The sequence below is a fragment of the Actinomadura sp. J1-007 genome, assembly GCF_009793335.1.
Classification (GTDB): Bacteria; Actinomycetota; Actinomycetes; order Streptosporangiales; family Streptosporangiaceae; genus Spirillospora; species Spirillospora yumaensis.
This window is the reverse complement of record NZ_WING01000001.1, coordinates 5683037-6605782: the sequence shown is the minus strand read 5'-3', so window position 1 is coordinate 6605782 and position 922746 is coordinate 5683037. Positions and strand designations below refer to the sequence as shown.

Sequence of the window (922746 nt, the reverse complement as noted above, 5' to 3'; positions counted from 1 at the left end):
TCCCAGCGGATCACCGGCGGCGGGCACGTTCCGGCCCGCCGGGAGCGCCCCCTCCCTGCTCCGTGGGGCCAGGTCGCCGGCTGTGCCGTCGGCGGACCAGTGCACCTGGCGGCCGTCCTCGCTCCAGGAGATCGCGTCGAGGCCGGAGCGGCTGCTCCAGGCGCGCTCCTTGCCGGTGCGCAGGTCGCGCACCACCAGGACGTCGCCGTCGTGGCCGCTGAGCGCCAGCGCGAGGCGGGTGGCGTCCGGCGACGGTGCTAGCGCGGTGACGCTGGGCCAGGCTGAGGGCGCCTGCGTCGTCTCCGGCGCGGGCGAGGCCGCGGGCAGGTCCCGGGACCGGGGGCGCGGGCGACGAGCAGCGCCTTGCCGGGATGTCCCTTCTCGTCGACGCGGGTCCGCGCGACGAACTGCGGCGACGAGGCGCCCCCGCCCTTGGCCTTCACGGTGAAGAACAGCGTGCGGTTGTCGGTGGCGGTGGTCAGGCCCGCCCAGTCCTGGACGTAGCCGGGCGGTGGTTCGACCGTGCCCAGCGTGCGGCCCGTAGCGGCCTGCACGACCCGGGTCGCGGACTCGCCGTCGCTGCGGAACAGCAGCGTCGGGGACGCGGCCGGCCGGATCGGGGTCACCGCGCCGATCGTGAGGACCGGTTTGTCCGCCTGCCCGCCGCCGTCGCCCCGCCCCGTGAGGATGACGGCGAGCAGCACGGCCATCCCGGCGGCCGCCAGCGCCGGGAGCAGCATCAGACGGGGGCGGCGAACGCGGAGGCGCCAGGTGCGGGGGGCGGGCGCGGCTTCCCAGTCGGGTTCGGGCGGCGCCGGTACGGCGGCGGTCCTGGCCTCGAACGCGGCGCGCAGCCGGTGCTCCATGTCGGTCGTCATCGCTGTCCTCCCAGCAGGTCTTCCATGCCGCGCAGCGCGCGAGAAATCGTGGACGAGACGGTGCCGCGGCTCACGCCGAGCGCGGCGCCGATCTCGGCGTCGTCCAGCCCGAGGTAGAAGCGCAGCACGAGCACCTCGCGCTGCCGCCGGCTGAGCCGGTCCAGCGCGGCCAGCACCGCGGCCTGCTCCTCGCGGCGCAGCGTCTCGGCGTCCGCCGCGCTCTCGGGCACCAGGTGCAGCACCCGGGCCCGCGCGGCGGTCTGGCGGCGGCGCAGCGCCGACCGGCAGCCGTTCACCACCGAGGTACGCAGATACGCCTCGGGGCTCTCGGGCGGGCCCTCGCGCTTCCAGCGGCGATGCAAACCGAGGTAGGCCTCCTGCACCACCTCCTCGGCGAGCCCTTCGTCACCGATGAGCAGCACGGCGATGTGCACGAACTTGCGGGCGTGGCTCTGGAACAGCGCGGACAGCGCGTCCGCCGGCCGATCCTCCATGTGCGGATCGGACAAGGGCACTGTTGTCGGCACGTGAGGGGCCGCCTTCCCTAGGGGCTTTACCAACAAAGACGTCCGACCGGCCCGCTTGCTGAATCCAGAGCCTCTCGGCGCCGCCCTCGCAACGGCCGCGGGGCGTGCCATGCGCACCCGGCGGCGTGCAGCCGCGGTCGTGGCCGTGAATCCGGCGTCAAGCGCCGCGACTGTTCACCATGGTCGCGTCGCTGAATCTCATCCACATCACCACCTCGACCGCGCGTCCGCCGTCGTTGAGACCAGCGAACAAACGTTGCCGATTCTCACGGTCACACTCAACCGGGGGCCGACCGATCGCGTCCAACTGTGATCGTGTCGGCCCTCATCTGGGGAGCGCGCCATCGACGTTGCGGACGGTCTGACGACCGCAGTGCTGAGCATCCTGAGCGGCCTGCTGCTCATGGCCGGCGGCGCCATGTGGCTGCTGTTCGTTGCGGCGCTGCTGCGCTGGTTGATCCGGAGCCCCATGCACCGATGGCTCCAGGAGGTTGATCGCAACCCGGCCGAGCTGACGGTACCGCTGGTGTACGCGCCACTGCTCTCGGGCGCGGCGGCGGTGGGAGCCGGGGCCGGGGTGAACCTGTACACCTCCTCTCCCGAGATCACCAAGCAAACCGGGTACGGCGCAGCATTGGTACTGGCCGCGCTCGGGCTGTTCTGGTGGTACAGCCTGGCCCTGCTGCGCTACAGCCGCGACGGGGGCCGCTGGCTGGCCCGGGCCCGGTACCGGCTGCACCGCTACGGCGATCCGCGCTACCGATCCGCCGATCCGGCCGAGCACGCCCGAGAGACTGCGCAGGTACGCCGACTCGTACGAGTCGGACACCGGCTCACCGCACAAGCCGACCGCCTGACACTGTGGAAGGCAGAACAGCACCCACGCCGACTGCTGACGGTATGGCTGATCTCGCTGACTGGGGCGATACTGCTGAGCGCCGCCGTTATACCGAACCTGATCACCCATTTCACATGGCTCAACCTGGGCATGCTGACGTGCTTCTGCCTGGCGCCGTTGGTCGGTCCGCTCGGCCTACTCCTGCGCCGCAACGACCGACGATGGGCACTGCGACAGATCGGCACCGAACTGATCAGCGAAGGCAATCGCGCCGCAGCGGCGCTGGCCCGACACGCACCGCCGTCCCCGCCCAACGATCCGCCGCTGGCCCGACTGCTGCGCTGGGGAGCCGCGCGGCTGACCGGCGTGGCTGACCGGCGGGCCCGCCGGTGAGCTGACCGCAGTCTCTGGACCATGGATCGCCTACGGTTCGTCCCGAGAACTGCCTAAAGTGGCGCCGGAGCGCCGGGGCACTGCCCTGTACAGAACCAATCATCTCTGTGGGGTCTCCGAGAAACGATCTCCGAACGCTGGCAGGACCTGGTTCGCTGGGGGGCCCGCGCCGGCCTGCCGTTCGGTGGCCTGACGATGGAGCCGGACGCTGACCGCCCCGGACCGCGCCCGCCCGTCGCCCGCGGCGGCGGCCCGGTGAACCTGGTTGAGCAGGGCTTGGTCGGATCGTGGTGAGGCCCCGCGGTCCAGAAGCAACCGTGGGGCCTCACCCCATCCCGCCTCTAGCTAGCGGCAGGACAGATGATCACGGACAACCTCGTAGGCGAGTTTCGCGGCCGTGACTACTACCTGCAAAGTTGCGGGCAGCCACCACCAGCGGAGGCTTCCCTTCCCCTTGGGGGGATCCGTTGTCGGGGACATGAGCTCACTCCTCACAGCGTCCCCTGAGCAGAGCGAGGCTTCCCTCCTTCCCTTACCCAGGTGACTGATGGCGCCCGTGATCAGGGAGCGTCCAACAGGTCCGGAGCACGCACAGTGCCGCGAGGTACTCCGTGGGCATTAAATGGGAGCTTGGTCCGGGCCGCTCGGCCCGAGGCGACCAAGCGTAAAGCAGTGCCAAGCCACGAGCGGTGTTGTCCCGCAAATCACAAACGGACCGCACCACGTCTCAGTCGCCGAAGACATGCTGTTCTTCCTGCGCTACCGGCCCGAGACCACATCACCACCAGGGCGGCGCGTGCAGCTCGGCATCGCTGTTGGGCGCAGAGAAGGCCGCCGGCAAGGTCCTCGTACTTAGACCTTGTTTTGTTTGGTGTGGTCGATGGTGTTTCGCCGTGACGATGGTGCAGCGCCTGGTTCCAGATGAGTTGTGGGAGTTGTTCCAGCGGGTTGTGCCACCTGCGCCAACACGGCCGCAGGGTGGTGGACGGCGGCGCGCTGGCGATCGCGAGGTGCTGGCGGCGATCGTGTTCGTGGCCACCAGCGGTTGCACCTGGCGGCAGGTCCCGCCGGTGTTCGGTGCCTCCTGGCAGACGATCTACCGCCGCTTCGCCGAGTGGAGCGATGCGCGGGTGTGGGCCAAGCCGCACCGGGTCGTGCTGGACGAGCTCGGCGCGGCCGGGGAGCTGGACTGGTCGCGGTGTGCGATCGACTCGGTCAGCGCCGGCGCCGCCCCGCCAAGCTGCACGGCGACAAGGGCTACGACTACCCGCACCTGCGACGCTGGTCGCGCTCGCGCGGCATCGTGGTGCGCATCGCGCGCCGCGGGATCGAGCCCTCCGAGCGGCTGGGCCGTCACCGCCGGGTGGTCGAGCGGACGGTGTCGTGGCTGGCAGGGTGCCGCCGTCTGCACCGCCGCTACGAACGCAAAGCCGAGCACTTCCTGCCTTCGTAGGCATCGCCGCAGCCCTGATCTGCCACCGCCGACTCACCAAATGAAACGACCTCTTAGCGCGGACGGGAACGAGTGGGGGCCGGTGTTCACGGCCCTGTCGGTACGGCAAGCCTCCGAACGCGCCGGTCGACGGTGCCCCCAGATCGCCCCGACTCCAAGCCGATACGCCCGGCCATGGCGTAATGATCCACATCTGCCGGGTGCGGACGCGTGCGCGTGCGGCACCGTGTCCCAGAACAGGGCTGGAAGTTCATCCCCCCAGTGCTCGTCCAAAGGAAGTTGTGCGAATACCTCTTCGCGCCTCAGGTCGCGGTAGCAAGCGGCGCTCCCCCGCCGCATCCAGCCCAATCATGCAGCACCGAGTGGAGCCGACGACGGGGCCATTAGAGTTCCGGCGCACGTCAAGCTCGTCAAAGCAAAATCTCGACGCATGGGGAGTGCAACCGCAGGGCCCTCGTCAGTGAGTCCGAAGAAGTTGTCACAGGCGTTCGGCGCAATAAAGCTTCAGGCCGAGCCTGTCGGGCGACAACTGTACGCGGCCGTTGCCCTTCGGGCAGGATCCTTTCCCCGCCTCGGTGATGTCGACGACCTTGTACTTAGGACGCTTTCCGTTACCGCGGCAGGGGACTTCCACATAGCCGGCCGAGCTTTTTGTCAGGCAGTCCCCGACAACGACGATTCCTCCTCCCGATCCTGGCCGGGCGTGGTGCGGTGGGCGCAGATTCCGCAGGCAGAAGTAGCCGCTGCCCCCGTCCGGCCGGTTGAGGACTTGGTCGGTGTCGGCGGGGCAGTCGGCGAAAGCCGACCCCACGCCCGTCGGATTGCTCACCAGTCCGAGTCCGACGACCTTGGCGGCCGCCCGATCATCGTCGCACCGGACCGGAATCCATGTCGGCCGGTCGGCCAGGCAGTCGTTCTTGACGACGAGGCCGAGGCTGCCCCGTGCCGGAGACGCCGAGGACGAAGGACTCTGCGAGGGGGACGCCGGTGTGGTCGCGCTCGGGGACGCGGACCGTACCTCGTCTTGTCCGCCGCCGCACCCGACGGCAGCGCACGCGATCAGCGCCAGGCACGGGCCCACGGCCATGGCACGGGCAAGGGCGGGACGTTTGGCGCGGGCATGGGCGCCCTCGATGCGGTGTAGAAACGCGAAGCGCATACGGGGGGTCAGCGGCACTGCTCCTCCTACGGTCAACGAATGGACGGCCCATGGCCCGTGAAATGGCGGCACGGCGGAGACAGCGTGCAGGCCGTTGCGCCACGCTCGCTGACAAGCGCAAACCATCCGGCAGCGGCCGTTTCCAGGGTTTGGCCAGCGCTTGCGCGTTCGGTTCCGACGGCACCGGACGATGGATCGGAGTAGATGCGGCTCATGCTGTCAGCATGCCGTACGCCCCAAGCCGAAATCCGCTCGATGGCTTCAACAGCAAGCTCGAAAGGACGGTCCTTAGGCACCGGCATTGCATAAGGCGGTGAACGTCCGGCGCGACGCGGACCGGCCCTACGCCGGCCAGGACCTCGTCCCGCACCGATGGCCGCGTCCAGGCCGTCACCCTCGGCTCCAGTACCTGGATGCTTGCGCCACCATGACGTTATAGAGCAGCTTGAGTTCGGCCGCCTGGATGGCCCCGCTACCCGCCGTGGTGCGCAGTATGTTGCCGGTCGGGGTGGGTGTGGGAATCTGGCCGTGGGGTGGCCGTGTTGCTCGGTCGTAGGCGTCGGTGGCGCGGTGCAGGTGACGGTTGTTGGTCGCTTCTCCTGCGGCGCGGAGTGTGTCTGCGGCGGCCCAGCAGGCGTCGCGTGCCTGGTAGGGGTTTGTGACGGTGCAGCGTCGGATCTCGGCGGTGGCATGTGCGGCAGCGTGCGCGGCGTGCGCGGCGGCGTCGTAGAACGCTTGCCGCTCTTCTGAAGTCAAGGATGAATGCGGGTTCGGGTTGGGCGCGCCGGTATGCCAGTGCTCGCAAAGGCGCGTCCAGGCGAGGTCTGGCGCCAGGCGGCCACCGGCGTACCAGATGGTCTGGCGGTCGGGGCCGAGGTGGTCGGGCAGGGTGACGGCGTAGCCGGTGATCTGTCCGGGGAGCTTGATACTGAATCGTTGCCGGACGAGGAGGCCGGTCTTCTCCAGTTCGTTGAAGAACTCCGCAGCGGTCCGTGTCCGGTCTGCGGTCTGGCGGACGGTGGTCCGCAGGAAGGCGCGGATGGTCTGTGTGCTCAGGTGCCGTCCGCTGATCGTCTGCTGGCGGACCGAGTGCGGACCGGCTCCCCTCGGCATGGGAATCCGCGGCGCTTGGCAGGTCGTAGGCGTACGTCCGGGACAGCCCCCGGCGCACGGGCCGCCCGTCCCTGACGTGTCCGTCCGTGTTGCCTCACTGGGAGCGTACGGTCCTGATCCGGAAGTGCTGGCGCTCGTGAAGCGGCTTCCTGCGACAGGCGGGACCATGACCGGGAGATGTCGCCGAGTGGGTTGGAGGCCCTGGAGCCGGTGCTGAGGCGCGCGTGCGTCGACCAGGCGCAACCGTCCGCCGGCTGAACGGTCGAGGACGCCGCGGCGAGTCACCGCCGCAACGTTCGCAGAACTGGCCCCACGCGCCTGGCCAGGACGCTCCCACGCGTGCGCGCGCGTAGGGGCTCGCGAAACTCTCGATTCGAGCCGTTTTCGAAGCTTCAGTCCAGGTGAGCGGGAGTTTATCGACGCCCGAACGTCTAGCTCAGAGTGATCACATGAATGCTCAGGGGTATGGGTGGGGTGTATCGGAACGACGACGTCCAGAGGGAAATCATGAGGACGAAGCGCCTGGCGCGCGTGGTCGGGCTGACCGTGGTCACCGCCACCGCCACCGCCGCTGTCGGCCTCGCCCTGCCCGCAAACGCCGCATCAGCGGTGCCCGCCCCGCAGAAGGTGGGCTCATGCCCGCAAGGGTGGGTGAAGACACCGTTCGGGTGCATCCCCACCTGACCCATCCGGCGTGGCCGGCCGCCGGGACGGGGTCGGCCACGCTGACGTGAACGAGGCGAGCGGTCGGTGGATGCTCCGCCGTCATCCCGTAGAACTCGTCAAGCAAAGGCGCGGGCGTACGGGGAAGGGCTGGGACGAACGCCGCCCACCCCATGCCGGCCCGGCACCCCAAGCCTGCCTTTCGGGGCGCGCCTACGCGCGCCCGCGCGCGAGGCAGGCTCGGGTATCGCGACGACGCCACCGCCCTCGTCCTGTCCCGCAGCCTGACCCGCCCCGCGCCCCCGGGAGGACGAGTCGCTCGTCCACCGGGGACGCGGTCGTGTACGGGGCGGGCGCGGTCGGCCCGCCCGGTGCAGGGTCGTCAGCTCCCAGGCGACCTCGACGGCCTCGGCGCCGCCCGCGACAACGGGGACCAGCCGCTCGTCCAGCCAGGCCCTAGCCAGACGGACGGGGACGAGGCGGGCCGGGGTCTCCCGCGCCTGCTCCTCCCCCAGCGTCAGGGCGTGCGCGGCACCGCGCCAGGCTTCCACCGTGACCGGTGTCCAGGGCATCGACCGCATTGTCCTGGTCGGAGTCTGTATGGTCGATGGATCTTGCTGGTTCGGCGGAGGCGGTGGTCGTGATGTTGGGCTTTGGACGCAAGCGAGGGCTGGAATGGGCCGCCGGCGAGTTGGGCGCTCAGGTGGGTGAGGCCGGTACCCGGCCGCCGTTCGGAACGCTCACCGGGCCCTACACCGGGGCGATCGAGACGCCCGCCGAGTGGTTCGCGGTGACCCACCGGGGCTGCCAGGTCGTCGCCTTCAGTTGCGAGCAGAAGCCGGGCCCGTTCTCGTCCAAGGGCTGGACCTGCCTGGTGCAGGTGCGCACGCCGTGGGTGCCCGAGACCCGAGTACTGCCCTACACCCAGCAGATCCAGCAGGTCTACGAGCAGTTCGTCCGGCCGGACATGCCGATGTTCGTCCCCGACCGCGCGCCGAACATCATGGTCTACTCGGCGGACGCCCAGCAGGCCAAGGCCGTCCTCACCGCGGAGTTCCTCAAGGCGATCGACCACGACCGCCGGCCGCGACCGAAGATCACCCCACCGGTCTCGTTCAACGAGGGCGTCCTCAACCGCCAGTCGCGCGGACGCCTCGACCCACAGAAGGCGCTCGACATCGCCGACGGGCTCATCGACCTCCTCCTGCTCATCCCGGCCACGGCCTGGCCGGGCGCCCCGCAGACCTGGCCCCCGGCCCCTGGCTGTCCCGCTGACACCCGTTGTCCGGGGAAACTTGAGCCGATGCCTCCAGGCGTTCAGCCTGGACGGCTGACGGGCCCCGGCCGAGGCCGACGATCGAGGCGCCGTGATGGAAGACTTGCGGTGCCCTTTCCCGTATGTCGTGAGGGCCGCTGCGGGTGGCGAGGGGCCTCCTCGCCGCCCGGGTGGGGCGGGATCAGGCGGGGGGCTCGGCGGTCGTGGTCAGGACGGCCCAGCCGAGGCTGTGGCCGGACATCGTGAAGCCGAGGAACGCCGGGGTGGCGTCGGCCGGGACGCCGATCGTCTCCACGTCCAGAGCTTGCACCACGGTGAATTAGCGGTGCGGTTCGTCCGGCGGGCGGCGCGGCGCCAATGCAGCGGGGCATCCGCGCGTCGTTGGGAGCCGGAACGCTCCCCCAGGCAGGGCCGCGCCGGTGCCGTCGCCCGCCCGTGCGCTCGGGCAGCTCGGTGACGGTGGCCAGGATGTCGGCCACGGCCCAATGCCAGAACCCGGAGCCGGTCGGGGCCTCGGGGTCGTAGACGGTGACGGCGTAGCTCTTGGTGCCCTCGGGCGCGCCGCTCCAGGACAGTTGCGAACGAGAGATTCCTGCCGCCCGGGACGCCTGACAAGAGCCGCCCGGGCGGCTTGGCGGCACCGTAATCGGCGTCGGCTGCGGGAGCGCGGCGTCGCTGGGGGCTTCGGGTGCGCCTAGGCTTGTGCGGGTGGTGGCAAGGACCGGTGATATCGAGAAGGCGGCCGATGTGCTGCGTGCCGGAGGGCTGGTGGCCTTCCCGACCGAGACCGTCTACGGTCTGGGAGCCAACGCCGAGGATCCCGCCGCAGTCACGCGCATCTTCCAGGTCAAGGGGCGCCCGCCCTCACACCCGCTAATCGTCCACCTCAGCGGCGCGGAACCGCTGGACGACTGGGTCGCCGACGTGCCGGCGACCGCCCGCGTGCTGGCCGAACGGTTCTGGCCGGGGCCTCTCACGCTGGTCCTGCGGCGCGGCGGCCGGGTACCCCTCGAAGCCACGGGCGGACTGGAGACGGTGGCCGTGCGCGTGCCCGACCACCCGGTCGCGCTCGCACTACTGGCGGCCTTCGGGGGCGGCGTCACAGCCCCGTCCGCCAACCGCTTCGGGCAGGTCAGCCCCACGGCGGCGGACCACGTCCGTTCCGAGCTCGGCGGGGCCGTCGACTTCGTGCTGGACGGCGGGCCCTGCCAGGTCGGCGTCGAGTCGACCATCCTCGACGCCACCGGCGAGACCCCGAGCATCCTGCGGCCCGGCGCGGTGACGCGCGAGGACCTCCAAGCGGCGCTGGGGCGTCCGCTGGAGGTGGCGACGACGACCCGGATCCGGGTACCGGGCCAGCATCCGTCGCACTACGCGCCGCGGGCACGGGTCGTCCTGGTCGACCCCGAGCAGGTCGTCCGCCGAGCCGAACTCGCGCAGGAGGAGGGACACCAGGTGGGCGTCCTCGTTCCCCCGTCGGTGGCCGGCGCCGCGGTGAAGGCGCACGCCGTGGTGAAGGTCCCCGGTTCGATGGCCGCCTACGCGCGAGGACTGTACGGGTTCCTGCGCGAACTCGACCGGCAGGGATGCGACCTCATCGTCGCCTCCTTGCCGGTGGAGAAGGGGCTGGGACTGGCGATCGCCAACCGGCTCCTCCGCGCCGCAGGCCCCCGGCACATCACCTGACCGGCCCCACGTGCCCCGCTCCGGACGTGAGCGCTCCCCGATCCCGCACATCACAGCTGAGAAGTATCGGTGAAAGTCGCCGACGAGCAGGAGACGCCTCGCGCCGCAATCGGCGTGATCTCGCCGTGACCGGGACCGGCGACGTGACGCGAACCTTCGTCTCTCCGCTCGTCGAGGCGGGGGCTGCTCCTCGCCCAGTCCGAGCGCGGTCCGGGCCTCCAAGCGCGCGGAGTGCCCGTCGGCGGTGCCGGTCTTCGGCGTCCTGGTCGTTGCGGACGTGCCGGCTGCGGTACGTCGCGGCGGCCGCCGCGCTCTCCAGCTCCGGAAGGAGGAGTTGGATGTGTATGGCGGCGCGCTGGCGGCGGCGCGGGTCGGGGGTACGGCCGCGTCCGCCCTCGCACCTGGTCGGGATCGCCGGTGGCGGCAGCGGGCCTCCGTTGTCGGGCTGCGAAGAGCCGTCCACCGGAGACCCGTGCGCCTGTTCACGCGGCGCGGACGCCGGGCACGGTCAGCAGGCGACCTGGTAGTTCACGGAGTTCTTCCGCAGGCTCTTCATCTCTTTGTTCTTGCTGTCGTAGGCCAGGATCTTGGCGTAGAGGGGGTGGACGGTGCACTTGAACCGGGAGGTGCTGACGGTCGCGTTCTCGTACGGGTAGACCTTGAAGCAGGCCGTCGTGACGGGGAAGTCCGAATGGACCGCCGCAGCCCAGACCTGAAGGCAGACCTTCTTCATGGCCGGGCTCTTGAGCGTCTTGTACTTGGCGTAGGCGCGAGCGCCCCACTTGCCGCTCACCTTCGTGGCCTTCATGTAAGGCTTGTAGGTGTAGCTCTGCGCCGCCGCCACGGTGACCGGAGCGGTGCCCGCGGCCGCCGGAGCGGCTTCGGCCGGGGCCGCCATGGCGATCGCCAGGGACGAGCCGACGAACACACCGATGGTTCCCATGCGGGTTACGTGCATGGACTCTCCTGTCCCTCGATACCGTTGCCGGGTTTCGGCAAACGATCATGCCGAGGGTAGCCCGCGACCCGAAAGAGCGGAGCCGATATCAACAACCCACCGGCCAACGGCGACAGCGAGCCGGATTGAGCGGGGTCACCGCTGTCTGCCGTTCGGATGCGGGGGTCGTGGACCGTCAGGGCGCAGGTGAGCGAGCGCACCGAGCCCCGGCTGGACGACGGTCGCGTCCTGCCGGTGCGCGTCGATCGGGAGATCGGCGACGGCGGCGCCTCACCGTTCTGATCACCGGCAGCGACACCCCGACAGCCCGGCGCCCCACCGCCTGCCGGGCACCGCCTGGTCACGGCGGCCACCAGCGGCCGACACCAGGCCCGCTCCCGCCCCCCGCCGGCACGAGGCCACACCATGAAGATCCACAATCGCGGGGTATTGACCGACCGACCGAAGTCAGTGCGGCCCGAGGGGCTCTCAGGTGGCCGTCAGTGCCGCCATGGCGCGGTCCATCTCGGTGTTGAACTCTTCGGGTGTCAAGGGCAGGCGGGACTTGACGTCCCGGCTCCACTGGTCGGCGAGGACCTCGGCGGAGCCCGCCTCGACCCCGTCGAGCGCCGCGTCGGCCAGGTCCGACGGCGTGATCTTGTCCACGGGCCAGCCCGCGGCCATGTCGGTGTCGGCCAGACCGAGGTGCACCGCCGTCACGAGCGTGCCCTGCTCGGCGAGCTCCAGGCGGACGCCGTTGGTCATGGCCCAGGCGGCGGCCTTGGTCAGGTGGTAGGCGTTGGCACCCTTGACCCGAACCACGACATGGCGGAGAGGACGTTGACGATCGCGCCCCCGCCGTTCCTGGCGAGCACCGGCGCGAACTCCCGGATCATGCCCAGGTGGCCGAACACGTTGGTCTCCAGCTCGTGCCGCACCCCGTCCAGCGAACCGGTCACCAGGTCGGCCCCCGTCTGGATCCCCGCGTTGTTGACGAGCAGCGTGACGTCCGGGGCGGCCTTGGCGGCGGCCCTCACGGATGCGGGATCGGCGATGTCGAGGGGCAGCACCTCGACCCCGGGCAGGTCCACGGTCTCCGGTCGGCGGGCCGTCGCGTGCACCTTGCGGGCGCCCCGTTCGAGCAGGCGCTGGGCGAAGGCGCGGCCGAGGCCGCGGTTGGCTCCGGTGACGAGGACGACCGAGTCGTTGATATCCATGCCGGGTACGCTAAGACCTGACGTTGACGTCAGAGGCAAGTGCCGGCCGTCAGGACCGGGGTGGGAGGAATCACCATGACCGTCACGGAGGCCGCGGGCGAGCGGCTCGTCCGCATCGGCGAGGTGGCGCGGGGTGCCGGCGTCTCGGTACGCGCCGTCCGCTACTACGAGCAGCAGGGGCTGCTCGTCGCGGAGCGCAGCCCGTCCGGCCAGCGCCTCTACCGGCAGGACGCCGTCCCCTTGGTGCGCTTCTTCCAGCAGATGTTCGCCGCCGGCCTGACCAGCCGAAGGATCGCGGAACTCCTCCCGTGCTGGGACTCGGGGCACACCGACGCCGAGCAACGAGCCATGCTGCGCGCCGAACGCGACCGCATCCAGGCCAAGGTCGACGATCTGCAAGCCGCCCTGGACCGCCTCGACGAGGTCATCGCGATCACGGACACGCACCCGGAGCCCTGATGAGGTTCGGCCGCGGCCGGGGGCAGCTCTCGTCGTCATCGTCGCGTGCGTCGGGGGCGGGGATGGCCGCCGGGGGCCAGATCCGGCAGAAGGAAGGTTTCGCCGCACCTCATCATGACCAAGACCCGCCACCGCAATCCGCGCACCACCACGCGCTACCCCCGCCCCGCCAACGAAGCCGTCGCCGAGACCACCGGCCAAGAACTGCGAGCAGGTATAGAGAACCTGCTGGTCCGCGGTGGCGTTGAGGGAATGGAAGCCACCGTCGTTCGCCGCACGACACAGAACCGGACCTCATCAAGTGCTCCTTCTACGGACGCGGGAGGCGACTTCCGCACTTGCCTTGTGAGTGATCTTGCGCTCTACAGACCCGCTCTGCGAGCCGCGTACGGTCGTGGCCATGTCTGAACGCGGATTTCGCAGATGTGAGGCTGACCAGCAGGTGGATATTGAAGAGGTCGTACTGCTCATCCTGGAGTGGCTGGCCGAGCAGGGCATCAACGCGTTCATCAGGGTGGATCCGGAGCGGTTGGCCGAGAACAGGCCCGCCTGGACATTCGCCGCCAGCGGCGGCCCGTTGAGCTGCGGTCTCCGAGCCGACGGCCGCACTGCGGGCGAATGCCTCTCCCGAGCGCTGCTGAGCCTTCGCGCGCGCGGCATCGTCGTGCCGTACTGATCCAGAGATCCGCCGCACTCGCAGGGTGTCCGAACGGTCCGAGCGTTGCCGCTCGCGGCCAGACGTTCTACGCAGGTCACCGACACGGCAAGGATGGAGATCGCCAAACGGCACCCTGCGAGGAGCGCTCATGGTCGATACCTCAGCGATCGACACGTCCGTGCCGCACTCCGCACGGATCTAGAACCACTGGCTCAGCGGGAACGACAATTATCCTGTGGACCGGCGGGTCGGCGCCCAGATCGCCGCGGTGTTCCCGGGGTTCGTGCTGGCGGCGCGTACGTCCCGGATGTTCCTCGGGCGCGCCGTCCGTTACCTCGCCGCCGACTCCGGCGCCCGCCAGTTCCTCGACATCGGCACCGGCCTGCTCACCGCCGACAACACGCACGAGGTCGCGCAGCGCGCCGCACCCGACGCGAAGATCGTGTTCGTCGACAACGACCCGCTCGTCCTCGCGCACGCGGCCGCCCTGCTCACGTCCGGTCGGCGGGGGCGGCGTTGATTTCAGCGGTCGGAAATTTGTGTGCTTCCCTGCGGGCCGTCGTCTCTGGTAGCTGGTACTGCAAGGTTGCGCCTTCGACAGGGGCCTGGAGCCGCGGGGGTGCTGGCTCACGGTCGGGGCGCCATCGAGAATTGGCAGCCCCGCCCCACCCATCGGCATCACCGCCCCTGCTGGTTCACACATGCTCCCAGCCTCCCGTCTTATCTACGCCTCAATGTCCCCGCCCATCAGCGGCACCACCCGCCACTTCGCGTTCAATTCCCCGATTAGCAGATGGACAGCAAGCAGCTTGAGACGTTGCAGACCTGGATACGGAACGCATTCGTCAACGCCTAATGCAAGGCCGCAAGGTTCTTGTAGCGCGCCGGCCTCTGCCGTGCCCTACTCCGCAACGACCGTCCTTCGCCCAGCCGCGCGACAAAACCGATCACACTCCAGAAAGGAACCCTCATGACCTCGCCCCGTTCCAACGGCTTCCGCTCGATCACCGCAGCCTTCGTGCTGGGGGTCGCGGCGCTCCTTCCACTGACCGCCGCCGCCCCAGCCGCGCATGCCGACGAGATTCTGGAGGGATACACCTACCACGGTGCCTACCCCTACTCCCGATACGATCAAGCCCAATGCCTGATGGCGGGGATGCACGGCGTGCAGGAGAAGCAGTGGAGCGATTTTCGGTGCGTCTTCTACCAGCCGACGTCCACCGAATACCTCTACGTCAAACTGATCCCCAGCGCGCGAACCGCCGCAATGTGACGTAGCAGCACCTCGCGGGGAGCGGGAGAGGGCTACACGTCCCTCCCGTTCCCCGCAGACGTGTGCGGGGAATGGGAGCCGCGCCTCCTGAGTGCGCCACCGGGTGGCGGAAACTAGGCGCGGAGCGCCGTCTCGACACCGACGGTCGCGAGATCGAGGACTCCCTCACCGGGCTGGCCACCGTCGGGGCTCGAAGCCCGTCGTTATGGGACGTCTGGCCCTTGCCTTTCCGGCGTCCCTCTTCGGCGAGGCACGGCCACCCGGCGGTCGCCGACGCCTTCTGGGCCTGTCTGTTTAGGCGGCGACCGAGGTCGCGCCTACAGGCTCCCCGCCAGCCTTGGTCTCTACCCCATCGTTGAACGCGCCGTTCCGGGAACCGCCTGGCTCCGTCTCGTTCTTAGGGGCATCGGGCGGGTGTGTCACGGGTTGGTGGAGTGGCGGGCGCGGTGGGTGCGGAGTTTGTGGCGGTTGCCGCAGCGTTCCATCGCGCACCAGCGGCGGGCGCCGGGGCGGGACGAGTCGACGAACACCAGCGGGCAGTTGTCGCTCGCGCATTCGCGGATGCGTTCGGAGAGCGGTCCGGTCAGCAGCTCGATCATCTCCCGCGCCAGGGTCGACAGCGCCTGCGTCGCCCGTACGGGCGTGGCCCATGCGGCGGTCGTTCCGGCATCGGCGAGTTCGAGGACCAGGGGTGGCGCGGCGGCGGCCCGGTTGATGGTCGCCACCGCCTCGGCGCGGACGGGACGGCGCGCCGCGCGGTCGTGCGCCGCGTCCCAGATCGCCTGGCGGAGCGTCTTGGCGGCGGCCAGCTCGCGGGGCGTCACGGGGTCGGTCAGGACGGCGGCCAGCGGCGGCTCGGCCAGCCATTCGCCCAGGTCGGCGGGCTCGCGGAGGGTCTCGAACACCGCGTACCGGCCCTCGCCGCCCGTATGGGCGAAGTCCAGGCAGACCGCCCCGGCGTCGAACCGAAATGACCCGCCCTTGGGGTCGTGCAGAACCCGGCCGGTTGTCCTCGCTCGCATGAAACCAGTATAACTGGTTTCGCCAAGAAACCACTTATACCGGTTTCATCGCCGGAGAGGACGGCATCATGAGCACGCGGCACGTCAACCCCGAAGGACTCCACCGCAGCCCGGCGTTCAGCCAGGCCGTCGTGGTCGAGCAGCCGGCGAAGACGATCTACATCAGCGGGCAGAACGGCGTGGACGCCGAGGGCAAGGTCGTCGGCCCGACGGTCGCGGAGCAGGCGGCCCAGGCGTTCCGCAACCTCCGGACCATCCTGGAGAGCGAGGGCGCGAGCCTGGCGAACATCGTGCACTGGAACATCGCCGTGGTGGACGGCCACGTGCTGAACGAGGGTTTCGCCGCGTTCCAGCAGGTCTGGGACCCGGCCGACGCGCCGCCGGCCATCACGGTCCACGTCGTGGCCGGCCTGGGTCCGGAGTGCCTCGTCGAGATCGACGCCGTCGCCGCCGTGTGACGTCCCACCCGGGGCGCGGCGCCGGGATCGGGCACAAGGCCGGAGGTGCCCTTGGTCAGGGTCGAGGGGCGCCGTGCCCGGCGATGCGGTCGAGCCAGCGCAGAAGCAGGGCGGTCTCGGCCTGTTCGAGGGCGCCGGTGCCGTGGAGTTCGAGCTGGGCGCGCAGGCGCAGGGCGGCGGTCCGCAACGGGTCGCCCTCCGCCTGCTCGGTCGCCTCGGTGAGCACGTTCGAGAAGACGGCCTCGCGCATGCGGTGCGACAGCGCGGGGTCGTCGAACAGGGTCGGTCTCGCGATGTGGTCAAGGGCGATCCCGACGTTGGCGGACAGGATCAGCCGCGCGGCCGTCCGCGGCTCGACCTTCAGCGCGCCCGCCGCCGCGCACCGTACGAGCGCCGCCACGAGCAGGTCGAACACGCGCGCCCGCGCGGTCGAATGCGACCACGGCCGGGGCGTGAACATCAGCTGGTAAAGGGCCGGGTGCTCCTTCGCGAACGCCAGGTGGCCGTCCCACCCGGCGCGCAGGTCGGACACCGGGTCGTCCGTCCGCTCCTGCGCGGCCTTGAGGGCGGCGTAGCGCTCGTACCCGTGGTCGGCGACGGCGTCGAGGAGCCCCCGCTTGTCGCCGAACAGGCGGTAGAGGACGGGCTGGGTCACGCCGGCCGCCTCGCACACCGCGCGCGTGGCGATGTCGTTGTCCGAGGACGCCGCGAGCTGCCGCTCCGCCGCCTTGATCATCACCGCGCGGAGCGCGTCCGTGTCCGCCATGAGATCAATGATACGGCACGATGTTAGCGGTGATATGGGATGCGTGCTACTCTCTTTTCGTAACATCGATACGCCAATCCTGTATCGGCGGTAAGGGAGGGGGGATCTCCATGAGTGACCAGCGTGTGGCCGTCGTCAGCGGCGGCTCCCGTGGGATCGGACGGGCGATCGCGATGACGCTGGCGGCACGGGGCGCCGCGGTCGTCGTGGGCTACCAGGGGTCGGCCGACGCCGCGGCCGAGGTGGTCGACACGATCACCTCGGCCGGCGGGCGGGCCGTCCGGGCGCGGGCCGACGTGGCGGACGAGACCGCGGTCGCGGCGATGTTCGACGAGGCGGAGAAGACGTACGGCGGCGTCGACGTCGTGGTCAACTCGGCGGGGCGGATGAGCCTGTCCCCCATCGCCGACCTCGACCTCGACGAACTCGACGCCGTCCACCGCACCAACATCCGCGGCACCTTCGTCATGGCACGCGAGGGGGCGCGCCGCGCGCGTCCGGGCGGCGCGATCGTCACCCTGTCCACGTCCGTGGTGGGCCTCCAGTTCCCCGGCTACGGGGCGTACGCCGCCAGCAAGGGCGCCGTCGAGGCGATGACGCTCGTCCTGGCGCGCGAACTGCGGGGCCGCGACGTGACGGTCAACGCGGTCGCGCCCGGCCCGACCGCCACCGACCTGTTCCTCGAAGGCAAGGACGAGGCCGCGATCGAACGGCTCGCCAAGCAGCCCCCGCTCGAACGGCTCGGCACCCCCGCCGACATCGCCGAGGTCGTCGCCTTCCTGGCGAGCCCCGAGGGGCACTGGGTCAACGGCCAGGTCGTCCGAGCCAACGGCGGAATCATCTAGGCCCCCGCCTCGGCCGCAGGCCGTTGGCCGTGGCCGCCTTGTTGTCTACGCCCTCCGCATCGAACCGAAGGAGAATCATCATGCCGTTCGCCAACCTCAAGGTGCCCGCCGAGACCTTGACCCCCGAGTCCAAGAAGAAGCTCATCGACGCCGTCACCGACGCCTACGCCGACGTGTACGGCGAGAGGGCCCGCGCGACCACGCTGGTGCTGCTGGAGGAGGTCCCCGACGGCGGCTGGGGCCTCGGCGGCAACATCCTCACCGCAGAAATGCTCGGCCGAAGCTGACCCCCGCCGGTCCGCTCCTGACCGCCGCAAACGGCGCACGCAGAACGGCCGCGCGGCCGTCCTGAGCGGGGTCACGCACGGCTGCTCAGGACGACCGCGCCCGGCTGACGACATCTCCCGGGCGGCCCGGACGGATCACGTACGCCTCCCGGGACGACCCCGCGGCTGGTCCGAACGGGTCGCGTACGGCTCACGATGGCCACCGGCCGTTCCGGGCGGGTGGAGTACGGTCATGACGGTCGGGGAGTCGTTGCGAGCAGGTCGCGTACCGTGGCGGCGGCTTTGAGGCCCGAGCCGCTGAGCACGACCGCTGTCGTCTGGTCCGGCGAGATGCGGCCCTCGCCGACCAGGCGGGTGAACGCGGCGGCGGCGGTCGCGCTTGTGGGTTCCACGAACAGCCCTTGCGCGCACAGTTCGGCCAAGGCCGCGACGATGTCCTCCTCGGGGATCGCCACGGTCGAGCCGCCGCTGTCGCGCAGGGCGGTGAGCATCTGCGGCAGCCGCAGGGGGCTGCGGATCGCGGTGCCCTCGGCGATGGTCGGGCGCACCGCGCGGTCGGTGGAACGCTCCTCCGCCGAACGGCCCCGCCCGGCGACGAACGCGGCGTCCACCGGGGAGCAGTTGAGCGGCTGCGCCGCGAACAGGCGCGGCAGGTGCGGGATCTGGCCTGAGGCGACCAGTTCCCTGAAACCGAGGTGGCAGCCCAGCAGACCGCTGCCCGCGCCGACCGGTACGACGACGTTGTCCGGCGCCTGGAAGCCCAGGTCCTCCCACAGCTCGTAGGCCAGCGTCTTGGCGCCCTCCAGGAACAGCGCCTGCCAGTTGTGGCTCGCGTAGAACAACCGGTCGGACTGGCGGATCGCCTCGGCCTGCGTCTCCTCCCGCGGTCCCTCCACGAGCTGGACCTCCGCGCCGTACGCGGCCACCTGCGCGATCTTCGCCGGGGACGTGTGCGCCGGGGCGAGGACCTTCACCGCCATCCCGCCGGCCGCGCCGTACCCGGCGACCGAGGAGCCGCCGTTGCCCGAACTGTCCTCCAGCACCTCGGTGATGCCGTGCCCGCGCAGGTACGACAGCATCACGCTCGTCCCGCGGTCCTTGAAGCTGCCCGTCGGGCTGAACCACTCCAGCTTGAACAACGGCCGCGCGCCATCCCACTCCCTCTCCACCAGCGGAGTGCAGCCCTCCCCCAGCGAGATCGGCCGCGCGATGTCCTCGGGCAGGCAGGCTCGGTAACGCCACAGCGAACGCTCGCCTCGTTCGACGTCCTCGCGAGAGATCCCCGCCTGCGGCGTCAGCATCAACGGCCGTCCCGCATCGGACCGCCACCGGGGGACCTCAAGCGGGTACTCGCTGCCGCCAACAGGATCGACGTACCGTGCACGAGCCATCCGAGCCTCCAACATGACCGAGCGCCGAACGTACGAGTCTCCCAGAGCCTTCGATACGGGCGACGTGGGCGAGGAGAGCGACGCGCGGGGGGTGCGCGGTCCGCGCGGGGCCGCTGGGTGCGGGGTGGAGGTGGGCCGTGAGCCGGTGGTCGGGGCTTGGGGGCGTTGACCAGCGGCTCACGGCGGTTCGTCAGTATGGCGGACGGTTCGTGGGGCTTAAGCCGGGTGGCTGGGGATGTCGGCGGCTGCGGCCTCGCGGACGATGTCCCTTCCGTCGGCCGCGGTGATGATGTGCCGGGCGACGAGGTCACGGGTGTCGGCGGCGACGGCTTGGACGTAGCGTCCGTGCGTCGGGTAGAGGCGGCGGAGCTTGGCCGCGTCGAACGGGACCTCGTGTCCGGCGATGCGGCAGAACGACGCGCCGGTGGACGTGCCGTACCAGGTGCTGGTGGGCACGTTCAGGTACGGCGAGCGAAGGCCGCCGCGGACGTTGCCGTGCTCGTCGAGGACGGGCGCGCCGTTCTGGACCTGGATCGGTTCGGCGTGCGGCGGGCGGGTGCCGTACCGCACCCAGCGGTCCAGGTTGCGGATCGCGGCGTCGAAGAAGACGTGGCTGGGGAAGCGGCTGCGCGGTCCTTGGTCGCAGTTCATCGGCGGTACGGGCTGCCCGGCCTTGGTGATGTCGGCGGGCGCGGCGGCGAAGTACAGCTCGTCGGGGGTGGCGTGCCCTGCCCCGGCCATCTCGTAGTGGCGGTAGCGGTCGGCGGGCGTGTCGCTGTCGGGCGGCGGGCCGCGATCCCGGTCAGGTAGTCCGACTGGGACATGATGTGGATGATCGGGACGCCGACGTTCCGGAACTGCTTGCGCGGGTCGCCGGTCGGCGGGGCGGCCTCGCACTGGTTCATCGGGACGGCTCCGACGAAGTCTCCCCCGGCGACGGCGACGATGTAGCCGTCGTAGACGGGACGGCCTCCGTTGCGGCGCACGTCCAGCGGGTGGATGCCGTTGATGTAGTTGTAGAGGTAGCCGCCGGTCTGGGAGTAGCCGAAACCGTAGACGTGCCGAACGCGTTCGCCGTAGCCGAGCGGGTTGCCGCGACCCCTGACGCGCAGCAGGCTGCCGAGCTGGCTGTAGATGTCCCAGGCCAGGCCGTTCTCGGTGGCGCGGGAGGAGTCCGACGGCACGGACGCGCAGTTGCGCGGATCGTCCGGCGGCAGCGGATTGGCGAAGCTCAACGACGCGTACCGCTGGGCGTCGAACTTCTTCAGCGCCGCCACCGAGACCGGCTTGGCGGTGACGCCCACCCACACGTCGCCGTTCGCGACGAGCTGCCGGTGCGCCATCGCCCAGCCGATGTTCAGATCGAACAGGTTGGAGGGGTTGAGCATCTCGGTCACCACGTTGCCGCTGAACCGCGAGGCGCGCGCGGGACGGCGCACGAGGATCCTGGTGGTGTACGGGGCGTCCGGGGTACGGACCCGCGCGGGCCCGGCCTCGGGCCAGGTGTAGACGTTGGCCTTGCCGCTGACCAGGTACTCCTCCTCGACGTACCCGACCTTCTTCAGGTTCTCCGGACGGCGCTCGTAGGCGGCCCCGCCGAACGGATGCGAGGCGGCGTTCGCCGGCAACGGGCCCCGCACCCGCGGCAGCCCACTTCGCGCCGGATCGTTCGACGCGCCTTCGAACGAACGCCCCTGTGCCACGCCGGACGTGCCGCCGGACGTGATGGCGGCCGTGCCGCCGGACGTGCTTGCGAGTGTGCTGGCGGCTGCGGACGGCGCGGTCGCCACGGTGCTCAGAACGAGCGCACCGACGGCCACCGGCAATGCGGCCTTCGTCCAGTTGAACGGTCGGGAAAACCTGGTTGATCGCACGCGTGCTCCCGCTGTGCTCGTGGTGGAAGACAGAGGTGAAAGGGGGTCTGGCGGATCCGAGGAGCGCGCTTGGCAGCCTGCCGGGCCTTGTGGGGGTCCAGGTGTCGGCGCTGCCGGTGAGCGGTGCTGTTTCGCGGGGGTGTGGTCCACGTCACCGGTGCGAGGAAGCTAAATCCGGCCTTCCCGGAAGGCAACGGGAGACCGCCGACAATGTCGGCAGCATGTCGCCATTACTCGCGAGCCAACGGCACTACCGGCTCGGGCGCCCGCACCGATACCCCCTGCGTGACCGCCGCTTTCCCGCCCGCGGCACCACCGCCGACAATGCCGTCCCGCCTTCTCCCGATCAGCACCGCCTACGGCGGCCGTTCCGAACGGCAACCGGGGCTCTGGGAACGGGGCACCACGGACTGGGAGCACTGACCGAGGGCCGGGACCGGGGCCGGGGCCGGGGGCCGTACCGCAGACTGCGAGCCCGGACTGAGAACCGCGGACCGCGGTTCGGGGTCGGGGACTGCGGACCGGGAACGGGAACTGCGCGGACCGGGGTCGGGGACTGCGGGCCGGGATCCGGGAACGGTCCCGCGCGGACACCGGACACCGGACGCCGCGCCGCGCGGATGCCGCGTGGAGACCGGACACCGCGTGGACGCCGGACACCATCCAGGGGCGGGCGCGTCACCGCACGCCGCGGGCGGGCGCGGCACAGCACGCCGCGGGCGGGCGCGGCACAGCACGCCGCGCGGCCCCCGACTCCCCCGGCGCGCCGCGCCGGACACTGCTCGTGTCCGGCGCGGCCACCGGGCGCGGCGCGGGGGCGGGGGCGGTCAGTGGGGGCGGTTGGTTTCGGGGATTTCGATGCTGATCGGGAGCTTGCCTTCGGACAGGTAAAGCAGGGCGCCTTGGCGCAGGATCTCGTCGAACGCCCAGTACGCCTTCTGGAGTTCCTTCGGGGCGTCGGGGAGGGCGAGGAGGCCCTCGCGGACGGCGACGAACGGGCCCCAGGCGTTCTGGATGAGCGGGTCCCACAGCGGGTCCCTGGGGATCCTGAGCCAGCCGGCGATGGTGTCGCCGAGCAGGAAGCGCGTGAGCGAGCCGAGGATGGGCTTGGTGAGGAGGCCGCCGTCGATCAGCGAGCCGAGGTTGAGGAGGATGTCGGCCAGCTTGACGCCCTCGGGGGTGGGCGCCAGCACGGGGGTGAGGACCTGCTCGGCCTGGGCGTTCGCCTCGTTCCACGACTTCGGGATGTACTCGTCCCTGATGCCGAGCATGTGCCCGGCGACCTGCCAGGAGTGCAGGAACGCCTCGGACTCGGAGGCGGGGATCGGCACCTTCCACTTCACCAGGTTCTGCATGACGGTCGTGGGCAGGCTGTGCCAGGTGACCATCATGTCCCGCTGGCTGATCGGGATCTCCTCGTCGGCGACCTTCGACCAGTACGGCGACTTCGGCAGCAGGTGGCGCACCGCGGCGTGCACGATCCGGGTCTTGACGCAGGTCACGATCATCTCGCCGCCGGGCTGGAACGCGTCGCGGGACCCGATGTCGTAGCCGAGCTTGGCGGTCTTGGTGATGCGGTCCTTCATGTCCGCGCCGCCCTTGGAGTAGTAGACCGCGCGCGCCTCCTTGGGGATGGCCGTGCTCATCATCCCGCTGGCGAAGCCGTAGGTCACTCCGAGGTAGAGCCCGCGCTTCTCGTTGAACTCGACCGCGGTGGCGAGCTTGCCCTGGTCGGCCCAGGACGGCAGCCGGCGGGCGCGTTCCATGAAGTCGCGCAGGTCCGCGGGGAGCCCGTCCGGCAGCGGCTGGCCGTTCTTCTTCCAGGTGCGCAGCAGCTTGTTGACCTTGGGGACGTCGCCGCGGTCGAGCAGCGAGGCGATCAGCGGATCGGCCTCCTCGTCCCACACCCACCGCGGGTCGGCGCCCTCCCCGCGCCCGCCACCGAGCCCTTGGGCGACCAGGTCCAGGCCTGCGCGGGCGACGCGACGCCGAGCGCGCCGAGCGCGCCGAGCGTCCCACCCGCCATCAACACGTTGCGTCTGCTGGGTTTCTCCATGCCTTCGCTCCTCCTCGGCCCGAGAGCACCTTGTTGAAACGATGAAACGCGCGCTGCATCGGTGTATCATCAATAAAGCACAGTGTGTCGGCCATCACAAGGCCCGTCGCAACGGCGACCATTGGCGACCGAGGCGGAATCAGCCGTCCAAGGAGGAGATCGTGGAGCCTGCGCTGTCCTTCCTCATGACGTCCACGGGCCCGGAGTCACTGCTCGAACGCGCGTACACCGACGCCGTCGAACGGGTCGACGACCTGGACGAGACCCGCGCGCGCGTCCTCGACGCGGCGTACGAGCAGTTCTGCCGGATGGGCGTCCAGCGGTCCACCATGGAGGACGTGGCCAGGCGGGCGGGGGTCTCGCGCATCACGGTCTACCGCCGGTTCGCCACGAAGAACGCGCTGGTCGAACAGGTGGTGCGCCGGGAGTTCCGCCGCTATTTCGACCAGTTCCTCATCGACATCCAGCGGGCCGAGACCGCCGCCGACCGGGTGGTGCTGGGCTTTGTGAGCGCCTTGCGCGCCATTCGCCGCAACCCGCTGATCGGCGGCCTGATCGCCACGGAACCGGATCTGCTCGTCCCCTCCATGATCAGTGACGGCGGGCGGACCCTCGCCACCGTGCGCGCGTTCGTCGCGGGTCAGCTACGCCGCGAGCAGCGCGCGGGCAACGTGTCGAACGACCTGGACACCGACCTCGTCGCCGAGATGATGGTCCGGGTCTCGGGCTCCTTCCTGGCGATCCCCAGCCACCTCATCGACCTCGATGACGACGACCAGGTGGCGGCGGTGGCCCGCCGATTCCTCGTCCCCATGCTCCACCCCCCGGCCAACCCCCAATAACCCTTCCGCGCCGGTAACGCTATTGGCGTTGCACGAATGGGAACTTCGCCCGCACTCAAGGGCCGGAAGGCGCGGCACAGTCGTCGCGTTTCGCCGGGGCTCGGCCTTGTCGGCCGGGATTCAGCGGGGGCGGAGGCCGTCCACGATGATCGTCACGATGGTGGGGGCCCGCGCGTCCCATTCCGATTCGGGGAGGCGCGTCAGCGCACCCAGGAGCAGAACGACGTCGGTGGCGTCGACCTCTTGGCGCACTTGACCGGCGGCCTTTCCCTGGTCGAGCAACGTCCCGAGTGCCTCATCGAGTCGATGGTGCTGCTCCGAGTGGACGTCGCGCCACGCCGACGCCTCGATCGCCGCCATGACGCCGCGTTTGACGCGCGCGTACTCGACCAGGCGTCGCATCCAGCAGGACAGCGCCCGCAGCGGGGGATGCTCCGCCAGCAGCGGCGCCACGGCGTCGACGAGCTGGGCCAGCTCGTGCCGGTACACCTCCGCCAGCAGGTGCTCGCGGGTCGGGAAGTGCCGGTAGAGGGTGCCCTGCCCCACTCCCGCCGCCTTGGCGACCTTGTGGAGCTTCAGGTCGTCGACGGCGCCGTTGGACTCGCTCAGCTCGGCCCGCGCGGCCTCGACGATCCGGTCGCGGTTGGCGACCGCGTCCGACCGGCGTTCACGACCCGCCATGCCCCGCCGCCCCCTCCCTCGCCACTAGACGGACAACTGTCCGGTACGGTGGAGCCGTAACCGGACAATTGTCAGTTTAGGGCAGGAGAGGTCTCGATGAGCACGCTGGACAGCAAGGTCGTCGCCGTCACGGGAGCGAGCAGCGGTATCGGAGCGGCGACCGCACTGGAGTTGGCGGCCCGTGGCGCCGCCGTCGTGCTCGGCGCCCGGCGCACCGACCGGTTGGGCTCGCTCGTGGCACGCATCCGGGCCGAGGGAGGACGCGCGGAGATGGTGGAGGTGGACGTCACCGAGCGCGCCGATCTCGAACGGCTGGTGGCCCTGGCCGTGGAGCACTTCGGACGCCTGGACGTCCTGGTGAGCAACGCCGGAGTCGCCCGTACCGCCCCCATGGCCGATCTCGACGTGGACGGCTGGGACGCGATGATCGACGTCAACCTGCGCGGCGTCCTGCACGGCATCGCCGCGGCGCTGCCGGTTTTCCGCGGCCAGGGGCGGGGGCACTTCGTCACCACCGTGTCGACGTCCGGCCTCAAGATCGTTCCGACTCAGGCCGTGTACGCGGGCACCAAGAACGCCGTGCGCACGCTGCTGGAGGCCCTGCGCCAGGAGTCCACCGACGGCGTTCTGCGCACGACCTCCATCTCGCCGGGGTACGTGCGCACCGAACTCCTCGACCACATCGACGATCCCGGGCAGCGGGAGCAGGCCCGGCAGTCCATGGCGTCGCTCGGCATCAGCCCCGACGCCGTGGCGCGCGCCGTCGCGTTCGCCATCGAGCAGCCGGACGACGTCGAGATCGGCGACATGACCATCCGGCCCACCCGGCAGGGCTGAGAGGGCCCGAGGGCGCGTGGCGGGGATCGCGGGCTCTCGGATGAGCGGTGCGCCCGGGCGTACGCGACAGGGCGGCCGTCGGACGGTGGTGGGCGGGCTGGCAGGGGCGGCACATCTTCGTGGCGGTCCGGCGAGCGGCTTCCCGACCTGGGGGTTTCCCCGCGGCCGGGCGGTCATTGTTGTCCGGACGGACTCCCGGCCTCCAGCGAGGCCGGGGCGGCGGGTCGTCCGGATGTTCTTCGGTCACCGGGGTTTGAGGGGCTTTGGATCTCGTTCGTGAGCGGCTCTTGATGCGGCTGGCCAGGCTGCTGGCCGCGGACTGGGTCGCCTCGCGCGACGAGACCGGTCCGCGGGGGCGGGAGCAGCGGGGGCATGCGAGGGCGGTGGAGGCGCGCCGGACCATGGAACGGCTGGGGCCGTTCTACATCAAGGTCGGCCAGGTCCTGGCGACGCGCCCCGACTTCGTCTCGCGGACGATGATGCGGGAGCTGGCGCTGTTGCAGGACACCGTGCGGGCCGCGCCGTTCCCGATGTTCGAGCAGGTCCTCGACCAGGAGCTGGACGGCGGGTGGCGGCGGCACTTCCGCCGGATCGACTCGGCGGCGCCGCTCGGGTCGGCGTCGCTGGCGCAGGTCTACCGGGTCGTACTGCGCGATGGCCGTCCGGCGGTGGTGAAGGTCCAGCGGCCGGGGGCCCGCGCGGCGGTGCTGCGGGAGATGGCGGCGTTCCGGCGAGTGGTGGCGGTGGCCACCCGGCTCGCCTCGCCCAGGGTCAACGCGATCGTCGACGCCAGGGCGACGCTGGCGGTGATCTTCGACGCGATGGGGCCGGAGCTGGACTTCACGGCCGAGGCCGCGGCGATGGAGCAGGCGGGGCGCGCGGCGTCCGGGTTCGAGCTGGTCGCCGTCCCGCGGGTCATCACGGCCACGCCCCGGATGCTGGTGCAGAGCGAGGCGCCCGGCCGGTCCATCCGCCACGTCCGCCGCGAGGACTTCACCGACGCCCAGCGCGGGCGCATCGGGCGGCAGCTCCTGGAGTTCAGCTACCACAGCGTGTTCGTCGAACGCGTCTTCCACGCCGACCCGCATCCCGGCAACGTCTTCGTCCACCCCGAGCTGGGCGCGACGGTCATCGACTGGGGCATGGTGGGACGGATCGACCGGGGGCTGAGCGTCCAGGGGCTGCTCACGCTGGTCAACGTCGCGCAGAACGACGCGCGGGCGGCGGCGCGGGGCTGGGTGCAGATGGGGCACGCGACGCGGTGGGCCGACCTCAGCGGCTTCACCGAGGACATGCGCCGGATCGTCCCGCAGGTCGTGGGCAGGTCGCTCGCCGACCTGAACTTCGGCGTGGTGCTGATGGACGTGCTGCGCAGCGCCGCCCGGCACGGCATCCGGTCCAGCTCGATGGTGGGCATCGTGGGCAAGGCGTTCGCGAACGTCGAGGGCTCGGTGCGGTGCCTGGCGCCGGAGCTGTCGGCGATCGAGGCGTTCGAGGACGCGCTGCCCGGCATCGCGCGGGCGCTCGCCGACGAGGCGCTGTCCAAGCGCTACCTCGCCCGGCAGGTCCTGGACCTGGCGCTGCTGGGCGACTCGGCCCTGGACCAGACGCGCGCCGTGCTGGCCGAGGCCGCCGGCCGGGACCTGACGATCAACATCGGCACGGGGGTCTCCGGTTCCGGCCGCGACCCGCGTCCCGCGGTGCGGGCGACCGCGGCGGGGCTGGCGGCGGCCGCGATCTGGCGGCTCTGCCGCGACCGGGGCGAGGAGGCGTAGGACGGTTCCGGGCCCGGGCGGCTAGATCGCGGTGAGGCCGCCGTCCGCGGCGACCACGGCCCCGGTGACGAAGCCGGAGCGCGGCGAGGCGAGGAAGCACAGGACCTCCGCGATCTCCTCGGGCCGCGCCACCCGTCCCAGCGGCTGCGCGTCCGCGAACGAGGCCAGGTACGCGCGGCTGTCGGAGCGGAACGAGTCGAGGAAGTCGGTCTCGACGACGCCCGCGGCGACGATGTTGGCGCGGATGCCGAGCGGCCCGCCCTCGATCGCGAGGACCTTGGTGAGCTGGGCCAGCGCGCCCTTCGACGCGCTGTAGGCGGAGCCTTCGGGCAGGCCGACGGTGCAGGTGTACGAGCCGGTGCTGACGATGGCCCCGCCGCCGCGCGCCTCCATGGCGCGGAACGCCTCGCGGGCGAAGAGGAAGGAGCCGCGCGCGTTGACCGCCATCACCGCGTCCCAGTCGGCGGCGGTGGTCTCGGTGACGGGCTTGTTGAGGGCGCGGCCGGCGTTGTTGACGAGGATGTCCAGCCCGCCGAACGCGTCCACGGCCGCCCGAACCGCTCGGACGGCGGTCTCCTCCCGCGTGACGTCGCCGGTCAGCGCCAGGACGCCCGGGATCTCGTCCGGGAGGTCCGTAACGGCCGGGCGCACGTCGACGGCGACGACGCGGGCGCCGCGGGCGCCGAGCAGCGCCGCGGTCTCCTTGCCCACGCCGCGCGCGGCGCCCGTGACCAGGGCCACCTTCCCGGCGAACTCGTCGGTTTCCTTGGACGCAGTCGTGATGGTCATGTGTGTTCCTTGTGCTGTCGGCTGAGGCGGCTCAGTACGCGGTGAGGCCGCCGTCGACCACGAGTTCCGAGCCGGTGACGAACGAGGACTCGGCGCAGGCGAGGAAGAGGTAGGCGGGCGCGATCTCGTCGGCGCGCCCGGCCCTGCGCATCGGGGTGCGCCGGACGTCCGGCTGCCGGTCGCCCTCCTCGTCCAGGATGTCCTGGATCATCGGCGTGGCGACCACGCCGGGGTGCACCGAGTTGACCCGTACGCCGTGCCGCGCGTACTCGACCGCGGCGGTCTTGCTCAGCAGGCGCACCGCGCCCTTGGACGCCTGGTAGGCCGCGGCGGCGCCGCTGCCGACGAGCCCGAGCACGGACGAGGTGTTGACCACCGACGCGTCGCCGCTCGCGCGCAGCAGCGGCATCGCCGCCCTCATGCCGAGCCAGGTGCCCTTCTGGTTGACGTCGATGACGCGGTCCCAGGCGTCCTCCCGCGTGTCCTCGACGCCCGGCCAGTCCACGATGCCGGCGAGGTTCACCAGCACGTCCAGCGTCCCGAACCGGTCGCGCACGAGGGCGATCACCTCGTCCCACTGCCGCGCGGACGAGACGTCGAGGCGGGCGTGGACGGCCTCCGCGCCGCCCGCCTCGATCCGGCGGGCGAGGTCCGCCAGCGGTCCCTCGGCGACGTCGGTGAGCACCAGCCGGGCGCCCTCGCGGGCGAAGAGCTCGGCGGTCGCTGTGCCGATGCCGCCGGTCGCGCCGGTGATCAGCGCGACCTTCCCGGCGAGCCGCCGTCCCGTCATCAGGACCGCCCCCCGCCCGTCGTCTCCCGGTACAGGACGAGATGCTCGTGGTAGAGCACCCCGTCCCGGACGTCGCCCGTCGCGGTGAACCCGGTGTCGTCGACGTACTCCAGGTGGGCGCCGGTCACCGTGTACCGGCCGGTGTACGCGCTGCGCCGCTCGCCGCGGGCCTCGTCGTAGCGCCCGTCCGGCAGCAGCTCCTGGCGGATGTGACCGTCCGCGGTCACCCACGTCCCGACCACGTCGGCGTCGACGCCTTCAGCCGTCCCGGCCATGGCTCACCCCTCTCCCCGTTGGTGCGGTTCTTCCCCGCTCCAACGAGTCTGACCAGGTCAGAGGCCATCAACCAGGGCGCGTTTACCCTAGGAACGCCACACCCAGGCAACCCCGCGGCCCCGGAGCCGCCGGGACGGCGGTCACCCGGGCAGCAGGTGCTCTCGGCCGAACAGGGCGGCGGCGGCGCGGGCGGTGGGCGTGCCCGCGTCCAGGTCGGCGCCCGCCTCGCGGAGTACGGTCACGACCTCGTCCGCGCCTTTGAACAGCGCGCCGGCGATGGGGGCCTGGTCGCGCGCGTTGCGCAGGTCGGGGTCAGCGCCGCGGGCGAGCAGGGCGCGGACCGTGCCGGCGTGCCCGTGGTAGGCGGCGAGCATGAGCAGGGTGTTGCCGGCGGGGTCGGCCGCGTCGGCCGGCAGCCCGTGGTCGAGGAACTCCACGAGCCGTTCGGTCTCGCCGTCCCGCGCGAGGTCCAGGGCCATCGCCACGACGCGCTCGGTCTGCTCCGCGGTCAGTGCGGCGTCGCTCATGGGCGGTCTCTCCGATCCTTTCCGGTACGTGCCCGGCGCGGTGCGCGGGTCCGCGCACCGCGCCGGGGTGTTCGCCTTGCTGGAAGCCCGCGCGTGTCAGGGCTTCTGGGCCGCCAGGGCCTCGATCGCCTTGCGGACGCCCTCGCCGTAGGCGGGGTCGGCCCGGGTGCAGTTGGCGATGTGCCGTTCGATGGTCGCCCGCGAGGCGCCGTCGATCGCCCGCGCGGTGTTCTCGAACAGCAGGCGCTGCTGCTCGGCCGACATGTTGCGGAACAGGATGCCGGGCTGCTCGAAGTAGTTGTCGTCGTCCTCCCGGAAGTCGAACCGGTCGGCGAACGCCCCGATGGCCTGCCCCGGCTCGCGGTACGACGGCTGCTCGCGCCAGCGGCCGTAGGAGTTCGGCTCGATCCCGGGGACGCCGCCCTGGTTGCCGTCCACGCGCATGGCGCCGTCGCGGTGGTAGGAGTTCACCGGGGCCTTCGGCGCGTTGACCGGGATCTGGTGGTGGTTCACGCCGAGGCGGTACCGCTGCGCGTCCCCGTAGGAGAACAGGCGGCCCTGGAGCATCTTGTCGGGCGAGAACCCGATGCCCGGCACCACGTTGGCGGGGGTGAACGCGGCCTGCTCCACCTCGGCGAAGTAGTTGTCGGGGTTGCGGTTCAGCTCCCACTCGCCGACCTCGATCAGCGGGTAGTCCTTCTTCGACCACACCTTGGTCAGGTCGAACGGGTGGTACCGGTAGTCCGCGGCCTCGGCCTCCGGCATGACCTGGACGTACAGCTTCCACTTCGGGAAGTCGCCGTTCTCGATCGCTTCGAACAGGTCCCGCTGGTGCGACTCGCGGTCCCGGCCGACCAGCGCCTCGGCCTCGGCGTCGGTGAGGTTCTTGACGCCCTGCTGGGTGCGGTGGTGGAACTTCACCCAGAACCGCTCGCCCTCGGCGTTGACCAGGCTGTAGGTGTGCGAGCCGAAGCCGTGCATGTGGCGGTACGACGCGGGGATGCCGCGGTCCGACATCACGATCGTGACCTGGTGCAGCGCCTCCGGCAGGTTCGTCCAGAAGTCCCAGTTGTTCTCGGGGTCGCGCAGGTTGGTGCGCGGGTCCCGCTTCACCGCCCGGTTGAGGTCGGGGAACTTCAGCGGGTCGCGGAAGAAGAACACCGGGGTGTTGTTGCCGACGAGGTCCCAGTTGCCCTCCTCGGTGTAGAACTTCAGCGCGAAGCCGCGGATGTCCCGCTCGGCGTCGGCCGCGCCGCGCTCCCCCGCGACGGTCGAGAACCGGGCGAACAGCTCGGTCCTCTTGCCGACCTCGGAGAAGATCTTGGCGCGGGTGTAGCGGGTGATGTCGCCCGTCACCGTGAAGGCGCCGAACGCGCCCGACCCCTTCGCGTGCATCCGGCGCTCGGGGATGACCTCGCGGTCGAAGTGGGCCAGCTTCTCCAGGAACCACACGTCCTGGAGGAGCATCGGGCCGCGGGCGCCGGCGGTCATGGAGTTCTGGTTGTCGGCCACCGGCGCGCCGGCGACGGTGGTCAACGGCTTCTGGTCGTTCTCAGGCAAGGCTCGCTCCGATGCGGCTCGTTCGTCGGACGCTCGTATGCCCGTGAGCCAACCAGCTTTTCTTGAATGAGTCAAGAAAACGATCCGTTCGCCTGAACGGTCCGGCTCCCCCGGCCGGCGCGTCCCGGGTTCGGCAACGGAAGTTGGCCCGCCGGCCCCGGGGCCGCACCATCGGCCGCGGAGGTGATCGCCGTGACGGAGGCGACGAACGAGGTGGACGTCCGGACCGCGCGGCGGGCGCGGGGCACGGGCGGGAGGCTGCCGCTCGGCGTCTACCTGCTCGCGTTCAGCCTGTTCGCGATGGGCAGCGCGGAGTTCCTGCTGGCCGGGGTCCTCCCGGCGGTCGCGGACGATCTCCGGGTCGGACTGTCGTCGGCCGGGGCGCTGATCTCGGCGTTCGCCATCGGCGTCGTCATCGGCGGGCCCCCGTTCGCCATCATGACGCTGCGCTGGCCGCGGCGGACCACGCTGGTGGCCACCCAGGGCGTGTTCGCGGTCTCGCTGGCGATCGGGCTGCTGACCGACGGCTACGGGGTGCTGCTGGCCACCCGGTTCGTCTGCGGCCTGGCGTACGCGGGGTTCTGGGCGGTCGCGGCCGTCACCGCGATCGGCCTGGTCACGCCGGACCGCACCGCGCGCGCCTCCGGGGTCGTCGTCAGCGGGCTCAGCCTGGCGATGGTCGCCGGCGGGCCGGCGGGCGCGTCGCTCAGCTACTTCACCGGATGGCGGGGCGGGTTCTGGGGCGTGGTCGCCCTGACCGCGGCGGGCGCGGTCCTGACCCTGCTGGCGGTGCCCGCGACGAGCACGGACGCCGAGCCGAGCGTACGGCGCGAGCTGCGCACCATGGGGCGGCCGCAGCTGTGGGTCGTCTACGCCGCCACGATCCTGAGCACCGCCGCCTACATGATCTCGTTCAACTACCTGGCGCCGCTGCTGACCGACATCACCGGCATGCCGGGCGCATGGGTCCCCGCGGTCCTCGCGCTGTTCGGCGTGGGCGCCTTCGTCGGGCTGTCCATCGGGGGCCGGATCGCCGACAGGCGGCCCGCGCACGCGCTCCTGACCGGAGCGTTCGGGATCATGGCCGTCTCCGTCCTGCTGGCGCTGCTCGCGGGACACGCGTGGGCCGTCGTCCCCCTCGTCCTGCTCCTCGGGATCGCCGGCTTCGTCCTGAACCCGGCCGTCTACGGGCGGGTGTTCACCATCGCGGCCGAGGCGCCGACGCTCGCCGGGGCCACCACCGTCTCGGCGTTCCAGCTCGGGATCAGCCTCGTGCCGGCGCTCGCCGGGCTCGCCCTCAACGCCGGGGCGGACGTCACTTCGGTCGCCTGGATCGGCGCCGCTCTGGCGGCGGCCATCGTGCCGACCGTCCTCCTCGACCGGGCCCTCACGCGCCGCCACTCGCGGACGGCGGCGAGCCCGGCGAGCTGACTCCGCCGCCCCGCCCGCGCACGTCCGAACCGTACGCGGACGGATGCCCCCAAGGCACGGAGGTCACGGCCGCCAGGGCACCACCTTGCCGTGGCGGACGAGCTGCCCGTAGTGGTCGGGGTCGACCGGGCCGAGCGCGAGGTCCAGAAGGGGGACGGCGCCCTGCGCGGGCGTGGCCGCGTCGCCGACGTCCCACCACAGCGCCGAGGTCGGGGTGTTCAGCATCCCCGGGCAGACGGCGGCGAGCAGGACGCCGCGCGCCGCGTCCCGCTCGCGCCGCCGTTCGGCGAGGGCCCGCACGGCGGCGACCTGGGCGATCTTGGACGGGATGTTGACGAAGCCGGGCCAGGCCCCGCTGCGAGCGGTGCCGTCCTTGACGGCGTCCCGCCAGGCCGCCGTCTGCTCGTCCACCTCGTCCAGGGACGCCAGGCCGTCGAAGCGGTCGTGCAGCACGGGCGCGAGGTGGTGCAGGGTGCCGAGCGAGCTGGCCACGACGATGAGCCGCCCGCCGTCGCGCAGCAACGGGCCGAACGCCCTCAGCACCCGGGTGGTGCCGAAGTTGTTGACCTCGGCGTACCCGTCGATGATCTCCCGCGGGTCGTCGTCGGGGCCCACCCGCATGACGGCGTTGTTGAACACGATGTCGACGCCCCCGTGCCGTTCCTCCAGCCGTCCGGCGAGCAGGGCGGCGGCCTCGGGATCGGCGACGTCGAGGAGCTCGCCGCGGACCCGGGCCCCGCCGCCGGGCACGGCGCGGACGGCCTCGGCGACGCGGCCGGCGTCGCGGCCGGTGAGGTAGACGGTGTCGTCGGGGGCCAGCCGGCGGGCGAGCCCTTCGACCAGGGCCAGGCCGAGGCCCTGGGTGGCCCCGGTGACCAGGGCGACTTTCGGTGCGGTCGTCATGGGATTCCTCACGGTCCGAGCAAACGGTCTGAACGGCGGGCGCCGCCGCGCGACGGCCCGGCGGCGCCCCCATGACGATCACGGTAGGCATCCGCCGACCATGCCACCAGCGAAAGTTCGTCACCCCGCCTATGCTTGAACGTCATGGCCTTCAGCGACGCCTCACTCACCGCGCTGCGCGTCTTCCGCGAGGTGGCCGAGCGCGGCACGCTCACCGCAGCGGCCACCGCGCTCGGCTACACCCAGTCCGCGGTCTCCCGGCAGATCGCCTCGCTGGAACGGGCGGCCGGCGCGCCGCTGCTGGAGCGCCGCCACGACGGGGTGCGGCTGACGCCGGCCGGGCGCATCGTGGTGCGCCGGGCCGCCACGGTGATCGACCAGATCGACTCCACCGCGCGGGAACTCGCGGGCCTGCCCGACGAGCACGGCACGGTCCGCCTCGGCTGGTTCGCCAGCGCCGGGGCCGTGCTGGTGCCCCGGGCGCTCGCCGCGCTGCGCCGGACGCACCCGTCCATCACCGTGATCACCCGCGAGGGCAGCACCCCGGCGCAGGTGCGCGCGCTGCGCGCCGGGACCATCGACCTCGCCGTCCTGGCCTCGGCTCCGCCGTTCCGCCCGCCCGACACCGAGACGCCGGCCCTCGAACTGCGCACGCTCGCCGAACGCGGCCTCCAGGTCGCCGTGCCCGCCGGGCATCCGCTCGCCCGCGGCGAGTACGTCGACGTCGCCGACCTGAACGGGCGGAGCTGGATCGCCGGCGCGGGCGAGGACCAGGTCATGGGGGTGTGGCCCGGCCTGGACGAACGCCCCGAGATCGCCCACACCGCGCGCGACTGGCTGGCCAAGCTCCACCTCGTCGCCGCCGGCTGCGGGATCACCACCGTGCCCGTCTCGCTGGCCCCTGCGCTACCGCCCGGCGTGCGCGCCCTCCCTGTGCGGGGCGGACCCCAGGAGCAGCGGCGCCTCCTGCTCGCCCGCCTCCCCGGGCCGCTCCCCGAACCGGCCGCCCGCCTCGCCGCCGCGCTCCGTGCCGCCGCGATCGAGACCGACACGCCACAGTGAGCCCGTACGTCCCCCGTTTCCCTCCGGCCCCGACGATTCCCGGCGCCGACGGTCGTCTGTATCTCCGAGGTCGCGCCGCGACCCGAAGGAAACGCCGCCGAAGAGGAGCAACGATGATCGACCTGAGGCCCGCGTGCCGTTCCATGATCGACGTCCTGGCGGGGGTCGCCGGCGACCAGCTCGCCGCCGCCACCCCGTGCGCCGAGTACAGCGTCGGCGACCTCGTCGGCCACGTCGACCAGGTGGCCGTGGGGTTCGCCGCGCTGGCCCGCAAGGAGTCGGCCCGCGAGGAAGCGGACGAGCCCGCCGCCGCGGACCCCGGCGACGGCGGCCGGGACGGCGTTCCCGAGCACCTGCGGGCGGTTCCCGAGCACCTGCGGGCGCTCGGCGAAGCCTGGACCGACCCCGCGGCCTGGCAGGGCGCCACCACGACGGGCGGCCTCGAACTGCCCAACGAGGTCTGGGGCAGGATCGCGCTGACCGAGCTGGTGGTGCACGGCTGGGACATCGCGAAGGCCACCGGCCAGCGCATCGCCCTCCCGGACGGGACGCTGCGCGCCTGCTACGACCACGTCGTCTCGTTCGTCCCGAACGCCCCCGTCCCCGCGCTCTGGGGCCCCGCCGTCGAGGTCCCCGCGGACGCCCCACTGCTCGACCGGATAGTCGCCGTCACCGGCCGCAACCCCTGACCACTCCCCACCGGCAGCCAGGCGAACGGTGGGCAACGGGGGCGTTCACTGCTCACGGTGTGGGCGGCGAACAGCGGGGACGTCCATCGGTCAGGCAGAGAGGCGGCGAACGATGGGGCGCGGGGTCGTTCGCCTCCGTACGGGGTTCAGGGGCCTGTCTCGTAGCGGTATCCCTGGCCGCGCAAGGTGCTGATGCGGCCCGGATCGTGCCCGTACACCGACAGCTTGCGGCGCAGGGCGCAGACGTGCACGTCCAGCGTCTTGGTCGCGCCGAACCAGTCGGTCCCCCACACCCGGCGCATCAGCTCCTCCCGGGACACCACGCGGCCCGCGCGCGACAGCAGCAGCGCCAGCAGGTCGAACTCGCGGGGCCGCAGATCCACCTCCACCCCGCCCAGGAGCACGCGCCGGGCCGCCAGGTCCAGCCGCAGCTCGCCCACGCCGACCGACCCGGGCCCGAACCGCGCCACCCTGCGCCGGTCGAGGGCGCGCAGCCGCGCCAGCAGCTCGGCCACCCTGAACGGCTTGACCACGTAGTCGTCGGCTCCCGCGTCCAGCGCCATGACGACCTCGAACTCCCTGCTGCGCGCCGTCACGACCACGAGCGCCACCTCGGGGAGGGCGTCGCGCAGCCAACGGCACAGCGCCACGCCGTCCATGTCCGGCAGTCCGAGATCGACGAGGGCGAACTGCGGCGGCCGGCCGAGCGCCGACTCCGTCGCCCGCGAGCCGTCCGCCGCCAGCACCGCCGCATATCCGTGCGCGCTCAGAACCGTGACCAGATCCGAACCAATTTCACGATCGTCTTCCACGATCAGCACATCGCCACAGGCCACGGACCCAGGGTAAATCGCCCCCGAACGGTCCCCGTCCCGACCCCTCGCCCATGCGCCAGGCGGCTTTCCCGGAGCGCCCAAGGGCGGCCGCCCTGCGTAGGCATATCCCCAGAAAGCACCAACGAATTGTGCATTCACTGTCCGATTCCGCCGCGACCGGCCGGGCACGCCCCATCGGGACCGGAGGGACCCGTCAGGCCGGATGTGGCCCCCGGTAGGGGCGATGCCGTACGCGTCCGGCGAGCGGTCTCGGAGCCGCGGAGTCCGGTCACCGATGGGGTGGTCGTCGCCCGCGGGGCCGCCGCCGCATCCCGCCCGTCCCGCCTCCCGAACGAATTGCCTGGAGAATTCAATTCCCCTCCCATAGGCCCCGATGAACGCGTCGCGCGCCACTCGCCATCGGCGACGGACTTCGCCTCCCCGGCATGATCGATGTGCGCACGGGTATGCGGTAGTTCTCACGGGGAACGGGAGCCTCGGGGAAGGAGACACGCGTGAGCACCGTCGCTGACCAGCAGCAGGAGCCCACCGGATCATCGCGTTCGAGTGCCCGGTCCACGGCCGCCGCCGCCGACCGGCTGCGCTTTCACACCGAGCGGCGGCCCGGATGCGTCATCGTCCATCTGGGCGGGGAAATCGACTTCACCACCGCGGAGATAATGCGGGAGCACGTCACCGCCGAAGCGATGGCCCATACGGCTCCGTGCGTCGTCCTGGACATGGCCGGAGTGGAATTCTGCGATTCCTCCGGGCTCGGCGCACTGATCGCGATCGACAAGGCGGTCCGCGCCCGCCAGGGCCGCTTCGTCCTCGCGCAACTGCCGGAGATGCTGCGGCGGATCCTCAACCGCACCGGCCTGGACGGCCACATCGAGAGCAGCATCAGCGTCCAGGGCGCGGTGGCCCGCCACGCCGACCGCCCGGCGCCCCGGCAAGGGCCGCGCCGCAAGCAGCACTCCTGACGGCGCCGCGGCGCCGGCCCGCGCGACCGGGACGGGTTCCGGCGGGGCGGTTGCATGGAAATACATTGGGGTGCATACTTCTGCTCATGTCCAAGGTGCTTACCTCCCTGCCTGTCGGCGAACGCGTCGGGATCGCCTTCTCCGGCGGCCTCGACACCTCGGTTGCTGTCGCGTGGATGCGCGACAAGGGTGCGGTGCCGTGCACCTACACCGCCGACATCGGCCAGTACGACGAGCCCGACATCGCCTCGGTGCCCGGGCGCGCGACGGCGTACGGCGCGGAGGTCGCCCGGCTGGTCGACTGCCGGGCGGCCCTCGTCGAGGAGGGGCTCGCGGCCCTGACCTGCGGGGCGTTCCACATCCGGACCGGCGGCCGCAGCTACTTCAACACCACCCCGCTCGGCCGCGCCGTCACCGGCACCCTGCTCGTGCGCGCGATGCTCGAGGACGACGTGCAGATCTGGGGCGACGGCTCGACGTTCAAGGGCAACGACATCGAGCGCTTCTACCGCTACGGCCTGCTCGCCAACCCGTCGCTGCGGATCTACAAGCCGTGGCTGGACGCCGGGTTCGTCAGCGAGCTCGGCGGACGCCGGGAGATGTCGGAGTGGCTGCTCGCCCACGGCCTGCCCTACCGGGACAGCACCGAGAAGGCGTACTCCACCGACGCCAACATCTGGGGCGCGACGCACGAGGCCAAGGCGCTGGAGCACCTGGACGCGGGCATCGAGACCGTCGAGCCGATCATGGGCGTGCGGTTCTGGGACCCGACCGTCGAGATCCCCGCCGAGGACGTCACGATCGGCTTCGAGCAGGGCCGGCCGGTGACGGTCAACGGCAAGGAGTTCGGCTCCGCGGTCGACCTGGTGCTGGAGGCCAACGCCATCGGCGGCCGGCACGGCCTCGGCATGTCCGACCAGATCGAGAACCGCGTGATCGAGGCCAAGAGCCGCGGCATCTACGAGGCGCCGGGCATGGCGCTGCTGCACGCGGCGTACGAGCGGCTGGTCAACGCGATCCACAACGAGGACACGGTCGCCGCGTACCACAACGAGGGGCGGCGGCTCGGCCGGCTGATGTACGAGGGCCGCTGGCTCGACCCGCAGGCGCTGATGCTGCGCGAGTCGCTCCAGCGGTGGGTCGGCACGGCCGTCACGGGCGAGGTGACCCTGCGCCTGCGGCGCGGCGAGGACTACTCGATCCTCGACACCTCCGGGCCGGCGTTCAGCTACCACCCCGACAAGCTGTCCATGGAGCGCACTCAGGACTCGGCGTTCGGCCCGGTCGACCGGATCGGCCAGCTCACCATGCGCAACCTCGACATCGCCGACTCCCGCGCCAAGCTGGAGCAGTACGCGGTGCTCGGCATGGTCGGCAGCGCGTCGCACTCGACGCTGATCGGCGCCGCGCAGGCGGCCTCGACCGGGCTGATCGGCGCGATGCCCGAGGGCGCCGCCGGGGCCATCGCCTCGCGGGGCGAGGCCGCCGACGACGAGCTGCTCGACCGCGCCGCCATGGAACTCGGCACCGACTGAGCCCGGAGGAACGGCTCCGGCGGCCCGAACGGCGCGGCGTCCCGAGTGCGGCTGCCTGGGTGCGGCGGCTGTCAAGGGGGCCGGCCCTAGTCGTCGGATCACGGGCTGGCCCGATGTCGGATCGCCGTCCACGTTCCTAGTGTCGTGCTCCTCGATTCCAGTCGAATGGAGCACGATGCGCACCACTCCCCTGGCCGCCGTCCTCGCGGCTGCGGCCGCCGTCCCGGCGCTGGCCGTTCCGGCGTCCGCCGCGTCCCGGCCGTCGCCGACGGCCCGTTTCCAGCACCAGCGGCTCGTCTGGGGGCCGTGCTCGCCGGGCCAGCAGGAGCTGAACGAAGCGGGCGCGCAATGCGCGAGAGTGACCGTTCCGCTCGATTACGCGGCGCCCGGCGGGCGAACGATCCAGATCGCGGTCTCCCGCGTCCCGGCCAGGGACAAGGCGCACCGGCGCGGCGTCCTGCTGTCCAATCCCGGCGGGCCCGGTGGGACGGGCCTGGACTACACGCTTTCGCTGCGTCCGGCGCTGAAGGGCGCGGCCGACCGGTACGACCTCATCGGGTTCGATCCGCGGTTCCTGGGCGAGAGCACGCCGATCACGTGCGATCCCGCGCCGCCGCCGAGTCCGCCCGGCGCGACGTCCCCGCGCGCGGACTTCGAGGCGTCCGTACGGGACGCGCGCGCCACGGCCGAACGCTGCGGGGCGCACGGCGGCAACACCGCCCTGCTGCCCCACGCGTCCTCCCGCAACGTGGCCCGCGACATGGACGTCATCCGCGCCGCGCTGGGCGAGCGCAGGCTGTCGTACTACGGCACCTCCTACGGAGCCGACCTCGGCGCGGTCTACGCGCAGATGTTCCCCCGCCACACCGACCGCATCGTCATCGACTCCTCCACCGACGGGCATTCCACGCAGTACGAACTGTTCCGCCAGGCGGGCGGGCCCCTGGAGTCGGGCTTGGACGAGTGGGCGGCATGGACCGCGCGGCATTCGAGGGAGTACCGCCTCGGCACGACCCCCGCGCGCGTGCGCGCCGGGGTGCAGCGGCTGCTGGCGCGGGCCGAGACCCGTCCGATCACGGTCGCCGGGCAGCCGCTCAACGCCCCGCTGCTGCGCCTGTACTTCCGGCAGCTCGTCCAGCACACCGAGAACGATCCTGCGCTGGCCCGTTCCGTCCGTACGCTGACCGACGCCGCGGCGGGCAGGCCCGTCACGCCCGACGCCGACCTGGCCGGGTTCCTGCGCCTGGCCGGTTCGTCCGGGCTGGCCGACCTCATGGTGGGCGGCGCGCTGTTCATGTGCGGGGACGGCGGCTGGCCCGCCGGGGGTTGGCCGCGGGACCCAGAGCGGTACTGGGCGAACATGCAGCGCGGCCGCGCGGACCAGCCCGTGTTCGGGCCGCTGGTCAACGGGATGATCGCCCCGTGCGCGTTCTGGCCCGTCGCGCCCCGCGAACCCGCCGTGCGGATCGGCAACGCGGTGCCCGTGCTCATGCTCCAGGCCCGCCGCGACAACAACGTCCCCTATCCCGGCGCGGTCGCCCTGCACCGCAAGCTGGCCGGATCGCGCCTGGTGACGGTCGACATCCGCTCGCACGGCGTCTTCGGGCGCGGGCTGGAGGGCAAGCGCCCCGTCCCCTGCGCGGACCGCGCGGTCGCCGCCTACCTGAGCGGCGGCCCGCTCCCCCACCGCGACTCCACCTGCCCGGCCCCCCGCGACTCACGCTGAACGGCCCGGCCGTCCCGTCCCGTCCGTGCGGGGGTCCTGTTCTGTCCGACCCGGTTGGCAGGATCCCGCCCATGGGACTGAACGTGATCGTCGGCCTCCTCGCGGACATCGGGGACGACGAGGAAGCCGAGACGTTCCGGGCGCACTTCGCGATCGCCCGGGAGCTGCTCGCCGGGGCCGGAGCCGAGCGGTGGGACGAACCCGACCTGGACGAAGAGGACGTCGCCGATTACGAGATGTCGGGCTACGGGGGCCTGCACGCCCTGCGTCGCCTCGCCGTCCATCTCGAACGGAACGCGAGCCTGCCGGAGCCCCTCGACGCCGTCGGGGACGCGACGGACGATCCGCTGCTCGCCGAGTCGTACGACGCCTGTCCGCGGACCCCGGCCGGTCCGTTCGACCATCTCGTCCATCACTCCGACTGCGAGGGCTACTACGTTCCGGTGGATTTCGCGCCGGTCCTGTTCGACGAACGGCTTCCCGGGGCGCTCCTGGGTTCGTCGGTGCGCCTGCTGGCGGAGGCCCGCGGCGTCGCCGCCGCGCTCGGCCTGCCCGAAGACCTCGATCCCGATTCCGAGGAGGTGACCGGTGCGTGCGACGCCGAGGCTTCGGAGGGCGAGGTCTGGCGGCGCTACGGCGTCGAGTCGCGCGAATGCCTGCAACTCATCCGCGCGGCGAAGCACTCGATGGCGACCGGAGCGGCGATCGCGTTCTGCTGAGAGCTCCGGGGCGTACGGAAGGGGGTCCCCCAGCTCACGCGGCGGGTGCCGTCCAGCGGACGAGGGGCGGGCGGACCGTCGCGCACAGCGGCTCGCCGCGGGCGTCGGTCAGGCCGAGCCGCGCGAGGAGCAGGCCGTTCCGCGCTGCGGCCTCCATGACGTCCGGCGCGACGCCGTCGAACCACAGCTTCGCCCGGCGGAACATCGCGAACGCCCCGTCCCCGTCCACCGTCCCCCACGACAGGTAGACGAACCGGCCGCCGGGACGGCCCTGCACGTACGGGCCGCGGAGATCCCACCCGGTCTCCTTCCGGGCGGCGTCGACCTCCAGGTCCCACGCCGCCGAGGCGGCGTCGCCGGGGTGGAGGCCGAGGATCTCGTCGGGGCGGTCCTTCCGCTGGACGCCCACGTGAACGTTGCGGTAGCCGGGGTCTCCCGGCCCCTGACCGCACTCGCGGCCAGGCAGCTCCGACGCTTCGATGCGAACCAGCACCCCACCATCCTGCCTCGCCCCGAACGCCCCCGAAAGCCCGGTCCGTCCACGACACCGCCGACCGCCCGCCGTCCACCCGCCGTCCACCGCCTCGGCGCCCTACGGGACCCCGGTCCAAGGGCCGGACGGGCGGATCTCCCAGCTCGTACCGGTGACGGTGACGGCCTGGTCGTCGTTGATCGAGACCATGGGGCACGGCCGCGCGGGGTCGGCGGCCAGCCGGTCGTGCCGCGCGGCGCGTCCCCGGTCGCGATGGGGCAGCACCGCGAACGGCACGAGCCCGAGCCCGGCGGTCGACGTGACGGCCCCCGGGTCGTCCGCCGCACGCAGGGGCCGGAGGTCCGGCCCGGCGAGCGTCGCTCCGGCCGAGATCCCGGCGTAGGCCAGTCCCCCGCCGGAGACCGCGGCCGTCGCGAGCCGGTCGAACCCGCTGCGCCGCACGTGCTGCAACAGGAACATGGCGTGCCCGCCGGTGACCACGACGACCTGGACCCGGCCCAGCACGCGCTCGACGTCGTACGGCGCGGCGGGTTCGAGATCCAAGCGTTCAACGACCATGCCCGCGGCAACGAGCAGGTCAGCGGCCCCGCGAACGAAGGGCGCGGACCGAAGCCGGTTGGCGGCCGTGGGCACCAGCGCGGCCCGGCGCGGCGCGACGGGCAGCGAGGCCAGCCAGGCGGGCAGCGCCCCCAACCCCGCAGAACCCAGGAACAGCCGTTGAGGACTTCCCATCACGGATATCGACTCTGCCAGGGGTCAGGGCAGGGCGCGGTAGTGGGTCACGAGGCGCTGGTCGTCGTGGAGGACGTGGAAGGCGACCGCCGGGGGCGCCTCGTAGTCGACGGGCTCGCCCTCGCCTTCGCGCCACGGGAAGACGAGGCGGGAGACGACGCCGGGCGCCACCAGCAGCGGGCGTCCGGCGAAGGAGGTGGCCGCCGCCGTGTGCGCGTGCCCGCACAGCAAGGCCGCCACCTGCGGGTGCCGCGCGATGACGGCGGCCAGGCGTTCCTCGCCGAACTGGCGGATCGGGTCGACGTACGGGGCGTGCAGCGGGACGGGCGGGTGGTGGAAGCACACGAACGCCGGGGCCGCGGGCTCGGCGGCGAGCACGGCGTCCAGCCAGGCGAGCGTCTCGTCGGCCAGGAACCCGCGGTCCTCGCCCGGGACCGTGGAGTCGCAGAGCGCGAAGACGGCGCCCCCGATCCGGTGCGCGGTGTTGACGGGGGCCGCGTCGCCGCCGCTCTCGCGTCCCAGCAGGACCCGGCCGTACGGTCCGCGCGCGTCGTGGTTGCCGGGGCAGGTGAGCACCGGGTACGGCGAGGACAGCACCTTCAGGGCCTGCTCGTACTCCTCGGGCGCGCCGTGGTCCGCGATGTCCCCGGTGACGAGGACCGCGTCGAGGGGGCGGCGAGGCCGTTCAGATGGTCCATGATCCGTTCGGCGCGGGCGGCGCGCCGTTCTCCGCCGTCGAGGTGGAGGTCGCTGAGCTGGGTGAGAACGAGCAAGGTGACTCCCTGTCAGGAAGGGCGCGGAGGCCCGGCGGAGTGGCGGGCCGACGTCCGGTCCCGCCCTCCCGAACGCTAGGAGGCGACCGGTCCGAAATTAAGATCCAGTCTCATGCCGAAAGATCGAACAGGTTCGGGCATCGACCTCCATCTGGACCTCGACCCGTCGCTGGGCCGCCGGGCGGGTCTGGAGCGCGCGCTGCGCTCGGCCGTCCAGGCGGGCCGCCTGGCGCCGGGCACCGCGCTGCCGTCGTCCCGGGCGCTGGCGCTGCACCTGGGTGTGGGCCGCGGAACGGTCAGCGCCGCGTACGACCAGCTCGCCGCCGAGGGCTACCTGGCGAGCCGTCCCGGCGCGCGGCCGAGGGTCGCGCGGGTCCGGCGCCCCGGCGACGGGCGGACCGGCCCGGCCGCCGCGTCCCCCGAGGCGGACGAGGCGCCCCGGTACGACCTGCGGCCGGGACGCCCCGATCTGACCGCCTTCCCGGCCGCGGACTGGCTGCGTTCCACCCGGCGCGTCCTCGCCACCGCGCCGCCCGACGTCCACGCGCTGAGCGACCCGCGGGGCCGCCCCGAGCTGCGCGCGGCCCTGGCCGGCTACCTCGGACGCGCCCGCGGCGTGGCCGCCGATCCCGAACGGATCGTGGTCACCTCCGGCTACACGCAGGCGCTCGGCCTGCTCGCGCGCGTGCTCGCGGACGCCGGGACGGCCGCGTTCGCGATGGAGGACCCCGGCCATCCGTACCACCGGGCGCTGGTACGGCGCGCCGGGCCGGACGTCGTGCCGCTGCCGGCCGACGGCCTGGGCGCCCGTACGGGGCTCCTCGCGGGCGCCGGTTTCGAGCGCGCCGGGGCGGTCGTGCTCACCCCCGCCCACCAGTACCCGACCGGCGCCACCCTGCGTCCGGACCGCCGCCACGCCGCGACCGCCTGGGCACGGGCCACCGGCGGGACGGTCGTCGAGGACGACTACGACGGCGAGTTCCGCTACGACCGGCGGCCGGTCGGCGCGGTGCAGGGCACGGCCCCCGAGCACGTCGTCTACGTCGGCACCGCGTCCAAGACGCTGGGCCCGGGGCTGCGCCTCGGCTGGATGGTGCTGCCCGCCCGCCTGGTCGGGCCGGTCGCCGAGGCCAAGTACCTGGCGGACGCCCACACCCAGTCGCTCGGGCAGCTCGTCCTCGCCGACATGATCGAGAGCCACGCGTACGACCGGCACGTGCGCGCGGCGCGGCTGCGCTACCGGCGCCGCCGCGACCTGCTGGTCCGGCGGTTGCGCGAACGGGCCCCGCGGGTCCGCGCGCAGGGCGTCGCGGCCGGGCTGCACGCCCTGCTGCCCCTCCCGCAGCCGGGTCCGGACGAGGCCGAGGCGCTGCGCCGCGCTCGCTCGCGCGGCCTGGCCGTTCAGCCCCTGGAGGAGTTCTGGCAGCGTCCCGGCCCGAACCCGCAGGGCCTCATCGTCGGCTACAGCACCCCGCCGGAGTCCGCGTACCCGCACGCCCTCGACGCCCTGTGCGAGATCCTGCGCTGACCACCGCACGGCCGCGACCGATGAGTTCCCACCGGCCGAGGGGTCTTCTCACAAGAATCCACATCGTGCGCGCCAGGAGGTTCGTGATGACCGACGCAGAGCCGACCGCCCGACTCGACCGCCGCTTCGGCGACCCGGCGGCGGAGCCGACGCCGTGGCCGGACGTGGTGCGCGTCCTGGAGGAGGCGGAGCTGTACTGGCTCACCACCGTCCGGGCGGACGGCCGACCGCACGTGACCCCGCTGATCGCGATCTTCCACGACGGCGCCATGCACTTCTGCACCGGTCTCGGGGAGCAGAAGGCGCACAACCTCGAACACCACCGGCAGGTCGCGCTGACCACGGGGAACAACACGTGGGCCAAGGGCCTCGACGTCGTCGTGGAGGGCACGGCGGCCCGGGTCGCCGACAACGCCGCCCTGCGACGGCTCGCCGACGCGTACGAGGCCAAGTACGGCAGCGCGTGGCACTTCGAGGTCGGCGACGGCGTCTTCGGCGGCAAGAACGATCCCGCGGCGGTCTTCCGGATCGTCCCGGGCAAGGTGCTCGCGTTCGCCAAGCAGCCGCACGCCCAGACCAGCTACCGCTTCCCCGAAGGCGACTGACACCGACCGGCCAGGACGCCCCGCCGCGACGTCCGCCGACGCCGACCGCCCCGTTCGCGCGGAGGGTTGGAGCGCCAGTGCGACCGGCCGGCGCGGCAGGCCGCCGGGCAGCGCGCGGAGGCCGGGCCGCAGGGCAGGGCGGAGGGCCGCGCAAGCGGATCGCGGTGCGGCGGTCCGCCGGCCGACAGGCGATCACGGTCTGACCGCCCGCCGGGCCGCCGGGCCGTCGCGTGGCGGACGCCGAGCCGGAGGACAGGCCGCCGGACGGGACCACCCCGCGACCGCGGACGGGACCACCGCGCGACCGCGGACGGGACCACCGCGCGACCGCGGACGGGACCACCGCGCGATCGCGGGCGGGGTCAGTGCCCGGGGGCGGGCGGGTCGCCCGTGCCGTTGCGGTGGCCGCGCCGGAGCTGGGCGTTGATGCGCTGGGCCTCGGCGAGCTGGTCTTCCAGGATGATGATCCGGCAGGCCGCCTCCAGGGCGGTGCCCTGGTCGATCAGTTCGCGGGCGCGCTGCGCGAGCCGGAGCTGGTAGCGCGAGTAGCGGCGGTGCCCGCCGCCCGAGCGCTGCGGGACGATCAGCTTGGCGGAGTCGAGGCTGCGCAGGAACGCCGGGGTGACGTCCAGGATCTCCGCCGCGCGGCCCATGCTGTAGGCCGGGTAGTCGTCGTCGTCGAGCTTGCCGTCGAGCGTGTCCGGCGCCTCGCCGGCGTCGTGCGCGTCGTCGTACCGGTCGCCGGCCGGAGCCGTCTGGGGTGCTTCCACAAAACCTTCCGTACTGCCGTCTGCGATGCCGTTCCGGGGAACGACAACGGGGGCCCCAGCGCCAGACCGCGGCGCCGGGGCCCCTGATGTACAACACCGTCTCTCCGACCCGTACGGCCGGACTTCCTTCACGTCGGCGGCCTCTCGGCCGCCCGGACGCGGTCCGTCTGCCAGAGCCCCTTGCACTGCGTCGGCCCCGGCACGTCCGGCTCGCGCCGCCCATCTGCTCGGGCAGTTCGTCCTCTGCCGCGACTCATGGACTTGTCTCTCTTCGATGGCAGGAACGATACCCCATGCCTTCCGGAATATCTACTTTGGCCGCTGCAAGATTTCTGGATCGGCGGTGCGCGAGCCCTCCGGACGGCGGCCGTGGACGGACAACGCGCGGTGCTTGCCCGCGCCGAGCGGTCCTGCTGGGGTGGAGCGTATGAGCCACGCGCCCGCTGATCTGCTGTTCACCGGCGGTCCCGTCATGACGATGGACCCCGCCCGTTCGCGGGCCGGGTCTCTGGCCGTGCGGGACGGGCGCATCGTCGCGGTGGGCCACGGCGACCCGAGGGAGCTGGTCGGGCCGCGTACGGAGGTGGTCGATCTGCGGGGGCGGCCGCTGCTTCCGGGGTTCCAGGACGCGCACGTCCACGCCGTCATGGGCGGGATGGAGCTGGAGACGTGCGACCTGACCGGGACGACCGACGCGCGCGAGTACTCCCGCCTGATCCGCGCGTACGCCGGCGCGCACCCCGGGAAGGAGTGGATCACCGGGGCGGGCTGGTCGCGGGAGAGCTTCGAGCGCGGCGTGCCGACGCGGGCCGCCCTGGACGCGGTGGTGCCCGACCGGCCGGTCTTCCTGATGGACCGCGACCACCACGCGGCATGGGTGAACGGCCGGGCGCTGGAGCTGGCCGGGATCACCGCCGCCACCCCCGACCCGTCCGGCGGGCGCATCGAGCGCGACCCGTCCGGAGCGCCCGCCGGGCTGCTCCAGGAGGGCGCGATGGCGCTCGTCGGCGACCTCGTCCCGCCCGCGACCGAGGAGGAGCGGCTCGCCGGGCTGCTGCGCGCCCAGGCCCTGCTGCACGGGCTCGGGATCACGGCGTGGCAGGACGCGCTGGTCGCGGGAAGCGACGGCTACCCGGACATCTCCGGCGCGTACCTGGCCGCCGCCCGCGACGGGTCGCTCACCGCGACGGTCGTCGGCGCGCTGTGGTGGTCCCGGGGCCGGGGCGCCGAGCAGCTCCCCGACCTGGTGGAACGGCGCGAGCGCCTGACCGTCGGGCGGCTCCGCTGCGGCACCGTCAAGATCATGCAGGACGGCATCGCGGAGAACTTCACCGCCGCGATGACGGCCCCGTACCTCGACGCCCGCGGCCGCGCCACCGCCAACGCCGGGATCAGCCACGTCGACCCGGCGGCGCTGAGAGAGCACGTCACGGCGCTGGACGCGCTGGGCTTCCAGGTCCACTTCCACGCGCTCGGCGACCGCGCGGTGCGCGAGGCGCTGGACGCGGTCCAGGCCGCGCGGGCCGCCAACGGGTGGCGGGACACCCGCCCCCACCTGGCGCATCTCCAGGTCGTCCACCCCGACGACGTCCCGCGCTTCCGGATGCTCGGCGCTACAGCCAACATCCAGCCGCTGTGGGCCGTCCACGAACCGCAGATGGACGAGCTGACGATCCCGTTCCTCGGTCCCGAACGGTCGGCGTGGCAGTACCCGTTCGGCGACCTGCTGCGCGCCGGGGCGACGCTGGCGGCCGGAAGCGACTGGCCGGTCAGCAGCCCCGACCCGCTCGCGGGCGCCCATGTCGCCGTCAACCGCGTCGCTCCCGGCGCGTCCGCCGAGCCGTTCCTGCCCGCCCAGGCCCTAGACCTGACCGCGGCCCTCGCCGCCTACACGGCCGGGGCCGCGTACGTGAACCACCTCGACGACACCGGCAGCCTGCGCCCCGGCAACCGCGCCGACCTCGTCGTCCTGGACCGCGACCCGTTCGCCGGGCCGCCCGAGGCCGTCGGCGACACCCGCGTCGCCCTGACCTACGTGGACGGGGTCAGGGTCCACACGGCGCCCGACGCCTGAACGGTCCGCCGGGCGCCGCGCGCCGCGCGCCGCGCTAGGAGGTGCTCCAGGGTGCGGCGGCGCCGGGCCCCGCCCCGTTGCCGAGCGTGAGGTCGAGGTCCTCGCGGCCGGGGCCGGAGACCATGACGGTCGCGCTCACGGGCGCGTACCCGCTGGCCAGCACCGTGTAGTCGCCGCCCTCCAGGCCCGTGAACGAGTACGCGCCGTCGGAGCCGGTGACGTTCTGGGCGAGCAGCTCGCCCGCGGAGTCCAGGAGCGTGACCCGGGCGTGCTTGAGCGGCTCGCCGGAGGGGCCCCGCACCGTTCCGGAGACCGCCGCGACGGGCTGGAGGTCGGCGTCGCGCATGGTCTCGGCGCCGCCCTCCACGGCGACGGGTTCGGCCAGCGGCCGGTGCCCCGCGGCGCTGACGGCCAGCGTGTACGGGCCCGGCGCGAGACCGCGCAGCCGGTACACGCCGTCCGGGCCGGTGGTGGCGGAGCCGACGACCTCGCCCTGCTGGTCGGTCGCCACCACCACCGCGCCGGGCAGCGGCGCGCCCGCCGCGCGCACCGTCCCGGTCAGCTCGCCCGTCCCGCCGAGGGTCAGGTCGAAGCCGAGCGGGGCGGCGCCGAGGTCGAGCGTCGCGACCTGCGGCTGGTGGCCGGCCGCCGAGCCGACGAGCACGTACGGCCCGCCGCTCCCGGCCGTCCCGGCGCTCGGAGCGCGCAGGACGTACGCGCCGTCCCCGCCCGTGACGGTGCGGCCGAGCTGGCGTCCGGTCGAGTCGATCAGGGTGACGGCGGCGCCGGGCACCGGGACGTCTCCGCCGGTCAGGACCCGGCCGTACAGCGCGGGACCGGCCGTCCGCGCCTCGTCCGCCGCGCCCTGGGCCTGCGGAGCCGCCGGCGCGTTCGCCATGGCGGGGGCCGCCGGGCGGGTGTCCTGCACGGCGGGCGTCTGGTAGGCCGTCACACCGTCCGGCGCCGACGCGTCCTGCGGCACGGGGACACCGTCCGGCTGCGTCGGGGCGGGCTCGTCCGGCTTCGCGGCGGGCGCGTCCTGCTTCGCGGTGGCGGCGTGCTGCGGGGTGTGGGCGTGGGCGAACGGCCGTCCCCGCCGGTACAGCAGGACCGCGACGACGAGTCCCGCGGCGAAGAACCCGGCCGCCCACCAGAACGCCGTCTGGTAGCTGTGGACGGTGGCGTGCTCGGCCAGCCGCTCCATCCCGGCGTGGTCCTTGGCGTAGCCGGTGGCGGCGGTCGCGGCCAGCGTGTTGAACAGCGCCGTGCCGATCGAGCCGCCGATCTGCTGCATGGTGTTGACCATGGCCGAGGCCACGCCCTGGTCGTGGCCCGCGACGCCGAGCGTCGCCAGGCTCATCGCGGTCGGCATCATCGTGCCGATGCCGACGCCGAGCGCCAGCAGCGCGGGCAGGACCTGCGCGTTGTAGCCGCTGTCCAGGCCGAGCCTGGTCAGCCAGACCAGGCCGCCCCCGGCGATCACCATCCCGGCGGGGACGAGCAGCTTCGGGCCGAGCCGCGGGAGCAGCACGTTGGTCGTCACCTGCGCGGTGACCATCAGCGCGCCGATCATCGGCAGGAACGCCAGGCCCGTCCTGACCGGCGAGTAGCCCATCGTCTGCTGGAGGTAGTACGTCAGGAACAGGAAGATCGCGAACATGCCCGTGCCCGTGATGAACACGCTCAGGTACGAGGCGGCGCGGTTGCGGTCGGCGAGCACGCGCAGCGGCAGCAGCGGGTGGCTCGCCTTGAGCTGCCACAGCGCGAACAGCACCAGCAGCACGCCGCCCGCGGCGAGGAACGCCCAGCACCGCCAGTCGTCCCACGCGTGGGTCTCGGCGTTGGCGAACCCGAAGACGACGCCGAACAGGCCGGTCGCGACGAGCACGGTGCCGAGGACGTCGAGCTTCGGCCGCTGCGTCGGAGGCTGCCTGCTGAGGAACGCGACGGCTCCGATCACCGCGGCGACGGCGATGATGTCGTTGACGTACAGCGTCCAGCGCCAGTCGAGGTGCTCGGTGAGCAGCCCGCCGAGCAGCAGGCCGATGGCGCCGCCGGTGCCGGCGATCGCGCCGAAGATGCCGAACGCCTTCGACCGCTCCCTCGGGTCGGTGAAGGTCGTGGTCAGCAGCGACAGCGCGGACGGCGCGAGGAGCGCCCCGAACACGCCCTGCAACGCGCGCGCCGCGACGAGCATCGTGAACCCGCTCGCCGCCCCGCCGAGCGCGGACGCCGCCGCGAACCCGACCAGCCCGATCAGGAACGTCGTCCTGCGGCCGAACAGGTCGGCGAGGCGCCCGCCGAGCAGCAGCAGGCTGCCGAACGCGAGCGAGTAGGCGGTCACGATCCACTGCCGGCCGTCGTTGTCGAAGCCGAGCTCGTGCTGGGCCGACGGCAGGGCGATGTTCACGATGGTGGCGTCCAGCACCACCATGAGCTGGGCGAGCCCGATGGCGGCCAGCGCCCACCAGCGGCGGGCGGACGGCCGGGGCGCCTCCCCGCCGGTCCGCGTGCCGGCCGGCGAGGCCGTGTCGACGCGATCGCCGACGGCACTTGTTGACATGAGGGTCCCTCCAGGGAACGGCAGATGGTGGCCGGCGTCCGGGTCGGCGGGACGGCCGGCGGCTTATTCGCGTGTCAGCGCGGGCAGGACGACGGCGTCCAGGTAGCGCCGGAGGTACTCGGTGTCGGGCTCCCGCTGCTCGACGAGCGGGCGGGCGAACATCGCCCCGGCCCACATGTGCGGCAGGAACTCGCGGGCCGGGGAGTCCGCGGGGATCTCACCCCGCGCGGCCGCGCGCCCGAGGATCGCGCGCATCACTTCCAGTTCGGGCTCGACCAGGGCCTTGCGCATGGCGTCGGCCAGGTCGGGGTCGTGCCGTACGGCCGGGGCCACGGCGCGGACGAGGGCCAGGTCCTTCTTGCCCTCACCGGCCCGGCGGGCCATCTCGTACAGGTCGCCGGCCAGCGTCCCGGTGTCCAGGTCGTCCAGGGTGAACGGCTTGGCGTGGCGCAGGGCCGCCGCGACGAGCTGCGGCTTGGTCCTCCACTGGCGGTAGAGGGTCGCCTTGCTCGACCGCGACCGGGCCGCCACGGCCTCCATGGTCAGCGAGTCGTACCCGGCCTCCCGCAGCAGGTCGAGAACGGCCTCGTAGAGCTCGCCCTCGCGCTCCGGCGTCAGCCGCGTGCGGCGCACCGCCCCGGGGTCCCCGGTCTCCCCGCCCTCATCGGGCGGACGTCACCACGTCGTTCTCCATGACCCCCCGCACTCAGCGCATCCGGACGATTACCCGCCCGAAGCTATGGCACGCTCCAGCGAAACGCAAGCGTTTCGCAGAGGACGGGACGGTGCGGTCACAGTCAGCGCCACCTGTCCCCGGGCTCGTCGCGCAGCTCCTCCTCGATGGGCGGAGGCTCGGTCTCGCGCATGTGCTCGGCGAGGCCCGGCTTGCGGTGGTGGAGCCTCTGGCGGTCGCGTTCCGAGGCGCTGCGGTCGGGCGCCGGGTCCAGCGGAACGGATCTCAGCACCTCGTCGAGATTGCCGTACTCCCCGAGCGGGAGCGCGGCGAGGGCCTTCTCGCCTCTCGTGCCGGACCCCCGCCGGCCCGCGTGGTCGACGATCTCCTGCTTGCTCGCCGGGAAGTCGAGGTCGTCCAGCAGGTCCTCGACCTGGCGAGTGCTCGCGATCTTCATGGATCATCCTCTTCCTCAGTCGCCGGGACGCCGCCGCCCGGCCGCCGGCGTTGGGCCGGGCCGGGGCGGCGTCCGCGGAGGGACCGGGTCCGCCCGCCGTCGGGCGTGGCGGCGCCGGTCTCCTGCGTACGGCACGAGTGTGGGGCGGATCAGCTTTCGCGGCGCCTCTTGGAGGCGGGCTCGCCGTAGCCCGGCTTCGGGCTCGGCGACTCGTCCTGCTGCTTGCCCCTGTGGATGCTGTCGAGCCGTTGCACGTGGTGGTGCGGGTCGTGCTTCGGCAGCGTGTGAGGCTGCTTGGACGCGCCGGTCGTGGCGTTGCGGGCGCTCGGCGTCGTTCCCGCCGCTCTGGCCTCGCGGGCCGCCTTCCGGCGCTGCTCCTCGTTCCCTTCCATCTTCTTGCGGACCATGACTCCCCCTGCCTCTGATCCACGTTCCACCCCGTCATACCCACCCAAACCCCCACCATTCGACCGCCCTGGTTCCCCTGGAGGCGGGGTCAGGCGGCGGGCGCGGGGTGGGCGGGCAGGTCCACGGGGAGCTGGTCGCGGCTGCGGATGCCCAGCTTGCGGTAGATCCGCGTCAGGTGCTGCTCGACCGTGCTCATGGTGACGAACAGCCTGCCCGCGATCTCCCGGTTGGTGAGCCCCTGGGCGGCGAGGACCGCGACGGGGCGTTCCGAACGGCTGAGCTTGGCGAGGGCGTCCTGGCCGCGTTCGGCGCGGCGCGGCCTCGCGTCCCGCGTCCAGGGCGCGAGGTCCGTGCGCGGCGCGGGGAACGGCGCGTCCCGGCGGCGGTGGTCCGCGATCTGCCGCGCGCGGCGTCCGGCGACGCGGGCCTTGGTGCCGTCGCCGAGCGCGCGGTAGGCGTCGGCCAGCTCCCCGAACGCCCCCGCCATCTCGTACCGGTCCCCGCCCGCCTGGAGGGAGCGCAGCGAGCGTTCGAGGAGCACCGGCCGCTCGCGCGGGTCGTGGACGGCGGCGAGCCGGCGCAGCGCGATGCCGTGCGCGCGCGGAGACAGGCCCTCGGCGAGGGACAGCTCGTCCTTCAGCAGGCCGCGGGCGCGGTCGGCGTCCCCGAGCAGCAGCCAGGCTTCGGCCGCGCCCGTCCGCCAGGGAACGAGCGCGGGCGTGTCCATGTCCCACCGTTCCATCAGCTCGCCGCAGGTCGTGAAGTCCGCCAGCGCGGCGTGCGGGCGGCCCGCCGCGAGCAGGTGCCTGCCGCGCGCGAACAGGTAGTGCAGCCCGGCGCGGGTCTGGAACAGGGCGGACGGCGCGGGCCCGGCGAAGCACTCGGCGGCCTTCGCGGTCTCGCCGAGCGCGGTGTACGCCTCGGCGAGGGTGGCCAGCGTGAGGCCCGCGCAGGGCCCCAGCTCCCGTTCGGGAAGGAGGGCGAGGGTGGCGCGCGCCTCCTCGGCCGCGCGGAGCGGCATCCCCCGGCGCAGGGAGGCGAGCGCCGCCGGCCCGCCGAGCACCGCGCGCCACGCCGTCAGCCCGAGGCGTTCCGCGTCGGCGAGGAAGCGCTCGCACCACCCGGAGGCGGACGCCGACTCGTCGGAGTAGACGAGGCCGAGGATCGCGGGCTCGACGACGCAGAACGAGGACCGGGGCAGGCTCTCGTTCTGGAGGATCTGCTCCATCCGCGCGACGGTGTGCTCGTCCCCGGCGCGGGCCAGGACGGCGCGCAGGCCGCGCGCGGCGCGGAGCTCCGGCGGAAGGTCGGCGGCGTCGGGGAGGCGCGGGTCGTCCGGGTCCGGGACGTCCGGCGGGACGGCGGCGCCGAGGCGGGCGAGCAGGTCGGGGAAGCTGACCGCCGCGGTCAGGCGGACGCCCCGCAGGCCGGGTTCCGCGGCGGCTCCGGCCGCGGCGGCGTGCCCGACGACCTCGGCCGCCTCGTCGAACCGGAGGTTCCACAGCAGGGCCCGCGCGATCGGCGGGACGTGCCGCGGGCCCAGCGCGCCCGCGAGCACCTCCTCCTTGAGCGCGAGGAACCGGGACGCGGAATGGGCCGGGTCCAGCATCGAGTTGAGGCCGGCCAGCCTCGCCCGGAGGGCCCCGGCCTCCGCGGCGTCCGTGCAGCACTCGCGGGCGAGCTCCAGGCACTCGATCGCGAACGGCACGTCGCCGTCCAGCGCGTGCGCGGCGGCCTCGGTGAGGAGCCGTACCGCCCACCCCTGCCGCTGCGGTCCCACCTTGAGGAGCTGCCGCGCGGTGGCCACGGCCGGCGTCCCCGCCTCGTACAGCAGGCGGGCGGCCCGGTAGCGCAGCTCGGTCTCCTCGTCCGCCGTGACGCTCTCGGCCACGGCGTCGCGTACGGCGCGATGCCGGAACCGGGCGCCGTCCAGCAGCCCGAGCGACGTCAGCTTCGCGATGACCTCGCCCACCGCCTTCTCGCTCACGTCGAAGAGCCGCGCGAGCATCGTGGGATCACCGGCCTCCGGCGGCGTACCGGGGCCGGACGCGACGTCCAGCAGCGCGAGGCTCCGGCAGACGTCCACCTCCAGCGGTTCCAGACGGTGCAGGCACACCAGGACGGCGTGGCGGAACCCGTTCCCCGCGACGGGCCCGTCCTCGCCCGGCGGCTCCCCCGGGGTGCCGTCGCGCGGCGCGGAGGCGCGGAGGTCGGCGTGGTCGCGCTGGAGGGCGCGGACCAGGAACGGGTTGCCGCCGGTGATCGCGTGCCAGGCCGCCGCGTGGCGGCGGGACGGCGCGGGCTCGGGACCGGCGGCCAGCATCCGGGCGACGCCCTCGCGGGTGAGGCCCTCCAGGTGGATCCGCCGCGTGTTCGGCTGGTAGACGATCTCGCGGAGGGCGGACGGCATCCTGCGGTCGAGCCGGGGCTCCCAGGTGAACGCCACGGCGACCGGGCTCGCGGCGAGCCGGTCACCGAGCCGCCGCAGCCAGCGCAGCGACTCGGCGTCACCGAGATGGGCGTCGTCCAGGCTGATCAGTACGGGCCCCCGCTCGGCCAGTCGGTCGAGGGAACGGTGCCGTTCGCGGGCCGCCGCGAAGTCGGGCCCCGCGCCCCCGCCGGGCGGGAGCAGGGCGCTCTCCGGGCCGAGCAGGTCGTCCACGATCCCGTACGGCACCGGTTCCTTGCCGGACGGCCGCGCGCGCAGCACGGTGACGCCGGACTCGGCGGCGAACTCCTCCAAGTGCCGCAGCAGCTCGCTCTTCCCGATCGTGGCGGCCCCGCTGATCGCCGCGAAGACGCACCTGCCCTGCGCCGCCTCGCGCAGGAGCCGTTCGAGCTGCTCGACGGCCTGCTCTCGTCCGCTGAGGGGTTTCACGACCACTCCTTCACATCCGTGTGCCGCACAGCCCAACCGGCCCCCGGCCGGCACAGAGTCAGTCAAGGTTCCGCGGGCCGACGCGCGGCGCGCGTCGCGCGCCCCGCCGCACTCCCCGTTCCCCGCGCCCGATCCCCATCGGACGGGCCGTCCGTACGGCCCCGCCTGCTCGGCCCGGTCCAGGCGGTCACCAACACCCTCTCCCCGGCCGGTCACCTCTCGGTATCGCACCGGTCACGCCGCGTCGTGGAACGATGGGGCGGTGGCGTTCGAGTTCAAGGTGCTGGGCCCCCTGGAGGTGCTCTCCGACGGCGTGCCCATGACCGTCAGCGCCCCGAAGCACCGCGCCCTGATCGCCGCGCTGCTGTTCGACGCCAACCGCGTCGTCCCGGTGGAGACCCTGGTGGCGAGGCTGTGGGGCGACGACCCTCCGGGCGGCGCGCGCAACGCCGTGAAGAACTACGTGCTGCGCGTACGGCGGCGGCTCGGCGAGCCGTGCCCGCTGCTGTCGCACCCGCGCGGCTACCTGATGACGGTCGAAGAGGGCGCGCTCGACCTGCACCGCTTCGACGCGCTGGTGGAGCGCGCCAGGGCCGCCGCGGAGCCGCGCGAGACCGCGGCGCTGCTGCGCGAGGCGCTGGAGCTGTGGCGCGGGCAGCCGCTCTCCGACCTCGGCTCCGAGTCGCTGCGGCGGGAGATGGACCCGGTCCTGACCGAGCGCCGCCTGCGCGCGGTGGAGCTGCGGATCGACGCCGACCTCGCGCTCGGCCTGCACGCGGACGTCCTCCCGGAGCTGCGCAGGCTCACCGGCTCGCACCCGCTGCGGGAACGGTTCTGGGGCCGCCTCATGGTGGCGCTGTACCGTTCGGGCCGCCAGGGCGAGGCGCTGCGGTGCTACGCCGAGGTCGGCGCCCTGCTCGCCGACGAGCTCGGCGTCGACCCCGGGCCGGAGCTGCGGGAGCTGCACCGGCGGCTGCTGGTCGCCGACCCCGCCCTCGACCGTCCGGACGGGCCCGGCCCCGCGGCCGGCGGGCACGGCGCCCCCGGCCCGCCCGGCGACGCCTGGGGACCCGGCAACCTGCCAGCTGAGATGACCACGTTCGTCGGCCGCGAACCGCAGCTCGCGCGCACGGCCCGCCTGCTGGAGACCGCCCGGCTGGTCACGCTGACGGGGGTCGGCGGGGTCGGCAAGACCCGCCTGGCGCTGCGGTCGGCCGCGCGCGAGGCCGGGGCGTTCCCCGACGGCGTGTGGCTGGCCGACCTGTCCTCGCTCACCGAGCCGGGCCTGCTGGAGCTGGCGGTCGCGGAGGCGCTGGAGATCCGCGACCGTTCCGCCCGTTCCGGCCTGGAGGTCCTGGTCGACCGGCTGCGCGGCAGGCGGCTGCTGCTCGTGCTCGACAACTGCGAGCACATGGTCGAGGCGGTCACGGCGCTGGCCGGGGCGCTGCTGCGGGCGGTCGCCGGGCTGAAGGTGCTGACCACGAGCCGGCAGCGGCTCGGCCTGCCCGGCGAGCACGTCCTGCCCGTTCCGCCGCTGGACGGCGCGGAGGCGGTGCGGCTGTTCGCCGAACGGGGCGCCGCGTCCGCCCCCGACTTCCAGATCACCGGCGGCAACCGCGACACCGTCGAGCAGCTCTGCCGCCGGCTCGACGGCGTCCCCCTCGCGATCGAGCTGGCCGCGGTGCGGCTCGACACGCTCTCCCCCGCCCAGATCCTCGAACGGGTCGACGACCGGTTCCACCTGCTGAGCGGCCACGGGGACGCGCAGCGCACGTTACGGGGCGTGGTCGAGTGGAGCCACGACCTGTGCACCGAGCGGGAACGCGCGCTGTGGGCCCGGCTGTCGGTGTTCTCCGGCGGGTTCGACCTGGCCGCGGCGGAGACCGTCTGCCGCGACGGCGCCGAGCCCGGGAACGGGCACGCGAGCGGGGACGGGGCCGCACGGCACGCGGTGCTCGACGACCTGAGCGGGCTCGTCCGCAAGTCCATCCTGTCGGCCGACACGGGCGGGAGCAGCACCCGCTACCGGGTCCTGGAGACCATCCGCCAGTACGGCCGCGAGCGCCTGCGCGACCTCGGCCGGGAGGCGGAGCTGAGGGCGCGGCACCGCGACCACTACCTCGCCCTCGCCTCGCGCGCCGCGATGGAGTGGTGCGGGCCGGACGACCACGAGTGGCTCGCGCGGATCCGCGGCGAGCTGCCCAACCTGCGCGCCGCGCTGGAGTTCTGCGTCACCGAGCCGGGCGAGGCGGCGGACGGGCTGCGCCTCGCCGTCGAGCTCGGCCGCGCGCACACCTGGCTGTTCAACGCCACGCCGGGCGAGGGGCGGCACTGGCTGGAGACCATGCTGGCGCTCCAGCCGGGCGCGCCGCCGGAGCTGCGGGCCGCCGCCGCGGGCATCCTCAACTGGCTGGCGCTCTGCCAGGGCGACGGGCCGTCCGCCGGACGGTGGGCGGAGGCGTGCCGCACCACCGCCCACGACGGCTCCACCGCGACGGCGATCGCCGCACTGGCCGAAGGCGCGCACGCGCTCCTCGCGCTGGGCGACCCCTCCTCCATCCCGCTGCTGGCCCGCGCCCGCGACGCGTTCCGCGGCGCGGGCCTGACCGGCGAGGCCCACCAGGCGACGATGGTGTGGAGCATGGCCGCCGCGTTCCTCGGCGACCGCGCCACCTGCATGCGCGTCGGCGATGTCTACATGGCCGAGGCGACGGAGCACGGAGGGCGCTGGATCCACTCGTGGGCGCTGTGGGGCCTCGGCCTCGCGGAGCTTCGCCACGGCGACCCGCACCGGGCCACCGAGCTGCTGCGCGACGCGATCGCCCGCCAGCGCGCCCTGGACGACACCTGGCTGCCCACTTGGGGCGTCGAGCTGCTCGCCTGGAACTTCTCGGCGATCGGCGAGCCCCGCCGCGCCGCGCGCCTCTTCGGCGCCGCCGCGCGGCTCAGGCACTCCTTCGGCGTCGCGCTGTACGGCCCGTTCGAGCAGGCGCACCGCGAGACCGACCGCCCGGTGCGCCGCGCCCTCGGCGAGGACGCCTACGCCACCGCCTTCGGGCAGGGCTTCACCAGTCGCGACCCCATCGCGCTCGCCCTGGACGACTGACCGCCCCGCGCCGAGCGAACGCCACGCCACGCGCACGGCCGCTCGGGCCGGGCCTCCTGCACGAGCCGTTGAAGGTCGCCGAGCCGCTGTGGCGCCGGCACCGCGACCGCGGCGACTTCCAGGCCGTCGTGCGCTGACCGAATCCGGACGGCTCGTTCCGCCGTCCGCCCGTGGGGCCGCGGAACGGGGCCGCGGCTTTCGCCGGGCGGGCTATTGCAACCGGCGAGTAACAAATAGGGACCGAAACCTGCCCGACACGCGGCCGCGTTCCCTCGAAGGGATGCGCGGAATTCGCGCAATATCCCACCGCACCTAAACCCGGTAAGGACTTCTCCGTTCCACACCTGGATGGCCGATATCGGCCCGGCGATTCTCACGCGCATTGACTGGCAGGGGCGCACGCCTGCCGCTCTTTCTTTGGACCGCTCTAGAGTCGCGTGGGACGGGCGTAAACCTTTCCACCGGAACGCGGCGAGCCGTCCCATTTGACTCCCTGGCGAAATTCATTCACCCTGAGTGGCAGCACCCGGACTCAGCCCAGTTAAGGTGTAATTATGGTCATCCCTAATCACAGCATGCGCTTCCTGTGAGCGAACACGCCCGGAGAACGACCCGCGGTATTGGCGTCTGTTGCCCTACCGTTCCCAGTGATCACAGGAAGGCGAATGTGATTCACGTTCTGATCGCGGAGGACGCTCAGCTCTTCCGCAGCGGCCTGGCCGCCCTCTTGGAGGACGAACCCGACATCGTCGTCGCCGAAACGGTCGACTGCGGAAGCAAGCTGGTGGCCGCCGGAGGGCGCGTCCACCCCGAGGTCGCGCTGATCGACATCGACCTCGCCGACATGGACGGGATCGCCGCGACGCGCGCCCTGCGGGGCGTCGCCCCCGAGTGCGCGGTCATCGTCATGGCCGACCGGCGGCGCACCGGCGACCTGCGGCGGGCGGTCGGCGCCGACGCGGCGGGCTACGTCCTGACCGACACCTCCCCGAGCGAGCTGACCGACGCGATCCGCCGCGTGGCGAGGGGCGAGCGGGTCATCGACGCCGAGCTCGCCTTCGCCGAGATCGGCGCGGCGCGCAGCCCCCTCACCCCGCGCGAGCTGGACGTCCTGGAGGCGGTGGCGGACGGCGCGACGGTGCCCGAGATCGCCGAGCAGCTCGTGCTGTCGACCGGCACCGTGCGCAACTACGTGGCCCGCGTCCTCACCAAGCTCCACGCGCGCACCCGCGTGGAGGCGGTCACCATCGCCACCGAGCACGGCTGGCTGCGCCACTCCGTCGACGCCGTCCGCCGGAGCCGGCCGCTGCGCCGCTGATCAGCGGCCCACCGCCCCGCCGCCGCGGCCCTGGTCCCCGGTCACGGCGCGGGCTGGCGTTCGGGGGCCCGGTCCGGCGGGTTCCAGTGCCCCACCAGGTCGGCGTACAGCGGCGCGGTGCGCAGCAGGTCGCCGTGCGTGCCGAGGTGCGTGCGCGCGCCGTCCATGAGCAGGACGCGGCGCGCGCGCAGGGCCGAGCTGACCCGGTGCGCGACGACGATCAGCGTGCCGGGGCGGCGGGCGAACGCCTCCTCGGCCCGCGCCTCCGCCGCCGGGTCGAGATGGCAGGTCGCCTCGTCCAGGATGACCAGGGCGGACGGCGCCAGGTAGGCGCGGGTGAGGGCGATGAGCTGGCGCTCCCCGGCGGACAGGGTCCGCGGGTCGAGGTCGGCGTCCGGGCCCCCGAGTCGGCGCGCGAGACCGGCCCCGCCGACGGCGTCCATCGCCTCCTCCACCGCAGGGACGGGCACGTCCGCGAGATAAGTCAGGTTCTCCAGCAGGCTCCCTCGGAACACGTACGCCTCCTGCGGGATCAGGACGCGTGCCGACGGGGCGAGCCGACCGGCCGGCACGCCGCCGACCAGGACCTCCCCGCCCGTGGGCGCGAGCGTGCCGGCGATCAGGGCCGCCAGGGTGGACTTGCCGATCCCGCTCGGCCCGACGACGGCGAGGTGGTCACCCGGCGGAACGGTCAAGCTCAGCTCGTCCACGACAGGCGCGGCGTACGGCCCGTACGCAAAGCTCACCCGATCAAGCCGCACCATCGGCCCACCGTCCGTCTCAACAACGCCCGTCCCGCCAGCGCGCCCGAAGGCAGCCGCGGCATCCCGCCCGCTGGCGAGCGCGGCGGCGGGCACGGCACCTGGCGCGGCATCTCGCCCGGAGGCGGGCGCAGGGGCGGGCGCGGCGCCCGGCCCGGCGGTGGACGCGGCGGCAGGCGCGGCGTCTCGCCCGGAGGCGGACGCGGACGCGGTGGCGGGCGCGGCGTCCGTCCCGGCATCTCGCCTGGCGGCGGGCGCGGCGTCTCGCTCGGGGGCGGGGGCTGGCTCTGGCCCGGGGGCCGGGGTTTCGTCCCAGCCTGCGGTCTCGGTGATGCGGGCGAGCGCTGCCCCGAGGCGGACGGCGCTCACGCCCACCCCTTCCACCAGGCCGTTGAACGCCGGGACGAGCGACTGGGTCAGGTAGGCGAGCGCGCCGACCACGACGGCGGGGCCGACGCCGTGGCGCGCCAGCCACGGCGTCCCGGCGAGGACGAGGACGACCGGCAGCCATCCGCCCACCGCGAGCGCGATGGTGCGGACGGCGGTCAGCCGGGCGAGGGCGCCGCCCGCGGCGGCCTGCTCCTCGACGCGTTCGAGCGTGGCCGCGCCCGCGCGGGACTCGGCGCCGCAGGAGACGATGTCGCGCAGCCCGCCGACCAGCTCCCCGGCGGCGGTGGCGGTCCGTTCGTCGGCCTCCAGGAACGCCCGCTGGGCGCGGGCGAGCGCCGGCAGCGACGCCGCGAACAGCGCCAGCCCGATCAGGAACGGCGGCAGGACGAGCGGCAGCAGCCGCGGCGCCAGCGTCAGCAGGCCGAGCGTGACGCTGAGCGCCGTGAACGCGAACGACCGCACCACCGTGACGACCGCGGCGAGGGCGTCCCTGGCCACCTCCACCTGGAGGTTGACGCGGGCGACCGCGGCGGCCCCCGGCGGGCGGCCCGTGGCCGCGGCGCGCCGCAGCGTGCCGGTGACCAGGCCGTTCAGCAGGCGGTCGCGGAACGGCTCGACCACCGCGGCGACGGCCAGCACGACCTGCCGGGCGCCGAGCGCCGCGAGCAGCCAGACCGCGCCGAGCGCGGCGAGCCAGGCGAGGCCCGTCCCGGGGCGGTCCGCGCCGAATCCCTCGATCGCCCGCGCGATGGCGAGGCCGATGACGAACGCGGGCGCGGCCTCCAGCACCGACCACGCGCCGATGCGCAGCAGCGCCTTCGGCCGCCCCAGCAGCGAGCCGAGCACGAGCGAGACGATCGGATGCCTCATCCGGTGCCTCCCCGGGAGCCCCGCGGCCCCGCGGCGGCCGGTGCGGGCTCGGCGGCGGGCGGCTGGAACAGGGCCCGGTACCCGGGGTCGCGCCAGAGGGTCTCGTGGGGTCCGTGCGCGCGGACCCGGCCGTCCTCCAGCCAGATCACCCGGTCGGCGCGCAGGGCGGTGTTGATCCGGTGCGCGACGATGAGGCGGGTCCGTCCGCCCAGCTCGCCGGTGAGGGCGGCGCCGACCTGGCGTTCGGTGACGGTGTCCAGGCTGGACGTGGCGTCGTCCAGCACCAGCAGGCGCTCGCCGTGCGCGATGGCGCGGGCGAGGCCGAGCCGCTGCCGCTCCCCGCCCGACATCGGGGCGTCGGCCAGGGCGGTGCCGTAGCCGCCGGGCAGCCGCCGGACGAACTCGTCGGCGCAGGCGAGCCGCGCCGCCGTGCGCACCGTCCCGTCGTCCATGGGGCGGCCGAGCGCGATCGCGTCGGCGACGGTGCCGCCGACCAGTTCCGGCCGCTCGAAGGCGTACCCGACGGCGCGCCGGAGTTCGGCGCGCGGCAGTTCGGGCAGCGGCACGCCGTCCAGGAGGACCTCGCCCCGGTCGGGGTCCGCGAGCCGTCCCGCGAGCGCCGCGAGGAGCGACTTGCCGCTGCCCGAGAGCCCGACGAGCGCGGCCGACGTGCCGCCCGGGACGGTGAACGCGATGCCGTCCAGCCCCTCGTGGCCGGGCACCGTCAGGCCCACACCGCGGAACTCCAGGGTGCCCCGGCCGGACGGCAGAGGGCGGGAGCCGTGGGCGACCGCGGGCTCGTCCAGCAGCGCGGCGACGCGGTCCGCCGCCGCGCGCGCCCGCGCGAGCTGCCCGACCCGGCCGAACGCGGCGGACATCCCGGCGCCCAGCACCGCGTAGCGGGCCGCCGCGTACAGCTCCCCACGGTGAGGTCGCCCGAGCCGAGCCGCCACCCGCCGACGGCGAGCACCACGACCTCCAGCAGCGGGATGACCAGCCCGGCCTGGACCCCGGCGCGGGCGTTCGCCCGCCAGAGCCGCAGCCCGTGGGCGCGCAGCCGGGGCAGCGGGGCGAGCACCCGGCGGGCCTCCAGGTCCGCCGTGCCCGCCGCCGCGATCGTGCGGACGCCGGCGAGCGACTCGGTGAAGCGGGCCGCGATGTCGCCCTGCGCCGCCTGGTAGTCGCCGGCGATCGCGGTCGTGTCGCGCAGGAACGCCCGCAGCACCAGAGTGATCAGCACGAGCCCCGCGACCAGGGCCAGCGCCAGCCACGGGTCGATCAGCACGAGCGCGACCAGGCCGCCCACCGTGGGGATCAGCAGCGCGGCGGTGCTCGCGAGCGCGTCGGGCGCGTGGCCGACCTCCTCGGCGTTCATCCCGATCCGGGTGACGAGGTCGCCCTCGCCGAAGCGGCGCGTCATCGCCGGGCCCGCGCCGAGCACGCGCCCGACCAGCGTCCGGCGCAGGCGCCCGGCCGACCGCGCGCCCGTGACGCCTCCGGCCCAGACGCCGAGCACCTCGGCGGCCACCACCCCCGCCACGACGAGCGCGCAGGCGGCGAACCAGCCGTTCCCGACGGACGCGCCGTCCGCCAGGGCGTCGATCGCGCGGCCGAGCACGTACGGGAACAGCAGTTGCAGCACCGCGCCGCCGACCACGCTCAGCATCAGCGCGACCGACCAGGTCCCCCCTGCCGGACGGCGCGCGCGACGACGCGATCGGCAGCGCGCACGTCCGTCCTCCTCAGTCGCGGCGTTCTCAAGGTTCAAGGGGTCCGGAACCCGGTTCCGGGCCCCGGACGACCAAGGTCCTGGGCGGCCCTCAGGGGCGGCCGCCCAGGACTTGGTCAGGTCGCCGCTCAGTGGCAGAGCGCGACGCTCAGGTTGCTCGGCTTGTGCGAGCCGCACGTGAGAACGGTCAGGCCGCTGCCACCACTCGCCGCACCGCTCGCCTCGGGAGCCTGAAGGCCCTGCAGGTCAAGAAGCACCATGATGTCGTTACACCTCCTTCCGGGGCTCGGAACGGACCGGCCGACCGGCGCGGTCGCGGCCGGCAGGGGTTCCCGCGAGGGCCCCTCCCGCCGCAGCGCCGGACGGTCCGAAAAAGGGGAGGGAAGGGCTTCCCTCGTCGAACGCGGCCCCGAGGGCGAGCAGGACGCCCGCGGTGCCGGTGGCGAAGTCCATGGACAGGCGCAGGAGCTGGTCGCCGGTGAACGCGAGCCCGCCCTCGTACGGCATCGCGTGCCAGCGCAGGCCGCGCGCCTGCTCGCCGGTCAGTGGGTCGCCGGGCTCGCGCAGGCCCGTGGCGAGCGCGGCGACGATCCCGGCGCGGCCCGTGAACAGGCCCGACTGGACGAAGAAGCGGGAGGCCGCCACCCGGCGAAGCTCGTCCCGCGCCCGTGCGAACGCCTCGTCCGGACGGTGCGCCAGGTAGCGCGCGATGACGAGCCCGATGCCCACCGAGCCCTCGTCGAGGTACGGCAGCAGCCGCCATCCCTGGTTGACCTGGAGCGAGCCGTCCTCGGCGTGCTTGCAGCGGCGCAGGTCCTGGCGGATCGCGTCGGCGGCCAGGTCCAGCAGGGCCGCGTCGCCGGAGCGCTCGTAGGCGTGCAGGAACAGCAGCGCCGGGCCGGACGAGCCGTACATCAGGCCCGCCCTGGGGTTGTCGCCGCCGCTCAGCTCGGGGACGTCGTCGGGCCCGCCGAGCCGTTCGGCGCACAGCTCGACCGTGCGCGCGGCGGCGTCGGTGAGGGCGCTCTCGCCGGTCGCCTCCCCGAGGTGCAGCAGATTCAGCCCGATGCCGGACAGGCCGGAGAACAGGTTCGTGCCGAGCCGCTCCCAGTCCTCGCGCAGGCAGATGCCGACGAGGTCGAGGGCCTCGGCGCGGCGGTCCATGCGGTCCAGCACGTACGCCACGCCGTGCAGGCCCTCGTAGAAGCCGAGCGGCGTGCCGGCGGCGGGACGCAGGGCGCGTTCGGCCAGCCAGCCGGCGTGCTCGGGGGCGGTCTCCGCGCCGGTCTCCGCGAGCGCGTACAGCACGCCCGCGGCGCCGTAGGCGATGTTGAGGCCGCCGCCGGTCGCGAACTGCGCGACGTCCCCGGGGAACAGCCGGTCGTCCCGTCCGGGCGTCGCGGCGGCCAGGACCGCGCGGTGCATCGCGTCGCGGACGTCCGGCCAGGGCGCGGCGCCCGGCAGCGGCAGCGCCGTGACCGGGGACGGGTCGGGGCCGGGCTCCGGGCCGAGGATCGTCGCGACCGCCTCGTCCAGGGACGCCCGCGGCACCGGGAAGGTCTCGGCGATCAGCGCGGCGAGGTGGGTGACCTTCGGCCGGTGCATCAGCAGCGGGATCGTGGTCTGCGGCGCGAACAGGCACAGCTTCAGGCAGGCGAGCGCGTACCGGTCGACGTCCACGCCGCCCCGGTCGCGCGGCGCGGAGTACGCCGGGTTGGCGAGGGTGGTGCGGGCGTTGTCGGCGGCCCGCATCGCGACCTCGAAGTCGATGAGGCAGACGCGGCCCTCGTCGGTGATGAGGATGTTGTCCGGATGCAGGTCGCCGAACACGACGTCGCGCTCGTGCAGGAGGCGGACGGCGTCCTCGACCTTGCGGTGCGTGTCCAGCGCCCAGCGGGTGTAGTCGGCGAGCTCCTCCTCGCCGCAGTCGGCCCGGGTGAGCGGGAAGCGCTGCACGAGCCGCCGCTGGAGCGGGTTGCCGTCGACGAACTCCTCGACCAGGAAGTGGTGCTCCCCGAGGGTGAAGTAGTCGAGCAGGGCCGGCACCACGTCGAGGCCGGCGAGCCGTTCCAGGATGTCGCGCTCGTGGGTCAGGCGCGTCACCGCGTCGCGGCCGACCGCGTCCAGCCCGGCGTGCGGGCGGGCCTCCTTGAGCACGACCCGCTCGCCGCCGCGCTCGTCCCTGCCGAGGTAGACGCCGCCGCCGTTGGAGAAGTGCAGGACGCTCTCGATCCGGTACGGCAGGCCGGTGGTGGTGACGGCGTTGCGGGCGGCGAGGTGGGGCCCGAGGAACTCCGGCAGGGAGATCCACTCGGGGACGGCGAACGTGGAGCCCCGCACGTCCGGGACCAGCTCGCCGTGCTCGTTCTCGATGGCGAGGACGAGTTCGCCGTCCTTGCCGACGCAGCGCCGTTCCGCGAAACCGCCGTAGCGGACGAAAAGCGGTCCATCGAAATAGCGCAGATCGCTGAGAATGTACGGGCCCTGGACGCCGGCCAGCAGTTCGTTCAGATCTTTGAGGACGAGTTCGAGCTCGTTCTCGTCGCGCGGGTAAATGGTGATGAGCTTGCCGCTCGCGCCGCGCGAGGCGGTCTTGGCGTTGTACATGAGCAGGGTGGCCTGGCCGCGCAGGTACTTGAACGAGATGCCGCGCGGCACGCAGTACTCCCAGGTCGCCCGGAGGGCGCGCTCCGCGTCGTCCAGCCGGGCCGAGACGTGGATCTTCCAGCCCTGGCCGGGCAGCGGCTCGCCCTCGGCCGGCCCGTAGTACATCCACGTGTCGCTCTCGTGCCGCTCCCATCCGGTCGGCACGGGGCGGGCCACGAGGGAGAAATCCGAGAGGTCGGTCTGCTGCTGGTCGAGCTTGTCGTAAAAGAACAAGTCGGCGAGGCAGTACGGCTCGTACTCGTCCACTCGATTTTCCTCTCGTCCGCCACTGGAAAAGAGGATTGTGGATGATCACGAAAAAGCCAAGTCGAAAACTCAGTTCTCTGGTGTGCACATTCCACCGGTGGTCTGGTGGATTTCACACCGCCGGGCCGGGCGGCGGGCGGCCCGGCGGCGGCGACGCGCTCGCCGGTTTCCGCAGGGTTTCCCGGGGTCAACGGGGGTTCGCGGGGGTTCACGGGGGTTCCGGGGGGCGACGGGCCGCGCGCCGTCGTCGCCGCGCTCTCGGAACCGCGCCCGCGGCCGGGGCGCTCCGTTAGGCTGCGTGTGCGTCCGGTCACGGACCGGGTGGTGTCCGGTCCGTGACCGGCGTCCTGCGGCCTCGCTAGACGGCCGGTGGGACGTTCGTCAGCCTGCCGGTCAGCAGGTGACGCCCACGCAGATCGTGTTCAGCAGTGTCAGGATCCCTGTGCACTGACACGTACCGCCGAGCTGGATTCCGTCGAGCTCGACGGGGTCGGTCTCCGGGAGCTCCTGCAGCGCGGCCACGAGGTCGCCTTCGAAAGCGTCCATGGTTCACCTCCTCTCGTGCTGTGGTCGGGGTTCGGGGACCCGCTCCGTGCCGAGGCAGAAGCGGGCCACCGTCTCGCGGAGGACGTCCGGCCACGCCTGGACCACGTTCTGGTGGTCCTCGTCGACTTCGAGGTAGTCGAAGCCGGGGCCTCCCGTCCTGCCGAGTTCGAGGAGCCGGCGCCGCAGCGCGCGGGACTGCTCCACCGGGACGACCTCGTCCCGCGTCCCGTGCACGACCAGCACCGGCGCGTCCCAGTTGCCGCACACGCCGAGGACGTCGCGTTCCGCGCGGTGCGCGCCGCCGCGCCCGTCGCCCGCGCGCCCGTCGCCCGCGCGCCCGTCGCCGCCCCGGCCTTCGCCGTTGCGCCCGTTGCCGGCGGCCCCGCCGCCGGCGCGGTCGAGGCCGGTCAGGCGGCCCACCCGGTCGCGGACGACCGGCCCGGCCTCCCGGTACAGGCTCGACGGCGACGTGAACGGCGCGAGCGCCGCGCACCGCGACCACAGCGCGGGCGCGAAACCCGCCGCGAGCAGCGCCAGGTACGCGCCGTAGCTGGCGCCGAGCAGCACGGGGCGCTCCAGCCCGTCGCCCCTGAGCACGTTGATCTCCCGCGCCAGGTGCATGACGTCGTCGAGGTCGGGCCCGCCCCAGTCGCCGATGACCGGCCGCAGGTGCGCCATGCCGTAGCCGGTGCTGCCGCGGTAGTTCGGCGCGACCACGGCGGCGCCGGCCGCCGCGAGCCGTTGCAGGAGCGGATCGAACTCGAACCGCCACGCCGACAGCGGCCCGCCGTGCAGCGCCACGACGAGGCGGCGCGCCCGCCGCCAGCCGTCGCCGCCGTACACGACCGCCTCGATCAGCCCGGCGGGACCCGCCAGCTCGACCAGTTCGGCGGGCCTCCAGCCCGCGTCGCGGTCGCCCGCGTGCGCCTTCACCAGCCACCGCTTCCGCCCCTCGCCCGGGCGCGCGCCCGGACGGGCGGGGCCGGGCGCCGCGGCGGGCTCGGGCTGGATGGTGGCGAGCGTCGGCGGCTGGTGCGGGGCGGAGAAGCGGATGTGGATGCGCTCCCGCGTCCAGGACGCCGGCGGCCAGAGCGTGCCGGGCGGTCCGGGGACCGGTTCGAGGACGTCGTCGGCGGGCGTGTAGACCAGCAGCCGGGACGCGGCGCCGCGCACCTCGTGGATCAGCAGGCGGCTCCCGCTGTCGTCGAAGGTCAGCGGCGTGCGCGGATGCGCCGAGGCGTTCAGGGTCTCGGGGAACCGGACCGGGCCGGTGCCCGCGAGCCGCAGCCCGATCCGGTCGGCGCCGGTCGCGGTGGTGGTGACCGCGAGGTGCCGCGAGCACGGGCTGTAGGCGGCGATCCGGTCGTCGCTCGTCTCGGCCACCGACCAGGCGCGCCGCCAGGACCGCGCGTCGAGGTCGACGATGATCCCGTCGGTGCGGCGCCCGGCGGCGGCGTGGTCGAAGGCGAGCAGCCGCCCGCCGTCCAGCCAGACGCCTCCGGACAGCGAGCCGGGCACGAGCAGGACGGGTTCCAGGTGCGTCCGCGACTCGGCGAGGCGCCAGATGCGCGAGCGCTCCGGGTCCTCCATGGCGACCAGGAGCACCTTCTGCTCCGGGCCCGGCCCCGCGAGCGGGTACCCGGCGAGCACGGGCGACGCCTCCCACGACCGGACGTCCTGGGGGTCCTCGTACGGCGACGGCGCGAGGACGAGCTCCCCCTTGCCGTCCGCCGGCCGTACGATCGCGACGCCGCCGTCGTCCAGCGGCACCGCGCTGCACCGGCGGTCGACGGGCCCCGCGTCGATCGTCTCGACGGACGGCTCCGGGCGGCGGGCCAGGTCCCAGCGCTCCAGCGCGACGTCGTCGCGCACGGCGCGCAGGCAGGTCGCCCAGCGGCCGTCGTACGAGAAGCCGAACCCGAAGCGGCTGGGGATGGGCGGGAGGCCGGACGCGCGCGCCGTCATCGTCTACGCGCCCCCGATGCCGGACCGGGCCCGGCCGCCGCGTCCCGCGCCGGGGCGGGGACGGGGCCGGCCGCCGGACCGTGCGCCGCGGCCGGGCCCCGCGCGGGCGCGGGGTCGTGGGCGGGCGCCGGTCCGTTCGCCGGTACGGGATCGGGTCCGTTCGGAGGGTGGGGGGCGGTCGCCGGACCGGGGACGGCGGCGGCCAGGTCGGCGGGCGGCGCGCCGTCGCCGTCGCCTCCGGCCTCGCTCTGGGCCTGGCCGGACGCGCCGGTGCGGACGAGGGGGATGTCGTCGGCCATCCAGAGCCGGGGCGAGCCGTGCAGCAGCCGCAGCAGGAACGCGAGGACGCCGCTCATGCCGTCGCCCCAGGACGCCGACGGGACGCCGGGCTCGTTGGGGAACACCAGGTGCCCGTCGCGCTCCGCGCGGTTGGCGACGATGACGCGGGCCAGCCGCCACGCCGCCGCCTCGTGCCGTTCGTCGCCGGTCGCCTCGACCAGGTCGAGGAGGAGGTCGCCGTTGCCCGCGAGGCCGTGGCACTGGCCGAGGGACGGGCGCCACGCCGCGCCGGCGACGGCCCGCGCGGACCGGTCGGCGAGCTCGGCGAAGCGCTCGTCGCCGGTCGTCTCGTGCAGCCGGACGAGGAAGGCCGCGATGCCCGACGCGCCGTGGCACCAGTAGGGCGCGGTGAGCGGATCGCCCGTTCCGGCGCCCCACCGCGCGATGTCGCCGTCGGTGACGGCGCGGCTGAGCAGCGTCTCGCCCACGCGGCCGGCGAGCGCGAGGAAGTCGGCCCGGCCGGTCGCCCGCGCGCACGCGAGGAGGAAGTAGCCGACGCCCGCGATGCCGTGCGCGAACCCGTAGTAGCGCTTGCCGGCGAGCTTGGACTCGTACTCGGCGGGCGTCGCCCAGCCGATGTCGCCCGCCCGCTCGTCGGCGGACGCGACGAGCGCCTCGGCGGACGCCACGGCCCGTTCGGCGAACGCGGGGTCGCCGGTGCGCGCCCACAGGTGCAGGGCGGTGATGCCGAGGCCCGAGGTGCCGTGCGTGACGTCCGGGTTGGGGACGGACGCCGGAAGCGCGCGCGCCACCGCGAGGGCCTTCTCCACCAGGGCGTCGTCGGTGATCGCGCGTCCCGCCTCCAGCAGGGACCACGCGGTGCCCGCCGTGCCGAAGTACAGGCCGGCGGGACGGGACACGCCCGCGTCGAGCCGTCGCGCGATCCACCGGCCGGCGGTGGCGACGGCGTCCGGGACGCGCGGGTCGCCGGTGAGCTCGTAGCAGCGGGCGAGGACGGCGAGCGGGCCGGCGGCGCCGTGCTGGACGCAGCACGGGTCGGGCGCCCCGTGCGCGCACGACAGGGGCCAGAGGCGTTCGGGGGAGCCGGGCTCCATCGAGGCGACGAGGTAGCCGGTGATCCCTTCGACGGCCGCCTCGCACCGCTCGCGGACCCGGTCCGGCCCGTCGGGGCGCTTCCGGACGGCCCTGCCGAGCCGCGGCGCCGGCAGTTCGGCCAGGGCGTCGCGGGCCCGCGACGCGGACCAGCGGTCGCCGGGCTCCTCGGCCATCAGCCCGAGGAGCAGCTCGGTGAGGCCGGGCGGGATGTCGAGTCCGTCCGTGCGGGCCGCCAGCCACTCGGCGAGCCGGTCGGACGCCGGGCGCGCCGCGGGCTCTTCCTCAAGCAGGAAGGGCGGGCCGCCGGTGAACAGGTAGCACAGGGACGCGCCGAGGCCGTAGTGGTCGGCCGCCGCGGACGGCACGCAGCCCGCGAACTGCTCGGGCGCGGCGTAGCCGGGCGTGCCGACGCGCGCGGGCGGGTCCTCCGCGGGGTCGCCGGCGCGCACCGCGAACTCCAGGTCGATCAGGACGGGGCGGCCGTCCGGGCGCACCATGACGTTGTGGGGGTTGAAGTCGCGCAGGAGGAGCCCGGCGTCGTGGGCGCGGACCACCAGGGACGCGAGGCGGTGGGCCATCTCGTACGCCCGGGGCAGGTGGCCGCCCCAGCCGTCCGTCACGATCAGGTCGTCCACCCACGCGTGCAGGGTCGTGCCGGGGATGCTCTCCTCGGCGAGGAACAGGTGGCCGCCCTGCTCGAACAGCCTGATCGGGCGCGGCGCCACCCCGAGGTGCGCGAGCGCCTCCAGGGCGCGCGCCTCGGCGCGGAGCCGGTCGCGGGCGTCGCGGCCGGCGAGGTCGGCGGCCACGTGGGGCCGCGCCTCCTTGACGACGGCCACATCGCCGGTCTCCAGGTCGACGGCCCGGTAAACGCTGCCCTTGTTCAAATGGCGGATCGCCTCGGCGACCTGGAACCGGCCGCCGATCACCACGGCGCCACCCTCGGTCCGGCCGGGGCGTTCCGGCGTGTATTCGGGAAATGGGCAGACCGCCCAGGGCGGCGCGGAATAGGCGCCGCTCCGCCGGTCCTCCACGAGGTTGCCGTCCGGATCGACGATCACCCATACGTAGAAGCCGTCATTGGTGAGCCTGCGCTCCTCGACGAACGCGCCGTACCGATAGTGCACGAGGCTCCGGGGCAGGTAAGGGCGGTCGGAGAGAATGCGGGGCCGGGCAGCCCGGCGGTCGCGTCGTGCAGTTCCCGCGCGAGCCGGACGGCCTCCTCGTCGCTGTCGGGGTAGACGGTGATGAACTTGCCCGAGTGGCCGCGCGAGGTGTTGCGGGCGTTCAGCAGCTCGACGTGGGCGAGCGAGGCGGCGAACTTGAACGCCGAACGGCCGCTGAGCAGGACCGGGAGCGAGCGGGCCAGCACCTCCGCCGCCGAGCCCGGCGTCGCCGACACGTGCAGCTTCCACCCCTGGGCCCGGCGGGACGAGCCGACCGGGGCGACCGAGCACCACATCCCGCCGCCGCTCCAGCGCCACGCCTCGGAGTCGCCGAGCGCGCCGCGGAGGACGTCGGCCAATCTCCCGTCATCGGCGTCGCGTTCCGTCGGCGTCGCGAAGACACTGAAATTGAAATCAGCCATTAAGCTTTCCGCCTCACGGGTACCACGGCCCTGCCATCGCTGAAAAAGATCTACCAACGGCGCTTTCCGGCCGTTCCGGCCTGCCGTTCTCAACCCAGGACACGATAACCACAGAGTCACTTTGGGCACCAGTCCCCAATTACCTGTCCTTCGCGACAAGGCGCGCCAAAGATATCCGCGCTCAAGGCAATTGCCAGAGAAACCCTTTGTGTCCTTTTTAGGGCGTAAGGTACGCATGGGTTCCGGCCCTGGAGATCCGCCGCCACCGGGCCCCGCCGTCGATCGAGGCCGCGGATACCCCGTCGCGCCGGACGGGGACGGCGGCCTAGCCTCGTGCGGATGACGAGCTTCGAACCGGGACTCGCGCTGGCGCGGTCGTTCTACGCGGAGGCGGTGGCGCCCCTGGTGAGGGCGCCGCACGCGGCCTGCCTGCTCGGCGAGGGATCCGAGGTCCTCGGGTACGACGACGAGCGCTCGACGGACCACGAGTGGGGTCCGCGCGTCCAGCTCCTCGTGCCGCCGGAACGGACCGGCGAGGTGCGGAGGGCGGTCGAGGCGGGCCTGCCGCGCGAGTACGGCGGCCGTCCGACGGCCTGGTACTCGCTGGCGACCGGCACCGTCAGCCACCACGTCGAGATCACGACGTTCGACGCGTGGATCGCAGAGCAGCTCGGGTTCGACCCGCGCGCGGGGCTGGACCACGCCGACTGGCTCGCGCTGCCCCAGCAGAGGCTGCTGCACGTGACGCGGGGCGAGGTGTTCCGGGACGACCCGGGCGACCTCACGCGCGTGCGCGCGATGCTGGAGTGGTATCCGGACGACGTGTGGCGCTGGCTGCTGGCGGCGCAGTGGCATCTGATCGGCAACACCGAGCCGCTGCTCGGCCGCACGCTGGAGACGGGCGACCGGAGGGGCGCGCGGCTCCTAGCGGCGAAGCTGTGCCGGCTGGCGATGGAGACGGCGTTCCTCCAGGAACGCCGGTACCGGCCGTACGACAAGTGGTTCGGGACGGCGTTCGCCGAGCTCGAGGCGGCGGCGACGCTCGGCCCGCTCCTCGACGCCGAGGACTTCACGTCCGCGCTGCTCGAACTCGCCCACCGGCAGAACGCGCTGGGCTTGGCCGCGCCGGTCGTCCCGGCGGCCGGCGACTTCCGCGTCGGGATCAACGACGCGGTCCGCCCGTACCGGGTGGTCAACGCGGGAGAGATCGCCGCGTCGGCCGTCGCGGCGATCTCCGACCCCGCGCTGCGGAGCCTGGTCGCGGTCGGCGGCATCGACCAGCTCACGCACGCCGACGACGCGATGGTCACGTTCACGCCGTGGCCGCGGGAGCTGGCGGCGGTCTACCGGTCCCTGCTCGCCTCGGCGTGAGCGCGCCGCGGCCGCGAGCCGTACGGCACGGGCCGGGGCGCGCCGGCACGGGCCGGGCGCAGGGCGGCGGCCTCGGGCGGGGCGGCTCGTCGGCCGTGGCGGGGGCGCGGGGGCCGCAAGATCGTAGGCTTGGGCTCATGTCAGACGGCCGCCCCCGTGCCAGTGCGTGATCTGTCACGACTACGGCGACCGCGACCGCCTCGACAACTTCCAGCTCCGCACGATCGTGCACATCACCCAGTACGGGTGGAGCGTCGTGCTCGTCCAGCCGGACGGCGAGCGGCCCGGCCACGCCTACACGATCGGGCTGTGGCACAGCCACCGCGCGCCCGAGCTCGCGATGTTCGGCGGCGACGTGTACGAGATGGAGGAGACTTTGAACGCCCTCGGCCGCCGTACCGCCGAGGGCGGCTCCCCCGCCGACGGCGAGCGGCTGCCCGACGGGGCGCGGGGGCTGCCCGTCGCGTTCCGCACGGTCGACACCCGCTGGTACGAGTCGTTCCTCGGCGGGGCCGTCGCGTTCTACCGCCGCCCGCCGCTGCCGTTCCTCCAGGTCGTGTGGCCCGACGCGAACGGCCTGTTCCCGTGGCAGCCGGGCACCGACCTGCCGTTCCGCCGCACCCAGCCGTGGCTGTGGCTGGACCCGCGGCAGCACCCGCGCGGCGCGTGGACGTGAGCGGCCGAAGCCGCCGGGCGCGAAGGGCGCGGACGCCGGGAAGGGACGCGTAAGGTCGTGCGGGTGTTCGGACCGATCGCGGAGACCCTGGAGACACGGCGGCTTCTGCTGGAGCCGCTCGCCGTCCACCACGCCGACGAGATGGCGGACGTCCTCGGCGACGCCCGGCTGCACGCCTACATCGGCGGCGAGCCGCTCTCGCGGGACGATCTGCGCGCCCGGTACGAGCATCTGGTGGCGGGGCCGGCGCCGTTCCACCAGGAGTCCTGGCTCAACTGGATCGTGCGGCGCAGGCGGGACGGGCAGGCGGTCGGGACGGTCCAGGCGACCGTCACCCCGGCGGCGGCGGACGGGCCCGCGGCGGGCGGGCCGGCCGCGTCCGTGGCCTGGGTGATCGGGATGCCGTACCAGGGCTTCGGCTTCGCCACCGAGGCCGCCCGCGCGCTCGTCGGCTGGCTCGCGGGCAAGGGCGTCGGCGAGATCGTCGCGTGCGTCCACCCCGACAACGCCGCGTCGGCCGCCGTGGCCCGGCGCGCCGGGCTGCGTCCCACCGGCGAGTGGCGCAGCGGCGAGCTGGTCTGGCGCTCGGTCCACCGTCCGTGATTCCAGCGGGTCGGCCCTGACCTGCGGCGTGTCACCGTACGTAGCGCGACCGGCGTGCTGACCCCAAGGTTCGCGCGGGGTCACTGCGCCCTCCTACCACTGTCACCAGAGGTCATCGGTCAGTGACGGAGGGTGATGCTAGCTTGACGATGCGCATCGTTCCCGGGCGCGGTCGAACGCCCGGACGCGTGCCGACCCCGGTCCCGTCTCCCGCTCCCGCCACCCGTCCCGAGTCGCCTGCTTTCCAGAGTCGCCGCCTGCCACCGTCGCCCCGCGCGCGAAACCCCGTTCGAGGACGCCATGAAGCTCTCCCCCGACGTCTCCGCCACCGACGCCGACACCGGCATGGTGCTGCTCGACGAGCGCACCGGCCGCTACTGGACGCTCAACCAGACCGGAAGCGACGTCGTGCGGCTGCTGCTCGCCGGCTGCACCGCCGAGGAGGCCGCCGACGAGCTCGCGGCCCGCCACCCGTCGTTCGCCGACCGGATCGCCGACGACGTCGAGGCGCTCATCGCCTCGCTGGTCGAGGCGCGGGTGATCCTGCCATGACCGCGCGAGCGGCGGCCCGCCCCGCGCCCCGCCGGACGGGCGGCTGAGCCGTGGACCTGCTGCTCCCCGCCGCGCAGGCCGCGCTCGTGGTCGTCTTCGGGTTCGCGTTCCTCACCAAGATGCGCGACTCCGGCGCGTTCCGGATGTTCCGCGCGACCGTGGGCCGGCTGCTGATGAGGTCCGGGACGGTCAGCACCGTCGCCGCCGCGGCGTTCACCGGGCTGGAGGCGATGACGGCGGTGTTCATCGTGTTCCCGTGGACGACCCGGTTCGGGTTCGCGTGCGCGGCGCTGCTGCTGGTGTCGTTCATGGCCGTCGTCGTGCGCGCGGTGCGGGGCGGCGTCTTCGGCGAGTGCCGCTGCTTCGGCGGCCGGGGCGCGGTCCTCGGCTACCCGCTCCTCGTCCGCAACGGGTTCCTCCTCGCCATCGCGCTGTGCGGCGTCGTCCTCGCGCACGTGCGCGTGAGCCCCCTGCCGTTCGTCCTCGCGGCCCTCACCGGCGCGGCCGCGGCCGTCGCCCTCATCCGCTACTGGGACGGCGCGGTCGAGGCCGTCCTCGACCGCCTGCGCCGGGCGCGGGCGCGCGGCTGAGACCGCCGGGCCCGCCCCCGGCGCTGGCGGTGTGTAACGGGGTGATCTCGGTTGGGGGAAGGGCGGGGAGCGCGCGGATAAGCCAGAATCGACGGGGCATGACCTCAGACCGCCGAGGGGTGGGAGCAGCGATGCGCGACGTCTGGCCGGGCGAGCCGTACCCGCTGGGCGCCACGTGGGACGGGACGGGGACCAACTTCGCGGTCTTCTCCGAGGTGGCGCGGCGGGTGGAGCTCTGCCTGTTCGGAGAGGACGGCGAGACGCACGTCGACCTTCCGGAGGTCGACGGCTTCGTGTGGCACGGCTACCTGCCGGGCGTCGGGCCCGGCCAGGCGTACGGCTACCGCGTGCACGGGCCGTACGAGCCGGAGAACGGCCACCGCTGCAACCCGGCCAAGCTGCTCCTGGACCCGTACGGCAAGGCGTTCGAGGGCGGGGTGCGGTGGCACGAGTCGCTGTTCTCGTACCGGTTCGCCGACCCCGACGCGCTCAACGAGGACGACAGCGCGCCGTACATGCCGAAGAACGTGGTGATCAACCCGTTCTTCGACTGGGGCGACGACCGGCCGCCGCGCGTCCCCTACCACCAGAGCGTGATCTACGAGGCGCACGTGAAGGGGCTGACCCGGCTGCATCCGGGCGTGCCCGAGGAGCAGCGGGGGACGTACGCGGCGCTGTCGCACCCGGTGATGATCGACCACCTGCTCGACCTCGGGGTGACGGCGCTGGAGTTGATGCCGGTGCACCAGTTCGTGCCCGAGCACGCGCTGGTCGCGCGGGGGCTGACGAACTACTGGGGCTACAACACCATCGGCTTCCTCGCCCCGCACAACGCCTACTCGTCGGCCGGGCAGCACGGCGAGCAGGTGCTGGAGTTCAAGGCGATGGTGAAGGCCCTGCACGAGGCGGGCATCGAGGTCATCCTCGACGTCGTCTACAACCACACGGCGGAGGGCGACCACCTCGGCCCGACCCTGTCGTTCCGGGGCATCGACAACGCCTCGTACTACCGGCTCAGGGACGACGACAAGCGCTACCACCTCGACTACACCGGATGCGGCAACTCGCTCAACGTCCGGAGCCCGCACGCGCTGCAGCTCATCATGGACTCGCTGCGCTACTGGGTGCTGGAGATGCACGTCGACGGATTCCGTTTCGACCTGGCGTCGGCGCTGGCGCGGGAACTGCACGACGTCGACCGGCTCGCGGCGTTCTTCGACCTGGTCCAGCAGGATCCCGTGGTGTCGCAGGTGAAGCTGATCGCCGAGCCGTGGGACGTGGGCGAGGGCGGCTACCAGGTCGGCAACTTCCCGCCGCTGTGGTCGGAGTGGAACGGCAAGTACCGCGACACCGTCCGCGACTTCTGGCGCGGGTCGTACGCGACGCTGCCGGAGTTCGCGTCGAGGCTGACGGGGTCGTCCGACCTGTACGAGCACAGCGCGCGCCGGCCGTTCGCGTCCGTCAACTTCGTGACGTGCCACGACGGTTTCACGCTGCACGACCTGGTCGCCTACAACACCAAGCACAACGACGCCAACGGCGAGGCCAACCGGGACGGCACCGACGACAACCGCTCCTGGAACTGCGGTTACGAGGGGCACACCGACGAGCCCGCCGTCCTGGACCTGCGGGCCCGGCAGCGGCGCAACTTCCTCGCGACGCTCTTCCTCTCCCAGGGCGTGCCGATGATCTCGCACGGCGACGAGATGAGGCGCACGCAGCGCGGCAACAACAACGCCTACTGCCAGGACAACGAGCTGGCCTGGGTGCACTGGGAGGACGACGACGAGTCGGCGTTCGTGCGGTCGCTGTCGCGGCTCAGGCACGACCATCCGGTGTTCCGGCGGCGGCGCTTCTTCGAGGGCGTCTCGCTCAACGGCGAGAACATCGCCGACATCGTGTGGCTCACCCCGGCGGGCGAGGCGATGACCGACGACGACTGGACGGTCGGATTCGCCAAGTCCCTCAACGTCTTCGTCAACGGCGACGCCATCACCGAACCCGACCCGCGCGGCCAGCGCATCACCGACGACTCGTTCCTGCTGCTCATCAACGCGCATTCGGAAACGGTCGAGTTCACGCTGCCGGGCCCCGAGTACGGCGAGCGGTGGGAGTACGCCCTCGACACCATGCAGCCGGGCACCGTCGGCGAACGGCCCCGCGTCAAGGCCCGCGACCAGCTCGCCATCGCCGACCGTTCGCTGACCGTCCTGCGCCGCCTCCCCTGACCGGCCGGGCTCAGGTCCCGCGCACTCGCAGCGCCGCCAGCAGGACGAGCACGACCGTCGCCGCCGCGACCAGGCCGTGCGCGGCGACGGCGGCGGCCGGGAACGCCTGCTCCGCCCCGCGCGCGTGCCGCCCGCCGCGGCCGACCAGCCAGCGCGTGAACAGCAGGAACCCCTGGAACACCACGACCATCAGCGCGGCGAACGCGGCCCAGGCGTACGGGGCGCTTCCGGTGGCGAGGTGGGCGATCCAGAGCGCGAGGCCGGCGGCGGCCGCGAGCGGGTGCCCGACCACCAGCGCCGCCGGGAAGCGCGTGACCTTGGTGGCCTGGCTCGTCAGGCCGCCGCTCGCCCGCCATCTCGCCAGCAGGTACAGCCCGACCAGCGCGGCGAGAACCCAAGCCGCGAGTGCGACGAACCCCACCCCCCGCTCCCTTCGGTGCGTTCCTCCCGGGCACTCAGTGTCCTAGAGGAACGGCCCCGCCGTGACTGATTCGTACAGATTGCGACACAGACCGTTACCGGACAGGTCATGACCGGGCGGGACGCGGCGCGGGGGCCTCCCCGCGGCCCGCCGCGCGGTGCGCTAGCTTCGGGTCCCATGCAGCGACCCGATCCCGTCCGGCCCTGGTCCCCGGCGGACGGCCCGGTGCGCCTCGCGGAGGCGTACGCCTACCCGGACAGCGGTCCGTGGCTCCGCGCCAACATGATCTCCAGCCTGGACGGGGCGGCGACGCGGGACGACCGCAGCGGCGGCCTCGGCGGCGACGCCGACCGGCGGCTGTTCCGGCTCCTGCGCGGGCTCGCCGACGCGGTCGTGGTCGGCGCCGGAACGGTCCGCGCCGAGGGCTACGGGCCCGTCCGTCCCGGCGGGGACGGCTGGGACGGGCTCCGCGCCGGACGCCCGCCCGCCCCGCCGCTCGCGATCGTGTCGCACGCGCTCGACCTCGACTTCGACGCGCCCGTCTTCACCGAGGCCGAGCCGGACGCGCGCACGATCGTGCTGACCACCGAGGCCGCCGATCCCGGACGTGTCCGCGCCGCCCGCGAGCGCGCCGACGTCATCGTCGCAGGGCGCGACCTGCTCGACTTCCGGTCCGCGTTCGAGGCGCTCAACGAGCGCGGCCTGCGCCGGCTGCTCTGCGAGGGCGGGCCCGGCGTCCTCGCGCAGATCACGGCGGCCGGGCTGCTGGACGAGCTGTGCCTGACGCTCAGCCCGATGCTGGTCGGCGGCGCCTCCCCGCGCATCCTGCAAGGCCCGCCGGTCGCGGTCACCGCCGACCTGCGCCCCGTCCAGATCCTGGAGAGCGAGGGCTTCCTGCTCCTGCGCTACGTCCGCCGACCGGACGGCGCCTCGCCCCGCGCCTGAGCCCGCACCGCGAGGAACGCGACGACCCCAGGGTCAGGCGGTCACCAGAAGCCTCCGCTCCTGCTCCGGCCGAAGAGGGTCACCTCCGCGCCGGACGGTACGCGCCAGGGCGTCCTCCGCGATCGCCCGGCCCACGAACGACGTTCCGCCCGGTACGGGAATGCGCGTCGACCCGACGTCAGCGAGCCGCGGGCCCGGTGCGGGAGCGGTCCGTCCGGGTGTGGTCAACGCGGCGCGGCGGGCGGCCGGCGGAACCGGTAGCGGGTGAACAGGACGCCCTCGTCCTCGTACAGGGCCGCGAGGTCGAGCGGGGCCTCCGCCGCGAGCGGGCCGAGCAGGCGGGTGTGGGCGGGGCCGCCGCCGAGGAGCGCGGGCGCGACGTTGAGACACAGCTCGTCCGCCAGGCCCTCGCGGACGAGCGCGGTGACGAGGGTGGGCCCGCCCTCGCAGAGCAGGCGTTCGTGGCCGTGCTCCTCACGCAGGAGCCGTACGGCGGTGTGGAGATCGACGTCGTCCTCGCCCGCGGCGACCACCGGGACGCCGCCCGGCACGGTCCCGGCCGCGAGGGCGGACGACGAGGTCACCACGAGCGTCGGCGTCTCGGCGGCGGTGAACAGCGGCAGCGTCCAGTCCAGGTCGAGGGTCCGGCTGACGATCGCGAGGGGCGCGGGCGGGGCGCCGCGCCGTTCGCGCAGGTCGGGCCGGAGCCGGGCGGGCCCGAGCCGCCCGGTGCGGGCGGTGGAGGCGCCCACCAGGATCGCGTCGGCGAGCGCGCGCAGCGTGCGGAACACCCGGAAGTCGGCGTCGCCGCCGAGGCCGTCGGTCCAGCCGTCGGCGTCGGTGACCGACCCGTCCGCGCTCATCACCATGCCGACGCGCAGGCCGGGCGCGTCGGCGTAGGCGTCCCACGGATCGACCCGCCGGCGGGGTCCGGGAGCAAACGGCGCATGACCTGCACATTAACCGACGGTCATATCCACTCCCCCGGCACGTCCGGATGTCGGAGGCAGGGCGCAAGATGGGGGCATGGAGCTGCCGATCAGTCCGCCGCTGTCGCCCATGCTGGCCAAGGCGGTCAAGACCATGCCCAAGGGCGACCTGCTGTACGAGCCCAAGTGGGACGGCTTCCGCTGCGTCGTCTTCCGCGACGGCGACGAGGTGGAGCTGTCCAGCCGCGGCGAGAAGCCGCTGACCCGCTACTTCCCCGAGCTCGTCGAGGCGGTGAAGCGGGAGCTGCCCGAACGGTGCGTCGTGGACGGCGAGATCGTGCTGCGCAAGGGCGCCCAGCTCGACTTCGACGCCCTCCAACAGCGCATCCACCCGGCGGCGTCGCGCGTCGAGCTGCTCGCCGCGGAGACGCCCGCCTCGTTCGTGGCGTTCGACCTGCTCGCGGTCGGCGACGAGTCGCTGATGGAGGTGCCGCTCGGCGAGCGCCGCCGCCGCCTGGCCGAGACGCTGGCGGGCGCGCGGGCGCCGGTGCACGTGACCCCGGTGTCCGACTCCTACGACCTGGCGCTGCGCTGGTTCGACGAGTTCGAGGGCGCCGGGCTGGACGGGGTGATCGCCAAGCCGCGCGACATCCCCTACCTGCCCGACAAGCGCGCCCTGTTCAAGGTCAAGCACGAGCGCACGGCCGACTGCGTGGTGGCGGGGTTCCGCTGGCACAAGTCCGGGCCGATCGTCGGGTCGCTGCTGCTCGGCCTCTACAACGCCGAGGGCCACCTCCAGCACGTCGGCGTCGCCGGGTCGTTCACCATGCGGCGGCGCGCCGAGCTGGTCGACGAGCTCCAGCCGTACCGGATGGACGACCTGGAGGGCCACCCCTGGGAGGGCTGGGCCCGCCAGACCGAGGCGACCGCCGACCGGATGCCGGGCGCGATCTCCCGCTGGACAGGCAAGAAGGACCTGTCGTGGGTCGCGATCCGCCCCGAGCTGGTCGTCGAGGTGGCGTACGAGGCGATGCAGGGCGACCGGTTCCGCCACATGGCCCGGTTCCGCCGCTGGCGCACCGACCGCACGCCCGGTTCCTGCACCTACGAGCAGCTGGAGGTGCCGGTCGCCTACGACCTCGACGACATCTTCGAAGGCGATGCCCAGAGCCCTCGTGCCGACCGGGGCGCTTGAAGGGTCCCGTCAGGTCGCGAGAGCGGAAGTCCGGATACGGCCCCACCGCCGCAGGGAACGGGGCGGCGGGGCGTTCCGCGGGGCGCGCGTTCGCCGGGGAGTCGCGGAGGCGCGTGCCCCGGCCGGCCCGCGTGCGCGGGAGGCCGGCCGGGGCGGCGCGGGTCGGGTCAGGGGCGGCGGGTCTCGTTGTCGATGGTCTCCTGGAGGAGGTCGCGGTCCGGCCTCATCGCGCTCCTCGGGGTGTTGTACGGGCGCAGGTAGGTCTGCTCCAGGCCGGGGACGCGGTCCTCGATGACGAACGTCGCCTTGGTGGACGCCGTGGCGCCGGGCGAGCGGACGGTCGACAGCGTCTTGAAGTCGGCCTTCATCTCGTGCCTGTCGATGCGGGTCAGCACGTAGCCGCGCTGGTTGTTGTAGAAGCGCAGGTGCGGGTTGATCTTCAGGTACGGCTGGGTCGCCGGGTCGGAGTCGGCGCCGTCGCCGCCGCTGGTGACCGAGCTGCACACCAGTTCCGCCCGACCGTCTTCGACGTCGGGTCGTCGTAGTCCGCCTTGAGGTCGCTCGCCCAGTGGGCGTGGACGTCGCCGGTGAGGACGACGGGGTTGCGGACGCCGGCGTCCATCCAGCCCTTGGTGATGCGGCCGCGGGACGCGACGTAGCCGTCCCAGGCGTCCTGGCTGGTCTTCTTCAGCGGCCCGGCGTCGCTGTCGCGCTGGGCGAAGAAGACCTGCTGCCCGATGACGTCCCAGCGGGCCTCCGAGCGGCGGAACCCGTCGATCAGCCACTTCTCCTGCTCGGCGCCGGTGATGGTGCGCTTCGGGTCGTTCGCCTCGGGGCAGACCTTGTTGCCGTCGCCGCACGCCTGGTCGTCGCGGAACTGGCGCGTGTCGAGCATGTGGAAGTTGGCGAGCTTGCCCCAGCGCAGCCGCCGGTAGACCTGGATGTCGGGGCCGTTCGGGATGGAGCGGCGGCGCAGCGGCATGTTCTCGTAGTACGCCTGGAACGCGGCGGCGCGGCGGGCGCGGAAGGCCGCCGGGTCGGGGGTGTCGGAGCCGGCCTCGGGCACCCAGCCGGCCCAGTTGTTCTCCACCTCGTGGTCGTCGAAGACGACGGCCCACGGCGCGGCGAGGTGCGCGGCCTGGAGGTCGGGGTCGGTCTTGTACTGGGCGTGCCGCAGCCGGTAGCCGCCGAGGGTGACCGTCTCGGGCCCCTCGTGGTCGCGGACGTTGCCGCCCGGGATCGTGTAGGCGCCCTTCTTGTACTCGTACTGGTAGTCGCCGAGGTGCAGGATCAGGTCCGGGTTCTCCTCCGCGAGCCGCCGGTAGGCGGTGAAGTGGCCGTGCTCGAACTGCGAGCACGACACGAAGCCCATCGCGAGGGCCGGGCCGAACGAGTCGGGGCGCGGGGCGGTGCGGGCGCGCCCGACCGGGGAGAGGTGGTCGCCCGCGCGGAAGCGGTACCAGTAGTCGCGGCCGGGGCGCAGGCCGTCCAGCTCGACGTGCACGGAGTGCCCGGACTCGGGCCGGGCGGTCGCGGTGCCGCGCCGTTCGACGCGCTTGAACCGCTCGTCGGACGAGACCTCCCACCGCACCGGGACGGCGGCGGCGGGCATCCCGCCGAGGCCGTCCTCGGCGAGCGGGCGGGGGGCGAGCCGCGTCCAGAGCACGAAGCCGGCGTGGTCGGGGTCGCCGGAGGCGACGCCGAGGGTGAACGGGTCGGAGGGCAGCGGCCCGGAGCGGCGGCCGGGCGGGCGCGGGGCGGCCTGGGCGGACCCGGCGAGGCCCGGCGCGGCGCCGGCGGCGGCGACCGTGCCGACGGCGAGTCCGCTGGTGACGAGGAAGGATCTCCGGTTGAGCAGGCGCGGCGAGTCGGCCATGAGGTTGGGACCTTTCGGAGCTGTCCGGCATCGATCGCCGGACAGCCTCACGAAGGCCGGTGGCCGCCGCGTTCCCCCCGGGTGACGGCCGCTCCAACAGGAACGATCTTTTGCCCGTCACGTACGTACCCCGTCACACCGCGTGTTTCACCCGTCACATGCGAGCGCGGGCGGAAGACCCGGAAGCGGGCGGACCGGGAGATGGGCGTGCACGGGGCGGTATCCGGATGGTAGGCTAGCGACTTACGAATTGCGCAGACAACGGCCATCCTCTTAACAGGAGAGTACCTGAGGCATGCGAGCCCGTCAAGTCAAGTCCCTTCCGGAAGTGGCCGGCAGCGGCGACGAATCGCCCGGTCAGAGCGGTGCGGCGCGGGACGGCGGAGAGGCCGCCGACGCGCTCGACGCGGCTCTGCGCGCGGAGCAGAAGTACGTGACCAGGGTGTACGCGCGGCTCGACACCGAGCGGGAGGCCGCCGAGGCAACGCTGCGGTCGGGGCCGGGCCGCGGGGGCGGCGGCGGCTTCCAGGCGGCGGTCGAGCGCGAGGTCGCCGCCGAGGAGGCCGCCCGCGCGCTCGCGCGGCTGTCGGGGTCGAGCGGGCCCTGGTGTTCGGCCGGATCGACCACCGGGCCGACGGGGACGCGGCGGGCGACACGTTCTACGTCGGCCGGATCGGGCTGCGCGACGAGCACCGCGAGCCGCTGCTGATCGACTGGCGCGCGGCGGCGGCGCGGCCGTTCTACACCGCGACGGCCGGCTCGCCGGGCACGCTCGTCCGCCGGCGCCACCTGCACCTGCGCGACCGCGAGGTGGCCCGGCTGGACGACGAGGTGTTCGACCTGGAGGGCATGTCGGAGGACGACCGGAGCACGATCGTCGGCGAGGCGGCGCTGCTCGCGACGCTCCGCCGGGGCCGTACGGGCCGGATGGGCGACGTGGTCGCGACGATCCAGGAGGAGCAGGACCAGGTGATCCGGGACGGGCTCCAGGGCGTGCTCGTCGTCCAGGGCGGGCCGGGCACCGGCAAGACCGTCGCGGCCCTGCACCGCGCCGCGTACCTGCTCTACACGCACCGCGACGTGCTGGAACGGCGCGGCGTGCTGATCGTCGGGCCCAACGCGACGTTCCTGCGCTACATCGAGCAGGTGCTCCCCGGGCTCGGCGAGACCGACGTGGCGCTCGCGACGGTCGGCGAGCTGTACCCGGGCGTCCGCGCGACCGAGACCGAGTCCCCGAGGTCGCGGTGGTGAAGGGCGGCCTGCGGATGGCGGACGTGGTGGAGGCGGCCGTGCGCGACCGCCAGCGCGTTCCCGACGGGGACCTCGAGATCGAGGTCGAGGACATGACGCTCCGGGTCGGGCACGACGAGTGCGTCCGGGCCCGCGACCGGGCGCGCGCCCTGCGCGCGCCGCACAACGTGCAGCGCCGCGCCTACGCGCACGCGCTGCTCGACGCGCTCGCGCTCGACCGGGCCGAGCAGTACGACCGGATCACCGACGAGCCGCTGGAGGACATCGCGGCGTCGGGCGGCGTCCCCGCCTGGCTCCAGGAGCTGATGGACGAGGCGGAGGAGTCCCCGCTGCTCGACGAGGAGAACCTGCGCCTCGCCAAGGCGGAGCTCTGGCAGACCCCGGCCGTCCGCGGCGCGATCGACGCGCTGTGGCCCGAGCTCACCCCCGAGGCGTTCCTCGATGAGCTGTTCGCCGACCCCGAGCGCCTCCGGAGCGCCGGGGAGGCCCTCACCGAGGCCGAGCGCGAGGCGCTGCGCCGTCCGGCGGGCTCCCCGTGGACGGTGTCGGACGTCCCCCTGCTGGACGAGGCCGCCGAGTGGCTGGGCGAGGACGACCCGGCCGAGCGGGCGCGGCTGCGCAAGGCCCGCCGGGAGCGCGAGGCCGAGGAGCTGTACGCCCGCGAGGTGATCGAGTCGACCGGCGTGGCCGACCTGGAGATCGTGGACGCCGCCGCGCTCGCCGAGCGGCACCACGACGACGGCCCGGCGCTCACCACCGCGCAGCGCGCCGCCGCCGACCGCGAGTGGGCGTACGGGCACGTGATCGTGGACGAGGCGCAGGAGCTGTCGGAGATGGCCTGGCGGGCGGTGATGCGCCGCGTCCCGACCCGTTCGCTCACGGTCGTCGGCGACATCGCGCAGACCGGCAGCCCGGCGGGGGCGCGGTCGTGGGGCGAGATGCTCGACCGGTACGTGCCGGGGCGCCGGCGCGAGCAGCGGCTGATGGTCAACTACCGCACCCCGGCGGCGATCATGCGGGTGGCCGCGGACGTCCTCGCCGCGGTCGCGCCGGGCGAGGTGCCGCCCGAGCCCGTCCGCGACGACGGCCCGCCGCCGGCGGCCGTCCGGATCGGGCCGGCCGAGCTGCCGGCCCGCCTCCCGGAGCTGGTCCGCGCCGAGCTGGCGCCGATCGGCGACGAGACCGGCGCCGGGAAGCTCGCCGTGATCACGTCCGGGGCGGCGCGCGAGGGCGTCCGCGCGGCCCTTCCGGACGTCGCGGCGGGCACGGCTCCCGAGGCGCTGGACGCTCCGGCGGTCGTCCTGACCACGACCGAGTCGAAGGGCCTGGAGTTCGACTCGGTGATCGTCGTCGATCCGTCCGGCATCGTGGCGGGGGCGCCGCGCGGCGGGCAGGACCTGTACGTGGCCATCACCCGGGCCACCCGGCGCCTCACGGTCGTCCACGACGGCGACCTCCCCGAGATGCTCTCCGCCCTCGGCTAGCCCGTTCCGGCGGAGGCCGGGTAGGGCAGGAGGTCCTGGGCGATCCGCTCCCAGCGGGCGGTCAGGCGACGCAGGACGTCGGGGTGGGCGCGGGCGAGGTCGGCCTGCTCGCGCGGGTCGGCGTCGAGGTCGTAGAGGCGGTCGGCGGGCCCGGCGGCGGGGCCCGGGGCGCGCAGGTACTTCCAGCGGCCGTCGCGCAGGGCGCGGGAGGTGCGGGTGCGCCAGAACAGCTCGTGCCGCGGCGGGTCCGCGCCGTCCAGGAGGTACGGGGCGAGGCTGCGGCCGTCCAGCGGGTGGGACGCGGCCGGCCGCGCGCCGGCGACCTCCAGGACGGTCGCGGTCCAGTCCTGGGTGATCACCGGGACGCGGCTGACCTGGCGCGGGCCGATGCGGGCGGGCCAGCGCAGGATGTTGGGGACGCGGATGCCGCCCTCGTTCAGGCTCGCCTTGGAACCGGTGAGGGGCCACTGGTACGACCAGCGCTCGCCGCCGTTGTCGCTGGAGAACAGCACGAGCGTGTCGCGCTCCTGGCCGGTGTCGCGCAGGGCGCGCAGGACGCGGCCGATCCCGGCGTCCATGGCCTCGACCATGCGCCGGTACGTGGCGAGGGACCCGCCGTCCTCGTGCCACAGGGCGTTCGCGTCGCCGGCCTCGACCCGCGCGGTGATCGCGTCGCTGGTCGGGCGGTCGCCGGGGCCCTCCCACGGCCAGTGCGGGGCGGTGAAGTTGAGGTTGAGCAGCCAGGGCCGGTCGTGCCGGGCGCGGACGAACTCGGCGGCGCGGTCGGCGAGCGTGTCGGTGTAGTAGCCGAGCGACTCGGCCGGGACCTCCCCCTCGTACAGGTCGCGGCCCTGGGCGGTGATCTTGGAGTAGTAGTCGACGGCGCCGGACAGGTTGCCGAAGAAGGTGTCCCAGCCCGACTTCAGCGGGCTGTACCAGGGCAGGAAGCCGCAGTGCCACTTGCCGAACATCGCGGTGGCGTACCCGGCGCCCTTGAGCAGGGACGCGAGGGTGGGGTGGCCGGGCGGGATGCCGTGCAGCTCGTGCGGGCGGGCGATGGGCTCCTCCAGCCCGCCGCGCAGCCGTCCGGGGTAGCGGCCGGTGTAGAGGCCGAAGCGGGTGGGCGAGCAGACGGCGGCGGCGGAGTACGCGTCGGTGAAGCGCACCCCCTGCCGGGCGAGCCGGTCGAGGTGGGGCGTGCGGATCTCCGGTGCGCCGTAGCAGCCGAGGTCGGCCCAGCCGAGGTCGTCGCCGAGGATGATCAAAACGTTCGGACGCCGCGCGCCGCGTCCGGCGGCGCCCGTTCCGGCGCGGAACGGGCGCTCGGCGGGTGCCGCCCCGGCGGTGCCCGTCCCGGCGGCGAGGACCGTTCCAGCGGCGGCGGCCGCGCCGAGGGCGCCGACCGCGCCCCGCCTGGTCAGTCCCGGCTCGCGCACGGGCTCGTCCGGCCGGGCGGGCTCGTCCGGCCGTGCGGGCTCGGCGGGCCGTGCGGTGTTGGGGGGTCGTGCGGTGTTGGGGGGTTCGGCCACGGTACGACCCACTTTCCCTACTAATTTGGTTAAGTAGGTCGAGATAGTAGGGAATAGCGGGGCGCGCCGCAATGCCGGGGCCCGGCCTTCCGCCCGGGGGTTGACCAAGCGTACGCTTGGTCACCGTACGAGGGGCACCGGGAAGGGATGGCGATGACAGGTCCGCACGAGTACTCCAACCTGATCGGCGGCGAGGCGCGGCCGGCCGCGGACGGCGGCACGCTCGACTCGGTCGATCCGGCCACCGGGGAGGTGTGGGCGAGGATCCCGCGCGGCACGGCCGAGGACGCGGAGGCGGCCGTCGCGGCGGCCCGCGCCGCGTTCCCGAAGTGGTCGGGCCTGCCCGCCGCGGGCCGGGCGCACTACCTGCGGAAGGTCGCGGGGGTGTTCGCGAAGCACGCCCAGGAGCTGGCCGAGTTGGAGACCCGCGACAACGGCCGGATCATCAGCGAGACCGCCAAGCGCGACCTGCCCGGCATGACGTACCTGTGGAACAACGCCGCCGCCGACTGCGCCTCGGCGGTCGAGGGCCGCAGCGTCGACTTCGGGCCCGGCTCGCTCGGCGTGACCCGGCGCGAGCCGTACGGGGTGACGCTCGGGATCATCCCGTGGAACTCCCCCGTCTCCACGCTGTCGGCCAAGGCCGCCTTCGCCCTCGCGGCGGGTAACACCGTGATCATCAAGCCCGCCGAGCAGGCGGCCGTGTCGTCGCTGCGGGTCGGCGAGCTGCTGCGCGACGTGCTGCCGCCCGGGGTGCTGAACATCGTGTCCGGGCTCGGCGAGGAGGTCGGCGACCCGCTCGTCCGGCACCGCGGCGTCGACAAGATCAGCCTGACCGGCTCGGTGGACACCGCGCGGATCATCACCCGCGCCTCGGCCGACTCGCTCAAGCCGCTGGCGCTGGAGCTCGGCGGCAAGTCGCCCAACATCGTCTTCGCGGACGCCGACCTGGACAAGGCCGCGCCGGGCGTCACCACCCAGGCGATCTTCACGGCGAACGCGGGCCAGATCTGCTACGGCGGCTCGCGCATCCTCGTCCAGCGCCCCGTGTACGACGAGATGATCTTCCGGATGAGGGAGATCGCGGCGGGCGTGCGGCTCGGCGACCCGCTGTCGCTGGAGACCACGATGGGCCCGATCGTCTCGCGCGACCAGTACGAGCGCGTCACCTCGTACCTGGAGATCGGTGCGAAGGAGGGCGCCGAGCTGGTCTTCGGCGGCCGGCACGGCGCCGAGGTCGTGTCCGACGAGCGGTTCGCGAACGGCTACTGGGTCGAGCCCACCCTCTTCGCGACCACCGACAACTCGCTGCGCGTCTGCCAGGAGGAGATCTTCGGCCCGGTCGCGGTGGTGATCCCGTTCGACACCGAGGAGGAGGCGCTCGCGATCGCGAACGACTCGGTGTACGGCCTGGCCGCGGGCGTCTGGACCCGCGACCTCGGCACCGCCCAGCGCATGTTCCGCAACCTGGAGACCGGCACCGTCTGGGTCAACACGTTCCGCAAGGTCATGTTCCCGCTGGAGGGCGTCAAGGACAGCGGCTACGGCCACGACTCCACGCTCGCCTACACGCGCGAGAAGGCCGGCCTGTTCGAGATCTGATCCCCGTGACCGCCCCCGTCGCGCCCTCGGCCCCGCGGCGGGGGTTCTCCACGCCCGGCACCGCACAGCGGTCTCAGCCGTCCGGGGTCGGGGGGCCGCCGATCGAGGGGCTGCGGCGTTCGTAGAGGGCGACGTCGCGCCAGACCGAACGGCCTCCGAAGTCGTGGCGGCCCAGCCGCTCGCGGACGCCGACGAACCGGAACCCGGCGCTCTCGTGCAGCCGCACGCTCGCCGCGTTCTCGGGGAAGATGCCCGCCGTGAGGGTCCACAGGCCGCCGCGCTCGCTGGAGTCGATCAGCGCTCCGAGCAGCGCGCGGCCCGCCCCGCGACCTTGCGCGGCCGGGTCGATGTAGATCGAGACCTCGGCGACCCCGGCGTACACCGGGCGTTCGGACGTCGGCGACAGCGCGGCCCAGCCGAGCACCCGCTCGGCGTCGCGCGCCACGAACCGGTGCTCGGGCAGCTTGCCCGCGGAGAACCTCTCCCACGCGGGCACGGCCGTCTCGAACGTCGCGTTCCCCCCGTCGACTCCGGCCTGGTAGATGGCGAGCACCTCGGGGGCGTGCTCGGGCAGCATGGGGACGATCTCCACGGCACCAGGGTACGGATGCCCTGAAACGGTACGAAACGGGCCCCTCGGGAAGCGGGCCGCTCGGGAAGCGGGCCGCTCAGGAGCGCCGGACGTACCGCATCGTCCGCGCCATCTCCTCGTGCATCACCCGCTCGGCCTCCTCCGGGTCCCGTTCCCGGATCGCCTCGACCAGGCGGGCGTGGGCCTCCCGCCCGTGCTCGGCGTCCTCCTCGTGCACGTCCACCAGGCGGGTCAGGTCGAGCAGGCCCTCCCGCAGCACCGGCGCGAACTCCGCGTACAGGTCGGCCAGCACCGGGTTGCCCGCCGCGTTCACCACGGCCGTGTGCAGCGCGATGTCGGCGTCGATGAACGCCTCGGCGGCTCCGCTCCCCGCGGCGGCGGCTCCGGCGGCCTCGTCGCGGGCGCGGAGGGCCCGGTCGAGCGCGGTGACGTCCTCGGCCGTACGGCGCTCGGCGGCGAGCCGGGCGGCGCGCAGTTCGATCATCATGCGGATCTCGTAGACGTCGGCGACCGAGGCGCGGCGGAGCCTGGCCGCCCAGTCCTCGGCGGGGGCGGCGGGCACGGTGGCGATCACGAACACGCCCGCGCCCTGGCGGGCCCGGAGCAGCCCCGCCCCGGCGAGCGCGCGCAGCGCCTCGCGGACCGTCGAACGGCCCACCCCGAGCTGTCCGGCGAGCGTCGTCTCCCCCGGCAGCCTCGTGCCGACGGGCCACGAGCCGTCCGCGATCTGGGCGCGCAGGCGGTCGGCCGCCTGCTCGACGAGGGGGGTGGGGCGGAGCGGGCCGAGCGGCATCCGGGTCTCCCAGGTTGTCTGAGGAGCTGAGTTGTGGTTAGGGTACCCGGCATGTCGCAGCGGGCGCTTCTCCTCGGCCGCCGCGGCGGGGCCTGATCCGACCGGCACCCCGCCGCGGGGTCCGGTGACGCCGGTCGTCAGACCGGCGACCACGAGGAGAACGACCCGCCGTGAGCAGCACCCCGACCCCCGTCCGTACGGCCTTCCCGACGCTGCGCACGCCGTCCGGGCCCGTACCGCCCGGCGCGCCCGCCTGGAACCCGCAGCGCGCCAGCTCCATGCCCTCGCACCGCTACCGGTCCGTGTTCGAACGGGTGCCGGTGCCGGAGATCGACCGCTCCTGGCCGTCCGCCCGGATCGAGCGCGCCCCGCTGTGGGTGCCCGTCGACCTGCGCGACGGCAACCAGGCCCTCGCCGAGCCCATGGACCCGGCCCGCAAGCACCGGATGTTCGACCTGCTCGTCGCGATGGGCTTCAAGGAGATCGAGGTCGGCTACCCGTCGGCCAGCCGGGCCGACTACGAGTTCGTCCGGCACCTCGCCGAGCCCGGCGCCGTCCCGCGGACGTGACGGTCGTGGTGTTCACGCCCGCCCGCCGGGACCTCATCGAACGGACCTTCGCGTCCATCGACGGGATGCCGGGCGCCGTCGTCCACCTCTACACCCCGACCGCGCCGACGTGGCGCGAGGTGGTGCTCGGCCACGACCGGCCCGAGCTGCACAAGCTGATCCTCGACGCGGCCGGGCACCTGGCGCGGCTCGCGGACGGGCGGCCCGAGGTGCGGTTCGAGTTCTCGCCCGAGACGTTCATGCTGACCGAGCCCGACTACGCGCTGGAGGTGTGCGACAGCCTGACCGCGCTGTGGGACGCCTCCCCCGACCGGCCGGTGGTCCACAACCTGCCGGTGACGGTCGAGGTCGCGACGCCGAACGTGTACGCCGACCAGATCGAGTACATGCACCGCAACCTGGCCCGGCGCGACTCGGTGATCCTGTCGGTGCACCCGCACAACGACCGGGGCACCGGCGTCGCCTGCGCGGAGCTGGCCGTCCTCGCGGGGGCGCAGCGCGTGGAGGGCTGCCTGTTCGGCAACGGCGAGCGCACCGGCAACGTGGACCTGGTCACGCTCGCCCTCAACCTGCACGCGCAGGGCGTCGACCCGATGATCGACTTCTCCGACATCGACGAGATCCGCCGCACGGTCGAGCACTGCAACCGGCTCCCCGTGCACGAGCGCCACCCCTACGGCGGCGACCTCGTCCACACCGCGTTCTCCGGCACGCACCAGGACGCGATCGGCAAGGGCATGGCGCACCACGCCGAGGCCGCCGCCGGGCTCGGCCTCGACCCCGGGCAGGCCCCGTGGGACGTGCCGTACCTGCCGATCGACCCGAAGGACGTGGGCCGCGACTACGAGGCGGTCATCCGCGTCAACAGCCAGTCGGGCAAGGGCGGGATCGCGTACCTGCTGCGGACCGGGTACGGCCTGGAGCTGCCGCGCCGCCTCCAGATCGAGTTCTCGCAGGTCGTGCAGCGCGCCACCGACGACAGCGGGGAGGAGGTGACGGCCGCGCAGCTCTGGGGGCTGTTCCGGGCGACGTACCTGGACCGCGCCGACGGCGGCCCGGTCTCCCTGCCCGAGTGGCGGACCGGGCACACCGGCCCCGGCCGCCACGACTTCACCGGCGTCGTCCGCGTGGACGGAGCCGGCGCGGCGACCGACGCGTCCGGCGGGGCCGGGCGGGAGTACGCGGGCACCGGGAACGGGCCGCTCGCCGCGCTCGCCGACGCGCTGGCCAAGGCGGGCGTCGGCGTGGAGGTCCTCCAGTACGTCGAGCACGCGACCGCGCCGGGGCAGGACTCCCCCGCCGTCGCGTACGCCGAGTGCCGCGTCGACGGCGTGACCGCCTGGGGCGCCGGCCAGGACACCTCGCTGCTGACGGCGTCGGTCCGGGCCGTGCTGTCGGCGGTCAACCGCGCCCGCCGTCCCGCGGCGCTCTGACCGGGACGTTCCCGCCCCCCGGCGCGTGCGCGGGCCGGGGGGCGGGGACGCAACGGCGGGTTCTGACCAAAAACGGTCTTTGTTACTGCGGGGGTGCTCTTTACCGCGCGGGTTCCGGCGAGGAGTCTGTGGGCCGGTAGAGATCATTTCCTCACCCCCCGGAGGTGCGGGTTGCCCAGGCGATCCCTGAGACGGACCCGGCGGAGCGCGGCGGTCGCCGTGCTCACCGGAGCGGCCCTCGTAGGCGCGGGCGGGGTCACGGCCGCCGCCGCGCAGGCCGCCCCGAAGATCGTGGTGAAGGACGGGCTGACCCAGCCGGTCTTCTCCTACAAGGACGCGATCCGCGAGCACGTCTACGTCGAGTCCTCCGTGGACAGCGACCACGACGGCAAGCGGGACCGGGTCAACGTGGACATCATCCGGCCGCGGGAGTCCGACCGCGGCCTCAAGGTCCCGGTGATCATGGACGAGAGCCCGTACTACGACAACCTCGGGCGCGGCAACGAGAGCGAGCGCAAGACCTACGACGCCGACGGGAACCCGGTGAGGTTCCCGCTGTTCTACGACAACTACTTCGTGCCGCGCGGGTACGCGTTCCTCGCCGTGGACATGGTCGGCACGACCCGTTCGGACGGCTGCCCGGTCAGCGGCGGCCCGTCCGACGTGCTCGGCGGCAAGGCGGTCGTGGACTGGCTGAACGGCCGCGCGAAGGCGTACCGGGCGGACGGCTCGCCCGCGGAGGCGACCTGGACGACCGGCCGCACCGGCATGATCGGCAAGTCGTACGACGGGACGCTCGCCAACGGCGTCGCCGCGACGGGCGTCCGGGGGCTGGAGACGATCGTCCCGATCTCCGCGATCAGCAGCTGGTACGACTACAGCCGGATGAACGGCGTGAAGTACTGGACCGACGAGCAGCCGGGCCTGGCGAACACCGTCGACACCGACCCTCCCGCCAAGTGCGCCGCCGTGAACGCCGAGCTGGACGAGGGCGAGGACGACGCGACGGGCAACTACAACGCGTACTGGCGGACGGCCGACTACCGGCACGGCGCGATCGCCGACGTCCGCAACGTCCGGGCCAGCGTGTTCGCCTACCACGGCGTCAACGACCTGAACGTGAAGACCGACCACTTCTCCGAGTGGTGGGACGCCCTCGGCAAGCGGGGCGTGACGCGGAAGGTGTGGCTGTCGCAGCGCGGGCACGTCGACCCGTTCGACATCCGCCGTGAGGACTGGGTCGCGACGCTGCACCAGTGGTTCGACCACGAGTTGCAGAAGGTCCGCAACGACGCGCTGCGCGAGCCGCGCGCCGACGTCGAGGTCGGCCCCGACCAGTGGGTCAGGCAGCGGTCCTGGCCCGCGCCCGGCGCCCGCGCCCTCAAGCTCAGGCCGAACGCGGACGGCTCGCTCGGGACGCGGCGCGCCGCGAAGGGCGCGACGGCCTCGTACACCGACGCGCCCGGCCCCCGCGGCTCCGGCTACCGCGAGGCGGAGCTGGTCACGGACCCGACGACCGGCAAGCCGTTCCGCCTGGCGTACGCGACCGGGCCGCTGCCCCGCTCCGCGCGCCTGTCGGGCACGCCCGGCGCGGACCTGCGCCTCAAGCTCGACCGGCCGACGTCCGACCTGACCGCACTGCTCGTCGACTACGGCGAGGACACCCGCGTGGACTACCTGGGCGCGGGCTCCGGCATCCAGACGCTCGCCACCGAGAGCTGCCACGGTGAGAGCACCCCGACCGACGACGCCTGCTACAAGCAGACCCGCGTGAAGACGGTCACCTCGAACGTGAACGTCGTCGCGCGCGGCTGGCTGGACGCCCAGAACCGCACGTCCCTCAGCCGCCCGACCCCGCTGAAGGCCGGAAGGTACTACGGCGTCCGCTGGGACACCCTGGCCCAGGACTACGTCCTGAAGAAGGGCCACCGCCTCGCGCTCGTCCTCGCCGGGACGGACGCCGACTACACCACCGAGACGCCCACCGGCGCCCAGGTGACGGTCGACCTGCACCGCAGCTCGATCACCCTCCCCCTCGCCGACGCGGGCGACGCCGCGACCCTAGCCCCGCAGGCCAGAACCCCGTGGCGAGGCCCGTCCGAGGCCAACCTGCCCCGCCAGGAACGCAAGCTGTACTGACCCCGAACGCACCAGGAGCGGCCCCGGACGCCCCGGGGCCGCTCCCCCGTCCGGCACCTACGGCCGAGAGCAGCCGATCACAGGCCCGCCCCATCGCCCCGTACAGGGTCCGCGAGCGCCTGACATGCGCAAGACCCCGCCCGTACGGTGGGAGGTGCGACGCTTCCACGCGACGAGGGCGGGGCCTCATGAGCGAACGCAACACCGATCCCGACGCGATCGGGCGCCGTATCGCCAGGGCACGCAAGCTCCGCGGACTCACCCAGCAGCAACTCGCCGACAGAGCGCACTGCTCCAAAAGCCTCATCGCACAGGTGGAACGCGGCCACAAGCCGGCCTCGCAAGCCCTCATCGCCGCCGCCGGCCGTGCTCTACGCGTCGAGACAGCCGAACTGACCGGACAGCCCTACCGAACCGAGAAGCCACGCGAAGACCTCATGCGCTCCGCGGTTCCCGAACTGCGCCGCACGCTGCTGGCGTGGGACCTGCCCGACGAGGACGTGGAGCCTCGGCCGTTCGACGCCTTGCAACGTGAGGTGAAGCGGGCATCCAAGCTCGGCAGGGACGCCCACTACGGGCGCCTCGGCGAGATGCTCCCAGCCCTCCTGGAGGAACTGAACGTCGCCGCGCACACCGCACCCGCCGCCGACGCCGCGCCGCTGTACGGGCTCCTGTCGGAGGCGTACACAGGCGTGACCGCGATCGCGTACGCGCTCGGCTACTTCGACCTGCGCAGCCTGGCCATGGAACGGGTCGAACGGGCCGCGCGCGAGTCGGGGGATCCCCTGCGCGTGGCACGGACGCGGTGGCAGCGCTCAACGCTCTTCCTCGCCAGTGCCTCCTACGACAAGGGAGCCACGCTCCTGGACCGCGTTCGGCAAGACATCGGCGAGGACGTCAGCCGCATGGACGGCCCGACCCTCAGCGTCTACGGCGCCGCGCACCTGCGCTCGGCGATCTTCTCGGCGCGGATGCCGAACGCCGGTGCGGCGTGGGCGCACATCGACGAGGCCAGGGAGGCGGCTCGGCTGCTCGGCGAGGACGCCAACCACTACGGCCTTGAGTTCGGCCCCTCGAACGTCGCGATCCACGAGGTGGCGGTCGCGGTCGAGATGTACGAGGGCACCGAAGCCGTGCGCAGGGCGAGCCGCATCAACCTGCCGGCGACCGTCGCGCCGGTCCGGCTCGGTCACTACTACATCGACCTCGCCCGCGGCTGGCTCTACCACGGTGACCGCGCCAGGGCGCTGAAGACCCTGTACATGGCACGGCAGGCCGCCCCCAGCAGACGCGCAACCACCCGCAGGTCCGGGAGACGGTCCGGATGCTGGTCGAGCTGGAACGGCGCCGCCCGAAGTCCCTCAGCGGATTCGCGTCCTGGCTCGGTCTCCCCTGAACGTGTGGAACGATTCCCGCCACGGTGCGTGATGACAGGGAAAGGACAAAGGTGTGCATCGAGCCCCGGATCACCGGTTTCAGGCTGACTGTGCGCTCCGCCCGTTCTTCCGTCCGTGGGTGCTAGTCGACGTGGGGCGTGTCCGAGTTGAGTCCGTGGTTGATGCGGCGGCGCAGCGCGGGATGGATGTCGTACCCGCCAAGGTCGGGTGGATCGACCCATCGGACCGCGGACGCCTCCTCCGTCGTCGTCAGCTCGCCACCGACCGGGCGCGCGTGCAGGCACACGTTCACCGGCTGACGGACCTCGTCGACCTTCCCGCCCTTGATGTACTCCACAACGTGATCGGGAGTGGTGAACACACCGACCAGGCCCGTGATCTCGATGACGACGCCGGTCTCTTCGCGGCACTCGCGGATGCCGCACTCTGTGATCGTCTCGTTCTTCTTCAGTCCGCCCGTGGGGATCGTCCACAGACCGTTGTCGGGGCGGCGCAGCAGCAGCACACGGCCGGCGTCGTCGCGGACGAGCACCGACGCGGACGGCTTGCGGCTGGTCGGCGCCGGGGCGGCCGGGTCCTGCCAGTGATCCACGCGGCGCGCGTGCTTCGGGCTCACGGCTCGCCTCTCTCCAGCGGCCGGGCCGACGCCCACACCTTCTCGTAGGACTCCAGGAACGTGTTGAAGTACGCGCCGTCCACGCGGCGGATGTGCATGGTCGGGGTGTGCGCGGCGAGGATGCCGTACACGTGGATGTTGGCGAGCAGGTCGTCATCGAACCGGTAGATCGACGCGTACAGCGGTGTGTCGTGCAGCCGGATATCGACCAGGTCGGCGAGCGGCCGGTAGTACGAGAGCACTGCGGACACCCGTCCGGCGACACCCCCGCCGATCTGCTTCTCCTCGTCACGCGCGGCGAGCTGGCGGCCGTTCGGATCGCCGAACAGCATCCGCACCCGGGCGCCCGCACGGGCCCGCGCCCGCAAGGTCGGGATCCAGTCTGGGACCTCCTCGGCGAGGAACAACCCCGCATAGGCGATGTAGTCGATGTTGCGTTGGGCGCCGCGTAGCAGCTCCGTCCACAGGTTCCGGGGCACGTCGGTGCGGCGCGGCCACGTCGAGACGAGCTCCGCACCGGTCAGTGACGCCTTGTCCACGGCGCTCGGCCACAGGTACGACTCGTCCTCGTGCAGGATCGCGGCGACCCGGTACCGGGTCCGCGGGTAGGGGACGCCCTTCTCCGACAGCCACCGCTCGACGCTCTTGGTGCTGACCTCGGCCTGAACGGCGAGCGCGGCGATGTCCAACCCCCGGCGCAGCATGGCGCGGCGAAGTCGCTCGTTCATCTGCCGATCGTGTCATCTACCGTCACCTATCGACAGGCATGTGTCCGCTAGCTGTCCGTAGATGTCTCGCCGTGTCGTCGCCCTGGCTAATCATCTGCTCACATGCTGTGACTCATGACATACCTGGAGTCGTGGGCCGGGCCCGGCGTGCAAGCGCGATGGGCGGCCCTGTTCACCCGCCGAGCGACCGCCACGCCGAGCCTGTACGCGTGGGACCTCGCGTCCGGCGTGGGCGGCGTCACCGACGACCGGCGCCGCGCGTTCGGGCACGTGAACGACGAGCTCGCGAACGCGCCGCGCGGGACGGTCGCGACCGTCCGGCGGGTCGAGCCGCCGATCGGCGACGGCCGCTACCTCGACCGCGGAACGGTCGCGACCGCGCGGCGGGACGAGGCCACGGGCTCGGTGGTGTGGCAATGAGACGTCCCCCGGGAGGGCCGGACGTCGCCGTCAGGGCTGGAGGTCGGTGTCCTTGCTGGGCTGGACGCGTTTGGGCTCGCCGGGCATCTTCGGGTAGTTGGGTGGGTACGGGGCGTCGCCGAGGCCGTGGTCGCGCTCGTCGCGGTCGGCCATCTCCAGCAGCGGCTCCAGCGAGAACGCGGCGTCGTCGATCGCGGCGTGCAGGTCGCCGACCTTGGCGAACCGGTCGGGCATGGTGGCGATCGTGAAGTCCTCCGGAGCCGCGTCGGGCAGCTCGTCCCAGGTCAGCGGGGCCGAAACGGGCGCGTGCGGGGCCGGGCGGACGCTGTAGGCCGAGGCGATCGTGCGGTCGCGGGCGTTCTGGTTGAAGTCGACGAAGACCTGCTCGCCGCGCTCCTCCTTCCACCACCGGGTGGTGACCTCGGCGGGGGCGCGCCGTTCGATCTCGCGGCCGAACGCGAGCGCGGCCCGGCGGACCTCGGTGAACGTCCAGCGGCGCTCGATGCGGACGTAGATGTGCACGCCGCCCTTGCCGGAGGTCTTCACGAACGGCGTGCAGCCGAGCTCGTCCAGCAGGTCGCGGGCCGGGCCGAGGGCGACGCGGACGGCGTCGCGGAAGCCGGTGCCGGGCTGCGGGTCGAGGTCGATGCGCAGCTCGTCGGGGTGGTCGACGTCGTCGCCGCGGACCGGCCACGGATGGAACGTCAGCGTACCGAGGTTGGCGGCCCAGGCGATCGTCGCGACCTCGGTCGGCTTGACCTCGTCGGCGGACCGGCCGCTCGGGAACTCGATGCGGGCGGTCTCCACCCACGCGGGCGCGCCCTTCGGGATGCGCTTCTGGTAGAACGCGTCGGACTTGCCCGCGCCCATGCCCGCCTGGCCGCGGGCGTAGTCCATCCGGGTGGCGAGCTTGGCGCCCTCGAACACCCCGCCCGGCCAGCGTTCGAGGGTGGTGGGGCGGTCGCGGGTCGCGCGCAGGATGCCCTCCCCCACGGCGAGGTAGTACTCCACGAGCTGCCGCTTGGTGTAGCCGTGCTCCGGAAAGAGGATCTTGTCGGGATTGGTCACCTTGACGAGCCGATCCCCTACCGGGATCTCGATGAACGGCGAGGCCATACCGGCACGGTAGCCCACGGGTCCGACAGGGCGATCACCCGGTCACCCGCCGTGACCTCCCCGTTCGCGAGGTAACGTCGGGGACATGGAGAAGATCCGCAAGAGCGAGGACGAGTGGCGGGCGCGGCTCAGCCCGAGGAGTTCCACGTGCTCCGCGAGGCGGGCACCGAGCGCCCGTTCACCGGCGAGTACACCGACACCAAGACCGTCGGCGTCTACCGCTGCCGCGCCTGCGGGGCCGAGCTGTTCCGCTCAGAGACCAAGTTCGACAGCCACTGCGGCTGGCCGTCGTTCTACCAGCCGTCCGAGAGCGACGCGGTGACGCTGCTGGAGGACACCTCCCTCGGCATGACCCGGATCGAGGTGCGGTGCGCGACCTGCGACTCGCACCTCGGGCACGTGTTCGAGGGCGAGGGCTACGGCACCCCGACCGACCAGCGCTACTGCATCAACAGCGTGAGCCTCACGCTGGAGCCGGCTGAATGACGCCGTCCCGCACGACCTGACGCGGGCGCCGCTCGTCCCACAGGACGGCGAGGTCGGTGAACGGGTCGCCGTCCAGGACGAGCAGGTCGGCGCGGGCCCCGGCTCGATCCGGCCGAGGTCCGGGCGGCCGATCAGGTCGGCGTTCACCGACGTCGCCGAGCGCAGGCACGCGAGCGTGCCGGACGCCTCGGCCTGGAGGCGCAGCCCGAGGAGCTGGTCGTCCTCCAGGTCGCCCATGAGGTCGGTGCCGAACCCGACCCGGACGCCCGCGGCGTGGGCGCGCTCGACGGCCGTCCGGCCCGCGTCCAGCACCTCCCGGTTCTTGGCGCGGCCCGTCCCGGGTATGCCGACCTCGTCGCCGCGGCGGTCCATCGCGTCGTAGGTGGCGAGGGTCGGCACGAGGTACGCGCCGTGCTCGGCCATCAGCGCGGCGGTCGGCCCGTCGATCAGGTTGCCGTGCTCGACCGAGCGGACGCCGTTGCCGACCGCGTGCCGGACGGCCTCGGACGCGTAGGCGTGCGCGGCGACGTAGCTGCCGCGCCGGGCCGCCTCGTCGGTGACCGCCCTGATCTCCTCGGCCGAGTACTGCGCCGGGCGCAGCGGGTCGGTCGGCGACAGCACCCCGCCGGACGCCATGATCTTGATCGCGTGCGCGCCGGTGCGGAACCGCTCGCGGACGGCGACGCGCAGGTTCTCCACCCCGTCCACGACCTCGTTCATGCGGGCGGTGTGCACGCAGAGGTCGAGGTCGCCGGGGCGGGCGTCGCCGTGCCCGCCGGTCTGGCTGAGCGCCGGGCCGGTGTAGAGGTAGCGGGGCGCGGGGATCAGGCCGGTCTCGACGGCGCGGGCCAGGCCGATGTCGCCGCCCGCGACGTCCCGTACGGTCGTGAAGCCGCGGCGCAGGGCGCGGCGCAGGCGGCGGGCGCCCGCGAGCGCGATGTAGCTGAGCGGCCCGGCGTCGAACTCCAGGTTGTGCAGCGACACCGCGTACGCGTGGAAGTGCGCGTCGATGAGGCCGGGCATCACGACCCGGCCGCGGGCGTCGATCGTCCGGTCGGCGCGGGTGACGCGGTCGCCGATCTCGGCGATCGCGCCGTCGCGGACGTACAGCGACGCCTCCCGCAGGTCCTGCGACCACCCGTCGAACACCAGGGCGTGCTCGATGGTCAGGTCGTCGTTCGCCGGTCCTGGCATGGCTCTCCTGACTCGTGCTCGGGACGTCGCGCGCGCCGGTCGTGGCACGCTCCAAGCCGTTCCGCTCGCGGAACGGGTCAGCGGGTCTCGCCGACCTCGCAGTCGTCCTTGTCGCTCTGCTTGTTGGCGAGGACGACGCTGCCGTTGTCGCTGCTCTTGCCGTGCACGAACACGCGCGGCTCCTCGTCGCCGCCGTCCTTCAGGAACTGCGTCGTCCACTCGCACAGCGACACGGCGGGCGGGGAGTTCTCGTCGCCCTCGCCGAGGTCGGTGTAGACCCGGATGAACGCCCCGCTGCGGCGGACGTCCTTGACGTGCTTGGCGACCTTGCCGCCGGTGTCCTTGCTCTGGAAGAACGGCACGGCCTCCGGCACCTCGTCCGGGTCGGTCGTACGGGTCGTCTCCACGGCGCCCTTGACCGACGGACGGCTCGTCTGCGCGGCGACGGCGGCGCGCGGCGAGCGCCGGGAGTCGTCGGCCGACAGCCCCGCGAACGCCGTCCCGGCGAGCAGCGCCACCGCGGCCGTGCCCGTCCCGGCGGCGACCAGCCGCCGCCTTCGCGAATCCCCCACCGACGCCCGGACCAGTCGCTTCCAGCGGATCGTGAACTCCGACGGCGGCTTCGCGTGCCTGCCTCGCGAGTGCTTTGGGGGAGCAGTAGTCACGGCCAGCACTTTACTGCCCCTTTGCCGCGCGTTCGGTCCAGGGGAGACAACTCGCGCCGTACGGACCAGTCGCCAGGTCACGGGGCGTACCGCCCATCGCGCGGGCCGGTCCGGCGCGGCGCCCGCGTCCGAGGGGCGGGCGCCGCGGCGGCGGGCGGTCAGGGCAGGTCCGCGACCAGCTCGGCGACCTCCTTGCGGCGGCCGGTGTAGAACGGGACCTCCTCGCGGACGTGCCGCCGCGTCTCCGAGCCGCGCAGGTGCCGCATCAGGTCGACGATGCGGTGCAGCTCGTCGGCCTCGAACGCCAGCATCCACTCGTAGTCGCCGAGCGCGAACGACGACACCGTGTTGGCCCGCACGTCCGGGTAGTCGCGCGCCATCCGGCCGTGCTCGGCGAGCATCGCGCGGCGCTCCTCGTCGGGCAGCAGGTACCACTCGTACGACCGGACGAACGGGTAGACGCACACGTACGCCCGCGCCTGCTCCTCGGCGAGGAACGCCGGGATGTGGCTCTTGTTGAACTCGGCCGGACGGTGCAGCGCCACCTGCGACCACACCGGCTCCGACGCCCGCCCGACGGCCGTGCGGCGGAACCGCGTGTAGACCTCCTGGAGGTCCTCGACGGTCGGCGCGTGCCACCAGAACATGTAGTCGGCGTCGGCCCGCAGCCCCGCCACGTCGTACGCGCCGCGCGTCGTCACGTCCTTCTCGGCGGCCTGGTCCAGGACGGCCTGGACCTCCGCGGCGTCGCGCTCGCCGAAGTCACCGGGGCTCTTCACGCGGAAGACCGACCACATCGTGTACCGGATCACCCGGTTCAGGTCGCGGGCCTTCGGCTTGTCCGTCTTCTCCGTCGCTGCCATGTGCGGTTCCTCCTCGGCTCTTCACACGTTCGAGATGTTCCAGGACGCGCCCCGCCGCCGCGCGCGCCGTCGCGATGCACGCGGGCACGCCCAGCCCCTCGTAGGCGGCGCCCGCGACGGCGAGGCCCGGCTGCGCCGCGACCGCCGCGCGGATCCGCGCGACCCGGTCGGCGTGGCCCACGTTGTACTGCGGCAGCCCGCCGCCCCACCGCGACACCCGCGTCTCGGCGGGCAGCTCGTCCACGCCGCACGTCAGCGCCAGCTCGTGCATCGCCGCGGCGACCAGCTCGTCGTCGGAGCGCTGGAGGGCCTGCTCGTCGCCGAACCGGCCGATCGAGCACCGCACCGCGACGAGCCCCGGATCGCGGTCGCGCAGGTGCGGCCACTTCACCGAGCTGAACGTCACGGCCTTGACCCCGCGCCCCTCGACGGCGGGCACGAGGTAGCCGCTGCCGCGCGGGAGCCTGCGGAACGCGGTGGCGGGGTAGGCGAGCGTGACGATGGCCATGCTCGCGTACTCGATCCGGGCCAGCTCGCGGGCCGCGGCGGGCGCCTCGGCGTCCAGCAGGCGGGCGGCGGGCGCGGCCGGGACGGCGACCACCACGGCGTCGGCGTCCACGGCCTCCGGGTCGCGGGCCGAGCCGACGGTGAGCCGCCAGCCGTCCGGGGTGCGGCGCAGCTCGCGGACCATCGCGCCGGTGCGGACCGTTCCGCCCGCGGCCTCCACGTCTCCGGCGACCAGGCCGGGCAGGACGCCGAGCCCGCCGCGGAAGCTGGCGAAGACCGGGCCCGGGTCCTGCGGGGCCGCCGCCCTGATGCCCTGGACGGCGCTGATCAGCGAACGGTGCGTGCGAGCCGCCGCCGCCACGGCGGGCAGGGTCGACTCGAACGACAGCAGCTCGGCGCGCCCGGCGTACACCCCGCCGAGCAGCGGCTCGACGAGCCGGTCCACGACCTCGCGGCCGAGCCGGGCGCCGACGAAGTCGGCCACCGACACGTCGGCGCCGTGCGGCGTCTCGGGCAGCACCAGGTCGAGCGGCACGCGGGCGAGGCCGGCCGGGGACAGCACCTGGGACGACGCGAGCGCGCGCAGGTCGGACGGCACGCCCATCACCTGCCCGGACGGGATCCTGCGCAGCGCCCCGTGGCTGAGGATCGCCGAGGACGTGGTGCCCGGGTTGACGAGGTCGCCCGCCCGGCCGAGGTCGCGGACCAGGTCCAGCCCCTCGGGCCGGCGGGCCAGCATCGACTCCGCGCCCTCGTCCACCGGCAGCCCGGCGACCTCGCTGACGTGCAGCTTGCCGCCGATCCTGGCGGAGCCCTCCAGCACCGTGACCCGCGCCCCGCCGCGGGCGATCAGCCGCGCGGCGGCCAGGCCCGCGATGCCGCCTCCGATGACAACGACATGCGAGGTGGTCATGCCTCCAGCCTTCCAGACGCCTCCGCCGCCCCCGCACCGGGTCACGCCCTCGCGCCCCGTTCCCCGGCCGTGCGCCCGGCCGCGCGGGGGTCCGCGACGCGCGGGGGTCCGCGACGCGCGGGGTCAGCCGCGGGCGCTCGCCTCGTGGACGAGGTCGGTCAGGCGGGCGAGCACGTCGGGGTCGGTGGACGGCAGGACGCCGTGGCCGAGGTTGAACACGTGGCCCTCGGCCGTACGGCCCCGGTCCAGCACGTCGCGGGCGCGGCGCTCCACGACCTCCCACGGCGCGAACAGGACGGCCGGGTCGAGGTTGCCCTGGAGGGCCTTGCCGGGCTCGACCCGGCGGACGGCCTCGTCCAGCGGCACCCGCCAGTCGACGCCGACGACGTCGGCCCCGGCCTCGCCCATCAGGCCGAGCAGCTCGCCCGTCCCGACGCCGAAGTGGATGCGCGGCACGCCGAGCGGCGCGATCGCCTCGAAGATCCGCCGGGTGTGCGGGAGCACCGACGCACGGTAGTCCTGCGGGGCGACCGCGCCGACCCACGAGTCGAAGAGCTGGACGGCGCTCGCCCCGGCCGCGATCTGCACCTCCAGGTACGCGATCGTGATGTCGGTGAGCCGTTCCATCAGCGCGTCCCACAGCTCGGGATCGCCGTACATCATGGCCTTGGTGCGGTCCTGGTTCTTGGACGGCCCGCCCTCGATGAGGTAGGAGGCCAGCGTGAACGGCGCGCCCGCGAACCCGATGAGCGGCGTCGCGCCGAGCTCCCCCGTCAGCGCGCGGGCCGCCTCGGTGACGTACGGCACGTCGTCCGGGGTGAGCGGGCGCAGCACGCCGAGCCCGGCCCGGTCGCGGACCGGGTCGGCGATCACCGGGCCGACGCCGGGCTTGATGTCGAGGTCCACGCCGATCGCCTTCAGCGGCACCACGATGTCGCTGAAGAAGATCGCGGCGTCCACCCCGTAGCGGCGCACCGGCTGCATCGTGATCTCGACGATCATGTCCGGGCGGGCGCACGCCTCCATCATCGGCACGCCCTCGCGCAGCTTCAGGTACTCCGGCAGCGAGCGCCCCGCCTGCCGCATGTACCAGACGGGCGTGTGCGGCACCGGCTTGCGGCGGCACGCCAGCAGGAACGGGCTCGCCTCCAGCCCGGGACCCCCCGTGCGGGCCTCGCCCGGCCCGCCATCCTCTGAACCAACAGCGTCTACAGCCACGTGGTGATGGTCCCACGAACGGCCCGGCGGGACGCACCGGGTCGCGAGACCCGCCGGCGATCCGTACCCTGCGGGCGCGGCGGCGGCGCGGCGGCGGGGCGCGAGGGACGGGTGGGCAGGGCGTGGCGGCGGGAGGACCGGCGTACGAAGTTCCGGACACGCCGAGCGAAGTCCCGCATTCTGTCACCCGCGCATGCGAACGTGATGCGTGTCATAGCCGAGGGAGGTTCCCCCTTGTACTGCTCCACCTGCGGTGATGAACGACTCTTCGAGCAGCCGCCCTGCCCCGACGGGCACGGCGCGGAGTGCCCCGAACGGGCCTGCGTCGAGTGCGGCACCGCCGTTCTGGTCGGCCTCCCGCCGGCGGCCCTCGGATCCGGATCCGAGGACGCCGAGGAGGCCGCGAGCACCGCGGAGCACCCGTCCGGTCCCGACACCTCCCCCGAGAACCCGGCCCGCCCGCCACCGGCCGGACCTCATCCGAGCGGGCCGTGGCCTGACCGGCCCCGCCCCCGAGACGAAACCTGTGCCGTGCCTGTTTCACCGCCCTTGCCCCCCGTCGCCGCGCCCGGCTCCGTACCCGGCGCCGCACCGGTGGTCCCGCCCGTCCCTCCGAGCCCGCAGGTCCCTTCGAGCCCATCGGTCCCGGCCGCCACGTCGACCCCGTCCCCATCCGCCAGCCGACCGGCCGGGAAGCCCATGAACCCACCCGCGTTCCAACGGGCCCTCGACACGCTCCGCGCGATCCTCGACGGGCCGGGCCTGCGGCCCGAGCTCGACCTGGAGGACATGCCGGCCCCGCAGCGCCTCGCGCCGTACGCGGCGGCCATGTCGGGCAGCGTCTACCGCGACGGCGACGGCGACGAGGCCGAGATCGCGATGGGCCGCCTCATCGTGCTGTACGACCCCGAGGGCCGCAGCGGCTGGACCAACGGGTTCCGCGTCGTCGCCTACATCCGCGCCGACCTGGAGCCCGAGATCGCGGCCGACGAGCTGATCGGCTCGGTCGCGTGGGACTGGCTGCTGGAGGCGCTCGAGCCCGCCGGATACGCGGGCGTCTCGGGCACCGTCACCCGCGCGGTGTCCGAGAGCTTCGGCGACAAGAGCGACGAGCCGTCCACCACCGAGCTGGAGCTGCGCGCGTCGTGGTCGCCGACCGGGGAGGACCTCGCCGGTCACGTGGCCGCGTGGTGCGAGGTGATGTGCACCACCGCGGGCCTGCCCCCCACCGGCGTCGCCACCCTGCCTGACCGCCCCGGCGGCGCAGGCGCCTGAGCGACGTACGGTAGGGGACGTGGGTAGCAGAACGTCCGAAACCGAGGCGGCCGGGGAGAACACGGTAACCGTGGGAGTGTCCGATACGCGTGCCACCGGCCCCGGCAAGGGGGCGCGGGCGGAGCAGACGCCAGCGAACGACCAGCCCGGCACGGCCGCACCACCCGGCCCCGCCGAAGCGACGGGCCCCGCCAAATCCGCGCGCCCCGCCGAGCCAGCACAGGCCGACGAGCCGCCCGGCCCCGCCGAATCAGCGGGAACCGCCGACGCCGCGCGGCCCGCCGGAGCGGCGCGGGCCGACGAGGCGTCCGGGGCCGCCGAAACAGCGGGGACCGCCGACGCCTCGGGACCCCCCGAAGGAGCCGAGCCCGCCGAGACAGCGCGGACCGGGCGAACGGCGCGGGTCGCTGAAGCCGCGCGGGCCGCCGGAGCCTCGGAGGCCGGCGGAACCGCCGAAGCCGCCGAAGCCGCTGCGGTCGTTGAGGCGGCTGAGGCGGTGGGGGCCGTTGAGGCGGTGCGGCCTGTCGCGGTGCCGTTGCTGGAGCCGCGCGAGGGCGTTCCCGCGGTCGTCGCCGATCAGGACGGGCTGGAACGTGTCATCGCCGCGTTCGCGGCGGGCAGCGGGCCGGTCGCGGTCGACGCCGAGCGGGCGTCGGGCTACCGCTACGGCCAGCGCGCCTACCTGATCCAGCTCCGCCGCGAGGGGGCGGGCACCGCGCTGATCGACCCGGTCGGCTGCCCCGACCTGTCCGGGCTCGACGCGGCGCTCGCCGACGCCGAGATGGTGCTGCACGCCGCCAACCAGGACCTGCCCTGCCTGGCGGAGGTGGGGCTCGTCCCGCGGCGGCTGTTCGACACCGAGCTGGCCGGGCGGCTGCTCGGCTACCCGCGGGTGGGCCTCGGCTCGATGGTCGAGAACGTGCTCGGATTCGTCCTGGAGAAGGGCCACTCGGCCGCCGACTGGTCCACGCGCCCGCTGCCCGAGGACTGGCTGCGCTACGCCGCGCTCGACGTCGAGCTGCTGGTCGAGCTGCGCGACGCCCTCCACGAGGAGCTGGAGACGGCGGGCAAGCTCGGCTGGGCGCTGGAGGAGTTCGCGGCGATCCTGTCCACGCCGCCGAAGCCGCCGCGCGCCGACCCCTGGCGCCGCACGTCCGGCATCCACCGCGTCCGCAACCGGCGCGCGCTCGCGATCGTCCGCGAGGTCTGGGAGGCCCGCGACAAGATCGCCCGCGAACGGGACCTGTCGCCGGGCCGGGTGCTCCAGGACGCGGCGATCGTCGAGCTGGCCCTCAGCCCGCCGAAGACCCCCGCCGACCTCCAGGCGCTGCCGACCATGCGGGGCCGCGGCGCCCGGCGGCACCAGTCCGCGTGGCTGCGCGCCGTCTCCCGCGCCCGCGCCCTGCCCGAGCGCGGCCTGCCCGAGGCCAACCTGCCGGGCGACGGTCCGCCGCCCGCGCACCGCTGGGCCGAACGCGACCCGGAGGCGGCCAAGCGCCTCACCGCCGCCCGCGCGGTCGTCGCCGCGCTCGCCGACGAGCACACGATGCCGTCGGAGAACCTCGTCCAGCCCGACTCCGTACGCCGCCTCGCCTGGACGCCGCCCGAGGAGCCGTCCGCCGCCACGATCGGCGCCGCCCTGCGGGCCCTCGGCGCCCGCGGCTGGCAGGTCGAGCTGGTGGCCCTGCCGCTGGCCAAGGCGTTCCTCCGGCTCGAATGCAAGGACGACGACTGACGGGTCGCCGGGGCCGCGAGTGGCGTTTGCCACCCCGGCCCGCTGAGGGCTTGCCGGGGCCGCGCGACGAGCACAAACTGGTTTAGGTTAGCTTTACCTAAACCATGGGTGCCAGCGGCCCGCGCACCGGCGCGGTCCGGACCGAGGAGCGTGGCGATGCTACTGGGCAACTTCCTCATCGGCCTGCGCGAGGGGCTGGAGGCGGCGCTGGTCGTCAGCATCCTCATCGCCTACCTGGTGAAGTCCGGCCACCGCCGGGCGCTCACCCCGGTGTGGGCGGGCATCGGCCTCGCCGTCGTCCTCGCCGTCGGGTTCGGGATCGCGCTCAGCGCCGCGTCGTCGGAGATGCAGTTCAAGACGCAGGAGCTGTTCGGCGGCGTCCTGTCGATCATCGCGGTCGGCCTGGTCACCTGGATGGTCTTCTGGATGCGCAGGACCGCCCGGTTCATGAAGGCCGAGCTGGAGGGCAAGCTGGAGGGCGCGGTCGGCGTCGGGCCGGTCGCCCTCGCCACCGTCGCGTTCCTCGCGGTCGGGCGGGAGGGCCTGGAGACCGCGCTGTTCCTGTGGACGAACATCAGCAACTCGTCGGGGGGCTCCACCCAGCCGATCGTTGGAGCGTTCCTCGGCCTGGCCGTCGCCGTCGTGCTCGGCTACCTGCTGTACCGGGGCGGGCTGAAGCTCAACCTCAAGCGCTTCTTCACCTGGACGGGCGCGGCGCTCATCGTGGTCGCCGCCGGGGTGTTCGGCTACGGCTTCCACGACCTCCAGGAGGCCGAGGTCTTCCCCGGCCTGAACGCGATCGCGCTGGAGCCGCACGAGTTCTTCGCCCGGTTCGGCAGGACGGGCGACTGGCTCCAGACCCTGTTCCAGGGCGTGCTGAACGTGACGCCGCAGATCACCTGGCTCCAGCTCGTCATGTGGGCCGCGTACCTGGTCCCGGTGATGGCGCTGTTCCTGCGCCCCGCCACGCCGTCCCGCCCGAAGCCGATCAAGACCCCCGAGACGGCCCCGTCCTCCTGACCCGTCCCGCCGCCCGCTCCGAAGGCGTACGGGTCAGAGGTCGGGGAGGGGGTCGCGGGGGAGGCTGTCGCGGTCGAAGATCTCCGCGTCGGCGGCGTTGACGACGGCGGCGTACTCGTCGTCCACCTCGAACGCCGCCCCGGCGAACTCGAACGACGCCCCCGAGCCCGTCTCGACCGGGCCGATCCGCGTCCCGCGCGGGTAGCTGCCCCAGATGCTCTTGGGCGTGGCGCGGCCGATCGCCCCGGTCGAGATGACGGCGATCTGCTCATCGGTGACGACGAACACGAATCCGGCGCCGCCCCCGTACGTCATCGCCGGAAAGATGTAGCGGATCTCCCCGTCGATTCCGAGGAACTCGCGGCAGCGGTCGCGGAGCGGGCGTGGCACCGGCATGACGGTGGGGCACCTCCACCAGGTCGGGACGTCGTCGGCCGCCCCAATCATGCACCGATCCGTCAGACGGTGGCCAGAGCCGCGGTCGGCGCCAGCCGGGCCGCCCGCATCGCCGGGTACAGGCCCGCGGCGGCGCCGATCGCGAGCGTCGCGGCGACCGCCCCGGCCAGCGCCCACGGCGGGACGACCGGCGGCCAGCCCCTGGCGAGCGCGAACACGACCGTGACCGCCGAGCCGAGCAGCGCCCCGGCCCCGCCGCCGAACGCCGACAGCAGCAGCGACTCGGCGAGGAACTGCACGCGGACCTGGCCCCGCGTCGCGCCGAGCGACCGCCGCAGCCCGATCTCGCGGCGCCGCTCCAGCACCGAGATCACCATCGTGTTGGCCACACCGACGCCGCCGACCAGCAGCGCGACCGCGCCGAGCCCGAGCAGCAGCCCCGTGAACGCGCCCGCCGCCGCGGCCTTGGCCTCCAGCGCGTCCGAGGGGCGGCCGACCTCGACCTCCTCGGGGTTCTCCGGGTTGACCGTACGGGCGAGGACGGCCCGCACGTCCTCCACGGCCGCGTCCTCGGACCGTTCGTACACGGTGGTCGGATGCCCGTCGAACCCGAGGTGGCGGCGCGCCGCGTCCCAGCCGACCAGGGCCGAACGGTCGACCTCGGGCGCCAGTTCGGCCCGTTCGAGCACGCCGACGACCGTGAACCACCGGCCGCCGATCCACACCCGCCCGCCGGACCGGTCGAACCCGAGCCGCCGCGCCGCCTCCGCCCCGAGCACCACCCCGGGATAACGGCCCGTCGCCGCGTTCAGCCAGGCGCCCGACCGCACGCGCACGCCGAGCGTCCGGAGCAGCGGTTCGGAGGCGGCCTGCACGGCGATGCCGCCGGTGACCTCCTCCGCGATCCGGTCGGTGCGCCGCACCGTCGCGTCCGTCGCCCCGGTCGCGCCGACGCCGGTCACCGGGCCGATCCGCGCGACCATGTCCGGCGCCGACTCGGGCAGCTCCGCCTTCTCCCCGAACAGCGTGTCGCCCGGCGACACGGTCAGCAGGTTGGTGCCGAGCCGGTCGATCCGGCGCAGCAGCTCCTCCTTGCTTGACGAGGAGATCCCGATGACCGCGACCATCGTCGCGATGCCGATCGCGATCCCGAGCGCGGACAGCACCACGCGCGCCGGCCGCGCCCGCAGCCCCCCGAACCCGACCCGCGCCACGTCCCGTCCGCCCAGCCGGGCGGGCGCGAGCCCCGCCGCGCTCACCGCGCACCCGCCAGGTCGTCGGCGACGATCAGCCCGTCCCGGACCCGTACCCGCCTCGGCGCCCATGCCGCGACCTCCTGGTCATGGGTGATGACCGCGACCGTCGTCCCCGTTCCCCGCAGGCCGCCGAGCAGTTCCATCACCCCGGCGCCGGCCGCGCTGTCGAGGTTGCCGGTCGGCTCGTCGGCGAGCACCAGATCGGGCTCCCCCACCACGGCCCGCGCGACCGCGACCCGCTGCCGCTCGCCGCCCGACAGCTCGTTCGGCCGGTGCCCGGCCCGTCCGCCGAGGCCGACGCGTTCCAGCGCCTCCCGCGCCCGCGCCCGCCGCTCCCCCAGCGGAACGCCCGCGTAGAGCAGCCCGTCGGCCACGTTGTCGAGCGCCGTCACACCGTCGGCCAAATGGAACTGCTGGAAAACGAACCCGATGTGCTGGGCCCGCAACGCCGACAGCTCCCGGTCGCTCAGCGCGGCGACCTCGTGCCCCGCGATCCACACGCCGCCCTCGGTGGGCCGGTCGAGCGTCCCGACCATGTGCAGCAGCGTGGACTTCCCCGACCCGGACGGCCCGACGATCGCGACGAGCTCGCCCCGTTCGACGACGAGATCGACGCCCCGCAGCGCGACGACCCCGCCTGGATACTCCTTGGTCACGCCCTTCAGCTCGATGATGTTCACGTCGCGGGCACCCCGACCTTCATGCCCTCCCGGACGTTCCCCGCGATCTCGACGCGTCCCCCGCCGAACGCCCCGGTGGTGACGGGCACGATCTTCCGCACGTCCCCCTCCACGACCTCGACGCCGAACCCGCCCTCCTTGAGCGCCAGCAGCGCCTCGACGGGCACCGACAGGACGCCCACGCGGCGTTCGCTCTCCAGTTCCACCGTCACGGGCGCCTGGTCCAGCGTGGTCCGCACGCCCTTTCCGAGCGTGACCTCGACGTCCACGGTGGTCTTCGCGTCCTGCCCGGTCCCGGACTTCTCAGCGACCGTTCCGACATCCGACACGTGCCCCGGAACGACCTTTCCTCCGGGCAGTTCCACCTTGGTTTTCCCGCCCTTCCTGGCGAGCTCCTGCTTCTCGGCCTCCAGATCCACATGCACGACACGCCTCGTACCGGAAACGGTCATCACGATCTGCCCGCTCCCAGTCCTCGCCCCTTCCGGCGCCTTAACGTCCTTCACCCTCACAGCACCAGGCAGGAACACAACGGCTTCGACCCCGACTTCCCCCGTCTCGTCCAGGCCCCGATCGTCCTGCCATTCCTTCACGGCCTCGCTCGTCCCGGACGTGAACTCCCCATCGACCGTCATTCCGCCGTAACCGAGCGCGGCCAGATTCCGTTCAAGCTGCTCGACATCGGCCCCCTCCACCCCCTCGGAAAGCCGCCGGTACATGGGCACGTCCCCGTACATCAACGTCACCGGCTCCCCGTTGACACGCAGCAGCGTCCTCCCCCGCCGAAGAACAGCACCCCCTTTCGGCGCCGCCGTGACCGTCCCGGACGCGCCCGTCCGCACCTGCCGTTCATCCTCGTACGTCAGAGTCCCGTCGACCTTCTCGCTGTCAACGAGATCTCCCCGCACAATGGGCACGGCCTTGACGGCCTCCACCCGAGCCGCCGCGTTCTTCCCTTTCCCGCCGAAGAGAACAGCGGTCCCACCCCCGGTCGCGATGACCAGCACCACCCCGGCCGCCATCGCCCGCTTCACCGCCCCTCCCCCGGCACGAACCGCTTGCACTTCTCCCGCGCCTTCATCGCCTTGTCCCGTCCACCCGCCTCGACCTCGGGAAGGCGAAGCCGCCCGTCAGGCCCGGGATCGGGCATGTTCACCCCGTTCTCCCGCATGCACTGGGCGAGCTTGGTGTACTGGTCGCGCATCTTGGGATCCTTCAGATCCGGCATCTTCCCGCCGGCCTGCAAATACCCCTGGCACTTCTCCATGGCGGCCTCAAGCTTCTTCCGATCCGTCCCCTCCTTCCCGAGCCGCATCGTCTTGGGATCGGCCCCACTCCCCGGATCGGGCACGTTGATCCCGTTCTCCCGCATGCACTGCGCGAACTTCAACTGCGCATCCTCAGCACTAAGCGAAGCCGAAGGCGAACCCTGAGCGGTCTTAGCGGCGCCACCCCCCGCACTAGCGACCCCACTCCCTCCCCCGCCGCCGCACCCACCGAGCCCCACCACCGCGACCCCCAAGGCCACCCAACCCCGAACCCCCATGACACCCCTCCTCTCCGCCAGGACCCACGCCCCAGCGCAGAGCCATAACACCCACCCCCGGTTAAACCCGCATTAGCCGCGCTCACTCTGACTGGTTCTGACCAAGCCGCGGGACGTCGCCGGAAGATCCTCTCACCAGCAGAAACGCCCAGAGGGATCGCGGTGAGTCAGAGCGGATCGAGCCCCGTTGGCTCCCCACTCTGGCTCCCGTGGCTCCCGGACAGAGAGGAGGCGCTCATGTCCCTACAGATCAACGACGACACGATCACCGCTATCGCGAACGGCAAAAGTGATCGCCACCGGCACCCGCACCGACTGCGGATGGCACATCACCACATGGCCGCGCCCACTCGACCGCAACGCGGCAATCACGGCCCTGATGCTCGCCGAACGCGCCCATCACCAATGGCAAGGAGGACCCGTGCGTAATCGTGTGGCCGCACGCCTCGCCCCCTTCACGTTGAACGGTCTCGTTTGGTCCCGCGTCCATGGTGACCCTGGACGCGAGCCGCCGAAAGCAACCCGCACCACCGTTGGCGAAGTGGAGCCCCGCCGTGGGCATTGTGGCGACGGTAGGCGCCAACGTGGCGCACGGCACGTGCCACGGTGCCATAGGCGCGGTAGTCAGCGCATGGCCGGCGCTCGCTCTCGTGAAGAGCTTCGAACTCCTGATGACCCTCACTCGCCGTGCCGCACGGGGTGACCTCGTCCGGGACGAGGAACGCGCCGCGCCGGAACGTGCTCGCACCGAAGTAGAGCAGACGCCGGAGCAGGCAGTGTTGGACGAGTACAAGGCGAGCTTGCGGGACCCTGGCCGTCCGGCCTCCCAGCACTACCTCGCCGAGAAGCACGGCATCGACCGCCGCAAGGTGAAGCGGCTCATTGCCAACGTGGAGCAACCCGCCTCAGGGTGAATCATGGGAGCCCCGGTCACACCCCAACTCGCGGGCTGTGACCGGGACTCCTACGTGCCGCCAGCGCCCCCTTGCCCCCGGACGGCTGGGCAGAGGTTGTGAAGCTCAGAGGCATATTCGAATGTGCGTTCTTAGCGTGCACCTCGGAGGCTTGTGCAGTGCCATGCATGGCGCGGCCCTCCATCTGCCCCCTAGGCGTGAGGCTGAGTTGCACTTAAGTGGGAACGATGACTACCCCAGCATCTTCAGGCGAGAACCCTATGGGCCATCTAGTAAATTCACTGGCCTTCGCTCCTTGAAGATCGGCTCCTTGAAGTATCGCGTCCGACAGATTGGCACCTTGGAGATTAGCTCCCCCAAATAGCATCCCGTGAAGTTTGCCGATTTCATGCGCGCGTTCGCAAAGTCGGCATCTTGCAGGATCGCATCCATAAAATTGGCATTGTAGAAATTTCCACTCTTGCAGTTTGCGCTATGGAACCAAGCTCCAGAGAAGTCTGTGTTATTGGCAATGATCCGTCCCATATTGGCCGAACCGAAGTCGGTATAAGAAAAGTTGGCCCCAGCAATAAAGGCCCCTTCGAGGTTGGCCGAATTTAGATTAACGGCCGATAGCGTCAAGTCGTAGATGTCCACTTTTCGCAAGTCGGCACCGGACAGGTCGATCACACGAATGTCTCGCTCCCGATAGAGGTTAAGATCGCTAGACTCTCCGCGGGCAAGAACGGTAATTGCCGCCTGTCGCTCGGGGAAGTACTCTCTCAAACTGTGAGCATCTGCCAAGTCCTTAGCGCTGTCCATAGATGAATAACATATGAATGCGGCCAATATTTCGGCGATGCTTCTACGGTCGACGGCCGACTCTCTTGCAACGCGCTCGAGGCCATAAATCCCTCCGAGGGTTGTTTCGGTGGTGCGGTCGGGTCGCCCCATTTGCTCGACAGCTCGAATGAATTGATCTGTAGTGTGAGTAGCCCGAGATGCCTGAACTTGCCTGGCGGTAAAGTAGGCGCCCAGTATTACCGCGGCCCCCGCCACTCCTTGCAGAAGCGTGCTTCGTGTTTCGTTTTGCAGCTTGATTCTGTCGTTTTCGATCTGAATCCTTTCCTCGCCAATCACCTTTTCTCTCTTGAATTCCACATCTGAGATAGAAGGATATAGGATCATAGGTGCGTAAAGAATGAATAGCACAAGAAATGCGAGCAGAGATCCGACAAATATCAGAGTCCTCCAAGAAATGCCGAGCCAACTTCCCGGAATCGACCGTTTAGTCGCTGCACGATAAGCGCTAATTCGTTGCATCAGTCGCTGGTTGGGCATCCAAGTAGGATAGCTGCATTCGGGAACAAGCATGGCTGATCGTCGTCATCAGCAGCACGAGCCGGACGTTTCCGGACTTGGTGGGGGATGGGGGGCCTCGGAGGGCTGGTGCAGCGGACGGGCGGCAGCTACCTGCCCGCAATGGCCCGTCGCGAGGCCCTGATGCTTTCGCAGCTGCCGACCGGCGTCGGCCTGATCCTGTCACCGGCGCCCAAGCAGAGGCGTCAGAGTCTGACGCGCCGGGCGCGTGCGGCCCGGTTCTCGAGGCGCCTTGATGATGCACGGAAACTCTGCACAGACTGCCGAGCGCTAGAACACGGGACGCTGCCCTATGTCATCGGGGAGGCTCCAGACCAGACCCGCTCGAAGCTCTCCAGATACGTAATCGCCATGGTGGGGTGGGGTGGGGTCGGTGGGGGTGGGGTGTTCGTAATTGAGGATCAGGTCGTCGTCTGGGGCTTGGAGGGCGATCATCAGGTCGGCGTTGGTTCGGCGTTCTTCCTCGGTGTCGTTCGGCATGGGGGGCGCAGGCGCGAGTAAAGGGGGAAGCGGTTCATGTCGATGATGGTCGCAACGGCCTTGCCGAACTCCTGGGCCGTTGTGATCGCGCCGCGGTAGGAGAGGTAGGCCAGGCCGTACGGGATCATGGCGTTGAGGAGCCAGAGGCCGTCGCGCCACAGGCAGAGGACCGAGGCCGCGCACGCGATCAGGGACGTGGCGCTTCTTTTCGCAAATACGGCAGTAGCCGCGGCCGTTGGCTTTCAGTTCGACCTTGGCTTCCTTGCATTCCGGGCACCAGACGATCCTCTTGTTGTGACCGAAGCCCGGCGAGCTCCGCGGGCCGATGGACGTCGAGAGGCGCGTCGTCCACATCAGCACGGCGAGCGTCCTGGTCGCCCGGCCCCGCGGCGGCCGGAACGGATTGGCCATGGCGGACCTCCGGTGGAGTGATGGTATGGCTCGCCTGGCTCCGAAGTCGACAGTTGTGCCGCATGGGCCCGGCGGCGCCCTGGGATGATCTGAGCCATGTCGACGCCGGAGCAGACCAGTCGCGCGCGTTGGCCGTTGTGGATGTGGCCGCCGGTCGTCATCGGGCTGGTGGCCGCGGCCGGTCAGTTCTTCGGCCCCCTCGCGGCGCTCGTCGTGGCGACGCAGACTCTGGGCACGCTAGGAATCGCGGCGGGTTACAACCTGCTGGAGCGTCCGAAGTGGCCGCTGGTGGCGCTGGTGGTGTTCGCGCTGGCGACGGTGACCATCACCGTCGGGCTGCTGCGCGTGGAACGGCGCGGTCTTCCGCCGATCTTCATGTCCAAGGCGCAAGCGGGAAAGCCTGCCGATCTGCGAGGTCGCCGGGTCACGCAGAAGGACGTGCGTGCACTGGAGTTTCGCGGCGCGCGCCTGAGCGGTGCCGATCTCAACGGCCTTGACCTGCGCGGTAAGAGTTTCAACGGTGCGGAAGCGGTCGGTGTGAACTTCAGCCGTACGAGGTTGGACGGGGTGGAACTGCGGGAGCCGATGTGCGGGGAGCGGACTTCAGCCGCGCGTGCCTGGCGGCGGCCGATCTGGAGGGCGCCGATCTGCATGGGGCCAGGCTGGACGACGCCGTGCTCGCTCAGGCCCATCTGCCCGAGGACGCGAAGAAGTACACCGTCGGCTGGCCGCGGAAGAAGGTCGGGTCGGCCTGTACCTGAGCGGGCGGCGGTACGGAACGGGCCGGAGGACGCCCCTATGCGTTCCATGCTGCCGGGACACGATTGCGTGATTCCCCGGACGGATGGAAGTGCGTGGCCGCATCGTCCGACCGGAGGCCGCTGGCGTGACTCTTAAAGTGCGAAGCCTGTTTTAGCTGCGCAAAGGAGGCGGAGGGTTAGGGTGGGGGGATGGCGGTGCTTAGTTTGGGGTTTGAGCGGTTGTGGCGGGAGAACTCTGTTGCCGCGGCTCGGCAGCAGGGGGCGTTGCGGGGGGTGCTGCCGAATAGCGATTGGGCCGTGGATTTCAGTCGGCGGACGTATAAGACCGGCGGGGTCGTTCTACAGATCTCGTTGCTGGGGAGTTATGCGCTCAAGGAGCGGACCTGGTTGTGGGGGTGGGGGAATCCCAGTTTCGGGCTCGACCATGTGGCCGTGATCCCGACGCTGCGGCTGCGGCGGATCGGGGAGGCCATGGGGGTGCCGGAGCTGGAGGCCATGGAGGAGTTCGCCCTGTACGAGGAGGGTGAGGATGCCGGTGAGCAGGGGCGGCGGGTGGCGCTGGTGGCTAGTGCGCTGCTGCGGCAGGGCGGTGTTATCGAGGCCGCGTACGATCGGGGCGTCGCCTATCTGAGTGTCGATGATCTTATGGTGCCGCGGACGTGGCCGGAGGAGGCCGGGCCGCGGGAGGGGATGCCGCGGGCCGAGACCGCGGTGGCGGAACTGCCGGAATGGAGTCCGCATTCCGCGATTCCCGTCACCAACGTCGAGATTCCCGGGTACGAGATCGCCGCGCTTCTGGGGAGCGGCGGGCATGCGATGGTCTTTCACGGTACGGATGTGCGGCTCGGGCGCGAGGTCGCGATAAAGATCATCAATCGGAAGGTGGAGGGGGAACGGGATCGGCGGCGGTTCGACCGGGAGGTGAACGCGACCGTCCGGCTGTCGGAGCATCCCAACGTGGTGACGCTGTACGGGGCGGGGACGTTGGATGATGGGCGGCCTTTCCTGGTGACGGAGTTCTGCCCCGGCGGGTCGCTGGACGACCGGCTGCGGCGGGCGGGACGCTTCCGCCGGCGGAGGTCCGCAACATCGGAATGCAGGTCGCCGACGCGGTGGCGGACGCGCACCGGCTGGGGGTCATCCACCGCGACATCAAGCCGGCCAATCTGCTGTTCACGCGGTTCCGGCGGGTGGCGCTGGCCGATTTCGGGATCGCGGTGCTGCCGGGCGTGGACCTGTCGGTGACTCATTCGATGACGTTGCTGTACGCCGCGCCCGAGGTCTTGCGGGGCGGTGTGGGCGAGCAGGTCTGCGATGTTTACTCGCTGGGCGTCACGCTGTACGAGCTGCTCGCCGGGCGGACGCCCCACGATCCGGGCCACAACCTGCCGATCAGGGCGCTGATCGACGAGTTGCTCCGGCTCCAGGAAGGGCCCGTTCCGGATATCCCGGGGGTCCATCCTTCGTTCATGGCGGTCATCCGGACGGCTCTGCACACCGATCCGGGACGGCGTTACCAGCATGCCGGGCAGATGCAGGACGCCCTCGCGCGTGTGATCGTCTGACGGCGGAACCCGGGTGGGCGGCGGTGCGTCGGAGAAACGGGTTGGGAGGCGCGATGAGCCTTTCCGTGGGCATCTTCGATATCTTCACGTACGCGATTCCCGGGTCGCTCTATCTGATGCTGGGCGGCTATGTCGCGGAACGGCTCGGCTGGTTTCACGTGGCCGCGCTGGGCGACGTGCCGGTCGTTCTGCTGATCGGCGGGATCGTCGTGGCCAGTTACGTGCTGGGGCAGCTCACCTATGTCGTGGGGACGGGCGTCGACCGGTTCGTTCCCTTCTGGCATCGGCGGTGGTCGGACGCGCGCAAGGAGTTCCTGGCGCGCACGCCGTCGGCGCGGGGGCGCCGTTACGTCGGCGCGTCCGGTTCGGTGCTGACGACGGCGGTCGAGGCGTACGACCGGGAGGCGGCGCAGGAGATTCACCGGCTCCGCGCGGTGGGGCTGATGGTGCGCAACTGCTGCTTCCCGCTGGCGGCGGGGCGGTGACGGCGGCCGTCGAGGCGTTCGCGGGGCATCGCGTGGGCGCGGCAGTGGTGTGCGCGGCCCTGCTGGCCGGTGCGGCGGTGTCGACGCTCCAGCAGAACGGCAGGCTCCGCCATTGGGCCGCGTTGAAGACGCTGGAGTTCTGCTACTGGATTCCCGGGATCGACGAGGCGCTGGGGGCACGGCGGGACGGCATGTTGACGTCGTTGATAAACCGGGACCGTCGAATACGTAGATGAGTCGCATTACATAGCGGACGGTCAGCGCCATAATCCGTTCGGTGCGCAACCGAGACGACGACCTGCGGCTCACCGAGGCGCTGCGCGAGCAGCGGCCCGGCGCGGTCGGGCACGTCTACAACGTGTACGGGCCCGAGCTGTTCGAGTACGCCCGCGGGATGCTCGGGGAGCGGGAGCCCGCGGTCGAGGCCGTACGGGCGGCGCTGCTGAAGACGCGGGTCGATCCGGACGCGGTGCCCGGGGCGGACGGGCTGGAGGAGTGGCTGCGCGGGCTCGTCCGGGACGAGTGCGGGGGCGCGGCGCGAAGGCGTCCCGGCGGTGGCCTCGGCTGGTGGTGGCGGGGGTCGCGGCCACGGCGCTGACGTTGACGGCGGGGCTGCTGCTGATGCCGGACGATCCGCGCGGGCCCAAGCGGAACGCTCCCGTGGACGCCGCGATGGCGCCGCCCGTGCCGTCCAGCCCCTCGCCGTCCCGAGCAGGACGAAGAAGGCGGAGAAGAAGAAGCCGGAGAAGACCCGGAAGGCGAAGCCGAAGAAGAAGGAGAGGGCGCGGCCGAAGCCGCCGTCCAAGCCCAGCGGCCGGGGGCGGCTCGCGATCGGGACGGCGGCTGCCGGGGCATCGGCGTCGCGGGGCTCCCCCGCACCTGCCGGGTGATCCTGACCGCGCGGGGCGGGCCGGTGCGCTGGTCGGTGGCGTCGGTGTCGTCGCGGGCCGGGTGGGTCAGCGCCGGGGGCGGCGGGACGCTGGCGAGCGGGAGGTCGGCCGCGGTGACCGTGACCGTGCGGCCGACGATCGGGTGCTACATCCGGGGCGGCGGTGGCGGCTCGATCTCGTTCGCCCCGGGCGGCACGGCCCGCGTGTCCTACACCTGCTGGCGCCGCTGACGTCGGTTTATCCGGGTTTAACGCCCCTTCGGCGATGCTCGGTCCGAGCGGGAGGGGGCGCGCGTGCGCGTACTGATCGTCGAGGACGAGCGGGTGCTCGCCGACACCATCGCGGAGGGGCTGCGGGAGGAGGCGATGGCCGTCGACGTGGCGTACGACGGCGACGCCGCCCTGGAGCTGACCTCCTACAACGAGTACGACGTGGTCGTGCTGGACCGGGACCTGCCCACCGTGCACGGGGACGAGGTGTGCCGCGTCCTCGTCGCGCGGCGGCACCGGGGCCGGATCCTGATGCTGACCGCGTCCGGGGAGGTGGAGGAGCGGGTGGACGGGCTCGCGCTCGGGGCCGACGACTACCTGCCGAAGCCGTTCGTGTTCGGCGAGCTGGTCGCGCGGGTGCGGGCGCTGTCGCGCCGGTCGGGCGCGCCGGTGCCGCCGGTCCTGGAGTGCGCGGGGATCCGGCTCGACCCGTACCGGCGGCGGGTGGAACGGGACGGCCGGGAGGTGCGGCTGACGAACAAGGAGTTCACCGTGCTGGAGGAGCTGCTGCGCGCCGAGGGCGGGGTGGTGAGCGCCGAGCGGCTGCTCGAACGGGCCTGGGACGAGAACATCGACCCGTTCAGCAACATCGTGCGGGTCACGATGGCGACGCTGCGCCGCAAGCTGGGCGGGCCGCCGGTGATCGAGACCGTCACCGGCTCGGGATACCGGCTGTGACGGGCGGGTGGCGCGGCGCCCTGCGGGGGCGTCTGCGGCTGAGCGTGCGGGCCCGGCTGACGCTGGTGTACGGGTCGCTCTCGCTGGTGATCGCCGCCGCGCTCGTGGCGTTCACCTACGTGGTGACGGCGCGGGCGATGGAGCAGCGGTTCACCGGCCGCGCCCCCGCCACGGCGGTGGACCTCGCCAAGCTGAAGAGCGGGGACGGCGTCCAGCGGCTCCAGGGCATGGCGGACCTGCGGTCGGCCGTGCAGCGCGAGCTGGACCGGCAGAAGCAGGACGTCCTCCAGCAGCTCCTCCAGAGCTCCCTGCTGATCTTCCTGGTCCTCGGCCTGGTGGCGGTGGGCATCGGGTACGTGGCGGCGGGACGGCTCCTGCGGCCCCTGCACACCGTCACCGAGACCGCGCGCCGCCTGTCGGAGAGCACGCTGCACGAGCGGATCGCGCTCGCCGGGCCGCAGGACGAGATCAAGGACCTGGCCGACACGTTCGACCGGATGCTGGACCGGCTGCACCGGGCGTTCGACGCGCAGCGCCGGTTCGTGGCGAACGCCTCGCACGAGCTGCGCACGCCGCTGACGATCAACCGGACGGTGCTGGAGGTGGCGATCGCGAGCGCCAGGAACCCGCCGGAGACCAAGGCGCTCGCGGACGTGCTGCTCGGCAACACCGCCCGGCACGAGCGGCTGATCGAGGGGCTGCTGACGCTGGCCCGTTCGGAGCGGGAGCTGCGGACGCGCACCGGGGCGGCGCTCCAGGACGTGGTGGCGAGCGCCCTCGACCAGGTGGACGGCCCAGGCGATGTGGAGGTGGAGGCGCGGCTGGCTCCGGCGGCCGTGGAGGGCGATCCGGTGCTGCTGGAGCGCTGCGCGGTGAACCTGCTGGAGAACGCGCTGAAGTACAACGTTCCGGGCGGCCGGGTGTGGGTGCGGACGGCGGCGCGGGACGGCGCGGCGGTGCTGCTGGTCGCCAACACCGGGCGGCCGGTCCCGCCGTACGAGGTGGGCGCGATCTACGAGCCGTTCCGGCGGCTGCGGCCCGACCGGGTCGGGTCGGCGGACGGCGCGGGCCTCGGCCTGTCGATCGTCCAGGCGGTGGTGGGCGCGCACAACGGGACGATCGAGACGGTGCCGAGGGCGGACGGCGGGCTGGCGATCACGGTACGGCTGCCGCTGCGCCCCTGACCCGCGTCAGCCCGCCCGCGGGGTCGCCTCCCTCGGCGGCCAGGGCCGGGCGTCGGGCGCCGGGTGCGGCCAGGGGACGCGGCCCTCGGGCTGCGGGCGCTGGGGGCGGGCGGCGTCGGCCAGCCAGCGGTGGACGACCTTGCCGGTCGCGTTGCGGGGCAGTTCGGCGAGGAAGTGCACGTCGCGGGGGACGGCGTAGCGGGCGACCTGGGCGTGCACGTACGCGCGGACCTCGTCGGGGCGGAGCCGCGCGCCGGGCCGCAGCACCAGGTACGCGGCGAGGCGCTGGCCCCACGCGTCGTCCGGTACGCCGACGACGGCGGCCTCGGCGACCTGCGGGAGCCGCAGCAGCGCGTCCTCGACGTCGCGCGGGACGACGTTCTCGCCGCCCGACACCACCATGCCGTCGCGGCGGCCGTCCACGAACAGCAGGCCGCGGTGGTCGATGTGGCCGAGGTCGCCGGTCGCGAGCAGGCCGTCGCGGACCTCCACCGGCTCGCCGCCGGTGTAGCCCTCGAACAGCAGCTCGTTCGCCGCGTGGATCTCGCCGATGGTGGACCGGCCGAGCGGGCGGCCCCGGGCGTCGAGGATGGCGAGGGCGGTGTTGCGGGGCGGGCGTCCGGCGGTGCGCGGATCGGTGCGCAGGTCGCGGGGCGTGGCGATCGACACCCAGGACGCCTCGGTGGTGCCGTACACGTTGTAGAGCCGGTCGCCGAACGCGTCCATGAAGCGGGTCGCGAGGTCGCCGGGCAGGGCGGTGCCGCTGAGCGCGACGAAGCGCAGCGAGGACGCGTCGTGCCGGCGCCGGACCCGTTCGGGCAGGTCGAGGATCCGCTGGACCATGACGGGGACGGCGAACACGACGGCGTCGCGGTGCCCGGCGACGGTGGCGAGCGCGCGCTCGGGGTCGAAGCGGCGGTGCAGCACGACGGGCGCGCGCAGGGCCCAGGCCATCTGGAGCGCCGCGTACCCCAGGTGTGGAACAGCGGAGCCTCGATGATCATCGTCTGCCGGGCGCGCAGCGGGATCCGGGAGGTCATCGACGCGAGCGGCCACAGGCCGGGGCGCGGCGGGCGGCGGGCGCCCTTCGGCCGTCCCGTGGTGCCGGAGCTGAGCATGATCGTACGGCTCTGGACCTGCGGCGGGCCGATCTCGTCCGCCGGAGCCGCCGCCGCGATCGCGTCCAGGGTGGGGCCGCCGCCGGGGGGCGCGCGGTCGGCCCACACGACCACGCGGCGCAGCGCGATCGGGGCCGCCGCGAGGACGGGCGCGAACTCGGCGTCGGCGACCAGCAGGTCGGTGCGCATCTCGCCGAGGACGGCGCGGAGCTGCCCGGCGCCGAGCCCGGTGTTGAGCAGGACGACCTCGGCGCCGCGCTTGCTGCACGCGAGGAGCGTCTCGACCATGCCGCGGTGGTTGCGGCAGAGCACGCCGACGCGGGGGCGCGGGCCGGGCAGGGGCAGGCCGCGCGCGAGGCGGGTGCCGCGCTCGTCTAGCTCGGCGAACGTGAGCGGGCCGAGCTCGTCGACCAGCGCGACGCGGCCGGGGCCGCGCGCGGCGGCGGCGACGACCAGCCCGGCGAGCGTGGTGCCCCAGTGCCGCAGCAGGGCGATCTGGCGGGGCGCGCGGTGCGGGGAGCCGGAGAACAGCAGGCCGGTGCGCAGCAGCAGGCCGGCGAGATCGCGGACGTGCCCGGCCCGCCTGCGCAGCCCGGGGCGGTAGGCGGGTCTCGCGTGCACCACCGCGCCTCCTCCGGTGATTTCCGGACACGTTACCCACGGGTCACCTAGCGGACAAGGGCACCGGGGCCCTGACCCGCCGTCAGCGGCGCGTCAGTGGTTACTGACGAGTAGCATTGTTGGTTACCAACCAGTAGCATCCGATCCGTCCAGAGCACCGCCCCGTTCAGAGCACCGCTCCGTCAGACCACCGCTCCGTTCATCCACCCCTCAAGGAGGGACGACCCGTGCCTCGCACCGCACGCGACGTCGTGTTCGTCGACGGCGTCCGCACGCCGTTCGGCAAGGCGGGCCCGAAGGGCCTGTACGCGGAGACCCGCGCGGACGACCTGGTCGTCCGCGCGATCCGCGAGCTGATGCGCCGCAACCCGTCCCTGCCGCCCGAGCGGGTGGACGAGGTCGCGATCGCCGCCACCACCCAGACCGGCGACCAGGGCCTGACCATCGGCCGGTCCGCCGCCGTGCTCGCCGGGCTGCCGAAGAGCGTCCCCGGGTACGCGATCGACCGCATGTGCGCGGGCGCGATGACCGCCGTGACCACGTCCGGCGCGGGCATCTCGTTCGGCTCGTACGACGTGGTGATCGCCGGCGGCGTCGAGCACATGGGCCGCCACCCGATGGGCGAGGGCGTCGACCCGAACCCGCGGTTCCTGGCCGACCGGCTGGTCGATCCGTCCGCGCTGGTCATGGGCTCGACCGCGGAGAACCTGCACGACCGGTTCCCGCAGATCACCAAGGAGCGCGCCGACGCCTACGCGGTGCGCAGCCAGCAGCGGACCGCCGCCGCGTACGCCGCCGGGAAGGTCCAGCCCGACCTGGTGCCGACCGCGATCCGCTCCGCCGAGAAGGGCTGGGGCCTCGCGACGGCGGACGAGCCGCCGCGCCCCGGCACCACGGTGGACGACCTGGCCAAGCTGAAGACGCCGTTCCGCGTGCACGGCAACGTGACGGCGGGCAACGCCGCCGGGCTGAACGACGGCGCGACCGCCTGCCTGCTCGCCGCCGAGGACGTGGCGCGCGACCTCGGCCTCGCGCCGAGGATGCGGCTGGTGGACTTCTCGTTCGCGGGCGTCGAGCCCGAGGTGATGGGCGTCGGCCCGGTCCCGGCGACCGAGCGGCTGCTCGCCCGCAACGGGCTGACCATGGACGACATCGGCCTGATCGAGATCAACGAGGCGTTCGCCGTGCAGGTGCTCGCCTTCCTGGAGCACTTCAAGATCGCCGACGACGACGCGCGGGTGAACCCGTGGGGCGGCGCGATCGCGGTCGGCCACCCGCTCGCCTCGTCCGGCGTGCGGCTGATGAACCAGCTCTCCCGCCTGTTCGAGGAGCGCCCGGACGTCCGCTACGGACTCACCACGATGTGCGTCGGCATGGGCATGGGCGGCACCGTCCTCTGGGAGAACGTGAACTGGGAGGGCACCAAGTGAGCATCAACGACGTCTTCGCCGACGAGGTCGTGACCCACGCGCGGGTGCGCGACGTCGAGCTGCCGTACGGGGCGGGCACGCTCGCCCTGATCACGCTCGACAACGGCTTCGACCACACCAGGCCCAACACGTTCGGCCCGAACGGGCTGACCGAGCTGAACGCCGCGATCGACACCGTGGCGCACCGCGACGACATCGCGGCCGTCGGCGTCACCGGCAAGCCGTTCATCTTCGCGGTCGGCGCCGACCTCAAGGGCGTGCCGCTGATCCGGAGCCGCGAGGACGCGGCGGCGATCGGCCGGCTCGGGCACGAGGTGTTCCGGCGGCTCGGCGAGCTCGGCGTCCCCTCGTTCGCCTACTACAACGGCGCGGCGATGGGCGGCGGCGTCGAGATCGGGCTGCACTGCACGTACCGGACGATCTCGTCGGGCGTCCCGGCGGTCGCGCTGCCCGAGGCGTTCCTCGGCCTCGTGCCCGGCTGGGGCGGCACGTACCTGCTGCCGAACCTCGTCGGCGCCGAGAAGGCCCTCAAGGTCGTCATCGACAACCCGCTCGCCCAGAACCGGATGCTGAAGGGCCGGCAGGCGTACGACCTCGGCATCGCCGACGCGGTCTTCGACCCGGCCGACTTCCTTGAGGAGTCGCTCGCCTGGACCGCCCGCGTCCTGAACGGCGAGATCGCCGTCCGCCGGCCCGAGGTCGACAAGGGCAAGGCGTGGGACGACGCGGTCGCGCTCGCCCGCTGGAACCTGGACGGCAAGCTGCACGGCGCCGCCCCCTCCTACGTCCGCGCGCTCGACCTCGTCGCCGCCGCGAAGGACCGCACCCGCGACGAGGGCTTCGCCGCGGAGGACGAGGCGCTGGCCGACCTCATCATGAGCGACGAGCTGCGGGCCGGGCTGTACGCGTTCGACCTCACGCAGAAGCGCGCGAAGAAGCCCGCCGGGGCGCCGGACAAGGCGCTCGCCCGCCCGGTCACCAAGGTCGGCGTCGTCGGCGCGGGCCTGATGGCCTCGCAGCTCGCGCTGCTGTTCGCGCGCCGCCTGGAGGTCCCGGTCGTCCTCACCGACCTGGACCGCGAGCGCCTGGACAAGGGCGTCGGGTACGCGCACGGCGAGATCGACAAGCTGCTCGGCAAGGGCCGGGTCTCGGCCGACAAGGCGAACCGGCTCAAGTCGCTGATCACCGGGTCGCTGACCAAGGACGCGTTCGCCGACGCGGACTTCGTGATCGAGGCCGTGTTCGAGGAGATGTCGGTCAAGCGGACGGTGTTCGCGGAGGTCGAGGAGTACGTCTCCGCCGACTGCGTGCTCGCGACCAACACCTCGTCCCTGTCGGTCACCGAGATGGCCGCGGAGCTGAGGCACCCCGAACGGGTCGTCGGCTTCCACTTCTTCAACCCGGTCGCCGTGCTGCCGCTGCTGGAGATCGTCCGGGGCGAGCGCACCGGCGACGCGGCGCTCGCGACGGCGTTCGCGACGGGCCGGCAGCTCAAGAAGTCGTGCGTGCTGGTGAAGGACGCCCCGGCGTTCGTGGTGAACCGCGTCCTGCTGCGGCTGCTCGCCGAGATCGTCCAGGCGGTGGACGAGGGCACCCCGATCGAGACGGCCGAGCGCGCCGCCGCGCCGCTCGGGCTGCCGATGCCGCCGTTCGTGCTGATGGGGCTGGTCGGCCCCGCGATCGCGCTGCACGTGAACCAGACGCTGCACGCCGCGTTCCCCGACCGCTTCCCGCTCTCGGACAACCTGGCCAAGCTGGTCGCGGCGGGCAAGCCCGGCGTCTACCTGCCCGACTTCACCCTCGACCCGGAGGTCGTGGAGATCTTCTCCGGCGGGACGAGCCCGTCCACCGAGGAGCAGGTCCTGGAGCGCGCCCTGGCGGCCCTCGCGGACGAGATCCGCGTGATGCTGGACGAGGGCGTCGTGGCCGCCGCGCAGGACATCGACCTGTGCATGATCCTCGGCGCGGGCTGGCCGTTCCACCTGGGCGGCATCACCCCGTACCTGGACCGCGCGGGCGTGAGCGAGAAGGCGGCCGGCGGCCGGTTCCTCGCCCCGGGCGTCGCCTCCCTCGGCTGACGCCCCGGGCCGGCGTGCCGGGCCGGCGCCGGCGATTCGGGACTCAAGGGCTATTTCAGCAGCTTGGAGGGGGTACAGGTTTTCGTGCGGCGTGTTCCGGCGACGTAGAGACGCAGGGACGTACCGCACCGTGAGGAGCCCTTGGTGAACCTGTTGCGCACGAAGACGATCGAGCAGTCGATCAGCGACACCGAGGAGCCGGGGCACCGGCTCAAGCGCGAGCTGTCGGCGTTCGACCTGGTCGTGTTCGGCATCGGGGTCGTCATCGGCACCGGGATCTTCGTGCTGACCGGGCAGGTCGCCAAGGACCGGGCCGGGCCGGCGGTCGCGCTGTCGTTCGTCCTCGCGGCCGTCGTGTGCGGGCTCGCCGCGCTCTGCTACGCCGAGTTCGCGTCCACGGTCCCGGTCGCGGGGTCGGCCTACACCTTCTCGTACGCGACGCTGGGCGAGTTCCCGGCGTGGATCATCGGCTGGGACCTCATCCTGGAGTTCGCGCTCGCCGCGGCGGTGGTGTCGGTCGGCTGGTCCGGGTACGCGGTCTCGCTGCTCGGCGACGCCGGGATCACCGTGCCGGACGCGATCGCCGGGCCGCCGGGCGAGGCCGGCGGCGTGGTGAACGTCCCCGCGATGGTGCTCGTCGCCGCCGTCAGCGCGCTGCTCGTGCTCGGCGTCAAGATCTCCTCGCGGTTCAACGCCGTGATCGTGACGGTCAAGGTGTTCGTGGTGCTGCTGGTGATCGTCGCCGGGCTGTTCTTCGTCAAGGGCTCCAACTACTCGCCGTTCATCCCGCCGTCGGAGTCCACCCCGGCGGTGGAGGGCGGCGCGGCGCCGCTCATCCAGGTGCTGTTCGGCATCACGCCGGTCAGCTTCGGCTGGCTCGGCGTCTTCGCCGCGATCGCCATCGTCTTCTTCGCCTACATCGGGTTCGACATCGTCGCCACCGCGGCGGAGGAGGCGCGGCGCCCGCAGCGGGACCTGCCGATCGGGCTGATCGGGTCGCTGGTCGTCACGGCCCTGCTGTACGCGGCGGTGTCCCTCGTCGTGGTCGGCATGAGCAACTACAAGGACCTCAGCGACGCCGCGCCGCTCGCCGACGCGTTCAAGGCCGTCGGGCACCCCGGGTTCGCGACCGTGATCAGCGTCGGCGCGGTCGCCGGGCTGACCAGCGTGGTGATGATCCTGCTGCTCGGGCAGAGCCGGGTGTTCTTCGCGATGAGCCGCGACGGGCTCCTGCCGCCGTGGATGGCCGCCGTCCACCCGCGCTTCGGCACGCCGTACCGCACGACGATCCTGATGGGCCTCATCGTGGCGGTGCTCGCCGGGTTCATCCCGCTCGCCAAGCTCGCCGAGCTGGTCAACATCGGCACGCTGTTCGCGTTCCTGGTCGTGTCGGCGGGCGTGGCGATCCTGCGCCGCACGCGGCCCGAGCTGCCGCGCGCGTTCCGCACCCCGCTGGTGCCGCTGGTCCCGGTGCTGTCGGTGCTGGCGTGCCTGTTCGTGATGCTCAACCTGCCGGTCGAGACGTGGCTGCGGTTCCTGGTGTGGATGGCGCTCGGCGCGGTGCTGTACTTCGCGTACGGCCACCGCAACAGCCGCCTGCGGCGCGAGGTCCCCGCCGTCACCCGCTGACCCGTCCGCCCCGCGAACCCCCTGGGCGCAGGGGTTCCACGCCGCACCGTGATCCGGCTCACTGTGTCCTTTTGCCCTCCGCGTAGGCACAATGGCCGGATGGCAGATCCTGTGCGCGTCGCGGTCGTCGGCTCCGGCCCCGCCGGGCTGTACGCCGCCGAGGCCCTCGTGAAGCAGACCGGCGACACCGTCCGGGTGGACGTGTTCGACCGGCTGCCGACCCCGTACGGCCTCGTCCGGTACGGGGTCGCGCCCGACCACAAGTCGATCAAGTCGATCGCCCGCTACCTCCAGCGCGTGCTGGAGAACCCGGCGGTCCGGTTCCTCGGCTGCGTGGAGCTCGGCCGCGACGTCTCCCGCGCCGACCTGCTGGACTGCTACGACGCGGTGATCTACTCGACCGGCGCGATGGTCGACCGGCAGCTCGGCATCCCCGGCGAGGACCTGCCCGGCAGCGTCGCCGCCACCGACTTCGTCAACTGGTACTGCGGGCACCCCGACGCCGCCGACCACGACTTCGACCTGTCGGTCGAGGAGGTCGCCGTGATCGGCGTCGGCAACGTGGCCGTGGACGTGGTGCGGATCCTCGCCAAGACCGTCGAGGAACTGCGTGAGACCGACATCCCCGAGCACGTGCTGGACGCGCTGTCGCGCAGCCGCGTCCGCCGCGTCCACATGGTCGGGCGGCGCGGGCCCGCGCAGGCGAAGTTCACCACCAAGGAGGCGCGCGAGCTCGGCGAGCTGCCGAACGCCGGGATCCACGTCCGCCCCGAGGACATGGAGCTCGACCCCGCGAGCGCCGAGGCCGCCGAGAACGACCGGCACGTCCGCGGCAACCTCAAGGTGCTGAGCGGCTGGACCGCCGAGCCGCCCGCCGGCCGCGCCCGCCGCGTGGACGTGCGGTTCTGGCGCGCGCCCGTCGAGATCGTCGGGACCGGCGCGGTCGAGGGCCTCCGGCTGGAGCGCACGGCGCTGGACGAGAACGGCCGCGTCACCGGCACCGGGGAGTACGAGACGCTGCCCGTCGGCATGGTGCTGCGCTCGGTCGGCTACCAGAGCGTCCCGCTCGACGGCGTCCCGTTCGACGAGCGCTCCTACGTCGTGCCGAACGACGGCGGGCGCGTCCTCGGCAAGGACGGCGCGCCGGTCCCCGCGAGTACGTCGCCGGATGGATCAAGCGCGGCCCGACCGGCGTCGTCGGCACCAACAAGTCCGACGCCGCCGAGACCGTCCGCAACCTGCTGGAGGACCTCGACCCCGCCGGCGAGCGGCCGACCCGTTCCATCGAGGACCTGCTCGAATCGCGCGGCCTGCCCGTGGTCACCTACACCGACTGGCTGAACCTCGACGCCGCCGAGATCGCCCTCGCCCGCAGCCTCGACCGCGGCGAGCGCGTCAAGCTCGCGCGGTGGGAGGCGATGCGCTCGGCCTGCCGCCCCGTCCAGACCGACTGACCGGCCGCCCGGGAACGGCGCCCCGGCCGAGCGCGTCCGGCGGCCGTTCGCGGTCGCGCGAGGGGCGCGGGCCGTCGAACGGTCGGCGCTCCCGCCCGCGCGCCGCCGAATCGCGTTACCTTCCGGGCCAATCGCGGCAAAGGACCGAACGGCCGGAAGACGCCGCCGCGAAATAGTGACGGCGGCGTGATCAGAGCGCTACCGTGCGCGTGTGACCGGCGGTCCAGAGCTGTACGGCTTTCCCCCTCCCGGCGCGCTGCCCGATCTGAGGTGGCTCGGCCCGGACTACGTGTCCGTCCTGGTGTACGACCTGACGCGGGGGCTCCTGCGCCAGGATCCGGGGACGGCGGTGATGGGCGTCCGCTGCGAAGGCGAGCCCGACATGAACGCCTCGGTCGACCCGGCCGGCGTCATCCGCGCGCACGACGCGTGCTTCCCGCTCCAGGTGTTCCTCCAGGACGGCGCCGGGCGCCCGTGGCGGCTGCGGGGCCGGTGGACCTACTCCGGCCGCGACCTCGGCACGTCGTCCGCCTCGATCACGCACTTCTGGCAGCTCCTGTCCGCCGAAGGCGTCTGACGGGGCGGAGCGCCGCGCCGCTCGCGCGTCCCCGCTACCTGCGGAGCACGCAGCAGGCGGTGTGCTTCGCGCCCGCGGCCGTCGCCACGTTGGTCACGGCGCTGGTCTTGCAGGGACGGCCCGCGGCGGGCCTGCCGCGCAGACCGGGCGCGAGGCCCGGCGCGGGCGCGAGCCCCGGCGCAGTTGCGAGGCCCGGCGCGGGCGCGAGGCCCGGCGCGATCGCGCCGCCCGGCGTCGAGGCCGGCGACCTCGGGCGGCTCTTCGCGCCGCCGCACGCGCCGACGGCCGAGCCGCTCCCCCGGCCCTCGCCCCGGCTTCCCGCACCGGGGAGGCTCACGCCGGATCCCGCCTCGGCGGCGGGCGACTGACCGGCGATCGCGCCGGGCGTCACGCCGGAGAAGGCGTCCGCGGTGCCGTGCACCCCGCTCGCGGCGGGGTCGCCGCCCTCGGCGAGGCCGGTGACGGGCCGCGGCTCGGGCCCGGCGCCCAGCAGGCCGTCCAGGCCCTCGCTCAGGCCGGTGCCCTGGCTCGCCTTGCCGACCACCATGCTGTTGTGGACGGTGACCGAGCGCGCGTCGCGGGACCGCACCAGCGACGGCAGGGGCAGGCGGCTGCTCGTGACGACCAGGCTCCGCAGCGAGAACCGGACGGGCCCCTCGACGTCGAACGCGCTGACCACGTCCTCCGCGCCCTCCCAGGCGATGGTGGCGCCGCGGCCGTTGAGCGCGGTGTCGGTGGTGATCGTCGGCAGGACGGAGGTCGCGCCGTACTTCCTGGTCACCCGGTACGTGCAGCCGGGGGCGAGCACCACCGCTCCCCCGGCGCGCACGGCGGCGACGAGGGCCGGCACGTCGCCGACGCCGCCGGTGCACCTGACGGGCGATGCCGGGGCCGCGGCCGCCGCGGCCGTGCCCGGGACGGCCAGGCCGGCCGCCAGCAGCGCCAGCCCCGGCGCCAGCGGCGCCGCCGTCCGCGCGGCGCGCCGCGCCGCGCCCCGTCGTCGCATGATCATGTTCGTGCCCTCCCCCGTCGGCGGGGCGTGCCGTCCACGCCCGGCCCGATACCTGACCCGGAAGGGCGCGCGGAAAACGGCCGTCTGATCCAATCCCTCGCTATGACTACCCAAAGTGACCATTGCTCACGGTCCGTGTTTGCCGGGGCGTGGACGGGTAGTGACCGTCGTGACAGTTCGCGATCAGCCGGAATCCGGCCATGCGGGGACGGCTGCCGCGAATCACGACCCGGGCCGTGACAACGGGCGCGACCCGGCAAGAGGGGGAAACAAATCATATGAACAGGATCCAGCGGATCACCATCGTCGGCTTCGCGGTGGCGGGCACCGCGCTGCTCGCGCCGGCCGCGATGGCCGACACCTTCCACGGCCAGAGCGGCAAGGCGGCCGGCCCCGGCGGCGCCGTCTCCAGCGGACTGGTCTCCGGGGCGGTCGGCGGCCACCACGGCAAGGGCAAGCACAAGGGCCACGGGGGCGTCTTCTACGGGAAGTTCACCCAGACCGCCGGACCGCTCGGCGCCACGTCCTTCGGCACCGTGAGCGCCGCCGACTGACCCAGCCGGCATCGCCGGGAGCGACACCCGGCAGGTCCCGCCCGTGCAACGGGCGGGACCGCCCCTGTTTGGACCGGAAGCCTTCGGGACCGGACTCCTGGAAGAAGAATGCGATGACCTTCAGCTTCTCGCGCGCCGCCGTCACCGCGGCCGCCTCGCTCGGCGTCCTGCTGGCGGCCCCGGCCGCGGCGCAGGCCGACGCGCGGTACCTGCACAGCGACGCGAGCTCGGGCGCCCACGGCGCCAGCCTGCACATCCGCGTCGCCCACGCCGACCGGCACGGCCGCGTCTACTTCGTCGACACCTACTACCGGGCGGGCCCGGACGGCGCGACCGTCCACCGCACCTACAGCCGCGCCCGCTGACCCGGGGACCGGGTCCTCCGCCGCCCGAGCGCGGCGCTCCCAGGGCGGCCCCGCCGTACGCGGCGGGGCCGTCCGGCCGTCCGGCCCCGGGCGTCAGTCGGAGGTCGCGGGCTCGCGCGTCTCGACGGAGGTGAGCTTGGCGACGGCCTCGGTGACGTCGCGGGCGAGCGCCTGCGGGGTGAGGCCGACCTCGGCGAGGATCTCCGCGCGGGCGGCGTGCTCCAGGAACTCCTGCGGGATGCCGAACGTGCGGACCGGCACGTCCACCCCGGCGTCGCGCAGCTCCCGCGCCACCGCGTCGCCGACGGCGCCGGTGCGGCCGTTGTCCTCGGCGACGGCGACGAGCGCGTGCTCGGCGGCGAGGCCGGGCAGGGCGGCGTCGAGCGGCTTGACCCAGCGCGGGTCGAGGACGGTGACGCCGATGCCCTGGGCCGCGATCAGCTCGGCGGCCTCGATCGCGGTCGCGGCCATCGCGCCGACCGCGACGAGCAGCACGCGGGTGCCGTTGGAGCCGTCCTGGCGGGCGAGGACGTCCATCCCGCCGGCCCGGTCGACCGCCTCGACGTCGTCGGGGGTCGGGCCCTTCGGGTAGCGCAGCGCGGTCGGGCCGTCCGAGACCGCCACGCACTCGCGCAGCAGCTCGCGCAGGCGCGCGCCGTCGCGCGGCACCGCGACCCGCAGGCCCGGGACGATCTGGAGGATCGACAGGTCCCACATGCCGTTGTGGCTGGCGCCGTCGTCGCCGGTGACCCCGGCGCGGTCGAGCGCGAACGTCACCGGCTGCCGGTGCAGCGCGACGTCCATCAGGACCTGGTCGAACGCCCGGTTGAGGAACGTGGCGTAGACCGCGACGACCGGGTGCATGCCGCCGAGCGCGAGCCCGGTCGCGGAGGTCACCGCGTGCTGCTCGGCGATGCCGACGTCGTAGGTGCGGCGCGGGAACGCCTCGGCGAACGGCGCGAGGCCGACCGGGTGGAGCATCGCGGCGGTGATCGCCACCAGGTCGTCGCGCTCGTGCCCGAGCGCGACCATCTCCTCGCCGAAGACCTTCGTCCAGCCCGGGTTGCCGGGCTTCTTGGCGGACTTGCCGGTGGCGGGGTCGAACGCGCCCGCGCCGTGCATGCAGTCCTCGGTGTCGTTCTCGGCGGGCGCGTAGCCCTGGCCCTTGCGGGTGATGGCGTGCACGATCACCGGGCGGCCGAAGCCGCGGGCGCGGCGCAGCGCGTGCTCGACGGCCTCCTCGTCGTGGCCGTCGATCGGCCCGACGTACTTCATGCCGAGGTCCTCGAACATCGCCTGCGGCTGGAGGACGTCCTTGAGGCCCTTCTTGATGCCGTGCAGCGCCTCGTAGGCGACGTTGCCGACGACCGGCGCGCGCGGGACGGTGCGCTTGATGAGGTCGAGCGCGTGCTCGTAGCCCTGCGTGACGCGCAGGTCGGCGAGGTGGCTCGCGAGGCCGCCGATCGTCGGGGAGTACGAGCGGCCGTTGTCGTTGACCACGATGATGACGGGGCGGTCGGTGCCCGCCGCGATGTTGTTGAGCGCCTCCCAGCACATCCCGCCGGTGAGGGCGCCGTCGCCGACGACCGCGACGACCGCGCGGTCGTCCTCGCCGCGGAGCTGGAACGCCTTGGCGAGGCCGTCGGCGTAGGACAGCACGGTCGAGGCGTGCGAGTTCTCGATGACGTCGTGCTCGGACTCGGCCCGGCTCGGGTAGCCCGACACGCCGCCGCGGCGGCGCAGCAGGCCGAAGTCCTGGCGGCCGGTGAGCATCTTGTGGACGTACGCCTGGTGCCCCGTGTCGAAGAGGATCCTGTCCTTGGGCGACTCGAACACCCGGTGCAGCGCCATGGTCAGCTCCACCACGCCGAGGTTCGGACCCAGGTGCCCCCCGGTCTTGGAGACGGCGTCCACGAGGAACGCGCGGATCTCCTCGGCGAGGCGCGGCAACTGCGTGGCGTCCAGTCGCCTGAGGTCACGCGGACCTGTGATCGACTCCAGCAAGCTCACGCTCAACTCCTCTATCGAAGGCTCCCCCGCCCCCGTCGTCGGACCTGCCCGAGTTTAGTCCTGCTTTTCCCGCGACATGCCGTGGGGCGCGTGTCTGTCACCACCCGAACCTACGGACCGCACGTGCGCGAATACGGTAGGAAGTGTGCATGGGCGTTGAAGAGATCGTGCTGCTCAACGAGGACGACGAGGCGATCGGAACGGCCCCCAAGGCGCCGAGCCACCATGCGGACACCCCGTACCACCTCGCGTTCTCCTGCTATGCCGTGGACGGCGCGGGCCGGGTCCTGATCACCCAGCGGGCCCTCGGCAAGCGGACGTTCCCGGGCGTGTGGACGGGGAGCTGCTGCGGCCACCCGGCCCCGGGCGAGGGGCTGCGGGACGCGGTGCTGCGGCGGCTGCGCGACGAGCTCGGCCTGCCGGGCGCCGCGCTCACCTCGGTGCTGCCGTCGTTCCGCTACCGGGCGACCGCCGAGGACGGCACGCTGGAGCACGAGCGCTGCCCGGTGGTGCGGGCCCTCGTGGACGACGGCGCGGCGGCCCGGCTCAGCCTCAACGCCGAGGAGGTCGAACGGGCCGAGTGGTGGCCGTGGGAGCGCTGCCTGGAGCTGGCCGGACGGCCCGAGTCCTCGCCGTGGTACCGGCTCCAGCTCGCCGAGCTGGCCCCGCTCGGGCCGCCGCTCGACTGGCCCGACGCGGGGCCGGGCGCGCTGCCGCCCGCGCTCGCCTGGTGACCGTCCGCGGTCCCGCGCGCGCCGCCGCTCGAACGTTCCAGGCGCCGCCACCTGCCGGGCGGCGCGGTTGATCACTCTTCGGGGTGCCGCACGATAACCGCGCGATCACTTTTCGGCGGCCGGTGTTGACCCTCGGTTGTTCCGAAGCGGACGCTTGTTCCTCGGGGTAACGGAAGGGACTGGCGATGCTGGTACGTGCGGGCAATCGGATGACCGTCCTCGCCGCCGTGGCCCTCGGCGCCGTGCTGGCGGCGTCCGGCTGCGGCGGCGGCGACAGCAAGGGCGGCAACGACAAGTCCGAGGTCGAGGTCTTCTCGTGGTGGACCGGGCCGGGCGAGGCCGACGGGCTCGCGGCGATGAAGGCCGACTTCGAGAAGAAGAATCCAGGGACGAAGTTCACCAACGCGGCCATCGCGGGCGGTTCTGGGACACAGGCCCAGGCGGTGCTGGCGAGCCGGCTCCAGAACCGCAAGCCGCCGGACTCGTTCCAGGGCCACGCGGGCGCGGAGCTGCTCGACTACATCAAGGCCGGGCAGATCGAGCCGCTCGACTCGTTCTACGACGAGAACAGCCTGAAGGCCGCCTACCCGCAGCAGCTCCTCCAGCAGATCACCTACCAGGGCAAGATCTACTCGGTGCCGGTGAACATCCACCGCTCCAACATGCTCTGGTACAACCCGGGCATCCTGAAGGACGCGGGGATCTCCGGGCCGCCGAAGACGATCGCCGAGTTCAAGACCGCGCTGAAGGCGGTCAAGGACAAGACGGGCAAGGTGCCGCTGTCGCTCGGCGCGCAGTGGACCGCCGACCACCTGCTGGAGAACGTCCTGCTCGGCGACCTCGGCGCCGACGCCTACAACGCGCTGTGGAAGCCGGGCGCCGACTGGGGCAGCACCGCCGTCACGACCGCGCTGAACGACTACGCCGAGATCGTCAAGTACACCACCGCCGAGGCCGCGTCCACCGACTGGCAGGGCGCCGCCAAGGCCGTCGTGGACGGCAAGGCCGCGTTCAACATCATGGGCGACTGGGCGTACGGCTACTTCACCGGCACCGCCCCGAACGGGCTCGGCAAGAAGCTCGACACCGACTTCAAGTACGCGCCGTCCCCCGGCACCGACGGCACCTACATGTGGCTGTCGGACAGCTTCACCCTCCCGAAGGGCGCGCCGCACCGCGGCGGGGCGCTCGCCTGGCTGAAGGAGGTCGGGAGCAAGGAGGGCCAGGACCTGTTCAACCCGAAGAAGGGCTCGATCCCCGCGCGCAAGGACGCCGACAAGAGCCTCTACAAGGGCTACCTGGAGTACGCGTTCAACGAGTGGAACAAGCCCGGCGTCAAGCTCGCGGGCTCGTTCTGGCACGGCGTGAACGCGTCGAAGAAGTGGCACACCGACATCGACACCGCCGTCGGCCTCTTCCTCCAGAACAAGGACGCCGCCAAGCTCCAGGCATCGCTCGTCAGCGCGGCCAAGAGCAACGCGCAGTGAGGTCCGCTCCGGGGAGCGGCGAGGACCCCGGGGAGCGCCCGCCGGCCCGCGAGGGCCGGCGGGGCGGCCTCGGGGACCGCGCCGCCCGCCTTCTCCCTGGCCGGACGCGGCGGTGGCTGCCGGGCCTGCTCCTGCTCGCGCCGTCGATCGTGGCGATCGGCCTGTTCGTGTACGGGCTGATCTTCTGGAACACGCGGGTCGCGGTCAGCGGCAAGCACGACGAGGTGTCGCCCTACAAGTTCGACAAGGGCAGGAACTTCGTCGACCTGTGGGACCAGCCGAGCTGGCCGGGCGCGGTGAAGCACGCGCTGCTGTTCACGGCCGTGTTCGTCATCGGCGCGCTGGTGCTCGGCGCGTTCCTGGCGTTCCTGATGGACAAGGGGATCAAGGGCGAGGCCGGGTTCCGCGCGATCTACCTGTTCCCGATGGCCATCTCGTTCATCGCGAGCGGGGTCGTGTGGCGCTGGCTGATGAACCCGGCCCCGCCCGAGCGCGCCGTCGGCCTCAACCAGCTCTTCGACAAGACGGGCCTCGGCGCGCTCGCCAACGACTGGTGGCAGAACCAGGACTGGGGCATGGCGGCGATGGCGCTGCCCGCGATCTGGCAGATGTCCGGTTACGTGATGGCGCTGTACCTGGCCGGATTCCGCGCCGTCCCCGAGGACCTGCGCGAGGCGGCCCGGGTGGACGGCGCGTCGGAGTGGAAGGTGTACCGCTACGTGGTGTTCCCCCAGCTGCGCCCGGTGACGCTGTCCGCGCTGATCATCCTCGGGCACATCTCGCTGAAGGTCTTCGACCTCATCATGGCGATCGCGGGCAAGCAGATCATCACCTACGTCCCGGCGATCGCGACGTACGTCGAGGTGTTCGACCGGCACGACCCGGCCAACGGCGCGACCATCGCCACCTACCTGCTGATCGCGGTGGGGCTGCTCGTGATCCCGTACCTGGTGTGGTCGGTGCGCGCGGACCGGAGGGCGGGCCGGTGAGGGGCACGGTGCGGATCGCGCGCCCGGTGCTGCTGCTCGCGTTCGTGGTCCTGTTCCTGATGCCGGTGTACGTGCTGGTCGTCACGAGCTTCAAGTCGTTGCAAGAGGCCGACCCCAGCACGGCCTGGAACCTCCCCCAGCACTGGAGCTGGTCCGGCTGGAGCACCGCGTGGGACACGCTGCGGCCCGGCCTGGAGAACAGCGTCAAGATCGCGGTGTCGGGCTCGCTGATCTCGGCGGTGCTCGGCTCGCTGAACGGGTTCGTGCTGAGCAAGTGGCGCTTCCCCGGAGCGGACGCGGTGTTCGCGCTGTTCCTGTTCGGGATGTTCATCCCGTACCAGGCGGTCATGATCCCGCTGGCCGGGCTGCTGACCGACATGGAGCTGGTCGGCACCATCCGCGGCCTGGTCCTCGCGCACGTCGTCTACGGCATCCCGATCTGCACGCTGATCTTCCGGAACTACTACGTCACGATCCCGGACGAGCTGCTGGAGGCGGCCCGGGTGGACGGCGCCGGGATGTTCCGTACGTACTGGTCGATCGTGCTGCCGGTGTCGGGCCCCGCGTTCGCCGTGACGCTGATCTGGCAGTTCACCTCGATGTGGAACGACTTCCTGTTCGCGGTGTTCCTCGGCGCGCCCGACAGCTGGCCGGTGACCGTGCTGCTCAACAACACCGCCGGGTCGGGAGCGGCCGCCGTGTCGTACAACGTGCAGATGGCGTCCGCGCTGCTCGCCTCGCTGCCGACGCTCCTGGTCTACCTGCTGCTCGGACGGTTCTTCATGCGCGGCCTCATGGCGGGCGCGCTGAAGGGCTGACGCGCGGCACGCCGGACGCGGCGGGTCGGCGGGCGCGGCGGGGATGCGCGGGGCGCGGGGTGCGTCCGGCGGGCCGTTCCCCGGATGTTCACGAAAGAAACGGCTTCGCCGGTCAACCTCGAAGGGGTGTCGCGCGTCACAGGAGTGATCAATGGGATCCGCGCGCCCAATCACGAGGCAAGGAGCCATATGGGCATCAAACGACTCGCCGCGGCGAGCGCCGTATCCGGTGCCGTCCTGCTCAGCCTGGCCGTTCCCGCGTCCGCCGACGGCCCGCTCCAGCCCAAGGGCCCGAGCGACGAGCCGCGCACCGACGCCCGGCCCGCCCCGAAGCTGCGCGTGGCCGACGCCCCGACGATCAACGCCACCCCCAATCCGTTCACGCCGGGTCAGGAGCTGACCGTCACGGCCAAGGGCTGCGACACCGAGCCCGTGCTCGGCAAGACGAACGACATCTTCGGCGACAACGCGCCGGGCACGTTCGAGAAGGGCGCGAAGCCCGGCGAGTGGACGGCCAAGGCCCTCTCGCGCAAGAACCTCGAACTCGGGAAGCCCTACACGACCCAGTTCACGTGCGAGGTGGACAAGGTCGCGCAGCAGCTCACCCTCACGGCGAAGGTGAAGGACGGGACGGAGCCGCCGGACGAGCCGGAGAAGTTCCGGTTCGGGTTCGACAAGATCGAGCTGTCGACGCGGACCGTCCTGCCCGGCGGGAAGTTCGGCATGAAGGTGACGTGCCCGACCGAGGTGACGGCCACGTCGGCGTCGTTCGTGAAGGAGCCGGAGTTCAAGGAGCTCGGCGACGAGGGCACCGAGTCCGACGCGCCGAAGTGGGGCGCGACGGCGACGTTCAAGAAGACGCTCCCCTCGGTCGTCAACGTCCGGATCACGTGCGCGCAGTACGGGTCGAAGGTCTACAGCACCAAGCCCGGCAAGAAGCAGGTCGGCAACGGGTCGCCGACCGTTCCGAAGGGCGCGCCCGACACCGGTGACGGCACCATGTCCGGCACGGGCGGGAACGGCGGCGGCGCGCTGTACGCGGGCGGCTCGGCCGCGCTGGTCGCGGCGGCCGGCCTCGGCGGGCTGGCGCTGCGCCGGCGCGCCGCGCGTTCCGCCGCGAAGGAGAACGCCTGACCGTGCGTCCCCAAGGCACCGCCGCGGGCCGCCGTGCTCTCGGCACGGCGGCCTGCGGCCTCGCGCTGGCCGCGGCCCTCGCGGGATGCGGTGGCGGCGGGGCCGAGCGCGACGACGCCCCGGTCGCGCCGGGCGGCGTCGCGGCGGGCACGCCGGCCGTCCCGGCGTCGTACGCCGCGCCGCTGGCGCGCTCGCTCCCCAAGACCATCGCGATCCCCAGGCTCGGCGTCTCGGCGCCCGTCTCGCAACTCGGCCTCAAGCCGGACGGGCGCATCCAGGAGCCGCCGCTCAGCCGTCCCAACCTCGCCGGCTGGTGGAAGGAGGGCCCGACCCCGGGCGAGGGCGGCCCGTCGGTGATCCTCGGCCACGTGGACGCCAACAAGCGGGCCGCCGTGTTCTACCGCCTGAAGGACCTGAAGCCCGGCGACCGGGTGCGGGTGGGCCGCGAGGACGGCGGCACGGCGACGTTCGCGGTGCAACGGGTCGAACGGGTCGCCAAGGCGTCGTTCCCCGGCGAGAAGGTGTACGCCGAGGACCTCGACTACCCGGCGCTGCGGCTGGTGACCTGCGGCGGGACGTTCAACCCGAGGACCGGGCACTACGTGGACAACGTGATCGTGTACACGCGGCTGGTGCGGTCCTGAGCCGGTTCGAACCATGCGGCCGCTCGCGCCGTTGTTCTTTTGTCGGGTATCCGCCTACCCTCTCCGGACACGGTCCGTGAGGCGGGGCGGGCGCGACGCCCCGGCGGGCACCGGTCCCGCCGGGAACGGCGACCGGGACCACGGCACGACGGCACGACGGCACGACCAGAAGCACGGCAGACGACGGCAGACGACGGCAACGGCTCGGAAGGTGACGGCGTGCAGGCGATCAGCGTTCAGCAGCCCTGGGCTTTCACGATCGCGCGGGGCGCCAAGCCCGTCTCGAACCAGGGGCTGCCGACCGCCTACCGCGGCCCGCTGCTCATCCACGCCTCGATGCGCGTGGACCTGACGGCCTGCGACTCGCCGCTCGTCCAGGCGGCGGGCTGGGACCCGTCCGACCCGCTGGCCGCGATCGGCGCGGTCATCGCGGTCGCCGACCTGGAGGGCGTCTGCTCGGCCGCCGCGTCCGGCGGCGCGTGCGACTGCGGCCCGTGGGCGGCGCCCGGCCTGCACCACTGGCGGCTCGCGAACGTGCGGGCGCTCCCCCGCCCGATCGTCGCGCTCGGCCGTACCGACATGTGGGAGCCCAAGCCGGCTCTCGTCGCCGAGATCAAGGCGATGTTCTCCACCGCCGCGGCGGCGACCGCGGCGAGCGTCGCGGGCGCCGTCTCCGACCCGCACGGCTGACCCGCCCTCAGGTCGCGAACGTCTCCTCGGCCGCCACGCGCAGACGGGCGAACCCCTCGGCCACGCGGAGCGGGGGCCAGCTCGCGTTGAGGCCGTCCTCGAACGCGATGGAGCACCCAACCACCTCAGCCTCCGCTCTCGGCCGCCACGCGCAGGCGGGCGAACTCCTCGGCCATCCGGGGCAGGGGCCAGCTCGCGTTGAGGCCGCTGGGGTTGGGGAGGACCCAGACGCGGGAGGGGCCGATCGTGTCGTCCTGCGGGCCGATCTGCGTGCGGGGGCGTCCGAAGGCCGTGCGGTACGCGGTGACGCCCGCGACGGCGAGGTAGGCGGGACGGTGCCGTTCGACGAGGGCGACGAGCCGTTCGCCGCCCTCCCTCAGCTCGGCGGCCGTGAGCTCGTCGGCGCGGGCGGTGGTGCGGTGCGCGAGGTTGGTGATGCCGAGCCCGTACGAGGGCAGCAGATCCTGCTCGTCCGGGGAGAGCCGCCGTTCGGTGAAGCCGGAGGCGTGCAGGGCGGGCCAGAAGCGGTTGCCGGGGCGCGCGAAGTGCCGTCCGGTGGCCCCGGAGTACAGGCCGGGGTTGATCCCGCAGAACAGCACCGCCAGGGGCGCGCCCTCCTCCGGCAGGACGTCGGGGACGAACCGGTCGCGGGCGGCCTCCAGGTCGGCTTTGGTGGGTCGCATCAGACCAGGCTACGGACGACCAGCACCACGGCGGACAGGCCGACGACGACCAGCAGGGCGGTCCGCATCCGCCCGGCGTCCAGGTAGCGGCGCAGCGGCCCGGCCGCGGCGAACCCGGCGAGCACGAACGGGGTCAGCGCGAGGCCCGCGGTGACCTGCCGGAACGGGAGCCGTCCGACCGCCGCCAGCGTCACGAGCGAGATCAGCGCGCCGACGGTGAAGAACACGGCGAGCGTCGCGCGCACCGTCGGCCCGCTCTCCCGCTGGTACAGCAGCGCGATCGGCGGGCCGCCGATCGCGGAGGCCGTGCCCGTCGCCCCGGCGACCAGCCCGGCCGTGACCAGCGTCGCGGGATTCCGGGGCACGCGCGCCGACCACGCGGTGGTGGCGAGCGCGGCGAGCACCACGCCGCCGATCGCCGCGCCGAGCGCCCGCGCCGGTACGGCGGCGACGACCCACACGCCGAGCGGCGTCCCGGCGAGCCGTCCGCCGAACGCCCATCCGAGTCCTTTCAGGTCGGCGTGCGCGACCTCCTTCGCCAGCGTCGCGAGGGGCAGCACGCACGCCGCGACGAGGATCGAGCCCGGCATGAGCGCCGGGAACAGCATCGTGACGATCGGGGTGGCGACCAGGCCGACGCCGAGGCCGACGCTGCTCTGCACGACGGCGCCGAGCAGCGCGGCCAGCCCGCCGACGAGGAGGAAGTCGAGATGGGGCACGCCGCGGAACGCTACATCTCGACTTTTCCGATGGGCGACTCGATAAAACCCGAGAGCGGATCAGGCGGACGCTTCGGTCAGGCGGGCCACGTCCTCGGACGACAGGTCCAGCCGGACGGCGTCCAGGAGCGGCTGGAGCTGCTCGACGGTGCGGGCGCTCGCGAGCGGCGCGACGACGGTCGGCTGGGCGGCGAGCCACGCCACGGCCACGGACGCGACGGAGGCGCCCCGTTCACCGGCGACGGCGTCGAGCGCGGCCAGCACCCTCTGCCCGCGCTCGCTCTTCAGGTACTCCCCGGCCTTGCCCGCGCGCTGGCTGTCGACGTCCGCGCCGGGCCGGTACTTGCCGGTCAGGAACCCGGACGCGAGCGCGTAGTACGGGACGGCGGCGAGCCCGTACCGCCGTGCCAGGTCCATCCGCGGCCCTCGTACGTGTCGCGGGACACGAGGTTGTAGTGCGGCTGGATCGCGGCGTACCGGGCCAGCCCCTCCCGCTCGGAGAACTCCAGGGACGCCTGGAGCCGTTCGGGCTCGATGTTGGACACCGCGATCTCCCGGACCTTGCCGTCCCGGACGAGGCCGTCCAGGGACGTCATGATGTCCTCGACCGGCACCGAGGGGTCGTCGCGGTGCGTGTAGTACAGGTCGATGTAGTCGGTGCGCAGGCGGCGCAGCGAGTCCTCGACGGCGCCCTTGATGTTGGCGGGCGACAGGCCCCTGCGGTCGGGGGACGCGCCCACCTTCGTCCCGATGACCACGTCGCCGCGGTTGCGCCGCGCCTCCATCCACGCCCCGATGATCTCTTCCGACTCGCCGCCCCGGTTGCCCTCGACCCACGCCGAGTACGCGTCCGCGGTGTCGATGAAGTCGCCCCCGGCCGCCGTGTAGGCGTCCAGCACCCGGTACGAGGTGTCGCGGTCGGCCGTCCAGCCGAACACGTTGCCGCCGAGGGACAGCGGGAAGACGTCGAGGTCGCCGATCTTCTTTGTGATGCCAGCCATATCCTCTTCCAATCATGGTCCTAGGACCGGTATTCCAGTTACGGCCCGGAAGAACCCTGGTTCAGAACCTCGTGAGACGATGCCCCATGCTCGCCGCCTGCCTCGCGTTCACCGCCGTCGCCGCCCTGATGACCGTCACGCCCGGCCTGGACACGATGCTCGTCCTGCGCACCACCGTCTCCGGCGGCCGCCGCGCGGGCGCCCTGGCCGGCCTCGGCATCGCGTCCGGCTGCCTGGCCTGGGCCGTCGCGAGCGCCGCCGGGCTGACCGCGCTGCTCGCCGCGTCCCGCCTGGCGTTCGACGCGCTGCGCGCCGCGGGCGCCTGCTACCTGCTCTGCCTGGGCGCACGGGCGCTCTGGCAGGCCCGCCGCGCCCCCGCCGCCGAGGACCCCGGCGCGCCGCCCTCCGGCCTCGCCGCGCTCCGCACGGGCCTGGTCACCAACCTGCTCAACCCCAAGATCGGCGTGTTCTACATGAGCCTGCTGCCGCAGTTCGTGCCGCACGGTGCACCGGTCTTCGGGACGAGCATGCTGTTCGCCGGGATCCACGCCGCCCTCGGCCTGCTGTGGTCGGGCGCCCTGGTCGGCGTCGCCGGCGCCGCCCGCCGCGCCCTGTCCCGCCCCGCCGTCCGCCGCCGCGTCCAGCAGTTCATGGGCCTGGCCTTCATCGCCTTCGGCCTCCGCCTGGCCACCGAACTCTGACCTGTTCCCAGTGGGCGCCGCACTCCGGGCGGTGGTCAGGAAAGCGGATCGTTCGGCCGTTGACTCGCGTGCGTTGAACGGGTGCGTTGAACGCGTGCGGGGCGACTTTGCCGGGGCGGGACGTGCGGGCTGGGTGGGGGTTCGACGTGGACGCGGGTCGGGCCGCCTCCCGGGGGGGAGGCGGCCCGGTCGCGTGTTCGGTTACTTGCGGAGGAGGCTGCGGAGGACGTACTGCATGATGCCTCCGTTGCGGTAGTAGTCGGCCTCTCCGGGGGTGTCGATGCGGACGACGGCCTTGAACTCCTTGCCGTCGGCCTTGACCGTCACCTCGGACGGGACGCCGCCCTCGTTGAGGGCCTCGACGCCCGTGATGTCGAACGTCTCGGTGCCGTCCAGGCCCAGGGTCGCGGCGGACTCGCCGTCCTTGAACTGGAGCGGCAGGACGCCCATGCCGATGAGGTTCGAGCGGTGGATGCGCTCGTACGACTCGGCGATGACGGCGCGGACGCCGAGCAGCGCGGTGCCCTTGGCGGCCCAGTCGCGGGACGAGCCGGAGCCGTACTCCTTGCCCGCGATGACGACCAGCGGCGTGCCCTGCGCGGCGTAGTTCTGCGCGGCGTCGTAGATGAACGACTGGGGCGCGCCCTCCTGGGTGAAGTCGCGGGTGTAGCCGCCCTCGACGTTGTCCAGGAGCTGGTTGCGCAGCCGGATGTTGGCGAACGTGCCGCGGATCATGACCTCGTGGTTGCCGCGGCGCGAGCCGTAGGAGTTGAAGTCCTTGACCGCGACGCCGTTGTCCTGGAGGTACTGCGCGGCGGGCGTGCCGACCTTGATGGACCCGGCGGGCGAGATGTGGTCGGTGGTGACCGAGTCGGCGAGCTTGGCGAGCACGCGGGCGCCGTGGATGTCGGTGACCGGCGCCGGCTCGGTCTGCATGCCCTCGAAGTAGGGGGCCTTGCGGACGTAGGTCGAGGACGGGTCCCACTCGAAGGTGTTGCCGGTGGGGATGTCCAGGCCGGTCCAGCGCTCGTCGCCCTTGAAGACGTCGGCGTAGTTGCGGGTGTACATCTCCTGGCCGATGGACGACTGGACGATCTCGGCGACCTGCGCCGGGGCGGGCCAGAGGTCCTTGAGGTAGACCGGGCCGTCGGTGCCCTCGGCGATCGGGTCGTTCAGGATGTCGATGTCCATCGTGCCCGCGAGCGCGTAGGCGATGACCAGCGGCGGCGAGGCCAGGTAGTTCATCTTCACGTCGGGGCTGATGCGGCCCTCGAAGTTGCGGTTGCCGGACAGCACCGCGGTGACCGCGAGGTCGTTGTCGTTGACCGCCTTGGAGATCTCCGGCTGGAGCGGCCCGGTGTTGCCGATGCAGGTCGTGCAGCCGTACCCGACGAGGTTGAAGCCGATCTTGTCGAGGTAGGGGGTGAGGCCCGCGCGCTCGTAGTAGTCGGTGACGGCCTGCGAGCCGGGGGCGAGGGACGTCTTGACCCACGGCTTGCGGGTCAGGCCCTTCTCCACGGCGTTCTTGGCGAGCAGGCCCGCGGCGATCATCACGTACGGGTTGGAGGTGTTGGTGCAGGAGGTGATCGCGGCGACGGCGACGTGCCCGTGGTCGAGCTCGAAGGTGCTGCCGTCCTCCATGTTCACGGTGACGCGGCGGTGCGGGCGGTCGCCGTTGGCGGGCTCGGCCGGGGCGTCGGACGCGGGGAAGCTCTCCATGCCCGCCTCGTCGCCGTCGCGGACGTAGTTCTGCACGTCGCGGCGCCAGGTCTCCTTGGCGGAGGAGAGGGAGATGCGGTCCTGCGGGCGCTTCGGCCCGGCGAGGGACGGCACGACGGTCGCGAGGTCGAGTTCGAGGTACTCGGAGAACTCCGGCTCGACGGCCGGGTCGAGCCACATGCCCTGCTCCTTGGCGTACGCCTCGACCAGCGCGATCTGCTCGTCGCTGCGGCCGGTCAGGCGCAGGTACGACAGGGTCTCGTCGTCGATCGGGAAGATCGCGCAGGTGGAGCCGAACTCGGGGCTCATGTTGCCGATCGTGGCGCGGTTGGCGAGCGGCAGCGCGTGCACGCCCTCGCCGTAGAACTCGACGAACTTGCCGACCACGCCGTGCTTGCGCAGCATCTCGGTGATGGTGAGCACGAGGTCGGTGGCGGTGGTGCCGGCGTTCAGCTCGCCGGTCAGCTTGAACCCGACCACGCGCGGGATGAGCATCGAGATCGGCTGGCCGAGCATCGCGGCCTCGGCCTCGATGCCGCCGACGCCCCAGCCGAGGACGCCGATCCCGTTCTCCATGGTGGTGTGCGAGTCGGTGCCGACGCAGGTGTCGGGGTAGGCGACGCCGTCCCGGTCGAACACCACGCGGGCCAGGTGCTCGATGTTGACCTGGTGCACGATGCCGGTGCCGGGCGGCACGACCTTGAACTCGTCGAACGCGGTCTGCCCCCAGCGCAGGAACTGGTAGCGCTCCTTGTTGCGCTCGTACTCCACCCGCACGTTGCGCTCGAACGCGTCGGGCGAGCCGAAGTAGTCGACGATGACCGAGTGGTCGATGACCATCTCGGCCGGGGCGAGCGGGTTGATCCTCGCCGGGTCACCGCCGAGGTCGCGCACCGCCTCGCGCATCGTCGCCAGGTCCACCACGCACGGCACGCCCGTGAAGTCCTGCATGATCACGCGCGCGGGCGTGAACTGGATCTCCTTGCTCGGCTGCGCGCTCGCGTCCCAGCCGGCGAGGGCGCGGATGTGGTCGGCGGTGACGTTGGCGCCGTCCTCGGTGCGCAGCAGGTTCTCCAGGAGGACCTTGAGGCTGTACGGGAGTCGGGCCGAGCCCTCGACGGCGTCCAGCCGGTAGATCTCGTACGACTTCTCGCCCACCCGCAGCGTGTTGCGGCTGCCGAAGCTGTTCGCTGACACGGACTCCTCCTCCGTCGGCACCGCGCGTCCGGTCCGGATCGTGAGCGCGCGGCGTGGTCTTCTCGATCTTCAGTCTGGTCGTCTTCGTTCCCGGTCGCCCTCGCGGGCGCGCGCGGCGCGACGTGTCGGCCGCGTCGGCGCCCGGCGGAACGGGTGCTCGTCCCCCATTGATCCTGCCGTAGTCAAGACCCTGCTCACGACTCGGGTCCGCCTAACTTCGACAGCTTTTCTCTTGACGTCAAGGTAACTCCGATTTATCTCGATATCAAGTTACTTGCAGGTAGCGAAAGAGCCGGGAACCGGGTGGCCGTTCCGAACGTTCTCGATATATCGTTGGCGTATCGCGAGAGGTCTTAGAGAGATCTCAGAAGGTGGTGCAGAACATGGGACACGGACATGGGCACGCGCACGGAACCGGCCCCGACCTGCGCTGGGCACTGGCCGCAGCCGCACTCGGAGCGAAACTCGCCCACGCCGCGGCGGGGCACGGGCATGGGCACGGGCGGGGGTACGGGCCCGGTCATGGGCGCGGACCGGGGCACGGGCCCGGCTTCGGAGACGGGCCCGGCTTCGGGCAGGGGCCCGGCTTCGGGCAGGGGCCTGGTGGCTTCGGGGACGGGCCGGAGCGCGGGCCGGGACACGGGCCGGGGCACGGCCACGGGCGGGGGCCTCGTTCGCGTGGGGACGGGCCGGGCTTCGGCTGGATGTTCGGCGGCGGTCCGGGGCCGTGGGGCCCGCCCGGCGGCTGGGGCCCCGGCCGTCCCCCGTGGGCGCGCGGAGGACGCGGCGGCCCCTGGGGCCGGGGGCCGAAAGCGCCCAAGGGCAACGTCCGCGCGGCGATCCTCGCGCTGCTGGCCGAGGAACCCCGCAACGGCTACCAGATCATCCAGGAGATCAACGAGCGCAGCGACGGCGCCTGGAAGCCGAGCCCCGGCGCGGTCTACCCGGCGCTCCAGCAGCTCGCCGACGAGGGCCTGATCAGCGGCGAGGAGGGCGGCGGACGCCGCACGTTCCGCCTCACCGACGAGGGCCGCGCGTACGTGGAGGAGCACGCCGACGAGCTGTCCGAGCCCTGGGCCGGGATGGCGCCCGAGTACGGCGAGGGCGTGCCCGACCTGTTCAAGCAGGCGGCGCAGACCGGCGCGGCGGTGATGCAGATCGTCCACTCCGGAACCCCCGAGCAGGTCACCGCGGCCAGGGACGTCCTGTCCGCGGCGCGCCGAAGCCTCTACCGAATCCTCGCCGACGACGCCACCCCGTCCTCCGCGAACGACTCGTCCGCAGAAGGCACCTCCGCGGAAGACGGCCCGCGAGGCGGCGGAAGCTCAGGCGGCAGCGGCCCAGCAGGCAGCGGAGGCCCGGCAGAGGACGGTCCGGACGACGGCGGCGTGACGGCCGCACCGTAAGCGACGCGTATCCGACACCGACCGACACCATCCAGGGAGTAGACGGTGACTCGCACCGATGACATCCGCGTCGGCGACGCCGAGCGGGACGCGGTGACCGCCGCGCTGCACGAGCATTTCGCGGCGGGCAGGCTCGACCGCGAGGAGCTCGACGAGCGGTTGGACGCCGCGCTGGCGGCGAAGACGTTCGGCGCGCTGCGCGCGATCGTCGACGACCTGCCGGGGCCGAACGGGCTGCCGGACCGTTCGGAGGCCGCCCGAGCCGCGCTCGGCCCGCAGTACGGCCCCGCGTTCGGGCCCGGCTCCGGCGTGCCGTTCAGACCGTTCGAGGGGCCGTTCGGACACCCCGTCCGGGGGCGGCACGGCCACGCGCGGCTCGCGGCGTACCACGGTGGCCGTCCGGCGCGGGGACACGGCCACCGGCACCCGCCGTTCGCGGCGTTCCCGGTGCTGATGGCGGTGTTCCTGATCGTCACGTTCACCGCGGGAGCGGGCGTGGCGATCCTCACGGTCCTGCACATCGCGATGATCGTCTGGATCGTCCGCGCCCTGGCCCTCGCCATCTCCACACGCCGCGCCCGCCGCCTCCCCTGAACCGCACGGACACCCACGGGGGCGGCTCGGCTCGGCCGGGTTCGGGTCCGGGGCGCGGCTCGCGCGGGAGGCGGTGTGGAGCGGCCAGGACGGGACGTACGGGCGTGGGGCGGCCCGGCGCAGCCCAGGCGAGCGCGGGGGCTGGCGCGGACGCGGGCGGGGGCGGAGTGGCTCACGCGAGGAGAGGATGGCTCGCGAGGGCGGGGGCGGCTAGCCGTGGGCGGGGGTGGCTCGCGCGAGGACGGGCGTGGGAACGGGGTGCGGCTCGCGCCAGGACGGGCGCGGCTCACGCGTGGAAGGGCGCGGCTCTCGCCAGGGCGGGCGCGGCTAGCCGTGGGCGGGGGCGGCTCACGCGTGGACGGGTGCGGGTCGTGCCAGGAAGGGCGCGGATCAGCGTGGACGGGCGCGTCTCTCGTAAGGGTGCGGGCGGTTAGCCGTGGGCGGGGGTGGCTCATGCGAGGACTGGCGCGGCTCCGCCAGGACAAGTGCGGGTCATGCGAGGGCGCACGCGGCCAGCGTGGCTCGCACGTGGGCGGGGGCGGCTAGGCGCGGGCGGGGGCGGCTCCCACGAGGTGGGTGCGGCTCACCCGAGGGCGGGCACGGCTAGACGTGGACGGGCGCGGCTCGAGTGCGGGCGGGGGCTGCTCGGCGAGGGCGGGCGCGGCTAGACGTGGACGGGCGCGGCTCGAGTGCGGGCGGGGGCTGCTCGGCGAGGGCGGGCGCGGCTAGACGTGGACGGGCGCGGCTCGAGTGCGGGCGGGGGCTGCTCGGCGAGGGCGGGGGCGGGTAGGCGTGGGTGGGGTGGAGGGGTGCCGGTGCCGGCCATGGACCGTCCTGGGGAATCGTGACACCGTCTCGGCATGACCTCCGAGAGGTTCCTGCATCCGGTGTCGCCGGCGGGCAGGCCGGACGAGGCGGCCCTGCGCGCCACCGTCGAACGGCTCGCGGTGATCGACCGGCCGCCCTGCTCCCCGGGGGAGCGGGAGGCGGCACACCTGATCGCGGACCGGCTGCGGGCGGTCGGTGCGAGGGCGCGCGTGGAGGAGGTCCCGGCGTACCCGTCGTACGCGCTCCCGCTCTGGGCGCTGGCCGCGTTGGCGACGGCGGCGGGCCTGCTCGGCGCGCGGTCACGCCTGCTCGGCGCCCTCGCGGGCGCGGTCGCCACGGTGGGTCTCGTGGACGAACTCGCGCACGGCCGCCGCCTCGCCCGCGCCGCGCTGGCCAGGCGGCGCACGGCGTGCAACGTGGTCGCCGGGCTCGGCGACCCGAACGCCCGCCGGACCCTCGTGGTCACCGCCCACCACACCTCGTCGGGACGGCCAAGCCGGTTCGGGCGGCGGTGGCTCTTCGGGCGCGACGTCCGTACGCTGCCGGTCTGGTGGCCGCTGCCGTTGGGCGCACTGCTCGTCGCGGCGGGCGCGGCCACAGGCCACTCCGGGGCGCGTCGTTCGGGGACCGTGGTCAGCGCCCTGGCCTCGACGTTCATCGCGTACCTCGACGCGGACGCCCGCCCCTCCCGTCCCACCGGCCGCGATGTTCCGCCGGGCGTCGGCGGGCTCGGGGGCGTGGCCGTTCTGGTCGCGTTCGCCGAGTCGGTGCGCAGGCGCCCGCTGCACGGGTTGCGGGTTGTGCTGCTGTCCGCGGGTGCTGCTCACGGCGGGCAGGAGGGAGCGCGGGCGTTCGCGCGCGACCGCTCCCCTGGGCTGGCGCGCGGTACGACGTGGTTCCTCGATCTGGACGAGCCGGGCGCAGGCGAACTCGTCCTGCTCGGCGCGGAAGGGGCACTGTGGCCTGTCCGGCATGACGGGACGTTCGGCGAACTGGTGGCCCGCTGCGCCGTGGAGCAGGGCGTGGCCCTCTACACTCCGGGGCGCGGACCCGTCCTGCGTGCCACGGCGACCGTCGCGTCCGTCGCGCGCGGCCATGGATATCCGACGGCCTGCCTGGTCTCCACGCCTCCTCTCGTCCCGTACGGGCAAGTGGCCTACGGGCAGATGGCGGACGCGGCGCAGGTTGCGGAGGCCGTGGCACGAGCGCTGACCCCGCACTGAGCCACGCGCCCGGAACTTTCACAGGGCGGACGGTTCTTTCATGGGGAGACCAAGCTGTTCCCTGGGCTCTCGGGCCGTTCACAGGCGGATGAACCGTTCCCGCCATGGATGAACCGTTCACGGCCAGACGTTCACACGGCGAACGGGCCGTCCGCGAGGCGGAGCGACCGGTCGCAGACGGGCTGGCCGGTTCACTGGCAGACGAATTCACTGGCGGACGAACCCATCACGCGGGTGCGGCGGACTGCTCACGCAGGGCGGCCGTTCGCGAAGTCGTTTGGGCCGTTCACAAGGAGGAGCCGACCCCGTTTGCAGGCGCGACGGGGCATTCGCGGGCGGGCAGGGCGTTCGCGGACGGCGGGGCGTTCGTGGGCGGCGGAGCATTCGCGGACGGGCAGGGCGTTCGCGGACGGGCGCGGCCTTCGCGGGCGGCGGAGCATTCGCGGACGGGCAGGGCGTTCGCGGACGGGCGCGGCCTTCGCGGACGGACAGGGCGTTCGCGAGCGGACAAGGCGTGCGCGGGCGGACAGGACGTTCGAGGGGAAGTCGAAGCGGTCATCGGACCGGCGGGGCGTTCGCGGCTGTTCATGAGGGCTTCGGGGCGTTCAGGGGGTTGTGAGGCCGGATTCGTGGGCGATGAGGCCGGCTTGGGTGCGGTTGGTGCAGCCGAGTTTGTCCAGGACTCGGGAGACGTAGCCTTTGACGGTGGCCTCGCTGAGGTGGAGGTGGTCTGCGATCTGGGCGTTCGAGAGGCCCTCGCCTAGGCAGCCGAGCACCTCGCTCTCGCGTTCGGTGAGGTCGCGGAGCAGGGCGCGGCCGCGGTCGCGGGCGGACTGCCGGTCGCCCGCGGCGGCGACGAGGCGGCGGGTCGCGGCGGCGGACAGGACGGTGTGGCCGTCGGCGGCGACGCGCACCAGCTCGACCAGGTCCTCGGGCGGCGTGGACTTCAGCAGGAAGCCCGCGGCCCCGGCGCGCATCGCCCCCAGCACGTAGTGGTCGGCGTCGAACGTGGTGAGCGCGACCACGGCCGGGGGCGAACGGAGCGCCGCGATGCGTTCGATGGCGGTCAGGCCGTCCACGCCGGGCATCCGCAGGTCCATCAGCACGACGGCGGGGCGGTGCCGGATCGCGGCCTCGACCCCGGCGGCCCCGTCGTGCGCCTCGCCGACCACGTCGAGGTCGGGCGCGGCGCCGAGGATCGTGCGCAGGTGGGCGCAGACCATCGGCTCGTCGTCCACCACGAGCACACTGATCATGGCATCGGCCCCCGTTCCGCGCCCGTCCGCTGAGCCGCCTCCCGGCCGGCGGCGGACGCCGTCCCGGGCATCATGCCGGACGGCTCGGACAGTCCGGCGGACGCGGCGCGGGGAGCCGGTACGGCGGCGGTCGGGACGAAGGCGGGGAGGGACGCCTCGACGGTGAATCCGCCGTCCGGGTCGCGTTCCGCGCGGAACGTCCCGCCGATCACTTCGACGCGTTCGCGCAGGCCGGCGAGGCCCGCGCCGGATCCGCTGCCCGCGAGGTCGGCATCGGCGGTACCGGTCGGCGCGGTGTTGCGGACGGTGAGCCGCACGCCGTCGACCCGGTAGTGGGCCTCGACACGTACGCGGGCGCCCGGGGCGTGCTTGCGCACGTTGGTCAGCGCCTCCTGGACGACCCGGTAGGCGGTGCGGCCGGCGACGGGCGAGGCGAGCGGCGGGTCTCCCTCCTCGGCCAGTTCGACCGGGACGCCCACCGACGCCGACTCCTCGATCAGCGTGGACAGGTCGGGCAGCGGGCCCGGCGCGGACGCGTCGCCGGACGGCGCGTCACCGCCCTCGGCGGTGCGGCGCAGCAGCCCGATGACGTCGCGGAGCTCGTCCAGGGCCTGGCAGCCGGTGCCGCGCAGTTCCTCGGCCGCGGCGCGGGTCGGCTCGTCGGGCGCGCGCACGCGGAGCGCGCCCGCCTGGAGGACCATCAGCGTGACCCGGTGCGCGACGACGTCGTGCATCTCGGCGGCGAGGCGGGCGCGCTCGTCGGCGCGGGCCTGCTCGGCGAGCAGGTGCCGTTCGCGCTCGGCGCGCTCGGTGCGTTCGGTGAGTCCCTGGACGACGCGGCGGCGCGCGGCGACGTAGAGGCCGAGCAGGGCGCCGCCGGCGAGCAGGACGACGCTGCGGAAGACCATCCCTTCGAGCGTGTCGGTGTCACGGCCGGCGACGGACCGCGCGACCGTGTCGGGGAGGATCTCCGTCACCAGCAGGATGAGGACGGCCATCAGGACGAGCGGCGCCGCGCGCGTGCGGGGGAATCGGCTGTTTCCGCCGTACGCCATCGCGGCGTACGCGGCGAACGGCACGGCCGGGGTCCAGCACGGCACCGGACCCACGTCCACGCCGGGTCCGAGGCGCAGCAGCGTGCCGGGGGCGACCGTCTCCACCACATGAAGCGCGGCCATCGGGGCGACGGTGACCCACGCGACCGCCAGCGGCGCCCGCCGCCGGAACGCCAGCGCGCACGCCGTCAGCACGAGGACGCCCGCGGTCGCGCCGCCGTACGGCCGCAGCATCGACCCGCGTTCGGCGACGACGCCCATGCTCGCCGCGGCGGCGAGCAGCACCACCACGACATCGGAGAACACGTCGATCCCCCGGATTCTGTGCCGCCAGACCGACGGCGCGAAAGGCTGGAGGCGCTGGAGGAGTCGCACAAGGACACCGTACGCAGCCAGCCCCCTCGCACCCATCCCGCGAACGGAGCACGCGGACCCTCGCCCATGCGACGAAAGTCGCATCGGACCGTCCGTCCGGAGGGCGGGGTCACACCGGACGGATGACCAGGACCCGACGTTCACCGCTGCCGCCGCCCCGGCCCGTTCGGCTGAGATCGAGGCATGAAGGTGAAGCTGCGACGTGACCGGCCGGAAGGGTCGGCCCGGACCGGCCGGTCGGAAGGGTCGAGCCGAGCCGGGCCGTTCAGGATGCCGCGCGTGCGGCGGCCGCGGGGCGGGGCGCGGTGCTGTTCCGGCTGGTGCTGCGGGGGCTCGCGGCGCACCGGGCGCGGCTCGCGCTGTCGGCGGGCGCGGTCGTGGTCGGGGTGGCGTTCGTCGCGGGGACGCTGATCTTCACCGCGACGCTCGACCGGTCGTTCGACCACGCGTTCGCCGATCTCGGCCACGGCACCGACACCGTCGTGCGGGCGACGAAGGCGTTCGACGACGAGTTCGGCGGGCGGGAGGCGGAGCGTCCCGTACCGGCGTCCGCGCTCAAGGCGGTCCAGGGCGCGGAGGGCGTGGCGAAGGCGCACGGGGTGGTCAGCGGGTTCGCCGCCGTGGTCGACCGGCGCGGCAGGATCGTCGGGCCGGAGCCGCAGACGGGCGTCGACTGGTACGAGGACCGCGACCTGTCGCGGACGCGCCTGGTGTCCGGGACGGCCCCGACCGCAGCCGACGAGATAGCGATCGACGACGGGTCGGCGAAGGAGTCGGGCTACCGGATCGGTGACCGCGTCACGGTGGTGACACGGGCCGGGACGCGGACGTTCAGGCTCGCCGGGGTCTTCCGGTTCGGGGTGTCGGGCGTGGGGAGCTCGGTCGCGATGACGGCGTTCACCCCGGCGACGGCGCACCGGCTGCTGATGGAACGCCCCGACGGCTACGCGCGCATCGACGTGCACGCCGCCCGGGCGTCTCCCAGGAACGGCTCCGGGCCGCCGTCGCGTCCGTGCTGCCGCCGGGCGCGGAGGCCGTCACGGGGCAGCGGGCGACCGCCGAGCAGGCCGAACCGCTCAAGGACCTCATCTCGGCGATGCGGAAGATGCTGCTGGCGTTCGCGCTGATCTCGGTGTTCGTGGGCTCGTTCATCATCTTCAACACGTTCGCGATGCTGGTCGCGCAGCGGACCCGCGAGCTGGCGCTGCTGCGCGCGGTCGGGGCCTCGCGCGCGCAGGTCACGCGGTCGGTGCTGGGCGAGGCGGCGGGGGTCGCGGTCGCGGGCTCGACCCTCGGGATCGCGGCCGGACTCGGACTCGCGCTGGGTCTGGCGCGGCTGATGTCGCTGGTCGCGGGCGAGGCGCTTCCGTTCGGGACGCCGGTGGTGCCCGGCGCGGCGCTGCTCGCCTCGTACGGCGTGGGGATCCCGGTCACGCTCGCCGCCGCGTACGTCCCGGCCCGGCGCGCGGCGCGGATCCCGCCGGTCGCCGCCCTCCGCGACGCCGCCGCGACGGGCCGTCCACTGCGCGCCCGTGCGGTCGCGGGAGCGGTCCTCGCGGTGGCCGGGCTCATGGCGATGGGTGCGGGGATGCTGAACGACGGCAAGACCGCGCTGGTGCTGTCCGGTGGCGGCGCGGCGGCGTTCTTCGTCGGCGTCACGGTCGCGAGCCCCGTCATCAGCCGTCCCGCCGCCGGGCTGCTCGGCTGGCCGTTCGCGCGGTTCGGGGGCGCGGCGGGACGGATGGGCCGCCGCAACGCGCAGCGCGACCCGCGCCAGACGGCCGCGACCGCCTCAGCGCTGACGATCGGCCTCGCGCTCATCGCGACCGTCTCGGTGCTCACGCAGTCGATGTCGGTGTCGGTGGACCGGCAGCTCGAAAAGGGCCTCACGGCCGACTACCGGATCACCGGCCGCAGCCGCATCGTGCCGGTCAGCCCGGAGGCACTGGCTGCGGTGGCGCGCGTCCCAGGCGTCCGCACAGCCGTCCCCATCCGCGACGCGCGCCTCCGCCTGAACGGCGAGGTCCGCCCCGCGATGACCGGCACTCCGAACCAGCTCGCAGCCCACTTCCACCTGTCATTCCCCCAGGCAACGGCGGCCCCGGCCAGAGACCTGGCGAGAGCGGGCGCGGGCAGGGGCCGGGGACGTGTTGCTTGTGGGGCGGAGTGTGGCGTCGGCGCACGGGTGGACGGTCGGCAGCCGCGTGCCGGGCGAGTACCAGGACGGTGCGAAGGCTACGTTCCGCGTGGTCGGCGTGTACGACGACGGGAAGGCGACCGCGCCGACCGCACCGCCGATGATCGTGGATGACGTCGCCTACCGCCGCCACGTTCCCGACTCGCAGCTCGACCGCATCGAGCTGACCGTCGCGCCCGGGACGGACGCCGGCGCGGCGCGGCGTTCGCTGGAGGCGGCGCTCGCGCCCTGGCCCAACCTCCGGCTCGAAGACCGCGCCGAGATCAAGGCGGGGGCCGCGAAGGACATCGACCTGTTCCTCCAGCTCGTGCTGGCGCTGCTGGTGCTGTCGGTCCTGATCGCGGCGCTCGGCATCGTCAACACCCTCGCGCTCGCCGTCGTGCAGCGCACCCGCGAGATCGGCCTGCTGCGCGCCGTCGGCATGCAGCGCTCGCAGCTCCGCCGCATGATCCGCTACGAGGCGGTGGTGATCTCGGTGTACGGGGCGGTCCTCGGCATCGGCACCGGCCTGGTCTTCGGCGTCGTCCTCCAGCGCGCCATGGCCGGGGAGGCGGGCATGGACGCGCTGGCCGTCCCGTACGGGCGGCTTCTGCTGTACGTCGCGTTCGCCGCCCTCATCGGCGTCCTGGCCGCGGTGTGGCCCGCCCGCCGCGCGGCCCGTATGGAGGTGCTGCATGCGATCACCACCGAATGACCGGCCCGTGCCGTCAGGCCGCCGTGCGGGGGCCGGGGGCGGACGGCGCGCAGCGTTCGGGGACGGCCTCGCGCAGCGCCTGGAGTCCGCGCGCGACGAGCGGATGCCCGCGGGCTCCGCGCCGAACGCAGGTCAGGACGCGCCGGGCCGGGACGCTCGCGCCGGTGAGCGGCACGCGGACGACCGCCGCGTCGCCCGGCCCGTCCGCCAGCCGCGGCACGAGCGAGACCCCGAGGCCGCTGCCGACCAGCGCCCAGATCGCCGACCAGCTCGTCGCGTCGTGCTCGATCCTCGGGGCGAAGCCGGCGGCGGCGCAGTACGCCGTGACCTGCTGGCAGTGGTCGCAGCCGTCGGGCGTGACGACGATCCACGGTTCGGCCGCGGCGTCCTCCAGCCGTACGGCACCGCCCCGGGCGAGGGGATGCCCGGCCGGGACCATCAGGTCGAGCACCTCGGCGAGCAGTTCCTCGCGGTCGAAGCGGGGGTCGCCGGGCGGCGGCGCGTCCGCGGTCGGCTCGATGACGGCGATGTCGGTCTCGCCCGCGAGCAGCAGCCCGACGGCCACGTCGGTGTCGCACTCGCGCACCTTGACCTCCAGGCCGGGGTCGGCGCGGCGCAGCCGCCCCGCGGCGGGCGCGACGAGCCCGCTGATCGCGGTCGTGAACCCGCACATCCGCAGCGGCCCGGCCTCCCCCGCCCGGTACGACTCCAGGTCGGCGAGCGCCTCCTCCCAGCGGGCGAGCAGCGCGTCGGCGTGCCCGACCAGAACGAGCGCGGCGGGCGTCAGCCGTACGTTGCGGCCCTGCGGTTCGAGCAGCGGGACCTTCACCTCGCGGGCCAGCTCGCGCAGATGGTGCGACACGGCCGAGGGCGTCAGGTGCAGCGCCTCGGCCGCCGCGGTGACCGTTCCGTACTGGTGGACGGCGCGCAGCGCGTGCAGCCGCCGAAGGTCGATCATGCAACCATTTTGCACGATCGGATTCGAAAACGTGAAATGGACTTCAAGGGTCCGGGACGCACAGACTGCTGCCATGACTCACGCGAACGTTGCGCCCCAGGCGGGCACGCTGCTCTCCCGCCACACGACCAGCGAAGGCGTCGTCGTCTGGTCCCGCTGCGCCTGCGGCCGTCTGCGGATGGACCTCGTCCCGTACACCCCCGGCACCGAACGCCTCTCCGCCTCGTCCTGCCCGCGCTGCGCCACACCCCTCACCGCCGCCCCGGAGAGTTCCAGCAGGGGCCTGCGGGGCGCGCCCGCGCGAAGTCCCGACATTCCACGCGGACCTGGCGGTGAATGACGGGCGGCGGCTGGCGGGCGGCGAGTGGCGGCTGGCGGCTGGCGGCTGGCACGATCCTCGTCCCCCGTCGAGTCATAAAGAAGCCGCTCAGCATGCAAGGCGACGGGGCCGACTCGCTGGGATCAACGGGTCGGTGACGTCCGCCCAGCCGAAACGACAGCGAGGAAACCACACCAGCGAAACCACGCCAGAGGAATCACATCCGCGAAATCACACCAGCGAAAATCACATGGGCGAAATCACGTCGGCGATGTACCTTCTGCGGGGCCGGGAAACCGTCAACCCGTCGACCGCGGAAGGAGGGCGCCGTATGGACGTACGGAAAGACCGTCCTTACACGATCAGGCTCACGGAGGATGAAGCTCTCGTACTGTCCGACTGGCTCGACCGCGTCATGCACCGAAAGGACTTTTCCCAGCTCGTCGACGACCGAGCGGTCTGGGCTCCCCTATACGCGATCAGCGGAGCGCTGGAGACCACCCTCCCCCACATCTTCGCCAGCAACTACGGCGAACTCCTGGACGCGTCCCGCGGACGACTCCTAGAGAAGCTCGGAGAGAGCGGCCAAGAGGACGGCTGAGCACCGCCCCTCCACCCATCCACCCATCCATCCGTTCGGCCCCATCCTGAGATCCTCCACACCCGAACGCAAAGGCACCCGGCACACCCCAGCCCGTGACGCGTAGCGCGCAAATGACCGCCGCACACTGGGACACCCCCACCGGCACACCCGATCCCCGCAGCGCGCACGGCGCCTCCCCCGCACACGTTGCGGAACAGCCGGGGCCGGACGCGCACGTTGCGGAACGGCCGGGATGGGATGCGACGCGGGAACGCTGCGTTGGGGGCGTTAATGGGTCCGCCGGGCGTTAGCGGAGGACGAAGCCAACGGAGGACGAAGCCAACGGAGGACGGAGGTCAGCGGAAGGCGAGGTCAATGGAAGGCGGGGCCAGCGAAAGGGTCAGCGGAGGGTGGCGGCTTTGGTGGCCAGGGTTTTCACTCGGTCCCAGTCGCCGGTGCGGATGGCGTCGGGTGGGGTGAGCCAGGAGCCGCCTACGCAGCCGACGTTCGGCAGGGCCAGGTAGTTGGGGGCGGATTCCAGGGTGATTCCGCCCGTCGGGCAGAACCGGATCTGCGGCAGGGGGCCGCCGAGCGACTTCAGGTAGGGGATGCCGCCCGCCGCCTCGGCCGGGAAGAACTTCATCGCCGTGATCCCGTGCTCCAGCAGCGCCATCGCCTCCGACGCGCTGGACACGCCGGGCAGGAACGGCAGCCCCGTCGCGGTCATCGCCTCCCGCAGGACGGGCGTGCAGCCGGGGCTGACGAGGAACCGGGCCCCGGCCGCAGCAGAGCGTTCGGCGTCCTCGGGGCGGACGACCGTTCCGGCGCCGACGACCGCGTCCGGCACCTCGGCGGCGATCCGTTCGACGGACTCCAGGGCGGCGGGCGTGCGGAGCGTCACCTCGATGACGGGCAGGCCGCCGGCGACGAGCGCGCGCGCCAGCGGCACCGCCGCGTCCGCGTCGTCCAGGACGACCACGGGGACGACGGGGGCGAGATCGAGCAGGTCGGCGGCGTTCATGCGTGCTCCATAGCGGGGGCTCGACGGTATCGGCTCCCCCAACGGTATTGGCTGAGAGGTTCTGGGCGAGGTGGGCCGCGGCCCCGGTCAGCGCCGGGCTGGGGTGGACGATCAGCGCGGTCGGGATCGCCCGCAGGTACTCCTCGACGGGCGGCTTGGCCTCGAAGCGGTCGCGGAACGCGCTGGCGCGCAGGACGTCGGCGATGCGCGGGAGGATCCCGCCGCCGAGGAAGACGCCGCCGCGCGCGCCGAGCGTGAGCGCGACGTTCCCGGCGAGCGAGCCGAGCAGCGCGCAGAACATCTCCACGGCCTCCGCGCACACGGGGTCGTCGCGGCGCGCGCACACCTCGGCGGCCGTCCGCGGCTCCGGCGCGATCCCGTGGATCATGGACAGGTAGCGGTGCAGGCGGACGAGTCCGTCGCCCGACAGCAGGTACTCGGCGGTCGCCGCGCCCCGTTCGGCGCGCAGCAGCCGCATCACGTCGATCTCGCGCTCGGTCGCGGCCGGGACGTCCACCTGGCCGCCCTCGCTCGCGATCGGCATCCACCGGACGCCGCCGCCCGGCCCCGCGCCCGGCACGGGAAGCAGGCCCCGACGCCGAGACCGGTCCCCGGCCCCAGCACGGCCAGCGTGCCGAAGCCCCGCCCTCCGAACCCTGATGCGTCGCGGGTGGATGTGCCGGCGCCGGAGACCGATGCGTCGGAGGCGGACGAGCCGGGAGCCGGTGCGTGCAAGCCCCGCGTGTCAGAGGTCCACGTGCCGGTTCCGGTGCCGGCCGGGGTGGCGGCCGATGTGCCTGGGTTCCGCTGGCCGGAGGCCGATGTGTCGGGGGTTTCCGAGCCGGTGGCGAGCGGAGCGGTGGCCACCGGGGTGGTAGCGAGTGGGCCGGAGGCCGACGTGGCCTGGGGGGTGGAGGAGGGAGGGGGGCCGATGCGGACGACGTCGTCTTCGGTCAGGTGGGGGAGGGCCAGGGCCAGGCCCTCGAAGTCGTTGAGGATCTCGACGTACGGCAGGCCGAGGTGGGCGCGGACCTGGTCGGCCGTGCCGGGGGGCCAGTCGGCGTTGGTCAGGCGGAAGCGGCCGTTCGCGACGGGGCCGGCCACGGCCAGGCACGCGGCGTCCAGGCGGACGTCGGGTGCGTGCCGTTCGAGGTAGGCGGCGGCGGCCTCGGCCAGGCCGGGGTAGTCGCGGGTGCGGAGGGTGCCGATGCGTTCGGGGGCGGCGCCGGGGCCGGCGATCAGGGCGAAGCGGGCGTTGGTGCCGCCGACGTCGGCGACGAGCCAGGTCACGAGAACACCCCCGCGCCCCGTTCGGCCGGGGCCACGGCCTGGCGGAACGCGCCGAACAGTTCCCGGCCCGTGCCCGCGGTGGGGCCGGACGGGCCCTCGGCGGGCGGGCGGGCGGCGAACTCCTCGTCGGGGAGCAGCACTTCGAGCAGGCCCTTGTCGGCGTCCAGCCGGATCACGTCGCCGTCGCGGACGCGCGCCAGCGGGCCTCCCGCCGCGGCCTCCGGGGAGACGTGGATGGCGGCGGGGACGGCCCCGGACGCGCCGGACATGCGGCCGTCGGTGACGAGCGCGACCCGGTGGCCGCGGTCCTGGAGGACGGAGAGCGGCGGGGTCAGGCGGTGCAGCTCGGGCATCCCGTTGGCGCGCGGGCCCTGGTGGCGGACGACCGCGACCACGTCCCGGTCGAGTTCCCCGGCGGAGAACGCCTCCTGGAGCGCCTCCTGCGACTCGAACACGCGGGCGGGCGCCTCGATCGTCCGGTGCTCGGGGCGGACGGCCGACACCTTCACGACCGCGCGCCCGAGGTTGCCGCGGACGGTGTGCAGGCCGCCGTGGGTGTCGAACGGGTCGGCCACCGGCCGCAGCACCGCGGCGTCGCCGGTCTCGGGCTCGGCCGGGCGCCACTCGACGCCGCCGTCCGCGAGGGCCGGGCTCGTCCGGTAGTCGGCGAGGGACGCGCCGCCGACGGTGCGGGCGTCCTCGTGCAGCAGGCCCGCGTCGATCAGCTCGCCGATGAGGAACGCGGTGCCGCCGGCGGCGTGGAAGTGGTTCACGTCGGCGGTGCCGTTCGGGTACAGGCGGGTCAGCAGCGGCGTGACCTTCGACAGCTCGTCGAAGTCGTCCCAGGTCAGCTCCAGCCCGGCCGCCGCCGCCATCGCGACCAGGTGCAGGGTGTGGTTGGTGGACCCGCCGGTGGCGAGCAGCGCGACGACGCCGTTGACGAACGCCCGCTCGTCCAGCACCTCCCCGATCGGGGTATAGGCGTCGCCGAGGCCGGTCAGGCGCAGGACGCGGCGTCCGGCCTCGTCGGTGAGGGCGTCGCGCAGCGCGGTGCCGGGCGGGACGAAGCTGGCGCCCGGCAGGTGCAGGCCCATGACCTCCATGAGGAGCTGGTTGGAGTTGGCCGTGCCGTAGAAGGTGCAGGTGCCGGGCGAGTGGTACGAGGCGGACTCGGCGGCCAGCAGCTCGTCGCGGCCGATCTCGCCCGTCGCGTACCGCTTGCGGACCTTGGCCTTCTCGGCGTTCGGCAGGCCGGAGGCCATCGGCCCGGCCGGGACCAGGATCGCGGGCAGGTGCCCGAACGACAGCGCGCCGATCACCAGCCCCGGAACGATCTTGTCGCAGACGCCCAGCAGCAGCGCCCCGTCGAACATGTCGTGCGACAGCGCGACCGCGGTCGCCATCGCCACCACGTCCCGGCTGAACAGCGACAGCTCCATCCCGGCGCGGCCCTGCGTGATGCCGTCGCACATGGCGGGCACGCCGCCGGCGAACTGCGCGGTGCCGCCCGCCGCCGCGATCGCGGCCTTCAGCCGGTCGGGGTAGTCCTTGAGCGGCTGGTGGGCGGAGAGCATGTCGTTGTACGCCGAGACGATCGCGATGTTCGGCGTGGCGGTGCCGGTGAGCTGGAGCTTGTCGGCGGGGCCGCAGGCCGCGAAGCCGTGCGCGAGGTTGGCGCAGCCGAGCCCGCCGCGCGCCGGGCCCACCGTGCGGGCGTCGGCGGTCCGGCGCAGGTACGCGGCGCGCCGCTCCCCGCTCCGTTCGGCGACGCGCTCGGTCACCTGGGCAACGACAGGATGCACAGCCATCGGCACACTCCGGGGACGCTCGGACGGACACGGGGACGCGATCGCAAACTATCGGGACATATGCAACTCAAGCAACCTCACTTATGAACTCCGGATGACAAAAGTCAGTGGTTTACACCAACTCGACGTACCGAACGGCCCGTGCTTCACTGGCCGGATGCCGACCCGCAGACCGCCCAGCACCCGCCCCTCCACCAGCGGCGACGTGCTCCGGCTCATCCGCGAGGACGGCATCGCCACGCGCACCGACCTCGGCCGCGTCACGGGCCTGTCGCGCCCCGCCGTCGCGTCCCGCGTCGCCGACCTGATCGCGCGCGGCCTCGTGGTGGAACGCGCCGACGGGCCGTCCACCGGCGGCCGCCCCCCGGCCCGGCTCGCGTTCAACGCGGCGGGCGGCGCGGTCCTGGTCGCCAACCTCGGCCAGTCCCGCGGGCAGATCGCCGTCTGCGACCTCGCCGGCGCGATCGTCGCGCGGACCGACGTGACCCCCGCGCCGCCCCTGCCCGCCCTGCTCGACGCGTGGTCGGCGCTGCTGGCGACGACGCCCCTGGCCCCGTCCGCCGTCCGCGGGGTCGGGCTCGGCGTCCCGGACGCGATCGAGCACGAGCCGCCCGTCTGGGACGGCGTCGCGATCCGTCCGCCGATCATGGACCGCTTCGGCGTCCCGGCGTTCCTCGACAACGAGGTGAACGCGGCGGCGATCGGCGAGCACCGCGCCCACCCCGGCGTCGACGACCTGCTGTTCGTGAAGCTGTCCACGGGCATCGGCGCGGGACTCATCGCGGGCGGCCGGATCCAGCGCGGCGCGCTCGGCGCGGCGGGCGAGATCGGGCACGTGCCCGTCCAGGCGGGGAACGGCACGCTGTGCCGCTGCGGCAACATCGGCTGCGTCGAGGCCATCGCCGGGGGCGCCGCCCTGCTGGCCCGCTCCCCCGCCGCCGACCTGCCCGGCCTCGCCGCCCTCGCCGAGGCGGGCGACCCGGACGCGGTCGCCCTCGTCCGTGACGCCGGCCGGCACATCGGCGAGGTGATCGCCACGGCCGTCAACATCCTCAACCCCGCGACGGTCGTCCTCGGCGGCGACCTCACCGCCGCCTACGACCCGCTCATCGCCGGCGTCCGCGAGATCGTCTACCGCCGCGCGACGGCCCTCGCCACCCGCCGCCTGCGCATCGAGCCGAGCCGCCTCGGCGAGACCGCCGGCCTCCTCGGCTGCGCCGCAATGGTCCTCGACCACATCCTGACCCCAGAAGCCGTCGACGCCCCCTGACCGGACCCGGGCCCCCAGCGCGCGACCGGCGAGGCGATACGCGGCGCGCGGTCAGGGGCGCGCAGGCCGAGCCAAGCGGCCAACGCGGGCGAGCGGCGGCGTGCGGTCAGCGCGGCGCGGCCGGCGGCACCCGGCCAACCCGGCACGAGCGGCGGCACCTGGCCAACGCGGCGCGGGGAGGGGCGGCCGGGCCTCGGGCCCGGGGTTAGGGAGGGTCGAGGTGTCTCGGACGCGGCCGTCGGTGACCTGGAGGCGGCGGGTGGTGTGGACGGCCTGGAGCATCCGCCGGTCGTGCGTCACCAGGAGGAGGGTGCCGGCGTACGCGTCGAGCGCCGCTTCGAGCTGCTCGATCGCCGGAAGGTCGAGGTGGTTGGTCGGCTCGTCCAGGACGAGCAGGTTGACGCCCTCGGCCTGGAGCAGCGCGAGGGCCGCGCGGGTCCGCTCGCCCGGCGACAGCGTCGCGGCGGGGCGCAGCACGTGGTCGGCGCGCAGGCCGAACTTGGCGAGCAGGGTGCGCGCGTCGGCGGGCAGGAGGCCGGTGGCCGCCGCGCCGAACGCGTCCAGGAGGGGTTCGCCGCCGAGGAACAGGCCCCGCGCCTGGTCGACCTCGCCGACCACCACGCCGGGCCCGAGCGCCGCGTGCCCCTCGTCCGGCTCGATCCGGCCGAGCAGCGCGCCGAGCAGGGTGGTCTTGCCCGCGCCGTTCGCCCCGGTGATCGCGACCCGTTCGGCCCAGCCGATCTCCAGGTCCACCGGCCCGAGGGTGAACGCGCCGCGCCGCACGACCGCGCCGCGCAGGGTCGCCACGACCGCGCCCGAACGCGGCGCGGCGGCGATCTCCATCCGCAGCTCCCACTCCTTGCGCGGCTCCTCCACCACCTCCAGCCGCTCGATCGCGCGCTCGGTCTGCCGCGCCTTGGCCGCCTGCTTCTCGCTGGCCTCCGAGCGGAACTTGCGGCCGATCTTGTCGTTGTCGGTCGCCTTGCGGCGGGCGTTCCGGACGCCCTTGTCCATCCAGGCGCGCTGCGTGCGGCCCCGCTCCTGGAGGGCCGAGAGCTTCCCGGCGTACTCCTCGTACTCGGCCCGCGCGTGCCGCTTCGCGACCTCCCGTTCGGCCAGGTACGCGTCGTACCCGCCGCCGTACTCGTTGACCTGCCGCTGCGCGAGGTCGAGTTCGAGGACCCGGGTGACCGTGCCGCTGAGGAACTCGCGGTCGTGGCTCACCACCACCGTCCCGGCGCGCAGCCCGGTCACGAACCGCTCCAGCCGGTCCAGCCCGTCGAGGTCCAGGTCGTTGGTGGGCTCGTCCAGCAGGAACACGTCGTAGCGGCTCAGCAGCAGCGACGCCAGCCCGGCCCGCGCCGCCTGCCCGCCCGACAGCGCCGTCATCGGCTGCCCGAGGTCGACATCGAGGCCGAGCTCGGCCGCGACCTCGCCGGCCCGGTCGTCCAGGTCCGCGCCGCCGAGGGCGAGCCAGCGCTCCAGCGCCGCCGCGTACGCGTCGTCGGCGCCCTCGCGCCCCTCGACCAGCCCCTCCGTCGCCGCGTCCAGGTCCCTCTGCGCCTGCGCGACGCCCGTACGGCGCGCCAGGAAGCCCGCGACCGTCTCCCCCGGCCGCCGTTCCGGCTCCTGCGGGAGGTGCCCCACCGACGCCGACGGCGGGCTGAGCCGGACCGAGCCCTCCTCCGGCGCGACGTGCCCGGCGAGCATCCTGAGCAGGGTGGACTTCCCCGCCCCGTTCGGCCCGACCAGGCCGATGACGTCACCGGGCGCGACGACGAGGTCGAGCCCGGAGAACAGCGCGCGGTCCCCGTGTCCCGCGGCGAGATCCTTGGCGACGAGAGTGGCAGTCATAGAGACCAAACGGTAGCGCCGCCGCGCCGAGGGCAAGACTCGGGCAAAAGCGCTTCACATTACAGATTCGGGCGGATGAACCCTCCCCGGGGCGTCAAAGACTCCCAGCGGAGGTGAACGGGCGCGGCGCGTCCCGGAGACCATGGACCTGAACTTTCTGCGGCCCCTCTACGAGGCCCCCGGCCCCATCGCCTCGGTGCACCTGGACACCACCCGCGACACCGAGGACGCCGAGAAGAAGATCGAGCTGCGCTGGCGGGCCCTGCGCGAACGGCTCGCCGGGGACGGCGCCGACGAGGCCACCCTGGACGCCCTCGAAGAGCGCGCGGGCGGCGTCCGCGGCGTCCCGGGCCCGCAGGGGGAGGCGCTGTTCGCCGCGCGCGGCCGGGTCCTCGCCGTCCACACCATGGCCCGCCCTCCGGCGCGGGACCATGCGACCTGGCTGCCCGTCCCCGACCCCTTGGACCTGGTGGTCGACCGGGACCACCAGCTCCCCTGCGTCGTCGTCGCGATCGACCGCGAGGGCGCCGACGTGGACGCCTACGAGGCCGCCGGGCACGATCCCGTCTCCGAACGGTCGTTCAACGGCACGACCCTGCACATCCAGAAGGTCAACGCGGGCGGGTTCGCCGAGAGCCGCTACCACCGCCACGCGGAGAACGTGTGGGACGACAACGCCGAGCACGCCGCCCGGGAGGTCGAGAACGCCGTCGCCGACGTCGGCGCCGCGGTGGTCTTCGTCGGGGGCGACGAGCGCGCCATCGGCCTGCTCCGCTCCCATCTCGACAAGCTGGACCCGCCCGTGGTGGTGATCCCCGGCGGGCGGGCCGACGCGTCCGACCGGCTCCGCGAGGCCCTGGACCGGGCGCTCGACGATGCCATGGTCGCCGCCCACGACGCCGTCCTCGCCGACCTGCGCGCCCGCGTCCCTCAGGGCACCGCCGTGGAGGGCGCCGACGCCACGCTGCGCGCCCTCTCGGAGGGCCGCGTCGAGACCCTCCTGCTCGGCGCCGACCGGGAGACCGACGGGTGGCTGTGGGCCTCCCCGGACGTCCCGCTCCTCCTCGGCGCCGGCCCCGCGGTCTTCGACCGCCCCGACATCGCGTTCACCGCGCCGGGCAGCGCCCTCATGCTCCGCTCGGCCGTCCTGGGCGACGCGGCGTTCACCGAACTCCTCGACCACGGCGCCGCCACCACCGGTACCGCCGCCACCCTCCGCTTCACCCTCTGACCCGCGCGCCGCAGGCTCCGCGCCCCGTCCACGGGCGCATTTCGTCGCGCTTCCCGGCCGTTTACCGGCTCACGGCCGTCGGCGATTCCATTCGCCGTGCATTTTCCCTCGATCAGCGGCGGGCGGATGGGCATACTCATAGGCTGATCGACAAAATGTCAGGGCGTAGTCAGGAGGCCCGGTTCGTGAACGCGTCCTACCCGATCGTCCCCTCGGGGTCCGGCACACCGCAGACCAGGCGCGACGCCGGATTGGCCAGATCACAGCCCGCGTCCCCTCCCGTCCATGCGGCGGGCGAGATGGGGCTGGGCGGCGCCCGGCTGCGGCAGGAGTGCTGGAACTCCCTCGGTGAACGCACGCGGGCGCGGCTCCACGAGCACGCGGGCGACGTCATCGAGTGGTACGCCAGAGAGGACGAGTCCAGCGGCGACGGCCGCTGCTACGCCGTGCTGTTCGGCGACCGGGGCCTGAGCATCGCCGAACCCCGCGTCAGCACCGACCACCGCCCCGTGTACGCGGTCTCCGCGTTCCTGTTCGACCCCTCGTCCCTGCGGCACGTCCAGATCGACCATCGGCCGCCGCCTCGCGCGCCTCGCGCGCCACGTTCCTCCGCTCCTTCGAACGGCCCCGCGGAGCCGGTGAAGGACATCGGCCTCACCGCCGCCGCGCGCGGCGTTGTCGGCAACCTGCCCCCGCGTGCCCAGGAACTGCTTCAGACACCATTCCTCACAGGCCAGCAGTTGCTGCGGTGCAGCTGGGCCTATGAGGGTTTCGAGCACCGTCTGGACATGTTCATGTTCTATCTGGCGGGGCCGCGCGACGTCACGGTGGCCGCCGGGACCAAGGTCGTCCCCGCAGGCCACACGGACGCGACCGCGCACTGGGCGCTGACGTGCTACCGAGCCTCTGTGGTGAAGCGGATCGGCAAGTAGCGTGCCCAGAGAGTTCGCCGAACTCGCTGGCAACGACGCCTACGAACTGCTCGGCGTTCCGCCCGACGCGACGCAGGCCGAGATCAAACGGGCCCATCGCGAACTCATCCGAAAGCACCATCCGGACAAGCACCAGGACCCGGCGGGAAAGGCGGCGGCCGAGGAGTCAACGCGGCTGCTCAATTCCGCGAGAGACATCCTGGTCAGGCGGCGGGCCTCGTACGACGCGTTCAGAACGGGCCCCGCCGAGGACCCGGACGTCGCGGACGGCGAGGCGCTGATCGACGACCCGTGGGAGACCGCCGCCCACGGCCGCGCGCCCCGCCCACCGCCGCCTCCACCTCCCCCGCCTCCTCCCAGACGGCCGCCGTACGTGCCCCATCCGCGGCCGACGCCACCGCCGCCCCGCTACGTTTGGCCCCCGCCTCCGCCTCCCAGGCGGCGCCCGCGCCGCGTGCGGAAGAACCGTGGCTGGGTCGCCTGGCTGGCGTTCTGGGCGCTGGTGGCGCTATTGGGCGTCCCGGCGGCCCGCCTCCTCAGCGAGCCCGTAGTCAAGGTCGCCGTGCCCGCGAAATTCGCGGGCTCCTGGTCGGGCACGGTCAAGAAGGCCGGCACGAAGGGCGAGAAGGGAGAGGAGTCCGCGGACCTGACCCTGTACGGAGGGAAGGAGGTCGGCGAGGTCAGTTATCGGAACGGCCGGTGCAACGGAAAGGCGATTCCGCTGACCCTGGAGGCCGACACCTTGACCGTACGCACCGACTTTCCGAATCACGGGCCGGAATGCGCCGTCGCCACCATGCACATCTCAGTACGCAAGCGCGACGAGGCCAAGGTCGTGTGCTACACCAGCGGCCAAGGAACGAGATGGGGCGCGGGCGTCCTCCGCCGCTCCTGAGGCCGCCCCCTGCTGGAAAGTGCTCCGGCGTTTGAATGCCGGGATCCGTCGCCCGTGCTTCTCGTCGCCCGTGCTTCCCGTCCCCGCGACGCGCCGCTCGACGCCTTGGACGGGCGCGCGGGGAGGACCGCGTGGGCGATCATGGGCGTCTGACGTCCGGAGGTGGGGGTAGCTCCACCTCCGGGATGGGCCCAGCCTTCCCGGGGAGGCGGGCTGGTCCCACTGACCTGGGCGGCTCTGGCGACCAGGGTTGTGTTCGTCGGCGGAACGGCGAACACGGAGGACGGTCATGGCGAACGAGGTGATCCGCGGACGGGCGGTGCGGCTGCCCGGCGCGGGGCGGTGCGGCGGCTCGGGATCGAGGCGGGCCTGCTGCTGGTCCTGTTCGCCGCGTACAAGTGGGGGCGGACGCTCGTCCAGGGCGGCGTGGGCGAGTCGATGGCGAACGCCTCGTGGCTCTGGCACCTCGAACGCGTGCTGCACCTCCCCGGCGAGGGAACGGTGCAGGGCTGGGTCACCGCCTCGCACGACGTGACGTTCCTCGCGAACGTCTACTACGTGAGCGTGCACTTCCCCGGGACGGCGGCGCTGCTGATCTGGCTGTACGCCCGGCACCGTTCCGCCTACTTCCGCGTGCGGACGGAACTGGTGCTGCTCACCGCCGCCGGGCTCGTCGTGCAGACGCTGTTCCCGCTCGCGCCGCCCCGGCTCGCGGGCGTCGGGCTGATGGACACGATGACGGCCGTCGGCCCGTCCGCCTACCCGCAGGCCGCCGACGGGATCGCCAACCAGTACGCCGCGATGCCCTCCCTGCACGTCGGCTGGGCCCTGCTCGTCGCCGTCGCGGTCCTGCGCGTGTCGCGGAGCCCGTGGCGCTGGGTCATCGCGGCGCACGCGCCGGTCACCGTGCTCGTCGTGGTCTCCACCGCCAACCACTACTGGCTGGACGGCATCGTCGCCGCGGCACTGCTGGCCGCCGCGATCGCACTCACCGCGGCGTTCTCCCGGCGGCACGCCCGAAGCAACACCCCAGCGAAGCCGGCCGTTGCGGCGGTCCGCTGGGACGCGCCGAAGGCCGCCGCCGCCCCGCAGGCGGACGGTGTTCGGCCGGAGGGCGGCGTCGCGTGGGAGGACGAGGGTCGGCGGGAGCGGGAGCTGGTTCCGGTCCCTTGAGTTCCGCCGGACATGCTCCGGCGGGTCAGTGGATGAACGTGCGGTCTTCTCGGGGGTGATGGTGACGATGTGGCAGATCCTTGTGCTTGGGGACAACCGGCGACCGGCGGCCGTGTTCGGGCCGCTACGTCGCGAACGCCAGGACCGCCGCCCCGGCGAGCGTCCCGGGCCGGCGCGTCGTCAGGGGCGGCGGGGAGGGCGAGAAGGTCCACGTGGTGGACGGTGACGGACAGCTCGCCCGCGGCGCAGGCGTCGAGGCGGCGGCGCAGGTACGCGTCCGCCGGGCCGGCGAGGTCGGGGCGCTGCTCGCGGGCGGCGGCGGTCCAGCCGCGCAGCCACTCGCGGGTCAGCGCGGCGCGGCCGGGGCCGAGCCGCCAGGGGCTGGGGCCGGTCCGCACGTCCGCGCCGTGGCGCCGGAACGCGTCGGCGGCGGCGTCGGCGGCGTCCGGACCGAGCAGGCGGCGGCCTCCGGCGACGCGCCTCTGGTGCGCGTTGAACGCCTCGGCGAGTTCGCCGTCGAACGGGTCGTGCGGACGGAGTTCGACGCGGCCGGCGACGGAGAGCGTCAGCAACGCCGGGCACCCGGCTCCGGTGATCGCGGCGGCGAGGCCGTCCATCTCGGCGGCGGTCAGCAGGTCGAGCAATGCGGAGGCGGTGACCAGGGAGGTTCCCGCGAGGTCCGCCGCGCGGAGCCCGGCGAGGTCTCCCGTGACGGTCTCCGCCGTGACGGGTCCGCCGTCGGACGAGGTGGCGGGCATGTCCGCGCTCGCCCGCGCGAGCAGGTCGGGGTCGCGGTCGTGCAGCACCCAGTGCTGCGGGCCGGGCAGCCGTCCGGCGAGCCACCGGCCCATCGAACCCGTTCCGCAGCCGAGGTCGCGGACGACCAGCGGGCGTGCGGTCAGGTGCGCACGCAGCGGTTCGAGCAGTTCGGCGGCGCGCGCCTCCGCGTCGGCCTCCTCGCGCAGCGCCAGCCAGCCGGGCTCGAAGCGGGCGCTTCCGGGCTCGTTCACCTGGGCCCTCCGTTCTCCTGGACGCCGTGCAGTACGGCGGCCAGGCGTTGTGACGTCTCGTCCCAGCCGGTCAGTGTGGTGCGGCGGGCTCGCGCGGAGGCCCGCAGGGAGATGCGCAGGCGTTCGTCTGTGAGCCAGCGGCGGAGCGCGTCGGCGAGTGCGTCGGCGTCGTCCGGCGGGACGAGCACACCCGGGACCGTTCCGTCCGGGGCCGACCCGAGAGCGCCCGGCACGCCGCCCACCTCAGTGGCGACGACGGGGATCCCGCGCGCCAGCGCCTCGGTCACCACCATCCCGTACGTCTCGGCTCGGGACGGCAGGACCAGGAGCCCGGCCGTGGCGTACGCGGCGGCGAGCGGCTCGCCCGTCAGCGGCCCGGCGACGCCGATCCGGCCGCGGAGGCCGCGCGCCGCGATCAGGTCCCGCACGCGCTCGGCGTACGCCGGGTCGCGTCCGGCGGGCCCGACGAGGCGGCACGTCCAGTCCAGGTCCGCGACGCGGTACAGGGCCTCGACCAGCAGGTCCTGGCCTTTGCGCGGCGTCAGCGACGCCACGCAGAGCAGGGACGGCGCGCGTCCCGAGCCTTCTGGGGCCGCGTCCACACCGGGCTCGACCACGTGGACGTCGCGTACCGCGGGTCCGTGCAGCTCGCGCAGGCGTTCGGCGGCCCACGCGCTGGTGGCCACGACGGCGTGCGCGGCGCGCAGCGTCTCCCCTTCCAGGGCGTTCAGCTCGGCGGCCACGCGCGGATCCAGGCCCGTCTCGTCGGACAGCGGCAGGTGCACCAGGACGACCTGCCGCAGCCGCCGGGCCCGTTCCGCGACGACGCCGGGGACGCCGCACGCGACGAGCCCGTCCAGGAGAACGGCGGTGCCTGCGGGCAGCGCGTCGAGCGCCGCGCCAAGCCCGGAACGGGCGGACGCGTCCGGACGCGGCCAGGTCCCGGCGACGGCGACGCGCCGCACCGTACGGCCCGCCGCCTCCAGGCCCTCGCAGACCCGGCGGCCGTAGACGTTGCCGCCGCTCGGCGCGGTCGGGTCGTCCGCGTCGCCGGGCAGGACGACCGCGACGTCACAGCGTGAGCTCATAGCTCGCCCACGCGACGTGCGACTCGTGCAGGGTCACCGTGATGCCGTGCAGGCCGCGCGCGCCCTCGCCGAGCGCTCCCGCGCGGACGCGTTCGGCGAGCCGGTCGGCGATGACCTTGGCCAGGTACTCGGTCGAGGTGTTGGTCCCGGCGAACGCGGGCTCGTCGTCGAGGTTGCGGTAGTTGAGCGCGCCGAGGACCTCCCCCAGCTCGCGCGCGGCCAGCCCGATGTCGACCACGAGGTTGTCGGCGTCGAGCCCGGCGCGCCGGAACGCGGCGTCCACGACGAACGTCGCGCCGTGCAGCCGCTGGGCCGGGCCGAACACCTCGCCGCGGAAGCTGTGCGCGACCATCACGTGGTCGCGGACGGTGACGCTGAACATCTGCACTACCTCCTGGAACGTACGGCTGAACGGAACGCCTGGGCGGAACGGCCGCGCGGGCGGCTAGGGGGACGGCTCGTAGACGACGCGGTGGCACAGCGCGGGGAGCCGCCCGTCCGCGAGGCGGGGCATCACCCGCGGCAGGTCGTCGAACGCGCTCTCGCCGCTGACCAGCGCGTCGAACGCGGGGTCGGCGAGCAGCCGCAGCGCGAGCGCCATCCGGTCGGCGAACGAGCGCCGCCCGCGCCGCGCCGGGGCGACCATGCCGACCTGGCTGGCGCGGACGGCGAGCCGTCCCGAGTGGAACGCCTCGCCGAGCGGCAGGCCCACCCTGCGGTCGCCGTACCAGCTCATCTCCAGGACCTCCCCCTCGGGCGCGAGCAGCTCCAGCGAACGGGCGAGCCCGGCCTCGGTCGCGCTGGTGTGCACCACCAGGTCGCGGCCCCCGGCGGCGCGTTCGGGCGGCGCGAACGCGACGCCGAGCGCCGCCGCCACCGCCGCGCGGCCGGGATCGACGTCCACGAGCTGCACGTCCACGCCGGGGACGCCCGCGAGCAGCCGGGCGACGGCGCACCCGACCATGCCCGCGCCGACCACGGCGACCCGGTCGCCGACGAGCGGCGCGGCGTCCCACAGCGCGTTCACCGCGGTCTCCACGGTCCCCGCCAGGATGGCGCGCGCCGCCGGGACCGCGTCCGGGACGACCGTCACCGCGCCCGCCGGGACCACGTACCGCGTCTGGTGCGGGAACAGGCAGAACACGGTCCTGCCGGCCAGCTCCGGCGGGCCCTCCTCCACCACCCCGACGTTGAGGTAGCCGTACTTCACCGGCCCCGGGAACGAGCCCTCCTGGAACGGCGCCCGCATCGCCCCGTACTGGCTCTCCGGGACGCCGCCGCGGAACACGAGCGCCTCCGTCCCGCGGCTCACGCCCGTGCTGAGCGTCCGCACGACGACGTCGCCCTCGCCGGGCTCGGGCAGCGTCACGCTCCGGATCTCCCCCGCGCCGGGTGAACGGACCCAGAAGGCCCGAGCAGATCGTCGCATCGTCATCCCCCTAGAAAAGCGACCCGGGCCCCACGCGAGGCGCGACGCGCCGACGCCCCGCGAACTCCCACGCGCCATGGCCGCACACCACCCAACCGCACGCCGCCGCCGAACCGTCCGGCACCCCCGCCTCGCAACGCCCACCCCGCGCGATCCGGGCGATGGCGATGGCGGTGCAGCCAAGCGATATCGCGGCCGAACGACCACGCGAGCAGCGCCAGCGCCGCAGCCGTGAGCGCGGCCCCTGCCGTCCGCCCCGGAACCCCGGACGCGACGGCGACCAGCACGACGCCCTGGACCACGGCGACGGCCTTGCGCGCCCGGCTGTACGGCAGCCCCGCGCGCAGCCAGGGCGCCGTCCGGGCCGCCGCCGCGAACGCGTACCGCATCGCTCCGATCGCCAGCACCCACGCGCCCGCGAACGTGGCGACGCGGACGCTCAGCACCAGGATCAGCAGCGCGTCGGCCTCCATGTCGAACCGCGCGCCGAACGCCGAAGCCGTGCGGGTGCGGCGCGCGACCCAGCCGTCCGCCCCGTCCAGGACCAGCGCGACCGCCGCGAGGGCGACCAGCCAGGCCACCGCCGCCGAACGGTCCGCGACGAGCGCGGCGACGCCTCCGATGAGCGCCGTGCGGGCCAGCGTGACACGGTCGGCGGGCCCGAGGCCGGGCACCCCGGACCGCCGCATCCCGTACGCGAGCGCGCCCGCCGCGCCCGCGGCGAAGACCGCGCCCGCCAGCGCTCCGGCCGTCCCGAGTCCCGCGCCCGCGTGCAGCGCGAGCAGCAGGACGCCTCCGCCGGCGACCGCGGCCGCGCCGTCCGGCACGGCTGTTCCGGCGCGGTGCCCTCCCTCGCCCATCGTCCCCCCTCGTCGGTTCCGTTCCTCGCCGGTACTACGTGCCGGCGCGCCCCGGCGGCCGGGTCCCGGATGGGCCTCCCGCGCCGGGGGCTCGCCCCACAGGCCGCCCTCCGGCCGGACCGGGCCGAACGGGTCGGCTTCGAGCTGCCTCCGCACGTCCGCGATCCGCTCGGCGTCCCACACGACGTCCGGATCGGGTTCGAGGAACGAGGAGACCGCGGCGGCGATGCCGAGCGCGGGCAGCGACCATTCGCCCGCGCCGTCCCCGAACGGCGCGGCCCGCACCCGCCGCGTCCCGATCTCGGGCCTGGACTGCGCCATCACGACCAGGCCGCGCATCGTCCCCTGCGCGAGGGTCGCGAGCACCTCGAACGTGACGTCCGATCCGGGACGGAGCCGGTAGCCGAGCAGCCCGGCCAGGTGCTCGTACGCCGCCGCCAGGTGGACGACGAAGCGGCGCTCCGACGCGGCCAGCGCCTCCTGCACCTGGTCGCGCAGCCCGCCCGCCGGGAGCCCGGCGAACGCGGCGTTCAAAGCCAGGTACGTGCTCCACTCCGGCGACCCGCCGATGATCTCGAAGTCGCCGAGGGCGGCCTTGCGGATCAGTTCGGCGAGCAGCCCGGCGCGGCCCTCGGCCGTCCCGAGCCCGTCGAGGCGCTCCAGGACGGTCCGGGCGGTCACGCGCCGGGACGCCTCGTCCGCGACGGCCGCCGGGACCGCGGCGCTGGCCAGCTCCTTCAGCAGGTCGCTGAAGAACAGGTCCTTGTACGGCCAGCGCCGGTAGACCGCGCTGCGCGCCACGCCCGCCTCGCGGATGACGTCCTCGAAGCCGATGTGGTCGAGGCTCACGGTGAGGCCGGTGGCGTTGACCATGTCCATGGCCGCGTCCAGCATCCGCCGGGCCGTCTCCTCGTCCGACAGCCGCCTGCGCCGCCGCGTGACGCCCGTCTCGCTCGTGCGCGGGGGCGTGAAGCGGCGTCCGGGCGGGGACGCACACGGGAGGCCCCGAGCACGCCCCGCATCGCACGCACGCCCCCTAGCGAAGGACAGCGATGACGCAGGACATCCTCAACCCCTCCGCCGGCGACGAGAGCCGGAACGGGGACCAGAGCGCCGGACGCCCCTCCGCGTGGTGGCGCGACGCGGTCATCTACCAGGTGTACGTCCGCAGCTTCGCCGACGGGAACGGCGACGGGATCGGCGATCTGGCGGGCGTCCGCTCGCGGCTGCCGTACCTGGCGGGGCTCGGCGTGGACGCCCTGTGGATCACCCCCTTCTACGTCTCGCCGATGGCCGACTTCGGGTACGACGTGGCCGACCACCGCGACGTCGACCCGCTGTTCGGGACGCTCGACGACGCCCGCGCCCTGATCCGGGACGCGCACGCGCACGGCCTGCGGATCATCCTGGACGTCGTCCCCAACCACACCTCCGACCGGCACCCCTGGTTCCGCGCCGCGCTCGCCGCGCGGCCCGGCTCCCCCGAGCGCGGCCGCTACGTGTTCCGCGACGGACGGGGCCCGGACGGCGCCGAGCCGCCGAACGACTGGGAGTCGGTGTTCGGCGGCTCCGCCTGGACCCGCGTCCCCGACGGCCAGTGGTACCTGCACCTGTTCGCGACCGAGCAGCCCGACCTCGACTGGGAGAACGAGGAGGTCCGGGCGGAGTTCGCCGACGTCCTGCGGTTCTGGCTCGACCTCGGCGCCGACGGCTTCCGGGTGGACGTCGCGCACGGCATGGTCAAGGCGGCCGGCCTGCCCGACGTCGGCCACGCCGACCAGCTCGGGCCGCTCGGGACGGCCGTCGTCCCCTACTTCGACCAGGACGGCGTGCACGAGATCCACCGCTCGTGGCGGGCGCTGCTCGACTCGTACGGCGGGGAGCGGATCGGGGTGGCCGAGGCGTGGGCGCCGACCCCCGAACGGCTCGCGGCCTACACCCGCCCGGACGAGCTGCACCAGGCGTTCAACTTCCACTACCTCCTCGCGCCGTGGGACGCGTCCGCGATGCGCGAGGTCGTCGACGCGTCCCTGCGCGCGGCCGAGGCCGTCGGCGCGCCCGCCACCTGGGTGCTGTCGAACCACGATGTCAAGCGGCACCTCACGCGGTACGGGGGCGGCGACGAAGGGCTGCGCAGGGCGCGCGCCGCCGCGCTGCTGACGCTCGCCCTGCCCGGCTCGGCGTACGTCTACCAGGGCGAGGAGCTGGGGCTGCCCGAGGTGGCCGACCTGCCCGAGGAGTTCCTGCTCGACCCGCAGAACGCGCGCGCGGCGGGCGCGGGGCGGGACGGCTGCCGCGTACCGATCCCCTGGTCGGGCGACGTGCCGCCGTTCGGCTTCGGCGACGGCGGCACGTCCTGGCTGCCGATCCCGCCCGCCTGGCGCGCGCTGACGGTCGCCGCGCAGGACGGCGACCCGGACTCGACGCTGGCGCTCTACCGCGAGGCGCTGCGCATCCGCCGCGCGCACCCCGCGCTCGGCGACGGACCGCTCCGCTGGCTCACCGGCCCGCCCGGCACGCTCGTCTTCGCCCGCGAGGCCCCCGGCGAACGGCCCGATGGCGCGAGCGGGGACGCGGGCGGGGCGTCCGGGCGCGCCGTCGCGTGCGCGGTCAACATGGGCGGGCGGACGGCGCGCATGGCCGCGTACGGGAAGGTCCTGCTGGCCAGCGGCCCCGTCCGCGTGGACGGCGACCGGATCGAGCTGCCTCCCGGCACGGCCGTCTGGTGGGAGGCGCGCTGACGCCCGCCCGCCGGCCCCGGCGGGCCCGTCGATAACGGTTGGGTCTCGGTGGATTGACAGTGCGCCAGGTCACGGTCTTTTCTTCGTGGGAGCGCTCCCACACCTGACCGACACGACCTGAGAGGGGTCCGCTCATGAGGGCCACCATGCGGCGCGGGCTGGGCACGGCGATGGCGGCGGTGCTCGCCGGGTGCCTCGCCGCCGCCTGCGGAGGCGACGGCGGGGACGGCGGCGGCTCCGGGCCGGTGACGCTGACCGTCGACGTCTTCGGCGAGTTCGGCTACGACCGGCTCTACCGGCAGTACGAGGCGTCGCACCCCGACGTCAGGATCAAGCAGCGGAAGGTGTCCACGCTGGACGACTACAAGCCCCGGCTCCAGCAGTGGATCGCCACCGGCAGCGGCGCGGGCGACGTGGTCGCGCTGGAGGAGGGCATCCTCCCGGCGTACATGCAGCAGCGCGCGAAGTTCCTCGACCTGTTCGACTACGGCGGACGGGAGCTGGAGAAGAACTTCCTGCCCTGGAAGTGGCAGATGGGCGTCACGCCCGACGGCGGGCAGCTCGTCGGGCTCGGCACCGACATCGGCCCGCTCGGCCTGTGCTACCGCAAGGACCTGTTCGAGAAGGCCGGGCTGCCCACCGAACGCGGCGAGGTGGGACGGCTGTGGCCGACCTGGGACGCGTTCCTCGCGACGGGCCAGAGGTTCCAGGCCAAGGTCCCGAAGACCAAGTGGCTGGACGGCCCGACGGCCGTCCTGCGCACGACCGTCCTCCAGAACGCCGGGGCGGGACCCGGCTACAGCTTCTTCGACAAGAGCGACAAGCTCGTCTTCGACAGCAACCCCGCCGTGCGCTCGGCGTTCGACACGACGCTGAAGTTCGAGCGGGCGGGCCTGACGGCGGACGCGTCGGTGTTCACGCCGCCGTGGCAGACGGCGCTGAAGCGCGACACGTTCGCGACCGTGCCGTGCCCGTCGTGGATGCTCGGCGGCATCGAGGAGTTCTCCGGCGGCTTCGGCAAGGGCAAGTGGGACGTGGCGTCCGTGCCCGGCGGCAGCGGCTACTGGGGCGGCTCGTGGCTGGCGGTGCCGAAGCAGACCGACCACCCGGGGCAGGCGGCCGAGCTGGCGAAGTTCCTGTCCGGGCCGCAGGGGCAGGTCGGCGCGTTCAAGGACAAGAACACGTTCCCGTCCTCCCCGCAGGCCGCCGCCGATCCCGCCGTCGCGGGCCATCGGAACGCCTACTTCGGCGGCGCGCCCACCGGCCGCATCTACGGCGCGACGGCCGCGCAGGTGAAGCCCGTCCACCTCGGGCCGAAGAACGAGGACGTCCGGCAGGCCGTCGAGAACGTCCTGATCGCCGTCGGCCAGGGCGAGGTCCGGCCGGACGACGCGTGGTCGAAGGCGACCGAGGCCGCCGCGAAGGCCGCCCGCTGAAGCCGTCCGCAGGCAACGTCCGCATCCCGGTCCGCACCGCGCCGCCGCCCGTTCGCGCGGGCGTCGGCGCCCCGCGGGCCGGACGACCGAAAGGAGGCGCGCGATGCGCATGAACGGCACGAGCCGCATGAGCACCGCCCCGCGCCCCGCCGGACACGCGCCCGCACCGGCGCCCGGCTCCGGCCGCCGCCGCCCGGCGTGGCGCGCCCGGCTCGCGCGGCTGGACCTGAAGACCGCGCCGTACGCGTTCATCTCGCCGTTCTACGTCGTGTTCCTGCTGTTCGGCGGCTTCCCGCTCGTCTACACGGTGTGGGTCTCGTTGCACGAGTGGGGCCTCGCGTCGGGGACGCGCCGGTGGACCGGCCTGGAGAACTACCGCTACCTGCTGTCGGACGCCGACTTCTGGCACGCCGCCGTCAACACCCTCGGAATCTTCGCGGTCTCGACCGTCCCGCAACTGCTGGTCGCGCTGCTCGTCGCGAACGCGCTGAACCGGCGGATGCGGGCGGCGACGTTCTTCCGGATCGGGATGGTCGCGCCGCTGGTCACCTCGACCGCGGCCGTCGCGATCGTGTTCACCCAGCTCTTCGACCACGACTACGGCATGGCCAACTGGCTGCTCGGCCGGATCGGGATGGACGGCGTCGACTGGCAGGCGTCACGCGGCTGGTCGTGGGTCGCGGTGTCGGCCATGGTCGACTGGCGCTGGACGGGCTACAACGCGCTGATCTACCTGGCCGCCATGCAGGCGGTCCCCCGGGACCTGTACGAGGCGGCGGCGATCGACGGCGCGTCCCGGCTGCGGCAGTTCTGGGGGATCACGGTGCCGCTGCTGCGGCCGACGATCCTGTTCACGGTGGTCGTCTCGACCATCGGCGGCCTCCAGCTCTTCACCGAGCCGGTGCTGTTCGGCGCCGGGGCGGGCGCCCCCGACCGGATGGACGGCGGCTCGACGCACCAGTTCCAGACGATCACGATGTACATGTTCGGCAACGCGTTCGGGCACGACCGGTACGGCTACGGGGCGGCGGTGGCCTGCGCGCTGTTCGTGCTGATCATCGTGTTCTCGCTGGCCAACTTCCTGTTCGTGCGCCGTGCGGGAGGCACGCGATGACCGCGCTCTTCTCCGCCGCCCGCGGCGCGCGGCGGCCGGGCGACGGCCCGCGCCCGCCGCGCGGGTCCCGGCCCGGCAGGTTCCGGGGGCTCTGGAACGCGAGCCCGTTGACGTACGTGACGCTGGTCGCGGCGCTCGCGCTGTCGGTCTTCCCGATCTACTGGATGGTCGTCGTGGCGACGCGCGGCAACGACGTCGTCTCCGCGGTGCCGCCGCCGATGCTGCCGGGCGGGCGGTTCGGCGACAACGCCCGCCGGCTGTTCGACAACCCCGACGCCCACTTCGCCAAGGGCCTGGCCAACTCGGCGATCGTGGCGTCCGCCGTGACGGTCTCGACGGTGTTCTTCGCCTCGCTGGCCGGGTTCGCGTTCGCCAAGCTGCGGTTCCGGGGCCGGGGCGCGCTGCTGCTCACGGTCATCGCCACGATGATGGTCCCGGTGCAGATGGGCGTCGTCCCGCTCTACATGATCATGGTGGAGCTGGGCTGGCAGAACCGCCTCCAGGCGGTGGTCGTCCCGTTCCTGGTGACCGGCTTCGGCGTGTTCATGATGCGGCAGTACGCCGACCAGGCCGTCCCGGACGAGCTGGTCGAGGCCGCCCGGGTGGACGGCTGCTCGACCTTCGGCGTGTTCTGGCGCGTGGTGCTGCCCGCGCTGCGCCCGGCGGCCGGGGTGCTCGGACTGTTCACGTTCATGCAGACCTGGAACGAGTTCATGTGGCCGCTCGCGGTGCTGAGCCCCGACAACCCGACCGTGCAGCTCTCGATCAACAACCTCTCGGCGGCCTACTTCAAGGACTACACGCTCATGTTCGCCGGGACGACGGTCGCCGTCCTGCCCCTGCTCGTGGTGTTCATCGTGTTCGGCCGCCAGATCATCGGCGGAATCATGGAAGGCGCGGTCAAGGTATGACCTCCTCTCTTCAGAACGGCTCCACGCACGAGGACTCCGGGCGGGACGGCCCTGCCGCGCCGTTCCCGGCGGGGTTCCGGTGGGGGGCCGCGACCGCCGCGTACCAGATCGAGGGCGCGGCGGCCGAGGACGGGCGCGGCCCGTCGGTGTGGGACACGTTCTGCCGCACGCCCGGACGGGTCCTCGGCGGCGACACCGGCGACGTGGCCGTGGACCACTACCACCGGTTCCGCGAGGACGTCGCGCTGATGGCGGAGCTCGGCCTCACCGCGTACCGGTTCTCGGTCTCGTGGCCGCGCGTCCACCCGGACGGGCGCGGCGGGCGCGGCGCGGGCGTCAACGAGGCCGGGCTCGACTTCTACCGCCGGCTGGTGGACGAGCTGCTGGCCGCGGGCGTCGAACCGTGGCCGACGCTCTACCACTGGGACCTGCCGCAGCCGCTGGAGGACGCGGGCGGCTGGCCCGAACGCGACACCGCGCACCGGTTCGCCGACTACGCCGCCGACGTGCACGCCGCCCTCGGCGACCGCGTCCGGCACTGGACGACGGTGAACGAGCCGTGGTGCGCGGCGTTCCTCGGCTACGCCTCCGGGGAGCACGCGCCGGGGCGCGTCGATCCCGAGGGCGCGCTGCGGGCCGCGCACCACCTCCTGCTCGGCCACGGCCTCGCGGTCGAGGCGATGCGCGCCCGCCGCCCGGCGAACCGGTTCGGCGCCGCCGTCAACCTCTACGCGGTGTCGCCGCAGACGGGCGCGGACGCCGACCTGGACGCGGCGCGCCGCGTGGACGGCCTCCAGAACCGCTTCTTCCTCGGCCCGCTGCTGGAGGGCCGCTACCCCGCCGACGTCCTCGCCGACCTGGAGCCGTACGGCTTCGCGCCGCCGGACGCCGACCTCGCGGCCATCCGGAGGCCGCTGGACCACCTCGGCGTCAACTACTACTCGCGGCACACCGTCGCGGGCACGCCCGGCGAGGCCGCGCAGGCGGCGTCGTCGCCGTTCAACACCCGGTCGCCGTGGGTCGGCAGCGAGAACGTGCGGTTCGTTCCGGCGGGGCTGCCGGTGACGGGGATGGGGTGGGAGATCGACGAGCGCGGCCTGTACGAGGTGCTGACCCGGCTGCACCGCGAGTACCCGGCCGTCCCGCTCTACATCACCGAGAACGGGGCGGGCTACGACGAGGCGCCCGGCGACGGCGCCGTCCACGACGCCGGGCGGATCGCGTACCTCGACGCGCACCTGCGGGCCTGCCGCGACGCGATCTCCGAGGGCGTTCCGCTCCGGGGCTACTTCACGTGGTCGCTGCTGGATAATTTCGAGTGGGCGTGGGGGTACTCCAAGCGCTTCGGGCTCGTCCACGTGGACTACGCCACGCAGCGCCGCACCCTCAAGGACAGCGCCCGCTGGTACGCGCGCGTGATCCGGCGCGGCGGTCCCGGCTGACCGCGGCAACGCGGGGCGGGCGCCCGCGCCGGACGGGCGACGCATCGACGGCGAGGAGGCCGATGGCGGTGAGGGGCACGCGACCCACCCTGGAGCAGGTGGCGGCCCGCGCCGGTGTCGGCCGCGGCACCGTCTCGCGGGTCGTCAACGGCTCGCCGCGGGTGAGCCCGCAGGCGCGCGAGGCGGTGCGGCGCGCGATCGACGAGCTCGGGTACGTCCCGAACCGGGCGGCCCGCGCGCTGGTCACCCGGCGCACCGACACGGTCGCGCTCGTCGTGGCGGAGTCCGACCAGCGGCTGTTCGGCGAGCCGTACTTCGCGGGGATCATCCGCGGGACCAGCGCGGCGCTCGGCGACACCGGGCTCCAGCTCCTGCTGGCCCTCGCCCGCTCGCCGGACGAGTACGCGCGGCTGGAGGAGTACCTGACCCCCCAGCACGTGGACGGCGTGCTGCTGACCTCGCTGCACGCCGAGGACCCGCTGCCGGGCAAGCTGGAGGCGCAGGGCGTGCCGACCGTGCTCGGCGGCCGTCCGCCCGGGGTGTCGGCGGTCAGCTACGTGGACGTGGACAACCGCAGCGGCGCCCGGCAGGCCGTCGACCACCTGGTGGCGGCGGGCCGCCGCCGCATCGCGACGATCGCGGGCCCGCAGGACATGGGCGTCGGCATCGACCGGCTGGCCGGGTACCGCGACGCGCTCGCCGCGGCGGGCCTGCCCGAGCTGGTCTCCTACGGCGACTTCGGCGAGGCGAGCGCGGTCGCCGCGACCGAGGAGCTGCTCGCGCGCGAGCCGCGGCTGGACGCGGTGTTCGCGGCGGACGACCCGATGGCGCTCGGCGCGCTGCGCGTGCTGCGCCGCCGCGGGCGCGGCGTGCCCGGGGACGTCGCGGTCGTCGGGTTCGACGACTCGGCGGCGGCGTCGCTCGCCGACCCGCCGCTGACGACCGTGCACCAGTCGCCGGAGGAGATGGGCCGCGAGATGGCCCGGCTGCTGGTCTCCCGGATCCGCGGCGAGGCCGTCGCCGACCCGGTGGTCATCCTCCGGCCGCACCTGGTCCTGCGCGACTCGGCCTGACCCGCGCCCGCCCCGCCGGGCCCCGCCGGGGCCCGCCGGGTCAGGGCGCGCGGCAGGCGCCGCCGTTGAGCGTGAACCGGCGGGGGCGCGGGCCGGCGCTGTCGCCGTCCTGCGCGCCGACGAAGCCGAACTCGACCGTGCCGTCCGGCGGGACGACCCGGTTCCATCCGGCGTCGGTGACGGTGACGTTCCGGCCGTCCTGCTCACGGCCGCCGTTCCACAGGTCGGTGACGCGCCGCCCGTCCGGGAACGTCCAGCCGAGCCGCCAGCCCTCGATCGGCCGGTCGCCGAGGTTGGTGATCCGCACGGTCGCCTGGAACCCCTGCGGCCACGAGCCGTCCACCCGGTACGACACCGCGCACTCGACGCCCGACGCCGCGGGACGGGACCGGGACGGCGCGTCCGCCGGAGCGGCGCGGCCGGGGCGTTCGCGCCGTTCGCCGTCCGGCGAGAACGCCGCCGCGAGCACGGCGACCGCGGCGAGGCCGGCCAGCACCACGCCCGCGATAGCCCACGGCCGCCGCGACACCGGGGCCCTGCGCCGCGGCGGTGGGGGCGGCGGCAACGGCTCGTCCAGGACGCGGGTCGGCGTGCGCACCTCCGCGACCGGCGGCGGCGCGACCGGCGGCCCGACCGGCGGCGGCGCGACCGGCGGCCCGTACGGCGCGGGCCGCGCGTCCGCCGACGCGGTCACCGGTACCTCGCCGATCCGCCCCAGCTCGACCGCGGCCTCCGCCGCCGACGGGCGGGCGCCGGGCCGCTCGTCCAGGCACCGGCAGACGATGTCGCGCAGCACGCCGGGCCCCTCCGTCCCGGCCCGCCCGCCGGACGCCTCGCCGAGCAGGACACCGAGGGAGTACAGGTCGGCGGCGGGGGTGGGGGCGGCGCCCGCGAGGAGCTCGGGGCGACGTAGGCGGGGGTGCCGAGGAGCGGGCCGCGCTCGGACGGGCCGGTGAACGCGATGCCGAAGTCGAGGACCTTCACGCCGGTGGGGGTGAGGAAGACGTTCGCGGGCTTGACGTCGCGGTGCACGACCCCGGCCGCGTGCGCGGCGGCGAGGGCGTCGGCGACCCGGGCGCAGACGGCGGCGGTCTCGCGCCACGGCAGCGGCCCGCGGGCGAGGCGGGCCGCGAGGCTCTCGCCGGCGAGCAGCTCCATCACGACGTACGGGAGCCGCCCGCCGCCGGGCAGCTCCTGCTCGCCGTAGTCGTACACGCCCGTGATGCCCGGATGGGTGAGGCCCGCGGCGGCCTTGGCCTCGCGGCGCAGGCGCGGCGCGGGCTCCCCGGCCCCGCCGCCGCGCGGGACCTTCACCGCGACGGGCCGGTCCAGCACGAGGTCGTCGGCGCGCCAGACGGCGGCCATGCCGCCGTCGCCGAGGAGCGCGACCAGCCGGTAGCGCTCCCCCAGGCTGTCCCCCGGCGCGATCGCGGCCATGGCCGAAGCCTATGCCGCGTTCACGGCACGATGTAGCGGGTGTCGCGGGCGTCGGTGATCGCCATGTGGCCCGGCGCGTGGCCGATCGCGAGCTTCGGCCGGGACGCCATCACGGCGGCCTGCGGGGTGACGCCGCACGCCCAGAACACCGGGATCTCGTCCACCCGCACCTCGACCGGGTCGCCGAAGTCGGGGGCGTCCAGGTCGGCGATGCCGAGTTCGAGCGGGTCGCCGATGTGGACGGGCGCGCCGTGCACCGACGGGTAGCGGGACGTCACCCGGACGGCGTCGGCGACCTGCGCGGCCGGAACGGGGCGCATCGACACCACGAGCGGCCCGCCGAACGCCCCGGCGCGGCGGCACACGCGGTTCGTCCGGTACATCGGGACGTTGCGGCGCTGCTCGATGTGCCGCACGGGCACCCCGGCGTCCAGGAGCGCGTCCTCGAAGGTGAAGCTGCACCCGATGAGGAACGCCACCAGGTCGTCGCGCCAGTACTCGGTGGCGTCGGCGACCTCCGCGACGGGCTCGCCGTCCTCGTACACGACGTAGCCGGGCAGGTCGGTGCGCAGGTCGCCGCCGAACAGCCCGGACGACACCTCGCCGGGCTCGGTCACGTCGAGCACCGGGCACGGCTTCGGGTTGCGCTGCGCGAACAGCAGCAGGTCGTACGCCTGCTCGCGCGGCACGGCGATGAGGTTGGCCTGCGTCCAGCCCGCGCACCAGCCGGCGGTCGGCACCCGCAGCCCGGTGCGGAACAGGGCCCTCGCCTGCTCCGGCGACAGCGCGCCCGGCTCGATGGGTGCGGTCGAGGTCGTCATGCTCTCTCCTCTGCGTCGTCGGGTCCCGCCCCGAGGAACGGCGCGGGTCGCGGCCGGAAGCGCAGCCGCTGCCCCGGGCGGGCCTGCGCGGCGCGCCCGAGGTCGGCGGACGCCACCACCCCGATCACCGGGTAGCCCCCGGTCAGCGGGTGGTCGGCCAGGAACAGCACGGGAAGCCCGGACGGCGGGACCTGGAGCGCCCCGGCGACCGTCCCCTCGCTGGGCAGCTCGCCCTTCTCCGCGCGGGCGAGCCGCGGCCCCGAAAGCCGCATGCCCACGCGGTCGATCTCGCTCGTCACCTCGTACTCCCCGGTGAACAGGCCGTGCAGCGCGTCGCGGGTGAACCAGTCGGCCCGGGGCCCGGGGACCACGCCCAGCTCGACGTCCCCGGCGGGCGGCGGCGCGACCGGCAGGACGCCGAGCAGCGGGACGCCGTCCGGCGGCGGCCCGACCGGCAGGACGGTCCCGGGCCCGAGCGGGTCCGGCCCGAGCGCGGCCAGCGTGTCGGCCGAACGCGAGCCGAGGACGGGCGGGACGTCCACTCCCCCGCGCACGGCGAGGTAGCTGCGCAGCCCCGACGGCGGCGCGCCCATCCGCAGCTCCGCGCCGTCCGGGACGTGGAGGACCGAGTAGGGGGCCTCCGCGCGGCCGTCCACGGTCAGCGGCGCGGGCGCGCCGGTCACGGCGGCGAACAGCCCGCCGGGGGCCCGGACCCGTACGCGCAGCCCGCCGAACTCGGCCTCGATCGCCGCCGCGCCCTCGGGGTTGCCGACCGCGCGGTTGGCGAGGCGCAGCGACCCGGCGTCGGCCGCCCCCGCGACGCCGACGCCGAGTGCCGCGTGCCCCGGGCGGCCGAGGTCCTGGACGGTCGCCCGCGGCCCGGTCGCGATCACCTCAAGGCGCCTCACGCCGGACCCCCGGCGCGGACGAACCGGACCTCGGCGCCCGGCCGCAGCAGGGCGGGCGGGTCGCGGCGCAGGTCCCACAGCGGCGCGTCGGTGCGCCCGATGAGCCGCCAGCCGCCCGGCGACTCCACCGGGTACGCGCCGCTGAACCGCCCGGCGAGCCCGACGGACCCGGCGGGCACGCGGACCCGGGGCGTCTCGCGGCGCGGCACGTTCAGCCGGGGGTCGCCGCCGGTCAGGTAGCCGAAGCCGGGCGCGAACCCGGTGAACGCGACGCGCCACGGCGTGCCGGTGTGCGCGGCGACGACCTCGGCGGGGCTGAGGCCGGTGAGCTCGGCGACCTCGCCGAGGTCCGCGCCGTCGTAGACGACCGGGACGGTGACCGCGCCGCCGACCGGCGCGGCGGCGCCCGGCCGCGCGTCCCGTACGGCCCGCGCGACGTCGGCGGGGCGCGCCCCCGGGCCGAGCAGCAGGGTCAGGGTGCGGGCGGCGGGGACGAGGTCGGCCACGCCCGGCGGCGGGTCGGCCGCGAGCGCCGCGTACAGGCCGAGCATCGCGTCCAGGTCGGGCAGCTCGACCAGGATCGCCGCGTCGCCGTTCGGAAGGATCCGCATCCCCACCCCGCTCCCCCGCTCAGCCCGCGACCGGACCGGACGCGCCGGACGCGCCGTTCCCGGGGGCGGCGCCGCCCGGTTCGGCGAAGGGCGCCACGGTGACGCCCGCCTCGTCGAGCGCGGCCCGCACGGCGACCGCCATCCGGACCGCGCCGGGGCTGTCGCCGTGCACGCAGATCGACTCGGCGCGGACGGGCACGACCGTGCCGTCCAGCGCGACGATCTCCCCCTCGGCCGCCATCCGCACGCACCGTTCGGCGACCTCGGCGGGGTCGTGCAGGACCGCGCCGGGCGAACGCCGCGACACGAGCGTCCCCTCCGGCGTGTAGGCGCGGTCGGCGAACACCTCGTGCACCACCGGGAGCCCGGCCTCGTCCGCGAGGCGCAACCACGCCGAGCCCGGCAGGCCGAGGACGGGCAGCTCCGGGTCGAAGTCCAGCACCGCGCGGACGACGGCCCGCGCCTGGTCCTCGTGGTGGACGATCGCGTTGTAAAGCGCGCCGTGCGGCTTGATGTAGCCGACCCGCGTCCCCGCCGTCTCGGCGAACTGCCGGAGCGCGCCGAGCTGGTAGAGCACGTCGTCGGTCAGCTCGCCCGGCGGGACGTCCACGAACCGGCGCCCGAACCCCGCCAGGTCGCGGTAGCCGGTGTGCGCGCCGACCGACACGCCCCGCGCGGCGGCGGCCTCGCACGTGCGCCGCATCACGCCGGGGTCGCCCGCGTGGAACCCGCACGCGACGTTCGCGCTGGTCACCACGTCGAGCAGGGCCTCGTCGTCGCCGAGCTCCCAGCGGCCGAAGCCCTCGCCGAGGTCGGAGTTCAGGTCGATGCGCATGGCGTTGCCTCCTTGGGTCAGGGTCTTCCCCCGGGTCACTTCCAGAGGTCGGGCAGGTCGCTGAGGGCGTTCCAGCCGAGGTAGAGCGAGAGCAGCCACGCCCCGACGCCGAGGGCGAGCAGCCAGGCGGGGTAGCGGTAGCCGTGCAGCAGGTCGCGGCGGCGCGCCGCCACCCACAGCAGGACGGCGAGGCCGAACGGCAGGATCAGCCCGTTCAGGGCCCCGGCGAGGACGAGCAGCTTCGCCGGGGTCGTCCCGATGGACAGGTAGATCACCGTCGAGACGAGGATGAACGCGACCACGACCTGGTTGCGGTACCGGGCGATCCAGGACGAGAAGTCGATCAGGAACGACACCGAGGTGTAGGACGCGCCGATCACCGAGGTGATCGCGGCCGACCACATGATCAGGCCGAACAGCCGGAGCCCGCCCTCCCCGGCGGCGTGCTCGAACGCCGACGCGGCCGGGTTGCCCGCGGCGAGCTTCGCGCCCCCGGCGACCACGCCGAGGACGGCGAGGAACAGCAGCGCCCGCATCACGGCGGTGACGATGATCCCGGTGATGGAGCTGCGGGTGATCCCGGCGATGTTCTCGGGCCCGGTCAGCCCCGAGTCGACCATGCGGTGCGCGCCCGCGTAGGTGATGTAGCCGCCGACGGTGCCGCCGACCAGCGTGGTGATCACCAGGAAGTCCACGGTGCCCGGCGCGACGGTCTCCCGCAGCGCGTCCCCGAACGGCGGGTGCGAGACCACCGTGACGTACAGCGTCATGGCGATCATCAGGACGCCGAGCACGACCACGATCCGGTCCATCGCCGCGCCCGCCCGCCGGACCAGGAAGATCGCGATGGCGACCAGCGCGGACACGGCCCCGCCGACCTTGACCTCCAGGCCGAACAGCGCGTTCAGCCCGAGGGCGCAGCCCGCGACGTTGCCGATGTTGAACACCAGGCCGCCGAAGACGTCGAGCGCGGCCAGGGCGTAGCCGCCGCCGGGCACCACCCGGTTGCCGAGGTCCTGCGCGCGCCGGCCCGAGACGCCGACCACGCGCCACACGTTGAGCTGGATCGCGATGTCGATCAGCACCGAGACCAGGATGGCGAACGCGAACGCCGCGCCGAGCTTGGCGGTGAACACGGTCGTCTGGGTGATGAACCCGGGCCCGATGGCGCTGGTGGCCATCAGGAACATGGCGCCCAGCAGCGCTCCGCGCCGCGATGCGGCGGGCGGCGGCGGAGGCTTGTCCAGCGTCGTCTGGTCGGTCATGGCTGCCCCTTCGGGGAGTCGGCTTTCCAGTAGGGTAAGGATTGTTCAACAATCCTTCAATCCCCGTTTTGATGAATCTTCCGTTCCGGCGGACTACGCTTGGCCTCGCACATGTTCCGGGCGCGCGACCGCCGCGTGACGGCGACGTCCCCACGGCGTCCCGCGCCCCTGGGGGGAGGCGGGCTGATGACGGTGCCGGCGCAGCAACGGTGGCTCGACGGGATCGCGGCGGCCCGGCACGAACTGGATCGGTCCAGCACCGCCGCGCGCGTCGCCGACCTGCTGCGCGACGAGATCACCACCGGCCGGCTCTGCCCCGGCGACCGGCTCCCCGAAGAGGACCTGTGCCGCGCGATCAAGGTCTCGCGCAACACCATGCGGGAGGCGTTCCGCCTGCTGGTGCAGGAGCGACTCCTCGTACACGAGTTTAACCGGGGCGTGTTCGTGCGCCGCCTGACCGGCGACGACCTCGCCGACCTCTACCGCGTGCGGCGCATCCTGGAGTGCGAGGGCGTGCGCGGCGCCCGCGAGGCGACCCCCGAGGCCCTCGCGCGCGTCGAGGCCGCCGTCGCCGACGGCGAGCGCGCGGCCGAACGGGAGAGCTGGCCGGACGTGGGCACCGCCGACATCCGGTTCCACCAGGCGCTGTCGGCGCTGTGCGGGAGCCCGCGGATCGACGAGATGACCCGGCACATCCTCGCCGAGCTGCGCCTGGTCTTCCACGAGATGGGCTCGCCGCGCGAGTTCCACGAGCCGTACCTGGCCCGCAACCGCCGCATGGCCGACCTGCTGCGGGCGGGCGAGACCGAGGCCGCCGAGCGGGAGCTGCGCTCCTACCTCGACGACGCCGAGGCCCAGCTCACCCGGGCGTACCGGGACGCGGAGTAGCGCCCTCCCGGGGCACGGGCGGTTCCGGGCGGGTCAGGGGGCGTAGTTCATGACGTGGTCGTGGAGCATCTTCGGGGCGTCCGGGTCCTGGCGGCGGAACGCCTCGATCAGGGCGGCGTGCTCGGCCGACTTGGAGTAGATCTCGGTGTGGTGGAGCCTGAGGGACAGCGTCGTCCACAGCTCGATCCCGAGGCCCTCCCACACCGCCATCAGCAGCCGGTTGCCCGCGGTCTCGACGATCTCCCGGTGGAACGCGATGCTGAGGCGCATCTGGGCGACCAGGTCGTCGCCCGCCGCGGCCTCCGCCAGCAGGCGGTTGTGCTCCTCCAGGGCGCCCATGCGCCCGGCCAGGCGGGGCAGGGCCAGCTCGGCGGCCGTGCGCTCCAGGCCCGCCCGGACCGGGAAGATCTCCCCGAGGTCCTGCTCGGTGAAGGCCCGCACCCGCGCGCCCCGGTTGGGCAGCGTCTCGATCAGCCGCTGCGCTTCGAGCTGGCGCAGCGCCTCGCGGACGGGCCCCTGGCTGACGCCCAGCTCGGTCGCGATGCGCCGCTCCACGATGCGCTCGCCCGGCTCCCAGCGGCCCGCGCTGATGCCCTCGACGATGAACTCGCGGATCTGGTCGGCGAGTCCGGTGCGGAGGAGCTGGGCGGTGGGCGGCGCGTTCACGGAGCACATGGTAGACGCAACCCCGGTAAGCGCCTCTTGACGGCTGGCATATGATCGATCATTGATCAATGATGATCGGTGAGCGTCGTGGCGATCCTACGGCGTTCTCCCCGGACAGAGGAAGGTCGCCGATGGCTGAGACCACCAAGGCCGCACCGATCCGCACGCGCCGCCCCCGCGGCGCGGCCAGGGACCGGGACGACTCGGCGGCGAACGAGAAGACCGGCGCCCGGACCGCGGCGAAGACCGCCGCCAAGGGCGGCAAGGCCCCGAGGCCGACGCCGGGACCCTCGTCGCGTACTACCGGCAGATGCTCCAGATCCGCCGCTTCGAGGAGCGCGCCGCGCGCGCCTACACCGAGGCGAAGATCGGCGGCTACTGCCACCTCAACCTGGGCGAGGAGGCCACCGTCGTCGGGCTGATGGCCGCGCTGCGCCCCACCGACTACCTGTTCACGAACTACCGCGAGCACGGGTACGCGCTCGCGAAGGGCATCGAGCCCGGCCGGGTCATGGCCGAGCTGTACGGCCGCTCCACCGGGGTCTCCAAGGGGTGGGGCGGGTCCATGCACCTGTTCGACGCCGAGGCCCGGCTGCTCGGCGGGTACGGCATCGTCGGCGGCCAGGTCCCCCTCGCCACCGGCGCCGCGCTCGCCGTCTCCTACAAGGGCGGCGACGAGGTCGTGATGTGCCACATGGGCGACGGGACGACCGCCATCGGCGCGTTCCACGAGTCGCTCAACATCGCGGGCCTGTGGGACCTGCCGGTCGTCTTCGTGGTGATCAACAACGGGCTGGGCATGGGCACGACGGTCGAGCACTCCGCGGCCGAGCCCGAGCTGTACCGGCGCGGCGCCTCGTACCGGATGGAGAGCCTGCGGGTGGACGGCAGCGACGTGCTCGCCGTCCGCGACGCCGCCCGCGCCGCCGTGGAGAAGGCGCGCGCCGAGAGCCGCCCGTACCTGCTGGAGACCATGAGCCCCCGGCTGAAGGGCCACTCGGTCGTCGACCCGGCACGGTACCGCTCCAAGGAGGAGAAGGAGGCCCTGAAGGCCGCCGACCCCCTCGCCCGGTTCGCGCTGGAGCTGGAGGAGGGCGGGATCCTCAGCCACGACGCGCGCGACGCGCTGGACGCCGAGGTCACCGCCGAGATCGACGCCGCCGCCGCGTTCGCCGACGACAGCCCGTCGCCCGACGTCTCCACCCTGTTCGACTACACCTATGCCACCCCGGTCCCGGGCGAGCTGCGCCGGCTGCCGGCCGAGCCCGTCTTCGCCGAGCCGGCGTCCCGGGACTGAAGGAGAGCGCCGCGATGGCACCCGCCACCCTGACCAGTACCTACCGCCACGCCCTGCGCGACACGCTGCGCGCCGAGATGCTGCGCGACGAGAACGTCTTCCTCATGGGCGAGGAGATCGGACTCTTCGAGGGCTCCTACAAGATCACCGAGGGGCTGCTGAAGGAGTTCGGGCCGAAACGGGTCCGCGACACCCCGATCGCCGAGGAGGGCTTCGTCGGCGCCGCGATCGGCGCCGCCATGCTCGGGCTGCGCCCGGTCGTGGAGATCATGACGATCAACTTCTCGCTGCTGGCGCTGGACCAGATCGTCAACCACGCCGCGAAGATCTACGGGATGTTCGGCGGCCAGTCCAGCGTCCCGATGGTGATCCGCACGCCGGGCGGCGGCGGGCAGCAGCTCGGCGCGACGCACTCGCAGAACGTCGAGCTGTTCTACTCGTTCATCCCCGGCCTGAAGGTCGTCGCGCCGAGCACGCCCGCCGAGGCGTCCGCGATGCTGAAGGCCGCGATCCGCGACGACGACCCCGTGCTGTTCCTGGAGAACCTCGCCCTCTACAACACCAAGGGCGAGCTCCCGGCGGAGGTCGCCGACATCGAGCCCGCCGAGATCGGGCGGGCCGCCGTGACCCGTCCCGGGACCGACATCACGATCATCGGCTACTCGCGGATGGCGCGGGTCGCCGCCGAGGTCGCCGAGACCCTCGCCGCCGAGGGGGTCTCCGCCGAGGTCGTCGACCTGCGGAGCCTGCGGCCGCTGGACCGCGCCACCGTGGTCGAGTCGGTCCGCAAGACCGGCTGCGCCGTGGTGGCCGAGGACGACTGGCTGACGTACGGCATCGGCGCCGAGATCGCCGCGACCATCCAGGAGGGCGCGTTCGACTGGCTCGACGCGCCCGTCCGCCGGGTCGCGATGGCCGAGGTGCCGCTCCCGTACGCCAAGCCGCTGGAGACCGCCGCGCTGCCGTCCGCGGAGTCGCTGCTCACCGCCGCCCGCGAAACGCTCCGCGCGCGCGGCCGCCGCACCCTGGAGACCTCCTCATGACCGAGATCCTCATGCCCCGGCTCTCCGACACCATGGAGGAGGGCGTCATCAGCTCCTGGCAGAAGAAGCCGGGGGACGCGGTCGAGGTCGGCGACGTCATCGTCGACATCGAGACCGACAAGGCCGTCATGGAGTACGAGGCGTACGAGGCGGGCGTCCTCGAAAAGATCCTCGTCGAGGAGGGACAGTCCGCGGCGATCGGCGCGCCCATCGCCGTGGTCGTCCCGGCGGGCGGCGCCGCGTCGGGCGCGGAAGAGGCGGCGGCCGAGCCGGAGCCCGCGCCGTCCACGCCCGCGCCGGAGCCGAAGCCGGAGCCGGTCGCCGCCGAGGCCCCGGCACCGGCTCCCGCCCCGGCCGCTCCGGCAGCGGCTCCCGCGTCGTCGCCGAGCACGCCGCGTACGCGGCCGCCGTCGTCCCCGCTGGCGCGGCGGCTCGCCCGCGACCACGGCATCGACCTGGCGACGCTGACGGGCTCGGGCCCGGGCGGGCGGATCGTCCGCGCCGACATCGAGGACGCGATCCGGAACGGCGCGGCCCCGGCACCGGCGTCCGCACCGGCCGCAGCCGCCCCGGCCCCGGCCGCCGCACCGGCCGCGGCGGCGCCCGCCGCGCCCGCGAAGGCCGCCGCGCAGGCGGACGACCCGGACGTGGAGGCCGTCCCGCTGAACCGGTTCCGCAAGGTGGCCGCGCGCCGCCTGACCGAGAGCAAGCGGAACGCGCCGCACTTCTACCTGACCCGCGACGTGGACGCCGAGCCGCTGCTCGCGTTCCGGGCCACGGTGAACGAGGCGCTCGCCCCCGCCAAGGTCAGCGTGAACGACCTGATCGTCAAGGCGTGCGCGACCGCGCTGCGCGAGCACCCCGAGGTGAACGTGTCGTTCACCGAGGACAGCCTGCTCTGGCACAAGCGGGTCAACGTCGGCGTGGCGGTCGCGGTGGACGACGGCCTGCTCGTCCCGGTGATCCACGACGCCGACCGCAAGAGCGTGTCGCGGATCGGCGCGGAGACCCGTGAGCTGGCCGCCAAGGCGCGCGAGGGCAGGCTCGGCGTCGGGGAGATGAGCGGCGGGACGTTCAGCGTCAGCAACCTCGGGATGTACGGGGTCGACTCGTTCTCCGCGGTGATCAACCCGCCGGAGGCGGCCATCCTCGCGGTCGGGGCCGTACGGGACGAGCCGGTCGTCAAGGACGGGCAGGTCGTGCCGGGCAAGCGGCTGTCGGTGACGCTGTCGGTGGACCACCGGGCGTGCGACGGCGCGACGGGCGCGCGGTTCCTCGCCCGGCTGGCCGAGCTGCTCGCGAACCCGATGCTGATCGTCGCCTGACGGCGTCCGCGCGGGCCCGGAATGGCGGCCGGGCCCGCGCGCGGTTACCGTCGGCCCGACGTCGGATGATCTCTGGAGCCGCCATGACGCCGCCCCCCGTGCCGGGCCCCGCCCCCGAGCCCGCGCTCCGCTCCGCCGCCGCCCCCGCGAGGCGGGGGCCGCGCTACGAGCACGGCCTGGTCATCGGCGCGTTCCACCCGCCGCGCGCCGGGCACCACCTCCTGATCGACACCGCCGCCGCGGCGTGCGCCCGCGTCACCGTGACGGTCACCGCGTCCGCCGGAGAGGCCGCGCCGCTCGCCCTGCGCGTCGCCCGGCTGCGCGAGGCCCATCCGCAGCCGCACATCGCGATCGTGCCGGTGGCGGACGACGCGGAGGCCGACCGCCTCCCGGACGGCGCGGAGGCCGCAGGCGCCGCGGACGGCGCGGCGGACGGAGGCGGGGCGGACGGGGCGTGGCGCGCGGACGTGGCGGCGTTCCGCGCCGGGCTGGCGCTGCGCTCGGTGCTCGGGGTCCGGGTGCCGCACGTCGACGCGGTGTTCACCTTCGAGCCGTACGGCGCGGAGCTGGCCCGCCGCTTCTCCGCCGCGCACGTGCCGGTGCCGCCGCCCGGCTGAGCCCGGCGGCTAGCATCGCGGCATGGACGACAACGATCTTCGCCATCTGCGCCGCTGCGTCGAGCTGGCCGAGGCGGCGCTGGAGGCGGGCGAGGAGCCGTTCGGGTCGGTGCTGGTGGGCGCGGACGGGGCGGTCCTCGCCGAGGACCACAACCGGATCACCTCGACGGGCGACCCCACGGCGCACCCCGAGCTGGCGCTCGCCCAGTGGGCCGCGCTCAACCTGAGCCCCGGCGACCGGGCCGGGGCGACCGTCTACACGTCCGGCGAGCACTGCCCGATGTGCAGCGCGGCGCACGGCTGGGCCGGGGTCGGGCGCGTGGTGTACGCGGTGTCGGCCGCGCGGCTCGCGGAGTTCTCGGCGGAGATCGGCCTGCCCGAGTCGCCCGTCCGCCCCATTCCCGTGCAGGACGTCGCGCCCGGCGTGACCGTGGAGGGGCCGGAGCCGTCGCTGGAGGCGGAGATGCTCGCCCTGCACCGCCGCCGCCTCTGACGCGGGCCGTCACGGCCGCCGTGTCTCCGGCAGGATTCGAACCTGCGGCCCCCAGGTCCGCAACCTGGTGCGCTTTCCACTGCGCCACGGAGACGTGCTGCGCATCGCGTATCGCGCATTGCGCATTGCGCATTGCGTAGCGGGTGCGGGAATCGAACCCGCCTCAAGTGGTTTATGAGGCCACCGAACGCGCCAGCGTTCCTACCCGCCCGGAGCGGAGGGTGCGAGATTCGAACTCGCGCAGGGAGACCCCTGACCACGGCTTAGCAACCCGCTGCCTTCCCACTCGGCCAACCCTCCGGGAAAACAAAAGAACCGCCCGTCCGGACTCCGTGTCCGGGGGCGGTTCGCGTAAGGCGTGCAGATCACGCCCTCATACGGCACCCAGGACAGGAAAGGCTACGGCTACTGCGCATTCGACGACGTCGCATTTCACCGCTCCCCTCTCGCTGCCCGTTCATCATGTCGTCCACTGTGCCGGAACGCCTCAATGCCCGCAACACCTTTTTCGGATATCGACTTCAGCGAGAACGTCCGCCCGGCGTGCCCAGCGCATTTCTCAGGGCGTGCAGCGCCTCGTACACCCGGAGTTTGACCACGTCCACCGGGACGTCCAGCGCCGCGGCGGCCTCGTTGACCGAACGCTTCCCGAACACCGTCTCCGCCAGGATCTCGCGATGCTCCGCCGGCAGCCCCCGGTACGCCCGCGCGACGGCCGCCGGTCGCATCCGCGCGTCCGCGTGCTTGCCCATTCGCAGTGCCACGCCCCGAACCTCGCACCCCGCCGAGCCCCCGCGAACGTCCTTAGGCCGCCCTTAAGCCGGCGTTGAGCCGCCGCGTCCCAGGTCGGCGGGCGGCGATGTCCGAGGGGTGAGGCAGGATGGAGAGGTGGAGCTGGACGATCTGGTGCGGTTGCGGCGGGCCAGGGACATGATGGACCGCGAGTACGCGCGGCCTCTGGACGTGGCGCAGCTGGCGCGGGTGGCGCTGATGTCGCCGGGGCACTTCTCCCGGAGCTTCCGGCAGGCGTTCGGGGAGACGCCCTACGGCTACCTGATGACGCGGCGGATCGAGAGGGCCAAGACGCTGCTGCGGCGCGGCGACCTGTCGGTGACCGAGGTGTGCTTCGAGGTCGGCTGCTCCTCCCTCGGGTCGTTCAGCTCGCGGTTCACCGAGCTGGTCGGGGAGAGCCCGAGCGCCTACCGGGCCAGGGAGCACGAGTGGGCCGAGGGGCTGCCGGCGTGCTACGTGAAGATCTTTACACGACCCGTACGCGAGCGGAGGGCGCGGCCGGAGGACGGTAAGTAGCGTTCCGTCCATGGATCTCATGCTTTCGCACTGCTTCCTGGCCGTCCACGACCACGAGGAGGCGCTGGCCTTCTACCGCGACGTGCTCGGGATGGTGGTGCGCAACGACGTGAAGGCGGAGGGGCTGCGCTGGCTGTCGGTCGGGCCGCGGGCCCAGCCGGACGTCGACATCGTCCTCGAACCGCCCGTCGTCGACCCCGACACCTCGCCCGAGGACAAGCGGGCCATCGCCGAGCTGATGGCGAAGGGGATGTACGGGCGGCTCAACTTCTCCACCGACGACGTCGACGCCGACTTCGAGCGCATCCGCCGGTCGGGCGCCGACGTGCTCCAGGAGCCGATGGACCAGCCGTACGGGGTGCGCGACTGCGCGTTCCGCGACCCGTCCGGCAACATGCTCCGCCTCAGCCAGCGCAAGCGGTGACGAACCGCCCTTCCTGAGAGGGCCGCGCCCCTAGCATGGGGCGCCAGAGGAGGTCCCGCATGGGTAAGCACAACAAGCCCGCCACGCGCGCATGTCCTGGCTGCAACGGCACCGGGACGAGCACCGCGACCGGAGAGAAGTGCAACGTGTGCCGTGGAACGGGAAGGATATGAGGTTCCCTCCAGAGGGATGCGCCTACGAGGTCCGCTACACGCTGGGCCGCAGGGGGACGGGCCGGGAGATCTTCCCGGACGAGTACGAGCTCGGACGCTGGTTCGCCGAGATGACCGCGGAGGGCGTGTTCACCCCGGAGGAGTTCTCCGTTCCGGACGAGGACGGCCGCAACGGCTACCAGATCTTCTGCGTCGCGGAGAGCGGCCGCGTCGGCATCAGCTACTTCCACCCGCGGCTCGTGCGGGGCCGCATCGAGGGCGCACCGGCGCCTGCGGCCTGACCGGCCCGCGCGGCCGCAACAGCGTGATCCGCACGGGCCGGCGGTGAGGACGCGGCGGCGCGCCGTTCAGCGCGACTCCTCGTACAGGGTGAGGAGCGTGTACGCGGCGACGGTGGAGTCGTCGGTGATCGAGCCCTCGCGGACGAGGCGCTTGAACTCGGCCCGCGTCACGAAGCCCTGCCGCATGTCCTGCTCCTCCGGCTCGCGCGCGTGCTCGCCGGGGACGAGGCCGGTCGCGAGGAAGACGTGGCAGCCCTGCCCGCTCATGCCGTGGGAGCTGTGCAGGAACCCGATCGGCGTCAGCGTCGCGGCGCGGAACCCGGTCTCCTCGGCCAGCTCGTGCCGGGCGACCTCCTCGGGCGTGCCGCGCCGGCGGCCGGGCAGCGAGCCCTGCGGGAAGTTCCACGTGCGGCGCCCGATCGGGTAGCGGTACTCCTCCACCATGTGGAAGCCGTCGCCCTCCGCCGGGACCACCACCGCGAAATCGGTCTTCTCGACCAGGCCGTAGATGCCGCGCGAGCCGTCGAGGCGCTCGACCTCGTCCTCGCGGATCGTCATCCAGGCGTTCTCGTACACCACCCGCGACGCCAGCCTCCGCACCGCCGGTCCGTCGCTCACGGGTCCCCCATCGCGCATGGTCCCATTGTGGAGGACGGGGCGGGGGGCGCGGCGGAACGCCCCGGGAACGCGGAGGGAACGCCCGCGGAGCCCGGTGTCGGGACGTTCTACTCTTGTCGGAACCTCCCGGGCTCGACGGCCGACGAAGGGGCACGATGGCCACGCGCGTCTCCGACGTTCTCGTCCAGAGCGGCGCCCGCAGGCCGGGCTGCCGCGACCTCGCCGTCACGGCCGGGCTCGCCGCGGTGCTCGGCGGGCTGTTCCTGCTGTACGGCCCGCTCAACCAGGGGCCCGCCGCCTGGAACGTGCGCACGCCGCTGGACGAGCACGTCCCGCTCGTCACGCCGATGGTGGTGCCGTACGTGTCGGCGCTCGCGCTCGGGCCGCTCACTCTGCTGTACTTCGCGGCGACCCGGGTACGGCTCGCGCAGTCGGCGCTGCTCGCCGGGATCGCGCTGCTCGCCGTGGCGTACCTGTTCTACTTCTTCGCGCAGACGCGGATGGACCGGCCGGAGGTGACGGGCGGCGACCCGTTCTCGGCGCTGCTGCGCACGGTCTACGGCAGCGACGACGCCTACAACTGCTTCCCGAGCCTGCACACCGGCTTCTCCGTCGTGATCGGCGTGCACTGGCTGTGGTCGGGGCACCGCGCGGGGCCGTACGTGGCGGGCTGGTGCTGCCTGATCATCGCGTCCACGCTGCTCGTCCACCAGCACTACCTGGCCGACATGCTGGCGGGCCTCGCCGTCGCGGGCGCCGCGTGCCTGCTCGCGCGCCGTACGGTCGCCGCCCGGCACACGGGAGAGCCGCCGGAGGCGGGCGACGGGACGTGAGCGGGCCCGCTACGGCCGGTCGGGGGCGGGCGGCGGCTCGGCGAGGACGTCCCGCAGCCACACGTGCCGGAACTGGTAGGTCGGCCCGACCCTGCGCAGCACGTTCTTGCGGTGCGCCTCGTCCAGGAACGCCAGCAGCCGCAGCGGCAGGTCGCCCCGGCTGAGCGCCTGCGCGAGCGTCAGGTGGACGAGCGCGACGACGCCCGCGTTCCGCGTCCGGAGCGTGAGCATCCACGGCAGGCCGTAGGTGAGGCCGCCCGCGAGCGCCGACCACACCCCGAGCAGGGCGCCCATCGCGGCGGACGTCGCGAGGCCCGCGAGCAGCCCGATCGACACGCCGTACGCCAGCCCGAACACGAGCGCGACCTCGCACTCGTTGCGCATCAGCCGCCCGGGGCTGGAGACGCGCGCGTCGGCGTTCGGGAACGCGCCGACGAACGCGGCCGGGATCGGGGTCGCGATCAGCAGGCCCCACAGCGCGCCGAGCGGGTCGCCGAACAGCGCCCAGCCGCCCGGCACGCCGACCGCCGCGACCAGCGCGCCGGAGACCAGCACACGCCCGAGCCGCCCCCGCTCGCCGAAGTAGAACTGCGACGGCGGCGGCAGCGACAGCGTCGACAGCACCGCGAGTCCCGCCCCCGCGCCGAGGCCCGCCGCCAGCCCGACCGGCACGGCGACGGACGCCCCCCAGTAGGCGTACGTCAGCAGGCCGAAGCCGAGGCCGGTCGCCGGGGACGCCAGCAGCAGCGCGCAGACCGCGGCGAGGACGCGCTCGCGGCGGCCGACGAGCCGCGCGAGCTCCCACCACCGGATGTCGTGCAGGTCGCCGTTGTCGCGCATCCCCTGCGCGAGGAAGCGCAGCCAGCGGTGCTCGGGGACGGCGTCCGTCCCGCCGGTCCGCCCGTCCGGCGGGAACGCGTGCGGAACGAGCCCGCGCAGCAGATGCCGCTCGATCGCCGGGACGCCCCCGGCGTCGCCCAGCCCCCGCAGCTCGGCCGGGTCGCCGCCGGGGGCGTAGATCTCGCAGGCGAGCGTCAGCATCAGCGGCGTGGACAGGGCGCGCAGCAGGGGCGCGCCGTCGTCCAGGCCAGCAAGGGCGGCGTGCCACGCGCGCCGCTGCGGCGCGTCGTTGACGGCGTCGACGAACCGCAGGATCTCCGCCTTCCGGACGGGCCTCAGCTCGTACTCGCGGGCCCCGCCGAGCCGCTCGTCCCGCCGGAGCAGCGCGTCCGCCTCGCGGAGCTCCTCGGTCCGGCAGGTCAGCACGAGCACCGGCCGCCCGTACCCGACGCGGCGGCTCAGGCCCCGCGCGAGCCCGGCGATCTCCCGTACGGCGGCGGCCCGCAGCCCGCCCGCAGCGCCCGCCGCGCCGGTCCCGCCGGGCTCGCCGATCTCGTCCAGGCCGTCCAGGACGGGCAGGATCCGGCCGCGCGCGAGCAGCAGGCACGCGGTGCGGTCCTCGGGCGCCTCGGCGTCCTTGAGGAACGGGTGGGCCTGCTCCAGCCGCTCCTGGATCCACGCGCCGAGGTCCCCGGCGGGCCGCCAGCCAGCGAGCGAGACGTACACCGGGACGGGCGCGGCCGGGGCGCGCCGCTCCCGCGCGGCCTCCGCCAGCCACCGCCGGACGAGCCCGAGCGTGAGCAGGACGGCCATCGAGGTCTTGCCGCTGCCCGCCGCGCCGCTGAGCACGAGCGCGCCCGACGGGCACCGGTCGAACGCCGCGAGCAGGTCGTCGCCGGACCCGACGTACTCGGTGCGCGCCTCCCCGCCCGCGCCGCCCGCGCCGCCCGCGCCGCCCGATCGCCCGCCGTCGCCGTACGGGACGAGGGTGGTGGTCAGGAGCCGGTCCTCCTCGGCGAGGCCCCGCGCGCCGGCCTCCCTCGCCCAGTCGTCGGCGACCGCGTCGGCGAGGTCCCAGGCGGCCCGGTCGAGCCGGTCGCGGCGCTGCGCCCCGTCCCGCCGGCCGCGCCCCCGGGACAGGCGGCCGAGCAGGAGCGCGGCGAGGCCGGTGACGAGCACGGTGAGGACGGCGAGCGCGGCGAACGACGCGACCGGGTGCCGCTTCATCTCGTCCTCGGGGACGTAGAGCCCCGACGCCTCCGACAGGAGGTTCTGGAGGGTGAAGGCCAAGGCCAGCGCGGTGACGACGCCCACGGCCGCGATCCAACGCCTCATCCGCACTCCCATCCGGGCCGTTCGCCCGCGCCGAATGGTTCGCCGGTTAACGACTCCGCCGGGACGCGCCGGGTTCCGGGCGTGGCCGCATCCGGCCGCACGCGCGTCCGGGAAGCGGCAGAATGCCGGGATGCACCGTCCCCCCGACATCGACGCGGTCATCGGCTCGGCCTGCGGGGACGACCCCGTCGCGGCGGGAACGGCGCGACGCCTCCTCGCCCGCCTCGCCGCGGCCTCGCGGCCCGGCCCTCTCCCCGACCGCGCCGCGCGGGCGCTGGTCGCCGCGGGCCTGCTGCGCCGGGCGGGCGACGGGGCGTACTCGTTCACCGACGAACGGGCGCGCGCGTGCCTGGCCGAGATGTGGCGGACGCGGGGCCCTGCGGCGCTCACGGCGTTCCCGCTCGCGACCGACCTCGCCTCGGGCTGGGCGGTCGCGCAGGGGCCCGCGCCGACGACCGGCAACGCGGTCGAGTTCCTCATCGACAACGAGGCGGCCTGGGGACGGCTCGCCGAGGACGTGCGCGCGGCCCGCTCGTCGGTGCGCGCGATGCTGTTCATGCTCGACGTCCCGCACGTGCGCGTCGCGTTCGGCCGCGACCCCATGGGCAACCCCGGGCCCGCCGAGGCCGTGCGCCTGGAGGACGAGCTGCTCGGCGCGGCACGACGCGGTGCCGACGTGCGGCTCGTCCTCAACCACGTCACCCCGCCGGTCTCCCCCGCCAACACCTCCTGGCCGCTCGAACGGTACTTCCGCGAGAACGACCCGGACGGGCTGGTCGGGCTGCGCCGCCTCGCGACCCCGCAGACGCTCCCGATCCACGGCAAGGTCGTCGTCGTGGACGGCCGCGTCGCGTACCTGGTCGGCTCGGTGTTCGCGCAGGAGTACTTCGACGGCCGCCGCCACGCGGTGGACGAGCCCCGGCGCGGGCACCTGCGCTGGCGCAGCTCGGTGCGGGCCCCGGTGCACGACGTGAGCCTGCGGGTCGAGGGCCCGGCCGTCGCCGACCTCGACGCGACGGTGCGGCTGCACTGGGACGCCGCGCGCCCGTCCCGGGCGACGCCGTCGGCCGCCTCGTACGCCCCGCCGCGCCCGGCGGTCCCGCCTCCGCCGTCACCTCCGCCCGGCCGGACGGAACTCCAGGTCACGCGCACGCTGCACGGCGCGCGCCGCTACCCGGGCCTGCCCGCCGGGGAGACCGGGATCTACGAGTCGTACCTGAGGGCGCTGGAGTCGGCCGAGGACTTCGTCTACCTGGAGAACCAGTACCTGACCTGCCCCGAGCTGGTGGACGCGCTCGTCCGCGCGATGCGCCGCGCCCCGGCGCTCCAGCTCGTCCTGCTGACCAACCTGCGGCCGGACGTCCCGTACTACACAGGCTGGCAGCGGCGCGCGCTGGAACGGCTCCTCGCCGGGCTCGGCGAGCACCGCACGCGCGCGGGCGTCTACACGCTCTGGAGCCACGAGCGGGCGCCGGGCGTCGAGCGCACCCGGCTGATCCGCACGCACGTCCACTCGAAGGTCGCGATCGTCGACGACGCCTGGTTCACGGTCGGCTCGGCCAACCTGGACTCGCTGTCCCTCAGCCACGGCCAGCACGAACTGCACCGCCCGATGCCGGTCAGGCTCGCGCGGCTGCTGCGCGGCGCGTCCGGCGGCGACCCCTGGCAGGCGCGCGCGACCGAGGTGAACGTCTCGTGCCGCGACGGGGAGGCCGCCGCGCGCCTCCGCCGCGACCTGTGGGCCGAGCACCTCGGCCTGCCGTCCCCGGACGACCCGCGCCTCACCGCGCCCCGGGCGTCCGCCGGGAACGGCGCCGGGGACGGCGAGGGTGCCGGGAACGGCGGGGGCGGCGGGTGGCTGGCGCTGTGGCGCGAACGGGCCGCCCTGAAGCTCGCCGGCCTGCGCGCGCCCGATCCCGAGGTCACCGAACCGCGCGTGCTGCCCTACCCGCACCGCGACGGCCGCCTGCCGGACGGCTCGCACAGGGAGCACGCCCATCTGCGGGCGCTCGGCATCGACCCGGAGCCGATCGACGTGCTGACCCGGTTCAGGTCGTTCTCGTTCCGCCAGGGCGCCTGGAAGCCCTGACCCGCACGGCGCGCACGGCGAACACGGCACGCGTCGCGAGCGCGACACGCGCGGACACGGAACGGCGTCGTTCCAGCGCGCCGTCCGGTTGTCGCGCTGGCCGCAAGCGGATGCGCCGCTGACCACGATCGGCCCGATTCGCCCGGATGGCCCGGAAATGGTCCATCGTTCCGTTCACACCCCCCGGATCAACGGATCGATCGCACGGCTCCCATCAGCGCTCGGAAGGGACTCGTCCGTGGTCGTACGCCTCCTCTCCCCCGCGTCCCCGCGCCGGCGGCCGCTGCTCGCCGCCCTGCTCGCCGTCGCCCTCGCCGCGTCGCTGCTGTCCGCCGGCTGGCCGTCGCCCGTGCGCGCCGCGCCCGCCGCGCCCGCCGCGAGCGCCCGGCTGCCCGCCAACTTCCAGCAGAAGACCGTGCTGTCCGGGCTGACCATGCCGACGAACGTGGAGTTCTCGCCGGACGGCCGCGTGTTCGTCGCGGAGAAGAGCGGGATCGTCAAGGTCTTCGACTCCCTCACCGACACCGCCCCGGAGGTCTACGCCGACCTGCGGCGGCAGGTGTTCAACGGCTGGGACCGCGGCCTGCTCGGCATGGCGCTGCACCCGAACTTCCCCACCGACCCGCGGGTGTACGTGATGTACACCTACAACGGCACGCTGGGCGGCGCGTACCCGAAGTGGCCCTCGGCCGACGGGACGAACGACCAGTGCCCCGACCCGCCGGGCGCCAACAACGAGGGCTGCGTCGTCGCGGGCCGGATCTCCGTGCTGACCCCCGCCGTGCAGGCGCGCGCCGCGTCGCGGGCGGCCGGGCCCGTCGGCGAGCGGGTGCTGGTCGAGGACTGGTGCCAGCAGTTCTCCAGCCACTCGGTCGGGACGCTGGCGTTCGGCGAGGACGGCCAGCTCTACGCGGGCGGCGGCGACGGCGCGAGCTTCCAGTACGCCGACTACGGCCAGAAGAACAACGCGTGCGGCGACCCGCCGAAGCCCGCCGGGACGCCGCTCACCGCGCCGACCGGCGAGGGCGGCGCGCTGCGCGCCCAGGACCTGCGCACGGCCGGCGACCCCGCCACGCTCGACGGGACGATCATCCGGATCGACCCCGACACCGGCGACGGCTCGGCGGGCAACCCGCTGCCGAACGGCGGGCCGAACGTCAAGCGCATCGTCGCGTACGGCCTGCGCAACCCCTACCGGTTCACGGTCCGGCCCGGCACCGACGAGATCTGGAACGGCGACGTCGGCTACACCACCTGGGAGGAGATCAACCGCCTCCCCGAGCCGCGGTCCACGATGCGCAACTTCGGCTGGCCCTGCTACGAGGGCGCGGGCCGCACGCCCGGCTACGACGCCGCCGACCTCAACCTCTGCGAGAAGCTGTACGGCGAGGGCGCCGGGGCCGTGACCGCGCCGTGGTACGCCTACAAGCACAGCGACAAGATCGTGCCAGGCGAGACCTGTGGCGTCGGGAGCTCGTCCACCAGCGGCATGGCGTTCTACGCGGGGACGACCTACCCGGCGCAGTACCGGGGCGCGCTGTTCTTCAGCGACTACGCCCGCAAGTGCGTGTGGGCGATGAGGCCGGGCGCGGACGGGCTGCCCGACAAGACGAAGATCGAGACGTTCTCCACCGACGCGGGCGGCGTGGTCGAGCTCCAGGCGGGCCCGAACGGCGACCTGTTCGGCGTGGACATCATCGGCAACCGGATCGTCCGGTTCGTCTACAACGGCGTCAACAACCCGCCCGTCGCGGCGATCAAGTCGGACGTCACGAGCGGCCCGGCGCCGCTGGCGGTCGCGTTCGACGGCGGCACCTCCAGCGACGCCGACGGCGACCTGCCGCTCACCTACGCCTGGGACCTGGACGGCGACGGCGCCTACGACGACTCGTCCGCCGTGAACCCGTCGTTCACCTACCAGGCGAAGGGCCGCTACACGGTCGGGCTGAAGGTCACCGACACCAGGGGCGCGTCCGACACCGCGGCGCTCACCGTCACGGCCGGGTCCACCCCGCCCGTCGCGGCGATCACGGCGCCGGGCGCGGACCTGACCTGGCGGGTCGGCGACCGGATCCCGTTCGCGGGGACGGGCGCGGACGGCGAGGACGGCCCGCTCACCGGCTCGTCGCTGAAATGGCAGATCATCATGCACCACTGCCCGAGCGACTGCCACACCCACATGATCACCGGGCAGGACGGGACGGACGGCGAGTTCGTCGCGCCCGACCACGAGTACCCGTCGTGGATCGAGCTGCGGCTGACCGCGACCGACTCCGACGGGCTCAGCGACACCAAGAGCGTGGAACTGCATCCGAAGACCGCCCGGCTGACGCTCGCGAGCGACCCGCCGGGCGTCCCGCTGACGCTGCTGGAGACGACGCGGGCCGCGCCGTTCACCGGGACCGTCATCCAAGGGTCGAACGTGTCGGTGTCCGCGCCGGCCCAGACGCAGGTCGTCGGCGACCGGGCGTACGAGTTCGCGGGCTGGTCGGACGGCGGCGCGTCCGCGCACAACGTCGTCGCGAACGCCGACGCGACCCTGACCGCCACGTACCGGCCGAAGACGAACCTGGCGCTCGGGCGCCCGGTGAAGGTCTCCAGCGTGGAGAAGGCCGGGCTGGAGGGCCCGAAGGCCGTGGACGGCGATCCCGCCACCCGCTGGTCGAGCGCCCGCAGCGACCCGCAGTGGATCGAGGTCGATCTCGGGTCCGCCCGCCAGGTCGGCTACGTGCTGCTGCGGTGGGAGGCGGCGTACGGCAAGGACTACAAGGTGCAGACCTCCACGGGCGGCGGCGTCTGGACGACCGTGCAGACCCGCGCGAACGGGGACGGCGCCGTGGACGTCCTGCCGTTCACGCCGGTCAGCGCCCGCTGGGTGCGGATCTACGGGACCAAGCGCGCGACGGCCTACGGCTACTCGCTGTGGGAGATGGAGGTCTTCGACAGGTGATTGACTTGGCGGGTGCAGCACGACCTGTATGCCCGCCTCGTCTCCATCGGCCTCCGGGCGTCCGGCTCCGCTGACGGGCGCCCGGAGACGCTGTACGACCGGCACGGCGTCCTGGTCGTGCGCGTCGGCGGCGTGGCGGTGAAGGCCCACCAGCCCGACCGCGACCACGGCGCGCCGTTCCGCGAGCGGGTCGCCCTGGCCGCGACGCTCCGGGACGTCCTGGTCGCCCCCGAAGGGCCACCGCTGGAGGTGGACGGACGCGTCGTCACCGTCTCCCCCTACGGCGCGCCCGTCGATCCGGCGGGCGAGCTTCCGTGGGAGGACGGGGCGAGGCTGCTGGCCGTCCTGCACAGCAAACCGGTCCCCGAGGGCGCACCCGCGTGGGGACGCCCGGCGCGCGTGGCCCGCGTGGTGGGCCGCCTCGGTGACGGGCCCGCCGACAGCGAGGTGCGCCGGGCGTTCGCGACCCTGCCCGCCTGGGTACGGGGCGAAGCGCCCGTCCCAACGCCGGCCGCGGAGTGCCTGATCCACGGCGACTGGCACCTGGGGCAGATGGTCCGCTCCCCCGCCCACGACGAGACGGCGACGGGAGCAACGCCCGGCTCGGCGTCCAGGACGGGAGCGGCGTCCGGGACGGGAGCGGCGTCCGGGACGGCGTCGGGGGCAGCGTCCGGCGCGGCGTCCGGGACGGGCGCGGCGTCCGGCTCGGGGGCGGGGTCCGGCTCGGGGGCGGGGGCGGGGTGGCGGCTCATTGACATCGAGGACGTCGGGCGCGGCGACCCGGCGTGGGATCTGGCCCGTCCCGCGGCGCTGTTCTCCGCCGGGGTGCTCCCGCCCGGCGACTGGGAACGGTTCCTCGGCGCGTACCGGGAGGCGGGCGGTCCCGCCGTTCCCCCCGGCGGCGACCCGTGGGAGGCGCTGGACCTGCCCGCCCGGACCCTCGTGATCCAGATCGCCGCCACGTGCGTCGTATCCGCACGGGAGGAGGGACGGCCGCTCGACGGGCCCGAGACCGCGCTCGTCGACACCTGCGCGAGAATCTCCGAGGCGGGGGTCCCGGCATGACGTGGCGCCGGGCCTGCCCTACATTTACCCTCTACCTGGGGATCAGACCGGAAGGACGACAAGGCTATGCACTGCCCTAAGTGTCGTGGCGTGATGCGGACCTACACCCGCAACGGCGTCCACATCGAGCAATGTGACAACTGCCGGGGCATCTTCCTCGACTACGGCGAGCTGGAAGCCCTGAGCCAGATGGAGGCCGCCTACCGGGCCGCCCCGCCGCCCGCCGCGCCCGCGGCCCCCGCGTGGGGCGCGCCCGCCGCGGTGCACCATCACCACCACGGCGGGCACCACCACCGCCCCCACCACGGCAGCGTCTTCCACATGCTCTTCTCGACCTGAGGCACCGCAGTGATCAAGGGACCCCCGCTCCCTTGATCACTGCCCGCGCCCCCGGCCCGCCGCCCCCGCCGAGGCGCGACGCGCGACGCGCCGGTCAGAGCCGGGGGTCGACCGGCTCGGACTCCAGGGCCAGCACCGCGAACACCGCCTGGTGGATCCGCCACAGCGGCTCGCCGCCCGCCAGCCGGTCCAGCGCCTCCAGCCCGAGCGCGTGCTCGCGCATCGCGAGCGAGCGCTTGCGGCCGAGCGAACGGCCGCGCAGCCGCTCCAGGTCGACGGGCTCGGTGTAGTCCGGGCCGTAGATGATCCGCAGGTACTCGCGCCCCCGGCACTTGATCCCGGGCTGCGTCTTCACGCCCTCGGGGAACGGCCCGAGCGGCTTGACGACCATCCCCTCGCCGCCCGCCGCGGTGAGCTTCTCCCACCACGCGACCGCCTCGGCCTCGGGCCCGTCCGCGCCGAGGAGGTCCACGGCCAGCGACGCGGTCCCCATGAGCATTCCGGTCGGGTCGGCGGCGGCGAGCCGTTCCGCCGCCGCGAGGTGCCAGTCGTGGTCGCGCAGCGACGCCCACGCCGACCCCTCCCCCGCCAGGATCTGGAACGGGGCGAGGCGCACCCCGTCCAGCCCGTCGACCGTCCAGCAGTAGCGGGCGTAGGCGTCGCGGAACAGCGCCGCGTTGGCCGTCCGCGCCTCGACGCGCTCGCGCAGGCCGCCGACGTCCAGGCCGCGCTCCGCCGCCCGCGCCAGCGCCCGGAACGCCACCGGCAGCGCCGCCCGCGCCGCCGCGCCGGTCGCCGCGTACTGGGTGCGGATCAGGTCCATCGCCTTCGCCGACCAGGGCAGCAGCTCGCAGTCGAGAACGAGCCAGCCGGTGTCCAACTCGTCCCACAGCCCGGCCGCGTCCGCTGCGGCGCGGACCCGGTCCAGGACCGCGGCCGTGCGGGCGGGGTCGCGGAAGAACGCGCGGCCCGTACGGGTGTAGACGGCGCCGGTCGTGCCGTCGTCCACGCCGAACCGGGCGCGCGCCGCGTCCGCGTCGCGGCAGACGACCACGACGGCGCGCGACCCCATGTGCTTCTCCTCGCAGACCACCCGCACGACGCCCTTGTCGCGGTACGCGGCGAGCGCCTCGGCGGGGTGCTCCAGGTACCCGGGCAGCGCGGACGTCTCGGCGGGCGCCATCGTCGGCGGCAGGTACACCAGCCAGCGCGGGTCGATCGCGAACCGGCTCATCACCTCCAGCGCCGCCAGCGCGTTCTCCTCCCGTACGGTCACGCGGCCCATCAGCCGCGTCTCGACGCCGCCGTTGCCGAGCACGTCCTCGATCTTCAGGACGTCGCTCTCGCGGTGGCCGCCGCCGACCGGCGCGGCCCCGCCCCCGGCCCCGGCCTCCGCGGACAGCGGGCGGACCGGCTCGTACCAGACGCGCCGCGCCGGGCGCGCGACGAGCTCGCGCTCCGGGTAGCGCAGCGCGGTCAGCCGCCCGCCGAACACCGCGCCGGTGTCGAGGCAGATCGTGTTGTTGATCCACTCGGCCTCCGGGGTGGGCGTGTGGCCGTACACGACCGTCGCCCGGCCCCGGTAGTCGCGCGCCCACGGGTAGCGGACGGGCAGCCCGTACTCGTCGGTCTCGCCGGTGGTGTCGCCGTACAGCGCGAACGAGCGGACCCGGCCGGACGCGCGCCCGTGGTAGTCCTCCTTCAGCCCGGCGTGCGCGACGACGAGGCGGCCGCCGTCCAGCACGTAGTGCGAGATGAGCCCGTCCATGAACGCCAGCGCGGCGGCCCGGAACTCCTCGGTCTCCGCGCCGAGCTGCTCCAGCGACTCGGCGAGCCCGTGCGCGACCCGCACCTTCCGGCCGCGCAGCGCGCGCACGAGCTTCGCCTCGTGGTTGCCGGAGACGCACAGCGCGTCGCCCGCCCCGACCATGCCCATGACCAGGCGCAGCACGCCGGGGGTGTCCGGGCCGCGGTCGACGAGGTCGCCGACGAACACGGCGGTCCGGCCGCCCGGGTGGCTCGCGCCGACGGCGCGGCCCTGCCCGTCGCGCTCGACCTCGTAGCCGAGGTCGCCGAGCAGGTCCTCCAGCTCGGCGCGGCAGCCGTGCACGTCGCCGACGACGTCGAACGGCCCGGTCAGCTCCCGCCGGTCGTTCCACGCCTTCTCGTACGCGATCGTCGCCGCGTCGATCTCGTCCACGCCCGTCAGGACGTAGGACCGCTTGAACTCGCGGCCGAGCGCGCGCAGGCTCCGGCGCAGCTCGCGGCGCTGCCTCGGGATCACGTGCGCGGGCAGGTCGCGGCGGTCGGGGCGGGCCGCGTTCCGTTCGGCGGCGACCCGCTCGGGGACGTCCAGGACGATCGCGACGGACAGCACGTCGTGCTCCTTGGCGATCTGGAGCAGCGCCTGCCGCGCGTTCGGCCGCACGTTGGTGGCGTCCACGACCGTCAGCAGGCCGCGCCGCAGCCGCGTGCGGACGATGTGGTGCAGCAGGTCGAACGCGTCGGCGCTCGCGGACTGGTCGTTCTCGTCGTCGGACACCACGCCGCGGCAGAAGTCGGACGACACCACCTGCGTCGGCGCGAAGTGCCTGCGCGCGAAGTACGACTTGCCCGAGCCGGACACGCCGACCAGCACGACCAGCCCCATCTCGGGCACCCTGATCTCGGTCATCGGCTGAACACCCCCAGCTGGGTCGGCGCGCCCACCTCGGGGTCCTCGCCGCCGACCGGCACGTGCCGGACCCGGTAGCCGTACGCGCCCGCGACGCGCCCGGCCCAGGCCCGGAACTCCTCCCTGGTCCACTCGAAGCGGTGGTCGGGGTGGCGCACGGCCCCCGGCTCCATCCCCTCGTAGCGGACGTTGTACTCGGCGTTCGGCGTGGTGACGACCACCACGCGCGGCGCCGCGCGCCCGAACACGACCCGCTCGACCGCGGCGAGGCGCGGTGGGTCGACGTGCTCGACCACCTCCATCAGCACGGCCGCGTCGTACCCCTGGAAGCGCTCGTCGGCGTACGTCAGCGCGCCCTGGAACACGTCGCGCAGCCGGTCCCCGTCGCGGCGCGGCCGGGTGTCCAGGCGCAGGCGCCGCCGGGCCATCGCGAGCGCGCGGTACGACACGTCCGCGCCCGCGACCTCGCTGAAGAACGCGTCCTGGAGGAGGCGGGCCAGCAGCCTCCCCGAACCGCAGCCGAGGTCGATGACGCGGCGGGCGTCCTCGCCGCGCAGCGCCTCCACGACCGCCTGGGCGCGCCGTTCGGCGAGCGGCACGGCGACGGGCTCGGCAGCCTCGCCTTCGGCGGACGGCGCGCCCTCGGACGGCGCGCCCTCGGCGGTCTCGGACTCGGCGGTCTCGGACTCAGCGGGGGTCGGCTCCTCGTCGATCTCGACGCGGTCGAGGGCGTCCTCGGGCGCGCCCTCGGAGTCGGCGAGGCGGCCGAGGGCCGCGCGGACGAGCGCGCGCCGGTTCGCGAGGTAGCGGCGGGTGATGGCGTTCCGCTCCGGGTGGGCGGCGAGCCAGCCCTCGCCCGCGCGGACGAGCTTGTCGACCTCGTCGGGCGCGATCCAGTAGTGCTTGGCCTCGTCCAGGACGGGCAGCAGCACGTAGAGCTGGTTCAGCGCGTCCGCGAGCCGCAGCGTGCCGCTGAGCGTCAGCGTCACGTAGCGGGAGTCGCCCCACTCGGGGAACTCCGGGTCCAGCGGCACGGGGACGGCCGACACGTCCCAGCCGAGCGGCGCGAAGAACCGTTCGGCCTGGCGCGCCCCTCCCCGGCACGGCAGCGCGGGCAGCGTGATCTCCAGCGGCATCGGCGCGGCGGCCAGCTCGGGCCGCGCGTCGCACCGGCCGCGCATCGCCGTGCGGAACACGCCCGCCATCGCGGACGCCAGCAGCGACGACGCGGCGTACGGCCGGTCGTTCACGTACTGCCCGAGCGAGAAGTCGGGCGTGCCCTTGCCGCGCGTGCGGACGAGCCGCACCGGGTCCACGTCGAGCAGCAGCGCCGCCGTGCAGCGCGCGCCGTCCGCGTCGGGGTAGAAGACGTGCGCGGTGCCGTACGACTGGTCGAACCGCTGCACGCGTTCAGGATGCTTGTGCAGCAGGTACCCCAGGTCGGACGCGCCGGGCATGGTGGTGGAGATCGTCAGAAGCACGGCACAAGTGTGCTGGACGCCCTCGCCCCGCCCCCAGTGGTTTTCCGGGCGCCGCCCTCGCGGGGAGCCGCTCAGGGGACGGACGGGCCGCCGAGGAAGCGCCCCCTGCGGTCGTACGGCCAGCCGTTGATCCGGCAGCCCTTCAGCCCGAAGATCTGCTGCTGCATGACCGGCGCGGCGCGCCCGTGCCCGGGGCACGTCATGTGGCCGAAGCCGAGGCGGTGGCCGACCTCGTGGTTGATGACCAGCGCGCGGTAGTGCTCGGGCTGCCCCCGGTAGTACGTGGTGAGCAGCAGCCAGCGGCGCAGGTTGACGACGACCTGCTTGCCCGCGCTGCAATTGACCTTGCCCTCGGTGGTCATGCCGTACGCGCCGCAGATCTTGTCGACCGTCCCCGGGGAGGCGAGGCGGACGACGAAGTCGTACGGGCCGGAGTCGACCCGCCGGAACGCCCACTTGCCGCCGGCCGTCCAGCCGCGCGGGTCGCCGAGGATGCGGTCCACGCCGGCCGCGAACACGCGCGGGTTCTGCCGGAGGCCGCCCTCGACCTCGACCATGTAGCGCAGCAGCCTGCCCTGGCCGTAGATCCGGGACGCGCCGGCAGGGCGGTAGAACTTCCCGGTCCCGCGCCGGGGGATGTACGGCGCGCGCTTCGGGCGGACGACCGCCGGCTCGGACGGCGGGGCCTTGTCGACGCTGCCGCCGCCCTGGGAACGGTCCGGCTCCGCGGCGGTGCGGGGGCTCTTGCCGGGCAGGACGAGCCAGGCGACGACGCCGCCCGCGCCGAGCCCGACCACCAGCACGAGCGCGAGCACGAGGGTGATGACGCCGCGCCGCCGGGCGCGCATCGCGCCCGCGAACTCCCGGTCGAGGTCGTCGCCCAGCATGCCGAGCGGCTCGGACTCGTACACCGAGGCGTAGCCGGCGGGGGGCGGGGGCTGCGGCGGGGCTCCACGGCGATGGGACGACCCCCGCCGCCGGCCCGGGCGTGATCGTGGCGGCTGCATGGCGCAGGACAGCATGCCAGATACACCCACGAATATGATCATTTCGCGGAAAGGCGCAGGTCAGCGCGGTCCGTGCCGGGAGCGTCAGGGACGGGCGTGCGAGGCGATGCCGCGGACCAGGATGTCGAGGCCGAACTCGAACCGCTCGTCGCCGCCGCCCGCGGTCAGCTCGTCCACCATGGCGACGATGTGCGGGAAGCGGTCCTGGGGCAGGGCCTTGTAGTAGTCGCGGATCCCGCTGATGAACGTGTGCAACTGCTCCTCCGGCGACGCGCCCTCCCCCAGCTTGGTGCCGTACATGGCGCGCTCGACGCTCTCGGCGTCGACGTACATGCCGAGGGAGTCGACGGCGAGCGCGGCGGCGGCGGGCGGCACGCCCCCGGCGCTCATCACGGCGAGCTGGAACTCGGCGATCCGCAGCAGGTTGGCCCCGGTCGGGACCATCGCGAGGGAGACCCTGGCGATGTCGGCGTGCGCCTGCCACACGCGGCGGACCTCGCGCGCCACCTCCTTGACCTGCTCCTGCCACCGCTCCGGGTCGGGCTCGGGCAGGCGCACCTCCGCCGCGACCCGGTCGAGCATCAGCTCGTTCAGCTCGTCCTTGCCGGAGACGTGCGCGTACAGCGAGGCGGGGCCGGTGTCCAGCTCCTGCGCCACCCGGCGCATGGTCACCCCGTCCAGCCCCTCGGCGTCGAGGACGCGGACGGCGGCGGCGACGATGCCGTCCTGCGTGAGGGGCCTGCGGGACGGCGCGGCCTTGCGGGGCTTGCGCCCGGGAGGGGTAGGCATGGCCGGCACGGATCCTCCCGAATCTCGCGATACATCTTGACTATCCGGAAACGCGATATATCTTCTCTACCTGAGAGGGAATGTCGGAGCACTCCCTCGAACCGTCACGAACATCGTACTTGACACGAATGTTGTTCCTAGCTTAGAACAACGTTCGTTATCACGAACTTTGTTCCACGACCGCCGGAGCTGATCGACATGACCCACGCACCCGACCTCGCGAGTCCCGAGCCGCCCGCCTACCGCTGGCGCTGGGCGGCGCTCCTGGTGATCCTCGCCGCCGAGGTGATGGACATGCTGGACGCGCTGATCACCAACATCGCCTCCCCCACCATCCGCGCCGAGCTCGGGGGCTCGGCCAGCGTCATGCAGTGGCTCGCCGCCGGCTACACCCTGGCCATGGCGGTCGGCCTCATCACCGGCGGACGGCTCGGCGACCTGTACGGGCGCAGGCGGATGTTCCTCATCGGCGCCGCCGGGTTCACGCTCGGCTCGCTGCTGTGCGGGGTCGCCACCTCGCCCGGGATGCTGGTCGGCGCCCGCGTGACGCAGGGCCTGTTCGGCGCGCTGATGCTGCCGCAGGGCATCGGGATGATCAAGCAGATGTTCCCGCCGAAGCAGATGGCCGCCGCGTTCGGCCTGTTCGGCCCGATCATGGGCCTGTCCTCGGTCGGCGGCCCGGTGCTCGCCGGCTGGCTGGTGGACGCCGACCTGTTCGGCACCGGCTGGCGGATGATCTTCCTGATCAACCTGCCGCTCGGCCTCGCCGCCGTGCTCGCCGGGCTGCGCTACCTGCCGTCCGGGCGCGGCGAGCACGCCTCGCGCCTCGACCTCACCGGCGCGGCGCTCGCCTCACTCGGCGCCGGGCTGCTCGTCTTCCCGCTCGTCCAGGGCCGCGAGTACGACTGGCCCGCGTGGACGTTCCTGATGATGGCCGCGTCCGCCGCCGTCTTCGCGGTCTTCGCCTGGTACGAGGTGCGCAAGCAGCGCGCCGGCGGCGACCCGCTGATCGTGCCGTCCCTGTTCCGCAAGCGCGGCTTCACCGGCGGCCTGGTCGTCGGGATCGTCTTCTTCACCGGCATGGCGGGCTTCGGCCTGGTGTTCTCCCTGTACGTCCAGATGGGACTCGGCTACTCGCCGCTCAAGGCCGGGCTGTCGCAGATCCCCATGTCGGCGGGGATCGTCGTCGGGTTCGGGCTCGCGCAGGCCGTGCAGCGCCTCGGCCGCACGGTGATCCACGCCGGCATCGTGATCATGGCCGGCGGCGTCGCCGGGATCGTCACCACCCTCCAGTTCGCCGGGATCGGCGTGACGCCCTGGCAGTTCACCCCCGCCCTGCTCGTCACCGGGCTCGGGATGGGGCTGCTGATGGCGCCGTTCTTCGACACCGTCCTCGCCGGGGTCGAGCCGGAGGAGACCGGCTCGGCGGGCGGCACCCTCACCGCCGTCCAGCAGCTCGGCAGCGCCCTCGGCGCCGCCGTCATCGGCACGGTGTTCTTCGGACTGCTCGGCGGGCACGTGACGAGCGCCGCCGACGGCGACGCCTCCGGGCTGCGCGCCGGACTCGCCGCCGCGTCCGTCCCCGCCGCCCAGCAGGACCGGGTCGTACGGAGCGTGCGCGCCTGCGGCCACGACCGCTCCACCGCGAAGGACCCGGTGGCCGTGCCCGCGTCGTGCAAGGCGCTCGAACGGGACGTCAGGGCCGCGATCGCCGCCGCCCCGTCCCCCGCCTCCGCGCCCGCCGTCCAGCGGGCCGTCGGGGACGCCGCGCAGCACTCCGCCAAGCGGGGGTTCAGCGACGCCATGAAGATCACGCTGTGGATCGAGGTGGCGCTGCTCGGCCTCACCTTCGTGTCGGCCTTCCTGCTCCCCCGGCACGCCCGCCCGCAGGAGCCCGTCGAGAACGGCGCCGTCCCCGCGACCGTGTGACGCCCTCCCCCTCCGCACGCCGCCGGCCCGCGTCGTCCGCCCCGTTCACCGAACGGACCGGACGCCGCGGGCCGGTCGCCAGCCGGGCGCGCTCGGCTCAGAGCTTGCCGAGCACCTCGGAGGCCAGCAGTTCCAGGTGGTCCAGATCGTGCAGGTCCAGCACCTGGAGGTACAGGCACTCGGCGCCCTGCTCGCCGAACTTGCCGATCTTGTCGAGCAGTTCGGCCGGGGTGCCCGCCAGGCCGTTGCCGCGCAGCTCGGTGACGTCCCGGCCGATCGCCTCGGCCCGGCGCGCGATCTCGGCCTCGTCGCGCCCGCAGCACACCACCTGCGCCGCCGAGTAGACCATCGGCCGCGTCCGCCCGGCCTCCCGGCACGCGGCCCGGACCCGCTCGAACGCCGCGCCCGTGTCGTCCACCCCGTTGAACGGCACGTTGTACTCGTCGGCGTACCGGGCCGCGAGCCGCGGCGTCCGCTTGGCGCCCGTCCCGCCGATCAGCACCGGCGGGCCCTCCGGCCGCTCGGGCTTCGGCAGCGCGGGCGAGTCGGCGAGCGTGTAGTACGAGCCGTCGTAGGAGAACGTCTTGCCCTCCGGCGTCCGCCACAGCCCGGTGATGACGTCGAGCTGCTCCTCCAGCCGCTCGAACCGCTCGTTCAGGCTCGGGAACGGGATGCCGTACGCGGTGTGCTCCTGCTCGAACCACCCGGTGCCGACGCCGAAGTCGACGCGCCCGCCGCTCATCCGGTCGACCTGCGCGACCGCGATCGCGAGCGGGCCGGGCAGCCGGAACGTCGCGGCGGTCATCAGCGTGCCGAGCCTGATCCGGCTCGTCTCGCGGGCGAGCGCGGCCAGGGTGATCCAGGCGTCGGACGGCCCCGGGTCGCCCGGCACGTCGCCCATCTTCAGGAAGTGGTCGGAGCGGAAGAACGCGTCGAAGCCGAGGTCCTCCGTGGCCTTGGCGACCGCGAGCAATGTCTCGTGACTGGCCCCCTGCTGGGGCTCGGTGAAGATCCGAAGACGCATGACCCCATCCTCGTACGGCCGGGACACCGCTCGGACCGCCGGGGTCGCCCCTGCCGCTTGTGCCGGAAACCTTGCGATTCGCCTGCGACGGGGAGGAGATCCCGGTTGAATCGTCCGGACCCCGCTTCCGACCCATGGAGCTCACATGGCAGTCTTCGGCGTCGACTACGCGTGGGGGCGTCCGGGCGCGGCGGCCCTGAAACGCGCCGGCGCGAAGTTCGCGTGCCGCTACCTCTCGCACGACACCACCGGCAAGAACCTCACCAAGGCCGAGGCGGACGAGCTGTCGGCCGCCGGGATCTGGCTGGTGGTGGTCTGGGAGAGCGCCGCCAACCGGGCGCTCGCCGGGCGCGGCGCGGGCGAGGACGACGCGAGGGACGCCGCGCGGCAGGCCGCGGCGCTCGGGATGCCGTCCGACCGGCCGGTCTACTTCGCGGTCGACTTCGACGCCTCGTCCGCCCAGCAGTCCGCGATCAACGCCTACCTCGACGGCGCCGCCGCCGTGCTCGGCCGCGACCGGGTCGGGCTGTACGCGGGCTTCGGCCCGGTCAAGCGCGCCCTGGACGCGGGCAAGGCGGCGTACGCCTGGCAGACCTACGCCTGGTCCGGCGGCAAGTGGGACCTGCGCGCCCAGCTCCAGCAGTACTCCAACGACCACACGATCAACGGCGTGGGCGTCGACTACGACCGCGCGATCAAGAGCGACTACGGGCAGTGGCGCGTCGGCGTCTCGCCCGGAGGGGACGACGACATGCCCGACTACGTGTCCGTCGGCGCCAAGGCCGAGCAGCAGCTCAAGCCGGGCGAGTGGACCACCGTGACGTGGGACACCGAGTACGCCGACTCCAACCACCAGCACAATGACGAGGGCGGGCCGAGCGTCCTCACCGGCCCGGCGCGCTACGCGCTCACCGCGTCCGTACGGGTGGAGGGCGTGCCCGCGGGCACCCGCATCCAGGCCCGCGCGATCGAGGTCGACGTCAACGACACCGGCAAGTTCGAGGAGGGCGCCGTGCAGGACTTCGCGTCCGTCGGCGACGAGACGAACCTGCTGTACGGGGTGTCGGCCGACACCGTCGGCGAGGACCACCGCGTCCGCTTCCAGGTCGTCCAGCACGGCCCGAGCGCCGCCAAGCTCTCCGCAGGCACCGCCAAGGTCCTCTACTGGAGGTAGCCCGGGCCCACCGGGGGGTGGGCCCGGAACTACCGGAGGCGGCCGACCGGCACCCACCCCATCCGCCGGTCAGTGCTTCTCGTCGATGTGGTCGGCGGCGAGGCGGGCGGCGTGGTGCAGGGCGCGGGTCTGGGCCTCGATGTGCCGGGACAGGTGGCGGCGCTGCTCGCGCAGGTCGCGGGAGAGCCGGACGACGGCCGCCCCGAGGCCCGCGACCGTGACCGACAGGCCGGCGACGCCGACCGCCAGACCGGTGTTGACGACCGCCATCGTCCCCGCGCCGTCGCCGAGCGCGATCGCGGCGGCGCCCGCCGCCGCCCCGGCCGCGGCCCCCGCGCAGGCGGCCGTGGCACCGCGGGTCCACTGGGCACGGACGCCGCGTGCGCGCATCGGTGACACTCCTCCGCCCGCGCGAGGCGGGCTCCTGACCTGGATCGGCAACCCCAGTCTGCACGCTTGTCAGTGACCGCAACAACCGGTCATAACAGGAAATCTTTTCAGACTCCGGAAAAGGTCACCGTCCGTCCGGCTCCCCGTACAGGGCGCGCAGGAACGCGAGCGCCATCCGCCGCTTGTCGCCGGGATCGGCGCGCAGGTCGGCGAAGTAGGCGTTCAGCTCGCCGAGCTCCCGCAGCGCCCGGTCGGCGTCCACGGGCGGCTGCGCCCCCGCCGGCTCGTTCCCCTCGCCGATCCTGATCAGGTCGCCGGGCCGCCATTGCAGGGCGTCCTCGATCGCGCTGCGCGTGCGCGCCTGGGGCCAGCGGTCGCCCGCCTCCAGGTTGTAGATCGTCTTGACCGTGACCCCGGCCCGCTCGGCGAGCTGCTCCTGGGTCAGGCCGAGCGATCCGCGCCGGGCCACGACGTACTTGGCGATCCTCCCCCGGTCCAGCTCTCCAGCCATCCTCCCAGCATGGCGGAAACATTAAGGAACATCCAGTAACCACCAGAAGAATATTTCTTACACCGGACTTTCCGTTATTTACCGGTTGATCCTTGTAATATTACTGATAGGTACCTAAGGTGGTCCCCGGGTCCGCCCGACACGGACCTCCTCCCAGGTCCCCCGCGCGGCCCCGACACCAACGAAGGGGCGGGTAACCCGTGACAGAGGAAGGACCGATCACCATGGAACTGGCCCTGTCGGAGCTGCGGCGCGGCTTCGACGTGCGCCTGGCCAACCTGGAGGGCCAGCTCGCGCTGCTGTTCCAGCGCAACGAGCTGAGCGAGCGGCAACTGGACGCGCAGACCCGCCAGATCGGCGAGCTGGAGGACCGCGTCGGCGCGATCCAGCGCGAGCAGGTCACCCGCGGCCACCTGGACAGCCGCTTCCGGCACACGGTCGCGCTGCTGTCCCTGATCGCCGCGAGCGCCTCGGTGGCCGTGGCGCTCCTGGCCGCGGTGCTCAGCCGCTAGACGGCCCCGGGCCACGAACCCGCGGCGGGCCGCTGCCCGACCCTCCACCGGCCACGGCCCGCCGCGCTCCCGCCCCCACGTCCCCGAAAGGAAGCCATGCTGCGCAACCGCGTCTTCGCCTGGCACATGGAGTTGCAGAACGTCCACCACCGCCTGGAGAAGGCACTGGAGGACGCGCGAAAGGCGATCCGCTCCGGCGTACGGGCCCAGGCTCTCGAACCCGAACTCCGCGACTTCTGCTTCACCTTCTGCACCGCCCTTGGAAGCCATCACCGCAGCGAGGACGCCGACCTCTTCCCGGCCCTGCTGGACCGGATGCCCGAACTGGAGCCCGCGATAACGCGTTTGAAGCGCGAGCACCAAGTCCTCTCACAGCTCCTCGCGGACTTCCAGCAGAGCCTGGACTCCCCGGAGACCTCGCCCCAGCGGCTCTTCCAGCAGATCAACGACATCAAGGCCGTCATGAAGGCCCATTTCGCCTACGAAGAGGGCTATCTGAGCCATGCGCTCCGTTCCCTCGATGCCCCGGAAAGCGAAAAGCACCGAATGCTCGGCAACGCCTGACCGCCCCGCCCCGTCCGGTGCCTCACGGGCCGACGCCTCCCTTCCCTTTGAAGGTTGCCGACTGATCATCGCTGGTGGCCCGCATCGCGGGAGACGGAAAGTCTCCGGGACCGATTCAACGTGACACTGGAAGTCATGGCATACAGGAGGCACTCCATGAATCCAGAATCGGTCACCATGGTCGACGGGTACGTACCGGTCATCGACATCTCCACCAGGGACGGCGCGTTCGGACGCGCCGCGCTGGCCGAGGCGATCGGCAGGGCATGCCGGACCTCGGGCTTCTTCGTCATCGTCGGCCACGGGGTCCCGCCCGAGCTCATCGACCGGATGCGAACGGCGACCACCGCGTTCTTCACGCTCCCCGACGCCGAGAAGGACCGTGCGGCGAGCCGCCCCGGCTACTCCGGGTTCCGCCCGTCCGGAGGCACCACCGCCCAGAGCCTCGACCGCAGGACACCGCCCGATCTGTGCGAATCCTTCGGCGTACACGTCACGGGAGAACTGAGCGACGCCGAACGCGAGGCGCTCGGCGATTATCCGGCGACCTGGAAGCTGGCCAATCTGTGGCCGGAGGAGCCGGCCGATTTCAAGGACACCTGGATAGAGTACATGAACGCGCTCCACGCGCTGTCGACCGACCTGCTCCGCCTGTGCGCCCGCGCCCTCGGATTGGACGAGGACCATTTCGACGGCAAGTTCGACCGGCACGTCTCCTCACTCGTCGCCAATTACTACTACCCCCAGGTGGACGAACCGCTGCCCGGACAACTCCGCAGGGGCGCCCACACCGACTTCGGCGGACTGACCGTCCTGTACCAGCAGGACGACACCGGAGGGCTCCAGGTACTGCAAGGCGAGAACACCTGGCGCGACGTCCGCGCCATCCCCGGCAGCTTCGTCATCAACATCGGCGACCTGATGGCCCTGTGGACCGGCGGACGGTGGGTCTCGACCATGCACCGGGTGGTCAACCCCGATAGGGCGGACACGTCCTCACGCCTGTCCGTCCCGTTCTTCTTCCAGCCCAACCACGACGCCGTCATCGAGCCGCTCCCGTCCCTCGACTCCGTCCCCGGCCAACAGCCACCCGAATCCGTCATCGCCGGAGAATGGATGGCCATGAAAATGCAGAAACTGTTCGCCCCAGCCCAGTAACTGGACTGAACGGCGCGGCCGGTGCCCGACGAGGGGCGGGCGCAGGCACCGGCCGCGCGTCCCCCCGTCCCTCGGGGTCGCTGTGTCCCGTACGGCCCGCTACGCGCGTGCGGTCATGGCCCGACGTCGCGCAGCACGTACACGACGCGGTCCGCGACACCCGTCACCGCCGTCACGGGCTCGATGACCGGCCCCAGGACCAGCGGAAGACGTCGTCCTCGCAAGCGATCTCGCCATCCATCCGAGCGAACGCCGGATTCTGCACATGCAGAACCTCACCGTTCGGCCGGGACCGAATCTCCGCCCTCCACTTCCGCGCGATCAGCTCGGAACGGAGGTACCCCAGGTGTCGTATCGCGTCCATGGACACAGAACGTATGCGCGCCGTGACAGTAGGAGTTGCCATGCGGCAACGGTCTTACTCCCAGCGGGAACGCGTCAGTGCGGCACGCCCATCCGGGCTGCCATCCCTCGCAGCTCACGTCCCTGCGAGGCGACCCGGGCCTGTTCGAGCATCACCGCGATCGATTCGCGGACGGCGACCGAGTTGCGGATGCGCTGCGGCGCGACGCGCTCCGCGCGCTGGAGCCACCGCACCGCATCGCCCCTCGTCCGGGGGTCGCGCGCCAGGCCGCGTCCGACATCCGCGAGGTAGGCGGCACGCCGCGACGAGCGGCCGAGCTTCTCCTCGCGCACCGCCCCGGTGAGTTCGAGGACGCCCGCCCCAGCCACGCCCCGTTCGACGCCGACCGTCACGTCCCAGACGCCGACGTTCGTCGCCGAGAACGACTGCCAGTTCGCCAGCGGCTCGTCCGGCACGCGCGCGGCGATCCGCCTCGCCTCGTCCAGCCAGTGCTCGGCACGCTCGCCGTCGCGGACGGAGGCAGCGGCCAGCGACGCGGACAGCGTCAGCATCCCCAGCACCTCGTGGCCGGACGCGCCGTTCACGTGCGGCTCCAAGGCGTCGGCGGCGCGCTCCGTGGAGAGCAGCACGCGGTCCCATGCGGTCTTCGGCATGGTCTGCGCGCGCAGGAACTCCGCCTTCCCGATCTGGACCGGATCGTTGAGGAACCTCGCCGCCTCCATCGCGCGGTTCGCGGCGACGTACGCGAGGTCGACGTAGCCGAGGTTCTTGGCCGTGAACGCGGCGCACACGCACGCCTCGACCAGGAGTTCCAGCGCCTGCCGCTGTACGGCCTCGTCGGCCGGAGCCGCCACGTGCACGTGAAGTTCGTCCAGGATGTCGGGAAGGAGGGCGCCGATGGCGGTGTAGTCGCACGCGCGGCGGAGCGGCTCGATCTGGGACCGCAGGGCGGCGGCCAGGTCCGGCAGGGGCCGGGCGCGGTCCGTCGCGGGCGACAGCAGAGAGTTCGACTGAAGCGCGACCCGGAGCGCGGGAACGTGCGTGTGCGGGGCGGACTGCACGGGGTCGGCGGACAGGTGCGGTCCGCCGACGAGGTCCGACTCGCTGATCCGCAGCGCGGACGCCAGCGCGGCGAGGTGGGAACGGCGGTCCAGGGTCCGCTGCCCGCGCTCGGCGCGGGACAGGAACGACTTGCTGAGGCCGGTGAGGCCCGCGAGTTCGTCCAGGCTCATTCCGCGCCAGCGGCGCAGGGCCCGCAGCCGGGTTCCGATGGTGATCCCGTCAGGCATCGGCCTCGCACCTTCCCGTGCGTCTCGACGACGTCAGGCTACGGCGCGCGCCCCGATCCCGTCACGGACGCTCGGTCCGGGTCAGCCCTTGACGAGGGTGGCGAGGCATTCGACGTGCTGGGTCATGGGGAAGGCGTCGAAGGCGCGGAGGGTGTCCAGGACCCAGCCTCGTTCGCTGAAGTAGGCCAGGTCGCGGGCCAGGGTGGCGGGGTCGCAGGAGACGTAGGCGATCTTGCGGCCGGCGAGGCGGGTGATCTGGTCGACGACCTGCCTGCCCGCGCCGGTGCGGGGCGGGTCGAGGACGACGAGGTCGGCGCGGCGGACGCGGGCGCCGCCCTGGTGGCCCCGGCCGCCGCGCTTGTTCTGCGAACGGTCCGAGCCGTCGGCGCGGCCGAACTCCAGGTCGGCGACGACCTCCTCGACCGGGCCGCGCTCGATCGCGACGTTCGGCAGGTCGCGCAGGTTGAACTTGGCGTCGCGGACGGCCTGGCCGTCGGACTCGACGCCGACGACGAGGCCGTCGCGGCCGATCCGGTCGGCGAGGACGCCGGTGAACAGGCCGACGCCGCAGTAGAGGTCGAGGGCGATGTCGCCGGGCTTCGGTTCGAGGGCGGCGACGACGGCGTCGGCGAGGAGCTGCGCGGCGCCCGGGTGGACCTGCCAGAAGCCGCTGCCGCTGACCTGGAACATCCGCCCGGACACCTCCTCGCGGACGTACGGGAGGTTGGCGCCCGGCTCGGGCTTGCCGCGGACGAGGCGCACGGGCACGTCCAGGCGCGGGACGCGGATCTTGCGGCGGTCGCGGCCCCGCAGCACCACGAGGCGGTCGCCGGTGGTGGACGACACGATGCCCTCGACGCCGCTCGCGCCGGGCCAGCGCTTGCGCTCGATGCCCATCAGCTCGACGCCCGGGTGCGCGATCAGGCACTCGTCGATCGGCTCGATGTCGTGGGAGCGGTGGCGGCGCAGGCCGACGTCGCCGTTCACGACGGCGAACTGGACGCGGGTGCGCCAGCCGAGCCCCGGCGCCGGGGTGAACTCGTCGGAGACCGGGTAGGGCACCTCCTCGACCAGGACGGTGCGGGTGATCCCGGCGAGGCGCTGGAGCTGCTCCTCGACGACCGCCGCCTTCAGCCGGCGCTGGGCGGGCAGGGACGCGTGCTGCCAGTCGCAGCCGCCGCAGCGGCCGGGGCCGGCGAACGGGCACGGCGCCTCGACGCGGTCGGGCGAGGCGGTCAGGACCTCCTCGGCGTCGGCGCGCAGGAAGTTCTTGGTGACGTCGGTGACGCGGGCCCGGACCCGTTCGCCGGGCAGGGCGTGCCGGACGAAGACGACGCGGCCCTCGTGCCGGGCCACGCAGAACCCGCCGTTGGCGACGTTGCCGACCTCCAGGTCGAGGAGGTCGCCCAGCGCGGGGCCGTCGCCGGCGGGGGCGGGGTCGTCGGGACCGAGATCAGCTGTCACGTTCCGAAACGATACCGCCACCGGCGCGCGCTCCGTCCTGCTCGGGCGGGGTGCGGGGCGGGCGGCGGGACGAGCCGGGGCCGGGCGGCTCGATCCGGCCCTTCAGCCGGTCGGAGGAGTGGAGCTGCCAGGCGACGCTGGTCACCATGACGCCGGGCTGGAAGAGCAGGCGGCCCTTGAGCCGCAGGGCGCTCTGGTTGTGCAGGAGCTGCTCCCACCAGTGCCCGACGACGTACTCGGGGATGAACACGGTGACGACGTCGCGGGGGCTGCGGCGGCGGACGCTCTTGACGTAGTCCAGGACGGGCCGGGTGATCTCCCGGTACGGCGAGTCGAGGATCTTGAGGGGGACGGGCACGTCCAGCGCGTCCCACTCCTCCTGGAGCCGCTGCGACTCCTCGGCGTCCACGGCGACGGTGACGGCCTCCAGGCTGGACGGCCGGGTCGCGCGGGCGTACGCCAGGGCCCGCAGGGTCGGCTTGTGGATCTTGGAGACGAGCACGATGGCGTGGTTGCGGGCGGGCAGCGCGACGTCCTCGCCGGACGGGACGAGCTCCTCGGCGACCCGGTCGTAGTGCCGCCGGATCGCGCGCATCAGCAGGAACAGCACCGGCATCGCGATGCACACGATGTAGGCGCCGAGGGCGAACTTGGTGATCAGCACGACGACCAGCACGACGCCGGTGAGCATCGCGCCGAACGCGTTGATCGCCCGGGAGGTCCTCATCCGGCGGCGCTGCGCCGGGTCCTGCTCGCCCGCCAGCAGCCGGTTCCAGTGCCGGACCATCCCGACCTGGCTGACGGTGAACGACACGAACACGCCGACGGTGTAGAGCGGGATCAGCTTGCTCACCGACGCGTCGTAGGCGTAGATCAGCAGGCCCGCCATGGTGGCGAGGATGATGATCCCGTTGCTGAACGCGAGCCGGTCGCCGCGGGTGTGGAGCTGGCGCGGCAGGTAGCGGTTCTGGGCGAGGACGGACCCGAGCACCGGGAACCCGTTGAACGCGGTGTTGGCGGCCAGGAACAGGATCAGCGCGGTCATGCACGCGACCAGCGCGAAGCCGGGCGTGAAGTTGCTGAACACGGTGTGCGCGACCTGCGCGATCACCGGGTCGGAGTCGGAGACCCGCTCGCCGGTGCCGGGCTTGACCAGGAACAGGTCCTGGTCGGCGAACTTGGCGTCGGTGATGAACGCGAACGCGGTGACGCCGCCGAACATGGTCATCGCGACGACGCCGAGCATCAGCAGGGTCCGGGCCGCGTTCTCGCCCTTCGGCTTCTTGAACGCCGGGACGCCGTTGGAGATCGCCTCGACGCCGGTCAGCGCCGCGCAGCCGGACGAGAACGCCCGCAGCAGCAGGAAGACCAGCGCGAAGCCCGCGACGTCCTCGCCGCCGTGCAGCTCGTACCCGGCGGTCTCGGCCTTCAGCTCCGTCCCGAACGCCAGGCGCGTGACGCCCCACAGCAGCATGCTGCCGATGGCGAACATGAACAGGTACGTCGGGACGGCGAAGGCGACGCCGGCCTCCTTCAGGCCCCGCAGGTTGCCGATCGTCAGCAGGACCACGATGCCGATCGCCACCGCCACCTCGTGCGGCTGCATGAACTTCAGCAGGGCCCGAGGTTCTCCACCCCGGACGACACCGAGACCGCGACGGTCAGCACGTAGTCGACGAGCAGGGCGCTCGCGACGAGCACACCCCAGTTGGAGCCGAGGTTCTCGGTGGCGACCTCGAAGTCGCCGCCGCCGCTCTGGTAGGCCCGGACGTTCTGCCGGTACGAGGCGACCACGGTGAGCAGGATCACCACCACGGCCGCGGCCACCCAGGGGGTGTAGTGGTACATCACGAGACCGCCCGCCCCGAGGGCGAGCAGGATCTCCTGCGGCGCGTACGCGACCGACGACAGGGCGTCGCTCGCGAAGACCGGCAGCGCGATGCGCTTGGGTAGAAGCTGCTCGTGCTGCTGGGCGCTGCTCAGCGCGCGGCCCAGAAGCACCCGCTTCACAAGGTCCGGAACCTTCGACACGGGACGAGACTCTAGCCGTTGGCGTTGACGCCCCTTTTATGTCCCCGCCCGGGGCGTGGTGAACACTTTCGGAAGAACGGTTTCACGGGTCGCGCCGGAAGCTGGTTGGGTAGTACTCGCCTGGGCGGATGTGTAGTTTTGCAGCCCGGCAGGATCTTTCCGGAGTGGAGACGATGAGGCGGCCGTGCATATCGTGATCATGGGGTGCGGGCGGGTCGGCTCGACGCTCGCCCACATCCTTGAGGACAAGGGTCATTCGGTGGCCATCATCGACCAGAGCCCCGAGGCGTTCCGGCGGCTGCGCAGCGGTTTCCGGGGGCGCCGGATCACCGGGTTCGGGTTCGACCGGGACGTGATCGCCGAGGCGGGCATCGAGCAGGCGTCGGCGTTCGTCGCGGTCAGCTCCGGCGACAACTCCAACATCATCTCCGCCCGGGTGGCCCGCGAGACGTTCGGCGTCGACAACGTGGTGGCGCGGATCTACGACCCCCGGCGCGCCGAGGTCTACCAGCGGCTCGGCATCCCGACCGTCGCGACGGTCCGCTGGACCGCCGACCAGATCCTGCGGCGGCTGCTGCCCGAGGGCGCCGAGCCGCTCTGGCGCGACCCGACCGGCGCGGTCGTGCTCGCCGAGCTGGAGACCGGGCCGTCCTGGGTGGGGCAGAAGGTCGCCGGGCTGGAGGAGGCCGCGGGCACCCGCGTCGCGTTCCTGTCCCGGATGGGCGAGGCGCTCGTCCCGCAGTCCGACACCGTGATCCAGGACGGCGACATCGTGCACATCATGGCCCGCGCCGACGATCTCGAGCGCGTCAACGCGGCCGTCGCCGCGGGGAACGGGGAGGACTCCTGATGCGCGTCGCGATCGCGGGCGCCGGCGCCGTCGGCCGGTCCATCGCCCAGGAGCTGCTGGAGAACGGCCACGAGGTGCTCCTGATCGACAAGAGCCCCAAGGCGATCAAGGTCGAGATGGTGCCGCGCGCCGAGTGGCTGCTGGCCGACGCCTGCGAGATCTCCGCGCTGGACGACGCGGCCCTCGAACGCTGCCAGGTCGTGGTGGCGTCGTCCGGGGACGACAAGGTCAACCTCGTCGTCTCGCTGCTGGCCAAGACCGAGTACGGCGTGCCGAGGGTCGTCGCCCGGATCAACCACCCCAAGAACGAGTGGCTGTTCAACGAGTCGTGGGGCGTGGACGTCGCCGTGTCCACGCCGCGCCTGCTGTCGGCCCTGGTCGAGGAGGCCGTCAGCGTCGGCGACCTCGTCCGCCTGATGACGTTCCGCCAGGGCGAGGCCAACCTGGTCGAGCTGACCCTCCCCGACGACGCGCCGCTCGGCGGCGAGCGGGTCGGCTCGGTGAGCTGGCCGCGCGACACCGCGCTCGTCGCGATCCTGCGCGAGGGCCGGGTCCTCGTCCCGACCTCCGACGACACGCTGGAGCCGGGCGACGAGCTGATGTTCGTCGCCACCCAGGACGTCGAGGACGAGCTGGCCGAACTCCTCGGCGCCCGCTGACCGCACCGCCCCGCACGACGGCGCCCGCTCGAACGAGAGCGGGCGCCGGTGTTTTGGGCGAACGGGCCGGGGCGCTTCTAGGTCTGGCGCGTGAGCGGGGTACGGCCGCGGGCGAGGAGCCAGACCATCGCGGCGAGGGCGGCGACCTGGAGGGGCCAGCCCATCGCGATCTTGGCGGCGCCGAGCAGGCCGCTCTGGTCGCCGCTGGCGAGGTAGATCGGGTACTGGACGGCCACCCGCAGCGCGCACGGGACCAGCAGCAGCCAGGTGAGCCGCGAGCAGAGCCGGACGATGCCGGGGTCGGAGCGCCAGGCGGTCGGGTCGCCGGTGACCGAGCCGATGATGAACCCGACGACCGGCCAGCGGACCACGATCGACAGCAGCATCCCGGCGCCGTAGGCGGCGTTCAGCAGGATGCCGGGGACGAACGCGTCCTCGGCCTTGCCGGACCGCAGCGCGAAGAACGCCGCGATGGCGATGCCGATGAGGCTGTTGAGGACGAACTGCGGGCTGGAGCGCTGCGCGACGCGGACGATCAGCAGGAGCACCGCCGCGCCGACCCCGACGCCGACGGCGAGCTTGAGCTCGTCGGCCGCCACGTAGGTGGCGGTGAAGCCGATCGTGGGGACGGCGGCCTCGACCATGCCCCGCACCCCGCCGAGGGCCTTGGTGAGCTGGGCCCGTACCGCGGCCTCCACGGTGTCGTGCGCGCGCTCCTCGTCGGACTCGGCGGCCCCGGGGCCCTCCGCGCCCTCCGCCGCGCCGTTCGCCGCCTCAGGGCCCTGCGCGCCCTCCGCCGCCTCGGGCGTCCCCGCCACGCCGGACACCCCGGTCTGGGGCGCTTCCGCCACGCCGCCGGCGCGAGGCGCCGCCTCAGGGGCCCGCGCCGCGCCGCCCGCGCGGGGCGCGGCCTCGGGGGCCTGCGCCGCGCCCTCCTCGGACTCGGCCGCGCCGGGGCGCGCCGGCCCGGCCTTCGCCGGTGACACGTCTGAGCCCACGCCGTCTCTCCCGTTCGCTTCCGGTCCGTTCACGCCGCCTCCCCGGTCCGGCGGCCGCTCACGACGTTCCGCGGAGCTCGTACCGGGGGTTGAACATGACCTTGCGCCCGTCCTGCACGCTGACCAGCCCTTCGGCGCGGAGCCGCCGGCCGGGGTCGATCCCGGCGATGCGGCGGCGGCCGAGCCAGACCAGGTTGATCACGTCGGTGCCGTCGTACAGCTCGGCCTCCAGGGCCGGGGCACCGCCGCGCGGGCGCAGCGTCACCGTACGTAGCGTACCCGCAACGCAGTGGCGCTTGCGGGTGCCGCACGCGGTGATGGGCGTCGCGCCCTCGTCGCCGCCGGCCTTCTGAAGCTCCTCGGCCTCCAGCTCCTCCTTGCTCGAAGCCATCCGCCGCAGGAAGCGGCGCAGGCCGCCGCGACCGCGGTCGGCCTCCGGAGTGTCGCCGCCCGGCGATGTGCGGGCCGGAACCTCGTCCATGATGGGAAGCGTATGGCATCACGGGGTGAATCGGACCATCCCCACCGGATGAATCACCCCAGGTCCGGCTATCCGGATGCGGCGCTCCGGACCGCCGCCGCTCAGCCCTCGAACCGGTAGCCCATCCCGGGCTCGGTGATCAGGTGCCGGGGGTGCGCGGGGTCGGCCTCCAGCTTGCGGCGGAGCTGGGCCAGGTAGACGCGCAGGTAGTTGGTCTCGGTCTCGTACGTGGGGCCCCACACCTCGCGCAGGAGCTGCCGCTGGCCGACGAGCCGCCCGGCGTTGCGGACCAGCACCTCCAGGATGTGCCACTCGGTGGGGGTGAGCCGCACGTCCGCGCCGTCCCGCACGACCTTCTTGGCCGCCAGGTCCACGGTGAACGTGCCGGTGGACACCACCGCGGCCTCCTCGGCGGGCGCGGACCGGCGGACGGCGGCGCGCAGCCGGGCGAGCAGCTCGTCCATGCCGAACGGCTTGGTGACGTAGTCGTCGGCTCCGGCGTCGAGGGCCTCGACCTTCTCCGCGGACGCGTGCCGGGCCGACAGCACGATGATCGGGACGCTCAGCCAGCCGCGCAGCCCCTTGATCACGTCGGTGCCGTCCATGTCGGGCAGGCCGAGGTCGAGCAGCACCACGTCCGGGTGGCGGCGCGCGGCGAGGTCGAGCGCGGCCCTGCCGTCCGCCGCCGCGTCCACCTCGTAGCCCCTGGCGCGCAGGTTGATCCGCAGCGCGCGGACGATCTGCGGCTCGTCGTCGACGACCAGAACGCGGGTCACGCCCCCTCCTCCTCGTGCCGTTCCCCCCGATCATGCTCCTCCGGCCCGGGGGCCGGCGGGGCGGGGGGCAGGGTGAAGACCATGGTCAGGCCGCCGCCGGGCGTGTCCTCCGGCTGGAGCCCGCCGCCCATCGCGGCGACGAAGCCGCGGGCGACGGCGAGGCCGAGCCCGACCCCGGTCCCCCGGGGCGCGTCGCCGAGCCGCTGGAACGGGGCGAACATCCGCTCCTTCGCGTCGTCGGGCACTCCGGGCCCGCGGTCGACCACGCGGATCTCCACCCGGGCGTCCCCGGCTCCCGCTGCTCCCCCGGCCCCGCCCAGGCCCCCGGGCCCGGTGGCGCGCAGCTCGCTCGCGGTGACGAGGACGCGGTCGCGGCCGTGCCGGGCGGCGTTCTCGACCACGTTGGCGAGGGCGCGTTCGAGGAGCCCGGCGTCGGCGAGGACCGGGGCGAGGTCCTCCGGGACGTCCACCGTGACGCGGTCCTGCGGGACGTTGACCAGCGCGGCGGGCAGCACCTCCTCCACCGCGACGGGACGGATCAGCGGGGTCACGACGCCGGTCTGGAGGCGGCTCATGTCGAGCAGGTTGCCGATCAGGCCGTCCAGCCGGTCGGCGGACTCCTCGACCGAGGCCAGCAGCTCGGCCTCGTCCTCGGGGTCCCAGACGACGTCGGTGGCGCGCAGGCTGCTCACCCCGGCCTTGATCGAGGCGAGCGGGGTGCGCAGGTCGTGCGAGACGGCGGCGAGCAGCGCGGTGCGGATCCGGTCGCCCTCGGCGAGCCGCCGGGCGCGCGCGGCCTCCTCGGCGAGCCGCCGCCACTCCAGGACCTCCTCGGCCTGGGACGCGAACGCCGACAGCACGCGCCGGTCGGCGGCGGGCAGCACCCGTCCGCTCAGCGCCAGCACCGGGCCGTCGCCGACGCGGGCGGTGGCCTCGGCGGACTCGGGGTCGGCGGCCGGGTCCGGTCCGGTCGACCCGACGGCGCGCCAGCCCCCGTCGGCGCGTTCGAGCAGGGCGACGGACCGCACGCCGAACGTCTCGCGCACGCGCTCCAGCAGGGCGGGCAGGGCCTTCTCGCCGCGCAGCACGCTCGCCGCGAGCAGGCTGAGGGTCTCGGCCTCGGCGTTGGCGCGGGCGGCCTGACGGCTGCGCCGCGCCGCGAGGTCCACGACGGACGACACCGCCACGGCGACCGCCACGAAGACGGCGAGGGCCAGGGTGTTGGCGGGCTCGCCGATCGTCAGGGTGTGCAGCGGCGGCGTGAAGAACCAGTTGAGCAGCAGGAACCCGAGGACCGCCGCGGCGACGGCGGGCCACAGCCCGCCGACCAGCGCGACGCAGACGGTCATCGTCAGGAACAGCAGCATGTCGGTGTTCAGGCCCGGGTGGACGCCCCGGACGGTGAGCAGCGGCGCCAGCAGCAGGGGCCCGAGCAGCGCCAGCGCCCACCCGCCCGCGCGGCGCCGCGCGCCGAGCGGGCTCCCGGCGACGCGGACGAGGCCGCGCCCCTTGCCGGCGTGCTCGTGCGTGACCAGGTGGACGTCCACGTCGCCGGACTCGCGGGCCACGGTCGCGCCGACGCCGGGCCCGAACACGAACTGCCAGCCGCGCCGCCGGCTCGTCCGAGCACGATCTGGGTGGCGTTGACGCCGCGGGTGAACTCGACCAGCGCGGTCGGGACGTCGTCGCCGAGGACGCGGTGGTAGCTGCCGCCGACGCTCTCGACCAGGTCGCGCTGCCGGGCCAGCTCCCGCGGCGAGGGCCGTTCGGCGAGCCCGTCGCTGCGGCCGACGTGCACGGCCAGCAGGTCGGCGCGGCCCGCGCGGGCGGCGATCCGCGCGGCCCGGCGGATCAGCGTGCCGCCCTCGGGGCCGCCGGTGAGGCCGACGACGATCCGCTCCCTGGCCTCCCAGGGCTCGGTGATGCCGTGCTGGTCGCGGTAGCGGGCGAGGCCCTCGTCCACGCGGTCGGCGACCCACAGCAGGGCCAGCTCGCGCAGCGCGGCGAGGTTGCCGACGCGGAAGTAGTGGGCGAGCGCGGCGTCCACCTTCTCGGGGCGTACACGTTGCCGTGCGCGAGGCGGCGGCGCAGCGCCTCGGGGACATGTCGACCAGCTCGATCTGGTCGGCGCGGCGCACCACCTCGTCGGGGACGGTCTCGTGCTGCCGGACGCCGGTGATCCGCTCGACGACGTCGTTCAGCGACTCCAGGTGCTGGACGTTCAGCGTCGAGATCACGTCGACGCCCGCGTCGAGGAGCTCCTCGACGTCCTGCCAGCGCTTGGCGTGCCGGGAGCCGGGCACGTTGGTGTGCGCGAGCTCGTCCACCAGCGCGATCTCGGGGCGCCGGGCGAGCACCGCGTCCACGTCCATCTCGGTGAACGCCGCGTCGCGGTAGGCCGCCTCCCGCCGCGGCACGACCTCCAGGCCCGCGAGCAGCTCGGCGGTGCGGCGCCGCCCGTGGGTCTCGACGAGCCCGGCGACCACGTCCGCGCCGCGCGCGAGCCTGCGGTGGCCCTCGCCGAGCATGGCGAACGTCTTGCCGACGCCGGGCGCCGCGCCCAGGTAGATCCGGAGCGTGCCGCGTGCCCCCACAGTGATCGTCCTCCCAGCGGTGACATGCCCTTCGGGGGCCCGGCGGAATCTACCAAAGCGCCACGTCCCGCCACGAGCCGCCTCGTGCGCGGTGACCTGCGTCGAAACGGGGCGAACGGCACGAAGGCGGGCAAGGGGGCGGGCACGGGGCGAGGGGCCGGCGGCCGTTCCCCGATCGGGCATCGCAAGTTCGCGAGGAGCGGGAGGACGATCACGAGGAGCGTCTACCGTGCCAAGGTGCGCGGACTCTGCGTGGAGCACCGGCTACCGAGCGCGCACGCCGTCACGTTCGGGAAGTTACGGGGACCACCATGCGCCACCATGCCAGCCGACTCCAGGTCAGCCGCCCCGGCCGGTCCGCTCCGTCCGGCACGAGGGCCCGCTCCGCGGGACCGGGCGATCCCGGCCGGTCCGCCCCGGCCAGTCGGTCCGGCCCGTCCAGCCGGGCGCGGCGTCCCGGGCGGGCGGCGTCCGGGCTGGTCCTGCTGGTCCTGCCGGCGCTCGTCGCGACCGCGTGCGGCGGGGGCGGCGGTGCGGGCGAGAGCCGGGGCCCGGTGGTCGGCGCGTCGGAGGCCGGGGCGCCGAAGCCGGATCCGGCCATCGCGGTCGTCCCGGCGGACGGCGCGCGCGGCGTCCGGCCCGACCGGCGCGTGGTCGTCACCGCCCTCAAGGGCACGCTGCGGCGCGTCACCGTGCGCGGCGGGCCCGTCCGCGTCGCGGGGAGGATGTCGGCCGACCGCAGGACGTGGCGGGCGCGGTGGACGCTGCACCCCGGCACCGCGTACACCGTGACCTCGGCCGGGGTGGACGACGCGGGCGCGCCCACGCGGGTCACGACACGGTTCACCACGCTGAGGCCGTCGGCGACGTTCGCGGTGGCGGACGTCACGCCGCGGCCGGGCGAGCTCGTCGGCGTCGGGATGCCGCTCATCGTGACGTTCAGCCGGGCCATCGCCGACCGCGAGGCCGTGGAACGGTCGCTGGAGCTGAAGATGAGCAGGCCCGTCACGGGCGCGTGGCGCTGGACGGGCCCGTCGCAGGTGGTGTTCCGGCCGCGGCGCTACTGGCCGGCGGGGCAGCGCGTCAGGCTCCTCGCGCACACGGCGGGCGTGCGGGCGGCGCCGGGCGTGTACGGGGCGTCGGGCGCGACGGCGGGGTTCCGCGTCGGCCCGTCCCGGATCAGCACCGTGGACGTGCGCGCCCACCGCATGACGGTCCGGGTGAACGGCCGCACGGTCCGTACGGCCGGGATCAGCGCGGGCAAGGGCGGGCGCCGGGCCTACACCACGACGAGCGGCGTGCACCTGGCGATGGGCAAGGGCGACCCGGTCGTGATGACCTCGGCGTGGATGGGCGTCACCGACCGCGGGGACCCGCGCTACTACAAGCTGAGGGTGCGGCACGCGGTGCAGATCTCCAGCAGCGGCGAGTACGTGCACTCCGCGCCCTGGTCGGTGGGCTCGCAGGGCCGCGCCAACGTCAGCCACGGCTGCGTCAACGCGTCCCCGCGTTCGCCGAGTGGTTCTACGGGCAGTCGCTGCGCGGCGACGTCATCGCGGTGACCGGCACGGACCGTCCGCTGGAGTGGACGAACGGCTGGGGATACTGGCAGCTTCCGTGGTCCCGCTGGCTGGCGGGCAGCGCGCTCGGGCGCCCGGTCCGCCCCCGCGCGCCGGAGGCCCGGCACCGCCCGCCGGAGACCCGGCACCGCTGACCGCTCCGCGTCAGGTGGTGGCGAAGCGCACGGCCGACCAGGCGATGACCCCCGCCGCTGCGGCGGCGTACAGGGCCGTGGCCGCGGCCACCGCGCGGACGCGGCGCGGTTCGGGGAGCGCGGTGAACGTCAGCAGCCAGGCGAGCGCGGGCAGCACGAGGATCGCGTGCATGGTCACGGCGTGCGCGGGCTTCAGCGCCCCGGCCACGTGGTAGGCGAGCTGCTGGTTCCCGCTCTGCACCTCGACCACGCCGCGCGCGATCATCGCGGCGCCGGACGCGAGCGCGCCGAGCAGCGCCGCGAACCCGGCCCGCACCGCGAGCCGCATGCTGGGCGCGGTCGCCGGGGCGGCGCGGAACGCGGCGATGGTGAGCGCGACGAGCGTGACGATCAGCACCCCGCCGCCGGCGGCGAGCACGCGGGTGATCACCGTGTCGAGCGCGGTCTCCTGGTTGAAGTGGGACGGGACGCGCCGCCAGCCCTGCACGGTGATCAGCGCGACCTCGGCGACGCACGCGGCCGCGAACACGCCGAGGAGCCTGCGCCGGGCCCGTTCCCCCAGCGTCACGAACGAGGCGACCCAGGCGATGGTGACGAGCGTCAGCCCGAACGACAGCCCGAACGTGACGGGCTTGCGCCACGAGACCGGGCCCTCCCACGGCCCGCCGTCCACGAGGAACACGCCGAAGTGGACCGCGCCGGACGCCATGAGGAGCGCCCCGACCGCGTAGCAGGCCCGCTCGACCGGCCGCCCGCGCGTCCAGAACGCCCGCAGTTCCCCGAGCATCCCGGCGACCGGGATACCGGCGCTCCGCTCCCGCACGTCCGCCGAGCCGCTCATGGCCGTCCTCCTTGAGTGAGTGCTCACCCAGTATCGCCCCGGTCCCCGGGAAAGGCAAGCGGCACGGGCGCGGCCCCGGCGGGCGCGGTGGTCGCGCTCGGCCGGGGCCGCGGTCGGGGGGTCTCAGCTCGCCGCGACCGCGTCCACGGCGGCGGGCCGGATCGCCTTGCGGGCCGCTCCGTACGCCGTCGCCCCCGTGAGGACCGCGGCCAGGGCCACGACCGCCAGGTACGTGCCGGGGCCGCCGTCCGGGGCGGCCGAGCCGGTCCGGGCGATGGCGAACGGCAGGATCGTGAACAGCGAGGCGACCGTTCCGCAGGCCACGCCGACGACCGTCAGGACGGCCGACTCCAGCGCCACCGTGCCGAGCACCTGGGCCGGGGTCGCCCCGGCGAGGCGCTGCTGGCCGAACTCGCGGCGCCGGTCGGCAGTGGCCGCGACCAGCGTGTTCACCAGCATGATCGCGGTGAACAGCACGATCATCCCGATGACCACGAAGTTGAGCGTCTCGATGCTCTTCTGCTCGGCGGTCTTGGCCAGCCCGGCGGCGTCCATCGCGGCGTTCTCGGTGTGCTGGAGGTACAGCGTGCCGACGCCGATGCCGGTGAACAGCGTGATCGGGGTGACGATCGAGGCCATCCGCGCCGTCCGCCGCCGCAGGTTGCTGATCGCCAGCTCGCCGGTCACGCCGAGCGCCCGCAGCGGGACGGCCAGCAGCCCGGTCGCCCAGCGGATGATCACCGGGGCGAGCAGGGCCAGGCCGAGCGCCGCGCAGATGTCGGCCTGCCCGGCGGTCGCCATGGCGTCGCTGCCCTTGCCGCGCATCACCGTGGCGGTGACGACGGCGAGGTTCAGGCCGAGCGCGAGCGCGAGGCCCGCGCCGACCATCCGCTTGCGGCTCATCCGCACCGTGTCCGTCTCGGCCGCCGCGAGCGACTCGGTCACCCGGACGCGGGTGGCGCGCCGGGCGGTGATCAGCGCGGCGGCGGTCGCCGAGGCGAACGTGATGCCGAGGCCCATGACCGGCGCGACCGGCCCGAACGCGTAGCCGACCCCGTCCGGCACCTGGCCGGTGCCGTGCAGCAGGCCGAGCAGCCCGCGGCCCACGAGCATCGCGGGCGGGACGGCCAGCAGCGCCGCGACGACGGCCACGCCGGCGGCCTCGCCGACGATCATGCGGCCGAGCTGGCCGGGGGTGGCGCCGACCGACTTCAGCAGCGCCATCTCCGCGCCGCGCTGCCGCACCGACAGCGTGAGCGTCGAGGTGACCGCGAAGACCACCAGCAGCAGCCCCCACCCGCCCACCACGGTCGCCATGGTCACCAGCGTGTTGCGGGCCTCGCCGGTCGCGTCCCCCGCCGACGCGGTGTCGAGCATGGACGCGAACGCCATCAGGATCGTCGCCCCGAGGAACATCGCGAGGAAGCTCGCGACGAACGCCCCGGCGCGCCTGCGCAGCGAGTGCCACGCGATCATGAGCAGGGTCGGCTGGAACGCCCTCGCCGTGGTCGCCATCGTCCTCACACCCCCGCCTGCGCGCGCTGCCGCTCGACCTCGTCGGCCAGGTGCGTCATCCGCTCGGCGACCTGCTCGGCGGTCGGCCGGACCAGGTGCCCGACGATCCGCCCGTCGGCGAGGAACAGCACCGACCCGGCGTGCGCGGCGGCGACCGGGTCGTGGGTGACCATGACCACGGTCCGCCCGTACACCTGCACGGCCTCCTGGAGGAGGACGAGGACGTCGCGGGCGCTGCGGGTGTCGAGCGCGCCGGTCGGCTCGTCCCCGAAGACCACCTTCGGCTCGGTGACCAGGGCGCGGGCGATCGCGACGCGCTGCCGCTGGCCGCCCGACAGCTCCGAGGGCAGGCTGCCGAGCCGGTCGCCGAGGCCGACCCGCTCCAGGACGGCGCGGGCCGCGGCCTTGTCGGCCCTGCGCCCGGCGAGCCTGAGCGGCAGCGTCACGTTCTGCATGACCGTCAGCGTCGGCATCAGGTTGAACTGCTGGAACACGAACCCGATCCGCTGCCGCCGGAACCTCGTCAGCGCGGCCTCGCCGTCCCCGGCGAGCTCGGCGCCGTCCACGAACACCCGTCCCTCGTCGGGACGGTCGAGGCCCGCCGCGCACTGGAGCAGGGTGCTCTTGCCCGAGCCCGACGGGCCCATCACCGCGGTGAACGACCCGGTGGGCAGCGACAGCGACACGCCGTCGAGGGCCGTGACGCGGTTGCCCTCGCCCCCGTACACCTTGCGGACCGCCTCCAGCCTCAGCGCCTCCCCGGGCCGGGCGGGCCCGCCGGGACGACCGGCCCTCGCCCCGCCGGGTCCGCTGCCTTGCGTCCGAACATCGGTGCCTCCCTCAGCGCGCCCCCTGCGGGCGCCTCGGGAACGAAATTACGGACCGCGCGACCGGCCGGGGATGGGTCCAGCACGCCGAACGCGGTAGGCAAAACTCCACCCCCGCGGCACGGACGCGAGGTTTCGGTCCTGGAGTCGCAAATGGCGGAGGCGCTGAAAAGGCGTTAAGGTCGCGGGCGGTGAGCCGGGAAGTCTGGTCGGCGGGACCCCGCCGTACCCAGATCAGGAGCCTCCGTGCCGGCCACCATCGCTGTCGTCGTCTTCGTCGCCGCCTACGTGCTGATCGCGTCGGAGAAGATCCACCGGACGGCGGTCGCGCTGGGCGGGGCCGCGCTGATGCTGCTGCTGCACATCACCGACGCCGAGAAGGCGTTCTTCTCCGAGCGGAGCGGGATCGACTGGAACGTCATCTTCCTGCTGCTGGGCATGATGGTGATCGTCTCGGTGCTGCGCCGCACGGGTGTGTTCGAGTACGTGGCGATCTGGGCGGCCAAACGCGCCCGCGGCCGGCCGTACCGGCTGATGGTGATGCTGGTGGTGCTCACCGCCGCCGCCTCGGCCTTGCTGGACAATGTCACCACCGTGCTGCTGATCGCGCCGGTGACGTTCCTGGTGTGCGAACGGCTCGCGCTGAACGTGGTGCCGTTCCTGATCGCCGAGGTGATGGCCTCCAACATCGGCGGCACCGCCACGCTGGTCGGCGACCCGCCCAACATCATCATCGCCAGCAAGGGCGACCTGTCGTTCAACGACTTCCTGGTCCACCTCGCCCCGCTGGTGGTGCTGCTGCTGGCGGTGTTCTGCGGGCTGTGCCGGGTGCTGTTCCGCTCGGCGTTCGTGTACGACCCGGACCGCGCCGCCGAGGTGATGGCGCTGCGCGAGCGCGAGGCGATCACCGACCGGCGGCTGCTGTGGCAGGGCCTGACGGTGCTCGGCGTGGTGGTCGCGGCGTTCGTGCTGCACCCCGTCCTGCACTACGAGCCCTCCGTGGTCGCCCTGCTCGGGGCGGGTCTGCTGGTCGCGGCGACCAAGGTCACCACCGAGGAGGCGCTCAGCGAGGTCGAGTGGCCCACGCTGGTGTTCTTCGCGGGCCTGTTCGTGATGGTCGGCTCCCTGGTGGAGACCGGGGTGATCGGCAAGGTCTCCGAGGCCGCCGCCGACGTCACCGACGGCCGCCTGGGCTTCGCGACCATGCTGCTGCTGTGGGCGTCGGCCGCGCTGTCGGCGATCGTGGACAACATCCCGTACGTGGCGACGATGAGCCCGATCGTCGCCGACCTCGTCCACCAGCAGCCGCCCGGCCATGGCGACGCCCTGTGGTGGGCGCTCGCGCTCGGCGCCGACCTCGGCGGCAACGCCACCGCCATCGGCGCCAGCGCCAACGTCGTCGTCCTCGGCATCGCCGCCCGCAACGGCCACCCCATCAGCTTCTGGCATTTCACCAAGTACGGCATCGTGGTCACGATCATCACCGTCGCGATCGCCACCCCGTACCTCTGGCTCCGCTACCTCTGACCCCGCGCCGGGTGTTCCTTCCGCGCTCAGCCGTCCCGGTCCCGGTCGTCGTCGCGGAGGGCCGCGTGCCCGACGGCGGACGCGGCGAGGACCAGCACGGCGCAGAGCACGGCACCGCCGAGCGACACCGCCGCCAGCACCCCCTCCGAACGGATCGCCGCGGCGGCGGCCCCCGCGAGTACGAGCGCTACCCCGGCCGCGAGCATCCACGGCTCGGCGGCCTGGTGCACGGCCCGCCAGGACTCGTCGTCGGCCACGCTGCGCTTCGTCCGGATGCCGGCGAGGTGGTTGCGGCCGAGCCGCCCGGTGGCCGCGCGGCGTCCGACCCCGGCTACGAGCAGACCGGACAGGATCAGCACCGCACCGACGATGACGTTCACTGACCTGCTTCCTTCCGGGAGGGGGTTCGGGGGGTGAGGCGTTCAGGAGGCGGAGGGCACGGGGGCGGCGACCTGCGGCGCGATGCGGAACCGGAGGCGGCACACCACGCTGTCGGTGTCGCGGCGCAGCGCGTGGGCGAGGACCGCTCCGCGCTGGTTCTGGAGGACGCGCTGCCAGACGTGCTCGGGCTCGACCTCGGGGATCAGCACGAACACGTGCCGTTCGCGGACGCCGCGCACGTACTCGACGATCGGCCCGGCGAGCCCGCGCCGCCCGCCGCCGACCAGCGCCAGCTCCACGCCGGGCGCCCACCGCTCCCACGCCTCGACGAAGCCGTCCCCTTCCGCCTCGTCCCCTGGGTCGACGACGCGGACGGCGACGACCCGGTCGCCGAGGCTCAGCGCGGCCGACAGCGCCTGCCGGGTCAGGGAGCTGACCTCGCCGACCGGCACGACGACCAGGGACCGGCGCGGGCGCGGCGGGGCGGGGACGCGGCCGAGCCCGAGGCGCTCGCCGATCCGGCCGTACGAGCGGTGCACCCACTCCATGAGCAGCACGGTAGCGGGCAGCGCGACGAGGATCAGCCAGCCGCCCTGGGTGAACTTGGTGGCGGCCACGACGACGGCGGCGGCCCCGGTGAGGACGGCTCCGGCGCCGTTCAGGGCGAGCCGCCAGCGCCACCCGCGCGCCCTGCCGCCGTCCGGTCCGGACCGGGTGGTCAGCCAGTGCCGCACCATGCCGGCCTGCGACAGGGTGAAGCCGACGAACACCCCGATCGCGAACAGCGGGACGAGCGCGTTCATGTCGCCGTGCGCCGCGACCAGCAGCGCGGCGGCGGTGCCCGCGAGGAAGCCGATGCCGTACCGGTGCACCTGCCGCTCGGTGCGCAGCGCGAACAGGTGCGGCAGGTTGTTGTCGCGGGCGAGCAGCCGCGCGAGGACGGGCAGCCCGCCGAACGAGGTGTTGGCGGCGAGCGCCAGCAGCACGACCGTCGCGAACTGCACGACGTAGAACGCGGCGCCGTGCCCGACGGCCGCCTCCGTGACCTGCGACAGCACGGTCGCGCCGGGCACGGGGCGGATCGAGAACCGTTCGATCAGCAGCGCGATCCCGATCAGCATCACGGCGAGCAGCCCGCCGAGCGCGATCTCCGCGCGCTGCGCCCTGCGCACCCGGGGCCGGCGGAACGAGGGGACGGCGTTCGCGATGGCCTCCACGCCGGTCAGCGCGGCGCAGCCGTTCGCGAACGCCTTGAGGAGCAGCAGCACCCCGACCGTCCGCAGGTCCTGCGCCTGCGCGGCGGCCTCGGGCGCGGCGGTGGCGGGGCCGTCACGCAGCAGGCCCACCGCGACGACGGCGAGGATCGCGCCGACGTAGACGGCGGTCGGCGCGACGAAGAGCCTGGCGCTGTGCGCGATGCCCCGGTGGTTGACGGCGGTGATCACGGCGAGCACCGCCAGGCAGATCCACACGGTGTACGGGAGCAGCTCGGGGAACGCCGAGGTCAGTGCCGCCGTCCCGGCCGCGACCGACACCGCGACGTTCAGCACGTAGTCGATGATGAGCGACGCGGCGGCGACGAGGGACGCGCGCCGCCCGAGGTGGCGCCGGGCGACCCCGTACGCGCCGCCGCCCTCGGAGAACGCGGCGATGACCTGCCGGTACGAGAACGTCAGGACGGCGAGCAGCGCCGCGATGGCCAGCGTGACGGGCAGCGTGAACCCCAGGCCCGCTCCCCCGGCCGGCGCCAGCACGAGCACGATCGCCTCGGGCCCGTACGCGACGGACGCCATCGCGTCCAGCGACAGGGCGGCGAGGCCGCCGACCACGCTCAGCCGGTGCCGTTCGGCGGGATCGGGGGGCTCGTCCTTCACCACGCCGTCGGTGTAGGTCACGTCGTTCTCCTCGGGTCCGTGCGGGGCGGGGTCAGGGTTCGAAGCGGTAGCCCATGCCGGGCTCGGTGATCAGGTGGCGGGGGCGGGACGGGTCCGGCTCCAGCTTGCGGCGCAGCGAGGCCAGGTAGACGCGCAGGTAGTGGGTCTCCTTGAGGTGCGCGGGCCCCCACACCTCGGACAGGAGCTGCCGCTGGGAGATCAGCTTGCCCGGGTTGCGGACGAGCCGTTCGAGGACGCCCCACTCGGTCGGCGTGAGATGCGCCCTGCGGGCGGCGGCGCGGTCGGCGGGCGGGCCGTCTCCCGGCGGGGCGGTGGTGACGGTCTTGCGGGACAGGTCGACCAGCCACTCCCCAGCCGGACGGTCGGGGAGCCCTCGTCGGACGGCACGCGCCGGGTGATGGCCCTGATGCGGGCGAGCAGCTCGTCCACGCCGAACGGCTTGGTCACGTAGTCGTCGGCTCCGGCGTCGAGCGCGTCCACCTTGTCCCTGCTGCCCGCGCGGCCCGACAGCACGATGATCGGGACGCGGCTCCAGCCGCGCAGGCCCCGGATCACCTCCACGCCGTCCAGGTCGGGCAGCCCGAGGTCGAGGACGACCAGGTCGGGATGCCAGTCGGCGGCGCGGGTGAGGGCCTGCCCGCCGTCCGGCGCGACCCGCACGTCGTAGTCGCGGGCCCGCAGGTTGAGCCGGAGCGTCGCGAGGATCTGCGGGGAGTCGTCCACCACGAGCACGCGTGTCATCGTTCTCCTCGGTCGCGGGTCCCGGCGGGGGCGGCGGCGCGGTCCGGCGCCGCCGGGAGGGTGAGGACCATGGTCAGGCCGCCGCCCGGCGTCTCCTCGATCTCGATCGACCCGGCCATCGCCTCGGCGAGGCCGCGCGACAGGGCGAGGCCGAGGCCGACGCCGGTGTGGTTGTCGCGGTCGCCGAGCCGCTGGAACGGCTCGAACACGCGGTCGCGGTCGGCGGGCGGGATGCCGGGGCCCCGGTCGATCACGCGCAGTTCGAGCCGGTCCGCGAGGGCGCTGGCGGTGACGAGGACGGGCCGTCCGGGCGGGTTGTGGCGCAGGGCGTTCGCGATGAGGTTGACCAGGACCCGTTCCAGCAGCGCCGGGTCGGCGACGAGTTCGGGCAGGCCGTCCGGGACGCGGATCTCCACGCCGGCGGCGGCCGCGTCGCCGAGGTCGCCGAGCGCGCGCGGGACGGCGTCCTCGACCGCGACGGGCCGCAGGGCCATGCCGAGCGAGCCCGCCTGGAGGCGGCTCATGTCCAGCAGGTTCGCGACGAGCCGGTCCAGCCGGTCGAGGGACTCGGCGGCGGTGGCGGCCAGCTCGTCCTGGTCCTCCAGGCTCCAGACCACGTCCGGGCTGCGCAGGCTCTCCACGGCCGCCTTGGCGGACGCGAGCGGCGTGCGCAGGTCGTGGCTGACCGCGTTCAGCAGCGCGGTGCGCATCCGGTCGGCGGCGGCGAGCGGCGGCACCTGCTCGGCCGCCTCGGCGAGCCGCTGGTGCCGGAGCGCGACGGCGGCCTGCGCGGCGAACGCCTCCAGCAGCCGCCGGTCGGACGCCGGCAGCGTACGGCCGCGCAGGACGAGCGCGAGCGAGTCGTCCACGAGGACGTCGGACTCCCCCGCGTCGGGCGAGGTGCAGGGCTCGCCGCCGACCGACGCGACGATCGTCCAGCGGCCCGGGTCGCGGGTCGCGCCGGGCGTCGCGGGCGCGTCCGGGTCGCGTTCGAGCAGGGTGACCGAGGTCAGCGCGTACGTCTCGCGCAGCCGCTCCATGATCCCGGCGAGGGCGCCGGGGCCGGTCCGGCCGGCCGGGGCGACGCCGCCGTGCTCGCCGCGCAGGATGTCCCCGGCGAGCGTGGACAGCACCTCGGCGTCGGCGCGCGCCTGCCCCGCCTCCCGGCTGCGCCGCGCGGTGACGTCCACGATGGTGCTGACGGTCACGCCGACGACCACGTACACCAGGAGCTGGAGCAGCGCCTCGGGATCGTGCACGGTGAAGGTGTGGAGCGGCGGGGTGAAGAACCAGTTGAGCAGCAGCGACCCCGCGACCGCCGCGAACAGCGCCGGGTACAGGCCGCCGACCAGCGCGACGCCGATCACCGCGGCCTGGAACAGCAGGATGTCGCTGGTCAGCGAGACGGGCCCGCGCACGTGGTCGAGCAGCAGGGTCAGCAGCGGCAGGCCGAGCGCGGCGAGCAGGAACCCGGCGCCGCGCCGCCGCGCCGGAACGCCCCACACCGACCGCAGCGCCTTCCACCGGCGGCCCTGGTTGGTCTCCTCGTGGGTGACGAGGTGCACGTCGATCGCCCCCGAGTGCGCGGTCGTCGTCACGCCCACGCCCCGGGAGAACAGCTGCGCGACCCGTCCGCGCCGGGACGCGCCGAGGACGAGCTGGGTCGCGTTGACGCCGCGCGCGAAGTCCAGCAGCGCGTCCGGCACGTTCGACCCGACGACCTGGTGGTAGCTGCCGCCGAGGCTCTCGGCGAGCGCCCGCTGCCGGGCGAGGTTGGCGGGGCTCGCGTCGGTCAGCCCGTCGCTGCGGGCGACGTGCACGGCGAGCAGGTCGGCGCCCTTGCTGCGGTCGGCGACGCGCGCGGCGCGGCGGATCAGCGTGTCGCCCTCCGGCCCGCCCGTCAGCGCGACGACCACCCGCTCCCGCGCCTCCCACGTGCCGCGGATGTCGTGGTCGGCCCGGTAGCGGCCCAGCTGGTCGTCCACCTTGTCGGCCAGCCACAGCAGCGCCAGCTCGCGCAGCGCGGTGAGGTTGCCGACGCGGAAGTAGTTGCCGAGCGCCGCGTCGATCTTCTCCGGGGCGTACACGTTGCCGTGCGCCATCCGCCGCCGCAGCGCCTCCGGCGCCATGTCGACCAGCTCGACCTGGTCGGCGCGCCGCACCACCTCGTCCGGGACGGTCTCGCGCTGCGGCACGCCGGTGATCCGCTCGACGACGTCGTTGACCGAGTCCAGGTGCTGGACGTTCACGGTGGACACCACGTCGATGCCCGCGTCGAGGAGCTCCTCGACGTCCTGCCAGCGCTTCTCGTTCGCCGACCCGGGCACGTTGGTGTGCGCCAGCTCGTCCACCAGCGCCACGCCGGGCCGCCTGGCGATCACCGCCGGCACGTCCAGCTCGGTGAACTCCGTCCCGCGGTAGGGCCGCACCGCGCGCGGGACGACCTCCAGGCCCTCCAGCAGCGCGGCGGTCTTCGCGCGCCCGTGCGTCTCGACGTACCCGACGACCACGTCGGTGCCGCGCTCCAGCCGCCGCTTGCCCTCGCAGAGCATCGCGTACGTCTTGCCGACCCCGGGGCCGCCCCCAGGTAGATCCGCAACCGTCCCCGGCTCCCCAACGTCCCTCCTCTCTCGCGCGCCGCCCGCGGCGGGCCCGGGCCCGCCGCGGACGTCCGGGGGTCAGCCCCGGGCGGGGTACTGCCGATCGAGGGCCAGGTTCAGCTTCAGGACGTTGACCCTCGGCTCGCCCATGAAGCCGAGGTCGCGGCCCGAGGTGTGGGCGCGGACCAGCTTCTCGACCCGCGCCGGGTCCACGCCCCGCGCCTTGGCGACGCGGGCGACCTGGATCCGGGCGTACGCCGGGGTGATGTGCGGGTCGAGGCCGCTGCCGCTGGCGGTGACCGCGTCCGGGGGGACGGCGGGGCGCGCCGGGGCGTTCCCCTTGACCGGGACGGTGAGGCCCTCGGCGTAGTCCTCGCCGTACTTCGCCAGCTCGACGCGGACGCCCTTGTAGACGGCCACGAACGGCGCCTTCACCACTCCCGCCTCCTCGTTCAGGCTGACGACGCGGGTCGGGTGCGGCACCGAGCCGTCGGCGGCGCGCGTCCCGAACACCGCGAGGACCGCGCCGACGCCGCCCGGCGTGCAGAACGGGCGGGAGCCGTCCACGTGCTCCAGCTCGCCGACCTGCACGCTGCGCTCGCAGACCTGGGTGAGCAGGCTCTGCCGGGCGTTCTCGTCCTCCTTGCCCGCCGCGGCGAGCCTCGGGTCGGGCAGGGTGTCGACGATGTCCTCGGGGCCGAGGTTGCTCGCCGACGAGGCCGTCGGGTCGTAGCCGTCGCCCGCGTTGGACGGACGGCTCTGGAAGTACTCGGCGATCGGCGTTCCGTCCTTGCCGGTGAACGACTGGCCGATGAGGCCGCTGCCGACGGTCCTGCCGTCGTGCTCGACCAGCGAGCCGTTCGCGTGCTGCTTCAGGCCGGGCAGCTGGGCGACGGCGAAGACGGCCAGCGGGTAGGCGACGCCGAGCACGGCGGTGAGGACGAGCAGCGCCCGCACGGCCGCGAGGTGCTGCCGGATCCAGGTGGGCAAACGCATGTCAGGACATCCCCGGGAGGAACTGGACGACGAGGTCGATGAGCTTGATGCCGGCGAACGGGGCGGCGATCCGCCGAGCCCGTACACGTAGAGGTTGCGGCTGAGCAGCTTGGACGCGCTGCTCGGCCGGTACTTCACGCCGCGCAGCGCGAGCGGGATCAGCGCGACGATGACCAGCGCGTTGAAGACCACCGCGGACAGGATCGCGGACGTCGGGCTGTGCAGGCGCATGATGTTGAGCGCGTCCAGCCCGGGGAACAGCGCCACGAACATCGCGGGAATGATCGCGAAGTACTTGGCGATGTCGTTGGCGATCGAGAAGGTGGTCAGCGCGCCGCGGGTGATGAGCAGCTGCTTGCCGATCTCGACGATCTCGATGAGCTTGGTCGGGTCGGAGTCCAGGTCCACCATGTTCCCGGCCTCCTTGGCGGCCGAGGTGCCGGTGTTCATGGCGACGCCGACGTCGGCCTGGGCGAGGGCGGGGGCGTCGTTGGTGCCGTCCCCGGTCATCGCGACGAGCCGGCCGCCGTCCTGCTCCTGCCTGATCAGGGCGAGCTTGTCCTCCGGCCTGGCCTCGGCGAGGAAGTCGTCCACCCCGGCCTCGTCCGCGATCGCCTTGGCGGTCAGCGGGTTGTCGCCGGTGATCATGACGGTGCGGATGCCCATCCGGCGCATCTCGTCGAAGCGCTCCCGCATCCCCTCCTTGACCACGTCCTTGAGGTGGATGACGCCGAGGACGCGGGTCGTGCCGTCCGTCCGCTCGCCCACCACCAGGGGCGTGCCGCCGGACGCGGACACGCCGTCCACGATGCGGCCCAGCTCGGCGGGAACGTTCCCGCCCTCGCCGCGCGCCCAGTCGGCGACCGCGCTCGCGGCGCCCTTGCGCAGCGCCCGGCCGTCCCGGCCGCCGCCGGGGCCGCCGAGGTCCACGCCGCTCATCCGGGTCTGCGCCGTGAACGGCACCCAGGTCGCGTGGTCGAGCTCGCCGGGCGTCCGCTCGCGCAGGCCGTAGCGCTGCTTGGCGAACACCACGACCGAACGGCCCTCGGGCGTCTCGTCGGCGAGGCTGGACAGCTGCGCCGCGTCGGCCAGCTCCTCCTCGCTCACCCCGGCGACGGGCAGGAACTCCGCCGCCTGCCGGTTGCCGAGCGTGATGGTGCCGGTCTTGTCGAGCAGCAGCGTGTTGACGTCGCCCGCCGCCTCGACCGCGCGTCCCGACATCGCCAGCACGTTGCGCTGGACGAGCCGGTCCATGCCCGCGATGCCGATCGCCGACAGCAGGGCCCCGATCGTCGTCGGGATCAGGCAGACCAGCAGGGACACCAGGACGATGCCGGTGACGCCGTGCGCGTCCAGCGACAGCGAGTCGGGCACGCCCGGTTTGTAGCCCTTGGAGTAGATCGCCATCGGCTGGAGCGTCGCGACCGCGAGCAGGAAGATGATCGTCAGCGCGGCGAGCAGGATGTTCAGCGCGATCTCGTTCGGGGTCTTCTGCCGGTTGGCGCCCTCCACCAGGGAGATCATCCGGTCGATGAAGCTCTGCCCCGGCTTCTGCGTGATCTGGACGACGATCCGGTCCGACAGCACCTTGGTGCCGCCGGTCACGGCCGAGCGGTCGCCGCCCGACTCGCGGATCACCGGCGCGGACTCGCCGGTGATCGCCGACTCGTCCACGCTGGCGATGCCCTCGACGACGTCGCCGTCCCCGGGGATGATCTCGCCGGCCTCGACCACGACGTGGTCGCCCTGCCGCAGCTCGGGCGCGCCGACCCGCTCCTCCGGCGCGTCCGCGCGGCCGGGGCCCAGTCGCGCAGCCGCCGCGCGACCGCGTCGGTCTTGGCCTTGCGGAGCGCGTCGGCCTGCGCCTTGCCGCGGCCCTCGGCGACCGCCTCCGCCAGGTTGGCGAAGACGACGGTCAGCCACAGCCACACGACGATCAGCCAGGCGAACGTGCTGGGCTCGGCGATCGCGAGGACGGTGGTCCACACCGCGCCGACCTCGACGATGAGCATGACGGGGTTGCGCCACAGCGTGCGCGGGTCCAGCTTCCGGAACGCGTCCGGCAGCGACCTGACGAGCTGCTTCGGGTCGAGCAGGCCGCCCTGCACCTTCCCGCCGCCCTTGCGGGACGGCGGCTCGGGCGCGGGGCTCGGCGCTTCGGCTACTTGGATCGTCATCAGTGGATTCCTTCGGCCAACGGCCCGAGCGCGAGCGCCGGGAGGAAGGTGAGCGCTACCAGGACGACCGTCACTCCGACGACCATCCCGACGAACTGCGGCCGGTGGGTCGGCAGCGTGCCGTCCGAGGCGGGGGTCCGCCCCTGCCCGGCGAGCGACCCGGCCAGCGCCAGGACGAAGATGATCGGCAGGAACCGGCCGAACGCCATGCATAGGCCGAGCGCGGTGTCGTACCAGACGGTGTTGACGGTGAGGCCCGCGAACGCCGACCCGTTGTTGTTGCTGGCGGAGGTGAACGCGTAGAGCACCTCGCTGAGGCCGTGCGCGCCGCCGTTCAGCATCCCCGCCCTGCCGCTCTGCGTCGCAAGCGCCGCGGCGGTGCCGGTCAGCACCAGGATCGGCGTGATCAGGAAGTAGCCGGCCGCGAACTTGATCTCACGCGAACCGATCTTCTTGCCCAGGTACTCGGGGGTGCGGCCGACCATCAGGCCCGCCACGAACACCGTGATCACCGCGAGCACGAGCATCCCGTACAGCCCGGAGCCGACGCCGCCCGGCGCGACCTCGCCGAGCATCATGTTGAACATCGTGAGCATGCCGCCGAGGCTGGTGTAGGAGTCGTGGAACGAGTCCACCGCGCCGGTCGAGGTCAGCGTCGTCGCCCCGGCGAACGTCGCCGAGTTCGACACCCCGAACCGCGTCTCCACGCCCTCGGTCGCCCCGCCCGCCGCGACGGGAACGGTCCCGTGGTGGACGAGCTGGAACACGTTGATCAGCGTGATGCTCGCGACGGCGATCGTGGCCATCACGCCGACGATCGCGTACCCCTGCCGGTTCTGGCCGACCATCCGGCCGAACGTGCGGCACAGGCTGAACGGGATCACCAGGATCAGGAAGATCTCCAGCCAGTTCGTCCAGGTCGCGGCGTTCTCGAACGGGTGCGAGGAGTTGGCGTTGAAGAACCCGCCGCCGTTGGTGCCGAGCTCCTTGATGACCTCCTGGCTCGCGACCGGCCCGCCGACGATCCTCTGCGCGCCGCCGACCAGCGTGGTGGCGGTGTCGCCGCCGGAGAAGTTCTGCACCAGCCCGCCCGCGACGAGCGCGAGGGCGCCGACGAACGCGATGGGCAGCAGGATCCGGATCGAGCCCCGGACGAGGTCCACCCAGAAGTTGCCGAGCTGGTCGGTCTTCCTGCGCGCGAACCCGCGCACGAGCGCGATCGCCACGGCCATGCCCACCGCGGCGGACACGAAGTTCTGCACCGCGAGCCCGCCCATCTGCACCAGGTGGCCCATCGTCGACTCGCCGGAGTACGACTGCCAGTTGGTGTTGGTGACGAAGCTGACGGCGGTGTTCCACGCCTGGTCCGCCTTCACCGGCGGGAACCCGAGCGAGAGCAGCAGCCTGTCCTGCACCCGTTGCAGCAGGTAGAGGAACAGGATGCCCACCGCCGAGAACGCCAGCACGCTGCGCGCGTACGTGCCCCAGGTCTGCTCGGTGTCGGGCTTCGCGCCGATCAGCCGGTAGATCCCGCGCTCGGCGCGCGAATGCCTCGTACCGCCGTAGACGCGGTACATGTAGTCGCCCAGCGGCCGGTACGCCACGGCCACGGCGAGCACGAGGGAGCCCGCGAACAGGACCCCCGCGACGGTCGTACTCATCTAGAAGCGCTCCGGGTACAAGAGGGCGGCGATCAGGAACACGATCAGAACGGCGGCCAGGGCGAGACCGACGGCGTTCTCGGCGGTCACAGCTTCTCGACCCCTTCACCAGCAGGCCGAACAGGGCGAAGACCGCCACGGTCAGCAGTACGAAGGCCACGTCATGCATGCTCGACTTCCCCTGTCGTCTCCGCGGGGCCGGGTGCGGCCCCGCTGCGCGCCGGCCACCGGTCGCCGCGCTGCGGCGGCGCCGGGGCGGGCCTGGTCCGGGGACGGCGCCCGGAGGCGTCCCCCGGCTCGTGACCGGAGCCCCTGGGAGCGGGCGACGGCTCCGCGGCTCCCGCCGCCTCGCGCGCCCGCCGCGCGGCGGACCGGCGCCCCGCCAGGCCCGCCAGGCCCGCCGCCGCGCCGATCGCGACCAGCGCGCCCGCCCGGCCCGCGTCGGCCGCCCCGGAGAGCGCCAGCTCCCCGGTCTTGGCGACGTCGAAGCCCGTGACGAACGCCCACCCGGCCGTTCCGATCGCGGCGCCGGCCTCGGGGGACGCCGGCAGCGCCCACCCGGCCACCGACACCGCCACCGCGCCGAACGCGACCTGCCAGGCCGCGTCCTTCAGCACGGCCGCGAGGACGAAAGCGCACGCCACACCCCCGGCGAGCGGCCATACGGCCGATTCCAGGCGTTCCACAGCGGCCTCCCCGATCCCGGTCACACCCCGTTCCTTCCGGGGTCCACGAGGAGTAAAGCGCCTGCATATGTGGGGTTTAGCCCGCCTTGACGGGTTCTTAGCGCCCCCCACACCAGGCTTAACACCCCCTAACGCGGACGCCGCCTCGCCCGCGCTCCGGCGGGCCCGGACCCGGCGCGCCCGAAGGGAGGCCATTTCTGGTCCGCGAAAGGCGCGGCCACAGATTACGGAAGCAGAAATTCGTTTCTGAATTGTGTCTTGATGACGCTGGAAGAATTGCTTGAATTGTGCTATGATCGAGAAGTCGGGCGTTATATTCGGCAGAATGATGGAAGTCAGTCAGTCGGCGCTCATGGCGTCCGCCGCGCGTGCCGCGCATCTCATCGTCGACGATCCGCCCGCGGTCTTCTCCGACACGCTCGCGTCCGCCCTTCTGGGCGAACGGGCCAAGGAGCTGATCGGCTACCACCGGGCCCACGGCACGCATCCCGTGCTGGCCCGAGCGCGCGCGGCCGCCACGGCGCGCAGCCGCTACACCGAGGACCTGCTGGCCGAGGAAGCCGCCTCCGGGCGGATCGGCCAGTACGTGGTCCTGGGGGCGGGGCTCGACTCGTTCGCCTACCGCTCGGGGCTCGCCGCCCGCGTGCGCACGTTCGAGGTCGACCGTGCGGCGACGCAGCGGTGGAAGCGGGACGCGCTCGCCCGCGCGGGCGTGGCGGTCCCCGGCTCGGTGGCGTTCGTTGCCGCCGACCTGGAGGCGGAGCCCGCCGCCGGGCTGCTCGGACGCCTGGAGGAGGCGGGGTTCGACGCGTCGCGGCCGGCGCTGGTGAGCTGGCTCGGCGTCACGATGTACCTGTCCCGGGAGGCGATCGGCCGGACCCTCGCGGTCGTCGGCGGCCTCGCGCCCGGCACCGAGCTGGTCGCCGACTACCTGCTGCCGCCGGAGCTGCGCGACGGCGCGGGCCGGGCGTACGCCTCGGCCGTCTCGGCGGTGACGGCCGAGGGGGGCGAGCCGTGGACGACGTTCCTCGACCCCGGCGGGATGTCGGCGCTGCTCGCCGAGCACGGCCTGAAGACCGTCGAGCACGTCCGGGAGAACGACGTCCTCGGGACGCGCGCCGACTCCCTCGCGCCCGCCGAGCTGTCGATGCTCGTCCGCGCGCGGGCCTGAACGGCGGCGGTGACGCGCGTCGGGCCAGAACTGCTCGCCTTTACGCGGTGGGTACGGAATGGCATTACCTCGCGCGTCATCGCCTCGTTCGACCGCCGCTCCCTAGGTTGGGCGCGAGCGAACGACAAAGGGGACGACATGTACTTCACCAGCGCCGACGGCACTCGCATCGCCTACGAGGACTACGGGCAGGGCGAGCCGATCGTGTTCGTGGCGAGCGCGATGCTGAACGCCGACATGTGGGAGCACCAGATCCCGTTCTTCGTCGAGCGCGGCTTCCGCTGCGTCGCGTTCGACCGGCGGGGCCACGGCCGCTCGGACCGCCCGTCCACCGGGTACGAGCCGGACACCTGCGCCGACGACCTCGCCGCGCTGATCGAGCACCTGGACCTGCGCGGGGCCACGCTCGTCGGCCACTCGCTCGGCGGCGCCGAGTCGGCCCGCTACCTGGCCCGCCACGGCGAGGACCGCGTCGCGCGCGTCGCGTTCGTGTCGGCGGTCCTGCCGTTCCTGAAGCGGACCGGCGACAACCCGGAGGGCATCCCCGAGGCCGCGTTCGAGGACGTGATCGCGCAGATCCGCGCCGACCGGGCGAAGTGGCTGGCCCGCCAGGCGCAGGCGTTCTTCGCCACCCACCTCGGCAACCGGGTGTCGCCCGAGCACGTGGACCTCACCTACCGGCAGTGCCTGTCGGCGTCGCCGTGGGCCGTCCTCCAGTGCCAGCAGGCCCTGTTCCACGCCGACCACCGGGCGTCGCTGCGCGAGATCACCGTCCCGGCTCTCGTCGTGCACGGCGCGGCCGACTTCTCCGCGCCGATCGACGTCACCGGCCGGCGCACCGCCGCGCTCGTCCCCGGCGCCGTCTACCGCGAGTACCCGACCGGCGGCCACGGCATCTACGCCAGCCACAAGGACGAGCTGAACGCCGACCTGCTCGACTTCATCACGTCCTGATCCGCCGGGCGCGGCGGGCCCCCTCCCGGAGGGCGTCGCCTACGCTCCGGCCATGAACGGCTCCCGTGTGTGGATCTTGGCCATGTCCGCGGCGCTGCTGGTCGCGGGCTGCTCCGAGGGCGAGAAGCCCCGGGCCGCGGCGTCGCCGTCCGCGTCCCGGCCGTCGCCGTCCGCGGCGCCCTCGTCGGCGTTCTGCCTGGACCTGGAGGCGTTCCAGGTCGGCGCCGTCGTGTTCCGCGCCGACGTGGGCGGCGCGGCGGAGGGCAGGCGGCTGGACTTCAAGGACCTGCGGAAGAGGGCCGCCATCCTCCTCTACATGGGCGAGCGGATGCAGGCGAGCGCACCGCCGGGGATCGCCGAACGGTTCCGCGCCGTCCTCAAGGCGATCCGCACCGCCGCGAGGAAGCTGAAGGCGGGGTCGAAGGTGCGCGACGTCGTCGACCCCCTGTACGGGAAGGCCATCCAGCCCGCCTTCGAGGCCGTCGACCACTACGAATGCCCCGGGGCGGGCGGGTGAGGTGCGCCGGGGCGGCGTTCAGGCGGTGATCCTCTCCAGGACCGCCGTGTAGCGGGGGCGGCGGTCGGGGCGGGCTCGGGCGGCGGCGTGCCTGAGGGCGGGGGACGCCGGGATGCCGATGCGGACGAGGGCTTCGGCGGCGGCGTCGCGGACGGCCGGGCGCGGGTGCGCGAGCAGCGCGACCAGGCCCGGGACCGCGGGTTCCCAGGCGGCGTGGCCCAGCGTCGCGGCGGCCGAGCGGACGATGTCGGGGCGCGGGTCGTCCAGCAGGCGGACGGTCTGGTCCAGGTAGGCGGGACGGTCCAGGACGCGGCGGGAGAGGCGGTGCGCGTGGAGCCGCACGCGGGCCTCGGAGTGGGTGACGGACTCGTTGAGCAGGTCCGCGAGAGCGTCGTCCGGCGGCTGTTCCGCGAGTTCGGTGAGGGCGCGGCGGATCTCCTCCACGGTTCCTTCACGCGCCTGGCGGAACAGCTCGGCGCGGGACGGGGGCCGCGGCGGCGGCGTCCTCGTGCGAAGGGCGGCCAGTGCGGCGGCGGTGTCGGGGGTGTGCAGCGGGCCGTCGACCAGGGTGAACGGTTCGGCGCGGCCCTCGTCCCGCAGGCGCTGGAGCGTCCGGGCCAGCGCGGGCGTACGGGTCAGGCGGGCACCTTTCAGCAGGTCGAGCACGCCCCATGCGCCCGCTTCGAGCCGTCCGGAGAGGGCGGTGGCGAGGACGTCGCGCGGGACGCGGTCGAGGGCGTGGCGCGCAGGGCCGGTGGGGTCGCGTTCCCAGGCGCGGAGGAGGAACGGAACGAGGCGTTCCAGGTCGGACCCCGTGAGGTGGGACGCGAGTCCGGCGAGCCGTGCTAGGGACGCGTCGTCCTCCGGAACGGATTCGGCGGGCGCGAGCGCCAGCGCAGGGGCCAGGTCGTGGGCGGGAACGGTGACGCGGCCCGCGAGGTGGGCGTGGAGGACGGCCAGGCGGGGTTCCGGTTCGGGCCAGGCGAGGAGCGTTCGGGCGGCGGTCTCGCGGCGGGACGGCAGCGGGTCGTCCAGCATGGACAGGAGGCGTTCACGCTGCGCCGAGGAACGCGGCTGGTCGAGGTCGGCGGCGCTCGGGACGCGCGGCGCGGGCGCCGGGCGCGCGGCGTCCTCGGCGATCGTCCACGGCGGCGCGCCGAGCGGCTGGAGCTCGGTCATGCGGGCGAGCGTCTCTTCGCGGTCGGCGGTGCGGTAGGCGTCGATCAGGGCGTTGAGGCGTTCGCGTGAGCCCTCCTCGGGCGCGGGCGAGGAGGGCAGGGCGAACGCCTCGCGGAGGACGGCCTCCTCGGCCAACCACGGGTCCGGGCCGTTCGCCGCGGCGTTGAGGGCGCGATCGAGGTCGGCGCGCGTGAGGACGGCCCCGCACGCGCGGAGCAGCACGATCCCGGGACGGGCCAGCGGCAGCGACCGGAGCCGTCCGATGAGGGCGAGCCGTTCGCCCGTCGTGAGGAACGGGACCGCGCGCAGGAGGACGTCGAGCGTGCGCTGCCGTTCGGGCGCGTCGGGGCCGCCGGGAAGCGCCTCGGCCAGCCGTACGGCGTGGCGGGCGAACGCCGCGGCCTCCTCGTCCTTCCAGGGCGGCGGGCACAGCCGCAGAGCGAAGCGCAACGCGCCGGGCAGGTCGAGGAAGCGCGCGAGCAGGGGCCGCAGGCGGGGATCGGGCGGCGTCGCGGGGTCGTGCGCGCGAACGACACGGCGTGCGGCCTCCTCGTCCCAGCCCCGGGTCGTGAGCGCGTGCAGGTCGGCGTCCGGCGGCGCGGAACGTTCGGGGGCGGCGGCGAGGAGGGCCGCGCCGGACGGCGACCCCTGCGCGGCCAGCGCCGCGATCGAACGGGGCGTGAGGGCGACGGCCCGGAGGAGGAGGTCACGGGCTCGTTCGGTGGCGGCGTGGTCGGCCGCCGCGACGACCGTGGCGGCGTACGCGTCGCCGAGCACGGCCCGCAGCGCCCCGGCCAGGGACTCGCGGAAGCCGGGGTTGTCATGAGCGCCCAGCCAGAACAGGAGCTTCGGCACGGCCGAGGGCGCTCCCGCGCGGGCGAGCGCGTCGGCGGCGGTCTTCTTGACGTTCATGTTGGGGTGGTCGAGGCAGGCGGCGATCACCGGCGCCGCCCACGTCGCGCGGGCTTCTGCCAGCGCGCGCACCGCCTGCCGGACCGTCCGGGCGTCGTCGCCGGACGCCAGCGGGACCAGACTCGCCGACAGGTCCTCGGCGTCGTCCGCGAGGAGCGCGATCACGTGCTTGCGGACGTCCGGGTCGCGGTGCCGCAGCAGCGGGTGGACGCGCGCCTTGGTCCGCCGGTACGGGACGCCGCGGAGCAGCCCGAGCAGGATCGCCAGCTCGGTCGCCGTGAGGCCGGGACGGTCCGCGAGGTCGAGGGCGACGCTCGCGAGCAGGGCGTTCCCGGCGGACTCGGGTCCGTCCGCGTCGAGGAGGCAGCGCGGGCGGACGGCGCCCCTCCGGAAGAGGCGGGCGCCGAGGTCGCGCACGGCGGCGCGCGCCGCGTCCGGGACGGACGGCTCGGGCCCCGACCTCCACGCGGCGGCGAGGTCGGACACGACGCGCAGGAGGAGGTCGGCGACGGCCGGCACGGTGGACGCGTCCCCGTTGCGCGCGATCCGGCACAGGGCCCCGGCCGGAGCGTCCGGGTCGAGGTCCGCGCGCAGGAACGCCAGCTCCGCCGCGTCCGGCCCGCCGAGGTCGTCCGCGATGCGCGGCGGCACGCTGCGAGGGTCCAGGCGCGCGAGCAGCGAACGGCGCTCCCCCGCGTCCTCGGTGAGATGCCACAGCACCTCCAGCGCGCGGGACGCGAACGGCCGCAGATGCTCGACGGCCTCGCCGTCCGCGCCGAGCCCGTCGCGCAGGGCCGCGACGGTGCGGGGGCCGCCGATGGCCTCCAGCGCGTCGAGTGCCTCGCGCGGTGCGCGCGGCAGCAGGTCGATGACCGCCTGCTCCGCCGGTACGTGGCGCAGCGCCCGGAGCGCGCGCAGGAACGGCCTCGGGTCCTCCGCCGAACGAGCCGAGGCGGCCACGGCGTCCCCGATCCCCAGCTCCCCCGCGCCCTGCGCGTCGAGCGCGACGAGCAGCTCAAGGCGGCGGGGCCACGACGCGTCGTCCGCGCCGGCGGCCGCCGTCAGCTCGCGGACGACCGCGCGCCGGGACGAGAAGACGACGGCCGCGAACCCGTCCGCCCCGATCCCGTGGTCGGCGAGCGCCAGGCCGACGATCGCGGGCACGTCGCCGTCCGCCGGGAAGCGCCCGCGCCGGTGCATCCGCCGCAGGCAGCGCAGGGCGGGGCCCGCGAGCAGCAGCGGATCGGCCGCCGCGACGCGCAACAGGCCGGGCACGTCGCCGCGTTCGGCCAGGTCGCCGTACGCCTCCAGCGCCCGCCGCCGTGCGCGCGGCGGGCGGCCGGGGTCGGCGGCGACGTCCCGCAGGAGGTCCGGGTGCCCGTGCCGCGCCGCGACGTCCACCGCCTCTTCGGGGCAGCCGCCGTCCAGCAACGGCAGGACGCGGTGCCGGGGAAGCGGGTCGAGCGCCGCCCACGGCTCCGCCAGCTCCCGCACCGCTCCGCCGACGCCGCCCGCGCCGATGGCGAGGTCGGCGATCAGGGGACGGGCCCGCGCGGGGGCGAGGAGCGCGGCGTGCAGGGCCTCGCGCGCCACACGGAACGCCTCCTCGCGTAGGACGGCGTCGTTCCGCGCGGCCAGTTCGCGTACGAACGCCTCGGGGTCGCGCGCGTCGGCGGCCCCGATCGCGCGAACGGCCTGATACAGCAGCTCCCCCGCAGGCTCCTCGCGTACGGCCTCGGGCCGGGAGGCGAGCTCCGCCGCCAGCCACGCGATCCGTACCGGGGCCTCGCGCGCGGCCCGCCACCCGGGCAGCGCGCCGAGGCGAAAGCGCAGGTGGAGCCGCGCCTGGGCCAGCGCGGCCTCCGGCGACGCGTCCAGCGCCTCCGGCAGGACGCCCGCCCACGCGAACCCGTCTTCCTCCGCGTCCTGCCGTTCGGCCAGGCGGACGAGGCCGACGCGGCGCGCGTCCGGGTCGTCGTGCTCGATCAGGGCCCGCAGCGCGGCGGGCGGAAGATCCTGAACGCTCGGGTCCGCGCCGACGCGCGGCAGGGCGGCCGTGTCCGGAACGCGTGGCATGGCCCGATCCTAGGATCCGGCCATGCCACCGGCGCACCGGCCGCGCGTTCAGCCGACGTCGCGGGCCAGCAGGTCGTGGACCGTCTCCCGGCGCACGAGCAGCCGGGCCCGTCCCCGCCGCACGGCGACGACGGGCGGGCGGCGGACGAGGTTGTAGTTGGACGCCATCGCATGGTGGTACGCGCCCGTGCACGGCACCGCGAGCAGGTCGCCGGGGCGGACGTCGGCGGGCAGCCGGGCGTCCCGGACGAGCACGTCGCCCGCCTCGCAGTGCCGGCCGACCACGGTCGCGGCGCGGTCGCCGCCCGCGCCCCGGCGGCCAACGAGCCGGACGGTGTAGCGCGCGCCGTACAGGCCGGGCCTCGGGTTGTCGCTCATCCCGCCGTCCACCGCGACGAGCAGGCCGCCCGCGACGCCGTGCTTGACGCTGACGACCCGGTACACCGTCGTCCCGGCGCGGGCGACGATCGCGCGGCCCGGCTCGACGGTCAGGCGCGGCACCGGGACGCGGTGCTCCGCGCACGCCGCGCGGACCGCGCGGCGCAGGCGCTCGGCCACGGCGGCGGGGTCCAACTCGGGGTCGCCCGGCCGGTACGCGACGCCGAAGCCACCGCCGAGGTCGAGCTGCGGCGGCGCGGCGCCGTGCTCCGCGCGCACCGCCGCGAGCAGCCCCACCATCCGCCGGGCCGCCTCCTCGTAGGCGGCGGGGTCGGTGATCTGGGAGCCGATGTGGCAGTGCAGGCCCGCCAGCGCCAGCCCGCGCTGGCCGAGGACGCGCCGTACCGCCTCGGTGGCCGCGCCCGACGCCAGCGAGAAGCCGAACTTCTGGCCGTCGGTGCCGGTCGTGACGGCCGCGTGCGTGCGCCCGTCCACGCCAGGGGTGACGCGGACCATGAGCCGCGGCCGGGCGCCCTCCGAGGCCAGCGCCGCGAGCCGGGTGATCTCGTGGAACGAGTCGACCACGATCCGGCCGACGCCGTGGCCGAGCGCGGCGCGCAGGTCCTCGGGCGTCTTCGCGTTGCCGTGCATCAGCGTCCGCTCGCCCGGGAAGCCCGCCGCGCGCGCGACGGCCAGCTCGCCCGCCGAGCACACGTCCAGCGACAGCCCCTCCTCGGCGGCCCAGCGCGCCATGGCCCGGCACAGGAACGCCTTGCCCGCGTACGCCACCTCCCCGTCGTGGAAGGCGCTGCGGAACGCCCGGCAGCGGCGCCGCACGTCGTCCTCGTCCACCACGTGCAGCGGCGTCCCGAACCGTTCGGCGAGCGCGGTCAGCCTGACCCCGCCGACCGAGACGTCCCCGTCCGCGTGGGGGTGCGCGGTCGCGGGCCAGACCCCGCGGCCCGCCCTCGCGCCGTCCAGGACGGGCGCGGGGCCCCGCTCGCGCGTCGCGGCCATCAGCGCCGCCCGGCCAGGGCCGCGCGCCTCGGCGCGCTCACGACGGGCACCTCCGGCCCGACGAACACCGGATCGACCTGGATCCGCGTCACCCCCAGCGGCGCGAGCAGCGCCCGCAGGGCCCGCTCGCCGAGCCGCGTCCACCGCTGCCCGTCCCCGTACGCCGCGCGGAGCCGGTCCTCGCCGCTGAAGGCGATCCCGACCCGCTCGCGGCCGACCCGCCCGGTCCGCAGCGCCAGCGCTCCGCCGCCGCGCTCGCTCACCGGAACGATGAACAACCCGTCCACCAGCCCGTCCCCTCCCTAGGCCGTTCGAGGCAGCCCACGCTAGGCGCGGGACCGGGTCTTGATCCTTTTCGCTACGGGATGCTTACGCGCCGGAGGGGAACCCTCACGCCGCCCTAACAAGATCGGCGAAGATGGGGGCATGGAACCGGTACCTGAGGACTGGCGGCGCGCCCTGGCGATCGTCGCGCACCCCGACGACCTGGAGTACGGCGGCTCGACGGCGGTCGCCAAGTGGACCGCGCAGGGCAAGTCGGTCGTGGAGGTGCTCGCCACGCGCGGGGAGGCCGGGATCGACTCGATGGACCCGAGCGGGCCCGGATGGTCCGCAGCGCCGAGCAGGTCGAGGCGGCGCGGGCGGTCGGCGTCGAGACGATCGAGTTCCTCGACCTGCCGGACGGCACGCTGGAGTACGGCCTGCCGCTGCGCCGCGCCCTCGCCGCCGCCATCCGGAGGCACCGCCCCGAGGTCGTGATCTCGGTGAACTTCCGCGAGCGGTTCCCGGGCGGCGCGTTCAACATGGCCGACCACCGCGCCCTCGGCCTCGCCGCCGTCGACGCCGTCCGCGACGCCGCCAACCGGTGGGTCTTCCGCGACCTGGACCTGGAGCCGTGGCAGGGCGTGCGCTTCGCGCTGCTCGGCGGCTCGCCGGAGGCGGGCCACTACGTGGACGTCACCGGGTACCTCCGGGCGGGCGTCGACTCGCTGCTGGCCCACAAGGTCTACTACGACGAGCTCGGCGCCGGCTTCGACGGCGAGGCGTTCCTGACCGGCATCGTCGAACCGGCCGGCCGCACCGCCGGCGTCACCCACGCCATGCCGTTCGAGCTCATCGAGACCTGAGCGCCGGCGCGGCCGCCGGTTCCGGGGTCCGGAGGAGCCGGGGGGCCGGACGGTCAGTGGCGGGCGTTGGGCCGCTTGCCGCCGTTCGCCCTCTTGCGCTTGCGGGTGCGGCGTTTGCGCGTCTTCTTCGACATGCCTCGATTGACCTCCCGCGGGCCCGTCCTGGCAAGGTCCGGCACCGGCCACGCGGCCGGTGGGCGGCGGTGCGAGCGCGGGCAGGGGACGGCGGGGCGCACGGGAACGGCGAAGCCCGCCGGAGGCGCGCGGAAGGGCGCGCGCCCGCGGCGGGCTTCGCGGTGCTCTCGGCCGGAGCCGGGCAGGCGTACCAGACAGGCGTACCGGGCGGTCCGGCGCGCCAGGCCGGCGCGTCGGGCCGACCGCCGCGCCTGGCCGGACGGTCAGCGGACCTCGGTGATCTCCGGGCCGCGCTCGAACGGGTCGAACGTCTCGACGTTCTCCTCGTCGCCGTCCTCGCCCGCCTCGGAGAACTCCTTGGGGATCTGGAGCTCCAGCAGGTCGCGGGGCGGCATCGGGGCGTCGCCGCGGAACACGACGGTGCCGCGGAAGACGTCCTCCAGGACCTGCCACTGCTCCTCGTCCTCGATCGCGGCGCCCTGCACCACGGCCTGGAGGAACCAGCGGGGGCCGTCCACGCCGATGAAGCGGATGATCTGCGGGGCCCAGCCCTGCTCGACGAACTCCGCGGGGATCTGCTCGCGGACCTCGTCGGGCATCTCCGCGAGGACCTCCTCGGTCAGCGGCGCGGGCACCATGGCGAGCAGCTCGGGCCCGAACGGGCCGTCGCCCTCCTGGGTCTGGCCCTGCGCCTCCTCCTCGATGTCCTTGGCCGTCTCACGCCGCACGTCCTCCCAGATGCCGCTGCGCTTGGGCGCGGCGAACACCTGGAGCTGCATGGCGGACTCCTCGTACTGCACGAGCACGGCGACGGGCCGCCCGTCGAGGGGGTTGCCCTCGTCGTCGACCTGGGTGGCCTCAAAGTTGACCTGGAAGCCCAGCCCCGGCGCCACGGGGACCTGGATCGAGCCGAAATCGAGCCGCTGGAGCTCGGGGTACTCCTCCTCGGAGTCCCACGGTCCACCGTCCTCGGAGCCGGACTGCGCGGGAGCCTCCTCGGCGGCCTCCTCGGCCTCCACCGGCTCCTCGGTCACCTCGGTACCCTTCGCGGGCTCCTCGGCCTGCCGGCGACGTCCAAAAGCCACGACTCACGCTCCTTCTCGACTGTGCTCATTATCCGCGAAACCGCCCGTGGATCCGAATCCGTTCGCCCCTCGGGCCGATCCGGGAAGCTCGGAGACCTCGTGGAACACCGCCTGCTCCACCCGCTGCACGACCATCTGCGCGATGCGGTCGCCGCGCCGCAGCCGGACGGTGGCGCGGGGGTCGGTGTTCAGCAGGGTCACCTGGATCTCACCCCGATAGCCGGCATCGACCGTACCGGGTGCGTTGACGATGGTCACCCCAAACCTAGCGCCCAAACCGGAACGGGGGTGAATGAAAGCGGCGTAGCCGTCCGGCAGCGCGATCCCGACGCCCGTCGGGACCCTGGCCCGCTCGCCGGGGGCAGCTCGACGTCGACGGCGGTGACCAGGTCGGCCCCGGCGTCGCCCGCGTGGGCGTACGCGGGCAGCGGCAGCCCGGGGTCGAACCGCTGGATGAGGACGTCGACCTTGCTCACGGATTCACCTCACGCTCGGAGTCCACGCCGACGGCGCCGGGCGGAGGTCGTGGGTCTCCGGGCGGCGCGCGCCGTACGGCCAGACGACCCTACCGACCGCCCGGTCCGACCCCTCGGCAAGCGCGCCGCCACGGGCGAGTCCCGCGGGCGGGCGGCGGCGGTGCACGCGGTGACGATACCGGGTCCGGAGGGGTGACCACTTCCGGCTGGTTTGCCCCGCTGGGGATATCTCGCGCGTAGCGTCACGTTCGTCACTGACCGTACCTCGCGCACGAAGGGTCGCGGCATGAGGCGTCAGGTCACCCATCGGTCCCTCGACGGCATCCGGGTCCGGATCGCAGGGACCCACGACCTCGGAAAGCCCTGCACATCGGTGGCGCGGATCGCCTCGGGCGGCCTGCTGCACGAGATCTCCAGCGGCACCCGCGAGGGCGCGCTGTCCTGGGCGGACGACATCGGGGTCGAACGGTTCGACCAGGAGTTCCGGGTGCAGGGGGGCGGCTGCGGGTCGGCAGGACCGCGTCCCGCGACGCGGAGACCGGGCTGACGGACCCGGTGCTGGCGGCGGTGTGGGAGGGGCGGCGGCACGCGGTGTTCACGCACCTCTACCACGGCGGGCCCGCCGACGCCGTCGCGTTCTTCGGGTCCCTGCGGCTGAGCGAGCACGAGGACGGCGTCGTCGCCGTCCCGAAGGGGCGGGCCCGGCGGCCCGAGCCCGCCGAGCTGGTCAAGGAGGTCCCGGGCGTCGGGCTCCTGGAGATCACCGCGCTGAACGGGCAGACCCGCAAGCGGCTCCCGTCCTGGCGCGGGGCCCCGGTGGCGGGCGGCGAGCTGTTCCAGGACGCGGTCGAGGGGCAGGGGCCGTACTTCCTGCTGGCCCTGGAGTCGCTGCTGGTGACCGTCCTGCCGGAGGAGCACCGGGTGCGGGAGGTGCCGGGCCGCCTGGCCGGGCTGGCGGTGGAGGCGGTCCGATGACCGCCCCGGCGGCGGGCGGCGGCCGGTGAGCGCGCTGCTCGCGGGCGCCGGCGCGGTAGCCGTGCCCGTGATCCTGCTGGGTTCGCTGTTCGGGCAGCTCAGGCAGCCGGGCCTGCTGGCGGCCGCGCTGCGCGCCCAGGGCGTGCTGCCCCGGTCCCTCGCCGCGCCGACGGCGTGGCTGGCCGTGGCCGCCGAGGCGGTCGCGGGGACGGCCGGGGCGCTCGGCGTGCTCCTCCGCCACGACGGTACGGCCCGCGCCGGGCTGGGCGCCGGGGCCGTCCTGCTGGCCGGGTACGCCGCCTACGCCGCGTACGTGGCCCGGACCCGGCCGCGCGGGGTGCCGTGCGGCTGCGCCGGGGACGCCGCCACGCCGATGACCGGCTGGGTCGCGGCGCGGGCGGCGGCGCTGGCCGCGCTCGCGGCGGCGGGGGTCGGCTGGGGGCCGCCGGACGGCGTCCCGGCGGCGCAGCGGGCCGTGGCGGCCGTGGCGGGGCTCGGCCTCGCGGTGATCCTGTGGACGCTGCCGCAGGCCATGATCGAGGAGGGTGCGCGATGAGCTTCACGACGAGTGCGCTGCTGCTGTCGTGGGTGGCGATCCTGCTGCTCGCGCTGGTCGTGGCCGGGCTCGTACGGCGGGTGCACGCGCTCGGGCCGGGCGGGCCGGCCGGGCGGGCGGAGCTCGGCCCCCGGCCCGGCACGCGGGCGCCGGCGTTCGACCGGCTCGGGCCGGGGCTGCTGCTGTTCCTCGACCGGGACTGCGGCGTGTGCTCCGACGTCCTCGCCGCGGCGGGCGCGCTCGGGCGGCCCACCCACGCGATCTTCTCCGGACCGGCGCCCGGCGGGCTGCCGCCGGAGCTGACCGTGCTCGCCGGGGAGGGCGACGGGCTGTTCGCGGAGTACGGGGTCCCCGCCACCCCGTTCGCCGTGGTCGTCGGGGAGGACGGGCGGGTGCGGGCGGCGGAGCCGGTCGGCTCCCCCGAGGCGCTGGACGGGCTGGAGGCGGCGCGATGATCGAGCTTGAGGACGTTCCCCCGCTGCGCGGGCCCCGGCCGAAGGGCGCCCAGCGCGTCCGGCGGCGGGCGCACTCCGACCCGGGCGCGGTGGCGCGGCCCGTGCGGCGCAGCGTGCTGACCGGGCTCGCGGCGGCGGGCGCGACGGCCGGGCTGAACGCGCTCGGGGTGTTCCCGCCCGCGCGGCAGGCGCTCACGGACGGGTTCAGCCTGCGCGGCTACACCGACATCTACGGGCGCTGCCCGTCGTACGCGCGCAACCACAACTGCTCCCCCGGCTGCGGCCCGAGCGTCGTGTGCTCGTCCTGCTGCCAGACGAGCGGCAAGTGGAAGGGCTGGCACAAGACCGGGGCGACCGACCCCGGGCGGTACAAGCTGCGCCCGAACCAGTGCTACGGCGGCGGCTGGGACGGCTGGCTCTGGGCGTACTCGAAGAAGTGCGGGAGCTGCGCCAAGGGCGTGACGTGGCGGTGCCACGACGGCTGGAAGAAGTCCAAGCAGGGGACCTGGTACAAGACCATCTGCCGCAAGGCCACCTCGTGCCGCAAGTGACCGCGGGCCGCATGCGGCGCGGCCTGACCGAGCCGTTCCTGCCCGTCGCGGCGCTCGCGCTGCTGGCGCTGGCGGCGGCCGCGCTGGACGCGACGGTGCTGTGCTGGGCGTCCGTCGGAGCGATGGCCGGGTACGCCCTCTCGGGCAGTGTTTGAACGCGCAACAGCGAATCGGTGCTGTTCTCGCCAGGTTGGCGGGGTCACGTACGGCAGGGCGAGGTCCTGGCCGTCTTCACCCTCGGGCTCGTCCTCGGGGGCACTCTGAGCGCGACGGTGATCTGGCTGCTGTCCGGCCTCGCCGCGCCGCTCCCCTCGTACGCCCGCACGGCCGCGATCCTCGCCGTGGCCGCGGTCGGCGTCCTGCGCGAGTTCGGCGTGATCGCCGTCCCGCTCCCCAGAACGCGCGGCAGATCCCGCAGGACGTCCTCCAGGCGCGCCTTCGCCGGGGCTCGCTCCAGTTCGGCTTCGAGCTGGGCACGGGCGTCCGCACGTACGTCTCGGCGAGCAGCCCGTACGTGCTGGCGGCCGGCCTGTTCCTCAGCGGCGCGGGCGCTCCCGCCGTCGTCGCGGCCGGGACCGCCTTCGGCGCGGGCCGCGCGCTGAGCGCCGCGCTCACCTACCTCTCCCGCGACCTCGGCCGCGCCGCGGCCGTCGCCGTCCGCATGCCCCTGATCAGGAACGCCGCCGCTACGGCGACCCTGGCGGCCCTCACCGTCCTCCTGGTGGTTTGATCAGAGGAGGACGAGGGCGTACGGGAGCCGTTCGCGCGGTCGCTCCCTTGACGGGACGCGAGGGCGTCGGTTCCATGGGAACCGAACGAGGTTCTGGACTCCGGGGACGGTGCGCATGGCGACGACCGAGGTGGACGAGCGGATCGACCTGTCGGACCTGGCGTTCTGGTCCCGGCCGCCCGAGCGGCGGCTGGCGGCGTTCCGGGAGCTGCGGGAACGGGACCGGCCGGCGTTCTTCCCGGAGCTGAAGCTCCCGTTCATCAAGACCGGGCCGGGCTACTACGCCCTGGCCAGGCACGCCGACGTGGTGGAGGCCAGCCGGACGCCCGAGGTGTTCAGCAGCGAGCCGTGCTCCAACAGCGTCGCCGACCTGCCCCGCTACATGGCCCGCTACTTCGGCTCGATGATCAACATGGACGACCCGCGGCACGCCAAGATCCGGCGGATCGTGTCGCGGGCGTTCACCCCGCGGGTGCTGGCCAAGCTGGAGACCGACCTCCAGGCGACCGCGACCCGGATCGTGGACGACCTGGTCGCGCGGCGGGGCGGCGGCGACTTCGTCACCGACGTCGCCGCGCGGCTGCCCGTACAGGTCATCTGCGACATGATGGGCATCCCCGCGCACGAGCGGCCGATGGTGTACGACCGGACCAACATCATCCTCGGCATCGGCGACCCGGAGTACACCGGCGGCAAGCGGTTCGAGGTCGAGGGCATCACCCGCAGCGGCGTGCTGTACGGCCTGTCCAAGGCGATGACCGCCGGGTACGAGCTGAACCACCTGGCGATGAAGCTGGCCCGGCGCCGCCGCCGCGCGCCCGGCGACGACCTGGTGTCCGCGCTCGTCTCGGCCAACGTGGACGGCGAGTCGCTGACCGACCAGGAGATCGGCTCGTTCTTCATCCTGCTCGTCGTCGCCGGGAACGAGACGACGCGCAACGCGATCTCGCACGGGCTGAAGCTGTTCACCGACCACCCGGACCAGCGGGCGCTGCTGCTGGACGACTTCGACGGGCGGATCGCCGGGGCGGTCGAGGAGGTCGTCCGGATGGCCACGCCGGTGATCCAGTTCCGGCGGACGGTCACCAGGGACCACGAGATGAACGGGCAGCTGTACCGGACGGGCCAGAAGGTGCTGCTGTTCTACAACTCGGCCAACCGCGACGAGGCGGTCTTCGACGATCCGGACGCGTTCGACATCACCCGCTCGCCCAACCCGCACGTGGGCTTCGGCGGCCCGGGGCCGCACTTCTGCCTCGGCGCCAACCTGGCCCGGCGGGAGATCACCGTGATGTTCCGGGAGCTGTTCACCCGGGTCCCCGGCATCCGTTCCGCCGGGGAGCCCGACCGCCTCTACTCCAACTTCATCAACGGCATCAAGCACCTGCGCTACACGTACTGACGCGCACCCGGCGGGCCCTGCCGGGCCTCAGATGCCGAGGCGCTCGGCGAGGCGGGCGCGGTGGGCGCGGGGCGGGCCGAGCAGCAGCTCGTCGCCCTTGGCGCGCTTGTAGTACAGGTGCGCGTCGTGCTCCCAGGTGAAGCCGATCCCGCCGTGCAGCAGCAGGCTGTCCTTGGCGACGCCGAACGCGGCGCGGCCGAGGTACGACCCGGCGAGCGCGGCGGCGACGGGCAGCTCGCCGGGGCTCTCGTCGGCCGCCCACGCCGCGTACCGGACGACCGACTCGGCCTGCTCCAGCACGCAGTGCATCTCGGCGAGCCGGTGCTTGACGCCCTGGAACGACCCGACGAACCGGCCGAACTGCACGCGCAGCTTGGCGTACTCGACGATCACGTCCAGGCAGCGGCGCAGCACGCCGAGCTGCCCGGCGGCGAGCGCGACGGCCGACAGGTCGAGCGCGGCGGAGACCGCCTCTGGGGAGTCGGTGATCCGCCGCGCGGGCGTGCCCGCGAACCCGATCCGCGCCTGCGGCCGGGTCAGGTCGAGCGTGGCCAGCGGCGTCCGGGTCACCCCGGCCGCCGAGCCGTCCACCGCGAAGACCGCGCGCGAGCCGTCCGGCAGGTCGGCCGGGACGAGGATCAGGTCGGCCTCCGCGCCGTTCAGCACGCGGGCGGCCGTGCCGCGCAGCTCGTGCCCGCCGCCGGACGCCGCGCCGGCGGCGGGCGAGGCCGCGGGCAGGGCGTCGCCCTGGACGGGCACGGCGAACGTGGCGAGCGTCGCGCCGGACGCGACGCCGGGCAGCAGGTCCTTGGCCGCGCCCTCGTCGCCCGCGCGCAGCAGCACGTTCGCGGCCAGCACGGCGGAGGCGAGGTAGGGCGACGGCGTGAGCGCCGCGCCGAGCTCCTCCATGACGACCGCGACCTCGCCGTGGCCCGCGCCCGCGCCGCCGTACGCCTCGGGGACCGCGAGCCCGGCGAGGCCCAGCTCGCCCGCCATCCGGTCCCAGACCGTCCGGTCGAACGCCTCGTCCGACTCGGCGACCTCCCTGACCCGGGCCATCGGCGCGGTGTCGGCCAGGAACGACCGGACCGAGCCGGCCAGCTCCCGCTGCTCGTCCGTGCGGATCAGCCTCACCTGCCGGCCTCCTTCTCCTGCGTGCCGACCTTGAGGTCGCGGAACGGGACGGTGCGGTCCACCTGCGGCTCGCGGGGCAGGCCGAGCACGCGGTCCCCGATGATGTTGCGCATGATCTCGTTGGTGCCGCCGCCGAGCGCCATGCCGGGCCCCCAGGACAGCGCGCGGGCGATCTTCCCTGAGCCCTCCTCCGCGCCGTGGGCGACCGACTCGGGCCCGAGGATCTCGCTGGCGACGTCGGCGCTGCGCAGCGTGAGGTCGGCGAGCAGCAGCTTGCTGACCGAGCCGCGCGCGCCGGGCTGGATCCCGGCCCTGACCTCCTGCGACAGGCGGGCGTTCAGCAGGTCGAACGCGCGCTCCTGGAGGTAGAGGTCCACGAGCTGCTCGCGGACGGCCGGGTCCTCCAGCAGGCCGCGCTCGCGCGCGGCGTCCGACAGCGCGGCGAACGAGGCGGGCCGCTCGGTGCGCGCGGCGCCCATCCCGATCGAGACGCGCTCGTGCAGGAGCGTGGTGACGGCGGCGGACCAGCCGCCGTTCACCTCCCCGACGACCTGGTCGGGGGCGACCCGCACGCCGTCGAAGAAGATCTCGTTGAAGTGGGCCTCGCCGGTCATGTCGCGCAGCGGCCGGACCGTCACGCCCGGGTCGTGCATGTCGATGACGAACATGGTGATGCCCTGGTGCTTCGGCACGCCGGGGTCGGTGCGGGCGATGAGCAGCCCGAAGTCGGCCTGCCTGGCGACCGAGGTCCACACCTTCTGCCCGTCCACCACCCACGCGTCGCCGTCCAGGACGGCGCGCGTCTGGAGGGACGCCACGTCCGACCCGGCGCCGGGCTCGGAGAACATCTGGCACCAGATCTCCTCGCCGCGCAGCAGCGGCCGGACGTAGCGGCGCTTCTGCTCCTCGGTGCCGATGGACAGCAGCGTCGGCCCGCACATGCCGAGCCCGATGCCGAAGACGCCGAGGGGCAGCGCGAAGTCGCGGGCGGCCTGCTGGAACGCCCGCTCCTCCGGCTGCCCGAGCCCCTGCCCGCCGTACTCGGCCGGCCAGGTGATGCCGGAGTACCCGGCGTCGTACAGCGCGGCCATGAACGCGCGGGCGGCGTCCAGGCCGGGATCGGCGGGCAGGCCGGAGGCGTGCTCCTCCAGCCAGGCGCGGACGCGGCGCCCGTACTCCTCCAGGCTCGCGGCGTGGTCGTCCGGATCCGTCACGGGTGTCCCTCCCGGGGAACGGCGGTCAGCGTCCGCTTACGCTAACCCCTGCGACGCCGGATTGGAACGCCATTCGGTTTCCCTTGCGTCCGTTCGAGGTAGGCGGTCCGGGCGCCGGGGCGCGGTTGACGGCGCCCGGACCGCCGGTCTCGGCGCCCCCCTCAGGCGGCTCCCGGGTCGCGGCCGGGGGGCGGAGCGGCGGCGGCGCGGGCCGCGGGCGAGGTCGCCAGGTAGTCGGTCGCCTTCCGCGTCGAGCACTCCTGGGACGGGTGGTAGTCGCGCCGCAGGTACGAGCGGGCCGCCGCGACCATGAAGCGGTTGCTCGGGAAGACGCCCCGGCGGACGGCGCGGCGGTAGTCGCGGACGCGCGGCCGTACGCCCTTCAGCGTCGGGTCCTTCGCGCACAGGTACGCCGCGCCGAGGTAGACGGCCATCGGCAGCGCCAGCACGCCGAGGAAGAACGCCACGAACCGCAGCCAGTACTTGCCCGACACCTTCTCGTACACGTCGAACGCCACGGAGCGGTGCTCGACCTCCTCCGCGCCGTGCCAGCGCAGCAGGTCCATCATCGTGGGGTCGGCGCCCGCCTCGTCCAGCTCGCGGGCGTCCAGGATCCACTGCCCGAGGACGGCGGTGTAGTGCTCGATCCCGGCGATGATCCCGATCCGCAGGTTCAGCCAGCGGCGGCGCGGCAGCAGCCGGAGCGGCAGCGGCGGCCGGTCGCCGAGCAGCACCTTGAACATCCACTCGACGCGCGCGGTCAGCGGGCGCGGGTCCAGGCCCCGGGCGAGCATCTGCCGGTCCAGGACGCCCTGGTGGGAGTACGCGTGCACCGCCTCCTGGCCCATGAAGCCCTTGACCTCGGCGCGCAGCCGCTCGTCGTCCTCGACGAGCGGGAGCGCCTGCTTGTAGACGTGCACGAACCAGCGCTCCCCGGCGGGCAGGAGCAGGTGCAGCACGTTGATGAAGTGGGTCGCGACCGGCTCGTCCGGGATCCAGTGCAGCGGCGTGCCGTCCCAGTCGAACCGCACCCGGCGCGGCGTGATGACCGGGTGGCGCTCGTCGATCTCGCTCACGCGCCGCTCCCCTCCAGGACCCCGCCCGCGGCGGGCAGCCGGGCCGCGCGGAGCGCCGGCGGCTCCGGCGCGCCCTCGACGTGCTCGACCAGCTCGGCGATCCACCCGGCGACGGCGGCGGGGTCGCGGCGGACGGCGCCCCAGTGCCCGGCCGCGATCTCGCGGCGCCACAGCCGGTCGGTGTAGCGCGCGAGGTCCAGGGACTGGTGCGGCGACACGAACGCGTCCCGCGTCGGCGCGATCACCTGCACCGGGACGTCCGTCCGGCACAGGTAGCCGGGCCGCAGGAACCGTAGCGCGTTCGCCCGGTACAGCTTCACGCCGTGCACCGCGTCCTTGAGGAACGTGGGCGCGGGCGTCCGCTCGAAGCCCTCCGTCCGCTCGACCACGATGGGGAAGAGCCGCGCGCCCCCGAGCCGCCACGCGACGTTCGCGACCCCGGGGATCGCGCCGAACGCCAGGTACCACGACCGCGCGAACTGCCCGCCGAGCCGCGCGAGGTTGCGCGGCGTCGGGCGGCGCAGCCGGTCGCGGACCCACTGCCCGAAGTGCTCGACGCACGGCCCGGAGATCGAGGTGAACGACGCGACGCGGCCGTCCACCCGGTCGCCGGTGACCGCGCCCCAGCCCTGCACCGACCCCCAGTCGTGCCCGACGAGGTGGACGGGCCGGTCCGGGGAGACCGCGTCGATCACCGCGCGCAGGTCGCCGGCCAGGTGCTCCATGCGGTACGCCCAGGTCCTGCGGGGCGGGACGAGCCGCCGGCCCCGCGCACGTCGTAGGTCACCACGCGGAACCGGGCCGCGAGGATCCCGGCGACCGGCTCCCACACCGACTGCTCGTCCGGGTAGCCGTGCACGAGCACGAGGACCGGGCCCCCGGCCGGGCCGTACTCGCGCACGGCCAGCCTGGCTCCGTCGGACCTCACCCTGCGCGTCCTGACGTCCATCGCCCACCACCAAATTAGACTGGAATCTAATATGGGAAGGAGTTGAACGAAAGTCAATACCGCGGCCCGACCGGACGCGGGGCCGGGGGCGGGCATGCACCGGGGCCGGTGACGGAGGGAGTCACCGGCCCCGGGCGTTCACGGGCGGAGGATCACTTCAGGCCGTCGTCCAGGGCCTTGGTGAGGACGCCGGTGTCACCCGACATCTCCCAGATCATCGCGCCGAGCAGCCCCTTGCTCTTGAGCCAGGCCGCCTTCTTGCCGATCGACCAGGTGTCGTCGAACGTCCACCACTGGCCGCCGCTGCCGGTGTAGCAGTACGTCCCGACCGCCTGCTCGTCGTGCGTGACGGTGCAGTTCGGCACCATCGCGATCAGGTTGCTGTACCCGCGCGTGCCGGCCTCCTCCTGGAACTGGCCGGGCGCCGCGCCGTTCGCCGACTGCCACTCGCCGCGCTTGCCGCCCTCGGCGACGCCCTGCCAGCCCCGCCCGTAGTAGGCGAGGCCGATCGTGAGCTTGCGCGGGTTGACGCCCGCGTCGAGGTAGACCTTCACGGCGTTCTCGACGCTGAAGTGGAACGGGTACGGGTCGTCGGTGTCGGTGTAGAGGTTGCCCTGGTGGCCCGTCCGGTTGGGCTCCCAGGAGTTGTCGCTGCCCGCGCCGTGGAAGTCGTAGCCCTGGATGTTGAAGATGTCGAGGGACTTGGCGACCTCGGGCAGGTCCCAGCCGGCCGCGATCTTCGCCGGGTCGGCGGGGGTGAACGCGGTGAGCTGGTAGCGCTTGCCGGTGTCCTTGGACAGCTCGTCGAGCTGGCGGCGGAACTCGGCGATCAGCAGCGTGTTGTTGGCCTTGTCGTTCGCGCCGATGTGGTTGCCCGCGTGGCCCTCGGCCCCGGGCCACTCCCAGTCCAGGTCGATGCCGTCGAAGATCCCGGCGCCGGTGCCGGGGCCGCCCGCGCCGTTGTAGACCGGCAGGTTGCCCTTGATGTAGGTGTCGATGCAGGACGCGACGAACTTCTTGCGGGCCGCGTCGGTCGCGGCGACGTCGGAGAAGTACTTGGAGTACGTCCAGCCGCCGAGCGAGATCAGGACCTTGAGGTTCGGGTGCTTGGCCTTGAGCTTCTTGAGCTGGTTGAAGTTGCCGCGCAGCTTCTCCCAGCCGGTGTCGCCCACGCCGTCCACCGACTGGCCGGCGCTCATCGGCCGCCCGTAGTCGGCCTCGGCGTCGCCCGCGCCGTCGCCCTGGTTCGGGTCCTGCGGGTTCTGCGTCGTGCCCTTGGTGACGCCCTGGAGGCAGGTCAGGTTCTTCGGGTCGATGTTGCCGAACGCGTAGTTGATGTGGGTGAGCTTCGCCGCGTTGCCCGTGGTCTCCAGGTTGCGGACGAAGTACTGGCGGCCGTAGATGCCCCACTGCACGAAGTAGCCGACGCGGGCGTTGCCGCTGACGATGTCGTCGGTCCTCGCCTTCACCGCGGCGGACGCGGCCGAGACGTTGTCGTACAGGTCGCGGGCCTTGACGGTGAACGAGTACTCGGTGGACGGCGTCAGCCCCGACACGGTCGCCTTCGTCTCGGTGACGGTGGTCGCGACCTTCCCGTCCACGAGGACGTCGTAGTTGGCGACGCCCTTGTTGTCGGTCGAGGCGTTCCACGCGAGCGACACGCTGCCCGACGTCTTGCCGGTGCTCCGCACGTCGCCCGGGACGGACGGCGGGATCGTGTCCTCGGCCGGGTCGTTGGTCTTCACCTGCAACGGGGCGCTCGCCGGGGACAGCGCGCCCTTGCGGTCCTTGGCCTTCACCGTGAACGTGTACGGGGTGTTCGGCGTCAGGCCGGACACCGTCGCGGTCGTCCCGGTGACCGACGCGGCGAGCGCCGAGCCGTTGTAGACCTCGTAGCCGACGATCGGCACGCTGCCGGGCGTCGCGGCGTTCCAGGCGAGGGAGACGGTCTTGGTGGTGGTGGCGGTCGAGCGCAGACCGCCCGGCGCGCCCGGCGGCGCGTCCGCCGACCCGTCGCAGTTCGCGTCGGCGATCCGGCAGCCCGTCGGCTCCACCGCCCGGCTGAGCGAGAACGTCGGGCTGTACGGCTCGGTGTTGCGTCCGGGCTGGACGGTGTTGATGTAGTAGGCGGGCGTCAGGGTCACCCGCGTGCCGTTCTGGGCGATCGTGGCGTGTTCGGCGTTGCTCGCGGTGACGCCGGACGGCAGCTCGAATTCGAGCGTCCATCCGGTGACCGCCGCGTCGCCGTCGTTCCGGACGACGTACTTCGCGGTCGTTCCGGACTGGGAGAAGGCCGCCAGGAGCCGTCCCGCGGCGTGCGCGGGAGCTTGCACGGCGCTGAACGCGACGGCGACCAGGAGTGCGGCGAGGAGCGTGCTGACCAATCGGCGCATACCAGGGACCTATTTCTGCGGGGGACGGGTTTTCCGGGATTGAGGAACGCGACCATCTGCTTGATCTGAGCCGTCCGGGACGCGTCGATGCGCCAGGCCAGCTCGCGCGCCCGGGCGTTGCGGCCCGACCGGGTCTCCAGCCGGGCGATCTGGAGCGCGTCGTCCTGATGGCCGATGAGGACGTTGAGGAAGCGGCGTTCGAAGCCCGCGTCGCGGGACGCGGCCAGGGCGGCGATCTCGCGTTCGGGCGTCATGGGCATCCCGCCGTGCGCGGCGTGGTCGTGCGCCGGCGCGGTGGGCGGGCGGCGCCAGCCGCGCAGCCAGCCCGCCATCGCCCTGACCTCGCCGACCTGCGTCGACTCGATCGCGGCGGCGAGCGTCGCGACCTGCGGCCGGACGGGCCGGCCGCGCGCCAGCCGCGCGATCCGCACGCCCTGCCCGTGGTGCGGCACCAGCATCTGGAGGACCATCACGTCGGTGCCGTTGAACGACCGTCCCGGGCCGGCGCCGCCGCTCCCCCGCGCGCCGCACTGGACGGCGAGCAGGAGGGCGCAGGCCGCGGCCAGCCCGAGGACGGCGTACCTCATCGCGGACCTCCCTGGCCTCAGGCCGTCCGCCACAGCGCGGACGTGCTCGGGGGCTCCCAGCCGGGGATCGCGGTGTGCGCCTGAACGCACTCGTACGAGGCGCCCTGGTACGTCACCCGGTCACCGGCCTTGTAGGCGGTGCCCGCCGCCCACGTCCCGGCCGGCTGGGTGGGCGTGGCCGTCGGGGTCGGCGTGAGGGTCGGCGTGGCGGTGCCGGTCGGCGTCGGCGTGGGCGTCGGGGTGGGGCCGCTCCCGCCGAAGTCCACGTCGGAGCAGGTGTAGAACGCCTCCGCGCTGCCGACGACGCGCTGCCAGATCGAGTAGAGGATGTGCCGGCCGGTGCGCTGCGGGAGGTTGAGCGTCCAGTTGGTGAACGTGGTCGGGTACTGGTGCTCGAACGACTGGAGCGGCACGAGGTCGCCCCAGCGCAGCGGCTGCGACGGGCTCCAGCCGTCGCGGGTGATGTAGAACTCGAAGTTGCTGTTGGAGTGCGGCGCGGTCGCGTGGTAGGTGATCGTCAGCGGGCCCGGGGAGACCCGCTTGGCGGGCCAGTCGGTGCGGGCGAGGTCCAGCCCCGGTACTTGGCCCGGCCCGCGCTGCACAGCTGCCCGTCCGGGATGATCTGGCGGTGCCGGCCGCCGGCGTCGAGCAGCGACACCTCGTTCCAGTCGTAGAACGCCTGGGTGCCGGACGCCGCGACGGCCGCCTTGCACGCGTCGGACTTCGGCTTCTCGGGGCCTTCGTTCTTGCAGACGTAGACGCGGCTCGCCGGGTCGGACATGGTGCCGTGCGCCGAGGCGGGCACGGCCTGGCCGACCACGGCGAGCACGGACGTGACCGGGACGGCGGCTGCCGCCAGCGCGACCTTCGATCGGGTACGCATCGCATCGCTCCGTTCGGGGACGGGTTCGGAGACCTGGTGGGGCGGAGGCGGGGGGCGGGTCGGGGGCGGGCGTCAGGGGAGGGCGTTGAGGAACGGCTCGTGGTTGTTCATGAACTCCCAGCCGAAGTAGCGGTCCCAGTTGATCGACCAGGTCATGAGGCCGCGCAGCGAGGGCGACGGGCCGCCGCGCAGCGTGTAGCCGCCGCACTGCTGGCCCTTGGCCAGGCAGGTGAGGGCCTGCTGCACCCCTGCGACCGAGGTGTGGCCGTTGCCGGCGCTCGGCGCGGCCGGGACGCCGAAGCCGATCTGGTCCTCGCGCAGGCCGGGGAACGTGTGGCCGGTCCTGGCGACGGGGAACCCGGCCTTCAGCATGTCGGTCATCGCGATGTGGAAGTCGGCGGAGCCCATCGTGTGGTACTGGCCGTCCAGGCCGGTCACGGGGCCGGAGTTGTAGTCCTGCACGTGCAGCACGGTGAGGATGTCGCGCAGGGCGTGGATGACGGGCAGGTACGCGCCGGTCCTCGGGTCGCCGCCGCCCGTCTGGCCGTAGAACTGGTAGCCGACCTGGACGAAGAACGTCTCGGGCGCCATCGTCAGGACGAACCCGTCGCCGTACCTGGCCTTCAGCGCGCGCACCGCCGCGATCAGGTTGGTGATCACGGGGGTCTTCGGGGCGCGGAAGTCGGAGTCGCCCGCGTCCAGCGACAGCGAGTTGCCCTCGAAGTCGATGTCGACGCCGTCGAGGTGGAAGCGGTCGATGATGGCGCCGACCGAGCGGACGAACGCGTCGCGGGCGGCGGTCGTGGTGAGCCGCACCTGGCCGTTCTGGCCGCCGATCGACAGCAGCACCTTCTTGCCCTGCGCCTGCTTGGCGCGGATCGCGGCGACGAAGTCCGCCTCGCTCTCCACCCCGGGGCACTCGCTCGCCGGGCACAGGTTGAAGCGGACGTCGCCGGAGGTCGGCGAGGTCGGCTCGCCGAACGCGAGGTTGATGATGTCCCACGCCGCCGGGACGTCGGCCATCTTCATGTAGCCGGAGCCGTTGGCGAAGCTGGCGTGCAGGTAGCCGATCAGCGCGTGCTTCGGCAGCCCGGTGTCGGGGCAGCCCGTCGTCGTCCCGCTGACCGGCTCCGACCTCGCCGACTCGCCCGCGTCGTTGTACGCCGCGACGGTGTAGGTGTGGGAGGAGCAGGCCGCGAGACCGCTCACCGTCGCCGACGTCCCCGAGGCGGTGGACGCGACGGCCTTGTCGCCCTCGTAGACGCGGTACCCGCCGACCGTGCCGGACGCGGCCCCCCATGACAGCGCGATCGAGGAGTCGGAGACCGTCCCGAGCCTCGGCGTCCCGGGCGTCCCCGGCGCGCCGGGCTGCTGGGGCCCGCCGGGGCCGTCGAGCTCGACGTCGTCGGCGTTGTAGGTCCCGCTGCCGTACCAGCCGTGCAGGAAGATCTGCGCGGAGGTCTGGCCCGCTCCAGTGGTGAACGCGACGCTGAGCCTGGTGTAGGAGGAGGCGGACGGCGTCCAGGTCTGCGGGCCGCCGTCCACGCCGAGGTAGACGTAGCCGCCGCGCACCCAGGCCGACAGGGTGTACGCGGTGGACGGCTTGACGGCGACCGTCTGCGTGCACCGCGCGTTGTCGGTCGAGGTGGCGGTCGCGGCGAGGGCGTACGCGCCCGTGCGCACCGGGCTGGTGACCGCCGAGCCGGCGCCGCCCGAGCACGACCAGCCGGCCACCGACCCGGCCTCGAACCCCGGATTGCTGAGGATGTTGCCGGCCCGGGCGGACGCGGCGCCGAGGGGGGCGACGGCGGCCGCCGCCGCGACGGCGGCGGACAGCATGACGGACAAGCCTCGTGATCGCAGGGAAGGCGCGTGGGAACGCCGCATTACTCACTCCAAGGATTTCGGTAGGACGGAACCCCCGAACCCCGAGTCAGTACTAATTAGGAAGCTTTCCTATAAATTTGAATGAACACTAACCAGCAGGTCAACGGCCCGCAAGCCCCCACCGCACCGGGCATGGCTCCCTCCGCGGCAACCACCGCAGGTCTGATACCGAACCACCCCGCGACCGTGGAAAGATTGGCATCTACTGCCAGCGCGGAGCCCTGGGGAATGGCAACTCCGCCTTCCCCGCCACCGCCGGGAGGCCCCGCGCGGGCTACCGGGACGGCCCGGCGCCGACTACCCTGGCCGGGCCCTGGACGAAGGCCGGAAGGGAACGCGATGGTCGCCGAGGACGCGCCGGAGGCCGCGACCGCGCCCGGTGCCGCGCGCGGCGCCCCCGCTCCGCGACCCGCGACCCGGCGCGGCAGGGCCCCGGCGCGCGACGGCGGCCGGGGCGAGGCCCGGCGCGGCGCGATCCTGGAGGCGGCCTCGGCGCTGTTCGCCGACCGGCCCTACGACCTGCTGTCCATCGACGAGATCGCGGCCGAGGCCGGGGTCGCCAAGGGCCTGATCTACTACTACTTCGGCAGCAAGCGCGGCCTGTTCCTCGCCGTCATCGAGAACGCCGCCGAGTCGCTCAACGCGCTCGCCGAGGAGTTCGACGGCCTGTCCCCCACCGACCGGCTGATCCGCACGCTCGACGGGTTCCTGGGGTGGGCCGAGTCGCACCGGTCGGCGTTCCAGACCGTGACGAGCGGCGGCGTCGGCGTCGACACCGAGGTCGTCGGCCTCTACCACCGCGCCCGCCGCCGCCTGCTCGCCGCCATGTCGTACGGCCTGATCGGCGACGTCACGCCGCGCCCCGCGCTGCGCGTCGCCCTCGAAGGCTGGCTGTCGTTCGTCGAGGGCGCGGCGGTGTCGTGGCTCGGCGCGCACGACCTCACCCGCGAGGAGGTGCGCGACCTGTCGGTGCGCGTGCTCGGCGGCGTGCTCCAGGCGGTCGGCGCCACCGACCCCGACGCCGACCGCCCCGCCGCGCCCCGAGACCCGCCCGGACCGCCCGCCCCACCCGAACCCGCGGGCGCGGGCTAGGCGGTCGGGGCGGCTCAGGCGGTCGGGCGGCTCAGGCGGTCGGGGCGAGGGTGACGTCCACCGACAGCTCGGCGGGGGCGTCCTCCAGCGCGAGGTCGGCGATGCGGCCCGCCGCCGCGAGGTCGCCGCGCGCGACGTGCGCGACCTGCGACCCGCGGACGACGGCGCGCGAGACGTCCGCGCGCATCGACGCCTTCGCGGCCGACTTCGCCTTGCGGATCTGGCGCAGCGCCTCGCCCGTCGCCGCCAGGACGGCCGGGTCGCCTCCGGCGGGCAGCTCGGACGCCTCCGGCCACGCGGCGCGGTGCACCGAGCCCCGCCGCCACCACGACCAGACCTCCTCGGTCACGAACGGCAGGACGGGCGCGAACAGCCGCAGCATGACCGACAGCGCGGTGCGCAGGGCGGCGCGGGCCGACCGCGCCTCGGCGCCCTCCCCGTACGCGCGGGCCTTGACCAGCTCCAGGTAGTCGTCGCAGAACTCCCAGAAGAACCGCTCGGTCCGTTCGAGCGCGCGCGTGTAGTCGTAGCCCTCGAACGCGGCCGTCGCCTCGTCGACGACCGAGGACAGCGCGGCGAGCATCGCGAGGTCGAGCGGCTCGGTGACGGCCCCGCCCCCGTCCGCGCCGTCCGCGCCGTCCGTGCCGTCCGTGCCTTCCGCGCCGTCCGCGCCGTCGCCGCCGAAGCCGAGCACGAACTTCGACGCGTTCAGGATCTTGATGGCGAGGCGGCGGCCGACCTTGATCTGGCCGGTGTCGAACGCGGTGTCGGTGCCGGGCCGGCCGTTCGCCGACCAGTAGCGGACGGCGTCGGAGCCGTACTCCTCCAGCAGCGCGATCGGCGTGACCACGTTGCCCTTGGACTTGGACATCTTCTTGCGGTCCGGGTCGAGGATCCAGCCGGACAGCGCGGTGTCGGTCCACGGCAGCGAGCCGTTCTCCAGGTGCGCGCGGACGACCGTGGAGAACAGCCAGGTGCGGATGATGTCGTGGGCCTGCGGGCGCAGGTCGAACGGGAAGACGCGGCCGAACAGGTCGGCGTCGCGCTCCCAGCCGCCCGCGATCTGCGGCGTGAGCGACGAGGTCGCCCAGGTGTCCATGACGTCCGGGTCGCCCATGAACCCGTTGGGCTTGCCGCGCTGGTCCTCGGTGAACGCCGGCGGCACGTCGCTGGACGGGTCGACGGGCAGCGCGTCCTCCGGCGGCGTGATCGGCTCGTCGTAGACCGGCTCGCCGGACGCGTCCAGCCGGTACCAGACCGGGATCGGGACGCCGAAGAACCGCTGCCGGGAGATCAGCCAGTCGCCGTTCAGGCCCTCCACCCAGTTCTCGTACCGGGCGCGCATGTAGGGCGGGTGCCACTCCAGCTCGCGGCCGCGCAGGATCAGCTCGGCGCGGATCTCCGGGTCGCGCCCGCCGTTGCGGATGTACCACTGCCGGGTGGTGACGATCTCCAGGGGCTTGGAGCCCTTCTCGTAGAACTTCACCGGCCGGCTGATCTTTCGCGGCTCGCCGTCCAGGTCGCCGGACTCGCGCAGCAGCTCCACCACGCGCTCCTTGGCGGAGAACACCGTCTTGCCCGCCAGCTCGCCGTACGGCGAGGCGGGCACGCCCTGCGGCGGGTCGGCGGCGAGCCGGCCGTCCCAGTCCACGATCGCGCGGGTGGGCAGGTCCAGCTCGCGCCACCACGTCACGTCGGTGACGTCGCCGAACGTGCAGATCATCGCGATGCCGGAGCCCTTGTCGGGCTCGGCGAGGCGGTGCGCGAGCACGGGGACCTCGACGCCGAACAGCGGCGTGCGGACCGTCGTGCCGAACAGCTCGCGGTAGCGCTCGTCGTCCGGGTGCGCGACCAGCGCGACGCACGCGGGCAGCAGCTCGGGACGGGTCGTCTCGATGTAGACGGGCCGGTCGGGGCCGTGGAAGCGCAGGCGGTAGAACGCGCCGGGCTGCTCGCGGTCCTCCAGCTCGGCCTGCGCGACGGCCGTGCGGAACGTGACGTCCCAGAGCGTCGGCGCCTCCGACAGGTACGCCTCGCCGCGCCGCAGGTTGCGCAGGAACGCCCGCTGCGACGCGGCCCGCGAGTCGCGCCCGATCGTGGTGTAGAGGTGCGACCAGTCGACCGACAGGCCGACGCGGCGCCACATCTCCTCGAACGCCTTCTCGTCGACCTCGGTGAGCCGCTCGCACAGCTCGATGAAGTTGCGGCGCGACACCGGGAGCTGGCGCTTCGGGTCGGGCTTCGCGGGCGGCTCGAAGGACGGGTCGTACGGCAGGGACGGGTCGCAGCGCACCCCGAAGTGGTTCTGCACGCGGCGCTCGGTCGGCAGGCCGTTGTCGTCCCAGCCCATCGGGTAGAAGACCTCGCGCCCGCGCATCCGCCGGTAGCGCGCGACCGCGTCGGTGTGGGTGTAGGAGAACACGTGCCCGACGTGCAGGGAGCCGCTGACCGTGGGCGGCGGCGTGTCGATCGAGTAGACGTCGGCGCGCGGCCTCGTACGGTCGAAGCGGTAGGTGCCCTCGTCGTCCCAGCGGCGTACCCACTTCTCCTCCAGGCCGTCCAGGGAGGGCTTGGCAGGGACGTTCGGCGTACGCGGCTGATCTGTCATGGCCCAATGGTATTGACATCGGGACGGCCCGCATGCCGATCGCGGGCGCGCCCGTCCGCGCGCCGCATGTGATCACCTCCGCCGCCCGGGGCATGAGGTTCCGGTAGCGTCGGACCGACAGGACGACTGGAGGACCATGATGGCGGACAAGGGCGACATCGGGTGGCGCGTGGTCTCGGGCGTCGCCGCCTTCGCGGGCGGCTTCGTCGCGAAGAAGGCGATCACGCTCGCCTGGAAGAAGAGCACCGGCAAGGAGCCGCCGACCAACCCCGAGTCGCCCGACGTCGCGCTCGCCGAGGCGATCGGCTGGGCCGTGGTGATGGGCGTCGGCATGGAGGTGGCGCGGCTGATCGCCACCCGGGCGGCGGCGCGGCAGTGGGCCAAGGGCACCGGCGAGCTCCCGTCGCATTTCAAGACGGAGGCGTGACCGGCTGAGGGCGCCCCGCCTCCTATTGGATGGGGGGTCCAGTCCTTGCCCTCGCAAGCACCTGCGTATCGTGGTCGGTCCCGGCGTGACGAAAGGGACCGACCACGATGCGTTTCCCGTACGAGGACGAGCTGCGTGCCGAGCGCTTCCGGCTGATCGAGACCCTCGAAGGGCTGTCGGACGAGGAGTTCGACTCGGGCACGACCCTGTGCGAGGCGTGGTCGCCCCGCGACGTCCTCGGCCACGTGATCGGGCTCGACTACCTCGCCACGTACCTGCCGTACGGCCCCCGGATCAACGACGCCAACCAGGCCCAGGCCGACCGCGCCCGCCGGATGCCGCGCGAGCGCCTCATGGAGTGGGCCCGCGACCGGGCCGCCAACCCGTCGCTCACCACGCGCCTCGCCGCCGGGGTGCTGCTCGGCGACCTCGGCACGCACCACCAGGACATCGTCCGGGGGCTCGGCCGGACCCGCGAGGTGCCCGACGTCGTCGCCACCGCGATCTTCCGCGAGGGGCTCCAGCTCAGCCTGTGGCTGAACCGCCGCGTCCTGCGCCACCGCCTCGTCCCGACCGACGGCGGGCGCCCGGTGGGCCGCGGTCCGGAGGTGCGCGGGCCCCGCGAGGCGCTCGGGCTCTGGCTGTCCGGCCGCGACTCCGCGGCCGAGGACCTCGCGTTCGCCTGACGTACGGCGGAGAGCGGGGATGGACGGCGAACGGCGGCCGAACCGGCGTTCACCCGCGGCGCGCCGCCGGGACGGGGCGTCCCATGGCGGCGGTGCGCGGCGGGCGGACGGACCGGCCGGCGCCTCGCAGGGGGTGGGCGGGCGCCGGCGTGGATCATTCGGGGAGGCGCGGGTTCTCGCCCGGCAGCGGGGGCTGGGGTGCCGCCGGGGAGGTGGAGCGCAGGTCGTTGCGGACCGTCGCGGCGAGCCGCTTGGTGGCGGTCCGGTTGAGCGCCGCTCCGGCCGCCGCCCCGGTGAGGAACGGGCCGAGCGTGGTCATGCTGCGCCCGAGGGTGCGCAGCAGCCGTTTTCGCAGGGCCGACTTCGCGGCCGACCCGAGCGCGCCGGTCAGGGACCCGCCCTCCAGGGGGTTGATCCCGCGCTGTTTGGCCCAGGAGGTGAGGAACGCGGCGCCGCGCGCGGTGCCGGAGCCCTGGACGCTGACGCCGTACACCTCGTGCAGTTCGGCCAGGAGCTTCACCTCGACGGCCGCCACGACCAGGGTCTCGGCGGCCAGCTGGGCGGGGGCGGTCAGCAGCAGGGGCGGGGCCGTGAACTCGACCGCCGCCAGTGCGCCGCCGGCCGCGCCGACGGCGGTGGTGCTGTTGCTGGCCACCTTGACCAGGCTGTCGGCGAGTTCCTCGCCCTCCAGGCCGTGGTGGTGGGCCCGCAACGTCTCCAGGTCGCGGATCGGTATGTGCGGCGCGGCGGCGACGAGCAGGTCGGCCAGCCATCTGCCGCGCGCGACGCCCGCGGCGCCCGCCCGGCGCGCGCTCTGCCCGAGCAGCCGGGCGAGCCGCCCGAGCAGGCGGCCGCGGGTCTCGCGGTCCATCCCGTCGTCGCCGGAGAGCCGTCCGATCAGCTCGCCGATCTCCGTGGAGCCGTCGCCCTGCGCCGGCTCCACCTCGCGGTCGTTCTCGTCTCTCGGTTCGAGGTCTCCCGTCACCGGCAGCTCCCGGTCAGGCGGCGCACTCGCGGCAGATCGGCTGGCCGTTCTTCTCGGTGGCCAGCTGGCTGCGGTGGTGCACCAGGAAGCACCGGGTGCAGGTGAACTCGTCGGCCTGCCGCGGAACCACCCGGAAGGTGAGCTCCTCGTTGGACAGGTCGGCGCCCGGCAGCTCGGCGACCTCGCCGGCGTCCAGGTCCTCGTCGATGATGCTCGCGGCCTTGTCCGCTCGGCGGGCCTGGAGCTCCTGGAGGCTGTCCTCGTTGAGGTCGTCGTCTGTCTTGCGTGGGCTGTCGTAATCGGTCGCCATCTTGTGTCTCCATCCCCCTCAGTGCTTTATGCGCCCCGTCGCGCGGATCTAACGCACGGGGGCCTTTCTTGTGCCCGATCCGGGCGGGAAATTCTGTCACGGGCGGTGACCTGCGACACACGAGGCGCGACCGCCCCCACGAGTGACACCCATCACCTGGAACGAACGCGAGCAAATGTGTCGTACTTCACATACCCGGACGGTCATCACGACCTTGATCGGGGCCGGGACGCCCCGCCCAGGCATCCCACGGCGGCGGGATCATATCGGTCCCCGGACGGTTGTGCGCGCCGCCCCGCCCGCGCCGCGCGCCGCCGGTTCGAACGGGCTGGTGGACCGGCGAACCGGACACGGCAGTGAAACGTCTGAAGTAACGCGATAATGTGCCCGCCTGAGGTCGGGCGCGGGCCCCCGCGGCGGGGCGTCCCGACGATGCTCGGTGGCGGTCCCGCACGGGGGTTCGCGCACACTATCGCGGTACATCACTGCGGGTCACTGGAGGGTCAGATGCCGGATGCCGCTCCGCTGGAGCCAGGCGATCCCCGGGCGCTGGGACAGTACGAGGTCGTCGGGCGGCTGGGGGCGGGCGGCCAGGGCGCGGTCTTCCTCGGCAGGTCGGCGGGCGGCGAGCACGTCGCCATCAAGCTCCTGCACGCCCAGATGGCCAGCGACCCCGCCGCGCGGGCGCGCTTCACGCGCGAGGTCTCGGCGGCGCAGCGGGTCGAGCCGTTCTGCACCGCGCGGGTCCTGGAGGCCGACGTCCAGGGCGACCAGCCGTACGTCGTCAGCGAGTTCATCGACGGCCCGTCCCTGCACGACGTGGTCGCGCACAACGGCCCGCTCGGGGCCGCCGAGCTGGAACGGCTCGCGATCGGCACGGTGACGGCGCTCGCCGCCATCCACGAGGCCGGGATCGTCCACCGCGACTTCAAGCCCAACAACGTCATGCTGGCGTCCGACGGGCCCCGCGTGGTCGACTTCGGCATCGCCCGCACGGTCAACTCGCAGGAGAGCGCGGTCACCGCGACGGGCATGGTCGTCGGGACGCCCGGCTACCTGGCGCCCGAGCAGCTCACCGGCGCGCCGCTCACGCCCGCGGTCGACATCTTCGCCTGGGGCGCGACGATGGTGTTCGCCGCGACCGGCCAGTCGCCGTTCGAGGCCGACACCCTCCCGGTGATCATCAACCGGATCCTGAACGAGGAGCCGGACCTGTCGGCGCTGCCCGCCGGGCCGGTGCGCGACCTGGTCGCCCGCTGCCTGTCCAAGGACGCCGGGCTGCGCCCGCCCGCCGCGCAGCTCCTGCTGAACCTGCTCGGCCACGTCGGCGCCGCCCCGTCCAACCCGGCCGCCGACCAGGAGGAGCTGCTCAACCAGGGCACCCGGATCGCCGCCCAGCTCCCCGCCCCGCCGCCGCCCCGGCACGGGTACGCGCCGCCGCAGCAGTCGATCACGCCGCCCCCGATGCCGATGAACCAGGGCGGGATGCCCCGGGCATGCAGCAGGGCGGCATGCAGCAGGGCGGTATGCCGCAGGGCATGGGCGGCCCGGCCACACCGCCGCCCCAGCCGATCACCCCGCCGCCGATGGCGATGCCGATGTACCAGGGCGGCCCTCCGCAGTCGCCGACGACGCCGCCGCCGATGCACATGCAGCAGGGCCCGATCGGGCCGCGCCCGCCGGGCCCGCCCGGTCCGCCCGGCCCCGTCCCGCCGTACGGGCAGGGCCGCCGGCAGGGCGGCGGCAGCGGCCCGGTCATCGCGATCGGCTGCGGCGTGCTGGCGCTGATCGCGATCATCGTGGTGGTCGTGCTCGTGGTGGTGGCCAACGGCGACGACGACGATCCGGTCATCCCGCGGTACACGCCGTCCTTCACGTACACGCCGCGGACGCCCTACACGCCGCCGACCGGTGGGACGGGGGCGCGGGTCCCGCTGGACTTCGTCGGGGTCTGGAAGGGCACCGGCTACCAGGGCAGCAGCACCTGGCAGGTGCAGTACAACCTGCTGACCACGATCGGGACGGTGCGCTACACCTCGGGCTCCGACTGCATGGGGACGCTGCGTCCCGAGGAGGGCGCGACGTCCACCACCGCGACGTACCGGATCACCATCGTCAGCGGGAGCTGCATGTCGGGGTACGTGACGTTCAGGAAGGTCAGCGACACCTCGCTGCGGTTCGAGGAGAAGCGGACGCCGACCAGCACGCCCGTCGCGACCGGGACGGTGCGCAAGTGACCCTCTAGGGTCCGCCGCCCCCTTTCCCCGTCCCCCGGATCCCGCGCCCCCGGAAGGAATCCGATGCCAGAGGTCGCCCCGCTGCGGGCGGGTGATCCCGACCGCCTCGGCCCGTACCGGCTGACCGGACTGCTCGGGCAGGGCGGCCAGGGCGCGGTCTACCTCGCCGAGGTGGAGCCGGGCGGGCCGCTGGACGCCGGGCCGGAGCAGCGCGTCGCGGTGAAGCTGCTGCACGCGCGGTTCAGCGGCGACCCGAAGGCGCGGTCGCGGTTCGCGGCGGAGCTGGACGTCGCGCGCCGCGTCGCGCCGTTCTGCACGGCGCGGATCCTGGACGCCGACGTCGAGGGCGACCGGCCGTACATCGTCAGCGAGTACATCGACGGGCCGTCGCTGTCGGCGGTGCTGGCGGAGGCGGGCCCGCGGCACGGCGCCGAGCTGGACCGGATCGCGATCGGCACGATGACCGCGCTCGCCGCGATCCACCAGGCGGGGGTCGTGCACCGCGACTTCAAGCCGGCCAACGTGCTGCTCGCGGCCGACGGCCCGCGCGTGATCGACTTCGGCATCGCCCGCGCGCTGGACGCGACCGGCACGCTGTCCAGCACCGCCGTCGGTACGCCCGCCTACATGGCGCCCGAGCAGATCTCCGGCGCGCCGGTCGGCCCGGAGGCCGACGTGTTCGCCTGGGGCGCGACGATGGTCTACGCGGCGGGCACCCGCCCGGCGTTCGGGCAGGACTCGATCCCGGCGGTCATGCACCGCATCCTCAACCTCCCGCCGGACCTCGGCGCCCTCTTCGAGCCGCTGAGGTCGCTCGTGGCGGACTGCCTCAGCAAGGACCCGAACCTGCGGCCGTCCTCCCACCAGGTCCTCGTACGGCTGCTGAGCCTCGCCGGGAGCCTGCCCGGGGCCGCGGGTGGCGGGAACGGCGCCCGCGACGCGGCGGTGCTGAACCAGGGCGCGGAGGCGGCGGCGACGAGCACCCGCCTGCGCCAGGTCATCGCGCCGCCGCAGGGCTTCCCCGGGCAGCCGCCCGCGCCCGGACCTCCGGGCGGCCCGCACCCGTCGCTCCCGGCCCCGGCCCCTCCGCCGACGCCGTGGGCGCGGCCTTCGCCGGACGTGCAAGCGCCTGCGGCGAGCACGTGGCCGCCGCAGGACGCGCCCGCCTCGGCGGGGAGCAACTGGCCGTCGCAGGACACGGCGCCCGGCAGCCCGCAGACGACGCGGCCCCCGACGCCTCGCGGCCGCCGTCCGCGTCGCGGCCCCGGCGCGGGCCCCGCGTCGGGGTGCTCGCGGGGGCGGGCAGCGCGGCGCTGGTGGCGCTGGTCGTCCTGGGCAGCGTGATCGCCGTCCAGCTCCGCGAGTCGGACGGCAAGGACCCCGCCCCGGCGCCCGGCAGGGTCGGCGGGGAGCTGCGCACGGTGTTCCAGACCGTCGGCGAGTCGGGCGAGCTGGACCCGTCCCACTCGCTGCTCGGCACCCGCAAGTTCATCTCCAAGCAGCTTTTCACCGGACTGGTCGAGACGGCGCCGGACGGGTCCGCGCGCTACCGGCTGGCCACGTCGATCACCCCCGACGCGACCTGCACCCGGTGGACGATCGCCCTCAAGACGGGCACCCGGTTCAGCGACGGCGAGCCCGTGGACGCCGAGTCGTTCGCGCGCGGGTGGGCGCGCGCCGCCGCGGTGCCGGGCTCCGCCGCGCCGTACCTGATGAACGACATCAAGGGCTTCCCCGAGGTGTCGGGCGCCAAGAAGGCCGAGTCGCTGTCGGGCGTCCAGGCGTCGGGCGGGACGCTGCGGGTCGAGCTGACCTCGCCCAACTGCGAGTTCGCCGCGCGCCTCGGCGACCCGGTGTTCTCGCCCGTCCCGCGGAAGGCGGGCCGGGCCGACAACGCCGCCTACAATCTGAACCCGGTCGGGAACGGGCCGTTCAAGATCCAGGCGTCGCAGAAGGACCGCGCGCTGACGCTCGTCCGCAACGAGGCGTGGGCGTTCGGCAAAACCAAGCTCGACCGGGTCCTGCTGAAGCTGTCGGACGACACCACGGCGATCGGCCGGGCGGGCGCGGCGGCGGGCGAGGTCGACTGGGCGCCGATCGAGCAGGACGGGCTGGTCTCGGCCCGCTCGCGCAGGGGCCTGATCACGCACTCGACGCCGTTCTCGCGGATGCTGGTGCCGCTGACCGCGCGCGGGCCGATGAAGAGCCGGGAGGCGCGGCAGGCCGTGTCGTACGCGCTGGACCGCACGGCGATCAGCAACGCGCTGTACGGCGGGGTCTACCAGCCCGCGCACGGCATCGTCCCGGCGGGCATCCCCGGGTTCGGCGCGGCGGGGCGGTGCGCGTCCTGCGACGCGTCCGACCAGGTGAAGGCGAGGGACCTCGCCGCGCGGGCCCGGCTCGGGCCCGAGACCAAGCTCAATCTCTACATCCAAAACACCGACGCGCACCGCAGGATGGGCGCGGTCGTGCGGGACCGCGTGCGGCAGGTGCTCGGGTGGACGGTCGAGCTGAAAACCGTCAAGGCGTTCGACTACCGGGCGATCCGCAAGACGGTCACGGCCAAGGACGCGTCGGGGCTGCTGTTCTACCCCTGGGGGCCGGACTACCCGGCTCCGTACACGATGCTGCGCCCGCTGCTCGCGGGCGACCTGGTGGCCACGCCGAGCAACGCCTACACCAACTTCGCCGGCTGGCGGAACGGGCGGTTCGACGAGCTGCTGGCGCGCGGCGTCCGGGAGCCGGACGCGACCAAGCGCACCCGGGTCTTCCAGGAGGCCGAGAAGATCGCGCTCGACGACATGGCGCTGATCCCGGTGGTGAACGACGGCCGCGCGGCGGAGGCGCCGGCGAACCGCTTCGTCGGCCTCGGCATGGACTACGACGGCGACCCGACCGTGGCGTCCGCGGCCCTGAGATGACGCCTGCGCCCCGCCCGCGGCCACGGTGCGGCCGAAGGGCGGCCGAGGAGCGGGCGGCGGTCAGGCGAGGGTGCCGGGGGCGAGCGGGAGCCGGACGGTGACGATCAGCCCGCCGCCCTGCCGCGGCGCCGCGTACACGGTGCCCCGGTGCGCCAGCACGACCGACCGGACGATCGACAGGCCGAGCCCCGCGCCCTTGGCCGACCCGACGCGGTCGGAGTTCAGCCGCCGGAACGGCTCGAACAGCCGGTCGACCTCGTAGGCGGGCACGGCGGGGCCGGTGTTCTCGACCTGGACGGTGGCGTAGCCGTCGAGGAGCCCGGTGCGGACCCAGACCTCGCCGCCGTCCTCGTTGTGCTTGATCGCGTTGTCGACGAGGTTGGACACCAGGTGCTCCAGCAGCACCGGGTCGCCGAGCGCCGTCCCGGACGTCAGCTCGGGGTGGACGGTCACCTCGTTGTCGTGCTCGCGGCGGCCGGACTGCTCCAGCACCTGCGCCGCGACCTCGGCGAGGTCGGCGGGCGCGCGGGCGGTCAGCTCCCGCTCGCTGCGGGCCAGGAGCAGCAGGCCCTCGATGAGCCGCTCGTGCCGGGCGTTGGTGGCCAGCAGCGTCCGGCCGACCGCGCGCAGGTCGTCGGAGACCTCGGGGTCGCCGAGCGCCACCTCCAGCAGCGTCCGGTTGATCGCGAGGGGCGTGCGCAGCTCGTGCGAGGCGTTGGCGACGAACCGGCGCTGGGAGTCGAACGCCTGCGCGAGCCGTTCCAGCATCGCGTCGAACGTGTCGGCCAGCTCCTTGATCTCGTCGTCGGGGCCCTCCAGCGCGACCCGCTCGTGCAGGTCGCTCTCCGACAGCCGGCGCGCGGTCGCGGTGACCCGCTGCAACGGGCTGAGGGCGCGGTCGGCGACGAAGTAGCCGAGCACGAGCGCGATGATGCCCACCCCGGCGAGCGCGACCAGCGACCGGCCGAGGAGCTGCTTCATCGTCAGCTCCTTCAGCACCTCGGTGTTGATCACCCGGCCGCCGGAGTACATCAGCCCGTCCGGCAGCACCGAGTCGAGGATCGACCCGACCAGCAGGTACGTCACGAACAGCAGCAGCGCCCCGGCCATCAGGAACAGCAGCCCGTACAGCACGGTGAGGCGCAGCCGCACGCTCACCCGGCTCGGCAGCGCCCGGACGTCGGCGACGAACGACCCGCCGTGGCGGCGGAACCCCCTGCCGCCGCCCTTGCCCCCGGCCTGCGGGAGCCGCTGCGGCCCGGTGCCGCCGTGCCAGGCCCCCGCCGGGATCGGCCCGGTGGTGGACGAGGACGGCGTCCGCCACTGCCCGGGGGACGTCGCACCGGACGGCCCCGCGCCCGCCCCGGACGGCCCCGCGCCCGCGCCGGACGGGCCCGCGCCCGAGGAGGACGGGCCGGACAGGCCCGCGGAGGTCGCACTGGACGCGGGTCCACCGCCGGAGGCGCCGTCGCGCCCGCCGCCCGCCGGGCCGCCCGGCTTCCGTTCGGAGGTCACAGCCGGTACCCCACCCCGGGCACCGTCTCGATCACCGGCGGGTCGCCCAGCTTCTTGCGCAAGGTCATCATCGTGACGCGGACCACGTTGGTGAACGGGTCGATGTGCTCGTCCCACGCCTTCTCCAGGAGCTGCTCGGAGCTGACGACCGCGCCGTCCGCGCTGAGCAGCACCTCCAGCACCGCGAACTCCTTGCGGGTCAGCTCGACCTCGCGGCCGTCGCGCAGCACCTCGCGGCGGGCCGGGTCGAGCGCGATCCCGGCGCGCTCCAGGACGGGCGGCAGCGGCGCGGCGGCGCGGCGGCCGAGGGCCCGCACCCGCGCGATCAGCTCGGCGAACGCGAACGGCTTCGGCAGGTAGTCGTCGGCGCCGATGGACAGCCCCTCGACCTTGTCGTCCAGCTCGCCCGCGGCGGTCAGCATGATGATCCGCGCGGGGTAGCGCTTGGCGACCAGCTCGGCGCACACGTCGTCGCCGTGCACCTTGGGCAGGTCACGGTCCAGGACGATCACGTCGTACTCGTTGACGCCCGCCCGTTCCAGCGCGCCCGCGCCGTCGTAGGCCACGTCGACCGCGAGGGCCTCGCGGCGCAGGCCGGTGGCGATCGCGTCGGCGAGCACCCGCTCGTCCTCGACGACTAGAACACGCACTGCGTCCCCTTCCAGCTCGGACGTCACCAGGTATGCCACGGGCTCCGTAAGACGCTCGTAAGCACCCGTTCAGGATGCCGTCGCGCGCCCCCCGGGCACGGCCGCGAGATCGGGTTGCGGAACAGGTTTACCTTCAGCCTAGGTGTGGGTAGGAGCGGCCTGATCCGGGAGGAGGCCCATGGGCGAGTTGTCACGCGCGATTCAGCAGCGACTGGACGATGCTTACGCGTCGCTGCGCAGCGCCCACGCAGACGGTGACACCTACCTGGCGGACGTCCGCCAGGAGGAGATCAAAGAACTGCGCCGGATCGCAGCGAACCACGACATCGGCGTCGAACCACCCCGCTGCGACTGAGGACGCCCGACACACCGGGGAGCCCGGGGCCACGGCCCTCGGCTCCCCGTTCGCGTTCCGGGGCCCCGCCCGCCCGCGGTCAGTCGCGGGCCGGGTCGAGCGGGGCGAGCAGGTCGTGCAGGGCCTCGAACGTCCCGGGGCCGCCCGCCACGGCGAACTCGGGGCTCACCGGCGCTCCGCGCAGGCCCTCCACGCGCCCGCCCGCCTCCTGGACGATCAGCGCCCCGGCGGCGACGTCCCACGCCTGGACGCCCCGCTCGTAGTAGGCGTCGACCCGTCCGGCCGCGAGGGAGCACAGGTCCACGCAGCAGGACCCGCCGCGCCTGATGTCGCGGACGGCCGGGAGCACGCGGGTCAGCACCTCGGCCTGCCGGGCGCGCCGCGCCGACCCGTACCCGAACCCCGTGGCGACCAGCGCCCGCTCCAGCGGCACGCCCGCGTTGACGCGCAGCTCGCGGGCCGCCGAGCCGGTGTGCAGCAGCGCGCCGCCGCCGCGCACGGCCGTGTACGTCTCGCCCCGGCGCGGCATGTCCACCGCGCCGGCGACCGCGACGCCGTCCACCTCGGCGGCGATGCTGACGGCCCAGTCGGGCAGGTCGTACAGGTAGTTCACGGTGCCGTCGATGGGGTCGATCACCCAGCGGACGCCGCTGCCGCCCTCGCGGCTCCCGCCCTCCTCGCCGAGGAACGCGTCGCCCGGCCGGGCCGCCAAGATCCGCTCGATGATCAGCTTCTCGGCGGCGCGGTCCATCTGGGTGACGACGTCGGTCGGGCTGGTCTTGGTCTGGACGACGTCCGGGCCGCCGGCCGGGCGCTTGTCGACCAGCATCCGGCCCGCCTCGCGCGCCGTGGCGACGGCCAGGTCCAGCAGTTGTTCGGGCAGGCTCATCCGGTTCCCCCGGGGGTCGTGGCGGTGCGGGCGGCGCGCCGCCCGCCCGGCGGTCAGGCGGACAGCAGCTCGCGCGGCAGCGCGGCGAAGCGCGGGTCGGCGCCGGGCGTCGCCGCGCGGGCGAACGCGAGGCCGAGCTCGGCCGCCCGGTCCGCCGCCTCCACGTCCAGGTCGTACTTGACCTCCATGTGGTCGGAGACGAACCCGATCGGCACGGCCGCGGCGGCGCGGACGCCCTCGCCGTGCAGCTTCTCCAGGTGCTCGACGATGTCGGGCTCCAGCCACGGCTGGCTCGGCGGCCCGCTGCGGCTCTGGTAGACCAGCGCGGACGGGCGGTCCGGCGCGACCCGTTCGCGGACGATGGCCGCGACACGTTCCAGCTCGGCCACGTAGTCGGCGCGGTGCGGCTGCGACAGCGGCACGCTGTGCGCGGTGAAGAGCAGGTGGGCGTCGTCCGGCAGCCGGGCCAGGGCGTCGCGGGCGGCGTCCACGAACGGCTCCACGAACCCGGGCCGCAGGCAGTAGACGGGCAGCTTGTCGATCTCCGGCGCGCCGGGGACCTCCGCGCGGGCGCGCGCGATGTCCTCAAGGTACTGGTCGTTGGTCGAGTAGCCGCTGTAGGCGGACGTCACGAACGCCGCCGCGCGCCGCACGCCGTCGGCCTTCATCCGGCGGACGGTGTCGGCGAGGTACGGCTTCCAGTTGCGGTTGCCCCAGTAGACGGGCAGATCCACGCCGTGGGCCGCGAAGTCGGCCTCGATCGCCGCCTTCAGCTCCCGGCACTGCCCGTTGATCGGGCTCACCCCGCCGAAGAGGTGGTAGTGCCTGGCGACGACCTCCAGCCGCTCGCGCGGGACGTTGCGGCCCCGGGTCACGTTCTCCAGGAACGGGATCACGTCGTCGGGCCCCTCCGGCCCGCCGAAGGACACCAGGATCAGCGCGTCGTACATGCCTCCATCCAACCAGCCGCTCCCCCAAGCCCGTCCCCGCCCCGCCTCCCGCCATGATCTTGTTCGGCGCCGCCCGGGAGGCCGGCCGGGGGCTTCTAGTACGCGGAGGCGTAGGCCCTGGCGAGGTTGAGGACCTTCTGGACGTACCAGTCGGCGTGGTTGTAGTGCCAGATCGCCCGGTAGAGCTGCTGGCCGCCCTGTCCGGCGCCGTTCGCGCACAGGTACTTGGCGGCGCCGGGGATGGCGTCGTACGGGTTCATGATGTCGGCCTTGCCGTCGCCGTCGCCGTCCACCCCGTACGACTTCCAGGTGGCGGGCATGAACTGCATGGGGCCGAGCGCGCCCGCGCTGGAGCGGCCCGCGTTGCGGCCGTGGTCGCTCTCGACCTGCCCGATCGCCGCGAGGACCGTCCAGGACAGGCCGCGGCAGCTCGTGGCGGCGCGCTTGTAGAGGTCGAGGTAGCCGCCGGAGCGGCCGCCGCCGCTCGGCGGCTGGTACTTCCGCTCGTGCAGGTTGACGATCTTGACCCGGCCGCCGAGGGCCTTGCCGACGGCCTTGCCGAGCTTGCCGGGCTCGACGCCCGGGGCGTTCACCAGGACCGCGACGTTCGGGAACAGGCCCATGCCGTCCCCGGCCTTGCGGCTGACGAGCATGTCGATGCCGGGCAGGCCGAGCGCGCCCGAGCCGCCCATCAGCAGGTTCGGGACGGTCTTCCCGACGACCGGGTACTGGGTGCCCTCGGCGAGCTGGAGCTTCTCGGCCGCCTCGGTCGAGACGACGAACCGCTCGGCGGCGAGCGCGGACCACAGCTCGGTCTTGGTCGCGGTGCCGGGCGGGGTCCACGACCGGAACGACGACGGGTCCACGGCGAACGCGTTGACCTGGCGGCCCTGGAGCTGGACGGCGCCGCCCGCGACCGCGATCACGTCCTTGACCTTGCGGAGCCGGGACAGCTTGTCGATCTTCCTCTGGTCGATCGGGCCCGTTCCGACGGCCAGCACGTCGGGCGGGACGACGCGGCGCAGCGGCGCGACCTGCGCGCCGTCGGACACGTTGGTCACCGGGCCGCCGGGGCCGCCGTTCGGCGGGTCGGCCCGCTGCCCGCCCTTGTCTCCCCCCTTGGAGTCACCGGACCGCGACACGGTGTAGACGCCCGCGGACAGGCTCCCGAGCAGCAGCACCACGACGGCCGTGACGAGCACCGCGACGGTGCGGCGCCGCCGCCCCGCCGCCGGGGCCTTGGCGGGCGCGGCGCCGGCGCGGGCCGGCCGCGCCTTGCGCGCCTTCTTCTCGGGCTTCGGCCGTCTGCCGGGCGTCGGAGGTGAAGGAGGAGCCACAACCATTCCCAACGTGTGTCGCTACGGATCGGTTACCCGTCTTTGCACTTGTTTCGCCCAGGTAACGTGATCATGGGGCTGACGTTGCGCGACGAGGCCGGGGGCGCCCCGCCTCCGGAGGGTGGGGGAGGCGAGGGTGGCCAGTCCGTACCGGGACCTGTTCGCGGTGCCCGGGGCCCGGTCGTTCGTCGCCGCGGGCTTCGTCGGTCGCATGTCCATGTCCATGGTGGGGATCGGCATCGTCCTACTCGTGTCCGCGGTCACCGGATCGTACGGTATCGCCGGTGCGGTGGCGGCGACGCTCTCCCTGTCCTATGCGGCGGGTTCGCCACTCAGCGCCCGTTTCGCCGACCGGTACGGCCAGCACCGGGTGCTCGTCCCGGTCGTGCTGGCGAACGCCGTGAGCTTCACCGTGCTGATCTCGTTCGCGCAGGCGGGGCTGCCGGTGTGGACGCTGTTCCCGGTGGCCGCGGCGGCGGGCCTGTCGCAGGTGTCGCTGGGCGCGTGGGTGCGGGCGCGGTGGACGCACGCGCTGCGCGACAACCCGGCGCGGCTCGGCACGGCGTTCTCGTTCGAGTCGGTGGTGGACGAGGCGATCTTCGTGACCGGGCCGCTGGTGGTGACCGCGCTGGCGACGGGCGTGCACCCGGCGGCGGGCCTCGCCGTCCCCGCGGTCTGCACGCTGGTCGGGGGCCTGGCGTTCGCGGCGCAGCGCGGCACCGAGCCGCCGCCGCGCCCGCGCGAGCCGGGGGCGGGCGGCTCGGCCCTGCGCAACCCCGGCGTGCTGGTCATGACGCCGGTGTTCCTGATGATGGGCGTGGTGTTCGGGGCGATCGACGTGAGCGGCATCGCGTTCGCCGAGGACCAGGGGCACAAGGGCCTGGCCGGGGTGCTGCTCGGCTGCTACGCGTTCGGCAGCGGCGCCGCGGCCCTGTGGTACGGGGCGCGCAACTGGCGGGCGCCGCTGTCGCGCCGGTTCCTGGTCGGGCTGTTCCTGCTGATGGCGGGGCTCGTCCCGCCGGTGCTGGTGGACGACCTGTGGCTGATGATGTTCGTGGTGTTCTTCTCGGGGCTGTCGATCGCGCCGACGGGGATCGCGGGCTACGGGCTCATCCAGCGGATCGTCCCGCCGCGGCAGCTCACCGAGGGCCTCGCGATGGTCTCGACGGCGGTCGGGGTCGGGGTCGCGCTCGGATCGTCCCTCGCGGGGCGGCTGGTGGACGCGTTCGGGCCGCGGCCCGCGTTCCTGGTGCCGCTGGGCGCCGCGGCGGCCGCCGCGCTGGTGGGCCTGGCGGGCCACCGGGCGATCAGTAAACGTGAACTTTCCTCATGAACGTCCGCCGAGTAGAGTCCTCGCATGTCCCCCGTGACCACACAGAACTGGCGTAACTGGGCAGGGAACCAGCAGGCCAGCCCGCACCGCGTCACCACCCCCGCACCACCGACGAGGTCGCCGCGGCGGTGCGGACGGCGGCGGCCGACGGCCTCACGGTCCGGATGACCGGCACCGGCCACTCGTTCACCGGCGCGGCCGTCGCCGACGGCGTGCTGCTGCGGCCCGGCGGGCTGACCGCGGTCCGCGCGGTGGACACCGCGACCGGCCTGGTCACCGTCGAGGCGGGCCTGCCGCTGCACGCGCTCAACCGGCTCCTGGACGAGCACGGCCTCGCGCTCGCCAACATGGGCGACATCCAGGAGCAGACCGCGGCGGGCGCGCTCCAGACCGCGACGCACGGCACCGGCCGCGACGCCGCCGGCCTCGCCTCCCAGGTCGCCGCGCTGGAACTGGTGCTCGCGGACGGCACCGCGGTCACCTGCTCGCCGGACGAGCGCCCCGAGCTGTTCGACGCCGCCCGCGCCGGCGTCGGCGCCCTCGGCATCGTGACCGCCGTGACCTGGCGGACCGTCCCGGCGTTCCTGCTGCGCGCGCGGGAGGAGCCGATGGCCTGGGACGAGGTCCTGTCGCGGGTGGACGAGCTCGACGCGGCCAACGAGCACTTCGAGTTCTACTGGTTCCCGCACACCGAGCGGTGCCTGACCAAGCGCAACAACCGCGTCGAGGGCCCCGCCGAGCCGCTGTCGCGGTTCAAGGGCTGGCTGGACGACGAGTTCCTGTCCAACACGGTCTTCGGCGCCATCAACCACGTCACGCACCGGGCGCCCGGCACGGTCCCGTTCGTCAACGGCATCTCCGCCAAGGCCCTCGGGGCGCGCACGTTCACCGACACCTCCTACAAGGTGTTCACCAGCCCGCGCACCGTCCGCTTCAAGGAGCAGGAGTACGCGATCCCGCGCGACCAGCTCGTCCCGGCGCTGCGCGACCTGCGGGCCCTGTACGAGAAGAGGGGCTGGCGGATCAGCTTCCCCATCGAGGTGCGGATGCTGCCCGAGGAGGACGCCTGGCTGTCGATGGCGTACGGGCGGCCCACCGCGTTCATCGCGATCCACGTCTTCCACCGCGACCCGCACGAGGAGTACTTCCAGGGGGTCGAGGAGCTGATGACCGCGGTCGGGGGCCGTCCCCACTGGGGCAAGATGCACACCCGCGACGCGGCGTACCTGGAGACCGTCTACCCGAGGCTGGCGGACTTCCGCGCCCTGCGCGACGAGCTCGACCCGGACCGCCGCTTCGCCAACGCCTACACCCGGCAGGTCTTCGGCGACTGACGCGCCCGACGCGAACGCGCCCCGGGAGCCCTTTCGAGAAGGGCCGTCCGGGGCGCGTTTCGTCGAAGGTCAGGAGCCGTCGCGGGGGCGCCGTTCTGCTGCTGCTCCCCGAGCCCGATCCCGAGCCGTTGCCGCCGTGCTGGCCGCCGTTCTGCCCGGGGCCGCCCCCGGGCTTGCCCGTCGACCCGCCGGACGGCGGGTTGACCGGCGTGGACGAGTTGCTCGGCGGGGTCACCGGCGGCGTCTCCGGCTCGCGGCTCGTTCCGCCCGACGGCTGCCCGCCCGAGGGCTGCCCGGTGGACGGCGTGCCGGTCTCGGGGCCCGACGGAGACCCGCTGCCCGGCGTCTCCGGACCCGTCTCGCTGGTGGTCGGGTGGGGCGTCGGGTCCTGGCGCCGCTCGCCGCCGCCCTCGCCGAAGAACGTGCCGACGCTCGTCCCCTTGCCCTGGTGGTTGCCGATCGGCGTCCCGGTGGACGCCTCGTAGATCGTGATGCCGCCGATCACGATCGCGAACACCGCCGCCGACGACAGCGCGAGCTTCACCCAGTGCTGCTTGGCCCACTCCAGGGTGCTCTGCCACGCGTCCTTCCAGGCCGCGCCGCGCACCGCGCGCTCGTCGGCCAGGGCGCCCGCGACCTTCTCGGCGGGCGGCAGGTCCATCCGGGTGAGGTCGGCGTCCAGGCGGGTGGCGTTGGGGTCGCCGCCCACCGGCAGGTCGAGGCGCGTCGCGTTCGGGTCACCGCCCCCGGCGGCCGCACGGCCCGCGGCCGCTCCGGCGGCGCCCGCCGCCCCGGCGGCTCCCGCGGGCGGCCACACCCGGGTACGGGTCGGGTCGGCGCTCCTCGCCTCCTCCGCCGCGCCCCTGGCCGCCGCCTGCGCGTCCGCCTCGGCCTGGAAGTGCGTCCGCTCCTTGATCTGCTCCTTGCCCTGGTCCAGGTAGTGCTTGCAGATCGCGGCCCCCGCCGTCGAGGCCACGCTCATGAACGCGGCCCCGATGATCGTCCCGTACACCCCCAGATAGGACGCGCCGACGGCCGCCGCCAAGGTGGCGATGCCGCTGGCGATGAGCTGTGTCGTGCTGACGTCGGGCAGCTTGCGCTGCATTACACGATTCCCCCTCATCCCTACCAAGCATGAAAATCCCCGGTAACCGAAACTAACGGCGGATCGCGGGTGTTCCGGTCGCGGACGTGACGCTCGCAACCCCGAAACGCTGGAGCCAGGGGTACCCATCAGGCACAGTGTGGAAAAGGATCCACAAGAATCAGGCGGGGCGACCCCAGCCGGACCCCGGCACGGGCAAGCTTGGTCAGGTGCCCTCTTCGGCCTTGTGAAGAGGGCTTCGAGAGCGGCGATGTTCGGACATGCCGGGTACGGTGCTGGCAGCAGGTGTGTCCGAAAGAGAGACTCGGGAACCCGGGGGAAGGGCACGCATGCGCCCTCGGTGGGAACCGGACGGCCGGCCGGCGCGAGAACGGGTGAGGCGGACTCGCGGCGGGAGGGCGTCCGGCGACCTCCGTGCCGTCAGGAAAGGGCAGGAAGGACACGCATGCAGGAGCTGCGCCTCGTCGCGGTCAGCGAGGACGGTACGTACCTCGTCCTGGCCACCGCGGGCCGAGGCACCCGGTTCACCCTGCCCGTCGACGACCGGCTCCGCGCCGCGGTCCGTGGGCACTTCTCCCGCCTCGGCCAGTTCGAGATCGAAGTGGAGAGTCCCTTGCGTCCCAAGGAGATCCAGGCTCGGATCCGGTCCGGCGAGACCGCTGAGGAGATCGCCGAGTCGGCCGGCATCCCGGTCGAACGCGTCCGCTGGTTCGAGGGACCGGTCCTCCAGGAACGCGAGTACATGGCTCAGCAGGCGCAGCGCGTCGCCGTCCGCCGTCCCGGCGAGAGCACCCCGGGCCCGCCCCTCGGCGAGACCGTCGAGGAGCGCCTCGGCCGCGGCGGCGTCGACCTCGAAGAGGTCGAGTGGGACTCCTGGAAGTGCGAGGACAGCACCTGGCGGGTCCGCCTGTCCTTCTTCGACAACGGGCGCCCGCACGCCGCCGAGTGGGTCTTCGACCCCCGCCGCCGCCACGTGTCCCCCTCGACGAGGTCGCCGCCCGCCTCACGGCCGTCGAGTGGGACGACGAGGCCCTGTCCGACACGGTCACCCCGCTCGTCCCGCGCCGTCCCGCCATGAAGGTCGTCTCGAACGACCCGTCGCGCGGCGTCGCGGGCGAGGCCGAGGACGAGCGCGAGCCGCTCCGCGCCGCCGAGGCGGGCGAGTACATCATCCGCCAGGGCCGCATGGTCGATCCGCACCCGGCGTTCCCGCCGCGCGAGGAGCCCCGCGAGCTCCAGCCTCCCGGGCCGCGCCGCGTCGAGCAGCCCCGCGAGCCCGCCCGTCCCGCCGCCTCCCGCGAGGACGCCGACAGCGCGGGCGAGCAGGCGGGCGAGCGCTACACCTACGAGAGCGCCCCTTCCCACGAGAGCGCGCCGCCACGCCGTCCCGCGCAGCCGAGCGAGACCGCCTCCTACTCGTACGAGCCCGCTTCGTACGACGACGACTCGTACGAGAGCGCGCCGCCACGCCAACGCCCGGAGCCGCCCGCCGCCCCGCACGCGAAGAGAGCCGCGGGGAGCGCCCCGAGGACAGGGACGTGGCCCCGCGCGCGAGCGTGCCGCCGACGCGCCGCGCGAGCAGCGCCCCGTTCCGCGACCGGCCGCGCCGCCGGAACCCGTCGCCGAGACCGTCGCGCACGAGGACGATGAGCCCCGCGCGACCGTCCAGGCAAGCGAACCGGAGCCCGTCTCCGAGGACGTCCCGGCACGCGGCGACGCCGAGCCCCAGGCCGCGGCGCGCCCTGAGGCTCCGGTCGCCGAGGCGCGGGAGACGACGGCGAGCGACGTCGGGTTCGCGGACGACGACGCGGCCGATCCGGTCGCGCGGTCGCGCAGGGAGGACGAGCCCCGCGCCGCGCAGGACGAGCCCCGTCCAGCGCAGGCCGCCTCCGCGCCCGCCGAGGCGCAGGCCGACGAGGACGGCGCGCCGTCCGAGGACACCGCCGGCGTTGACGACGCCGAACGCGAGGACGAGACCGAGGAGGCCGCCAGCGCGGAGGCCGACGTGTCGTCCGCGCAGGAAGAGGCCGAGGAGCCCGTCGCCGTCCGCGACGAGGAGCCGCGCGCCGAGGACACGGCAGGGGAGAACGAGAGCGCCGACGCCGAGCCCGAGGAGGACGCGGAAACGCGGCCCGGCGAGGCCGCCGCCTCGCAGCGGGTCGCGGCGCCGCGCGAGGAGTCCGCGCCCGTTCGCGAGGAGGAGCCCGCGCCGCGGCCCCCCGCCGCGCGCAAGCCCGCGCCGCCCAAGGAGCCGCCGCGTCCCCCGGCCAAGAAGAAGCCCACGGGGCGTCCGGCCATGCCCGCCGCCGCGCAGGCCGACAAGCCGTCGCCCCCGCGGGCGACGCTCCGGCGCCGCAGCGGCCCGCGCGCAACCGCCGCAAGTCGAAGGGCAAGCGCGCGTCCGTCCCGTCGTGGGACGAGATCATGTTCGGGGCGCGCCGGCCCGAGTGACCGCCGTCCGGCCTTGGGGCCCCGCCGTTCTCCGGAGCGGCGGGGCCCTCCCGCGTCCGGAACGGCTCACTCGTCGAGGAACGGGGCCACCCAGGCGGGGGTGATGGCGGCGGCGAACGCCACCGCGTCCTCCTCGGCCAGGTCGATGGCGGGGTAGCCGCCGTCGCCCGCGCCGACGGCGACCACGAGGGTGGCGAGGCCGAGGCGGCGCTGGAACAGCGTGCGGCGCACGCGCCAGCCGACGATCGCGCGGTGCTCGACCACGACCTGGCGGCGGCGCAGCGAACCCGAGCGCACGGTCAGGCGGACGTCGTCGGTGGCGTGGCCGAGCTGCCGGTAGCGGTCCAGTCCCAGCGGAACGGCGCAGGCGGCGGCCACCAGCCCGGCGTACGCCACCCAGGGCTGGCCCGCCAGGAACGCGATCGCGGCGAGGGCGACCGGCGGCGCCACGGCGCGGACGACGCGGCGTCCCCGCGCGGCGCGCGGGTGCGGGACGAGCGGCCCGGGCACCAGCCCGAGGACGCGCCCCGCCAGCGTCTCCGCGACGGGCCTCGGCGCGGCCGGGAACAGGCGGCCCCGGTGCGCCGCGTCGCCGAGGCCCGTGACGAGCGCGCCGAGCCGCAGCACGCCCGCGGCGCGTTCGAACGGGTTGTCGCTCAGCTCGACGCCGCGGATCCGGCGGCGTTCGAGCGACACGCTGCGGCGGGTGAGCAGGCCCCGCTCGGCGACGATCGAGCCGTCCCGCGCGTAGACGCGGAAGTCCCAGTTGAACAGCGTGAACACGATGACCGACATGACCGGCATCGCGAGCAGGAACAGGACGGCCAGCGCGATCACGACCGCGGACGGCAGGCCGACCACGTCGTGGCCGAGGTCCGCCAGCCGCTCCTGGGTGATGAGGCCGAGGTCGTCGCTCAGGTTGTAGAGGGTGCCGAGCAGGCTGCCCGCGAGGGCGAACGGCGTCAGCAGGTACGCGCCGCTGAGCGGGGCGTACACGTACCAGCGCGGCAGCATCCGCGCGAGCACGCGGCGCGGCGGACTCGCGGACGCGGCATGGTCGGCGCGATCGGCGTGCTCGGTGCGGTCGGCGCGGTCGGCCGCGCCGGCGTGGCCGGCGGGGCGGGCGCGGCGGCTGAGCAGGACGCGGCGGAGCCGTTCGGCCTCGTGCCGGGAGACCGCGTTGAGCTCGCCCTCGCCGCCGTCCGCGCCCGCGTCGATGTGCACGACCGCGAGGCCGAGCGCCCGGTGCGGCAGGGACGCGCTGATGTCCACGCCCCGGATCCGGTCGCGGGGGATGCTCTTGACCGAGCGCCCGATCAGCGACCGCCTCAGCTCGATGCGGTCCTCGTGCAGCGCGTAGGTGAACGTCACCCAGGTCGCGACGTGGAACAGCAGGCCGAACCCGAGCCCGACCAGCGTGAAGTAGAACGCGGTGGACAGCCCGCCGACCATCAGGCCCGTCGCCCCGGCGGCGAGCAGCGCGATCAGCTCCCGCGCGGCGCCCACGACGAACGTCAGCGGATGCAGCCGGAGCGCCCGCCCGCCGTTCCCCGCCCGTTCCGGCTCCCCGTTGCCGGACGGCCCGCCGCCGGACGCCGCGTCCGCCGTGCCCTCGCCTCCCGCTCCCCGGCCGCCGCCACGGAACGGTCATGGGGCGCGGCGCCAGAATCATGTGGCGTTCCGGCAGGCCCGGCCTGACCCGCGGCACCGCCCGGTGGTCCGGCGGGCGGGGACGGCCGGTCGGCGGGACGGTCCGGGCGGTCGTTCGAAGGGGCGGACGGCGGAGGATCGTCGCGGCCTTCCTGCACGCTCACGTCGCGTCGTCGCGGAGGTCGTGCGCGCGGTGCGCGAGCTGCTCGGCGAGGGCGGTGGCGACGGCGACGGGAAGGCCGGACACCTCGGACGAGCCGGTGTGCGAGGCGGTGTTGACCTGGATGGTGGCGAGGCCCAGCATCCGTTCGATCCAGCCCTGCTCGGTGTCGACGGTCTGGATGCGGCTCACGGGGACGAGCAGCCATTCGCGGCTGAACCAGCCCGTACGGGTGTAGACGACGTCGGAGCTGACCTCCCAGCGGTGCACGCGGTAGCGCCAGACGGGGGCGGCGGTGACCATGAGCAGGCCCGCCGCGCCGACGGCGATCGGCAGCCACCAGACGTGCCCGGCGAGCCAGCGGGGCAGGCCGTCCCATCCGGAGTCGTCGATCCAGGCCGCGACGCCCCAGGCCAGGCCGAACGCCAGGCCCCACAGCAGGAGGTACTCGATGGCCCAGTGCGCGATCGCGCGGGCCGACACCCGGTTGGCGGGCGGCCGCAAGCGCGGCGGGTGCGGCTGCCCGCCGTCGCGTCGTTGGTGGCGCCGCACCGCCGTCACGGGTACGAGTCTAGATCCCCGCGGGAGTCCCGCAGCGGACCCCGAACGGGGGTCGGTCCCGCCCGGCCACTCCCAGAAGAGGGCAAACAGGACGAATTGCCCGGATTTGACGTGGAGATGTGCCGTGCGTGGGCTCGGCCGCGCATGATGAAGAGATCGCGGCCCGAGCGGGGAGCCGCCCGGTGCGGCGGATCTCAGCGTTCTGTCAGACCCGTGTGCGACCTTACGGATGGGCGTCCTCCCGCCGCCGGTGCGCAGTGATCGGCGGCGGAAAACGGGATGCGCACCCCTCCGGACGGCACGTAGTTTGACTTGCCCTCGCGTCAAGGCAGTGAGATGTCCGGCATACGAGTACCTAGGGAGATCACATGACATACGCCATCCAGGCCGAGGGTCTGGTGAAGCGCTTCGGTGAGACCCGGGCGCTGGCCGGCGTCTCGCTCACCGCCGACGCGGGCACGGTGATGGGCGTCCTCGGCCCCAACGGGGCGGGCAAGACGACCATGACCCGGATCCTCGCCACGCTGATCGAGCCGACCGAGGGCACCGCCCGGGTCGGCGGGTTCGACGTGTGCAAGCAGGCCCACCAGGTGCGGCAGCTCATCGGCCTGACCGGGCAGTACGCCGGGGTCGACGAGATGCTCACCGGCACCGAGAACCTCGTCCTCATCGGGCGGCTGCTCGGCCTGTCGCGCCGTTCGGCCAAGGCCCGCGCCAAGGACCTGCTGGAGCGGTTCCAGCTCACCGAGGCCGCCGAGCGCGCGGCCAAGACCTACTCCGGCGGCATGCGGCGGCGCCTCGACCTCGCCGCGAGCCTCGTCGGCGACCCCAAGATCCTGTTCCTGGACGAGCCGACCACCGGCCTCGACCCCCGCAGCCGCAACGGCCTGTGGGACATCGTCCGCGGCCTGACCAGGGACGGCGTCACCGTGCTGCTCACCACGCAGTACCTGGAGGAGGCCGACCAGCTCGCCGACGACATCATCGTGATCGACCGCGGCCAGGCCATCGCGCACGGCACGTCCGACCAGCTCAAGGCGCAGGTCGGCGGGCAGGTGCTGGAGGTCGCGCCGATCCACGAGGCCGACGCGGACACGATCGCCCGGGTCGTCGGCGACCTCGCCGACGCCGTCCCGGAGGTGCGCGGCGGCCTCGTCTCCACCCCGATCCCCGACCCGGCGATCATGCCCGCCGTGGTGCGCCGCCTCGACGAGGCGGGCGTGGTGGTCGGCGAGCTGTCGCTGCGCAAGTCGAGCCTCGACGAGGTCTTCTTCGCCCTGACCGGGCACCACACCGACGACATCGACGCCGAGGCCGGCGAGCTCGCCCAGGCCGCCGACAAGGAAGGAGCGTCGGCGTGACCACGGCGACCCTCACCCCCCAGCCCCTGACCAAGCGGGTCTCCCCCGCCATCGCCGCGCGCAACACCGCCACCCTGGCGTGGCGCAACCTCGTGCAGATCAAGCACAACCCGATGGAGCTGCTCGACCTGTCGATCCAGCCCATCATGTTCGTGCTGCTGTTCTCCTACGTGTTCGGCCCGGCGATGAAGGGCAGCGTCGAGGCGTACCTGCCCGTCGTGATCCCCGGCATCATCGCGCAGAACGCGCTGTTCGCCGGGATGAGCACCGGGTTCGGGCTCAACACCGACATCACCAAGGGCGTGTTCGACCGGTTCCGCAGCCTGCCGATCGCCCGCAGCGCCCCGCTGATCGGCCGCATCATCGCCGACACCGTCAAGCAGGCGTGGTCGATGATCATCCTGCTGGCGGTCGGCTTCGCGATCGGGTTCCGCATCGAGACCAACGTGCTGGCGCTGCTGGTGGCGTTCGTGCTGCTGCTGGCGTTCGCCGTGCTGTTCTCGTGGACCTCGGTCTACATCGCGATGAAGGTGAACGAGCCGGAGAAGGTGCAGATCTTCGGGTTCGTGGTGATCTTCCCGCTGAGCTTCCTCAGCACCGCGTTCATCCCGACGACCAAGGGCATCCCGGGGTGGCTCGCCTGGCTGATGGACAACAGCCCGGTGACCCAGCTCGTCGAGGCGATGCGCGGCCTGCTGGTCGGCGGGCCCGTCCTCGAGCACGCGCTCATCGCGCTGGCCTGGGGCGTCGGCATCTCGATCGTCTTCGCCCCCCTCTCGCTGCGCGCCTTCAAGGCCCGCGCCTGACCGGAACCGCCGCGAGCGGCCCGAGCGCCCGCCCGCCGCACGACCGACCGACCGCACCGACCGCACCGACCGAACGCACAGGCCGGTGCGGTCCGAGGACCGGGGACGGGGCGAGGCCCGAGGGTCCAGGCCCGTCCCCGAGCGCGCCGGAACGGGGTCGGGGCGGGGCACGAGGGTCCAGGTCCGTCCCCGAGCGCGGCGGGCGGGGGCGGGCTAAGCGGCGGGTGGCGGGGGGCTCGGCTTGATGGACATGGGGGCGGGGCGCTCCAGGCCGAAGCGGTCGACGAGCTGGTCGAACGTGACGGCGGCCCCGCGCTCGTACGCGGCCGTGAACGCGGGCTCCCCCAGCCGGTCCCGGACGTCGTCGTGGATGGCGGCGACGTCCGGGAGGGAGAGGTCGCGGATGCCGCGCAGGGCGTCGGCGGTGCCGAGGAGCCCGGCGGCGCGCTCCGGGTCGTCCTCCCGGCGGGCGAGGTCGGCGAATCCCGCGAGGACGTACGCGACGATCGGGTAGTCGCGCGCGCGGACCGCGCCGCGCATCGCCTCGTCCAGCCGGCCGCGCGCCGCCGCGGTCTCGCCGAGGTCCAGGTCGAGCTGCGCGCGTGACGCCAGCACCATGGAGCGGAACTGCGGCGGTCCCCCGGCGTTCGCCATGAGGTCCTCGGCGCGGCCGAGGCGGCGCGCGGCCGTCGCGCGGTCGCCCGCGCGCCGCGCGAACTCGCCGAGCTGGTAGTGGATCGCGGCGATCTCCTCGGGCTGTCCCCGGCGCTCCGCCTCGCGCAGCGACTCGGCCAGGAACGCCTCGGCCCGTTCGCGGCGGCCCGCCAGGTCCAGCGCGTTGGCGAGCTTCATGTGGACGTGCAGCAGCACGACGCTGCCCCCGCCCAGCTCGGCGTTCAGCCGCAGCGCCTCCTCGTAGAGCGCGACGGACTCCGCGTGCCGCCCGGTCCGCCCGACCACCTCCGCCTGCCCGGCCAGCGTGAACGACAGCCCCCACCGGTCGCCCGCCTCGCGGAACGCCGCGAGCGCCTCGGAGAAGTCGCGCTCCAGCTCCCCGGTCCAGCCGAAGTTGATGCCGAGCTGGCCGCGGACGAAGTGTGCGACGCCGCGCACCCACGGGTCCGGGTCGTCCAGGAGCGCCTCCAGGCTGGGCGGCGTCCCGTCCTCCCAGCCCTCCAGGTACATGATCAGCGTCGCGGAGAGCATCCGCAGGACGGGGTGCAGCGCCTCCGGCCGGAGCATCGCGCAGATGTCCCGGGTGCGGCGCAGCCAAGCGCCGGCCGTCTCCAGGTGGTGCGGGCCGTCGAGGGTCGCCATCGCGCCGATCCCGAGCGCGACCGCGGTCGTCTCGTCCTCGGGCAGGCCAGGCATCGCGGCGATCTCGACCAGGTGCTCGGCGCCCTCGTTGTGCTGCCCGCGCAGGAACCAGTACCAGCCGAGCGCCGCGCAGAACCGCACGGCGAGCGCCGCGTCGCCCGCGGCGACCGCGAAGCGCAGGGCGCTGTGGGTGTTGTCGTGCTCGGCGGTGAGCCGGTCGAGCCAGCGGAGCTGCCCGGCGCGGTACAGGTGCGGCTCGGCGGTCTCGGCCAGCTCCACGAAGTACGCGGCGTGCGCCCGCCGCAGCCTCTCCTCCTCGCCCGCCTCGGCGAGCCGTTCCAGGCCGTACGCGCGGATCGTCTCCAGCATCGCGTAGCGCGGCTCCCCCGCGAGGCCGTCCTCCCCCTCGCGTACGACGACGAGGGACTTGTCGACCAGGGCGGTGAGCACGTCCATCACGTCGGAGCGGTCCAGCTCGGGCCCGGCGCACACCTCCTCGGCGGCCTCCGTCGTCGCGCCGCCCACGAACACCGCGAGCCGCCGCCACAGCGCCCGCTCCGCCCCGTCCAGCAGGTCCCAGCTCCACTCCACGACGGCGCGCAGCGTCTGGTGGCGCGGCAGCGCCGTACGGCTCCCCGCGTTCAGGAGCCGGAAGCGGTCCTCCAGCCGGTCCGCGACCTGCCCCGGCGTCATCGCCCGCAGCCGCGCCGCCGCCAGCTCGATCGCGAGCGGCATCCCGTCCAGGGCCCGGCAGATCTGGACGACCCACGCCACGTTCGCGTCCGTGACCTCGAAGCCCGGCGACACGGCCGCGGCCCGGTCGGCGAACAGCCGCACGGCCGGGTACCGCGCCGCCTCGGCGGCGCTCGCCGCCGGCGGCGGGAGGGCGAGCGGCTCGACCGGCCACAGGCTCTCCCCCGTGATGCCGAGCGGCTCCCGGCTCGTGGCGAGGATCCGCACGCCGGGGCACGCGGCCAGCACGCGGTCGGCGACCCGCGCGGCCGCGTCGAGCAGGTGCTCGCAGTTGTCGAGGACGAGCAGCAGCCGCCGCCCGGCGAGCGCCGACACGAGCCGTTCCAGCGGGTCGGCGGGCTCGGCGGCCGGCAGCCGGCCGAGCGGCGCGGCGACCAGCGCCGTCTCGTTCAGGCCGAGGACGGTGAGCAGGGTGGGCGGCAGCTCCGCGGGGTCGAGGACGGGCGCCAGCTCCACGAACCACGCCCCGTCCGGCGCCGTCTCCCCTCGGCGTCCGGCGGCCTCCTGGGAGAGCCGGGTCTTGCCCGCCCCGCCGGGACCGGTGAGCGTGACCAGCCGGCCGTTGCCGAGCAGCTCGCCCACGGCCCGCAGGTCGTCGTCGCGTCCGATGAAGCTGGTGAGCCGGGCGCGCAGGTTCCCGCGCGGCCCGGCCGCCGACGCGGCCGCTCCCGGCTCCGGCGCACCTGACAGGCCGTCCGCGGCGGACGCGCCACTCCCCGTCGACCGCGCCGCCGCTCCGGAGGGCGCGGGAACCGCGGCGACAGCGGGGGACGGGGCGGGGCGGGGCGGCAGCAGGCACGGGTCCTGGCGGAGGACGGCGAGGCGCAGCTCCTCCAGGTCGCGGGACGGGTCGACGCCCAGGGCCTCGGCGAGCTCGGCCCTGACCGCGTCGTACTCGGCGAGGGCGTCGGCCTGCCGGCCCGCCCCGTACAGGGCGCGGATCAGCCTGCCGCGCACGGGCTCGCGGAGCGGGTCGGCGGCGGCGAGCGCCTGGAGTTCGGGGATCAGCTCGGCGTGGCGGCCGAGGGCGAGGTCGGCGTCGACCCGTTCCTCCACGGCGCCGCGGCGCAGGCCCTCCAGGCGGGCGGCGGGCCCTTCGGCGAAGGGCAGCCCGGCGGCGTCGGCGAGCGCGGGGCCGCGCCAGAGCGCGAGCGCCTCGCGCAGTTCCGCCGAACGGGCGGCGGGGTCGGCCGTACGGCGCGCGCGGACGACGCGGGCCTCGAAGTCGTGGGCGTCGATCGCGGACGCGGGCACGTCCAGCCGGTACGCGCCCGCGCGGGACTCGACGCGTTCGCGGCCGATCGCGGCGCGCAGGCGGGAGACCAGGGACTGGAGGGCGTTCGGCGCGGCGGCGGGGGCCCGGTCCTCCCAGAGGTCGCCGATGATGCGCTCGGCGGAGACCAGCCGGCCGGGTTCGAGCGCGAGCAGGGTCAGCAGCGCCCGCAGCCGGGCGCCGCCGATCTCGACGCGGCCGCCGTCCGCCGCGCCGGACGGCCCGTCCGGCGCGACCTCCAGCGGCCCGAGTATCCCGATCCGCACGTGACGATTGTTCCTCATCTTCCCGGTACGCAACGTCTTCCCGGTACGGAACGCCGGACGCCCCGGCGGTCGCGGGGACCGCCGGGGCGTCCGGGAGAGCCGGCGGGGATCAGGCCGCCGTCTCCTCCTTCGGCTTGGCCGCGGGCTTGGCGTCGGCGAGGGCCGCGAGCTCGAAGTCGGCGCGCGGCTGCTCGACGGTCGCCAGCGAGACGGTCTCGCGCTTGAGGAACAGCGCGAGCGTCCAGTCGGCGAGGACGCGCAGCTTGCGGTTGAAGGTCGGCACCTTCGCGCCGTGGTACGAGCGGTGCATGAACCAGGCGGGCAGGCCCTTGACCTTGAACCCGTAGGTCTGCGCGACGCCCTTGTGCAGGCCGAGGCCGGCGACGGCGCCGACGTTGGAGTGCACGTACGGCTTGAGCGACTTGCCGCGCAGCGACCGCACGATGTTGTCGCCGAGGACCTTGGACTGCCGCACCGCGTGCTGGGCGTTCGGCGGGCAGAACATGCCCTCCTGCGTGAGGTCCGGGATCGCCGCGTTGTCCCCGGCGGTGAACGCCCGGACGAGGCCCTCGATGGTGAGGTACTCGGTGCCCTTGACCCGGCCGCGCTCGTCCACCGGCAGGTCGCCGTTCCGGACGACCGGCGACGGCTTCACGCCGGCGTTCCAGACGAGGGTGCCGGCCTCGAACGCGCTGCCGTCCGACAGCTCGATCCGGCCGTCCACGGCCGACTGGAGGAACGTCTTCATCTTGACGTCGATGCCGCGCCCGCGGAGCTGCTCGGCGGTCCACTTGCCCATGTCGGGGCCGACCTCGGGCAGGATCCGGTCGGCGGCCTCCACCAGCATGAACCGCAGGTCCTGCGGGGTGACCTTGCGCATGTACTTGGTCGCGTCGCGGGTCATGTCCTCCAGCTCGGCGACCGCCTCGACGCCGGCGAACCCGCCGCCGACGAACACGAAGGTCAGCGCCTTGCGGCGCAGCTCCTCGTCGTCGGTCGACTCGGCGATCTCCAGCTGCTCCAGGATGTGGTTGCGCAGGTGGATGGCCTCGCCGACGGTCTTCAGGGAGATGCCGTTCTCGGCCAGGCCGGGGATCGGCAGGATGCGCGGGACCGCGCCCGCCGCCATGACCAGGTAGTCGTAGGAGATCCGCTCGGGCGTCCCGGCCAGCGGCTGGAGGATCGCCCAGCCCTCCTCGTGGTTGAGCTCGGTCACGCGGGCCTTGCGCACGGTGCACTTCGGGAGCACCCGGCGCAGGGGCACGACGACGTGCCGCGGGGAGATGTTCCCGGCGGCGGCCTCGGGGAGGAACGGCTGGTACGTCATGTACGAGTTGGGGTCAACGATGGTGATCTTGACCTCGCCCCGCTTGAGCTCGCGGCGGAGCTTCTTCTGCAGGCGCAGCGCGGTGTACATGCCCACATAGCCGCCACCCACGATCAGGATGTGGGGAGCGCCAGGGGTTCCCTCGGCGGTCCTGGCCATTGCGGCCTCCAATGTCACGGTCGGCTTGTGAAGACATTCACAAACTACCGGATGGAACGTGCCCTACACCAACGATTAACGCCGAAAGAAGGCGAAAACTTTCCATATGGACAACTTGGACCGTTGCTAACCCTGTGAACTTCACCACTCCTTCCCATTTTTTCGGACAGGGAGGGACGAAGGCCACATGATGCATGTCACAGCGGCATTCTCTGGGAGCGCCGTCCCCTCAGGGGACGAAAGGCCCGTTCCACCCCCGCCGAACCCCTAAGGTTGGGGCCGACGAGGAAGGGGGCGCCGCCGGACGGGTGCGCGCATCGCCGAGATGAAGGGAAACCGGTCGAGCGCGGCGTACCATCTCGCCCGGGAGCGTATCGATTCGATGATGAGCAGAGAGCGGCGTCCGGTCGCGGCCGCGGCGGGCGCCTTGGCGCTCGCCGGTGCCCTGAGCGGCTGCGGGCTGATCGGCCAGCCCCAGAACAAGAGCGCCGAGCTGTCGGAGTGGTTCACCGTGACCAGCCCGGTCTTCCGCGATGGTCAGGACTTGCCCACGCGGTACGGCTGCGCGACGTACCCTGGCGGGCAGGGCAGGACTCCGCCGCTGCGGTGGTCGGGGGCGGCGCCCACCGAGACCCGTTCGTTCGCGATCGTCATGGACGACCCGGACGCCTCCAACGGCGCCTACGTCCACTGGGTGATCGCGGGCATCGACGGGACCACGCACGAGCTCGTCGAGGGCGCCAAGCTGCCCAGGACGGCCGAAGGACTCAACACCGGCAAGAAGGTGGGCTACGCGCCGCCCTGCCCGCCCAAGGGGGAGCGGCACCGCTATCGATTCACCATCTACGCACTGGACGACCCGGCGCCGTTCGGGAACGGCGCCAAGCTGAAGGATTCGCTGGCCGCCATCGCCGAGCACACGGTGGGCCGGGGGCGGATCACCGGGAACTTCGGCAGCAAGTAGACGCGTTGACCCTGGGGCCTGTGAGCGCAGAGTCAGGGCGGACCCCTCGTGGGGGCGGAACTGACTGGGGCGCGGCGGTCGGCCGGATTGGCCGATCGGTGCGCGCCGTGTGAGGGTAAATGTGCGCGAAGGGTGTGACAACGGTCATAGCGGTCGGTCAGAATCGGCATAGGTCCGCCGGGCACCGACCGTCGGCGAACATCGGGACGAACCCGCGGTCCGCGCCGGCGACTCTCGCCGGGCCAAGGCATTGGGTGGTGGCATGACAACTTACATCGTGGTCTTCGGCCTCATTGTGGTCGTGGTCCTGGTGGTCGTCCTCGTGGCCTTGGGCATGCGGGCCAGCAGGGCGGGCCAGGACGACGACGACTGGGACGACCAGCCGCAGCCGCAACCACGCGGCCGCCGCGGCGTCCCGGCCGAGGACATGGGCCAGGACGCCATGGGCGGCGGCTACGACAACGGGTACGACGAGGCGGGCTACGACGCGGCCGGCTACGACGGCGCCCAGTACGGCCCCGGCTCGGCGGACCCCGGCTACGACCGCCGCGTCGCCGGCGCACCGGGCGGCGGCCAGGGCGGTCCTGGCGGTCCTCAGGGCGGCGGTCCGCTCGCCGCTCCCGCCGCGGCCCCGGCTCCGCCCCCGCCCGCTCCCGCCGGTCCGGCTTCCGACGAGATGGAAGACGACGACTACTGGGCGACCATCACGTTCGACAAGCCCAAGTTCCCCTGGCAGCACGACGGCCAGCCCGAGCGCTCCGAGGCCGAGATGGCCGCCGACCCGCTCAACAACCCGCAGGCGCCGGCGGCCGAGCAGCACGCCCCGCCCGCCGCCGAGCCTCCCAACCTCACCCAGCCGGTCCCGATGGGCGCCGACCTGCACGCCCTGGGCGGCGTGTCCGGCCCGCCGCCCGCGCCGCAGGGCCCCGGCGGCCCCGGTGGTCCCGGCGGGATGGGCACCGGGCCGCAGCCGAGCGGCACCAACCCGTTCCCCGGCGGCTCCCCGTTCGGCGGCGACCCGAGCGCGACCGCCAACGACGGCATCCCCGCCGACATCGGCGGCCACGGCCAGCAGGGCCCGTACGGCCTCGGCGGCCCGGGCGGCCCCGACCAGCCGGTGTACGGCCACGAGCAGCAGCCCTCGTACGGCGCGCCCGACCCGTCCGGCTACGGCGGCCAAGACCCGTCCGGCTACGGCCAGGAGCAGCCGTCCTACGGCGGCGACCCGTCCTCGCCGTTCGGCGTCCCCGAGCAGCAGCCCGCGTACGGCTCCGCGCAGGACCAGCCGTCCTACGGCGGCGCGCAGGACCAGCCCGCGTACGGCGGCCAGCCCGAGCAGCCCGGCCCGTACGGCGGCGGCCAGGACCAGCCGTCGTACGGCGACTACGGCTCCGACCCGCTCGGCTCCCGTCCCGCCGCGGCGGCCTCGCCTCCGCCGCCCCCGCAGGGCCGCCCCGACGCGTTCGACATGCCGCTGTCGCCGCCCGCCCCGAACGCGCCGGACCCGCGCGCGTCCGACCCGCTCGGCCTGCCCCTCGGCCGCACCGAGGAGCCGGCGCCTCCGCCCGCGCCGCCCGCGCCCCGTCCGGCCGGGTCCGACACCGACAACCACAAGCTCCCGACGGTCGACGAGCTGCTCCAGCGCATCCAGACCGACCGGCAGCGCACCTCGGGCCCGTCCGACCAGGGCGGCTCGTACGGCGGCGGCTCCCTGAACGACCCGCTCGGCGACCCGCTCGGCAGCGGCTCGTTCGGCACCGGCGGCGGCGCGGGGATCGGCGGCTCCAGCACCGGCCCGTGGGCGCCGCCCCCGTCGTCCGGACCGCCGTCCGGGCAGGGCGGTTACGACAGCGACCCGGCGGGCTCGACCATGAGCTACGGCGGCGGCCTGCCCGCCGGAGGCTCCGGCTACGGCCAGGGTTCGCAGAACGACGGCTACCCGGCGTCGCCCGCCTACGGCGACTCGTCCCGCTACGACGACCCGCTCGGCGGGTCCGGGCGCGACTCGTACGGCTCGGGCCAGGGCGGCGGGATGAGCCCCGCGCCGACCGGCGAGCCCGGCCGCTACGGCGACTTCAGCGGCAGCAGCTACAACGGCGCCGACCCGCTGTCCGCGCCGTCCGACCCGGGCGGCTCCGGCGGGAACTATGACCCCAACGCCACACAGGCGTACGGCTCCGGCTACATGAACCAGCAGAGCGGCGGCTACCAGGCCCCCTCCGGCGGCGACACCGGCCCGTACGGCTCGTCGTACCCCGGTTCCGACCAGCGCCAGCCCGACGACTGGGAGAACCACCGCGACTACCGCCGCTGACAGCGTTCCCAACGCCGCGAGGCCGTCCTGAAAGGACGGCCTCGCGGCGTTTTGCCACCCCGTCACCGAACAAGCCCCCGGCCTCCCCCAGCCCGAACGTCCGCGCCCCGTGACGCAGGACCGGTCGCCCCTCGGAGGCATGAGCGGGCGGCTTTGGGAGTGCTGTGCCCGGGTCCGGCGGGACGGGTGGTCGGGATGGTGTTCGTGCTGCGTGCGAGGGCTTGGCGCGTTGTCGGCAGATCGTGGTTCTATACGCTAGGTGACTACAAAGCCACTCAACGTATCGACATTGCGACGAGACGTGCTCGCGTCGTTCGTCGTCTTCCTCGTCGCGATCCCCCTGTCCCTCGGCATCGCGGTGGCGTCCGGCGCGCCCGTCGCGGCGGGGCTGATCGCCGCCATCGTGGGCGGGATCGTGGCGGGGCTGCTCGGCGGGTCGCCGCTCCAGGTGAGCGGGCCCGCGGCGGGCCTCACCGTGATCGTCGCCGAGCTCGTGCAGACCTACGGGTGGCGTGCGACGTGCACGATCACCCTGCTCGGCGGGCTGCTGCAACTCGGGCTCGGCGCGTGCCGGGTCGCCCGTACGGCGCTGGCGGTGTCCCCCGCCGTGGTGCACGGCATGCTCGCCGGGGTCGGCGCGGTCCTCGTGCTCGCGCAGATCCACGTGGTGCTGGGCGGGAGCCCGCAGCACTCGGCGCTCAGCAACCTGCGGGAGCTGCCCGGGCAGATCCTGCACCCCCACTCGCATCCGGCGCTGCTCGGCGCGCTGACGATCGCCGTCCTGGTGGTGTGGGCGCGGCTGCCGAAGCGCGCGAAGGGCCTCGGCGCGGTGCCTCGCTGGATTCCGGGCCCGCTGCCCGCGATCGCGCTCGCCACGCTCGCCGCGTGGGCGCTCGGCTGGGACGCCGAGCGCGTCGACCTGCCCGGCTCGCTGCTGGACGGCTGGCACGCGCCCGTCCTCCCGCACGGGCCGCTGCCCGGGATCGTCGGCGCGGTGGTGTCGGTCGCCGTGGTCGCGGCCGTCGAGTCGCTGCTGTGCAGCGTCGCGATCGACCGGGCGCGGCCGGCGGGCGTGCCGCGCGCCGACCTCGACCGCGAGCTGTTCGGGCAGGGCGCGGCGAACGCGGCGTCCGGGCTGCTCGGCGGCCTGCCGATCGCGGGCGTGATCGTCCGCAGCACGGCGAACGTCGAGGCGGGCGCGCGCAGCCGCCGGTCGACGGTGCTGCACGGCGTCTGGGTGCTGGTGCTCGCGCTGTCGTGCGGCCCGGTCATCGAGCAGGTGCCGCTCGCCGCGCTCGCGGCGCTGCTCGTCGTGCTCGGCGTTCGGATGATCGACACCGCGCGGGTGCGGGCCCTGCGCCACCACCGCGAGGCGCCCGCCTACTTCGCGACGCTGGTCGGGGTCGTGGCGCTCGGGCTCGGCGAGGGCGTGCTGCTCGGCATCGGGATCATGGCGCTGACGGCGCTGCGGCGGCTGACGGCGCTGTCGGTACGGGTCGAGCAGCTCGTCCCGGCGGCGGGGGACGGCCCGGTGCCGCCGCGCTGGCACGTGGTCGTGGAGGGGACGCTCACGTTCCTCGGGGTGCCGAAGGTGACGCGCGTCCTCCAGGGGATCCCGCCCGGCTCCAGCGTCGACCTCGACCTGGACGTCGACTTCATGGACCACGCCGCGTTCGACGCGATCCACGCCTGGCGGCTCGCCCACGAGCGCCAGGACGGGAAGGTGGACATCGACGAGGTCCACGAGACCTGGTACGAGAACGCGGTGACGGGCGACATGACCCCGCAGCGCAAGTCTCCCCCTCCCGCCCGCTGGTGGGCTCCCTGGGCCGACCGCGCCCGGCGCGCCGAGACGGGCCCCGAGCTCGACGCCCCGGACGTCTCGCCGAGCGCCCTGCTCCTCGCCGGCGTCCGGGAGTACCACGGGCGCACCGCGCGCCTCGTCCGGCCGATCATGGCGGAGCTGGCGTTCGCGCAGAAGCCCGAGCACCTGTTCATCACCTGCGTCGACTCGCGCGTGGTGCCCAGCATCATCACCGCGAGCGGGCCCGGCGACCTGTTCATCAACCGCAACGTCGGCAACCTGGTCCCCCGGCACGGCTCGCGGGTCCCGGACGACTCGGTGGCCGCGACCGTCGAGTACGCCACCGAGGTCCTCGGCATCCGCACGATCACGGTGTGCGGGCACTCCAACTGCGGCGCGATGGCCGCGCTGCTCGCGGGCGGCGCCGAGGTCGAGCACCTGCCGGGCCTCGCGCGGTGGCTGAGGCACGGCAACCACAGCCTCGCCCGCTTCCTCGCCGCCGAACCGGCGGACGGCCCGCCGCTCGCCCGCCTCTGCCAGGCCAACGTGGCGCAGCAGCTCGACAACCTGCTCACCTACCCCTGGCTGCGCAACCGGGTGGAGGCGGGCAGGCTCGAACTGGTCGGCCTCTACCTCGATCTGGAGACCGCGAACGTGCGGATCCTGGACCGCCCGGCCGGGACGTTCGTCCCCGTCCCCGGCGAGACGCCCGACGACGACCCGCACGACGCGGGCGCCCTCGCCTGATCCCCCGGCGCCGCCGCCCGTCCCGTACGGCCTGAACGCGCCCGGTCGCCCATTCCCCGGCCCCCGAGGAGTGGTGCGAACACCGCAGCCTTAACGCCGCGCCCTCGACGGCCTGACCACTCAACGGCTTAACGGCGCGGTTCGGGAGGTCGTTCGAACAGAGAGGCGCCCGCGCGTCGAATGCCCGCGCGGGCGCCTTCGTTCGTTCCGTCCCCGTGCCGGGGCGGCGGCCCGACTCATGCGGCCGCCTCCCGTCCCCCGCCCGTTCCGGCGGGGCCCGTGCACGTGGGCCCCGCCGGAAGGGAGGGGCGTGGGCCGTCCCGCCGCGGACGGCCCACGCCGGGTCAGCGGCCTACGAGCTGGTCGTCGCCGCCCCGGAGATAGTCGATTTCGTCGTTTCCGTGGATTTCGCCGTCCTCGCCGCCGTCGAGGAAGTCGCCGCCGCGGATGTACATGCCCGTCACCTTGCGCGCCCGCCGCGCGCGCCGGTTCGAGGCTGGAAGGAACAGCGCGTCGCGCCGGCTGGCCCGGGCGAAGTCCGCCAGGTAGAGCACGGACGCCAGCAGTCCGATGAGCCCGAACATCACGACCAGGATGATGAACATTCGGCGCTCCTCTCTGCGGGACACGTACCGGGTGTCCCGCCGCCGCCACCGCCGATCTCCCCGAGGTGACCGGCTGTACCTGAGACGTTAGGCGCGCTGTTTTGGATCCTTTGTGTCGTGTGACCCGAAGCCGTCGAGATCCGCACCACTCCGGCGCTTTTTTTGCTCAACGCCGGATTATGGGAACGTTTCAGGAATGCAAAGGGGATTCGCCCGATCGGCGGGGCCCCGATCGGCGGGGGCGGGGGTGGACGAGCCGGCCTGTAAGCCGGGTTCTGTGCTCCGCCGCTCGCGCGGCGGGCGACGGCCATCCATCTCGGGACGCCGTTGCCGGCGTCCTCCAGCGGTCTACCCGCAGGCTCGGGCGGGCCGCCCTCGAACGCCTGCGCGGGAAGCGCCGCTTCCCTTCTTGACCTTGCTCCGGGTGGGGTTTACCGAGCCGCCCACGTCACCGTGGGCGCTGGTGAGCTCTTACCTCACCGTTTCACCCTTACCACCGGCGGACCGGTGGCGGTCTGCTTTCTGTGGCACTGTCCCGCGGGTCACCCCGGGTCGGCGTTACCGACCACCCTGCCCTGTGGAGCCCGGACTTTCCTCGGCGGGAGCCCGGAGGCCCCCGACGCGGCCGTCCGGCCGGCTCGTCCACGCCTAGGTTAGCGCCTCCCGCCCCCGCGGATTCCCGCCCCTCGGCGTGGAGGTGGTGGGTGTCGTTGAACGAGCTGAGGGACGCCGGGCCGTCGTCGTACCAGTCGATCGCCGACAGGGACGCCACGTCCAGGCGCATCCGGTAGAGCGCGCCCATCGGCGCGCCGAGGGCCTCCCGCACCAGCAGCTTGATCGGCGTCACGTGCGAGACGAGCAGCACGGTCCGGTGCCGGTAGCGCACCTTGAGCTTGTCGAGGGCCGTGCCGACGCGCCGCGCGACCTCGGCGAAGCTCTCCCCGCCGGGCGGCGCCACGCCGGGGTCGGCGAGCCACGCCTTCAGGGCGGCGGGCGAACGTTCGCCGGCCTCGCGGAACGTCAGGCCCTCCCACTCGCCGAAGTCGGTCTCGCGGAAGCCGTCCTCGACCCGTACGCCGGCTCCGGTGACGGCCGCGACCTCGGCGGCGGTGTCGCGGCACCGGACGAGCGGCGAGGTGACGATCGCGTCGATCCCCCGGTCCTCCAGCGCGAGCGCGGCGGCGCGGGCCTGCGCGCGCCCCGCCTCGGTCAGCGGGAACTCGCCGATCCCCGCGAACCGCTTCTCCGCCGACAGCGGCGTCTCGCCGTGCCGCAGCAGCAGCGTCCGCGTGGGGCGGACGTCGCCGTGGACCAGCCCGGCGCCTCGCTGTCCGCGCCGTCCCGCGCCTGCGCGGCCGCCCGGTCCGAGGTGGCCTCCCGGTCCGGCGCGGGGCCGTCGGCCGGGGGGTCCTCCTCGATCTTGCGGACCCAGTGCTCGCCGCGTGCCGCGGCGTCCATGGCCTCGTTCGCGAGGCGGTCGGCGTGCGCGTTGCGGTCGCGGGGGATCCAGCCGTACGACACGGGGCCCAGTTCGGACGCCAGGTCGCGGGCCTCCAGGGCGAGCGGCACCATGTCCGGGTGCTTGATCTTCCAGCGGCCGGACATTTGCTCCACCACGAGCTTGGAGTCCATCCGCACCTCGACGCGGGCGGACGGGTCGATCTCCGCCACCGCCCGCAGCCCCGCGATGAGCCCCCGGTACTCGGCCACGTTGTTGGTCGCGTGCCCGATCGACTCGGCGACCTCCGCGAGCACCTCGCCGGTCAGCGCGTCGCGCACCAGCGCCCCGTACCCGGCGGGCCCCGGGTTGCCCCGGGAGCCTCCGTCGGCCTCGATGACGAGCCTGCGCGTCACAGGCCCGACTCGGGGGTGCGGACGAGGATGCGGCGGCACTCCTCGCAGCGGATGACCTCGTCGTCGGCCGCGGCCCGGATGCGGTTGACGTCGACGGTGTTGAGCGCGAGGTGGCAGCCCTGGCAGGCGCCGCGGTGCAGCCTGGCCGCGCCGACGCCGCCGAACTGGCCGCGCAGCTTCTCGTAGAGCGCGAGCAGGTCCTCGGGGACGTCCTTGACGACGGCGGTACGGGCCGCGCCGGTCGTCCCCGCCTCCTCGTCGATCTGCTTCTGGGCGGCGTCGCGGCGCTCGGCGAGTCCGGCGAGCTCCTCCTGCGCGGCCGTCTGGTCCGAGCGCAGGGAGGCGACCCTGCTCTCGGCCTCCTCGCGCCGTTCCATGATCTCCAGGACGACCTCCTCCAGGTCGCCCTGGCGGCGGTGCAGCGACTCGATCTCGGCCTGGAGGCCGCTCAGGTCCTTGGCCGAGGTGACCTGCCCGGAGTCCAGCCGCTTCTGGTCGCGGTCGGCGCGGGCGCGGACCTGGTCGACGTCCTGCTCGGCCTTGCGCTGCTCCCGGTCGAGGTCGCCGACCTCCGTCTCGGCCGCCACGATCGCGTCGCGCAGCTCGGTCAGCCGGCCGTCGAGCCGTTCGATCTCCGCCAGCTCGGGCAGGGTCCGGCGGCGGTGCGCCAGCCGGTCGAGCGAGCTGTCGAGCTCCTGGAGGTCGATCAGGCGTAGCTGGGCTTGCGGTGCGGCTTTCACTTCACTCCTTCGTCATGCAGGTTCCACGCGTCGGTGACGAGCGTGGACACCCGGGTCTCCAGGTCGCCTCCGGCGGCCGAGGCCAGCCGCCGCTCCGCGTCGGCGAGCCACGGCCACTCGGTCGCCCAGTGCGCGGCGTCGACCAGGGCGGGCCCGCCGCGCTCGGTGAACTCCGAGGCGGGATGGTGCCGCAGGTCGGCGGTCAGGTATGCGTCGACCCCCGCGGCGCGCGCCGCGTCGAGCAGCGAGTCGCCCGCGCCGCCGCACACCGCGACGGTGCGGACCGTCCGGGCGGGATCGCCGGCGGCGCGGACGCCCTGCGCGGTGGCGGGCAGCCCGGCCGCCGCGCGGGCGGTGAACTCCTTCAGGGTCAGCGGCTCGGCGAGGTCCCCGACGCGGCCGAGGCCGCGGCGCGGGTCGTCCGGGGCGGGCGCCAGCGGGCGCAGGTCCCCGGCGAGGCCGACGGCCCGCGCGAGCGCGTCCGACACGCCGGGGTCGGCCACGTCGGCGTTGGTGTGCGCGGTGAACAGCGCCACGTCGTTCTTGATCATGCGGTGCACCAGCCGGCCCTTGGGCGTGGTCGCCGGGACGCCGTGCACCCCCCGCAGCAGCAGGGGGTGGTGGGTGACGACCAGGTCGGCGCGCAGGTCGAGCGCCTCGTCCACGACGGCGGCCACCGGGTCGACCGCGAACAGCACCCGGCGGACGGGCGCGTCCGGCTCGCCGCAGACCAGGCCGACGGCGTCCCAGGACTCGGCCCACGACGGCGGATAGAGGTCTTCGAGGGCCGCGACGACATGGGATAGGCGCACGTCCCGCAGGCTACCGCCCCGGAGGGCTCCAGCCGAGCCACCGGCGGTCACCGCCCGGCGCCGGGGTCTGGAACGATGGGACAGGGAGAGCCCGACCGATGGGAGATCGTGATGTCGGTTCCCACCGACGCATCCGGCCCGGGGCCCGCCAGGCCCGGCGCGGCACCCGGACCCGTGTCCGGCGTGACCGGCCAGGCACCCGGACCGACGACCGACGTGCCCGGCGCGGCACCCGCACCACCGCCCGCCGCACCAGGCGCGGCACCCGCGCCGCCGCCCCCGCCCCCGACCCCCGCCCACTCCGCACGCCGCACCCGCACCGCCGAACGCTCCGCACGCGGCACCGGTACCGCCGAACGCTCCGTATCCGGCGCCCGCACCGCCGCCCGCTCCGTACGCCGCGCCCGTTCCCCCCGCGTACGGCACGCCGGAAGCTCCTGCCATCTCGTACGGCACGTACGAACCCCGCCGCCCACCGCACAGGCACAACCGCCCACCGCGTCACCGGCGGCCATGCCACCGGAGGCCATGTCGCCCGGTGCCGCGCCGCCAGGACCCGTGCCGCCGGCGACAGCTGTGCCGCCGGCGGGCGCGCCGTCCGCAGCCGCGCCGCCGGGGGCGCTGTCGCCGCCTGATCGGTTCTCGGGGGCCGCGTCCGTCCCGGAGCCTCGGGCGGAGCGGCCGTACATGCCCGGGTACCGGCTGAAGGGGCCCGACGAGGGGAGCGGGCTGCTGCCCTGGTCGTGGGCGCTCGAACGGATCAAGGCCGCGCGCAACTTCTGGCTGTGCACCGTCCGGCCGGACGGGCGCCCGCACGCGATGCCGGTGTGGGGCGCCTGGTCCGGGGACGCGCTCATGTTCAGCAGCAGCGTGCCGTCCCGCAAGATCGTCAACCTGCGGCTCAACCCGCAGGTGGTGGTGACCACGGAGGAGGCGGAGGACCCGGTGGTGATCGAGGGCCGGGCGGAGATCGTCACCGAACCGCGCGCCTTGCAGCGGTTCATCGACCTGGTCAACGCGAAGTACTCCACCGGCTATCGTGTGGATTTCCTGGATCCCGCGGTGAACGCGACGGTAGCGGTGCGGCCACAGTGGGCATTCGGACTCAGACAGGGAGACTTCACCGGCTCTCCCACCCGCTGGTCGTTCGGGCGTTGAATGGGCCGGGCGACCGCGCGGGCGGACGCCCGGGACGTTCGGGGACGAACGGCTCGCGGGATCATTTCGGAGACTCATCGCGTTGGAGAGTGTGTGAAGTCACCCTTTCGCCGCCGCAAGCGCCTGAAGGGCCGTACGCCGGCCAAGCCCAAGCCGTCCGAGCAGGAGGTCGTCGACTGGCCTCAGGAGGGCACGGGCAAGTCGTCCCTGATGGGCGCCATCCGGGGGACGGCGAGACCGGCGCCGGGTTCGGCGGCGGCATGTTCGAGGACCTCGCGTCCGCCTTCGAGGGCTCCAAGAAGGTCAAGCAGGAGGAGCAGCAGCGCGAGCGGCTGCTCCGCCAGGACGACCACCAGGTCGCGGGCTCCGGGCGGGACGACCTCGACTCCGGCAAGATCCGCATCCGCCGCAACGGCGCGTCCGGGCCCGCGGACGCCTCGGAACCGGCGGGACCCGCGGGACCGCCCTTGCCCGAGTAACGAACTTGTGTCCGGTTTGTTTCGAACATAGGTTCGAACGTCGGGTTATCGTGAACGGGTGAGCACCTACGTTCCCCCCGGCTGGCCCGCGCAGGTGCACCCACCGGGCACCGAGCGCTTCGAGGACACCGCGCTGTCGTGGCTCCTCGAACTCGTGCCGCCGGAGTACCGCCGCTACGGGGTCCTGCGGCGCTACCCGATCGCGCTGGCGCGGATGGCGCGGCACCACGTCAACGCCTCGGTGGACGCGGCCCGCGAGGGGTTCCGCACCGCCCGGGTCGACCTCGCCGAGATCGTCCCGCCGCACGGCGTCGAGGCCGTCCTGGAGACCTACCGGCGCGAGGGCGGCCGCCTCGTCTCGCTCCTCCAGGCCATCGAACTCGTCGAGACCGCCCTGCGCGGCGAGGCCGAGCCCGACGACCCCGCCCACCGCCGCCCGTTCCGCCCCAAGTTGTGACCGAGGCCGTTCGCGGCCTGGGCTTGGACGGGATCAGCCTTCGTCCTTCCGGGCGAGGATGCGGTAGGCGTTGCTCGTGCCCGGGACCAGCGGGACGAGCAGCCGGTCGAGGAGCAGCGCGGGCAGGAGCAGCGGGGCGGCGACCGCGAGCCCGGCGGCGCGGCGCGCGCGGTCGGCGGGGCGCGGCGGGCGTACGGACCAAGGGCGTTCGGGCGGCGGCGCGACGGCGTTGAGCGCGACGGCGACGGTGCCCACGAGGTCGCCGCCCTGTCCGGCGCGGCGGCGTTCGCGCGCGACGACGCGGAATCCGCGCGCGGCGAGGGCCTTGTCCACGTTGCCCATCGGCATCAGGTGCAGGTGCTGCGGCTGGAGCCAGTACGGCCAGAAGCGGCCGAGGCGCCGGCCGAGGCGCGACCCGGGGTCGGGCAGCTCGATCAGCAGGTGCCCGCCGGGCCGCAGGACCTTGGCGGCGGCGTCCAGCTCGGCCTGCGGGTCCGGCCGGCGCCCCAGGTAGTGGTGCATGCTGACCACGTCGTACCGTCCGGCGAGGTCGTCCAGCATCTCGGTGAACGGCCGCCGGTGCGCGCGCCGCACCCATCCGCGCCGGGCCGCCTCGCCGATCCCGGCGCCGAGGTCGAGGCCGTCGAACGCGGTGCCGGGCAGGACGGTGCGGGCGGTCCGGCAGAAGTGGCCGTGCCCCGCGCCGACGTCCAGCCAGGTACGGGGCGTCAGGTGTCCGGCGACCAGTTCGGCGCGGGCGCGGTGGACGCGCCCGCCCCGCGCGGCGGCGAGGCGTTCGAACTCCTCGGCGCCGAGCCCGTCGGAGAGGTCGCGGTGGTGGAACGCCAGTCCGGCCTCGGTGAGCCGCGGGTTCTGGAAGACGTGCCCGCAGCCGCCGCACCGTTCGACAGTGAACCGGCCGGGCTTGGCCTGGACGACGTCGCCGCTGGTCAGCAGCTTCCGGAGCGTCCGCGATCCGCACCAGGGGCAGTCGTCGCGGCGCGGCTCCAGGAACCGCAGGACGCCCTGCGCGAGGTCGGGACGGTACGCCCTGCGGGCCCGTTCCACGCGTTCGGCGCGGCGCCGGTCGTACGCGGACGGCGGGCCGGTGAGCGTGCGCCACCACGTCCACGGCGTCCGGACGAGCCGCAGCAGCGCGCCGCTGTGCAGGTCGCGCGGCGAGACCGGAGTGCCCGCGAACACCGCGTACGGCGCGGCGCAGTAGGCGAGCGCGGCGACCGGCCCCCACGCCGGGTCGGAGAGCAGCGCGGCCAGCACGGCGGCGTACCCGAGCATCGACCCGCCGACCGTCCGCGCCACCGACACCCCGAGCCCGCGCAGCCACGCCGCGCGTGCCCGGCAGTGCCCGGCGCGCGGCGTGGTGTGGCACGGCACGACCGCGAGGTCGGCGGCGAACGCCGTTCCATCGGCGTCCGGGACCTGTTCCGCGTACTGCCGCAGCCGGACGGTGAGCGCCGCGTACTCGCCGGCGTCCAGCGCGCCCGCGCGGGCCCCGGCGCGTTCGAGCAGCCCGACGTCGACGATCGTGGCGAACCCGGCGCCGCGCCCGCGCGCGACCGGGTCGGTGCGGTAGGCGGCGGCGTCCACGGTGCGGGCGAGGTCGAACGCCCGGTCGACGGGCAGGTCCGCCGGGACGAGGTCGAGCACCTGGAGGCCGCGCTCGCGGGCGTACGCGGCGGCGGCGCGGCGGGCCGGGCCGGACAGCACCGCGCCGTCCACCGTGATCAGGCCGTACGGCTCGTCGCCGCCGCCCGCCGCGCGCGTCCCGTCCCAGCACAGCGGCTCGCCGCCGCGGCCCGCGACGTCCACGCGGCGCAGCGGGGCGAGGCGGCGGCGGAGCCGGAACGCGTGCAGCGCCACGCCCGCCGTCACGAGAACGGGCAGCGCGGGCAGCGCGGGCAGCCAGGTCACGTCAGCTTCTCCAAGCGGTCGGCGGCCTCCGCCGCGCCGCCGGCCGCGGCGAACGAGTCGCGCACCCGTCCGGCGGCCTCCCGGTAGGCGGCCTCGCTGAGCACGGCGTCCAGCGCCTCCCGCAGCTCGCCGGCGCGGACGCGGCCGAACCGGACCGCGATCCCCGCGCCGGACGCCTCCACCTGCCGCGCCGTGACGGGCTGGTCGCCGCGGACCGGCGCGACGACGAGCGGCAGGCCGTTCGCGAGGGACTCGCACACCGTGCCGTGGTCGCCGTGGGAGACGACCGCCGCCATCCGTTCGAGCAGCTTGAGCCGGGGAACGTGCTCGCGGACGAGGACGTTCGGCGGCGGGTCGGCGAGGACGCCGGACGGCGCGGCGAACACGGCCTGCACGTCCATGCCGCGGACGGCGTCCTCGGCGACCCGGAAGAACCGTTCGCCCGGCGAGCCGTCGAGCGTGACGAGCACGGCGGGCCGCCCGTCCAGCCACTGCCAGGGGAAGTCGCACGTCTGCCGGCGGCCGGACGCGGGCCCGACGAACGCGAAGTGGTCGGGGAAGAACGACACGTCGCCGACCAGCGCGCCGGTGCAGAACGCCAGCACCAGATGGTCGGAGAAGCGCAGGTCGATGAGGTCCTCATCCGCGATGCCGTGGGAGAGCTGGAACCCGGCGATCAGCTCCCGCACCCACTCCTCGACCTTCGGCAGCGCCGCGAGCGGCCGGGCGAACTCCGCGGACGTCGCCGCGGACGTCGCCCACGGCAGCCCCCGCCGCCGCGCCGCGACCGGCGCCGCGAGCACGTGCTGGTCGGCGATCACCACGTTCGGCCGGAACCGGTCGATCGCCGCCTCCACGCCCGGCAGCATCGCCTCCCCGAGCGGAACGACGAAGTCCTCCCACAGGAACCGCAGCGCCGCCGGGCCGCGCAGCCGTTCCCACTCGTTCCGGACCTCTTCGATGCCGTCCGCGAACGGCGCGCCGCAGGCGGGCAGGATGCGCGAGCCGCTCCGCAGCATGCGTTCGAGCGCGGGTTTGTGCCCCGTCCAGGCGACGTTGTGGCCGCGCCGGGCCAGCTCCGCGCCGACGGCCACGGTAGGCGCGACATGCCCGGCGATCGGCGGCACAGCGAACAGAAACCGCCGCTTCGGTCCGTCGCCGCCCCGCACCGACCGACCGCCCCCAGCCCCGACGCCGCTTCCGGCCCCGGCCCCGGCCCCGAACAGCGAGGGAACCTGCACCCGCCGCCCACTCACGCCACACCCCCGATCCCCAAGCCGCCCCGAACAACCGCACCAGGGGCAACGACCCCAGCCGAAGCCACTCCCCCGGACACCGCCCTACCAGCGGATGCACCGGCGGACGCCCCGAGACTGGGCGCAGCGGCGATCGCCCCGGAAGCGGTCGCAGCGGCGGTCGCCCCGGAAGCGGCCGCAGCGGCGGTCGTCGTGGCAGCGGTTGTCGCGGGAACGCTTGCCGCCCTGGCAGGAACGGTCGTCGCGGCAACAGGCGCGGCCGTCGTGGGAGCGGTTTCGGCTGTCGCGGCGGGTACGCGGGTGCCCGCGTGGTGGGCGAGCCAGGGAAGCATGATCTCCAGGAGTGGGGCCGTGCCGTCGCGGAAGGCGGTGCGGACGTGGCCGGGCAGGACGTGCAGCGTGCAGTCCGGGACGGTGCGCAGCAGCAGCCGCCCGGCCCCGGCGATGTCGGAGCGCTCCCCGTACACCGCGAGGAGCGGACACCTGATGCCTGCGAGGTCGTCCGGGCGGACCGGCTCGAACGCGGAGATGTCGGCGGGCCGTTGGCCGTCCATGGCGGGTGCGGGGCGGTTGGGGCGGTTCGGGGTGTCTTCCGGCGGGGCGTCCTCGTGTCCGGTGGGCCCGTACGCCTCGATGAGGACGAGCCCGGCGACGCGTTCGGGACGGGCCAGCGCGGCGTTCAGCGCGGCGGCGCCGCCGAGGCCGGTGGCGACCAGATACACCGGGTCGCGGTGGCCGAGGCCGTCGAGGACCGCGAACAGGTCGGCCACCGCGCCGTCCGTTGCGGGCCCGCGTGCGGTGGGCCCGGCCGGGCCGGACGCGGGCTGCTCGTACAGGACGGCCCGCGCGCCCGCCTCGGCGAGCGGCCCGGCGAGCGCGTGGTGGAAGCCCTCCAGGTCGTCCGGCAGGGGGCCGGGCACGAACGCCACCACCGGCGGATCGGCGCGGGCACCGGCGCGCGGACCGTTCGGCGGGCCGTGGGATGTCCCCCCGCGCGGGTCGACGGTCCGCACGGGGAACCGGGCTCCGCGTTCGGTCACTTCGGACATGTGTCCTCCTCCAGGAACGTGGTCAGCAGTCGCGTCAGGCGCGCCCGCGCCGTGATGTGCAGGTCGTGCCCACCCGCCAGGACGTGGCGGCGGGACCGGGGCAGCGCGCGTTCGACCGGTTCGGCGGCCGGACGGAACGGCGAGTCCGTCCCGACCACGGCGAGTACCGGCAGCGTCCCGAGCGCGGCCAGCTCTTCGGCGGTGACGGGCGGGTCTGCCGCTAGTTCGTCCAGTACGCGTGTCTCGTGCAGCAGTCCGGCCAGCCGCCGCCGTCCGCCGCTGTCGGGCCGCCGCGACGCCTGCCGTACGAGCGCCGCCACGCCGGGACCCGCGCCGTCCCGCGCGGCCTCGGCCAACGGCGCGCCGCCCGCGCAACGCGACTCGCCCGCCGCTCGCGCTCCGGCCGTCGCCACGACTCGCGCGGCCCTTGGCGGCGAAGCCTCTGCGATCAAGGCCGCTCCAGGCACGGCGGTGGCCCACGCGGGCACCTTGGCGGACGCGGGCGGTCGGACGGCCCGCGGGGAGGGGAAGGGCGGGTCGATGAGGGCCAGGCGGGTCACGCGGCCGGGATGGGCGAGGGCAAGGCGGACCGCGACCGAGGCGCCGTGGCCGTGGCCCGCGATCGCGAACGGCGGCAGATCGGCGGTCAGTTCCGCGAGGTCGGCGGCCATCGCGGCGGCGCCGTAGCCGGTCGCGGTGCGTTCGCTCATGCCGTGACCGCGCCAGTCGGGCAAGCGGACACGGCGCGTGCGGGCCACGGCCGGGGCGATGGTGAAGAACCACGACGCCGCGCTACCGGTGAACAGTTCGTGCAGCATCACCACCGGCTCCCGCCGCAAGGCCCGCCGGGGCGCCGCGGGCTTCGCGGGGGTGAGGTCGATGACGTGGAACCGCGCGTCGCGCGTGTGGACGAAGGACATGGCGGGAAGCCTGCGGACGGGTCAGACGCCGGCGGGCCGGACTCGCGGCCCGAGGTGGCGGACGAGGTCGCCGACCGTCAGGTTCGTGAGCCGGTCCAAGTCCAGGTCGGCCACGAACGCGGCGAGGTCGGTCCCGTCGCCGTAGCGGTCCCGTACGCGTTGCGCGAGCGCGACGAACTCGATGCTCTCCAGCGCCAGTTCCTCGTTGAACGCGGTGTCCATGCCGATCTCGACGTCCTGGAGGAAGTCCTCCCCGACGACTTCGACCAGCATCCGCGCGATCTCGCCGAGGATGTCGTCCGCCATGCTCACTTCTCCCCCATGTCGTTCTCTCCTGCCGGACGGTCCGGACGGTCCGGGCGTGCGGCCGAGGTTCTCGGCGGGGTGGAGGGGGTGGGGGTTCGCTGTTGTGTTGCCGCAGTCATTCGCCGCCCCCCGACGTCGCGCGCGGACGGACTTGGCCGCGCGGCTCGAAACCCTGGCTGGCTGCGACACACTACGGTCGGCGACCGGGTTCTCACGGGGGCGACACACCAGGGAGCGTCGTGATTGCCCGGTCTCCAAAGCGTCTTTGGGGCGGCCTTTGGCTCGGGGTTACGCGGGTGGGTCAGACGGTGGCGGGGAGGCGTCGCTGGGGGCGGATGCCGTGGCGGACGGTGCCCTCGTCCAGCCAGCGGTCGAGGTGCTCCCAGGTGGACGTGCGCGCGGAACGGCCCGTCAGGACCCCGAGGTGCCCGCCGGGGCGGTTTCGAAGCGGACCTGCGGGGCGGCGGCGAGGAGATGCGTCAGGGGGTGGACGGACGGGACGGGGGCGAGGGCGTCGCCGCGTCCGGCGATGGCCAGCACCGGCACGCGGATTCGGCCGAGGTCGGCGCGGCGGCCCCCGACGTCGATTCCGTCTTCGGCCAGCGCGTTGTCCCTCAAAAGCGCACGATAAACCTGCCTGGCGGTACGTCCGGGGTAGGCGAGCATCGTGTTCGTGAAATTATCGACCGCCTCGATCTGGGCCAGAAACTCGGTATTGTCAAGGTTGGTCATCACCTTGTAAGGGCGCAGCACGTATTTGTCGAACCCGGCGAGCTGATAGGCGCGCCGTACGACCGGTCGCGGCACGCCGCCCAGCAGGACGCTGAGCAGATCGACCTCGGTGCCGCGGGTCAGGCGGGCGAGCGGCCGGAGCGGTGCGGCGAGCCGGATCTCGCGGACGTCGACCGGGGTGGCGATCGCGGCGATCGAGGCGATCGGCAGGTCCGGGTCGGCGGCGGCGGCGAGCAGCGCGAAGATCCCGCCGAGGCACCAGCCGACGAGCTGCACCGGCTGCCCGCCGGAGTCGCGGCTGACGGCGCGGATCGCGCCCGGCAGCACCTCCCCGACCCACTCCTCGAAGCCCAGGTCGCGGTCCGCGAACCCGATCGGGCCGTAGTCGAGCAGGTAGCCGATCCGGCCCGCGTTCACCACGTGCTCGGCGAGGCTGCACCCCCTGCGCAGGTCGTAGCAGCGCGCCGGCGCCGCGAGCGGCGGGACGAACAGGACCGGCGGCCCGGCCGGCACCACCCCCTCCGGCGGCCGGTAGCGGTAGACCGACCGCTTCGGCCCGTCGTCGACCATCTCCGTCGGCATGGGGCGCAGATCGGCGACGTGGCCGTACAGCAGCTTGTGGGTCAGGTTGGACGCGGCGGTGCGCAGGCTGCGGGGAGAGGGCATCATTTCGCTATTATCCAGCTCCATTCGGGGACGGGACGTCGGCGGCAATGACCAAAGGCGGCCCGGCGGTGTACGGGGCATGGCGACCTGCCCTTACCCGAGACAGTTATCACGGTCACATGAAGGGCGTGTTAAATAGTCTTGACAGCGGGGGGTCCGATCCAAGTAATGGACGCCCGCAAAGCGGCCGGGCGGTCACGCGGCGTGCCCGGGGCCCGTTCCGCCACGCCCGGCCGGCGCGCGCCCGGACGCGGCCGGATCCCGCCACCGCCAGGGGCATCGGCCGCCCCCCGCTTCCGGCCGCGCGGCGCCGTCCCGCATAATGCCAGTTACACCCCGTAGCAGTCGCGCTACAGGGCAGGCAGCCAGATGGGTGCGCCATGACGACCCTCGATCCGGCGAGTTCCGCGGGCCCTGGCCCGGGGGCGTCCGCGGCCCCGGGGCCGCCGCTGCGCCGCCGCAGGTTCCCGGTGCCGCTGCGCCGCCGCGCCGGGGCCGTGCCCGACCCGGCGCGCGCGGCCGTCGCCCCGCTGATCGACGCGCACCGGTCCGCCTGCCCCGGCGGCGACGAGGCCGGGCTGCTGTACGGCTACACGGTCGCCGAACGGCTCCACCGCGGGCAGCTCCGCAAGTCGGGCGCCCCCTACATCACCCATCCGCTCGCCGTCGCGATGATCCTCGCGGGGATGGGCCTGGACACGACCACGCTCGTCGCCGCGCTGCTGCACGACACCGTCGAGGACACCCCGTACACCCTCGGGGAGGTCCGCGCCGACTTCGGCGAGGAGGTCGCGGTGCTGGTGGACGGCGTCACCAAGCTGGACGGCGAGCGGTGGGGCGACCGGGCCGAGGCCGAGACCTTCCGCAAGATCGTGCTCGCCGCCTCCGCCGACCTGCGGGTGCTGGTGATCAAGCTGGCGGACCGGCTGCACAACCTGCGCACGCTGCGGTTCCAGCCCGCGCACAAGCGCGCCCGCTACGCCAAGGCGTCGCACGAGCTGCTCGTGCCGTTCGCCGAACGGCTCGGCATCCACGTCCTCAAGCGCGAGATGGACGACCTGGCGTTCGCGGCCCGCTCCCCCGAGGCGCACCGCGCGACCGCCGCCGCGATGCGCGTCGCGCTGCGCGAGGCCCGCGGCGCGTTCGGCCCGGCGGTGGCGCGGCTGCGGTCCTCGCTCGCCGAGCACGGGCTCCGGGGCAGCATCGAGATCCGCCCCTCGCACCTGTACGCGGTGCACCAGGCCCTCGGCGGCGACCTCGCCGGGCTGCGGCCGAGCGACGCCGCGCGGCTGCTGCTGCTGGTCGACGGCGGCGTCCAGGACTGCTACGTCGCGCTCGGCGCGGTGCACGCGGCGCTGCACCCGATCCCGGGGCAGGTCCGCGACTTCATCGCTCTGCCGAAGGACAACCTGTACCGGTCGCTGCACACCCGGGTGATCGACCCCGGCGGCGACCCCTTCGAGGTGATCGTCCGGAGCCGGGCCATGCACCCGGTCGCCGAGTACGGCATCGTCGCGCACATCCGCGAGGCGGGCGACGACGGCGCGGCCACCGCCGACGCCGTCGCGGGCCGCCGCGACCTGGTGTGGCTGAGCCGGCTGCTCGCCTGGCAGTCGGGCGTCCCGTCCGCCGAGTTCCTCGACCAGCTCCGCGCCGACCTCGCGTCCGGCGGCGAGGCCGTCTTCACCCCGTCGGGCGAGATCGTGCCGCTGCCCCGGGCGCGACCGCGCTGGACTTCGCGTACGCGCTCGGGCCCGGCACCGGCGACCGCTCGATCGGGGCCCTCGTCAACGGACGGCTCGCGCCGCTGTCGGCGGAGGTGCGCAGCGGCAACGTGGTGGAGATCCTCACCGACCCGGGCGGCTCGCCGTCGGAGGACTGGCTCGGCTTCGCGACGACCGCGCAGGCCCGCGTGCACATCGGGCGGCGGCTCGCGCGGCGGCGCGCCGACGAGGCCGCCGAGGCGGGCCGCCGCCGCCTCGTCCGCGCCCTCGCGGGCCGCCGGGTCGACCTGCTGGCCGCCGAGGCGCACGGCGACTCGCTCGCCGTCGCGCGCGACCTCGGCTACGCCGAGATCGACGAGATGTACGCCGCTCTCACCTCGGGCGGCCTCAGGCTGGACGACCTCCTGGCGCGCTTCACCCGCGCCTGACCGCCGCCGCCCCGCGTGATCGTCCACCGGCCGCGGGCCCTACCCTGGTGCCGTGACCGACGAGCCGCTGGAGCGCGAGGAGCACCATTTCGAGCTGGGCACCGACGGCCCGAAGGTGATCGTCGCGGGGGTGGACGGCTCGGACACGTCCCTGCGCGCCGCCGCGTACGCCTGGGGCCTCGCCCGCCGCAACGGCTCGCGGCTGATCATGGTGCACGTGGCGCCGGTCGCCGCGATCTCGACGCTCACGCCGGGCGGCGCGGCGGCGATGCGCGAGGCGGGCGAGCAGATCCTGGCCGAGCTGCGCCGCGAGATCGAGCGCGCCGCCGCCAGCATGCCGGTCCGGTACGAGCTGGTCGCCGAGCAGGGCGACCCGTCCGCGGTGCTCGCCCGGACCGCCGACGAGGCGCGCGCCGACGCGGTCGTGGTGGGCGCGTCCGCGCAGGCCGGGCACCGCCTGATCGGGTCGGTCGCGGTACGGCTCGTCCGCACCGGCCGCTGGCCCGTCACCGTCGTCCCCTGACCGGCCGGTTCCTTGCGCGGCGATCGCGGGAACTGATCTGGTGGGACGACGGACGACGCGGGGGGCGGCGATGGCGGATCCTTACCTGACGGACATCGGCTGGTCGGGAACGCGCCTGCGCCTGCTGGGCGCGTTCACCCCCGGCGACCGGGCCCCGAGATCCTGCTGAGCGAACGCGAGGGCCCGTCCCGCCTGACCGTCCCCGCGACCTCCCTCCCCACCTCCCCTTCGACGGCGGAGGACGCCCCGCCGGACGCCCCGGAGCAGGGCGAGGGGCGGGTGGGGTTCGAGGCGCTGGTGGACGTCGCCGACCTGAACGGCGATGGGCCGTTGCCCGGCGGGGTGTGGGACGTGTCGCTGACGACCGGTTCGGACGCGGCGCCGATCGGGCCGGACCACGAGCCGGGGCTGGACACCTCCCCGCGGCGGCGGTTCCTGGCCGACTCGACGACGGTGATCGCGTACTTCGGCGTGCGCGGGACCCTCGCGATCGACGTCGGAGGCCGTCCGCACACCGCGGGCTCCACGGCCGCCGACAGCCTGGCCTGGAACGACCACGACGACGAGCTGGTGGTGACCGGCCACTTCCCGTTCCACGACGTCACGATGCCGGTCTCGGCGACGCTGACGCTGCGCCGCCGCGACTCGGACCGGGTGTACGAGGTGATCGCGGCGCTGGCCGCGGGCGACGACGGGCTCGCCTACACCGCCGCCGTCCCGCTGACGCGCGCGTTCGTGGACGATCCGCTGCCGCGCGGGACGTGGGAGGTGTTCCTGATGCTGACGTACTCGGGCATCCATCGCGAGCTGCGGGTCCTCGCGCCGGAGCAGCCCATCGAGCTCCAGGTGTGGCGCCGCCTCCGCCACACCCCCGTCACGACGACCCGCGCGCCCGAGCCCCTGGCGATCACCGTCGGCCGGCACTGACGCGCCGCGTTCGCGACGGGACGCGCGCTCAGGGGCGGGCGGGCCTGGGAGGAAGGGACGAGGCGGCCACGGCGGACAGCAGCGTGACCACGCCGGCGCCGAGGACGAGGTCGAACGCCGCGGTGACGAGGGCGGCGCCCAGCGTCCCGGGCACGGCGAACGGGAACAGGGTCAGCAGCGTGACGGCGAACCCGCCGATCCACGCGAACGCGCGGACCGGGCGCGCGGCGACCGCGACGAGCACCTGGAGCAGGGCGGTGGCCTGGAGCGTTCCGGCGAGGACGCAGAGGGCGTAGCCGAACGCGGCGCCCTCCGCCGTCGCGGCGGGCCCCGCGAAGATGGGGACGCGCACGCCGAACGGCCCCCGGAACGCCAGCACCCCGGCGAACGTGACGAGCCCGGCCAGCAGCGCGAGAGCGGAGCCCGCCCACCACAGCCGGCGCGACCGCGGCGGCTCCCCGGCGGAGATCTCCTCGTGCAGCCTGATGAAGTCGGCGTAGCGGGCCATGGGCGCCTCGCGGGGGCGCCGGGCCGTGGCCGGGCAGCGGAACGAGCGCTCCCACGAACGTCCGGCCGCGGTCCTCCGCCCGCCCGCACGGCGTCCGCCGCCGGAGTACGGCCCGTAGGGCGTCTCGGCCATGTCCCCTCCCACGATGCGACGTGGGGAGTGCTACCCGGCGAAGATCGGCGGGACTCTCCGCCGATGTTCATTTTGTCGTCATATCCGGAAACGGCCGAGGGGATCCCGGGAGCGCCCCGCTCCGGAATCCCCTCGGTCGTTCCGGCCGGTACCGCGCGGCACCGGCCGGGAGCCTCAGACCTGCCCGGCCTTCTCCAGCGCCTCGCAGCAGGTGCCGGTGATCAGCCGCGCCACCACGTACGGGTCGATGTTGGCGTTCGGGCGGCGGTCCTCGATGTAGCCCTTCTTGTCGACCTCGACCTGCCACGGGATGCGGACCGAGGCGCCGCGGTCGGAGACGCCGTAGCTGAACTCGCTCCACGGCGCGGTCTCGTGCATGCCGGTGAGGCGGCGCTCGATGTCGGCGCCGTAGCCGGTCACGTGCTCCTGCGCCTTCTCGGCCAGGGCCTCGCAGGCGGTGATGATGGCGTCGTAGCCCTCGCGCATCGCCTTGGTGGAGAAGTTGGTGTGCGCGCCCGCGCCGTTCCAGTCGCCCTCGACGGGCTTCGGGTCCAGGGTCGCGGACACGTCGAACTCCTCGGCGATGCGGTAGAGCAGCCACCGGGCGATCCACATGTGGTCGCCGACCTCCAGCGGGCCCGCCGGGCCGATCTGGAACTCCCACTGCCCCGGCATGACCTCGGCGTTGATGCCGGACAGCTTCAGCCCGGCGTCGAGGCACGCGTCCATGTGCCGTTCGACGATCTCGCGGCCGAAGACCTCGTCGGCGCCGACGCCGCAGTAGTAGAAGCCCTGGGGAGCGGGGAAGCCGCGCTCGGGGAAGCCGAGCGGGCGGCCGTCCTTGAAGAACGTGTACTCCTGCTCCATCCCGTACCACGACTCCTGCGCGGCGTACTTCTCGGCGATCGGCCGCAGCAGCGCGCGCTGGTTGGTGATGTGGGGGGTGCCGTCCACGAGGAACACCTCGCACAGCACGAGCTTGTGGTCGCCGCCGCGGATCGGGTCGGGACACGTGAAGACCGGCTTGAGGACGCAGTCGGACTTGTCGCCGGGGCCTGGTTGGTGCTGGAGCCGTCGAACCCCCAGTCGGGCAGCTCGGCGCCGTCCGCGAGGATCCTGGTCTTGGAGCGGAGCCGCGCGGTGGGCTCGGTGCCGTCGATCCAGATGTACTCGGCCTTGTAGCTCAACGTCGGTCCCTTCGTCATGCCGGCCAGGTGGGGTTTTCGGCCACCACGAGAGTGGCAACAGGGCATTTCGGACCTGTTGCCCGTTTGTGAACGGCATGTAAAACGCGCTCTGACCTGCGGCGACATGGCTGAGAGACAGGTCACACGGCGGCGACGGCGGCGGGAGAAGGGCCGCGAGAACGTCGCGGGAGGGCACGACGGGCCCCGGCGAGGCCGGCCTGAGACCGGCGAGCACCGGAGCCCGACCCGTGGGCGCGGACGGTTTCGAACCGCCGACCGCTCGGTTGTAAGCCGAGTGCTCTACCCCTGAGCTACGCGCCCGCTGCCAGGGAGGTTTGGCGACCGGGCAAGCGTACCCGGTCCAAGGGGACGATCGCGAAACGAATAGGGACGCCGCGGATACCGCCACAACCCCCACCGCACACCGCCCGAGCGGGCCGCTCAGTCGCGTGGCGGGGAGCCCGGTGGGGCGGTGTTTCCGGTGGGGTTCGGGCCGCTGGTCGGGGCGGCGGGGGCGGCGGCGCCTGGGGAGACGAGGCCGGTCTCGTAGGCGAGGACGACGGCCTGGACGCGGTCGCGGAGGGCGAGCTTGGACAGGATGCGGGCGACGTGCGTCTTCACGGTCGCGGCGCTGAGGGTCAGGCGGTCGGCGAGCTCGGCGTTGGACAGGCCGGTGGCGAGCAGGCGCAGCACCTCCAGCTCGCGCGGGGTCAGGCAGGACAGGTCGCGGTGCACGACGGGCCCGGCCTCCTCGCGGGGCGCGAACCGCTCGATCAGCCGGCGGGTGATCGTCGGCGCGAGCAGGGCGTCGCCCGCCTGGACGAGCCGTACGGCCGCGACGAGCTGCTCGGGCGTGACGTCCTTGAGCAGGAAGCCGCTCGCGCCCGCGGTGAGCGCGGCGTAGACGTAGTGGTCGAGGTCGTAGGTGGTCAGAATGAGGACCCGGGTCTCCTCGGCGCCGCCGCCGGTGATCCGCCGGGTGGCCTCGATGCCGTTGGTCCCGGGCATCCGGATGTCCATGAGCACGACGTCGGGGCGGGTGCGGCGCACGGCGGCGACGGCCTCGTCGCCGTCCACCGCCTCGGCGACCACCTCGATGCCGTCGGCCGCGAGGATCATGCGGAAGCCGGTGCGGACGAGCGCCTGGTCGTCCGCGATCACCGCGCGCAGGGTCACGGCGCCCGCCAGGGGACGCGGGCCGTGACGCGGAACCCGCCGCCGCCCGTCCGGCCCGACTCCAGCGTCCCGCCGTACACCGCGAGCCGCTCGCGCAGCCCGATCAGGCCGCGGCCGTTGCCGAGCCGCGCGTCCGCGCCGGGCGCGCCGCCGGTGTCGGCGACCTCGATCGTCAGCCAGTCGCCGTCGTGGCCGATCGCGACCGTCGCCGAGGCCCCCGCCGCGTGCTTGATCGTGTTGGTCAGGGCCTCCTGGACGACCCGGTACGCGGCCAGGTCGACGCCGGGCGGCAGCGGCCCGGGCGGCGGCGACACCGAGACGGCGACGTCCGTGCCCGCGGCGCGGACCCGTTCGACCAAGGCGTCCAGGCGGCCGAGGCCGGGCTGCGGGTCGGGCACGTCCGGCCGCTCCGGCTCGGACGGCGACAGCAGCCCCATGACGTGGCGCAGCTCGGACATCGCGGCCCGGCCGCTCGCCTCGACCGCCAGCATGGCCCGCCGCGCGAGCTCCGGCTCGGCGTCCATCACCTTGCGCGCCGCGCCCGTCTGGATCACCATCACGCTCACATTGTGGGTCACCACGTCGTGCAGTTCCGCCGCGATCCGGGCGCGCTCCACCTCGACGGCCCGGCGGGTGGCCGCCTCCTGGGCGCGTTCCAGCTCGGCGAACCTGCGCTGGCTGTCCCTGAGCCGCCGCTGCCAGGACCGGACGAACGACGCGAGGACGCCGGCGACGAGCAGCACGAAGAACGGCGCCGACCAGTCCGGCAGCGTCGGCCCGGCGTCCCGGAGGGCGAGGCCGGCGAGCACCGCCGCCGCGCCGAGGCTCACGACGGCCTGCTTGCGGTAGCGGCTGTGCGCCATCGCGCTGAAGCCGCCGATGACGCAGGAGGCGATCGTCACCCAGCTCGCGTCCTCGCCCACGGCCCACGCCGCGGCGAGCAGCAGCCAGAACGAGGCGAGCGGGTGGCTGCGGCGGAACGCGAGCGGCATCGCCGTCAGCACGATCAGCGGCCAGGACGCGTGGTCGGCCTCGAAGTGCACCGGCTCGCCGGGCATCGGCGGCTCGGGAGGGAACGGCGCGTCGTGGCCCACCCGCGCGGGCATGTCGCCGCCGTGCTGGACGAGCAGCGCCATGACGGTCAGCGCGAACGCGAGCGCGGCGTCCACGACGACGGCGCGCACCGGCAGCGGGTCGCCCTTGGGCTCCGGGCGGAACGACTCGCGCAGCCGTCCGCGCCAGTCCCTCCGGCGGCGCCGCCCGCCCGTTCCGGCCGTGTCCATCCGCACATTGTCACGCCCGCCCGCCGGGTGCGCATCGGCGCCGGAGACCAGGTCCCCCGCCGCCGGGCGTACATCTCAGGGATGACGCCGCCGCGGGATCGTCCTCGCGGCGTACCGGATGTCGGTGCGGCGGCGGACGCCGGGCGCGCGGGGCCCGGCGTAGCTTCGCGTTCCGCCGGTTCGGCCGGCCGCCGTGCGCGGGCGCGCGCGACGTGGAGGAACGGAGACGCCGTGGGACATGTGATCGAGCTGGAAGGCGCGGCCAAGCGCTACGACGGCGGCGGCGCACCCGCGCTCGGGCCGGTGTCGCTCGCCGTCGGGGACGGCGAGGCCGTCGCGGTGACCGGGCCGTCCGGCAGCGGGAAGTCCACGCTGCTGAACCTGGTCGCCGGGCTGGACCGGCCGTCGTCCGGCGCCGTGACCGTGGCCGGCGACCGGCTCGACCGGCTCGGGGAGGGCGCGCTCGCCCGCTTCCGCCGCCACCGGATCGGGTTCGTGTTCCAGTTCTTCAACCTGCTGGACGACCTCACCGTGGCCGCGAACGTCCGCCTGCCCGCCGAGCTGGCGGGCATGCCGCGCCGGAAGGCGTCCGCCCGCGCCGCCGAGCTGCTGGAGACGCTCGGCGTCGGCGGGCACGCGGACGCCTACCCGGGCGGCTGTCGGGCGGGGAGCGCCAGCGGGTCGCGATCGCCCGTGCGCTGGTCAACCGCCCGGCGCTGCTGCTCGCCGACGAGCCGACCGGCGCGCTGGACACCGCGTCGGGACGCGACGTCCGCGACCTGCTCGCCGGGCTGAACCGCGAGGGGCAGACGATCGTGCTGGTCACCCACGACCTCGCCCTCGCGCGGGCGGTCGCCGGGCGGACGGTCCGGCTGGTGGACGGCCGCGTCGAGTCCGACGAGCGCGCGGAGCCGTCCCGGTGAGCGCCACCGGACGGGTCGTGCGGGCCGGCGCCGGGCGGCGCCGCGTCCAGACCCTCGTGATCGCGCTCGCCGCGCTGATGGCCGTCGCGTCGGCCGTCGTCGCCGGGTCGCTGGTCGTCGCGTCGTCCGCGCCGTTCGACGCCGCGTTCGCCCGGCAGCGCGGCCCGCACCTGACCGCGCAGTTCGACACCGGCAGGGCGGACGCGGCCCGGCTCGCCGCCACCGCGCGCGTGCCCGGCGTCACCGCCGTCGCGGGCCCGTACCCGGTCGCGGTCGTCACCCCGCAGGAGCCCGGCGGGCGGCCGGGCATCGAGCTGACCGTCGCGGGGCGCGCCGGTCCGGGCGGCGCGCTCGACCGCCTGACGATGGTGTCGGGACGGTGGCCGTCCGCGCCCGGCGAGATCGCGGTGTCGGCGGACTTCCCGCCGCTCCGGGAGTCGGCGCTGGTCCTGCCGGGCGGCCGGAAGCTCGCCATCGTCGGCCGGGCGAGGTCGGTCGGCGACACCGCCGACGCGTGGGTCGTGCCCGCGGAGCTGGACGCGCTGCGCGGGCCGGGATCGCGCCCGATGGCGCAGATGCTCTACCGCTTCTCCGGCGACGCCACGAAGGGACGGCTCGCCTCCGGCCGGGCCGGACTCGCCGCCGCGCTGCCCGCCGGGTCGCTCCTCGGCACGCAGACGTACCTGGACGCCAAGTACGCGGCGGACCGCAAGGCGGCCACGTTCGTGCCGTTCCTCCTGGCGTTCGGCGCGCTCGGCCTGGTCATGGCGGTCATCATCGTGGCGGGCGTGGTCGGCGGCGCGGTCGGCGCGGGCGTGCGCAGGATCGGCGTCCTCAAGGCCATCGGGTTCACCCCGGCCGGGATCGTCCGCGCGTACGTGGCGCAGGCGCTCCTGCCGTCCGGCGCGGGCGTCCTGCTCGGGATCGCGCTCGGCAACGCCGTGGCGTACCCGCTGCTCGGCGACGTCCAGGAGGTGTACGGGTCGAGCGGCCTGTCGGTCGCCTGGTGGGTCGATCTCGCGGTGGCCGCCGCCGCGCTCGGCGTCGTCGCGCTCGCCGCGCTCGTGCCCGCGCTGCGGGCGGGCCGCCTGCGCACGGTCGAGGCGATCGCCGTCGGCCGCGCGCCGGGCGCGCGCCGGGGCAGGTGGGCGCACCGGGTCGGCGGGCGGCTGCGGCTGCCGCGGCCCCTGTCGCTCGGGCTCGCCGCCCCGTTCGCCCATCCGGTCCGTTCGGCGTCGATGCTCTTCGCCGTGGCGTTCGGGACGGCGGCGGCGACGTTCGCGATCGGGCTCGCCGCGTCGCTGACCGCCGTCGGCGAGGCGAGCTCCGAGCGGACGGCCGGAGCCGTCACCGTCGTCACCGAGCCGCCGGGGCCGCGGGGCCCGGCGCGGTCCTCCCCCGCGACCGACGCCCGGGTCCGCGCCGCCATCCGGGCGGCGCCGGGCACCGCGTCGTCCTACGGAACGGCGCGCACGCAGGTCACCGTGCCCGGTGTGGTCGGGGCGGTCGACGCGGTGCTCTACCAGGGCGGCCCGCGCGGCGGGGCCGTCGAGATGATCTCCGGGCGGTGGGTCGCGGGGCCCGGCGAGGCGGTCGTGCCGACGCGCTTCCTCGACGTCACCGGCCTGCGGGTCGGCGACGCGCTCACCGTCCAGCGCCAGGGCGCCCCGGTGCGGCTGCGGATCGTCGGCGAGGCGTTCGACCTCGACAACGACGGGATGCGCGTCCACGCGGACCTCGCGTCGTTCGCCTCAATGGGGGTCGCCGTGGACGCGTACTCCGTCACGCTCAAGCCCGGCGTCTCCACCGGGACCTACCTGAACGGATTGAAGGCGGCGCTGCGGCCCCTCGGCGCGGACGCGTTCCCGAACGAGGAGTTGGACGACGCCACGATCGTCGTCCTCGACTCGCTGGCGGCGCTGCTCACGCTGATGCTGGTCGGCGTCGCCGGGCTCGGCGTCCTCAACTCCGTCGTGCTCGACACCCGCGAACGCGTGCGCGACCTCGGCGTCTGCAAGGCGATCGGGATGGCGCCCCGGCAGACGGTGGCCATGGTGCTCGGCTCCGTCGCCGGGATCGGCGCGGTCGGCGGGCTGATCGGGCTGCCCGCCGGAGTCGCGCTCCACCACCGCGTCCTGCCGCTGATGGGACGCGGCGCGGGCACCGGCCTCACCCCGCGCATGATCGGCGTGTACGACGCGCCGGGGCTGGTCCTGCTCGGCCTCGGCGGCGTCGCCATCGCCGTGCTGGGCGCGCTGCTCCCGGCGACCTGGGCCGCCGGGGTCCGCACCGCCACCGCCCTGCGCACCGAATGACCCGTCCACGCGAAGAACCCCCCGGTCAGGAGGGCCGAGGCCCTGCTGACCGGGGGGAGGGGCGATCACTTCGCCCAGGTGGCCCGCCAGGTGTCCGGGCCGACCACGCCGTCCACCTCCAGGCGCTTCCTCTTCTGGAGGTCGCGGCAGGCGCGTTCCGACTCCGGGCCGTACCAGCCGTCGGCGGCGATCGCGGAGCCGCGCGCCCGCATCCGCGCCTGCCACTGCTTGACGTCGGGCCCGTGCATCATGGGCTTCGCGCGCCGCAGGTAGCGTCCGGGCCACGCCGGGACGCCGCCGGAGCCGCCCGAGCCGCTTCCCGCGTACGCCGGGTAGCCGTAGCCGGCGATGCCGGTACGGCGCACCCGCCTGCGGACGGCGTCGCTCGTGTTGCCCTCGATCGTGACGATGCCGCCGTCCGAACGCAGCGCCTCCACGATCCCGACGTGGTCGATCGCCGAGATCCGGCGCGTACCGCCCCAGTCGAAGAACACGATGGCGCCCTTGCGCGGAGCGCTCCCCCACCGGCCCCGGTCGCGGAACCATCCCGCGTGCGAGGGGGTGTAGGCGAAGCGCCCGACGGCCTTGGCCGCGCCGGCCTCGGCGGCGCACCAGGACAGGAACATGTCGCACCAGGCGGCGTTCTCGAATCCCTTGGCGTACCAGTCGCCGTACTTGGTCCAGCCGTTCCCGCGCTCGGCGTAGCCGAGCTGGGAACGCGCGACCCGCAGCACGTCGTCAGCCGTCGCCATCGGGCACCTCCGATTCGACGACGGAGTCCGGGGTCTGCGGGACGTCCTGCGGCCCGTCCTCGGGACGCGGTTCCGCGCCGCCCGCGGGTTCGGGCGGCATGGGTTCGGGCATGGCTCGCTCCTCAACGGTGCTCGGCCCCCGGAAACGGGGGGAAGGTCAGCGGCCGACGTACGTGCCGAGGAACGACAGCGCGGCCGACAGCGTCCCGAGCAGCACCGACACCGGCAGCGCGTAGCGCCACCGCTCGGTGGCGCGCAGCCGCTGCTCGTGGTCGGCCACCTGCGCCCGGACCTGCTCGTGCGCCGCGCCCATCCCGTCGACCTTGCCGCCGAGCTCGACGACCTTGTCGTAGATGTCGCGGGTGGTGATGACGACCCCCGCCAGGTCACCCACGGGCCTGCGGCCCCTCCAGCAGCCGCCTCTTCTCCGCGACCCGTTCCGGATCGACGCCGTGGTGGTCGCGGATCGCCTTGAGGGGGTCGGCGTCCTCGTCCTGGACGACCCGGACCCCCGTCCGCTTGAGGCCCGCGATCCGTTCCAGATGCACGGCCCGCGCCCGCCGCACGGCGGCGAGGTCGCCGGCCGCGGCCTGCACGTTCGGCACGGCGGCGGGCGCCGCGCCCGCGCCCCGGGCGCCCTCCGGGGTCGGGCCCGGGTCCGGCAGGTACGGCTCGTGCAGGACGATGTCGAGGAGGGCCTCGATGTCGTCCGGGTCGATGCCGTACTCCGCCGCCCGCCACTCCAGCGTGGACTTCGGGAAGACGTGCCCGCTCCTCCCGCCGTCCGGCCGGACGAGCGTGACCATCCAGCAGGGGGTCGTCCCGATCGCGGTCTCCTCGACGGCGGTCACGCGGTACTCGTCCGCTGCCATGGCGATCTCCTCTCGCGTCGGGGGTCCCTAGACCCGGAAGCACCAGAAGTTGGCGTAGAAGGCGTGGCTGCCCTCCACCCGCACGGTGAACGCGGCGGTGGACGCGGCTTGCAGCTTCCACGCGAACGGCGCGTCGTTGGCGGTGTTGTAGACGGTGACGACCGGCACGGTCGCGCTCGCGCGCGTGGCGCCGTAGCCGATCGCGAGGTCGGTCCACGCGCCGCCGCTGCCGTCCCCGCTGCGGACCTGCCCGGTGAAGATGCCCTGCTGCGGGCCGCCGTCGGCGTAGTTCCACCACCTGCCGTAATGCAGGGTGAGGCCGTCGTTGAGGAAGCGGAACCGCGACTGGACGTCGGTGTAGACGAAGCCGACGTCCACGGCGTCGCGGCGCACGTCGAGCGTCCCGCCGTCGGCGACGCCCTCGGCGTCGAACGTCATCGCCCGGAACTGGTCCTTGTCGAGGCGCACCTGGGTGTTGGCGGCGGTCTGCGTCGTGGACAGCACCAGGCGGGTGTAGCCGGGCGAGTCCGGGTCGGCGCGGCCCCAGATCTCGGCGTAGTTCTCGGGGATCCCCTCCGGGTAGAAGCGGATGCTCGGCTCGGCGCCGCCCTCGGGGTTGATCACGATGCGGCGGCCGGTCAGCGTCCCGACGATCAGCTCCGCCGCGGCGATCTTGGCGAACTTCACCCGGGCCCGGGCCGCCGTCATGGCGGCCTGGATCCCGGTGCGCATCTGGTTCCACTGGTCGGCCCAGTCGTCGGGGTAGTTAGGCGTTCCCATCGCGCCCCTCCCCCGCGCCGCGCGCGCCGGCGCCCGCCGTCACCAGACCCTCTGCAGGCTGAAGAACGACCCCGCCCGCATGATCGACGCGGTCGCGTGCGCGGTGGTCTGCGCCATGCGCAGCCTGAGGGTGCCGCCGTCGCCGGAGCCGAGCAGGCCGTGCAGCGTGGCGGTGAGCTGCACGGTGTTGTTGGCCGCGGCCCCGCCCATGCCCGGGTTGCTGGTGATGTATTGCCGGTCCACGAACTGGGCGCCGGACGTCGTGGTGGACGAGCCGTGCAGCGCCCGGCAGGTCCAGTCCATCCACGCGTTCGGCGGGCCGTTCCAGCCGATCTTGAGGTCGGCGTCCTGGTGCGCGGAGTAGAACAGCACGCCCGACAGCATGAAGCCGCCGTTGCCCGGCACGCTCAGGACCAGCTCGTTGTCCTCGACGAACACGTTGGAGTTCACGACGCTCTGGTCGGCGTTCTTGCGGATGAGCCACGGCCACGGCCGCACCCACCCCGTGCCGTTCCAGGTCTCCATGGCGCCGAGGTCCCTGCGCCACACGTCCCCGCCGACGAAGATGCCGCCGCCGATGGCGTCGCGCTCGGCGGCGCTGCCGACCGAGATCGGGTCCCGCCACCGCCACATCCCGCCGGCGAAGACCTGCCTGGCCTGGTAGTCCGAGCGCCACACGCTGAGGCCCTCGTACGTCGAGAGGCTGTCGCGCTCGACGGCGTTGCGGACGATCCCGGTCGCGCCGAGCGCCCAGGTCGGCTGCCGCCGGTCGGCGCGCGCGGTGGCCCAGTTGATCCCGCCGCCTCCGGCGGACGCGCCCGCGGGCACCGTCACCTCCCACAGCAGCAGGCAGGTGGGCGGCAGCGGCGACGCCGCGCCGTTCGACTGGCCCTTGAGGATCTCGACGAAGCCGTCCTGCACGCCCGAGGCGTCGTACGGGTCGTCCTTGACCCGCGCGATCACGCGGTCCACGCGCGCGACGGACGGCTCGCCCGCGTCGAAGACCAGCGGCACGTCGCTGTCGCTGACGAACGGGTAGCCGCCCTGGGCCGCCGCCGAGGTGCCGTCGATCCAGGCCGAGAACGGCTTGACGACGGCCTGCATCGTCCCGGCCGTCCCGGCGAGGTCGGCGGCGCCGTCACCGTCGTCGGGCACGATGCCCGACCGCCGGTCGAACCGCGCCCCGGCGGGCGCCATGAACGTGGACAGGCCGAGCCGGTGCGACTCGGCCGAGGTGTAGTCGGACTTGAGTCCGAGCACGCGAATGGTCACGCTGCGCTCCTTAGTGTCGCTGCTGTGAAGGGGGGTCGCCGCTCTGCGGGGGACGCTGTGCGGCGGGGCGGGGGCGTCAGGCTTCCTCTTCGGCCTCTTCCTCGAAGATGAGGGTGGCGCGCTCCTCCGCGCCGCGCGCCGGGGGCGTGACCTCGAAGCCGACGACCCGCCAGGTGTGCGCGAACGTCGGCCGGCCCCGCTCGTCCAGCGGCCACCAGTCGTCCACGAGGGTGACGCGGGCGTGGTCGCCGAGCCGGTTCGGGCTGATCGGGACCTCGTCGCCGATCCGGACCGTGATCTGCGGGATCCGCACGGTCCCGGACTTGCGCCCGGCCTGGTACGCGGCGTACCCGTCGAGCGTCGCGCGGTCCTTGACGCCCTGGTAGTCGACCGTCCGGTCCAGGTACGGCCAGCCCGCCTCCAGGTAGCCGGGGGCCTGCGCGACGCCGCTGACCAGCGGCTCGGAGTCGGCGGTCAGGTCGTCGTTGACCGCGTCGCCGCGCGCCCGCCACCGGGTGGCGCCCGAGCCCGCGTCGCTGCTGTAGGACCAGGTCATGACGTTGCCGGGGCGGGCGAACACCATGTCGGCCGCCGCCGCGCCGTTGCCGAGCCGCGGCCGGCCGGTGACGAACTCGCGCCGCCGCCGCCCCGCGCTCACGTACGTGCGGATGTAGTACTCGAAGCCGTCGGCGAGGTTGGCCAGCTCGGCGAGCCGGTCCCCGTAGGACGCCGCCTCGCTGCCCTTGAAGTACCGGTCGCGCAGGACGCCGGACGGGCCGCCGACCGGCAGGAGGCCGAGGTTGCCGCCCGGCTCGGACTGCATGTCGGCGACGAGGGCGTGCGCGATGTCGATCTGGTCCTCCTGGTCGAACGCCAGGTCCTCCCAGATCTGCCTGCGGTGCAGGTACGACTCCAGGGACGCGCCCTGGAGGTCCAGCAGCACCTTGCCGCGCTCGTCCCCGGCGGGCGTCGCCTGCCAGATGATGTACGAGCCCCACAGCTCCGCGCCGCGGTAGACGTGGCAGACGACCCGTCCGGCCCCGGCGGGCGACACCCCGGCGTCCTCGGGCGGGAACACCTTGCGGACCCGGTCGGCCACCTGCCGGTTGGCGATGGGCAGCTGCGCCTTGAAGCTGCCCGCCTGCACGATCCGCCGCTCGAACGTCACGCCGGTCAGCTCCAGCGCGGTGATCGGCCGGTCGGTCAGCAGGTCACAGAACAGGTACCGGTACGTCGCGGTCATCGTCGTTGCCTCCTCTCACAGCCAGGCGTCCCGCCACCGGACCGCGAGCGTCGCGGCGGGGTCGGGCTGGGCGGCGCGGAACGCGACGGTGTTGGGGCCGGGCACGAGGTCGAAGTCCTCCACGGGCACGGACTCGCCGGTGATGGCGTAGAGGCGGTCGCCGGTGCCGTTCAGCAGGGCGGTGCCGTTGCGGCAGTCGATCTCCAGGCGCTCGCCGGGGCCGAGCACCAGGTCGAAGTCCAGCGTCTTGCCGGTCGTCTGGTTGACGACCTGGGGCCGCACGCAGCTCCCGGTGACGGTGAGCCGCGGCGAGGTCGGGACGTTGCCCGCGTTCTCGGCGGGCACCGCCCCCGACGCGCCCGGCGCGCCGTAGCTGAGCGGGTACGACAGCGGGTAGTCGAGCCCGCCGCCGGACGACGGCAGGCCCGTGGAGACCTCCCGGTCCACGGGCGCGTACAGCCGGGGGTCGGCGCAGTTCCACTGGATCGCGACGCCGGTGATCCGCTGCCGGTACCCGGAGGCGAGCGGGATCGCCCGACGGGTGATCTGCCCCCAGACCGACCGCCGCTCGCCCGGGTAGTCCTCGACGGTCAGCTCGGCCTCGGCGGCGTCCTCGGAGGGGCTGGTCGCGGCCTCCAGCTCGGCGACCACCCGGCCGACCTCGCCGTCCAGCGGGACGATCGTGAGCTCGGCGGTGACGATGCGCTCCTGCGCGAGCACCCGCCCGGCCCAGGCGCCGTGCACCATGGGCCGGTTCTCGGTGCCGACGTCCACGCCGGGCAGCTCGCGCCAGCCGGTCAGCGACTGCACCAGGTACTCGGTGCCGTCGCCGAGCAGCAGCCCGTTCCACTCGATCTGGCCGGGTCCGGTGATGAGGTTCGGCACGGCGTTCACCCCCTGCCCTTCGCGAGCCACATGAGCTCTTCGGCGGTCGTGCGGACGCTGCCGCGCGGCGACTCGTAGTAGTTCTCGACGTGCAGGGAGGACGCGGCGCCGGCGCGGGCGAGCGCGGGCTGCCCCGCCATCGCGGGGCGGAACGCGGCGGTCTTCGGCGGCTGCACCAGGCCGGTCATCGCCTTGGCGACCTTGCCGCCGCCGTGCTCGACGCCGAGGGCCATGCCCTCGCCCACGTTCTTGCCGAGCTCCATCATGACCTTGGACGGCGAGCTGATCCCGAGGGCCTTCTTGACGAAGCCGGGGATCTTGTCGGTGACCGAGTCGCGGATCGCGGAGATCACCGACCCGGCCATGGACTTGATGCCGTTGATGAACCCGCGGATGAGGTCCATGCCCTTGCCGCGCAGCGTGCTCGCGACGTTCCCGATCCCGCGCGCGATCTTGCCCGGCAGGCCCTTGGCGAACGACACGATCTTGTTGAAGTTCTTGCTGATGGCGTACACCGCGAGCCCGAACGGCCCGGTGAGGATCGCCAGCAGCAGCTTCCAGTGCCCCTTGACCCAGTTGAACGCGCCCTTCACCGCGTTCAGGATCTTGTCCTTGTACTTGATGATGAGCCCGACCGCGATGCCGAACGGCCCCGTCAGGATCGCCAGCAGCAGGGGCCAGTTCTTCTTCACCCAGTTGAAGACGGACTTGGCCGCGTTGGTCACCCACTTGATCGCGCCCGACACGACCTTCATCGCCTGCGAGACGATCTTCTGGAACGTCTTGGACTTCACCACCGTCTCGACGAGCTTGGTGATGAACGGCTCCAGCAGCATCATGATCAGCCCGGCCGGCCCGAGCGCCGCCTTGAACCCGGTCCCGACCGCCTTCAGCCCGCCGCCGGCGAGCTTGCCCGCCGGCCCGAGCCCCTTCATCCCCTTGGTCGTCGTCCCGAGCTGCTTCCCGCTCTTGGTCGCCTCCCCCGCCGTCGCGGTCAGCTCCTTCTTGAGCGGCGCCAGCCCGTTCGCCGCGCTCCGCGCCCCGGTGCTCACCGGCTGCGTCGCGCTCCGCATCGCGGAGGAGACCTTCCCCTTGCTCTGCTGGATCCCGGACGCGATCCCGTCCCCGATCTGCCGCCCCTGCCGCGTGGCGGTGGCGCGCAGCCCCGTGACCTTCGTCGCCGACGACGCGAGCTGCTTGGCCGCCGAGGTGACCTTGCCGCGCCCCTCCTTGATCCCCTTCGCCAGCCCGTCCCCGACGTGCTCACCGATCCGAGCCATCACCTTCGACGGCGACTCGACCTTGAGCTTGTCCTTGACGGCCTCCGCGATCACTTCGCCGAGACGCTTCGCCTCGGTCTCGATCACGCTCTTGGAGGCCTGCATCCCCTTGGCCAGCCCGTCGGCGACGGCCTTCCCGATCTTCGGCGTCTCCGCGGTGATGTGCGCCTTCAGCTCCGCGAACGCGGCTTTGAGCTCGTTCTCGAGCTTTCCCAGCCCCCCCTTGACCACGCCGGAACTGGCGCCGATGCTCTTCTTGAGCTCGTCCTCCAGTTTGCCGACGCTTCCCTTGATTCCTTTCGCGCTGTCGTCCACGGCCTGCGTGACACCACGGCGCTTGTTCTTCTTGTCGACGGCGTCCCTGGCGGCATCGGCCTTCTCGATGTGCTCCTTATTGAGATCTTTAACGAAGCTCTCCCGGGAGAGCTTGAGGCTTTGGAACGACTTGACGAGCGACGTGCCGGACACCAGAAGCGACAATGCCGTCGCACTCAGGGCCGTGTAGACGGCGGGGGTGAACGACGACTTACTGGGAGGATTTTTAAGGGCATCCGTCAAAGCCGCAATCTTGTCACCCAGCGGGGCCAGATTGGCACCGTTCTTCAACTGGTTGACCAGATCCGAGACTTTCCTGGTGAGTTCTGTCAGTTCTTTTTCATTGCCCATCGATGCGACCTTTCATCAGCCATCGACATGTCCGGTACCGGCCAATCGGGTGCGGAAGCCCGCCCACTGCCGTACATGTCGCTCATGTCCGAAGCAATCCATGACGACGTGCCCGGCGCCGAACCAGGGCCCGCACCTCGGCCCCCGGGCCCGAAGAAGAAGGTGCGCGCCACCGTCGGCCGCCGGGGCGCGGTGATCGCGGCCGTGGCGTTCGCCGCCGTGGTGATCACCGCGGCCGTCCTCACCGTCCGCTCGTTGACCTCGGACGGAGATTGGGGAGACCCCGCGGACCCGTTCGAACCGGCCCGCTACACGCACCTCAGCGCCCGGGACTTCGCCAAACTCGGCAAGTCCCCGGACGACTTCAAAGGCAGGCGCATCATCATCTACGGGAAGGTCATGAGCTTCGATTCGACGACGGGGTCCGACACCTTCCGGGCCGTAACGGGGCACGCCAGACTTACCCCGAATGAGGGCGGCTACCTTTCGGATTACGAACAGAACACGTTCCTCAAAGGAACCAAGAAGATGCTCGCCGACGTGGTGCAGAAGGACGTGTTCGAGGCGTATGCGACGGTGCGCGGTAAGTACGATTACGAGTCCGCCCTGGGCGCCGGCGTATCGTCCATTAAAATGCGCGTGGACAAGATAACCGTGTACGCCACCGCCAAATGACGGCCCCGGATGGGCGTCACAGCGACGCGAAGAAGGCCGTGATCTGGGCGGGTGACGCGGAGCGGGCGGAGGAGGTGCCGGGGTCGTCCGCGCCGGGGCGGGGGATCGGGTCCGGTTGGTCCGGGGGGTCGCCGTCGGTGTGGGCGGCGGTGAAGAGCCAGTTGCCGACCGCGAGGTGGTCGACGGCGAGGGCCAGCAGGTGCTCCTGGAGGCCCCAGGCGGCGTCGTCTCCGTGTACCGAACGCAGGAACGCGCTGTCGCGCGGCAGGTGCTGGAGCAGCACCCGCACCCGCCGCGCGGACAGCCTTTCCCTGTGGTAATCGAGGAGATCGACCCCGTAGAAACGGAGCAGGTCGGCCTCGATCGCCTCGGCGTGCTCGGTTACGAGCTCGTCGAGGCCGAGCCTTCCCCAGGAGCATCCCCGAGTCTCGGCCGTACGCCTCGATCAGGGCCTGGACGTCCTGGACGCTCACCTCGTGCTTGCGGAACCTGTCGTACTGCTTGGCGCCGAGCAGCAGGCCGAGCATCCCCTCGACGTCGGACGCGTCGAGGTCGGCGAGCTGCTTGACCACCTTGTGCGGGAGCTCGGTCGGCAGCCGGTACGCCGCGCCGTCGATCTCGAACTCCCACTGCTCGCCCAGCGCCTCCAGCCGCTGGGCGCGCGCCGCGTTGACGTTGTAACGGGCCATTACTTGGTCAGCCAGCTCGCCAGCGGCTTGGCCGGGACGGCGTCCGAGGCGAGCGCCGCGATGGTGACGCCGAACTTCACGGCGCCGTTGCGGGCGAGGGCGATCTCGTCGTTCTCGGTCACGACGGCGCGCGGCAGGTGCAGCCGGGTCGTCGTCGCGCCGTCCTTGAACTCGACGGCCAGCGAGAACTCCGGCGGCGTCGAGGTCGGGGGCAGGTCCAGGCGGGTGGACGCGCCGGCGCCGGGGGCGGGCAGCGCGGTCGGGTCGCCGTGGAAGAAGAACGGCAGGGTGTCCAGGTTGACCTGGATGAGCGTGAGCTTCACGGTCAGGTCGCGGTCGCTCTGCATCATGCGGATCGAGGCCGCGTACTGCCACGAGTCCACGGGGTCGAGCTTGTCCTTCTTGGAGACCTTGACGCCCTCGTTGGTGGTGAGGCCGAGGTCCTTCCACGGGGTGGCGAACGCGGTGCCGACGTCGGGGACGTCGGTGTTCTTCGGCGCCACGAGGACGCTGCCGGTACCGGCGACGCGGATGTCGGACGGGGAGATTCCGGGCATGACGACTCCTGTCATCTGGAGGTCCGCAGAACGGGGCGTGCTGCGGCGCGGAACGCCGGGGGCCTGTCCCCCGGCGCCGTTGGTACGGGTGGATCGCGTCCGGGCGCCGCCGGGCCGGAGGGCGGCGGCGCGCGAGCCGCCGCGCGTGGGCGGTTCCGGGGCGGCGCCCGGACGCGATCAGCTCATGTGGACGAGCAGGTGGACGTTCAGGCAGTAGCGCGTGAACTCGGGCCTGGTGCGGTCGGTCAGCCGGCGCAGGCCCCGCAGGTGGCCCTCCTCGGTGACGTCGCCGATGACGAAGCCGGGGAACGCGTGGGACGGCAGGCCCGCGAGCAGCGCCCGCACGCGGCGCATGACCTCGTGTGCGCCGGTCACGCCGGGGCCGTACGTCTCGATGCGGAGCTGCGCGTCGTCCAGCGCCTCGTCCTCGCGGTACGAGCCGCCGTCGCGGATCAGCACCACGGCGGGCGTGGTGCCGTCGTGACCGGACGGCAGCGAGGAGCCGACCGGGATCCCTGCCATCTCGGGCCGCGAGGTGAGGTAGGAGGCGACCGCGGCCTCGACGTCCGGGAAGACGGCGGCGACCGGGATCTCGGGGCGGAGCGCGACCGTCCACGTGATCGCGTCCGCGGTGGCGGCGGTCGAGGTGAACGCCGCGCCGCCGACGGGGCCCGCGGGGTGGGGGCCGTTGCCGTCCGCGACGGCGGCGGTGACCTGGCCGGTGCCGCCCGCGAAGACCTGCTGGCGCAGGACGGTCCCGGACGGCGGCGTCCAGGCCGTCCCGGCGTCCTTGGACACCGCCGCCTGGACGGCCCAGCACTGGCCCGCGGTCGTCGTCACCGCCGGCGTGGCGTGCGCGTTCCCGCTCGCCGTCTCGGTGCGGGCGCCGGAGACGTGCACGGGACCGAGCGGGTCAATCCCGGCGTACGCGACGAGGACCGCCGCGCTCTTGACGCCGGCGGCGCCGTCGTTGGTCACGTTCACCGCGGCGCCGGCGTCCCCGGCCTGCGCCGCGCGGGCGAAGACCCGTCCGGAGACGTTCGTCCCGACGGCGCGGGAGTCGACGAGGGTCCAGCCCGGCGGCGCGGCCAGGGTCGCCGCCCCGTTCACGACGGCGAAGATCAGCATGCCGTCGCCGGGGCGCAGCGCCGGTGGCAGGGTCAGGACGGCCGAGGACGTCCCCGACGCGGACGTGGATGCACGGAACATGATCGACACAGCGGCCTCCTCCGCGTAGCGGACGCGGGGTGCGAGTGGGTGGGGCGGCCCGGGGGCCGAGGGGAAGGGCGGCGCGGCCCCCGGGCCGCTGACATGGGGAAGCCGCCGGTCGCATGTGCGCCCGGCGGCTTCCCCGCGGCGCTCCCGGCGAGAGAGCACCACCATCGAGAACGAGAGTGACAGCCCCTCAGCCACCCCCGCAATTGACTGGCCCTGCTGCCTCCGCGCCGCGGCGGGCGCCGCCGCGGCGGCGGGTGTCGCGTTCGGCGATCAGCAGGTCCAGCTCGCGGACCCACACGCGGCCCGCGAGCCGTACGACCGGCAGGTGGCCGCGCCGGACCCACTGGCGGACGGTGGAGGCGCCGACCCCGGCGCGCTCGGCGGCCTGCGCGACGGTGAGCAGCGTGCGGGAGGGATCGTTCACGACGCCCTCCGCCGCGAGTACGCCTCGTACTCCTCGACGGTCGCCGACCAGCGGCACTGGCGGCAGCGCACGCGTTCGGCCACCACGTCGTGGGCCAGCGTCAGCAGGTCGCAGCGGGGGCACGGCAGCGGCGTGGCGCGCCGCGGGCCGCCGCCCGTCGTGCGGCCCTTCAGGCGCCGGTGCAGGTCCAGGACCTCCGCGCCGAAGTCCTCGGCGCCCGGGAAGCGCAGCAGGCCGTCGAGGTGCGCGCCCAGCCAGGCCAGGCACTTGCTCAGCGTCGGCGCGTACCGCCCGCGCCGCGGCCTCGGGCCGAGCCCGCGGTCCTCGCGGTAGGCGTCCTCCCAGCTCAGCAGCGTGCGGATGAGCTCGTCGAGGTCGTCGGCGACGGGCGAGGGGGACGCGGCGGCGCGGCTGCCCGACACCTTCTCCGGCACGCCGGGCCGCCGGCCGCCCCCGGCCGCGCCGAGCAGCGCGGCGAGGTCGTCCAGCTCCGCGAGCCGCGTGCCGATCAGCGTCCGGCAGCGGCGGCACCACACCGGCTCCCCCTCGACGGGGACCGCGCGGGCCGTCCGGTCGCGGGCGTCGTGGGAGGCGTCGCGGCGGCGCGCCGCGTTGCACGGGCCTGGGCAGTGGGACATGGCAACTCCTAGGGATCGCTGCGCCGTTCAGGCGACGTCGGGGAACGGGCGCGGGCGCGGGGCGGACCCGGCGCGCAGCCGCATGACCTGCCGTTCGCGCTCGTTGGTGCCGCCCCAGATCCCGACGATCGACTCGTCGGCGAGGGCGTACTCCAGGCAGGACCGGACGGCCGGGCAGGACGCGCACAGCTCCCTGGCCGCCGTGGCGGTGCCCCGGGACGGGAAGGCCGGGAAGAACTGCTCGGGGTCGGCGCCGGCGCAGGCCGCGCGCTCGCGCCAGGCCGCGGTCACCGGCCGTCCCTGGTGAACGTCCGGGCCTGGACGCCGAGCGCCTCGGCCAGCCGCGCCGCGACGGCGCGGGAGGGCCGGCGCCGCCGCCCGGTCTCCAGCATGGACAGGTAGGAGGCGTCGATCCCGGCGAGAACCGCCAGGTCCGCCTGCCGCAGGCCGGAGGCGGCGCGCAGCCGGCGCAGCGCCTCCGGGTCGATCGGCACGTGCTCGCTGTCGTTCACTCGCACCTCGCATCGCTTCGGGTGTCGGAGAGGCCGATTGATCAAGGAAGCTAAAGGAAAAGTTAGGAATCATCGGAACGGAGCGGAAAACCACTGCGGGACCCGGCTCCCGGGCCCCGCATCCCGTCCGTCAGGTGCCCGCCGCGCCCGTCGGCTCCGACTGCACGGAGGGGACGAGCTTGAGGCTGACCTCGGTGCCGGCCGAGTCGCGCACGGCCTTCGCCACGTCGAGCAGGGCGTGCCCGAGCACCTGCGCGGCAAGCGAGACGACCGCGCCGTCCCCCGACGCGCCCTCGGACAGGGTCTGAAGCTGCTGGATCAGTTCGAGCGCGGTCGCGCGGTGGCTGACGGGCTCGGTGAACGACGCCTTGGACATGAGATCTCCTGAAAAAATGCGGGGAGGTCGAGACACGGCCGTTCGTGTCGCCTGCCGGTCGCCGCGCGCGAGCGTCGGCCGAACCAGATGGGCAACAGCAGCATTGTCCTGGGTTAGGATTGGAAATCTTAGGCAAAGATACGCAAAGAGGGCAAGCGTTGACGGATCTGAGCGAGAATCGTGATCTCCTTACCCCACCCCGCCCGCCTGGGCTTGCTTGACCGTGCACAACCTTTCCGACACCCTGAAACACGTCCCCCCGCGTCAGAGAGGAGCCGGACCGATGCCCACCTCGGATTCCGACAAGCCCTGGGCAAGTATCGGAAATGCCCTGCGCGGGCGGCGGATCCGAGACCTGGGAGTGGCGCGGCTGACCGACTTCCAGCGCGCGGGCGGCATCGGGTACCGCATCCTCACCGACCTGGAGTCGGGCCGCCGCGCCAACTTCGCCCCGGGCACGAAGGCCGCGATCGAGCGCGCCTACGTGCTGCCGGACGGCACGCTCGACCGCCTCATCGCGGGCGACTGGACCGAGGCGCACCTCCGCGAGCTGGGCGTCCCCGAACGGGACGGCGCGGCCGCGGACACCCAGGCGACCGCCGAGACGCCGTCGGGCGAACCGTCCGGCGGCGAACGTCCGGAACCGGCCGCCGCCGCCCGCCGCGTCTTCACCCTCGGCGAGGACGACGGCCGCTCGCTCGTGATCGCCGCCTACGACCTCGGCGGCACCCGCGAGAAGCAGGCCCTGCTCGAACTGGCCCTGGGCATCGTCCGCTCCCACGGCAGACTCACCGCCCAACGAAGCTGACCCGCCCCCGCGCCGCCCAGGCGCGCCACACCGCACAGAACGAGGCCCAAACAGCACAAAACGCAGAACGCGCCGCGCAAGTCGAGAACACACCACACCACACAAGACCAGCGCCCCACCGCCCAGGCCAACGAGACGCCCCCCCCGAGCCCCCGCCCCACCACACGAACCGAGGACGCACCGCACGAAAAGAGACCCCGCTCCCGAATGCCGGGCCCCCGGGGCCGCAGCGCCGGAGGCCAGGCCCGTGGCTCGGCCCGGGACGCGGCACCGGACCGCACGCCCGGGGCATGGTGCCAAAGCGCACGCCCGTGCCGCGGCGCCGTAGCGCATGCCCGGGCCACGGCACCCGAAGGCACGCCCGGGACTCGGCCCGCGAGGCTCGGCCCGAGGCGCGGCACGTGAGGGCAAGCCCGTGGCTCGGCACCGGAGGACCGACCCGGGGCGCGGCACCGGAAGGCACGCCCGGAGCGCTGCCCGCGAGGGCCAGCCCGGGGCGCGGCACCGGAAGGCAGGCCCGGAGCCCGGCGCGGGGGCTGGGGGCGAGCGCTGGGAGGGGTTACTGCTGGGTGTCGGGGCCGTCCTGTTCGGCCAGGAAGCGCTCGAACTGGGCGGCCAGTTCGTCGGCGGTGGGCATGTCCTGGGACTCGGCGAGGAGGCTCTCGCGCTCGGCGGCCCCGGCGAACGCGTCGTACTGCTGCTCCAGCGCGCGCACGACCTTCTCGACCTCGTCGTTGCCGGCGACCTGCTCGGCGATCTCGGTGTCGGTGCGGGCGGCGGCCTCGCGCAGGCGGTCGGCCGGCAGGACGAGGCCGGTGGCGGCGACGACGGCCTCCAGGGCGGCGACGGCGGCGGCCGGGTAGGCCGACTGGGCCAGGTAGTGGGGGACGTGGACGGCGAAGCCGAGGGCGTCGTGGCCCGACTCGCCGAGCCGCAGCTCCAGCAGCCCGGCGGCGCTGCCCGGGACCTGCACCTTGTCGAACCACGAGTTGCGGGTGACCAGCTCGGGCCGGGTCGCGTGGGACGTCATCCCGACCGGGCGGGTGTGCGGCACGCCCATGGGTATGCCGTGGAAGCCGACGACGAGGGACACCCCGACCCGTTCGACCAGGTCGCGGACCGCGGCGGTGAAGCCCTCCCAGAGCCGGTCGGGCTCGGGCCGGTCAGCATCAGGAACGGGCTGCCGACCTCGTCGCGGACCAGGTGGACGACCAGCTCGGGCGCGTCGTAGGAGGACCAGTGGTCGCGGTCGTAGGTCATCGCCGGCCGCCGGGCGCGGTAGTCGATCAGCGAGTCCACGTCGAACCGGGCGATCACGCGGTGCTCCATCGCGTCGAGGACGTGCTCGCGCACGAGCTGCCCGGTGGACCCCGCGTCCACGAAGCCGTCGAGGCTGTGCAGCAGGACCGGGCCGGTCATCTCCGGCAGGTCGGAGTCCAGCTCGTACAGATCCTCAGGGTTCAGCAACGTCTCCCCCACATCCTCATGTCGATGGTGCCAACACTAAGACATGCGGGGGCGCATCCCCTGATCGGATGTGATCACGGTCGCACCGCGGTGAAGACGCGGCTGGCGAGGAAGTCGTCCGGGAGCAGGGTGGTGAGGTCGTCGCGGTCCACCTCGCCGCCGCGCGCGAGCAGGCGGCTGGCGTGGCGGAGCCGGGCCCGCTCGATGGCGTTGCGGACGGACCGGGCGTTGGCGAACCGGGGCCGCCCGCGGCGCCGCTCCAGGTAGTCGCGGAACACCGGCGCGGTCTCGGGGGCGAGGCGGTACCCCTCGCGCTCCATCATCAGATGGCCGATCGCCTCCAGCTCGCCGGTCTGGTAGTCGGGGAAGTCGATGTGGTGGGCGATCCGCGAGCTCATCCCCGGATTGGACGAGAAGAACGAGTCCATGCGGTCCTTGTAGCCCGCGAGGACGACGACCAGGTCGTCGCGCTGGTTCTCCATGACCTGGAGCAGGATCTCGATGGCCTCCTGCCCGTAGTCGCGCTCGTTCTCGGCCCGGTAGAGGTAGTACGCCTCGTCGATGAACAGCACGCCGCCCATCGCCCGCTTCAGCACCTCCTTGGTCTTCGGCGCGGTGTGCCCGACGTACTGCCCGACCAGGTCGTCGCGGGTCACCGAGACCAGGTGGCCCTTGCGGACGTACCCGAGGCGGTGGAGGAGCTCGGCGAGCCGTACGGCGACGGTGGTCTTCCCCGTGCCGGGGCTGCCGGTGAAGCACATGTGCAGGTTGGGACGGCCCGAGTCGATGCCGTAGCGGGCGCGGACCCGGTCCACGAGCAGGAGCGCGGCGATCTCGCGGATGCGGGTCTTCACCGGGGCGAGCCCGACCAGTTCGGCGTCGAGCGCGTCGAGGACCTCGTCGGCCTGGGATTCGGCACGTTCCTTTTCGAGGTCCACGCGCGCGCCCGCGGGAAGCGGCTCGTCCGGCGGAGGCTCCCCCGGCGCTCCCCCGGCGCGGGAGTCACCGGACGGCTCCGCCTGGGAACCGTTCTCAGCCGAACGCATCCCGAACCCCAGTCTTTCGCTCAACGCTCTCCCTCTTCCCCATGTCCTGTGCCTGTCTCCGTGAACGGCGAGCACCGTCCCGCGAACGGCGAGCACCGCCCGCAGCGCGCACCGTCCCGTGAGGGGCGGGCACCGCCCATAGCGGGCGCCGTCCCGCGAACGGTGGCGGGTCCGTTCGCGGGACGCGGCGCCTCGCGGACCGCGGCCGGGCCGTCCGCCCGGCCGCGGCGCGGGCCGTTCGCGAACGGCCGCGGGGCCGGGCGGGGCCCCGCGGCCGGTCACTCCCCTCGCGCGTACCGCTCGCCCTCAGGACGGTCGAGCGCGTACGGGTGGGTCCTGTAGCGGATGCGCCGGTCGCCCGCCTCCTCGCGGTCAAGGCGGAAGCCGGGCTCCTCGGCCGGGCGCTGGACGATGAACGACAGCGCCGTGGTCTGCCGCCCGTAGCGGGCGTCGTAGGCGTTCAGCCGGACGTAGCGCCCCGGGTACGCCTTGCGGCACTCCTTGATCTCCATCAGCACGCCCGCCGGGTCCGTCAGGTCGAACATCGGCAGCCCCCACATCTCCCAGTACGAGTTGCGCGGGTGCGGGTCGTCGGTGAACTCGATCGAGCAGGGCCAGCCCTGGTCCAGCGCGTACGCGACCTGCTTGGCGATCTCCTCGTCGGAGAGCTCGGGCAGGTAGGAGAAGGTGCCTTGGGTGATCCTCATCAGATGCTCACAGGGGTCTCGACGACGTCGGGGGTGTCGGTGGACTCGTAGGTGAACGTGACGTCGCCCCAGGTGGACAGCGCGACGTCGAGCTCGCGGCTCTGCTTGGCCGCGGCGCGCAGGATGTCGGGGCCCTCGGCCATGAAGTCGCGGCCCTCGTTCCGCGCCTTGATCATCGCCTCCAGCGCGACCCGGTTGGCGGTGGCGCCCGCCGCGATGCCCATCGGGTGCCCGATCGTCCCGCCGCCGAACTGGAGGATCACGTCCTCGTCCAGGTAGTGCAGGAGCTGGTGCATCTGCCCGGCGTGGATGCCGCCGGACGCGACCGGCATGGTGCCCGGCAGCGAGGCCCACTCCTGGTCGAAGTACAGGCCCTTCACGGGGTCGGCGGGCGTGCGGTCCAGCCGCAGCGTGTCGTAGTAGCCGGCGACGCTGTTCGGGTCGCCCTCCAGCTTCCCGACGACCGTCCCGGCGTGGACGTGGTCGACCCCGGCCAGCCGCATCCACTTGGCGATCACGCGGAAGTTGACGCCGTGGTTCTTCTGCCGCGTGTAGGTGGAGTGCCCGGCGCGGTGCAGGTGCAGCAGGACGCCGTTCGCCCGCGCCCAGTGCGCCATCGACTGGATCGCGGTGTACCCGACCGTCAGGTCGATCATGACGATGACGCTGCCGAGTTCCTTGGCGAACTCGGCCCGCTCGTACATCGCCTCCATCGTCCCGGCGGTGACGTTGAGGTAGTGGCCCTTGATCTCGCCGGACGCGGCCTGCGCCCGGTTGACGCCCTCCATGCAGTACAGGAACCGGTCCCGCCAGCGCATGAACGGCTGGGAGTTGATGTTCTCGTCGTCCTTGGTGAAGTCCAGGCCGCCGCGCAGCGCCTCGTACACCACCCGGCCGTAGTTGCGGGCGCTGAGGCCGAGCTTCGGCTTGACGGTCGCGCCGAGCAGCGGGCGGCCGAACTTGCCGAGGTACTCGCGCTCCATCACGATCCCGTGCGCGGGCCCCTGGAACGTCTTGACGTAGTGGGTCGGGATCCGCATGTCCTCCAGGCGCAGCGCCTTCAGCGCCTTGAACCCGAAGACGTTCCCGATGATGGACGACGTCAGGTTCGCGATCGACCCCTCCTCGAACAGGTCGAGGTCGTAGGCGATGTAGGCGATGAACTGGCCCTCCTGCCCCGGGACGGGCTCCACCCGGTAGCACTTGGCCTGGTAGTTCTCGTACGAGGTGAGGCGGTCAGTCCAGACCACCGTCCAGGTCGCGGTGGACGACTCGCCCGCCACGGCCGCGCCCGCCTCCTCGGGCGGCACGCCCGGCTGCGGGGTGATCCGGAAGGCGGCGAGGATGTCGCTGTCCTTCGGCTGGTAGTCCGGACGCCAGTAACCCATCTCCGCGTACGGGATCACGCCCGCCGACCATCTGCCCGCGCTCATCGCCGCTCTCCTAATCCGTTGGCCGCTCCAGGCCGCGGGGCACCGCCCGGAAGGCGGCATGCCCAGGGGAAGGGGGTGCCCCGCGGGCCCGGTCAGGTGGAACCGTGGACGCCCCGACTCTGCCTCCGCGATACTTGCGATGTCCATCAAGTGTTCTACGGCGACCGTCAAGCGTTCCTTTCAACGAGGAGGCCGGGGCATGACCGAGGGACGGCTCCGGACGTTCGTCGCGCTCGCCGACACCGGCTCGGTGCGCGCGGCGGCGGCCCGGCTGTACGTGACCGAGTCGGCGGTGTCGGCGGCCGTGGCCGCCCTGGCCCGCGACCTCGACGTCCCGCTCGTCCAGCGCGTCGGGCGGGGCGTGCGCCTCACCCCGGCCGGGACGGTCTACGCGGCGTACGCCCGCCGGGTCCTCGGCCTGCTCGAACAGGGCCGGGCGGCGGCGCGGGGCGCGGCCGACCCGGCGCGCGGGCCGCTGCGCCTCGCCGCCGTGACCACGGCCGCCGACCAGGTGCTGCCCGCGCTGCTCGCCTCGTTCCGCGCCCGCTGGCCGGAGGTGGACCTCGCGCTGGAGGTCGGCCCGCGCCGGCACGTGTGGCGGAGCCTCGCCGCGCACGAGGCCGACCTCGTCCTCGCGGGCCGGCCGCCGGGCGACCTCGCCGCGACCGTCCTCGCCCTGCGCCCGAACGAGCTGGTCGTGGTCGGCGCCCCGGACCTCGCGGCGGGCTTCGCGCTGCCCTCGACGCCGTGGGTGATGCGCGAGCCGGGCTCGGGCACCCGCGCGACCGCCGAGGCGTACCTCGCCGAGCACGACGTCGCCCCGCCGCGGCTCGTCCTCGGGTCGAACGGCGCGGTCGTCGCGGGCGCGGCGGCCGGCCTCGGCGTCGCGCTGATCTCCCGCGACGCGGTCGGCGGCGAGCTGCGCGCCGGACGGCTCGTCGTGATCGACTCCCCGGGCACGCCCCTGGACCGGCCCTGGCACGCCGTCGCCGGTCCCGCGCCCACCGCGACGACCCGCCTGTTCGTCCAACACCTGCTCCAGGCTCCCCACTGGACGGCTCCCCCGCGCCCGTCCCGGCAGTGACAGAATCGGATTCGAAACCGTGAGAGGGGCATCCATGACCGCGGACCGTCCGTACGACGTCGTGCTGTTCGGCGCGACCGGCTTCACCGGCGGGCTGACCGCCGAGTACCTGGCGAGGAACGCCGGCCCCGGGACCCGGTGGGCGCTCGCCGGGCGCGACCGGGCGAAGCTGGAGGCCGTGCGCGACCGGCTCGCCGGGATCGAGCCCGCGCTGGCCGAGCTCCCGCTGCTGCACGCCGACGTCACCGACACCGCGTCGCTCGACGCCATCGCGGAGGCGGCGCGGGTGGTGGTCACGACGGTCGGGCCGTACGCGCGGTACGGCGAGCCGCTCGTCGCCGCGTGCGCGCGGGCGGGCACCGATTACGCGGACCTGGCCGGAGAGCCGACGTTCGTGGACCGGATGTACGTCAGGTACCACGAGCAGGCCGTACGGACCGGCGCGCGGATCGTGCACGCGTGCGGGTTCGACTCGATGCCGCACGACCTCGGCGCGTACTACACGGTCAAGCGGCTGCCCGAGGGCGTGCCGCTGCACGTGGAGGGCTTCGTGCGGGCGCGCATGACGCCGTCGGGCGGCACGCTGCACTCGGTCATCGGGATCTTCTCCGACGTGGCCGGGATGCTGCGCGCCGAGCGCGAGCGCCGCGAGGCCGAGCCGGCCCCGGCGGGCCGCCGGGCGCGGATGTCGCGGCGCCCCGTCCCGAAGGCGAAGGTCGGGGACGGGTGGACGCTGCCGCTCCCGACGCTGGACCCGCAGGTCGTGGTCCGTTCCGCGGCGGCGCTCGACCGGTACGGCCCCGACTTCACCTACGGGCACTACATCGCGCTCAAGCGGCTGGCGCAGGCGGGGGGCATGGCGGTGGGCGCGGGCGCGGTGCTCGCGCTCGCGCAGCTCCCGCCGACGCGGGCGCTGCTGCGGCGGCTCGGCACGGCGGGCGAGGGGCCGTCGCCCGAGCGGCGGGCCGAGTCCTGGTTCAGCGTGACGTTCGTCGGCGAGGGCGGCGGGCGGCGCGTCGTCACGGAGGTCGCGGGCGGCGACCCCGGCTACGACGAGACGGCCCGGATGCTCGGCGAGGCGGCCCTGTGCCTGGCGCACGACGACCTGCCCGCGACGGCGGGCCAGGTCACCACCGCGCAGGCCATGGGCGACGCGCTGATCGAACGGCTCCGGCGGTCGGGCCTCACCTTCCGGGTCCGGTCCGAACGGGGATGACGGCCTCGACCTTCGTCCCCGCGCCCGGACGGCTCGTGACGGCGACGCGCCCGCCGAGCAGCTCGGCGCGTTCGGCCATGCCGCGCAGGCCGTAGGTGTCGGGGCGGCGGCCGGGGGCGAACACGTCGCGGATCGAGAAGCCGTCGCCGTCGTCGCGGACCGTGAGCCGCACCCGGTCGCGGTCGTGCTCCAGCAGCAGGTCGACGCAGCCGGCGCGCGCGTGGCGCAGGCTGTTGCCGACGGCCTCCTGCGCGATCCGGTACAGCGCGGTCTGCACGTGGTCGGGCAGCGCGCACTCCAGCTCGCCGGTGACGGTCACCGTGACGTCGATCGGCTTGGCGGGGCCGGGCGCGCCCGGCGGGACGGACGCGACGCGCGCGGCGGACGGGGCGCCGGCCTCGCGGGCGAGGGCGGCAAGCGCGGCGGGCAGCCCGAGGTCGTCCAGGACGGGCGGGCGCAGGCCGCCGATCGCGGCGCGCGTCTCCGCCGCGACCAGGTCGCACAGCGTCCGCGACAGCATGATCTGGGCGAGCGCCTCGGGATGGTGCTCCGGCAGGGCGCGTTCCGCGGCGGACAGGTGGAACCCGAGGCTCGCGAGCCGCTGCGCGATGCCGTCGTGGATCTCGCGGCTCAGCCGGGAGCGCTCCGCCTCCTGCGCCTCGACGGCGCGCTCGGCGAACCGTTCGGCGGCCGACTCGCGCTCCTGCGCGGTGCGCAGCCTGCGGCACGACCACAGCACCGGGGCGAACAGGTCGGCGAGCGCGGCGACCAGCGCGACGTCCTCGGGCGGGCACGGCCCCGCGGACCGGACGTCCAGGACGGCGATCGTGGCGTTCCCCGCGTGCACGGGGAGCGCGGCGCCGCGCCCGTCCGCGTGCGAGCGGGCGCGGCCGTGCGCGGCGACCCAGCCCACGTCGCCCTCGCCGAGGGGGACGGGCGGCCCCGACCACTCCATGGCGCGCTCGTCCTCGTCCAGGACGTACACGTCGCAGAACGTCAGGGCGCGGGCGGAGCGGACCACCAGCCCGGCGAGGTCGTCGGCCATCCGGGGCAGCGTCCGGTCCGAGCACGCCGCCGCGACGATCCGCACCAGCAGGTCCCGCCCGCGTCCCGCGAGCAGCTCCAGGGCGTCCGGCGCGCCGTCCATGGCGGCGGTCACCGGAACAGCCCCTCGCGCAGCGCGACGGCCACCGCCGCCGAACGGTCCGCGACCTCCAGCTTGCGGTACAGGGCCCGCAGGTGGCTCTTGACCGTCTCCTCGCTCAGTACGAGCCGCGCCGCGATCGCCTTGTTGGACAGCCCGCCCACCAGCAGCGACAGCACCTCGCTCTCGCGCTGCGTGAGGCCGCGCCCGGCGCCCGCCCAGAACTCGCCGCGCGTCAGCCGCGCCGCCGTGACCGCCATCCGGCCCGCGAGGGTCGGGTCCACGACGGTCTCGCCCTGCGCGACCTCCTCCAGCCGCCGGACGAGCTCCGGCCCGTCCACCCGTTTCAGCAGGTAGCCGCCCGCGCCCGCGCGCAGGGCCTCGAAGACGTACTGCTCGTCGTCGTACACCGACAGGAACACCACCCGCGACTCGGGGACCCGGGCCGTCAGCGAGCGGCACAGGTCCAGCCCGCTCTCCGGCCCGAGCCGCACGTCCAGCAGGACGACGTCGGGCCGGAGCGCGGTGACCAGCCGGGTGGCCTCCGCGCCGCCGCCCGCCTGCCCCACCACGCGCACGCGCCCGGCGAAACCGGCCAGCATCGCCTGGAGGCCGGCGAGGATCATCTCGTGGTCGTCGACCAGGACGACGCGTACGGGGGCACTCATCCCGGCACGATAACAACCGCAAGCTACTCGTCAGTAGCCCCGGCTGGGCAAGGGCTCCGGGCTTTTCACCCCCCTCCTCACCCGGTTGGGGGACGATCCCGGCCCCGGCCGCGCCTACCGTCCGTTGCGACAGCCGGAAGCCGCAGGACGGAGGAGCCAGGTGCCCCATCGGATCGTGCATATGCTCCGGGCGCGCGGAAAGGGCCGCCGCCCCGTCATGCTCGCCATCGCCGGGGACAGCGCGGCGGGCAAGACGACACTGACCAGGGGGCTCGTGCGGTGTCTGGGGGCGGACCGGATGACCGCGGTCTGCGTGGACGACTACCACCGCTACGACCGCGAGGAACGGGCGGGAAAGCCGTTCACGGCGCTGCACCCCGACTGCAACCACATCGACATCATGGAGCAGCACCTCCAGCTGCTGTCCATGGGCGAGCCGATCCTGAAGCCGGTGTACGACCACGCGACCGGGCGCCTCGTCCGGCCGGAACTGGTCCAGCCGAAGGACTTCGTGATCGTGGAGGGCCTGCTGCCGCTGCACACCCGGCTCGCCCGCGCCTGCTTCGACATCACGGTCTACCTCGATCCGCCCGAGCCCCTGCGGCACTCCTGGAAGGTCGGCCGCGACTGCGCCAAGCGCGGCTACACCCCGAGCAGGTCAGGGCCGAGCTGGACCGCAGGGAGCCCGAGAGCGCCGCCTACATCCGGCCCCAGCGCCGCTGGGCCGACATCGTGGTGCGGTTCGCCCCGGTCGCGGGCCGCGGCGACCCGCCCGGCACGCCCCTGTCCGCCGAGCTGCTGCTGCGCCCCACCATCGACCACCCCGAGCTGGGCGAGGTGATCGAGGGCGCCGCGCTCGGCGACGCGACGGCCATGCACCTGCGCCTGCACCGCGACGACGACGGCCGCCCGGTGGACGCCCTGCACGTGCACGGGTACGTCTCGCCGGAGGAGTCGTCGGTGGTCAAGAAGGCGATCTGGGAGCGGCTCGGCCCCCGCGCCGGGGAGGGCGGCCTCACCCCCGAGGCCCTGGGCCGCTACGGCGAGGCCGACACCAGCGACCCCCTGGCGATCACCCAGCTCCTCCTGCTCTACCACCTGCTGGACGCCGACCACCGCCAGGCCGCCTGACCGCGCTCTGGCGGCGCACTCCGCGGGCGCGCGGGGAGGCCCCGGGACCCCTCCTTCCGGTTCCGGGCCGCGTGCGCCGCGGTCGCCAGGAGGGCATCACATGGGCGCGTGGGTGCCCTCCTGGCTCTCCCACCCCGGTACGGCCCGTGCCGGATCCCGTCCGAGCGCGCACGCGGCCCGGACGGGATCAGCCGACGCGTTCGCCCCCGGCGCCGGCTCCGGCGGCCGCGTCCAGCTCGTTCCAGGGGATCTCCGGGCGCTCGGGCGCCACGATCGCCAGGGACTGCCCGCCGCGGACGGTCTCCCCCGGCTCGGCGGCCAGCCGGAACCGGGCGTTCGGCCGGTGCGACTCGCCGACCGCGAGCAGCGTGCCGCCCCGCCGCAGCAGGAAGATCGCCAGGTCGAGGCGCGGCCACTCCCCCGCCCCCTCCGGCACGTCCACGCGGAACAGGGTGGAGTCGGCGTCGAGCGTGCTGGCCAGGTTGTGGTAGATCGCGGCGACGCCCGGGTTGCGGATCGCGACCGCGACCACCGCCGGGTCGTCCACGTCCACCGGCTCGATGTCGGGGCCGACCAGCCCGAGCGCCTCGGTGATCTCGGCGCGCCGGCCCCCGTCGCGCAGCCCGGCCAGCAGGTGGACGGGCGGCGAGCCGTGCCGCCGCAGGTAGGCGACCACGCCGAGCATCACCCGGACGGTCTCGTCGTCGGTGCGGCCGACCACGAGGACGGTCCGCGCGTGCTCCAGGCAGGCCCGCTCGTACGCGGTGCCGTCGAACGCGACCACGTCGTAGAGCCCCGGATCGGGGTTCTCGCCGGGAAGCTGGCCCGGCCAGAACACCGTCACGACGGGCGTCTTCTCGTACGCGGGGTCGGCGCGGAGCTGGCCGATGACGGCGCGCAGCCCCTCGCGCTCGTAGCCGACGGCGACGACGTGGCGCCGGTGGTGCAGAGTGGCCTGGCCGTTGGCCTTCAATGTCCTGCCCTTCGCCATCCAGAGCGTCAGCTCCGCGAACAGCACGAGGCCGGCGGTCAGCCCGGCCATGATCACGATCGCGCCGCCGATCCGGCCGCCCGCGGAGGTCGGGAACAGGTCGCCGTAGCCGGTGGTGGTGCCGCTGACGAAGAAGTACCAGAGGTAGTGGTGCGGCTGCTTGATCTTCGACCCGGACGGCTCGAAGACCGCGATCAGCACCCAGCCCGCGGCGAACGCGGCCGCCAGCACCAGGGCCGGGGCCCGCCAGGAGCGCTCGGCGATCCGGTGGACGAGGCGCAGGAGGACGAACGGCATCGGCTCCCCGTCTCGTGCTCGCGAACGTTCCGGGCAGCGTCCCAGGTCAGAAAACGGACGTCAAGGACGTCTACGGAGGACCCGGGTGAGCGCGGCGGCGACCTCCTCGGACAGCCCGCCGTCGCCGGGCGGCGCGCCGGAGCGGACGAGGCCCGCGGAGTCGGCGGGCCCCGCGGGGACGGCCTCGCGGGTGTGGCCGCAGTCGCGGCACTCGATCTCGCCGAGGCGGCTCACCAGCGCGGTGGAGCCGCAGGCCGCGCAGCCGTCGAGGTCGGCCGCCCAGTCGCGGCCGGACTGGCAGCCGGGGCAGACCAGCACCTGGCGGTCCGCCCGGACCCCGCGCCGCCACGGGCTCGCGCCGCGCGAGGGGTCGGTCTGCCGCGCCCCGCAGCGGAAGCAGGGCATCACACCTCCAGGGGTGCGGGGGCCGGGTCCGGACGGCCGGACCCGGTCCGGTTCGCTCAGAGCGAGGCGAGCGCCTTGCGGTACTCGCCGATGTCGCGCGCGTCCGGGATCGCGTTCACGACCTTCCAGCGGACGACGCCCTCGGTGTCGATGATGAAGGTGCCCCGGCGGGCCAGGCCCTTCTCCTCGTCGAAGACGCCGAACCGGTCGGCCACGCCGCCGTGCGGCCAGAAGTCCGACAGCAGCGGGAACTGGTACTTCTCCTGGTCGGCCCAGGCCCGCAGGGCGAACACCGAGTCGACCGACACGGCGAGCACCTGGACGTCGTCGCCGCCCAGGGTGGGCAGCTCGTCCCGGATGGTGCACAGCTCGCCCGTGCACACGCCGCTGAACGCCAGCGGGTAGAACACGAGGACGACGTTCTTCTTCCCACGGAAGTCCGACAGCTTGACCGGCGTGCCGTGCTGGTCCTTCAGCTCGAAGTCCGGTGCGCTGTCGCCTACCTCAACCGCCAATGCCTCTCCCGGGGATCGTCCCCGCCCGCGGGCGGGGGAACGGTCGCCTCCCACGGCCGTGGAAGGCGTCACCAGTCTGCCACCACCCGCGCGAAGGCCCCCCGGCGGCCGGGCCGCCCGCCGGGGACCTCGAAGCCTACTTGCGCACCTTCGGCGCGACCAGGCGCGTTCCGGACCACTCCTTGGCCGCGCTCACACTGCTCGTCTGCGACAGGCCGGCCGTCTGGGCCGCCTCGCCGATGTCGCTGGGCTCCACGTGCCCGTCCCGGCCCGCCTTGGGCGTCAGCAGCCAGATCTGGCCACCGCCGGTGAGGGGGATCATTGCGTCGGTCAAGCCCTCGAACAGGTCGCCGTCCTCCTCGCGCCACCACAGCAGCACGACGTCGACCACGTCCTCGTAGTCCTCGTCGACCAGCTCGTTCCCCGTGACGGCCTCGACGGAGCCGCGAAGCTCCTCGTCGACGTCGTCGTCGTAGCCGATCTCCTGCACCACCTGGCCCGCCTTCAGGCCGAGCCGTTCGGCCAGGCTGCGCTCAGACTGCGCCTGACCCGCGGTCGCGCTCACGAAAGTCCTCCCATTGTCGGTAGTCCGCACGGTGCCGTTCCCGGCCCCCCGGGACGGGGTGGCCCGCCCGCACCTGTGCGGCGTTTGCGGGACAGTCCACACAAGCGAGGGGCCCTCGCGCAAGTGTCTTCCCCGCTTTTGGTGGGCTCATTGGCCCAAATACGCAGGTGGTCGTCACAGGACACCCACCGAGCGTAACAACCGGCGCTCGTCCCGCAAGGCGGCCGCATCCCGCTCAGCCCGCGAGGAACGACAACCGTACCTGCCTGCGCGGGTTGTCGACGTTGAGGTCGACCAGCGCCACCGACTGCCACGTCCCGAGCGCGAGCCGCCCGTCGAGGACGGGGATCGTCGCGTACGGGGCGATCATCGCGGGCATCACGTGCGTGCGGCCGTGGCCGCGCGAGCCGTGGGCGTGCCGCCAGCGCCCGTCGGCGGGCAGCAGGTCGCCGAGCGCGGCGAGCAGGTCGTCGTCGCTGCCCGCGCCCAGCTCGATCAGCGCGACGCCCGCCGTGGCGTGCGGGACGAACACGTGCAGGAGCCCGTCCCCGCCCTGCTCGGCGGCGAACCTCCCGCACTCGGGCGTGAGGTCGTGCACGGCCTCGGCGGTACCGGTGGTCACCTCGACCACGGTGCTCTTCATGCTCCCCTGTCTACCCGATCGGCACGCGGGCATCCCTCGCCGCCCCCGATCGGCCCGGGGCGCCCGTCGCCGCCCCGCGCTCACCGCCCGGCGGGGGCCTCCGGGGACTCGATCACCGCGTCCGGGCCCGGGTAGACCAGGCGCGTCGCGCCGTCCTCGAAGCGGACCACGTAGGGCGGCGCGCCCTCCGGCCCGCGCACCTCGACGATCTCTCCCGACCTGTCCGGCTGCCCGACGACGTTGCCGTGGACGTGCAGCCGGTCTCCGACCGTTGCGTTCATCTCTTCCCCAGCCTCGTGCGGCCCGCCGGGGCCGGGCGGGCGCGGCCTGTCGTCCGTTCTCCCTCCCCACCTTGGTACGGCTCGCGCTCCCCGTCGAGGGGGGCGGCGGGACGCACCGGATCCATGCCGAAAAAACGGCGCCGGAGGGGTCGGCACCGCCGTTGACCGGGGAGAATGGTTACCGGTTGGTAGAGATGCGTTAGCCGTCATAAACGGCGACGATGGATCAACAACCAGCGGCGACGAACCGCCGTCACCGAGACCGCCGGCCGCCCGCGGGGCGTCCGGGGCCTCACCAGCAAAGTCGGTAAGCACAGAGGGGATCCCGTGGCTTCCGGACGTCAACGCTTTTCGATCATCAGCGACGGCCTGCCGAGCCAGTTGCCTGACATCAACCCGGACGAGACCCGGGAATGGCTGGAATCGCTCGACACGGTCATCAAGACCGAGGGGCGCGGCAGGGCGCGCTACGTGATGCTGCGGCTCCTCGAACGGGCCCGCGAGCAGCAGGTGGGGGTTCCCGCCCTGCGCAGCACGGACTTCATCAACACGATCCCGCCGGAGCACGAGCCCTGGTTCCCCGGCGACGAGCACATCGAGCGGCGCATCCGCGCCTACATCCGCTGGAACGCGGCGATCATGGTGTCGCGGGCCAACCGCCCCCAGCTCGGCGTCGGCGGCCACATCGCCACCTACGCCTCCGCCGCCTCCCTCTACGAGGTCGGCTTCAACCACTTCTTCCGCGGCAAGGACCACGGCGAGTCGGGCGACCAGGTGTTCTTCCAGGGCCACGCGGCCCCGGGCATCTACGCGCGCGCCTATCTCGAGGGCCGGATGCCGGAGGACAAGCTCGACGGGTTCCGGCAGGAGCAGTCGCACCCGGGCGGCGGCCTGTCCTCGTACCCGCACCCGCGGCTGATGCCGGACTTCTGGGAGTTCCCCACGGTCTCGATGGGGCTCACCGCGATCGACTCGGTCTACCAGGCCCGGTTCAACCGCTACCTCTACAACCGCAAGATCAAGGACACCTCCCGCTCGCACGTGTGGGCGTTCCTCGGCGACGGCGAGATGGGCGAGCCCGAGTCGCTCGGCGCGATCGGCCTGGCCGCCCGCGAGGAGCTCGACAACCTGACCTTCGTCGTCAACTGCAACCTCCAGCAGCTCGACGGGCCGGTGCGCGGCAACGGCAAGATCATCCAGGAGCTGGAGTCGTTCTTCCGCGGCGCCGGCTGGAACGTGATCAAGGTCGTCTGGGGCCGCGACTGGGACCCGCTGCTCGCCCAGGACGCCGATGGCGTGCTGGTCAACAAGATGAACACCACGCCGGACGGGCAGTTCCAGACGTTCACCGTGGAGTCCGGCGAGTACATCCGCGACAAGTTCTTCGGCGACGACCCGCGGCTGCGCAAGATGGTGCAGCACCTGTCGGACGACGAGCTGCGCAAGCTGTCGCGCGGCGGCCACGACTACCGCAAGGTGTACGCGGCGTTCAAGAGCGCCCGCGAGCACGTCGGCCAGCCGACGGTGATCCTCGCCCACACCATCAAGGGCTGGACGCTCGGGTCCGACTTCGAGGCCCGCAACGCCACCCACCAGATGAAGAAGCTGACCAAGGCCGAGCTGAAGGAGTTCCGGGACCGGCTCTACCTGGACATCCCCGACTCGGCCCTGGAGGGCGAGCTGCCGCCCTACTACCACCCGGGCGAGGACTCCGACGAGATCCAGTACATGCGCGAGCGCCGCGCGGCCCTCGGCGGGTTCCTGCCGAAGCGGGTCGTGCGGGCCAAGCCGCTCAAGCTGCCCGGCGAGCCGGTGTACGCCGAGCTGCGCAAGGGCTCGGGCAAGCAGAACATCGCCACCACCATGGCGTTCGTCCGGCTGCTCAAGGACCTGATCAAGGACGAGAACATCGGCGCGCGGTTCGTCCCGATCGCGCCGGACGAGTACCGCACCTTCGGGATGGACTCGCTGTTCCCGACGTCCAAGATCTACTCGCCGCACGGGCAGACCTACGACGCGGTGGACCGCAAGCTGCTGCTGTCGTACAAGGAGGCCGAGAGCGGCCAGATGCTGCACGAGGGCATCAGCGAGGCCGGCTCGATGGCCTCGACGATCGCCGCGGGCACCGCGTACGCCACGCACGGCGAGCACATGATCCCGGTCTACATCTTCTACTCGATGTTCGGGTTCCAGCGGACCGGCGACCAGATGTGGGCGCTCGGCGACCAGATGGGCCGCGGGTTCCTGCTCGGCGCGACGGCGGGCCGCACCACGCTGACCGGCGAGGGCCTCCAGCACGCCGACGGGCACTCCCCGCTGATCGCCGCGTCCAACCCGGCGTGCGTGCACTACGACCCGACGTTCGCGTTCGAGCTGGCCCACATCGTCAAGGACGCGCTGCGCCGCATGTACGGCTCGTCCGAGGAGCACCCGGACGGCGAGGAGGTCTTCTACTACCTCACCGTCTACAACGAGCCCTACCAGCAGCCCGCCGAGCCCGACGACCTCGACGTGGACGGCCTGCTCAAGGGCCTGTACCGGCACCGGGCCGCGCCGGAGAACACGGCCGGCAACGGCCAGTCGCCCAAGGCGCAGATCCTCGCCTCCGGCGTCGGCGGCCGGTGGGCCCTGGAGGCCCAGCGGCTCCTCGCCGAGGACTGGGGCGTGTCGGCGGACGTCTGGTCGGCCACGTCGTGGAACGAGCTGGCCCGCGAGGCCGCCGCGTGCGACGAGTGGAACCTGCTCAACCCCGACGCCGAGCAGCGCGTCCCCTACGTGACGCGCACGCTCGACAACGTCGCGGGCCGATCGTCGCCGTGTCCGACTACATGCGCGCCGTACCCGACCAGATCGCGCCCTGGGTGCCCGGCGACTTCACGTCCCTCGGCACCGACGGGTTCGGGTTCTCCGACACCCGCGCCGCGGCCCGCAGGTTCTTCCACGTGGACGCGGCGTCGATCGTGCTGGCCGTCCTCACGCGGCTGGCGCGGCACGGCGAGATCAAGCCCGAGACGCTCCAGCAGGCGATCGACAAGTACCGCCTCGGCGACGGCGTCAGCGACGTGTTCGCGGGCGGCGTCGGCAGCGCCGAGAGCAACACGGGCGGCGACGCCTAAGGCGGACCGCCGATCCCGTCCGTTCCACCGGGGCGGCGGCGAGGAGCGCGGAGGTGTAGGCCGCACTCCCCCGCCGCCCTTCGCCCGCCCCCCACCCGCACGCCGAGACAAGCAGCCCCACCCCGCACCCCCGCAGGGCTGTGCCCGCCAGGAGACCGAGCGCCCGCAGGGCCGAACAGGCGCGCCCGGATGGAGCGCCCATGCCGGAACGGGCGCGTGCCCGGCCGGAGCGCCCCGCAGGAACGGCCCCATCAGGAGACCGGGTGCCCGCAGGCCCGGGCGCCTGCGGGGCCGGGCGTACGTGGAAAACGGACCGGCCACGAGACCGGGCCCGCCGGGAGGCCGGGCGCCCGCGGGGCCGGGGCATCCGGGAAGGGCGGGCCGCCTGCGGGGCCGGGGTCCCTGGAGACCGGAGCGGACGCTCCCGCGGGGCCGGGTCGGTCAGGGGGTCGGGGTGTGAAGACGCCGAAGCGGTTGCCCGACGGGTCCTCCAGGTAGGCGAACGTCAGGCCGTCCTCGGTCGTACGGGCCGGGACGGCGACCTTGCCGCCGTGGCGCTCGGTGTCGGCGCAGGCGGCGCCGACGTCCTCGACGAGCACGACGAACAGCGCGTGGTTGTCAGCGGCGTCGCCGGTGTGCTGGACGCCGCCGCTCGGCCGCTCGGCCCCCGGGTAGGTGATCAGGTCGTAGCCGTCCTCGTCGGGGTCGAGCGTGAACCGCCAGCCGAACATGTCGCCGTAGAAGCGGCGGGCCTCCTTCGGGGCGTCGGTGCCGACCTGGAACCAGGCGACGGTGTTGAACGCGGGCACTGTCATCGGTCTCCTCCATCTGAACGCTCCGTACGGCGCCGCCGCCGCACGGGACCGATGTTCGAACAGATGTGCGACAACCCTGTGTCGGTGTTTCCGAACGGATCCGGTTGTCAGACGAATTCGAGGGGCGGACGACGTAGTCGGGCGGGGCGCCGTCGTCCATGGCGTCGGCGGCGCGTTCGGGGGCGGTCTCGTCGAGCAGGACGGCGCGGCGGACGCGGTCGGTGCGGAAGATGCGGCAGCCGCCCCGCATCCGGCACCAGGCGGTCAGGTACCACCCGTTGGCGGAGGCGGTGAACGCGACGGGCTCGACGTCGCGTTCGGTCTCGGCGCCGTCGCGGTCGACGTAGCCGAGGCGGACGACTCGGCGGGTCGAGACGGCCTCCTCCAGGACGGCGGGGACGGACGCGGGGTCGCCGCGCCCGGCGGGGGTGAGAAAGCGGATGCGGGCCGCGAGCTCGCGGGCCGACGCGCTGTCGGTCGCCGACATCGCCGCCACGATCTTGTGGAGGGCGGTGCGCGCGGACCGGGAGAACGGCGAGCCCTCGGCCCGGCCCAGCGTGATCGCGACGGCGACCGCCTCGGCCGGGGTGAAGTTGAGCGGGGGCAGCGTGCGGCTCTTGTCGAGGGTGTAGCCGCCGCCCCGGCCCACGTCGGCGAAGACCGGCACCCCGGCCTGCTGAAGCGCGCCGATGTCGCGCTCGATCGTGCGGACGCTGACCTCGAAGCGCGCGGCCAGCTCGCGCGCGCTGGCCCGCCGGGGCGCGCGGGCCCGCAGCTCCTCCACCAGGGCGTACAGACGGTCGGTACGGTTCACGCCGCGACCGTACGCGCCGCCTCTGACATTCCCGCGCCGCCGGGGCCGGGCCGCGTCCGCCCGGCGCGCCGCCGGGGCGGGTGACGCGTCGGCCCAGCGAGGCGGCGGGGCGGCGGGGCGGGGAACGCGCCGCCGCAGACGGGGACGCGGCGCCGCCGCGGGCGGGGACGCGCCAGCCCAGCGCACCGCCGGGCGGGGACGCGCCGCCACGAGCGGGGACGCCCGGCCCGGCGCGCCGCCCGGGGCGAAGGTCGCGCCGGCCCAGCGCGGCGACAGCGGCCAGCGGGCGGTGGCGGTCAACGGGACGGCGGCGGTCAGCGAGCGACAGCGGTCCGCGGGACGGCGCCGGCCCAGCCGAGTGCCGCCGCGGGTGGGGATGCGCGCGGGCGGTGGGGCGGTGGAGGTCAGAGGGCGTGCAGGAAGTTGAGGAGGGCCTCGTTGACCTCGGCGGGGCGCTCCTGCTGGGTCCAGTGGCCGCAGCCGGGCAGCCAGACCACCTCGCGCAGGTTGGGCACGAAGTCGCCCATCCGCTCGATGCCCTCGCGCGCGCCCGGCGCGGCGACCACCAGGTCGCGGTCGCCCGCGACGTAGAGCGCGGGCGGGGAGATCGGGGCGCGGTGCCAGGCGGTGGTGAGCTCCCAGTTGCGGTCGAGGTTGCGGTACCAGTTGACGGGCCCGGTGAAGCCGCTGTGCTCGTACTCGGCGACGAGCGTCTCGACGTCGTGCTCGGTGAGCCAGCCGGGGAGCTTGCCCGGCTCGGGGCAGGCGTCCAGGAACCCGCCGCCCTCCGGGACGATCGGCGCGAGCCCGGGGCCGTCGCCGGACGCGGCGTACAGCATCCGGCGGAACGTGGCGGCGCGGTCGCGGTCGAACTCGGCCTCGGGGACGTCCGGCCGCTGGAAGTGGACCATGTAGTAGCCGTCGCCGATGCGCTCGCGCATGACGGCGACGGGGGGCCGCGAGGTGCGCGGGCGGTGCGGGACCGACAGCGCGACGACACCGCGCACCTTGTCGGGCCGGAACTGCGCGACCGCCCAGGCGACCGGCGCTCCCCAGTCGTGGCCGACGACGACGGCGCGGTCGGCCCCGAGCGGCCGGACGAGCCCGGCGGCGTCCCCGGCCAGGTGCAGGATCGAGTACTGCGAGACCTCGCCGGGGCCGCCCGTGCGGGCGTAGCCGCGCTGGTCGGGGGCGACGGCGTGGAAGCCCGCCTCGGCGAGGGCGCTGAGCTGGTGCCGCCACGAGTACCAGCACTCGGGGAACCCGTGCAGCAGCAGCACGAGAGGGCCTTCGCCCGCCTCGGCGACGTGCATCCGCAGGCCGCTCTCGGACTCGACGAAGCGGTGCCTGATCTCGGCCATCGGGACCCCTCGGTGCTCGGCTGCCCCCACGCTAGCCGGTCCGGGCCCCGCGCATGATCGGCATCCCGGATCGTTCACCTGGAACGGTCCCGTCCCGGGCTGGGACACCTGCCAGACTCTCCCTGGCACACCTTCGAGGACGGTCCGCCGCCCCCGGGCCGCGCAGAGTGAGGGGCAGGGATGTACGACGGCGGTCAGGGCGCCGGGCCGCACCCGGGCGGGCCGTCCGCGGAACGGCCGTCGGTCGGGGCGGGCAACACCCTCGCGGTCACCTACCGGGACGCCCGGGGCGAGGAGGCGTACCTGGCGAAGCCGTCGGGCCGGGCCTGCCCGCACCGTTCTGGCAGGTGTGGGAGGAGCTCCAGCGGATCGGGGTGCCGGCGGCGTCGGTGACGGCGGTCCACTCGGAGCTGGAGCCGTGCCGCCTGCCGGGCTGCTACTGCGATCCGCTGCTGCGGCGGTTCGGCTTCCCCGGCGCGGAGATCTCGTTCGGGCAGCCGTACGGCACCACCCCGGGGGAGCGTGCGGCGGCGGTCGCGGCGGTCGCGGACCGGGCGGCGGCGCTGGCGAAGCTGGTGGGGCAGCCCGTCCCGCCGCGGGCGCGGCCCGTCCCGCCGCCCGCCGGGGAGCCCGCCGCGCCTCCGGTGGACGGCGCGCGGCTCGGCCAGGTGCTCGCCGCGACGTTCGGGCACGACCAGGTGCAGCGCTACCACCCGGACGAGCTGGCGCGGGCGGGCGTCCTCCAGGGCCAGGAGCTGACGCTGGTGTCGGCGGGCCTGCCGGCCCGGATCCCGTACCTGTTCCAGGCGTGGTCGGTGGTGCCGGTGCCCGAGCGGCTCCGGGCACGTGGCAGCCCGCTGCCGCCCGAGGCGCTCGGACGGCTCGACTCGCTCGTCACGCTCGGCGGCGACGGGCACTGCGTGATCGGGATGCTGGTCTCCGGCCCGCCGCACCTGCTCGGCGGGCTCTGGGCGGTCGATCCGGACCTCGGGACGACGCGGTTCGTCAGCAGCGGCGCGGCGGTGTTCGCGCGGATGCTGGCGGTGCTGACGCGCGGGCGGCAGCGGATGCGCGGGCTCGACCCGTACGCGGCGGGCGAGGTCGTCGAGCGCCTGCAAGGGCAGCTCGCGAGCATCGACCCGCCCGCGTTCCACGGCGAGGACAACTGGTGGCCGCTGCTCGTCGAGCAGATGTGGAACGGCCTGCTGTGACCCGCGGCCGTCCGACCCGGCGCGTACGGGGCCGGGGCCGGGGCCGGTCAGGAGCGCTTGGCGCGCGTCCAGGCCAGCAGGTCGTCCACCGGGAGGGTGTTGACGACGCGGTCGGCGGGGACGGCGCAGCGCGCGGCCCGGTCGCAGCCGTACGACTGCCAGTCGAGCTGGCCGGGCGCGTGCGCGTCGGAGTCGATCGCGAAGCGGCAGCCCGCCTCGACGGCCGGGCGGAGCAGGCGCTTCGGCGGGTCCTGGCGCTCGGGCCGGGAGTTGATCTCCACGGCGACGTCGTAGGCCGCGCAGGCGTCCAGCACGAGCGCGGCGTCGAACTCCGACTCGGGCCGCAGCCCGCCGCGGCGGCCCCCGGCCTTGACGATGCGGCCGGTCAGGTGGCCGAGGACGTTGACGCGCGGGTCGGCGACGGCGGCGACCATCCGCCGGGTCATCGCCACGCGGTCCATCCGGAGCTTGGAGTGCACGCTCGCCACGACCACGTCGAGCCGTTCGAGCAGGGCCGGGTCCTGGTCCAGGGAGCCGTCGTCGAGGATGTCGACCTCGATGCCGGTCAGGATCCGGAACGGCGCGAGCTCCTCGTTCAGCTCGGCGACGGCGTCGAGCTGGCGGCGCAGCCGGTCGGCCGACAGCCCGTTGGCGACCTTGAGGCGCGGCGAGTGGTCGGTCAGCGCGATGTACTCGTGGCCGAGCGAACGGGCCGTCTCGGCCATCTCCCGGATCGGCGACCCGCCGTCCGACCAGTCGCTGTGCGTGTGCAGGTCGCCCCGCAGGGCGGAACGGAGCGCGGCGGCGGCCCGGTCGGCGGGCTCGCCCCCGGTCGCCTCCAGGCGCCGCAGGTAGACGGGGGTTTCCCCGCGCAGCGCCTCCTCGATCACCAGGGCGGTGACCTTGCCGATCCCGGGCAGGTCGGTGAGCGTTCCGTCGCCGGCGCGGCGTTGCAGCTCGTCCGCGGGCGTCCCGGACGCGACCTCGGCGGCCTTGCGGAACGCGCGCACCCGGTAGGACGGTTCGAGCGCGCGCTCCAGCAGGAACGCGATCCGGCGCAGTGCCTCGACGGGATCCACGGCCTGGACAGTACCCAGGTATGACCCGCCCGTCGCACCCCGGTGTCATTCGGGCGCCTCTCCGCCGTCTCTAGCCTTGGGCGTATGAGCAGCCCAGAACAGGTCCAGCGGCCCGGCACGATGCTCCGGGCGCTGGCGCGCGGCGTCCTCGCCGCGGCCGTCACGGGGCGGGCCGACCCCGTCCCGGCGAACCGGCCCTGGCCGCTGCCGCTGCGCTGGACCCGGTTCGTCGGCGTCGGGCGCCTGCCGTACGGGCTGGTGGTCAACCTGGTCGGCGCCGCGCTGACCGTGGCCCTGGTCGCCGGGTCGTACTCGCTGCTCGTCACCGAGACCACCAAGCGGGGGCTGGACGTCGGCGGCGGGACCCTGATGCTGACGGCGGTCGCGGTCACCCTCCCGCTCGCGCTGCGCGACCTGTACCCGCTCGGGGCGATGCGGCTGAGCTTCGTGGCGATGGCCCTGGTGGACGTCAGCGACTGGCTGACGGTGCCGTACGTCCCGGCGGGGACGTTCACCGCGATGGTGTGCCTCTACACCGTGGCGGTGCGCTGCTCGCGCGACATCACGCTCGGCGTCGGGATCATCTGCTTCGTCGGCATCTGGGTCAAGAGCCCGTCGCAGGCCGCGGGCGGGTCCCTGCTGCTCCTGCTGCCGCTGGTCGTCGGCTACGCCCTGCGGCTGCGGCAGACGTCCAGGCGCGAGCTGGCCGAGCAGGAGAAGCGCCACCAGGACGCCGAGGCGGTGCTGACCGAGCGGCAGCGGATCGCCCGCGAGCTGCACGACGTCGTCGCCCACCACATGTCGATGATCGCGATCCAGGCCGAGGCCGCCCCGTACAAGGTCGCCGACGTCCCGGACGAGACGCGCAGGGACCTGGCCGAGATCCGCTCGACCGCGCTCGACGCGCTGACCGAGATGCGGCGCATCCTCGGCGTGCTGCGGTCGGAGGACGGCGCGCAGACCGCCCCGCAGCCCGACCTGGACCGCCTGGACGACCTGATCGCCGGGGCGCGCGGCACGGGCCTGGACGTGTCCACCCGGCTGGAGGGCGACCTGTCCGGCGTCCCCCAGGGCGTGGGGCTCACCGCGTACCGGATCCTCCAGGAGGCGCTCAGCAACGCCATGCGGCACGCCCCCGGCTCGCGGGTGACGCTCGAAGCGGCCCGCGGGACGGCGTACTCTGGCTGACCGTCGTCAACGGGCCCCCGGGCGCGGGCCACCGCCCGACCCCGTCGCCGCCCGGTGCCGGGCACGGCCTCGTCGGCATGCGCGAGCGGGCGGTGATGCTGGGCGGCGAGCTGAAGGCCGGGCCCACGCCAGAGGGAGGATTCGCCGTGTCCGCCACGCTGCCCGAGAGGAAGACCACGTGACGGTCCGCGTCGTGATCGTCGACGACCAGGGGATGGTGCGCACCGGGTTCGGGGTGCTGCTGAACGCCCAGCCCGACATCGAGGTCGTCGGCGAGGCGGTGAACGGCGAGGAGGGCCTCGCCCGGATCGCCGAGCTGCGCCCCGACGTCGTCCTGATGGACGTGCGGATGCCCGTCCTGGACGGCCTGGAGGCGACCCGCCGCCTGCTCGCGGACACCGGCGAGGGCGCAGGCGCGGGGACGGGCGAGGGCGCGGGCGCCGAGGCGCCGAAGGTGCTGATGCTGACCACGTTCGACCTCGACGACTACGTCTACGAGGCGCTGCGGGCGGGGGCGAGCGGCTTCCTGCTCAAGGACGCCTCGGCGAACGAGCTGGCCGACGCCGTACGGGTCGTGGCGGCGGGCGACGCGCTGCTGTCGCCGTCGATCACCAGGCGGCTGATCGCGGAGTTCTCCCGGCTCGGCGCGCCGCGCGCGCCGTCCCGCAAGCGGCTGGACGAGCTGACCGAGCGCGAGACCGAGGTGCTCGCCCTCGTCGCCCGCGGCCTGTCCAACGGCGAGATCGCGCGGGAGCTGGTCGTCGCCGAGCAGACCGTCAAGACCCACTTCGGCCGCGTGCTGATGAAGCTCGGCCTGCGCGACCGGCCCCAGGCGATCGTCTACGCCTACGAGGTGGGCCTCGTCCGCCCCGGCGACTGAGCCGGCCCCCGCGAGGGCCCCGAGAGAGCCCCGGGAGACCCGGCGGCCCCCGGAGGTACGGCTCCGGGGTGATACCCGCGGCCGTCCGGGCCGCCCCTTGAGGTACCGCCGGTAGTACCGGGGGGTCACGGGCCAGGACCGCACCGGCGGTTGATCCGCGTTACGGCGTCCGATTTCTAGCTTTCTGTTCAGTGCTTCGCCACGCTGACCAGGAAGGACGCCCGATGCCCAGCCTCGCTGACCGCCGCCGCCCGTACCGCCTGCGCCGGGCCGCCGCCGTCGTCGCGGCCCTCGCGGCGATCGGCGCGCTGACCGCGGGGACGAGCCGGGCCGAGGTGTACGCGCCGCCGTCCGTCGCCCCCGCCGCCCCGGACCTCACCGCGCCCGCCCTCACGTCCCGCTACGCCGCCGTCCGGGACGACATCGGCCGGGCGCGCGCCACGGCCGAGCGGGTCCGCGACGGCGGCCGCGCCCGCGCCCTGTCCCGGTTCCTGGCGCCGGGCCGGACGTTCCTGTCGTTCGACGCGCGGGGTGAGGGCCGGGCCGTCGAGGTCGTCGGCGACCTCGCCCGCGCGGACCGGATCGCGGTCGTCGTGCCCGGCGCGGACGGCTCGCTCACCAACTTCGACTCCTGGAAGTGGGCGGGCGGCGGCGCCCGCGCCCTGTCCCGGCAGGCCGCGTCGTCCGCGCCCGGAACCCGCCTCGCGGTCGTCGCCTGGCTCGGCTACGCGTCCCCGTCCACCCGCAGCGCCGCCGTCCTCACCGCGGGCCGCGCAGGTACGGGCGCCCGCGAGCTGCGGCGGTTCGTCACCGGCCTGCACAGGGTGAACGGGCGCGCCGGGATCGGGCTGCTCTGCCACAGCTACGGGACGGTCGTGTGCGCGAAGGCCGGCGCGGGCGCGGGCCGCGACGGCGCCCCGGGCCTCCCCGTGGACGAGATCGCCCTGTACGGCAGCCCCGGGACCACCCTCGACGACGCCGCGGGGCTGCGGACCCGCGCGCGCGTGTGGGCGGGCCGCTCGGGCGGCGACTGGACGCGGTTCGTACCCAAGATCCGCTTCGCGGGCCTCGGCTTCGGCCGCGACCCGGTCTCCCCGGCGTTCGGCGCGGCCCGGTTCGACGCCGGAACGGGCCCGCACAGCGCCTACCTGAAGCCCGGCTCGCCCTCCCTCCGCAACCTCGCGCTCATCGCGCTCGCCCGTGACTCGGAGGTCACGCATGCTTGACACCGGCCCCGCCGCCCCGCCCTCCAGCCCATCCCCAGGCCCGCCCCCAGGCCCGCGCCTCCGCCCCGCCCGTCCGAACGCGAGCGGGACGGGCGCAAGGGGTGGGCCGGGCGGATCGCCGACGCCACGCCCGCCGGACGCGACCGGGCCATCGACGCGCTGCGGGCGTTCGCGATCCTCGGGGTCGTGCTCGGGCACTGGCTCGTCACCGCGTTCGTCGCCACCGGGAACGGCGCGGCCGGGGACGGGGACCTGCGGGTGACGAGCCCGCTCGCCGCGATGCCGGAGTTCACGCCGATCTCGTGGGTCCTCCAGACCCTCGCCGTCTTCTTCCTGGTCGGCGGGTACACGGCCGCGAAGGGCCTGCGCCCCGGCGAGCCGTGGGCGGCGCGCCTGCGGCACCGCCTGGCCCGACTCGGCCGGCCCGTTCCCGTGCTGCTGCTCGCCTGGATCCCGGCGGCGGCCGGGCTGTGGTGGGCGGGCTTCTCCGGCGACGGGCTGTTCACGCTGGTCAAGCTCGTCCTGTCGCCGCTGTGGTTCCTGGGCGTGTACGCCGCGCTGACCGCGCTCACCCCCGTGGTCGCCGCCGTCTGGAACCGGCTCGGCCTCTGGGGCGCCGCGCTGCTCGTCGGCGCCACCGCCGCGATCGACCTCGGCCGCTTCGCGCTGGACGCGCCCGGCTGGATCGGCTGGGCCACCGTCCTGACCGGCTGGCTCGTGCCGTTCTACCTGGGCTTCGCCTGGGCGAACGGGGCGCTGGCCCGCCGCCGTGCCGCCGCGGGCCTGCTCGCGGGCGGCGCCGCCGCCACGGCCGGGCTCGTGCTGTTCGCGGGCTACCCGGCGAGCATGGTCGGGGTGCCGGGCGCGGCGGTGTCCAACCTGAACCCGCCGACCCTCGCGGCCGTGGCGTTCGGCCTCGCCCAGACCGGGCTGGCGCTGCTGCTGTACCGGCCGCTCGGCCGCTGGATGCGGCGGCCCCGGGCGTGGGCGGCGGTCGCCGTCGCCAACCTGTCCGCCATGACCGTCTTCCTCTGGCACCAGACCGCGATGATGGCGATCACGGTCGGGACCTTCCTGGCGGCGGGTAGCCTGCCAGGGCTCCATTCGGCGCCCGACCGGCCGGAATGGCTCCTGGAACGGCTGCCGTGGCTGCCGGTCTTCGCGCTCGCGCTGCTCGCCCTGGCGGGCCTCGTCCGCCGCTTCGAACGGCCCGCCGCGCGCCGGGCGTCCGGAACCCGCGGCGAGAACGGCCGGCCCGTCCCAACCAGGACGCCGTCCCGTACATCTCAACAGGAAGGCTCTCTCCGGAACACGCAGGACGACCACCTGATGCTGGGATCAACCGGGCTCACCAGGTAGAAAGGCGGACCATGCCGCCTCGCACGATGCCCCCGAAGAAGCGCGCCCGACGGCTGCGGCGGGCCCTGGCCTGCGCCGCGACCATCACCGGCGTGCTGCTCACCACCGCCGGCACCGGGCACGCCGACCCGTACGCGCCGCCGTTCCCGGCGCCGTCGATGGCCCGCTCCACGCTGGACGCCCGGTACGCGACCGAGCGGCGGTCGATCGAGCAGGCGCTGAAGACGGCGCACGAGGTGGGGGACGGCGCGCGGGCACGGGCGCTCGGGGCGTTCCTGCGGCCGGACCGCCGGTTCCTGCACTTCGACCCGCGCGGGCGCGGCCGGGCGGTCGAGGTCGTCGGCGACCTCGCCCACGCCGACCGGATCGCGCTGCTCGTCCCGGGCGCCGACACGACCCTCACCGCGTTCGACGACCGGGCGGGCAAGCCGTGGTCGACGCCGGGCGGCGGCGCCAGGGCGGTGTACGCGCAGGCCCAGGCGGTCTCGCCGCGGCCCGGCCTCGCCGTCGTCGCCTGGCTCGGGTACGCGGCGCCGAAGACGTTCAGCAGCGAGGTGCTCACCGACGAGCGCGCCGGGCAGGGCGCGGTCGAGCTGCGCCGGTTCCTCACCGGGCTGCACCGCGTCAACCCCGCCGCCGGGATCGGGCTGCTGTGCCACAGCTACGGCTCGGTCGTGTGCGGGCGCGCCGCGCTGGAGGGCCCCGGGCCGGGCCGCGCGGCGTGGCGGAAGGTCACCGACATCGCGCTGTTCGGCAGCCCCGGGACGACCGCGTGGTCGGCGTCCCGGCTGGGCGGAACGGCACGCGTCTGGGCGGGGCGGGGCGCCACCGACTGGATGGAGGACGTCCCGCACGTGCGGATCTTCGGGCTCGGCCTCGGTCCCGACCCCGTCTCCCGCCGGTTCGGCGCGAGGGTCTTCGACGCGGGCGGTGGCGGCCACAGCGACTACCTCGCCCCCGGCTCGACGAGCCTCAGGAACCTGACGGACATCGCCCTCGGCGTCCCCTCGGACGTCACCGGGGACTGAGCCGCCACCGCCCGTCGGGCCGCTGGTCAGGCCCGCTCCGCGACGTCCGCCTGCCCGGGCGGGTCGGGTCATCCACGCGGGAGTGGCACCCTGGGGTGGTGGACACACCTGACGAGGCCGCCCTCCGCCGCCAGACCACCCGGCGCCTGGAGAAGGCCATGGGCACGTTCGGCACCGCCGCGCTCAGCAGCATGGAGGACCAGCTCCCCTGGTTCCGCCGGATGCCCGCCGACCAGCGGTCCTGGATCGGGCTGGTCGCCCAGGCCGGGATCGCCGCGTTCGTCGAGTGGTTCAAGAGCGCCGAGCGGACCCGGCCCGCGATCGCCGGGGAGGTGTTCGGCACCGCCCCCCGCGAGCTGATGCGCTCGATCAAGCTCAAGCACACCATCGACATGGTCCGGGTGATCATCGACGTGGTGGAGACGCGGCTGGACGACCTCGCCGCGCCCGGCGGCGAGGCGCAGCTCCGCGAGGCGATCCTGCGCTACACCCGCGACGTGGCGTTCGGCGCGGCCCAGGTCTACGCGCAGGCGGCCGAGACCCGCGCCGCGTGGGACGCCCGGCTGGAGGCCCTGGTGGTGAACGCGGTGCTGCGCGGCGAGGTCGACGACGGCATGCACTCCTGGGCCGCCGCGCTCGGCTGGACGTCCAAGCCCGTCACGGTGATCGCCGGGCACACGCCCGAGGACGAGGACCCCGAGGTCACCATCGACCAGATGCAGCTCGCCGCCCGCCGCGCCCGCGCCGACGTGCTGGCCGGGGTGCAGGGCCACCGGGTCATCGTGATCGTCGGCGGCAACTCCGACCCGATGGCCGCCGCCCGCCCGGTCGCCGCCAAGTGCGGCCCCGGCCCGGTCGTGGTCGGGCCGCAGGTCGGCGACCTGTACGACTCGACGCTGTCGGCGCGGGCCGCGCTCGCGGGCCTGCGCGCCGCCGCGGGCTGGCCGGACGCCCCGCGCCCCGTCGAGGCGACCGAGCTGCTCCCCGAGCGGGCCCTGGACGGCGACGAGGAGGCCCGCCGCTACCTGGTGGAGCAGGTCTACAACCCGATGCTCGCCGCCGGGGCCCCGCTGCTGGACACCTTGACCACCTACCTGGAGCAGGGCTCGTCGCTGGAGGCGACGGCGCGGCTGCTGTTCGTCCACCCCAACACGGTCCGGTACCGGCTGCGGCGCGTCGCCGAGCTCACCGGCCTCGCCCCCACCGACGGCCGCAACGCGTTCACGCTGCGGATCGCGCTCGTCCTCGGCCGCTTCGCCGACCGCCCGGCCCGCGCCTGACCCCGCCACCGGCCCGCCACCGGCCCGCCACCGGCCCGGCGCGCGACCCGTACCCGCCCGGGAGCGGTGATCGAAGCCGCCCGCGGATTGTCCCGTTCACCCACGTTGTAGGGGTCGTACAAAGCCCCGTGACGAAAGTTCGTTCTGATCGGCATCGGCAGCGGGGACCGGTTGCGGGCAAGCTGGTCGCTGTGATTCTCCTCGCAGCGCCCGGCCAGGGCGCCCAAACCCCAGGATTCCTGCGGCCATGGCTCGAGGTGCCCGGGGTCGCCGACCGGCTGGCCTGGTGGTCCGCGGTCACCGGGCTCGACCTGGTCCGCTACGGGACGGAGGCCGACGCCGAGGAGATCCGCGACACGGCGGTGGCGCAGCCGCTGCTGGTCGCCGCCGCGCTCGCCGCGCACGGGGCCCTCTACGAGGACGGCGCGACCGCGCCCGACGCGGTCGCGGGGCACAGCGTCGGGGAGCTGGCCGCCGCGGCGATCGCCGGGGTGCTGTCCCCCGAGTCCGCGCTGGTCCTGGTCCGGGAGCGGGGCCGGGCGATGGCCGAGGCCGCCGCCGTCGCCGAGACCGGCATGACGGCCGTGCTCGGCGGCGACGCCGACGAGGTGCTCGCCGCGATCGAACGCCACGGGCTCACCCCCGCCAACGTCAACGGCGCCGGGCAGGTCGTGGCCGCCGGCACGACCGAACGGCTCGCCGCGTTCGCCGACGACCCGCCGCCGAAGGCGCGGCTGCGGCCGCTGTCGGTGGCGGGCGCCTTCCACACCGAGCACATGGCGCCCGCGGTCGACACGCTCGCCCGGCTCACCGCCGGCGCCCCGGTCGCCGACCCGGCGGTCACCCTGCTCCAGAACAGGGACGGCGCCGCCGTCGGCTCCGGCCGCGAGTTCGTCGGACGGCTCGCCGCCCAGGTCAGCGCGCCCGTCCGCTGGGACGCCTGCATGGCCTCGATGAGGGACCTCGGCGTCACCGCGATCATCGAGCTGCCGCCCGCCGGCACCCTCACCGGCCTCGCCCGCCGCGAGCTGCGCGGCGTCGAGCTGCTGGCCCTGAAGACCCCCGACGACCTCGAACGGGCCCGCGAGCTGGTCAAGGCGCACTCCGCATGACGGCCGAACCCCGCCCCGCCGTCCGGCTGCGCATCCCGGAGGCCACGGCCGGCGCCCGCATCCTGGCGTTCGGCGACTACCAGCCCGCCCGGGTCGTCACCAACGACGACCTCGCCCGCAACGTCGACACCAGCGACGCGTGGATCCGCAGCCGCGTCGGCATCGCCGAGCGGCGCATCGCCGGCGACGACGAGGGCATCGTCGAGCTCGCCGTGCACGCGGGCGGCAAGGCGATCGCCGGCAGCGGCCTCGCCCCGTCCGAGATCGACCTGGTGATCCTGGCGACCTGCTCGGCCGAGTCGCCGATGCCGGCCCACGCCGGGATCGTCGCGCACCGGCTCGGCATCGACGCCCCCGGCGCGTTCGACCTCAACGCCGCCTGCGCCGGGTTCTGCTACGCGCTCGCCACCGCGAGCGCCGCGGTGCGCGGCGGCAGCGCCCGCAACGTGCTGGTCATCGGCTCGGAGAAGATGTCGCAGTGGATCGACTGGACCGACCGCTCCACGTCGATCATCTTCGCCGACGGCGCGGGCGCGGCGGTCGTCACCGGCGCCGACGAGCCCGGCATCGGCCCGGTGGTGTGGGGCAGCGCGGGCGACCAGTTCGACAAGATCATCATCCCGGACCGGCACTCGTTCATCCAGCAGGAGGGCCAGGCGGTGTTCCGGTGGGCCACCACCGCCATCGCGCCGGTCGCGCTGGAGGCGTGCGAGCGGGCCGGGATCGCCCCGGCCGACCTCGCGGCCGTCGTCCCGCACCAGGCCAACCTGCGGATCATCGAGGCGATCGCCCGCAGGGTGAAGGCCGTGAACGCCGTGGTGGCCGACGACATCGTCCACTCCGGCAACACCTCGGGGCGTCCATTCCGATGGCGCTCTCCCGCATGATCGAACGCGGCGACGTCCCGTCCGGAGCCCCCGCCCTGCTGATCGGGTTCGGCGCCGGACTGGCCTACGCTGCCCAAGTCATCCAGATCCCGTAGGCCGAACCGCCTGCGCCCGGAGCACTGGACCAACCCGAAGAAGGAGAACGAGCGACATGGCTGACGCTACCGAGCAGGAGATCCTGGACGGCCTCGCGGAGATCATCGACGAGATCGTCGGCATTGACAAGTCCCAGGTCACCCCGGAGAAGAACTTCATCGACGATCTCGACATCGACTCGCTGTCGATGGTAGAGATCGCGGTGGCCGCGCAGGACAAGTTCGGCGTCGAGATCCCCGACGACGAGCTGCGCAACCTGAAGACGGTCAAGGACGTCATCAACTTCGTCCAGAACCTCCAGGCCTGACGTCGCGGGCACGGCGCGCCGCCGCGGCGGCCGGCGCTCCCCCTGCGGGGGCGTGCGCCGGACCTGAGGGCGGCGCGCCACCCAGGGCCCCCCATTTCGCAAGGAGCACTCACTATGGGCAAGAGCCAGACCAAAGTCGTCGTGACCGGTCTCGGTGCCACGACCCCGCTCGGTGGAGACCTGCCGTCGACCTGGTCCGCGTTGCTCGCCGGCAAGTCCGGGGTGCGCAACCTCGAATGGGAGGGCGTTGAGGAGCTGCCCGTCCGGTTCGCCGCGCAGCTCGCGGTCGAGCCGTCCGAGGTGATGACCAAGCAGCAGCTCCGCCGCCTCGACCGCAACCAGGCGATCGCGCTGATCTCCGCGCGGGAGGCGTGGCGGGACGCCGGGCTGGCCACTCCCCGAGCCGCCGGGGCAAGGACGCGCCCGCCGAGCCGGACGGCTTCGTCGTCGACGGCGAGCGGCTCGGCGTCGTGCTGTCCAGCGGCATCGGCGGGCTGCACACCGCGCTCAACAGCTACGACGTGTGGCGTGAGAAGGGCTGGTCGCGGGTCTCGCCGTTCACGGTGCCGATGCTGATGCCGAACGGCGCGGCCGGGCACGTCGGCATCGAGTACGGCGCGATGGCCGGCTCGCACGCCCTGGTGAGCGCGTGCGCGTCCAGCGGCGAGGCGGTCGGCTACGCGATCGACATGATCCGCGCGGGCCGCGCCGACGTGGTGATCTGCGGCGGCACCGAGTCGTGCATCCACCCCTTGCAGATGGCGTCGTTCGGCGCGATGCGGGCGATGTCCACCCGCAACGACGAGCCCGAGCGCGCGTCCCGCCCGTACGACAAGAACCGCGACGGGTTCGTGCTCGGCGAGGGGTCCGCCGTCATGATCCTGGAGTCGGAGGAGCACGCCCGCGCCCGCGGCGCGAAGATCCACGGCATCGCCGCCGGGTGCGGCTACTCGGGCGACGCGCACGACATCGTCCAGCCCGATCCGACGGGCGCCGGCCAGGCCAAGGCGATGCGCCGGGCCCTGGAGGACGCCGGCCTGACGCCCGACGACATCGTGCACATCAACGCGCACGCGACGTCCACGCCGCAGGGCGACGTCGCCGAGCTCGCCTCGATCAAGGCCGCGCTCGGCCCCGAGGCGAGCGCCAAGGTGATGGTCACCGCGACCAAGTCGATGACCGGCCACCTGCTGGGCGGCGCCGGAGCGCTGGAGTCGGTGTTCTGCATCCTCGCGCTGCGCGAGGGCCTGATCCCGCCCACCGCCAACCTGGAGGACCTCGACGACGAGGTCGACCTGGACGTGGTCCACGGCGAGCCGCGCCCGATCCCGGACGGCCCCGCCGCCGCGCTCAACAACTCGTTCGGATTCGGCGGCCACAACGTGTCGGTCGTCTTCCAGCGCGCCCTCTGACCTTCAGGGCCCGGCCCGCCCGCCCGCTCGGGCGAAGGAGCCGACCGAAGCGCCCGTGCTGGGCGTCCGGGACCAGGACCCGGCCGCCGAGCACGGGCGCGGTGCGTTCCACGGCCCGCGCCCGTCTGGCAGGACGCGACCGCGCTGAGGAGAACGCTGGGAACGGGGTGGGCGGCCCCAGGGAGCGGGAGACGTCCGCCGGAGGCCGAACGGCCCGGCCGAGGCCAGGCAGGCCGCCGATCCACGCGCACCGGACCTGAGTGCGATGGACGGCGCGGACGGACGCGGACCGCGCGGACGGATGCGGACCGACGCGGACGGACGCGGACCGGCGCGGACGGACGCGGACCGCGCGGACGGACGCGGACCGGCGCGGGGACCAGTGGCCGGTGGCCGGGGACCGGCGGCCGATGGCCAGGGACCGGTGGCCGGTGGCCGTGGCCGGGTGGCCGGTGGCCGTCCGGAGGATGGCGGGTCAGACGGCGGCGTGGAGCCAGCGCACCGGGGCGCCGTCGCCGGCCCGGCGGAACGGTTCGAGCTCGTTGTCCCAAGGGGTGCCGAGGAGGCGGTCGAGCTCGTGCTCCAGGGTCGTCTTGCCGACGGCCGCGTTGGCCATGACCGAACGGAGCCGGTCCTCGGGGACCATGATGTCGCCGTTGGCGCCGATCACGCCGGTGAAGACGCCGAGGGACGGCGTGAAGCTGTAGCGGACGCCGTCGCACCCGGTGGCGGGATCCTCGGTGGCCTCGAAGCGCAGGAGCTTCCAGTTCCGCAGGGCGGAGGTGATGCCGGCGGCGGTGCCGGACCTGCCCTCCCAATGCAGTTCGGCGCGCAGTGTCCCCGGGGCCGCCGGCTGGTCGGCCCACTCAAGGGAAACGGGCACGCCAAGGACACCTGCCGCCGCCCACTCGATGTGCGGGCTCAGCGCAGGTGGCGCGGAGTGGACGTAGAAAACGCCACGTGCGGTCACCGGACCTCCTGGATCTGTACCGAGGCTCGTCTTCCCCTACGGCCTCGTACGCCCCAAGACGGCGTCCGCGTCCATCATTCTGCATCATCGGCACCGGACGCACCACCGTGAGAGCCCTGTTCGCCGAACGCCCGACCACGCGGCGCGCACCGTTCATCGCTCTCGGACGACCACCGTACGGGCCGCGGGCGCCGCCGTGAAGCGGATATCCGGACGGCGGCCGCGGCGGCGCCGACGGTCGTGAGGACGGCCAGATAGGCGGTGTAGTCGCCGAAACGGTCGTACGGGGTGCGGCTCGCGTCGGCGGGGACCGGCAGGGTGACCAGCGTGGATCCGCGCTGGTCGGTGTCCGTCCAGGCCAGCCTGCGGCCGCGGGCGTCGAACGCGGCGCTCACCCCGGTGAGCGCGGCCTGCACCGCCGGGCGGCCGGTCTCGGCCGCCCTCAGCGCCGCGAGGGAGGCGTGCTGCGGCGGCGCCCAGCTCTTCTGGAACGTGGACGTGGACGACTGGTAGACGAGCACCCGCGCGCCGCGCCGTACGGCCGCGCGCCCGAGGTCGGGGAACGCCGACTCGAAGCAGATCAGCGGCCCGATCGTCACGCCGCCCGCGCGCATCGTCTCGGCGCCGGTGCCCGGCACGCGGTCCTCCCCCGCCGCGCCGCTGATGCGGCTGAGCCATCCGAGCCGCGACCGGAACGGGATGTACTCGCCGAACGGCACCAGCCGCGTCTTGACGTAACGCGCCCCGGGACCGTTCCGCCCGATGAGGACGGTGCTCTTGGAGATGCGCTCGCCGGCGTCGCGCGCGTCCTCGTTCACCAGGACGTCGGAGCGCGCGGCGAGGGCGGTGAGGCGCGCGGCGACGTCGTCCCGGCGGCGCAGGTCGTACCCGACGCTGCTCTCGCCCCACACGACGAGGTCGGCGGGCGGGAGCGCGGCGGTGATCCGCTCACCGGCCGCGAGCCGCGCCTCCGGGCCGTCCACCACGCCGGGCTGGACGAGCGCGACCCTCAGCTCCCGTACGGCGGCGGGGTCGTCGCGCGCCGCGTACGCGAGCGGTCCGGCGGCCGCGCACGCCGCGGCGCAGGCGAGCGCGACGGCGCGCACGCGCCCCGCCCGCGACAGCACCGCGACCGCGATCGCGGTGTTGGCCGCGACGATCGCGAACGACACCAGCCAGACGCCGCCCACCGCCGCGAGGCCGAGCACCGCAGGATGCCGCCACTGGCTCGCCCCGATCAGCGCCCACGGCCCGCCGAGGCGCGGCCACGAACGCACCAGTTCGATCACGAGCCACACGCTCGGCACCACGAGGAGGGCCGCCAAGGGACGCGCCGGGACCAGCCACCGCACCGCCGCGGCCCAGCCCGCCCACATCGCCCCGAAGACGAGCGCGATGAGCGGCAGGCCAGGGCCGATGTTCGGCACCGTCCAGTAGAGCGCGGCGAGCAGGTACCCCGCTCCGAACCACCACCCGCGTATCGCGGCCTCCCGCACGGACGTCGCCGAACGGATCAGCAGCATCCCCGGGACCAGCACCACCCACGCCAGCCATCCGAGATCGGCTCTCGGGAACGTGAGGATCGGCGCCGCCCCGGCCGGCAGGCACGCGAGGCGCCACCGCAGCGTGCTCCAGCGGCTCCCCGCCGCGCGCCGTTCGGCACGGCGCCGGCGGCCTTCGCGCGCGGAATCGAGGACGCGCCGCCCCTCGCGTTCGATCGCCCTCACGGTTCCCAACGGCTCCTCTCGGCGTGCGGTGCGTGCGATGTCCCCTTAGTAACGCATCGGAACGGCAAGATCCTCCATTCGCCCCCGAAGAGCGTCACGCTGCGTCGCCGTTAGGGCACTATGGGGCGCGGGAGCGGTCACCCGCGTGGAAGCGAGGACCGATGTTCGATCAACAGGCACGGCTGGAACGGCTGCTCGCCAGGCACCGCGACGCCGTGGTGGTGGAGCCGGCCGCGGGGCGTCCGGCGCTCGTGCGGCGCGACCAGATCCTCGTCGCCGGGCACGACGCCCCGGCCGCCGAGGACCTGGTGCGACGCTGGTACGACTCGCGGCACGACGAGTGCGGCGTCACCCGGCTGCGGCTGCGCGCCCCGGCCAAGGTGGACGTGTGCGAGCTCGCGGCGCGGCTCGGCGGGGACGGGCGGCACCGCAGGCTCAGCGTGTCGCCCAACCATCTCGTGCACGGCCAGCCGCTGTGGTGGAGCGGCCCCGCCGACCTGCCGCGGCCCGCCCCGCCGGTCCCGCGCCCGCGCACCGCGCCGGACGCGGGGCGGCGGCGGGCGGTGACGGTGGCGGTGCTGGACACGGGCCTGGCGCCGCATCCGTGGTACGAGCACGCGGGCTGGTACGCCGAGCAGGACGACGAGGCCGCCGAGGTCCTCGACGCCGACCTCGACTTCGAGCTGGACGCGCAGGCGGGCCACGGGACGTTCGTCGCGGGCGTGGTGCTGCGGCACGCGCCGGACGCGCGGCTGCTGGCCCGGCGCGTGATCGGCGGCGACGGCGTCGGCGACGAGCTCGACGTCATCCGGGGCCTCGCGTGGCTCGCCGCCCGCGGCGGCGCCGACGTGGTCAACCTCTCGCTCGGCTGCCACACGTTCGACGACCGGCCGTCGCCGGTGCTGGCACGGGCGATCGCCGCGCTCGGCCGCCGCACCGCCGTCGTGGCGTGCGCGGGGAACGCGGGCGGCGACCGCCCGTTCTGGCCGGCGGCGCTGAAGCCGGTGATCGGCGTGGCGGCGCTCGACGCGGCCGGGACCGACCGCGCCTGGTTCTCCAACTACGGCTGGTGGGTGGACGCCTGCGCGCCGGGCGTGGACGTCGCGAGCAGCTACGTCCGGTTCGACGGCCCGAGGCCGAGGATGAACGGCGCCGACCCCGACCGGTTCCAGGGGTACGCGACGTGGAGCGGCACGTCGTTCGCCGCCCCGGCCGTCGCGGGCCGGATCGCGGGCGTCGCCGCCGCGGAGGGCGTGGACGCGGTCACCGCCGCCGACCGCGTCCTCGATCCGGCGGCCCGCCCTACCCTCCCCGACCTCGGCGTAATCATCAGATCTTGAGAACGGCCCGGACGCGAAGCGGTAACCGCGGCCCGGCGCCCGCCCCGCCGCCCTAGGGTCATCGACCAGCGGGGGCCTCGCGAGGAGACTCTGTGGCCCTGGACGATCGGCACGACGAAACGACCGAACCGAACACGGAAGCACAGGAAGGCGCGAACGCGCAGGAAGACGCGTGCGCGCGGAAAGGCGCGGGCGCGCAGGAGGGTGCGGGTGCAGACGCGCGGGATGGCGCGGACGCACAGAAAAATGCGGACGCACAGAAAAATGCGGGTGCCCGGGGAGGTGCTGAGGCGCGGTGGCGTGTCGGCGCGCCCGGAGGCGGCGTGGTGGAGGAAGGTGTCGCGGCGCGCGAGGGCGCGGCCGGGGGACGTGGTGGCGTGCGGGAGGGCGGTGTGGCGCGGGGGCGTGCCGGGGCGCGGGCGGCCGAGCGCGACGAGACCGCCGGGCTGGTCGTCCGGGCCCGGGAAGGCGACGGCGGGGCGTGGGCCCGGCTGGTGGAGCGCTACACGTCGTTCCTCTGGGCGATCGCGCGTTCGTACGAGCTGAACGACGCGGACGCGGCGGACGTCGTGCAGACCACGTGGATGCGGCTGGTCGAGCGGATCGACGCGATCGAGGAGCCCGCGGCGACCGGCCGGTGGCTGGCGGTGACGGCGCGGCGTGAGAGCGCGCGCACGGCGCGCCGCCGCGGACGGGAGGCGGTCGGCGGCGTCCCGCCCGCCGCCGCCGACGCGAGCGCCGCGCCCGAACGGATCGTTCTCGCGCGGGAACGGCTCGACCGGGTCGCGGCGGCCATCGAGGCGCTGCCCCGCCGTTGCCGGGCGCTGCTGCGGCTGTACGCGCTGGCGCCGAGCCACGCCGACCTGGCCGCGGCGATGGAGATGCCCGCGGGCAGCGTCACGTCCGCGCGCAGGCGCTGCATGGGCCGGCTGGAACGGAGGCTCGCCCGGTGACCGAGGACGACCTGCTCGCGCGGATCCGGGCCGCGTTCCACGACGCCGATCCCGTGCCCGACGGCGTGCTGGCGTCGGGGCGTTCGGCGTTCTCCTGGCGGACGCGGGACGCGGGGCTCGCCGAGTTGGCCCGCGACGAGGAACCGCGGGCCGCGCGCTCGGTGCGCGGGACCGCGGCGCGGGCGCTGACGTTCGCGGGCCCCGGCGGCCTCACGGTGGAGATCGAGGTCGCGGGGCGCGGGCGGGAGATCACGGGACGGCTCGTTCCCGCGACGTCCGCGCGCGTCACGGTGCGGCATCTCGGGACCGCGCCGGGCGAGCTGACGGCGTACGCCGACGGCAGCGGGCAGTTCGCGCTGCCGTCCGTTCCGGAGGGGCTGTTCAGCCTGGTGTTCGACCTGCCGGACGCGACGTCGGTCGTGACGAGCTGGGTGCGCCTGTGACCGGCTCCCAGGCCGGGGCGTTGCTGCGCATGGTGGCGGTCGATCCGGAACGCGCGTACACGCGGGCGTTGAAGACGCTGCGCCGTCCGGGCGCGGTGGCCGTCGTCGGCGTGCTGCGCGCGGCGGCGCTGGCGGCCAAGGAGCTGGGCCGCCCCGAGGAGGGGATCGACTTCCTCGGCCAGGCGCTGGCGAGGGCGGACGAGTACGAGGCGGCGCAGGTCAGGATGAACCTCGTCGGGCTGCTGGCCGCGCGCGGCGACGTGCAGGCGGCGCTCGCGGAGGCCGAACGGGCGGCGGGCGTGCTGCGCGGCGCGGACGCCGACCGGCTCGCCGCCAACCGGGCGTGCGCGCTCGCCCGCGCCGGACGGCTCGGCGAGGCGCGGGAGGAGGCGGCGCGGGCGCTCGCCCGGCTGCGGCGCGGCGACGACCCGTTCACGCTGTGCGGGCTGCTGACCAACCTCGGGCTGGCCGCGGCGCTCCGCGGCGATCTTGAGGAGGCGGAGGGCACGGTCGGCGAGGCGGTCGCGGTCGCGCGCGAGGCGGGGATGCGGCACCAGGAGGCGATGGCCACGGCCAACCTCGCGTTCGTGGTGTCGCGGCGCGGCGACCTGCCGCGCGCGCTGCGGCTGTTCGCCGCCGCCGAGCCGGGCCTGGCGGGCGAACGGATCGCGCAGACCCGGTTCGACCAGGCGGAGACGCTGATCCAGGCGGGCCTGCCGGGCGAGGCGCGCCCGACGCTCGCCGCCGCGCTGGCGGACGCGGCCGCGCACGGCCGCCACTGCGACGCCGCCGACGGGATGCTCCTGCTCGCGCACGCCGAGCTGGCCGACGGCGATCCCGAACGCGCCGCGCAGACCGCCGAACGGGCCCGCGCCACGTTCGCCGAGCAGGAGCGCACCGGCTGGATGCTCCTCGCCGAGCATCTCGTCCTGCGCGCCCGCTGGACGTCGGGTGAGCGCTCGACGATCCTGCTCGGCTCGGCGGCGGTGACGGCCGACCGGCTCGCGCGCGGCGGGTGGGCGGAGGCGTCCGCCGAGGCGCGCATCATCGCCGCCCGGGTCGCCCTCGCGCTGAGGCGGCCCGCCGGCCATCTCCTGGCGCCGGTGCTGGACGTGCGCGGGCCGGCCTCGCTGCGCGTCGCGTTCTGGCACGCCACGGCCCTCGAACGGTGGGAACGGCACGATCCGCGCGGCGCGCGGGCCGCGGTCTGGGCGGGGCTGCGCGCGGCGGAGGAGCACGCGGACGTCTTCGGCGCGCTGGACCTGCGGGCCCGCGCGGCGGGGCTGGGCGCGGAGCTCGCCGATCTCGGGCTGCGCCTCGCCCGTTCGGCCCGCGAACTGCTCACCGCCGAGGAGCGGCGGCGGGCGTCCGCGCGGCGGCCCGACGCGAGCCGTCCGCACCCGGACCCGGAGCGTGCCGCGGCGCTGGCCGAGCTGCGGGTGCTCAGCACCGAGCACACGGTCGCGGCGGCGCGCGGCGACGTCCCGCGGGCGCTGGCCGCGCGGCTGGCCGGAGCCGAGGCGCGGCTCCAGGCGGGCGCCCGCCGCCGCCCGGCGTCCCTGCCGGACGGGGCGGACGGCGCGGAGCCCTGCCGGGCGGACCTGCCGGACGTCGCCGCCGCGCTCGGTGACCGCGTGCTCCTCGAACTCGTCCGGATCGGGGACGAGCTCCACGCCGTGACCGTCCGCGACGGCCGCCCGCGCCGCCACCGCCTGTGCGCCTACGAGGAGGCGGGACGAGCGGTGGAGCTGGCCCGTTTCGCCGCGCGCCGCCTGGCCGAACGCGAGGACGACGCGCAGGCCGCTTCGGGCCTCGCCGGCGCTGCCGCGACCCTCGACAACCTTCTTTTCGGTCCGCTCGCGCGTGAACTCCCCGACGGGGCCGATCTCGTCATCGCGCCGACGGGCCGCCTGCACGGCCTGCCCTGGGCGGCCGTTCCGTCGCTGTCGGAGCGGCCGTTCACCGTCGTCCCGTCCGCGCACGCGTGGCTGCACGCGGCCCTCCGCCCGCCCGGCCGGGGCGCGCCGCTGCTGGTCGCGGGTCCGGGGCTCGGCCACGCCGAACGGGAGATCGCGGCGCTCGCCCTGCTCTACCCGTCGGCGCGCGTCCTCGGCGGCCCGGCCGCGCGCGTGGAGACCGTGCGGGACGCGCTGGCCGGGTGCGGGCTGGCCCATGTCGCGGCGCACGGCGAGTTCCGGGAGGGCAACGGGCTGTTCTCGGAGCTGCGGCTCGCGGACGGGCCGCTGCTCGTCCACGACCTGGAGGAGCCCGCGTGCGTCCCCCGGACCGTCGTGCTGTCGGCGTGCGACGCGGGACGCGCGGAGGGCGGCGACGCGGTGATCGGGATGGCGGGCGTCCTGCTGGCCCTCGGCGCGTCCACCGTGATCGCCAGCGTCACGCCCGTGCTGGACGCGGCGACGCCCGCCTTCATGACCGCCTTCCACACCGCCCTGGCCAAGGCCCGGCTCTCCCCCGCCCGCGCCCTGGCGTCGGTCCCGCGCACCCCGGGCGTGCAGGGCTTCCTCTGCTTCGGCGCGGGCTGACCCCGCCCCGGCGGGGCCGGACGGGGCGGCCGGACGGTCAGGAGACGTCGGTGGCCACGGGGTTGGTCGGGTCGGCCACCCACGCCGACCAGGAGCCGACGTAGAGGGCGGCGGGGATGCCGGCGAGGGTCAGGGCGAGGATCTCGTGCGCGGCGGTCACGCCGGAGCCGCAGTACGCGCCGACGTCGACCGCGTCCGTGGCGCCGAGCTGGGCGAAGCGCTCGCGCAGGAGCTCCGGCGGCAGGAACCGGCCGTCCACCCCGACGTTGCCGAGGGTCGGGGCGTTGACGGCCCCGGGGATGTGCCCGGCGACCGGGTCGATCGGCTCGACCTCGCCCCGGTAGCGTTCGGCGGCCCGCGCGTCGAGGAGCACGCCGGCCTTGGCGAGCGCTGCCGCGCCCTCCGCGTCCAGCACGGGCGAACGCCCGGGGCGCGCGACGAAGTCGCCGGGCTCGACCGGCGGGTCGTCCGTCGAGACCGGCCGCCCGGCCTCCGTCCACGCGCGGTAGCCGCCGTCGAGCACCCGCACGTGCTCGTGGCCGAAGTAGCGCAGCGTCCACCACAGCCGCGCCGCCGCCGTCGAGTCGGCGTCGTCGTACACGATGACCAGGCGGTCGCCGGTGACCCCCGCGCGCCGCATCGCCGCCTCGAAGCCGCCCGGCGAGGGCAGCGGATGGCGGCCGTCCGCCCCCGGCGGGCCGGCCACGTCGCGGTCGAGGTCAACGAACGCCGCACCCGGCAGGTGGCCCTTGCGGTACGACTCGATCCCCGGCGGGCCCCCGAGATGCCATCTCACGTCGAGCAGGACCGGCGGCGGCCGCCGCCGGAGCAGCCGGTCCAGCGAGGGCACTGCGATGAGAGGGTGCACATCGCCAGTCTGACCTTCGTCGCCCGAATTAGGGAGGGGCGCGCGCCGCCCGGATCCCGCTCCGCGTTGAGATGGCATAGCTCGGCAGCCTACGTCGTCCGCCCGCCGCCGTGGCGCGGTCCGGTTTGACGGCCCCGAGTGTGAGTGGTTTATTACTCATATGTCGAGGACGAGCACCGGCCGCACCCTGTCCACCGCCGAGGAGCGCCGCGACACCGTGCTGCGCACCGCCGTCCGCGCGTTCGCGGCGCGCGGCTACTACGGGACCACGACGACCGAGGTCGCCAAGGCCGCCGGGATCTCGCAGGCGTACCTCTACCGGCTCTTCCCCGACAAGCAGGCGCTGTTCGTTGCGGTCGTCGACCACTGCTCGGCGCTGATCCGCCAGTGCCACGCCGACGGCGCCGCCTCCGCCGGAAGCGCGGACCCCGAGGCGGTCCTCGCCGCGATGGCCCGCTCGTACGGCGCGCTCATCGACGACCGCGACCTGCTGGTGGTGCTGCTGCACGCCGCCTGCGCGGCGTCGGAGCCGGCGATCGGCGACGCGATCCGCACCTGCTACGCCAAGCAGGTCGAGTACGTGCGGGCCGCCTCCGGCGCGTCCGACGAGCAGATCCGCCGCTTCTTCGGCGACGGCCTGCTGGCCAACATCATGACCAGCGTCGGCGCGCCCGCGATCGACGCGCCGTGGGCCCGCACCCTGGCGCCGCGCCCCGCCTGACCCGCCCGCTCGCCTCCCGCCCCGTCCGCCCCCGTCTTCGGCCCGCTCGCCCGCTTCGGCGCAGCGGGCCCTTCTTCGAATCCAACTGTGAGTGGTCAACCACTCTCTTCACTGAGGAGCACCCCATGTCCGTGATCGATCCCGCGGCCGGACGGCGGCGCGGCGGGCCGCTGCTCGCCCTGCTGGCGTTCGCCCAGTTCATCTCCGCCATCGACTACAACATCGTGTACGTCGCGCTTCCCGGCATCGGCCGCGACCTCGGCTTCTCCGACCAGTCGCTCCAGTGGGTGGTCAGCGCGTACGCGGTCGCGTTCGGCGGGCTCCTGCTGCTCGGCGGGCGCGCCGCCGACCGGCTCGGGCAGCGGCGGATGTTCGCGCTCGCGCTCGGCCTGTACGGCGTGTCGTCGCTGGCCGGAGGGTTCGCGGCCACGCCGGGGACGCTGGTCGCGGCGCGCGCGGTGCAGGGGCTCGGCGGCGCGCTGCTGCTCCCCGCCACCCTCTCGCTGATCAACACCGGGTTCCCGGAGGGCCCGGCCCGGACCCGCGCGCTCGCGGTGTGGGGCGGCGCGGGCGGGGTCGGCCTCGCCCTCGGCTCGCTGCTCGGCGGGGTGCTGACCAGCGCGTTCGGCTGGCCCTCGGTGTTCCTCGCGAACGTCCCGCTGGCGCTCGCCGGGGCCGCCGCCGCGTTCGCGCTGCTGCCCGCCGACGGCCGCCCGGCGGGAGGCCGCGGCTTCGACCTGCCCGGGACGGCGACCGCCACGCTCGGCGCCACCCTGCTGGTGTACGCGCTGGTCCGGGCCCCGGAGTCCGGCTGGACGTCCGCGCCGATCCTCGGCTCGCTCGCCGCCGCGGCGGCCCTGCTCGCGCTGTTCCTCGGGATCGAGAGGCGGGCGGACGACCCGCTCATGCCGCCCGCCCTGTTCGCCAACCGCAGCCTGACGACGGCGATGGCGGTCACGTTCGTCTTCATGGGGACGTTCGGCGCCCAGTACTACACGCTGACCGTCTACCTCCAGGACCTGCGCGGGTACGGGGCGCTCGCGACGGGCCTCGCGTTCCTGCCGGGCAGCCTCATCGGGCTCGTCGGCACCAAGCTGAGCGAGCGGCTGCTCGGCGCGGCCGGTCTGCGCGCGACGCTGCTCACGGGCCTGCTCTCCGGCGCCGCCGGGATGGCGGGCATCGCCCTCGGCATGTCGGGGAACGGCTCGTACGCCGCGCTGCTCCCCGGGATCGCGCTGCTCGCGCTCGGCCAGGGCGTGGCGTGGACGGCGATGTTCGTCGCCGCCTCGTCGGGCGTCGCGCCGGAACGGCAGGGCATCGCGTCGGCCATGGCGTCCACCACCCAGCAGATCGGCGGCGCGGTGGGCCTCGCCGCCCTCGTCGCCGTGATCAACACCGGCCCGCACGGCGCGCCGTCGCTCTCCGGGCTGCGCGCCGCCGGGTGGGTCGCCGCCGCCGCGACCCTCGCGGGCGCCGCGTTCGTCCTCAACCTGCGGCGCGACCGCCCGCGCCCGGCCGCGCCCGGCGGGGACGCGCCCGCGGAGGCGGCGGCCGTCAGGGACGGGTCGCGGTGAGGAGCGGGACGAGCTGCTCCGCCGGCACCATCGAGCCGTGCATCCCGACCATGTCGGCCAGCCACGGCTCGCGGTGCGAGGCGACGATGGCGAGGTCGGCGTGCGGGACGGCGATCACGTCGCCGATCCGTTCGGCCATGCCCGGCGCGAGCGGCCCGAACCAGCCGGCCTCGACGGCCTCGTCGCGCGGGTAGACCCAGGCGCGGTCGCCGAGGGCCTCGGTCCAGGCGGCGAGGACGTCGGCGTGGGCGCCGGGCTCGGAGTAGACGTACCGGGCGCGGGCGTCGCCGCCGAGCAGCGCCACGCCCTCGCGCAGCGCGGGCTCCTCGTCGGCGTCGACCCGTTCGACCGGGTCCACCATCCCGTGGTCGGCCGTCACGTACAGGGCGCCGCCCGGCGGCAGGACCGCGGCGAGGCGTTCGGCGAGCAGGTCGACGAAGCGGAGCTGGTGCCGCCAGTCGGCCGACCCCGCGCCGAACACGTGCCCGGTCGAGTCGAGGTCGGCGTGGTAGACGGTCACGAACGAGCGGTCGCCCTCCCGCAGCGCCCGTTCGGCCCGGCCGACGAGCTGGCCGATGGAGTTGGCGGGCAGGTAGGCGGCGCCCCGCGCGGTGGCGCGGCTCAGCCCGCTCCCCCGGTAGAGGCCGAGCGCGACGTACGAGGCGTGCACGCCGCCCGCCGCGGCCCGCTCGTACACCGTGCGGGCGGGCTGGAACGTCGCCGGATCGACGGTCTCGTCCTGCCAGCGCAGGCAGTTGAGCAGGCGGCCCGTCCCCGGGATCGCGACCTGGACGCCCAGCAGGCCGTGCCCGCCGGGCGGCAGGCCGGTCGCCAGGGACCCGAGGCTCGTCACCGTCGTCGCCGGGAACCCGGCCGTCAGCGGGGTCCCCGCCATCGCGTTCAGGTAGGGCGCCTCGTCCGGGTGGGCGCGGAGCTGCTCCCAGCCGAGCCCGTCGACGATCAGGACGCAGGCGCGGGGCAGGGCGGGCAGGCCGAGGACGTCGCGCTCGCCCGGGACGCCGAGCGCCGCGAGCACCGACCCGGGCAGGTCGGCGAGCGCCCCCGTCCCGTAGCGGGGCACGGGCGGGGCCCCCTCCCCGGAGCCGGGGCGGGGGTCGTCGCGTTCGGCGCTCAACGGGTCCACGCGGCGCTCAGCGGGCCGTGGCGGCGGACAGCTCCTCGGCGAACGCCAGGACCTGGCCGACCGCGTCGGCGCCGTCGGCGGCCTCGCTCACCCGCAGCGAGAGGTCGTCGGCGGTGACGCTGCCCGTGTAGCCGTGGTCGGCCTCGCAGTTCTCGTCGCCGCAGGTGGCGGGCTCCAGGTCGATGTGGGCGATCGCGCCCCAGCCGATGGTCAGCACGACCTCCGTGGGCGGGACGCCCGGCACGTACGACGCGGGATCGGGGACGACCCGGGTGACCGCGACCGACTGGACGCGCTCCAGCTTGACGGCCTCGGTCGTGGTGGACGCGTGCGGCTGCGCCATGCCCTCCCCCGGCGGGTGCTCGTCGGTGTGGCACACCAGCAGGCGCGTCTGCGACAGCACCAGCACCGTGACGTGCCGCCGCACCTCCATCGCGGGGTCGAAGGTCGCCTCGTGGTGGACCACGTAGGCGAGCACGCGCTCGTCACCGATCGCCGACTCGACCGCGTCCGCGACCAGGGCCGGGTAGTAACCGCTGCGCTCGATCGCCGTGCGCAACCCGTGAGGCGTGGCTCGGGTTTCCCTCATGGTCCCCATCCTGCCCTGTCCCGGGAGGACTCCGCACACGACCGCCCCCGAACACGGTCATTCCCCTGCCCTCGGGGTACGCAAGGGGCATGGACGACAGAGAGCCGCTTCCATCGCCTCCGCCGGTCCCGCCTCCCACGCCGGACCCGGCGCCGCCCCCTGGGCCCCTGGTCCCGCCCGAACGTCCCCAGCCGACGCCTCCGGGCCCCGGCCCCGGTCCCGGCCCGGGTCCCGCTCCCCAGCCGCCGAGCCCGCAGCCTCCTGGGCCGGGCCCGCAGCCGCCCGGACCGCCGGGGCCGCCGCCCGGACCGTCCCCGGACCCGATCCCGCCCGGCCCGGGGCCCGACCCCGAGCCTCCGGGCCCGCCGCCGAGCCCCGTTCCGCCCGGTCCGGAACCCGATCCCGTCCCGCCGACGCCTGAGCCGAGCCCCCCGCCACCGCCCGGCTGACCGGTCCGGACCGGCTTGTGGGCGGCGTTTTTCCGGCCCGTCCCCGTCCGCCCCTGAGAAAGGGGCGGGCTCAGGGGAGGCGGCGGGCGGCGCGTTCGGGCCGCGGGCCCACGGGACGCTCCAGGCGCAGGGAGACCCCGTGGACGGCGGCCCCGCCGGGGGTCGCCGCGATCGGGTTCAGCTCCAGCCGCGCCACCTCGGGAAGATCGTCGCCGAGGCGGGCGACGCGCAGGAGCAGGTCCTCAAGGGCCGGGACGTCCACGGGCTCGGCGCCGCGGTGGCCGAGGAGCAGCGGCGCCGTACGGATCGCGCGGACGAGTTCCGCGGCCTCGACGTCGGTCAGCGGCGCGAGGCGGTAGGCGCGGTCGTCCAGCAGCGCGGCGGTCTCGTCCGCCAGGCCGAACGACACGACCGCGCCGAACGACGGGTCCTCCATGGCCACGATCCGGGCCGGGACGCCCGCCGCCTCGCGCTCGCCTGCCACCGCGACGCCGTAGCAGGCCAGCAGCTCCGCCGCCTGGGCGGACGTGGCGCGCACCGACTCGCCGCCGCGCAGCCAGCCCTCGACCAGCGCGCGGGCGCGGCGCCGGTCGGCGGCGGTGATCAGCTCGGGCGTGCGGCCCGGCGGGCGCTGCCGCCACTGGGCGTACCGGGTGACGTACGCCAGGGCGCGGACGGCGTCCTCGGGGGCCGGGTAGGACGGGACGGACCCGGCGGCGGCCGTGCCGTCCGGCCCGTTGACCCGCAGGTCGGCGGGCATGCCCTTGGACCCCAGGTAGGTGGCGACGATCGGCTTGCGGCTCCCGGCGGCCAGCCGGAGGATCCTCTCCGGCACGCGCAGGTCGTAGCCGCCGATCGTGGGCGGGGCGAAGAGCGCGACGACGGCGTCCACGGCGTCGTCGTCCAGGGCCTCGGCGAGCGCCGCCTCGTACTCCTCCGCCCCGGCGCGCGGGCCGAGGTCGACGGGCGCGCGGACGTCCAGGCCGAGCGCGACCCCGGCGTCCTGGGCGAGCAGGCCGAGCGAGTCGGAGTTGTCGATGATCGCGACGCGGTCGCCGTCCGGGAGCGGCTGGTAGGCCAGCAGCTGCGCGACGTCGAACAACTCGGACAGGTCCTCGACCCTGATCACCCCGGCCTGCGCGAACAGCGCGCTGACCGCGTGGTCGGGCAGGCTGAGGGCCTGCGCGGCGTGCCCGAGCGGCACGCCCTGGGTGCTGCGCCCGCTCTTGACCGCGACGATCGGCTTGCGGCGGCTCAGCCGCCGCGCGAGCCGGGCGAACTTGCGGGGGTTGCCGAGCGACTCCAGGTAGAGCAGGACGGCCTTGGTGGCCGGGTCCTCCTCCCAGTACTGCATCAGGTCGTTGCCGGACACGTCGGCGCGGTTGCCCGCCGAGACGAACGTCGAGAGGCCGAGGCCGCGCTCGGCGGTGCGCTCCAGGATCGCGATGCCGAGCGCGCCCGACTGCGAGAAGAAGCCGACGGGCCCGCGCCCCGGCATGGTGGGGGCGAGAGTCGCGTTCAGCCGCACGTCGGGGTCGGTGTTGGCGATGCCGAGGCAGTTGGGCCCGACGACGCGCATCCCGTACGCGCGGGCGAGGCGGACCAGCTCCTCCTGGCGTTCGCGCCCGTCCGGGCCCGTCTCCCCGAACCCGGACGAGACGACGACGAGCCCGCGCACACCCTTGCTCGCACACTGCTCGACGACGTCGTGCACGCTCGGGGCGCGGACCGCGACCACGGCGAGGTCGACGTCGTCGGGGATCTCCAGCACCGACGCGTACGCCCGCACCCCCGCGACCGCGACGGCCGTCGGGTGCACCGGGTAGACGGGGCCGGTGAAGTCGCCGCCGCCCAGCAGGTTGCGCAGCACGGTCTGGCCGACGCTGTGCTCGGCCCGGCTCGCGCCGACCACCGCCACCGAGCGCGGGAACAGCAGCCGCTGGATCGACCGCGACTCCGCCCGGTGCTCGCGCGCCGCCATGACCTCGACGGACGTCTCGGTCGGCTCCAGGTCCAGGACGAGCTCGATCACCCCGTCCTCGAAGCGCTGCTCGGCCCGGTACCCGGCCTCCCGGAACACCCGCGTCATCCGGCGGTTGTCCGGCAGGACGCTCGCCACGAACCGGTGGACGCCCCGTTCGCGCGCCGCCGCGGCGATGTGCTCCAGCAGCACCCCCGCGACGCCCCGCCCCTGGTGGGCGTCCTCCACGAGGAACGCGACCTCGGCGGTGGTGCCCGGCCTCGCCGCCTCGTCGCCTCCGGGGGCCGTGCCCGCCGGGTCGGAGGAGCTCACCCGCTCGGGCAGGCGGTCGTAGCGGACGACCGCGACCATCTCCTCACCGATCGTGGCGATCAGGGCGGTGCGGCGGTCGTAGTCGACGGTGGTCAGGTGCTCGATCTCACGCTCGGTGAGCTGCGGGCGCGGCGAGAAGAACCGGTAGTAGATCGACTCGGGCGACAGGCGCGCGTAGAAGGCGCGCAGCAGCTCGGCGTCCTCGCTCCGGATGGGGCGCAGATGGGCCGTCCCGCCGTCGGTGAGGACGACGTCGGCCTCCCAATGATCCGGATACGCGGTCACGTACCCGAGGGTATGGCACCGCCGGCCGCGGGCCGCCGAAGCCCCGGCCTCGGAAAAAGGCGGCCTTCCCGGGTTTCGCTGCGCGTTCGAGACCTTATCGGGGTCAAGAGCTGTTACGGTCGAGCACACGCCCAGTATGCCGCTCGCGCGGGCCGTGTTGATCGAGGTGATGACTCCATGACGCGCGTGGTCGTGGTCGGCGATCTTATGACAGACACCGTGGCACGTGCCGCGTTCCCCCTGGCCAAGGGCAGTGACACGCCCGCCGCCGTGACGATCCACGGGGGCGGCTCGGGGGCCAACGTGGCCTCCTGGCTCGCCCTGGAAGGGGTCGAGGTCGCGTTCGTGGGCCGCCGCGGATCGGACATCGCGGGCCGCAACCGCGACATGGAACTGATGGGGTACGGCGTCGACGCCCGCCTCGTCATGGACCAGGAGCGGCCCACCGGCACCTGCGTGGTGCTGGTCACCCACAAGGGCGACCGCACGATGCTGTCCGACCCGGGGGCCAACGCCGCGCTGCTGCCCGAGGACATCGAGCGCTGCAAGGACCTGTTCACGCAGGGCACCCACCTGCACCTGTCGGGCTACGCCCTGCTCAACGAGGGCTCCCGCAAGGCCGCGATCCACACCCTCGAACTGGCCCGCAAGGCCCAGATGTCGGTGTCGGTCGACGGCGGCTCCTCCTCGCCGCTGAAGCGCATGGGCGCCGAGCCGTTCCTGGAGTGGACGCAGGGCGCCCGCCTCCTGGTGGTCAACGGCAAGGAGGCCGAGGTCCTCACCGGCCGCGACAACCCCGACCAGGCCGCCAAGGTGCTCACCGCCTGGTACCCGCAGGTCGTGATCAAGGTCGGCGCGGACGGCGCGCTCTGGTACACCAACGGCCGCCCCGAGCCGGTCACGGTCGCCGCCGAGCCGCTGGAGAAGATCGCCGACGGCACCGGCGCGGGCGACGCGTTCGTCGCCGGGTTCCTCCCGGTCTGGCTGGACGGCAAGCCGCCCGCCGAGGCCCTCACCGCGGGCTGCCGCCTCGCCGCCCAGGCCATGCAGCACCTCGGCGCCCGCCCCACCCTCGACGTCGTCGACAACCAGATCAAGAACTGACACCGCCCCGCCCCCGGACCCCCGGGGGCGGAGCCGTTAGGACGAACGCTCCGTCCCACGCTCCCCCGCCCCGTCTTCCCGGCAGCCTCGGCGCCCCGGCCTCGGCGCGTCGGCCTCCCCACCTCCGGCTCCTCGCGGACCAGGCAGGTCGGCGACCAGGCCGAGGGACGACGCAACGAACGGCAGGTCCGCGGACGCGCTGCTCGCGACGGCCCGCCGGGCAGGTCGCCGACCAGGCCGGGGGACGGCGCAACGAACGGCAGATCCGCGGACGCGCCGGTCACGACGGGGCCGCCGGGCAGGTCGGCAACCAGGCCCGGGGGCGGCGCGACCAACAACAGGTCCGCGGACGCGCTGGTCACGACGAGGGCAGCGCGACGAACGGCAGATCCGCGGGCGCGCTGCTCGCGACGGCCCGCTGCGCAGGTCGGCGACCAAGCTGGAGGGCGACGCGACGAACGGCAGGCCCGCGGACGCGCTCGTCGCGACGGGCCGCCGGGCAGGTCGGCGACCAGGCCCGGGGGACGGCGCAACGAACGGCAGGTCCGCGGGCACGCTGGTCACGACGGGGCCGCTGGGCAGGTCGGCCTCGGTGAGATCGGTCAGCAGCGACGCCCGCTCCCGGACGTACTCGACCGTGGCCCGTGCCGGGTCATGGGGTCGTCGCCGGCGGGGGCGGCCGCATGGCCGACACCGCCCTCCTCCGCCAGCCCGCCAGCCCGCCAGCCCGCCAGCCCGCCAGCCCGCCAGCCCAGTCTCTCTCCCACGAGCGTCGAGGCGCAGCGCGGGGGCGCGGAGGGGGCGCGGGGCGGGACTCGGGGGTCGGGGGGTTAGTTGGGGACGGCGAGGGTTAGGGGGAGGACTGCTTTGGCGCCTGCTTCGCGGAGGGTGCGGGCGGCCACGGTCATGGTCCAGCCGGTGTCGACGCGGTCGTCGATGAGGAGGACGGGGCCGGGTGAGTCGCGTACGGCGGCGGCGGTGTCGTCGGGGAGCGTCAGGGCGTGCCAGACGGAGCGGAGCCGCTGGGCGCTGTTGTGGCGTCGCGGGACGGGCTCGCCCAGGGGGACGAACTCGCCGAGGTAGGGCAGGCGGCCGATCTCCGCGAGGCGGTGGGCGAGGCTGCCGACGAGGCGGGGGCGGGTGCGGGAGCCGACGGCGACGACGCCGGTGGGGCGCTCGTCCCAGTCCCAGGAGGACAGGACCTTGACGACGGCGGCGAACATGTCGTCCGGGATCTCGGTGTCGGGGCCCGCGAAGAGCTCGCGGAGGCGGTTGCCCCAGCCGATGTCGGTGAGGCGCCCGAGGGCGCGGCCCGGCTCGGCCTGGGAGGTGATGCGGCCGGAGACGCCGAGGTCGTCCTTGACGCCCGTCGGCCACATGCGGCGGGGCGCGAGGTCCACGCCGGGGCGGCGCAGGCGCTCGCGGGCGGCGGTCGCGCCCTGCTCGCTGACCTCGGCGGACGGGTGGCGACCCGTGCAGTTGTCGCAGCGGCCGCAGGGCGCGGCGGACGGGTCGTCGAGCTGGCGCCGCAGGAACTCCTCGCGGCAGGACGCTGTGGCGATGTAGTCGAGCATCGCCCGCTGCTCGCGGGACCGCTCGGCGGCGACCCGCTCGTAGCGCTCGCGGTCGTACTCCCAGGGGCGGCCGGTGGCGGTCCAGCCGCCCTTGACGCGGCGGACGGCGCCGTCGACGTCGAGGACCTTGAGCATCATCTCCAGGCGGGCGCGGCCGAGGTCGACGCGGGGTTCGAGGGCGCCGGTGGACAGGGGGCGGCCGGCCTCGGCGAGCACGTCGAGGGTGGCGCGGACGGTGTGCTCGGGCGGGAACGCCAGGCCCGCGAAGTAGGCCCAGATGGCGCGGTCCTCGGCGCCGGGCAGCAGGATCACCTCGGCGCGGTCGACGCCGCGGCCCGCGCGGCCGATCTGCTGGTAGTAGGCGACCGGCGACTGCGGCGCGCCGACGTGCACGATGAAGCCGAGGTCGGGCTTGTCGAACCCCATGCCGAGGGCGCTGGTGGCGACGAGCGCCTTGAGCTTGTTGTCGAGCAGGTCCCGCTCGGCCTGGAGGCGTTCGGCGGGGTCGGTCTGGCCGGAGTAGGCGGCGACCGGGTGGCCCCGGTCGGCGAGGTAGCCCGCGATCTCGTGGGCGGCGGCGACGGTGAGGGTGTAGACGATGCCGGAGCCGGGGAGCCGGTCGAGGTGCTCGCCGAGCCAGGCGATGCGCTGCTCGGCGACGGGCAGCTTGACGACCGCGAGGTGCAGCGAGTCGCGTTCGAGGGCGCCGCGCAGGACGAGGGCGTCGGCGAGGTCGCCGGAGAGCTGCTCGGCGACGTCCTGGGTGACGCGGGCGTTGGCGGTGGCGGTGGTCGCGAGGACGGGCACGCCGGGCGGCAGGTCGGCGAGCAGCGTGCGCAGGCGGCGGTAGTCGGGGCGGAAGTCGTGGCCCCAGTCGGAGATGCAGTGGGCCTCGTCGACCACGACCAGGCCCGCCCCGGCGGCGAGCTTGGGCAGCACCAGGTCGCGGAAGTCGGGGTTGTTGAGCCGCTCGGGGCTGACCAGCAGGACGTCGACCTCGCCTGCCTCGACCTCGGCGAACACGCCCTCCCAGTCGTCGGTGTTGGCGGAGTTGACCGTGCGGGCGCGGATGCCGGCGCGCTCGGCGGCGTCGATCTGGTTGCGCATGAGCGCGAGCAGCGGCGAGACGATCACGGTCGGGCCCGCGCCGCGCTCGCGCAGCAGGCGGGTCGCCACGAAGTAGACGGCCGACTTGCCCCAGCCGGTGCGCTGGACGACCAGCGCGCGGCGCCGCTCGACGACGAGGGCGCGGATCGCGGTCCACTGGTCGTCGCGGAGCCGGGCGTGGTCGCCGGCGAGGGCGCGCAGGCAGCGCTCGGCGTCCTCGCGCAGGTCGTCGGGGGTGTCCGGCGGCGGGGCGGCGGTCGGCTCGGGGTCGTGCGGCGGTGTCTCGGCCATGCCCCCTTGCTATCAGCCGCCGGTGACCGTCCGCACCACGAACGCCGGCCTGTGGACAACCGGGGCCGTTCCTTGATCGCCGGCCTGTGGACAACCCGGGCCGTTCCTTGATCGCCGGGCGGGTCGGAAGGGGGTTCCGGGTGTCCGGGTAGCCTGCCCCGGGGAGATCACTAAGGCGAGGGGCGGGAGGTCACGTTCGGGCATGGGGAGTGCGACGGAGCGGCTGAGGCGGACGTGGCAGGTCCTGATGGACGGCTCGCCGCCGGAGGCCGACGAGGACGAGCCCGGCGAGATCGTCGATCCGAAGGCCATCGACCTCGTGCTGCGCGTCGGCGAGCTGCTGCTCGCCAGCGGCGAGTCCACCGAGCGGGTGAACGAGGCGATGCTCAGCCTGGCGCTCGCCTACGAGCTGCCGCGCTGCGAGGTCCAGGTCACCCTCACCAGCCTCCTCGTGTGCGCGCGGCCGGGCAGCGGCGCCCATCCGGTGACCGCGGCGCGCGCGATCCGTCGGCGGACCCCCGCGTACTGGCGGCTGGCCAAGCTGCACGCGCTCGTCCAGACGGCGTCCATCGGGATGCTGGAGCTCGACGAAGCGCACCGGGAGCTCGCGGAGATCAAGCGCGGGCGCGCGCCGTACCCGCCGTGGCTGATGATGGTGGCGTTCGGGCTGATCGCGGCGTCGGCGAGCGTGCTGTCGGGCGGCGGGCCGATCGTCGCCGCCACCGCGTTCTTCGCGACGGTCCTCGGCGACCGCTGCGCCGCGGCGCTGGCGCGCCGGGGGCTGGCGGAGTTCTTCCAGCTCACGGTGGCGTCCGGGATCGGCGCGTCGGCGGCGGCGGTGGTCGTGGCGCTGGGCAATCCCGCGCACGCGGCGACGATCGTGACCGGCGGGATCCTCGCGCTGCTGCCGGGGCGGCCGCTCGTGGCGAGCATCCAGGACGGCATCACCGGCGACCTCGTCAGCGCGGGCGCGCGGGTGCTGGAGGTCTTCTTCATGATCGCGGCCATCGTGGCGGGGCTCGGCGCCGTGGTGTACGTCGCGGTGCAGCTCGGCGTGGGGATCGACGTGAGCCACCTGCCGTCCGGCGGGGCGGAGCTGAGGCCGGTGCCGCTGCTGGCGGCGGCGGCCGTGTCGCTGTCGTTCGCCGTGTCGCTCGCGGTGCCGAGGGACGCGCTGCTCGCCGCGACGTTCGGCGGCGCCCTGATCTGGACGCTGTACGTGGTGCTGCTCGGCTGGAGCGTGACACCGGTGCTGTCGGCGGCGTGCTCCGCCGTGATCGTCGGCATTCTCGGCAACTGGCTGGCGCGCCGCCACCAGGCGCCCGTGATGCCGTTCATCGTGCCCGCGATCGGGCCGCTGCTGCCGGGGACGATGCTGTACCGGGGCATGGTCGAGCTGAACACGGGCGACCCGCAGGCGGGGATGCTGAGCCTCGTCGGGGCGCTGTCGGTCGGGCTGGCCCTCGGCGCGGGCGTCAACCTCGGCGGCGAACTCGTCCGCGCCTTCCAGCGCGTCGGCCTGAGCGCGTCGGGCCGCTGGGCCCGTCCCGCCGCCCGCCGCACCCGCGGCTTCTGACCCGCCGCGCCGCCCCGGACGACCGCCCGTCGCGTGGCCGTTCGGTGGGCGTCGGGGCTGGTCAGGGGTGGGGCGGCGAGGATTGTCGGTGGCGGCCGTTACGTTCGCGGCATGTACCGACAGGGAGACATCCTGATCCTTCCGGTGAGCGAGGAGTCCGTTCCGGAGGCCGTACGGTCCGCGCCGCCGTCGCCGCGCGACGGGCGGGGGCGCATGGTGCTGGCCCTCGGGGAGGTGACGGGCCACGCGCACGCGCTCACGGCGCCGGGGTCGCTGCTGCGGGCGCCCGACCCGTTGACGCCCGACCACCTGCACCTGCCGTCCGGCGGGCGCCTCGTCCACGAGGAGCACGCGGCGATCACCCTGCCGAAGGGCTGGTACCGGGTGATCCGGCAGCGCGAGTACGTTCCGGGCGCCGTGCGCGTGGTCGCGGACTGAGGCGGGGGACATGCAGGTGGAAGCCGTACGGACGACGGAGTACGTGGTCAGCGACTGGCAGGCGGCGGCGTTCGCCACCGGGCCCGCCGACCGCGCGCGTGCGGAGGCGGGCATCGCGGCCGCCTACGCGGCGGCCGGGCTGAGCGCCCCCGAACGGTTCGTCTGGGTGCCGTCCCCCGCGCACGGCGCGGTGATCGCGGCGCACCTCGACGGCGACGGCCCCGTGCTGGACGACGTGGGCCTGACCGTACGCGTCGACCCGGCGAGCGGCACCGCGGCGGAAGCCGCCGAGGGCGCCGGCGAGGTGGGCGGCGGCGTCCGCGAGGCGGGCGCCAGCGTCGGCGAGGCGGGCGGCAGCGTCCGCGATCTGGTGCGGACGCGGCCGTGGGAGGCGGCGAGGGCGGCGGCCAGCGCCGAACTGGGCCCTGAGCGGTGGGCGGTCACCTGGGCCGAGACCGGCGGTCTGCTGTGGGACCAGGTCAACGGCCTGGTCACCCGCGTACGGCAGGCGATCGGGGCGCTCGCCGGGGACGACGCCGAGGCCGGGGCGCTGCTGCGCGCCGCCACCCTCGACGCGGTCCTCGGCCAGCAGGACGCGCCCTGGCTGGCGCTGTTCGAGTCGCTCGGGCGGCTGGACGGGCCGCTGGAGGCGCTGGCGGAGGTTGCGCGTTCGGCCGGATGGTGGTGGCCCTACGAACGGCTCGCGATCGTCTCCGAACGCCCGTCCGAGCTGTACCGCGACGAGCCCGGCCGGCTGCACCGCGGCGACGGGCCCGCACTGGCCTATCCGGGCGGGTTCGCGCTGCACGCGTGGCGCGGGATGCCGGTGCCCGCCGACTTCATCGGCTCGCTGACCGACGTGACCCCGGCGCGCATCAGCGCCGAGCCCAACGCCGAGCTGCGCCGGGTGATGCTGGAGATCTTCGGCTACGACCGGTACCTCGCCGAGACGGGCGCGCGCCCGCAGCACCGCGACGAGACGGGCGTGCTGTGGTCCATCGACCTGCCCGGGGACGAGCCGATCGCGATGGTGGAGGTGGTCAACTCGACGCCCGAGCCGGACGGCACGTACCGCACCTACCACCTCAGGGTGCCGCCGACCGTCCGCACCGCCCGCGAGGGCGTGGCGTGGACGTTCGGCCTCGCCGAGGAGGACTACCACCCCGAGAAGCAGACCTGACCGCACCGCGGGAACGCTTCCGGAGTGGGGGCGGTCCTGGTGGCCGCTTCCCTCGGCCGCCAGGACCGCCCGCCCCCGCCACCGCGCTCGGGAGTTCGGTCAGGGAAGTTGCGCGGGGTTCAGGTGGGGGATGCGTTCCAGGACCCCTCCGGCGAAGACGTCGTAGAGGCCCAGTGGCTCCAGGTGGACGTAGCCGATGTGGCAGTCGCACGTGTGCAGGGGGCACGGGCGGGGGCGCAGGGCTTCGCGGAACGAGCCGTCGTAGAGGTTGCCCAGCACCGTCGGCACGAAATGGCAGCGCCGCACCGTGCCGTCGCCGTCCACCGAGATGACGGACTCGCCCGTACGGCAGGCACGGCCCGCGCTCGCGTGCGGACGCCGGCTGTAGGAGAACAGCGGATCCAGCTCCGTCCAGGCGGCGGCCTCGTCGTCGGTGTAGGTACGGCCTTCCGCGGCGTTCACCCAGAGATAGGTGCCGGCGGGCAGGTCGGCGCGCAGCCGCCGGGCCGCGTCGAGGTGTTCGGGCTGGCCGACCACGCCGACGCTGAAGCGGACGCCGCGCGCGTGCAGGTCGCGGCACTTTCCGAGGAAGCGTTCGTACGGGACCTGGCCCGGATGGTACGTCGTCCAGAGGGCGAGTTTGGCGGGATCGGCGTCGGCGGTCCAGGCGGTGCGGTGGCTGAGGTTGGTCTGGATGGCGACGCGTTCGACGTGCGGGAGGTGGCTGAGGTCGACGAGGGCGCGCCGGTACCAGGAGCGGACGAGTCCTTCGCCCCACGGCGTGAACAGCACGGACACGGGTGGTCCTGGGCCGTGACCCAGGCGGCGAAGCGTTCGAGCGCCGTACGGTCGGAGCGCAGCTGCGCGGGGGTGTCGCGCCGTTTCGCGAACGGGCAGTAGGGGCAGTCGTAGTCGCAGCTCGCGAGCGGGCCCCGGTAGAGGATCGTGAGGTGGCCGTCCATCAGCGGGCCTCGTAGGCGTCCATGAGTTCCCGCACGCGCGGGAGAAGAGCGCGGGGCCGATCGCGTCGGAGTGCGCGAGTCCCTCCGGTGAAAGCGTGATGAGGGACGGGGTCTCGTCCAGCCAGCCGCGCGCGGCGAATGGGGCGAGGTCGAAATCGTCGGCGGGGTCCGTTCCGAAGCGCGCCCGGTAGGCGGAACGGTCGAGCCCGGTGGTTTGCAGCAACGACTGGATGAGGTGCCGTCGGCGCCGTTCGTCGTCGTCCAGGGAGAAGCCGACGCGGGCCGCGGAGAAGTCGGTTTCCCGCACGTAATCGTCGATGATGGCTCGTACGGGCGTCGCGCCCACCGCGTAGTCGAACGAGTAGTGCAGTTCCGAGGTGTACGAGCGGGCGCCGCAGCCGAGGCCGACCATGCCGTCCGTCTGGCAGCAGTACTCCGTGCCGGGCGCGTCCGCGGCGTCCCCGGGCAGGCGGAACATCCGCATGGAGACCTGCTCGTAGCCGTTCGCCAGAAGGTGGTCGCGGCCCAGACGATACAGCTCCAGGCGGTGGTCGTCCCAGTCTGTCGCGCGGCGGCCCAGCCCTGTGAGGGGACGGACGTACAGCGGATACAGATACAGCTCTTCTGGACGCCATTTCAGGGCGGCGTCCAAGGAATGCAGCCAGGACGCGGGGGTCTGGCCGTCGATCCCGTAGATGAGGTCGATGTTGAGCGTGGGAAAGCCCACCGCCCGGATGCGGTCCAGCGCCGCCTCGACCTCCGCGCGCTTCTGCGGGCGTACGGCCGCGCGCGCTTCCTCGTCGATGAAGCTCTGCACGCCGATCGAGATACGGGTCGTGCCGCGTTCGGCGAGGACGGTGAGGCGGTCGGTGGTCGCGGTCGCCGGGGACGTCTCGACCCCCAGCGGGATCGCGCCGAGCGCGGCGCGGCTTCCGGCGATGTCGCAGAGGCGTTCCAGCTCCGGCGCGGTCAGGTAGGTGGGGGTGCCGCCGCCGAACGCCGCCGTCGCGAACGACACCTCGCCGAGGGCGTCCCACGCCGCGGCGGCCTGCCGTTCGAGGGCGTCCAGGTAGGCGCCGGTCAGCTCCTCGGGCGCGCCCGTGCGGGTGAACAGGTTGCAGAACCCGCAGCGCATCTCGCAGAACGGTATGTGCAGGTAGAGGAAGAGGGCGTCTCTCGGCTCGTTCGCCCATACCTCGCGCAGCGTTGGGCGCGGGACGAGCGGCCGGTAGGCGGTCTTGTGCGGGTAGGCGTACACGTACCCCTGGTAGGGGCCGGAAGGCACCGCGGGGTCGATGGGGTCGGTCGGGTCGGTGGTCACTTCAGCACGAACTCCCCGTAGGGCACCGTCCACACGACCTCGTGGCCGATGCGGTGCCCGATGTGGCCGTCCTCGCCGTAGGCGGTCCCGTGGTCGGAGCAGACGATGACGAAGCACGGACGCCGCATCAGGTCGAACAGCCGCCCGAGCTGCCGGTCGACGTAGCGCAGCGCGGCGGCGTGGCTCTCCAGGGAGTCGCCCTCGGACGAGGCGGATTCCGGACCTGCGGTCTCGCGAGGCGCTCCCCGCCGTGCCTGCGCGGCGGGGACGTCGTTCAGGTAGAACCAGTTGGGCTGGTGCAGGGCCGCGACGTTCAGCAGCAGGAAGAGGCGGCGGTCGGGCGGGAGGCGTTCCAGGATCTCGGCCACGCGCGCGATCTGGTTTTCCAGGCTGGAGGGGTCGGTGACGCCGAATTCCGGTTCCCAGTGGCTTTCGGCGAAGAGGCCGGGCAGGACGGACCCGAGCGGCGTGCGCTTGTTGAAGAAGCCGACGCCGCCGACGCAGGCCGTGTGGTACCCGGCCTTGGCGAGGCCGGACGGCAGGTCTGCGGCGTCGTAGGTCCAGGTGCCGTCGGCGGTGGTCTCGCTGCCCGGGAAACGTCCGGCGAACAGGCGCGGATGCGGCCCCGGGGACGCGGGCGTGGGAAGGAACCCCGCCAGCATCGCGGCGTGCGCGGCGTACGTGAAGCTGCCCGGGGTGTGGCGCCGTTCCCACCGCCCGCCCGGGAGGAGCGCGGTGAGGACCGGGGTCTCGCCGGAGGCGGCGAGCCGGGCGGCCACGTCGTAGCGCAGCGTGTCGAGCGTCACGAGCAGGATGTCGTGGCCGCCCACGATGGCGTTCATGTCGGTCATGCGGGGAGCTTCTCGGACAGGGCGGCCCTGACCTGCGCGGTGTAGGTGTCGAGGCCCTCGGCGGCGCCGCCGGGCAGGCCCGTCAGCCCCGGCAGCAGGTCGCCGAACGCGTTGACCTCGCCGACCGCGACCCGCCGCCAGCCGGTCTCGACGAGCAGGTCGACGCCCACCATGAGCGACCCCGGAAAGCACGCCGCCGCCCGCGCGCACGCGTCGAGCGCGCCGCGCCAGCCCCGCTCGCCGAGGGCCGCGCGCACCGCCCCGAGGTCTCCGCGGGCGCCGCCGAGGTGGAGGTTGGTCATGGGGGAACGGCTCGTCCGGACGACGGCGTGCGTCGGCTCCCCGGCGATGACGACCACCCGCAGGTCGAGGGAACGTCCGTTCAGCGCGGCCTTCGGCACCCACCGCTCCACGTGCAGCCCGTCGGGGGCGAGCGCGCCGATGAGCGCCGCGACCTCCGGCTCGCTCTCGTACGCGCGCACGCGCAGCGAGTTGACGTATCCGCCGCCGGGCCCCGGCGCGGCGGACGTGACGGCCTTGATCCGCCCGTTCGGCGCCGTCTGCAACGCGATGACGCCCGACGCGGACGATCCGTGCGCGGGCTTCACGAAGACCCGTCGGAAACCCGTGCACTCCATCCGTTCACGCAGCGCCGCGTAGCCGTCCACGTCGGGCAGTGCGCCGGGGACGGGCACTCCGGCGCTTTGCAGGCGCGCGTGGCACAGACGCTTGTCGAACATCACGGCGATGTCGCCGACGTCGTTCAGCGCCCGTCCTCCTGCCCGCGCGCCCGCGCACGCGATCCGGCCGAGCGCGGCGGTGAACGTGCGGTACCAGCGCGCTCCGCCTCCGACGCGCGACGGATCGCCTTCCCCTCGCAGCAGCGCGTCGGCCTCCGGATCCTCCCCTGGAGAGTCGATGCGCAGCATCGTGCCCGGCTCGACCCGCACGGCGCCGCCGCGCAGGACGTCGCTCCAGGGAACGACGGTCGGGGCGTCCGCGCCGGCGGAGCGGCACGCCGCAGCGAACAGCTCCGTGCGGCGGTCTCCGGGCGTCCCGATGACCGTGAACGTCATTCGCCCCTCACCTTCCGGGAGATCATCGGGTTCTGTCCTACCAGCCGCGGCCGACACTCCGGGCCCGCGCCCGCGAACCCGCAGGCGGCGCACGGGCGATCGGCGGACGGCACGTACGGCACATCGCCCCGGCCCGCGGCCGGCGGGCGCGTCCGTCAAGCCGCCGGAGACGGCTCGCGGGCGCTGTCCGCGGGCTTCTCCTCCTCGGCGGCGCGCTCGTCGCGCGGCAGGAGGCGGGCCGCGCCGAGGGCCAGGACGGCGAACACCGCGGCGCAGGCCACCGCGACCACGGTGAGCCCGCCGGTGAACGCGTCGTGCGCGTTCCTCAGCAGGTCGGCCGCGTCGGCGGACGGCAGGCCGCGCGCGGCGGCGGCCGCCGCGGCGATGGTCTCCTCCGCGTGCTCACCGACGCCGGCGGGCAGGACGGCCCCGTCCATGTGGTGCCGGTAGACGGCCGCGCCGACGGTGCCGAGCAGGGCCATGCCGAGCGTTCCGCCGAGGTAGTTGGCCGTCTCCGAGGTGGAGGCGGCCGATCCGGCGCGTTCGGGCGGAACGGAGCCGACCACCAGGTGCGTGCCGTGCGCGAACAGCGGGCCCGTCCCGAAGGCGAGGACGGCGATCCCCGCGACGGTCGCCCAGGGCCCGCCGGAGGCGGCGCCCGCGCCGGCCCCGGCCACCAGCGCGGCGCCCGCGGCCGAGACCGCCAGCCCGCCCGCGATGGCCGCGCGCGGCGGGATCCTGCGGGTGACGGCCGGGGTCAGCATCGTCCCGGCCGCGACGCCGAGACCCATCGGCGCGAACCACAGCGCCGACTCCATCGGCGAGTAGCCGAGGACGGACTGGAGGTACTGGGTGACCATCAGCCCCGTTCCGGCCATGGCGACCCCGGCGAGCGTGAGCGCGGCCAGCACCATCGCGACCGGGCGGCGGACGAGCAGGCGCAGGTCCAGCAGCGGTTCGTCCAGCCGGAGCTGGCGCCGCGCGAACAGCACGGCGAACACGGCCCCCGCGGCGATCGCGGCGACCGGGACGGCCCGCGGCCCGTCGCCCGCGGCGGCCAGGTCCTTGACGCCGTACACCGCGGGCAGGACGGCCAGCAGCGACAGCGCGACGCTGACCGGATCGATCCGCCCCGCGCCGGGCGTGCGGAACTCGGGCAGCAGCAGGGGCCCGGCGACCAGCAGCACCGCCATGACCGGCACCGCCATCAGGAACACCGAGCCCCACCAGAAGCGCTCCAGCAGCACGCCGCCGACAACCGGCCCGAGCGCCGCGCCCGCGAACTGGCACGTGGCCCAGACCGCGATGGCCGACCCCCGCTGGCGGGCGTCGCGGAACATGTTGGTGATCAGCGCCAGGGTGGACGGCATCAGGGTCGCCCCGGCGACGCCGAGCAGGGTCCGGGCACCGATCAGCATCGCCGGGCTCGTCGCGTACGCGGCGGCCGCCGACGCGGCGGCGAACGCGGCGCCGCCCGCCAGCAGCAGCCTGCGCCGCCCGATCCGGTCGCCCAGCGTCCCCATGGTGATCACCAGCCCGGCCACCATGAACCCGTAGACGTCGGTGATCCAGAGCTGCTGCACGCCGCTCGTCCCGAGATCGGCGCTCAGCTCCGGCAGCGCCAGGAACAGCACGTTGACGTCGAGGGCGACCAGCAGGGTCGGCAGGACCAGCACGGCCAGCCCCAGCCACTCCCGCCGCCCGGCCCGCGCCCCGGCCGCTCCAGCCGCCCCGGTGGCCTCGCCCGGCGCGCCGGACCCGGCGCCCGGACCGCCCGCCCCCGGCGCACCCGGCCCATCTGATTCGTTCGACTTGTCGCGCATCGGCTGTCCTCCTGAACGGCTCCGTACGGTGGGGCCCTCGTGTGGTCCCCTCCGCTGGTCGGAGCCGTCCGCCCGCCTTTGCGCATCGGCCGACGTGACTTAGGTCACAGGCTCATTCGGAGACGGCGATGTAGCGCCAGTCGTCGTCGGGCTCCTCCTGCTCGTTCAGATCGACCTCCACTCCGGGCAGCGCGGCGGAGACCCGTTCGACCATCGGGTCGGTGAGGAAGTGGTGGTGCAGGTCGAGGCGGCGCAGGTGGGTGAGCGGCTGCCCCGTCAGCAGCGCCTCCGCGCCCTCGTCGGTCAGCGCGCCCATCGCGAGGCTGAGCGTTTCGAGGCGCGCGACGACCGGCGCCCCGGCGACGGCGGCGGCGATCTCGTCCTGGATCTCGCTGTTCTCCAGGCCGAGGTGGCGCAGCGCCGGGAAGCGCTCGCCGCTCAGCAGCGGCGCGAGGTCGCGGACGGTGGCGTCGCCCCCGTAGTTCTCGGTGCCGAGCCACAGGTCGAGCCGCTCCAGGGCGGGCAGGTCGGAGGCGGCGACGGCCCGGACGACCCCGGCCGGCAGCCCTCCCGACTCGAACCGCAGCACCTTGAGGTGCTCGCTGCGGATCGGCTTCAGCCGCATCTCCTGCGAGCCGCGCACGTCGAACCGCTCCAGCCGGGGGTACGCCTCGAACACCGGGGTGATGTCGGAGTGCTCGATCCACGAGACCTCCGACTCCTCCATCACGATGTCGCCGATGAAGAGCGCCCGCAGCGCGGGGAACCGGTCGGCGGCGTCCGCGAGGAGGGCCACCGGGTCGGCCGCGCCCTGGTCGTAGGAGGCGCCCCAGTAGCCGATGACGAGCGCGGTCACCTTCTCGGTCTCGACGTTCTCGACGAAGCGGCCGAACACCTCGGGGAACGGGGCCTCGTCGAACCCCGTCCGGACGCCCCAGGCCACCGCCCCCGCCTCCGGCACCCGTTCGCCCGACTCCGGCGGCGGGTCGCCGGCCAGGTCCTGGAAGTCCTCCACCGGCAGCCCGGCGAACTCGGCGACATGCTCGTGAATGGTCATCGGTCCCCTCTCGCTTGATCGTAGGGACCTGTTCCTACCAGCCGTGCCCGACATCCGGACGCGTTCCGCGCGTTCCGCTAAGAACGGGCCGCCCGCGCCCGGCGACGCCCCTGGCGCGGGCATGCGAAGGCCCCCGGAACGGCGTCCCGGGGGCCTTCGCCACTGACTCGCCGCGGATCAGGCGGCGGGCAGGACCGAGCCCTTGAACTTCTCCTCGATGAACTTCTTGACCTCCGGCCCCTGGAGGAGCTGGACCAGCTTCTTCACGCGCGGGTCGTCCTCCTTGCCGGACTTCACCACGATGCCGTTGGCGTACGGGTTGCCCTGGGCCTTCTCCAGCGCGAGGGCGTCCTTGGACGGGGTCAGGCCGCCCTCCAGCGCGAAGTTGCCGTTGATGACGGCGGCGTCCACGTCCTGGAGGGAGCGCGGAAGCTGCGCGGCCTCCAGCGCCTTGAACTTCAGGCCCTTGGCGTTGGTCGCGACGTCCTTCTCGGTCGCCTCCGTCCCCGCGCCCGCCTTCATCGTGATCAGGCCGTTGTCGGCGAGCAGCTTCAGCGCGCGGGCGCCGTTGGTGGCGTCGTTCGGGATGGCGACGGTCGCGCCCTGCGGCAGCGCGTTGAGCTGCTTGGCCTTCTTGGAGTACACGCCAAGCGGCTCGACGTGGATCGGCGCGACCCAGCTCAGCTTGGTGCCCTTGGTCTTGTCGAAGTCGTCCAGGTACGGCTTGTGCTGGAAGTAGTTGGCGCCGATCTGGCCGTCGTTCAGGGCCATGTTGGGCTGGACGTAGTCGGAGAACTCCTTGACCTCCAGCTTCAGCCCGGCCTTGGAGGCCAAATTGTCCTTGACGTAGGCCAGGATCTCGGCGTGCGGCGACGGGCTCGCGCCGACCTTCAGCGGGTCGTTCTCGCCGGAACCGGAGTCGGAGGAGCCGCAGGCGGTGGCGGTCAGGCCGAAGAGCAGGCCGGCCGCGGCGACCGCGACGGAGAACTTGCGAAGCACGGGAGGCGCCTTTCTTCTCAATATCTAGCGGGTCAACGGGTCATTTGTGGGACAGGCGCCGGACGAGCAGGTCGCCGAACGTCTGGACGACCTGCACGGCCGCCACGAGCAGCACGACGGTCACGAGCATCACGCCGCCCTCGAACCGCTGGTAGCCGTACCGGACGGCGAGGTCGCCGAGGCCGCCGCCGCCGATCGCCCCGGCCATCGCCGAGTAGCCGACGATCGCGACGACCGTGATGGTCATCCCGGCGGCGAGGCCGGGCCGCGCCTCGCGCAGCAGCACCTTGCGGACGATCTGCGCCCGGGAGGCGCCCATCGCCCGCGCCGCGTCGATCACGCCGGGTTCCACCTCGTGCAGGGCCGTCTCGACGAGCCGCGCGTAGAACGGGATGGCGGCGACGGTCAGCGGCACGATCGCCGCGGTCGTCCCGATGGTGGTGCCGGTAATCGCGCGGGTGAACGGGATGATCGCGACCATCAGGATGATGAACGGCAGCGCCCGCCCGATGTTGACGACCGCGCCGAGCACCTTGTTGAGCGGGGCGAGCGGGAGCAGGCCGCCGCGTTCGGTGAGGACCAGCAGGACGCCGACCAGCGTCCCGCCGATCGCGGTCAGCACCGCCGACCACGCGGTCATCTGGAGGGTCTCCAGCGTGGCCTGGCCGAGCAGCGGCCGAAGTTCGTCCCAGGTCATCGGAGCGGTGCCTCCTCGGAAGTGCGGGCGTCGGGCCCGAGGTCGTCGTCCTGCGCGGCGCCGCCCGCGCCGCCCGCGCCGTCCGTGCCGTCGGCGTCCGCGCCGCTCGCGCCGCCCGCGCCCTCGGCGTCCGCGCCGCTCGCGCCGTCCGCGCCGGCGGGCTCGCGGACCTCGACGGTGAGCCCGGCGTCGCGCAGATGGGCGAGCTGGGCGGCGTTGACCTCGGGGTCGCCGGGCAGCTCGATGCGCAGCCGCCCGACGCGGCCGTCGCCGATCTGCTCGACGGCGCCGCCGAGGATGTTGACGTCGATGGAGTACGTGCGGGCCAGCGACGACACGAACGGCCGGTCGGCGCTGTCGCCGTCGAACGTCACGTCCACCACGGTCGTCCCGGCGCGCGGCTCCGGCTCGGGCAGCGGGAACAGGCCGCGCGCCAGCTCGGAACCCGGGCGCAGCAGCAGCTCGCGGACCGGTCCGGTCTCCACCACGCGGCCGGCGCGCATGATGGCGGCCGAGTCGCAGATCCGCTTGACCACGTCCATCTCGTGCGTGATCAGCAGCACGGTGAGCCCGAGCCGGCGGCTCAGGCCGCGCAGCAGCTCCAGGATCGAGGCGGTGGTCTCGGGGTCGAGCGCCGAGGTCGCCTCGTCCGACAGCAGCACCTTCGGGCGGCCCGCGAGCGCGCGGGCGATGCCGACGCGCTGCTTCTGCCCGCCGGAGATCTGCGCGGGGTAGGCCCGCGCGTGCTCGGTGAGGCCGACCAGGTCCAGCAGCTCGGCGACGCGCTCGGCGCGCTCGGCCCTCGGCACCCCCATGACCTCCAGGGGGAACGCGACGTTCCCCGCGACGGTGCGGCTGCCGAGCAGCCCGAAGTGCTGGTGGATCATGCCGATGCCCTGGCGGGCGGCGCGCAGCTGCGAGCCCGGCAGCGCCAGCAGGTCGCGCCCGTCGATCAGCACCCGGCCCGAGTCGGGCCGTTCGAGGAGGTTGACGCAGCGCAGCAGCGTGCTCTTGCCCGCGCCGCTGCGGCCCAGCACGCCGAAGATCTCGCCCTCCGCGACGGTGAGGTCGACGCCGTCGACGGCGGTGACCTCGCGTCCGCGGGTGCGGTAGACCTTTCGGAGCTTTTCTATCTGAATCACAGGGAATCATCCGTGCGTGCGAGAGCGCCGTCCGGGCGGACGGCGGTGCGGGCGGGGGAAGGGCGGAACGCGGCGTCCGGCGGGCCCGCCACTCCGTGCGCCCGTGACGACCGTGCTCAGCGAGTGCGGTCGGCGGGCGCCGGCGCGGGCGGACGGCGGTGTTCAGCGGTGGCGGCGTCCGTGCGCGGGGCGGGCGGCTCTAGGAGCGGCCCGGCGGGAACGGCGCGTGGCTGAGCAGATGGCGTTCGAAGGTCATGAGCGCGGCTCTGGGGTCTCGGCGGTGCTCGCTTCGGGGCGCGAGCCTCGGTCAGGGGCCCTCAGCGAGCACACATTCGACGGCCGCGCGCACACACCATGGCGCGCGGCGTCCGCATGGGCTGCGAGCGGCGCGTCGGGCAGGGGCGTACGGCGGTCATGGTCATCAGTAAACCCGCAAGTCACACATGACGCAAATCCACCCGGAGTGACCTGTCCCACCCCGTCCCGGGGCCGGGATCAGTCGGCGTCGGCGTAGTCGACCCAGGTCGAGCCCGAGCCGCTGCGCAGCGAGAGCACCGAGGACGCCCGGTCGTCCACCAGGGCCTTGTTCAAGTGGGACGAGCCCGCGCCCGTCCAGCCGAGCACGCGGTAGGACGAGCCGCGCGGCAGCCCGAGCCGCAGGGACCCCGACCCCGCCTCGACGCCGACGCTGCGCGGCGGCTCGGCGAACGCGAGGTCCAGCTCCCCGGACCGCACCCGCCCCGAGACCTTCGGCGAGGTGATGCCGGTCCCCTTGACCTGCCCCGACCCGACCCGCACGCTGAGGCGCCCGCTCACGTGGGCGAGCCGCACGTCCCCCGACCCCGCCCGCAGGTCGAGCTCCCCGGTCAGGCCGCGCACCTGGACCTCCCCGGACCCGGACGTCGCCCAGATCCGGACGCCGGGCGGCACCCGCAGGTCCAGGTCGGCCCCGCACTCCTCGCTCTCGAACAGCTCGGACCGGCCGTCGCACGAGAACTCGACGACCAGCGACCGGCCCACCACGCCGACGTCCACGGTCGGCTTGCTGAGCGCCCAGCTCAGCTTCTGGTGGACGGTCGCCTCCCCCGCCCGGCCGGGCCCGAGCGCGACCGACGCGTCGCCGACGTCGAGGCGCACCTCGTCGAACGGCTGCCGGAACGTCCGCGAGCTCGACTCCGACCGCTTGACGGCCTGCCCGAAGAGCTGGAGGCACGTCGGCACGACGAGCACGAACGCGGTGAGCGCGGCGAGCACGATCCACACCGCCCTGCGCCGCGGCCGCGCCTTCCCCACACCGTCCGCGCCGTCCGCGCCGTCCGCGCCAGACGAGCCAGACGAGCCAGACGAGCCCGTCACGTCCGTCGCGTCCAGGCCCTCGGGCGCGGGCGGAGCGCCGGGAGCGCCGGGAGCGCCGGGGCGGCGGGTCACGTGTCGCCCTCCAGGAAGCGCAGCACGGCGAGGACGCGGCGGTGGTCGCCCTCCGCGTGCGGGAGGTCGAGCTTGGCGAAGATGCTGTTGATGTGCTTGGCGACGGCGCTCTCGCTCACCACCAGGGCGGCGGCGATGCCCGCGTTGGAACGGCCCTCGGCCATGAGCCCGAGGACGTCCCGCTCGCGGGGCGTGAGCCGGTCCAGCGGGTCGCGGTGGCGGCGCAGCAGGAGCTGCGAGACGACCTCCGGGTCGAGGGCCGCGCCGCCGGCCGCGACGCGGCGCAGGGCGTCGAGGAAGACCGACACGTCGGCGACGCGGTCCTTCAGCAGGTAGCCGATCCCGCTGGTGCTGGTCGACAGCAGGTCCGCCGCGTACCGCTCCTCGACGTACTGCGACAGCAGCAGCACGGCGACCTCGGGCGACTCGCGGCGCATGACCAGCGCCGCGCGGACGCCCTCGTCGGTGAAGCCGGGCGGCATCCGAACGTCCACGATCGCCGCGTCGGGCCGGTGCTCGCGGACGGCGGCGAGCAGGGCGTCCGCGTCGCCGACCGCCGCGGCGACCTCGAACCCCGAGGTCTCCAGCAGCTTGATCAGCCCGGCCCGCAGCAGGACCGAGTCCTCGGCGATCACAATGCGCACGGCAACTCCACGGTGACGGTCGTCGGGCCCCCGGCGGGGCTGGTGATCCGGAACGTACCGTCCACCGACTCGACCCGGCGCGCGAGGCCGTTCAGGCCGGTGCCGCGGGACGGGTCGGCGCCGCCCACGCCGTCGTCGGCGACCAGGACGCGCAGCACGGCCCCCCGGCGCGCGACGGTGACCGTCACGCCGGTCGCGCGCGCGTGCTTGACGACGTTGGTCAGCGCCTCGGAGACGACGAAGTAGGCGACCGCCTCGACGGTGGACGACACGCGCGGCTCGATCTCCACCCGGAGCCGCACGGGCAGGGGGACGCGGGCGGCGACGCCGGACAGCGCGGCGTCCAGTCCGCGGTCCTCCAGCACGGCCGGGTGCAGGCCGCGGATGAGGTTGCGCAGCTCGGTGAGCGCCTCCTTGGCCTCCTCGTGCGCCTCGACGATCACCTGCATGGCGGGGCCGGGGACGCCGGTGAGGGTCTCGCGGGCGAGGCCGAGGTTCATGGCGAGGGAGACCAGCCGCTGCTGCGCGCCGTCGTGCAGGTCGCGCTCGATGCGGCGGCGCTCGATGTCGGCGGCGTCCACCACGCTGGCGCGCTTCTCGGCCAGGTCCTCGACGCGGCGCTCCAGCTCCTTGGCGCGGTCCGGCCCGAGGTACGCGACGGCCGCGCGGACGTCCAGGCCGCGGACGGCCGCCGCGATCCAGGGCGCCGCGGCCAGGAGCGCGACGCCGACGGCGGTCAGCGCGGCGGTCCGGGTCGCGTGGGTCGTCAGGCTGAGCGGGCTGGAGTCGGGCAGCGCCCACGCGTACGCGCCGAGGCCGCCGAGGAGGAACGCGCCCGTCCAGGCGGTGACCGTCGCCAGCCCGCCGAACGCGAGGAGCGGCCCGGCCAGCAGGTGGTAGCGCAGCACCCGCCACAGCTCGGGTGAGCGCAGGTCGCGCAGCACTCCGAGCCTCCCGCCGTCCGCGCCGTCCACCGCGTCCAGGCGCGGGATCTCCAGGCCGAGCATCGCCCAGCACCGTTCCCGCTGCGCCGCCGTCAGCGGCCGGATCACCAGCAGCAGCAGCGCGCACGACACGACGGCCACGAGCGCGACCATGGTCATGTCCTCCGGGGCGAAGAACGCCCACGGCGCCCCGAGGATCGTCCACCCGGCGCACTGCAACGGCACCCCTGAGACGGCGAAGGCCGTGTCCCGCCACGCCCCGCGCGACCACGGGGCGCGCGCGAGGGCGCGCCGCGCCGGGGAGATGGATGCCATGGATCAACCGTATTAGTGCAGTTGGGGTGGGTCCATGAATCACGCTCCAGGCTCTGGGGTGCAACTAGTGCCACCCCGAATCGGATACCGGGGCTACTGAAAGTGACCCCTCCTCGCGGCGAGGCTTGGACGCGTACCCGCACCGCCCCGTTGAGGAGTTCGCCATGGTCGCCGGCTTCGTTCCGTCCTCCCCCATCCGCCGCCGCGGGCTTTCCGCCGTTTCCGCCGCGCCGCTCCGGTCGGCCCCGCGCGGGCGCGCGGAGCGGCGCTTCCAGACGCCCCGGGAGGACGTCCCTTCCACTCGCGGCGCCTCCGCTCCCCGGTCGTTCACGCCCCGCGTCCGCGTGCGGGAGAGATGGATCGGACCGGGCCTGATCGGGGGCGCGATGGCGCTCGTTCCGTGGACGGTGGTGCTCGCGGTCCGGTTGCCGTCCACCGCGCAGGTGTCGCACTGGTCGGCCGCGTGGGTCGGGCTGGACCTGATGCTGGCGGCGGGTCTGCTCGGCACCGGCGTGCTGTTCCGGCGCGGGGACGCCCGGTACGGGCTCACAGCGGCCGCCACGGGAGCGCTGCTGCTGATGGACGCCTGGTTCGACGTGATGACCGCCACGTCCGGCGGCGAGCGCGCCCTCGCCTCGGCGCTCGCGCTCGGCCTGGAACTCCCCTCGCGGCGTTCTGCACGGCTCTCGCCCTGAACGCCCACAGGCCCGCGAGCGCCGCCGGGGACGGCGTTCCCGCGGACGCCGGAAACACCCCCGCGACGCCCGTGTCTCCCACGGTGTCGGCTTCCGATCCGGCGGCGGCGGAGGGGACGTACCGTCGCAGATGACGGCGAGGTGGCAAACCGTTGACGCGAGTACGGCAGACGGGTGAAACCAGACGAGCCGGACCTCTAGAGTGAGTCCGACGTAGGGGCCCTCTTGCGGGAGGGCCCTTTACCCTGTCTGCACGATCACGAGGTCCGCGCGAGATGAACGACCACGAGGTGCACGAGGAGTGCCTGCGGCTCCTGCGGGAGGGCATGCCCGATCCGGCACCGGACGCGTTCGACGCCGACCGGGAGTTCCTCCCGCTCGGCACCGACATGGACGGCGACGTCGCCGTCGTCACGTTCCTCCACCGGCCGGGCGGCGCTCCGCACGCCGCCCCGTTCATCGAGGGCTGGACGTTCCACCGGCGCGACGGCGAGTGGATGAGCCTCGGCGGCGGGGGCGGATCGGCGCCCGCCGAGCCGCTGACCCGGCGCTCGGCGCCCGAACTCGGCGGCCACCTGGAGCGGTACGGGTCGGGCCGCACGGTCCGCAACGCCAACCGGCTGCTGCCCTGGGGCGCCAAGTGGGTCAACCAGGCGCGGCTGCGGGCCTCGTCGGAGGTCGCGCGGGTCCGCGTCGGCAAGCGCACGCTGCTCGTCCCGGCGCACGGCCACGTGGTGGTGGTCTGGGCGGCCCGCCGTGGACCGGTCCTAGAGGCCCTCGCGGGCGACGGCTCGGTGCTCGACGCGCTCGACCTCGACAGCCCGGCGGCGGCGGCAGCCCGCCCCCAGGTCTGACCGCGGCTCCGACCGTCCCGCCGCGGTCCACCCGCCCATATTTGACCGATCGTTCTCAAACGATCTAGCATGCGGGGCGTGGCGAGGACCAAGGAATTCGACCCGGACGCGGCGCTCCAGCGCGCTCTCGAACTGTTCTGGGAGCGCGGGTACGAGGCGACGTCCATGGCCGACCTCGTCGAGCGCCTCGGCGTCGCCCGCGCCAGCCTGTACGCGACGTACGGCGGCAAGCACGACCTCTACCTGAAGGCCCTCGAACGCTACCTGCGCGCGACCGACCCGGCCGTCATCGAGGCGCTGTCCCAGCCGGGCCCGGCGCTGCCCGCCGTACGGGCGCTCGTCGCGACGTACGCCGAGCGGTCCGCGGACGACGCGCGGCGGCGCGGCTGCATGGTCGTCAACGCGGCCGTCGAGCTGGCCGCGCGCGACCCCGAGGCCGCGCGCCTGGTCGAGTCGAGCTGGACGACGCTGGAGGCCGCGCTGACCTCGGCGCTCGTACGGGCGCGCGCGCAAGGGGAGCTGCCGTCGGGCAGGGATCCGCGCACCCTGGCGCGGCTCCTGCTGGTGCTGTTCCAGGGGATGCGCGTGATGAGTCGTACGCCCGGCGGCTCCGAACGGCTGCGGGACGCCGCCGACGAGGCCCTCACCCTGCTCGCCTGACCCCTTCGCCCGCCCCGCCTCCTCGCGGGACGGGGCCCTCTTCGGCCCAAATTCAAGAACGATCGATCTCGAAAAGGATGTGCCCCATGGACGCGCGTTTCGGCGGCAAGGTCGCCCTCATCACCGGCGGCGCCGGGACCATCGCCCGCGCCACCGCCCGGGCGTTCGCGCGGGAGGGCGCCACGGTCGTCCTCGCGGGCCGCGACCCGGTCGCGCTCGCCGAGGCCGGGAAGGAGGCCGCGGCGGACGGCGGGCCGGGCCGCGTCGACCACGTCGTCGCCGACGTGACCGACTCCGCCGCCGTCGCCCGCCTGGTCGCCACCACCGTCGAACGGCACGGCGGCCTGCACGTCGCGTTCAACAACGCCGGGATCCTCGGCGCGCCCGCGCCGCTCGCCGACCTCGACGAGGCGGTCTGGGAGGGCGTCCTCGCCGCCAACCTGACCGGCGTGTTCCTGTCGATGAAGCACGAGATCGCCCACATGCGCGCGCACGGGGGCGGCGCGATCGTCAACATGGCGTCCAACATCGGCGCGCACGGCCGCCGTCCGGGCCTCGCGGCGTACGCGGCGAGCAAGGCGGGCGTCAGCGTCCTCAGCCGGACGGCGGCGCGCGACCACATCGCCGACGGCGTCCGGATCAACGCGATCAGCCCCGGCGCGACCGACACCGCCATGTCGTTCCGGCCCGGCGAGACCCGCGCGGACCGCGACGCCCGGATCGGGGCCGCGACCCCGGCGGCCCGCGTCGGCGGAACCGGCGAGATCGCGGCGGCCGTGCTGTGGCTGGCGTCCGACGACGCGGCCTACGTCGTCGGCCACGACCTGGTCGTGGACGGCGGCGCGACCGCCTGACCCGGGCCGTCAGGGGGCACCGCCGGAGGGCGCGGTCAGAGCCAGCCGAGCTCGCGGGCGGCCTGGACGGCGGCGTGCCGGTTGTCGACGCCGAGCTTGGTGACGGCCGCCGACAGGTAGTTGCGGACGGTGCCCTCCGACAGGCCCAGCCCGCGCGCGATGCGGGAGACGGGGGCGCCGCCAGCGGCGGCGCGCAGGGTGTCGAGCTCGCGCGGCGTGAGCGGGCACTCCTCGGCGGCGAGGGCGTCGGCGGCGAGCTGCGGGTCGATGTAGCGGGCGCCGTCCGCGACCTGCCGGATGACCTGCGCGAGGCGCGCGCCGGGGGCGTCCTTGCCGAGGAACCCGCGCACGCCCGCGCCCATGGCCCGGCGCAGGTTGCCCGGCCGGCCGTGCGCGGTGACGATCACCAGGCGGCAGCCGGGCAGGTCGCGGGCGAGCCGCTCGGCGGCGGCGAGCCCGTCCAGGCCCGGCATGTCGATGTCGAGGACGGCGATGTCGGGTTTTCGGCGCAGCGCCTCGGCCACCGCCTCGTCCCCCCGCCCGACGTCGGCGACGACCTCGATCCCGTCCTCGGTCTCCAGCAGCAGGACCAGCGCCTCCCTGATCAGGAGGTGGTCGTCGGCCAGCAGCACCCGGATCATGTCTTCCTCTCCATCGGGACGGCCGCGGCCACCCGGAACGTCCCGTCCCCGACCGGGCCCGCGGCGAACTCGCCGCCCGCGGCGGCGATCCGTTCGGCGAGGCCCGCGAGCCCGCTGCCCGCGTCCCCGGCGGCACGGCGCGCCGCCCCGTCGTTGGTGATCTCCAGCCGGACGAGCGCGCCGTCCGTCCGGACCTCGATCAGGCACCAGGTGGCGCTGGAGTGCCGCAGCACGTTGGTCGCCGCCTCGCGGGCGACCCAGCCGAGCGGCTCGTGCGCGTGCGCGGGGGGCTCGGGGGCGATCTCCGGCCGCTCGCACCTGATTCCGGCGGCGCGCAGCACCGCCGACATGCCGTCCAGCTCGGTGCGCAGCGACGTCGCCCGGTAGCCGCGGACGATCTCCCGGACGTCGCGGACCGAGTCGCGCGCCATGGTCTGGATCTCGGTCAGCTCCTTGCGGACGCGGCCGGGATCGCGCTCCAGGTAGCGTTCGGCGACCTCGGCGCGCAGCGCGACCGCCTGGAGGCTGTGGCCGAGGACGTCGTGCAGGTCGCGGGCGAAGCGGAGCCGCTCCTCGCCGACCGCCGACCGGGCCAGCTCCGCGCGGGCCTCCCGCAGCTCCTGGACGACGTGGAAGAACCACACCTGCGCGTATCCGGAGAACGAGGCGAGCGGGATGCCCGACACCTCGTACAGCACCGACAGCGCGGGCAGCCCGAGCGCCACGCCGTACACGGGCGTGAGCACGGTCATGGCGGCCGTGACCCCGACCGCCTGCCGCAGCGGCAGCACGACCGCGATCAGCCCCGTCGGGACGACCAGCGCGTTGCCCCAGCCGTGGCCGGCGCCGAGCAGGGCGGGCAGCGCCCAGCAGACGACGGCGATCGCGGCCAGCCCGTACCGGTGCCCGTGGGCGGTGCGGCGCATCAGGTTGAGCCACAGCAGCCGCCCGTACAGGCCGAGCACCGCCGCGACGCACGCCGCGGAGAACGCGGCCCGGACGGGGTCGCGGCGCGTGAGCAGCTCGTAGCCGAGCGCGGGCAGCAGGAACCCGGCCAGGGTCAGCGCCGTCATCGCCACGACGATCGTGGCGATCACGGTGGGGCGGGGGATCCTCGGCTGCAACCTGCTCCGTCCGTCGGGCCTCTGCGGAGGGACGCCCCGGGTCGGCGCGGGTCGGCGCGAGCCCGGTCGGGCCCGCTGGGGTCCGCTCGCGTCCGCTCCGGCCTCGGGGTCCCTCAGGGTATGCGGTCAGGCGGCGCGCGGACGGGCCGCGTCCCGGCCCGTGACCAGGCGCCCGCCGTCCAGGACGCCGACCCGGTCGGCGAGGCACGCCTCCGCGGGGTCGCGGGTGGTGATCACGACGGTGACGCCGTGCGCGGCGAGCGCGCGGACCACGGCGCGGACCTCTCGGGCGTGCGCCCCGTCCAGCCCGGCGGTCGGCTCGTCCAGCAGCAGCACGTCCGAACGGCCGATCAGCGCGAGGGCCAGGTCGAGCCGGCGCCGCTCCCCCGGAGTCAGCCGTTCGAACGGGACGTCCGCCGCCCCGGCGAGGCCCGCCAGGCGCAGCGCCTCGTCCCCGCCGAGCGGGTCGAGGGTCCAGCGCCGCCACGTGCCGACGACCTCCGCCACGGTGAGGCCCGGGAACAGCCCGCCGTCCCGCCAGACCGCGCCCGTCCGCGCGCCGCCGCGTCCGTCGCGCCCGTCGTAGGGGTCGGTCCCGCGCACGCGCACGGTGCCGCCGGACGGCCGCCGCACGCCCGCGAGGGCCTCCAGCAGCGCCGTCTTGCCCGCCCCGTACCGGCCGAGCACGGCGTAGACCTCCCCGCGGGCCACGGTGAACGAGACATCCCCGACGGCGCCGCTCCGCTGAGAGGTCTCCCCGAAGCCGACTCGAAGGTCGCGTACCTCGATCACTGGTGCCTTCATGCCCTCCATGCTGCCGAGCCCCGCGCCGGACGTGCAGTCACGCGCGTCAGGAGCGGGCCGGGAGGTTCTCAGGGGCGACCCATGACATCCGTCATGGGCGGCCCCCGCGCGGGCCCGGCTCAGGCACGTACGAGGGCGTCCAGGTTGAGCTCGTCCGGGCGGGTGAGGCCCGACAGCGCCAGGGTCAGCTCAAGTTCCGCCTGAAGGCACCGCAGGACGTGCCGTACGCCCGCCTCGCCCCCCAGCGCGAGCCCGTACGCGTAGGGACGGGCGACGAGAACGGCCTTCGCCCCTAGGGCGAGCGCCTTGGCGACGTCCGCTCCCGTACGGATCCCGCTGTCGAACAGCACGGAGATCTGGTCGCCCACCGCGTCCACCACGGCCGGCAGGGCGTCCAGGGACGCGACGGCGCCGTCCACCTGCCGGCCGCCGTGGTTGGAGACGATCACGCCGTCCATGCCCGCGTGGACGGCGCGCCGCGCGTCGTCGGGGTGCTGGACGCCCTTGAGGGCGATCGGCCCGTCCCAGTGCTCGCGCAGGAACCTGAGGTCGTCCCAGGTGAGCGAGGGGTTGCCGAACGTCGCGGCCCAGTGCAGGACCGCGGCGTCCCGGTTGGCGTCGGTGACCGGCCCGCCGACGGCCCGCTGGAACACCGGGTCGCTCAGGTAGTTGGCCACCCCGATCCCGCGCAGGAACGGCAGGTACGCCTGGTCGAGGTCGCGGGGCCGCCACGCCAGCGTGAACGTGTCGAGCGTCACGACGAGCGCCGAGTAGCCCGCGGCCTTGGCGCGCCCGAGGAAGCTGACCGCGAGGTCGCGGTCCTTCGGCCAGTAGAGCTGGTACCAGCGGGGCGCGCCGCCGCCCGCCTCCGCGACGTCCTCCATCGTGTACGACGCGGCCGTGCTGAGCACCATCGGCAGCCCGGTCCCCGCCGCCGCGCGGGCGACCGCGAGCTCGCCGTCCGGGTGCAGGATCGACTGGACGCCGATCGGCGCGAGCAGCACGGGGGCGGGCATCGCCGTGCCGAGCACCTCCACCGACAGGTCCCGTACGGACACGTCGCGCAGCATCCGCGGGACGATCCGCCACCGGTCGAACGCCTCCCGGTTGGCGCGGGCCGTCGCCTCGCTGCCCGCCGACCCGGCGACGTACCCGAACGCCTGCGCCGACAGCCTGCGCTCGGCGAGCCCCTCCAGTCGCGTGAGGTCCGTCGGCAGGCCGGGGACGGCGTCGCCGAGCCCGTTCAGGTAGATCTCGTTCTGGAAATCGGCCAGTGAGCTCACGCGTAACCTCCTCGGCGGCCGGGGCCCGGCGGCCCCGGCGGGCGGACCGCGCGGCCCGGCGGAGGGGCCGCGCGGGCCCCGGCGGGCGGGGCGGAAGCGCCGCGACACGGCGCGCCGGAGCCGTAGCGTGCGAATCTGTCCCTGGGACCGGACACAATGTTGCACATGGCACGACGCGGATCCCAAGCCCCTCCCCCGCCGCCGGACTTCGAAGAGAACATCGTCGACGTCGATGTCTCCGACGAGATGCGCGGCAGCTACCTCGAGTACGCCTACTCGGTCATCTACCAGCGGGCGCTCCCCGACGCGCGCGACGGGTTGAAGCCGGTGCAGCGCCGGATCCTCTACTCGATGAACGAGATGGGCCTGCGCCCCGACCGGGGGCACGTCAAGTGCGCCCGGGTCGTCGGCGAGGTGATGGGCAAGCTGCATCCGCACGGCGACAGCGCGATCTACGACGCGATGGTGCGGCTCGCCCAGCCGTGGGCGATGCGGATGCCGCTGGTCGACGGGCACGGCAACTTCGGCTCCCTCGGCGGCGACGACATGCCGGCGGCCATGCGCTACACCGAGGCGCGGCTGTCGCGCGAGGCCATGCCGATGGTCGCCTCCATCGACGAGGACACCGTCGACTTCCGGCCCAACTACGACGGCCAGGAGATGGAGCCCGACGTCCTGCCGGCGGCGTTCCCCAACCTGCTGGTCAACGGCGCGTCCGGCATCGCGGTCGGCATGGCGACCAACATGGCGCCGCACAACCTCGGCGAGGTGATCGCCGCCGCGCGGCACCTGATCGACCACCCCGAGGCGACGCTGGACGAGCTGATGCGCTTCGTCCCGGGCCCCGACCTGCCCACCGGCGGCAAGATCGTCGGCCTGGACGGCATCCGCGACGCCTACCAGACCGGGCGCGGCACGTTCCGCACCCGCGCGAGCGTCCACATCGAGAACGTCACGCCCCGCCGCAAGGGCATCGTGGTCTCCGAGCTGCCCTACGCGGTCGGCCCCGAGCGCGTCAAGGCCAAGATCAAGGAACTGGTCAACAGCAAGCGGCTCAACGGGATCGCCGACCTGAAGGACCTCACCGACCGCAACGTCGGCCTCCGCCTCGTCATCGAGATCAAGAACGGCTTCAACCCCGAGGCCGTCCTCGCCGAGCTCTACCGGCTCACGCCGATGGAGGAGTCCTTCGGCATCAACAACGTCACGCTCGTCGACGGCCAGCCGCGCACGCTCGGCCTGCGCGAGCTGCTCCAGGTCTACGTCGACCACCGCATCGACGTGGTCCGCAGGCGCTCGCTGTTCCGGCGCAAGAAGCGCGAGGACCGCCTGCACCTCGTCGACGGCCTGCTCGTCGCGCTGCTCAACATCGACGAGGTCATCCAGGTCATCCGGCAGAGCGACGACTCCGCGCAGGCCAAGCAGCGCCTGATGGAGATCTTCGAGCTCTCCGAGATCCAGGCGCAGTACATCCTCGACACGCCACTGCGCCGCCTCACCCGCTACGACCGGCTGGAGCTGGAGAAGGAGAAGGAGCAGCTCGGCCGCGAGATCGCCGAGCTCACCGCGATCCTGGAGTCGGAGGCCAAGCTGCGCGGCGTGGTCTCCTCCGAGCTCGCGGGCGTCGCCGCCGAGTTCGCGACGCCCCGGCGCACCGTCCTGCTGGAGTCCTCCGGCCAGGCCGCGACCGCCGCCGTCCCCTTGGAGGTGGCCGACGACCCGTGCCTGGTGCTGCTGTCGTCCACGGGCCTGATGGCGCGCACGCACGACGCGTCGCCGCTGCCGCCCGAGGGCGCCCGCGCGCCGCACGACGTGCTGGTCTCGGCCGTTCCCGCGACGGCGCGGGGCCAGGTCGGCGCGGTCACGTCCCTCGGCCGGATGATCCGCGTGGACGTCCTCGACCTGCCGACCCTGCCGCCGTCCGCGACCCCGCCCTCGCTGGCGGGCGGGGCGCCGGTCACCGAGTACGTCGACCTGGAGCAGGACGAGACGATCGTCGGCATCGCCGCCGTCGACGACGTGGGCGGCGGCCTCGCCCTCGGCACCGAGCAGGGCGTGGTCAAACGGGTCGTCCCCGACTACCCGGCCAACCGCGACGACTTCGAGGTGATCGGCCTCAAGGAGGGCGACCGCGTCGTCGGCGCCGTCCACCTCCCCTCCGAGGACCACGACCTGGTCTTCGTCACCACCGACGCCCAGCTCCTGCACTTCTCCGCGTCGCTCGTCCGGCCCCAGGGCCGCGGGGCGGGCGGCATGGCGGGCGTCAAGCTCGGCGCGGGCGCGCGGGTCCTGTGGTTCGGCGCGATCGACCCGGCTCGGGAGGCCCGCGTCGTGACGGTGTCCGGCTCGTCGTCCGCCCTGCCGGGCACGCAGACCGGCGCGGTCAAGATGGCAGACTTCGCCGACTTCCCGGCCAAGGGCCGCGCCACCGGCGGCGTCCGCTCGCACCGCTTCCTGAAGGGCGAGGACACCCTCATCCAGGCGTGGGTGGCCCCGACGCCGCTCCGCGCGGCGTCCGCCAACGGCAAGGCCGTCCCGTTCAACGTCGAGCTGGGCCGCCGCGACGGCTCCGGCGAGAAGCTGGCCAAGCGCATCGCCGCCATCAGCGGCCCCGTGGGCCCGGTCGATGCCGGCGCCTCCGACGGTTCCGACGCCGGGGGCTCCTCCGACGGGTGAGCGGCGGGGCCGGTCCGCCGGGGACCGGCCCCGTTCCGCCCGCTCAGCCGCTGAGCGCGGCGAGCAGCTCGTCGCGGCCCGCGACGCCGACCTTGCGGTAGACGGCCTTGAAGTGGTCGTTGACCGTGTACGGCGACAGGTCCAGCCGGCGCGCGATCTGCTTGGCGGGCAGGCCCGCCATGGCGTGCTCGACGACGGTGCGCTCCCGCGCGGTCAGATCGTGGAGCGCCGCGACGACCGGGAGCAGCGCGCTCGCCGTGGCGGTCTGGAAGGTGAGCGCGATCTCGTCGTCCAGCGAGGCGTCGAGGCGCTGGACGTGCACGACCGACCAGCCGTGGGCGACCGGCACGCGGCTCAGCACCGGGCCCGGCGCGCGGCGCGCCCGGTGCGTCAGGAGCGCGAACGCCCCGGCGGAACGCGCGGCGGGCCCGAACCCGTCCAGCCAGTCGTGCCCCGCCGGGGTCGTGGCGCTGATCGCGTCGTCGGCTCCGACGATGACCACGCCCGGCGCGACCGGGCGCGGCGCGCACGTCGGCCTGACCGCCAGGAAGCGCTTCAGCGTCGCGCCGAGAGGCCCGGCGAGCCGTTCGGCCCGCGCTGCCTCGACGGCGGAGAACGGCCGGACGTCGCGCCCGCGCAGCAGGACCAGCCCGCCCCACGTCAACTTCCCGCAGGTCAGCGTGATGCGCATCTCGCCGCCGAAGTCGCCGCCCGGGAACCCGCCCGTCCCGGCCCGCCGGCCGAGGCCGGGGCTTCGGTCGTGGAACGACGCGACGCCGGTGACCGGGTCCAGCCCGAAGAACAGGTATCCGTCGTGCGGCACCGTGCGCCCGACGTGCCGGGACATCACCATGCCCAGCTCGCAGACGTTCGCGGCTCCCGCCATGTCGATGGCCGGGGAGGCGGCGAGGGTTCCCATACGGAGAGTATGAGCCAAACCACAAGCAGTGAGAAGGCGGTTTCCGGTCCCGGAACCGCCCGGACCGCCGCCCCGGGCGGGTGCCCGGGACGGCGGTGCCCGTCAGCTCCAGCGGAGTGAGGACGTCCGGTCGTTCATGAGGTCGCCGATGTACTCCGTGGTCGCCTGGTAGCCGGTCTGGACGCCGTTCCAGGCGGGGTTCTCGTAGTGGTTGGCGAGGCAGTTCGCGAACAGCCGGTACGAGGAGATCCGGTCGTTCCACCCGACCCGGTTGAGGTCCTCGTAGCTGAACTCCGGGTTCGCGGTCCCGCTCTGGCACTCGTGGGTGCCGGTGAACGAGATGCTGGAGCCCCCGAACCTGATGTGCTCGAACTCGATCGACAGGACGATCGGCCCGAGCCGCGGGCCGTCCGTCGCGCCGATCCGGTCGAGGACGTTCGGGTCGGCCATGGCCTTCCCGGGGTCGTCGGGAGCGTCGGTGACCCGCCCGCCCGTCGCGTCCTCGACCGCCTCGCGGAACCCCGCGTGGCACGTGCGCTTGCCGTGGTCCTCCAGGTGGACGACGCAGTGCTCCGTCTTGCCCGCCACGGCGCCGCCCGGAGTCGGCCCCGGCCCCGGCGCCGCGGCCGCCGGGCCCGCGAGCGCGGCGCAGAGCCCGAGCGCCGCGGCCGCCCCCGCCGTGGTCCTGTGGATGTTCCCCGATCGCGTCATCGTCGTTCTCCCTCTCGCCCGTTCGGCCTGTCCCCCGACTTTCGCCTGGCCACAGGCGTCCCGGTATCCCGAGAAGTGGGGGTTGACCGGCCCGGTGGGACGGGGGACGAGCCCGCCGGGCCGCTTCCGGGGGTGGACGGAGGCGGCCCGGCGGGGTGCGTCGCGGACGGGGGGCTTACGGACCGAGGTAGAGCTTCTGGTTGTAGGCCGCGTCGCCCGGGTTGACCTTGCCGCGGGCCTTGCCCACGCCGTTGGCCTGGACGCCGGTCGGGCAGAAGAACGGCCCGCCGGTCTTGGTGAGCGAGGCGTTGATCATCTGGCCCTGGAACTCGTCGGCCGGGTTGGGGCGGGCCCCGTTGTCGCGGTTGAACACGCTGAAGGTCAGGCTGTTGATCGAGCCGCCGAACCCGTACGTGCACGAGCCGAGCGAGAACGAGGCGCGGATCGACAGCTTGGGGTCGGTGAAGGTCAGCGTGCCGTCCCGGCCGCCCGCGATCGGGTTGTGCGTCAGGGTGCCCTGCGTGTACGGCAGGTTGAGGAACGTGACGGTGACCGCGCCCATGCTGCTCGTGCAGCCGGTGACCGACGCGCTGTCCAGCGTGCCCGAACCGGTGTGCGTGAGCGTTCCGCGCAGGTCGGCGCCGGTGCAGCTCGCGCTGAACCCGCCGCCGGCGAACGTCATGTTGCCGAGGTTGGTGATCTGGTACGGGCCGTCGTAGTTCGGCCCGGCGAGGGTGTCGCGGTGGACGGTGGTGGCGGCGGCCGCGGCGGCGGTGAGGCCGATGGCCGCGAAGGCCGCGAGGGTGGGTGTGCCGAGACGTCTGACAAGGGCCTTCATCGATCCTCCTAGAGATTCGGCCCAGGTCGGTGCTTCCGGCGTGTGGCGTGACGTGCGGGGTGATCAGTCCCGGCGGATCACAAGGCCGGCCCCCGGGGTGACGCGCGCCGGGATTCCCAATGTGACGCACGTCATAGAAGTACTCGTAGTCGGATCTAAAAACAGGAACGTTTTTCGAGCAACCCACCCGGGACGACCTCATCCGGACGTGGCAAGACCCGGCCACCCTGTCCTCCAAACGCCCACCCCAAACGTCCCCACGCGCCCACCACGCCCCACCTCACAGCACCCACCCGCCCTTGTGCGCCCACCACGCCCCCGGCCTGCACGCCGCACACACGACGACTCACCACCCGCACTCCACACACACCACCGCACACACCACTGCACGCATCTCACGCACCGCCCGCATGCACGCCGCCGCCACCGCACGCATGTCACGACCACCGCGCACTCCGCGCACGTAGCGGTCACCGCACACACGCCGCGCACGCCACCGCACGCATCTCGCACACCGCCGCCCGCGCGCCGCCACGGCACGCGGGCGGCGGGCACCGCATGCGCTCCGCGCACACCCCCACACGCACCTCGCGCACGCCGCCGCCACCGCACGCATGTCGCGGCCACCGCGCACCCCGCGCCCATGGCGGGTCACCGCACGCGCGCCGCGCAGCCTGCCGCACGCGCCTCGCGCACCCCCGTACGCGCGCCGCCACCGCAGGCGGGCGGCGGCCACCGCATGCCCTCCGCGTACATCCCACACGCACCCCGCGCACGTCGCCGCACGCACCTCGCGCACCGCCGCACGCACGGCCGCCACCGCACGCGCGTGGCGACCACCACACGCACTGCGCACACGCCGCGGCCACCTCACGCATGTCACGACCGCCGCGCACTCCGCGCACGTAGCGGGGCACCGCACGCACGCCGCGCACGGCCGCCTCACGCACCGCCGCACGCGCGCCACCGCCACCACACACGGGCGGCGGGCACCGCATGCGCTCCGCGTACACCCCCACGCGCACCTCGCGCACGCCGCCGGTGTCGCGCGCGGGCGGCGGGCGGGGGGTGGTGGGCGTGGCGGCGGGTTACTGCTCGATGTCGTCGGGGCCCCAGTGGGCCTCCATCTTGACGATCTTGCCGTCCGGGCCGAAGGTCATCACGTCGATCGCGCGGATCCGCATCCCCATCGCCGGGACCTCGACGGTGAACGCCATGGCGGCCCGGTCGCCGTGCGAGCCGCGGATCGGGCCGTCCAGCGAGAGCTTGGCCCCGCCCGCGACCGCGTTGGCGTAGAACTCGTCGATCGCCGCGCGGCCGGCGATCCGGGGATGCCCGACCGGGTCCTCCACCACGGCGTCGTCGGCGAACAGCGCCGCCACCGCCGCCGGATCGCCCGCGTTGAACCCGTCGACGTAGCCCTGCAACGCCGCCTTCATCTCCTCCTGCGTCGGCACCCGACCACCTTCTTTCGATTAGGAACACAGCCGCTTCCAGCCTAGCCGTACTCTATCCACCGAGCGCTAGCTTGGTTGAATGGCGGTCCCGCGGCCGCGTTCTCCGGGAGAGAATGGCCCGTATGGCGATCGCATCGTTCATGGTCCCGCTCGGCACGCCGGCCCCCGGATTCGCGCTGCCGTCCATCGACGCACGTACCGTCTCCCTCGAAGACCTCCCGCCTTCTCCGGCATTGCTGGTGGTCTTCCTGTCCAACCACTGCCCCTACGTCCGCCGCATCGAGAAAGGCATCGGCGAGGTGACCGCCGAATACGCGGCAAAGGGATTGTCGACCGTCGCGATCTGTAGCAACGACGTGTCCGACTATCCGGACGACGACGCTTCCCACCTGCGCGAACAGGCGGAACGAGCCGGATTCCGATTCCCGTACCTCGTGGACGAATCCCAGGAGGTGGCGCTCGCCTACAAGGCCGCGTGCACCCCCGACTTCTTCCTGTACGACGCGCAGCGCCGCCTCGCCTACAGGGGCGAGTTCGACGGCGCCCGGCCCAGAAACGACGTACCGGCCGACGGCTCGACTTTGCGGGCCGCACTCGAACTCGTTCTCGCAGGTGAAACCGTTCCAGAACCGCACACGCCCAGCCTCGGCTGCGGCATCAAATGGAAGCCCGGGAACGAACCCGCATAACACCGACCCGCACGACGAACTGCCAGGAATCCGTTCAGTCCGGAGCCGCCTCGCCTCCCTCGGGGGGCGGGGCGGCTCCGTCTCACGCCCGCACCCGGCCCCGGCGGCGCCTCAAGCGCGTTCCGGCGACGCCCGGCCGCACGGTCGCATTTGGCCTGGTTCGGCCCGGTCCGCGCACTCCGACCTGGATTCATGCTCTTCGCGTCCGCCCCATGCGGAACGGTGCTAGATCCACTCGTTCCGATCAGGAACACCGATCCCTAGGGTGCCGATCACATCCTCCTCGCCCTGGGAGCCCCCATGCAGCACCGCGCCCTGCTCGCCTGCGGCCTCACGTTCGCCGCCGTGCTGAGTGCCCCCGCCGCGAACGCCGCCCAAGCCCCCGCCCACTCCCCCTCCGCGCCTGCCGCGCCCGCCGCCGTCCGTCCGCACCCGGTGACGCGCAGCATCCAGATCCCGATGGAGGCGCTGGTCAACTTCCGCGATCAGGGCGGCTTCCGCACCGTGTACGGCACGCGCGTCAGGACGGGACTGCTGTTCCGCTCCGAGTCGCTGCCGAAGGCCACCGCGAACGACCAGGCCGCGATCGCCGCGCTGGGCGTCACGCAGGTGATCGACTTCCGGACGCCCGCCGAGGTGCGGATCGACGGCGCCGACCGGCTGCCGCCCGGCCTCACCGCGACCGCGATGCCGGTGGACGACAACGGCATGTTCGCCACGATGACCGGCGCGATCGCGAGCGGGGACCCCGTCCAGCAGGAGGCCCTGCTCGGCGGCGGCAAGGGCGCGCAGATCATGAAGGACTTCTACCGGACGCTGGTGAGCGACCCCGACTCGCGCGCGCGGTTCGGCGCCGTTCTGAAGAGCGTCGCGTCGGGGCAGCGCGTCCTGTTCCACTGCACCGCCGGGAAGGACCGCACGGGCTGGCTCGGGTACGTGCTGCTCCGCAGCCTCGGCGTCTCCCACTCCGACGCGCTCGCCGACTACCTCGCGTCCAACACATTCCGCGCCGCCGCCGACGCCCGGGTGCGCGAGCAGCTCCGGGCCACCGGGCTGATGCGCGATCCCGACCTGCTCATCCCCCTCCAGCGCGTCGAGCCCGAGTACCTGGCGGTGGCGATCGACGAGGCGCACCGGCGGTACGGCTCGTTCGCCAACTTCCTCAAGCGCGGCCTCGGCATCGACGCCGGAACGCGCGCGGCCCTCCTGACGCGCATGACCACGCACTGACCCGAGACCCGTCCTGGCTCGGCTCCGGCGGCCCCCGCCCTGAGCCAGGACGACCCGTCCCCCGAGCCAGAACGACACATCGCCTGAGAGAGCGGCCCGTCCGCTGTCGGCTCTCGCCCGGCGGCTACCGCGCCGGGCCGGGCGGGGGCTCGGGGCCCGCGCCAGTTCCTCCAGGTCCGCGAGCATCGCGTCGGCGAGGTCGCGTTCGGCGGCGTAGTAGCGGGTCGCCCAGCGGGCGACGAGTTCGGGGTAGCCCCAGCCGGGCTCGGCCGCGGCCGTCTGGCGGGAGTACTCGGCCTCCTCGTGGAGGCGCTGGGCGTTGTCGCGGTGCTGGGAGACGATCTCGCGCAGGCGGTCGGGGGTCGCGAGGTGGCCGAGCCACACGCGTAGGGCGGCGCCGTGCTTGAGGACGGGTGGCTCGACGGGCGCGGTCCGCACCCAGCGGGCGAGGGCGTCGCGGCCGGCGCCGGTGATCGCGTAGACGCGCTTGGTGCGGACGTCCTCGCCGGTGACCGTGCGGGAGGCGGCGTAGCCGACCTGTTCGAGCCGCTTCAGCTCGGAGTAGATCTGGCTCATCGCGGGGCTCCAGTAGAAGAACCGCAGGATGTGGTCGGACCAGCGGCGCACCTCGTAGCCGGTGAGCTCCTCGCCGAACGACAGGATGCCGAGCACCGCCCACGCCGTCGCGGGCAGCCGCACGGCGTCGGCCGCCCCGGCCGCCCCGGCCGCGGCTCCGGCGGGCTCGGGCGCGGGCTCGGGCTCGGCCGCCTCCTCGGCGGTCCCGTCAGCGGTGGATGGCATGCCAGCCAGCGTAGCCAGGCGGGCGCGTCCCCGGTCCCGCGTCCGTGCGAGATCGCCCCTTGCCGGATGTTCCGATTTGGAATACAACGGAACGGACCCCGGAGGTGGACGTGAAGTTCTCGATGATCTTTGAGGCCCAGCTCGCCGACCCGTCCCCCGAGCACGAGCGGCGGGTCCTGCGCGACTGCGTCGACCAGGCCGTCCTCGCCGAGCAGGCCGGATTCGACCGGATCTGGGCCGTCGAGCACCACTCCCTCAAGTGGTACGCCCACATGAGCGCGCCCGAGATCTTCCTGACGTACGTCGCGGCCCGCACCGAGCGCATCAGGCTCGGCCACGGCGTGGTCTGCATGCCGTTCAACTTCAACCACCCCGCCCGCGTCGCCGAGCGCGCCGCCATGCTCGACGTGCTGTCGGGAGGCCGCCTCGACCTCGGGGCCGGACGCGGCGCGACACGCCAGGAGACCTCGCTGTGCGGCGTCGATCCGGCGCGTACCTACGACGAGGTGGATGAGGCGCTGCGCATCATCGGCTCCGCGTGGCGCGACGAGGAGCTGGAGTGGCACGGCCCGCTGCTCGACATCCCGCCGCACCCGATCCTGCCGCGGCCCGTCCAGGACCCGCATCCGCCGCTGTTCCTGGCGTGCTCGAAGCGCGAGACGCTCGCGCTCGCCGCCGACTACGGCGTCGGCGCGCTCGTCCTCGGCTTCGCGGGGCCCGAGCAGGTGGCGGAGATGCGCGAGGCGTACGGCGCCGCGATCGCCGCCCGCACCGGCGAGCGCCTCGTGTCGTCCGTCGTCAACGACCATTTCGCGGCCCTGTGCCCGACGATCGTCCTGGACGACCGCGCGGAGGCCGTCCGGGTCGGGACGCGCGGCCAGCGCTTCTTCGCCCAGTCGATCGCGCACTGGTACGGCGGCGCGCCGCCGCCCGACGAGGCCGTCCGCCCCGGCGGGGACGAGGTCCGGGAGATCAGGGAGGCGGCCGAACGGCAGGTCGCGTACCTGCACGAGGCGAAGATCCCCGTGCGGCCCAACGCGACGGCCACGTTCAACGCCGAGCACGCCTACGGCACCGCCGACGACGCGATCGCCTACGTCGAACGGCTCGCGGACGCGGGGGTCGACGAGGTCATGTGCCTGATCCAGATGGGGACCGTGCCGCAGGAGGCGTGCCTGGAGACGATCAGGCAGTGGGGCGACAAGGTCGTCCCGCGCTTCCGCTGAACCTTTGAACCTTCCGGACGCGGCGCGGGCACCCCGGTGCCGCGCGGTCCGGGCCCGTACGGCAGGAGGAGACGACGATGGCGGGACCCCTGGACAAGGTGGTGATCGTGACGGGCGGCGCCCGCGGCCTCGGCGCCGCGGCGGCCCGCCGGATGGCGCGCGACGGCGCCAAGGTGGTGATCACCGATGTTCTCGGCGAGGAGGGCGAGCGGACCGCCGCCGAGCTCGGCGCGATGTTCCTCCGCCACGATGTCACCAGCCCGGACGGCTGGCGCGCCGTGGTCGAGGCCGCCGTACGGGAGCACGGCCGGGTGGACGGCCTGGTCAACAACGCGGGCGTGGCGTCGAACCGGCTCATCGAGGACGAGAGCCTGGAGCACTTCGAGCGCGTCCTGAAGATCAACCTCACCGGCGTCTTCCTCGGCCTGAAGTCGGTCATCGAGCCGATGCGGGCCGCCGGGGGCGGCTCGGTCGTCAACATCTCGTCCGCGGCCGGGCTCACCGCGCTGCCCCTCACCTCCGGGTACGGGGCGTCGAAGTGGGGCGTCCGCGGCCTCACCAAGATCGCCGCGGTTGAGCTCGGCCGGCACCGGATCCGGGTCAACTCCGTCCATCCCGGCATGACGTACACCCCCATGACGGCCGAGCACGGCGCCGAGGTGGGCGAGGGCCGCTTCCCGCTCGCCGCCCTCGGCCGCGTCGGCGTCCCCGACGAGATCGGCGAGGCCGTCGCGTTCCTGATCTCGGACGCCGCGTCGTACGTGACCGGCGCCGAGGTCGCGGTCGACGGCGGCTGGACCGCCGGCGAGGTCGTGATGATGCAGGAGAGAGGAGCCTCCCATGCCCCTTGACCCACGCGCGGAGAAGATCGCCGCGGCGATGGCGGCGGGCTTCCCGCCGCTCGGGCCGGACACGGACGCCGCCGACGTCCGCCGCGCCCTGGAGTCGAACCCGATCCCCGACATCGAGCCCCTCCCCGTCGGACGAGTAGAGGACCGCACGATCCCCGGCCCCGGCGGCCCCCTCCCCATCCGCCTCTACTGGCCGCAGACACCCCCCACCGACGGAACGACCGCACGCCCGCCTGGCGCAACCTCCGACCAGACGGCGGAACGACTGCAAGGCGCCCCCACCAACGGCATGACCGCACGCTCGCCCGGCGCGGCCTCCGATTCCGGCGAGGCGGCGCAGCGGCTGCCCGTCGTGGTGTTCTTCCACGGCGGCGGCTTCGTGCTCTGCGGCCTGGACAGCCACGACCGGCTCTGCCGCGCGCTCACCGCCGGGTCCGGCGCGATCGTGATGGCGGTGGACTACCGGCTCGCGCCCGAGCACCCGTTCCCCGCCGCGGTCGAGGACGCGCGCGCCGCCGTCGCGTGGGCCTCCCGCAACGCGGCGGCCCTCGGCGGCGACCCGGCGCGCCTCGCGGTGGCCGGGGACAGCGCGGGCGGGGCGCTGGCCGCGTCCGCCTGCCTGCATGCGCGCGACCGGGGCGGCCCGCACGTCGCGTTCCAGCTCCTGATCTACCCGGTGACGGACGCGGCGCAGGACACCGCCTCGTACCGCGACCACGCCGAAGGCGGTTTCCTCACGGCGGCGCACATGAGGTGGTTTTGGGAGCAGTACCTCAGCGACCCGGCGCAGGCGGCGGACCCCGACGCCTCTCCCCTGCGCGCGGACGACCTGTCGGGCCTCCCGCCCGCCTGCGTCCTCACCGCCGAGTGCGATCCGCTGCGCGACGAGGGTGAGGCGTACGCCGCGCGGCTGGCCGAGGCGGGCGTTCCGGTGCAGAGCCGCCGGTTCGAGGGCGCGTTCCACGGTTTCGCGAGCCTCGACCATGTTCTGCCCGTGGCGGGCGAAGCCCAGCGGATCGCCGCCGAAGCTCTGCGGAACGCCCTCCGCTGACCGGATTCCAGGGGACGTTCGCGGAGAACGCCTCTCAGGTCGCCAGTCCGTGGCGGAACGCGTACGTGACCGCCTGCGCGCGGTCGCGCAGATTCGCCTTGGCGAACAGGTTGTTGATGTGCGTCTTGACGGTGGCCTCGCTGATGAACAGGTCACCGGCGATCTCGCTGTTGGAACGGCCCTGCGCGATCAGCGCGAGGACCTCGGCCTCGCGGCGGGTGAGCCCGTCGGGGAGTTCGTTGCCGGACGCCCGCGCGGGCCGGGGCCGGTCGCCGGTCGCGACCGCCTCGACCAGGCGGCGCTGGACGGCGGGGTCGAGCTGGGCCGCGCCGCCCCGTACGGCCCGTACGGCGCGGGCGATCTCGTCGGCGCCCGCGTCCTTGGTGAGGTAGCCGCGCGCGCCCGCGCGGAGCGCCGCGAAGATCGAGTCGTCGTCCGCGTAGGTGGTGAGGACGACGATCTCCACGTCCGGATGCGCCGCCTTGATCCGCCGGGTGGCCTCGACCCCGTCCACGCGGGGCATCCGCAGGTCCATCAGCACCACGTCAGGTCGGAGCTCCCCGACGAGGGCCAGCGCCTGCTCGCCGTCGCCCGCCGCCCCGGCGACCTCCAGGCCGGGCAGCATCTCCAGCAGGAGGACCAGCCCCTCCCGTACCACCGTCTGGTCGTCGACGACCAGGATCCGCGTCTTGTTCTCCGTCACACCGGCACCCGCAACGACACCCGGAAGCCCTTTTCCTCCGGTCCTGTCTCCAGGGTCCCACCGATCAGCTCCGCCCGCTCCCGCATGCCCACCAGCCCGTACCCGCCGCCGGGGCCTCCAGGACGGGCTCGGTGCCGCCGGTGTCGGTCACGTCGAGCTCCACGGCGCCGTCCCCGTAGCGCAGGACGATGCGGGCGCGGGCCCCCGGAGCGTGCCTGCGGACGTTCGTCAGCGCCTCCTGGGCCGTCCGGATCACCGCCAGGCCGGCCTGCGGCGACAGCTCGCGGGGCGTGCCGGCCACCTCGACCTCGCAGGCCCGGCCGGTGCTGGCGTGGAACTCCTCGGCCAGCTCGGCGAGGGCCTGCTCGGGTTCGGGCGCGTCCCCGCGCAGGGTCGCGAGCGCCCGCCGGGTCTCCTCCAGGCCCGAGCGCGCGAGGCGCTGGGCCCGTTCGACGCGGTCGAGGGCCCGTACCCGGTCGCCGTCGCGGGCCAGCAGCATCCGGGCGCCCTCCAGGTGGACGATCTGCGCGGACAGCGAGTGCGCCAGGATGTCGTGAATCTCCCGGGCGATGCGGGACCGTTCGCCCAGCATGGCGTTGGCGGCCTCGGCCCGGCGCGTGGCGTCCAGCGCGGCCTCCCGCTGGACGCTCGCGAGGGAGCCGAGCGTCACCCCGGCGAACGCGGCCAGGAGCCCGAAGTCGATGTGGTGCCGCTCGGACACCGCCCCGAGCGTCCCCACGGCGACGATCGTCACCGCGCCCAGGGCGACGCCCCAGAACGTGCTGGCCACGCCCACCAGCGTCCAGAGCGCGATCATCGAGAAGACGATCCCCCCGCCGCCGTGCGGGGAGAGCGCGTACAGACACAGCGAGGCGGCCATCGAACCCAGCAGCAGCGCCACGGCCGCGGTCCGCCGCCACGGCGCGTCCCCGCAGTTCCTGAGGACGATCGCGCCGACCAGCATCGCGGCCGTCGTCGCGTTCAGCACGACGAGGAGCAGGCCGACCCCTTCCAGGGCCGGCCGGGGCTCGGAGTGGAACAGGCTCCGCACGTACGCGCCGCCGCCCCACAGCAGCGCGATGACCACGACGGTCAGCCGCGCGAGGCGTTGCGACGGCCTCCGGCGGAACCGGTCGGCGAGAGTCACGACACGACGCTAACCGGTGCGGCTCCGTCCACGCGGCGCGCCCTCCAGAGGACGACGAGGTTCTGGACGAGCAGCGACAGCCCGAGGAAGACCAGGATGTCGCCCGTGCCGGGCCTGACGCCCGCCGCGTACCCGAGCGCGATCACGCCCGCGCGCGCCGCGAGCGACAGCAGCCACACCGCGACCGTCCACGCGCCGCCGCGCCGCCAGAGCGAGCCCGTCCCGTCCCGCCAGACCCGCACGGTCGCCGCCCGCAGGCCGCCCCCGGCCAGCGCCAGGACGATCCCGGCGGCGAGCAGCGCGCCGCCGACGGCCGGGTGCGCCCGGTCCACGAGCCCGCCCTGCGCGAGCCCGACGATCAGCAGAACGGCCGGGAGCGTGAGCATCCTGCGCTCGTCGATCCGCTCCGCCTGGACCTGCCTGTAGAGGATCAGGCTCAGGACGGCGATCGCGATGAGGGCGTTGTCGAGCAGGTTCATGCCGACGACGCTACGGAGCGCGCCCCGCCGAACGGATCGGAGCGGGGCTGGACTTCGCGCCCTCCACCGGCGGGTGGAGTCCCCGAGAACGGCCGCGGGCCGCCCTTGTCCACGGCCGGAGGTGGCCGGATCCGGCCATCCGTGCTGCTTGCTTTAAAAACGTGAGCGTTTTTCAATTTGGTGTCCCCTCGCTCACTCCTGCCACAGCAGTCGGGCGAGTCGTTTCTGGAGCGATCCAAGCCTTCGGCCTGGGCGTACTCCATCCTGGAAAGGTCCATCGAATCCCGTGAAGCCCTCCACCCGCGCCGCCCTGGCGGCGGCGCCCGCCGGCCTCGCACTGGCGGGCGCGCTCGCCGTTCCCGCGAACGCCGCCGCGCCGAGGCCGTCCGTCCCGTCCCAGCCGCAGGCCCGGAACCAGGCCGCCGCGCCGCAGGTGCCCGCCTTCGACTTCAAGAAGGAGTGCGCGCCGCTGCCCGCCGGCCAGGACCCGGCGCTCGCCGTGTGCCTCGGCCTCGTCGTCACGGACGGGACGATGAAGCTCGGCGGCCTCAGCCAGCAGATCAGCAAGCCGCTGCGGATCGTCGTCCAGGCGACCCAGGCGTCCCCCTCGGAGAACAGCAAGATCACGAGCGTGCGGATGTCCGGCAGGCCGATGAAGGTGCCGGGCGGGGTGACGGGCCTGCTCGGCCTGCCGATCCCGGGCACCGACGACCTGCCGTTCTTCAAGGTGGAGGTGCAGGCCAAGTACGCGGGCGGGTTCGAGTTCGAGCTGCCCAACGCCAAGATCGGGCTGAAGATCAAGATCAGGAACGACGCGCTGGGCGCCGGCTGCTTCATCGGCTCGAAGAAGGACCCGATGAAGCTGGACCTCGCCGTCGACTTCAGCAAGGTCACGATCGTCGACCCGGGCGACCCCGCCGACCCGTTCGGCCACCCGACCGTGCTGAACGGTCCGGCGGAGGACAGCGCGTTCGCGGTGCCGAAGACCGCGGGCTGCGGCCTGCCCGGCCCGCTCATCGACTGGAAGGTCGGCCTCCCGTCGCCGTCCGGCAAGAACGCGGCGTCGTTCAACACCTACATCGCCCTCGGCCAGTACGCGGCCCCGAGCGCGCGGGCGGCCCGTTCCGGCGCCCGTCAGAACCCGCTCGACCGGCTCCGCGCCCTCAAGATCGGCTGACCGCCCCGGGGCCGTCCACCCCGCCGAACGGCCCCGGCCCCGCTCCCGCCGCCCGCGCACGCCCTCCGGCCGCTACTGGACTGAACGTCAGTACTTGTTCCCCCGGTAAGCGATCCATTACGTTACCGGCGGGAAACTCGTGCCTGGAGGTACGCCGGATGCGTCGCGCCACCCGCTGGACCACACCGCTCGCCGTCACCGCGCTCGCCCTCGGCGGCGCCGTCCCCGCACACGCGAGCCCTACGCACCCCACCGCCGCGCGGAACGCCGCGCCCGCGCAGGGCGGCAGGCCCGCCGCGGCCCCGTCCGGATGGACGGCCCGCCCCGCCACCTACGACGTCGCCATCGAACGCGACGTCGTTCTCCGGATGAGCGACGGAACCGAACTCGTCGCCGACATCAGGCGTCCCGCCCGCAACGGCAAGGCGGCGCCCGGACGGTTCCCGGTCATCGTGACGCTGACGCCGTACAACAAGACCCTGCCCGGCGCGAACATGGCCAGCGAATACCTCGTCAAGCGCGGATACGTCCAGATCGTGGCGGACGTCAGGGGCACGGGCGGCTCGCGCGGGAAATGGGAGGCGTTCAGCGCACGCGAGCAGCGGGACGGCAAGGAAGTCGTGGAATGGGCCGCGTCGAACGCACGGCCCTGGAGCGACGGCCGGGTCGGCATGGTCGGCGCCTCGTACGGCGGCATCAACCAGATTTTCACGGCCGCGCAACGCCCGAAGGGCCTCAAGGCGCTGTTCCCTGTGGTGCCGATGGGCGACGCCTACCGCGACGTCATCGGGACGGGCGGGCAGCTCGGCCTGGGGTTCGTTCCGATGTGGCTGGCCGCCGTGGGCGGAACCGGGCTGCTGCCGCCCACGTACTCCGGCGCGAATCCTCAGAAGGCGCTGAAGGTGCTCCAGGAGCATTTCGGCAACATCGGCGAGTTCCAGATCGCGATGCTCTTCAACGCGCTCACGGGCGGGGACAAGGCGTTCGACGGCCCGTTCTACAGGGAACGCTCGCCGCTTGAGGTCGTGGACAAGGTGAACGTGCCGACCTATCTGGTCGGGGGCGAGTTCGACCTCTTCCAGCGCAGCGAGCCGATGCTCTACCAGCGGCTCGCCAAGCGCGTACCGGCGCGATTCGTGTACGGCCCCTGGTACCACATCGACGGCGCCTCGCCAGCGCTCGGCATCACCATCCCGGGCACGCCCGTCCCTCCCGGACCGCCGATCCAGGAGCAGATGCTGCGCTGGTTCGACCGCTACGTACGGCAGACCCCCGACAAGGCACTCAACAAGGACGTCGCCCCGGTCACCTACTTCGAGAACGGCTCGGGCCGGTGGAGGACGTCCGCCCAGTGGCCTCCCGCCGACGTCCGCTACCGGGCGTTCCACCTCAACGGCTCCGCCAAGCCGGGCCGCCCCGGAACGCTGACGACCGCCAAAGCGAAGGGCAGCGGCCCGGACCCCGTTCCCTGGAACCCGTTCGCGGGACTCTGCTCCCGTTCCACCGTGCAGTGGGCGGGCGCGGGCTTCCTCAAGCTGCTCGGGCTGTCCTGCGAGCACGACAACAGCGGGAACGACAGGCTCGGCGTCGCCTACGACCTCCCCGTCGCCAAGCCGCTGCGCCTCACCGGCCCCGTCAACGCGCACCTCACCGTCTCCAGCGCCGCCAAGGACGGCCAGCTCACCGTGCGCCTGGAGGACGTCGCGCCGGACGGCAAGGCCACCCAGCTCACGTCCGGCTGGCAGGTGCTGTCGCTGCGGGCCCTCGACGCCGGACGGACCGTCCGGCGGGACGGCCTGGTCACGCAGCCGTACCACCCGTTCACCAGGGCCTCGGCGAAGCCCATGCCGAAGGACCGGCCGGTCGCGGTCGACGTGGAGGTCTTCCCCGCGGCCGGAGTGATCAAGGCCGGGCACCGCCTGCGGATCTCGGTCCAGACGGCCGACTTCCCGCACCTGTTCCCGCCGCTCCCCCAGCTCGGCGACTCGATCGGCAACGGCCTCAAGCTCTGGCACGACCCGGAGAACCCGTCCTGGGTCGCCCTCCCCGTCCACCCCTCCTGACCGCGCTCCCCCCTCGACGGCGAGAGCGGCCATGACCGCTCAGGCCCCCACGCCTGCCACGCGCGGGGCCTGAGGACGGGAATCCGCCGGTCCCGGTTCAGAAGGTGCGCTGGGTGAACCAGGTCGCCTGGCTGGACGGGTTGTTCAGGTCGAAGGTGGTTCCGGACAGGCGCCTGTCGGAGCCCAGCGAGCCGACGTAGCGTCCCCGCGCCCCGTAGGACCACTGGACGGTGAAGGAGATGCCGGTGCCCTCCACCTCTCCCTCCTCGACCGTCCCGACTCCTCCGCTGAACGACGCGGACCCGAAGAGCCTGCCGCTGCCGTCCTGGGTCATGTTGACCGTCACGGTGGCCCCGTTGCTCTGGAAGACGGAGTAGCGGCCGCTCGCGTTGAAGGAGGGCGCGGCGAGCGCCCTCTGCGCGGAGACCGGTGCGGCGGGCGCGGCGTCGGCCGCGGGAGCCGCGGCCAGGACGCTCGCGCCCGCGGCGAGGGTCAGGCCGGCCATGGCGAGTCTGCTGAACATGGTGCCTCCTGTTCGATGACGAACCGTGCAGGAGTCAGCCTCGCCGCGGCCGGGCGGGCGCAGTATCCCAAGGTTCGGGGGTTGCGCCCGCCACGGGCCGGGTGCGTTCAGACGTCGATGCGTTCGGCGTCCAGCTCGGAGGCGCCCGCCGTGATGAACTCGCGGCGGGGGGCGACCTCGCTGCCCATCAGCAGGTCGAACACCTTGGCGGCCTCCTCGGCGTCCTCGACGCGGATGCGCCGCAGCATGCGGTGGCGCGGGTCGAGGGTGGTCTCCGCGAGCTGGTCGGCGTCCATCTCACCGAGGCCCTTGTAGCGCTGGATCGGCTCCTTCCAGCGCTGGCCCTTGCGCTCGAGCTCGACCAGCCTGCGGCGGAGCTCGGCGTCGGTGTAGGTGTAGATGTACTTGTCCTGGCCCTTCTTGGGCTTGATCAGCTCGATGCGGTGCAGCGGCGGGACGGCGGAGAAGATGCGGCCCGTCTCCAGCATCGGGCGCATGTAGCGGTAGAAGAGCGTCAGCAGCAGGCACCGGATGTGGCTGCCGTCCACGTCGGCGTCGGCGAGGATCACCACGCGGCCGTAGCGGGACTGGTCGAGGTCGAACGTGCGGCCCGACCCCGCGCCGATCACCTGGATGATCGCGGCGCACTCGGCGTTCTTGAGCATGTCGGCGACGGACGCCTTCTGCACGTTGAGGATCTTGCCGCGGATGGGCAGCAGCGCCTGGAACTCGGAGTTGCGGGCCAGCTTGGCGGTGCCGAGCGCCGAGTCGCCCTCGACGATGAACAGCTCGCTGCGCTCGTCGGCGGTGCGGCAGTCGACCAGCTTGGCCGGGAGCGCCGAGTTCTCCAGGGCGTTCTTGCGGCGCTGGTTGTCACGCTGGGTGCGGGCGGCGATGCGGGTCTTGGCCGCGCCCACCACCTTCTCCAGAACGGCGCGCAGCGGCTGCTTCTGCCCGCGCGGCGGGTTGTCGAAGACGTTCTTGAGCTCCTTGGAGACGACCTGCGTCACGATGCGCGTCGCGGCGGACGTGCCGAGGATCTCCTTGGTCTGCCCCTCGAACTGCGGCTCGGGCAGCCGTACGGTCACGACGGCCGTGAGCCCTTCGAGGATGTCGTCCTTGAGGACGTTCTCGTCGCCGTTCTTCAGCAGCTTGCTGGCGCGCAGCTGCTCGTTGAGGACCTTGACCAGGGCGCGGTCGAAGCCCTGCACGTGCGTGCCGCCCTTGGGCGTGGCGATGACGTTGACGAACGACTTGGTGATGGTGTCGTAGCCCGTGCCCCAGCGCAGCGCGACGTCGACCTCCAGGTCGCGCTCGACGTCGGTGGGGGTGAGGTGGCCGTGCTCGTCGAGCACCGGAACGGTCTCGGTGAAGTGGCCCCGGCCCTGGAGCCGGAGCACGTCGACCAGCGGGGCGTCCTTGGCGAGGTAGGAGCAGAACTCGCTGATGCCGCCGTCGAAGCGGAACGTCTCCTCGACGACCTCCTCGCCGCGCTCGTCGCGCACCTCGATGGTCAGCCCGGGGATGAGGAACGCGGTCTGCCGCATCCGGTCCATGACCAGGGACTGCTCGACCGTGGCGTCCTTGAGGAAGATCTGGAGGTCGGGCCAGAACCGCGTGCGGTTGCCGGTGGTGCGCCGCGCGACCTTGCGGACCTGCCGGACGCCCGACTTCTTCTTGAACTTGGCCTTGGGCCCGTCGTCGGCGAACTCGCCGGGCAGGCCGCGCCGGAAGCTGATCGCGTGGGTGTGGCCGTCCCGGTCGACCTCCACGTCGAGGCGGGCGGACAGGGCGTTGACGACGGACGCGCCGACGCCGTGCAGGCCGCCGGACGCGGTGTAGGACACGCCGCCGAACTTGCCCCCCGCGTGCAGGCGGGTCATGACCAGCTCGACGCCCGACAGCTTGGTCTTCGGCTCGATGTCGACGGGGATGCCGCGCCCGTTGTCACCGACCTCGAACGAGCCGTCGGCGTGCATGATCACGCTGAGGTGGGTGCAGTGGCCTGCCAGGGCCTCGTCGACGGAGTTGTCGACGATCTCCCACAGGCAGTGGGCCAGGCCACGGCTGTCTGTCGACCCGATGTACATGCCGGGTCGCTTGCGCACGGCCTCCAGCCCCTCCAGCACCGAGAGGTGCCGGGCGGAGTAGCCTTGCGTGTCGTCGGTGGGCCCGGTGTTCAGGGGCTCTGTGGCGGTCGCGGCGGTCAACTGCGTGTGCTCCTCGGGGGTCAGGACATTCGGCAGCAGGGTACCCCCGGCCACCGACACTCTCCCCGCAGGCTCGCCAGCGCGGCAAGATCGCGTGCCCGTTTCGCCCGGCCGCCGGCGGCCCGTTCCAACGGCCCGCACGGGCGGTCGCACGGCCGCCGCCCGATCGGACGGCCCGTGCGGAGGCCCCCTCAGAGGCTACGTCGCGCGTCCAGGTGGAGAAGCGGTGTCCACCAGGGGATGGATCCGTTCCGCCCCGGTTCCTCTCTATCGTCCTGAGGCATGGCATACACGATCGGCGTCGATGGCCTGCGCAAACGCTACGGGGACGTGCAGGCCGTCGACGGAGTCTCCTTCGAGGTGGACGAAGGCGAGTTCTTCGGGATCCTCGGGCCCAACGGGGCCGGCAAGACCACCACGCTCGAGATCATCGAGGGCCTCCGCGAGGCCGACGAGGGCGAGGTCTCGGTACTGGGACTGCCGCCCTGGCCGCGCAACGCGAGACTGCTGCCGCGGATAGGCGTGCAGCTCCAGGCGTCCTCGTTCTTCGAGCGGCTCACCGCGCGCGAGCAGCTCCAGACGTTCGGCTCCCTCTACGGGGTGCCGGCGAAGAAGGCCGACGCGATGCTGGAGACGGTCGGGCTCGACGACAAGGCCGATGTGCCGGTGGAGAAGCTGTCCGGCGGGCAGGCCCAGCGGCTGTCCATCGCGTGCGCCCTCGTCCACGACCCCGAGCTGGTCTTCCTGGACGAGCCGACCGCCGCCCTGGACCCGCAGGCGCGCCGCAACCTGTGGGACGTGCTCCGGGAGATCAACACCGAGGGCCGGACGATCGTGCTGACCACGCACTACATGGACGAGGCCGAGATCCTCTGCGACCGTGTCGCGATCATGGACCGGGGCCGGATCCTGCGGCTCGGCCCTCCCGCCACGCTCGTGCGGGGCCTGGATGCCCCCGCGCGGATCAGCGTGGCCACCGGGACGCTGCCCGTCGAGGACGCCCGGGGCCTGCCCGGCGCGGACGAGGTCTCCGACGACGGCGTGTCCCTGATCATCTCCACCCGCGACCCGTCCGCCGTGGTCGCGGCCATGGCCGCCAAGGACGCGCTCACGGGCGTGCAGATCCACGGCGCCACGCTGGAGGACGTCTTCCTGGAGCTGACCGGACGGGAGTACCGCGCGTGACGCCCACCACCCACGCCCCGTCCCCCACCGGCACGGCGTCGCCCACGGAGGCGGCGTCCCCCGCCGGCGCGAAATCCGGTACCGGCACGAGCGGAGCAGGCCGATGAGCACGTTCGACAGCTTCAAAAGCCTCTCGCGGGCGATGTTCCTGGGATTCCGGAGGGACAAGGGGGCGCTGTTCTTCACGGTGCTGTTCCCGCTGATGTTCCTGGTCATCTTCGGCGGGATCTTCGGGAAGCAGACCACCTCCAAGGTGAACGTGATCGCGGTCGGGCCGGTCCCCGTGCTGGAGCAGGCCCTCGCGCACGACTCCGGCGGCGGGCTCGGCAAGACCCTGAAGCTCACCAGGAAGACCGACCGGTCCGCCGCCCTGAAGAAGGTGGAGAAGGGCGACGCCGACGCGGCGGTGGAGCAGCGGGGCAACCAGCTGACCGTCCACTACTCGGCCGCCGACCAGGTGAAGGCCGGGACGGCCCGGGGCCTGCTCGACTCGATCGTGCAGTCCGCCAACCAGGCGGCGTCCGGGAAGGCCCCGACCTACAACATGGCCTCGCAGGCGGTCGAGGACGACTCGCTCAAGGCCATCCAGTTCTTCACGCCGAGCCTCCTCGGATGGGCCCTGGCGTCGGCGGGCGTGTTCGGCGCGTCCCAGACGCTCGTCACGTGGCGCACCAAGGGGATCCTGCGCCGGCTGCGGCTGTCCCCCGCGCCCATCTCGACGGTGTTCGGCGCGCGTGTGGCGGTGAGCATCGGCGTGGCCCTCGTCCAGCTCGCACTGTTCCTGGCCGTGGCCCAGCTCCCGTTCTTCGGCCTGAAGCTCCAGAACGCCTGGTGGATGGCCGTCCCGATGGTGGTGTCCGGCGTCCTGGCGTTCCTGTCGATCGGGATGGTGATCGGGGCGTGGGCCAAGACGCAGGAGACCGCGCAGGCCGTCACCCAGCTCGTCGTGCTGCCGATGGCGTTCCTCGGGGGCTCGTTCTTCCCGCTGGACGCCGCGCCCGGATGGCTCAAGGCCATTTCGTACATCTTCCCCCTCCGGTACCTGAATGAGGGCATGCTGAACGTCATGGGCCGCGGGCTCGGACCGACTTCGGCGCTGCCGCAAATCGGCGTCCTGCTGGGCGTCGCCGTGGTGGGCGCCGTGGTCGCCACGCGGCTGTTCCGATGGGACGACGCATAACACGCGGGGAGGGGCGTGTGACGTCGGTCACTTATGACCCCATTCTGCTGTGGGCGTACGAAGAAGCAGATTGGGAACGTCCACGTCGGGTTAGATGTTCTCCTAAGTACCGACCCCGAGCATGAGGAAGGTGCCGTGACTGGAGCCCTTGCCCCAACCAAGCCGCTGACCGTCGCCGACCGTTGCGACCGCTGCGGTGCCCAGGCCTACATCCGCGCAGTCCTCGTAGGCGGCGGCGACCTTCTGTTCTGCGCCCACCACGGGCGCAAGTACGCAGAGGCCCTCCGCTCCAACGGGGCCGACATTCACGATGAGACCGACAGGCTGAACGAAACCGCAACCGCCACCGCCCCCGACGACGAGCGGTAGGCCTACAAATACACATTCCGTCGCACGGCGGCCGCCCGCTCGGGTGGCCGCCGTCACGTTTTTCAGCGATCCCTCCGTATGGCACGATTCGCGCTGACTTCAAATAGTGACTAATTGGCTACGGTACGCATTCGCCAAACACGCCAGGTCAGCATGAGTCAGCCTTCGGCACGACGTTCGGACGTTTCAGGGGCGCACCGGACGTACCCGGTAGTGATAGCCGCCCGCCGGCTCGAATCCTTCGCTCTCGTACAGGGCGCGCGCCGCCTCGTTCCGTTCGACGACGACCAGGTACGCGCGGGTGCAGCCGCGTTCGCGTCCCCACGCCATGAGCGCGCGCAGGACACGCCGGGCGAGCCCCCTGCGCCGCGCCTCGGGAGCGACCGCCATCGCGTAGATTCCGAGCCACTCCCCTGCGGAACGCCCCGTCCGACCGCGACGTCCTCCAGCGAGGCGTACCCGGCCGACACGCCGGTGAGGATCCTGGCGGCCATCGGAAGCCGGTCGGCGTATCGGCCGTCGACGGCCCACCACCGTTCGAGCCATTCCGGCGTAGGCGCGTCCTCCACCACGACATCGCCGATCCCGGCCGTTGTCGCACTCCCCGAGAGGTCCGCGACCATCGCCAGGGTCGGGTCAACGAGCCCGTAGCCGCGAGCCTCCAGAAGCCCGTCAAGCCCGCTGGGGCGGGCCTGTTCGCTCAGAGAGAACACGGTCGGCAGGCCGCGTTCGGTGTAGAACCCTTCCGCGCGCGCGATGGCGTCGTCCACATCGGCCGGATCGGCCAGGGGCAGCACCGAGTTGGCGCGCTTGGTGACCCCGTCGGCGTGGCGCAGCACCCAGCCCCCAATATCCTGGGCGTACGGTGCGGGCCAGGCCGCCGCTACCAGTTCGTCGAGCTCATCGAGGCGCAGGTCCGTCCGGCAGTCCATGACGCCGCACCCTAGACGGGGCGTCGGCCCATCGCGCTTTCGGGGGGACCGTGCACATCCTGCTGCCGCCATCGGAGAAGAAGGCCGTCGACGGCGACGGCCCTCCGCTCGATCTCGCGTCGCTCAGCTTTCCGGGTCTGAACCCGACGCGCGAGCACGTGCTGGCGGCCCTCGCGGAGGTGAGCGAGCGGGACGACGCGCAGGACATCCTCGCCCTTCCCAAGGGGCAGGCCGACGAGGCGCTGGCCCGGAACCGGGCCCTCTACAAGGCGCCGACCCTGCCCGTCAGCAGGCTCTACACCGGAGTCCTCTACGACCAGCTCGCCCTGGCGGACCTCGGCAAGCGGGCGCGCCGTGCGGCCGACGAGCAGATCATCGTCTTCTCCGGGCTGTGGGGCGCGCTCCGGCTGACCGACCGCATCCCCCCGTACCGCCTGGCCATGGGCGTGACGCTCCCTCCGGGCGGCACCCTCGCCGCGCTGTGGAGGCCCGCCCTGAAGGAGGCCCTGCCCCCGGACGGGGAACTGGTCGTCGACATGCGTTCCGGCCCCTACGCGTCCGCCTGGAAAGCCCCACAGCCGGCCGTGGCCGTACGGGTGTTCCGCGAACGCATCCTCGGCGGCGTACCGAAACGGACCGTGGTCAGCCACATGGCCAAGGCGACCCGCGGAAAGGTCGCGCACGACCTCCTTCAGGCGGGCGCCAAGCCCCGTACACCGGAGGAACTCCAGAAAGCGGTGGCGGGCCAGGGCCACATCGCCGAACTGAACGGCACCAACCTGGACATCATCCTCCCCAACTGACCCGCCCAGCCCGTCCCTGCCGCCCATAGCGCACACCACGTCCCGCCCCTACTCCCCGCCGGCCTCTCCGTCGGCGCGACGGCTAAGCCGTGGTGACATTGAGGTGGCGGAGCGCCTTGACGTACTGCCCGACCTCATCACCGCCCAGGTACGTCCAGGGCAGGCTGCTGGGACGGCCCAGCGTCCGCAGGAGGTGCTGGCGGGCGGGACGGCGCGCGTCCGCCAGATGGAACGCCGCGCCGAAGAGGTTGTGCGCCTCGATCGTCCTGGGATGGGGGCGCGCCCCTCGAACCAGCCGCGCGCGGCCGCCTCCACGTCCCGGCACTCCTCCTGAGAGAACCAGGACGACGATCCGCGGATGAGGCCCGACCGCTCCTGGACGAAGTACTCGAAGTAGGCCAGCGGGATGAGCGCCGCCCTCGGATCCTCGCGCGAGGCCGTGCTCAGGGCCACGCGCGCGAAGTCGAACATCTCCTCCGGCAGCCCGCCCCACTGCGGGGAGAGGCTGACGACGCGCGCCACGTGCGCGCCGTACAGGGTGGGGTAACGGCTGTTGGCCTGCGCCCAGAGGGCGTCCTTCTCCTCCCGGTCGGCGTCCAGCCCGAGGGCCAGCCAGAGCATCGCCTCCCAGGGGACGGGATCCTCCGGCCATAGCGACGCCGCCCGCATGAGCGGATCCCGGGCGGCACGCATGGTGGTCGTGTACGCCTTGTAGCCGGCGGCCTGTACGGCTCGTGCGCGCGCGTCCGGGCGGATCCGCCACGCCTCCTCGACCCGGGTGCGGCCGAGCCACAGCCACAGGTCGGGATTGGACGGATCCTCGGAGACCAGCATCTCGATGCCCCGGCTCAGCCCGCAGGCGGCCTTGGCGAGCGCCTCAACGCGCTGTGAGCGGAGTTCGACGTCGGCTCGGGCCTCGGCCAGGGCGTGCGCGCCGAGCCGCATGAAACGGTCCCTGACGGCGTTGACGGCCTGGTCGAGCACCGGATCGCGCCACGGGCGCCCGACGACCACCTGGACCGCGCGGGCGCGGGACGGCGGGCCCGCGCCGAGGGTGCTCCGCTCCACCGAACCTCCAGGCGCCCGGTCAAGCTCCATCAGTCCCATGGCGCGGAAGCGTAGGAACGGTCAAGGCGGCGAACGCTACCCCGACGTTAAAAGTGTGTTACATGCCCAAAAGCCTGATGACCTGGAATTTTTCCCCGTGTCAACGGAAAACGGATGATCTCCGGGCGGGCGCTCAACACGTGCGTAACGCGGTCCGGACGCACCCATGCTCCAGGGGCCTGCGTCCGTGCGGACGCAGGCCCCTGGAGACGCATCGGGACAGGCGAAAGCCCGGCCCGACCAACGCTCAGCCGAGGTCTCCCCCGGCGGGAACGGTCAGTCGAGGTAGTCGCGCAGGACCTGCGAACGCGACGGGTGGCGCAGCTTCGACATGGTCTTCGACTCGATCTGGCGGATGCGCTCGCGCGTCACCCCGTAGACCTTGCCGATCTCGTCGAGCGTCTTCGGCTGGCCGTCGGTCAGGCCGAACCGCATCGACACCACGCCCGCCTCGCGCTCGCTGAGCGTGTCGAGCACCGAGTGGAGCTGCTCCTGGAGCAGCGTGAAGCTGACCGCGTCGGCGGGGACGATGGCCTCGGAGTCCTCGATGAGGTCTCCGAACTCGCTGTCGCCGTCCTCGCCCAGCGGCGTGTGCAGGGAGATCGGCTCACGGCCGTACTTCTGGACCTCGACGACCTTCTCAGGGGTCATGTCGAGCTCCTTGGCCAGCTCCTCCGGGGTGGGCTCGCGGCCCAGGTCCTGGAGCATCTGCCGCTGCACGCGCGCGAGCTTGTTGATGACCTCGACCATGTGCACCGGGATGCGGATGGTGCGGGCCTGGTCGGCCATCGCGCGCGTGATCGCCTGCCGGATCCACCAGGTGGCGTACGTGGAGAACTTGTAGCCCTTGGTGTAGTCGAACTTCTCGACGGCGCGGATCAGGCCGAGGTTGCCCTCCTGGATGAGGTCCAGGAACAGCATCCCGCGCCCGGTGTAGCGCTTGGCGAGAGAGACGACCAGCCGGAGGTTGGCCTCAAGGAGGTGGTTCTTCGCGCGGCGCCCGTCCTCGGCGATCCACTCGAAGTCCTCCTGGTCCTCCTCCGACATCGCGGGGCCGTCGGCGGCGAGGCGCTCCTCGGCGAAGAGCCCGGCCTCGATGCGCTTGGCGAGCTCCACCTCCTGCTCGGCGTTGAGCAGGGGTACCTTGCCGATCTGCTTGAGGTAGTCCTTGACCGGGTCGGCGGTGGCGCCGGCGGCCGCGATCTGCTGGGCGGGAGCGTCCTCGTCGTCGTCGCCGAGGACGAACGCCTCCTCCTCATTGGCCGGGGCGGCGCCCTCCGCCGGCTTCGCGGCGGCCTTGGCCACGGCCGGAACGGCGGCCGGGACCTCCTCGTCGGGGGTGTCCGCGTCGTCGGCCTCGACGGCCGCAGGCTCCACCAGCTCTTCCTCGAGGTCCTTGAGGTCGTCGTCGAGGTCGGTGACGTCGACGTCGTCCTCCAGCTCCGGGTCGTCGTCCTTCTTGCCCGCGGCCTTCGGGTCGGCGGCCGCGGGGGCCGCGCCCTTCTTGGCCGCGGCCTTCTTCGGCTTGGCCGCGCCCTTGGCGCGCGGCGGGCCGGGCTTCGGGGCCGCCGGCTTCGGCGCGGCGGTCTCCTCGGGCACGTCGTCGTCGCTGACGACGGCGGTCACCGTGTCGGGCTGCTCTTTCGCGGCAGCGGCTGTCTTGGGCCTGCGCGCCGTCTGCGCCGCGCGCTTGCGCGGACGCTTCGGCGCTGCGGAGTCGGCAGCGCTCACCATGACGGTCACACCCTCCTTGCTGAGGCTCCGCAGGATGCTGGAGGCCTTCGACACGGGGATGTCGGCCTCCTCGAACGTACGTCGTACGTCGTCGGCTTCGAGGTAACCCTGGGACCGTCCACGCTCGATCAGTTGCGCGATGACGTGCTCGTGCAGATCTGACGCTTTCGAGGTCGAGCTAGCAGGCGACACAAATACCTCTCGAACGAACGTGTGGCTTGGTTGACCCAAGTGCCCTGACGGGCCCGGCCTCACACTGGGTGGGACCACACACCTGGGCGAGACCACCTTGTGCGGGACCGCAGCGTACCCGCTCTTACTAGGGTCAAGCATTCTGGCACGGCCGCGCATTCCGCTTGGCTGTCCTGCCCGGTAACACACCACCTTAGAGGGCGCGGGACGGTCCTTCGTACGTACTACACCGTCTTCTCGCGGTCTTCGGCGGGCCTCACGCGGGCTTCGGCGGGACGTGCAGGGCAAGTACGGTCACATCGTCTACCTGCTCATACCCGGCAAGCATCCGATCGACCAGGAAGTCGACGAGTCTCTCGGGATCTCCTACCACTTCAGGTGGGGCGTCCGCCGCGACGGCGACCAGTTCCTCCAGCCCCGCGTCCACCCCACGCCTACGGTTCTCCACAAGTCCATCGGAATAGAAGACCACAGTGTTGCCGGTCTCGATGGAAAAACTTGTCTGCTGTCGTTGGCTGGGCCAGCCGAGCGGGGTTCCGGGCTCGCGCGTGCTGACGCGAGCGGGCGTGTCGGGCGAGATCAGCAGCGGTGGCGGATGGCCCGCGTTGCTGAACGCGCCCCGGCCGGTCTCGGGATCGATGACCGCGTACGCGACCGTGGTGAACTGCTCCTCGTCCTCCGTGGCGCTGAAAAGCCGGTCGAGTCCGGCGAGCACCGCGGCGGGACGGGGGTCGTTGAGGGCGAGCGCCCGCAGGGCGTTGCGGACGCGTCCCATTCCGGCCGCCGCGAGAACGCCCTTGCCCGTCACGTCGCCGACGGCGACGGCGAGCCGGTCGTCCGGCAGGCGGAACACGTCGTACCAGTCGCCGCCCACCTGAACGTGCCGGGTGGCGGGGTTGTACCGGGCGGCCAGCACCATGCCGGGCAGTTGCGGGAGGTCGCTGGGCAGCAGGCTGCGCTGGAGTTCCTCGGCGGTCTTGTGCTCGCGCTCGAAAAGCAGCGCGCGTTCCACCGCGAGAGCGCACTGGCCGGCGAGGGCCTCCAGGAAGACCCGCTCCTCCTCGGTGATCTCCCGCGGGCGCGTGAAGGAGAACCGCAGCGCCCCTATCGGAGCGCCCGCCGCGAGCAGGGGCAGGCCCACCCACGCGCGCTCCTCGGTGTGCTGGAGGAACAGGCCCGTCTCGTCCCTGCCGAGCTGGAGGCGGAGGCTGTCGGGGTGCTCGGCCAGGAACGGCCGGCTCTCGCGGACCGCGACCGACAGCACGGTCTGGTCGCTGACCTTGATGTCGTCCAGCGAGCCGCCCCGGCCCTCCGTGCGCCCCTCGTGCTCGGCGCCCGGCTGCGACGGCGTGACGATCGTGAGGCGCAGCTTGTCGTCGTCGAGCAGCGCGACGGCGGAGTAGTCGGCGCCGATCGCCGACCGGCCGACCTCGGTGATCACCTGGACGACCTGGGAGACGGTCAGCGCCTCGGCCAGCATCGAGGTGGCCTGCTGGAGGCGCGCGGTGCGCAGGGCCGCGGCCGAGAGCTGCTCGGTGAGGCGCCCGCGCATCTCCTCGGCCTCGCGCTGGCCGGTGACGTCGGTGTTGGCGCCGACCCACTCGACCACCGCGTCCCCGCGCCAGATCGGCACGGCGCGCACGTCGAAGTGCCGGTAGGTGCCGCTCTTGGTGCGGACGCGGTAGTTGGTCTCGAAGACCCGGTTGTCGATCACGCATTCGCGCCAGATCGCCTCGATGCGCGGCCGGTCCTCGGGGTGGACGACCGACAGCCAGCCGCCGCCGGCGTAGTCGTCGGGCGTCTGGCCGGTGATCGCGCGCCATTCGGGAGCGTCGTCGATCACGCCGCCGTCGGGCGCGGCGACCCACACGACCTGCGCGCTGGCCTCGACCAGGGAGCGGTAGCGCTGCTCCTTGCGCCGGATGACCTCCTCGGCGCGGCGCCGTTCGGTCATGTCGAGAGCGGTGAGCACGACGCCGACCGGCTTGCCGTCGGAACCGCGCGCGGGCAGCCAGGTGCACGTCAGAATCCGTTCGCCCACGCCGGGGACCGGCGGGGGCTCGGCCAGGACCGGCGCGACCGGCGCGACCGGCAGGGCCTCCGCCTCCGCGCGCGAGGCCACGCCGCCCGTGTCCGTGTCGTGGACGTTCTCCGGACCGGAGGGCTGGTCGCCCAGGGACGCGGCGTCGGGCGGGCCTGCTGCCTGGGGCGGAACGGTCGGGCGCGGCTCGCCGGAGCCCGGGATGCCCGGTGCGGAGTTCGGCCCCGCGCCCGCGCGTTCGGCGGGCACGATCAGGTCGAGCTCGTTCTCGGCCAAGGGGCGGTCCTCGGAGAGGGCCCTGCGCAAGGCGTCCTCGAACGCGTTGGCCAGGGCTTCGGGGAGCACCTCCGCGGGGCGCCGCTGTTGCAGCTCCCGTACGGGCACTCCCAGCATGGCCGCCAGCGCGTCGTTCGCCCGCCTGCACCGCAGGTCGGTGTCGAAGAACGCCAGACCGGCCGGCGCCTGCTTGAGCAACGTCGCGTACAGCGCGGCGTCGGACGCATCCATGGGCTGGCCCTCCACCCCGGAGACCCTGGGATGCGGAACGGACGTCTCGGTGCTCATGGACAACACCTCCGCCCCAGAGGGTCCCGTACCGCGCGGCAAGTTTTCATCACTATGAGTGAATGGGAGCAGGCTAGCGCTCCCGCCTCCATCACAACACCGGTCGGAGTCAGGTATTCATCATCCCGATGGTTCGCCGCGGACGGAAGCCCTGATGGCCATCCTTGTCACACGGCTCCCAGCGGCGACCTCGGATTCGGACGCCCTCCGCCGGACCGTCTCCGGGGTCCCGGCGACGACCGTCACGGACGGCAAGTAGGAGATGGTACGACGATCGGGACGCTCCCGAAGGCGAACCGGGCTTGCTCGGCGAGTTCCGGACGCTTGGAATTCTCACGCTCCGCAGCCGCATCTTTGGCAAAAACCCGGCAAAGCCCAGGTCGTCTACGCCTTGGCCTTCGCGGCGGCCTTCATCTCCTGCTTGAACGCGCGGACCTTGGCCAGCGACTCCGGGCCGGTGATGTCGGCGACCGAACGGTGCGAGCCCTCCTCGCCGTACGCCCCGGCCGCCTCGCGCCACCCCTCCGGGCGCACGCCGTACTGCTTGCCGAGCAGCGCCAGGAAGATCTGCGCCTTCTGCTTGCCGAAGCCCGGCAGCGCGTTGAGACGCTTGTAGAGCTCCTTGCCGGACTCGACGTCCCGCCAGACGCCCTCGGCGTCGCCGTCGTAGTTCTCGACCAGGTACTGGCAGAGCTGCTGGACGCGCTTGGCCATCGAACCGGGGTAGCGATGCACGGCGGGCTTCTCGGACAGCACCGCGGCGAATCGTTCGGGGTCGTACGCCGCGATCTCGTGCGCGTCCAGGTCGTCGGCGCCGAGACGCTGCACGATCGTGTACGGCCCCGAGAAGGCCCATTCCATCGGGATCTGCTGGTCGAGCAGCATCCCCACCAACGCGGCTAGGGCGCTTCGCCCGAGCAGTTCGTCGGCCTCGGGGCGCTGTGCGAGGTGAACCTTGGTGGCCATGGCCCCACTTTAGGGCGCGCCCGCCCGCGCGCCCGCGCGAGGCGGAAGGGGGCGAGGCGTCGGGAGTTCTGTCGAAACCCTTACGGCTGGACGCGGGCCATGGCGGGCCAGGGACGTCGGTGCTCGAATGGAAGCGTGAACGAGGAGGAACGGGCGGAAGACCGTCCCACGGAGGCGAGTCCTCCCGTTGAGGACGGCAGTCCCGTAGGGCGGCGCATCGTGCTGGGGATGCTCGGCCTGGGCGTGGTGGGCATCGCCGTGGGCGGGACGCTCCAGCAGAAGGTCAACCGCGCGCTCGCACCCGTGGGCCAGATAGGCAACGTCCTGCCCGCCGCCGGAGGCTTCCGCTATTACTCCGTGGTCGGCAGCGTTCGGAAGCGCAAGGCGGCGGAGCACCGCGTCACCGTCGCCGGTCTCGTCGAACGGCCCAGGGCGTTCAGCATGGCCGACCTGGCGGCGCTGCCGCAGACGCGGATCAATCGGGATTTCCAGTGCGTGACCGGCTGGCGCGTGCCGGACGTGGGGTGGGCGGGGGTCGCCCTGCCCGATCTCCTGAACGCCGTCGGTGTTTCTCCGAGTGCGCAGGCGGTGCGGTTCAGATCGTTCGACGGCGAGTACACCGAGTCCCTGACGCTCGCGCAGGCGCAACGGCGGGACGTGCTCGTCGCCACCGAGATGCAGGGCGGGCCCGTCGCGCACGACCACGGAGGCCCCGTGCGCCTGTATGTGGCACCGATGTACGGCTACAAGTCGCTCAAGTGGCTGGGCGGAATCGAGGTCACCGACAAGGTCGTCTCCGGCTACTGGGAGCGGCGCGGTTACGACGTGGACGCGTGGGTCGGCCGCTCGAACGGACGCGACGATGCGCCGACCTGATCTGCTGGCGCGCTTCACCAGGGCGGAACGCTGGGTGCACCACCTGACCGCGCTGCTGATGCTGGCGTGCCTGGCGACGGCCGCGATGCTGTACCTCCCGGCACTGTCGACGGTGGTCGGCCGCCGCGAACTCGTCAAGACGGTCCACGTGTGGTGCGGGTTCGCGTTGCCCGTGCCCGTTCTCCTTGGGCTCGCGTCGCGTGCGTTCCGTGGCGACGTGCGGCGGCTGAACCGGTTCGCTCCGCTCGACTGGGAGTGGCTCCGCCGCCGCGACAGGAGGTCCGTGCGCAACGGCCGGGGCGTCATCGCGGTGGGGAAGTTCAACGGGGGCCAGAAGTTGAACGCGGCGTTCACCGCGGGCGCGATCCTGGTGATGCTGGGGACGGGAGAGGTCCTCACCTTCCCCGAGCTGTGGCCGGACCGCTGGCGGACGGGCGCGACGTTCGTGCACGACTGGCTGTTCATCGCGATCGTGGTGGTGACGGTCGGACACCTGTGGGAGGCGCTGCGCGATCGCGACGCGCTCAGGGGGATGCTGACGGGGCGCGTGGACCGGACCTGGGCGGCTCGCCACCACGCGGGCTGGGAGGCCCAGCAGACGACGCGCGTCACGCGGGGCGCGGCACCTGAATCGGGCCGTGAGCAGGGCGATGACAGCGCGCCTGACAAGGAGCGGACCGAGCCTGCAAATCGTGGCCCGGGAATGTCTTGACACTCGCCGCAAAACGGCTGGAATGACATCGAGGCGAGAGTGAACGGCACGGCTCCCACCGGGTCGCGCGCGCCGGGCACGCCCGCCTTGCCCCGGCGGCTCGGCCAGGTCCGCCGGACCCCTCGGGCGCGGAGGTGTTCGCTGATGCCTGCACTCGCCGACTACCGGAGCGAGACCCGCGAGCTGCTCGCGCGGCGCCTCGCGTCCGAGTTCGCGGCTTTCACCCACAGCGCCGTCGAACGCTGCGTCGCCGACGTCCAAGCGTGCGCGACCCATCTCGGGCTGGACGCCACCCCGGCGCTCGTCGAGCGGATGGCGCGGGAGCATCTCGTCGGCATGATCAAATCCGAGCCGCCGTCGGGCCGGCTGTCGGCGCGGCTGGACGACATGGCTCCTGGATGCGCCATGGACGGCCCTGGTGACCGCGTAGACGGCTGAGGAGAGGCTTTCTGAGACCCGGGTCGGGTGGCGAGGCCGGCGACGGCTCACGGGCGCGCTGGGGCGTCCGCGGTGGCCCGCCGCGTCCCGCGGGCTTCCGGGCGTCCCGGTTCGGCCTCCGCCGATGTCCTGGACATCGGCGGCCCGGGGATCTGAGAAGCTAGGCGCGTGAGTCCCCGCAGCCGCCGCCAGTCCTCCGGGGATCCGGCGCGGGACCGGCCGCCCTCGGACGAGGTTTCCGCCATCTTCGACGGGATGCTCCGGCACGCGCGTGAGCTGCTGGCCGTTCGCAGCCCCTTGGACGCGGAGCTGATCGTCAGCGAGATCCTGGGTTCCTGGTGGGGCCACCGCGTGCCCGGCGGCGACGTCGAGGAGGTCATCGGCGAGGCGCTGATCGACCACGCCACGCGCGCCTCGACCCCGGCGGGACTCGCGCTGCTCACCGGCATGGCCTACCTGGGCACGCCCCGGCAGGCGGCCAAGGCCGAGCGCGCCGCCCTGGAGCTGATGGACCGCGGCGTCGCGCGCCCGGGATGGGCCGACCGCGTCGGCATGGTCGCCCCCGAGGAGTGCTACGTCTCCCGCGACGTCTACGGCGACCAGGACTCCATCGTCTGCACCTACGCCTACGGCGGGGCCGAACGGCACGCCCTGGTCGTCCTCGTCGACCGCAACAAGGCCGGGACGGTCGAGCCCTCCGCGCGCACGCCCGCCTGCGGCATGGTCCGCGACGCGTGGGTCTCCTCCCAGGTCGACAAGCTCCTCGACCACTGCCGCCGGGAGGGCCGCGACAACCCGCTGATGCGGTTCGAGCAGCTCGACCCCCGCGACACCAAGGCGCTCCTCCAGAGCGCCCTGGAGATGACCGACTCGGCGGACGACCCCCGGTCAACGACAATTTCGGCTCGTATCACGCGTTCGTCCGCGCGCGCGTCGGGATCCTCCCGCCGGGCGGGCGCCTGCCGCAGCCGCCCGTGTACGGGCGGGACCGCCGCGCGACGATCGCCGCACGGTTCCTGGCGTCCGACGAGGCGGAGGACCTGTCTGACCGGTCCGCCGCGACCCGCTGCGTCGACCGCCTCATCGACTACGGCTGCACCCACGATTTCGGCCGTCCGCTGCGGGTCAGCCCGATCAAATGCGAGATGTTCCTGCTCGACTGGCTGCCGCGCAAGGTCCTGCTGTCCCCTACCGAGCAGGAGGCCGTGCCGCACGTGCTCGCCGCGTGGGTGCGGTGGGCGGGCAAGCGCACCGGCCTTCCCGAGGCGGGCGTCCGCGCGACGCTCGACGCCGTCTGGGACGCCACCGCGAAGTTCGCCGAGGCGTATCGCGATCCGTCCGCTTTCGGCCTCGACCGGGAGCTCGTCGACCGGCTCCTGCCGGACGGCGACATGGAGGCGCTGCCCCGCCGCGCGTTCGCGCTGCCGTTCCTGTCGGGAACGCATCGCCTGTCCGGGAGGCACGGCTCCATCGACCTGTCGACCCTCGATCCCGCTGATCCCTCCGACCGGCGGATCATGCTGGAGTTCGAGCATCCCGGCGCGCCCGAGGATCATTTGGACGCGCACGAACGGCTGACCGTACGCCTCTGGGACGGCGACCCACCGCAACTCTGGGAGACCGCGCAGGCACTCTTGGACGTCGGCTACGAACGACACGAGATCCTGCACAAACTCATCGACGTCCTCGACCGCTGCGAGAACGACCCGCAGGAGCTCAGGCGGGCGCTCCGTGTACTGCGTCACGAACCCCCGCCCGAGTGAACTCCCGGTTTGCCAGAGGCGTCCGGGACGACAATCATCGGAAACTCGGGCATCGGTCTCGCGGGGGCCCGGGGGTCGCCCCGGTCGTAGGGAGTGATCTTGTTGGAGTGGTCCGAGTTCGCCCAGCGCCTGGGGCGGGAGCTGGCGGGTCTCGAACGGGACACCATCCTCATCGTGCGCGAGCGCGAGGAGAGCCGCCACTACGTCCAGGCCATGCGCGAGCCGGACCGGCTCTACGCCGAGGCGGTCAGCAACAACTTCCTCGACGGGCCGCTCCTGCTCACCCTCGCGGACGAGGAGGTCATGAGCGAGGCGGGCTGGCGCCCGCCCGCCGAGCCCTCGCCGCGCAACTGGTGGACCGAGCTGCCCTCGTACGCGACGTCCGTCGACTACGCGCGCCTGGCCGACGTGATGGTGACCGCGCTGCGCGACGTCCAGGCCGTGCGGCGCCCGTCCGACCTGGTGTACGAGTCGTTCCACCGGCATGGCACGGGCCTCATCGAACTGCTTGATTTCGGCATCGACACCGCCGACCCCTCGCGCGTCACCAAGCGCCGCGCCTCGTCGGCCGAGGACGCGGGCCGTCCCGGCCCCGTGAACGGCACCGCGCTCGAAGGCATGGCCTCTAGCGGTACGGGACCAGCGGGTACCGCTCCGGCGGCCACCGGATTCGCGAGTACGGCCCCTGAGGGCAGGGTTTCCGCCGGACCGGCCGTCCGCGCGGGCGTACCCGAGGCCACTCCCCCAGAGGTCTCCGCCGCAGGGCCCGACACCCTCGAACCCCGTCTCGCGGACGCCAAGCAGCGCGGCGACCACACCACCTACTTCGAGCTCCTGCTCAGCGCCGATCTCGTTCTGCCGGCCGGCGAGGCCGCGTCGGGCACGCTCCCCACAATCACCATCGGGGGAGCACGTACGCCACCGTGTTCACCTCGCCGGAGGCCCTCGGGCGCAACGGCGGTCGGCAGCCCTACCGCAGGACGACGTTCGCCCAGCTTTCCACCGGCTGGCCCGATCCTTCCTGGCAACTCGCCATCAATCCCGGGCTGCCCAGCGAAATCCATCTCGACGCCGCCGCCATCGCCCGCCTCGACGCCAACCAGCGCGCCGCGACTCCCGGCATCGACCCCAAGGACCCGTTCGGGCCCGGCCCGGCCAGACCCACGCTGGGTCCGGTGCACTCGGAGACTCCCCCCGCGCACGCGCGGGCCGAGCCCTCGACGGGCGACCTCGCGACGCCCGCCGCGCCCGGTGCGGGTTCCGGCGGACACGAGCCGGCGCAGCGTGCGCTCGACCCGAGCGTCCAGCCCTCCTCGGACCCCGCCCACACGGCGATCGACCCGTACACGGTGGCCGACCTGGAAGCGGCGGTCGGATCCGGTACGGTTCCCGCGGAACCCCTGACGGCGCCCACACCCCGGGAGCCCGAACGCGTCCCGATCCGGCCACCGCACGGAACCCGCCTGTGGCAGTGGTCCGGAGAAAGCGAAACGACCACGCCCGTGGCGGTCTACGACGCCATCGGCGGTGTCTGGGCCCCCGTGCGCGCGGACGCGGTCCCCGCTCCCGGCGCCGAGTGACGCAGCGTTCCGCTACCGTCGAGTACGGCAAGCCCGACACGGACCTGAGAGTTGGATCCGATTGGACTGGAACGACTTCGCCAAACGGCTGACCCTTGAGCTCGCGCGGCTTCCGGTCGGGTCGTTCCTCATCGTGCAGGGGGCGGGCGGTCTGCCGTACGCGCAGGCCATGCGCTCGGAGGGCGCGGTCGACGCCGAGGCGGTCGGCAGCGCGTTCCTCCCGCGCCCGCTCGCCGCCCGGCAGGAGCGCCGCCTGGCGGCCCTCGGCTGGGAGCGCCCGGACGAGCGCCAGAACTGGTGGTGCCGGTTCACGATGCGTGACCGGAGCCGGGTCACGGCCGAGGAGATGGAGGAATGCGGGATGCTCGCGGGCCGCATGGTCGGCGCGTTCCGCGACGTGTACGGGATCCGTTCGCCGCTGGAGCTCGTCTACCAGGCGAGCCGTACCGGTGCCGACGGAGGTCCGCTCACGCTTCCCGGTCTGGGCATTCCCCTGGCGCTTCCCGAGGACGATCCCGATTCTCCGTCGTCCGCCGATCTGGAATCCGTGCTCGCGTCGGCGCGCGAGCGCGGGGACCAAGAGACCTATCTCGACCTCGTGTCACGCGCGATGCTCTTCCTGCCCGCGCCGGGCGATCCGTCCGCCGCGGACCACGCGTACGCGACGGCGCAGTTCGGCGACGGCACGTTCGTGCTCGCGTTCACCTCTCTGGACGCGATGAACCGGTCCCTGCGCGGCCAGGCCGTCCACCACCGTTCCGCGTTCGTGTCCGAGCTCGCCGCCCACTGGCCCAATCCCGAATGGCAACTCGCCATCAATCCCGGCCTGGCCAGCGCCGCCTATCTCGACGCGACCGTTCTCCAGGGGTCCGCGAAGCAGGAGCCTGCGAAGAAGGACCCCACGATCCCGCCGACGCCCGACGACGTCCACGTGGCCGGTTCCAGCGTCGCCCGGAACGGCGTGCGCCCGGTGAGTCCCCGGCCGTCCGCTGCGCGCCCTAACGCCGCCGGCGCGGCCCCTGCCGCGCCCGTGACGCCTACCCCTCCTGCGCCAGCGGCGGCCGACCCTGCCGCGAACGCCACGGTCCCGGATATACGCGTCCCCACAGCACAACCCAGCGCCAACGCACCCGTTACGCACACTCGGCCACCGAACGGCACCGGCACTGCTCCGACCGCGCCCTATCCCGCTGCGCGAGTGCCCTCCGCGGAGGGATCCCCCCTCACGCACCCCCAAGGGCCCGGCTCCACGGGCGCGCGCGGGACGGCCACCCAAGGCGGAGCCGCTGGAACGGGCACCGGCGCAGGCGGGCAGGCGGGCCCCTCTGCGCCCGCACCGCCGGGCGCGCAGGGCCCCGTCGCGTACGCGCCGCATGACGGTCGTGAACCCAATGCCGCGACCATGCCCGGAGGAGCCGGTCAGAAGGCCGCCAGGGCGCGGGCCCCACAGAACGGCGATCCGCAGGGCGTTCGCATGGGAGCGGACGTTAGGGCGGGCGTGGTCGTCATGCAGAAGGTTCTGCGGCCCGAACACGTGCCCCACTATCTGGACGGCGGTTACGACCTCGTCGCCGGATACGTGCACCGGTTCCAGGACGTACGGGAGCTCAACACCCCCGCGCGCCTGATCCGCGGGCTCGGCCTCGTCTACGAGGGGTCGCCGTTCTCCACGGAGGCCGAGAGCGTCCACGTGGTGCGGTGGCCCGCGATGAAGCCCGCGCTGTTCCGCAGGCCGCTGGGCGGGATCGACGAGTGGAGCATGGGGATCATCCCCGGCGGCTGGGTGATCGAGAAGGCGCCGTTCCCGGGCTCCGGGTACGCGCCCGGAGACGGCCCGCCGGTCCCCGAGTTCAAGATCGACAGCCAGCGGCTGCCGCACGGCGCGGAGATGTACCGGCTGGACCGGACCGGGACGGCGGCACTGGTCGCCACCTACGACAGCGATCTGCGGCGCTGGGCGGGAGGACGCGGATGACGGTCCGGCACGGTTTCTACGCGGGCTGGCGCGGGCGCGAGTACGAGGCGAGCCCCGACGGCGAGCGGGTGCGGCTGTACCTCGCCGGGCCCGCCGAGGGATTCACGCCCGTCACGGCCGACCGGCACGTACGCGTGGTGCCTGCCAGGGAAGTGGAGCATCTGACCTACGTCAGCACCATGTGCCTGTGGCGCGGCGAGCCGTTCCTGGTGCTCGGGGAGCACGAGGACTGGCTTCGGGTCGAATACAGCGGCGGCAAGGCGCCCGTGGCCGAACGGCTGGGGCTCGAACCGTTCGACAGGGGTGTCTACCAGGCGTGGGCCCCAAGAAACGAGGTCAAGGACGTTCGCGAGGAGAGCCTCTGAGGCCGTTCCGCCTTTTCGAGGTGGTCGGAGAGGATCGGCCCTGAGCCCGGCGTCGTCCGGCCTCCGGCGCGATGGTAGATGTGTGGCATGGCGGTCATCGACATCAACGCGGACCTCGGCGAGGGGTTCGGCGTCTGGCGCCTCGGCGACGACCTCGCGCTGCTCGACGTGGTCACCAGCGCGAACGTGGCCTGCGGGTTCCACGCGGGTGACCCGGTCATCATGCGGCGCGCGTGCGCGGGGGCGGTGGAACGCGGCGTCGTCATCGGCGCGCAGGTCTCCTACCGGGATCTCGCCGGGTTCGGGCGGCGGGAGATGGACGTCGCCGAGGAGGAACTGACCGCCGACGTGCTCTACCAGCTCGCCGCCCTGGACGGCATCGCACGCGCGGAAGGCGGACGAGTCGCCTACGTGAAGCCCCATGGGGCGCTCTACCACCGCGTCGCCCGCGACCCGGTGCAGGCACGCGCCGTCGCGGAGGCGGTGCGGGTGTACGACGCGACGCTGCCGCTCCTCAGCCTCCCGGGCTCGGCCGTCCACACTGAGGCGCAGGGTTTGACGGTCGTAGCCGAGTGCTTCGCCGACCGCGCCTACACGCCGGCCGGATCCCTCGTGTCACGGCGGGAGCCCGACGCGGTGGTGCACGATCCGGCGCTCGTCGCCGAGCGCGCCGTACGGATGGCCGTGGACGGAACCGTCATCGCCATCGACGGGAGCGAAATCTCTCTGGGAGCACGTTCGATCTGCGTGCACGGGGACACGCCCGGCGCTGTAGCGCTCGCCCAGGCGGTACGCACCGCGCTGACCGAGGCGGGGGTCGCCCTGGAGCCGTTCGCATGAGGATCCGCCGGGCCGGGGACACGGCCCTGCTCGTGGAGACCGGGGACCTCGCGACCGCCCACCGGCTGCACACGGCGATCCGTTCGGCCGGGGTCGCGGGCGTCACCGATGTGGTTCCGGGCGAACGCACCGTCCTGGTGGTCACCGATCCCGCACGCTGCGACCTGGACCGCCTGGCGGCCCGCCTGCCGAGCCTGCCGCTTCCTCAGCGGGCGGACGACGAGGCGCCTCCCGTCGAGATCCCCGTGTCGTACGGCGGCGAGGACCTGGACGAGGTCGCCGAACTCACCGGGCTCTCCCGCGCGCACGTGATCGAACGCCACGCCTCCGCCACGTACACCGTGGCGTACCTCGGTTTCTCACCCGGTTTCGCGTATCTGACGGGGTTGGACCCAGCGCTGCACGTTTCCCGCCGTGACTCCCCGCGCACGGCCGTACCGAAGGGCTCCGTCGCCATCGCGGGGCCCTACGCAGCCGTCTACCCGTCGCGGTCGCCCGGTGGCTGGCGTCTCATCGGGCACAGCGACCTCGCCTTGTGGGACGTGCGGCGCGAACCCCCGTCCTTGCTACAGCCCGGTACACGCGTGAAGTTCGTTCCAGAGGAAAGCGGCCGTACTCCCGGCGGAGACCGCTTCGGCCCCGAGGAGAGCCGTTGATCGAGGTCGTCCGGCCCGGACCGCTGGCGACGATCCAGGATCTGGGGAGGCCGGGCCACGCCCACCTGGGGGTGCCCCATTCGGGCGCTGCGGACGCGCGTTCGCTCCGCCTCGCCAACCGCCTCGTGGGCAATCCGGAGAGCGCTGCGGGCATCGAGTTCACCATCGGGGGCGCGGCGCTGCGTTTCCACCGGCACGCCTGGATAACCCTCACCGGCGCGCCGCTCCCCGCCCAGGTCGACGGCCGCGCGTGCGGCATGAACGCGCCGTTCCACGTGCCCGCCCACAGTCTCCTGGAACTGGGCACCCCGGCTCTGGGCCTCCGCAGCTATCTCGCCGTCCGCGGTGGTCTCGCCACGGAAGACGTACTGGGCAGCCGTTCCACGGACCTTTTGTCGGGCCTCGGCCCGGCTCCGCTCTCCGTCGGAGACCGCCTCCCGCTCGGGCCGCCGACCGGCCTGGACGACCTGCGCGTGGATGTCGCGCCCGTTTCCCTGCCGTCGGACGTCCCCGTCCTTCGCATCCTGCCCGGGCCTCGGGACGACTGGTTCACGGCGAAAGCGCTCGCCGCCCTGACGTCCGAGCCGTACACGGTGTCCTCCGAGAGCAACCGCGTGGGCGTACGTCTCGAAGGCACTCCGCTACCCCGCGCGCGCGATGGGGAGCTGAGCAGCGAGGGCATGGTCACAGGAGCCCTACAGGTTCCGCCCAGCGGACTTCCCATCGTCTTCCTGGCAGACCACCCGACCACCGGGGGTTACCCGGTCATCGCGGTCCTCGCGTCCAGGGACGTTCCGACGGCCGCCCAACTGCGTCCGGGCCAGCACATCCGCTTCCGCCTTTGCGGCCGTGGCTCAGGTGAGTGACTCGGAGGACACCCGGTCGAGATGCGCGACGTCGTTGTATCCGCGTAGGGAACGGTGCCCGCCGAGGCTCACGACACGGGAGATCGATCCGTTGTCCGGGGTGAGGAACGCGAACGGCCGCGATCCGGTGGTGAGCGCGAGCGCCTGCCCGATGACCCCGCCGTGGGTGAAGACCGCGATGCGTGCGTCCGGGTGCGCGGCGGCGATCCGTTCCAAGCCGAGACGCACTCGTTCCGCGAACGCCTCGTCGCGTTCCGCGCCGGGAATCACGTCCCACCGCTCCTCGGCCCAGAGGCGCTGCGCTATGGGCCCGTTCTCGGCCACCATCTTCCGGAAGAGCCCGCCCTCCCACTCGCCCAGGTGCACTTCGCGCAGGTCCGCTTCCACCTGAGGGACGATCCCGAGCCGTTCGGCCAAGGGTGCGGCGGTCTGGGCGGTACGGCGCAGGCTGGTCACGTAGATGGCGTCGATCCGCTCCTCCGCGAGGCGCTCGGCGACGCGTGCGGCTTGCTCGTGCCCTTCAGGGGCCAGTTCCGGGTCGCCTTGGCCGTTCACCAAGGGGAACGGCGCGTCCGGGCGGGCGGCCTGGGAAGCGCCATGCCGTATCAGCAGGAGTTCGGTCGCGCCGGGGGGCGGCTGGTAACGCGTCTGCCGGTATTCGACCGGCTCCTCCTGGGAACTCACGGACGCACCCTAGCTCTTGCCCCTTTCCGTCGTGTTGGACAGGGCGCGGTCAGGGGGACCGAGGTCGCGTTCCTCCGCCGCAACGCCGATAGCTGACGCACGCTGGGAAATCACCGGGCGTGCGCGGGGCGCATGAGGAACAGCGCTACGAGAAGAGCGGCGGCGCAGGTGAGGGCGACGTCAACGCCGATCGCGACACGGAGACCGTCCACGATCGCACCGGGGGAACGGGACGCTCCCGTGCGCGCGTTCGCGACTGCGCTGATGAGCGGGATGCCCAGGGTCATGCCGATCTGCATCGTCATCGTGGTCAGCCCGGTCGCCAGCCCTTGCTCGTGATCGGGAAGCCCCGACGTCGCGGTCAGGGTGTAGGCGACGATGCCGTAGATGTTGCCGATGATGCCCGCCGCGCCCGCGATCAGCACCAGGACCACCCACATGCGGTCCGTGCCGAGGAACAGGAGCGTTCCGTTGGCGGCGGCCATGAGCGCCAGGCTGCCGGCCAGTCCGGCATGGGCGCCGACACGGCCGATCCATCGCGGAGCGAAGAATCCGGCCGCCGCGGCGACGGCGCCCGGGACCCCGAACACCAGTCCGGTGGCGAACGGCGAGTAGCCGAGGACGTCTTGCAGGTACAGCGTGAGCAGGAAGATCACGGACGTCTGCATGGCGACGACGAACAGGCCGCCGAAGTTGCCCCAGCCGACGGTGCGCCGCGCGAGCACGCGCGGGGAGGCGAGCGGCTCCCCCACCTTCGCCTCGATGGCTCCGAACGCGCCCAGAAGGACGAGACCGGCCGCCACGAGCCCGAGGGCGGTCGGGTCTTCCCAGCCCGCCTGTCCGGCCTCTGTGACGCCGTACACGAGCGCGAGGAGGCCCGCGGTGACCGTGACCGCTCCCGGGATGTCGAGGCGGACGTCGCGGTCGCGCCGGTCCCCACGCACGAGTGCGGGGGTCGCGGCGAGCAGCACGACCGCGACAGGGGCGTTGACCAGGAACGCCCACCTCCACGACAGCAGTTCCGTGAGGATGCCGCCGAAGAACGCCCCACTGGCGAAACCGGCCGACATCAACGCCCCGTTCAGCCCCAGCGCCCGCTGTCGTAGAGGTCCTTCCGGGAACGATGTCGTCAGCAGTGACAGCGCGGCCGGTGTGGCGACCGCTGTGGCCAGACCTTGCAGTACGCGGCCCGTGAGAAGGACGCCGGGCCCGTTCGCGAGGCCCCCGACGACGGAACCGGCGGCCAGCAGCACCAGTCCGGTCACGAACAGCAGGCGGCGACCGAACAGGTCGGCGATCCTGCCGGCGAGCAGCGTGAAGCCCGCGGCCGGAAGGGCGAACGCGGTCGCCACCCACTGCAATCCTCCGAGGGAGAACCCCAGGCCGTCACCGAGGGCGGGGAGGGCGACGTTCAGGATCGAGAAGTCGACTGCCAGGACGAACTGCGCGCCGAGCAACAGCACCAGCAGCAGTCGGTGGCGCGCGGACAGCCGCGCCTCCTCAGCGCGTGCGCGGGTGGTGAGGGACAAGATGCGCCTTCCGTTTCCGACGGCGGACTGCCCGCCGTCCACGGAAAACCCTCGAAGTCCCTCGGCTCCCTGCCCAGACCCCGCCGATTGGTACCACTCCCAGGGACAGGAACCATGCGGCTCCGCCGGACATACTGGATGTCATGGAACGGCACGCAGATCTCGGGGATTTCCTGAGGTCACGTAGGGCGCGTCTGCAACCGGAGGACGTCGGCCTCGTCGCGTACGGGGCGCGCCGCAGGGTGCCCGGTCTCCGCCGGGAGGAGCTGGCGCAGCTCGCCGGGGTGAGCATCCAGTACTACACGCGCCTGGAACAGGGGCAGAGCAAGAACGCCTCGGACGCCGTCCTCGACGCTCTGGCGGACGCGCTCCGCCTCTCCGACAACGAGCGGGGGCATCTGCGCGAGCTGGCCCGTCCGTCCCGGCCCGCCCCTCGCAGACCTCCGCCCGAACGGCTCGGCCCTGGGCTGCGGCAGCTCCTCGACGCCATGCCCGACGTGCCCGCGATCGTGCTGGGACGCCGGAACGACATCCTCGCCTGGAACCGCCTTGGTCACGCCCTTCTCGCCGGGCATGAGCCGTACAGCGCTCCCGAGAAGGCTTCCGGCCGGCCCAACCTGGCGACGATGGTGTTCCTCGACCCTCACATGCGCGAGCTGTTCGCCGACTGGAGGCACAAGGCGCAGGAGATCGTGTCGCACCTCCGTGTCACCGCCGCACGTCACCCGGACGACGCCCGGCTGACCGCCCTGATCGGCGAACTCATCGTCAAGAGCCCGGATTTCGCGGCTCTCTGGAGCGCCTACCAGGTGAGCGTGTGCGGCCACGCTACCCGCGACTACCGTCATCCCCTCGTCGGGACGCTGACGCTCACGCAGCAGCCCCTGCAACTCCCGGACCATCCGGAACACCGGGTCGTCACCTACACGGCCGAGCACGGCTCGCCGTCCGAAGCGGCCCTGCGCCTCCTCGCGACGGCCACCGCGGGAGGCGTTCCTGCCCCGGAACGCGGTCGGCATCCCTGCGATTCGTGACTCTCAGGGGGCGGTACAGGGCTCGTACGTCATCCGCCGGGCGGAATTGCAGAGGCCCGAGCGGGTCAGGCGAGGAGAGCCCGTAGACGATCCGTCTCCGCGGCCAGAAGTCCGGGCGGGACGTCTTCGAACGTGGTCACGGCGATGTCGTCGCCGACGGGCTCCCAGACGCCCGCGACGCGTCCCTCGTAGAGAACGACCGGGGAGATCCAGCCCGCCTTGCGGCTGACCTCCGCCCGTCGTTCGGCAGGGATCAGATAGGCCGCGCTCGTACCGGCGCCGAGGACGTACTGATCAAACGCCCCCAGCAGCCGTACCGAACGCGTTGGCTCCGTGGAGAGCAACTCGTCGAGATGCTCCGCCAGCACCCACATGGGCACGCCCTCGACGTCGACCAGGGCGAGGTCGTCCTCAACGGCGGCGAACCAGTCCTTCACGTCGCGCTTCCGGCTCAGCTTGCGCATCAGCCAGTTGTCGAACATCTCTGGAGTCGCGGGCCCGTGAGCCCCCAGGAACGCCCGGATCACGATGCGCGCGGCGTCCTCGACCTCAGGTATGCCCTTCCAGCCGCTCAACCAGGTGGACGGTGCGGTGAATGTGACCTTCGTCCCCTGGGACGGTCCGTGGCAGAGCACTCCCCACCAGGCGAGGGGCTTGAGCAGAACGCCCCAGCCGGAGCCGAGCATCCCGGCCAGACGGGTGGACCCGGTCTCGTCCAGGATGGCCGTTGCGAGTTCCTCCCGTGTGAGCGCCGCTCTGTCCGCGAGCGCGCCGGTAGTGGCGGCGGCGATCGCCTCCAGGTCGGCCGGGGTGGCGCCGAAGTTCTTCTGCCAGCTCGGTTTCTCCCAGTTGCGGACCGTCGCGCACAGCGCGAGATAGGCCGCCGCCTCGTCGGCGGGCAGCAGGTGCAGCGTGCCGCGCATCGCCCAGGTCTTGACCAGCGAGCGTTCCTCCCACAGCGCGCGCGGGACCTCCCCGGGGACGGGCCTCTCCTGCCTGACCGCGACCGCCAGCTCGGCGGACGAGGCGACCTGCGCCTGGATCCCGGCCAGCCGCCGGGCGATCCCGGTCGCCGCGGCGTCGCCGGCGGGGTCGATGAACTGCCGCCGCGACCGCCACGCGAGCGCCCTCGCCCAGGAGATCGATTCCATACGCCTGATTACATCGCACGCCACCGACAGGACTCGTCCTCGCAGGTCGGCATTGCGTGCCGATCCGCGCGGCGCCGGTCAGGCGAGGCGGTGCGCCAGGTCCGCGAACGCGTCGCGGACGTCCTCCGCGGTGAGGACGGTGAGGTCTGCGGCGGTCGCGGCGGATCCCAGTTCCGCGGCGCGCAGAGCGCGGTACGCGCACGCCTTCTCGTAGAGGGAACGCGCGAAACGGCCGTTGCCGAGCTCGTCGATCCGGCCTGTTCCGCACGCGCGCTGGAACACGAGGGCCAGATCGTCCAGAGCCCGTTCCTCCCACTGGTCGCCGTCGTGCTCGGCGATGAGCTGCGCGATGCGGAGCAGTTCGTCCGGGCCGTACGACGGGAAATCGACCCGTACGTCGAAGCGGGAGGCCAGACCCGGGTTGGAGGACAGGAAACGGTCCATGTCGGCCTCGTAGCCCGCCAAGACGACAACGAGGCGATCCCGGTCGTCCTCGGCGCGTTTCAGGAGCACCTGCACGGCCTCGGCGCCGAACGCGTCGCCGCCGGAGTAGCCCGGGTTGCTCAACGCGTACGCCTCGTCCACGAACAGCACTCCGCCGAGCGCCGAATCGACCACCTTGTTGGTCTTGAGCGCGGTGGCGCCGAGATGCTCGCCCACCAGGTCCGCGCGCTGGGCCTCCACCACCTCGGGGCGCGCGAGCAGGCCGTACGCGGCGAAGATGCGGCCGAGCACGCGCGCGACCGTGGTCTTCCCGGTGCCGGGCGGTCCGGTGAACACGAAGTGCCGCATGGGCGGGCGTGTGACGAGCCCTTGGTCGTGGCGCATCTTCGCGACCTGGAGCTGCGCGGCGATCTCGCGGACCTGCCGTTTCACCGGCTCCAGCCCGATCATCGCGTCGAGGGAGCCGAGCGCCTCGTCCAGGGTCGGTGTGTCCGCGTACCCGCGGAACCTCTCGGTGACCTCCGCGAACGCGGAGTCGACGTCCTCCGCGCGCAGCGTGACGAGGTCGTCCGCCGTCGGATGGTGACCCTCCCGTACGGGATCGTCCGCGCCGACCACGCGCATGTCCCGCGCGCGTGCGGCGGCTTCGGTCAAGGACCGCACGAAACGGCCGTTGCCGAGCTCGTCCACGATGCCGCGCCGTTCAACCTCCTCGAAGCGGACCGCGAGCGTACGGCGGGCCTCCTCGTCGAGGCGGTCCTCCCGGAGGCCGGTGTGGTAGTCGGCGATCTGGAGCAGTTCCCGCGGACGGTACGACGGGAAGTGCACGCGCGTGCCGAACCGTGAGGCGAGCCCAGGGTTGGAGTCCAGGAACTCCGCCATCTGCGCCTCGTAGCCGGCGAGGATGATGACGAGGTTGTCGCGGTCGTCCTCCGCGCGTTTGAGCAGCGCCTGCACGGCCTCGTTGCCGAACCGGTCGGGCTGGCCCTCCGCCGCGTTGACCAGGCCGTACGCCTCGTCGATGAACAGTATCCCGCCGAGCGCGGAGTCGACGAGCTGGTTGGTCTTGATGGCGGTGGCGCCGAGGAACTCCCCCACCAGGTCGGCGCGGTGCGCCTCGACCACCGTGGGGGCGGGGAGCAGCCCGAACGCGTAGAAGATCTTTGCGAGGACGCGTGCGACGGTGGTCTTGCCGGTGCCGGGCGGGCCGACGAACACGAAGTGCCGCATGGGCTTCTCGGTGGGCACGCCGGCGGCGGCGCGCAGATGCGCGGCCTCGATGGAGGCGGCGATCGAGCGGACCTGGCGTTTCACCGGCTCCAGCCCGATCATGGCCTCCAGTTCGGCGAGGGCGTCGGCGACTGAGATCTCGGGTTCCTCCTCCGGTGACCGGGCGTCCCCGGTCTCGGGGTCTTCGACGACGGTCGCGACATCGGCCGCCTGGGCCGCGGCGAGCTGCTCGTAGGCGGCCTGGGTCGCCACCGGGACTCCCGCCGCGCCCGCGCGGTCGTCACCGGCCGTTCCGCCGCCCGTGTCCCCTGCGGGACCGCCGCCGACGGCAGTCGGCCCGCCACCGCGCGGACCGTCCTTGCGGGGGCCGTCTCCGTTGGGATCGGGGCGCGGCCCCGGCTTGAAGCCGCCTCCGCCTTTTCGGTCTCGGCGTCCACGGTCGGACGGGGGTTTGCGGGGCGGCCCGGTGGTGTCTCCCTTGGGACTGGCCTGCTCCTGCACCCAGCCCGTCTCGTACGCCTCGGCGGGCACGCTGCGCCGGGCCTGGTTCCAGCGGTAGGCGAGCACGACAAGGGCCGCTCCCCATGCGGGGCCGACGTTCAGCTCCGGAAGCGGATGCGCGGCGGCGGCCGTCGCCACGCCCGCGGCTCCCAGAGCGAGTACCGCCGTACGCCACGGCGCGTACCCGCGGAGCCGTAGCGCGACGAACGCCACGGGCAGGGCCAGCAGGGCGAGCAGCAGTGCGGGCGTCAGGTACGGGGGGTGGCGGTGTCCGGGAAACAGGTGGCCCAGGGGGACCGACACCGCCATCCAGCCGACGATGACCGAGACGACCGCCATCCCCGCGGGCGAGCGCAGCGTGAGGTGCACGACGATCAGCAGGATCACCGCGAACGCGGCGGTGCCGAGCACCGGTCCGTTCAGGACCACCATTGCGGACAGCGCCACCGCGACCAGCAGAACGCCGCCCAGGAAGCGCAGGCCGGGCGGAATCTGGAAGTAGCGCGACCGCAGGCGCTCGAAAAGATCCCGCGCCGCGGTGCCCACCGCGGGGCGAGAACGGGACCTCCTGCCGTACGAAGCCATTAAATCGAGTAAAGCGTAGGTCCCGGCCGAAGGGCACTCCCGGCGTCCGGTTCGTTGGCCCCCGGCGTGGCGCGCGCGCAAAGATCGTCAGTGGCCGTTCCCCCGTGGACCGGGACATTTGTACTGCCCAGGAGTGGATGCCTGGCTCTGCCGGGGGAAGCGGCCCGATTCCTAGCGTTGTCGGCATGGCGAACAGGAATCCGGTGCCGCCGAACGACGCGGTGGTCTTCGACGGCGTGACGAAAAGTTATGGGCCGGTGCGTGCTGTGAACGGTTTGGATCTCCGCCTCGCGCGCGGGAGGACGGTCGCCCTGCTCGGCCCGAACGGCGCAGGGAAGTCCACCACCATCGGGATGCTGCTGGGACTGGTCGAGGCGGACTCCGGCAGCGTGACGGTGTTCGGCGGCGCTCCCGAACGCGCCGTCCGGGACGGACGCATCGGCGCGATGCCGCAGAGCGGCCGACTCATCCCGGGGGTGACGGTACGGGAACTGGTCGGGTTCGTACGCCGCTCCTACGCGGCGAAGCGCGGCAACCAGCCGTCGCAGGCCACCGCGGTCCCGTCCCTAGACGATCTGCTGGAAACGGCGCGGATCACCGAGTTGGCGGGACGTCGCGCCAACGGGCTGTCGGGCGGGCAGGCGCAGCGTGTTCGCTTCGCCCTCGCGGTCGCCGGCGCTCCAGAGCTCATCGTGCTGGACGAGCCGACCACCGGCCTGGACATCGAATCCCGGCGTGGCCTGTGGACGAGCATCCGCGCGTACGCGGAAGGCGGCAGCACCGTCCTGTTCTCGACCCACTACCTGGACGAGGCGGACGACTACGCGGACCGGATCGTGGTCGTCGACAGGGGTCGCGTCATCGCCGACGGGACGAGCGAGCAGATCAAGCAGCGGGTGCCCGGCCGGACGGTCAGCTTCGACCTCGACGCTCCGGCGGCGGTGACGTTCGACTCGCTGGGCGGCCTGCCGGGCGTCGCCAGCACGGAGGTCCGGGGTACGCGCGCGCGACTCCACACCACCGATTCCGACGCGACGGTCCTAGCCCTCGCCAAGGCTGGCCACGTCCGCAACCTAGAAGTGACGGGTGCGGGCCTGGAAGAAGCCTTCCTCGCCCTGACGAGCACTCGCGACAACCTGACGAGCGCTGGAGAGAACCGATGACGCTGGCCTACGTACGCCTGGAAATGGTGCGCCTCCTGCGCGACCCCGGCTATCTGGTGATGAGCCTCATCTCTCCCCTGGTGATGTACCTGGTCTTCACCAATCTGGATCTGGGTCGGCAAGGGAGCGATGGGGCCGCGGCCTACTCGATGGTGGGCATGGCCGGGTTCGGCGCCATCGGAGCCGTCATGGGCAACGGCGTGTCCATCGCGGAGGACAAGCCGCTCGGCTGGATCCGGCAACTTCGGCTGCTGCCGCTGCGGCCGGTCAACGTCGTCATCGGACGGACCCTCTGCGCGATGGTGGTCACACTGCCTCCGATCCTCGCGGTCTCTCTGGCCGGGGGCCTGGTGAACGGGGTTTCGCTAGGGGCCGGCCGGTGGGCGGCCGTGGTGGGACTGCTGTGGTTGGGCATCGCCCCCATCGCCGTGCTCGGCATCGGCCTCGGATACCTCCTGACGGCGCAGCAGGCGCAGATGGCCGGTCTGGTCTGCTACATGGGCCTGTCGCTCCTGGGCGGGCTGTGGGTGCCGATCTCCACGTTCCCGGGATGGCTGACGAACGTGGCCAAGGCGACCCCCATCAACCGCTACGGCGAGTTGTCCTGGCGGATCACCGACGGGCACGCCCCGACGCTCCTCGGCGTCGCGGTCCTCGCGGGCTGGGCCGCCCTGTTCGTGGCCTTCGCGGTCTACGGTTACCGGCGCTCGGCTCGTACCGCGTGACGAGCCCAGAACCGGGGCCCTTTCCGCACGCGCCCGCGCGGGCCCGACCCCGCGGGGGCGTGCGGAGAGGGCCCCTGCGCACACGTACGGTGTAGTCCGTGAGTGAGGTGAACCAGCAGGTGAGCGATACCGGGAAAGACCCGGGGCGGCGGCGACCACGCCTTGATCTGGAGACCATCGACCGCAACGGTCCGGGTCCCCAGTCGTTCGCCTTCTGGGCGATCGTGCTGATCTGGCCGCTGATCGACGTGCTCCAGGGGCGCAGCGACCCGACATGGCTGGCCGGCCCCTTGCTCGCCGCCTTGGCGGCGGTCTACATCGCCGCCGTGGTGACGACTTTCAACGCCCGCTACCGGATCGGCGTACCGATCGCGCTGGTCGTGGTGCAGGCCGTGCTCACCACCGTGGGCACCATCGCCTTCGACGGCCGATGGTTCACGGCCTTCCCGCTGCTGGGACTGTCCGCCGGAGTGGTGGTCGGGCACCTGTCCCGGTCCGGGGAAGGGCCGGAGTTCACCATGCTCTTCGGGATCGGCGGCGTTTCGCTGCTGTCGGCCCTGGTCGGCTGGTCCACCGGCAGTGACACCGGGTCCATCCTGGGCATCTGGTACGGAACGGTGACCGCCGGCCTGGTCAGCGCCATCATCATGCGGCTCTTCCTGGTCATCGGCATGCTGCGCCAGGCCCGGGAGGAACTCGCCCACGCGGCCGTCGCCCAGGAACGTCTCCGGTTCTCCCGCGATCTGCACGACCTGCTCGGGCACACACTGTCGCTCATGGTGGTCAAGGCCCAGGCCGTACGGCGCCTAGCGGAACGCGACCCGAAAACCGCCGCCGAGCAAGCCGCCGACATCGAAACCGTAGGGCGTGAGGCGCTGACGGAGGTTCGCCAGGCCGTGAGCGGTTATCGGGGCCGCGGCCTCTCGTCCGAGATCGACGCCGCACGGACCGCGCTCGCGGATTCCGGTATCGACGCCACGGTGCGACGCGCGGGGCCGTCCCTCTCCCCCGAGCCCGACGCCCTGCTCGGATGGGCCGTACGGGAGGGGGTCACCAACGTGATCCGGCACAGCGGCGCCCGGCACTGCGAAATCCTGGTGCGCCACGACGGCGACCGCGCCGTTCTGGAGATCCGCGACGACGGGCCGGGGGAACAACACGCCACGCCGTCGTCCGCTGAACAGAACTCCCACGCCCCTGACGTGGCCGGGCGGGGGCTTTCCCTCGGACCAGGCGGTCACGGTCTGCGGGGCCTCGCCGAACGCATGGAGGCCGCCGACGGCACCGTTGAGGCCGGGCCCGATTCGGGCGGCGGCTTCGTGTTGACGGTCACGGTTCCGCTCGGACCCGCCGCATGATGCGCGAGAACGCCGCAGGCCGGGAGGCCGAGATGTACTGCGGACGGGGAGAATGAGCCAGGGAGGGGGAACGTGATCAGAGTTCTGCTCGCCGAGGACCAGGGCATGATGCGCGGAGCGCTGGCGTTGCTGCTCGGCCTGGAAGAGGACGTCGAAGTGGTCGCGCAGGTCGGTGAGGGCACCGAGGCGCTGGAGACGGCCCTGCGCACGCGCCCCGACGTCGCGGTGCTCGACATCGAGATGCCCGGCCGCAGCGGTTTGGACGTGGCCGCCGATCTCCGCGAGCAACTGCCTTCCTGCAAGGTCCTGATCGTGACGACGTTCGGGCGGCCCGGCTATCTCCGGCGCGCGATGGAGGCCGGCGCCAGCGGCTTCCTGGTCAAGGACGGTCCGATCGAGGATCTGGTCGAAGCGATCCGCCGCGTGCTCGCCGGGGAACAGGTGGTCGACCCCACCCTCGCGACGGCGGCGCTGTCAGTCGGCCCGAATCCCCTGACGGACCGGGAACGCGACGTCCTCTCGGCGGCGGCCGACGGGTCCACGGTCGCCGACATCGCGGCACGCCTTCACCTTTCCGAGAGCACCGTCCGCAACTACCTGTCAGCGGCCATCGGCAAGACCGGCACCCGCAACCGCATCGAGGCCGTCGGCACCGCCCGCCACAACGGCTGGCTCTGACCCGCGGGGCCCCTTCGAGGCTGGGACGCGTCCCCGCGCGCCCGCGCGGCAGCACCCATGGCAGCGCTCTACGATCGGAAGGGTCAGCGCTGTGGACGACCAGCCGAGCCGCCTCGGGCCGCCTCGGGGCGGCGTGAGAGCGGCCTTCGTACAGGAGCCTTCTTGACCGATCCGACCGGCGCCCTCCCTGGACTGGACGCCGAAACCGCCGAATCAGCAGCTTCGGGCCTCCCGCGCATCGCCGGCTACGCGATCGAGGACGAGCTGCGCAGGGGCATGGCTCTCGTGGACGGTGGATCCGGAGAACGCGCGGAAACCCGGGCCGTCCGTATCGCGGGAGTGGATGAGGTCGGCCGTGGAGCCTGGGCAGGGCCGGTCGTCGTCTGCGCGGCCATTACGGACCTCAGTCCTCCTCCCGTGCTCCCCGGTCGGGGGAAGCGGACCATAGCCCTCACCGATTCCAAGCTGCTGACGGAGGCCCACAGGGAGTCGTTCGCGGAGATCCTCCCGGGCTGGCTCGATTCCCACGCGATCGGTGCGGCGTCCCCCGAGGAGATCGACGAACTGGGCATGACGGCCGCACTGCGCCGCGCGGCCGTACGCGCGCTTGAGGCGCTTCCCGAACCGCCGGACGTAGTGATCCTGGACGGCGGCCATGATTTCCTGCGAACCCCGTGGCGCGTCCGCTGCGAGGTCAAGGCCGACCAAAGGTCCGTGACGGTCGCCGCGGCCTCCGTCCTGGCGAAGGTGCACCGAGACCGGTTGATGGCCGACCTGGCTCCGGACTTCCCGGCGTACGGATTCGCCGACAGCGCCGGATATCCCTCTCCCGCGCATCAGAAAGCCCTTGAGGAGCACGGGCCCACTCCGCATCACCGCCTTTCCTGGTCGTACCTGGACGCACTCCCCCGCTGGCGGCACTTGAAGAAGCATCGGGACCCCATGGCGGGAGAAGGCCAGCTCAGCCTCCTCTAGCCTCAGGGCAAGCCCTCCCCGGCGGGGAGTCATCCGGGCCTTCCTGGGTACGCCGCCGGACACAGGAGGTATTTGCCATGGACACCGTCGTCAAGAGGCTCTTGCGCGAGGCCGGCCAGACCTACGCCGAGGAAACGGGGATTCCGCTGAAGGACCAGCCGGCGGCCCTGTTCAAGCTGCTGGTGCTCGCGAACCTGCTCAGCGCCAGGATCTCGTCGGACATCGCGATGGCCGCGGCCAAGGAGCTCTTCGAGGCGGGAGGCGGCACCGCGCGCGGGATGAGCAAGCTCACCTGGCAGGAACGCGTGGACGCCCTCGGGCGCGGCCACTACGTCCGGTACGACGAGAGCACCTCGTCCCGGCTGGGCGACATGGCGGAACAGGTCCAGGACAAGTACGGAGGCGATCTGCGCCGCCTCCCCGTGGAGGCCGAACGGGACGTGAAGCACGCGTCGAAGCTGCTCCAGGAGTTCCCGGGCATCGGCCCTACGGGAGTGGACATCTTCTGCCGGGAGGCACAGGCGATGTGGCCCTGGCTCCGCCCCTACATCGACGGTCAGGCCGTCAAGGGGGCGGAGCGGCTCGGCCTGCCCACCGACACGAAGAAGCTCGCCTCGGAGGTCCCAGACAAGGATCTGGCCCGCTTCGCGGCCGCGCTGGTCCGTGTGGCGCGGGACAAGAAGCTCGCGGACTCCGTCAAGAGCTAGGACCGAAGGGGACCGGTTCTAGAGGCGGGTGATGACTTCGTCAACGGGCTTGCGCGTGATGTCCGGGACCATCGCGTCGTCCGCCGGATACCCGACCGGAATCACCACGTAAGCGCGTTCTTCGTGGGGGCGGTCGCAGACGTCGTTCAGGAAACGCATCGGACTCGGCGTGTGGGTGAGGGTGGCGAGACCGGCCTGATGCAGGGCGGCGAGCAGGAATCCGACGGCGATCCCCACCGACTCCTTCACGTAGTAGGGGCGGGGCGTGGAAGGGCCCTTGTGCACTTCGAAAACAACAATGACAGCGGGCGCTTCCTCTAGGAACGGCTTGTGCCAGTCCGTTCCCAGTGGCGCGAGAGCCTCCAGCCATTCTTCGGAAGCGCGACGTTCGTAGAACTCCTTCTCCTCCGCCTCGGCCGCCTCACGCAGTCGGCGCTTCCGTTCCGGATCCGTGATCACCACGAAGCGCCACGGTTGGAGGTTCGCACCGCTGGGAGCGGTGGCGGCGGCCCTCACCGCGTGCTCGATCGCCTCATGCGGCACAGGCGTGCTCGCGAAGTCGCGCACGGTCCGGCGCAGCGTCATGGTGTCGGCGAACGCGCGGGCGCGCGCGACCGCCTCGTCTCCGGGCACATCGAAATGGGGCGCGGGAACGACCGGGTACGAGTACTGAGTGCTCATGCGACCGTTCCTACCGTGCGCCTCAGCATGGGGACAAGGAGCAGGAACAGCCAACGATCCCGGCCGGATACCGCAGAACTACACCGGAACGCCCCGCGCACGTCCGGTTTCTCGGCACGGGGCGTTCTGGTGAAGGCATGTTCAGTCGGCTTGGCGCGCGTTCAGTCCTTTCCGCGCGAAGCGACCCACTCCAGATTCCAGTTGTACGCCTGGTCGACGGACATCTTGCCCCAGCGCGGGCGTCCGGGGGGCGGCAGGACGAAGCGTCCCTCACGGCGCACGATCAGCTCTCCGCCGACGTTCTCGATGAGTGCGAGGACCGCGTCGCGCGACGCGTCCATGCAGTCGTCCATGCGCATCTCGATCGGCGGCGACCCCACCGGGTACAGCGTCGCGGTGGCGTCCAGGCCGCGGAAGTCGTCGGCGCCCTCGTAGATCTCGGCGAACACGAGGATCCGCTTGAAGTCGGCGGTGTGGTCGAGGTTGATCGTGAGGTTCTCGCCCGCCTCCACCGCGCCCGTGCGGTCGTCCTTGTCGAGCAGGACGTACGGGGGACGGTTCAGGGCCCCGAAGTCGCCGAGAGCGTGAATGATGCCCTTGCGGCCGTCCTGCAACTCCCAGAGGCAGCACAGGTCGAGGTCCAGGTCCACGCCGCGACGCCGCTTGCCGAGCCGTCCCTTGGCGACGCCCTCGCGCGCGGTCCAGTTGAGGTTGACGCGCATGTTGCCCGACGTCGCGCCGTGCTTGGTGAGCGACACCGACGGGGCGCTCTTGGTCAGGGAGACGGTCCCGCCGCCCGGCCGCTGCTGGCCGCCGGGCTGCTGCGCCGCCGGCTGTCCTGGCGCGGGCGGCTGCTGGTAGCCGGGCCCCGGCGGAGGAGGCGGCGGCGCGTACTGGCCCGGCGGCGGAGGAGGCGGGCTGTACTGCCCGGGTCCGGGCGGAGGCGCGTACGGGTCCTGTCCTGGGGGCGGCGGGGGCGGAGCGTACTGTCCCCCGGGCGGTGGCGGCGGCGTGTACTGGCCTCCGGGCGGCGGAGGCGGAGCATACTGGCCCGGCGCTGGAGGAGGCGGCGGCGGAGCGTACTGGCCTCCCGGCTGCGGGGGCGCCGCCTGCTGCTGGGGCGCGGGCGGAGGCGAAGCGGGCTGCTGCGGGGGCGGCGCGCTGTCCTGCCCCGCGTCATCCACGGAGATGCCGAAATCGGTGGCCAGCCCGCGAGTCCGGTGTCGTACCCCTGGCCGACCGCGCGGAACTTCCACGCGCCCTGACGGCGGTAGAGCTCGCCGAGGACGAACGCCGTCTCGGTCGTGGCGCCGGAACTGTCGAAGCGGGCCACCTCGGTTCCCGCCGCCGCGTCCACCACGCGCACGTAGAGCCCCTGGAACTGGCCGAACGTACCGCCGTCCGACGAAGCCGCGATCACGATCCTGTCGATCCCCGGCTCGACGCGGGCCAGGTCTACCGCGAGCACGTCCAGCACGGTCGGTCCCTGCTGCTTGCCCTCGTGGCGGACCGCTCCCGACGAGTGCGCGGGCTGGTTGTAGAAGACGAAGTCGTCGTCCGAGCGAACGCGCCCTGTCTCCGCCAGCAACAGCGCGGACGCGTCGGCGTCCGGCACTCCCGGGCCTCCCTGCCAGCCCAGTTCGACCCGTACCGAGGGGACCGGCACCGGCGTGTTGGCACCCTTCTGCAAAGACATGAACGCTCCTCTTCCGTCATCGGACATCACCAACCTATGGGCAGTCGTCTCGGCCAGCGACCTACCAGGCGACATCCACTGAGGCAGACGGACAGAACCCGGCACGAGTTCCGTCCGGGCGCGTCACGAGCTCCTGTGACGTCCTGGGCGCGACAGCGCCATACGAGCGTCAGGACGTGGAATCGGCCTTCTCCTCTGCGGAGTTCGCCGAACCCTCAGCCAGAACCTCCGTAAGCGTCCGTTCCACGGGGGACGGCCCGGTCTGAGGGTGGACGTGAAGGGGCGGCTCGCCGGGCAGCGGCGCGGGTGTGGACGTTCGCAGGCCGTCCAGCATGATCTGGAGGTTGCGCTCCCACTGCCGCCCGCCCGCGCGCAGGCCGATCGTGTGGTCGCCGGTGGAAACCCCGACCAGCAGGAAGGCGACGTCCTCCCACGCGATGTCGGGACGGATCGCGCCCGCGTCCTGCGCACGCTCGACGAGCAGGCGGATGCGGTCGCGCAGTTCGGAACGCGCGTTCCCCAGTGTGTTGCCAAGCGCCTCGTTGATGTCGCACAGCTCGTTGCGCAGCCGAATGTAGGCGGTCGCGAAGGTTTCGAAGCCGGTCCAGGGGTCGGGGTCGGCCAAACCCTGATCACCCTTTTCGACGATCTCGCCGAGGACCTCTTCGAGCACCGCCTCCAGCAGCATCTCCAGGGAGCTGACCCGCCGGTAGAACGTGCCGACGCCGACTCCGGCGCGGCGCGCGATCTCGTGGGCGGTGATCTCGGCGCCGACCTCGCCCGCCGCCTCCCGTGCGGCGGCGACGAGACGTTCCACGTTGCGCCTGGCGTCGGCGCGCGGCCTGCGCCCGGAACCGTCGTCCAGCAGGCGGTCCACGGCGTTCGTCGGCGTGCTCATGATCCCATCCTAGCCATAAGCGGACGCTTACCCTCCATTTTAAGTGGACAGCTCGCGTCCGTTTGCGTTAGGGTCGCCAAGCGGACGCGAGACGTCCGTTTACCGGTTCGATCATGAAGGGTTCGTCATGGCATCGAGGGAGACCCGTCGAGGCGGCGCCGCCAGGCCCGGAGTACTGATCACCGCACTCGCCGCCGGGTTCGTGATGGCGAGCCTCGACGCCACGGTGATGCAGGTCGCGGGCGCCACGATCCAGCAGCGGCTGCACGCCACGCTGAGCCAGCTCACCTGGGCGGTCGACGGCTACGTGCTGACGTTCGCCGCCTTGCTGATGCTGGCCGGGGGGCTGGCCGGCCGGGTGGGCGCCCGGACCGTCTACCTGTGGGGCATGGCGGTGTTCTTCGTCGCCTCCCTGGCCAGCGCGTTCGCCCCCACCATCGAGATCCTCGTGGCGGCCCGCCTCGTCCAGGGCGCGGGAGCGGCGCTGTTCATGCCGAGCTCCCTCGCCCTCCTGGTCGACGCGTTCCCCGACCGTCGCAGACGCACCCGTGTGCTGGGAATCTGGTCCGCGATCGTCTCCTCGGCCCTCGCGTTCGGCCCGACGATCGGAGGCGTCATGGTCGACGCGTTCGGCTGGCGGAGCATCTTCCTGGTCAACCTTCCCGTCGGCCTCGCCGGAATGGCCCTGACCCGCCGCTTCGTCGCTCCGACCGCCGGCCGCCCCACCACTCTGGCGGTGCCCGGCCACGTCATACTGATCGTCCTGCTCGCCTCGCTGAGCTTCGCCCTGATCGAAGGTCCGCAGCGCGGCTGGACCGCCCCCGTCGTCATCGCCGCGACCATCGTGACCGCGGCGGCCGCGGCGCTGCTCCCCCTGCGCGAACGCCGCGCCGGCACGACCGTCATGCCTTGGCGCATGTTCCGCGAGCCGCACTTCGCGGGCGCCAACGCCGTGGGCTTCCTCTTCAACGGGTCGTTCTACGGCGTTCTGTTCCTGGTGGGTCTCTACTTCCAGCACGCCAGGGGCGCGAGCCCGCTCCAGGCGGGTCTGGAGATCCTGCCGCTGACCGTCTTCATCCCGCTCAGCAACATGGCGTTCTCCCACATCTCGGCACGCCTCTCCAACGGCCCCCTTCTGATCACCTTTCTCCTGATCGCCGCCGCGGCCTCGTTCGCGCTGACGGCGATCAGTCCCACCACCCCGTACTGGCTGATCGCTCTGGCCTTGGCCGTCACGGGCATCGCGGGCGGCGTCGTCTCGCCCGCGATGACGGCCACCCTGGTCGACGCCGCGGGCCCCGACCAGGGCAACGTGGCCGGTTCGGTCCTCAACGCCAACCGCCAGGTCGGCACGCTCGTCGGCATCGCCGGAATCGGCGCCCTCCTGGGCGCCACCCACGACTGGACGACCGGCGCGACCGCCTCGTTCCTCGTGGTGGGCGTCGCCTATCTACTCGCCGCCGCAGCAGCCTGGACCCTCGTCACCCGTCGCCCCCACACCCCAGCACCAGCGCCCAAGTCTCAAGGCACGGCCGAGCTCACCTCTGAAAGCCGAGTCTGACCGCTTCCGCCCTCAAGGCCACTCCCGCCACGCACCCCACGAGGCATCACCAGGAGGGAACATGCCGACCGCGCCCCAGGCTCAACACCCGCCGAGCACCCACAAGCCCCGCGTTCCACGAAGGACCGTGAGCAGCCAGCGGAGAACCGCCCGGCGATCAGGGAACGCGAGCCGTCCACTCCACGGTGTCGAACTTCTCTGCCGCGTACTTCTCGGCCAGGCGCAGTTCCTCATCGGTGATCTCGTCGGCGGCCAGCCCGTACCGGCCCCGGAAATGACCGATCATGCGCTCGATGATCTCCTCCCGGGGCAGCCCCGTCTGGCGCCGCAACGGATCGACTCGCTTCTTTGCGCTGGCGATCCCCTTGTCAGAGAGCTTCTCCCTGCCGATCCGCAGCACCTGGAGCATCTTGTCGGCGTCGATGTCGTACGACATGGTCACGTGGTGCAGGACGGCACCGACGGCGAGCCGCTTCTGCGCCGCACCGCCGATCTTGCCTTGGTCCGAGGTGATGTCGTTCAACGGCTGGTACCACGCCCGCACCCCCAGCTCGCCGAGCGCGCCCAGCACCCAGTCGTCGAGGAAGGCGTAGCTCTCGGCGAACGACATGCCCGCCACCAGCGACTCGGGCGCGTACAGGGAGTAGGTGATGGTGTTGCCCGGCTCGACGAACATCGCGCCGCCACCGCTGATCCGCCGCACCACGTGCACGCCGTACCGCTCGGCCTCCTCGGCGTCGACCTCGTTGCGCAGGGACTGGAAGCTCCCGATGATGATCGAAGGCGAGGCCCACTCCCACACGCGCAACGTGGGCGGGCGCCGCCCGGCCCCCACCTCCTCGGCGAGGACCTGGTCGAGCGCCATGTGAAGCGCGGGCTCCTGCGGCCCCTCATGGATGAGCCGCCAATCATGGTCACGCCAGTCCGAGGCCCGGGCCACCGCGCGCCGCACCGCGATTCCCACGGCCTCCGACGAGATCCCGAGCATCACCGTGCCGGGCGGAAGCCCCGCCTCCACCCGGCGGGCGATCTCCCGTGCCTCCAGACCGGCCGGCAGCCCGTCCAGAGCCGTGTCGATCGCCTCAAGAGCCTCGTCGGGCTCCAGGAAGAAGTCGCCACTGATCCGAGGAGAACGCAGCAGCCCGTCAACGACATCCAGGTCGGCGACCACGAGCTTGCCGCCGGGAACCTTGTACTCACCGTGCATCACATACAGCCCAACGGCTCCGACCCACTCCCGATTCCGCACACCGAGAACCCCCAGGCAAGCCACCCCTCTACAAGGCCTCGTCCCCATCCTCCGACGGCCCGATGCCTCACCCCTCGGACGCGGAGGTGTTCGCTGATGCCTGCACTCACCGATTACTGGAGCGAGACCCGCGAGCTGCTCGCGCGCCTCGCAACCCGTTCCATCTCCTCGCCCCGGCCGGCTCGGGCGGCTCGGCCGGCTCGGGCGGCTCGGCCAGCTCGGCCAGCTCGGGCGGCTCGGGCGGCTCGGGCGGTGGGTGGTCGTGGCGAGGGCCTTAGCGGGTTCGGCCGCGGGGCTTGAGGGGTGTGGCGGGCAGCGGCGGGGCCGGGAGGGGAGCGCCGTCGTAGCCGTGAACGGTGCCGAAGCGGTCGCCCGACGTCCAGGCCCGGCGGGCTTCGGCGATCTCCTCGCCCGTGCGGGCGACGAAGTTCCACCACATGACCAGCTTCTCCTCGAACGGCTCGCCGCCCAGCAGGACCAGCCCGCTGTCGCCGTCCGCGCGCAGGCGCAGGTCGCGGCGTCCGCAGCCGAGGTAGAGCATCGAGCCGGGTTCCAGGCGCACGCCGTCGACCTCCGTGATCCCCGACATGGTCAGCGCCGCGTACTCGAAGTCGGGCTCGACCGGCAGCCTGACGTCGGCGCCGTCCGACAGGGCGAGGTCCGCGCCGACGATCGGGGTGTACGTGGCGCCGGGGGACGCGGCGCCGTCGAACCGTCCCAAGATCACCGTGGCAGCGAGACCGTTCCCGCCGGTCACGACGGGGAGGTCGGCGTGGTGCTCGAAGGCGGGGGCGACGTGCCGGTCACCATCGGGCAGCGCCACCCAGAGCTGGGCTCCGTGCAGCGTCGGCGTGTGCGTTCGCGGCGACTCCTCGGAGTGGGAGATCGCGCGTCCGGCAGTCATCAGCCCGAGTTCCTTGGGACGAACGGTTTGCAGGCTGCCCAGGCTGTCGCGGTGCAGGACCTCCCCGGCGTGCAGCCAGCTCACCGTTTGCAGGCCGATGTGCGGGTGCGGCGGCACCTGCATGCCGGGTTCGTCCGCGATGTGGTCCGGGCCGTAGTTGTCGACGAAACACCAGGCGCCGACCATGCGGCGTCCCAGGGTGGGCAGCAGCCGGCGGACGAACGTGCTCTCCCCCAGCGGAACGCGGCGCGGGGACAGCAGTTCCCTGACCGGCTGCGCCGACACGTCGTCACGGCCGCCGCAGACCACCGGAGTCGGCCGGAGATCGAGATCGCTCACGTTGTCTCGCCTTTCATCAGCTCACTAGCCCATCAGCGCCAGAGGCGGCCCTGCGGCCCAGGCGGACGGGCCCCTGCCGGTAACGATGCCCTATGCCCGGAACTGGATCACCGCTGCGGGTGCCCCGGCATCGGCGGGCCGCCTCGCCGCAGGCGTTCAGGGACGGCGCGCCTCGATGGCCGCCCGGCCAGCGCCCATAGCTGGGCTAGGCTTGCTAGCAGCGCTAGACTCGGACCGTGTCAGTGCAGCAGCGCCGGGAGCGCGAACGAGCGGAACGACATCGCCTGATCGTCCAGACCGCCCGGGAGATGGCCGAGGCCGAGGGCTGGGAATCGGTGACGACGCGGCGGCTCGCCGAACGGGTCGAATACAGCCAGCCGGTTCTCTACAGCCATTTCAAGAGCAAGGGCGCCATCGTCGCGGCCGTCGCCATCGACGGATTCGGCGATATGGCTTACGAACTCTACGACGCCCGGATCTCTCACGAATCCCCGGAGGAGTCGCTCCGTGCGGTCGCCGACGCGTATCTGAGATTCGCGGGAGAACGGCCGGCACTCTACGACGCGATGTTCGTCCAGCGGATCGACGTCTCTTTCGGCAGTGGTGAATCGCCGGCGAATCTCCAGGCCGCGTTCAACGAGTTCGTCACCGTGCTCAGGCCCTTGGCAGGAGAACGGGACCTGGAATCGCTGGCCGAGGTCATCTGGAGTTCGCTGCACGGAATCGCCACGCTGTCCGCCGGGAACCGCCTTCGCCCGGAGCTCCATCAGGTCCGCCTCGACCTTCTCATCGACCAGGTCGTGGCGGGACGCACCTGAACGGACGAGCACCGAGAGGCAAGGCCGAGGGCGCCCGGCGGCGGGTAGACCGCCGGGCACTACTCGCCGGTCGCTCCGTCGATGCGTTCGCGGAGCAGGTCCGCGTGGCCGTTGTGACGTGCGTACTCCTCGATCATGTGGACGAGGACGTAGCGGAGCGAGTACTCCTGATCGCCGTGGCGCTTGACGGTGTCCAGCGATGCGATGCCGTCCACGATGTCACGCGATCGCGCCCACTCGTCGTACCAGAGGTCGTACGCCTCGTCCACGTCAGCGCCGTCAACGTCGAAATCGGCCCACTCGCCCTCGTCGTTCGTCCACCGATTCGCGCTGTCCTCACCGTTCAGCACGTTGCGGAACCACGCCCTTTCGACCTCGGCCATATGGCGGATGAGGCCGAGCAGGGAAAGCCCGGACGGCGGAACGGCGCGTTCCCTCAGTTGTTCCGTGCTGAGGCCCGCGCATTTCATCGCCAGCGTGTCGCGCTGGTATTGGAGGAAAGCGGTCAGGGTCATCCGCTCGTCGCCGGTCTGGGGTGGTCCGTTCCGCACCGGTTGGCTCATCAGCCCATTCTCCCAGACGGCCTGCTCTCCCGAACGGCCGACGTCCGCCTCCGCAGCCGGACGAGCCTTCACGAATTCCGTTACTCGCCGTTCTCGCGGCGTTCGGCCGTGTCCGCCCGCAGGGCCGCGATCAACCATTCGAAGGCGGGGACGGCGGCCGGCTGCGGCGACTGTCCGTTGACGATCGCCAGGAGCTGCCAGTAGCGCTCCACCCGAGCGTCCGTGAACGTCTCCAGTTGTTCGAGGACGAGCGCACGCTGATCCACCGGCGTGTCCGGCGGAACGATGCGGGCCAGGACGGTCCGGCCCTGCGACGAGGACGGCGCGATGCCGTCCGCCACGGCCCGCCCGGCATGTTCGAGGACGGCGTGGTGGTCGGTCTCGTACTCCAGCTCGTCCGCCCCACCTCCCGCGAGCGCCATCGCGCGGACGCGTTGCCGGAAACTCTCGTCCGCGACGAGCTCCGCGAGTTCGATCCAGGCGTCCACCTGCTCAGGCGCCGGGTCGTCGGGGAGCTCGGCGGGCAGCCGCCGCATACTTTCGGCGATGCCCCTCGCGGGCGCGTCCGGGTCGGTGCCCTCGACCATCTCCTGGACGAAATCGTCGATGATCCGCTGCCGCTCCTGGGCGGACAGCCTGGCCAGCTTGTTCATCAGTAGCGTCTCCTCCATCGTGCTGCCGCGGTCGGCGACCGTGCTGAGCACCGCGCGATGCAGCCGCAGGGTCCGGATCTCGGTGTCCAGCGCGGCGACGTGCGCCGCCGCCACCTCCGCGACCGTGGCCGTCCTCGCCAGGACGGCCTCCACGGCGTCCAGGCCGAGCCCGAGCTCCCGCAGGGTACGGACGAGGTCGAGCCGGGCCACCGCCTCCGCGTCGTAGAGGCGGTACCCCCCGGCCGACCTGCGGACGGGCGGGACCAGCCCGGCGTCCGACCAGAACCGGACCGTCCGGGTCGGCAGGCCGCACCGTTCGGCGAGCTGCCCGATCGTGAACAACTCCGCGCTCATGAGAGGAACTGTGCACCTTCCAGCCACTGGAACCTCAACCCCGGAACCGCGACAACCCCGGCCACCGCCCCCGGCCCCGCCCCAAAGCCCCGCGCGCGAGCCCGGCCGCACGGAACGGCACACCGCACGGCGCACGGAACGCGCGCGTGGAACGCGCGCACGGAACGGGCGCACGGAACGAGCATGCGAAACGGGCGCGGGGAAACGACCACACGGCACGGCCACAGAGAACAACCGCAGAGGGCGACCGCAGGCAACGGCCGCACGAACAGCCCCAGGAACGATCCGCACAGAACGGCCCCAGGAAACGCCCCCGCAGAACGGTCGCAGGAAACGATCCGCACAGAACGACCGCAGCAAATGCCCCCACGGAACGGCCGCACACAACAGCCACACGCGACCACCGCACACGACAGCCACAGGCGACCACCACACGCGACCACCACACAGGACGACCGCACAGAACGACCGCCCAGGACGACCGCACAGGACGTCCGCACAGAACGATCGACCAGAACGTCCGCGCAAAACGGTCGCCGCGCCCCCACCCCACTACGGGGCTCCCGGCAAGCCGAAAAGCGGGGAGACCGGCCGTCGCCGGTCTCCCCGCCAGGCGCGTTACGCCTTGGTTGTGTTCGGAATCAGCTGCATCCGCTGGTGGAGCCGCAGCCTTCGCAGACGTAGCAGCTTCCGGCGGGACGCATCTTGGTGCCGCAGGTGAGGCAGAGCGGCGCGTCGGCGGTACGGCCCTGGCGGCTCTCGATGACCTCCATGGACGAGTGGGCCTCCCCGCCGGGACGGCGCCGGGCATCGCGGACGCCGCCGTCGCCGCGGGTGCCGCGACCGCCGGGCGCGGGGCCCCGGCGTGCTGGGTGATCTCGGCCGACTGCGCGAGCGTCTCGTGGTCGACCTCGTCGTCGGCGTGCAGGGTGGCGGGGTCCTCGCCGTTGGCCTGCATGGCGCGCTCGTCGGCGGTGAAGATGCCGAGGCCGGCGCGCTCCTCGTACGGCAGGTGGTCGAGGGCCAGGCGGCGGAAGATGTAGTCCATCACCGAGGTGGCCATGCGGATGTCGGGGTCGTCGGTCATCCCGGCGGGCTCGAACCGCATGTTGGTGAACTTCTCGACCCACGTCTCCAGCGGCACGCCGTACTGGAGGCTGATGGAGATCGCCATCGAGAACGCGTCCATCACGCCGGCGAGGGTGGAGCCCTGCTTGCCGAGCTTGAGGAACACCTCGCCGAGACCGTCGTCGGGGTAGGACGAGGCGGTCATGTAGCCCTCGGCGCCCGCGACGGAGAAGCGGGTGACGGTGGCGGGCCGCTGCTTCGGCAGCCGCTTGCGGATCGGGCGCGGCGCGAGCTCGGCGGGGGCGGCCTCGGTCTTGGCCTCCTCCTTCTTGCCCGCGGCGGACAGCGGCTGGCCGACCTTGCAGTTGTCGCGGTAGATCGCCAGGGCCTTCAGGCCGAGCTTCCAGCCCTCGTAGTAAACCTTCTCGATGTCCTCGATCGTCGCCTGCTCGGGCATGTTGACGGTCTTGGAGATCGCGCCGGACAGGAACGGCTGGACGGCCGCCATCATCCGGACGTGGCCCATCGGGCTGATCGCGCGCTCGCCCATCGCGCAGTCGAACACCTCGTAGTGCTCGGGCCGCAGGCCGGGCGCGTCGACGACGTGGCCGTTCTCGGCGATGTACTCGACGATCGCCTCGATCTGCTCCTGCTGGTAGCCGAGCTGCTCCAGCGCGCGCGGCACCGTGTGGTTGACGATCTGCATGGAGCCGCCGCCGACGAGCTTCTTGAACTTCATCAGCGCGAGGTCGGGCTCGATGCCGGTGGTGTCGCAGTCCATCATCAGGCCGATGGTGCCGGTCGGCGCGAGCAGCGACGCCTGCGCGTTGCGGTAGCCGTGCTTCTCACCGGTCTTGAGGCAGTCGGCCCACTGCTTGGTCGCGGCGGCGAGGATGGACTTGTCCATCTCGCCGAGCGTGCGGATGTCGTCGGACGCGGCGGCGTGCTTGCGCATCACGCGCTTGTGCGCGTCGGCGTTGCGCGCGTAGCCGGCGTACGGGCCGACGACGCCGGCCATCTCGGCGGAGCGCCGGTAGGCGACGCCCGTCATCAGGGACGTGATCGACGCGGCGAGCGTGCGGCCGCCGTCGGAGTCGTAGGCGTGGCCGGTCGCCATCAGCAGCGCGCCGAGGTTGGCGTAGCCGATGCCGAGCTGGCGGTAGTCGCGGGTCGTCTCGGCGATCTTCTCGGTCGGGAAGTCGGCGAACGTGATCGAGATGTCCATCGCCGTGATGATCAGCTCGGTCAGCTTGACGAACCTGGCGACGTCGAACACGCCGTCGGCCGACAGGAACTTCAGCAGGTTGATGCTGGCGAGGTTGCAGGACGAGTTGTCGAGCGACATGTACTCCGAGCACGGGTTGGACGCGGTGATGCGGCCCGACTCGGGGTTGGTGTGCCAGTCGTTGATCGTGTCGTCGTACTGGATGCCGGGGTCGGCGCACTCCCACGCCGCCTTGGCCATCTTCCGGAACAGGTCCTTGGCCTGGACGGTCTCGACGACCTCGCCGGTCATCCGGGCGCGCAGGCCGAAGTCGCCGCCGGTCTCGACGGCGCGCATGAACTCATCGGACACGCGGACGGAGTTGTTGGCGTTCTGGTACTGGACGCTGCCGATGTCCTTGCCGCCGAGGTCCATGTCGAACCCGGCGTCCCGCAGCGCGCGGATCTTGTCCTCCTCGCGCGCCTTGGTCTCGATGAACTCGGCGACGTCGGGGTGGTCGACGTCGAGCACGACCATCTTGGCGGCCCGGCGGGTCGCGCCGCCCGACTTGATCGTCCCGGCGGACGCGTCGGCGCCGCGCATGAACGACACCGGGCCGGACGCCGTGCCGCCGGACGACAGCAGCTCCTTGGACGAGCGGATGCGAGACAGGTTCAGGCCGGCGCCGGAGCCGCCCTTGAAGATGACCCCCTCCTCCTTGTACCAGTCGAGGATCGACTCCATGGTGTCGTCCACCGAGAGGATGAAGCACGCCGACACCTGCTGCGGCGACCTGGTCCCGACGTTGAACCACACCGGCGAGTTGAAGCTGAACATCTGGTGCACCAGCGCGTACTTCAGCTCGTGCTCGAAGATCTCGGCGTCGTCGTCGGACGCGAAGTAGCCGTTGTCCATGCCCGTCTGGACGTACATCCGCACGACGCGGTCGACGAGCTGCTTCAGGCTCCACTCCCGCGCGGGGGTGCCGACGGCGCCCCGGAAGTACTTGGACGTCACGATGTTGGCGGCGTTCAGCGACCAGAAGTCGGGGAACTCGACCCCGCGCTGCTCGAAGTTGACCGAGCCGTCGCGCCAGTTGGTCATGACCACGTCACGACGTTCCCAGCGGATCTCGTCGTACGGATGCACGCCGGGCGTGGTGAAGATCCGCTCGACCTTCAGCCCCTTGCGGCCCCCCTTGCCGCGCCGAGCCGCCGAGCCGCTCACCGTCTCCGTCATGACCTTCCCCCTCTCGGGCCCTCCCGCTGGGCCCTGTCCAGGAACAACTCCGCCGCGCGCCTGAGTCATCCCAGGTCGCGGGCGCTTCACATGTGCTGCTGCGGCCGCCGACCGCCTACTAGTGCGGCGGTCCTGCGTGCTCCCCCGAAGAGCCAGCCTTGCGCAGTGCCTCGATCTCGTTGGCGAAGTCGTCGAGCGACTCGAAGCCCCGGTAGACCGAGGCGAACCGCAGGTAGGCGACCTCGTCGAGCTCGCCGAGCGGGCCCAGGATCGCGAGACCGACCTCGTGCGAGGGGATCTCCGCGGATCCGGTCGCCCTGAGCGCCTCCTCGACCCGCTGCCCGAGCTTGGCCAGCGCATCCTCGTCGACCGGGCGGCCCTGGCAGGCCCTGCGCACCCCGGCGATGATCTTTTCTCTGGAGAACGGCTCGGTGACCCCGCTGCGCTTGGCCACCATCAGGAGCACGTTCTCCTGCGTCGTGAACCGCTTGCCGCACTCCGGGCACGACCGGCGGCGCCTGATGGCGGCCCCGTCGTCGGTGGAGCGGCTGTCGATCACCTTGGTGTCGGGGTTGCGGCAGAACGGGCAGTGCACACGTCCCTCCTCACCCTGACGGCACCGCGCCACGCGGATAGATCATTGCCACAAGAACACAACTTGTGGTTAATGACATCCATGTGACTACTAGATGTTGTGGTCAACCGTAAGGGGCTGGGGAGGCGTTCGCAACCTGGACCGGACGCCTCACGCGTAGACCCTGGTCACATCGGACCTCTCGCGTTCCGCCCGGGCGTGTCGCCCCGCGCCGGTCACTCTGAGCTGCGACGTCGCACCTCACCGCACCCCGCCGCGCCTCGGAACGATCACCGCGCGCACCCGGCCCGCGCACCCCGCCGCGCCCCCGACTACGGCTCCGCCCCCGCCCCGACGGACGCGTCGGCGCGGGGCCTCACCGCGCGGGCAGCCGGAGCCGCTGTCCGGGCTGGACGACCGCTCCCCCGAGCCCGTTGAGGTCGATGATCCGCTGGACCATCACCCGCGGATCCCCCTCCGCGTCCAGACCGGCGGCGATCTCCCACAGTGTCTCACCCGGCCCGACCACCACCGACTCCCCCGCCCCCCGACTCCCCTCCGAACCACCGGCCCCGGCCAGCGCCCCGTTCCCCACTGTCAACCACAACCCCACCAGCAACACACTCGCCACGAACGAGACCACCGCGACCCGTCCCCGCCGAGTCAACCGAACCCCACCCCGCCCCACCGAACGCGCCCCCGGCCGCGCCACCGAAGGCGTGCCCGGACGCACCGCCGCACGCGTGCCCGGACGCGCCGCCTGGCGCGCCGCCGAGCGCCCAGCCGGACGCGCGCCCGCGCGCACAACTGAACGCGCCGCCGGACGCACAGCAGAGCGTTCGGCCGAACGAGCCGCCGCGCTCGCGACCGGCTGCCCGCTCGTACCTACGGCCGGACGCCCCTGCCGCACCGGACGAGCATCCTCCTCCGCCCTCCGCGCCCCACGCCGCGCCGGAACATCGCTCACCACCGATTCCCCAGTACTCACCCGGCGTGTCGCGGCATCAGGCCGGACGGCGAGCGGGCGATCGTCGCGGAACGGCCGGGCGGCTCCCCGGCAGTCGGTCCCGGGCGAGGGGCGGCGGGCCGCGGGATGCCGTGCGCGAGAGGCGTTCTCCTGGGCGCCGCGTCGGGCGGCGGACCGGGAGGACGGGTGTGGGCCGTCGGCCCCATCGCCGGTCGCTCTGCGTGGCGTCGGCGGGTCGGGCTCGGATCGGGCGCCGCCCTCGATCAGGCGCAGCCGCGGCCTCGGCTCCGGTCGCGGTCCGTTCGCCTTCGCATTCCCCCGGTGGGGCGAACCCGACATGCCGGCCCTCCTCGCCATCAGCCGAACGTTCGTTGATCTTCGAACGAGTTTTCGATCGAACGTGTGTACGATGTTCTACCTCAGACCCCCGCCGAAATGCGAGCACCTTCTTCGAACAATTGTTTGATCATCCAGCTCGGACGCGATAACGTTCCATGACAAGGAGTGACGGATCGAAGCGCCCAGGAGGCGACCAGCGATGAGCAAGGTCCGGGAGTTGCCCGACGGGCCGATGGACGAGACCGGCCTGACCCAGCGGCAGCGCATGGTCCTCGAAGTGATCCGCGACTCGGTCCAGCGCCGCGGTTACCCGCCGTCGATGCGGGAGATCGGAGAGGCCGTCGGTCTGACCAGCACTTCCAGCGTGTCCCACCAGCTCCGGGCGTTGCAGCGCAAGGGTTTCCTCCGCCGCGACCCCAACCGCCCGCGCGCGGTGGAGGTTCGGGTCCCGGGGCGACGCCGGTGCGCACCGAGCCGGATTCGTTCGAGGTGGCCAACGGCCAGGAGACCTCGACCCGCCCCGCGCCCGCGTACGTGCCGCTCGTCGGCCGGATCGCCGCCGGCGGGCCGATCCTCGCCGAGGAGGCGGTGGAGGACGTGTTCACCCTGCCGAAGCAGCTCGTCGGCGAGGGCACGCACTTCCTGCTGAAGGTGACCGGTGACTCGATGATCGAGGCCGCCATCGCCGACGGCGACTGGGTGGTCGTCCGGCAGCAGCCGGTCGCCGAGCAGGGCGACATCGTCGCCGCCATGATCGACGGCGAGGCGACGGTGAAGACCTTCAAGCGCCGCGACGGCCACATCTGGCTGATGCCGCAGAACGCGGCGTACGAGCCGATCCCCGGTGACGAGGCGTCGGTGCTGGGCCGCGTCGTGGCGGTCCTCCGCAAGATGTGACCCCCCGTCCGGCGCGGCACCCCGCGCCGGACGGCCCGCCTCCCCGCCTCCGCCCGCCCCGTTCGCGACGGCGAACGTCGGCGCCCCCGTCCGCCGCCCGGCCCACGTCCGGCCGGCCCGCACGCGACGCGCGCGTGGATCCACCCGGACCGACCCGTGCGAACGCTAGCCGCCCCCACGCCGCGGGGCGCAAGCGCGGCTCCATCCCGGCGCGGGTCCGGGGTCGTCCTCGGCGCGGGCGGACATCGGCTCGCCCTCGCGCGGCGCGGCGCGGTCGGCGCGGGTACGGCTCTGGGGTCAGGGGTGGTTGAGGGCTGTGTTCAGGTGGTCGCGGAGAGCGGCGGGTGACTGGACGCCCGGGAACGGGGGGCCGCCCGCGATGAGCAGGGACGGGACGCCCGTGACGCCGTGTTCGGCCGCGCGCCGTTCGTCCGCTCTGACCTCGGCGGCGTAGCGGTCGCCGGAGAGGGTCGCGGCCACATCGGGCTCGTCCAGGCCGGTCGCGACGCCCAGCCGGGTGAGGACGGCGCGGTCGGCGATGTTGAGGCCCTCGGTGTGGTACGCGCGCAGGAGGCGTTCCATCATCGCGTCGCCCACGCCCCGTTCGGTGGCGAGGTGCCGCAGGCGGTGCGCGTCGAACGTGCTGACCGGTCGCGCGACGTCCAGGCGCAGGTCGAGGCCCTCGGCGGCGCCGAGGGCGCGGATGCGCGCGGCGCGTTCGGCGGCGCGGTCGCCGTGCCATTCCCGCATGGCCTCGGCCGCCGTGGGTCCGGGCGCCGTGCCCGCGTCCGGGGCCAGCTCGAACGACCGCCGGACGACCTCCACCCGGTCGCGGTCCGCGAAGCCCGCGAGGGCCGCGGCGAGGCGGCGCTCGCCGATGTAGCACCACGGGCACAGGATGTCCGCGTACACCTCCAGCCGCACGGCGCTCACGGCGCGTCCTTGCGCGGGCCGGGCGTGATCTCGCGCGCGACGCGGTAGCGGGGCGTCTCGGTCATGCGGGCCTCGGCCTCGCCGCGCAGGCCGCCCAGGGCGGCGCCGATGGCCGCCACCCGCCCCTCGGTGTCGGAGACCTCCTCGAAGTGCCGGTAGTCGGCCTCGCTCGCCCAGCGGACGAGGTTGTAGACGCGCGTGCCGTCGACGTTCACCAGGAACGTGGACGAGACGTAGCCGGGATAGAAGCGGACCCACCGCTCCTGGATGTCGGCGAACGCGTCCACGAGCTCGTCCGCCGTCTCCGGGCCGTCCACCGTGTAGTCGATGATCGAGTAGAAGTGCCGCTCACTGCCCATGCCGTGCTCCCCGTTCGACGATGTCGAGCACGATCATGAGACCTCGACCGAACTTGAGGTCAAATCGGCGGCCGGGCGGACGTCGAGCGCCCGCCGCCCGCACCGCGCGATCACGCGCGGGCCTCCCGACCGCGGCGCGGACCGGGGGAACGCGAGGGCCCCGCACGCAGGTCGTTCGCGTGCGGGGCCCTGCGCGGCGCAGGGGCCGGGTCAGCGGGCGGGGACGATGTTGACGATCTTGGGGGCGCGGACGATGACGCGCTGGACCGACGCCCCGGCCAGGGCCTCGGTGATCTTGGCGGAGGCGAGCGCGAGGCGTTCCAGCTCGTCGGCGCCGATGTCCGGCGCGACCTCCAGGCGGTCGCGGACCTTGCCCGCCACCTGGACGACGCACGTCACCGACTCCTGGACGAGCAGGGCCGGGTCGGCGGACGGCCAGCCGGCGCGGGTGACCGGGGCGGTGCGGCCCAGCAGCTCCCACGCCTCGTCCGCGGTGTACGGGGCGAACAGGGACAGGACGACCGCGATGGTCTCGGCGGCCTCGCGGACGGCCGGGTCGGCCGCGCCGGGACCCGAGTCGATCGCCTTGCGGGTGGCCGTGACCAGCTCCATCAGCCGCGCGATCGCGACGTTGAAGCGGTGCGACTCGACGAGCGTGGTGGCCTCGGCGACGGTGCGGTGGGTGACGCGGCGCAGCTCCGGGTCGCCCTTGGACGGGTCGGCTCCCGGCGCGGACGACACCTCCGTCGCGATCCGGTGCACGCGCGACAGGAACTTGGACATGCCGTGCGGCGACACGTCGGCCCAGTCGATGTCGTCCTCGGGCGGGCCGGAGAACAGCATCGCCAGGCGGACGACGTCCACGCCGAACTCGGCGATCTGCTCGCCGAGGTCGACCAGGTTGCCGGTCGACTTGGACATGGCCTTGGCGTTGAGGATCACCTGGCCCTGGTTGAGCAGCCGGGTGAACGGCTCGGTGAAGTCGACCATGCCCATGTCGTGCAGGACCTTGGTGAAGAACCGGCTGTAGAGCAGGTGCAGGATCGCGTGCTCGACGCCGCCGGTGTACTGGTCGACGGGCATCCACTCGCGGACCCGTTCGACGTCGAACGGGCCGCCGGTGTAGCCGGGCGAGCAGTAGCGGAAGTAGTACCAGGACGAGTCGACGAACGTGTCCATCGTGTCGGTGTCGCGCTTGGCGAGGCCGCCGCACTTGGGGCAGTCGACGTTGACCCAGTCGGACGCCGCCGACAGCGGCGACTCGCCCTTCGGCGCGAGGTCGGCGCCTCGCAGGTTGTCGGGCAGCGTCACCGGGAGCTGGTCGTCGGGGACCGGGACCTCGCCGCACGCGTCGCAGTGGACGATCGGGATCGGGCAGCCCCAGAACCGCTGCCGCGAGACCAGCCAGTCGCGCAGGCGGAAGTTGACGGCGGGCTTGCCGAGGCCCTTGCCGGCGAGGATCTCGGTGATCCGGGTGATCGCCTCGGCCTTGGGCAGGCCGTCGATCGGGCCGGAGTTGACGATCCGGCCGTCGCCCGCGGTGGCCGCGCCGGTCTCGGCGGGGTCGGCCTCGCCGGTCTCGACGACGATCCGGACGGGCAGCCCGAACTTCAGCGCGAAGTCCAGGTCGCGCTGGTCGTGCGCCGGGACGGCCATGATCGCGCCGTGCCCGTACTCGGCCAGGACGTAGTCGGACGCCCAGACGGGGATCCGCTCGCCGTTGACCGGGTTGACCGCGTAGCGGCCGAGGAACACGCCGGTCTTCTCGCGCTCGGTGGACAGCCGCTCGATCTCGCTCTCGCGCGACACCTCCTCGCGGTACGCCTCGAACGCGGCGCGCTGCCCGGGGGCGCAGACCTCCTCGGCGAGCGGCGCGTCGGCGGCGACGACCATGAACGTCGCGCCGTACAGCGTGTCGGGGCGGGTGGTGTAGACGGTGACGGGCTCGTCGCGGCCCTCGATCACGAAGTCGACGTCGGCGCCGGTGGAGCGGCCGATCCAGTTGCGCTGCATGAGCAGGACGCGCTCGGGCCACTTGCCCTCCAGCTGCGCCATGTCGTCCAGCAGCCGGTCGGCGTAGTCGGTGATCTTGAAGTACCACTGGGTCAGCACGCGCTTCTCGACCAGGGCGCCGCAGCGCTCGCAGTGGCCGCCGACGACCTGCTCGTTGGCGAGGACGGTCTGGTCGTTCGGGCACCAGTTGACCTGGCCGCCCTTGCGGTACGCCAGGCCGCGCTCGTAGAAGCGCTGGAACAGCCACTGCGTCCAGCGGTAGTACTCCGGGTCGGAGGTGTGCAGCCGCCGCGACCAGTCGAACGAGGGGGCGTAGCGGTGGAACGACGCGGCCTGCGTCTCGATGTTGGCGTAGGTCCACTCGGCGGGGTGCGTGCCGTGCTTGATCGCGGCGTTCTCGGCGGGCAGGCCGAACGAGTCCCAGCCGATCGGGTGCAGGACGTTGAAGCCCTTCTGGAACCAGTAGCGCGCGACGACGTCGCCGATCGCGAACGCCTCGGCGTGGCCCATGTGCAGGTCGCCCGAGGGGTAGGGGAACATGTCGAGCGCGTAGCGCCGCTCCCGGGCGTCGTCCCCCTCGGCGGCCTCGAACGGGCCGAGCTCCGCCCAGCGGGCCTGCCACTTGTCCTGAACCGCCCGCGGGTCGTACTGCTCGTCGCTGCTCACGCTTCCAGACTCCGGTCTTCCATCGCACGATCGTGGGGGCCGCCCCGAACATGAAACGGCCCCTCGCGCAGGAGGGGCCACCACGTCGACGTCTAGCGCGTCAACGCGGCCGTTCGGGAAGCAGCCGGATTGGCATACATCAAGAGTAGCGCAGCCGCAAGCCTCTGCGCGGGCGACTCCGCCCACCCCGAAGGCCCGCCCCGAAGGCCCCGCCCGCGCCGCGATCCGGCCCCTGGGCCGCCCCGCGGACGGGCCCCGGGCCCTCAGTGGCCGGAGGACTGGCGGGCCATGGAGACGACGCCGGTGACCTGGACGCGGGTGAGCTGGAGGTCGGCGCCGACGGCGGAGAGGGTCTCCTCCTCCGAGACGCTGAGCGGGCCGTCGGAGAGGGCGATCTCGGCGGCGGCGCTGAGGATCCGCTCGCGCGCCTCGGGGGCGAGGGCGGACGCGGCGTGGGCCATCTCGGCGCGGACCTGGTCGAACGGGCGGCCCATGTCACCGTCGAGGGCGGCCTGGTCGTACGCGGCGTCGCCGGCCTGCCGGACCACGCCGACGGCCCGTTCCCGCGCGGCCGCGTTGGTGTAGTCGCCCGAGCGCAGCACCTGGGCGATCGCCATCCGCAGCAGCATCGCCGGCATGTGCGCGAGCTGGGCGCTGGTCGGGACCTCCAGGACGCCGACGTTCCACCGGCCCTTGCAGGTCTCGCACTCGACGAACTCGCCGCCCGTCTTGTTGAGCGGGAGGACGGGGATGAAGAAGAGGGTGAAGAAGTTGCGTCCGTAGCGCCGCCGGTACTCCCGGTCCCCGCCGCAGTCGGGGCAGTGGAAGACACCCCTGGTCAGGGTGAAGAACACCACCCGCCAGCCGAAGATGATCAAGATCTCGCGCCTTTCCTAGCCGGAGCCGGTCATCGTAACGGGGACGAACGGGGCGTCCGCGGCGTCCCTGGTCCGGAGCGCGGGTGCGGGCGCGGCCGGATCCGGCCACCGGTCTAGCCGTTCACCCCCTCCGGTCCGGGTGCGCCGTACCGGTACGCACCGGTCCGAACCGGTCGGGGCTTGACGTGCGGCCCCGGATCGCCGACCCTCCGAGTAAATAGGAAAGCTTCCTATAAGTAGTGGAAACGCTCCCCGACCCGCACCGGCTGCCGACTCCCACGGTCTCCCCGCCGGCCCCCCGCCAGGAGGATCGCGTATGCCCAGGACCAGCTTCAAGATCGCGGTAGGCGCCGCCGCCACCGCCGTCACGGCCGCCGGGATCCCGGTGGTGCTCGCGAGCCCCGCCCTGTCCCACGGCTACACCACCTCGCCCGTGAGCCGCAGCTCCAACTGCGCCACCGGCAAGGTCAAGAACTGCGGCGCCATCCAGTGGGAGCCGCAGAGCGTGGAAGGCCCGAAGGGCTTCCCCGCGCGCGGCCCCGCCGACGGCAAGATCTGCGCCGCGGGCGACGGCCGCTGGGCCCCGCTGGACGACCCGCGCGGCGGGCAGTGGCCCGCCACCCGGGTGACCGGCGGCCAGGCGTACACGTTCAGCTGGCGCCTCACCGCCGTCCACTCCACCTCGTCGTTCCGCTACTTCGTGACCAAGGACGGCTGGAACCCGTCGGCGCCCCTGACCAGGGCCCAGCTCGACCTCACGCCGTTCCTCCAGCGGGACTACGGCGGCAAGAGCCCCGGCAGCAACCCGTCCCACCCGGGCACGATGCCGGCCAAGCAGGGCCGCCACCTGATCCTCGCCGTCTGGGACGTCGCGGACACCGGCAACGCGTTCTACTCCTGCGCGGACGTCGACTTCGGCTGACCCCGACGGGGATCCGGGCCGGGCCTCCCCCCGCGGCCCCGGCCCGCCGGGCCCCTCACCGCCCCGAGGGCCCGGCTCATCGGCTTGCGGCGTGCCGCCGTTCTGAGAGGCGTCAGAACGGCGGCGCGCCGCAACCTCATGCCCGGGGGCGGCCGAGGGCCCCCGCGGGCCCCGGTTGCTCACGCGCAGCAGGGTTCCTTTGCCGGTTTCCGTCAAGAACCGCACGTCATCTACCGATCCCGGGATGGCGCGGGCGGTCTCCGATGCACCAGGATGAGCCCAACGATTCATACACTCGTCGGTAACAACCGCCTGGTGACGAACCCCGCGCGAGGAGTGCCATGCTGAACCTTTCCGTCCTGCTGGAGGACGCCGCCCGGGAGACGCCCGACCGCGACGCGCTGGTCTTCGGCGACATGCGGCTCTCGTACTCCTTCGTGAACTCGGTCGCCGACCAGGTCGCCAACCTGCTGCGGGCGCGGGGCGTCGGGCCCGGCGACAAGATCGCGCTGTCGTCGCCCAACCTCCCGTACTTCCCGATGGTCTACTACGGGGCGCTGAAGGCGGGCGCGGTCGTCGTCCCGCTGAACGTCCTGCTCAAGCCGCGCGAGATCGCCTACCACCTCGCCGACTCCGACGCGAAGGCGTTCTTCTGCTTCGAGGGGACGCCCGAGCTGCCGCTCGGCGAGATGGGCCACGCCGGGTTCGAGCAGGCCGCGGCCTGCGAGCACTTCTTCCTGCTGCCCGCCAGCCTGTCCACCACCGAGTCGCCGATCGAGGGCGCCGAGCTGTTCTGGGCCGCGCTCGCCGACCAGCCGGCCGCGTTCGAGCCGGAGCCCACCGAGGCGACCGACACCGCGGTGATCATCTACACCAGCGGCACGACCGGGCAGCCGAAGGGCGCGGAGCTGTCGCACGGCAACCTGCTGATGAACGCGATGGTGGACGACACGCTGTTCGCCAGGACGCTGCACGACACCTCGCTCGTGACGCTGCCGCTGTTCCACATCTTCGGCCAGACCTGCGTGCTGAACGTCGGGTTCTACCGGCGGGCGACGCTGGTGCTCCAGCCCCGGTTCGACGCCGCGCAGGCCATCGAGCTGATGGTCAAGGAGAAGGTGAACATCTTCGCGGGCGTCCCGACCATGTACTGGGGGCTGCTGACCGCCGACGCCTCCCCCGAGGACGTCGAGGCGATCCGCGCCAACCTGCGGGTCGCGGTGTCGGGCGGTTCGGCGCTGCCGATGGAGGTCCTCAAGGGCTTCAAGGAGAAGTTCGGCCTGGACGTCCTGGAGGGGTACGGGCTGTCGGAGACCTCGCCGGTCGCCTCGTTCAACCGGCCCGACCGCCCCACCAAGGCGGGCTCGATCGGCCTGCCGGTGTGGGGCGTGGAGATGAAGCTGATCGACGACGACTGGAAGGACGTCGAGGGCGAGGGGCCGGGCGAGATCGCCGTGCGCGGCCACAACATCATGAAGGGCTACTACAAGCGCCCGGACGCGACCGCCGCCGCCATGCGGGACGGCTGGTTCCGGACCGGCGACGTGGCCCGCCGCGACGACGAGGGCTACTACTTCATCATCGACCGCTCCAAGGACATGATCATCCGGGGCGGCTACAACGTGTACCCGCGGGAGCTGGAGGAGGTCCTGATGACCCACCCGCAGGTCTCGCTGGCCGCCGTCGTCGGCGTCCCGCACGAGAGCCACGGCGAGGAGATCAAGGCGTACGTGATCCGCGTCCCGGACGCCGCGCTCACCGAGGACGAGCTGGTCGCGTGGGGCAAGGAGCAGTTCGCCAACTACAAGTACCCGAGGATCGTGGAGTTCCGCGACGAGCTCCCGATGACGGCCACCGGCAAGATCCTCAAGCGCGAGCTGCGCTGACCCGGCGCCGCGCCCGCGCGGCGGGGGCCGGGGCCGTCCGCCCCGCGCTCAGAACTCGCAGCGCAGGTGCTTGATCCCGTTGATGAAGTTGGAGTGGAGCCGTTCCGGCGGGGCCGCCGAGCGCAGGCCCGGCAGCCGCCGGAACAGCTCCCGGAACACCACGGTGATCTCCATCCGGGCCAGGTGGGCGCCCAGGCAGAAGTGCGGGCCCGCGGCGCCGAACCCGAGGTGCGGGTTCGGGTCGCGGGTGATGTCGAACCGGTCCGGGTCGGCGAACACGCTCTCGTCGCGGTTGGCCGAGCAGTAGAACATCAGCACCTTGTCGCCGTCCCGGAAGCGGTGCCCGTGGAGGTCGTAGTCGCCGGTGACGGTGCGGCGCATGTACGTGACGGGGCTGGCGTAGCGGACGATCTCCTCGACGGCGCTCGGAGCGTACCGGTCGAAGTCGGACATCCAGCGGTCGCGCTGGCCGGGGTTGAGGGTGAGCTGCTTCAGCCCGTGCGCGATGGCGTTGCGCGTGGTCTCGTTGCCCGCGACGAGCAGGAGGATGAAGAACGAGCCGAGCTCCTGGTCGCTGAGCGACTCGCCGTCGACGTTCGCGTGCACCAGCAGGGACGTGAGGTCGTCGGCGGGGCGCTCGGCCCGTTCCGCGGCGAGGTCCTGGACGAGCCCGCGCATCTCCTCGGCGGACGCGAGGACCGTGCCGAGCGCCTCGGTGTAGTCGGGCACGTACTCGGGGTCGAACGAGCCGATCATCGCGTTGGACAGCTCGAAGACCCGCCGGTAGCGCTCCTCGGGCAGCCCCATCAGATCGCAGATGATCTTCAGGGGGAGCGGGGCGGCGACCTCGGTGACGAAGTCGCCGCCGCCCTTGCGCCGCAGGTCCTCGATCAGCCGGACGGCGGCCCGGTCGATGTCCGCGCGGATCTTCTCGACCATCTTCGGGGTGAACGCGCGGGACACGATGCGGCGCAGCCGGGCGTGCCGCGGGTCGTCCATGTTGATCATCGACCCGAAGTACTCCAGGAACTCCTCGGGCGGGTCGAAGGTGTTGGCCACGCTGCCGCGCGAGGAGCAGAAGACCTTGGGGTTGCGGCTGGCCTCGGTCACGTCCGCGTGCGTGACGAGGGCGTAGTAGCCGGGCCCCTGCGGGAAGCCGAGGGCGGACAGGTCGGGCTCGGCGAAGTGCGCGGGCCGCTCCAGCCGCCGGAGCGCCGCGAACGCCGCGTTCCGTTCGGCGGACGGACGGGCCCAGAAGCCCATGTCGGACAGGTCGATGTCCTCGGTTCGCATCCTCCCATTGGCGCCCGCGAGGGCGGCGGCGTCAAGACGCCCGAACGCGATTCAGCACGGGTCGGCGGACGGCGGCCGGGCGTCAGAACATGATGTGCTCCTCGGCCAGGCCGTAGAACGCCAGGCGGCTGTCGGCGAGGAGTTCGAGGTCGCTCGGCCGCCAGGTGTGCCGCGCCGCGTCGGCGTGCCGGACGGTGATGAACGAGAACCTGTCCGCCGCGTACACCCGGACGCCGTCGGCGCGCAGCCGCCGGAACAGGTCGGTGTCCTCGCCGCGCCCGACGTCGGCGAACCGGTAGGCGCGCAGCAGGTCGCCTTCGGCGAGCAGCGCGCCGCCGCGCAGGACGTCCACGTAGCGGTGCTCGTGGTCGGGGTAGCGCAGCAGCGTCGCGCCGATCGACGCCAGGTGCGCGTAGTGGGCGAGCTTCCCGACGACGCCCGCCTCGGTGTAGGAGAACGCCGGCAGCAGGTCCGACAGGTAGTGCGGCCCGTACAGCTCGTCGTCGTCCATCTTGCCGAGGTACGTGCCGGACGCCGCGTCGATCGCGAGGTTGAGGCAGCCGCCGAGGGACACCGAGCGGTCGGCCGCGATCACAACGGCGTCGTCGAGGCCGGCGGCGATCGCCTGCTTCTCGACGAGCGCGGGGTCGAGGTCGAGGCCGTGCAGGACGAGCACGAGCTGCAACGGCCGCCAGAGCTGCCGCGCCGCCTGCTCGATCGCGGGCCCGACCTGCTCGGGCCGGCAGGTCGGCAGCAGCAGCGAGACGGCGGGACGCTCCGCCGGGCGCCCGGCCGCGTCGCCTTCGCGGCCCAGCGTCCGCAGGACGGTGTCGACCCGGTGCCGGTAGGTGTGCGCCCGGTGCACCTCGCGGAGCGCCAGGTGCGCCTGCCGGTCGCGCAGCTCGGGCCCGGCGAGGAGGGCGCGCAGCATCCGCGAGGCGTCCTTGGGGCCGTCCACGACGGGGCCGAACGCGGGCTCCCCGGCGGGCGGCTCGCGGTGGTGCACGACGGGGACGCCGGCCGCCGCCGCCTCGTACGCGCGGCGCCGGTCGGGGGCGAGCAGCACCCGGTAGCGCTTGCGGGCCGCCAGGGCCTCGCCGTACGGGAGCGGCGGGACGACGCGCTGCCGGTACAGGTGCGGGAAGCCGGTGCCGGAGAAGTGGGCGCCGAGGCGGGGCGCGGGCGCGATGAGGAACTCGGCGGACTCGTCGTACTCCCCCTCGTACAGCAGGGGGTAGCGGCCGTGGCCCGCGCCGCGCTCCGGGTGGTGCAGGCGCGGCTGCGCGGCGAACGGCAGGACGTGCACGCGGTCGTGCCCGAGCCGTTCGCGGTACGCCGCGACCGCGCCGGGGTCGACGGTGAAGACGTGGTCGAGCTCGCGCGCGGCGTCCGCGAGGCCGGCGCCGGTGTCCCAGTACGCGGACGGCACGCCGTTCTCGCGGCACCAGGCGGCCAGCTCCGCGATCGGGAGGCCGGTGGCGACCGACTCGACGAGCAGCAGTTCGGGCCGTTCGGCCTCGAACACCTCGCGCCAGTCGGCCGGCCCGAACCCGGCGACCTGCCGCCACTCGTACCGCAGCGCCGCCTCGGCGGCCGGGCCGAGCACGACGGCGGCGGTCAGGCCGGGCCGGACGACCGGGCCCGGCGGCTCCGGGGCGGCCGGGACGTCCAGCGGCTCGGTGTCGGCGACGCGGACCTCGGGGCGGCGCGGAGCGCGCGGATGCTCGGCGGGCTCGGGCGGCAGCGGGCGGGCCCGCAGCGCCTCGCGGACGCGCCGGAACGAGGCGGGCGCGAGCGGGCGCCGCCGGAACGCGCCGAGCGCGCCGCCGAGCCGCGCCGACCGCCGCAGCGCGGCGGCCCGGACCCGCCACTCCGCCCACTCGGCGCGGTGCGCCTGCTCGGCGCGCTCGCGGTCGAGGTCGCCGAGCCGGCGCGCGGTGTCGGACAGCGCCTCGGTGAGCCGCGCGATCTGCCGGTCGCGCTCGTCCCGCTCGTTCTCCAGCTCGGCGAGCCGCAGGCGCACGGCCGCGTTGTCCGCCGCCAGCCGGTCGGCCCGCGCCCGCGCGGCGCCGGGGGCGGGATCGTTCTCCGTCACGACGGCCACGGTAGGGGCGGCGGCCGTCCGGCTCACGCGTCCTCGCCAGGCTGCCATCCACTGTTCACCCGCTCGTCGGGTGCGTGCGGCGTGGACGCGGAACGGCCGCCACGGGCGCGCCGGAGGGGCGCGGACCGGCTAGGACAGGGCGTAGGGGAGGCGCTTGATGCCGTTGATGAAGCTGGCCTCCAGGCGCTCGGGTTCGGCGGTGGCGCGGACGCCGGGGTGGCGGCGCAGCAGCTCGCGGAACATCACCGTGATCTCGCGGCGGGCGAGGTGGGCGCCCAGGCAGAAGTGCGGGCCGGGCCCGCCGAAGCCCACGTGCCCGCCGCTGTCGCGCAGGATGTCGAACCGGTCGGCGTCCTCGAAGACGGTCTCGTCGCGGTTGGCCGACCAGTAGTAGAGGACGAGCTTGTCGCCCTCCTTGACGTCCTGCCCGTTCAGCGTGGTGTCGCGGGTGGCGGTGCGCCGCATCCAGGTCACCGGTGAGACGTACCGGACGATCTCCTCGACGGCGCCCGGGATCCGCGCCTCGAAGTCTCCCGTGAGCAGCGCGCGCTGCCCGGGGTGGCGGGTGAACAGGTCCAGGCCGTGCGCGATGGCGTTGCGGGTGGTCTCGTTCCCGGCGACGACGAGCAGGATGAAGAACGACCCGAGCTCCTGGTCGGTCAGCGACTCGCCGTCGATGTTGGCGTTCACCAGCGCGGACACGAGGTCGTCGGCGGGCTCGACGCGGCGCTTGCGGCCGAGGTCCTCCACGATGTCCTTGAGCGTCTGGCCCGCTTCGAGCAGCGCCAGCGCGACCTGCTCGGGGTCCCCGGCGGGCAGGAACTCGGCGTCGTTGCCGGCCAGGATCACGTTGGTGGCGTCCAGCACGGTGCGGTACCGGTCCTCGGCGATCCCCATCAGATCGCAGATGATCGTGAGGGGGAGCCGGGCGGCGACGTCCGCGACGAAGTCGCCGGTGCCGCCCTCCAGCCCGTCCACGATGCGCCGGGCGACCTCCTCGACGCGGTCCTCGAACCGCTGGATCATGCGCGGCGAGAACGCGCGGGACACGATGCGGCGGATCTTGGCGTGCCGCGGGTCGTCCATGTTGATCATCGAGCCGAAGAACTCGTGCAGCTCGTCGGGCAGGTCGGGGATGCTGATCGCGCTCTTCCCCGAGCAGAAGTCCTGCGGGCGGCGCGACACCTCGACCAGGTCGGCGTGCCGGGTGACCGCGCGGTAGCCGGGCCCGCGCGGGACGACCACGATGTCCGGCTCCTCGAAGCGCGGGAGCCCGGGCTCGTTCCGCAGGGCCCTGAACGCGGCGTGCCGCTCGTCGTGCGGGCGTCGCCAGAAGTCCCAGTCGGTCAGGTTGATGTCCTCGACGTTGAGCGCCATGCGACTCCCCCGGGGGTAGGGCGAACGGGATTCGGTTTACACGCTTCCAGCCAATGTAAAGCGCGCGGCGCGGCCGTTCAATGCCTGAGGCGGACGGGTCGCGGCCCGTCCGCCTCAGGGATGCGGCCCGTCCGCCTCAGGGGAGCCGGGGCGTCAGTCGGCGAGCCAGGCGAGGATGCGGCGGTTCACCTCGGCCGGGCGTTCGAGATGGAGGAAGTGGCCGCCGGGCACCAGATCCGCGCGCGAGCCCTCGGGCAGCAGCGCGAGGACGGCGGACGGGTCGCCGTCCGGCATGACGACGTCGGCCCCGAGGCAGCCGTCGGCGGCGCCGTGCAGGTAGAGGACGGGCCGCTCCCCCGTCGCCCCGGCCGCCGCCTGCTCGGCCGCGTACCGCTCGACGTGCGCGGACGGGTCGAGCATCGCGCGGTAGTAGCCGATCGCCGCGGCGGCGTTGGCGGGCGTGCGCAGGCTGTCCATGACGTGGTCGACGTCCCGCGCCCCGTCGTACCCCGGCGACCAGTCGCGCCACAGCCCCTCGACGAACGCGCGGCCGAACGCCGCCTCCGCCAGCGGCGTCTGGAACACGAAGATGTAGAACGAGCGCTTGAGCTGCTCGTACCGGAAGAACGCCTCGCCCATCGCCGCGAGCGGCGGGACGGCGAGCGTGACCGCCCTGCGCCACCGGTCCGGCGCGAGCGCGGCGGCGCCGTAGGTGGCGAACGCGCCCCAGTCGTGCCCCACGATGACCGCGTCCGAGCCGCCGCCGAACGCCTCGTGCAGCGCGACGGCGTCGGCCGCGAGCGCCCCGCTCTGGTACGCCCCGTCCGCGGGGACGCCGGTCGGCGCGTACCCCCGCATGAACGGCGCGACCGCCCGGTACCCGGCGCCCGCGAGTTCGGGGAGCAGGTGCCGCCAGGTGTGCGCCGAGTCCGGGAAGCCGTGCAGGCACAGGGCCAGCGGCCCGTCCTCCGGCCCGGCCGAAAGGTAGCCGAACTCCAGTCCGTTGGCCTTGATCGTCCCCGTCGCGATTGCGCTCATGTCCGGTCCGTCCTCCGCTTCGCCCGTGCGCCCGGCGGCGACGTTACCCCGGCCCGACCGCGCGCCCCGGCCCGCGGCGGGCGTGACATCACTCTCCTTCTTCGGATACCGCTGCCAAACTACGTATTTACATCGAAATCCGTACGGACTTAGCATCAAGGCAACTGGATCGCTCGCACCACGTGAGAGCGCGCACCCGAGGATGAGTGATGACGGAGCCGGACGTACAGCGGCGGCGGTCCTTGCAGGCCGCGGCCCGCGACCACCTGTGGATGCACTTCGCCCGCCACGCCCCCTACCAGGACGGCGCCGAGGTGCCGATGATCGTCCGCGGCGCGGGCCCGTACGTGTACGACGACCGGGGCCGCCGCTACCTCGACGGGCTCTCCGGGCTGTTCACCGTGCAGGCCGGGCACGGCCGCGAGGAGCTCGCGCAGGCCGCCGCCAAGCAGGCCGCCGAGCTGGCGTTCTTCCCGCTGTGGTCGTACGCGCACCCGAAGGCCGTCGAGCTGGCCGAACGGCTCGCGGGCCTCGCCCCGGACGGCCTGCGGCGCGTGTTCTTCACCAGCGGCGGCGGCGAGGCCGTCGAGAGCGCCTGGAAGCTCGCCAAGCACTACTTCAAGCTGACCGGGCGGCCCGGCAAGCACAAGGTGATCAGCCGCGCCGTCGCGTACCACGGCACCCCGCACGGCGCGCTGACGCTCACCGGACTGCCCGGCCTGAAGGCGCCGTACGAGCCGCTCGTGCCGAGCGGGTTCCGGGTGCCCAACACCAACCTGTACCGCGCCCCCGAGCACCGCGACGACCCCGAGGCGTTCGGCCGCTGGGCCGCCGACCGGATCGAGGAGGCGATCGAGTTCGAGGGCGCCGACACCGTCGCCGCCGTCTTCCTCGAACCGGTGCAGAACGCCGGCGGCTGCTTCCCCCCGCCGCCCGGCTACTTCGAGCGCGTCCGGGAGATCTGCGACCGGCACGACGTGCTGCTGGTGTCGGACGAGGTGATCTGCGCGTTCGGGCGGCTCGGGACGATGTTCGGGGCGCAGCGGTACGGCTACCGGCCCGACATCGTCACGTTCGCCAAGGGGGTCACGTCCGGCTACTCGCCGCTCGGCGGGATGCTCGTCGCCGACCGGCTGTTCGAGCCGTTCCGGCACGGCACGGCGATGTTCGCGCACGGCTACACCTTCGGCGGCCACCCCGTCTCGGCCGCCGTCGCGCTCGCCAACCTCGACCTGCTCGAACGCGAGGACCTGCTCGGGCACGTCCGCCGCAACGAGGCCGCGTTCCGCGCGACCCTGGACCGGCTGCGCGACCTGCCGATCGTCGGCGACGTGCGCGGCGCGGGCTACTTCTACGGGATCGAGCTGGTCAAGGACCGGGCCACCCGCGAGACGTTCGACGAGGAGGAGTGCGAGCGGCTGCTGCGCGGCCACCTCGACAAGGCCCTGTACGAGGCGGGCCTGTACTGCCGCGCCGACGACCGCGGCGACCCGGTCGTCCAGCTCGCCCCGCCGCTCGTCTGCGACCGCTCGCACTTCACCGAGATCGAGCAGATCCTGCGCTCGGTCCTCACCGACGCGTGGAACCGCCTGTGACCCGCGACGGCGCCGCAGGGTGAACGCCTGATCGCGAGACGATGTGACGGGCACGGGACATGCTCTATGGTGCATAACGCACTTTTGCCCTCACCAGGAGCCATGCCCCATGCCCGAAGCCGAGCCGCCGCATCCCGACGACCCCGCCGCGGTGGGGCCCTACCGGTTGAGCGGGCGGCTCGGCATGGGCGGCCAGGGCGTCGTCCACCTCGGGCGCGCCGAGGACGGCACGCCCGTCGCGGCGAAGGTGCTGCGCGAGGAGATCGCCGCCGACCTGCGGGTCCGCGAACGGTTCACCAAGGAGATCGCCGCCGCGCGCCGCGTCGAGATGTGCTGACCCGCGGCGCCCGTGCCCCGTCCCGGGCGTTCGGACGGCGACCTGCGGGGCCGTGTCCCTGTGATGTACGACACAGCGCCCGGTGTGAACCGTGCCATCCTCCCGAACATCCCTTTTCACACATTGTCCGCGAAAGGAACCCATGATGGTCAGCCGGGTCATCGCCGCCACCCTCGCCGGAACGACCGCCGCGTTCTCCCTCACGGCATGCCTGGGCGACAAGAAGGACGAGTCCGCCCCGCCGTCCAGCTCCGCCCCGTCCGCGTCGGACGCCCCGAGCAGCCAGCCGCCCGCCTCCTCCTCCCCGCCGCCGCCGACGCGCCCCCGGATGGCGCACGATCGGCGGCCCGGAGAACGGCGTGCGGATCTCCATCCCGAAGGGCTGGGAGGACATCCAGCTCACCAGCGGCGAAGCCGAGGAGGGCCTGGCCAAGCTCGGCCTCAAGGGCGCCAACCAGGAGCTGCTGCGCCAGAGCATGGAGCAGCTCAAGCAGCGCAAGGCCGTGTACGCGATCGAGGCGGAGTCCGCGGTCCGGGGCTACGCGACCAACGTCAACGCGCTCTGCGTGCCGTCCCCGGTGACCAGCATCGAACAGCTCAAGACGGGCACGCGCGCGGGGATGAGCCAGCTCGGCGCGTCGGACGTCCAGGTCACCGACGCCACCGTCGCGGGCCGTCCCGGCATCCGCACCACCTACGTCCTGAAGTCGGCCGCCGGCGCGCTCACCGGCCACCAGGTCCAGGTCGCCCAGGACGGCCGCGCCTGCTCCCTCACCATCACGTCCAAGCAGGGCGAGATGCCCGCGAACGCCGAGGACATCGCCAACACGATGGAGCTCGTCTGACCCCCGCCCGCCGCCTCAGGACGGGGCGTCGCGGCACAGTTCGGCGACGAGGGCGGTCAGCCGCCGCGCCGACTCCTCCCACGGCGTCCCGGCGGGGCTCAGGCTGAGCACCGCCAAGACCCACCTGTCGCCCTCGCCGTACGTCCCGGAGGTGTGCATGGCGACCCCGCCCGTGTCGAGCCCCTCGGCGCGGGACGGGCGCGCGTCCTCGAAGCCCGACCAACCCTGCTTCACGGCGAACGGCCGGGGCACCGCGGACGGGATGCCGAAGAACTGGTCCCACCCGTCTGCCGCGATCCGCGTCGCCGCGCGCAGATGCCCCATGACGCGGTCGCGGATCGGCGCCTCGGCGCGTTCGAGCAGGTAGCGGTAGATCTGGACGGTGTCCGCCGCACTGGTCGCGGTGTACCCCCACCAGACCGGATCGGCGGGCGGAACGGTGTCGGCGAGACCGATCTCGGCCGCCGTCGCGGCGACGACGGCGTCCATCCCGTTCAACCGCCACAACACCTTGGCCGCCTCATCATCACTCCCCCGCAACATCGCCCCCACCAGCCCACCCACGCCACCCCCACCCAGGCCGGTGCCGCTCGGACCGATGCCGTCCGGGCCGTCCCCGCTCAGGCCGGTGCCGTTCCCGCTCAGGCCGGTGCCGCTCAGGCCGATGCCCTCCGGACCGATGCCGCTCGGATCGATGCCGCTCGGCCCGGTGCCGTTCGGACCCTCCCCGCTCGGACCGGTGCCGCTCAGACCCTCCCCGCTCAGGCCGGTGCCGTTGGGGGCGCTGGCGTTCGGGGCGCTGGCGCGTCGGGGGTTCGTTCTGAGGTGGTGGAGGGCGATGAGGAGTTTGACCAGTGACGCGGAACGGAACCGCAGGTGCTCCCCGCGGGCCGTCGAACGGCCCGTGACGCGGTCGTACAGCATGAATCCGAACGTGGGGCCGTTGGACGCCCGCGCGTACACGCCATCCGCGCGGCCGGGTCCCGGGTTGATCGTCACGTTCACCCCAACGTGGTGCGGCCCGCGCCCGCTTCCCGCGGGAACGTTCCGGCCCGGACCCCGAGGTCGTCGGGTCCGGGCCGGGACGGTGCTCGTACGGCGGGCGCGGGGCGGTGTCAGACGCCCCAGTCCGGCCGCAGCGGCATGTGGGCGTCGCCCTTGTCGTCGAGCTTGACGCCGAGCGTCTGGTGGAGCTGGATCCAGTTCTGGGTGAAGCCCAGGATGCAGCCGGCCATGTAGACGCGCCAGACGCGGGCGGTGCCCTCACCGACCTCCGCGACCGCCTCGTCCCAGTGGGCCTCCAGGTTGTCGCACCAGCCGCGCAGCGTGCGGGCGTAGTGCTCGCGCAGGTTCTCCTGGTGGCGGATCTCGAAGCCCACGTCGTTCATCTGCATCTGGATGAAGCCGGGGCCTTCGAGCTCGCCGTCCGGGAAGACGTAGCGGTTGATGAAACCGCCCTGCTTGATCGCGGGAGCGAGGTTGTCGGGGCGGGTGATCGTGTGGTTGAGCATCCGCCCGCCCTGCCTCAGCTTCCCGTACAGGAACGAGAAGTAGGCGGGCAGGTTGTTCTTGCCGATGTGCTCGGTCAGGCCGATGGAGCTGACGGCGTCGAAGCCGGTCTCGGTCACGTCCCGGTAGTCCATGTGGCGGACCTCGGCCAGGTCGGACAGGCCCCGGTCGGCGATCGCCTTCTGCGCCCACTCGGCCTGCTGCTTGGACAGCGTGACGCCGAGCGCCTTCACCCCGTACTCCTTGGCGGCGTGCATCACCATGCCGCCCCAGCCGCAGCCGACGTCCAGCAGCCGCATGCCGGGCTTCAGGCCGAGCTTCTTGGCCACCAGGTCGTGCTTGTGGAACTGCGCCTCCTCCAGCGTGGAGCCGTCCTCCGGGAAGCACGCGCAGGTGTAGGCCATGGACGGGCCGAGCACCCACTCGTAGAAGGTGTTGGAGACGTCGTAGTGGTGCGAGATCGCCTTCGCGTCGCGCCGCTTGGAGTGCCGCAGCCACGAGGGCACGCGGCTGAAGGGAGCCTCCTGCGGCGGCGGGTCGAGCCGCCTGGTGAGCGCGCCGCGCAGCAGCGGGTCGTTGAAGACCGCCGCGAGGATCCTCGCCTTGTCGCGCGCCGTCACGTCGCCGAGCACCTGCTGCATGGTCGACAGCGCGGTGAACATGTCGCCGCTCACGTCGATCATGCCGGTGACGTACGCGCGGGCCAGTCCGAGCGCCCCCGGCGAGTGCACGAGGTACGACACCGCGTACGGCGAGCGGACGTCGAACCGGATGTCGGCGCCGGGCACCCCCGCCCGCGATCCGTCGTACGCCGCGAACTCCACTGGCGCCTCAGCCCCGGCTAGCTGCTCGAAGACCTTGGCCAGCGTCATCTTTGTTCCTCCTGTCTCTCCGCCCCGGGCAGGGGCGATGGGTTCTCCATCAGCCCCGGACCGGGGCCCTCCCCCCGATATGGCGGACGGCCGTCAGCGTCCGCGCACGCACTTGTCATAGAGGTCCAGCAGCCGCTCGCCGGGGTCGTACGACGACTTGAGCCGCCGGTAGGTTTCCCCGTCGTAGTAGCGCCAGAACTCGTCACGGCTGTAAAAAGCAGTCGAGTAGAGGGACTTGTGCCCGTCAAGTGCCGCGACGCGCCGTTCGATGAGCCGGTTGTGGTACTCGGGGATCTGTCCCGGCGGCAGCCGTACGGTGCCCCAGAAACCGACGTTGACGTACGTCCGGCCCGGTGCCAGCGGATAGAGCGGCCAGCTTTCCTTGGCGCGCAGCGGGCACAGCCAGACGGGCTTCATCCCGACCTTCTCGTGGAAGAACTCCAGGAACTCCGCGAGCCGTTCGACCGGGACCTCGATGTCCTGGATGACGTCCTCGCGGGGCCGCAGCCCACGCCACCGCTCGATGCGCGCGAGAATCTGGTAGCGCCGGTCGTACGCGACGAGCTTCCGGTACACATCCGACCGCTTGGCCTTATCCGGCCACAACCGCCGGACGGTCGGATTCTGCACCCCGAACGCGCCCGAACACCAGAACCAGTCGGTGTCCCACCGCCACAGATAGTCGCGCACGGTCAGGAAATCGACCGACCGCTGCTGAATGGACCGGTAGTAAATGCCCTGCCCGGTGTAGTCGGACGTGTACGGAGCGGTGTCGGAAAAGAATCCGAGCGTGACGTACTGCTCGTCGGGCCCGAACACGGTGCCGTCCAGGAAATCGACGGTCTCGCCCTCGTAGGCGCCGGACTCGGTGATCTCGCCCATCGCCCGCGCGGCCGCCTCAGCGTCGTCGAACCGCACATGCCGCAGCCGCACGTACGGCTTGACGGGCCGCAGCTCGATCTTCAGCCGCAGGCTGTAGCCGAGCGTCCCGTACGAGTTGGGGAACCCGAAGAACAGGTCCGAGTGCTCGTTGTCCCGGCTCGCGGTGACGATCGACCCGTCCCCGGTGAGCACGTCCATCTCCAGGACGCCCTCGTGCGGCAGCCCGTCGCGGAACGACGTCGACTCGATCCCGAGCCCCGTCACCGCCCCGCCGAGCGTGATCGTCTTGAGCTGCGGCACGACCGTCGGCATCAGCCCGTGCGGGAGGGTCGCGTCGACGAGCGCCTCGTACGTCGTCATCCCCTGGACCTCGGCGGTCCGCGCGTCGGCGTCGACGCTCAGGACCTTGTCGAAGCCGGACACGTCGAGCCCCGGCGCGTCCGAGGGGTCGCGCCACCGGAACAGGTTGGAGGTCCGCTTCGCGAGCCGCACCGGCGCCCCCGCCGGAATCGCCGCGTACGACCGCCTGAGCGCCTCCACCGCCCGCTGGTGATCACCCTTGATCGCAAGCTCCGTCATCTACCCCTCCCGGACACAGTAGATCGATCATCCCATGTATCTTCCACATAACTGGACGTTAGGGTCATCACAAGCAAGGCGGGGAATAAACCCCGGCCCACCCCACGTCCGCCCAGGTCAGCCGTGCCGCCGCGCACCGCCGGGCCCGAGACGTTCCCCCGACTCCACCACAGCGAGCGCCCAGCGAAACGCCACCCCCCACCCTCCCACGCGCCCCCACCAAACCCCCCGCCCCGCACCCCACAAAAGCCCCGGCCTCCGCTTTGAAACGTTCCCCGTCCAAACCAAGGCCCTCCGCCGTCGCCCCCACCCACCTCATCCGAGGGAACCACTCTCCGCCCGAGCCTGCCGACTCCGGTAGCCCGGCCGGACGCCCGTACCGCGAGCACAACCGTCCGCCTCGCGACAGCGTCCTCCTGCCCGCGTACTCGCGCCTTCTGCCGTCCGCACCCCCTCACACGCCACGCCGACGACAAGGAACCGCACGCCACCTCGCACCCGACAACCCGCAGGCGAACGCCCGCAGAGAAGAGAGCAAGCTCCCGCCCGAACGAAGCCACCGGGTGGCGCCCGGTTGCCTCCCCTGAGACAAGAGGCAAAAGACGCAGGCGCACTGAAGAGGCAGGGACGCGGTGCGTGTGCGCGCGCGTGCACATCGCGCCGCCGGCAGACACGAGAACACCCGCGCATGATGGCCCAGGGCTCGCCACGGATCGCGACGCCTGGATCGCCCCCGTGGACGACCGAATGCGCAGGCACGACAGAGCAGAAAAGCGGCATGGCCGAGGCGGGACCGAACGCCCTTGGCCTACCAAACCCGGACGCCGGACACGGACGGTAGTCGCATCGATGCCGCACCCGGTCAACCTACAGTCGCCCACCGACAACGACCGGCAGACACCGAGCGGCCCACGCGCGGCAGCGGCGAGTCGCCAACAGCGGACACCGACAACAAGCGACGGCCACCTATCGCAGGTGGCGGTGGCGGTGGCGGGCAGCGGATACGCCACCCAGCGGGCGTGCCGTCCACGGCGGGCGGCGCTAGCCAGCGGCCAGCCGCGGATGGCGGCGGACCGCCGCAGATGGCGGCGGATGGCGGCAGGCGGCGGACGGCGGCGGACGGCCAACAGCGGGCGGCGAAGGCCGATAAAGAACGGGAGGCGGCCTACCGCAGGTGGCAGCGGACCGCCGACAGCAAGCGGCGCAGGCAGCGGACACGCCCACGAGCGGCAGAGGACCTACGACGAGCGGCGGTCGCCTACGGCGAGCAGCGAACGGCCAGCCGGGGGGTGCGGGCGGCGAGTCGCGAGTTGCGGGCGGTGGCGGCGGCGAGTGGACGGTGATCGGCGGACGGCCGACAGCACCGACGGGCGACCGACAGCGAGGCCGGCAGCCGATAATGCGGAAGCGGGCAGCCGACAGCGGGGACAGGCAGCCCAGCGCAGGCGGGTGGCCAACAGCACAGGCGGACGGCCAACAGCGCCGACGGCGGCCACCAGCAGGGACAGGCAGCCCAGCGGGGGCGAGTGGCGGACAGCGCAAGCGGACGACCGACAACGCCGACGAGCGGCCGACAGCGCCAACGGCGGCCACCAGCAGAGACGGACAGCCGACAGCAGAGGGCGGACGGCCGACAGTGCAAGCGGACGGCCGACAGCGGGAACGAGCGGCCGACAGCGCAGGCCGGTGATGGACAGCGCAGGCGGGTGGCCGATAGCGGGGGCGAGTGGCCGACAGCGCGGGGGCCGGGCGGGGTGGGCTACTTGATCAGGCGCAGGATCCATGGGTAGCGGAAGTCGCGGCCGCTGAGGGCGAGGATCGCCGCGATGGCGGCCGCGATCCAGGTGACCGCGTACAGGACGCCGCCCAGCCCGAACGTCACGATCGTGATCAGCAGGACGGTGAGCTGGAAGTTCACCGCCTCGGCCGCGTGCTTCCTGACGTACGCCGAACGCTTTCCGCTGACCAGCATCAGGATCAGCGGCCCGACGAAGAGGGTCGGGTAGCCGATGCCGTGCGCGACGGCGGCCAGCATCCGGTCCTCGGCGGTGGCCTGCGCGGCGTCGGAGCCGGCGCCGTGGCCGGAGTCCAGCGGCACGGGCGTCAGGTCCCGCGTCACCGCAGCCAGGTCGGCGCGCGTCTTGGCCGTCATGGCCAGGTGCATCCGCATGTCGAACTCGTCGTGGTCGAGCCGCCCCTCGGCGTACGCCTCCTGGAGCCGCTGGATCGAGGGTTCGCGCTCGTCGTCCGAGACCCGCAGGTCCCTCACCGCGTAGCTGCTTTCCATACCTCAATGGTGGGCGGCGGACCGCCGCGTCACCATCGGGGAAGACCCTGACCGGTCCCTGAGATGCCCGTCCGCCAGGACGAGGGCGCCCATCACCTCTCGACGTACTTCCTGCCCGGTTTCAACGGCTTGCCGTACAACTCGGGCACGGTGACGAACTCGTACCCCTTGGCCGACAGGCGCTTCAGGATCGCCGGCACAGCCGCGACCGTCGTCGGGTGGATGTCGTGCATGAGGACGATGTGCCCGGGGCGGGTGGCGCGCACGATCCTGCGTTCCACGGCCTTGGCGTCGCGGATCTGCCAGTCGAGCGGGTCGACCGTCCACAGCACCTGCGCGAGTCCCATCCGCTTGGTGACGGACGCGACCTTGGCGCTGGTCGAGCCGTACGGGGGCCGCATCAGCGTGGGGGTGACACCGGTCGCCCGCCGGATCGCGTCCTGGGTCTTCGACAGCTCGGACGCGATCCTCCCCGACGACGAGCGGCCGAGGTCGGCGTGCGTGTAGCTGTGGTTGGCGACCGCGTGCCCCTCGTTCTGTTCGCGGCGGACCAGGTCGGGGCGCGCCGCCGCGTTCCTGCCCACGAGGAAGAACGTCGCCTTCACCTTGCGCGACGCGAGGAGGTCGAGGAGCTTGGCCGTGCTGTCCATCGGCCCGTCGTCGAACGTCAACGCGACGCATTTGCGCGCGCGGCAGTCGACCGGCGGGGGCACGGGCTTCGGAGGCGGCGCCACGGGCTTCGCCGCCACGGGGGTAACGATCTCCGCCGCCGCCGCACCGGCCCGTTCCCTGGAAACCGAGGACCCGAACGCGCTCAACCAGGCGCAGGCCGCCGCAACGAGTATCCCGGCGGCCCATCGCCGGGCCATCACCGCGCCGCCCGCCTCACCCATGAACGCCCCCCGTTGATCGACCGCAAGCGCCAGTTTAGGCCGCAGGCCCTGTGGGAAAGGGCCTGCGGCTCCTGTGTCGGGAACCTGTCCGACACGGATGGACGTTAGGGTCATACACGCACGGCGCCCCCGGAACGGGCCGGGGCGGCTGACGACGGGACAGGGCGATGAAGTTCCGCGACCGATTCGGGATCCGCAAGAACCGTGGTGCGACGGTCACCAAGTTCGACCGCGAGGCCGACGACTCCGACATCGAGGCGCTCATCGCGTTCGCGCGCGCCCGGCAAGGCGTCGAGTTCTTCGTCGAACCCGAGACGTTCGCGACCGACACCACCGCCGTCGCCGTGGCGAACGACGGCGAGTGGACCCGCCGCCGCGTCGGCTCCCCCAAGGTCATCGGCAAGGTCGCCCGCGACCTCGGCCTCCCCGTCTACGACGTCCAGATCGTCGGGTACCCGCCGCGGATGCGCGCCTGGAACGAGCGCAACCGCGGTCGCCGCATCGACCCCGGCACCCCCGGCGAAGCCGTCTCCTCCTCCTGACCCCGCCGCGTCCCCTCACCCTCAGGGTTCGGCGGCGACCACCGTGCCCGCGGACGCCCGCGCCACAATGCGCCCGCGACCAGCGAGAACCGAAGCGCCCCGACCGGCGAGCTCAGACTCATCTCGAACTCGCACCCGCGCTCGCGCTTCCCTTCTGGTCACTCGGCTATGGCTCCGCCTCCGCGCCCGCGGCTTTCCGGCTGCGGCCCCGGCCCTGCCGCTGCGGCTGTGACTGTAGCTGTGCTCCAGCTTGGGCCCGGGCTCGGACTTTGCTTCCGGTCACGCAACTGGTCTTCCGACTTTGCGGCCGTGACTTTGCGGCCACGACTCCGGCCCTGGAGCTGAGACTAAGACTCTGGCTTCAGCTCAGCGGTTGTGGCTCTGGCCTCGGCTCAGCGGTTGTGGCTGGAGCTGGGGCTCAGCGATCGTGGCCCTGCCGCTGCGGCTTGGGGCTAGCGACTTCGGCTCCGCAGCTCCGGCTTGCCGCTGCGGCCCGGCCCGCGGCCCCGGCCCCGCCGCTACGGCTCTAGGGCCCGTGACTTCGGCTCCGTGGCTGCGGCTGGCTGCTGCCGTTCGGCCTGCGGCTCCGGCCCTGCCGCTGCGGCTTTAGGGCTCATGACTTCAGCTCCGCAGCTTCGGCATGCCGCTGCCGCTCAGCCCGCGGCCCCGGCCCTGCCGCTGTGGCTTTGGGGGCTCGTGGCTTGGGGGCTTCGCTGTTTGGCTGTGGGTGTGGGGGTGGGGTGGAGGGGGTGGGGTCGGCCCGGGGCCGGCAAGGGGTGGGTGGGGTGCGGGTGCCGGGGCCGACCCTGGTCAGCTCGCTTTGCGGTCCTCCTCTCCCGGGGTGTGGTCCCCGTGCCGTTGGGGTGGGCGGTCGGCCAGGAAGAGGTGGTCGGTGGGGCGTGGGGGCTCTTCCCGGTCGGTGTAGGCCAGGGCCAGTTGCTCCGGGGTCATGCGGAGCCGGACCTTGGACGGGGGGATTCCGACGGCGATCATCTCCCTGAGCAGGACGCCCATGGAGTAGTCGGGGTCGGCGCGGTCGAGGGCGATGTTGGCCAGGCCGCCGTCGCCGCTCACGTACGCGGCGAACGCCAGGAGGCACGCGGGGGCCTCGGAGTAGCGGTCCTCGACGCGGCGGACGACGTCGCTCCAGAACTCGATGTCGGCGGCGGGGGCGTCCTCGTCGATCCGCACCCACGCCTCGTCGCGGACGCGCGTGCTCGTCAGGAGGACGCCGAGCCAGGCGACCTCGTCGTCGGTCGGACGCCGGCCCGCGCGGAAGTCGGATAACAGGCCGGGCAGGAGGGACAGCCCTTCTCCGGCCAGGCGCGTGTCGATGCGCGCCGGGGCCAGGCCCTCGCGGAACCAGCCGAAGTAGCGGCGTTCGGCCCGGTCGGTGGCCGCGCGCATCGCGGCTCGGGCGTCGCCGCCGACGGGTTCGACGGAACGGGCCAGCTCGGCGCGGTCGGCGAGGACGACGTGCCCCGCGAGGGTCGCCTGCGCCGGTACGACGCTCGTGCCCGCGTCGTAGGCGTGCCCTTCGGGCGGGCAGCGGCCCGGGCTGGTCAGCGACCACCAGCGGCCGTCGGCGACCCGGATCGCGTCGGTGACGTCGAGCCCGGACGCGTCCAGCGCCGCGCACATCGGGGCGACGGCGGGCGCGACCTCGTCGGCGTCCCCGTAGCCGAGCACGAGGGCCTGGCGGAACCGGTTGCCCGCCAGCACCGCCGCGACCCGTTCGGCCGCCGCGCGGGCCTCGTCGGGCGGCGGTAAGTCGAGCCGGACGGCGCAGGTGGTGTGCGGCCCGTCGTAGCCGATCACGACGAGGCTGCGCCCCGGGTGGTAGCCCAGCATGTACGGGACGGCGGCGATGGCGTCCTGGGCGGAGCGGATCACCAGGGGCGTCCGCTCGACTCCTGTGTCAAGGTCCATGCCTCGACCCTGGCAGGACGCCGGGCTCGGCGAAACGCCGGACGCAGCCTGTGGATAACCCGGGGGTCAGGCGTCCAGGACCTGGTGTTCCCTGGTGACGACGGGGGGCAGCGTGGACCACGGGAAGTTGATCCAGCGGTCGGTGTGCTTCCAGACGTACTCGCACTTGACCGTCGAGTGGGGCTTCTCGTAGATCACGGCGCAGCGGACGTCGGCGACGTGGTCGGCGCAGAAGTCGCGGACGAGCTTGAGGGTCGCGCCGGTGTCGGCGACGTCGTCGGCGACCAGGACCTTGGCGCCGGACAGGTCGACGGCGTTCGGGACCGGGGGCAGCATCACGGGCAGGTCGAGGCGCTGGTCGATGCCGGTGTAGAACTCCACGTTCATGACGTGGAGGTTCTTGACGTCCAGCGCGTAGCCCAGCGCGCCCGCGACGAACAGGCCGCCGCGGGCGATGGACAGGATCAGGTCCGGGGCGTAGCCGCTGTCGGCGACCTCCCGCGCCAGCTCACGGCTGGCCGAGCCGAACAACTCCCAGGTCAGAACTTCTCTTTCATCAGACACGCACCTATCTTGGCCGATTCCCGGAACGGACCGCGCGCGAGGGTGGCCCTTCGCGGGCGGCCCGCTCGAAGGCTTCCGCGGACGGGCGGGAGCGCCGGACGGCGCGGTCGTTCAGCGGGTGGAGCAGAGGTCGACGATGGTCTGGCAGATGTCCAGGGGGAGCTGGCCGCGCAGTACGGCGGGGTGGGTGCCCGCGGGGCCGGGGGCGGTCATCACGCCCGAGAGGCCGCCGAAGAAGCCGTTGAGGGCGTCGGCGAGGGTGACCAGGTTGGCGTTCTGCCGGGCGGCGACCCCGGCGGCGCGGCCCCCGTCGTCGACGAGGCGGCCCATGGAGTCGCCGTGGTCGGTGAGGTTGCCGCCGACGGTGCTGGTGAGATGCCCGGCCTCGTCCAGGAGGCGGGAGATCTGGTCGGGGCGTTCGCCGACGGCCGGGGCGATCGCGTTGAGGTCGCGGGTGGCGGAGACGAGCGTGTCGCCGCGGTTCTGGAGCGTTCCGGAGACTCCGGTGATGTCCGTGAGGAGCTGCTGGAGCCGCGCGCGGTCGGCGTGCGTCGCGTCGATGATCTTGGAGCCGTTGCCGACCGTGCGGCGCAGCGCCGGGCCCTGCCCCGACAGGCCGCGCGCGAACGTGTGCATCAGCGTGGTGACGTCCTGGGGGTCGAGCGCCCGCCCCGTCCTGTAGAGCGGCCAGGCCGTGTCGGACGGGTCGGACGGGTCCTTGGTGCGCGTGATCGTTCCGCCGCTCGCGAGGTACGGGCCGGACGCGCCGAGGTCGAGGGAGATCTCCTTCGGCCCGAAGACCGACACCGGGTCGACGCGGGCCTCGGCCGCGGCGGGCACCCGAACGTCGTCCTTGACCCGCATCGTGACGCGCACCCTGCCGTCCGGGGTGAGCGCGACGGACTCGACGTTCCCCACGGTGACGCCGCGCACCTTGACGTCGGAACGGGCGTCGAGGCCCTGCCCCGCGCGCCCGAAGACGGCACTGTAGGTGGACGTTCCGGAGTGGGACGGCATCGACGCCACCGCGGCGGCCGAGGCGGCCCCGATCATCACCGACGCCCCGAGGGCGCAGAACAGCACCCTCGAACGCGTCGACATCGCCGAGTCGGTCATGTCAAACCCCCATACACTGGCCTAAGCCGGTCCGCGCCTGTAAGTGAGCACTTGCATTATGTTGGGTAAGCCGCGCGCCGGTGACCCCTGGGTCACGTGATTCGGCTCACGGGCGGCGGACGCGTTCGTCCCTGGTGACCGGTAGCGTTGGTCGACGTGCCCGCCCCTGATCTGCTGACCGCCAGCGACACCGACGTCCCCGCCATGGCGACCCTGCTCGCCGCCGCCGTCGAGGCCATCGGGGGCGCCGAACGCCCCGGCCAGGTCACGATGGCCGAGGCGGTCGAGCACGCGATCGGCTCCGGCGAGCACGTCGCCGCGCAGGCGGGCACCGGCACCGGCAAGTCGCTCGCCTACCTCGTCCCGGCGATCCGGCACGCGGTCGTGAAGCGGACGACGGTCGTGGTGTCCACGGCGACGATCGCGTTGCAGCGCCAGCTCGTCGACCGCGACCTGCCGCGCCTCGCCGAGGCGCTGCGCCCGCACCTGGGCGTCGACCTGAAGTTCGCGATCCTCAAGGGCCGCCGCAACTACCTGTGCCTGCACCGCGTGCAGACGGGCGTTCCGGAGGACGAGGAGGGCAGCGAGAGCCTGTTCGACCCGCAGCAGCTCTCGTTCCTCGGACGCCAGGTCAAGCGCCTCAACGAGTGGGCCGACGAGACCAAGACCGGCGACCGCGACGAGCTCGTCCCCGGCGTGGGCGAGCAGGCGTGGCGGCAGGTCGCGGTCACCGCCAAGGAGTGCCTGGGCGCGCAGCGCTGCCCGCAGGGCACCGAGTGCTTCGCCGAGCTGGCCCGCGCTGAGGCCGGCGAGGCGCACATCGTGGTCACCAACCACGCGCTGCTCGCGATCGACGCGCTGGAGGAGTTCCAGGTCCTGCCCGAGCACGACGTGGTCATCGTGGACGAGGCGCACGAGCTGGTCGACCGCGTCACCTCGGTCGCGACCGGGGACCTCAGCGGGCCGGGCGTCGACACGGCCGCGCGGCGCTGCGGACGGCTGATCGAGGAGAGCGTCGCCGACCGGCTGAAGGAGGCGTCCGAGGGCCTCGGCATCCTCCTGGACGACATGCCCGCGGGCCGCATGGACGTCCTGTCCCCCGCGCTCGGCAACACCCTCGCCGTCGTACGCGACGCCGCGCACGCCTGCCTCACCGCGATCGGCCCGGAGAAGAAGGATTCCGACCCGGGCGACATGGCCGCGCGCAAGGCCGCCCGTTCCACCTTGGAAGACCTCCACGACACGGCCGTACGGCTGCTCGACGCGTTCCTGCCCGAGATCTCGGCCCGTTTCGACGTCGTGTGGCTGGAAAAGCCGTTCGTCCAGGACGGCCGCCCCAAACGTCCGCCGACACTGCACGTGGCCCCGATCGGCGTAGGCGGCCTGCTCCGTACGACGCTTTTCGAGAAGCGCACCGCGATCCTCACCTCGGCGACGCTCACTCTGGGCGGTTCGTTCGAGCCGCTGGCGCGCCAGTGGGGCCTCCCGCCGCTCCCCGCGCCCGCTCCGGCCGACCAGTCGTCCGCCCCGCCCAAGCCGCGGCAGGGCGAAGACGCCGACGCCCGCGCCGCAGCGGAAGGACTGGCCCGGACGGCGGCTCCGGCTCCCGACGCCCAGTCCCAGAGCGACGCGTCCCACGCCCCCGGCGGCGACGGCAACGGGCAGGAAAACCCCAACGGCGACGGGAAGTCCCGTACGGACGGCAAGGACGGTTCCGACGACGCCGACCAGCTGGTCTGGTCGGGGCTGGACGTCGGATCGCCGTTCGACCACCCGAAGTCCGGGATCCTGTACGTCGCCCGGCACCTGCCCCCGCCCGGACGCGACGGCCTCGCCGACGCCTACCTGACGGAGATCACCGAGCTGATCGAGGCGGCCGGAGGGCGGACGCTCGGCCTGTTCTCCTCCATGCGCGCGGCCCGGCAGGCGGCGGACGAGCTGAAGGACCACCTCACCCATCCGCTGCTCTGCCAGGGCGAGGACTCCACGTCCCAGCTCGTGAGGCAGTTCGCCGAGGACGAGCGGACGTGCCTGTTCGGCACGCTGTCGCTGTGGCAGGGCGTGGACGTCCCCGGCCCGTCCCTCCAGCTCGTGATCATGGACCGGATCCCGTTCCCGCGCCCGGACGACCCGATCTCCTCGGCGCGCCAGCGGGCGGTGGCGGCGCGCGGCGGCAACGGCTTCATGGCGGTCGCCGCGACGCACGCCGCGCTGCTGCTCGCCCAGGGCGCCGGCCGCCTGCTGCGCTCGACCGACGACCGGGGCGTCGTCGCGATCCTCGACCCGCGCCTCGCCACGGCCCGCTACGGCGGCTTCCTCAAGAACTCCCTCCCTCCGTTCTGGGCGACGACCGACCGCGAAACAGTCCGCGGCGCGCTCCGCCGCCTGGACGAAGCCGCCGCCTCCGCCGCCCCCTAGCGCGGAAGGGGGCGTCGGCTAGAGAGTCTGGAGCGGGGCGAGCAGGGCGGCCCGTTCCGACGCGAAGAAGTCCGTGAGCGAGGCGGGACGGTGCTCCGTGAGGCGTTCGGCCGCGTGCGTCAGGACGTCGAACCATCCGGCGTCGACCCGTTCGACCAGATGGCGCAGCGTGCGTCCGCCCAGGTTTCCGGAGGCTCCGCCCTCCCTAGGGGTGAGTATGTACTGATCTTGTCACCCACCGCGCCGTCGCCTCGCCGCGCCCGCCGACCGGCCTCGCCGTCCCTCGATCAGCCTTGCCGAGCCCGCTGCCAGGCCGCCCGCATCCGCCGCCCCGCCGCGCCGCGCCCGCCCCGCATCCGCCGCCCCGGCCACGTCCGTGCCGCGCCCGCCGCGCCGTCGCCTCGCCGCCCCTGCCGCGCCGCGTCGCGCCCGCCGACCCGCCGCGCCGCGTCTGTGTCGCGCCGTCGCCCTGGCGCCCCTGCCGCGCCGCGCCTGTGTCGCGCCGTCGCCTTGTCGCCCTTACCGCGCCCGCGCACCCGCCGCGCCGCGCCTAAGCCGCGCTGTCGCCATGCCGACCCTGTCGCGCCTGGCGCGGCGCGGGTCAGAATTGGTGGAGGCGGCGGCCTGTGACGTCGTGGGTGGCGATCCGGATGCGCGCCTCGCGGTCGCCGCCGGGCCAGGGCTCGACGTTCGCCGAGGGCTCGTCCTCGCCGAGGTTGTGGGCGCCGCCGCGCACCAGGACGCTCCAGCCCTCGTGGCTGGAGGAGTCGATCTCGTCGACCTCGAAGGCGATCCTGATCTCGGCGCCCTCCATGGCCGTGGTCAGGGTCCAGTGCAGCCGCCCGCCGAACGTCGTGCGGATCACCACCGCCTCGCCGTCCATGACGTAGTTGACCGGGATGACCGTCGGCCCCTCCCCGTCGTCGAACGCGACCCTCCCGACACCGCCCGGAGAGATCAGCCGCAGGCACTCCTCGCGGTCGAGTTCCTCCAGCGCCGGACTGGCGTTTCCCTCAGGTGTGCTCATGTTTACCCCCGAGGCAACCCTTCCCACATTCGGACCGTTCCATCGCACCGCCGGCGGTTCTCGCTGGAGCACGCCAAGGCCCCGGGGGAGGTCAGCGGCGGCGGGATTCGAGGAAGTCGCCGATGCGGCTGACGGCCTCCTCCAGGTCGTCGGCGTACTGGAGGGTGACGACGCGGAAGTGGTCGGTGAACGGCCAGTTGAAGCCGCTGCCCTGGACGACGAGGATCTTCTGCTGTTCGAGCAGGTCGAACGCGAACCGCACGTCGTCCTCGATCGGGTACATCTCCGGGTCCAGGCGCGGGAACACGTACAGCGCCCCGCGCGGGCGCGCGCAGCTCACCCCGGGAAGGTCGTTGAGGAGCTTCCACGCGCGGTCGCGCTGCTCGCCGAGGCGGCCGGTCGGCAGGACGAGGTCGTCGATGCTCTGGTAGCCGCCGAGCGCGGCCTGGATCGCGTGCTGGCCGGGCACGTTCGGGCACAGCCGCATGTTGGCGAGGATGTCGAGGCCCTCGATGTACGACTCGGCGTGCTCCTTCGGGCCCGACAGGGCGACCCAGCCCGAGCGGAAGCCCGCGACGCGGTAGTTCTTCGACAGGCCGCCGAACGTCAGGCACAGCAGGTCGGGCGCCAGGGACGCGATCGACACGTGCCGGGCGTCGTCGTAGAGGATCCGGTCGTAGATCTCGTCCGCGAAGATGATCAGGTTGCGGCGGCGGGCGACCTCGGCGATCCGCTCCAGGACGGCGCGCGGGTAGACGGCGCCGGTCGGGTTGTTCGGATTGATGATCACGATCGCCCGGGTGCGGTCGGTGATCTTGGACTCGATGTCGTCCAGGTCGGGGGCCCAGTCGGCGGACTCGTCGCACAGGTAGTGCACCGGCTCGCCGCCGCACAGCGAGACCGACGCCGTCCACAGCGGGTAGTCGGGCGCGGGGATGAGCACCTGGTCGCCGTTGTTCAGCAGGGCCTGGAGGGTCATGACGATCAGCTCGGAGACGCCGTTGCCGAGGTAGACGTCCTCCACGTCCAGGCCGGTGACGCCCTGCGCCTCGTACCGCTGGACGATGGCGCGGCGGGCGGACAGCAGGCCCTTGGAGTCGCTGTACCCGTGCGCGTCCGGCAGGTTGCGGATCATGTCCTGGAGGAGCTCGGGCGGGGCCTCGAAGCCGAACGGGGCGGGGTTGCCGATGTGCAGCTTGAGGATGCGCTGGCCTTCGGCTTCGAGCTGCTTGGCCCGCTTGAGCACCGGCCCGCGAATGTCATAGCAGACGTTGGTGAGCTTGAACGACTGGTTGACCTGCATGGACATACCCTATCCGCGCCCGATCACAAGTTTCCGCCCTATTACGGACTCCCCACCAGCCCCGCACTTACTCCTCACCGCAGGGGCCGCCGCCGTGATGAGGGCCTTCTCCGCGGCGCGGCCCCGCGGACCCGCGCGGAACGCCGGGAACGAACGGATGTTCGGTCGCGCGTGTCGCACCCACCCCGCGCCGCCCGCCTCAAGGCCCGCCTCCTCAAGGCCCGCTTCGCGCTGGCCGGTTTCCGGCCCTGCCCCCCGCACGCCCCCTTCAAGGCCCAACCCCGCACCGCAGGGTCCAGCGCCGCTCGGGGCAAGGCCCCGCCCCGCCTCGCCCCCGTTCGCAGTCGGGGCGGGGCGGGGCCGGTCCGGGTCAGGGGGCGGCTATGGACGCGAGGATGGCCCGCTGGGCGGCCCGCTTGGCCGGCCGTACGGCGGCCAGGGCCCCGGCGACCGCGCCGACCAGGGCGATCACCGCGAGCTGCGCGGCGGGCGGGGCGAACGGGTTGCCGAGGGCGGTGCCGAGCCCCCAGCCGAGGAAGATCCCGAGGCCGAGGCCGCCGGCCGTCCCGAACAGCGCGACGATCACCGACTCCCACCGCACCATCGAACGGATCTGCGGACGGGTCGCGCCGACCGCGCGGAGCAGGCCGAGCTCCCGGGTCCGCTCGTGGACCGACAGCGACAGGGTGTTGGCGATGCCGAGCAGCGCGATGACGATCGCGAGCACGAGCATCCCGTACACGACGGCGATGAACCCGTTCATGTCCTCGGTCCGGCTCGCGACGAACGCGTCGCGGTCCTCGACCGAGGGCGCGCCGTACGGCTTGGCGAGCGCGGTCAGGGCCCGCCGCGCGCCGGCGACGGACGCGCCGGGCTTCAGGTCGACGAACGCCATCGTGTCGAGCGGCTGGCGGGTGTGCCGGTTCCAGGCCGAGCGCGGGACGAGGTAGTCCCCGGCGAGGTCGGCGTTGCCGTAGACGGCGCCGACCGTGAACGCCTGCCGGCCCCCGTCCGCGAACGTGACGGTGACCTTCGATCCCGCCTTCCAGCCCCGGTCGTCCGCCGTCTTCTCCGATACCGCGAACGTGTCGGGACCGGCGATGCCGCCCTGCGTCACGTCCAGGTCGAGCACGCGGCGGAGCGCGGCCGGGTCGGCGACCCGCACGTTGGCGATCTTGCCGTCCACCCGGACGTCGCCGTTGCCGATGCCCGCGGCGGCCCGCACCTGCGGCAGCCGCTCCGCCTCGTCCACCAGGCGCGTGCCGAACCCGCCGGTCTCGTTGCCGCCGCCGTTCACGACGATCGGGCCGGAGAACGAGCCCGCGACGCCGTCCTCCAGCGACGCGCGCAGCGAGCCGATGAAGACGGTCAGCAGCGTGACCACCCCGACGCCGATCATCAGCGCGGTCGCGGCGCCCGCCGTGCGCTGCGGGCTGCGGGTGGCGTTGTCGCGGGCGAGCCGTCCGGGGACGCCGCGCAGCCGGGCCGCGGGGCCGCCGACGATCGCCGCGGCGCGCCGGGCGGCGACCGGGCCGAGCACGACCATCGCGACCAGGCTGAGCACGGCCCCGGCGGACGCCATCGGCATCTGGTCGCTGATCGCGCCGGACACCACGGCGGCGACGGACACCGCGGCCAGCACCGACCCGACGATGATCCGGGTGTCGGTCGGCCGTCCCGCCTCGGCGGCGACCTCGCGCAGCGCCGCGAGCGGCGGCACCCGCGACGCCTTCAGCGCGGGCCCGAGCGCGGCGGCGAGCGTGACGACCAGCCCGACCGGAACGGTGATCAGGAACGTGGTCGCGGAGACCGTCAGGCCCTCCATCGCGATCCCGATCCGGAACTGCGTGAAGAGCTGCCTCAGCAGCGCCGCGAAGCCGAACCCGCCCGCCAGCCCGGCGAGGGTGGCGACGCCGCCGACGGCGAGGGCCTCGAAGCTGACCACCGCGACGACCTGGCGGCGGCCGGCGCCGAGCGCGCGCAGCAGCGCCGACTCGCGGGTCCGCTGCGCCATCGTGATCGCGAACGTGTTGTGGATGCTGAACGCCGCGACCAGCAGCGCCACCCCGCCGAACGCGCCGAGCACGATCCGGAACACGCGCAGGAACCCGCTCTCGACGAGGCTCATCCCCTCCTCGCTCTGCGCCCTGCCGGTGACGGCCTCGGTGCCGGGCGACAGGACGGGGCGGACGCGCGAGGCCAGCTCGTCCTGGCCGACGCCCCCGGCGGCGCGCAGCCAGATCCCGCTGATCCGGTCGGTGCCCTGCGCCACGTACCGCTGCGCGCCTTCGAGGGAGAACGCGGTGAACGACGTCTCGCCGAACGCGTCCTCGTCCCCGAACCTGCTGATCCCGACGACCGTCACCGGGACCCTCGCCGGGGTGAGCACCGCGGTGCGGTCCCCGACGCGCAGGTCGCCCTCGTCCGCGAACATCTTGTTGATCACGACCTCGTCGGGGGCGCGCGGCGCGCGGCCCTGGGCGAGCCGGTACGGGTTGAGCTTCGGGTCGTTCAGCCAGTTGCCCGCCGTCCTCGGCCCGCGCGACTGGATCAGCGTGCCGTCCTTGGCGAGGAGCTGCCCGGACCCCTGGATGACCGGCTCGGCGTTCGCGACCCCGTCCACCGCGCGGACGCGGTCGAGGGCCGAGGCGTCGATCTGGCCGCGCGCGCCCCAGGGCGTGTCGCTGACCTTGGTCGCGTTCCGCACGGACACGTCGGTGTCGCCGTACGCGCGGGAGAAGTAGCCGTCGATGCTCCCGGCGAGCGTGTCGCCGAGCACCAGCGTGCCCATCAGGAACGTCACGCCGAGGAACACCGCGACGAACGAGCCCGCGAGGCGCCGCTTGCGCCCCACAGCTCCTTGAGGACGAGCCCGATCATGACAGGCCGTCCCGTCCGGCGCCGCGCGCCTCGCCCTGCGTCGCCTCGTCTTGGGCGCTGCCGCTCCGGCCGCGGCCGAGGTCGTCGCCGAGGCCGCGCATGCGGTCCAGCACCCGGTCCGGCGTGGGCGCGTCCATGATGTCCACGATCCGGCCGTCCGCCAGGAACACCACCGCGTCCGCGTGCCCGGCCGCGACCGGGTCGTGGGTGACCATCGCGACCGTCTGCCCGAGGCCGTCCACCGCGTCGCGCAGCAGCCCGAGGACCTCCGCGCCGGTACGGGAGTCGAGGTTGCCGGTCGGCTCGTCCGCGAAGATGATCCGCGGCCGGGTGACCAGCGCGCGGGCCAGCGCGACGCGCTGCTGCTGGCCGCCCGACAGCTCGGACGGGCGGTGCCCCAGCCGCTCGCCGAGCCGCAGCACGCGGACGACCGTGTCCAGCCACTCCCGGTCGGGACGGGTGCCCGCGAGCGTCATCGGCAGGACGATGTTGTCCAGCGCCGTGAGCGTCGGGAGCAGGTTGAACGCCTGGAACACGAACCCGATCCGTTCGCGCCGCAGCCGCGTGAGCCGCCGGTCGGTGAGCCCGCCGAGCTCCTGGCCGCCGACGTACACCTTGCCCGACGTCGCGTCCTCCAGCCCCGCGACGCAGTGCATCAGGGTGGACTTGCCCGCGCCGGACGGGCCCATGATCGCGGTGAAGCGCCCGCCCGGGAACTCCACGGTGACCTCGTCGAGCGCGCGCACGGCCATGGCGCCGTCGCCGTACACCTTGGTCAGCCGGACGGTCCGCGCGCCGCCGCCGTCCCCGTCCTCGCCCATGTCCGCTCCCCGCCTCGTCGTTCCGGTCTTCCTCCCTGGCGCCTGGTGCGCTGAACGGGCGGGCCCGCCGCCCGCCTCGTCGGTCATCGATCGCCTTGCCTCTGCCGCGTTTCCCATGTGCCGGATCGTCGCGCCGGGTCGTACGGCGCGTCGTCGTGTGAGGAGAGACACCCCGGCTGCTCCCCCGGCGGCACCGCCCCGCCCCGCCTACGCCCCCCGACGTACGCGACCCGCGCCGCACCCTCGCGCCCGCCCACTGCGACCCGCGCCCACCGCGCCGCACCCGCCGTCCCCGCCGCACCCCGCGCCCGCCCACTCCACCCGCGCCCACCGCGCCGCGCCCGCCGCACCGCGCCCGCCGCACCGCGCCCGCCGCACCGCGCCCGCCGCGCCGCACCCGCCGGACCACCGGACCGGCGGGCGGCCGTATACGGACGATCCGCGCCGTGGTCAACCTGTCCGATGAATCAGACGTGTCGTCCAATTGTGATGCGCGCAACATACAAGCAGGCTTGCTTGCTTGTATGTGCGCTCGTACCGTTTCGGGTGTGTCAGTAAGCACTCGCCGACGCCATCCGCGCCGCCGCGGCAGCGGGAAGAGCGACAGCAGCGGCAGCAGGCGGACCCAGGAGGAACGCCGGGAGCGCACCCAGGCGCGGCTGCTGGAGGCGACGATGGAGTGCCTGGTCGAGCTCGGCTGGTCCGGGACCTCGACCACGGAGGTCGCCCGCCGCGCGGGGGTCTCGCGCGGCGCGCAGCAGCACCACTACCCCACCAAGATGGTCCTGGTCGCCGCGTCGCTGGAGCACCTGCTCGAAGCGCAGCGGCTGGCGTACGAGACGGCGTTCGCGGTGCTGCCGCGCGAGCGCCGCAACGTCGAGGGCGCGCTCGACCTGCTCTGGGAGGTCTTCCGCGGACGTCCCGCCAAGGCGCTGATGGAGCTGGCGGTCGCGGCCCGCACCGACGAGGAGCTGCGCCCCCTCTGCCGCGACCTGAACGAGCGGATCCTCCAGGTCATCCTGGAGACGTTCGAGCGGCTGTTCCCGAAGAACACGCTGCCCGACGACTTCGTCCCGACCCTGCTGCGCGGCGTGTTCGCGATGTTCCTGGGCCTTTCGGTGCAGAACGCGCTGGACGACGACGCCGACGGCCACCAGGCCGCCGTCCTGCGGCAGGTCAAGGACATCGCCCGGCTCATCGTCCCCGAGCCCGGCACGCCCCTGACCGGCTTCGACACCGCCCCCGGCGCCGCGTCCCCAGAAGCCACCCCAGGCGCCGCGGCCCCAGACTCCGCACCCGCAGACACCGCACGCGCACACGACGACGCGACGGCCGACGACACCCGCGGCCCGGCAGGCGGCGACGCCACCGGCTCCGCCGACGGCAACACCGGAAACACCCCGAGGGAGCGCCCGACATGACCAAAGCCCCCACCGAGCTCGCCGAGGAAGTGCGCGAGCAGGTCAAGGACAAGAAGTCCTACCTGGGCGTCATCGACCGCCTCAACAAGGCGTCGGTGGACAAGCACTGGGAGGCGTACGCCGACATCCCCTGGGACGACCCCGAGCTACAGGTCGACAAGAACGACCCGCGCTGGGTGCTCCCCCCGTTCGACCGGCTGGGCGAGACGGCCTGGTACCAGTCGCAGCCGCCGGAGATCCAGGCGCAGATCGGGCTGTGGCGCGTCGCGACCGCGATGAAGATCGGCCTCCAGTTCGAGAACCTGCTGAAGCGCGGCCTGCTCAACTACGCCTACCGGCTGCCGAACGGCCGCCCGGAGTTCCGGTACGTCTACCACGAGACGACCGAGGAATGTCACCACGGGATGATGTTCCAGGAGTTCGTCAACCGCACCAAGATGCCGATCAAGGGCATGCCGCGCGCGCTCAGCGCGGTCGCGCAGGCCGCGCCGTGGATCCCGCTGATCAACACCGAGCTGTTCTTCGTGTTCGTGCTCGGCGGCGAGGACCCGATCGACTACGTGCAGCGCAAGTCCCTCAAGGGCGGGCACATCAAGCACCCCCTGGAGGAGACCATCATGAAGATCCACATCGCGGAGGAGGCCCGGCACATCTCGTTCGCCCGGCACTACCTCAAGCACCGGGTGCCCAACATGAACCCGCTGCGCCGCCGGATCCTCGGCGTCGCGACCCCGGTGGTGCTCGGCGTGATGGCGCGGATCATGCTGTCCCCGCCCGGCCCGATGGTGCGGCACTTCAACATCCCGAAGGACGTCGTCCGCGAGGCGTACAGGAACGAGGCGTCGCAGGCGGAGATCTCCAACTCGGTCGGCAAGATCCGCGACCTGATGGCCGAGCTCGGCGTGATCACCCCCGTGAACAAGCGGGTGTGGAAGGCGTTCGGCATCTGGGACGAGCCGAAGCAGCGCCGCAACGCCCCGGCCGTGAAGGCCGCCTGACCCATGGCGGACGCAGACGCCGCCGCGACCCGTCCCGCCGTGGTGACGCCCGCGGCGGGACGGGGCGAGGCGTACAAGGCCGTGATCGTCGGGACCGGGTTCTCGGGCCTCGGCATGGCGATCGGCCTGAAGAAGGCCGGGATGCACGACTTCGTCGTCCTGGAGAAGGCGGACGAGGTCGGCGGCACGTGGCGGGAGAACACCTACCCCGGCTGCGCGTGCGACATCATGTCGCTGCTGTACTCCTACTCGTTCGAGCCGAAGAACGACTGGTCGCGGATGTTCCCCAAGCAGCGCGAGCTGCTGGAGTACATCAAGCACATCGTCGACAAGTACGACCTCGCGCAGCACATCCGGTTCGGGACCGAGGTGACCGGCGCGGAGTACGACGACGCCACCGACACCTGGCAGGTCACCGTCTCCGGCCCCGGCGCCACCGAGGACGGCGAGGTCGTCCGCGGCCGGGCGCTCGCGGCCGGGATGGGCCCGCTGCACCAGCCGAGCATCCCCGACCTGCCCGGCCTGGCGACGTTCGAGGGCAGGACGTTCCACTCGGCGGAGTGGGACCACTCCTACGACCTGACCGGCAAGCGGGTCGCGGTGATCGGGACGGGCGCGTCGGCGATCCAGTTCGTCCCGCAGATCGCCGAGCGGGTCGGCTCGCTGACGGTCTTCCAGCGGACGCCGCCGTGGATCATGCCGAAGCCCGACCGTCGCGTGACGGGCGTGGAGAAGGCGCTGTTCCGCCGCGTCCCCGGCGTCCAGCGCGGCTACCGCAACGGCATCTACCTGCTCCAGGAGAGCTTCGTGCTGGGGTTCAAGAACCCCCGCCTGCTGAAGGCCGCCAGCGGCATCGCGCAGTGGCACCTGCGCCGGCAGGTCCGCGACCCGGACCTGCGCCGCAAGCTCACGCCCGACTACACGATGGGCTGCAAGCGCACCCTGGTGTCCAGCGACTACTACCCGGCCTTGACCAGGCCGAACGTGGAGCTGACCACCGAGGGCGTCGCCGAGGTCAGGGAGCGCTCGATCGTGGCGCGCGACGGCACCGAGTACGAGGTCGACGCGATCATCTTCGGCACCGGCTTCCACGTGACCGACGCGTTCGAGGACGCCAGGATCGTCGGCCGCGGCGGCCTGAAGATCCAGGACGCGTGGCGGGACGGCATCGAGGCGCACCTCGGCGTCACGGTCAAGGGCTTCCCCAACCTGTTCCTGCTGCTCGGCCCCAACTCCGGCCTCGGCCACAACTCGATGATCTTCATCATCGAGGCGCAGGTCCGCTACGTCCTCCAGTGCCTGGCCATGCTGGACGAGCGCGGCGGCGCCCGCATCTCGGTGCGGCCCACCGCGCAGGACCGGTTCAACGAGTGGGTCCAGCGCAAGTCCGAGGGCGCGGTGTGGGTCGCCGGCGGCTGTACGAGCTGGTACCTGGACCGCAACGGCGTCAACCGCGCCGCCTGGCCCGCCTCGACCGTCAACTACTGGCTGCGCACCCGCCGCCTCGACCCGGCCGACTTCCAGATCGAGCAGCCCGAGCAGCCCGAACGGGTCGCGGGCTGACCGCCCCGGCCCGCCGGGCCCGCCCGGCACGCCCGGTCCATCCGGCGCGCCCGGTCCATCCGGCCCGCCGGGTCCGTCCGGTCCACCCGTCCGGACGGGAACGGCCGGGTCGGGACGGGCGAGGTTCGTTCCCGGGTGAGTATCGGCGGCGGTCCGCGCCTCGTAGACTCCACCCGCAATTGCACAAATCATCCAATTAGCCGCCGCGGGCCGGGCCCTCTCCCCCTGGGGCCCGGCCGCGCGGTCCGGCACCGGGCCCGGGCCGTGCGGGTCCCCCGCGCGGCCAGGCCCCGAACAGCGAGCGGAGCCCGCAATGAGCATTGCGATCGTGACCGGAGGCGCGTCCGGCATCGGCCGCGCGGTCGCCACGTCCCTCGTGGCACGCGGCGACACGGTGGTCGTCGCCGACATCAACGCCGACGGCGCCGGGAAGGTCGCGGACCGGCTCAACACCCTGGGGCGCGGCAAGGCGGCCCCCGCCGGCCTCGACGTGACCGACGCCGAGGCGGTCATCGGCCTCTACAAGAGCGTGGCCGCCGAGCACGGCGCGCTCGACCTGGTCTTCAACAACGCCGGCATCTCGATCGGCGGCGCGGCCGAGGAGCTCACCCTCGACCACTGGAACCGCGCGATCGACATCAACCTCAAGGGCGTGGTGCACGGCGTGCACGCCGCGTACCCGATCATGCTGGAGCAGGGGTCCGGGCACATCGTCAACACCGCCTCGCTCGCCGGGCTCGTCCCGATGCCGCTCGGCATCCCCTACACCGCGACCAAGCACGCCGTCGTCGGCCTGTCGCTCGGCCTGCGCGCCGAGGCCGCCGGGCGCGGTGTGAAGGTCAGCGTCGTGTGCCCGAGCTTCGTCGACACCCCGCTGCTCGCCAACGTCAACCCCGACCTGCCGCAGACCTCGCTCAGCGGCGACGCGAAGGGCGACATCCAGAAGGCGTCGCCGCGCCTCTACACGGCCGAGAAGCTCGCCCGCGACATCGTCCGCGGCGTCGACCGGAACCAGGCCCTCATCGTCGCGCCGGCCCACGGGCGCGCCGCCTGGCGCGGCGTCCGCCTCAACCCGAGCGCGGCCGTGCGCGTCGCGCAGTTCGCCGTCGGCCGCCTCCGCGCCGGCAAGTAGCCGCCCGCCCGCACTGCGCGCCGCGCGCCGCCGCCCGGCCCAGCCGCCCGCCCACACCCCCGGCCCGCCGCCCGGGCACCGGTCAGCCGGACGGGCGGCGGGGGTCCGGCACCGTCGCGGACGCCCGCCCGAACCGCAGGACGAGCAGCGCGGCGTCGTCGTCGAGCCGCCCGCCCGTGTAGGCGCGCACGTCGGCCTCGACGCGGGCCATCAGCTCGTCGGGGTCGTCGCAGCACAGCGCCTCGACCCGTTCGGCGAGGGGGTAGAAGCGCCCGGACGCGTCGCGGGCGTCGCTGACGCCGTCGGTGTAGAGCAGCATCCGGTCGCCCGGCGCCAGCTCGACCGTCGCGGACGCGCAGCAGCCGCCGCCGAGCCCGACCAGCCCGAGCGGCGGTGCCGGCACCAGCTCGGCGTACGACACGCGCCCGCCCGACAGCAGCAGCGGCGGCGGATGCCCGCACGTGACCAGCTCCGCCGAGTCCCCCGACTCGGAGATCTCGGCGAGGAACGCGGTGACGAACTCCTCCTCGCGTCCCCGCGTCGCGAGGAACGCGTCGAGGCGCGCCGCGACGACGGGCAGCGACTTCTCGTGGTGCGCGAGCTCCCGGAACGCGCCGAGCACGTCCGAAGCCTGCTCGACCGCCGCCAGTCCCTTGCCCATCACGTCCCCGACGATGACCCGTACCCCGTACGGCGTGTCGGCGACGTCGTACAGGTCGCCGCCCACCCGGGCCTGCGCCGCCGCGGCCAGGTAGCGGACCCGCCCGCTCACCTGCACGAGCCCCTCCGGTACGGGCCGCAGCAGCGCCCGCTGCATCGCGTCGGCGATCTCCCGCAGGTCGGCCTCGACGGTGTCGCTGCGCCGCTGGCGGCGCGCCGCGATCCACATCATCGCGGTCGTCAGCACCGCCCCGGCGGGCCCGCACACCGCGGCCATCGGCTGGTCGTCGGCGTGCGCGGCGGCGAGCGGCAGCGCCGCGCACAGCGCGAGCCCCCCGACGAGCAGCGCGCACCGCGGGCAGCCCGGGCGCAGCGCCGACAGCGCCGGAACGGACGCCAGCAGGGTCATGGCGGTGTACCGGTCGGGCAGCGCGAGGTCGGCTCCGCCGACGGCCGCCGCCAGCACGCCCGCCAGCACCGCGACGGCCGGCGTCGACCCGCCGCACGCGGGCCAGGCGAGGTCATGCGTTCGCACCATGCAGCATCGCCGCTCTCCATACAGGGGACCGGAAGTTACGGGACATGGCCGAGTGTAGTCACTTGATCACTGTCCGCAGTGCGATACCGGAGAAACGCCTCGTTGGCGGCCATACGCATGCTAGGCGCGGCGGTCGCACGGCGTGTCGAGCCGGTGCGCGCGCGCCGTGCCGCCGGCGAAGAAGTCCGTCAGCACCTTCAGGCCGGAGTACTGCGCGGCGTCCGGCCGTTCGATCACCGACTCGCGGAAGGCCTGCGCGTCGGGCCCGCCGGAGAACCGCCCCGCCCGCACCGGCAGCATCCCCTCGTAGTCGACCATCTCCGTCCGCCGCACCGCGTCGTACAGCCCGGCCCGCGTCAGCCGCCCCTGCGCCGCCGCCCGCTCCAGCACCGCCTTCAGCGGGTACGACAGCGCCCAGCCCGCCGTGTAGCCCTCGTCCGGCTCGACCCGCCCGAGCGCCCGCCGCATCGCCGCGTGCCCCGGCGAGTCCGTCGCGAACCGCTTCAACGGCGCGACCGTCAGGTACCGCCCCTGGATCGCCCGCCGCGCCTTCGACGCGAGCAGCCCCTTGTTCCACGTCGGGCTGTCGCCCATGAACCGCCCCCTGAACCCCCGCGCGACCGCCTTCGCCGCCACCGCGCCCGTCTCCGCCGGCCCGACGCTGAGGAACACCAGGTCGGGCTTGCGCCGGACGATCGCCGCGACGGCCGCGTCGATCGACCTCGCCGCCCGCCCCGTCCGCACCTCCGAGAACGACAGCCCGCGCGCGGCGGCCGCGCGCCGCACGCCGCCCACGGCGTCGTCGCCGTAGTCGCCCGGGAAGTACACGGCCATGACCGTCCTGGCCCGGAACTCCCGCGCCGCGTAGTCGACCGCGTTCATGCCCTCGAAGCAGTACGACGCGCCCGACTCCAGGATCACGTCCTCGAACTCCCACCGCGACGGGAACGACGCCGGGACCGCCACGACCTCGTCCGCCCGCAGCGCGTCGAGGATCGCGTCCGTCGTCGGCGACCCGAGCGTCTGCGCCAGCGCGAGCACACGGCCCTTGATCTCGTCGTACGCCCGCACGTGCCGCCGCGGGTCGTACCGGCTGTCCCGGACGTAGGTCACCACGTCCACGTCGTGCCCGCCGATCCCGCCGCGCCGGTTCACCCGGTCCCAGAACGCCCGCTGCGCCCGCGTCACCGGCACCCCGAGCGCCCTGAACGGCCCCGCGCTCAGGTCCGAGATCGTCCCGAGGTAGATGCAGCCGTTCCCCTCGTTCACCGGATGCGGGCACGGCCGCGAGGTCACCCCCGGAACGGACCGTTCCTCGGCGCGCCCTCCGCGCACCCCGCGCTCCCCGCCACGAGCACCAACGCCGCCAGCGCCCTGCCCCACTCACAGCGCCCGAAGCCCATCGATCACATCCTTGAGAACGTTCCTGCCGACCGGGGGCGCCTCCGGCGCGCGCCGCACCAGGATCAGCCCGCGGTCGAGCAGATCACCGAGCAGCACCCGCACGACGCCGAGCGGCAGCGCCAGGTCCGACGCCAGCTCGGCCACCGACAGCGGCGCCCCGCACAGCTCCAGGATCCGCTCGTCCTCGGGCGTCCGCGCCCCGCCCCGGCCCGCCGACACGACCTCCGCCAGCAGGTCGAAGTCGGCGCTCGCGTGCCGCGTCCGCCCCCGCGCCACCGCGAACGGCCGCACCACGGGCCCCGCGCTCTCGTCGACCCACCACTCCTCCGGCCGCTCCGCCATCACTCACCGCCACCCCCGACCCCGCCCGACCGCCCCTCATCCTCTCCCACCGCACTCCCGCTCTCGCCCGCACCACCGCCACCCCCACCGCGCTCCTCGGACACCGCGTCCTCGGCGCGTTCCCCACTCTCCACGTCCTCGGCGAGCTTCGCGGGTTTCGGCGTTCTCACCAGCCAGGAACCCTCCGCGTCCGGCCGTTCCGCACCGGCGGCCTCCGACGCCCGCCCCTTCTGGAGGCCCTCCTGCATCGTCGTCAGCAGCCGCCGCGCGTCCTCGGGCGAACGCTGCTCGGTCCCCTGCCCGGCGGCCCATTCCGGCGTCCCCCGAAGCTCCGGCGCCATGTGCTCGCCCCGGCGGCGAACGGGCAGAGTGGGCAACGGCCCGTCCTCCGCGTCCGCCCGCGCGGCCTGGGCCCCCCGAACGGCCTCCACCGCCCGAGCGGCCCTGATCACGGGCTCGTCCGGGACGTTCCAGCGGACAGGCGCCCGCCCCTCCTCGTCCTCAGGCACGGGCGCCGCGAGCGGCGTCGGCGGCACGGAACGTTCCGGCGCGGGCACGGACCGGTCCGGAGCCGCGAGCTCCGTCGGCCCCTCACCCAGCCGCAACGCGGGCGGCCGCGGGCCGGGCGGCGCCACCACCAGGTCCAACGGCACGAGCACGATCGCCGTGATCCCGCCGAACGGCGACGGCCGCAGCGTCACGCCGATCGCGTGCCGCGCCGCCAGCCGCGCGACGACGAACAGGCCGAGACGGGCGGTGTCCCCGAGTTCCGGTTCCGGATCGGTCGCGAGCAGCTCGTTGCAGCGGGCCAGCTCCTCGGCGGACAGGCCGAGCCCCCGGTCCTCGATCTCGACGGCGAACCCGCGCCCGACCCGTTCGCCCCGGACCCGCACCATCGTGGGCGGCGGCGAGAACGCGACCCCGTTCTCGATCAGCTCGGCCAGCAGGTGAACGGTGTCGGCGACGACGGGCCCGACGAGCGCGGCGCGCCCCATGGGCTCGACCTCCACCCGCGTGTAGTCCTCGACCTCCGCCGCCGCGGCCCGCGCGACGTCCACCAGGCGGACCGGGTTGCGCCACGTCCGCCCCGCCGGACGGCCCGACAGCACGACCAGCCCCTCCGCGTGGCGGCGCATCCGCGTGGCGAGGTGGTCGAGCTCGAACAGCGTCTCCAGCTCCTCGGGACGGTCGGCGCGCCGCTGCAACGTCTCCAGCCGGGCGAGCAGCCGCTGCAACAGCGACTGGTTGCGCCGCGCCAGCGTGACGATCACGTCGTTCAGCCGCTTGTGCGCGGCGGCCTCGCCCTCGGCCGCCCGCACGACCGCCTGCCGGGCCTCCTCGAACGCCTCCGCGATCCGCGCGATCTCAGCGATCGTGAACGCCCCGGGATCCGCCGCCCCGGGCCCCGCCGCCCCAGCCTCCGACGGCCCGTCCTCATCGCCCTCGCCACGATCGGCGCCGCCGTCCCCCGCCTCCTTGTCCTGGTCCTCGGCATCGCCGGACTCGGCGGAATGGCGCCCGCCGTCAGCACCGCTGCCGCCGTCACCGTCGCGGCCGCTGCGGCCGTTGCGGTGGACGTTCGCCGCGTCGGCGAGCGTCGGGAGCAGGTCGCGGGCGAAGACGGTCACGGTGTCGGACATGCTGCGGCTCTCCCGGATGAGACGGCGCCCGACCCGTACCGCGACGGTGATCGCGGCGAGGACGGCCAGCAGCCCGACGCCCCCCGCGAGGCCGAGACGCAGCAGCCCGGTGAACGCGGCGGCGCGCGCACGGTCGGCCGCGGCGGCGCGGACGGACGACGACAGCCCGTCGAGCTGCCAGTCCACGGCCTCGACGGACGTACGCCACGCGCCGATGTCCACGGGCGGCCGCCCGCCCCGCCCCTGCGGCCGCGGCCACGGCCGCGACAGCCTGTCCTCAAGGCTCTGGAACCGCCCGAACTCCGGACCGCCCACGATCCGCTGGTACCGCGCCACGTGCGGCCCCGTCAGCGCGCGGGACGCGTCGTCGTACAGGAAGCGCCGCGCCCCGCGAGCTGCACGAGCCGCAGGTGCTCGGCGGGCGTCAGACGGTTCGCGGCGAGCGCCCCGGTGACCAGCGCGTCCTCCTGGGCGAGCGTCTCCCGCGCGCGGGACAGCGCGATCAGCAGCCGGGTGTCGCGGACGGCGCGCCGGTCGTCGGACGGCACGTCGTCGTAGATGTCGGCGGCCAGGTCGATGAACGCGGTGTAGCGGTCCATCGCCTGCGCCCGGTCGACGGTCCGCCGGTCGACCGCCTCGCGCAGGGCCCGCAGGCGGTTCAGCGCCTCCGACAGTTCGGCGATGCGCCGCCGCGTCGCGCCGCCGGTGGCGCCCCGCACGGCGCCGGACCCGGTGGCCTTCCGGAACGCCGCGAGCGCCCGGTCGGTCTCCGTCCGCTGCGCGTCGAACCCCGCGCGGCCGATCGTCGCGTCGTCGCCGAGGTTGGACAGCGACATGCGCCGCTCGTTCTGCAAGGCGGCGACGACGTCGTCGGTGGGCCGCGCGACGCGTTCGGTGAACGTCCTGGCGCGGCTCTGCCGGAGGTTGTCCGACAGGGTCGTGGCGGCGGCGAACGCCCACAGCGCGACGAGCGCGACGAGCGGCGGCACCAGCAGAACGAAGATCCTCGACTTGACCGACCGCACCCGCATGACGGCTCAACCTCCCGCGCAAGCGGCGCCGACCGGCCCCATCGCTACCCCCGTACGGTTGTGTGACTCAGCTCACTGCGCTGCACCGGAACGCTACCGGCAGCACCTGCGGCAGCACGCCGGACCTACCCTAAATATTCCGATTGTTATTTTTGCGTTACGACCGTTCTGACTCCAGCGCGGGCCGCTGTTTCGCCATTCCCGCACCTCACCCCTGACACCGCCCCCGAACACCCCTGCCCGCCCACCTTGACGCACACGCAACGGCGCATCCACCGGCCGTCCCACCCTGCAAGAACGGCCGGACGAGCGCTCCCTCGGAACTCGGGCCCATCCGACCGTTCCCCCACCTCACATCCGTACGCGACGACCCGACGAACGAACGCACACGGGGTTCACCCCGGTGCACGCCCCCTCCGGCCGCTCGTACGCCCACCCCGTCCACCGGCCATTCCGTCCCGCCACCGGATGATCAGAAGACGGACCAATCCGGCGGCCCGTTCAGCCGGGCCAGGGGGCGCCCTTCCGGAGGACGTCGTAGCCGACGAACGTGAACAGCCTGACCCCCCGTTCCAGCGGTACGGGCTCCCCCGCGTAGCGGTGCGCGCCGACCCCGTACGCCTTCTCCTCGGGCGGCGACAGCCACAGCTTCCGGAAGCCGTACTTCTCGAACCAGTGGCAGACGGCCGCCGTGATGTCGGGCGGCCGGCGGTTGCGGGTCCACACCACCGTCGCGTTCTCCGCGCACAGCTCCGGCAGCAGGGAGATGGTCCGCTCGATGTCCGCCTCGGTGATGTTGCCGAAGACGCCGCACACCAGAACGAGATCGGCGGGCACGATCCCGGCGTACGCGTCCGTCCGGGAGGCGTCGCCCGCGACCGCCTCGACTCCGGTGAGACCGGCGGCCCGCGCGGCGGAACGTGCCATCCGGACATTCGTCTCGTCCAGCTCGACCAGCCGCGCCTCCACGTCGTCCCGCCGCGGATGGTCCGCGAGGACGCCGATCAGGTCCCGCCCCTGCCCCGCGCATAAACTCACGACCCGGATGGGGCCTCGCGGCGCCGTGTCGAGCGCCTCACGGATCCGCCGCCGCACCGTGGCGAGCCGGCGGGCCAGGGACGAGGTCGGGTCGTCGTACGCGCCCTGCCAAGCGGCCCAATCTCGTTGGGCCCATGACTCCTGTCTCTCCATGTGATCACGCTATGGCTCTTCGTGACCATCCGTGGTCAGAGTCCAGCGCATGACCACACCCGGTCGCGCACCCCCCGTCCCACCGCGACGGTCTCGACCAGCCCCGCACGACCGGCGACGACAGCAAGCCACCGCACCCGCCCCTGGGCGACCGCACGCGAACACCGCCGCCCCACCCGACCGGCCAACCCGCACCACCGCCCCGACCGGCGACCGGCGACCGGCGACCGGCGACCGGGCGAGCGGAGCGGTCGGGGGCGGCGGCCTCCCTCTCACCGAGGCCGGCGCCAGGGCCGTCCCGACCGCTCCTCGCGGGGACGGTCAGGGGAGGGTGGGGATCCTCGGCTCGTCGCCGGTCCAGCCGACCCGCAGGTACAGCACCTTGTCGAGCTTGCCGTGGACGTCGGGGGCGGTGCGCGACGTGCTCAGCACGAACGAGGTGTCCGGGTCGATGACCACGGTCTCGGTGATGCCGCGCTGTACCCGCACGTGCAGCCCGAACCCCTTGCGTCCGCGCTCGTCGGTGACCACGCCCATGGCGGTGACCCCGGGCATGGCCGCGAGCATCCGGTACGCGGCGGCGCGCACCTTCGGCGGTGCGGGAACGAAGCTGAGCAGGTCGGTCGCGCAGTTCTTCACGACCTCGTCCGCGGTCCGGCCCGCGGTGGGGTGGTCGCGCGGGATCGCCCGCCTCAGCGCGCTCCTCAGGCCGCCGGGGTCGGCCGGCAACGCCTGGACCTGCTTGAACGTCATCTCCCTGTCGCAGACCAGGAAGGTCTTCGTCCCGGTCTCCTTGTCGAGCACCGGCGAGATCGGGTCCGGGTCGGGCGAGCCGTCCCGCCGGAACGCGGGCGCGTCCTCGGCGGTCATCGGCACCGCGCCGAGCCCCCGGTAACCCGACCAGGACCGGCCGTCCGGGCGGCTCCACTGCCCGATCAGCTGCCGCCCGAGCATCCAGTAGCCTCCCCGCTCGTTGTGGAAGGCGCGCGACTGCACCGTCAGGACGTGCCAGTACTCGCCGGTCGCCGGTGCGGTCTCGGCGTGCCCGGCGGCGGCGAGCAGCGCGGTCTTCGCCGACATCGGCCGCGCGGCGGGCTCGTGACCGGGATCGGGGGCGCGCGGGGAGGTCCCGGACGACAGGACGACCGCGCCCGTGACGGCGGCGGCGGTGGCGGCCAGGCCGAGGCCGCTCCACAGTGCGGGACGGCGCCGGGCGCGTCGCGCCGGCCGTTCCGGCTCGCGCATCCCGTCGAGGAGGCGGTGGCGGACGGCGGCCTCGGTCTCCGGCGTGGGCGGCTCGTCCAGCATCGTGGCGATCATCTGGAGTTCGTCCATGGTCACGGTCCTTCCGTACGGGCGGGCAGTGCGGCGCGCAGCCTCTTGCGCGCCCGGTTCAGTCGGGAGCCGACGGTGCCGTACGGGATGCCGAGGACGTCCGCGATCTCCTCGTGGGTGAGCTGGGCGAGGGCCTTGAGCAGCACGACGTCGCGGTCCTTGGGGGACAGCGCGGCGAGCGCGCGGGCCAGCGACGGCTGGAGCCGTTCGGCGGACACCGAGGCCGCGACCCGCTCGTCGTGCCCGCCGGGGTCCGGGTCCACGCCGACCTGCGCGAGCGCCCGGTAGCGGCGGGTCTCGGTGCGGCGGTGCTGGGCCATCAGGTTGGTCGCGATGCCGAACAGCCACGGCCGTACGGACCCCCGGCTCGGGTCGAACGCGGCGCGGCGGCGGAACGCGGCGAGGAACGTCTCGGCCACGACGTCCTCGGCCGCCTGCCTGCCGAGGCGTCCGGCGACGTAGCGGTGGACATCGGCGTAATGCCGGTCGTAGACGGCGGTGAACCGGTCGCCGTCGCGCACGGACGCGGCGAGCAGTTCCGCGTCCGTCGGGGCCGTGTCGGGCGGGGCGGTCACGTTGCCGCCCCTTCGGTCGGGTCCGGCATGGGCACCTCCGGGGGGATGGTCGTCACTTCTACTCCGCTCGCCCCCGGATCTCTTTCACGCGGGCTCAGCACCCTTCGCGGCGACCCGCCGCATGGCACGCCGCCGCCCCCTCCCCCATCCCACCCCACCCACAAAATCTACACACCGACGACAAAAGTCAACACCATGTAGAATCCAGAAGCGACGGAGCGGTCCGGCTCCTTCCGAACGCTCCTGGAGGAGTAGTGCAGAAGCAGAAGTGGCTCATCACCGGTGTCAGCACGGGCCTTGGGCGTGCCTTCGCCCACAGCGCCTTGGCGGCCGGCCACACCGTCGCCGGCACCGTCCGCGCCGGAGCGGACCTGGAAGCCTTCGAACGGCTCGCCCCCGGACACGCTCACGGCCGCATCCTGGACGTGACCGACGACGACGCCGTCTCCAGGGTGGTCGCGGAGGTGGAGCAGAACGTCGGCCCTCTGGACGTCGTGATCGCCAATGCCGGCTACGGCCTGGAGGGCACCTTCGAGGAGACCCCGCTGGCCGAGGTGCGGCGGCAGTTCGAGGTCAACGTGTTCGGAGCGATGGCCACCCTGCGAGCGGCGCTGCCCCACATGCGCCGGCGCCGCCGCGGGCACCTGATGGCCGTCACCTCCATGGGCGGGCTGATGGCCGTACCCGGCATGTCCGCCTACTGCGGCAGCAAGTTCGCGCTGGAAGGCGTCCTTGAGGCGCTGGGCAAGGAGGTCGCGCGGTTCGGGATCCACGTGACGGCGGTCGAGCCCGGCTCGTTCCGCACCGACTGGGCCGGACGGTCCATGACACGCGCCGCGCGGACCATCGACGACTACGACGAGCTGTTCACCCCCATCCGCCAAGCGCGGCAGAAGGCCAGCGGCAACCAGCTGGGCGATCCGGCCAAGGCCGGGGACGCCGTCGTGCACATCGCGTCGCTCGACCGTCCCCCGGCCCATCTCCTCCTAGGCTCGGACGCGCTGCGCCTGGTCGCCGCCGCGCGCACCGCCGTGGACGAGGACATCCGCGCGTGGGAGCCCCTCTCCCGTACGACCGACTTCGCCGAAGGCGTTCAGCTCTGATGCCCGGCCACCACCCCGCGCGGAGCCGGCGCGCCGCCGAACGCAAGGGCGACGTCCGGGAACGGGCCATCCTGGACACCTGCGAAGCCCTCCTGGCGGACAAGGGCTACGACGCCATGACCGTCGGCGACATCGCCCAGGGCGCGGGCATCACGCGCGGCGCCCTCTACTTCTACTTCGGCTCCAAGCAAGAGGTGGTCACCGCACTCGTGGCGCGGACCGTCGAGCACCTCTGGGAGCGGTCACGGGCCACCGCGCAGGCCGACGATCCGCGCCAGGCCATCGCGGCGGCCATGCGGCGCACGGTGGAGCTGTGGAACGAGCACGGCCTGGTCATGCGCACGGCCATCGACCTGTCGTTGACCGTGCCGGAGATCGGCGCGCTGTGGAGCCGTACGGCCGACCTGTTCATCGCGGCCATCACCGCCGTCCTGGAACGGGCCGGCGTCCAGCCCGGCACCGAACCGGAGCAGGCGTCGGCGATGGCGCGCGCCCTGTGCTGGATGATCGAGCGGACCTTCTACCACGCCTCGCAGGAGTCCCGCGAGGAGCTGCGAGAGGCGTCCTCGACCTGCGAGCACATCTGGCGGATCACCGCCGGGCTGGCCGCCTGACGCATCCGGGGTGTACGACATGACCATGCACGACGACCAGGTGGACGTGACGGCCGAGACGGTCGCCACCATGATCGAGGAGCAGTTCCCGCAGTGGAGCGGCCTGGACATCCGCCTGGTGCGCTCGACCGGAACGTCCAACACGATCTTCCGGATCGGGGACGACCTCGCGGCGCGCCTCCCCCTGCGCAGGGCCGACGCCGACGCCACCCGTTCGGCTCTGGAACGAGAAGCCCGCGCGAGCGCCGAACTGGCGCGGGTCTCGCCGTTCCCCACCCCCGTGCCCGTGGCCCTGGGAGAGCCCGGCGCGGGCTACCCCATGCCGTGGTCGGTCCAGACCTGGCTGCACGGAACGCCCGCCACGGACACCGATCCGAGCGGATCCGAGGCGTTCGCGGAGGACCTCGCCGCCTTCATCGCCGCCCTGCGAAGGACTGACACCAGAGGCCGACGCTTCAGCGGCTCAGGGCGCGGCGGTGACCTCACACACCATGACCAATGGATGGACACCTGTTTCAGAGAAAGCGAGGGCCTCCTCCAGGTCCCGGAACTCCGCCGCATCTGGAGCCGCCTGCGGCGACTGCCGCGCGAGGGCGACGACGTGATGAGCCACCGCGACCTGATCCCGGGGAACGTGCTGGTCTCGGCCGACCGCCTGGGCGGCGTCCTGGACGGTGGCAGCTTCGGCCCGGCCGATCCCGCGCTGGACCTGGTCGCCGCCTGGCACCTGCTGCGACCGGGCCCGCGGGAGGTGCTCCGCCGAGCGCTGGGCTGCGGCGACCTGGAGTGGGAACGCGGCATGGCCTGGGCCTTCGCCCAAGCCATGGGCCTGGTCTGGTACTACGTCGACAGCAACCCGTCGATGAGCGCGATGGGCCGCCGGACCCTCGACCGCATCCTGACCTCAACCCACTGACCCCGGGAAACCAACCCGAAGCACCACACCCGGAGCAGCCGCCGCAGAAGATCCGAAAGTTCGACTACTGCTCAGGCCCCGAGACGGGCCGTTCCTCCTTGCGCGGAAGATGGGGATAGTGCAGGTCGAACGCCGGCCGTTCCGAACGGATCCTCGGTATCGCGGCGAAGTTGTGCCGCGGCGGCGGGCAGGACGTGGCCCATTCGAGCGAGTTCCCGTACCCCCAGGGATCGTCGGCCTCCACCCGGGTGCCGTGCCGCGCCGTCCGGTAGACGTTGTAGATGAAGAACAGCGTCGAGGCCCGAGGATGAACGCGCCGACGCTGGAAACGCGGTTGAGCGCCGTGAACTCGTCGGCGTAGTCGGCGATCCGGCGCGGCATGCCCTCGGCGCCGAGCCAGTGCTGGACGAGGAACGTGGTGTGAAAACCCACGAACAGGAACCAGAAATGAATCTTGCCCAGGGTGTCGTTCAGCATCTTCCCCGTCATCTTCGGCCACCAGTAGTAGAACCCGGCGAACATCGCGAAGACGACCGTGCCGAACACCACGTAGTGGAAGTGCGCGACGACGAAGTAGGAGTCCTGGAGCTGGAAGTCCAGCGGCGGCGACGCGAGGATGATCCCCGTCAGGCCGCCGAACAGGAACGTGACCAGGAAGCCCACCGAGAACAGCATCGGCGACTCGAACGTCAGTTTCCCCCGCCACATCGTCCCGACCCAGTTGAAGAACTTCACCCCCGTGGGCACCGCGATCAGATACGTCATGAACGCGAAGAACGGCAGCAGCACCTGCCCGGTGGTGAACATATGGTGCGCCCACACCGCCATCGACAACCCGGCGATCATGATGGTGGCGCCGACCATGCCGAAATAGCCGAACAGCGGCTTGCGGCTGAACACCGGAATGATCTCGGTGATGATGCCGAAGAACGGCAGCGCGATGATGTAGACCTCGGGATGCCCGAAGAACCAGAACAGATGCTGCCAGGTGAGCGCGCCGCCCACCGCGGGGTCGAAGACGTGCGACCCGAACCGCCGGTCCGACTCCAGCACCAGCAGCGCCGCCGCGAGGATCGGGAACGCCATCAGCACGAGCAGGCTCGTCAGCAGGATGTTCCAGGTGAAGATCGGCATCCGGAACATCGTCATGCCGGGCGCGCGCATACCGATGATCGTGGTGATGAAGTTGACCCCGCCGAGGATCGTCCCGAAACCGGACAGCGCCAGCCCCATGATCCACATGTCGGACCCGACGCCCGGCGAACGGATCTGGCTGGTCAGCGGCGCGTACCCGGTCCATCCGAAGCTCGCCGCACCACCGGGCGAGATGAACGACGCGAACACGATCAGGCCGCCCAGCAGGAACAGCCAGTAGCTGAACATGTTGAGCCGCGGGAACGCCACGTCCGGCGAACCGATCTGCAACGGCATGATGACGTTCGCGAACCCGACGAACAGCGGCGTCGCGAACAGCAGCAGCATCACCGTGCCGTGGATCGTGAAGAGCTGGTTGTACTGCTCGTTGCTGACGAGCTGGTTCCCGGGTTCGGCGAGCTCGCCCCGCAGCACCATCGCCATCAACCCGGCGAGCAGGAAGAAGACGAACGAGGTGATGAGATACAGGTAGCCGATCATCTTGTGATCGGTCGTCGTGAGCCAGGACACCAGAACCGAACCCCGGGGACGCCGCGGCGCGGGCGCCTCCGGGAGTGGACGTCCGATCAGGACCATGCCGGTCTCCCTTGGACGGGGGTCCCCTCAACTATTGGCCAGCGCCCCATGGGGCGCAAGGAGCGTCCGCGAAGTGGCCCACATAGGCTGAACGCGTGGAACGGATCCTGGTGAGCTCCTGCCTGCTGGGCAGGCCCGTGCGCTACGACGGCCGAGGCAAGCCGCTCCACGGCGGCCTCTTCGAACGCTGGCGCAATGAAGGCCGTCTCGTCCCCTTTTGCCCCGAGGTGTCCGGCGGTCTCCCCGTCCCCCGCCCACCCGCCGAGATCGTCCTCCGCCGCACCTCCGCGCCAGGCGCGCCCTCCCCTCCACCGGAGCCCTCAACGGGCACCGTGAAATCCGCAGGCGCAGCGGTACTGGACGGAGCCGCCCAGGTCCTGACGGACACCGGAGCCGACGTCACCGAACACTTCATACGCGGAGCAAGGCTGGCCCTGGAAGGCGCCGAACGTTCCGGCGCCCGCATCGCCCTGCTGAAAGAGGGCAGCCCCTCATGCGGCAGCGGCCGGATCTACGACGGCACGTTCACCGGCACACCCATCGCGGGCGCCGGCGTGACGACCGTCCTCCTCGAACGCGCCGGCATCCGGGTCTTCAGCGAAGACCGCCTCCCCGAACTCGAAGCACTCCTGAAAGACCTGGAGAAATGAGAAAGGCCCCGCCGTGACGGCGGGGCCTTTCACCATGAAGAGTCCGGCGGTGTCCTACTCTCCCACACAGTCTCCCGTGCAGTACCATCGGCGCTGAAGGGCTTAACTTCCGGGTTCGGGATGGGACCGGGTGTTTCCCCTTCGCCAAAACCACCGAACGACCAACCCCCGAACACCACCCCACGAGGGGTTGTGCGGGAAACTCTTGGCCGCCCAAGCAACAATCCGGCTCAGGCAACAACTATTCACAAATCAAGGACGGGTTCCCGTTTGTTGTTCGGGAACCGCACAGGGACGCGAGCACACCAGGCACCGGCCACCCGAATCGGGTCGCCGCGGTCTGTCGATTGGTTTGAACGTTGTGTGTGTTCAAGCCACTCGGCCTATTAGTACCGGTCAACTCCACACGTTACCGTGCTTCCATGTCCGGCCTATCAACCCAATGGTCTGTTGGGGGCCTTACACCCACTAGGGGTGGGAGAACTCATCTCGAGGAAGGCTTCCCGCTTAGATGCTTTCAGCGGTTATCCCGACCGAACGTAGCCAACCAGCCGTGCCCCTGGCGGGACAACTGGCACACCAGAGGTTCGTCCGTCCCGGTCCTCTCGTACTAGGGACAGACCCTCTCAATTCTCCTACGCGCGCAGCGGATAGGGACCGAACTGTCTCGCGACGTTCTAAACCCAGCTCGCGTGCCGCTTTAATGGGCGAACAGCCCAACCCTTGGGACCTACTCCAGCCCCAGGATGCGACGAGCCGACATCGAGGTGCCAAACCATCCCGTCGATATGGACTCTTGGGGAAGATCAGCCTGTTATCCCCGGGGTACCTTTTAGCCGTTGAGCGACACCACTTCCACACGTAGGTGCCGGATCACTAGGCCCTGCTTTCGCACCTGCTCGACATGTCTGTCTCACAGTCAAGCCCCCTTGTGCCCTTGCACTCACCACCTGATTGCCAACCAGGCTGAGGGAACCTTTGGGCGCCTCCGTTACTCTTTAGGAGGCAACCGCCCCAGTTAAACTACCCACCAGGCACTGTCCCCCACCCGGATCCACGGGTGCGGGTTAGACGCTCAAAACGACCAGAGTGGTATTTCACCAACGACTCCACCCAGACTGGCGTCTGGGCTTCACAGTCTCCCACCTATCCTACACAAGACGCTCCAAGCGCCAATGCCAAGCTGTAGTGAAGGTCCCGGGGTCTTTCCGTCCTGCTGCGCGAAACGAGCATCTTTACTCGTACTGCAATTTCGCCGGGCCTGTGGTTGAGACAGCGGGGAAGTCGTTACGCCATTCGTGCAGGTCGGAACTTACCCGACAAGGAATTTCGCTACCTTAGGATGGTTATAGTTACCACCGCCGTTTACCGGCGCTTAGATTCTCAGCCTCGAAAACTCGCGTCTTCTAACCGGTCCTCTTAACGTTCCGGCACCGGGCAGGCGTCAGTCCGTATACAGCGTCTTACGACTTCGCACGGACCTGTGTTTTTAGTAAACAGTCGCTTCCCCCTGGCCTCTGCGACCACACCCAGCTCCGGAGGCATGCTCCATCACCGGGCCTGGTCCCCCTTCTCCCAAAGTTACGGGGGCAATTTGCCGAGTTCCTTAACCACAGTTCACCCGATCGCCTTGGTATTCTCTACCTGACCACCTGAGTCGGTTTGGGGTACGGGCCGCCGGTACACTCGCTAGAGGCTTTTCTCGGCAGCATGGGATCACTCACTTCACCTAAAACGGCTCGGCATCACATCTCACCCTGTGTGTGCCGCGGATTTACCTACGGCACGGGCTACCTGCTTACCCCAGGACAACCACCGCCTGGGCTGAGCTACCCTCCTGCGTCACCCCATCACTCACCTACTACCCCCTCGGGTCGACCGCTAGGCCCATCCCGGTCCCCGAAGGAACCAGGCGGGATTCAGGGTCTTAGCATCAGAGGGTTCAGCGTTGGCGCATACCAGCGGGTACGGGAATATCAACCCGTTGTCCATCGACTACGCCTGTCGGCCTCGCCTTAGGTCCCGACTTACCCTGGGCGGATTAGCCTGCCCCAGGAACCCTTGGTCATCCGGCGCACACGTTTCTCACGCGTGATTCGCTACTCATGCCTGCATTCTCACTCCCACACCCTCCACCGCACGATCACTCGACGGCTTCACCGGACGCAGGACGCTCCCCTACCCACCCCAGCATCAGCTGGAGTGCCACGGCTTCGGCGGTGTGCTTGAGCCCCGCTACATTGTCGGCGCGGAATCACTTGACCAGTGAGCTATTACGCACTCTTTCAAGGATGGCTGCTTCTAAGCCAACCTCCTGGTTGTCACGGCAACTCCACATCCTTTCCCACTTAGCACACGCTTAGGGGCCTTAGCCGATGATCTGGGCTGTTTCCCTCTCGACTACGAAGCTTATCCCCCGCAGTCTCACTGCCGCGCTCTCACTTACCGGCATTCGGAGTTTGGCTGACGTCAGTAACCTTGTAGGGCCCATCAGCCATCCAGTAGCTCTACCTCCGGCAAGAAACACACGACGCTGCACCTAAATGCATTTCGGGGAGAACCAGCTATCACGGAGTTTGATTGGCCTTTCACCCCTAACCACAGGTCATCCCCCAGGTTTTCAACCCTGGTGGGTTCGGGCCTCCACACCGTCTTACCGGCGCTTCACCCTGCCCATGGCTAGATCACCCCGCTTCGGGTCTACAGCATGCGACTCACAACGCCCTATTCAGACTCGCTTTCGCTACGGCTACCCGCCACCGGTTAACCTCGCCACACACCATAACTCGCAGGCTCATTCTTCAAAAGGCACGCCATCACGAACAACACTCCCCGAAAGGAGTGCTGAGGACGCTCTGACGGCTTGTAGGCACACGGTTTCAGGTACTATTTCACGACCCCTCACCGGGGCACTTTTCACCTTTCCCTCACGGTACTGGTCCGCTATCGGTCATCAGGAAGTATTCAGCCTTACCACGTGGTCGTGGCAGATTCACACGGGATTTCACGGGCCCCGTGCTACTCGGGACAACACCCAGGAGACAACATGATTTCGCTTACCGGACTCTCACCGTCTACGGTCGGCCATCCCAAACCGTTCAACTATCACATTGTTTTATAACTCCCCGCCAGACTGGTAGACCTGACCGGATGCTCCCACAACCCCGCACACGCAACCCCTACCAGGTATCACACGCGCACGGTTTAGGCTCCTCCGCTTTCGCTCACCACTACTCACGGAATCACAATTGTTTTCTCTTCCTGCGGGTACTGAGATGTTTCACTTCCCCGCGTTCCCACCAACCGCCCTATACATTCAGACGGCGGCGACACCCCATGACGGGTGCCAGGTTTCCCCATTCGGAAATCCCCGGATCACAGTCTGGTTGCCGACTCCCCGAGGCATATCGCAGGCTCCCACGTCCTTCATCGGCTCCTGATGCCAAGGCATCCACCGTATGCCCTTAAAAACTTGAACACACAAAACGATCAAACAAATCGCAGACAAGACACAACCCCACCCGCCCCCGCCGACACCCGCCCCCACCACCCCAAGAAGAAAACCCCAGGGAAGGAAAAGGGACGACCACCCGCAAGAAACGATCAGAGCCGAGTCTCGCCAGAGATGCTCGCGTCCACTGTGCAGTTCTCAAACAACAAACGAGTCCACCAAACCCGCACACCTGAAAAGCATGCGGAGTCTGGTCCCGTAGTACCAGAAGAAACACCCCAACCCCCTCCACCCACACGACCGACGAACGACCTGTGTGTTCAAGGGGGCTGAAGGGCCCGTTTCCTCAGGACCCAACAGCGTGCCCACCCCGGCGCCGGCCACACGCGCCCGCGGTCCACACCCGCCGCCCCGGAAGGCGACCGATAGTACTGGCGGGGCCGTGACGGCCACCGGAGGTGAATAGCCAGTGCTCCACATCTATGAGCAGCCGCCTGACAGACACGCGCTGTCAACGGCGGCCACCGACCACATCCCCCGCAGTGAGCGGGATGGTTGTGGCCAGTTGGTGCTCCTTAGAAAGGAGGTGATCCAGCCGCACCTTCCGGTACGGCTACCTTGTTACGACTTCGTCCCAATCGCCGGCCCCACCTTCGACCGCTCCCCCCGCACAAGGCGGTTGGGCCACGGGCTTCGGGTGTTGCCGACTTTCGTGACGTGACGGGCGGTGTGTACAAGGCCCGGGAACGTATTCACCGCAGCGTTGCTGATCTGCGATTACTAGCGACTCCGACTTCACGAAGTCGAGTTGCAGACTTCGATCCGAACTGAGACCGGCTTTAAGGGATTCGCTCCACCTCACGGTATCGCAGCCCTCTGTACCGGCCATTGTAGCATGTTTGCAGCCCAAGACATAAGGGGCATGATGACTTGACGTCATCCCCACCTTCCTCCGAGTTGACCCCGGCGGTCTCCCATGAGTCCCCACCCGAAGTGCTGGCAACATGGAACGAGGGTTGCGCTCGTTGCGGGACTTAACCCAACATCTCACGACACGAGCTGACGACAGCCATGCACCACCTGTCACCGGCCCAAAAGGACCCCGCATCTCTGCGGGTTTTCCGGCGATGTCAAGCCTTGGTAAGGTTCTTCGCGTTGCGTCGAATTAAGCAACATGCTCCGCCGCTTGTGCGGGCCCCCGTCAATTCCTTTGAGTTTTAGCCTTGCGGCCGTACTCCCCAGGCGGGGCGCTTAATGCGTTAGCTACGGCGCGGAATCCGTGGAAGAACCCCACACCTAGCGCCCAACGTTTACGGCGTGGACTACCAGGGTATCTAATCCTGTTCGCTCCCCACGCTTTCGCTCCTCAGCGTCAGTACAGGCCCAGAGAACCGCCTTCGCCACCGGTGTTCCTCCCGATATCTGCGCATTTCACCGCTACACCGGGAATTCCATTCTCCCCTACCTGCCTCTAGTCTGCCCGTATCCACCGCAGACCCACAGTTAAGCTGTGGGCTTTCACGACAGACGCGACAAACCGCCTACGAGCTCTTTACGCCCAATAATTCCGGACAACGCTTGCGCCCTACGTATTACCGCGGCTGCTGGCACGTAGTTAGCCGGCGCTTCTTCTGCACCTACCGTCACTTCCGCTTCGTCGGTGCTGAAAGAGGTTTACAACCCGAAGGCCGTCATCCCCCACGCGGCGTCGCTGCGTCAGGCTTCCGCCCATTGCGCAATATTCCCCACTGCTGCCTCCCGTAGGAGTCTGGGCCGTGTCTCAGTCCCAGTGTGACCGGTCGCCCTCTCAGGCCGGTTACCCGTCGTCGCCTTGGTAGGCCATCACCCCACCAACAAGCTGATAGGCCGCGAGCCCATCCCCAACCGAAAAACTTTCCACCACCCGGCCATGCGACCAATGGTTGTATCCGGTATTAGACCCAGTTTCCCGGGCTTATCCCAGAGTCAGGGGCAGGTTGCTCACGTGTTACTCACCCGTTCGCCGCTCGAGTACCCCCGAAGGGGCCTTTCCGCTCGACTTGCATGTGTTAAGCACGCCGCCAGCGTTCGTCCTGAGCCAGGATCAAACTCTCCATCAAGGCACAACGACAAGCCCAGGGGCGAACCCGGACCCGCCAAACCTCAGGAAACAATCCCAGCAAACAACCCCGAACCAACGTTCAGGGCCGTATTGCCTCAAAGAAATCCCCGACCACCAGCCGACAAACAACCGGCGGCCACGGGGCGACCCGACCCTAAGGTCGAGCCGATAAAGGCACTGGCTTTTAACACGCTGTTGAGTTCTCAAGAAACGGACACCCACCGCGCCAGACCCACTTACGCGAGCCTTGCTCCGGGGCAACCCTTCTAACTTACCAGGATCTTCGCTCCTGTCAACCCACTCGCTAGAGTGGATCTTGAGGTCCGATGCCCAGTCCGCCGTGCGTCACCTCAGGCGGCTGAGACCGCCTGCGATGGTCCGTTCGGTGGAGTCCCTCGGGCCGGCCACCTTGCGGCGTCCTGCATCCCGTCTGGGCTTGCCACTCCAGAGTACATCGGCTCGAAGCGAGCTTCGACCCGTTTTCTTCTCGGTGGCTTCCCCTGGGGCCGTCCGCCTGTCGGCGTCCCGCATCCCCTTGGGGCATGCAGAACATTAGGTACTCCCGGACAGGTCGTCAAATCGGATCGCTCACCTTGTGGACGTCTGCCGTGTACCGCCTGGTCAGGTCCCGTACACCTGGATCGCGGTGAGTGCGCGGGCGGCGGTCCGGAGGTTGGAGGGGCGTGGTCGGGAGGCCGGCGATGGCTTCTCGTTCGCGATCAATTCGTGATCTCGTCGGTCGTCGAACGGGGCGAAGGACGGGCGGGAGGGGTGCGCGGGGACGGCCGTCGCGGGTCAGGCATCGCTCGGTTCCAGTTCGGTCGAGACACGGTCGAGGCGGCCCTCGCGGTCGAATGAGACCTCGATCACCACTCCGTCGGAGGTCGTTCCGACGACGGTCCTGTCGGTCTCCTTGTACGGGATGCGGAAGCGCTCGAAGTATCCCTGGGCGACGCGGCGCGGGTGCGCGGGGAACACCTGGGCGGCGGTCGTCAGGAGGCGCGGCGTGGCGAAACGGTCGAACTCGGCGACGGGGAGCTGCGGGTCGTCCACGTGAACGTAGGCCGATCCCTTGCCCTCGTTGATGCGGCAGGACCAGACGCCGTGGCCGCCGAGAACGGTTCCGGCGGCGATCGCCATGGTGGTGGCGGCCTGCTGGGGGTTGGGGAAGGCCGAGAAGTCGAGGTGGCCGGTGGTCAGCTCGGGGATGCCGCGGCGCTTCCCGAAGTCGTGGACGGCGCGGGTCGGCGCGACGGCCGGGTGGTCCCAGCCGAGGTTGGGGTTGTCCCATGCCCAGAGCCAGGTCTGGCTCAGGTGGGAGAACGATCCGAGGCTCGTGACGCCGCCGAGGGTGATTCCGCCGCCTGCGAGGGTGCGGGCGTTGAGGTCGAAGTGGCGTTCCTCCCGGCCGAGGAAGTCGTTGAACGCGTCCTGCTGGTGGATGGCCGCTGCGGAGCCGAGCCCGGCGAACGCCTCGAACTCCGCGCTGAACGTTCCGGTCTCCAGGGGTGTCGACATGGGGACGGACACTAACGAGCCGTGCTCTCCGGTGTCGTCCGGTTCGGGGGAAGCGGCCCGTGTCAGCGCCGTGTCAGCGCGGCGTTCCGTTCCCCAGCCTGCCGTAAGCGTGCCGTCAGCGCGGTGGCCCAACGTGGTGTCGGCGGCGGGTGTCCCATGCGATCCCTGCCGGTGCGTGAACGAGAAGACCGGAAGAGACGACGGGGAGCGCTGGAAGGCGACCGATGAGCTATGTGATCCAGGCCGAGGGCCTACAGAAGAGGTTCGGGGATACCAAGGCCCTGGACGGTGTGGACATCGCGGCGCGGCGCGGCACGGTCCTCGGGGTGCTCGGGCCGAACGGCGCCGGGAAGACCACCGCGGTGCGGGTGCTGGCCACGCTGCTGAAGCCGGATGCGGGGCGCGCCGAGGTGTGCGGCTACGACGTCCGCAAGGACGCGGTGCGCGTGCGCGCGATGATCGGGCTGACCGGGCAGTACGCCTCGGTGGACGAGGAGCTGACGGGTTCGGAGAACCTGCGGATGATCGCGCGGCTGCTGGACTTCGGCCGGGCCGAGGCGCGGTCGCGCGCGGTGGAGCTGCTGGAGCGGTTCCGGCTGACGGACGCGGGCGGGCGCGCGGTGAAGACGTACTCGGGCGGGATGCGGCGCCGGCTGGACCTGGCGGCGAGCCTGATCAACCGGCCCGAGGTGATCTTCCTGGACGAGCCGACGACGGGGCTCGACCCGCGCGCCCGCAACGAGGTGTGGGAGACGGTGCGCGAGGTGGTCGCGGACGGCGCGACGGTGCTGCTGACCACGCAGTACCTGGAGGAGGCGGACGCGCTCGCGGACCGGATCGCGGTGTTCGACCACGGCCGGGTGATCGCGGAGGGCACGTCCGACGACCTGAAGGCGCAGATCGGGCGGCAGACGCTGGCCGTTCGCGCGGCGGACGCGGCGCGGGCGGGCCAGCTCGCGGCGATCGTCGGCGAGCTGGCCGGCGAGCGGCCGGAGGTGCAGGAGCCGACGGGGCTGGTGACGGTTCCGGTGAGCGACGCGGCGATGCTGTCGGCGCTGGTCCGGCGGCTGGACGACGCGGGCATCGAGGCCGCCGAGCTGGCGCTGCGCATGCCGAGCCTGGACGAGGTGTTCCTGACCCTGACGGGCCATCTCGCCGAAGAGACCCGTTCCGAGAACCTGGTGGCCGAGGGGAGCCTGGCATGACGACCACGATGACGAAGCCGGCCGTCGCCGGCGTCCGGCGCGAGCCGCCGGGGCGGATCAGTCCGCAGCGCACGATGCGGCACGGGCTGACGCTGGCGTGGCGCAACGTCGCGCAGTTGAGGCACTCGCCGGAGAAGCTGCTGGACACGACGCTGATGCCGATCGTATTCCTGCTGCTGTTCCTGTACGTGTTCGGCGGGGCGGTGGCGGGGAGCACGCATTCGTACCTTCAGCAGTTGCTTCCGGGGCTCGTCGCGCAGATGGCGATGTTCGCGACGATGGGCCTTGGCACCGCCTTGAACGAAGACATCCATCGCGGGGTGTTCGACCGGTTCCGCAGCCTTCCGATCGCGCGCTCCGCACCGCTCATCGGGTCGGTGCTGGGCGACACGGTCCGGTTCATCATCGTGATGGTGGTTCTCGTGGGCTTCGGGTCGATCCTCGGGTTCCGGTTTCACACCGACCCGCTGTCGGTGCTGGGCGCGTTCGCGCTGGCGTACGTGTTCTACCTGGCGGTGTGCTGGGTCTCCGTGCTGGTCGGCCTTGTCGCGCCGTCCCCGGAGACGGTGCAGGGGCTGGCGTTCCTGTGGGTGATGCCGCTGACGTTCGGCAGCAGCATCCTCATGCCGAACACGTCGACCATGCCCGGATGGCTGGAGGCGTGGGCGAAGGTGAACCCGGTGAGCCATCTCGCGGAGGCCGTTCGAGCGCTCACCGTGGGCGGGCCGGTCGGAAACCATGTCTGGTACACGCTCGCCTGGGCGGCCGGCATCGTTCTGGTCACGTTCCCTCTGGCGATGCGGATGTACTCCCGCCGCGCATAGCGGCTCGGCACGGCACCTGCGCGGCACGCACCTGTACGGGTGCGTGCCGCGTAGAAGTCGTGTTCATGGGGTGAGGGCGAGGGCTTCCTCGTGCGTGATGGCTTTTCCGCGTTCGTAGGCTGCGGCGAAGCGTTCCTCACCCAGGACCTCGGTCACGGCCCGTGTGACGCGCCGTACGTCGAAGCTGCGGATGTCGCTGTAGCCGTGCAGGTTGTGCGCGGTGCCCAGCAGTTCGGCGGCGCGTTCGTGGTCTCCCCGCGCGCACGCGAGGGCGGCCAGGCCCTCGACGACCGCCGCGAGGTTCTGGTTGCCGACGAGGAGGCTCCCTGCAAGGCCGGACATGGCTTCGCTGTGCATCCGGGCCGCTTCCTCCAGGTCGCCCTCCTGTTCGGCCAGGCAGCCCAGCTTGCTGTAGACGATCGCGGCTGCCCTGCTGAAGTCGGCGCGGTGCCGCCGCGGCTCCACGTACGCGAGCGCCTTCTCCAGGGGCGGGCGGGCCCCCGCGAGGTCGCCCTCGTCGCGGGCGAGCTCGCTCATCAGCATGAGTCCGCCCGCGGCGTCGGCGTACTCCCCGATGCGTTCGGCGTCGGCCGTTCCGTCGGCGACGTCGCGGCGCGCGCCCTCGATGTCGCCGATGGCGGCGCGGGCCTCGGCGAGGTGGATGCGCATCACGGCGCACTGCTCGGGGTTGACGCCTTGGAGCGCGTACTGGAGCGCCTCCTCGCCGAGCCGTACGGCCTCGGATGCCTTGCCTCGCTTCAGGGCGATGTCCATCAGGCCGCTGAGACCGGCCATCATGCCCCAGCGGTCACCGAGTGCCTGGAAGGCTTCGTAGGCGGCGGAGCTTTCGACGGCGGCCAGTTCGATCTGGCCCTCGTTCACCGCCAGGAAGCCGCGGATGAGTCGGACCACGGCCCGCACCCACGGGTCGGGATGCTTCTCCACGGTGGTCAGGGCCTTTTTCATGCCGTCGATGTCGCCGGCGATGAGCCTGCCGGCGATCGGGGCCATCACGAGGATCGGGTGGCGCGGCTCGTCCCGGACCAGCGCCAGGCAGCGGTCGACCGTCTCGCGCATCAGTTCCGGCGTCGGGCCCGGTTCGGACAGCATCTGGCCGACGAACTGGGCGCTGAAGACGCAGACCGCGTACTCCTCCTCCAGACCCGGCGGCGGGGCGTCCGCGGCGATCTCGGCGACGGCCTGCGCCCAGCCGCCCGCCTCGATCTCCTGGTCGCGGATCAGCCAGAACCACGCGAGCGCCGCGATCATGCGCAGGCCGACCTCGACGTCGCCGGTGTCGAGGACGTAGCGGAACGCGGCGTTGCAGTTGTCGCGCTCCGCGGCGAGGCGGTCGGCCCAGACGAGCTGGTCGCCGCGGCGCAGCTCGGGTTCGGCGCGTTCGGCGAGGGCGAGGAAGAACCGGGCGTGCGCGGCGCGGACGCGCTCGGCCTCGCCCGCCTCGGCGAGCCGTTCGGCCGCGTACACCCGGACGGTCTCCAGCAGCCGGTACCGCACCTCGGGGTCGCCGGACGCCTCGACCAGCGACTTGTCGATGAGGACGGCGACGACGTCGAGCACGTCGTGCGGGTCGGGCGCCCCGGGCCCCTCGATCCCGCAGACGGCGGCGGCGCTCTCGGGGGTGGCGCCGCCCGCGAACACCGACAGGCGGCGCAGCACGACGCGTTCGACGTCGTCGAGCAGTTCCCAGCTCCAGTCGACGACGGCGCGGAGCGTGCGGTGGCGCGGCAGCGCAGCGCGGCTTCCCCCGGTCAGCAGCCTGAACCGGTCGCCGAGGCGGTCGGCGACCTGCGCCACCGTCAGGGAGCGCAGCCGGGCCGCTGCGAGCTCGATCGCCAACGGGATCCCGTCGAGGGCGCGGCAGATGGCGATGATGTACGGCGCGGTTTCGCTGTTGACCGTGAATCCGGGACGTACGGCTGCGGCACGATCGGCGAAAAGCCGTACGGAGGCGTACGACAGTGCGTCTTCTCCGTCGCCGTGCCAGACGGGTTCGGTGGAATCCGGCCTTTCGTGCGCCTTCCGGTGGGAAATCGGTTCTCGGCGGAGTCTCGCGGCGGCGTCCGCGTCCTCTGGGGGCAACGGGAGGGACGGGACGGGGCACAGCGACTCGCCGGTGATGCCGAGGGGCTCCCGGCTGGTCGTCAGGATGCGGACGCCCGGCGCGAGGCCGAGGATCTGGTCGGCGATCCCGGCGACCGCGTCGATCAGGTGCTCGCAGTTGTCGAGGACGAGGATCAGCCGTTTGGCCACGAGGAAGTCGGTGAGGCGGTCGAGCGGGGCGACCGCGGGACGGGTGCCGTCCGGACGCAGCGTCGTTTCGGTGACGCCGAGTGCGGCGAGAACGGCCTGGGCGATGTCCCCCGGATCGCTGACGGGCGCCAGCGGAACGAACCAGACGCCGTCGGGCTGCTCGTTCACCAGCCGTGCGGTGATCTCTCCCGCGAGCCGTGTCTTGCCCGCGCCGCCGGGCCCGGTGAGTGTGACGAGCCGTGTTTCCCGGAGAAGCTCGCTGACCCGTTCGGATTCCTCCTCCCGCCCGACGAAGCTGGTGAGCTGTGCGGGCAGGTTGGTTCGCGGTTGCCGTTCGGTCCAGGGCGCGATCGTGGCCGCGGGCGGAGAGAGGGCCGCGCCGTGCGCCGTGGACGGTGCGTTCCTGCTGGAACGATTGTCGGAAAGGCCGTTCGGCCAGGTGGAAGGCGCCGTTCCGGAGGTTGTGCCAGAGGCCCCGTCGGGCGCGGACGGCGAACCCTTGGTTGAGACAGGCGAGCGGGGCGTTGGGGCCGGATGGGTGCGCAACGGCGGAAGCGTTCCGTTGGCGGGTGCTCCCGACGCGTCGTCCGTCCGAGACGCAGCGGGCGAAACGCTGGGCGCGCCGGACGGTTCGCGCGGCGTTCCGGAGGCGATCGCGTCCAGGTCAGGGTCGCGGCGGAGGATGGCGAGGTGAACGGCCGCCAGTTCGGGTGAGGGGTCCACGCCCAAACGGTCGGCGAGGATCCGGCGCGTCTCGTCGTACACCTGGAGGGCCTCCGCCTGGCGTCCGCTCGCGTACAGCGTCCGCATGAGCTGGCCGCGGATCCGTTCGCGCAGCGGATGCGCGGCGGCCAGGGCCTCCAGTTCGGCGGTCTCCGGCAACGGCCCGCCGGCGGCGAGGTCGGCGTCGACCCGGTCCTCCGTCGCGGCGATCCGCAACTCTTCGAGGCGGGCGATGGAAGCCGCCGCGAAATCCGCGTCGGCGACGTCGGCGAGCGCCGGACCGCGCCACAGCGCGAGGGCGTCGCACAGCCCGGCGGCGCGGCGGGCCGGTTCTTCGAGCGCGTGGGCCTCGGCGACGTGCCGTTCGAACGCGACCGCGTCCACATCGCCCGGATCGATCGCGAGCCGGTACCCGCCGGGGCCGAACGTGACCAGATCGCGGCCCGCCACCGCGCGCAGGCGGGAGACGAGGGCCTGGAGCGCGTTGCCTCCCGGCGGAGCGCCGTCCCAGAGGTCGTCGAGGAGCCGTTCGGCGGACACGGAGCGGCCCGCGTCTACCGCGAGCCTGATCAGGAGGGCGCGCAGGCGCCGGCCGCTGACTTCGACGGGCCGCCCCGTCGCGTCCCGCAGGTCGAGCGGGCCCAGGATGCCGATGCGCACGATTCCCCCTTCCGCCAGTCATTGTCCCCGACGCGGCAAGCGCCGGGATCGTACACGGCCCGGTCTGCCGGACGATGTGTCGCGTTCTCCACGTGGGTAGGGGTTCTGGCAACAGCAAAGGGGGATTGAGATGCCCAGAGCTCAGATCAAGAACGAGAAGCAGTACCAGAAGCTCCGCGACAAGGGCCAGAGCAAGGAGAAGGCCGCCAGGATCGCGAACGCCTCAGCGGGTCAGGGCAAGAAGCAGGTCGGCCATAAGGGCGGCAAGAGCCCGTCCTATGACGACTGGAAGAAGGACGACCTGATGAAACGCGCCCGGGAGATCGGTATCGAGGGCCGTTCCAAGATGACGAAGCAGCAGCTCGTCAAGGCCCTGCGCAACCACTGACCGCCCTCGCGCGCCGTTGCGCGAACGCGGGATGCGTTCATCGGGCGTCGCGGGGTAGGGCGCCGCCATGCGACTCGTTTTCGTTCTCGATTGCGCCGATCCCGACAGCCTGGCCGATTTCTGGGCGGAGGCGCTGGGTTACGAGCGCGGACCGTTGGAGGCGCCTTACGTGGCGTTGACCGATCCGCAAGGGGTGAACCCTCAAATCCTGCTCCAGCGCGTACCCGAGCCGAAGTCCGGCAAGAACCGGATGCATCCCGACCTGCGGGTCGCCGACATGGACGCCGAACTGGCGCGGGTCACCGCGCTCGGGGCGTCCGTCGTGCGGGGCCCGTTGGTGGACGGGGGCTGGCCGACCACGGTGCTCGCCGATCCGGAGGGCAACGAGTTCTGCCTGATCGTCGATCCCCGCCACCACGAGAAAGGGAGTTCCACATGACCGCGGTCGTCGACAGCGCGCGGAGGCAGAAGGAGAAGTACACCGGCGGGCAGGACCGGCCGCTCGGCTCGTACCTGGGCACCCTGGCGGTGTACGGCGCGACCACGGCCGCCGTGGCGCTGCTGGCCCGCCGCCGCGCGGGCGCGGGCGGGCCGCTGGCCTCCCGCCGGAAGGGCAGAGCGCCGAGGCCGATCGGCCCCGCGGATCTCGCCCTGATGACGGTCACCACGCACAAGCTGTCACGGCTGATCTCCAAGGACGCCGTGACGAGCCCGCTGCGCGCCCCGTTCACCCGCTACTCGGGCACCGCGGGCCCCGCCGAGCTGTCGGAGGAGGTGCGCGGCCAGGGCCTGCGGCACGCCGTCGGGGAGCTGATCACCTGCCCGTTCTGCACGGCCCAGTGGGTCGCCACGGCGTACGCGGCGGGCCTGGTGTTCGCCCCGGACGCGACGCGGCTGGCGGGGGCCACGATGACCGCGGTGGCGGGGTCGGACTGGCTCCAGCTCGCGTACGCCCGGCTCCAGCAGGCGGCGGAGGGTTAGGCCACATCCGTCACACGCTTGACGTTTGACCCAGACGGAACGGGTAGGGCCGTCACATGGATCTGTCATTCCTCAAGCCGCTGTACCAGCAGCCGGGTCCGTACGCCTCCGTGTACGCCGATCTGACCCGTACGACCGAGGACGCGTCGAAGGCCGCCGTGCTCCGCTGGCGGGCCCTCCGCGCGGACCTGGAGGCGCAGGGCGCCCCGAGCGAGACGCTCCGCGCGATCGAGCGGACCGTGGACGGGGAACTGGCCGACCGCCGCTCCGAGGGCCTGGTCGTGTTCGCGCGGGGCGGCGAGGTCGTGAGCGCCGAACGGCTCCCGGGTCCGCCGCGCGCACCGTTCGCCCGCGTGGGGCCGCTGCCCCACGTCCTGCCGTACCTGGCCGAACGGGGCGACCGGGTCCCGCACCTGGTCGCCGTCGTGGATCGCCGCGGCGGCGAGATCGACTGCGTGAGCGCGACCGGGGCGCACCGCCGGATCCAGGTCGAGGGCGACGAGGACTACCCGGTCCGGAAGGTCAAGGCGGGCGACTGGAACCAGTCGCGCTTCCAGCGTTCGGCGGAGAACGTGTGGAAGGCGAACGCCAAGAAGGTCGGCCGCGAGATCGACAAGGCGGCCCGCCGCTGCGGCGCCGAGGCCGTCGTCATCGCCGGGGACGTCCGCGCCCGCAGCGCCGTTCTCGAGGAGATCTCCGAGGGCGTCCTGGAGCACACCGTCGAGTCCGACCGCAACATCTCCGTGTCCGATCCCGGCCTGGACGAGGAGCTGTCCCGCGTCCTGGACCTGAAGCGGACCGAGCACGTCATGGCCGTCGCCGAGCGCTTCGACCGCGAACTGGCGAACGGCCAGCGCGCGGTGGCGGGCCTTCCCGCCACCGTCGAGGCGGTCCGGCGCGGCCAGGTCGAGAGCCTGCTCCTGGACGAGGACCCCGACTCCCCCGCGCGCCTGTGGATCGGCCCGAATCCGGGCGACGTCGCCGCCACCCCGGAGGAGCTCCGGGACCTCGGCGTCACCGACCCCGTCGAGGAACGCGCCGACGCCGCGCTCGTACGAGCCGTCGCCGCCACCGACGGCGACCTGGTCGTCCTCCCCGCCGACGGCCCGAACGCGTCCCTGGGTGTCGGAGCCGTCCTGCGCTACACGGACTGACCCGCGCGGCGCGCCCGGACGTCCGCGGACGTCCGGGCGCGCCCCCGGGCCATGAAAGATCATCGTTGGGCCTTCACCGGGGCCCCGCCCGTGGTTACGGTTGCGGTCAACGGTTGTCACGGACCCTGGAAGGCCCCCCATGGCGGACGAAGGCGTGCCCGCGGTCGACACGACCCGGCCACATCAGGCGCGGATCTGGAACCACTGGCTGGGCGGCAAGGACAACTATCCGATCGACCGCGAGGTCGGGGACCGGATCATGGAGGTCTTCCCGGAGATCGCCGACATCGCGCGGCACTCCCGTGCGCTGCTGGTGCGGATGGTCCGCTACCTGGCGGAGCAGGAGGGCGTACGGCAGTTCCTCGACATCGGCACGGGGATGCCGGCCGTCGACAACACGCACGAGGTAGCGCAGCGGGTCGATCCCAAGGCCCGCGTCGTCTACGTCGACAACGACGCTCTGGTGGTCGCGCACGCGCGCGCGTTGCTGACCAGCACTCCCGAGGGCACGTGCGACTACATCCAGGCCGACATCCGGGATCCGCTCGACATCATCGAACGCGCCAAGGCGACACTCGACTTCTCCCAGCCGATCGCGCTGATCCTCCTCGGAATCGTCGGGAACGTCGCCGACGACGAAGACCCGCTGGGAATCGTCAGAATCCTTGTGGACGCGCTCCCGCCCGGCAGCTTCGTCGCCGTCAACGACGGGACGAACGTCCTCGGCGTCAACGAGCACACCTCCGCGGACGAGACGGCGCGCGCCGAGGCCCTGAAACTGTGCGCCGACGCCGGTTCGGTCCCGTACCACGCGCGGACGCCCGCGTTCATCGAGGCGTGCCTTAACGGACTGGACATCCTGGAGCCCGGCGTCGTCTCCACACCGCTGTGGCGGCCGGACTTCCCGCAGCTCGACCAGGCGGAGCCGCTCGACTCGTTCGGGGGCCTGGCCCGCAAGAGTCAATAGGACGCCCCGCGCGGGGCGACGATCGCGCATCCGATCCGCGCCTTGCTACCGGCGTCGATCTCGCGCACCGCTTCCCTCAGCATGCGATGGCGATCGCAGCGAGGGTCCGGCGGTCAGAACGTTTGTGGAGCTATGGGGATTCGAACCCCAGACCTCCTCCATGCCATGGAGGCGCGCTACCAACTGCGCCATAGCCCCGGGACGCGCCGCGTTTCCGCGACCGGCCACGAGAAAGCTTAGTGCACGTTCGGAGCGCCTGGGAACGCGTCCCGCACCTAGGACCAGCCGAGCTGCTCGGCGACCTCGTCGGGCGCGTACCCGATGTGCCCCGACTCCCCGATCCAGACCGTTCCATCGACCTCGGCGACCTCGCCGACGGCGTGCTCCTGAGGCAGCCGCGGCTGGATCGCCAGCCGCACCTCCAGCTCGGGGTCGAACCGTTGCAGCGCCTGGATCAGATCCCCGACCGTGATCTCGCGTCTCGCTCCCCTGCGATGTCTTCCCATGAACGGTAAGGAAACCACCGCCGGATCACAGTTCCGAAAACGTTGATCATCCGGAGATTCTCCAGCCCACGGCCCACAAGACAACGCCCGCCCGACCCAAGCGAGGTCGCGAGCGACAGCCCGCAGACCCCAGCCACGAGGGGGCGTGGGCACGGCAGCCCCCACACCCGGGGGTCGAAGCCGCCCCAAGGGGCCGCGAGTACAGCGAGGTCGCGAAGCGACAAGCGAACCAGGCCCACAGACCCCAGCCCCAAGGGGGCGTGGGGGCGGCAGCCCCCACAGCCGGGGGTCTGGGGGTCGCCCCCCAGATAAAGGCAAGGAAAACGCGAAGCCGCCCCAAAGGGCGGCGAGTAGGAGGATGCGAGTGGAGCTATGGGGATTCGAACCCCAGACCTCCTCCATGCCATGGAGGCGCGCTACCAACTGCGCCATAGCCCCGCGCGACTGCGTGGACGTTCATCCCGCAGCGCTCAGCCAGTGTATAGGACCCCGGCCCCGTACTCGAATCGGTTTCGTCAGGCGCCGTTGTCGGTGCGGTCGTCGCCGAGGACGGGTTCGGGGAGGGTTCCGGCGTTGTGCTCGACGAGCCGCCAGCCTCCGTCGCGCATCTCGGCGAGGACGGACCAGCAGCAGTTGGACAGGCCGCCGAGGCGTTCCCAGGTCTCCTCGGGCAGGCCGAGCAGGTGGGACATGCCGAGGCGGAGCGCGGCGCCGTGGGAGGCGACGACGAGCAGGCCGGTGGGCGGCAGGTCGTCGAGGGCGCGTTCGAGGGCGGCGCCGACGCGCTTGGCGACCTGGGCGCTGGTCTCGCCGCCGGGGGGCTGCCAGGCGGCGTGCTCGGCGGGGTAGCGCTCGCGGATCTCGCGGGAGGTGAGGCCCTCCCACTCGCCGCCGTCGCGTTCGATGAGGTCGCGGTCGAAGCCGATGGGCAGGCCGGTGAGCTCGGCGAGCGATCGGGCGGTGTCGGCGGCGCGCTGGAGGGGGAGGCGAGCAGGGCGGTGGGGCGCAGCCCGGTCAGGAGGCGGGCGGCGTCGCGGGCCTGCCGGAGCCCGGTCTCGTCCAGCGGGATGTCGGTCTTGCCCTGGAAGCGGCGTTCGAGGTTCCAGGCGGTCTGGCCGTGCCGCCACAGGACGAGGCGGCGCTTGCCGGGCTCGCGGGTCGTGTCACTCACTCGCGCTCCCGACGGCCGGGGTGCGGCCGGCGTTGTGCGCGTTGACGCCCTCGGGGAGGTCGATCAGCGGGCAGTCCTTCCACAGCCGTTCGAGCGTGTAGAACATGCGGTCCTCCTCGTGCTGGATGTGGACGATCACGTCCACGTAGTCCAGCAGCACCCAGCGGCCGTCCCGTTCGCCCTCGCGGCGGACGGGCTTGGCGCCGGCCTCCTCGCGGAGCCGCTTCTCGATCTCGTCGACGATGGCGCGGACCTGCCGGTCGTTGGGCGCCGAGCAGAGCACGAACGCGTCGGTGATGACGAGCTGCTCGCTCACGTCATAGGCAAGAATGTCGTCGGCCAGCTTGTCGCCCGCCGCCTCCGCGGCGATCCTGACGAGCTGTTCGGCCCTGTCGGATGCGGTCACGATGCGCTCGCGATCCTCCCTGTAGGGGGCTTGTCCCGGTCCCAGCTTCTCACGGGACCTTTTCCCGGGTGTCCGGCCGCCGCGGTCCGATCAGTCCGCGAGCCGGCCCTCACCTACCAGGGTATGGGGCCGGGGCCGGTTCCAGGCACCCGTGACCACGGCAGGACGCCCGCGCAGGGCGCGGCATCGTCGGCGCGGGCGGGCCCGGCCTCGCGGGGGCGCGCGCTTACGCCCGTGGCGTACGCGCGGGGGTCAGACGGGGCGGTAGAGGCCGCGCTTGCCGATGTACTGGACGATCCCGTCCGGGACGAGGTACCAGATGGGCTCTCCGGCCATGACCCGGTCGCGGCACTCGGTGGAGGAGATCGACAGGGCCGGGACCTCCATCAGGCTGACGCGGCCGTTCGGCAGGCCGGGGTCGGCGAGGCGGTGGCCGGGGCGGGTGACGCCGACGAAGTGCGCCAGTTCGAACAGCTCGCCGGTGTCGTGCCAGGTCAGCATTTTCTCCAGCGCGTCGGCGCCGGTGATGAAGAAGTAGTCGCTGTCGGGCCCGTGCAGGTCGCGGACGTCGCGCAGGGTGTCGACGGTGTAGGTGGGCCCCGGGCGGTCGATGTCGATCCGGCTGACCGAGAAGCGCGGGTTGGACGCGGTCGCGATCACGGCCATGAGGTAGCGGTCCTCGGCGGCGGCGACCTTGCGGTCCTCCTTGTGCGCCGACAGGCCGGTCGGGACGAAGATCACCTCGTCGAGCGAGAAGAAGTGGGCGACCTCGCTGGCGGCCACCAGGTGGCCGTGGTGGATCGGGTCGAACGTGCCGCCCATGATCCCCAAACGCCGCTTTTGCGTCATGCCGACGAGAATAGCCAGCGGCGCGGGCGCCCGTTCCGGCCGCCCCTCCCGTACGGGATGTCACCGCAGGTCAGGCGGTCGGTGGAGGCGGTCAGCCGAGGCCGGGCAGCGGGGGTTCGCCCGAGTCCCAGGTGACGACCCGTACGGCCTTGCCGACCTCCACCCTCGGGACCGTGCCTGGCGGCAGGACGCGCACGTCGGCGCCCAGGCCGAGGGTCTCGCGCAGGGCGCGGGCCAGGGGCTCCCCCGGGTCGCCGGCGAGGGCCTCGCAGGCGACGACGAGGCGGGCGTCGGGGCGCCGCCGGTCGACCACGAGCTGGTAGTGGGGGCCACCAGGCCGGAGCCGAGCAGGACGCGTTCGACCTCGCTCGGGTAGACGTTGACGCCGCGGACGATCAGCATGTCGTCGGCGCGGCCGAGGACCTTGCTCATCCGTACGAGCGTGCGCCCGCAGGGGCACTCCCCGGGGTCAGCGCCGCGATGTCGCCCGTCCGGTAGCGCAGCAGCGGCAGCGCCTGCTTGGTGGGCGTGGTGAAGACCAGCTCCCCCGGAACGCCCGGCTCCACGGGCTCGCCGCTCTCCGGATCGACGGTCTCGACGATGAAGTGGTCCTCGTTGACGTGCAGGCCGTCCTGCTCCAGGCACTCGGTGGCGACGCCGGGGCCGATGACCTCCGACAGCCCGTAGACGTCGACGGCCTTGACCGGCAGGACGGACTCGATCGCGGCGCGCAGCTCCGCCGACCAGGGCTCGGCGCCGAGCAGCCCCGCCCTGAGGGCGGGCAGTTCCACCCCGGCCTCCGCCGCGGCCTCGCCCAGCCGCAGCGCGTACGCGGGGGTGCAGGCCAGGATGTCGGGACGGAGGTCGGCGAGCATCCTGATCTGCCGGTCGGTCATCCCGCCCGACATCGGCACCACGGTCGCGCCGAGCGCGACGGCGCCCTGGTGGATGCCGATGCCGCCGGTGAACAGCCCGTACCCGTAGGCGTTGTGGACGACGCTGCCGGGGCCGGCGCCCGCGCACGCCAGCGACCTGGCGCACATCGCCGCCCACAGGTCCAGGTCGGCGCGCGTGTAGGCGACGAGCGTGGGGCGGCCCCTGGTGCCGCTCGACCCGTGCACGGCCGCGACCTGGTCGCGCGGGACGGCCAGCATCCCGAACGGGTACTCGTCCCACAGGTCCCGCTTGGTGGTGAACGGCAGCCGGCGCAGGTCGGCCAGGTGGACGTCGGCGCCGCCGCCGACGCCGGCCTCCTTGAGCCGCGCGCCCTGGGTGCCGCCCGCCGCGATCAGCCGGTCGACCAGGCCCCACAGCCGGTGGCGCTGCAACGCGGCGCGTTCGTCCGGGGACATCGCCTCGGCCTTCGGGTCGAACATGGCGCCTCCCGCGCGGGCGCGGCGCCGCGCCCCTTCGCGCGCCCGCCGCCGCTGCCCCGAAGTACACCCCGCCCGCCGCCCGTGACGCAAGCCACATCCGGCGCAAAAAGGATCACGAAACGGGAGGCCCCGCCCGCGCGCCCGCCCGCGCCCGCCCGGTGCCGGCGGGCGGGCCGGAGCCGGACGCGCGCCCGCGCCGGGAACCCTCCGTCCCATCGGTTCGTCGGAACTACCATGCCAGACATGACGGAGAACACACCGGATCGAGCACGCACGCGGTTCCCCGGGATCAGCTCCCGGGCCTACGAACACCCGGCCGATCGTTCGGCGCTCGTGGCGCTGCGCTCGCTGACCGGATTCGACGTCGTCCTGCGCAAGATGTCGGGGCTGTTCAACGAGCGCGCGCTCAGGCTCACGTTCCTCGCGGGGACGGTGCGGGCGGGCGAGGACCAGTTCCGCAACGTGTACGACATGGTCAGGGACGCCTCGTACATCCTCGACATGCCCGAGGTGCCCGAGGTGTTCGTGCGCCAGGACCCGACGCCGAACGCGATGGCGATCGGGTCCGACCACCCGTTCATCGTGATCAACACCGGGCTGATCGACCTGCTGGACGACGAGGAGCTGCGGTTCGTCGTCGCCCACGAGGTCGGGCACATCCTGTCCGGGCACGCGGTGTACCAGACGATGATGCAGATCCTGATCCAGCTCGGGTCCCGGCTGGCGTGGCTGCCGCTCGGCAACATCGGGATCGCGGCGATCATCATCGGGCTGCGGGAGTGGTTCCGCAAGGCCGAGCTGTCGGCCGACCGGGCCGGGCTGCTGGCGAGCCAGGACATCGACGCGGTCAAGCGGACGATGATGAAGCTGGCGGGCGGGACCCGGCTGACCGAGATGAGCAGCGAGGCGTTCCTCCAGCAGGCCCGCGAGTACGACGCGGCCGGGGACGTGCGCGACGGGCTGCTGAAGTTCCTCAACCTGCTGCCGCAGTCGCACCCGTTCGCGGTGATCCGGTTCGCGGAGATCGACCGGTGGGCGGCGAGCGGCGAGTACGACCGGATCCTCGCGGGCGACTACCCGCGCCGCGACGACGACGGCAGCGCGTCGGTCACCGAGGAGATCCGGAACGCGGCCAACTCCTACCGCGACTCGTGGGAGCGGACGGCCGACCCGTTCATCGGCAAGGTCAAGGACGTCGCGGACGCGGCGGCGTCGGCGGCCGGCGGGCTGTTCGACCGGTTCGGCGGCCGGCGCGACAACGGGCCGACCTCCGGCAGCAGCAACTAGCGGCACCGAAGAGCCAGGGCCGTCGTGACACGGACACGGCGGCCCTTCTTCATGCCCTGCGTCAGAACGGGGCTCGGAACAGGGCTCAGAACGGGGCGGGGACGATGAGCTCCACGTTGCGGTCCTCGGGCTTGCCGCGGCGGCCCTCCTCGCGGTCCTGCCAGTCGTTGCCGGCCAGCTCGCGGGACAGCGACGCCAGGTGGACGGGGTCGCCCAGGCGCCCGCCGAACGACGCGGGCCCGGCCGAGTCGAGGATCGTCGCGAACACCGACAGGGTGCCGTCGCCGTTGTCGGCGATCTCGACGATGCGGCTCTGCTGGGGGAAGTCGATGTGCGCGGCCGTGTTGACCTCCCAGAAGCCGCCTCCGGACTCGCGGGCGTGCGGGATGACCTCGTTGCGGTGCGTGTGGCCGTTCACCCAGAGCACCACGTTGGGGAAGCGCAGCAGCAGCGCCTTCACCTCGTCGCCGAGCACCCGGCCCCCGCCGAGCGGGTTGGTGAGGGACGCGATCGGGTGGTGGCTGAACAGGACGAACACGCGGTCCCGCACGTCGTGGGCGACCCTGGCCCCGCGCGCGTCGCGGTAGCGGCGGCTGCCCGCCTTGAGCTGCCGTTCGAGCCAGGCGAACTGGGCGCGGTCGAGGGAGCCCTCCGAGTAGCCGTTCGGGTTGACGGTGTCGAGCACGAGGCCGCGGACGAGGCCCCGGTCGAACGCGTAGTAGGCCGTCCCGTCGCGCAGGTTGGCGCGGGTGAAGCCGTGGCCGGCGTTCCGCGACGTCGTGAAGTGCTCGCGGACGACCTCGGCGCGGGTCAGCATCCGCCGGTCCGGGTCGGGCGTGACCTGCCGGAACAGGCCGCCGCCCGCCGCGCCCCGCGCGCGGCTCAGCCGGACCAGCTCGCGGGCGTCGCCCTTGCCGAGCATCCGCGCGAGGCGTTCGGCCTGCGCGCCGTCGGCGGGCGCGCCGATCTTGATGCCGCCGGTGGCGAGCGCGGAGACCAGCGGGTTCACCGGCAGGTTTCCCTGGACGAGCCCGTCGTGGTTGCCGAACGCGGCCAGCCACGGCGCGCGGAGCCCGGTCGCCTCGAACGGGCGGCGGGCGGCGTCCAGCAGCCCCTCGACGCGCGGGAACCCGTACTCGGCGAGCGGGACGTCGGCGGACGCGCCGGGCGGCGGGCCCTCGGGGTGCCAGTACCGGCGGTCGTACGCGGCGTGGTCCATGACGCCCTCGTAGCGGCGCGGGTCGCCGGAGTCGGGCCGGATCGTGCCGCCGTCGAGCAGGTCGATGATCCAGCGCAGCTCGTTGTACTGCACGTTGTCGGCCGCGTCGCCGGTGTTGATGGTGAACGCGAGGCCGAGGCCCGTCGCGGGGCCCCGGCCGACGCGGTTGACCGCGCGGACCATCGCCTCGGCGACCTGGGTGGTGAGCAGCTCCTGCGGACGGTACGCGCCCTCCACCGGCAGGATCGACAGGCCGTCCTTGACGCGGTCGACGAACTCCACCCGCGCGGGCGACTGGGCGTCCACGACGTGCACGTCGGTGAGCTGGCCGAAGGCGATCACGGCGCGGCGGCGGGCGGCGCGGCCGGGGGCCGCGGCGCCGCCGAGGTCGGTGCGGACCAGGTGCGGCTCGCCCGGCCCGGCGGCGACCTTCCGGTAGCCGCCGGCGCCGGGCCGGCCGAGCAGCAGGGTCCGTTCGAGCGTCGTCCCGGCGACCGGACCGCGCAGGGCGGGCGGCGCGGACGGCGCGGTGCGCAGGGCCGCCGCGGAGGCGGGGCGGGCGGGGAACGCGGCGAGCCCGGTGGAGGCGAGCCCGGCGCCGAGGACCGCCCCCTTCAGCAGGCGGCGGCGGCTCGGCTCGGTCGTCACAGTCGTGAATCAGACCACAAGCCCGACGTGACATCAATAGACCGAGTGTCACAACCCGGACACCGCGGACGGTGAGCTGCGGGTTCAGCCCCGCAGGTGGCCTTCGCCGGTCACGACGTACTTGGTGCTCGTCAGCTCGGGCAGGGCCATCGGGCCGCGCGCGTGGAGCTTCTGCGTCGAGATGCCGATCTCGGCGCCGAAGCCGAACTCCTCGCCGTCGGTGAAGCGCGTCGAGGCGTTCACCATCACGGCCGCCGAGTCGACCAGCGCGACGAAGCGGCGCGCGGCCGGCTGCGACGTCGTGACGATCGCCTCGGTGTGGTCCGACCCGTACGCGCGGATGTGCGCGACGGCGTCCTCCAGCGAGTCGACGACGCGGGCGGCGATGTCCATCGAGAGGTACTCGGCGCGCCAGTCGTCCTCGGTGGCGGGCACGACGTCCTCGCCGTACGAGCGGACGCGGTCGTCGCCGTGGACGGTCACGCCCTTGGCGCGCAGCGCCTCCAGCGCGCGGGGCAGGAACGCGTCGGCGATCCCGGCGTGCACGAGGAACGTCTCCGCCGCGTTGCACACCGAGGGCCGCTGGGTCTTCGCGTTGACGAGGATGTCGACGGCCATGCCGACGTCGGCCGCGTCGTCCACGTACACCGAGCAGTTGCCGACACCCGTCTCGATCACCGGGACCGTGGAGCCCTCGACCACCGAGTTGATCAGCGAGGCGCCGCCGCGCGGGATCAGCACGTCGACCAGGCCGCGCGCCCGCATCAGGTGCCCGACCGACTCGCGGCTCGTGCCCGGGACGAGCTGCACGGCGTCGCGCGGGACGTCCGTCGCCTCCAGGGCGTTCTGCATGACGCCGACGAGGACGGTGTTGGACTCGTAGGCCGACGACGAGCCGCGCAGCATCGCCGCGTTGCCGCTCTTCAGGCAGAGCGCGGCGGCGTCGACCGTGACGTTGGGGCGGCCCTCGTAGATGATGCCGACGACGCCGAGCGGGACGCGGATCTGCCGCAGGTCCAGGCCGTTCGGCAGGACGCTGCCGCGCACGGTCTCGCCGACCGGGTCGGGCAGCGCGGCGACGTTGCGGACGGCCTCGGCGATCGCGGCGATCCGGTCGGCGCTCAGGCTCAGCCGGTCGATCATGTACTCGGAGGTGCCGGACTCGCGGGCTCGCTCGACGTCGGTCCCGTTCGCCTTGACGATCTCGGGCGCGGCGGCGACGAGCGCGTCGGCGATCGCGTGCAGCGCGGCGTCCTTGGCGGCGCGGGGCAGCGGCGCGAGCTCCGCCCCTGCCGCGCGGGCGCGCCGCGCGACCCTCTGGAACTCCTCGCGCTCCCGGTCCTGTTCACTCATCACGGGTACCTCTCGGGTCGGGCGCCGCCTGCGCGGCAGGCGGCGCGGGCGTGGCGGGGACGGGCGCGTGGGATGCGTGGGACGCGGCGGGCGCGGGGGCGCGTCGGAGGCGGCGAGGACGACCAGGTCGTCCCGGTGGATGATCTCGCGCTCGTACCCCGGGCCGTGCTCGCGGGCGAGCCACCGGGTGGAACGGCCCATCAGGCCGGGGATCTCAGCGGCGTCGTAGGCGACCAGGCCGCGCGCCACGACTTGGCCGTCCTCGCCGCACAGGTCGACCGGGTCGCCCGCGGCGAAGTCGCCCTGCACGCCGGTGACGCCGGCCGGGAGCAGCGACTTGCGGCGCCGGACGACGGCCTCGACCGCGCCCTGGTCGAGGACGATCCGCCCGTGCCCGGTCGTCGCGTGCGCGAGCCACAGGTGCCGGGTGGACAGCCGGCGGCCCTCCGCCGGGTGGAACAGCGTGCCGACCGGCTCGCCGGCGAGCGCGCGGGCGGCGGACGCGGCGTTGGTCAGCAGCACCGGGATCCCGGCGATGCGCGCGGCCTCCACCTTGGTGACCATGCCGCCCGTCCCGACCCGGCCCGACCCGCCGAGCTCGATCCCGTCCAGGTCGGCCGGGCCGTGCACCTCCGCGATGCGGCGGGCGCCGGGCCGGCGCGGGTCGCCGGTGTACAGCGCGTCCACGTCCGACAGCAGGACGAGCGCGTCGGCCCTGGTCAGATGGGCGACGAGCGCGGCGAGCCGGTCGTTGTCGCCGAACCGGATCTCGTCGGTCGCGACCGTGTCGTTCTCGTTGACGATCGGCAGGACGCCGAGGTCGAGGAGCTGCGCGAGCGCGCGGGACGCGTTGCGGTGGTGGGTGCGGCGCATCATGTCGTCGGCGGTCAGCAGCACCTGCCCGACCGTCGTCCCGTACCGGGCGAACGAGGAGGTGTAGCGCGCGAACAGCAGCCCCTGCCCGACGCTCGCCGCCGCCTGCTGCGTCGCGAGGTCGCGCGGGCGGCGGCTCAGCCCGAGCGGCCCGAGCCCGGCCGCGATCGCGCCGGACGAGACGAAGACGACCTCGGCGCCGGCGGCGTGCCGGGCGGCGAGGACGTCCACGAGGGCGTCGATGCGGTCGGCGTCGATCGTGCCGAGCGCGGTGGTCAGCGAGGAGGACCCCGCCTTCACCACGATCCGGCGCGCCTGCGCGAACGCCGCGTGCGTGCTCACTGTGCTCCCTCGGGTCGGGCGTCGAAGGTCGTTCGGCGGGGCGGGTCAGCCGAGGCGGCGGTCGGTGCCGCGCGGGCCCCGGCCGCCGGCGCCCGCGGCGATCTCCGGCTCCCAGTCGAACACGATCGAGTCGTCGGCGGTGCCGATCAGGACCGTGGCGCCGGCCTCCGCGCCCGCCTCGGCGAGCGCGGCCTCCACGCCGAGGCGCGCGAGCCGGTCGGCGAGGTAGCCGACGGCCTCCTCGTTGGCGAAGTCGGTCTGGCGCAGCCACCGCACCGGCTTGGCGCCCGTGATCAGGTAGGTGTTGTCGCCCATCGCCTTGACCTCGAACTCGGCGGCGCCGCCGACCGGCTTCGGCCGGATCACCAGGCGGGTCGGCTCGGCGGGCGGCAGCGACGCCCGGTACGCGCCGACCATCTCGGCCATCGCGAACGACAGCTCCCGCAGCCCCTCGTGCGTCGCCGCCGACACCTCGAAGACCTTCAGCCCGCGCTTCTCGAACTCGGGCCTGACCATCTCGGCCAGCTCGCGCCCGTCGGGACGTCCACCTTGTTGAGCACGACCAGGCGCGGCCGGTCCGACAGCGGCCGGTCGCCGAGGATCCGGTCGTACGCCTGGAGCTCGCGCTCGATGACCTCGAAGTCGCTGAGGGGGTCGCGGCCCGGCTCGGGCGTCGCGCAGTCCAGGACGTGCGCGAGGGTGGAGGACCGCTCGATGTGGCGCAGGAACTCCAGGCCGAGGCCCCGCCCCTCGCTCGCGCCCTCGATCAGGCCCGGCACGTCGGCGACGGTGAACGTCGTGTCGCCCGCCCCGACCACCCCGAGGTTGGGGACCAGCGTGGTGAACGGGTAGTCGGCGATCTTGGGCTTGGCCGCGGAGAGCGCGGCGATCAGCGACGACTTGCCCGCGCTCGGGAACCCGACCAGCGCGACGTCGGCGACGCTCTTCAGCTCCAGCACCACGTCGCCCTCGTCGCCCGGCTCGCCGAGCAGCGCGAACCCGGGCGCCTTGCGCTTGGCGGACGCGAGCGCGGCGTTGCCGAGCCCGCCCCGGCCGCCCTTCGCGACGACGTAGCGGGTGCCCTCCCCGACCAGGTCGGCGAGGACCTCCCCGTCCGCGGACTTCACGACCGTGCCGTCCGGGACGGGCAGGACGACGTCGCCGCCGTCGGCCCCGGTGCGGTGCCCGCCCTGGCCCTGCTTGCCGTTGCGCGCCTTGCGGTGCGGGCGGCGGTGGTACTCCAGCAGGGACGCGGCGTTGGAGTCCACTTCGAGGATCACGTCGCCGCCGCGGCCGCCGTTGGCGCCGTCGGGGCCGCCGAGCGGCTTGAACTTCTCGCGGTGGATCGAGGCGCACCCGTTGCCGCCGGCGCCCGCGACGACGTGCAGCACCACCCGGTCCACGAACTGCGCGCCGGATCCGGCTCCTGCTGCCACGGTGTCTCTCCTCGCTATCGGCGCCCCGAGCCGAACCGATTCGGCCCTGAACAGGGCAAGGGGGCGGACCGCGCACGGTCCGCCCCCTCGTACAACGCTCTGCCCCGGCGGACTACTCCGCCGGAGGGACGATGCTCACGGCGTTGCGGCCGCGGTAGCGGCGGAACTCGACCGCGCCCGCGACCAGCGCGAACAGCGTGTCGTCGCCGCCGCGGCCGACGCCCGGCCCGGGGTGGAAGTGGGTGCCGCGCTGGCGGACGATGATCTCGCCGGCCTTGACGACCTGGCCGCCGAAACGCTTCACGCCGAGGCGCTGGGCGTTGGAGTCACGACCGTTACGGCTGGACGACGCGCCCTTCTTGTGTGCCATCTGACCGCTCTCCCTTACTTCCCGGCCTTGATACCGGTGATCTTGACCTCGGTGTAAGGCTGACGGTGACCCATCCGCCGCTTGTACCCGGTCTTGTTCCGGTAGTGCATGATGTTGATCTTGGGGCCCTTGGCGGCGCCGAGGATCTCGGCGGTCACCTGGTAGCCGGCCAGGGCGGCCGCGGAGCTGACGACGTCGTCGCCGTCCACGACGAGAACGGCCGGGAACGTGACGGTCGAGCCGACCTCGCCCGCCAGCTTGTCGACGGTGAGCACGTCGTCGACGGCCACCTTCTCCTGCCTGCCGCCTGCGCGGACAATCGCGTACACCGCGGAAACCCTTCGTCTGCGCGCGCTTCCGGACTGAACCGGTCCCGCGCGTGGTCGTTACCAGCCCCCGGACGGGGGCCTACCCCCGGCCCGGGGGCCGAAGGCGGCACGCCGGAGGAGGAGTCTCCTCCAGCGCTCTCTGCGTGACCCCACCGGATCGGCGAGGGACGCACCCGTACGCCCTGCGGGCCTCGGATGCGGGTCTGAACGGCGCGCTCAACACACGCCGATGTCCAAGGATACCGGATCCGCGGACCCCAACGCGAACGGCGTCCGGCCCCGCACCGGCGGCCCCGCCGCCCCGGGAGCCCGCCGGAAGGGCGGGCCCCGCCGGGGCGGGCGGGCCCGCGCCGGTCAGTCGCCGGACGCGTCCGGCTGCTGGGTCTGGGCCGCGGCGGCGCGGGGACGGCGGGTGCGGCGGCGCCGGCCGTTGGCGGGCTCCTCCGCGTCGTCGCGCGCCCCGTCCGCGCCCGGCTCCTGGGCGGCGGCCGGCTCGGAGCCGTTCGTCGCGGCGCCGTTGGCATCGGCGGGAACGGGCTCGACCGCGTCGAGCACCCCCGGGCCGCCGGCCTCGGCGGTCTCGGCGGCGGCCTCGACGGCGTCGGCCACGGCCTGCGCCGGGTCCTCGCCGTTCGTCCCGTCCGGGACCGCGACGGGCTCGGCCGCCTCGGACTCCTCGGTGACGGCCGTGGCCTCGGCGGTCTGGGACGCGTCCGCGGGGTCCGGCTCGGGCGGCGGGCCCGCCTGCCGCTTGGCCGCGCCGCGCCGCGCGCGCGTCCTGGCAGGCGCGGGGGCGGGCTCGGGCTCGGCCTCCGCGGCGGGCTCGGGCTCGGTCTCCCGGACCTTCTCCTGCTGGGCGAGCTTGTCCTCGACGGCCTTCTCCACCTCGCCCTTGCGCTTGCGGCGCCGGCCGCCGGCGTCCTTGGCGGACGCCTTGTCCTGCTTGGGCTCGACCGGCGACAGGTGCACGTGGATGCCGCGCCCGTTGCAGGACTCGCAGGTCTCCGAGAACGCCTCCAGCAGGCCCTGCCCGACCCGCTTGCGGGTCATCTGGACGAGGCCGAGCGAGGTCACCTCGGCGACCTGGTGCTTGGTACGGTCCCGCGACAGGCACTCCACCAGGCGGCGCAGCACCAGGTCGCGGTTGTTCTCCAGCACCATGTCGATGAAGTCGATCACGATGATGCCGCCGATGTCGCGGAGCCGGAGCTGGCGGACGATCTCCTCGGCCGCCTCCAGGTTGTTGCGGGTGACGGTCTCTTCCAGGTTGCCGCCCTGCCCGGTGAACTTCCCGGTGTTGACGTCGATGACCGTCATCGCCTCGGTGCGGTCGATGACCAGCGACCCGCCGCTCGGCAGCCACACCTTGCGGTCCAGCGCCTTGGCGATCTGCTCGTCGATCCGGAACGCCGCGAGGGCGTCCTGCCCGCCGTCCCAGCGCTCGACCCGCTCGGCGAGGTGCGGCGCGACGTACTCGACGTACTCCGAGACGGTGTCCCACGCCTCGCGGCCGGAGACGACGAGCTTGGTGAAGTCCTCGTTGAAGATGTCGCGGACGACCCGGATGGTCAGGTCGGGCTCGCCGTACAGCAGCGACGGCGCCGACGCGGTCTTGACCTTCTTCTGGATGCTGTCCCACTGGGCGGCCAGCCGCGACACGTCGCGCGCCAGCTCCTCCTCCGTGGCGCCCTCGGCGGCCGTGCGGACGATGACGCCCGCGTTCTCCGGCATGACCCGCTTGAGGATCTGCTTGAGGCGGGTGCGCTCCTTGTCGGGGAGCTTGCGGCTGATGCCGGTCATCGAGCCGTCCGGCACGTACACCAGGTAGCGGCCCGGCAGGGACACCTGGCTGGTCAGCCGGGCGCCCTTGTGGCCGAGCGGGTCCTTGGTGACCTGCACCAGCACCGACTGGCCCGACTTCAGCGCCGACTCGATGCGGCGCGGCTGGCCTTCGAGGCCCGCGACGTCCCAGTTGACCTCGCCCGCGTACAGCACCGCGTTGCGGCCCTTGCCGATGTCGACGAACGCGGCCTCCATCGAGGGCAGCACGTTCTGGACCTTGCCGAGGTAGACGTTGCCCACGTACGACTGGTGCGTCGCGCGGTTGACGTAGTGCTCGACCAGGACGTCGTCCTCCAGGACGGCGATCTGGGTGCGCTCGCCCTCCTGCCGCACGACCATCTCGCGCTTGACCGCCTCGCGGCGGGCGAGGAACTCGGCCTCGGTGATCACCGGCGGGCGGCGGCGGCCCTGCTCGCGGCCCTCGCGGCGGCGCTGCTTCTTGGCCTCCAGCCGCGTCGAGCCGCGCACGGACTGGACCTCGTCCTCGACCGCGCGGGCGTCGCGGACGTGCACGACGGTGTTGGGCGGGTCGTCGGGGCCGCCGTCGCCGTCGAGGCCGGACCGGCGCCTGCGGCGGCGGCGCCGCCGCGAACCGGCCCCGCCCTCGTCGTCGTCGGCCGCCTCGTCGGGACCGCCCGCGTCCTGCTGCTCAGCCTTGGCCTCCTTGGCCGCGTCCTTGCCGTCCTTGGACGCCTTGCCGCCCTTGGTCTCCTTGGAGTCCTTGGCGCCGTCCTTCGCGTCCTTGGCGCCCTTCGCGGCCCGGCCGCCCTTGGCGGCCTTGGGCTTCTCGGCCTCGGCCTCGCGGGCGGTCTCGGGCTCCTCGTCGTCCTGCGCCTCGTCGTCGCCGGCGTCGCGGCCGCGGCCGCGGCCCCGGCCGCCCCGGCGGCGGCGCCGGCGCGAGGGCCGGTCGCCGGACTCGTCGTCCTCGTCGCCGTGCGCGGCGTCCTCGAGGTCGTCGGCGTCGTCGGCGTCCTCGTCGGCCGCGGCGCTCTCGGGGGCGGGCTCGTCCTTGGGCGCGGTCTTCGACGCGGCCTTGGCGCGCTCGGCCGGGGTCGCCTCCGGCGGCTGGAACACGACCATGGGCGGCTGGAACGTCACGCCGGGCACGCCGGCGACGCCGCTCGCGGGCTCGGTGTCGGACACCTCCTGGTCGATGTGGCCGCTGCGGACGCCGGCGGAACCGGTCTCCGGCTCGTTCCCCGGCACGACCGGCACCTGGGGCACCGCGGGCGCGGCGTGCGCCGTGTCGGCGGCGCCGCTGGTGTCGGCGGCGGTGTCGGCCGCGGCCGCCTTGGTGGCGGCCGCCGTGGTGCGCTTGCGGGTCCGCGTACGGGGCGCGGGCTTCTCCGCCGCGGGCTCCGCGGCCTCGGCCTCGACGGCCGCGACGGCCGCGGCGTCCTTCGCGTCGGCCGCGGCGGGCGTCGCGTCGCCCTCGGCCTGCTCGGGCTTGGCCTTGGCCTTCGCCCTAGTCGTCCGCGTGCGCGTGGCCTTCTTGGGCGGCGCGGCGGCCTCGTCCTTGTCGTCCTTGTCCGGAGCCTGCGCGGTCTCCGGGGCCTGCGCGGACGCGGGCGCCGGAGCCTCCTCGACCTCGGGCGGCGGCCCGCGGGGCGGCTCGCGCGGCGGCGCGGGGTCCGGGTCACTCCGGACGCGTTCTGTTCCTCGGTGCCTTCGGCCGTGGCCGAATCGGCTTCGTTATCCAGCATGCGGGCAATCTCCCGTCAGGTTCCCGGGCGCGTCCGCGGGCTCCGCCAGGGGGCGGAACGGTGCGGTGCGCCGCACGGGAACTCTCCGTCTGTCGTCGGCGTCGTCCCCACCGTCCGGTGGCGACGACGAAGTCGTCGGGGGTGCGCCCGCCGTCCCCTGCGGAACCGGTTCCGTGCCGCGTCGCCGCGGCGCCGGCTTCGGCCCTTACGGACGGGCGCTGACGGCATCCGCGCTCGCGGCTTGCCCGGAAGGGCCCGGGGCCGTCGCGGCGTCGTCGCCGGACGGCTGGTCGGTCTCCCGGTCGGGATCCAATGGATCCGCGAGTCCACCGGTGCCCGCGTCGAGGGGCCCCTGCGCCAGCCTGGTCACCAGAGGCGGTGACGGCGGCGCGAGGTCGGCGACCTGACGCAGTCCGGTGAGGATGTCGTCGGGTCGTACGGCAGGTGTGGTATGCCGAACAACCATTCGAAGTATCGCACAAGGGGCATCCGCCGCCTCCGCGCCGCGCCGGTCCGCCTCGCAGGCGGACACTGCGGCGCGCACGTCGAAACGGCGCCGTCCCTTCTTGGTGAGGCGTTCCACCTCGATCGTCCCGGCGTCCAGGAAGGCGGTCACGGCCGCGGCGGCGTCGTCGTGCGACACCCCGTCCAGCCGGATCCGCCACTCGGACGCGTGGAGCCGATCCGCCAAGGCACTCGGCTTGGCCTGGCCCGTCCGCACCGCCACGACATCGACGATGTCGAGGCCGTCCGGCAGGGCCGCGTCAAGCTCGGCCCGTACCCGCGCAGGGTCGCGGGTCTCCGTGAGCCCGATCTCAAGATACTCGGCCTCACTGGCCACCCCCGTCGCCGCCGCACCCGCGTACGAGATCTTCGGGTGGGGCGTGAACCCGGCGCTGAACGCGACAGGGATCCCGGCGCGCCGCACGGCGCGTTCCACGGCCCGGGAGATGTCGCGGTGGCTCGTGAACCGCAGCCTGCCGCGCTTCGCATAGCGAACGCGCAGGCGCTGGGTCACGGGGGCCGGCGCAGGGCCCTCCGGCATGGGAGCCAGGGCTCTAGTCCTTCCTACTCGCGTCGAGTCGAAAACGTCTACCTACAGAGTACGGCCCTCGCCGCACAGGGTACGGCCCCGGCCGCCCCCCTCGACCGCCGTACCCCGCCGCCCCGCCCCGCTACCCCCGTCCGAAAGCGCTCCAGCGAACGAACCGGCCCCTCCAGGACTCGGCGCGTCGCCCGACCGCGCCCTTCCCGACGAACATCAGGAACGTGGGACGGTCACGGCCATTCCACCCGGCGGTATGAATTTGTCAAAAATGGTCGCGCCGACCACCCGACGACCCTTTCCTGAACGCACCCCACGGCCTATCAGCACCCATTAGTATTCACGTCCACGCCATCGCCGGACGGTGCGAGGAGCGTGCCCAGCCTCGGGCTGGATCGGGGGTCTGAGCCTCTCGCCAGCGCTCTCCACGCCACCCCCGAAGCGTCGGAACTCGGCGACAGAGAGCACTTTGAACGGGCAGGCGCAACGTCATACGGCTCCCCCGCACACCGCCGCGCCCCGCAATGCGCCGACAAATGCTCGGCGTGCGAATCAGAGCGGCGGAGCCGTTCTCCGGAGAACGGCTCCGCCGGGGCGGACGGGTTCAGACGACGTTGAGGGGGAGGAGTTTGCGGCCGGTCGGGCCGATCTGGATCTCGGTGCCCATGGTGGGGCAGACGCCGCAGTCGTAGCAGGGGGTCCAGCGGCAGTCCTCGACCTCGGTCTCGTCGACGGCGTCCTGCCAGTCCTGCCAGAGCCACTCGCGGTCGAGGCCCGCGTCGAGGTGGTCCCAGGGCAGGACCTCGACCTCGTCGCGCTCGCGGAGGGTGTACCAGTCGACGTCGACGCCCTCCCCGGCGAGGGCCTTGTCGGCGCAGGCCGTCCAGCGCTCGTAGGAGAAGTGCTCGGACCAGCCGTCGAAGCGCCCGCCGTCCTCCCAGACGGCGCGGATGACCTTGCCGACGCGGCGGTCGCCGCGCGACAGCAGGCCCTCGATGACCGAGGGCTGGCCGTCGTGGTAGCGCAGGCCGATGGCGCGGCCGTACTCGCGGTCGGAGCGCAGCTCGTCCTTGAGGGCCTTCAGCCGGCGGTCCACGGTCTCGTGGTCGCACTGGGCGGCCCACTGGAACGGGGTGTGCGGCTTCGGCACGAACCCGCCGATGGAGACCGTGCAGCGGATGTCGCGGCGGCCGGTGGCGTCGCGGCCCGCCTGGATCACGCGCCGCGCCATCCCGGCGATCGCGAGGACGTCCTCGTCCTCCTCGGTCGGCAGCCCGCACATGAAGTAGAGCTTGACCTGCCGCCAGCCGTTCTCGTAGGCGGTGGTGACGGTCCGGATCAGGTCGTCCTCGCTGACCATCTTGTTGATCACCTTGCGCATCCGCTCCGAGCCGCCCTCGGGCGCGAACGTCAGGCCGGAGCGCCGGCCGCCGCGCGAGAACTCGTTGGCGAGCGTGATGTTGAAGGCGTCCACGCGGGTGGACGGGAGGGACAGCGAGGTGTTGGTGCCCTCGTAGCGGTCGGCGAGGCCCTTGGCGACGTCGCCGATCTCGCTGTGGTCGGCGCTGGACAGGCTGAGCAGGCCGACCTCCTGGAAGCCCGACTCCTTCAGCCCGGTCTCCACCATGTCGCCGATGGTGGTGATCGACCGCTCCCGGACCGGACGGGTGATCATCCCGGCCTGGCAGAAGCGGCAGCCGCGGGTGCAGCCCCGGAAGATCTCGACGGAGAACCGCTCGTGCACGGTCTCGGCGAGCGGGACGAGCGGCTTCTTCGGGTACGGCCAGCCGTCGAGGTCCATGACCGTGTGCTTGTCGACGCGCCACGGGACGCCGGGACGGTTGGGCGCGACGCGCTGGATCCGGCCGTCGGGCAGGTACGTCACGTCGTAGAACCTCGGGACGTACACCCCGCCCGACATCGCCAGGCGCATCAGCAGCCCGTCGCGGCCGTCGGGGCGCCCCTCGGCCTTCCACTCGCGGATGACCTCGGTGATCGCGAGGGAGATCTCCTCGCCGTCGCCGAGCACGGCCGCGTCGAGGAAGTCGGCGATCGGCTCGGGGTTGAACGCGGCGTGCCCGCCCGCGAGGACGATCGGGTGCTCGTCGGTGCGGTCGGCGGCCTCCAGCGGGATCCCGGCGAGGTCGAGGGCCGTCAGCAGGTTGGTGTAGCCGAGCTCGGTGGAGAACGACACGCCGAGCACGTCGAACGCGGCGACGGGGCGGTGCGCGTCGACGGTGAACTGCGGGATCCCGTGCTCGCGCATGATCGCTTCGAGGTCGGGCCAGACGGAGTAGGTGCGCTCGGCGAGGACGCCGTCGCGCTCGTTGAGGATCTCGTAGAGGATCTGGACGCCCTGGTTGGGCAGCCCGACCTCGTAGGCGTCCGGGTACATCAGCGCCCACCGGACCTCGGCCTCGTCCCAGTCCTTGATCTGGGAGTTCAGCTCGCCGCCGACGTACTGAATCGGCTTCTGCACGCGCGGGAGCAGCGGCTCCAGACGCGGGAAGATCGACTCGATGGGCATGGGCGGTGTCCTCCGATGGTGTGGACGCGAGATCAAACCCTCAGGATACCGCCGGGGCGGCGGCCCTCAGTCGAACGGGCGGCGCCTCAGGTGCACGGCCTGGAGCAGGCCGAAGGCGATCATGTTGGCGAACGTCGCGGACCCGCCGTAGGACACGAACGGCAGCGGCAGCCCGGTGATCGGCATGATCCCGAGCGTCATCCCGATGTTCTCGAACGACTGGAACGCCAGCCAGCACACGACCCCGGTCGCGACGAGCGTCCCGAACAGGTCGGCGGCCTGGGTGGCGATCCGCAGCCCCCGCCACATCGCGACGCCGAGCAGCACGACGATCACGGCGCCGCCGACGAACCCGAGCTCCTCCCCCGCGACGGTGAAGATGAAGTCGGTCTGCTGCTCGGGCACGAAGTGCCCGCCGGTCTGCTCGCCGTGGAACAGCCCCTTGCCGAACACGCCGCCCGACCCGATGGCGATGCGCGCCTGCTGGGCGTTGTAGCCCGCCCCGCGCGGGTCGGCGGACGGGTCCATGAACGCGGTGAACCGGTCGAGCTGGTACGGCTTGAGCAGCCCGAAGAACCACACCGCGAAGCCCAGCAGGACGGCGCCGCCGACGAGCCCGGCGAGCCAGCGCTTCTTCGCGCCCGACACCGCCAGCATCCCGAGCACGACGGCCGCGAACACCAGCGTGGTGCCGAGGTCGGGCTGGAGCATGATCAGCGCGGCGGGCACCCCGGCGAGGGCGAGCGCGAGCAGCACGTCGCGGCGGCCCGGCCCCACCTCGCCGTCGCGCGGCTCCCCGAGGATCATCGCGAGCAGCACGACCAGGCCGACCTTGGCGAACTCCGACGGCTGGAGCTGGAACCCGCCGCCGATCACGATCCACGAGTGCGACCCGTTGATCGTCGAGCCGAGCGGGGTCAGCACGATCAGCAGCCCGACGCACGCCAGCGCGTACAGGATCGGGACGTACGCGCGCAGCAGCCGGTAGTCCAGGACGGTGACCAGCCCGCCGAGCGCGAACCCGATGACCAGGTTGAGGATGTGCCGCTTGAGGAAGCCCTCGGGGTCCTTGCCCTGGTCGAGCAGGACCTGGAACGTCGCGGCGCGCACCAGCAGCGTCCCGACGACCGACAGCGCCACCACCGACAGCACCAGCACCCAGTCCAGGCGCTTCAGCGACGCCAGCCGCCGCTGCCAGACGTTCTCGCCGTACCCGCCGAGGCTCGGGACGCGGGCGGTCACGGCGCGGTCCCGGTGTCGCCGCCGAGCTTCGGCAGGCCCGCCGGCGTCCTGCCGTCCTTGAGGGCGGGCTTCTTGCCGTTCAGGCCGTACATCGCCTCGTAGATCTCGCGGACGGCGGGGGCGGCGGTCGAGGCGCCGGTGCCGCCCTGCGACACCATCGCGATGACCGCGAAGCGCGGCTTGTCGACCGGAGCGAACGACGCGAACCAGGACGAGTCATCCTTGCCGTAGACCTCGGCGGTGCCGGTCTTGCCGGCCACCGGGACCTTCTTGAGGTCGAAGCCGCTGAACGCGCCGGCCGCCGTGCCGGACTTGGTGACGCCCGCGAGCCCGCCCCGGATGTACTTGAGGACCTTGGGGTCGACGGGCAGCTTCGGCCCGGCGGGCGGGTCGATCTCGCGGACCAGCGAGCCGTCCGGCCGGACCACGGCCCTGGCGACGCGCGGCACGACCAGCCGGCCGCCGTTGGCGACGGCCGCGTAGGCGCGGGCGAGCTGGAGCGGCGTGACGAGCACGTCGCCCTGCCCGACCGACAGGTTGGCGGCGTCGCCGGCGCGCCACATGTAGCCCTCGGCGCAGTTCTCGGCCGCGACCGCCTTCAGGTACGCCGCGCGCGACGGGTCGGTCTTCGCGACCTCCGGGTAGCCGTCCTTGGCGCCCTTGCAGTCGGCCTTCTTGGTGGCGTTCCAGTACGAGCGCTTCCAGCCCCGGTCGGGGATGCGCCCGGTGGTCTCGCCGGGCAGGTCGACGCCCGTGCGGGTGCCGAACCCGAACCTGCGCGCCATCTCCACCATCGGGTCGGACGGGTGCTTCTTCGGCTTGGTCGCGCCGTCGCGCAGCCACTCCTCGTAGGCGAACTTGTAGAAGATCGTGTCGCAGGAGACGACGAGCGCCTGGTGCAGGCTCATGTCGCCGTGGGCCTGCCCCTCGAAGTTGCGGAACGCGCGCGAGCCGACGTTGTACGAACCCGGGCACGAGTAGGTGCCGTGCAGGTCGTAGCCGTCCTTCACCGCGGCGGCCACCGAGGACACCTTGAACGTCGAGCCGGGGGCGAACTGGCCCTGGGAGACCCGCGAGATCAGCGGCTCGCCCTTCTTCTTGCCGAGCAGCGCGTCGTACTCGTCCTGCGAGATCCCGCCCGTCCAGATGCTCGGGTCGTACGTCGGGTAGCTGGCCATCGCGACGAGCCGCCCGGTCTGCACGTCCATCACCACGGCCGCCGCCGCGTCGGCCTTGTGGCCCTGCCTGCGGGCGTTCTGGACGGCGTTGTCGAGGGCCTTCTCCGCCGCGCCCTGCACGCCCGCGTCGAGGCTGGTGACCAGGTTGCCGCCGGGGACCGGCGCCTTGTCCTGCGCGGTGCCGGTCACGCGCCCCTGACTGTCGACCAGCACCTTGCGGAACCCGGGCTCGCCGCGCAGGTCGGCGTCGTACACCGCCTCCAGCCCGTCACGGCCGATGAGGTCGACGCCGCTGTAGCCGGTGACCTTGAGGCCCTTGCGCTTGTCGAGCTCCTCCTGCGTGATCGGCTGGAGGTAGCCGAGGGCCTGCGCGGCGCCCGCGCCCTCGGGCCGCGGGTACTCGCGGACGGCCTGCACGGCGGCGGAGACGCCGGGGAACTCCTCCTGCCGTTCCATGATCTGCAAGGCGCGCTTGGGGTCGACGCGGTCGTCCACCGGGATCGGCTGGTACGGGGAGCCCGGCCAGCACGGCCGCTTGATCCCCGGCCCGCACAGCCGCGTCTTCTTCGCCAGGGCGTCGTAGCTGGTGCCGAGCACCTTCGCGAGCCGGTTGAGGACGCCCGCGCCCTCGTCCTTCTGCCGCGACAGGGTCGTGCGGTCGACCGACACGACCAGCGCGGTGCGGTTGCGGACGAGCGGGCGGCCCTGGTCGTCGAGGATGACGCCCCGGACCGCCGGGACGACGATGTCGCGGGTGCGGTTGTCGGCGGCGACCTGCCGGTAGTGCCGCCCGTCGAGGACCTGCATCGTCCACAGCCGGCCCATCAGCACCAGCAGCAGCGCCGCGACGAGCACGTACAGCACCACCAGCCGGAAGTGGGTCCTGGAGTTCACAGGCTCCCGCTCCGCCCCGACATCGCGCGGTACCGGGCCGGGGGAACGGACAGGCCGTCGCGGGAGGGCCGCTCGCCGCCGCGCTCGTACCGACGGGTGACGCGCAGCACCGCCCACACGACGAACGGGCTCGCGATCACGTCGTACAGCACCTGGAGCGGCACCATCCGGATGACCGTGGACCAGGTGGCGCGCGGGTCGCCCAGCATCATCCCGGTCGCCGCGTACAGGACGGTGCCGGCCAGCGCGCCGGCGGCGACGGCGAAGAACGGCACGAGCGACTGCCGGTCCATCTCGGCGGACGCGAGCCCGCACACGTACCCGATCAGGCAGTAGACGAGCGCGTACCGGCCGAGGGTGTGGTCGGCGGGCGGGATGATGTCGGCGGCGAGGCCGGCGGAGAACCCGGCGACCATGCCCGTCATGGACCCGCTGACCAGCGCGAGCGCGACCACGGCCAGCAGCACGAGGTCGGGCTGGACGCCGCCGGGCAGCGGGAGCCGGTTGGCCACCGACACCTGGAGGATCAGCGCGGCGACGATGACGACGGCGCCGAGCACGTTGCGTCCCGTCGTCGACGGCTCGGGTGCACTCAGCACGTCAACCCCCGAGGTCGGTGTCGTGGACGGGCCCGGCTCGGCCTTCTCGCCCTTCTTGTCCTTCTTGCCTTTCTTGCCCTTCTTCCCCGTCGCCTTGGCGTCCGCGGGAGCGCCGGAGGGCGGCGCCGCGCCCGGCGGGGGCGGCGGCTTCGGCGGCAGCACCGCGTCGCGCGGGTCGGTCTTCGGCGGCGCGACGACGACGGCGATGACGTCGAGGCTGGTGAACCGCACGAACGGCTTGACGTAGGCGGTGCGGGTCAGGCCGCCGACCGCGCCGTCGATCCGTTCGACCTGGCCGATCGGAACGCCCGGCACGTACGGGCGCTCGCCCTGGGAGCCGAGCGTGACGAGGCGCTGGCCGACCTTCAGCGGCGCGTTGGCGTTGAGGAGCTGGAACCGCATCGGCGTCTCCCCGCCGTCGCCGAGGCCGCGGCGGCCCCGGCCCTGCACGATGCCGATCTCGCTGGAGTCCTCCAGGCGGCTGCCGACCGAGGACGTCACGTCGGTCGCCAGCAGCACGGTCGAGGTGGCGGGACCGACCCGCGTGACGCGCCCGACGAGGCCGTCCGCGCTCATCACCGTCATGTCGCGGCGCACCCCGCTGCGGCTGCCGACGTCGATCGTCACGGTGTCCTCGAAGCCCTGCCCGGCCGAGATCACCTGCGCCGCGCGGATCTTGTAGCCGCCCATCCCGGCCGAGCCGAGCAGCCGGTCGAGCTGGGCGGCGCGGGCGCGGTCGAGCTGGTTGGAGCGCAGCTGCTCGCGCAGGCGCTGGTTCTCGTGTTCGAGCCTGTCGGCGCGGCGCCGCTCGCCCGGCGCGTCGGTGACGGCGTCGAAGGTGTTGCCGATGGGACGCACCACCGCCGCCGAGGCGCGCTCGACCGGGCCGAAGAGCGCGGCCCCCATCCCGCGCAGGCCCCGCAGCGGGGACCCGTCCCCGCCCCGGTAGTCGATGGTGATCACCGCGAGCGCCACGACGAGCAGCACGCTGAGGACCACGCGGGTGCGCCGGGTGTCCTTCACCCGCTGACCTCCCGATTCGAGAATACGTGTGGCGCGGACCTGGGGGGTCAGTGCCTCCCGAGGCGGGACGACCCCCCGCGCCCCGGGCGGCCTCGCCCGTACTGGTTAGTGGCGCGGCTCGGGCACGAGCACCTGCCGGAGCGACTCGAAGTCCTCCACGCACTTGCCGGTGCCGAGCACCACGGAGTCGAGCGGGTTGTCGACGAGGTGGATCGGCATCCCGGTCTCCTCGCGCAGCCGCTCGTCGAGGTTCTTCAGCAGCGCCCCGCCGCCGGTGAGGGCGATCCCGCGGTCCATGATGTCGCCGGACAGCTCGGGCGGGCACTTGTCGAGCGTGGTCTTGACCGCGTCGACGATGGAGTTGACGGGCTCCTCGATGGCCCGGCGCACCTCCTCGGCGGAGATGACCACGGTCTTCGGCAGTCCGCTGACCAGGTCGCGGCCGCGGATCTCGGCGTGCGGCTCCTCGCCGCCGCCGGGGAACGCCGAACCGATCGCCATCTTGATCTCCTCGGCGGTGCGCTCCCCCAGCATCAGGGAGTACTCCTTCTTGGAGAACGAGATGACGGCCTGGTCGAGCTCGTCGCCGCCGACGCGGACCGACTGGCTGGTGACGATGCCGCCGAGGGAGATGATCGCGACCTCGGTGGTGCCGCCCCCTATGTCGACGACCATGTTGCCGGTGGGCTCGTAGACGGGCAGCCCGGCGCCGATCGCGGCGGCCATGGGCTCCTCGATGATGTAGACGCGGCGGGCCCCGGCCTGGTAGCCGGCCTCCTTGACGGCGCGCTGCTCCACCCCGGTGATGCCGCTCGGCACCGCCACCACGATGCGCGGCTTGGCGAAGTGCCGCCGTTTGTGCACCTTCTGGATGAAGTAGCGCAGCATCCGCTCGGTGACGTCGAAGTCGGCGATGACGCCGTCCTTCAGCGGGCGGACCGCCACGATGTTGCCGGGCGTGCGGCCGATCATCCGCTTGGCCTCGATCCCGACCGCGACGATCTTGCCGGTGTTGGTGTTGATCGCGACGACGGACGGTTCGTTCAGGACGATGCCGCGCCCGCGCACGTACACCAGCGTGTTCGCGGTGCCCAGGTCGACCGCCATGTCACGGCCAAGGAACGACAGCTTGTTACCCATGAAGAAAGGGAGCCCTTCATGTTGACGGGCGTGCAGAGCGGCGCACTCATCCTAACGCGCCCGAACCCGACCGGGCAGACACCCCACCGCCGTGCGACACCTAAAAATCGGGTACTGACCAGGCGAGTCACACCTAAAAGACACGCGGACCGGTATCCCCCGGCCCGCGTGTCCCAAAGTCGTGCCGGCGCCGTCCGCCCGCCCCGCGGGCGCTCCGGCCGCCGGCCGCCGCCTCGCGCGGCGGCTCCCCCGGCGTCAGCCGAGGTCGGGGAAGAACAGCTTGATCTCGCGCTCGGCGGAGTAGGTGGAGTCGGAGCCGTGCACGATGTTCTCGCCGATCTCCAGGGCGTGGTCGCCGCGGATGGTGCCGGGCGTGGCGCTCACCGGGTCGGTGGCGCCGGCCAGGGCGCGGAACGCCTCGATCGCGCGCGGGCCCTCGACCACCATCGCGACCAGCGGGCCGCCGGTGATGAACTCGACGAGCTCGCCGAAGAACGGCTTGCTGGCGTGCTCCTCGTAGTGCGCCTCGGCGGTCTCGCGCGGGAGGGTGCGCAGTTCCAGCGCCACGAGCTTCAGGCCCTTGCGCTCGATCCGGGAGACGACCTCGCCGACGACGCCGCGGCGGACGCCGTCGGGCTTGACCAGGACAAGAGTGCGCTCGGACACGGCTGTTCTCTCCTCTGAAGGTGGAATGGGGTGGGCGTCGCCCCGTCCCGCGGGGTCTGGGCCTCAACGGCCTGCACACCACTGCGGGCCGAATCCTACCGGCCCCCGGGGTCTGCGACCGCCGCCCGCAGGTCGGCGGGGGTCCGCCTGACCTCCGCCGCCTCGCGCGCCGCCCCGGCCGTCCCGCGGGCCGTCCCGGCCGTCTCGCGGGCGTTCCCCGCCCATCGTGCGGCGGCGGCCAGGAGGACGGCGGTGACCCCGGCGGCGACGAGCCAGACGCGGTAGCCGCCGGTCAGCCCGGAGAGCTGCTGCGCCTCGTTCACCGGGGGCGGCAGTTCCAGGCGCGCGGCCTGCAACGACAGGACGAGCATCTGCCCCGTCAGCACGGCGGGGAAGCACAGCGACAGGCCGAACAGGGCCCCGCCCACGTTCGCGTCCCTGAACGAGGCGGCGAGCGCGACGCCGACGCCCGCGCCGAGCGGGACGAGGAGGGCCGTCAACGGCAGCGGCGCGGTCCCCACGCCCACGGCGAGACCGAGCAGGACCGCGACGACGATCAGCCCGTGCCCGGCGAGCACGGCGGCGCGCGCGCCGTCCCGCGAGAGCCGTACGGTCGCGATCGCGCCGAGCAGCGCGGCGGCCCCGGCGGCGGCGAACGGCGCGAACGGCGCGTTCCCTGCCTCCTGCGCCCGCGCGGCGGCGGACACCAGGCCCGCGAGGGGGCTCGCCAGCGGGTACGCCAGCAGGCCCGCCGACACCATCACGACCGCGCACGCGAGCGGGCTGCCCGCCGTCGCGTCCCGCGACCCGACGAGCGCGAGACCGAGCAGCGCGAGCCCGGCGGCCCCGGCGACGACGAGCCTGGCGCCGGGCGACCAGCCGTACGTGGTGGCGACCGCGAGGAACGCGAAGCCCGCCGCGGGCGCGAGCGGCAGCACGAGCTGGCCGCGCTCGTTGTGCCGCAGCGCGGGCAGGCGGCGGCGCCCGCGCGCGACCAGGCAGGCGAGCGCGGCGGCCCCGCGAGGGCCGCGGGCCACACGTACGGGGCGAGCGCTCGGCGCCAGTCGCCCTGCGTCCCGTCCGTCACGGTGACCGGGACGGCGCGCAGCGCGAGCGGCATCGCGGCCATCAGCGCGGCGGCGAGGGAACCGGCCCACAGCGCCGAGAGCCACCGGCCGCCGCGTTCCCACACGACCACCAGCGACGCGGGCAGTGCGATCCCGGCGCCCGCGCCCTGCGCGACGCGAACCGTTCCGGCGAACGCGACGGAGTCCGCGAACCGCGCCGCCGCCAGCCCGGCCAGCAGCAACGCCACGCCCGCCAGCAGGACGAGCCGCGCCGGGAAACGGCGCGCGGTGACCGCCGCGACCGGAACGCACAGCACCAGCGCGGGCAGCGCCAGCCCCGTCGCACGCGCGAGCCCGGGGATCTGGCCCGCATCAAGGCCGAGGGCCTGCGCGGCGGACGCAATGACGTTGAGGCTCGCGTCGGGGATCGCGAGCACGGCCGCGGGCGGAACGAGCAGCGCGACGAGGAGCGCCCCGGCCCACGCCGCCCGTTCCGGCTCCGAACGTCCTCGTTCTGAACGTTCGGTCTCGGGAACGGCGGCGGGCAACGGAGCGGTCACCGCCTCCGCCCCTCCACGCCCTCCACGCCCTCCTCGGCCGGATCGGGCAATCCGGGCGGACCGGGGCCTCGTCGTCGGACGCCTCCGGCCGCTCGAATTCGGGTGGCGGGGAGTCGGGACGGTCGGACGGGGAGGACGGGGTGATTCCGTGGGGGTCGGGGGGCACGGCCTTGACTCCTTCGCGTGGGGCCCGCCGATGGAATTACCCGAATGTCGGAATTGCTCAATGAGAGCAATTCACGAAATGGCGGCGGGAGGCGTGGCGCCGTTCCCCCGCGAACTTAGCCCGCTTCCGCTCGCCCCGCCTTGCGTCCGAGCCAAATGCCCGTGGCCCACAGCGCGCCGAACAGGACGCCGAGGAAGAACATGGTCGGCACCATGAAACCGGTGGCGATGATCAGAAGTTGGAGCGCCGTGCCCGCCGGGACCGCCCACGGGAACCGCAGCAGCCCGGCCATCAGCAGGCACACGACGGCGAGCCCGCCGCACACGCCGCCCGCGACGCCGCCGTCCACCTTCAGCACGGCCACCGCCACCGGGATCGCGAGCGCGATCACGATCGCCTCGCACGCCAGGACGGTGGACAGCAGCCGCCTCGCCGGGTTCATCGCTCCGCTCCGCTCCTCGCTCGCCCGTTCCGCGCCCGCCCGCTCCGCCGCCTGGGTCACCGCGCCACCCTCAGCAGGGTGCGGGCGTCGCCCACGGTGACCACCGAGCCCGCGATCAGGACCCCGGCGCCCTGGTACTCGCCGGTCTCCTCGGCGAGCCCGATCGCCCGGTCGATCGCGTCGTCCAGCCGGGACGAGACGTGCACGCGCTCGGGCCCGAAGACGCCCTCGGCGATCTCGGCCAGCTCCTCCGGCGCCATCGAGCGCGCGGACGAGTTGCGCGTGACGACCAGCTCGGCGAGCACGGGTTCGAGCTGGTCGAGGACCCCGGCCACGTCCTTGTCCGCGGCGATGGCGAGCACGCCGACCAGCCGGGTGAAGCCGAACGACTCGGTGACCGTCGCGACGGTCGCGGCCATGCCCGCCGGGTTGTGGCCCGCGTCCAGCAGGACGGTCGGGCCCGTGCGGACGACCTCCAGCCGCCCCGGCGAGCTGGACTTGGCGAAGCCGCTGCGCACGAGCGCCGGGTCGAGCTGGCCCTCGTCGCCGCCGGTGTAGGTCTCGCCGGGCGCGATCCGGTTGGCGGCCTCCAGGTTGGCCTCCCCCCTGGTGGGGGCGCCGCTGGCGAACGCCTCGACGGCGGCCAGCGCGGTCGCGGCGTTGCTCGCCTGGTGCTCCCCGAACAGCGGAAGGAAGATCTCGTCGTACGTGCCGTGCAGCCCCCGCACGCCGATGAGCTGCCCGCCCACGGCCACGTCGCGGCCCAGCACGCCGAACTCGATGCCCTCGCGGGCCGCGACGGCGCCGACCTCCGCGACGCGGCGCAGCAGCACCTCGGCGGCGCCGACGGGCTGCTGCGACAGGACGGCGATCGCGCCCGGCTTGATGATCCCGGCCTTCTCGCCGGCGATCTCCTCCACCGTGTCGCCGAGGTAGCGGGTGTGGTCGAGCCCGATCGGGGTGATCACCGCGACGGCGCCGTCCGCGACGTTGGTGGCGTCCCAGATCCCGCCCATGCCCGCCTCGACGATCGCCACGTCCACGGGGGCGTCGGCGAACGCGGCGTACGCCATGGCCGTGAGCACCTCGAAGAACGACAGCGCCACGCCGTGCTTGCCGTCGATCAGCTCGGCGTACGGCAGCACCTCCTCGTAGGCCCGGACGAACGCCTCCTCGCCGATCGGCTCGCCGTCGATCGCGATCCGCTCCCGCAGCGTGGTCAGTTCGGGGCTGGTGTAGAGGCCGGTGCGCAGGCCGCGTTCGCGCAGCAGCGCCTCGATCAGCCGGGCGGTGCTGGACTTGCCGTTGGTCCCGGCGATGTGGATCACCGGGTAGGCGCGCTGGGGCTCGCCCATGACGTCGACCAGGTCGCGGATCCGGTCGAGGGTGGGATCGATCTCCCACTCGACTCCGCGCCTCATGATGGCGCTGACCGCGCCCTGGTAGTCGAGCGGCTCGGTTACCTGGCTCACGACACTCCATGCCTGCGGAAACTGACCTTCGCAGCCTACTCGGCGCTCCCGGCCGTCCCCGCCCGGAGCCCTTCCGCGCGGGCTGGGAACATGGGCGGGTGAACGATGAGGCGCCGGACGAGGTGTTCTTCCGCGAATGGGCGAGGCGAGGCCCGGGAGAACGCCGCAGCGTCACGCGCGCGCGTGAGGTGGCCGCCGCGCTCGACGTCCTCGGGCAGGGACCGCCAGTGCTCACGGTCGTCGGTTCCAAGGGGAAGGGCACGGCGGCGACCTACGCGTCCGCGACGCTAGGCGCGGCTGGGCTGCGCGTGTGCACGGTGACGAGCCCAGGGCTGAGGAGCAATCGGGAACGGATCCGGCTCGACGGCGAGGCGGTCAGCGAAGCCGAACTCCGTTCCCTGGCGAAACGCGTCGAACAGGCCGTGGAAGGTCTTCCGGAAGGACGGGACGGCTATCTCTCCCCGGCCGGGCTGTTCCTTCTGGCGGGCGTCCTGCACGCGCGCGACGCGGCGGCGGACGCGCTGGTGCTCGAAGCCGGGATGGGCGGCCGTTCCGACGAGGTGGCGCTGTTCCCGGCGGACGTGGTGGCGATCACGCCCGTCTTCGGCGAGCATCTCGGCGTCCTGGGCGACACGCCCGCCGAGATCGCCGCGGAGAAGGCCGGGGTCGTCGCGCCCGGCACCACCCGCGCCGTCCTGTCGGCGCCGCAGTCCGGGCCGGTCGCCCGCGCCCTGCCCGCCGCGACCGAGTACGCGACCGGCACGGGCCTCCCGCCCCGCCTCCTGCCGGACGGCCTCACCCGTCCGAGCGCCGCGCTGGGGGTGACCGCCGCGTCCCGCCTGCTGGATCTGCGCGGTCTGCCGCGGCCGTCCGCCGAACGGCTCGACGCGGTGCTCTCCACGGTCGCACTTCCTGGACGCCTGTCGTGCCACGCGCTCCCCGGAACGTCCACCGAAGTGCTCGCGGACGCGGCCATCGACCGTACGGGCGTCTCCGCCGCCCTCACCGCCGCGCACGCGCGCTGGGACGGGATCGACCACGTCCTGCTGTGCCTGCCCGACCACAAGGACCTGGAAGGCGCCGTGGCGGCGCTGGCGGGCCTGCCCGTCACCTACGTCCGCCTGCCGTACGACCACCTGGCGTTCACCCGCCCGCTCCCGGCGGCGTGGCGGGTGACCGGCTCCGAGAGCCTCACCCGCGAGAGCGTCGCCGCGCTCGGACGGCGCGTGCTCGCGCTCGGCACCGTCTACTTCGTCGGGCTCGTCCTGGACCTCGCGGACGCGCCCACGGGCGTCACCTGGACTTCTCGACCTGCTTCCGGATCCGGCGCGTGAGGTCGGCGAAGCCGGCGGTCTCCGGCGACGCGGCGGGGACCTCCGAGGCGACGACGCCGTACGAGTCGCGCGTCGCCCACGCGCAGTAGAGGTGCACCTCGGCGAGGACGGCGAACGTCCCGCACAGGCCCTTCCCGCCGCCCGCGCCCGGATCGGCGGGGGCGCTGGTGATGACCGTGGTGGGACGGATCCGCCGGAGGAACGCCGCCGAATCGCCGACGTCGCCCGTCCCACCCGTGAACAGCACGGTCTGGGCGTTCACCTGCTGCCTCTGCGACTGGACGCCGAGGCCGTTCCGCATGCCGCCCGGCTCCGCGCCCTCCCCCGTCGCCTGCTCCCCGCCGGTTCCGTTGAGCCCGCCGGGTCCGCCAGGTCCGCCCGGTCCGCCGGGTCCGCCGGGTCCCTGAACGGGCGCGTCGGTGTAGACGGCGGTGGCGTCCTTGGACGGCGGGACGTCCCCCGCCTGGACCGCCGCCGCGACGTACGGGTACGCGGCGCTCGCCGCCGGGTCGCCCGTCTCCCGGCGCAGCCCCGCCACCTGCGCGACGGCGGCGATGCGCCGCTTGGACGCCCCGGCGGACCGCTTCCCCCGTCCCCGCCGCCGTCCCCGCCGAGCTTGAGGACGACCACGGCGACGACCAGGACGGCCGCGACGACCCCGCCCGCGACGATCCCCACCAGCACCCCCGGCACGGACCTGCGGGCGCTCGGCGGAACGGACGGCAGTTCCTGCGGCCCGCTCGCCTCCCACGAGGGCAGCGCCTGCACGGAGATCGCGGGCTGCGGGCCGGTGCCCGTCACCGCCACCGCGTCCGGCGGGTGTTGCGGCAGCCGGTGCGGCCCGGTACCCGCCGACGCCACCTCGACGTCCCCGGGAACGGCCACCCCGACCGGCGGCGTGCCGTTCCCGTTGGCGTACCACCAGGGCCGGGACGCCCCCACCGGCGCGTCGCCGTCCGGGACGACCGTCACCTGGGGGCCGGTGTCCTCGGCGGCCCGGGTCGTGCCCGGACCGTCGCCGGGCGGCGGACCCGGCGCGTCATGGCGAGGAGGTGAGTCGGCCATTGCACTCCCACAGGTTCAAATCCGCACCAAAGGCCACTGATCAGTCGGATCGTAGCTTCGGCGCGGCGTGCGCGCGGACGGTTCGGCCGGGGAACGTCGCCCGCTCCCCGGCCGCCGCGTGGTCAACGGATCAGGCGGTGGGCAGGGCGGCGAGCTGCGCCTCGATGCGCCGGACGTCGGCCTCCGCCTGCGCGAGCCGGTCGCGGTTCTTGGCGACGACGGCCTCGGGGGCCTTCGCCATGAACGCCTCGTTGCCGAGCTTGCCGCGGGCCTGGCCGATCTCCTTGCGGGCGGCGGCCAGGTCCTTCTCCAGCCGCTTGCGCTCGGCCGCCACGTCGATCGCCCCGGCCGTGTCGAGGTGGACCTTCACGTCCTCGACGGGCAGGGACGCGGTCGCCGAGAAGCCGCCCGCCGGCTCGGTGAGGCGCAGCAGGGAGCGGATGCCGTCCTCGTGCGCGGCCAGCGGCGAGCCGTTCCACTCCAGGTCTGCCGCGACCTTCTGGCCGGGCTTGAGGCCCTGGTCGGCGCGGAACCGGCGCACCTCGGTCACCATCCGCTGGAGCGAGGCGACGAGCTCCTCGGCGGCGGGCGCGGACCGGGCCCGGTCGGGCTCGGGCCAGGGCGCGGTGACGATGGTGTCCGTGCCCTGCCCCGAACCGGTCAGCGACGTCCACAGCTCCTCGGTGACGAACGGGACCACCGGGTGCAGCAGCCGCAGCAGCTTGTCGAGGACCTCGCCGAGCACCCGGCGCGTCGCGCCGGCGCGCCCGTCGGCGAGCTGGACCTTGGCCAGCTCCACGTACCAGTCGCAGACCTCGTCCCACGCGAAGTGGTAGAGCGCCTCGCACGCCTTCGCGAAGTCGAACGACTCCAGGTGGCCGTCGACCTCGGCGATCACGGTCTGGAGGCGCGACAGGATCCACGCGTCCACCGCGGTCACGTCCTCGGGCAGCTCCCCGCGCACGTGCGCGCCGTTGATCAGCGCGAAGCGGGTCGCGTTCCACAGCTTGTTGCAGAAGTTGCGGGACCCCTGCGCCCAGTCCTCCGCCACCGGGACGTCGCCGCCCGGGTTCGCGCCGCGCAGCAGCGTGAAGCGGGTCGCGTCGGCGCCGTACCGGTCGATCCAGTCGAGCGGGTCCACCACGTTGCCGAACGACTTGGACATCTTCTTGCCGTGCTGGTCGCGGACCATCCCGTGCAGGGTGATCGTCTTGAACGGCTCCGCGCCGTCCATCGCGTACAGCCCGAACATCATCATCCGGGCCACCCAGAAGAACAGGATGTCGTAGCCCGTGACCAGCACCGACGTCGGGTAGAAGCGCTCCAGCTCGGGCGTGCGGTCGGGCCAGCCGAGCGTCGAGAACGGCCACAGCGCCGACGAGAACCACGTGTCGAGCACGTCGGTGTCCTGCGTCCACCCGGCGGGCGGCTCCTCGTCCGGGCCGGGGCAGACCGTCTCGCCGTCCGGGCCGTACCAGACCGGGATGCGGTGCCCCCACCAGAGCTGGCGGCTGATGCACCAGTCGTGCATGTCGTCGACCCACTCGAAGTAGCGGGCCGCCATCTCCGGCGGGTGGATCGCGACGCGGCCGTCGCGGACGGCGTCGCCCGCGGCCTTGGCCAGCGGCGCGACGGTCACGAACCACTGGAGCGACACGCGCGGCTCGACGACCGTGGAGCAGCGCTGGCAGTGCCCGACCGAGTGCTCGTACGGGCGGACCTCCTTGACGATCCGGCCCTGCTCGCGCAGCGCGGCGACCACGGCGGGCCGCGCCTCGAACCGGTCGAGCCCCTCGAACGGCCCCGGCGCGGTGATCACGCCCCGCTCGTCCAGGACGGCCAGGGACGGCAGGCCGTGGCGGCGGCCGATCTCGAAGTCGTTGGGGTCGTGCGCCGGGGTCACCTTGACCGCGCCCGTCCCGAACGCGGGGACCACGTGCGCGTCGGCGACGACCGGGATGCGGCGGCCGGTCAGCGGCAGCTCGATCTCGCGCCCGACCAGGTGCCGGTAGCGCTCGTCGTCGGGGTGGACGGCCACGGCGGTGTCGCCCAGCATCGTCTCCGCGCGGGTGGTGGCGACGACCAGCTCGTCCTCGCCGGACCCGTACCGGATGGAGACCAGCTCGCCCTCGCGGTCGGCGTGCTCGACCTCGATGTCGGACAGGGCCGTCAGGCAGCGCGGGCACCAGTTGATGATGCGCTCGGCGCGGTGGATCAGCCCGTCGTCGAACAGCCGCTTGAAGATCGTCCGGACGGCGCGGGCGCGCGCGTCGTCCATCGTGAACGCCTCGCGCGTCCAGTCGACGCTGTCGCCGAGGCGGCGCATCTGGCCGAGGATCCGGCCGCCGGACTCGCCCTTCCACCGCCAGACCCGTTCGACGAACGCCTCGCGCCCGAGGTCGTGCCGGGACTTGCCCTCCTTGGCCAGCTCCCGCTCCACGACGTTCTGCGTGGCGATGCCCGCGTGGTCCATGCCGGGCACCCACAGCGCCTCGTACCCCTGCATCCGGCGCCGCCGGACGAGCGTGTCCTGGATCGAGTGGTCCAGCGCGTGGCCCATGTGCAGCGAGCCGGTCACGTTGGGCGGCGGGATCACGATCGAGTAGGCCGGACGGGACGGGTCGCGGGCGGGGTCGGCGGTGAACAGGCCCCGCGATACCCAGCGCTCGTAGAGCCTGCCCTCGACGTTCGCCGGCTGGTACTGGGTGGGCAGATCGACGTCGGCGGCCTCCTGGCCGCGCTCGCTGCTGGGGTTCGTCACGGCTGACGATTCTACGGCCCCGTAACGGTGGAACCCGCCCGGAGAGCGTTTTCCCGCCCCGGTCGGGACACCGGTCACCTGACACCGGGTCATCCCGCCCGACAGGCTGGTGCCGCGTCACGTCCGCAACGGCCGGAAGCGGGGATGCCGTTGCGGCGTGGCGCGATGACCTGGGACACGGACCGGGGGTGCGGAGGGAAGGGCCGGATGCGATCGGTTGTCGCGCACGCCGCCGGGCTGGCCGGAGCCTTCGCCGCCGGAGCCGTCACCGCCCATCTGGCGAGCCTCCCCCGCCACCTGCGCCTGGCCGCCGATTTGCAACGTTCCCGCGAACGGATCCTCGCCACCCGCGAGGAGGAGCGGCGGCGGCTCCGCCGCGACCTGCACGACGGCCTCGGCCCCACCCTCGCGAGCCTCGCGATGTCGCTGGACGCCGCCCGCATCACCCTCGCCGGGGAGCCCGAGCGGATGGAGCCGCTGCTCGCCGAGCTGCGCGACCGGGTCGCCGAGGCCGTCGGCGAGATCCGCGACCTCGCGCACGGCCTGCGCCCGCCCGCGCTGGACGACCTCGGCCTCGTCGCCGCCATCGAGTCCGTCGCCGAGGGCTGCTGCGAACGGGTCGACGTCCGCTTCGACGGCAGCCCGGCCGAACTGCCCGCCGCCGTCGAGGTCGCCGCGTTCCGGATCGTGGAGGAGGCCCTCGGCAACGTGCGCCGACACGCCCGCGAGAGCACCGCCATGGTGCTGCTCAGCCGCGACACCGAGCTGCACGTCATGGTCGCCGACTCCGGCCCCGGCCTCCCGGACGCCGCCCGCAACGGCGGCCAGGCCCGCCCGTGGGGCGGCCTGGCGACGATGCGGGAGTACGCCGCCGAGGTCGGCGGAAGCTGCGCGATCACCTCCCGCGCCAGCGGCGGGACGCTCGTGACCGCCCGCCTGCCCCTGTCGGTGCCCGGGTACCATCGGGCGACGGCGGGCAGGGCCGGCAAAGGCGGGCGAACATGAGCACGGAGTCCATCCGGGTCCTCATCACCGATGACCACCCGGTCTTCAGGCAGGGCCTGAAGGGGCTGCTGCACGCGCTCGGGGTCGAGGTCGTCGCCGAGGCCGGGTGCGGGCCCGACGCCGTACGGCTGGCCGCCGAGCTCCAGCCCGACGTCGTGGTGATGGACCTGCACATGCCCGGCGGCAACGGCATCGAGGCGACCCGTACGATCACCCGCACCAGCCCCCGCATCGGCGTGCTGGTGCTGACCATGTTCCAGGACGACGACTCGGTGTTCGCCGCGATGCGCGCCGGAGCCCGCGGCTACCTGCTCAAGGAGTCGGGCGCCGAGGAGATCGCGCGGGCCGTGCGCGCCGTCGCGGCGGGCGAGGCCATCTACGGCCCCGAGATCGCGCGCCGCGTCCTCACCTACTTCACCGAGCTGCCCGACCCGCGGCAGGCCGCGTTCCCCCAGCTCACCGAGCGCGAGCGGGAGGTCCTCGAACTGATCGCGCAGGGCCGCAGCAACGCCGACATCGCCGCGACGCTGTTCCTCAGCCAGAAGACGGTCCGCAACCACGTGTCCAACATCTTCATGAAGCTGCACGTGGCCGACCGCGCCCAGGCCATCGTCCTCGCCCGCGAGGCCGGCCTCGGCGACCGGTCCTGACCCCCCGCCCGTTCCCGTCCGCTGAGGCCCCCGCCCGTTCCCGTCCGCTGAGGCCCCCCGCCCGTTCCCGTCCGCCGAGGCCCCGCCCCGGGACAGGTAAACGCCCCTCCCTTGGGGGGAGGGGCGCTGGCTCGGTGCCGGGATCCTAGCGCGGACGACCGCCGATCAGGCCGACTTCTCGCGGGGCTCGCGCTTGGCGCGCTCGCGCGGCACGAGGGTCGGGTTGACGTGCTCCAGGACCGCCTCCCGCGTGATCACGACCCGGGCCACGTCCACGCGGCTCGGGACCTCGTACATCACCGACAGGAGCACCTCTTCCATGATCGCGCGCAGGCCGCGCGCGCCGGTGCCCCGCAGGATCGCCTGGTCGGCGATCGCCTCCAGGGCGTCGCCCGTGAACTCCAGGTCGACCCCGTCGAGCTCGAACAGCCGCTGGTACTGGCGGACCAGCGCGTTCTTGGGCTCGGTGAGGATATTGATCAGCGCCTCCCGGTCCAGGTTGTGCACGCTGGTGATCGCCGGCAGCCGGCCGATGAACTCGGGGATCATCCCGAACTTCAGCAGGTCCTCGGGCATCACGTCGCCGAGCACGCTGGAGGAGTCCTCGTAGTCGCTCTTGGAACGGATCACCGCCCCGAAGCCCATGCCCTGCTTGCCGACCCGGGACTCGACGATCTTCTCCAGGCCGGCGAAGGCGCCGCCGCAGATGAACAGCACGTTGGTGGTGTCGATCTGGATGAACTCCTGGTGGGGGTGCTTGCGGCCGCCCTGCGGCGGCACGCTCGCGGTGGTCCCCTCCAGGATCTTCAGCAGGGCCTGCTGGACGCCCTCGCCGGACACGTCCCGGGTGATCGACGGGTTCTCGCTCTTGCGGGCGACCTTGTCGACCTCGTCGATGTAGATGATCCCGGTCTCGGCCTTCTTGACGTCGTAGTCGGCGGCCTGGATGAGCTTCAGGAGGATGTTCTCGACATCCTCGCCTACGTAACCTGCCTCCGTCAGCGCCGTGGCGTCCGCGATCGCGAACGGGACGTTGAGGAGTTTGGCGAGCGTCTGCGCGAGCAGCGTCTTACCCGATCCGGTGGGCCCCAGCAGCAGGATGTTGGACTTGCCGATCTCCACCGGGTCGTCCCTGCCGGAGTCACCCGACTGGATGCGCTTGTAGTGGTTGTAGACGGCGACCGAAAGGGCCTTCTTGGCCGTCTCCTGCCCGATGACGTAGGAGTCCAGGAACTCGTAGATCTCCCGCGGCTTGGGAAGGCTGTCCCACTTGAGGTCGGAGGTCTCGGAGAGCTCCTCCTCGATGATCTCGTTGCAGAGATCGATGCACTCGTCGCAGATGTACACGCCCGGACCCGCGATGAGCTTCTTGACCTGCTTCTGGCTCTTGCCGCAGAACGAGCACTTGAGCAGGTCACCACCGTCGCCGATGCGTGCCACCCAACTGTCTCCTTTTCGTGGGGCCGCCCGCCTGAGAGGTGCGGCGCAGCTCGGTTGCGTCCCGAAGGCTCTCGACGTTGGACTCGACGTTACAGTCTCCGTCGGACTTGGAAAGCCCCTCGCCCGGAAGTATGACGACCGGGCTGGGGGTCTCCCGCATCCGTGTGCCGTCTCAGGACGACACTACCTCGGCCTTGCGCTTCCTGCTGGCGAAGACATCGTCGACCAAGCCGTACTCCTTGGCCTCGTCCGCAGTCAACATCTTGTCGCGCTCGATGTCGAACCGGACGTCCTCGATGCTCTTGCCGCTGTGCCGGGCGAGGATCAGCTCGAGCTGCTCGCGGATCCGCAGGATCTCGCGGGCCTGGATCTCGATGTCGCTGGCCTGGCCGTAGGTGCCCTCGGTGGCCGGCTGGTGGATCAGGATCCGCGAGTGCGGCAGCGCCGCCCGCTTGCCCGGCGTGCCGGCCGACAGCAGCACCGCCGCCGCCGAGGCCGCCTGCCCGATGCAGACCGTCTGGATGTCCGGCTTGACGAACTGCATCGTGTCGTAGATCGCCGTCATGGCGGTGAACGAGCCGCCGGGCGAGTTGATGTAGATGCTGATGTCGCGGTCGGGGTCGATCGACTCCAGCGTGAGGAGCTGGGCCATCACGTCGTTGGCCGACGCGTCGTCGATCTGGACCCCGAGGAAGATGATGCGCTCCTCGAAGAGCTTGTTGTACGGGTTCATCTCCTTGACCCCGTACGTGGTGCGCTCGACGAAGGACGGGATGATGTAGCGGTTGTCGACCGGCATCGGACCGGCCCCCGGCCGGATGAGATCGGTGACGCCGGGACGGAACAGATCGCTCACTTGAGTGCCTCCGATGGAAGGATCAGGTCGTCAGGAGACGGGGCCCTCAGAGGGCACCTGGGTGGCGCTCAGCACCACGTGGTCCACGAGGCCGTAGTCCTTGGCCTCGTCGGCGGTGAACCACCGGTCGCGGTCGGAGTCGCGCTCGATCTGGTCGAGGGACTGGCCGGTGTGTTCGGCGATCTTCTCGGCGAGCGTCTTCTTCACGTACAGCATCTGCTCGGCCTGGATCTTGATGTCCGAGGCCGTGCCGCCGATGCCGCCGGACGGCTGGTGCATCATGATCCGGGCGTGCGGGAGCGCGTAGCGCTTGCCCGTGGTGCCGGCGCAGAGCAGGAACTGGCCCATCGAGGCGGCCAGGCCCATGCCGACCGTCACGATGTCGTTCGGCACGTACTGCATGATGTCGTAGATCGCCATGCCGGCGGTGACGGAGCCACCGGGCGAGTTGATGTAGAGAGTGATGTCGCGGCGGCCGTCCTCGGCCGACAGCAGCAGCAGCTCCGCGCAGATGCGGTTGGCGATGTCGTCGTCGACCTGCTGGCCGAGGAAGACGATGCGCTCGCGCAGCAGGCGCTGGAAGAGCGCGTCGCCCAGGGCCAGCGGCGCCTCGGCCACCCGCCCGTCGATCCGCGACGGCTCATCGAAAGTCGGAGGCATGCTCACCGGGTGTTCCTCCGGTCCTTTTATCGGTTCGGATGCTTGGACATTAACGCGCCCCAGGACCCGGTTAAGCCGCGAGGGGCGCCTTTTCGCCAGGGGCGTACCGGGGAATGAAGATCGCCCGCAACGGGGAACGCCCCGCTCCCGGGCCTTCCCGGGGGCGGGGCGTCCTCGGCGCGCACGGGCGCCTCACGAGCCTTCAGGCGGCTCAGGCGTCCTTGCTCTGCTCGCCCTTGGCGTCGGCCGCCGGAGCCTGCTCAGCGGCCTTCTCAGCGTCGTCGGAGGCGGCCGCGGCCTTCTCGTCCGCGTCGGCGGCGGCCGTGGCGGACTCGCCGGCCTCCTCGGCACGCTCGGCGTCGGCGCCGGCCTCGGCCGCGTCGGCGGTCTCCGCCTCGGCGCCGGCCTCGGACGGGGCCTCGACGGTCTCGCCCGTGTCGCCGTTCAGCTCGCGCTGGATGGCGTCGACGTCGAGCTCGTTGCCGGACTCGTCCTTGACCTTGACGTGCTCGACGACGAGGTTGAGGGCCTTGCTGCGCAGCACCTCGGACACGATCGCCGGGAGCTGGTTGTTCTCGGTGAGGTACTGGGCGAGCTGCTGCGGGGCCACGCCCATCTGCATGGCCTGCGTGACGACGTACTCGCTGAGCTCCTCGTTCTCGACGCCGAGCTCCTCCTGGACGGCGAGCTGGTCGAGCACGAAGCCGCCCTTGACGGCCAGGCGGGCCGCGTCGGCGACCTCGGTGTCGAACTCCTCCTCGGACTTCTCCTCGTCCTTGAGGTAGTCCTCCTTGCTCATGCCGGCCATCTGGAGCTGCTGCTCGAGCTGCTGGTTGCGCCGGTTGACCTCCTCGTCCACGACCTTGTCGGGGAGCGGGATGTCGATCTTCTCCAGCAGGGCCTCAAGGGCCTTGTCGCGCGCGTCGGAGAGCTGCTGCATCCGGACCTGGCGGCCGAGGCGGGTGCGCACGTCCTCGCGCAGCTCCTCGATCGTGTCGAACTCGCTGGCGAGCTGGGCGAACTCGTCGTCGAGCTCGGGCAGGTTCTTGACCTTGACGTTCTGCACGGTGGCCGTGATCTCGGCCTCCTCGCCCGCGCGCTCGCCGCCGGCCAGCGTCGCGGTGAACGTCCTGCTCTCCTCGGCCGACAGGCCGACCAGGGCCTCGTCAAGCCCCTCGACGGCCGACTTGCTGCCGACCTCGTAGGAGAAGCCGCTGGTGGAGGCGTCCTCGATCCGCTCGCCGTCGATCTCGGCGACCAGGTCGATCGTGGCGAAGTCGCCCTCCTGGACCGCCCGGTCGGCCGCGGTCAGCGACGCGAACCGCTCGCGCAGGTTGCCGATCGTCTCGTCGATCTGCTCGTCGGTGACCTCGGCGTCGTCGACGGTCACCTCGAGGCCGTCGTAGTCGGGCACCTCGAACTTGGGCCGGATGTCGACCTCGGCCGTGAACGCGAACTGGTTGCCGTCGTCCAGCTCGGTCACCTCGACGTCGGGCTGGCCGAGGACGAAGATCTCGGTCTCCTCGACGGCGCGGCCGTACAGCTCGGGAAGCGCGTCGTTGACCGCCTCCTGCAGGACCGCACCCCGTCCGACGTACTTGTCGATCAGCGGGGCGGGGACCTTGCCGGGCCGGAAGCCCTTGATCCGCACCTGCTGCGAGATCTCCTTGTACGCCTTGTCGAGGTTCGGCTTGAGCTCGTCGAACGGAACCTCGACGGTGAGCTTGACCCGCGTGGGGGTCAGCTCCTCGACATCGGTCTTCACTGGGGTAGGTCTCCTTGATCGGGCGCTGTCTCGGCCGCGACGTTCGACGCGTGCTCAGCCAGTCAGTCTCTCAGGTGGCGCGGGCACGCCGAAATACGGCTCCGCGCCCTCGCGCGCCAAGTCTATGGGGTACGGGCGGGGTCCGCGGACATCAGGCGCCCGGATTCCGCCCCGAACTTCCGGATCATGATCGTTCCGGCGGCCCCGGCCACGGCTCGGGCGGATGTGACCCAGGCGACAACCGAATCGATATCACCAATCCGTCGCGAGGGTGTGACATTGAGCACCCGCGCCCCCATAATCGTGCGGGATGAACGGGATAGTTGCGGCCTTTGGGGCAACGGGCCTGTACTACGTCGGCTTCGCCATCTTCAAGCTGGCGGCCGACCGGATGGCCCCCCTGCGCGGAAACCGGATCCCGCACATGGCGTGGGCGATCCTGACCGACTGGGTCTTCCTCGCGGGCCTCGTCCTCGTCCTCGGCGGGCTCGGCCTCCAGATCGTCGCGCTCGGCCACCTCGCGCTCGGCGTCGCGGTGCCGATCTTCATGTCCGGCACGATCCCGCTGCTGCTGATCGCGATGGCGTTCTTCGGCGACCGGCTGACCGCCCGCGAGTGGCTCAGCGTGCTGCTGATCGGCGGCGCGATCCTGCTGCTGACCGCGTCGGTCGGCGACCCGCCGCCGATCAAGTCGGTGGACGTGCCGGTCTGGAAGCTGGCGGTGGTCGTCGCCCCGGCGGTCGTGGTCCCCCTGATGATCATGGCGCTCGGCGACCGCCGCCCCGACGGGCGGCACGCGCGCGCCGTCACCGGCATCGCCTACGGGCTGAGCTCGGGCTTCCCGGTCGGCACCGCCGAGCTGGCGATCAAGGGCTGGAGCGACTCGGGCGGGATGACCTCGGACATCCTGTCCACGCCGTACCCGTACGTGACGGTGCTGACGGCCGGGCTCGGCTTCGGGATCATGGTCGCGGCGTTCCAGCGGTGCCGGGTGTCGATCGTCGCGACCGTGATGACGGTGAGCGCCAAGTCGTACCTGCTGCTCGGCGGGACGTTCCTCTACGGGGAGCCGTGGCCGCAGGAGACCTCGCTCGGCGCGATGCGCGTCGGGGCGCTGCTGCTGGGCGCCGTCGCGGTCCTCCAGTTCCCCCGCCACCGGCCCGTTCTGGACGGCGGCGAGCCGCCGGTCGAAGAGGTGCCGCCCGCGCAGGACCCGTTCGGCGGTCCCGCGCTCGGCGGCGGGCGGCTGGGCGGCGGATCGCTGCTGGGCAGCCAGAGCCTCGGCGGGCAGGGCTTCGGCGGGCAGGGCTTCGGCGGCGCCGGGCTCGGGATGCCGGGGCCCATGCTGGGCGCGCCCGTTCCGGACCCGGACATGCCGCAGGCCCCTCCCCCGGCGCCGCCGCGCAGCCCGTACGCACACGATCCGCAGGGGCAGGGGCCGTACGGTCGAGGGCCGCAGCCAGGCGGGCCGTACGGTCCGGAGCAGGAGCCGCCCGGACGTTCCGAATCGGGGAGTTTCGAGTCCGACGGGCCCGAGTTCGGCTACGGCCGACGCCCTCCGGGCTGAGAAACGCAAACGCACATTGCGAAAGCGCGTGCCCCTCCGGTTTTCATCGGCCGGAGGGGCACGCGCTTTCTCTACCTAGGCTTGGGGGCCGTTTCCGCGTCAGCGGCCCTTGCGTCGCCTGTCGTCCTGCGCGGGCAGGCCCTTGTCGAGACCCGCGCGGCGGAGGGCGTCGGCCATCGCGCCGCCTCCCCCGCCACCGCCGCCACCGCCGCCCTGGCGGTCCGGCCGGTTCTGGCGCTGCTGGCCGCCGCCCTGGCCGCGACCGCCCTGGCCGCCGCCGCCCTTCTCTGGGTTCGGGCCGCGACCGCCCCGGCCACGGCCTGCGCCGCCTTGACCGCCCTGACCCGCCTGGTTGCCCTGGCCGCCGCGCGCCTGGCCGCCGCCGCGGCCCTGGCGTTGCGGGCGTTCGCGGTTGTCGCCGCCGGGCTCGTCGTCGAGGCGCAGCGTCAGCGAGATCCGCTTGCGCTGGAGGTCGACCTCCAGGACCTTCACGCGGACGATGTCGCCGGGCTTGGCGACGTCCCGCGGGTCGGAGACGAACTTGTCGGACATCGCGGAGATGTGGACGAGCCCGTCCTGGTGCACGCCGACGTCCACGAACGCCCCGAACGCGGCGACGTTCGTGACGACGCCCTCCAGGATCATGCCCGGCTGGAGGTCGGACAGCTTGTCCACGCCCTCCTTGAACGTCGCGGTCCTGAACGCGGGGCGCGGGTCGCGGCCGGGCTTCTCCAGCTCGGCGAGGATGTCGGTGACGGTCGGCAGGCCGAACGAGCCGTCCACGAACTCCTGCGGCTTCAGCGACCGGAGCACGGCGGTGTTGCCGATCAGGCCCTTGATGTCGTCGCCAGCCGAGGCGAGGATGCGGTGCACCACCGGGTACGCCTCGGGGTGCACGCTGGAGGCGTCGAGCGGGTCGTCGCCGCCGGGGATGCGCAGGAAGCCCGCGCACTGCTCGAACGCCTTCGGGCCGAGCCGCGGCACCTCCTTGAGCCCGCTCCGGCTGCGGAACGGGCCGTTCGCGTCGCGGTGGGCGACGATGTTCTCCGCGAGGCCCTCGCCGATCCCGGAGACGCGGGTGAGCAGGGGCGCGGACGCGGTGTTGACGTCGACGCCGACGGCGTTCACCGCGTCCTCGACCACGGCGTCCAGGGAGCGCGACAGCTTCAGCTCGGAGATGTCGTGCTGGTACTGGCCGACCCCGATCGACTTCGGGTCGATCTTGACCAGCTCGGCGAGCGGGTCCTGGAGGCGGCGCGCGATGGAGACGGCGCCGCGCAGCGAGACGTCCATGCCGGGCAGCTCGCGGCCGGCGTACTCCGACGCCGAGTACACCGACGCGCCCGCCTCCGACACCATGATCTTGGTGAGGCCGAGGTCGGGGTGGCGGGCGATGAGGTCGGCGGCGAGCTTGTCGGTCTCGCGGGACGCGGTGCCGTTGCCGATCGAGACCAGGTCGACCCCGTGCTCGCGGGCGAGCCGGGCGAGCGTCTCGACCGACTCGTCCCAGCGGCGCCGCGGCTCGTGCGGGTAGATCGTGTCGGTGGCGACGACCTTGCCGGTCGCGTCCACGACGGCGACCTTGACGCCGGTGCGCAGGCCCGGGTCCAGGCCCATCGTCGCGCGGGTCCCGGCGGGCGCGGCGAGCAGCAGGTCGCGGAGGTTGGCGGCGAACACCCGCACCGCCTCGTCCTCGGCCTCCTGCCGCAGCCGGGTGCGCATGTCGATGCCGAGGTGGACGAGGATGCGCGTGCGCCAGGCCCACCGCACCGCGTCGCCGAGCCACTTGTCGGCCGGACGGCCCCGGTCGGCGATCCCGAACCGGCGGGCGATCTCGATCTCGTACGACGTGCGCGCGGCCGGGTCGTCCGCCTGCGCCTCCTCCGGCTCCAGGTCGAGGTCGAGGACCTCCTCCTTCTCGCCGCGGAACAGCGCGAGGACGCGGTGCGAGGGCAGCCGGGTGAACGGCTCGGCGAACTCGAAGTAGTCGGAGAACTTCGCGCCCTGCTCCTGCTTGCCGTCGCGGACCCGCGAGACCACGCGGCCCCGCTCCCACATCCGCTCGCGCAGGGTGCCGATGAGGTCGGCGTCCTCGGCGAAGCGTTCGACCAGGATGGCGCGGGCGCCCTCCAGCGCGGCGGTCGCGTCGGCCACTCCCTTGCCGGCGTCGACGTAGGGCGCGGCGGACGCCTGCGGGTCGTTGGACGGGTCGTTCAGCAGCAGCTCGGCGAGCGGCTCCAGGCCGGCCTCGCGGGCGATCTGCGCCTTGGTGCGCCGCTTCGGCTTGTACGGGAGGTAGATGTCCTCCAGCCGGGCCTTGGAGTCGGCGGCCGTGATCCGGGCGCGCAGCTCGTCGGTCAGCTTGCCCTGGGACTCGATCGACTCCAGGATCGCGGCGCGCCGCTCGTCGAGCTCGCGCAGGTAGCGCAGGCGCTCCTCCAGCGCGCGGAGCTGCGCGTCGTCGAGCGTGCCCGTCGCCTCCTTGCGGTAGCGGGCGATGAACGGGACGGTGGCGCCGCCGTCGAGCAGGTCGACGGCGACCCGCACCTGGCCCTCGCGGACGCCGAGCTCCTCGGCGATGCGCTGGGTGATGGGCGCGGGCGCCCGCGCGGGGCCGCCGTCGGGGCCGGGCGCGGTCTGGCTGGTGGTCGCTGTCACGGTCTGGATTCGCTTTCTCCCCTGGGTATCGCCTGGCATTGTGCAGGCATCCGGGCCTGTTGTCGCGTCACCGCCCCATTGTGCTCGTCGGCGCGACCCGCCGGTCCGGACGGCCGGGCCCCTTCCGGGACGGACGGGACGGCTGCTCCGGCCGGCGAGAGCGCGGGACACTGGCCCCAGGCCCCTGGTGCGGGGTGGGCCTAGCTCCCCTGTCCGCTCCCGCGAAAGAGGGCTTAGCCCCACTGAGTTCCGGCGCGGGAACGTTCGACAATAGGGACCGACCGGCCCGGGACCCACCGCGCCGCAGCAGCAGACCTGGAGGAATGGTGGACGACCGCGAGATCGCCACACGCGACGGCTCCGGCCGCGGGGGCTTCGCCGACCGCCTCGGCGAGATCGGGCGGCGGGGACTCCTGAGCCTCGTGCGGGGGCTCATCCAGGCGGTGCTGGCGCTCGGGGTGACGCTGCCCTTGACGATCGTGACGGCGCTGTCGATCGCGTTCATCCCGCTCGGCGTCGGGATCGTCCTTGCCCCCGTCTTCCTGACCGCGCTGCGCGGGGTGGCCAACCAGCAGCGGATCTGGGCCGAAGAGTGGTTCGGGGTGCGGATCCCGGTCCCCTACCGCGCGCGCCCGGAGAAGATGGGGCCGTTCCGCCGGCTCGGGTGGCTGGTGTCGGACCCGGCGACGTGGCGGGACCTGCTGTGGTGCCTGCTGAACGTCCCGCTCGGGTTCGGGCTCGGGCTGGCCGCCGTCGTCGTCCTCGTGTACGGGCTGGAGGGCGTGTTCGTCGCGCCGTGGCTGGCGGGCGTCACCGACTACGGCTGGGGCCCGTTCTGGATGATCGGCGACTACGGCGTGTTCGGGATCGTCGGGACGGTCGTGCTGGCCGCCGCGCTCACCGTGGTGTCGGTGCCGATCGCGTCGGGCCTGCTGCGCGGGCACGCGCTGTTCAGCCAGTCGCTGCTGGCGCCCACCCGCACGGCCCTCACCGAACGCGTCGAGCACCTCGCCGAGACCCGTTCGGACGCGGTGGACGTGTCGGCCGCCGAGCTGCGCCGCATCGAACGCGACCTGCACGACGGCGCGCAGGCCCGGCTGGTCGCGCTCAGCATGAACATCGGCCTCGCCGAGGAGATGATGAAGCACGACCCGGAGACGGCGCAGAAGCTGCTGGCGGAGGCCCGTTCGGCGAGCGGCGAGGCGCTGACGGAGCTGCGCGGCCTGGTCCGCGGGATCCACCCGCCCGTCCTCGCCGAACGCGGCCTGGACGGCGCGGTGCAGGCCCTCGCCCTGTCCCTGCCGCTCCCGATCGACGTGCGGACCGACATTCCCGGCCGCCTCCAGGCTCCGGTCGAGTCGGCGGCGTACTTCGCCGTGGCGGAGATCCTCGCGAACGTGGTCAAGCACAGCCAGGCGCAGCGGGCCTGGATCCAGGCCGAGCACGCGGGCGGACGGCTCCAGGTCATCGTCGGGGACGACGGGATCGGGGGCGCCGACCCGGCGAACGGCAGCGGGATGCGCGGCATCGAGCGCAGGCTCGCCGCGTTCGATGGGACGATGGCCGTGACGAGTCCACAGGGTGGACCGACCGTCGTGACCATGGAGCTGCCGTGCGCGTTGTCATCGCCGAAGACCTTGCCCTCCTCCGGGACGGCCTGATCCGCCTGTTGCAGGCGTTCGAGTTCGAGGTCGTCGAGGCGGTCGACAACGGCCCGTCCCTGGTACGGGCCCTGGCCTCGCACCGTCCGGACGTGGCGGTGGTCGACGTGCGGCTGCCGCCGACGTTCACCGACGAGGGACTGAAGGCCGCGCTGGAGGCCCGCAAGGAGAACCCGGGCCTGCCCGTCCTCGTGCTGTCCCAGCACGTCGAGCAGCTCTACGCGCGCGAGCTGCTGTCGGACAGCTCGGGCGGGATCGGCTACCTGCTGAAGGACCGCGTGTCGGACGTGGGCCAGTTCGTCGAGGCCGTGCGCCGCGTCGCCGGGGGCGGCACGGCCCTCGACCCCGACGTCGTCGCGCAGCTCCTGACCCGCCACTCCCGCGAGGAGCCGCTCCAGGCGCTCACCGCGCGCGAGCGCGAGGTGCTCGGGCTGATGGCGGAGGGCCGCTCGAACGCCGCGATCGCCGCCGCGCTCTTCGTCACCGAGAAGGCGATCAGCAAGCACACCAACAACATCTTCGGCAAGCTCGGCCTCCCGCCGTCCGAGGACGACAACCGCAGGGTCCTGGCGGTGCTGGCCTACCTGGGCGGCTGACCCACCGCGCCCGCCGCCCACTCGCCGCGCCCGCCGCACCCGCCGCCCGCTCGCCGCGCCCGCCGCACCCGCCGCACCCGCCGCCCGCTCGCCGCGCCCGCCGCCCCGCCCGCCGGGTCGGGGCGAGCGGGGCCTGGGCTTCCCGGGTCAGCGGGCCCAGAGGGGGACGAGGCGTTCGGTCGCTTTCGGGGCCAGCTCGCAGGCGTCCGGGTCGGACACGCCGCCCGGGTTGTACGCCTCGGTGCCCGCCGGGGCCGAGACGACCGCGACGAAGCCCTTCTCCGGGTCGGCGGTGACCTGGCGCGGCGCGTCCGCCGGGAAGACGACGGTGTCGCCGGGCGCGACGGTGAGCGCGGCGCCGTCCAGCTCGACGGTCGCGCCGCCCTCCAGGCAGGTCCACACCTGCTCGGTGTCGAACGCGTGCGGCGGCCCCTGCCGCCCGGCGGCCATGTCGACGCGCCAGAGCGCCGTGCCGGCGCCGCCCTGGGTGGGCGAGGCGAGGGTGGTCATCACGCCGTTCGGGGTCTCGGTGCGGCGGCTGTCGGCGTTCTTGATCAGGGTCATGGTTCCCTCGTTCCGGTTAGGATGGGACGGAGATGGACAACGAGGTTGTCCATCTCCCCATATAGTCAACGAGGTTGTCTTTCATGTCAAACGAACCGCCCGACGGGACGCCGGGCTTCGAGCTGCCGCTGCGCCTGTTCCTGGCGTTCCGCGTGGTCATCGACGAGGTGCACGAGGAGCTGGCCCGGCAGGGCCACCCCGACCTGCGCCCGATGCACGGGTTCGTGTTCCAGGCGATCGGCCCGCACGGGACGACGGCCGTGGACCTCGGGCGGACGCTCGGGATCTCCAAGCAGGCGGCCGGCAAGACGGTCGACTCGCTGGAGCGGCTCGGCTACGTCGAGCGCGGGCGCGACCCGCGCGACGCCCGGCGCAAGATCGTCCGGCTGACCGGGCGCGGCGCCGACTCGCTGCGCCGCTCGGAGCTGATCTTCGAGCGGGTCCGCGCGCGGTGGATGGAGACGCTCGGCGCCGACCGGGTGCGGGCGATGGAGGACGACCTGCGCCGCGTCACCCCGTCCGACCTGTGGCGGCTCGACGCGCCCGGCTGGTTCGGAACCGGCTGACCGTACGTCCCCAGCGAGCCGCCCAGACCAGCCGCGGGCCCCGCAACCGGCCCGTCCGAGCCCCTTGCGGGGCACTGTGGCCCCGGTTACCATCACCCCAATTCTTAGGAAAGTTTCCTAAGAAAAGGCCGAGATTCCTGTTGGTTCGGGGGCGGGCTGAACGGAGAATCCATTGTCCAGACCGGGCGGACGGCGAGCCATCGCGCTCGCCGGCGCCGCGTCCCTCGCGGTGGCCGGTACGCTCCTCAACGCTCCACCGGCGCCCGCGGCGCCGAGCAACGCGCCGAGCGCGGCGAAGGCCGCGGCGGTGACCGCCTCCTGCTCCAAGACCTCCGACTGGGGCAGCGGGTTCGAGGGCAAGTGCACGATCAAGAACGACACGTCGGCCGGGGTCTCGGGATGGAAGGTCGAGTTCGACCTGCCGTCCGGGACGTCCGTCGGGTCGGTGTGGGACGCGACCAAGGGCGGCACCCCGCCCCACTACACCTTCACCAACGTCGGCTGGAACGGCTCGCTCGGCGCGGGCGCCTCGGTCAGCTTCGGGTTCGGCGGCACCGGGCCCGGCTGGATCACCGGCTGCAAGGTGAACGGCGGCGCGTGCGACGGCTCGGGCGGTCCCGGCGACGACGCCGAGGCCCCGACCGCGCCCGGCGGGCTCCGCTCCACCGGCAAGACGTCGAACAGCGTCTCGCTCGCGTGGACCGCCGCGACCGACAACGTCGGCGTCACCGGGTACGACGTGTACCAGGGCGACACCAAGGCCGAGAGCGTCACGGGCACCAGCGCGACCGTCACGGGCCTCACCCCGAAGACGGCCTACAGCTTCACCGTCAAGGCGCGCGACGCGGCGGGGAACACCTCCCCGGCGTCCGGCGCCGTCAGCGTGACCACCGACGAGGGCGGCGACACCGGCCCCGGCGGCGACAAGGTCATCGGCTACTTCGCCGAGTGGGGCGTCTACCAGCGCGGCTACCACGTCAAGAACATCGACACGAGCGGGTCGGCGGCCAAGCTGACCCACATCAACTACGCGTTCGGCAACGTCCAGAACGGCCGCTGCACGATCGGCGACTCCTACGCCGACTACGAGAAGGCGTACGGCGCGGGCGAGAGCGTGGACGGCGTCGCCGACACCTGGGACCAGCCCCTGCGCGGCAGCTTCAACCAGCTCCGCAAGCTGAAGAAGAAGCACCCGAACCTGAAGGTCCTGTGGTCGTTCGGCGGCTGGACCTGGTCGGGCGGCTTCGGCCAGGCCGCGGCCAACCCCGCGGCGTTCGCCGACTCGTGCCTCAAGCTGGTCGAGGACCCGCGCTGGGCGGACGTGTTCGACGGCATCGACATCGACTGGGAGTACCCGAACGCCTGCGGCCTCACCTGCGACACCAGCGGCCCGGCGGCGTTCCGCAACCTGATGTCGGCGCTGCGCTCGAAGTTCGGGTCGGGCAACCTGGTGACGGCGGCGATCTCCGCGGACGGCACCTCCGGCGGCAAGCTCGACGCCGCGGACTACGGGGGCGCGGCCCAGTACGTCGACTGGTACCTGCCGATGACCTACGACTTCTTCGGCGCGTGGGACGCGCAGGGCCCGACCGCCCCGCACTCGCCGCTGACCTCGTACCCGGACATCCCGATCCCGGGCTTCTACTCCGACAACACCATCCAGAAGCTGAAGTCGAAGAACATCCCGGCGAACAAGCTGCTGCTCGGCATCGGGTTCTACGGGCGCGGCTGGACGGGCGTCACGCAGGCCGGGCCCGGCGGCACGGCCACCGGTCCGGCGCCCGGCACGTACGAGCAGGGCATCGAGGACTACAAGGTCCTCAAGGGCCGCTGCCCGCCGACCGGCACCGTCGCCGGCACCTCGTACGCCAAGTGCGGCAGCCAGTGGTGGAGCTACGACACCCCGGCCACCATCGGCGGGAAGATGGGCTACGCGAAGGGCCAGGGCCTCGGCGGCTCGTTCTTCTGGGAGCTCAGCGGCGACACCCCCAACGGCGAGCTGATCACCGCGATGCGGTCCGGCCTCGGATGATCCCGATGCCGACCTAGGACCGGCACGGGCGGGCCGCCGGCCTCCTGCGGTCCCGCCGTGCCTCTCGGGGCCCCTGACCCGACCCCACTCCCATCGGTCAGGGGCCCCCTTCCCTTTCCCGCGACACCCCGCGCCACCCCGCGCCCCGCGCCCCGCGCCGTCCTCAGACCAGGGCGGCGCCTCCGTCGACGGTGAGGATCTGGCCGGTCATGTAGGTGTCGGCCATCAGGAACAGCGCGGCGGACGCGGCCTCCTCGGGCGTTCCGAACCGGCCGAGCGGGAGCCCGGCGCCCGCCGCGGCCATGGCGGCGTCGCCGTCCGGACCCGCCGGGACGCCCATCACGTTCCGCGCCAGGGGCGTGTCGAAGACGCCGAACCGGACCGCGTTCACGCGCAGCCGCCGCGGCGCCAGCTCGACCGCGAGCGCGCGGGCGACGGCCTCGACCGCGCCGATGCCCGCGATGGAGCCGGACAGGCCCGGGACCGGGCGCGTGACGTACGTGCCGGAGGCGAACGTGATCGAGCCGCCGGCGGGCAGCCGCGGGGCGGCGGCCCGCGCCGCCGCGAACGCCCCCCACACCCGCGCGTCGAGCGCGGCGCTCGCGGCGTCCCGCGTGATCTCGCCGAACGGCCCGGCCCCGTTGATCCCGCCCGCCGTGACGAGCACGTGGTCGACGGTCCCGGCCCGGTCGAACGCCTCGTTCAGCGCGTCCTCGTCGGCGCCGTCCGCGACGGCGCCCAGCACCGCGTCCTCGGGTCCGTCCGCGCGGACCCGGGCGACGGCGTCGGCGAGCCGTCCGGGGTCGCGGCCGATCAGGACGGGGCGGGCTCCGAGCGAGCGCAGCAGCCCGCCCGCGGCGAGCCCGATGCCGGAGCTGCCGCCGATCACCGCGACGGTCGTCCCGGCGAGGCCGGACGGCAGCGCGGAGCGGACGGGGGCAGGGGCGGTCTCGGCGGTGGCGGCGGGCCCGGTGGTCATGGCGGTCATCGGTGGCTCCTCGAAATAAACCATCTGTTTGTTTTAGAGATCCTGGCCGGGCCCGGCGAGAAAGTCAAACGGATGGTTTAATTGGCTCCATGAGCTACGACGCGGAGGCGACCCGGCGGCGGATCTTCGACGCCGCCACCGCCGAGTTCGCCGCGCACGGGCTCGCGGGGGCGCGCGTCGAGCGCATCGCGACCGCCGCGCGGGCCAACAAGCAGGCGATCTACCTCTACTTCGGCGGCAAGGACAAGCTGTTCGGCGCGGTCGTGCGCGCCAAGCTGGAGGAGATCTGCCACTCGGTCGAGCTCGGCCCGGCGACGCTCGCCGAGTCGGCCGGGATGATCTTCGACTGGTACCGGGAGCATCCGGAGCTCGTCCGGCTGCTGCTCTGGGAGGCGCTCGAACTCGGCGGCGGCGCGCTGCCCGGCGAGCAGGAGCGGCGCCTCGCCTACGAGCAGAACGTCCGCGACATGCTCGCCTACGGCCACGGCGACGGCCTGCCCGAGGCCGAACGCGCCCGCGACGCCCAGGACTGGCTGTTCACCGTCCTCGGCCTCATCGCGTGGAACTTCGCCGTGCCGCAGATGCGCCGCCTCATCCTGGCGGAGCCCGACGAGGAGGCCGCGCTCGCCCGCCGCCGCGCCATCGTCGTCGACACCGTGCGCGCCCTGGCCGAACGCCGGGCCGGCGCGCGCTGAGGCCCGCCCCCGTGAACGTCGCCGCGGTCCTGTTCGACCTGGACGGGACGCTGCTCGACCACGACGGCGCCGCCGCCACCGCCGTCGTCGCCTCGTTCCCGACGCCGATCCCGCGTTCGTCGCGCGGCGCTGGGCCGAGCTGACCGAGGAGGCCGTCGACCGCTACCTGGCGGGCGAGCTGACCTTCACCGAGCAGCGCCGCGCCAGGATCACCGCCCTGGCCCGCGAGCTCGGCCTCGGCGCCTGGGACGACGCGCGCGCCGACGCGTGGCTGGCCGGGTTCCTCCGCCGGTACGAGGCGGCGTGGCGGGCGTACCCGGACGCCCGTCCCGCCGTCGCCGCGCTCGCCCGGCGCGGCCTGCGCCTCGGCGTGATCACCAACGGGGACGCCGTGCAGCAGCGCGCAAAGCTCAAGGCGATCGGCCTGGACGCCCGCCTGCCCTACGTGCTGACCTCCAGCGAGGCGGGCGTCGCCAAGCCCGCGGCCGAGATCTTCCTCGCGGCCTGCGCCGCGCTGCGCCTCCGCCCCGCCGAGACCGCCTACGTCGGCGACCGCCTCGCCACGGACGCGCGCGCCGCGGTCGACGCGGGCCTGCGCGGCGTCTGGCTCGACCGGGACGCCTCCGGCCCGGACGTACGGGACGAGGCGGGCGTCGTCCGGATCACCGGGCTGGACGCGGTGGTGGGGCTCGTCGGACGGGCGGACGGCTGAGACCGTTCAGGCCACGGGTTCGGAGGCGTGCGCGAGGACGCGGCGGGCGCGGCTCTCCCCGGCCGTGTTGCCGAGGCGGCGGTAGAGCTCCAGGGCCTCGCGGGCGGGTTCGCGCGCCTGCTCGCGGCGTCCGGCGTCCAGGAGCACCTCGGCGAGGGTGCGCCGGGCGCGGGCCTGCCACCAGCGGTCGCCCAGCTCGTCGAACGCCTCGACGGCCTGCCCGAGGGCCTCGGCGGCCTCGGCGTGGCGGCCGAGGCGGCCGAGCGCGCGGCCCTCGGAGATCCGGGTGCGCGCGACGCCCCAGGTGTCGCCGAGCCCTTCGAGCATCCGCTCGGCGTGCCGGACGAACGTCAGCTCCCGCAGCCCGTTGCGCGGATCGCCGACCTCCCCCGCGGCGCGCAGGCAGCGCGCCTCCTCCCACTGCTCGTCGCGCAGCCGGAACGTCTCGGCCGCGCGTTCCAGCACGGGCGCGGCGAGGCTGTACTTGGTCTCGGCCTCCGCGTGCGCGCCGGACGCGCGCAGGCTGCGGGCCTCGGCGGCGAGGACCTCCCCGAGCGCGCGCAGCGTCTGCGCCTCCGAGTAGCGGTTGCCGTTGCGCTGGAAGACCTCCAGGCCCTCTTCGAGCAGCTCGCGCGCCTCGGCGTAGCGGCGCTGGGCGAGGCGCACCTCGGCGAGGTTGCGCTGCGTGCGGGCCCGCCACCAGCCGTCGCCCTCCCGCCCGAACGCCTCGATGGCCTCGATCAGGTAGCGCTGGCCCTCGTCGATGTTGCCCTCGTCCCGCAGGCTCATCCCGACCGCGCGCAGCGCCCGCGCCCGCCACCACGTCTCGCGGAGCCCGGTGAACAGGTCGAGGGCGGCGTACGCGTCGCCGCGCGCCCGCTCGACGTTGCCCTGGCCGCCCTCGACGGAGGCGCGTTCGAGCAGCGCGATGCCGAGCGAGCGGCCGTCGCCCAGCCGCTCGGCGGCGGTGTGGGTGAGGCCCGCGACGGTCCGCCACTCGGGCCAGAAGACGCGCAGCGAGTGGAACAGCGAGCACGCCGCCCGGCCGAGCCGCCACACCAGCCCCCACATCCCGTGCCCGGCCGCCTGGCCGAGGAGCGCGAGGAGGGCGAGCCGCTCGCTGCTGAGCCACTCGGTCGCGGTGTACCCGGGCTCGGGGGCGCCCGCGCGGGCGCCGGTCCGCCGCTGCCAGTCCTGCGGCCAGCGGGCGGCGGCGACCGGCTCCGCGCGCTCGCGGTAGCCGTCCAGGACGCGTTCGATGGCGGCGCGGCGCTCGGCGCCGGTGTCCTCGCGCTCGGACCGCTCGCGGGCGTAGAGGCGGACGAGGTCGTGCAGGCGGTACCGCATCCGGCCGGTCGCGTCGGTACCCGAGCACTCGGCGAGCTGCGCGTCCACGAGGGCTTCGAGCTGGTCGTCGCCCTCCAGGTCCGACACGCCGAGCAGCGCGCCCGCCACCCACGCCTGCGCGTCCGGGACGTCCAGCAGCCCGAACGTGCGCAGCAGCCGCCGCTGCGTCTGGCTGCAGTCGGCGTAGCTGAGGGCGAGGCTCGCCCGGACGCTCTTGTCGATGTCCCGGGCGACCTCCAGCTCGTCCAGCCGCCTGCGGCGCTGGTCCTGGAGGCGTCCGGCCAGCTCCCGCGCCGTCCACGACTCGCGCGCGGCGAGCCGTCCGCCGCAGATGCTGATGGCGAGCGGCAGCCGTCCGCACAGCTCGACGATCCGGGCCGCCGACTCGGGGTCCGAACGGATCCGCTCCTCCCCGGCGAGGCGGGCGAGCAGCTCCACGCCGTGCCGTTCGGTGAACTCGGGCAGCCGCCGGTCGAAGGTGTTGCGCAGGTACAGCGGCCGCCGGGACGTCACGAGCACCGCGCAGCCGCCGACGGGCGGCAGCAGCGCCCGCACCTGGTCGGCGTCGCGCGCGTTGTCGAGCAGGACGAGCAGCCGGCGGCCCCGCGCGTGCGTCCACCACAGCTTCTGGAGCTCGGGCAGCCCGCCGGGGTCGGTGGTGAGCCGGACGCCGAGGACCAGCAGGAACCCGATCAGCACCTCCTCGGGCCGGACCCGGGTCTCGCCCTCGCCGCGCAGGTCGAAGTAGAGCTGGCCGTCCGGGTAGCCCTCGGCGATCTCGTGCGCGAACCGCGCCGCGAGCGCCGACTTGCCGACCCCGGCGGGCCCGTGCACCGACACCACCAGCGGCGAGGCGGGCGAGCCCGCGCCCGCCTCGGACGCGACCGCGCGGCGCAGCTCGGCGAGCGAGGCGTCCCGGCCGGTGAAGTGCGCGATGACGGGCGGGAGCTGCGCGGGGCGGCGGGCGCGGCGGCGGGCTCGGGCTCCGCGTCGTTCCCCTGCTGCGCGCCCCACGCCGCGACGCCCGCGAGCAGCGCCACGACCGCGACGATCCCGAGCTTGGCGGGCGCGGCGACGTCCACCGCGTCCAGCGAGGTCGTCACCGCCGTGATGACGCCGGTGAGCCCTCCGACGATCCACGGCGCGGCGAGCCTCGCCCGGCGCCCGCGCGCGTCCGCCCCCGCGGCGCCGGGCCCCCGGGCGGCGTCCGCCGGACCGCGCCGCGCCACCTGGCCGCCGCCGCCCCGTCCGCCGTCCTCGCCGTCGCCCTGCCCGTCGCGGTCGGCGCCGCGCCTGCGGCGCGCGGCCCTTCTCCGGCCCCTCGAACGGTCGGTCCTCCGGTCGCGACCGGAGCGGGGGGTGCGTTCAACGTTCACGAGCCCAGATCACTGGCACCGGGTGAACGCCGTGCGAACACGGCGTGAACGGCGCACGGCGGAGCACCGAGCGCGGACCGGTCCCCGCGCCGCCTACGGCGCCCGCGCCGCCGGGGGGTCGCCGCCCGTTTAACCGGATGCCGCGGCGGGGCGGCGCCGGGTAGCGTGTCGTGATGGCCTTCTACGAGGTGGGACGGCGAGCTAGCCGCGCCGAGCCGGGGAACGAGCGTTCGTTCTCGGCCCGGTTCGGCGGCGTGCTCCGTCATCCCATCGACCTCGTGAGGCCGTCCCATGCGCTCTGCTGACATCCGTTCGACGTTCTTCGACTTCTTCCGCGAGCGCGGCCACCGCGCCGTGCCGTCCAGCCCGCTCGTCCCGGACGACCCGACGCTGCTGCTGACGAACGCGGGCATGAACCAGTTCAAGCCGTACCTCCTCGGCGAGACCGAGCCGCCGCACCCGCGCGCCGTGACGGTCCAGAAGTGCGCGCGCACCTCCGACATCGAGAACGTGGGCCGTACGACCCGGCACACGACGTTCTTCGAGATGCTCGGCAACTTCTCGTTCGGCGACTACTTCAAGGCGGAGGCGATCGCCTGGTCGTGGGAGCTGTTCACGCGCCACTTCGGCCTGGACCCCGCGCGCCTGTGGGTGACGGTCTACCTCGACGACGACGAGGCCGAGCGCCTGTGGCGGCGCGCGGGCGTCCCGGCGGACCGGATCCAGCGGCTCGGCATGGCCGACAACTACTGGTCGATGGGCGTCCCCGGCCCCTGCGGGCCGTCGTCCGAGCTGCACTACGACCGGGGCCCGGCGTACGGGCGCGAGGGCGGCCCGGCGGTGGACGGCGAGCGCTACCAGGAGCTGTGGAACCTCGTCTTCATGCAGAACGTCCGCGGCGAGGGCGCGGGCAAGGACGATTACCCGATCCTCGGCGAGCTGCCCGCGCGCAACATCGACACCGGCCTCGGCCTGGACCGGCTCGCGGCGATCCTCCAGGACGCCGACAACGTGTGCGAGACCGACCTCGTTCTGCCGACGCTGCTGCGCGTCCAGGAACTCGCGGGCCGCCCGTACCCGGGGCGGGACGGGAGCGAGGAGTCCGTCTCGTTCCGCGTCGTGGCCGAGCACGCGCGGTCGGTCTCGTTCCTCGTCGCCGACGGCGTGCTGCCCGCGCGCGACGGACGGGGGTACGTGCTGCGGCGGCTGATGCGGCGCGCCGTACGCCACGCGCGCCTGCTCGGCGTCGACGGGCCCGTCCTGCCGGAGCTGACCGCGAGCGTCGTCGCCAACCTCGGCGCGGCGTGGCCCGAGCTGAACGAGCGGCGCGACCTGATCCGCCGGGTCGTGTCGGCGGAGGAGGAGGGCTTCGACCGGACGTTGCGGCAGGGCTCGCGCATCCTGGAGTCGGCGATCGGGCGCGCGCGCCGCGAGGGCTCGGGGACCGTGCCGGGCCGGACGGCGTTCGAGCTGCACGACACCTATGGGTTCCCGGTGGACCTGACGCTGGACGCGGCGCGTTCGGCGGGCCTCACGGTGGACGAGGGCGCGTTCGCTGCGCTCCTGGACGAGCAGCGCCGCCAGGCGCGCGACGCGGAACGGGGCAGGAAGGGCTCGGCGGTCGCGCGCCGCGACGTGTACCGGCGGATCGGCGCGGAGCACGGGCTCACCGAGTTCGTCGGCTACGGAACGACCGCCGCGGAGGCGCGGCTCGTGGCGCTGCTGGACGGCGCGGGCCGGACGTCCGCGGCCGTCGAGGGCGACGAGATCGAGGTGTTCCTCGACCGCAGCCCGTTCTACGCGGAGGCGGGCGGCCAGGTCGGCGACACCGGCACGCTGCGCGCCGCGAACGGCGCGACGCTCGACGTCCTCGACACGCGTCCGGGGCTCGACGGCCTGCACGTCCACACGGCGCGCGTCACGTCCGGCGAGGTCCGCGCCGGGGAACGGGTGGAGGCGGTGGTCGACGCCGAACGCCGCGCGGCGACGGCGCGTTCGCACAGCGCGACGCACGTCCTGCACGCGATGCTGCGGCGCGTCCTCGGCGAGCACGCGGGGCAGCGCGGGTCGCGGGTGGAGCCGGGCAGGCTGCGGTTCGACTTCGCGCACTTCTCCCACGTCTCCCCCGCCGAGCTGCGCACCGTCCAGACGCTCGTGAACGACTACCTCCTGGACGATCCGGAGGTGCGCGTGTGGGAGACGAGCCGTTCCGAGGCGGAACGGGCGGGCGCGGTCGCGCTGTTCGGCGAGAGGTACGGCGACAGCGTCAGGATCGTCGACATCGGCGACGCGTCGCGCGAACTCTGCGGAGGCACGCACGTCGGGCACGGCGCGGCGGCGGGCCCCGTCCACATCCTCGGCGAGTCGTCCATCGGGACGGGGCTGCGCCGCGTCGAGGCGCTCACCGGCCCCGACGCGCTGCGCCACCACGACCACGAGCGGACGCTGCTGAACGAGCTGGCCGGCCTCCTCGACGTCCCGCCGGACCAGGCGCCCGAACGGCTCCGGCAGCGGATCGACGCCCTCGCGGAGGCGCAGCGGGCGCTGGCGGAGCTGCGCCGCTCCGAACTCGACGCGCGCGCACGCGAACTGGCTTCGGCGGGCGAACCGCTCGGCGGTGCGTGGCTGGTCGCGGCGGCCGTCCCGGACGTGGGCCCGGACGAGCTCCGTCCCCTCGCGGCGCGCACCCTGGCGTCCCGTCCGGGCCCCGGCGCGGTCGTGCTCGGAACGACCGCGAACGGCAAGGCGATGCTCGTGGCGACGCTCAGCCCCGGGACGCGGGTCGAGGCACGCGACCTGCTGTCCGACGCGGCGAAGGCGGTCGGGGGCGGAGCAGGCGGCAAGGGCACGACCGCGAACGCGGGCGGCCGCCACCCCGAACGCCTGGCCGAAGCGATCGGCCAGGCGGCGAAAGCGGCCCGCGACCTGCTCTGAGCCCGCCGGGGCGGCCCTTCCAGGGCCGCCCCGGCCCGTCGTTCACCGAGCCCCGCGCAGCCTCCGGGGCCGCTCCGACCGCCCGTCGTTCACCCAGGCCCCCTCAGGCGGAGGGGACGATCACGGCCCGGCCGTCGATCTCGCCCGCGTGCAGCCGCTCGTACGCCTTCGGGGCCTCGTCGATCGTGTACGTCTCGACATGGACGTCCACGGCGCCGGTCCGGGCGAGGTCGAGCACCTCCATCAGCTCGGCGCGGCTGCCCCAGTAGGGAGCCCGCACCGCCGCGTCGTAGGCGGTGACGCCGAACTGCACCTGCGCGACGCCGCCGCCGATCCCCACGATCGCGACGTCCGCCTCGACCCCCGCGACCGCCGTCGCCATCGCCACGGTCGGCGGGACGCCCACGAAGTCGAAGACCGCCTGCGCGCCGAGCCCGCCGGTCAGCTCCCGGATCCTCGCCGGGGCGGCGGCGTCCGACAGCACGGTCTCGTGGGCGCCGACCGTCCGGGCCAGTTCGAGCTTCTCCTCCGAGACGTCGACCGCGATCACCCGTACGGCGCTGAGCGCCCGCAGCAGCTGGACGCCCACGTGCCCGAGCCCGCCCGATCCGATCACCACGGCGGCGCCGCCCGGCGTCAGCTTCGGCAGCGCGCCCTTGATCGCGTGGTACGGCGTCAGCCCCGCGTCCGTCAGCGGAACGTTCCGCACGGGGTCCAGGTCGCCCAGCGGCACGAGGTGCCTCGGGTCGTCGACCAGGAGGTACTCGGCGATCGCGCCCGGCGCGCCCAGCCCCGGAGGCCGGATGCCGAGCGCTTCGGCGCGCAGGCAGTAGTTCTCCTTGCCCTGCGCGCACAGGTGGCACGTCCCGCAGCCCCACGGCCCGTACACGGCGACGGACTCGCCGATCTCCAGGCCCTTGACGCCGTCCCCCACGGCCGCGACCGTTCCCGCGCCCTCGTGCCCGAGCGTCAGCGGGAGGGGGAACGGGAGCTGCTCCGCGGGCCAGCTCATCACCGCGATGTCCGAGTGGCACACCCCGGCCGCCGTGACCTTCAGCAGCACCTCTCCGGGGCCGGGCTCCGGCTCGGGCACCGTGACGACCTCCGGCGCCGCCCCGACCCGCCGATACTGAACGGCCTTCATCTCTCCCCCTGGTGCGCCTCGGGCATCACCTCTCGCTCAATACCCCCCTTTACCAGCGCACACTCCCCCAGGTACGGCAGGATCCGCCCAGAGCACGCGCCGTTCCCGGACGCGGGCCGCCTACGCGCCGTCCGCCTGGAGCAGGAGGCTCGCGCGCCGGGCCACCGCCGTCAGGAGCCGCCGGTCGGCGCTCAGCACGCTGTCGGGCGTCCGATAGTGCAGGGAGAAGACCCCCAGGATCTCCCCGCCGGGACCGGTCAGCGGCACGGACTGGACGGCGCGCGCGCCCGCCTGGAGCATCACCTCGCGGCCCTCCGTCCCCGCGAAGACGGCGCTGGACGCGACATCCGAGACCACGACCGCCTTGCCCTTGAGCATGGCCTGCCCGCACGCGCTCGTCGTGTCGTCCACGACCTCGAAGTAGTCCAGGAACGCGTCGGAGAACCCGCGCTGCGCGGCGATCCGGAGCCCCCGCGCCTCGGGGTCGAGGAGCTGGACGTTGCCCATCGCGGCCTTGCTGTAGCGCAGCGCGGTGTCCAGCGCGTCGTTGACCAGCGACACCCGGTCGGCGCGGTGGCCGCTGCCGGCGTTCAGGAACCTGGGGCGCGGCCCCCTGCCGCGCTCGGTGACCGGCTCGTCCATGGCGGGTTCTCCTCGGGGTTCAAACACCATCTCGAACTCCGACGAACGGTACCCGCGGCGCTGACCCTCCGGTCACGGCACCCGCCGCGCCCCCCGTCCGGCGGGCCGGGTCACCCCTCCCGCCAGCGCGCCGAGGTCAGCGACTCGGCGGCCTGCGGCCCCATGATCCCCAGGCCGCCGTCCACGAACAGCGACGCGCCGGTGATGTACGAGGCCGACGGCCCGGCCAGGAACGCGACGGCCGCCGCGACCTCGCGGGCGTCCCCCGGACGCGCCGGCGGGTACCCCGGCCGGCTGTCCGGCTCCGGCGGCTCGTCCTCCTGCCCCGTCATCGGGGTGGCGATCTCGCCGGGGGCGACGGTGTTGACCGTGATGCCGTACCGGGACAGCTCCAGCGCGAGGACGCGCGCGAGCATCCGCAGCCCGCCCTTCGCCGCGCAGTACGGCCCCGCGCCGAGGAGCGGGTACTCCTCGTGCACGCTCGTCACGTTGACGATGCGCCCGCCGGCCCCGCGGCCGATCATCCGCCGGGCGGCGCGCTGGGCGCACAGGAACGCGCCGTCCAGATCGACCGCCAGCACCGTCCGCCACTCGTCGTAGTCCATGTCGACGAGCGGGCGGGAACTACCGGTGCCGGCGTTGTTGACCAGGACGCCGAGGCCGCCGAGCTCGTCGGCCAGCTCGTCCACCACGCCCGCCGCGGCGGGCGGGTCCGCCAGGTCGTGCCGCCGTACCGCCGCGCGGCCCCCGGCCTCCGCCACCTCCTCGGCGGTCCGCTCGGCGCCCCGTTCGTCCCGGTGGTAGGTGATCCCGACGTCGAACCCCTGCGCGGCGAGCGCCGCCGCGGTCGCCCGCCCGATCCCCGAATCCGCGCCCGTGACGACGGCGACGCGGTCGTAGTCGGCCCGTACGGTGGACGGCCGCGGCGCCTCGGCCGCGTCCCCGCTGCGGCTCACTCCGCCGTACGGGGCGTGCGCTCGGCCTCGCCCGGCTCGACCTTGACCCCGGCGATCGGGTCGCCCTCCCGCGTGCCGTCGCCGCCGTCGGGGATGTCGTAGCCCTCCGCGGCGCTCCCGCTGCCGAGCACGGCGCGCTCGTGCGGCAGGTCCTCCATGCCCGAGCTGGCCCCGGCGCCCGTGCCCGGGTCCTGCCCGAACGGCCGCCCTTCCGGTCTGCGGAATCACTCATGATCTCCCTTTCGTCCGGCTGTCGGTCTCGCTCGTTGTTGCCCCACGGACGGCACGTAACCACCGCCGCCCCCGCCTAGACCGGATCTTGACGCCGAACCCACCGCCCCGTACTCCCGAAACCCCAGGTCAGCGCCCCGTTCGCCCCCGACTGAGACCGCAGCCGCCTTGATGTCACGCGCGCCGGTGCCTCCACCCCACGCCCCGTCCCCGCCCTCCCAAGGCCCGGACGCCACCGGACTGGCTCGCATCCCGCGCACGAGGACCGAGACCGCGACCGGCCGGACGACCGCGCTTCCGCAGTCCCCCGCCCGTGGACCGCCGAGCACCGGCGTGCGGCGCGATCCCGACCGTTGTTCAGGCCGGGGGGTCGGCGGGGAAGGCGTGGAGTCCGGCGGGGATGAGGCGGGGGTCCGGCCGGTCGCCGGGCAGGCCGGCGCCGAGCAGGTGCGTGGGGGTGCGGGTGAGGTTGTCGATGCGGAGGTGGGCGGCCAGGGCGGTGTCGTGGTCGGCGGCGATCTGGAACGGCGCGAGGCCGAGGGCGGTGGCGGTCAGGGCGAAGGTCTGGCCGAGGTGTCCGGCGCTCAGGAGCGTGACGCGGTAGGAACGGGGGTCGGGGTTGTGGCGCATGGGTGCGCGCAGGTCGGCGGCGAGCACGACGAGGAAGGCGGCGTCGGCGACCCAGTCCTGCCCGGCGCAGGCGGCGGTGACGGTCTGGCGGGTGCAGCCCTCGGTGCGCAGTTCCAGGCTGTGCTGGATCGGGTTGTAGTGGTACCAGCCCGGTTCGATGTCCTCGACGTTGTAGAGGGCCAGGTAGGCGGAGTGTTCCTGGAGGGCGCCCGGTGACGGGCTGGTGCGCAGGGCCAGAGTGCCGTGCGGGCCAGCGTCGAGGAAGGCGGTGGGGCCGAACACCGTGGCCAGCAGCGTCGCCAGGGTCTCCAGCGGGACGGGGTCGGGGGCGAAGGCGTAGTGGGTGCGGCGCCGGTACAGCACCCGCCCGAACGGCTCGTTCAGATCGGGCAGCGGGCGGGGCAGCAGGACGCGGTCGGCCTCGGGATGGCTGTGGAACAGCGGTGCCGGGACCGCCGCGGCACGCGCGTCCGCATCGGAGCCGTCACCGGTTCGGCCGCCGTTCCCGGTGGCGCGGGCGTCGGCGTCGCGGCCGGGATCGGGCGCGGTGGTGTGCTCGGGGCCCGATGGCGGGGATGGCGGCGGGGGCGGGGTGAAGTCCTGGGTCGTGTAGTGCAGGAACGGGGCCTGGGGCCCCAGGGTGCCCAGCGCGCGGCCAGGTCGGCGTCGCGGGCGGCGCGTTCGGTGTGCTCGGCGAGCAGCAGTCCGCCTTCCCGCAGCCGCCGCACCGTCTCGGTGAACTCGTCACCGGGCCCGCGGGCGGGCTCGTGGCCGGCGCCGTCGAGCATCCGGCGGGCCTGCCCCGGGGTGGTCCAGTCGGTGAAGGCGGCCAGGACCGTGGCGGCCGGGCCGTCCAGCGCCACCGGGTGGCCGTGCGGGTAGGGGTGGGCGGTGAACACTCCGGCCGGCGTCCAGTAGCAGACCACGCACCGGGCCCGCCGCAGTCGCGCCCGCTCGGCTCCTGCCGGCTCCGGCCCCGGCGCCGGATCACCGGCGTCGCGTCCGGCAGGCACGCTGAGGGGTTCGCCGGTGGGTGTGTCGGTGCGGGGAGAGGTCACGCCTGCTCCCCTCGGTACGCCGACCTGGTCGGGACGGCACCGGACGCGGAGGCGAGGGTTTTGGCGCGGGGGCCTGGGATGACGAGCATGCCGTCGGTGACCAGCCAGAAGCGTTCCAAGCCGGGGACGAAGGCGTGGACGACGGTGATCCCGCCCGGCAGGATCGCGGAGACCCGGTGGTAGGGGCGGTGTCCGGCCGCGGTGAGCAGCCCGGTCAGCTCGCGCAGTTGCTCGGGCAGCGTGCGGGACGGCCGGTCCCCCGGATCCTCGTCGCGGAACGGGACGCGGGGGGCGCGGGTGAGATGGTCGCGCAGGTCCAGGCGGGCGGCGGCGCGCAACGCCGGATAACGCTCCAGCCCCTGCATCGACGGGGTGACGCGTGGGCCCGGGAAGGCGCGTTCACCTAGCTGGCGCTGGGCGAGTTCGGCCAGGGCGCGCCAGGCGGCGTAGGCCGGTGACAGGGACGCCCCGGCACCGATGCGTCCCTCGGTGCAGGCCGCGTTGTGGGTGTAGGCGATGAAGGCGGGCACGCCGATGTCGGTGGTCACCTCGACCAGGTGGACCGGGCTGCCCGACAGGGCGCGCAGGGCGTGGTGGGCGGCGGCGAGCTGGGCGGGCAGCGTCTCGGGGTCGATCACCCGCAGCCACCGGGTGTCGCGGTGGACGAACAGGCGGGCCAGCAGCAGCGACACCGCGTCCCGTTCGATGGTCTCGTTCAGCGCGTGCACCAGCGCCTCGGCCCGGTTCACGCCGATCGCCGAGCCGCTGTTCCAGCTGTAGCGGGCCAGCGCCCGGTAGTCGGTGCCGTCCCCGGCCATCTGGCGCAGCTCGGGCCGGTCGAAATACCAGGTGCCCGCCAGTACCAGCGGCACCGCCAACGACCCGGCCGTCTCCTGCGCACCGTCCTCGGAAGGCGACCCGTTCGGCCCGTGAACGGGCGCGCCGCTGCCCGGCCCGGAACCGGGCGGGAGTACGGCGTGGATCGGGGTGTAGTCGTGGCACGCCACCGTCCCGGCGGCGGCCAGCGCCGGGGCACACGCTTCGGCGGCCAAGGGCCCGGCCGCCAGGTCCTCCCCCGAGCGCATCGTCACCCGCGCCGGGTCGAAGCACGCCGGACCGGAGAAATGGTGCTCCAGCGCCTCGAACAACGCTCCCACCCGCGCCTCGTCCGCAGCGCCCTTCCCCGCCCCTGGGCCCAGTCGGAGACCTGCGCTCCGTCCGCGTCCAGCAGCCGACATGACCACAGCTCCAAACCACCGTGGTCACCCAGCCGACGCAGCTCCGGCCGCCATCCCAGCGTCTCCAGCGCGGCACGCGCACTGCGCTCCGCGCCTTCCAACGACATCGCCCGCTCCACCCACGCCCCCGTCACCGCCCGCACGGCCGGCGAGGGGCCCGGAGCCGTACCCGGCCGCACGGCCGCGCCGACCGGCCCGGCGTTCACCTGTTCCACCCGACACTCCCTTTGAACACGGCCGCAGTCCCGACCCGGCGGACGCGAGCGGCGCTCACGCCCGCCAGGAACACCGGCCTCACGAGTCAGTGCTCATCGCTGTCACGCGTCTGCTCGTCCAGCTCGCGCCGCTCGGATTCGCTCAGCTCCTGCCGCGCGGCATCCAACGTCTTCGCGTGGTCGTAGGGCAACGCGCTGTATCCCATGTCGTTCACCTCCCTCCCGCATCGCTCGACGGCGACCGGAGCGACTCAGCGCTCCTGAACCGTCGGGGTCTGCTCGTCCAGCTCGCGCTGCTCGGCCTCGCTCAGCTCCTGCCCTGCGGCCTCCAACGACTCGGCGTGATCCCAGGTGGACGGGTACTCGCCTCCCATGACGTTCACCTCCCTCCTCGATCGCTCAGGCGGCGCGCGGCTCAGCGCTCCTCAGCGGCCTGCGTCTGCTCGTCCAGCTCGCGCCGCTCGGACTCGCTCAGCTCCTGCTGCGCGGCCTCCAACGACTCGGCGTGGTCGTACAGGGTGCTCCATAGCGCTCCCAGGACGTTCACCTCCCTCCTCGATCGCTCAGGCGCCGCTCCGCTCAGCGCTCCTCAGCGGCCTGCGTCTGCTCGTCCAGCTCGCGCTGCTCGGATTCGCTCAGCTCCTGCTGTGCGGCCTCCAGCGTCTTCGCGTGGTCGAAATAGTCCGCGACGACTTCGCTGCCCATGGCCTGACCTCCCTCCCGCATCTCGTGGCGGGGCGCCGCTCCGCTCAGCGCTCCTCAGCGGCCTGCGTCTGCTCGTCCAGGTCACGCTGCTCGGCCTCGCTCAGCTCCTGCCGTGCGGCATCCAGCGACTCGGCGTGATCCCAGGTGGACGGGTAATCGCCTCCCATGACGTTCACCTCCCTTCCGCATCCCGTGGCGGCGGCTCGGCTCAGCGCTCATGCGACGGCGGTGACGGCTCGCCCAGCCCACGCCGTTCGGCCGCGCTCAACTCCTGCCGCGCGGCCTCCAGCGACTCGGCGTGACCGTACGGCCCGACGCCCGCTCCCAGAGCTCGGCTTCCCCGAACCAGATGGCCACGGAACGTAATTACCTGAACACGTAGAGTTAAACGATGAGACACGGCCAGTCCGTTCTTCCCTCAACGGAACCCGCCGTCGGGCAAGTCTTCACTCCCACCGCAGACCGGAAGCCGACCTGCTGGTTTCGGCGTCTACCGGGGGCCCGCGGACCAGGTCACACCACCGGGCGAACTGAACCGAGAGCAGCGCGCCCAGTGACCCCGCCCCATGTCACCGGTCGGTGCGGGGCAAGGAGATCGCCATGTGACCGCCGGGCGCGATCGCGGTGCGCGGCCGGTGACCCCGGCGCCGCCCCCGACCGGGAACCACAGCGCCGACGACAGCACTACGAGTCCGTTCGGTACAGCGAGCGGCACAGTGTCCACGCTCGCCCGTACCGTTGTTGGACGAGCTGCCCGCGTGTCCATAGGAGACGGCGCGGAACATCGTCTCCCCAGCCGCTACCCCTCTCCCACGCATGGGAGGCGTAGACGCCGTGCGACCTCGGTCGGGCTGGCGGGATTTGAACCCACGACCCCTGGCACCCAAAGCCAGTGCGCTACCAAACTGCGCCACAGCCCGTGTCGCGTGAAGTGTAGTGCGGATCAGCCCCGTTCGCCGCGTTCCACGACCACCCTCGAAACCCTGTACGCTACGGGATGGCGTTCGAGGGATCCATGATCCCCTCGTACACGCGCGCGGGCGTAGCTCAATGGTAGAGCCCCAGTCTTCCAAACTGGCTACGCGGGTTCGATTCCCGTCGCCCGCTCCACGTCTTCCAGGTCAGAGTCCTGATCACTCCGGTGATGGTCTCCACGAGCATGCCGTACGGACCCAGCGGAGCGTTCTCGGACCCGGCTGGCGGGCAGCGCCGGGCGGCCCGCCGCTACCACGCCACCCGCACCACCGGAACCGCCCCCGCCGTGCCGCCCGCACCCGACCCACGCGAGGAACACCAGGTCCGCCTCACCGCCCAACGTCTCCTGTCCACCCACCTACGCCCCGACGCCGAACATCACTGGGCCGACATCTCCCTGGATCTGACCGGCGCCACCCTCACCGACTTCGTGCTCACCGGCTGCCATCTCCACAACGCCGACTTCACCAACACCGTCTTCACCGGCTTCGCAGGGTTCCAGGAGGCGGCCTTCTCCGGTGACACTCGGTTCAGTCGGACCACCTTCTCCGGTGACGCCCAGTTTCGCGGTGTGACCTTCGGTGACTTCACTTGGTTCACCGGTGCAGTCTCTTCCGGCCACGCCGGATTCGGCGATGGGCCCTTCTCCGGCGTCGCTGCGTTCGCCTATGCGGCCTTCTCCTATGACGCTGGGTTCGGCGGTGCAGCCTTCTCCGGTGACGCCCGGTTCGGCGGTGGAACGACGAGCAGCCGCGGGACGCATCGGCAGCGATCGAACCGCTACACCGTTCGCGTCCCCGGGGTCTGCCCTTGGCTCCGTACACCGACAACAGCCGCCGTTGAGCCGGGGGCCTGGCCGCGGTGGTAGGGGTAACTCCCGTAGCGATCTGGGAGTGTGCCTGGTCGCGGGCCGGTGGAGGCCGGAAATAGCGTTCCGCGCATGACTTCGACTCTGCGTAGGCGCCTGGCTGTGGCGTTCGGTGTCGCTGCGCTGCTCGCCTGTGATGCGGTCCCGGCTGCCGCCCGGCCCGGCGGTCCCTCCGCTGTGGCGCGGTTGCGGCAGGACGCCGAGGCGATCCGCGCTCTGGGGGTCAGTGGTGTGCAGGCCCGCATGGTCGGTCCTGACGGTCGGCAGTGGGTCGCCACCAGCGGTACCGCCGACCTGGACACCGGCCGCCCGGTCTCGTCCAACGGCTACTTCCGCATGGCCAGCACGTCCAAGACGCTGGTGGCCGCGGTGGTTCTCCAGCTAGAGGCCGAGGGCGGGCTGTCGCTGAACGACACCGTCGCCCACTGGCTGCCGGGGGTGGTGCGCGGCAACGGCAACGACGGCAGCCGGATCACTGTTCGCCATCTGCTCCGGCACACCAGCGGGATCCGCGACGACCTGCCCGGCTACACCACGCCGGAGGAGTACTACCGGCAGCGCCACGACGTCTACAGCCCCGAGCAGCTGATCGAACGCGCCATGGCCCACACGCCGAACTTCCCGCCCGGCAAGGGCTGGGCGTACTCCAACACCGGCTACGTCCTGCTCGACATGATCATCCAGAAGGCCACCGGCCGGCCCGCCCACCGGGAGATCGAAGACCGGATCCTGCGCCCGCTCGGCCTCGCCCGAACCCGGTGGGGCGGCACCTCGCAGACCCTGCCCCGGCCGCACGCCCGGGCCTACCAGTTGTTCGGTCCGGGTGCCCGGGTGGACGTCACCGAACAGGTACCGGTGGACTACCAGAACCTTTCGTGGGTCACCACCACGCGGGACCAGAACCGCATCTTCCGTGCGCTGCTCGCGGGCCGGCTGCTGCCGGCGCGGCAACTGGCCGAGATGAAGCGGACCGTCCCGGTGAGCGCGGAGGTCCAGCGGCTGTGGCCCGGCGGCCGCTACGGCCTCGGCCTGGTCGAACGCCCCCTGACCTGCGGAGGCACCTACTGGAGCCACGAGGGCGGGGACGGCGGCTACATCACCCTCAACGGTGTCACCGACGACGGCGGGCGCACCGCCGTGGTCTCCATGTCCGAGGCGCGCGGCGACACCTTCGAGCACATCAAGGAGCAGGAGGAAACGGCCAGCGCCCTGATCGACCACGCACTGTGCGCCGAAGGCCCCAGCACCCCATAAACCCCCAGCCGCCATGAACCGAGCCGCCGCCACACCGGCGAGGATGGCCCCTCCCACAGCGGGCAGGCGCACGGGAGGGCCCCAGGGAGCATGATGCCGTCAGAACGGCGGATCGTCGGCGTAACCCTCCGGCGGGGCCGTCTTGGTCTTCGGTCGCCGGCGGGAGCGCCCGGTCGCTCGGGCCGGTGTCGTCGGCGTGGTGGTCGTCATCCGGTTCGTATGGGGGGTGTTCATGGCGTCATCCTGCCCGCTCGTGGGTCTTGGCGAAGTGGGCGCGCAGGCCCGGGTCCGCGCAGATCCACCGTTTGACGGCCGCGAGGATGCGGCGGGCCTTCTGCGAGCCCTGGGGGACGGACGCCTGCCCGCCGTTGTACCGGTAGGCGGTGTTGTGGAGCACGGTCGCATCCGGCTTGCCCTGGTGGATGTCCAGGCACACGTTCACGGCGCGGCGCAGCGGCCGGGCGCGGGCGCCGGGCGAGGTGGGGGTCAGGCCGGGGTCGAGGGCGCGGAGGTAGGCGACGAACGCCGTACGGTGCGCGGAGGCGACGTACTCCCACGTCTCCCGACTCGGCACCCCTGGCTTGCCGTCCGGGCCCGCGACCGCGGTCTCCGGCTTCGCGGACGCGGACGGTTTCGTCTCCGGCTTGCCGCCGTCGTCGTCCAGGGCGGCGCCGATCCCGCCGACCACCAGGACGACGCCGACGGCCGCGGCGATGACCAGGCCCCGGCGTTTCCCGGCGCCCTGCCGGGGACCGCGCGGGCCGGGCATCGGCGGCCCGGGGAACGGTCCGGGCGCGCCCGGCATCCACGGACCCGGCGGCCCCGGAGGAGGCGGCGGCGGTCGCGGGCTCGCCCTTGGTGCGAACAAACGTTCGGTCTGGGGTGCTGGGTCGTGTTGCCAGGTTGGCTCATCGTGATCACGGCCGCGGCTTCCGGACGTCTCACCCGGCTCAGTGGACCGTTGAGAAACGGTCTTGGGCTCAACGGCTGGTTCCGTCCGTGTCTCTGAGCAACCTTTGTTGCCGAGCACCCTTCGTTGTCGGCTTGTTGCCGGTGGGTCGATCGCGGCGGACCAGTAGCCACCGGTGCCCGCCCTGCTCGCGGCCGGTGCCGGGGCGATCGGTCACTGTTGGGCGGGTTGGCTCGCATTGGCCGTAGCGGGCGCCTGGTGGGCTGCCCTGGCGGTGTGGACCTCGGCCGCATGTTCGCCGATCCAGGTCATCAGTCCGTGCAGGAGCTGGGTGAGGCCGTCGCCGAGTTCGGTCAGCCCGTAGCTGACCGTCGGCGGTGTCGTTGGATGCACCGTACGGATGACCAAGCCGTCGTGCACCAGCGTGCGCAGTGTCTGGGACAGCATCTTCTCGCTGACGCCCTCGATCTTGGTGTGCAGTTCGGAGAACCGCAGCGGCCCGTCGCGCAGGGCGGCCAGAATCAGCGTGGCCCAGCGGCTGGTGACATGGTCGAGCACCGCGCGGGCTGGGCAGTCGACATGAAATACGTCACTCATCGTCCGTGTCGGCCTCTCCCTGTCTGGACACCGTCATCGGGCTCCGAAGCTTACTCCGAGGTACGTACTTACGAAAGGTTAGCCACGTTCCGTACGTTCAGCCAGGACAGCCCGACACGGAGGTGGCACATGGAACGAACCGCTTTGATCACCGGCGCGAGTCGCGGGATCGGCGCCGCGACCGCGGCCCGGCTGGGCGGCTGCGGATTTCACGTGATCGTCAACTACCGCAGCGACGAGAGCGCGGCGCGTGCGGTGGTTCAGGAGATCGAGAAGGTCGGCGGCACGGCCGAGGCCATCCAGGCCGACGTGCGCGAGCCGGCCGAGGTGGCCAGGCTCGTCGCCGCCGCCACCCGGATCGATCTGCTGGTGTGCAACGCCAACATCGCGCCCACCTTCGCCCCGCTGAGCATGATGAGCTGGGCGGACTTCGCCGGAAAGGTCACCGGCGAGCTGGCGGCCGTCTTCCACGTCACCCAGCGGGTGCTCGAGCTGATGCGCGAGCAGCGGTCCGGGCAGATCGTGTACGTCTCCAGCGTGGTCGCCGATATGACCATGCCGAACGCGATCTCGCACGCCACCGCGAAGGCCGCGCTCAACACCTTCGCCCGGCAGGTCGCGGCCGAGGCCGGCCACTATGGCGTCACCGCCAACACCATCGCCCCCGGCATGGTGCGCACCGAGGCGAGCAGCGCGGCGCGCACCCCCGACAGCGAGGCGCGCTTCGCCAAGAACTCCGTACTCGGCCGGATCACCGAACCCGACGATGTCGCGGCACTCATCACCACGATCGCCGAAGGCGGATTCCACGCCGTCTCCGGCGCGCACATCCCGATCGACGGCGGATTCCAGATGTTGAACGGCTAGCAAGCCGGAGGACTTCGTGCTGGAGACCGTCTACTGGGACGCTGGTACCGCGCGGCTCCTGCCCCGCCTGCTGCGCGGCCGGACCTGGGGCCCGGTGTTCGTCACCCACCGCCGCCCCGGTCCGGGAAGGTCGTCAACCCGCGCGACGTATGCCGGACACCGGTCTGGCCCGCCTCTCCTACGGCCAGGCCCGTGCACTGCTGGATGAGCACACGGCTGTGCGGGGCCGGGGATCGGCTGGGACCTGCACAAGTATCGCCCTTCCGCTCTGTCCCATCTGGGGAGCAGGGGGCGTCGCTGCTGAGGCTGATGGCGGAGTCGAGGCACAAGAAGCTGGCGAACGTGCGCCGATACTTCAAGCCCTCTGCATAGGCGATCGCGGAATTGACCAGTCTGCTCGCTCCGGGATGCAGCAGCGGTTGAAGCTGCGCCACCGAACTGTCACGGCATGGTGTTCATGAGCTCCTGCGGGGGCTGGAACGGGTTTTCCCGTTCCAGCCCCCGCAGGTGCTGGTGGCAGAGGTTGAAGGTCCGGGTGCTCAGACCTGCGACCTCTGCTCACTCGGCCAGGAGGTGGGGGCTCAGTTCAGGCCGGTGAGGAACTCGCCGAAGAGCCGGTTGGCGGTCTCGGAGTCGTAGAGGCGTTCGAACTCGGCGCGTGCGAGGCTGCGCCGGAACTCGCCGTGGTAGGAGACGTCTCCCGCGTCGTGCATGAGGTCGGTGAACCACGCGGCGTACGCCTGGTAGTTCCACACGTGCTTCAGGCAGGTGGCGGAGTACGCCTCCAGCGGGCCCGCGTCCTGCTCCTTGACCTGCTTCAGAACCGCCGCCGCGAACACGTCGGCGTCGTGCAGGGCCAGGTTCATGCCCTTGGCGCTCATGGGCGGCACGATGTGCGCGGCGTCACCGAGCAGGTACAGGCGGCCGTAGCTCATCGGGGCGTGGACAACACTGCGCAGCGGCACCAGCGTCTTGCTGGTGATGGGGCCCTTCGCGGTGACCGGTTCGCCGAAGCGTGCCTCGATCTCGTCCCAGATCCGGTCGTCCGTCCACTCCTGGACGGAGGTGTCCAGCGGGCACTGGAGGTAGAAGCGGCTGGCCTGCGGGCCGCGGGCGAACTGGCCGGCGAACCCCCGGTCGTGGATCGCCATCATGGACTGGTGGTTGGCGGGGGCGTCGGCCAGTACGGTCAGCCAGGCGTACCCGTACTCGTGGGACTGGCGGGTGAGGACGTTGTCGGGGATGCTCGCCCGGCTGACGCCGTGGTCTCCGTCGCAGCCGGCGATGAAGTCGCAGGTGATGGCTCGCGTCGCGCCCGTGCTGTCGCGGTAGCGCACCCGCGGCCGGGGGCCGGTGATGTCCTCCAGTTCGACGTCCTCGGCTCCGAAGCGGAGATCGCCGCCGTCGCTGACGAAGACGTCGATGAGGTTGCGCACGAGGACCTGCTGGGGGCAGAAGCGTCCGTCGACGTGGTCGTCGGTCACGTACCGGAAGGGCCGCGTCTCGCCGTCGACGCGGAAGTTCAGCACCGGCGCGAAGGGGGCGCCGCCCAGGACCCGGTCCTCCAGGCCCCACTCGCGGAACATGCGCGCGGCCCTGGGGTCGATGACGCCCGCGCGCTGGCGCTGCTCGACGTACTCGCGGCTGTGCCGCTCCAGTACCACGCAGTCGATCCCGCTGCGCAGGAGGAAGTTGCCGAGGGCGAGGCCGGCGACACCCGATCCCACGATCACGACAGTGGTGTTCTCGTCCGTCACGGACATGGATGGTGCTCCTTAGTGCTTTGGTCACGGCCCCTGACAGGGCCGTCGCGTCGCGCCGAAGCCGCGCGTTTGGCGCGCCGGGCGCGGCGGCATACCCTTAAGCGAAGTCTTCACTACGCATCATACGTAGTGGCCACTACGTTTGCAAAAGAGGTCCGGTATGCGCCGCGATGGAGCCGCCAACAGGGAGAAGGTCCTGCTGGCCGCCGAGCATGTGTTCGCCGAGAAGGGGGCCGCCGCCTCCACCGAGGAGGTCGCGCAGCGGGCCGGGGTCAGCATCGCCACCGTCTTCCGGAACTTCGCCACCAAGCAGGACCTCATCGAGGCCACCGCGTGCCGCTACCTGGAGAAGCTGACCGCCCAGGCGCTGGCGCTCGCCGACAGCCGGGACCCCGGGAAAGCCTTCGCCTCCCTGATGAGGACCCTCGCGGCGGCCGGGCCGGTGAAGATGACCCTGCTGGATCTGCTGCCCCCGCACGACGACGACGGCCAGGGCCTGTCCCGGCCGGTCACCGAGGCGGCCGACGCCTTCCGCGCGGCCCTCGACGGCGCACTCCACCGCGCCCAGGCCGCCGGCGCCGCACGCCCCGACGTCACCGGCGACGACGTCTCCCTCCTCCTGCGCGCCCTCGCACACGCCACCGACCTCAGCGAAGGCGAGGCACTCGACCGGGCCGTAGGCATCGTCCTCGACGGCCTCGGCGTACCGCGCTGACACCTGACCCCTTCCGTCCGGCCTGGCCCGCGCGCCCGGCCCGATAGGGATGCACCGTCCGGCGCCAGCCCCACCATTGCCCCGTCACAGCTGCTCCACGGCGGTCTTGTCGCGCAGGAGCCGCAGGCCACCGGGCAGGTCGGGGAGCTGGAAGGAGTACCGGCCGAGCACGTTGATGTGATGTCGCGCGAACGGGGAGACCCGTTCGGGACCCCCGTCCCGGACCTCGAAGCCGTCGCTCCGGAGCTGGGTGACGGCGGCGTCCATGCAGCGGGTGTTGAACAGTACGAGTGCGTTGAGGACCAGGCCCAGCACGCCGATCTGGTCCTCCATGCCGTCCTGGTAGCGCTGGTAGAGCTGCCCTGCCCGGCTGTGGAAGATCTTCCGGGCGAACGCGTGGCGGCCTTCCTGGACGTTGGCCTGCACCTTGATCTGGCGGTGCCTATCCGGGCTCGTCGGCCAAGCGCAGGATGTGCAGGGTTTCGCGATCCGCCTGTAGTGCGCGATCGCGTCGCCAAGCGGGATGGGGCGACCGTCGCGGGACAGCATCCGGATGACGTCGTAGGCGCGGACGGCTCCGGTGCGGATGGAGCCGATGATCCGCGGGATGCCCTCCCAGCGCCGCTCGATCCGGACCAGGTCGACCCGGCCACGGGCGGCGTCCTGGAAGGCGCCGTAGTCGGCCGTGCGGTCGATGCGCCACATCCCCTGGTCCGGCAGGTCCGTGAGCTGCGGAGCGTAGGCGAACCCGGCCAGGGTGAGAAAGCCGAACACGATGTCGCTGTAGCTCGCGGTTTCGGGGACGATCATCTCCGGGCGCTTGCCGCCGTCGCGCTTGTAGAGGACGTCCGGCACGTACAGCGAGTCGCGCGGGATGCCAGCCACGACCTACCCACCGAGGGGACACGTTCGGGAGTAGGACGCCGGCTAGGTTCCGGCCCGCCCTGCCGTCTCGCGCGCGTGCGCGCGTGGGCGCGCGTGCGCGTGGGCGCGACTCCAGAAACTCCAGAAAGTCCCGTACGCGGGCGCGCGTCGGCGTGTCCCGAAACTCCCGAAAGCCTGGCTTGAGGTACCGGGGTGGCATGGGGTGGGCGGCGTTCGTCCCGTCCCGTCCCGGTACGCCCGACGACAGGAATGGGCCGTCCGTCGCGGCGGCCGTGGCGAGTTCAACGCGACGCATCGCCGTTGCTCGTCGGCGACTTGTGAGAGCTTCGAGACGCCCTCACACGCACGCGCGCGTGGGGCCCGAAGAACACGACGTCACGACATCGCGTTGTCGCACAGCGCAAGGCCCGCCGCGAGTATGAGAACCGTGTCAACGCCCTCCCCACGGCTACGAGCGGACCGTGTTCGTTCTCACCGATAACCGCTGTACCGATGTTCCTTGTTACGCCAATTGCAGCCGATGCGGATACGCGACACCGGGCGTGGCCGGTGCGTGGTTGGCGGTGGTACGTGGCCCTGGGCTGGGGGCAGCCACCCGGACCGTTGTGGCGGGAGGAGGAGGCTTCCTACTGCGAGTGAAGAGTGTTGATGGCGTGGAGCGCGATGAGTTTTGGGGGGAACGGGTGGTCTGAGTGTGTGTGAGTGACCAACCGCCGAGCACGAGCTGATCGAGCGGTGGACGCCGGGATCGTCCCGGGAAGAAACGCAGGGAGGCACCAAATGCGGAAGTTGATTCTGGGATTTTATGTCTCGCTCGACGGTAAGAGCGCTGACGGGGACAACGGGATTCGGGACGTCATGATGAGCATCGACGATCCTGAGCAGGAGGAGTATTTCGTCAGTCGGCTGTGGGAGGCAGGGGCCTTCCTCATGGGCCGCAACACCTACGAGATCATGGCCGGATACTGGCCCGGCTCCGACCACCCGTCCGCCCGGGCGATGAATGAGATCCCCAAGGTCGTGTTCTCCCGCACGCTCAAGACCGCCGACGATTGGCCCGAGACCCGGATCGTCGGCGGTGACACGGCGGAAGAGATCGCCAAGCTCAAAGCCGAGCCCGGCAAGGACCTCGTCGCCGCCGGCGGCACCGCGTTCATGCACTCCCTGATCAAGCTCGGCGTGGTCGACGAGTACCGGCTGTGGGTGCTGCCCGCCGCCACCGGCAAGGGCGCGCCGCTGTTCCCCGAACTGGACCGGGCTCTGAACCTGCGCTTGGTGAACAGCAAGGCCTTCCCGTCCGGAATCCTCGAACTCGTGTACGCGCCGGCCGACAAGTAAGCAAGTAAGCAAGACCCAGCCGGCGAAGCACAGCCGCGGTCGCACCCGGGGCAGGCGCCTGCCCCGGCGCCGAGACATTCCGAGCAGTAGCCGATAGATGGCTCCCAAACTCACCAACATTTCGACCCCGGCCAGATAACCAACCGGCTCAGAACCACGCCAACAAACGGCTCCGCTTCTAACGAGGTTTTAGGTGTGATGTTGTCGGGGTCGTCGGGGTGGGCTCGGCGATGTAGGCCGGGTTATGAGGTATCCGCAAGGCGGTGGGTTGACCGCTCAGCGGCGGGGCTGGTGATGCGGGCGGGGTTGGGCAGCGGAGTTCGCGCGGCGGCCGCTAGGAGTTGAAGGTGGGGACGGCCTGTTGGGCCAGGGTCCGGATGCTGGCGTGGGGACGGTTGGCCGCCTGCTGACCGGCCGACGGCGTGGCCCATCGGCCGGGGTGGGGAATGCGGATCGTGCTGGCGGCGGCCTGGTGGTCCTTGTCGGCACAGCAGGCATAACTCGGCATCTCTGGCGTTGTGGGGACGGTATCCATGGGTTTCCTCCAAGGATGTGATGCCGAGGCGGGGCGTCGCTAGCGACGCCCCGCCTCATTTGCGCCCGGACGCGGGAATGCCTTCGTTCAGAAGCCGATGGCTTCTCGGAGCAGTAGGACGGTGCCGCGTCCAGGGATGTATTCCGCGTTGAGGATGAGGAGGCGGTTGATGGCGCTGGGCCATCCGTGGACCTTCTGGGTGCGGGCGTTTTCCAGCGGGAGGCAGTGGTCCTCGACGCGGCGCAGGGCGGTGTCCAGGTCGGGGACGACCTTCTGCGCGCCGGCGATCCAGATCGAGCGGGCGGCGCCGCCGGCGTGGCCGGGCAGTTGGCTGCCGCTGCCCGAGGCGATCACGAGGGAGCCGGTCTCGGTGACCGCGTGGACGCTGCTGACGATGACGTCGGGGGTGGCGCCCAGCCGCCGGATCTCGTCCATCTGGGTGGCACGGTCCATGGCCAGCATGCGCGGCTTGACGGCCTCGTACCGTTCGCCGGCGTTGATGTCCTCGTCGATGCCCGACTGGCGGAGCGTCTCGCTGGCCCCGGTGAACACGCTGGCGCCCTCGGGGATCAGCTCCTTGACGCGGGTACGCGCGGCGGCGGCGTCATCGAGGATCTCGACGGTGAAGCCGTGCGCGGCCAGCGCGGCGGCCGCCCGCTCCAGGCGCTGCGCGGGCGCCGGGACGGCGAACGAGGTTTCCGGGATTGAGGTGGTCATGATGCCCCCTGGGGTCGCTGTCGGCTGACGATGTGTCGGTCTCATCCGTTCGACAACGCAGCCCCCGGAATGTCAGGCGACGCCTCGTTGGCACCATCGGCCTGGCATCCGGCACGCTGTCCTGCCGAACGGTGAGGACGGACACGACCAAAGGAGACGTCGGCACCATGACCACCCCATCCAGGCCGGACACCGCCGACGCGGGAAGCGGCCGGCCCGATCCGGGCCTGGACGCGATCATGAGCGAGCGGCGGCATCTGATCAATCTCGCCTACCGGCTGCTGGGCTCGCTGTCCGAGGCCGAGGACGCCGTCCAGGAGACCTACGCCCGCTGGTACGCCATGTCGCGGCGGCAGCGGGAGACCATCGAGGTTCCCGGCGCCTGGCTGACCACGGTCGCCAGCCGCGTCTGCCTCAACCTCCTCGGCTCGGCCCGCGCCCGCCGCGAAACCTACGTGGGCGAATGGGTCCCGAGCCACTGCCCGGACACACCGAGTGGATCAGCGGACGCACCGGCGGCGCCGCCCTCGACCCCGCCGAACGCGTCACCCTGGACGAATCGATCAACCTGGCGTTCCTGGTCGTGCTCGAAGCGATGACCCCCGCCGAACGCGTCGCGTTCATTCTGCACGACGTCTTCTGCCACCCGTTCACCGACATCGCCGACATCCTCGGCCGCACCCCCGCGGCCTGCCGCCAACTGGCCTCCTCAGCCCGCCGCCGCGTCCGCGCCGCACGCCCCAGCACCACTCCCGCCACGGCCCGAAGCGCCGACGTCATCAGAGACTTCAAACAGGCTTGGGAAGCCAAGGACATCACCGCCCTCGTCGGCCTGCTCGACCCCGACGCCACCGCCACCGGCGACGGCGGCGGCCTGGCCACCACCTTCCTGCACCCCATCCACGGCGACGAGCAGATCGCGCACGCCTGGGCCGAGATCGCCCGCCGCAAGCCCGGCAACATGACCTTCCTGGAACGCACCGTCAACGGCCAGCCCGGCCTCGTCGCCGAACAGGACGGCGCCATCGTCACCGTGTTCGCCTTCGACATCACCGACGACCGCATCAAGCACATCTGGGTCGTACGCAATCCCGAGAAGCTCCGCCACTGGGCGACGGGCTGACGCCGGCCCGGCACGAGCAGGCCGGGCGGGCGGAGGCGGTCAGCGGAACGGGGCCAAAACCATCTCGGTCAGTACGGTGACGTCGGAGTCGACCATCGGTTCGCCGGTCATGCCCATCCGGTGGAGCAGGGTCCCGATGATGACGTCGATGAAGAGCAGGATCCGGTGCTCCGGCTCGTCCCATGCCTCCTGGAGGGCGAGCCGGTACGGCTCTTGCAGCCGTGAGGCCAGGATCTCGCGCAGGGCCGGATCGCTGACGGCGTCGCTGAAGACGCCCGCGAACGCCGCGCCCACGCCCGGCTCGCCGATCTTCGCCGCGGCCCAGCGGACGACCGACTCCATGTCCTCGATCCGGCCGGCGCCCTCCAGCGGCACCGGGCCGAACGCGTCCAGAAGGCAGTCGGCGATCAGCGCGCCCTTCGAGGGCCACCGCCGGTAGATCGTCGTCTTCGCGGTCCCCGCGGCCGCCGCGATGCGGTCCATCGTCGCGCCCGCGTATCCCAGTTCCCGCACCGTGCGCAGGGTGGCCGCGAAGACGGTCGCGTTCAGGTCCGCGCGAGGACGTCCGGCGGCGGACGTGGTGGATTTCCGCACTCGGGACAGGTTAATCCATCTCCGGTTACGATACCGTGAGTAGCATAATTGACGTTCCTCCACCGCTCCGCTCCGAGAGGAAGCCATGACAAGGCCTGTCTGGATCGTCGGCGTCGGGATGACGTCGTTCGGCGGGCATCCCGGAAAGAGCGTCAGCGACCTCGCGCCCGCTGGGCCGTCACCGACGTGCCGCGGGACTGCGGCGCCACCGCCGACTCCCTTGACGCGGCGTTCTTCGGCACCGCCGCCCAGGGGCAGCTCGAAGGCCAGCGCATGATCCCGGGGCAGATCGTTCTGCGCGCGACGGGCGTCCGGCGGATCCCGGTCGTGAACGTCGAGAACGCGTGCACGACCGTCGCGTCCGCGTCCGCGCCAGGTCCGGGCCCGAGCCGCCGACGTCGCGCTGGCCATCGGGGCGGAACGGGTGAACATCGACTACATGGGGTCGCCGTGGGACGTCGCGGAGGCGCGACTTGTTCCTCGCGACCGACCGGTCGGAGTACATCGCCGGCATCGAGTTCGTCGTGGACGGAGGGGGCGCGCTCGGCGGCCGCCCGACCCGCCGCCGCGGACGCCCGGCGGACCCCGGGGTGAGGGGTGTCTCTTGCCGGGGTCGGCTCCTCACCAGCGGGTCTTGCGCGCCACGATCCGTCCGCGGGCGTCCAGGGCGGCCACCTCGCGCACCTGGCCGCGGGACGCCTCGACCCAGGTGCCGAACCAGCGGGCGCCGTCCGGCCCGATCGGACGGCCGAGCGGCAGGTCGACGGGTCTGCCGCTCGCGAGCACCAGGCGCACTCGCGCCACGTCCGCGCTGACGGCGCCGGTGACGAACCGGCCGTCCTCCTCGCGACCGCCGCCGAAGACCACGCCCTGGCGCGGCGCGTCCAAGCCGGAACTCCCGCCGCCGATCACGCCGCGCCGGGAGTCCAGGCCGCGCCAGGTCACCATGTACGCACCGGGCCGTCCGAGCGGCCGGGCGAAGACCGCCCACATCGCGTGCGCGTCGCGGCCCGAGGCGGCCAGCCGCTCGCCCGGCTCGCCCAGCCGTTCCGGCGGATAGGCAGGGATCGAGGCGCGGAGCCTGGTCAGGCCCTCGCCCCGGACCGGGCGCAGGCCGGCGACCACGGCGTCCACGGCGGACTCCGGCAGCCCGTGCGCGGTCACGGCGACGACGGCGCCGGCCTCCCGCCACACGCGCGTCAACGTCCGGACGTGCCCGCCGGGAACACCACCGTTCCGGCCGTTCCGGCGCTTCCCCGGATCCGCACCGGCCCGCCGAACGTCATGACGCGGGCCAGCGACTCCACCCGGGCGTCGCCGCGCAGCGTCCGCACGGCGAGCCAGGCGTCCGGACCGCGCGACCACACCTGGGTGGTCCCGGCCCCGAACCGGACGTCGCCGTTGCTGATGGCCATCGGTGCCTCCGCGAACGGCCGCAGCCCCGCGGGACGTCCGGACCGGGCGATCCGGAGGTGCTCCTTGTCGACGGCGTCCGCCGCCGAACGCAGCTCGCGCTCGGTGAGCCCCTTACCGATCACGCCGTAGTGCGGCGGGTCCTCGCCCTCGCGGGCCGTGCCGTTCCAGCCGATCCAGGCGAAGTCCCCTTGCCGCCCCAGGTGGCCCTTGCCGAACCGGCGGATCGGCACCGTGCGCGAGCCCTCGGGCAGTTCGCCGTTGCGGTCGGTCTGGCGCGTCAGCGCCAGTACCCGTCCGGTCAGCGGGTCGGAGCGCCCCGGCTCGGCGTAGACGACCAGCCGGTCGCGCGCCGGTGGCTCCGCCTGCAACGTCTCCAGGAACAACCCGGACGGCTTGTCCGGCGCCAGCACGAACGGCGCCGCCCCGGCGGACACCGGCGGCACCGGCGTCGCATCGCGGGGAGCACCGCCGCACCCGGCCGACGCGGTCGCGGTCACGACGGCGACGAGGGCCCGTACGGTCGCCCGCCGCCATCGCCACGCCATGATCGGCATAGTGGCACAAGCCGGACCCACGCCACGCCGCGATCGCCGGGCCGGCGACGCTGCCCGGTCTCGCCGACCGACCGCACGGGGACCCGGGGCCCGAGCGCCGTACCGCTCGTAACGGCAGGCCACCGGCTCTCTAAGGGCGGCGGCCCCGCTGGCGGACGGTCTCGTACAGCGCCACCGTGGCGGCGCTCGCGGCGTTCAGCGAACTGGCCGCCCCGCCGATCGGGATTCGTGCCATGAGGTCGCAGCCGTCCCGCCAGCCCGCGCTGAGCCCGGACGTCTCGTTCCCGATGACCAGCAGCGTCGGGCCGGTCAGGTCCACCTCGGCGATGTCGGCGGCGCCTTGCTCGTCCGTTCCGACCACGTTCAGCGGACGGCCGGACGCCCGCTTCGCCCGCACCCACTCCAGCACCTCGCGGTGCGAGCGGACGCGGACCACCGGCACCGCCAGCAACGACCCGGTGGAGGCGCGCACCGCCTTGGGGTCGTACGGGTCGGCGGCATGACCGGTGACGATCACTCCCCGCCGCCGAACGCGTCGACCGAACGCACCAGCGTGCCGATGTTGCCCGGCCCGGTCGGCCGGTCGAACACCACTCCCACGAACGACGGCCCCACCTCGATCCGCGAGAGGTCATCGGCTGGCAGTACGACCACCGCCACCAGTTCGGGGACCTCCTGCTCCTTGCCGCTCAACTGGCGCAGCAGTTCGGGTGCCATCGCCACCCGTTCGGCCTCGGCCGCCCGTTCCAGCGTCTCGGTCGCCCACCGCGACAAGGGCCGCTCGGCGTCATAGATCAGTGCCCGCACCGGCCAGCCGCGCTCCACCGCCAAGGTGATCGGCCGGACGCCCTGCACCAGGAACTCCCCCGCCCGCTGCCGCTTGTTGCGGTTCCGCAGCAGCGCCTCCCACTGCTGGAACTGCGCGTTGGACCGCGAGATCCGCAGCACACCCCCCACCGGCCGCTCCAGTCGTCGTCTTCCGCCCGCGAACGCCCCAGTTTCCCACACCACGATCATGGTCATCGCGCCTGTGCCTCCGCCCTGGACTGGAGTTCGGAACCGCGCGCGGACGCGGGCGGGCGGCGGGTCATCGGTAGGTCTGCAAGGTTCCGGTTCGGCGCACGTCCAGGGTGGTGCAGTGGAACGCACCGCTGAGCGTGCGCGCATGGGTCAGCCGCTGCCGAACGACCTCGACGCCGTGCTGCTCCAGAACCCTGATCAGCTCGTGCTGACGATCGTCGAGGATGACCTTCCCGGGAGCGACGACCAGCGAGTTCATCCCGACCCACTCCGAGCAGGGCAGGTGGTGGTCGGCCAGCGGCAGGTCGGCCATCGGCGGCGCCCAGACGCGGTCCCAGTCGCGCAGGAAGGCGGGGAGCCGCTTCTCGGACACCTGGACGGGGTTGAGGAGCAGCAGCCCGGGGCGCAGCGGCGTGATCGCGCTGTCGACGTGTATGCCGGGATAGAGGCCCTCGCACGCGTGGACGGTGTAGCGGTCGCCCAGGGCGGCCTGGAGCCAGCGGGCGCCCAGCGCGTTGCCGCTGTCGGAGACCAGGTAGAGGATGTCGGTGCCGAACCGCAGGACGTTGGCCGCGTCGAAGGCCGGTTCGTGATCGCGCAGCCGCCGTCCCTCCGGCGCGTCGGCGTCGTACATGTCGTCGAGCAGCCGCGGCTTGGGAGCCGAGATCCAGCGGGCGCCGCCCGCAGGTACTCCACCAGGATCGACTTGTAGGCGAACGGTTCGAGCAGGCGCGACCGGTGCACCATCGGCGCCTCGATGATCGTGTCGCCGATCGCCAGCAGGACGTCGCGGGGGCAGTAGTCGTAGAAGCCGTCGCTCTGCCAGTCGGGCGTGGCGATGACGGCCTTCTTGTCGCGGGCGTCGGGTCGCCGCACCCGCACGCCCATGCCGGTGAGCGTGCGCTCCAGCTCATCGAGTTCGGCGGCGGTCCGCTCGATCACCTCGTCGGGGAACGGGCCGGAGGGGATCTGGTCGGCGCTGCTCAGATGCGGGTGGCCCACCGCGTGCATCGACAGGTCCGGAGCCGGTATCCGCGCGCCCTCGACGCTGCCGACGATCACCTCTTCGAGGGGGTCCCACTCGTTGTGCACACTGACTGGTCCCATTCGTGGCATCCCTTCCGCGTCCGGACGCACCGGAGCGCTGACAGCGGTAATTCGATGGCGATACGCGACGTTGGATATGCGCTCGATCGGAGCCGCCGGGGTCCCGGTCAGTGGCCGCGTTCGTCGATGGTGTGCAGAAGCCTGCCGCTGTGGGGATTGACGGCGAGCTGGTCGAGGGTCACCCATTCCACGCCTATGGGATGGGAGATCTCCAGCGCGAGGTCGTCCTCGACGAGGGGGTGACTGGCGAGCAGCCGCTCTTGCAGGACCTGTGCGGCGGTGGCGGGGTCGGGGATCTGGGCGGCGATGCGTACGAGCATTTCCTCTTTGCCGTCGCGCCTGCGCAGAACGACCTGCATCGGGCGTGTCTCGTCGCCCAGGAATTCGGTGACGTGGGCGCGGAGAACGTCGAAGTCGACCTTGGCCGTTCCCAGGCGCGTGTCGGTCTGGCTGCGGCCGGCCAGACGCAGGCGGCGGTGCTCGACGTCGGTCCATTCCGCCAGGTCGCCCGGCGGGTAGCGGATGACGGGCATGAGGCGGCGCACGAGACTGGTGGCGACGACCAGCCCCGGGCGTCCGGGCTCGGTGATCGGCCGTCCGCCGTCCGGATCGACGATCTCGATGATCACGTGCGTGCCACGGGCCTGGTACTCGTCGGTCTGCGGCACAGGAGTCGCCAGCGCCCCCACGTCGGACGCCACATAGAGAAAAGGGCGGCACTGGGCATTCGGAAACGCCCGCGAAAGCAGTGCCCGCTGGTCGGCGTACATGAACTCGCCTGCGTAGAGAATCAGGCGAACGCCTGGCAACGACACGTCGCGGGTCGTCGGATGATTCGCCACTCGCGCCAGGATGCTCGGAGTGGCGATCAGAACATTGGCCTGATATTCGCGCAGGAAATCCGCGATGAGACCGGGAGCCGGATGGCTGGCGATGGGCAGTTCGACCACGGGCAGCGTGCAGGCGCGCAACGCGTGGGTGATGTGGTGGTAGCTCGCGGCCATGAAGCCGGCGACGAGCAGGTTCGCCACCCGGTCGCCGGCGCGCAGCCCCGCGGCGATCATGCTCTCGGAGACGCATCCGGTGATCGCACGCATCTCGTCGCGGGTGTAGCAACTGGACTTCGACTTCCCGGTGGTGCCGCCCGATTCAACGACGGTTCCGTCCAGGTGCGGAACGGTCAGAACCTCGCTGTCCGCCCGGCGATGCGCCTCCCAGAAGTCCTCCCGGTCGATCACCGGCAGCTCGTGCAACGCCCGCGGCCGGGCAGGCACCCCCTGGTAGAGGCGGCGATAGTACGGCGAGCAGCGGCGGGCGAACTCGACCAGCCCGACCCAGTCGTCCGCCGAAGCGGTGGATGTGGGCGCGGTGGAGGCGGGCGCGGCCGATGCGGGCGCGGTGGATGCGGCGGATGGGGATGCGGCGGAGGCGGACTCGGCGGACGCCGCGGAGGCGGACTCGGCGGACGCGGCGGATGGGGACTCGGCGGAGGCGGACGCGGCGGGGGACCTGCGCATGGGCGCTCCCTCTTCGAGGGTGGGCGGGCAATGCTCACAGAGTGTCACCGCGTGAACCCGATGCGCTGGAATCGTGCGTGCAGTACGCCCGCGCAGCCAGCAGAGCCTGGCCGTCCGGCCCACGACGAGGCCGCGGCCCCAAAGCCGCACGCGCCGACGATTCGCCACAACAGGCCCGCCCCTGCCGCGTCGCGGTGCGGGCTGCTCGCTCGCCACGGGTGTGCTTTCGCTGACACGGCAGGAGGGCGGGCGGGGGCGGGGGGTGGCAGGTTCGCTGCGGTTGGCGGGGTGTGGCGGGGTCAGTCGTTCTGGGAGGTGAAGAAATCTGTTAGGGCGCGGGCGATGTCGGCGGGGGCGCTCTCGGTGGGGATGTGGTCTGCTGCCGGGATCCGTACGAGCGTGCTCTGCGGGATCTCTGCGGCGAACTTCTCGGCGTACTCCACCTTCTCGAAGCCGTCGTCCTCGCCCCAGATCAGCAACTTGGGCGCCGTGGAACGCCGCAGTGCGGGGACGAGATCAAGGGTGTAGCGGCTGTCGGCCGCGCCCGCCATGGCCAGCCAGGAACGGCGGACCCGCGGATCGTTCCACGGATCCACATAGTCGGCGATCAGTTCCTCGGTGGCGGCACCGGCGAGCGCGGACGCCACGGCTTGGCGGCGGGCGGCGAGGAGTTCGTCGGCGGTGGTCGCCTCGTCGGTCTCCGGGGCCCGGAACCTGGCCACGTGGGGCGCCGGCCAGGAGTCGTACAGAACGGAGTTGACCAGGGCCAGCCGGGGCACCTCCAGCCGTTCCCGGACGAGGAGGTGCTGGGCGATGGCGCCGCCGATGTCATGGCCCGCGACGGCGAGCGGCCCGGAGATCTTCATCGCGGACACGAACCGCACCACCCAGTCAGCGAGGGCCGGGACGGTGGCCGTTTCCAGGGTGAGCTCGCCTCCCGAACGGCCCAGTCCGGGAAGATCGACCGCGACAGGCCGCAGCCCCGCCCGCGCGAGGCGTCCCAGCACGGGAAGCCATACGCGGCTCCAGTACGTTCCGTGGAGCAGCAGCACGACCGGGCCGTCCTGTCCCGCGGTCAGGTAGCTGGCCGTTTCGCCGTCGACCTGGACGGCGGTCCTCCGTACGCCCGTTTCAGCGGTTTCGCTCATGAGTCCACTGTGGCCGGTGCCCGCCGTCCGAGAGAGAGTCCGAAAAGACATCTATGGGTATATTTTTGCCATGCGGCTTCATCGGGTGGTGGCCCTGCTCAACGCGCCCCAGTCCCCCTTCGAGCTGGCCTGTGCCTCCGAGGTCTTCGGCACCGTACGGCCCGACGTGCCCGTCCACTACAGCTTCCGGATCTGCGCCGAGCGCCCCGGGCCCGTGCGGACGACCGTCGGCTACGACATGCTCGTCGACGCGGGGCTGGCGGCGCTGCGTGAGGCGGACACCGTGGTCATCCCCGGCTGGCAGCCGGCCGGCGCGCCGGCGACGCCGGCCGTCATCGAAGCGCTGCGGGCCGCCCACCGGCGCGGGGCGAGGATCGCCGCCATCTGCACGGGGCGTTCGTCCTCGCTCAGGCCGGCCTGCTCGACGGCCGCCGCGCCACCACGCACTGGCGCCACGCCGGCCGGCTCGCCGCCGCCTTTCCCGAGGTGCGGGTGGACCCGGACGTGCTGTTCGTGGACGACGGCGACGTCGCGACCAGCGCCGGGACCGGCGCGGGCATCGACCTGTGCCTGCATCTCGTACGGTCCGACCACGGCGCGGCCTACGCCGCCCAGATCGCCCGGAACATGGTGCTGCCACCGCACCGGGAGGGCAGCCAGCTCCAGTACGCCGAGCGGCCCGTCCCGGCCAGGGCGGAGGAGTCGCTCGCGCCACTGCTGGAGTGGGCCACCTCCCAGCTCGACGCCCGCCTGACCGTCGCCCGGCTCGCCGAACGCGCAGGGCTGTCGAGCCGGACCCTCGCCCGGCGGTTCACCGAACAGCTCGGCACCAGCCCGGGACAGTGGCTGCTCGGCCGGCGTCTCGATGCGGCGCGGGTGCTGCTGGAGCGGACCGACCTCCCGGTGGAGACCATCGCCACCCGGGTCGGACTCGCCTCGGCGGTCAACCTGCGCCGCCGCTTCCGGGCGCACCTCGGCACCACCCCCGGCACCTACCGACGAACCTTCAGCGAAACCCGCTAGAGGCCCTGGCTCCCGCGTTCGCCGTGAGCGGCAGGCGGGTGCGGCGCAGGGTTCGCGGCCAGTGAACGGCGTGCGCGGCGGAGTCGGCCGGAAGGTGTCGTCCTGGGCCGGCTCGCCCGTCTGAACGTGCGTCCGGACCGTCCCGCGCCTTGATCAGCGGCCGGTGGTGGGCGGGGCGCGGGCTGGAAGCTAGGTGAGGTGGGTGGTCAGGAGGTGGTGGAGGTTGTCGCCGAGGATCTTGCGGATGTCGGGTTCGGGGTGGCCGCGGGTGAGGAGTTCGGCGGTGAGGAGGGGAGGCCCGAGGGGCCGGCGAGGCCGGGGAGGGTGGCCATGACGTCGAAGCCGGCGTTCGCCGCGGGGTCCTCGCAGCAGGGCGGGGTGAGGTCGGCGTAGACCTCGTGGACGAAGTCCGGGCCCAGGCCGACGTGGTCGATGCCCGCTACCGACGCGATGTGCTCGATGTGGTCGGCCAGGCGGGCGACGGTGTAGCCGGACGGGTCGGCGGACAGGAAGCCCGGCAGGAAGTTCACGCAGACCACGCCGCCGGACGCCGCGACGCCGCGGATCTGGTCGTCGGTCAGGTTGCGGTGGTGGTCGCGCAGGGCGCGGGCGCTGGAGTGGGTGGCGATCAACGGCCGGGACGCGAGTTCCAGGACGTGCTCCACTCCGGTCGCGCCCAGGTGGGAGATGTCCAGCAGGATGCCGAGCCGTTCCATCTCGGCCACGGCCTCGACGCCGGCGGCGGTCAGGCGGCTCGCGGTGGCGTCCTCGCCGCTGCCGTCGGCGAGGGGGGTGCGGCCCCAGTGCGCCATCGAGGCGACCCGGACGCCGAGCCGGTGAACGGTCGGCAGGAGTTCGACGTTGGCGTCCAGGCCGGGCATGCTCTCCAGCGCGAGGACCAGCGCGATCTTCCCCTCGGCCAGTGCCGCGTCGATCTGCTGCCCGTCCAGGCAGAGCCGGACCTCGTCGGCGTTCCCCTCGGCGACGGCGTGCGCGCACTCGATCATCCGGAGCGTCTCGCGCAGCGCCCCCTCGGGCCTGAACCGCTCGTCGATGAACACCGGGAGCACCTGGAGATCGACCCCGCCCGCGCGGAGCTGCGGCAGCCACCGTTCCCGGAAGAACGACGCCCACCGTGCGGGCGGGCGGGCCACCACAGCCATCAGCAGGTCGTTGTGCGCGTCGGCCACCACCGCGCTCTCATGCAAGTCAGCAGGCATGACCGGCACTGTAGAACGTGGCCGGGCGGACGGGATAAGGCGCTGTGGGGGTCGCGGTGCGGTTTCGGGGTTCGGGGCGGGGGTTCGTTGAGGGATTCGGGTGGCGGCCGCAACCGTGTTCGGGGTCCGCGCGTGTATCACGCAGAGGCGGAGGGAGGGACACGTGGCGGACGACGCGGCCTTCGCGGACTTCTACCGGGGCGCCTACCCGGGCCTGGTGGCGGAGCTGTACGCCTACACCGGCAGCCTGGCCGAGGCCCAGGAGGTGGCGCAGGAGGCGTTCACGCGGGCGTGGTCGCGGTGGGGTCGGCTGCGTTCGTACGACCAGCCGCGCGCGTGGGTGGCGCGCGTCGGGTACCGGCTCGCGGTGAGCCGCTGGCGGCGGGCCCGCCGGTCGCTCACCGTGCTGCGCGGGCAGGGGCCGCCGCCCGACGTGCCGCCGCCCTCCGAGGCGTCCGTGGCGCTGGTCGCCGCGCTGTCCCGGATTCCCGAGCCGCAGCGGCGCGCGCTCGTCCTGCACCACATGGGCGGCTACCTGGTCGCGGAGATCGCGGCCATGGAGGACGTCGCGGAGGGCACCGTCAAGGCCCGCCTGTCCCGCGGGCGCCGCCGCCTGGCCGTCCTGCTGGACGACGGCGAGCCGGACCGCGGGCCCAGGGAGGACAGGGAGGGGACGAGGCATGCGTGACACCGGCATCGAGGAGGCGTTCGAGGCGCTGCGCGGGGAGGTCGTCCCGCACGTGTTCGTGCCCGCGCCGGAACGGATCGTCCGGGGTTCCCGGCGGCGGGCGCGGGGCCGCGTCGCGGTGGCGGCGGTGGTGGCGGCGGCCGTGGCGGCGGGGGCGTCTTCTCCCTCGGGGGCGGGAAGGCGCACGACGGCCCGGCGCTGGGCCCGTCGGCGACCCGCCGCCACTACCCCGTACGGGTGGTCGATCTGGTGTACGGGCTCGAAGCCGAGAGGCGCGTCGCGGGCTGGCGGGTCGAGAAGCCAGGCACGCTGCGCTTCCCCGGCTGCGGGACCGGCGCCGAGGCGGGCGGCGGCGCCTGGCCTGGCGGCACTCCGCGCACCACGTCCCGGGCCGACCTGCGCAAGACCACAGGTGGCGCGAGCCAGGGCGAGCAGGTGCTGATCTTCGGGAGCCTCGACGAGGCCCGGGAGGTCATGGGGAAGTTCGCGGAGTACGCCGCGCTGTGCCGTCCCAGCCTGGAGGTCGAACGGCAGGGGATCGGCGACGAGGCGTTCAGCGCGACGCGGACGGAGGCGGGGCGGACGCTGACAGCGGTCGCCGCCCGCAAGGGGATCGGTATCGCGATCTACTGGGTCGAGCACCCCCGGGGCACCGCGCCGCCCATCAGCCTCTCCGAGCACCTGCGGGACGCCACCGTGATGACCGACAGGCTCCCCGCCTTCCACTGAAACCCGCACTTATTCTTCGGGGGCGGCGATGAGTTTTACCGAGCGGCCCGGTCTTATCTGGTGTACGCCGAAGAAGGGGAGGCATGGGATGAGCGGGACGACTCGCATCACGCAGTTGGCCACGGTCGGGATTCACGTCGCCGACCAAGAGAAGGCCGTCGAGTTCTACGTTCGTGAACTCGGGTTCGAAGTGCGCCGGGACGCGCCCTTCGGGAACGGGCGCTGGATCGAGGTGGCGCCGCCGGGTGCGGCGACGACCATCGCGCTCGTTCCCGAAGGGGCTCCGGCCGGCATCCGCCTGACGACCCGGGACGCCGGAGCCGACCACGCGGACCTGCGGGCACGCGGCGTCGACGCGGACGCTGAGGTCATGCGGATGGGGCCCGCGGTGCCGCCGATGTTCGGCGTGCGCGACCCGGACGGCAACCATCTCATTCTCATCGAGGACTCGGTCGAGGGCTCCTGAAAGGCGGTACCGATAATGGACAAGCAGTTCACTGCGACCTTGCAGAAAAGCCCGAACAAGGGCGGCTGGACCTATGTCGTGTGGCCCGAGTCGGTGGAGTTCTTCGGCACCCGCGGCCTGGTGAAGGTCCGGGCACGATCGACGGCCACCGGTTCGAGAGCTCGTTCATGGCCTTGGGCGACGGCACCCACAAGCTGCCCGTGAAGGCGGACGTGCGCAAGGCGATCGGCAAGGGCGAAGGCGACAGCGTGACCGTCCGCCTTGAGGAGCGGCTGGACGCCTAGCCATCGCACCGCGGCGTCCCGGCACCGCCGGCCGCGGCGCTCTCAGGAGATCTGGAAGGCGATGATGAGGGCGCCGTAGGAGGCGGCGAAGCGGTCTCCCGAGGTCTCGATGTACGCGGCCGGGCCCGCGGTCGGGACGACGTCCTGGCTGGGGAACGTGTAGCGCCAGCGCTGCTCGCCCGTCTTCAGGTCCCAGCCGAGGAGGCCCTCGTCCCTGTCGCCCGGTGGGGAGCCGAGCCACGAGGCGAGCAGCAGCTCCCCGCAGATCGCCAGGGGTCCGAGCCGCGGGGTGTCCCTCCGCCACCGCGTGGCGCCGGTGCGCCTGTCGACCGCGCGGAGCCGGGCGTGTCGGTGAGGACGTCGCCGTCGCGAACGACGACCGATCCGCCCGCGGAGCCGGAGGGGCCGGTGCTCACCCACCGCTTGCGTCCCGTGGCGGCGTCCAGCGCGAACAGGTGCCGGCCGGCGGCGTAGACGGTGCCGCGGTCCAGCACGAGCGCTTGCATGGCACCGGCATCGGTGTCGGCCTGCCACCGCTGCGTGCCGTCGGCGACCGCGTAGGCGTGCACGCGTCCCGAGGACCGCGCGCGGAAGACCAGGCCGCCGGAGGGCGGAACGATGATCACGTCCTCGGGCTGCCGGTCGATCGTCCACAGGGCCGTCAGGCGGGCGCCGTCGACGGCGGTCAGCGTGGTGGAGGCGGCGTCGCCGCAGAAGATCACCGAATCCTGCGCTCCGAGGACCGCGGTGGCCGCGACGAGGTCGTCGACCGACGCCACCACGGAGCCGGTCGCCGGGTCGAGCCGACGCAACGAGTCGTCCGGCCCTCCTGCGGCGTACAGGGCATCGCCCGCCGCCGCGAACAACGGCTCCGGCCCGCCGTCCGACGGCTCCGGCGCCGCCGGATCATCCGGTTCCGGGAAGACCCGCCGTTCCCACCGGCGGCTCCCGGTGCGCAGGTCGACCGCGCTCAGGGCCTCGCCCGCGTCGTGGACCAGCATCTCCCCCAGGATGGCGATGGACCCGTGCGGCACCTGTTTCCTCCACAGTTCGCGCGGCGCGGGCTTCCGCATCACCGAGGCCAGGAGGTCCGCGCCGCCGGCCGTCCAGACGGCCGTCCCGGCCAGCGCCGCCGTCACGCCTCCGGCCGCCAGACCGGCGAGGGCCTTCCGGCGGCCGAACGGGTGCCCGCGCCCCGTGCCGGCCCCGGTGCCGTCTGCGGCGTCGGCGCCGGCGGCGACCTCCGCCGCGACCGGCCCGGGCAGCCACTCGTCCCCGGCGGCTGGAGGCGCGTCGGACTCGGGCAGGAAGAGGCCGGGCAGTTCCCGGGCCGCGGGCCGCCGTCCGGGGTCGCGCCGCAGGCAGGCGGCGAGAACGTCGCGCAGCGGTCCCGGCACGCCGTCCAGGTCGGGGCCTCGTGGCAGACCCGGTACAGCAGGACCTCCAAGGGGCCCTCACCGAACGTCGGGCGGCCGGTGGCGGCCAGGGCGAGCGTGGCTCCCAGGGAGAAGACGTCGGACGCCGGCCCGGCCTCTCCCGCCTCGGCCTGCTCGGGTGACAGGTAACCGGGCGAGCCGATGACGGCGCCGTCGGCGGTCAGGGTCGCATCGGCCGCGGCGCGGCTGACGCCGAAGTCGATCAGGCGCGGTCCGTCGGCGGCGAGCAGGACATTGGACGGCTTGAGGTCGCGGTGCACCAGCCCGGCGGCGTGGACGGCGTCCAGGGCCTCGGCGAGCCCGGCGCCGAGCGTGCGCACCGCGCCCTCGGGCAGCGGGCCGTGCCGCAGCACGGCGTCCCGCAGGGACGGGCCGGGAACGTAGGCGGTGGCGAGCCAGGGCGGCGAGCCGTCCGGGTCGGCGTCGACGATGGGCGCGGTGAACGCCCCGGTCACCAGCCGCGCCGCGGCGACCTCGCGCCGGAAGCGGGCCCGGAAGCCCGGGTCGCCGGCGTACCGGGCGTGCACGGCCTTCACCGCGAGCAGACGCCCGGCGCGGGAACGGGCCAGGTAGACGCGGCCCATGCCGCCCTGGCCGAGCCGCGCGACGAGACGGTGGGGGCCGAGTTCCGCGGGGTCCTCCGGACGCAGCGGCGTCGTCATGCTCACCTCCCGAACGCCAGCAGTCGCTCGCCGTCGAAGGCGTACACCCGGGCCTCGTCGGCTCGCACGGTCCACGGCGTTCGGGTGTTGCCCGGGGCGCCGAGGATCCAGTGCGGACGACCGTCGGCCGGGTTCAGCACCGCCAGTCCGGCGTTCTCGCGCCGACCGGCCAGACCGGCCGGACCGGCGAGGTCGACGGTGAGACCCGGCATGCCGACGGTGCGTGCGACCAGGCCGGGCGAGAGCGCCATGGCGATGAGCGTCCGCGGCCACGGCGGCGCGGAGGGGGTCGGCGGGGCGGGCAGCCGCGTCCGCCATCGCACCGCGCCGGTGCGTGCGTCCAGACCGTACGCGGTCTTCCCGTCGCCGATGCAGACCACCTGCGGGGTGGCTGCGAGCACGCCCGGTCCTTCGCGGCTGAATCCGTCGGCCTTCCACAGTCGGGCTCCCGTATCAGCGGCGAGGGCCGTGAGGGTGCCGAACCCGGGTACGAGGACCAGCGAGCCGGACGTCCTGACGGCGTCGTCGAAGTACGGGTCCAGCGGTGCCTGCCACCGCCGCTTGCCGGTCACCGCGTCGATCGCGTCGACCGTGCCGCCGACGGACGCGAGGCAGCATCCCGCGCCCAGAATGATCGGGGCGCCGGGGTAACCGGGCCGCGGCACTCGATAGCGCCAGCGAATCCGCCTGCTCGGCAGCGCTAAGGCGTAGACGTCGTACATCGATTTCGTCGACGAGCGGGATGGCGTCTGGTCCCGTACGACCTCCGTTCCGACGGTGAAAAGGGTCGATCCGTCGATGCCGGAGACGCGGCCGCGGTATCCGCCGGTAACTCGTTCTCGCCGATCCGCCACCGCCGCTCGCCGTCGCCCAGGTCGTAGGCCGCGATCGCACCGTGGCCCAGCGTGGAGTCGCCCCACGCGTACACCGCGTCTCCGGAAATGTGAACGGCGGCCAGGGCGGGGCTGACGGCGCGCACCGACCATCGGCGGGCGCCGGTCGAGGCGTCCAGGCAGGTGAGCTTCGCCGCCTCCCGAGCACCACCGTGTTCTCGTGCGCGGCCGTCCGCAGTACGACAAGGCCCTTGGCCTGGGGATCGGTCGTCTCCAGGTGCGGGGTGTAGGTCCACAGGGGCCGCCGGTCCTCGGACGGGTCGGCGGACGGGGAGTCGCGGGTCACCCGGTCGCGTACGAACCAGACGACGGCGCCCGCCGCCGCGACCGCACCGGCGGCACCCGTCGCCGCCAGGAATCCGCGCCGGCTGTGCCGCGCCGGCTCCTTGCTCTCCGTTCCCGCCTCGTCCTTCGGCCGTTCGGCGCCGTCCACGGGCGGATCGTTCTTCGGCGGATGGGGCCCGGTCTCCCGCTCGGGCGGCGCGGCCAGCAGGGCGGCCACCTCGTGCGTCCGAGCGGTGATCTCCTCGCGGACCGGCGGCGGCCACCACCCCCGCGGTTCCGTGCCGCCGAGGCGTTCGACGAGGTCGGGCGGGGAGGGGCGGCGGTCCGGGTCCTTGTCCAGGCACTCGGCCACGGTGGACAGCAGCGCGGCGGGGAACCCGTCGAGCAGCGGCTCTCCATGCACGATCCGGGCCAGCATCGCCGGCACCGTACCCGCGTCGAACGGCCGTGCGCCGGTCGCGGCGTACACCAGCGTCCCGCCCAGCGCGAACACGTCGGCCTCCGGTCCTGCGCGGCGTCCCGAGGCGACCTGCTCGGGCGCCATGAACGCCGGTGATCCGACCAGGGCGCCGCTGCGCGTGATCGTCGTGCCGTCCGACGTGCGGCTGATGCCGAAGTCGATGACCCGCGGGCCGTCCTGCGCGAGCAGCACGTTCGCCGGTTTCAGGTCGCGGTGGACGAGCCCCGCCTCGTGGATCGCGGTCAGCGCCTCGGCGAGCGCGGCCCCGAGGGCGCGGACGGCGGGCTCCTCCAGCGGCCCGTGCCTGCGTACCGCCTCGTTCAGCGGCGGCCCGGCGATGTAGGCGGTGGCCAGCCACGGTGGATCGCCCTCGGTGTCGGAGGCGAGCACCGGTGAGGTGAACGCGCCGCCGACCGTGCGGGCCGCCTCCACCTCGCGCTGGAACCGCGTCCGGAACACCTGGTCGCCGGACAGCTCCGGACGCACCACCTTGACGGCTGCGGCCCGCCGCCCCGGGGAACGCCCCAGGTAGACGTGGCCCATGCCACCGCTTCCGAGCACGGCCAGCAGCCGGTACGGGCCGACCCGCGGCGGGTCCTGCGCGTCCAGGTTCTTCAACCAGGTGCCCACCAGCCGAAGATACGCGGAAGAACGGCTTCTACAACCCCGCCCGCCACGGCGGTCACGCCTCCCGGCCGTACCGGCGGTTCCGGCGGTTCCGGCGGCACTGGCCGTTCGACGGTCGTCAGGGGGAGCCGCGGCGGGCGGCGCCGGTCACCGAGGCGAATCCCGCGGCTCCGGCCAGGAAGGCGGACGAGAGTCCCAGGTGGCCCGACCACAGCGACCCCAGTGGCGAGGCGGTCGACGCGCCGACCGCCAGGCCGACCGGCGTCCCGATGAGAACGCCGACCGCCACGCCCCGCCACCGCCTCGGCGGACGGTGAGCGAGGGCCCCGACCACGGGCAGGACGAGCGGGACCGCCGCGATCGCCCACCCCGCGGTGGGCGGCCCGCCGAACAGGAGCCGCAGGCCGAGCATCCCCGCCGCCGCGGCGATCGCCACGGCGGTCCAGACGAGCAGCTTGACCGGGCCGAACCGTTCGTCGGAACGGCCCGGCTCGTACGCGCCGCCGCCGTCGGCTCCGAACCACCAGAACGACAGCATGTCGGCCGCCATGTCCCCGAGCCCCTGCCGCCACCCGCGAGCCCGGGGCTCCCCCGCACGATCACCCGCCACCTGTGCACCCTTCACGCGTCGACACGACTCCCCCGGCCATGGCGAACGGTCCGCCGGCAGCGGCCGTCCCGGGCTTCCGCCAGGGGCCAATCATGCCGTTCACGTGGTCGGGCGGGGTCCCCGGGGGCCCTTCACCTGCTCCACAGGCCGCCGTTCTCGAAGATCTGCGCGGCGAAGCGTTCGCCGATGCGGCGGTGGCCGGCGGGCGCGGGGTGGACCCCGTCGGGCAGGGGCAGTTCGGCGAAGTCGGCTTCGCCGTAGAGCGACCGGCCGTCCAGGTAGTGCAGGTTGGGGTCGTCGTTCGCCCGCTGCGCGGTGATGCGCGCGAGCTCGTCCCGGATGACGTTGAGCGTCAGGCGTCCGCCGGCGACGTCCGCCGGGTCGCCGACGGCGCGGAACCGCAGGTCCGGGCTGTCGGTGTCGAGGGCGAGCGGTCCCGGCGTGTCCTCCTGGATCGGGCAGAGGATCGGCGAGATCACCAGCAGCGGCGTGCTGGGATGCCCCTCGCGGACGGTGTCGAGGAACCCGTGGACCGCCGGGGTGAACGCCCGCAGGCGCATCAGGTCGGTGTTGGCCAGGTTGATGCCGATCTTGAGGCTGATCAGGTCCGCCGGAGCGTCGCGGACGGCGCGCGCGGTGAACGGGTCGAGCAGCGCGTTGCCGCTGAACCCCAGGTTGACCAGGTCCACGCCGCCCCGCGCCGCGGCCAGCGCGGGCCAGGTCTCGGTGGGGCTCGCGGCGCTGGAGCCGTGGCTGATCGAGCTGCCGTGGTGCAGCCACACCCTTCGGCCCCCGTCCGGTACGGGCTCGACCGGCGCGTCCGTGCGCAGCGCGATCAGCTCGGTGGGCTCGGTCTGCGGCAGCCAGATCTCCACGTCCTTGGACTCGGCGGGCAGGCCGTCGAAACGGACGGTGCCGGGCGGGCCGGGCCGGACGGTCGCGGTCTGGTCGGCCATCTCGATGACGGCGAGGTCGCCGCCCGGCGCGGTGGCCTGCCCGGCCAGGCGGCCGTCGACCACCAGGTCGTACAGGCCGTCCGGCTGGGGCGGCGCGCCGCGGTAGGCGCGCTTGGTGGCGAGCACGTCCAGCTCGACGGCGGTGGCCCGGGTGCGGAAGGCCAGCCGGACGCCGGAGGGCTGGGCCTCCGTCCTGGCCAGGTACTCGTCCGGGAACTGCCTGCGGGCCCAGCCGGGCAGCCGGTGCGGCAGCACGCCGCGCTCGGTGCGTTCCAGGTCGAGGGCTCCGCGCACGAGGCGCGCGTCGATGGGCGTATGGGTCCAGCCGGTCATTCGGATCTCCGTGGATGGTTTCTGAGAGCGAAGTCGAGGGTGTCGAGAGTCCAGGCCCAGGAGTCCTCGGCCGCGCGCGGGGTGTGTCGGAAGCCGCCCGCCAGCTCCAGGCTCACGTACCCGTGGAACGCGCCGCCGAGGAAGCGCACGGCGTCGGTCTGGTCGGGCTCGGGCAGGTCGTAGCCGCGCAGGATCGCGCGCGTCATCTCCGAGTGCCGGGGCGCCGCGCTGGCCGCCGCGGTCTCGGGGTCGAGCTCGAACCGGGCGGCGGCGTACCGGCCCGGGTGCTGCCTGGCGTAGTCGCGGTAGGCGTTGGCGAACGCCACCAGCGCCTCCTTGCCCGCGCGCCCCGCCAGCGCGGCGGCGGCCCTGTCGGCCAGCTCCTCCAGGGCCAGCAGCGCCACCCGCACCTTCAGCTCCCGCGCGTTCTCGATGTGCGCGTACAGGCTCGGGTCCTTGACGCCGAGCCTGCGCGCGACCGCCGAGACGGTCACCCGGTCGAAGCCGATCTCGTCGGCCAGTTCCGCCGCCGTACGGGTGAGCAGCTCGCCGGTGATGCCCGCGCGCGCCATCGGACCCTCCCTTGACCTAGGCAAATAAATTTTTTGCCTAATTGTATTAGAGGAGCTAGCCTCAGCGTACATGAGACCGATCACTGAGAGCGACATCCGCAGGTCGTTCGCCAACTGCTCGAAGGGCGAGGCGAAGCGGCTGACCGTTCCGAAGGACCTGGACGAGCGCCCCTGGGGCGATCTGGACTTCCTCGGATGGCGAGATCCCGGCGCCCCCGAACGCGGCTGCCTGGTCGCCGAGCGCGACGGCGGCGGCCTCGTCGGGATCGCGCTCCGCGCGGCCCGCGGGACCTCGCGCGGGTTCACCTCGCGCAGCATGTGCTCGCTCTGCCTGACCACCCACGCCAGCGGCGGCGTGGCGCTGATGACCGCGCGCCGCACCGGCGAGGCCGGACGGCAGGGCGACTCGGTGGGACGGTACGTGTGCGCGGACCTGGCCTGCTCCCTCTACACGCGCGGCCTGAAGCAGCCGGGCGTGGGCGGCGTCCTGGACGAGACCCTCTCCCTCGACGAGAAGATCGCCCGCACCCGGGACAACCTGGCCGCGTTCCTCGACAAGGTGACCGAGCCGTCCCGCACCCCGTCCTCAGCGACCTGACCGCGGAGCGCGGGCGCAGGGGCAGGGGCGCGGCGCGGTCTGGGCTCAGGGGCGGGTGAAGACGCCGATGCCGTTGGCCACGGGCCGTTCGGTGCCGTCGGACGGGGCGTTGCGCACGGTCGCGGCCGGTTCTCCGGGGCCGCGCACGACGAACGTCGAGGAGCCGCCGCCGTCCAGGTTGACGGCGTCGTCCGCGCCCGCCCGGCCGAGCAGCGCGGCCAGCTCGGCGACGGTCACGCCGCCGCTCCGCTCCGACCTGCCGTCCACCACCACGAGGTACAGGCGGCGCCCGGCGCGGCCGACGCCCGCGGCCGTACGGGGCGCGGGCCCCGCCGCGTCGAGCCCGGCCAGCGGCGCACCGTCGCGCAGGATCGGGAAGCCGCCGACGGCGAAGCGGAGCCGTCGCGCTCCGGTGAACCGGTAGCGGACGTTCGCACGGTCGCCGGGCCGCAGGGTACGGAGCGTGCGGGCGGCCTGCTCGCGGCCGACCAGCACCGTCGTGCCCGGCGGGATCGGCCCCTCGCCGACCTTGTCCGCGACCTCGGTGACCACGCCGCGCCGCACGGTCACCTCGGCGGTCTCCGTGCTGCATGGCGCGCCGCGTACGGTGTCGGTGCCGCAGACCGCGCGCTGCCGCGACACCGTTCCCCACGCGCCGGTGAACGCGCCCGCGCCGCCGACCGGCAGCGCGTACTGGTTGAGCCCGCGCAGCGCGAGGGAGACTTCGCCGGAACGGATCGTTCCGGACAGGTGCAGCCGGGCCACGCGGGCGCGGCGGTCCGCGCCGACGCCGATGACGTCCTCGGCGGACGTGGTGGGCGGCAGGGCGGGGCCGAACCGCTGCCCGTCGGGCACGGCCCCCTTCAGCGGGCGGCCGCCGTCCACCTCGGGGCCGGACGACGAGCCGGTCGGGACGACCCCGGCGTGGGTCTCGCTGATGTTGAAGAAGTCGCCGTTGATCCCGCCGACGGCGCGCTGGGCGTTGGCCATCGCCGAGACCGTCCGGCGGGCCGCGATCACGGGCGGACGCAGCAGCCCCACGGACACGCGCGGATCGCGCAGGTCGACCTCCAGCAGGTCGCCGCGGACGGGCCCGCCGAGCCCGGACGTCTCGAACGTCCGGAACACCACGCCGGGAGCCACCCGGGCGGCGGGGCCGTACCGCGGCGCCCGGTCGGCGGCCGAACGCGGAGGCGCCGACGACGCGCGCGCGTCCGGACGCTCACCGGAACCCGCGCCGTCCACGCCCGGCACACCCGGCACGCTCGGGGCCTGCGCGTCCGCCGGAGCCGCCCCGCAGAGCACGGCCGCCGCGAGCAGCGCGGCCGTCACCTTTCCCACCACCGCTGCCGCCTTCCTCCCGCGTGACCGAACGCAACGATCATGGCGCGTGGAAGGTGACGAACGGGCATGGTGATGACGAACGATCATCAACGATCAGGTGCGCCGCGACCAGGAGAGAATCCCCGTGCCCCCGTGCCGTCCGACGGTTGGGGCCGTACGGCGAGGAGACTCTTCCTACGCCGACGCGCTGATGAGCTTGTCGACGACCCACTGTGCGACGCCGTCGGGGTAGGGAGCCGGCAGGCCGAGGACGACGTGCCGGAAGCCGGCGTCGATCGCTTCGCCGATCGCGGCCCGGGTGGCGCCGGGCTCGTCGTACGAGACGGGCAGGTGGATCGAGCGGGTGATCGAGCCGGGGTCGCGGCCGATCTCGGCGCAGTAGCGGTCCAGCAGCGCGCCGCGGCGTACGACGTCGTCGATGTCGCCGCCGGGGATGTTCCACACGTCGGCGTGCTCGGCGGCGATGCGCAGCGTCGCGGACGACCGCCCGCCGATGACGATCGGCGGATGCGGCCGCTGAACGGGCTTGGGGTTGCAGAACGCCCCGGTGAGGCGGTGGTGGGCGCCGTCGAAGTCGAACGGTTCGTCCTCCGTCCACAGCCGCCGGATCACGGTGCAGGCTTCGGCGAGGCTGCCCACGGCGTGCGCGGTGTCGTGGAAGGGCAGGCCGTGCGCGTCGTACTCGCGCCGGGCCAGAGCGATGTCGGGCCGCGAGCCGACGCCGATGCCGAACTCCAGCCGTCCGCCGGAGACGATGTCGACGGTCGCGGCGATCTTGGCCAGCATCGCGGGCGGCCGGAACCGGTTGCTGGTCACCAGCACGCCGAGCCTCAGCCGGCGGGTCTGCGCGGCGAGCGCCGACAGCAGCGTCCAGCCTTCGTGGACCGGGCCGTCCGGGTCGCCGCCGATCGGCATGAGGTGGTCGAACAGCCAGGCGTGCTCGATCTCCGGGATCGCGTCCGCCTCGCGCCAGACCCGCAGGACGTCCTGGTACTCGACCTGGGAGGGGGCGGTCATGATCCCGAAACGCGGCGGGGGTGTGCGCGGCATGGGGCCATCGGTCCTTTCATTTCGCGCCTTCGGGTTCACTTGCTCTCGATGCTGCCCAGCGGATCGGGGCTCGCCGTGAACGCGGCGCGCGCCTCGTCCCAAGCGGTGTCTCCGGAGTAGAGCGCGCTGCGCAGATAGGCCCAGGTGAGCCGCTGGAGCGCGGCGACCCGTTCCGGGCTCTCGTCCGTCGTCTCGGTCACGGTGTAGCCGGGGATCCCGCCGAGCGAATGCTCTCCACCGAACAGCGTGAGAAGGCTCTTGCCGCCGGGGCTCGCGGAGTACGGGTCGGCGAACCAGTCCGGCCCCGCACGGTCAGCGGGGAGTCGTCCTTGTCGCCCGCGACCACGAGGGCCGGGGTGGTCATGTCCGCGAAATCCGGGTCCATGAACGGGAGGTTCTCGACCGCGAACGGCGTCAGGTCGTCCCCGCCCAGGCCGGGGGTGCTCAGCAGCACCCCCGCCTTGACGCGCGGGTCGGACAGGTCCTCGCCCGGACGCCCGTCGGAGTCGAGGATCCGCGCGCCCAGCAGCATGCTCGCCGTCTGGCCGCCCCAGGAGTGCCCGGCCACCGCGACGCGGCTCCGGTCCAGGCGTCCGGCGAGACCGGGAACGGCGGCCTCAACGAGATCGAGTTCGTCGATGACGCGCTTCAGGTCCTCGACCCGGAAACGCCAGATCAGCGGCGTACGGGGGTCGTCCGGAGGGATGTTCAGCGTCCTGGAGTCGAGGTGGGTCGGCTGGATCACCGCGAACCCGTGCGCGGTCCAGAAGTCGACCAACGGGCCGTAGCCCTCCAGCGACCAGCCATAGCCGTGCGAGAAGACGATGATGGGCAGTTCGCGTCCGCTCACGGGCGCTGACACTCGTACCCGCAGGTCCTCGCCGCGCCCGGGGGCGGGCAGCACCACCGGCTTCACGGAGACGACCGGCGTGGGCTCGCCAAGGCCCGGCTCCGCAGCAGCCGTCATGGATTCAGTCATGGGAAGTCTTCCTTCGATCATTTCTCGGTGGTCCCCGCCCGCCCGCCTGCGGCCGGCTGGACGGCGACGGCGCGCCGTTTGGCCGCCGGGCGCCCGCTCTGGCATCCTGGGCAAGCGGAACCTTGTTCCGGTAAAGATACGGAACTGTGTTCCGTTTGGCAAGCCGGCAGGAAGGAGCGGCGCGGTGAGCGACGGCGACGAGGGCGCGGGGCGCGCGGCCCGGTCCAAGCGGGCGGACGCCCGGCGCAACGAGGAGTCCCTGCTCGACGCGGCCGCCGCGGTCTTCGTCGAGTCGGGCGTGGAGGCGCCGGTACGCGACATCGCGGCCAGGGCCGGAGTCGGGACGGGCACGATCTACCGCCACTTCCCGACGCGGGCGGACCTCATCATCGCCGTCTACCGGCACCAGGTCGAAGCCTGCGCGGAAGCCGGACCGGCCCTGCTCGCGAGCAGCGAGTCCCCTACGCCGCGCTGGGGCAGTGGATCGACCTGTTCGTCGACTTCCTCGTCACCAAGCACGGGCTGGCCGCGGTGCTCCAGTCCGACAACGCCGGCTTCGAGGCCCTGCACGCCTACTTCCTCGACCGCCTCGTCCCCGTGTGCACCCGGCTCCTCGACGCCGCGGCGGACGCGGCCGAGATCCGCCCCGGCCAGAGCGCCTACGAGCTGATGCGCGGCGTAGGAAACCTCTGCATCGGCGCCGACCAGGACCCCCGCTACGACGCCCGCCGCCTGGTCACCCTCCTGATCTCAGGCCTCCACCACCCCAGTGACCTCACCCCCGCCCAACGCGAGAGGTCGCTGCCGGTAGGGGCTGGGCGCGGCGGCTCTTCCGAGCATGGGTGGGCCGGGGCGGCTCGTGGGGGCCGCCCCGGCCCGGGGCGCGGGGTTCTGTCGGTGGGCGGGGTTACGGTGCTCTCGGGTGGTCGGGGTGTGGGGCGTCGGGGCCCTGGTGGGACGGGTCGTCGTCGAGTTTGCGGGTGTCGCGGTGCCGCATGTACGGCTCCTCGTGCTCGGGGTGGCCGGCGGCGATGGCGCGGCCGCGTTCGAGTTCGGCGTTGAACTCGGCGCCGAGCAGGATGGCGAGGTTGGAGATCCACAGCCAGACCAGGAAGACGATCACTCCGGCGAGGCTGCCGTAGGTCTTGTTGTAGGAGGAGAAGTTGGCGACGTAGACGGCGAACAGGCCCGAGGCGACCAGCCAGAGCACCACGGCGAGGACGCCTCCGGGGGTGACCCACCGGAAGCCGTGCCGGGCGTTCGGCGAGGCCCAGTACAGCAGGGCGATCAGGAGGCTGACCACCAGGAGCATGACGGGCCACTTGGCGATGTCCCAGACGGTGACGGCGGTCGAGCCGAGGCCGATCAGGTCGCCGGCCCTGCGGGCGAGCGGCCCGGAGACCACGACGGCGATGGCGGAGGCCGCCAGCAGCACCAGCGTGACCAGGGTGACGGCGACGCGGATCGGCAGCGTCTTCCAGATCGGCCTGCCCTCGCGCACGTCGTAGACGGCATTGGAGGCGCGCATGAACGCGGCCACGTAACCGGACGCCGACCAGATCGCGGCGGCGAGGCCGAGGACCGCGGCGACGCCCGCGCCGGTCCGGTTGCCCTGGAGTTCGGTGAGGGCGCTGACCAGGACGTGCTTGACGGAGCCCGGGGCAGCGGCGCCCAGGTTGTCGATCAGGTCCTGGGAGAGCGACGTGCCCGCCAGGCCGATCAGGGACACCAGCGCCAGCAGCGCGGGGAAGATCGACAGGACTCCGTAGTAGGTGAGCGCGGCGGCCCAGTCGCCGAGGTTGTCGTCCTTGTACTCGCCGAACGTGCGCTTGACCGCGCCCCACCAGGAGGCCCGTCCGAGGTCGGTCGGCTTCTCCGGCCTCCGGTGGTCACCCGAGCGGGGCGGCCAGTCCGTGGGGGTCCGCTCGGTGCGCTTCGGCTCGCTGTGCGTGCGGGTGTGCTTGCTCATGGCGTACGCCTCGGTCGGTTGTCGGATGGCCGGTCAGGCCGGAACGGGTTCGGCCGGCACCGGCCTGACCTGCCGGGTCACTCGGATCGGGTGGCGCGGCGCCGGCCCCGTTCGGCGGCCACCAGCACCGCCGCCGCCGTGGCCGCGCCCAGGAGCCGCGGCCGTCCGCGGGACGACGCGGCGACGCGGCGCGACCGCGACGCGAGCCGCGCGGCCGCCTCCTGTCCGCGGTCCCCGACCCGGCCGGGGACGTCGCTCTGGTTGACCGCGGCGCCGAGCCCTGCCGCCTTGCCGCGCATCTGCGCGGCGGACGACCGGGCGGTCCGCGCCGCCCGCTGCCACGGCGACCGCTGCTGCGCGCGGCGCGCCCGGCGCAGGCGGATCCAGCCGACCGTCACTCCGGCGGCCAGCAGGGCGCCGCCCGCGGCCATCGCGCCGCGCCGGGCCTGCCCGCGGCGGGTCTCGGACGCGGACGCCTCGCGGGCCTTGGCCTTGGTCTGGTCCTGGGCCTGCCGCACCGTTCCCTTGGCGTTCTCGGCCTTCGCGCGGGCCTGCCCGGCCTTGCCGCGCGCCCGCGCCTTGACGTTCTGGCCGACCTGGCCCGCCTTGGCCTTGGCGCGCGCCTTGACGTCGGTCTTGGCGACCAGCGCCTCGACGGTGTCGCCGAGGTCGGCGCGCGTGCGTTCGATGTGGGCGCGCAGCTCCTCGGGCGAGTCCGTGTCCTCCGGCGGGCCGGTGTCCTCGGACGGGCCGGTGTCTCGCGCGGCCCCGCCACGCGCCTGCTCGGACGTACTGGAGCCTCGCTTCTCGGCCGTACGGGAGTCCTGCTCCTTGGGCGTGCGGGTGGCCCGCTGCTCGGGTGTGCGGGAGTCGTTCGGGCCGGTCGGGTGGCCGCCGGCGGCCTGCGGGTTCATCAGGACCGGCACCGGCTGGTCGCCGGTCGGGTCCCCGCCCGTCGCACCGGACCGGGTGGTGTGGTCGTCCGTCATCGGTGTGCCCTCTCCTTCACCTCGGTGACGTCGCGCCTGACGCCTTCGATCGCCTGTTCGGGCATCGGCGGCGTCCCCTGCTTCGTCTGCCGCCGCCCGGTGACGGCGAGCACGCCGGCCAGGACGAACAGCGCCCCGGCGACGATCAGCGCGGCGGCCCAGAGCGGCAGGACCAGCGCCAGCGCGGCGATCGCCACGGCCACCAGCGCGCCGGCCCCGTACAGGGCGACCAGGCCCGCGCCGCCGAACAGGCCGACGCCCATCCCGGCGTGCCGGCCCTTCTCGGTGATCTCGGCCTTGGCCAGGCGCAGCTCCGAGCGCACCAGCTCCGACATCTGCTCGGTGGCCTGTTTGACCAGTTCCCCGATGTCCTGGTCAGGGGGACGTGACGAGGATGCGGGGGCCTGTCGATCTGTGGACGGTCGGACCGTGGTCATCGCAGGATCCCTTCCTTGATCGTTCGTTCGTCCTGGTAAGTGGTGACATGGGATTCATGTGTCCGTGCCCGGTCGGAGCCCTTTAAACCAGCCCTGGTCAGGTCGCCCCCGCCCGTTCCGCCCCAGGTCAGTGGCCCGATCCGGGTACGCCCGGGGCCTGCGGGCCTCCCGGGCCCCAGCACGGGAACCCGGAAGGCGTCCCACCGGGTGGCGGCCGAAGCGTGCCCGCGACATCAGGGTGGTCCCCCATTCCCGGGTCGGGGACATCCCCGATTCACAAAGAGGCGGTAATGCCTTGTGCTTGTTTCGACGGGGAATTCGGGCCGCCGGGAAAGCGGGGAGCGTTCACATGCAGGTCAGCAGGGAAAAGGCAACGAGGACGGCGGTGACGCTGGGGGCGGCGGTCCTGCTGTCGGCGACCGCCGTCGCGACGGCGACCGCCGATTCGCGGTCGCACGGCAAGACCCGCGAAGCGCTGAACGAGATCGTGCGCGGCGGCACCCCCGGCGTCATCGCGCAGGTCACCAGCGGTCGCCACGTCTGGAACGCCCACGAGGGCGTGGCCGTGATCGGCGGGAGGGAACGGCGCGCGAACGAGCGGTTCCGCGTCGCGAGCCTGACCAAGCCGTTCACCGCGACCGTCCTGCTGCAAATGGAGGCGGAGAAGGAACTGTCGCTGGACGACAGCGTCGAGAAGTGGCTGCCGGGCGTGGTACGAGGCAACGGATATGACGGCCGGCGGATCACCGTACGGCAGTTGCTCAACCACACGAGCGGCATCTTCAACTACAACGACGACAAGTCGTTCCTCGCGAAATTCTCCGGGGACGCGTTCCTCAAGCACCGCTTCGACGGGGCGACCCCGGAGGAGCTCGTACGGACCGCGCTCGCCAACCCGCCCGTGTTCCGGCCGCCCGGCGCGCCGGGCCGCTGGGCCTATTCGGACACCAACTACATCCTCGCCGGGATGATCATCGAGAGGGTCTCCGGCGGGAGCTACGCCCACGAGGTCGAGCGGCGCATCGTCCGGCCCCTCAACCTGCGCTCGACGTCCGTGCCCGGCCGGACGGCCGCCCTGCCCGGAAGGCACGCCAGGCACTATTCGACGCTGGGCGGCGGCAAGGTCCACGACGTCACCGAGTTCGACCCCAGCGTGGCCGGGTCCGCCGGGCAGATCATCTCGACCGCCGGCGACCTCAACCGCTTCTTCCGCGCGCTCATGCGGGGCTGGCTCCTGCCGCCGTCGCAGCGCGGGAAGATGCTCGACACCGTCCCGGTCGAGGGCGCCGACGGGCACGGCGGCGGGAACGACCGCTACGGCCTCGGCCTGCGCAAGTTCAAGCTGAGCTGCGGATGGGTGTGGGGCCACGGCGGCATGCTGCCGGGCTCGCTGTCCCGCGTGGCCGCCAGCCGCGACGGCCGCCACGTCCTCACCCTCAACCGCAACGCCGACTGGGGCGACCAGGCCCTGGAGGACAGAACCGTAGAAGCCGAATTCTGCTCCTGACCCCCATCCGGACCCGCGTCGGCAGCCGACGCGACGCGCTCAGCATGCCGGCGATCTGCCGGAACGGATCGAACGGGCCGTCGGCCGCTGACTTGCCCGGGGGTGGTGGGGCGGGGGATTCTCTGGGGGTCGTCCCACCGGACAGGAGATCGCGATGGACGAGAAGGAGATCCTCGGCCGGATCGAACGGATCGTGGCCGAGGAGCACGAGCTGCGGGAGCGCAGGCAGCGGCAGGAGCTGGGCAACGCCGAGGAGCACGAGCGGCTGAAACAGCTCGAAGTGGCGCTCGACCAGTGCTGGGACCTGCTCCGGCAGCGGCGGGCGAGGCTCGCCGCCGGGCAGGACCCGCAGGACGCGCGGTCGCGTCCGGCTAGCGAGGTCGAGAACTACCTCCAGTGAAGTCGGGCGCGTGGTCGCGCGCCCATTCCGCGTAGGGGCGCGCGTCGCGGCCCGTCACGCGCCGGACGGTGTCGGTCGCCCGCGCCGGGCGGCCGACGGAGTCCTCCGCGTGCTCGATGAGGATCTCGGCCATCTCCGGCGGGCCCCACTGGGCGAGGCTCTCGCGGTGGTCGTCCAGGCTCTGGAGGACGAAGCGGACGGGCTGGCCGATCGCCTCGCCGATCAGGTCCGCCTGCTCGCGGCGCGTGACGGACTCCGGGCCGGTCAGCTCGTACACGGCGCCCTCGTGGCCCGGTTCGGTGAGGGCCCGGGCGGCGACGGCGGCGATGTCGGCCTCGTGGATCGGCGTCGAATGCGATTCGGGGAACGGGTCGTGCACCGTCCCGTCCGCGCGGATCGTCGGGGCCCATGACAGCGTGTTGGTCGCGAAGCCGCCGGGGCGGAGCAGCGTGCGGGCGATCCCGGAGGCCGCCACGGCCCGTTCGGCCTCGCCGTGCATGCGCGCGATCGGGTCGGCGGAGTCGGTGGAGGCGCCGATCGCCGAGAGCAGCACGATGTGCCGGACTCCGGCGGAACGGGCCGCGGCCACGAAGCCGTCCAGACCGCGCGGCTCGGCGTAGAGGAAAACCCCGGCGACGCCGTCGAGCGCCGGGCCGAACGTGTCCGGGTCGGCGAGATCGGCCGCGACGGCCTCCACGCCTTCGGGAAGCTGTGCCGCGGCGGGTTCGCGCCCGGCGGCACGGACCTTCGCGCCGTTCGAGAGCAGTTGCTGAACGAGGCTGCGCGCGATGCGTCCGCGCGCCCCCGTGACCAGGATCGTCATGGGTCCAGGCTGGCCCGCCCGGCGCGGGAGCGGGTAGGCACCGTTCGGCCTGGGACCGGCGGTACCAGGCCCGGGACGGGTCATCATGGTGGTGATGAACAGAACGGAACTGGCCGGGTTCCTGCGCAGCAGGCGCGCGCGGATCCAGCCGGACGAGGCCGGGCTCGCCCCCGGCGGGCGCCGGCAGACGCCCGGCCTGCGCCGCGAGGAGGTCGCGCTGCTCGCGGGCATCTCGGTCGACTACTACATCCGCCTCGAACAGGGCCGCGGCCCGCGCCCGTCCGCCCAGGTGCTCGACGCGCTCGGACGGGCCCTGCGGCTGACCGGCGACGAGCACGGCTACCTGCTGCGGCTCGCGGACCAGGCGCCCCGGGCGAACGCGTCGCGGACCGTCCCGGACCACGTGCTCGGCCTGCTCGAACGGCTCGACGACGTCCCCGCCATGGTGATCAACGCCTGCTACGACATCCTGGCCTGGAACCGGATGCTGGTCGCGCTGATCGGCGACCTGTCGGACGTTCCCGAACGGCGGCGCAACACGCTGCGCTGGCTCTTCTCGTCCGAGGACGGGCACCATCCCGCGCTGGCGCGCCGCTGCGTGGCCGACCTGCGCGCGAGCGGCCGCTACCCGGATGATCCCGACGTGCGGCGGCTGGTGGACGAGCTGCGCGGGACGAGCCCGGCGTTCGCCGAGCTGTGGGCGGCGCGCGAGATCGAGGTCCAGCGGACGATGACCAAGCGCGCCGTCCACCCCGTGGTCGGGGAGCTGGAACTCGACTGCGACATCCTCCCGCTGCCCGACCGCGACCAGCGCATCGTGCTGTACGCGGGCGCCCCCGGCAGCCTCACGCAGCGCCGCCTGCGCGCCCTCCGCGCCTCCTACGCCGACCCGGCCTAGCCCCCTTCACCCGCTCCACCTGCGCGAACACGCCCTCCATTGCACGATGCAACGGTCCGGGTCTACCGTGGTGCGCACAGAGTTTGGGCGACTGCTTAAAGCGCCTGCCCAAACCAGAGATGGGAGGCCGGGATCAGTGAACGGTGAGGACGGCGAGGCCGCGGCCCGCACGGGCGCGTCTCCGGACGGCGCGGGCGGCCCGGACGGCGCGGGGGCGGCGAAGAAGGGTGGGACGACGCGCGGGCGGCTGCTGGAGGCGGCGGTGGAGCTGCTGGCCGAGAGCGGGTGGGCCGCGGTGACGTCCCGCGTGGTGGCCGACCGGGCGCAGGTCAACAACGCGCTCGTGCACTACTACTTCGGGACGGTCGACGCGCTGCGGCGCGCGGCCGTGACGCACGCGCTCGAAGCGGAGCTGGAGGCCCCGGTCCTCGCGATCCTCCAGGCCGAGAACGCCCTGGACGGGCTCGTCGCCGCGATCACCGAACTCGCGGCCGGGGGCGCCGCCTCCCCCGCCAAGCGGGTGCTGGCCGAGGCGATGGTGCAGGGCCTGCGCGACGAGTCGCTGCGCGCGGACACCGCGACGCAGATCCGGACGTTCCGCGAGCTGCTGGCGGGACGGCTCGCCGAGGACCAGGCGGCGGGAAAGCTGCGCGCGGACGCCGATCCGAAGGCGATCGCCGAGACGTTTGCCGCACTGATGGACGGGCTCCTGCTGCATCTGATGGCCGATCCGGGCTTCGATCCCGTATCCGCCACGACGGCCCTGGTCGCGATGCTGCGGCCGCGTACCGACGAGCGAGCGAGGTGAGCGCGCCCATGCGCCGACACGACCACGGATCGTCCGCGTCCCCCGCCTCGGAGGCGAAGACCGGCAACGCCGCGCGGGTGGACGCGGAGACGGACGGAAGCGAGCGGGCAGGCGCGGAGACGGGCGGACGCGGGGAGCGCGAAGAGACGGCCGTGCGGCTTCGCGGCGTCGGCAAGTCGTACGGGAAGGGGCACACGGCCGTTGAGGCGCTGCGCGGCGTCGATCTGACCATCGGGACGGGCGAGCTGGTCGTACTGCTCGGCCCGAGCGGGTCGGGGAAGACGACCTTGCTCAACCTGATCGGCGGGATCGAGCCCGCGTCGGCGGGGACCGTCGAGGTCGCCGGGCGTTCGCTGGCGGGCCTGGACGAGGACGCGCGGACGGCGTACCGGCGCGACGCGGTCGGGTTCGTCTTCCAGTTCTTCAACCTGGTGCCGACGCTGACGGCCATGGAGAACGTCCGCCTCGTCGCGGAGCTGGTGGACGGTGAACGCGGCGGACGGCGGGCCGGGCGGGGGCGGCGGCGGGAGCGGGCGCGGGAGGCGCTTGAGTCGGTGGGGCTCGCCGGACGGGCCGACCACTTTCCCGCGCAGCTCTCCGGCGGCGAGCAGCAGCGGGTCGCGATCGCGCGCGCGATCGCGAAGGATCCCGAGCTGCTGCTGTGCGACGAGCCGACCGGCGCGCTGGACCTGGAGACGGGGCTCGGCGTGCTGCGCGTCCTCCAGGACCTCAACCGGCGCGGGCGGACGGTCCTGGTCGTCACGCACAACGCGGCCATCGCCGCGATCGCGCACCGGGTCGTGCGGATGCGGTCGGGCGAGGTCGTCGACGTCGCCACGCGGGCCGTTCCGGCGGACGCCGGGGAGGTGGCGTGGTGACCGGCGGAGTGCTCGCGGCCAAGTTCCGCCGCGACCTGCGGCACCGCCCGGCGCAGCTCGTCGCGGTCGTCGCGCTGGTCATGCTGGGCGTCGCGCTGTTCGGCGCGTCGTACGACGCGTACAAGAACCTGGACGGCGGCTACCGGGCGCTGTTCGACCGGTACCGGTTCGCCGACATCACGCTCGCGGGTGGGGACGCGGAAGCGATCGCACGGGAGGCGGCCCGTACCGGCGGGGTCGCGGCGGCCGCGACCCGGACGGTCGCCGACGTCCCGCTGCGGATGCCGGACGGCGCCACGATGGTCGGGCGCGTCGTCGGCATGCCCGCCGGGACGCAGCCCGCGGTGGACCGGGTCAAGCTGCGGGACGGCGCTTACCTCGACGCGTCCGCGCCGGACGGCGTCCTCGCGGAGAAGCACATCGCCGACCACGCGCATCTGAGGCCCGGTTCGAAGGTCCAGGTGTGGCGGGACGGCGCCTGGCACGGCGTGGCCGTACGCGGGACCGCCACCTCCCCCGAGTACCTGTGGCCCGCGCGGGACCGCCAGGAACCGCTGCCCGCGCCCGGGAGCTTCGGCGTCCTGTTCGCCCCCGAGCCCCTGGCGCGCCGGATCGCGGCCTCGGCGTCCGTGCAAGGCCCCAACCAGGTGGTCGTCCACTACACGCGGGACGGGCGCGAGGACGCGGCGCGGCTGGACGCGGCGCTGACCGCGACCGCCCGCCGGTACGGCGCGCCGGACGCCGTGACGCGGGCCGACCAGCCCAGCAACGCCGCGCTCGGCGAGGACATCAAGGGCTTCTCCGAGCTGGCGTACCTCTTCCCGGCGCTGTTCCTGATGGCGGCCGGTGTCGCGATCTACGTCGTGCTGACGCGGCGCGTGGCCCGCGACCGCTCGCTGATCGGGATGCTGCGGGCGAACGGCTTCCCGCGCCGCACGGTCCTGGCGCACTACCTCGCGACCGGCGTGGTCGTCGGGCTGGCGGGCGCGGCGCCCGGCGTCCTGCTGGGCCTCGCGCTCGCCGGGACCGTCACGCGCGCCTACACCGGGGCGATCGGCATCCCGGACGCGCAGGTGTCGGTGCGGGCGGGAACGGTGCTGACCGGCGTCGCGTTCGCGCTCGCCGCCGGGGTGCTCGCCGCGCTCGCGCCCGCGGTCGCGGCGGCGCGGGTCCCGCCCGCCGAGGCGATGCGCGGCGCGGTCCCGTCCGGACGGGGCGGACGGGGCGTGCTCGCCAGGGTGGAACGGCTGCTCCCGGTGACCAGGCGGCTGCCCGCCGGGGCGTGGCTCGTGCTGCGCGGTCCGGCCCGGCAGCCGCGCCGGACCTCGTACACGGCGCTCGGCGTCGTCCTCGCCCTCGTGCTCATCCTCGTGTCGTGGGGGATGCTGGACACGTCCAAGGCGACGGTCGCGCGGCAGTTCGACCGGATCCAGCGGCAGGACGCCGAACTCACGCTCGCCCCCGGCACCGGCTCCGGTTCCGTGCCCCGCTCCGGCTCCGGCTCCGGCTCCGGCTCTGGCTCCGTGCCCGTTCCGTCCGTGCTCGCCGATCTCGCGCGGCAGCCCGGGGTCTCGGCGGCCGAGCCGTCCGCGAACGTGCCCGTCTCGCTCGAAGCGGGCGGACGCGCGTACTCGACGGCGCTCGTCGGGCTGCGGCGGGACACGTCCATGCACCGCTTCCTCACCTCGGCCGGCGCGAGGCCGCTGCCCGCCCGCGGCCTCCTGCTCGGCTCCGCCATGCGCGACCGCCTCGGCCTGAAGGCCGGCGACCGGCTCACCGTCCGCCCGAGCACGCCAGCCGGTCCTCGGGCGGGGCGGAGGCGCGGGTCGAGGTGGCCGGGTTCGTGGACGAGCCGCTCGGCGCGTTCGCGTACGCCTCGCTCGGGCAGGCCGAGGCGATCGCGCCCGGCGTCCGCCCGTCGACCGTGCTCGTGCGGTTCGCGGACGGCGCCGACCGGAACGCGATGGAACGGGCCCTCGCGGCCCGTCCGGGCGTGGTCGCCTACACCGACGCGCGGGCGCTCAAGCGGGCCGTGAACGACTACATGAACCTGTTCTACGCGTTCATCGCGGTGATGCTCGTCTTCGGCGCGCTGCTGGCGTTCACGGTGCTGTTCGCGACCATGTCCGTCAACCTCGCCGAACGCGGGACGGAGCTGGCGACGCTGCGCGCGTCCGGCGTGGGCCGGCGGCGGCTGGCCCGGCTGGTCACCGCCGAGAACCTGCTGGTGACCGGGCTCGGGATCGTGCCCGGCCTGGTCCTCGGGCGGATCGCGATCGGGGCGTTCCTCGGCGCGTTCGACAGCGACCTGCTGAGCCTCCACACCGACGTGCGCCCGCTCACGTACGTGTGGGCCGCGGTCGCGGTCACCGCCGTCACCCTCCTCGCGCAGCGGCCCGGACTGCGCGCCCTCGCCCGGCTGGACCTGGCGGCCGTCGTCCGCGAGAGGGCAACCTGAAGGCGGGCGCGAGTGAGGGGCGGGCGATGGACGAGGTGCCGGCGCGGGACGCGGCGGGCAACGAGCTCACGGGGTTCTTCGAGGACGCGGAGATCGCGGACTGGATGTCCCCGCTGCCGCTCGCGCTGGTGGCGCTGTGGCACGGGCCGTCCGTCCTGCTGGTGTACGGGAACGAGCGGCGCCAGTGGGAGCTGCCCGGCGGCCTGCTCGACCCGGGCGAGTCCCCGCGCGAGGCGGCCGTCCGCGAGCTGCGCGAGGAGACCGGCGAGGAGGCGCCCGGACTGCGGTACGCGGGATGCGCGCGGTTCCGCCTCGGAGCGGAGCGCCGCGTCGAGTTCGGCGCCGTCTTCACCGGACGCGTCGCGCGGCCCGCCGGACGGTTCGCGCCGAACGACGAGATCGCCGCGTGCGCGTGGTGGGATCCGCGGACGGTCCGCCCGCCCGCCGCGCAACCGCTCGACATCGCACTCGCCCTACGCACCCGCCACCTCGTCCCACCCGAGCGCTGACGCGGCGCGCCGTTCGCGCGCGGGCTGCGGGTTTCCGTCCGCCTGCTGACGACGCCGCTCCGTTGGGCGCGTTGGCGGCGGTGTGCGTCTTGCGGGGTACGGGCGGCCCCTCCGGTACTGCGGCAGGTGCAGTCGCGGTTGCTCTCAAGGCCGGATGACGCCGCGTCCGCCGGTTGGAAGGCTGGACAGGACCGAAAGAGAGGCGACATGACCGTCCAGCGCTCGGCCGGCGAAGCCGACCACTCCCCCGCCCAGGGCGGCCTTGACGACGCGTCCCCGCGACCGGCCGGAGCAGGCCGAGCGGGCGGAGCGGGCCGAAAACCGTGGCGGCGGGGAAAATCCGCGGAACGGCCACGGCGGCGGTGGAAATGGACGCGACGCCTTCTGGCGACCGGGATCGCGTTTTTCGTCCTTGTCACCTCGTTCTCGTTCATCTATAACGCCGCGACGGCGGAACGCGCGCGCGAACCCGCGGGATTGCGTTTCGTTTCGGCCGACGGAATCCGTACGCGATACAGCTCATGGGGCGTCAACGGGCCGCCCATCGTGCTGGTGCACGGCGCGGCGGAGTCGTCCGACACATGGGCCCCCGTCGCCGAACGGCTCGCCGCGCGGTACCGCGTGTACGCGTTCGACGTGAGCGGCTGGGGCTACAGCGAGCGGCGCGGACCGTTCGACGCCGAGCACGGCGCGGCGCAGCTCATCGGCGTCATGGACGCCCTGCGGCTGCCGCGCGCCACGCTCGTCGGGCACTCCAGCGGCGCGGGGATCGTCGCGGCGGCGGCGCTGCGCGCGCCCGGACGGGTCGGCGGCCTGGTCTTCGTGGACGGGGACGCGCTCGACACCGGCGCCGGGGCGGGCGCCGACGACGTGCGGAAGATCGTCCGCAACCCGTACCGGACGACGCTGCTGCGCCTCGGGATCCGCTCGGACTGGGTGATCCGGAAGATCTACGGCTCGCAGTGCGGACCGGCGTGCCCGCGCCTCGACCGCGCCGGCGTGGACCGGTGGCGGCGGCCGTTCCAGGTCGCCGGCGCCGAGAGCGCGCTGTGGCGCATGGAGGGCGTCGTCGGCCTGCCCGAACGGCGCGTCGGCGAGCTGGCCCGGCTGAACGTCCCGAAGTCCGTGGTCTTCGGCGCGGACGACGACGTGTTCTCGCGCTCGGCCCCGTACGACACGGCGCGGCTCATCGGCGCGCCCGCCCCGACGATCGTCCCGGACGCCCGGCACCTGCCGATCGTCTCCCACCCGGACCGCGTCGCCACCGCGATCACCGCCCTCCCCCCGCGCTGACCCGGCGCTGCCCCGCCGGCGCCCGCCGGCGCCCGCCGGCGCCGCCTTCCTGGCGCGGCGGGCCGGGAGGCGGCGCCGCGGCGAATTGGAATTCCTGAATCGTTCCGGCTTGTCGGAATGCCGGGACCGCGTTGTCCCGAAGTGATAATCCGCCGCCGAAAGGGTTATCAGACTCTTGAGTGTTGCACGAAGTGCGCGGTACCTAGCCTGGCGGCTCGGGCGTCTGCTTCGGGAGGTAACGCTGTGACTTCGGTGTTCGAGGGCGCCTCCGACATGGACGACCTGTCGGCGCAGCCGTGGCGCGACGTCCCCCGCGAGGAGGCGCAGTGGATCCGTCCGCACCTGCCGAAGCTCGCCGACATCATGGTGGAGGGCGTGGTCCGGCACGTCCCCGAGTACGCCCGCCGCGACGACCCGCACTACCAGGAGGTCGTACGGGTCGCGGTGTCCCGGGCGATGGGGCACTTCGTCCGGATGATCGCCGACCCCGACGCGCCGTGGCAGGAGGTCCACCAGGTCTTCTTCGACATCGGGTACGGCGAGGCGGTCGAGGGGCGCGACCTCGAACACCTCCAGAGCGCCCTGCGGGTCGCGTCCCGCACGGCGTGGCGCTACCTGGCCCGCGAGGCCGAACGGCTCCGCAAGCCCCGCGACGTGGCGATCTCGCTGACCGAGGTCAACTTCGCCTACCTCGACCTGCTCGCGTCGGCCGCCGCGCAGGGCTACTCGCGGGCGCGCGAGAAGGCCGCCGGGGAACGCGAGCAGCGCCGCAACCGGCTGATGAGCCTGCTGCTGTCCGATCCGCCGGTCCCGCGCGAGGTGGTCGCCGAGCAGGCCGGGCTGGCCGGGTGGACGCTGCCGGGACGGCTCGCCGTGATCGCGCTCGCGCCCCGTCCCGGCAGCGGCGGCGAGGGGCCGACCGGGCTGCCGCCGTTCCTGCTGAGCGGGCTCGACCGGGGCCGTCCCTGCCTGGTGATGCCCGATCCCGACCGTCCCGGCGGACCCGACCGGCTGACCGCGACGCTCGCGGGCTGGACGGGCGCGGTCGGACCGTCGGTGCCGCTGGAGCAGGCGGGCGTGTCGCTGCGCTGGGCGCACCGCACCCTCGACCTGGTGACCGGCGGCGGGCTGGACGGGACCCGCGGCAAGGACGCCGAGCCGGGAACCCTCGTCTACGCCGACCGCCACCTGCCCGAACTGCTGCTCCAGGAGGGCCGGACGCTCGCCGAGACCGCCGCCCGCCACCGGCTCGCCGCGCTGGCCAAGGTCGGGCCGCAGCGCGGCGCGCGGCTGGCCGCCACGATGCTGGAGTGCCTGAAGCACGGGTTCAACGCGACCGACGCCGCCGACGCCCTCTGCGTGCACCCGCAGACCGTCCGCTACCGGATGGCGCAGCTCCACGACCTGTTCGACTACGACATCGAGGACCCCGACCTGCGCCTCGAACTCATGCTCCTGCTGCCCGTCTGGCTGAGGCAGAACGCCCCGGACGGGCACTGACAGGCACTGGCCCCGGGCCCGGCCCCGCCCACGCGCGTCCCCGCCCGCCCGCGCGGCCGGACCTCGGCGCGCCGCCGCCACGAGCCACCGATGACGACGGCACGCCGAGAGCGGACGCCCCGCCTCCGCGGAACGGTCAGGCCGGGGCGGGTCTCGCGGCGAGCGGGAGGGTGCCGTCGAGGTACGCGGCGCGGCACGCGGAGCGGGCGATCTTGCCGGAGCTGGTGCGGGGCAGCCCGCCCGGCTCGATCAGGACGACGTCGTGCACGCGCAGGTCGTGCTGGGCGTTCACCGCGGCGCGGACCGACCGCGCGACCTCGTCCGCGTCCAGCAGGGCGATCGGGACGCGGCGGTTCCGCTCGGCGATCACGACGAGCCCCTCGGTGCCGCCCGCGTCGCCCGTGTCGACGGCGACGGCCGCGACGTACTCGCGGCGGATGCCCTTGTGCGCGTTGGAGACCGTGTACTCGATGTCCTGCGGGTAGTGGTTGCGGCCGTCCACGATGACCAGGTCCTTGATCCGGCCGGTGACGTACAGCTCGCCGCCGTGCAGGACGCCGAGGTCGCCGGTGCGCAGCCAGGGCCGTTCGGGCAGCCCGCCGGTCCCGTCCCCGCCGCCGGTCCCGGACGCGTCGGTCAGGACGGCGTGGAACGTCTCGGCCGTCTGCTCGGGGCGTCCCCAGTAGCCCGCCGCGACGTTCGGGCCGTGCACCCAGATCTCGCCGACCTCGCCGTCCGGCTTGCGGCGGCCGGTGTCCGGGTCCGCGATCACGACGTGCTGGCCGAACGACGTCCCGCACGCGATCAGCTCCACCGCGCCGGGCGCGCCGGGGGCGGACGGCACCGCGACGCCGTGCCGCAGCGGCTCGCGCTCGAACGCCGTCCGGGTCGGCTCGCGGAACCGCGACGACGCCGACACGTACACCGTCGCCTCCGCCAGCCCGTACGCGCAGACCTGCGCCTCGGGCCGCAGCCCGCAGTCGCGGAACGCCTCGTAGAACCCGGTGAGCGTGCTCTCCCTGATCGGCTCGGCGCCGTTCATGAACACCTGCACGCCGCTGAGGTCGAGGCGCTCCTTCTCCTCCGCGGTGACCTGCGCGGTCAGGTACTCGTAGGCGAAGTTCGGGCCGCCGGTGAACGCGTGGTCCTGCGCGCTCAGCAGCTCCAGCCACCGCACCGGCCGCATGACGAACGCCACCGGGTCCATGATCACGCCCGGGTTGCCGTACACCAGCGGCAGCGCGACGGTCGTGACCAGGCCCATGTCGTGGAAGACCGGCAGCCAGTTGACGCCGGTCGACTCGCGCGGGATGCCCTCGAACGTGCGCCAGAGCTGCTCGGCGTTCGTCGCGAAGTTGCCGTGCGTGATGATCACCCCGGCGGGCGTCCGGGTGGAGCCCGAGGTGTACTGGAGGTACGCCACGTCGCCCGGGTCGATCGGCTCGGGCGCGAAGTCCAGCGAGAGGTCGGCCTCGTCGGCGACGATCACCTCCTTCGGCGGCCGGACGGACTCGTCGGCGAGGAACGCGCGCACGTGCGGCAGCGCGCCGCTCGTGGTGATCACGCAGTCGGGCTCGGCGTCGCGGTAGACGGCGAGCAGCCGGTCGCCGTGGCCGGGCAGGTCGGGCGAGAACAGCGGCACGCCGATGACCCGCGCGTACATCGCGCCGAGGAACCCGGCGACGTAGTCGAGCGTCTGCGGCGCGAGGATCGCGACCCGTTCGCCCGGGGAGGTCGCGGCGCGCACGGCGGCGGCGATCGCGCGGGCGCGCCGGTCGAGCTCGCCCCACGTGACGTCGAGCGCGACGCCGTCGGGGTCGGACATGTAGTCCATGAACGTGTACGCGCGGTCGTCGGGGAACTCCTCGGCGAACCGCGCCAGCCGCGAGATCAGCGGGGTGCTGTCGAGTTCGGGCAGGGTGGTCATGTCTGCGTGCTCCATGAATCCGGAGGCGGTCTTCGGAGGCCGCGGCCCGGCCGGCGCGGCGGGCGCGGCGGGTCGGCGCACGCCGCGGGCCAGGGAACGCGGCGGGTCAGCGGACGCGACGGGTCAGCGGACGCGGCGGGAGGCGAGGCGCTGCTCGTCCGGCCAGCGGACGTCCCAGACCCACCCGGCCTTCTCCATCAGCCAGATGACGCGCGCGCTGATGTCGATCTGGCCCTTGAGGACGCCGTGCCGCGCGCAGGTCGGGTCGGCGTGGTGCAGGTTGTGCCACGACTCGCCGAACGACGGGATCGCGAGCCACCACACGTTCCGCGCCTTGTCGCGCGTCCTGAAGTCCTCCTTGCCGAACACGTGGCAGATGGAGTTGATCGAGAACGTGATGTGGTCGCCGACGAACACCCGCATCAGCCCGGCCCAGAACAGCGCCGTCACCGCGCCGTGCCACGACCAGGTGAGCAGCGCGCCGAGGCCCATCGGCACCAGGAACGTCGAGGCGACGATCACGGCGTAGACGGGGTCGAGCGACAGGAACCGGATGTCCCTGTCCCTGAGCAGGTCCGGGCAGTACTTGCTGCGCGAGGTCCGCTCCTTGCCGAACAGCCAGCCCATGTGCGCGTGGTAGAGGCCCTTGGTGAGCCCCCACACGCCCGGCCCGTACGCCCACGGCGAGTGCGGGTCGCCCTCCTGGTCGGCGTACTTGTGGTGCCGCCGGTGGTCGGCCACCCAGCGGATCACCGAGCCGTGCATGGCCTGCCCGCCGAGGATCGCGAGCGTGATCCGCAGCCAGCGCTTGGCCTTGAACGCGCCGTGCGTGAAGTGCCGGTGGTAGCCCACGGTCACGCCGAGCGCGTTGAACGGGTAGAGGAACGCGAAGATGGCGACGTCGGTCCAGCCGAGCCCCCAGCCCCAGAAGAACGGGACGGCGGCGAGCAGCCCGGCGATGGGCCCGATCACGAACACGACGACGGCGATCCGTTCGGGGAACGGCACCTTGCCGGAGATGTCGGGCTGGGGGGTGCGGCTTCCGGCGTCGGCGACGCCCGCTGTCATGGCAGGTCTCCTCCGGTGTGCGGCGGCGGGTCGCCCCGCCCCGCGCGCGGCGGGGCGGGGCGGGGGCGCTGGGCCGGGTCAGCAGTTGCCCTTCACGGGCTTGCCCTCGAAACGGTCGCCGAGGAAGTTGGTGACGTCGCCGGCCGCGCCCCAGTCGGTCGACAGGTGCTCGGTCGGGTAGGTGTTCTTCCACGTGGTGTTGATCCCGGCCTTGCAGTACGCGGCGCGGGTGCCGTCCTCGGTCTCGTGGGGGATGATCTCCTCCAGCCAGCCGCGGTACTGGAACACCGGGAAGCCGATCTTGTACTTGGCGCCCGACGACGCCGTGCCGATGTCCACGCCGAGCTTCTGCCGGTCGACGATCTCGCCCCAGCTCGTCCCGTCCGGGCCCTTGAGCGCGTAGAGCTGGTCGAGGGTCAGCTTCTGCTTGGAGTAGTTCTCGACCTTGGCGCCGAGGAACACCGCGAGCGTCCCGAACAGGCAGTTGCCCTTGACGTCCTTGATGGCCTGCTTGCCCTGGTCGTTCATCAGCTCGTTGAACGGCATCTCGGGGTAGGCGGCGTTCAGGCCGACGAGCGCGTCGGCGAGGAAGCCCGCGAACAGGCTGCCGTTCAGCTGCTTGGCGGTCAGCTTCAGGTCTCCCGGCACACCCCCCGCCGCGGCGCCGACCACGTCGAGCTCGGGGGCGTACGACGAGGCGAGCTGCGCGCCCCACAGCGACGCCGCGCCGCCCTCGGAGTAGCCGGAGATGCCGACCTTGCCGTCCGGCTTCAGCGTGCCGCCGGGGATCTGGCGGGACGAGCGGACCGCGTCGAGCAGCGCGTGCCCGGCGTTCGCGCCGATCATGTAGGTGTGCACCTGGCCGGCGACGTACCCGACGCCGTCGGTCGCGGCGACCGCGTACCCGGCCTTCAGGAACAGCGCCAGGTTGCCGCCCTCGTACATGTCGACGAACTGCCCGGCGAGCTGCTTGGAGAACGCGCACTGCTGCCCCGACCCGAGCGTCCCCGGGTTGAACGCGACGGTCGGCCGCGACCCGCCCTTCGTCCACGCCGCGGTCGGGACGGCCACGGTCCCGGTCACGACGTTCTTGGCGCCCTTGGCGTCGGTCGAGACGTACCGGACCTTGTAGCCCTTCATCGGGATGTCGCCCGGGATGTTGGACAGCTTCACCTCGCGGCAGGCCAGCAGGTCGCCCGGGTTCCCGGACACACCGCCCGCCGCCGCGTAGATGTCGGCCTCGGACGCGGTGCACCCCGCCGGCGCGGCCACCGCCGGCGGCGCGGCCACCGCGGCGGGCACCGCGACCGCGGCGGCGGCGAGCGCCGTCGAGGTGAGCAGGGTTCGTAGTCTCATCGTCACTCCAGGGATGGGAGCCGGAAAGTGATCGCTGACGACTGTCCCCCAGCACGTCAAGGAGTGGAATGAACTCTCTTCACATGCTCACCGGGCACTCTTAGCAGTCAACTGACAAGCCGCCCCCGAAAACCGCCTCCAACCACACGCCCCACCCCCACCACCCCCTCCACCCCCTTCCGCGCCCCCCCGGAACGGAACGAAGGCGCCGGGCGGAGGCGTTGCTCAGGGGTGGGGGCGGAGGACGGCGCCGAGTTGGGCGATGCCTTCGCGGATGGGGCCCTCGCCGAGGTTGCCGAAGCCGAGCACGAGCTGCGGCGGGGTGGCGGCGCGGTCCGCGCGGAACTCGCTCATCCCGTACAGCCCGACCGACCGTTCCCGCGCCGCCTCCACGACCTCGCGCTCCGCCTCGCGGCGAGTCGAGGGAAGGTGCGCGACGGCGTGGAAGCCGGCGTCCAGGCCGGTGAGCCGAACGCCCGGCGCGTGCTCGGCGAGCGCCGCGACCAGCGCCGCGCGGCGCTTGGCGTAGACGGCGCGCATGTGCCGCAGGTGGCGGCCGTACCGTCCCGACTCGATCAGCGCCGCCACCGCGAGCTGGTCGAACACGGGCGAGCCGCGGTCGTCGACGCGCTTGTCCTCCGCGATCTCGTCGAGCGCCCACGCCGGGCACAGGATCCAGCCGAGCCGTACGGCCGGGGCCAGCGACTTGCTGACCGTGCCGAGCGCGATCACCCGGTCGGGGTCGAGGCCCTGCAACGACCCGACGGGCTCGCGGTCGTACCGGAACTCGGCGTCGTAGTCGTCCTCGATGACCACCGCGTCCTCCGCCTGCGCCCAGGCGACGAGCGCGCGGCGGCGCTCGGGCGCGAGGACGACGCCCGTCGGCCACTGGTGCGCCGGGGTGACGACGACCGCGCCGACGCCCGCGAGCGCGTCCACCACGACGCCGTGCTCGTCGACCGGCACCGGTACGGCCTCGATCCCGGCGCGTTCGACGGCCGCCCGGGTGGCGCCGTCGCCGTATCCGGGGTCCTCGAACGCCACGCGCCGTACGCCCCTGCGCACGAGCACCCGCAGCACGATGCCGAGCCCCTGCCCGAAGCCCGTGCACGCGACGATCCGTTCGGGCTGCGCGACCGCCGCGCGGACGCGCCTGAGGTAGCCCGCCACCACCTCGCGGAAGGCGCCGCTGCCGCGTGGATCCCCGTAGCCCAGCTCCGCGTTGGGCACGGTGCGGGCGACCTCCCGCTGCGCCCAGCACCAGTCGCCGCGCGGGAAGCTCCCGAGGTCGGGCACCCCCGCGGCGAAGTCGATCCGCAACCTAGCGGCCGCCTCCGACATCGAGGCCGAGGCCGGCAAGCCCGGCGTTGAGGACGGGCGCGACGTCGGCGTCGCCGTTGGGGCGTCCCGTACGTTCAGCGGCGCGACGCGCGTCGCGGACCCGGCCCGCGTGCACAGGTAGCCCTCCGCGTGGAGCTGGCCGTAGCAGTCCTGGACGAGTCCGCGCGAGATCCCGAGCTGCCGGGCGAGCTCGCGCGACGACGGCAGCCGCTCGTCCGCCTGGAGGCGCCCGGAGCAGATCGCGTCGCGCAGGCCGCGTTCGAGCTGGGCCTTCAACGGTTCCGCGGCGCCGCGCTCCAGCCGCAGCAGCAGTTCGGGACTCGAACCGGCCCACTCGATCGCCACGGAACTGGACCATACAGCAGGCCGCCTCGGCCCCTAACGTCGAGCGCATGAGCGAAACCCGTCCCCGGCTCGTCAACGGCCCCCTCGCCGTGCTCTTCGTGTGCAGCTTCACCGCGATGACCGGCTTCTACCTGCTGTTCTCGGTCGTTCCCCTCTACGCGACGTCCGTCGGGGCGGGCGGGACGGGCGCGGGCTTCGCGACGGGCGCGCTCATGCTGTCCACCGTCGCCGCCGAGTTCGCCACCCCTCGCCTGACCGCCCGGTACGGGCACCGCCCCGTCCTCGCCGCCGGTTTCCTCCTGCTGGGCCTGCCCGCCCTGGCCCTGCCCGCCACGACGAACCTCGCGGCGATCCTCGGCGTCAGCCTCGTCCGCGGCGTCGGGTTCGCCATCGCCGTGGTCGTCTGCGGCGCGCTCGTCGCCGAGTTCGTCCCCGCCGAACGCCGCGGCGAGGGCCTCGGGCTGTCCGGCGTCGTCATCGGCGTCCCCAACATCCTCGCCCTGCCCGCCGGCGTCTGGCTCGCCGACCACTACGGCTACACGCCCGTCTTCGTCGCCGCCGCCGCGTCCTGCCTCGTCTCGTTCGCCGCCTGCCTCTTCCTTCCCCGCCGGACGCCGCGCGCGGCGGGGCACGCAGCGGCCCACGCGGCGGGGCAAGCGGCGGGGCACGAGCCGTCCGCCCCGGCCCTGGGCGTCCTCGGCGGCCTGCGCACGCCCGCCCTGCTGCGCCCGTCGGCCGTGTTCGGCGTCAGCGCGATGGCCGTCGGGGTGATCGCGACGTTCCTCCCGACGGCCGTTCCCGGCGGGAGCCTCGCCGCCACGGCGCTGCTCGTGCAGGCGACGGCCTCCACGTTCGGCCGCTGGTGGGCGGGGCGGCACGGGGACCGGCACGGCGCGGGCCGGCTGCTGCTCCCCGGCGCGCTCGCCGCCGCGGCCGGCATGGCCGTCCTCGTCCTCGTCCCGAACGCGGCCGCGGTGGTCGTCGCGATGCTGGTGTTCGGCCTCGGCTTCGGCGTCGCGCAGAACGCCAGCCTCGCCGTGATGTTCGAGCGCGTGCGGCCCTCCGGGTACGGCACCGTCAGCGCCATCTGGAACGTCGCGTACGACACCGGGATGGGCGTCGGCGGCGCGGGCTTCGGCCTGCTCGCCGCCCGCACCGGCTACCCGCCGGCGTTCGCCCTGACGGGCGTCCTGATCTTCCTCGCGCTGCCCCTGGCGTTCAGGGACCGCAGGGCCCCGGCCCAGGTCCCCGGCCAGGACCCGCCCGCCCGGGTGGCCGCGCCCTCGGAGTCCCGGCTGGACGGCACCAGCGTCTGACGGGCCGGTCCGTTCAGGCGGTGCGGTGGATGGCGGGGCCGATGAGCCCGGCGAGGGCCCGGCGGGCGCACGGCTCGATGGGGGCCTCGGCGAGCGCGGCGCGGGCCCGCTCGCCGCGCTCGGTGATCATGCTCTCGGTGGCGGCGCGGGCGCCGGTGTCGCGCAAAACCCGCCGCAGCAGGTCGGCGCCGTCCTCGCCGAGCCGCGGGTCGCCGAGCAGCCGGTCGAGCAGCCGGCGCTCGGCGGGCGCGGCGTGCCGGACGGCGTGGGCGACGAGGACGGTCGGCTTGCCGCTGCGCAGGTCGTCCAGGTTGGGCTTGCCGGTGACCGCCGGGTCGCCGAACGCGCCGAGGAGGTCGTCCCGGAGCTGGAACGCCTCGCCGAGCGCCAGCCCGAACGCCGAGTAGGCCGCGAGCAGTCCCGGCGGCGCCCCGGCGAGCGCGCCGCCGAGATGCAGGGGGCGTTCGACCGTGTACTTGGCGGTCTTGTAGCGCACCACGTCCAGGGACCGTTCCGTGCTGGACGGGCCCCGCGCCTGCTCCAGGATGTCGAGGTGCTGGCCGTAGCAGAGCTCGGAGCGCATGCGGTGGTAGTAGCGGCGGGCGGACGCGAGGCGGCGCCGGGGCAGGCCGCTGGTGTGCAGGAGCTCGTCCGCCCAGGTCATGCAGAGGTCGCCCAGCAGGATCGCCGTCGCGATGCCGAACTGCCGGGCGTCCCCGCGCCACCGGCGGGACGCGTGCAGGCCGGCCAGCGTCCGGTGCAGGCTCGGCCGCCCGCGCCGCAGGTCGCTGTCGTCCATGATGTCGTCGTGGATGAGGCAGAACGCGTGGAAGATCTCCAACGCGGCGGCGGCCTTGAGGATCTCGGCGCAGTCGCCGCCGTTCGCGCCGCGCCACCCCCAGTAGCACAGCAGCGGCCGGATCCGTTTGCCGCCGCTCAGCACGAAATCCCGGGCCGTCCCGAAAACCGCTGCGGCCGTCTCGTCCTCCAGGCCCCGCAGCCGCGCGTCCATGAACTCCGCCAGGGCGGCCTCCACGCGCTCGCGTACGGGCCCGCACGGGTCCGGCTCGGTTCCGTCGCATCCGGCTTCCATTGGCTCTCCTCAGGAGGTCGTTGACCGGGACGGGGCCGTTCGCCGCGTCCCGTCCGGACGGGGGTCCTCCAGGCCGGCGGCCTGGAGAAGGCGGTTGAAGCGGGCGGCGTCCCGGCGGCGCGCCCGCCACAGCAGCACGGCGGCAGACGCCGCGACGGGCAGGCCCGCCCTCCCCGCCTTGGCCGCGTTGCCCGCGTTGAGCAGCCTTCCGGCGCCCTTGTCGCGCAGCCGCCCGACGCGCACGGTGAGGTCGCGGTTGGCGAGGTCACGGACGATCCCGCGCAGCTGCTCGGGCGCCAGCGTGTTCCCGATCATCAGGTCCATCGCGGTACGCGCGGCCTGGAGCTGCGACACCGACTCCCCCGCCAGGCCGATGAGGATCCCGCGCAGCTCCTCCTCGAACACCTCCGTCAGCGCCAGCTCGGGGGCCAGGTACCGCACCGAGCCCTCGATGTTGGAGAACGACTTGCCGAGCAGCGAGATCACCGGACTGGTCTGGATGCCGCGCCGCGTGGAGTACTTCAGGACCGACGTCAGCGTCACGCCGAAGTCGAGGTCCTCCAGCGAGGCCGTCGCGACTTTCGGCACGAGCATGGCCATGTCTCCGGCGAACCCGGTGATGTCGGCCCACGGCGTGGCCTTGCCCAGCTCCACCCAGGCGCGCGCGAGGCCGGGCCCGTCGTTGTGCGCCAGGCACAGCAGGACGGTCATGAGCGTCATGCTCATGCGCCGGTCGACGCGTCCGACCATCCCCCAGTCGATCAGGTGGGCCTTCTCGCCGGGGGTGACGAAGATGTTGCCCGGATGCGGGTCGGCGTGGAAGAACCGGTCGACGAAGTACCCCCGGTACATGAACGCGAGCAGGTCCCGGCCGATGCCCACGCGCTCCTTCTCCGTCAGCCGGTCGCGGTCGACGTCCCGGATCGAACGGCCGGGCGCCATGCTCTGCACCATCACCCGCGGCGTCGCGAGGATCACCTCCGGCACGGCGAGGAACTCGAACTCCCGGACCAGCTCACCGGCGCGCCTCATGTTGGCGGCCTCGACGGTGTAGTCCAGCTCGGCCCGCATGGCGTCGAAGATGATCGTGAGCGCGGACTCCACGTCGATCACCGCGTTGAAGTCGGGGAACCACCGCGCCACCCGGCGGGCCGCCCGGCGCATCATCGCCATGTCGTCCAGGACCAGGGCCCGGATGTCGGGCCGCTGGATCTTCAGCACCGCCTCCCCGCCCCCGCGCAGGACGACCTTGTAGACCTGCGCGAGCGACGCGGACCCGAGCGGCCGCGCCCGCTCGACCCTGGCGAAGCGCCCCTCCCAGTCGTTCCCCAGTTCCGCGGCCAGAACGGGCTCGAACACCGAGAACGGCGCCACGGACACGTCCTCGTGGAGCTTCGCCAGCTCGGCCATCACGTCCGGCGGAACGAGGTCCGGACGGTTGGAGAGCATCTGCCCGACCTTCACGTAGAACGGCCCCAGCCGTTCCAGCGCCAGCCGGATGGCCCGAGCCCTGTCGTGCCCGCCGTCCTCGCGTTCGCCGTCGTCCTCGCTGGCCGTTCCCCGCCGCCCGCGTGCCGCGACGGCCTCGACGGTCTCGTCCCGCGCCAGTTCCGCCAGCACCTTGGCCACGGCCATGAACCGCTTGGCGCTCATGCACCCCTCCAGAGTCCGCAGCGAAAGCGCCGTACCGGCCCGGCGGGCCGCCCGCAGCCCTGTTCGGCGGCGGGTCAGCGTCCAGCAGGAGGAAGCCGGGCCGATCCGCCGTCGAACCGACGTGGCGGGCGGCCCCGGCTCCCCGCACGGCGGGCGTCACGGGCGTCGGCGTTCGCGCCGTCCCGGCCGCTCCCGTACGTCCCCGACGTCCGGTAGGCCGATCTGGTCGGCGATCCCCTCGACCAGCCGGCGGACGAGCGCGACCGGCCCGTCGCCGCCCGCGTCCGGCCCCTGACCGGGCAGAACGGCCCGCAGGACCTCGACCAGCACCTCGTTCGTGCAGTCGGCGCCGGTCCGCCGCCGGTACGCCCGGAACGAACGCCCGCAACGTACGTCCTCGCACAGTTCCTCCAGCGGGACGGGACGCTGCTCGTCGGGGTCGCTCAACGACCCGTCGGCCTCAAGGCACAGGCGCCTGGCCGGACGCGGCCGGGGATCTCCGGCGAACTCGCGTGCCGCCATCCCGTTCCCTCCGCCGCGGCCTCACTCCGGCTCGTCGTCGGACCGCTGCGAACGGAGCTGCCGTGACAGCACATCGACCCTGCGGTTCAGGTCGGCGATGCTGCCGGCGATCTCCCGCACGTCGCGCACGGCCTCCGCCGCGTCCCGTCCGGGCGGCCGTCCGCGGGAATCGCCCGAACGGCGGTCACGCGTCTCGTAGCGGCGCAGTTTCCGGCACACCTCGCCAAGGTCGTCGAGAATCTCGTCCAGTTCGTCGTCGGAACGCCGGTCGCGGTCGTCCCGGTCGTCGTCCCAGTCGTCGTCATCCCGGTTCCCGACGGCCGTACGGGCCGCGCGGCGCAGGTCGCGCTCCACATCGCTGGCCCGGTCGAAGGTGTCCTCGATGAGGTCGCCGATATAACGCACGGTTCCCCGGCGGCGGCGTTTGGTCATGGTCTTCCGGCCTCCTCGCGAATGGTTTCTCACGGCCCGGCGGCGCTGCGCCGCCGGACGGTCCGGCAACGGACCCATAAGCTCATCGGCGGGTGCCCCTCACACGTCCCACCACCAGGCGATGGACGGAATGGGCAACGGCTCCCGGCTGTCGTCCAAGGGTTTCTCGGCCCAGGCGATCCCGGGTGATTCGTCGTCGGAGATTCCGTCCTTGCCGTAACGCGGTACCTTCAACCCCCACTCGGCATTTCCCCGGATCCCGTGCGCCAGCCCATCGACATAGCAGCGGCCCGGCTCGCTCAACCGCGGCCGGACGCGATCCCGCAGCCGCAGGAATTGCAGCAGAACACGGTCGCGCAGACACGCCGCCGCCTGGAGCGCCTCCTCGAAAGGGCCGCCCGTCTCACTTTGCAGAACGCTGTAGATGTTCTGGACGGTGTGGCCCTCCAGTTCCCGGAGCAGGGAATGGCCGTCGTTGTCCAGCGCCGCGACGAGAATGGCCATCTCCGTGAGAGCCCGCACGATCGGAGAGTCCATCTCCGCGGCGGCGACCTCGCTGCCGTTCGCGATCTCCAGCATGGCGAACGTCGGCTCGCCCCCGGCGGAGTGCAGGCGCATGGTGACGTAGTCCTCCAGGCCGGGCATGTGCCCGCGCGCCTCGTTCGCGATCTGCCAGGCCACCCCCACCAGCCACGCGCGGTGCGCCGCGACGAACCGCTGGAACTGCACGGGCGTACCCGCCCGGTGGAACCGCGCGGCGATGTCCTGCAACGACCGGGCGAAGACATCGCCGTCGGCCGTCGCGACCGGACTCTCCAGCGCACGCTGAATCCGCGCCGCCATCGGCACGAACTCCGACGGCCGCCCCCGGTAGAAACCCGTGTCGCAGCGGGCGTCGTCGAAGGCGAATCCCCAGTACACCCACAAGGCCGCCGCGAGCAGCCCGTCCTCGCCCGCGTCCGGCGCGAACCGCGCATAGAAATCGGCGCTCCTGGTCCCGATGACACGGACGCGTTCACGCGCGTCCGCGCACAGCCCCCATTGGTCGATACAGTCGATGGCACGCCGTTCCACCCGCCGCCGCGCCGGATTCACCGCCGGATCCAGCGGACAGAAGATCGGCGGCAACTCCCACTCAGGCTCGACCCCTTCGGCCACAGTCACGCCTTCCGCCACCGCCCCGTCCCCTCCCGCGCAAGGCCGTTCCAGACCCGCCCCACACGTTCATTGCTCTGTGTAATCGTTCGTAACTCTAAGTGACAAGCACAGGCAGAGGCAATGCGTGAGCCCGACCGCATGAGATATCTACCTGCCACCCCGAACAACGATCAACAACCCGAGCCACACACACCCCTCAGCCACCACCAGCCCCAAAACCCATTCCCCGACCAGCAACAAACACTCATTCCCCTAACCACTGCCACAAAAGAAATCCAACCCCACCCGCCACCAAACGAAAAGCCTTTAAGTGCCTTCCGCCACCCAAAAACACACCCCGCCAGCAATTCCCAAATCGCAAGCCCGTAGGCACACCAGACCAAGCGCACGAACCAACCGAACGAACGGACAAGGCGAGCACACGGGCCACACAAAATGAAGGACCGAGCCAAGACACGGGCCGAGCGAAGATCCGGACGGGGCTAGGACCGGACCGGCTGAGGGCACGGCGAGGCCGGGCACGGAGGAGCGCGCCCGGCCGGGGGCCGACCGCGGGGGTGGCCACAGAGGATGACCGCACTGCCGACCACGGGCCTGCCCGAAGAAGTGGCCCAGGAACTGGACGCTTATCCGTCCGAGCTCCTGCGCGCCCTCAGCAGCCGGTCGGCCGCGAACGGAAGCCGACAGTCGACGGCGGATCGATGCGGGATGGTCAGCCGCGGGAGGCGTTGGGGTCGTCGGCCGGGGTGGGCGAACGGCGCGGGCCCTGGTCGCGGCGTGTCGGGGCGGGCTCGGGCAGCGGGGCGCGCGTGCCGCCCCTGGGTGCGGCCTCGGCGGGGCGTTCCGGCAGGTCACCGGCCAGGCCCGAGGTCTCCAGGTAGTGGCGCCCGCGCGGGGTGATGTCCCAGGCGTTCTGGCGCCATTCCTTGCGGCGCCACACGACACCGGCCGCCAGCAGTTTGCGGCCGACCCTGCTGATCTCGGTCTCGTCGGTGCCGAGTTCGGCGGCGAGCTGCTGGTTGGACAGCCCCTGCCGCCGCGCCACGGCTTGCAGGAACCGGGCGGCGTGGCCGTCGGGCTGCAAGGCGAGCTGGAGCCCGGACGGCAGGCGCCGCAGAGCCCAGTGGACGACGTCGATCAGGCCGAGGATCCGGCCGCGCTGCTCCCGCTGCTCGCCGTCGAGGGCGTTGACGTCGAGATAGTGCCGGTGCAGCCACTGCAAGCCGTCCTGCACCTCGACGAGCGCGGGCTCGTCCGCACAGAGCGAGGCGTCGGTGATGATCATCCCGAGCGCGCCGAAGTGGCCGTCGCTGATGACCTTGGCGTGCTCCATGGCGTCGATGAGGCGCCTGACCTCGGCGCGCCGGTCGCGGGCTGACGGCATCGTCTCTGCTCTCACGGGCCACCCTCACTGACGTCGATGGTGCCGACCCACCAAGGATGCGACGATGCCAAGTGATTGTCAAGTGACGGCTTTCCCGTGCGCCGGCCGCGGGCGCACCGGTTCCGGCCCTACGATCGCCAACATCCGCGGCCCGTTCTGTATCGGATGCCACTGATACGGCGAACCGGTGGGAGTTAGCATCGATCGACCATGCGTAACGACTCCTGTCAATCCCCCGGGGGCGCATATGACGGATCAGTTGGCGGCGACTGCCTACCCGGCCGAACCGACTGATCTCTTCGTCCTTCTGTACGACGCGTTGCCCGACGCCCTCTTCCGGGGCTGGACGGCGACGGAGTGGCACGACGACCCGCAGGTGCGGCGGCAGGCCGGAGAGATCTCCGAGATCGTTCTCGACACCGGCGTACTCGATCCCGCCGTCACCGCCAGGCACGTCGAGGAGAAAGGCGATCTCGGCCGGTTCACCGTGCTGCTGGGACTGGACATCGCGCTCGCGCACGTCAACCCGTACGGCCCGTACCACGACGCGCCCGCGCTGACCGGCGCGCTGGTCAACTACCTGACCGACGGGCGGTTCAACGGGCCCGGCACGCAGGGCGCGCTGCTCCCGCGCTGCGCGTTCCCCGGCCGGCCGCTCGGCCGCAGGACCAAGGCGGAGTTCTTCGGCCTGCACCGGATCCCGCCGGACGAGTGGGAGAGGATCGACCACAGCGTCCTGCCCGCGGTGAACGACCCGCACTTCACGCGCGACCAGCCGGTCACGGTCGGCTGCGCGCCGGTGCTCGAATCGTTCGACGACATCGAGATCGACTTCGAGCGCCGCCACGGGATGACCGTCTACCGGCTGCGTCCGATGGACTCGGTGATGGTCCGCACCCGGATCAAGGCGATCATCCGGCGGCTGGACGAGTCGGGCGCCCAGCTCGCCGTCATGCCCGAGCTGTCGCTGTCGGACTCCCTTCTGGAGCACTGGAAGGAGGTCGCGTTCGACACCGCCGACCGCGACCGGGACCGCAGACCGCTCCGTTTCATCCTGCTCGGCACCGGACCGCTCGGGACGACCGACCCGCCGCCCAACCGCGCCGTGCTGCTCGACCGCTGGACCGGCCAGGAGCTCCTCGTCCAGGACAAGCTCTCCGGCTTCACGCTCGACGCCGCGCAGATGAGGCTGTGGCGCCTGCCTGACGCTCCGGCCGCGGGCACGGCCGAGGAGTACGCGACGCCCGGTTCCAAGATCAGCCTGTTGGACTCGTCGCTGGGCCGCCTGGCCGTCCTGATCTGCGAGGACCTGAGCCGTTCGATCGGCTGGGAGCGCGAACTGCTCTCCTGCGGCGTCTCCCACCTCCTCGTCCCGATCTTCTCGAAGCCGATCCTCGAACACCGCTGGGAGCAGCAGGGCGCCGAACGCCAGGTCGGCTCCCTCGGCACCTGGGTGACCGTGGCGAACAGCCTGGTCGTCGGCACCGCCATCCCCCACTCGGAGATGCCCGAACGCCGCTACACCTGCCTCGTCGCCGGCCCCGAGAGCCTGGCCCGCACCGCCTACTCCCTGAAACTCCAGTTCGGCGCCGCCGAGGCGGGCGACCAGCTCGGCCTCACCGGCGACCCGTCGTCCCCCCTCCCGGCCGTCCTCCCCGGCGCCGCCTACGACCTCTGGCACCCCCACTGGCCCCCACCCCACCCTGACCGGGACTGGATGAGGCGACCAGGAGCGTGGCGGCGAGTGAGACGGGGAGCGCCAACACGAGGGCGGTGTCACGCGTGCGCGCGTTGTCGGACCCGTCCGGCGACTCCGGTACGGCTCATCTCTTGCCGGTCGCCCGGTCATCGGGGACGGGAACGGGGGCGTTTCCGAGCATGCCTTCGATGAGGTCTGCGGCACGGGCGGTGCCTCCTTGCTCGCGGAGTTCGCGGCGGGTGGCGGACAGGCGGGACGCGACGCCGGGGTCGCCGGTGAGGTCGAGGAGCGCGGCGCGCAGCGCCTCGGGGGTCGGGTCGTCGAGGCGCACGCCGAGGCCGGCGGCGGCGACCAGGTCGGCGTTCATGAACTGGTCGACGGCCTGCGGGACGGCGATCATGGGGACGCCGGCGCGGAGCGCCTCGTTGATCCCGCCGCTGCCCGCGTGGGTGACGAACGCGTCGGCCTGTTCGAGGATGGCGGGCTGCGGGACCCAGTGGTGGATCTCGACGTTGGCGGGAAGTTCGCCGAGGTCGGCCTCGTCGACGTGCTTGCCGATCTGGAGGACGACGTGCCAGCCGGGCAGGTCGCCGAACGCGGTGAGGCACGCGCGGTAGAAGTCGGGGCGGTCGGTGAACGCGGAGCCGAGCGAGACCAGCAGGACCTTGCCGGCGCCGGGCGGGCGGGTCCAGGCGGTGAGGTCGGGCTCGGGGAGGCAGGGGCCGACGAACGTGTAGCGGTCGAGGTCGACGCGGTCGGCGTTGGGCTGCATCACGCTCGGGATCAGCGCGAGGCCGCGCGGGGGCCAGGCGATGAAGCGGGTCGAGTCGGTCTCGCTCGCGCCGTTGGCCGCCAGCCACTCGGAGGCGCGCCGGTAGTACTCGGCGCCCCGGGGGTCGGCGCGGATCGCCTCGGTCTGGTCGGCCACGTCGTCCTCGTAGCCCTCCCAGGCGACGGCGGACGGGGAGAGCTGCGCGCAGGGGACGCCCCAGTTCTCGGCGAGGACGCGCGCCGGGTAGCCGGTCATGTCGTAGAGGAACAGGTCGGGGCGGTCGGCGTCGTAGGCGGCGCGCAGCTGCGGGAGCATCGCGATCGCGTCGTCGAGGAAGAGCGCGAGCTGCCCGGCCAGGTCGTCGGCCGCGACCGCGTTGTCGTGCGCGGGCAGCGTCGAATCGTACGGGACGTGCTCGGCGCCGGCCGCGGTGACGACGCCGGCGAACGACGGGTCGTTGGCGTAGGTGACCCGGTGGCCGCGGGCCGCCAGCTCCCGGATGATCTCCAGGCTCGGGTTGACGTGGCCTGGCGCCGGGATGCTCACCATGGCGATGTGGGCGGGGCGGGTCATGGGGTCTCCGATCGCGTTCCAACGAGACGATACGTTTCGCCTCACACAGCATGCGTGATCGTTCCTCCCGTGTCAAGACGAGACGTTTCGGTTCGTTGGGGGTAGGGTCCGGATCATGAGTCCGCCGAAGGCCCCCGACCCGTCACGGCGCAGCGAACGGTCGCGGCAGGCGATCCTCGACGCCACCCACGAGCTGCTGTTCGATATCGGTTATCCGAAACTGACGATCGAGGCGATCGCGGCCAAGGCCGGCGTGGGCAAGCAGACGATCTACCGGTGGTGGCCGTCCAAGGGCGCGGTGATGTTCGACTCGCTGCTCGCCCACCAGCGCGAGGAGGGCGGCGCGCTGCCCGACACCGGGGACGTGGAGGCCGACCTGAAGCTCGTGCTGCGGGCGACGGTCGCGCAGTTCAACGACCCCGTGCTCGACGGGATGACGCGCGCGCTGGCGGTCGAGATCCAGAACGACCCGTCGCTCGGCAGGGAGATGGTCGATCGGCTGCTCGGCCCCCAGCTGGAGGCGACCAAGGACCGGATCCGCTCCGCGCAGCGCGCGGGGCAGATCGCCGAAGACCTAGACCTCTCGGTGGTCGTGGAGATGATTTTCGCGCCGCTGTTCCATCGCTGGATGCTGCGCACGGCCCCGTTGACGCCCGAGTACGCCGACAGCGTGGTGGAGATGGCGCTCGGGGGCCTTCGCCCGGCGGCGTGCCGCGCCGGGTGACCGCGCCTCTTCGCGTGCGCGCGGGTCGTTCTGGACGCGGACGGCCGGGACTGGCGTGACCGCTGTTTCCTGATTTGCTGCACGCCATTACGAATTGGTGGAGTCTTCGCCAATGGTTCGCTGATGGGTCTTTGCAGCGGCTTACTCTCCCGCGCATGCGCCGAACAGCAGCAGTACTCGCGACCGCGTTGTCCGCCGGCCTCGCCGTCGGCGTCCACGCGGCCCAGGCGGCCCAGGCGTCCCCGGCCTCCCAGGCGTCCCGGGCCGAGCGGGCGTGCGGTACACCGGCCACGCACGAGATCGCCCAGGTACAGGGTTCCGGGTCCGCCTCCCCTCTGAACGGGCAGACGGTACGGGTGGAAGGGGTCGTCACCGCCGATTTCCAGGGGGCGGACCAGCTCAAGGGCTTCTTCATCCAGGATCCGACGCCCGACAAGGACCCGAGCACGTCCGACGGGCTGTTCGTCTACTCGACCAAGGACGTCGCGGTGGGCGATCGGGTGCTGGCGACCGGGAAGGCCGTCGAGTACAACGGGCTGACCGAGCTTTCGCCCGTCACCGCCGTGGACGTCTGCGGCCGAGGCAGGGTCACGCCTACGCGCGCGAAGCTGCCGTACGATCCCGAGCGCTACGAGGGCATGCTGCTGCGGTTCGGCCAGCGCCTCACCGCGACGGAGACGTACCAGCTCGGCCGGTACGGAGAGGTGACGGTCTCCGCGGGCGGACGGCTGTTCCAGCCCACGGACGCGCACGGATCGGACCAGGCGGAGAACGACCGGAGGCGGCTCCTGGTCGATGACGCCTCCACCGTGCAGAATCCGGCGAAGATTCCGTACACCGACCCGCGCGTCCTCAGGATCGGCGACTCCACCACCGGTCTGACGGGAGTGCTGAGCGAGGGCTTCGGAAGCTACCGCCTACAGCCGACCAGGGCGGCGCACTTCGCGCGCACCAACCCGCGTCCGGCCAAGCCGGAAAACGTCGGCGGCGACGTGAGAGTGGCCAGCTTCAACACCCTGAACTGGTTCACGACGCTGGACGAGCGCGGCGCGGACACCGCGGCCGAGCAGGAACGGCAGCTCGCCAAGCTCGTCGCCGCCCTGAAGGGCCTGGACGCCGACGTCGTCGGGCTGATGGAGGTCGAGAACAACGGCGACACCGCCGTCAAGGCCCTCGTGGACAGGCTGAACGCGGCGGTCGGCGCGGGCACGTACTCCTGGGTCAGGCACCCGAACCCCGGGACGGATGAGATCCACGTCGCGCTCATCTACAAGCCCGCGCGCGTGCGCCCTGTCGGCGCGGCCCGTTCGTCCGGGGAGCCGGTCTTCGAACGGCCTCCGCTGGTGCAGGCGTTCCAGCGCGCGCGTGGTGGCGGCGCGACGTTCACGACGATCGTCAACCATTTCAAGTCGAAGGGCTGCACCGGCGCGACGGGACCGGACAAGGACCAGGGCGACGGGCAGAGCTGCTTCAACGCCCGCAGGGTCTCGCAAGCGAAGGCCATCGCGGCCCTGGCCGCAGGCGAGGAGAACCCCCTCGTCCTGGGCGACCTGAACGCGTACACGGGCGAGGACCCGATCAGGACGCTCACCGCGAGCGGTCTCGTCGGGCAGACCGAGCGGTTCGTACGGCCGGCCCAGCGCTACAGCTACGTCTTCGACGGCCAGTCGGGTGAGCTGGACCACGCTCTGGCGGCCAAGGGACTCTCACGCAGGGTCACCGGCGCCACGATCTGGCACATCAACAGCGACGAGCCGACGTTTCTTGACTACAACCAGGAGTACAACCCGCCTGCGTTCTACAGGCCGGACGCGTTCCGGTCCTCCGACCACGATCCGGTGCTGCTGGGCCTTCGGCTCCGCTGAGCTCTCTTCGCGGCCGCGGCCCGCTCGATCTGGCCACGCGTAAGGCCGTTCACGGGTCGGGCGGGCTGTGATTTCAGGGCCTGGCGGACTCGATCGGGGTCTGGCAGGGAAGAGGATGGCGAACGCGCTGGTTAGCACCCTTTATGAGCGTTCCCTTCTCGGTCCTCGACCTGGCCCCCGTCGTCAGTGGCTCCACGTCCGCCCAGGCCCTGCGGAACACCCTGGATCTGGCGCGGCATACGGAGAGGCTCGGTTTTCACCGGTACTGGCTGGCGGAGCACCACGCCATGCCGGGGATCGCCAGTTCCGCGACCGCGGTGCTCATCGGCCAGGTCGCGGCCGCGACGACACGGCTGCGGGTGGGCTCGGGCGGGATCATGCTGCCCAACCACGCGCCGATGGTGGTCGCGGAACAGTTCGGCACCCTCGAAGCCCTTTATCCCGGCCGGATCGACCTCGGCCTGGGACGCGCGCCGGGAACCGACCAGGCCACAGCGCGCGCCCTGCGCCGCTCCCCCGATGCCCTGTCAGTGGACGATTTCCCTGAGCAGGTCGTGGAGCTTCGCGAGTATTTCGGCGCGGAGAGCAAGGTCACCCCTGCCGCAGGCAATGAGCCCCCTGTCTGGCTGCTGGGTTCCAGCGGCTACAGCGCGCAGCTCGCCGCGTATCTGGGGCTGCCGTTCGCGTTCGCGCACCATTTCAGTTCGGAGAACACGCTTCCGGCCCTGAGCCTCTATCGCGAGTCGTTCCGCCCGTCGGCCGTGCTGGAGCGCCCGTACTCGATGATCGCCGTGTCGGTGACCGCTGCGGACACCGACGAGCGCGCCCGCGAGCTGGCCGCTCCGCAGGCGCTGTCGTTCCTGCGGCTGCGCCAGGGAACGCCCGGTCCCCTGCCGAGCCCGGAGGAGACGGCGTCGCACCCGTACACGCCGCTGGAGCGGGAGATCATCCAGTCGCGGCTGGACGGGCAGGTCATGGGCGGCCCGGAGACCGTACGCCGGCAGATGGACGCGCTGCTGGAGCGGACGGCCGTTGACGAGGTCATGGTGACCACCAGCGTGTACGAGCACGCCGACCGGCTGCGCTCCTACGACCTGCTCGCCGGGTTGTACGGGCTTGAGAACACCGATGCGCCCCAGGACGGCGCGTCGCGGAATGGTGTTTCCCAGGCGGAGAGCCCCTCGCTTACGCACGGCTGACTCGCGCGCCGCTCCCGCTGCGGAACAATGACGCCGGTGACCTACAAGCTCGCTGAACTCCCCTCGCTGGTCGGCAAGGAGCTGTTCTGCTCCGACTGGCTCCGCCTTGATGTCGCAGACGAGCAGGCGTTCGGGGAGGCCACTTTCCTGCGCGAGGACTTCCTGGGGCGGCCTCCGTCCAACGGCGGCTCCTCCGGAGAACGGATGGTTTCCGGGTTTCTCCTGCTCTCCCTGTTGGCGGCGTTCCACAAACGGGATCTGAAGCTGGAGAACGGCGGCGTGTACGGCCTGAACTACGGTGCCGACAAGGTGCGCTTCCTGCGCTCCGTCCGTACGGGCCAGCGCGTCCGGCTACGGGCCGAACTGCTGGACGTGCACGAGAAGGCCCCCGGCCGTACCCGTGTCCTGACCCGGAACGTCCTGGAGGTCGAGGGCGCCGACACCCCTGCGATGGTGGCCGACTGGATCGCCCTCTATGTGGACGAAAGCGCGGAGGGGAAGGCGTAGACACAGGGACGTTGCGTGCGGCTACCGGGGGTTGATTTTGAAGTCGTACGGGATGGTGCCCGGGTCGAGCAGGGTCGTTCCGCCGTCCACGTTCAGAACGGCGCCGTTGACGTAGGACGCCTCCGGGCCGAGCAGCCAGAGGATCGCCGCGGCGGCCTCCTCCGGGGCGGCGGGCCTGCGCTGCGGGACGAGCCGCGTCATCTCCTCGTACGCCTCGTCCTCCGTCAGCCCGAGCGGCTCGCCGAACTCGCGCATCTCCCCGTCCGCCATCTCCGTGCGCACCCATCCGGGGCACACCACGTTGGCGCGTATGCCGCGCGGCCCGTAGTCGGCGGCGATCGTCTGCACGAGCATGTTCAGCCCTGCTTTGGCCGTTCCGTACGCGGTCGTGCCCGACGCCGCACGCAGCGCCGCGATGGAACTCACCGCGACCAGCGCACCGGCACCGCCGGCCCTGGCGCCCTCGCGCGCGCCCGCGTCGGCGCCCGCCGCGATCAGGTGCGGGAGGGCGGCCTTGGCCAGCAGGAACACGGAGGTCAGATTGGTGCGGAGGCTGTCCTCCCAGTCCTCCAGCGACACGTCCAGGACCCCGCCGCCCCGTATCACCCCGGCGTTGGCGACGACGCCGTCCAGGCGGCCGTAGGACGCCACCACGCCGTCCACGAGGCCCGCGACGGCCTCGGGGACCGTCACGTCGACCACGCGCGCCTCAGCGCCCGTCTCGGCCGTGACCCGTTCGAGGGCCTCCTTGCGCCGTCCGCAGATCACCACGTGGTCGCCGCGCGCGGACGCGAGCCGCGCCACCGCCGCGCCGATGCCGCTGCCTCCGCCGGTGACGATCAGGACGCGTTCCATGCTCACTCCTCCTCCACGGCGGCCGGTTCGTCCGGGACCGCCACGGGTTCGACGGTCTCACCCAGGTACGCGGCGTGCAGCAGCTTGGGGTTGTCGCGCAGGGTGCGGGCGGGCCCGGAGTAGGTCAGGCGGCCTCCCGACAGGACGTGGGCTCCGTCGGCGATCTCCAGGGCGAGCGTGGCGAACTGCTCCACCAAGAGCACCGCCACATCACCGCCGTCCGCCAGGCCGCGGATCGCGGGCAGGAGTCTGCGAACGACGACGGGCGCGAGTCCGAGCGACATCTCATCGATCAGCAGAACGGACGGCGATGTCGCCAACGCGCGCGCGAGGACCAGCATCTGCTGCTCCCCGCCGGACAGCAGTCCCGCAGGGACATCGAGCCGTTTCTCCAGCTCCGGGAAGAGTTCTACGGCTTTTTCGAGCGCATCGGCGTCGCGCCGGACGACGCGGACGTTCTCGGCCACGGTCAGGTCCGTGAAGACCGTGCGGCCCTGCTCGACCAGGGCGATGCCACGCCTAGCCCTGGCGACGCGTCCGAGTCCCGCGAGTTCGTCGTCTCGCCACACCGCGCGTCCTGCCGCGAACGGCAGGACGCCTGCGATCGCCTCCAGCAGCGTCGTCTTCCCTGCGCCGTTCGGGCCGAGCAGGACGGTCACGGCCCCGCGCGGGGCGTGGAGCGTCACGTCACGGACGATCGGCGCTCCCCCGCGCGCGACAGCGATGTTCTCCAGGGCGAGCGCGTCGCCCGCCGCAGAACGGTCGTCGCCGGTCATGCCAGCGCCACCTCATCTCCCAGGTAGGCGCGGGCGACCTCGGGACGGGCGAGGATCTCGGCGGGAGGCCCGGCCGCGATCACCTCGCCGAAGTCGAGGACGACGGCCGTCGCGCAGGCTCTGCGCACCATGTCCAGGTCGTGCTCGATCAGCAGCACCGACGCGCCGTACCGCTCCGGGACCTCGGTCAGCCGGTCGGCCAGCGCCATCGACTCGGCGCGGGCCAGGCCGGCGGCGGGCTCGTCCAGGACGACCAGCTTCGGGCGGGCCAGCAGCGCGGCGGTCACCTCCAGGAGGCGGCGGCTGCCCACGTCCAGGTCGGCCACGTAGCGGTCCGCCGTGGGGCAGCCGAGGAACGAGCAGGCTTCGTCGAGTTCGGCCCGTTCGACGCGGCGGCCCGCGGCGAACCGCAGGTACGCGCCCACGGTGAGACTCGTAGGGACGCGGTCCTGCTGGAACGTGCGGCGCAGTCCCGCGCCCGCGCGACGGTGCGCCGGCCTCTCGTTGAGCGTCTCCCCGGCGAGCGTGACGCTTCCGGTGGCCGACGGGAGGAAACCCGAGAGCGCGTCGGTGAGCGTCGATTTCCCTGCGCCGTTCGGTCCGATGAGGCCCATCACGGTCCCTTCCGGGACGACGAGATCGACGTCCTTGAGCGCGGCGATCTGACCGAAGCGGATGCCGAGCCCTTCGACCTTCAGGAGCGGCACGTCTCCGGAGGGCGGTTCGCGGCGAGCCTCCCCTGCGGCGACCTTCCGTTCGCCCGGCTCGGGCACGGGCCGCCTCGTGCGCACGCGTCGCGCGATGCCGTCGCTGATGCTCGTCCCCTGGGAAAGGGCTTGGACGGCACCCACCGCGAAGAGGATGTTGGCCCAGTCCTGCGATATCTCCAGCCGCCGGAAGATTTCCGGTACGAACGTCATCAGAAGCCCGCCGAACAGCGCTCCGCCGACGTACTCGCTGCCCGCCATCACCGCCACCACGAACAGCGCCAGCGATCCGATCGTCTGGAAGTTCTGCGCCGTGACCATGCCGACCTGCCCCGCGAGCAGCCCGCCCGCGAGTCCCGCCACGAACGCGCTGAGGGCGAACGCGGAGAGTTTCGCGCGCGCGACGCTCGTCCCGGCGGCGGCGGTCGCACGCTCGGAGAAGCGCACGGCCCGCCATGCCGCGCCCATGCGCGTACGGCTCAGCAGTTCGACCCCGAACGCGGCCACGACGAACAGGAGCCCTGCGTAAACGAAGTACTGCCTGTCGGTGGCCAGGAAACCGGGCCGTCCGACCTGCTCGAACGTATCGACGCCCGGGAAGTTCACGGCGGCGATGACGACTTCCGACGCGGCGGCGAATCCCAGCGTGACGACCGCCAGGTGGATCCCGCGCAGCCGCAGCGCCGGAAGTCCGATGAGGACCCCGAACGGCGTCGCGGCGACGCCCCCGGCGACGACCCACAGCAGCAGGCCCCGGGGACGTCCCAGACGCTCAGCCGCGCGACGGTCCAGGCGCCGACCGCCGCGAACGACAGCGCGCACAGGGAGTTCATCCCCGCCCGGCCGACGACGCCCAGGCCGAGCAGGACGATCGCCGACACGAGCGCCGACGTGGCGAGGAAGAGCCAGTATTCGGGGACGAGGACGGCGGCGGCGACGATGACGAGCAGCGCCCCGCCCGGTTGAACGAGCGAACGGTCAACGCGCGGCATCCCAGACCTCCCGGCGTTGGGACCAGATGAGGATGGCGAGGATCGCCAGGAACGGCACCGCGTCGCGGTACTGCTGTAGCTCGCCGACGTGCGCGAGCGCTCCTTGGAGAGCGCCCAGGCCGAGCCCGCCCGCGACCGTCAGGCCGAGGCTGCGGAATCCGCCGACGAGCGCCGCCGTGCAAGCCGGAATGGCCATCAGGGACAGCGACGTCTGGTCGCTCGTCTGCTGCGGCGCGACGACCAGGAGCACGGCCGCCGCGAGGACGCCCGTGGCCGCCCACATCCCGACGGTCAGCCACCGGCTGGGAATGCCGTGCAGTTCCGCCGTCGTGGGCTTCTCGGAGAGCGCGCGCAGGCGGAGGCCGACGACGGTCCGGGTCAGCCCCGCGTGCGCGCATGCCGCGACCACGATCGACCCGGCGACGCACACCGCCGCCGCCTGCGTGACGGTGATCCCGCCCGCGGTGAACAGCGAGCCGTCGAAAAGGCCGGGCATCCGGCGCGGATGCGTGCCGAACGCCAGGTACGACACCGCCAGCAGGCCCACCAGGAACGCGATGGCGATGGCCGAGCGCCGGTCGGCCCCGGCCTCCCCGAACCACGTCGCCATCACCCAGCCGAGCGCCGCCGCCACGGCCGCCGACACCGCGAGCCCCGCGAGCGCCGCGGGCGCGTACGGCCAGCCGTGCCCGGACGCCGCCGCCATCGTGTAGACGCCGATGACGCCGATCGCCGCCTGCGCGACGTTCACCACGCGCACGAGCCGGAACATCAACGTCAGGCACAGCCCGAGCGCCGCGTACGCGCCGCCGCCCGCCAGGCCCGCGATCGCCCCCTCAAGCATTGGGGAGCCTGACCCAGTCGCGGGTGAGCACCGTCCACCCGCCGCGTTCCGGCCGGACGAACTTGCCCGCCAGGTTGGAGGCGTGCGCGTCGCCCGGCCCGAACGCGAACGGCGTGCCGGCCATGGCGGACGGCAACGGCCGCAGGCCCTTGAGCGCCCGGGTCACGAACTCGCGTGTGATGTCTCCCTTGATTCCGCGCAGGACGGTCACCAGATGAGTGGCGGCGAGGTACCCGCCCTGGGCGAACGAGGTCAACGGCACGTGATGCCGAGCCATCGTGGTCCTCCAGTCCTGATTGGCCTCGGACGAGGTGTCGGTGTACGGCTCGAACTCCGACAGCGCCAGGACGTCCTTGGCTGCGGGCCCGAAAGCCTCCGCCGCCTGGCTCGTGTAGGTGGACGCGAGGAAAAGCCACTTCACGCCCGTGACGTTCTGCGCCTGCGCCGCCTTCACCCATCCGACGGCCATCGGCTCGGTGCCGTTGAAGAACACGCCCTGGCAGCCCGCCGCGCGCGCACGCAGGATGTAGGGCGTGTAGTCGGTGGTGTTGGCCGAGAGGGAACGGTCGTCGATGAGCAGCCGCTTGCCCGTGAGCTTGGACCAGCGCACGACGCCGTCCCTGTACGCGCGGCCCGTTCCGCCGATGATGGAGAAGAACCCGCAGAGCTTCTGCATCTTGAGGTATTCGGAGGCGTAGTAGAGCGTCAGCGTCGTTCCGAAGTAGGGGCCGGTGTTGACGGGCGAGATGCCCGGCGAGATGAAGCATCCGGGGTCGACGCCCGTGCCGGGGATGGACGTGATGCGGTAGCGCTCGTACAGCGGTCCGTTCACCTGGCAGTCGATGAGGCTGGCTCCGCCGGCGATGGCGACCGCGTGCTTGTTCTGGATGACGTCGCGCGCCGCGAGCGCGCCCGTGGACGGGTCGCCCTTGTCGTCGGCGGCGGTGAACGAGATCCTGCGCCCGTTGATGCCGCCGCGCGCGTTGACGTCGTCGAAGACCGCTCTGGCCGCGGCGGACGCCTCGGGGAACGTCACCGGGCCGCTGAGCGTCGACACCGCGCCGACGGCGATGGGCCCGGACCCGGCGTCGGCTCCGCTCGCGCAGGCCCCCGCGCCCAGCGCCAGGACGAGCGCCGCCGTCGCGGCCCCGACCGGCCTGCCGAGCCGCTGGAGCGGGCCCTGACCCGCGCCGATGGCGACAGATTCGATGATCTTGGACCGCATTGTCAGAGGCCCTCGCTAGCGTGCACGACACGGCCGTCGAACACGGTCATGGCGATCGGGGTGTCGGGGAGATCGTGCGGATCGAGGGAGGTGATGGTGCCGTCCAGAACGGTGATGTCGGCGACCTTTCCGGGTTCCAGTGAGCCCTTCCAGTCCTCGGCGAAGTCCTGCCACGCGGCGTTCGCGGTGTAGGCGCGGATCGCGTCGGGGAGGCCGACGCACTCCTCCGGGCCTGAGGGGCGCCCGCTGGCCTTCGACTCGCGGAGCATCATCGCCGCGACGCCCTGCCGCCAGCTCGGGTAGGTGACCGGGGCGTCGGAGCTGCTGGTGACGGGGACGCCCGCCGCCACGGCCGAGCGGACCGGCCACTGGTAGGCCGACCGCTCGGGGCCGAGCATCTCGTCCATCAGGTCCGCGATCGTCCACTTGATCGCGGGGTTCATGTTGGCGCCGAACCCGTGCCGGGCGAGCTTGCGCAGGCTCTGCGGGCCCACGAGGTCGGCGTGGATGACGTAGTGCCGGGGGTCGTCGCGGGGGTGCTCGGCCTGGGCGGCCTCGAAGGCGTCCACGACGGCGTCGATGGCGCGGTCGCCGGTGACGTGCACGCCGAGCTGGTGCCCGGCCACGTGCGCGAGGCGGATCATCTCGGTCAGCTCGCGGGTGCGCAGCGCGTCGGCGCTCCCGTGCACGCACAGCCCGCCGAACCCGCCGCCCGCGTACTCCTCGCTGGTCCAGGCCGTCTTGTTGGGAGGGATGCCGTCCGCGAAGAGCTTCACGCCCAGCACGCGCAGCACCCTCGGGTCGACGTCCTCCAGGGGCTTCGCGTCCGCCAGGCCCTCGGCGATCTCGGCCGCCGAGCCGCCCATGCCGGTGAGGAGGAGCAGGACGCTGACCCGCGCGGCGAGTTCGCCGCCGCGGGCGAGGTCGGCGTAGACGTCCAGCGTGGACGGGCCCGCCGCGCCCGCGAACAGGCTCGTCCCGCCGGGCCCGAGGCCGGGCTCGGTGTAGCTGGTGATGCCCTCGCGGTGGAGCGTCGCGACGGCGCTGCGGATGGCCCGTTCGAGGTCGTCCCGGGTGAACGGGGGGAGGTACCGCTGCGCGAGGTCCTGCGCGCCCTCGGCGAGCAGGCCGGACGGCTCGCCGTCCGCGCCGGTGAGGATCACGCCGCCCTCGGGGGCGGGCGTACGGGAGGTGATGCCCGCGAGTTCGAGCGCCTTGGAGTTGACCCAGGTGAGGTGACCGGAGAAGTCCTGGAGGTACACCGGATGGTCGGGAGCGACCGCGTCCAGATCACGCCGGTGGGGCATCCGCCCGCCGGGCCCGCCCTCGGCGCGCCCGCCCTCGCCGGGGGCGTGCCGTGACTCCGTGCATTCGGCGAGGTAGCCGGGGTCCCAGCCGTTGCCGCGGATCCACTCGCCCGCGCGGGTGCGCGTGGCGGCCTCCTTGACGGCGGCCTGGATGTCGGCGATGGACCGTACGGCGGGGAAGCCGACGTCGAGGGCGAGCGGCGGGCGCGTGCTGCCGAACGCGCATCCGTGCAGGTGCGAGTCGTTGATACCGGGCAGCGCGGTACGGCCGCGGAGATCGACGACCTCGGTGCGGGGGCCGATCAGCGCGCGCACCTCGTCGGTGCCGCCGACCGCCGTGACCGTCCCGGCGGTCACCGCGACCGCCTGCGCGACGGAGAAGCCGCGATCGACGGTGAGGATCTCGCCGCCGAGCAGTACCAGGTCCGGGGAAACGTTCATGTCCGCCCCCTCCGAGGAGATTTGGGCCCAAACGTATGGCGAGAACGTACGGGGCCAAACGACATGGGTCAATCACGAACGGATAACGGAGTGACGCACGCCACGTCCCCGCGCACCACGCCCCTCCATGCCCTGCCACGCCACGCCGCCCCGCCCCTGCGCGTTGCGCCCTGCGCCCTGCGCGCCCCGCTACGTCACGCCGCCACGTCCCTGCGCGCCCCGCCACACGACGCCCCCACGCCCCTGCGCGCTGCGCCACTCCACGCCCCTGCGCACCCCTGCACGCCACCGCCCCTGCGCGCCCCGCTACTCCACGCCACCACGCCCTAGGTATCCCGCCCCGCCACTCCACGCCCCTGCCCGCCCCGCCGCGCCACCACGCCACGCCCTGCCGCGCCCCGCCGCCACCCCCCTGCGCGCCTCGCCCCTGCACGCCACGCCACGCCCTACGTGCCCCGCTCCGCCACGCCCTGCGTGTCCCGCCACTCCACGCCCATCCCTGCGCGCCCCCGCCACACCACGCCACGCCTGCCGCCACGCCCCTGTGCGCCCCGCCACGCCGCCCCGCACCACGTCACGCCACCACGCCCTACGTGCCCCGCCCCGCCACACCACGCCCCTGCGCGCCCCGCCACACCACCCCCTGCGCGCCCCGCCACACCACCCCTGCACGGCACGCCCCTGCGCGCCCCGCCACGCCACGCCGGACCGCCCCTACGCGCCCGCCACGCCCTTACGTGTCCTGCCACGCCACGTCACCCACGCCACGTCACCCGCGCCACGTCACCCGCGCCACGCCGGCCCTCACCACCTCACCCGGACCACGCCGCCCGCACCACGTCACCCGCGCCACACCGGCCCGCGCCACGCCGAGCCGCACCACCTCACCCGCGCCACACCGGCCCGCACCACCTCACCCACGCAGCGCCGGAAGGCCGGCGGCGTCGTGTTGACGACGTCGGCGGCCCTTTCGGTGGCCGGGCGGGCCCGGTTATGGGGTGGGGTGGTCTGTGAAGGCGGTTTCGAGGATGTCCAGGCCCTCGTGGAGGAGGTGTTCGGGGATCACGAGGGGCGGGAGGAAGCGCAGGACGTTGCCGTACGTGCCGGTGGTCAGGACGAGGAGGCCGGCGGCGTGGCAGCGGCGGGCGATCTCGGCGGTGAGCTCGGGGGCCGGTTCCTTGGTGGCGGGGTCGCGGACGATCTCGATGGCGATCATGGCGCCGCGGCCGCGGACGTCGCCGATGACGTCGTGGCGGGCGGCGAGGGCGCGCAGGCGGGGCAGCATGGTCTCGCCGATGCGGCGGGCGCGCTCGGTGAGCTTCTCGTTCTCGATCTCTTCGAGGACGGCGAGCGCGGCCTCGCAGGCGAGGGGGTTGCCGCCGTAGGTGCCGCCGAGGCCGCCGCCGTGCACCTTGTCCATGATGTCGGCGCGGCCGGTGACGGCGGCGAGGGGCAGCCCGCCCGCGATGCCCTTGGCCGTCGTGACGAGGTCGGGGACGACGCCCTCGTGCTCGCAGGCGAACAGGTCGCCCGTCCGTGCGAACCCGGTCTGCACCTCGTCGGCGACGAACAGGATGCCGTTCGCCCGGCAGAACTCGGCGATCGCGGGCAGGAACCCGGGCGCGGGCTCGATGAAGCCGCCCTCGCCCTGGATCGGCTCGATCACGACGGCGGCGACGTTGGACGCGCCGATCCGGCTGGTGATCTCTCCGGCGACCTGGGCCGCGGCCTCGGGGCCGCAGTTGTCCGGGCCGGTGGGCCAGCGGTACGGGTACGCGAGGGGCATCCGGTACACCTCGGGCGCGTACGGGCCGAACCCGTGCTTGTACGGCATGTTCTTCGCGGTGAGCGTCATGGTGAGCAGGGTCCGGCCGTGGTAGCCGTGCTCGAACACGACGACGGCCTGCCGGCCGGTGGCGTACCGCGCGATCTTGACGGCGTTCTCGACGGCCTCGGCGCCGCTGTTGACCAGGATGGAGCGCTTGGCGTGGTCGCCCGGGGTGATCCGGTTGAGGTTCTCGCAGACCGCGACGTACGACTCGTAGGGCGCGACCATGAAGCAGGTGTGGGTGAAGCGCTCCGCCTGCGCCCGCACGCGGGCGGCGACGCGCGGGTTGGCGTTGCCGACGCCGGTCACGGCGATGCCGGAGCCGAAGTCGATCAGCGAGTTGCCGTCCACGTCGACGATCACGCCGCCGCCGGCGTCGGTCACGTACACCGGCAGGACGCTGCCGACGCCGGGCGGCACCGCGGCGGCGCGGCGCTCCTGCAACGCCTGGGAGCGGGGCCCGGGGATCTCGGTGACGACGCGTCGTTCCTGGGGCAGGCGGTCGGGCCCGCCGGTGGGATGGCTGGTCATGGCGCGAACATAAGCCGCGCGCCGCCTAGCCTGAAAGCATACGGAACGGCGAAATGCGTCCGTCCGGATGGACACCGTGCACACTGCGGGGCCCGTGCACCCTACGAGGCCCGTGCCCACTACGAGACCCGGGAGCGCGATGCCGCCCACCCTCGCCAGCGTGGCCGCGCTGCCGCAGCTCGGGCTGCGGCCGATCACCGATCCGCGCCCGGACGCGCCCGTGCTGTGGGTGGCGGTCAGCGAGCTGGAGGACCCGACGCCGTTCCTGGAGGGCGGCGAGCTGGTCCTGACCACCGGGATGCGCCTCACCCCGGCGAACGCCGCGCCGTACGTGGCCCGCCTGGTCGGGCGGGGCGTCGCCGGGCTCGGCTTCGCGGTCGGCGTCATCCACGACGACGTCCCGCCCGAGCTGGTCGGCGCGGCGCGCGCGCAGGGCCTCGCCCTGCTGGAGGTGCCGCGCCCCACGCCGTTCATCGCGGTCGGCAAGGCGGTCTCCCGCATGCTCGCCGCCGAGTGGTACGAGGACGTCACCCGCGCCTTCCAGGCCCAGCGCGAGCTGACCCGCGCCGCGCTCAAGGGCGAGGGGCCGCTCGTCTCCCGGCTGGCCCGCGAGCTGGGCGGCTGGGCGCTGCTGCTCGACCCGTCCGGCGGCGTCCGGCACGCCGAGCCCGCCCGCGCCCGCCACCGCGCCGCCGCCCTGGCCGCCGAGCTCCCCCGGCTGCGCGGCGCCCGGCGGGCGGCGAGCCTGGCGCTGTCGGGCGAGGACGGGCCCGTCGTCGTGCACCCGATCGGGCTCGGCGGCCGGGCGCGCGGCTACCTGGCGGTCGGGACGGCCGAGCCGCTCCCCACGTCGCGCACACGATCGCCGGTTCGGCGGTCTCGCTGCTGACGCTCCAGTCGGAGACGCCGCGAACGGGGCGGGAGCTGCGGGCGGCGCTCGCGGCGGTGCTGCTGGGCGCGCCGTCCGACAGCCCGGCGATGCCGAGGCCGCCGGTGCGGGTGCTCGCGTGCGCGGGCGGCGCCGACGCGCTCGAAGCCGTGGAGGGGGACCCGGCGGGGGAACGGTGCCTGCCGCTGCCGGGGCCGGACCGGTGCGCGGTCATCGTGCCGGACGCGCTGAGCGAGCACGTGATCGGGCTCGCGCGGGCGAGCGGGGCCGTCGGGGCGAGCGACCCGTCCGGGATCGAGGCGCTGGACGAGGCGCTGCGGCAGGCCGACGAGGCGCTGGCGGCGGCGCGCCGCCTGCGGGCGGGCCGCGACCGTCCGCACGCGGTCGTACGGCACGCGGACCTGCCGGGGCAGGGGCTGCTCGGGCTGATGGACCCGGGGGCGGCGCGGGGGTTCGCCGACGCGCTGCTGGCGCCGCTCAGGGCCGAGGACCCGGCGCTGGTCGGCTCGCTGCGGGCGTACGTCATGGCGAACGGGCAGGGCGAGGCGGCGGCGCGCGCGCTGGGCGTCCACCGGCACACGCTGCGGGCGCGGATGCGGAAGGCGGCGCGGCTCCTCGGGCGCGATCTCGACGATCCGGCGGTACGGGCGGAGCTGTGGATCGCGCTGTCCGTGACGGCCAACGACGAGGACGCGATTGGACAGCCTGGAGACTCCCATCCCGGGCCGCCGGGGATAGCGTGAAGGCATGAACGTGACCCCATTCTGGCTGGCCGGCCGCTCGGCGACCGGTGCCGGCGAGCTGACCGTTACCCACCCGTACGACGGCCGCGTGGTCGGCGCCGCCGCCGTGCCGACCCCGGAGCAGGTGGAGGAGGCCGTCGCGGCGGCGCACGCGGTCCGCGACGAGGCCGCGGCGCTGCCGCTGCACGTGCGCGCGGAGGCCCTCGCGCACGTGTCCCGGCGGCTGGAGGAGCGGTCCGAGGAGGTCGCCCGGCTGATCACCGGCGAGAACGGCAAGCCGCTGCTGTGGGCGCGCGGCGAGGTGACCCGCGCGGTGTCGACGTTCCGGTTCGCGGCCGAGGAGACGCGGCGCTGGAGCCCGACCACGCAGCGGCTCGACACCGATCCCGCGGCGAACGGCCGGATCGTCTACATCACCCGCGCGCCGAAGGGCCCGGTGCTCGGCATCTCGCCGTTCAACTTCCCGCTCAACCTGACCGCGCACAAGATCGCCCCCGCGATCGCGGTGGGCGCGCCGATCGTGGTCAAGCCCGCGCCCGCGACGCCGCTGTCGGCGCTGCTGCTCGGCGAGCTGCTCGCCGAGACCGACCTGCCCGCGGGCATGTTCTCCGTCCTGCCGGTGCCGAACGACCGGGCGGGCGCGCTGGTGGACGACCCGCGGCTGCCGATCGTGTCGTTCACCGGCTCGGTCCCGGTCGGCTGGGCGATCAACGACCAGGTGCCGCGCAAGCACGTGACGCTCGAACTCGGCGGCAACGGCGCGGCGGTCGTGCTGCCGGGCTCCGACCTCGACTGGGCGGCGTCCCGCGTGGGGCTGTTCTCCAACTACCAGGCGGGCCAGTCCTGCATCGCGGTGCAGCGCGTCTACGTCGACCGGACGGTGTACGACGCGTTCGTGCCGAAGCTGGTCGAGTCGGTCAACGGCCTGGTCACCGGCGACCCGTGGGACGACAAGACGCAGGTCGGCCCGCTGGTCAGCGAGGACGCCGCCGTACGGGTCGAGACGTGGGTGGACGAGGCCGTCGCCGCCGGCGCCCGGGTCCTCGCGGGCGGCTCGCGCGACGGCGCGGCGTACGCGCCGACCGTGCTCGCGGACGTGCCCGCCGACTCCAAGATCGCCCAGGAGGAGGTCTTCGGACCGGTGCTGATGGTCCAGCCGGTGGACGGCGTGGACGAGGCGTTCGAGCTGGTCAACGCGTCGAAGTTCGGGCTCCAGGCGGGCGTGTTCACCCGCGACCTCGACATCGCGTTCCGCGCGCACCGCGAGTTGCAGGTCGGCGGCGTCGTCATCGGCGACGTCCCGTCCTACCGCGCCGACCAGATGCCGTACGGCGGCGTGAAGGACTCCGGCGTCGGCCGCGAGGGGCTGCGGTCCGCGATGGCCGACTACACCGAGGAGAAGGTCATGGTCCTGACCGGCCTCCCCCTCTGACCCGCGCATCCCCGCGCCGAACGGCGGGCCGCCCGCACCGGGCCGGCCCGCCGACCCGTGTCCGGGGAACGCGGGGACGGGCCGGACCGCTTCGGGAGGCGCCCGCCCGCGCCTGCGCGCGGTCAGGCGAGGGCGACGGTGACGGGCATGGTCTTGATGCCGTTGACGAAGTTGGAGCGGACGCGGCGGACGGGGCCCGCGAGGCGGATGCCGGCGAGGCGCGGCAGGAGCTCCTCGAACATGACGCGCATCTCCAGGCGGGCGAGCGCCGCGCCCATGCAGAAGTGCGGGCCGCCCTTGCCGAACGCGAGGTGGTCGTTCGGGGAGCGGGTGACGTCGAAGCGGTACGGGTCGGCGAAGACGGCCTCGTCGCGGTTGGCCGACGCGAACCACAGGACGACCTTGTCGCCCTCGCGGACCGTCCGGCCGTGCAGGTCGAGGTCGCGGGTCGCGGTGCGCCGGAAGTGGTAGACCGGCGACGCCCAGCGCAGGAACTCCTCGACCGCGCCGGGCATGAGCGCGGGGTCGGCGCGGAGCCGTTCGGCCTCGGCGGGGTGCTCGATCAGGGCGCGCATGGCGTGCGAGATCGCGTGCCGGGTGGTCTCGTTGCCGGCGACGACCAGGAGCAGGAAGTAGTTGTCGAAGTCGCGGGCCGACAGCGGCTCGCCGTCCGGCGGGGTCTGGTTGACGAGCCTGCTGACCAGGTCGGTCCCGGCGCCGCCGCGGCGGCGGGCGGCCAGCTCGCGGCCGTACTCGAAGACCTCCAGCGACGCGGGGCTGCGGAACGGCAGGTCGCGGTAGCGCTCGCTCTCCTCGCTGTGCAGCAGGACGTCGGCGTACTCGGGGTCGGTGTTGGCGATGATCCGGTTGCCCCAGCCGATGAGGCGCTCGGCGTCGCCGTCCGGGACGTCCAGCATCCGGGCCAGCACGTTGATCGGGAAGTCGGCGGCGATCTCGGAGACGAAGTCGAACGTGCCCTTGGCGAGCGCGGCGTCCAGGGTGCGGGCGGTGAGGCCGCGCAGGAACGTCGCGTACCCGGCGACGGCGCGGGGGGTGAACTCGCGGGACAGGACGCGGCGCAGGGCGTGGTGCCGGGGCCCGTCGGTCTCCAGCATCGACCGCCGGATCTCCGCCTGCCGCTCGTCGACCTCTTCGAGGTTGACGAACCGTTCGGAGGTGAACGCGGCGGTGTCGCGGTCGGCGGCGAGGACGTCGGCGTGGCGGGTGAGCGACCAGAACCCGCTGCCGCCCTTCTCGGGCGTCCAGTGGACGGGCTCGGCGCGGCGGAGCGCGTCGAACGCCCGCCAGGGGGCCGCGTCGTCCAGGAAGCCGTCCGGGTCGGAGAGGTCGAGGGCGGTCGTGTCGGGCAAGGTGGCTCCTTCGCCGGCTACAGGTGGTACCCGTACTCGCGGAACTCCCAGTCGGTGACGTGGCGGCCGAAGCGCGCGACCTCGTCCCTCTTGTAGGCGAGGAACGAGGCGACGAACCGTTCGCCGAGCACCTCGGCGAGGGCGTGGTCGGCGGCGAGGGCGCCCAGTGCGGACGGCAGGTCGGCGGGCAGGACGGGCGCCTTCGCGGGGTCGTAGCCGTACCCCTCCAGCGGCGGCGGCGCGGCGAGCTTGTCGCGGACGCCGAGGTGGACGGCGGCGAGCAGCCCGGCGATGCCGAGGTACGGGTTGGCGGACGCGTCGCCGAGGCGGACCTCGATGCGGGTCGCGGCGCCGCGCTCGGGCGGGATCCGCACCATCGCGCTGCGGTTGTCGAGCCCCCAGTCGATCAGCCACGGCGCGAGCGTGTCGGGCCCGAACCGCTTGTAGGAGTTGACCGTCGGGTTGAGCAGGGCGGCGAGCGCGGGCGCGTGCTCCAGCACCCCCGCGACCGCGGCGCGGGCGACGTCGGACAGCCCGTCGCCGTCCCCGCTCGCGAAGACGTTGTGGCCCGTCGCGTCCACGCACGACAGGTGGACGTGGAAGCCGGAGCCGCCGTCGTCGTTGAACGGCCTCGCCATGAACGTCGCGAGCCGTCCCTCCGTGCGGGCGATCTCCTTGACGGCGGCCTTGAAGCGGAACGCGCGGTCGGCGGCGTCGAGGGCCTCGGAGTGGTCGAGGTTGATCTCGAACTGGCCGACGCCGAACTCGTGGTTGCCCATCGTGACGCCGAGGCCGAGGTCGCGCAGGTACCGGAGCGTCCGCAGCAGGTGCCCGTCGGGATCGCCCTTGCGGCCGGCGGAGTAGACGCTGCCGGGGCCGCCGCCGTACCGCCTCCAGCCGGTGGGCGAGCCGGGGTCCGGGTCGCACAGGTAGTACTCCAGCTCGGGCCCGGCGACGGCGGTGAGGCCGAGGCCCGCGAGCCGTTCGACGGCGCGGCGCAGCACCTCGCGCGGGCCCTCGGGGCACGGCTCGTCGCGGTCGGGCTCGTACGCCTCGCCGAGGCACTGCGCGACGCCGGGCTCCCACGGCAGCGGGACGAGCGTGGCGAGGTCGGGGCGGACGCGGATGTCGGGCATCCCGGCGTCCAGCCCGCCCGCGACGTCGGCCGTGTCGCCCTGCGGGCTGGTGTGGTAGACGGCGCGGCAGAACGCCAGGCCGTGCTCCACGGCGTCGGGCAGCCGTTCGACCAGCACGTCCCGGGCGCGGTCTATGCCGACCAGGTCGGGGTAGGTGACGCGCACGACGTCGATGCCCTCCCCCGCCAGGCGGTCCGCCACCTCGCGCGGACCGCCGCCGGCGCCGGCGGGGGCGTCGCGGGCGCCTTCGGGGTCGTGTCCGTTCACCTGGGCTCTCCCCTCGGGGGACGGGGCGACGAAAGTCATTTGGGCTCAAACCATATGGGGGCGTCCCGGCCCTGGCAAGGGTCCGGCGGGAGACGGCGCGATCACCGGGGCGGGTGACAAACCGGGGCGCGGGCGCATAACGTACGGGCCCAAACGACATGCGGCGCGGCGACCCGAAGGAGAGCGCGATGGCACCGGTGCGAGGCTTCCTCCATCCCAGGACCGCGACGGGGCGCTCGTCGCTGATCCCCGCGCCGCCGTGGCACTACTCCGGCGACCTGCTCACCGTGGAGTACCGCACCGACCCGGCCCGCGTCGCCGAGCTGCTGCCCGCGCCCCTGGAGCCCGCCCCGGACGACCCGGGCGCGGTCGCGGTGATCTGGGCCGACTGGCAGTCGTGCTCGGACTCCGCCGAGGAGCTGCTCGACCCGGTCCGCTCCCAGTACAAGGAGTGCTTCGTCGTCGTCCGCTGCTCGTTCGAGGGCCGGACGTACTCGCGGTGCGTCTACATCTGGGTCGACAAGGACTTCGCCCTCGCGCGCGGCCTGCACCAGGGGTATCCGAAGAAGCTGGGCTCGATCCACCAGACGCGGCCGCACCCGTTCGGGCGGGCGGCGCCCCGGCTCGCTCCCGGCGGGCGGTTCGGCGCGACGCTCGCCGCGGGCGACCGCCGCCTCGCCGAGGCGGTCGTCACCCTGACCGGGCCGTCCGAGACCAACGGGTTCGTCAACGCCCATCCGATGGCGCACCACCGGTTCCTGCCGTCCATCGAGGTGGACGGCGCGCCCGCGCTGGACGAGCTGGTCGAGTCGGGCGCCGCGTCGTTCGAGGCGGGCCGGGCGTGGCGCGGCGACGCCGAGCTGCGCCTGTACGACGCGCCGACCGAGGAGCTCGCGGCGCTGGAGGTCCGGGAGGTCATCGGCGCGTACCACCGGCAGGTCGGCGTGACCTGGGCGGGCGGCCGCCGCCTCGCCTGAGCGGCCGGCCGCCCGAGCGCCCGAGCGCCGCGCGGGGCGGGCCGTCACGCGCCGGGCGGGCGGCCGATCCGGGCGTAGGCGTCCGGGCGGGCCGCCCGCAGGTACGCGGCGTGGAGCAGGCCGGCGACGGCCGCCGCGAGGAGCAGGCCGGGCAGCAGCCAGACCAGCGCGGAGTCCCGGTCGGCGCCGAGGAGGGCGTCGAAGTTCAGCAGGCACGCGACGAACACGGCGGCGAGGCCGAGGCCCGACAGGACCGGCGCGGCGAGGCGGTTCCAGGCGTTCTCGCCGCGCGGGTCGCGGGCGAAGTGGCGGACCACCGCCGCCGAGGTCAGCGCGAGCAGCAGGATGACGCCGAGCGCGCCGAGGTTGGTGAACCAGTTGAACAGCGTCAGCACCGGGTCCTCGCCCGCGGCCGCGAAGGCGGCGACCGCGAGGACCGCGAGCGCGCTCTGCGCCGCCGACCCGGCGTGCGGCGAACGGTGCCGCGGGTGCGTGCGGCCGAGGACGCCGGGCAGCACCCCTTCGCGGCCGAGCGAGAAGAAGTAGCGCGCGACCGCGTTGTGGAACGACAGCAGCGCCGCGAACAGGCTCGTCACGAGGAACACCTGCGCGAGGTCGGCGAAGAGCGCGCCGACGTGCTGCTCGGCGAGCGCGAAGACGAGACCCGGGCCGTCCTCGCGGGCGCGGCGGGCGATGTCCTCCGCGCCGGTCCCGACCGTCATGGCCCAGGCGGTGAACGCGTAGAAGACGCCGATCAGCGCGACCGCGGCGTACGTGGCGCGGCCGACCGTGCGGCGCGGGTCGCGGCACTCCTCGCTGTAGATCGCCGCGGCCTCGAAGCCCATGAAGCTCGCCATCGCGAAGCAGAACGCGGCGCCGACCGCGCCGTCCCGCGCCGCGTCCACGCCGAGCGGGCCGAACGACACACCCGACGGCGCGCCCGCGAGCTGCCCGGCGTCGAAGACCAGCACGGTGAGGAACTCGACGGCGAGCAGCACGCCGAGCACCCGCGCGTTGAGGTCGATCCGGCGGAACCCGAGCACCGCGACGGCCGCCGCCCCGGCGAGCGCCGCCGCCCACCACGGCACGTCCAGGTGCGCCTTGGTCTTGAGCAGGTCGGCGGTCGTGAACCCGAACAGGCCGTACAGCCCGATCTGCATGGTGTTGTAGCTGACGAGCGCGACGAACGCCGCGCCGACGCCCGGGACGCGCCCGAGCCCGTGCGTGACGTACGCGTAGAAGGCCCCGGCGTTGGACACCGAACGGCTCATCGCCGCGTACCCGCCGGTGAACGCGGCGAGCAGGACGGCCAGCACCACGTACAGCAGCGGTATCCCCGTCACGCCGGTCACGGCGAACGAGGTGGGCAGGCCGCCCGCGGCGACGGTCAGCGGCGCGGACGCGGCGACGACGAAGAAGACGATCCCGGGGACGCCGATCCGGCGGCGGGCCGTTGCGCGCGCGGGGCCGGGGCCGGGTTCGGAGCCGGACGGGAGGACGTCGGGGACCGCCATGCGCAACTCCAGAGCCGGATCGTTTGGGCCCGCACGATTTGCGAGAGTACGGACTCCGGCCGCGCCTGACAAGGGTAGATTCGGTGCCGCCGACGAAGGGGGCACCGTGACCGGGCACCACACGCTGCAAGAGACCGAGCAGGCGATCCAGCGCCGGCTCGGGGACGTCCCGCTGCGCCACGACGCGATGATGGCGGTCTCCAACATCTACCGCGCCGCGGCGGCGATCCGGCAGCATTTCGAGAGCTCGGTGCTGCGCGGGGCCGACCTCACCTGGACGGCGTTCGTGGTGCTCTGGGTCGTGTGGATCTGGGACGAGATGGAGACGCGGCACGTCGCCGAGGAGGCGGGCATCTCCAAGGGCACCCTCACCGGCGTCGTCAAGACCCTCGAAGGGCGCGGCCTGATCGAGCGCGGCTCGCACGCCACCGACGGGCGCCTGGTCCTGCTGCGCCTGACCGACAAGGGGCAGGACCTCATGCAGGGCCTGTTCCCCGCGTTCAACGCCGAGGAGGCGTTCGTGGTCGAGGGCCTCAGCCGCCCGCAGAACGAGACGCTCGCCCAGACGCTCCGCTCGGTCGTCACCCACCTGGAGGCGAACGGCGACGAGCGGCGCACGGCCCTGCGCGCCGAGTCCCCTCCCCCGCCGCGGCGCTCGGGCCGCCGCCCCCGCGCGTAGGCGCGCTCCGGGCGTGGACGCGCTCCGTACGAACCGTCCGTGCGCCTCGGACGGGATTCGCGCGCTCCCCTCTGGCCGACAACTCGTTTGGGGCCTTACGATCGCGGGATGACGCCACGCTTCGTCCTCGTCCTCAGCGAGAACCAGACCCTCACCCGCGACCTGCGGGCCTTCGTCCGCTGGGCCCGCGAGGCCGAGGACGCCGGGTTCGACGCCGTCATGGTGAGCGAGCACGTCGTCCTCGGCCGCGACGCGTCCGCCGCGGGCGTGATGGGCAACCCCCGCGAGTACGCGCTGCCCGGCAACCAGGACCCGTCCACCCCGTGGCCGGGCTCGCTGATCCTGCTCAGCGCGATCGCCTCCGCGACGACCGCCCTGCGCCTCGCCGCCGCCGCGATCCTCGCGCCGCTCCGGCACCCGCTGGCCCTCGCCCGCGACATCGGCACGCTCGACCTGCTCTCCGAGGGCCGACTGGTCGTCCAGCCGACGGTGAGCTGGAGCCGCGACGAGTACGCCGCGCTCGGCGTGCCGTTCCACCAGCGCGGCGAGATCCTCGACGAGCAGCTGGAGATCTGGGACCTGCTCTGGCGCGGCTCCCCCGTCTCCTACTCCGGGAAGCACTTCTCGTTCTCCGACGTCCACTTCGAGCCCCGCGCGCACCGGCCGGACGGGCCGCGCATGTGGTTCGGCGGGCAGCACCTGCACGACCGGCTCCTGCACCGCCTGCTCCGCTACGGGCACGGCTTCCACCCGCTCGGCCGCCCCACGCCGGACGACCTCGCCCGGCTGCGCGCCGCCCTCGGGGGCCGCGAACTGGAGATGATCGGCGGGGTCCGGCCCACGTTCCCCGACGACCACTCCCCCGCGCCGCTCGCGCCCGCGCTGGAGAGCATCCCCGAGCAGGTCGCTGAGGGTTTCACGACGTTCTGCATCAAGCCGTCCCAGTTCGTGGACGACCCGGACGCCGTCGGGCCGTTCTGCCGGGAGGTCGTCGCGCGCGCCGAGGCGCTCCTGCGCTGATCGCGCCCGGCCCGGGAACGTACTGACGCCGCGCCTGTCCGCGCGTACCGTGAAACGGCATGAGGCAGTCCCCCGGCCCGTGGCTCGTGCGCGTCGACGACGTCGAGGGACGCGTTCGCGGCGGCGGCACCCTGCTCGACGAGGAGCACGTGCTGACCTGCGCGCACGTGCTCGACCCGGACGCCGGGGCGGTCGTGCGCGCGCGGGGCGGCGACGGCGGGATCAAGGCGGCCGTCCGCGACCTGGTGCCGCCCTCGGACGAGGGCCACCGCGGCGACGTCGCGGTGCTGCGGCTGGCCGCGCCCGTGGAGGGCGCGCCGCGGGTCCGGCTGCGCCGCAAGTGGACCGTGGACGAGGTGGTGCGCAGCTTCGGGTTCCGGGAGGGCGCCGAGGCGGGCGGGCTCACCGCGTTCGGCCGCCTCAGCGGGTACGACCTGTACGGCGAGCGGGTGGAGATCATCCCCCGGGACGCCAAGGGCCCGGTCATCGAGCGCGGCTTCAGCGGCGCGGCGGCGCTGAACGCCGCCGGGGAGGTCTGCGGCGTCGTCGTCAGCGTCGTCACCGACCTCCGGGACGCGAGCTGGATGATCGGCGTCGACGCGCTGCTGAGGCACCTCCCCTGGCTGCGCGAGTACCTGGTCGTGGACGACAGCGTCAACGACCGGCGGTTCCGGGTCCCGACGGCGGGCCGGAGCGACCCGGACACCCCGTTGAAGCGCGCCCTGGCGGAGTGGATCGGGGACGACTCCGCGGGCGGCGTCGTCGTGGTGAGCGGGGCGGAGGCGGCGACCGCCGTGGCGGAGCTGGTCGGGCCCGCGCTGCCCGCCTACCGGGCGCGGGTCTCGCAGCGGGAGCGCGACGGCGGGCTGCCGTTCGGGAGCGTGGACGCGGCCCTCGACGCCACCGGCCGGACGACCGCCGAGATGTCCGCGGCCATCGCGACCGCGCTCGGCCTGCGCGCCGACGGCGGGCGCGGGCTGATCCACGCGCTGGAGGCGCTCGGACCGCCCGTCACCGTGGTCGTCAACTCGGTCGACGCCGCCGCCGACCCCGCCGAGCTGTGCGAACGGGTGCTGTGGCCGATCGCGGTCAGGTCCCCGCTGCTCCGGGTGCGGCTGCTGCTCGGATTCGGCGGGGAGCCCTGGAGCCGCTTCGCGGACGCCCTGGTGACCGGGCCGTGAACGCGCCGCGGGGACCGGACCGGCTGGACCGGCTGGTCGAGAACCTGGCCCGGATCGAGCGGCGGACCGCGGAACGGTACGACCACGCGGCCCGGCGCTTCTTCGACGTCCCCGAGCCCGCGACGCCCGTCGCGGCGTCGCTGCGCGTCCGGCTGGCGATGGTGCGCCACGCGCGCGGCGCGCGGGAGGAGGCCGTGCGGGAGCGGCGGCTCGCCGGGATCCGCGACGCGGCCGAACGGGCCGCCGCGCGTGCGGCGCGCGTCGACGAGCGGATCGGCGAGCTGCTGGAACGGCGCGCGATGCTGCGCCGCCGCCTCGACGCCTACCTGGCCTACGCGCGCCGCGAGGCGTACGAGCGGGACGGCCGTCCGCTGGAGGACGACGTCCTGAACGCGCGCCACGAGCGGGCGCACGCGGCGCTCTACACGGGCCCGATGGACCTGGACCAGGCGGAGCGGCTCGTCCAGCGGTTCGTGGCGGCGGTACGACGGCGCTTCCCGGAGGTGACCCCGTGACCTGCGAGCATCCCGACTGCACCGGAACGGTCGGCGAGCACGGCTACTGCGACACCTGCCTGCGGGAGCCGCCGCCGGCGGCGCGCCGGAGGGCGGCGTCCCAGCCGCCCACCGACCGGTACGTCGCCGGCACCGAACCGGTCGGAGCGGACCCGCCCAGCGCCCGGCCGACCGGAGCCGATCCGACGCGGGAGAACGGGACGCGGGCGGAGGCGACGCGGCGGGAGCCCGGCCAGGGCCCCGTCCCGTCGCTCTCCGCTCCGCTCGACACCGGGCCGTGGTGGGGCCTGGAGCTGATCTCCGCGCCGGTCGCGAGGGAGGCGCCGGGGCCCGAGGACGCCCTGATCCCCGATCCGCGCGTCCCCGCGGAGCGGTGGCGGTGCCGCACCTGCCGCGCGCCGGTCGGCACCTCCCATCACGGGCAGGAGCGGCTGAGCCGGGGACGGTGCCCGATGTGCGGCACGCCGTACTCGCCGGACAAGTACGCGGCGCGGCTCGCACCGGGCGACCTGGTGGACGGCCGCTACAAGGTGCTGGGGTGCGTCGGGCAGGGCGGCGTCGGCTGGGTCTACGCCGCCCGCGACGACCATCTGGACGACCGGTGGGTGGCGCTCAAGGGCCTGGTCGACAGCGCCGACCCCGACAGCCGGGACGCGGTGAAGGCGGAGAAGCATTTCCTGCTGAGCATCGAGCACGAACGCATCGTCCGCATTCACGACTCGGTGTTCCACGAGCACGGCGGCCGGCTCGATCTGTACCTCGTGATGGAGTTCATCGAGGGCTATCCGCTGTCCGATTCCCGTTTTCTGTCGCATTCCCTGGAGGAGGTGCTCGGGACCGTTCTCCAGATATTGCAGGCGATGGACTACCTGCACCGGCACGGCTATCTGTTCTGCGACCTCAAACCGAGCAACGTGATGATGTCGCCGTCCGGGGCGAAGCTCATCGACCTCGGCGCCGTCAACAGCAATTGGTCGACGCTGGAGTTCGCCGCACCGGAACTGCGCGAGGCGGGCCCGAGCGTCGCCACCGACCTGCACACGGCGGGCCGCACGCTCCAGGTGCTGACCGAGCCGTTCGGGACGCCGATCGAGCCGCTCCGGGGGCTGATCGCGTGCGCGACGCACCCGGACCCGGCGCGCCGGTTCAGCTCCGCCGCGGCGTTCGCCGACCAGCTCAGCGGCGTGCTGAGCGAGCTGCTGGCGCTGGCCGGCGGCCCGGCCCGGCAGGTGCCGTCGCGGCTGTTCGCGCCGGGCGCCGAGGCGTTGGACGGCGGGCTCGGCGTCGCGCCGCCGCTGTCCTGGTGGACGTCGGCCGAGGCGCAGGCGGCGGCGGAGGCGGGCGAGTGCCGCCCGCTGCCGGTGGAGTTGCCGCCCCGGGGGCGGGCGGCGGCGCGGCTGCCCGAACCGCACCCCGACCCGCGCGATCCGGCGGCCGGTTTCCTCGGCACGCAGATGAGCTCCGACGCGCGGACCGCCGCCGCGCAGCTCGACGCCTACGGCCGCCCCTCGGAGGAGGTGCTGCTGAGGCGCTGCCGCGTACGGGTGAGCCTCGGCGACCTGGACGCCGCCCGCTCGGCGCTCGGGTCGCTGCCGCCGCCGCGGGACCGCTGGCGCAGGGCCTGGCAGGAACGGTGGCACCTCGGGCTCATCGCGCTCGCGGACGGCGCGTTCGCGGCGGCGTCGGACTGCTTCGCCGCCTGCTCGGCGCTGCTGCCGGGAGAGGCCGCGCCGCGGTTCGCCCGCGCGCTCTGCGAGGAGTACCGGGAGCGCCGCGCGGAGGCCGAACGGCTGTACCGGGCGGTCTGGGCGGCGGACGAGGCGTTCGAGGGGGCGCTGTTCGGCCTGGCGCGGGTGCTGCTGCGCGACGGCGACCGGGCCGAGGCGGTCGCGGCGCTCGACGAGATCCCCGGGACCTCGCCGTACCGGCACGCCGCCCGGCTCGCCGCGATCCGGGCACTGGCGGGACGGCTCCCCCGCCGAGCCGCGGACGGCGCGGACGGCGGCGCGAGCGGCGACGCGAACGGCGGCGCGAGCGCGGGCGTGCCCGCGCCCGAGGATCTGGCCGAGGCCGAGCGGAGGCTGGCGACCGCCACCCTCTCCGAGCCGGACCGCACCCGGCTTCGGGCGTCGGTGCTGGAAGCCGCACTGGCGCTGTCCGAATCCGGACAGGAATTGCGCGCGTCCGGCCCGTTCGCCGGCGGCGGCGCCCTCACCGGCGGCAACGAGGAAATCCGCGAGAAGCTGGAAGAAACGTATCGGGAGCTATGCCTGCACACGGCCGACGCGGACGACAAGACGATTCTCACCGATCTTGCCAATAGGGTGCGCCCGCTGACCTTCTGGTGAAAAGGGCTTCTTGTTCTTCCACCACCGGCTTATGGTCCGTAGTGAACGCCGGAGATCCACGCCGTAACGGGGAGGCGGCAGATGAGCGGACCGAACCGGTTCTCGGTGGACGCCTACTACGAGGAGAACCCCCCGCGGGCGTCCGAGCAGGTTTCGGTCCTGGTGCGAGTGGCCGGGGACGGTTCGGGGAACGGGTCGCAGGACGGGCCGCCGAGGCGGGCCTCCTACGGCGGCCGGGTCGCCGAGGTCATCGTCCTGGACCGTTCGGGCTCCATGGCCTATCCCGTCACCAAGCTGGAGAGCGCGCAGAAGGCGGCCTGCGCCGCGATCGACACGCTGCCGGACGGCGCGCTCGTCGCCGTCCTGGAGGGGACGCACGCGGCGCGCATGGTGTACCCGCGCGAGTGGATGCTCGCGCCGCTGTCCCCGCGGATCCGCGCCGACGTCAAGAAGGCGGTCCGGGAGCTGCGGCCGAGCGTGGAGGGCACCGTCATGGGGGCGTGGCTGGACGCCGCCCGCGAACTGCTGGAGACGTGCGACGCCCCGATCCGCCACGCGACCCTGCTCACCGACGGCCGCAACGAGCACCAGTCCCGCGCCGCGCTCGACGCGGCCATCGACGCGTGCCGCGACGTGCTGACCTGCGACGCCCGCGGGATCGGCGCCGACTGGGACCCCGACGAGCTGCTGCGCGTGGTCGAGGCGCTGCACGGCTCCGCGCCGGAGCTGTCCTGCGTCGGCGACCTCGCCGCCGACTTCACCGGCGTGATGGCGCGGCTGCTGGCGGCGGGCCTGCCGGAGCTGTGGCTGAGGGTGCGCTGCGGGAAGGGCGTCTCGCTCGGCACCGCCGAGCAGCTCGTCCCGATGCTCGTCGACCTCGCGCAGCACCGCGACGACGGCGCGGGCGGGATCCACTTCGCGCTCGGGCCCTGGGGCGACGAGGTGCGCGACTACACGCTCGGGTTCGCGGCCGACCCCGGCGCCGCGCCCGCCGCCCGCGCCCACCGCATCGCGTCGGTGGAGCTGGTGGCGGGGAGGTCGCGGGAGCCGATCCCGGGCACGCGCGCGTTCGTCGACGTCCGGTGGACCGACATGGCGCCGCCGCGGACGGACCTGCAACCGCACCAGAACCTCGTCAAGCGCGCCCAGCGGATGGGCGCGGGCTGCCGCGCGTGGCTGCGCGGCGATCCGGACGCCGCGCTGCGCCACTGGGACGAGGCCCGCGCGCTCGCCACGGAGTTGAACGACACCGAGGCCCTCGAATGGCTGGACCGGGTGCTGGACGGGCGCGGGCTGCGGTCCGGCCTGACCGAGGAGGTCGTGAAGCGGGTCCTGCTCGCCCACACCAGGTCGAGCGCCTTCCTGCTCCCCGAGAGGGCGCGCGAGGCGGTCGCGGAGCCCGCCGCGCCGGAGCGGACGGAACCGGAGCCGCTCGTGTGCCCCGACTGCGGACGGGTGGCGGTCCCGGGCGCGAGGTACTGCGAGAACTGCCCCTACGAGTGGCCCGACGGCGAGGACGGACGGTGACGGAGGCCGGCCTCCGCCGCACGGTCAGGGCCGAGCCCTCGACGACGGCCGGAACGCTGCGGCGGCTGCGGGTCGTGCTGGTCGGCGGCTGCGTGCTGTGCGGCGCGCTCTGCGTGCTGGCGTTCACCGGCGCCCACCGGACCGTCGACCTCGGCCTGGAGCGGAGCGCGCAGGCCGTGCTCCAGGCCGACGCGGTGGCGGCGGCGCTCGCGGACGCCGACCGCACCGCCGCCGAGGGCATCCGGTCCGGGACGGCGGCGCTCGGCGGCAACGCCGGCCAGTACGACAACGACATCGCGGCCGTCCACCAGGGGCTGGAGCTGATCGCCGAGCACCGCACCAGCGAGGATGAGGAGGCCGAGCGGAAGCTCGAACTCGTCAACGGCCTCGTCGTGTCGTACACCGCGCAGATCCAGCAGGCCCACGCCGACCTCCAGCAGGACCACCGGAGCCTCAGCCTGGTCTACCTGCGCAACGCCTCGGCCCTCCTCCACCAGGACGACGGCATCCTCGCCAACCTCTCCGAGCTTCGCGGCCTGGAGGAACGCGTCCTCCAGCGGCAGCGGTCCTCGGTGTGGGCGGCGGGCGCGACGTCCCTGCTGTGGCTGCTGCCGGTCGTGGCGCTGGCCGCGCTGCTGGTGCGCACCGACGTGCTCGTCCGCCGGAGGTTCCGGCGGCGGCTCAACGCGGGCCTGCTCGCGGCCTTCGCCGCGCTGCTGGTCATGGCCGGGACGGCGGCGCTGTCGCTGCTGTCGAACGCGCAGTTCGACGAGGCGCTGGACGGCCCGTACGCCGAGGTCAGGACGGCCGGGCTCCGGGAGGCCGCGAACACCGACGGGGACGGCAGGAACGAGATCGCGGCGCTGGCCCGGGAGCTGTGCGGCCGTGCGCGCGACTGCGCGCCCGAGATCCTCGACGGGACGTTCCTGCCGCCGTCGCTCGGGGCGCCGCCCAGCGAGGCCCGCGCCGGGGACGCGCCGAAGGCGCTGAGGGACGCGCAGCGGAAGGGGCTGGAGGAGTTCGGGCGCGAGAGCGGCGCGGCGGGCGCGGCGTTCGGGGTCCGCGTGGCGCTGATCGTCGCGATGGCCGCGCTGGCGTCCGCGGCGATCGCGTTCGGCCTGCGCCCGCGCATCAACGAGTACCGCTTCAGGAGGTCGTGAGATGGCGCGGAGCGTCCGGCGGGCCGGGCGCGCGGCGGCGGCCCTGCTGCTGGCGGCCGTCCTCGCCGGGTGCGGCGCGGAGGACCGGGGGACGCTCAGCATCCTCGTCCCGTGGACGTCGGACGAGGAGTTCGGCCACTTCGCAGAGATCATCAAGGGTTTCCAGCGGAGCGGCGAGGGGCGCGGCGTCCGGGTGCTGCCGAACCGTACCCGCGCGACCAGGCAGGTGCTGGAGGCCAGCATCCACAACCGCCGTCCGCCGAACCTGGCGATCGTGCCCTCGCCGGGAGTGCTGCGCGACTACGCCGGAGAGGGCCTGGTCCGTCCGCTGGACGGGCTCGGGGCGGCGGCGGGCTCGCGCGGGAGGTGGGCCGGCGGTACGGCGCGGCCTGGCTCGGGTTCGAGAGGGCCGGGACGGCGGAGCTGTACGGGATCGCGGTGAAGGCCAACGTCAAGAGCCTGGTCTGGTACAACGGGGCCGCCCTCGGCGCCGCCGCTCCGGGCTGGAAGCCGCCGGGCACGTGGCGGGACCTGCTCGCCCTCCAGGACCGGATCGTCGGCGCGCGCGGCACGCCCTGGTGCATGGCCATGTCCGACCCGCCCAACTCCGGCTGGCCCGGCACCGACTGGATCGAGGACATCCTCCTGCACCAGGCCGGGCCCGAGGAGTACGCACGTTTCGCGCGGGGCACCCTGCCGTGGCGTTCCGAGCGGGTGCGCGGCGCGTGGCGGGCCTGGGGCGAGATCGTGGGCGGGGCGGGCCACATCCGGGGCGGCCGGCTCGGCGCGATGCTGACCGCCTACGGCCGCCGCGACGATCCGATGTTCGCCGCCGCGCCGGGCTGCCACCTCGGCCACGGCGCGACGATCAGCACCTCGCGTCCGGGCGCGGGGGGCGGCGGCTTCTTCCCGTTCCCCGCCTTCTCGTCCCCTCCGCCAGCAGGCGGTCCGGCCGCGGGCGGGGCGCCGTCCGTGGTGTCCGCCGACCTCATGGCGATGTTCCGCGACTCGCCGCAGGCCCGCGCGTTCATCCGCTACCTGGTGGGCGCCGAGGCGCAGGGGATGTGGCCCGCGGCGGCGAAGGGCGTCGCGTTCTCCCCCCACCTCAGCGTCCTGGACGACCAGATCCGGCGTGGCGGCGGTGACGCGGCCGCGCGGATCGCACGGCTCCTGGTGTCCGGCGCGCCGCTGTGCTTCGACGCGTCGGACTGGATGCCGGACGCCATGGCGAACGCGTTCTACCGGGCGACGCTGGAGTACCTGGACTCCCCGACGTCCGCGCGGCTGGAGGAGATCCTCCGGCAGCTCGACACCGTGCGGACCGAGGCGAAGGCCCCCGTTCCCGACGACACCGCGTGCGGTACCGCACCGACGCAGAAGGGCTAGGACCCGATGGCCGAACGTACGGAGTTCCTCCTGGAGTCCGGCGGCACCGTGATCGTGGAGACGGCGGAGAGACCGGGCGTCGGACCGGCGGGCCGCGTCGACCGCGCGGTGGAGAGGGCGGGCCGGACGCTGCGCGAGTCGCTGGACACGGTCGCGGGCGCGGCGGGCGACATCATGGCGGCGTTCGGGTCGCTGCCCGCGCGGCCGGAGGAGGTCGAGGTGCAGTTCGGGGTGGGCCTGGACGCGTCGTTCAGCACGATCGTCGCGGAGACCACCGGCCGGGCGCACCTGCACGTGACGCTCCGCTGGAGGCCGGAGGCGGACGGAGACGCGGAGCCGGCGTGAGGCCGCGCCGCCGGGGCCGCCGGAGCGGACGGGCGTTGCGTCAGGGGCGCAGGGAGTGGAAGAGGGCGTCGCGGGCCCGGTGGTACTCGACGTCCTCCTCGTCGTGGACGACGCCTCTCGCGACGGCCACGTGGAAGTACGCCGATTCGCGGCGCAGCTTGTGGCGGGCGAGCTGCGCGAGCGACTCGTCGTCCAGCTCCCCGGCGGTACCGCCCTCTTCGAGGTAGGCGTCGACGAACTCCCGGCACAGCGACAGCTCGTCGTCGCCCCACTCGATCGCGCCCGCGGCCAGCTCCAGCTCCGGCGCGCCGATGAACGCCTCGTCCCAGTCGAGGACGGCCGCGAGCCTGCCGTCCCGGACGAGCGTGTTGCCCGTGTAGTAGTCGCCGTGCAGCGCCTGCTTGGCGTGCGTGCGGTGGAACTCGGCCAGCCAGCGGTCCAGGGCCGGGTCGGGCAGGTGGGCCTGCGGCGTGCCGTCCAGGCCGTCCTCGACGCCCGCCGGGGACGGCCGCGGGCCGGGGTCCGCGGTCGCCAGCGCGCGGTGCAAACGGGCCAGCAGCGCACCCGCCTGGACGCGCAGGTCGGTCTTCGGCCAGCTCCCGTGGACGTACGGCCAGACCGAGACGGGACGGCCGTCCGCCCGGACGACCGTCGAGCCGTCGCGGAGGGGAACGGGCGCGACGGCCTCGGGCAGCGTCGCGGCGGCGTGCAGTGCGACGGCGTGGCACCACTCGGCCTCGGCGGTCGCCCGCCACTCGGGCCCGATCCGCACCACATGGTCGCCGACGCGGTAGGCGACCGACTCCTCGCCGCCGTACAGGCGCTCGCCGTCGCCGCTCACGCCCCAGGCCGCGGCCACGGCCTCGCGCACGGCGTCAGAGAAGGGGATCTCCGCGTAGATCATGCCCGCAGCCTAAGCGCGGCGGCGCGATGGGTCGTCCGCCCGACCGCGCGGGCGGCGTGATCGTCCCGGCTAGGGCCTCTTCGGGGGCGGATGCCGCGGAACTCCCAGTCGCCGCCGAACGCGGTGGAGACGACCTCCTCCGACTCGGTCGGCTGCGCGCCGCAGTCGTCGCGGACGGGGACGGGCCCGGCGACGATGTGGTTGCGCAGGCGGCCGAGGCCCTCCGCCTCCACCTCGACCACGTCGCCCGGACGGACGGGGCGGGAGTTGGCCGGGGTGCCCGACAGCAGCACGTCGCCGGGGTTCAGGGTGATCGTGCGGGCGATGTCGGCGACGAGGTAGTGCATGTCCCAGCGCATCTCGTCGGTGCTCCCGTCCTGGACGAGCTCGCCGTTGACGTAGGTGCGCAGGTACTTGCCGCGGAAGTCCCAGCCGGTGACCAGGCCGGGGCCGAGCGGGCACAGGGTGTCGGAGCCCTTCACGCGCAGCATCGACCCGGCGTCGGTGTCGCGGAAGTCGTGCAGGCCGTAGTCGTTGGCGACGGTGTAGCCCGCGATGTGCGCGGCGGCGTCGGCGGGCGCGATGTTGCGCGCCGTCCGGCCGATGACGATCGCGATCTCGCCCTCGTAGTTGAGGTAGCGGCAGCGCTCCGGGCGGACGACCGCGCCGCCGTGGGCGTTCAGCGCGGAGGTGGGCTTGTGGAAGTAGGTGGGCGCGGGCGGCAGCGCGGTCCGGAACTCCTCGACCCGGCTGCGGTGGTTGAGGTGCACCGCGACGATCTTGGACGGGACGCACGGCGGCAGGTGGACGGCCTCGGCGGCGGGCACGCGGCGGCCGTCGGCGGCGACCAGGTCGTCGCCCTCCCGGACGGTCAGGACGGTCGCGCCGTCGAGCAGGACGCGGCGGTACTCGGTGGGCATTCAGGTCCATCCGTTCTCGGGGCGGTCGAACCAGAGGTGCACCTGGCCGGTTCCGACGGAGTTCTCGTACTGGCTGTAGAGGCGGCCCGGGGCGCGGCACGCGCGCTCGCCGAGGGCGCCGACCATCATCAGGTAGTGCCCGAAGCGGGCCTCGGGCCGGAACCGCAGGAACTCCGGCATCGTGTCGAGCACGCGCGCGTGGTCGCCGTCGCGCAGCCACGCGATGCGCTGCTCGTCGGCCGCCCGCGCCTCGGGCGTGAAGATGTGCGACGGGTCGCCCGCCTCGTGGTCGCGGATCTCGCGCAGCGGCCAGAACGTGTGCGACAGCGCCCCGGACGCGATGAGCAGCACGCGGCGGTCCAGGGCCGCGATGGCGTCGCCGAGCGCGCGGCCGAGGCGCAGGAAGTCCTCGGTGTCGGCGGTCTGGCACACGCCGATCGAGATCCACCGCCGCCCGGGGTCGCCGAGGTACGGGTCGTCGCGCAGGCCGAGGTGCGTCCACAGGTTGACGGTCGCGTAGTGGATCGGCAGCGCCGGGTCGTCGATCGCGGTGATCCACGTGCCGTGCGCGGAGGCGCGCTCCGCGACCGCGCGGGCGAGCTCGGGGTCGCCCGGGAAGTCGTACGGCATCCGGCACATGCCGCGCGGCAGCTCGTCGGAGGTGTAGAGGCCCGCGCGGCGGTCCTGCGCGGTGACGACGAACTCGACGGTCGTCGCCCAGTGCGAGTCGAGCACCACGACCGTGTCGTAGTCGCCGCGCTCGAACACCTCGGCGCGGAGCCGCCGCAGGCCGGGGACCAGGGTGGTGTCCCGCCCGCCGTTCAGCTCCCGGCGGGTGACCTCCGGCAGGACGATCGTCGGCACGTGCGCGAGGAGCCCCGCGCCGGTCACCCGGCCCATGGCGCCGTCACCGTGTTCTTGAGGTCGCAGTAGAAGTCGAAGCTCCAGTCGCCGCCCTCGCGCCCCATCCCGGACAGCCGGGACCCGCCGAACGGGGCGGCGAGGTCGCGGACGAAGAAGCAGTTGACCCAGACCGTCCCGGCGACGAGCCGTCCGGACACGCGCGCGGCGCGGTCGGGGTCGCCGGTGGCGAGGGTCGCGGCGAGGCCGTAGCGGGTGCCGTTGGCGAGCGCGACGGCCTGCTCCTCGGTGTCGAACGTCTGGAGCGTCAGGACGGGCCCGAAGACCTCCTCGGTGAGGATCTCCGCCCCGTCCGGCGCGCCGGTGAACAGGGTGGGCCGGTAGTAGAGGCCGCCGAGGTCGTCGTTCGGCCCGCCGCCGGTCAGCGCGCGGGCGCCCGCCTCGCGCGCCCGCCGGACGAACCCGTCCACGCGTTCGAGGTGGCGGCGGTGGATCTGCGGGCCCACGTCGGTGCCGGGATCGCGCGGGTCGCCCTGCTTGAGGGCCCCGGTCCGCGCGAGGAGCCGTTCGGTGAACGCCTCGGCGACGGACGACTCGACCAGCAGCCGGGTCGCGGCGAGGCAGACCTGGCCGGCGTTGTCGTACTGCTCGACGGCGAGGTCGGCGGCGAGGTCGAGGTCGGCGTCGGCGAACACCAGCAGCGGCGACTTGCCGCCCAGCTCCAGCGACATCGGCGTCAGGTGCGGCGCCGCGGCGGCGGCGATCGCCCGCGCCGTCGGGACCGAGCCGGTGAAGCTGATCCGCCGCACGTCCGGGTGGGCGGTGAGCGGCCCGCCGGCCTCCGCGCCGTACCCCTGGACGACGTTGAGCACGCCGTCCGGCAGCCCGGCCTCGGCGGCGATGTCGGCGAGCAGCGACGCGGTGAGCGGGGTCCACTCAGCGGGCTTGAGGACGACGGTGTTCCCCGCGGCGAGCGCGGGCGCGATCTTCCAGGTGGCGAGCATCAGCGGCGCGTTCCACGGCGTGATCAGCGCGCAGACCCCGGCGGGGTCCCAGCTCACGTGGTTGCGGTGGCCGCGCGTCTCGAAGTCGTCGTGACCGAGGCCGAGCAGCCGGTCGGCGAAGAACCGGAAGTTGTGCGCGACGCGCGGCATCACCCCGCGCCGGTGCGAGCGGATCAGCGCGCCGTTGTCGGCGGTCTCGACCCGCGCCAGCTCCTCGGTCCGCTTCTCGACGCCGTCCGCGATCGCGTGCAGCAGCCGGGCGCGCTCCTCGCGGCCCGTCCGCGCCCACGCGGGGAACGCCGCGCGCGCCGCGGCCACCGCCGCGTCCGCCTCCGCCGCCCCGCCCCGCGCGATCTCGGCGATCGGCCGCTCGTCGATCGGGGACAGGTCGGTGAACGTCGCGCCCCCGCCCGCCGGACGGGCCGAGGCGACGCGCTCGCCGCCGATCCAGTGCCGGGGGTCGACGGCCACGCCCGCGACTGTTGCCATCGCAGCGCACCTCCATTTTGTTTGGTCCCAAATAACCTAGGAAGCGGGCGCGGGCCGGTCAAGCGGTCGGCCGGAAGAATGTTTGGGAACAAACGAGATGGGTCACGCCCAGGCGACCCGGTCGAGGAACGCGTCCACGAGCGCGTGCGTGCGGCGCGCCGACACCGCCTCGTCCCGCCTGACCTCGGCCATCACGGCGGACGGTTCGTACCCCTCGGCCGCCATCAGCTCCGCGCCGCCCTCCTCCAGCCACAGCCCGAACTCCGCGGCGGTGATCTCGGGATGGAACTGGAGCCCGAGCGAGCGGCCGGACACGAACGCCTGCGAGCACACCGCGTTCCGCGCGATCTCCCGGGCGCCGGGCGGCAGGATCCAGCGGTCGTAGTGGAACTGGAACCACGGCCCCTCCCCCACCAGCGACGGATCGTCCGTCTCGACCCGCGTCCAGCCCATCTCGGGACGCGGCGCGCGCTCGACGCCGCCGCCGAGCGCGCACGCGAGGGCCTGCCCGCCGAAGCAGATGCCGAGGATCGGGACGCCCGCCTCGCACGCCTTGGCGAGCGCGGCCAGCTCGGGCCCGACCCAGGGGCCGATGGCCTCCACGTCGTCCACCGACCAGGGCGCGCCCATCGGGACGACCAGGTCGTAGTCGAGCGGGTCGGGGAACGCGCACTCGACGCCCGGCGCGCGGTGCCGCTCGGCGGGGACCACCAGCAGCTCGGTCAGGTCGAACCCGCGCGCCGCGAGCCGGTCGCCCACCGGGCCGGGCGGGGACTGGTGGTCGTGCTCGATGAGCAGGGCGCGCACGGGGCCTCCTCGGGTACCGGGGAACGACTCCGAAGATCGTACGAACCCAAACAAAACCCGGTCAACGCACCGGAACCCCCGGCTTTCACACGCGCGGGCGGAAACGTCCCGTCCGGGCGGCGCGGTCGGGGCCGGGCAGCGCGGCGAGCGCCCGCTCCACGGCCGCGGCGGCCCTGCGGCAGAACGCCTCCGGCTCGCGGGCCGCGTCCGGGCGCTCGTCCACCAGCGCGTCCGCGACGCCGTCGCGCAGCAGGTCGGCGGACCGCACGCCCTGCGCCGCGGCCATCTCGGCGGCCCGGTCCGGCGTCCGGTGCACGATCACCGACGCGCCCTCGGGCGGCAGCGGCGACAGCCACGCGTGCCGGGCCGCGAGGACCCGGTCGGCGGGCAGCAGCGCGAGCGCCGCGCCTCCGGCGCCCTCGCCGAGCAGCAGGCAGAGCGTCGGCGCGGGCGAGGTCACCAGGTCGGCGAGGCAGCGCGCGATCTCCCCCGCGAGGCCGCCCTCCTCCGCCTCGGCCGACAGCACCGCGCCGGGCGTGTCCACGACCGTGACCAGCGGGAGGCGCAGCTCGGCGGCCAGCCGCATCCCGCGCCGCGCGACGCGCAGCCCGGCCGGTCCGAGCGGATGGCCGGCGCGCTGGCCGCGCCGGTCCTGCCCGACGAGCACGCACGGCACCGCGCCGAACCGCGCGAGCGCCAGCAGCAGCCCCGGCTCCGCCTCCCCCTCGCCGGTGCCCGACAGCGGCGTGACGCGGCTCGCGCCGTACCGCAGCAGCTCCCGGACGCCGGGCCGTTCCGCCGCCCGCGACCGGACGATCGAGTCCCAGGCCGAGGGCAGGGCGTCCGGCGCGACCGCCTCCGGCTCGTCGGACGCGCTCCCGGGCGCGCTCCCGGACGCGCTCCCGGGCGCGCGCCCCGCCAGGCGTTCGCCGCAGAGCACGTCGAGGGCGTCGGCGGCGACGGCGGGCAGGTCGTCCACGCCGACGACGGCGTCCACCAGGCCCTGGGCCGCGAGGTTCTCGGCGACCTGCACGCCCGGAGGGAACGGCTCCCCGTACATCCCCTCGTACACCCGCGGTCCGAGGAACCCGATCAGCGCGCCCGGCTCGGCGGACGTGACATGGCCGAGCGACCCCCACGACGCGAACACCCCGCCCGTCGTCGGATGCCGCAGGTGGACGAGATAGGGCAGCCCGGCCGCGCGGTGCGCCATGACGGCCGCGGTGATCCGCGCCATCTGGACGAACGCGGCCGTCCCCTCCTGCATCCGGGTGCCGCCCGACGACGGCGCGGCGAGCAGGGGCAGCCGTTCGGCGGTCGCGCGCTCGACGGCGGAGACGATCCGGTCGGCGGTCGCCAGCCCGATCGACCCGGCCAGGAATCGGAACTCCGACACCACGAACGCGACCCTGCGCCCGCGCAGCAGCCCCTCGCCGGTCAGCACCGCCTCGTCGCACCCGCTGCGCTCCCGCGCCGCCGCCAGCTCCCGCGCGTACGCGGCCCCCGCGGCCCCTTCCCCGCCGCCCTCCGGCGGAGGGGCGGGCGGGACGTCCCACGACGTCCACGTGCCCTCGTCCAGCACCCGGCGCAGCAGCTCCCGCGCCCCGTCACGCTCAGTCACGCGTCCCCTCCCGGCCAGGCGCCAGAATCTCACGCGGCCTCGCGGACGCCCCCGGTGGGTAGGAACCGGGCATGCCCTCCTCTCTCGTCTTCTCCTCCGCCACCGAGACCGCGCGCCGCATCCGCGCGCGGGAGGTGTCCGCGCGCGAGGTGCTGCAAGCCCACCTCGACCAGATCGAACGGACCGACCCGCGGGTCAACGCGATCGCCACGCTCACCGCCGAGCGCGCCGCCGACCAGGCCCGGGACGCCGACGAACGGCTCGCGCGCGGCGAGCCGCCCGGCCCCCTGCACGGCCTGCCCGTCGCGCACAAGGACACCCACGCGACGGCCGGGATCCGCACCACGTCCGGGTCCCCGATCTTCGCCGACCACGTGCCGGAACGCGACGAGCTGGTCATCGAGCGCATCCGCGCGGCAGGGGCGGTCACGCTCGGCAAGACGAACGTCCCCGAGTTCGCCGCCGGGGCCCACACGTTCAACCCCGTCTTCGGCACGACCCTCAACCCGTACGACACGTCGCGCTCGGCGGGCGGGAGCAGCGGCGGCGCGGCGGCGGCCCTCGCGTGCGGGATGCACCCGCTCGCGGACGGGAGCGACTGGGGCGGCTCGCTGCGCAACCCCGCGTCGTTCTGCAACGTGGTCGGGTTCCGGCCGTCGCCGGGACGGGTGCCGTCGTGGCCGGTCGCGTCCCCGTGGACCGCGATGGCCGTGCAGGGGCCGATGGCCCGCGAGGTGGCGGACGCGGCGCTGCTGCTGTCGGTGCTCGCGGGCCCCGACCCGCGCAGCCCGATCGCGCTGGAGGCGCCGGGGCGGGCGTTCGCGCCGCCGCTCGGCCGCGACCTCGCCGGGCTGCGCGTCGCCTGGTCCCCGGACCTCGGCGGCGCGGTGCCCGTCGAGCCGGCCGTCACCGCCGTCCTCGAACCGGCCGTGAAGGTCTTCGCCGAGCTCGGCTGCGTCGTGGAGGAGGCGTGCCCGGACCTGTCCGGCGCCGACCGCGTGTTCCGCACGCTGCGCGCCTGGCAGTGGACGATCGCCCTCGGCGGCCTGCTGGACGAGCGCCGCGCCGACATCAAGCCCTCGCTGGTCCGCAACGTCGAGGAGGGCCGCGCGCTCGTCCCCGCCGACCTCGCGGAGGCCGAGGTGCTGCGCGCGGCCCTGTTCCACCGCGTCCGCGCGTTCTTCGAGACCTACGACGCGCTGCTGCTGCCGGTGAGCCAGGCCGTGCCGTTCGACGCCGGGCTGGAGTACCCGCAGGCGGTCGCGGGACGGCCGATGGCCGACTACCTGGAGTGGATGGCCTCCTGCTACCTGGTCTCGGCGACCGGCTGCCCCGCCCTGTCGGTCCCGGCCGGGTTCACCGGGGACGGCCTGCCCGTCGGCCTCCAGATCGTCGGCCCGCACCGCGCGGACCGCGCCGTCCTGGAGATCGGCCACGCCTTCGAGCAGGCCACCCGGCACTTCGCCCGCCGCCCGCCGCTCGCGCGGTGACGGCGGACGGCGACCCGCCCTCAGCTCGGCCGCGGGCCCTCGTCCCCTGGGGACGGCTCGGGCGGCGAGGCGTCCGCGAGCGGGAGCCGCAGCACGAGGCGCGCCCCGCGGTCGCTGTCGGCGGCGACCAGCGAGCCGCCGTGCGCGATCGCGATGTCGCGGGAGATCGCGAGCCCGAGGCCGCTGCCGCCCTTGTCGCGGGCCCGGCCCTCGGGGAGGCGCTGGAAGCGGCGGAAGACGCGTTCGCGGTCCTCAGGCGCGATGCCCGAGCCGTCGTCGGCGACCTCCGCGACCGCCTCGTCCCCCTCGACCGCGACGGTCACGCGGACCCGCGAGGCGGCGTGCCGTTCGGCGTTGTCGAGCAGGTTGGTCAGCAGCCGGGCCAGGTGGTGGCGGACGCCGAGGACGACGGCGCCCTCCGCGACGTCCAGGTCCACGGGCACGCGGCGCTCCGGCCGCGCCGCCTCGGCCCGCGCCAGCCCGCCGAGGTCGACGTCCTCGCGCTCGGCCGGCACGCCCGCGTCGAGCTTGGCGAGGACGAGCAGGTCGCCGACGATCCGGGCGAGCCGCTCGGCGTCGCCGAGCGCCGTGCGCGCGACCGCGGGCCAGTCCTCGTCCTCGGGGTGCTGGAGCGCGACCTCCAGTTGCGCGCGCAGGCCGGTGAGCGGGCTGCGCAGCTCGTGCGAGGCGTCCGCGACGAACGACCGCTGCCGTTCGACGAAGCGCTGGAGGCGGCCGAGCGTCACGTTCACCGACTCGGCCAGCTCGGCGACCTCGTCGCGGCAGCCGGGCACGGTCACCCGCCGGTCCGCGCGGCCGCCGGTGATCTCGGCCAGCTCGCCGCTCATCCGCCGGACGGGCCGCAGCGCCCGCCCGACCGACCGCCACACCACGAGCGCGACGCCGCCCGTGCCGAGCAGCACCGCGATCGCGAGCCCGGTGACGAACGCGGGCCGGTTGCCGCTGAACTCGGTGAGCGGCGCCGCCGCGTGCGCGACCCGCCATCCGCCGCGGCCGCGCACGCGGACGGTCACGATGTACGCCTCGTCGGTCACGCCCGGCACCGCGGCGGTGGTGTGCGCGGGACGGCCCGGCGTGCCCGGCGCGGCGCCCTCCAGCTCCGGGCGCCCGGCCATCGCGTCGCTCGCCGCGATCACCCTGCCCCGGCCGTCCACGACCTGGAGCAGCGGGAAGTCGGCGTCCTCGACCGTCAGCCTGCCGCGCGGGTCGGACGAGCGGACGACGGCCACGAGCCCGTTGACCGCGATCGTGCCGCGCTCCCGGAGCCCGTCGTACACCGTGCGGCTGATGGCCTGGTAGAACGCCACGACGCCGAGGAGCAGCAGGAGGCCGACGATCGCGGCGGACGCGGCGGTCACCCGCGCGCGCAGCGTCCAGCGCCCGGGGGGCCAGCGCTTCCCGTGGACCCGCATCCCCGGCGCCTCCCCCCTTGCCCGCCGCGCGCCCCGTACCGGCCGGTACGGCACTTGCCGCCTGGGGGGTCGGGCCCGGCGTCCCCGCCGGACGATCAACTGGTCTGGTTGTAACCGGGGCCGGTCGCCCGAAACCTGGGGACGGACCGTGCCGGCCCGGCCGGGGCGGGTCAGGCGTGCCGGTACGCGGCGAACCGCCCGAACCGGCCGCGGTGGTAGAGCAGCGGGACGGCCTCCGCCCCGCCGAGCTCCACGCCGATGACCCGGCCGACGACGAGGAGGTGGTCGCCGATCCGCCGGAGGTCGTGCCAGTCGCAGCGCAGCCGGGCGGCGGCGCCGTCGAGCAGCGGCTCCCCGCCGGGACCGTTCCGCCAGCGGGCGGGCGCGGCGAACCGGTCCACGTCCCGCGCGGCGAAGCGCCCCGCGACCTCGGCCTGGTCGTGGCCGAGGACGTTGACCGCGAACGTCGGCGCGGTCCGCAGCCGCGGGAAGGTCGTCGAGGACGTCGCCACATAGAACGACACGAGCGGCGGTTCGAGGCTCACCGACGTGAACGAGGTCGCGGTGAGCCCGGCGGGACCGCCGGACGCGGGCCGGGCCGTCACCACGACGACCCCGGCGGCGTGCCGCGACAGCGCGTCGCGGAACGAGTCGCCGGTGACCGGGACGGGCCGTGCCTGCACCGTCCCGGTCACCGGGCGGCCCCCGCCGTAAGAGCGCCCCGAACGGCGGGGACGACCAGGCCGGCCCACTCCGCGACGACGGAGTCGAGCCGGTCGAGCTCTGCTTCGAGCAGCGCGAGCCCCGGCGTCGGGACGGTCGCGCCGAGCTCGACGAGCAGCGGCCGCAGGTGCACCTCGACCGCGAGGGCGTGCCGGGGCGCGCCGAGGAGCAGCAGCGGCAGCGCGGCCTTGCCGGTCAGCGAGCCGGCCGCGAAGCGGTCGAGGAACACCTTGAGCAGGCCGGTGTAGGTGCCCTTGTAGGTGGGGCTGGCGACGAGGAGCACGTCGGCTCCGGCGACGCGGGCGTGGGCGTCCGCGATCTCGGGGCCCGGGTCGGGCCGCAGCAGGCCGGGCGCGAGGGCGGACAGGTCGATGACGCCCGGCGCGCCCGCGATCCCGGCGGCGTCCGCGACGGCGCGGGCCGCGGCGGAGGCCGCGGTCGCGGTGCGGGAGCCGGAACGGGGGTTGCCGATGATGACCTCGAAACTCACGGGCCCCATCCTGCGCGAGATTCCCTACCAAGTCAATAGGTTATATAGGAAAGCGGGCGGTCAACGGCCGACGCCCGCGCGGACGGCGCCTCCCACCCCTGGGGTGCCGTCCGCGCGGGCATCGCCTTCGGTGCCGCCGGCCGACCGGACTCCGCGCGCCGAGGAGGATCCGTCGGAGTCGGTGCGGCCGCCGAACTGCCCTCCACTCTGCCGGGCCCGCGTGCACGGGGTGAAACATCCGCGTGACGATCGCGTTTCCTCCGACCCGGTCCGATTTTCATGAAGTCGAGATCCATACTTTGCGCGCGAACGGGGATGCAGGGACAGAAGCTCTCAAAGGGACACTTAGCTCTCCACGGGCTCCAGAGCCTGAAAGGGCCTAGAGGTACCGCGATGTTCGGCAACGAGACGGACTCCCCAGCAGACGACGTACGGCAGCTCGACGCCCGCGACCCCACGGCCGTCGGGGGCTATCCCCTGCTCGGCCGGATCGGCGCGGGCGGCATGGGCACCGTCTACCTCGGCCGCGACCCGCGCACCGGCGGGCGCGTCGCGGTGAAGACGATCCATGCGCATCTCGCGGGGGACCCGGCCTATCTGGCGCGGTTCCGCGACGAGGCGGTGCTCGCCGCGCGCGTCGCGTCGTTCTGCACGGCGCGCGTGCTGGCGCAGGGCGAGGAGGACGGGCGCCCCTACATCGTCAGCGAGTACGTGGGCGGGGTGTCGCTGCACCACCGCGTCATCGCGGGCGGCCCGATGCCGCCCGCCGAGCTGCACGGCGTCGCCGTGAGCACCGCGTCCGCGCTCGCCGCGATCCACTGCGCCGGGCTCATCCACCGCGACCTGAAACCGGCCAACGTGATGCTCACGCTGTCCGGCTGCCGGGTCATCGACTTCGGCATCGCCCGCACGCAGGACTCGCCCGGGTCGTTCGTCTCGTCCGGCGCGGTGCTCGGCACGCCCGGCTGGATGCCGCCCGAGGTCGTCACCGGCGGGGCCGCCGCGCCGGCGTCCGACGTGTTCGCGTGGGGCTGCCTGGTCGCGTACGCCGGGACCGGGCGGCTCCCGTTCGGGGACGGCGCGGCCTCGGCGGTCGCGCTGCGGGTGATGAGCGACGAGCCCGACCTGACCGGCCTGCCGGACGCGCTGCTGCCGTCCGTGCGGGCCGCGCTGTCGAAGCGTCCCGAGGACCGCCCGACCGCGCCCGACCTGCTGCTCGCGCTCGTCCGGCAGGCCGCGCCGCACACCGAACCGCCCGCCTCGGCTGCGGCCACCGCCGCGGCGCCCGCCGAGCCGTTCGCCGCGGCGGGCGTGCCGGGCCAGCGCCCCGCGGCGCCGGAGTCGCCGCTGCCGGACGACTCGGGCGAGTCGACCGCCGCATGGGTGCCCCCGCCGTCGCTCGCCCCGACCGGACGCCCGGAGGGCGACCGCGGCACGGGACCGGCCGAGGGCTCGCACGCCGCCGTCCCGCGGCGGCCGAACGGCGCGCGGACCCGCGTCCTCGAAGCGACCAGGCGCGCCGCGCGCGTCCGCCGCAACGGGCGCGCGGGCCCGAGGACGACCGCGACCGTGGGCGCCGCCGCGTCCGTCGCGCTGGTCTTCGGGCTCATCTTCGGCATGGGCGGCGACACCCGCACACCCGCCCCGCAGGCCGGCGCCGCGACGGGCGAACGGTCCGCGCCGGCGCGCCAGCGGCAGCCGATGCCGCAGATCAGGCAGGCCGGGCTGCTGCGCCCGCACAAGCTCCACACCGACCACCGCGCGAAGACCGACAAGGCGAAGCGGCACCGCCGCTGACCTGCGTCAGGTGCGCCAGATCAGGACGAGCGCGCAGTCGTCGTCGCGGGCGGCGGCCATCCGCTCGACCAGTTCCTTGGCGCCCTTGCGGAAGCCGTTGGGGACGAGCCGTTCGGCCTCGCCGAGCAGCCCGTCGATGCCCGCGTCGAGGTCGCGGCCCGGCGACTCGACCAGGCCGTCGGTGTAGAGCAGCAGCGCGTCGCCGGGCCGCAGCGTGCCGCTCTCGGGCACGCACCGCAGGTCGGGCACCACGCCGAGCACGACGCCCTTGGCCGGGCTGACCTTCCAGTTGCCGCTGCCCGCGTCGAACTGCACCGCGGGCGGGTGCCCGGCCGACTCGACCGTGTAGTCGCCGGTGTGCAGGTCGACCACGACGTGGACGGCCGTGACGAACCCCTCGTCCCACCGCTGGCGTTGCAGGTACGCGTTGCAGGCGGGCAGGAACCGGTCAGACTGGATCGATCCAAGCAAACCACCGAAAGCGCCGGAGAGCATCAGCGCGCGGGTGCCGGCGTCGGTCCCCTTGCCCGACACGTCCACCAGCGCGACCTCCAGCGAGTCGCCGTCGCAGGACGAGACCACGAAGTCGCCGCCGAACGAGGAGCCGCCCGCCTGGAGCAGCACGACCTGCGAGTCCCAGCCGTCCGGCAGCTCGGGCATCTCGCCCTGGCGGCGCAGCCGGTCGCGCAGCTCCAGCAGCATCGAGTCGCCGCGCAGCCCCATCACGCCGAGCTGCTGCCGGGTACGGGCCAGCGTCACCGCCAGCACGGCGGTGATCACCAGCGTCGCCACCACGCCCGGACCGACCGCCGAACGGTCGTGCCACGCGTCGTACGCCACCATGGCCACCACGACGCCGAGCAGCATCGACAGGCTGCGCACCCTGAGCAGCAGCCCGCCGCCGAGCACGGTCAGCACCAGCGCGCCGGACGGCGCCCAGCCCTTGGAGTCGGTGGCCGCCGCGAGCCCGATGGCGATCGCGAGGAGCGCCAGGGCGGCGAACACGTACCGCTCCCTGGTGAGCTTCCCGCGCCGCAGCCACCTGTAGAACCGCACGAGGACCGGGATCCTGCGCAGGAAGGCGCGCACTCTCGGCGGGAGAAGGTGCACCAGTCGTTGAAGCATGACTCCGGCACTGTACCGACCATCCGGCCGACCCGGCGGTCAACCGCGCCAGCGGTGACGTCTTGCAACGCTCCACGCACGTGATGTCAGCCACCCCGCGCCGCACGGGAACCGGGCCGACACGCCGGGGCGCGCCGCGGCCCGCCTCGCCCTTCACCCCTTGCCCCGACCCCCACCCCCGGGTGTCCAATGGGGCGACGGACGCGAACGGGATTCGGGAGTGCCGGAGAGGGAGGCGCCATGGGCCATCCGGGCATGCGCATCACCGTGGACGCGGCGATGAGGGCGCGCGACGTGTCGCGGCCCCGGGCCGACGGCGAGGAACCGCCCCCGCCGAGACCCGCCGAGCCCGCCAAGCGCACCAAGGCCGCCAAGAACGAGCGCCGCCGCCTCGGCAAGCGAGGCCCCCACCCGAACCCGTCCTAGACGCTGAGCGGCGTCGAGAACGCGGGCGTCGGGCGCGGGCTCAGCGGGTTTCGGGGCGGGCCGTCAGCTCCCGCCGGGCAGGGGCGGGAGTTCGCCGGTGCGCTCGTACTCGCTGAGCATCTGGATCCGGCGGGTGTGCCGCGCCTCCTCGGAGTACGGCGTGTCGAGGAACAGCGCGACGAACCGCGTGGCGGTGTCGGCGTCGTGCTGGCGCGCCCCGAGGCTGATCACGTTGGCGTCGTTGTGCTGCCGGGCGAGGGTGGCGGTGTCGTCGTTCCACACCAGCGCGGCGCGCACGCCCTCGACCTTGTTGGCCGCGATCGCCTCGCCGTTGCCGGAGCCGCCGAGGACCACGCCGAGGCTGCCCGGGTCGGCGACCGTCCGCCGAGCCGCCCGCAGGACGAACGGCGGGTAGTCGTCGACGGCGTCGTACTCGAACGCCCCGCAGTCGACCGGCTCGTGCCCGTTCGCCTTCAACCAGGCGACCAGGTGCTCCTTGAGCTCGAAACCGGCATGATCGCAGCCAAGATACACGCGCATGCGCCGATTCTCGCAGGTCCGCGCGGAAGGTCCGGCCCCGGGTCAGGACGGGGGCGCGAGGGGCTTGTGACCTCCCTCGTCCTTCCCGCGGTCGACCATCGTGACGTTCGCGGCGTCCACCCGCCCACCGGAGTCCGCGGAGTCCTCCGGCTCCGGCGACGGCTCGGGGCCGTCCTCGGCGGGCCGTTCGGCGGCGGCGCCGGCCGGCTCGGCGGGCTCGTCGCCGGGCTTCTCGGCGTCCTGCGGCGCGGGCTTCTCGGCGTCCTGCGGCGCGGGCTCGGCGTCCTGCTCGCTCCGTTCGTCCTCGGCGGGCGCGGCCGGCGACTCGGGGGCCGGAGCCGGGGGCGGAGGCGCGGGCGCGGCGGGGGCGGGCTGCGGCGGCGGGTAGGCGACCGGCTGCGGCTGCCCCTGCGGCTGCGCGGGCATCTGCGGGACCGGTGCGGCGCCCCACCCCGGCTGCGGCTGGCCCTGCTGGTACGGCTGGCCCGGCTGCCCCTGCTGGCCCGGCGGGACGTACGGGACGGCGGCCGGATGCTGCGGAGACAGCGCCTGCGGCATCCGCGCCTGGTACGGAGGCTGCTGCTGCCCCGGCGGTACGGCCCCATCGGCGTCCGCCCGCGGGCCACCAGGAACCCGACCAGCGCGCCGAGCCCCGCCAGCCAGCCGTACACGAGGCCGAACCCGACGCCCTGCGACACGCCGTTCCAGACCATCATCGCCATCGTCCGGTCCGGGTAGTCGAGCGTCCAGTTCATCAGGACGCCGTCGACCAGCCCGGCCAGGCCGCCCGCGACGAACGTCGCCCACCAGCCGACGATCACCGCGCCGAACAGGTTCCGCGCGGGGTCGAGCGACCGCGCCCCGGCGAGCACCAGCGCCGCGGCGACCGCGAAGAACAGCACCAGGGAGAAGTCGATCGCGACGACGTAGGCGAAGCCGTTGTCGAGGTGGCGCTCGCCCGTGGTGAGCCGCCAGGAGGGGAACTGGAGCCACGCGACCAGCCGGCCGACGCCCTTGTCGTACTCGAAGTCGCTCTTCAGGATCGCGTCGGTGACCCACTGGTTGCCGAAGAGCAGGGAGATGAGGGCCAGCGGCACGACCGCGCCGATGGCCGTTGCGAACATCCGCCGCGCTGTCATGGCGCGCAAGATTATCGGCGTTCGGCGCCGACCGGCTAGGGCCTGTCCGGTGGTTCTTGCGCGCCGCGCGGCACGCGTCGCGCGGCGGATCGCCGATCCACCGGACGGGCCCGGGAGGGCGCGCGGCGCGACCGTCAGGCGGGGAAGCGGAAGTCGGGGTCGATCTGGGTCTCCAGGTCGGCGCCGACCGCGCGGTTGGCCCAGCTCCGGGCGTTCTTGACGTGGAACTCGGCGGCCTGGCGCTGGAACCTGTCCCAGTCCTTCGGCCGGGCGTCCACCGCGGCGCGCATCCAGTCGAGGGCCGCCGCGTTGTCGTCCTCCAGGGCGACGCCCGGCCGGCCCTGCTCCATCGCCCGCACGCTCGCCGACTGCCCGAGCCACGTCAGCAGGTCGGCGCCGACGTGCTCGCGCAGGTAGGCGACGTCCGCCTCGCCCTGCACCTTGTTGCCGACCACGCTGATCGCCACGTCGTAGTCGCGCGCGTAGTCGGTGTACTGCCGGTACACCCCGACGCCCTTGCGGGTCGGCTCGGCCACCAGGAACATCAGGTCGAACCGGGTGAACAGCCCGGAGGCGAACGTGTCGGCGCCCGCGGTCATGTCGACCACCACGTACTCGCCCGGCCCGTCCACCAGGTGGTTGAGGTAGAGCTCCACCGCGCCGGTCTTGGAGTGGTAGCACGCCACGCCCAGGTCCTCGTCGTTGAACGGGCCGGTCGCCAGCAGCGTGACCCCGTCCACCTCCTGCGCGAGCGCGTGCACCGGGTCGTCGCCGCCGACCCGCAGCAGCCGCGAGCCCCGGCCAGCCGGGGTCGTCTTGACCATCGCCGACGCCGACTCGATCCGGGGGTTGGAGCCGCGCAGCCACTCCTTGATCTCGGTGAGCCGGTCGCCCATCGCCGGGATCTTCGCGGCCCGACCCTCGTCCAGCCCGAGCGCCACGCCGAGGTGCTGGTTGATGTCGGCGTCCACCGCCACCACCGGGAGGCCGAGCCCGGCGAGGTGCCGCACGAACAGCGACGACAGGGTGGTCTTGCCGCTGCCGCCCTTGCCCACGAACGCAACCTTCACGAAAACCCCCGATTCGGATATGAAAACCGTTGCCACTTCCAGGGTGTCGAGTGTCCCGAAGCGAGCGGGCGGAAGCAAGCCGAATCCGCGAATCCGCGGCGGGTCCCGTGATGGGCGGCGTGTCGGGTGCGCGGGCCGTCCGGGAGAACGGCCCGCGCGGGTCAGCCGAGCAGGCGGGCGGCCGCGGCCGGGTCGAACCCGAAGGGCAGTTCGAGGCGGTGCGCGGCCAGCAGGTCGTCGTCCCTGAGGATGTCGAGCGTGGGGGCGTCGGCGGCGATCACCCCGCCGGACAGGATGAGCGAGCGCGGGCACAGCTCGGCGGCGTACGGCAGGTCGTGCGTGACCATCAGGACCGTCACGTCCAGCCCGAGCAGGATCTCGGCCAGCTCGCGGCGGCTCGCGGGGTCGAGGTTGGAGGACGGCTCGTCCAGCACGAGGATCTCGGGCCGCATCGCGAGGACGGTGGCGACCGCGACGCGGCGGCGCTGCCCGAACGACAGGTGCTGCGGGGGCCGATCGGCCACGTCCAGCATCCCGACCCGCCCGAGCGCGTCCTTCACCCGCGCGTCCAGCTCGGCGCCGCGCAGCCCGAGGTTGGCCGGGCCGAACGCCACGTCCTCCCCCACCGTCGGCATGAACAGCTGGTCGTCGGGGTCCTGGAACACGATCCCGACCCTGCGCCGCACCTCGCGCAGCCCCTTCTTGTCCTTGGGGTCCACCGCGAGGCCGCCGACGCGCACCTCGCCCAGGCCGCCCGACAGGATGCCGTTCAGGTGCAGCACCAGCGTCGTCTTGCCCGCGCCGTTCGGCCCGAGCAGCGCCACCCGCTCGCCGCGCCCGATCGTGACGTCCACGCCGTAGAGGGCCTGGGTGCCGTCGGGGTACGCGTACGCGAGGCCGCTGACCTCAAGGGAGGGGGTCATCACACGCTCCAGGCTGCCAGGGTGACGAGGGCGGCGGTCAGGGGGAGGGCGGCGGCCAGCGACCACTGGGCGGCCGTGGCGCCCACGTCGTGCAGGACGGGCATGCGGCCGTCGTAGCCGCGGCTGACCATGGCGAGGTGGACGCGCTCGCCGCGTTCGTACGAGCGCAGGAACAGCGCGCCGACCGACTTGGCGAGCACGCCCGCGTCGCGCAGGTCGCGGGCCTCGAAGCCGCGCGACGCGCGCGCCACCCGCATCCGCGCCAGCTCCGCGGTGACGACGTCGCCGTACCGCAGCATGAACGTCGCGATCTGCGTGATGAGCTGCGGCATCCGCAGCCGCTCGATGCCGAGCAGCAGGACGCGCGGCTCGGTCGTGGCGGCGAGGAGGATGGACGCGACGACGCCGAGGGTGCCCTTGGCGAGGATGTTCCAGGCGCCCCACAGCCCGTTCTCGCTCACCGCGACGCCGAGCACCCGCACCCTCTCGCCGTTCGCGACGAACGGCATCAGGAACGCGAACGCCACGAACGGCACCTCGATCACGACGCGGCGCAGCACCAGCCGGAGCGGGACGCGGGCCGCGACGGCGACGGCCGCGAGCAGCGCCGCGTACCCCGCGAACGCCCAGAGCCGCTCGCGGGGGGTGGCGACGACGAGCAGGACGAACGCCAGGACGGCGACCAGCTTGCACTGCGGCGGGAGCCGGTGCACCGGCGAGGCGCCCGGCACGTACAGCCGGTGCGCGTGCCCGGCGCCCACTCAGGCGTCCTCGGACCCGGCCGGTTCCCGCGCGGGCGCGGAGCCCTGCGCGCCGTCGCGGCCGTGCTCGGGCGTGCCGCCGCGCCGCCGCACGACCCAGAACAGCCCGCCGCCGACGAGCAGCACCGCGCCGACGCCGACGACGCCCGCGAGGCCGCCGGACAGGCGCGAGTCGTCCACGCCCTTGACCCCGTAGTCGCTGAACGGCGAGTCCTTGAGGGAGTGGTCCTTCTCCTTGGAGTCGATGCCCTTGTCCGCGGCGACCTTCTCCAGCCCGTCGGGGCTGGAGCTGGCGTAGTAGCTGACGATCCCCGCGAGGACCAGCGACACCAGGAGGAACGCGGCGAAGAACCGCTTGGTGGAGCGCTTGACCGGGCGTCCGGCCGTGGTCTTGGTGGTCATGGCCGCCTCCTCAGGCGCTCGCGCCGGACGGTTCGGGGCCCTCGGGCGTCCGCGCGTCGCCCGCGGGTCCGGACGCCCGGTCCGGGGTCCCGCCCGGCGCGCCGTCCCGCGTGCCGGTCCGGCGCAGCTCCAGGGGCTTGACGAGGTCGCGCGCGCCGTACACCAGGTCGGGGCGGACGGCGAGCACGCTGGAGACCGTGACGGCCGTGATCAGCGCCTCGCCGATCCCGATCAGCACGTGCACGCCGATCATCGCGGCGGCGACCTTGCCGACCGAGACGTCGGTCGTGCCGCCGACCGCGTAGACCAGGGTGAACACCGCGGCCGAGCACGGCACCGACACGACCGCGGCGGTGAACGAGGCGCCCGCGACCGACGCGGGCGACTTCGGCAGGACCCGCAGCAGCAGCCGGAACAGCCCGTACCCGACGAGCACGGTGACCAGCGCCATGTTGACGATGTTGACGCCGAGCGCGGTCAGCCCGCCGTCGGCGAACAGCAGCCCCTGCATGAGCAGCACCACCGACACGCACAGCACGCCGGTGTAGGGCCCGACCAGGATCGCGGCGAGCGTCCCGCCGAGCAGGTGGCCGCTCGTCCCGGAGGCGACCGGGAAGTTGAGCATCTGCGCCGCGAAGACGAACGCGGCGGTCAGGCCCGCCAGTGGAGCGGTCCGGTCGTCCAGCTCGCGGCGGGCGCCGCGCAGCGCCACGGCCACCCCGGCGACGGCCACCGCCCCGGCCGCGACCGAGACCGGGGCGTTGATGAATCCGTCCGGTACGTGCACGTCCCTCACCGTCCTACCCGTCGAGTGCGGTAAGTCCAGTCTGAGGGCGTACGCGTGGCAGTTGCAAGGGACTCGCAACTGCCACACCGTGCCAGGTTCCGGCGCGGACGGGGCCCGGCCGGGCCCCGCGGGCCGCTAGTCGAAGATCGGGTCGCGGTCCCGGGTGCGCTTCAGCTCGAAGAAGCCGTCGGTGCTCGCGACGGCCAGCACGCCGTCGAACAGCTTGACGGCGGCCTCGCCGCGCGGGGCCGGGGTGACCACGGGGCCGAAGAAGGCGTGGCCCTCGACCTCGATGACCGGCGTGCCGACCTCCTGGCCGACGCGGTCGATGCCGTCCTTGTGGGACGCGCGGACGGCGGTGTCGTAGTCGGTCGAGTCCGCCGCGGCGGCGAGCGCCGGGTCGAGGCCCGCCGCCTCCAGCGCGGCCTCGTACAGCTCGGGCCCGAACTTCTGCCGCTCGTTGTGGCGGCGCGTGCCGAGCTCGGTGTAGAGGCGGCCGAGCACCTCGGAGCCGTACTTCTGCTCCGCGGCGACGCAGAGGCGCACGGGCCCCACGCCCCCTCAAGGGCCTTGCGGTACTCCTCGGGCACGTCCTTGTCCTCGTTGAGGACGGCGAGGCTCATGACGTGCCAGCGCACGTCGACGGGCCGGAGCTTCTCGACCTCCAGGATCCAGCGCGACGTCAACCAGGCCCAAGGGCACAGCGGGTCGAACCAGAAGTCCACTGGGGTGCGGGCGTCCTGTGACAACGGAGGTCCTCCTTGGGCTGCCGCCTGGTGCGGAAAATTCCTGTTCCGGCAACAACCGGCGGTCCTCCGGGCCCATTCCCCGCGCGGCCTCCCCGAGCGGCGGGGCCCGCGGCCGGAGGTGGCCAGCGGCCCCGCCGGCGGACCCGGGCGAACCGATGGCCGTGCCGCGCAGCCCCGGACCCCCGCCGGTTGGTAGACATGGGGGATACCAAGCGATGAGCCGACCAAGGAGTACATGTGGCAGGCAACCTCACGCGCGACGAGGCGCGGGAACGGGCCCGGCTGCTCACCGTCCAGTCGTACGCGGTGGAGCTGGACCTCACGACGGGTGAGGAGCGGTTCGGTTCCACCACCGTGATCCGCTTCGGCAGCGCCGAGGCGGGCGCCTCGACGTTCGTCGACCTGCACGGCGCCGTCGTGCGGGAGGTGACGCTGAACGGCACGGCGCTGGACCCGGCGGACTACGACTCCGCCAAGGGGCGCATCCCGCTCCCGGGCCTCGCCGCCGACAACGAGCTGCGCGTGGTGGCCGACTGCACGTACTCCCGCTCGGGCGAGGGCCTGCACCGGTTCGTCGACCCCGTGGACCAGAGCGTGTACCTCTACACGCAGTTCGAGACCGCCGACGCGCACCGGATGTTCACCTGCTTCGACCAGCCGGACCTGAAGGCGACGTTCGAGCTGACGGTGACCGCGCCGGACGGCTGGGAGGTCGTCACCAACGAGGCGCCCGACACGGTCGAGGGCGGGCGCCGGCACTTCCCCGCGACGCCGGAGATCTCGACGTACATCACGGCGCTGGTCGCGGGCCCGTACCACGTGGTGCGGGACGAGTACCGGCGCGAGGACGGCAGCGTCATCCCGCTCGGCGTGTACTGCCGGGCGTCGCTCGCCGAGCACCTGGACGCCGAGGCGATCGTGGACGTGACCCGGCAGGGCTTCGCGTTCTTCGAGGAGGTGTTCGACCGGCCGTACCCGTTCACCAAGTACGACCAGCTCTTCGTGCCGGAGTTCAACGCGGGCGCGATGGAGAACGCGGGCTGCGTCACGTTCCTGGAGGACTACGTCTTCCGTTCCCGGGTGACGGACGCGGCGTACGAACGGCGCGCCGAGACGATCCTGCACGAGATGGCGCACATGTGGTTCGGCGACCTGGTCACCATGCGGTGGTGGGACGACCTGTGGCTGAACGAGTCGTTCGCCACGTACATGAGCGTGCTGTGCCAGGCCGAGGCGACCAAGTGGAAGGGCTCGTGGACGACGTTCGCGAACCTGATGAAGGCGTGGGCGTACCGGCAGGACCAGCTCCCCTCGACGCACCCGATCTCCGCCGACATCCCCGACATCCGCGCGGTGGAGGTCAACTTCGACGGGATCACGTACGCGAAGGGCGCGAGCGTCCTCAAGCAGCTCGTGGCGTACGTCGGGCGCGACAACTTCCTGGAGGGCGTGCGGCGCTACTTCCAGCGGCACGCGTGGGGCAACACGGTCCTCGCCGACCTGCTGGACGCGCTGGAGGAGACCTCCGGCCGCGACCTCGCGTCGTGGTCGAAGGAGTGGCTGGAGACGGCCGGGGTCAACACGCTGCGCCCCGTCTACGAGGTGGACGCCAACGGCGACTTCACCGCGTTCCACGTCCTCCAGGAGGCGAAGCCCGACTACCCGACGCTGCGCTCGCACCGCGTGGCGATCGGGCTGTACGACCGCACGGCGGAGGGGATCGTGCGGCGGCGGCGCGTCGAGCTCGACGTCGTCGGGGCCCGCACGGAGGTGCCGGAGCTGGTCGGCGACAAGCGCCCCGACCTCGTCCTGGTCAACGACGACGACCTGACGTACGCCAAGGTCCGGCTGGACGAGCACTCGCTGCGCACGCTGGTCGAGGGCATCGGCGACATCCGGGACGGGCTGCCGCGCGCGCTGTGCTGGTCGGCGGCGTGGGACATGACGCGGGACGCCGAGCTGGCGACCCGCGACTACGTCAAGCTGGTCGTGCAGGGCATCCGCGGCGTCACCGACATCTCGGTCACGCAGACGCTGCTGCGGCAGGCCCGCACCGCGCTCCAGCAGTACGCCTCGCCGCAGTGGCGCCGCGAGGGGCTCGACCTCATGGCGGACGCCCTGTACGAGCTGGCGCACGAGGCCGCGCCGGGCTCCGACCTCCAGCTCGCCTACATCCAGGCGTTCGTGCCCGTGGCCGCGTCCGACGCGCACCTCGGCTTCGTCGCCGGGCTGCTGGCCGGCACCGCGTCCCTCGAAGGGCTCACGGTGGACGCCGACCTGCGCTGGACGCTGCTGCACCGCCTCGTCGGGACCGGCAAGGCGGGCGAGGCGGAGATCGACGCCGAGCTGAAGCGCGACCCGACCGCGACCGGCGAGCGCGCCGCCGCGTCCTGCCGGTCGGCGCTGCCGACGGCCGAGGCCAAGGCCGCGGCCTGGGAGCGGATCATCGGCGGCGAGCTGCCGAACGCGGTGTTCCGCGCCACGCTCGGCGGCTTCGTCGACCCCGACCACTCGGCGCTGCTCGTCCCGTACGTGGACCGGTACTTCGCCGAGGTCGGCCGCATCTGGTCGGAGTGGTCGAGCGACATGTCGCAGACGTTCGCCGAGGTGGCCTACCCGTTCCTGGTGATCGAGGAGTCCACGGTCGCCCGCACCGAGGCGTACATCGCCGACAGCGAGCCGCCGGCCGCGCTCGCCAGGCTGCTGTCGGAGGGCCGCGACGGCGTGGCCCGCGCCCTGCGCGCCCGCGCGAAGGACGCCGCCGCGTCCTGACGCCCCGCCCCCTCGTGGTCATGCGGCGGTTCCCGGACCGGTGGCGTGACCACGGGGGAACGGCTGGCAGGGTGGGGACGTGGAGACGGCACGGGACGTTCTGACGGCACTGGCGGGGCGGTACGCCTTCGGCGACCTGGAGGCCCTCGCGGCCGGCGACGGGGCGGTCGTGCCCCGCCCGGCCGCGGTCGCCGCGCTCTGCGCGTTCGGCCAGCGCGTCCTGGACCTGGACGCGGAGGACTTCGGGATGCCCGAGGACGCGGGCGAGGTCCCCGCCGACCTGCTCGACCGCGCCCGCGCGAGCCGCATGCCCCAGACCGCGAAGGAGCGCCCGCGCGGGGCGCTGGCGAGCCTGCGGCCCGCGTACGCGCTGCTGCTGGAGGTCATCGCGATCCGCTGGCACCGCCGCGAGATGGCGGCGCTGGTGGCCGCCGTCCACATCGCGAGCGAGTACCTGCCGCTGCTCGCCTGGGAGCCCGTCCTCGGCCACGCGGGCGACCCGGCCCTCATCGGCGCGTCCGTCACCGGGCCGGGCAGCCGCTTCGGCGTCGCCCTGGAGCCGGGCGCGGCGCGCGACTGCGACCACACCCGTCCGGAACGTTCCGCCTGCGAGCGCACCCTGCGCGTGTCCAGGGAGCCGGGCCCGGGGTGGCGCGCCTACCTGGACCGGCAGCACAGCCAGGTGTCGGCCGCCCTCGGCGACTGCGCGGCCCGCTGCCGTACGCCCTGCTCGGTGATGGGGCGCCTGGACGCGCGGGTCCGCGCCGACCTCACCGAGCGCTGCAAGCTGGCGGCCGACTTCGGCGACGGCGCCCTCGTGAAGCTCCGCCACGCCGCCCCGGTCGGCCACGGCTTCGGGGTCCCGTCGCCCGAGGAGGTGCAGGCGGCCTGGGCGCGCGCCCGCGCGTCGCTCCGCCGCCACCCGGTCGGCGAACGGGCCCTCCGCGGCGCCGACGACGACCCGTACCCCCTCGCGGGCCTGCCCGCCCTCTTCTCGGCGATCGCGCGGGCGCGCCTGGAGCCCGACACGCTCCTGCACGAGGTGACCCAGCGGATCCGTACCACCCTGGCCTGAGCGGACGCCCGCGGAGCGCTCAGGGCTCCGGAGTCCTCGCGGAGAACGGATCCGGCGCGACCACGCGTTCGGGAAGGTCATCGAGGAGAACGGGACGCCCGGCGGAGTCCGCGAGGGGGACCCGCCAGTTCGGGTACTCGTCAACGGTGCCGGGAAGGTTCTGCGGGCGGCGCTCCCCACCGCGTCCGCGAGGGAGATGCCGATGAGACGCGCGGGCGTGCGGGCGAGGAACGCGTGCAGGGCCGCGACGACCTCGGCGTCGTAGGCGGACGAGCCGTCGTCCAGCGCCTCCAGGACGGCCGACGGCGGGTTCCGGAGGAGTCCCTCCTCGGACAGCAGGTCGAGCCAGGCGGCGAACTGACGGCGGTGGTCGGCCTCCTCCTGCACGCGCGGCCGGGTGAGCTGCCCGAGGCCGTCCCGGAGGGCGATGTGGTCGCCGTGCGCGAATCCGGTGATCGGCGGCATGTCGTGCGTGCCGACCGTGGCGAGGGACGCCTCGCGCCACCGTTCGGGACGGAGCGGACGCCCGTCCTCCTGCTCGAACCACAGGAGGGACGTGCCGAGGACGCCCCGGTCCGCGAGCAGCCGCCGCAGCCCCGGCTCGACCGTCCCGAGGTCCTCCCCGACGACCACCGCGCCCGCCCGCGACGCCTCCCAGACCAGCCAGTCGAGCATGGCCTCGCGGTCGTACGACACGTAGGTGCCGTCGGCGGGCGAGGCGCCGTCCGGGATCCACCAGAGCCGCGACACCTGCATGGCGTGGTCCAGGCGCAGGCCGCCCCCGTGCCGCAGCGCGGCGGCGAGCATGGCGCGGTACGGCGCGTACGCGGCGGCGGCGAGGCGTCCGGGGTGCCAGGGCGGCTGCCCCCAGTCCTGGCCGCGCTGGTTGAACTCGTCCGGCGGCGCCCCGACGCTCATCCCGTCGGCGAACAGATGCCTGTGGATCCAGGTGTCGGCCCCGCCGTGCGCCACGCCGACGGCGAGGTCGTGGACGATCCCGATCGGCATCCCCGCGCCGGTCGCCGCCCGCTGGGCGGCGGCGAGCTGCCCGTCGAGCAGCCATTGCAGCCAGGCGTGGAAGTCGGCGCGCTCGTCCGGGACGGCGGCGGCCACGGCGGGGCTCTTGGGGTCGCGGAGCTCGGCGGGCCAGCGCCGCCAGTCCGCGCCGTGCCGTTCGGCGAGGACGCACCAGGCGGCGAACGCGGTGAGCGCCGTCCCCTCGCGCCGGCGGAAGCGCTCGTACTCCCGCTGACGGGCGGCCGTGCGGGGAACGCGGTGGAGCGTCTCCAGGGCCTCCCGCTTGGCCGTCCAGATCGCGTCGCGGTCGATGGCGCCGTCCGACCGGGCCCGCGCGGCGAGCGAGGCGACGGCCTCCCGCTCGCCGGGCCCCAGGGCCGCGTACTCCGGGACGTCCTCCACGCGCAGGTACAGCGGCGAGGCGAAGCGGCGGCTCATCGGCGAGTACGGGGACGGCCCGATCGGCGGGGCGGGCTCGGCCGCGTGCAGCGGGTTGACCAGGACGAACCCCGCCCCCGGCCCGCCGCCGGACCACGCGGCGAGGTCGGCCAGGTCGCGCAGGTCGCCCATCCCCCACGAGCCGCGCGACCGTACGGAGTAGAGCTGCGCCGCGAACCCCCAGGCGCGCTCGACGCGCGGCAGGCGCGGCGGGTCCTTGCGCGCGTGCGGGGGCGTGGGCGGGGTGGAGTCGTCCACGCCCAGGGAGTCCAGAACGGCTCTCAGGGTGTCGGGGGCGACCGGGACGTCCCGCCCCCGCCAGTCGGTGAAACGCGTCGCAACGCCGTGCCGTTCGGCCAGCCGGTCCAGTTCGTCGTCCGCCACGCCATGACCCATGCCCGGCGGCCGGGCGCCCTAAATGGACGGCTTTCAGCGGACGCTCCTCAGTCCCAGAGGGGCGGTCTGCGGTCGATCCAGGGACGGGCCTCTTCGAGCTGGGCGGACAGGGAGATCAGCGTGCCCTCGCCGCCGAGCCGTCCGGCGAGCATGACCCCGATGGGCAGGCCGTCGGCCGTCCAGTGCAGGGGAACGTTCACGGCGGGCTGGCCGGAGATGTTGTAGGCCGCGCAGAACGGCGTGAAGCGCGTCTGGCGCTCGAAGTTCTCGATGGGCTCCTGGTCGTGGAAGTACCCGACGGGCACGGGCGGCTGGGCGAGCGTGGGGTGCAGGATCGCGTCGAACCCGTTCATCACCGGGAACGCCTTCCGCAGGACGGCCTGCATGGACGCGTGGGCGCGGAGCACCTCGGTGGCCGTCACGGCCCGGCCGCGCTCGCGCAGCCAGCGGGTCAGCGGCTGGAGCAGGTGCTCGCGTCCCTCGGGCACCTCGGTCAGCGTCGCCATGACGCCCCACAGCAGTTCGAAGTGCGGGACGAGCGCGGCCCCGAAGAACGAGGGCACGTCCACGACCTCGTGCCCGAGCTCCTCCAGGAGCGCGCTCGCCTCCTCGTAGGCCGCCGCGCAGTCGGGGTGGACCTCGACCCCGTCCGCGTTCGGCTCGATGCTCCTGGCGATCCTGAGGCGCCCGGGAGGCCGTTCGGCATGGGAAAGGAACGTGCCGTCCGGGGGCGGCGCCGCGTAGAGGTCGCCGGGAGCCGGGCCCGCCATCACGTCCAGCAGCAGCGCGGCATCCCGGACAGAACGGGCAATCGGTCCGCTTGTGGACAGGCCGAACAGGTCGGCGCCGACCGGCCCCTGCGACACCCTGCCCCTGGTCGGCTTGATCCCGAACAGCCCGCACGCCGAGCTCGGGATCCGGATCGACCCGCCGCCGTCGCTGCCCTGCGCGGCCGGCGCCAGACCCGCCGCCACGGCCGCCGCGGCCCCGCCGCTGGAACCGCCCGCCGAACGCCCCAGGTCCCAGGGAGTGCGGGCGGGCGGTGCCACCCCGTTCTCCGAGTAAGAGGGCAGCCCGAATTCGGGCGTTTGGGTCTTACCGGGAAGGACAGAGCCCGCTTCCCTGAGCCGCACCACGACGTTGTCGTCCGTGCGCGCGATCCGATCGTGGAAAACCTTCGAACCCAATGTCAACCGGACGCCATTGACGGCGTTCAGGTCCTTGACCGGCACCGGCACGCCGAGCAGCGGCGGCAGCGCCGCCGGGTCGGATGCCGCCGCGACGCGCTTCTCCGCCGCCCGCGCCTGCTCGCGCGCCGACTCGGCCGTCACCGTCACATAGGCGCCCACCTGCGGATTTACCCGATCGATGCGTTCGAGGAAGTGATCGGTGATCTCCACGGGGGAAAGCTCCCGGGCGCGGACGGCGGCGGCCAGGCGCATGGCGCCGAGGTCGTGGGGAAGAGTCACAACGCCGAACGGTAGACGCCCGCTGCGCGAGCATCAAAGATGGCAACGCAGGGCACCGGCGGAAGAAGGGGTGAATGCGAACCTACCCGTTCACCACCGCAGTGAATCACCCAGAGGCGGCGACAAAAGTATTAACCCGACATGACTAGTCGCCGAACGTCGGAATGATTACTCTGCGCACGGAGGATCATGCTCCCCATGCGAAAGGAATACGGAGCGTCACTCATGGCGATCATGGAGCGGGGCAAGGCTCAGGAGGCGCGCGGTCAGCCTCACGAGACGTCGGAGAAACGGCCGTCCGAACACCAGACCTACGGGGAGATGCTCAACGATCCGCAGATTCGCCGGTGGCTCTGGCGGATCGGCGCGGCCATCGTGATCGGCGTCGTCTTCGCGGTCGTGTTCGACATCCGCATCGGCCTCACGGCCGCCGTCGCGGCGGTCGTCGTGGACGTCGTCCGCCGGGCGCGCAGGAGTTCCAGCGTGCCCGCCTGGCAGAAGTCCTCGGCCGCCGAACGGCGCACCGAGAAGCAGCTCAGGTCCCTGGAGCGGAACGGATACCGCGTCCTGCACGCGCGCGCGGTACCCCGTGACGACGAGGGCGTCAGCGACGGCCGGATCGACCACCTGGTCATCGGCCCGAGCGGCGTGTACGCCATCGACTCCGAGAAGTGGGACAAGCGGCTTCCCGTGCGGACCCTCTCGCACCGCAAGCTCTTCCACGGCCCCTTCAACAAGAAGGACCGCCTGGACGAGGCGCGGTGGGAGGCGGACCAGGCCAGCAAGATCATCGGTGGCCAGGTCGGCTTCGAGGTCCCCGTGCAGCCGTCGGTGGCCATCTACGGGCCGTCCATCCCGTGGAAGGTGATGAGGGTCAGGGACGTCGACGTCTACGCCGGCAACCGGGCCCGCTCGTACCTGCGGCGCCGCCCGCGGATACTCACCGAGACCGACGTCCAGCGCATCCTCAAGGCCGCGCAGGACGCCCTGCCGCCCAAGTACGGCGGCGAGTCCGAGCCCCTGACCGACCAGCCCTGACCGAACGGCTCCGACGGCCGCGCCGCCGGGCCCCCGACCGAGCAAGGCCCCGCCGCACCCGCCCGCCGCACGGATCCGTCCGCGCGACACCCGGCAGTGCCGGCGAGGCGAACGCGACACCGGCTCAACGACGAGCCCCCAGCGTCCGGCTCCCCCAGGGAACCGGTGCCGGAGGGGCACCTCGTACGCGAGGTGCCACTCCCGAACCCCCGCCGACCAGGCCGCGGGCCCCGCCCGCCGGCCGCGACCCCCGCAACACGAACTTCAGGGCGCGCCGAATCGCCCTGCTGGACGGACTCGCAGCGCCGGGCCGGATCCCCGACCCGGCGTTCCTCATGTCCGCGGGACGCGCGCCTCCCCGTGACCGCGAGCGCGCGCCGCGCCTGATCAGGACGAGCACCGCGGGAGCGTTGATACCATCGAGGATGGACTCGCCGGCCCCACACGACCTCTGCTGAGCCGGCGGCAGCGCCGCGATCCGCCGCTGCGACCGTTCACAGCGTTCCGAGAGCCCCGCCACGGGGCCGGTCAGAGCCCGATCGCCCCGCCCGCCGCTCCGGCGCGGGCGCGGTCGTACGATCGGCTGCACAGCACGTCACAGGTTGAGAGGTCACAGGATGCCCCCGCTCAGGTCACGTACGGTCACCCACGGCAGGAACATGGCGGGCGCCCGCGCGCTCATGCGCGCCAGCGGCGTGGCCCGCGAGGACTTCGGCAAGCCGATCGTCGCGGTGGCCAACAGCTTCACCCAGTTCGTCCCCGGCCACGTGCACCTGCGCGAGGTCGGCGACGTGGTCGCGGGCGCGGTCCGCGAGGCGGGCGGCGTCCCCCGCGAGTTCAACACGATCGCGGTGGACGACGGCATCGCGATGGGCCACGACGGCATGCTCTACTCGCTGCCGTCCCGCGAGATCATCGCCGACGCGATCGAGTACATGGTCAACGCGCACTGCGCCGACGCCCTGGTCTGCGTCTCCAACTGCGACAAGATCACGCCCGGCATGCTGCTGGCCGCCCTGCGCCTCAACATCCCGACCGTCTTCGTCTCCGGCGGCCCGATGGAGGCCGGCAAGCCGGTCGAGGGCGTGCTGAACGGCAACAAGCTCGACCTCATCGACCCGATCATCGCCTCCGCCGACTCCTCGGTCTCCGAGGCCACCCTCGCCGAGATGGAGGAGAGCGCCTGCCCGACCTGCGGGTCCTGCTCGGGCATGTTCACCGCCAACTCGATGAACTGCCTCACCGAGGCGCTCGGCCTGGCCCTGCCCGGCAACGGCACCGTCCTCGCCACCCACACCGCCCGCCGGCGGCTGTACGAGGACGCGGGCCGCACCGTCGTCGAGGTCGCCCGCCGCTACTACGAGCAGGACGACGAGACCGTCCTGCCGCTCAGCATCGCCACCCGCGACGCGTTCGAGAACGCCATGGTCCTGGACGTCGCGATGGGCGGCTCGACCAACACGATCCTGCACCTGCTGGCCGCCGCCTACGAGGGCGGCGTCGACTTCGGGCTCAAGGAGATCGACGAGCTGTCCCGCCGCGTGCCCTGCATCTGCAAGCTGGCCCCGGCGACCGCCAAGTACCACGTCGAGGACTGCCACCGCGCCGGAGGCATCCCCGCCCTGCTCGGCGAGCTCGACCGCGCCGGGCTGCTCAACCGTTCGGTGACCTCGGTCCACTCCTCGTCGCTGACCGAGCACATCGCCAAGTGGGACGTGTCCTCGCCCGACGTGCTCCCGGAGGCCGTGGAGATGTTCCACGCGGCGCCCGGCGGCGTCCGCACGACCTCCGCGTTCAGCCAGAGCGCCCGCTGGGAGGAGCTCGACCTCGACCGCGAGAACGGCTGCATCCGCTCCGTCGAGCACGCCTACACCGCCGACGGCGGCCTCGCCGTCCTGCGCGGCAACATCGCCCCGGACGGCGCGATCGTCAAGACCGCCGGAGTGGACGAGGAGCTGTGGACGTTCACCGGCCCCGCCGTCGTGTTCGAGAGCCAGGACGACGCGGTCGAGGGCATCCTGGGCGACAAGGTCAAGCCGGGCGACGTCGTGGTGATCCGGTACGAGGGCCCGAAGGGCGGGCCCGGCATGCAGGAGATGCTCTACCCGACCTCGTTCCTCAAGGGCCGCGGGCTCGGCAAGGCGTGCGCCCTGGTCACCGACGGCCGCTTCTCCGGCGGCACGAGCGGCCTGTCGATCGGCCACGCCTCCCCCGAGGCCGCCGCCGGCGGCGTCATCGCCCTCGTCGAGGACGGCGACCGCGTCGTCATCGACATCCCCAACCGCACCCTGGAGCTGGACGTCCCGCAGGACGAGCTGGACATCCGCCGCGAGAAGCTGCTCGCCGACCTCGGCGGCTACCGCCCCCGCGACCGCCACCGCCCGGTCAGCGCGGCCCTCCGGGCATACGCGGCCATGGCCACCTCCGCCTCCACCGGCGCCGCCCGCGACGTCAGCCAGCTGGACTAACAGAAACCCCGGCCCAGCCCACTCGCCCTAGCGGCGCGCGGTCTGACCGTTGCTTTGCGAGTGCCGCATCGCTTCGCGATCTGTCCGGGGGAGGCTCGCCTTCGGCCTCGCCTCCCCCGGACAGTCAACGCACTCGCGCGACGGCTGAGGTCAACGGGCTGCGCAGGCTGAGGTCACCGCGTTCGTGGACGGGCGCTGAGGCGGGCCTTGCTGGGACGGGGCCCGGCCGGGGCGGGGTCAGCTACAGCAGGCGCCGCCGCAGCAGCCGCCTCCGGCGGACGGGGGCGGGGACGGGGCGCGGCCCGTACCGGTCACCGCGATCGTGGACAGGAGCTTCACGGTGTCGTCATGGCCTTCGGGGCACGGGGCGGGCGCGGACGCCTCGATCATCGGGCGGGATACCTCGAACGTGGCCCCGCAGGCGCGGCAGCGGTAGTCATAACGTGGCACGCGCCCAGGATAGGTCAGGCGGCGGGCTCGGTGACGTACGCCGCCCACTGCGGATCGCCGTCGTGGACGACGCCGATCAGCCGCCAGTGGGCGCCGCGGGGAACGCCGGGCGTGATGCTCAGCGTCCAGCCGAGCTCCTCCAGGAGGCGGTCGGCCTTGCTGTGGTTGCAGGGCATGCAGGAGGCGACGCAGTTCTCCCACACGTGCTTGCCGCCGCGGCTGCGCGGCTGGACGTGGTCGATGGTCTCGGCGCGGCGCCCGCAGTAGACGCACCGGAAGTTGTCGCGGCGCATCAGCGCGGCGCGGGTGAGGGGGACCCTGGTCCGGTACGGGATCCGCACGTAGCGCCGCAGCCGGATCACCGAGGGGACCTCGACCTCCATCGTCGCCGAGTGGAGGACGGCGCCCGAGGTGTCGTGGTGGACGACCTCCGCCTTCTCCCGGAGCACGAGGCAGACCGCCCGCCGGAGCGGGAGCGTGGTGAGGGGTTCGTACGTCGCGTTCAGGAGAAGGACCTGTCGCATCAGACGGCCTCCGCCGGGCCGCGTGCCGCGTTCGCCTCGGCGGGCGCGGCTGAGCGCGCCTCGTACCGAGGCCGGAGTATTGTCTCCGGCACCTGCGCACCCACCATGAGGGCCTCCTCAGGGCGAACCCACCCGTAATCAGTGTGACGCCTGAGAAGGCGCTCCGCTACCCCATTAATCCCCCGCCGCGAGGCGGATCGAACGCGCCGGCTCCCGCCGCCACGAAACGTGACGGCGGGAGCTCCCCAAGGCGACATCCGCGTACCCGGGCGTACCCGCTTCAACGCCGTCTCCCCCGGGTAGCGCCCCGAACGCCCGAAACACACCGTGTCTCGCGCGGGAGTTACGCGGGTGGCTTGGCGGACGAGTCGTCCTGCGCGGGCTTGCCGGTGTCGGCGGGCTTGGAGTCGGTCGTGGGCTTGGAGTCCTGCGCGGGTTTGGAGTCGGTCGTGGGCTTGGTGTCGTTCTCCGGCTTGGTCTCCGGCGCGGGCTTTCCGGGGTCCATGGGCTTGTCGGGCGCCACGGCCTTCTTGGCGAGCTGCCACGTCACGCGTCCGTGGATCTGGACGCTGCCCGAGGCGTTCGCCGGGATCTTGGCGGTGAGAGCGCCCTTCTTGACCTGTCCGGGCCTCAGCGCGCCGTAGTCGCAGCGGATCGTCCGCTGGACGGGCTTGCAGGGCGTGGTGACCTTCTCGGTCTTGAGGCGCGGCGTCAGGCGGTGGTCGAGGACGACCTTGTCCACCGGGTCCGTGCCGCGGTTGCGGATCGTCCACTTCCAGGTGACGGTGTCCCCCGCGTCCGCCACCTCCGGCGCCGAGTACCTGAACTCGACCCTCGGCGCGGGCGCGGTCCTGCCCCGCGGGCCCGGCTTCCCGCGCGCCGCGACGTTCCCGGTCCCCGCGGGCAGGACGTGGGCCGCGCCCGGCGGCACCGAGACGTCCTCGGGCGTGCCCGGCGGCACGGGCGCGGCGTGCGCGGCCGGGCCGGGCGCCAGCAGCGCCGCGCCCGCGGCCGCCGTCGCCGCGGCGGTCGCCGCCGCGACCCGGCCGGCGGCGCGCGACCGCGCGCGGCGCCCGGCGATGATGCTCTTCATGATCAACCCCCGTTGGAAAGAGCCTCTGGTCCAGCCACTATTACCGGACGCGACCTGCGCGTTCATCTCGCCACGCACGGGCGCGGGCGACCGCGGGCCGCCGCGGGGCGGCACGCGGATCACGCGAGCGCGGCGCGGCCAATACAGTGCAGGTCATGAGCCGACCGCCGTACCCGACCGCACCCCGACAGGACACCGTCGACGTCATCCACGGCCACCGGGTGGCCGACCCCTACCGCGCGCTGGAGGACCGGCACGACGACGGCACCGCGAAATGGCTTGCCGCGCAGGACGAGCTGTTCCACCAGGTCGTGGACGCGCTGCCGGGCCGGGACGGGCTGCGAAGGCGGCTCGGCGAGCTGCTCGGCGCGGGCTCGGTCGGGTCGCCGGTGTGGCGCGGCGAGCGGCGGTTCTTCACGCGCCGTACGGCCGAGCAGGAGCATCCGGTGCTGTGCGTGGTCGAGCCGGACGGCGCCGAGCGCGTCCTCATCGACCCGATGGCGCTCGACCCGTCCGGCACGACCACGCTGGACGGCTGGCAGCCCGACAAGGAGGGCCGCCGCCTCGCCTACAAGGTCTCGCACGGCGGCGACGAGGAGTCCCTGCTGTACGTCATGGACGTCGCGTCGGGCGAACGGGTCGAGGGCCCGATCGACCGGGTCCGGGAGTCGTCGGTCGCGTGGCTGCCGGGCGGCGAGGCGTACTACTACGCGCGGCGGCTGCCGGCGAGCGCCGTCCCGGTGGGCGAGGAGCAGTACCACCGGCGGGTCTACCTGCACCGGGTCGGCACCGAGCCCGACACCCACGACGCGCTCGTCTTCGGCGAGGGCCGCGAGAAGACCAACTACTACGGCGTCGGCGTCAGCCGCGACGGCCGCTGGCTGACCGTCTCGGCGTCGCAGGGCACCGCCCCGCGCAACGACCTGTGGATCGCCGACCTCAGCGCCGGGCCGCCCGAACGGCCCGAGATGCGCGTCGTCCAGGAGGGCGTGGACGCCGAGACGGGCCTGCACGTCGGGCGGGACGGCCGGGCGTACCTGTTCACCGACCGCGACGCGCCCCGCTCGCGGCTGTGCGTCGCCGACCCGGCGGACCTGTCGTACGAGTCGTGGCGCGACCTGGTCCCGCAGGACCCCGAGGCCGTCCTCACCGACTTCGCGCTGCTCGACGACGTGCTGCTGGCGGGTTGGACGCGGCACGCGATCAGCGAGATCACGGTGCACGACCTGGCCACCGGCGAGCGCCTCGGGAACGTTCCGACGCCGGGACTCGGCTCGATCGGCGGCATCATCGAACGCCCCGAGGGCGGGCACGAGGCGTGGTTCGGCTACACCGACAACGTCACGCCCGCGTCCGTGCTGCGGTACGACTCCCGTACCGGCGAGACCACGCTGTGGGCGTCCCCGCCCGGACGCGTCGAGGTGCCCGAGATCGAGACGCGGCAGGTGTCCTACACCTCCCGCGACGGCACCGAGGTGCGGATGCTGGTGTCGTCCCGGCCCGGCGCGGCGGACGGCCCGCGCCCCGCGATCCTGTACGGCTACGGCGGCTTCAACATCTCGCTCACCCCGGCGTACTCGGCGAGCATCCTCGCGTGGGTGGAGGCGGGCGGCGTGTACGCGGTCGCCAACCTGCGCGGCGGGTCCGAGGAGGGCGAGGAGTGGCACCGCGCCGGGATGCGCGAGCGCAAGCAGAACGTCTTCGACGACTTCCACGCCGCGGCCGAGAAGCTCATCGCCGACGGCCTCACCGCGCCCGACCGGCTCGCGATCTCCGGCGGCTCCAACGGCGGCCTGCTCGTCGGCGCCGCGCTCACCCAGCGGCCCGACCTGTACCGCGCGGTCGTCTGCTCGGCGCCGCTGCTGGACATGGTCCGGTACGAGCGGTTCGGCCTCGGCCAGACCTGGAACGACGAGTACGGCACCGCCGACGACCCCGAGGAGCTCGGCTGGCTGCTGTCCTACTCGCCGTACCACCACGTGCGGGAGGGCGTCGCGTACCCGGCCACGCTGTTCACGATCTTCGATAGCGACAGCCGCGTGGACCCGTTGCACGCCCGCAAGATGTGCGCCGCGCTCCAGCACGCGACGGCGTCCGACGCGCCCGTCCTGCTGCGCAACGAGGCGGACGTCGGCCACGCGGCGCGTTCGGTCAGCCGTTCGGTGGAGCTGATGGTCGACACCCTGTCGTTCCTCGCCGCGCAGACGGGCCTGGAGCTGAGGATTCCGTCACATCCGGCGCGTCCGGCGGCGGACGCAATTGACGCGTGATCGAATAAGGGGGTGACCTCCTCGGTGCAGAGCCCGCCCCTCCTGGACCGGCTCCTCCCGCTGCTCGACGACCCGCCCGCGGACCCGTCCGCGGGCCCGGCCGAACGGGACGGCTACCTCGACCTGCTCGGGCCGTCCGCCGAGCCCGCCCCGACGCTCGCGCAGTCGGTGATGCAGTCGACGTTCCTCCCGCGGATCTACGAGAAGGTCTGGCGGCCGGTCGGCTTCAACCTCGCCAAGGGCTGGCCCGTCGGGCCGGACACCGCCGCCGAGCACGCCCTCGCCCGCGAGTGGCTCGGCCTCGGCCGTCCCGGCTCGCCGGACCGGCCCGCGGCGACCGTCCTGGACGTCGCGTGCGGCCCCGGCAACGTCACCCGCGCCCTCGCCGAGGGCGTGTCGGGCGACGGCCTGGTCGTCGGGCTCGACGCGTCCGCCACCATGCTGGCCCGCGCCGCCGCCGACACCCCGTCCGCCGCGATACCGCCCCCCACCGGGAACGGGAACGGCGCGAACGGCGTCCGCGACGTGGGGCCGCAGATCGGCTACGTCCGGGGGAACGCGGTGGACCTGCCGTTCCGGGACGCGACGTTCGACGCCGTCTGCTGCTTCGGCGCGCTGTACCTGTTCGACGAGCCGTGGGCGGCGGTGGACAGCATGGTGCGGGTGCTGCGGCCGGGCGGCCGGTTGATCATCCTCACGACGCGGCGGCCGTCGCTGCCGCTGTCGCGCCTCGGCACCGGGGCGTTCGGCCGCGTCGCCGGGGTCACGATGTTCGGCGACCGGGAGGTCACCGGCGCGCTCGCCGAACGCGGCCTCACCGGCGTCCGGCACCGCCGCTACCCCCTCATGCAGGTGGCCGCGGCCCGCCGCCCGTGAGGGCGGGCGGCGGGCGTCCGGCCCGATGCCCCACTCGCACCGCTCGCCGCCGGTGCGAGTGGGGGCCACTCGACGCCCGGCGCGCGCAGGCCGCCGGGCCGCTCTGTCCCGCCGCGCCGCCCGGCCGGAGCCGGGGACGCGGCGACGGTACGGCTTCGCCGGGGTGACCCGAGCCGCGGGCCCGCGCCGGGCCGCGCCGCCGGGCGGGCACCGCGGCTCGGGGGTCTCAGCGGAGCCGTTTCTCGATGTAGATGTTGACGATGCCGCCGATCGACTCGCGTCGGGTCTCCCGCCAGCCGAAGCCGCGGTAGAGCGCGAGCGCCGGGCCCTGGAGCTCGGTGGTGTCGGCGCGCAGGACGCGGTAGCCGTACTCGGCGGCCCGGTCCTCCAAGGCGCGGACGACGGCGGAGCCGTACCCGCGGCGCTGGAGGTCGGGGCGCACGCGCAGCCGCACCATCTCGGCGGCGTCGAGCCTGGTGGCGCCGGGCGCGTAGCCGCCGTAGGCGCGGGCGCTCCCGCCGGGCACGAGGTCGGCGCGGCGCAGCCCGCCCATGGCGACGATGCGCCCCGCGGTCTCGCCGACGAGGAACTCGCCGTCGTTGCGCAGGTAGATGTCCTCCATCCGGAAGAAGTCGTGGTCGTAGTAGACGCCGTCGCCGGGGCGCAGGCCCACCTGGGCCAGCCCCTCGCGGTGCAGGGCGAGGACGGTCGCGTGGTCGGCGGCGCGGTAGCGCCGCAGGCTCAGCTCTGCGTAGTCCCAGACGGGGGGCTCCGCCTGCCGCCGGACGAGGGTCCGGCCGGCCGGATCGCTCCGCCGCTGGGCGCCGTCGGACGTTCCCATGGAGCGGTCAGACCTGCTCGGACGGCGGAACGGTCGGGCCGCCGGTCGTGGGACTCTTCACCCACGGGCCGGCGAGCGCCTCGTAGAAGTCCTTCAGCGCCGGGATCTCGCCGTGCTTGGCGGAGACGGCGGCGCCGATCTGCCGGGCCCGGTGCACGAGGATGTCGGAGCGGTGCTCGGGCGGCAGGTCGAGGATCGCCTCGCGGCCGGCGTCGAGCGCCGCCTCGGGGTGCCCCGCGTGCAGCTTGCAGGACGCCCGGTCGAGCCGTACGAGCGTCAGGTCGACGCGGTCGGTGGGCGAGTAGAGGGTCAGGGCGTGGCTGAGCACCTCGTCGCCGTGCTGGTGGTCGCCGAGGCTGGTGAACGTGTCGCCCTCGTAGAAGGCCATCTGGCGGTCGGTGAACCCGAACACCAGGTCGCCGGTGTCGGCCTTGGAGAGCTGGTCGAAGACGGCGCGGCCCCGGACCAGGGCGCGGCGCGCGCTCGGCGCCGCGTCGCCGCGGCCCCGCATCGCCAGCATCCCGAGCGCGCGGGCCTCGACGGCGGGGGCCATCGCGGCGGCCACGCCGGGGCTGCGGCCGGCCAGGTCCTGCGCCTTGCGCGCCAGGTGCAGCGCCTCGCGCGGGTCGCCGTAGTACATCGGGACGAGCGACTCGCGGACGGTGACCCAGGCGCGCAGGCCCCGGTCGCCGGTCTCGTCGGCGGCGGTCCGCGCCGTGCGGAAGAACGAGCGGGCCAGCCGGTGGTCGCCCAGGTTGATCATGATGAGCCCGGACAGCCCGGACAGCTGGGCGGCGATGCGGCACAGCCGCTCCTGGAGCTCGACGGGCTGGCGCTTGTCGCACATGCGCCGCACCTCGCTGAAGTCGAGCAGCACGTCGCAGAGCATGCGCAGCGACGGCGTCGCCTGGTACTGCTGCCCGTAGCCGTAGGTGGTCTCCTCCCACTGGTCGAGCATCGTCGGCGAGACCGTCGCGCTGACCAGGGTGTCGTCCATCTTGCGACGAAGGTTGTCGACCGCCCCAAGGAACTGGCCGTCGAGCGCCACGCCCGCCCCGGCCAGGAGTTGCAGAAGGGTCCTGCGAAGCACGATGTCCTCCTCTCCCACATCGATGGAGATGGGGCCCGCGGCGCGGTCGGGGCCCCGTAGTTCGTTGACAGGGATCCAGTTGCGGTCGTCCGGTCTGGGGACGACCACCGAGCCGACCAGCGGCTCGGGGTCATGGGCGGAACGGCGGGCGGGCCCGAACGGCCGGGCCGTCCCGTTCTGCTGGGCGGCGGCGTGCTGGGCCGCGCCCGCGTGCTGGGCGACGGCCGGGGGCGCGGCCCCGCCTGCTGCGCGGCGGTCTCCGCGCCCGGACGGACGGCGTGCCCGCGCATGCAGATGCAGGGGCTCTGGTAGCCGAGGTCGTCGGGCTCGACCCGGTAGACGGCGCACAGGTAGTGCAGGTACTCGGGCCCCGGGCGCTTGTAGCCGCTCTCGTACGCCGACAGCAGCGTCTCCCCGAGCCGGGGCGGCGGCTTGCCGTCGACCTCGTACAGCGCCCTGACCTGGGCGACGATGTCGGACAGCGCGACACCGTGGGCCAGCCGGTGCGCCTTGACCTTGCTGGTGCCGAACAGCGGCCCGCACTGGTCGTGGATCTCGCGGGCGATCTCCACGGCGCAGCGCGCCCGGGCCAGACCGCGCGCGCGGATCCGGCGCGCGGTCTCCGTCTCTTTCGGAGGGGGGTCCGACATCGTTTCCGGCCTCCTCACCGCTGAGTCCGGGAGCCGGCCCGGGTCCCGGGGCCGGCCTCCGGTCACGGCGACCGGTGACTAGATGGCCACGAGAGATAATCTCTCGCGCACGCAGCGTAACCCTCCGCGCAGGGCTGGCCAAGGCATTCTCCAGAAAGGCGCGCACCTCGGGAGGATCCTCTGATCCCGGGGTAGAGATTCTTCCTCCGCAGGAGGAGAAGCTCACCCTGAGGTGGGGTAATCGCGTACTTCACCGGACAGCCGCGCCCTTGACCGGGGAGCGTGAGAGTTGCAATTCTCGCCGCGTGTAATGGAACGGATCCGGAGAGTCGATCACTCGCCGGTAGGTCCCGTCCGCGCACGGGCGGGATCGCGCCGAACACACGGGAACGGCCGAGCAGTCCTCGCAGCACGATCTACGGAGGGGGTGCGCAGGTGGTCAGCGACATACGCGTCGGCTACCTCGAGGAGCTGGAGCACGAACTCGACACGCGCGGGCTCGTCGCCCGCGTCGTCCGGACCCGGTCCGGCCCGGCCTTCCTGCGGGTGGTCAACCCGGAGGCGGCGAGCCTGGCGGAGGACGTCACGTGCGCCCCCGCCCCCGAGTCGCCCGAGCACTACTACTGGTGGTCCTGGGGGGAGCGCATGCACCGGGTGGACGATCCCGGCGGCGCCGCCGTGAAGCTGGTACGCGTCCTCCAGCCGCTCCGGCTCGATCGGCGCGAGCCGTGCGGCGACCGCGTGCCGGACCGGGGCGGCCTCGACGCCTTCGGCCCGGTGCCGGCGCGCGAGTGGCCTCCGGGCCACTCCTGAGAGCCGGGCGTGCCCCGCGGAGCCGCGGCCGGAACGGCGCGGCAGCCGCGGACCCCGCGGGGCACGTCCGCCACCCGGTGCGCGCACCGGCCGCCGAGAGACCCCGCGGGACCGGGGCCCAGCCCTTCACCCGGCCCGCGGCGCGGCGGCGGATCCTCCCCGGCCGGCCACGGCATTGTCGCCCGGCGCCGTACGGACCGATCGTTCCCGTCCCCTACGATCGGGCTCGTACCGCCGCTGCTCCACGGTGATGTGTCGCGGCATCCACAAGCGGCCGGGGAGGGTCTGTCCGCATGTCACTCGTTCTCCAACCGCTGCTGCCCTGGATGCAGGACGGCACCCCCGAGAAGGCGTGCGGCAGCCAGGACCCCAGCATCGGCTGCCGCCTGACGTGGAACATCTCGCAGAGCGAGGATTTCACCCACTTCTACAAGACCTGGCTGGACAAGCCGCTCGGCACCCTCTGCCTGATCGTCGTCACGTTCGTGGTCGCGCTGATCCTGCGCGGCATCGCGCACCGGATGATCACCCAGGTGACGGTACGGATGGCCGCGAGCACGATGTCGGAGAAGGTCCGCGAGCGGCAGCGCACCGCCTACGACGGCAGCCCGGCCCTGCTCAACCAGCGGCGGGCCCAGCGCGCCAAGACGCTCGGCTCGGTGCTGCGCTCGATCGCGTCCGTGGTGATCATGGGGACGGCGGCGTTCAGCATCCTCGGCTCGCTCGGCCTCAACCTCGCGCCGATCCTCGCCAGCGCCAGCGTGATCGGCGTCGCGGTCGGCTTCGGCGCGCAGAACATCGTCAAGGACCTGCTCGCCGGGCTGTTCATGCTGCTGGAGGACCAGTACGGCGTCGGCGACTTCATCGACGTCGGCACCGCCAAGGGCACCGTCGAGGCCGTCACCCTGCGCGTCACCCGGATGCGCGACGTGAACGGCGTCGTCTGGTACGTCCCGAACGGCGAGATCAAGAAGGTCGGCAACGAGTCGCAGAACTGGGGCCGCGCCGTCCTCGACATCCCCGTGGACATCTCCGAGGACACCGAGAAGGTCAAGGAGATCCTCCAGGCCACCGCCGACACCATGGCCGAGTCCCCCGCGTGGGCCGACGTCGTGCTGGAGGAGCCGTCGGTGTGGGGCGTGCAGTCGCTCGCGGGCGACGCCGTCGTCATCCGCATCGTGCTGAAGACGGCCCCGGGCAAGCAGGGCGACGTGGCCCGCGAGCTGCGCGAACGCGTCAAGGCCGCGTTCGACGAGGCGGGCGTCTCGGTCGCCACCCCCGCCGCCGGCTGACCGCCCGCCGACCGCGTTCGTGATCAAGGTGACGGATCACGCATCGCGGAAGGCCCCTCCTCGCATAGGGTGGGGCTCGTTATGGCTGAACAGGTGACCTTCTACGAGGCGGTCGGGGGCGAGGAGACGTTCCGGCGGCTGGTGCACCGCTTCTACCAGGGCGTCGCCGGCGACCCGGATCTGCGGGCCCTCTACCCCGAAGAGGATCTCGGCCCCGCCGAGGAACGGCTCCGCCTCTTCCTCATCCAGTACTGGGGCGGACCCAACACCTACAGCCGGGAGCGGGGGCATCCGCGGCTCAGGATGCGGCACGTCCCGTTCGTGATCGGCGAGAAGGAGCGCGACGCCTGGCTGCGGCACATGCGCGACGCCGTCGACGAGCTGGAGCTCCCCGAGCAGCTGGAGAAGATGCTCTGGGACTACTTCACGATGGCCGCCCGCAGCATGGTCAACTCCCCGACCTAGCGCGCGTCCCACCGCCGCGTCGAACCGTGTGAAGGCACTGTCCGAACGGGTAGATCGGCGTGTATGACACCAACCCCCTGGTGGCGCGATGCCGTCGTGTACGAGGTTTACGTCCGCAGCTTCGCCGACTCCGACGGGGACGGCGAGGGCGATCTCCAGGGGATCCGGTCCCGGCTGGGCCACCTGCGCGACCTCGGCGTGGACGCCCTGTGGCTCACCCCGTTCTACCCGTCCCCCCTCGCCGACGGCGGCTACGACGTCGCCGACTACCGCGACGTCGACCCGAGGTTCGGGACGCTCGGCGACTTCGACGCGCTGCTCGCCGACGCGCACGCGCACGGCCTGCGGATGATCATCGACATCGTGCCCAACCACACCTCCGACCGGCATCCGTGGTTCCGGCGGGCGCTCGCGGCGCCGCCCGGCTCCCCCGCCCGCGACCGCTACCTGTTCCGCTCCGGCGCGAACGGCGGGGACGATCCGCCCAACGACTGGCCGTCGGCGTTCGGCGGCTCCGCCTGGTCGAGGCTCCCCGACGGGGAGTGGTACCTGCACCTGTACGCGCCCGAGCAGCCCGACCTCAACTGGCGCAACCACGACGTGCGGCGCGAGTTCGAGGACATCCTGCGGTTCTGGCTCGACCGGGGCGTGGACGGGTTCCGCATCGACGTCGCCGCCGGGCTGTTCAAGGACGAGTCGCTCGGCGACCTCGGCGAGCGCAGCCGCCACGTCCTGAACGGGCCCCTCTACAACCGTCCGGAAGTGCACGGCCTCTACCGCGAGTGGCGCCGCATCCTCGACGAGTACGGCGGCGAGCGGATGGCGATCGGCGAGGTCTGGACCGACGGGCAGGACGACCTGGCGCGCTACCTGCGCCCCGACGAGCTGCACCAGGTGTTCCAGTTCGACCTCCAGATGGCCCCCTGGTCGGCGCCCGCGTTCCGTGCCGTGGCCGTCTCGGCGCTCGGCAGCGTCGCGGAGACGGGCGCCGGCGCGACGTGGGTGCTGTCGAGCCACGATGCCGTACGGCACGTGACGCGGTACGAGCAGCCGGAGAACGTCCCCGGCATCGGCCACGCACGCGCGCGCGCCGCGCTGCTGCTCCTCCTCGGCCTGCCCGGGTCGGCGTACCTGTACCAGGGCGAGGAGCTCGGGCTCCCCGAGGTGACCGACCTGCCCGGCGACGCCCGGCAGGACCCGATCTGGAAGCGCAGCGGCGGCGCGCAGGCGGGCCGGGACGGCTGCCGCGTGCCGCTGCCCTGGTCGGGCAAGAGCGAGCCGTACGGCTTCTCGCCGGAGGGCGTCGATCCGTGGCTGCCGATGCCTCGCGACTGGGCGTCGTTCACGGTCGAGGCGCAGGAGGGCGACCCCGGCTCGACGCTCTCGTTCTACCGCGACGCCCTGGCGGAACGCCGTCGCCTGCTGCCCGAGCTGCCCGCCGACATCGAATGGCTCGACGGCCCCGACACCGCCCTGTTCTTCCGGCGCGGGCCGCTGATCTGCGCGCTGAACTGCGACGAGAACCCCGTCCGCATGCCGCCGGGCAAGCCCCTCATCACGAGCACGCCCCTCTACGGCGACCTCCTCCCCGGCAACGCCGCCGCCTGGCTGATCGCCTCCCGCTGATTCGGGCGCGTAGCCGGCGGGGTTCCTGCCGACCGTTCAGGCGGGACGAGAGGGACGGGTGCCACCCGTCCCTCTCGTCCCGCCTACGCGGTGGTCACAGCGGGGGCGCTCCAGGCGGAGCGGGTCGGTGGCGTCGAGCCGGCCGAAGAGCTTCCTCGCGTCCGGGGAGACGTTCGCCCAGCGCAGGACGGACTGCGTCGCCTTCGCGCGATCGCCCGCGGCCAACTTCTCGATCATCCTTCCGCTGTGGTTCATGCCGGGCGCGGTGTAGACGGCGGAGTCGCGGGTGCCCCTGCCCAGCCGGAACGGCTCGGCGCCCCACGGGTCGTTAGCCCCGTACAGGAACAGCATGTGGTTCCCCTTGGTGCGCACCCAGGAGTCGATGTCGCGCATCGCTCTGCCCCCGTCGAACCGCATCGGGATGCTGCGCGGCACGTACGTGCGCGGCTGGTAGCTGCTCTCGTAGCGCAGCAGGGGGCGCAGGTGCGTGAACTGCGGCTTGGCCCAGCCGAGCTGCGTTCCCGCCTGGTAGTAGTACGGGACGTAGTCCTTCAACCCCTGGTCGGTGTAGAACGACACGCCGGAGACCTCGTCCAGGCTCCTGTAGAGGTCGTCGTCGGACGCGTCCGTCTTCGGCAGTGAAGCGCAGTCGGATTGCAGCTTGTACTGCCAGAAGCCCCACTCGTAGTCCATGACCGAGTTCTCGAACGCGCGGTCGGGCGTACGCAGGATCGAGTACGTCCAGCCGTTCTTGGCCGCGTCGGCCTTCACCCGGGCGAGCATCGCCGGACGCCGCTTGAGGATCTCGCGGGCCAGCGCCTTCACGTGCGCGCGGCAGCCGGGGTCGGAGCCGACGGTCGCGAAGAACCGGTCGTACGCCCGGTCGTCGTCGTTGCGGACGTCGTTGGGCGCGACGTAGACCACGCTGCCGTCCACGTCCCTCGGGTAGAACCGCTTGTGGTAGACGGCCGTCATGCCGCCCTTGCTCGCGCCCGTGGAGATCCACCGGGCGCGGTAGATCCGCTTCAGCGCGCCGACGATGCGGTGCTCGTCCGTCGCGGCCTGCCAGATCGTGTCCTTCGACCACCGGGCGGGCTCCGGCCGGGACGGGCTGAAGTAGCGGTACTCGACGGAGATCTGGTTGCCGTTCACCAGCGCCGTCGGCTCCGCCTTGAACATCGTCTCCGGCGTGCCGTACCCGCTGGTGTAGAGCACCATCGGACGGTCCGCGGCCGCGTGCTGGAGCATGATCCGCTGCTCGAACCACTGGCCGTCCGGGCGCCGGTGGTCGACCGGCTGCCGGTACCGGAGCCAGAACCAGCGGTAGCCGGGGAGCGAGGAGGGTTTCTCCGTCACCGCCATCCCGGGGATCGCCTTGAGCTGATCGGCGATGTCCTCGGCCCCGCGCACCGTGCCGGGCGTCCGCCCGGGGGCCGCGCCGGACACCGCCACCGACGCCGTACCGGGCGCCGCGCCGGACACCGCTTCGGCCGCCCGCGCCGCTGTACCGGCGCCGACCACCCCCGCGCCGACGAGCAACGCCACCATTCCTGCTGAGACGCGCCGCACATCCACCTCCACGTGGGATCTTCCACACTCGGCGACGCGACCCTAAGGGAGACATGCACTGAAAACGGATTCAAGGTGCCCTTGTTACTAATCCGTGACGAGTCCCTGACACACGCCCGTCATCCCCCGAACCACCCATGCCACCCTCGCACCCCCGGAAACGGCAAACCGACCACGACGAACGGCGGCGGGACGGATCGCGGTCAGACGAGCCCGCCGGTGAGGAAGTGGGCGACCAGCCAGCCGAGGCCGAGCAGCAGCGCGAGGCGGCGGAGCTGCCACCCGACCGGCTTGCCGCGGATCGCGAAGACGCGCCACACCAGCTCGGACAGCGTGTCGTCCTGCTGGCGGTTGAACACGGCGGGGAGCTCGATGGCGAAGAACATGAGGATCCACAGGATCCAGGCGAAGAGATAGGGGGTCATGGGGTCACACTCCGGGAAGACTACTTATTTCCGGTAATTCCCCGTAAATATGATCGCTACCCCAGCTCGCCGCCACCGACCCGATCCCCCACCGACCGCCGCCACCCATCCCCAACCGTCCGCTGTCCCGCCGGGCCCTCCGGCCCGCTATCCACCGGCCGCCGCCCCGGCGCCCGCCTACGGCGGCCTCCCCGAGCGTCCGCCGTCCGCCGACCGCTGTTCCCGGACGTCCCCCGGCCCCGGCCGCCCGCCAGCCCACCGGGACCACCGAGCCGCTGTCCCCACCGGCCACCGCCCCGCGCCCGCATTCCGCGGCTGTCCCCGAACGCCCGCCGTCCACTGACCCGCTGTCCCCGAACTCCCACCGGCCCCGGCCGTCCGTCGGCCCGCCGGGACCTCCGGGCCGCTGTCCCCACCGGCCACCGCCCGCGCCCGCATTCCGCGGCTGTTCCCGGACGCGCGCCGTCCGCTGTCCCGCTGGGACCACCAGGCCGGTGTCCCACCGGCCACCGTCCCGCGTCCGCCTACCCCGGCTTTCCCCGAACGCCGACCGTTCGCTGTCCCGCTGTTCCGGGCCGTTCCCCGGCCCCGGCCATCCGTCGGCCCGCTGGGTCCTCCGGGCCACTGTCCCACCGGCCGCCGGCCCGCATCCGGCTTCCTCAGCCGTCCCCGAACGCCCGCCGTCCACTAACCCGCTGCTCCCGGTCCTCTACCGGCCCCGAACGCCCGCCAGCCCACCGGGACCACCGGGCCGCTGCCCCCACCGGCCGCCGACCCGCGCCCACCTACCTCGGCTGCCCCCGAACGCCCGCCGCAGGCTGTTCCCGGACGTCCACCGTCTCCGGCCGTCCGCTGTCCCACTCGTGCTCGGCCGACCCGGGCCAGCCCCGGCCGTTCCGCTGTCCGTTGCCTTGGCGTCGCCGTTCCGGGGGCCGCTCTGTCAGTCCTTCGGGGCGAGGTAGCGGGAGATGAACTCCCGCTCCTCCGGTGTGAAGCGCCGCAGCCGGTTGGCCTCCACGTCGAACGCCACCAGTGTCGAGGTCGCTTCGGCGAACACCGTCTCGTCGTCCCGCACCTCGTAGGCCAGCTTGAACGACGCGGCGCGCGCCTCGGTGACCCAGGTCTCCACGCGGATCGGGTACACGGTCGGGAGGATCGGCGCCCGGTAGTCGATCTCGTGCCGGGAGATCACCATGCCGCGCACCGGCTGCTCTCCCTTGCGCACCGGGTCGCCGTGGAACATCTCCAGCCGCGCGTCCTCCAGGTAGCCGAGGAACTTCACGTTGTTGACGTGGCCCTGCGAGTCGATGTCCCCGAAGCGGAGGTGGAACTCGTAGACATGGCGGTAGTCCGTCGCGGGCAGATCGCTGGGCTGCATTTCCTCGCCTGGGGGTCGGTGACGCGGGGGGCTCTCAAGTCGGCCCGATGCTACCCGCCGCCGGTAAAGCCTTCGCCGAGCAGCCCCTCCCCCTCCCGTACCGCCGTGCTGGAGCGCGCTCTCCGGTCTCGGAGGGGGCGGGGCGTCGTTCAGTGGGCGGCGGCGTCGACGGCGAACGGATCGGTGACGTTGCCCTTCGGCATCGCCCCCGCAGCGGCCTTGATCAGGCTGACGAACTCCTCCATGCAGGAGATGCACTGCGCCGCGTGGCTGCTCAGCTCCTGGATCTCGTCCTCCCGGAGCACGCCGTTGCCGGGGGCGAAGTCGCGCACGTACGAGCAGGGGCGCGGGCGTTCGGGCCGGGACGGCTCCTGCGCGGGCTGCTGCCGCCGGGTGAACGCGGCGAGCATCTCGTCGATCCGGTCGGCCGCCTCGGGGTACCCGGCCGCGTACGCCTCGGCGTACGCCTGCGCGGCCTCGGTGATCAGGTGCAGCTCGCCGCGCTGGGCGTTGTAGCCGTTCTCGCCGGACCGGCGGGCGCACCGGTCGGCGAGCAGGTCGAGCGCCTCGCCGAGCCGGAGCGCGGCGTCGGCGTGGTCGTGCCGGGCCGCGATCCGGTACCAGCGCACGGCCTCGCCGAGGTTGCCGTCCTCGTCGTGGCGTCGCCCGAGGTCGTACGCGGCCCGTTCGAGGTCGAACGAGTCCAGGAACGCGGCGTGCCGGGCGCCCGTGACGTCATCGCGCAGGCGCCGCCGGTGCTCGGCCTCCAGTTCCCCGAGCCCGACGGCGAAGTCCGTTTCGGGCATCGCGGCGATGGCGGACGCGGCGGCGCCCAGCATGTCGTCCAGGTTCATGCGAGCCCTCTCGCCTCGGCCCCGTCGCCCTCGCCCCCCATGGGCCATGCCCCCGCTCTGCCGTCCCGTCCCGTCCCCGGCCGGTCCTCCAGTTCGGCGCCCGGACGAGCGCTCCGCCCGCCTTCCGAGGACCCGGCGCTCCCCGCCGAAGAGACGTTCACCTGGCGCCCCGCGACCACGTCCCGCCGCGCGGCCTGGCCGGTCAAAGCGGTCGGGACGGCCTGGGCGGTCGAAGCGGTCGAGACGTTCGGGGCGGTCGAAGCGGCCTGGACGGTCGGAACGGACGAAGCGTTCGGGACGGTCCGGGCGAACGGAGCGTTCGGGTCGGTCCGGGCAGGCGGGGCGGACGGGGCGGGCGGCCGGGCCGGTGCGGGGGTGAGCAGTTCCTCCAGGCGCTTGCGGGCGCGGTGGACGTGGGTCTTCGCGGAACCCTCGGTGATGCCGAGGATGTCGGCGACCTCGGCGAGCGGCATCTGGAGCAGGTGGTGCAGCGCGACGGCCTCGCGCTGGCGGCGGGGCAGCGAACGGATCGCGTTCATCAGGTCCAGGTGCCCGTCGGCCTCCCACGCGGCGGCGACCAGGCCGTGGTGGACGCCGCGCGTGACCATGTCGTCCAGCGACGTGCACTGCTCGCGGGCCTTCGCCTGCCAGCGCCGCAGCATGGTCGTGGCGACCTTGAACAGCCAGGCGCCCGGCTTGTCGTAGGTCATCAGCTCGTCCCACCGGAGCTGGGCGGCCAGCATGCTCTCCTGCGCGACGTCCTCGACCCAGCGGCTGTCGGACGTCTGCGCGCGCAGGAAGCCGGTGAGCCTGGGCATCCAATGGCGGTAGAACTCCGGGTAGGACGACAGCGTCTCCCGGGCCGCGTGGCCGGGGACGGTCCCCGGGCCGGCCGTCCGCTCACCGCGTCGCTCCGCCGCCGCCGGCCCTGCGCGCGCGGGTGCGTGCGCGGCGGCGCGAGCCGGACCACCATGAGTCGATCACGAGGACTCCCTTGGGATTCGAGAGTGCGGCGCCGAAGTCGCGTCCGCCTCAGCAGTGTTACGCATATAACTGCCACCAGAAGCCGCATTAGTTGACATCACTCCCAAAATGGGCTTGCCACCTGGACTCATGCCACTGGGTGACCGGCGAACGCGGGAATCGTCGCACTCCGCCGCCGGTAGGGCTCCCACCTGCGTTGATGTAGGCAGTCAGGAGCGCAACAGAATGCCGAAAACCAGACATTCACCCATTCGATCCCCACAACCACCACACCACTCGTTCCCCTTCGCCGGTCCCGATCAAGGACGGGCGGACGATCCCGGTCAACGCCGGCCAATTCACGATCTTGAGCCCGAAACGCGGACGGCCGCGAGATCATGCCAGATGATCTCGCGGCCGTTCCGCTACGGACCACGCCCGCCCCCGGACGGGGGCAGGGGGTACGGTCAGCGGGTCAGCTTGCGGTGGGTGACGCGGTGCGGGCGGGCGGCGTCGGCGCCGAGACGCTCGATCTTGTTCTTCTCGTAGTCGGCGAAGTTGCCCTCGAACCAGAACCAGTTGGAGCCCTCTTCCCACGCCAGGATGTGCGTGGCGATGCGGTCGAGGAACCACCGGTCGTGCGAGGTGATCACGGCGCAGCCGGGGAACTCCAGCAGCGCGTTCTCCAGGCTCGACAGCGTGTCGGTGTCGAGGTCGTTGGTGGGCTCGTCCAGCAGCAGGACGTTGCCGCCGATCTTGAGGGTGAGCGCGAGGTTGAGCCGGTTGCGCTCGCCGCCCGACAGCACGCCCGCGGGCTTCTGCTGGTCGGGCCCCTTGAACCCGAACGCCGCGACGTACGCGCGGGACGGCATCTCGACCTGCCCGACGTTGATGTGGTCGAGCCCGTCGGACACCACCTGCCACACCGTCTTCTGCGGGTCGATGCCGCCGCGGCCCTGGTCGACGTACGACACCTTGACCGTCTCGCCGAGCCGCAGGTCGCCCTTGTCGGGCTGCTCCTCCCCGACGATCATGCGGAACAGGGTGGTCTTGCCGACGCCGTTCGGGCCGATGACGCCGACGATGCCGTTCGGCGGCAGGTTGAACGACAGCTCCTCCATCAGCAGGCGGTCGGAGAAGCCCTTGGTGAGGTGGTCGGCGACGATCACCGTGTTGCCGAGGCGGGGGCCCGGCGGGATCTGGATCTCCTCGAAGTCGAGCTTGCGGGTCTTGGCGGCCTCGGACGCCATCTCCTCGTACCGCTGGAGGCGGGCCTTGCTCTTGGTCTGCCGCGCCTTCGGGTTGGACCGCACCCACTCCAGCTCGTCCTGGAGGCGCTTCTTGCGCTTGGCGTCCTTGTTGCCCTCGACCTTGAGCCGCTCGGCCTTCTTCTCCAGGTAGGTGGAGTAGTTGCCCTCGTACGGGTGGCAGCGGCCCCGGTCGAGCTCCAGGATCCAGGTGGCCACGTTGTCGAGGAAGTACCGGTCGTGGGTGACGGCGAGGACGGTGCCCTCGTACTTGGCGAGGAACTGCTCCAGCCACTGCACGCTCTCGGCGTCCAGGTGGTTGGTGGGCTCGTCCAGCAGCAGCAGGTCGGGCGACTCCAGCAGCAGCTTGCACAGCGCCACGCGGCGCCGCTCACCGCCCGACAGCGTCGTCACGTCGGCGTCCGCCGGGGGGCAGCGCAGCGCGTCCATCGCCTGTTCGAGCTGGCTGTCGAGGTCCCACGCGTTGCGGTGGTCGAGCTTGTCCTGGAGCTTGCCCATCTCCTCCATCAGCTCGTCGGAGTAGTCGGTCGCCATCTTCTCGGCGATCTCGTTGAACCGGTCGAGCATCGCCTTGGTCTCGGCGACGCCCTCCTCGACGTTGCCGAGAACGGTCTTCGCCTCGTTGAGCGGAGGCTCCTGCTGGAGGATGCCGACGCTGAAGCCCGGCATCAGCCGCGCCTCACCGTTGGACGGCTGCTCAAGACCGGCCATCATCCGCAGCAGCGTCGACTTACCGGTGCCGTTCGGGCCCAGAACGCCGATCTTGGCCCCGGGCAGAAAGTGCAAGGTGACGTCATCGAGGACGACCTTGTCGCCATGTGCCTTGCGCACACGCTGCATCGTGTAGATGTACTCGGCCATCCATCAAGCCTAGAGCCTCCCGGACACCATTCGATGCACCCTCCACCCCTCCGCCGCCTCCCCCCGGCCCCCACAACCCACCCCGCGGTCGTTGGGCGCGCCCCGCCAGCGGCCCGGCCTCCCAACCACTCCGAACGACGCAGAACGGGCCACGCCGTTCACTCCCCGAATCCTTCAGTGGCCACCCAAGCAAGCCAAGCCGGCCAGCGAACCCAGCCAGCGCCCGCCCACCTCACACCACTCCCCACCACGCGCACGCCAACATGGAGGGCTCCCCACACGCGCAAGCAAACATGGGCGGCACCGCACCGCGCGCACGCGAAGGTGTGCAGCTCCGCAGGAGCCCCTCACAACCATTCCGCACCGCCCGCAAGCAAACATGGACGGCCCCGCACCATGCGCAAGCAAACATGGGCGGCACCGCACCGCGCGAACGCAAAGGTGAGCGGCTTTGCCGGAGGCCCCAGCGAAGGCGCGAGTGAGCCGACCGGTACCTTGGTCGGGCCCGTGGCGGCGATCGCCTCCCGGCCACTCCGGACGGCGCCGACGTAGCACCCGGCCGTTCGTTCACCGGAGGTGGGCGGTGGGCGGGCGGCCCTCGGTGGTCGTGGAGGGGCGGGGGTCAGCCTTCGGAAGGCTTGGGGCCTTCGATCGCGGGGAGGCAGACGCGGTCGCGGCCCGATTCCTTGGCCCGGTAGAGGGCGAGGTCGGCCGCGGCCAGCAGTTCGATCAGGTCCTCCCCGTGCGTGCGGAACAGGGAGACGCCGATCGAGACCGTCACCGCGACCGTGCCCTCCTCCGCGGGGACGGCGAGGCGGCGGACGCGGCCCCGCAGGCGTTCGGCGACGCGGCACGCCTCCACCGTGTCGGCGCCGGGGAGCAGCACCACGAACTCCTCGCCGCCGAAGCGCCCCACCACGTCGTAGTCGCGGAGCTGGCCGCACAGCGTGCTGGCCACGGCGACGAGCACCTGGTCGCCGACGAGGTGCCCGTGGGTGTCGTTGACCCGTTTGAAGTAGTCGAGGTCGATCAGCAGGAGCGCCAGCGGATCGCGGGTGCGCTGCGACCGCGACAGCTCGGTGTCGGCCTCCCGCTGCCACGCGGCGGCGTTGAGCAGGCCCGTCTTCGCGTCCGTACGGGCCGCCGCCTGCAACTGCTGGTGCATGAGGCTCCGCTGGAGCAGCACGACCGGCGGCAGCGCGAGCAGCAGCAGCCCGAGCGAGAGAGCCGACGTGATCGCCACGAGCATGCCGACGCAGAGCTCCACCACGTCCAGAAGCAGGCTTTCGCGGTTCCAGAGAACGTCGCGCCAGCGGCTCTCGGGGTTGGCGGCGTGGGCCGCGACCGCGACCAGCGCCGCGTTGGCCACCGTGAACAGCGCCGCGCAGCCCACCGCGACCGGGATGCCGGGGTAGGCGTCGACGACCCAGTCGACCGACGCCAGCGGCTCCGGCACCACCAGGTGGAACACCAGGGACGCGCAGGCGCCCGCGATCCCGTGCGCCGCGACGACCAGCACGCGCCGGTAGACCAGCGTCCTGCGCACGCGGAACTGGAGCAGCGCCTGCAACGGGATCGGGATCAGCAGCGCGTAGACGGGCGGCAGCAGCAGCGCGACCGGGAGCCACCACGCCGACAGCAGGTCGCGCGCCACGCCGGCGGGCATCCCGAGCCGCCGCGAAGCCTCGATGCAGACCGCGCCACACGCCAGCAGAGCGGCAAATGTCAGTAGATCATTGAAGCGGGCCGGGGTGGCCGCGACCCCCGCGACGGTGAGCGCGAGATGGACCGCGACGACCGTCGGCACGTAGACCGCCAGCAAGGACGGGCGTCCCAGAACCGCCCGGCGCCGGGCTTTTGGGGCCAGATCCCCGCCACGGTCCTCGGCGGACGACTGCACTGCCGTCATCCTTCCCCCCTATGCATCACGTTGTGTAACACGATAGTTGCAACGTGTGCGGAGCGGGCCGGAAAACGGTACCTTCGTAAGCGCACATGTGGGTGGCCGCTCTGGTCATCCGCCCCGGGACCTGCGGAATCGCGGTCCTCAGCACATCCTGAGGGGGAAGACATCATGCGCGGCGTTTCCTGGATCTAAGGCGGCCCGCAACCCCGACGGGGCGGGGGCGCCGACCGGCCCACCGTCGGTGACGCCCCCGCAACCAAACGGGACGAACCGTCAGCGATCGACGCCTCCCGCACCACCCGACCGCACGCTCGCCGCGGTCTCACCCGCCCCCGCATTCCCTGACGTTCACTTCGGCCACGCGCGATTCCTCACATCTCTTCTTTTCTCCCACACCCCGGCTCGCACCTTTTCACCGTGCGCCCTTTCTCCTCTCACCCCTTTTCACACGCCTTCTCTTCCCTCGCCCCTTTCCGCATTCACATGAGCCTTCTGCGGCCCGCGCCCGGCGCATCAACCTCACGCGCTCCTCCGCGCCTCGCCTTCTTCTCGTTCTCTCCTCTTCTCCGCTCTGCTCGGCTTCTCCGCTCTGCTCGGCTTCGCTGCCGTCCTCCGCCTTCCCTCGGGCCGGGTCCGGTGGTCGAGATCAGGCAGCCCGCGAGCGGGCGGCCCGTGGCAGACGGCGCGGGGGCCCGCGGCGGGAGTGCGGCGGGGCGGGTCAAGCGGCGTCTTGTTGGAGGGGGCCGGCCAGGGCCCATTGGTCGGCGGCCTCGCGGGCCTCCTCGCGGTCCTCGTCGGTGAGGGCGCCGCTGCGGTGGACGGGACGGAACTCGGCCGTGCCGCGGCTCAGGTCGTGGCCGAGCGTGGTGGCCTCGACGTCGGCGGAGAACCGCCACTGGCCGTCCTTCTCGTACTGCCGGACGCGGAGGCGGCCGGTCACGATGACCGGGTGGCCACGCTCGAAGCCGGAGGCGTTGACGTTGTCGGCGAGGCCGCGCCAGCAGTTGACGGTCAGGAACATGGTGTCGAGATCGGTCCACTGGCCGGTCTGGCGGTCGAAGCGGCGCGGCGTGCAGCCGACCCGTAACGTCAGGTAGGGCGTGCCGTTGGCCGTGACGGCGTAGTAGGGATCGGCGGCGACCCATCCGGTGACGGTGATCTGCGCTTCGTTCATGCCGTCCACGATGCCGGGGCGGCCGGGCGGACGCGAGAAGATCTTGCGCCTGTGGATAACTCAGCCGAGGGCGACGTCGACGTCCTCGCGGAAACGGGCGTAGACCTGGAGTTCCTCGGCCACGGGGGCGAGGACCTTCTCGTCGGCGACGCGTTCGATGCGTTCGCGCATATGCTGCTCCATGCGGTCGCCGTGCTTGGCCGAGGACAGCGCCACGAGGTTGCGGCAGGCGGACGCCGTGAGCCAGCCCATGCCGAGCGTGCAGACCACCAGGACCGCCACGTACGGGATGAGGCCCGCGTCGCCGACCAGCGCGGGCGGCTCGTCGCCGCCGACGTCGAACAGGCCGTACGCGACGAGCAGGCCGATCCACGCGACGCCGAGGACGGCGACCAGGATGAGGAAGTACTGCCAGGTCTTGACCAGCCACCACCAGCGCGGCACCTGGTTGAACGTGGGCAGCGCCTCCTTGAGGGAGACGCCGAGGGATTCGGGGAGTTCGGTGGCGTGCGAGCGGGCGGCGGCGCGGACCGAGCGGGCCCACGGCGGCGGGACCTCCTCGGCGACGCCGTCCGCGACGGTCTGGAGGGCGTTGTCGACGTCGCCCTGCTGCGCCCCGACGGGGCCGGTGAACGCGCCGCGCAGTTCCTCGCGCAGTTCGGTGAGGCGCATCCGGCGCAGCGGGTCGGAGCGGAGGCGGGTGATGAGCGCCGTGACGGGCCAGCCGATGAAGTCGGCGGCGCGCAGCTCGTAGGCGCTCTCCATGGCCTCGGCCACCGCGGGCGCGCCCGCGGCGTCGGTGAGGGACTGGACGAGTTCGGTGCGGCGGCCGTCGTCGATGGCGGTGGGCGGCTCGGCGTCGAAGCGGTGCGGGACGAACCGTTCGGCGACCTTGTCGATGTCGGCCGACAGCCGCTCGCTGCGGGCCCGGCGGGCGGCGACGGTGTCGACGAGGATCTCACGGAATCCGGCGACGCCCTGCTCGCTGACCGCGGAGGTCGTGACGATGCGCGGGTCGGCGAGGCCCTCCGCCTCCAGCAGGCGGCGCAGGTCGGCGACGCAGTCGTCCACTTCGCCGGGCTGGAGCCGGTCGACCTGGTTGAGCACGATGAGGGTGACGCCCGCGTGCCGCGCGAACGGAACGATGTAGTTGCGGTGCAGGGCCGCGTCGGCGTACTTCTGCGGATCCACGACCCAGACCAGCAGATCGGCGATCGTGACGAAGCGGTCCACCTCGGCGCGGTGCAGCGCCTGGATGGAGTCGTGGTCGGGCAGGTCCAGCAGGACGAGCCCCTGGAGGGAGCTGTCGGCGCGTTCGAGGTCGAGGGCGCTCGCGCGCGCGTAGCGGTGGCGCTTGTCGACGTCGAGCCAGTCGAGCAGGGGTCCCGCGCCGTCGAGCCCCCACACGCACGCGTGGGCCTTGGACGTCATCGGGCGCCGCACGCCGGTGGGCGACAGCTCCAGCCCGCAGATTCCGTTGAACAACGACGACTTGCCGCTGCCGGTGCCGCCGGCGAGGGTGACGACGGTGTGCTCCCCGGAGAGCCGGAGCCGCTGCCCGGCCCGGTCGAGCAGGACCGCCGCCTCGTCGAGCAGGGGCCGGTCGAGCCGCCCGGTGCCGTTCCGGACGAGCCGTTCGAGCCCGTCGAGCCGGTCGGACAGGGTGGGCGCGGCGGGGACGACGGCCCCGTCCCGCGCGCCCGGGGAGGAGCCGTTCGCACCGGTGCCGGCGACGGGCACGTCGCCGGTGCCCGTCGGGGAGTTCGCGGGGATGGCCGAGGTGGTCATCGGGCAACCTCGAGGTTGTAGGTGGCCTGGTAGAGCTGGACGGGGACGGTCTCGTCGGGGATGCCCGCGGCGTCGAGCGCCTGCCCGAACCGGATGGCCTCCTCGTCGAACAGCATCCCGATGCGGCTGCGCAGGTCGGCGCGGGCCTTGGCGCCCATGCCGCGCAGCGACTCGGCGCCGAACAGCGCCTTCAGCAGCCGCTGCGGGACGGCGCTGTTGCCGCTCTCCACGTTGACGTCGGACGTGCCGTAGCCGAGCAGCCCGACGGTCAGCACGAGCGACACCGCCTCGGTGTCGAACGAGACCAGTTTGGCGACCGAGCGCTTGGTGACGCCCTCGGTGCGGATCAGTTCCTGGACGTGGTCCTGCCAGGCGCTGACGGCCCGGGTGACGCGGCGCGACAGTTCGGGCGAGGCGTGCCCGAGGGCGGCGGCGGGGCCGGAGAGCACCTGGCCGCCCGCCGGGTGCTCGCGCCAGCGCGCGATGACCTGCTCGGCGGCGTGCTCGGCGGACGCCATGATCAGCGATTCGAGGCCGCTGCGGAGCGCCGCCTTGAGCGCGCGCACGCGCGCGGGGCTGCGGCGGCGCCGGTTGGCCGCGCGCCCGCGCCGCGCCCGCTGGACGTGCAGGGCCCGCAGCAGGTCGCCCGTACCGGCGAAGTCCTGCCAGCGGGCGAGGACCTCGCCGCGCAGCAGCGAGCCGTTGCGGGTGGCCTCGTCCAGCTCGGCGAGGGCGGTGCTGTAGGACGACTCGACCCGCTGGGCCAGCTCGCCGCGCTGCTCGACCTGCACCTCGACCTGCTTGGCCAGCTCGGGGACGCGCGTGCGGAAGCTGTCGAGGACGGCCGCGAGGGTGTCGCCGACCACCACCTCGCGGTCGCCGGAGTCCTCGGCGACGCCGACCAGCCAGGAACGGATGTCCTCGACGGCCTCCTCGGGCAGCCGGCTGTCCTCGATGCGCGTCTCGGGGACGGTGAAGCGGCGGGCGTCGCCGACGCCGTTCTCGGCGAGCATCTCGCCGAAGTGCTCGACGACCTCCGAACCCGCGCCCTGCGGAACCCGCGACAGGACGACGCCGATGGACGCGCCGTTGTCCTTGGCGCGCTGGAGCATCTGCCACACCTGCGCGTCGGCGTACCGCGCGGCCGTCGTGACGCACAGCCACAGGTCCGCCGCCGCCATCAGCTTGGTCGCGAACTCGTAGTGGTCCTCGAAGACCGAGTCGAAGTCGGGGCTGTCGAGCAGCGCGAGGCCCGGAGGGAGCGCCTCGCTGCCGATGATGACGAGCTGGTCGCCGGCGATGGCGTCGGGCGCCGGGCCCCGCACGCGGCCCATGCCGGGCAGCATCGGGCCGCTCAGGAACCATTCGGCGTGGTCGGGGTGGCAGACCAGGATCGGACTGCTGGTCGTCGGGCGGAGCACGCCGGTGGCGCTGACGCGCGCGCCGACGAGGGTGTTGACCAGGGTCGACTTGCCCGCGCCCGTGGATCCGCCGAGAACGACCAGCAACGGTGTTCCGGCCGCCTGGATGCGCGGCAGCACGTAGTCGTCGAGCTGATTTCTGATTTCCAGGCGGGTCTCGCGCGCCTCGGCCACACCGGGCACGTCCAGAACGAACTGGAAGGCGTCGATCTGGTCGCGCAGCCCGGTCAGCGCCCGGGTCAACTCCGCGTGCCGCACCGTGACGCGCCCATCCGCCCCGGACGCCCCTCCGCCCGAGCCCGAACCGCCCGTCCCCGCAGGAAGGGACCACGCCGCAGCCTCCCCGGACGCAGCGGAACCACCGGAGGCGGCGGAATCGCCGGACGCCGCGGGCGCGCGTGGGGCGCTGGGGCCGTCGGACGTTGCGGAGCCGCCCGACGCGGCGGGACCGCCGGGCGTCGCGGGGGTGCTCGGGGCGTCCTCGGGGTCGGGGGCGTTTCGGTCGTCTTGGGGTCGCGTTCGGCCGGGGCGCCGCCGGAACGGGGCGCGCCGGTCTCCGCGGGGTTGGTGTCCGTGGGGCCTTCTCCGGTGGTCTCGTCCGGGCCCGTGCCCGCCTCCTCGTCGTGAACCGCGCGCTGCTCTGCCGGGGGTGTCACGGATCCCGTCCCATGTCCGCTCGAATCATGTCGATCTCTCGTGCCACGCCGACCACGTCGCCCACCACGACGATCGCCGGGGGCCGGACTCCGGCGGCGGCCATCTCACCGGCCACCGTGCCCAGCGTGGCCGTCAGGGCCCGCTGGCCGGGAAGGGTGCCGTCCTGGACGACGGCGACCGGCGTGTCAGACGACCGACCATAGCGTATGAGGGCCTCGGCGATGAGGGCCATGCGCTCGACCGCCATGAGCAGCACGAGGGTGCCGTTGACGCGGCCGAGCGCCTCCCAGTCGACGGTCGATTCGGGGTGGTCCGGGGCCACGTGCGCGGAGATCACGTGGAACTCCTGCGCGACGCCCCGGTGGGTGACCGGGATGCCCGCGGCGGACGGCACCGCGACGGCGCTCGTGATGCCGGGGACGACGGTGACCGGGATGCCGTGCCGGGCGCAGTGCAGGGCCTCCTCGCCGCCCCGGCCGAACACGAACGGGTCGCCGCCCTTGAGCCGTACGACGAACTTGCCCGCGCGCGCGTGCTCGACCAGGTGTTCGTTGATGCGCTCCTGGGCGACCGTGCGTCCGTAGGGGATTTTCGCCGCGTCGACGACCTCGACGTCGGCGGCCAGCTCGTCCAGCAGCTCGCGCGGGGCGAGGCGGTCGGTCACGACCACGTCGGCCATCGCGAGGAGCTGCCGTCCGCGCACGGTGATCAGGGCGGGGTCGCCGGGGCCGCCGCCGACGAGGGCGACGCCCACGGGCTTCTGGCGGGAGTGCCGGGATTCGAGGGTGGCGTCGCGCAGGCCGTCGACGACCGCGTCGCGCAGGCCGGCGGCGCGGCGGGGGTCGCCGCCCGACAGGACGCCGACGGTGGTCTCGCCGACCTGCCCGCTCGCGGGGGTCCAGGCGGGCGAGGATTCGGCGTCGTCGGCCCGTACGGCCCAGATCCGCGCCGCCTCGGCCTCGGCCACCACGTCGCCGTTGACCTTGGCGTCGTCGGTGACGGCCTGGACGAGCCACGCGCCCGCGCAGTCGCCGCGCCGGTAGGGGCGCTCGTGCCAGGTGAGGCGGCCGTCGGCGATCAGGTCCTCAAGGGAGGGCGTGACGTGCGGGGAGACGAGCACGACGTCGGCTCCGGCGGCGAGCAGCGTGGGCACGCGGCGCTGGGCGACCCGTCCCCCGCCGACGACGAGGACGCGTCGCCCGCCGAGTCGGAGTCCTAGCAGGTACGGGGGCACGTCGGTGTTCTCTCGCTCCGGGCTCTGGGGTCGTTCGCGGACTCGGGTGACGGACATGTGTCTTTGCGGACCAAAGGTACTCGGGTTGCCGCGCTCATGGAGAGCCCCTCCGCCCAGTCGATAGCCGAGCGTGACTCATTCCGTGATCACGCCGTGACTCCGGCCCGGCCGTCGAGGGCGTCCTTGCCGCTCACCCCCGCCGAGTCGAAGGTGGCGACCTCGTGCAGGACCCGCACGGCGCCCTGGACCAGCGGCAACGCCAGCAACGCGCCGGTCCCCTCGCCGAGGCGCAGTTCCAGGTCCACCAGCGGGCGCAGGCCCAGGTGATCAACGGTAGCCGAATGCCCCGGCTCGGCCGAACGGTGCCCCGCGACGCAGGCGGCGACGGCGTCCGGGCACAGCGCCTGCGCGGCGAGGGCGGCGGCTCCGGCGATCACGCCGTCCAGGACGACGGGGACGCGCAGGGCGGCCGCGCCGAGGATGAAGCCCGCCAGGGCCGCGTGCTCCAGCCCTCCGACGGCGGCGAGGACCGTGAGCGGGTCCCCTCCGGAAACGGCCGCGGCGTGGCGTTCCAGGGCCGTGCGGACGACGGCGACCTTGTGCGCGTGCGTGGCGTCGTCGATGCCGGTGCCGCGGCCGGTGACCCGTTCGGGCGGGAGTCCGGTGAACGCGGCGACGAGGGCGGCGGATGCGGTGGTGTTGGCGATGCCCATGTCACCGGTGATCAGGCATCGCGCGCCCGCGGAGACGAGGTCGCGGGCGACCTCGATTCCGGTCTCGACGGCCTTGCGGGCCTGTTCGGGCGTCATCGCCGGTTCGCGGGTCATGTCGGCCGTCCCGGGGGCGACCTTGCGGGGCAGCAGGCCGGGGGCGGCCTCCAGGGGGGCCGCGACGCCGACGTCCACGACGCTGACCTCGGCTCCGACCTGCCCGGCGAACGCGTTGACGACCGCTCCCCCGGCCAGGAAGTTCGCGACCATCTGCGCGGTCACCTCCTGGGGCCACGGGGTGACGCCCTGCGCGTGCACGCCGTGGTCCGCGGCGAAGACGGCGACGGCGGCCGGTTCGGGCAGCGGCGGCGGGCAATGCCCGGCCAGCCCGGCGAGCCGTACCGACACCTCCTCCAGGACGCCGAGCGACCCGGGCGGCTTGGTGAGCCTCGCCTGGTGGGCGCGGGCGTCGGCCATCGCGTTCTCGTCCGGGGGAACGATGGCGGCGACGGTCTCGTCGATGAGGTTCACGGTGTTCTCGCCTTCCTGGCCGGGCAGCCCGCGCCGCCCGTACTCCTCCTGGTGCACCGCCCACGCGAGCGGACGCCGCCGGGCCCAGCCGGTCAGCGCCAGCATCGGCGCCTCGGGGAAGCCCGTCACGTGCCCCGCGCAGAGGTACGCGACGACCTCCACGTGGGCGGGCAGGCCCAGCTCGGCGGCGAGCTCGCGTTCGTCGAAGAAGCTCACCCAGCCGACGCCGAGCCCTTCCGCGCGCGCGGCGAGCCACAGGTTCTCGACGGCGCAGGCCACCGAGTAGTGCGCCGTCTGCGGCTGAACGTGGCGTCCGAGGGGATTCCGGCCACCGCGGGTCGGATCGCAGGTGACGACGATGCTGACCGGCGCCTCCCTGATGGCCTCCACCTTGAGGCCATCGAAACGGGCCGCGCGGGACGGGACGAGCGTCGCCGCGTAGGCGTCGCGCTGCCGTTCCGCCAGCGCGCGGATGCGTTCGCGCCGTTCGGGGTCGCGGATGACCAGGAAGTCCCAGGGCTGCGTCAGTCCTACGGACGGTGCGCGGTGGGCGGCTTCCAGGATTCGCGTCAGAACGGCGTCGTCAACGGGGTCGGGCAGGAAACCGTTCCGCATATCGCGCCGTTCGGCGATGACGCGGTAGACGGCGTCGCGCGCGCGTTGAGACCAGGGGGGTTCGGCCTGGTCGGGTGTGCTCGCTGCGGCGTCGGGCGTCGCGTCAGATGCCGAGGTCACGCAGAACCTCCAGCAGCGCGTCGTTGGCCGTACGGCCGCGTACGGCGATCCGCAGCCAGTCGGGCCCGAGCCCTGGGAACGTGTCGCCGCGCCGTACGGCGTAGCCGCGCTGCCGCAGCAGAGCCCGTATGCCCAGGGCGTCGGGCACGCGCAGGCACAGGAACGACGCGCGCGCCTCCGGGACGACGTACAGCCCGCGCGCGGTGAGCTCAGCCGCCAGCCGGTCCCGTTCGACCGCGAGTTCGGCGGCCCACGCTTCGGCCTCCGCGACCGCCGGGGCGAGGAGCACGCCTCGATGGCGACCAGCGCGGGGGTGGACACGGCCCAGAGCGGCTGCGCCTCCGCCAGGCGGGCCACCAGGTGCGGGTCGGCGAGCAGGTATCCGGCGCGCAGCCCGGCGAGCCCCCACGTCTTGGTGAGGCTGCGGACGACGACGATTCCCGACGGCAGGCGCGTGGCGAGGCTCTCTGGCTCACCCGGCACGCAGTCCATGAACGCCTCGTCCACCACCACCGTCCGTCCGGGACGGGCGAGGGCCGCGACGGCGCTCGCCGGGTGCAGGACGGACGTCGGGTTGGTCGGGTTGCCGACCATGACCAGGTCGGCGTCGTCCGGGACGGCGGCCGGGTCGAGGGTGAAGTCCTTGCCGAGCACGACCCGGGCGACCTCGTGCCCGGCCGCGCGCAGCGCCGCCTCCGGCTCGGTGAACTGCGGGTGCACGACGGCGGCGCGGCGCGGTTCCAGCACCCGCGCGAGCAGCACGAACGCCTCGGCGGCGCCCGCGGTGAGCAGCACCTCCTCGGCGGAGCGCCCGTGCCGCCGCGCGACCGCCTGCCGGGCGGGGCGCGGGTCCGGGTAGGCGGCGAGGTCGGCCATGGACTCGGCGATCCGCGCGGCGAGCCACGCGGGCGGCGTGCCCGTCCGCACGTTGACGGCGAAGTCGGCGAGGCCGCCGCCGACCTCCGCGTCGCCGTGGTGGCGCAGATCCACGTCCTCCGCCTCGCGCTGTGCGGTCATCACGCCCGCGAGCGCCGCGAAACCCGCGCTCGCGGGTCCTGCCCGTCCCACCGGTCCTGCCACGGTGTGCCCTCCGGCCCCGTTCACGCCGATTCCCCCGTTCACGTCGCTTGCTCCTGGGTGGTCGCCTGCCGTCCGCCCCGTCCCCCTGGGGCGCGGGCCCGTCGCCCTGGTCAACGGGCTTCGGCCTGGTAGTAGAGCAGGGCGTTGACCGCCGCCGCCGCGACCGTCGAGCCGCCCTTCTCCGACACGTTGCTGAGCTGCGGCAGCCCGCTGGCCCGCAGCGCCTCCTTGGCCTCGGCGGCGCCGACGAACCCGACGGGCAGCCCGATGACCAGCGCGGGGCCGACCCGCCGCGCGATGATCTCGAAGATGGCCTCGGGGGCGGAGCCGACCACCCACACCGCGCCGGGCCCGACCTCGGCGTACGCCAGCCGCACCGCCGCGGCGGCACGGCTGATCCCGGCCGCGCGCGCCATCCGGGCGGCGGCCGGGTCGGCGGCGTGGCAGACGGTCTCGCGCGCGGTGATCCCGGCGGCGACCATGCCCTCGTCGGTCACGATCGGCGATCCGGAGGCCAGCGCCGTCCATCCCTGCCTGAGGAAGTCCTCCTTGGTCACCAGGTCCACCGCGTACTCCAGGTCGGCGCTGGAGTGGATGACCCGTTCGGCGACCGCGCGCCACAGCGGCGGCATCGGGGACAGGTCGACGCGGGACCGCAGGATCTCGTACGACCGCACCTCGATCGGGTGGGGTTGGCGGACGGTCACTGCGCCTCCTGGACTGGGGACTCGTTCTGGGCCGGGGTGGCGGTATCGGGCGTGGACGCGGGATTCGCTCCGGATTCGGGGGCGGGCCAGGGCGCGGGCCGGATCGCGGCCTCGGGCAACATACGCGCGCGGGCGACAGCGGCGGTGGCGCGGGCCGACGCGCGTTTTCCGGCGACCAGTTCGCCGGGCCGTCCGGGCGTACGGGCGGCGAGGACGGCGGCGGCCTCCGCGACGCTCGGTGTGCCCGTCCGAGCCCGTACCAGTGCGGACGGGTTGGGCACGTTCACCCGAGCCAGTTCGTGGACAGGGTAGGCGACGACGCGCCAGCCCCGTTCCCGCGCGGCTGTACGGATCGCCTCCTCGCCGCCGCGCCCGGCGGCCGTGGCGACGGCATGTACGGCGGCGGGCGCGATTCCGTGCGCGGCGAGGGTCCCATCGATCAGCGCGCCGATCTCGGCGGCGTCCGCCCCGCTGGACGCGCCGACGCCGACCACGAATTCCGCGATTTCCGGGGTCGTGCCTGCGCTTGCGGTGCGTGTGGCGTTCATTCGTCTCCGCCTGGGACGGCGGGGAGCTCCGCGATCGTCCGTGCCCTGCGCTGTGTGCCGGCCTGCGGGCGTGCATCGGCGGGGACGCCGCGTTCGCCCCAGACGATGCTGACGGGAGCGCTGGGAGCGGATCGCGTGGCGGGCGGGGTGGGCGGCCAGAGTTTCTCGGCCTGGAGCCGTACGGCTTCCGTGGTGAAGCCCTCGGCGGCCAGCGATTCGCACGCCGGTCGTACGTGCGCCTCGTCGTCCAGCTCGACCACGACGCTGCGCAGGGCGCGCACGGCGCAGGCCCGTACGACCTCGGTCCCGTTCCCGGCTACGCCTCTGCCCACGAACACCGCGTCAGGAACGGGCAGGTGGTCGAGCACGTCGGGAGCCTCTCCGCGCGAGACGGCGACCTTCACCCCATGCGCACGCACGTTGACCCGTACGCGCTCGCAGGCGGCCGTGTCGCGGTCCACCGCGACGGACGCCGCGCCCAGGCGGGCGGCCTCGACCGCCACCGAACCGCCGCGCGAGCCCACGTCCCACACCATGTCGCCGAGCCTCGGGCCCAGCTTCGCCAGGGCGAACGCCCGCACGTCCTGCCGTGCGGCGGCGCCGTCCTGGAACGCGGCGTCCGGCAGCGCCCAGCCGGCCGGTCCCGGGGCGGCACCCGCGCTCCAGGGGGCGCCGCCCAGGGCGCGGCGCCGGTCCAGCACCAGGACCACCTGCGGGTCCCGCCACGGCCGGGTCGTCGCCTCCGCCGGGCGGGCGTGCACCACGCGCTCGCGGGGTCCGCCAAGGTCTTCGCACACAATGAAGGAACGAGGCGTCTGCGGGAAAAGGTCCCGTCCCAGCTCAGCCGGTCCGGCACCGGGCACCGTGAGAACCGCCACCTTGGGGTGGGCCCGGCAGGCGTTGACCGCCCGGCGGAATCCGTCGCCGTCCCCCGCAGAGACCACGACAGCGTCGTCCCATGGCAGGCCCGCGCGCGCGAACGCCCTCGCCACGGGCGACAGGCCGGGCAACACGTACGGCGCGTGCCCGTGCTCGCGCAAAGCGCGTACCGCCCCGAAGAACCCCGGGTCGCCGTCGACGACGACCACGGCCTGCTCGCCCCGGCCGAGCGCTTCGTCCACGGCGGCGAGGACATCGGCGGAGGCCGTGACGACCCGCGCGCCCGCGCGGGTCGTGAGGTCCTCCAGCAGGCGCGCGTCCCCGGCGACCAGCGCGGCGGACGCCACGAGCTCGCGCGCCTCCGCGGGGAGCGGCGACCCGTCGCGCCCGATGACGGTCAGCACCCCGCCTCCGGGGTCATCGGGCCATCCGCCCGTACATGCCGACCATGCGCTCTCCGGTGAAGTCCACCAGGACGACCTGCGCGGCGATCGGGCTCGCCTCGGCGCCGACCGCGAGCGCGGCGCGCCGTTCGAGCTCCTCGGCCGTCCGGCGGCACAGCTCGCGCCCGCACGGTCCGAGGATCCCGGCGGAGTCCCACAGCTCGTACGCGCGGCGCGGGGTCCCGGCCTCGGCGAGCTCGGCGGCGACGGACGGCGGTCCGTCCAGGTCCGTGGTGATCGAGGCGAGCATGCCCGGGATGTCGGCCGGGACCCGGGGCGGGCGCCCGGCCGCGAACTCGGCCGCCAGCTCGTCCGCGGTGCCGATGAGGACGACCTGAGCGAGCCCCTGCCCCGCCGCGGCCCTCAGCGGCGCGTCACCGCCCGCGGCGAGGAAGCAGGGAGCCGGAAGCTTCGGCAGCATCCTCCGGGCGGCTCCGGCCGCCTCCGGGCCGTACAGGACGAGCGTCTTCTCGCCCTCCGCCTTGAGCCTCCCGATCAGGGCGGCGGCCTCGTCCTCCGAGGCGGCCAGGTTCTCGGGCCCGACCTCGTTCCGCGGTGTCGGCTCGCCGTCCGGGGCGGCGGCCGTGCCGGTGCTCGCGATCATGCTCGTTCCCCCTCGTTCGTGGGCGACGAGCCTTTCGGAGCCGTCCGCGGCGCGCGGGCTCGGCGCGCCGGACGCCCGCGAATCGGCGGCGGGACCGCCGAGGTCGGGCGCGATGAGGCCGAAGACGATCTGGTCGTGGTTGCCGTCCGGGCCGCGCTCCGCGCCGCGCGCGATGCCCTCGCGCAGGTAGCCGGCCTTCTCCGCGACGCGTACGGAGGCGACGTTCGACACGGCGGCGCGCAGTTCGACGCGATGGAGCCCGCAGTCGAGCAGCGCCCAGGACGAGATGATGCGGAGCGCCTCCGTGGCCTGTCCGCGCCCGCGCGCGCGAGGGCGCATCCCGTAACCGACCTCGCAGGTGAGCTGAGACCAGTCGACGCGGAACAGGCCGATCGTTCCGGCGAGGCGTCCCGACGCGCGGTCGATGACGGCCAGGTGGATGGCGACGCCGTAACGGTGCGGCTGGTGAACGCCCTTGGTCAGCCACCAGTGGATGCGTTCGGCGTCCAGCGCGCGCGTGAAGTTGGGCGGCAGCCAGTCCTCGTCGGCGCGCAGGATCTCGATGTAGTCCTCCGCGTCGTCCAGGCTGAACGGGCGCAGCACCACCCGTTCGCCTTCGAGGCGTACGTCGCCGGTGAAAACGCTCACGCGCGGTCACGCTCCCCCGGCGCCGTACGGCACGCGTCCACGATCCGAGCGGCGAAGTGCGGCGCTCCCGCCCAGTGCAGGTGAAGGTAGGACGCGACGCAGTTTCCGCGCACGAATCCCTCCGGGCCGGAGGGAGACCACTGCCAGGCGGCCGTCTCGCCGTGCCCGGGATGGGTGACCGTGCGGTGGAACTCGTGGCCGTGCACGCGTTCGCCCGCACGGGCGACCACCGAGTCCGACACGGCGACCGCCGCCCGGTACCCCAGGGTCAGGCGGGGCGCCATCGCCGCGGTCACGCCTTCCAGTACTCCGCACATCGGCCTTCCGTCCAGCTCGCGGGCCAGGTACAGCAGCCCCGCGCACTCCGCGTACACCGGCCGGGCGCGCGCGAAGGCCGCGAGGTCCGCGCGCAACGGCTCGTTGGCCGACAGCTCGGCGGCGTACACCTCGGGGAACCCGCCGCCGATGACCACGCCGCGCGCGCCGTCCGGCAGGCGATCGTCACGCAACGGGTCAAACCGTACGACCTCGGCGCCCGCCGCCTCCAGCAGTTCCTCGTTCTCGGCGTAACCGAACGTGAACGCCGGGCCCCCGGCCACCGCCACCCGGGGCCGCTCCGCGCGCCCGTCGCGGGCTGCGGCGGACGGCGGCGATTCGGGGAGTTCTCGGGCTTCGCCTGCGCGAACGGCCTCGGCCGGGTCCCAGCGCGAGCCCGCGAGCGGGGGTGCACTGCGCGCGAGCGCGAGGACGGCCTCCAGATCGCACGCCGCCGCGACCATCTCCCCGAGCCGTTCGACCGTCGCCACCGCGTCCGCGTGCCGTTCCGCCGCCGGGATCAGGCCGAGGTGGCGGGACGGCGTCGCGGCGGCCTCGTGGCGGCGCAGCGCGCCCAGCACGGGCAGGCCGAGGTCCTCGACTGCCTCGCGGCACATGCGCTCGTGGCCGTCCGACCCGAGCCGGTTGAGGACGACGCCTCCGATCCGCACGTCCCCGAACGAGCGGAACCCGTGCACCAGCGCCGCCACCGAACGCCCCGCCGCCGCGGACGCGTCCACGACCAGCACGACCGGGGCGTCCAGCAGCGACGCGACGTGCGCGGAGGACGCGTAGTCGCCTCCCCCCGCCGCCGTGCCCTTCCCGGACGCGCCGTCGTACAGCCCCATCACGCCCTCGACCACCGCCACGTCCGCGCCGTCCGCGCCGTGGCGGAACAGCGGGACGAGCAGTTCGTCGGACGTGAGCCAGGGATCGAGGTTGCGGCCAGGCCGTCCCGTCGCGAGCGCGTGGTAGCCGGGGTCGATGTAGTCCGGGCCCACCTTGTGCGGCGACACCGCGAGGCCGCGCGCCGCGAACGCCGCCATCAGGCCCGTCGCGACGGTCGTCTTGCCGCTGCCGGACGCGGGCGCCGCGACGACGACGCGCGGGATTACCGCGGACGCGCTCATCGGCTCACCGCGGGAATCACCACTCGATGCCCTTCTGCCCCTTCTGGCCGCGGTCCATCGGGTGCTTCACCTTGCCCATCTCCGTCACCAGGTCGGCGAACTCGACCAGCCTCGGGTCGGCGTCCCGGCCGGTGATGACGACGTGCTGGTTGCCGGGACGGTCCTTCAGCGCCGCCACGACGTCGTCCACGTCGATCCAGCCCCATTTCATCGGGTAGGTGAACTCGTCCAGGACGTACAGCCGGTACGCCTCGGCGGCGAGGTCGCGCTTGATCTGCTCCCAGCCCTCGCGCGCGTCGGCCTCGTGGTCGGCCTCGGTGCCGGGCCGCTGGATCCACGACCAGCCCTCGCCCATCTTGCTCCAGAAGACGGGGCCGCCCTCGCCCGTCTGGTCGTGCAGGCGGCCGAGCGCGAGCAGCGCGTTCTCTTCGCCGATGCGCCACTTGGCGGACTTGACGAACTGGAACACCCCGATCGGCCAGCCCTGGTTCCACGCTCGCAACGCCAGTCCGAACGCGGCGGTGGACTTTCCCTTGCCCGGCCCCGTGTGGACCATCACGAGCGGCCGGTTGCGGCGCGCGCGGGTGGTCAGGCCGTCCTGCGGTACGTATTCGGGCTTGCCCTGCGGCATCGTCGTTCTCCGTTCTGGGAAATCGTGAAGTCGAGCCGCGTCAGGCCGCGTTCCGGGAGCCGCGGACGACCCCGGCCAGGGAGTCGGCGGCGAGCTCGTCCAGCCGGACGGTCTCGGCGCCGAGCCGGGCCCCGAGGGCGCCGGCGAGGCCGAGCCGTACGGGACCGGACTCGCAGTCGACCACGACCGTCGCGACGCCCGCGAGCGGCCCGGCGGCCGTGGCCGGGTCGGGGCCGTGGGTGGCGCGGCCGTCGGTGACCAGGACCAGCAGGGGTCGGCGCGCCGGGTCGCGGAGGCGTTCGACGCGCAGGACGTCGGCGGCGCGCAGCAGCCCGGCGGCGAGCGGCGTGCGACCTCCGGTCGGCAGCCGTTCCAGCCGCCGCGCCCCGGCCTCGACGGACGACGTGGGCGGAAGCGCCAGATCGGCGTCCGTTCCCCTGAACGTGACCAGTCCGACCTTGTCGCGCCGCTGGTACGCGTCGAGGAGCAGGCTCAGCACGGCGCCCTTGACGGCCCGCATCCGCTTGCGCGCCGCCATCGAGCCGCTCGCGTCCACGACGAAGAGCACGAGGTTGCCCTCGCGGCCGTCCCGGACGGTCTCGCGCAGGTCGTCGGACGTGATGACGAGCCCCGCCCCCGCGCGCCCGCGCGCGGCCTGGTGCGGGGCGGCGGCGCGCAGCGTCGCGGTGAGGTGCACCCCGCGCGTGCCCGGCCGCGCACCCGACACGCGGCCGTACGGGCTGCGCGCCTTGGAACGACGTCCCGGCGCACCCGTTCCCAGGCCGGGAACGGTGAAAAGGCGCGGCTTGTAGGCGGCGTCTGCGGGCGCGGGCTCGTTCTCCTTGGAACGGCCACCGTTCTGCTGGGGTTCGGACTCCCCGCCACCAGGCGGCTGAGCGGCGCCGGTCGGACCGTCGGCAGACCCCTCGTCGGGGCCACCGCCGGAACCGCCGTCCGGCCCGTCAGGGCCGTCAGGGCCGTCAGGGCCGCCAGGGCCGCCATTCGGCCCATCCGGACCGTCCGGACCGTCGTCCGGGGGCTCCGGCTCACGGTCGCCGTCGCGTTCGGCCTGCTCGTTCAGGACCTCGTCGAGCTTCTCGCGGTCCAGCCCCGGCGCGTCGAACGGGTCGCGGCGGCGCCGGTGCGGCAGGGCGAGCCGCGCGGCCGTCCGCACGTCGTCGTCCGACACCGACGTGCGGCCGTGCCAGGCGGCGAGCGCGATCGCGGCGCGGGCCGTGACCAGGTCGGCGCGCAGGCCGTCCACCTCGAACGCGGCGCACACGGCGGTGATCCGCCGCAGCGCGGCGTCGGTCAGCTCGACGCCTGGAAGGCGGTCGCGCGCGGCGGCGATCCGCTCGGCGAGTTCGGCTTCAGCCTCCGTCCACCCGGCGGCGAACCCCGCCGGGTCCTCCTCGAACCGCAGCCGCCGTCGGACGACCTCGGCCCGTTCCTCCGGCTCGCGGGTCGCGGCGACCTCGACCGTCAGCCCGAACCGGTCGAGGAGCTGCGGACGCAGCTCGCCCTCCTCCGGGTTCATCGTGCCGACGAGGAGGAACCGCGCGGCGTGCCGTACCGAGACGCCCTCCCGCTCGACGTACGACTCGCCCATCGCGGCGGCGTCGAGCAGCAGGTCCACGAGGTGGTCGTGCAGGAGGTTGACCTCGTCCACGTACAGGACGCCCCGGTGGGCGGCGGCGAGCAGGCCCGGCTCGAACGCCTTCACGCCCTCGGTGAGCGCGCGTTCGATGTCGAGCGACCCGGTCAGGCGGTCCTCGGAGGCGCCCACGGGCAGTTCCACGAGCCGCGCCGTACGCTCACCGCCTACGGACTCCTCGTCCTCCCCCGCGCGCGCGGGGGAACGTCCCCGGCCACGAAGTGCGGGCCATCGGGGCACCCGGGATCGGGCGCAGCGGGATCGCACGAGAACCGGCATCCCTCGACCACGGCGACGCCGGGCAGCAGGCCCGCGAGCGCGCGGACGATCGTCGACTTGGCGGTGCCCTTCTCGCCCCGGACGAGCACTCCGCCGACACTCGGGGAGACCGCGTTGATCAGCAGTGCGAGCTTGAGGTCGTCCATTCCGACGACCGCGGAGAACGGATAGCGCGCCGTGCCCGCGCGCTCGCGGGTCATCGGCCCATCAGACAGCGCATGCTCAACGTCCTTCCCTCGGGTGTCCACGCCCGTGGCGGTCTGCGTCCCGACGGCCGGAGTCTCCTGGCTCCCGGATCGACGTTCCCCCTCGGCCTTCCAGCGTCGCCGCCGTGGCGTCATCGAGGGGGAGCTCCCCTGGTCACAGTTGCGGGACAGCCCCGGATTCGCACCGGGTTCCTCCGCGTCCGTCGCCAGCACAGGATGGCACACCGCCGGGAACGCCCCAAGTCGCGGCGGAGTGACGCGGACCACCGGCCACTGTTGTTGGCGCGACGCCAACAACACTCTTGGCGGACGGCCAACAAGGTGCTTCACTGGGGGCATGGACGAGCGACCGCACGGACTCCCCTTCCAGCCAGGCGACGTCTCCTGGACGGTCATGCGCGAACCGGTGATCGGCCTCGGCGCCGCCCCCACCCTGCTGCTCCAGGTGACGCACCCGCTGGTCGCGGCGGGCGTCGAGCAGTACTCCGATTTCGAGAACGATCCGTTCGCCCGGCTGTGGCGCACGGCCGACATCATGCTGAAACTGTCGTTCGGCACCCCCGGGCAGTCGGCCCGGCAGTCGCGCATCCTGCGGAAGGTCCACGAGCGCGTGCAGGGAACGTCGTCCGACGGCGTCCCCTACCGCGCCCTGGACCCGGACCTGCTGCTGTGGGTCTGGGCCACGCTGGCGCAGAACGGCCTGGACCTCTACGAGCGGACGTTCGGCCGGCTGCCCGCGGAGGACCGCGAGCGCTACTACCAGGAGCAGAAGCTCATCGCGCACGCGTGCGGCGTGCCGGAGGGGCACTGCCCCGAGTCGTACGCCGACTTCCGCGCCTACTTCGACCGGGTCGTCCGGGAGGAGCTGCGCCCGACCGCGATCTCCGCCAAGCTCGTCGACCGCGAACGGCAACTCCCCATGCCGTGGCCCCTCGGTCCGGCGTACATCCGGTTGAATCTCCTGGCCGCGGGGGCTCTGCTCCCCGACGCGCTGCGGCGCGAACTCGGGATCCCGTGGAGTCCGGCGCGCGCGCTGGCGTTCACGGCGCTGGTGGACGCCAACCGCGCCGCCGCCAAGGTCGTGCCCGCGCCCGTACGGCACCGTCCGACCGACTACATCGTGAGCCGGGACAGGCCGCTGAGCATGTTCGGCACCTCTCCCACCGCACGCGCGCGGGCCGGCACCAGGCGGCGGGACGCGCTGCGCAGGCCCGTCCTGAAGCGCGCGGCCTCCCTCGAACGCAAGGCGGCGGCGATACGGAGCGGATTCCTGGGACGACCGGCGCGTTAACCGGACGAATAGGCTGTCGGCGTGTCCCGCACCCACGACCCGTCCGCGACGGAACCGCCGACCGGGGAGCCGTCCCCCGCGCGCACGCGGGGCCGCGCGGGCCGGGGCCCGAGCCTGCTCCGCCTGAGCCCCGCGCGCGCACGCGGGGCCGGTACCAGCGGCTCAGCCCGGACGAGCGGCGCGACCAGATCCTCGGCGTCGCGCGGCGGATGTTCACCGAACTGCCGTACGCCGACGTGTCCACCGCCGCGATCGCGCGGGACGCCGGCGTCCAGCGGGGCCTGATCCACTACTACTTCGGCACGAAGCGGGAGCTGTTCCTCCAGGTCGTCCGGGGCCTGACGGACGAGGCGGCGGTGCGCGTGCCGCCGCCCGACGCGGACGCGCCGCTCGCCGAGACGGTCGAGCTGTGCGTGGACCTGTTCCTCGACACCGCCGAGGCGAACGCGACGACGTGGTTCGCGGCGGTCGACGCCGAGGGGTTCGGCCAGGACGCCGAGCTGCTGCGGATCGTCAACCGCACGCGCGACCTGACGGTGGAGAGCCTGCTGACCGTCCTGCGCGTGCCGGATCCGTCGGAGACGCTGCGCGCCGTCCTGCGGACCTACTCGGGACTCGCGGACGCAGCGACCCGCCAGTGGCTCCAGGAGAAGACGCTCGACCGGGGCCAGGTGCACACCCTGCTCGCGCGCTCGCTGCTGCTGCTCCTGACCGACATCGCCCCGGCGATGGAACGCGGCTGACCGCATCGACCCCTGGCAGACCCGTGAAAGCCTCCGAAAGACCCGCACGCCAGGGCAGCCGCGTCAGGAGCCCCTAGGGAGAGGCGGCGTGGACGAGCGATTCCGGGACGGCGACCGCGAACCACACGGCCTTGCCCTGGACGGGCGAGCCGAGCCGCGACGACGTGCGCAGCATTCCCCAGCGGCCTCCCGACAGCTCCCGGACGATGCTGAGTCCGCGCCCGCAGTCGCCGGACGTCCACGAGTAGCCCGGAAGCCGGGCGTTGACGTAGGCGTCGAAGACCGCGCAGCGCAGCTCGCCCGGCGCGGGGTACAGCCACAGTTCGTGGGGCCCGTAGTCGCACGCGTGCTGATGGGCGTTCGTCGCGAGCTCGCTCACCATGAGGCGGGCGTCGGCGACGGTGTCGGGGCGGACGCCCAGGGAGGCGAGCGCGTCGCCGAGCACGCCGCGGGCGTGCGCGGCGCAGCCGGGTCCGCCGGGAAGCGCCCAGACGCGCTTGGGCCCGGCGCCCGGCGGCGCGGTGCGGTCGACCGCGTTCCTCGCGTCGTGGCTGGTGTCCGGCGGTGTTCTCACGGGTCCTCCCGTGCCAGGAGTGGCGGCCTCGCGCGAGGTGATGGGCGACGTGCGCTCAGGTCCGCCGCGAGCGAGCCCCTTCAGGATCGTCACTTTCGGTCCCCGAGTGGTCACTCTGCACAGAGTCTCGTGAGATTCTCACTCGCGCAACAGGGTTGGCCGGATTGCTCTGGCTGACCAACCGGGTTCGTCATTCGCGTTGTACGGGGCCGTCCGAGTCGAGAGACTCCGGTCCCATGACCTACCGGCCCACCGTTCGCGGCCGCCGGCTGGCACGGGAACTTCGCAGGTTGCGGGAGGAGCAGGGGCTGACCCTGCAAGAGGTGTCCGACCGGCTCGACTGGTCGCGAGCCACGATCTCCCGCTTGGAGACGAGCCAGACCCGGCCACGCCCCGGCGACATAGCAGACATACTCGACCTCTACGGCGTGCCCAGCCCCGAGCGGGACGCGCTCATCACCCTCGCCCGCCAGGCGGGCCAGCGCGGCTGGTGGACGGCCTACGCGGACGTCTTCACCGGCAGCTACGTCGCGCTGGAGGACGAGGCGTCCCTGATCCGCACCTGGGACCCCCAGCTCGTCCACGGCCTGCTCCAGACCGAGGACTACTCCCGGGCCGTCATCACGGCCGGCCGCATGCTGCCCAACGAGGAGGACGTCGAGCGCCGCATCGCCGCCCGCAAGATCCGCCAGGGCCTCCTGAAACGTCCCGAGGCCCCGCACGTGCACGTCATCTTCGACGAGGCGGTGCTCCGCCGGAAGATCGGCGGGCACGCGGTGATGTCCGCGCAGCTCGAATCGCTCGCCGCGATGGCGGAACGCCCCAACGTGACCGTCCAGGTGCTTCCGTTCAGCACGGACGCCCATGCGGGACTAGACGGACGTTTCACCATTTTGTCGTATCCGAACCCCGCTGACCCCGATATCGCCTACGTAGAGGGCACCATGGGCGACGTTTATCTCGAAAGCGCCGAGGAAATAGCAAAACATGGCGTCCGCTTCGAGAGGATCGAGGCGGCCGCTCTGTCCCCCGAGGAATCCGCGCACCTCATCGCCGAGGCAGCAAGGAGCAACCCGTGACCGAACCCAAGCGCGCGTCCATCGGAGCCACGTGGCGCAAGTCCTCCCACAGCGGGAGCGGCGACCAGTGCGTCGAAGTGGCTTCCCTCTCCGGTGGCCTGCGCGCCGTACGCGATTCGAAGGATCCGGACGGACCGGCCATCGTGCTGAGGCCGGGCGCCCTGCGGGCGTTCGTCGACTCGGTCAGGGAGTCCTGACCACCGGATCGCGAGAAGGGGGCCGCGGGCGCGCCGCCGCGGCCCCCTTCCTCATAACTAGAACGTGTTCTAACATCACCCTGCGACGACGACCGGAGGGTGACTCGTGACCGCGGATCTCAAGCTCGGCATCAACGTCGGCTACTGGCAGCGCCATCCCGAGGACCGGACCGACACGGTGCTGGCCGCCGAGCGGCTCGGCTACGACTCGGTGTTCACGGCCGAGGCGTACGGCTCGGACGCGTTCACCCCGCTCGCCTGGTACGCCGCCCGCACCTCGACCATCAAGCTCGGCACGGCCGTGGCGCAGCTGTCGGCGCGGACGCCCGCCGCCACCGCCATGCACGCGCTGACGCTGGACGCGCTGTCGGGCGGCCGCGTGATCCTCGGCGTCGGCGCGTCCGGCCCGCAGGTGGTGGAGGGCTGGTACGGCGTGCCGTTCCCGAAGCCCCTCGCGCGCACGCGCGAGTACCTCGACATCATGCGGCAGGTGTGGCGCCGCGAGAAGCCGGTGACCAGCGAAGGGCCGCACTACCCCCTGCCGTTCCCGGGCGGGGCGGGCCTCGGCAAGCCGCTCAAGCCGATCGTCCACCCGGTCCGGCCGGAGATCCCCGTGTACCTGGGGGCGGAGGGGCCCAAGAACGTCGCGCTGGCCGCGGAGATCACGCAGGGCTGGCTGCCGCTGTTCGTGGACCCCGAGCAGGTCGAGACGCTCTTCGGCGCCTCCCTCGCCGGACGTCCCGAGGGCTTCGAGATCGCCGCGACCGTGACCACGATCGTCACCGACGACGTCGCCTCGGCGCTGGAGTTCGCGAAGATCCCGCTCGCGTTCTACATCGGCGGGATGGGCGCCAAGAACCGCAACTTCCACCTCGACCTGATCGGCCGCCTCGGGTACGCCGAGCAGGCCGCGCGGGTGCAGGAGCTGTTCCTGGCCGGCCGCCGGGACGAGGCGATCAAGGCGGTGCCGGACGGGCTGGCCGACGCGATCTCGCTGCTCGGCCCGATCGGGCGGATCAGGGAACGGCTCGCCCTGTGGCGCGACAGCCCGGTCACGACCCTGCTCGTCGCGGGCGTCCAGGACGAGCCGACCCTGCGCGCGATCCGCGACCTCGTCTGAGCCGGGCACGGAGCCGGCCACCGGGCCGGGCGCGAGGCCGGGCACCGGGCCGGGCACGGGAACCGGGCACCGGGCCGGGCACGGGAGCCGGGCACGGGAGCCGGGCACGGGAGCCGATCGCCGGGATCGATCACGGGGAAAGGATCTTTGCACCTTTCCGCCCGAAACCCTTACGCATAGGGAAGTTCCCGACATAACCCAGCGCATCATAGTTTCGCTTCCAGACCACCCGGAGTGACCGGGGCATGGAGAGGGGCGGTCCGGCGGCAGGCCGGGCCGTCCCTCTGCATGCGCGGGCCCCGGCCGCGCACCCGCGCGCGTGCGCGACGGCCCGTGTGCGCGCGGCGTCCAGGTAGATCGTTTTCGTGCCGGACGCCACACGGCCCGCAGGAATGCGCGGCGGGGGTCCGGACGCTGGAAACGATGTCTACACAGGACCGACCGCTTGGAGAAGGACACACGATGTCCACGCAGGCCGATGCCGCGCAGGCCGACGCGGCCCGATTGCTCGTCCGCACCCTGGAGGCCGAAGGCGTCGAGTACGTGTTCGGGATTCCCGGCGAGGAGAACATCCACTTCGTCAACGCCCTCACCGACTCCTCCATCCGCTACGTCCTGGTCAGGCACGAGCAGGGCGCCGCGTTCATGGCGGAGATCTACGGGCGGCTGACCGGCAAGGCGGGCGTGGCGTCGGCGACGCTCGGCCCCGGCGCGATCAACCTCCAGCTCGGCGTCGCGGACGCCACCACCAACAGCACCCCGGTCGTGGCGATCTCGGCGCAGGTCGGCCTGGACCGGATCTACAAGGAGTCGCACCAGATCGTCGACCTGGTGTCGCTGTTCCGGCCGATCACCAAGTGGTCCGAGCTGGCGCCGACCGCCGAGGCGCTGCCCGAGATGGTCCGCAAGGCGTTCAAGACCGCGCAGACCGAACGCCCCGGCGCGGTCTACCTGGCGATCCCCGAGGACGTCGAGTCGGCCAAGGTCGCCGCGTCCCTGAAGCCGCTGCCGCGCAACGTCGTACGCCCGCAGGAGCCGTCGCCCGCGCAGATCGCCCGCGCCGCCGACGTGATCGCGCTCGCGCGGCAGCCGATCGTCCTCGCCGGGCACGGCGCGACGCGCGACGGCGCGAGCCAGGCCCTGATCCACTTCTCCGAGCACCTCGGGCTGCCGGTCGCGACCACGTTCAACGGCAAGGGCGTGTTCCCCGACGACCACCGCAACGCCCTCGGCGCGGTCGGGTTCATGCGGCACGACTACGTGAACTTCGGCTTCGACGAGGCGGACGTGCTGATCGCGGTCGGGTACGAGCTCCAGGAGTTCGACCCCATCAAGATCAACCCGAACGGCGACAAGAAGATCATCCACATCCACCGGTCCGCGGCCGAGGTGGACGACCACTACCCCGTCGAGGTCGGCATCCAGGGCGACATCTCCCGCTCGCTGCGCGCCCTCGCCGACGCCGCGCACCGCCGCTTCGACGTCAACGGGACGGGCCGCCGCATCCGCGAGCTCATGCGCGCGGAGCTGTCGGCGGGCGCCGCCGAGACCGGGTTCCCCGTCTCGCCGCGCCGCGTCGTCGCCGACATCCGCGAGGCGATGGGCCGCGAGGACATCGTGCTCGCCGACACCGGCGCGGTGAAGATGTGGATGGCGCGGATGTACCCGACGTACGAGCCCAACACGCTGCTGGTCTCCAACGGCCTGTCGTCCATGGGGTTCTCCGTGCCGGGCGCGATCGCCGCCAAGCTCGCCCGCCCCGACCGCAAGGTGCTGGCCGCGACGGGCGACGGCGCGTTCCTGATGAACTCCCAGGAGCTGGAGACCGCCGTCCGCGAGAACGTCCCGATCACCGTGCTCATCTGGGAGGACGACGCGTACGGGCTGATCGAGTGGAAGATGGACCTGGAGCTCGGCCGCAGCTCCCACATCAAGTTCTCCAACCCCGACTTCGTCGCGTACGCGGAGAGCTTCGGGGCGCGCGGCTACCGCGTGACCTCGGCGGACGAGCTGCTGCCGACGCTGCGCAAGGCGCTCGCCGACGACGCGGTCTCCGTCATCACCGTCCCGGTCGACTACTCGCACAACCTCCAGCTCACCGACAAGCTCGGCGAACTCACCGATCCGTTCTGAACGCGGCGCGCACCGCCGCGCGGGCGCGCGGGGACAGCAGCCCGTCCCACGACGCGAACAGCTCGCTCAGGGCCCGGCCGTACCGGGCCCTGAGCCCGGCGTCGTGCCGCAGGACGTCGAGCTCGTTGGCGACGGTCAGCTCCGCGAAGTCGCACCGGTCACCGAACGGGATCTCGCGGACGAGACCGGTGAAACGGTCCTTGAACGCCCCGTCCGCCAGCCGCCGATGCGTGAAGCCCCGGTCGCAGCTCGCGTACAGATGGACGATCCGTTCGGCCTCCTCGCCGATGGCGGCGGCCAATACCGGACGTTCCGCGAGGTCTCCGAGAGCGGTCGCGAAACCGTCCGTCCCGTAAAAGGCGTGCGCCGATCCGGCGGCGCTCAGATCGGGCCGGGCGCCCCATTCCTCCAGCTCATCCCGGACGCGGAACAAATGGCGCAAAAGGGTCCCGCCGGGGTGCGTGATCTCCCGCGCGCCCCGGGCCTCCAGCAGTTCGGCGACATCCATCGGGCCATCGTCCAGAAGGCGTCTTAGCAGGTCAATCCATAAATTTCCTTGGAATGTCCCAAGCACCGCCTAGGGTGGCCCCCATGCAGAACACCCTCGCGGGAAGGGTCGCGATCGTCACCGGAGTGAGCCGGCGGGCGGGCATCGGCTTCGCCGTCGCCCGCGAGCTGCTCGACGCCGGCGCCAAGGTGCTCGTCCAGTCCTGGGCACAGCACGACGCCGAGCAGCCCTGGGGCGCGGACGCGACGAGCGCCGCCGCCGAGCTGGGCCCCGACGTCCCACACGTGGAAGTCGACTTCGCCGACCCGGACGCGCCGGAACGGGTCGTCACCGCGGCGGTCGAGACGTTCGGGGCGGTGGACGTCCTCGTCGCCAACCACGCGCGTAGCTCGACGCAGACGCTGGAGAAGCTCACCGCGGCCGAGCTCGACCTCTCCTGGGCGGTCAACGCCCGCGCCAGCGCGCTGCTCGCCCAGTCCTACGCGCGCGCCCACGACGACGAGCGTCCCGGCGGACGGATCGTGCTGTTCACCTCGGGGCAGCACCTCGCGCCGATGCCCGGGGAGCTGCCGTACGCGATCAGCAAGGGCGCGATCCACCAGATGACGCGGAGCCTGGCCGACGCGCTCGCCGACCGCGGCATCACCGTCAACACGGTCAACCCGGGCCCGGTCGACACCGGCTGGGCCGGCGCCGAGCTCACCGCGCACGTCGCGCGCTCGCTGCCCCGGGGCCGCTGGGGCCGCCCCGCCGACGTCGCCCGCCTCGTCCGCTGGCTCGCCTCCGACGACAGCGAGTGGATCACCGGGCAGGTGATCGACGCCGAGGGCGGTTTCCGCCGCTGGGTCACGTAGCGATGACTTCCGCCCGCGCCGCAGGTCCGCACACGCACGCGAACGAACCGAGAGGAACCGCCGATGTCCCCCAAGCCCGACCTCACGCCCGCGGCCGACGCCATGGCCGCCCTGCTCGCCGGCGTGACCGACGAGCAGCTCACCGCGCCGACCCCCTGCGAGGACTACACGCTGGGCGACCTGATCGACCACATCGACGGCCTGGCGCAGGCGTTCACCAACGCGGCGCTGAAGGACTTCCCCGAAGGGGGCTCGCAGGGTCCGTCCGGCGACGCGTCCCGGCTCGGCGACGACTGGCGCACCCGGATCCCCGCGCGCCTGAAGACGCTCGCCGAGGCGTGGCAGGCGCCCGCCGCGTGGGAGGGCACGACGGCCGCGGGCGGCTTCGACCTGCCCGCCGAGATCGCGGGCACGGTCGCCCTCAACGAACTGGTCGTCCACGGGTGGGACGTCGCCGTCTCCACGGGCCAGCCGTTCGACCCGGCCCCCGCGACGCTGGAGCCGAGCCTCCACCTGCTGACCCCGCAGGACACCGAAAGCCCCGACGGCTTCTTCGGCCCCATCGTCGCCGTCCCGGAGTCGGCCCCCCTGCTGCACCGCGTCCTCGGCCTCAGCGGCCGAGACCCCGAGTGGACACGCCCCTGACCGAAGCCCCGCCACCGCCCCCGCCTCACCGGACGCCCAACCCGCAAGCCCGAGAGCGGGGGCCGCTGCGGCACGATCCTTAGGTGATCGCGGTGGCGCAGGCGGCCAGGGAGCGCTGGTATCTGGGCAGGTGAGCGGACAGGGCGGACAGTGCCAGCGCGACCGCCTCGCGCTCGCGGCCCACGTCGGTGAGCGCGAGCGCGAGGAACGCCGCGACGGCGTCGTCGAGTTCGCGCTCGCCCGCGCCGGCGCGGGCGGGATCGCGCTCGCGCTCGGCCGCGAGCAGGGCGACGCTCTCCTCCGCCCGGCCGAGCGCGCGCAGCGAACTGGCGAGCTGGATCACCGCCCGGCGGCGGCGGACGCCGGTGAGTCCCGCTTCGAGCCCCTGCCGGTACAGCGGCACCGCGCGGTCCGGGCGGCCGGTCGAGTCGAACGCCGACGCCCGTTCGAACGCGGCGACGGCCTCCGGAACCCCGGCGGCGACCCGGTCCATGCGGGCCACGAACTCGTCCGCGGGCAGGTCGTCGATCGACGCCCACAGGTCGGCGATGCGCCGTTCCCAGTCGTTATCGGTCACACCACGACCCTACGGCGATCACTCCGCGCACCCTGCGCCCTCCCCCGCCCCACGGGGGACCGCGCGTCGTTCGCCGGATGCGCGGAGTCGTCAGGAGGGGGCTGTGGCGGCCGGGACAGTGCCTCGCCCGGGACGGGAAACTTACTCTCTGTGAGCAAACGCCAAAGGAGAGCCCATGGAGATCATCGGCGCCGGGATGGGACGCACCGGGACACTCTCCCTGAAGCACGCGCTGGAACGGCTCGGATTCGGCCCGTGCTACCACATGGTCGAGATCCAGCGAGAGCCCGAACGCGGCTGGGCCTGGCTGGACGCCGCGCGGGGCGAGCCGGTCGACTGGGACGAGATCTTCCGCGGCTACCGCGCCACCGTGGACTTCCCGGGGCGCTCGTTCTGGCGGGAGCTGACCGCGCACTACCCGCAGGCGAAGGTGCTGCTGAGCGTCCGCGATCCGCGCCGGTGGTACGAGAGCGCCATGGCCACGATCTACAACCCGCGCAACGAGCCCGAACCCGGCCCCATCGACCGGGCGTGGCGGCTGCGGTTCCGGCACGACTTCGGCTGCGAACCCCGGGACGCCGAACGGGTGATCGCCGGGTTCCGCGCCCACACCGAGGCCGTCCAGCGGGCCGTCCCCGCCGACCGGCTGCTGACGTACGAGGTGGGGCAGGGCTGGGAACCGCTGTGCGCCTTCCTCGGCGTCGAGGTCCCCGACGAGCCGTTCCCGCGGCTCAACGAGCGGACCACCTACCGGCCGCCCGGCGCCTCCGGCTTCCCCATCGCCGGGCCCGCCGAGTGACGCCTCGGCCGCGCGGCGCGGGCGGGGTCAGGGACGGCAGATGATCTCGCCGTTGAGGACGGAGTAGAAGCCGTCTTCGGACGCGGCCCACGCCTTCCAGCCGTCGTACACGCGCTGGAGCTCTTCGCGGGTGGCGTGGCCCGCGGCGACGGCGGTCTCGGCGACCGACGAGTGCAGCATCCGGCCGCCCCACGACTCGCTCCACCATTCGCGCTCCTCGGGCGTGGAGTAGCACCACGCGGACGCCGAGGCGGTGACGTCGGTGAAGCCGGCGCGGCGGGCCCACGACGCCAGGAGGCGGCCCGCGTGGGGCTCGCCGCCGTTGCCGCGCGCGACCTTCATGTAGATCGGCATCCAGCTGTCCATGCCGGGCGGGTCGGGATACCAGACCATGCTGCCGAAGTCGGCCTCGCGGGCCGCCACGATTCCGCCGGGCCTGCACACGCGCCGCATCTCGCGCAGGGCCTGGACCGGGTCGGCAATGTGCTGGAGCACCTGGTGGACGTGCACGACGTCGAACGAGTCGTCCGGAAAGTCCAGCTTGTGGACGTCGGCCACGGCGAACGTGACGTTGCCGAGACCGCGCGCGGCGACGGTCTTCTCGGCCTCGGCCAGGACGCCGGGGGCGGCGTCGACCGCGGTGACCCGGCCGGTCCCGACGCGTTCGGCGAAGTCGGCCGTGATGGTGCCCGGCCCGCACCCGACGTCCAGCAGCGACAGCCCGTCGCGCAGGTGGGGCAGCAGGTGGGGCGCCGAGTTGGCGGCGGTGCGCCACTGGTGGGAGCTCAGCACGGTCGCGTGGTGGCCGTGGGTGTACGCGGTCATCGGGTGCCCTTCCGCTCAGGCGGCGGCACCGTGGACGCACCGCCGCGCCGATGCGTCCACCCTAGAACCACTTCTCAAGTTTTGAGAATCGCGTCTTACATTTCGAGACGCCGTTTCGCCGCCCGGGAACGCGTCGCGCTCCCGGACGGCGGGCGGCGGGCGGCGGGTCAGGCGGCCAGCGCTACTCGGCGTTCGTCGGCGAGCATCTGGGCGGTGACCATCGGCGGGGCGGCCGGCTCGGCAGGCGTGGCGAGGGCGGCTGCCACCGAAGGCATCGCCGGGACCGCCGGGACCGGCGAGACCGACGAAGCCGCGGGCATCGCCGGGAAGGGCGGGGGCGCAGGCATCGCCGGGACGACCGGTGCCGCGGGCATGGCGTGCGCCGCTGCCACTGCGGGCATCGCCGGGACGGCCGGGGCGGTGGGCGTCTGGGCGAGCCCGGACCTCGCCGGGACCGCCGGGGCGGTGCGTGTCGGGGCGAGCGCGGGCCTCGCCGGGACGGCGGGTGCCACCGGGGCCGCAGATGCCGCGCGCCGGTGCGGGGGCGGGGCCTCGTGCGCCTCGGTGTAGGCGTTGAGGGCCAGGTGGGTCAGTTCGGTGAGCCACGGCTCGACCAGGGTCCGCTCGGCGGGCCCGTCCAGTCGTGGGCTAGTGAGATGGAACGTGCCTGTCGCTTCGTTCATCACTGCCACTACCCCTTCCAGAAACCCGGCGGCACGGACGCCCCCTGCGCCTCGCGCCGACGGTCGAAATGCACCCGTAGGTACGCATCGAACAAGTTCGCCGGTTCGATGCTTATTTCGTGACGTCCCCCACGCCACGCAGCCAACTTACGCACCGCCACTGACATTTTTCGAACGCGCGTTCGGCCACCCGAACGCGACGCTCAGACGGTCCGCCCATGCGATCCGTGCCGGGCGGCCCATGCCGGGCGGTGCGCGCCAGGCGGTCCACGTAGGCGATCCGCGCCGGACATCCGCGCCGGGCGATCCACGCCAGGCACTCCGCGCCGGACACTCCGCGCCGGCGGCCCGCGCCTAGCAGCCCGCGCTGGAGGGTGCACGCCAAGCGGTCCACGTAGGCGATCCGTTCCGGGCGGTCCGTGCCGGACAGTCCACGCCAGATGGTCCGCGACGGACAGTCCACGTTGGACGAACCACGCCGGGACGATCCGCGCCAGGCGGGCCAGGCCGGCGGCCCGGGCAGGCCGGGCTGAGTGGGGTGGGTTAGAAGACGCGGTACATGATGTGGAGGCCGACGTAGCCGTGTTGCGGGTGGAGGAAGCCCTCCTTGAGCGTCGCGACGATCTCCATGCCGAGCGACCGCCACAGGTGGACGGCCCGCTCGTTCGTCTCGACGACGGCGTTGAACTGCATCGCCCGGAAGCCGTTCGCCGGGGCCCAGGCCATGACGTGCTCGCCGAGCGCGCGCCCCACGCCGCGTCCCGCGTGCGCGGGGTCGACCATGAAGCTCGCCGTGGCGATGTGCGACGCGGGGCCCATGTGGTTGGCCCCCATGGTCGCGGTGCCAAGGACCGCGCCGTCACCGTCCACGGCGACGACCGTGCGTCCCGGCGGCTCCGCCGTCCAGAACGTCCGCGCCGTCGCCTCGTCGATGTCGCGCGGCCAGCTGAACGTCTCGCCGGCCGCCACGATCCCGCGCAGGAACGGCCAGATCGCGGGCCAGTCCGCCGCGCCGGCCTCCCTGATCTCCATGCGCCCAGCCTGCCCTTCGTTCCTCTTGCGGCGCCACGGATTTTTCGCGGTCAGTCCGGACGGGGAGCCGGGTCGGCGGTGACGGAGCGGAGGAGGGGGCGGCTCAGGGCGCCCGCGCCGAGGATTCCCGCGAAGCCGAGCACGACGAACGCCAGCAGCGTCAGCGCGCCCGAGACGCCGAAGCCGGCGGCGAACGGCGCGGCGAAGAACAGGCCCGTCAGGATCGATCCGCCGCCCATGACGGCGAGCGGGATGACGGTCTCCTGGCGGCGCGCCCGGTCGAGCACCTGGAGCGGCGTCCCGGCCAGCCGCAGCATCGCGTACGCCTGGCGCCGGTCGAGCACCGCGGACGCGCCGGTGATGCCCGCGCTCGTGATCGCGATGAGGAAAGACACGGCGAGGACGGTCAGCGCGCCGGTGCGCAGGTCGGCGAGCAGTTCAGCCTGGACGGCGTCCGGGTCGGCGGGCGTGGTCGCGACCTTGCCGGGAACGACCCCGGCCAGCGCGGTGCGGGCCCGTTCGACCTGGTCGGCGCCGCCCCGCACCCGTACGGCGACCGTGTCGTCCGCCTCCTCGCCGTCGGCGCGGCCGGGGACGGGGAGCGGGGGGTCCGTCCGCCCGCGGTCCACGGTGACCGTCGCGGGCAGGCCGTTCACCCGCTCCTGGACCTGCCGCGACACGGCGGCGGAACGGTCGTGCGGGACGAGGAGTTCGAGGCGGTCGGTCGGGTGGTCGCCGAGCGCGGACGCCGACGGGTTCATCAGGGCGAGGAAGCCCGCGACGAAGCCGGTGAGCGCGACGCCCGCGACGGTCCGCCAGGCGGAACGGGGGTCGTCGAGCAGCCGCCGTCCGGCGAGCAGCCGGGCGGGGCCGCGCGCCGTGGCGACCGCGATCCGGCCGATCAGCGCCACCGCCCACGGGCCGACGAGGTTGATGCCGAGGAACGCGAGCGCGAGGAACGCCAGCAGCACCACCAGGCCCGCCTTGCCCATGCCGCCGAGCGAGCCGCTCACCGCCGCGAACGCGACCAGCAGGAGGACGAACGCGGCGAGCCGTACGGCCTTGAGGTGCGGCGGCGTCTCGCGGCGGGCGACGCCGAGCGGGCTGACCACGACGCGGCGCAAACCGGCGACCGCGCTGATCCCGACGAGGACGGGCACGGCGGCCGGAACGGCGAGGGCGGCGAGGCCGGGCCACAGGTCACCGGCGTACCAGGTGCCGCCCGCGATCGTGATCCTGGTCAGCGCCGGGACGGCCGCCGCGTACAGCGCCACGCCGGCGAGCGCGCCCGCCGCCGCGGTGAGCACCGCCTCGGCGGTGGTGATCGCGACGACCTGGCCGGGCGTCGCGCCCACGAGCCGCAGCGCGGCGAGGCGCTGGTCGCGGCGGGCCACGGTGAGCCGGGCCGCCGCGCCCCCGAACACCAGCAGCGGCACGACCATCAGCACCGAGGCGATGATCATCAGGACCTGGTAGACCTGCGCCCGCGACGACACCGCGCCGGTCGCGTACGCGTCGATCCGTTCCGGCGCGGCGGTCGCGTCAACGGCTTCGGACTCGTTCCGCTGGGCGGTAACCGCCGGGTCGGACGGCGCGCGGCCGATGACCGCGACCAGTTCGTCCGGATGGATCAGCGCCTCGCGTCCGAGCGTCCCGGCGGCCTTTCCCGACGGGAACCGCTGGGCGAGCCGGTCGGCGGGCCGGTCCGCCATCATCCGGCCGAGCGCGGGCGACACCCACGTCTCCCCCGGCTTCGGGAACCGCTTCATCCCCGGCGGAACGGGCGCCCGCCCGTCCAGCGCGGCCAGGTCCACCACGGTGATCGGCTTCCCGCGCACGTAGTCGGTGGACAGCGCCTCGATCGCGGTCCCCTTCCCGGCGGCGGCCTTGTGCGGATGCCGCCACGCGTCGGCGTCCGCCCGCTGCCCGAACGCGTGGTTGGCCCCCACCGCGAACATCAGCAGCCCCGTCGAGACGGCCACCGCCGCCAACGTCAGCAGAGACCCCAGAAGTCCGCGCCGCCCCCCGCCCCGCAGCAACCGCCACGCGAGCTCAAGCACCGTCCGCATCACGCACTCTCCACATGCCGAACCTGGAAAGCGTCCCAGCCGCTACGAGGAACACCCGTGCCGTACGAGACAGGCGCCCCCGCACCGTACGAACGAGGCGCCGCGGCCGGGGCGGACGCCCCCGCACCGTACGCACCAGGCGTCCCGGTGCCGTACGAGCCGGGCGCTGCGGCCGAGCCGGGTGCCCCCGGGCCGTACGAGCCGGACGCCCCCGCGCCATACGAGCCGGGCGCTGGGGCCGAGCCGGGTGCCCCCGGGACGTACGGGCCGGACGGGCCCGCGTCGTACGGGCTGGACGGGCCCGCGTCGTGCGGGGTGGGTGGCGTGGTCGGGGTGGACGGCCCTGCGCTGTGCGGGGCGGGGTGGACGAGGCGGCCGTCGCGGACCTCGACCGTGCGGTCGCACCAGCGGGCCACGGTGGGGTCGTGGGTGACGACGACGAGGGAGGCGCCGTTGTGGCGGGTGGCCTCCACCAGCAGGTTCATGGTCTCGTGGCCGGTGGCCTGGTCGAGCGCGCCGGTGGGCTCGTCCGCGAACACGACGGCGGGCGCGGTGACCAGGGCGCGGGCGATGGCGACGCGCTGCGCCTGGCCGCCGGACAGCTCGCCGGGGCGGCGGTGCTCCATGCCGCCCAGCCCGAGCGGAGCGAACCAGGTGCGGGCCGCGTTCACGGCGGCGCGGCGCGGGGTGCCGCCCAGCATGAGGGGCAGCGCGACGTTCTCGACGGCGGGCAGTTCGGGCAGCAACTGGCCGAACTGGAACACGAAGCCGAACCGGGAACGCCGCAGCGCGCTGCGGCGCCGCTCGCCGAGGGCGTCGATGCGGCCGCCGAGCAGCCGCACCTCGCCCGCGTCCGGCTTCATGATCCCCGCGAGGCAGTGCAGCAGCGTGGACTTGCCCGAGCCGCTCGGACCCATGATCGCGACGGTCTCCCCCGGTGGACGGTGAGATCGACCCCGGCCAGCGCCACCGCGGGCCCGAACCGCTTCACCAGGCCGGTGCCCACCAGCACCGCCTCACCGGCGCCGGACGTCGCGCCCCCGGCGGGGGCTGCTGGCAGGTTGTTCATGCGGCGGCCTTTCGGGAGGTACGGGGCGTGGGGAGGTCGATGACCTCGGCTCGGCGGGCAGCGGCGGTGCGGGGGTCGGCCTCGGCGCGTTCGGCGGCGTCGTGCTGCGGCCCGGAGGTGTCGGACGGCTCGGGGGGCGGGGGTTCGGGCCTCGGGCGCGGTCGCGGACGGACTCGGCGATCTCCTTGGCGGGCAGCACCAGGCCCCCGTAGATCACGAAGACGACGAAGGCGGCGGCGACGGGCGCGTAGAGCAGGTACATCGGGTTCATGCCCCCATCGTCGGAGAACGGGCAGGTCGGCCACATCGGACGGAGGTTCGGTCCCGTCGGCGGGGGCATCGGCCGAATGGTCGATCCAGGGGTACGCACAGGGTCGTAACCTTCCTGGGCATGGGCGAGGCGGGAGCGGGACTGGATCGGATCCACACGGCGGGCGGGTGCCTGGCGCGGGTCGTCTACGTGGGCCTGGCCTGCCTGTACCTGCTGGCGGTCCTGCTCACCGGCCTCGACAGCGGCTTCGAGCTCTGCATGATCCTGGTCGCGCTCGTGGTGACGGCGGGCGCGATGGCCGTCCGGCATCTGACGGGCTGGGCGATCGCGGTGGCGGCGGTGTCCGGGCTGATCACGCTGTTCATCGCGCTGGCCTCGCCGGACTTCCAGGGGATGAGCGTGGTCGTCGAGATCGGCGGACTGCTCGTCCTGATCGCGCGGGTGGTGTGGAAGACGCCGCGCGACCGGCTCGTGCCCGTCGCGGTCGCGCTGACCGCGACGCTGATGGCGCTGCCGTTCCGGGCCTCGACGATCGCGGCGGTGCTGTTCACCGCGCCGCTCGGGGTGCTGGCGGCGGTCGCGATCGGCGTCGGCCTGTACCTGCGGGCGGTGGACGCGCGGCGGTCCCGCACCCTGGCCGCCGCGCGCCGGGACGAACGGCTGGAGCTGGCCCGCGACCTGCACGACTTCGTCGCCCACCACGTGACGGGGATCGTCGTCCAGGCGCAGGCGGCGCGGTTCGCCGCGCAATCGGGCGCGGGGCAGTCCCCCGAACAGCTCGACAGGATGTTCGGGGGGATCGAGAAGGCGGGCACCGAGGCGCTGACCTCGATGCGGCGCATGGTGGGGCTGCTGCGCGACGCGCAGGACGCGGGCGCGGCGGACGGCGACGCGGGCCGGGCGCCCGGAGGCCAGGGCCCCGGCGGGGACGGGCCCGGAGGGGACGGCGCGCCCCGTCCGGTCGGCGGCCTGGCGCGGGTGGAGGAGGTCGTCGCGGCGTTCTCCCATCCCCCGGCGACGCTGTCGCTGTCGCCGGGGCTCGGCGACCTGCCGCCCGAGGTGACGACGTCGGTGCACCGGGTCGTCCAGGAGTCGCTGACGAACGCCCGCAAGCACGCCGCCGACTCCACCGCCGTGCACGTGTCCGTCACCCGGCTCGCGGACGGCTCGGTGGAGGTGGCCGTGCGCGACGACGGGCAGGGCCGGTCGCGGCGGCTGCCGTCCAGCGGGTTCGGGCTCGCGGGGCTGCGCGAGCGGATCGACGCGGTCGGCGGGCTCCTGCGGGCCGGGCCGAGGCCGGAGGGCGGCTGGGAGGTCGTCGCCGTCCTGCCCGTGCGCGATGCCTGAGACAATCGGCCCGTGACCATCCGTGTGCTCATCGCCGACGATCAGGAGATGGTCCGGACCGGCTTCCGGATGATCATCGACTCGCAGGCCGGCATGGAGGTGGTCGGGGAGGCCCGCGACGGCGCGGAGGCCGTCGCCCTGGCGCGGCGGCTGCGCCCGGACGTGTGCCTGTTCGACATCCGCATGCCGAAGATCGACGGGCTGGAGGCGACCCGGCTGCTGGCCGGGCGCGACGTCCCCGACCCGCTCCGGGTGGTGATCGTCACCACGTTCGACATGGACGAGTACGTCTACGGGGCGCTGCGCGGCGGCGCCGTCGGGTTCCTGCTCAAGGACAGCGGGCCCGCGCTGCTGGTGGAGGCCGTCCGCGCCGCCGCCAACGGCGAGGCGCTCGTGTCACCGTCGATCACGGTCCGGCTGCTGGAGCACCTCGCGGCGCCGCCCGCGGCCGGGCCCGCGGGCGCCGCCGCGCCGCGCGAGGCGCTCACCGACCGCGAGCTCGACGTCGTACGGCTCGTCGCGCGGGGCCGTACCAACGACGAGATCGCCGGCGAGCTGTACGTGGCGCTGTCCACGGTCAAGACCCACCTCGGCAGCGTGCAGCGCAAGCTCGACGCCCGCAACCGCGGCGAGATCGCGGCGTGGGCCTGGGAGTCGGGGCTCATGCGCTGACCGGCCGCCCGCCGCGGCCCGTCCCGCCGCGCGGACGCGCGGACACGCGGCCCTCGCGGGTCCCGCCCGCGCCGTACCCCCGGCGGACGGCCGGCCCGGCGGCCACGGCATGATCAACGGAGCACGGCGGACGCCGCGGGCGAGACGGGGTTCGGCCCCGCGAAGGGGGAACGGCACTGGGACCGGAGTCGCTGACGGGCATCCCCGGGCCGATCCTGGCCCTGTGGGTCCTCGGGGCCGTCGGGTGGGGCGTCGTCCTGGCCGGGCTGCGCCGCGGGGTGCACGGGCTCGCGCGGGCGCCCGCGCTGTTCGCGCACGCGCTGACCCCGGCGGGCGCCGTCCTCGCCTGCTCGGTCGCCGGCTTCGGGTTCCTGTACGCGACGATCGCGCTGACCGCCGAGTGGTGGGCGCTCGCCCTGGTCACGGGCTTCCGTCCCGAACGGCTCCTGGAGCCCGACCCGCGCCGCGCGGGCGGCGCCGACCTGCGCCGCCTGGCCGCCTGGGCGGCCCTGACGGCCGCCGCGACCGCCGCGGCGGGCGCGCTGATCCTGTGAACGGCTCCGGGCCCCGGCGGACGCAGGGGTGCGCCCTTGTCAGCGCACCGGACAGATGGACCTGCCCCCGTGCGGCGGCAGGCGTTCCCGCAGGTCAACGAGCCGGAGAACGGATCTTCGCCGCGCTCCGCCCGCTCCGCGAGGAGCGCCGGGGAGCGCCCCGGCCCCCTAAGGCTCCCCTGGATCCACGTCGGCGCGAACCTCCGATGGGCACCGAAAGTCAAAGGTACGTAGTATCCGAAGAAAAGGAAGCGCAAAACCCTCGGAGGTGGATCATGCCGTGTGCGTTGTGCGGCGACATCATCCCGACCGAGGTCGCCCGCTGCCCCGCGTGCGGCGCGTGGGCGCGGCGACGCGACTTCCGGGCGGTCGGGGTGGCGGTGTTCATGCTGCTCGGATTCAACGCGTTCGTCGCGCTCGGCTCGGGCATCAGCCTGCTGCGGCTCGGCCATCCGCTGCGCGGCGCCACCCACGACACCTACGACCCGGCCGGCACCGGCCACGCGCTCGCGCCGTACACCGACGTCTTCCTGATCTGCGGGGTGATGGCGGGCGTCACGGGCCTGCTCTACCTCGGCTGGCTGTGGCGGGCCTTCGGCCAGTCGCCCGGCCCGCACCAGCACCACCGGGCCTGGGTGGTCTTCGGCTGGCTCTGCCCCGTGGTCAACCTCTGGATGCCGCCGCGCATCGTGTACGAGGTGTGGGTCAACAGCGGCCGCTACCGCCTGGCCGAGCGCCAGGCGGCGGGCCTGGTGGTGTTCGGCTGGTGGGCGTGCGTGCTGCTCGGCCTCGGCCTCGCCCGGATGTTCGCGAGCGGCGACGGCGTGCAGACCCTCGCCGAGGCCCGCTTCGAGATCCACGTCGGCGTGGCCGCCGCCGCGTTCCAGGCCCTCGCCGCCGCGCTCTGCATGGCGACGGTCTTCCAGATCACCCGCCTCCAGATAGCCCGCGAGACCTGACCCCCGCCGCGGCCGGACGGGCTCAGGCGGTGGGGCCCGAGCTGCCGCCGCTCGCGTGGTACAGGCGGGCCGGAGGGCGCTTGACCGCCTCGCCCGCGTGCCCGACGTCGGCGTACGGCGACGTCGCGAACCCGGTGGCGTGGACGACGCGCCGGCCGACGGGGCGCCCCGCCGGGCCCGGCCCGGAGCGCGCCATGATCCGCCGCACGGCGCCGATGCCGTCGCCGCGCCACGCCTCGTACAGGCCGGGCAGGTCCCAGCAGGCGGTCGCGGTGACCGAGACCGCGCGGCCCCCGGCCCTGCGGACCCGGCCGCGCGCCACCAGCAGCCACGACCCGAACACCGTCGCCGCGCACCGTTCCTGCACCGACTCGAAGAACGTCAGGTCGACGGGCCCGGTCGCGTCGTCCAGCGTGGCGAAGATGACGCGCTGCCCGGACCGTACGGCCGGGGTCTGCGTCGCGACCTTGACGCCCGCGACCAGGACGTCGCCGCCCCCGGCCCGGTCGCGCAGGCCGCGGGCGCGGGCGACGCCGAGCTCGCGCAGCAGGCCGTCGTAGAACGTGAGCACGTGCCGGCTGACGTCCATGCCGAGGATCTCCAGCTCCGCCTCGACCACCTCCGACGGCGTCATCGGCGGCAGCTCGCCGGGACGGATCTCCTCGACGATCCCGAGGCCCGCCCCCGCCTCGGCGCCCGCCTCCGTGCCGTCCTCGACGCCGAGCGGGAGCTGGCCCTCGATCACGCCGCGTCCCGGACGGGCGGTCGCGCGGTCCAGGACGCCGACGCGGCAGAGCAGGTCGCGGCGCGGCGTCACCGCGTCGCCTCCGCCCGGCCGGTCGGCGGCGGAGGGGAGGAGGAGCCGGAGGGGGACGCGGAGACCGCGTCGTACAGGGCGTCGAACCCGCCCGCGAGGACGAGGCGTTCGACGATCGGCCGGGAGACGCGGGCGCGCCGCCAGAAGTCGGTCAGCGAACGGTACGGCCGCTCCTCCACGATCCGTCCGACCTCCGCCTCGCTGATGCCCTTGACCTCGTTCAGCGCCACCCGGATGCCGTGGGCGAGCGCCGCCGCGCCGGAAGGTGCGCCGCCGCCGCCCGCGTCCCCGCTCGGGCCCGCGTTCGCGGGTCCGGCCACCGCGCCGCCCTGGGAGACGGGCTCGACGTGCCAGTCGGCGGTCGAGCGGTTGACGTCCAGCGGCAGGATCGGGACGCCGTAGTGGCGGGCGTCGTCGAGGATGGCGCGCTTGGGGTACATGCCGGGGTCGTGGGTGAGGACGCCCGCGAAGAACGCGGCCGGATGGTGCCGCTTCAGCCACGCCGACTGGTAGGTGGGCAGGGCGAACGACGCGGCGTGCGCCTTGCAGAACCCGAACGACCCGAACGCCGTGAGCATCCGCCAGACCCGTTCGACCGACGCCTCGTCGTAGCCGCGCCGCAGCGCGTGCTCCCGGAACCAGGCCCCGACGACGGCCTGCCCCTCCTCGCTCGCGAGGCTCCGCCGCGCCGCCTCGGCGTCCGACAGCCCGCAGCCGGTGAAGACGTCGATCACGCGGAGCACCTGCTCGTGGAAGACGATGACGCCGAGGCTCTCGCGCAGCACCGGTTCGAGGTCGGGGTGCGGGTACGCCGGGGCGCGCAGGCCCTCGCGCGAGTCCAGGTAGGGCGTGACCATGTCGGAGGCGACCGGGCCGGGCCGGAACAGCGAGATGTCGATGACCAGGTCGTCCAGGTCGCGGGGCTGGAGCCGGCCGATCAGCTCCCGCTGGCCGGGCGACTCGATCTGGAAGCAGCCGAGGGTGCGGGAGGTGCGGATCAGCCCGAAGGTGGACGGGTCGTCGCGCGGCACGGCCTCAAGGTCGATCCGCCCGCCCCCGGCGCGCTCGACCTCGGCGACCGCGTGCGCCATCGCCGACTGCATCCGCACCCCGATGACGTCCAGCTTCAGCAGGCCCATCGCCTCGACGTCGTCCTTGTCGAACTGGCTCATCGGGAACCCGAGCGCGCTCTGCTCGACGGGCGTGCGGTCGCGCAGCGTCGCGTTCGACAGCAGGACCCCGCAGGGGTGCATGGCGATGTGGCGCGGCAGGCCGTCGAGCCGTTCGGCGATGCGGAACACCACCTCAAGCTGCCCCTGCCCGAGGTTGCTCTGCCGCAGCTCGGGCAGGTCGGCCAGCGCGGCGCGGATCTGCCGCGCGCGGATGTGCGGGAACGCCTTCGCGATCGCGTCGATCTCCTGCGGCGGCAGCCCCACCGCGTTGCCGACGTCGCGGATCGCGCTGCGCGCCCGGTAGGTCTCCATCATCGACACGCACGCCGTGGCGTCGGCGCCGTAGCGGTCGAACAGCGCCCGGTACGCCTCCAGCCTGCGGGCCGACTCCACGTCGAGGTCGATGTCGGGCAGGCCGGGGCGGCTGTCGGCGAGGAACCGCTCCATCACCAGGTCGTGCCGGAGCGGGTCGAGGTCGCTGATGCCGAGCAGGTGGTTGACCAGGCTGCCCGCGCCCGACCCGCGGATCGCGCAGCGGATGCCCCGGGAGCGGATCAGCCCGGCGGCGTCCGCGACCGTGAGGAAGTAGGCGGCCAGGCCCTTGCGCGCGATGATGCCGAGCTCGTGGTCCAGCCGCCGCGCGGCCTCCGCCGAACGGTCCAGCCCGCGCGCCGCGAGCCCCTCGGCGCAGCGCGCGGCGAGCCGTCCGTACGGGTCGGCGCCGGTCTCGGGCAGGTGCACCTCGTCCATGCCGAGGTCGCGGCCGGGGTCGAGGACGCAGCGTTCGGCGAGCGCGCGGGTGGCGGCGACCAGCGCGTCCGCCTCCTCGGCGCCGCAGCTCAGCGCCGCGGTCCGGCGCATCCGCTCCTCGGACTTCAGGTAGGCGTGGCCCGTCCGGTCGTCCAGGTGCCGCCGGTGCAGCGGAACGAGCCGCCGGGTCACGTCCAGCACCTGCGCGACGGGGTGGTCGGCGGGCTCCAGGTAGCGGACGGCGTTGCCGAGCACCGCCGGGACGCCCTCGGAGCGGGCGAGGGCCAGCATCCGCGCGGCGCGGTGCCCGTCGCCGACGTCGTGGTGGTCGACGATCTCCAGCGCGCACTCGGCCGTCGCCCGCCACGCCGCGAGCCGCCGCGCGGCGAGGTCGGGGCGGCGCGCGGCGACCGCCCGCCCCACGTCCGACCAGGGGCCGAGCAGGACGACCAGGCCGTCCGCGTGCTCGCCCACCAGCTCGCGGCTCGCGACGGGCCTCCCCCGCTCGCCCGCGTGCGCGGCGGTCACCAGCCGGCACAGCGACGCCCAGCCCGCGCGCCCGGCCGCGAGGACCACCGCCCGCTCCTCCCCGCCGCCGGGGCCGGGCCCGAGGGCGAGGTCGGCGCCGAGGACGGGGCGCACGCCCGCGTCGCGGCAGGCGCGGACGTGCCGGACCGCGCCGTACAGGCCGTCGCGGTCGGTCAGGGCGAGGGTCTCCAGGCCGAGCTCGGCGGCGCGGCGCGCGAGCGCCTCCGGGCGCGCCGCGCCGTACCGCAGCGAGTAGGCGGAGGCGACATGCAGGTGCACGGCGGCCTCAGTCCCACACCCGGGAGAGCATCCAGGTCGCGGTGGCCGCGTCGTAGCGCAGCTCGTACACCCCGATCTCGCGGTCCGGGGTGGCCTCGACCCGCCAGAACTCCCGCTCGCCGGTGACCTCGGCCTCGGGCTGCTGCTCGCGCCACCAGTCCCGGGTCGTCACCCAGTGCTCCAGCACCCGCCGCACGGTGTAGAGCCGCCCCCGCCAGACGAACCGGACCGGACGTCCGTCGCTCGACCAGACCTCCACCGGATCGCCGAACACGCGCGTCATCTGCCTCCCCCGCCCTTGTGTCTCGCGATCGCACGGGGGAAGGCATGCGGTCTTGTTCGAACGTATGTTCGTGACCGAGTCTAGGGAACGGCCGGACCGGGAGGCAAGGCGGGGCCCACCTGCCGTACCGCCGGAGCGCCGCGCCAACGCCCTGGTCAGAGGGGGTGCGGCCGTTCGGGACGGCGTCGCGCTTCGACCGGGCGAACGGCGCGCAGGCCCGTCCGCGCAAGGGCTCGCGAGGGATCACCGGACCGAAAGCGCGCCCCGCGGAAATCGCACCCGAAATCGCACCCGAAAAGTGATCCCGCGGGACGGCGGCGAACGGCGGGAACGGGCGGGGCGAGCGGAACGGGCGGGGCGGCTCAGCCGAAGAGGGCGGCGGGCGGCTCGGCCGAGCGGGACCGGCTCAGCCGAGGAGGGCGACGAAGCAGTCGGCGACGTCGCGGAGGTCGGTGACGTCGGCGATGCCCCCGCCCGTCCACAGGTACGACCAGCCGGCGCCCGCCGGGGTCGCCACGACCATGATCAGCCGGCGGGTGCGCGGGCCGACGACGGTCAGGATCGACTCCTCAGGCCCGGCCAGCCGCCAGCGCAGCCCCCGGACGTCGACCTCGTACGCGAGCGCGGCGAGGTGGTGGCGCCGCACTTCGGCGATCTGCCGCGCATTGGTGATGACGGACACCGCGATCAACCCGCCTTGTCAGGAGTCCGGAACGCCGAACGATCACCAGGAGCGTCCGGACGGCGACAATTGGTGACCGGCCCCCAGCATGACCCGCGAAGACGTCCGGCGGCGGGGAATCCCGGAGACTCGGTCGACCTATTTCGCCCCGACGGTCTGTTATGTTTCAACTACCCAGCGTCACGACATACTTACGTAGGCCGCCGCGGGACGCCGGAACGCCGTCCCCGCCGCGACCGCGCGACCAGCCGTCCGTGATAGACCCTCTATGGATCCTTGAATCTTCCATGAGTCCATGGGAACGGGCGCGGGCATGCCTCCGGGCGCGCCTCGCGCCCGCGCCCGCGCACCCGTCCCCGGAGCGGTGAGGAGCCCCGCCGATGACCGCCGAGCCGCTCCACCCCGGGCCGCCCGCCGGCTCGGGGCTGCGCGAGCGCAAGAAGCAGCGGACCCGGATGGCGCTCATCGACGCCGCGCTCGCCCTCTTCCTCGACCAGGGGTACGACGCGACGACGATCGACGAGATCGTGGCCGCGGTCCAGATGTCGCAGCGCACGTTCTTCCGCTACTTCGCGACGAAGGAGGACGTCGTCACCGGCTTCCTCGCCGACTTCGACCGCGCCGTGGCCGACGCGCTCGCCGTCCGCCCGCCGGAGGAGCGCCCGTTCACCGCGCTGTTCGAGGCGCTGCGCGTGGTGCTGCGGACGGTCGCCGAGGGCAGCCCGGAGGACGCCGACCGGTTCCGCCGCGTCCGCCAGGTGATCGAGGCCAACCCGGCGCTGGTCGCGGCGCAGATGGCCCGCTACTCGGCGTCGGAGAAGCGGCTCGCCGCCGAGATCGCGCGCCGCGAGGGCGTGGACCCCGAGGCCGATCTGCGGCCCCAGGTCATCGTCGCGTTCCACGCGTCGGCCGCCCGGGTCGCGTTCGAGGACTGCGCCCGCCGCGACGTGTGGGACGTCGACGAGGTCGCGTCCCGCGTCGACGACGCGATCGCGTTGGTCCGGGGCACCATGACCGACTGGTTCTGACGCCGTACGGCCGGGACCGCGCCCGGTTCCGGCGCCCTGGCCGGGCCGGGGAGGGTCATTCCACGGAGTGATCCGCGGTTAGGTCTCATGGGCCATCCGCCGCGGCGCGGGCTCCCCTAAGCTCCCGTGCATGACCACGACCGTCGCCGGGCCGCTGCACCACGACGAGCCGCGCGTGCTCGGCCCGTACAAGCTCCTCGGACGGCTCGGGCGCGGCGGGATGGGCACGGTGTACCTCGCCGCCGAGCCGACCGGGCGGCGGGTGGCGGTGAAGGTCGTCAACCGCGAGCTGGCCGGAGAGCCCGCGTTCCTCGCGAGGTTCCGGCGGGAGGTGACGGCGGCGCGGCAGGTCAGCCGGTTCTGCACGGCGCCGGTGCTGGACGCCGAGCTGGAGACCGACCCCCTCTACATCGTCACCGAGTACATCGACGGGCCCAGCCTGGAGAGCGCGGTCACCGAGAACGGCCCGCTGCCCGGCTCCGACCTGGAGGGCCTCGCCGTCGGCGCCGCGACCGCGCTGGCCGCCATCCACAGCGCCCACATCGTGCACCGCGACCTCAAGCCGTCCAACGTGCTGCTGTCGTCCACCGGGCCGCGCGTGATCGACTTCGGCATCGCCCGCGCGCTGGACGCCGCCGACGGGCCGACGCGCACCGGGCAGTTCATGGGGACGCCCGCGTACATCGCGCCCGAGGTGCTGCGCGGCGAGCCCGCCCTCCAGGCGTCCGACGTGTTCTCCTGGGGCTGCGTCGTCGCCTACGCCGGAACGGGCCGCGCGCCGTTCCAGGGCAAGAGCGTAGCCGACACGTTCCAGCGCATCGGCACCGCGCAGCCGGTGCTGGACGGGCTCGACCCGGGGCTGCGCGCGGTGGTCGCCGCCGCGCTCGACAAGGACGCCTCCCGGCGCCCGACCGCCCGCGAGCTGCTCGCCCTCCTCGTCGGCCAGGACCGGGCCGATCCCGAACGCGCCGCCGAACGGGTCTCGGCGACCTGGCACCGTGAGCCCATCGGCATCACCGGCGACGGCGCGGCCACGGGCTCCCCCACCGGCACGGGTTCCGGACCCGCCGGCGCTTCGGGCCCCGTGCCGTCCGCCGCGCAGGGACCGGCGGACACCGCTCCCGGCGCCGCCGGCACCGCGCCGGGCGCGAGCCGGCAGGCGGCCTCCGCGCAGGACGGCCCCGCGCCCGCCGCGCCGTCCGCGCCGTCCGGCCCGTCCGCGTCCAGCCTTCCGGCCGAGGGGGAACGGACCGGGGGCGCGGCGCTCACCGGCACGCGGACCGTCCAGGTCGATCTGCCCTACCCGGCGGCGTGGCGCGGGCCGCGGCGGTGGTTCACCCTGCTGCGGGGCCTGCTGGTCGTCCCGCACCTGATGGTCATGCTGCTGATGACGGTGCTGCTGGTCGCCGTGGCGGTGCCGTGCTGGCTGGTCATCCCGTTCACCGGGCGCTACCCCCGGCCGCTGTTCCGGCTGGTCGTGGGGTTCCAGCGCTGGTCGGGACGGGTCGTGGCCTACGCGTTCATGCTCACCGACGAGGTCGTCCCGCCGTTCCGGACGCTGCCGCGGGCCGTCCGCAAGCGCTGAGCCCGCGCCCGGCCGCCCGCGCGAGGGCCCCGCGCGGCGGCGGTCAGGACGGGGACGCGGGCAGGTAGGCGTCCATCCAGCGGCCGAGCTCGGCGAAGACCCGCTCCCGCACGGGCGCGGGCGACAGCACCAGGTCGTGGAGGCCGCCGTCGATCCGGACGAGGGTCACGTGGCGGCCGAGCCGCGGCGCCCAGCGGGCCATGTGCTCGACGTCCAGGACGGCGTCGGCGGTGGTGATGTCGGTGACGCGGCGGGACGGGCGGACGCTGCGCTCCGACGACATGACCAGGACCGGCACGTCCACGCCGAGGCCCGCGTGCAGCCGGAGCTGCCCGCGCCGGACCGCCGCCAGCCACGCCGCCCGCACCGGGAACCCGAGCAGCGGCTTCCACGCGAGGTCGAACTCCCACTCGCCCTCGTGCTCGCGGTGCAGGCTGCGCGGGTAGCGGTCGGACACCCCGGCGGGCAGCCGCGCCTTCGGGAACCGTCCCCGCAGCGCCCGCGCGAGCCCGGCGCCGAGCTTGCGCATCGGCAGCGGCTCGGCGATGTCGAGGAACGGGCTGTTGAGGAACAGCCCGTCCACCAGGCCCGCGCCGCGGACCCGGTCGGCCCACAGCGCCGCGACCAGCCCGCCGGTCGAGTGGCCGTTCAGCAGCAGCGTGCCGTGGCCGTCGACGTCGCGGACGATCCGCACCGCCTCGTCGATCTCCGGGAAGTACTCGGTGAGGCTGTCGACGTGGTTGGGCGTCTGGTGGGGGCGCAGCGACCGCCCGTACTTGCGGAGGTCGAGCGCGTAGAAGTCGACGCCCCGCTCGACGTAGAAGTCGGCGAGGTTCTTCTGGAAGAAGTAGTCGATGAAGCCGTGCAGGTACAGCACGGCCCGCCGGGACGGCTCGGTGCAGCGCCGCCGCACGAGCGTCGCCACCACCTCGCCCTCGGCGTCCCGGCCCATCGGCAGCTCGATCGCCTCGTAGCCCGGCCCGAGCACGTCCTGCGCCACGTCCATGGCCCCTCCCTCACCGTCCGGCCGCCCCCAGCGTACGGCCCGCCGCACGGCCCCCGGCCGGGGGCCGTGCGGGCCCTGCGGGGCCGGGCGTCCGCCCGGCCGGGGCGGCCCGCCGATCCGGTAGTGTCCCCGCGAGACCCTCTGGCCCACAGGCCCGCCCGCCGCCCCGTCCCCCTCGCTGGAGCCGCGCATGCCGAGCCCGCTTCGCCCGAGCGATCCCCGCGAGGTCGGGCCGTACCGCCTCACCGGCAGGCTCGGCCGCGGCGGCATGGGGACGGTCTACGCGGGCGAGGACGCGACCGGGCGGCCGGTGGCGGTCAAGGTCGTCAACGCCGACCTCGCCGAGACCGAGGCGTTCCGCGTCCGGTTCCGGCGCGAGGTGACGGCGGCGCGGCGGGTCCGCAGGTTCTGCACCGCGCCGGTGCTGGACGCGCGCCTCGACGGCGACCCGCTCTACGTCGTCACCGAGTACGTGGACGGGCCGACGCTCGACCAGGCGGTGCGCGAGCGCGGCCCGCTGCGCGGCGGCGACTTGGAGGGGCTCGCGGTCAACATCGCGATGGCGCTCGGCGCGATCCACGGCGCGGGGATCGTGCACCGCGACCTGAAGCCGTCCAACGTGCTGCTGTCCCCGACCGGTCCGCGGGTGATCGACTTCGGCATCGCCCGCGCGCTGGACGCGGGCGAGGGCCCGACCCGGACCGGCCAGTTCATGGGGACGCCCGCGTACGTCGCGCCGGAGCTGATGCGCGGCGGCGAGATCACCTCCGCCGCCGACGTGTTCGCGTGGGGCTGCGTGGTCACGTACGCGGGCACCGGGGAGACGCCGTTCGCGGGCCGCAACCTCTCGGAGGTCATGTTCCGGGTGGCGCACGAGCCGCCCCGCCTCGGCGGGCTCGACCCCGACCTGCGCGACCTGGTGTCGGCCGCGCTCGACAAGGACCCCGCGCGCCGTCCGTCCGCGCAGGACCTGCTGGCCCAGCTCACCGGCCAGCCCGCCGCCGTGCCGGCCCGCGAGGCCGCGCCCGCGCCCCTGCTCACGGGCCCCAACCCCGAGCCGGCCGCGGAGCCGCCGGGCCGCAAGCGCAGGGGGCTGCGCGCCGGGCGGAACGCCCCGCAGGCCGGCGTCGCCCGCGGCACGGGCCTCGCCCGCGGGCGCGGAGCCCGCCGGGCGGCGGCCGGACAACGGTGGCGGGTGCCGCTGATCGCGGCGGGCGCGGCGCTCGCGCTGGTCGCGACGGCGGGCGCGGGCTGGGCGTACCTGTCCGGCGGCGACGACGGCGGCCCGCCCGCGGCCGGCGACCCGGTGGTGGAGCGGATGACGTTCGACGGGCCCGACTCCGCCTGGGCGAACGACTGCGGCCCGCCCGACGACGGCACGTTCCAGATCGTGGTCGACATCTCCACCAGCCCCACGTACTGCGTCGCCCCCGGGCAGCCGGCGCGGTCGCCGAGCCGCTTCCTGACCGACGTCCGGATGCGCTTCGGGAACGCCACGCCGGGCTTCGCGGGCCTGACCCTGCTCGGCAACGGCGCGGGCGACGGCTACGAGGTCCTGCTCCGTCCGGACGGCACGGTGCGCCTCGACCGGATGACGCGCAAGGAGCGCGCCAACCTCAAGTCCGCCCCGGCGCCCGGCTTCCGGCCGAAGGACTTCAACCGGATCCAGGCCGAGGTGGACCTGCGGGGCAGCGCCACCCGCGTCCGCGTCTGGGTGAACGGCCGCGACACGCTCTCGTTCGCCGACTCGCAGGACCCGCCGCGCAACGGGCGCTCCGGCATCGTCGTCAACACCGGCATGTCCCGGGCGTACTTCCAGGCCGGGTTCGACGACTTCGCGGTGAACGAGGTCGGGGGCGGGTAGCGCGCGGCGATCACGTAAAGTGAGCGGGCGTGCGCCGTTCCCGTTCGGTTCGGTGCCGTCCGAAACCGGGCAGGCCGCCCCTGCCGCCGATGCCCCGCCGAGGTCATCTAGGGTGTTGGCCGCCCACCCCTCCGTACCGACGGGATCAGAACGCCATGCCCGAAACCGATACGCGGACCGGCCTGCGGACCGGGCTGCGCCGCCGCCACATGACGATGCTCGCCATCGGCGGCGCGGTCGGCGCGGGCCTGTTCGTCGGCAGCGGCGCGGTGATCAGGACCGCCGGGCCCGCCGCGGTGCTGTCCTACGCCGCCGCGGGCCTGCTCGTCCTCTGCGTGCTCCGCGCGCTCGGCGAGATGGTGGTGGCCCGGCCCGTCGCCGGGTCGCTCGCCGAGTACGCCCGCATGGCGCTCGGCCCGTTCGCGGGCTTCACGATCGGCTGGCTCTACTGGTACCTGTACGTGATCCTCGTCGGCGCGGAGGCCGTGGCCGGCGCGGCGATCCTCGCCGAGTGGATCGACCTGCCGCAGTGGGTGCTCGCCGCCGCGCTGCTGGTCGTCATGACGGCCGTCAACCTGGTCTCGGTCCGCTCGTTCGGGGAGTTCGAGTTCTGGTTCGCGTCGATCAAGGTCGCGGCGATCCTGGTCTTCCTCGTGCTCGGCGCGCTGTACGTCCTCGGGCTCTGGCCGGACGCGCCCGGCGGACTGTCGGCGATCACCGACCACGGCGGCTTCGCCCCGAACGGCGTCACGTCGGTCTTCACCGCGATCGTCGCCGTGATGTTCGCGTTCGGCGGCACCGAGATCGTCACCATCGCCGCCGCCGAGAGCAGCGAGCCGGGCCGCGCCGTCGCCCGCGCCACCGGCAACGTCCTGTGGCGCGTCGCGCTGTTCTACGTCCTGTCGATCCTGCTGGTCGTCACGATCCTGCCGTGGAACGACGCGCGGGTGCTGACCAGCCCGTTCGTCAGCGCCCTCGACACGATCGGCGTCCCGGCCGCCGGGACCGTGATGCAGGCGGTGATCCTCACCGCGGTGCTGTCGGTGCTCAACTCGGCGATCTACGTCTCGTCCCGGATGCTGTACGTGCTGACCCGCGACGGCGACGCGCCGTCCGGCCTGGTGCGGCTGAACGGGCGGGGCGTCCCGGTCCGCGCGATCCTGCTCGGCACCGTCGCCGCCTGGGCCGCCGTGCTCGCCTCGTACGCCTCGCCCGACCAGGTCTTCAAGTTCCTGATGAACTCGATCGGCGTGATCCTGGCGTTCGTCTACCTGTCGATCATGCTCTCCCAGCTCCGGCTCCGCGCCCGGCTGGCCCGCGAGGACCCCGGCGCCCTCACCTACCGCATGTGGGGCCACCCGTACGTCGCGCTCCTGGTCATCGCGGCCCTGCTCGCCGTGCTGGTCTCGATGGCGTTCATGGCCGACCAGCGCTCGCAACTGGCCGCGTCCCTCGTCAGCCTCGCCGTGGTCGCCGCCGCCTACCCCCTACGCCGCCACTACGGCCGCACACCCCCCGTCACCCACACCCCCCACCGCTGACTCCGCACGGGGCGGGACGTAGGGGTCAGTCCTTGCGGCCTGTGGTGGCGACGGTGACGCCGAGGCCGATCATCATGAGGCCGCCGGTGCCGCCGATCGCGGCGAGGCGGCGGGGGGAGCCGGCGAACCAGGCGCGGGCCGTGGACGCGGCGAGGCCCCAGACGCTGTCGAAGAACAGCGCGATCACGGCGAAGACCAGGCCGAACACGGTCATCTGCAACGGCACGTGCCCGTGGTCGCGTTCGACGAACTGCGGGAGGACGGCGGCGAAGAACACGACGGTCTTGGGGTTGGTGACGCCGACGACGAAGCCCTGGAAGAGCTCGCGGGCGACGCCCCTGGGCTCGGCGGCGTCGGCGCCGATGGCGCCCTGGAGGGAGCGGCGGTGCCGGAACGCCTGGACGCCCAGGTAGACGATGTACGCGGCGCCGATCATCTTGAGGGCCGTGAAGACGACCAGGGAGCGTTCCACGATCGAGCCGACGCCGACGGCCACCGCGACGGTGAGCACGACCACGCCGAGCTCATTGCCGACGACGCTGGTCAGGGCCGTCCGGCGGCCGTGCGCGAGGGCGCGGCCGACCACGAACAGGACGGTCGGTCCCGGGATGAGGATGATGGCCGTCGCCATCGCGGAGAACGCGGCCAACTGCCCGAACGACACCATGCCCGAACATTACGCGCGAGTCGGGCCACCGGAGAAGCGGTTATCGGGCGCGCGGGTGTCCACCGATCGGTGGACACGAGGTTCAACCGGTCGAGGCTGTCGGCGGCGATGCCTTCGCGACCAGCATGAACGTCATGAACAGTCTCACCGTACGGATGGCCCGGTGGAGCGCCGGGCACCCCTGGCGGGCGATCGCCGGGTGGTTCCTGTTCGTCATGCTGTGCCTCGGCGCCGGGATCGCGGTCGGCGGCAACGCCGCCACCACCGAGGACTTCCGCATCGGCGAGGCCGGGCGCGCCGAGGCGATGGCGGCCGGGGGCGGGATGCAGCAGCGGCCCGTCGAGCGCGTGCTGATCACCGCGCGCGGCGGAGGGGCGCTGGACGGCGCGGCGGCCGGCGCCGCCGCGAAGGACGCCGCCGAACGGCTGCGCGGGCTGCCCGAGGTCGCCTCCGTGGGGTCGCCCGTGCGTTCGCGTGACGGCACGGCGCTCCGGGTCGACGTGACCATGAACGGGCCCGAGCTCGACGGCAGGAAGCACGTCGAGCCGCTGCTCGCGCAGGTGGAGCGGGTGCGGGCCGCGCATCCCGGCGTGCGCGTGGAGGAGACGGGCAGCCCGTCCATCAGCAAGGGCGTCGAGAAGCTGCGCGGCGAGGACCTGTCGCGCACGGAGATGATCGCGCTGCCGGTCACGCTGGTCACGCTGCTGGCCGTCTTCGGCTCGGTCGCGCTGGCCGTCGTCCCGCTGCTGCTGGCCCTGTCGTCGATCGCCGCCGCGGTCGGCCTGTCGATGCTGGCCTCGCACGCGTTCCCGGACGCGGGCGTCGGCACCAACGTCATCCTGCTGATCGGCATGGCGGTCGGCGTCGACTACACGCTGTTCTACCTCAAGCGGGAACGGGAGGAGCGGGCCCGTTCGGGCGGGCGGCTCGACCCGCGCGCCGTGGTGGAGCTGGCGGCGGCCACGTCGGGGCGCGCCGTCGTGCTGTCCGGTCTCGCGGTGGCCGTGTCCAGCGCGACGCTGTACCTGGCGGACGACGTCATCTTCTCCTCCATCGCCACCGGCGCGGTCGTCGTCACCCTCGTCGCCGTCGCCAGCTCCCTGACCGTCCTGCCCGCCCTGCTCGCGAAGCTCGGCGAGCGCGCCGAACGCCGACGCGCGCGCAAGGAACGGCGCGCAGCCGAGGGGCGCCGGCGGCCGGGCGCCCCCGGCGGCGGGCGGAGCGGCGGGCGGATCACCGCGGTGCTGCTGCGGTCGACCGCCAGGCGTCCCGCCGTCACGCTGGCGGTCGGCGTGCTCGTCATGCTCGCGCTCGCCGCGCCGCTGCTCGGGCTCAAACTGACCGACATGGGCCGCGACACGCACCCGCGCGCCATTCCGGCCATGCGGTCCTACGACCGGCTGAACGCCGCGTTCCCCGAGTTGAAGTCGATGCACCAGGTCGTCGTGCGCGCCGACCCGGGGCAGGCGGGCGAGGTGAGGGCCGCGCTCGGCGACCTCGCGGCGCGCGCCAAGACCGACGCGCGGCTCGCGGGCACGTCCGACCTGCGCACGTCCGCCGACGGCCGGGTCAACCTGCTCGAACTCCCCGTCCCGCACCACGTCGGCACGCAGGCCGCCCGCGGGTCTCTCGACGCGCTGCGGGACGAGCACGTGCCCGCGACCGTCGGGAGGCTGCGCGGCGCCGAGACCGCCGTGACCGGGGACGTCGCCCGCTACGCCGACTACCCCGAGCACCAGAGGCGGAAGCTGCCGCTGATCATCGGGGCGCTGCTGCTCGTGACGTTCGCCATGACGGTGTGGGCGTTCCGCTCGGTGGTGCTCGGCCTGGTCGGCGTCGTGCTGAACCTGCTGTCGGCCGGCGCGTCGCTCGGCCTGCTCGTGCTGACGTTCCAGCGCACCTGGGCCGAGGGCCTGCTCGGCTTCACCTCGACGGGCTCGATCGGCTCGCGGGTGCCGCTGCTGCTGTTCGTCATCCTGTTCGGGCTGTCGATGGACTACCAGGTGTTCGTGATCAGCCGGATCAGGGAGGCGGCGCTGCGCGGCGTCCCCGCCCGGCGGGCCGTGCTGGACGGCGTCGGCGGCTCGGCGGGCGTGGTGACCAGCGCCGCGTTCGTGATGGTGACGGTGTTCGCGAGCTTCGTCTTCCTGCACATCATGGAGATGAAGCAGATGGGCTTCGCGCTCGCGGCGGCCGTGCTGCTGGACGCGGTGGTCATCCGGATCATGATCCTGCCCGCGCTCCTGCTGCTGCTCGGGGAGCGGAGCTGGTGGCCCTCGCGCGGCCCGCTGCGGGCGCGGGAGGCCGCCGGGGACGGTACGGCCCGTCCGCTGGCGAACGTAGGCTGACCGGCATGAAACGACGGCCCCGGCCGGACGACCGGTACCAGGCGCGGAACCTGCGCGCCTGGTACGGCGCCGTCTGGACGGTGTTCGGGCTGTGCCCTCCGATGATCGCCGTGCACGACCGGTCCGACGCGACGCTGTACCGGATGGCGGCGCTGACGGCCGTCCTCGCCCTCGCCTACGCGGTCGGGGCAGGTCGCCCGCCGCCTCCCCGCCGCGCCGGTACGCGTTCCTGGCCGTGCTCGTCCTCGCCCTCGGCGGGTCCTCGCTCCTGCTGAACGGCGGCGCGGCGATGCTCGTCCTGTCGCTCCCGCACTTCTGGCTCCTCGCCGGGGGCCCGCGCCGGGCGATCGCGCTGAGCGGCGCCGCCGCCGCGGCCACCCTCACGGGCGGACTCGTCCGCGAGGGCTGGGCCGCCGGCCTGCTCACCGGCAACGCCGCGTTCACCCTCATCGGCTACGCGGCGAGCGTGCTGCTCGGCCTCGGCGCCCACCGGCTGATCGCGCAGCGCGACGAGCGCGAGCGGCGCCTGAGCGCCGAGCTGGAGACCGCGCAGCGGCGGCTCGCCGAGGCGCACCGGCGGCAGGGCGCGGCGGACGAGCGCGACCGCATCGCGCGGGAGATCCACGACACCCTCGCGCAGGGGTTCGCGTCCATCGTGGTGCTGGCGGAGGCGGCCCGTTCGGGCATCGCCGCCGACCCGGACCGCAGCGCCAGGCAGCTCCTGTCGATCGAGCGCACCGCCCGCGAGAACCTCACCGAGGCCCGCGCCCTCATCGCGTCCGGCCCTCCCCCGGTCCCGTCCTCCGCGAACGGCTCGCCGCCGCACCCCGGCTCCGGCCCGCCGGACGGCGCCGCGCCCGCCTCGGTCGCCCGGACGCTGCGCCGCACCCTCGACCGCTTCGCCGAGGACACCGGGATCGCGGTCAGCGCCGACCTGCCGGACGTCGAGTGCGACCAGCCGACCCGGATCGCGCTGCTGCGCTGCACGCAGGAGTCGCTGGCCAACGTCCGCAAGCACGCCGCCGCGGCGACGGTCGGCGTCGTCCTCGCGCGGGCGCCGCACGGCGTCGAGCTGGAGATCACCGACGACGGCCGGGGCTTCGCCGCCGGGGCGCCGCGCGGGTTCGGGCTGGACGGGATGCGCAGGCGGCTGTCCGAGCTGGGCGGCGAGCTGACCGTGACCAGCGCCCCCGGCGAGGGCACCCGCGTCCTCGCCGTGATCCCGACGAACGAGCAGGAGTGACATGACCGGAGCCGGGCTCCGCATCATCATCGCGGACGACCACACGGTCATGCGCGCGGGCGTCGTCGCCCTGCTGGCGGGCGAGCCGAGCATCGAGATCGTGGGCGAGGCGGGCGACGGCCGCGAGGCGGTCGCGCTGGCCGAACGCCTCGCGCCCGACGTCGCACTGCTCGACCTGCGGATGCCGGTCGTGGACGGCGTCGCCGCGACCGCCGAGATCGTGGCCCGGACGGGCACCCGCGTGCTGATCCTCACCACCTACGACACCGACGCCGAGATCGAGCGCGCGGTCGAGGCGGGCGCGATCGGCTACCTGCTGAAGGACACCACCCGCGAGCAGCTCGTCGACGCGATCCGCGCCGCGTCGCGGGGCGAGACCGTCCTCGCCCCGCGCGTCGCCGAACGGCTCGTCGCCCGGATGCGGCGGCCCGAGCCGGTGGCGCTGACCGCGCGCGAGGCCGACGTGCTGAACGCGGTGGCCGACGGCCTGTCCAACGCCGACATCGGCCGCCGGCTGGTCATCGCGGAGGCGACGGTGAAGACCCACCTGCTCCGCGTCTTCGCCAAGCTGGACGTCAGCGACCGCACCGCCGCCGTCGTCATGGCCCTCGAACGCGGCCTGCTGACCCGCCCCGACCGTTCCACCTGAGAGAAGCGCTTGGGGGACGGGCTCAGCGGCCGACGGGCTCGACCGCGCCGTTCGAGGCGGCCGACCGTTCCGCCGCGCCGTCCGCTGGGTGGCCGGCGCGCCGGTCGAGGGCGCCGGACAGGAGCGCCACGGCGAGGCCGGCGACGGCCAGGGCGACCGCGACCCACAGCGGCGAGGTGTAGCCGAAGCCCGCGCCGATCGTGAGGCCCGCGAGGGCGGGGCCCACGGCGTTGCCGAGGTTGAACGCGGCGACGTTCGCGGCCGAGGCCATCGCGGGCGCGCCCGCGGCCTGGTCGAGCACGCGCGTCTGGAGCGCCGGGATCGTGGCGGACGCGACGACGCCGAACGCCGTGAGGGCGGCCACGACGGCGACCTTGTTGTGCGCCGCGCCGAGCAGCGCGGCCGACACGACGGCGAGCCCTCCGAGCAGGGCGTACACGCTCGGCATGAGGGCGCGGTCGGCGTAGCGCCCGCCGATCGGGCCCCCGACGAGCATCCCGACGCCGAGCAGGGTCATCACGATCGGGACGGCGCCCTTGGAGAAGCCGGTGACCTCGGTGAGCAGCGGCGCGACGTAGGTGACGACGCCGAGCACCGGCGCCCAGCCGATCGCGGTCATGGCGAGCGCGAGCCAGGTCCGGCCGCTGCGGAACGCGGCGAGCTCGTGGCGGAGCCGGGTCTCGGGGCGGCCCCCGCGCGGCACGAGCAGGACGACCCCGGCGAGGGCCACGACGCCGATCGCGGCGACCGTCCAGAACGTGGCGCGCCAGCCGAGCTGCTGCCCGAGGAACGTGCCGAGCGGCACGCCGAGGACGTTGGCCAGGCTGAGCCCGGTGAACATCAGCGCGATCGCGCTCGCGCGCTTCTCGGGGCGGACGAGGTCGGCGGCCACGACGGAGCCGACGCCGATGTAGGCGCCGTGCGCGAACGAGGCGACGATCCGTCCGGCCATGAGCGCGCCGAACGAGGGGGCCAGCGCCGACAGCAGGTGCGCGGCCACGAACAGCGCCATCAGGCCGACGAGCAGGGTCTTGCGCGGGAGCCGGGCGCCGAGCGCGGTGACCAGCGGCGCCCGGCGACCACGCCGAACGCGTAGCCGGAGACCAGCAGCCCGGCCGTGGGGATGGAGGTGTGGAAGTCGGCGGCGAGGTCCGGGAGCAGCCCGGCGATGACGAACTCGGTCGTACCGATGCCGAAGGCGCCGAGCGCCAGCGCCAGCAGAGCGAGCGGCATGAACAACTCCAGGGTCGGGCCGGACGGGCCGCGGCGGGGCGGCCGGTCCGGGCGGCTCGGGTAGGGTGTAACGCGTACGCGGATAACAGGCACCTGCATTAGTTGCACACGCTTGTTATTTGCAGACGCCTGCTATCTCACCATGCAAGTAAGCGGATGCCAAGCCGAGGAGGAGTGAGCCGTGTCACCGACCGCGGGGACCACCGAGGCCCGCGCCCAGGGCTGGCGCACCCTCGCCGCCCTCCAGGCCCGCATCGAGGACCGCATCGAGCGCGCCCTCCAGGAGGCGCACGGGCTGAGCGTCAACGAGTTCTGCGTGCTGGTCCACCTGTCCGGCGACGAGGGCCGCGACGTGCGCATGCAGCAGCTCGCCGCGCGGCTCGTCCTCAGCCAGAGCGCCACGACCCGCCTGGTCACGCGGCTGGAGAAGCGCGGCCTGCTGCGCCGCGTCCTGTCCGAGGAGGACCGCCGCGGCATCTACGCCGAGGCCACCGAGGCGGGCGCCGCCCTCTGCGCCGAGGCCACCCCCACCCACAACGCGGCCCTGGACGACGCGCTCGCCGAGGCCGCCGACCTGCCGGAGCTGATCCCCCTGGTCGAGGCCCTCGGCAAGCTGAGCATCAAGGTCTGACCCGGCCTAGGCCGGGCCGGGCTCCCCGAGTCTCGGGGTCGCCTCCAGGAGGGCTCGGGTCTCCGCTTCGGACGCGGCGTCCAGGGACGACGCGGGCAGGTCCTCCACCACCGCGCCGTCCGCCAGCACCACGACCCGGTCGGCGATGCGGCGGGCCACCCGCAGGTCGTGGGTCACGAACACGACCGACAGCCCCTCGTCGCGGCGCAGGCGCGCCAGCAGCGCGAGGATGCGCTCCTGCGCGATGACGTCCAGGCCCGTGGTCGGCTCGTCGGCGAGCAGCACGCGCGGCCCCGCCGCGAGCGCCCGCGCCAGCGCGACCCGCTGCCGCTCGCCGCCCGACAGCGTGGCGGGACGGCGCGCGGCCATCGCCGGGTCCAGCCCGACGCGCTCCAGCAGGTCCGCCACGCCACCGCCGCCCGCCAGCGCCTCGGCGACGACGCGTTCGACGGTGTAGCGGGGGTCGAACGAGGCGAGCGCGTCCTGGAACACCAGGCCCGTGCCCCGGCGCAGCGCGCGGCGGTCGCGCTCGCGCAGAGCCCACACGTCGCGCCCGCCCGCGACGACGCGGCCCGCGTCCGGGCGGTCCAGCGCGGCGAGCACGCCGACGAGCGTGGACTTGCCCGAGCCGCTGCGGCCGACGACCGCGACCGACTCCCCCTCGCGCACGTCCAGGTCCGCGCCGTCCAGCGCGACGGTCGTACGGGCCCGGCCCCGCAGGACGCGCCGGACGCCCCGTACCGACAGCAGGACGGGCCGCTCCCTGTCCCCCCGCCGCTTCTCCAGGGACACCCCGCCGGGGGCCTCCAGCCGGGCCGCGGCCACCAGGGCCCGGGTGAACGGGGCGGACGGCGACCGCAGGATCTCGGCGCTCGGGCCGTGCTCGACCACGCGGCCGTCCGACAGCACGGCGATCTCGTCCGCCCAGCGGCCCGCGACGGCGAGGTCGTGGGTGATGAGCAGGACGGCGCGGCCCTCCCCGGCCGCCTGCGCGCGGATCGTGTCGAGGACCTCGGCCTGGGTGACCGGGTCGAGCGCGGTGGTGACCTCGTCGGCGATGAGCAGGCCCGGTTCGAGGACGGTCGCGAGCGCGAGGGCGGCGCGCTGCGCCTGCCCGCCGGACAGCTCGTACGGGCGGGCGTCCCAGACGTCGTCCGCGGCGAGCCCGCAGCGCTTCAGCGCCGCCGCGCCGAGCGCGTACGCGTCGCCGGACCCGTGCGCGCGGACCGTCTCGGCGAGATGGCGGCCGATCGTGATCGCCGGGTTGAGGCTCGCGACGGCGTCCTGGAACGCGTAGCCGACGTGCCGGCCCCGCACCTCGCGCAGCTCGCGCCGCCCGAGCGACAGCACGTCGCTCTCCCCGAGCAGGATCGTGCCCGAGACCCGTACGGCGCCGGACGGGTCGTGCAGCCGGACGATCGAGCGGGCGGTGAGGCTCTTGCCGCTGCCGCTCGGCCCGACGAGCGCGACGACGCGTCCCGCGCCGACGGCGAGCGACAGGCCGTCCACGACGCGGCGGCCCGGGACCTCCACGGTCAGGCCGCGGACGTCCAGCACGTTCCCCCCGCTCACCGCGTTCTCCCCGCTCCCCGCGTTCCCCCCGCTCACCGCGTTCCCCCTGCTCCCCGCATCCACCGCGCTCACCACGCCCTTCCCTCGCCGCGCGCGACGGCGGACGCGAGGACGTTGACGGCGAGGATCGTGACGACCACGCACGCGGCGGGGAACGCGACGGTGTACCACTCGCCGGTCAGCAGGTGCGCCTGCGCCTCGGTGAGCAGGTTGCCCCAGCTCGGCCGGTTCGGCGGGACGCCGAGGCCGAGGAAGCTGAGCGTCGACTCGGTCAGCACGGCGTGCCCGACCTCGAACGCGGCGATCGACGCGATCGGCGGCAGCGCGCCGGGCAGCAGGTGGCGGCGCAGCACCTGCCCGCGCGACAGGCCGAGGGCGTACGCGGCGCGCACGTACAGCCGCTCGCGCTGGCCGACCAGCTCGGCGCGGGCGACGAGCGCGACCGACATCCAGCTCGTCGCGGCGACGGCGAGCACCACCGTGCCGAGCGAGGGACCGATCACGGCGGCGAGGGCGAGCACGACGACCAGCATCGGCAGCGACAGCAGCACGTCGGCGGCGCGCGCGATCAGCTCGTCCAGCCAGCGCGGCCCGGCGGCGGCGATCCCGCCGAGCAGCACCCCGGCGCCGACGGTGATCGCGGCGGCGGTCAGGCCGACCAGCAGCGACGTGCGGCCCCCGTACAGCAGCCGGGCCAGCAGGTCGCGGCCGAGCGGGTCGGTGCCGAACGGGTGGCCGGGCGAGCCGGGCGCGAGGCCGGTCGCGGCGGTGTCGGTCGCGATCGGGTCGTACGGGGTGAGCAGCGGCGCGCACACCGCCGCGAGCGCGAGCGCGAGCAGCACGGCGCCCGCGGCCCACACGCCCGGCCGCCGCACGGGGATCCGCATCGCGAGCAGCCCGCGCGTGACCGGCGCCGGCGCCCCGCCACCCCCCGAGAGCGGCGGGGCACCGGCGCCGGGGTCCTGGTCCTCCGCTTCCGCCGCGGCCTTCCGCAGGGCGCGGCCGCCGTCAGCGATGGGCATGGTCGGGCCCTCCGGTCAGGCGGACGCGCGGGTCGAGCCAGGCGACGGCGAGGTCGCCGACGAAGTTGGCGAGCACGACGATGACCCCCGTGACCAGCACGACGGCGGTGAGGACGGCGTAGTCCTGCTCGCGCGCGGCGTAGATGGCCTGCCGCCCGACCCCCGGCCAGGAGAAGATCATCTCGGTGGCGTAGGCGCCCGCGACGAGCGTCCCGACGCCGACGCCGAGCCGCGCGGTGAACGGCACCATGCCGAGCCGGACGAAGTGGCGGGCGGTGACGGTGTAGCGCGACAGCCCGCGCGCCCGCGCGTTCTCGACGTGCGGCGCGTCCCGCAGCCGCCCGACCCCCGTCTGGACGAGCCGCGCATACGTTCCGAAGTGGTGCCCGAACGCCAGCGCCAGCGCGGGCAGCACCAGGTGCGGGACGAGCACGGACAGCGTCACCGGCTCGCCCGGCCGCGACAGGCCCCCCGACGGCAGCCACCGCAGCCACGCGGCGAACACCCACAGCAGCAGCAGCGAGGTCACGAACCCGGGCATCCCGCCGAGCGCGAAGAGGAACGTCTCGATGGAGCGGCGCAGCCAGGCGCGGCGCGTGAGCGCGGCGGCGAGGCCGAAGCCGACCGCGCCGACCACGCTGAACAGCACCGCGACGACCGTCAGCAGCAGGGTCCACGGCGCGGTGTCGGCGAGGATCTCGCTGACGGGCCGGCCGCTGCCGTACGAGGTGCCGAAGTCGCCCCGGGCGGCGTCCGCGACCCAGCGGCCGTAGCGGACGGGCAGCGGGTCGTTCAGCCCCATGCTCCGTTCGAGGCGCGCGACGTCGGCGGGCGCGGGCGGGCGCCCGCCGGACCGCGCCTCCAGGATCTCGGCGGCGGGGCTGCCCGGCGCGAGGTCGAGCAGCGCGAAGCAGAGGCCCGACAGGGCGATGACGACCGCGACGGCCGTCACCGCCCGCAGGAGCAGGAAGCGCTTCACCTGTTCAGGACCAGGACCACTTCTCGGCGTTCCAGAAGAAGCCGTAGCCGTGGTGGCCGAGCGTGCGCCGCTGCGGGCCGCTCAGCGCCTTCGGCACCGCGTTGTTGGTCTGGAGGTAGGCGACCCACACGAACGGCGGGTCGGCGGCGAGCGCCTTCTGGAAGTCGGCGTACGCGGCCTTGCGGACGGCCGGGTCGGAGGTGTCGCGGGCCCGGTCGAGCGCCTTGTCGACCTCGGTGTTGGCGTAGGTGCCGTAGTTGGACCCGCCCTTGTCGAGCGCCTGCGAGGAGTGGAACGGCCCGTAGACCGAGGAGTCCGGGTCGTACGGGGTGCCCCAGCCGACGACCATCGCGTCGAGGTCGCCCCAGTGCTTGCGCACCCAGTCCTTCGGCCGCGGGTTCGGGACGACGTCGTAGCCGGCCTTCTTCAGCTCGGTCGCGGCGACGTTGAGGATGGCGACGCGCGCGGAGTCCTCGGCGAACGTGGTCAGCTCGAACCGGACCGTCTTGCCGTCCTTCGCCCACAGCCCCTGGCCGTTCTTGGCGTAGCCGGCCTTCTTCATCAGCTCGTCGGTCTTGGCGGGGTCGTGCGTGAACGGCGCGGCGTCGGTCTTGTACGGGCTCTCGTCGAGCGGCCCGGTCGCCGGGGAGCCCTGGCCGAGCAGCACGCTCTTGACGATCGCCTCCCGGTCGACCGCGTAGTTCATGGCGGTCCGCACGTTCCGGTCGGCGAAGACGGGCTTTTTGAAGTTGAACATCAGCGCCCGGTAGTCGGCCGTCGGGTACGTCTCGACCCGCAGCCCGTCCTGGCCCTTGACCTTGGAGACCTGCTGCGGCTGGACGAGCGCGCCGTCCACCTCGCCGTTCTTGAGCTGGATCAGCCGCGCGGTGTCGTCCGACACGTACTTGATCACGATCTTGGGCAGCTTCGGGCGGCCCTCGTAGTAGCCGTCGAACGGGACCAGCTCGCTGTACTGGCCGGGCTTGTAGGCCGCCAGCCGGTACGGGCCCGCGCCGACCGGGTGCTGCCCGAACCCGCCGTCGGTCAGCTTCTTCCCCTTGAGCGCGTGCTCGGGCAGCAGCCCCATCGCCACCGCGTCCAGCAGCGGCGCGAACGGCTTGGACAGGCTGAACTTCGCCGTCAGCGGGTCGGGCGTCTCGACGCTCGTCACGGCGGAGAAGTTGCGCGACAGCGGCGCGTCGGCCCCGGCCGCCTTCACCGCATCGATCGTGAACCGGACGTCGGCGGACGTGAGCGGCTTGCCGTCCTGCCAGGTCAGCCCCTTGCGGAGCGTGAAGGTGTACTCCTTCTCGTCCTTGGAGACCCGCCAGGACTCGGCCAGGCCCGGCACGACCTTGTTCTGCGCGTCGTGCCGGGTCAGCCCGCGGAACACCATCTCGGTCACCGGGTCGGTGTGCTCGTCCTGGAGCGCGGGGTTGAGCGTCTCGGGCTCGTCCCCGATCGCGTAGGTGAACGTGCCGCCGGTCTTGCCGGCCGGGTCGCCGCCCGACCCGCATCCGGTGGCCAGGAGGCCGGTCGCCGCGGCGACCGCCCCGATGACAAGCGCGGGCTTTCGCATGGATCTCCTAGTTGCAAGCCAATTGCAACAAGGAACTATATCCTCCGTGCCCCCGAACGCCCGACTCGTCCCCTCCGGCCCACCCGTCCCGGCGGCCTTCCCCCGATCCGGGCGGCCTCTCACCCCGGCCCCGGCCGCCCCTCGCCTGGCCGGCAGGGCTGCCGTTCCACCGCGGCCGACCCGGCGCCCGAGGCGGACGACCCGGCGCCCGAGCCCTCCGCCGCCCCCTCGGGGCAGGGCGGGGCGGGGCCGTCCGGGCGGGCGCGCGGCGGCGGCGCGGGGCAGGGGAACGAGCCGTCCGCGCTGCGGCTGAGCAGGCCCCGGCGGATCTTGCCGGTGGAGGTGCGGGGCAGCTCGGTCATGAACGTCACCGAGCGCGGCACCTTGTGCTCGGGCAGCCGGTCGCGGGCGAGGCCGAGCAGCTCGCGCTCCAGCCCGCGGGTGGCCTGGAGCCCCTCCTCGATCACCACGTACGCCGACAGCGTCCCGCCGCCGCCCGCGTCGGCGACGACGGCGACCTCCACCACGCCGGGGTGGCGGCCGAGGATCCGCTCGACCTCCAGCGGCAGCACCCGCTCGCCCGACACCGTCACCTGGTCGAGGATCCGGCCGTGGTGGTGGACGAACCCGTCGGCGTCCAGGTGCACGAGGTCGCCGGTGCGCAGCCAGCCGTCCGCGTCGAGGGCCTCGGCCGTCCGCTCGGGCATGCCGAAGTACTCGGTCATCACCGACGGGCCCCGTACGTACAGCGCGCCGCGCTCGCCCGTGCCGGCCCGCGCGCCCCCGCCGGACCCGGCGGCGCCGTAGAGGGTGGACGGCGACTCGGCCCGGACCTCGATCTCGTACGGCGCGAGCACGACGCCGAGCGTGCCCGCCCGCCGCCTGGTCACGGTGTTGGAGACGAACGTGTGGCCGACCTCGGTGCTGCCGAGGCCGTCCAGCACCGGGCAGCCGAGCGACTCCTCGATCCGCGCCGCGAGCGACGGCAGCAGCGGCTCGCCCGCCGAGGCCGCGGCGCGCAGCGAGCCGAACGCGTCGCGGACCGCCCGCGGGTCGGCCGCGCTGACCAGCCGCGCGTACCACGTCGGGACGGTGAACAGCAGCGTCGGCCGGTGCCGCCTCGCCTGCTCGACCGCGCCCTCCACGGTCGGCGCGTCCGGCCACAGCACCGCCGAGCCGCCGCACGTCATCGGGAAGAACACGGTCGCGCCGAGCCCGTACGGATAGCACGCCTTCGACAGCGAGAACGTGACGTCCGAGGCCGTCATCCCGAGGGCGCCGACCGCCATCGCGCGGACGTAGGTCTCCGGATCGGTATGCCTATGGACGACGCCCTTCGGCTTGCCCGTCGTCCCGGACGTGTATTGCACGTAGGCCGGGGCGCCGGGCGCGACCGCGACGGGCTCGGGCACGCGGACGGGCTCGTCGCCGAGGTCGTCGCCGGTGAGGACGTGCACGGAGGGGAACCGGCGGACGAGCCGCTCCGCGCACACGACCGCCTGCGGCGCGGCGTCCCCGAGGACGTAGGCGTGCTCGTCCTCGGACTGCTCGGGCCCGGTCAGCACCGCGACGGCGCCGAGCCGCAGCGTGCCGAGCAGGGCGGCGACGAACGCGGCCGAGTCGGGGAGGGCGATGAGGACGCGGTGGCCCTCCCGCACCCCCGCGGAGCGCAGCACGCCCGCCGCGCGGGCGCCCGCGTCGTGGATCTGGCCGTGGGTGAGGGTGGAGTCGCCGGAGTGGTACAGCGGCCGGTCCCGCCACCCGTAGGTATCGGCGCGACGGGCCAGGTCGGCCACGAGATTGCCTTCCATAGCGGAACTCCTCCTGCCTGGGGGGACAAGCGGAGGCTACGCCGTGTAGGCGTACCGACACGGCGTGTTCGCACTATTTCGGTCTAACAGAAGCCGCAATTAGGTCATACGTACGGAGGTGGCCGCCCGGTCAGGCCGCCAGCACCTCCCAGCCACCCTCGCGGCGCACCAGCAGGCGGTGCGTGAGCAGGCTCCCGGCGGGCACGTCCCACGCCGGGTCGGCGTCCGCGTCGCCCCGGTCCTCGGACCACACCTGCGCGACGGCCCAGCGCAGCTTGTCGATCCCGTCGGGATGGCCCGTCCCGGACGCGACGAACACGTCCCGCGCGGGCGTCGCCACGACCAGGTCGCCCTCGACGTCCTGCGCGAGCTTCTCCAGGAACCCGTCGTCCAGCAGCAGCCCGGCTTCGAGCCCGCCGCGCCGCGCCGCGGCCGCCGTCTTCTCCGCGCCGCCCGGCACGCGCCCGCCGAGCGCGCCGGAGGCCGCCCCCGGCACGCCGCCGGGACCCGCCTCCCCCGGCCCGCCCGGCGCGCCGGGTCCGCCCGGCGCGCCGGGTCCGCCCGGTCCGCCCGCGAGGCCGCCGGGCAGGGCGCGCCGGGCGCCCGCCGGGACGGCCTCGCCGAGCGACACCGTCACCGCGCGCACGTCCGGGTACCAGCTCAGGGCCAGATCCGGCCGCCGGTTGCGGAGGTTGACCGTCGCCTGCCGCCGCAGCTCCCCGGGCGCGACGCCCAGCTCGGCGCAGTGCCGCCGCGCGACGTGCTCGTAGCGGCGTCCGGGCGCCGCCGCCTCGTCGGGCAGCTCCAGCGCGTAGGTGACGTAGAGGTCCCCCGCGAACGGCTCGCGGATCGGCTCCTCGTCCGGCGGCAGCGGGAACTCGAGCTGCACCTCGGCGGGCACCCGGGCCTTCATCAGCGGGACGACGAGGCTGGACCGCGGCTCGGTCGGCGGCTCGGTCACTGGGCGTTCCTCCTGATGCCTGTGGGTCCGGAGTGGATCACACTACCGGGGGGCCGCGCGGAGGCGCGGAAACCCGCCGCCCCGGCGAGTGCCCGCCCGAGGAGTGGGACACTGCGTGGAAACGACGGCGGGCGGGCGCTTCGCGGAAGCGACGTGTCCGCCCGAGGGGGCCTGGGTAGTGATCTTCGTTGAGCGTGCGGAAGGGCGGGCCATGTGAACTTCTGGGAGTACCTGAGCAGCCGTCGTGAGCTGCTGACCTTCGAGACGTGGCAGCACGCCAGCATGGTCTTCCAGTGCGTCGTCGCGGCGCTGCTGATCGGCGTGCTGATCGGCCTCGCGGTCTACCGGAGCGAGACCCTGTCGAAGTTCGCCACCAGCACCGCGGGGGTCGTCTTCACCGTCCCGTCGCTCGCGCTGCTCGGCCTGCTCATCACGCCGCTCGGCCTCGGCGTGGCGCCCAGCGTCGTCGCGCTCACGCTCTACTCGCTGCTGCCGATCGTCCGCAACACGATCGTCGGGCTGGCGGGCGTCGACCGCACCCTGGTGGACGCCGCGCGCGGCATCGGGATGAACCGCGGCCGCATCCTGCTGCGGGTCGAGCTGCCGCTCGCCTGGCCGGTGATCCTCACCGGCGTCCGCGTCGCGACGCAGCTCGCGATGGGGATCGGCGCGATCGCCGCGTACGTCTCCGGGCCCGGCCTCGGCGAGCAGATCTTCTCCGGCCTCGCCAGGCTCGGCGGCGCCAACTCGATCAACATGACCCTCGCCGGAACGCTCGGCATCGTCATCCTTGCCCTGATCTTCGACGGCTGTCTGATGCTGATCGGCCGCCTGACCACACCGCGAGGCATCCGTGCCTGACACCCTGCCCGACCCATCCGCCGGCGGCGACGGCGAACCCCGCGCCGGCGGCGCCGCCGCCTCCGGGCCGTCCGAGACCCCCGGCCCCGCCGGGCCGTCCGAGCCCGCCGGGCCGTCCGAGGCGGCCCTCGCGTCCGCCGCGCAGGAGCCCGGCGCGTTCTCGGCGTCCGGCTCGTCCTCCGAACGCGCCGCGCCGTCCGGGGCCTCCGAGCCGCCCGGACCGTCCGACCGGCCGGACGCGTCCGGCGGCCCGCCGGGCGGGGAGGGGGGCCGCGACCGCGCCGGCATCGAGCTGATCAACGTGACCAAGCGGTTCCCCGGCCAGCGCACGCCCGCCGTGGACGACGTGTCGCTGACCATCCCCGGCGGCGAGATCGTCGTGCTGCTCGGCCCGTCCGGCAGCGGCAAGACGACCACCATGCGGCTCATCAACCGGCTGATCGAGCCGACGTCCGGCCGGATCATCGTGGCCGGCCGGGAGGCGATGGGCCTCGACCCGAACGAGCTGCGCCGCCACATCGGCTACGTCATCCAGAACGCGGGGCTGTTCCCGCACATGACGGTCGGCACGAATGTCGGGCTCGTCCCCCAGATGCTCGGCTGGGACAAAAAGCGCATCGCCGAGCGCGTCGATGAGCTGCTGCGCCTGGTCGACCTGCCGCCCGAGCAGTTCCGCGACCGCTATCCGCGCGAGCTGTCGGGCGGGCAGCAGCAGCGCGTCGGGGTGGCGCGCGCGCTCGGCGCCGACCCGCCCGCGATGCTGATGGACGAGCCGTTCGGCGCGCTCGACCCGATCACCCGCGAGCGCCTCCAGGACGAGCTGCTCCAGCTCCAGGAGGAGCTCGGCAAGACGATCGTGTTCGTCACCCACGACGTGGACGAGGCGCTGAAGCTCGGCGACCGCATCGCGATCCTCGACAAGGGCTCGCGGATCGTGCAGTACGCGACGCCGCAGGAGATTCTGCTCAACCCGGCCGACGAGTACGTCGAGCAGTTCCTCGGCGGCGCGCAGGCGATGAAGCTGCTGAAGTTCAGCCGCGTCGCCGACGTGCCGTTGCAGCAGGTGCCGCAGGCGCGCCCGGAGGACGACGCGGCCGCCGTCCGGGAGCGGATCGGCACGGCGGACGACTCGTTCGCCATCGTCCTGGACGGGCGCAGCCGACCCGTCCGCTGGATCACCGCCGCCGACCTCGAAGGGGTCACGGGCCCGATCGGCGAGCGCGGCGAGCCGGCCGCGACCCCGATCCGCGCCCGCAACACCCTCCAGCAGGCCCTCGAAGCGCTGATCCAGATCGAGCACGAGTGGGTGCCGGTCGTCGGCCCGCGCGGCGTCTACCGGGGAACGGTCACGCTCGCGACCCTCCAGAACGCGATCAAGGAGATGAAGGAGCAGGCGAAGGCGCGCCGCCGCCAGGACAGGACGGCGGCGCCGTGAGCGCCCCGCCGCGCGAGCCGTCCGCCGCCGCCCCTGAGGGCGCCGCCGCGACGCCGGACGGCTCCGATCTGACGACGCGTTCGGCGGTCGCCGCGCGCGGCTCGCTGCACGCGCCGACCGCGCGCTCGTGGCGCGCGCTGCTCGAACCGGTCCTCATCGTCGCCATCGGCGCCGGGTGGATGGTGTACGTCAGGAACACCCACCTCGACAGCATCGCCGCCCGCGTCCTGACGCTCGACTACGTCACCCGCAAGACCTGGGAGCACGTCGAGCTGACCGTGGTCGCGACGCTGATCGTCCTGGTGATCGCGATCCCGCTCGGCGTCCTGCTCAGCCGCTCGTTCGCCCGCCCGGCCACGCCGTTCGTCCTCGCGGTCGCCAACATCGGGCAGTCGGCGCCCGCGATCGGCGTCGTCGTGCTGCTCGCGGTCATCTTCGGCATCGGCTTCTGGACGGCGATCGTCGCGCTCGTCGCGTACGGGGTGCTGCCCGCGCTGCGCAACACGATGGTCGGCCTCCAGCAGGTCGACCCGACCCTGACCGACGCGGGCCGGGGCATCGGCATGTCGGCGACCCGCGTGCTCACCCGGGTCGAGCTGCCGCTGGCGACGCCGGTCATCCTCGCCGGGATCCGCACCACGCTCGTCCTGATGGTCGGCACGGCGAGCATCGCCTCGTTCATCAGCGGCGGCGGGCTCGGCGACCTCGTCACGACGGGCGTCAGCACGCAGCGCACGCCGGTGCTGCTCACCGGCTGCATCCTGATCGCGCTGCTCGCCCTCCTGGTCGACTGGGTCGGCGGCATGGCGGCCCGCTACCTCGCGCCGAAGGGCCTGTGATGCGCCGAACCCCGCTCCCCCTCGCCCTCGCCGCCTGCGCGGCGCTGCTCGCCGCCTGCGGCCTGAAGCCCGCGTCGGCGTTCATCCCGTCGATCGAGCCGGGCACGATCAAGCCGATCGACGGGCTCAAGGACGCGAAGATCAAGGTGACGTCCAAGGAGTTCACCGAGCAGATCGTGCTGGGCAAGATCGCCGTGCTGGCGCTGACCGCCGCGGGCGCGAACGCCGTCGACCACACCAACGTGCAGGGCAGCGTCACCGCCCGCAAGTCGATCACCGGCGGCGACAACGACCTGATGTGGGAGTACACCGGAACGGGCTGGATCACCTACCTCGGCGAGACCGACCCGATCCCCGACCCGGCCGAGCAGTTCGAAGCGGTCCGGAAAGCGGACCTCCAGAAGAACCGCATCGCCTGGCTCGCCCCTCCCGCCCCGCTCAACAACACGTACACGATCGCCGTCAGCCCGGCCAACCAGAAGAAGTACGGCCTGGCGAAGCTCTCGGACATGAGCAAGGTCCCCGTCCCCCAAAGGACGTTCTGCGCCGAGCCGGAGTTCTTCTCCCGCAACGACGGCCTGCGCGGAATGCTCGACAAGTACGGCCTGAAGTACGGCTCGACCGTCCCTTCCCGCAACGTCATGCAGATGGCCTCGGGCGTCATCTACAACGCGGCCTCCGCGGGCCGCTGCACGTTCGGCGAGGTCACCGAGACCGACGGCCGCATCCAGGCGCTCGACCTCAAGGTGCTCGCCGACGACAAGAAGTTCTTCCCCAACTACAACCCGGCGATCACCGTCCGCGAGCCCGTCCTCCGCGAGCACCCGGAGCTGACCGAGGTCTTCGCCAAGATCAGCCCCAAACTCACCACCCAGGTCATGCGCGACCTCAACAGCAAGGTCGACGTCGACGGCAACGACCCCGTCTTCGTAGCCCGCGACTGGCTCAAATCCCAAGGCTTCATCAAATGACCGCTCCCGCATAAAGGAACACGGCCCACACCCACTTCCCTCTCGGGGAAGTACGAGCGATTCCCCACTCGTCCGCCAATGCGCGAACGATCCCAAGCCCACGCCCGCTGACGGCCAGCTCCTCGGGCAACTCGTCCAACGCCGCAAAGTCCAACTCCACCACCGGCGCGGGCTCGTCCGGAACCACGTCGGAGGCGTCCCACACCCCGACCCAGAGCACCCCGTCCCCACACGTCACCCGAACACGTATCTCCCTGCCCGGCGTCTCCGCACACGCGTTCGACAGCAATTCGCTCGCCACGAGACACAGGTCATCACCCCGCTCCCGCAGTAAGAGCGAAAGCTCCCGCCGCGCAAGCCGCCGCTCCAGCAACGCCCGCACGGTCCCCGGCGTCCCGTCCCCGGGCACCGTCCGCCAGTCCATGACGCAGACCCCGCCCACCCCCACGCACCTCGCCGCCACGCCCGCTCACCGTCCTGTCTCTGCTCCCTGTTCCTGGGACAAGAGTGACCGGCCGGGGTTAGCTTCAGCGTGACTCCGTAGACACTGGAGACATGATCCCTAACAGAGAGTGATCAATGCTCCGCAGAGAGACACTCGACCCCCGATCGTCCATGCGCGACTTTCTAGCGGTCTACCTGCACTTTCTCCGTACGAGGCACGGCTACTCCTGCGCTCGTGTGGGGAGGGCGGTGAACGCTGCCAGGCAAACCGTCTCCCACTGGGAGTCGGGGCTGCGGCGCCCTGACGAGAAGCAGGCCGAGAGCCTCGACGAGCTCTACGGAACGGGCGAGCTGGTCTCCATGCTGCTGTTCTATGCCAGGTCCGCACACGAGCCCGACTGGTTCAAGGCCCACGTCGAGTTGGAGGCCAAGGCCGACGTCATCGAAAGCTACGAATGTTCCATCGTGCCCGGCCTGCTTCAGACGGAGGACTACGCCAGGACCGTTTTCACGCTGGGCGGCGAGAGTGATGTGGAGCGGGCCGTACGGGTCCGGATGCGACGCCAGGACGCGCTGACCCGGCCGGATCCACCGCGCCTGTGGGTGCTGCTGGAGCAGGAGGTGATCGAGCGGGTGGTCGGCGGGCCGGAGGTCATGAGGGTGCAACTCGGCCGCCTGATCGAGTTCTCGCTGCTTTCCAGGGTCGTCCTCAGGATCGTCCCCCGGTCCACCGGCTACCACCTGGGACTGCGCGGTTCGTTCAAGGTGCTGACGGTCGGCCGGGAAAGGCTCGCGTACACGGAGGCGGCCGCCGGTGGGAGACTGACGGCGGACCCCGGAGAGGTGGCGCGAATGGCCGAACGGTTCGATCTCATCGGTGCGGACGCGCTTTCCCGTGAAGCCTCGCGAGACCTCTTGAGACGAGCACAGGAGTCGTTGACATGAGTGCCCAGTGGCGGAAGTCGAGCTACAGCCATGGTGCGCAGGATTCCGACTGCGTGGAAGCCGCCAAGCTCCCCCCCAACATCGGCGTCCGAGACAGCAAGGCTCCTGGGGCCGGGCACCTGGTGCTCGCGCCGGAAACGTTCGCCGAACTCCTGGCCCGCCTCAAGCAGGATGGAGCCAAGCCTTGACCTCGGACGATGGAGCGAATGCAGTGACGTCCCCCACTTGGCGTAAGAGCAGCCGGTCGACCGGCGGCACCAGCGGCGAATGTGTTGAGCTGGCCGACCTCAGCACGGGCTTGGTCGGCATTCGAGACAGCAAGGCGCCTGGGGCCGGGCACCTGGTGCTCGCGCCGGAAACGTTCGCCGAACTCCTGGCCCGCATTAAGCAAGGCGGGTCGGCTTTCTGAGTACGGAGAACGGTCCGAGCCCCGGCCTATGTGGCCGGGGCTTCGGCGTGTCGGGGGTTAGTTGGGTGGGATGACGCAGGGGGCTCTGTTGCAGACGTCTAGGAGTTGGCCGCCGAACTTGAGGTAGTGGGCTGTTTGGGTGCGGGCCAGGGGGCTGCGGGTGGTGCTGTCGTGGGGGCTCGGGTCCGGGGTCGGGGGGACGTTGCCGGGGGGCGGGGCCGGGCTGCCGCTGTCCCACATGACCAGCGCCGAGCCGGTGTACGGGAACGACGGGATCGCGCGGATTCCCCAGAACGGGACCGTGTCGTTGCTGCGGCCTGGGCGGAGGGCGGGGAGCTTGGCGGGGATGCCGAGTGTGCGGGCTTCCAGTTCCGTCGTCACGTTGGAGACCGCGTCGTCGCCGAACGCCTCGTGCAGGAGGACGCGGTGCGCCGGCGTGCGGGGCAGGGGGTTCGCCGCGAGGTGGCCGACGTAGCCGCTGGCCTCGCCGCGGTCCCACAGGGACTGGAGCAGCGCGAAGCCGAGCTGCTGGTCGGCCTTGTCCGGGTACGGGATGTCGATGATCTTCTGGACGGACTGGAACGCGGAGCTGCGGTTCAGCAGGGTCGAGAACGACATGCCCGGCACGCTCAGGACCGAGGTGGTGAAGTCCTGCGCGAGGGCGGTCAGCGCGGCGCCCTGGATGCCTCCGTGGCTGACGCCCGAATAGGCCAGCTTGGCCTTGGGGTCGATGGCACCGTGGAAGGCTTCCTGGGCCGCGGCGCCCTTGGGGTGGATCATCCAGCGGCCGAGGAAGAGGGTGTTGAGGTACGACTGCTGCATGCGGTCCGGGATCGTCCGGAAGTTGGACAGGTCAGCGAGCAGCGCGAGGTACGGCATGTCGGGCCCGGAGATGCCCATCCAGTTCGTCGCGCAGAGCATGAAGCCGTGCTCGGACGAGAGGGACGTGGACGCGTCGGAGTCGATGACGGTGTAGTCGCCGAAGAGGCCGTGCCCGTAGAGGAGGGGACGGGCGGGCGTACGGCCGTCGAGCGCGGTCCGGGGGATGTTGCACTGGAACGGCGCGTGGTACGTCCGCCAGGCGGGGGCGACGGGCGGGTCGTACGGGCCGGGCTTGGGCTTGGCGTAGGTGAGCGCGGTGCCGGTGGGGTTGAGGAAGCTCGGCACCTCGATGAGGCCCTTGACGCGGCGGCCGATGCGCTCGTCCTTCGGGTCGTCCTTGACCGAGGTGACGATGACCTTGGGGGCCTTGGCGCCGAGCCGTTGGAACGAGGCGTCGCGCATCGCGAGCGCGCGTCCGGTGAGGCTCCGGGTGGACGAGGTGGTGAAGTCCCAGGCCAGGTTGAGGCCGGAGGAGCCGATGCCGAAGCGGCGCAGGTCGTTCAGGGTGGTCCGCAGGGCCTTCCAGCGCGGTTTGAGGCGCGGGTCGGCGGGCGGGTTCGGGCTGCTCAGCGCGGTGAACGCGGGTGTCGCCGGGATCGCGGCACCGGAAGCGGCACGGGCGCCGCGCAGGGCGACGAGGTAGCGGCGGCCCTCGTCCAGCCGCTTGGCCGGGTGGACGAGGAGCGTGCGGCGCTGCGGGTCCTGCGCGTCGAGTTCGGCCCAGTACGGCTGCCGCGCGCCGGTGCGGGCGTCGATGACGGCGACCGGCGCGTCCGCCCGGAGGGAACGCCCGATGTCGGTGCTCGGCGCGAGACCGGTCGCGGCGGGGTCGATGCCGGGCACCCGCACGAGGATCGGCGAGGCGGGCGAGAACCCGTCGTTGCGGTTGAGCTCCGTCGGGTCGATGCCCTTGCCGAGGAGGTTGCGGGGCATCGCGCCCGGTTTGAGCGCGACGCGGCGTCCGGTGTCGGTCGCGCGGTCCTTGACCGTGTACCAGTCGTTCGGGAACGGCACGAGGCACGCCGTCGGGACGATCGGGTCGCAGCCGTCGGCGGCCTGCGCGGCGGCCGTGCGCAGCGGATCCGCGGCCGAGGCGGGCGCGGCCTGGGCGAACGAGCCGAACGCCAGCGCCGCGAGGGCCACCGGCACACCGAACGAGCGTCTCACCGGCGCCACCCCGCGAAAGATGAAGGAAGTTCAGAAGAGCAGGGTGATCTTAACCAGCGAGCACTTACTTGTCATCAGGCCGGGAGACGGCCGCGATGCCGGCCAGGATGAGGTCGATCCCGGCGAGGAACTGCTCGCGGTCGTCGTGCTCGCCCAACTGCGCGGCCACCTGGCGTACGAACGGGAACTGCGCGGGGTCGTGCTGCGCCCACCGCTCGGCGATGGCCGTGAGGTAGGCCGTCCGGTCCACCTCGCCCGCGAAGACGCGGGCGTTCGCGGCGTTCTGCCCGGCGACGCCGAGGATGTAGTTCACCAGGGCGGACGCGCAGTCGAACCGCGCGCGCTCGGGGACGCCGAGCGCCTGGAGCCGTCCGCCGATGCCCTCGAAGATCCGCATCATCGCGGCCTGCCACGGTTCCCGGGGGAGCTGGGCGCCGACCCAGGGGTGGGCGTCGATCGCGTCGAAGATCCCGAGGGCGATGGTGCGGATGGCCTCGCGCGGCTCCGCGCCGCCGACCGCCTCGGCCATGGCCCGGTCGATGATCTCTCCGGTGGCCGCCGCGAGCAGCTCGTCCTTGTTGGCGACGTGCCAGTAGATCGCCCCGCTGCCCGTCTCCAAGCGGGCGGTCAGAGCGCGGAAGGTCAGGGCGCCTCCGCCCTCGGCGTCGAGGATCTCGATCGCGGCCTCGACGATCCGCTCCTTGGAGAGCGCGCCCGCGCGCCGTTCGCCCCGCTGCCCCTTGGTCGCCATGGGCTCATCCTGGCATGGCTGGAACGCCGCTCCAAGACGGCCGGCGGCGGCCCGGTCAGGCGATCGGCGGGGCGCCGCCGGGCGGGACGACGGGCAGCCCGGACGGCGCGCCCTTCTCGATGAGCCGCCACAGCGCGCCGGTGTCGAGGTGATCGGCCACGAGGTCGCCGAGCCGGTCGAGCGTGGCCTCCCGCAGCGCGGCGAACGACACGTCCGGCGCGGGCGTGAAGTCGCGCCCGGCCCTGCGCGCCACGTCGGCGAGGAACGCCCGCCGGAACGCGTCGTTCTCCATCGCGCCGTGCCAGGTCGTCCCGTACACCGCGCCGACGCGGCAGCCGTCGAGGAACGGCTCGCCGCCCTCGACGTCCACGACGCCGTGGTGGATCTCGTACGCGGTGACGGGCTCGCCGTACGCGCTCCCCTCCGGCCGCGCCAGGGTCTTCGCCGCGTCGAAGCGGACGCGCGCCGGGAGCAGCCCGAGCCCCTCGACCCGTCCGGCCCCCGACTCGACGTCGTCGTGGATCTCGCGGGCCAGCATCTGGTGGCCGCCGCAGACGCCGAGCACCGGGCGCCCGTCGGCGGCGCGCCGCGCGATCTCGTCCGCGAGGCCGGTGCGGCGCAGCCAGGCGAGGTCGTGCACCGTCGCGCGCGTACCCGGCAGGACGACGAGGTCGGCGTCGGCGAGGTCGCCGGGGCTCGCCGCGTACCGGACGGCGACGCCGGGCTCGCAGGCCAGCGCGTCCAGGTCGGTGAAGTTGGAGATCCGCGGGAACCGCACCACCGCGATCCGCAGCGTCTCCCGCCCGTACGGGCCGCGCGCGTCCTCGCGGGGCCGCGCGTCCAGCGCGAGCGTGTCCTCCGAGTCGAGGTAGAGGCCGAGCGTCCACGGCAGGACGCCCAGCGTCGGACGTCCCGTGAGCGCCTCCAGCTGGTCCAGGCCCGGCGCGAGCAGCTCGGCCGCGCCCCGGAACTTGTTGACGACGAACCCCGCGATCAGCGCCTGGTCGGCGGGTTCGAGCAGCGCGACCGTCCCGTACAGCGAGGCGAACACCCCGCCCCGGTCGATGTCGCCGACCACGATCACCGGCAGGTCCGCGGCGCGGGCGAGGCCCATGTTGACGATGTCGCCGGCGCGCAGGTTGATCTCCGCGGGCGACCCGGCGCCCTCGCAGACCACCACGTCGTGGGCGGCGCGCAGCTCGGCGAGGCAGTCCGCGACGACCGCGCGCAGCCGCTCCTTGTGCGCGCCGTACTGGGTGGCGTCCACCTCGGCGACCGGCCGTCCCAGCACGACGACCTGGCTGCGGCGGTCGCTGCCCGGCTTCAGCAGGACGGGGTTCATCGCCGCGCGCGGCTCGACGCGCGCCGCCTGGGCCTGCATGTACTGCGCGCGGCCGATCTCCGCGCCGTCCGCCGTGACCATGGAGTTGAGCGACATGTTCTGCGCCTTGAACGGCGCGACGCTCACCCCTGCCGCGCCAGCCACCGGCAGATCCCGGCCGTCAGGACGCTCTTGCCCGCGTCGGACGTCGTTCCCGCGACCAGCAGAGCCCCGCTCATCCCGCCCCTTCCCGCCGCGGCGGCGTCCGCCGCGTCCACCACGCCAGCGCCGCGCACACGACGGCCGCCGCCGACGTGACCGCCCCGGACAGCCGTACCGCGCGCCGCACGTCGCCGACTCCGGGCGCGCGCCCGTCCCCCATCTCCGGCCGCCGCTCGACCTGCCCGTGGTAGGCGTTGGCGCCCCGAGCCGTACGCCCAGGGCCCCCGCGAACGGCGCCTCGCAACGTCCCGCGTTGGGGCTGGGGTGCGCCCCGCCGTCCCGGACGAGCATCCGCCACGCCTCGCGCGGCCGTCCTCCGGCGAACGGCGCGCACGCGACCGTGAGGACGCCGGTCAGCCGCGCGGGCAGCCAGTTGGCGGCGTCGTCGAGGCGGGCGGACGCCCACCCGAAGTTCGCGTAGCGGGGGCTGCGGTAGCCGACCATCGCGTCCAGCGTGTTGATCGCCCGGTAGGCGAGCAGACCGGGGACGCCCGCGACCGCGCCCCAGAACAGCGGGGCGATCGCGGCGTCGGAGGTGTTCTCGGCGACCGACTCCACGGTCGCGCGGGCCAGCTCCGGCGCGCCCAGCCCGGCGGGGTCGCGGGCGCACAGGTGCGCCAGCCGCGCCCGTCCCGCCTCCACGTCGCCGCACTCCAGGTGCCGCGCCATCGAACGGCCCTCGCGCCCGAGCGACGTCCCGCCGAGGACCGCCCAGGTCGCCGCCGCCGTGCAGGCCGCGCGCGCCCACGGGCTCCGCGCCGCGAGCCGTTCGGCGGCGAGGCCGAGCGCGCCCGCGCCGCCGACGAGCACCGCCGTGTACGCCGCGCCCCGCGCCCGGGAGTCGGCGTGGACCTTCCGCTCCAGGTACGCGGCCGTACGCCCGAACGCCGCCACCGGGTGCCCGCGCCGCGGATCGCCGAACGCGGCGTCGAGCGCGACCCCCGCAAGCAGGCCGATCGCCCTGCTCTGCCCCTTTGTCACGGTCATAGACGATATGGCGTACGGGCCCGTCCCGCGCACGCCGGGGCGGGGCGTCAGAGGGCGGCTTCGAGCTCGTCCCAGTTGCGTTCGAGCCAGTCCTGCGCGCGGCGGATGCGCGGCCCCGCGCCGCCGTGCCAGATCCGGGCCCAGCCGCCGCCGACCTGCTCGGCGCGCAGCCGCATCGCCTGGTACGACCGCTCGAACCTCAGCCGCGCGGCGGGCAGCAGGTCGCGCCTGCTGTCACGATCCAGGCCGTACGCGTCGCAGAACACCCGGATCCGCTTCCCCACGTCCGCCCCGTACAGCAGCGCGTCGCGGTCGACCGGGTCGGCGATCGGCGCCCAGTGCCGCAGCGTCGTCACCACGTCGTACAGCCGCGTCGTGGGCCGCGCGAGATCGAAGTCGATCAGCGCGTAGGGCTTGCCGCCGCTGAACACCACGTTGTCCGGCGTCACGTCGCAGTGCCCGATCAGCTCCGGCGGGCCGTCCAGGTTGGACGCGGCGGAGTCCCAGGGGGCGTCCGGCGGGGGCTCGTACGAGCCGACCGCGTCGTGGTAGCCGCGCAGCAGCGCCGCCACGCCCCGCAACGCCTCGTCCGTCACCGCGTACCGGGGAAGCGGCCGGTGCGGGACGTTCCCCGGCATCCAGCTCAGGATCTCCCGGCCCCGCTCGTCCACGCCGAGCACGCGCGGCGCGCCGTCGAACCCGACCCGTTCGAGATGGCGGAGCAGCCCGTGCACCGCCGGAGTGTGCGGGCGGAACGGCCTGCGGACCGTGTCCCCCACCCGCACGACGCCCTCCGTGACATCCCCGCCGGAGAGCGGAACCTCAATGTTCACCGCCACAGCCATACAAGATATGACGCTCCGGGCACCGCCCACACCGAACCACGCCACCCGAACTGGCGGCTTCCTCGGAGTTGTCCGAAAACCACCAGGATGACCGGCAACGGCCTACGAGGTATAGATGTGGAGCCTGGGGGCGGCCCGCTCTACACTATGATCCGGCACCCGGCCGGGTGCCGGATACCGGTCTCGACCTGGGGGCATTCCGCGAAGGCGGGTCCGGTGTCAGGGGCGCCCGTAGCTCAGTTGGACAGAGCATCGGTCTTCTAAACCGACGGTCGCGGGTTCGAATCCTGCCGGGCGCGCTCTCCCCTTCCCCGCGCGAGCATGCGCCGGCGGCCCACGATCCACGCCCGACATGTGCCGCCCTGTGCCCCCCGATCACGCGCGCCGGGAAGGCGGCGGTAGAACGGGAGCGGTGATCGGTCGCGGCCCGGGAGGTGCGTGGTGGCGGAGGACGGCGACTACGGCGACGCGTTCAGCGTGCCGGTCAGGCCCGGGGACGGGCGGTCGGCCGAGGCGTGGACGCGGGACGTGTTCGAGGAGGCGCCCGCGCCCGTGCGGGCCTTCCTGCTGGTGGGATGGCGGGCGGTCCTCGGCCTGCGGCTGGGGCCGCGCCCGTCGCCCGATCACGTGCTGGGCTGGGCGATCACCGGGCGCGAGGACGGCGCCGTCCGGCTGCGACTCGAATCGGCGCTGATGACCGCGCGCCTCACCCTGCGCCTCGACGGCGGGACGGCGCGCTGGACCACGTCGGTGTCCTACCGGCGGAGGCCGGGCCGCGCGCTGTGGGCGGTCGTCGCGCCGATCCACCGGCTGATGGTGCCGTACCTGCTGAAGCGGGCCGCGGGGCGCGGGCGTCCCTGACCGCGCCGGTTGCTGAGAGGGGCGGGACGGGACGGTGAGGTGGGGGACGCGGGCGGGGCGGGGCAGTATCCTGGCGGCTTCCCCGTCGCCGCGCACCCTGGCGACCGCAGGAGGGACCGGTAGATTGCGGGTCGGCCTCCTTTGCACGGATTTCACGCTGTTCTTAGATCGGCGCTGGAAGGGTGGTCACTTTCGTGATGTCGTCGAGCCCGGAGCGAGTGAGGAACCATGTCCGAGGATGACAAGCCCCGGGGCAAGCCGGCGGTGAAGGCCAACCTTCCCAACGCCAAGAGCATCCGGAGCCCGGAGTTCACGCCCCACGGCATCAGCGCCGGGCGCGGGAGCGGAGGGCCGCGGCCGTCCGGGCTGACCGCGGCGCAGGCGCGCAAGCGGCGGCGCTGGATGATCGCGGGTCTGGTGGTGGTCGTGCTGGTCATCGCGGGCGGCACCACCTACTACGTGACGCGGCCGGGGCCGAAGGTCGAGGTGTCGGGCACGTTCGGCCAGGCGCCCAAGGTGAAGATCCCCAAGGACCTGGAGCCGGGCAAGAAGCTCAAGGTCTCTACGGCGATCAAGGGCTCCGGGGAGAAGATCGCGGCCGGCGACACCACGTTCGTCAAGTACGCCTTCTACCAGTGGGCCAAGAAGACCGGCGACGACGCCAAGGGCAGCACGAGCAAGCAGATCGGCTCGTCGTTCGACCCGAAGCAGCAGCAGGCGGCCGACAAGCCGCTCGTCCTCGGCAAGAGCGGCGTCAAGGGGCTCGACAAGGGCCTGGTCGGGCAGACCGTGGGCAGCCGGGTGGTCCTGGAGATCCCGCCGGGCCAGGGCTTCGGGCAGGAGGGCCAGCAGCTCGGGGTCTCGCCGAGCGACTCGCTGGTGTTCGTGGTGGACGTCCAGGGCGCCGCCCACAAGAACGCCGGGCCGCAGGGCACCGAGAAGAAGCTCGACGACAAGGAGCTGCCGAAGGTCGAGAACGGCAAGCCCGGCGAGGCGCCGAAGGTCACCGTTCCCAAGGCCGACGCCCCGGACAAGCTCCAGACCAAGGTCCTCACCGAGGGCACCGGCAAGCCGCTCGCCAAGGGCGACCAGGCGATCGTCAACTACCAGGGCCAGCTCTGGCGCAACGGCAAGGTCTTCGACTCCAGCTACCAGCAGGGCGTCCCGGCCAAGTTCCCGATCGGCACGGGCGGCACCGTCCCCGGCTTCGACAAGGGCCTGACGGGCCAGAAGGTCGGCAGCCGCGTGATGCTCGTCCTGCCGCCGAGCGAGGGCTACGGGAAGAAGGGCGCGCCGCAGGCCGGCATCAAGGGCGACGACACGCTCGTCTTCGTGGTCGACATCCTCGGCACGCTCGTCAAATGACCGGAATCTGACGACGTCCGCGGGTACGGCGCGGCGGGGAGCCCGGTTTCGGGCGACCCGCCGCTCGCCGTTCCGGCGGACGGAGAAGCCGAGGGGGACGGAACGCGCGCGGCGGCCGGGAGTGCACAGGAACGCCATTGCGACGGTCGTCACGACAACCGGGCGGCGCGGCCGTTCGTCCTTCTCAAGGGAGGCCATGGGAGTGTGCAATGAACGGCCGAACGCCCCATCCCCCTCAGGTATCGTCGGTAACGAAAACATCACGGGGGGCTTGTGAGCAGTAGCGAGAAGAGCCCGGGGGGCGGCAGTCCCGCCGGGCCCGGTGACACGAATCCGGGCGAGGCCCCGGTCTCGGGCGGCGGACCGGCCGCCGGGCCCGGGAGCGGGGAGGACGCCCCCGCGACCGGATCCGAGGCGGGGAACGAGCTCGACGGCGACGCCGTCTCCAGCGGCGCCGAGGGCGTTTCCGCGTCCGCGCCGGAGGCGGAGTCCGCCAGATCCGCCACCGCGACGCTCACGGCCGACCGCGAGGACGCCGCCAAGGACGGCGCCGAGGACGCCGCCGAGAGCGAGAGCCTCCCCGAAGAGGCGCCTTCACAGGACGCGGTGTCCGACGAGGACGTCAACGACGAGGACGCGGTAGAAACCAGCGCTTCCACGGCGACCCGGGCAGAAGCGATTCCGGCGCAATCCAGCCTTTCCGAGACCACTCGCGCCGAAGAGATCCCGCCCCGACCTGACGCTCCCGCGGAGACTCCCGCCGAAACGATTTCGACCGAAGCCGACTCTTCCGACGCGAGTCCTTCTGAAGGCGATGCTCCCGCGGCGACTTCTGCGGAAGTCGTGGCTACTCCCGCAGAAGTGGACGCTTCCACGGCGACTCGTGCGGAGACGATTCCCCCGGAAAGCGGGTCCGCCGAGCAGACCCGTCCGGAAGAGGTCCCGAGGCCACCGGCTCCCCCGAAACCGTTCCCCCGGCGACCGGCGCCCTGAACGGCGCGGCAGAGAAGCGCGCGGCCCAGGCGTCCATCGAGACCCAGGAGATCGGCGCCGTCAGCGACGACGACGCCAAGGACGCCAAGGACGGCGCGGACGCGACGCGCGAAGGCGTGGCCGTCTCCGAGGAGGGCAAGGCCCCCGACCCGTCCAAGGACGCGGGCGGCCCCGCCGGACCGGGCGGAGGGCGCGGGCGCGGCGGCGGTGGCGGCGGGGGCAAGGGCCCGAAGAAGCAGCGCAGCCGCAAGGTCAGGTACGCGCGGCGCGTCCTGTTCGGCCTGCTCGCGTTCATCGGGTTCTGCGTCGCGGCGTTCGGCGTCGCCTACCTGTTCACCCCCGTGCCGTCCCCGCAGGAGCAGGCGATCGCGCAGGGCCCCACGTTCTACTACGCCGACGGCAAGACGCAGATCGCGAAGACGGGCGTCAACCGCGACGCGGTCAAGCTCGACCAGATTCCGAAGGGCGTCCGCGACGGCGTGATCGCCGCCGAGAACCGCAGCTTCTACCAGGACCCCGGGGTGTCGGTCTCCGGCACCGCGCGCGCGTTCTGGTCCACCGCGACGGGCGAGCAGCTCCAGGGCGGCTCCACGATCACCCAGCAGATGGTCCGCAACTACTACGGCGGCATCGGCAAGGAGCGCTCGGTCACCCGCAAGCTCAAGGAGATCATGGTCTCCCTGAAGGTCGGGCGGGAGAAGTCCAAGGACTGGATCCTGGAGCAGTACCTCAACACGATCTACTTCGGCCGCGACGCGTACGGCGTGCAGGCCGCCGCCAAGGCGTACTACGGCAAGGACGTCAAGGAGCTCACGCCCGCGCAGGGCGCCTACCTCGCCGCCGCGATCCAGCAGCCGAGCAACTTCGCCGACCCGAGCGGCGCGCACCGGCCCTACGCCGAGCAGCGCTGGCGCGCGGTCGTCGGCAACATGGTGCGGGACGGCTCAGTGTCGCAGGCCGAGGCGAACGCGATGAAGTTCCCCGCGCCGGTCAAGGAGAAGATCACCAACATCCTCAAGGGCCAGCGCGGCTACATGGTCAACGTGGCCAAGAAGGAGCTGACCGAGCGCCGCGGCTACAGCGAGGACGAGATCAACCGCTCCGGACTGAAGATCACGACGACGTTCGACAAGCGGCTGATGGACGCGGCCAGGCAGTCGGTCACGCAGAACGTCCCGGCCGGGATGAGCAAGAAGATCCGCACCGCGATGGTGTCGGTCGATCCGGCGACCGGGCAGGTGCTGGCGTTCTACGGCGGGCGCAACTACCTGAACGAGGCGCTGAGCAGCGCGTTCGGCGACTGGGCGCAGGCCGGGTCGGGCTTCAAGCCGATCGCGCTCGCCGCCGCCCTCGACGCGGGCAAGTCGCTGACCAGCTCCTACGACGGCAGCTCCCCGCAGTACTTCCGGGGCACCCCGATCAAGAACGACAGCGGCGAGAACTTCGGCCAGGTCAACCTGGTCACCGCCACCCAGCACTCGATCAACACCGCGTACGTCAACCTCGGCCAGGACATCGGCACCGAGAAGATCGCCGAGATGGCCGAGAAGATGGGCATCCCGGCCGACCGGATGAAGCCCGAGCAGCGGTCCGCGCCGACGTTCCCGCTCGGCGTGGTGTCGCTGCACCCGGTGGAGCAGGCCGGGGTGTACGCGACGTTCGCCTCGGAGGGCAAGTTCCGCAAGCCGTTCGTGGTCAAGTCGGTCACCGACAACAAGGACCACACGCGCTCGTTCACCGAGAAGGCCGCCCAGGCGTTCAGCTCGCAGAACGCCCGCGACGCCACGTACGCCATGCAGCAGGTCGTGCGGGCGGCACGGGCCGCGCCGCGCAGCTCCCCGACGGGCGCGACGTCGCGGGCAAGACGGGGACGACCGACAAGGGCGCCGCGATCTGGTTCAACGGGTTCATCCCGCAGATGGCGACGACGGTGTCTATGTTCCGCAGCGACGGCAGGCCGCTGAACATCCCCGGCTACGGCTCCTACGGCGGGCAGCTCCCGGCGCAGATGTGGAACTCGTACATGGGCAACGCGGTCAACATCAAGGGGTACGAGCAGAAGGAGTTCGGCTCCCCGTCGGTGCAGACGGGCGGCGGCTACAGCGAGGCGCCCGGCGACGGGCGGCCCGGCAACAGCCTGTCGCCCCGTACGCCCGGCACGCGCACCCCGCACACGCAGCGTCCCGGCCACAACTCCCCCAAGCCGCCCTCGGGCGGTTCACCCCCGCCGAGCAAGCCCGGCGGGGACGGCGAGGAGCCCGGAGGCGGCGAGTCACCCGGCGACGGTGAGAATCCGGGCCCCGGCGGCGGCAACGGCGGGGGCAACGGCGGAGGCCGCCCCGGCCACAACGGCTGACGCGGGAAGAGGGGCCGGTGCGAGAGCACCGGCCCCTCTTCCATGCCCGCCCGGCGAGCGCGAGCGCGAGCGAGCGTGGGCGTCAGCGCGAGCAGGCTTTGCCGATGCGCTGGGGCGTATCGGACATGACCGTGTTGAGCTGAGCGGCGTCGCCCGTCCCGACGGACGCGGCGGCGGTGCGCAGCCGTCCCGCCTCGTCCTTCAGCGCCTTCTTGAGCTTCTTCCCGTCGGCCTCGCCGGCCAGCGCGTCGACGCGCCCGGCGAGCCGCTCGGTGACCTTGCCCCACTGCGCGGGCTCGTTCGCGTCCACGCCTCTGACCTGCGCGACGTACTGCTGGAACGCCTTCTCGGTGTCGCCGCAGACCTTCTCGGCGTTGTCTCCGCCGAACGACCCGCAACCCGCCAGCAGACCGGCCGCGCCGAGCGTCACCGCTCCCAGCGCCAGCGCCCGAACCGCCCCGTACCGCATCGCACCCTCCCTTTCGAACCCCGTCGGCATCCGCATATACTTCCGCACTAGGTCATGAGCGCCAGCGTCAAGCCCCGGCTTGCTGGCCGGCAACCCTTCGTCCGCGATGGGGTGCCCCGGGTGAGGACCAGGCCGGACGCAACACCGCGTTCCGGCAAGCGCGGGCCCCGCCGACATCCCCGGGGTCCCCGGACTCCGATGGAGGTCGCACGCATGTGTCCCGCCGCAACGCTCGCCCACGCCACTCCCGTCCCTTCTGTGACGGCGCCCGGCGCCCCTGAGGTTCGCACCGTTCCGGCGCCCGCGTCCGGCCGGGCCGCGGCGCCCGCCGCCCGCGCGGCGCGCGAGCCGCGGGTCATCGGCGCCGACGCGCCCGTTCCGCTCGACGACGGCCGCGAGGTGCCGTACGCCAACCTCGACTACGCGGCCAGCGCGCCGTGCCTCGAAGCGGTGCACGAGGCCGTCACCAAGGCGCTGCCCTACTACAGCAGCGTCCACCGCGGCGCCGGGTACGCCTCGCAGGTCACGACGGACGCGTACGAGAAGGCGCGCGAGACGGTCCGCGGGTTCCTCGGGGCGTGGCGGCGTTCGGCGGTGGTGTTCACGCGCAACACCACCGACGCCATGAACCTGCTCGCGCACGCCGTCCCGCCGGGGACGACCGTCGTCGTGTTCGAGACCGAGCACCACGCGACGCTGCTGCCGTGGCGCCGCGCCGTACGGCTCCCGGCGCCCGCGACGCCCGCCGAGGCGATCGACGCCGCCGACCGCGCGCTCGCCGCCGCGCCGACCGGGCCCCGGCTGCTGGTGGTCACGGCCGCGTCCAACGTCACCGGCGAGCTGTGGCCCGTCCGGGAGCTGGCGAACGTGGCGCGGCGGCACGGCGCCCGCATCGCCGTGGACGCCGCGCAGCTCGTCCCGCACCGCCCGATCGACATGAGCGCGCTCGGCGTCGACTACGTCGCGTTCTCCGGCCACAAGCTGTACGCGCCGTTCGGCGCGGGCGTGCTCGCCGGGCGCGCCGACTGGCTGCGCGCCGCCGCGCCGTACCTCAAGGGCGGCGGCGCGAGCGCGGCGGTCACCGGCCGCGGCGACACGACCCGCTGGGCGGCGGACGCCGAGCAGCGGCACGAGGCGGGCACGCCGAACGTCCTCGGCGTCATCGCGCTCGCCGCCGCCTGCGACACGCTGTCGGCGGGCTGGGACGCGCGGATCGAGCATGAGGAACGCCTCCTCGCCCGCCTTCGCGCGGGCATCGCCTCCATCCCCGGAGTTCGCGAGCTCACGCTCTGGGGCGACCGCGGCCCGCGCGTCGGAATCGTGTCGCTCCTCGTGGACGGCTGGAACGCGCGCGACGTCGCGCTTACGCTGTCCGGTGAGTACGGCATCGGTGTGCGGGACGGGAAGTTCTGCGCGCACCCGTTCGTCCGGCACCTGCTCGACACGGGCGGCGCCGGAGGATGCGCGGACGGCGAGGGCTCGGCGGTACGCGCGAGCTTCGGCATCGGGACGACCGACGAGCACGTCGACCGGCTCGTCGGGGCGCTCGCCCGGCTCGCGTCCCGCGGCGCGCACGGCGCGCGGGTGGCGAGCCGCTGACCTGCGGTCCCGTGGAGCCGAGCCGTCGATTGGGCTCTTTGGTCCTGTTCGCCCATGTAGCGTAGGCAGTCCGTAACCGGCCCGCCCGGACCCGTCCCAACGGGGTCCGGCGGGCGGGGGACGCGCACGGCGGGACGAACACGGCGGGATGAAACAGGGGGTGGCGACCGTGGCCGACGCGTGGCGACCCACATCGGACTTCGAGCGTCGACTACAGGACACCGTACGGTCGGGGGACCAGGAGGGCTACTTCCGCCTCCTCGCGGACGGCGAGCTGGTCGTCCCCGTACCACCGGACCTGATCGACGACGTGCTGGCGAACGAGGCGCAGCCCACCTGGCCCACCCAGGACGAGGACGGCCGCACGCACGTGCTCGTCTACACCTCCGCCGAGGCCATGCGCGCCTGCCTCGGCCCGGCGTACCGGCACTTCATGAAGCTGAGGTTCGCCGACCTCGCCCAGACGTGGCCGGACGCCCGCTGGTGGCTCGCGGTCGACGTGCCGGCGCAGGGCGTCACGGGGGTGGCGCTGCCGATCGAGTCGCGCCTGCCGTCCTGGTTCGTGCGGCAGGTCGCCGAGGGCGACGGCCGCCCGCCGGTCGCGGGCCGTCCCGACCTCATCGCGAACGCCCCGCAGGCCGTTCCTCCTGCGCAGCCGGCGACCCGTCCCCCGGAGACCGCGCGCGACGTTCCCCTGCCGCACCCGTCCGACCCGACTCCTCCGGGCGCGCCGTTCACCGGTCCCGCGACCGGCCGGGCGCACACCGGCGAGCCGGCGCCCGGCACCGAACCGACCCGCGCCCAACCGCTGCCCACGGCCCCGGCCCCGCCCCCGTCCGGCGCCCACACCGCCGAACCGCCGCCCGGCACCGAGCCCACGCGCGCGCAGCCCGTCCACGGCGCCGAGGCCCCGCATCCCGCCGTCCCGCCCCAAGCCCCGACCGGCGGCCCCCACCGGACGCCGCCGACCCCACACGCACCCAGAGCTTCTCCCCCGTTCCAGACCCGACCGCCCCCACACCGGGCATCCCCGACCCAGCGCACGCGCAAGGCCCCGTATCCTCGCCGCGCGTCCCGTCCACCGACCCGGCACACGCGCAGAGCGGCGCGACGCCGCCTGGCGCAGACCCGGCGCACGCGCAGAGTGGCGCGACGCCACCGGCCACCGACCCGACGCACGCGCAGAGCGGCGCGACTCCACCTGGTGCCGATCCCGCGCGGGGGCTGGGCAACGTGGCGGCAGCGGGGGCGGCAGGCGTTCCCGACGCGACGCGTCCGCAGGACGTTGCGCCCGCCGGGACGCCTAACGCCGCCGACCCGACGCAGGCGCAGGGAATCGTGCCTCCGCCCGGCGGGCCGAACGTTCCCGACGCGACGCGTGCGCAGAGCGTCCCGCCTCCGCCCGGCGGAACGGGCACGGGGCAAGACCCGGCGCTTCCGCACGACACCGCCCCCACGGCGGGTGTTCCGAGCGCCGCCGCTCCGGCTCATGACGTCGCGCCCGCCGTTCCCGATCCGGCACGCGCGCAAGGGACGGACGCTCCGCCGACCGGAAGGGGCGTCCAGGGCCCGCCGCAGCCCCCCGTACCCGGAACGGACGCTCCCGGTGCGTCCGGCGCCGGAGATCCGACGCGTACGCAGAGTTTCGCGCCCGTGTCCGACACCGACCTGACGGGGACGGACGCGCCCGGCGGCGGAACGGGGCGCGGCGGGCACGCCGTCCCGGAACCGGGCGACCGTCCCGTCGCGGGGCCTCCGGTTGCGGACCGCACGGCCACCGACGGCGACGCGGCGCAGTGGGAGGAGCTCCAGGAGCAGCATCGGGAGCTGGCGCGCCCTGAGCCCCGGCCCGAGTTCCGGCCCGCCAACGAGGTCGAGCGCGAACTCTTGCGCGCCGCCGCCAACAACGACCACGACCTGTTCCTCCAGACGCTCGCCGGGACGGAGGTCCTGCTCCCCGTCCCCGAGGAGATGGACTACACGCTGCGGCCCGGCAGGCCCGGCTTCCCCTGGCAGACGCGCGAGGTGGACGGCACGACGGTCGTCCCCGTGTTCACCTCGCCGGAACGGCTGCTCGAACACGCCCGCGCCGTCGGGACGGGCACCGAGTCGATCACGCTGCCGTTCACCGCGATGCTCCGCTACTGGCCCGACCACGCGTGGCTGCTGGCGATCAACTCCGGCTCGCCGGCGGGCGGCACGATCCTCGCCGAGCAGCTCCCGGGGCTCGCGACGTGGGCCGACCAGCGCGCGGCGCAGCGGATGTCCGACGGGTTCGAGCCGCAGAACGACGTGGAGCACCGCCTGTTCGACGCCGCCCGCAGGCGCGACACCGACGCGTTCTTCAAGATCCTGCTGGGCGCTCAGGTGCTCGTCCCGGCCGACCCGGACACGCCGTGGGGCATCCCGCCCGGCGACCCCGACTTCCCGTGGCGGCCCGTCATGGTGCACGGGCACGCGTCGATCCAGGTGTTCACGTCCCTGAAGTGGATGAACGACGCGATCGGCTCGTCCCGCTTCGTGATGCCGAGCCTGCTGGAGATGGTGACCGCCTGGCCGGACACCGCGTGGACGCTCGTCCTCAATCCCGGCACGCCCGTGGACGCGACCATGCCCGGCGACCAGGTGCGCGCCCTCAGCGGCCCCGCCGAGCCCCCGCCGGAGCAGCTCCCGACGGAACGAGCCGCCGCACAGCAGGCAGCGGCGGCCACCGCCGCCCAAGCCGCACCCTCCGCGCCTCCCGTACCGCCCGCGCCTCCCGTACCTCCAGCGCCTCCCGTACCGCCAGCGCCGGACGCCGCCGCGCTGCCCGGCGCTCCGGACGTACGCGAAGCTGCGGCCCCGGGAACGTCGTCCAGCGCGCCGGACGCCCAGAGCGCCGGAACGCCAGGGGCAGGCTCGCCGCCTCCGCAGTCCCCAACGGAAACGCCGCAGCCAGCCGACACGTTGGGCGCTCCCGGAACACCTTCGGGCGTCCCCGAGTCGTTGGGCGCGTCCGAAGCCCCCGGAACGCCGCAGCAGGACGCGACCGCGCATGGCGGCGGACGGCCTACCGGCCAGCCCCCGTCGGAGCAGCGAACGGGTTCCGCAGGCCCGGCCGCCGACGAGGCCGTTCAGGAGGAGTTCGAGCCCGGAAACCGCATCGACCAGGAGCTGTTCGAGGCGGCGTTGAGCGGCGACTCCGACGCGTTCCTGCGCGTCCTGCTCGCCGCGAACGTCCTGGTGCCCATTCCGGTGGACGCGCCGCTGGAGGTCACGCCGATACAGCGCGAGTTCCGCTGGGAGGCGGCGCTGCGTGGCGAATCGGCGGTGCAGGTGTTCACCTCGCTCGTACGGCTGCGCGAGGTGCTGCCGGAGTCGCGGTTCGTGTACGCGGACTTCCGCGAGCTGATCGGGTCGTGGCCGCGCGAGGACTGGGCGATGCTCCTCAACCCGGGCACGCGGATCGGCGCGTCGCTGCGCGGCGACCAGGTGCGCGCGCTCAGCGAGTGGGCGATCCGGGTCGGGCTCGTGCAGCCGCGCCCGGACGTGCCCGCGCCGCAGCCCGATCCCGCGCCCCGTTCCGAGCCCGAGCCCGCGACCGGGCCCGCCGCCGGGACCGCGAACGAGCCCGCCACCGAGCCGCAGCCGCGGCCACGTCCCGAGCCGCGGGCGGACGCCGCGCAGCCCTACCAGGACGCGCACGCGGCCGCGCAGGATCCGAACGCGACGTTGCAGGACGCGTTCCCTCCCGCGACGGCCGAGCCGCCGTCGGAGACCGGCGTGCCAGACCCGCGCGCACACGCGTCCGACGCGTTCGTCGAAGCGCCGCCGTATCCGCAGCACCTCGACGCCGAACGCGCCGCGCAGCCCGCCATCATGCAGAAGGTCGTCCCGCACAATCACGTCGGCTGGTACCTCGAACAGGGCTACGACCGCGTCGGCGGTTTCGTGCATCCGACGTCCGACGTCGCCGAGTTGCAGACGCCGGTCCAGCTGTACGAGACGCTGGGCCTGCTCTACGCCGACTCGCCGTTCTCTCCGCAGGACGAGGGCGTGTACGTCATCCGCTGGCCCGCGTACTGCCCGGACCTCTACCGCATCCCGTTCGGCGGGCAGTCGGAGGAGGAGCTCGCGTCGTGGGGCGAGGACGGCTGGGTGATCGAGCGCCCGCCGTTCCAGGGCGGGGGGTTCGCGCCGGGCAGCGCGGGCTCCGTCCGCGAGTACAAGGTGGACAGTGTGCGCTTGCCGTACGGCGCCGAGATGTACCTGTTGGGCATGGACCGGTCCGAGCGGTTCGTCGCGATGTACGACCCGGACCGCCTCGCCTGGCTCCGCCCGAGACCGCCCCGGAACGGCCCGACGCGTCCGGCACTTCGGGCGCGTCCGGAACCGGCGGATGGGACGACCGGACGGAGGCCGCGCAATGATCCGCGACGGGTACGTGGCGCGCTGGCTCGGCCGCGAGTTCGAGGCCGCGCCCGGCGCGGACGGCGAGGTCCGGCTGTACGCGCCGGAGCCCACGGACGGCTTCGAGGAGCTGCGGCCGGGGCGCTACCGGCGCATCGTCCCCGCGTCCGAGATCGAGGTGCTCCGCTACGTCCGCACGACGTGCACCTGGCATGGCGAACGTTTCGTCGTCGTCGGCGAGCACGAGACGTGGCTGCGGGTCGAGTACGCGGGCGGCCGGGCGCCCGTCGCGCAGCGTCTCGGGCTGGAACGCATCGACCAGGGGGTCTGGCAGACTTGGGCTCCCGGGGCGGAGGTCGAGGACCTCCGCGAGGAGTTCATCTGAACGTCCAGAAGGGGACGCGCGGGGTTGATTTGATCCGTAGATCCGTGTTCGCATGATTCCCGAGGCGATCCCTCGGGTACGGCGGGACGCGGATGCCCGACGCTGACAAAGCGCTCAACGGTGAGGCGACGGAGGTGCTGAGGCGGTGCTCTACCGATCGGCGGTACGACCGATCTTCGCGGGGCTCGGCACGGCGGCGATCCTGGCCGCGGGCGCGGCGCCCGCGTTCGCGGTGGGCGACCCGTCCCCGTCCCCCTCGGTGACGGCCACCAAGACCGAGGTACCCGCCGCTCCCGAACTGGTGGTGTACCTCGCTCCCAGCGACGCGGTGGCGAAGCCGGGGCAGACCGTGTCCGTGCCGGTGCAGTTCAGGGCCGTGTCGGGCATCGCCAAGGACGTCCGGATACGGAGGATCACGACGAGCCCGGCCTCCGCGTTCCTCGACGGGGAGTGCGAGACGCCGTTCGGCGGCACCGGGTGCAAGGTCGGCGACCTCGACCCCGCCGGGAAGCGGCGCGACCACATCAACCTGCGGGTGCGCCTCCCCGAGAGCCTCAAGAAGACCACGAACGTGACCGTGACGGTCTCCGTCGCCTCGTCGAACGTCGAGCCCATCTCCGACTCGGCGACCATCCAGTACGTGGTCAAGAAGAAGCCGAAGCCGTCTTCCAGCCCCTCGTCGGGCAAGGACGGCGGGCTGTCCGGCGGCAAGGGCTCCGGATCCGGGTCCGGCTCGGGCTCGAACTCGGGCTCGGGCTCGGGGAGCGGCGGCTCGGGCAGCGGGAGCGGCAGCGGGTCGTCCAACGGCGGCTCGTCGTTCGACCCGCCGAAGCCGAACGGGACGTTCAACCAGCCGAACGCCACCCAGAGCCCGCAGGTCGCGCTGCCGCCGATCGCGCCGCCGAGCCCGTCCGTCGCGGCGAGCGCCACCACGCCGCCGCCCGAGAGCAGGCTGCGCAACAACAAGGCGCCCGTCGCGCAGGACCTGACGTTCGAACGGATGGCGAGCACCCAGGTGGCGTGGCTCGCCGCGCTCCTCGTCGCGTTCTCGCTGCTGCTGACCCAGCTCCGCCTGGGCCGCCGCAACCCCGCGGCCTCCGCTGCCGCCGCCGAGGCGGCGCGGCGCGCTAAGGGCACGCACCGCCGCCCCCGCCGGGGCGTCTTCGGCAAGTGACCCGTCCGCCGGTCCCGGGCCGCTGAAGGGACGCCGCGAGCCCGTGCCCGACCCCGGCCCCGGCCTCAGTCGCGGGTGAGGGCGTAGCAGGCGATCGCCGCCGCCGCGACCACGTTGAGGGAGTCGACGCCGCGCGCGAGGGCCGTCTCGCCCATCGGGATGCGGACGGCGGCGTCGGCCTCGCGGAGCCAGCGCGACGACAGCCCGTCGCCCTCGGCGCCGAGCAGCAGCGCGCGGCGTTCGGCGGGAGCGACGTCGTCGAGCGGCACCGCGTCCGCCGCCGGGGTCAGCGCGAGGAGCTGGAACCCGTGCCCGCGCAGCGCCGCGAGGCCCCCGTGCCAGTCGGCCATCCGCGCGTACGGCAGGGCGAACACCGCGCCCATCGACACCTTGACCGACCGCCGGTACAGCGGGTCGGCGCAGCGGGGCGCGAGGACGGCGGCGTCCACGCCGAGCGCCGCCGCGCAACGGAAGATCGCGCCGATGTTGGTGTGGTCGACGATGTCCTCGCAGACGACGATGCGGCGGGCGTCCGCGACGACGTCGTCCACGGCCGGGAGCGGGAGGCGCTCCATCGACGCGAGCGCGCCGCGGTGCACCTGGAACCCGGCGACGGCCTCCAGGGTCGCGTCGTCCGCGACGTAGACCGGGGCGTCCGTCGCGTCGAGCACGTCGGCGAGCGGGCCGGCCCAGCGCCGCGCCATGAGGAACGAGCGGGCGGGGTGCCCCGCGCCCGCCGCGCGCCTGATCACCTTCTCGCCCTCGGCGACGAACAGGCCGTGCTCGGCCTCCAGGCTCTTGCGGAGGTTCACGTCGCGGAGCCGCACGTAGTCGGCGAGCCGCGGGTCCGCGGGGTCGGACACGGAGACGAGCCTGGCCATCCCCGTATTCTGCCGCCACCCCGCCGATGCCCCGGCCACCGGCCGCTCGTTCACCAGGCTCGGACCCGGCCGAGAGGGCGACGGTCAGGGGCAGCGGTCAGGGGAGGCGGATCTCGGTGGAGACGGCGCGGTGGTCGCTGCCGGGCAGGTCGTGGACGGCGACGCCGCGGACGGCGCAGCGCCGGTCCACCAGGACGTGGTCGATCGTCAGCGGCGGGCGCGGGCCGCCCAGCCCCCACGTCGGCACGAGCCCCTTCCCGTCGCGGTCGGCGGCGTCCGCGTAGCCGCGGCCGATCAGACGGCGGAGGCCGGCGTGGTCGAGCGTGGCGTTGAAGTCCCCCGCCAGGATCCGTACGGGCGCGCCCGCCGCGTTCCCGCCGCCGGGGGTGGCCGCGGAGGAACGGGCCGGCGGCAGCGCGCCGAGGTCGCGTTTCCAGTCGTGGAGTGATTCGGCGGAGATCGGCGGTACGGGGTGGACGGCGGTGATCTGCACGCGCCGTCCGTCCGGGAGCGCCAGCTCGGCCTGCGGCATGGCCATCTGGGTACGGGGCAGCGGCGGCAGCGCCCTCATGGGGTGGCGCGAGTAGAGGCCGGAACCGGCCGCGCCCCACCGCGGGTCGATGACCTTGTGGGGCAGGAGCGCGGACAGTCCGGCGCGTTCGTAGCGGGCGACGGCCTCGGGCGGGAGCTCCTGGAGGCTGAGGACGTCCGCGCGGGCCCGCCGGACGATCTCGACCAGCCGGGCGGGGTCGGCCTCGCCGAACATCAGGTTCGCCGTCACCACCCGCAGGACGGGACCGCGCGCGGCGGGCTCGTCGCCGCCGATCGCGCGGGGCAGCACGGCGGCGGCGAGCCCGGCCGCGACGACCCCCGCGACGGCCGCCGCCCGCCACCTGCGCAGCAGCAGCGCCGCCAGGACGGGCACGGGCACGGTCGCCGCCACGTACGGGGTGAGGGCCAGGAGCGGCGCGGACGGCACCTCGACGCCCGGGATCCGGTCGCCGCCCGCGAACCGTACGGCGGCCCAGACGCCCCAGGCCCCGGCGCCGGTCCAGGCCGCGACCGTCCGCCACCGTCCGCGCCGGGGCTCGGTCAAGGCCCGCAGCCGTCCGGGCCGTCCCGGACGCCCGGTCGCTTCCGCGGGCCGCGTCGGGCGGTCGTCGCTCGTGTCGGTCACCGGCCACGCCCCCTCGTCCGGGCCTCCCGCGAGCTCGCGGGGTCCCAGATCTACTGACGTTCGGCCGGGCCGCCGAGTTGCCGCGCGGCCTCCCGCGGCCCCGAACGCGGGGCGTGACGGGCCGTCACGTTGCCGCGCTTTTCAAGACGTAGGCCCATGACCTGCGTCATCATCAGATTTGAGTTCTTTGTAACCTCCCGGTCGTACTACTACAGTGCCGGGGAACATCGACGGGTTTCTGGTGAATCGAGGGCAGCCGTGAGCGGACGTCATCGCAATGACTTCCCCGAGGGGACGCCGGATGACGGCGGGCACGACCCCTCCAGGCCGGTCTTCGGACCCGCGAACGACGGGTCGTCCGACTGGTTCGGCCCGCGCGACAGCCAGAGCCCACCGGTCGTCCCGCCGACCGGGCCGCAAGCCGGGCCACCGTCCGGGCCGCAAGCCGTACCGCCGACCGGACCGCCGTCCGGGCCGCAGGCTGCGCCGCCCTCCGGCACGCAGGACGTGCCGTTCGGCGCTCCGCTCTCCGACCCGTTGAGCCCTCCCGGCCCCGCGGGCCAGGCCGGACCCCCGGCCGCCCCCGGCTCGCCGGACGTCCTCGGCACGCCCGGCCTCCCCGGCACGCCGACCGCGTCCAGCGGGCCCGGAGCGTCGTCCGGCGTTCCCGGCACGCCCCAGCCGGGCACGCCCCAGCCCGGCACGCCCCAACCCGGCGCACCGCAGCAGCCCGGCGCGGCGGGGACGGGCGAGACGCACGAGTGGTTCGTGCCCCGGCCCGGGGAGGAGCCGGCCTTCGGTGCGGGCGGTTTCACCGGCGCCTCCGACGCGGGGGGCTACGGCCTCGGCCGTCCGCCCGGCACGTCCGGGCAGGGCGGCGGCTACGGAACGCCCGCCGCCCCTCCCCCGGGCGCGCGCGTACCCGAGGGCTCCACCGGAACGGGCGGCATGCCGCTGCCGTCCGCCTCGGCGCAGGGCCCCGGCGCGTCCTCGTCCGGCGGGTACGGCGGCTACGACTCGATCCGCAACTCCGACGGCGGCGAGACCGGGTTCTTCGGCGGGCGCGCGGGCGGCTCCTCCGAGTCCGGCGGCTACGGAGGCTCAGGCGGCAGCGGGAGCGGCAGCGGCGGCTCCGGCGGTTACGGCGGAGGCAGCGGCGACTACGAGTACGGGCGGCGCAAGCGCAAGCGCAGCGCGACGGCGCTGATCGGCCCGATGGCGGGCGCGGTCGGGCTCGCGCTGCTGCTCGGCGTCGGCGTGTACGCGTTCGCCGAGAGCGGCGGCGGGTGCGACGGCGACGGGGCGCTCACCCTCAACGTGGCGGCGGCGCCCGACATCCAGCCGGCCGTGGTCAAGGCGGCGGGCCGGTTCAACGACGCCAAGCACAAGATCAGCGGCAAGTGCGTGAAGACGCGCGTCACCAGGAGCGAGCCCGCGTCCGTGGCGACGCTGCTGAGCGGGCAGGGCGTGGCGGGCGCCGGCAACGAGCGGCCGGACGTGTGGATCCCCGACACCTCCATGTGGACGTCGATGGTCCGCGGCACGTCGGGCGACGACAAGGCCGTCCAGAGCACCAAGACGTCCCTCGCCATGAGCCCGATCGTCGTCGGGCTGCCCCAGACGCTCGCGAACCGCCTGAAGCAGGAGGGCATCACGGCGGCGCCGTCCTGGGACAACCTGCTGAAGGCGGCGGGCGGCACCGCGGGCGGCGGCGTGACCAAGAACCAGATGATCCCGGCCGGCTCGGTGCGGCTGCTCGTGCCCGACCCGGCGCGCAACGCCGCCGGCATGGGCGGGCTGATGGTCACCAACGCGCTGCTGGCGAACGACCCCAACAAGGAGTCGATCTTCACCGGGATCGTCCGCACCGTCCGCGAGAGCACGGTGCCGAACGCGACGGCCCAGTTCGGGCAGTTCCGCAAGGGCCGGACCGGCAAGCAGCCGATCTCGCTGTCGTCCGAGCAGGCCCTGTGGAACTACAACCGCACCGGGCCGTCCGAGCCCGCCGTCGCGCTGTACCCGCAGGAGGGGACGCTCTCGCTGGACTACCCGTACACCGTCACGACCGGGGACGGCGACCGGCGGAAGGCCGCGGGGCTGCTGGAGAAGGCGATGAACACCGAGACGACGCGCGACGACGTGCGCTCCCTCGGGTTCCGGTCGCCGGACGGCAAGGCGCCGGGCGGGTTCACCGCGAAGCTGGGCGTCAGCCCGGCGCGGCCCCGGCAGCTCCCCCCGCCGAGCGCCAAGGAGGTCTCGGGGGTCATGCAGGCGTGGTCGAAGCTGACCCTCGGCCTGCGGATGCTGACGCTGATCGACGTGTCGGGCTCGATGGCCGAGAAGGTCGGCGGCGGCAAGACGCGGCTCCAGGCGATCGCCGAGGTGTCGCAGGGCGGCCTGTCGATGATGTCGAACGACACCGAGCTCGGGCAGTGGCTGTTCTCCACCAAGATGGACGGCGCGAAGGACTACCGCCAGTCGGTGTCGGTCGGCCCGCTCGGCGAGCGCGTCGGCTCCAGCACGCGCCGCAACCTGGTGCTGTCGACGCTGAACCAGATGCGCCCGAAGATGGACGGCAACACCGGCCTGTACGACTCGGTGCTCGCCGCGTACAAGGAGATGAACCGGACCTACAAGCCGGAGTTCGGCAACTCCATCCTGCTGCTGACCGACGGCAAGAACGACGACACCGACGGGCCGACCCTGGAGCAGACGCTGGACCGGCTGAAGCGGATGATCGACCCCAACAAGCCGATCCAGGTCAACATGATCGGGTTCGGCAAGGGCGTGGACCGCAACGAGCTGGAGCGGATCGCGAAGCTCACCAACGGCAACGTGCAGATCGCGATGACCCCGCAGGAGATCTCCAAGATCTTCCTCAGGATGCTGTCCCGCCGCATCACGCAGTGACGCGGCGTCACCGGTGCCCGTTCCCTCCCGCAACGCCCTGAACAGCATAAAGTTTGTGCGGCCTGACGCTGCGTGACCGTTCGCAGCTCGCGGGCCGGTGCGCGGGCGCGGCGGGGGAACGGGCCGAGGTTCCGGAGATTTCTTCGCCAACTCGTGTCAACCGGACGCATCCGTCGCCCGTCTTTCTTGGTGGAGGCCCGACGGGGAGCGGGGCCGTCGGGCCTCCGACCTTCTTTCTTCTCCCCCTGACCCGCGGCGGGGGGCGCCCCCGGAGACCGGGGGCCGATGAGCACCACGGCTTCCCCGACGGCGCGGAGCCCGGCCCGTTCCCGGAGACCGCGCGCCGCGCAGGCGAGCCGTTGACGGCCCGAACCATCTGCCACGGGAGGACCTCGTGTCCGGTTGGCCCAGTCTCGATCGCGCGGACGACGAGCGCCTGGCCGAGACCCTGGCGTCCGGCGACGGCGGCGCGCTGATCCACCTCATGGACCGGTACGCGGCCCGGCTCTACGACTACTGCCACGCGCTGCTGCGCGACCAGGACTCGGCGGCGGGCGCCCTGCACGACGCGCTCATCGCGGCCACCACGCACATCGGCCTGCTCCAGGAGCCCGAACGGTTCCGGAGCTGGCTGTACGCCCTGGCCCGCAACCAGTGCCTGCGCCGCCTCGCCGACCCCGACCGGCCCGCCGAACGGCACGAGGCCCCGGAGGTCGAGGACGTCTTCCTCGACGCCGGAGAGCGGGCGCACCGCCTGGAGACGCGGCGGCTCGTCCACGGCGCCCTGTCCGGGCTGCGGGGCCGCGAGCGCGAGACCCTCGACCTGCTCCTGCGGCACGGCCTGGACGCGGCGGAGATCGGCGGCGCGCTCGGCATCGGCGCCCAGGAGGCCACCGACCTCGCGGGGACGGCCCGCGCCCGGCTCGACGACGCGCTCGCCGCCGCCGTGATCGCCCGCACGGGCCGCGACGACTGCCCGCACGTCGCGGAGCTGGCCGGCGACGGCGAGGAGCCGCTGACGCCGCCGGTGTCCCGCAGGCTCGTCCGCCACATCGCGTCCTGCCGGGTCTGCGCCGAACGCCGCGACCGCACCGTCTCCACCGCGCGCCTCCTCCAGGTGCTCCCGGTCGCGCTCATGCCCACCGACCTGCGCGGGCGCGTGCTCGCGACGGCGACCGACCCGGCGCTCGCCGGGGAGCTGGCCCGCGCCGCGGGCAGCGCCGAGCCGTTCGACACCTGGGGCTGGCCCGTTCCGGTGGAGAGCGGCGGGGGCGGAGAGGGCCGGCGGCGTCGCGCCGCCCCGCCCAAGCTGTGGCCCGCCGTCGCCGCGGCGGTGATCGTGCTGGTCATCGTCGCGGGCGCGTTCATGGTCATGCCCGACTCGTCGGACGGCCGCGCCGGAGCCGGGTCGCCCGCGGGCACCACCTCGGCGCCCGACCCGTCCGCCGCGCCGTCGGAGTCGCCCACCGAGAGCGAGTCGCCGACGCCGACGCCGAGCACCACGTCCCCCACGCCGACGCCGACGACGCCCACCCCGAGCCGTACGAAGCGCACCCGCGCTCCCCAGCGGCCGTCCGCGACGCCGCCGCCCAGCGAGCCGTCCAAGCCCGGCCGCCTGGCGACCAGCGGCGGATGCACCATCACGGTGCAGAACGGTTCGTGCGGCGTCTCGGTGCACGCGGTCGGCGGCCCGGTCACGTGGTCGGTCGCCGGAACGAGCAGCGGCCTCAGCGCGGTAGGCGGCGGACGGCTCTCCAAGGGCGCCTCGGAGACGGTCACGGTCAGGCTGATCGCCGACTGCCCTTCCTCGGGGAACGGCTTCGTCCGCTTCTCCCCCAACGGCTCCGCGCCCGTCTCCTGGCAGTGCGCCGGCGGCTGAGCATCGTCCGCGAAGCGCGCCGTTCCCGACGAATGATGTGCGCCAGATCACATCGAACGTCGAAACCGGCGTCCCACGAGGGGAGATGGCCACGGCGCGTAGGCCATTGATCACAAAATCGGGGACCAAACGGAGAAATCTCGGGCAACTGGTGGCAAGATCGGGCAACCAGAGCGGCCGGTCAAGCGTCGGCGCTCACCGGGGGCGTGTCCGAAACACCGATTCACCTGGGAGGATCCCGTGGCCGGAGGGCCTGGTGCCGGCGGGTTCGACGACCAGCGGCTGGCCGACGCGCTGCGCACCGGCGACGTCATCGCGCTGACCGAGGTCTACGACACCTACGCCCCGTTCCTCTACGACTACTGCCACGGGCTGCTGCGCGACCGGGTGGAGGCGGCGGGGGCGCTGCGCAACTGCCTGATCTCCGCGCGCGAGCACGTCGCCCGCCTGGGCGAGCCCGAACGGCTGCGCGGCTGGCTGTACGCGGTGGCGCGCAAGGAGTGCATGCGGCGGCGCGACAGCCCGAACCGGCACACCGGGCAGGAGGCGCCCGAGGCCGACGACGGCCTGAGCGCCGAGCAGCTCGCCCGCCGCGAGGAGCGGCGCCTGCTCGCGCACAGCGCCCTCGCCGCGCTGAACGGCCGCCAGCGCGAGGCGATCGACCTCGCCGTACGGCACGAGCTGGACGCGGTGGACCTGTCCGGGATCTTCGGCGTGCCCGCCGAGGAGACCACGCGCCTGGTCGCCGAGGCCCGCGACGACCTCGCCGACGCGCTGCACGCGGCGCTGATCGCGCAGAACCACTGGAAGGACTGCCCGAGCGTCTCCGCGCTCACCGAGTCGTGGCCGCTCTCGCCGCAGACCTCCGCGTCGCTCGTCCGGCACGTCGCGAGCTGCCCGGCGTGCGGGTCGCGCGAGACCCCGCCGCTGCCCGTCGACCGGCTGCTGTCCGTCCTGCCCATCGCGGCGGTCCCGGCGGACCTGCGGCTGGACGTGCTGACCGCCGCGACCGCCGAGGACCGGGCCGACAACCGCAGGGCGATCGCCGCCTGGACCGAGCCGTTCGACGAGTACGGGTGGCCGCTCCCCTACGAGCCGGCCTCCGCCCGCGCCCGCGACCGGGCGCCCGCGAGCCACCGCCGCCCGATCCTGCTGGCCGTCGCGGGCGGGATCGCGGTGATCGCCTTGATCGCGGTGTCGTTCACGGCGTTCGGCGGCGGGACGGGCGAGAAGACGTCCGCGGACGGTCCGGCACCCGGGGCCGGCGGGTCCGGCGGCGCGCCGTCCATGGAGTCCGGCCCGTCCAGCGGACGGCCCAGCGACCCCGCGCCCACCAGCGCGTCGCCGTCGCCGACGACCACGAGCCCGACGCCGACGAAGAAGCCGACGCCGTCCAAGACCGCGACGCGCAAGCCCTCGCGTCCGCACCCGCCGGCGCCGTCCAAGCCGCGTCCCCCGGCCCCCGGCGGCCTCGCCGTCGCCGGCTGCGACATGGACGTCGCCAAGCGCTGCACGGTGAAGATCACGGCGGTCGGCGGGCCGGTCGACTGGCGCGTCGCCGGCGTCAACGGGGACCTGCGCGCGGGCGGCGGAGGCCACCTCACGCCGGGCGAGACCACCGGGGTCACCGTCGAGCGCACCAACACCCTGTGCTGGGGCGAGAAGAACGGCGCGGTCTCGTTCGCCCCGGCCGGCGCCGCGGCGGTCTCCTACTGCTGACCGCCCGGCAGCGCCCGGCCCGTCCCGTACGGCCCGTCCCGTGCCGCCGGGTCACCAGGGGGAACGGCTGTCCAGGTTGGCGTGGGCCCCCTGGAGCAGCGTCGGGACGGCCTCGCCGATCTTGTCGAACCCCTCGCCGACCGTGGCGTTCTGGAGGTAGCGGGCGTGGATGCCCTCCAGGATCACCGCGAGCTTGAACCGGGCGAACGCCACGTAGAAGTCGAGGTCGGCGAGGTCGTAGCCGGTGAGCGCCGCGTACCGCTCGGCGAACGCGCGCCGGGTGAGGAACCCGGGCGCCGTGGTGATCGTCGCGCCGACCGGCAGGAGCCGCTCGTCGGTGGCCTCCGCCCAGTAGACGAGCGTGAGCCCGAGGTCGGACAGCGGGTCGCCGAGCGTCGACATCTCCCAGTCCACGACGGCGGCGATCTCGGGGCGCGGTTCGAGGCGGGCCAGCGCGTTGTCGAGCCGGAAGTCGCCGTGCACGAGCCGCGCCGGGGCGTCGGCGGGCAGCCGCTCGTCCAGCCGGGCCACGAGGCGGTCGTACTCGGGCAGGTCCCGGACGGTCCCGGTCGCCCTGATCGCCTCCTGCGAGCCGTCCCACTGCTTGCCCCAGCGCTTGAGCTGCCGCGCCATGTAGCCGCTCGGCCGGCCGAACCCGCCGAGCCCGACCGCCTCGACGTCCACGGTGTGGATCGCGGCGAGCGCCCGCGCGAGCGCCTCGCTGAGCCCGGCGGCCTGCTCGGGCGCGAGGTCGGCGGCGTCCTCCCGGGTGCGCAGGACGCGGCCCTCGACGAAGTCCATGAGGTAGAACTTCGCGCCGATGACGTCCTCGTCCTCGCAGAACGCCAGCGTGGTCGGCACCGGCACGTCGCTGCCGGACCCGAGCGCGGACAGCACCTTGTACTCGCGGCCCATGTCGTGCGCGGTCGGCAGGACGTGCCCGAGCGGAGGCCGCCGCAGCACGATCCTCCTGCCGCCTTCCGTGCCGCCGCCGCCCGCGCCCGTGCCGCCGCCCGCGCCGGTGTCGCCGCCGTCCAGGGTGATGGCGTACGTCAGGTTGGACCGTCCGCCCGCGATGAGGTCGATCGCGGTGATCCGCCCGGACCCGGGCAGGGCGCGCGCCAGCCAGCCGGCCAGCCGGGGGACGTCGATGCCGGGTACCCCGGCCGGGAGTTCAGCGTCAACGGTCATGACGCCACATTAGAACGCGGCTCGGTATGCGCGGGGAACCCCTCCCCCGCCAATCGGTTCACAGGTGCGGACGGTAATCTTCCGGCCACTTCCGGCCGCTGCCCGTGATCACCTGACGATCATCCGGGAGCAGCCCGTGACCTGCGCGGACGCGCCGTCCACGGCCGTTCCCGGCGGGGAGGTGGCAGGAACGGGGTGACGCCAGGTGGATTAACAACCCCGGAGGGGTACGCAACAGCGACGACACCCGATCAGACTGGGATCTAACCCCACGTGGGGTGCCAAAGCCGCCGAAACCGGCCCACGGCGGCAGGCCGGACTCTCGCGCGTCCGCGCCCGGGCCACGAACGAGGGGCTAGACCATCCGGGCCCAGCCCGCCCGATGGGAAAGGAACGCACCGTGGCAGACGCATGGCTGCCGGGAGCCGCACGCGTGCCCGCGCACCAGGACGGCGGAGCGCTACAGGGGGGTGCGCCCCGCGTGGTGTGGTTCAGCAGCGAGTCCGACCCCCGCGCCGTGTCGGCCCGCTCCCTCGCCGCGGACCTGGTCAAGGACGGCAGGCTCCCGCATCTGATCTGGAACCCCTGCTCCGGCGACGTCGTCCAGCTCCTGCCCGCCACCCGCGCGGCCCGGCTCCTCGGCGACCCCGGCCACGAGGGGCGCGTCTGCACCCAGATCGTGGTCATCGGCCGGGCGACCGAGCCGTTCACCGGAACGATCATGGCCGGGCTGGACCCGATCGTCCGCTGGCTCGACACCTGGGGCATCGCCCGCCGCTGGCCCGCCGGGCCGCCCCTGCCGTCGCCGCAGTCGTACCACGCGCGCCGCACCCGCCGGGACTGGGCGCGGGGCGGCCACTTCGGCGCCTCCCAGATCCCGGGCACCGACCGCCCCGATCCCGGCGGCATCGACGTGCGGCGCGTCACCGGGCCCGACACGCCCCTCGCGGCCATCCCGCGGCCGCGCCCGGTCCCCGCCGAGGAGACCGCCACCCGCATGATCCCGAGGCGCGCCCGGCCCGCCGACCGCGTCCCGGCGCCCCTGCCCGAGCCGACCCGTTCACCCGACCCGTCGCGCTCGCCCGACCCGTCCAGGACGCCCGAGCCGATCCGCCCGGCCACGACCCTGTCGCCGAACAACTCGCCCTCGCCCGTCGGCTGACCCCTACCGGGCGGCGAGGTCGGCGATCAGCGCGCAGCCCGTCCTGAGCTGCGCGAGCGTGGCCGCGCCGTAGCCGATGACGAGCCCGGTGACGCGCGCCGGGCCGGAGTGGTACGGGTCGAGGGTCTGCACGAGGACGCCGCGCTCCGCCGCCCCGTCCCGGACCCGCTCCACGACCGGGGCGGGCAGGTCGACGACGACGTGCAGGCCCGCCGTGTCGCCGCGCAGCCGCAGCCCGCCGAGCGCCTCGACCACCGCCTCACGGCGGCGGGCGTACTCGGCCCGCATCCGGCGGACGTACCGTTCGAGGTCGCCGCGTTCCAGCAGGATCCGCAGGGCCTCCTGGGGGACGAGCGGCGTCCGGTCGTTCAGCTCGTCGCGGCGGCGCGCGACCGCGGCCACCAGGTCCGGGCGGGCGACGAGCCATCCCACCCCCATGTCCGCGGTGAGGGTCTTGGCCGTGGTCCCGAGGTACACCACCACCTCCGGGTCCAGGCCGTACAGCGCGGGCAGCGGCGCCACGTCGTACCGGAACTCCCCGTCGTAGTCGTCCTCGGCGACCAGCGCCCCGTTCCGCCGCGCCCAGGCGAGCAGCGCGCGCCGCCGCGCCACCGGCAGGACGCCGCCCAGCGGGTACTGGTGCGACGGCGTCGTGTAGACCAGGCGCAGGTCGTCCGGGAGCCCCTCGACGACCAGCCCGTGCTCGTCCACCGGGCACGGCACCACCTCGGCGCCGCGCCCCGCCAGCACCGAGCGCGCCCGCATGTAGCCGGGCTCCTCGATCCCGACCCGGTCGCCCGGCCGCAGCACGGCCGCGGCCAGCAGGTCCAGCCCGCTCGTCGCGCCCCGCGTGACGAGCACGCCGTCCACCGGGCACGCGACGCCCCGGCTGCGCCGGATGTAGGAGGCCAGCAGCGCCCGCAGCCCCGGCAGCCCGTGCGGGTCCTGCCTCGGCACCCTGGGCGGCATCCGCGCCGCGAGCCGCCAGGCGCGCCGCCACGCGGGCGTGTCGAGGATCCCGATCCACGCGATGCCGGGCCGCAGGTCGATCGTCCCCGCGCCCCGCCTCGGCGGCCCGTCCCCGCACGGCCCCGGCACGCCCGGCGCCGCGCCCTCCGGCGGCCGGGCGGCGACGCCCTCCGTCACGTACGTCCCCGAACCGTGCCTGCCTTCGAGCCACCCCTCGGCGTACAGCTGCTCGTACGCCTCCGTCACCACCGTGCGGCTCACCCCGAGCGTTCCCGCCAGCGCGCGCCCCGACGGCAGCCGCTCGCCCGCCGCGAGCCGTCCCTCCGCCAGGGCCGCGCGGAGCTGCCCGACGAGCTGCGCGCTCATGGACGCGCCGTCGGACCGGTCCACCGTCAGCGGCAGGTCGAGCGGGCGAGGCAAAGTGGTCTCCGGCATTCGGCACCGAGTGGCCCTACTGACCAGGCCACTCCCCCTCTAGCGTAGAGCCACATGGAAACACCGCTGTCCCGGACCGACCGGACCCGCCTCGGCCGCCACGCCGAACGCGCCGGAACGACCCGTTCCGACCTCGACGCCGTCCTCGACCAGGGCATGGTCTGCCACCTCGGCGTCGTCGTGAACGGATCGCCCCGCGTCATCCCGACCGGCTACGGCCGCATCGGCGGCACCCTCTACCTGCACGGCTCCACGGGCGCGTCCAGCCTGGCCGCGAGCCCGTCCCAGGAGGTCTGCGTCACCGTCACCCACCTCGACGGCGTCGTCCTCGCCCGCTCGGTCTTCAACCACTCCCTCAACTACCGCAGCGCGATCATCTACGGCGTCCCCCGCCCGGTCACCGACCCCGACGAGAAGCTCGCCGGCCTCCGCGCCATCACCGAGCGCCTCGCCCCGGGCCAGTGGGACCACGCCCGCCTCCCCACCCGCAAGGAACTCGCCGCCACCACCGTCCTGGCCCTGCCCCTCACCGAGGCCTCCGTCAAGGTCCGCCAGGGCCCGCCCATCGACGAGGACGAGGACTACGCCCTCGACCTCTGGGCCGGCGTCCTCCCCGTCCGCCAGGTCCTGGACGCCCCCGAACCCGACCCGCGCCTCCCTCCGGGCGTCCCCGTCCCTCCCCACATCGCCCGCCGCGCCACCCCGACCAGCTAGATCCATCGAAACTCGATGCCCCGCGCAGTCGTTCATGGTCGTAGGGTGAAGGCCATGAACGAGCGGCTGGTCTGGATCGACTGCGAAATGACGGGACTCGACCTGCGCAACGACGCGCTGATCGAGATAGCCGCTCTGGTGACCGACAGCGAGCTCAACATCCTCGACGAGGGCGTCGACGTCGTGATCAAGCCTCCGCCCGAGTCGCTCACCCAGATGTCCAAGGTCGTGCGCGACATGCACACCACCTCGGGCCTCCTGGACGTCCTCGCCGGCGGCGTCACCCTCGCCGAGGCCGAGGACGCGGTCCTGTCCTACGTCCGCGAGCACGTACGGGACGCCAAGAAGGCCCCGCTGTGCGGCAACTCCATCGCCACCGACCGCTCGTTCCTGGCCCGCGACATGCCGGCCCTGGACGCCCACCTGCACTACCGCATGGTCGACGTCTCCAGCATCAAGGAACTGGCCCGCCGCTGGTACCCGAGGGTCTACTTCGCCAGCCCGGAGAAGAAGGGCGGCCACCGCGCCCTCGCCGACATCACCGAGAGCATCCAGGAACTGCGCTACTACCGCGCCGCCGTCTTCGTCGCCCAGCCGGGCCCCGACTCCGACACGGCCCGCGGCCTGGCCGCCCAGGTCATCGCCGCCTCCGACTGACCACCCCGCCCCGGCCGAAACCGAGTCGCCAACCACCCCCCGAAAGCCGCTACACTAACGAAAGCCGGGAGCGATCCCGGCCACGGTGGGTGTAGCTCAGCTGGCAGAGCACTTGGTTGTGGTCCAAGATGTCGGGGGTTCAAGTCCCCTCACTCACCCCAGGCAAAGGGCCTGGCCACCAAGGGTGGCCGGGCCCTTTCTCGTCTCACAACCCATGATCGACAATCTTCGGTGTCCGATTCTGGGATCGCCACCCTCAGCCGCCTGTCCAGACCTTCGCCATGTGCTCACGGGTTTCCAGCGGCGCGGGAGCCGCTGGAAAGATCCCGGCCCCTGGCGGTACAGGCAGTCCACCCCGTACCGGTGGAGGAGGGCGATGGAGACCTCGGCCGGCTTCTCAGGGAACAGTCCGGAGATCCTGTCGGCCGGTTCGGGGCTGTGGACGACGTAGTCGAGAAGCTGTCCTAGGGCATCACGCACATAGCGGTGGTCGGAGCCGCGCTTGGCTTCGATGATCTCTGTCCCGTCAGGCCCCGTGACGTGGATATCGGTGATGCCGACCGGTGTCCGCAACCTTCCGGTCTCGCACCCTTCCAGGCTGTTGACGTACTCGCGGACGAGCAGAGCCTCCGCCCTGTGAACGAGCACTTGCCGCTCGTGAACCTGATAGCCGGCCCGAGTGGTGCGGACGTTCTCCAAGTCCACCACCTGCGTGCCCTGGACGAGTGCCCGAGCAACCTCCTCTTCCCGCGCAAGGTCTTGCTGGAGACTGGTGGACGGAGTGATCCCGAGTCCCTGGAGCACCGCTTTCGTCTTGCCGTCGTCCAGTATCCGGAGCCCCATGAAGTTGTCACCCTCGTTGAAGCCCGGTAGCGCCCAGATCTCCTCGTAGGGGATCTCCGTCGGCTGGAAGCTCAGAAGACTGTAGACGTTGTTCCAGCTCCCGTCCTTGTCAGGCGTCCAGAGGGTGTCAGCGAAAGCCGCGTTATCGAAGAGGACGCCGACCTCACCGATGCCGCAGACCTTCTTCTGGCCGGTGAACAGCACGACATCGCCGAAGTGCACGCGCGCCATCTTGCTGTTCTGGAACGAGCTGGCTCCCCAGAACCGGGCCCGCCCTGACGGATGAAGCTCCAACAGCTGCTGACGCTGTTCCTCAGAGAGGCGGCCCTCACGCTCCGGGCCGATGAACTGGACTTCTTGCCCCAAAGTGTCGGCCCACCGACGCCTGGACGCGGCGTTGCCGGCTGAAGGTTGGATGACGACGACCGTCACGTTCGGTCCCCTTGGTCGGATTTGCCGCCTGTGCTCGGATCCGACCATTTTTGCACCTGTGAGCAGCCCCATTGACCGATGAATGCGAAAAGCCCTGCTCATCCCAAAGATGAGCAGGGCCTATCTGGTCTGCCGACGCGCTCCTCCCCAAAGGTCGCCCTCCGGGTCGAGCTCCGTCCGAAGCATGCGCCCGGCTCCGTCACCGGCCGGCGACCTCCCCGAAGCCTCGCGGCATCAAGCCGGGGCATGGCGGTGGGGCTCAAGCAAGCGAGACGCCCTCGCGCGACGGCTCTCCGGACCAAGGCGCTCAGTCCCGTGTGTTCTGTGGCCGACCAGCCGAGCGAATCCACGCCCGAGCGGCGGCGAGAACGTCCCTCCGGCCACGGCTCGCGGAAAGAGCGAGACGGGACTTCACGGCTCTCGCGGGTGGCTGTGGGATGGGACGGAGGAGGGTTTCGGGGGGTGGGCGGACGGCTTATGTTCGTTGCGGGCAGGGGGTGAGGTCCGTGGATCATCGTCGGGACGGCTCCGCGGAACAGCCGATGTCGATCGCCCCGCCGCTCGGGCTGCGCGACGACCGTTTTCCGTTGCGGGGACGCGAGGCGCTGGTCGGGGAACTGGCCGAGGTGTGGGACGAACGCGAGGTGTCCCACGCCCGCGTGCTGACGGGGCTCGGCGGGTGCGGCAAGACGAGCGTCGCGCTGGAGGTGGCCTGGCGCGCGGTCTCGCAGGGCGTGGAGACGTGGTGGATCTCCGCTTCGTCCGCGGCCCGCTTCCAGGACGGCGTCCACCGGCTCTGCCGGAGGCTCGGGATCACGGCGGCGGAGCTGGGCGAGGGGACGCGCCCGACCTGCTGTGGCAGCGGCTCGGCCGGTTCGACCGCCGGTGGCTGCTGGTCGTGGACAACGCCGACGACCTCGCGGTCCTCGACGTCCAGGGGCGGTCGCCCAAGGCCGGTACGGGTTGGATCCGGCCCGTTCCGTCCCCGCTCGGCATGGTTCTGGCGACGAGCCGCGACGGCGACATGGACCGCTGGGGGCCGTGGTGGGTCGGGCATCCGCTCAACGTGCTGCCCGACGAGGACGCGGTCACGGTGCTGCTCGACCGGGCCGGAGAGTCCGCCGGGGCGCGGGCCGAGGCGCTGGCGCTGGCGCGACGGCTCGGCGGGCTTCCGCTGGCGCTCCGGCTGGCAGGGGGTTACCTGGCGCACACGAACGCGCGGCCCGTGGAGTTCGCGGGCGAGGACGACATCAGGAGCTACACCGGATACCGCGACGCCCTCGACCGGGGCCGTCTGACGGATCTCCTCCCGGCGTCCGGCGCGGACACCGCCCTCACCGAGGACCAGGCCCGCGTCCTGATCGACAGGACGTGGGAACTGTCCGTGGACTTGATCGAACGGCAGGGCGCGACGAGGGCGCGTCCGCTGCTGCGGCTGCTGTCGTTTCTCGCCGACGCACCGGTCCCCTATCGCACCGTTCTGGACGCGGAGCGGATGTCCGGCTCCGCGCTGTTCGGCGGCATCGGCGGGCAGGAGATCTGGACGGCGCTGCAAGCCCTTTCCTCGGTGGGACTCATCGAAATGGACGGGCCGGGCAAGGACGGTTCCGCCGAGCAGTTGCGCCTGCATCTCGTCGTCCGGGACGCCAACAGGACCGTCGCAGAGACCGAAGGCCAGTCTGCCGACTATCTTGAAGCGGCCGTCACCCTCGTCAAGAACGCCGCGAAGAAGCTGGGTTTCAATGCGCTCGACCCCAGCGATTGGCTGCATTGGCGACTCCTCGCACCGCACTGCGTCCATTTGCTGGAAAGCGTGTCGGGGCCCAGATCGGCACAGGCCACCGACTCCGTTCTGCTGGACGCGGCGCAGGCCGCACACGGATGCGCCAACTACTTCTGGAACCGCGGCCTGTTCCAGCAAGCCGAGGAACTGTGCCGGAACGTCCTCGCCGTCCGGCGGCGGCTGCTGGATCCCGACCACCGCTCCCTCCTGGCCTCGCGCCACCTGCTGGCCCACATCGCCGGCGACCGGGGCCGCCTGGCCGAGTCCGAAGCGGAGCACCGGGCCGTGCTCGACGTCGAGATCCGCAAGCTCGGCGCCGACCACGAGGACGCGCGGGCGACGCGCCTCTGCCTGACCGAGCAGGTCGGTTCGAACGGCCGCAACGCCGAGGCGGAGGCCGAGATGAGGGAGCTGCTGCGGCTGGAGGCCGACGCGCGAGGCGCCGAGGACCCGCTCGTGCTGGCGATCCGCCACAAGCTCGCGCACGTGGAGGAACGGCTCGGCCGGCTCGCCGAGGCCGAGGAGGGGCACCGGGCCGTCCTGGAGGTCGAGAGGCGGACCCTCGGCGACGAGCACCGGGAGACGCTGGCCACGCGCTACTGCCTCGCCGGCCTCCTCCGAACGCGCGGCCGGTACGCCGAGGCCGAGGACGAGTACCGGTCGGTCCTGGAGATGGAGGAGCGGGTTCTCGGAGAGCTGCATCCGAACACGCTGGCGACCCGCCACTACCTGGCCACCGTCCTGAACCTGAGGGGCCGGACGCGGGAGGCCGAGGCCGAGTACGCAACGGTCGTCGCGGCGCGCCGCCGGCTCCTCGGCGACGAGCACCGGGAGACCCTGCGGACACGGCACCAGCTCGGCCACGCCCTGCACCAGCAGGGCAAACTCGCCGAGGCGGAGGCCGAGCACCGAGCCGTCATCGAAGTGCAGGCCAGGGTGTTCGGCCATGACCACCCCGAGACCTTGCAGACGCGCCACTGCCTGGCCGGGCTGCTGCGCGAACGGAGCGAGTTCGCCGAAGCCGAGCGCGAGTACCGCGACATCCTTGAGCGGTGCAGGCGGGCCCTCGGCGACCGGCATCCGAACGTCTTCAGCACCTGGCACCAGCTCGGGCACGTACTCGCCGAGCAGGGCGAGCACGCGGAGGCCATGGCCGAGCACCGCGCCCTGCTGGCCGCGGAGACGGAGCTGCGCGGCGAACGGCACCCCGACACGCTGGGCACCCGGCACTGCATCGCCGCCCTGCAACGCACCCTGGGAGAGCTGGAGGCCGCGGAGAACGAGGCCCGCGCCGTGATCGGGCTCTGCGCGGACGTGCTCGGCGCCCAGCACCCGATCACGCTCACGGCCCGTACCCTCCTGGCCGGGGTGCTCCACGACCGCGGGCTCCGCGACGAGAGCGAGGCCGAGCTGCGAGCCGTTCTGGAAGCGCAGGAACGGATCCTCGGCCCGGAGCACGCCACCACCCGCCGAACGCGGGAGTCCCTCCAGCGCCTGTCGGAACCCGATCAGCCGTGACCGTTGCCGGGACCGGGAGGAACCCCCTCATATGGGCGTTGGCACGGACAGTGACCGGTTGACGCTCTAGCGTGCTCCTAGCATCTGGTGGGCGGGTGGCGGTCCGTCGGCCGCGCCGGTCGCCCTTGAGGAGGACGACGTGTCATCTCGCTTCAGTCCCGGACGGGCGCCGATCGGCGACGTGGGCGCCGCGCTGCTGCTGATCGACTCGCGGATCAAGGGGTTCCAGTCGGAACGCCCCGAGATGGACCCCGAGCAGCACCGGCTGATCGACCAGTTCCTCCGGTCGTTCGACTCCGAGGGCGCCAACGACGTGCTGGACGGCGCGTGCACGCTCATCTACCTGTACGTGGAGTGGCTCCGGCAGGCGCACGAGCACCTCGAACGCGACGTGATCGAGTACGTCCTGCCGTACGTGGTCGGGACGATGCGGATGATGACCAGGAGCATCGAGCCCGAGACCATCCCCACGATGGCCGGGATGATGGTCGCCGCCGCGATCGGCGTCAGCCCGACGCTCTGGCGGCGCCAGTACGGCCCGTGGCTGCGCGCCGAGCTGATCGCCCTGGAGGCGACGGTCTTCCTCCTCGCCGACCACATCAACCACATCACCGAGGACCCCGACGCCGCCACGCGCCTGATCACCGACCTGCTGAACGCGGTGACCGAAGACCTCCCCCCGCTCTGACTAAGGGGTCGGCGCCACGGTGAAGCGGCGGAGCCGGAGGGCCGGGTTCTTCTTGCGCACCTCGGCGATCCGTTCGGCGGAGACCTCCCCTGCGGCGGTGCCGGTGGACTCGCCGAGCGACGCCACCACGACGCCCATCGGATCGACGATCATGCTGTTGCCGGCGCCCGTCGGGCCCGCCTGGTCGGCCGCGGCCACGTAGATCGTGTTCTCGATCGCGCGGGCCCGCACCAGGGTGACCCAGTGGTCCTCCTTGAGCGGCCCCGGCACCCAGTCGGCGGGCAGGGCCAGCACGTCGGCGCCCGCGTCGACGATCCGCCGCGTCATCTCCGGAAAACGCACGTCGTAACAGGTCTGCATGCCGAACGTGACGCCGTCCACGGTGAACGTCTCCGGATCGGCGACCGCGCCGCGCCGCACGATGTCCGACTCCTTGTAGCCGAACGCGTCGTACAGATGGACCTTGCGGTACCGGGCCGCGATCCCGGACGGCCCGACCGCCAGGAGCGTGTTGGAGATCCGTCCCGGCTCGTCCAGCCGCTCGTTCAGCCCGGCGACGACGTGCGCCCCGTGCCGGGCCGCGGCCTCGGCGAGCCCCGTGACGAACGGGCCGTCCACCGGCTCGGCCGACTCCACGAACCGCTCGTCCATCCTCGGCGCCGTGAACGCCGCGTACTCCGGAAGCACGATCACCCGCGCGCCCCGGCCCGCCGCCTCGTCCACCAGCCGGCGCGCCTCCGCCAGGTTCCGCTCCTTGTCCAGCCCGGGCGCGTACTGCGCCACCGCAACCTGAACCATCTCACCCTCCTCGTTCCGAGCCCCCGGCCGCCGTCACAGTGCCCCGGCGGGGGACCCTCTCGCGCTGATGAACGGAGGCCCCGTCCCGGAAGCGTTCTTCGTCTTCTTCGCCAACGAGCCCTCCACCCGCCCCAGGAGTCTCGCCTCCGCTTGATCGGCCGGTTATGCTCCGACCTTATAAATGTCAAAGACACGCCGGAGACGGGATGAGTGTCGACGAAACGGCCCCCCTGCGCGTCCTGGTGGTGGACGGCAACCCCCACGCCCGCGCCGATGTCATCTCCCTGCTCGAGACCAGCGACGAACTCGAGGTCATCGCCGAGACCTCCACCGGCCCGGACGCCGCCCGCCTGGCCGAACGCCTCCGCCCCGACATCGTCCTGCTGGACCCCGCCGCCGCCTCCCAGGCCGCCCCCCTCTCCCGTTCCTCCCGCGTCTTCCTCCTCGCCGCGCCCGAGGACCCCACCGTCCCCACCGCCCTGCGCAACGGCGCCTGCGGCCACCTCACCCCCGGCGCGTTCACCGTCCGCGACCTCATCCGCAGCCTCCGCGACGCCTCCCGCGTCTCCCTCGGCCTCTCCGCCCGCGAGGCCGAGGTCATGGACCTCATCGCCTCCGGCCGCTCCAACGGCGAGATCGCCCGCCAGCTCTTCCTCAGCGAGAAGACCGTCAAGAACCACGTCAACCGGATCTACTCCAAGCTCGGCGTCGGCTCCCGCGCCACCGCCATCGCCCTCTGGCGCGGCATGGTCAGCGTCCTCCCCGCCCAGGACTAACCGATTCGCGCAGCTCCCCGCCTCCTGCTAATGTTCTTCCTGTCGCCAGGGACCCCCGAGGGCCCCTCCAGACAAGCGCCGTTAGCTCAATTGGCAGAGCAGCGGACTCTTAATCCGCGGGTTCGGGGTTCAAGTCCCTGACGGCGCACCCCGCTCCCACCAGCGACGACATCCGCCCCTGAAGTCGTCGCTGCTCGCATATGGGGCCACACTGAGGCCAGCCTGTGTCCCGGACATTCCGGCACATATCAGGCGCACACCTCCCCCACCACGCTCACCGGCTTCACCCCTCATCCTGGGCAGGCGTAAGCGCGCGTCGACCCCATGCCAGCCCGACACGTCAGAGTTTTCGATTAGCCCTTTCGTTTCTCAGACGGCAAGGACAGGGAGCTCACAGAGCTCTGAGCACGCATTTACGGGCCGACGGGCCGCAGCCGTCTATGGCGCTGGTTCAGCGCCGCTGTGGTCGGCTGATCTGACGCGCTGGATGCGCCCGGGAACGGTTCGCCCGTCCGGACCGGTTCTTGCGTCCGCGCCGTTTCTTCCCTGTGGTTGGACGTCGACGAGTTCGGTTGGTTCCGGGGACGAGCCGTCCGGCCTTGAGAACGTGGGCCGCGGTCTTCTCTGCGGCGGTGTGAGCGACCTCGGGCAGAACGCTGGTATAGGTGTCGGCGGTCAGCACGATGCTGGAATGCCCCAGCATCTCCTGCACCACCTTCAACTCCACCCCCGCCGCCAACGCCAACGTCGCCGCACCATGCCGCAAGTCGTGCAGCCGGACCGGCGGCAACCCATGTTCGCTGATCAGTTGCTGGAAGATGCGGGTCAGCCGGTCCGGAGACATGGGATCACCGTTCAGACAGGTGATCACATACCCGCTGTCGCGGAACCCCTCGCCGTACACCGCCCGCTCCTGCCGTTGGCGGCGACGGCGGGCGCGCTGCGCTGCCACGGTCGTGCGGTCCAGCGCGACCACCCGAGCGCTGCGGGCCGTCTTGGGCGGACAGGCCGTCAGGTACCCGTCGTACTGCTGCAGCTGCTGGGAAATGACCGCGACGCCCTCGTCCAGGTCGATGTCGCACCAGCGCAGCCCCGCCGCCTCACCGCGCCGCAGCCCGCGCAGCGCGATCAAGTGGAACGCCGCATACAGGCGATGGTCGCGGATGGCGTGCAGGAACTCGGCGGTCTGCGCGGCGGTCCACACCGCCACCGGCGGGCGTTCCCCGGTGCGCTGCCAGTACTCGACCCGGGCTGCGGTCCATACGACGGCGCGGGGCCGCCGCGCCGCTGGGAGTTCGGCGCGGGAGGCGGGATTGTCGGTGAGCAGCCCTTGGCGGATCGCGGCGTTCAGCGCCGCCCGCAGGGTGGCCCGGATCCGGTTGAGCGTCGCCGGGGTTACCGGCTTGCCGTCGGCTTCGTGTTGACGGGCGATCGCGGTGAACATCGCATGCACCTGCGACACCGACAACTCCGTGAGGAGGATCGTGCCCAGGTACGGATCCAGGTAGAGCCGGACGTGACTAGCGTACCCACGCACCGTAGACGACGCACGGGTACGGGTGGCCAGCCAATGCGCCAGCCACTCCCCCACCGTGACCAGCCCCGAGCCCGCATCACCCTGACCGGGCGCCCGGAGCTCGGCCAGCACCTCTTCGGCCGCCTTGCGCGTCGGGAAGCCACCGCGCCGGACCCGCCTGCGTCGGCCGTCCGGTCCGGGCGGGAGCTCCAGCCGGATGTACCAGCTGCCGTGCCGACCCCCGCGAGACAGCTTCGGGCACGCGCTCCCCCAGGGTCTTCCTGTCTGTGGGTTGATGCAGCCGCATCGCCGGTGCACCCCACCGGCGCTCTTGGTGAATGTCATCGGCGATGACTACAGCACGCCCAGGATCACGCGTCGTCATGTGCCCCAGCACGAACGAAAGATCAACCAACGGTTTGGTCCGCATCCCCGGGAAAGCCGACCGATAACTCAATGCTGCAGACAGCACCGTTTTACGAGGCATCGCTTTCATCCCCAGGTCAGAACCGGCGATGGAGTTTTCGGCACAGGTCAGCGGTGGTGTTGGACCCCGCCTGGCCGGTCCGCAGCGCGACCGCCAGCAGCACCTCAACGCTCAACAGCGCTCGGATCGACACAATCAAGATGATCCCACCATTCACCTCGATTGCTGCCATAACCCCTAATATCCTCAGAATCCAATAATGATCACCTCGATCCACCATCTACCCACAAAGATCATTTCTATCCCCGGGAAGAAAGGTCTCAACTTTTCCAATTCGGCATCACTCAGGACTCCGGTATGCGAGCATCGATCCGCACGTCGGTGGTTCTCCACCGGTGTCCGTCTCATGCCGCCGTCGGCGGAGTAGGAGCCAGTTGCGAGACGTCCAGGCGCCGCCGTGGCGCTGTTGGGGCTGATCCTTCTGCGGGCAGCGGCAGGCGGATCGTACGGAGCAGCTCGGGATCGAACGCTACGGGAACCGGTCCGCGGTTTGCTTGGCACGAGGCTGTGGCTCTCGGGCGCGTGTCACGCCCTCGACGGCCGAGAGCGTGCTTCTCCCGGCGTAGCCGGAGAAAGCAGATCGCGCAATGATTCCGAAGAAGCGGGCGGACGGCATCTTCCCCTACATCAGCACCGCGGCCTACGCGGAACGTCTCGCCGACGCCGTCGAAAACACCTGCGCCGAGGTGGGGGTGACCCCACCGCCACGAGAGGCGATCATTGAGGGCCTGGCGTCCGCCTTGGGCGACACCGAGATCAAGAAGCTGACCGCTTCCCAGCGCGGTAAGAAGGTCCTGGCTCCCAACGTCTATCGGACCGTCCAGACGGGCGAAGACAAGGTGCTTCTGCTCAGCTGCGACGTCCACGGTGCGGGCATCGCCCCGTGGGACCTGAACGACCGCACTGCCGGAGCCTGGACCCCGCCCAACGAGGGGGCGATGGGACGGGTCAGGGAACTGGTCGCTGCCGAGTTCGCCGTGGAGAGGGCCGACAAGGACGCGAAGCTTGCGGAGATGGAGCGGGATGCCCGGCGTCGCTCTGGAGACGATGAGCCCCACGCCGCTGCAGCGCTCGCGGCGGCTGATGACAAGCACAGGGCTGCCCTCAAGGTAGCCCGAGAGGCACGGCGCGACTGGGACCGCCTGCTGTCGTCGCTTGGCAATCGCCGTCCCCGCCCCCTTGTGCAGCCCGCAGAGCGCGACGGACGGCCTGTAGCGGCGTTCGTGCTTGCGCCCCAGCCACAGGAAGTCGCCGTGCACCTCCAGCGTTACGCGGTGGAGAACCTTCGCCGTGTTGGGCGCCGCCGGGGCTACGATCTCGTCGAGTCGCTGGTCGCTTCCGGCCAACTGTCACGAGGGATGTGCGTCCTTCAGCAGTGGCGTATCCAGCAGCCCGATGAGCAGGTGACGAAGCTGTGGCGCATGGTCGCCGTGACGGCGAACAACAGGGCCCTGGCCCGTCTAGACATCTACGGCGTCCGGGCCGAGCATCTGGTCACGGGTATGCCGCAATCGCTGTGGCCGATGCCGAACGAGAACTCCGACCCCCCGCTCCTGCTACTCAACCTGCGGGAAATCCTTAACCGCATCTCCTTCACCCTTAACGCCGCCCGCGCCGGGGAGGACGCGGGCCAAGAGCTTCCGGCCAACCGTGCCGCAAAGATCACTACCGTGCCCACGGACATCGTGATCGGCTGCAGCGACCCGGCGGCCCTGGAACACGTGCTGCGGACACTGAACGTCGATGATCACTTGCGCGGCATCCAGCCGTACGACGAAGATGCCCGTCTCATCGCCCTATGGGCCATCCTCGTCGACGCCTACGTCACCGACAGACAGCTCGTACCGGCACTCAGCGACGCCTTCCCCGGTGCTCGGGCGGCCGACCAGCTCGACGTGGATGGCGTGCGCGCGGCGCTCACAGCAAACGGGCCGCTCGACCCACTCGCTCCGCTGCTACCTCTGGAAGAGGTGCCCGCCCCGGCGGCACTGCGAGACATTGCCATCCGCTCCATCACCGCACTGATCTTTCCCGCTCTGCCGGAGGCATCAGCAACGACTGGGCGGCGCCAGGTACGCGACACGGGGCCGTACTGGCCGATCGTGCGGGGCGCGCTTCAAGAGCCGGCCTGGAGCCAGATCCGTACCAAGGCCGCCATGGCTCGTACAAGGCTCTGGTCCGCCGCTGTCGCACAGCTGTTCCTGCAGCGCGGGAACATTCTGTCCGCGACAGGCTTGTTCGGAGTTTCGGATGTCAAGGAAGGCGCCCGACAAGACCCCAGGTCGGTCAGGACTCTCATCCTGAAAGCCGAGGCCGGCGATGCCGCAGCGTGGTCTGCTCTGGTCGACCGCATCGTGCCCAACCTGATCCACGCTCCCGAGCCGCTGATCACTCCCGGCCAGGGCAGCGAGGCGGGCAACCTGAGAAAAGGGGTGCGCCGCAGCCCATCAAGCGCCGTCGCTGCGCTGAAGATGGCCTTCACGCTGGGCGCGCCGACCGTCACCCGGGACCTCCTGATCGCTTTCGCGAAGACAATTCTCGCTCATCCCGACGCTTACAGCGCCCCGCAGCCTCCCGACGGAACAACTCCACTCTGCTACGGCGAGCAAAGCTGGAACCCGGAGAACAGGACACCGATCGTCCCAGGCATGGTCCTTGTTCCGGACAGCGAAGGCAGCCCCACGGCATTCGTCGTGGACAAGGCGTGGTTCGACGAGACTTTCCCTCCCGATATGCCACATGTCTCAAACGCTGCCGAGGACGAGGAGGACGGGTATGACGAAGAGGACAGCCAGCACCACGGCAGAACAGAGAACATAATTCCGGAGAGCAGAATGCGGGCGGCCGAAACTGTAGCGGCAGACCCTCGTGCACAACTCACTGATCTCCGACGCGAGCTACCCGCTCGGATCGAGGTTGTCGCTGGCATGTACGAACACGCGGTCCAATCCGCCGACGCTCTATTGGCCGACTTCGAAACAGCCCGGCAGCTGCGTATTCGACTGGAGGAGCAGCCCCTATCGGCTGACCAGCGAATCGAATGGATGGAGAGGCTGACCAAGGCCCGCAGCGCAGCCGAGGCCAGTGTCGCCGCCCTGCAGCAGGTCGAAGGGGTGATCCTGCAGTTGTAGCAGCCCCTGCGGTGCCCGTTTGACGGACAGCCCCACACGGGCACCGCACCTGCTGCGATCGGGCGTGGAGGCGCACGCCCGACCCGGCGACGTGGTGATCGATTTCGATCGCCTGGCCGCAGCGCTCACCGCCAGCACACCCGACATCCATCGCCACCCCGAGCACGTCCAGCGGGTAGCTCAGCGGGCGCGCCGTGCCGCTGTCAGGGAGGGACTGAAGCTCTCCCGGGACCATGACGTATGGGCGGTGCACACCGATCCCTCCTCCGAGTACCGGCCCACCATGCCAAGATGATCAACCTCGACCCTGGACGTGACGTGGCGCTGGCCCGGTGTACCGAGCAGCGCACACCGGGAGCCAGAGCAGCGGTCGTCCGCTGGTACGCAGGACAAGGGGAACTCCACTCGGTCGTTGGATGAGAAGCGGGACTGATCCAGTTCATGGGAACCCACCGTTCGTTCAACACGGCGCGGTCGGATGCGTCAGGGTGTCAGTAGGGCGTTGATGTTGTGGAGGCGGGAGACGATGGCGAGAAGCGTTGATCGGTTCACCCCGGAGCAAGAGCTGAGCGTTGTTGACCAGATGCTTCGTGAGCATGGCGGTATTGATCCCGAAACGCTCGGCCCTGTCGTTGGTCTGCTCGCGCTGGGCATCACGAACGGAGTTTGGCGTAACACCTGCATCGAGGACTGGCATGCCGACGGACTGCTTCACGACGGGGACATGTTGCGGGTCAACAGCCACACCACGTGGCGGGTCAAGCAGCGTCTGACGGGCTGGCTCCTCGAGACGAAGCTTTCAGCGGAGTCCAAGACCACGGACCTGGAGGACGTCGCGTTCGAAGACCTCGAGCGCCTGATGCAGCGCCTCTACAGGTGGTTCACCAACCCCGGGAGAACTCTGCCGACAGGGCAGCCCCTGGGAGAGCTCGCCGGTGACCGGCTCAGCGAGTACGAGGATGACGCCGACCTGGCGTTGGGCGGCATCTTGGCCAGCGTCGAGCAGCGTGGCACAGTCTTCGCGTTCAAGCGTGCAGCAGCACACGGATCGGGCCTTCGATGGTGGAGCCACCCCACCTGGCCCCAGCACGTGGAGGCGTTCATGACAGTACTGGAGGATTCAGGGCATCGGCACTGGGGTGAGGCAGGCCAGTTCCGGACCTGTCTGTTCCCGGAACCGGAAACGATCGTTGACCGCAGACGACTTCGCGAACTTCTCCTGACCAAACCCTGGGAGCTTGATACGGAAGCGGCCGCCTGGGTTGTCTCGGCGGGGTTGGGCTACGCGTATCACAGTGTGACCAGGGCGTATTAGTAGACCCGCACTGCAAGTTCCGCGACGGGTCACGCTGCACCGTCAACGCCTCGACACCGAGCGGGGTCGGCGGCGTACGGCACTTGGACCCACGAGTCCTCAGCGGCTTCAGGCCACTGATCCCCCGGCTTGCACTCGATGGTGGAAGAGATGACTGATTACCAGTTTCCGCAGGTACCGGAAGTCGAGAACGCATACAGGACCGCACACCGTGCGCTAGAAGACATCGTCTTCCGTGGTTCCTTCGTCCGGGAAGAAGAACTGTCCGTTACTGAAGTGATCTCGCAATTTCGGTTCCTGGTCCAGGAAGCGGAAGTGGCTGTCGCCGCGCAGATCGGCCCGCTCATCTCGTGGGAGGCGCCGCGCCTGGACGGAGACTGGGACCTGGTCATGTCGGGCATTGACCTAGACAACGCCGCCGTTGACTTCGGCACCGCCACGCTCGGCAGGGATGTGTTCGAGATGCTCCAGACGGGTGGGAGGAGAGCGCTCTCGGCCGCGCTGCCCTCGCCTACAGGCGCGCGTGCGGGTGGGACTTGGCGCCGGGAGATGACGGCCTCTGGCTGGTGATTCTGGCCCCGGTCTCAGGTATGGGCGGGGAGGAGGGCCCGTGGCGTTACACGGGCCATCTCGCCGGGTTTGTGATCCTGTATGACCGCGATCGCGAGGGCGTTTATGAATCCGTTGGGCACATATGGACGGCAGAGGCCTGGCAGCGGAGAGGGATCGCGCGGCGCCTCCTGGCTGAAGCCCGGTCACGATTCCCAATCAAGGAGATTGAGCAGCCTTACACCGCGGACGGCGCCGCGTTCGTCGAAGCCTGTGCCCAGGACCTGTCTTGATTGCACCAGGCTCGCGGGATCACCACGGGAGGGCGCAGCCATTAGTGTAGCGGCGCGGCCATTCCTCGCGGGTGTGCGGAGAATGGCCGGCCAGCCGGTCGGCGAACGTTCAGCTGATTGTTGTTGCGAAGCGGGCCCAGTCGGTGAACACGTAGTCCCATCGGCGACAGACGCGCTCCCGCGGTAGATCTCTGTTGGCGGGATCCAAGATCATGAGCTTTGCGATCGGGCCGTCGCCGACGAGGAGGGCTATCAGGTATCCCTTCGGGGCGTGCAGCATGAGGGACAGTTCATTGTTAGTCATGGAGAACTGCGCATCGAGCTGGTCGACCTTCTTGACCTCGACGCGTACGGCATTCCCTTGGGAGTCGACGCCTTCGAGGTCGTAGCCGACGTTCTGCGCACTGACATCGCGCAGCTTCCATCCCCGCGCGTTCAAGAACTCCATTGTCGCGACTTCGGCGGTGCGCCACCGGGTGAGGATCTCGGGCAGCGAAGTGGACGGCACCGTCGCGGCCTTGTCCGTCCGGGCGATCTTCGGCACGGCAGCGGGCGGGGTCGCGGGTTCGGCCACCGCGTCGACGAGCTGCTGTTCGGCCGGGCTGAGCCGACGTCCATGTGTACGGGCGAGTTGGGCCAGGTGATGCCCCAGCCGAGTGCGTGTCGGGGCGGACAGTCCAGGTACTGCGGGAGAGTTCACTATCTCTGCGATGTCCAAGCTGCGCAGCCCGAGCACTGTCCGGGCGGCGCGGGCGCTGGCCTGGTTCCGTTCCGCGTACAGGGCCACCGGGCCGCCCTGCGGGAAGACCGCGGCAACGTCCTCAGGCTCCAACGCTACGGGAGAGTAAGCGAATCCCGGCTGGCGCGCCATCATCTCGTCCCGCAGGAACGTCAGGAACGCCTTGCTCGCCGTCAGGGTTGGGGCGACTAGGGGGCTGCGGATGTCCTCTCCGTCCAGTACCAGTTCCCACAACCGCTCAAAGACCGCGCCGCTGGGCATGCACAGCGCCTCGGCGACCGCGCTCGCGGCGTCGGCCAAGATCTGCTGAGTCGACTCGTCGCCGACGACTGCGTGGGTGCGCGAGGGGTCGGTTAGCAGGTCTCCCGACACCACGATCGGGACGCCGAGCTCGTCGCTCAACGGTAGGAAGCAGGCGAGCCTGCCGCGGATACCGGCGAGTGCCAACGCTCGCGCGTCCAATGGGACCGCGACCGTCGCCCCGCCATGGCGCAGCAGCGCGAAACGTGCCTCTCCATCAGTGTTGCGCAGCACCACCCCTTGGTCGTTGCGTTCGATGTGCGCGGTGGATGCCTGCCCGTCAGCCCGAACGGTGAGCTGTTCGACGTTCCGCAGGAACAAGACGCTGATCGGGTCGATGTTCCCGATCTGAGCCTGAGCTCCACCTTGCCGGGTGACCGTGAACGACACTCCGTCCACCCACGCTTCGACTTCGCGGATACCGGTCGGAACTCTGATGAGCGGAACTGACCCGGGATCGACCGCCATCCCGAGCTTTTCGGCGGAGCGGCGGCGGTCGAAGGAGAACGCCACGTCGGCGGAACGGATATCGATGCGCTCAGCAATGGCGGCGAGCGATTTGAAACCGATTCCACGGTATCCGATGGTGCCCTCGCCGCGTTGCTTGGTCGAGCTGGCACTTCGGCATAGGGCCTCGATGTCAGCGGCGTTCAACGGCCGCCCGTCGTTGCGCCACCCGAACCGCCCGTCGCCGAGGTCTTCGACCTCGACCACACGGGAGCCCGCGTCGTCGGAATTTTGCAACAGCTCATAGGGCACACGGTCGCGGTAGGTGTCGGCGAGCAGGGCCTCCATTCGAGCGATCTCTCCGAACAGTCCCGGAGCCTGGGTGTATTCCCGTACGAGAGTGGTCTGCAGGGTCTGCAGATGCCGGGCAAGGCCGGGCATCACTCGTCACCGTCCACAAACCTGATGAGTACGCGAGAGGGCTCGCCTGCGTAGTCCTCCAGAAGCTCCCCGACGTAGACGTGCCAGCGAGGGTGGCGGCCAGACGGCGTGCCGGGCTCGGTGATACGCGCCCGCCCGAGGAAGTTGACCTCTTTCTTGCCCAGGAGGAAGCCGGTTTCGTCCAGGACCTCGATCTCAAGGTTCGGGAGGTCTATTTCGAGGGGTACTCATCTCTGTCTTTCAGTTTCTCTTTGTTCCAAGGGTCTTTGCTGACGAAGTCGGCGAGCAGCTCCTCGGCGGAGCCGAGCTGGAAGAGCCCTTCGAGATGCACCCGGATGTCGTCGCCGTCATCGTCCTTCTTCCTCCGGCGCACGTAAGCGGTGGCAACCGTCGAGTTCGGCCGGATCGACCCGTACGTCGTCTCGTCAACGAGGTCGACCGGCAGTTCGATGATCTCCTTCGGGGACATGTCCAGTCTGGAGTTGGCGTACTCGAGGTTGACCTCTTGGAGGTCATAAGCGGTGATCCCAACTTGGACATCACCGGCGGCACAGCGCTTCTTGCTCCACCACTCATCGCTCTTCATTGAAACTCGAACGGACCGCTTGCTCGCAGTCTTAAGGTCGACCTGGTCGATAGTCATGAAGCTTTTCGAGGTCGGCTGACCCGTCCTGCCGAGCGTGATGAGCGGAAGAGGAACATAATCCTCGTAGGCGAAACGCTCGGTCCAGTCCTCCGGCAAGAACCGCAGGGTGCCGGAAACGGCGACCTTGTGCTCGTATCCGCTGTCCCAATATGCCTCGCTCACCAACCGAGCCCGGATGTCCTCGACCTGCCACCCCGTCAGCGACAGGGACAGGTCGTCGATCTCCACGCTGAGCTCTTCAGTGATCTTCTTACTCACTTGATGTTCCCCCTTTGTCACGCCGAGTACAGGCGCAACAGCGCTGCCAGAAACGGTCTCTAACAGAGAGACCATCGACCTGACCTGCCGGTTTACCTGCGCTCTCGTCGAAATCGACTGGTAGCGTGCCTGTCAGTGCCGATAACTCTGTCACCTCATGCGACCTGCGAGTACTCATGGATGAGTCCGCCAGCGCACGCCGGGTGCGGGAGGGACCTGCGGGAGACGGTCGGCAGCAACGCCGACATCGCGCCCGCAGGCCTACCTCACCGCACGGATGTCCAGAGTCATTGCACAGTTCAGGTCAGTGCGGCGGTGCACGCAAAAGCACGTCATAGCGGCAGTGCCCGGCGGCTTCTCTTAGCTGGGCCTGGCGGTGGCCGGGGTGTCCGCTGGGGCGATCTGGATGCGCAGCGCCACGTGGTGGCCAAGGCTCGGATCGATACGGGTGCTGAGACCGAGTTCCACGATGCGGCCATCACGGGGGTGCCAGAGACGGTCGGGTGTCGTGCCGCCGAGGAGTCGGCCGAGGGCATCGATGGTCGGCTTCCACAGGTTCGGCCATTGCCTCCGGGAACCGACGAGAAAGGCGATGTGGAGACGGAGCGGCCCTTCGGGGAGGAGAGTAGCCTCGGTGAGTTGCTGGTCGATTTGTTCCTTGAAGGCCGTCGTGTCGGCGGCCGCGGTGGTCCGAACATCGAAGGCCTGGCCGTGCCAGGCGTTCGCGTCGGCGGGCATCGCCTCGGCCACAGCGAGATAGGAGTCCAGGGCGTGCCGCTTGGTGCCCCAGACCGACACGAACCGCCTACCGCTGGTCCTGCTCAGATGGGTTGCGAGCGGGAGCAGGTAGTTGTCGAGGTCATGCTGGTCAAGCAGCGGTGTCCGCACGGGGATAGCCACGTCCAGCCGCAACGCGAGCGGGTCCGGGAGTTGGTCGAGCCGCGGGGCACATACTCGGGCGGCATCAGCGAGGAATTCCTCCAGCCGGACCTGACTCGGGTGCCCGGCTGCGTCCCAGCTCGCTGGCCGGGGTCGGACCGCGAGCCGCGCGCCCGGTTCCGGCATGGCGTACATCGGCATCGTCGCGGCCATGGCGTGAAGGCTACTCGTGCGCTACGACTGTGAACTCATCTACCAGGGCAGCATCGCCGTCGTCTCGATCCGCATCTGGCTCCAAGATCCCGTCACATGATCACGGGACAGTCCCTAGGTGCGGCCCTTGGGCGGCTTCAGCCTCTGGCCGGTCTCGTCGACGAAGTCCAGCCAGGCCCCCAGGTCCGCCGCCTGCCTTTTATCTGCGGCCACTCCTCACCCACCCAGCGGCCGACCTCGGCCCCGTCGCGTTCGGCGGCCCCCGCGGGCACCTGCACACTCCACCCGTGCGATGCAGCAACACCGCCACACCCTGCGGCGTGTAGGACACCCCGAATCACTCGTCGATGACCTCGGCGATCCGCGCCAGCGTCCAGTCCTGATCGCCATACCCGTGCGCCGGCGGCCCGGCCTCCAGCAACTCCTCCAGCAGGCGCCGCTCGGCCTTGGCCAGCCGACACGGGAAACCGCCCGGCCCTTGCGACAGCAGCGCCTGGCGGCCACTGGTCTGCCAGGCCTGCCGCCACCGCCAGGCCGTCATCGGCGTCACACCAAAGAACTCGGCGACCTGAGCGTTCGTCGCTCCCTGCTCGAACATGCCGGCGGCCTGCAGCCGGATCCGCTCACGCGCGGCCCGCTGTCCAGGTGACAGGCCACCACTTGCCCATACCTCATACCACCGGCCTACCGCCTGGCAGCGAGAGTGTGATCATCAGCTCTGCTGGCTAGGTGGGCTGGGAGCACGTCGATGTGACGTGCTGCCACCGGAGGGCCAGCATGAATGAGCTATTGAGGCGGCTGCTGACCGCCCACGCGGAAAACGGCGTCGAGGGCCTTCGCCAGGTCCTGGCCGGCTTTACCGATGACCTGCCCCGAGACCTGGACGGGGCCCGGAACGCCGCGGTGGCGGCGTTCCGGGAGCTGGAGGCCAAGAACACCCTGTCCGGCGACGACGTGACGCGAATGGAGGTGCTCGCCGACGTCGGTGAGGCGATCGCCGAGCAGATCAACACCCAGCGCGATCAGGGTGAACGGGTGCAGGAGCTGGCCGCGCGTCTGGGCACCGGCCCCACGGACGGCGAGCAGACCACCACCCCGGCGACGGAGCAGACCCCGCCCCAGGTGGAAGGGACGGCTCCGGCGGGCACCGATAGCCCGCAGGGCGGCGAGGTTCTGGAAGGGGAGCTGGTCACCGTCAGCGCCGCCCGCCCGCCTGCGGGCCGGGCACCGATGATCAACCTCGGTGCGATGGCGAACAGCACCATCCCGCAGTCGCAGATAGGCGCAGACACCGCCATCACGTATGCGGTGTCGGTGGCCGCCGACATTCCCGGCATCATCCCCGGCACCGAATTCGCGGGCTTGCAGGATCTCGGTGACGCGCTGGTGAAGCGGGTGACCGCCCTGGCCCGCATGAGCGCAGGCGACGGGAGCGTGAGGGCCGGATCGCGACGCTGCACCGCAACACGCCCGCGCAGTTCACCGCCGATACCGAGACGACTTCGGCGTGATCGAGCGGGCGGCCAGCGAGCGGCGTCTGCCGGGCGGGTCGCTGGTCGCGGCGGCAAACTGCATGTGGTGCGCCGAATCCGCGGTGCTGTATGACATGTGCGAGACCGCCAGCCGCGACGGCCTGGTCGACCTGCCGACCATGATCGCGCGGCGCGGCGGGATCAAGTGGCCGGTGCGGCCGACGTTCAAGCAGATCTACGACGGCACCGCCAAGCTCGGGTTCCGGTTCCGGGGAACCGGGCGCAGGCGTGCCCGCCGAAGACGTGCGTGGAGGTGTCCTGCCTGTCGTTCACCGAGACGCGGCTGTCGATGCAGGGGCTGTGCATCACCATGCCGCTGCTGGTAGAGCGGGCGTGGCCGGAATGGAGGACGTATTTCGTCGAGCGGGTCCTGGTGGCGCACGCCCACAAGATCAACGCGTGGACGCTGGTGCAGACGGAGGCGAAGGCCACCGCAGTGGTGATCACGCCGCCCACCGATCCACTTTTGACCTTCAACGGCTGGTGATCAAACTTCGTGCGAGCTGGTCCGGAAATTTATTGTGCGTTCGGTGGTGAAGTGGCTGCGGCGGGGCGGGGATAGCGGGCTTGGAGGTAAAAGGTTGCGGCTTCGTCGAGTTCTGGGCAGATGGCCTGGTGAAATTCCGCACGGAGTTGGTCAAGCGAAGGTGTGGGGCCGACGGTAGCGGCTGCCAGGAGGTTGGCGACAGGGATCGTCAAGATGGTGGCGTGCCAGCCGAGGTATACAGCGATGGCTTCCCAGCCGAAGATGTTGAGGCGGTCCAGCAGGAGGTAGCCCAGCAGTTGGTTCAGCCATACCTGAAGATGGTGGGTGGGTTCGGTGGAGGCTTTGATCTCTACCAGGGTCCGACCGACGGCCAGGTCGGCGGTGGCGAACCCGGGCGCCAGTGGGAGCGCGACGATGGTTTGCCGCCCCAGTTGCTGGAGTTCTTGGCGGCCGTGGCGCAGGTAGCCGTTCCACATGTGATGCAGGCCAGCGAACGCTGGATGATTCTCATCGAGTGGTCCGGCGCCGCCTCCATACAGGGCCAGGAACAGTGAACGGCGCAGTTGGGCAGCGGGGGTGGCGTGCAGGCGGTGGGCGAGTTGATCGATGCAGGCAGCGTTGATGCAGGCGACCAGGGCAGCACGTTGAGCGGCATCCTGGCCTTGGGTCGGCTGGGTGATGCGGTGCCATGACAGCAGCAGTGGATCGGTGGTGCCGCTGTCGGGCAGGTGATCGTAGGTGGCCGGAGCAAAACCCGCTGCGCTCAACAGGGCGTGGCACGGCTCGGGCGGCAGGAAGGACAACAGTCCCCAGTGGGCGGGTTCGTCGGTCAGGTCCAGCCCCATACGGATCTCCAACGCGGTGCCCAGGAGGCTCCGGTCGGCGTCGACATCGATAACCGTCCAAGGCGTTTTCTGCAGCTCCTTGATCCATTGATCGACCACCACGCCGCGTTGTGGAAGACGCAAATCAAGGAACTTGCATAGTGTGCTTTGGGGGTCTGCTGCCTGGTCACTCACCGCCATCGTTGTTCCTCCTTACTTAGACGCTCCTGAATACAAAACGTCACCACCATACGACTATCACACTCAGCAAAACAGCTCACTGATTTGCCCGATTGTGATCACGACGCCTTTGTTCATGTCGACATCGAGCAGGTGAGCGGTTGGCCCTTTCGTGAACCCGACGCCGTACCTGCAGATGAGGGGCATGTTCAAGAGGCGAAGACGGTGCGACGACGGGGATGTCTCGGTGTTGACGGCGCGGAAGTAGCCAGCGGTGGCGTTCAGGGAGCGTGGTCGAGCAGCGCCTGGACCTGAACAGCCGGACAGACTGTCGGCGGGGCAGGCCGTCGCGGTGGCCAACGTCTTGGATCCGGGCAGGCAAGGAAGGTGTCGGTGTCGCAAACCGTGTCACTTCATGCGGTCGAGTAGCCGGGGGAGTCTCACCCCCGGCTCTCACAGATCCCGGCGTGAACCTCTCGGTTCACCAGGCTACTGTCACTCTTGGTCACCAGACGCGCGGGACCGAAGGTGCCCATCTCCAGTCGCGAACAGACGGGGATATCTTTCGAGCTGCGAAGCAGTAAGTGCTCACCTTTGATGAGCTTCCAGCGCCGACAGTCGGAGTGTGTCGGCCGTCCATCAGTCCTCCTGATCGGGCAAATGGCCGATGTCCTGGATCTTGTCAGCAAAGACGGCAAGATTATGGAAGCCGCGCCTTTTATTGCGCTCGGACCCTCGGAAGATTGCGACCTCGATCCCATGGATCCCACACAAGCCACACGAACATCTCTTCCATGGGCGATCTTCAAGGAAGAACTCATATTGATCGATACGGGATTTCTTTCTTTCCCCCTCGACCAACTGCTCGTATTCCTTCAGAGCCGCCAGCACTTTCTGAAGTGGAGCCGAAGAGTCACCTCTGTCGTAAGCACGCAATAGACGGAGCGCTTCACGCTCCAGGCTTTTCGCGGCCGCTTGCGAGACCTGGCCGGCCAGCACTTTCCGCTTGAGGGAAGGATTGCCATCCACCTGCGGAACCCTGATCGCCGTATAAGAACGACCCGGTGTGTGATAGCTGTTCCGATCATCCATGAAAGATTGGCGGAAGGGCGAAGTGCTGTCGAAACTCGCTACACCGAGGCGGGAGAAATCTTCAAGGGAATCAACGCGGGTGATACCCAGAAGATGAAGTTCCGCCCACTGCCGCGACTCGCTTATCATTTGAAGGCATTCTAGAATATCTTGGGTTCGCAGAGGAGTCATCCCACCGAGCGCGATGCGCTCGTACCCCATCTCCTCCAGTTGGCACACGCTATCGGCGTAGCTTTCGGGACTCCACCCTTGCGCAGCGCCGACCGGGATGAGCACATTGTCCCGCCTCCGGACCTCGTCGATGAATTCCTGCGCATACCTAAGCGAGAGTCGGCGCCGCTGGGACCACTTTTGCGGAACCGTTTTCTCACTGGCCGTGGGGCCGTAGTGGAAAATCACGTGGTCGACACTCACACCTGCCTGAAATCCACAGTGCTCGTAAAAGTCGACAACATCTTTCACTCCGTAAGGAGGTTCCTCTTCATTAATATAACTGAAGGCTCCGCAGTCTCCGAGTGTGGCCATCCCTTCAGGTAGGCGAAAGTACTTCTCAACGCCTAGCCGGTAGAGTCGCTCGCGCTGCGGTATCGTGTACTTACCAGATCCCCGCACCGATCCGTCGACAATGGACTTGCTAACCAAGAGGCCGTGGTAAGGGCGCTTAGACAGAACTTCATGGGCATATTTGTCATCACGTTGCCGGACACGATGCGGAGAATATTCCTCGTTCAGGAAGTCATAGGTCGGGCTGACCTGATCCTGGCTGTCTGGAAAGTAGAATTTCACAGGAGTCTCCTGCCTGTTCTCTGGGGGTCTCTGTGCCGGGCGTCGGAGAGCACCTCGCTCATCAGACGTGGTCCGGACGTTCTGCAGCCCCGCGCTCACCTCGGTATACACAGCCTGAGGTGCAGGTTTCGCGCACCATGACGGCCGAGAGCGGGAGTCGCGCAGCGAGCTGGTCCCAGATCCACTTTGCGAGCTGTTCGCTCGTCGGGTTCTCTAGCCCGGGCACCTCATTGAGATAGTAGTGGTCGAGCCGGTCGATCACCGGCTTGACCGCCGCCTTGATCTCAGCGAAGTCCATAAGCCACCCCATGACAGGGTCCACCTCTCCGCTGACATGTACCTCTACCCGATAGCTGTGGCCGTGGAGCCGCGCACACTTGTGCCCGTCGGGCACGTTCGGCAGCCTGTGGGCGGCTTCGAACGTGAACTCTCGGAAGATCTCCATCAGCGAATTCCAATGATCTTGTGAGTCTGGACGCTCAACTGCCATTGAGGGTGCTCGAGGCAGTACTCGATCGCAGCTTGCGTGTTGGCGGCGAGCTCGGGACCGTCCATGGGTTGAAGCATCAGGCGATCGAAGGCGAGCTCTTCGAAGCGTTCGGGCTCAGCCCCAACTTGCGGATAGACCAGCTTCAAGTCATTGCCCGAGGTGAGCATGAGTTCGGTGCCTGCTTTGGGACTGACGCAGATCCAGTCGATGCCCTCGGGCGCGGGTCGCGTCCCGTTGGTCTCGACCGCCACCTCGAACCCCTCTGTGTGGAAGGCCTCCACAGCAGCCCGATCCAGTTGCAGCAACGGTTCACCGCCTGTGCAGACGACGTAAGGGCGGCTTCGTGGGTGCGCCTGCCCTTGCCAGGTCTTGGCGACCGCAGCCGCCAGATCTGCGACGGCCCGAAACTTGCCGCCGCCTAGTCCGTCAGTGCCGAGGAAATCGGTGTCGCAGAACTTGCAGATGGCACGATGACGATCTTCCTCGCGCCCTGTCCACAGATTGCAGCTCGTGAACCGGCAGAACACGGACGGACGTCCGGCATGGCTCCCTTCACCTTGCAGGGTGTAGAAGATCTCCTTGATCCGGTACATCGTGCCGATCAGCCCTTCGCCGACGTGAAGGCGGGGTCGGTGAGACCGAGCTCGGCGAAACCGCGGCTACGCAGCAGGCACGAGTCACAGGTCCCACAGGCCCGGCCGTCGACGGGGTCGTAGCAACTGTGCGTCAAGCCGTAATCCACGCCCAGGTCCAGCCCACGCTCGATGATCTGCGCCTTGGTCAGATCGATCAACGGCGTGTGGATCTTGAGTCGCTGAGTCCCCTCGACGCCAGCCTTGGTGGCCAGGTTGGCCATGCGCTCGTATGCCTGGATGTACTCGGGCCGGCAGTCCGGGTAGCCGCTGTAGTCCATGGCGTTGACGCCGATGAACACATCGGAGGACCCGAGAGTCTCGGCCCAGGCGAGAGCGAACGGCAGGAACACTGTGTTGCGGGCGGGCACGTAAGTGATCGGAATCTCGTCGCCCAACTCCTCCGTGTTGTCGTGGTGAGGAACGTCGAAGGCGTCATCGGTCAGCGCCGAGCCGCCGAAGACCGCGAGGTTGATGTCCGCGATCACATGCTGGGCAGAGCCCAACTCGGCGGCGATCTTCCGCGCCGCGTCCAGTTCCTCGGTGTGCCGCTGGCCGTACCGGAAGCTAAGCGCGTAGGTCTCGTATCCCTGGTCACGCGCGATCGCGAGGACAGTCGTCGAGTCAAGTCCACCACTCAGCAAGACCACAGCCCTGCGTTTCTCCGTGCTCATCCGTTGCCCACCGCCCTGCGCACACCTTGGAACCGTCTACCGGACGAATGTACTTTCAGCCTCTGACAGTCACGATGATCTCCACTCGGTCAGGAGCGCGGTCTTGCATGCAGATTCCGCCTGTGGTGACTTTCCAGCTGACAGGGACATCACCGGCTGCAATCGAGCCTCGGTCAACAGTGCGCTTGTTGACTACCGGCTCAGGAAACCGTCCGCGACGGGAGTGAAGCGCGCCCTGAACGGTGGCCCGGAGCCTGATCTCACAGCGAACCTTGGGAGCTTGAGCAGCGAGTTAGTCGATTCGGGCGGAGTGCAACCGGCCTGATGCCGTGACGCAGCGGGCTGTCGCGGCTGCTGCCAGCGGATGAGCGTCGACGCCGGTGTCGCCGGGGCGGGTGGAACGATCGTCCAACGCGTGCTCGCCTCCGGCACGCCACCGCTTGCCCCACTTGTGGGTGGTGCAAGAGATTCCCCATCCTGGCCGCGGCAGGTGCGACCGGGCGGCCTACCCGCTCGACCAGCAGACGACGGCCATGAACGGTTCGCCAGACGTTACGGTGAGACACGAAGACCTCCGTGGGGTGAAGACTCGACACCTCCACCACACCGGAGGTCTTTCTTATCGATCAACCACCATCCGCCATGTCGACAACGTCCAGGGTCGTTATATCTAGGAGCACACCCTCATGCTTTCCTCGCTCCTCACCGAACCCGATCGGCTGTGGACCGCCGCCGAAGTTCTCGCACGGCCCAGCGCCGCTCCGCCCGAACCCGGCGTCTACGGCTGGCATTTCGACGTCGCCCCTCACCCCGACCTGCCGGCCAAGACCCTGCTGTACGTCGGCATCGCGCCCCGGAAGATGACAACCCGTTCCAGCACACAGCACCTGCGCAAACGGGTCCGCTACCACTACCGGGGCAACGCCGAAGGCTCTACCCTCCGCCTCACCCTTGGCTGCCTACTCGGCCTGGAGCTCCGACGCGTCGGCAGCGGCAAGCGCATGACGTTCGGCAAGGACGGCGAGACCCGACTGACCGCCTGGATGGCCGAGCACGCTCGGGTCTGCTGGGTCCAACATCCGGAACCGTGGAGCTGGGAGACTGAGCTCATCGCCCAGCTCGACCTGCCTCTCAACCTCGATCAGAACAAACACAATCCCTTCCATCCACAACTCACGGCCCTGCGCGCTCAAGCCCGACAGCTCGCCCGAACACTTCCCATCGTGGGCTAGTCCAGTACCTCGACAAGGTCCAGCCTGCGATCCTGACGCTTCCCGGCCTCCCCCAGACGCAGCTGCCCGTCGGCCCCGAACCCATCAGCAAAAGGCGTTCACTGGGGAAGGCCACGGCACCGTGTCGGTGTCGAATACCTTGTCGATTCATGCGACATGCGAGTACTCGTGAATGGGTTCGTTCGAGACGATCAGAGCGCAAGACCCAGAGCACGGTTCAGCCCAGATGCTGAATCGTGACATCATCCCAGTGCTGTGCGAGATATTCCGCGACTAGCCGGCGGTGACACTGGTGCGCCTTGTCTTCGCTGCAGAGCAATACCGCATTATCGAGCAGTTCCTGTGGGACGGTGTCCTCAACACGACGACGCTTCATGAGTTCCAGGAAACGGTCTTCGTAAGCCGTCCAGCTCACGCCATGCTTCTTGTAGTCATCCAGCATGGGTTGCGTCGGAGCCAAGTCGACCCGGTGGATATAATTTATGCCACAAATCTCACTGAGGAAGTATTTTAGGTCGTCACGCTTGGCAAAACCTGCCAACTGCGAGACGTTATTCAATCGAACATCGACCAGCGTTGCCACTTCTACTTCACACAAAAGCCCAAAGAACCGCTCGGCCGACTTCTTTGTAAAACCAATGGTATAGAGCTTCATTCTCCTGCCACTCCATCAACGCGAAACTCCTCATTGAAGTACGCGATCCGCCGCTCCTGACGACTGAGAGCCATTTCTAGGCGTTGGGCTGGCGTGTACAAAAGGTCATCCTCGGCTAGGTCGAATCTGGCCATGAGACGCTGCATCGCCACGGCATGGCCCTCGATATGCCCGTCACCGTGGATGTGTTCAACAGCGATGCCATGCTCTACAATCACTCGGGCGATAAGCACCGTGCGATGGCAATCCAGTGGCTCTTGCTCGGTGCACATGACGGCGATCCGTTCAGTCTGCGCCCCCTTTAGCAGGCGCCTGATACCTTTGGCGAACTCAGAAGTCCGGGCAAGGCGGCTGTACTGCACACGCCCGTCGACGTAGCAGGTGGCGTCGCTCGAGCGCACTCCGAGCTCCTCGCCGAGATATACGTACTTTATGCCAGAGTCGTACAAACTGCGCTTTACCATGTCTCGGTTGAACTGGGGCGCAAACCGGCTGACGGGCATCGAGCGCACATCCGCAACGGCCGTTATCTCATGCTTCCGAAGCAGGTTCTGGAAGATCGAGAAGCTGTGTGCGGAGTGGCCGATTGTGAATATGGTACTGGATGTCATGCGTTGCCGCCTGTTTCGACCTTCGCTCGTTCGATGATGGCCGCGACCAGCTTATAGATGAAGTCATTATAAGGTTCACCAAGACTCACTGTCATGAAAGATTCACCTAGTTCGTAGGTGCCGATTGATTTGGCCAGATATAAATGTTCATACTCCGGGTCGGTCACTCGCAGAGCATATTCATAATCTCCATATCTAAAGCGCACCCTAACGACCCGCTTCGGATATTCAAACCCTTCATCAGCGACATGCAGCGTCGCGCGATCGACCCGGATAAGCTTGAGCGAGTCCGCCGGGGTGTCCGCTTGCTCGACTGGCATGCGATCGTTGGTGCCATGGTAAGCATGGTACTCGTTGGTCCACAGAGTCCTGGGGCGCTGCTCTAGCGCGAGCAGCTCGTCCCATCCGACCCGGCCGACCTTTTCCCAGTAGTAGTCACGATCGAGGAGCCAGTTCTCGCTCTGGAAGCTGTGCGGCTGTGGCTCGAGAAGTGGCACGGAGATGATATCGAGGACACGCGGCTCTGAACCGTCTCTATACTGCCGCTCGTCCTGGGAGACCTCGCCGTGTTGGCCAGCGCCGACGGGGCGTATCCACTCTTTCTGGCCACTGTAAACGATCCCCGCTACACAGCGCTCCGAGAACTTACGGGAGTTCGCCAGACACACGAGCGTCTTGATCGTTGTCACGCACACCCTCCGAATATGACGGTTGCCCCGGTATGTGACCGTAACGCAAAGCACCGGCACAGTGCAGCTGCCCACAAGGGACGCAAAACCTTGCCGCGACTGTTCAGGGCAGCCAATGGGACGAGCAGGTCAACAGGTACATCCGCCGCTACCGCGTGGTCTTCATCTCAATGGCCCTGTCCTCGTGATTGCCGAGACCACGTCCATGCAGGTGAGGGGCATAGGGGCTGATGGGGGCCTTCCCCGATGTGTGGACACCTTGAGCGCCCTGGATCATGGAGGTCTGGGGTGAGAGGGGTCCTACGTCGCGATGAAGGTCTACTCCGAGGAGTTCAAGGCCGACGCGGTGGCGTTGTATCTGTCGGATCCGACGGCGACGTACGCGTCGGTGACCAAGGATCTGGGCGCGGGCCGCGAGACGCTGCGGTTGTGGGTCAAGCAGGCCCGACAGGCCAAGGCCGGTGAGCGCAGGCCGGAGCGGCGCCAGTGCCCAAAAGGGTCAACCCCAAAAGAGCACCCCTACCCTTGCAATATCACCAGCAAGGGCTGCTGTTGCCGCTCTCCCAAGTCTCACTGGGCCGAAAAACTGTGTCACCTCATCCGACCTGCCGATACTCGTGGAGCAGTCCGACGAGTCGATCCTGCCGGAAGACACTCTCGGAGTTGCATCCTCGGGCCTACCCCACCGTGATCACTTCACCGGGCTGATCTACAGTCGGCCTGCCAGGGCGGCAACGCCCACGTCGACCGATGCCTCCCCCCTGTCCGGCGGCTACTTCGTCGACTACCTCCGTGCCCCGCCCGCACCACCGCCGGGCCTGTAAGTACTGCAGAAATCGGTCACGCTCTGTATCCGCCAAACACGCATCACCCCCGGTCCCGCCTCATCCGCCCATCAGCGACCGACCAGGCGAGCCAACCAATCATCTCCGCGATAGATCACCCCAGGCTGCGTTCAGAGGCACGATGCTTAATCCGTGTCTACTACCTGCAGGAAACCGAAAATCGACACGCCCGGTGACCGATCTCTGGTCCGATGCCGGGGTCGTCCAGGGCGGCTATGTTCGCTCGTTGTTCGCTCGGCGTCCCCGGTACGGGACGACACGCAGCGACACACCGCGGTACGAAAATCGGGCTGGACGTGCACAGGGCGGTATAGACTGACACTGAGAGCACCGATCTGACACGAGAGCAGCGGACTCTTAATCCGCGGGTTCGGGGTTCAAGGTTCTGACGGCGCACCCGTTCTGACCTGGGCAAACGCAGACGACGTCGTGTTTGCCCTTCGGGTTTTTAGGTCCCTTGTTCCCCTGTTCGCTCGATGTTCGCTCGCGGGCACGGACTGGGACATCGTCATCATCGGTTTCCTGCTGCCCGGCATGAGGCGGATGACCGAGGGCGCGGCTGGTCCATCTCCCGGTCGCATGGTGTGGGTCTGCAGTTGAAAGCGATGCCCCCGAAACAGGGCTTGTCTCCCTTCGCCAAAGGAGCGCAGGGACCCTTTATGAATACGGATCCCGGCCATCTTGTTCGCCCGTGTGTACCCGGCTCGGGCTCGTTATGAGGCCGGTGCCGGCTCCTGGCCGGGCGGCCCGTCAGCGGGCAGCGGCGCCATAGCGCGGGCGCCTGGGCTGCGGCGCTGGTGCGGGGCGGCGTTGAGGATGATGGCGGCGGCGTCTTCGGCGGATTGGCGGGCCAGGTCGGGGAGCAGGCTGGTGTAGGTGTCGGCGGCGACGGTGATCGAGGAAAGTCGCAGGGCTTCTTGGACGACTTTGAGGTCGTAGCCGGCGGCGAGGAGGATCGAGGCGGCTCCGTGGCGCAGGTCGTGGAGCCGGACGGGTGGTAGGTCGGCTTCCATGGCGAGCTGCTCGAACTGCTCGGTCACCAACGCCGGGTGCAGGGGTCGGCCGGTTTCGGTGGTGAAGACGAAGTCGGTCTCGGTCCAGGTGTCGCCTGCGGCGAGGCGTTCGGTGTTCTGCCGGGCTTTGTGGGCGCGCAAAACTTTGATGGTGGTGGTGTCGAGGGAGACGCGGGCTTCTCCGGCGTCGGTTTTGGGTTTGCCCTGGGCGGTGGTGGAGCCGAGCTGGGTGATCTGCCACCGGACCGTGACGGCACCGCCGTCCAGGTCCAGGTCGGGCCAGCGGAGGCCGCAGGCTTCGCCGCGGCGCAGGCCGCGGAAGGTGATCAGGTGGTACAGGGGGTGGAGCCGGTGGCGGCGGGCGCGGTGCAGGAAGGTGCGGGTGAGTTCGGGTGTCCAGACCATGACCGGTGAGGGGCGCGGTGCGCCGATGTAGGCGTCCAGCCGGTTGATCCGGGTCCCGTGCCGCATCCCGGGTTCGAGGCGGGCCAGCCGCTCCTTGCGGTCCTGCTGCTCGCGGACGTGGATGGTGTGGTTGCGGCGCCACTCGGCGATCCGCTCGGGCGACCCGACCAACGGCCGGGGTGCGCGGCCGGAGGGCAGTTCGACCAGGGCGGCGACGTTGATGTCGATGCGGCGTTCCTTGATCGCCTTGCTGAGGGCGGCGCGCAGGGTGGCGCGGATGCGCTGCTTGGTCGCTGCTCCGACCGCGCGCCGACCCTTGACCTGGGCGCGCAGTGCAGGGTCGCCGGATTGGCGGGCGTGGGCGACCAGGCTGTTGAACTCCTCGATCGCCTCGAAGAGGGAGTCCACGTCCGACACCCGTAGCCGTTCCAGTGGGATGTGGCCCAGGTGCGGGGTGAGGTAGAGGTCGAGGTGGCCGCGGTAGCTGCGGCGGGTGCCTTCGCGCAGGCCCTTGCGGCCGGCCAGCCACTGTTCCAGGTACTCGGCCAGCGTGAGGGTGGAGTCCAGGTCCTGGCCGGTGCGGACCTTGCGGCGGACCTCCTCGGGGACCGGGAGCCGTTTGGTGTTCTTGACGGTGGCGGTGATGAGGTCGGTGATCTGGTCGAGGACGGCCGGGTCGTCCGCGGCGATGCTCAGCAGTTCTTTGGCTTGGTTCATCTCGGCGTCGGCGGCGTCCTGGCTGGTGAGTCCGCCGCGCCGTAGCGGGCCGCGGCGAGCGCCGTCGAGGGTGGCGGGAAGTCCGAGTTGGTAGTACCAGCGGCCGTGTCCGGTGTTGGAGCGCCCGTCGGCGCGGCGGAGTTTCGGGCAGCGGGTGCGTAGGAGTCGGCCGTCCTGGTCACGGCAACCGCACTGCTTGTAGGTACTTCCGTTGGCCATGTACGTCACCTGCCGGTATCGGGCCGCCCAGCCGGGCCGTCGGATTGGAGGCCGAGGAGGATGAGCAGGCCGGAGGTCGGCACCAGGTAGCTGTCACCGACCCGCAGCACCTGGCACGGGAAGGTCCCGGCGCGGGCCAGGGCGTAGCTTTTGGTGCGTCCGATCCCCAGCGCTCTCCCGGCGGTGACCAGGTCGACCATGGCGGGCAGCTTGCGGATCTGCGCAGCGGTCACGCCAGCGCTCACCGCCCACCTCCGACACGACGTCCCTCGCCGTCATGGCGCAGGGCTTGTGGTGTTCGGTGGGCTGGTGCCTCGCGGTCGTCGTGCTGCAGATGGTGGTTGCTCCGGCCGGCCCGCTGGCGTCGGGGCGCGGGTGGGTTCTGCGCGTCCGTGCCGTTCGTCACGCGGCGGGCGGTGCCGAGACCCGGGTATGCATGCTCGGCTTGGTCCAGGCTGTCAAGCTCGATCCGCTGGCCCGCCCCAACCGCTCCCCCGCTGATCGACGGCACCGCGGCGTCCGCATCGGCGCGCACGCCACCGTTGCAGGGACGCTGGAAGATCAGCAAGTCCTCGTGGGCGGCAGCGCAGGCGGGGATGCCCCGGTCGCGGGCACGGCGGGCTTCGAGCATCTGGAAGAACGGCGCGCGGGAGACGATCTGCCCGTCGCGGATTCCGCACAGGAGCGCGACGAGGCGATCGGCGAACCGGAGGCCAGCGCGTTCGGCAGTGCCGATGACGCGGCCGGGAAGGTCGATCAGTTCGCCGCGGACGCGAATCGGTCGGATGGTGATCGCGGCCGTTCCTCCCGGCTTCAGCACTCGGTAGCAGCCGGCCAAGATCTGCTCGAAGCCGTCGAAGCGGTCGTCGAGCCTGGTGTAGGCCAGGTTGCCGCGGTCGGTGGAGTGGTGCGTGTTCCACTTGCGGACCTTGGACTCGCCGGAGCCGCGGGTGGCGCGGACATGCCCGTGTGTGGAGGCTCCGTACGGGGGTGAGGTGAGCACCAGCGTCGCGTGGCCGAGGCGGTCAGCGAGGAGCGTGGTGATATTGCGGGAGTCTCCGCAAGTCACGACGCGTGACCGGGCGCGCCTTGGGAACGGGCGTGCTGGATGTTGCGGGCGGTCAGGTGCGCGAAGCCCTCCTCGTACTCCACGCCCACGGCGTGGCGGTCGAGGTGGATCGCCTCGACCAGTGTCGTGCCGATCCCGCACATCGGATCGGCTACGAGTTCGCGCGGGCGACTGTAGGACGCGATCACCTGGGCGGCGATCGCGGGAAGCATCCGGGCGGGATGCTTCATCGCCTCAGGTACGTAGCGGCCTTGGCGCTGGAGGCGGGACGGCTTCTGCCCGGTCGCCAGGATCCGACTCGCTGCGGCAGTGCCCCTGTGATGCACCGCGAGGTCGGGGCCGGTTGGCTGGAGCCTTTGCTGACCTATCCCGGGCATCTGGACGTGTCACTCCACGCGGAGCCAATCCCGCCGCTGCTGGCGGCCCAGCGGCTGCGCCGCCAGCTCGCCCGGTCGGAGTCCTCCTCCCGGTCCGACATGCAAGCTGGCCGCCTTGCCGACTTCGCCGCTGAAGCCGCGGCGGACGACGCGGCCGAGCTCTCCGCCGCGCTCGCCCGCGGCCGCTGCCGCAGGCTTCGCTGGAGAAGGCGTACGCGAACGCCACCGTGGACATCAAGCTCGACGCCGCCGGCGCCTCGATCAGCTGCGCTTCCCAGCCCGACATCGTCGCCACGATGCTGGAACAGCTCCACGTCGAACCGGCCACAAGATCCTGGAACTGGGCGCCGGGACCGGCTACAACGCCGGTCTGCTCGCCCACCTGACCGGCCCGACCGGCCCGACCGGCCACGTCACCACGATCGATGTGGACGACGACATCGTCGACGGTGCCCGTACCGCACTGGCCGCCGTCGGGATCGACAACGTCACCGTCATCCTCGGCGACGGTGCCCTCGGCCACGCCGACAACGCCCCCTACGACCGCATCATCGCCACGGTCAGCGCGCACGCGGTCCCCCACGCCTGGCTCGACCAGCTCGCCCCGGGCGGCCGGCTCCTCACACCGCTGCGGCTGCGCGGCACCGTCGCCCGCTCCATCGCCTTCGAACCCCATGACGGCGCCTGGCGCAGCGTCAGCAGCGAGATGAACACCTTCATGCCGCTCCGCCAAGGCATCGCCGACGACCCGCGGCGCCTGGTCCCCCTCACCCGCGACGGCACGGTCACCCTCGTCACCAGCGGCGGCCAAGAAATCGATGCCGAGGCGCTAAGCGATGTCCTGCACCAGCCCACCACCCAGGTCTGGACCGGCCCCACCTTCCGCGGCCAGGAGTCGGCCGAGTGGCTGGGGCTATGGCTGGCCTGCACAATGCCAAGC

798 protein-coding genes, 11 tRNA genes, 3 rRNA genes, 1 other RNA gene, 56 pseudogenes and 2 riboswitches (2 of these 871 only partly in view) are annotated in these 922746 nt (G+C 73.2%); of the genes and pseudogenes, 378 read left to right on the top strand and 491 right to left on the bottom strand.

What is annotated here, in order from left to right:
* The 3 genes from GEV43_RS30005 to GEV43_RS29995 form a co-directional block, all read right to left on the bottom strand.
* Nucleotides 1-192 carry the beginning of a hypothetical protein gene (locus tag GEV43_RS30005; RefSeq protein ID WP_160823551.1) on the bottom strand. Its footprint begins 279 nt before the window's first position, so the window shows 192 of its 471 coding nt (coding positions 1-192); its start codon is at nt 190-192; its stop codon lies off the left edge, out of view.
* A gap of 65 nt (nt 193-257) precedes the next feature.
* Entirely contained in the window at nt 258-878 is a 621-nt protein-coding gene (locus GEV43_RS30000) for a hypothetical protein (protein ID WP_160823550.1), read from the bottom strand.
* Nucleotides 875-1372: an RNA polymerase sigma factor gene (locus GEV43_RS29995; protein WP_160823549.1), complete on the bottom strand. Its 498-nt coding sequence runs from the start codon at nt 1370-1372 to the stop codon at nt 875-877. The genes GEV43_RS30000 and GEV43_RS29995 overlap by 4 nt, the downstream gene beginning before the upstream one ends.
* A gap of 406 nt (nt 1373-1778) precedes the next feature.
* Between GEV43_RS29995 and GEV43_RS29990 the strand changes: the two genes are divergently transcribed.
* A complete protein-coding gene (locus GEV43_RS29990) occupies nt 1779-2636 on the top strand; it encodes a hypothetical protein (RefSeq protein ID WP_160823548.1) in 858 nt (285 codons plus the stop codon).
* Nucleotides 2637-3535: 899 nt separating this feature from the next.
* Nucleotides 3536-4133: pseudogene (locus GEV43_RS29985) on the top strand (transposase).
* A 434-nt stretch (nt 4134-4567) separates the two neighbouring features.
* Here GEV43_RS29985 and GEV43_RS29980 read toward each other — a convergent pair.
* Entirely contained in the window at nt 4568-5266 is a 699-nt protein-coding gene (locus GEV43_RS29980; RefSeq protein WP_160823547.1) for a hypothetical protein, read from the bottom strand.
* Between the two features lie 372 nt (nt 5267-5638).
* Nucleotides 5639-6361: a hypothetical protein gene (locus tag GEV43_RS29975; protein ID WP_160823546.1), complete on the bottom strand. Its 723-nt coding sequence runs from the start codon at nt 6359-6361 to the stop codon at nt 5639-5641.
* Between the two features lie 1366 nt (nt 6362-7727).
* Between GEV43_RS29975 and GEV43_RS51365 the strand changes: the two genes are divergently transcribed.
* Nucleotides 7728-8546, top strand: coding sequence for a hypothetical protein (locus GEV43_RS51365; RefSeq protein ID WP_160823545.1), 819 nt, complete (start codon nt 7728-7730; stop codon nt 8544-8546).
* A 146-nt stretch (nt 8547-8692) separates the two neighbouring features.
* Here the strand turns inward: GEV43_RS51365 and GEV43_RS56405 are convergent.
* Nucleotides 8693-8941 (bottom strand): annotated as a pseudogene (locus GEV43_RS56405) (YbhB/YbcL family Raf kinase inhibitor-like protein); the annotation flags it as partial.
* 67 nt (nt 8942-9008) lie between these two features.
* On the opposite strand from GEV43_RS56405, the gene GEV43_RS29960 reads away from it, so the two are divergent.
* A complete protein-coding gene (locus GEV43_RS29960; protein WP_160823544.1) occupies nt 9009-9986 on the top strand; it encodes an L-threonylcarbamoyladenylate synthase in 978 nt (325 codons plus the stop codon).
* A gap of 508 nt (nt 9987-10494) precedes the next feature.
* Here the strand turns inward: GEV43_RS29960 and GEV43_RS29955 are convergent.
* From GEV43_RS29955 to GEV43_RS51355, 3 genes are all read right to left on the bottom strand, one after another.
* Entirely contained in the window at nt 10495-10929 is a 435-nt protein-coding gene (locus GEV43_RS29955) for a hypothetical protein (RefSeq protein WP_160823543.1), read from the bottom strand.
* A 483-nt stretch (nt 10930-11412) separates the two neighbouring features.
* Nucleotides 11413-11745: a hypothetical protein gene (locus GEV43_RS51360; protein WP_241683093.1), complete on the bottom strand. Its 333-nt coding sequence runs from the start codon at nt 11743-11745 to the stop codon at nt 11413-11415.
* Nucleotides 11709-12140, bottom strand: a complete 432-nt coding sequence (locus GEV43_RS51355; protein WP_241683092.1) for an SDR family NAD(P)-dependent oxidoreductase — start codon at nt 12138-12140, stop codon at nt 11709-11711. Before GEV43_RS51355 ends, GEV43_RS51360 begins: the two co-directional genes overlap by 37 nt.
* Before the next feature lie 75 nt (nt 12141-12215).
* On the opposite strand from GEV43_RS51355, the gene GEV43_RS29945 reads away from it, so the two are divergent.
* From GEV43_RS29945 to GEV43_RS29930, 4 genes and pseudogenes are all read left to right on the top strand, one after another.
* Nucleotides 12216-12599, top strand: a complete 384-nt coding sequence (locus GEV43_RS29945; RefSeq protein ID WP_160823542.1) for a MerR family transcriptional regulator — start codon at nt 12216-12218, stop codon at nt 12597-12599.
* 400 nt (nt 12600-12999) lie between these two features.
* Nucleotides 13000-13275: a hypothetical protein gene (locus GEV43_RS29940; protein WP_160823541.1), complete on the top strand. Its 276-nt coding sequence runs from the start codon at nt 13000-13002 to the stop codon at nt 13273-13275.
* Nucleotides 13276-13405: 130 nt separating this feature from the next.
* Nucleotides 13406-13768, top strand: a pseudogene (locus GEV43_RS29935) (SAM-dependent methyltransferase); the annotation flags it as partial.
* Nucleotides 13769-14227: 459 nt separating this feature from the next.
* Nucleotides 14228-14530: a hypothetical protein gene (locus GEV43_RS29930; protein ID WP_160823540.1), complete on the top strand. Its 303-nt coding sequence runs from the start codon at nt 14228-14230 to the stop codon at nt 14528-14530.
* 419 nt (nt 14531-14949) lie between these two features.
* Here the strand turns inward: GEV43_RS29930 and GEV43_RS29925 are convergent, their stop codons facing one another.
* Entirely contained in the window at nt 14950-15552 is a 603-nt protein-coding gene (locus tag GEV43_RS29925) for an ABATE domain-containing protein (RefSeq protein ID WP_160823539.1), read from the bottom strand.
* A 68-nt stretch (nt 15553-15620) separates the two neighbouring features.
* Between GEV43_RS29925 and GEV43_RS29920 the strand changes: the two genes are divergently transcribed.
* Nucleotides 15621-16010 (top strand): RidA family protein, encoded by a 390-nt coding sequence (locus tag GEV43_RS29920; protein WP_160823538.1) that lies wholly within the window; start codon nt 15621-15623, stop codon nt 16008-16010.
* A gap of 55 nt (nt 16011-16065) precedes the next feature.
* Here the strand turns inward: GEV43_RS29920 and GEV43_RS29915 are convergent, their stop codons facing one another.
* On the bottom strand, nt 16066-16776 hold the full coding sequence (locus tag GEV43_RS29915; protein WP_160823537.1) for a TetR/AcrR family transcriptional regulator: 711 nt from the start codon (nt 16774-16776) through the stop codon (nt 16066-16068).
* A 110-nt stretch (nt 16777-16886) separates the two neighbouring features.
* Between GEV43_RS29915 and GEV43_RS29910 the strand changes: the two genes are divergently transcribed.
* Together GEV43_RS29910 and GEV43_RS29905 are read left to right on the top strand one after the other, a co-directional pair.
* Complete coding sequence (locus GEV43_RS29910) at nt 16887-17621, top strand: SDR family oxidoreductase (RefSeq protein ID WP_160823536.1); 735 nt, start codon at nt 16887-16889, stop codon at nt 17619-17621.
* 80 nt (nt 17622-17701) lie between these two features.
* Complete coding sequence (locus tag GEV43_RS29905; RefSeq protein ID WP_160823535.1) at nt 17702-17908, top strand: 4-oxalocrotonate tautomerase family protein; 207 nt, start codon at nt 17702-17704, stop codon at nt 17906-17908.
* Between the two features lie 230 nt (nt 17909-18138).
* Here GEV43_RS29905 and GEV43_RS29900 read toward each other — a convergent pair whose 3' ends face one another.
* From GEV43_RS29900 to GEV43_RS55270, 4 genes and pseudogenes are all read right to left on the bottom strand, one after another.
* Nucleotides 18139-19299, bottom strand: a complete 1161-nt coding sequence (locus GEV43_RS29900; protein WP_160823534.1) for a pyridoxal-phosphate dependent enzyme — start codon at nt 19297-19299, stop codon at nt 18139-18141.
* A 216-nt stretch (nt 19300-19515) separates the two neighbouring features.
* Nucleotides 19516-20939 (bottom strand): annotated as a pseudogene (locus GEV43_RS29890) (alpha/beta hydrolase domain-containing protein).
* Between the two features lie 1061 nt (nt 20940-22000).
* Nucleotides 22001-23080 (bottom strand): oxygenase MpaB family protein, encoded by a 1080-nt coding sequence (locus GEV43_RS29885; protein ID WP_309239907.1) that lies wholly within the window; start codon nt 23078-23080, stop codon nt 22001-22003.
* Nucleotides 23053-23229 (bottom strand): hypothetical protein, encoded by a 177-nt coding sequence (locus GEV43_RS55270; RefSeq protein WP_309239906.1) that lies wholly within the window; start codon nt 23227-23229, stop codon nt 23053-23055. Before GEV43_RS55270 ends, GEV43_RS29885 begins: the two co-directional genes overlap by 28 nt.
* Before the next feature lie 161 nt (nt 23230-23390).
* Here GEV43_RS55270 and GEV43_RS29880 point away from each other — a divergent pair, with 161 nt between their 5' ends.
* The gene (locus GEV43_RS29880) at nt 23391-24071 is read left to right on the top strand and encodes a TetR/AcrR family transcriptional regulator (protein ID WP_160823531.1); all 681 of its coding nucleotides are present in this window, start codon (nt 23391-23393) and stop codon (nt 24069-24071) included.
* 120 nt (nt 24072-24191) lie between these two features.
* On the opposite strand, the gene GEV43_RS29875 is transcribed toward GEV43_RS29880, so the two are convergent.
* On the bottom strand, nt 24192-24752 hold the full coding sequence (locus GEV43_RS29875; protein ID WP_160823530.1) for a TetR/AcrR family transcriptional regulator: 561 nt from the start codon (nt 24750-24752) through the stop codon (nt 24192-24194).
* Nucleotides 24753-24848: 96 nt separating this feature from the next.
* Between GEV43_RS29875 and GEV43_RS29870 the strand changes: the two genes are divergently transcribed.
* Together GEV43_RS29870 and GEV43_RS29865 are read left to right on the top strand one after the other, a co-directional pair.
* Nucleotides 24849-25589 (top strand): SDR family oxidoreductase, encoded by a 741-nt coding sequence (locus tag GEV43_RS29870; RefSeq protein ID WP_160823529.1) that lies wholly within the window; start codon nt 24849-24851, stop codon nt 25587-25589.
* A 263-nt stretch (nt 25590-25852) separates the two neighbouring features.
* Nucleotides 25853-27364 carry an AarF/ABC1/UbiB kinase family protein gene (locus tag GEV43_RS29865; protein ID WP_206681324.1) on the top strand — a complete coding sequence of 504 codons (1512 nt, stop codon included), beginning with the start codon at nt 25853-25855 and terminating at the stop codon, nt 27362-27364.
* Between the two features lie 21 nt (nt 27365-27385).
* On the opposite strand, the gene GEV43_RS29860 is transcribed toward GEV43_RS29865, so the two are convergent.
* The 5 genes from GEV43_RS29860 to GEV43_RS29840 all read right to left on the bottom strand — a co-directional run bounded on the left by GEV43_RS29860 (nt 27386) and on the right by GEV43_RS29840 (nt 31306).
* Complete coding sequence (locus tag GEV43_RS29860; protein ID WP_160823527.1) at nt 27386-28153, bottom strand: SDR family NAD(P)-dependent oxidoreductase; 768 nt, start codon at nt 28151-28153, stop codon at nt 27386-27388.
* A gap of 31 nt (nt 28154-28184) precedes the next feature.
* Entirely contained in the window at nt 28185-28943 is a 759-nt protein-coding gene (locus GEV43_RS29855) for an SDR family NAD(P)-dependent oxidoreductase (protein WP_160823526.1), read from the bottom strand.
* The gene (locus GEV43_RS29850) at nt 28943-29218 is read right to left on the bottom strand and encodes an Atu4866 domain-containing protein (RefSeq protein ID WP_160823525.1); all 276 of its coding nucleotides are present in this window, start codon (nt 29216-29218) and stop codon (nt 28943-28945) included. Before GEV43_RS29850 ends, GEV43_RS29855 begins: the two co-directional genes overlap by 1 nt.
* A 141-nt stretch (nt 29219-29359) precedes the next feature.
* Complete coding sequence (locus GEV43_RS29845) at nt 29360-29746, bottom strand: ankyrin repeat domain-containing protein (protein ID WP_160823524.1); 387 nt, start codon at nt 29744-29746, stop codon at nt 29360-29362.
* Nucleotides 29747-29842: 96 nt separating this feature from the next.
* Nucleotides 29843-31306 (bottom strand): catalase, encoded by a 1464-nt coding sequence (locus GEV43_RS29840; protein WP_160823523.1) that lies wholly within the window; start codon nt 31304-31306, stop codon nt 29843-29845.
* 192 nt (nt 31307-31498) lie between these two features.
* Here GEV43_RS29840 and GEV43_RS29835 point away from each other — a divergent pair, with 192 nt between their 5' ends.
* A complete protein-coding gene (locus GEV43_RS29835) occupies nt 31499-32737 on the top strand; it encodes a Cmx/CmrA family chloramphenicol efflux MFS transporter (protein ID WP_309239905.1) in 1239 nt (412 codons plus the stop codon).
* 63 nt (nt 32738-32800) lie between these two features.
* Here GEV43_RS29835 and GEV43_RS29830 read toward each other — a convergent pair whose 3' ends face one another.
* Nucleotides 32801-33640 (bottom strand): SDR family NAD(P)-dependent oxidoreductase, encoded by an 840-nt coding sequence (locus GEV43_RS29830; RefSeq protein ID WP_160823522.1) that lies wholly within the window; start codon nt 33638-33640, stop codon nt 32801-32803.
* A gap of 144 nt (nt 33641-33784) precedes the next feature.
* On the opposite strand from GEV43_RS29830, the gene GEV43_RS29825 reads away from it, so the two are divergent.
* On the top strand, nt 33785-34702 hold the full coding sequence (locus tag GEV43_RS29825; protein ID WP_175250155.1) for a LysR family transcriptional regulator: 918 nt from the start codon (nt 33785-33787) through the stop codon (nt 34700-34702).
* Nucleotides 34703-34815: 113 nt separating this feature from the next.
* Complete coding sequence (locus GEV43_RS29820) at nt 34816-35391, top strand: TIGR03086 family metal-binding protein (RefSeq protein ID WP_160823520.1); 576 nt, start codon at nt 34816-34818, stop codon at nt 35389-35391.
* A gap of 146 nt (nt 35392-35537) precedes the next feature.
* Here GEV43_RS29820 and GEV43_RS51350 read toward each other — a convergent pair whose 3' ends face one another.
* On the bottom strand, nt 35538-36227 hold the full coding sequence (locus tag GEV43_RS51350; protein ID WP_309239904.1) for a response regulator transcription factor: 690 nt from the start codon (nt 36225-36227) through the stop codon (nt 35538-35540).
* A 494-nt stretch (nt 36228-36721) separates the two neighbouring features.
* Here GEV43_RS51350 and GEV43_RS29810 point away from each other — a divergent pair, with 494 nt between their 5' ends.
* The 4 genes from GEV43_RS29810 (at nt 36722) to GEV43_RS29795 (ending at nt 41169) form a co-directional block, all read left to right on the top strand.
* Nucleotides 36722-37189 carry an STAS domain-containing protein gene (locus GEV43_RS29810; RefSeq protein ID WP_160823518.1) on the top strand — a complete coding sequence of 156 codons (468 nt, stop codon included), beginning with the start codon at nt 36722-36724 and terminating at the stop codon, nt 37187-37189.
* Nucleotides 37190-37275: 86 nt separating this feature from the next.
* On the top strand, nt 37276-38724 hold the full coding sequence (gene argG, locus GEV43_RS29805) for an argininosuccinate synthase (protein ID WP_160823517.1): 1449 nt from the start codon (nt 37276-37278) through the stop codon (nt 38722-38724).
* 175 nt (nt 38725-38899) lie between these two features.
* A complete protein-coding gene (locus GEV43_RS29800) occupies nt 38900-40450 on the top strand; it encodes an alpha/beta hydrolase (protein WP_160823516.1) in 1551 nt (516 codons plus the stop codon).
* A gap of 71 nt (nt 40451-40521) precedes the next feature.
* The gene (locus tag GEV43_RS29795) at nt 40522-41169 is read left to right on the top strand and encodes a hypothetical protein (RefSeq protein ID WP_160823515.1); all 648 of its coding nucleotides are present in this window, start codon (nt 40522-40524) and stop codon (nt 41167-41169) included.
* Between the two features lie 34 nt (nt 41170-41203).
* Here GEV43_RS29795 and GEV43_RS29790 read toward each other — a convergent pair whose 3' ends face one another.
* The 4 genes from GEV43_RS29790 to GEV43_RS55265 all read right to left on the bottom strand — a co-directional run bounded on the left by GEV43_RS29790 (nt 41204) and on the right by GEV43_RS55265 (nt 43167).
* Entirely contained in the window at nt 41204-41662 is a 459-nt protein-coding gene (locus GEV43_RS29790; RefSeq protein ID WP_160823514.1) for a DUF5990 family protein, read from the bottom strand.
* 99 nt (nt 41663-41761) lie between these two features.
* Nucleotides 41762-42394 carry a Type 1 glutamine amidotransferase-like domain-containing protein gene (locus tag GEV43_RS29785; RefSeq protein WP_160823513.1) on the bottom strand — a complete coding sequence of 211 codons (633 nt, stop codon included), beginning with the start codon at nt 42392-42394 and terminating at the stop codon, nt 41762-41764.
* Nucleotides 42395-42418: 24 nt separating this feature from the next.
* A complete protein-coding gene (locus GEV43_RS29780) occupies nt 42419-43036 on the bottom strand; it encodes a metallophosphoesterase (protein ID WP_309240053.1) in 618 nt (205 codons plus the stop codon).
* Nucleotides 42994-43167 (bottom strand): hypothetical protein, encoded by a 174-nt coding sequence (locus tag GEV43_RS55265; protein ID WP_309239903.1) that lies wholly within the window; start codon nt 43165-43167, stop codon nt 42994-42996. Before GEV43_RS55265 ends, GEV43_RS29780 begins: the two co-directional genes overlap by 43 nt.
* A gap of 112 nt (nt 43168-43279) precedes the next feature.
* On the opposite strand from GEV43_RS55265, the gene GEV43_RS29775 reads away from it, so the two are divergent.
* Both GEV43_RS29775 and GEV43_RS29770 read left to right on the top strand, forming a co-directional pair.
* Entirely contained in the window at nt 43280-44695 is a 1416-nt protein-coding gene (locus tag GEV43_RS29775; protein WP_160823512.1) for a PLP-dependent aminotransferase family protein, read from the top strand.
* An 86-nt stretch (nt 44696-44781) separates the two neighbouring features.
* Nucleotides 44782-45300 (top strand): pyridoxamine 5'-phosphate oxidase family protein, encoded by a 519-nt coding sequence (locus GEV43_RS29770; protein ID WP_160823511.1) that lies wholly within the window; start codon nt 44782-44784, stop codon nt 45298-45300.
* 362 nt (nt 45301-45662) lie between these two features.
* Here GEV43_RS29770 and GEV43_RS29765 read toward each other — a convergent pair whose 3' ends face one another.
* Nucleotides 45663-45953 carry a MerR family transcriptional regulator gene (locus tag GEV43_RS29765; protein WP_160824865.1) on the bottom strand — a complete coding sequence of 97 codons (291 nt, stop codon included), beginning with the start codon at nt 45951-45953 and terminating at the stop codon, nt 45663-45665.
* Nucleotides 45954-46497: 544 nt separating this feature from the next.
* On the opposite strand from GEV43_RS29765, the gene GEV43_RS29760 reads away from it, so the two are divergent.
* Nucleotides 46498-48144: an amidohydrolase gene (locus GEV43_RS29760; RefSeq protein WP_160823510.1), complete on the top strand. Its 1647-nt coding sequence runs from the start codon at nt 46498-46500 to the stop codon at nt 48142-48144.
* Between the two features lie 34 nt (nt 48145-48178).
* Here GEV43_RS29760 and GEV43_RS29755 read toward each other — a convergent pair whose 3' ends face one another.
* The 5 genes from GEV43_RS29755 to GEV43_RS29735 form a co-directional block, all read right to left on the bottom strand.
* A complete protein-coding gene (locus tag GEV43_RS29755; RefSeq protein ID WP_160823509.1) occupies nt 48179-50707 on the bottom strand; it encodes an MFS transporter in 2529 nt (842 codons plus the stop codon).
* A gap of 63 nt (nt 50708-50770) precedes the next feature.
* Nucleotides 50771-51340, bottom strand: coding sequence for a TetR/AcrR family transcriptional regulator (locus tag GEV43_RS29750; RefSeq protein WP_160823508.1), 570 nt, complete (start codon nt 51338-51340; stop codon nt 50771-50773).
* 164 nt (nt 51341-51504) lie between these two features.
* Nucleotides 51505-51837, bottom strand: coding sequence for a DUF2795 domain-containing protein (locus GEV43_RS29745; RefSeq protein ID WP_160823507.1), 333 nt, complete (start codon nt 51835-51837; stop codon nt 51505-51507).
* A gap of 149 nt (nt 51838-51986) precedes the next feature.
* Nucleotides 51987-52244 carry a hypothetical protein gene (locus GEV43_RS29740; RefSeq protein ID WP_160823506.1) on the bottom strand — a complete coding sequence of 86 codons (258 nt, stop codon included), beginning with the start codon at nt 52242-52244 and terminating at the stop codon, nt 51987-51989.
* Between the two features lie 89 nt (nt 52245-52333).
* A complete protein-coding gene (locus GEV43_RS29735; protein ID WP_160823505.1) occupies nt 52334-55123 on the bottom strand; it encodes a LuxR family transcriptional regulator in 2790 nt (929 codons plus the stop codon).
* A 262-nt stretch (nt 55124-55385) separates the two neighbouring features.
* On the opposite strand from GEV43_RS29735, the gene GEV43_RS29730 reads away from it, so the two are divergent.
* Nucleotides 55386-58229 (top strand): BTAD domain-containing putative transcriptional regulator, encoded by a 2844-nt coding sequence (locus tag GEV43_RS29730; protein WP_160823504.1) that lies wholly within the window; start codon nt 55386-55388, stop codon nt 58227-58229.
* Between the two features lie 667 nt (nt 58230-58896).
* Entirely contained in the window at nt 58897-59547 is a 651-nt protein-coding gene (locus GEV43_RS29725; RefSeq protein WP_160823503.1) for a response regulator transcription factor, read from the top strand.
* 41 nt (nt 59548-59588) lie between these two features.
* Here GEV43_RS29725 and GEV43_RS29720 read toward each other — a convergent pair whose 3' ends face one another.
* From GEV43_RS29720 to GEV43_RS51335, 9 genes are all read right to left on the bottom strand, one after another.
* Nucleotides 59589-61568, bottom strand: a complete 1980-nt coding sequence (locus GEV43_RS29720; protein WP_160823502.1) for an ABC transporter ATP-binding protein — start codon at nt 61566-61568, stop codon at nt 59589-59591.
* Nucleotides 61565-62290: an ATP-binding cassette domain-containing protein gene (locus GEV43_RS51345; protein WP_309240052.1), complete on the bottom strand. Its 726-nt coding sequence runs from the start codon at nt 62288-62290 to the stop codon at nt 61565-61567. Before GEV43_RS51345 ends, GEV43_RS29720 begins: the two co-directional genes overlap by 4 nt.
* 2 nt (nt 62291-62292) lie before the next feature.
* Nucleotides 62293-63234, bottom strand: a complete 942-nt coding sequence (locus tag GEV43_RS51340; protein ID WP_241683090.1) for an ABC transporter transmembrane domain-containing protein — start codon at nt 63232-63234, stop codon at nt 62293-62295.
* A gap of 191 nt (nt 63235-63425) precedes the next feature.
* Nucleotides 63426-63557 (bottom strand): SapB/AmfS family lanthipeptide, encoded by a 132-nt coding sequence (locus tag GEV43_RS29710; protein ID WP_160823501.1) that lies wholly within the window; start codon nt 63555-63557, stop codon nt 63426-63428.
* Between the two features lie 7 nt (nt 63558-63564).
* Nucleotides 63565-66210 carry a class III lanthionine synthetase LanKC gene (gene lanKC / locus GEV43_RS29705; RefSeq protein WP_160823500.1) on the bottom strand — a complete coding sequence of 882 codons (2646 nt, stop codon included), beginning with the start codon at nt 66208-66210 and terminating at the stop codon, nt 63565-63567.
* Nucleotides 66211-66603: 393 nt separating this feature from the next.
* The gene (locus GEV43_RS47000; protein ID WP_164717214.1) at nt 66604-66756 is read right to left on the bottom strand and encodes a VenA family class IV lanthipeptide; all 153 of its coding nucleotides are present in this window, start codon (nt 66754-66756) and stop codon (nt 66604-66606) included.
* A gap of 3 nt (nt 66757-66759) precedes the next feature.
* Nucleotides 66760-68721, bottom strand: a complete 1962-nt coding sequence (locus GEV43_RS29700) for a S9 family peptidase (RefSeq protein WP_160823499.1) — start codon at nt 68719-68721, stop codon at nt 66760-66762.
* A complete protein-coding gene (gene lanL, locus GEV43_RS29695; RefSeq protein WP_160823498.1) occupies nt 68718-71243 on the bottom strand; it encodes a class IV lanthionine synthetase LanL in 2526 nt (841 codons plus the stop codon). Before lanL ends, GEV43_RS29700 begins: the two co-directional genes overlap by 4 nt.
* Nucleotides 71174-71641, bottom strand: coding sequence for a hypothetical protein (locus tag GEV43_RS51335; protein WP_160823497.1), 468 nt, complete (start codon nt 71639-71641; stop codon nt 71174-71176). The genes lanL and GEV43_RS51335 overlap by 70 nt, the downstream gene beginning before the upstream one ends.
* A gap of 402 nt (nt 71642-72043) precedes the next feature.
* On the opposite strand from GEV43_RS51335, the gene GEV43_RS29685 reads away from it, so the two are divergent.
* The 6 genes from GEV43_RS29685 (at nt 72044) to glgX (ending at nt 77724) form a co-directional block, all read left to right on the top strand.
* Complete coding sequence (locus tag GEV43_RS29685; protein ID WP_160823496.1) at nt 72044-73075, top strand: DUF4037 domain-containing protein; 1032 nt, start codon at nt 72044-72046, stop codon at nt 73073-73075.
* A 166-nt stretch (nt 73076-73241) separates the two neighbouring features.
* The gene (locus tag GEV43_RS29680; protein ID WP_160823495.1) at nt 73242-73751 is read left to right on the top strand and encodes a DUF4262 domain-containing protein; all 510 of its coding nucleotides are present in this window, start codon (nt 73242-73244) and stop codon (nt 73749-73751) included.
* Nucleotides 73752-73814: 63 nt separating this feature from the next.
* Complete coding sequence (locus tag GEV43_RS29675) at nt 73815-74354, top strand: GNAT family N-acetyltransferase (protein WP_160823494.1); 540 nt, start codon at nt 73815-73817, stop codon at nt 74352-74354.
* Between the two features lie 300 nt (nt 74355-74654).
* Nucleotides 74655-74906, top strand: coding sequence for a lasso peptide biosynthesis PqqD family chaperone (locus GEV43_RS29670; RefSeq protein WP_160823493.1), 252 nt, complete (start codon nt 74655-74657; stop codon nt 74904-74906).
* A 50-nt stretch (nt 74907-74956) separates the two neighbouring features.
* Nucleotides 74957-75496, top strand: coding sequence for a MauE/DoxX family redox-associated membrane protein (locus tag GEV43_RS29665; protein WP_160823492.1), 540 nt, complete (start codon nt 74957-74959; stop codon nt 75494-75496).
* A gap of 131 nt (nt 75497-75627) precedes the next feature.
* Entirely contained in the window at nt 75628-77724 is a 2097-nt protein-coding gene (gene glgX / locus GEV43_RS29660) for a glycogen debranching protein GlgX (RefSeq protein WP_160823491.1), read from the top strand.
* A 10-nt stretch (nt 77725-77734) separates the two neighbouring features.
* On the opposite strand, the gene GEV43_RS29655 is transcribed toward glgX, so the two are convergent.
* Entirely contained in the window at nt 77735-78145 is a 411-nt protein-coding gene (locus tag GEV43_RS29655) for a hypothetical protein (RefSeq protein ID WP_160823490.1), read from the bottom strand.
* 177 nt (nt 78146-78322) lie between these two features.
* Here GEV43_RS29655 and GEV43_RS29650 point away from each other — a divergent pair, with 177 nt between their 5' ends.
* Nucleotides 78323-79090: a pyrimidine reductase family protein gene (locus GEV43_RS29650; RefSeq protein WP_160823489.1), complete on the top strand. Its 768-nt coding sequence runs from the start codon at nt 78323-78325 to the stop codon at nt 79088-79090.
* A gap of 224 nt (nt 79091-79314) precedes the next feature.
* Here the strand turns inward: GEV43_RS29650 and GEV43_RS29645 are convergent, their stop codons facing one another.
* Complete coding sequence (locus tag GEV43_RS29645) at nt 79315-79953, bottom strand: dihydrofolate reductase family protein (protein ID WP_241683089.1); 639 nt, start codon at nt 79951-79953, stop codon at nt 79315-79317.
* A 163-nt stretch (nt 79954-80116) separates the two neighbouring features.
* On the opposite strand from GEV43_RS29645, the gene GEV43_RS29640 reads away from it, so the two are divergent.
* Nucleotides 80117-81214 carry an ATP-dependent DNA ligase gene (locus GEV43_RS29640; protein WP_160823488.1) on the top strand — a complete coding sequence of 366 codons (1098 nt, stop codon included), beginning with the start codon at nt 80117-80119 and terminating at the stop codon, nt 81212-81214.
* 167 nt (nt 81215-81381) lie between these two features.
* On the opposite strand, the gene GEV43_RS51330 is transcribed toward GEV43_RS29640, so the two are convergent.
* The gene (locus GEV43_RS51330) at nt 81382-81720 is read right to left on the bottom strand and encodes a hypothetical protein (protein ID WP_241683088.1); all 339 of its coding nucleotides are present in this window, start codon (nt 81718-81720) and stop codon (nt 81382-81384) included.
* On the bottom strand, nt 81654-83090 hold the full coding sequence (locus tag GEV43_RS29635) for an alkaline phosphatase (RefSeq protein ID WP_241683087.1): 1437 nt from the start codon (nt 83088-83090) through the stop codon (nt 81654-81656). The genes GEV43_RS51330 and GEV43_RS29635 overlap by 67 nt, the downstream gene beginning before the upstream one ends.
* Before the next feature lie 295 nt (nt 83091-83385).
* Between GEV43_RS29635 and GEV43_RS29630 the strand changes: the two are divergent.
* Nucleotides 83386-85825: pseudogene (locus tag GEV43_RS29630) on the top strand (HelD family protein).
* On the opposite strand, the gene GEV43_RS29625 reads toward GEV43_RS29630, so the two are convergent.
* Entirely contained in the window at nt 85822-87354 is a 1533-nt protein-coding gene (locus GEV43_RS29625; RefSeq protein WP_309239902.1) for a sulfatase-like hydrolase/transferase, read from the bottom strand. The pseudogene GEV43_RS29630 and the gene GEV43_RS29625 overlap by 4 nt on opposite strands.
* Nucleotides 87355-87507: 153 nt before the next feature.
* Here GEV43_RS29625 and GEV43_RS29620 point away from each other — a divergent pair, with 153 nt between their 5' ends.
* Nucleotides 87508-88956, top strand: a complete 1449-nt coding sequence (locus GEV43_RS29620) for an aldehyde dehydrogenase (protein ID WP_160823487.1) — start codon at nt 87508-87510, stop codon at nt 88954-88956.
* 73 nt (nt 88957-89029) lie between these two features.
* On the opposite strand, the gene GEV43_RS29615 is transcribed toward GEV43_RS29620, so the two are convergent.
* Both GEV43_RS29615 and GEV43_RS29610 read right to left on the bottom strand, forming a co-directional pair.
* Nucleotides 89030-89548, bottom strand: coding sequence for an N-acetyltransferase family protein (locus GEV43_RS29615; protein ID WP_309239901.1), 519 nt, complete (start codon nt 89546-89548; stop codon nt 89030-89032).
* 76 nt (nt 89549-89624) lie between these two features.
* A complete protein-coding gene (locus tag GEV43_RS29610) occupies nt 89625-90341 on the bottom strand; it encodes a FadR/GntR family transcriptional regulator (protein WP_160823486.1) in 717 nt (238 codons plus the stop codon).
* A gap of 278 nt (nt 90342-90619) precedes the next feature.
* Between GEV43_RS29610 and leuA the strand changes: the two are divergent.
* The 3 genes and pseudogenes from leuA to GEV43_RS29595 all read left to right on the top strand — a co-directional run bounded on the left by leuA (nt 90620) and on the right by GEV43_RS29595 (nt 95966).
* A pseudogene (gene leuA / locus GEV43_RS29605) lies at nt 90620-92343 on the top strand (2-isopropylmalate synthase).
* 171 nt (nt 92344-92514) lie between these two features.
* Entirely contained in the window at nt 92515-94482 is a 1968-nt protein-coding gene (locus tag GEV43_RS29600) for a Xaa-Pro dipeptidyl-peptidase (RefSeq protein ID WP_241683086.1), read from the top strand.
* Between the two features lie 188 nt (nt 94483-94670).
* Entirely contained in the window at nt 94671-95966 is a 1296-nt protein-coding gene (locus tag GEV43_RS29595; protein WP_206681323.1) for a helix-turn-helix domain-containing protein, read from the top strand.
* A 34-nt stretch (nt 95967-96000) separates the two neighbouring features.
* Here the strand turns inward: GEV43_RS29595 and GEV43_RS29590 are convergent, their stop codons facing one another.
* Nucleotides 96001-96495, bottom strand: a complete 495-nt coding sequence (locus GEV43_RS29590) for an NUDIX hydrolase (RefSeq protein ID WP_160823485.1) — start codon at nt 96493-96495, stop codon at nt 96001-96003.
* Nucleotides 96492-97223 carry a helix-turn-helix transcriptional regulator gene (locus GEV43_RS29585; protein WP_206681322.1) on the bottom strand — a complete coding sequence of 244 codons (732 nt, stop codon included), beginning with the start codon at nt 97221-97223 and terminating at the stop codon, nt 96492-96494. Before GEV43_RS29585 ends, GEV43_RS29590 begins: the two co-directional genes overlap by 4 nt.
* Before the next feature lie 114 nt (nt 97224-97337).
* Between GEV43_RS29585 and GEV43_RS29580 the strand changes: the two genes are divergently transcribed.
* On the top strand, nt 97338-97643 hold the full coding sequence (locus tag GEV43_RS29580; protein WP_160823484.1) for a hypothetical protein: 306 nt from the start codon (nt 97338-97340) through the stop codon (nt 97641-97643).
* A 30-nt stretch (nt 97644-97673) separates the two neighbouring features.
* Here the strand turns inward: GEV43_RS29580 and GEV43_RS29575 are convergent, their stop codons facing one another.
* Complete coding sequence (locus GEV43_RS29575) at nt 97674-98759, bottom strand: DNA polymerase domain-containing protein (protein ID WP_160823483.1); 1086 nt, start codon at nt 98757-98759, stop codon at nt 97674-97676.
* Nucleotides 98760-98844: 85 nt separating this feature from the next.
* Between GEV43_RS29575 and msrB the strand changes: the two are divergent.
* Nucleotides 98845-99245: pseudogene (msrB, locus tag GEV43_RS29570) on the top strand (peptide-methionine (R)-S-oxide reductase MsrB).
* Nucleotides 99246-99350: 105 nt separating this feature from the next.
* Here the strand turns inward: msrB and GEV43_RS51325 are convergent.
* The 5 genes and pseudogenes from GEV43_RS51325 to hemE form a co-directional block, all read right to left on the bottom strand.
* Nucleotides 99351-100268, bottom strand: a pseudogene (locus tag GEV43_RS51325) (amidohydrolase family protein); the annotation flags it as partial.
* Between the two features lie 248 nt (nt 100269-100516).
* Nucleotides 100517-101104 (bottom strand): hypothetical protein, encoded by a 588-nt coding sequence (locus GEV43_RS29560; RefSeq protein WP_160823482.1) that lies wholly within the window; start codon nt 101102-101104, stop codon nt 100517-100519.
* Nucleotides 101105-101262: 158 nt separating this feature from the next.
* Entirely contained in the window at nt 101263-101967 is a 705-nt protein-coding gene (gene hemQ, locus GEV43_RS29555) for a hydrogen peroxide-dependent heme synthase (RefSeq protein WP_160823481.1), read from the bottom strand.
* On the bottom strand, nt 101867-103387 hold the full coding sequence (gene hemG, locus GEV43_RS29550; protein WP_160823480.1) for a protoporphyrinogen oxidase: 1521 nt from the start codon (nt 103385-103387) through the stop codon (nt 101867-101869). The genes hemQ and hemG overlap by 101 nt, the downstream gene beginning before the upstream one ends.
* Nucleotides 103388-103510: 123 nt before the next feature.
* Nucleotides 103511-104539, bottom strand: a complete 1029-nt coding sequence (gene hemE / locus GEV43_RS29545; RefSeq protein WP_175250871.1) for a uroporphyrinogen decarboxylase — start codon at nt 104537-104539, stop codon at nt 103511-103513.
* A gap of 765 nt (nt 104540-105304) precedes the next feature.
* Here hemE and GEV43_RS29540 point away from each other — a divergent pair.
* The 3 genes from GEV43_RS29540 to efeU all read left to right on the top strand — a co-directional run bounded on the left by GEV43_RS29540 (nt 105305) and on the right by efeU (nt 108635).
* Nucleotides 105305-105880 carry a DUF3000 domain-containing protein gene (locus tag GEV43_RS29540; RefSeq protein WP_160823478.1) on the top strand — a complete coding sequence of 192 codons (576 nt, stop codon included), beginning with the start codon at nt 105305-105307 and terminating at the stop codon, nt 105878-105880.
* Nucleotides 105881-106376: 496 nt separating this feature from the next.
* A complete protein-coding gene (locus GEV43_RS29535) occupies nt 106377-107615 on the top strand; it encodes a ribonuclease D (RefSeq protein WP_309240051.1) in 1239 nt (412 codons plus the stop codon).
* Nucleotides 107616-107771: 156 nt separating this feature from the next.
* Nucleotides 107772-108635 (top strand): iron uptake transporter permease EfeU, encoded by an 864-nt coding sequence (gene efeU / locus GEV43_RS29530; RefSeq protein WP_160824859.1) that lies wholly within the window; start codon nt 107772-107774, stop codon nt 108633-108635.
* Between the two features lie 33 nt (nt 108636-108668).
* Here the strand turns inward: efeU and GEV43_RS29525 are convergent, their stop codons facing one another.
* From GEV43_RS29525 to GEV43_RS29505, 5 genes are all read right to left on the bottom strand, one after another.
* On the bottom strand, nt 108669-109031 hold the full coding sequence (locus tag GEV43_RS29525; RefSeq protein WP_160823477.1) for a hypothetical protein: 363 nt from the start codon (nt 109029-109031) through the stop codon (nt 108669-108671).
* Between the two features lie 62 nt (nt 109032-109093).
* Nucleotides 109094-110290: an ABC transporter permease gene (locus tag GEV43_RS29520; protein ID WP_309239899.1), complete on the bottom strand. Its 1197-nt coding sequence runs from the start codon at nt 110288-110290 to the stop codon at nt 109094-109096.
* On the bottom strand, nt 110287-110967 hold the full coding sequence (locus GEV43_RS29515; RefSeq protein ID WP_160823475.1) for an ABC transporter ATP-binding protein: 681 nt from the start codon (nt 110965-110967) through the stop codon (nt 110287-110289). Before GEV43_RS29515 ends, GEV43_RS29520 begins: the two co-directional genes overlap by 4 nt.
* Complete coding sequence (locus GEV43_RS29510; protein WP_309239898.1) at nt 110964-112001, bottom strand: peptidoglycan-binding protein; 1038 nt, start codon at nt 111999-112001, stop codon at nt 110964-110966. The genes GEV43_RS29515 and GEV43_RS29510 overlap by 4 nt, the downstream gene beginning before the upstream one ends.
* Nucleotides 111998-112357 carry a hypothetical protein gene (locus tag GEV43_RS29505; RefSeq protein WP_160823474.1) on the bottom strand — a complete coding sequence of 120 codons (360 nt, stop codon included), beginning with the start codon at nt 112355-112357 and terminating at the stop codon, nt 111998-112000. The genes GEV43_RS29510 and GEV43_RS29505 overlap by 4 nt, the downstream gene beginning before the upstream one ends.
* A 710-nt stretch (nt 112358-113067) precedes the next feature.
* Between GEV43_RS29505 and GEV43_RS29500 the strand changes: the two genes are divergently transcribed.
* The gene (locus GEV43_RS29500; protein WP_160823473.1) at nt 113068-113427 is read left to right on the top strand and encodes a hypothetical protein; all 360 of its coding nucleotides are present in this window, start codon (nt 113068-113070) and stop codon (nt 113425-113427) included.
* A 214-nt stretch (nt 113428-113641) separates the two neighbouring features.
* Here GEV43_RS29500 and GEV43_RS56400 read toward each other — a convergent pair whose 3' ends face one another.
* The 3 genes and pseudogenes from GEV43_RS56400 to GEV43_RS29490 form a co-directional block, all read right to left on the bottom strand.
* Nucleotides 113642-113794 carry a pentapeptide repeat-containing protein gene (locus tag GEV43_RS56400; RefSeq protein ID WP_375539063.1) on the bottom strand — a complete coding sequence of 51 codons (153 nt, stop codon included), beginning with the start codon at nt 113792-113794 and terminating at the stop codon, nt 113642-113644.
* Between the two features lie 2 nt (nt 113795-113796).
* A pseudogene (locus GEV43_RS56395) lies at nt 113797-114228 on the bottom strand (pentapeptide repeat-containing protein); the annotation flags it as partial.
* A gap of 992 nt (nt 114229-115220) precedes the next feature.
* Entirely contained in the window at nt 115221-115394 is a 174-nt protein-coding gene (locus tag GEV43_RS29490; protein WP_160823471.1) for a hypothetical protein, read from the bottom strand.
* A 379-nt stretch (nt 115395-115773) separates the two neighbouring features.
* Here GEV43_RS29490 and GEV43_RS56390 point away from each other — a divergent pair.
* From GEV43_RS56390 to GEV43_RS29445, 9 genes and pseudogenes are all read left to right on the top strand, one after another.
* Nucleotides 115774-116235, top strand: a pseudogene (locus GEV43_RS56390) (pentapeptide repeat-containing protein); the annotation flags it as partial.
* A gap of 29 nt (nt 116236-116264) precedes the next feature.
* Nucleotides 116265-116438 carry a pentapeptide repeat-containing protein gene (locus GEV43_RS56385; RefSeq protein ID WP_160823470.1) on the top strand — a complete coding sequence of 58 codons (174 nt, stop codon included), beginning with the start codon at nt 116265-116267 and terminating at the stop codon, nt 116436-116438.
* Between the two features lie 189 nt (nt 116439-116627).
* Nucleotides 116628-118003: pseudogene (locus tag GEV43_RS56380) on the top strand (serine/threonine-protein kinase).
* A gap of 53 nt (nt 118004-118056) precedes the next feature.
* Nucleotides 118057-118488, top strand: a complete 432-nt coding sequence (locus GEV43_RS29470) for a hypothetical protein (protein ID WP_160823467.1) — start codon at nt 118057-118059, stop codon at nt 118486-118488.
* Nucleotides 118485-118724, top strand: a complete 240-nt coding sequence (locus tag GEV43_RS29465) for a hypothetical protein (RefSeq protein ID WP_160823466.1) — start codon at nt 118485-118487, stop codon at nt 118722-118724. Before GEV43_RS29470 ends, GEV43_RS29465 begins: the two co-directional genes overlap by 4 nt.
* Before the next feature lie 41 nt (nt 118725-118765).
* The gene (locus tag GEV43_RS29460; protein WP_160823465.1) at nt 118766-119086 is read left to right on the top strand and encodes a hypothetical protein; all 321 of its coding nucleotides are present in this window, start codon (nt 118766-118768) and stop codon (nt 119084-119086) included.
* A 288-nt stretch (nt 119087-119374) separates the two neighbouring features.
* Nucleotides 119375-119608 carry a hypothetical protein gene (locus GEV43_RS29455; RefSeq protein ID WP_160823464.1) on the top strand — a complete coding sequence of 78 codons (234 nt, stop codon included), beginning with the start codon at nt 119375-119377 and terminating at the stop codon, nt 119606-119608.
* Nucleotides 119609-119671: 63 nt separating this feature from the next.
* Entirely contained in the window at nt 119672-120325 is a 654-nt protein-coding gene (locus tag GEV43_RS29450; protein WP_160823463.1) for a response regulator transcription factor, read from the top strand.
* Nucleotides 120322-121509, top strand: a complete 1188-nt coding sequence (locus GEV43_RS29445; RefSeq protein WP_309239897.1) for a HAMP domain-containing sensor histidine kinase — start codon at nt 120322-120324, stop codon at nt 121507-121509. Before GEV43_RS29450 ends, GEV43_RS29445 begins: the two co-directional genes overlap by 4 nt.
* A 6-nt stretch (nt 121510-121515) precedes the next feature.
* On the opposite strand, the gene GEV43_RS53335 is transcribed toward GEV43_RS29445, so the two are convergent.
* Nucleotides 121516-122463, bottom strand: a complete 948-nt coding sequence (locus GEV43_RS53335; RefSeq protein WP_254715874.1) for an AMP-binding protein — start codon at nt 122461-122463, stop codon at nt 121516-121518.
* Nucleotides 122464-122534: 71 nt separating this feature from the next.
* Nucleotides 122535-123248 (bottom strand): annotated as a pseudogene (locus GEV43_RS53330) (AMP-binding protein); the annotation flags it as partial.
* Nucleotides 123249-123475: 227 nt separating this feature from the next.
* Between GEV43_RS53330 and GEV43_RS29435 the strand changes: the two are divergent.
* From GEV43_RS29435 to GEV43_RS29415, 5 genes and pseudogenes are all read left to right on the top strand, one after another.
* Entirely contained in the window at nt 123476-124678 is a 1203-nt protein-coding gene (locus GEV43_RS29435) for an acetyl-CoA C-acyltransferase (RefSeq protein ID WP_160823462.1), read from the top strand.
* On the top strand, nt 124675-126756 hold the full coding sequence (locus GEV43_RS29430; RefSeq protein ID WP_309239896.1) for a 3-hydroxyacyl-CoA dehydrogenase NAD-binding domain-containing protein: 2082 nt from the start codon (nt 124675-124677) through the stop codon (nt 126754-126756). Before GEV43_RS29435 ends, GEV43_RS29430 begins: the two co-directional genes overlap by 4 nt.
* Before the next feature lie 144 nt (nt 126757-126900).
* Nucleotides 126901-128385: an amino acid permease gene (locus tag GEV43_RS29425; RefSeq protein ID WP_160823461.1), complete on the top strand. Its 1485-nt coding sequence runs from the start codon at nt 126901-126903 to the stop codon at nt 128383-128385.
* A 99-nt stretch (nt 128386-128484) separates the two neighbouring features.
* Nucleotides 128485-129839, top strand: a pseudogene (locus tag GEV43_RS29420) (FAD-dependent oxidoreductase).
* A 211-nt stretch (nt 129840-130050) separates the two neighbouring features.
* Nucleotides 130051-130416 (top strand): hypothetical protein, encoded by a 366-nt coding sequence (locus tag GEV43_RS29415; protein ID WP_160823460.1) that lies wholly within the window; start codon nt 130051-130053, stop codon nt 130414-130416.
* Between the two features lie 34 nt (nt 130417-130450).
* On the opposite strand, the gene GEV43_RS29410 is transcribed toward GEV43_RS29415, so the two are convergent.
* Nucleotides 130451-131428 (bottom strand): hypothetical protein, encoded by a 978-nt coding sequence (locus GEV43_RS29410; RefSeq protein ID WP_160823459.1) that lies wholly within the window; start codon nt 131426-131428, stop codon nt 130451-130453.
* Between the two features lie 278 nt (nt 131429-131706).
* On the opposite strand from GEV43_RS29410, the gene GEV43_RS29405 reads away from it, so the two are divergent.
* Together GEV43_RS29405 and GEV43_RS29400 are read left to right on the top strand one after the other, a co-directional pair.
* A complete protein-coding gene (locus GEV43_RS29405; RefSeq protein ID WP_160823458.1) occupies nt 131707-131982 on the top strand; it encodes a hypothetical protein in 276 nt (91 codons plus the stop codon).
* Nucleotides 131983-132095: 113 nt separating this feature from the next.
* On the top strand, nt 132096-132347 hold the full coding sequence (locus tag GEV43_RS29400) for a hypothetical protein (protein WP_160823457.1): 252 nt from the start codon (nt 132096-132098) through the stop codon (nt 132345-132347).
* Nucleotides 132348-132440: 93 nt separating this feature from the next.
* Here GEV43_RS29400 and dxs read toward each other — a convergent pair whose 3' ends face one another.
* On the bottom strand, nt 132441-134357 hold the full coding sequence (dxs, locus tag GEV43_RS29395; RefSeq protein WP_160823456.1) for a 1-deoxy-D-xylulose-5-phosphate synthase: 1917 nt from the start codon (nt 134355-134357) through the stop codon (nt 132441-132443).
* Nucleotides 134358-134506: 149 nt separating this feature from the next.
* Between dxs and idi the strand changes: the two genes are divergently transcribed.
* From idi to GEV43_RS29360, 7 genes are all read left to right on the top strand, one after another.
* Nucleotides 134507-135091 (top strand): isopentenyl-diphosphate Delta-isomerase, encoded by a 585-nt coding sequence (gene idi, locus GEV43_RS29390; RefSeq protein ID WP_160823455.1) that lies wholly within the window; start codon nt 134507-134509, stop codon nt 135089-135091.
* 185 nt (nt 135092-135276) lie between these two features.
* Entirely contained in the window at nt 135277-136578 is a 1302-nt protein-coding gene (locus GEV43_RS29385) for an ABC transporter substrate-binding protein (RefSeq protein WP_241683085.1), read from the top strand.
* The gene (locus tag GEV43_RS29380; RefSeq protein ID WP_375539062.1) at nt 136575-137567 is read left to right on the top strand and encodes a carbohydrate ABC transporter permease; all 993 of its coding nucleotides are present in this window, start codon (nt 136575-136577) and stop codon (nt 137565-137567) included. The genes GEV43_RS29385 and GEV43_RS29380 overlap by 4 nt, the downstream gene beginning before the upstream one ends.
* Nucleotides 137564-138385, top strand: a complete 822-nt coding sequence (locus tag GEV43_RS29375) for a carbohydrate ABC transporter permease (protein WP_375539061.1) — start codon at nt 137564-137566, stop codon at nt 138383-138385. Before GEV43_RS29380 ends, GEV43_RS29375 begins: the two co-directional genes overlap by 4 nt.
* A 189-nt stretch (nt 138386-138574) precedes the next feature.
* Nucleotides 138575-139519: a hypothetical protein gene (locus tag GEV43_RS29370; RefSeq protein WP_160823454.1), complete on the top strand. Its 945-nt coding sequence runs from the start codon at nt 138575-138577 to the stop codon at nt 139517-139519.
* Between the two features lie 2 nt (nt 139520-139521).
* Nucleotides 139522-140163, top strand: a complete 642-nt coding sequence (locus GEV43_RS29365) for a class F sortase (protein ID WP_160823453.1) — start codon at nt 139522-139524, stop codon at nt 140161-140163.
* A gap of 219 nt (nt 140164-140382) precedes the next feature.
* Complete coding sequence (locus GEV43_RS29360) at nt 140383-140853, top strand: hypothetical protein (protein ID WP_160823452.1); 471 nt, start codon at nt 140383-140385, stop codon at nt 140851-140853.
* 125 nt (nt 140854-140978) lie between these two features.
* On the opposite strand, the gene mug is transcribed toward GEV43_RS29360, so the two are convergent.
* The 4 genes from mug to GEV43_RS29345 are packed head-to-tail and all read right to left on the bottom strand — an operon-like array spanning nt 140979 to nt 143256.
* Nucleotides 140979-141536: a G/U mismatch-specific DNA glycosylase gene (gene mug, locus GEV43_RS29355; protein ID WP_160823451.1), complete on the bottom strand. Its 558-nt coding sequence runs from the start codon at nt 141534-141536 to the stop codon at nt 140979-140981.
* Entirely contained in the window at nt 141536-142255 is a 720-nt protein-coding gene (locus GEV43_RS29350) for a sulfite exporter TauE/SafE family protein (RefSeq protein ID WP_160823450.1), read from the bottom strand. Before GEV43_RS29350 ends, mug begins: the two co-directional genes overlap by 1 nt.
* Nucleotides 142256-142315: 60 nt before the next feature.
* Entirely contained in the window at nt 142316-142672 is a 357-nt protein-coding gene (locus GEV43_RS55255) for an aldo/keto reductase (RefSeq protein WP_309239895.1), read from the bottom strand.
* Nucleotides 142606-143256 carry an aldo/keto reductase gene (locus tag GEV43_RS29345; protein ID WP_309239894.1) on the bottom strand — a complete coding sequence of 217 codons (651 nt, stop codon included), beginning with the start codon at nt 143254-143256 and terminating at the stop codon, nt 142606-142608. The genes GEV43_RS55255 and GEV43_RS29345 overlap by 67 nt, the downstream gene beginning before the upstream one ends.
* An 86-nt stretch (nt 143257-143342) precedes the next feature.
* On the opposite strand from GEV43_RS29345, the gene GEV43_RS29340 reads away from it, so the two are divergent.
* Nucleotides 143343-143957 carry a LysE family translocator gene (locus tag GEV43_RS29340; protein WP_160823449.1) on the top strand — a complete coding sequence of 205 codons (615 nt, stop codon included), beginning with the start codon at nt 143343-143345 and terminating at the stop codon, nt 143955-143957.
* A 201-nt stretch (nt 143958-144158) separates the two neighbouring features.
* Here the strand turns inward: GEV43_RS29340 and acnA are convergent, their stop codons facing one another.
* Nucleotides 144159-146873: an aconitate hydratase AcnA gene (gene acnA, locus GEV43_RS29335; protein ID WP_160823448.1), complete on the bottom strand. Its 2715-nt coding sequence runs from the start codon at nt 146871-146873 to the stop codon at nt 144159-144161.
* Nucleotides 146874-147256: 383 nt separating this feature from the next.
* Here acnA and GEV43_RS47680 point away from each other — a divergent pair, with 383 nt between their 5' ends.
* The 3 genes from GEV43_RS47680 (at nt 147257) to GEV43_RS29320 (ending at nt 150924) form a co-directional block, all read left to right on the top strand.
* The gene (locus tag GEV43_RS47680; RefSeq protein ID WP_206681320.1) at nt 147257-148279 is read left to right on the top strand and encodes a PadR family transcriptional regulator; all 1023 of its coding nucleotides are present in this window, start codon (nt 147257-147259) and stop codon (nt 148277-148279) included.
* Between the two features lie 45 nt (nt 148280-148324).
* Nucleotides 148325-148873 (top strand): DUF1707 domain-containing protein, encoded by a 549-nt coding sequence (locus GEV43_RS29325; RefSeq protein ID WP_160823447.1) that lies wholly within the window; start codon nt 148325-148327, stop codon nt 148871-148873.
* 860 nt (nt 148874-149733) lie between these two features.
* A complete protein-coding gene (locus GEV43_RS29320) occupies nt 149734-150924 on the top strand; it encodes a peptidase M28 (RefSeq protein WP_160823446.1) in 1191 nt (396 codons plus the stop codon).
* A gap of 605 nt (nt 150925-151529) precedes the next feature.
* Here the strand turns inward: GEV43_RS29320 and GEV43_RS29315 are convergent.
* Entirely contained in the window at nt 151530-152180 is a 651-nt protein-coding gene (locus GEV43_RS29315; RefSeq protein WP_160823445.1) for a response regulator transcription factor, read from the bottom strand.
* On the bottom strand, nt 152177-153610 hold the full coding sequence (locus tag GEV43_RS55250) for a histidine kinase (protein WP_206681319.1): 1434 nt from the start codon (nt 153608-153610) through the stop codon (nt 152177-152179). The genes GEV43_RS29315 and GEV43_RS55250 overlap by 4 nt, the downstream gene beginning before the upstream one ends.
* 305 nt (nt 153611-153915) lie before the next feature.
* Between GEV43_RS55250 and GEV43_RS29305 the strand changes: the two genes are divergently transcribed.
* The 3 genes from GEV43_RS29305 to GEV43_RS29295 are packed head-to-tail and all read left to right on the top strand — an operon-like array spanning nt 153916 to nt 156501.
* A complete protein-coding gene (locus GEV43_RS29305) occupies nt 153916-154737 on the top strand; it encodes an ABC transporter permease (RefSeq protein ID WP_160823444.1) in 822 nt (273 codons plus the stop codon).
* The gene (locus GEV43_RS29300) at nt 154623-155921 is read left to right on the top strand and encodes an FtsX-like permease family protein (protein WP_160823443.1); all 1299 of its coding nucleotides are present in this window, start codon (nt 154623-154625) and stop codon (nt 155919-155921) included. Before GEV43_RS29305 ends, GEV43_RS29300 begins: the two co-directional genes overlap by 115 nt.
* Nucleotides 155908-156501 carry an ABC transporter permease gene (locus tag GEV43_RS29295; protein WP_160823442.1) on the top strand — a complete coding sequence of 198 codons (594 nt, stop codon included), beginning with the start codon at nt 155908-155910 and terminating at the stop codon, nt 156499-156501. Before GEV43_RS29300 ends, GEV43_RS29295 begins: the two co-directional genes overlap by 14 nt.
* 13 nt (nt 156502-156514) lie before the next feature.
* Here GEV43_RS29295 and GEV43_RS29290 read toward each other — a convergent pair whose 3' ends face one another.
* Together GEV43_RS29290 and GEV43_RS29285 are read right to left on the bottom strand one after the other, a co-directional pair.
* Nucleotides 156515-157459, bottom strand: a complete 945-nt coding sequence (locus GEV43_RS29290; protein ID WP_160823441.1) for a LysR family transcriptional regulator — start codon at nt 157457-157459, stop codon at nt 156515-156517.
* Between the two features lie 78 nt (nt 157460-157537).
* A complete protein-coding gene (locus tag GEV43_RS29285) occupies nt 157538-157774 on the bottom strand; it encodes a hypothetical protein (protein WP_160823440.1) in 237 nt (78 codons plus the stop codon).
* 254 nt (nt 157775-158028) lie between these two features.
* On the opposite strand from GEV43_RS29285, the gene GEV43_RS29280 reads away from it, so the two are divergent.
* The gene (locus GEV43_RS29280) at nt 158029-158379 is read left to right on the top strand and encodes a hypothetical protein (RefSeq protein ID WP_241683084.1); all 351 of its coding nucleotides are present in this window, start codon (nt 158029-158031) and stop codon (nt 158377-158379) included.
* A 382-nt stretch (nt 158380-158761) separates the two neighbouring features.
* Here the strand turns inward: GEV43_RS29280 and eda are convergent, their stop codons facing one another.
* From eda to edd, 4 genes and pseudogenes are all read right to left on the bottom strand, one after another.
* On the bottom strand, nt 158762-159382 hold the full coding sequence (gene eda, locus GEV43_RS29275; RefSeq protein WP_160823439.1) for a bifunctional 4-hydroxy-2-oxoglutarate aldolase/2-dehydro-3-deoxy-phosphogluconate aldolase: 621 nt from the start codon (nt 159380-159382) through the stop codon (nt 158762-158764).
* Nucleotides 159383-159503: 121 nt separating this feature from the next.
* Nucleotides 159504-159926: pseudogene (locus GEV43_RS29270) on the bottom strand (glucokinase); the annotation flags it as partial.
* Complete coding sequence (locus tag GEV43_RS51300; protein WP_309239893.1) at nt 159860-160672, bottom strand: glucokinase; 813 nt, start codon at nt 160670-160672, stop codon at nt 159860-159862. The pseudogene GEV43_RS29270 and the gene GEV43_RS51300, both read right to left, overlap by 67 nt.
* Complete coding sequence (edd, locus tag GEV43_RS29260) at nt 160669-162480, bottom strand: phosphogluconate dehydratase (RefSeq protein ID WP_160823438.1); 1812 nt, start codon at nt 162478-162480, stop codon at nt 160669-160671. The genes GEV43_RS51300 and edd overlap by 4 nt, the downstream gene beginning before the upstream one ends.
* Nucleotides 162481-162637: 157 nt before the next feature.
* On the opposite strand from edd, the gene GEV43_RS29255 reads away from it, so the two are divergent.
* Nucleotides 162638-163750, top strand: a complete 1113-nt coding sequence (locus GEV43_RS29255; RefSeq protein ID WP_160823437.1) for an ROK family transcriptional regulator — start codon at nt 162638-162640, stop codon at nt 163748-163750.
* A 51-nt stretch (nt 163751-163801) separates the two neighbouring features.
* On the opposite strand, the gene GEV43_RS29250 is transcribed toward GEV43_RS29255, so the two are convergent.
* Nucleotides 163802-165604 (bottom strand): ABC-F family ATP-binding cassette domain-containing protein, encoded by a 1803-nt coding sequence (locus GEV43_RS29250; protein WP_160823436.1) that lies wholly within the window; start codon nt 165602-165604, stop codon nt 163802-163804.
* Between the two features lie 142 nt (nt 165605-165746).
* Between GEV43_RS29250 and GEV43_RS29245 the strand changes: the two genes are divergently transcribed.
* From GEV43_RS29245 to GEV43_RS29230, 4 genes are all read left to right on the top strand, one after another.
* Nucleotides 165747-166835, top strand: a complete 1089-nt coding sequence (locus GEV43_RS29245; RefSeq protein ID WP_160823435.1) for a Vms1/Ankzf1 family peptidyl-tRNA hydrolase — start codon at nt 165747-165749, stop codon at nt 166833-166835.
* A 185-nt stretch (nt 166836-167020) separates the two neighbouring features.
* The gene (locus GEV43_RS29240; RefSeq protein ID WP_160823434.1) at nt 167021-167767 is read left to right on the top strand and encodes a hypothetical protein; all 747 of its coding nucleotides are present in this window, start codon (nt 167021-167023) and stop codon (nt 167765-167767) included.
* Between the two features lies 1 nt (nt 167768).
* Nucleotides 167769-168662 carry a J domain-containing protein gene (locus GEV43_RS29235; RefSeq protein WP_160823433.1) on the top strand — a complete coding sequence of 298 codons (894 nt, stop codon included), beginning with the start codon at nt 167769-167771 and terminating at the stop codon, nt 168660-168662.
* A gap of 342 nt (nt 168663-169004) precedes the next feature.
* On the top strand, nt 169005-169835 hold the full coding sequence (locus tag GEV43_RS29230; RefSeq protein ID WP_160823432.1) for a phosphatase PAP2 family protein: 831 nt from the start codon (nt 169005-169007) through the stop codon (nt 169833-169835).
* 1006 nt (nt 169836-170841) lie between these two features.
* Here the strand turns inward: GEV43_RS29230 and GEV43_RS29220 are convergent.
* The 4 genes from GEV43_RS29220 to GEV43_RS55245 all read right to left on the bottom strand — a co-directional run bounded on the left by GEV43_RS29220 (nt 170842) and on the right by GEV43_RS55245 (nt 175116).
* Nucleotides 170842-171933 carry a glycosyltransferase family 4 protein gene (locus tag GEV43_RS29220; RefSeq protein ID WP_160823431.1) on the bottom strand — a complete coding sequence of 364 codons (1092 nt, stop codon included), beginning with the start codon at nt 171931-171933 and terminating at the stop codon, nt 170842-170844.
* The gene (locus GEV43_RS29215; RefSeq protein WP_160823430.1) at nt 171917-172315 is read right to left on the bottom strand and encodes a 6-carboxytetrahydropterin synthase; all 399 of its coding nucleotides are present in this window, start codon (nt 172313-172315) and stop codon (nt 171917-171919) included. Before GEV43_RS29215 ends, GEV43_RS29220 begins: the two co-directional genes overlap by 17 nt.
* Before the next feature lie 63 nt (nt 172316-172378).
* Nucleotides 172379-173362: a zinc-binding alcohol dehydrogenase gene (locus GEV43_RS29210; RefSeq protein WP_160824850.1), complete on the bottom strand. Its 984-nt coding sequence runs from the start codon at nt 173360-173362 to the stop codon at nt 172379-172381.
* Between the two features lie 2 nt (nt 173363-173364).
* Nucleotides 173365-175116, bottom strand: a complete 1752-nt coding sequence (locus GEV43_RS55245) for a CDP-alcohol phosphatidyltransferase family protein (protein WP_309239892.1) — start codon at nt 175114-175116, stop codon at nt 173365-173367.
* A 158-nt stretch (nt 175117-175274) separates the two neighbouring features.
* On the opposite strand from GEV43_RS55245, the gene GEV43_RS29195 reads away from it, so the two are divergent.
* The 6 genes from GEV43_RS29195 to GEV43_RS29170 all read left to right on the top strand — a co-directional run bounded on the left by GEV43_RS29195 (nt 175275) and on the right by GEV43_RS29170 (nt 182939).
* Nucleotides 175275-176963: a glycoside hydrolase family 13 protein gene (locus tag GEV43_RS29195; RefSeq protein WP_160823429.1), complete on the top strand. Its 1689-nt coding sequence runs from the start codon at nt 175275-175277 to the stop codon at nt 176961-176963.
* Between the two features lie 134 nt (nt 176964-177097).
* Nucleotides 177098-178399: an ABC transporter substrate-binding protein gene (locus GEV43_RS29190; protein ID WP_164717213.1), complete on the top strand. Its 1302-nt coding sequence runs from the start codon at nt 177098-177100 to the stop codon at nt 178397-178399.
* Between the two features lie 109 nt (nt 178400-178508).
* Nucleotides 178509-179513 (top strand): carbohydrate ABC transporter permease, encoded by a 1005-nt coding sequence (locus GEV43_RS29185; RefSeq protein WP_375539110.1) that lies wholly within the window; start codon nt 178509-178511, stop codon nt 179511-179513.
* A complete protein-coding gene (locus tag GEV43_RS29180; protein WP_160823427.1) occupies nt 179510-180424 on the top strand; it encodes a carbohydrate ABC transporter permease in 915 nt (304 codons plus the stop codon). Before GEV43_RS29185 ends, GEV43_RS29180 begins: the two co-directional genes overlap by 4 nt.
* On the top strand, nt 180421-181866 hold the full coding sequence (locus tag GEV43_RS29175) for a GH1 family beta-glucosidase (RefSeq protein WP_160823426.1): 1446 nt from the start codon (nt 180421-180423) through the stop codon (nt 181864-181866). Before GEV43_RS29180 ends, GEV43_RS29175 begins: the two co-directional genes overlap by 4 nt.
* Before the next feature lie 62 nt (nt 181867-181928).
* On the top strand, nt 181929-182939 hold the full coding sequence (locus GEV43_RS29170; protein ID WP_160823425.1) for a LacI family DNA-binding transcriptional regulator: 1011 nt from the start codon (nt 181929-181931) through the stop codon (nt 182937-182939).
* A 40-nt stretch (nt 182940-182979) separates the two neighbouring features.
* On the opposite strand, the gene GEV43_RS29165 is transcribed toward GEV43_RS29170, so the two are convergent.
* The 7 genes from GEV43_RS29165 to GEV43_RS29135 are packed head-to-tail and all read right to left on the bottom strand — an operon-like array spanning nt 182980 to nt 188816.
* Entirely contained in the window at nt 182980-183735 is a 756-nt protein-coding gene (locus GEV43_RS29165) for a cellulose-binding domain-containing protein (RefSeq protein WP_160823424.1), read from the bottom strand.
* A complete protein-coding gene (locus GEV43_RS29160) occupies nt 183630-184376 on the bottom strand; it encodes a serine/threonine-protein kinase (protein WP_160823423.1) in 747 nt (248 codons plus the stop codon). The genes GEV43_RS29165 and GEV43_RS29160 overlap by 106 nt, the downstream gene beginning before the upstream one ends.
* A 20-nt stretch (nt 184377-184396) precedes the next feature.
* Nucleotides 184397-185197 carry a putative hydro-lyase gene (locus tag GEV43_RS29155; protein WP_206681318.1) on the bottom strand — a complete coding sequence of 267 codons (801 nt, stop codon included), beginning with the start codon at nt 185195-185197 and terminating at the stop codon, nt 184397-184399.
* Nucleotides 185194-186105, bottom strand: a complete 912-nt coding sequence (locus GEV43_RS29150) for a biotin-dependent carboxyltransferase family protein (RefSeq protein WP_160823422.1) — start codon at nt 186103-186105, stop codon at nt 185194-185196. The genes GEV43_RS29155 and GEV43_RS29150 overlap by 4 nt, the downstream gene beginning before the upstream one ends.
* The gene (locus tag GEV43_RS29145; RefSeq protein WP_160823421.1) at nt 186102-186716 is read right to left on the bottom strand and encodes an allophanate hydrolase subunit 1; all 615 of its coding nucleotides are present in this window, start codon (nt 186714-186716) and stop codon (nt 186102-186104) included. Before GEV43_RS29145 ends, GEV43_RS29150 begins: the two co-directional genes overlap by 4 nt.
* 19 nt (nt 186717-186735) lie before the next feature.
* Nucleotides 186736-187551, bottom strand: coding sequence for a LamB/YcsF family protein (locus GEV43_RS29140; protein WP_160823420.1), 816 nt, complete (start codon nt 187549-187551; stop codon nt 186736-186738).
* Between the two features lie 35 nt (nt 187552-187586).
* Nucleotides 187587-188816 carry an NRAMP family divalent metal transporter gene (locus GEV43_RS29135; RefSeq protein ID WP_160823419.1) on the bottom strand — a complete coding sequence of 410 codons (1230 nt, stop codon included), beginning with the start codon at nt 188814-188816 and terminating at the stop codon, nt 187587-187589.
* Nucleotides 188817-189002: 186 nt separating this feature from the next.
* Between GEV43_RS29135 and GEV43_RS29130 the strand changes: the two genes are divergently transcribed.
* Entirely contained in the window at nt 189003-189704 is a 702-nt protein-coding gene (locus tag GEV43_RS29130; RefSeq protein WP_160823418.1) for a GntR family transcriptional regulator, read from the top strand.
* 33 nt (nt 189705-189737) lie between these two features.
* Here the strand turns inward: GEV43_RS29130 and GEV43_RS29125 are convergent, their stop codons facing one another.
* Nucleotides 189738-190370 (bottom strand): GntR family transcriptional regulator, encoded by a 633-nt coding sequence (locus tag GEV43_RS29125; RefSeq protein ID WP_309239891.1) that lies wholly within the window; start codon nt 190368-190370, stop codon nt 189738-189740.
* A gap of 310 nt (nt 190371-190680) precedes the next feature.
* Here GEV43_RS29125 and pdhA point away from each other — a divergent pair, with 310 nt between their 5' ends.
* From pdhA to GEV43_RS29100, 5 genes are all read left to right on the top strand, one after another.
* Nucleotides 190681-191667 carry a pyruvate dehydrogenase (acetyl-transferring) E1 component subunit alpha gene (pdhA, locus tag GEV43_RS29120; RefSeq protein WP_160823416.1) on the top strand — a complete coding sequence of 329 codons (987 nt, stop codon included), beginning with the start codon at nt 190681-190683 and terminating at the stop codon, nt 191665-191667.
* A gap of 14 nt (nt 191668-191681) precedes the next feature.
* Nucleotides 191682-192710 (top strand): alpha-ketoacid dehydrogenase subunit beta, encoded by a 1029-nt coding sequence (locus GEV43_RS29115; RefSeq protein WP_160823415.1) that lies wholly within the window; start codon nt 191682-191684, stop codon nt 192708-192710.
* Nucleotides 192707-194035, top strand: coding sequence for a dihydrolipoamide acetyltransferase family protein (locus tag GEV43_RS29110; protein ID WP_160823414.1), 1329 nt, complete (start codon nt 192707-192709; stop codon nt 194033-194035). Before GEV43_RS29115 ends, GEV43_RS29110 begins: the two co-directional genes overlap by 4 nt.
* 83 nt (nt 194036-194118) lie before the next feature.
* The gene (locus tag GEV43_RS29105; protein ID WP_160823413.1) at nt 194119-194652 is read left to right on the top strand and encodes a hypothetical protein; all 534 of its coding nucleotides are present in this window, start codon (nt 194119-194121) and stop codon (nt 194650-194652) included.
* A 22-nt stretch (nt 194653-194674) separates the two neighbouring features.
* Entirely contained in the window at nt 194675-195145 is a 471-nt protein-coding gene (locus GEV43_RS29100; protein WP_160823412.1) for a nucleoside deaminase, read from the top strand.
* 21 nt (nt 195146-195166) lie between these two features.
* Here GEV43_RS29100 and GEV43_RS29095 read toward each other — a convergent pair.
* From GEV43_RS29095 to GEV43_RS29080, 4 genes are all read right to left on the bottom strand, one after another.
* Nucleotides 195167-195239, bottom strand: a tRNA-Arg gene (locus GEV43_RS29095).
* 43 nt (nt 195240-195282) lie between these two features.
* Nucleotides 195283-195355 (bottom strand) — tRNA-Met (locus GEV43_RS29090).
* 5 nt (nt 195356-195360) lie between these two features.
* Nucleotides 195361-195445 (bottom strand) — tRNA-Ser (locus GEV43_RS29085).
* Nucleotides 195446-195666: 221 nt separating this feature from the next.
* Nucleotides 195667-195909, bottom strand: coding sequence for a hypothetical protein (locus GEV43_RS29080; RefSeq protein ID WP_160823411.1), 243 nt, complete (start codon nt 195907-195909; stop codon nt 195667-195669).
* A gap of 169 nt (nt 195910-196078) precedes the next feature.
* On the opposite strand from GEV43_RS29080, the gene GEV43_RS29075 reads away from it, so the two are divergent.
* The 3 genes from GEV43_RS29075 to GEV43_RS29065 all read left to right on the top strand — a co-directional run bounded on the left by GEV43_RS29075 (nt 196079) and on the right by GEV43_RS29065 (nt 197331).
* Nucleotides 196079-196453, top strand: coding sequence for a helix-turn-helix transcriptional regulator (locus GEV43_RS29075; RefSeq protein ID WP_206681521.1), 375 nt, complete (start codon nt 196079-196081; stop codon nt 196451-196453).
* A 10-nt stretch (nt 196454-196463) separates the two neighbouring features.
* A complete protein-coding gene (locus GEV43_RS29070) occupies nt 196464-196877 on the top strand; it encodes a VOC family protein (RefSeq protein ID WP_160823410.1) in 414 nt (137 codons plus the stop codon).
* 169 nt (nt 196878-197046) lie between these two features.
* Nucleotides 197047-197331 carry a hypothetical protein gene (locus GEV43_RS29065; protein ID WP_160823409.1) on the top strand — a complete coding sequence of 95 codons (285 nt, stop codon included), beginning with the start codon at nt 197047-197049 and terminating at the stop codon, nt 197329-197331.
* A 66-nt stretch (nt 197332-197397) separates the two neighbouring features.
* Here the strand turns inward: GEV43_RS29065 and GEV43_RS29060 are convergent, their stop codons facing one another.
* Complete coding sequence (locus GEV43_RS29060) at nt 197398-197949, bottom strand: NUDIX hydrolase (protein ID WP_160823408.1); 552 nt, start codon at nt 197947-197949, stop codon at nt 197398-197400.
* A 155-nt stretch (nt 197950-198104) separates the two neighbouring features.
* Here GEV43_RS29060 and GEV43_RS29055 point away from each other — a divergent pair, with 155 nt between their 5' ends.
* Complete coding sequence (locus GEV43_RS29055; RefSeq protein ID WP_160823407.1) at nt 198105-198782, top strand: phosphatase PAP2 family protein; 678 nt, start codon at nt 198105-198107, stop codon at nt 198780-198782.
* Between the two features lie 9 nt (nt 198783-198791).
* On the opposite strand, the gene GEV43_RS29050 is transcribed toward GEV43_RS29055, so the two are convergent.
* The gene (locus GEV43_RS29050; protein WP_160823406.1) at nt 198792-200957 is read right to left on the bottom strand and encodes an NACHT domain-containing NTPase; all 2166 of its coding nucleotides are present in this window, start codon (nt 200955-200957) and stop codon (nt 198792-198794) included.
* Nucleotides 200958-201087: 130 nt separating this feature from the next.
* On the opposite strand from GEV43_RS29050, the gene GEV43_RS29045 reads away from it, so the two are divergent.
* From GEV43_RS29045 to GEV43_RS29030, 4 genes are all read left to right on the top strand, one after another.
* Entirely contained in the window at nt 201088-203046 is a 1959-nt protein-coding gene (locus GEV43_RS29045; protein WP_160823405.1) for a phosphatidylserine/phosphatidylglycerophosphate/cardiolipin synthase family protein, read from the top strand.
* A 238-nt stretch (nt 203047-203284) separates the two neighbouring features.
* Nucleotides 203285-205996: a PQQ-dependent sugar dehydrogenase gene (locus tag GEV43_RS29040; RefSeq protein ID WP_206681317.1), complete on the top strand. Its 2712-nt coding sequence runs from the start codon at nt 203285-203287 to the stop codon at nt 205994-205996.
* Nucleotides 205997-206008: 12 nt separating this feature from the next.
* Complete coding sequence (locus tag GEV43_RS29035) at nt 206009-207061, top strand: hypothetical protein (RefSeq protein ID WP_160823403.1); 1053 nt, start codon at nt 206009-206011, stop codon at nt 207059-207061.
* A 66-nt stretch (nt 207062-207127) separates the two neighbouring features.
* Nucleotides 207128-207400 carry a zf-TFIIB domain-containing protein gene (locus tag GEV43_RS29030; protein ID WP_160823402.1) on the top strand — a complete coding sequence of 91 codons (273 nt, stop codon included), beginning with the start codon at nt 207128-207130 and terminating at the stop codon, nt 207398-207400.
* Nucleotides 207401-207494: 94 nt separating this feature from the next.
* On the opposite strand, the gene GEV43_RS29025 is transcribed toward GEV43_RS29030, so the two are convergent.
* From GEV43_RS29025 to GEV43_RS29010, 4 genes are all read right to left on the bottom strand, one after another.
* Nucleotides 207495-210074 carry a polynucleotide kinase-phosphatase gene (locus tag GEV43_RS29025; RefSeq protein WP_160823401.1) on the bottom strand — a complete coding sequence of 860 codons (2580 nt, stop codon included), beginning with the start codon at nt 210072-210074 and terminating at the stop codon, nt 207495-207497.
* Complete coding sequence (locus GEV43_RS29020; protein ID WP_160823400.1) at nt 210071-211555, bottom strand: 3' terminal RNA ribose 2'-O-methyltransferase Hen1; 1485 nt, start codon at nt 211553-211555, stop codon at nt 210071-210073. Before GEV43_RS29020 ends, GEV43_RS29025 begins: the two co-directional genes overlap by 4 nt.
* Before the next feature lie 71 nt (nt 211556-211626).
* Nucleotides 211627-212466 (bottom strand): DUF3152 domain-containing protein, encoded by an 840-nt coding sequence (locus tag GEV43_RS29015; RefSeq protein WP_309239890.1) that lies wholly within the window; start codon nt 212464-212466, stop codon nt 211627-211629.
* A gap of 180 nt (nt 212467-212646) precedes the next feature.
* Nucleotides 212647-213351 carry a TetR/AcrR family transcriptional regulator C-terminal domain-containing protein gene (locus GEV43_RS29010; protein WP_160823399.1) on the bottom strand — a complete coding sequence of 235 codons (705 nt, stop codon included), beginning with the start codon at nt 213349-213351 and terminating at the stop codon, nt 212647-212649.
* Nucleotides 213352-213549: 198 nt separating this feature from the next.
* Between GEV43_RS29010 and GEV43_RS29005 the strand changes: the two genes are divergently transcribed.
* Nucleotides 213550-215280, top strand: a complete 1731-nt coding sequence (locus tag GEV43_RS29005; protein WP_160823398.1) for an MFS transporter — start codon at nt 213550-213552, stop codon at nt 215278-215280.
* Nucleotides 215281-215377: 97 nt separating this feature from the next.
* Here the strand turns inward: GEV43_RS29005 and GEV43_RS29000 are convergent, their stop codons facing one another.
* On the bottom strand, nt 215378-216304 hold the full coding sequence (locus GEV43_RS29000) for an LLM class F420-dependent oxidoreductase (RefSeq protein WP_160823397.1): 927 nt from the start codon (nt 216302-216304) through the stop codon (nt 215378-215380).
* A gap of 145 nt (nt 216305-216449) precedes the next feature.
* Between GEV43_RS29000 and GEV43_RS28995 the strand changes: the two genes are divergently transcribed.
* Nucleotides 216450-217478, top strand: coding sequence for a glycoside hydrolase domain-containing protein (locus GEV43_RS28995; RefSeq protein ID WP_160823396.1), 1029 nt, complete (start codon nt 216450-216452; stop codon nt 217476-217478).
* A 69-nt stretch (nt 217479-217547) separates the two neighbouring features.
* Here the strand turns inward: GEV43_RS28995 and GEV43_RS28990 are convergent, their stop codons facing one another.
* Complete coding sequence (locus GEV43_RS28990) at nt 217548-217868, bottom strand: hypothetical protein (RefSeq protein ID WP_160823395.1); 321 nt, start codon at nt 217866-217868, stop codon at nt 217548-217550.
* Nucleotides 217869-217992: 124 nt separating this feature from the next.
* On the bottom strand, nt 217993-218379 hold the full coding sequence (locus GEV43_RS28985; RefSeq protein WP_160823394.1) for a helix-turn-helix domain-containing protein: 387 nt from the start codon (nt 218377-218379) through the stop codon (nt 217993-217995).
* A 200-nt stretch (nt 218380-218579) separates the two neighbouring features.
* Here GEV43_RS28985 and GEV43_RS28980 point away from each other — a divergent pair, with 200 nt between their 5' ends.
* The 3 genes from GEV43_RS28980 (at nt 218580) to GEV43_RS28970 (ending at nt 220613) form a co-directional block, all read left to right on the top strand.
* Entirely contained in the window at nt 218580-218891 is a 312-nt protein-coding gene (locus GEV43_RS28980) for a hypothetical protein (protein WP_160823393.1), read from the top strand.
* Between the two features lie 96 nt (nt 218892-218987).
* Nucleotides 218988-219455: a hemerythrin domain-containing protein gene (locus GEV43_RS28975; protein ID WP_160823392.1), complete on the top strand. Its 468-nt coding sequence runs from the start codon at nt 218988-218990 to the stop codon at nt 219453-219455.
* A gap of 156 nt (nt 219456-219611) precedes the next feature.
* Nucleotides 219612-220613 (top strand): isopenicillin N synthase family oxygenase, encoded by a 1002-nt coding sequence (locus GEV43_RS28970; RefSeq protein WP_160823391.1) that lies wholly within the window; start codon nt 219612-219614, stop codon nt 220611-220613.
* Between the two features lie 438 nt (nt 220614-221051).
* Here the strand turns inward: GEV43_RS28970 and GEV43_RS28965 are convergent, their stop codons facing one another.
* From GEV43_RS28965 to GEV43_RS55240, 4 genes are all read right to left on the bottom strand, one after another.
* A complete protein-coding gene (locus GEV43_RS28965; protein ID WP_160823390.1) occupies nt 221052-222266 on the bottom strand; it encodes a helix-turn-helix domain-containing protein in 1215 nt (404 codons plus the stop codon).
* An 81-nt stretch (nt 222267-222347) separates the two neighbouring features.
* Nucleotides 222348-223730 (bottom strand): class I SAM-dependent RNA methyltransferase, encoded by a 1383-nt coding sequence (locus GEV43_RS28960; protein ID WP_309239889.1) that lies wholly within the window; start codon nt 223728-223730, stop codon nt 222348-222350.
* Nucleotides 223720-225336, bottom strand: coding sequence for an APC family permease (locus tag GEV43_RS28955; protein WP_241683082.1), 1617 nt, complete (start codon nt 225334-225336; stop codon nt 223720-223722). Before GEV43_RS28955 ends, GEV43_RS28960 begins: the two co-directional genes overlap by 11 nt.
* Nucleotides 225337-225341: 5 nt before the next feature.
* Nucleotides 225342-225740 carry a hypothetical protein gene (locus GEV43_RS55240; RefSeq protein ID WP_241683081.1) on the bottom strand — a complete coding sequence of 133 codons (399 nt, stop codon included), beginning with the start codon at nt 225738-225740 and terminating at the stop codon, nt 225342-225344.
* Between the two features lie 205 nt (nt 225741-225945).
* On the opposite strand from GEV43_RS55240, the gene GEV43_RS28950 reads away from it, so the two are divergent.
* Together GEV43_RS28950 and GEV43_RS28945 are read left to right on the top strand one after the other, a co-directional pair.
* Nucleotides 225946-226611: a TrkA family potassium uptake protein gene (locus tag GEV43_RS28950; RefSeq protein WP_160823389.1), complete on the top strand. Its 666-nt coding sequence runs from the start codon at nt 225946-225948 to the stop codon at nt 226609-226611.
* The gene (locus GEV43_RS28945; RefSeq protein WP_160823388.1) at nt 226611-227270 is read left to right on the top strand and encodes a TrkA family potassium uptake protein; all 660 of its coding nucleotides are present in this window, start codon (nt 226611-226613) and stop codon (nt 227268-227270) included. The genes GEV43_RS28950 and GEV43_RS28945 overlap by 1 nt, the downstream gene beginning before the upstream one ends.
* A gap of 77 nt (nt 227271-227347) precedes the next feature.
* On the opposite strand, the gene GEV43_RS28940 is transcribed toward GEV43_RS28945, so the two are convergent.
* From GEV43_RS28940 to GEV43_RS53325, 4 genes and pseudogenes are all read right to left on the bottom strand, one after another.
* On the bottom strand, nt 227348-227968 hold the full coding sequence (locus GEV43_RS28940) for a DUF3159 domain-containing protein (protein WP_309240050.1): 621 nt from the start codon (nt 227966-227968) through the stop codon (nt 227348-227350).
* Nucleotides 227969-228326: 358 nt separating this feature from the next.
* Nucleotides 228327-228749, bottom strand: a complete 423-nt coding sequence (locus GEV43_RS28935; RefSeq protein WP_160823387.1) for an OB-fold nucleic acid binding domain-containing protein — start codon at nt 228747-228749, stop codon at nt 228327-228329.
* A 101-nt stretch (nt 228750-228850) separates the two neighbouring features.
* On the bottom strand, nt 228851-229525 hold the full coding sequence (locus GEV43_RS28930) for a response regulator (protein WP_160823386.1): 675 nt from the start codon (nt 229523-229525) through the stop codon (nt 228851-228853).
* Nucleotides 229522-232053, bottom strand: a pseudogene (locus GEV43_RS53325) (DUF4118 domain-containing protein). The gene GEV43_RS28930 and the pseudogene GEV43_RS53325 overlap by 4 nt, the downstream one beginning before the upstream one ends.
* Nucleotides 232054-232430: 377 nt before the next feature.
* Here GEV43_RS53325 and GEV43_RS28920 point away from each other — a divergent pair.
* Together GEV43_RS28920 and GEV43_RS28915 are read left to right on the top strand one after the other, a co-directional pair.
* Complete coding sequence (locus GEV43_RS28920; RefSeq protein ID WP_160823385.1) at nt 232431-233681, top strand: Ig-like domain-containing protein; 1251 nt, start codon at nt 232431-232433, stop codon at nt 233679-233681.
* Nucleotides 233678-233833 carry a hypothetical protein gene (locus GEV43_RS28915; RefSeq protein ID WP_160823384.1) on the top strand — a complete coding sequence of 52 codons (156 nt, stop codon included), beginning with the start codon at nt 233678-233680 and terminating at the stop codon, nt 233831-233833. Before GEV43_RS28920 ends, GEV43_RS28915 begins: the two co-directional genes overlap by 4 nt.
* Nucleotides 233834-233843: 10 nt before the next feature.
* On the opposite strand, the gene GEV43_RS28910 is transcribed toward GEV43_RS28915, so the two are convergent.
* The 3 genes from GEV43_RS28910 to GEV43_RS28900 form a co-directional block, all read right to left on the bottom strand.
* Complete coding sequence (locus tag GEV43_RS28910) at nt 233844-234674, bottom strand: hypothetical protein (RefSeq protein ID WP_206681316.1); 831 nt, start codon at nt 234672-234674, stop codon at nt 233844-233846.
* Between the two features lie 123 nt (nt 234675-234797).
* Complete coding sequence (locus GEV43_RS28905) at nt 234798-236189, bottom strand: FtsX-like permease family protein (protein WP_241683080.1); 1392 nt, start codon at nt 236187-236189, stop codon at nt 234798-234800.
* A 5-nt stretch (nt 236190-236194) separates the two neighbouring features.
* Nucleotides 236195-236917 carry an ABC transporter ATP-binding protein gene (locus tag GEV43_RS28900; protein WP_309239888.1) on the bottom strand — a complete coding sequence of 241 codons (723 nt, stop codon included), beginning with the start codon at nt 236915-236917 and terminating at the stop codon, nt 236195-236197.
* Between the two features lie 345 nt (nt 236918-237262).
* On the opposite strand from GEV43_RS28900, the gene GEV43_RS28895 reads away from it, so the two are divergent.
* Nucleotides 237263-238543: an ArsB/NhaD family transporter gene (locus tag GEV43_RS28895; protein WP_160823383.1), complete on the top strand. Its 1281-nt coding sequence runs from the start codon at nt 237263-237265 to the stop codon at nt 238541-238543.
* A gap of 26 nt (nt 238544-238569) precedes the next feature.
* Here GEV43_RS28895 and GEV43_RS28890 read toward each other — a convergent pair whose 3' ends face one another.
* From GEV43_RS28890 to GEV43_RS28850, 9 genes and pseudogenes are all read right to left on the bottom strand, one after another.
* Complete coding sequence (locus GEV43_RS28890; protein ID WP_160823382.1) at nt 238570-238923, bottom strand: SdpI family protein; 354 nt, start codon at nt 238921-238923, stop codon at nt 238570-238572.
* Between the two features lie 42 nt (nt 238924-238965).
* On the bottom strand, nt 238966-240819 hold the full coding sequence (locus GEV43_RS28885; protein ID WP_206681315.1) for an APC family permease: 1854 nt from the start codon (nt 240817-240819) through the stop codon (nt 238966-238968).
* Between the two features lie 31 nt (nt 240820-240850).
* A pseudogene (locus tag GEV43_RS28880) lies at nt 240851-241560 on the bottom strand (response regulator).
* On the bottom strand, nt 241557-244112 hold the full coding sequence (locus tag GEV43_RS28875; RefSeq protein WP_160823381.1) for an ATP-binding protein: 2556 nt from the start codon (nt 244110-244112) through the stop codon (nt 241557-241559). The pseudogene GEV43_RS28880 and the gene GEV43_RS28875 overlap by 4 nt, the downstream one beginning before the upstream one ends.
* Before the next feature lie 126 nt (nt 244113-244238).
* Nucleotides 244239-245156, bottom strand: coding sequence for a potassium-transporting ATPase subunit C (locus GEV43_RS28870; protein WP_160823380.1), 918 nt, complete (start codon nt 245154-245156; stop codon nt 244239-244241).
* 1 nt (nt 245157) lies between these two features.
* A pseudogene (kdpB, locus tag GEV43_RS28865) lies at nt 245158-247333 on the bottom strand (potassium-transporting ATPase subunit KdpB).
* Nucleotides 247333-248994 (bottom strand): potassium-transporting ATPase subunit KdpA, encoded by a 1662-nt coding sequence (gene kdpA, locus GEV43_RS28860; RefSeq protein WP_160823379.1) that lies wholly within the window; start codon nt 248992-248994, stop codon nt 247333-247335. The pseudogene kdpB and the gene kdpA overlap by 1 nt, the downstream one beginning before the upstream one ends.
* On the bottom strand, nt 248995-249084 hold the full coding sequence (gene kdpF, locus GEV43_RS55235; RefSeq protein ID WP_160823378.1) for a K(+)-transporting ATPase subunit F: 90 nt from the start codon (nt 249082-249084) through the stop codon (nt 248995-248997).
* A 71-nt stretch (nt 249085-249155) separates the two neighbouring features.
* Entirely contained in the window at nt 249156-249704 is a 549-nt protein-coding gene (locus tag GEV43_RS28850) for a hypothetical protein (protein WP_160823377.1), read from the bottom strand.
* A 301-nt stretch (nt 249705-250005) separates the two neighbouring features.
* On the opposite strand from GEV43_RS28850, the gene GEV43_RS28845 reads away from it, so the two are divergent.
* The 3 genes from GEV43_RS28845 to GEV43_RS28835 all read left to right on the top strand — a co-directional run bounded on the left by GEV43_RS28845 (nt 250006) and on the right by GEV43_RS28835 (nt 252322).
* The gene (locus tag GEV43_RS28845) at nt 250006-250851 is read left to right on the top strand and encodes a class I SAM-dependent methyltransferase (RefSeq protein ID WP_241683079.1); all 846 of its coding nucleotides are present in this window, start codon (nt 250006-250008) and stop codon (nt 250849-250851) included.
* 138 nt (nt 250852-250989) lie between these two features.
* Complete coding sequence (locus tag GEV43_RS28840) at nt 250990-251805, top strand: alpha/beta fold hydrolase (protein WP_160823376.1); 816 nt, start codon at nt 250990-250992, stop codon at nt 251803-251805.
* A gap of 52 nt (nt 251806-251857) precedes the next feature.
* On the top strand, nt 251858-252322 hold the full coding sequence (locus tag GEV43_RS28835) for a hypothetical protein (RefSeq protein WP_160823375.1): 465 nt from the start codon (nt 251858-251860) through the stop codon (nt 252320-252322).
* An 18-nt stretch (nt 252323-252340) separates the two neighbouring features.
* Here GEV43_RS28835 and GEV43_RS54070 read toward each other — a convergent pair whose 3' ends face one another.
* From GEV43_RS54070 to GEV43_RS28820, 3 genes are read right to left on the bottom strand one after another with little or no spacing between them, the layout of a single operon-like run.
* Entirely contained in the window at nt 252341-256489 is a 4149-nt protein-coding gene (locus tag GEV43_RS54070; protein ID WP_160823374.1) for a HEAT repeat domain-containing protein, read from the bottom strand.
* A gap of 48 nt (nt 256490-256537) precedes the next feature.
* A complete protein-coding gene (gene lysA, locus GEV43_RS28825) occupies nt 256538-257884 on the bottom strand; it encodes a diaminopimelate decarboxylase (RefSeq protein ID WP_160823373.1) in 1347 nt (448 codons plus the stop codon).
* Nucleotides 257884-258171: an SAV_915 family protein gene (locus tag GEV43_RS28820; protein WP_160823372.1), complete on the bottom strand. Its 288-nt coding sequence runs from the start codon at nt 258169-258171 to the stop codon at nt 257884-257886. Before GEV43_RS28820 ends, lysA begins: the two co-directional genes overlap by 1 nt.
* A 139-nt stretch (nt 258172-258310) precedes the next feature.
* Between GEV43_RS28820 and GEV43_RS28815 the strand changes: the two are divergent.
* Nucleotides 258311-259011 (top strand): annotated as a pseudogene (locus tag GEV43_RS28815) (PIG-L deacetylase family protein).
* A 398-nt stretch (nt 259012-259409) separates the two neighbouring features.
* On the opposite strand, the gene GEV43_RS28810 reads toward GEV43_RS28815, so the two are convergent.
* Together GEV43_RS28810 and dut are read right to left on the bottom strand one after the other, a co-directional pair.
* Nucleotides 259410-260231, bottom strand: a complete 822-nt coding sequence (locus tag GEV43_RS28810; protein WP_160823371.1) for a DUF3710 domain-containing protein — start codon at nt 260229-260231, stop codon at nt 259410-259412.
* 3 nt (nt 260232-260234) lie between these two features.
* Nucleotides 260235-260707: pseudogene (gene dut / locus GEV43_RS28805) on the bottom strand (dUTP diphosphatase).
* 286 nt (nt 260708-260993) lie between these two features.
* Between dut and GEV43_RS28800 the strand changes: the two are divergent.
* The 8 genes from GEV43_RS28800 (at nt 260994) to GEV43_RS28770 (ending at nt 265376) form a co-directional block, all read left to right on the top strand.
* On the top strand, nt 260994-261254 hold the full coding sequence (locus GEV43_RS28800) for a hypothetical protein (protein WP_160823370.1): 261 nt from the start codon (nt 260994-260996) through the stop codon (nt 261252-261254).
* An 8-nt stretch (nt 261255-261262) separates the two neighbouring features.
* Nucleotides 261263-261682, top strand: a complete 420-nt coding sequence (locus GEV43_RS28795) for a hypothetical protein (RefSeq protein ID WP_160823369.1) — start codon at nt 261263-261265, stop codon at nt 261680-261682.
* A gap of 25 nt (nt 261683-261707) precedes the next feature.
* On the top strand, nt 261708-262238 hold the full coding sequence (locus GEV43_RS28790; protein ID WP_160823368.1) for a MauE/DoxX family redox-associated membrane protein: 531 nt from the start codon (nt 261708-261710) through the stop codon (nt 262236-262238).
* Complete coding sequence (locus tag GEV43_RS28785; RefSeq protein ID WP_160823367.1) at nt 262235-262693, top strand: hypothetical protein; 459 nt, start codon at nt 262235-262237, stop codon at nt 262691-262693. The genes GEV43_RS28790 and GEV43_RS28785 overlap by 4 nt, the downstream gene beginning before the upstream one ends.
* A complete protein-coding gene (locus tag GEV43_RS28780; RefSeq protein ID WP_160823366.1) occupies nt 262690-263244 on the top strand; it encodes a hypothetical protein in 555 nt (184 codons plus the stop codon). Before GEV43_RS28785 ends, GEV43_RS28780 begins: the two co-directional genes overlap by 4 nt.
* Nucleotides 263232-263399 carry a hypothetical protein gene (locus tag GEV43_RS46995; RefSeq protein WP_164717152.1) on the top strand — a complete coding sequence of 56 codons (168 nt, stop codon included), beginning with the start codon at nt 263232-263234 and terminating at the stop codon, nt 263397-263399. Before GEV43_RS28780 ends, GEV43_RS46995 begins: the two co-directional genes overlap by 13 nt.
* A 359-nt stretch (nt 263400-263758) precedes the next feature.
* Nucleotides 263759-263974: a hypothetical protein gene (locus GEV43_RS28775; RefSeq protein WP_160823365.1), complete on the top strand. Its 216-nt coding sequence runs from the start codon at nt 263759-263761 to the stop codon at nt 263972-263974.
* Nucleotides 263975-264089: 115 nt separating this feature from the next.
* Nucleotides 264090-265376 carry a cytochrome P450 gene (locus GEV43_RS28770; protein ID WP_160823364.1) on the top strand — a complete coding sequence of 429 codons (1287 nt, stop codon included), beginning with the start codon at nt 264090-264092 and terminating at the stop codon, nt 265374-265376.
* A gap of 27 nt (nt 265377-265403) precedes the next feature.
* Here GEV43_RS28770 and GEV43_RS28765 read toward each other — a convergent pair whose 3' ends face one another.
* The 9 genes and pseudogenes from GEV43_RS28765 to GEV43_RS28730 form a co-directional block, all read right to left on the bottom strand.
* Nucleotides 265404-266510, bottom strand: coding sequence for an acyl-CoA dehydrogenase family protein (locus GEV43_RS28765; protein WP_160823363.1), 1107 nt, complete (start codon nt 266508-266510; stop codon nt 265404-265406).
* A complete protein-coding gene (locus tag GEV43_RS28760) occupies nt 266507-267724 on the bottom strand; it encodes an acyl-CoA dehydrogenase family protein (RefSeq protein WP_309239887.1) in 1218 nt (405 codons plus the stop codon). Before GEV43_RS28760 ends, GEV43_RS28765 begins: the two co-directional genes overlap by 4 nt.
* Before the next feature lie 161 nt (nt 267725-267885).
* Complete coding sequence (locus GEV43_RS28755) at nt 267886-268800, bottom strand: metal-dependent hydrolase (protein ID WP_160823362.1); 915 nt, start codon at nt 268798-268800, stop codon at nt 267886-267888.
* Nucleotides 268797-269749 (bottom strand): annotated as a pseudogene (locus GEV43_RS28750) (alpha/beta fold hydrolase). The gene GEV43_RS28755 and the pseudogene GEV43_RS28750 overlap by 4 nt, the downstream one beginning before the upstream one ends.
* 152 nt (nt 269750-269901) lie before the next feature.
* On the bottom strand, nt 269902-272142 hold the full coding sequence (locus tag GEV43_RS28745; protein ID WP_160823361.1) for a glycosyl hydrolase family 18 protein: 2241 nt from the start codon (nt 272140-272142) through the stop codon (nt 269902-269904).
* Between the two features lie 56 nt (nt 272143-272198).
* Nucleotides 272199-272612, bottom strand: a pseudogene (locus tag GEV43_RS51265) (DUF305 domain-containing protein); the annotation flags it as partial.
* A 134-nt stretch (nt 272613-272746) separates the two neighbouring features.
* Nucleotides 272747-272995 (bottom strand): carbohydrate-binding protein, encoded by a 249-nt coding sequence (locus GEV43_RS56375; protein WP_375539109.1) that lies wholly within the window; start codon nt 272993-272995, stop codon nt 272747-272749.
* A gap of 57 nt (nt 272996-273052) precedes the next feature.
* Nucleotides 273053-273510: pseudogene (locus GEV43_RS56370) on the bottom strand (lytic polysaccharide monooxygenase); the annotation flags it as partial.
* A gap of 174 nt (nt 273511-273684) precedes the next feature.
* A complete protein-coding gene (locus GEV43_RS28730) occupies nt 273685-275451 on the bottom strand; it encodes a chitinase (RefSeq protein WP_206681515.1) in 1767 nt (588 codons plus the stop codon).
* Between the two features lie 387 nt (nt 275452-275838).
* On the opposite strand from GEV43_RS28730, the gene GEV43_RS28725 reads away from it, so the two are divergent.
* Nucleotides 275839-276591 carry a TetR/AcrR family transcriptional regulator gene (locus tag GEV43_RS28725; RefSeq protein WP_160823358.1) on the top strand — a complete coding sequence of 251 codons (753 nt, stop codon included), beginning with the start codon at nt 275839-275841 and terminating at the stop codon, nt 276589-276591.
* A gap of 31 nt (nt 276592-276622) precedes the next feature.
* On the opposite strand, the gene valS is transcribed toward GEV43_RS28725, so the two are convergent.
* A complete protein-coding gene (gene valS / locus GEV43_RS28720; protein WP_160823357.1) occupies nt 276623-279199 on the bottom strand; it encodes a valine--tRNA ligase in 2577 nt (858 codons plus the stop codon).
* A gap of 139 nt (nt 279200-279338) precedes the next feature.
* On the opposite strand from valS, the gene GEV43_RS28715 reads away from it, so the two are divergent.
* The gene (locus tag GEV43_RS28715) at nt 279339-279626 is read left to right on the top strand and encodes a DUF4235 domain-containing protein (RefSeq protein ID WP_160824836.1); all 288 of its coding nucleotides are present in this window, start codon (nt 279339-279341) and stop codon (nt 279624-279626) included.
* A 107-nt stretch (nt 279627-279733) separates the two neighbouring features.
* The gene (locus GEV43_RS28710; RefSeq protein ID WP_160823356.1) at nt 279734-280312 is read left to right on the top strand and encodes a maleylpyruvate isomerase family mycothiol-dependent enzyme; all 579 of its coding nucleotides are present in this window, start codon (nt 279734-279736) and stop codon (nt 280310-280312) included.
* Between the two features lie 154 nt (nt 280313-280466).
* On the opposite strand, the gene GEV43_RS28705 is transcribed toward GEV43_RS28710, so the two are convergent.
* Both GEV43_RS28705 and GEV43_RS28700 read right to left on the bottom strand, forming a co-directional pair.
* Nucleotides 280467-281303, bottom strand: coding sequence for a hypothetical protein (locus GEV43_RS28705; protein ID WP_375539108.1), 837 nt, complete (start codon nt 281301-281303; stop codon nt 280467-280469).
* 7 nt (nt 281304-281310) lie between these two features.
* Nucleotides 281311-281607, bottom strand: a complete 297-nt coding sequence (locus tag GEV43_RS28700) for a DUF4193 domain-containing protein (RefSeq protein WP_131740700.1) — start codon at nt 281605-281607, stop codon at nt 281311-281313.
* 507 nt (nt 281608-282114) lie between these two features.
* On the opposite strand from GEV43_RS28700, the gene GEV43_RS54065 reads away from it, so the two are divergent.
* The 4 genes from GEV43_RS54065 to GEV43_RS28685 all read left to right on the top strand — a co-directional run bounded on the left by GEV43_RS54065 (nt 282115) and on the right by GEV43_RS28685 (nt 286765).
* On the top strand, nt 282115-283395 hold the full coding sequence (locus GEV43_RS54065) for a serine/threonine-protein kinase (protein WP_302931045.1): 1281 nt from the start codon (nt 282115-282117) through the stop codon (nt 283393-283395).
* A complete protein-coding gene (locus GEV43_RS51255; protein WP_241684130.1) occupies nt 283383-283844 on the top strand; it encodes a hypothetical protein in 462 nt (153 codons plus the stop codon). Before GEV43_RS54065 ends, GEV43_RS51255 begins: the two co-directional genes overlap by 13 nt.
* 63 nt (nt 283845-283907) lie before the next feature.
* A complete protein-coding gene (locus GEV43_RS54060; RefSeq protein WP_302931044.1) occupies nt 283908-285188 on the top strand; it encodes a serine/threonine-protein kinase in 1281 nt (426 codons plus the stop codon).
* A complete protein-coding gene (locus GEV43_RS28685; protein WP_160823355.1) occupies nt 285131-286765 on the top strand; it encodes an ABC transporter substrate-binding protein in 1635 nt (544 codons plus the stop codon). The genes GEV43_RS54060 and GEV43_RS28685 overlap by 58 nt, the downstream gene beginning before the upstream one ends.
* 60 nt (nt 286766-286825) lie before the next feature.
* Here the strand turns inward: GEV43_RS28685 and GEV43_RS28680 are convergent, their stop codons facing one another.
* Together GEV43_RS28680 and GEV43_RS28675 are read right to left on the bottom strand one after the other, a co-directional pair.
* Entirely contained in the window at nt 286826-288280 is a 1455-nt protein-coding gene (locus tag GEV43_RS28680; protein WP_309239885.1) for a HAMP domain-containing sensor histidine kinase, read from the bottom strand.
* Nucleotides 288277-288930: a response regulator transcription factor gene (locus tag GEV43_RS28675; protein WP_160823354.1), complete on the bottom strand. Its 654-nt coding sequence runs from the start codon at nt 288928-288930 to the stop codon at nt 288277-288279. The genes GEV43_RS28680 and GEV43_RS28675 overlap by 4 nt, the downstream gene beginning before the upstream one ends.
* 178 nt (nt 288931-289108) lie before the next feature.
* On the opposite strand from GEV43_RS28675, the gene GEV43_RS46990 reads away from it, so the two are divergent.
* On the top strand, nt 289109-289285 hold the full coding sequence (locus tag GEV43_RS46990) for a hypothetical protein (protein ID WP_164717212.1): 177 nt from the start codon (nt 289109-289111) through the stop codon (nt 289283-289285).
* 79 nt (nt 289286-289364) lie between these two features.
* On the opposite strand, the gene GEV43_RS28670 is transcribed toward GEV43_RS46990, so the two are convergent.
* The 3 genes from GEV43_RS28670 to GEV43_RS54055 all read right to left on the bottom strand — a co-directional run bounded on the left by GEV43_RS28670 (nt 289365) and on the right by GEV43_RS54055 (nt 292467).
* Complete coding sequence (locus GEV43_RS28670) at nt 289365-290174, bottom strand: inositol monophosphatase family protein (RefSeq protein WP_160823353.1); 810 nt, start codon at nt 290172-290174, stop codon at nt 289365-289367.
* A gap of 53 nt (nt 290175-290227) precedes the next feature.
* Nucleotides 290228-291124: a ferrochelatase gene (locus GEV43_RS28665; RefSeq protein WP_160823352.1), complete on the bottom strand. Its 897-nt coding sequence runs from the start codon at nt 291122-291124 to the stop codon at nt 290228-290230.
* Nucleotides 291125-291219: 95 nt separating this feature from the next.
* Nucleotides 291220-292467 carry a lytic transglycosylase domain-containing protein gene (locus tag GEV43_RS54055; RefSeq protein ID WP_160824832.1) on the bottom strand — a complete coding sequence of 416 codons (1248 nt, stop codon included), beginning with the start codon at nt 292465-292467 and terminating at the stop codon, nt 291220-291222.
* A 130-nt stretch (nt 292468-292597) separates the two neighbouring features.
* Here GEV43_RS54055 and GEV43_RS28655 point away from each other — a divergent pair, with 130 nt between their 5' ends.
* The 7 genes from GEV43_RS28655 to GEV43_RS28625 all read left to right on the top strand — a co-directional run bounded on the left by GEV43_RS28655 (nt 292598) and on the right by GEV43_RS28625 (nt 298841).
* Nucleotides 292598-293794: an MFS transporter gene (locus GEV43_RS28655; protein ID WP_160823351.1), complete on the top strand. Its 1197-nt coding sequence runs from the start codon at nt 292598-292600 to the stop codon at nt 293792-293794.
* Nucleotides 293795-293922: 128 nt separating this feature from the next.
* On the top strand, nt 293923-295128 hold the full coding sequence (locus GEV43_RS28650) for a D-arabinono-1,4-lactone oxidase (protein ID WP_375539060.1): 1206 nt from the start codon (nt 293923-293925) through the stop codon (nt 295126-295128).
* Nucleotides 295129-295337: 209 nt separating this feature from the next.
* On the top strand, nt 295338-295613 hold the full coding sequence (locus GEV43_RS28645) for a hypothetical protein (protein ID WP_160823350.1): 276 nt from the start codon (nt 295338-295340) through the stop codon (nt 295611-295613).
* Nucleotides 295614-295619: 6 nt separating this feature from the next.
* Nucleotides 295620-296069, top strand: a complete 450-nt coding sequence (locus GEV43_RS28640; protein ID WP_160823349.1) for a hypothetical protein — start codon at nt 295620-295622, stop codon at nt 296067-296069.
* 609 nt (nt 296070-296678) lie between these two features.
* Complete coding sequence (sepH, locus tag GEV43_RS28635; protein ID WP_160823348.1) at nt 296679-297311, top strand: septation protein SepH; 633 nt, start codon at nt 296679-296681, stop codon at nt 297309-297311.
* The gene (locus tag GEV43_RS28630; RefSeq protein WP_160823347.1) at nt 297308-297883 is read left to right on the top strand and encodes a hypothetical protein; all 576 of its coding nucleotides are present in this window, start codon (nt 297308-297310) and stop codon (nt 297881-297883) included. Before sepH ends, GEV43_RS28630 begins: the two co-directional genes overlap by 4 nt.
* Before the next feature lie 355 nt (nt 297884-298238).
* A complete protein-coding gene (locus GEV43_RS28625) occupies nt 298239-298841 on the top strand; it encodes a hypothetical protein (RefSeq protein ID WP_160823346.1) in 603 nt (200 codons plus the stop codon).
* Here the strand turns inward: GEV43_RS28625 and GEV43_RS28620 are convergent.
* Both GEV43_RS28620 and GEV43_RS51245 read right to left on the bottom strand, forming a co-directional pair.
* Nucleotides 298751-300190, bottom strand: coding sequence for a PH domain-containing protein (locus GEV43_RS28620; protein ID WP_309239884.1), 1440 nt, complete (start codon nt 300188-300190; stop codon nt 298751-298753). The genes GEV43_RS28625 and GEV43_RS28620 overlap by 91 nt on opposite strands.
* Before the next feature lie 304 nt (nt 300191-300494).
* A complete protein-coding gene (locus GEV43_RS51245; RefSeq protein WP_309239883.1) occupies nt 300495-301055 on the bottom strand; it encodes a PH domain-containing protein in 561 nt (186 codons plus the stop codon).
* Nucleotides 301056-301423: 368 nt separating this feature from the next.
* Between GEV43_RS51245 and GEV43_RS28610 the strand changes: the two genes are divergently transcribed.
* Both GEV43_RS28610 and GEV43_RS28605 read left to right on the top strand, forming a co-directional pair.
* Nucleotides 301424-302416, top strand: coding sequence for an ATP-binding cassette domain-containing protein (locus tag GEV43_RS28610; RefSeq protein ID WP_160823344.1), 993 nt, complete (start codon nt 301424-301426; stop codon nt 302414-302416).
* Nucleotides 302413-303222, top strand: a complete 810-nt coding sequence (locus GEV43_RS28605) for an ABC transporter permease (protein WP_160823343.1) — start codon at nt 302413-302415, stop codon at nt 303220-303222. The genes GEV43_RS28610 and GEV43_RS28605 overlap by 4 nt, the downstream gene beginning before the upstream one ends.
* A gap of 213 nt (nt 303223-303435) precedes the next feature.
* On the opposite strand, the gene GEV43_RS28600 is transcribed toward GEV43_RS28605, so the two are convergent.
* On the bottom strand, nt 303436-306831 hold the full coding sequence (locus GEV43_RS28600) for a BTAD domain-containing putative transcriptional regulator (RefSeq protein ID WP_160823342.1): 3396 nt from the start codon (nt 306829-306831) through the stop codon (nt 303436-303438).
* Nucleotides 306832-306940: 109 nt separating this feature from the next.
* Nucleotides 306941-308317, bottom strand: coding sequence for an NAD(P)/FAD-dependent oxidoreductase (locus tag GEV43_RS28595; protein ID WP_160823341.1), 1377 nt, complete (start codon nt 308315-308317; stop codon nt 306941-306943).
* 385 nt (nt 308318-308702) lie between these two features.
* On the opposite strand from GEV43_RS28595, the gene GEV43_RS28590 reads away from it, so the two are divergent.
* From GEV43_RS28590 to GEV43_RS28580, 3 genes are all read left to right on the top strand, one after another.
* A complete protein-coding gene (locus GEV43_RS28590) occupies nt 308703-309281 on the top strand; it encodes a YbhB/YbcL family Raf kinase inhibitor-like protein (RefSeq protein ID WP_160823340.1) in 579 nt (192 codons plus the stop codon).
* 262 nt (nt 309282-309543) lie between these two features.
* Nucleotides 309544-311595: a hypothetical protein gene (locus tag GEV43_RS28585; protein ID WP_160823339.1), complete on the top strand. Its 2052-nt coding sequence runs from the start codon at nt 309544-309546 to the stop codon at nt 311593-311595.
* A 289-nt stretch (nt 311596-311884) separates the two neighbouring features.
* On the top strand, nt 311885-314146 hold the full coding sequence (locus tag GEV43_RS28580) for a SulP family inorganic anion transporter (RefSeq protein WP_175250149.1): 2262 nt from the start codon (nt 311885-311887) through the stop codon (nt 314144-314146).
* 344 nt (nt 314147-314490) lie between these two features.
* Here the strand turns inward: GEV43_RS28580 and GEV43_RS46985 are convergent, their stop codons facing one another.
* From GEV43_RS46985 to GEV43_RS28560, 5 genes and pseudogenes are all read right to left on the bottom strand, one after another.
* Nucleotides 314491-314751, bottom strand: coding sequence for a hypothetical protein (locus GEV43_RS46985; protein ID WP_164717151.1), 261 nt, complete (start codon nt 314749-314751; stop codon nt 314491-314493).
* A 248-nt stretch (nt 314752-314999) separates the two neighbouring features.
* Nucleotides 315000-315392, bottom strand: an RNA gene (gene rnpB / locus GEV43_RS28575) — RNase P RNA component class A.
* A gap of 53 nt (nt 315393-315445) precedes the next feature.
* Nucleotides 315446-316605, bottom strand: a pseudogene (locus tag GEV43_RS47325) (bifunctional RNase H/acid phosphatase); the annotation flags it as partial.
* Nucleotides 316602-317345 (bottom strand): C4-type zinc ribbon domain-containing protein, encoded by a 744-nt coding sequence (locus GEV43_RS47670; RefSeq protein ID WP_309239882.1) that lies wholly within the window; start codon nt 317343-317345, stop codon nt 316602-316604. The gene GEV43_RS47670 and the pseudogene GEV43_RS47325, both read right to left, overlap by 4 nt.
* On the bottom strand, nt 317342-318157 hold the full coding sequence (locus tag GEV43_RS28560) for a Nif3-like dinuclear metal center hexameric protein (protein WP_160823337.1): 816 nt from the start codon (nt 318155-318157) through the stop codon (nt 317342-317344). The genes GEV43_RS47670 and GEV43_RS28560 overlap by 4 nt, the downstream gene beginning before the upstream one ends.
* 687 nt (nt 318158-318844) lie before the next feature.
* On the opposite strand from GEV43_RS28560, the gene GEV43_RS28555 reads away from it, so the two are divergent.
* The 3 genes from GEV43_RS28555 to GEV43_RS28545 all read left to right on the top strand — a co-directional run bounded on the left by GEV43_RS28555 (nt 318845) and on the right by GEV43_RS28545 (nt 320251).
* Nucleotides 318845-319315 (top strand): pyridoxamine 5'-phosphate oxidase family protein, encoded by a 471-nt coding sequence (locus GEV43_RS28555; RefSeq protein WP_160823336.1) that lies wholly within the window; start codon nt 318845-318847, stop codon nt 319313-319315.
* Between the two features lie 260 nt (nt 319316-319575).
* A complete protein-coding gene (locus GEV43_RS51240) occupies nt 319576-319794 on the top strand; it encodes a DUF6191 domain-containing protein (protein ID WP_241683076.1) in 219 nt (72 codons plus the stop codon).
* Nucleotides 319795-319852: 58 nt separating this feature from the next.
* Nucleotides 319853-320251, top strand: coding sequence for a hypothetical protein (locus GEV43_RS28545; protein ID WP_160823335.1), 399 nt, complete (start codon nt 319853-319855; stop codon nt 320249-320251).
* A gap of 33 nt (nt 320252-320284) precedes the next feature.
* On the opposite strand, the gene GEV43_RS28540 is transcribed toward GEV43_RS28545, so the two are convergent.
* The 6 genes from GEV43_RS28540 to GEV43_RS28515 form a co-directional block, all read right to left on the bottom strand.
* Nucleotides 320285-322183 carry a class I SAM-dependent methyltransferase gene (locus GEV43_RS28540; protein WP_309239881.1) on the bottom strand — a complete coding sequence of 633 codons (1899 nt, stop codon included), beginning with the start codon at nt 322181-322183 and terminating at the stop codon, nt 320285-320287.
* Nucleotides 322180-323277, bottom strand: a complete 1098-nt coding sequence (locus GEV43_RS28535; protein ID WP_375539059.1) for a glycosyltransferase — start codon at nt 323275-323277, stop codon at nt 322180-322182. Before GEV43_RS28535 ends, GEV43_RS28540 begins: the two co-directional genes overlap by 4 nt.
* 158 nt (nt 323278-323435) lie before the next feature.
* Nucleotides 323436-324488 (bottom strand): alpha/beta fold hydrolase, encoded by a 1053-nt coding sequence (locus GEV43_RS28530; protein ID WP_160823334.1) that lies wholly within the window; start codon nt 324486-324488, stop codon nt 323436-323438.
* Nucleotides 324476-325408, bottom strand: a complete 933-nt coding sequence (locus GEV43_RS28525; RefSeq protein WP_160823333.1) for an alpha/beta hydrolase — start codon at nt 325406-325408, stop codon at nt 324476-324478. Before GEV43_RS28525 ends, GEV43_RS28530 begins: the two co-directional genes overlap by 13 nt.
* A gap of 21 nt (nt 325409-325429) precedes the next feature.
* Nucleotides 325430-325714, bottom strand: coding sequence for an acyl carrier protein (locus GEV43_RS28520; RefSeq protein WP_160823332.1), 285 nt, complete (start codon nt 325712-325714; stop codon nt 325430-325432).
* A 411-nt stretch (nt 325715-326125) separates the two neighbouring features.
* On the bottom strand, nt 326126-327115 hold the full coding sequence (locus tag GEV43_RS28515; RefSeq protein WP_241683075.1) for an alpha/beta hydrolase: 990 nt from the start codon (nt 327113-327115) through the stop codon (nt 326126-326128).
* A gap of 377 nt (nt 327116-327492) precedes the next feature.
* On the opposite strand from GEV43_RS28515, the pseudogene GEV43_RS51235 reads away from it, so the two are divergent.
* The 4 genes and pseudogenes from GEV43_RS51235 to GEV43_RS28500 all read left to right on the top strand — a co-directional run.
* Nucleotides 327493-328578 (top strand): annotated as a pseudogene (locus GEV43_RS51235) (HD domain-containing protein); the annotation flags it as partial.
* A gap of 119 nt (nt 328579-328697) precedes the next feature.
* On the top strand, nt 328698-329264 hold the full coding sequence (locus GEV43_RS51230) for a TGS domain-containing protein (RefSeq protein WP_309240048.1): 567 nt from the start codon (nt 328698-328700) through the stop codon (nt 329262-329264).
* Between the two features lie 52 nt (nt 329265-329316).
* Nucleotides 329317-329787, top strand: a complete 471-nt coding sequence (locus GEV43_RS28505; RefSeq protein ID WP_160823331.1) for a universal stress protein — start codon at nt 329317-329319, stop codon at nt 329785-329787.
* 279 nt (nt 329788-330066) lie between these two features.
* Nucleotides 330067-330714 carry a hypothetical protein gene (locus tag GEV43_RS28500; protein WP_160823330.1) on the top strand — a complete coding sequence of 216 codons (648 nt, stop codon included), beginning with the start codon at nt 330067-330069 and terminating at the stop codon, nt 330712-330714.
* A gap of 28 nt (nt 330715-330742) precedes the next feature.
* Here GEV43_RS28500 and GEV43_RS28495 read toward each other — a convergent pair whose 3' ends face one another.
* The 5 genes from GEV43_RS28495 to GEV43_RS28475 all read right to left on the bottom strand — a co-directional run bounded on the left by GEV43_RS28495 (nt 330743) and on the right by GEV43_RS28475 (nt 335000).
* Entirely contained in the window at nt 330743-331354 is a 612-nt protein-coding gene (locus tag GEV43_RS28495; RefSeq protein WP_160823329.1) for a hypothetical protein, read from the bottom strand.
* 174 nt (nt 331355-331528) lie between these two features.
* The gene (glnII, locus tag GEV43_RS28490; RefSeq protein ID WP_302931042.1) at nt 331529-332638 is read right to left on the bottom strand and encodes a glutamine synthetase GlnII; all 1110 of its coding nucleotides are present in this window, start codon (nt 332636-332638) and stop codon (nt 331529-331531) included.
* Nucleotides 332639-332790: 152 nt separating this feature from the next.
* A tRNA-Val gene (locus tag GEV43_RS28485) sits at nt 332791-332862 on the bottom strand.
* 120 nt (nt 332863-332982) lie between these two features.
* Nucleotides 332983-333717, bottom strand: coding sequence for a response regulator transcription factor (locus GEV43_RS28480; RefSeq protein WP_309239879.1), 735 nt, complete (start codon nt 333715-333717; stop codon nt 332983-332985).
* Complete coding sequence (locus tag GEV43_RS28475; protein WP_160823328.1) at nt 333714-335000, bottom strand: sensor histidine kinase; 1287 nt, start codon at nt 334998-335000, stop codon at nt 333714-333716. Before GEV43_RS28475 ends, GEV43_RS28480 begins: the two co-directional genes overlap by 4 nt.
* An 81-nt stretch (nt 335001-335081) precedes the next feature.
* Here GEV43_RS28475 and GEV43_RS55230 point away from each other — a divergent pair.
* Nucleotides 335082-335680: pseudogene (locus tag GEV43_RS55230) on the top strand (ABC transporter ATP-binding protein); the annotation flags it as partial.
* A 239-nt stretch (nt 335681-335919) separates the two neighbouring features.
* Nucleotides 335920-338238, top strand: coding sequence for an ABC transporter permease (locus GEV43_RS28465; protein WP_206681314.1), 2319 nt, complete (start codon nt 335920-335922; stop codon nt 338236-338238).
* A 65-nt stretch (nt 338239-338303) separates the two neighbouring features.
* Here the strand turns inward: GEV43_RS28465 and GEV43_RS28460 are convergent, their stop codons facing one another.
* The 9 genes from GEV43_RS28460 to GEV43_RS28425 all read right to left on the bottom strand — a co-directional run bounded on the left by GEV43_RS28460 (nt 338304) and on the right by GEV43_RS28425 (nt 345790).
* Nucleotides 338304-338990, bottom strand: a complete 687-nt coding sequence (locus tag GEV43_RS28460; RefSeq protein ID WP_160823327.1) for a peptidoglycan-binding protein — start codon at nt 338988-338990, stop codon at nt 338304-338306.
* Nucleotides 338977-339102 (bottom strand): hypothetical protein, encoded by a 126-nt coding sequence (locus tag GEV43_RS54050; protein ID WP_302931041.1) that lies wholly within the window; start codon nt 339100-339102, stop codon nt 338977-338979. Before GEV43_RS54050 ends, GEV43_RS28460 begins: the two co-directional genes overlap by 14 nt.
* Before the next feature lie 45 nt (nt 339103-339147).
* The gene (locus GEV43_RS28455) at nt 339148-339384 is read right to left on the bottom strand and encodes a hypothetical protein (RefSeq protein WP_160823326.1); all 237 of its coding nucleotides are present in this window, start codon (nt 339382-339384) and stop codon (nt 339148-339150) included.
* Nucleotides 339377-339862 (bottom strand): hypothetical protein, encoded by a 486-nt coding sequence (locus GEV43_RS28450; RefSeq protein ID WP_160823325.1) that lies wholly within the window; start codon nt 339860-339862, stop codon nt 339377-339379. The genes GEV43_RS28455 and GEV43_RS28450 overlap by 8 nt, the downstream gene beginning before the upstream one ends.
* Nucleotides 339863-339889: 27 nt before the next feature.
* Nucleotides 339890-340642, bottom strand: a complete 753-nt coding sequence (locus GEV43_RS28445) for a hypothetical protein (protein WP_160823324.1) — start codon at nt 340640-340642, stop codon at nt 339890-339892.
* Nucleotides 340643-340681: 39 nt separating this feature from the next.
* The gene (locus GEV43_RS28440) at nt 340682-341914 is read right to left on the bottom strand and encodes a hypothetical protein (RefSeq protein ID WP_160823323.1); all 1233 of its coding nucleotides are present in this window, start codon (nt 341912-341914) and stop codon (nt 340682-340684) included.
* A 76-nt stretch (nt 341915-341990) separates the two neighbouring features.
* On the bottom strand, nt 341991-343157 hold the full coding sequence (locus GEV43_RS28435; protein ID WP_160823322.1) for a hypothetical protein: 1167 nt from the start codon (nt 343155-343157) through the stop codon (nt 341991-341993).
* A 15-nt stretch (nt 343158-343172) separates the two neighbouring features.
* Entirely contained in the window at nt 343173-344051 is an 879-nt protein-coding gene (locus GEV43_RS28430) for a phage tail domain-containing protein (protein ID WP_206681313.1), read from the bottom strand.
* Nucleotides 344048-345790 (bottom strand): hypothetical protein, encoded by a 1743-nt coding sequence (locus GEV43_RS28425; RefSeq protein ID WP_160823320.1) that lies wholly within the window; start codon nt 345788-345790, stop codon nt 344048-344050. The genes GEV43_RS28430 and GEV43_RS28425 overlap by 4 nt, the downstream gene beginning before the upstream one ends.
* A 282-nt stretch (nt 345791-346072) precedes the next feature.
* On the opposite strand from GEV43_RS28425, the gene GEV43_RS28420 reads away from it, so the two are divergent.
* Entirely contained in the window at nt 346073-346663 is a 591-nt protein-coding gene (locus GEV43_RS28420) for a hypothetical protein (protein ID WP_160823319.1), read from the top strand.
* Between the two features lie 16 nt (nt 346664-346679).
* On the opposite strand, the gene GEV43_RS28415 is transcribed toward GEV43_RS28420, so the two are convergent.
* From GEV43_RS28415 to GEV43_RS28380, 8 genes are all read right to left on the bottom strand, one after another.
* Entirely contained in the window at nt 346680-346946 is a 267-nt protein-coding gene (locus tag GEV43_RS28415; RefSeq protein ID WP_206681312.1) for a hypothetical protein, read from the bottom strand.
* 405 nt (nt 346947-347351) lie between these two features.
* Nucleotides 347352-347909, bottom strand: a complete 558-nt coding sequence (locus tag GEV43_RS28410; RefSeq protein ID WP_160823318.1) for a phage tail protein — start codon at nt 347907-347909, stop codon at nt 347352-347354.
* Between the two features lie 177 nt (nt 347910-348086).
* A complete protein-coding gene (locus tag GEV43_RS28405) occupies nt 348087-349127 on the bottom strand; it encodes a hypothetical protein (RefSeq protein ID WP_160823317.1) in 1041 nt (346 codons plus the stop codon).
* A 187-nt stretch (nt 349128-349314) separates the two neighbouring features.
* Nucleotides 349315-349551, bottom strand: coding sequence for a helix-turn-helix domain-containing protein (locus tag GEV43_RS28400; RefSeq protein ID WP_160823316.1), 237 nt, complete (start codon nt 349549-349551; stop codon nt 349315-349317).
* Nucleotides 349548-350189, bottom strand: a complete 642-nt coding sequence (locus GEV43_RS28395; RefSeq protein ID WP_160823315.1) for a hypothetical protein — start codon at nt 350187-350189, stop codon at nt 349548-349550. The genes GEV43_RS28400 and GEV43_RS28395 overlap by 4 nt, the downstream gene beginning before the upstream one ends.
* Before the next feature lie 27 nt (nt 350190-350216).
* Complete coding sequence (locus GEV43_RS28390) at nt 350217-350480, bottom strand: WhiB family transcriptional regulator (protein ID WP_160823314.1); 264 nt, start codon at nt 350478-350480, stop codon at nt 350217-350219.
* Entirely contained in the window at nt 350477-350701 is a 225-nt protein-coding gene (locus tag GEV43_RS28385) for a helix-turn-helix transcriptional regulator (protein ID WP_206681311.1), read from the bottom strand. Before GEV43_RS28385 ends, GEV43_RS28390 begins: the two co-directional genes overlap by 4 nt.
* Nucleotides 350702-350831: 130 nt before the next feature.
* Nucleotides 350832-351077: a hypothetical protein gene (locus tag GEV43_RS28380; protein WP_160823313.1), complete on the bottom strand. Its 246-nt coding sequence runs from the start codon at nt 351075-351077 to the stop codon at nt 350832-350834.
* 283 nt (nt 351078-351360) lie between these two features.
* Between GEV43_RS28380 and GEV43_RS28375 the strand changes: the two genes are divergently transcribed.
* Nucleotides 351361-351885: a hypothetical protein gene (locus GEV43_RS28375; protein ID WP_160823312.1), complete on the top strand. Its 525-nt coding sequence runs from the start codon at nt 351361-351363 to the stop codon at nt 351883-351885.
* 559 nt (nt 351886-352444) lie between these two features.
* Here the strand turns inward: GEV43_RS28375 and GEV43_RS28370 are convergent.
* The 4 genes and pseudogenes from GEV43_RS28370 to GEV43_RS28355 form a co-directional block, all read right to left on the bottom strand.
* A pseudogene (locus tag GEV43_RS28370) lies at nt 352445-353352 on the bottom strand (proteasome assembly chaperone family protein).
* 74 nt (nt 353353-353426) lie between these two features.
* Complete coding sequence (cbbX, locus tag GEV43_RS28365; protein ID WP_241683073.1) at nt 353427-354422, bottom strand: CbbX protein; 996 nt, start codon at nt 354420-354422, stop codon at nt 353427-353429.
* A 254-nt stretch (nt 354423-354676) separates the two neighbouring features.
* Nucleotides 354677-355105: a ribulose bisphosphate carboxylase small subunit gene (locus tag GEV43_RS28360; RefSeq protein WP_160823311.1), complete on the bottom strand. Its 429-nt coding sequence runs from the start codon at nt 355103-355105 to the stop codon at nt 354677-354679.
* The gene (locus GEV43_RS28355; RefSeq protein ID WP_160823310.1) at nt 355105-356538 is read right to left on the bottom strand and encodes a form I ribulose bisphosphate carboxylase large subunit; all 1434 of its coding nucleotides are present in this window, start codon (nt 356536-356538) and stop codon (nt 355105-355107) included. Before GEV43_RS28355 ends, GEV43_RS28360 begins: the two co-directional genes overlap by 1 nt.
* Before the next feature lie 199 nt (nt 356539-356737).
* Here GEV43_RS28355 and GEV43_RS28350 point away from each other — a divergent pair, with 199 nt between their 5' ends.
* Complete coding sequence (locus GEV43_RS28350; RefSeq protein WP_160823309.1) at nt 356738-357622, top strand: LysR substrate-binding domain-containing protein; 885 nt, start codon at nt 356738-356740, stop codon at nt 357620-357622.
* A 34-nt stretch (nt 357623-357656) separates the two neighbouring features.
* On the top strand, nt 357657-358838 hold the full coding sequence (locus GEV43_RS28345) for a trans-acting enoyl reductase family protein (RefSeq protein ID WP_160823308.1): 1182 nt from the start codon (nt 357657-357659) through the stop codon (nt 358836-358838).
* Here GEV43_RS28345 and GEV43_RS28340 read toward each other — a convergent pair.
* Both GEV43_RS28340 and GEV43_RS28335 read right to left on the bottom strand, forming a co-directional pair.
* The gene (locus GEV43_RS28340) at nt 358807-359997 is read right to left on the bottom strand and encodes a GAF domain-containing sensor histidine kinase (protein ID WP_309239877.1); all 1191 of its coding nucleotides are present in this window, start codon (nt 359995-359997) and stop codon (nt 358807-358809) included. The two genes, GEV43_RS28345 and GEV43_RS28340, sit on opposite strands and share 32 nt — an antisense overlap.
* Nucleotides 359994-360650: a response regulator transcription factor gene (locus GEV43_RS28335; RefSeq protein ID WP_160823307.1), complete on the bottom strand. Its 657-nt coding sequence runs from the start codon at nt 360648-360650 to the stop codon at nt 359994-359996. Before GEV43_RS28335 ends, GEV43_RS28340 begins: the two co-directional genes overlap by 4 nt.
* A 181-nt stretch (nt 360651-360831) precedes the next feature.
* Between GEV43_RS28335 and GEV43_RS28330 the strand changes: the two genes are divergently transcribed.
* A complete protein-coding gene (locus GEV43_RS28330; RefSeq protein ID WP_241683916.1) occupies nt 360832-361491 on the top strand; it encodes a phosphoribulokinase in 660 nt (219 codons plus the stop codon).
* The gene (locus GEV43_RS51225; protein ID WP_241683072.1) at nt 361386-361781 is read left to right on the top strand and encodes a hypothetical protein; all 396 of its coding nucleotides are present in this window, start codon (nt 361386-361388) and stop codon (nt 361779-361781) included. Before GEV43_RS28330 ends, GEV43_RS51225 begins: the two co-directional genes overlap by 106 nt.
* Before the next feature lie 187 nt (nt 361782-361968).
* On the opposite strand, the gene GEV43_RS28325 is transcribed toward GEV43_RS51225, so the two are convergent.
* The 6 genes from GEV43_RS28325 to GEV43_RS28300 all read right to left on the bottom strand — a co-directional run bounded on the left by GEV43_RS28325 (nt 361969) and on the right by GEV43_RS28300 (nt 365478).
* Nucleotides 361969-363069: a potassium channel family protein gene (locus GEV43_RS28325; RefSeq protein WP_160823306.1), complete on the bottom strand. Its 1101-nt coding sequence runs from the start codon at nt 363067-363069 to the stop codon at nt 361969-361971.
* 60 nt (nt 363070-363129) lie between these two features.
* Nucleotides 363130-363474, bottom strand: coding sequence for a hypothetical protein (locus GEV43_RS28320; RefSeq protein WP_160823305.1), 345 nt, complete (start codon nt 363472-363474; stop codon nt 363130-363132).
* Nucleotides 363475-363530: 56 nt separating this feature from the next.
* Entirely contained in the window at nt 363531-363989 is a 459-nt protein-coding gene (locus tag GEV43_RS28315; protein WP_160823304.1) for a peroxiredoxin, read from the bottom strand.
* A 136-nt stretch (nt 363990-364125) separates the two neighbouring features.
* On the bottom strand, nt 364126-364554 hold the full coding sequence (locus GEV43_RS28310) for a DUF3052 domain-containing protein (protein ID WP_160823303.1): 429 nt from the start codon (nt 364552-364554) through the stop codon (nt 364126-364128).
* Nucleotides 364555-364789: 235 nt separating this feature from the next.
* Nucleotides 364790-365197 carry a YjbQ family protein gene (locus GEV43_RS28305; RefSeq protein ID WP_160823302.1) on the bottom strand — a complete coding sequence of 136 codons (408 nt, stop codon included), beginning with the start codon at nt 365195-365197 and terminating at the stop codon, nt 364790-364792.
* An 80-nt stretch (nt 365198-365277) separates the two neighbouring features.
* Nucleotides 365278-365478, bottom strand: a complete 201-nt coding sequence (locus tag GEV43_RS28300; RefSeq protein ID WP_160823301.1) for a DUF1918 domain-containing protein — start codon at nt 365476-365478, stop codon at nt 365278-365280.
* Between the two features lie 327 nt (nt 365479-365805).
* Between GEV43_RS28300 and aceE the strand changes: the two are divergent.
* Nucleotides 365806-368594, top strand: a pseudogene (aceE, locus tag GEV43_RS28295) (pyruvate dehydrogenase (acetyl-transferring), homodimeric type).
* 251 nt (nt 368595-368845) lie between these two features.
* Here aceE and GEV43_RS28290 read toward each other — a convergent pair.
* The 3 genes from GEV43_RS28290 to GEV43_RS28280 form a co-directional block, all read right to left on the bottom strand.
* Complete coding sequence (locus tag GEV43_RS28290) at nt 368846-369325, bottom strand: VOC family protein (protein WP_241683071.1); 480 nt, start codon at nt 369323-369325, stop codon at nt 368846-368848.
* Nucleotides 369213-370223, bottom strand: coding sequence for a YafY family protein (locus GEV43_RS51220; protein ID WP_309239876.1), 1011 nt, complete (start codon nt 370221-370223; stop codon nt 369213-369215). Before GEV43_RS51220 ends, GEV43_RS28290 begins: the two co-directional genes overlap by 113 nt.
* 404 nt (nt 370224-370627) lie before the next feature.
* On the bottom strand, nt 370628-371584 hold the full coding sequence (locus GEV43_RS28280; RefSeq protein ID WP_160823299.1) for an alpha/beta fold hydrolase: 957 nt from the start codon (nt 371582-371584) through the stop codon (nt 370628-370630).
* A 53-nt stretch (nt 371585-371637) separates the two neighbouring features.
* On the opposite strand from GEV43_RS28280, the gene GEV43_RS28275 reads away from it, so the two are divergent.
* Nucleotides 371638-372795 carry an SUKH-4 family immunity protein gene (locus GEV43_RS28275; protein ID WP_241683069.1) on the top strand — a complete coding sequence of 386 codons (1158 nt, stop codon included), beginning with the start codon at nt 371638-371640 and terminating at the stop codon, nt 372793-372795.
* A 47-nt stretch (nt 372796-372842) separates the two neighbouring features.
* Here GEV43_RS28275 and GEV43_RS28270 read toward each other — a convergent pair whose 3' ends face one another.
* Entirely contained in the window at nt 372843-373874 is a 1032-nt protein-coding gene (locus GEV43_RS28270) for a PHP domain-containing protein (protein ID WP_160823297.1), read from the bottom strand.
* Nucleotides 373875-373958: 84 nt separating this feature from the next.
* Between GEV43_RS28270 and GEV43_RS28265 the strand changes: the two genes are divergently transcribed.
* The 11 genes and pseudogenes from GEV43_RS28265 to GEV43_RS28220 all read left to right on the top strand — a co-directional run bounded on the left by GEV43_RS28265 (nt 373959) and on the right by GEV43_RS28220 (nt 384649).
* The gene (locus tag GEV43_RS28265; protein ID WP_241683068.1) at nt 373959-375062 is read left to right on the top strand and encodes a sensor histidine kinase; all 1104 of its coding nucleotides are present in this window, start codon (nt 373959-373961) and stop codon (nt 375060-375062) included.
* Nucleotides 375063-375240: 178 nt separating this feature from the next.
* Nucleotides 375241-375942, top strand: a complete 702-nt coding sequence (locus tag GEV43_RS28260) for a response regulator transcription factor (protein ID WP_160823296.1) — start codon at nt 375241-375243, stop codon at nt 375940-375942.
* Nucleotides 375943-376166: 224 nt separating this feature from the next.
* Nucleotides 376167-377168 (top strand): alpha/beta hydrolase, encoded by a 1002-nt coding sequence (locus tag GEV43_RS28255; RefSeq protein ID WP_160823295.1) that lies wholly within the window; start codon nt 376167-376169, stop codon nt 377166-377168.
* Between the two features lie 114 nt (nt 377169-377282).
* Nucleotides 377283-378527 (top strand): acyltransferase, encoded by a 1245-nt coding sequence (locus tag GEV43_RS28250; protein ID WP_309240046.1) that lies wholly within the window; start codon nt 377283-377285, stop codon nt 378525-378527.
* An 11-nt stretch (nt 378528-378538) separates the two neighbouring features.
* Complete coding sequence (locus tag GEV43_RS28245; protein ID WP_160823294.1) at nt 378539-379555, top strand: alpha/beta hydrolase; 1017 nt, start codon at nt 378539-378541, stop codon at nt 379553-379555.
* Between the two features lie 158 nt (nt 379556-379713).
* Nucleotides 379714-380835, top strand: coding sequence for a CdaR family transcriptional regulator (locus tag GEV43_RS28240; protein WP_160824819.1), 1122 nt, complete (start codon nt 379714-379716; stop codon nt 380833-380835).
* Between the two features lie 191 nt (nt 380836-381026).
* Entirely contained in the window at nt 381027-381947 is a 921-nt protein-coding gene (locus tag GEV43_RS28235; protein WP_160823293.1) for an ACP S-malonyltransferase, read from the top strand.
* Nucleotides 381944-382929 (top strand): annotated as a pseudogene (locus tag GEV43_RS28230) (beta-ketoacyl-ACP synthase III). Before GEV43_RS28235 ends, GEV43_RS28230 begins: the two are co-directional and overlap by 4 nt.
* A 56-nt stretch (nt 382930-382985) precedes the next feature.
* Nucleotides 382986-383237: an acyl carrier protein gene (locus GEV43_RS28225; RefSeq protein WP_160823292.1), complete on the top strand. Its 252-nt coding sequence runs from the start codon at nt 382986-382988 to the stop codon at nt 383235-383237.
* A gap of 114 nt (nt 383238-383351) precedes the next feature.
* Nucleotides 383352-383597, top strand: a pseudogene (locus tag GEV43_RS56365) (beta-ketoacyl synthase N-terminal-like domain-containing protein); the annotation flags it as partial.
* Between the two features lie 11 nt (nt 383598-383608).
* On the top strand, nt 383609-384649 hold the full coding sequence (locus GEV43_RS28220) for a beta-ketoacyl-[acyl-carrier-protein] synthase family protein (RefSeq protein WP_375539058.1): 1041 nt from the start codon (nt 383609-383611) through the stop codon (nt 384647-384649).
* A 475-nt stretch (nt 384650-385124) separates the two neighbouring features.
* Here the strand turns inward: GEV43_RS28220 and GEV43_RS28215 are convergent, their stop codons facing one another.
* Nucleotides 385125-385619 carry a DUF3145 domain-containing protein gene (locus GEV43_RS28215; RefSeq protein WP_160823291.1) on the bottom strand — a complete coding sequence of 165 codons (495 nt, stop codon included), beginning with the start codon at nt 385617-385619 and terminating at the stop codon, nt 385125-385127.
* Nucleotides 385620-385693: 74 nt separating this feature from the next.
* Nucleotides 385694-387346: an apolipoprotein N-acyltransferase gene (gene lnt / locus GEV43_RS28210; RefSeq protein ID WP_160823290.1), complete on the bottom strand. Its 1653-nt coding sequence runs from the start codon at nt 387344-387346 to the stop codon at nt 385694-385696.
* A gap of 161 nt (nt 387347-387507) precedes the next feature.
* Between lnt and GEV43_RS28205 the strand changes: the two genes are divergently transcribed.
* The 4 genes from GEV43_RS28205 to GEV43_RS28190 all read left to right on the top strand — a co-directional run bounded on the left by GEV43_RS28205 (nt 387508) and on the right by GEV43_RS28190 (nt 392625).
* Nucleotides 387508-388686: a S8 family serine peptidase gene (locus tag GEV43_RS28205; protein WP_160823289.1), complete on the top strand. Its 1179-nt coding sequence runs from the start codon at nt 387508-387510 to the stop codon at nt 388684-388686.
* Nucleotides 388687-389009: 323 nt separating this feature from the next.
* Complete coding sequence (locus tag GEV43_RS28200; RefSeq protein ID WP_309239875.1) at nt 389010-389639, top strand: sigma-70 family RNA polymerase sigma factor; 630 nt, start codon at nt 389010-389012, stop codon at nt 389637-389639.
* Complete coding sequence (locus GEV43_RS28195; RefSeq protein ID WP_160823288.1) at nt 389636-390082, top strand: hypothetical protein; 447 nt, start codon at nt 389636-389638, stop codon at nt 390080-390082. The genes GEV43_RS28200 and GEV43_RS28195 overlap by 4 nt, the downstream gene beginning before the upstream one ends.
* Nucleotides 390079-392625 carry a CHAT domain-containing protein gene (locus GEV43_RS28190; protein WP_309239874.1) on the top strand — a complete coding sequence of 849 codons (2547 nt, stop codon included), beginning with the start codon at nt 390079-390081 and terminating at the stop codon, nt 392623-392625. Before GEV43_RS28195 ends, GEV43_RS28190 begins: the two co-directional genes overlap by 4 nt.
* A gap of 37 nt (nt 392626-392662) precedes the next feature.
* Here GEV43_RS28190 and GEV43_RS28185 read toward each other — a convergent pair whose 3' ends face one another.
* A complete protein-coding gene (locus tag GEV43_RS28185; RefSeq protein ID WP_309239873.1) occupies nt 392663-393493 on the bottom strand; it encodes a sulfurtransferase in 831 nt (276 codons plus the stop codon).
* Between the two features lie 160 nt (nt 393494-393653).
* Between GEV43_RS28185 and GEV43_RS28180 the strand changes: the two genes are divergently transcribed.
* Together GEV43_RS28180 and GEV43_RS28175 are read left to right on the top strand one after the other, a co-directional pair.
* Nucleotides 393654-394214, top strand: a complete 561-nt coding sequence (locus GEV43_RS28180) for a TetR/AcrR family transcriptional regulator (RefSeq protein ID WP_160823286.1) — start codon at nt 393654-393656, stop codon at nt 394212-394214.
* Between the two features lie 125 nt (nt 394215-394339).
* Entirely contained in the window at nt 394340-395788 is a 1449-nt protein-coding gene (locus GEV43_RS28175; RefSeq protein WP_160823285.1) for an MFS transporter, read from the top strand.
* On the opposite strand, the gene GEV43_RS28170 is transcribed toward GEV43_RS28175, so the two are convergent.
* The 3 genes from GEV43_RS28170 to GEV43_RS28160 form a co-directional block, all read right to left on the bottom strand.
* On the bottom strand, nt 395769-396923 hold the full coding sequence (locus GEV43_RS28170) for an alkaline phosphatase family protein (RefSeq protein WP_175250841.1): 1155 nt from the start codon (nt 396921-396923) through the stop codon (nt 395769-395771). The genes GEV43_RS28175 and GEV43_RS28170 overlap by 20 nt on opposite strands.
* A gap of 16 nt (nt 396924-396939) precedes the next feature.
* Nucleotides 396940-397521: a DUF5998 family protein gene (locus GEV43_RS28165; RefSeq protein WP_160823284.1), complete on the bottom strand. Its 582-nt coding sequence runs from the start codon at nt 397519-397521 to the stop codon at nt 396940-396942.
* Nucleotides 397522-398040: 519 nt separating this feature from the next.
* Entirely contained in the window at nt 398041-400548 is a 2508-nt protein-coding gene (locus GEV43_RS28160) for a GNAT family N-acetyltransferase (protein WP_160823283.1), read from the bottom strand.
* Nucleotides 400549-400725: 177 nt separating this feature from the next.
* Here GEV43_RS28160 and GEV43_RS28155 point away from each other — a divergent pair, with 177 nt between their 5' ends.
* Nucleotides 400726-401652: a carbohydrate kinase family protein gene (locus GEV43_RS28155; RefSeq protein WP_160823282.1), complete on the top strand. Its 927-nt coding sequence runs from the start codon at nt 400726-400728 to the stop codon at nt 401650-401652.
* 830 nt (nt 401653-402482) lie between these two features.
* Here GEV43_RS28155 and GEV43_RS28150 read toward each other — a convergent pair.
* Nucleotides 402483-404624 (bottom strand): RecQ family ATP-dependent DNA helicase, encoded by a 2142-nt coding sequence (locus GEV43_RS28150; protein WP_160823281.1) that lies wholly within the window; start codon nt 404622-404624, stop codon nt 402483-402485.
* A gap of 202 nt (nt 404625-404826) precedes the next feature.
* On the opposite strand from GEV43_RS28150, the gene GEV43_RS28145 reads away from it, so the two are divergent.
* From GEV43_RS28145 to GEV43_RS28135, 3 genes are all read left to right on the top strand, one after another.
* A complete protein-coding gene (locus GEV43_RS28145) occupies nt 404827-406200 on the top strand; it encodes a threonine/serine exporter ThrE family protein (RefSeq protein ID WP_241683066.1) in 1374 nt (457 codons plus the stop codon).
* A 111-nt stretch (nt 406201-406311) separates the two neighbouring features.
* A complete protein-coding gene (locus GEV43_RS28140; RefSeq protein WP_160823280.1) occupies nt 406312-406638 on the top strand; it encodes a hypothetical protein in 327 nt (108 codons plus the stop codon).
* Between the two features lie 10 nt (nt 406639-406648).
* A complete protein-coding gene (locus tag GEV43_RS28135; RefSeq protein ID WP_160823279.1) occupies nt 406649-407818 on the top strand; it encodes a DUF6745 domain-containing protein in 1170 nt (389 codons plus the stop codon).
* Nucleotides 407819-407917: 99 nt separating this feature from the next.
* Here GEV43_RS28135 and GEV43_RS28130 read toward each other — a convergent pair.
* From GEV43_RS28130 to GEV43_RS28075, 12 genes and pseudogenes are all read right to left on the bottom strand, one after another.
* Nucleotides 407918-408780 (bottom strand): annotated as a pseudogene (locus tag GEV43_RS28130) (STM4011 family radical SAM protein).
* Nucleotides 408780-410101 (bottom strand): annotated as a pseudogene (locus GEV43_RS28125) (STM4012 family radical SAM protein). Before GEV43_RS28125 ends, GEV43_RS28130 begins: the two co-directional pseudogenes overlap by 1 nt.
* Nucleotides 410098-410952 (bottom strand): STM4013/SEN3800 family hydrolase, encoded by an 855-nt coding sequence (locus GEV43_RS28120; RefSeq protein WP_160823278.1) that lies wholly within the window; start codon nt 410950-410952, stop codon nt 410098-410100. The pseudogene GEV43_RS28125 and the gene GEV43_RS28120 overlap by 4 nt, the downstream one beginning before the upstream one ends.
* Complete coding sequence (locus GEV43_RS28115; RefSeq protein ID WP_160823277.1) at nt 410949-412028, bottom strand: STM4014 family protein; 1080 nt, start codon at nt 412026-412028, stop codon at nt 410949-410951. Before GEV43_RS28115 ends, GEV43_RS28120 begins: the two co-directional genes overlap by 4 nt.
* Nucleotides 412029-412183: 155 nt before the next feature.
* On the bottom strand, nt 412184-413851 hold the full coding sequence (locus GEV43_RS28110) for an MFS transporter (RefSeq protein ID WP_160823276.1): 1668 nt from the start codon (nt 413849-413851) through the stop codon (nt 412184-412186).
* 112 nt (nt 413852-413963) lie between these two features.
* Entirely contained in the window at nt 413964-414908 is a 945-nt protein-coding gene (locus GEV43_RS28105) for an STM4015 family protein (RefSeq protein ID WP_160823275.1), read from the bottom strand.
* A gap of 177 nt (nt 414909-415085) precedes the next feature.
* Entirely contained in the window at nt 415086-415907 is an 822-nt protein-coding gene (locus tag GEV43_RS28100; RefSeq protein ID WP_160823274.1) for a MetQ/NlpA family ABC transporter substrate-binding protein, read from the bottom strand.
* A 40-nt stretch (nt 415908-415947) separates the two neighbouring features.
* Nucleotides 415948-416604 carry a methionine ABC transporter permease gene (locus GEV43_RS28095; RefSeq protein WP_160823273.1) on the bottom strand — a complete coding sequence of 219 codons (657 nt, stop codon included), beginning with the start codon at nt 416602-416604 and terminating at the stop codon, nt 415948-415950.
* Between the two features lie 170 nt (nt 416605-416774).
* Nucleotides 416775-417746: pseudogene (locus GEV43_RS28090) on the bottom strand (methionine ABC transporter ATP-binding protein); the annotation flags it as partial.
* A 495-nt stretch (nt 417747-418241) separates the two neighbouring features.
* Nucleotides 418242-419174 (bottom strand): DUF4097 family beta strand repeat-containing protein, encoded by a 933-nt coding sequence (locus GEV43_RS55220; RefSeq protein ID WP_160823271.1) that lies wholly within the window; start codon nt 419172-419174, stop codon nt 418242-418244.
* A complete protein-coding gene (locus GEV43_RS28080; RefSeq protein ID WP_160823270.1) occupies nt 419171-419818 on the bottom strand; it encodes a response regulator transcription factor in 648 nt (215 codons plus the stop codon). Before GEV43_RS28080 ends, GEV43_RS55220 begins: the two co-directional genes overlap by 4 nt.
* A complete protein-coding gene (locus GEV43_RS28075) occupies nt 419806-421077 on the bottom strand; it encodes a sensor histidine kinase (protein WP_160823269.1) in 1272 nt (423 codons plus the stop codon). Before GEV43_RS28075 ends, GEV43_RS28080 begins: the two co-directional genes overlap by 13 nt.
* Nucleotides 421078-421421: 344 nt before the next feature.
* Between GEV43_RS28075 and GEV43_RS28070 the strand changes: the two genes are divergently transcribed.
* The 4 genes from GEV43_RS28070 to GEV43_RS28055 all read left to right on the top strand — a co-directional run bounded on the left by GEV43_RS28070 (nt 421422) and on the right by GEV43_RS28055 (nt 424140).
* Nucleotides 421422-421772 carry a hypothetical protein gene (locus GEV43_RS28070; protein WP_206681310.1) on the top strand — a complete coding sequence of 117 codons (351 nt, stop codon included), beginning with the start codon at nt 421422-421424 and terminating at the stop codon, nt 421770-421772.
* 275 nt (nt 421773-422047) lie between these two features.
* Nucleotides 422048-422626 (top strand): hypothetical protein, encoded by a 579-nt coding sequence (locus GEV43_RS28065; RefSeq protein WP_160823267.1) that lies wholly within the window; start codon nt 422048-422050, stop codon nt 422624-422626.
* A gap of 78 nt (nt 422627-422704) precedes the next feature.
* Nucleotides 422705-423286, top strand: a complete 582-nt coding sequence (locus GEV43_RS28060) for a TetR/AcrR family transcriptional regulator (RefSeq protein WP_160823266.1) — start codon at nt 422705-422707, stop codon at nt 423284-423286.
* Between the two features lie 86 nt (nt 423287-423372).
* Nucleotides 423373-424140, top strand: a complete 768-nt coding sequence (locus GEV43_RS28055; protein ID WP_160823265.1) for an SDR family NAD(P)-dependent oxidoreductase — start codon at nt 423373-423375, stop codon at nt 424138-424140.
* 35 nt (nt 424141-424175) lie between these two features.
* Here the strand turns inward: GEV43_RS28055 and GEV43_RS28050 are convergent, their stop codons facing one another.
* From GEV43_RS28050 to GEV43_RS28035, 4 genes are all read right to left on the bottom strand, one after another.
* Entirely contained in the window at nt 424176-424781 is a 606-nt protein-coding gene (locus GEV43_RS28050) for a response regulator transcription factor (protein ID WP_160823264.1), read from the bottom strand.
* The gene (locus tag GEV43_RS28045; RefSeq protein ID WP_309239872.1) at nt 424778-425878 is read right to left on the bottom strand and encodes a histidine kinase; all 1101 of its coding nucleotides are present in this window, start codon (nt 425876-425878) and stop codon (nt 424778-424780) included. Before GEV43_RS28045 ends, GEV43_RS28050 begins: the two co-directional genes overlap by 4 nt.
* Before the next feature lie 153 nt (nt 425879-426031).
* Nucleotides 426032-426709, bottom strand: coding sequence for an ATP-binding cassette domain-containing protein (locus GEV43_RS28040; RefSeq protein WP_160823262.1), 678 nt, complete (start codon nt 426707-426709; stop codon nt 426032-426034).
* Between the two features lie 119 nt (nt 426710-426828).
* Nucleotides 426829-427992 carry a lactate 2-monooxygenase gene (locus GEV43_RS28035; protein WP_160823261.1) on the bottom strand — a complete coding sequence of 388 codons (1164 nt, stop codon included), beginning with the start codon at nt 427990-427992 and terminating at the stop codon, nt 426829-426831.
* Between the two features lie 165 nt (nt 427993-428157).
* Between GEV43_RS28035 and GEV43_RS28030 the strand changes: the two genes are divergently transcribed.
* Entirely contained in the window at nt 428158-430668 is a 2511-nt protein-coding gene (locus GEV43_RS28030; protein WP_160823260.1) for a DNA topoisomerase (ATP-hydrolyzing) subunit A, read from the top strand.
* Nucleotides 430669-430711: 43 nt separating this feature from the next.
* On the opposite strand, the gene GEV43_RS28025 is transcribed toward GEV43_RS28030, so the two are convergent.
* The 4 genes from GEV43_RS28025 to GEV43_RS28010 all read right to left on the bottom strand — a co-directional run bounded on the left by GEV43_RS28025 (nt 430712) and on the right by GEV43_RS28010 (nt 434593).
* Nucleotides 430712-431587: a helix-turn-helix transcriptional regulator gene (locus GEV43_RS28025; protein ID WP_160823259.1), complete on the bottom strand. Its 876-nt coding sequence runs from the start codon at nt 431585-431587 to the stop codon at nt 430712-430714.
* A gap of 102 nt (nt 431588-431689) precedes the next feature.
* On the bottom strand, nt 431690-432298 hold the full coding sequence (locus GEV43_RS28020) for a hypothetical protein (RefSeq protein WP_160823258.1): 609 nt from the start codon (nt 432296-432298) through the stop codon (nt 431690-431692).
* 175 nt (nt 432299-432473) lie between these two features.
* Nucleotides 432474-433136: a hypothetical protein gene (locus tag GEV43_RS28015; RefSeq protein WP_160823257.1), complete on the bottom strand. Its 663-nt coding sequence runs from the start codon at nt 433134-433136 to the stop codon at nt 432474-432476.
* 1088 nt (nt 433137-434224) lie between these two features.
* Nucleotides 434225-434593 (bottom strand): nuclear transport factor 2 family protein, encoded by a 369-nt coding sequence (locus tag GEV43_RS28010; protein WP_206681309.1) that lies wholly within the window; start codon nt 434591-434593, stop codon nt 434225-434227.
* Between the two features lie 122 nt (nt 434594-434715).
* Here GEV43_RS28010 and GEV43_RS28005 point away from each other — a divergent pair, with 122 nt between their 5' ends.
* Together GEV43_RS28005 and GEV43_RS28000 are read left to right on the top strand one after the other, a co-directional pair.
* The gene (locus tag GEV43_RS28005; RefSeq protein ID WP_160823256.1) at nt 434716-435282 is read left to right on the top strand and encodes a thioredoxin family protein; all 567 of its coding nucleotides are present in this window, start codon (nt 434716-434718) and stop codon (nt 435280-435282) included.
* A gap of 300 nt (nt 435283-435582) precedes the next feature.
* Nucleotides 435583-436512 (top strand): tyrosine-protein phosphatase, encoded by a 930-nt coding sequence (locus GEV43_RS28000; protein ID WP_160823255.1) that lies wholly within the window; start codon nt 435583-435585, stop codon nt 436510-436512.
* A 456-nt stretch (nt 436513-436968) separates the two neighbouring features.
* Here GEV43_RS28000 and GEV43_RS51210 read toward each other — a convergent pair.
* A pseudogene (locus GEV43_RS51210) lies at nt 436969-437313 on the bottom strand (PadR family transcriptional regulator); the annotation flags it as partial.
* A 104-nt stretch (nt 437314-437417) separates the two neighbouring features.
* Between GEV43_RS51210 and GEV43_RS27990 the strand changes: the two are divergent.
* From GEV43_RS27990 to GEV43_RS27980, 3 genes are all read left to right on the top strand, one after another.
* Nucleotides 437418-438539 carry an LLM class flavin-dependent oxidoreductase gene (locus GEV43_RS27990; protein WP_206681308.1) on the top strand — a complete coding sequence of 374 codons (1122 nt, stop codon included), beginning with the start codon at nt 437418-437420 and terminating at the stop codon, nt 438537-438539.
* Between the two features lie 77 nt (nt 438540-438616).
* A complete protein-coding gene (locus tag GEV43_RS27985; RefSeq protein ID WP_160823254.1) occupies nt 438617-439390 on the top strand; it encodes a glucose 1-dehydrogenase in 774 nt (257 codons plus the stop codon).
* Nucleotides 439380-440441, top strand: a complete 1062-nt coding sequence (locus GEV43_RS27980) for an alpha/beta hydrolase (RefSeq protein ID WP_241683065.1) — start codon at nt 439380-439382, stop codon at nt 440439-440441. Before GEV43_RS27985 ends, GEV43_RS27980 begins: the two co-directional genes overlap by 11 nt.
* Nucleotides 440442-440475: 34 nt before the next feature.
* Here GEV43_RS27980 and GEV43_RS27975 read toward each other — a convergent pair whose 3' ends face one another.
* The 3 genes from GEV43_RS27975 to GEV43_RS27965 all read right to left on the bottom strand — a co-directional run bounded on the left by GEV43_RS27975 (nt 440476) and on the right by GEV43_RS27965 (nt 442770).
* A complete protein-coding gene (locus GEV43_RS27975; protein WP_309239871.1) occupies nt 440476-441144 on the bottom strand; it encodes a response regulator transcription factor in 669 nt (222 codons plus the stop codon).
* A gap of 64 nt (nt 441145-441208) precedes the next feature.
* Nucleotides 441209-442291 carry a histidine kinase gene (locus GEV43_RS55215; protein WP_160823253.1) on the bottom strand — a complete coding sequence of 361 codons (1083 nt, stop codon included), beginning with the start codon at nt 442289-442291 and terminating at the stop codon, nt 441209-441211.
* A complete protein-coding gene (locus GEV43_RS27965; protein WP_160823252.1) occupies nt 442288-442770 on the bottom strand; it encodes a hypothetical protein in 483 nt (160 codons plus the stop codon). The genes GEV43_RS55215 and GEV43_RS27965 overlap by 4 nt, the downstream gene beginning before the upstream one ends.
* A 286-nt stretch (nt 442771-443056) precedes the next feature.
* On the opposite strand from GEV43_RS27965, the gene GEV43_RS27960 reads away from it, so the two are divergent.
* Nucleotides 443057-443947 (top strand): hypothetical protein, encoded by an 891-nt coding sequence (locus GEV43_RS27960; protein WP_160823251.1) that lies wholly within the window; start codon nt 443057-443059, stop codon nt 443945-443947.
* A 158-nt stretch (nt 443948-444105) separates the two neighbouring features.
* Nucleotides 444106-446010, top strand: coding sequence for a CocE/NonD family hydrolase (locus tag GEV43_RS27955; RefSeq protein WP_160823250.1), 1905 nt, complete (start codon nt 444106-444108; stop codon nt 446008-446010).
* A 97-nt stretch (nt 446011-446107) separates the two neighbouring features.
* Here the strand turns inward: GEV43_RS27955 and GEV43_RS27950 are convergent, their stop codons facing one another.
* Both GEV43_RS27950 and GEV43_RS27945 read right to left on the bottom strand, forming a co-directional pair.
* On the bottom strand, nt 446108-446533 hold the full coding sequence (locus GEV43_RS27950) for a hypothetical protein (RefSeq protein WP_160823249.1): 426 nt from the start codon (nt 446531-446533) through the stop codon (nt 446108-446110).
* A gap of 107 nt (nt 446534-446640) precedes the next feature.
* Nucleotides 446641-448743, bottom strand: coding sequence for a type IIA DNA topoisomerase subunit B (locus GEV43_RS27945; RefSeq protein WP_160824810.1), 2103 nt, complete (start codon nt 448741-448743; stop codon nt 446641-446643).
* A gap of 282 nt (nt 448744-449025) precedes the next feature.
* Between GEV43_RS27945 and GEV43_RS27940 the strand changes: the two genes are divergently transcribed.
* The 3 genes from GEV43_RS27940 (at nt 449026) to GEV43_RS27930 (ending at nt 451477) form a co-directional block, all read left to right on the top strand.
* Entirely contained in the window at nt 449026-449928 is a 903-nt protein-coding gene (locus tag GEV43_RS27940) for an ABC transporter ATP-binding protein (protein WP_160823248.1), read from the top strand.
* A gap of 103 nt (nt 449929-450031) precedes the next feature.
* Nucleotides 450032-451108: an ABC transporter permease gene (locus GEV43_RS27935; RefSeq protein WP_160823247.1), complete on the top strand. Its 1077-nt coding sequence runs from the start codon at nt 450032-450034 to the stop codon at nt 451106-451108.
* Between the two features lie 135 nt (nt 451109-451243).
* Nucleotides 451244-451477: a hypothetical protein gene (locus GEV43_RS27930; RefSeq protein WP_160823246.1), complete on the top strand. Its 234-nt coding sequence runs from the start codon at nt 451244-451246 to the stop codon at nt 451475-451477.
* A gap of 186 nt (nt 451478-451663) precedes the next feature.
* Here GEV43_RS27930 and GEV43_RS51200 read toward each other — a convergent pair whose 3' ends face one another.
* The gene (locus GEV43_RS51200) at nt 451664-452023 is read right to left on the bottom strand and encodes an N-acetyltransferase (protein WP_241683064.1); all 360 of its coding nucleotides are present in this window, start codon (nt 452021-452023) and stop codon (nt 451664-451666) included.
* A gap of 436 nt (nt 452024-452459) precedes the next feature.
* Here GEV43_RS51200 and GEV43_RS27920 point away from each other — a divergent pair, with 436 nt between their 5' ends.
* A complete protein-coding gene (locus GEV43_RS27920; protein ID WP_160823245.1) occupies nt 452460-453212 on the top strand; it encodes a YaaA family protein in 753 nt (250 codons plus the stop codon).
* Nucleotides 453213-453260: 48 nt separating this feature from the next.
* Here the strand turns inward: GEV43_RS27920 and GEV43_RS27915 are convergent, their stop codons facing one another.
* The 4 genes from GEV43_RS27915 to GEV43_RS27900 all read right to left on the bottom strand — a co-directional run bounded on the left by GEV43_RS27915 (nt 453261) and on the right by GEV43_RS27900 (nt 459816).
* Complete coding sequence (locus GEV43_RS27915) at nt 453261-454280, bottom strand: hypothetical protein (protein WP_241683063.1); 1020 nt, start codon at nt 454278-454280, stop codon at nt 453261-453263.
* A 315-nt stretch (nt 454281-454595) separates the two neighbouring features.
* Entirely contained in the window at nt 454596-456245 is a 1650-nt protein-coding gene (locus tag GEV43_RS27910) for an RNA polymerase sigma factor (RefSeq protein ID WP_160823244.1), read from the bottom strand.
* A gap of 256 nt (nt 456246-456501) precedes the next feature.
* Nucleotides 456502-458850: a SpoIIE family protein phosphatase gene (locus tag GEV43_RS27905; protein WP_160823243.1), complete on the bottom strand. Its 2349-nt coding sequence runs from the start codon at nt 458848-458850 to the stop codon at nt 456502-456504.
* Between the two features lie 384 nt (nt 458851-459234).
* Nucleotides 459235-459816: an HhH-GPD-type base excision DNA repair protein gene (locus GEV43_RS27900; protein ID WP_160823242.1), complete on the bottom strand. Its 582-nt coding sequence runs from the start codon at nt 459814-459816 to the stop codon at nt 459235-459237.
* Nucleotides 459817-460044: 228 nt separating this feature from the next.
* Between GEV43_RS27900 and GEV43_RS27895 the strand changes: the two genes are divergently transcribed.
* The 11 genes and pseudogenes from GEV43_RS27895 (at nt 460045) to GEV43_RS27850 (ending at nt 469887) form a co-directional block, all read left to right on the top strand.
* A complete protein-coding gene (locus GEV43_RS27895; protein WP_206681307.1) occupies nt 460045-460692 on the top strand; it encodes a molybdopterin-dependent oxidoreductase in 648 nt (215 codons plus the stop codon).
* The gene (locus GEV43_RS27890; protein ID WP_160823240.1) at nt 460679-461404 is read left to right on the top strand and encodes a cytochrome b/b6 domain-containing protein; all 726 of its coding nucleotides are present in this window, start codon (nt 460679-460681) and stop codon (nt 461402-461404) included. The genes GEV43_RS27895 and GEV43_RS27890 overlap by 14 nt, the downstream gene beginning before the upstream one ends.
* Nucleotides 461405-461548: 144 nt before the next feature.
* Complete coding sequence (locus tag GEV43_RS27885; RefSeq protein WP_160823239.1) at nt 461549-461842, top strand: hypothetical protein; 294 nt, start codon at nt 461549-461551, stop codon at nt 461840-461842.
* A 974-nt stretch (nt 461843-462816) separates the two neighbouring features.
* Entirely contained in the window at nt 462817-463605 is a 789-nt protein-coding gene (locus tag GEV43_RS55210; protein WP_309239870.1) for a hypothetical protein, read from the top strand.
* 93 nt (nt 463606-463698) lie between these two features.
* A pseudogene (locus GEV43_RS56360) lies at nt 463699-464007 on the top strand (SseB family protein); the annotation flags it as partial.
* A gap of 521 nt (nt 464008-464528) precedes the next feature.
* The gene (locus tag GEV43_RS51195) at nt 464529-465185 is read left to right on the top strand and encodes a hypothetical protein (RefSeq protein WP_309239869.1); all 657 of its coding nucleotides are present in this window, start codon (nt 464529-464531) and stop codon (nt 465183-465185) included.
* Between the two features lie 61 nt (nt 465186-465246).
* Nucleotides 465247-467160, top strand: coding sequence for an SseB family protein (locus tag GEV43_RS27870; RefSeq protein WP_160823238.1), 1914 nt, complete (start codon nt 465247-465249; stop codon nt 467158-467160).
* Nucleotides 467157-467525 (top strand): hypothetical protein, encoded by a 369-nt coding sequence (locus GEV43_RS27865; protein WP_160823237.1) that lies wholly within the window; start codon nt 467157-467159, stop codon nt 467523-467525. The genes GEV43_RS27870 and GEV43_RS27865 overlap by 4 nt, the downstream gene beginning before the upstream one ends.
* A gap of 87 nt (nt 467526-467612) precedes the next feature.
* Complete coding sequence (locus GEV43_RS27860) at nt 467613-468365, top strand: LamB/YcsF family protein (protein WP_160823236.1); 753 nt, start codon at nt 467613-467615, stop codon at nt 468363-468365.
* A complete protein-coding gene (gene pxpB / locus GEV43_RS27855; RefSeq protein ID WP_160823235.1) occupies nt 468362-469021 on the top strand; it encodes a 5-oxoprolinase subunit PxpB in 660 nt (219 codons plus the stop codon). Before GEV43_RS27860 ends, pxpB begins: the two co-directional genes overlap by 4 nt.
* Complete coding sequence (locus tag GEV43_RS27850; RefSeq protein WP_160823234.1) at nt 469018-469887, top strand: biotin-dependent carboxyltransferase family protein; 870 nt, start codon at nt 469018-469020, stop codon at nt 469885-469887. Before pxpB ends, GEV43_RS27850 begins: the two co-directional genes overlap by 4 nt.
* On the opposite strand, the gene GEV43_RS27845 is transcribed toward GEV43_RS27850, so the two are convergent.
* Both GEV43_RS27845 and GEV43_RS27840 read right to left on the bottom strand, forming a co-directional pair.
* Nucleotides 469876-470571: a histidine phosphatase family protein gene (locus GEV43_RS27845; RefSeq protein ID WP_160823233.1), complete on the bottom strand. Its 696-nt coding sequence runs from the start codon at nt 470569-470571 to the stop codon at nt 469876-469878. The two genes, GEV43_RS27850 and GEV43_RS27845, sit on opposite strands and share 12 nt — an antisense overlap.
* A 110-nt stretch (nt 470572-470681) precedes the next feature.
* Nucleotides 470682-472100: an MFS transporter gene (locus GEV43_RS27840; protein ID WP_175250146.1), complete on the bottom strand. Its 1419-nt coding sequence runs from the start codon at nt 472098-472100 to the stop codon at nt 470682-470684.
* 143 nt (nt 472101-472243) lie between these two features.
* On the opposite strand from GEV43_RS27840, the gene GEV43_RS27835 reads away from it, so the two are divergent.
* Entirely contained in the window at nt 472244-473134 is an 891-nt protein-coding gene (locus GEV43_RS27835) for a helix-turn-helix domain-containing protein (RefSeq protein WP_160823232.1), read from the top strand.
* A 65-nt stretch (nt 473135-473199) separates the two neighbouring features.
* On the opposite strand, the gene GEV43_RS27830 is transcribed toward GEV43_RS27835, so the two are convergent.
* Both GEV43_RS27830 and GEV43_RS27825 read right to left on the bottom strand, forming a co-directional pair.
* The gene (locus GEV43_RS27830; protein WP_160823231.1) at nt 473200-474285 is read right to left on the bottom strand and encodes a winged helix DNA-binding domain-containing protein; all 1086 of its coding nucleotides are present in this window, start codon (nt 474283-474285) and stop codon (nt 473200-473202) included.
* Between the two features lie 78 nt (nt 474286-474363).
* Nucleotides 474364-477045 carry an AAA family ATPase gene (locus GEV43_RS27825; RefSeq protein ID WP_241683062.1) on the bottom strand — a complete coding sequence of 894 codons (2682 nt, stop codon included), beginning with the start codon at nt 477043-477045 and terminating at the stop codon, nt 474364-474366.
* Nucleotides 477046-477230: 185 nt separating this feature from the next.
* On the opposite strand from GEV43_RS27825, the gene GEV43_RS27820 reads away from it, so the two are divergent.
* From GEV43_RS27820 to GEV43_RS27795, 6 genes are all read left to right on the top strand, one after another.
* Nucleotides 477231-478208, top strand: coding sequence for an ABC transporter ATP-binding protein (locus GEV43_RS27820; protein ID WP_160823230.1), 978 nt, complete (start codon nt 477231-477233; stop codon nt 478206-478208).
* Complete coding sequence (locus GEV43_RS27815; protein ID WP_160823229.1) at nt 478205-478933, top strand: ABC transporter permease; 729 nt, start codon at nt 478205-478207, stop codon at nt 478931-478933. The genes GEV43_RS27820 and GEV43_RS27815 overlap by 4 nt, the downstream gene beginning before the upstream one ends.
* A gap of 98 nt (nt 478934-479031) precedes the next feature.
* Complete coding sequence (locus tag GEV43_RS55205; protein ID WP_160823228.1) at nt 479032-480291, top strand: sensor histidine kinase; 1260 nt, start codon at nt 479032-479034, stop codon at nt 480289-480291.
* Between the two features lie 72 nt (nt 480292-480363).
* On the top strand, nt 480364-480969 hold the full coding sequence (locus GEV43_RS27805; protein ID WP_160823227.1) for a response regulator transcription factor: 606 nt from the start codon (nt 480364-480366) through the stop codon (nt 480967-480969).
* Between the two features lie 276 nt (nt 480970-481245).
* Nucleotides 481246-481944: a ribonuclease HII gene (locus GEV43_RS27800; RefSeq protein WP_160824808.1), complete on the top strand. Its 699-nt coding sequence runs from the start codon at nt 481246-481248 to the stop codon at nt 481942-481944.
* 77 nt (nt 481945-482021) lie between these two features.
* Nucleotides 482022-482651 (top strand): endonuclease, encoded by a 630-nt coding sequence (locus GEV43_RS27795; protein ID WP_160823226.1) that lies wholly within the window; start codon nt 482022-482024, stop codon nt 482649-482651.
* An 18-nt stretch (nt 482652-482669) separates the two neighbouring features.
* Here the strand turns inward: GEV43_RS27795 and GEV43_RS27790 are convergent, their stop codons facing one another.
* From GEV43_RS27790 to GEV43_RS27780, 4 genes are all read right to left on the bottom strand, one after another.
* The gene (locus tag GEV43_RS27790) at nt 482670-483332 is read right to left on the bottom strand and encodes a nitroreductase family protein (RefSeq protein ID WP_160823225.1); all 663 of its coding nucleotides are present in this window, start codon (nt 483330-483332) and stop codon (nt 482670-482672) included.
* Between the two features lie 161 nt (nt 483333-483493).
* Nucleotides 483494-484090 carry a hypothetical protein gene (locus tag GEV43_RS48350; protein ID WP_206681543.1) on the bottom strand — a complete coding sequence of 199 codons (597 nt, stop codon included), beginning with the start codon at nt 484088-484090 and terminating at the stop codon, nt 483494-483496.
* A 17-nt stretch (nt 484091-484107) separates the two neighbouring features.
* A complete protein-coding gene (locus tag GEV43_RS51185; protein ID WP_241683061.1) occupies nt 484108-485028 on the bottom strand; it encodes a TerD family protein in 921 nt (306 codons plus the stop codon).
* Between the two features lie 169 nt (nt 485029-485197).
* Nucleotides 485198-485926 (bottom strand): TetR/AcrR family transcriptional regulator, encoded by a 729-nt coding sequence (locus GEV43_RS27780; RefSeq protein ID WP_160823224.1) that lies wholly within the window; start codon nt 485924-485926, stop codon nt 485198-485200.
* Between the two features lie 127 nt (nt 485927-486053).
* Here GEV43_RS27780 and GEV43_RS27775 point away from each other — a divergent pair, with 127 nt between their 5' ends.
* Nucleotides 486054-487487: an MFS transporter gene (locus GEV43_RS27775; protein WP_160823223.1), complete on the top strand. Its 1434-nt coding sequence runs from the start codon at nt 486054-486056 to the stop codon at nt 487485-487487.
* Nucleotides 487488-487644: 157 nt separating this feature from the next.
* Here the strand turns inward: GEV43_RS27775 and GEV43_RS27770 are convergent, their stop codons facing one another.
* Together GEV43_RS27770 and GEV43_RS27765 are read right to left on the bottom strand one after the other, a co-directional pair.
* Entirely contained in the window at nt 487645-488694 is a 1050-nt protein-coding gene (locus GEV43_RS27770) for a biotin/lipoate A/B protein ligase family protein (RefSeq protein ID WP_160823222.1), read from the bottom strand.
* A gap of 316 nt (nt 488695-489010) precedes the next feature.
* On the bottom strand, nt 489011-489979 hold the full coding sequence (locus GEV43_RS27765) for a pirin family protein (protein WP_160823221.1): 969 nt from the start codon (nt 489977-489979) through the stop codon (nt 489011-489013).
* Between the two features lie 236 nt (nt 489980-490215).
* Between GEV43_RS27765 and GEV43_RS27760 the strand changes: the two genes are divergently transcribed.
* Nucleotides 490216-490797, top strand: a complete 582-nt coding sequence (locus tag GEV43_RS27760; RefSeq protein ID WP_160823220.1) for a TetR/AcrR family transcriptional regulator — start codon at nt 490216-490218, stop codon at nt 490795-490797.
* A 59-nt stretch (nt 490798-490856) separates the two neighbouring features.
* Here GEV43_RS27760 and GEV43_RS27755 read toward each other — a convergent pair whose 3' ends face one another.
* The 5 genes and pseudogenes from GEV43_RS27755 to GEV43_RS55200 form a co-directional block, all read right to left on the bottom strand.
* On the bottom strand, nt 490857-491360 hold the full coding sequence (locus GEV43_RS27755; RefSeq protein WP_160823219.1) for a DinB family protein: 504 nt from the start codon (nt 491358-491360) through the stop codon (nt 490857-490859).
* Between the two features lie 80 nt (nt 491361-491440).
* Nucleotides 491441-492367, bottom strand: a complete 927-nt coding sequence (locus tag GEV43_RS27750) for a MerR family transcriptional regulator (RefSeq protein ID WP_160823218.1) — start codon at nt 492365-492367, stop codon at nt 491441-491443.
* A gap of 641 nt (nt 492368-493008) precedes the next feature.
* A pseudogene (locus GEV43_RS27745) lies at nt 493009-495878 on the bottom strand (vitamin B12-dependent ribonucleotide reductase).
* Nucleotides 495879-495996: 118 nt separating this feature from the next.
* On the bottom strand, nt 495997-496473 hold the full coding sequence (gene nrdR / locus GEV43_RS27740; RefSeq protein ID WP_160823217.1) for a transcriptional regulator NrdR: 477 nt from the start codon (nt 496471-496473) through the stop codon (nt 495997-495999).
* Between the two features lie 355 nt (nt 496474-496828).
* The gene (locus GEV43_RS55200; protein WP_160823216.1) at nt 496829-496981 is read right to left on the bottom strand and encodes a LysM peptidoglycan-binding domain-containing protein; all 153 of its coding nucleotides are present in this window, start codon (nt 496979-496981) and stop codon (nt 496829-496831) included.
* 1012 nt (nt 496982-497993) lie between these two features.
* On the opposite strand from GEV43_RS55200, the pseudogene GEV43_RS56355 reads away from it, so the two are divergent.
* Nucleotides 497994-498212 (top strand): annotated as a pseudogene (locus GEV43_RS56355) (winged helix DNA-binding protein); the annotation flags it as partial.
* Nucleotides 498213-498295: 83 nt separating this feature from the next.
* Nucleotides 498296-498655 (top strand): annotated as a pseudogene (gene lexA / locus GEV43_RS56350) (transcriptional repressor LexA); the annotation flags it as partial.
* Nucleotides 498656-498952: 297 nt separating this feature from the next.
* Here the strand turns inward: lexA and GEV43_RS27725 are convergent.
* From GEV43_RS27725 to GEV43_RS27710, 4 genes are all read right to left on the bottom strand, one after another.
* Nucleotides 498953-499588, bottom strand: a complete 636-nt coding sequence (locus tag GEV43_RS27725) for a DsbA family oxidoreductase (protein ID WP_160823215.1) — start codon at nt 499586-499588, stop codon at nt 498953-498955.
* Entirely contained in the window at nt 499585-499947 is a 363-nt protein-coding gene (locus GEV43_RS51175) for an antibiotic biosynthesis monooxygenase (protein ID WP_160823214.1), read from the bottom strand. The genes GEV43_RS27725 and GEV43_RS51175 overlap by 4 nt, the downstream gene beginning before the upstream one ends.
* A 210-nt stretch (nt 499948-500157) precedes the next feature.
* Nucleotides 500158-502626, bottom strand: coding sequence for a leucine--tRNA ligase (leuS, locus tag GEV43_RS27715; protein WP_160823213.1), 2469 nt, complete (start codon nt 502624-502626; stop codon nt 500158-500160).
* A gap of 263 nt (nt 502627-502889) precedes the next feature.
* Entirely contained in the window at nt 502890-503504 is a 615-nt protein-coding gene (locus GEV43_RS27710) for a TerB family tellurite resistance protein (protein WP_160823212.1), read from the bottom strand.
* A 316-nt stretch (nt 503505-503820) separates the two neighbouring features.
* Here GEV43_RS27710 and GEV43_RS27705 point away from each other — a divergent pair, with 316 nt between their 5' ends.
* Nucleotides 503821-504426, top strand: coding sequence for a lytic polysaccharide monooxygenase (locus GEV43_RS27705; RefSeq protein WP_160823211.1), 606 nt, complete (start codon nt 503821-503823; stop codon nt 504424-504426).
* Nucleotides 504427-504767: 341 nt separating this feature from the next.
* The gene (locus tag GEV43_RS27700; RefSeq protein ID WP_160823210.1) at nt 504768-506312 is read left to right on the top strand and encodes a long-chain fatty acid--CoA ligase; all 1545 of its coding nucleotides are present in this window, start codon (nt 504768-504770) and stop codon (nt 506310-506312) included.
* Between the two features lie 48 nt (nt 506313-506360).
* Here the strand turns inward: GEV43_RS27700 and GEV43_RS27695 are convergent, their stop codons facing one another.
* The 4 genes from GEV43_RS27695 to GEV43_RS27680 form a co-directional block, all read right to left on the bottom strand.
* Nucleotides 506361-507605 (bottom strand): cytochrome P450, encoded by a 1245-nt coding sequence (locus GEV43_RS27695; protein ID WP_160823209.1) that lies wholly within the window; start codon nt 507603-507605, stop codon nt 506361-506363.
* An 82-nt stretch (nt 507606-507687) separates the two neighbouring features.
* Nucleotides 507688-509700 carry a glycosyltransferase gene (locus tag GEV43_RS27690; protein WP_160823208.1) on the bottom strand — a complete coding sequence of 671 codons (2013 nt, stop codon included), beginning with the start codon at nt 509698-509700 and terminating at the stop codon, nt 507688-507690.
* Between the two features lie 138 nt (nt 509701-509838).
* Nucleotides 509839-511086 (bottom strand): cytochrome P450, encoded by a 1248-nt coding sequence (locus GEV43_RS27685; protein WP_160823207.1) that lies wholly within the window; start codon nt 511084-511086, stop codon nt 509839-509841.
* 153 nt (nt 511087-511239) lie between these two features.
* Nucleotides 511240-512124 carry an alpha/beta fold hydrolase gene (locus GEV43_RS27680; RefSeq protein ID WP_160823206.1) on the bottom strand — a complete coding sequence of 295 codons (885 nt, stop codon included), beginning with the start codon at nt 512122-512124 and terminating at the stop codon, nt 511240-511242.
* Between the two features lie 209 nt (nt 512125-512333).
* Here GEV43_RS27680 and GEV43_RS27675 point away from each other — a divergent pair, with 209 nt between their 5' ends.
* The 3 genes from GEV43_RS27675 (at nt 512334) to GEV43_RS27665 (ending at nt 514901) form a co-directional block, all read left to right on the top strand.
* Nucleotides 512334-513719 (top strand): aspartate aminotransferase family protein, encoded by a 1386-nt coding sequence (locus GEV43_RS27675; RefSeq protein WP_160823205.1) that lies wholly within the window; start codon nt 512334-512336, stop codon nt 513717-513719.
* A 109-nt stretch (nt 513720-513828) separates the two neighbouring features.
* Nucleotides 513829-514056 carry a hypothetical protein gene (locus tag GEV43_RS27670; protein WP_160823204.1) on the top strand — a complete coding sequence of 76 codons (228 nt, stop codon included), beginning with the start codon at nt 513829-513831 and terminating at the stop codon, nt 514054-514056.
* Nucleotides 514057-514415: 359 nt separating this feature from the next.
* Nucleotides 514416-514901: a hypothetical protein gene (locus GEV43_RS27665; RefSeq protein WP_160823203.1), complete on the top strand. Its 486-nt coding sequence runs from the start codon at nt 514416-514418 to the stop codon at nt 514899-514901.
* 15 nt (nt 514902-514916) lie between these two features.
* Here the strand turns inward: GEV43_RS27665 and GEV43_RS27660 are convergent, their stop codons facing one another.
* From GEV43_RS27660 to GEV43_RS27640, 5 genes are all read right to left on the bottom strand, one after another.
* On the bottom strand, nt 514917-515906 hold the full coding sequence (locus tag GEV43_RS27660) for a hypothetical protein (protein ID WP_160823202.1): 990 nt from the start codon (nt 515904-515906) through the stop codon (nt 514917-514919).
* A gap of 110 nt (nt 515907-516016) precedes the next feature.
* Entirely contained in the window at nt 516017-517282 is a 1266-nt protein-coding gene (locus GEV43_RS27655; RefSeq protein WP_160823201.1) for a class I SAM-dependent methyltransferase, read from the bottom strand.
* 93 nt (nt 517283-517375) lie between these two features.
* Nucleotides 517376-518743 carry an FAD-binding oxidoreductase gene (locus GEV43_RS27650; RefSeq protein ID WP_160823200.1) on the bottom strand — a complete coding sequence of 456 codons (1368 nt, stop codon included), beginning with the start codon at nt 518741-518743 and terminating at the stop codon, nt 517376-517378.
* Nucleotides 518744-520502: 1759 nt separating this feature from the next.
* On the bottom strand, nt 520503-521030 hold the full coding sequence (locus GEV43_RS27645; RefSeq protein ID WP_160823199.1) for a DUF1707 and DUF4870 domain-containing protein: 528 nt from the start codon (nt 521028-521030) through the stop codon (nt 520503-520505).
* A 92-nt stretch (nt 521031-521122) separates the two neighbouring features.
* The gene (locus GEV43_RS27640; RefSeq protein WP_241683058.1) at nt 521123-521680 is read right to left on the bottom strand and encodes a polysaccharide deacetylase family protein; all 558 of its coding nucleotides are present in this window, start codon (nt 521678-521680) and stop codon (nt 521123-521125) included.
* On the opposite strand from GEV43_RS27640, the gene GEV43_RS51170 reads away from it, so the two are divergent.
* On the top strand, nt 521670-521939 hold the full coding sequence (locus tag GEV43_RS51170; protein WP_241683057.1) for a hypothetical protein: 270 nt from the start codon (nt 521670-521672) through the stop codon (nt 521937-521939). The two genes, GEV43_RS27640 and GEV43_RS51170, sit on opposite strands and share 11 nt — an antisense overlap.
* A 151-nt stretch (nt 521940-522090) precedes the next feature.
* Nucleotides 522091-522465, top strand: coding sequence for a hypothetical protein (locus tag GEV43_RS27635; RefSeq protein ID WP_160823198.1), 375 nt, complete (start codon nt 522091-522093; stop codon nt 522463-522465).
* A gap of 810 nt (nt 522466-523275) precedes the next feature.
* On the opposite strand, the gene GEV43_RS27630 is transcribed toward GEV43_RS27635, so the two are convergent.
* The 3 genes from GEV43_RS27630 to GEV43_RS27620 form a co-directional block, all read right to left on the bottom strand.
* On the bottom strand, nt 523276-524394 hold the full coding sequence (locus GEV43_RS27630; RefSeq protein WP_160823197.1) for a DUF4192 domain-containing protein: 1119 nt from the start codon (nt 524392-524394) through the stop codon (nt 523276-523278).
* A 66-nt stretch (nt 524395-524460) separates the two neighbouring features.
* On the bottom strand, nt 524461-524958 hold the full coding sequence (locus tag GEV43_RS27625; RefSeq protein ID WP_160823196.1) for a phosphoribosyltransferase: 498 nt from the start codon (nt 524956-524958) through the stop codon (nt 524461-524463).
* A gap of 111 nt (nt 524959-525069) precedes the next feature.
* Nucleotides 525070-526074, bottom strand: coding sequence for an MlaD family protein (locus GEV43_RS27620; RefSeq protein ID WP_160823195.1), 1005 nt, complete (start codon nt 526072-526074; stop codon nt 525070-525072).
* A 204-nt stretch (nt 526075-526278) separates the two neighbouring features.
* On the opposite strand from GEV43_RS27620, the gene GEV43_RS48340 reads away from it, so the two are divergent.
* A complete protein-coding gene (locus GEV43_RS48340) occupies nt 526279-528492 on the top strand; it encodes an ATP-dependent DNA helicase (protein WP_206681509.1) in 2214 nt (737 codons plus the stop codon).
* A 601-nt stretch (nt 528493-529093) separates the two neighbouring features.
* On the opposite strand, the gene GEV43_RS27605 is transcribed toward GEV43_RS48340, so the two are convergent.
* The 4 genes from GEV43_RS27605 to GEV43_RS27590 all read right to left on the bottom strand — a co-directional run bounded on the left by GEV43_RS27605 (nt 529094) and on the right by GEV43_RS27590 (nt 534523).
* Nucleotides 529094-529519 carry a pyridoxamine 5'-phosphate oxidase family protein gene (locus GEV43_RS27605; protein ID WP_160823194.1) on the bottom strand — a complete coding sequence of 142 codons (426 nt, stop codon included), beginning with the start codon at nt 529517-529519 and terminating at the stop codon, nt 529094-529096.
* Nucleotides 529520-529610: 91 nt separating this feature from the next.
* Nucleotides 529611-530822, bottom strand: coding sequence for a pyridoxal phosphate-dependent aminotransferase (locus tag GEV43_RS27600; protein ID WP_160823193.1), 1212 nt, complete (start codon nt 530820-530822; stop codon nt 529611-529613).
* A 370-nt stretch (nt 530823-531192) separates the two neighbouring features.
* The gene (locus GEV43_RS27595; protein ID WP_160823192.1) at nt 531193-533676 is read right to left on the bottom strand and encodes an ABC transporter permease; all 2484 of its coding nucleotides are present in this window, start codon (nt 533674-533676) and stop codon (nt 531193-531195) included.
* 22 nt (nt 533677-533698) lie between these two features.
* Nucleotides 533699-534523 carry an ABC transporter ATP-binding protein gene (locus GEV43_RS27590; RefSeq protein WP_160823191.1) on the bottom strand — a complete coding sequence of 275 codons (825 nt, stop codon included), beginning with the start codon at nt 534521-534523 and terminating at the stop codon, nt 533699-533701.
* Between the two features lie 548 nt (nt 534524-535071).
* Here GEV43_RS27590 and GEV43_RS27585 point away from each other — a divergent pair.
* The 4 genes from GEV43_RS27585 (at nt 535072) to GEV43_RS27570 (ending at nt 539637) form a co-directional block, all read left to right on the top strand.
* Nucleotides 535072-535944, top strand: a complete 873-nt coding sequence (locus GEV43_RS27585; protein WP_309239868.1) for a TetR/AcrR family transcriptional regulator — start codon at nt 535072-535074, stop codon at nt 535942-535944.
* Nucleotides 535941-536942, top strand: a complete 1002-nt coding sequence (locus GEV43_RS27580) for a diiron oxygenase (protein WP_160823190.1) — start codon at nt 535941-535943, stop codon at nt 536940-536942. The genes GEV43_RS27585 and GEV43_RS27580 overlap by 4 nt, the downstream gene beginning before the upstream one ends.
* A gap of 3 nt (nt 536943-536945) precedes the next feature.
* Nucleotides 536946-538505 carry an NAD(P)/FAD-dependent oxidoreductase gene (locus GEV43_RS27575; protein WP_160823189.1) on the top strand — a complete coding sequence of 520 codons (1560 nt, stop codon included), beginning with the start codon at nt 536946-536948 and terminating at the stop codon, nt 538503-538505.
* Between the two features lie 313 nt (nt 538506-538818).
* Nucleotides 538819-539637 carry an SDR family oxidoreductase gene (locus GEV43_RS27570; protein WP_160823188.1) on the top strand — a complete coding sequence of 273 codons (819 nt, stop codon included), beginning with the start codon at nt 538819-538821 and terminating at the stop codon, nt 539635-539637.
* Between the two features lie 82 nt (nt 539638-539719).
* Here GEV43_RS27570 and GEV43_RS27565 read toward each other — a convergent pair whose 3' ends face one another.
* From GEV43_RS27565 to GEV43_RS27530, 8 genes are all read right to left on the bottom strand, one after another.
* Nucleotides 539720-540835, bottom strand: coding sequence for a PP2C family protein-serine/threonine phosphatase (locus GEV43_RS27565; RefSeq protein WP_160823187.1), 1116 nt, complete (start codon nt 540833-540835; stop codon nt 539720-539722).
* A 120-nt stretch (nt 540836-540955) separates the two neighbouring features.
* Nucleotides 540956-542170 (bottom strand): ABC transporter substrate-binding protein, encoded by a 1215-nt coding sequence (locus GEV43_RS27560; protein ID WP_309239867.1) that lies wholly within the window; start codon nt 542168-542170, stop codon nt 540956-540958.
* 48 nt (nt 542171-542218) lie between these two features.
* The gene (locus tag GEV43_RS27555) at nt 542219-542581 is read right to left on the bottom strand and encodes a DUF742 domain-containing protein (RefSeq protein ID WP_160823185.1); all 363 of its coding nucleotides are present in this window, start codon (nt 542579-542581) and stop codon (nt 542219-542221) included.
* Nucleotides 542581-544557 (bottom strand): ATP-binding protein, encoded by a 1977-nt coding sequence (locus GEV43_RS27550; protein ID WP_206681306.1) that lies wholly within the window; start codon nt 544555-544557, stop codon nt 542581-542583. Before GEV43_RS27550 ends, GEV43_RS27555 begins: the two co-directional genes overlap by 1 nt.
* 11 nt (nt 544558-544568) lie before the next feature.
* Nucleotides 544569-545252 carry a nitrate- and nitrite sensing domain-containing protein gene (locus GEV43_RS27545; protein ID WP_160823183.1) on the bottom strand — a complete coding sequence of 228 codons (684 nt, stop codon included), beginning with the start codon at nt 545250-545252 and terminating at the stop codon, nt 544569-544571.
* Nucleotides 545253-545753: 501 nt separating this feature from the next.
* Nucleotides 545754-546443, bottom strand: a complete 690-nt coding sequence (locus GEV43_RS27540; RefSeq protein ID WP_160823182.1) for a class I SAM-dependent methyltransferase family protein — start codon at nt 546441-546443, stop codon at nt 545754-545756.
* Nucleotides 546444-546764: 321 nt separating this feature from the next.
* Nucleotides 546765-547778 (bottom strand): CU044_5270 family protein, encoded by a 1014-nt coding sequence (locus tag GEV43_RS27535; protein WP_160823181.1) that lies wholly within the window; start codon nt 547776-547778, stop codon nt 546765-546767.
* A 2-nt stretch (nt 547779-547780) separates the two neighbouring features.
* A complete protein-coding gene (locus GEV43_RS27530) occupies nt 547781-548353 on the bottom strand; it encodes an RNA polymerase sigma factor (protein ID WP_160823180.1) in 573 nt (190 codons plus the stop codon).
* A 254-nt stretch (nt 548354-548607) separates the two neighbouring features.
* On the opposite strand from GEV43_RS27530, the gene GEV43_RS27525 reads away from it, so the two are divergent.
* From GEV43_RS27525 to GEV43_RS27515, 3 genes are read left to right on the top strand one after another with little or no spacing between them, the layout of a single operon-like run.
* Nucleotides 548608-549456, top strand: coding sequence for an oxidoreductase (locus GEV43_RS27525; RefSeq protein ID WP_160823179.1), 849 nt, complete (start codon nt 548608-548610; stop codon nt 549454-549456).
* The gene (locus GEV43_RS27520; RefSeq protein WP_160823178.1) at nt 549456-550070 is read left to right on the top strand and encodes a TetR/AcrR family transcriptional regulator; all 615 of its coding nucleotides are present in this window, start codon (nt 549456-549458) and stop codon (nt 550068-550070) included. Before GEV43_RS27525 ends, GEV43_RS27520 begins: the two co-directional genes overlap by 1 nt.
* Nucleotides 550071-550089: 19 nt before the next feature.
* Entirely contained in the window at nt 550090-550986 is an 897-nt protein-coding gene (locus GEV43_RS27515; RefSeq protein WP_160823177.1) for an aminoglycoside phosphotransferase family protein, read from the top strand.
* 64 nt (nt 550987-551050) lie between these two features.
* Here GEV43_RS27515 and ctaD read toward each other — a convergent pair.
* Nucleotides 551051-552717 (bottom strand): annotated as a pseudogene (gene ctaD, locus GEV43_RS27510) (cytochrome c oxidase subunit I).
* Nucleotides 552718-552812: 95 nt separating this feature from the next.
* On the opposite strand from ctaD, the gene GEV43_RS27505 reads away from it, so the two are divergent.
* The gene (locus GEV43_RS27505; RefSeq protein ID WP_160823175.1) at nt 552813-553367 is read left to right on the top strand and encodes a DUF523 domain-containing protein; all 555 of its coding nucleotides are present in this window, start codon (nt 552813-552815) and stop codon (nt 553365-553367) included.
* A gap of 41 nt (nt 553368-553408) precedes the next feature.
* Here GEV43_RS27505 and rrf read toward each other — a convergent pair.
* The 4 genes from rrf to GEV43_RS27485 all read right to left on the bottom strand — a co-directional run bounded on the left by rrf (nt 553409) and on the right by GEV43_RS27485 (nt 560437).
* Nucleotides 553409-553525: ribosomal RNA gene (gene rrf / locus GEV43_RS27500) — 5S ribosomal RNA — on the bottom strand.
* Nucleotides 553526-553732: 207 nt separating this feature from the next.
* Nucleotides 553733-556845: ribosomal RNA gene (locus GEV43_RS53320) — 23S ribosomal RNA — on the bottom strand.
* 552 nt (nt 556846-557397) lie between these two features.
* Nucleotides 557398-558917 (bottom strand): 16S ribosomal RNA (locus GEV43_RS27490).
* Together the 16S, 23S and 5S rRNA genes form the textbook arrangement of a ribosomal RNA operon.
* A gap of 797 nt (nt 558918-559714) precedes the next feature.
* The gene (locus GEV43_RS27485) at nt 559715-560437 is read right to left on the bottom strand and encodes a DUF6882 domain-containing protein (RefSeq protein WP_160823174.1); all 723 of its coding nucleotides are present in this window, start codon (nt 560435-560437) and stop codon (nt 559715-559717) included.
* A 224-nt stretch (nt 560438-560661) separates the two neighbouring features.
* On the opposite strand from GEV43_RS27485, the gene GEV43_RS27480 reads away from it, so the two are divergent.
* Nucleotides 560662-561642: an ATP-binding cassette domain-containing protein gene (locus GEV43_RS27480; protein WP_160823173.1), complete on the top strand. Its 981-nt coding sequence runs from the start codon at nt 560662-560664 to the stop codon at nt 561640-561642.
* Entirely contained in the window at nt 561639-562466 is an 828-nt protein-coding gene (locus tag GEV43_RS27475; protein WP_206681305.1) for an ABC transporter permease, read from the top strand. The genes GEV43_RS27480 and GEV43_RS27475 overlap by 4 nt, the downstream gene beginning before the upstream one ends.
* Nucleotides 562467-562529: 63 nt before the next feature.
* Here the strand turns inward: GEV43_RS27475 and GEV43_RS27470 are convergent, their stop codons facing one another.
* Nucleotides 562530-566120 (bottom strand): BTAD domain-containing putative transcriptional regulator, encoded by a 3591-nt coding sequence (locus tag GEV43_RS27470; RefSeq protein WP_160823172.1) that lies wholly within the window; start codon nt 566118-566120, stop codon nt 562530-562532.
* A gap of 130 nt (nt 566121-566250) precedes the next feature.
* Here GEV43_RS27470 and GEV43_RS27465 point away from each other — a divergent pair, with 130 nt between their 5' ends.
* The 5 genes from GEV43_RS27465 to GEV43_RS27445 all read left to right on the top strand — a co-directional run bounded on the left by GEV43_RS27465 (nt 566251) and on the right by GEV43_RS27445 (nt 569610).
* Nucleotides 566251-566508: a Rho termination factor N-terminal domain-containing protein gene (locus GEV43_RS27465; protein WP_160823171.1), complete on the top strand. Its 258-nt coding sequence runs from the start codon at nt 566251-566253 to the stop codon at nt 566506-566508.
* A 67-nt stretch (nt 566509-566575) separates the two neighbouring features.
* Complete coding sequence (locus GEV43_RS27460) at nt 566576-566947, top strand: VOC family protein (protein WP_160823170.1); 372 nt, start codon at nt 566576-566578, stop codon at nt 566945-566947.
* Nucleotides 566944-567489: a DUF1360 domain-containing protein gene (locus GEV43_RS27455; protein ID WP_160823169.1), complete on the top strand. Its 546-nt coding sequence runs from the start codon at nt 566944-566946 to the stop codon at nt 567487-567489. The genes GEV43_RS27460 and GEV43_RS27455 overlap by 4 nt, the downstream gene beginning before the upstream one ends.
* Nucleotides 567490-567545: 56 nt before the next feature.
* On the top strand, nt 567546-568643 hold the full coding sequence (locus GEV43_RS27450) for a Vms1/Ankzf1 family peptidyl-tRNA hydrolase (protein ID WP_160823168.1): 1098 nt from the start codon (nt 567546-567548) through the stop codon (nt 568641-568643).
* A 139-nt stretch (nt 568644-568782) separates the two neighbouring features.
* On the top strand, nt 568783-569610 hold the full coding sequence (locus tag GEV43_RS27445; protein WP_160823167.1) for an SAM-dependent methyltransferase: 828 nt from the start codon (nt 568783-568785) through the stop codon (nt 569608-569610).
* Nucleotides 569611-569735: 125 nt separating this feature from the next.
* On the opposite strand, the gene GEV43_RS27440 is transcribed toward GEV43_RS27445, so the two are convergent.
* The 8 genes and pseudogenes from GEV43_RS27440 to GEV43_RS27410 all read right to left on the bottom strand — a co-directional run bounded on the left by GEV43_RS27440 (nt 569736) and on the right by GEV43_RS27410 (nt 573918).
* Nucleotides 569736-569808 (bottom strand) — tRNA-Ala (locus tag GEV43_RS27440).
* A gap of 77 nt (nt 569809-569885) precedes the next feature.
* The gene (locus GEV43_RS27435) at nt 569886-570116 is read right to left on the bottom strand and encodes a hypothetical protein (protein ID WP_160823166.1); all 231 of its coding nucleotides are present in this window, start codon (nt 570114-570116) and stop codon (nt 569886-569888) included.
* A 365-nt stretch (nt 570117-570481) separates the two neighbouring features.
* Nucleotides 570482-570554, bottom strand: a tRNA-Ala gene (locus GEV43_RS27430).
* Between the two features lie 77 nt (nt 570555-570631).
* A pseudogene (locus GEV43_RS27425) lies at nt 570632-571287 on the bottom strand (histidine phosphatase family protein).
* The gene (gene rsfS / locus GEV43_RS27420) at nt 571280-571693 is read right to left on the bottom strand and encodes a ribosome silencing factor (RefSeq protein WP_160823165.1); all 414 of its coding nucleotides are present in this window, start codon (nt 571691-571693) and stop codon (nt 571280-571282) included. The pseudogene GEV43_RS27425 and the gene rsfS overlap by 8 nt, the downstream one beginning before the upstream one ends.
* Before the next feature lie 252 nt (nt 571694-571945).
* Entirely contained in the window at nt 571946-572542 is a 597-nt protein-coding gene (gene nadD / locus GEV43_RS27415) for a nicotinate-nucleotide adenylyltransferase (protein WP_160823164.1), read from the bottom strand.
* 91 nt (nt 572543-572633) lie between these two features.
* Nucleotides 572634-572855, bottom strand: coding sequence for a hypothetical protein (locus tag GEV43_RS48335; protein WP_206681304.1), 222 nt, complete (start codon nt 572853-572855; stop codon nt 572634-572636).
* 115 nt (nt 572856-572970) lie between these two features.
* A complete protein-coding gene (locus tag GEV43_RS27410) occupies nt 572971-573918 on the bottom strand; it encodes a phenylacetate--CoA ligase family protein (protein ID WP_206681303.1) in 948 nt (315 codons plus the stop codon).
* Nucleotides 573919-574161: 243 nt separating this feature from the next.
* On the opposite strand from GEV43_RS27410, the gene GEV43_RS27405 reads away from it, so the two are divergent.
* Complete coding sequence (locus tag GEV43_RS27405) at nt 574162-575205, top strand: M48 family metallopeptidase (RefSeq protein WP_160823163.1); 1044 nt, start codon at nt 574162-574164, stop codon at nt 575203-575205.
* An 85-nt stretch (nt 575206-575290) separates the two neighbouring features.
* Here the strand turns inward: GEV43_RS27405 and GEV43_RS27400 are convergent, their stop codons facing one another.
* The 18 genes and pseudogenes from GEV43_RS27400 to GEV43_RS27315 form a co-directional block, all read right to left on the bottom strand.
* The gene (locus tag GEV43_RS27400) at nt 575291-577072 is read right to left on the bottom strand and encodes a TIGR03767 family metallophosphoesterase (RefSeq protein ID WP_160823162.1); all 1782 of its coding nucleotides are present in this window, start codon (nt 577070-577072) and stop codon (nt 575291-575293) included.
* Between the two features lie 84 nt (nt 577073-577156).
* Nucleotides 577157-578464 (bottom strand): glutamate-5-semialdehyde dehydrogenase, encoded by a 1308-nt coding sequence (locus GEV43_RS27395; protein ID WP_302931305.1) that lies wholly within the window; start codon nt 578462-578464, stop codon nt 577157-577159.
* Nucleotides 578465-578539: 75 nt separating this feature from the next.
* Nucleotides 578540-579640, bottom strand: a pseudogene (gene proB, locus GEV43_RS27390) (glutamate 5-kinase); the annotation flags it as partial.
* 45 nt (nt 579641-579685) lie between these two features.
* Nucleotides 579686-581076 (bottom strand): annotated as a pseudogene (obgE, locus tag GEV43_RS27385) (GTPase ObgE).
* Between the two features lie 112 nt (nt 581077-581188).
* Complete coding sequence (rpmA, locus tag GEV43_RS27380) at nt 581189-581446, bottom strand: 50S ribosomal protein L27 (protein ID WP_160823161.1); 258 nt, start codon at nt 581444-581446, stop codon at nt 581189-581191.
* A gap of 14 nt (nt 581447-581460) precedes the next feature.
* The gene (gene rplU, locus GEV43_RS27375; RefSeq protein WP_160823160.1) at nt 581461-581775 is read right to left on the bottom strand and encodes a 50S ribosomal protein L21; all 315 of its coding nucleotides are present in this window, start codon (nt 581773-581775) and stop codon (nt 581461-581463) included.
* Nucleotides 581776-582129: 354 nt separating this feature from the next.
* Nucleotides 582130-584823 (bottom strand): Rne/Rng family ribonuclease, encoded by a 2694-nt coding sequence (locus GEV43_RS27370; RefSeq protein WP_309239866.1) that lies wholly within the window; start codon nt 584821-584823, stop codon nt 582130-582132.
* A gap of 702 nt (nt 584824-585525) precedes the next feature.
* Entirely contained in the window at nt 585526-586365 is an 840-nt protein-coding gene (locus GEV43_RS27365; RefSeq protein WP_160823159.1) for a TIGR03936 family radical SAM-associated protein, read from the bottom strand.
* Between the two features lie 604 nt (nt 586366-586969).
* Nucleotides 586970-588892 (bottom strand): TIGR03960 family B12-binding radical SAM protein, encoded by a 1923-nt coding sequence (locus GEV43_RS27360; protein ID WP_160823158.1) that lies wholly within the window; start codon nt 588890-588892, stop codon nt 586970-586972.
* A gap of 66 nt (nt 588893-588958) precedes the next feature.
* Nucleotides 588959-590134, bottom strand: a complete 1176-nt coding sequence (gene rodA, locus GEV43_RS27355) for a rod shape-determining protein RodA (RefSeq protein ID WP_160823157.1) — start codon at nt 590132-590134, stop codon at nt 588959-588961.
* Nucleotides 590131-592206, bottom strand: a complete 2076-nt coding sequence (gene mrdA / locus GEV43_RS27350; RefSeq protein WP_160823156.1) for a penicillin-binding protein 2 — start codon at nt 592204-592206, stop codon at nt 590131-590133. The genes rodA and mrdA overlap by 4 nt, the downstream gene beginning before the upstream one ends.
* Nucleotides 592203-593828: a rod shape-determining protein MreD gene (gene mreD / locus GEV43_RS51165; protein WP_309239865.1), complete on the bottom strand. Its 1626-nt coding sequence runs from the start codon at nt 593826-593828 to the stop codon at nt 592203-592205. The genes mrdA and mreD overlap by 4 nt, the downstream gene beginning before the upstream one ends.
* Nucleotides 593829-593933: 105 nt before the next feature.
* On the bottom strand, nt 593934-594968 hold the full coding sequence (locus GEV43_RS27335; protein WP_160823155.1) for a rod shape-determining protein: 1035 nt from the start codon (nt 594966-594968) through the stop codon (nt 593934-593936).
* A gap of 255 nt (nt 594969-595223) precedes the next feature.
* Nucleotides 595224-595634: a nucleoside-diphosphate kinase gene (ndk, locus tag GEV43_RS27330; protein WP_160823154.1), complete on the bottom strand. Its 411-nt coding sequence runs from the start codon at nt 595632-595634 to the stop codon at nt 595224-595226.
* A 95-nt stretch (nt 595635-595729) separates the two neighbouring features.
* Complete coding sequence (locus GEV43_RS27325; protein WP_241683895.1) at nt 595730-596395, bottom strand: LpqB family beta-propeller domain-containing protein; 666 nt, start codon at nt 596393-596395, stop codon at nt 595730-595732.
* Nucleotides 596395-597261, bottom strand: a complete 867-nt coding sequence (locus tag GEV43_RS51160) for a hypothetical protein (protein WP_241683056.1) — start codon at nt 597259-597261, stop codon at nt 596395-596397. The genes GEV43_RS27325 and GEV43_RS51160 overlap by 1 nt, the downstream gene beginning before the upstream one ends.
* A gap of 281 nt (nt 597262-597542) precedes the next feature.
* Nucleotides 597543-597929, bottom strand: coding sequence for a DUF4233 domain-containing protein (locus GEV43_RS27320; RefSeq protein ID WP_309239864.1), 387 nt, complete (start codon nt 597927-597929; stop codon nt 597543-597545).
* Complete coding sequence (locus GEV43_RS27315; RefSeq protein ID WP_160824801.1) at nt 597926-599290, bottom strand: folylpolyglutamate synthase/dihydrofolate synthase family protein; 1365 nt, start codon at nt 599288-599290, stop codon at nt 597926-597928. The genes GEV43_RS27320 and GEV43_RS27315 overlap by 4 nt, the downstream gene beginning before the upstream one ends.
* 149 nt (nt 599291-599439) lie before the next feature.
* Between GEV43_RS27315 and GEV43_RS27310 the strand changes: the two genes are divergently transcribed.
* A complete protein-coding gene (locus tag GEV43_RS27310; RefSeq protein ID WP_160823152.1) occupies nt 599440-600675 on the top strand; it encodes a hypothetical protein in 1236 nt (411 codons plus the stop codon).
* Here the strand turns inward: GEV43_RS27310 and GEV43_RS27305 are convergent.
* Entirely contained in the window at nt 600635-601213 is a 579-nt protein-coding gene (locus GEV43_RS27305; RefSeq protein ID WP_160823151.1) for a hypothetical protein, read from the bottom strand. The genes GEV43_RS27310 and GEV43_RS27305 overlap by 41 nt on opposite strands.
* 78 nt (nt 601214-601291) lie before the next feature.
* Between GEV43_RS27305 and GEV43_RS27300 the strand changes: the two genes are divergently transcribed.
* On the top strand, nt 601292-601780 hold the full coding sequence (locus GEV43_RS27300) for a hypothetical protein (RefSeq protein ID WP_160823150.1): 489 nt from the start codon (nt 601292-601294) through the stop codon (nt 601778-601780).
* A 90-nt stretch (nt 601781-601870) separates the two neighbouring features.
* Here the strand turns inward: GEV43_RS27300 and GEV43_RS27295 are convergent, their stop codons facing one another.
* The gene (locus GEV43_RS27295; RefSeq protein ID WP_309239863.1) at nt 601871-604501 is read right to left on the bottom strand and encodes a valine--tRNA ligase; all 2631 of its coding nucleotides are present in this window, start codon (nt 604499-604501) and stop codon (nt 601871-601873) included.
* A 207-nt stretch (nt 604502-604708) separates the two neighbouring features.
* Between GEV43_RS27295 and GEV43_RS27290 the strand changes: the two genes are divergently transcribed.
* A complete protein-coding gene (locus GEV43_RS27290; protein ID WP_241683055.1) occupies nt 604709-605506 on the top strand; it encodes a sensor histidine kinase in 798 nt (265 codons plus the stop codon).
* A complete protein-coding gene (locus GEV43_RS27285) occupies nt 605503-606156 on the top strand; it encodes a response regulator transcription factor (RefSeq protein ID WP_160823147.1) in 654 nt (217 codons plus the stop codon). Before GEV43_RS27290 ends, GEV43_RS27285 begins: the two co-directional genes overlap by 4 nt.
* A 165-nt stretch (nt 606157-606321) precedes the next feature.
* Here the strand turns inward: GEV43_RS27285 and clpX are convergent, their stop codons facing one another.
* The 4 genes from clpX to tig form a co-directional block, all read right to left on the bottom strand.
* Nucleotides 606322-607596 carry an ATP-dependent Clp protease ATP-binding subunit ClpX gene (gene clpX / locus GEV43_RS27280; protein ID WP_160823146.1) on the bottom strand — a complete coding sequence of 425 codons (1275 nt, stop codon included), beginning with the start codon at nt 607594-607596 and terminating at the stop codon, nt 606322-606324.
* A 172-nt stretch (nt 607597-607768) separates the two neighbouring features.
* On the bottom strand, nt 607769-608395 hold the full coding sequence (locus tag GEV43_RS27275) for an ATP-dependent Clp protease proteolytic subunit (RefSeq protein WP_160824800.1): 627 nt from the start codon (nt 608393-608395) through the stop codon (nt 607769-607771).
* Between the two features lie 87 nt (nt 608396-608482).
* The gene (locus tag GEV43_RS27270; protein WP_160824799.1) at nt 608483-609112 is read right to left on the bottom strand and encodes an ATP-dependent Clp protease proteolytic subunit; all 630 of its coding nucleotides are present in this window, start codon (nt 609110-609112) and stop codon (nt 608483-608485) included.
* A gap of 211 nt (nt 609113-609323) precedes the next feature.
* Complete coding sequence (tig, locus tag GEV43_RS27265) at nt 609324-610877, bottom strand: trigger factor (RefSeq protein WP_160823145.1); 1554 nt, start codon at nt 610875-610877, stop codon at nt 609324-609326.
* A gap of 310 nt (nt 610878-611187) precedes the next feature.
* Between tig and GEV43_RS27260 the strand changes: the two genes are divergently transcribed.
* The gene (locus GEV43_RS27260) at nt 611188-612444 is read left to right on the top strand and encodes a hypothetical protein (RefSeq protein WP_175250145.1); all 1257 of its coding nucleotides are present in this window, start codon (nt 611188-611190) and stop codon (nt 612442-612444) included.
* Between the two features lie 99 nt (nt 612445-612543).
* Here the strand turns inward: GEV43_RS27260 and GEV43_RS27255 are convergent, their stop codons facing one another.
* On the bottom strand, nt 612544-615102 hold the full coding sequence (locus tag GEV43_RS27255) for a Tex family protein (RefSeq protein ID WP_375539057.1): 2559 nt from the start codon (nt 615100-615102) through the stop codon (nt 612544-612546).
* A 323-nt stretch (nt 615103-615425) separates the two neighbouring features.
* On the opposite strand from GEV43_RS27255, the gene GEV43_RS27250 reads away from it, so the two are divergent.
* Together GEV43_RS27250 and GEV43_RS27245 are read left to right on the top strand one after the other, a co-directional pair.
* Entirely contained in the window at nt 615426-616763 is a 1338-nt protein-coding gene (locus GEV43_RS27250) for a sensor domain-containing protein (protein ID WP_160823143.1), read from the top strand.
* Complete coding sequence (locus tag GEV43_RS27245) at nt 616715-617359, top strand: response regulator transcription factor (RefSeq protein WP_160823142.1); 645 nt, start codon at nt 616715-616717, stop codon at nt 617357-617359. Before GEV43_RS27250 ends, GEV43_RS27245 begins: the two co-directional genes overlap by 49 nt.
* A gap of 147 nt (nt 617360-617506) precedes the next feature.
* On the opposite strand, the gene GEV43_RS27240 is transcribed toward GEV43_RS27245, so the two are convergent.
* Nucleotides 617507-617923 carry a cupin domain-containing protein gene (locus GEV43_RS27240; RefSeq protein ID WP_160823141.1) on the bottom strand — a complete coding sequence of 139 codons (417 nt, stop codon included), beginning with the start codon at nt 617921-617923 and terminating at the stop codon, nt 617507-617509.
* An 83-nt stretch (nt 617924-618006) separates the two neighbouring features.
* Here GEV43_RS27240 and GEV43_RS27235 point away from each other — a divergent pair, with 83 nt between their 5' ends.
* On the top strand, nt 618007-618489 hold the full coding sequence (locus GEV43_RS27235; RefSeq protein ID WP_160823140.1) for a MarR family winged helix-turn-helix transcriptional regulator: 483 nt from the start codon (nt 618007-618009) through the stop codon (nt 618487-618489).
* 172 nt (nt 618490-618661) lie between these two features.
* Complete coding sequence (locus GEV43_RS51155; protein ID WP_175250144.1) at nt 618662-620521, top strand: glycosyl hydrolase family 18 protein; 1860 nt, start codon at nt 618662-618664, stop codon at nt 620519-620521.
* A 163-nt stretch (nt 620522-620684) separates the two neighbouring features.
* Here the strand turns inward: GEV43_RS51155 and GEV43_RS27225 are convergent, their stop codons facing one another.
* A complete protein-coding gene (locus GEV43_RS27225) occupies nt 620685-621509 on the bottom strand; it encodes an SDR family NAD(P)-dependent oxidoreductase (RefSeq protein WP_160823139.1) in 825 nt (274 codons plus the stop codon).
* An 89-nt stretch (nt 621510-621598) separates the two neighbouring features.
* Here GEV43_RS27225 and GEV43_RS27220 point away from each other — a divergent pair, with 89 nt between their 5' ends.
* The 3 genes from GEV43_RS27220 to GEV43_RS27215 are packed head-to-tail and all read left to right on the top strand — an operon-like array spanning nt 621599 to nt 622916.
* Entirely contained in the window at nt 621599-622204 is a 606-nt protein-coding gene (locus GEV43_RS27220) for a TetR family transcriptional regulator (protein ID WP_160823138.1), read from the top strand.
* 11 nt (nt 622205-622215) lie between these two features.
* On the top strand, nt 622216-622347 hold the full coding sequence (locus GEV43_RS54045; protein WP_302931021.1) for a hypothetical protein: 132 nt from the start codon (nt 622216-622218) through the stop codon (nt 622345-622347).
* Nucleotides 622344-622916, top strand: coding sequence for an HAD family hydrolase (locus GEV43_RS27215; RefSeq protein ID WP_206681507.1), 573 nt, complete (start codon nt 622344-622346; stop codon nt 622914-622916). Before GEV43_RS54045 ends, GEV43_RS27215 begins: the two co-directional genes overlap by 4 nt.
* A 6-nt stretch (nt 622917-622922) precedes the next feature.
* Here the strand turns inward: GEV43_RS27215 and GEV43_RS55195 are convergent, their stop codons facing one another.
* On the bottom strand, nt 622923-625277 hold the full coding sequence (locus GEV43_RS55195) for a tetratricopeptide repeat protein (protein WP_160823137.1): 2355 nt from the start codon (nt 625275-625277) through the stop codon (nt 622923-622925).
* A 535-nt stretch (nt 625278-625812) separates the two neighbouring features.
* Between GEV43_RS55195 and GEV43_RS54040 the strand changes: the two genes are divergently transcribed.
* The gene (locus GEV43_RS54040) at nt 625813-625944 is read left to right on the top strand and encodes a hypothetical protein (RefSeq protein ID WP_302931020.1); all 132 of its coding nucleotides are present in this window, start codon (nt 625813-625815) and stop codon (nt 625942-625944) included.
* Nucleotides 625931-628573: an alanine--tRNA ligase gene (alaS, locus tag GEV43_RS27205; RefSeq protein ID WP_160823136.1), complete on the top strand. Its 2643-nt coding sequence runs from the start codon at nt 625931-625933 to the stop codon at nt 628571-628573. Before GEV43_RS54040 ends, alaS begins: the two co-directional genes overlap by 14 nt.
* A gap of 103 nt (nt 628574-628676) precedes the next feature.
* Here the strand turns inward: alaS and GEV43_RS27200 are convergent, their stop codons facing one another.
* The 13 genes from GEV43_RS27200 to GEV43_RS27165 all read right to left on the bottom strand — a co-directional run bounded on the left by GEV43_RS27200 (nt 628677) and on the right by GEV43_RS27165 (nt 636312).
* Nucleotides 628677-629717 (bottom strand): NAD(P)-dependent alcohol dehydrogenase, encoded by a 1041-nt coding sequence (locus tag GEV43_RS27200; protein ID WP_160823135.1) that lies wholly within the window; start codon nt 629715-629717, stop codon nt 628677-628679.
* 120 nt (nt 629718-629837) lie between these two features.
* Entirely contained in the window at nt 629838-630359 is a 522-nt protein-coding gene (locus tag GEV43_RS27195) for a GAF domain-containing protein (RefSeq protein ID WP_160823134.1), read from the bottom strand.
* A gap of 110 nt (nt 630360-630469) precedes the next feature.
* On the bottom strand, nt 630470-631315 hold the full coding sequence (locus GEV43_RS27190) for an SDR family oxidoreductase (RefSeq protein ID WP_160823133.1): 846 nt from the start codon (nt 631313-631315) through the stop codon (nt 630470-630472).
* Nucleotides 631312-631473, bottom strand: a complete 162-nt coding sequence (locus tag GEV43_RS27185; RefSeq protein WP_160823132.1) for a hypothetical protein — start codon at nt 631471-631473, stop codon at nt 631312-631314. The genes GEV43_RS27190 and GEV43_RS27185 overlap by 4 nt, the downstream gene beginning before the upstream one ends.
* A gap of 430 nt (nt 631474-631903) precedes the next feature.
* Nucleotides 631904-632539: a SagB/ThcOx family dehydrogenase gene (locus tag GEV43_RS27180; protein WP_160823131.1), complete on the bottom strand. Its 636-nt coding sequence runs from the start codon at nt 632537-632539 to the stop codon at nt 631904-631906.
* Between the two features lie 17 nt (nt 632540-632556).
* Nucleotides 632557-633234, bottom strand: a complete 678-nt coding sequence (locus GEV43_RS27175) for a hypothetical protein (RefSeq protein ID WP_160823130.1) — start codon at nt 633232-633234, stop codon at nt 632557-632559.
* Complete coding sequence (locus GEV43_RS27170; protein ID WP_160823129.1) at nt 633231-634391, bottom strand: YcaO-like family protein; 1161 nt, start codon at nt 634389-634391, stop codon at nt 633231-633233. The genes GEV43_RS27175 and GEV43_RS27170 overlap by 4 nt, the downstream gene beginning before the upstream one ends.
* A gap of 382 nt (nt 634392-634773) precedes the next feature.
* The gene (locus tag GEV43_RS54035) at nt 634774-634902 is read right to left on the bottom strand and encodes a hypothetical protein (protein WP_302931017.1); all 129 of its coding nucleotides are present in this window, start codon (nt 634900-634902) and stop codon (nt 634774-634776) included.
* Nucleotides 634903-634938: 36 nt separating this feature from the next.
* Nucleotides 634939-635070 carry a hypothetical protein gene (locus GEV43_RS54030; protein ID WP_302931016.1) on the bottom strand — a complete coding sequence of 44 codons (132 nt, stop codon included), beginning with the start codon at nt 635068-635070 and terminating at the stop codon, nt 634939-634941.
* 32 nt (nt 635071-635102) lie between these two features.
* A complete protein-coding gene (locus tag GEV43_RS54025; RefSeq protein WP_302931015.1) occupies nt 635103-635234 on the bottom strand; it encodes a hypothetical protein in 132 nt (43 codons plus the stop codon).
* Between the two features lie 32 nt (nt 635235-635266).
* On the bottom strand, nt 635267-635392 hold the full coding sequence (locus GEV43_RS54020) for a hypothetical protein (protein WP_302931014.1): 126 nt from the start codon (nt 635390-635392) through the stop codon (nt 635267-635269).
* Between the two features lie 44 nt (nt 635393-635436).
* Nucleotides 635437-635559, bottom strand: coding sequence for a hypothetical protein (locus GEV43_RS54015; protein ID WP_302931013.1), 123 nt, complete (start codon nt 635557-635559; stop codon nt 635437-635439).
* Between the two features lie 679 nt (nt 635560-636238).
* Nucleotides 636239-636312 (bottom strand) — tRNA-Pro (locus GEV43_RS27165).
* A 116-nt stretch (nt 636313-636428) separates the two neighbouring features.
* Here GEV43_RS27165 and GEV43_RS27160 point away from each other — a divergent pair.
* From GEV43_RS27160 to GEV43_RS27150, 3 genes are all read left to right on the top strand, one after another.
* A tRNA-Gly gene (locus GEV43_RS27160) sits at nt 636429-636502 on the top strand.
* Between the two features lie 34 nt (nt 636503-636536).
* Nucleotides 636537-637235, top strand: coding sequence for a pentapeptide repeat-containing protein (locus GEV43_RS27155; protein ID WP_160823128.1), 699 nt, complete (start codon nt 636537-636539; stop codon nt 637233-637235).
* Nucleotides 637236-637478: 243 nt separating this feature from the next.
* Complete coding sequence (locus GEV43_RS27150) at nt 637479-638489, top strand: serine hydrolase (protein WP_160823127.1); 1011 nt, start codon at nt 637479-637481, stop codon at nt 638487-638489.
* Nucleotides 638490-638727: 238 nt separating this feature from the next.
* Here the strand turns inward: GEV43_RS27150 and GEV43_RS27145 are convergent, their stop codons facing one another.
* Together GEV43_RS27145 and GEV43_RS27140 are read right to left on the bottom strand one after the other, a co-directional pair.
* Nucleotides 638728-639294 carry a hypothetical protein gene (locus tag GEV43_RS27145; RefSeq protein ID WP_160823126.1) on the bottom strand — a complete coding sequence of 189 codons (567 nt, stop codon included), beginning with the start codon at nt 639292-639294 and terminating at the stop codon, nt 638728-638730.
* 318 nt (nt 639295-639612) lie between these two features.
* Nucleotides 639613-639996, bottom strand: a complete 384-nt coding sequence (locus GEV43_RS27140) for a helix-turn-helix domain-containing protein (protein ID WP_160823125.1) — start codon at nt 639994-639996, stop codon at nt 639613-639615.
* Nucleotides 639997-640140: 144 nt separating this feature from the next.
* Between GEV43_RS27140 and GEV43_RS27135 the strand changes: the two genes are divergently transcribed.
* Nucleotides 640141-640863: an SDR family oxidoreductase gene (locus tag GEV43_RS27135; protein WP_206681302.1), complete on the top strand. Its 723-nt coding sequence runs from the start codon at nt 640141-640143 to the stop codon at nt 640861-640863.
* Nucleotides 640864-641444: 581 nt separating this feature from the next.
* On the opposite strand, the gene GEV43_RS27125 is transcribed toward GEV43_RS27135, so the two are convergent.
* Nucleotides 641445-642626 (bottom strand): 4-hydroxybenzoate 3-monooxygenase, encoded by a 1182-nt coding sequence (locus GEV43_RS27125; protein WP_160823123.1) that lies wholly within the window; start codon nt 642624-642626, stop codon nt 641445-641447.
* Between the two features lie 160 nt (nt 642627-642786).
* Between GEV43_RS27125 and GEV43_RS27120 the strand changes: the two genes are divergently transcribed.
* The gene (locus GEV43_RS27120; RefSeq protein ID WP_160823122.1) at nt 642787-643341 is read left to right on the top strand and encodes a TetR/AcrR family transcriptional regulator; all 555 of its coding nucleotides are present in this window, start codon (nt 642787-642789) and stop codon (nt 643339-643341) included.
* Nucleotides 643342-643425: 84 nt separating this feature from the next.
* On the opposite strand, the gene GEV43_RS27115 is transcribed toward GEV43_RS27120, so the two are convergent.
* Entirely contained in the window at nt 643426-644226 is an 801-nt protein-coding gene (locus tag GEV43_RS27115) for a Tn3 family transposase (RefSeq protein WP_160823121.1), read from the bottom strand.
* Between the two features lie 780 nt (nt 644227-645006).
* Here GEV43_RS27115 and GEV43_RS27110 point away from each other — a divergent pair.
* Complete coding sequence (locus tag GEV43_RS27110; protein WP_160823120.1) at nt 645007-645564, top strand: dihydrofolate reductase family protein; 558 nt, start codon at nt 645007-645009, stop codon at nt 645562-645564.
* A gap of 622 nt (nt 645565-646186) precedes the next feature.
* Here the strand turns inward: GEV43_RS27110 and GEV43_RS27105 are convergent.
* Nucleotides 646187-646816 (bottom strand): LUD domain-containing protein, encoded by a 630-nt coding sequence (locus GEV43_RS27105; RefSeq protein WP_160823119.1) that lies wholly within the window; start codon nt 646814-646816, stop codon nt 646187-646189.
* A gap of 167 nt (nt 646817-646983) precedes the next feature.
* On the opposite strand from GEV43_RS27105, the gene GEV43_RS51145 reads away from it, so the two are divergent.
* Both GEV43_RS51145 and GEV43_RS51140 read left to right on the top strand, forming a co-directional pair.
* Entirely contained in the window at nt 646984-647415 is a 432-nt protein-coding gene (locus GEV43_RS51145) for a sigma factor (RefSeq protein WP_241683054.1), read from the top strand.
* Nucleotides 647412-647939, top strand: coding sequence for a sigma factor-like helix-turn-helix DNA-binding protein (locus GEV43_RS51140; protein WP_241683888.1), 528 nt, complete (start codon nt 647412-647414; stop codon nt 647937-647939). The genes GEV43_RS51145 and GEV43_RS51140 overlap by 4 nt, the downstream gene beginning before the upstream one ends.
* Before the next feature lie 39 nt (nt 647940-647978).
* On the opposite strand, the gene GEV43_RS27095 is transcribed toward GEV43_RS51140, so the two are convergent.
* From GEV43_RS27095 to GEV43_RS27065, 8 genes are all read right to left on the bottom strand, one after another.
* On the bottom strand, nt 647979-648533 hold the full coding sequence (locus GEV43_RS27095; protein WP_309239862.1) for a TetR-like C-terminal domain-containing protein: 555 nt from the start codon (nt 648531-648533) through the stop codon (nt 647979-647981).
* Nucleotides 648534-649154: 621 nt separating this feature from the next.
* Nucleotides 649155-649727, bottom strand: a complete 573-nt coding sequence (locus GEV43_RS27090; protein ID WP_160823118.1) for a hypothetical protein — start codon at nt 649725-649727, stop codon at nt 649155-649157.
* Between the two features lie 5 nt (nt 649728-649732).
* Complete coding sequence (locus tag GEV43_RS27085) at nt 649733-650494, bottom strand: hypothetical protein (protein ID WP_160823117.1); 762 nt, start codon at nt 650492-650494, stop codon at nt 649733-649735.
* 139 nt (nt 650495-650633) lie between these two features.
* Nucleotides 650634-651020 carry a TrmH family RNA methyltransferase gene (locus GEV43_RS51135; RefSeq protein WP_309239861.1) on the bottom strand — a complete coding sequence of 129 codons (387 nt, stop codon included), beginning with the start codon at nt 651018-651020 and terminating at the stop codon, nt 650634-650636.
* Nucleotides 651017-651526, bottom strand: a complete 510-nt coding sequence (locus GEV43_RS51130) for a hypothetical protein (RefSeq protein WP_241683053.1) — start codon at nt 651524-651526, stop codon at nt 651017-651019. Before GEV43_RS51130 ends, GEV43_RS51135 begins: the two co-directional genes overlap by 4 nt.
* A 64-nt stretch (nt 651527-651590) precedes the next feature.
* Nucleotides 651591-652157 (bottom strand): hypothetical protein, encoded by a 567-nt coding sequence (locus tag GEV43_RS48315; protein ID WP_206681301.1) that lies wholly within the window; start codon nt 652155-652157, stop codon nt 651591-651593.
* A 580-nt stretch (nt 652158-652737) separates the two neighbouring features.
* Nucleotides 652738-654147: a phenylacetate--CoA ligase family protein gene (locus tag GEV43_RS27070; RefSeq protein ID WP_160823116.1), complete on the bottom strand. Its 1410-nt coding sequence runs from the start codon at nt 654145-654147 to the stop codon at nt 652738-652740.
* A gap of 299 nt (nt 654148-654446) precedes the next feature.
* Entirely contained in the window at nt 654447-655295 is an 849-nt protein-coding gene (locus GEV43_RS27065) for an alpha/beta fold hydrolase (RefSeq protein WP_160823115.1), read from the bottom strand.
* A gap of 85 nt (nt 655296-655380) precedes the next feature.
* On the opposite strand from GEV43_RS27065, the pseudogene GEV43_RS27060 reads away from it, so the two are divergent.
* Nucleotides 655381-656318, top strand: a pseudogene (locus GEV43_RS27060) (helix-turn-helix domain-containing protein).
* Between the two features lie 206 nt (nt 656319-656524).
* Here GEV43_RS27060 and GEV43_RS27055 read toward each other — a convergent pair.
* Nucleotides 656525-657538, bottom strand: coding sequence for a dipeptidase (locus tag GEV43_RS27055; RefSeq protein WP_241683052.1), 1014 nt, complete (start codon nt 657536-657538; stop codon nt 656525-656527).
* A gap of 163 nt (nt 657539-657701) precedes the next feature.
* Between GEV43_RS27055 and GEV43_RS27050 the strand changes: the two genes are divergently transcribed.
* The 4 genes and pseudogenes from GEV43_RS27050 to GEV43_RS56345 all read left to right on the top strand — a co-directional run bounded on the left by GEV43_RS27050 (nt 657702) and on the right by GEV43_RS56345 (nt 659705).
* Nucleotides 657702-658226, top strand: coding sequence for an RNA polymerase sigma factor (locus GEV43_RS27050; protein ID WP_160823114.1), 525 nt, complete (start codon nt 657702-657704; stop codon nt 658224-658226).
* Nucleotides 658227-658463: 237 nt separating this feature from the next.
* Nucleotides 658464-658955, top strand: coding sequence for a hypothetical protein (locus GEV43_RS27045; protein ID WP_160823113.1), 492 nt, complete (start codon nt 658464-658466; stop codon nt 658953-658955).
* Between the two features lie 88 nt (nt 658956-659043).
* Nucleotides 659044-659421, top strand: a complete 378-nt coding sequence (locus GEV43_RS27040) for a VOC family protein (RefSeq protein ID WP_160823112.1) — start codon at nt 659044-659046, stop codon at nt 659419-659421.
* 15 nt (nt 659422-659436) lie between these two features.
* Nucleotides 659437-659705 (top strand): annotated as a pseudogene (locus GEV43_RS56345) (DUF1905 domain-containing protein).
* A 185-nt stretch (nt 659706-659890) separates the two neighbouring features.
* On the opposite strand, the gene GEV43_RS27030 reads toward GEV43_RS56345, so the two are convergent.
* From GEV43_RS27030 to GEV43_RS26995, 8 genes and pseudogenes are all read right to left on the bottom strand, one after another.
* Entirely contained in the window at nt 659891-660844 is a 954-nt protein-coding gene (locus GEV43_RS27030) for a PQQ-binding-like beta-propeller repeat protein (protein WP_175249949.1), read from the bottom strand.
* Nucleotides 660841-661803, bottom strand: a complete 963-nt coding sequence (locus GEV43_RS27025) for a serine/threonine-protein kinase (protein ID WP_241683051.1) — start codon at nt 661801-661803, stop codon at nt 660841-660843. The genes GEV43_RS27030 and GEV43_RS27025 overlap by 4 nt, the downstream gene beginning before the upstream one ends.
* A gap of 2 nt (nt 661804-661805) precedes the next feature.
* Complete coding sequence (locus GEV43_RS27020; RefSeq protein WP_375539056.1) at nt 661806-662525, bottom strand: PQQ-binding-like beta-propeller repeat protein; 720 nt, start codon at nt 662523-662525, stop codon at nt 661806-661808.
* Nucleotides 662504-662782, bottom strand: a complete 279-nt coding sequence (locus GEV43_RS56340; protein ID WP_375539107.1) for a hypothetical protein — start codon at nt 662780-662782, stop codon at nt 662504-662506. Before GEV43_RS56340 ends, GEV43_RS27020 begins: the two co-directional genes overlap by 22 nt.
* A gap of 497 nt (nt 662783-663279) precedes the next feature.
* A pseudogene (locus GEV43_RS56335) lies at nt 663280-664071 on the bottom strand (serine/threonine-protein kinase); the annotation flags it as partial.
* 115 nt (nt 664072-664186) lie between these two features.
* Complete coding sequence (locus GEV43_RS27005) at nt 664187-664618, bottom strand: hypothetical protein (RefSeq protein ID WP_160823110.1); 432 nt, start codon at nt 664616-664618, stop codon at nt 664187-664189.
* A gap of 191 nt (nt 664619-664809) precedes the next feature.
* Nucleotides 664810-665967 carry a GDSL-type esterase/lipase family protein gene (locus GEV43_RS27000; protein WP_160823109.1) on the bottom strand — a complete coding sequence of 386 codons (1158 nt, stop codon included), beginning with the start codon at nt 665965-665967 and terminating at the stop codon, nt 664810-664812.
* A complete protein-coding gene (locus tag GEV43_RS26995; protein WP_160823108.1) occupies nt 665964-666539 on the bottom strand; it encodes a TetR/AcrR family transcriptional regulator in 576 nt (191 codons plus the stop codon). The genes GEV43_RS27000 and GEV43_RS26995 overlap by 4 nt, the downstream gene beginning before the upstream one ends.
* Nucleotides 666540-666609: 70 nt before the next feature.
* Between GEV43_RS26995 and GEV43_RS26990 the strand changes: the two genes are divergently transcribed.
* The gene (locus GEV43_RS26990; protein WP_160823107.1) at nt 666610-667137 is read left to right on the top strand and encodes an FBP domain-containing protein; all 528 of its coding nucleotides are present in this window, start codon (nt 666610-666612) and stop codon (nt 667135-667137) included.
* 45 nt (nt 667138-667182) lie between these two features.
* On the opposite strand, the gene GEV43_RS26985 is transcribed toward GEV43_RS26990, so the two are convergent.
* From GEV43_RS26985 to GEV43_RS26975, 3 genes and pseudogenes are all read right to left on the bottom strand, one after another.
* Complete coding sequence (locus GEV43_RS26985; RefSeq protein WP_206681297.1) at nt 667183-668481, bottom strand: phosphodiester glycosidase family protein; 1299 nt, start codon at nt 668479-668481, stop codon at nt 667183-667185.
* 174 nt (nt 668482-668655) lie between these two features.
* Nucleotides 668656-669531 carry an LLM class flavin-dependent oxidoreductase gene (locus GEV43_RS26980; protein ID WP_160823105.1) on the bottom strand — a complete coding sequence of 292 codons (876 nt, stop codon included), beginning with the start codon at nt 669529-669531 and terminating at the stop codon, nt 668656-668658.
* 35 nt (nt 669532-669566) lie between these two features.
* A pseudogene (locus tag GEV43_RS26975) lies at nt 669567-670510 on the bottom strand (alpha/beta hydrolase family protein).
* Between the two features lie 184 nt (nt 670511-670694).
* On the opposite strand from GEV43_RS26975, the pseudogene GEV43_RS26970 reads away from it, so the two are divergent.
* Nucleotides 670695-671278 (top strand): annotated as a pseudogene (locus tag GEV43_RS26970) (TetR/AcrR family transcriptional regulator); the annotation flags it as partial.
* 139 nt (nt 671279-671417) lie between these two features.
* On the opposite strand, the gene GEV43_RS26965 reads toward GEV43_RS26970, so the two are convergent.
* From GEV43_RS26965 to GEV43_RS26955, 3 genes are all read right to left on the bottom strand, one after another.
* Nucleotides 671418-672479: a YihY/virulence factor BrkB family protein gene (locus tag GEV43_RS26965; RefSeq protein ID WP_160823104.1), complete on the bottom strand. Its 1062-nt coding sequence runs from the start codon at nt 672477-672479 to the stop codon at nt 671418-671420.
* A gap of 77 nt (nt 672480-672556) precedes the next feature.
* Nucleotides 672557-673468: a DUF3618 domain-containing protein gene (locus GEV43_RS26960; RefSeq protein WP_206681296.1), complete on the bottom strand. Its 912-nt coding sequence runs from the start codon at nt 673466-673468 to the stop codon at nt 672557-672559.
* Nucleotides 673465-673905: a phage holin family protein gene (locus GEV43_RS26955; protein WP_160823103.1), complete on the bottom strand. Its 441-nt coding sequence runs from the start codon at nt 673903-673905 to the stop codon at nt 673465-673467. Before GEV43_RS26955 ends, GEV43_RS26960 begins: the two co-directional genes overlap by 4 nt.
* A 385-nt stretch (nt 673906-674290) precedes the next feature.
* Here GEV43_RS26955 and GEV43_RS26950 point away from each other — a divergent pair, with 385 nt between their 5' ends.
* Entirely contained in the window at nt 674291-675412 is a 1122-nt protein-coding gene (locus tag GEV43_RS26950) for a serine hydrolase (protein ID WP_206681295.1), read from the top strand.
* A 154-nt stretch (nt 675413-675566) separates the two neighbouring features.
* Nucleotides 675567-675812: a DUF2630 family protein gene (locus tag GEV43_RS26945; protein WP_175250143.1), complete on the top strand. Its 246-nt coding sequence runs from the start codon at nt 675567-675569 to the stop codon at nt 675810-675812.
* Here GEV43_RS26945 and GEV43_RS26940 read toward each other — a convergent pair.
* Nucleotides 675784-676635 (bottom strand): NAD(P)H-binding protein, encoded by an 852-nt coding sequence (locus tag GEV43_RS26940; RefSeq protein WP_160823101.1) that lies wholly within the window; start codon nt 676633-676635, stop codon nt 675784-675786. The genes GEV43_RS26945 and GEV43_RS26940 overlap by 29 nt on opposite strands.
* A gap of 94 nt (nt 676636-676729) precedes the next feature.
* On the opposite strand from GEV43_RS26940, the gene GEV43_RS26935 reads away from it, so the two are divergent.
* The 8 genes from GEV43_RS26935 to GEV43_RS26900 all read left to right on the top strand — a co-directional run bounded on the left by GEV43_RS26935 (nt 676730) and on the right by GEV43_RS26900 (nt 684979).
* Entirely contained in the window at nt 676730-677533 is an 804-nt protein-coding gene (locus tag GEV43_RS26935; protein WP_160823100.1) for a helix-turn-helix transcriptional regulator, read from the top strand.
* 136 nt (nt 677534-677669) lie between these two features.
* Complete coding sequence (locus GEV43_RS26930) at nt 677670-678341, top strand: TetR/AcrR family transcriptional regulator (RefSeq protein ID WP_160823099.1); 672 nt, start codon at nt 677670-677672, stop codon at nt 678339-678341.
* A gap of 8 nt (nt 678342-678349) precedes the next feature.
* Nucleotides 678350-679219, top strand: a complete 870-nt coding sequence (locus GEV43_RS26925) for an ABC transporter ATP-binding protein (RefSeq protein WP_160823098.1) — start codon at nt 678350-678352, stop codon at nt 679217-679219.
* Nucleotides 679216-681255, top strand: a complete 2040-nt coding sequence (locus GEV43_RS55190) for an FtsX-like permease family protein (RefSeq protein WP_160823097.1) — start codon at nt 679216-679218, stop codon at nt 681253-681255. Before GEV43_RS26925 ends, GEV43_RS55190 begins: the two co-directional genes overlap by 4 nt.
* Complete coding sequence (locus GEV43_RS26915) at nt 681213-681677, top strand: FtsX-like permease family protein (RefSeq protein ID WP_206681294.1); 465 nt, start codon at nt 681213-681215, stop codon at nt 681675-681677. The genes GEV43_RS55190 and GEV43_RS26915 overlap by 43 nt, the downstream gene beginning before the upstream one ends.
* Before the next feature lie 26 nt (nt 681678-681703).
* Nucleotides 681704-682186: an NUDIX hydrolase gene (locus GEV43_RS26910; RefSeq protein WP_160823095.1), complete on the top strand. Its 483-nt coding sequence runs from the start codon at nt 681704-681706 to the stop codon at nt 682184-682186.
* Nucleotides 682187-682663: 477 nt separating this feature from the next.
* Nucleotides 682664-683479, top strand: coding sequence for an alpha/beta fold hydrolase (locus GEV43_RS26905; RefSeq protein WP_160823094.1), 816 nt, complete (start codon nt 682664-682666; stop codon nt 683477-683479).
* 243 nt (nt 683480-683722) lie between these two features.
* Nucleotides 683723-684979: a helix-turn-helix domain-containing protein gene (locus GEV43_RS26900; RefSeq protein WP_309239860.1), complete on the top strand. Its 1257-nt coding sequence runs from the start codon at nt 683723-683725 to the stop codon at nt 684977-684979.
* A gap of 136 nt (nt 684980-685115) precedes the next feature.
* Here GEV43_RS26900 and GEV43_RS26895 read toward each other — a convergent pair whose 3' ends face one another.
* The 4 genes from GEV43_RS26895 to GEV43_RS26880 all read right to left on the bottom strand — a co-directional run bounded on the left by GEV43_RS26895 (nt 685116) and on the right by GEV43_RS26880 (nt 691016).
* Nucleotides 685116-686906, bottom strand: coding sequence for a fatty acyl-AMP ligase (locus GEV43_RS26895; protein WP_160823093.1), 1791 nt, complete (start codon nt 686904-686906; stop codon nt 685116-685118).
* A 123-nt stretch (nt 686907-687029) separates the two neighbouring features.
* A complete protein-coding gene (locus GEV43_RS26890) occupies nt 687030-687974 on the bottom strand; it encodes an acyl-CoA desaturase (RefSeq protein ID WP_160823092.1) in 945 nt (314 codons plus the stop codon).
* 78 nt (nt 687975-688052) lie between these two features.
* Nucleotides 688053-689330 carry a lipase family protein gene (locus GEV43_RS26885; protein WP_160823091.1) on the bottom strand — a complete coding sequence of 426 codons (1278 nt, stop codon included), beginning with the start codon at nt 689328-689330 and terminating at the stop codon, nt 688053-688055.
* 225 nt (nt 689331-689555) lie between these two features.
* Nucleotides 689556-691016, bottom strand: a complete 1461-nt coding sequence (locus GEV43_RS26880) for a PLP-dependent aminotransferase family protein (RefSeq protein ID WP_160823090.1) — start codon at nt 691014-691016, stop codon at nt 689556-689558.
* Between the two features lie 11 nt (nt 691017-691027).
* Between GEV43_RS26880 and GEV43_RS26875 the strand changes: the two genes are divergently transcribed.
* Nucleotides 691028-692332 (top strand): MFS transporter, encoded by a 1305-nt coding sequence (locus GEV43_RS26875; RefSeq protein ID WP_309240043.1) that lies wholly within the window; start codon nt 691028-691030, stop codon nt 692330-692332.
* 13 nt (nt 692333-692345) lie between these two features.
* Here GEV43_RS26875 and GEV43_RS26870 read toward each other — a convergent pair whose 3' ends face one another.
* The 6 genes from GEV43_RS26870 to GEV43_RS26845 all read right to left on the bottom strand — a co-directional run bounded on the left by GEV43_RS26870 (nt 692346) and on the right by GEV43_RS26845 (nt 698589).
* Entirely contained in the window at nt 692346-693425 is a 1080-nt protein-coding gene (locus GEV43_RS26870) for a polyprenyl synthetase family protein (RefSeq protein WP_160823088.1), read from the bottom strand.
* 9 nt (nt 693426-693434) lie between these two features.
* Nucleotides 693435-695078, bottom strand: coding sequence for an AarF/ABC1/UbiB kinase family protein (locus GEV43_RS26865; RefSeq protein ID WP_160823087.1), 1644 nt, complete (start codon nt 695076-695078; stop codon nt 693435-693437).
* A gap of 156 nt (nt 695079-695234) precedes the next feature.
* Nucleotides 695235-695600, bottom strand: a complete 366-nt coding sequence (locus GEV43_RS26860; protein ID WP_160823086.1) for a hypothetical protein — start codon at nt 695598-695600, stop codon at nt 695235-695237.
* A gap of 21 nt (nt 695601-695621) precedes the next feature.
* Nucleotides 695622-696032, bottom strand: coding sequence for a hypothetical protein (locus GEV43_RS26855; protein WP_160823085.1), 411 nt, complete (start codon nt 696030-696032; stop codon nt 695622-695624).
* Between the two features lie 99 nt (nt 696033-696131).
* Nucleotides 696132-697208, bottom strand: coding sequence for a terpene synthase family protein (locus GEV43_RS26850; RefSeq protein WP_206681293.1), 1077 nt, complete (start codon nt 697206-697208; stop codon nt 696132-696134).
* Nucleotides 697209-697902: 694 nt separating this feature from the next.
* The gene (locus GEV43_RS26845) at nt 697903-698589 is read right to left on the bottom strand and encodes a hypothetical protein (RefSeq protein WP_160823084.1); all 687 of its coding nucleotides are present in this window, start codon (nt 698587-698589) and stop codon (nt 697903-697905) included.
* 244 nt (nt 698590-698833) lie between these two features.
* Between GEV43_RS26845 and GEV43_RS26840 the strand changes: the two genes are divergently transcribed.
* Nucleotides 698834-700465 carry a hypothetical protein gene (locus GEV43_RS26840; protein WP_160823083.1) on the top strand — a complete coding sequence of 544 codons (1632 nt, stop codon included), beginning with the start codon at nt 698834-698836 and terminating at the stop codon, nt 700463-700465.
* Here the strand turns inward: GEV43_RS26840 and GEV43_RS26835 are convergent.
* The gene (locus GEV43_RS26835; protein ID WP_160823082.1) at nt 700398-701618 is read right to left on the bottom strand and encodes a macrolide family glycosyltransferase; all 1221 of its coding nucleotides are present in this window, start codon (nt 701616-701618) and stop codon (nt 700398-700400) included. The genes GEV43_RS26840 and GEV43_RS26835 overlap by 68 nt on opposite strands.
* Nucleotides 701619-701733: 115 nt before the next feature.
* Between GEV43_RS26835 and GEV43_RS26830 the strand changes: the two genes are divergently transcribed.
* The 4 genes from GEV43_RS26830 to GEV43_RS55185 all read left to right on the top strand — a co-directional run bounded on the left by GEV43_RS26830 (nt 701734) and on the right by GEV43_RS55185 (nt 705913).
* Nucleotides 701734-702342, top strand: coding sequence for a TetR/AcrR family transcriptional regulator (locus GEV43_RS26830; RefSeq protein WP_160823081.1), 609 nt, complete (start codon nt 701734-701736; stop codon nt 702340-702342).
* Nucleotides 702343-702497: 155 nt separating this feature from the next.
* Nucleotides 702498-704207 carry an ExeM/NucH family extracellular endonuclease gene (locus GEV43_RS26825; protein WP_160823080.1) on the top strand — a complete coding sequence of 570 codons (1710 nt, stop codon included), beginning with the start codon at nt 702498-702500 and terminating at the stop codon, nt 704205-704207.
* 143 nt (nt 704208-704350) lie between these two features.
* Entirely contained in the window at nt 704351-705406 is a 1056-nt protein-coding gene (locus GEV43_RS26820) for an LLM class flavin-dependent oxidoreductase (protein ID WP_160823079.1), read from the top strand.
* A 36-nt stretch (nt 705407-705442) separates the two neighbouring features.
* Nucleotides 705443-705913, top strand: coding sequence for a MaoC/PaaZ C-terminal domain-containing protein (locus tag GEV43_RS55185; RefSeq protein WP_160823078.1), 471 nt, complete (start codon nt 705443-705445; stop codon nt 705911-705913).
* 21 nt (nt 705914-705934) lie between these two features.
* Here GEV43_RS55185 and GEV43_RS26810 read toward each other — a convergent pair whose 3' ends face one another.
* From GEV43_RS26810 to gabT, 8 genes are all read right to left on the bottom strand, one after another.
* Nucleotides 705935-706768 (bottom strand): SDR family NAD(P)-dependent oxidoreductase, encoded by an 834-nt coding sequence (locus GEV43_RS26810; RefSeq protein WP_175250142.1) that lies wholly within the window; start codon nt 706766-706768, stop codon nt 705935-705937.
* 2 nt (nt 706769-706770) lie between these two features.
* On the bottom strand, nt 706771-707544 hold the full coding sequence (locus tag GEV43_RS26805; protein WP_160823076.1) for an ABC transporter ATP-binding protein: 774 nt from the start codon (nt 707542-707544) through the stop codon (nt 706771-706773).
* A complete protein-coding gene (locus GEV43_RS26800; protein ID WP_309240042.1) occupies nt 707541-708947 on the bottom strand; it encodes an ATP-binding cassette domain-containing protein in 1407 nt (468 codons plus the stop codon). The genes GEV43_RS26805 and GEV43_RS26800 overlap by 4 nt, the downstream gene beginning before the upstream one ends.
* A complete protein-coding gene (locus tag GEV43_RS55180) occupies nt 708854-709243 on the bottom strand; it encodes a hypothetical protein (protein WP_309240074.1) in 390 nt (129 codons plus the stop codon). Before GEV43_RS55180 ends, GEV43_RS26800 begins: the two co-directional genes overlap by 94 nt.
* Entirely contained in the window at nt 709230-710087 is an 858-nt protein-coding gene (locus GEV43_RS26795; protein ID WP_160823075.1) for a branched-chain amino acid ABC transporter permease, read from the bottom strand. Before GEV43_RS26795 ends, GEV43_RS55180 begins: the two co-directional genes overlap by 14 nt.
* Entirely contained in the window at nt 710080-711312 is a 1233-nt protein-coding gene (locus GEV43_RS26790; protein ID WP_160823074.1) for an ABC transporter substrate-binding protein, read from the bottom strand. Before GEV43_RS26790 ends, GEV43_RS26795 begins: the two co-directional genes overlap by 8 nt.
* Before the next feature lie 2 nt (nt 711313-711314).
* Nucleotides 711315-713060, bottom strand: coding sequence for an amidohydrolase (locus tag GEV43_RS26785; RefSeq protein ID WP_160823073.1), 1746 nt, complete (start codon nt 713058-713060; stop codon nt 711315-711317).
* Nucleotides 713061-714051: 991 nt separating this feature from the next.
* The gene (gabT, locus tag GEV43_RS26780) at nt 714052-715419 is read right to left on the bottom strand and encodes a 4-aminobutyrate--2-oxoglutarate transaminase (protein WP_160823072.1); all 1368 of its coding nucleotides are present in this window, start codon (nt 715417-715419) and stop codon (nt 714052-714054) included.
* Between the two features lie 139 nt (nt 715420-715558).
* Between gabT and GEV43_RS55175 the strand changes: the two genes are divergently transcribed.
* The 3 genes from GEV43_RS55175 to GEV43_RS26770 are packed head-to-tail and all read left to right on the top strand — an operon-like array spanning nt 715559 to nt 718483.
* On the top strand, nt 715559-716308 hold the full coding sequence (locus GEV43_RS55175) for a PucR family transcriptional regulator ligand-binding domain-containing protein (protein ID WP_309239859.1): 750 nt from the start codon (nt 715559-715561) through the stop codon (nt 716306-716308).
* Between the two features lie 56 nt (nt 716309-716364).
* Nucleotides 716365-717051: a helix-turn-helix domain-containing protein gene (locus tag GEV43_RS55170; RefSeq protein WP_309239858.1), complete on the top strand. Its 687-nt coding sequence runs from the start codon at nt 716365-716367 to the stop codon at nt 717049-717051.
* Between the two features lie 4 nt (nt 717052-717055).
* Nucleotides 717056-718483 carry an aldehyde dehydrogenase family protein gene (locus GEV43_RS26770; RefSeq protein WP_160823071.1) on the top strand — a complete coding sequence of 476 codons (1428 nt, stop codon included), beginning with the start codon at nt 717056-717058 and terminating at the stop codon, nt 718481-718483.
* 122 nt (nt 718484-718605) lie between these two features.
* Here the strand turns inward: GEV43_RS26770 and GEV43_RS26765 are convergent, their stop codons facing one another.
* On the bottom strand, nt 718606-719853 hold the full coding sequence (locus GEV43_RS26765; protein ID WP_175250141.1) for a cytochrome P450: 1248 nt from the start codon (nt 719851-719853) through the stop codon (nt 718606-718608).
* Between the two features lie 17 nt (nt 719854-719870).
* Nucleotides 719871-721256 (bottom strand): glutamine synthetase family protein, encoded by a 1386-nt coding sequence (locus GEV43_RS26760; protein WP_309239857.1) that lies wholly within the window; start codon nt 721254-721256, stop codon nt 719871-719873.
* A gap of 188 nt (nt 721257-721444) precedes the next feature.
* Here GEV43_RS26760 and GEV43_RS26755 point away from each other — a divergent pair, with 188 nt between their 5' ends.
* On the top strand, nt 721445-722233 hold the full coding sequence (locus tag GEV43_RS26755) for an acetoacetate decarboxylase family protein (protein WP_160823069.1): 789 nt from the start codon (nt 721445-721447) through the stop codon (nt 722231-722233).
* A gap of 44 nt (nt 722234-722277) precedes the next feature.
* Here the strand turns inward: GEV43_RS26755 and GEV43_RS26750 are convergent, their stop codons facing one another.
* Nucleotides 722278-723747: an APC family permease gene (locus GEV43_RS26750; RefSeq protein WP_160823068.1), complete on the bottom strand. Its 1470-nt coding sequence runs from the start codon at nt 723745-723747 to the stop codon at nt 722278-722280.
* A gap of 106 nt (nt 723748-723853) precedes the next feature.
* On the opposite strand from GEV43_RS26750, the gene GEV43_RS26745 reads away from it, so the two are divergent.
* The 10 genes from GEV43_RS26745 (at nt 723854) to GEV43_RS26700 (ending at nt 733908) form a co-directional block, all read left to right on the top strand.
* Nucleotides 723854-724426, top strand: coding sequence for a MarR family winged helix-turn-helix transcriptional regulator (locus GEV43_RS26745; RefSeq protein ID WP_160823067.1), 573 nt, complete (start codon nt 723854-723856; stop codon nt 724424-724426).
* A 108-nt stretch (nt 724427-724534) separates the two neighbouring features.
* Entirely contained in the window at nt 724535-725446 is a 912-nt protein-coding gene (locus GEV43_RS26740; protein ID WP_160823066.1) for an LLM class flavin-dependent oxidoreductase, read from the top strand.
* 59 nt (nt 725447-725505) lie between these two features.
* A complete protein-coding gene (locus GEV43_RS26735) occupies nt 725506-726627 on the top strand; it encodes a serine protease (RefSeq protein ID WP_160823065.1) in 1122 nt (373 codons plus the stop codon).
* Nucleotides 726624-727142 (top strand): hypothetical protein, encoded by a 519-nt coding sequence (locus tag GEV43_RS26730; RefSeq protein WP_160823064.1) that lies wholly within the window; start codon nt 726624-726626, stop codon nt 727140-727142. Before GEV43_RS26735 ends, GEV43_RS26730 begins: the two co-directional genes overlap by 4 nt.
* On the top strand, nt 727139-729490 hold the full coding sequence (locus GEV43_RS26725; RefSeq protein ID WP_160823063.1) for a serine/threonine-protein kinase: 2352 nt from the start codon (nt 727139-727141) through the stop codon (nt 729488-729490). Before GEV43_RS26730 ends, GEV43_RS26725 begins: the two co-directional genes overlap by 4 nt.
* Nucleotides 729491-729571: 81 nt before the next feature.
* Nucleotides 729572-731017 carry a VWA domain-containing protein gene (locus GEV43_RS26720; RefSeq protein ID WP_160823062.1) on the top strand — a complete coding sequence of 482 codons (1446 nt, stop codon included), beginning with the start codon at nt 729572-729574 and terminating at the stop codon, nt 731015-731017.
* The gene (locus tag GEV43_RS26715; protein WP_160823061.1) at nt 731014-732177 is read left to right on the top strand and encodes a hypothetical protein; all 1164 of its coding nucleotides are present in this window, start codon (nt 731014-731016) and stop codon (nt 732175-732177) included. The genes GEV43_RS26720 and GEV43_RS26715 overlap by 4 nt, the downstream gene beginning before the upstream one ends.
* Nucleotide 732178: 1 nt before the next feature.
* Nucleotides 732179-732619, top strand: coding sequence for a hypothetical protein (locus GEV43_RS26710; RefSeq protein ID WP_160823060.1), 441 nt, complete (start codon nt 732179-732181; stop codon nt 732617-732619).
* Nucleotides 732544-733563, top strand: coding sequence for an extracellular solute-binding protein (locus GEV43_RS26705; protein WP_160823059.1), 1020 nt, complete (start codon nt 732544-732546; stop codon nt 733561-733563). Before GEV43_RS26710 ends, GEV43_RS26705 begins: the two co-directional genes overlap by 76 nt.
* A 6-nt stretch (nt 733564-733569) precedes the next feature.
* The gene (locus tag GEV43_RS26700; RefSeq protein ID WP_160823058.1) at nt 733570-733908 is read left to right on the top strand and encodes a CU044_2847 family protein; all 339 of its coding nucleotides are present in this window, start codon (nt 733570-733572) and stop codon (nt 733906-733908) included.
* Between the two features lie 40 nt (nt 733909-733948).
* Here GEV43_RS26700 and GEV43_RS26695 read toward each other — a convergent pair whose 3' ends face one another.
* The 6 genes from GEV43_RS26695 to GEV43_RS26670 form a co-directional block, all read right to left on the bottom strand.
* Entirely contained in the window at nt 733949-734812 is an 864-nt protein-coding gene (locus tag GEV43_RS26695) for a phosphotransferase enzyme family protein (RefSeq protein ID WP_160823057.1), read from the bottom strand.
* Nucleotides 734809-735732 carry a fumarylacetoacetate hydrolase family protein gene (locus GEV43_RS26690; protein WP_160823056.1) on the bottom strand — a complete coding sequence of 308 codons (924 nt, stop codon included), beginning with the start codon at nt 735730-735732 and terminating at the stop codon, nt 734809-734811. The genes GEV43_RS26695 and GEV43_RS26690 overlap by 4 nt, the downstream gene beginning before the upstream one ends.
* Nucleotides 735733-736632 carry a 3,4-dihydroxyphenylacetate 2,3-dioxygenase gene (locus GEV43_RS26685; RefSeq protein ID WP_160823055.1) on the bottom strand — a complete coding sequence of 300 codons (900 nt, stop codon included), beginning with the start codon at nt 736630-736632 and terminating at the stop codon, nt 735733-735735.
* Nucleotides 736620-738086, bottom strand: a complete 1467-nt coding sequence (locus GEV43_RS26680; RefSeq protein ID WP_160823054.1) for an aldehyde dehydrogenase family protein — start codon at nt 738084-738086, stop codon at nt 736620-736622. Before GEV43_RS26680 ends, GEV43_RS26685 begins: the two co-directional genes overlap by 13 nt.
* A gap of 102 nt (nt 738087-738188) precedes the next feature.
* Nucleotides 738189-738893 carry a type 1 glutamine amidotransferase gene (locus GEV43_RS26675; protein WP_160823053.1) on the bottom strand — a complete coding sequence of 235 codons (705 nt, stop codon included), beginning with the start codon at nt 738891-738893 and terminating at the stop codon, nt 738189-738191.
* An 85-nt stretch (nt 738894-738978) separates the two neighbouring features.
* Nucleotides 738979-740514, bottom strand: a complete 1536-nt coding sequence (locus tag GEV43_RS26670; protein WP_160823052.1) for a carboxyl transferase domain-containing protein — start codon at nt 740512-740514, stop codon at nt 738979-738981.
* Between the two features lie 71 nt (nt 740515-740585).
* Between GEV43_RS26670 and GEV43_RS26665 the strand changes: the two genes are divergently transcribed.
* Nucleotides 740586-742004, top strand: a complete 1419-nt coding sequence (locus tag GEV43_RS26665) for an amidase (protein ID WP_160823051.1) — start codon at nt 740586-740588, stop codon at nt 742002-742004.
* A gap of 20 nt (nt 742005-742024) precedes the next feature.
* On the opposite strand, the gene GEV43_RS26660 is transcribed toward GEV43_RS26665, so the two are convergent.
* From GEV43_RS26660 to GEV43_RS26650, 3 genes are all read right to left on the bottom strand, one after another.
* Nucleotides 742025-743437: a cell wall metabolism sensor histidine kinase WalK gene (locus tag GEV43_RS26660; RefSeq protein WP_160823050.1), complete on the bottom strand. Its 1413-nt coding sequence runs from the start codon at nt 743435-743437 to the stop codon at nt 742025-742027.
* 170 nt (nt 743438-743607) lie between these two features.
* Nucleotides 743608-744132: a flavin reductase family protein gene (locus GEV43_RS26655; RefSeq protein ID WP_160823049.1), complete on the bottom strand. Its 525-nt coding sequence runs from the start codon at nt 744130-744132 to the stop codon at nt 743608-743610.
* Nucleotides 744129-744659, bottom strand: a complete 531-nt coding sequence (locus GEV43_RS26650; protein ID WP_175250139.1) for an NADPH-dependent FMN reductase — start codon at nt 744657-744659, stop codon at nt 744129-744131. Before GEV43_RS26650 ends, GEV43_RS26655 begins: the two co-directional genes overlap by 4 nt.
* A gap of 384 nt (nt 744660-745043) precedes the next feature.
* Between GEV43_RS26650 and GEV43_RS26645 the strand changes: the two genes are divergently transcribed.
* On the top strand, nt 745044-746447 hold the full coding sequence (locus GEV43_RS26645) for a serine/threonine-protein kinase (RefSeq protein WP_160823047.1): 1404 nt from the start codon (nt 745044-745046) through the stop codon (nt 746445-746447).
* A gap of 6 nt (nt 746448-746453) precedes the next feature.
* Here the strand turns inward: GEV43_RS26645 and GEV43_RS26640 are convergent, their stop codons facing one another.
* Entirely contained in the window at nt 746454-747572 is a 1119-nt protein-coding gene (locus tag GEV43_RS26640; RefSeq protein ID WP_160823046.1) for a PP2C family protein-serine/threonine phosphatase, read from the bottom strand.
* A 240-nt stretch (nt 747573-747812) separates the two neighbouring features.
* Here GEV43_RS26640 and GEV43_RS26635 point away from each other — a divergent pair, with 240 nt between their 5' ends.
* Nucleotides 747813-747998 carry a hypothetical protein gene (locus GEV43_RS26635; RefSeq protein WP_160823045.1) on the top strand — a complete coding sequence of 62 codons (186 nt, stop codon included), beginning with the start codon at nt 747813-747815 and terminating at the stop codon, nt 747996-747998.
* Nucleotides 747999-748061: 63 nt separating this feature from the next.
* On the opposite strand, the gene GEV43_RS26630 is transcribed toward GEV43_RS26635, so the two are convergent.
* Nucleotides 748062-748538, bottom strand: coding sequence for a ribose-5-phosphate isomerase (locus GEV43_RS26630; RefSeq protein WP_160823044.1), 477 nt, complete (start codon nt 748536-748538; stop codon nt 748062-748064).
* A gap of 42 nt (nt 748539-748580) precedes the next feature.
* Nucleotides 748581-749096 (bottom strand): hypothetical protein, encoded by a 516-nt coding sequence (locus GEV43_RS26625; protein WP_160823043.1) that lies wholly within the window; start codon nt 749094-749096, stop codon nt 748581-748583.
* Between GEV43_RS26625 and GEV43_RS48300 the strand changes: the two genes are divergently transcribed.
* Complete coding sequence (locus GEV43_RS48300) at nt 749070-749276, top strand: hypothetical protein (RefSeq protein ID WP_206681290.1); 207 nt, start codon at nt 749070-749072, stop codon at nt 749274-749276. The genes GEV43_RS26625 and GEV43_RS48300 overlap by 27 nt on opposite strands.
* A 535-nt stretch (nt 749277-749811) precedes the next feature.
* Here GEV43_RS48300 and GEV43_RS26620 read toward each other — a convergent pair.
* The 6 genes and pseudogenes from GEV43_RS26620 to GEV43_RS26595 form a co-directional block, all read right to left on the bottom strand.
* Nucleotides 749812-750747, bottom strand: a complete 936-nt coding sequence (locus tag GEV43_RS26620; RefSeq protein ID WP_309239856.1) for an ATP-binding protein — start codon at nt 750745-750747, stop codon at nt 749812-749814.
* Nucleotides 750748-750908: 161 nt separating this feature from the next.
* Nucleotides 750909-751670 carry an energy-coupling factor ABC transporter ATP-binding protein gene (locus GEV43_RS26615; protein ID WP_160823042.1) on the bottom strand — a complete coding sequence of 254 codons (762 nt, stop codon included), beginning with the start codon at nt 751668-751670 and terminating at the stop codon, nt 750909-750911.
* Nucleotides 751670-752431 carry a cobalt ECF transporter T component CbiQ gene (gene cbiQ / locus GEV43_RS26610; protein WP_160823041.1) on the bottom strand — a complete coding sequence of 254 codons (762 nt, stop codon included), beginning with the start codon at nt 752429-752431 and terminating at the stop codon, nt 751670-751672. The genes GEV43_RS26615 and cbiQ overlap by 1 nt, the downstream gene beginning before the upstream one ends.
* Nucleotides 752432-752833 carry a PDGLE domain-containing protein gene (locus GEV43_RS26605; protein WP_160823040.1) on the bottom strand — a complete coding sequence of 134 codons (402 nt, stop codon included), beginning with the start codon at nt 752831-752833 and terminating at the stop codon, nt 752432-752434.
* A gap of 10 nt (nt 752834-752843) precedes the next feature.
* Complete coding sequence (locus tag GEV43_RS26600) at nt 752844-753620, bottom strand: energy-coupling factor ABC transporter permease (protein WP_160823039.1); 777 nt, start codon at nt 753618-753620, stop codon at nt 752844-752846.
* Nucleotides 753621-753755: 135 nt separating this feature from the next.
* Nucleotides 753756-754369, bottom strand: a pseudogene (locus GEV43_RS26595) (DsbA family protein).
* A gap of 237 nt (nt 754370-754606) precedes the next feature.
* Here GEV43_RS26595 and pepN point away from each other — a divergent pair.
* Together pepN and GEV43_RS26585 are read left to right on the top strand one after the other, a co-directional pair.
* Nucleotides 754607-757141, top strand: coding sequence for an aminopeptidase N (pepN, locus tag GEV43_RS26590; protein ID WP_160823038.1), 2535 nt, complete (start codon nt 754607-754609; stop codon nt 757139-757141).
* A gap of 79 nt (nt 757142-757220) precedes the next feature.
* Nucleotides 757221-758216, top strand: coding sequence for a hypothetical protein (locus GEV43_RS26585; RefSeq protein ID WP_160823037.1), 996 nt, complete (start codon nt 757221-757223; stop codon nt 758214-758216).
* A gap of 207 nt (nt 758217-758423) precedes the next feature.
* Here the strand turns inward: GEV43_RS26585 and malQ are convergent.
* Nucleotides 758424-760067: pseudogene (malQ, locus tag GEV43_RS26580) on the bottom strand (4-alpha-glucanotransferase); the annotation flags it as partial.
* 47 nt (nt 760068-760114) lie between these two features.
* Entirely contained in the window at nt 760115-761536 is a 1422-nt protein-coding gene (locus GEV43_RS26575; RefSeq protein ID WP_309239855.1) for an amidase, read from the bottom strand.
* 225 nt (nt 761537-761761) lie between these two features.
* Here GEV43_RS26575 and GEV43_RS26570 point away from each other — a divergent pair, with 225 nt between their 5' ends.
* Entirely contained in the window at nt 761762-762574 is an 813-nt protein-coding gene (locus tag GEV43_RS26570) for a nuclease-related domain-containing protein (RefSeq protein WP_160823036.1), read from the top strand.
* A 617-nt stretch (nt 762575-763191) separates the two neighbouring features.
* The gene (gene ilvD / locus GEV43_RS26565) at nt 763192-765042 is read left to right on the top strand and encodes a dihydroxy-acid dehydratase (RefSeq protein ID WP_160823035.1); all 1851 of its coding nucleotides are present in this window, start codon (nt 763192-763194) and stop codon (nt 765040-765042) included.
* 237 nt (nt 765043-765279) lie between these two features.
* On the opposite strand, the gene GEV43_RS26560 is transcribed toward ilvD, so the two are convergent.
* The 3 genes from GEV43_RS26560 to GEV43_RS26550 form a co-directional block, all read right to left on the bottom strand.
* Entirely contained in the window at nt 765280-765492 is a 213-nt protein-coding gene (locus GEV43_RS26560) for a zinc ribbon domain-containing protein (protein WP_160823034.1), read from the bottom strand.
* Nucleotides 765493-765506: 14 nt separating this feature from the next.
* Nucleotides 765507-766016 (bottom strand): HNH endonuclease, encoded by a 510-nt coding sequence (locus GEV43_RS26555; RefSeq protein WP_160823033.1) that lies wholly within the window; start codon nt 766014-766016, stop codon nt 765507-765509.
* Nucleotides 766017-766359: 343 nt separating this feature from the next.
* Nucleotides 766360-767109: a DUF11 domain-containing protein gene (locus GEV43_RS26550; protein ID WP_160823032.1), complete on the bottom strand. Its 750-nt coding sequence runs from the start codon at nt 767107-767109 to the stop codon at nt 766360-766362.
* Between the two features lie 155 nt (nt 767110-767264).
* On the opposite strand from GEV43_RS26550, the gene GEV43_RS26545 reads away from it, so the two are divergent.
* Both GEV43_RS26545 and GEV43_RS26540 read left to right on the top strand, forming a co-directional pair.
* Complete coding sequence (locus tag GEV43_RS26545) at nt 767265-769379, top strand: prolyl oligopeptidase family protein (RefSeq protein ID WP_160823031.1); 2115 nt, start codon at nt 767265-767267, stop codon at nt 769377-769379.
* Nucleotides 769380-769391: 12 nt separating this feature from the next.
* The gene (locus GEV43_RS26540) at nt 769392-770255 is read left to right on the top strand and encodes a methyltransferase domain-containing protein (protein ID WP_309239854.1); all 864 of its coding nucleotides are present in this window, start codon (nt 769392-769394) and stop codon (nt 770253-770255) included.
* A 226-nt stretch (nt 770256-770481) separates the two neighbouring features.
* On the opposite strand, the gene GEV43_RS26535 is transcribed toward GEV43_RS26540, so the two are convergent.
* Together GEV43_RS26535 and GEV43_RS51115 are read right to left on the bottom strand one after the other, a co-directional pair.
* Nucleotides 770482-771096, bottom strand: coding sequence for a GNAT family N-acetyltransferase (locus GEV43_RS26535; protein ID WP_160823030.1), 615 nt, complete (start codon nt 771094-771096; stop codon nt 770482-770484).
* A 7-nt stretch (nt 771097-771103) separates the two neighbouring features.
* The gene (locus tag GEV43_RS51115; protein ID WP_241683049.1) at nt 771104-772186 is read right to left on the bottom strand and encodes an XRE family transcriptional regulator; all 1083 of its coding nucleotides are present in this window, start codon (nt 772184-772186) and stop codon (nt 771104-771106) included.
* Nucleotides 772187-772318: 132 nt separating this feature from the next.
* Here GEV43_RS51115 and GEV43_RS51110 point away from each other — a divergent pair, with 132 nt between their 5' ends.
* The 5 genes from GEV43_RS51110 to GEV43_RS26510 all read left to right on the top strand — a co-directional run bounded on the left by GEV43_RS51110 (nt 772319) and on the right by GEV43_RS26510 (nt 777032).
* Nucleotides 772319-772498, top strand: a complete 180-nt coding sequence (locus GEV43_RS51110; RefSeq protein WP_241683048.1) for a hypothetical protein — start codon at nt 772319-772321, stop codon at nt 772496-772498.
* Nucleotides 772499-773271: 773 nt separating this feature from the next.
* Nucleotides 773272-773649: a hypothetical protein gene (locus GEV43_RS26525; RefSeq protein ID WP_160823029.1), complete on the top strand. Its 378-nt coding sequence runs from the start codon at nt 773272-773274 to the stop codon at nt 773647-773649.
* Between the two features lie 293 nt (nt 773650-773942).
* The gene (locus GEV43_RS26520; protein ID WP_160823028.1) at nt 773943-774941 is read left to right on the top strand and encodes a mechanosensitive ion channel family protein; all 999 of its coding nucleotides are present in this window, start codon (nt 773943-773945) and stop codon (nt 774939-774941) included.
* A gap of 81 nt (nt 774942-775022) precedes the next feature.
* Nucleotides 775023-775406 (top strand): globin, encoded by a 384-nt coding sequence (locus GEV43_RS26515; protein ID WP_160823027.1) that lies wholly within the window; start codon nt 775023-775025, stop codon nt 775404-775406.
* Between the two features lie 63 nt (nt 775407-775469).
* A complete protein-coding gene (locus GEV43_RS26510; protein ID WP_160823026.1) occupies nt 775470-777032 on the top strand; it encodes a glycoside hydrolase family 13 protein in 1563 nt (520 codons plus the stop codon).
* Between the two features lie 36 nt (nt 777033-777068).
* Here GEV43_RS26510 and GEV43_RS26505 read toward each other — a convergent pair whose 3' ends face one another.
* From GEV43_RS26505 to GEV43_RS26415, 20 genes and pseudogenes are all read right to left on the bottom strand, one after another.
* Nucleotides 777069-778613 carry a S28 family serine protease gene (locus tag GEV43_RS26505; protein WP_309239853.1) on the bottom strand — a complete coding sequence of 515 codons (1545 nt, stop codon included), beginning with the start codon at nt 778611-778613 and terminating at the stop codon, nt 777069-777071.
* A 191-nt stretch (nt 778614-778804) separates the two neighbouring features.
* Nucleotides 778805-779026, bottom strand: coding sequence for a hypothetical protein (locus tag GEV43_RS26500; protein ID WP_160823025.1), 222 nt, complete (start codon nt 779024-779026; stop codon nt 778805-778807).
* Nucleotides 779027-779966: 940 nt separating this feature from the next.
* Nucleotides 779967-780404 (bottom strand): thioesterase family protein, encoded by a 438-nt coding sequence (locus tag GEV43_RS26495; RefSeq protein WP_160823024.1) that lies wholly within the window; start codon nt 780402-780404, stop codon nt 779967-779969.
* A 149-nt stretch (nt 780405-780553) separates the two neighbouring features.
* Entirely contained in the window at nt 780554-781258 is a 705-nt protein-coding gene (locus GEV43_RS26490; RefSeq protein WP_160823023.1) for a hypothetical protein, read from the bottom strand.
* A complete protein-coding gene (locus GEV43_RS26485) occupies nt 781255-782109 on the bottom strand; it encodes an RNA polymerase sigma factor (RefSeq protein WP_302931300.1) in 855 nt (284 codons plus the stop codon). Before GEV43_RS26485 ends, GEV43_RS26490 begins: the two co-directional genes overlap by 4 nt.
* 579 nt (nt 782110-782688) lie before the next feature.
* Nucleotides 782689-784350, bottom strand: a complete 1662-nt coding sequence (gene ettA / locus GEV43_RS26480; protein ID WP_160823021.1) for an energy-dependent translational throttle protein EttA — start codon at nt 784348-784350, stop codon at nt 782689-782691.
* Between the two features lie 622 nt (nt 784351-784972).
* A complete protein-coding gene (locus GEV43_RS26475) occupies nt 784973-786259 on the bottom strand; it encodes a GGDEF domain-containing protein (RefSeq protein WP_160823020.1) in 1287 nt (428 codons plus the stop codon).
* A 715-nt stretch (nt 786260-786974) separates the two neighbouring features.
* On the bottom strand, nt 786975-787430 hold the full coding sequence (locus tag GEV43_RS26470; protein ID WP_160823019.1) for a single-stranded DNA-binding protein: 456 nt from the start codon (nt 787428-787430) through the stop codon (nt 786975-786977).
* A gap of 60 nt (nt 787431-787490) precedes the next feature.
* Nucleotides 787491-789218 carry a GTPase family protein gene (locus tag GEV43_RS26465; protein ID WP_241683047.1) on the bottom strand — a complete coding sequence of 576 codons (1728 nt, stop codon included), beginning with the start codon at nt 789216-789218 and terminating at the stop codon, nt 787491-787493.
* Nucleotides 789215-790882 (bottom strand): AAA family ATPase, encoded by a 1668-nt coding sequence (locus tag GEV43_RS26460; protein WP_175250138.1) that lies wholly within the window; start codon nt 790880-790882, stop codon nt 789215-789217. The genes GEV43_RS26465 and GEV43_RS26460 overlap by 4 nt, the downstream gene beginning before the upstream one ends.
* Before the next feature lie 409 nt (nt 790883-791291).
* The gene (gene cobA / locus GEV43_RS26455; protein ID WP_309240041.1) at nt 791292-792530 is read right to left on the bottom strand and encodes a uroporphyrinogen-III C-methyltransferase; all 1239 of its coding nucleotides are present in this window, start codon (nt 792528-792530) and stop codon (nt 791292-791294) included.
* A 146-nt stretch (nt 792531-792676) separates the two neighbouring features.
* Nucleotides 792677-794377, bottom strand: a pseudogene (gene cobT, locus GEV43_RS56330) (nicotinate-nucleotide--dimethylbenzimidazole phosphoribosyltransferase); the annotation flags it as partial.
* Nucleotides 794378-794489: 112 nt separating this feature from the next.
* A pseudogene (gene cobC, locus GEV43_RS56325) lies at nt 794490-795523 on the bottom strand (Rv2231c family pyridoxal phosphate-dependent protein CobC).
* A 173-nt stretch (nt 795524-795696) separates the two neighbouring features.
* Nucleotides 795697-796293 (bottom strand): precorrin-8X methylmutase, encoded by a 597-nt coding sequence (locus GEV43_RS26445; protein WP_160823016.1) that lies wholly within the window; start codon nt 796291-796293, stop codon nt 795697-795699.
* Nucleotides 796290-796841 carry a cobalamin biosynthesis protein gene (locus tag GEV43_RS26440; RefSeq protein WP_160823015.1) on the bottom strand — a complete coding sequence of 184 codons (552 nt, stop codon included), beginning with the start codon at nt 796839-796841 and terminating at the stop codon, nt 796290-796292. The genes GEV43_RS26445 and GEV43_RS26440 overlap by 4 nt, the downstream gene beginning before the upstream one ends.
* Complete coding sequence (gene cbiE / locus GEV43_RS26435; RefSeq protein WP_160823014.1) at nt 796838-798124, bottom strand: precorrin-6y C5,15-methyltransferase (decarboxylating) subunit CbiE; 1287 nt, start codon at nt 798122-798124, stop codon at nt 796838-796840. The genes GEV43_RS26440 and cbiE overlap by 4 nt, the downstream gene beginning before the upstream one ends.
* A 13-nt stretch (nt 798125-798137) precedes the next feature.
* Nucleotides 798138-799415, bottom strand: a complete 1278-nt coding sequence (locus GEV43_RS26430; RefSeq protein ID WP_160823013.1) for a GNAT family N-acetyltransferase — start codon at nt 799413-799415, stop codon at nt 798138-798140.
* Nucleotides 799412-800860 (bottom strand): cobyrinate a,c-diamide synthase, encoded by a 1449-nt coding sequence (locus GEV43_RS26425; RefSeq protein ID WP_160823012.1) that lies wholly within the window; start codon nt 800858-800860, stop codon nt 799412-799414. Before GEV43_RS26425 ends, GEV43_RS26430 begins: the two co-directional genes overlap by 4 nt.
* Nucleotides 800861-800876: 16 nt before the next feature.
* Nucleotides 800877-801491, bottom strand: coding sequence for a cob(I)yrinic acid a,c-diamide adenosyltransferase (cobO, locus tag GEV43_RS26420; protein ID WP_160823011.1), 615 nt, complete (start codon nt 801489-801491; stop codon nt 800877-800879).
* A 40-nt stretch (nt 801492-801531) separates the two neighbouring features.
* Nucleotides 801532-803624, bottom strand: a pseudogene (locus GEV43_RS26415) (putative cobaltochelatase).
* 77 nt (nt 803625-803701) lie between these two features.
* Nucleotides 803702-803825: riboswitch (cobalamin riboswitch) on the bottom strand.
* A gap of 142 nt (nt 803826-803967) precedes the next feature.
* Between GEV43_RS26415 and GEV43_RS26410 the strand changes: the two are divergent.
* A complete protein-coding gene (locus tag GEV43_RS26410) occupies nt 803968-804921 on the top strand; it encodes an oxygenase MpaB family protein (RefSeq protein ID WP_160823010.1) in 954 nt (317 codons plus the stop codon).
* Nucleotides 804897-805664, top strand: coding sequence for a TetR/AcrR family transcriptional regulator (locus GEV43_RS26405; protein ID WP_309240040.1), 768 nt, complete (start codon nt 804897-804899; stop codon nt 805662-805664). Before GEV43_RS26410 ends, GEV43_RS26405 begins: the two co-directional genes overlap by 25 nt.
* 73 nt (nt 805665-805737) lie before the next feature.
* Here GEV43_RS26405 and GEV43_RS26400 read toward each other — a convergent pair whose 3' ends face one another.
* Nucleotides 805738-806238 (bottom strand): ATP-binding protein, encoded by a 501-nt coding sequence (locus tag GEV43_RS26400; protein ID WP_160823008.1) that lies wholly within the window; start codon nt 806236-806238, stop codon nt 805738-805740.
* A 236-nt stretch (nt 806239-806474) separates the two neighbouring features.
* On the opposite strand from GEV43_RS26400, the gene GEV43_RS26395 reads away from it, so the two are divergent.
* The 4 genes from GEV43_RS26395 (at nt 806475) to GEV43_RS26380 (ending at nt 810767) form a co-directional block, all read left to right on the top strand.
* On the top strand, nt 806475-807317 hold the full coding sequence (locus GEV43_RS26395; RefSeq protein WP_160823007.1) for a helix-turn-helix transcriptional regulator: 843 nt from the start codon (nt 806475-806477) through the stop codon (nt 807315-807317).
* On the top strand, nt 807314-807514 hold the full coding sequence (locus GEV43_RS26390) for a DUF397 domain-containing protein (protein WP_160823006.1): 201 nt from the start codon (nt 807314-807316) through the stop codon (nt 807512-807514). The genes GEV43_RS26395 and GEV43_RS26390 overlap by 4 nt, the downstream gene beginning before the upstream one ends.
* A 106-nt stretch (nt 807515-807620) precedes the next feature.
* Nucleotides 807621-808634, top strand: coding sequence for an LLM class F420-dependent oxidoreductase (locus GEV43_RS26385; RefSeq protein WP_160823005.1), 1014 nt, complete (start codon nt 807621-807623; stop codon nt 808632-808634).
* A gap of 462 nt (nt 808635-809096) precedes the next feature.
* Nucleotides 809097-810767 carry an acetolactate synthase large subunit gene (locus GEV43_RS26380; RefSeq protein WP_160823004.1) on the top strand — a complete coding sequence of 557 codons (1671 nt, stop codon included), beginning with the start codon at nt 809097-809099 and terminating at the stop codon, nt 810765-810767.
* On the opposite strand, the gene GEV43_RS26375 is transcribed toward GEV43_RS26380, so the two are convergent.
* The gene (locus tag GEV43_RS26375; protein WP_241683046.1) at nt 810751-811275 is read right to left on the bottom strand and encodes a DUF6817 domain-containing protein; all 525 of its coding nucleotides are present in this window, start codon (nt 811273-811275) and stop codon (nt 810751-810753) included. The genes GEV43_RS26380 and GEV43_RS26375 overlap by 17 nt on opposite strands.
* Nucleotides 811276-811358: 83 nt before the next feature.
* Between GEV43_RS26375 and GEV43_RS26370 the strand changes: the two genes are divergently transcribed.
* Together GEV43_RS26370 and GEV43_RS26365 are read left to right on the top strand one after the other, a co-directional pair.
* On the top strand, nt 811359-812129 hold the full coding sequence (locus GEV43_RS26370; protein WP_241683045.1) for an SDR family oxidoreductase: 771 nt from the start codon (nt 811359-811361) through the stop codon (nt 812127-812129).
* A gap of 63 nt (nt 812130-812192) precedes the next feature.
* Nucleotides 812193-812774, top strand: coding sequence for a TIGR03086 family metal-binding protein (locus tag GEV43_RS26365; protein ID WP_160823002.1), 582 nt, complete (start codon nt 812193-812195; stop codon nt 812772-812774).
* Between the two features lie 79 nt (nt 812775-812853).
* Here the strand turns inward: GEV43_RS26365 and GEV43_RS26360 are convergent, their stop codons facing one another.
* Nucleotides 812854-813351 carry a tetratricopeptide repeat protein gene (locus GEV43_RS26360; RefSeq protein ID WP_309239851.1) on the bottom strand — a complete coding sequence of 166 codons (498 nt, stop codon included), beginning with the start codon at nt 813349-813351 and terminating at the stop codon, nt 812854-812856.
* Nucleotides 813352-813526: 175 nt separating this feature from the next.
* On the opposite strand from GEV43_RS26360, the gene GEV43_RS26355 reads away from it, so the two are divergent.
* Complete coding sequence (locus GEV43_RS26355; RefSeq protein WP_160823001.1) at nt 813527-814150, top strand: sulfotransferase family protein; 624 nt, start codon at nt 813527-813529, stop codon at nt 814148-814150.
* Nucleotides 814151-814177: 27 nt separating this feature from the next.
* On the opposite strand, the gene GEV43_RS26350 is transcribed toward GEV43_RS26355, so the two are convergent.
* The 6 genes and pseudogenes from GEV43_RS26350 to GEV43_RS26330 form a co-directional block, all read right to left on the bottom strand.
* Entirely contained in the window at nt 814178-814975 is a 798-nt protein-coding gene (locus GEV43_RS26350; protein WP_160823000.1) for a methyltransferase domain-containing protein, read from the bottom strand.
* 167 nt (nt 814976-815142) lie between these two features.
* The gene (locus tag GEV43_RS46975) at nt 815143-815658 is read right to left on the bottom strand and encodes a hypothetical protein (protein WP_164717150.1); all 516 of its coding nucleotides are present in this window, start codon (nt 815656-815658) and stop codon (nt 815143-815145) included.
* A 543-nt stretch (nt 815659-816201) separates the two neighbouring features.
* Nucleotides 816202-816690, bottom strand: a complete 489-nt coding sequence (locus GEV43_RS26345) for a GNAT family N-acetyltransferase (RefSeq protein WP_160822999.1) — start codon at nt 816688-816690, stop codon at nt 816202-816204.
* A gap of 50 nt (nt 816691-816740) precedes the next feature.
* The gene (locus GEV43_RS26340) at nt 816741-818672 is read right to left on the bottom strand and encodes an ABC transporter permease (protein ID WP_309239850.1); all 1932 of its coding nucleotides are present in this window, start codon (nt 818670-818672) and stop codon (nt 816741-816743) included.
* Nucleotides 818673-819124: 452 nt separating this feature from the next.
* A pseudogene (locus tag GEV43_RS26335) lies at nt 819125-819828 on the bottom strand (ABC transporter ATP-binding protein); the annotation flags it as partial.
* Complete coding sequence (locus GEV43_RS26330) at nt 819776-820099, bottom strand: hypothetical protein (RefSeq protein ID WP_160822997.1); 324 nt, start codon at nt 820097-820099, stop codon at nt 819776-819778. The gene GEV43_RS26330 and the pseudogene GEV43_RS26335, both read right to left, overlap by 53 nt.
* Before the next feature lie 120 nt (nt 820100-820219).
* Here GEV43_RS26330 and GEV43_RS26325 point away from each other — a divergent pair, with 120 nt between their 5' ends.
* The 4 genes from GEV43_RS26325 to GEV43_RS26310 all read left to right on the top strand — a co-directional run bounded on the left by GEV43_RS26325 (nt 820220) and on the right by GEV43_RS26310 (nt 823631).
* Entirely contained in the window at nt 820220-821446 is a 1227-nt protein-coding gene (locus GEV43_RS26325; RefSeq protein WP_160822996.1) for a sensor histidine kinase, read from the top strand.
* Between the two features lie 12 nt (nt 821447-821458).
* The gene (locus tag GEV43_RS26320) at nt 821459-822118 is read left to right on the top strand and encodes a response regulator transcription factor (RefSeq protein ID WP_160822995.1); all 660 of its coding nucleotides are present in this window, start codon (nt 821459-821461) and stop codon (nt 822116-822118) included.
* Nucleotides 822119-822396: 278 nt separating this feature from the next.
* A complete protein-coding gene (locus GEV43_RS26315) occupies nt 822397-822672 on the top strand; it encodes a hypothetical protein (protein WP_309239849.1) in 276 nt (91 codons plus the stop codon).
* A gap of 275 nt (nt 822673-822947) precedes the next feature.
* The gene (locus tag GEV43_RS26310; RefSeq protein WP_160822994.1) at nt 822948-823631 is read left to right on the top strand and encodes a DUF4328 domain-containing protein; all 684 of its coding nucleotides are present in this window, start codon (nt 822948-822950) and stop codon (nt 823629-823631) included.
* A 22-nt stretch (nt 823632-823653) separates the two neighbouring features.
* Here GEV43_RS26310 and GEV43_RS55160 read toward each other — a convergent pair whose 3' ends face one another.
* The 4 genes from GEV43_RS55160 to GEV43_RS26295 all read right to left on the bottom strand — a co-directional run bounded on the left by GEV43_RS55160 (nt 823654) and on the right by GEV43_RS26295 (nt 828142).
* The gene (locus GEV43_RS55160) at nt 823654-824448 is read right to left on the bottom strand and encodes an OB-fold nucleic acid binding domain-containing protein (RefSeq protein ID WP_309239848.1); all 795 of its coding nucleotides are present in this window, start codon (nt 824446-824448) and stop codon (nt 823654-823656) included.
* Entirely contained in the window at nt 824445-827177 is a 2733-nt protein-coding gene (dnaE, locus tag GEV43_RS26305) for a DNA polymerase III subunit alpha (RefSeq protein WP_309239847.1), read from the bottom strand. Before dnaE ends, GEV43_RS55160 begins: the two co-directional genes overlap by 4 nt.
* 7 nt (nt 827178-827184) lie before the next feature.
* Nucleotides 827185-827460, bottom strand: a complete 276-nt coding sequence (locus GEV43_RS26300; protein WP_160822993.1) for a DUF6504 family protein — start codon at nt 827458-827460, stop codon at nt 827185-827187.
* A 406-nt stretch (nt 827461-827866) separates the two neighbouring features.
* Nucleotides 827867-828142: a hypothetical protein gene (locus GEV43_RS26295; RefSeq protein ID WP_309240039.1), complete on the bottom strand. Its 276-nt coding sequence runs from the start codon at nt 828140-828142 to the stop codon at nt 827867-827869.
* A gap of 380 nt (nt 828143-828522) precedes the next feature.
* On the opposite strand from GEV43_RS26295, the gene GEV43_RS26290 reads away from it, so the two are divergent.
* Entirely contained in the window at nt 828523-829170 is a 648-nt protein-coding gene (locus tag GEV43_RS26290) for a TetR family transcriptional regulator (RefSeq protein WP_160822992.1), read from the top strand.
* A gap of 130 nt (nt 829171-829300) precedes the next feature.
* Nucleotides 829301-830755 carry a DUF4389 domain-containing protein gene (locus GEV43_RS26285; protein ID WP_160822991.1) on the top strand — a complete coding sequence of 485 codons (1455 nt, stop codon included), beginning with the start codon at nt 829301-829303 and terminating at the stop codon, nt 830753-830755.
* Between the two features lie 43 nt (nt 830756-830798).
* On the opposite strand, the gene GEV43_RS26280 is transcribed toward GEV43_RS26285, so the two are convergent.
* Nucleotides 830799-831761 carry an alpha/beta hydrolase gene (locus GEV43_RS26280; RefSeq protein WP_160822990.1) on the bottom strand — a complete coding sequence of 321 codons (963 nt, stop codon included), beginning with the start codon at nt 831759-831761 and terminating at the stop codon, nt 830799-830801.
* Nucleotides 831762-831951: 190 nt separating this feature from the next.
* Here GEV43_RS26280 and GEV43_RS55155 point away from each other — a divergent pair, with 190 nt between their 5' ends.
* The gene (locus tag GEV43_RS55155; RefSeq protein WP_160822989.1) at nt 831952-833625 is read left to right on the top strand and encodes a serine/threonine-protein kinase; all 1674 of its coding nucleotides are present in this window, start codon (nt 831952-831954) and stop codon (nt 833623-833625) included.
* Nucleotides 833626-833780: 155 nt separating this feature from the next.
* On the top strand, nt 833781-835166 hold the full coding sequence (locus tag GEV43_RS26270) for an amino acid permease (RefSeq protein WP_194252523.1): 1386 nt from the start codon (nt 833781-833783) through the stop codon (nt 835164-835166).
* Nucleotides 835167-835191: 25 nt separating this feature from the next.
* On the opposite strand, the gene GEV43_RS26265 is transcribed toward GEV43_RS26270, so the two are convergent.
* Nucleotides 835192-835833 (bottom strand): LysE family translocator, encoded by a 642-nt coding sequence (locus GEV43_RS26265; protein WP_160822988.1) that lies wholly within the window; start codon nt 835831-835833, stop codon nt 835192-835194.
* Nucleotides 835834-835967: 134 nt separating this feature from the next.
* On the opposite strand from GEV43_RS26265, the gene GEV43_RS26260 reads away from it, so the two are divergent.
* From GEV43_RS26260 to GEV43_RS26245, 4 genes are read left to right on the top strand one after another with little or no spacing between them, the layout of a single operon-like run.
* Entirely contained in the window at nt 835968-838181 is a 2214-nt protein-coding gene (locus GEV43_RS26260) for an MMPL family transporter (protein ID WP_160822987.1), read from the top strand.
* A gap of 5 nt (nt 838182-838186) precedes the next feature.
* Entirely contained in the window at nt 838187-838456 is a 270-nt protein-coding gene (locus GEV43_RS48295; protein ID WP_160822986.1) for a hypothetical protein, read from the top strand.
* A complete protein-coding gene (locus GEV43_RS26250) occupies nt 838417-839424 on the top strand; it encodes a sensor histidine kinase (RefSeq protein WP_206681289.1) in 1008 nt (335 codons plus the stop codon). The genes GEV43_RS48295 and GEV43_RS26250 overlap by 40 nt, the downstream gene beginning before the upstream one ends.
* 1 nt (nt 839425) lies before the next feature.
* On the top strand, nt 839426-840073 hold the full coding sequence (locus GEV43_RS26245; protein ID WP_160822985.1) for a response regulator transcription factor: 648 nt from the start codon (nt 839426-839428) through the stop codon (nt 840071-840073).
* Between the two features lie 22 nt (nt 840074-840095).
* Here the strand turns inward: GEV43_RS26245 and GEV43_RS26240 are convergent, their stop codons facing one another.
* Complete coding sequence (locus tag GEV43_RS26240; protein WP_241683044.1) at nt 840096-841085, bottom strand: MFS transporter; 990 nt, start codon at nt 841083-841085, stop codon at nt 840096-840098.
* Nucleotides 841085-841306 carry a hypothetical protein gene (locus GEV43_RS55150; protein WP_241683043.1) on the bottom strand — a complete coding sequence of 74 codons (222 nt, stop codon included), beginning with the start codon at nt 841304-841306 and terminating at the stop codon, nt 841085-841087. Before GEV43_RS55150 ends, GEV43_RS26240 begins: the two co-directional genes overlap by 1 nt.
* A 181-nt stretch (nt 841307-841487) precedes the next feature.
* Here GEV43_RS55150 and GEV43_RS26235 point away from each other — a divergent pair, with 181 nt between their 5' ends.
* A complete protein-coding gene (locus GEV43_RS26235; RefSeq protein WP_160822984.1) occupies nt 841488-841937 on the top strand; it encodes a MarR family transcriptional regulator in 450 nt (149 codons plus the stop codon).
* A gap of 6 nt (nt 841938-841943) precedes the next feature.
* On the opposite strand, the gene GEV43_RS54010 is transcribed toward GEV43_RS26235, so the two are convergent.
* The 6 genes from GEV43_RS54010 to GEV43_RS51080 form a co-directional block, all read right to left on the bottom strand.
* A complete protein-coding gene (locus GEV43_RS54010) occupies nt 841944-843509 on the bottom strand; it encodes an ABC transporter ATP-binding protein (protein ID WP_160822983.1) in 1566 nt (521 codons plus the stop codon).
* A 68-nt stretch (nt 843510-843577) separates the two neighbouring features.
* The gene (locus tag GEV43_RS26225; RefSeq protein ID WP_160822982.1) at nt 843578-844531 is read right to left on the bottom strand and encodes an ABC transporter permease; all 954 of its coding nucleotides are present in this window, start codon (nt 844529-844531) and stop codon (nt 843578-843580) included.
* The gene (locus GEV43_RS26220) at nt 844518-845510 is read right to left on the bottom strand and encodes an ABC transporter permease (RefSeq protein ID WP_309239846.1); all 993 of its coding nucleotides are present in this window, start codon (nt 845508-845510) and stop codon (nt 844518-844520) included. The genes GEV43_RS26225 and GEV43_RS26220 overlap by 14 nt, the downstream gene beginning before the upstream one ends.
* Nucleotides 845511-845514: 4 nt before the next feature.
* Entirely contained in the window at nt 845515-847089 is a 1575-nt protein-coding gene (locus tag GEV43_RS26215) for an ABC transporter substrate-binding protein (protein WP_160822981.1), read from the bottom strand.
* 119 nt (nt 847090-847208) lie between these two features.
* On the bottom strand, nt 847209-848900 hold the full coding sequence (locus tag GEV43_RS26210) for an AMP-binding protein (protein ID WP_160822980.1): 1692 nt from the start codon (nt 848898-848900) through the stop codon (nt 847209-847211).
* 130 nt (nt 848901-849030) lie between these two features.
* Complete coding sequence (locus GEV43_RS51080; RefSeq protein WP_309239845.1) at nt 849031-849861, bottom strand: DUF1444 domain-containing protein; 831 nt, start codon at nt 849859-849861, stop codon at nt 849031-849033.
* 213 nt (nt 849862-850074) lie between these two features.
* Between GEV43_RS51080 and GEV43_RS26195 the strand changes: the two genes are divergently transcribed.
* The 4 genes from GEV43_RS26195 to GEV43_RS26180 are packed head-to-tail and all read left to right on the top strand — an operon-like array spanning nt 850075 to nt 853967.
* Nucleotides 850075-850722 carry an ABC transporter permease gene (locus GEV43_RS26195; RefSeq protein WP_160822979.1) on the top strand — a complete coding sequence of 216 codons (648 nt, stop codon included), beginning with the start codon at nt 850075-850077 and terminating at the stop codon, nt 850720-850722.
* Complete coding sequence (locus tag GEV43_RS26190; RefSeq protein WP_309239844.1) at nt 850715-852157, top strand: betaine/proline/choline family ABC transporter ATP-binding protein; 1443 nt, start codon at nt 850715-850717, stop codon at nt 852155-852157. Before GEV43_RS26195 ends, GEV43_RS26190 begins: the two co-directional genes overlap by 8 nt.
* Entirely contained in the window at nt 852154-852996 is an 843-nt protein-coding gene (locus tag GEV43_RS26185) for an ABC transporter permease (protein ID WP_309239843.1), read from the top strand. Before GEV43_RS26190 ends, GEV43_RS26185 begins: the two co-directional genes overlap by 4 nt.
* Entirely contained in the window at nt 852996-853967 is a 972-nt protein-coding gene (locus GEV43_RS26180) for a glycine betaine ABC transporter substrate-binding protein (protein WP_160822978.1), read from the top strand. The genes GEV43_RS26185 and GEV43_RS26180 overlap by 1 nt, the downstream gene beginning before the upstream one ends.
* Here the strand turns inward: GEV43_RS26180 and GEV43_RS26175 are convergent.
* A complete protein-coding gene (locus GEV43_RS26175; protein WP_160822977.1) occupies nt 853960-854391 on the bottom strand; it encodes an ATP-binding protein in 432 nt (143 codons plus the stop codon). The genes GEV43_RS26180 and GEV43_RS26175 overlap by 8 nt on opposite strands.
* A gap of 155 nt (nt 854392-854546) precedes the next feature.
* Here GEV43_RS26175 and GEV43_RS26170 point away from each other — a divergent pair, with 155 nt between their 5' ends.
* Genes GEV43_RS26170 through GEV43_RS26160 form a run of 3 tightly spaced genes read left to right on the top strand, consistent with a single transcriptional unit; the run spans nt 854547 to nt 855765 of the window.
* Nucleotides 854547-855356, top strand: a complete 810-nt coding sequence (locus tag GEV43_RS26170; protein WP_160822976.1) for a helix-turn-helix transcriptional regulator — start codon at nt 854547-854549, stop codon at nt 855354-855356.
* Nucleotides 855353-855544, top strand: coding sequence for a DUF397 domain-containing protein (locus tag GEV43_RS26165; RefSeq protein WP_160822975.1), 192 nt, complete (start codon nt 855353-855355; stop codon nt 855542-855544). Before GEV43_RS26170 ends, GEV43_RS26165 begins: the two co-directional genes overlap by 4 nt.
* Nucleotides 855541-855765, top strand: coding sequence for a DUF397 domain-containing protein (locus GEV43_RS26160; protein ID WP_175250136.1), 225 nt, complete (start codon nt 855541-855543; stop codon nt 855763-855765). Before GEV43_RS26165 ends, GEV43_RS26160 begins: the two co-directional genes overlap by 4 nt.
* Before the next feature lie 57 nt (nt 855766-855822).
* Here the strand turns inward: GEV43_RS26160 and GEV43_RS26155 are convergent, their stop codons facing one another.
* The 6 genes and pseudogenes from GEV43_RS26155 to GEV43_RS26135 all read right to left on the bottom strand — a co-directional run bounded on the left by GEV43_RS26155 (nt 855823) and on the right by GEV43_RS26135 (nt 861928).
* Nucleotides 855823-857814 (bottom strand): hypothetical protein, encoded by a 1992-nt coding sequence (locus tag GEV43_RS26155; RefSeq protein ID WP_160822974.1) that lies wholly within the window; start codon nt 857812-857814, stop codon nt 855823-855825.
* Between the two features lie 64 nt (nt 857815-857878).
* Nucleotides 857879-858565 carry a TetR/AcrR family transcriptional regulator gene (locus GEV43_RS26150; RefSeq protein ID WP_160822973.1) on the bottom strand — a complete coding sequence of 229 codons (687 nt, stop codon included), beginning with the start codon at nt 858563-858565 and terminating at the stop codon, nt 857879-857881.
* A 55-nt stretch (nt 858566-858620) separates the two neighbouring features.
* Nucleotides 858621-860125 (bottom strand): annotated as a pseudogene (locus GEV43_RS26145) (cobyric acid synthase).
* On the bottom strand, nt 860122-860352 hold the full coding sequence (locus GEV43_RS51075) for a hypothetical protein (protein WP_241683042.1): 231 nt from the start codon (nt 860350-860352) through the stop codon (nt 860122-860124). Before GEV43_RS51075 ends, GEV43_RS26145 begins: the two are co-directional and overlap by 4 nt.
* Nucleotides 860301-861095: pseudogene (locus tag GEV43_RS26140) on the bottom strand (cobalamin biosynthesis protein); the annotation flags it as partial. The pseudogene GEV43_RS26140 and the gene GEV43_RS51075, both read right to left, overlap by 52 nt.
* Before the next feature lie 47 nt (nt 861096-861142).
* A complete protein-coding gene (locus GEV43_RS26135) occupies nt 861143-861928 on the bottom strand; it encodes a phosphotransferase (RefSeq protein WP_309239842.1) in 786 nt (261 codons plus the stop codon).
* A 237-nt stretch (nt 861929-862165) separates the two neighbouring features.
* Between GEV43_RS26135 and GEV43_RS26130 the strand changes: the two genes are divergently transcribed.
* From GEV43_RS26130 to GEV43_RS26105, 6 genes are all read left to right on the top strand, one after another.
* Nucleotides 862166-862239 (top strand) — tRNA-Arg (locus tag GEV43_RS26130).
* 142 nt (nt 862240-862381) lie between these two features.
* Nucleotides 862382-862801, top strand: a complete 420-nt coding sequence (locus GEV43_RS26125; RefSeq protein WP_160822971.1) for a DUF2867 domain-containing protein — start codon at nt 862382-862384, stop codon at nt 862799-862801.
* A 228-nt stretch (nt 862802-863029) separates the two neighbouring features.
* Complete coding sequence (locus GEV43_RS26120) at nt 863030-864166, top strand: FKBP-type peptidyl-prolyl cis-trans isomerase (protein ID WP_160822970.1); 1137 nt, start codon at nt 863030-863032, stop codon at nt 864164-864166.
* A gap of 273 nt (nt 864167-864439) precedes the next feature.
* Entirely contained in the window at nt 864440-865159 is a 720-nt protein-coding gene (locus GEV43_RS26115; RefSeq protein WP_160822969.1) for a hypothetical protein, read from the top strand.
* 116 nt (nt 865160-865275) lie between these two features.
* Nucleotides 865276-867123 (top strand): transglycosylase domain-containing protein, encoded by a 1848-nt coding sequence (locus GEV43_RS26110; RefSeq protein WP_160822968.1) that lies wholly within the window; start codon nt 865276-865278, stop codon nt 867121-867123.
* Nucleotides 867096-867515: a hypothetical protein gene (locus tag GEV43_RS26105; protein WP_160822967.1), complete on the top strand. Its 420-nt coding sequence runs from the start codon at nt 867096-867098 to the stop codon at nt 867513-867515. The genes GEV43_RS26110 and GEV43_RS26105 overlap by 28 nt, the downstream gene beginning before the upstream one ends.
* 82 nt (nt 867516-867597) lie before the next feature.
* Here the strand turns inward: GEV43_RS26105 and GEV43_RS26100 are convergent, their stop codons facing one another.
* On the bottom strand, nt 867598-867984 hold the full coding sequence (locus GEV43_RS26100) for a hypothetical protein (RefSeq protein ID WP_160822966.1): 387 nt from the start codon (nt 867982-867984) through the stop codon (nt 867598-867600).
* Between the two features lie 50 nt (nt 867985-868034).
* A riboswitch (SAM riboswitch) is annotated at nt 868035-868151 on the top strand.
* 91 nt (nt 868152-868242) lie between these two features.
* Between GEV43_RS26100 and GEV43_RS26095 the strand changes: the two genes are divergently transcribed.
* From GEV43_RS26095 to GEV43_RS47665, 4 genes are all read left to right on the top strand, one after another.
* On the top strand, nt 868243-869583 hold the full coding sequence (locus GEV43_RS26095; protein WP_309239841.1) for an aminotransferase class V-fold PLP-dependent enzyme: 1341 nt from the start codon (nt 868243-868245) through the stop codon (nt 869581-869583).
* Between the two features lie 148 nt (nt 869584-869731).
* Nucleotides 869732-871255, top strand: coding sequence for an SseB family protein (locus GEV43_RS26090; RefSeq protein ID WP_160822964.1), 1524 nt, complete (start codon nt 869732-869734; stop codon nt 871253-871255).
* Nucleotides 871237-874413: an SseB family protein gene (locus GEV43_RS26085; protein ID WP_160822963.1), complete on the top strand. Its 3177-nt coding sequence runs from the start codon at nt 871237-871239 to the stop codon at nt 874411-874413. The genes GEV43_RS26090 and GEV43_RS26085 overlap by 19 nt, the downstream gene beginning before the upstream one ends.
* An 89-nt stretch (nt 874414-874502) precedes the next feature.
* Entirely contained in the window at nt 874503-875531 is a 1029-nt protein-coding gene (locus tag GEV43_RS47665) for a hypothetical protein (RefSeq protein WP_194252522.1), read from the top strand.
* Nucleotides 875532-875596: 65 nt separating this feature from the next.
* Here GEV43_RS47665 and GEV43_RS26075 read toward each other — a convergent pair whose 3' ends face one another.
* Nucleotides 875597-876412 (bottom strand): RNA methyltransferase, encoded by an 816-nt coding sequence (locus GEV43_RS26075; protein ID WP_160822962.1) that lies wholly within the window; start codon nt 876410-876412, stop codon nt 875597-875599.
* A gap of 97 nt (nt 876413-876509) precedes the next feature.
* Nucleotides 876510-877589: an endonuclease/exonuclease/phosphatase family protein gene (locus tag GEV43_RS51070; RefSeq protein ID WP_206681288.1), complete on the bottom strand. Its 1080-nt coding sequence runs from the start codon at nt 877587-877589 to the stop codon at nt 876510-876512.
* A gap of 258 nt (nt 877590-877847) precedes the next feature.
* Here GEV43_RS51070 and GEV43_RS26065 point away from each other — a divergent pair, with 258 nt between their 5' ends.
* From GEV43_RS26065 to GEV43_RS26055, 3 genes are all read left to right on the top strand, one after another.
* Nucleotides 877848-880499 carry a substrate-binding domain-containing protein gene (locus GEV43_RS26065; RefSeq protein WP_309239840.1) on the top strand — a complete coding sequence of 884 codons (2652 nt, stop codon included), beginning with the start codon at nt 877848-877850 and terminating at the stop codon, nt 880497-880499.
* A 394-nt stretch (nt 880500-880893) separates the two neighbouring features.
* A complete protein-coding gene (locus GEV43_RS26060) occupies nt 880894-882378 on the top strand; it encodes an RNA polymerase sigma factor (RefSeq protein WP_160822960.1) in 1485 nt (494 codons plus the stop codon).
* A gap of 240 nt (nt 882379-882618) precedes the next feature.
* Complete coding sequence (locus GEV43_RS26055) at nt 882619-884097, top strand: RNA polymerase sigma factor (protein WP_160822959.1); 1479 nt, start codon at nt 882619-882621, stop codon at nt 884095-884097.
* 51 nt (nt 884098-884148) lie between these two features.
* Here GEV43_RS26055 and GEV43_RS26050 read toward each other — a convergent pair whose 3' ends face one another.
* The gene (locus GEV43_RS26050; protein WP_160822958.1) at nt 884149-885288 is read right to left on the bottom strand and encodes a phosphotransferase family protein; all 1140 of its coding nucleotides are present in this window, start codon (nt 885286-885288) and stop codon (nt 884149-884151) included.
* A gap of 400 nt (nt 885289-885688) precedes the next feature.
* Between GEV43_RS26050 and GEV43_RS26045 the strand changes: the two genes are divergently transcribed.
* Complete coding sequence (locus GEV43_RS26045) at nt 885689-886450, top strand: hypothetical protein (protein WP_175250135.1); 762 nt, start codon at nt 885689-885691, stop codon at nt 886448-886450.
* 3 nt (nt 886451-886453) lie between these two features.
* On the opposite strand, the gene GEV43_RS26040 is transcribed toward GEV43_RS26045, so the two are convergent.
* Nucleotides 886454-887854, bottom strand: a complete 1401-nt coding sequence (locus tag GEV43_RS26040) for a PLP-dependent aminotransferase family protein (RefSeq protein ID WP_160822957.1) — start codon at nt 887852-887854, stop codon at nt 886454-886456.
* A 54-nt stretch (nt 887855-887908) separates the two neighbouring features.
* On the opposite strand from GEV43_RS26040, the gene GEV43_RS26035 reads away from it, so the two are divergent.
* The 3 genes from GEV43_RS26035 (at nt 887909) to GEV43_RS26025 (ending at nt 889386) form a co-directional block, all read left to right on the top strand.
* The gene (locus tag GEV43_RS26035) at nt 887909-888568 is read left to right on the top strand and encodes a pyridoxamine 5'-phosphate oxidase family protein (protein ID WP_160822956.1); all 660 of its coding nucleotides are present in this window, start codon (nt 887909-887911) and stop codon (nt 888566-888568) included.
* Between the two features lie 54 nt (nt 888569-888622).
* On the top strand, nt 888623-889225 hold the full coding sequence (orn, locus tag GEV43_RS26030; protein ID WP_160822955.1) for an oligoribonuclease: 603 nt from the start codon (nt 888623-888625) through the stop codon (nt 889223-889225).
* Nucleotides 889226-889310: 85 nt separating this feature from the next.
* Nucleotides 889311-889386, top strand: a tRNA-His gene (locus tag GEV43_RS26025).
* On the opposite strand, the gene GEV43_RS47310 is transcribed toward GEV43_RS26025, so the two are convergent.
* Complete coding sequence (locus GEV43_RS47310) at nt 889379-890500, bottom strand: hypothetical protein (RefSeq protein ID WP_175250134.1); 1122 nt, start codon at nt 890498-890500, stop codon at nt 889379-889381. The two genes, GEV43_RS26025 and GEV43_RS47310, sit on opposite strands and share 8 nt — an antisense overlap.
* Nucleotides 890501-891245: 745 nt before the next feature.
* Here GEV43_RS47310 and GEV43_RS54005 point away from each other — a divergent pair.
* Both GEV43_RS54005 and GEV43_RS26010 read left to right on the top strand, forming a co-directional pair.
* On the top strand, nt 891246-893801 hold the full coding sequence (locus tag GEV43_RS54005; protein ID WP_160822954.1) for a tetratricopeptide repeat protein: 2556 nt from the start codon (nt 891246-891248) through the stop codon (nt 893799-893801).
* 139 nt (nt 893802-893940) lie between these two features.
* Nucleotides 893941-894489 (top strand): hypothetical protein, encoded by a 549-nt coding sequence (locus GEV43_RS26010; RefSeq protein ID WP_160822953.1) that lies wholly within the window; start codon nt 893941-893943, stop codon nt 894487-894489.
* On the opposite strand, the gene GEV43_RS26005 is transcribed toward GEV43_RS26010, so the two are convergent.
* Complete coding sequence (locus GEV43_RS26005; RefSeq protein ID WP_160822952.1) at nt 894490-895287, bottom strand: carbon-nitrogen hydrolase family protein; 798 nt, start codon at nt 895285-895287, stop codon at nt 894490-894492. It lies immediately after the preceding gene.
* A 206-nt stretch (nt 895288-895493) separates the two neighbouring features.
* On the opposite strand from GEV43_RS26005, the gene GEV43_RS26000 reads away from it, so the two are divergent.
* Complete coding sequence (locus GEV43_RS26000) at nt 895494-896063, top strand: response regulator transcription factor (RefSeq protein WP_160822951.1); 570 nt, start codon at nt 895494-895496, stop codon at nt 896061-896063.
* A 75-nt stretch (nt 896064-896138) separates the two neighbouring features.
* Nucleotides 896139-896211: transfer RNA gene (locus GEV43_RS25995), tRNA-Lys, on the top strand.
* Between the two features lie 303 nt (nt 896212-896514).
* Here the strand turns inward: GEV43_RS25995 and GEV43_RS25990 are convergent.
* Both GEV43_RS25990 and GEV43_RS25985 read right to left on the bottom strand, forming a co-directional pair.
* Complete coding sequence (locus tag GEV43_RS25990; RefSeq protein WP_160822950.1) at nt 896515-897711, bottom strand: site-specific integrase; 1197 nt, start codon at nt 897709-897711, stop codon at nt 896515-896517.
* Between the two features lie 371 nt (nt 897712-898082).
* Nucleotides 898083-898238, bottom strand: a complete 156-nt coding sequence (locus GEV43_RS25985; protein ID WP_160822949.1) for a hypothetical protein — start codon at nt 898236-898238, stop codon at nt 898083-898085.
* A gap of 415 nt (nt 898239-898653) precedes the next feature.
* Here GEV43_RS25985 and GEV43_RS25980 point away from each other — a divergent pair, with 415 nt between their 5' ends.
* The 4 genes from GEV43_RS25980 (at nt 898654) to GEV43_RS56320 (ending at nt 903354) form a co-directional block, all read left to right on the top strand.
* Nucleotides 898654-901197: a hypothetical protein gene (locus GEV43_RS25980; RefSeq protein WP_160822948.1), complete on the top strand. Its 2544-nt coding sequence runs from the start codon at nt 898654-898656 to the stop codon at nt 901195-901197.
* A 526-nt stretch (nt 901198-901723) separates the two neighbouring features.
* Nucleotides 901724-902512 (top strand): hypothetical protein, encoded by a 789-nt coding sequence (locus GEV43_RS25975; RefSeq protein ID WP_160822947.1) that lies wholly within the window; start codon nt 901724-901726, stop codon nt 902510-902512.
* 150 nt (nt 902513-902662) lie between these two features.
* Nucleotides 902663-903082: a hypothetical protein gene (locus GEV43_RS25970; RefSeq protein ID WP_160822946.1), complete on the top strand. Its 420-nt coding sequence runs from the start codon at nt 902663-902665 to the stop codon at nt 903080-903082.
* Between the two features lie 20 nt (nt 903083-903102).
* Entirely contained in the window at nt 903103-903354 is a 252-nt protein-coding gene (locus GEV43_RS56320; protein WP_160822945.1) for a GNAT family N-acetyltransferase, read from the top strand.
* A 109-nt stretch (nt 903355-903463) separates the two neighbouring features.
* Here the strand turns inward: GEV43_RS56320 and GEV43_RS25960 are convergent, their stop codons facing one another.
* From GEV43_RS25960 to GEV43_RS48290, 4 genes are all read right to left on the bottom strand, one after another.
* The gene (locus GEV43_RS25960; protein ID WP_160822944.1) at nt 903464-905281 is read right to left on the bottom strand and encodes a sacsin N-terminal ATP-binding-like domain-containing protein; all 1818 of its coding nucleotides are present in this window, start codon (nt 905279-905281) and stop codon (nt 903464-903466) included.
* Between the two features lie 211 nt (nt 905282-905492).
* The gene (locus GEV43_RS25955; RefSeq protein ID WP_160822943.1) at nt 905493-906185 is read right to left on the bottom strand and encodes a hypothetical protein; all 693 of its coding nucleotides are present in this window, start codon (nt 906183-906185) and stop codon (nt 905493-905495) included.
* 360 nt (nt 906186-906545) lie between these two features.
* Nucleotides 906546-907277: a hypothetical protein gene (locus tag GEV43_RS25950; protein ID WP_160822942.1), complete on the bottom strand. Its 732-nt coding sequence runs from the start codon at nt 907275-907277 to the stop codon at nt 906546-906548.
* 337 nt (nt 907278-907614) lie between these two features.
* Complete coding sequence (locus GEV43_RS48290; RefSeq protein ID WP_375539106.1) at nt 907615-907896, bottom strand: transposase; 282 nt, start codon at nt 907894-907896, stop codon at nt 907615-907617.
* A gap of 158 nt (nt 907897-908054) precedes the next feature.
* Here GEV43_RS48290 and GEV43_RS51060 point away from each other — a divergent pair, with 158 nt between their 5' ends.
* The 3 genes and pseudogenes from GEV43_RS51060 to GEV43_RS56310 all read left to right on the top strand — a co-directional run.
* Nucleotides 908055-908882: a hypothetical protein gene (locus GEV43_RS51060; protein WP_160822941.1), complete on the top strand. Its 828-nt coding sequence runs from the start codon at nt 908055-908057 to the stop codon at nt 908880-908882.
* The gene (locus GEV43_RS56315) at nt 908785-909135 is read left to right on the top strand and encodes a major capsid protein (RefSeq protein WP_160822940.1); all 351 of its coding nucleotides are present in this window, start codon (nt 908785-908787) and stop codon (nt 909133-909135) included. The genes GEV43_RS51060 and GEV43_RS56315 overlap by 98 nt, the downstream gene beginning before the upstream one ends.
* Nucleotides 909048-909296 (top strand): annotated as a pseudogene (locus GEV43_RS56310) (major capsid protein); the annotation flags it as partial. The gene GEV43_RS56315 and the pseudogene GEV43_RS56310, both read left to right, overlap by 88 nt.
* A 29-nt stretch (nt 909297-909325) precedes the next feature.
* Here the strand turns inward: GEV43_RS56310 and GEV43_RS25925 are convergent.
* The 6 genes and pseudogenes from GEV43_RS25925 to GEV43_RS51050 form a co-directional block, all read right to left on the bottom strand.
* On the bottom strand, nt 909326-910321 hold the full coding sequence (locus GEV43_RS25925; RefSeq protein ID WP_160822938.1) for a hypothetical protein: 996 nt from the start codon (nt 910319-910321) through the stop codon (nt 909326-909328).
* Nucleotides 910322-910939: 618 nt separating this feature from the next.
* The gene (gene dpdA / locus GEV43_RS25920) at nt 910940-912178 is read right to left on the bottom strand and encodes a tRNA-guanine transglycosylase DpdA (protein WP_160822937.1); all 1239 of its coding nucleotides are present in this window, start codon (nt 912176-912178) and stop codon (nt 910940-910942) included.
* A 61-nt stretch (nt 912179-912239) separates the two neighbouring features.
* Nucleotides 912240-912623 (bottom strand): 6-carboxytetrahydropterin synthase QueD, encoded by a 384-nt coding sequence (gene queD / locus GEV43_RS25915; RefSeq protein WP_160822936.1) that lies wholly within the window; start codon nt 912621-912623, stop codon nt 912240-912242.
* A complete protein-coding gene (queE, locus tag GEV43_RS25910) occupies nt 912623-913261 on the bottom strand; it encodes a 7-carboxy-7-deazaguanine synthase (RefSeq protein WP_160822935.1) in 639 nt (212 codons plus the stop codon). Before queE ends, queD begins: the two co-directional genes overlap by 1 nt.
* Before the next feature lie 8 nt (nt 913262-913269).
* Nucleotides 913270-913974 carry a 7-cyano-7-deazaguanine synthase QueC gene (gene queC, locus GEV43_RS25905; protein ID WP_160822934.1) on the bottom strand — a complete coding sequence of 235 codons (705 nt, stop codon included), beginning with the start codon at nt 913972-913974 and terminating at the stop codon, nt 913270-913272.
* Between the two features lie 388 nt (nt 913975-914362).
* Nucleotides 914363-914540 (bottom strand): annotated as a pseudogene (locus GEV43_RS51050) (IS481 family transposase); the annotation flags it as partial.
* A gap of 120 nt (nt 914541-914660) precedes the next feature.
* On the opposite strand from GEV43_RS51050, the gene GEV43_RS25895 reads away from it, so the two are divergent.
* Nucleotides 914661-915206, top strand: coding sequence for a GIY-YIG nuclease family protein (locus tag GEV43_RS25895; protein WP_160822933.1), 546 nt, complete (start codon nt 914661-914663; stop codon nt 915204-915206).
* Nucleotides 915207-915423: 217 nt separating this feature from the next.
* On the opposite strand, the gene GEV43_RS25890 is transcribed toward GEV43_RS25895, so the two are convergent.
* Genes GEV43_RS25890 through GEV43_RS25880 form a run of 3 tightly spaced genes read right to left on the bottom strand, consistent with a single transcriptional unit; the run spans nt 915424 to nt 917161 of the window.
* On the bottom strand, nt 915424-915861 hold the full coding sequence (locus GEV43_RS25890; RefSeq protein WP_160822932.1) for a DUF488 family protein: 438 nt from the start codon (nt 915859-915861) through the stop codon (nt 915424-915426).
* Nucleotides 915858-916472, bottom strand: a complete 615-nt coding sequence (locus GEV43_RS25885; protein ID WP_160822931.1) for a DUF488 family protein — start codon at nt 916470-916472, stop codon at nt 915858-915860. Before GEV43_RS25885 ends, GEV43_RS25890 begins: the two co-directional genes overlap by 4 nt.
* On the bottom strand, nt 916469-917161 hold the full coding sequence (locus GEV43_RS25880; RefSeq protein ID WP_160822930.1) for a hypothetical protein: 693 nt from the start codon (nt 917159-917161) through the stop codon (nt 916469-916471). Before GEV43_RS25880 ends, GEV43_RS25885 begins: the two co-directional genes overlap by 4 nt.
* Before the next feature lie 310 nt (nt 917162-917471).
* On the opposite strand from GEV43_RS25880, the gene GEV43_RS54000 reads away from it, so the two are divergent.
* The gene (locus GEV43_RS54000; protein ID WP_160822929.1) at nt 917472-917852 is read left to right on the top strand and encodes a transposase; all 381 of its coding nucleotides are present in this window, start codon (nt 917472-917474) and stop codon (nt 917850-917852) included.
* A gap of 867 nt (nt 917853-918719) precedes the next feature.
* On the opposite strand, the gene GEV43_RS25870 is transcribed toward GEV43_RS54000, so the two are convergent.
* Genes GEV43_RS25870 through GEV43_RS53995 form a run of 4 tightly spaced genes read right to left on the bottom strand, consistent with a single transcriptional unit; the run spans nt 918720 to nt 921806 of the window.
* Nucleotides 918720-920360, bottom strand: coding sequence for a site-specific integrase (locus GEV43_RS25870; protein ID WP_160822928.1), 1641 nt, complete (start codon nt 920358-920360; stop codon nt 918720-918722).
* A gap of 5 nt (nt 920361-920365) precedes the next feature.
* Nucleotides 920366-920593 (bottom strand): DNA-binding protein, encoded by a 228-nt coding sequence (locus GEV43_RS25865; RefSeq protein WP_309239838.1) that lies wholly within the window; start codon nt 920591-920593, stop codon nt 920366-920368.
* 8 nt (nt 920594-920601) lie between these two features.
* Complete coding sequence (locus tag GEV43_RS25860; protein ID WP_160822926.1) at nt 920602-921429, bottom strand: hypothetical protein; 828 nt, start codon at nt 921427-921429, stop codon at nt 920602-920604.
* Nucleotides 921426-921806, bottom strand: coding sequence for a DNA methyltransferase (locus GEV43_RS53995; RefSeq protein ID WP_302930989.1), 381 nt, complete (start codon nt 921804-921806; stop codon nt 921426-921428). The genes GEV43_RS25860 and GEV43_RS53995 overlap by 4 nt, the downstream gene beginning before the upstream one ends.
* 227 nt (nt 921807-922033) lie before the next feature.
* Between GEV43_RS53995 and GEV43_RS55140 the strand changes: the two genes are divergently transcribed.
* Both GEV43_RS55140 and GEV43_RS25850 read left to right on the top strand, forming a co-directional pair.
* Complete coding sequence (locus GEV43_RS55140) at nt 922034-922192, top strand: hypothetical protein (protein ID WP_309240073.1); 159 nt, start codon at nt 922034-922036, stop codon at nt 922190-922192.
* On the top strand, nt 922138-922746 hold the 5' portion of the coding sequence (locus GEV43_RS25850) for a methyltransferase domain-containing protein (protein ID WP_309240038.1). The gene runs 546 nt beyond the window's last position; 609 of the gene's 1155 nt are visible here — the first part of the coding sequence; it begins with the start codon at nt 922138-922140; its stop codon lies off the right edge, out of view. The genes GEV43_RS55140 and GEV43_RS25850 overlap by 55 nt, the downstream gene beginning before the upstream one ends.

Coding starts and splice junctions, on each gene's coding strand:
- GEV43_RS29940 (WP_160823541.1), top strand. CDS start 13,000: ATGTCTGAACGCGGATTTCGCAGATGTGAGGCTGACCAGCAGGTGGAT.
- GEV43_RS26165 (WP_160822975.1), top strand. CDS start 855,353: ATGAGTGCCCAGTGGCGGAAGTCGAGCTACAGCCATGGTGCGCAGGAT.
- GEV43_RS28770 (WP_160823364.1), top strand. CDS start 264,090: ATGGCGACGACCGAGGTGGACGAGCGGATCGACCTGTCGGACCTGGCG.
- GEV43_RS29900 (WP_160823534.1), bottom strand. CDS start 19,299: ATGGCTCGTGCACGGTACGTCGATCCTGTTGGCGGCAGCGAGTACCCG.
- GEV43_RS46990 (WP_164717212.1), top strand. CDS start 289,109: ATGGGCGAGTTGTCACGCGCGATTCAGCAGCGACTGGACGATGCTTAC.
- GEV43_RS28715 (WP_160824836.1), top strand. CDS start 279,339: ATGGCGGACAAGGGCGACATCGGGTGGCGCGTGGTCTCGGGCGTCGCC.
- hemQ (WP_160823481.1), bottom strand. CDS start 101,967: ATGGCAGCGACGGAGAAGACGGACAAGCCGAAGGCCCGCGACCTGAAC.
- GEV43_RS26310 (WP_160822994.1), top strand. CDS start 822,948: ATGCCGTGTGCGTTGTGCGGCGACATCATCCCGACCGAGGTCGCCCGC.
- GEV43_RS27515 (WP_160823177.1), top strand. CDS start 550,090: ATGACCATGCACGACGACCAGGTGGACGTGACGGCCGAGACGGTCGCC.
- GEV43_RS28225 (WP_160823292.1), top strand. CDS start 382,986: ATGGCTGACGCTACCGAGCAGGAGATCCTGGACGGCCTCGCGGAGATC.
- GEV43_RS29220 (WP_160823431.1), bottom strand. CDS start 171,933: ATGAGCTCACGCTGTGACGTCGCGGTCGTCCTGCCCGGCGACGCGGAC.
- glnII (WP_302931042.1), bottom strand. CDS start 332,638: ATGCCGTTCACAAACGGGCAACAGGTCCGAAATGCCCTGTTGCCACTC.
- GEV43_RS27240 (WP_160823141.1), bottom strand. CDS start 617,923: ATGACCCTGATCAAGAACGCCGACAGCCGCCGCACCGAGACCCCGAAC.
- GEV43_RS27545 (WP_160823183.1), bottom strand. CDS start 545,252: ATGCGGGTGCGGTCGGTCAAGTCGAGGATCTTCGTTCTGCTGGTGCCG.
- GEV43_RS27435 (WP_160823166.1), bottom strand. CDS start 570,116: ATGGGAAGACATCGCAGGGGAGCGAGACGCGAGATCACGGTCGGGGAT.
- GEV43_RS27145 (WP_160823126.1), bottom strand. CDS start 639,294: ATGCCGGGCGCGCCCGGACCGTTCCCCGGGCCGCCGATGCCCGGCCCG.
- GEV43_RS28670 (WP_160823353.1), bottom strand. CDS start 290,174: ATGAGCCTGCCCGAACAACTGCTGGACCTGGCCGTCGCCACGGCGCGC.
- GEV43_RS29920 (WP_160823538.1), top strand. CDS start 15,621: ATGAGCACGCGGCACGTCAACCCCGAAGGACTCCACCGCAGCCCGGCG.
- GEV43_RS27705 (WP_160823211.1), top strand. CDS start 503,821: ATGCCCAGGACCAGCTTCAAGATCGCGGTAGGCGCCGCCGCCACCGCC.
- GEV43_RS26605 (WP_160823040.1), bottom strand. CDS start 752,833: ATGACCACCAAGACCACGGCCGGACGCCCGGTCAAGCGCTCCACCAAG.
- GEV43_RS51340 (WP_241683090.1), bottom strand. CDS start 63,234: ATGCTGAGCGTGGTCGGCGGCGCGGTGCTGCAACTGCTGTTCCCGTAC.
- GEV43_RS29285 (WP_160823440.1), bottom strand. CDS start 157,774: ATGTCGGGACTTCGCGCGGGCGCGCCCCGCAGGCCCCTGCTGGAACTC.
- GEV43_RS27555 (WP_160823185.1), bottom strand. CDS start 542,581: ATGGCGGAGCGGCCGGAGGAGTGGTGGGTCGACGAGAGCGCGGGGCCC.
- GEV43_RS28585 (WP_160823339.1), top strand. CDS start 309,544: ATGACAACTTACATCGTGGTCTTCGGCCTCATTGTGGTCGTGGTCCTG.
- GEV43_RS29100 (WP_160823412.1), top strand. CDS start 194,675: ATGGACGACAACGATCTTCGCCATCTGCGCCGCTGCGTCGAGCTGGCC.
- GEV43_RS28115 (WP_160823277.1), bottom strand. CDS start 412,028: ATGACGTTCACGGTCATCGGGACGCCCGGAGACCGCCGCACGGAGCTG.
- GEV43_RS29385 (WP_241683085.1), top strand. CDS start 135,277: ATGCTGGTACGTGCGGGCAATCGGATGACCGTCCTCGCCGCCGTGGCC.
- GEV43_RS29000 (WP_160823397.1), bottom strand. CDS start 216,304: ATGCGTCTTCGGATCTTCACCGAGCCCCAGCAGGGGGCCAGTCACGAG.
- GEV43_RS29745 (WP_160823507.1), bottom strand. CDS start 51,837: ATGAAGATCGCGAGCACTCGCCAGGTCGAGGACCTGCTGGACGACCTC.
- GEV43_RS28420 (WP_160823319.1), top strand. CDS start 346,073: ATGTCCGAAGCAATCCATGACGACGTGCCCGGCGCCGAACCAGGGCCC.
- GEV43_RS28110 (WP_160823276.1), bottom strand. CDS start 413,851: ATGCGCGACAAGTCGAACGAATCAGATGGGCCGGGTGCGCCGGGGGCG.
- GEV43_RS55175 (WP_309239859.1), top strand. CDS start 715,559: ATGCCGCCCACCCTCGCCAGCGTGGCCGCGCTGCCGCAGCTCGGGCTG.
- GEV43_RS27685 (WP_160823207.1), bottom strand. CDS start 511,086: ATGGCGCTCAACGTCGAGGACATCAACCTGACCGACTGGGACTTCTGG.
- GEV43_RS29755 (WP_160823509.1), bottom strand. CDS start 50,707: ATGTCAACAAGTGCCGTCGGCGATCGCGTCGACACGGCCTCGCCGGCC.
- GEV43_RS27820 (WP_160823230.1), top strand. CDS start 477,231: ATGGCGAACAGGAATCCGGTGCCGCCGAACGACGCGGTGGTCTTCGAC.
- GEV43_RS29210 (WP_160824850.1), bottom strand. CDS start 173,362: ATGCGACGATCTGCTCGGGCCTTCTGGGTCCGTTCACCCGGCGCGGGG.
- GEV43_RS27070 (WP_160823116.1), bottom strand. CDS start 654,147: ATGCGCAGGTCCCCCGCCGCGTCCGCCTCCGCCGAGTCCCCATCCGCC.
- GEV43_RS28990 (WP_160823395.1), bottom strand. CDS start 217,868: ATGCGCGCACGCGGCGTCCGTGCCCAGTGGACCCGCGGTGCCACGGCC.
- GEV43_RS26150 (WP_160822973.1), bottom strand. CDS start 858,565: ATGGCGACCAAGGGGCAGCGGGGCGAACGGCGCGCGGGCGCGCTCTCC.
- GEV43_RS56400 (WP_375539063.1), bottom strand. CDS start 113,794: ATGCTATTTGGGGGAGCTAATCTCCAAGGTGCCAATCTGTCGGACGCG.
- GEV43_RS28005 (WP_160823256.1), top strand. CDS start 434,716: ATGGCGATCGCATCGTTCATGGTCCCGCTCGGCACGCCGGCCCCCGGA.
- GEV43_RS48300 (WP_206681290.1), top strand. CDS start 749,070: ATGCTGCGGAGACAGCGCCTGCGGCATCCGCGCCTGGTACGGAGGCTG.
- GEV43_RS27445 (WP_160823167.1), top strand. CDS start 568,783: ATGGCGGACGAAGGCGTGCCCGCGGTCGACACGACCCGGCCACATCAG.
- GEV43_RS27535 (WP_160823181.1), bottom strand. CDS start 547,778: ATGGACGAACTCCAGATGATCGCCACGATGCTGGACGAGCCGCCCACG.
- GEV43_RS27285 (WP_160823147.1), top strand. CDS start 605,503: ATGAGCACGGAGTCCATCCGGGTCCTCATCACCGATGACCACCCGGTC.
- GEV43_RS27815 (WP_160823229.1), top strand. CDS start 478,205: ATGACGCTGGCCTACGTACGCCTGGAAATGGTGCGCCTCCTGCGCGAC.
- GEV43_RS27025 (WP_241683051.1), bottom strand. CDS start 661,803: ATGACGACGCCGCTGCGTCCGGAGGACCCCGCGGAACTCGGCCCCCAC.
- GEV43_RS26960 (WP_206681296.1), bottom strand. CDS start 673,468: ATGACGGACGACCACACCACCCGGTCCGGTGCGACGGGCGGGGACCCG.
- GEV43_RS29775 (WP_160823512.1), top strand. CDS start 43,280: ATGCCGAAAGATCGAACAGGTTCGGGCATCGACCTCCATCTGGACCTC.
- GEV43_RS30000 (WP_160823550.1), bottom strand. CDS start 878: ATGACGACCGACATGGAGCACCGGCTGCGCGCCGCGTTCGAGGCCAGG.
- GEV43_RS29025 (WP_160823401.1), bottom strand. CDS start 210,074: ATGACCGAGATCAGGGTGCCCGAGATGGGGCTGGTCGTGCTGGTCGGC.
- GEV43_RS26755 (WP_160823069.1), top strand. CDS start 721,445: ATGGCACCGGTGCGAGGCTTCCTCCATCCCAGGACCGCGACGGGGCGC.
- GEV43_RS28475 (WP_160823328.1), bottom strand. CDS start 335,000: ATGGACACGGCCGGAACGGGCGGGCGGCGCCGCCGGAGGGACTGGCGC.
- mug (WP_160823451.1), bottom strand. CDS start 141,536: ATGCGACCCACCAAAGCCGACCTGGAGGCCGCCCGCGACCGGTTCGTC.
- GEV43_RS46975 (WP_164717150.1), bottom strand. CDS start 815,658: ATGAACGAAGCGACAGGCACGTTCCATCTCACTAGCCCACGACTGGAC.
- GEV43_RS26965 (WP_160823104.1), bottom strand. CDS start 672,479: ATGAGCAAGCACACCCGCACGCACAGCGAGCCGAAGCGCACCGAGCGG.
- GEV43_RS26475 (WP_160823020.1), bottom strand. CDS start 786,259: ATGACGGCAGTGCAGTCGTCCGCCGAGGACCGTGGCGGGGATCTGGCC.
- GEV43_RS27600 (WP_160823193.1), bottom strand. CDS start 530,822: ATGCAGGTCAACCAGTCGTTCAAGCTCACCAACGTCTGCTATGACATT.
- GEV43_RS29145 (WP_160823421.1), bottom strand. CDS start 186,716: ATGCGGATCCTTCCGAACGGCGACGCGGCGATCCTGGTCGAGCTGCCC.
- GEV43_RS27985 (WP_160823254.1), top strand. CDS start 438,617: ATGGCGGGACCCCTGGACAAGGTGGTGATCGTGACGGGCGGCGCCCGC.
- GEV43_RS28075 (WP_160823269.1), bottom strand. CDS start 421,077: ATGGCATCCATCTCCCCGGCGCGGCGCGCCCTCGCGCGCGCCCCGTGG.
- GEV43_RS28640 (WP_160823349.1), top strand. CDS start 295,620: ATGCCGCCGATCACGATCGCGAACACCGCCGCCGACGACAGCGCGAGC.
- GEV43_RS55155 (WP_160822989.1), top strand. CDS start 831,952: ATGCCGAGCCCGCTTCGCCCGAGCGATCCCCGCGAGGTCGGGCCGTAC.
- GEV43_RS54040 (WP_302931020.1), top strand. CDS start 625,813: ATGGCCTTCTACGAGGTGGGACGGCGAGCTAGCCGCGCCGAGCCGGGG.
- GEV43_RS29945 (WP_160823542.1), top strand. CDS start 12,216: ATGACCGTCACGGAGGCCGCGGGCGAGCGGCTCGTCCGCATCGGCGAG.
- GEV43_RS28255 (WP_160823295.1), top strand. CDS start 376,167: ATGCCCAGCCTCGCTGACCGCCGCCGCCCGTACCGCCTGCGCCGGGCC.
- GEV43_RS26280 (WP_160822990.1), bottom strand. CDS start 831,761: ATGGACGTGGCGCAGGACGTGCTCGGGCCGGGCTACGAGGCGATCGAG.
- GEV43_RS25960 (WP_160822944.1), bottom strand. CDS start 905,281: ATGCCCGGCCTTGCCCGGCATCTGCAGACCCTGCAGACCACTCTCGTA.
- GEV43_RS29255 (WP_160823437.1), top strand. CDS start 162,638: ATGCCGACCCGCAGACCGCCCAGCACCCGCCCCTCCACCAGCGGCGAC.
- GEV43_RS25885 (WP_160822931.1), bottom strand. CDS start 916,472: ATGACATCCAGTACCATATTCACAATCGGCCACTCCGCACACAGCTTC.
- GEV43_RS29785 (WP_160823513.1), bottom strand. CDS start 42,394: ATGGGAAGTCCTCAACGGCTGTTCCTGGGTTCTGCGGGGTTGGGGGCG.
- GEV43_RS28785 (WP_160823367.1), top strand. CDS start 262,235: ATGAGCTTCACGACGAGTGCGCTGCTGCTGTCGTGGGTGGCGATCCTG.
- GEV43_RS28630 (WP_160823347.1), top strand. CDS start 297,308: ATGAAGGTCGTCTCGAACGACCCGTCGCGCGGCGTCGCGGGCGAGGCC.
- GEV43_RS27000 (WP_160823109.1), bottom strand. CDS start 665,967: ATGACCGGCTGGACCCATACGCCCATCGACGCGCGCCTCGTGCGCGGA.
- GEV43_RS28595 (WP_160823341.1), bottom strand. CDS start 308,317: ATGGCCAGGACCGCCGAGGGAACCCCTGGCGCTCCCCACATCCTGATC.
- GEV43_RS55270 (WP_309239906.1), bottom strand. CDS start 23,229: ATGGAGAAACCCAGCAGACGCAACGTGTTGATGGCGGGTGGGACGCTC.
- GEV43_RS26680 (WP_160823054.1), bottom strand. CDS start 738,086: ATGGCAACAGTCGCGGGCGTGGCCGTCGACCCCCGGCACTGGATCGGC.
- GEV43_RS28780 (WP_160823366.1), top strand. CDS start 262,690: ATGATCGAGCTTGAGGACGTTCCCCCGCTGCGCGGGCCCCGGCCGAAG.
- rpmA (WP_160823161.1), bottom strand. CDS start 581,446: ATGGCACACAAGAAGGGCGCGTCGTCCAGCCGTAACGGTCGTGACTCC.
- GEV43_RS29180 (WP_160823427.1), top strand. CDS start 179,510: ATGACCGCGCTCTTCTCCGCCGCCCGCGGCGCGCGGCGGCCGGGCGAC.
- GEV43_RS28180 (WP_160823286.1), top strand. CDS start 393,654: ATGTCGAGGACGAGCACCGGCCGCACCCTGTCCACCGCCGAGGAGCGC.
- GEV43_RS27020 (WP_375539056.1), bottom strand. CDS start 662,525: ATGTACGACGTCTACGCCTTAGCGCTGCCGAGCAGGCGGATTCGCTGG.
- argG (WP_160823517.1), top strand. CDS start 37,276: ATGTCCAAGGTGCTTACCTCCCTGCCTGTCGGCGAACGCGTCGGGATC.
- GEV43_RS27455 (WP_160823169.1), top strand. CDS start 566,944: ATGACCGCGGTCGTCGACAGCGCGCGGAGGCAGAAGGAGAAGTACACC.
- GEV43_RS25970 (WP_160822946.1), top strand. CDS start 902,663: ATGACTGATTACCAGTTTCCGCAGGTACCGGAAGTCGAGAACGCATAC.
- GEV43_RS29470 (WP_160823467.1), top strand. CDS start 118,057: ATGAGCCTTTCCGTGGGCATCTTCGATATCTTCACGTACGCGATTCCC.
- GEV43_RS29190 (WP_164717213.1), top strand. CDS start 177,098: ATGAGGGCCACCATGCGGCGCGGGCTGGGCACGGCGATGGCGGCGGTG.
- GEV43_RS27260 (WP_175250145.1), top strand. CDS start 611,188: ATGAACGGGATAGTTGCGGCCTTTGGGGCAACGGGCCTGTACTACGTC.
- GEV43_RS26735 (WP_160823065.1), top strand. CDS start 725,506: ATGAGGCAGTCCCCCGGCCCGTGGCTCGTGCGCGTCGACGACGTCGAG.
- GEV43_RS28205 (WP_160823289.1), top strand. CDS start 387,508: ATGTTCGATCAACAGGCACGGCTGGAACGGCTGCTCGCCAGGCACCGC.
- GEV43_RS26925 (WP_160823098.1), top strand. CDS start 678,350: ATGCGCCGACACGACCACGGATCGTCCGCGTCCCCCGCCTCGGAGGCG.
- GEV43_RS29610 (WP_160823486.1), bottom strand. CDS start 90,341: ATGCCGCTCGGCCCGCTCCGCCCCACCCCCCTCGTCGAGCAGGCGGCC.
- queE (WP_160822935.1), bottom strand. CDS start 913,261: ATGTACCGGATCAAGGAGATCTTCTACACCCTGCAAGGTGAAGGGAGC.
- GEV43_RS26495 (WP_160823024.1), bottom strand. CDS start 780,404: ATGCAGCCCAGCGATCTGCCCGCGACGGACTACCGCCATGTCTACGAG.
- GEV43_RS28155 (WP_160823282.1), top strand. CDS start 400,726: ATGACGCGCGTGGTCGTGGTCGGCGATCTTATGACAGACACCGTGGCA.
- GEV43_RS29585 (WP_206681322.1), bottom strand. CDS start 97,223: ATGAACGAGCGACTTCGCCGCGCCATGCTGCGCCGGGGGTTGGACATC.
- GEV43_RS26870 (WP_160823088.1), bottom strand. CDS start 693,425: ATGGAAGCCGGATGCGACGGAACCGAGCCGGACCCGTGCGGGCCCGTA.
- GEV43_RS27250 (WP_160823143.1), top strand. CDS start 615,426: ATGGTGGACGACCGCGAGATCGCCACACGCGACGGCTCCGGCCGCGGG.
- GEV43_RS26090 (WP_160822964.1), top strand. CDS start 869,732: ATGAAACAGGGGGTGGCGACCGTGGCCGACGCGTGGCGACCCACATCG.
- GEV43_RS27120 (WP_160823122.1), top strand. CDS start 642,787: ATGCGCCGCGATGGAGCCGCCAACAGGGAGAAGGTCCTGCTGGCCGCC.
- GEV43_RS27450 (WP_160823168.1), top strand. CDS start 567,546: ATGGATCTGTCATTCCTCAAGCCGCTGTACCAGCAGCCGGGTCCGTAC.
- GEV43_RS28280 (WP_160823299.1), bottom strand. CDS start 371,584: ATGGCCGAGATCAGGCACCGCTTCGTCGAGTCCGAGAGCGGCCTGCGG.
- GEV43_RS29410 (WP_160823459.1), bottom strand. CDS start 131,428: ATGATCATGCGACGACGGGGCGCGGCGCGGCGCGCCGCGCGGACGGCG.
- GEV43_RS28145 (WP_241683066.1), top strand. CDS start 404,827: ATGGGGAGTGCGACGGAGCGGCTGAGGCGGACGTGGCAGGTCCTGATG.
- GEV43_RS27270 (WP_160824799.1), bottom strand. CDS start 609,112: ATGCCTCCGACTTTCGATGAGCCGTCGCGGATCGACGGGCGGGTGGCC.
- GEV43_RS28150 (WP_160823281.1), bottom strand. CDS start 404,624: ATGGCCGAGACACCGCCGCACGACCCCGAGCCGACCGCCGCCCCGCCG.
- GEV43_RS29685 (WP_160823496.1), top strand. CDS start 72,044: ATGACGAGCTTCGAACCGGGACTCGCGCTGGCGCGGTCGTTCTACGCG.
- GEV43_RS26750 (WP_160823068.1), bottom strand. CDS start 723,747: ATGGCGGTCCCCGACGTCCTCCCGTCCGGCTCCGAACCCGGCCCCGGC.
- GEV43_RS25890 (WP_160822932.1), bottom strand. CDS start 915,861: ATGAAGCTCTATACCATTGGTTTTACAAAGAAGTCGGCCGAGCGGTTC.
- GEV43_RS28015 (WP_160823257.1), bottom strand. CDS start 433,136: ATGAAGGCCCTTGTCAGACGTCTCGGCACACCCACCCTCGCGGCCTTC.
- alaS (WP_160823136.1), top strand. CDS start 625,931: ATGCGCTCTGCTGACATCCGTTCGACGTTCTTCGACTTCTTCCGCGAG.
- GEV43_RS26640 (WP_160823046.1), bottom strand. CDS start 747,572: ATGCTTCAACGACTGGTGCACCTTCTCCCGCCGAGAGTGCGCGCCTTC.
- GEV43_RS29795 (WP_160823515.1), top strand. CDS start 40,522: ATGGGACTGAACGTGATCGTCGGCCTCCTCGCGGACATCGGGGACGAC.
- idi (WP_160823455.1), top strand. CDS start 134,507: ATGGGCGTTGAAGAGATCGTGCTGCTCAACGAGGACGACGAGGCGATC.
- GEV43_RS28945 (WP_160823388.1), top strand. CDS start 226,611: ATGCGCGTCGCGATCGCGGGCGCCGGCGCCGTCGGCCGGTCCATCGCC.
- GEV43_RS28380 (WP_160823313.1), bottom strand. CDS start 351,077: ATGTCCAAGGCGTCGTTCACCGAGCCCGTCAGCCACCGCGCGACCGCG.
- GEV43_RS28325 (WP_160823306.1), bottom strand. CDS start 363,069: ATGCCGTTCGTCCTCCTGCGCCTCGTCCACCGGATCGCCGAGCGCTCC.
- GEV43_RS26285 (WP_160822991.1), top strand. CDS start 829,301: ATGACCACGACCGTCGCCGGGCCGCTGCACCACGACGAGCCGCGCGTG.
- GEV43_RS26050 (WP_160822958.1), bottom strand. CDS start 885,288: ATGACCGTTGACGCTGAACTCCCGGCCGGGGTACCCGGCATCGACGTC.
- GEV43_RS27900 (WP_160823242.1), bottom strand. CDS start 459,816: ATGGCCACCAAGGTTCACCTCGCACAGCGCCCCGAGGCCGACGAACTG.
- GEV43_RS28590 (WP_160823340.1), top strand. CDS start 308,703: ATGAGCAGAGAGCGGCGTCCGGTCGCGGCCGCGGCGGGCGCCTTGGCG.
- GEV43_RS29575 (WP_160823483.1), bottom strand. CDS start 98,759: ATGGCCTCGCCGTTCATCGAGATCCCGGTAGGGGATCGGCTCGTCAAG.
- GEV43_RS27055 (WP_241683052.1), bottom strand. CDS start 657,538: ATGCCTGCTGACTTGCATGAGAGCGCGGTGGTGGCCGACGCGCACAAC.
- GEV43_RS26120 (WP_160822970.1), top strand. CDS start 863,030: ATGTCCGAGGATGACAAGCCCCGGGGCAAGCCGGCGGTGAAGGCCAAC.
- GEV43_RS26180 (WP_160822978.1), top strand. CDS start 852,996: ATGCGCCGAACCCCGCTCCCCCTCGCCCTCGCCGCCTGCGCGGCGCTG.
- GEV43_RS27040 (WP_160823112.1), top strand. CDS start 659,044: ATGAGCGGGACGACTCGCATCACGCAGTTGGCCACGGTCGGGATTCAC.
- GEV43_RS26630 (WP_160823044.1), bottom strand. CDS start 748,538: ATGCGCGTGTATCTTGGCTGCGATCATGCCGGTTTCGAGCTCAAGGAG.
- GEV43_RS28520 (WP_160823332.1), bottom strand. CDS start 325,714: ATGGCGGACGACATCCTCGGCGAGATCGCGCGGATGCTGGTCGAAGTC.
- GEV43_RS55180 (WP_309240074.1), bottom strand. CDS start 709,243: ATGCCGCGCGTTGACCGTTCGCTCGTTCAACCGGGCGGGGCGCTGCTC.
- GEV43_RS29740 (WP_160823506.1), bottom strand. CDS start 52,244: ATGGTCCGCAAGAAGATGGAAGGGAACGAGGAGCAGCGCCGGAAGGCG.
- GEV43_RS25950 (WP_160822942.1), bottom strand. CDS start 907,277: ATGGCCGCGACGATGCCGATGTACGCCATGCCGGAACCGGGCGCGCGG.
- GEV43_RS26545 (WP_160823031.1), top strand. CDS start 767,265: ATGAGCCGACCGCCGTACCCGACCGCACCCCGACAGGACACCGTCGAC.
- GEV43_RS25975 (WP_160822947.1), top strand. CDS start 901,724: ATGGCGAGAAGCGTTGATCGGTTCACCCCGGAGCAAGAGCTGAGCGTT.
- GEV43_RS29850 (WP_160823525.1), bottom strand. CDS start 29,218: ATGGCCGGGACGGCTGAAGGCGTCGACGCCGACGTGGTCGGGACGTGG.
- GEV43_RS29045 (WP_160823405.1), top strand. CDS start 201,088: ATGCACCGTCCCCCCGACATCGACGCGGTCATCGGCTCGGCCTGCGGG.
- GEV43_RS28975 (WP_160823392.1), top strand. CDS start 218,988: ATGCTGCGCAACCGCGTCTTCGCCTGGCACATGGAGTTGCAGAACGTC.
- GEV43_RS29155 (WP_206681318.1), bottom strand. CDS start 185,197: ATGACGACCTCGACCGCACCCATCGAGCCGGGCGCGCTGTCGCCGGAG.
- GEV43_RS48315 (WP_206681301.1), bottom strand. CDS start 652,157: ATGTACGACGCCGACGCGCCGGAGGGACGGCGGCTGCGCGATCACGAA.
- GEV43_RS28910 (WP_206681316.1), bottom strand. CDS start 234,674: ATGAGCGGCTCGGCGGACGTGCGGGAGCGGAGCGCCGGTATCCCGGTC.
- GEV43_RS27225 (WP_160823139.1), bottom strand. CDS start 621,509: ATGACCGCCATGACCACCGGGCCCGCCGCCACCGCCGAGACCGCCCCT.
- GEV43_RS51130 (WP_241683053.1), bottom strand. CDS start 651,526: ATGACCATGATCGTGGTGTGGGAAACTGGGGCGTTCGCGGGCGGAAGA.
- GEV43_RS27965 (WP_160823252.1), bottom strand. CDS start 442,770: ATGAACCTGCTCGACAACGCCCTCATCGCGATCGCCGTCCTGAGCCTG.
- GEV43_RS26650 (WP_175250139.1), bottom strand. CDS start 744,659: ATGGGGCCCGTGAGTTTCGAGGTCATCATCGGCAACCCCCGTTCCGGC.
- lysA (WP_160823373.1), bottom strand. CDS start 257,884: ATGGCCGCGACGCGCGAGCGGGGCCCCGCGCCCGTCCTGGACGGCGCG.
- GEV43_RS29955 (WP_160823543.1), bottom strand. CDS start 10,929: ATGGGAACCATCGGTGTGTTCGTCGGCTCGTCCCTGGCGATCGCCATG.
- GEV43_RS48295 (WP_160822986.1), top strand. CDS start 838,187: ATGAAACGACGGCCCCGGCCGGACGACCGGTACCAGGCGCGGAACCTG.
- GEV43_RS26805 (WP_160823076.1), bottom strand. CDS start 707,544: ATGACCGGCGACGACCGTTCTGCGGCGGGCGACGCGCTCGCCCTGGAG.
- GEV43_RS29910 (WP_160823536.1), top strand. CDS start 16,887: ATGAGTGACCAGCGTGTGGCCGTCGTCAGCGGCGGCTCCCGTGGGATC.
- GEV43_RS29830 (WP_160823522.1), bottom strand. CDS start 33,640: ATGACGACCGCACCGAAAGTCGCCCTGGTCACCGGGGCCACCCAGGGC.
- GEV43_RS26890 (WP_160823092.1), bottom strand. CDS start 687,974: ATGACAGCGGGCGTCGCCGACGCCGGAAGCCGCACCCCCCAGCCCGAC.
- GEV43_RS28555 (WP_160823336.1), top strand. CDS start 318,845: ATGCCCGGGTACCGGCTGAAGGGGCCCGACGAGGGGAGCGGGCTGCTG.
- GEV43_RS29525 (WP_160823477.1), bottom strand. CDS start 109,031: ATGCCGGTGCCACGCCCGCTCCGCGACCGCTGCCGCGAGTTCCTCGGA.
- GEV43_RS26785 (WP_160823073.1), bottom strand. CDS start 713,060: ATGAACGTTTCCCCGGACCTGGTACTGCTCGGCGGCGAGATCCTCACC.
- GEV43_RS29800 (WP_160823516.1), top strand. CDS start 38,900: ATGCGCACCACTCCCCTGGCCGCCGTCCTCGCGGCTGCGGCCGCCGTC.
- GEV43_RS29820 (WP_160823520.1), top strand. CDS start 34,816: ATGATCGACCTGAGGCCCGCGTGCCGTTCCATGATCGACGTCCTGGCG.
- GEV43_RS29065 (WP_160823409.1), top strand. CDS start 197,047: ATGAGGTTCCCTCCAGAGGGATGCGCCTACGAGGTCCGCTACACGCTG.
- GEV43_RS27750 (WP_160823218.1), bottom strand. CDS start 492,367: ATGAGCGCGGAGTTGTTCACGATCGGGCAGCTCGCCGAACGGTGCGGC.
- GEV43_RS29160 (WP_160823423.1), bottom strand. CDS start 184,376: ATGGCCGCGATCGCGCCGGGGGACAGCCTGGGGGAGCGCTACCGGCTG.
- GEV43_RS29405 (WP_160823458.1), top strand. CDS start 131,707: ATGAACAGGATCCAGCGGATCACCATCGTCGGCTTCGCGGTGGCGGGC.
- GEV43_RS29195 (WP_160823429.1), top strand. CDS start 175,275: ATGACGCAGGACATCCTCAACCCCTCCGCCGGCGACGAGAGCCGGAAC.
- GEV43_RS27780 (WP_160823224.1), bottom strand. CDS start 485,926: ATGAGCACGCCGACGAACGCCGTGGACCGCCTGCTGGACGACGGTTCC.
- GEV43_RS28335 (WP_160823307.1), bottom strand. CDS start 360,650: ATGAGTGCCCCCGTACGCGTCGTCCTGGTCGACGACCACGAGATGATC.
- kdpA (WP_160823379.1), bottom strand. CDS start 248,994: ATGAGTACGACCGTCGCGGGGGTCCTGTTCGCGGGCTCCCTCGTGCTC.
- GEV43_RS27795 (WP_160823226.1), top strand. CDS start 482,022: ATGGACACCGTCGTCAAGAGGCTCTTGCGCGAGGCCGGCCAGACCTAC.
- GEV43_RS27650 (WP_160823200.1), bottom strand. CDS start 518,743: ATGACGGAGCTTGCGATCAAGGGTGATCACCAGCGGGCGGTGGAGGCG.
- GEV43_RS26300 (WP_160822993.1), bottom strand. CDS start 827,460: ATGACGCGCGTGTTCGGCGATCCGGTGGAGGTCTGGTCGAGCGACGGA.
- GEV43_RS27290 (WP_241683055.1), top strand. CDS start 604,709: ATGCGATCGGTTGTCGCGCACGCCGCCGGGCTGGCCGGAGCCTTCGCC.
- GEV43_RS26425 (WP_160823012.1), bottom strand. CDS start 800,860: ATGAGCGCGTCCGCGGTAATCCCGCGCGTCGTCGTCGCGGCGCCCGCG.
- GEV43_RS26000 (WP_160822951.1), top strand. CDS start 895,494: ATGAGTGTCGACGAAACGGCCCCCCTGCGCGTCCTGGTGGTGGACGGC.
- GEV43_RS28985 (WP_160823394.1), bottom strand. CDS start 218,379: ATGGCTGGAGAGCTGGACCGGGGGAGGATCGCCAAGTACGTCGTGGCC.
- GEV43_RS26710 (WP_160823060.1), top strand. CDS start 732,179: ATGGCGCGGAGCGTCCGGCGGGCCGGGCGCGCGGCGGCGGCCCTGCTG.
- GEV43_RS26635 (WP_160823045.1), top strand. CDS start 747,813: ATGGGCCATCCGGGCATGCGCATCACCGTGGACGCGGCGATGAGGGCG.
- GEV43_RS26210 (WP_160822980.1), bottom strand. CDS start 848,900: ATGGAAGGCAATCTCGTGGCCGACCTGGCCCGTCGCGCCGATACCTAC.
- GEV43_RS26770 (WP_160823071.1), top strand. CDS start 717,056: ATGAACGTGACCCCATTCTGGCTGGCCGGCCGCTCGGCGACCGGTGCC.
- GEV43_RS27700 (WP_160823210.1), top strand. CDS start 504,768: ATGCTGAACCTTTCCGTCCTGCTGGAGGACGCCGCCCGGGAGACGCCC.
- GEV43_RS28245 (WP_160823294.1), top strand. CDS start 378,539: ATGCCGCCTCGCACGATGCCCCCGAAGAAGCGCGCCCGACGGCTGCGG.
- GEV43_RS55150 (WP_241683043.1), bottom strand. CDS start 841,306: ATGCCGCTCGCTCTGCTGGCGCTGGCGCTCGGCGCCTTCGGCATCGGT.
- GEV43_RS27775 (WP_160823223.1), top strand. CDS start 486,054: ATGGCATCGAGGGAGACCCGTCGAGGCGGCGCCGCCAGGCCCGGAGTA.
- GEV43_RS27065 (WP_160823115.1), bottom strand. CDS start 655,295: ATGAGCGAAACCGCTGAAACGGGCGTACGGAGGACCGCCGTCCAGGTC.
- GEV43_RS26225 (WP_160822982.1), bottom strand. CDS start 844,531: ATGCCCATCGCTGACGGCGGCCGCGCCCTGCGGAAGGCCGCGGCGGAA.
- GEV43_RS26820 (WP_160823079.1), top strand. CDS start 704,351: ATGAGCGTTCCCTTCTCGGTCCTCGACCTGGCCCCCGTCGTCAGTGGC.
- GEV43_RS26270 (WP_194252523.1), top strand. CDS start 833,781: ATGCCCGAAACCGATACGCGGACCGGCCTGCGGACCGGGCTGCGCCGC.
- GEV43_RS27580 (WP_160823190.1), top strand. CDS start 535,941: ATGACCAAAGCCCCCACCGAGCTCGCCGAGGAAGTGCGCGAGCAGGTC.
- GEV43_RS28025 (WP_160823259.1), bottom strand. CDS start 431,587: ATGGGAACCCTCGCCGCCTCCCCGGCCATCGACATGGCGGGAGCCGCG.
- orn (WP_160822955.1), top strand. CDS start 888,623: ATGAACGAGCGGCTGGTCTGGATCGACTGCGAAATGACGGGACTCGAC.
- GEV43_RS27790 (WP_160823225.1), bottom strand. CDS start 483,332: ATGAGCACTCAGTACTCGTACCCGGTCGTTCCCGCGCCCCATTTCGAT.
- GEV43_RS26695 (WP_160823057.1), bottom strand. CDS start 734,812: ATGATCTACGCGGAGATCCCCTTCTCTGACGCCGTGCGCGAGGCCGTG.
- GEV43_RS26380 (WP_160823004.1), top strand. CDS start 809,097: ATGTCCACGCAGGCCGATGCCGCGCAGGCCGACGCGGCCCGATTGCTC.
- GEV43_RS29115 (WP_160823415.1), top strand. CDS start 191,682: ATGGCACCCGCCACCCTGACCAGTACCTACCGCCACGCCCTGCGCGAC.
- GEV43_RS28395 (WP_160823315.1), bottom strand. CDS start 350,189: ATGTCCCACTGCCCAGGCCCGTGCAACGCGGCGCGCCGCCGCGACGCC.
- GEV43_RS56320 (WP_160822945.1), top strand. CDS start 903,103: ATGGGCGGGGAGGAGGGCCCGTGGCGTTACACGGGCCATCTCGCCGGG.
- GEV43_RS26865 (WP_160823087.1), bottom strand. CDS start 695,078: ATGAGCGCCAAGCGGTTCATGGCCGTGGCCAAGGTGCTGGCGGAACTG.
- GEV43_RS26375 (WP_241683046.1), bottom strand. CDS start 811,275: ATGGATGTCGCCGAACTGCTGGAGGCCCGGGGCGCGCGGGAGATCACG.
- GEV43_RS29765 (WP_160824865.1), bottom strand. CDS start 45,953: ATGGGCCGCGCGGCGGAGATCCTGGACGTCACCCCGGCGTTCCTGCGC.
- GEV43_RS26825 (WP_160823080.1), top strand. CDS start 702,498: ATGCGCCGAACAGCAGCAGTACTCGCGACCGCGTTGTCCGCCGGCCTC.
- GEV43_RS29770 (WP_160823511.1), top strand. CDS start 44,782: ATGACCGACGCAGAGCCGACCGCCCGACTCGACCGCCGCTTCGGCGAC.
- GEV43_RS28000 (WP_160823255.1), top strand. CDS start 435,583: ATGCAGCACCGCGCCCTGCTCGCCTGCGGCCTCACGTTCGCCGCCGTG.
- GEV43_RS28460 (WP_160823327.1), bottom strand. CDS start 338,990: ATGGCGACGGCTGACGACGTGCTGCGGGTCGCGCGTTCCCAGCTCGGC.
- GEV43_RS55245 (WP_309239892.1), bottom strand. CDS start 175,116: ATGCTGGACGCGGCCATGGACATGGTCAACGCCACCGGCCTCACCGTG.
- GEV43_RS27770 (WP_160823222.1), bottom strand. CDS start 488,694: ATGCACGGTGAGTACAAGGTTCCCGGCGGCAAGCTCGTGGTCGCCGAC.
- eda (WP_160823439.1), bottom strand. CDS start 159,382: ATGAACGCCGCCGACCTGCTCGATCTCGCCCCCGTCGTCCCCGTGGTC.
- GEV43_RS27325 (WP_241683895.1), bottom strand. CDS start 596,395: ATGGTGTCGGCGGGCCTGCTGGCGTACCCGCTGGCGAGCCCCCTCGCG.
- GEV43_RS27005 (WP_160823110.1), bottom strand. CDS start 664,618: ATGGCGGCCGACATGCTGTCGTTCTGGTGGTTCGGAGCCGACGGCGGC.
- GEV43_RS26995 (WP_160823108.1), bottom strand. CDS start 666,539: ATGGCGCGCGCGGGCATCACCGGCGAGCTGCTCACCCGTACGGCGGCG.
- GEV43_RS29245 (WP_160823435.1), top strand. CDS start 165,747: ATGGACCTGAACTTTCTGCGGCCCCTCTACGAGGCCCCCGGCCCCATC.
- GEV43_RS29915 (WP_160823537.1), bottom strand. CDS start 16,776: ATGGCGGACACGGACGCGCTCCGCGCGGTGATGATCAAGGCGGCGGAG.
- GEV43_RS46985 (WP_164717151.1), bottom strand. CDS start 314,751: ATGTTCATCATCCTGGTCGTGATGTTCGGGCTCATCGGACTGCTGGCG.
- GEV43_RS26465 (WP_241683047.1), bottom strand. CDS start 789,218: ATGACCACCTCGGCCATCCCCGCGAACTCCCCGACGGGCACCGGCGAC.
- GEV43_RS26935 (WP_160823100.1), top strand. CDS start 676,730: ATGAACAGAACGGAACTGGCCGGGTTCCTGCGCAGCAGGCGCGCGCGG.
- GEV43_RS54020 (WP_302931014.1), bottom strand. CDS start 635,392: ATGGGCAGCGAAGTCGTCGCGGACTATTTCGACCACGCGAAGACGCTG.
- GEV43_RS27200 (WP_160823135.1), bottom strand. CDS start 629,717: ATGAAGGCCGTTCAGTATCGGCGGGTCGGGGCGGCGCCGGAGGTCGTC.
- GEV43_RS28665 (WP_160823352.1), bottom strand. CDS start 291,124: ATGTACGACGCGCTGATCCTGGTGTCCTTCGGCGGGCCGGAGGGGCCC.
- GEV43_RS28445 (WP_160823324.1), bottom strand. CDS start 340,642: ATGGGAACGCCTAACTACCCCGACGACTGGGCCGACCAGTGGAACCAG.
- GEV43_RS29030 (WP_160823402.1), top strand. CDS start 207,128: ATGCACTGCCCTAAGTGTCGTGGCGTGATGCGGACCTACACCCGCAAC.
- GEV43_RS26395 (WP_160823007.1), top strand. CDS start 806,475: ATGACCTACCGGCCCACCGTTCGCGGCCGCCGGCTGGCACGGGAACTT.
- GEV43_RS54015 (WP_302931013.1), bottom strand. CDS start 635,559: ATGGGAGGCGATTACCCGTCCACCTGGGATCACGCCGAGTCGCTGGAT.
- GEV43_RS28450 (WP_160823325.1), bottom strand. CDS start 339,862: ATGGCAGCGGACGAGTACCGCGTGACCGCCGTCGAGGAGACCGCGATC.
- GEV43_RS29140 (WP_160823420.1), bottom strand. CDS start 187,551: ATGCGCATCGACCTGAACTCCGACCTCGGCGAGGGCTTCGGCCGCTGG.
- GEV43_RS48340 (WP_206681509.1), top strand. CDS start 526,279: ATGGCGACCCTGCTCGCCGCCGCCGTCGAGGCCATCGGGGGCGCCGAA.
- GEV43_RS53995 (WP_302930989.1), bottom strand. CDS start 921,806: ATGCCCGGGATAGGTCAGCAAAGGCTCCAGCCAACCGGCCCCGACCTC.
- GEV43_RS54050 (WP_302931041.1), bottom strand. CDS start 339,102: ATGCCCGAACCCATGCCGCCCGAACCCGCGGGCGGCGCGGAACCGCGT.
- GEV43_RS27830 (WP_160823231.1), bottom strand. CDS start 474,285: ATGGAATCGATCTCCTGGGCGAGGGCGCTCGCGTGGCGGTCGCGGCGG.
- GEV43_RS27575 (WP_160823189.1), top strand. CDS start 536,946: ATGGCGGACGCAGACGCCGCCGCGACCCGTCCCGCCGTGGTGACGCCC.
- GEV43_RS26700 (WP_160823058.1), top strand. CDS start 733,570: ATGGCCGAACGTACGGAGTTCCTCCTGGAGTCCGGCGGCACCGTGATC.
- GEV43_RS27275 (WP_160824800.1), bottom strand. CDS start 608,395: ATGCCGGTCGACAACCGCTACATCATCCCGTCCTTCGTCGAGCGCACC.
- GEV43_RS27140 (WP_160823125.1), bottom strand. CDS start 639,996: ATGAGTGACGTATTTCATGTCGACTGCCCAGCCCGCGCGGTGCTCGAC.
- GEV43_RS28530 (WP_160823334.1), bottom strand. CDS start 324,488: ATGTCCGAAGTGACCGAACGCGGAGCCCGGTTCCCCGTGCGGACCGTC.
- GEV43_RS26490 (WP_160823023.1), bottom strand. CDS start 781,258: ATGAACCTGGACGACATGCTGGGCGCCGCCGCGTCCGCCATCGCCGCG.
- GEV43_RS54070 (WP_160823374.1), bottom strand. CDS start 256,489: ATGCCACGCGTTCCGGACACGGCCGCCCTGCCGCGCGTCGGCGCGGAC.
- GEV43_RS28305 (WP_160823302.1), bottom strand. CDS start 365,197: ATGAAGAGCACCGTGGTCGAGGTGACCACCGGTACCGCCGAGGCCGTG.
- GEV43_RS27235 (WP_160823140.1), top strand. CDS start 618,007: ATGTCAAACGAACCGCCCGACGGGACGCCGGGCTTCGAGCTGCCGCTG.
- GEV43_RS26990 (WP_160823107.1), top strand. CDS start 666,610: ATGAGACCGATCACTGAGAGCGACATCCGCAGGTCGTTCGCCAACTGC.
- GEV43_RS27825 (WP_241683062.1), bottom strand. CDS start 477,045: ATGGCTTCGTACGGCAGGAGGTCCCGTTCTCGCCCCGCGGTGGGCACC.
- GEV43_RS26625 (WP_160823043.1), bottom strand. CDS start 749,096: ATGCCGCAGGCGCTGTCTCCGCAGCATCCGGCCGCCGTCCCGTACGTC.
- GEV43_RS29760 (WP_160823510.1), top strand. CDS start 46,498: ATGAGCCACGCGCCCGCTGATCTGCTGTTCACCGGCGGTCCCGTCATG.
- GEV43_RS27635 (WP_160823198.1), top strand. CDS start 522,091: ATGAAGTTCCGCGACCGATTCGGGATCCGCAAGAACCGTGGTGCGACG.
- GEV43_RS29345 (WP_309239894.1), bottom strand. CDS start 143,256: ATGGCTGGCATCACAAAGAAGATCGGCGACCTCGACGTCTTCCCGCTG.
- GEV43_RS25870 (WP_160822928.1), bottom strand. CDS start 920,360: ATGGCCAACGGAAGTACCTACAAGCAGTGCGGTTGCCGTGACCAGGAC.
- GEV43_RS27755 (WP_160823219.1), bottom strand. CDS start 491,360: ATGAGCCAACCGGTGCGGAACGGACCACCCCAGACCGGCGACGAGCGG.
- GEV43_RS27465 (WP_160823171.1), top strand. CDS start 566,251: ATGCCCAGAGCTCAGATCAAGAACGAGAAGCAGTACCAGAAGCTCCGC.
- sepH (WP_160823348.1), top strand. CDS start 296,679: ATGCAGGAGCTGCGCCTCGTCGCGGTCAGCGAGGACGGTACGTACCTC.
- GEV43_RS28065 (WP_160823267.1), top strand. CDS start 422,048: ATGAACGACCACGAGGTGCACGAGGAGTGCCTGCGGCTCCTGCGGGAG.
- GEV43_RS26860 (WP_160823086.1), bottom strand. CDS start 695,600: ATGGCGGCACGCGAGTTCGCCGGAGATCCCCGGCCGCGTCCGGCCAGG.
- GEV43_RS51110 (WP_241683048.1), top strand. CDS start 772,319: ATGGGCGGAACGGCGGGCGGGCCCGAACGGCCGGGCCGTCCCGTTCTG.
- GEV43_RS53335 (WP_254715874.1), bottom strand. CDS start 122,463: ATGGCCTGGGCCCTGCGCGCGCCCGTCGTGCTGCACCGCCGCTTCGAC.
- GEV43_RS27475 (WP_206681305.1), top strand. CDS start 561,639: ATGACGACCACGATGACGAAGCCGGCCGTCGCCGGCGTCCGGCGCGAG.
- GEV43_RS28840 (WP_160823376.1), top strand. CDS start 250,990: ATGTACTTCACCAGCGCCGACGGCACTCGCATCGCCTACGAGGACTAC.
- GEV43_RS27150 (WP_160823127.1), top strand. CDS start 637,479: ATGGTCGGTCCTGACGGTCGGCAGTGGGTCGCCACCAGCGGTACCGCC.
- GEV43_RS26835 (WP_160823082.1), bottom strand. CDS start 701,618: ATGACCCGCCCCGCCCACATCGCCATGGTGAGCATCCCGGCGCCAGGC.
- GEV43_RS28240 (WP_160824819.1), top strand. CDS start 379,714: ATGGGCACGTTCGGCACCGCCGCGCTCAGCAGCATGGAGGACCAGCTC.
- GEV43_RS28350 (WP_160823309.1), top strand. CDS start 356,738: ATGACCGAGGGACGGCTCCGGACGTTCGTCGCGCTCGCCGACACCGGC.
- GEV43_RS28375 (WP_160823312.1), top strand. CDS start 351,361: ATGCCCACCTCGGATTCCGACAAGCCCTGGGCAAGTATCGGAAATGCC.
- GEV43_RS28135 (WP_160823279.1), top strand. CDS start 406,649: ATGCAGGTGGAAGCCGTACGGACGACGGAGTACGTGGTCAGCGACTGG.
- GEV43_RS28965 (WP_160823390.1), bottom strand. CDS start 222,266: ATGCCTGACGGGATCACCATCGGAACCCGGCTGCGGGCCCTGCGCCGC.
- GEV43_RS26040 (WP_160822957.1), bottom strand. CDS start 887,854: ATGCCGGAGACCACTTTGCCTCGCCCGCTCGACCTGCCGCTGACGGTG.
- GEV43_RS55255 (WP_309239895.1), bottom strand. CDS start 142,672: ATGGACCTGGCACGGCGGTACGGGCTCGCCGCCGTCCCGTACTACGCG.
- GEV43_RS28905 (WP_241683080.1), bottom strand. CDS start 236,189: ATGGCGACCACGGCGAGGGCGTTCCAGCCGACCCTGCTCATGATCGCG.
- GEV43_RS28435 (WP_160823322.1), bottom strand. CDS start 343,157: ATGACCGCGACGTACCGGTACCTGTTCTGTGACCTGCTGACCGACCGG.
- GEV43_RS26370 (WP_241683045.1), top strand. CDS start 811,359: ATGCAGAACACCCTCGCGGGAAGGGTCGCGATCGTCACCGGAGTGAGC.
- GEV43_RS27980 (WP_241683065.1), top strand. CDS start 439,380: ATGCCCCTTGACCCACGCGCGGAGAAGATCGCCGCGGCGATGGCGGCG.
- GEV43_RS26260 (WP_160822987.1), top strand. CDS start 835,968: ATGAACAGTCTCACCGTACGGATGGCCCGGTGGAGCGCCGGGCACCCC.
- GEV43_RS29175 (WP_160823426.1), top strand. CDS start 180,421: ATGACCTCCTCTCTTCAGAACGGCTCCACGCACGAGGACTCCGGGCGG.
- GEV43_RS28955 (WP_241683082.1), bottom strand. CDS start 225,336: ATGCAGCCGCACGAGGTGGCGGTGGCGATCGGCATCGTGGTCCTGCTG.
- GEV43_RS28105 (WP_160823275.1), bottom strand. CDS start 414,908: ATGACCATTCACGAGCATGTCGCCGAGTTCGCCGGGCTGCCGGTGGAG.
- GEV43_RS29995 (WP_160823549.1), bottom strand. CDS start 1,372: ATGGAGGATCGGCCGGCGGACGCGCTGTCCGCGCTGTTCCAGAGCCAC.
- GEV43_RS28870 (WP_160823380.1), bottom strand. CDS start 245,156: ATGCGTTTGCCCACCTGGATCCGGCAGCACCTCGCGGCCGTGCGGGCG.
- GEV43_RS26265 (WP_160822988.1), bottom strand. CDS start 835,833: ATGGTGTCGTTCGGGCAGTTGGCCGCGTTCTCCGCGATGGCGACGGCC.
- GEV43_RS26830 (WP_160823081.1), top strand. CDS start 701,734: ATGAGTCCGCCGAAGGCCCCCGACCCGTCACGGCGCAGCGAACGGTCG.
- valS (WP_160823357.1), bottom strand. CDS start 279,199: ATGACAGATCAGCCGCGTACGCCGAACGTCCCTGCCAAGCCCTCCCTG.
- GEV43_RS26885 (WP_160823091.1), bottom strand. CDS start 689,330: ATGAGACTACGAACCCTGCTCACCTCGACGGCGCTCGCCGCCGCCGCG.
- GEV43_RS28710 (WP_160823356.1), top strand. CDS start 279,734: ATGCGTTTCCCGTACGAGGACGAGCTGCGTGCCGAGCGCTTCCGGCTG.
- GEV43_RS28050 (WP_160823264.1), bottom strand. CDS start 424,781: ATGATCCGGGTGCTGCTGGCCGACGACCACCTCCTGATCAGGGAGGCG.
- GEV43_RS28360 (WP_160823311.1), bottom strand. CDS start 355,105: ATGAGGATCACCCAAGGCACCTTCTCCTACCTGCCCGAGCTCTCCGAC.
- GEV43_RS27360 (WP_160823158.1), bottom strand. CDS start 588,892: ATGCCCATCGAGTCGATCTTCCCGCGTCTGGAGCCGCTGCTCCCGCGC.
- GEV43_RS29185 (WP_375539110.1), top strand. CDS start 178,509: ATGAACGGCACGAGCCGCATGAGCACCGCCCCGCGCCCCGCCGGACAC.
- GEV43_RS28165 (WP_160823284.1), bottom strand. CDS start 397,521: ATGAGGGAAACCCGAGCCACGCCTCACGGGTTGCGCACGGCGATCGAG.
- GEV43_RS26410 (WP_160823010.1), top strand. CDS start 803,968: ATGGACGAGCGACCGCACGGACTCCCCTTCCAGCCAGGCGACGTCTCC.
- GEV43_RS28345 (WP_160823308.1), top strand. CDS start 357,657: ATGACCGCGGACCGTCCGTACGACGTCGTGCTGTTCGGCGCGACCGGC.
- GEV43_RS29825 (WP_175250155.1), top strand. CDS start 33,785: ATGGCCTTCAGCGACGCCTCACTCACCGCGCTGCGCGTCTTCCGCGAG.
- GEV43_RS28495 (WP_160823329.1), bottom strand. CDS start 331,354: ATGGCCGAGACGCCCTACGGGCCGTACTCCGGCGGCGGACGCCGTGCG.
- GEV43_RS26355 (WP_160823001.1), top strand. CDS start 813,527: ATGGAGATCATCGGCGCCGGGATGGGACGCACCGGGACACTCTCCCTG.
- GEV43_RS29340 (WP_160823449.1), top strand. CDS start 143,343: ATGCTCGCCGCCTGCCTCGCGTTCACCGCCGTCGCCGCCCTGATGACC.
- GEV43_RS27620 (WP_160823195.1), bottom strand. CDS start 526,074: ATGACCGACTCGGCGATGTCGACGCGTTCGAGGGTGCTGTTCTGCGCC.
- GEV43_RS28410 (WP_160823318.1), bottom strand. CDS start 347,909: ATGCCCGGAATCTCCCCGTCCGACATCCGCGTCGCCGGTACCGGCAGC.
- GEV43_RS27540 (WP_160823182.1), bottom strand. CDS start 546,443: ATGGAGAGACAGGAGTCATGGGCCCAACGAGATTGGGCCGCTTGGCAG.
- GEV43_RS28140 (WP_160823280.1), top strand. CDS start 406,312: ATGTACCGACAGGGAGACATCCTGATCCTTCCGGTGAGCGAGGAGTCC.
- GEV43_RS26365 (WP_160823002.1), top strand. CDS start 812,193: ATGTCCCCCAAGCCCGACCTCACGCCCGCGGCCGACGCCATGGCCGCC.
- GEV43_RS28700 (WP_131740700.1), bottom strand. CDS start 281,607: ATGGCGACCGATTACGACAGCCCACGCAAGACAGACGACGACCTCAAC.
- ettA (WP_160823021.1), bottom strand. CDS start 784,350: ATGGCCGAGTACATCTACACGATGCAGCGTGTGCGCAAGGCACATGGC.
- GEV43_RS27410 (WP_206681303.1), bottom strand. CDS start 573,918: ATGTTCGACCCGAAGGCCGAGGCGATGTCCCCGGACGAACGCGCCGCG.
- GEV43_RS26645 (WP_160823047.1), top strand. CDS start 745,044: ATGTTCGGCAACGAGACGGACTCCCCAGCAGACGACGTACGGCAGCTC.
- GEV43_RS27570 (WP_160823188.1), top strand. CDS start 538,819: ATGAGCATTGCGATCGTGACCGGAGGCGCGTCCGGCATCGGCCGCGCG.
- GEV43_RS29050 (WP_160823406.1), bottom strand. CDS start 200,957: ATGAGGCGTTGGATCGCGGCCGTGGGCGTCGTCACCGCGCTGGCCTTG.
- GEV43_RS27950 (WP_160823249.1), bottom strand. CDS start 446,533: ATGTTCAGCAGACTCGCCATGGCCGGCCTGACCCTCGCCGCGGGCGCG.
- GEV43_RS54065 (WP_302931045.1), top strand. CDS start 282,115: ATGCCGGATGCCGCTCCGCTGGAGCCAGGCGATCCCCGGGCGCTGGGA.
- GEV43_RS26535 (WP_160823030.1), bottom strand. CDS start 771,096: ATGGGAACGTCCGACGGCGCCCAGCGGCGGAGCGATCCGGCCGGCCGG.
- GEV43_RS29400 (WP_160823457.1), top strand. CDS start 132,096: ATGACCTTCAGCTTCTCGCGCGCCGCCGTCACCGCGGCCGCCTCGCTC.
- GEV43_RS26515 (WP_160823027.1), top strand. CDS start 775,023: ATGGCTGAACAGGTGACCTTCTACGAGGCGGTCGGGGGCGAGGAGACG.
- GEV43_RS26690 (WP_160823056.1), bottom strand. CDS start 735,732: ATGCCCACCGAGTACCGCCGCGTCCTGCTCGACGGCGCGACCGTCCTG.
- GEV43_RS28095 (WP_160823273.1), bottom strand. CDS start 416,604: ATGACCTGGGACGAACTTCGGCCGCTGCTCGGCCAGGCCACGCTGGAG.
- GEV43_RS26570 (WP_160823036.1), top strand. CDS start 761,762: ATGGCGATCATGGAGCGGGGCAAGGCTCAGGAGGCGCGCGGTCAGCCT.
- GEV43_RS26855 (WP_160823085.1), bottom strand. CDS start 696,032: ATGACCAAACGCCGCCGCCGGGGAACCGTGCGTTATATCGGCGACCTC.
- GEV43_RS26660 (WP_160823050.1), bottom strand. CDS start 743,437: ATGCGGGTCCACGGGAAGCGCTGGCCCCCCGGGCGCTGGACGCTGCGC.
- GEV43_RS29280 (WP_241683084.1), top strand. CDS start 158,029: ATGGGCGAAATCACGTCGGCGATGTACCTTCTGCGGGGCCGGGAAACC.
- GEV43_RS26500 (WP_160823025.1), bottom strand. CDS start 779,026: ATGACCCCCTATCTCTTCGCCTGGATCCTGTGGATCCTCATGTTCTTC.
- GEV43_RS27955 (WP_160823250.1), top strand. CDS start 444,106: ATGCGTCGCGCCACCCGCTGGACCACACCGCTCGCCGTCACCGCGCTC.
- GEV43_RS26895 (WP_160823093.1), bottom strand. CDS start 686,906: ATGACCACCCTGCCCGAACTCGACAGCACCCCGCTGATCTCGCGGCTG.
- GEV43_RS26105 (WP_160822967.1), top strand. CDS start 867,096: ATGTTCCGCAGCGACGGCAGGCCGCTGAACATCCCCGGCTACGGCTCC.
- GEV43_RS27520 (WP_160823178.1), top strand. CDS start 549,456: ATGCCCGGCCACCACCCCGCGCGGAGCCGGCGCGCCGCCGAACGCAAG.
- GEV43_RS29010 (WP_160823399.1), bottom strand. CDS start 213,351: ATGCCTACCCCTCCCGGGCGCAAGCCCCGCAAGGCCGCGCCGTCCCGC.
- GEV43_RS29595 (WP_206681323.1), top strand. CDS start 94,671: ATGAGCGAACGCAACACCGATCCCGACGCGATCGGGCGCCGTATCGCC.
- GEV43_RS29290 (WP_160823441.1), bottom strand. CDS start 157,459: ATGATCGACCTTCGGCGGCTGCACGCGCTGCGCGCCGTCCACCAGTAC.
- GEV43_RS29295 (WP_160823442.1), top strand. CDS start 155,908: ATGATCGTGGATGACGTCGCCTACCGCCGCCACGTTCCCGACTCGCAG.
- GEV43_RS26720 (WP_160823062.1), top strand. CDS start 729,572: ATGAGCGGACCGAACCGGTTCTCGGTGGACGCCTACTACGAGGAGAAC.
- GEV43_RS26740 (WP_160823066.1), top strand. CDS start 724,535: ATGACGCCACGCTTCGTCCTCGTCCTCAGCGAGAACCAGACCCTCACC.
- GEV43_RS29005 (WP_160823398.1), top strand. CDS start 213,550: ATGACCCACGCACCCGACCTCGCGAGTCCCGAGCCGCCCGCCTACCGC.
- GEV43_RS27085 (WP_160823117.1), bottom strand. CDS start 650,494: ATGGCGTGGCGATGGCGGCGGGCGACCGTACGGGCCCTCGTCGCCGTC.
- GEV43_RS29370 (WP_160823454.1), top strand. CDS start 138,575: ATGGGCATCAAACGACTCGCCGCGGCGAGCGCCGTATCCGGTGCCGTC.
- GEV43_RS28300 (WP_160823301.1), bottom strand. CDS start 365,478: ATGAACGCAACGGTCGGAGACCGGCTGCACGTCCACGGCAACGTCGTC.
- GEV43_RS28610 (WP_160823344.1), top strand. CDS start 301,424: ATGACATACGCCATCCAGGCCGAGGGTCTGGTGAAGCGCTTCGGTGAG.
- GEV43_RS29700 (WP_160823499.1), bottom strand. CDS start 68,721: ATGACGGCGCGCGCGTCCGGCCTCCCGCCCATCCCCAGCCGCTTCGGG.
- GEV43_RS29130 (WP_160823418.1), top strand. CDS start 189,003: ATGACGGTGCCGGCGCAGCAACGGTGGCTCGACGGGATCGCGGCGGCC.
- GEV43_RS27640 (WP_241683058.1), bottom strand. CDS start 521,680: ATGGACAGCACGGCCAAGCTCCTCGACCTCCTCGCGTCGCGCAAGGTG.
- GEV43_RS27460 (WP_160823170.1), top strand. CDS start 566,576: ATGCGACTCGTTTTCGTTCTCGATTGCGCCGATCCCGACAGCCTGGCC.
- GEV43_RS54060 (WP_302931044.1), top strand. CDS start 283,908: ATGCCAGAGGTCGCCCCGCTGCGGGCGGGTGATCCCGACCGCCTCGGC.
- GEV43_RS29845 (WP_160823524.1), bottom strand. CDS start 29,746: ATGAGCGACGCCGCACTGACCGCGGAGCAGACCGAGCGCGTCGTGGCG.
- GEV43_RS29975 (WP_160823546.1), bottom strand. CDS start 6,361: ATGCCGAGGGGAGCCGGTCCGCACTCGGTCCGCCAGCAGACGATCAGC.
- GEV43_RS51185 (WP_241683061.1), bottom strand. CDS start 485,028: ATGTCTTTGCAGAAGGGTGCCAACACGCCGGTGCCGGTCCCCTCGGTA.
- GEV43_RS29075 (WP_206681521.1), top strand. CDS start 196,079: ATGGACCGCGAGTACGCGCGGCCTCTGGACGTGGCGCAGCTGGCGCGG.
- GEV43_RS27195 (WP_160823134.1), bottom strand. CDS start 630,359: ATGGACGAGCCGGTCACCGAGCGCGGCAGGGGGCCGCGCCCCAGGTTC.
- GEV43_RS29670 (WP_160823493.1), top strand. CDS start 74,655: ATGAAGCTCTCCCCCGACGTCTCCGCCACCGACGCCGACACCGGCATG.
- GEV43_RS47000 (WP_164717214.1), bottom strand. CDS start 66,756: ATGGACGCTTTCGAAGGCGACCTCGTGGCCGCGCTGCAGGAGCTCCCG.
- GEV43_RS29925 (WP_160823539.1), bottom strand. CDS start 15,552: ATGCGAGCGAGGACAACCGGCCGGGTTCTGCACGACCCCAAGGGCGGG.
- GEV43_RS51355 (WP_241683092.1), bottom strand. CDS start 12,140: ATGGATATCAACGACTCGGTCGTCCTCGTCACCGGAGCCAACCGCGGC.
- GEV43_RS28515 (WP_241683075.1), bottom strand. CDS start 327,115: ATGATGCCCTCTCCCCGCAGCCTGCGCACCGCCGCGTCCAACCTGACC.
- GEV43_RS26170 (WP_160822976.1), top strand. CDS start 854,547: ATGCTCCGCAGAGAGACACTCGACCCCCGATCGTCCATGCGCGACTTT.
- GEV43_RS26615 (WP_160823042.1), bottom strand. CDS start 751,670: ATGACCCCCTCCCTTGAGGTCAGCGGCCTCGCGTACGCGTACCCCGAC.
- GEV43_RS54055 (WP_160824832.1), bottom strand. CDS start 292,467: ATGGTTGTGGCTCCTCCTTCACCTCCGACGCCCGGCAGACGGCCGAAG.
- GEV43_RS51060 (WP_160822941.1), top strand. CDS start 908,055: ATGAATGAGCTATTGAGGCGGCTGCTGACCGCCCACGCGGAAAACGGC.
- GEV43_RS28330 (WP_241683916.1), top strand. CDS start 360,832: ATGCTCCGGGCGCGCGGAAAGGGCCGCCGCCCCGTCATGCTCGCCATC.
- GEV43_RS29905 (WP_160823535.1), top strand. CDS start 17,702: ATGCCGTTCGCCAACCTCAAGGTGCCCGCCGAGACCTTGACCCCCGAG.
- GEV43_RS27335 (WP_160823155.1), bottom strand. CDS start 594,968: ATGGGTAACAAGCTGTCGTTCCTTGGCCGTGACATGGCGGTCGACCTG.
- GEV43_RS26100 (WP_160822966.1), bottom strand. CDS start 867,984: ATGCGGTACGGGGCGGTTCGGGCGCTGGCGCTGGGAGCGGTGACGCTC.
- GEV43_RS26290 (WP_160822992.1), top strand. CDS start 828,523: ATGACCGCCGAGCCGCTCCACCCCGGGCCGCCCGCCGGCTCGGGGCTG.
- queD (WP_160822936.1), bottom strand. CDS start 912,623: ATGGAGATCTTCCGAGAGTTCACGTTCGAAGCCGCCCACAGGCTGCCG.
- GEV43_RS27645 (WP_160823199.1), bottom strand. CDS start 521,030: ATGGAAAGCAGCTACGCGGTGAGGGACCTGCGGGTCTCGGACGACGAG.
- GEV43_RS26470 (WP_160823019.1), bottom strand. CDS start 787,430: ATGAACGAAGCGCAGATCACCGTCACCGGATGGGTCGCCGCCGATCCC.
- GEV43_RS28020 (WP_160823258.1), bottom strand. CDS start 432,298: ATGACGCGATCGGGGAACATCCACAGGACCACGGCGGGGGCGGCCGCG.
- GEV43_RS28040 (WP_160823262.1), bottom strand. CDS start 426,709: ATGAAGGCACCAGTGATCGAGGTACGCGACCTTCGAGTCGGCTTCGGG.
- cobO (WP_160823011.1), bottom strand. CDS start 801,491: ATGCCGCAGGGCAAGCCCGAATACGTACCGCAGGACGGCCTGACCACC.
- GEV43_RS26510 (WP_160823026.1), top strand. CDS start 775,470: ATGACACCAACCCCCTGGTGGCGCGATGCCGTCGTGTACGAGGTTTAC.
- GEV43_RS26345 (WP_160822999.1), bottom strand. CDS start 816,690: ATGGAGATCAGGGAGGCCGGCGCGGCGGACTGGCCCGCGATCTGGCCG.
- GEV43_RS29540 (WP_160823478.1), top strand. CDS start 105,305: ATGAACCCACCCGCGTTCCAACGGGCCCTCGACACGCTCCGCGCGATC.
- GEV43_RS26940 (WP_160823101.1), bottom strand. CDS start 676,635: ATGACGATCCTGGTCACGGGGGCGCGCGGACGCATCGCGCGCAGCCTC.
- GEV43_RS26665 (WP_160823051.1), top strand. CDS start 740,586: ATGCCCTCCTCTCTCGTCTTCTCCTCCGCCACCGAGACCGCGCGCCGC.
- GEV43_RS27895 (WP_206681307.1), top strand. CDS start 460,045: ATGCTCGGCCTGGGCGTGGTGGGCATCGCCGTGGGCGGGACGCTCCAG.
- GEV43_RS26325 (WP_160822996.1), top strand. CDS start 820,220: ATGGGCGAGGCGGGAGCGGGACTGGATCGGATCCACACGGCGGGCGGG.
- GEV43_RS26910 (WP_160823095.1), top strand. CDS start 681,704: ATGGACGAGGTGCCGGCGCGGGACGCGGCGGGCAACGAGCTCACGGGG.
- GEV43_RS26215 (WP_160822981.1), bottom strand. CDS start 847,089: ATGCGAAAGCCCGCGCTTGTCATCGGGGCGGTCGCCGCGGCGACCGGC.
- GEV43_RS29930 (WP_160823540.1), top strand. CDS start 14,228: ATGACCTCGCCCCGTTCCAACGGCTTCCGCTCGATCACCGCAGCCTTC.
- GEV43_RS28355 (WP_160823310.1), bottom strand. CDS start 356,538: ATGAGCGCGGGCAGATGGTCGGCGGGCGTGATCCCGTACGCGGAGATG.
- GEV43_RS28030 (WP_160823260.1), top strand. CDS start 428,158: ATGGCACGACGCGGATCCCAAGCCCCTCCCCCGCCGCCGGACTTCGAA.
- GEV43_RS28845 (WP_241683079.1), top strand. CDS start 250,006: ATGATGGAAGTCAGTCAGTCGGCGCTCATGGCGTCCGCCGCGCGTGCC.
- nadD (WP_160823164.1), bottom strand. CDS start 572,542: ATGACGCAAAAGCGGCGTTTGGGGATCATGGGCGGCACGTTCGACCCG.
- GEV43_RS27485 (WP_160823174.1), bottom strand. CDS start 560,437: ATGTCGACACCCCTGGAGACCGGAACGTTCAGCGCGGAGTTCGAGGCG.
- GEV43_RS29315 (WP_160823445.1), bottom strand. CDS start 152,180: ATGATCAGTGTGCTCGTGGTGGACGACGAGCCGATGGTCTGCGCCCAC.
- efeU (WP_160824859.1), top strand. CDS start 107,772: ATGCTACTGGGCAACTTCCTCATCGGCCTGCGCGAGGGGCTGGAGGCG.
- GEV43_RS26555 (WP_160823033.1), bottom strand. CDS start 766,016: ATGCGACAGGTCCTTCTCCTGAACGCGACGTACGAACCCCTCACCACG.
- GEV43_RS29870 (WP_160823529.1), top strand. CDS start 24,849: ATGAGCACGCTGGACAGCAAGGTCGTCGCCGTCACGGGAGCGAGCAGC.
- GEV43_RS27680 (WP_160823206.1), bottom strand. CDS start 512,124: ATGAGCGCAATCGCGACGGGGACGATCAAGGCCAACGGACTGGAGTTC.
- GEV43_RS29645 (WP_241683089.1), bottom strand. CDS start 79,953: ATGAGCGCGGACGGGTCGGTCACCGACGCCGACGGCTGGACCGACGGC.
- GEV43_RS26240 (WP_241683044.1), bottom strand. CDS start 841,085: ATGGCGCTGTTCGTGGCCGCGCACCTGCTGTCGGCGCTGGCCCCCTCG.
- GEV43_RS29710 (WP_160823501.1), bottom strand. CDS start 63,557: ATGGTGCTTCTTGACCTGCAGGGCCTTCAGGCTCCCGAGGCGAGCGGT.
- GEV43_RS27655 (WP_160823201.1), bottom strand. CDS start 517,282: ATGACGCTGGCCAAGGTCTTCGAGCAGCTAGCCGGGGCTGAGGCGCCA.
- GEV43_RS28745 (WP_160823361.1), bottom strand. CDS start 272,142: ATGCGCCGATTGGTCAGCACGCTCCTCGCCGCACTCCTGGTCGCCGTC.
- GEV43_RS27905 (WP_160823243.1), bottom strand. CDS start 458,850: ATGAGCACCGAGACGTCCGTTCCGCATCCCAGGGTCTCCGGGGTGGAG.
- GEV43_RS29860 (WP_160823527.1), bottom strand. CDS start 28,153: ATGACCATCACGACTGCGTCCAAGGAAACCGACGAGTTCGCCGGGAAG.
- GEV43_RS27605 (WP_160823194.1), bottom strand. CDS start 529,519: ATGAGCACACCTGAGGGAAACGCCAGTCCGGCGCTGGAGGAACTCGAC.
- GEV43_RS29105 (WP_160823413.1), top strand. CDS start 194,119: ATGACGCCGCCCCCCGTGCCGGGCCCCGCCCCCGAGCCCGCGCTCCGC.
- GEV43_RS26945 (WP_175250143.1), top strand. CDS start 675,567: ATGGACGAGAAGGAGATCCTCGGCCGGATCGAACGGATCGTGGCCGAG.
- edd (WP_160823438.1), bottom strand. CDS start 162,480: ATGGCTGTGCATCCTGTCGTTGCCCAGGTGACCGAGCGCGTCGCCGAA.
- GEV43_RS28875 (WP_160823381.1), bottom strand. CDS start 244,112: ATGCTCTGCGAGGGCAAGCGGCGGCTGGAGCGCGGCACCGACGTGGTC.
- GEV43_RS27865 (WP_160823237.1), top strand. CDS start 467,157: ATGACGGTCCGGCACGGTTTCTACGCGGGCTGGCGCGGGCGCGAGTAC.
- GEV43_RS26795 (WP_160823075.1), bottom strand. CDS start 710,087: ATGCTTGAGGGGGCGATCGCGGGCCTGGCGGGCGGCGGCGCGTACGCG.
- pxpB (WP_160823235.1), top strand. CDS start 468,362: ATGAGGATCCGCCGGGCCGGGGACACGGCCCTGCTCGTGGAGACCGGG.
- GEV43_RS29110 (WP_160823414.1), top strand. CDS start 192,707: ATGACCGAGATCCTCATGCCCCGGCTCTCCGACACCATGGAGGAGGGC.
- GEV43_RS29650 (WP_160823489.1), top strand. CDS start 78,323: ATGCAGCGACCCGATCCCGTCCGGCCCTGGTCCCCGGCGGACGGCCCG.
- GEV43_RS28920 (WP_160823385.1), top strand. CDS start 232,431: ATGCGCCACCATGCCAGCCGACTCCAGGTCAGCCGCCCCGGCCGGTCC.
- GEV43_RS26350 (WP_160823000.1), bottom strand. CDS start 814,975: ATGACCGCGTACACCCACGGCCACCACGCGACCGTGCTGAGCTCCCAC.
- GEV43_RS47680 (WP_206681320.1), top strand. CDS start 147,257: ATGGGACACGGACATGGGCACGCGCACGGAACCGGCCCCGACCTGCGC.
- GEV43_RS29070 (WP_160823410.1), top strand. CDS start 196,464: ATGGATCTCATGCTTTCGCACTGCTTCCTGGCCGTCCACGACCACGAG.
- GEV43_RS27110 (WP_160823120.1), top strand. CDS start 645,007: ATGCGGAAGTTGATTCTGGGATTTTATGTCTCGCTCGACGGTAAGAGC.
- hemG (WP_160823480.1), bottom strand. CDS start 103,387: ATGACCACCTCGCATGTCGTTGTCATCGGAGGCGGCATCGCGGGCCTG.
- GEV43_RS54000 (WP_160822929.1), top strand. CDS start 917,472: ATGAAGGTCTACTCCGAGGAGTTCAAGGCCGACGCGGTGGCGTTGTAT.
- GEV43_RS28725 (WP_160823358.1), top strand. CDS start 275,839: ATGGTCGCCGAGGACGCGCCGGAGGCCGCGACCGCGCCCGGTGCCGCG.
- GEV43_RS27125 (WP_160823123.1), bottom strand. CDS start 642,626: ATGTCCGTGACGGACGAGAACACCACTGTCGTGATCGTGGGATCGGGT.
- GEV43_RS27480 (WP_160823173.1), top strand. CDS start 560,662: ATGAGCTATGTGATCCAGGCCGAGGGCCTACAGAAGAGGTTCGGGGAT.
- GEV43_RS26685 (WP_160823055.1), bottom strand. CDS start 736,632: ATGGGCCGGGTGACCGGCGCGGGGCTCCTCGCGCACGTGCCGACGATC.
- GEV43_RS25925 (WP_160822938.1), bottom strand. CDS start 910,321: ATGGCGGTGAGTGACCAGGCAGCAGACCCCCAAAGCACACTATGCAAG.
- GEV43_RS28175 (WP_160823285.1), top strand. CDS start 394,340: ATGTCCGTGATCGATCCCGCGGCCGGACGGCGGCGCGGCGGGCCGCTG.
- GEV43_RS29640 (WP_160823488.1), top strand. CDS start 80,117: ATGGAGCTGCCGATCAGTCCGCCGCTGTCGCCCATGCTGGCCAAGGCG.
- GEV43_RS29580 (WP_160823484.1), top strand. CDS start 97,338: ATGACATACCTGGAGTCGTGGGCCGGGCCCGGCGTGCAAGCGCGATGG.
- GEV43_RS29170 (WP_160823425.1), top strand. CDS start 181,929: ATGGCGGTGAGGGGCACGCGACCCACCCTGGAGCAGGTGGCGGCCCGC.
- GEV43_RS51175 (WP_160823214.1), bottom strand. CDS start 499,947: ATGGGCAGTGAGCGGCACTTCTACTCGATCATCGACTACACGGTGGAC.
- GEV43_RS27315 (WP_160824801.1), bottom strand. CDS start 599,290: ATGAGGCGCGGAGTCGAGTGGGAGATCGATCCCACCCTCGACCGGATC.
- GEV43_RS26175 (WP_160822977.1), bottom strand. CDS start 854,391: ATGGACTGGCGGACGGTGCCCGGGGACGGGACGCCGGGGACCGTGCGG.
- GEV43_RS27630 (WP_160823197.1), bottom strand. CDS start 524,394: ATGGACCTTGACACAGGAGTCGAGCGGACGCCCCTGGTGATCCGCTCC.
- GEV43_RS27675 (WP_160823205.1), top strand. CDS start 512,334: ATGACGGAGCCGGACGTACAGCGGCGGCGGTCCTTGCAGGCCGCGGCC.
- GEV43_RS51200 (WP_241683064.1), bottom strand. CDS start 452,023: ATGGCTCGAACGGTGGTGGGCCGTCGACGGCCGATACGCCGACCGGCT.
- GEV43_RS27220 (WP_160823138.1), top strand. CDS start 621,599: ATGAGCTACGACGCGGAGGCGACCCGGCGGCGGATCTTCGACGCCGCC.
- GEV43_RS27565 (WP_160823187.1), bottom strand. CDS start 540,835: ATGGTGCGAACGCATGACCTCGCCTGGCCCGCGTGCGGCGGGTCGACG.
- GEV43_RS29720 (WP_160823502.1), bottom strand. CDS start 61,568: ATGAGGCATCCGATCGTCTCGCTCGTGCTCGGCTCGCTGCTGGGGCGG.
- GEV43_RS29490 (WP_160823471.1), bottom strand. CDS start 115,394: ATGATCCCGTACGGCCTGGCCTACCTCTCCTACCGCGGCGCGATCACA.
- GEV43_RS27185 (WP_160823132.1), bottom strand. CDS start 631,473: ATGGAGGACCTGCCGCACGAGCGCGCCGTGCTCGGCAGCGGGAGCGCC.
- GEV43_RS27105 (WP_160823119.1), bottom strand. CDS start 646,816: ATGACCACCTCAATCCCGGAAACCTCGTTCGCCGTCCCGGCGCCCGCG.
- GEV43_RS26075 (WP_160822962.1), bottom strand. CDS start 876,412: ATGGCCAGGCTCGTCTCCGTGTCCGACCCCGCGGACCCGCGGCTCGCC.
- GEV43_RS26245 (WP_160822985.1), top strand. CDS start 839,426: ATGACCGGAGCCGGGCTCCGCATCATCATCGCGGACGACCACACGGTC.
- GEV43_RS26810 (WP_175250142.1), bottom strand. CDS start 706,768: ATGGAACGCGTCCTGATCGTCACCGGCGGAGGCAGCGGCATCGGCGCG.
- GEV43_RS29215 (WP_160823430.1), bottom strand. CDS start 172,315: ATGTTCAGCGTCACCGTCCGCGACCACGTGATGGTCGCGCACAGCTTC.
- GEV43_RS28835 (WP_160823375.1), top strand. CDS start 251,858: ATGAACGGCTCCCGTGTGTGGATCTTGGCCATGTCCGCGGCGCTGCTG.
- GEV43_RS26330 (WP_160822997.1), bottom strand. CDS start 820,099: ATGAACCCGATGTACCTGCTCTACGCGCCCGTCGCCGCCGCCTTCGTC.
- GEV43_RS29320 (WP_160823446.1), top strand. CDS start 149,734: ATGACCTCCGAGAGGTTCCTGCATCCGGTGTCGCCGGCGGGCAGGCCG.
- GEV43_RS27670 (WP_160823204.1), top strand. CDS start 513,829: ATGCCCGAAGCCGAGCCGCCGCATCCCGACGACCCCGCCGCGGTGGGG.
- GEV43_RS29620 (WP_160823487.1), top strand. CDS start 87,508: ATGACAGGTCCGCACGAGTACTCCAACCTGATCGGCGGCGAGGCGCGG.
- GEV43_RS28970 (WP_160823391.1), top strand. CDS start 219,612: ATGAATCCAGAATCGGTCACCATGGTCGACGGGTACGTACCGGTCATC.
- GEV43_RS27860 (WP_160823236.1), top strand. CDS start 467,613: ATGGCGGTCATCGACATCAACGCGGACCTCGGCGAGGGGTTCGGCGTC.
- GEV43_RS27590 (WP_160823191.1), bottom strand. CDS start 534,523: ATGGGCGAGGACGGGGACGGCGGCGGCGCGCGGACCGTCCGGCTGACC.
- GEV43_RS26035 (WP_160822956.1), top strand. CDS start 887,909: ATGGAAACACCGCTGTCCCGGACCGACCGGACCCGCCTCGGCCGCCAC.
- GEV43_RS26440 (WP_160823015.1), bottom strand. CDS start 796,841: ATGAACGCCACACGCACCGCAAGCGCAGGCACGACCCCGGAAATCGCG.
- queC (WP_160822934.1), bottom strand. CDS start 913,974: ATGAGCACGGAGAAACGCAGGGCTGTGGTCTTGCTGAGTGGTGGACTT.
- GEV43_RS28275 (WP_241683069.1), top strand. CDS start 371,638: ATGATCGGCATCCCGGATCGTTCACCTGGAACGGTCCCGTCCCGGGCT.
- GEV43_RS25985 (WP_160822949.1), bottom strand. CDS start 898,238: ATGGCAGCAATCGAGGTGAATGGTGGGATCATCTTGATTGTGTCGATC.
- GEV43_RS26790 (WP_160823074.1), bottom strand. CDS start 711,312: ATGCGGTCCAAGATCATCGAATCTGTCGCCATCGGCGCGGGTCAGGGC.
- GEV43_RS51140 (WP_241683888.1), top strand. CDS start 647,412: ATGACCCCCGCCGAACGCGTCGCGTTCATTCTGCACGACGTCTTCTGC.
- GEV43_RS28055 (WP_160823265.1), top strand. CDS start 423,373: ATGGACGCGCGTTTCGGCGGCAAGGTCGCCCTCATCACCGGCGGCGCC.
- GEV43_RS25980 (WP_160822948.1), top strand. CDS start 898,654: ATGATTCCGAAGAAGCGGGCGGACGGCATCTTCCCCTACATCAGCACC.
- GEV43_RS28730 (WP_206681515.1), bottom strand. CDS start 275,451: ATGCTGTCCGCCGCCGTCGCGGCGGCGGCCGCCGTCGCCCCCCTCGGC.
- GEV43_RS27835 (WP_160823232.1), top strand. CDS start 472,244: ATGGAACGGCACGCAGATCTCGGGGATTTCCTGAGGTCACGTAGGGCG.
- GEV43_RS29875 (WP_160823530.1), bottom strand. CDS start 24,752: ATGGCGGGTCGTGAACGCCGGTCGGACGCGGTCGCCAACCGCGACCGG.
- GEV43_RS28525 (WP_160823333.1), bottom strand. CDS start 325,408: ATGTCCTTCGTCCACACGCGCGACGCGCGGTTCCACGTCATCGACCTC.
- GEV43_RS27935 (WP_160823247.1), top strand. CDS start 450,032: ATGAGCACGTTCGACAGCTTCAAAAGCCTCTCGCGGGCGATGTTCCTG.
- GEV43_RS29250 (WP_160823436.1), bottom strand. CDS start 165,604: ATGACTGCCACTCTCGTCGCCAAGGATCTCGCCGCGGGACACGGGGAC.
- GEV43_RS28995 (WP_160823396.1), top strand. CDS start 216,450: ATGGCAGTCTTCGGCGTCGACTACGCGTGGGGGCGTCCGGGCGCGGCG.
- GEV43_RS26955 (WP_160823103.1), bottom strand. CDS start 673,905: ATGACCACGGTCCGACCGTCCACAGATCGACAGGCCCCCGCATCCTCG.
- GEV43_RS26980 (WP_160823105.1), bottom strand. CDS start 669,531: ATGCCGCGCACACCCCCGCCGCGTTTCGGGATCATGACCGCCCCCTCC.
- GEV43_RS28320 (WP_160823305.1), bottom strand. CDS start 363,474: ATGCCCTGCTTCCGCTGCGGGGCGCGGCAGACCGACCCCTCGCGCGGC.
- GEV43_RS28120 (WP_160823278.1), bottom strand. CDS start 410,952: ATGACCGACATGAACGCCATCGTGGGCGGCCACGACATCCTGCTCGTG.
- GEV43_RS26520 (WP_160823028.1), top strand. CDS start 773,943: ATGTCACTCGTTCTCCAACCGCTGCTGCCCTGGATGCAGGACGGCACC.
- GEV43_RS27155 (WP_160823128.1), top strand. CDS start 636,537: ATGGTCTCCACGAGCATGCCGTACGGACCCAGCGGAGCGTTCTCGGAC.
- GEV43_RS28265 (WP_241683068.1), top strand. CDS start 373,959: ATGAGCAGCCCAGAACAGGTCCAGCGGCCCGGCACGATGCTCCGGGCG.
- GEV43_RS27405 (WP_160823163.1), top strand. CDS start 574,162: ATGACGGAGAACACACCGGATCGAGCACGCACGCGGTTCCCCGGGATC.
- GEV43_RS29135 (WP_160823419.1), bottom strand. CDS start 188,816: ATGACCGACCAGACGACGCTGGACAAGCCTCCGCCGCCGCCCGCCGCA.
- GEV43_RS29855 (WP_160823526.1), bottom strand. CDS start 28,943: ATGACGGGACGGCGGCTCGCCGGGAAGGTCGCGCTGATCACCGGCGCG.
- GEV43_RS51240 (WP_241683076.1), top strand. CDS start 319,576: ATGTTCGAGGACCTCGCGTCCGCCTTCGAGGGCTCCAAGAAGGTCAAG.
- ilvD (WP_160823035.1), top strand. CDS start 763,192: ATGCCCCCGCTCAGGTCACGTACGGTCACCCACGGCAGGAACATGGCG.
- GEV43_RS29635 (WP_241683087.1), bottom strand. CDS start 83,090: ATGGCCGACTCGCCGCGCCTGCTCAACCGGAGATCCTTCCTCGTCACC.
- GEV43_RS28800 (WP_160823370.1), top strand. CDS start 260,994: ATGAGGCGTCAGGTCACCCATCGGTCCCTCGACGGCATCCGGGTCCGG.
- GEV43_RS27365 (WP_160823159.1), bottom strand. CDS start 586,365: ATGCCGGAGGGCCCTGCGCCGGCCCCCGTGACCCAGCGCCTGCGCGTT.
- GEV43_RS28935 (WP_160823387.1), bottom strand. CDS start 228,749: ATGGACGAGGTTCCGGCCCGCACATCGCCGGGCGGCGACACTCCGGAG.
- GEV43_RS27885 (WP_160823239.1), top strand. CDS start 461,549: ATGCCTGCACTCGCCGACTACCGGAGCGAGACCCGCGAGCTGCTCGCG.
- GEV43_RS27940 (WP_160823248.1), top strand. CDS start 449,026: ATGGCATACACGATCGGCGTCGATGGCCTGCGCAAACGCTACGGGGAC.
- GEV43_RS25895 (WP_160822933.1), top strand. CDS start 914,661: ATGCTTTCCTCGCTCCTCACCGAACCCGATCGGCTGTGGACCGCCGCC.
- GEV43_RS28290 (WP_241683071.1), bottom strand. CDS start 369,325: ATGTTCGGCTGGCGGTTCACGCTCGACCCCGACGAGGACGGCTACGAC.
- glgX (WP_160823491.1), top strand. CDS start 75,628: ATGCGCGACGTCTGGCCGGGCGAGCCGTACCCGCTGGGCGCCACGTGG.
- GEV43_RS27800 (WP_160824808.1), top strand. CDS start 481,246: ATGGCTCTCGTGGACGGTGGATCCGGAGAACGCGCGGAAACCCGGGCC.
- GEV43_RS51145 (WP_241683054.1), top strand. CDS start 646,984: ATGACCACCCCATCCAGGCCGGACACCGCCGACGCGGGAAGCGGCCGG.
- GEV43_RS27890 (WP_160823240.1), top strand. CDS start 460,679: ATGCGCCGACCTGATCTGCTGGCGCGCTTCACCAGGGCGGAACGCTGG.
- GEV43_RS26005 (WP_160822952.1), bottom strand. CDS start 895,287: ATGGTTCAGGTTGCGGTGGCGCAGTACGCGCCCGGGCTGGACAAGGAG.
- GEV43_RS29055 (WP_160823407.1), top strand. CDS start 198,105: ATGGCCACGCGCGTCTCCGACGTTCTCGTCCAGAGCGGCGCCCGCAGG.
- GEV43_RS26550 (WP_160823032.1), bottom strand. CDS start 767,109: ATGAAGAGCATCATCGCCGGGCGCCGCGCGCGGTCGCGCGCCGCCGGC.
- pdhA (WP_160823416.1), top strand. CDS start 190,681: ATGCTCCAGATCCGCCGCTTCGAGGAGCGCGCCGCGCGCGCCTACACC.
- gabT (WP_160823072.1), bottom strand. CDS start 715,419: ATGACCAGCCATCCCACCGGCGGGCCCGACCGCCTGCCCCAGGAACGA.
- GEV43_RS27695 (WP_160823209.1), bottom strand. CDS start 507,605: ATGCGAACCGAGGACATCGACCTGTCCGACATGGGCTTCTGGGCCCGT.